Source organism: Sulfitobacter sp. BSw21498 (genome assembly GCF_006064855.1).
Lineage (GTDB): Bacteria > Pseudomonadota > Alphaproteobacteria > Rhodobacterales > Rhodobacteraceae > Sulfitobacter.
The window spans coordinates 735277-1646049 of sequence record NZ_CP040753.1 but is presented as its reverse complement, the minus strand read 5'-3'; the positions used below and the strand labels follow the sequence as shown (position 1 = coordinate 1646049).

The following is a 910773-nucleotide window of genomic DNA, read 5'->3' as shown; positions in this document are numbered from 1 at the left end:
GATCATCCCCACGCGGCGCGTCGGTTCGGGCGCGGGAAAGGCGTTGACCGCCACCTGTGCCGACCGCGTTTCAACCGCGACCGCCATTTCGGGGATCAGCGTGACGCCGATACCCGCACCGACCATCTGCACTAGTGTGGACAGTGAACTCGCATCCAGCCCCTCGCGCGCGGTTTCCGACTGCATATCGCAAAACGACAGGGCCTGATCGCGGAAACAGTGCCCTTCCTCAAGCAAAAGCAGCTTCATCTCGTTCAAGCGCGCACTGCTGGGGATCGGCTTGTCACGGTCTGCCTTGGGGCGGACCAGCATGAATTTCTCGTCGAACAGGGCAACTTCGGTCAGTGACGGCTCTGATACGGGCAGGGCAACAATGGCAGTGTCGATGCGCCCCTCTGTCAATTCAGAGATCAGACGTGGCGTCATTGTTTCGCGGACGTGGATATCCAGCGCGGGGTTCATCTGCGTCAGCTTGGTGATGATCGAGGGCAGCAGATAAGGGCCGATGGTGGGGATGATTCCGATTCTCAGCCGGCCCATCAGCCCGTCCTTGGACGCCCGTGCCATATCCTGCAGCTCGTCCACGCCTTGTAAAATCGCCCGTACGCGCGGCGCGAAATCGACGCCAAAGCTGGTCAGCGTGATAGTGCGTCCGCCGCGATCAAACAGGGGCGTCTGCAGGTTCTGCTCTAGCTCCTTGATTTGTACCGACAAGGCAGGCTGCGAAATCGCGCAAGACTCAGCGGCGTGGCCGAAATGACGGTGATGGGCGACGGCCTCGAAATAGCGAAGCTGCTTTAGGGTGATGTTGGTCATAGCTTATAGTTATCAAACTGATAGGAAATGCCAACTTAAACTAATCAATAACTCCTGTTAGAACGGTTCCAGAAAGAAGGGGGCGGGCCGATTGGACCCTTACCCCTGACATCCATCCCCCGTGCCGCGCCGCATGCGTCGCGCACCCAGACAGATAAAAACGGAGACCACCATGGACGGAAACGACGTCGAAAACATCAGCAAATGCCCGGTTGTCGGCAGCCACGGCCGCAACTCAAAGCGCGGTGCGCGGTCGTTGAACGAATGGTGGCCGAACCAGCTGAACCTCAAGCTGCTGCACCAAAACACCATCGATTCGAACCCGCTTGGCCCGGACTTCAACTATGCTGAAGAGTTCAAGAAACTGGACATCGAGGCGGTCAAGGCAGACCTGCACGCGCTGATGACAGATTCGCAGGACTGGTGGCCTGCAGACTACGGCCACTACGGCCCTTTCTTCATCCGTATGGCGTGGCACGCAGCGGGCACCTACCGTACGGCGGATGGCCGTGGCGGGTCCAGCACGGGCACACAGCGTTTTGCGCCGCTCAACAGCTGGCCGGATAACGCCAACCTCGACAAAGCGCGCCGCCTGCTGTGGCCGATCAAACTGAAATACGGCAACCAGATTTCATGGGGCGATCTGATCATCCTGTGCGGGAACATCTCGCTTGAATCGATGGGCTTGAAAACATTCGGCTTCGCCGGTGGCCGTGTGGACCGTTGGGAACCCGAAGAGGACGTCTATTGGGGCCCCGAAGACGAATGGCTGGGCAGCAAGCGTTATAGCGAAGAGCGCGCATTGGAAGACCCGCTGGCCGCCGTGCAAATGGGCCTGATCTATGTGAACCCCGAAGGGCCAGACGGCAAACCCGATCTGCAAGGGTCGGCCAATGACATCCGCGACACCTTTGGCCGGATGGCAATGAACGACTATGAAACCGTGGCGCTGATCGCGGGTGGTCACACCTTTGGTAAGGCGCACGGTGCCGTGGGCGGCGAGAATGCCGGCCCCGATCCCGAAGCGTCGCCACTGGAAAGTCAGGGCTTTGGCTGGACCAACAAGCACGAGACCGGCCACGGCATCCACGCCTTGACCAGCGGGCTTGAAGGCGCATGGTCGCAGACCCCGACAAGCTGGGACATGACCTATTTCGACAACCTGCTGGGGCTCGAGTGGGAAATGACCAAAAGCCCTGCCGGTGCCGTGCAGTGGACGCCAAAGAATGGCGACGCCGCAGGCACCGTGCCGGATGCGCATGACCCGTCTAAACGTCACGCGCCTATCATGTTCACCTCTGACCTCGCGCTGCGCGAAGACCCCGAGTATTTCAAAATCTCGACGCGTTTTCACGAGAACCCCGAGGAATTCGCCGATGCCTTTGCCCGTGCATGGTTCAAACTGACCCACCGCGACATGGGGCCGATTGCCCGCTATTTGGGCAACGACGTGCCAAGCGAGGAGCTGATCTGGCAAGACCCGATCCCCGCCGTGACGCATGCGTTGGTGGATGACGCGGACGTTGCATCGCTGAAAGCCAAAGTGCTGGCATCGGGCCTAAGCGTTCAGGAACTGGTAGCCACCGCTTGGGGCTCTGCCGCGACCTTCCGCGGGTCGGACAAACGCGGTGGTGCCAATGGCGCGCGCATCCGTCTGGCACCGCAGAAAGACTGGCCAGTGAACGAACCCGATCAGTTGGCCAAAGTGCTGGACGTACTGGAAGGCATCCGTGCCGAGTTCAACGGCGCCCAGTCAGGCGACAAGGAAATCTCGGTCGCTGACCTGATCGTGTTGGCCGGTGCGGCCGGGATCGAGAAAGCTGCAAAGGACGCAGGCCACGACGTGACTGTGCCCTTCGCACCAGGCCGCGGCGATGCTTCGCTTGAGCAGACCGAAGTCGATTCCGTTGCCTATCTCGAGCCTGTGACAGATGGCTTCCGCAACTTTGCCAAGACACGCTATTCGGTCACCACGGCAGAGCTGCTGGTGGATCGTGCCCAGCTTCTGACGCTGACCGCGCCGGAAATGACTGTGTTGGTCGGTGGTATGCGTGCACTGGACGTGAACGTAGGCCGCTCCAAACACGGCGTGTTCACAGATGCGCCCGGTACGTTGAACAACGATTTCTTCACCACGCTGCTGGACATGGGCACCGTGTGGTCGAAGGCGGAAGAGACTGCCACCGACGACATCTACGAGGGCCGCGACCGCGCCACGGGTGAGCTCAAGCACACCGGTACCGCTGTCGATCTGCTGTTCGGGTCGAACTCGCAGCTGCGCGCCATCGGGGAAGTGTATGCCGGCGACGTCGCGAAAGAGAAATTCGTCACTGACTTTGTGGCGGCATGGACCAAGGTGATGAACCTTGATCGTTTCGACCTCGCGTAAACACGCGTAACGACACTCCAAGGCGCGGCCGGTCTCCGGTCGCGCCTTTTTTTATGCCAGTGTCCTTTGTGGGACGGGGCGCGGGTAGAGGCCCGTCAGGTGCCGACGTGGCGCAACAAATGGGCCTGTGTTTGCTCGGCGGTCGGGGGCATGCTGGTACCCAGCAACAGCAGATGCCAGTAAAACTGAACCTCGGCGGGGTCCGCCATCAGCGCAGCAAAGGCGTCTTGGTGCCACTGGATCGCAGCCTCATGCGCGGCAGCGACGCCCGTCAGGGCCCGCAGGCGGGTCATCTCTGCCGTAGTCGCGGCCATCATCGGGTCGATCATCGTGTCTTTGACCGTGTTGAAATTCCGTTCCGCCCAGTAATGCAGGTCCAGTGGCTTGGTCGTCCGGTTGGGCAGGCCGCGTCCGCGTTTGACCATGAACTCTGCCGCTGACCGCAAGGAATAGTGGTTCAACCGCGCCCGCGCATGAGTCTGTAGGGCGCCGAATATATTGATCCGGTTGTCATTTTCGGCGAACCCGTCCGGGGCTGCCTGCACACCGCCAAGATTCCACTGCGGGCTGGTGCTGCCCTTTTTCTTGGGTCGGTGCACACCGAGCTTCTGAAAGGCCGCGGGGCGGTGCAGGGTTTTGAAAAAGCTGCCAGCGGGTAGGTGAAAGGGCTCGGGTGCGGCACGGCTAAACCGGAGCGGGGTCAACGCGTCCTGCAGAGCCTCTTGGCCATCCGCACCGAAAAATCGCCACGGCAGGGCGATCGCATCGGTGTCAGCGGGAACCGCGGCAATCAGATCAGTGAGGCTGCGCATCGGAGCCTGAAGGCACAAGAATTCGTCACAATCAAAGAACAGCGCCCAATCGGCCTGCTTCATCAGATCATGCTGATCCGCCAGCCGCATCGCTTGCCACTGAACCGATTTATCGCCCTCGGGCAGAAAAGGTACATGGGTCACGTCGCCAAGCAGATCCAGCAGTTCTGGCGTGCCATCAGTGCAATCATGCGTGAAAATTAGAAAATCGGTCACCCCCGCGGCGCGGTGATGCGCGATCCATTCAAGGCAGTAGGGCCCTTCGTTGCGCATACAGGTTACAGCAAGGATACGTGTCACGTGGGGTCCTTGGGTTAAGGGGCGGGCGTTTGCCATATGGGTTTAATGCGGTTCAGGCCAAATGCAATCTGCGCCAGGGCCGGTGCCGCCCCCGCTTTATGGTGCCACAAGCGGGGGCAGTAAAAAGCGGTTAATCCGCGACGCTGCGCAGCCCGAGAATGTCGCGCGCTTGCTGCCATGTCGCAACGGGTCGTTCGTATTTCTCGCACAGATCTGCGGCACGCTTGATCAAGGCCGCGTTCGACGGGGCCAGCGTGTCTTTGTCCAGACGTACGTTGTCTTCTAGGCCGGCACGCGTGTGGCCGCCGGCGGCAATGGCCCATTCGTTCACGACAATCTGGTTAGGCCCGATTCCTGCGGCACACCAAGCGGCCTCGGGGGCCCGCGCCTTCATCTGTGCCACATAGAAATCAAAGACTTCTTTGTCGGCGGGCATGGCGTTTTTGACGCCCATGACGAATTGCACATACAGCCGCCCGAACAGTTTGCCGTTCTTGTGGTGCTGGATGGCTTGCAAGATATGGCTAAGGTCAAAGGCCTCGATCTCGGGAACGACTTCGTAGGTGCGCATTTCCGACGCCAGCCATTCCACCAGATCCGGCGGGTTCTCGTAAACGCGGGTGGGAAAGTTGTTCGACCCCACCGACAAAGACGCCATGTCGGGCCGCAAGGACAGCATGCCGCCACGCGCCTCGCCCGCACCGGACCGCCCGCCCGTCGAGAACTGGATGATCATGCCGGGGCAGTGTTTCTCGATGCCCTCTTTCAGCCGCGCGAATTTTTCAGGGTCCGACGAGGGGGTCTCGTCGTCGTTGCGCACATGAGCGTGGCAGATGCTCGCCCCGGCCTCGAATGCCGCATGGGTGCTTTCGATCTGTTCGTTGATCGTGACAGGCACATTGGGGTTGGCGGCTTTGGTGGGCACGCTGCCGGTGATGGCAACGCAAAGAATGCATGGATCAGACATCTAGGAACACTGTCTCTTTCTCGCCCTGAAGATAAATATCAAACCGATAGACGCCATCGGCCTCTTTCTCCGCGATCAGGGTCGGTACGCGGTTTTGATGTTCGATGCGGGTCAGCAACGGGTCTGCGCTGTTGTCGGTATCGGGGAAATACATGCGTGTATTCAAGCCGATATTGATACCCCGCGCGACAATCCACAAGCTGATATGCGGGGCCATCATCCGCCCGTCAGGAAAGGGCACGGCACCGGGTCGGATGGTGTGGAACACCCACTCGCCGGTGTCATAATCCCCCGCCTTGCGTCCCCAGCCGGTGAAGTTCGGGTCCGCCGCGCCGCGTGGATCGTTGCCGGGGTAAAGTCCCGCGGCATCGGCCTGCCATATCTCGATCATGGCATCCTTGATCGCGGTGCCGGTGCCGTCAAAGACCGTGCCCCTGAGGGTGATCCGTTCGCCCTTGGTATCGGCATTGACCATCTGCGCGCCCAGATCCTCAGGGTAAACACCGGTGATATCGCAAAAATTAGGCACGCAGCCGATATGGACATAGGGCCCTGCTGTCTGGGACGGGCTTTCTTTCAACTGGGTCAGCTCTTGCATCAGGTCCCCTCCATCCGGTTTTCAAACAGGGTCGACCGGCGGCCCCGTAGCACAATATCGAACTTATAGGCGCGGGCATCCATTGGCACGGTATTGTCCATGTCCAGCGGTGCGATCAGCTGTTCAACGGCGGCGCGTGACGGGATGCTTTGGACAATGGGGCATTTCCAGATCAGCGGGTCGCCGTCAAAATACATCTGGGTGATCAGCCGTTGCGCAAACCCCTGTCCAAACACGGAAAAATGGATATGCGCCGGGCGCCAGTCGTTCCCCCCATTTGGCCAAGGATAGGCACCGGGTTTGACCGTGCGCAGGCTATAGCCGCCGTTCTCGTCCGTCACCGTGCGCCCGCAACCGCCAAAATTGGGGTCGAGCGGGGCCAGATAGCCCTCTTTCTTATGGCGATAGCGCCCGCCCGCATTGGCCTGCCAGAACTCCAACAAGGCACCCGGCACGCCGCGCCCGTTCTGGTCCAGCACACGACCATGCACGATGATCCGCTGACCAATCGCCATCTCGCCTTCGGCGGCGTAGTTAAGGATCAGATCGTTATCCAGTGCGCCCAGCATGTTGTGGCCAAAGACCGGTCCGGTCTGCTCGCTCAACGTTGTGTTCATGGAAATCAGCGCCTTTTGTGGCGACCGCACAACCGACGTCTTATAGGCCGGTGCCAGCGCGGGCGGATGCCAGTTGCGGTCTCGGTGAAAGAACGCTCCGTTCTGATCGGTCATTCGCCGGCTTCCATTTCCTGATAGGTTTGTTTCGCGAGCTTAAGCGCATGGTTCGCCTTTGGCACCCCCGCATAGATGGCAACATGCTGGAACGCCTCTATCACGTCGGATTTGCTGGCACCGGTATTGGCGGTGGCACGGATGTGCATCGGGATCTCGTCAAAATTGCCGGTCGCCGCCAGCAACGCCAGCGTCAGCATTGATCGTTCGCGATGGCTGATCTTGTCACTCGCCCAGACCGTGCCCCAGGCTGCTTCGGTGATCAGGCTTTGAAACGGTGCATCCAGATCGGTCTTTGCCGCCTCGGCGCGGTCGACATGGGCGTCGCCCAAAACGGCGCGGCGGGTTTTCATTCCGATCTCGCTTCGGTCTACCATGGTCTTCTCCTCGGTCACGGAACGTCATCATTGTCGCAGAACCGATTGGACAGGAAAAACACGCGGCGCGCAAACGCATATCCGTGCTTCCAAAGGGTCTAAAATCCCGGGGGAGGGGCCGCAAAGCGGCTCCGGGGGCAGCGCCCCGAGTGGCAGACCTTGCCGCGTAGCCGTGCCCCCTTGACCTTGACAAATCGGCTCGTTTTCTCCCTTTTGTCCCAAACAGCAAAAGGACGCTTCTTATGATGAAAACACGCGCCGCCGTCGCCGTTGCCGCAGGTCAACCGCTTGAAGTGATGGACGTAAATCTGGAAGGCCCCAAGCGGGGTGAAGTCCTGATCGAAATCAAGGCCACGGGCCTGTGCCACACAGATGAATTCACCCGTTCGGGCGACGACCCCGAAGGTATCTTTCCCGCCATTCTGGGCCACGAGGGCGCGGGTGTTGTGCTGGAAATCGGCGAAGGCGTCACCACGCTCGAGGTCGGCGACCATGTTATCCCACTTTACACGCCCGAATGCCGCGAATGTGAATACTGCTTGTCGGGCAAAACCAACTTGTGTCAGGCGATCCGCGTGACCCAAGGTCAGGGCCTGCTGCCCGACGGCACAACGCGCTTTTCGATGATGGATGGCACGCCGATCCACCACTATATGGGGTGTTCCACCTTTGCCAACCACACGGTGATCCCCGAGATCGCGCTTGCCAAAGTCCGCAAGGACGCGCCGTTCGATAAAATCTGCTATATCGGCTGTGGTGTGACCACGGGCATCGGCGCGGTGATCAACACCGCCAAGGTCGAAATCGGCGCGCGCTGCGTGGTCTTTGGTTTGGGCGGCATCGGACTGAACGTCATCCAAGGCCTGCGCCTGGCCGGAGCCGACCAGATCGTCGGCGTCGATCTCAACGACGACAAAGAAGAGACGGGCCGCTACTTCGGCATGACAGACTTTGTGAACCCCAGCAAAGTCGAGGGTGATTTGGTGGCGCATCTGGTTGAATTGACCAAGGGCGGCGCGGACTATACTTTTGATGCGACGGGCAACACCAAAGTCATGCGTCAGGCGCTTGAAGCCGCACATAAGGGCTGGGGCGAAAGCATCATCATCGGTGTCGCACCGGCAGGGGCCGAAATCTCTACCCGTCCGTTCCAGCTGGTGACGGGTCGCGTCTGGAAAGGGACTGCATTCGGCGGGGCCAAGGGCCGCACCGACGTGCCCAAGATCGTCGACTGGTACATGAGCGGCAAAATCGAGATCGACCCGATGATCACCCACAAACTGACGCTGGACCAGATCAACGAAGGGTTCGAGCTGATGCACAAAGGTGAATCCATTCGTGCGGTCGTTGAATTCTAAGCGCGATTTCGTAAAATCTATGGCAAACGCCGTCCCAGTGGGGCGGCGTTTTATGCTTTCTACAGCCCCCTAGGCCATCATGTTTTGACCTGAGGGGAGAGGGGGCTGCGGGACAGGGTGGGTTTACCACTTCGTTCCCGCTGGTATTTATAGAGTGAACGTTGGGAGACAGGGCATGAAACTTACGGTGAATGGCGTGATCCATGATGTGGACGTCGAGGAAGACATGCCGATGCTGTGGGTCTTGCGCGATATTCTGGGCATCACGGGTCCAAAGTATGGGTGTGGCATCGCACAGTGCGGGGCCTGTACCGTGCATATGGACGGGATCGCGGTTCGCGCCTGCCAGCTGGCTGCCGGTGACGTAGAGGGCGAGATTACCACCATCGAGGGGTTGGGGACCCCCGCCGTGCGCCATGCCGTCCAAGAGGCATGGATCGACCTGCAGGTCGCGCAATGCGGCTACTGCCAATCGGGCCAGATCATGCAGGCGGCCTCTTTTCTTGAACTGAACCCGACGCCCACCGACGACCAGATCGACGCCGCCATGAGCGGCAACCTGTGTCGATGCGGTACCTATCCCCGTATCCGCGAGGCGGTAAAGACCGCCGCGCTCAAGCTCAAGGCGGTGTGATATGGGGCGCGTGAAAACCATTGCCCGCCGGAGCTTCCTTGTCGGCTCTGCTGCTGTTGCGGGGGGCGTTGTCTTTGGCACTTATCTTTACAAACGCGAGGGCGAAAACCCGCTGCTTGACGGGCTGAAACCCGGTGAAACCGCGATCACGCCTTACGTCAAGATCGATGCCCAAGGGGTCACCCTGATCACGCCGCGTGCGGATGTGGGGCAGGGTGCGTGGTCGATGCAGGCGCATATGATCGCAGAAGAGCTTGATATCAATCCGCGCAACGCCAAGCTGTCGCCCGGTCCGGCGGATGCGATCTATTACAATGGCGTTGTCGGCGCAGAGGCGCTGCCGATTGCCGCGACCTCTGACACGCTGCTGGCACGCGGCGGGCGCGGCGCGGTGGATGTTGTGGGCAAGCTGATGGGGCTGCATATCACCGGCGGGTCGTCGACTGTGCCCGATATGTACGACCGCCTACGTATGGCTGGTGCCGTCGCGCGCGAGACGTTGATCAAGGCCGCGATGAAACAGACCGGCCTGCCGCGCGATCAACTGGGCACCGAAGATGGTTGTATCGTGCTGCCGGACGGGTTGAAGATTGAATACATCGACCTTGCCAGCATCGCCGCCGAGATCGAGCCTGTGCAGGATGTCACCCTGCGCGACCCGTCGGAATGGCGCTATCTGACCAAGCCGCAAAAACGCACCGATGTGGTGGCCAAATCCACGGGCACGCAGATCTATGGCATCGATATGCAGATGGACGGTATGGTGATCGCCACGACCCGCACCAATCCGGCGATTGGCGGCGGGTTGAACAGTTTTGAGGCCGAAGTGGCGCAACAGATGCGCGGTGTGCATGCGGTTTTGCCGATCACCGGTGGCATTGCTGTGGTTGCCGATAACACATGGCGCGCGTTTCAAGCCGCGCAGGCGGTTGACTGTGACTGGGGGCCGTCGCCTTACATCGGCAACAGCGCCGACCAGTTCGCGGCAGTGGCGGCCTCCTTCACCGACGACCACCGCGACAGCCGTTTCAAGGATGAAGGCGACGTAGAGGAAGCGCTGCAAGACGCCTCAGTTGTCGAGGCAGAATACCGCATCCCCTATCTGGCCCACGCCCCGATGGAACCGATGAGCGTCGTGGTCAAGCTGACCGATGGACGCCTTGATATCTGGACCGGCACGCAAATCCCCCGCTTTGTCAAAGCCAACATGGCGCGGCTGACGGGGATAGATGGCGATGACATCCATGTGCATGTGCTGATGTCCGGCGGCAGTTTTGGGCGACGCCTTGAGGATGACTATATCGCCCAAGCGGTAGAGATCGCGATGCAGCTGCCCGACACGCCGATCAAGATGATCTGGCAGCGCGAAGAAGACTTCACCCATGACTTCCCGCGCCCGCTGGCGATTGCGCGCGGACGCGGAGCTGTGGCGGATGCCGGTATCGCAGCGTTTGATTTATCCATTGCCGCCCCTTCGGTCGCTGAATCCTCGCTCGCGCGGTTGAACCAACCCGCCTTTGGCCCAGACGTGGCGATTGTCGCAGGGGCATGGGACCAGCCGTTCCAGATCCCCAACTACCGCGTCACCGGCTACCGGACGCCCGCGATGGTGCCCGTCAGCTCGTGGCGGTCGGTGGGTGCGTCTGGCAACGGGTTTATGCATGAAAGCTTCATGGATGAAATGTGCCATGCCGCCGGCGTCGACCCGCTGCAAGAAAGACTGCGCCTGTGCTGGCACGATGCCTCGCGCAAGGTCTTGGAAGCCGTGGGCGAGATGTCGGAGTGGGGCAGCGATCTGGGGCCGAACCGCGGGCGGGGGCTGGCCTTTACGCTGGCCTTTGGCGTGCCCGTGGCCGAGGTGGTCGAGGTCACCAACACCTCCGACGGCATTCGCATCGACAAAGTCTTTGTTGCCGCCGATGTGGGCCGCGTGCTGGACCCTGTGAACTTTGAGGCGCAGCTGCAAGGCGGCGTGATCTTTGGCTTGGGCCACGCGATGAACTGCGAGCTGACCTATCGCGACGGCGTGGCAGAGCAGGATAACTACCACGTGTACGAGGGCATGCGGCTGTATCAGACCCCGCAGATTATGGTGCGCGGGCTTGAGAATGGCGACAAGATCAGGGGTATCGGCGAACCCGCCGTGCCCCCTGCCGCGCCCGCCTTGGCCAATGCGATCTTTGCCGCCACAGGGCAGCGTATCCGTGAACTGCCGCTGTCTAAGTCGATCGATTTTGTATGAATATTTTTCGCCTAGCGGCCGCTGGCGTGATCGGGTTTGTGCTGTCCATGGCAAGTGCTGCGGTGGCGCAAGACGCGTCCGATCGCGCCGCGGCGCTGGCCGCGTGGGATGATATTCACGCCGTCGTCACGCATCCGCGCTGCACCAATTGCCACGTCGGCCCCTCTGGTCTGCCCCTGTGGGAAGGGCTGGAACGCGGCGAAACGTTGGGAAAGGAGCTGGTGCACGGCATGAATGTGCGTGCCGATGACAGCCGCATCGGAGCGGAAACAATGCCATGCCGGACCTGTCACATCAGCGCCGCGTCAGCCAACAGCGTGCCCCATGCACCGCCGATGATTGCAGATGCGTGGCGGCTTCCCCCGATTGAGATGACGTGGAAAGGCAAAACCAGCGCCGAGATTTGCGTGCAGTTGCGTGACCCCGACCGCAACGGTGCTTTCACGCCCGAAGAACTGTCCGATCACGTCGGCACCTCGGCCTTTGTCGCGTGGGGGTTCGACCCCGGCGCAGGGCGCGTGGCCGCCCCCGGATCAATCCCCGAGATGCAGGAAGCGCTGGCAATTTGGGTAGCAGGCGGGACACCCTGTGTCGGCGACCCGTAAAACGCGCGGTTATGCTGTAAACAGGTCTGCGTAAATCTCGCGCAGCAGGTTCTTTTGCACCTTACCCATCGTGTTGCGGGGCAGGGCGTCGACCACCACCAAGCGGCGCGGACACTTGAACCGTGCCAGTGCTTGCCCGATGGTTTGCGACAGTGCATCAAGGTCCAGATCAGCGGTACCATCGGCCACCAGCACGCCGACAGGGGCCTCACCCAGATCGGCATGAGGCACGCCAATCACCGCGCTTTCCAGCACGCCGGGTTGATCGTCAAGCACCTGTTCGACTTCTTTGGGATAGATATTGTAGCCGCCCGAGATGATCAGGTCTTTGCCGCGTCCGACGATTTGCACATAGCCGTGATCGTCGATCAGCCCCAAATCTCCGGTGATGAAAAAGCCGTCTTCGCGCAGTTCTGCGGCGGTTTTCTCGGGCATTTGCCAATAGCCCTGAAACACATTTGGCCCGCGCACTTCGACGACGCCTATGTCGCCTTGGGGCACGGTCTCTCCGGTTTCGGGATCGCAAATCTTGAGCTCGACACCCGGTAGCGGGGTGCCCACCGTGCCCCCGCGTCGTGGTCCGTCATAGGGGTTTGACGTGTTCATATTGGTCTCCGTCATCCCGTAACGTTCCAGAATACGGTGACCTGTGCGCTCTTCGAACTGCTTGTGAGTTTCCGCCAGCAGCGGCGCAGAGCCCGAAATGAACAGCCGCATATGTGCGGTCAATCCGGCGGTGAAATCATCAGAGGAGAGTAAGCGGGTGTAGAACGTCGGCACGCCCATCAGCGCGGTGGCCTGCGGCATAAATCGGATCAACTGGTCGATATCAAGTTTGGGTAGGAACACCATCGCGCCGCCACTCAGTAGCATGATGTTGGTCGCCACAAACAACCCGTGGGTGTGAAAAATCGGCAGCGCGTGCAGCAGCACATCAGCCTTGGTGAAGTGCCAGACATCGACAAGGGTTTCGGCGTTGCTGAGCAGGTTTTGCTGGCTCAGCATTGCCCCCTTGGACCGGCCCGTTGTGCCGGAGGTGTAGAGGAACGCGGCCAGATCCTCTGCGGTGCGGTCTACGGTGTCGAATGTGTCGGGCAGTGTGGCTGCCAGATCGCGCAGCGTGCCGCGGCCGGTGGCGTCCATGGTTTCAACAGCCGCGCCAGCGACAGCGGCAACGGGGGCCAGTGCGCTGACATCGGCAGGATCACAAACCAGCAGCCGCGCACCTGAGTTGCCGACGAAGTAATCCACCTCGGACGCGGTGTAGCCGGGGTTGAGCGGCAAAAACACCAGCCCCGCCTGAACACAGGCCGCATAAAGCGCCAGCGCATCGGGGGATTTGCCGATTTGCACCGCCACACGGTCGCCCACTGTCAGCCCCTTGTCGGCAAACGCGTTGGCATAGCGTGCGGCAGAGCGGATGAATTGATCATGGGTGATGGTGCGCCCGTCGGGCAGGATCAGAAATGCCGTGGATTGCCCGATATGGCGACCGAATAAAGCGTCGTAAAGCGGGTTGGGCATTGTCGTCTCCTTGTGTTCTTTCGCGTTGCCGAATTTGCGTCATTGGTCGGACGAGGTAAAGGGCGGCGAGCGGCGCATTCTGATCTTTCCGACATCTTGCCCTCGCAGACGGCCTTGACGACCCGTGGCGGATGACTTACCTCTCCTTTCGTAGCGCGGGCGTTGTGTAATGGTAAGACCTCTGCCTTCCACGCAGAAGACGCGGGTTCGATTCCCGCCGCCCGCTCCACTCTTTCCTGAAATTCCTTTGATTACCCGCATTTGCGCTGGATCAATGCGCTTTTGTCGCAAGTTCGCTAAGGGGGCAGCACTTGACCCCGCGCGGCGTGCGGGCGATGACACAGCAGCACTCCAAAGGATATCACATGGCACGTACCCCGACGCCCGGCCCCGGCACCGAAGAACGCGAAAAATCGCGTGAGCTGGGGGCCCTGCGCGCGCTGCTGCCGTTTCTCGCGCCGTATCGGGGGCTGATGATCGCTGCCATACTGGCGCTGGTACTGACGGCGATGATTTCGTTGACGCTGCCCTTAGCTGTGCGCCGGGTGATCGACACCTTTGGCAGCGGCGAGGCCGAATTGCTGGACCAGTATTTTGTGGCGGCCCTGATCATCGCAGGGCTGTTGGCCGTCGGCACGGGGCTGCGCTATGCGCTTGTCACCCGCTTTGGCGAGAGGGTCGTCGCTGATATCCGCAAGGCCGTGTTCGACCGCGTCATTTCCATGAGCCCCGCGTTCTACGAGAACCTGATGACGGGCGAGGTGCTCAGCCGGATCACGACCGACACGACGTTGATTCTGTCGGTGATCGGGTCGTCGATGTCGATCGCATTGCGCAATATGCTGATCGTGACCGGTGGTCTGGTGCTGATGTTGTTTACCTCGGCCAAGCTGACGGCGATGGTGCTGCTGATCGTGCCCGCGGTAATTGTGCCCATTCTTGTGTTGGGGCGTCGCCTGCGCGTGCTAAGTCGCGAAAATCAGGACTGGATCGCGGCGAGCTCGGGGAATGCGTCCGAAAGCCTTGGTGCAGTGCAGACCGTACAGGCCTTTACCAACGAGGCCGCCAGTCAGGCGCAGTTCGGGCAGATGACCGAAGCGTCCTATGATGCTGCACAGCGGCGGATAAAGACCCGTGCGCTGATGACAATTATTGTGATCTTTTTGGTCTTTGCCGGTGTGGTGGGCGTCTTGTGGATGGGCGCGCGCGATGTGCGTGCCGATCAGATGAGCCCCGGTGCGCTGGTCCAGTTCGTGATCTACGCCGTCATGGTCGCAGGCGGGGTCGCCGCCCTGTCCGAGATTTGGGGCGAATTGCAGCGTGCCGCCGGCGCGACAGAGCGTCTGGTCGAACTTCTGCGCACGCAAGACACCGTGCAAGACCCTGAAACCGACATTGCCTTGCCCACCCCCGTCGCAGGGCGCATTGCCTTTGAGAATGTGCATTTCACCTACCCTGCGCGCCCCGGCGTTCAGGCGCTGGACGGGATCAATCTGTCGATCAACCCCGGTGAAACGGTCGCTTTTGTCGGCCCGTCGGGCGCTGGCAAAACAACGATCATCCAGTTGATCCTGCGGTTCTATGACCCCGCCTCGGGGCGGATTACCCTTGATGGTGTTGACCTGCGCGACGTGTCGCGTGCGGTCTTCCGGCAGTCGGTTGCCCTTGTCCCGCAAGATCCGGTGATCTTTGCGGCCTCTGCCCGCGAAAACATCCGCTTTGGCCGCCCCGACGCCACAGACTCGGAAATCACCGCCGCCGCCGAGGCAGCCGCCGCGCACGGGTTCATCACCGCGCTACCCGACGGCTACGATAGCTACTTGGGCGAGCGTGGGGTGATGCTGTCGGGCGGGCAAAAGCAACGTATCGCCATCGCCCGCGCCATCTTGCGCGACGCGCCGGTGCTGCTGTTGGACGAAGCGACCAGCGCCTTGGACGCCGAAAGCGAACGTGCGGTGCAGGCCGCCGTGGACCGACTGAGCGCAGACCGCACCACCCTGATTGTCGCGCACCGTCTGGCAACCGTGAAAAAGGCCGACCGCATCGTTGTGCTGGAAGCAGGGCAGATCGTCGATATGGGCACCCATGACGAACTGGTGACCAAAGGCGGGCTTTATGCGCGGCTGGCACGGCTACAATTCACCGACGGGCGCGATGACGCATAAAAAAACCTTGTGAAATGCTTGGCGAGGTGGAAACACTCGTACCCGAGTGGATCCAGAAGGAGAGCAACATGGGTTTGTGGAGTTTCGTAAAAGACGCTGGCAAAAAAGTATTTGGCGGCGGTGATGATACCGAAGTTACCGGAGCCGCGCTTCAGGACGAATTGAAAGACCTCGGGCTTGATGCCGACGGGCTCGACATCTCTGTCGAGGGCGACAAGGTCAAAGTATCCGGCAGGGCTGCCAGCCAAGAGATGAAAGAAAAGGTCATTCTTGCTGTGGGGAACGTCGAAGGCGTTGCCGCGGTCGAGGAAGACATGGACGGCGGCGAGGGCGACGGCACCTTCCACACGGTTGAAAAAGGTGACACGCTTTGGGCGGTCGCGGCCAAGACATTGGGCAACGGCGCACGCTACGAAGAAATCTTTGAAGCGAATAAACCCATGCTGTCGCACCCTGATAAAATCTATCCAGGCCAGATGCTGCGCATTCCTGCCAAATAATCGTACCAGACATAAAACGGGGGCATTACACGCCATTTCCCCATAAATTAGAGCGGCAGGCAGGGTCTGCCGTTCTTTTTTTGGCCTTCCGTTGGGTCAGTGGGCGTGAACACAGCGTTTGGGGGCCTGCAAATGCTTGCGAAAGCTGAATTTAGCAATCATCTTTGACGACAGGGAATAACGGGATGCGGGCAAACCGCACCACTAAGGGAGGAAAATAATGTCATTTGCCGGTATAGAAGACCGTAATGCAATCGAAGCAGAGATGCCGTGGGCTGACCGCGATGTGCCTAAAACCCTATGGGGTATGCTCAGCGACACCGCGGGAAAGTTTCCCAGCCACGATGCCATCAGCTATCAACTGTTCTCGGGTCCAAAAGATCACGCAGAAACGCTTAGCTGGTCGCAGTTGCGCGGGCAGGTGGGGCGTGCTGCCAACCTGTTCCGGTCGCTGGGTGTCGGCCCGACAGATGTTGTCGCGTATGTTCTGCCAAACTGTAATGAAACGGTCATCACGCTTTTGGGCGGTGCCGTTGCAGGGATCGCGAACCCGATTAATCCGCTGCTAGAAGCGGAACAGATTGCGTCGATCCTGCGCGAAACCAATGCCAAGGTCGTTGTGACCCTGCGGCCTTTCCCCAAGACGGACGTGGCTGACAAAACCGCCGAGGCGGTCAAACTGGCCCCGAATGTCACGACCGTGCTCGAAGTGGACCTATGCCGCTATCTGACCGCACCAAAGTCGTGGATCGTGCCGCTGATCCGCCCGAAAATGACGGTGACCAATCGGGCGACCTACAAAAACTTTAACGCGGAAATCGCCAAACAACCCGCCGAGCTGACCTTTGATGATCCGCAAGAGGATCGCGTCGCGTTCTACTTCCACACCGGTGGGACGACGGGCATGCCAAAAGTGGCGCAGCATAAGTATTCGGGCATGGTCTATAATGGCTGGCTGGGGCACACCCTGCTTTATACGGAAAACGACAACATCATGTGTCCGCTGCCGTTGTTCCACGTCTTCGCCTGCCACGTGATCTTGATGGCGGCGGTGAAATCCGGTGCCCATGTCGTGTTCCCGACGCCCCAAGGCTATCGCGGCGAAGGCGTCTTCGATAACTTCTGGAAGCTGGTCGAACGCTGGAAAATCACCTTTATCATCACCGTACCCACGGCGATCTCGGCCAAGATGCAGCGGCCGATCAATGCGGACATCTCTACGGTAAAAACCGCCTTTTCGGGCTCGGCCCCGTTGCCGCTGGAATTGTTCCGCCGCTTCGAAAAGGCTACAGGCATCACGCTGATCGAAGGCTACGGCCTGACCGAAGCGACCTGCCTTGTGTCGTCGAACCCGACGGATGGCCTGCGTAAAGTGGGCAGTATCGGCATCACCTTCCCCTATACGGATGTGAAGATCGTCAAAAGCACCGGCGAAGGGCTTGTCGAGGCTGACGTGGACGAGATCGGTGAAATCTGCATCTCGAACCCCGGTGTCTTTGCGGGCAATACTTATACCGAAGCGGACAAAAACATAGACCTCTACTATCAGGACAAATACCTGCGCACAGGGGATCTGGGCCGTATCGACAGCGACAAATACCTCTGGATCACGGGCCGTGCCAAAGACCTGATCATCCGTGGTGGCCACAACATCGACCCCGCCGAGATCGAAGAGGCTTTGCTGGGTCACGAAGCGGTGGCCTTTGCTGGTGCCATCGGTCAACCGGATGCCCACGCCGGAGAGGTGCCCTGCGCCTTTGTCGAACTGGTTGCCGGGGCGTCGGTCACCGAAGCCGAACTGCTGGAGTTCTGCAAAGAGCACGTGCAAGAGCGCGCGGCGCAGCCCAAGCACATGACGATCATGAGCGAACTGCCCAAAACCGCCGTTGGCAAAATCTTCAAGCCTGACCTGCGCAAAAACGCCATCACCCGCGTCTATGGTGAAACGCTCGAGGCCGCGGGCCTGCCTGCGCGGGTTGCCTCTGTCACCGACGATAAAAAACGCGGGCTGGTCGCGCAAATCGCTATGAACGGCGCAAGCGAGGCCGATGTGGGCGCATTGCTGAACGCCTTTACCTTCGGTTGGGAGGCCGCGTGATCTAATGCAAGGTCGTTGACCATCGGCTAGCAGCGCATCGTCTATCATCGGATGTGCGCTGCTTTTCACCTACCTTACCCCGACGGGGCAGCACATGGGACGTTCCTTTCGGAAGCGTCCCATGTCGCGTTTTAGGGGGAGGGCGCGCGTGTCATACGGCAGGGTGTTTGCTTGAACGGCTACCGCGTTCTTCGATCCGGCGACGACTGCTAAAGCGCGAGGGCTATTTCAGGAAAGACTGCGCCTTCATCGTTTCGGCGATAGGCGCGCCCAAACGGCCAAGGATCGTCGGCGCAAGCTGCAGCTGGTCGATCACGGTATCCTCTGATGGGCCCTCGGCATCACCAAAGTAATACAGCGCCGTTTCCTGCTGCAATGCGCCGCGCCCGCCGTGGTGGCCGCGCGTGTCCTGACCATGATCGGCTGTAACGATGACTTCGTACCCCATCGCACGCCATTTGGGGATGAAAGGGGCCAGCATCTCGTCCATCACGGCGCAGGCGTGGTCCATTTCCTGACAATCGTGAAAGAACCGGTGCCCCATGCTATCCAGCGTGCAGGTGTGCAGCATCCCGTAGTTCAGACCGAACCGCAGCGCCAGATTGGTGAGAGAGCCGAACAGGTCTACATCCGAGGGCGTCATCTGGTTCACCAGCCCATAGCCGGTCATCGTGTGGAACCGCCCGTGGTTGATCGTATCGCTGTCGGGTTCGTCATATTCAATATCACGCACATAGTCGAACGGATGGCGGTTGAAAAATTGTGACCAAAAGGAATGGGCGACAGCACCCGTCACGCCGCCCGCGGCGCGGGTCTGGGCAAAGACGTCCTTGTGCTTGAGCCGGAAGACATTGCCATTGCCCGTGCAGCCATGCTCTGCCGGTGCCACGCCCGTGTGTATCGACGCATAGCACGCGGCAGAGATCGACGGCAGCACTGCACGCTGGGTCCACACGCGCGCGTCGCCGCTGTCGACCCAACCTTCCAGATTGCCGAACAGACGGCGGAAATTGCGGTAGGGGACACCATCAAGGATGATCAAAAGCAACTTGTTCTTCATGTGGGCTTCCCATTGGCAGGCGGCAGATATGGCATTTGTCCGATACGAACCTCTGCACTATCCACAGCTTTAATTGCCAGCGCTTTCCATTTTGCGATGTGCGATGGTTTCTTCCAGCCAGCCGATCTTCATTTCGGGGACCGAGCTGAGCAACAGGTCGGTATAATCGTCAAATGGCGGCGACAGCACATGACTTTTGGTGCCATAGCGCACGACTTCGCCCTGATACATCACCGCGATGCTGTCAGCGATGGCCTTTACCGTGGCTAGATCATGGGTGATGAACAGATAGGCCACATCCTCGATCTTTTGCAGGTTCAGCAGCAGCTTGAGGATGCCGTCAGCGACCAGCGGGTCAAGCGCGCTTGTGACCTCGTCGCAGATGATCAGCTTGGGCTTGGCGGCCAGCGCACGGGCGATGCAGACACGTTGTTTTTGCCCGCCCGAAAGCTCTGCCGGATAGCGGTCCTGAAACCCGTCGCCGAGTTCGATCTCGTCCAGCAGTTCCTGAATACGCTTCTGTTTGGCTTTGCCTTTCAGCCCGAAATAAAACTCAAGCGGGCGGCCGATGATGGTGCCCACGGTCTGACGCGGGTTCATCGCGGTGTCGGCCATCTGGTATATCATCTGCATCTCGCGCAGGTCTTCGATGGGGCGTTGGGCCAACGCGGGGGCAAGTTCGCGTCCGTCAAAGGTGATCGTCCCGTCGCCTGGCGGCAGCAGGCCGGTAATGACGCGGGCCAATGTCGACTTACCCGAGCCGGATTCCCCGACCACCGCCAGTGTCTGGCCCGAGTGGACGTCCACATTGATCTTCTTGAGCACGTCGAAATCCGTACCGGGATAGCGCGCGGTCACGTTTTCCACGCGCAGGACAGGGGTGTCGGTCGGTGTTTTCTCTTCGTGACGGATCGACCGGACTGAAACCAGCGCCTGCGTATACTCTTCCTTGGGGGCGTTGATGATCTGATCAACAGTGCCGTATTCGACCATTGCGCCCTGTTGCAGGACCATGATGTGATCGCTGACCTGCGCCACAACCGCGAGGTCGTGGGTGATATAAAGCGCTGCCACACCGGTCGCCGCAATGGCTTCCTTGATGGCGGCCAGGACGTCAATCTGCGTCGTCACATCCAGCGCTGTGGTCGGTTCATCAAACACCACCAGATCGGGCTGCGGACACAGCGCCAGCGCCGTCATGCAACGCTGCAACTGCCCACCCGACACCTGGTGAGGATACCGGTTTCCGATGGTTTCAGGGTCGGGCAGGCCAAGCTTGCGGAACAGATCGACCGCGCGTTCCTCGGCTTCGGCCTTGGTGAACTTGTTCTGATAGATCGCGGCCTCGGTGACTTGATCCATGATTTTTTTCGCGGGGTTGAAAGACGCCGCGGCGGATTGCGAGACATATGTCACCTCGGCACCGCGCAGGCGCCGCACGGCGCGCAAACGTTCCTTGAGGATATCGCGCCCGTTGACCCAGACCTCGCCGCCGGTGATTTCGACACCGCCGCGGCCATAGGCCATCGCGGCCAGCCCGATGGTGGACTTGCCCGCACCGGATTCCCCGATCAGCCCCAGGACCTTGCCAGGTTGCAGATCGAAGTCGACGCCATGCACGATCTTGATATCAATCGGCTTTTCGCCGGGCGGATAGGCCGTCGCGCCGATTTTCAGGCCGCGTACTTTGAGAAGTGGCTCGGTCATCCGCGGCCCCCTTTCAGCGATGTTGTGCGGGTGAGGATCCAGTCCGCAACAAGGTTGATAGAGATACAGAGCGTGGCGATGGCATAGGCAGGATACAGCGCCGCCTGAATGCCATAGTTAATGCCTTCCTTGTTCTCTTTCACGATGCCGCCCCAGTCCGCTTGGGGCGGCTGCACGCCCAGTCCCAGAAACGACAGGGTCGACACAAAGAGCACGGCAAAGATAAAGCGCAGGCCCATCTCCGCGATCAGCGGCGATAGGGCATTCGGCAGGGTTTCACGGAAGATGATCCAGCCGATTTTCTCGCCGCGCAGACGGGCGGCTTCGACATAGTCCATCACGGTGATGTCCACGGCCACAGCGCGCGCCAGACGGTACACGCGGGTGCTGTCCAGCAGGCCCATCAGGATGATCAGGATCGGCACCGTGGTCGGCATGACCGACAATACGACAAGCGCAAAGATCAGCGACGGGATCGACATGATCAGATCGACAAACCGCGAGATAGCCTGATCCACCCAGCCACCGGACACAGCGGCAAAAAAGCCCAGAATGGACCCCAGCGTAAAGCTGAGGATCGTCGCCGCAGTGGCGATAAAGATCGTCGTGCGCCCGCCATAGATCATCCGCGACAGCAGGTCGCGCCCGATGCTATCCGTGCCCAACAGGAACTCCGAGGAGGAGGGCTCCCATACGTCACCGACGATTTCAGCCATGCCATAGGGGGCAAGCCAAGGCGCAAAGAGGGCCATGAAGAAATAGATGCTGGTAAAGAACAGGCCGATCATGGCCGAGATTGGGATATTTTTCATGGGTTGGCTCCCAAACAGATGAAGGGGGCAACGATTGGCGGTGATGCGGCAAATGGGCGGTTCCCTACGCATTTGCTTTGTACAAACGTTCGGTTGCGCATGGCGCGTTTGTTCTGGGATAAACTCATTTGGGATGCCTCAGCCTTGGGTTGGCAAGGATCGACACGATGTCCGCCACAAGGTTGAGCCCGATATAGACCGCGGCAAAGATCAAGCCGCAGGCCTGTACCACGGGCACATCACGTTTGCTGACGTGATCCACCAGATATTGCCCCATGCCGGGATAGGCAAAGACGACCTCTACCACGACGACGCCGACCACCAGATAGGCGAGGTTCAGCATCACCACGTTGACGATCGGGGCGATGGCGTTGGGGAAGGCGTGCTTGCGGATGATCTTGAGCATGCCCAAGCCCTTGAGCTCGGCTGTTTCGATATAGGGCGATTGCATCACGTTCAGGATCGCAGCCCGCGTCATGCGCATCATATGCGCCAGCACAACCAGCGTCAGCACCATCACCGGAATGGCAATCGCGTTCAGCTTGGCCCCAAGGGACATGCTGTCGTTGATGATCGCCACAGACGGGAACAGACGCCATTTGATCGCCACCCAGTAAATCAGCACATAGCCGATCATGAATTCGGGGATAGAGATCGTCGTTAGCGTGATCGCCGAAATCAATTTGTCCGGCCAGCGGTCTTTATAGCGCACGGCCAGCAGGCCCAGAAAGATCGCCAGTGGTACAGAGATGGCAGCGGCCCAGAAGGCGAGGAACAAAGTGTTTTTCAGACGCCCGCCAAGGCTTTCGGCGATGTCGCGGCCATTGGTCAGCGCGGTGCCCAAGTCCCCCTGAAGCACGCCGCCAAGCCAAGCGAAATAGCGGGTCATGGCAGGATCGTTGAGGCCAAGCTCGCGGCGCATGTTTGCTAAGGCTTCGGGCGTGGCCGATTGACCTAATATGGATTGTGCCACGTCGCCGGGCAAAATCGAGGTACCTACGAAGATAAGGATCGACGCGGCAAAGAGGAGAAGAAGGCCCAACGCTAAGCGTTGGGCGATCAGTTTGACGATGGGATGCATAAGCTGGGTCTACCTTATGCGTCTTTGACCCAGCATTTGATTCCGGCTTTGTTGTTGGACATCTCGGCGTTGGGATCCACGACCCAGCCACCGACATTGTTGGCAACGCCATCCACAAAGTCGTTGAACATCGGCAGGATCAACCCGCCTTCGTCGCGGACCATCTGACCCATCTTGGAGTAGATTTCCTTGCGTTTGGCTTCATCCAACTCGGCGCGTGCCGACAGCAACATCTCGTCAAATTCGGGACGCTTCCAGCGTGTGTCGTTCCAGTCTGCTGTCGACAGATAGGCGGTCGAATACATCTGGTCCTGTACCGGACGGCCACCCCAGTAAGAGGCACAGAACGGCTGTTTGTTCCAGACTTCGGACCAGTACCCATCGTTAGGCTCGCGCTTGATTTCCAGCGGGATACCGGCGGCTTTGGCGGATTCCTGGAACAGGGATGCCGCATCGACCGCACCGGGGAAGGCACCGTCTGAAACGCGCAGGATGATCGGGCTGCCGTCATGACCAGAGGCTGCGTAATGCTCTTTCGCCTTCTCGACGGAGTATTCACGCTGCGGGATGGTGTCGTCGAACAGCGGGTAGGACGCGTTGATCGGCATGTCGTTCCCGACGGTGCCATAGCCGCGCAGGATCTTGTCGACCAGTTCTTCGCGGTTGATCGCATATTTCAGCGCCAGACGCAGGTCGTTGTTGTCAAATGGGGCAGTGTCGATGTGCGCGATGAACACATAGTGACCACGACCGGCGACGGATTTCACCGACAGGTTAGGGGCACGGTCCAGCAGGGCGGCAACCTTGGGGTCGACGCGGTTGATCATATTGACCTGACCCGATTGCAATGCCGCAGTACGGGCGGTCGCATCGTTGAGCACCAACACTTCGTTATAGTCGGTATGGCCGCGGTTTTCGGCATCCCAGTAGTTTTCGTTGCGGGTAAAGCCGTGGCGCACGCCGGGTTCGTCGACCTCAAGTGTATAAGGGCCGGTGCCGATGCCCGCGCCGGGGTTGTCCATGCCGCCATCGGGCTGGATCATCAGGTGGTAGTCGGCCAGCAGATAGGGAAGGTCAGCGTTACCGACGCCCAGTTCAACGATAAAGTTGTCGCCGTCGACCTTCATGTTCTCGATGCCGCGCATGATGCCCAAGGCACCGGACTGGCTGTCTTCGTTCGAGTGGCGCTGCATGGTTTTCAGCACGTCTTCGGGGGTCATGTCCTTGCCGTTGTGGAACTGGATACCCTTGCGGATCTTGAACGCCCAGGTCTTCGCATCGGCAGAGGCCTCATAGCTTTCGGCCATGCGGTTTTCGATTTTGCCGTTCGGATCGACCTCGACGAGGCTTTCGTAAAGGTGGCGCAGGTTGTTCAGCGGAACCTCGGAAGCGGTCAGCGCCGGATCGAGCGTGTTGGTGGATTCACCGCCCGACGACCCGATCTTGAGCGTGCCGCCACGAATCGGAGCCTCGTGGGCAGCCGCCTGGGCATTGTTCGCCAACATCGAATTGGCGACGGCGGCTGTCACGCCCAAAGCAGCGGCGCGACCAACGAATTCACGTCGTGTCATCGTGCCCTTGGCCACTTGGCCGGTCATATGTTTCAGTTGATCATCCATGATGAAAACTCCCTGTTTTAGGTGATATATCCGCGCATTTTAGCGCAGGCTTTTTATTGACTGATGGCACAACGTTAAGCATTTCAGCCCGTGTCGCAAGCAGTAATACCAGCGGCCATTTGACGAGTTTGTTATATAAAGTGTCGCTTAATGTCTTCCGTCACGTCGCGTTCATGTATCAATTTGTCGTTTTCGTACGCCTCTAGTCGGGCAGACAGGTGAAAGTGAGTGGCGTCCGACCACATCTGCGACCGGGTTTCCGTACGCAGAAGGATACCGTCACGTTCCAGCTCTTCGGTCCAGTGACAGCTGCCTTCGGCCGAGAGCGGATCGTCGGGATGGATGGTCCATGTTTCGCGTGCAAGGGACCCAGCGATCAGCCCGTGATCGGCATCACGTAGCTTGCCGAAATCATCCTCGATGATCAGTGAAATATTGCCGGTGACGCGGTCGATCTCTTGTCGGCGGATGTGGTTTTCAGGGCGCAGTGTCTCTGTCTCCCACGGGGCGGCAGAGGTGGGCGGGGCAAAGCTGTATTCGTCGCCGCCATTGGTAGGGCGCTGCGGCAGGTCGATATGGCCCGACGACAGCGTCACCTCGGCGGCCTCTGGCGCGGGCCAAAGCAGGGGCCAGTATGCGGTCGAAATCGACACCCGCAGCCGGTGCCCTTTGGGAATACGGTAGGCGATGTGGTCCAGATCAAGTGTGATATCTGTGGCGGCACCCGGTGTCATTGCCTGCGGGTGTTCGGCGCTGTCGCGATGGCTGAGGTTCAGCACGCCGTAAGTAATCCGCGCCGACGCGCCGTCGGGATGGATATGGTTCAGCCGCACGGCGATCTGCCCCTGCGGTTTGTCGCAAGCCAGGCGCAAATGCAGGCGGGGTGCGCCAACGATATCCATCTGTTGATCCAGCGGCCCGCTGTCAAAGCAGATCGACAGCGCATCGTCTTGCCGCTGGTCGCCGGGCATCTCGGGCCCAAGCCAGATCGCGCAGTATTCGCCGCTATCCGCACCGCAATGGGCGGGGGAGGCGACGCTTTGGTCCAGTGGGGCCGGTGTGTCATGCAGCCCGTCGTTGGTCAGGTGCAGCGTTTCAACCGGAAGGTGCGAGGTCGCGCCCGTGGCTTCGGTGATCCAGCGGCCAGGGCGCTCGTGTGTCCATGTCGCGGGGCGCATGCCGTCCATCAGATAGGCGCGATAATCGGGGTCGTCTTCAACGCCGGTGTCGATGTCCTTGAGCCAACGATCCCACCAGCGAAGGGCTTCTTGCAGAAAGCCGATGCGCGGTTCGGGGATGGCGAAATGCGGGTATTTATGCACCCAAGGGCCGACGATCCCTTTGGCATCGGGCAGGGCTTCGACCAACTGGGGCACAGCGTTTTTGTAGGAATCGCCCCAACCGCCGACCGCCAGCACCTTGGCTTTGATCGCGCTGTAGTCCTCGATCACCGATCCTTGCTTCCAATAGGCGTCGCGCGACTGATGGCGCAGCCAAAGCGCAGGCAGGAACGGCTCTGCCTCCAGTCGTTCCAGCCACATCTCGCGCCAGTCGGGGCGCAAGGCAGGGTCGGGCGCACGGCTTGAATAGGCCCACATCGTCGCCCCCCAGCCGAGGTTCTCGTTCAACAGGCACCCGCCCTTGTAATGGATGTCATCGGCAAACCGGTCGACGGTGGAGCACAGCGTGATCACCGCTTTCAGCGCGTCTGGCGCATGGGCCGCGACCTGTAGGCCGTTAAAGCCGCCCCAGCTAATACCCATCATGCCGACGGTGCCACTGCACCACGGCTGCGCGGCTAGCCAGTTTATCACCTCTAGGCAGTCGGCCTGTTCTTGCGGGGTGTATTCGTCTTCCATCACGCCGTAGCTGTCGCCGTTCCCGCGCATGTCGACCCGCACACAGGCATAGCCACGTTCGGCAAACCACGGGTGCGTTAGCGCATCACGGGCCGTCGTTCCGTCGCGTTTGCGGTAGGGCAGGTATTCAAGGATAACGGGAACCGGCGTGGCATTTGAATTTTCAGGGCGCCAGATCCGTGCAGAGAGCCGGCATCCGTCCGAGAGAGTGATACCCAAATCCGGGTCTTCGATCAGCGGCAGCGGGGTGTTTGGGGGGGTGTTCATGTCCCGAAGGTTGCGAGGGAACCTATTTTTGTCAACCGTTTAGGTAGGGATAAGGGGCCTGCGCTCAGGAGCTTTTCCTGAATAAATTGAAATGGTTAATAATGCAGCACGTTAACCTTAGTTAACAGCTTCCCGCTCTGATAGAAACTGTGGCCGCGATGCACCGTTGAAATAAGGCAAGAATGTGGCGCGTCAGTTTAAACTTGGCTTTTATGTGTCTAGGCGGCTATCTTCTGCCTCAATAATAGCGACGTTTTAAAGACGAAAAATATTCAGGCGGCTGCACGATGCGATCAACGCGTTGGCGGTCATAAAATTTTCTCAGGTGTCGCGCGTAGAATGCGTACCGAGGTGGAGCAGATATTATGAAGACGATAGATTTCGTCGTTCGCGATCAAGCGGGCGCATTGCAACGTGGCACGGTTGCCGAAAACGCAAACTTCCACGTCATTCAGGCTACATCAGGTCAGGAAATATCGCTGAACCTGCGTCAGACCGATTTCCAGTCGCATCAGCGCTCGGGCGACAATCTTGTGCTCACGCTCAATGACGGGTCGGTCATCACCATTGAGAATTACTTTAACGACACCGGTGCCGCGAACCGTCTGTTTATTTCGGCGGATGGCTATCTGAACGAAGTCGCCTTTGTCGAGGGCGAGGGTGGCGGTCTGTATGCCCAGTACGGCCCGACAGAGCAGTGGGGCAAATGGAGCCCTTCTGATGATCTGATCTATCTGGGTCGCAGCGATGTGGCATCAGTGCCGGGCGGCGTAGAGCCGGGCGATGACGAAGTATCCATGCTCGCAGCCCCCTTGTTGGGAGGCGTTGTCGGCGGCGGTGGTGCAGCAGCAGCAGCCGGTGCGGCGGTTGTGGGTGGCGCGGCGGTCATCGGCGGCGGTGGCGGCGGCGGCGGTGGTGGTTCCTCTGCGGCGGCACCCTTTGTGAACGATGCTGAAACCACCGGCACCGTGGGCGGTGACGATGCGGTTGAACAGATTATTGTCACGGGCGGCGGCGAGCCGGGCTCTGACGTTGTCGTCACGATCGGCGACAAGGACGTCACAACGATCATTGGCGAAGACGGCACATTCGAAGCGGTGTTCGAGGGCGACAACTTCCCCGAAGACGGTGATCATGAGGCCGAGGTGGTTGTCACAACCGACGGAACCGAGGCAGTGCTAGACGGTCCGACGTTCATTATCGACACCACTGCGCCCACGGTCACGTTGTCCCAAGGTACGCAAAGCGTCGGCGACTTCTTTAACGGTGAAGCTTTCGCTGATGGCGTTACTTTGGCCGGCAACGGCGAGGCGGGCGCATCTGTCGATGTGACAATCGCCGGCATCACGCGCAGCACCACCGTGGCCGAAGACGGTACATGGTCCGTCACCTTTGAAACCGGCACATTGCAGGGCGGCGAATACGAATCCGACGTGCTGATTTCGACATCCGATCAATATGGCAACACCTCGACCAGCACTGAAACGCTGGTGGTGGATACTGTTGCGCCGACGGTCGCTGTCACATCCGGCACGCAATCCGTGGGCGACAGTTTTAACGCGGCTTCCTTTGCGGGCGGCGTCACGCTGAACGGCACCGGCGAACCCGGCTCGACCGTGCAGCTGACCATCGGTGGCATCACCCGCAACGCGACCGTGGGCGACAATGGCGCATGGTCCGCGACATGGCAGGCAGGCACTTTGCCCGCAGGTGAATACATCAGCGATGTTACCATCGTAACGACCGATGCTTTCGGGAATAGCTCTACTTCGACCGAGCAGCTGGTGGTGGATACCGTCTCCGAGGTCACGATTGCGGCGGATGCGGTCGAAGTCGACGGCGTGATCAACGCGGCAGAGCGCGGCGACGGCGTGACGCTGACCGGCACATCGCAGCCGGGATCGACCGTTCAGGTCAGCTTTGGCGGCGCGACACGCGATGCGTTGGTTGATGCAAACGGCAACTGGTCCGCGGATTTCACGGCCTCTGACATTCCAACCGGAGAGACAACAGCGACCGTCACGGCTGTGGCGACGGATACGGCGGGCAACACCGCGACCGCAACCAGCCAAGTCGAGATCGACACACTGGTAAATAATCTGGCCTTCACCGGTCAGACCGGTGGCAACGACGGCGTGATTAACGCGACAGAGGCAGCGCAGGGCATCGTCATGACTGGCACGGTCGAGCCCGGCTCGTCTGTTATGGTCCAGCTTGGCCAGATCTCGCGCGCGGCAACGGTTGCGGCAGATGGCACATGGACCGTCAGCTTTGCACCCAGCGATTTTTCTTCAGGCACATACACCAGCACAATGACCGCCACCGCAACAGACGCGGCGGGCAACGTGGATAGTGTGTCGCAAACAGTCACTGTTGATACCGAAGCCGGATCGCTGACCATCAGCCCGCTGCCGGTTGAAGGCGATGATGTGGTTAACGCCGCCGAAGCAAGCGACGGTGTGGCCATTTCCGGTACCGCAGATGCGGGCGCGGTCGTACAGGTCACGCTGGCCGGTGTGACACATACGGTTGTGGCGAATGGCAGCGGCCAGTGGACAGCATATTACGCCGCCGGCGAAGTTGCCCAAGGCGTCTATACCGCCGACATCAGCGCGACCACGACCGACGCCGCCGGCAACAGCCGCAGCGCCTCTGACAGCGTGCGCGTAGATACCCGCGTCGACAACCTGTCGCTGAACACGGTCGAAGGGGATGACATCATCAGCGGGGCAGAGCGTCTGGCGAACGGCGGCGTGCTGGTCACTGGTACCTCTGAAATCGGGTCGTCCATCGTTGTGTCGCTTGGCGGCGCGTCGGTGAACGGGGCCGTGGATGCCAATGGCAACTGGTCCGTGACCTTTGCGCCGGGTCAGGTGTCCCAAGGCACGATCAACACCACCGTATCTGTCAAGGCAACCGATGCAGCAGGCAATACCGCCACGGCAAGCCACGGCGTGCTGATCGACACGGTCGTTGACCCGCTCGAGATGGCGCAAGCAGGCGGGAATGACGGTGTGGTCAGCTCCCGCGAAGCGCAAGCCGGCATTGATTTGAACGGTCAGGTTGAAGCCGGCTCAAGCGTTGTGGTCAACTTTGACGGCACCAACTACACCGCTTTCGTAGATGGTGCGGGCAACTGGTCGGTGACGATCCCGCCCTCCGAAATCCGCGAAGGCACATATGATGCCAATATCTCGGTCACGGCGACGGACCGTGTCGGCAACATCGCATCAATCACCGACACACTGGCGATTGACACCTATGCCCCCGAAGGCCCCGTCATCGCGTCCTATACCCGTGACGGCGACGGCATCCGAGGTATCTCGACCGAGATCAGCCCCGATACACTGGACGTGCATCAAGTACATGCAGACCGCTCTATCTCCGAAGTGGAATCGACCAGCTTTGACATCGACCCCATCGGCGAGCGGAACTTTCAGTTCAACAGCAATGTACCGGACGGGTCCGACCTGATCGTGACGGCAACGGATGCGGCGGGAAACTTCTCGGGCACATATCTGGCGCTGGATGACGAGGCGGCAAATACGCAGCTTAACCTGACCAACCCGAACCTGGGCAACTACAACATCGAAACCGTTGATCTGCAGTTCGCCGAAGAGGCGCAACTGACCATTACCGAAACCGCATTGGTCAACCTGTCTAGCAACACAAACGAGCTGATCATCGACGGGCACAACGACGACACAGTGACGATCACGGGCGCGCAGCGTGGGGGGTCCGAAGTACGTGGCAACCAGACCTACGACATCTACACCTTGGGTGACGAAGCCACGTTATTGATCGACAACGATATCAACGTCATCGTCTAACGACTGCACCGCGCCCTCTGTCCAAGGGGGCGCGGGTGGCACACGCAGGCGGCAACGACCGCAGGCGTTTCCAAAATAAAAAAACCGGCACGCTAAGGGCAGGATAATGAGGCAGAGTGTAAAACGGGCAGGGGGCATATGCGCAGCAGCGCTGGCCCTATCCGGCTGCATGTCGGATTTCGGCAGCGGCATGATGCCCGGTGACCTGATGCCGACCGACATCGTCACACGGTTCCGCACCCCCGATGCCTCGCAGGCGATGAAACCCACCTACGCTGAAAAAATCACCGCAGACAGCCAGATCATTCAAGGTCTGGCGCTGCGGTCTTCTGTTTTGCCCGATGGTACCGTGTCGGATCAGGTTGCCGCGGCCGTGCTGGCCGCCAACAGCCGCACCGCCGAGGCAGAGCTGCGCGCCGCAACGTTGCGGTCCGAGGCGGCGAGCAAGAACTGGCTCCCCAAGATCGGGCCACAGGTCAACCTCACCTCGCTGGGGTCGCTCGCGGCCAATCTGGTGGTGGATCAGGTGCTGTTCGATAATGGCCGCCGCGCGGGCGAACGCGCCTTTGCTGTGGCCGACGTCGAAGTCGCTGCCGTGTCGCTGGCGCAAGACACCAATAACCGCGTGTCCACTGCGCTGAAACTATACACCAACGCGATCGAGGCGCGCGATACCGCTGCGCTAAACCGTGTCTCGCTCAAGGATATGACCCATTTCGAATGGGTGATGCAGGAACGTGTCAAAGGCGGCGTATCGGATGTGTCCGACCTGACCATCCTGCGCCAGAAGCTGCTGGAAATCCGCGCCACGCTTGATGCCTCGGTTGAGCGCGAAGCGACATCGATGTCCGAGCTGAACGCCATGTCGATCCACCCTCTGGATGCCATGCACGGCGTGCCAGAGGTCCCCGTAAACAGCTTTGCCGGCGCGCCGCTGTCCGTGGTCCGTGCCGAAGCCGAAAAGACCCGCGCCATTGCGGCGTCCAAGGTCGAACGTGCCGGATTTCTGCCGGGCCTGTCCGCGGGCGCGACCATCGGTGAAGGGGGCGGTGCAGGTCTGTCGCTTGGGTCGGATCAACTGTTGGGTCTGGGCACCAAGGCGTCGCTTGACGCGTCGGGCATGGCCGAGGAAACCGCCACGCGCAAAGTGCGCCAATCGATCGAAGACGCGAACCGCACGTTGCGCCGTCTGGAAAAACAGCTGAGCGCCAAAACCCGTCAGGCCGCCGAAGCCGCAACCCTTGCAGTACAGGCCAAACGCAACCTAGATCTATTTCAGGAACAGTATGACGCCGGTCAGCGTCAGGTCATGGATGTGGTCGGCGTCTACGAAACATACTCGCGCCAGCAACAATCGCAAATCACCCTTAAATACGAGGCGGTGCGTCTGAAAATCGAGATGGCGCAGATACAGGGCGTGCTGGCGGACGGGAGCGCGATTTGACCCAGAAGCCGACCTTTACGCTGACGATCACCAACGGCAACCAAGGTCGAATGGCGGCAACGGAGGCGGTGCAGCCCAAGGCAGAGAATGCCAATCGCCCCGAGGACCGTATCATGGCGCGGGCAAAACTGGCCGCGACCTATGCCGGATTACTGGGGGTCACCACTGCCGCCCGCGATATCTTTGACGTTGTTGCCGCGGCCCCGCAGCATGGCAACGATCCGCATGTCGAGGCCGAGGCGCTAGCGCGTGGGATGGAAACAGCAGGGCTGGTCACTCAGGTCAGCCGCGTGCAGGGCATTTCGAAAGATATGTGGCCGGCCTTGGCCTATATGACATCGGGGCAGGTGCTGTTGGTGATGGGCCAGCAGCGCGGCGATCTGATCCTCTATGATACCACCTGCACCGACAACCGCGCGATGGTGCCGATCAGCGATTTCAAACCCTTCTTTGCAGGTTTGGTGCTGCGCGCCGAAGCCTCGCTGAAGACAGTGGCGGAAACCCATAAAACCGACGGTGCGCCTGCGCATTGGTTCTGGGGGCAATTCCCGCGTTTTCGTCGCCAGCTGATAGAGGTCGCAACGGGGTCGTTTGTGGCGAACCTGCTGGCTGTCGCCGTGGCGCTGTTTTCGTTGCAGGTCTATGACCGCGTGATCCCGCACCAGTCCGAAGCGACGCTATGGGTGCTCGCCGCCGGTGCAGGCCTCGCGCTGTTGATGGAGGCCTTCCTCAAGATGGCGCGGGCGCGGTTGATGGACGGGGCAGGGCGGCAGATCGAACTGTCGGTGCAAGACGTCTTGATGCGCCGGTTGCTGGGCATGCGGTCGGACGCGCGCGGCCAAGCGCCCAACCAGCTGTTTTCCGCAATGCGTGAATTCGGGTCGGTGCGCGAATTCTTTACTGCGTCGACCATTGGCACGATCGCGGATATCCCGTTTATTTTCGTCTTCCTGTTCCTCGTCGCCAGCATCGCGGGCAATGTGGTTTGGGTGCTGGTGCTTGGCGGGATCTTGATGCTGGTGCCGGGGTTCTTTCTGCAAAAGAAAGCGATCCAGTTGACGCAGGAAACCCAAGGGGCGTCGACTAAATCCTCGCGGCTGCTGCACGAGGCGATATTCGAGCTGGATACGGTCAAGACTCAGCGGGCAGAGGACCGCGTGCTGCGTCTGTGGACCGAGCTGAACACCTTGTCGTCGGTTAAATCCTCAGAGCAACGCAAGCTGGCGTCGTTCCTCACGTTTTGGAGCCAAGGGGTCCAGCAGGCTACCTATGTTGCCGCGGTGATTGTGGGCACTTATCTGGTGTTTGCGGGTGAATTCACCGTGGGGTCCATTATCGCGGTCGGTATCCTGACGGGCCGGACGCTGGGGCCGCTGACGCAGCTTTCGGGTACGATGGCGCGGTGGGGCAATGTCAAAGGCGCGCTGGACGGGCTCGACGCGATTGTCGCCGCACCGCAGGACACCGCCGAGGCGCGCACCTATCTGCGGCGCGAAAAGTTGAAAGGCCAGTTCGAGCTGCGCGATGTGATGTTCCGCTATGAGGACGACGGCGCACCGACGGTTGATATCAAAGCGATACTGATCCAGCCGGGGCAGCATGTTGCCGTGCTCGGGGCCAACGGGTCGGGTAAATCGACGCTGCTGAAAATGCTCAGCGGGCTCTATGCCCCGACCGAAGGGCGCATCTTGATTGACGGCACAGAGCTGGGCCAGATCGAGCCGCGCGACCTGCGCCGGCTGATCGGCTATCTGGGTCAGGACGTGCGCTTGTTCTCGGGCACGCTGCGCGACAACCTGAACCTCACCATGCTGGAGCGTGACGATGACCGCCTGCACGCCGCGCTTGATTTCGCGGGTCTGGGGCCGTTTGTGCGCAACCACCACAAGGGTCTGGACCTAGAGATCAAGGACGCGGGCGCGGGCCTGTCTATCGGACAGCGGCAATCTATTGGTTGGGCGCGTCTGTGGTTGCAGGATCCGGCGATCTGCCTGCTGGATGAACCGACGGCTGCGCTGGACCAACGACTGGAAGCGACACTGGTTTCGCGGTTGCAAGACTGGATGGCAGGGCGCACCGCGATCATCGCGACGCACCGTGCGCCGATCCTTGCACTGACAGAACGTACGCTGGTGCTCCAAGATGGCCGTATGACCGTTGACGGGCCAAAAGAAAAAGTGCTCGCCCATCTGGCGGGTCAGAAGGGGCATGTCGCATGAACTCTGTCAGCACCACGCCGCTGGGGGCGCAGATGACGGGGCAGATGCGCGGGCCTTCCATAGTGATCTGGCTCTGCGGCGCATCGGTGCTGGTGTTTTTGCTGTGGGCCGCTTTTGCGTGGGTCGATGAAATCGTGCGCGCCGAAGGGTCGATGATTTCCAGCTCGCGGCCACAGATTATCCAGAACCTCGAAGGTGGCATTCTGGCCGAGCTTGCCGTGGGCGAGGGCGATCACGTGGAAAAGGGCGACGTGTTGGCACGGTTGCACGGCACGCAGTTCCAGTCCTCGGTGGATGATCTGCGCGATCAGATCAGCGCCTTTGAAATCCGCCGCCTGCGGCTGGAGGCAGAGCTGGCGGGGCAATACGACTTTGACGTGCCCGACGTCTATAGCACGCGCACCCCTGATATCGTCGCCTCGGAGCGCACGTTGCTGAAGGCGCGGCAATCGGATTTCGTTTCGCGCTCTGAGGGGGCGGGGCGGGTGCTGACCGAGGCCACGAAAGAGCGTGAGCTGCTTGAAAATATGCTCAAGAAAAAGATCGTATCACTGATCGAGGTCACGCGTGCACGCAAGGCCCATGCAGATGCACGGATCAAACTGGACGAGATCGTCACCGGCACAGAGCTGGACCGCGCGCAGGAATATTCGGACGTTCTGAAAGAGCTGGCGACGCTGAAACAGAACCTCAAGGCGAGCACCGACCAGTTGAACCGGACCGTGCTGGTCAGCCCGCTGCGCGGCATCGTCAACAACCTGAGTGTGACCACCATCGGCGGCGTCGTGCGTCCGGGCGAGGAGATCTTGCAGATCATCCCGCTGGACGAAGAGCTGTTCGTAGAGGCCCGCGTCAAGCCAGAAAACATCGCTGGTGTGCGTCCGGGGCAAGAGGCGACGGTCAAGCTGTCGGCCTATGACTACACGATTTACGGGACCCTTAAGGGGACGGTCAAACTGATCTCAGCTGATACGTTCAAGGACGAACGGTCCCGTGCGGCGGATGGCGATCCGCATTATAAGGTGACGTTGCAGGTGGATACTGAACACCTCACCCCACGACAGGCGTCTTTGCAGATCCGCCCGGGGATGCAGGCGAGCGTCGAGCTGCACACAGGGTCAAAGACGGTTTTGCAGTATCTGTTAAAGCCGCTTTATAAATCTAAAGAGGCGTTTCGCGAGCCGTAGGCCTGGCAAGGGGGGCTGTCGGCCCCCCTGACCCCCCGAGGATTTTTTCCATTTGGAAGATCAGGGGTTTTCCGTATCGAGCCAGAGGGTGACGGGGCCGTCATTGGTCAGGGCCACGGACATGTCGGCCCCGAACGCACCTGTCTGGACGGGAACGCCGAGGGCTTCGACGCAAGCGATAAAATCTTGGTACAGCATCTTTGCCTGATCGGGCTTGGCCGCGCGCGAGAAACCGGGACGCGTGCCACGGGACGTGTCGGCGGCGAGGGTGAACTGGCTGACGATCAGTGCGTTGCCGCCCGTATCGGAGAGGCTGCGGTTCATCTTGCCTGCATCATCCTTGAACAGGCGCAGCTTGGCGATCTTTTGCGCCAGCGCCTGCGCGGTCGCTTGGGTATCGTCGGGCATGGCGCAGACGAAAATCAGCAGGCCATGGTTGATTTGCCCGATGATCTGGCCGTCGACAGTGACAGAGGCGTCGGTAACGCGTTGGAGAAGTGCGCGCATGTCAGGCCTTCCAGTCGATAATGTCGGCGGGCCTGGCCCGCTGCGTGCGGAACCGGTTGATCGGAGCTGCTTCGTCTGCATAGCCAAAAGAGATCGCGCAGAGGATCAGACGGTCTTGGGGCAGGCCGAAATGGTTACGCACGGTGGGCGCATAGGCGGCGATGGCGGCTTGGGCGATGGTGGCAACGCCAAGCGCTGTGGCAGCCAGCGTAAAGGCGGTGACAAAGCCGCCGCTGTCCAGCGCGCCATATGCCCCGAGCTCTGCCGGAGAGGTCACAATCGCCACATGCGGCGCGTCAAACAGCGCATAGTTCCGCATCATCTGCGCAGCGCGGCCTGCGCGGTCTGCCTTGTCGATGCCAACCGCGTCATAGAGCTGGAAACCGCAGGCCCGCCGCCGATCGCCGTAAACGCCACTGTAGGATGCGGGCCAATCGAGATCGGCGGCGGGGGGTGTCCCCTTGGCGATCTCTTGCGCCAGCGCGTCGCGGAAGCGGTCGGTCGCGGCCCCTTTGGTGACGGTCAGCTGCCACGGCTGCGCATTGCACCACGACGGCACATGGCGGGCGGTTTCGACGATGCGCGTGATCACCGCGTCATCGACCGGATCGGGGCGGAAAGCACGGCAGGACGATCGCGCCTTTAGAATATCGGTGAACGTATCGATCTGGGTCATTTTTGCAGCGCCATAAAATATCCGACGATCCCGGCGACAATCAGGCCGAGGATCACCGCAAAGGTGATCTTGACGGTGGAGTAGGGGCGTTCCCCCTGAACACTGCCGGTGCGGCCGTTGACGACAAAACGATAGGTCTTGCCGCGGTATTTATAGGCCGCCAGCCAGACCGGCAGCAGGATATGCTTGAACGTCACATCACTGACCTGCGTCTGGATATTGTGGATGCGCTGGCGGTCGCCACCAATGTCAAAACGCACGTCGCGCTGGATCATTCCGTCCATGACCTCGCGGGCCTGCGCATAGCCTTCGTCAAGCGTCACCGCATAGGCTTCGGCGCGAAACCCTGCGAGGTATTCCGGTGCATAGGGTTCCAGCGCCGCCAGATCCCACGGAGCCAGTGCATCGGTAAACCGTTTCGGAAGCGACGTTGACGCCAGCACCAGCACATCGTCAAAGAAACGCGCCACACGACCCGAGGTCGCCCGCCAGCGGATTTTGGGCACCTGCTGCTGCACGCGCTTGCCGTCGCGCATCACGGTTTGGGTAACGTAATAGACCGTCCCCCTCTCGCCGGAATAGCTGGATCGGGTGTCGGCGTCATAGGTCCAGTAGGGCACATAGATCCCCTGCATCTTGCGGCCCTTGCGCGCGTATTCTTGCAAGCCGTTGGGGGCAAACCAAAGGCTGCCAAGCCAGTCTGTCATGGCATCGCGTGCGGTATTTTCGGTCAGGCCGAAGGGCAGTACAGCGCGGGGTTTAATGTGGCGGTTCAGGCCGGTGTCGATCACCACAGGCGTCGCGCAGAACGGGCACTCCGTCGCGTGTTTGCCGGGGTCAAATTCCACTTGCGCCGCGCAGTTGGGGCAGGTGGTAACGCGGGTTTCCTCCATTTGGGATTGGGGGAGCGCGCTGGCGAGGGCGGCTTGAAAATCGAGCTCGGCGATGGGGCTATGCACACCGTGCGCACCCGAGATTTCCTCGGTATTGCCGCAGTGGTCGCAGACCAGCATATATCTTTCGGGATCAAACCGCAGATCGGATCCGCAGGTATCGCAGGGGAAACGGTGTTCCTCGCTTGGCGTCGGAGGGAGGGCGGGGTCGTCAAAGCCGGTGCTGGCGGGCATAGAGCTGTCCTTTGGTCAGGCCTGCACCAGACATAGGGCACCGGGCAGGCTGCGACCAGAGCGGGGCTACAAAAAACGGTGCAGCAGCTTGGGGGCCATTATGCGCAAGGCGTTGTCGCGCAGATGAATGTGGCGCCAGATGTGAAACCCTGCATGGGCGAGCGCGATGCCTGCAAGGGCGTAAAATTCGATACTATGGATCAGGCCGACCCAGTCGTTGGCACGCGGCAGGTCAAGCGGTACGGCAATCGGGACAATGCCCCCGGCCCATAGCTGAACAGTAGATGTAATCCCGATCATGAGCCCCGTGAGCGCGACACCCAAGATACCCCAGATCAGGGTTTTATGCAGCACAGGATGCAGCCAGCGGGCCCAGCCTGTCAGTTTGGGGCCGGGGCGGCCCAGTAATCCACGTCGCATATAGTGGACCCACCACAGGAGCGCCGCACTGACAAAGACAAGTCCCATGGCAGAATGAAACCGCACCGCCGCAGGCCCGATCCGCGCCACGTCGGACGGCTGCACCAGCAAGAACCAGACGAACAGGGGCACCATGCCCCAATGTAACAGTTTCATCAGGGTGCGCCGGTGGGGCAACAAGGGGCGGCGGGGTGTGATCATAGCCTAGACACGTGGGCCGCCCCATCTGAGTTTCAAACCGCTTTATGCACCGGCGGGCGGCGGCGGGGGCGGCAGCACTGTAAAGAGCTGCGCCAGTTCTGCCACGTCGTCAGCTTTCAGCCAGCCATCCTGACCCGGTGTCCAGACATAGGTTTCGCGTTTCAGCCCGCCATCGGCAGCCATGCGCCCCAAGGCGGCCTTGGAAAACGGGCCCTTGGTTTGGCCGTTTTCGGCCAGATGCCAGACCTTGTCGGGCTGAGGCGGCGGGGGAGGAGTGTGGGAGGCAGGGGCCGCGGCAGCGGGGCGGGGGCCCCACGGGCCTGCCTGCGCGGCGGCAGCCTGACCCATCTGCATCCCCAACCCAGCCCCAAGGCCGGTTTGCAGGGCGGCACCGGCAGCACCCTCGCGGCCCAGGGCTTCGGCGGCCTGAAACTGGGTGAACTTGTTAAGATCCCCGATCACACCCATCGAGGATCGCTTGTCCATCACCTCTTCTACGGCAGGGGGAAGCGAGACGTTTTCAATATAAATCTCGGGGATGGTCAGGCCGTATTCTGCAATAGTAGCCGAGATTTCAGTGCTCACCAGTTTGCCCAGTTCGCGGGTATTGGCGGCCATATCCATCACCGGAATATTCGACAACGCGATGCTGCGCGAAAATTCCTGCACAATGATGTTGCGGATCTGATAGCTGATCTCGTCCATGGTGAATTCGCCGTCGGTGCCGACAATTTCGGTGAGGAACCGCGCAGGGTCCGACACTTTGACAGAGTAGGTGCCATAGGACCGTAGGCGCACGGGGCCAAATTCGGGGTCGCGCACGATGATCGGGTTCTTGGTGCCCCATTTCAGATCGTTGAAACGCGTGGTGTTAACGAAATAAATCTCGGATTTGAAGGGGCTTTTAAAGCCGTGGTCCCAGTGCTGCAACGATGTCATGATCGGCATGTTGTTGGTTTCAAGCATATAAAGCCCGGGCGTAAACACATCGGCCAGCTGGCCTTCGTGGACGAACACCGCAGCTTGACCCTCGCGGACGGTCAGCTTGGCCCCGTATTTGATCTCGTGGCCCTCGCGTTCGAACCGCGACACCATCGTATCGCGGGTGTCATCGGTCCAGTGGATAACGTCGATGAATTGGCCAGAGAGAAAATCGAGAATACCCATGTCTTGGTCCTTTCGGGGGAAGTCGGAGGCGGGTTAAACGGGCCCGCCAAGTATTTCATTTGCGATCTCGCGAGCGACGGGGGTGGCCTCTTCGGCGGTCATGCCAGCATGCAAGCGAGGATCATAAAGCATCTTGAGCAAAAGCTCGTCATGGCGGGTCAGCAGCGCGAATTCGTCGTCATCGTTGAAGATCGACGGGCGTGCGGTGGGGCTGTCATTGGCAAGGCCAAGCCCCTGCGCGAGCTCTTCGTGGATGCACGACAGCCGCATAAGTGACGGGTTTTCTGCCCGGATCACGGCCACGGCAGCAGTATAGATGTTGGGGTCCGCACCCCCGGCATAGGCTGCGACGACGCAATAGGTATCGCGGCGCAGATCGCTGAGCGCGGCAAGGCTTTCGGCAGTGACACCGGGGATGCGCTTGGCTGCGAGGGCCAGAGCATCGGACCGGTCGTCCTCGCCGGCGACGATCACCATAAAGTTCGGTTTCCCCCCGACTGAGACGGAATGCTGCGTCGTCGCGGCCAGACGGGCGGCGTAATCTTTGATAGAAGCCTCGTCACGCGCGCGTTCAGACGGGGGTACGCCGTCGCCGAAAACCACCTCCATCCGCACGGGGCGTTCCCAGCGACGCATCGGGGATTTGTCCCCACGGCCGGTCAGGGTGGCATTGTATTCGTTGTAAAAGGCGATTTGTTCAAAGTTGCGCACCAGCATACCGGCAGAAAAAGGGGTATCCTGCCCGCCACCATCACGTCGCAAAAGGCCTTGGCTAAGCTGCGCCTGCTGAACCTGATGCAAATAGCTGCGCAGCTTGGCGCTTTTTTGCGACGTCGGCTTGGCCACCACAGGCGGCGGGGCCGGTGGCGTTTCGGGGCGCGCGATGGGCTTCAGCGTCGGTTCAACCGGGGGCTGCGGGGTACAGGCGGCGAGCGCGGCAAGCATTGCCACCGTGCCGAACCATCCTGCCTGCCCTAACCGTTGCCATGCCATATCGCGCGCTCCAAGCGTAAAAGGGATTAAACCGAAGAGGGTGCGGGCTTGGCCGCTTTGGCAGAGGCCAACGTGTCGCGCAGATTGGCTTCCATTTCCTGTAGGTCTTTTTCGGCAGAGGCGCGGCGCGCTTTGCCTTCGTCCGCGATTTGCAGGGATTCCTGAATGGTCCCGATCAGGTCGGCGTTAGCCTGTTTGACCGCTTCGATGTCGAAAACGCCGCGTTCCATCTCGGTGCGGATGACCTTGTTGCTTTCGCGCAAGTTCTGCGCGTTCGACGTCAGCAGTTCATTCGTCAGATCGTTGGCATCGCGCACGGCAGCGGCGGCTTCGGCGCTGCGCTGGATGGTGACCGCCTGCGCCAACTGGGTTTCCCACAGTGGCACGGTGTTCACGAGGGTGGAATTAATCTTGGTTACCAGCGACTTGTCGTTTTCCTGCACCAAGCGGATAGAGGGCAGCGACTGCATTGTCACCTGACGGGTCAGCTTGAGGTCATGCACACGGCGCTCCAGATCGTCACGCGCGGCGCGAATGTCACGCAATTCCTGCGCGACCATGACTTGATCCGCCTCGGGCGCGGCATCGACTTGCGCTTGTTTGGCGGGAATGGTGGTCGCGTCCAGCTCTGCCAGCTTGGCCTCGCCTGCTGCTATATAAAGGGCGAGTTCGTCATAGAACTGCAGCGTCTTTTCATACAGCATATCAAGTGATTTGATATCCTTTAGCAGGGTGTGCTCATGGGTCAGCAGCTCGTCCGTGACGCGGTCGATCTGACCTTGAACCTGTTCGAACTTGGCGGTGAACTTGGCAAAGGGGGCGGCGCGACCCAGCAGACGTTCCCACCAGCTGCGTTCACGGCGAACGTCCAGTTCCGACACCGAAAAACCGCGGATGGTCGTCACGATATTGCGCAGGCTGTCACCGGCGGGGCCAACATCCTTGTTCCGCACGTCTTGCAACATCGCTTGGCTGATTTCCTGCAGCTCAGCCTGCGCACCAGAGCCGAAACCGATAATCGATTGCGTGTCGCCCATGTCGATCTCTGCCATGCGGCTTTTGATCTCGGCCGATTGTGGCGCATCTGCCTTTTCAAGCGAAACGACAGCATCCGCGGGCGCGGGGTCGGCCAGCACTTGGGCGTTTACCTCATCCACCAGCGCTACGGATTGGGTGGCTTTTTCACGAACGGTATCAGACATGGTTCAAGTATTCCTATGTTCTTGCGGGTGCGACAGATTAATCGAGGCGCACGCCTTCTCGGGAAAGCCGCTCGCGCAGCACGTCGATTTCGATGTTCAGGTCGGTCTTGTCTTCCAATAGCGATTTTTGGGTGCGCGCGGCAAAATTTTTGTCCAGATCATCCAGCAAGGCCAGATAATCGGCACGCGCCTGCGCATCGCCTGTGCTGGCATATATGTCAGCGAACTTGATCGTCGCGTCCCGCGCACCCAAAAGGTAGACCGACAAATATTTGCGGGCACCGGTCAGATCGCGCGGGTCATCCTGTACAGTGCGGATCAGGGTGCGCGCCGTGTCCTGAAACTGGGCCAGGCGGTCCCGCGCTTGTCGGTCGCCTGCGCGCACAATAGCGGTGTTCATCGCGGCAAGGTGCTTTTCGGCCTCGTCCACGACACGGGCGACGCGATCTTTTTGAAAGCTGTCCACGCCTTCCATCCCTTTGGCGGTCAGCGGATCGATGCCAAAGGCCGACACATGTAGCCCCATCGCGGCCAAGCCATACAGCACGGGGGCCACCAGGCCGGGATCATTTTTATAGGCAGCCAAGGCCACACCCGCACCGGTGAGCAGGCTGGCGATGATCTTGCGCGGCAGGGCGGGGCGTTCAGCCACTTTGCGCGCGGTATAGGCGGCTTCGGCTTTTAATCCTTCGCGCAGCATCCACGCGGCACCGGTCAACGCCGCTGCGGCCACCAAGCCAAGGGCAAGCCCCTGAGCGCCGTCGTTCAATGACAGGAACACCAGCGGAATGGCGGGGATGAACAAGAGCGTTGCCCGCCCGCTTGCGGGGTCAACCTCTATGCGTTTTGCACGGGCTTCACGCGGGGCAGACGCGTCGCCGCTGCTGTCTTGATTGCTGTATTTACCGCCAAAGCGCTGTGCCATGGATCAAAGCCCCCCAAGCCAGCCGGTGGACACGCCGAACAGCAAAACGATCAGGGCGACATAGGTGATTTTCTGAAACGGTGTCGGTGCCATGGGGCGATAGATCTCCTGTCCCTGCGCGGGTGCCGATGCGCGACGGCTTGCGTCCAGTATCTTTGCGACGATTGTCACCAAAATGGCGACAAACGCAACAATCAGCGCCAGCGTGGCGACAATGACTAGCAATCGACCCATCAGACCTTCCTTTGTACGACATATAGTCGCCGTACCGGCCACCGACTAGGGTTGAGCACGTAAAAGAAGCTGACAAGGGGCCGTAAACCCAAAGAAATCAGGGTTTACGGGTGGATTTCACGCGGGTGCCGAATTTGCGCGGCGCAGGGGCGTCGAACGCAGTGCGGGCAGGCTTGGATTTGCCATAGCCGGGCTTGGGCTTGCCGGGGATGGTTTTGCCGGTGGCGGTCTTGTCGCCGGGTTCTTTTGGCAGACCGGGGCGACCGGGGCCTGGCTCTCCGGGTTTGCGCGTCTTTCGTTTGACGATACGCGCGGGCTTTTTCTTGACGGCGGTACCAGTGGAATCCGCAATCTCAAGCCCAAGCTGGTCACGGACGATCTTGCGTTTCAGCTCTTCGACCTCACCGGGTTTCAGCTCGCCCAACTGGAACGGACCATAGCTGGTGCGGATCAGACGGTTGACTGACAGGTGCACCGCTTCCATCGCGCGGCGAATTTCGCGGTTCTTGCCTTCGCGAAGACCGATTGTAAGCCAGGCATTTGCACCCTGTTGCCGATCAAGCGATACCGTCATGGGCTGGAAATCCTCACCATCGACGGTGATGCCCTTGCGCAGCGGTTCGAGCATATCATCGGTGGGCCGGCCATTCACCCGCACGCGGTAGCGCCGCAGCCAGCCGTTCGATGGCAGTTCCAAACGGCGTTTGACCTCGCCGTCATTAGTCAGCAGCAACAACCCTTCGGAGTTAAGGTCAAGCCGACCGACGCTCATGACGCGGGGCATGTCTTCGGGCAGATCATCAAAGATCGTGCCGCGGCCTTTTTCGTCGCGATTGGTGGTCACCAGCCCCGTGGGCTTGTGGTACAGCCAGACGCGGGGTGGTTCGGGCTCGCCGACGAGCTTGCCGTCCACGGTGATCGCATCGGCAGGCGTCACGTTCAACGCGGGCGAATCGATCTGCGCGCCGTTGACCCGCACGCGGCCGGCCTCGATCATGCGCTCGGCTTCGCGGCGGCTGGCAAGTCCGGCACGGGACAGGACTTTGGCAATACGGTCACCGGGTGGGGTGCCGGATTTCGGGGGCTGGGAGGGTGTATCTTCGCTCATACCACAGCGCTTACCCTGTTTCCTGCGCTTGCGAAAGGGCGCCGTTTGCGGGCATGAGACATGAATGAGCTTTACCTCTTATATGTCCATCGCATTAGAACAGGCCCGCGCCGCAGCTGCCCGCGGTGAAGTGCCCGTGGGTGCGGTCATCGTCGCACCTGATGGCACTGTCGTGGCCCAAGCTGGCAACCGCACGCGCGAGTTGAATGATCCGACCGCCCACGCCGAGGTGCTGGCCATTCGCGCCGCCTGTGCTGCGGCGGGGTCCGAACGGCTGGGCGGGCACGCGCTTTATGTGACGCTTGAACCCTGCGCGATGTGTGCCGCCGCGATCTCGGCGGCGCGGGTGGCGCGGTTGTACTACGGCGCGTCCGACCCTAAGTCAGGCGGAGTGGCACAGGGCGCGCGGGTGTTTTCCCACGCCCAATGCCACCACGCCCCCGACGTCTATGACGCCATCGCAGCCGCCGAGAGCGAAGAGCTGCTGAAGACGTTTTTTGCTGCGAAACGAAAAGGATAAGCGCCATGGCCCAACGGGATGAACTGAGCATTTTCGTGCGCGACGCGTTGACGGCAGGCAAGTCCCGCACCGAGATTACTGCCGCTCTGGCCCACGCGGGCTGGCGCAGCGCAGAGGTGCAGGACGCCCTGAACGGATGGGACGAGATGCCGTTCTCTCCGCCTGTTCCGCGCCCCGTGGCGACGGTGTCTGCGCGGGATTTCTTTACCTATGCGCTGACGTTTTGCGTACTGATTCTTGGGGCATTCAATCTGGTGGTTGTGTTGCAGGCGCTGGTTGATCTGGCCTTTACCACGGGGGATGGCGGCAGTGACCGGCCAATCCGCTGGGGCGTTGCCGTGTTGATTGTGACTGCGCCGCTGTACCTGTGGCTGACCCTGCGGGAGCGGCGGAAACTGGCGCGCGACCCTGCGCATTACCGGTCCGCGATCCGCAAATGGATGATCTATATCGGGCTGCTCTTGGCTGCGCTGACCCTGCTCGGGGATGCAATTGCCACGATCTATGCACTGCTGACCGGTGATCTGACGCTGCAATTTATCGTTAAGGCGCTGGTGGTACTGGTAGTGGCGGGAGGCATATTCGGTTTTTATGTGCGGGACCTGCGCGAAGAGGCCCCTGCGTGAACAAACTGCTGCTGATCTGCATGTGCTTGCTGGTCGGCGGGGCCATTGTCGGTGGCTTGATGGTGGTAGGTGGACCAAAGCAGGCGCGACTGGCGCGCGAGGACAAGCAGCGCATCAGTGACCTGCGGATCCTTCGCAGTCATCTCATGTGCATCGGCCACCCGCGCAAGCCGCTGCCCCCGGCCCTGACGGATGACGCCTATTGTCCCAGCACGCGCCACAGCCTGCACGATATCCTAACCAGTGGCGACCCAGCGAGCGGCGCACCTTATGTGTACCGCCGTTTAGGTGACACCGCGTTCGAGGTTTGTACGACGCTGGCCCTGAACCCGCAAAAGGCGCGCAAAGCTGCGTTTGATCAAGGCAACATCGCCCTGCGCGCCGACGACACCCTCTGCTTTACCGGGGAGCGTGCCGTTTCTATCGATTAGGGGGATCCTATAGCGTGATTGCCTTGAGCACTTCGGGCTCGATCACATCCACGCCGGGCAAACCGTCGACCAGCACCTGAGCCGATTGCTCAAGCGCGTCAAAGGTGCGGTAGTGGCAGGGGATCACGGTTTTGAAGTCGAAATACCGCTTGGCCGCATAGGCCGCGCCGGCCATATCCATAGTGAAATGTCCGCCCGCGCTCAGGATGCCGATGTCGGGTTTGTGGTAGTCGCCCATCCAATCCATATCCGCCATAATATCGGTATCGCCCGACACATAGACCGTGTGACCTTCGCCCTTGATCATAAAGCCGATTTCAGCCCCCATATAGACCGGCCCCGCGTCCCCATCGACCGAAGAGGAATGCGACGCCGGCACCATCGTCACGTCAACCTTGCCGCAGCGGATCGTGCCGCCTTTGTTGAAGCCCGTGGTGTTTTCCACGCCTTGCGCGCCGAAATAACCCATCAGTTCAACCATGCCCGCAACCGGCGCACCGGTTTTTTCCGCGACCATCTTGAGGTCTTGGGTGTGGTCGAAATGTCCGTGGGTCACCAGGATTTGCGTCACGCCTGACAGTGCGGCATCGTGCTGCGCGTCGTCCAGCATCGGGTTGCCGGTGAGCCAAGGGTCGATCAGCAGAATCTGATCCTCGATCTCGATGCGAAAGCTGCCGTGGCCTAGCCAGATGATATCCATTTTGGTCTCCCTTTATGTGGTGTCTTTCGCGGACTGTAGCGCGTGTTTGTGCTATGGGGAGCCTCCGGCTGGAGTTTATTTGGCAAAATGAAGGATCAACCGGCGCGATCAAGGGCTAGAAGCAGTGGCCAGACTTGCGGGGGCGGGCAGGGGGCGATAAACGGCACCCAATCAGATGAAGGAGCGCCCATGTCCATTGACGAGTCCACAGCCGCACGGGTGGCGAAACTGGCCCGCATCAAGGTCGAACCCGACGCCTTGCCCGCGCTGGCGCAAGAGTTCAACAATATCCTCGGCTTTATCGAGCAGCTGAACGAAGTCGATGTCGACGGGGTAGAGCCGATGACATCCGTAACACCTCAGGTGTTGAAAAAGCGCGAGGACGTGGTGCGCGATGGCGACCAGCAGGCCAAAGTGCTGGCCAATGCGCCCGATGCGCGTGAAGGTTTTTTTGCGGTTCCGAAGGTGGTTGAATAATGGCTGATTTGAACAAACTGGGCCTTGCCGAAGCACGTGACGCGCTGCGCAAAGGCGATGTGACCTCGGCCGAGCTAACCGGCGCATGTTTGACCGCCATCGAAGGCGCGGGCGCGCTGAATGCATTCGTGCACCACACCGGTGATCTTGCGATGGATCAGGCCAAGGCGGCAGATGCGCGGATTAAATCCGGTGATGCGCCTGCGATGTGTGGTTTGCCAATCGGCATCAAGGACCTGTTCTGCACCAAAGGCGTGCCGTCGCAGGCCGCGTCGCGGATCCTTGAAGGCTTCGTGCCCGAGTATGAAAGCACCGTGTCGCAAAATCTGCTGGATAGTGGCGCGGTGATGTTGGGCAAGCTCAACATGGATGAATTCGCGATGGGCTCGTCGAATGAAACCTCCGTTTATGGCAATGCTGTGAACCCTTGGCGGCGGTCCGGCGATGACACTGCGCTGACGCCCGGCGGGTCTTCGGGCGGGTCGGCGGCGGCTGTAGCAGCCGACCTGTGTCTGGCGGCAACCGGCACCGATACGGGCGGTTCCATCCGCCAGCCTGCGGCCTTTACCGGCACCGTCGGGATCAAGCCGACCTATGGGCGCTGTTCCCGCTGGGGCATTGTGGCGTTTGCCTCTTCGCTGGATCAAGCGGGGCCAATGACCAAAACCGTACGCGACGCGGCAATCATGTTGGGCGCTATGGCCGGGTATGACGCCAAAGACAGCACCTCTGCCGAGCTGGCCGTGCCCGATTTCGAAGCGGCGCTGACGGGTGACATTCGGGGCAAAAAGATCGGTATCCCGCGCGAATACCGCATTGATGGCATCCCCGCAGAGATCGATAAACTGTGGCAGGACGGTATTGCCATGCTGCGCGATGCCGGGGCCGAGATTGTCGATATTTCCTTGCCGCACACGAAATACGCTTTGCCTGCCTATTACGTGATCGCGCCGGCGGAAGCCTCGTCGAACCTCGCCCGCTATGACGGGGTGCGCTATGGCCACCGCGCCAAGCTGGACCACGGCGACGGCATCACAGAAATGTATGAAAAGACCCGCGCCGAAGGGTTCGGGGCCGAGGTGCAGCGCCGGGTTATGGTCGGTACCTATGTGCTAAGCGCGGGGTTCTACGACGCTTATTACAATCGGGCACGCAAGGTCCGTACCTTGATCAAGAAAGATTTCGAAGACGCATTTGCGGCAGGTATCGACAGCATCCTGACACCAACCACGCCGTCGGCGGCCTTTGGGCTGGGCGAGATGACGGATGCCGATCCGGTGGCGATGTATCTGAACGACGTCTTTACGGTCACCGTGAACCTCGCGGGGCTGCCTGGCATCGCGCTGCCGACCGGTATCAGCGACAAAGGGCTGCCCCTTGGTTTGCAACTGATTGGTCGCCCATGGGAAGAGGCCGATCTACTGTCTACCGCCTATGCACTAGAGCAGGCGGCCGGCTTTGTAGCCAAGCCGCAAAAATGGTGGTAAACCCCCGCCGATAAACCAGAGCAGATAAAGCAGGTCCGATGATGATACGTTGTTCAATTGTTGCAGCCTTGGGGCTCGCCCTCTCGGCCTGCCAACCCGCGGTCCCCGACAGTGGACGAGGCGTCGGTTTCGACGGTTCATTCGATTCCGCGCAAGCGCAGCGGGATACGGCACTGGCAGGCGGGGCGGTGGCAAGTATGCCGGCACCAGCCACTGTGGATGCCACGCCGCTGGATGCCGTCAATGACGGCTCCCCCGCCGCTACGGCAGCTGCAACGGCGCGTATTCTGGATGCCACGCGCCCCGGTGGTCTGGGCAACGATGCCGCGACCAATTCGGGCGTGGCACCGGTCAACGCCAGCCCGTCGAACCCTGCGCCGCCGGTGCTGGGGGCAGGGGGGATCTCGCAAGAGAACAACTTTGACGCGGTGGCCGATGAGCGCAGTATCGAAGGGGATGCGGCCCGCATCGCGGCCAATCGTGCGCAATACCGTGTGGTGCAGCCCGAGGCGCTTCCGGATCGCGCCGACGCCGGCCCCAATATCGTGGCCTACGCGTTGCAGAATTCCCATGCCGTTGGCACCGCGCAATATACCCGTCGCGGGTTCAACAAAGAACGCAAGTTCGCGCGGGCCTGCGCACAGTATTCACACCCCGATCAAGCGCAGATCGCCTTTCTGAGCGCTGGCGGGCCTACCAAAGACCGCGATGGCATGGACCCTGACGGCGATGGATATGCCTGCAACTGGGATCCAAGCCCCTACCGCAAAGGGGTGCAGGGCTAGGCCTGATGGTAGGCACGCCGCTGCACTGTAAATCTCCGAATCATGGGCCGCGCCGGAACGGGCTGCGGCCCTCTTTGATCGTGTTGCACTATACCGCAATGGACAGCGCCGAAGCCGCCTGTGCGCGCCTTTGTGACCCCGAGGCCGAAGTTTCGGCCCATTACCTCATCACCATGACGGGCGACACGATGCCACTGGTGCCAGAGGATCAGCGTGCCTGGCATGCGGGAGCCGGAGAGTGGCGGGGGCACTCTGACATCAATTCCCGCTCCATTGGGATCGAGCTCGATAATCGGGGCTCTCACCCGTTTCCCGAACCGCAGATGGCCATGCTCGAGACGTTACTGCGTGGCATCATGGACCGTTGGGCGATCCTGCCAGAAGGGGTCATAGGCCATTCCGATATGGCTCCTGGGCGCAAGGTAGACCCCGGCCCACGGTTCGACTGGCGCCGTCTGGCACGACAGAACCTCGCCGGAAAAGGAAACAGCCAGCGCGCGACTGCCGATCCTACGGTCGATGCCTTTGTCACAGCAGCACGTGCGGCGGGCTACACAGCCACGCATGACATAGACCTTTTGTTACAAAGCACACGCCTGCGCTTTGCACCTTGGCGCAAGGGGCCACTTTGCGCTGATGATATGGTCCTTGGGCATAATCTGTAGCATCACACCCGTTTCCAAATGGTTAAAAATCCTCGCCGAAGGCATCCGTCTGGCGAAACACATTGACCCCACCCGAATTTAGGCGCTAGGCGTGCAGCGCGCGGAAGGCTGGATGGCCGCGGTCTTGGCAACAAGGTCGAGGAAAGTCCGGACTCCCAGAAGAAACGGTGCCGGGTAACGCCCGGGCGGGGTAACCCGACGGATAGCGCCACAGAAAATAGACCGCCGCTTTGACGGGTCGGGCAACCGATACCACCGGAGAGGTAAGGGTGAAACGGTGCGGTAAGAGCGCACCGCGGAGGTGGTAACATCTCTGGCAAGGCAAGCCCCACCGGGAGCAATGCCAAATAGGGACCGCGCGCCGTGTCTGGCAACAGGCAAGGCGGGGCTACTTCTGCCCCAGCAGGTCCGGGTTGGCAGCTGTAGCCATGCAGGTAACTGTGTGGTCAGAGGAATGGTCATCCCCCGTTGTAAAGCGGGGACAAAATCCGGCTTATAGGCCTTCCGCGCATATTTACGGGCCAGCTCTCCTTATTTCGGGGTGGGAATGCCGGAAAATATCAATTTTTACGGTTCGTTTGGGCCGTGAGTTCGAAATAGCGGTTGACTCAGGCGCAGGCGTGACTAGAACCCAAAACTCAGGATTTCACGAGCGGTCGAACAGCGGCCGGCTCGTCGTTGCAGGAGAACGACTATGGCGAAGCCAACCACGATCAAGATCCGTCTGAACTCGTCCGCGGGCACAGGCCATTTTTACGTCACTAAGAAAAACGCACGTACCATGACCGAGAAAATGGTCATCAAGAAGTACGACCCCGTTATTCGCAAGCACGTTGAATACAAAGAAGGCAAGATCAAGTAAGATCTTACTGTCGACGCGATATGAGGGCCGCGCCTAGTGCGCGGCCTTTTGCGTTTCTATACCCCGGACAGTTGAATAGGCCTGCCGCTGCGGGCCTGTGTCGCGTTTGAGCGCAAGGAGGCGGGTCATGCCCAAGGAAGGCCATTACATCAACCGCAGCAACTGGCTGCGCGCTGCCGTGCTGGGGGCAAATGATGGAATCGTGTCAATCTCCAGCCTTTTGGTCGGCGTCACCTCGGCAGGGATGGAGACGGGCAATATCGCCCTAACCGGTTTCGCCGGATTGACGGCCGGGGCCTTGTCGATGGCGGCAGGGGAATATGTATCCGTTTCGGCGCAGGCCGATGTGGAGGCCGCTGATCTAGAGCGTGAACGCGTCGCTCTGGAAGAAGACCCCGATTACGAGCTGGAAGAGCTGGCCGAAGGGTTGGAGAGCCGCGGTGTCGATGCCGCGCTTGCCGTTGAGGTTGCGGCGCAGATGACGGACCATGACGCCCTGGGGGCGCATGCGCGCGAAGAGCTTGGCATGTTCGGCTTGGCAGGACAGGCAAACCCGCTACAGGCCGCAGGTGCATCGGCCCTTGCCTTTGCCCTTGGTGGGGCCTTCCCTCTGCTCGCCGCGCTCTGTGCGCCCGAGGGGCAGGGGCTATGGCCAATTGCCCTGACTGCCGTGCTCGCGCTGATTTTACTTGGTGGCGGCGGTGCCCGGCTCGGGGGGGCACCCATGAGGGCTGCTATTATCCGCGCCGTGGTCTGGGGGGCGCTTGCGATGGCGGTGACCGCTGGGCTGGGCCAGATCTTTGATGTGGCGGTGTAGGGTTGCGACGCGCCGTAAAGTGCAGCGGCGAAGATCCCTAAAAAGCGACCGGACCATCCGTTCTAGGTAGTGTCTTACCTAAGTATCTCGGTCTGAACGTACGATGAATTGTTCGGGCCAGACCTGTTTTCAATTGCGAAAGAGATCCCCTACCCAAGACAAAAAAAACGCCCACCGGCTCGAAGGTCGGTGGGCGCTATTTTTCACGTCTGCCGAAACAGGGTGGACAGCGTGTTTTACTCGCGGTTGCCGAAAAGCTGCAGCAACATCATGAACATGTTTATGAAGTTCAGGTATAGGCTCAGGGCACCCATGATACCGGATTTTTGCAGCCACTCCTGATCGCCGTGGTGCGCATGGGCCAAGTAGGTGTTCTTGATATTTTGGGTGTCATAAGCGGTAAGACCAGCAAAAATCAGAACGCCAATGGCCGAAATCGCAAAGACCAGTGCAGGCGAGGCAAGGAAGATGTTCACGATCGACGCGACCACCAGACCAATCACCCCCATAATAAGGAAGCTTCCCCAGCCAGAAATGTCCTTTTTGGTGGTGTACCCCCAGAGCGAAAGGCTAGCGAACGCAATAGAGGTGACGAGGAAGATCTGAATGATCGAATATCCGGTGAAGACCAGGAAAATCGAACTGATCGAGACGCCCATAACCGCAGCAAAGGCATAAAACAGCGTTTGTGCAGTCGCAGCCGAGATCTTGTTCATCGCAGCGCTAAGTCCGAACACAAAGGCGAGCGGAGCAAGCATCACGACCCATTTCAAAGGCGACGTGTACAACGCAGCCCCTAAGGCCGTCAGGTACTTGTCAGGGCCGATCTGCGCCGCTGCGGCCGAGGGATCCGTCGTAACAGCGAGGCCAGAGATGGCCCAAGCCGCTGCAAAGGTGATCAACATGCCGATAGACATGGTGCCATACACCTTGTTCATATGGGTGCGCAGCCCTTCATCGATAGCGGCGGCGCGGGATCCGGCAGCGGACCGGATTGTGTTCACGTCAGCCATGAATATCCTCCAAATAATAGACGTGTTGCAAAGTCGGTTTTCCGACCTCGGTATTGTGTCAAATATCGGCATCCACGCCATTGTTTTCAAGTGCTTTCACACTCAAATACGCAAGGTAGCTTAAGTTCGACGCGGTGCTTTGCCAAATGCCGCGCAACTGGGCGATGTCTTGCGATTAAGGATTAATCCTAGCGACTTCTGTCGTGCTCTGAATGCTGTCTATAGAACATTTGTGAACATTTGCCTAACGCGGGCGCTAGATTGGGAGTGTGACGGCATTAGGATGGGCCGTTTCTGCAGATGTCGTAACCCTACACCATGTATTAAGGTTTGTGGTGCAATCCTCAGTCTATGAAACCGATGATTCTCGCCGACCGCAGCTCTCGCACTTTTTGTAACGTTTTCGTTACCACTGCGATTGACGCGAATAATTTTTGCTGTGAGCGAAAGACCGCGTACTACCCGTGCGATGTCAAAGTGTCACATGCAGGGTGAGCTACGGTGTTGATATGTAACCGAATCTGTTTCGTGCATAAGCAGGGCAGGGTCACTGAAGTGGAATAATAACCAAGAATGCCGCAAAGCTACAGGTGCATGATTGGCCAAGATCATATGCAATCTACATTTCGCCCGCTAGGTTTACTTCTCGTATAAGGGGTAATTCATTCACTCAATCAACGCGTGATTGGGTGTTGCGGTTAAATGAGATGATAACTGAACGTATGTCCATTTTCATTTTATTTGCGCATAGCGATGAGATTTGTAAGTAGCACGTTTTGTCGGAAAGGACCACGTGAATTGGTCTCTTCCTCAATACTACAATTGCAAGCGTCGAAATTATGGGCGCTGAATTAGAAAGAAGATCGTGATGCCTCACAAAGTAGATGTTCATGTTGGCCAGCGGATACGACAGCGCCGTTGGTTGACCGGCATGACCCAGCAGCGCCTGGCAGAGCTTGTTGGCATAAAGTTTCAGCAGATCCAGAAGTATGAGACAGGCGCAAACCGCGTCAGCGCCTCTAGGCTCTGGGATATTGCCTTTGCTCTGAATGTCGATGTGGCCCATTTCTTCGAGGGGCTAGAGGCGGAAAAACCTCAGGCCGAGAAAGGGCTGGAAAACATACCTGCTGATCTGGTCGGGGATAAAGAAGCGATGGACCTCATCCGGTCCTATTATGCCATCCCAGAAAACCAGCGTCGGCGGTTGTTCGAATTGGCGCGTGTGCTGAGTGATGTTGCTTAATCGCTAACGCAAACTGTTATCTTGCAAGGATCTGGCGAAAGTGTCAGATCGGTAGCCATGATACAGAACTTGCATTCGGATCCCGATATACTTCGTGTGGGTCATCTACTGGCTGATGCAGCGCGTACGGCAATACTCCCCCATTTTCGACAACCTGATCTGCTTGCGGACAATAAGTTTCAAATTGGCTATGATCCGGTTACGGAAGCTGATCGAGCTGCCGAACGGGCAATGCGCGAGATTCTAGAGCGCGAACGGCCAGACGACGCAATTTTGGGCGAGGAATACGGATCCACCGAAGGAACTTCCGGACTAACCTGGGTACTGGACCCGATCGACGGAACCCGTGGGTTTGTATCCGGTACGCCCACTTGGGGCGTGTTGATCGCGCTCAGCGATGCGAACGGCCCGTTTTTCGGTATCATCGACCAACCCTATATCCGCGAGCGTTTTTTAGGGTATGGCGAACGGGCCGAGGTCATGGGGCCGTCGGGGGCGTACGCCTTGCAAACGCGAAGCCCTCGGCCCTTGGCCCAAGCCACCGTTTTCACGACATTTCCCGAAGTCGGCTCGGCCCCTGAAGGTGCGGCCTTTGCCAAAGTTTCACAACATGCGCGGCTAACGCGTTTTGGGATGGATTGCTATGCCTATGCTTTGGTGGCTTCAGGTCAGGTCGATCTGGTCATAGAAGCCTCGCTGCAACCCTATGATATTCAAGCACCTATTGCTGTGGTGCAGGCGGCGGGCGGTATCGTAACGGATTGGGACGGTGGCCCGGCTCATAACGGCGGCCGTGCAATTGCGGCAGCCAATAGCGAAATACACGCCGAAGCTTTAGAGTTCCTTAAGAATTGTCCGCTATGACCGAACTGCTGATACGCAACGCTGATCATCTTGTTACTATGGATGACACGCGTCGCGAATTGGTCGCGGCTGATGTCCTGTTGGCCGATGGTGTCATTGCAGCGGTAGGACATAACCTGTCAACCGAGGGGGAGGTGATTGAAGCATCAGGGTGTGTTGTGACGCCTGGATTGGTGAATACCCATCACCACCTCTATCAAAGCCTGACGCGGGCAGTGCCAGGTGGTCAGGACGCGCTGCTGTTTGGATGGTTGAAGACGCTCTACCCCATCTGGGCGCGTTTCACGCCGAATCATATGTTTGTTTCGGCGCAGGTCGGGCTGGCCGAACTTGCCTTGTCGGGGTGCACATTAAGTTCGGATCATCTCTATATGTATCCCAATGGCAGCCGGCTGGAAGATACGATCCATGCTGCAGCAGAACTGGGGATGCGGTTTCAGCCAACGCGCGGCGCGATGAGCATCGGGGAAAGCGACGGCGGCTTGCCGCCTGATGCTTTGGTCGAGCGTGAGGCGGCGATACTGGAGGATTGCATACGGCTGATCGACGGTTTCCATGACGGGGCGGCATCCTCTATGTGCCGTATTGGGATCGCGCCTTGCTCACCTTTCTCTGTGAGTAGGGAGTTGATGCGCGATGCGGCGCTGTTGGCACGGGACAAGGGTGTCATGCTTCATACCCATCTTGCCGAAAACGCCGAAGATGTTGCCTATTCGCTGGCGCGGTTTGGGTGTCGCCCCGGACAATATGCGCAAGATCTGGGTTGGGTCGGTCCCGATGTCTGGCATGCGCATTGCGTCGAACTTGACCCCAGCGAAATCGCGCTGTTTGCGCAGACCAAAACAGGCGTTGCGCATTGCCCCTGTTCGAATTGCCGCTTGGGGTCGGGGATAGCTCCCGTTCGGGCCATGCGGGATGCAGGCGTGCCGGTGGGTCTTGGGGTCGACGGGTCGGCCAGCAATGACGCAGGAAATCTCGTGGCCGAAGCCCGGCAAGCTATGCTGCTGCAACGGGTCTCGGGCGGGGCCAACGCCATGAGTGCACGTGAGGCGCTAGAGATAGCGACGCGCGGCGGGGCGGATATTCTAGGGCGGCCCGAATGCGGGCGGATCGCCGTCGGTGCGCGTGCGGATATTGCCATTTGGGATGTCAGCGGGATTGCAAGCGCGGGCAGCTGGGATCCGGCCGCGTTGTTGCTTGCCGGACCAACTTCTGTCCGAGACTTACTGGTCGAAGGGCGCAGGGTGGTAAGGGACGGGCAGGTTGTGACCATAGACTTGCCCGCGCAAATCGCGCGGCAGAACCAACTGGCGCGGGCCCTTCGCGATACTCTTTGATACCGCATTTGGCGGCGCGAGTTTATGAAGGAAGTCCGTTTGTATAAGCGCTGCGGAACGAGGGTGGTTTGATAATACGTATTGCTAGACAGCTTGGCATGGCGATTGTGATGATCGTTGCTGCGATCTGCTCTGCCGCGGCAGACCCGCTATCGGTAAAGATGCTGAATGCGATGCGCGCACGAGAGGGCGTCGCGCCGTTAACTTATTCATTCAGCTTGGAAGCTGCAGCGCGCGCCCATGCGCTGGACATGGCCCGGCACGGGTATTTCGCTCATAGCGGTCTGGATGGCTCGGGTGTTGGCGACCGCGCGCGCGCGCAGGGGTATCACTGGTGCTATGTCGCTGAAAACCTTGCCAAGGGTCAGCGTGAACTGGCGCAGGTGATGCAGGGATGGGCGCAGTCACCACCGCATTTCCGCAACATGATGAACCGCAATGCGCGCGCATTTGGCCTGTTTCAGGGCCCAGACCGCATTTGGGCGATGGTCTTGGCTGCGCCCTGCTAGGATAGACCCGTGGCGGCGCTGCCTGTTGTTCGTGCGGGACGCGCCGCTGGGAGTTTCAGGGGCAAAATGAAGCGACCGAGTGTGGCGCTAGCCCCGCCGCACCCCGTTAACCCAGACATCATCGATCGCACGGTCGTCGCCCATCATGATGGTCGCGAAAAGTTGGTCCCAGGTGTTTTGGGCATTCTCGCTTCGCTGCTTGATCGCTGGGGTAGAGGCGAGGTCAAGGATCGTGATGTCGGCCTCGTATCCTTCGCCGAGCGTGCCGATCTTATCGTGCAGGTGGAGGCTGCGGGCAGAGCCAGCTGTTGCCAACCACATCAGCTGTGCCGCGTGGGTGGGGGTGCCGCGCAGCTGACCGATTTCATAAGCTGCGGCCATCGTGCGCAACATGGAAAAGGATGATCCGCCGCCGGTGTCTGTCGCCAAACCGATGGGGATGCGCCGCGCCGCGATTTGCGCCATGTCGAACAAACCTGATCCGATAAAGGTATTCGATGTCGGGCAATGCACAACGGATGCGCCGTTATCGGCAAGGCGGTCGACCTCGCGCGGGGTCAGATGGATCGCGTGACCAAAGACCGCGCGGTCACGCACCAGCCCGTGTTCTTCGTAGGTGTCCAGATAATCGCGGGCATGAGGCACAAGGTCTTTGACCCAGGCAATTTCGTCGACCTGTTCGCTCAGGTGCGTCTGCATCAGGCAGGCGGCGCGTTCCGACCAAAGCGCCCCGAGTGCCGCCAGCTGTTCGGGCGTCGACGTGGGCGTGAACCGCGGCGTGATCGCATAGCTGGCGCGGCCCTTGTCGTGCCAGCGGTCAATGAGTGCCTTGCTGTCATCATAGGCGGATTGCGCGGTGTCGCGCAGCCCTTCGGGTGCGTTGCGGTCCATGCAGGTCTTGCCCGCTACGATCCTTTGGCCACGCGCTGCCGCCGCCTCGAATATGGCGTCGACGCTGGTGGGGGCGATGGTGGCGAAGGAGCATACTGTGGTGGTACCGTTGGCCAGTGTCAGGTCCAGATAGCGCCCGGCGATATCGCGGGCATATGCGGGATCGCACAGGCGCATTTCCTCGGGGAAGGTGTAGGTGTTGAGCCAGTCAATGAGCCGTTTTCCCCAGCTCGCGATGATTGCGGTTTGGGGGTAGTGTACATGGGCGTCCACAAATCCCGGGCAGATCAGCCGGTCGTCGTAGTCTTTGACCGTTGCTTGCGGATGTGCCTTGCGCAGATCGCCGGCGCGGCCCACGGCCTTGATATGCGCGCCCTCAATCAGAACCGCGCCGTCGCTATCGATACGGACTGTATCCTCCCACGGGTCAGAGAGGGGATTGCCCGTAAAACGGAGCGTTTGGCCAAGGAGGAGTGTTTGTGTTTTCATGCGGCTTGTCTAACCCCAGCCCGCAGCGGCCACAATCCGTTTGGGTACGGTTCCGCGCCATTGTATCCGCGCTTTGCCCCGCATATGGTCTGCACAAATTCGTAAGTGGGGGCAGCTATGGTTGACGACGCGCAGGAACTTGAACTCTCCCCCGATGCTGAGGACGAAGCCGAGGCATACCGGCTGAACAAAAAGGCTGTGGCGTCCATCCTTTATGCGGTGGAAATCGACGACGCCGCCAAGCTGACAGAGCTGATGGAACCGCTGCATGCGGCCGATATCGCCGACCTTCTGGAACAGATCAGCGCGTTCGAGCGGACCAAGCTGATCCGGCTTTATGACCGTGAGTTCGATGGTGAAATCCTGTCGGAGCTCGACGAATCGATCCGCGAAGAAGTCATTGCCATTTTGACGCCCGAAGTGTTGTCGGATGCTGTACGCGACATGGACAGCGATGATGTTGTTGACCTCATCGAAGACCTTGAGGATGCGCAGGCGGAAACCATTCTGGGTGCCTTGGAAGATGCCGACCGGGTCGCGGTTGAGCAGGCGCTGAACTATCCTGAATACTCGGCCGGTCGTTTGATGCAGCGCGAGGTCGTGATGGCACCGGAGCATTGGACGGTGGGCGAGGTGATCGACCACCTGCGCGCCACCCCCGAAGAAGACCTGCCTGACCAGTTCTATCACATTGTTATGGTCGATCCGCGTCTACATCCGGTGGGTAATGTCACGTTAGGCAAACTGATGCGGTCCAAGCGCGCCACGCCGATGCGTGATATTCTAGAAGACACGTTTCAGGTCATCCCCGCCTTACGCGACGAAGGCGATGTGGCTTATGCGTTCAACCAGTACCACCTGATTTCGGCCCCGGTTGTCGACGACGAAGGCCGTCTGATCGGTGTGATCACCATTGATGACGCCATGTCCGTGCTCGACGAGGAACACGAAGAAGATATTCTGCGGCTTGCCGGTGTCGGGGAGGGCTCTCTGTCCGACCGCGTGATAGAAACGACAAAGCAGCGTTTGCCTTGGCTTGCGGTGAACCTTTTGACCGCGATCGCAGCGTCGATGGTGATTTCGCAGTTCGAGGCCGCGATTACGCAGATCGTCGCGCTGGCGGTTTTGATGCCCATTGTCGCCTCTATGGGCGGCAATGCAGGCACTCAAAGTTTGACCGTCGCCGTGCGCGCCATTGCGACCCGCGATTTGACCGGATCGAACGTCTGGCGCGTGATCCGTCGTGAATGTCTGGTGGGCCTCGTGAACGGCTTGATTTTCGCCATCATCATGGGGGTCGTTGGCCTCTTGTGGTTCGGTTCGCCCGCCCTCGGGTATGTGATAGCGACCGCGATGGTCATCAATATGGTCGTGGCGGGACTGGCAGGGACGGGCATCCCGATCCTGCTTGAACGGTTCGGCGTCGATCCCGCGCTTGCCTCTGGGGCTTTCGTGACCACAGTGACGGATGTCGTGGGCTTTTTTGCCTTTCTCGGGCTGGCCGCTGCGGTTTTGCTGTGATGGATATGATTGCGACCAAAGCTGCGGCACGCAAGGCTGCTTTCGCCCGTCGCAAGCCGCTGTTTGATACGGCAAACGCCGCTCAGGCGGGGTATCTAAGCGAAGTGCTGGCTGGGTATCGTGGCGTGCCGCTGTCCGGCTTTCTACCCATCCGCACAGAGATCGACCCGCGCCCGGCCCTGGCCGAAGCGGCAGCGCATGGGCCCGTGGGCGTGCCGGTGATCATGGGGCCGGCGCAACCCTTGCGATTTTCGCGCTGGACGTCCGAGACCGCGCTGGTGGACGGTGTATTTGGGGCGCAAATCCCCGCTTTGGATGACTTTTTCGACCCCGAGATTGTGATCGTGCCGCTGCTGGCGTTCAACCGCTCTGGCGGACGTCTGGGGTATGGCGGCGGGTTTTACGACCGCACGCTTGAACAGCTGCGCGCGCGGCGGGCGACCTTGGCGATCGGATTTTCTTTTGCGGGACAAGAGGTTGACGATCTGCCGCTTGAACCCACAGACCAGCCGCTTGATCTGATCGTGACAGAGACGGGCGTGATCGAGATCGGCTAGCCTGACCGGCACAAGCGCAAAAACTCCAGCGCCGCCCCTTGCCCTCGGGCGCTGCGCAGCCTAACGCTGGGGGTATGAAAATACTCTTCCTCGGCGATGTCATGGGCCGCGCGGGCCGCCGCGCAATCAGCGAAAACCTTTCCCGTTTGCGGACGGAATGGAAGCTCGATTTTATCGTGGTGAACGGTGAAAACGCCACTTCTGGCATGGGGCTGTCTGGCAGCCACGCCAAAGCGCTCCTGGACGCGGGCGCAGATTGCCTGACCCTGGGCGACCACGCGTTCGATCAAAAAGACATGCTGAGCTTTATCGAACAAGAACCGCGCGTCATCCGTCCCCTGAATTTTTCCAAAAACGCACCGGGTAAAGGCGCACGGTTGTTCACCGCCCAGAACGGGCGCAAGGTGCTGGTGACGCAAGCGCTTGGTCAGGTCTTCATGAAACGCCCCTTTGACGATCCGTTTTCGGCGCTCGAACCCGTGCTCAAAACCCATCCGCTGGGGGGCATGGCCTCTGCGGTGATTGTCGATATGCATTGCGAAGCTACATCCGAAAAGATGGCGATGGGGCATTGGTGCGATGGCCGCGCCAGCCTTGTTGTGGGCACGCATACCCATGTGCCGACCTCTGACGCGATGATCCTGCCCGGCGGGACAGCCTATTTGACGGATGCTGGCATGACCGGCGACTATCATTCGGTCATCGGGATGGAAAAAACCGAACCCCTGCGCCGGTTTATCACGGGCATGCCCAAGGACCGGTTCACCCCCGCCAACGAAGAGGCGACCCTGTCCGGCGTCTATATCGAGACGGACGACCGCACCGGCAAGGCGACGCGCATCGTGCCCGTGCGTCAAGGCGGCAAGCTGCAGCAAAGCGCCCCATAACCGCCATGCTGCGGGGGATGACAGACCCGTATCCGGAATAGCGCAGGGCAGGGGCATCTGACAGTTGCCCCAAGGCGGCGCTTGCCGTGGACGAAGCAATCGACGAAACTGCAGTCTGATTTTCCTTTGCCCAAGGCCGGATATACCTGAATGGACTTTCTAAACCTGTCGGATAGCACCTCTGCAATCCTGGCGTTGACCGTTGTTGTGATCATGTTCGTCATGTTCCTGCGCGAATCCCTCCCGACCGAGGTCGTGGCGCTATCGGGGGCGGCCGTCATGCTGGCGCTTGGCATCTTACCCTATGATGATGCGCAGGCGGTGTTGCAGAACTCGGCCCCTTGGACCATTGCCGCGATGTTTATCGTGATGGGCGCGTTGGTGCGCACGGGCGCGCTGGATGTCCTGACGCGGATGGCCGAACGCTACGCCAAGACCCACCCCAAGTCGGCAGTGGTCGGTGTGATCGTGGCTGTGATGGCGGCCTCTGCGGTGATGAACAACACGCCCGTGGTGGTGGTGATGATTCCGGTCGTGGTGCAGCTGAGCCAGACGCTCGGCACCAAAGCTTCTAAGCTGCTGATCCCGCTTAGCTATGCGGCGATCATGGGCGGTTCGCTGACACTGATCGGGACATCGACTAACCTTCTGGTGGACGGTGTCGCGCGGTCTCAGGGGCTAGAGCCGTTTGGCATCTTTGAAATCATGCCCATCGGTCTGGTGGTCTGCGCATGGGGGCTGATCTATATGGCTGTCTTCGCGCCCAAGCTGCTCCCTGCGCGTGACAGTATGGCGAATATGCTGTCGGACCGATCCAAGATGAAGTTCTTCACCGAAGCCGTGATTCCGCCGGACTCCAACCTGATCGGACGCGAGGTGCTGGATGTGCAGCTCTTTAAACGCGAAGGCGTGCGGCTGATCGACGTGGTGCGCGGCGACCAATCCTTGCGCCGCGATCTTGCCAGTGTCGAACTGCGGGTTGGTGACCGTGTGGTTCTGCGGACCCAGATGACGGAACTCCTGAGCCTTCAGGCCAACAAGGAACTGAAACGTGTCGATCAGGTTTCCGCCGTTGAAACCTCTACCGTAGAGGTGCTGATTACACCGGGCTGCAAAATGGTGGGCCGCACGCTGGGGGCGCTGCGTCTGCGGCGGCGCTATGGCGTGTACCCTCTGGCGGTGCACCGCCGGAACCAGAACATCGGCCGCCAGCTCGATGACCTTATCGTCAAAGTCGGTGACACGCTGCTGCTCGAGGGCGCGATGGAGGATATCCAGCGTCTTGCCGCAGATATGGATATGGTCGATGTATCGCAGCCCTCGGCGCGCGCATTCCGGCGTGGGCACGCCCCGATCGCCATCGCTGCACTGGTGGGTATCGTGGTGCTGGCCGCTCTTAACATCGCGCCGATCCTGCTGCTGGCGGTGCTGGCCGTGGCCCTGGTACTGGTCACAGGCTGCATCGACGCCGAGGAGGCCTTCAGCTTTGTCGACGGCCGCTTGCTTGCGCTGATTTTCTCGATGCTCGCCATCGGGGCAGGGTTGCAAAACTCCGGTGCGATCAGCCTGATCGTTGATAATATCGCACCGTTCCTTGGCACACTGTCACCCTTCTATGTGATCTTTGCGGTGTTCCTGCTGACGACAACGTTGACAGAAATCGTGTCGAACAACGCGGTGGCAGTGATCATGACGCCGATTGCCATCAGCCTCGGGTCCGCGCTTGGCATGGACCCGCGCCCCTTGGTAGTCGCGGTCATGATCGCAGCGTCGTGCGCCTTTGCGACACCCATTGGCTACCAGACGAACACGCTGGTCTACGGTCCGGGCGGCTACCGTTTCACCGACTTCATGCGCATCGGCATTCCCTTGAACCTGTCGATGTCGTTGCTCGTCTCCCTGATGATCCCGTTGTTCTGGTAACGCACAGCCCGCGCTTCCAAATGGATTAAATCCCGGGGGTCCGGGGGCTGGCCCCCGGACCCTTCACTTGCCCTGCGCCCTAAAGTGGCCAGAACACCAGAATGGCCGGAATAGACACCGCCACGACGATGATCTCAAGCGGCAGCCCCATGCGCCAGTAATCGCCAAAGCTATAGCCCCCGGGCCCAAGGATCAGCGTGTTGTTCTTATGTCCAATGGGCGTCAGAAACGCGCTTGAAGCCGCGACGGCGACCGCCATCAGGAAGGGGTCGGGCGATACATCAAGGCTTTGCGCCATCTGGATGCCTACAGGGGCAGCAACGATGGTTGTGGCGGTGTTGTTCAGCACGTCCGACAGGGTCATCGTGACCAGCATCAACACGGTCAGCACCACCCACGCGGGCATCCCTTGGGTCAATCCGACCAGCGCACCGGCAATCAGCTCCGTCCCGCCAGAGCTTTCCAGTGCCGCCCCCAGCGGGATCATCGACCCTAGCAGGACGACGACTGGCCATTCAATATGGGTGTAAAGTTCCGACAGCGGAACGATCCGCGCCAGCACATAGGCGATCACCACCAGCCCCAAGGCCACAGGCAGATAGATCAACCCAAAGCTCGCCGCCGTCACCGCGCCGGCGAACAGACCAATAGCAAGCCAAACCTTGTGGTTTTCGGTCACCGCCAGCCCGCGGTCGGCCAATGGCAGCACGCCCAGCCATTCGACCACATGCGAGGCGGTATCGCGGGGTACCAGCAACAGTAAAATATCGCCCACCTGCAACTCGGTCTTGCGCAACTGGGATGTGATGCGTTTGCCGCGCCGCGACACCCCCAGCAGCACAGAGCGCTGCCGCCACGACAGGCCAACTGCCTGTGCAGAACGGCCATTCATACGGGAATCGCTGGTGACCACGACCTCGATGATCTCGACGCCTTCGCCATCGGCGTGCAGCCGGTCCTCGCGGTCGGCGTCGGCGACGTGCAAATCCAGCGTGCTGCGAAACTCGTCGAGCGCATCCGGCGTGGCCTCAAGCACCAGCGCATCGCCCGCGCGCAGGGGCAGGTTGCGCGATTGGCCGTAGCGGCGCTTGCCGTCGCGGATCACCCCCAGCATGGCGACATCAGCCTTATCGGCGACATCCTGAAGTTCGGCCAGACGTTTGCCAACTTGGGCGTTGCCTTCGGGGATCGTAAGCTCTGCCAGATAGGGGGACAGGTCTTCGGGGCCCAATACGTTGTTTTCGCGTTGCGGAATGAAGCGCCAGCCGATCAGCGCGACAAAGGCCAGCCCCGCCGCCGCCGCAATCCCGCCCACGGGGGCAAAGTCGAACATGCGAAACGGTTCCCCAAGGGATTCCTGCCGGATCGAGGCGATGATGATGTTGGGCGGCGTCCCGATCAGCGTCGCCATCCCGCCAAGGATCGTGGCAAAGCTCAGTGGCATCAGGCTTAACCCCGGTGATCGCCCCGCCTTGCGGGCGGTCTGGATATCTACCGGCATCAGCAACGCCAGTGCGGCCACGTTGTTCATAAAGGCCGATAGCACCCCGCCGATCACCCCCATCAGGGTAATATGCCCGCCCAAACTGCGCGAGGCATCGACCAGCGTGCGGGTGATCAGCAGCACCGCCCCCGACCGCGTCAATCCCGCCGATACGATCAACACCAGCGCCACCACCAGCGTCGCAGGGTGACCAAAGCCGGCAAACGCATCCTTGCTCTCAACGACCCCCAGCACCACCGCGACCATCAGCGCGGAAAAGGCCACAAGGTCATAGCGAAAACGCCCCCACAGCAGCATGCCGAACACGGCGGCAAATAGCGTAAACAGAATAATTTGGTCAGTGGTCATTTCGGCATACCTTGGGTGAACTGCGCTTGCAGCACTAGCAGCCGCACCACAGGCTGTCTGCCCCAAACGCTGCCACGGGGGGCCGCGTGCGCGGTGGCTTGTTCAGGTGCCTAGGCTGCCGTATAGAGGGCCAACACTGAATTTTAGCATATGAGGTCACCATGGCAGGTCACTCAAAATGGGCAAATATCCAGCACCGTAAGGGCCGTCAGGACAAACTGCGCGCCAAGGTGTTTTCAAAGCTCTCCAAGGAAATCACCATCGCGGCGAAGATGGGCGAACCCGACCCGGACAAGAACCCGCGTCTGCGCCTTGCGGTGAAAGAGGCCAAGGGCCAGTCCATGCCCAAGGACAACATCGATCGCGCGATCAAGAAAGCCGTGGGCGGCGAGAGCGAGGATTACGAAGAAATCCGCTATGAAGGCTACGGCCCCAATGGTGTCGCAGTGATCGTCGAGGCGATGACCGATAACCGCAACCGCACCGCGTCGACCGTACGTTCCACGTTCACCAAGAACGGCGGCAATCTGGGCGAGACAGGCAGCGTCGGCTTTATGTTCGACCGCAAGGGAGAGATCACCTATCCCGCCAGCGTAGGCGATGCCGATACGGTCATGATGGCCGCGATCGAATCCGGTGCCGAAGACGTTGAAAGCTCGGACGAGGGGCATGTGATCTGGTGCATGGACACCGACCTCAACGAGGTGAGCAGCGCTCTCGAAGCCGAGCTCGGTGAATCCGACAGCACCAAGATGGTATGGCGTCCGACCACCACGACCGAGATGGACCTCGAGGGGATGGAGAAGCTGATGAAGCTGATCGACGCCTTGGAAGACGACGATGACGTGCAACGCGTCACGACGAACTTCGAAGCCTCTGACGAGGTGATGGAACAGCTGTAAGCAGCGCGCCCCGCCTCTGACATCAGTCGGGGCGCGGGGTTAGCTTATGCAGTCACCGGTCACCACGACTTTAGAGACATAAAAAAACCGCCCCTGGCTTGCCAGCTGGGCGGTTTTTTTTTAATCAGCGCTTGGGCCGAAATTTATCCCAGAAGGCGCGCCATACGAAAAAGACCACCCCATGCGGGTTTAGTTCTAGTTTCGGGGGCACGCTGTTGCGCAATGGCTGACAGCACGCGCTTGACTTCGTTCAAACGGCCCAACGCCTTGGAGCCGCCTGCGCTTGCCTGAACGCTCAGGATCTTGGATTGCGTGTGCAGGGCTGCTTCGATGAGCGCCAATTCATCTTGGCTGATTTCCAGCTTCTGTTTATTGTCGAACATGACAGTATTCCTTGGTTGTCTTAGAGGGGTCAGATAGGCGCTCTATCTGTGGTTCGCTAGTAGTAACGGGCCCAATCACGCAAATGTTTCGCGGCCGCAATAATAAAATTGGGGTTGCCGCGGGGGAAGGTTTTACTTTTTGGTGAACTGCGGTGCCGCATCCTGCCGATACCACCCCAAATACCCGACGGAGCCTGCCAGACATGACCGCCTTTTTCCCCGGCTTTGCGCTTGGTCTAACCTTGATTTTGGCCATCGGCGCGCAGAATGCTTTTGTGCTGCGTCAGGGATTGCGGTTGCAGCATGTTTTCTGGGTGTGCCTGACTTGCGCCCTATCCGATGCTGTGTTGATCGCGGCGGGGGTGGCGGGATTTGGCGCGCTGGCTGTGGCGGTGCCGTGGTTCGAGACGGTTATGCGCTTTGGCGGCGCGGCGTTCTTGATCTGGTATGGCTTCCAGAATGCACGGTCTGCATGGCAGGGGGGGCATGCGCTGTCGGTCGATGGCACCGCGCCGACCAGCCTGCGCCGCACGATCCTGACACTATTGGCGCTGACTTGGCTGAACCCGCACGTCTATCTGGATACAGTTGTGCTGCTGGGGTCGATTGCTGCGCAATATGACAACCGCTTTGCCTTCGGGCTGGGGGCGGTCAGTTCGAGCTTTTTCTTCTTCTTTGCACTCGGCTATGGCGCGCGGCTGTTGGGGCCATTCTTCAGCAAGCCGCGCAGCTGGCAGATACTGGACGGCGTCATCGCCCTGACAATGTGGGCGATTGCGTTGAAACTTCTGCTGATGTGACCTTGCTCTTGCCGAAGCATTGCGGAATGTTGCGCAGATGAAAACTGCACATCCCCAAAGCCCCGTCACCGGTATCTTCTGGATGGTCGTGACCGGCCTTTGTTTCATCTGTGTGACCGCTTTGGTCAAGCATATGGGGCCGCGCCTGCCATCCTCAGAGGCTGCTTTTATCCGCTACGGCTTTGGTCTGGTGTTCCTGCTGCCCGCCATCGGGGCGCTGCGGGCGGCCAAGCTGTCGCGCCGGCAATGGGCGCTTTTCAGTGTTCGGGGCGGGTTGCACGCGATCGGGGTGATCTTGTGGTTCTACGCGATGACCCGCATCTCTATCGCCGAGGTAACGGCGATGAACTATCTCGCGCCCATTTATGTTACCGTCGGGGCTGCGCTGTTTTTGGGCGAAACGCTTGCGCTGCGCCGGATCATTGCGGTTGTGCTCGGGTTGGTCGGGGCCGCGATCATCCTGCGGCCGGGGTTTCGGGAACTGACTGGTGGGCATTTCGCTATGCTGATCGCGGCGGTGGTGTTTGGCGGGGCATATTTACTGGCCAAAGTGCTCGCGGACGAGGTGCGCCCCTCGGTTGTCGTGGCGATGATGTCGCTGTTTGTGACGCTGTTTCTGGCCCCCTTTGCGCTGGCATCTTGGATTACCCCCACATGGGAGGAGATCGGAATTCTTGCCGCTGTCGCCTGCTTTGCAACCGCAGGTCACTACACGATGACGCTCGCCTTTGCTGCTGCACCCCTGACGGTGACCCAGCCCGTGACCTTCCTGCAGCTGGTATGGGCGACGGCACTTGGGGCGATCGCTTTTGCCGAACCCATTGATATCTGGGTCGTTCTTGGCGGTGCCGTGATCCTCGGCTCTGTCACCTTTATCACTTGGCGCGAAGCGATGCTGAAACGCCAGATCACACCCGCCGCACCGGCGACGAAATTCTAGCGGCACCGGCTGCTTGGATGTGACTAAATCGTGGGTTGATCCACCCTGAGGTTTTTATTGACTTGCCAGTCAATAAACGTAGGTTTGATAGCCAGACGCTATCAAACCACTAAGGATTCTTTATGCCCAAAGTCGGAATGGAGCCTATTCGCCGCGACGCATTGGTCAAAGCGACGATTGCCGAAATCGGTGCCGCACAGTCTTTGGATGTGACGGTTGGCCAGATCGCGCGCCGCGCTGGTATGTCATCGGCGCTGGCGCACCACTACTTTGGCGGCAAGGATCAGATTTTTCTGGCAGCCATGCGCTATATCCTGTCGGAATACAGCGCCGAGGTGCGGCGCGAACTCCGGCTGACCAAATCCCCTCTCGGGCGCGCCGAAGCCATCATCCGCGCGAGCTTTGAGGAAAGCTATTTCGATCCGGCCACCGTCAGCGCCTGGATGACGCTCTATGCCTCGTCGCGCACCAATACTGAAACCTATCGCCTTCTGGTGGTGTATCAGCGGCGCTTGCGGTCGAACCTGACCTATGCGCTGCGCCCGATCTCGGACGATCCGTCCGGGGATGCCGACACATTGGCCGCCTTGATTGACGGGCTGTACCTACGGGCCGCACTGTCCGATGATGGAAATGCGCGCACCGCCAGTGACCGTGCCTTATCCGTCCTGCATATGCTTGTGGGGACCGCGGTATGACCCAGCCCAATATCCTGATCCTGATGGTTGACCAGTTGAACGGTACGCTGTTTCCCGACGGTCCCGCCGACTGGCTGCACGCGCCGAACCTCAAGAAACTGGCCGCGCGGTCGACGCGGTTCAAGAACGCCTATACCGCCAGCCCGCTGTGCGCACCGGGACGGGCGGCATTTATGTCGGGGCAACTGCCTTCGGCCACGGGTGTCTATGACAACGCAGCAGAATTCCCGTCGAGCGTACCGACCTATGCGCACCACCTGCGCCGCGCAGGCTATCAGACCTGCCTGTCGGGCAAGATGCATTTCGTTGGCCCCGACCAGCTGCACGGGTTCGAAGAACGCCTGACCACTGATATCTACCCCGCCGATTTTGGCTGGACGCCGGATTACCGCAAACCCGGCGAGCGGATTGACTGGTGGTATCACAACATGGGGTCCGTCACGGGTGCGGGCGTGGCTGAAACCAGCAACCAGATGGAATATGACGACGCCGTTGCCTATGAGGCGACGCGCAAGATTTACGACCTGTCACGCGGTCTTGATCCGCGCCCGTGGTGCCTGACAGCCAGCTTTACGCACCCGCATGATCCTTATGTGGCGCGCAAGAAATACTGGGATCTCTACAACGATTGCGAACATCTGCTGCCAACGGTTCCCGATCTGGGGTACGACAATCAGGACACCCATTCCAAACGCATCTTTGATGCGAACGACTGGCGCAGCTTTGACATCACTGAGCGGGACATCAAACGCTCGCGTCAGGCCTATTTCGCCAACATCAGCTATCTCGACGACAAGATCGGGGAAATTCTGCAAACGCTAGAGGACACGCGGCAGGAGGCGATTATCGTCTTTTGCTCGGACCACGGCGATATGTTGGGCGAGCGCGGGTTGTGGTTCAAAATGAGCTTTTTCGAAGGGTCGTCCCGCGTGCCAATGATGATCGCCGCGCCGCAGATGGAGCCCGGTCTGCAGACAACCGCCGTTAGCAACATCGATGTCTGTCCGACGGTCTGTGATCTGGCCGGCGTGTCGATGGACGAACTGATGGAGTGGACCACGGGGCAATCTTTGGTGCCCATGGGGCAGGGGATTGAACGCACCGAACCCGTCGCCATGGAATACGCGGCAGAGGCGTCTTACGCGCCGATGGTGTCGCTGCGCTATGGCAAGTGGAAGTTCAACCGCTGCGCCCTTGATCCTGACCAGTTGTTCGATCTGGACGCTGATCCGCATGAATTGACCAACCTTGCCGAGGAACCCGCCCATCAGGGGACGCGGCTGACCCTGTCGGCCAAGGCTGATGCCCGCTGGGATCTGGCTGCCTTTGACGCTGATGTGCGCAAAAGTCAGGCCCGCCGCTGGATCGTCTACGAGGCGCTGCGCAAGGGCGGATATTATCCTTGGGATCACCAGCCGCTGCGCAAAGCGTCAGAGCAATACATGCGCAACCACATGGATTTGAACGTGCTCGAAGACAACAAACGTTTTCCGCGCGGCGAATAGCACGACCGCCCAAGGGGTGCGGGCACCCAAAATAATAATGCACCCCCAATACGGAGGGACAATATGTTAACAACCATCATTTCGTTCGGGGTCATCATGGCCTTGGGCCTAACCGTTTTTTGTACGATCAAGTGGTGGAACCTGCCGCTGACCGGTGTGACGCCGGTGCCGCTGTTCACCTTTATAGCGATCCTTTTCACCTCGGGTCTGGATGTGGGGCTGATCATGTTCCCACTGGCCTTTGACTATCCGCTTTATGCGGATACGGGCGCGGAGCCTGCCTATGCGTTCACCAATCCGCTGGCGCTCGAATTCGGGTTCTGGGGCTTTCTGATCTGGGCCTTCTATTTCCTAACGACCTTTTATTTCTGCGCGATTGAACCGCGGGTGAAGTTCTTTGAAATTCCCGCGATCAAGCTGCTGAACAACATCGTCATCATCACTACCTGCGCCTTCACGGGTGCATTGTTCCTGATCTATATGCCCTATTACATCGCCGAGGTCGGCGACGGAGAGACGATCCTGCCGGTCTTCTACCTGATCTGCTTCCTCGTGATCCTGATTGCGGCATTCAGTTCGACGGACCTCAAGTTCGTGCGCGTGCTTTCTGTCAGCTCGACGCTGCTGTTTCTGGCGCTGATTGCTTACATGTGGCTGAATGCCGGCATGGGACTGGGCGAATTCGCCTCAACCGCAAGCAATCTGGGCAGCTATTTCACCAACATCCACAAGTTCGTCATCCCGTTGACCGATTACCACGAATTCTACCTGTTCTGGTGGTTCGCATGGTCGATCATGATCGGTCAGTTCGTCAGCCGTTTTGTCGGCGGGCTGAAAACGTGGCAGCTGCTGGCTTCCTTGCTGGTGTTCCCGTCGATCCCGCTGGGGCTGTGGTTCTCGGTTCTGTATTATTACCACCTGAATGGCATCGGCACCGAAGGCTTCCCGAACTGGGCTATGACCATCGTGGGCATCGTGTTCGTGATCAACTCCTTCGACAGTTTGATCCGCCTTTACACCGATAACCTGAACTTCACGACAGAACGCTTTGGCACGGTGTCTTACGTCTTTGCCAACGCCATCGGCCTGTTCGTGCTGACCCTGCTGTTCCAAAGCCAGTGGCTGCAAATCCAGTGGGTCGGGACCATCGTAATAGGCATCTACCTGCTGGCGCTTGGCTATATGTTCTTTGTCAAACGCCGCCACCTGCACGGGCTGGATGGCAACCCCAATGTGGCTGCCGAATAAACCCTAAACCTTTCAGGCCCCGCCGTACGGGCGGGGCCCAACCGAAAAAGAGAGACCTATGCAAACGCAACCCAAAGCAAGCCACTTCATCAACGGCGAATACGTCGAAGACACCAATGGCACCCCGATCGAGGTGATCTATCCGGCCACCGGCGAAGTGATCGCGACCGTCTACGCCGCCACGCCTGAAATCGTGGACAAGGCCATCACCGCCGCACGCAAAGCGCAGCGGGCTTGGGCGGCGATGACCGGTACCGAACGGGGCCGCATCCTGCGCCGTGCAGCCGACATTATGCGCGAACGCAACCACGATCTGTCGATCCTCGAAACCTATGACACGGGCAAACCCTATCAGGAAACCTCTGTCGCGGATGCCACCAGTGGCGCGGACGCGCTTGAATATTTCGGCGGGCTGGCCGCATCGCTGACGGGCGAGCATATCCAGCTGGGCGAAGACTGGGTCTATACCCGACGCGAACCTCTGGGGGTCTGTGTCGGCATCGGCGCGTGGAACTATCCGACGCAAATCGCTTGCTGGAAAGGCGCACCGGCGCTGGCCTGTGGCAATTCGATCATCTTCAAACCGTCCGAAACAACGCCGCTGTGTGCGCTGAAAGTCGCGGAAATTCTGGTCGAGGCAGGGCTGCCCGCCGGTCTGTATAACGTTGTGCAAGGCATGGGCGACGTGGGCGCGTCCCTTGTGACCGACCCGCGCGTCGACAAAGTATCGCTGACCGGCTCTGTGCCGACAGGCCGCAAGGTCTATGCCGCCGCCGCCGAAGGCATCAAGCACGTCACGATGGAACTGGGCGGCAAGTCCCCGATGATCGTGTTCGAAGACGCCGATATCGAAAACGCCATCAGCGGCGCGATCCTGGGTAACTTCTACAGCTCAGGTCAAATCTGCTCGAACGGCACCCGCGTCTTTGTGCACCGCGACATCAAGGAAGCTTTCCTCAAGCGGTTGGCTGAACGTCTCGACACCGCGGTGATTGGCGACCCGATGGACCCCAACACCAGCTTTGGCCCGATGGTATCAAAGCGCCAGATGGAGATCGCGCTAAGCTATGTCGAAAAGGGCAAGGCCGAAGGCGCGCGTCTGGTCTTTGGTGGCTCGGCGATTGACCGTGAAGGGTTCTACATGCAGCCCACCGTCTTTGCCGATGTGACCGACGACATGTCTATCGCGCGTGAAGAAATCTTTGGGCCGGTCATGTCCGTTCTGGATTTCGACACCGAGGAAGAGGTCATGGCCCGCGCCAATGCGACCGAATTCGGTCTGGCCGCCGGTGTGTTCACCAAAGACCTGTCCCGCGCGCACCGGGTCGCGGCGGGGTTCGAAGCAGGCACCTGCTATATCAACACCTATAACGATGCGCCGGTCGAAGCGCCGTTTGGCGGCATGAAAAACTCCGGTGTGGGGCGTGAAAACTCCAAGGCGGCGATTGATCACTATAGCCAGCTGAAAACCGTCTACGTGCGCATGGGCGATATGGAAGCGCCTTTCTAAGGCGCAGCGAAAATTGTTGAGAGGTGCCTTGGGGATCGGCCTGATCCTCAAGGCACCTCGTCACTGTTGGGATGCAAGTCATGAGCGCATCAAGGACAAGCCGCGCCAGACGCGCGGCGGCCTAGGGCCTCCTTGACCCGCCCGAGACATACGGAAGAAAGGCGATAAGATGGAAGCTGAATTTATTATCGTAGGGGCGGGCAGCGCGGGCTGCGCGATGGCGTATCGTTTGGCGACGGCGGGGCGCAAGGTTCTGGTCATCGAACACGGCGGCAGTGATGCCGGACCGTTCATCCAGATGCCTGCGGCGCTGTCCTACCCGATGAACATGAAAACCTATGATTGGGGCTTCCAGTCAGAGCCAGAGCCGCATCTGGATAACCGCCGTCTGGCGACCCCGCGCGGCAAGGTGATTGGTGGATCATCCTCGATCAACGGCATGGTGTATGTGCGCGGTCATGCGATGGACTATGATCATTGGGCCGAACAGGGTGCCGATGGCTGGGGCTATGCCGACGTGCTGCCCTACTTCAAACGTATGGAAAGCTGGCACGATGGTGGCCACGGGGGCGACCCCGAGTGGCGCGGCACCGACGGCCCGCTGCATGTCAGCCGTGGCCCGCGTGAAAACCCGTTGTTCGAAGCCTTTGTCGAGGCGGGCAAGCAAGCGGGCTATGAAGCAACCGACGACTATAACGGCGAAAAGCAAGAAGGCTTTGGCCCGATGGAGCAGACGGTCTGGAAAGGCCGCCGCTGGTCCGCGGCCAACGCCTATCTGCGGCCCGCGCAAAAGACCGGTAATGTCGAACTGGTCCGTGCCTTGGCGCAGCGGATCGTGATCGAGGACGGTCGTGCTGTCGGCGTCGAAGTGCTGCGCAGTGGCAAAACCGAAATTCTGCGTGCCAGCGGTGAGGTTATCATCGCGGCGTCGTCGATCAACTCGCCTAAACTGCTGATGCTGTCGGGCATCGGCCCTGCTGCACATCTGGCAGAGCACGGCATCGACTTGGTCGCCGACCGCGCGGGCGTCGGGCAAAACCTGCAAGACCACCTTGAACTGTATATCCAGATGGCCGCCAGCCAGCCGATCACGTTGTACAAGCACTGGAACGTCTTCTCGAAGGCTATCATCGGGGCGCAGTGGCTGTTTACGAAAACCGGCATGGGCGCGTCGAACCAGTTTGAAAGTGCGGCGTTCGTCCGGTCCAAAGCGGGGATCAAATACCCGGACATCCAGTATCACTTCCTGCCGATTGCCGTGCGCTATGACGGGCAGGCGGCGGCTGAGGGGCACGGGTTTCAGGCCCATGTCGGGCCGATGCGATCCACGTCGCGCGGGTCGGTCACGCTGGCGTCCGGCGACCCAGCCGACGCGCCCAAAATCTTTTTCAACTACATGTCGCAGGAAAAAGATTGGGAGGAGTTCCGCAATTGCATTCGCCTCACCCGCGAGATCTTTGCACAGGACGCGTTCAAACCCTTCGTCAAACACGAGATTCAGCCCGGGGCTGACCTGCAAAGCGATGACGAACTTGATGCCTTTATCCGCGAACATGCCGAAAGCGCCTATCACCCCTGCGGCACCTGCCGCATGGGCCGCGCCGATGACCCGCAGGCGGTCGTCGATCCTCAGGGCCGCGTGATCGGCGTAGAGGGGCTGCGCGTCGCCGACAGCTCGATCTTTCCGCGGATCACCAACGGCAACCTCAACGCGCCGTCCATCATGGTCGGCGAGAAAATCTCGGACCATGTGCTGGGGCTTGACCCATTGGCCGCGTCAAATGACGCGCCTTGGATTCACCCCGATTGGGAAACCTCGCAGCGCTAAGGCAGGCGCTATTGGGTGACAGGGACGACATGACACGGTGGTGCATGAAAATTAACCTCTCTTAATATCTCCGGTTGATTAGGGCGCGGAAACGTCCCAATCAGCCGGATATGAAATTAATACTTAAAACACTATTATCCGCGGCTTTTGTGGTCGCAACCGTGCAGCCGTCTGCGGCGGTCGAACCGCGTATCACCGGTGTGATCAGGGTGATTGACGGCGATACAATCGCCCTTGGCAAAACCCGCATCCGACTGTTCGGTATCGATGCCGTCGAGGGGGATCAACCCTGCACGGCAGCGGATGGTACCGTATTGAACTGCGGCGCTTGGGTGTCGTCCTTGGTCCGCCAGAGCTATGACGGGCAACGCGCTGATTGTGTGAGGGTCGATACCGACCGCTATGGTCGGACCGTGGCACGCTGCAAAGCGCTCGGGCAGGATATGGGGCAGGCTCTGGTCGCGGCGGGGTTGGCGTTTTCCTATGCGCGCTACAGCCGCGATTACGTCAAGACCGAAGCGGCTGCCAAACAGGCGCGACGCGGGGTACACGCCTATGAAACGCAGCGCCCTGATGTCTTTCGCAAGGCGTCGAAAACAGCGACAAAGCCCGCCGCGTCAGCGGGTTCGGGCGGTTGCGAGATCAAAGGCAACGTCAGCAGCAAGGGCACGCGGATATTCCATACGCCGGGCCAGCGCGATTATGACCGCACCGTGATCCGCACCGATAAGGGCGAACATTGGTTCTGCACCGCCGCGCAAGCACGTGCCGCAGGATGGCGGGCCGCACGGCGATAGCACATTACTCTACCTGATAGGGCAGCACGTCGCGCAGGTTCGGATCGACCACCAACTGACGTTCCAGCGGCGGCACAGACCGTTGATGGCAATGCTTGCGCTCGCAGATGCGGCAGGAAATACCGATCGGTTCAAACGCCGAGGCGCGTGTTGTATCCATTCCGTCGGCATAGACCAGCGCGGGCGCGTGGCGGACCTCGCATCCCAGCGAAATCGCATAGCGCCGGACCGGTGCGCCAAACCGCCCCGCCGGTTTCGATATGTCGCGCGCCAACGAGATATAGCGCACCCCATCCGGTGTCTCGGCCAGCTGGCGCAGAAAACGGCCGGGCGTTTCGAACGCGCTGTGCACATTCCATAGGGGGCAAGCTCCGCCGAAACGGGCAAATTGCAGCCGCGTGGCCGAATGGCGTTTGGTGATCGTGCCGGCTTGATCCACGCGCACAAAGAAGAACGGAATGCCCTTTGATCCGGGGCGTTGCAGCGTCGACAGCCGGTGCGCGACCTGTTCGATCGAGGCCCCGAATTGCGTCGCAAGGACCTCAAGGTCATGACGACAGCTTTGAGCGTGCTCCAGAAAGCGGCCATAGGGCATCAATGCGGCCCCGGCAAAATAGTTCGCCAACCCCATTTTCGCGATGTCACGGGCAGCAGGGCTGTTGAAGCGGGCGAAATCCAGTGTCGCTTCAAGCAGGTCGTTCTGCCGCACAAGCGCGACTTGCAACAGCATCTGGAACGTTTGCGTTGCCTGCGAGGCGCGGGCAGAGACATGCAGCACGCCGCTGGCCGGATCATAGCGGCGCAGGGCGTCCGTCTCGTCGAACGCGACTGTGATCCCGGCGGCGGATAGGGCGGCTTTGGTAGTGTCGCGCAGGCTTTGGCCGCTGCCGGTATCGCGGGCGAAATATTCGGCGGCGCGGTCCACCGCATCAATGTAGTTGTCGCAATAATGGAAGAAATCGCGCACCTCTTCCCATGGGCTGGGGGACGGGCGGGCATCCTCGCGGCCCAATGCTTCGTCCAGATAGGCCAGACGTTCCTGCGTCTGTCGATGGCTTTGATGCAGCTTGATGAACGCCCGCGCCAGCCCCGGCGCATTTGAAGCCGCAAGCTGCACATCCGCCAACGGCAGCACATCACCTTCGAACACAGGGTCCGACAGCACTTCGCGCATGTCACTGACCAGCCGTGCGCTGTCGCCGCTCGACAGTTCGGTCACGTCCATCCCAAACTCCGACGCCAGCGCCAACACGACAGTGGTGCTGACCGGACGGTTATTATTCTCCATCTGGTTCAAGTACGGGAGAGACACGCCAAGCCGCGCGGCGAATTCCTTTTGGGTGTGGGCCAGTTTGGTGCGCAGCTCGCGTAGTTTTGCGCCAGCGTAAAGCTTTTGGATCGCCATTAGGGGAGGGGCCTTTGCAAAGTTTGCTGTTCTGCAAACCGTATCTTTGCAAACTTGCCGCGGCAAGGCTTGTCAGGCGATGCCAAGCGCCCGTTCGCGGCGGATCACGACCAGTATCGACGCCACGCCTGCGACGGCTGTGGCCAGCATGATCCACAGCAGCGGGTAGGCGCCTGTTTCTTCGCTCAGCAGGGCACCGGCCAGAATGCTCAGTCCTGCACCGCCGCCGATCATGATCGCCCCGCCAAGCCCCGATGCCGTGCCCGCCAGATGCGGACGCACCGACAAAAGGCCCGCCGTCGCGTTGGGGATGCACAGCCCGTTGCCAAGCCCGACCAGCGTCATCATCCCAAAGAACGACAGCGGCGAGCCATAGCCCAGCAAGAAGATCAACATAGAGACAGAGCCACCGACTGCATTGGCCAGACAGCCCCACAGCACCAGCGTGTTCACACCGACGACCGTTGCTTTGCGGGCCGTGATGAAATTGCCAAGGAAGTAGCCCACGGCGGGCGCACCGAAATAAAGACCAAGCTCTGCCGGTTCCATGCCAAAGACCACGCTGCCGACAAAGGGCGCACCGCCCAGATAAGCAAAGAACGCGCCTGAGCAGCAGGCTGCGGCCATCGAATACCCCCAGAACCGCGGCGAGCCGAGCAGTTCAGGGTATTCGGCAAATTGTTGGGCCAGTGTGCGGCCCGATGCGACATGGGTTTCGCCAAGATCGAACCATGTAATCGCCAGCACCAGTCCGCCGATCCAGAACATTGCCCAGAAGGTTGCCTGCCAGCCAAACGACTGTTCCAGCAACCCGCCCACAGCGGGAGAGATCATAGGCACCAGCGCCATGCCCATCGTGACATAGCCAATCATCGAAGCGGCTTTGTCTTGGGCGAACATGTCGCGCACCACGGCACGACTCAGCACCATTGATACGGCCACGATCGCCTGAACGCAGCGGAACGCGAGAAATACGGCCGTCGTGGGCGCGTAGATGCACCCGACCGTCGCGACCATGTATATCGCAAGCCCCCACAGCAGCACATTACGCCGCCCCAGATTGTCGGAAACGGGCCCGATAATAACCTGCAATACCGCGCTGCACAGCAGGTAAAGCGGGACTGACAGCTGCATGACGGAATAATCTGTGTCGAAATATTCAGCCATAGCGGGAAGGCTTGGCAGGAACATGTTCATCGCCAGCGCGCCAATCCCCGACAAAAGGATCAACGTCGAAATATGCGGGGGGGAGGTTTTATCCAGAAAGCGGACGGGGTTATCCTTGGTCATTACACATAAGTATGCCTGCGGTTGAACCTTGTCTATCCAGAACCATACGGTAACCGAACAATTTGCAAGTTTTCAATTATCAAAAATGCAAATGTATAATATTTGCAAATTTGCAAAAATGAGCTTTGGTTCGCACCGGCCCGGCGTTAGCATACGGGAAATCTTATAGAGGTGCGTGATGAAAGATATTCTGGAACAGCTTGAAACCCGCCGCGATGATGCTCGATTGGGCGGAGGGCAAAAGCGCATCGACGCGCAGCACGCCCGTGGCAAGCTGACCGCCCGCGAGCGGATCGACCTATTGCTTGATGAAGGGTCGTTCGAAGAATTCGATATGTTCGTCACACACCGCTGCACCGATTTCGGGATGGAAGAGCAAAAACCCGCAGGCGACGGCGTTGTCACAGGCTGGGGCACCATCAATGGTCGTCTGGTCTATGTGTTCAGTCAGGATTTCACCGTTTTCGGCGGCTCGCTGTCGCAGACCCACGCGCAGAAGATTTGCAAAATTCAGGACATGGCGATCCAGAATGGTGCGCCGGTTATCGGTATTAACGATTCCGGTGGTGCGCGTATTCAGGAAGGCGTCGACAGCCTTGCCGGTTATGCCGAAGTGTTCCAGCGCAATATCGAAGCCTCGGGCGTGATCCCGCAGATCAGCGTGATCATGGGGCCTTGCGCGGGCGGGGCGGTCTATTCGCCTGCGATGACCGATTTTATCTTCATGGTCAAAGATACCTCTTACATGTTTGTGACCGGCCCTGACGTGGTGAAAACCGTGACCAACGAACAGGTCACCGCAGAAGAACTGGGCGGCGCGTCCACGCACACGCGCAAATCCTCTGTCGCGGATGGCGCGTTTGAAAATGACGTCGAAGCGCTGGCCGAAGTCCGTCGTCTGGTCGATTTCCTGCCCGCGAATAACCGTGAAAAACCACCCGTCCGCCCGTTCTTTGATGAACCTGACCGGATCGAGGCGTCGCTGGATACATTGGTACCGAGCAACGCCAACACGCCCTACGACATGAAAGAGCTGATCCACAAGCTGGCTGACGAGGCTGATTTCTACGAGATTCAAGAAGATTACGCCAAGAACATCCTAACCGGATTTATCCGCATCGAAGGGCGCACTGTGGGCGTCGTTGCGAACCAGCCGATGGTGCTGGCGGGGTGTCTGGATATCGACAGCTCGCGCAAGGCCGCGCGGTTTGTGCGGTTCTGTGATGCCTTCGAAATTCCGATCCTCACGCTGGTCGACGTGCCCGGCTTCCTGCCCGGTACCGCGCAAGAATACGGTGGTGTGATCAAACACGGCGCAAAACTGTTGTTCGCTTATGGTGAAGCAACGGTGCCGATGGTGACAGTTATCACCCGCAAAGCCTATGGCGGTGCCTATGACGTGATGGCGTCCAAGCACCTGCGGTCCGACTTTAACTATGCGTGGCCCACAGCCGAGATTGCCGTGATGGGGGCCAAGGGCGCGACAGAGATCATCCACCGTGCCGATCTGAATGATCCCGAAAAGATCGCCCGCCACACAGCCGATTACGAGGAGCGTTTTGCGAACCCGTTTGTTGCGGCAGAACGCGGCTTTATCGACGAGGTGATCCAGCCCCGCATGACCCGCAAGCGGATTGCCCGCGCCTTTGCCTCGCTGCGCAACAAGAAAGCCGCGATGCCTTGGAAGAAGCACAACAACATCCCGCTTTAACGTCGGTACAATTCGCAACCCTTGTGGTGTCCGCGCAGGGACCACAAGGGGCAGGAGACCCCTTTCGGTGACAGTTCGCCCCGCCCTTTGTCAACTCAGTTGCACGGACCGCCCCCATCGGGCGTCTGCGTTGACGTGGTTTGCTGCATCGGTATTGCTTGCAGCGACATCCGCGGGTGCCGTCGCGGCCAGCGCGGTCGAAATGCCGTCGGGGCAAAGCCTGGAACTGCAAGAAGTTCTGGTTGATCAGGTGGAGACCGAAACATGGCTGCGCTTCCGTTTCGTCGCACCATATATCGCGCGTGATACAGGCACTGTGGACTTTGCGCAGGTAGGGGCCGATATGACCTATCTGTGCGACGCGCTGGCCATTCCCTATATGGCGCAACACGCGCTGAACGGAGAGGTCATTGTGATCTCTTTGGCTGATCGCGTCACGGAATTCGGGGTGTCAGACCCCGAGGCCACACAGTTTTTCGAGGCGTTTCGCCTGAGCAACGACACCTGTATCTGGGAGGGCCTTTGATGCACCCACAACATCTTGCGAGCGCTGCGGTACCAGCGCACCGAACTGCGACTTTGGCGTCACATTTGGGCGGATTGGAAACCACACCGTATCCAACCGCTTTGAACTGCGATAATGTCGCGGCGGGGAATACCGATGTATTGCCCACTTTAAAACCGGGGTATGATTGGCATGAGGCAGTGCCAGGCCCTTTAAACAGTGACAGGAGACTTAGATGTCCAAGAGCATCACAATGCTGGCCGCATTCGGCCTTATCGCAGCCGTTTCGGCATGCGCACCCAAGCAGCAAGAAGAATATGTCGTGGTCGCACCCGAGCCCATCTCGGTTGAGCCCGTGTACACAGGCAAGTACAAGTAAGACTTGCTGGGGGCAGGCGTCTGCGCCTGTCTCCATTCCCTCTGCGGCATTTAACGCAGGGGTTTCACCGCGCATTTCCCCTGCAGTCTGGGGGGCATCATGCTGAAGCATCGCGGGTTCCCGGGGCGTATGCCCGGTTCAGACTATCAATTCGTCATTCGTCGCGCCAACCCGCGCGGGATCACCCCGTTGACCCGCCGCGAACGCCGGTCTGATCGCAAGGCGGCGGACCGTCGCGTTGACACCGCCTTTATGCGCGCGCTCTGGGAAGCCTTTGGCGACCAGCCGTTCGAGAGGGGCAATCTTGATGCCGGGCGTTTGTCGTGGCTATTTGGCCGTGAAGTGGTTGCGGTAGACGATCCGTTTGATCCTGCCGACTACGAGGCGATGCTGGTCATCAACGAAGCGCTGGCCCGCGCGTCTTTTCCTGACGCGTTCGGGGATTAATGATGCGCGTTGCCCCCATCGTTCCGGCTGCTTTTCGCCATGCGCTTTGCGTATTGCGCAAGAGTATGCCCAGTTTGACGGGGGCGCGTGCTCTTTTCCCGACGGCTGTGGAACCTTCTACAAAATCGTGCGTTAAGCAGTATCACATCGCGAATAACGCACGTTCAATAAAAGGTTTATACCCATGTCCATCAAAACAATTCTTCTCGCCGTTACTGCGTCCGCTGGCCTTGCCGCTTGTGGCGACACTCTGGGCGAGCAAGCGCTTGGCGGTGGTGTCGTGGGCGCTGGTGCCGCAGCGGTCACAGGCGGTAGCCTTGCACAAGGTGCAGCCATCGGTGCCGGCGCAAACGTACTGGCCTGCCAGTCCGGCGCGGTACGCTGCCAATAATCTGACATCTGCTGCGGCCACGCGCCGCGGTAGCTGTATTGCTCAAGATTTTGCCCCGCTCAGCCTCGTGCTGATGCGGGGTTTTTCCGTTCACTCAAGACCAAAAGGGACAGTCGATGTTCAATAAGATCCTGATCGCCAACCGCGGCGAAATTGCCTGCCGTGTTATTAAGACCGCCAAGAAGATGGGCATTGAAACCGTTGCTGTCTATTCAGACGCGGATGCGCAGGCGTTGCACGTCGAGATGGCGGACGAGGCGATCCACATCGGCCCTCCTGCCGCGAACCAGTCCTATATCGTAATCGACAAGATCATGGAGGCGGTAAAGAAATCGGGCGCTCAGGCTGTGCATCCGGGCTATGGCTTTTTGTCTGAGAACTCCAAGTTTGCCGAAGCGCTTGCCGCTGCGGGCGTCGCCTTTGTCGGCCCGCCTGTCGGCGCGATCGAGAAGATGGGCGACAAGATCACGTCCAAGAAAATCGCCCAAGAGGCCGGCGTTTCCACCGTGCCCGGTTACATGGGCTTGATCGCTGACGCTGACGAAGCCGTCAAAATCTCGAACGAGGTCGGCTATCCGGTGATGCTCAAGGCGTCTGCGGGCGGCGGCGGCAAGGGCATGCGTATCGCTTGGAATGACGAAGAAGCCCGTGAGGGGTTCCAGTCGTCCAAGAACGAAGCGGCCAACAGCTTTGGCGACGACCGTATCTTCATCGAGAAATTCGTGACCCAGCCGCGCCACATCGAAATTCAGGTCCTGTGCGACAGCCACGGCAACGGCATCTATCTGGGCGAACGTGAATGTTCGATCCAGCGCCGCAACCAGAAGGTCGTCGAAGAGGCCCCGTCGCCTTTCCTGGACGAGGCGACACGCAAAGCCATGGGCGAGCAATCCGTCGCATTGGCGCAGGCCGTGGGTTATACTTCTGCCGGTACGGTCGAATTCATCGTGGACGGCGACAAGAATTTCTTCTTCCTCGAGATGAACACACGTCTTCAGGTGGAACACCCCGTGACCGAACTGATCACGGGCGTTGATCTGGTTGAACAGATGATCCGCATCGCCAATGGCGAAAAGCTGACCATCACCCAAGACGACGTCAAGCTGACCGGTTGGGCCATCGAAAACCGTCTGTATGCCGAAGATCCCTATCGCGGCTTTTTGCCCTCGATCGGGCGTCTGACGCGCTACCGTCCTCCGATGGAAATTGCGGCAGGCCCCCTGCTTGAGAACGATAAATGGCAGGGCGACGCGCCAGCGGGCGAAATGGCCGTGCGCAACGATACCGGCGTCTATGAGGGCGGCGAGATTTCGATGTATTACGATCCGATGATCGCCAAGCTGTGCACATGGGCACCAACCCGCGCCGAGGCGATTGAACGGATGCGCGTGGCGCTGGACAGCTTCGAGGTCGAAGGCATCGGACACAATCTGCCCTTCCTGTCCGCCGTGATGGATCATCCGATTTTTGTCGAAGGCAACATGACCACCGCCTTTATCGAAGAGCAGTATCCGGATGGGTTTGACGGGGTAGACCTGGCCGAAGCAGACCTGCGTCGCATTGCGGCCGCCACAGCAGCCATGCACCGCGTCGGCGAAATTCGCCGGACGCGCGTGTCGGGCCGTATGGATAACCACGAACGCAAGGTCGGCACCGCATGGAATGTTGCGGTGCAAGGTCACTCGTTTGACGTGGATATTCAGGCGGACCCCAAGGGCGCTACGGTCACCTTTGACGACGGCACATCGCTCCGGGTTGCGGGCGATTGGACGCCGGGCGACCAACTGGCAGAAATGACCGTCGATGACACGCCACTGGTGTTCAAGGTCGGCAAGATCTCGGGCGGGTTCCGCGTGCGGGCGCGTGGCGCGGATATGAAAGTGCATGTGCGCAGCCCCCGTCAGGCAGAACTCGCGCGTCTGATGCCCGAAAAGCTGCCGCCCGACACGTCCAAGCTGCTGCTTTGCCCGATGCCGGGTCTGGTGGTAAAGATCGACGTCGAGGTTGGCGATGAAGTCCAAGAAGGCCAGAACCTGTGCACCATTGAGGCGATGAAGATGGAAAACATCCTGCGCGCCGAGAAAAAGGGCAAAGTGTCCAAGATCAACGCCGCAGCGGGCGACAGCCTTGCTGTGGACGATGTCATCATCGAGTTTGAATAAACACCATGCCAGCCGTTGCGATCATGGGACACAATACGGCGCTGCGGGGGATTCCTGCGCAGCGCCGCCCCATATCGTTGCGGCTGGCGTACCTTCAGTCAAAGAGTTTGCCTGCCCGTTCCTTTGCGTCGCGGATTTCGCGCTGCCGGATGGTCATTTTGTCGATGCTGCGGGTAATTTCGCGCACGTCCCACGGGCGGGGCTTACGCAACTTGATGTCGCCGTCTTTGCCGACCAGCACCAGCATGAACCCGCGCGGCCGCATCTGCAGCCGTAACGGGCTACGTGCGGCGGGGTCTGTGTCGGTCAATACGATGACATCTCGGCTAACCAAGTCTACGGGCTGCTCGCGCAAAAGCTCCATCTGGGCCTGGTATGCGGGGTCGTCCTCACTGTCTGCAAAGACCAGCACCGGCCTTTTTTTCCAGTGGAATTCACTTAAATTTTCCATATCGGCGGGCAAGAACAAGTCGGGAACCTGTGGTTCAGAGACCGTTTCCGCCCCCGCCGAGACCGCAAACAATCCTGCAAAAACAAGGGCTATCACTGATTTCATCGTTTCTCCTGTCCGTACAGATATAAGCTTGCGCGACGCGATTGCGATGCACAACCCGACATCTGCGCATATTAAGCACTCTGCAACAGGTTTGCAGGCATGACTGTGGCTCACACTCTCGGTGGGCCTTTTGGGCTGACCTCCTTTCAAGGATTGGGCAAGCAGATCATGGATATCCTTCTTCACGTTGGTGCGCACCGGACAGGCACGACCAGTTTTCAACACTATTTGGCGGATCATTCCGATGCGATCGCGGCGCGTGGCACCTGCGTCTGGGGGCCGCGCCAGACCCGCGGGGGGCTTTTTACGGGGCTGTTTCCTGCGTCGGGCGGCCTTGGACCTGACCCCAATCTGGTAAACGGGCGCGTTTCGCTGTTGATGGGCAAGGCCCGCGAGCTTGGTGCGGACCAACTGCTGATTTCAGACGAAAACATGATCGGGTCTACACGTCATTCGGTGCGCAGCGCGCGGCTTTTTCCTGCGATTGGCGAACGTATGGCACGGTTCGGTTCCAGCTTTGGCGGGCGCGTGACGCAGGTGGTGCTGGCCATCCGGCAAACCGACCAGTGGTGGATCTCTGCTGTGTCGTACACGGTGGGGCGCGGGCATCCGGTACCAGATGCGGATCAGCTCAATCGGATCGCCCATGATCCGCGTGGCTGGCGCGATGTCATCACCGATCTTGCTTGCGCCATGCCCGAAGCGAAAATCACCGTCGCCCGCTATGACGATTTCGCCGGCCACCCCGACCTGCTATTTTCGCAACTGACGGGGCGCGCTGCCCCTGTCTCAGACACCGGATACTGGCTGAACCGCCGTCCGGATGTGGCCGCCTTGCACGCGCAAATGGACCCCGACACGGCAGAACTGCCCAGCGATGGTCTGGGCCACTGGCAACCTTTTACCAAGGACCAGACAGCGGCTTTGCGAGAAACCTATGCGGACGATCTGTTCTGGCTGACTGCCGGTGCCGATGGTCTTGCGACCCTGACAGAGAACTCAACCGCCACAAGAACCAGCACAAGCTGGCCAGAAGGCGACAGAATAAAAGGACACCACCATGACAGCGGACAAAGAAAACTGGCGCAATCTGGCTGAGGCGGAATTGCGGGGGCGTAGCCTGGATGACCTGACGTGGAACACGCTGGAAGGCATCGACGTCAAACCGCTTTATACGGCCGAAGACACCGAAGGGCTGGATCACCTCGGCGGCATCCCCGGCGAAGCGCCCTTTACCCGTGGCGTCAAAGCGACCATGTACGCCGGTCGTCCCTGGACCATCCGTCAATATGCGGGGTTCTCCACGGCTGAGGAATCGAACGCCTTTTACCGCCGCGCACTCTCGGCAGGGCAGCAAGGTGTCTCGGTTGCATTCGATCTGGCCACCCACCGCGGCTATGACAGTGATCACCCCCGCGTAGAAGGGGACGTGGGCAAGGCGGGCGTTGCGATCGACAGCGTCGAGGACATGAAGATCCTGTTCGACGGCATCCCGCTGGATAAAGTGTCTGTTTCCATGACAATGAACGGCGCGGTGATCCCGATTTTGGCCAGCTTTATCGTCGCAGGCGAAGAGCAGGGGCACGATAAATCCGTGCTGTCGGGCACCATTCAGAACGACATTCTGAAGGAATTCATGGTCCGCAACACCTATATCTACCCGCCTGAACCCTCGATGCGGATCATTGGCGACATCATCGAATACACCTCGGACCATATGCCGAAATTCAATTCGATCTCGATCTCGGGCTACCACATGCAAGAGGCGGGCGCGAACCTTGTGCAGGAACTGGCCTTTACCCTTGCCGATGGCCGCGAATATGTGCGCACCGCCATCGCCGCAGGGATGGATGTCGACCGTTTCGCGCCGCGTTTGAGCTTCTTCTTCTGCATCGGCATGAACTTCTTCATGGAGGCGGCAAAGCTGCGCGCGGCACGTCTGCTGTGGTCGCGGATTATGGATGAATTCAAACCGCAGAACCCCAAGTCCTCGATGTTGCGCACCCACTGCCAGACCTCGGGCGTCAGCCTTCAGGAACAAGATCCCTATAACAACGTGGTCCGCACGGCGTATGAAGCCATGAGCGCAGTGCTTGGCGGCACGCAGTCGCTGCACACCAACGCGCTGGACGAGGCGATTGCACTGCCCACGGATTTCTCGTCGCGCATCGCCCGCAATACACAGTTGATTTTGCAAGAAGAAACCGGCGTCACCAACGTCATCGACCCCTTGGCGGGCAGCTACTACGTCGAAAAGCTGACCGCCGATCTAGCAGATGCAGCCTGGAAACTGATCGAGGAAGTCGAAGAGCTGGGTGGTATGACCAAAGCCGTCGCGTCCGGCATGCCGAAGCTGCGCATCGAAGAGGCCGCTGCCACCCGTCAGGCCAAGATCGACCGCGGGACCGAGGTGATCGTCGGCGTGAACAAATACCGCCGCGAGGTCGAGGACGAGATCGACATTCTCGATGTGGACAACGTCAAGGTGCGCGACAGCCAGATCAAGCGTTTGGAAGCCATCCGTGGGTCTCGGGATGAAGCGGCATGTACCGCCGCGCTGGCCGAACTGACCCGCCGTGCCTCCGAGGGCGGAAACCTGTTGGAAGGGGCGGTCGAAGCTGCCCGTGCCCGCGCCACCGTAGGAGAGATCAGCATGGCGATGGAAGAAAAATTCGGACGTCACCGCGCCGAGGTCAAAACGCTGGCCGGTGTGTATGGCGCGGCCTATGAAGGCGACAGCGGCTTTGCGGAAATCCAAAAATCCGTAGAAGATTTCGCCGAAGCCGAAGGCCGCCGCCCGCGTATGCTGGTGGTAAAAATGGGTCAGGACGGGCACGATCGCGGGGCCAAGGTCATCGCGACGGCCTTTGCCGATATCGGCTTTGACGTGGACGTAGGCCCGCTGTTCCAGACCCCTGCCGAAGCCGCGCAGGACGCCGTGGACAATGACGTGCATGTCATCGGCATCTCGTCACAGGCGGCGGGCCATAAAACTCTGGCACCGCAATTGATCAACGCGCTGAAAGAGGCAGGGGCCGAGGATATTCTGGTGATCTGCGGCGGCGTTATCCCGCAACAGGACTATAAGTTCCTTAAAGATGCAGGGGTTAAGGCGATCTTTGGGCCGGGCACCAACATTCCGAATGCGGCGCAGGATATCCTGAAACTGATCCGCGCCGCGCGGGACTGAGCTGGGCGCGAGGGGGCTGTCTACCCCCTCACACTCCCCCGAGGATTTGAGCCATTTGGAAGCATGAAGCATGATTGAACTGGATCACCTTGCAGTCGCAGGCGAAAGCCTTGAGGCAGCATCAGACTATGCCGCGCAGGTGCTAGGGGTCCCGTTGCAATCGGGTGGCGCGCATGCGGTATTTGGGACGCATAACCAACTGTTAGGCCTGTCAGATGCGCTTTATCTAGAGGCGATTGCTGTTGATCCCGATGCGCCACAGACCGCCTATGCAAGGTGGTTTGATCTGGATCGGTTCAACGGGCCGGCGCGTCTGTCCAACTGGATTTGCCGCTGCGATGATCTGGAGGCGGCGCTGGACGCTTTGCCAGAAGGCTATGGCGCGCCGGTACAGTTGCAGCGCGGTGATTTAAGCTGGCGTATGGCCGTGCCGGAAAACGGTGTGTTGCCGTATGATAATTGCGCGCCTGCTTTGATGCAGTGGGACGGGGATGCACATCCGACCCAACGGCTTGAAAGCTCGGGCTGTCGACTGGTGACATTAACGGTTCAGCATCCACAGGCAGAGGCGTTGGCGGCTGCGTTGGCACCTTTATTGGTGGATGCGCGGGTCGTGTTCGAGGCCGGAACGCCGGGGCTGTTTGCAACCTTTGATACCCCCGTGGGCAGGGGCGTGCTGGCGTGATCCTGCGGGCGGCGTTCGGTGACGATGGGGCTGCAGTGGCAGCACTTTGGAATGGCATGATCGCCGATACGCTGTTTACCTTTACCACGGATGTTAAAACGGCCGCCGAGGTCGAGGATCTTATCGCTGTCCGTGCAGACCAGTTTTGGGTCGCAGAGGTTGATGGAATCGTTGGGTTTGTGACTTTCGGCCCCTTTCGCAGCGGGCCGGGATACCGCGATGCGGTGGAACATTCGATCGTGCTGGACAGCTCTGTGCGGGGCACTGGCGTGGGGCGTGGCTTGATGCAAACCGCCTTTGACGCCGCAGCCGCACAGGGGCGGCGCATCATGGTGGCGGCCATCAGCGGGGCCAATCCGGGTGCCGTCGGGTTTCATACCGCACTTGGCTTTGACCACGTGGGCAGGATGCCGCGCATCGGGCAGAAGAACGGGCAGCAGCTTGACCTAATTTTGATGCAGAAAATGCTGTCGCCCCGCTGACTTCCTTGGCGGTGCCCCGTATGATGGGCGTCATGTCTATTTGGTCACGCATCACCGAAGCTTTGTCAGCGCTCACCGCCGGTGAGGGGCTGTCGGCCGTTTTCGACCGTCTGCGCACCCCGCCCGAGAGGTCGGTGGCCTTTACCATTGCCGTGATTGCCCTGGGGGCCAAGATGGCCAAGGCCGACGGGCAGGTGACCCGAGACGAGGTAACCGCCTTTCGAGAGGTGTTCCAGATTGCCGAAGCCGACCAGCAGGGTGCTGCGCGGGTATTCAATTTAGCGCGGCATGATGTGGCCGGCTTTGAGGATTACGCCGCGCGCATTGCGCAGATGTTCGCGGATCAGCCCGAGATGCTGCATGATCTGATAGAAGGGTTGTTCCACATTGCCATGGCTGACGGCATGTACCACCCGAACGAAGACGCGTTTCTGGTGCGGGTGGCGCAGATTTTTGCGATGGATGACAGTGACTTTGCCTCGCTTCGGGCGCGGTTTGTGCCCGATACATCGCCGTTGCCCCATGCGGTTCTGGGCATTCCGCCCGATGCCTCGCGTGAAGAGGGGCGTGCTGCGTGGCGCAAGCTGGTGCGCGCCAATCATCCTGACGCGCTGGTTGCACGCGGTCTGCCACAAGAGGCCGTGGCGATGGCCGAAAAACGCATGATCGACATCAACCGCGCATGGGAGACCTGGTCAGGCAAGGCGCGGTAATGCGGATCGCGACCTATAATGTCGAATGGTTCACCGGTTTGTTTGACGACAATGACCAGCTGCTGCTGGACGACGGCTGGTCGGCCCGCCACGATATTACCCGTGCGCAGCAGGCGCAGGCTTTGGGCGCTGTGTTTCGTGCCTTGGACGCCGATGCCGTGATGGTGATCGAGGCCCCGGATCAAAGCCGCAAACGCGGGACGGTGGCTGCGCTGGAACGTTTTGCCGCGCATTTTAATTTGCGCACGCGCAAGGCGCTGATCGGTTTTGCCAATGATACCCAGCAGGAAATCGCGCTGTTATTTGATCCCGACAAGCTGACGGCCACTCATGCACCCGGCGGGACGGTCGGGCGGGGGCAGGCCCCGCGGTTCGATGGCACCTTTGATATTGATCTGGATATCGACGCGCGCGAGGATCACGTGGTCTTCTCTAAGCCGCCGCTTGAGCTGGATATCGTGACCCGTGACGGGGTCGCTTTTCATATGATCGGTGCGCATCTGAAATCCAAAGCACCGCATGGGGCCAAGACGCCGCAAGATGCGCTGCGCATCGGGATCGCAAGCCGGCGCAAACAACTGGCACAGGCGGTCTGGCTGCGACGTCGGATTGATGCGCAGCTGGACGCGGGCACCCCGTTGATGGTTCTGGGCGATCTGAACGACGGGCCCGGGCTGGACAGTTTCGAGGATCTTTTCGGGCGGTCCTCGGTAGAGATCGTGATGGGGCACAGGCAGGATCGGGCTTTGGTCGACCCACATGCAACCCGTGCGTTGGGGCAGCGGATTGGGGCGATGCCCACGACCTCGCGCTTTTGGATCGCGCCCGAGAAACGCTATCTTCAGGCGCTGCTGGATTACATCATGATCAGCCCGGCCCTGACCGCGCACCACCCCCAGTGGCGTATCTGGCACCCGATGGACGATCCGGAATGCTGGGCCGATGCAGGTTTGCGCGATGCATTGATCACGGCGTCGGATCACTTTCCAGTGACGATTGATCTCGCGCTCTGAGCGGCCCTTTAATGCCGCTTTCCTCATGTCAGGAAATAGGGCAGTGTCTGATGTATGAGACAGTTTCTTTTGACCACCACCCTGATTTGTCTGTCCGGTTTTGCGCTGGCACAGGAAAATGACAACGATACCTCCGGCTTTTCTTTGATGGAACGCGGGGCCAGAAATTTCTTTGACGGCATGAAAAAAGAGATGGCCCCCGCGCTGGACGGGCTCAGCGATTGGGGCCGCAAGGCCAGCCCCGCATTGCGCAATTTCGTCTCCGAGATGGGGCCCGCCTTGACCGATTTGCTGGATGAGGTCGAAGATTGGAGCGTCTACGAGCCGCCCCAAAAGATGCCCAATGGTGATATCGTGATCCGCCGCAAAACAGACCCAGAGCCGGAAGACGAAACGCCAAACGACGCGCCCGCACCGCCGGCGATCTATCTGGACGAGGTGCCACAGTTCGACCTGTGAGCGGTCGATCCGGCTCTGATCAGCATTTTATTTTTTGCAGGTCTTGAGCTGCACCTCGGCGCCGAGCGACAGCGCGAGCGAGTTTAGCCGCGCCTCGGCGACCTCTCCGAACAGGGGCATCATGTCGTCGGTCAGCCAAAGTTCCAGCAGCTTCTTTTTGGGGAACCAGCGCAGATGGCCGCGCTCTTCCTCGGGGTTCATCCAAAGCATCGCGCCAAAGCGCATGGCCTTACCCAGGATCTCTGCCTCGTTGCGGCTCTTTTCGTCGACCATTTCATAGAGGTCTTCGAAACGGGTGTTCTCGCGCTTGTTGGAATACCGGTGCAGCAATGCCAGCCCCAGATAGATCCGTTCAGCATGTTTCAGCCCGCCCAGATTGGCGCGGGTGGCATTGTCAAAGCAGACTTCGGCGCGGTAGTCGGGGTGCGCGCGCCAGCTGACATCGTGCAGCAGACAGGCGGCCTTGACCAGTCGTTTGCGCTGCGGCGAGGCCGATTTGTAGAGCGGCAGGATAAAGTCGAACAGCGCCTTGCCGAACCCCGGCGACCGCGCGTCTTTGGCTTCGGCAAAGCGGCAGGCTTCGATCAGTGGATCACGGTCACGTAGGCGCTGCGGCATCTGCTCGTACAGCATCCCCTCGCGGATGCCGTAGCTGGAAATCGCGATATCCTTGGGTTTGAACGTCTTGACCAGCCGCGACAGGACTTCGGCGGCGTAGGGCACCAGCGCCATCCGGCTGGCCGATACGCCGCTGATTTTGCGCAGTTCTTCGTGGTCGCTGGACTGGATGTGCTTGACCGTTTCGCGCACCGATGTGGGCGTCATACGGTACTCATGCAGCACGTGCAGCGGATAGCCGCGGCGCACCATGTCGATCCGCGCAATCGCACGCCATGACCCGCCGACCAGAAACAGACGGTCGCGCTGTGCGCCCATCTTTTCCGCCAGCCCTTCGATCACGGTCTTGATCTGGGCCTGACGCGCCTTGGCCGCGCCCTTGATGTCACGCAGTTTCAATGGACCAAGCGCGGAGGTCACACGTTTGCCCACACGCCCGCCGGAAATCTCGGCCAGCTCCATCGAGGATCCACCGATGTCACAGACCAACCCATAGGCACCGGGCCAGCCCAGCAGGACGCCCTGTGCGGACAGCCGTGCCTCTTCTTCGCCGTCGATAACCCATATTTTCAGGCCCGTCTCGCGCTGGACCTCGTCGCAAAAGTCGCGTCCGTCGCTGGCGTCACGCACCGCGGCGGTGGCCACAACGGTCAGCTCGGACAGGCCCATGCTTTGGGCCAGTTTGCTGAAACGTCGCATGGCTGAAAGCGCCCGGACCCGCCCGACGGGGGACAGATGACCGGTTTCGGCCATGCCGGCCCCAAGCGCACACATGATCTTTTCGTTATAGAAGTACGCAGGTGATCGCGCGGCCCCGTCAAAGACGACCAAGCGGACAGAGTTCGACCCCACATCCACCACACCGACACGCGCCAGCGCGCGGGCCGAAGGGTCAAGAAACAGGGGTTTTCCGAACAAGCCTAAATCAGCGACGCCCGTTTCAGGGACGGGAGAGGGCGGAGGGGTGTCGGTTCTATCTGCCACGAACGCTCCTGCGGGGGCTTTGGTCTTGGGGGGGCAAGGTGGCCCAGCCGGACTGCTACGTCAATCGCTAACACGGGCAGGCGGCTGAAAAACCCAAAGGGATCGAGGGTGTATAATCGCCAGCGACAACGCGGGCGGATAGATGCGCCTTCGGCGAGAGTTTACAGGGGCAAAATGAAGCGGTCAGTCTTCGGTATGGGTCAGTTTCGGAACGTCGGACGCCCCCGCCGTGCCGCGCCCCGAGAGGGAGGGGTTTTCCATGAAGAAGCGGTGGCAGTTGAACGCAAAGGTGCCGTCGGCAATTTCGGGGCGTGAAAAACTTCCATCGGGCGACATGACCCAGCTTTGGGCCACATCTGCCAGATTGGCCGCCATCACCTGACTGGTGATCTGCGCCTTGACGGTGGGGTTTTCAATCTCGACCAGTGTTTCGACACGCCGGGTCAGGTTGCGCCCCATCCAGTCAGCAGATGACATGAAAACCCGCGACTTTTTATGCGGTAGCCCGTGGCCATTGCCAAAGCAGACGATGCGCGAATGTTCCAGAAAACGCCCGACGATGGATTTCACGCGGATGTTCTCGGACAGGCCCTTGATGCCGGGGCGCAACCCGCAGATGCCGCGGATCACGAGGCTGATTTTTACCCCTGCCTGCGATGCCGCATAAAGTGCGTCGATCACATCCGCATCGACGACGGAGTTCATCTTGGCCCAGATTTCTGCCGGTTTGCCTGCTGCGGCATATTCGGCTTCGGCGGCGATCATGGCCAGCAGGCGCGGTTTCAGCGTGATGGGCGATATCGCAAGATTGTCCAGCGTGTCGGGCTGCGCGTAGCCTGACAGGTAGTTGAACACTTTGGTTGCATCGCGGCCCAGCTTCTGGTCGCAGGTGAACAGCGACAGATCAGTATAAATGCGCGCGGTGATCGGGTGGTAGTTGCCGGTGCCATAGTGGGTATAGGTGACCAGTTGATCGCCTTCGCGGCGCACCACAGTCGAGATTTTCGCGTGGGTCTTAAGGTCGAGAAAACCATAGACCACATGCGCGCCTGCGCGTTCTAACCGGCGCGACTGGCGGATGTTGGCGGCTTCGTCGAAACGTGCCTTGAGCTCGACCAGCGCGGTAACCGATTTCCCGTCTTCGGCGGCCTCGCACAGCGCCTCTACGATGGGACTGTCGCGCGAGGTGCGATAGAGCGTCTGTTTGATCGCCACAACATCCGGGTCACGTGCGGCCTGCGCTAGAAAGCGCACGACCATGTCGAACGTCTCGTAGGGGTGGTGCAGCAGCATGTCCTTGGACCGGATCGCCGCGAACATGTCGCCTTCGTGGTCGGTCACCCTCTCGGGGATGCGCGGCGTGAATTGCGGCCAAAGCAGATCGGGGCGGCTGTCGACCACCAGTTCCGCCAGATCGCTGATGCCGATCATCCCGTCCAGCTCTATCACGTCTTGCGGGCGCACGGCCAATTCGGCCATGACCACGGATTTCAGTTTTTCAGGCGCTCCGGCGGAATGGGTCAGACGCACGACCTCGCCGCGGCGGCGGCGTTTCAGGGCGACTTCGAATTCGCGCACAAGGTCTTCGGCTTCGTCTTCGACCTCAAGGTCGCTGTCACGCAGGACCCGAAATTCAAAATGGGCCTTTAGCTTATAGCCCGGAAACAGGCCTGGAATTTTGAGCACCAGCAGATCTTCGAGCGGCAGGAACCGCAGCGATCCTTCGGCGGCAGGCAGGGAGACAAAGCGGTCGATCTGCGCCGGAATTGGCAGCAAGGCTTGCAAGGGGCGCTTGTCGCTGGTGCGTTCCAATTGCAACGCCAGCGCATAGCCGGTGTTGGGAATGAACGGGAAAGGGTGTGCCGGATCGACGGCCAGCGGGGTCAGTACGGCAAAGACCCGGTGCAAGAACACATCATCCAGATAGGCCAGGTCGGCCTCGTCCAGATCAGCGGCGCGTTCAAGCATGATGTTCTGTTCGTCCATCCTTGACATCAGATCGACCAGGACATTTTGCTGTTCGGTCATCAGCCGGCGCGCGTCTTCATTGATCAGCACCAGCTGTTGCGCAGGGGTCAGCCCGTCGCTGGCGGGCGTGGTGTTGCCCGCCTGTGCCAGCTCGCGCAGACCAGCGACGCGCACGGTATAGAATTCATCCAGATTGCCCGCCGAGATCGACAAAAAGCGCAGCCGTTCCAGCAGCGGCACGCGGGGGTTCTTGGCCTCTTCCAGCACACGCCAGTTGAACCCGAGCCAGCTGAGCTCGCGGTTGTAAAAGCGACCCGGTCCGGTGATATCCAGTTCGGGCATATCTTGGGCCGGTACGAAGGCGGATTCGAGAAAGTCAGCGTTTGTCATGACGGCCTTATGGCGTTGGATTGTAATGGGTTTGTGACGCAATTCACCAAGACTATCGCGCAGCGGAAATCCCATTGTCCAGCACTTGTGCCGCGAGTGTGCGTGTCACCGGCCTTTGTAGGGCCAGACTGGCGGCATCCAGCGCAGCCACCAGATCGCCCGCCGCTGCAAATGACCGGTCCATCCGCAGCAGCAGATAGGGGATCACATCGGGTTTTGGTGTCAGCTGCCGGTCGGCGAGCAGCTTGGCCATAACTGCCGTCAGCAAGCTGTCATCGGGCGCTTCAAGCGCTGCAGCGGTGGCAGCGCGCATACGGCTGGTGAGGTCGGGCAGGTGCAGCCCCCAGTGGGGCACCGCGGGCGCGCCGGTCAGCAGCAGGCTGTGACCCTCGGCCAGCGCCAGATTATGCAGGTGGAAAAGATTTGTCTCGGCGGTGGTGTCGCCGGCGATTGCGGGGATGTTTTCAACCGCCAAAGGCCCCTGCGCCAGCGCGGGGATATCTGCCGTGGCAATATCGGCCGCGTCGATGATCTGTGCGCCCGACAGGTTGGCCCAGACATGTGTCAGATGGGTCTTGCCCGATCCGGATGGGCCGGTCAGCACCAGCTTGCGGCCGGCCCACGCCTGCCAGCCTTCGATCATGGCCACTGCAATCGCGTTTGACGGGGCGACAAAAAAGTCGTCCCGTCCCAGTGCGGGGCGACTGGGAAGGTCAAGTCCAAGCTGTTGTGCCATGCTATCAGTCCGCCGTTTCGTCCAAAGTCGATCGTTGCGTGCCCTGATAGAGCGAGCTTTCGACGTATTGCTCTGTTGCGAACCGCGCGATCACCCCAAGGGCGGCGGCGATGGGGACGGCGGCCAGCATGCCGACAAACCCGAACAGCGAGCCAAAGACCGACAGCGCGAGGATCAGCCAGACCGGATGCAGCCCGACCGAGTTGCCGACCAGTTTAGGCGTGAGCAGATTGCCCTCGATCATTTGGCCCAGCACAAAGATACCCGCGACCATCCCGATAGAGAACCAATCCCCCCAGAATTGAAACAGCGCCAGACCGATGGCCAGCGCGCCGCCCAGAACAGCCCCGAGATAGGGAATAAAAGTGACCAGACCGGCGATAAAGCCAACCACAAGACCAAATTGCAGCCCCACCAACATCAAGGCAATGGCGTAATAGGTGCCTAGAATCAGACAGACCGTCCCCATGCCACGAATGAAACCTGCCAGCGTGCGGTCGATATCACGTGCAAGCCGGCGGATCACTGGCGCGTGGTCGCGTGGCAATAACTGGTCGATGCGGCCAACCATCCGGTCCCAGTCCAGCAGCAGATAGACCGCAACCACCGGCACGATCACAAACAAAAGCAGCACGTTCAGCACTGTCGCAGCGGAGGCGATCGCGGTGTTCAGAAACTCTCCGCCGCGTTCCTGAATGGTGGACCCGATAGAGTTGATCGAACTGCGCAGCGTCGATCCTTCGACCAGCAGCGTGGGAAAGCGTTCGGTCAGGAAGTTGGTGAAATTGCGCGCCAGCTGGGGCGCGACCTCTATCAGGTTCACGGCTTGGTTGATCAGCGCGGGGATCACCAGAAGCGCCATCAGCACAAAGATCAGCAGTGCCATCAGCGTGATCACCATCGTGGCCATCGCGCGGGTCAAGCCGAGTGCTTCCAGCCGGTCAGCTACGGGGTCAAGGAAATAGGCAATCGCCGCGCCGATCAGAAACGGCAGCAGTATGTCGCCGGTGAACCACAAGACAACAAGAAAGACCGCCCCTGCGATGCCCCAGTATTTCATCTGATCTCTGATTGGCAGGCCCATGCCGCGTCCTCGCAATTTGGTTTGGGTCGACATTGCGCAACGGGGCACGTTTTTCAAGGCCCGTGGTGAAATGGACGGCCTGCGCGCGTGGACGTGTCAGGTGCCTTCGGCGAGGATTTTTTACCATCTGGAAGCAGCCCTTGCGGGTCAGAATACGCGGACGCCCTGATCTTGCAGGGTTTTTTGCATGCGCTCTAGCGGGACGGCGTCCAGCGGGCAGCCTGTGGCCAGCGCAATTGCCGCCGCGACGCCCGCACCTTGGCCCGCCACAGTACAGCACGCCATGTTGCGGGTGGCGGCATGGGCGATCTTGTCGCCGCCAATAGCGCGCCCTGCGACCAGCAGATTCTTGACCCCTTTGGGCAGCATCGCGCGGTAGGGGATGTGCATGTAGCGCCCCGTGGTGGGGATGATCAGCACGCCGTAGCCGTCAATGAATTCGGGGTAGATGCCGATGCTGTCGCCAAAACGGGCCTGCTGCCGCACGTCGGTTTCGGTCATATTATAGACCGCGTCGATCTTGCGGGTGTCGCGGATGCCGATGCTCATGCCAAAATTGCGCAGCCGCGCGGTTTCGCAGCCCGGTGTATAGGCCTTGAGCGCGTCAATCGCATGCATCGCCTGGGCGCGGCCTTCTATTTCAAAGCGGGTCATGCTGTCGGGGTCCGTGCCGTCGCATTCGGCAAGGTGGATCAGGTTCATATAGGTCATCTCGCCGCTGTCATGCACAGCGCCCCACGTGCCCCCGATGGTATTGAGGTTGGCGGGCATGCGCCCGTCGCGGATCGCTTGGGCAAAGGGTTTGGCCAGAAACGGAGAGAACATCGCGTCTTCCTTGCCATCGGTTTCGACCACCCATTCGCCGGTGGACCAGTTGGCATAGGTTTGCGGATCGGCTTTGACGCCGGCCATGAACGCGGCCTTGTCGACGCCCGCGATGTGGAACATAACCGATGCGGCCTGCATGTCCTCAATCGGGGTTTTATGTGTGGGGGCACCAGCGCGATGCGCGACATCGGCGTCGCCCGTGGCGTCGATCACGATTTTGGCGAGGATCGCCTCGCGGCCCGATTTTGATTCGACGATGACGCCCCTGATCGTGTCGCCCTCCATGATCGGGGCGACGAACTGGCGGTGCAGCATCGGGTGGATGCCTGCTTCGGTCACCAGGCGGTCGGCGACAAGTTTGAACCCTTCGCTGTCCAGCTCGTAGCTCAGCGATTGGGATTCGGGGCTGGCGGCCCCCATCGCTTTGGCGCGTTCTTCGAATTCCCAGCCGATGCCGCCGGCCTCTATCGTTTGTTCATGGCGGTACCAGGCAAAGCCTTCGACCCCGACCACGGTAATATTGCCACCAAAGCAGCCGAAACGGTCCAACAGCGTCACGTCGGCCCCCGCGCGGGCCGCGGCGAGGGCGGCGGCCAGACCACCGGGGCCGGACCCGATCACCAGCACGCCGGTCTCATGGATCACTGGGGTTTCGCGCGCGGGCTCTAGGATCATGGTCATGGGGCGTCCTTTGTGGTTTGGCGATGCCGGTAAGAAACGCGTCTGCGCCCCAAGGGTCAATCACCAAGCGTGCGCCCGTCTTGGTGCCCGCTTGTTGGTGCCCGCTTGTTGGTGATTGTCTCGGCGCGGGGATTATCATAGTCAGGTGCCAATTCACTCTGAGAGGATCATCATGCGTCTGTCCCGTTATTTTTTGCCTGTGCTCAAGGAAAACCCGTCCGAGGCGCAGATCGTCAGCCACCGGTTGATGCTGCGGGCCGGCATGATCAAGCAATCGGCTGCGGGCATCTATTCGTGGTTGCCGCTTGGCTTTAAAGTGCTGCGCAAGATCGAAGCCATCGTGCACGAAGAACAGCAGCGCGCCGGCCACATCCCGATGCTGATGCCTACGTTGCAATCGGCCGACCTGTGGAAAGAATCCGGGCGCTTTGACGCCTACGGCCCCGAGATGCTGCGCATCAAGGACCGTCAGGACCGCGATATGCTTTATGGTCCCACGAACGAGGAAATGATCACCGATATCTTCCGCAGCCACGTGGGGTCGTACAAAGACCTGCCAATGACGCTGTACCACATCCAGTGGAAATTCCGCGACGAGGTCCGTCCCCGTTTCGGTGTCATGCGCGGCCGCGAGTTCCTGATGAAGGACGGTTATACCTTTGATCTGACCAAAGAAGACGCGCTGCACGCCTATAACCGCCATCTGGTGACCTATCTGCGCAGCTATGAACGCATGGGCCTGCAAGCGATCCCGATGCGCGCGGATTCCGGTCCGATCGGGGGTGACGACACGCACGAGTTCCTTGTGCTGGCGGAAACCGGCGAATCCGAGGTGTTCTATGACAGCCAGATCACCGAGCTGAAGTTCGGCGACCGCGAGATCGACTATGATTCCGTCGACCAGTGTCAGGCCGTGATGGAGGAGTTCACCTCGCGCTACGCCCGCACCGACGAAACTCACGACGCGGCGCTGTTTGCCGAAGTGCCCGCCGAACGCCAGCGCAGCGCGCGCGGGATCGAAGTGGGGCAGATCTTTTATTTCGGCACCAAGTATTCCGAACCGATGGGCGCGACCGTGCAGGGGCCGGATGGCAAGCCTGTGCCGGTTCACATGGGGTCGCACGGGATCGGCGTCAGCCGTCTGCTGGGCGCGATCATCGAGGCGTCTCACGACGACAAGGGCATCATCTGGCCCGAAGGCGTCACGCCGTTCCACGTAGGCATCGTTAACCTCAAGCAGGGCGACGATCAGGCGGATGCGGCGTGTGACGCGCTCTATGCCAGCCTGCAGGCCTTGGGGCTGGATCCGCTTTATGACGACACCAAAGAACGCGCGGGCGGTAAGTTTGCGACGATGGACCTTATCGGTCTGCCGTGGCGGATCACCGTTGGGCCGCGGGGTCTGAAAAACGGCGTGGTCGAGCTCACCTCGCGGCGCACCGGCGAGAGCGAAGAGATGACGCCCGAGGCCGCGGTTGAAAAAATCGCCGAGATTTATCGCGGTATCGCCTAACCTTGAACGACGGGCTTTAAAAAACGGGGGCGGATCATGGAACGCTGCATTACGGACCTTCGGGGCGTTTCATGATCTTGCGGGCGCTGACCCTTGCTGGCGGCGTGGCGGGGGCTGCGGTAACGTCGCAGTTTCCCGAATACTCGCAACAATACCTGCAACGGTTGGGCGGTGCGGTTGATGCGCTGCACGAGGTCGTTGCCGATTTCGATGCCAGCGCCCAAGCGGTCGGTCTGTCGCGCAACGATGCGCTGGCGCAGATGACCGGCACCGCCTTTATGGAGCGACGTCGCACCGATATGGCAGAGACCTTTGCACGCTTTGATACATTGGATACCGCATTGACCCGATTGCAGGGGCAGGGGCCGTTCATGCGGGCCTATCACCTGTCGCAGATGTCCGATCCGCAGATTGCGCGGGCGGCATGGCAGGTGTTCCAGCCCGCCGTGCCCTTGAACTTTGCGGGGGTGGTCTTTGCGGGCGTGGGCTTTGTCGCGGGGGGCTTGGGGCTGGGGGTGCTGATGCGGCTGCTGCGCGCCCCGTTCCGGCGACGGCGTCCCCCCACACCGGCGCAGGGCCGCTGACCTTTCCTCCTATGCCCGCCTTGCAGACTGCCACTGACCACTCCTCGCTTGACCCGATGCGCCGAAACCGCGAGGTTGCGCGCGATTGATCCCAGATCGGAGCCATCCCTTGGCCAAACCAGTTTCCTCGACACCGCCCTTTGCCGCTTTTGAATGGATGATCGCCTGGCGCTACCTGCGGGCGCGTCGCGCCGAAGGCGGCGTCAGCGTGATGACCTGGATCAGCCTGATCGGGATCACCTTGGCGGTCTTTGCCCTGATCGCGACGCTTGCCGTACGCTCGGGCTTTCGTGCTGAATTCGTCGACACGATCCTTGGGGCCAATGCCCATGTGACCGTATATAATATGGCGACTGTGGACGATAACGGGGTCTCCCAGACGGGGATTGCAAACTACACCGAGATGGCTGAAAGCGTGGCCCAAGTGCCGGGGGTGACGCAGGTGGCCCCCTTGGTACGTGGTCAGGTGATGGCCAACAAAGGGCAGGCCAACGCGGGCATCGAAATTTTCGGCATTGATGCCGCCGATCTGGCGAATATCCCGCGCATCGCCAACCCCGAAACCGCCGAGGGTGATCTGGCCGATTTCGAACAGGGCATCGCCATCGGGTCCGGCGTGGCGCAGGCGTTGCGGGTCGGCTTGGGTGACACGATCAAAATCATCTCTCCGAACGGGGTCAAAACCGCCTTTGGCACGTCGCCACGGGTCAATGGCTATGAGGTGACCTATATTTTCACCGCCGGTCGCTATGACATCGACCGTACGCGCGCCTATCTGCCACTGGCCGAGGCGCAGGCGTTCTTTAACCGCGAAGGCGTCGCCGACGAGCTTGAGGTGATGGTCGAAGACCCGGACAACGTGGATGATCTGACCGTCCCGCTGCTGTCCGCGGCAGGGGATCGCGGCATGATCTGGACATGGCGTGATGCGTCGGGGTCGTTTCTGAATGCGCTTGATATCGAAGACCGCGTGATGTTCGTGATCCTTAGTATCCTCGTTCTGATCGCCGCGATGAACATCGTGTCTGGGCTGATTATGCTGGTCAAAAACAAGGGCCGCGACATCGGTATTCTGCGCACCATGGGCCTGAGCGAAGGGTCGATCCTGCGCGTGTTCTTTATCTGCGGGGCCTTCACCGGCATCATCGGCACGGCGATGGGGGTGATCCTGGGCTGTCTGTTTGCGCTTTACGTCGATCAGATATTTGCCGCGGTGAACTATCTTTCGGGCGGCAACGCATGGGACCCGTCAATCCGCGGCATCTATTTCCTGCCGGCCAAGCTGCAGTTCGGTGACGTGATGTCGGCCATCGGCCTGTCGCTCGGGCTGTCCTTTGTTGTCACCATCTTTCCTGCGCGCCGTGCCGCGCGCATGAATCCAGTCGAGGCGTTGCGCTATGAATGATCCTGTTTTGCGGCTCTCGGGGATTGGCAAATCCTACAACCCCGGCCAACCGAACGAAGTCAACGTGCTGCGCGGGATCGACCTGACTGTCGCCCCGGGCGAGGTCGTGGCGCTGGTCGCCCCGTCCGGCGCGGGCAAGTCGACGCTGCTGCATATCGCAGGGCTGCTGGATACGCCCGACGCGGGGACAGTTGAAATCGGGGGCACCGATATGACGGGGCAGTCCGATCGCAAACGCACCGGCGTGCGGCGGCGCGATGTGGGGTTCATCTATCAGTTCCACCACCTGCTGCCCGAGTTTTCGGCGCTGGAAAATATCGTCCTGCCACAGCTTGCCAATGGCGTGTCGCAAGCCGATGCCCAGACCCGTGCGCGGTCCTTGCTGGACGAGGTCGGTATCGGCCACCGTGCCGACCACCGGCCAGCGGCGCTGTCGGGCGGTGAACAGCAACGGGTCGCCTTTTGCCGTGCGCTGGCCAATGCGCCGCGCCTGCTGCTGGCGGATGAACCGACGGGCAACCTTGACCCGACAACCTCGGATCAGGTCTTTGCGGCGCTGATGACGCTGGTGCGCGGCACGGGGCTATCTGCGGTGATCGCGACCCATAACCTTGAACTGGCCGCGCGGATGGACCGTCAGATCCGGCTGGATGCAGGGCAGTTGGTCAACCTTTAGCGCGCTGCTATCAGGCCTGCTGGGTCAGCCACACGCCGGCGCACATCACCGCGATACCGCCGGCGCGCGCGGCACCCAAGGGCGACACCTGCGCGCCGAACAGGCCGAAATGGTCAATCGCAGCCGCGCTGAACAGCTGCCCCACCAAGACAAAGAACACCGCGTTGCCCACGCCGAAATGCGGCGCGATAAAGGTGATCGACAAGATGTAGAAGGCCACTAGAAAACCGGCCAGCAGCAGGTGTTTCGGGGCCGCGGGGATCTGCGCAAACCCCTGTCGCCCGACCAGCATCGCCACCACCAGACTGACCGTGAAAGCCACCACAAACAGCACCGTTGCCGCCGCCGCAGGTGACCCGATCCGGCTGCCGAGACCGGCGTTCAACGCGGCCAGAACAGGAATACCGATCCCGGCCAACAGCATCACGATTGCATAATGTGCCATGATATGCCCAAATTAATTCAATTACTTGATCTGGATCATGGCGAAGACCCGTACCAAGGGCAAGCATCCCAATGACCTACCGGAGGATCATATGACAAAAACCACCACAGCCCTTGGCGTGACGCTCTTGTTGGGCCTTGCCGCCTGTATGCCCGCCAAGCCGATGCCCGACGCCCCCGACCGTGCCGAAGGGGCCGCGTTCTTCGCGCAGAACTGCGTGCAATGCCACGGGCGTAACGCGCAAGGCGACGGCGCGGCTGCCAAAGGCATGCAGCCGCACCCACGCGACCTGACCTTGCTGGCGCGCGACAACGGCGGACGGTTCCCGCAGACCAAGACGCTGGCCTATATCTATGGCGATCCTGACGATGATTTCGGCGGGTCTCACCTGAAACGGGTGATGCCGAACTTTGGCGAGGGCATGGCGCTGGATCTGGTGCCGGTCGATCTCGACGGACAATTGACGCCGACGCCACGCGTCCTTGCCGGTCTGCTGGTTTATCTCGAAAGCATCCAGCGTTAACCACAAATCCCGTTCACTTCGACCCCGTCCCACGGCATCCGCACAGCAGAGGCGCGGCTTTGGGGCAGGGGGGCTACAGGCATGACCTGCGAGATCAGCGCGTGCAGCCGTTGCGTCCGTGGGGCCTGCGGGTCCAACGCACGGCAGCAGACGAATTCCTCGACGATGGAGCCTTGCTGCTCATAGGCGAAATCCAGAAACTGCGGGTCGCTTTCAAGATCAAAAAGGTACGGATCAGCCCTGCCGCCATGCTCAAAAGCCGCACGCAGCGGGGTGTAGCCCGTCGTCTTGCGGTTCTGCCATTGCCAGATATGGGTCAGCTCATGCGCAAAGATCATCGTCGCGATCAGCCCGATCCGGTCGGGGTAATCGGGCAGATAATCGTCCAGATACCAGTCCTCGTCAAACAGCACCGTGTTCCACAGCGCCACCGCCGCGGGTTTGGTGGTGATCACCTCGCCCACTTTTTCGGGCGGCAGAATACGTTCGCGACAGGTCGTGCGCGGCCGCGCCTTGCGCGTCATCGTCACCCCCCGCGAGGGCGACCCGTCACGCAGCCGCACCTTGGGATAATTCAGCGTGTCGCCCATGATGTCGCCGGCAAACAGCATCTCGTTCTCCGTCAACGGCCGCCCGCAGGAGGCAAGAAAGATAAGGAGGATGAAGGCGCGGATCATAAAGAAACGTTGAGTGAAAGCGGGTGGGGGATCAAGGGGTATTTTGGGGGTGAGACCCGTCTCGGAAACCTTCCGGGGGAAGGTTTCAGGGCCGAACGGGCGGAGCCCCGGACGGGGGGCGCGGTCCGAGGCAGGGGCCTCGGGCGTGACGCCGTACCTATGTCGCTTTCAAAATCAAACTTCGTCAAAAAAGGTTTCGTCCAGTTCCATCAGCCTAACGACTGATTTTTGGCGACATCCGATTCCGTAAGTGATCATCAAGTTTGCCAGCCTTTCACCATCAATTAGCACGATGCGGCCTCCTAATGCTTTTGTGGTTTCCTTGGCGGAAGTGGTGAACTTTGAGGTGGTTACAAATATACCTTTGGTTGCTTTATGGATGCTCAAAGCACCAAAAAAATCTCTGATATCACCAGACCCAACAACATTTTCGGAAGCATACCGCTTTGCTTGGATGTATATCTGGTCAACGCCAAGAGGATCTTGATCAATTACACCATCAATACCGTTGTCACCTGACTTCCCAAGTGCACGACCGGCGTTTTCTGACGAACCTCCGTATCCCATGCCAATTAATAATTCGACAATGAGTTGTTCAAAAAACGCGGGTGAGGCTTCTTGTGTGGCTTTCAATAAACTGCTTGAAAGAGTTTTGTTCCAACGTTTGAGGGCATCCTCAATTTGTTCGTCCGGCGTTTCGTCTTTATCCGCAGTTGTATCAGAAACCTCCAAGTCATCGGTCTTGTTTGATCGCTGACGAAACTCTTGAAATGCTTCGTACTGTTCCAGATATTTGACGTCTATTTCGCGGCTAGCGTCTTTGAGCGCCGCAAAACCAGTTTCAGTTAACTCGAACCAACCCCGCTGGGTGTTTTTTACAAGCCCAGCCTGTTTTAGGTAAGACCTCGCCCAGTGTATGCGGTTAGCAATTACGGTCTGTTTGCCACTGGGAAGTAAAAGTTCTCGTTGCTCGCTCGACAAGTTCAATGAGTTGGAGATTTCTTCCACAACTTCCGATATCTTTCGGGGGCCACCTTCCGCAGATTTCAGAACCGGTCGCATCAGCTTTTGGTAGGTCGGAATGTGATCCTTAAGGTCAAACATCCAGCTCCTCCACAAACTGGGCGTTCTCCTGAATATACTGGTACCGCAGCTCGGGCTTTTTGCCCATCAGGCGCTCGACCAGATCGCTGGTCTCTCCGGGCATGTCTTCGTCGACGGTGACGCGGATCAGCTTGCGGGTGTTGGGGTCCATCGTGGTTTCTTTCAGGTCCTTCGCGTCCATCTCGCCCAGACCCTTAAAGCGTTGCAGGTCGATCTTGCCTTTGCCGCCCAGACCTTTTTCCAGCCACATGTCTTTCTCTGCGTCGTCAGACACATAGACCCGTTTTGCCCCTTGCGTCAGACGGTACAGCGGCGGGCAGGCGAGGTAGAGGTGGCCGGCGTCGATCATCGGGCGCATCTGGGTGTAAAAGAACGTCATCAGCAGGGCCGCGATATGGGCACCGTCGACGTCCGCATCGGTCATGATGATGATCTTGTCGTAGCGCAGGTCGTCCAGCACGAATTTGCTGCCCATGCCCACACCCAACGCTTCGCACAGATCGTTGATCTCGGCATTGGTGTTCAGCTTGCCCGAGGCCGCCCCCAGCACGTTCAAAATTTTGCCCTTCAGCGGCAGCAACGCCTGGTTCACGCGGTTGCGCGCGCCCTTGCCAGAGCCGCCAGCGGAGTCGCCCTCCACGATGAACAGCTCGGTGCCTTCGCGGGTTTTTGATGTACAGTCGGTCAGCTTGCCGGGCAGGCGCAGCTTCTTGGTGGCAGTCTTGCGGGCGGTTTCCTTTTCCTGACGGCGGCGCAGGCGTTCTTCGGCGCGCAGCACCAGAAAATCAAGGATCGCACCTGCCGATTTGGTATCCGCTGCCAGCCAGTTGTCAAAGTGGTCGCGCACGGCGTTTTCCACCATGCGCTGCGCGTCCACCGTGGCCAACCGGTCTTTGGTTTGGCCGACGAATTCAGGCTCGCGGATAAAGCACGACACCAGCGCACAGCCGCCGGTAATCAGGTCGTCGCGGGTGATGGTGGCGGCCTTTTTGTTGCCGACCAGTTCGCCATACGCTTTGACGCCCTTCAGGATCGCGGACCAGAAACCGGCCTCGTGGGTGCCGCCTTCGGGGGTGGGGATGGTGTTACAATACGACTGGATGAACCCGTCGCGCGATGGCGTCCAGTTGATCGACCATTCGACCTTGCCCGGCGCATTGAACTTCTCGCGAAAGTCGACGGTGCCGCCGAAAGGGTGTTCAGCGTAGGTCGTCGATCCTTTCAGCGTTTCGTTCAGATAGTCCGACAGGCCGCCGGGAAAGTGGAACGTCGCCTCTTGCGGGGTGTCGCCGTCGGTCTGGGCGGTTTTCCAGCGAATTTCGACGCCGGAAAACAAATAGGCCTTGGACCGTGCCATCGCGAACAAGCGCGCAGGCTTGAGCTTGAGCGCGCCAAAGATGTCGGGGTCGGGGTTGAAGGTGACAGCCGTGCCGCGCCGGTTCGGGGCCGCGCCGATTTTCTCGAGCTTGCCTTGGGGGATGCCGCGCGAAAACTCCATCGCGAAAAGCTCGCGATTGCGTGCGACCTCGACCCGCAGGTGATCGGACAGGGCGTTGACCACCGATGACCCGACCCCGTGCAGACCGCCCGAGGTTTCATACGAATCGCCCGAGAATTTGCCGCCCGCATTCAGCGTACAAAAGATGATCTCAAGCGCGGATTTGCTAGGGTCTTTGGGGTGCGGATCGGTGGGGATGCCACGCCCGTTGTCGCGCACGGTGACATGGCCGTTCTCGTGCAGTTCCAGTTCGATCCAGGTGGCATGGCCCGCGACCGCCTCATCCATCGAGTTATCGATGATTTCCGCGACCATATGGTGCAGCGCGCGGTCGTCCTTGCCCCCGATGTACATGCCCGGGCGTAGGCGCACGTGCTCCATATCCTCAAGTACCTGAATGGATGAGGCATCATATTCCTTGGCGTTGGTCTGCGCACCGGAAAGAAGATCGGACATGTAGGGGCCTGCCTGTCTGTTGCTTTTGTTGAGCCTGCCACTATGCCAGAGCGCCATGGTCGGGGGAAGGGCGGATGACGTCGCAAAGCGGTGTTTCCTGCGCCTGTGCCTTTGGTATCATTGGTGCACGAAACCGTCGGAAGGCCCACTATGACGTTTGACACCACTGTGCCCACCACCCTGCGCGACGTGCCTGACTGGCGCTATATGATGCAGGAATGTGACGAGCTGTATCGCTATCTTCCCGCAGGGGGCAGCGACCGGATCAAAAGCCACCAGCGCAAAGCCCGCGAGGCCATTGCGCGGCTGCTTCGCGGCAACGCAGAGCTGCGCTTGCAACCGCCTGCCGTAAAACCCGTGACAGCGCATCTGCGTCGCGCGCTTGACGAAGGCAAACAGGGTGCTTTGGCACCGGCGGTGCGGGCGCTGGATGCGATAGCCCATGATCTAAGCTGGCAATACGGCTACGAGAAAGTCCCCAAAGGGCTGACCAACAGCTATGCCTATGCCGAACTGGCGGGGGCGCAGGGGCCGGTCGTCAGCCATGATATCATTCTGGGTGTCGTGCTTTTTGCGCCGGGCTGCACCTATCCGTCGCATGCCCATAAGGGGATCACCGAAAGCTACGTGTGTCTGTCCGGCGCGGTGTCGGAAAACCATCAGGGCGTCTATGTGCCCGGCTCGATGATCTTTAACCCGCCGGAACATCTGCACCGGATCACGGTGGGGGACCGCGAACCGGCGCTGCTGGCCTATGCCTGGATGGGCGACCCTGCAGATCTGCACCAGCAAAAGATGGTGTTCAGCCGCGCCCGCAAATGACGCAGCCCGCGGGGCAGGCGCGGCCTAAAGCCAGTCGAGGATCGCCTTGGCCACTTCCTCTGGTTTTTGGTGGTGCAGCCAGTGGTCGGCCCCGTCGATGGTGACGCGGGTCAGGTCTGCGGCGTACTCCTCAAGCCCGCGGGTCGTTTCGGGCAGCAGCGCGGTATCGTCCGTCCCCCAGACCAACAGGTGCGGGCAGCGGACCTGCAACCGCGCAGGATCAAAGCTCAGCGCGTCGTCAATCGCCTCGCCTGCGTCGCCCAGCTTCAGCGGTGAGGCGCGGTACCAGTTCACCATCCCGCGCAAACCCGCTGCATCACGCCATGCGCCCTTGTACCCCGCCAGCGTATCCCCCTTGAGCCAGCTCATATCCATATGCGCTGAAAACAGCCCCATGAGCTTGTCGAAATCATCGGCGGCCAGAATATCCTCGGACCCGTCGCGGCGCATGAAATGGATGTATTGCGACGCGTCCGTCTGCGCGCCCCCCTTGGCAAGCTCGCGCTGGAACGGGGCAGGGTGGACGCCGTTCATGATGATCAGCTTCGACACCAGATCAGGCCGCCCGATGGTCAGGGCATAGGCGACAGAGGCCCCCCAGTCATGGCCCAGCAAGATCACCGGTTCATCCCCGATCAGGGCCACCATATCCGACACCAGCTTTGCGGTTTTATAGTGCTCTACCTCTGTGGGTCGCCAACTTTGACCATAGCCGCGCTGGTCGGGGGCGATGCAGTGAAACCGGTCGGCCAGCAGCGGGGCCAGATCGTTCCACGCGCCGGAGTATTCTGGAAAGCCGTGCAACATCAGCAGTTTGGGGGCATCCTTGTCTCCCCAGTGGCGGATAAAGAACGGGTTGCCGTTCAGCTCTGTGGTTTCGGTCCAATGGGCGGTCATCACGTCTTCCTTTCATCACTGTCCTGGGCAAGGCCTGCGCGCCGATACCTTGGCTGCCCGCCGGCGATGGGCTGCGGCAGATCGCTACGGTTCAACACGGACCCTTTGGCCCCGTTGACCGGACTGTGGCCCGCGCAGCGTCAGCGTGCAAGCCCGTCTGGCAGCGCCACCCCAAGGCCATCGGCCCTTTCCTTGGCGGCGGCTCCGGCGTAGGAAAGGCGGATGAGAAAACACATGACATATCCGGGCCACGCCCGAGCCATCACCGTGATGGGGCTTCCGCTTGTGGGCGGGCATCTGGGGCAGATCGCGATCGGGGTCTCTGATACGATTATGGCGGGTTGGTACAGCGTCGAAGCGCTTGCCGCTGTGACCCTTGCCAGCACCTATTTCTTTGTGCTGCTGATCTTTGGCTCGGGCTTTGCATGGGGCGTGATGCCGCTGGTCGCCGCCTTTGACGCCGAAGGAGACGAGATCGGCCTGCGCCGCGCCACGCGTATGGGCATGTGGCTGTCGATGGGCTTTGCCGTGCTGGCGCTGCCGCTGATGATCTGGTCGCGGCCCATCATGGCGCTGATGGGGCAGGATCAGGCGCTGGCCGATATGGTGGACGGCTATCTGTTTATTGCAGGCTGGGGCATCTTCCCCGCGCTGATGGTCATGGTGCTCAAAAGCTACCTTGCTGCGCTGGAGCGGACTCAGGTCGTGCTGTGGATCACGCTGCTGGCAGGCGTTGCGAATGTGTTGGCCAACTACGCGTTCATCTTTGGCAACTGGGGCGCGCCCGAACTGGGCGTGCGCGGTGCGGCCCTTGCCTCTGTCACCTCGCACAGCGTGTCGCTGGTCGCCGTGGTGATCTATGTTTTGTGGAAAATGCCGCAACACCAGATGTTTGTCCGTCTCTGGCGCCCCGATTGGGAGATGCTGGCCCGCGTGTTCCGTCTGGGCCTGCCCATCGGATTCACCGGCCTAAGCGAGGTCGGGCTGTTTGCTGCCAGCGCCGTCATGATGGGGTGGTTGGGCACGGTGGCACTCGCCGCCCACGGCATTGCGCTGCAGCTGGCGTCGATCACCTTTATGGTGCACCTCGGCATCAGCAATGTGGCAACCATCCGTGCGGGTAATGCCTATGGCCGCCGCGATCCGGCGCATCTGGCGCGTGGTGCGATCATGGCGACAGTGATGTCGGCGCTGGTAGCGGTGGTCACGATTTTTGTCTTCGTGATATGGCCCGAACCCCTGATCAACCTGTTCATGCAGCGTGATGAACCCGCCCGCGAACAGATCCTTGCGATCGGCGTGGCACTGCTGGCGATGGCGTCGCTGTTCCAGCTTGTCGATGGCGCGCAGGCCGTGGCCTTGGGCATTCTGCGCGGGGTGCAGGATACCACGGTGCCGATGATCCTTGCTGGCTTTAGCTATTGGATTGTGGGCATGCCAGCGTCGTATCTGCTGGGCTTTGTCTTCGACCTCGAAGGGGTGGGGGTCTGGCTCGGGCTGGTCTTTGGCCTTGGGGTGGCGGCAATCCTGCTGAACGCACGCTTCTGGGGCAGCGTGCTGAAACGGCTGGGGCCAACCGCACCCACAGCCGCGTAACGACACCCGCGACCGGCAGCTTAGGGCAGCCGGTCGGCTTTCTTGCGCACCAGCGTGCTGCGCAGATCATGCATCGCCAAAAGCAGCGCATCCGTCACGGCATCAAGCTGTTCATCTGTGGCCTTTGACTGCACCCACTGCGTGGTCAGGTTGAGGTGATCAACAGCGCGGTGAATGTCGTCAATGTCGCGCTGCGCCAGGACCTGTGCGCGCGCGTTCATCCACTGGCGGATACGCTCGATATCACCGTCCGACAGCACACGGTCGCCCTGCGGCTTGATCTCGCCGTTGCGGATATTCACAACGGCGATCTGGTCCATCTCGATCCGGCGCTGTCGGTTTTCTGCGTCCACACGAAACACAGCCGCGCCATTCTCGCGCACGCGAAAGTAATACTCTGGCAGATCGCTCGACATGGCGGCTCCTTTTGGGTCCGGCTTAGCTTAACGCGGCGCAGAATTTCTGCAAACGCGTGCAGGCCTCTTTCAGTGCCTCATCCGAGGTAGCATAGCTGATACGGAAGTTCGGGCTAAGCCCGAAAGCCGCGCCAAACACCACGGCAACGCCGGTGTCTTCCAGCAAGGCCGTGGCAAAGACTTCGTCATCTGTGATGGTGACGCCAGATTTGGTGGTCTTGCCGATCAGCCCTGCGATGGACGGATAGACATAGAACGCGCCTTCGGGTTTGGGACAGATCACGCCGTTGATCTCGTTCAGCATGTCCACCACCAGATTGCGGCGGCGGGTGAACATCTTGTTATTCTCTGCAATGTAATCCTGCGTGCCATTCAGCGCTTCTACTGCGGCCCACTGGCTGACGGTGCAGGGGTTCGACGTGGATTGCGACTGTACCTTGCGCATCGCGCCGATCAGCTTTTCCGGCCCCGCAGCATAGCCGATACGCCAGCCGGTCATGGCATAGGCTTTGGACACACCGTTGACCGTCAGCGTACGGTCATAAAGCGCGGGCTCCACCTGCGCGGGTGTGCAGAATTTGAAATCATCATAGGCCAGATGTTCATACATATCGTCGGTCATCACCCAGACATGGGGGTGCCGCATCAACACATCCGTCAGCGCCTTCAGTTCGTCCCAGCTATACCCCGCGCCCGTGGGGTTCGAGGGCGAGTTGAAGATGAACCATTTAGTATTGGGCGTGATCGCCTCTTCCAGCCCTTCAGGGGTGAGCTTGAAGTCGTTCTCCAGCGTGGCAGGCGCGATCACCGGCGTGCCACCGGCCAACAGCACCATATCGGGGTAGCTGACCCAATAGGGCGCGGGGATCACGACCTCTTCGCCGGGGTTCATGGTGGCCATCAGCGCGTTGTACAGGATCTGCTTGCCGCCCGTGCCGACGCTGACCTGCGACGGGTTATAGTCCAGCCCGTTATCGCGCTTGAACTTGGCGCAAATCGCCTGCTTCAGCTCTGGGATGCCGTCAACGGCGGTGTATTTGGTCTTGCCCGCGGTGATCGCGGCGATCCCTGCGTCCTTGATGTTCTGCGGTGTGTCGAAATCCGGCTCTCCGGCACCCAGCCCGATCACATCCTTGCCTGCGGCCTTCAGCTCGGCTGCTTTTTGGGTCACGGCGATGGTGGGCGACGGTTTTACGCGCGCAAGGGTCTTGGACAGCAGTTCCATTTCGGCCTCAGTTTGATATGTGTGCAGCACCCTCATAGGGCGCACCCCCGCACCGATCAAGCCAGATCGGTCCAAACAGGAGAGACGCAATGGCCGAGAACGAAGACTGGTACGCATCCGACGTGGCAACCTTTGGCGACCGGGTCGCTGCCGCGCGCGAGAATGCGGATATGACGCACGCCGCGCTTGCCAAGCGCTTGGGGATCAAACAATCCACCCTGCGCGGCTGGGAAGACGACCTGTCCGAACCCCGCGCCAACCGCTTGGCGACGCTCGCGGGCGTTTTGGGCGTGTCGATGATGTGGCTGATCAATGGCGAGGGTGACGGGATCGACGCCCCCGATGATGCCCAGACCTCGGATGACAACATCAAAGAAGCATTGATCGAACTGCGCGACATGCGCGCCGATATGTTGAAACGGGCGGAACAAATGGGCCGTCTCGAAAAGAAACTACGCCGGATTTTCAAAGGGAACACCCATGGCTGAGCTGCACGAACACAAGGTCAAACGTCTGCATATGCGCTCCATGCGGCGCGGTATTAAGGAAATGGATCTCATTTTACCTTCTTATGCCTCAACCCGCCTTGCGGCGATGGATGACGCCGCGCTGTCGCTCTATGACGAAATGCTAAGCGAAAATGATCACGATCTTTATCAATGGGTTACGGGTCAATCCCCCGCGCCTGAATCCTTTGCCGCGCTGATCGCGGACATCCAGACTCATCTGGCTGCAAACCCGCTTTAGGCGCAGTCTGCCCCACGGATGTCGGCCGCGCTGCGTCGGCATCCGCCCAGTTTAACGATATATTTTAGTTTTATCTTCAGCTTCCGCCCCAATCGCAATGTCGGAGTTGAATATGAGCATCCAAAACCCCATCCCCCTTCCGCCGTCTCAGGCGGGGTTTATGCAAAGCTATCTGGACGCACTTGGTCTGGTGGAACGATTGCACCGTTTGCTGCTGGACGTGATCAAGGACGAATTCGAACGTGTCGGCGTGATTGAGATCAATCCGGTGCAGGCGCTGCTGCTGTTCAATGTCGGCGACAATGAAGTCACCGCCGGAGAGCTGAAAAGCCGCGGCTATTATCAGGGCAGCAACGTCAGCTATAATCTGAAAAAACTGGTGGATATGGGCTATATGCACCACCAACGCTGCCAGATCGACCGCCGCTCGGTACGGGTGCGGCTGACCGGCAAGGGGCGTCACATCAGCGGCGTCGTCTCGGACCTTTTTGGCCGCCACGCCAGCGGGCTGATGAACAAGGGCGCGCTGGGCGCATCCGGCATGGATGACATCACCCGCTCTCTTAAACGGATGGAACGATACTGGACAGACCAGATCCGCTATATCTACTAAACGGTGCGGCGGGAGGGCATGCTATTCGGCCAGTTGCGCCAGCGATAGCACTGCCAGTTCGCGCAGCAGCTTGGTGGTCATGGCCGATTGATAGGCGTCAAACCCCGCGGCGGGCAGGGCAAAACCTGCGGGGCCGGTGACCACCTCTGCCGCGAAATACGCGGTCAGGGGCGCATCAATCCCCGCCGGGTCAATAACCAGCGCATTCACGGTCACGTCTTTGCCAGCCAACTGCTGTTTCACATCGCGAGGGCGGGGCCCAAGGTTAGAGATGCCATCGCCTGAAATATCCAACGTGTGCTTTAAACAGTTGGGCTGCTGCGCAAGATACGCCGCCCCCGCCGCCATCGCCACGCCAAGCGCGGTCCCGGGCGACGCTGCCGCGCGTTCAACCTGGCGCAACCTGTCAATCACCTCCTGCAAGGCGGCACCATCCGTGATCGACCGCCAGGGTGCGATCACGCGCTGGTCTGTCGGGCCGCTCCATTCATAGACCAGCAGGGACACCGGTGCCTCTGGTGCCGACAGGATCGCCGCGCGCACCAAGGGGTCGTCCAAGGCCCCCGCGACGCCATCCAATTGCAAGTGATACTCTCGTGCATCAACGGACCCCGACACATCCAGCCCCAGCGCCAAAGCCTGCCGACAGTCCGCCAAACCCGCCGACGCCCAAAGCGTTGCGCCGACAGCAGCCACAGCACCGGCGCGGATCATCCCGCGTCCTCGGCTACAGGCAGGCCGCCGATCGCAGGAGGCGTCAGCTCGCGTTCCAGCTTGATCCGCATGGCGCGCTCAAAATCCTCGAACCCGTTGGCGATCACCAAAAACGCGCCGGGCCCGTGCAAAACCTCGCGTTTATAAAAGGCGATCAACCCTGTCTCGGCCTCGAAATCGGCGGCATTTACCACCAATCCGTTCACCGTCACATCGTCAAAATCAAACGACTGATAGGCCAGCTGCGGGCCAAATCCTTCGTTGTTCTGCCCGTCACCCGCCAGATCAATTGTCTTGTATAAACAAAGCGGTGCCTGCGCCATCACCGCCGCGCCAAAGCCCAGCGCATAGCCCATCGCCGTGGGGAAATCATTATGACTGCGCGCGCTGCCCGCCACCACGCCCGCCGCGCGCATCAGATCATCGGGCGTGTTAATCATCCGCCAGTCCAGCACCATTTTCTGGTTATAGCGCCCCGACCATTCATAGACCGCCAGCGCCACCGGCAGATCGCTGGCGAAAAATGCCTGCCGCACCGGGTCGGACAGCAGCGCGGCGGCGGTCCCGCCACGCTGTAAACGGTCCTCGACCGCATCGACCGAACTGGACACGTCCATCGCCAGCACCAGCGCCAGCCTGCACTCCGCCGCCCATAGGGTAGCAGGTGCAAGGCCCAGCGCAGTGGCAAGGAAAGCCGTCCGGATCATCGGTCTACCAGTGGCCGGTATTTTCCATACTGGCCCAGGGTTCCTGCGGCTCAAGCCGGTCACCTTCTTGCAGTAATTCAACCGACACATTGTCGGGAGACCGGATAAACGCCATATACCCGTCGCGCGGAGGCCGGTTGATCGTGATCCCGTTTTCTTGCAGCATTTTGCAAGTTTCGTAAATATTCTCAACGGTATAGGCGAGATGCCCGAAATGGCGGCTGTCGTCCGGCAGCGCATCGTCGCCGTCCCAGTTATACGTCAGTTCCACATCGGCATGGCCGTCGTCCTGCCCGGGAGGGCACATGAAGATCAGCGAAAACCGCCCGTCCTCATTGTCGATCCGGCGCCGCTCTTTCAGGCCCAGCAGCTCATAGAATGCTTGCGATTTCTCCAGATCTTTGACGCGCACCATCGTGTGCAAATATTTGATCGGCATGGGGTCGGCTCCTTTGCTTTCATCTTCGACACGCAGAGTAGCACGGCTGGCAGCAGTTGCCAGCGGGCAGGGGGCCATAGCCTACACAAAACCTTGATCAGAAGGCAGATTTAATGCCGATGCTGATGCCCACACGGTTGATGTCATAAAGGTTGATATTACTGTCCGTACGCGAGGCTTGCAGCGTGGCCGACGGGTTGAACCCGTAATAGTCAAACTGTTGGAACGTCGCGGTGATATCGGCAAAGATGCGTTTATCCTGACGGCCGTCCGCGCTGTGGCGCGATACATCGTAATCACGCACTTCCACGCCCATCCCCAGTTGCAGCGCCGCACCCGCGACCGGCTCGCGGAATACATAGGCACCGCGCACCTCAACCTCGTCATACTCCGAATTTACATCGGGCGAGGTCGCGACCGACGCCCCCAGTGCCAGGTAGGCCAGATCGCCCGAGTTCAGGTTCTGCGTAAACGACCCTGAAATGCTGGTGGTCTCCTGATCGACGGTGCGCTGACCGTCCTGTATCTCGTGTGCCAGTGATAGCATGGCTTTCTGACGTGGCGCGATTTGGTAACTCTGCGAGACACCAGCACGCAGGCGGGATGCGTACTCCGCGCCCCCGTACCAGCTTTGCCCTAGCTGGGCAGAGCTTTGAAACTCCCCGCGTGCGTCCAGATTGATCTGCCGGAACCCATACCCCAGCATCACCGTCCCAAAGGCAAAGTCGCCCCCGTCGACCATCGGCGCATCCGCCTTGGCCCCGTCAGAAAGGGAGAACGTCCGATAGGACAGCCCCAGTGTCAGATCGTGGGCGCTGGTTGACGTCTGGTGAAACCGGTAGCGTGTGTTCAACCCAAACCCGTATTCTATCCCCGACAGCGCCTGCGCACTGCCCGACAGAACATATTCCACCGGCGTGCCAAATAGAATTTCGCTGACCACATAATTCAGTTCGGATGTATCGCGTGCGCTGCCGTTGTTGATGTTGGAATTGGGGGCTAGCGTGAACGACAGCTGGGTATGAAGCGCATTGGTCTGGCGCACGTAGTTATAGTGTTGCTCCACCTGTTTGCGGGCGCGGGGGCCAGGGGCATGCTGTGCTGCCCTGCGCAGCCAGAACTGGGCTCGCGTCTTATGCCCGGCCGACGACAGGCTTTGCGCCATAATCATCGCACTTGCGTATCTTTCACTGTCGCTATCAGACATACGCCACGCCTTGCGCCCCGCGGCAATGGCGTCATCCGTCCGGCCCAGATCGCGCAGCGCACGGGCACGTACCACCTGCGCCTTGAAATCCCCCGCATCGCGCTGCAGCAGCGCATCCGCAAAGCGCAAACCTTGCTGCGTGGCCCCCGTCTCGACGCTGCGGATCGCCGCGTTGCGCAACTGATCGGGGGAGAGCGTGATCTCCGCCCCCGCCCCACCTGTTGCGCAGGCCCAAAGAACCGCCACAGTCGCGGTACGTACCAAACCCTGAAACACCATCCGCACGGCGCTTACGGTGTGACGGGGGTCGGTTCGCGGTAGATGATGAACCCGCTGGTGTCGCGTGCGGTCACGCCTGTCTCCTCGGCCGCGTTCTCAAGCACCAGCACGCCGACGATCTCCTGGCTGTCGTCCCCTGCCATCACGGCATAGTAATTCCCGCTCTCGTAAGCGACTGTTTCCCCGTTGTTGTTGACCAAGCTACTGTTGAGCGTGCCGATGATCTCGCCATTGGCGTCCAGTGCGCCGGGGCCCACCTTGAACAAGGCCGCGGGCAGACGGGCGATCGAAGCGTCGTTCTGCGTGTTGATGTTTGCAACTACATCGTTCGTGACGTCGGTGCCATCGACATCATAGATTCGCCGATCCGACAGCGTTCCGGATACGCCGTCGCCCACTGTTCCGGCACCATCGTTGAAATCGCCAAAGTCCACCTGCACGGTCAAAGTCCCCGTGGTGTACTGCATGCCGCTTTTGCCGTTGAAATCGCGGATGCCGGCGGTGGACCCTGTGTAGATGCCCTGCGCACCATTTGCCGTCTCAAGCGTGACGCCATTGGCACGTTTGTAGATGAACCCGCCAAAACCGTAGTTCTGGTATTGCCCTGTGCGCACGATCGCGAACTGGGTCTTTGGCGTGCCGCTGGCGTCGACGTTCTTGCTGACACCATAGATCGCGCGGTGGGTGAACTGGTTGATCGGCTGGCCCGTTTGGCTATCAGACACGACCTCCGCGCCTTCATATACTGCAAACGGCCCAAGACTGCTGACCAAAGCGCCGCGCGTGTAAACGTTGTCGCCGTCAAAGGCGAGCCCATCAATCGTGAACGTATCGTCCTGCGCGTTATAGGCGAAATCCTTGGCTTCGCCGTTGCCGTTGTCATCCTCGGGCTCTGACCGGCGGATGCTGTCGTTGGGGGTAGGGGATGCCGTCCCGGGCGGAAGCCCTTCACGCGACAATGTGGCCCCGTCGTCTTCCCCCGTGCTCCCGTCCGTGCCCGTATCGACGTCTACCTTGCCGTTAAACGGCGTGCCGTTGCCGCATGCTGCAATAAATACGCACAGCGCCAGCGCTGATGTCCCGAATTTCATAACTGTCTGCCTCGAAAATTTCTTGTTTATTGCCGCGACAGTCGCCAATCCCGCGCCCGTCTGTCAACGCTACACCGCACCCGACGCGTATTTGCCGGCAAAGTGCATCCCAAAAACAATACCGCATACGGCGGTTCCTGTGCCTTGCTGCATTGCTGCCCCGGATATAGTAAACTCCGAATCCAAGCCCATATGACAGGACGCCCCCCATGCCGATCAGCCCCGACCAACAAGCCGAAATCGACGCCCTGCGGGCGGAGCCGAAACAGACCCTGCGTGCCGTCTCCGAAGGCATGGAGGCGCATCTCTACAAGGCCATTCCCGTGCTCGACCACGGCTTTGTGCGCGTCATCGACTATATGGGCAACGACGAAGCGATCTGTCAGGCGGCCCGCGTCAGCTATGGCCGTGGCACGAAATCGGTCCAAAACGACGAAGGCCTGATCCGCTACCTGATGCGCCACTGGCACTCCACCCCCTTCGAGATGTGCGAGATCAAGCTCCACGTCAAACTGCCCGTCTTTGTCGCGCGCCAGTGGATCCGTCACCGGACCGCCAACGTCAACGAATACTCCGCCCGCTATTCGATCCTTGACCGCGAATTCTACATCCCCGAACCTGCCCATGTGAACGCGCAAAGCGTGGTGAACAATCAAGGCCGCGGTGGCGTGCTCGAAGGGGCAGAGGCCGCCCGCGTGCTCGAGACCCTCAAATCCGACAGCAACCGCGCCTATGACAACTACGAGGCGATGATTGCCGAAACCGGCCCCGACGGCGAACCCCAGGACGGTCTGGCGCGAGAGCTGGCGCGGATGAACCTGCCCTCAAACATCTACACGCAATGGTACTGGAAGGTGGACCTGCACAACCTGTTCCACTTCCTGCGTCTGCGCGCCGACGCCCACGCCCAATACGAAATCCGCGTCTATGCCGATGCCATCTGCAACGTCGTCGCCGACTGGGTCCCCGCCGCCTACCGCGCCTTCGAGGATTACCGTCTAGGTGGCGCAACTATGTCCAATACAGCTCTTGAGTGTATCCGCCGGATGGTCAAAGGTGAGGACGTCACGCAGGAGACCTCTGGCATGAGCAAGGGGGAATGGCGGGAGTTTAAGGGAGTGATTGATGGGTGAAGATAGGTAGTAAAGCGATTGAATTTTTGGTCGGTATTATTTCTGGGGACTCGCAGGTCTCTGAATATCGTTCTGGCCCGCAGCTAGTAAATTTCTTCAACGGCCATGGCGAGATGGACCTGTACGGTGCAGGGTTTCCGTCTCGACATATTTTCGTGCGGGAAAAGCTGCTTGCAATGAACGGACAACATCGGCTGAAAGATGTGATCGAGGAAGCATTTAACGCGCTAGACGAAGATGAAAATCACGCCGAAAATATTGCTTTTCAGTTTTCCAAAATTTTAGCTCAGGACGGCTACAAACTGAATAAAGATTACCGACCTGGCTTCTATGACGGAAACGATCACGTCCCTGGGCCAATCTTCTTTCAGGTCGTGCCAAACAAGTTAGTGTTTGGTAATTCACCAACAAAGTTGCTGTTAACTCATCCGATCCTTGAAGAGAGAGTGACCAAAGCGAGGGCACGAATAGAGTCTAATGATTTCGATGGTGCAATTACGATTTGCTACACTGTTATTGAAGGGTTTCTGAAACTCTCGCTCGAAAAGCAGGGCGTGGAATTCAAGGACACTGAAGGTGATATCAAGAAACTCTATAAGGCCTTGGCTATAGCATCGAACATGGACCAATCATCTACGACTGAGGATTCTTTAAGGCCTCTTCTAAATGGCCTTTCTACTCTGGTTACCGGATTTTACGAAATAGCGAATAAATCAGGCGACCGCCATGTTGCTAGGCATAAGCCTGTAAGACGGCATGCGGTACTAGTGGTAAACCTTACCTTTGCATTTTGCGATTTCCTGATAGATTCATTTAGTGAGAGACAAATCCGAAACTGACCCATGCCCAATCTCCGATTGGGCAGCGCCCGAACCGCCCCCACGGGGCGGGCGCTTTGCTTCCCGCCCCTCGGTTCGGGCGCGGCGGTTCCAATCTAGGTCAACTCATTCATCCCCAGCAATATGCGCGGCATTCCGCGTTCGCTACCCCACCGCACGCACCCATAACAAAAAATAAACAAACAATAACAATAGGTTAAGTTACCCATGGGTAACCCGAGTCCCGACGGCGGCGCAAATCCCGCCCCGCCAATCCCGCCAGCCTCCAGCCCCAAAAGGCGAAAAAGCTAGACTTGGCGCTTTAGTCTGGGCAAATTAAAGGGAATTGAAAAGAACGGGGGATACGATGCGTCTGACAACAGGAATGATCGCCGGATTGGGTTTGATGGGCGCAGTTTTGCTGCCCGCGCAGGTCTCGGCAGAGCCCAATATCTACGCCTATCCGTCCTCCGCCAACTTCTGCCCCGTAGGGCTTCAGCCGGTCACGATCTCCGGCGTGATCTGCTGCGGCACGCCGAACACGGCCACCAGCTATCAGCAGATGATGTCGCACCCCGCGCCGAAAAAGCACAAGGTCCGCCACTATCACCCGCGCCGCGCCAGCTATGCGTGCGTGCCGGGCGAAAAGGGCTGCCGCTAAGCCGCAGCCCCGTTTGATGCCGAATAACCACCAGAAAATCCGGCGCCCCTCTGGCATCGGGTTTTTTACAGCAGTTCCAGCTCCGTCGCCATCTGACGCCCGTCGCGCCCCTCGGACATTTCGAAAGACACTTTTTGATCGTCCGCCAGACCGGTCAGACCGGACTGTTCCACTGCCGAAATATGAACAAAAATATCCGTCCCGCCGCTCTCTGGCGCGATAAATCCGTATCCTTTGGTGGTGTTAAACCATTTGACTGTACCCGTAGGCATATCTCAACGCTCCTCATTACTCACTGTCGCAGGCCCGAAAATTGCTTTCGCCGCCCCATGCGGTAAAAGGTTGTTCGCCCGTGGCGAAAATCAAGAAATTTTGCAGCGCACGATTATCCTAGGACATATGAAACCCGAAAAAGTGAGACGAGAATGCTGATCTACGGTCTGAAAAACTGCGATACCTGCCGCAAGGCGATCAAGGCGCTGCCCGACGCGCAGCTGGTCGATGTCCGCCAAGACGGTGTCCCCGCCGAGGTGCTGGCCCGCGCTCATGCCCGCTTTGGCGCAGCACTGGTGAACACGCGTTCCACCACATGGCGTGGTCTGGACGATGCCGAACGCGCCTCCGATCCGCTTGAACTTTTGGTCGCCCATCCCGCGTTGATGAAACGCCCGCTGATCGCCGCGGGGGAGGATCTTTTCCTCGGCTGGAATGACACGACCCAAGCCGAGGTCAAAGCCGCGCAGTAATGCTCAGCGGCGGCGCGCCAGCAAAATACGGTCCAGCGCCACCGGCCCGCCGCCCTTGACCACCAGCACCACCAACAACAGCACCCAAAGCGCGCGCTGGTCCAGAATGGTCCCGTCCGGCAGGCGGTCAAACCACTGGCCAAGCGCGCTCCATTGTTGGTGACCGTAAAGATCCGTGAGCGATTGCAGGACTACAAACCCCACCATCCCCAAGGCCGCAAGCCGCGTGAACAGCCCCACCACGATCAACGCCGGCAGCACAAATTCCGCCATCGTCCCCGCATAGGCCACCAGCCCGTGCAGCGGCGAAAGCGCTGTCGCGTCATAGCCTGCCGCCTCGAACGCGCGGGGGAAAATCTGGACATAGGCACCGGTGCTCAGCGTCACCAACCCGTCGAGTTTGGTGAGGCCAGAGGCAAAGAAATATTGCATCAGTACAGCAGCAAATAGAAACCGTGCAAGCGTCGGCAGCAGCCAGTCCTGCGCTGAAATCCAGTGGGTGGCGCGGTCATAAAGGGTGAGGGTCTTCAGCATCTTATCCGCCGTTCTTTGCGCAAAATGCGCCAGTTGCAAAGCACAGCCCTAAGGCCGCACCAAGATCGAAATCAGGCACGAGCGCCAGCGTGGTGTCATGGGCCTGGTCGAGTGTTGCGCCTTCGGCCAATGCGGCGAACCAATTGCCGCCGCCGGGGGGCAACAGATGCGGGGCGGGGTCAAACTCGGGGCGGGTTATCAACACGTCTTGGGCCAGCATTTGCGGCTTGGGGGCATCGGCCTGCATGTTGAACCGCCAGATATCGAAAAGCGGCCAGCTTGACCGCAGCAAAACCGTCGCAGGGGCGGGGATGAGCTGTGTTTGCATCATCTCTTCTGGCGTAAGCTGCTGGAACGTTTCGAGATCAAAGGGCGCACTGTCGGCTGCGTGGTAGGATCGGCGCAGGGCAAGGTCGAGGCGGGCGCAGTCGGGCAGGTAGCCCATTTTTGACAATTGCGGTTGTGCGGCGAGAAAGTCAGGAAAATCAGCGCCATAATGCATCATCAACGGAGAGCTCGGCGGGTGCGCACGGACGTAGCCAGGGGCCAACCGGTCGAAATTCTGCGTGCCTAATACTTTGAGCACCAAGGGAAAAGCGCTGTGCAGTGCTGCAATTAAGGAATGGGTCACGTTGTTACGGTAGACGTCATAGCGCGTGTCCGCCGGTGCGCCAGCGGCACCGCGCAGCCCTTCAGGGCGGTCCTGTGTCGGGTCGAGTAAGGGCGCGCGAAATCGGCGAAGCGTGGTCATCGCGCCAACACATCTGCGGCCCGCACGGCCTCTGCGCGCAGGGTGGGCCAGTCGGGCACGTCGTTGTCCCATTCCACCAGCACCGGCTTGGGGCCCGTGCGATCCAGCGTATAGGCCAGCAAATCCCAGACGGGATCGACAACGGGGCGACTGTGGCTGTCGATCAAAAGCGGCTGGTTGAACCCAACGCTGTCTTCTTCGTGGCCGCCGACGTGAAGCTCGCCCACGGCGTCAACCGGATAGGCGTCGATGTAGTCGCGGGGCGCGAGACCAAGGTTTTGGGCCGAAATGAACACATTGTTGACATCCAGCAATAGACCGCAGGATGTTCGGTGGGTAACTTCTGATAAAAAGTCGCATTCAGACAAGGTGGATTCATCAAAGGCGAGGTAGCTGGAGGGATTTTCCAGCAGCATTTGACGCCCGATTGTGTCCTGAACCTGTTTGATATGGTCAGCTACGCGGGACAGGGTGGATTCCGTATAGGGGAGGGGCAGCAGGTCGTTCAGAAACTCGCTGTCATGGGTGGACCAGGCCAGATGTTCGGAAAAACTGGCGGGCTTTGCCCCGTCACACAGCTTTTTCAGACGGGCCAGATGGTCACGATCCAGTGGCATTTCGCCACCGATGCTGAGGCCGACACCGTGAACCGACAGGGCGAATTTTTCGGACAGCGCGCGCAGCTGCGCAAGGGGGCGGCCGCCGTCGCCCATGTAATTCTCTGCATGGATTTCGACCCATTCTACCGGACCAGGATCGTCTTGCAGGTCTTTGAAATGCTGGGGTTTATATCCTACGCCCGGACTGGCGGGCAAGGTGGCAAAACGGGCGGTTCCGTCTGGCATGGGAGGCTCCCTATCCGAGGGGTCGCGTAAGGGGCCTGCGCAGCCGGATGCTCCGTGCTGCACAGGCGAGGGGTTTAAGCCGCAAGGGGCCTTAGGCTGGCATGTCGCGGTCCAGCGCTTCGAGCGAGCCCATACGTGCGGAGCCGTCGGTCATTTCGGGCAGCTCCATCTCTGCGCAGGTGCCTGCGTCAACCAGCGTCCAGGCGTTGCCCTGGTAATCGGTGACGGATGTGCCGGCGCATGTGGTGCCGGGGCCTGCTGCGCAATCATTCTGACCGGCAAGCGCCACGCCGTAGCATTTTTCCTTGGATGCCGCGCTTGCTGTGGTGGCATGTGCGGACATGGCTGCGGCGACAGCGCCGGCAACGGCGAGCGTTTTCATCGTGTTGGACATTGATGTTTCCTCCTGATTGGGTTGCGTGTCGATACAGCCATTAAAGCCAGGCGGGTGCGACAAATCTACTCACATCGCAGTGTGTCACGCGGGCGTCAGGAAATCGCCGGTTTTTTTGTAACAATTCGCGCGATTACCCTCTGGGGGGCGAAATATTGAAACATAGTGACATCTTCGGGGCGCAAGATGATTGCGCCCCGAGAGGTTTGTTACAGGTTTCAGCCGCGCAGATCGGGCGGTGTGGCTTCGATGCCAAGCGCATCTGCCACGTCCGATAGCGCCTGAACGGAGGTTTGCTTTTCGCCCAGACGACGCACCGAAACGGTTTTCTCTTCGACCTCACGGCCGCCAACGGCAAGGATCACCGGCACTTTGCCAACCGAATGTTCACGGACCTTGTAGTTGATCTTTTCGTTGCGGACATCCGCCTCGGCGCGGACGCCTTGTGCCTTAAGAGTGGCGACGACCTCGTGGACGTAGTCATCGGCCTCTGAGGTGATGGCGGCCACGACAACCTGACGCGGGGCCAGCCAGAAGGGCAGCTTGCCTGCGTGTTCTTCGATCAGGATGCCGATGAAACGTTCGAACGATCCCAATGTCGCGCGGTGCAGCATGACGGGGCGGTGTTTCGCGCCATCCGATCCGATATAGGTCGCATCAAGCCGTTCTGGCAGCACAAAATCCACCTGATGGGTGCCACATTGCCAGTCGCGGCCAATGGCATCGGTCAGCACAAATTCCAGTTTCGGACCATAGAACGCGCCTTCGCCGGGGTTGAGCGTTGGTTCGATGCCAGCCGCGCGGGTGGCAGAGAGCAACGCGGCCTCGGCCTTGTCCCAGACTTCATCCGAGCCGGCGCGTTTTTCAGGCCTGTCCGAGAATTTGACGCTGAAGTTTTCGAACCCGAGGTCTTTGTAGATGCCCGACAGGAATTCGATGAATTTCGCGGTTTCGGCTTCGATCTGGTCTTCGGCGCAGAAGATGTGGCCGTCGTCCTGGGTAAAGCCGCGCACCCGCATGATGCCGTGCAGCGCGCCCGAGGGTTCATAGCGGTTGCAGGACCCGAATTCGGCCATGCGCAGGGGCAGGTCGCGGTAGGATTTCAAACCTTGGTTAAAGATTTGCACGTGGCAGGGGCAGTTCATCGGTTTCAGCGCGTTGACCGATTTTTCGCGGGCGTGTTCCTCGTCCACTTCGACGATGAACATGTGGTCTTGGTATTTCTCCCAGTGGCCGGAGGCTTCCCAGAGTTTACGGTCCACGACCTGCGGTGTGTTCACCTCGACATAGCCGCCGGCGCGTTGTTTGCGGCGCATGTAGTCCTGAAGCTCGGTATAGATGTGCCAGCCGTTGGGGTGCCAGAAGATCTGGCCCGGCGCTTCTTCTTGCATGTGGAACAGGTCCATCTCGCGGCCCAGCTTGCGGTGGTCGCGTTTGGCGGCCTCTTCGAGCATGTTCAGGTGCGCTTTCAGCTTTTCTTTGCCGGTGAAGGCCACGCCGTAAATCCGTTGCAGCATCGCGCGGTCGCTGTCGCCGCGCCAGTAAGCGCCCGCAATCGACATCAGTTTGAACGCGTCGCCGGGGACTTGGCCGGTGTGTTGCAGGTGCGGGCCACGGCAGAGGTCCTGCCAGTCGCCGTGCCAGTACATGCGCAGCGGCTCGTCGCCGGGAATGCTGTTGATCAGCTCGACCTTATAGGGTTCGTTCAGGTCTTCGTAATGCTTGATCGCGCGGGCGCGGTCCCAGACTTCGGTGCGCACGGGGTCACGCTTGTTGATGATTTCCTTCATCTTCTTTTCGATGAGGCCAAGGTCTTCGGGGGTGAAAGATTCCTTGCGGTCGAAATCATAGTACCAGCCGTCTTTGATGACGGGGCCGATGGTGACTTTTGTATCTGGCCACAGGTCCTGCACGGCGCGGGCCATGATGTGGGCAAGGTCGTGGCGTACCAGCTCGTTCGCTTGTGCTTCGTCAGCCATGGTGTGGATCGCGATGTCGGCATCTGCGTTGATCGGCCAGGCCAGATCAAAATGCGCACCGTCCACGGTGGCGCTGATCGCTTTTTTGCCAAGCGATTTGGAGATGTCGTTCGCGACGTCGCCCGCAGTGATACCTGCGTCGTACTGACGTGCGTTGCCATCGGGAAGGGTGAGGGTGATCTGGGCCATTCGGGCCTCCTCGTCGGTTTGGCGCCTACGAGACGCCCGGTTGCGGGTTATATGCGTTCGGCCTGTTTGGCGTCGGTGGTCTGGGTTGTCAATATCGCGGTGGGGTCAGCGGTGCCGGCGCATGAAACGCGGTGGCGTCCTTTCCTTGGCGGCCCCGTGCGATAGATTGCAGGGGATTACCAAGAAGCGACGGGACCGGAAGATATGCAAGATGATGTGGCGCAGCGGGCGTTTGATACGCTTTCGGGGGCAGAGGGTGACGCGCAGGACCTGTCGCCCCACGCGCAAGAGGCCGAGGCCCGGAACGCCCTGCGCCATATCGCCAGCCTGACGATGACCAAAGTCGCGGACGGGCTGATTGACCCCAAGCTGATGCTGTCGTGGCTGCTGACATCGCTTGGCGCGCCGGCGGTCTATGCGGGGGCGCTGGTGCCGATCCGCGAGGCGGGGGCGCTGCTACCGCAGATCGTGATGGCCAGCTGGGTGCAAGCGATGGCGCGGCGCAAATGGGCGTGGGTCGCAGGATCGGCGGGGCAGGGCATTTTCGCGGCGTTGATCGTGCTGGCGGCGCTCACGTTGGACGGATCAGCGGCGGGGCTGGCGATTTGCGGGGCGCTGGCGGGGCTGGCGGTCAGCCGTGCCGCCTGTTCGGTGTCGTATAAAGATATTTTGGGCAAGACCGTGGGCAAGTCGCGGCGCGGGTCGATCACGGGCACGGCGGGGTCTGTTGCCTCGGCCGGTGTGCTGGTGCTGGCGCTGTTGCTGATGTCGGGGCTGGTGCAGGATCGCGGCGTAGTGATTGCGGCGATTGCGCTGGCCGCGCTGCTGTGGGGCGGGGCGGCGCTGTTGTTTTCAACCCTGGACGAGGCCCCCAGCGACAGCGCCAAGGCCACGCCGGCCAGCTTTGCCATCCTCAAAGAAGACGCGAACCTGCGCCGGTTCATTCTGGTGCGCGGGCTGTTGGTCGCGACCTCGCTTGCGCCGCCGTATTTTGTGGTGCTGGCAGGCGGAGAGGATCAATCCGCGCTCGGCCAACTGGGCGCGCTGGTGCTGGCGTCGGCCCTTGCGGCATTGCTTAGCTCTTATGTCTGGGGGCGGCTGTCAGACCAGTCCAGCCGCCGCGTGCTGATGTTGACGGGCATCGTGGGGGCCGTGGCAATGGTCGGTGCCGTGGGGCTAGAGCTGATTGGCATGGCGACGCAGATCTGGGCGATGCCGCTGGTGCTGTTTGTCCTGATGATCGCCTATCACGGGGTGCGGCAGGGGCGGTCGACCTATCTGGTGGATATGTCGCCAATGGACCAGCGGTCGGCCTATGCCGCCGTGTCCAACACCGTGATTGGGGGGCTGCTGCTGATCGCCGGTGTGGCGGGTGGCGGCGCGGCACTGATCGGCCCCGTGGCGACGCTGGTTTTATTCGCGCTCATGTCCGCGGCGGCGGCGTTTGCGGCGCTTGGCCTGCGCGAAGTCGAAGCGGCGGATTGATCGTCGGGGCCGCGCGCCGTATGACTGGGGCGCGCATTTGACCCAAAGGGGGGGAAGCCCATGTCCAAACACAACCGCAACTTTGAGCTGACGATCAGCGATATCGACCTGATCGAAGCGGCGCTGCATGTGACCAAACGCGACCTGTCGATGGACGCGCTGAATGACACGGCATCGATGCTGCCCGCCGATGCCGCCAAAGACAGCCTGCGCCGGATCGACGATCTGCTGGGCCGTTTGCACAATCAGAAAATCTTTTACCGCCCCGCCAAGGGCACCTATCTGGGAGGCTGATGATGACTGCGCCCAAGTATCTGGAAACGCCCCAAGGGCGGCGGCTGGCTTACCACAAGACCGACGGAAAAGGCCCTTGCGTGGTGTTTCTGGGCGGTCTGAAATCTGACATGATGGGCACCAAGGCGGTGTTCCTCGAAGCCTGGGCAATACGCGAGGGGCGGGCCTTTTTGCGGTTTGATTATTCGGGGCACGGAGAATCCTCGGGTGTGTTTACCGACGGGTGCATTGGCGATTGGGCCCAAGACACGCGCGCGGCGGTAGAAGCGCTGACCGAGGGGCCGATCCTGCCGGTGGGGTCGTCCATGGGCGGCTGGCAGTCGCTGCTGTTGGCGCGCGCGCTGCCGTCGCGGATCGCGGGTCTGGTGACCATCGCTGCGGCCCCTGATTTTACCGAGGACGGCTATTGGGCCAGCTTTACCGATGCGCAAAAGCAAACCTTGGCCGAGGCGGGGCAGGTCGAATTGCCGTCAGACTATATGGAGCCTTACATCATCACCCGCCGCATGATCGAGGACGGGCGCACGCAGCTGGTCTTGCGCGATCCGCTGCATCTGCCGTTTCCCACGCGGTTCTTGCAGGGCACGGCAGACACCGCCGTCAGCGTTGCCACCGCTGTGCGGCTGCTGGAACATGCGCAGGGGCCTGACATGCAGTTGCAACTGGTCAAGGACGCGGATCACCGCTTTTCCGATGACAGGTGTCTTGCTTTGCTGTTGACTGCCGTCGAAGAGGTCGCTGCATTGGCGGCCTGAAACGGGCCCCGCCGGACATGGGGTAGGGAGGGGCAACAGCATGCGCAAACCTGCCAGCATGTGGAGCCTTGAGACTTTTGGGCGGGTCCGCCTGTCGCGGCATTTCTTTATGCGCGATTTTATGTATTCCGAAATTTCGGGCTTTCACGGACAGCCCAATATCCCCGACGATCCTGATCTTGCGATTGAAAACGGGCGGGCCTTTTGCACCACGCTGCTGGACCCGCTTGAGGAAACCTTTGGACGTATCGCCGTGCGGTCGGGGTATCGGTCGGCGGCGCTGAATGCCTATGGTAACCGGCACAAGCTGAATTGCGCGGCCAATGACAACCCGATCGAATGTCATATCTGGGATCGCGGGGCAGGGGCGCAGGCAATCGCGGGCGCCAGCATCGTGATCCCGTGGTTTGCCGACCAGTACGATCAGGGGCGCGACTGGCGCGATCTGGCGTGGTGGGTGCATGATCATCTGCCCTATTCCGAGATGTGGTTTTTCCCCAAGCTTGCCGCATTTAACCTGACGTGGCGACCAGAGCCGCAGCGCAGCATTTCAAGCTATATCGCGCCGCGCGGGATGTTGTTGCGTGGCGGGAAGTCGCCGTCAGAGCCCTTGGCGCAGCGCCGCGCACGTTATAGGGATTTTCCGCCCTTGCGTGGCATCGCCTATCCATGATGAGGTGCGGCGCAGCAGCAGTGTCCCGAAGTGGCGCGAATTTATGACTAATGACAGGGACATACATGGCTGACCCTCTTGTTCTTCTGCCCGGCCTCATGTCTGACGCGCGGGTGTTCTGGCCGCAGATTGCCGAACTGTCGGCGAAAACCGCCGTCACCGTGGCCCCGATCACCCAAGGCGAACGGATCGAGGAAATCGCGTCCGGTCTGCTGGATCAATTGCCCAAACGGTTTGCGCTGGCAGGGATGGGGCTGGGCGGGGCGGTCGCGCTCGAGATCTTGCGCCGTGCGCCGGACCGTTTGTCACGGTTGGCGCTGATTGGGGCCAGTCCGCTGGCCGAACCACCCCAGGCCGCTGCGGCCCGCGAGATGCTGATCGTCAAGGTCAAGTCGGGGCGGCTGGCGGATGCGATGCGCGAAGAGCTGGACCCTCTGTGGCTGGCCCCCGGCCCGAACCGCGCGGCGATACTAGAGATCGCGCTGGATATGGCTGATACGCTGGGACCCGAGGTCTACATTCGTCAGGCCCGCGCCTTGCAGCGGGCGCGTGATCAGCAGGCTGTGCTGCGTAAATGCAAGGTGCCGACGCTGGTGATGTGTGGCGAGGTGGGCAAGCAGAACCCCGTCAAGCGCCATAGCTTTATGGCCGAACTGCTGCCCTATGCCATTTTGCGCGTGATCGAAGGGGCAGGGCATTTGCCCACGCTGGAGCAGCCAGAAGCAACGACCACAGCGATCAAGGAGTGGATGAAGCTGCCCTTGGTCCCTGCCTAGAGTCTGAGGACGGAATTAACGCAGGGCGTCGAGGATGGCTTGGCGCTGGTCGTGCGGCACGATCTTCACAGGGCGGGTGGGCGTCGCGGTATCGGGATCGATAAAGGGGTTGGTTTTCCACCGTCCCGTTATCTTGGCCGCCGCAGCACGCGACAGCGCCCCCCAGATCAACCGCGGCAGTCCCTCGTTGCGGGTTTTGCCTGACGATGTGGGGATATATCCGGTACCAACGATGGGCCCAAGCGCCGCAGGGTCGGACAGAGCGCTGGTCATGATGCTGGCAAAGGCAAGCTTGGGCTTGCGCAGCGTGTTGAACATTGGCGTCCCGCAGCAGGTCGCATACCAGCGCAGCAGGTTCTTATCGCCGAATGAAAACACGCCCAGCTGGTCGAACCCCTGATCAAAGTCGAACCGGTCGGGCGTGGTTTGGAACAGTTGGACCGCCTGTGGCGCAGGGTCGGGTTGGTTCAAGTACACCTCGGCCGCGCGGCAATCGATACAGTGACACTGGGCATGGCTGCCGCGTGCGGGTGTCATGCCGCGCAAGGTCCCTTTGATGGTCCCGCAGTTGCAGGCAAAGGGCAGATCACGCGGCGCGGCGGGCATTATGCTGTCGACTTCTGGGCCGGGACAGAGGCCTTGTCGACATTGGCTGGGGCGGCGGCTGCTTGGGGGGCCGCTGCCTTGGCCGTGCGCTGGTTTTCATCGATGAATTTCAGCACCAGCGGGCGGATATTCTCGCGCCAGCTTTTGCCTGCGAAGATACCATAGTGCCCTGCGCCGTCTTCAAGATGGCTGGCCTTTTTGTCGTCGGGCAGGCCGGTGCACAGTTCCAGCGCGGCGACACATTGGCCAGGGGCCGAGATATCATCCTTGGTGCCTTCGACGGTTTTCACCGCAACATCTGTGATCTTGCCGATGTCGACGGGCTGGCCTTGGATCGTGAAGCTGTTGGTGCCGATTTCATTGTCCTTAAAGATCCGCTGCACGGTAGACAGGTAGAATTCGGCGGGCATGTCCATCACGGCGAGGTATTCGTCGTAGAACTTGTTGTGCTTGTCGTGGTCGCCTGCCGTCCCCTGTGCGACGCGCATGATCTGGTCGCGGAAGGCTTTGGCGTGGGTTTCGGCGTTCATCGTGATGAAAGAGTTCAGCTGTAACAGACCGGGATAGACCTTGCGGCCCACGCCTTGGTGCTGAAAGCCGACCTGCTGGATCATCATTTCTTGCAGCTGGTTCATGTTCACGCGGTGGCCGAAATCCGTCACCTCTGTGGGGCTGGCGGCGGTATCGATCGGCCCGCCAATCAACGTGAGCGAGCTGGGCTGTGCCTTGGGATCCTGTTCGGCCAGATAGGCGGTCGCGGCAAGGGTCAGCGGCGCAGGCTGGCAGACGGCGATCACATGCACGTCGGGGCCCAGATGGCGCATATAGTCGACCAGCCGCAGGGTATAATCCTCTACGTCGAACTTGCCGGCGCTGACAGGGATGTCGCGGGCATTATGCCAGTCGGTGATGTACAAATCTGCATCGGGGATCAGGCTGATCACGGTGGATCGCAGCAGGGTCGCATAGTGGCCGGACATGGGCGCGACCAGCAGGATCTTGCGCTTGGGCGTGTCGCGGCCCTGCACAACAAAATGCACCAGATCGCCAAACGGACCTTCAAGCTCTTTTTCAATCAGGACGGGATGATCCAGACCATCGGCACCAACAGCCGGCGGAATGTCCCAATCAGGTTTGACCACCATGCGCGAAAAGCTGCGTTCGGTTACTTCGCCCCAAGCGGCCATCCAGTTCAACGCGGGGTTCGGAACAGCGGCAAAAGCGGGATACGATGCCATCGCCAACGCGGTGGCGCCAAGCCACTGATTGGTGTTTCTCATCGTTTCCATTAAATCGTAAGATGCCATATACTTCATGTAAGGGGTCTCCTGTTGGGGGGCCTTGCGCCCTGCATCTTGTCGGACCCTCCCCCAAAGGTCGGCGCGATGCTGCAGGTGCAAACATAGGGAGGAACGGTTAACATGACAATAAAAACAACTAAGACCGACGTTGAGAGTTCCAAGGCACAGGAACGTATGGAGGAAAACCTGCGCAAGGTCGAAGCGCTGGGGGCTCGGCTGTCGCAGATCATGGTCGGCCGGGACACGCATCAGGCGAGTTTGGACGGCCCGAATCAGGAGCTGTTCACAAAGGCTGCGACGTCCTATTGGGCCGAAGCTGTGCAAAATCCGGCCAAGATGATCGAGCAGCAGGTGTCGTACTGGAGCAAATCTGTCAGCCACTTCGTCGAGGCGCAGCAGGCGCTGGCCAAAGGCAAGCTGGCAGCCCCTGAAGATACCGCGCCCGAGGACCGCCGCTTTGCCAACCCGTTGTGGAAATCGCACCCCTATTTCAATTTTGTCAAACAACAGTACCAGATCAACGCAGAGGCGCTTGGCCAAGCGGTCGAGAACGTCGCCGATCTGGCCCCGCACGAACGCAAACGCCTGAGCTACTTTAGCCGCCAGATCGTTGATCTGATGAGCCCGACAAATTTTCTGGCCACCAACCCCGATGCTTTGGAACGCGCCGTCGCCACAGAAGGCGAAAGCCTGATCCGCGGGCTTGAGAACCTGATCGCGGACCTGGAGGCCAACAACGGCGAGCTGGTCGTGCGGCTGGCGGATGACAGCGCGTTCGAGCTGGGCCGCAACATCGCCACAACCCCTGGCAAGGTCGTGTTCCGCAGCAAACTGTTCGAACTGATCCAGTATAGCCCCAGTACCGAAAAGGTGGACGCCACCCCCATCGTGATCTTTCCGCCGTGGATCAACAAATTCTACATTCTTGATCTGAAGGAGCAGAACAGTCTGGTCAAATGGATCGTGGATCAGGGCTATACGTTGTTCATGGTGTCATGGGTTAATCCCGACAAAAGCTATCGTGACGTCGGAATGGGCGACTATATCGAAGACGGCTTTGTGACCGCGATCAACGAGGCCAAGGCGATCACCGGTCAAGACAATGTGCATGCCGTGGGGTATTGCATTGCAGGCACGACACTGGCGCTGGCGCTGTCGCTGATGAAACAGCGGGGCGATACGTCGGTCAAATCCGCGACCTTCTTTACCGCGCTGACCGACTTTTCCGATCAGGGGGAGTTCCAGCCGTTCCTGACAGATGATTTTATTGACGGGATCGAGGCAGAGACCCAGGACAAAGGCATGCTGCCGTCGCTCATCATGGCGCGTACCTTTTCCTTTTTGCGGTCGAATGATCTGGTCTATGGACCTGCGATCAAGAGCTATATGCTGGGCGATACGCCGCCCGCCTTTGATCTGCTTTACTGGAACGGCGACGGGGCGAACCTGCCGCAGCGCATGGCGATGGAATATTTGCGGGGGCTTTGCCAACAGAACAAGCTGGTCGACGGCGGGTTCGACCTGCTGGGCCACTGTCTGAAGCTCGAAGACATTGACGTGCCGCTGATGGCGGTCGGCTGCGAGACGGACCACATCGCGCCGTGGAAAGACAGCTATCGCGGCGTGGGGCTGATGGGCAGCGCTGACAAGACATTTGTCATGACGCAGTCGGGGCACATCGCAGGCATCGTGAATCCGCCCAGCAAGGGCAAATACGGCCACTATACCAACGCTGATGTATCGCTGGATCACAAGGACTGGCTAGAGGGCGCGGCCTTCCATGAAGGGTCATGGTGGCCCCGCTGGGGGGCGTGGCTCGAGAATCAGTCCGACGGTAAGGTGGATGCACGTATTGCGGGTGAAAATGGCCGTGAGACGTTTGGCGATGCGCCCGGCACCTATGTGGCCCGCAGGGCAAGAGGTTGATCTAATTGCCCAATTTTTTAGGGGCGTGAGTGTCGAGAAATGACGATGCTGCAATGCAGAAAAAGCTTGCAATGCCGCACTGCAGCATCTATCTTAAGCTTAGTCATAACGAAGCGGTAGACGCCGCTTACCCCCATAAGGAGAGTTTATCATGACGAAGACACCAGATTTCGCCGCGATGATGAAAGACATGATGGGTGCATTCCCCGTTGACACATCCGCAATGAACGATGCGTTCAAAACCACCGCGACGCTGAACGAAAAGCTGTCCGGTGTGGCCTTGAGCGCCGCTGAGAAATCCGCAGCGATTTCCAGCAAATGGACTCAAGACACGCTGACAAAAATGTCGGAAATGTCGAAAGCCAAGCAAGAGCCTGCTGACTACGCCAAAGCAATGACCGAGTTCACCTCGGCCTCTGCCGAAGTTGCGTCCGAGCACATGGCCGCTTTCGCCGAGATCGCCAAGAAGGTCCAGATGGACACTGTTGAGCTGATGATGGCTGCTGGCAAAGACATGTCCGAAGAAGCAACGGCTGCTGTCAAAAAGGCAACTTCCGACGCGACAGCCGCGACAAAGAAAGCCACAGCGAAGTAATCGCTCTGGCCTTTGGTACAGTAAAGATTAATGAGGGCAGACTTTGCGGTCTGCCCTTTTTTGTGGCGCCTATCTTTTTCATTTAAGCTGCCCTAAGCTGCAATGCAGCATGCCTATTTGGGAAGGACCTAGTGTGACCGAAACAGTCAAGCCCCTGCTTATCAAACGATATGCAAGCCGCCGCCTGTATAATACCGAAACCAGTGATTATGTCACTTTAGACGATATTTCGGGCTTTATCCGCGATGGCCGAGAGGTGAAGATTGTGGACCTGAAATCAGGCGACGATCTGACCCGCCAATACCTACTGCAAATTATCGCCGAACACGAAAGCCGCGGTGAATCCGTGCTGCCCGTGGATGTGCTGAACGATCTTGTCCGCAGCTATATGTCCCCCGATGCCAGTGTCGTGCCGCAGTTCCTGAAATCGTCGTTCGATATGCTGCGCGATGGTCAGGCACGGGTGCTCGAGAATATCAACACGATCAACCCGATGTCGAAAATGCCGGGCTTCGAGGTCATGCAGGCCCAGCAAGAGGCCTTTATGAAAGCGATGACAGGCAACATTCCGACGCCTTGGAATGGCATGGGGGGTGGTGATGCGCGCCCCGCTAAGGGGGGCGGTCAGGATGAAAGTCTTGATGCGATCAAACAGCAGCTGGCCGAGCTGCAAGAGAAACTGTCCAAGCTGAAGTAGCCTCTTTTTCGGTGCGTTAGAACGGTCAAAGCCCACCCGCTGACGGGTGGGCTTTGCTGTGTCTGCCGGATGCCTCCGGCGGGAGTTTATCTGGCAAAATGAAGCCTTAGGCCGCGGCGGATTTTGTAACCGAGGCCAGCGCCCCCAGCAGCACATTGACGATGGCATCCAGATCGGCGGTTTGCAGTTGCACGGGCAGGCGCACATCGCAGGCGGTCATTAACATGGCGCGGGTCTGGGGCAGGTCGGGCAAATCCTGAATGAACTGCCAGTTCCAGAAAGCGCGCGCATTGTCGGTGCTTTGACCAAAGACCTGGACCTTGACGCCCGCCTTGGCGCTGGCATCTGCAAAGCCGCGGATGGCGGCGTCGTCCAAGCCAACCAGATTGAACTGGATGGAATCCGGTGCCCGGGTCTCGGGGGGGAGCGGGGCGGGGACGTCGATCTGTGGAACGGCATTCAGCTTGGCCGCGACATAGTCGTGGTTGCGCAAGCCATCCGCCACACGGCGGGGCAGTTCTGCCAGTTGGGCGCGGACCAACACAGCCGACAGGTTATTGAGCCGCAGATTGTAAAGCGGCAGCTGGTTCTGCCACCGCGCACAGGCGTCAGCGATGCCGGGGTGTTTCTTCCAGTTGTGCTCGTACGCCCCCGACATAATGATCGCACGGGCCGCGAGATTGGCGTCATCGGTGATCAGGATACCGCCTTCGCCCGCGTTGACCATCTTGTAGGACTGGAACGAGAAGCAGCCGATTTTACCGATGGTCCCTATCTTGCGGTCATGCCACAGCGTGCCAAGCGAATGAGCTGCGTCTTCGATCACGGGTATTTCTGCAGAGTCGCACAGCCGCATGATCGCATCCATATCCGAGGTATGCCCGCGCATGTGGCTTATGATCACCGCATCTACCGTCGGCAGCTTGGCGGCAAAATCTTTCATATCAATCCGGTAGTTCGCCCCGACTTCGCACAGCACCGGCGTATAATTGGCGTGGATCACGGCAGAGGGCACGGCAGCAAAGGTAAAGCCGGGGATCAGCACCTTGGCGTTCGGCGGCAGGTCCAGCGCCAGCAACGACAAAAACAGCGCGGCAGAGCACGAAGATACTGCCAGCGCATAGCGGCTGCCCATCATCTGCGCGAACTCGGCCTCAAGCAGGGAGACCGGCGCGTCGGCAGCAGCGGTGTAGCGAAACAGATCGCCGCTTTGCAACAGCTGCTCTATCTCGGCGCGGGCAGAGTCGGGAATGGCTTCGGCGCTGTGCATGTCGGGCAGGGTCATATTTCATTATCCTGAATGTTTGTTTTCAGAATGGTAAAACAATGCGCCCGTGGGACCAAGCCTTTTCCCGCTCCGCCTTATGAATGTTTTGTGACTAGATCCCCAGCCGATCGCGCAAGCTGAACCAGGTCATTGCCAGCGCAAGCAGCGGACTGCGCAAGGCTCCGCCGCCGGGGAAGCTGGGGGTGGGCAGGGCGCTCATGGTGTCAAAGCCATCGCCGTCGCCTTCAATTGCACGTGCCATCAGCTGGCCTGCGTGGATCGCCGTGCCGACGCCGTGGCCGGAATAGCCCGAGGCCGACAAGATATTCGGCGCAACACGTGCGAGAAACGGCAGACGCTTCATGGTGATCGCCAGCGTGCCGCCCCAAGCGTAATCGATTTTTACGTCGCGCAGAGCGGGGAAAACTTGGCTCATGGGCTTGCGGGCTTTGGCCGCGACATCACTGGGGAACCGGTAGCCATAGCTTTCGCCGCCGCCAAACAGCAGCCGCCCGTCATGGCTAAGCCGGAAATAATTCACCACGAATTTGCTATCGGCCACGGCGACGTCACGGGGCAACACTTCCTTTGTGCGATCCCCCAAGGGTTCGGTGGCGACGATAAAGTTGTTGATCGGCATCACCTTGGCCGCAACCTTGCGGTTCAGCCCGCCAAGATAGCCGTTGCAGGCAAGGATCACATGATCGGCCGTTACCCGCCCGCCATCGGTTTGCACGATGGCAGGGTCCCCTTCGGCGATATGGTGCACGGCGCTGCGTTCATAGATCTCTACCCCCGCGGCCGCCGCGGCACGGGCCAGTCCAAGGGCGAGGTTCAGGGGATGCAGATGCGCGGCACCCATATCCAGAATACCGCCAGCATAGGCCGGCGAGGCGCAGACGTTACGCAGGGCGTCGCGGTCCAACAGCTCTATCTGGTCGTAGCCATAGCGTTCTTGCAGAAAGCCGGCGTAGGCGTGCAGGTGATCCACATCCGCCGACGTGCTGGCGGTCCAGGCCACACCGGGCTTGAGGTGGCAGTCGATGTCATGGGTTGCGATCAGCTGCTTGACCAGCGCCTTGGCGTCTTCGCCCAGGTCCCACAGACGGCGGGCGGCGTCAGCACCGACCATCTTTTCCAAGGCGTCTTGTTCCACCCGCTGCCCGCTGCCCAGCTGACCGCCGTTGCGGCCCGATGCGCCAAAGCCCACACGCTGCGCTTCGACCAGCACCACGCGGCGCCCCGCTTGTGCCAGATGCAAGGCGGCGGACAGTCCGGTATAGCCGCCACCCACGATGCAGACATCGGCGCGCTGGTCCCCCTTTAGGGTTGGGTAGGGTGTGCTGGAGGTCGCGGTCGCAGCGTACCAGCTGTCGGGGTAACGCCCCGGCGCGTCATTTGCATATAGCAGATTCATGTCAGATCGGCCCCCGCAGTCGCTTCCAAATGGTCCTAAATCCTCGCCGAAGGCTCCCGCAGGCGATGCGGGCCTAGACGTTCATCAACAGGTGCTCGCGTTCCCACGGGGAAATGACATGCAGGAATTCCTCGTATTCGGCGCGTTTCACGATCGCATAGACGCGGGCGAACTCGGGCCCAAGCACCTCGTGCAAGGTTGTGGCCTCTTCGAACAGATCAAGTGCTGACCCTAGAACCTGCGGGATATCCCCGTCGCCGTCATAGGCATCACCCTTGAATTCGGGTTTGGGGTCTTTCTGTTCCATCATTCCTAGATAGCCGCAGGCCAGAGACGCCGCGATGCCGAGGTAGGGGTTGCAGTCCATCCCGGCCAGACGGTTCTCGACGCGGCGCGACGACGGGCCGGACAGGGGCACGCGGATGCCCGTGGTGCGATTGTCGCGGCCCCATTCCAGATTGATCGGCGCGGCGTGGTCTTTGACGTAGCGCCGATAGCTGTTCACATAGGGTGCAAGGACGGCCAGCGCGTCGGGCATGTGGTTTTGCATACCGGCGATAAAGTGATAAAACGCTTCCGTTTCGCCACCCTCCGGGTCAGAGAAGATGTTCTTGCCCGTTGTCGCGTCCAGCACCGAATGATGGATATGCATCGCGCTGCCGGGTTCATTGGCGATGGGTTTCGCCATGAAGGTGGCATAGCAATCGTGGCGCAGCGCGGCTTCGCGGATCAGACGTTTGAAATAGAACACTTCGTCTGCCAGACGCACAGGGTCGCCGTGGATCAGGTTGATCTCCAGCTGGCCCGCGCCGCCTTCTTGGGTGATGCCGTCAATCTCGAAGCCCTGCGCCTCTGCGAAATCATAGATGTCGTCGATCACGGGGCCGAATTCGTCCACGGCGGTCATGGAATAGGCCTGACGCGCAGCGGCGGGCCGGCCCGAGCGGCCCATCATCGGCTTGATCTCGTGGGCGGGGTCAAGGTTGCGGGCGACCAGAAAGAATTCCATCTCGGGGGCCACAACGGGTTCCCAGCCTTGCGCGCGATACAGCTCGACGACCCGCTTTAGCACATTGCGTGGCGAATAGCCGACAGCGTTGCCATCGCGATCATAGGCGTCATGAATGACTTGCAAGGTCCAGTCACCCGTCCAGGGGGCGGCGGTCGCGGTCGAGATATCGGGGCGCAGGATCATGTCTTTTTCGATGAAGCCGTCAACACCGGCGGCATCGCCCCATTCGCCGGTAATGGTCTGGTAGAAGATGCTGTCGGGAAGGTGAAAATACTCCTGACGCGCAAATTTCGTCGCGGGCACTGCCTTGCCGCGTGCGATGCCGGGAATATCAGGGATGATACATTCGACTTCGTCGAGCCGTCGACCCTCTAGATATGCACGTGCTGCGGGGGGAAGCTCTTCAAGCCAGTCGGACATCATAATCTCTCTTTCTTGAGGAAGTCTGCAATGTGGGCGGCGATTTTCGCGTTGTCAGTGGGGGCGCCCAGCAGGGCCGAGGCAGATTCAAGCTGGTGGTCGGGTACCACGCCCTTGCCGCGGGTGCGGATCAGCCCGTCGATGAAATCTTGCGTAAACTCGGGGTGGGGCTGGATCGTCCAGATTTGATCATCATAGAGCAAGGCGGCATTGGCGCAGAAATCTGATGCGCCGACAACCTTCGCGCCTTGGGGCAGTTCGGTGACCTGATCCTGATGCCAGGCGTTCAGCGCTAGCGTTTCGCCGTCGATGGTGTATTCGGTCCGGCCGACAGACCAGCCCCCCGCGAATTTTTCGACTTTGCCGCCAAGGGCTTGGGCGATAATCTGGTGGCCAAAGCAGATGCCGACCAAGGGGCGGCCTGCGTCGCGGATGCCACGGATCAGCTGTTCAAGCGGTGGGATCCAGTCGTGGTCTTCGTAGGCACCGTGTTTGGATCCGGTAATGAGCCAACCGTCGGCGTCGACCGCCGACGCGGGGAAGTCGCCATCGACAACCGACCAGATCTGAAACTCGAAATCATGCCCGCCCAGCAGTTTGACGAACATATCGCCATAATCGCCAAGCGCGTCTTTCATGTTGTCGGGGGAGTGGCCGGTCTGGAGGATGCCGATTTTCATGAGAGCCATCTGTCTACACCGTGTCCAGATAGATTTCGACCTGCTCTTGCGGGGTCAGTTCTTGCATATAATGCAGCTCTTGGCGTTTGGTCAGGATAAAGTTGCGCACCATTTCGGGGGCGAAAATGCGTTTCACCTCTTCCGAGTTCTCGAAGGCATCGATCGCGGATTTCCAGTCGCCCGGAATTTGCGGAAGTTCGGCGGCATAGGCGTTGCCGGTGATCGGGGCAGGGGGTTCGGCCCCGTCTTCGATGCCGTTCATCGCGGCCCCCAGCACGGCGGCCAGCATCAGATAGGGGTTCACGTCACCGCCCGACACACGGTGTTCGATACGCCGCGCCTTGTGGCTGCCCGACGGGATGCGGATCGACGAGGTACGGTTCTCATAGGCCCATGAAATGCCCGTGGGCGCGTGGGCACCGGGTACCATCCGGTCAAAGCTGTTGGCATGAGGGGCAAAGACCAGCGCGCAGCCGACCATGGCGTTCATACAGCCCGCAACCGCGTGGCGCATGATCGCGGTGCCTTGGGGGCCGCCGTCGTCAAAGACGTTGTTGCCGTTCTTGTCGAGCACAGAGAAATGCGTGTGCAGACCAGATCCGGGGTAATCCTCGTAGGGTTTCGCCATAAAGCTCGCGGCAAAGCCGTGACGGCGGGCAAGGCCCTTGACCAGCATCTTGAACAACCACGCATCATCGGCGGCGCGCAGGGCATCGTCGCAGTGCATCAGGTTGATTTCGAACTGGCCCAGACCTGCCTCTGAAATCGCGGTATCGGCGGGGATATCCATCTCTTCGCAGGCGTCATAAAGGTCGGTGAAGAATTCATCGAACTGGTCTAGCGCGCGGATCGACAGGGTTTCAGCCGCCTTGCGGCGTTTGCCCGACCGCGGCGACAGGGGCACCTGAAGCTTGCGGCCCGAATCGTCGATTAGAAAGAATTCAAGCTCGACTGCGCAGACCGGTGTCAGCCCGCGCGATTTATAGCGATCAACCACCGCGCGCAGGGCATGACGCGGGTCACCGCCATAGGGTCGGCCATCCTCGTGGAACATCCAGATCGGCAGCAGGGCTGACGGCGCATCAAGCCACGGCATCGGCAGAAAGCCACGCTCTGTCGGGTGCAGGATGCCATCGGCATCACCGCTTTCGAATACCAGCGGGCTGTCGTCGATGTCTTCGCCCCAGATGTCGAGGTTAAGCACCGACATCGGAAAGCGCGTGCCGTCCTCTACGACCTTGTCGGCAAAACGCGTGGGAATGCGCTTGCCTCGGGCCTGACCGTTCAGGTCAGCGGCGGCCACACGGATTGTGCGGACCTGAGGATGTTTGCGAAGCCAGTTTTTCATATCACACCTTGTAAGCGGCGGGCATGAACGGTGTTCTTAAAACATGAAAACCGAGGGGTGCGCCCACGCGCTAAATAATTTGATCAAAAAATAGATACTACCGGATCAGATTTAGACGCAAGCGAATTTTCCGCACCGATGACTGGGGCAGGTGGCGGTTAAGACGGCGATTGATCAGCCCAAAGACAGAGATGATCACAAGTGTCAGCAAAATGAAATAGCCGGCGAGGATGGGATAGGGGACGAACGGGTTGAAGGTTTTGTCCGCAAAATAGCTGGCATAATAAAGCGCATCGCCGCGTTGTTGCAGCGCCGGAAAACCGGTGAAAAAGACCAGCGTTGTCGCATGAAACAAGAAGATTGCCTCGTTGGTATAGGCGGGCCAGGCCAACCGCAGCATGGTCGGCCAGACGATGCGCTTGAAACGCGGCCAGCCCGAAATGCCATAGGCATCAGCGGCTTCGGTGTCGCCTTTGGGGATGGATTGCAGCGCGCCATAGAAAATCTCGGCCGAGTAGGCGGAGGTATTGAAGAATAAAACGATCAACGCCCCGAGCCACGCAGAGGTGAACATATCAAAGAACGGATGCACAGATTTTAGGCTAAGGAACAAGAAATAGCCGAAAAAGAACTGGATGAACAAAGGCGAGCCGCGGAACAGAAAAATAAACCATTCTGACGGTTTGCGCAGCCAAGGGCTGGGGTGCGCCTTGCCCACGGCCAGAACCGTTGCCAGCAGAAAGCCGCTGATCAGGGCGAAAAATCCGTAGTAGACGTTCCAGATCATGCCCGACCCGATCAGGGTGAATTGATCACACAGCGTAAAGTCACTGCGCGGCAGCAGCCGTTCACCATAGCCAAGAGAGCGCAGCCCGTAGGATTGGATCGTGTCCCAACAGGTCATACGGCGGCCTTTCGCTGTGCTTCACCACCGGCAGTGGCCTGACCTTTGGTCAGTCGCCGCATCAGCCGGTCAAGCACGATTTCGGACACACGGGTAAAGCAAAGGTAAAAGACCAGCAGCGCCAGAAAATACCACATGCGCCAGTCGGGGTGGGGGTAATCGGTAAAGCGCGGCGTCTTGGCCCCGCCCAGATCACGCGCCCAGTACACGATGTCTTCGATGCCCAGCAAGAACAGCAGCGGGGTCGCCTTGATCAGCACCATCCACAGATTGCCAAGCCCGGGCAGCGCATAGACCCACATCTGTGGCACAAGGATACGCCAGAAGGTCTGGCGCGGCGACATGCCGTAGGCTTCGCCGGTTTCGATCTGCGCCCGCGGCACGGCGCGCATCGCACCATAAAGCACATTGGCCGCAAAGGCGCCGAACACGATCGCAAAGGTCAGTACGGCGAGGGAAAAGCCATAGGCCTCGTGGACCCATTGCGCCGAATTCCCAAGCGGCATCTTGGCGGCCTGACAGACCAGAAAGTCACTGCCCTGACGGATCGGTTGATCCCAGTCGGGGCATTTCACCTTGTGGCGCAGGTATTCAATGCCCTGATCCAAGGCGATGACGAAAAACAAAAAGAACGCGATGTCCGGCACGCCGCGCACAACAGCGATATAGGTGCGGCCCAGCCATGACAGCGGTGCAAAGGGTGACCGTGCGGCCATTGCGCCCCCAAAGCCAAAGGCAAGCGCTGCGGGGGCGGTGATGGCAAGCAACAGCAATACAGTGCCGAATGCGCCATAGAATGCCAAATGCTTGCCCGTGGTCAGGTAGCACGTCAGCCATGACAGGCCGGAAAGCGTTTCTGGGTCAGTGCAAGCAAAAATAGCGAAATGTCCCGGTGGTATGCGCCCTTTGCGGGCGTCTGTATTGGGGTCTTTAGTCAGATCGGCAGTAAGAGAAAAGGGGGCGGCAGATGCGCCGCCCCGATCAAGATCAGAATGTTTTGGCGCCTTCGCCGAACCATTTGATGATCAGCTTGTTCAGGCTGCCGTCATCCTTCATCGACTGGATGGCGGTGTCGAACTTTGCTTTCAGCTCTGTGTCGCTTTCGCGCAGGCCAAGGCCGATGCCGTCGCCCAGTGGCACGTCGTCACCGACAAATATCATCTCGCCGCCGGATTCCTCGACCGTGGGGACCAGTGCGTCCTTATCGGCGAAAACCGCGTCTGCTTCGCCGTTGTTCACGGCTGCGACGGTTTCGTCATAGGTGGCAAATTCCAGCAAGGTGGCACCGGATTCGGCGACGTGACCCGCTTGGATCGTGCTGGTTTGTGCGGAAACGACGCCGCCTGTGATGTCGGCATCAGCCGATTTCGCAGCATAGGCAGAGGCCGCTGGCGGGAAGTAGTTCTGTGTGAAATCAATCACTTCTTCGCGCTCGTCGGTGATGCTCATGCCGGCGATGATGGTGTCGTAGTTGCCCGACGTCAGGTTCGGAATGATGCTGTCCCATTCGTTGGTGACCCATTCGCAGGTCAGCTCGGCGCGGGCGCACAGCTCGTCGCCGACTTCGCGCTCAAAGCCGTCTACTTCGCCAGCATCGTTCAGGAAGTTATAGGGAGGGTAGGCCCCTTCGGTCCCCATGCGGATGGTTTTGCCGTGGGCGTCTGCCATGGCGAAACCTGTGCTGAGCGCCAGTGCGGCAGTGGCAAGAACGAGTGTTTTCATTTTGAAGTCTCCCAGTTTATTGTTTTTAGGTCGTTTTTAGTCCGCGTGGGTGGCCGAGAGGAACCCGCGCAGACGTTCCGATTTAGGGGCACCGAACAATACGTCAGGGGCCCCTTGTTCTTCGATCAAACCCTGATGCAGGAAAACGACGTGGTCCGACACATCGGCCGCCAGTTTCATATCATGGGTTACGATCATCATGGTCCGCCCTTCGGCGGCCAGATCCTTGATGACTTTGACGACCTCTTGTTCAAGCTCGGGATCAAGCGCCGAGGTCGGTTCGTCAAATAGCAGTGCTTCGGGTTCCATACACAACCCGCGCGCGATGGCGGCGCGTTGCTGTTGGCCGCCCGACAGCTGCGCCGGAAAGACATCGCATTTGTCGCCGATGCCCACCTTGTCGAGGTACGCCCGTGCCGCGGCCTCGACCTCGGCGCGGTCGCGGCGCAGCACGGTGAGGGGGGCCTCCATCACGTTTTGCAGAATCGTCATATGGGCCCACAGGTTGAACTGCTGAAACACCATCGACAGGTTCGTGCGGATGCGCAGCACTTGCTTGGGATCGGCGGGGCGGCGGTTGTGGCCCGTGCCTTTCCATGCGACCGCCTCGCCGTTAAAGCGCAAATCGCCCTGCTGGCTGTCTTCGAGCAGATTACAGCAGCGCAACAACGTGGATTTACCAGAGCCCGACGACCCGATCAGCGAAATGACATGCCCCCGAGGGGCCTTGACCGACACCCCTTTGAGCACCTCCAGAGGGCCATAGGCCTTGTGCAGGTTGTTGATCTCGATAACGGGGGGCTGTTCTGTCACTGTGCTGCCTTATTGTGCATTCCGCAGCAAGTTAAGGTGATTTTCACAGGGATTTGCAATCTTGAACTTGGGTTTCGCCCAATAATTCAAAGGTTGACCCCGCGTAAGATCGCCACCTGCGCGTAAACTAGTCTTTGTCTTCAATCTGTTTGCGTACGATGGCGCTGTCGGTGTCCGAGACCCCCAGCAAATTGGTCACCAAGCGAAGCAGGGCGTTCTCTTCGTCAGAGCGCATGCCGTCAGCCAGCACGACTTCCCACAGCGCTTTGATCACCGCAAGGCGGGCGTCATAGGGCACAGCATCCTTGATCGCGCGGGTAAAGCGGACGGTATCGGGGGCTTCGGCCTCAAGCGCTTCGGCGTCGGCACGCAGGGAGGCGGTGTCGTCACCATCCAGCGCATAGCGTTTGGCGATGATCTGGTCGATGCGCGCGCGCTCAGACGGGGCGTATTCATTGTCCGACTTGGCGATGCGCACCAAAAGCGCGGTCAGCGCAAGGCGGGCATCCCCATCGGGAAGCTGGGCGGGATCAGGCTGGGTCAGCCGTTTGATGAATTCTGCAAACATGGGCGTGATATAGAGCGGTTGCGGCGCAAGGCCAAGGTCACAAAGCTTTCAACGCTTTTTCGCGGGCGGCGGACATATCTTTGTCACTGAGCCCAAGCGCGGTTTCGATTGCCAGCAGCTGGATTTCAATGTCGTCGTCCCGCGCCCCATCGGCCAGCGCCACAGACCACATCGCATCGCCAAGCGCCTTGCGGTCGTCATAGGCGACTTCCTCGCGCAGGATTTGCGCAAATTCAGGCGTGCCGGGGGCATGGCGTTCCAAGGCTTCGCAGGTGGCACGCAGTTTCGCGGCCTCGATCGGTTTCAAACCAAAGGTCTGCGCCAGAATGCGGTCGATCTGTCCGACTTCGGCAGCACGGTAGGTGCGATCGGCCAGCGCCACACGCACCAGCAACGCACCAAGGGCAAGCTGTGGGGTCGGCTGTGGCAGCGGCTTGGGGTCCGGCTTGCGGCGGGGGAATAGACGTTCAAACATGGCAACTCTTTATCGTTCGGGGCGTTCTAGGCTAACTCAAATCAAAGCCCGACGTTCCAATCGGCCCATATTCGCAAAGGGGTGATGTATAAAAAGCGCAATTCTAAACGCGCGCGCAACTGCTGTTCGTGGCCTCAGGCGTCATAGCCTTCGACGATGACAAGATTGCCATCCGAAACCGACGACCGGATGTCTTTGGCCGCCTGATACCCGTCGCTTTCATAGCAGGCCACGGCATCAGCAAGAGAGGCAAATTCGATCACAACGATGCGCGGGTGTGACGTACCTTCGCGGATGTCTGGCGTGGCCCCACGGACCAGAAACTTTGCCCCGAAATCTGCAAAAGGCTTGGCATTTGCAGCGCGGTATTTGTCGTAGACCTCGGCGTCACGGACGTCGACATTTGCGATCCAGTATCCTTTGGGCATCGGTAGCTCCTTATCTGGGGAGAGTTTTGAACTTGGCCGTCAGACGGGCTGCTTCTTCCTTGAGCCCGTATGGCGGGTTCAACACGAACATGCCCGATCCGACCATCCCGTGACCGGGGCGGGCAGGGGCAAAGCTGACCTCGTGGCGCAGTGCTTCGGGGTGGGCCCCCATCAGCGCGCTCAGCATCGGCTGGTGCGCCTTGCTGGTCAAAATCGGATACCACAGCGCAATGATGCCGACGTTCCATGCGCGGGCGAGCTTGCCAATGTGGCGCGGGATATCGACGTAATCGGTTTTAATCTCGAAGCTGGGGTCGATCAGCATCAGGCCACGGCGCGGGGTGGGCGGCGTCAGGGCAAAAGCCATGTCGAACCCGTCGCGGTAGTGACACTTGGCATTATAGGGCGACATCGCCAGATCAAGGGCGGCATGTTCACCGGGATGCAGTTCGGCCAGTTGGATGCTGTCGCTGTCGCGCAGCAGCTTGGCGGCCAAGAGCGGCGAACCGGGATAGGCATCGGCCCCTTGCTCACGCGTGATCTGATCGAGCACCTGCGCGTAGGGATGCGTATTGCCAAACCAGCCACGGGCACGGCCAATGCCCTGCGCCGCCTCGCCGGTTTTCAGGGCAGGGGTGTCGGACAGGTCATACAACGCGCGACCGGCATGGGTTTCCAGATAGGACAGCGGTTTGTCCTTGCGCGTCAGATACCCCAACATCCACGCCAGCAGGCTGTGTTTGTGAACATCGGCCAGATTGCCGGCGTGGTAGATATGTTGGTAGCTGAGCATGCCGAGGGCCGCCTTTCGCGAGGGTCAGACCAGCCGCGACATTTCCTTGGCGGCGCGGATGAAGTCCTTGAACAAGGGGTGCGGATCAAAGGGTTTGGATTTCAGTTCGGGGTGGAACTGGACGCCAATGAACCACGGGTGATCGGACCATTCCACGATCTCGGGCAGCATGCCATCGGGCGACATCCCCGAGAAGGTCAGACCGGCTTTTTCCAATTTCTCGCGGTAGGCGGTGTCGACCTCATAGCGGTGACGGTGACGCTCGTCGATGGACGTGGTGCCATAAATATTGGCCACGTTCGATCCTTCTTTGAGCGTCGCATCATAGGCACCAAGACGCATTGTGCCACCTTTGTCGTCGTCCAGCTTGCGTTCGACCTTGTGGTTGCCCTGCACCCATTCCTTGAGGTGGTAGACGACGGGTTCAAAACGCTTTTTGCCGCTGGATTCGTGGTCGAATTCTTCGGAGCCCGCAGTCGTCAGGCCCGCCACGTTACGCGCGGCTTCGATGACGGCCATCTGCATGCCCAGACAGATCCCCAGATAGGGGACTTTCTGTTCGCGGGCATATTGTGCGGCCTTGATCTTGCCTTCGGTACCGCGTTCGCCAAACCCGCCGGGCACGAGGATCGCGTGGAACCCTTCGAGGTGCGAGGACAGGTCGTCGCTTTGATCAAAGACCTCGGCATCGACCCATTCAATCTTGACCTTGACCCGATTGGCCATGCCACCGTGGGTCAGCGCCTCTGCGATGGATTTATAGGCGTCCTCAAGCTGGGTGTACTTGCCGACGATGGCGACTTTGACTTCGCCTTCGGGGTTGTGCACGCGGTCAGAGACATCGCGCCAGACCGACAGTTCAGGCTTGGGTGCGGGGGAGATATCGAAGGCATCCAGCACGGCCTGATCCAGCCCTTGCGCGTGATAGGCCAGCGGCGCGTCATAGATGGTTTTCAGGTCATAGGCCGCAACCACGGCCTCTTTGCGGACGTTACAGAAAAGGGCGATCTTCTCGCGCTCTTTCTCGGGGATCGGGTGTTCGGAACGGCAGACCAGAATGTCGGGCGCGATCCCGATGCTTTGCAATTCCTTGACGGAGTGTTGCGTCGGTTTGGTCTTTAGCTCGCCGCTGGCTGCCAGATAGGGCAGTAGGGTGAGGTGCATAAAGATACACTGGCCGCGCGGTTTGTCATGGCTGAACTGGCGGATCGCCTCAAAGAAGGGCAGGCCTTCGATGTCGCCGACCGTGCCGCCGATTTCGCACAGCATAAAGTCGACCTCGTCATCGCCGATATGCAGGAAATCCTTGATCTCGTTGGTGACGTGGGGAATCACCTGAATGGTCTTGCCCAGATAGTCACCGCGACGCTCTTTCTCGAGCACGGTGGAATAGACCCGACCAGAGCTGATCGAATCCGTCTTGCGTGCCGCGACGCCGGTAAAGCGTTCGTAGTGGCCCAGATCCAGATCGGTTTCGGCACCATCGTCGGTCACAAAAACTTCGCCATGTTCAAAGGGCGACATCGTGCCGGGATCGACGTTCAGGTAAGGGTCCAGTTTGCGCAGACGGACGGAAAAGCCACGCGCTTGCAGCAAGGCCCCCAAAGCCGCAGAGGCAAGACCTTTGCCAAGGCTGGAAACCACACCGCCGGTGATAAAAATATAGCGTGCCATGTGATGAAGGCCCCCGTGAGTTCAGATTTGATGTGGCAAAAGCCAAGCAATTGAGCTGCGGAAAACCGCAGCATCACGGGACTTATACCTAACAGGATTCGGATGGAAAAAGCAAGGCCAAGCCGCAACATCCTGTTGCGTATCTTGGCCTTACCTCAAGCTGTTGTAGTGTCTGGATTAATCCGCAGTCGGAACTTGCGGTGTGTTTTCCGCAGGTGTCGGCGGCAGCAGTGAATCGGTATCGGGCAGCGCTGGTGCGTCACCTTGGTTCAGCGCTGGTGGCGTGCCGCCCAGACGGTCGATTACCGAGGAACCGGCGGATTTTTCAGCCGCGATGATGGTCAGTGTAATCGAGGTCACGATAAAGGCCGCGGCCAAAATCCAGGTCAGTTTGCCCATGGCAGTGGCTGCCGAGCGACCGGAAACGGCACCGCCGCCCCCACCGCCCATGCCAAGGCCGCCCCCTTCGGACCGTTGCAGCAACACGACTGCAATCAGGCCAAGGGCCAGAATGAGATGGACAATCAGGACTACATTTTCCATTGGTACCTACGGCTCTGCGGTTTTGACTTTGGGCGTGTCTAGGCAAGTTTGCCTATGGGGGCAAGGGAGGATTGGCCCGCGTTGCCCCGCTTGGGCAGAAAGCCCGCGTCAGGTTTCCACATCATCCACATCTGCCTGCCCCGATACGGCGCGGCGAAAGATGCTCCAGCTGAGGCCGATGCCCAGTACAAAGCTCAGCGCGACAAGGCCGAGCCACAGGTTAAAACTGCCGTTATCCAGCCGCAGGACCCCCAGATCATAGAGCACCCAGAGGCTGGCCCCGACCAGTGCCAGCACCAGCAACATCCCCAACCCGCCAATAGAGCGCAGCGTCGCACGCAGATAGACAACATAGCCGATGAGCAGCAGCAGCCCCAGCAAGACGGCGATGGACAGATTCATATGGCCGTAGCGCATGACCCATGTGACATAGTTATAAGACGTCGGATTAAAGGTCGCGGCCAACAGCACAAAGGCGCAGGCCCAACGTATGAAAAAACCCATCTGTGGTACTTCCTTGTTTGGTCTGGCTTGGAATATCGGCGCTACCGTAGCAAAGTCTATGGGGACGGGTTCAAGTTTTACCGCTCGAGGCCGATAAATGCCGAGAAATGTGACGCCGCGGCGTTTTGGCTGCATTTTACAGTTTCGGACCTTGGCGGTCGTCGCTATACCTCCACGGGTTTGCACGGTTATTTGAACTGTTAAAGGAATATCTTCATGGCCAACGTCGTAGTCGTAGGCGCCCAGTGGGGCGACGAAGGAAAAGGCAAAATCGTTGACTGGCTCAGCGAACGGGCCGATGTCATCGCCCGCTTTCAGGGTGGCCATAACGCGGGCCACACGCTGGTCATCGACGGCAAGGTCTACAAGCTGCACGCGCTGCCCTCGGGTGTTGTACGCGGCGGCAAGCTTTCGGTTATCGGCAACGGTGTTGTGCTTGACCCGTGGCACCTGCTGAAAGAAATCGAAACGATCCGCGCCCAAGGCGTCGAGATCACGCCCGAAACGCTGATGATCGCGGAAAACACGCCGCTGATCATGCCCTACCACGGCGAGTTGGACCGCGCCCGCGAAGAGGCCGCGTCAAAAGGTACCAAAATCGGGACCACCGGTCGCGGCATCGGGCCGTGCTACGAGGATAAAGTCGGTCGCCGCGCCATCCGCGTTGCCGATCTGGCCGACCCTGCCACGCTCGAGGCACGCGTCGACCGCGCGTTGCAGCACCACGATCCGCTGCGTAAGGGTCTGGGCGTCGAAGCGATTGACCGCGACGGACTGGTTGAACTGCTCAAAGAGATCGCGCCGAAGATCCTTGAATATGCTGCACCTGTCTGGAAGGTGATGAACGAAAAGCGCAAAGCCGGTAAGCGTATCCTGTTCGAAGGTGCCCAAGGCGCGCTGCTCGACATCGACTTTGGTACCTATCCTTTCGTCACCTCCTCTAACGTGATTGCAGGGCAGGCGGCGACGGGTGTGGGCATCGGTCCGGGCGCGATCGACTATGTTCTGGGGATCGTCAAAGCCTATACCACGCGCGTCGGCGAAGGCCCGTTCCCGACTGAACTGGACGATGCCGACGGTCAACGTCTGGGCGAACGCGGCCACGAATTCGGCACCACCACCGGGCGCAAGCGTCGCTGTGGCTGGTTCGATGCAGCCCTTGTGCGCCAGACCTGTGTCACCAGTGGCGTGACCGGCATCTCGCTTACCAAGCTTGACGTGCTTGACGGGTTTGAGACGCTCAAGATCTGCACCGGCTATGATCTGGACGGTCAAGTGTTGGATTACCTGCCCACGGCAGCCGATCAACAAGCCCGCTGCACCCCGATCTACGAGGAAGTGCCGGGGTGGTCCGAAAGCACCGAAGGCGCGCGCAGCTGGGCTGATCTGCCCGCGAACGCGATCAAATACGTGCGCCGCATCGAGGAGTTGATCCAGTGCCCCGTCGCGATGCTGTCGACCTCGCCAGAGCGGGAAGATACGATTCTGGTCACTGACCCCTTCGCCGATTGATCTATATCGCCGGGGGCCCTGCGGGGCCCTTGGCACCTGATGAAAGGACACTACGATGGCCCTTGGGTATAAAGCACGACGCCGTTGGGCGCTGGTCATTCTTCTGGTCGGTCTGCCGCTCTATATCATTGCGGCTGTCGTCGCGGTGTCGCTGTTTGACCGGCCGCCGTTCTGGGTCGAACTGCTGATCTATATTGCGCTTGGCGTGGTCTGGGCGATCCCGCTCAAGTTCGTGTTCAAAGGCATCGGTCAGGCCGATCCGAACGCGCGCGACGACGCTGAATAGAACCGCTTTGGTGGGCCCGCCTTGCGGATACACGACCTTGCATCATAATAAAAAAACGGCCCCCGAGGGGGCCGTTTTGCGTTCCGAACCTTCTGCTTGGCCAGCTTAGCCGGCGGCGCGTTCATCTGGCTGAAAACCGATTTGTTTTGACGCTTTGAACCGGCCACCGTCCAGCTTTTGAAGCTTGCCGGTGCGCAGCAGTAGACCAAACGACCGCAGGCCTTCCTCGCGGCTAAAGTCGTCGGCACCGCCTTGGCGCACTGTGTTCATCAACTGCGGGCGCGAGAATTCGTCCATCCCTTCGACAAAGGCCATATAGGCCGCGGCGGCTTCCAGCAGGTCGGGCAGTTTGGTCGCACCCATCTCTTCGGCAAATTCGGCGAACCCACCGGCCTGTGGAACTGGCGCGGGGGCTGGCGCGACTGCGGCCACGCGACGGGGGCGTACAGGGGTGACGTTGCGCGGCTGGTGGGTGTCGATCCGCTGTGCCGCCACCAGCTTGAGCGGTGCAGGGCGTGGCTCTGCCGGACGCTCGGTACGGGCGGTGGTCGTCGCGGGACGGCGGGGTTTAACCACTTCTGCAAGATCGCTACGGTAGGCGTTATTCGTTTGCTCGGTCGTGGCGGGCGCGCCAAGGGCGATGTCGGCCTTTTTCGCGGCAACTGCTGCACGCAGATGGGTGATCGCGTCGCGGCGGGTGGCGGCTTCGGGTTCGTCCATTTGGTTGTCGGTTTCGGCAAGCAGGCGGTTCATGTCCGGTCCGGTATCCGCGTCGAGCGTTGGCAGGCTGCGACGCTGGGCTGCATCTTTGCGCGCTTCGGCTTCGGGCTCTGCCGCCGTTTCGGTGTCGTCTTTCGACAATTCGGCATCTGTATCTTCTGACACGTCTTCCGCGGTGGTTTCGTCTTCCGCAGTGATCTCGTCTTCCACCGCAGTGTCCGCATCCTCTTCGGGCGCGTCGGCCAGCGTGTCGGCGGAGGCAGAGGGCAATGTCGCCTCAAGCTCGGCCAGCTCGCGGGCCAAATCTTCTTCGTCCTCGTCCGAGAGCGTCGATTCGGGATCACGCGCACGGCGCGCGGCGGGCTTGTCAGCCTCTTCCAGCACGGCGGGGGCGTCTTCTTCGACTTCTTCCAGCTCGCCCGCGGCGATGGCGCGGTCGATGTCGGCGCGCTTCACCTTGAGCACGCGACCACGGGGCGCGGTGTCTTCGACGGCTTCAAACTCTTCGCTTTCAGCTGTGTCGTCGTCCTGCGCATCATCTTCGTCGGACGCGTTGTCTTGCGCCGTCGCGTCAGGCTGCTGTTCTGGAGTGTCGTCGTGGTCTTGGGTCGCAGTTTCGGCCGGCGCTGCGGATTCCTCTGCTTGCGTATCGGATGAAGGCGCGTGGGCGATGTCTTCGACGGTATCATCCGCATTCAACGCATCCTCGATGTCGTGAATGGCGCTGGCGATGATATCATCGATGTCTGCTTTGGTGTCGGTTGCGGCGTCATCCTCAGAGATCTGGGGATGTTGCGCAGCGGGCACATCCTGATTGGCGACCACGGCGCGGATGCGCTGCAGTTTGGCCGCGATGCTATCGACGGCGGGTGCCGCTACCGGCTGGATTTCGGCGTCCTGGTCGTCGAGGGTCACGGTGTTGCGTGGGCTATCGGCGAAGAACGCCTCGACGTCCTCGTCGGGCTGGCCGGGAACGATATCCACCTCGGCGGCCGGCGCTTTGGGGGCTTCGGCCTGCGGAGCAGGGGCTTGGTAGGCAGGCTGCGGTGTCTCAACGGCGCGGCTGACCGCATCAACGCGCTGCGTGACAGTTTCGGCCTGCGCTGCAGGGGCGGTCTCAGCTGTGTCGGCTTTCAAGGCGTTGACGCTGTAGGCGTCGTAATAGGCGGAAATTTCCTGAGGCCCGCGGGGCGCAAAAGAGGTCGATACGACCGACGGGCTCGCAGGTGCAGGGGCAGGGCTTTGCTGCGCTTGCGCTGCGGCTTTTTCGGGCGTTTGTGCGCTCAGGACAATCTGTCCGTCTTGCTGACGCGCCTCGACGCGGCGCGAAATCTCTTTTTGTGCGATATGTGCCAGCATCTCCGCATCGGGCTGTGCGGGTTCTGCACCGAAATACCGATCCTCCGACGACAAATCGCGAAAATATTCCGCGATGGCCTTCATGGTGCCGAATGAATCGTCAAAGCCTTCCAACGTGCACGAGAAAGTGCCGTATGAGACCGTCAGAATTTTGTTATTATTCATCATCGGATGGTCGTCCTCTGCCTATTTGCAGCTTACTGTTTACCATAAGGTTCAAGACCAATTCGGCTCGAATCTGTGCCCTGCAACGTATCATTTAATGTCAAAATTGCGGCATTGTTTCCAATTTGAGGTAAATCGCCGTGAAAACAACGATTGTTGCAAGCAACAGCCCTATAACGGTCGTTGGGGGCGGGCAGGTGGGTCCGGATGACCTGAACGACGCGCTGCAGCTTGCGCCGATGTGCGTAGCGGTCGACGGCGGGGCCAATCTGGCCGTTGCCCAGGGGGTAGAGGTCGCGGCGCTGGTCGGCGACTTTGATTCCGTAACGTCCGAAACCCTGTCCCGCATCCCGTCTGCGCGTCAGTTCAAACTGGCAGAGCAAGAGACGACCGACTTTGACAAAGCGCTCCGGTCGGTGGCTGCCCCCTTGATCGTGGCGGTCGGTTTTTCGGGAGGGCGCGTGGACCATCAGCTTGCGGCCCTGAGCAGTCTGGCGCGCCACCTCCACCAACGCTGCCTGCTGATCGCTGGCACGCAGCTTATCTTTCTCGCTCCGCCGAACTTAACCCTGCCGACGCGGGCAGGCGATATTGTGTCGGTATATCCGCTGGCCGCAGTGCGGGGGCAAAGCCGCGGGTTGGAGTGGCCGCTTGACGGGCTAGAGCTGTCGCCGCTTGGGCGTTTGGGCACATCGAACCGGGCCACAGGTGCCCTGACGCTTTCGATGGACCGCCCCGCCGCGCTGCTGATGGTGCCACGGGACCTCATGCAGCAGGTTGCACAAGCGTTGCTGCGGCCAGACGCCGCTGGGTGGCCTGCTCTCGCAGAATAATATAAAGCCCCGCGGCCATAGTGATCCCCATGCCGAGCGCCGCCAGCGCATTGGGGAAATCGCCAAAAACGATCAACCCGACCAGCGTCGCCACGGGAATTTCGAGATATTGCATAGGGGCCAGCGTTGCCGAGGGGGCGTAGCGCAGGGACCATGTCATCAGCAGATGCGCGATGCTTCCCAGTACGCCCATGGCGATCAGCAGCGACCAATCTGTTGTGTCAGGCGCGATCCATCCCAAGGCGGGCAGCGCCACGCCCTGACCAAGCGCCAGGAACGGCAGCATGATCACCAAGGCCATAAACCCGCTGACCGTTTGCAGGCTGATCGGGTCGGTGTGTTTCGCAATCTGCCGGGTCACCAGCATGAACAGGGCAAAGTTCAGCGCAACGCCAACCGGCAGCAGGGCGGGCCAGCCGACCTCGACAAAGCTGGGTTGCACCACCAGCAGCGTGCCGCAAAAGCCGACGATACACGCGATTAGCCGACGGGGCCCGACCTCTTCCTTCAGGACATATTTGCCGAGCAAGAGCATGAAGAAGGGCATGACAAAGATAATCGCCACCGCATCCGCAAGGGGCAGGTATTTCAGCGCGGAGAACATCATCGCGATCCCGATGACATGCAGCACCGTGCGCAAAAACGTCAGCCACAGCGTTTTGCCCCGCAGGATCAGGGGCCGACCGGTCAATATCACGATCGGCAGCAATATCAGCAGCTGGACGGCGAAGCGGAGGAAGACCACCTGGCCCAGCGGCACCGATGCCCCGAGCAGTTTGGCGATCGCATCCCCCACAGGGGCGATGATGCAAAAGCCAAGCATCATGGCAATACCGGTCATCGGTTTATCGGGCAGCATGGCGAGGCCTTTGTCGTGGATCTGGGATACGCGTCCGGGCAAGCCTGAACACGCAAGCACGAGAGTGGCGCGTTTTTCGCCGCATTGCAAATACCCCGCGTGGCACCATCATGCGGCCGACCTGATCAGCCCCACACGGTCGCGCCCGCCGTGTTTCGCGCTGTACAGTGCTTGATCCGCACGGTCGATCAAACGGGCGGCGAGATCCTGTGCGCTTTGCGATGTGCCCAAAGGCGGGCTGTCTTCCGGCTGCGCGATGCACAGCCCGATGCTGATGGTGGTATGGATCGGCTGCACGCTTGCGGGGATGGTAAAGGGCGTGGTGCGATAGGCGCGGCAAATACGCTTGGCCATCTGGGCCGCTTCGTCCTCGGTTATTCCGGGCAGCACAAGTAAGAATTCCTCCCCTCCGATGCGGCCAGCGACATCCAGCGGGCGGAGACATGATTTCAGCCGGCGCGCTGTTTCGACCAGCACCGCGTCGCCGGATGCATGGCCGAAAGCATCGTTCACCCGTTTGAAGTGGTCTATATCCACCAGCATCACCGCCAGCGGCAGTCCTTTGTGGCGCATGCGCACGGCAAGACGTGCCACTTCGGAGAGGGCATGGCGGCGGTTGTACATGCCTGTAAGCGGATCAAACACCGCCTCGCGCAGGCGGGCATCCACGTCGCGCCGGATCGTGTCCCTGGATTCTCAAGGGTCGTTGCGACGGTTACCGCTATCTCAGTTTCATCAGTTCTTCCCTGAATGCTTCCGCTGGTGTGCGCCATCCCAGACACTTTCTGGGCGTGCCGTTCAAGCGGTCGCAAATCGACTTCATATCTCGATTTGAGAGCGCGGCCACAGGCGCATCTCTTGGTAAGTAGCGCCGAGCACGCTTGTTCAGGTTTTCGACGGAACCCTTTTGCCACGGGGCTTGCGGATCACAGAACCATGCCTCGGTTCCGATTCCAGGTTCCAGCTTGCGCCAATTCCTAAACTCAATACCTCTATCAAAGGTGATCGATTTACGGGCCGTTTGGGGCAGGGGTTCCATCACAGTCATTAGCTTGTCCATCAGATGCGTTGTGCTGCGGTCGTTGTTACGGAACAGGACGGCGAAGCGGGTCTTGCGCTCAATGAGCGAGGCGACGTTCATCTTACCCTGAGCACATTCGAAAATCATCAAATCGCCCTCCCATTCGCCAAAAGTCTCGCGCGTATCAACGTAGTCGGGTCGTTCATGGATGGACCGATCTGGCGGGAAAACAAGGCCACGGGACCTGCGTGAATGGTGCGGTCTCCGTTTCTTGCGCCGGTTTGGGAGGTATCGGGCCAGCTCTTTGGATTGACCGGCTGGACTGTAGACATAAGCATAAATTGTCTCGTGGCTCACACGAACTGTCTGGCCTTCAAAGAGCAATCGACCCGCGATCTGTTCGGGAGACCAACCTTCTTTGAGCTGTTTGATCACAGCCTTTCGCAGGCTAACAAGGCGCACCAATTTTCGACGGCGCGCACGCCTTTGAACCGCAGCGCGTTGAGCAACGACACCATAGTATCCGTTCAATTCCGGCAGGTCTTCGTCGGCATAGCGGTTGCGCTTGATGTCACGATAAATCGTCGAAACATGCCTGCCGATCTGCGCTGCTATCTCTCGTACAGGTATCTTAGCATTCAACATATCTTCGATCGTGCGCCGTTCACGTAGGTTTAGCTCTGTATGGGCCATCTTTCATTCTCCTTGCTTTCCAGCAAGATAGGGGAAATTTCGCAACCCAGTTTAGAATGTGCCCCCCTTGTTGTTTGCGCTTCAATAAGCCTTCAAGCCGTAGGACCAGTTCTTCTGTGTCAAAGCCGTGCTGCATCAGGTCATCTGCCCCCAGATCCAGCGCATGCGCCGCGGCAACGGGGTGGGGCTGCGTCTGTAGGACAAGTATGCCGCAGTGGCGCGCGGTTGCGTTCGCCCGCAGGGTAGAGATCACACGCAGCTGCTCTTCGTCCGTCTCGTCCGCGCCGGTCAGGGTCAGAATAAACACGTCGGGCAGGTTATTTTGCCTGAGGCAGGCAAGCGCGTCGCGGGGCGTCGTTTGTGTCACGGTGCCGCCCAGTCGTTTGCGCAGCTGCGAAAGGCAGGCTGGCGTACGCGGCTGGCCACTGCTGACAATCTGGAAATTTCCCGGAAGCGCAAAGCCACCGGCAGGTTCTGCCAGTCCGGGCGCGGGGGAGAGAGCCTCGTGCATATAAAACGGGGCGGGCCTATTTCGTGCGCGTATGATGCTGCGCACCCGCCCTAGGAAAAGAGAGTCGCAAACCGGCTTCACCATCGCCTCCTGTGCGCCATGGGATAATAAATGAATACAGATCGCCGGATCACCCCCGTCAGCAAGCGCAAAAACCGGCATGCATGATGTAAGGGGGGACGACGCAAGCGCACGGCACAGCTGTGCTGCATCTTGGCCGCCTGTGCGGTGTGCAGCGATAATGACATCTGGTTCATATTGCTGCGCTATTTCAACGGCCTGCGATACTGTTGTCGCCTCGCGTACCTCGTAAGAGGCAGTCGTGAGTTTGGTTTCCAATGCGATGCGGTTGGTGGCAACAGTATCGACGATAAGGACTTTACCCGGCACTTGTCTTCATTCTCCGCTCGCGTGTAATTGGCTTGAATGCTCTTTGTTGCCGTGAATGGTTAACAAAGTGTTTCGATTATGAAGCCGCGAGGGAATTTAATATGATGAAGCAAGATGCCGCCGAAACAGTCGCCTTGCAGGCGCTGGGTTGGCTGGCCGCCAACGAGGACCTCATGCCGACATTCATGGGGGCCACCGGCGCGTCGGCCGAAGATCTGCGCACGCAAGCTGGTGACCCGGTGTTTCTTGGCGCTGTGCTTGATTTCATCATGATGGATGACGCATGGGTGACGGGGCTATGCGACACGATTAATGTGCCCTACGACCGTATCATGCAGGCGCGGCAGTCTTTGCCGGGCGGCGCGCAGATGAATTGGACCTGAGAATGATCAAAGCCCTGCTGTTCGATAAAGACGGAACCCTATTCGATTTCGCCGCAACATGGGAGGCATGGGCCAATTCCTTCCTCACGCGGCTTGGCAAGGGGGATGCGGATCGGTCCGCCCTGTTGGGACAAAAAATCGGGTTTGACGTGCGGACGCAAACGTTCTCTGCGGACAGTATTGCCATTGCCGGCACCCCGGGGGAGATCGTGGAGGCGCTTGCCCCTCAGGTCAGCGATATGACAAAAGCGGATTTGTTGCAGCTGTTGAATTACGAGGCCGAAAACGCCCCGCAGGCAGAGGCCGTGCCTCTCATTGCATTGCTCGAAGAGTTCAAGGCGCGCGGGTTGGCGCTTGGTGTTGCGACGAATGACGCCGAAGGCCCCGCGCGGGCGCATCTGGGCGAGGCGGGGGTGACTGGGCACTTTGATTTTATCGCGGGTTTCGACAGCGGCTACGGTGCAAAACCCACATCAGGGCAATTGCTGGCCTTTGCTAAGGCTGTTGGATTGGCCCCATCCGAAGTGGCGATGATCGGTGACAGTCTGCATGATATGGTAGCGGGTCGTGCAGCGGGTATGGCGTGTGTTGCGGTGCTGACTGGAATGGCCACACGGCAGGATCTTGAGGCCGCAGCGGATGTGGTGCTGCCTGACATTGGCCACCTGCCTGCGTGGCTTGACAGTCGGTCACAATAGGCGCGCTGTCGGACGTTTGCCTTTGAATTGATATAAATTTGATCGGCTTTCGACCCTCGGTGACTGTTTCCGTTCGGCGTTTATTAACGGTCTTTCGTCATCTTCCCCCCTGAATGCGGCAGAAGGGGGTGCGATGCACGGGCTGATCAACCATACGATCCAACGGTTCGTGCTGGACAGTTTTGGGGGGGCGGTATGGACGCAAGTCGCCCTGCGCGCCGATCTATGTGGCGCAATGGGGTCGAGCGACTTTGAACCGATGCTGACCTATGATGACGCCATCACGCCACGGGTCGTTAAGCGCCTGTCTGCGGTGGTGGACCGCCCGATACCGGACCTGCTTGAGGATTTAGGCGCTTGGTTGGTGTCTAACCCCGCACGCGACGGGGTGCGCCGTCTGCTGCGGTTCGGCGGCGTCGATTTCGAAGAGTTTCTCCACTCTCTCAATGATCTTCCTGAACGTGCTACCCTCGCGATAGAGGAACTTCGTCTGCCCGCCATGGAGGTCACGCAGCTGGACGACTGGCGTTTCTCGCTGACGTGTCGCGGGCCGGTATCGGGCTTTGGGTACGTGATGATGGGCATAATGCGGGTGATCGCGGATGATTATGGCACATTGGCCCTATTGGACGGCAAAGGGTTCACCACGGGGGAGGAGATAATCAGCGTCACCATCATCGACCGGAACTATGCGCAGGGACGTAGCTTTGAGTTGGGCGCAAGCGTATGACCACGGCTGCTGCCTATGAGGCGGCGCTGGATATGCTTTGCCCGATGCATCTTATCGTGCGGCCCTGTGGACGTATTCGCCATGTGGGGCCCACGGTTCAGAAGCTGTGCCATCGCGGTACATGGGTTGGCAGCAACTTCTTTGATCAATTCGTCATACGGCGCCCGAATATGGCTTGCAGCATTGCGCAAATCCGCCCCTTGGCAGGGCGCAAGCTGCATCTAGCGCTACGTGACAGCCCGGAGCTGGTATTGAAGGGAGTATTGGTACCGCTGCCTGATCGCAGCGGGGGGCGGGATGCAAATGTCGCGGAAGATGACTGCGTGATCAACCTGTCCTTTGGTATCTCAATTCTGAACGGGGTACGTGCTTATCGGCTGAGCAATGCAGATTTTGCGGCCACGGATCTAGCCGTTGAAATGCTCTATCTCATCGAGGCGAAATCCGCGGCGATGGCGGCCTCGCGTGCGTTGAACCAGAAGCTAGAGGTCGCCAAGATCGCGGCGGAAGAGCGAGCCTTTACTGACACGCTGACGGGTCTCAAAAACCGCCGTGCGATGGACCATGTGCTGGCACGTCTGATTGCGGGAAAAAAGGGGTTCGCGGTGATGCAGATCGATCTTGATTACTTCAAGGCGGTGAATGACAGCATGGGTCATGCGGCGGGCGATCATGTGCTACAGGCCGCCGCGCGGGTGATGATCGACACCACACGAGAGATCGATACTATTGCCCGCGTCGGCGGTGACGAATTTACGGTACTTCTACCGGGTATCACAGACGGTGCCCATCTCACCGAAGTTGGCAATCGGATCATAGCGCAGCTGGAGCGGCCAATTGATTTTGACGGCGCGGCCTGCAGGATTTCTGCCAGTATTGGTAGCATTCGGGTTGGCAAGGGGCAGGATGCCGTCGCGGAGGATGTCTTGTCGGACGCTGATGCGGCGCTCTACCGCTCCAAGCACGCTGGCCGTGCGCAGCATACGCTGCACGTCTAAGCGCAAAGCAACAATGCGACGAAACCCTAGTGGAAGAGGGTGAGGAAAGAGATCGGCGAGCTATCGCGGCAAAATAGCATGATATCCATACCAGCTAGATGGGGTGACGCAGACCCAGAATAGGAGGCATCCCTAGAGTAGGAAATTGCGGGACCAGAAGGCTAAAGTGCCAAAGCTACCCTCGCTGGCAGAAGGTGTTTTCACCCGCTAGGGTCGATTTTAAGTCGGAAAGCCAAACTGAAAATACCAAATGTCGCGCTGGGCGAGGGGGGATTTCAATCTTGCGGCGAACCGCTTTGACGTCGCGGGTGAAAGCCGCCTGTCGATCATCTTCGCTGCCCGAGGCGCTGTATTGGCAAGTGGGCAAGCTGTGGGGACCAGACTGTTTTGCCTAGCCTCTCTGAAATATCTGGCCCGTTGCAGGCTGATCCCGTCCTCGGGGTCCGTTAAATGCCCGTCGATTGGGCGTTGCGCCTGTTAATCGGACGGGTTTTCCTGACCTTCTGGGTTTAGTGCCCTCAGGGCGGGGGCCGCGGCATGCTGGCTCGTCGCGCGCGATTGTCTGCGCTAGGGTTTTGGAAATGGCACTTATACAAGGCAATAGATCATGACGGACAGCGCGCGTTCTCTCGGCTATCGGCTTAGTGCATTGCTGGGCGAAATCTACCCCGAACTGGATGCCGACATTTTAGCCAGCATGGCATTGGACGCCTTTTGGCCGGAGAGCACAACCCGACGCAAGAGGGGCCGTGTGGCGGGCAATACGCTGTGGTCGGAACAGGATGCGCTGTTGATTACATACGGCAATTCAATCGTCGACGGTGCGCATAAGCCGCTGGATCTACTGAACGATTTCCTGCATCGCTATCTACGCGGAACTCTGAATAGCGTGCATATTCTGCCGTTCTTTCCCTATACCTCTGACGACGGCTTTGCGGTGTCCGATTTCCGCGCGGTGAACCCGCAACTGGGCGACTGGCCTGACATTAATCGCATCGCCGCCGATTTCACGCTGATGTCGGATCTGGTGCTGAACCACGTCTCAAGTCAGGGCAATTGGTTCAACGCTTACCGTCAGGGTCAGCCCCCTTTTGACACGTTCTTTTTCGAAGCCTCGCCGCAAGATGATCTGCGCGATGTGGTGCGCCCGCGCACGACGCCGCTGCTACAAGAGGTAGAAACACCAAACGGGCCGCGTCACGTGTGGTGCACCTTTAGCCACGATCAGATCGACCTTGATTTCCGCAACCCCGAGGTGCTGCTGGAGTTTCTGCGGATCATTCGCCTGCATGTGGACAATGGCGTGCAGATCATTCGGCTGGATGCGGTGGCGTTTCTATGGAAGCAGATCGGGACACCGTCGATCCATCTGCCGCAGACCCATGCGATTATCAGGCTGATGCGGTTGCTGTGTGATTATGCGCCCGAAAAGCTCATTTTGCTGACGGAAACCAATGTACCCAAGGCCGAAAACCTTAGCTATTTCGGCGCGGGGGACGAGGCGCATGCGATCTATAACTTTCCGCTGCCGCCGCTGATTTTGCACGCGATGATGTCGGGAAACGGGGCGCATCTGCGGCGCTGGCAGCGCACCATGCCGCCCGCGCCGATGGGCTGCGCGTATCTGAATTTTACCGCCAGCCACGACGGGATCGGGATGCGCCCTGCCGAAGGGTTGTTGCCCGAAGATGAAAAGCAACAGGTCATTGATACGGTGCTGCAGGTCGGCGGGCTGGTGTCGATGCGCAGCTTGCCAGACGGCGGGCAAAGCCCGTACGAGCTGAACACGACCTTTTACGATGCGCTATCTCGGACCTTTAAGGGCGAAGACGACCATCACCACACGCGCTTTATCTGTTCGCAGACCATCGTCATGTCGCTGGAGGGGATACCGGCCTTTTATATTCACGCGATGCTGGCGACGCCCAATGATCATGCGCAGGTCGAACACCGCGGGATGAGCCGCGCGATCAACCGCCATCGGTGGGACTATCCGACGTTGCGCGACCGGCTGGCCGATGGGGCCAGCGCGCAGTCGCGGGTTTTGGGCGATTTGTCGGCGCGCTTGAAGATGCGGCAGAAGCAAAAGGCGTTTCACCCCAATGCCACACAGTTTACCGTGAACCTGCAAGACGACCGCGTGTTTGGCGTGTGGCGGCAAAGTCTGGATCGCAAGCAGTCGATCTTTGCGTTGCATAACGTCAGCGATGCGTCTGTTGCGATCTCTGCTGCGGCACTGAACCTGATCGAGGACCAGCCATGGCTGGACCTGATCAGCGGTGAAATGATTGACGCTGGCGCGGATCATATCACGCTGGAGCCTTATCAATGCATGTGGATCACCAATCGCTTTTGACTGGGCGAAAGACACTGCCGTGATTAGGTGTATTCGGCATCATCCGCCGCCGCGGCTTCGCGTAGTTTCGTCAAGAAATCCGGTGCCGCTGAATGGACGCGGTTCCACGTGGGAATAAAGGGCGTCTCGTGCGGGTTGTCCAAAAAGAAATGCCCCGCCCGCATGATGTTTTCGGTGAACAGTTCAATCGCGCGCTCTTCTTGGTGGCGGTCGATGCTGAGGCCGTTCATCTTGGCATCATTGTAATAGGCATCCAGCAGGTCGAGCGCGCAGCGATAGTAGGTCGCTTTTAGGGTGCGGAATACGTTGGGCGTGAACACCGTGCCATCCGCTGCCAGCTTGCGAAAGATCGCTTTGCAGATGTCGGTGGACATGCGGTTCAGGCCCGCGTCGGCATCCGCTTCGCTCAGGTCCTGGTGCTTGTGGTCATAGTCGTCCGCGATTTCGACCTGACAGACTGATTTCGGGGCAAGGTTGCGCCATGCCTCTGACAGAACGCCAATCTCTAGCCCCCAGTCTGACGGGATGCGCAGGTCGGGCAGGATATTGGTACGCATGGCAAATTCGCCCGACAGCGGATAGCGGAAGGCGCGCAGGTAATCGATATAGTCACGATCCCCCACGACCTTTTTTAACGCGATGAGCAGCGGGCTGACCAGCAGGCGCGTGACCCGCCCGTTCAGCTTGTCGCTGCCCACCCGCGCGTAATAGCCCTTGGCCACCTGATAGGGGAAATTTGCATTGGCGACCGGATAGATCAGGCGGGCCAGCAGGTCGTTGGTATAGGTGACGATGTCGCAATCGTGGATCGCCATCACGGCGCTGTCCTGACAGGCGATCAGATACCCAAGAGAGGACCAGACGTTTTTGCCTTTGCCCTTCTCGGCGGGGGCGAGCCCCATTTCTTGTAGCTGAGCCTCAAGCGCTTGCATGCGCGGGCTGTCGTTCCAGATCACAATATGATTCTGGTTCAAGCCTTTGAAAAACTCTTTGGCGTGGCGGAACTGTGCCTCGTCGGCGCGGTCCAGACCGATGATGATGCGGTGCAGATAGGTGACCTTGGACAGCTCATCCAGAATGCGGGGCATCGCTTCGGTTTCCAGCTCGGAATAGAGGCACGGCAGGATCAGCGTCATTTTGCGGGTCTGGGCGAAGGTTTCAAGCTCGTAGGTCATTTCGGCCTGAGAGCGGGTGCGCAGATTGTGCAGTGTCGCGATGTTTCCGTTCTGATGAAAATCAGCCATGCTTTGTCTATCCTTTGTTCAGGTTAAGGCGCGCGATCAGATCAAGCACGGCGGTGTTCCACCCTGCGGGGCCGGCAAGGGTGGTGCGGGTGATCCGGCCCGTGCCTTCGCCGGGCATCGGGGGCAGGGGGTTACGGTGCGGGTTGGCAACGATGACGCCAAAATCTGCCGCTTGCAGCATCTCGATGTCGTTGGGGGCGTCCCCTAGGGCAAGCGTATGACGGGCCCCAAAACCTTCGGTCAGCGCGGCCATCTGATCGGCCTTGGTGCGCCCGTATGACAGTGTGAGAAACCTGCCGCCTTCGCGGGCATGGATGCCGTGGTTGTGCAAGGCGTCGATAAATGTGGTGCGCAGTTGGGCGCTGCCGGACCAGATGCCGGGTTCGGAAAACGCGCGCTCTGCCGCGTTAGACGCACCGCTGTGCGACAGGCCCGTAATGTGCGCAATCTGCGCCACGGTCATATCGCCGAACCCGCAAAACGGGTCGCGCAGATCGGCGGGCAAACTATCCAGCACGCGGCGCAGCCGGACATAGGTATCCGTGTTGGGTGTGTCGGTGCTCTCGGGGGGCAGAATGCCTGCGCCGTTTTCAATGATCGCGGGGCAACTGGTCCAGCCCAACTGGGCGCGAATCTCTATGATCTCTGGGGCGGATTTGGAGCTGGCGATCACCAGCGCTGCGCCGATATCGCGCAGTGTATCCAGCGCCTGTGTGGCCGCGTCCCAGCGATAGGAGGTATGCGACAGCAACGTGCCATCAAGGTCGGTAAACACCAGCAGAGATGGGGGCATATTCATCTGTTTAGCGTGTGTCGCGGGGCTGATTGTTGCAACGGGGCAGACGGGCCGATGGCGCGGTCCGCGTCGCTTTTTCTAGCGTTTGCCTAAAAAATGTGCACTCATCGGACTGCGGGGAGTGTGCACGTATAAATGGAATCGCTCCTGTGCCACGGTGGGCGATCCGTGTCGGGTTCAACGCAAAGTGCCGTCGCGGCAACTGGCAATGTTTTCACTCTGACAATAATTTTTATTGTTGACGTAAACAAAGTTGCGCGACAGTCTGTGCGCCAAGATACGCCAAAGCGTGCTTTCGGGGGATTATTTGTCAACAACAGCGATACAGGCGGCAACGCTTTCGCCACCGGATGGATTGGGCGACCGCATGCGGATGCAGCGTCATCGTATGGCGATGACATTGCAGCAGCTGTCCGCCGCGTCCGGTGTGTCGGTCGGCTATCTGAGCCAGGTGGAACGTGCCAATGCGACGCCGACCCTTGGCACGCTCAGCCAGATCGCCGCCGCGCTTGAGGTAAATACAGATTTCTTTGTGCGCACCCCGCGTACGGTCGACAGTCTGACCCGCGGTGCCGGACGTCCCCGTTTTGCGGTGGCAGGATCGTCGATTGAATATGAACAGATCGGTGCCGAACGCGCGGGCCACGAGATGACATCCTATGTGATGAATGTCCCGCCCGGCTACGAATCCGAAACAGTGACCCATGTTGGCGAAGAGATCATCTATATCCTCGAGGGAGAGATCTCGCAGATGGTTGGCGAACGGGAGTATCTGATGACCGCGGGCGACAGTCTGCATTATCTGGGTACCACGCCGCATTGCTGGTCCAACAAGACAGATCGGCAGGCCCGCATATTATGGGTCGGTCGGATGAAATACGATAAGTCCGGGGAAATCGGACAGAATGAGGCCGCGCCAGCAGAGAGCTCGCGCGAAATGTTACCCCTCAGGCGTTAACCCTATCGCCCTCATCGGCCCAAAGAGGCCGTGGGGACATACCACTTTACCAACCAGGAGAGTAAATCGAATGTCTTTTAAGAAAATCATGGCCACTGGCCTGCTGCTGAGCACGCTTGGCGTTGCGGCGCAGGCGCAGTCGCTGGTCTATTGCTCGGAAGGGTCGCCCGAAGGCTTTGACCCGGCCCTGTACACATCGGGCACGACCTTTGACGCGTCCAGCCATCCGGTTTACAACCGCTTGGCGGAATTCAAGGTCGGCACAACCGAAACCATTCCCGCGCTGGCCGAAAGCTGGGACGTTTCCGAAGACGGCAAAACCGTCACGTTCAAGCTGCGCAAAGGCGTCAAGTTTCACAGCAACGCGCAATTCACGCCCACACGTGATTTCAACGCCGATGACGTGATCTTTAGCTTTGACCGTCAGGGCAATGCCGAAAACCCTTACAACAAAGTATCGGGCGGCACGTGGGAATACTACGGTGCGATGTCGATGCCTGATCTGGTCGAAAGCATTGAAAAAGTTGACGATTACACCGTTCAGTTCAACCTGACCCGCGCCGAAGCGCCAATCATCGCCAACATGGCAATGGATTTCGCGTCGATCGTGTCCAAGGAATATGCTGACGCGATGCTGGAAGCCGGCACGCCGGAAATGATGAACCAAGCGCCCATCGGCACCGGTCCGTTCACCTTCCAAGCCTACCAGAAAGACGCCGTGATCCGTTATGTGCGCAATGACGCATACTGGGGTGACCCAGCACGCGTCGAAGCGTTGATCTTTGCGATCACACCAGACGCGTCCGTGCGCTACCAGAAGGTTCAGGCGGGCGAATGCCACGTGATGGCCTATCCAAACCCTGCCGACGTGCAGGCGATGAAAGACGCCGAAGATGTCGTCGTGATGGAGCAAGAGGGCCTGAACGTGGGCTATCTGGCGTACAACACACAGATGCCTCCGTTCGACAACGCCAACGTGCGCAAAGCGTTGAACATGGCGATCGACAAACAGGCGATCATCGACGTGGTGTTCCAGGGCTCCGGCGAGATCGCCAAGAACCCGCTGCCGCCAACAATGTGGTCCTACAACGACGCGATCGAGGATGACAAATACGATCCCGAAGCCGCGAAAGCCGCGCTGGAAGCCGAAGGCGTATCCGACCTGACGCTGAAAATCTGGGCGATGCCGGTTCAGCGTCCCTATAACCCCAATGCCCGCCGTATGGCCGAGCTGATGCAGGAAGATTTCTCCAAGGTCGGTGTCGACGTCGAGATCGTTTCCTACGAATGGGGTGAATACCTTGAGCGTTCCAAAGCGAAAGACCGCGATGGTGCCGTTCTGCTGGGTTGGACAGGTGACAACGGTGACCCCGACAACTTCCTCGCGGTTCTGCTGGGCTGTGACGGCGTAGAGAAATCCAACCGCGCACAATGGTGCAACGAGGAGTTCGACGCCCTGGTTCAGGAAGCCAAGGTTCTGCCAACACAAGAAGAACGTGCGCCGCTGTATGAAAAAGCGCAGGAAATCTTCAAAGACCAAGCCCCTTGGGCAACCATCGCGCATTCGGTTGTTTACATGCCAATGCGTCCCGAAGTTGAAAACTATGTCGTACACCCGCTGGGTGGCCACATCTTCAACCAAGTTGGTCTGTCGCAATAACAGCGACCACAAAGCAATGGGGACGGTGCATATCGCGCCGTCCCTTCCTCTATTCTAGGCCCCGGCCACGTTAACGAAAGGCGCAAGCCCCCGTGTCAGAAAATCTCTCTCAACGTCTTGCCGACTATGCCGCTGTGGCCGCCATTTTGGGTGTCGATGCCGTGGCGCTGGTGCCCGGGCCCAATTTTTCGCGCGCTGTCGGCCAAAGCTTTATGAGCCACGAACGCCCCTTTGTTCTGGTGATCCCCGCGGATAAACCCGCGGCTGTGCTGTTGCCGAACCTCGAGCTGGGCAGCTGGGACACGGTCGGATTTGACGGCGCGGTATTCGATTGGCGTGATCAGACGGGCTATGCCGATGCCTTTGCCGCGCTGACGCAGCATTTGGGCATCTCGTCGCTGGCGGTTGAGGGGCAGGTGATGCGCGTGTTCGTGCACCATGCGTTCAAGACTGCGCAGCCCGATCTGACCATCACCGATGCAGAGCGCGAAATCTCGGCCCTGCGGATGATCAAAACCCCCGAAGATATTTCCGCCCTGCGCGAGGCCATCGCGATTTCCGAACGCGCCCTGCAGCGGACGCTGGACAGCGTCAAGCTGGGCCAGAGCGAAAAGCAGATTGAACAGACGCTGGTGCAGGCGCTGTTTGCCGAAGGGGCGGATGACCTGTCCTTTGGTCCCATCGTGGCCGCCGCAGACGGATCGGCCCGCCCCCATGCCCACGCGCGCGAGGATTACGCGGTCAAGGCAGGCGACGCGCTGCTGCTGGATTTCGGCGCGCGCAAGAACGGCTTTGCCGCCGACATTACCCGCACCGTTTTTCTGGATCACGTGACCGACGAGGGGCGCGATGTGTATGATACCGTGCTGCGCGCCAATATGGCCGGCCTTGCCGTGACCCGCGCAGGGGTGTCTGCGCACGACATCGACGACGCCGTGATTTCTGTGCTTGAAGCGTCGCCCTATGGTGACCGTATCCGTACCAAGACCGGCCACGGTCTGGGCCGCGAAGTCCACGAGGCCCCCTATATCATGCGCGGCAATCACATGACTTTACCCGCCGGAACGGTTTACACGAATGAGCCCGGACTCTACGAGATCGGAAATTTTGGCGTGCGCATCGAAGATGACGTGCTGATTACCGACAATGGCTATGAAACGCTGACAAACTTCCCCAAAGAGCTGATGGTGATAAAATGCTGAACTATGTTCTGGGACGTCTGCTGACGTTCATCCCGACCTTTATCGGGGTGACGCTGATCTCCTTCGGGTTCATCCGCGCGCTGCCCGGCGACCCCATTCAGGTGATGGCGGGCGAGCGTGGCATCTCTGACGAACGCTATGCCCAACTGGCCAAACAATTCGGCTATGACCAGCCGATCTATGTGCAATTCTGGGATTATCTAACCGGCGTGCTTCAGGGCGATCTGGGCAACAGCTTTGTCACCAAACGCCCGGTGTTCGATGAATTCTTTACGCTGTTCCCCGCGACGCTTGAGCTGTCGGTCTGTGCGATGATCTTTGCCATCGCGCTTGGCCTTCCGGCGGGGGTGATTGCGGCGGTGAACCGTGGCAAGTTCTTTGACCGGGCGCTGATGTCGACGGCACTGGTGGGCTATTCGATGCCGATCTTCTGGTGGGCGTTGCTGCTGATCATCGTCTTTTCGGGCAACCTGCAATGGACGCCTGTGTCGGGGCGGATCGATCTGCTGTATTATTTCCCCAACCCCAGCGGCTTTATGCTGATCGACAGTCTGGCGTCAGGCCAGAAGGGCGCGTTTATTTCGGCGGTGCGGCATCTGATCTTGCCGACGATTGTGCTGGGGACGATCCCGCTGGCCGTGATCGCACGCCAGACGCGGTCGGCTATGCTTGAAGTCTTGGGCGAGGATTATATCCGTACCGCCCGCGCTAAGGGTATGTCTCCGGGACGGATCAACGGCATCCACGCGCTGCGTAATGCGCTGATCCCCGTGATCACCGTGATTGGTCTGTCGGTGGGCACGCTGCTGGCCGGCGCGATCCTGACCGAAACGATCTTTAGCTGGCCGGGCATCGGCAAGTGGATGGTCGATAGTATTTTCCGCCGCGATTACCCCGTGGTTCAGGGCGGGCTGCTGCTGATTGCTGTGATGGTGATGGTCGTGAACCTGACCGTCGACATGCTGTACGGCGTCATCAACCCCAAAATCAGAAAGCGATAATATGGACGACGCACTCTCTGCCGAAGCCGCAATGGTTCAGGAACGTCCGGGCCGCTTGCGCGAATTCTGGTTCTACTTCCGCGAAAACCGTGGCGCTGTCATCGGGCTGTATATCTTTGCGGTCTTCGCCTTTCTGGCGCTGTTCGGCCCTTGGGTTGCGCCTCATGACGCAACCGAGCAATTCCGCGCCGCCACCCTACAGCCCCCCGCGTGGCAGGAGGGCGGTAGCTGGAACCATATTCTGGGCACCGACCCGCTGGGACGCGATATGCTGTCGCGCTTGATCGTGGGCGCGCGCTATTCTTTCTTTGTGGGGGTCGTTGTAGTCTCCATCGCGGCGAGCGGCGGCATCATCATCGGCCTGATCGCGGGCTTTGCGCCCAAATGGGTCGATAGCATCATCATGCGGGTGATGGATATCGTTTTGGCGTTCCCGTCGTTGCTGCTGGCGCTCGTGCTGGTGGCGATCCTCGGACCATCGCTGACCAACGCGATGATTGCCATCGCGATTGTTTTGCAGCCTCACTATGTGCGTCTGACCCGCGCCAGCGTCATGTCAGAACGGCAAAAAGATTACGTAACCTCGGCGCGTGTCGCAGGGGCAGGGATAGTCCGGCTGATGTTCGTCACCGTGCTGCCAAACTGTCTTGCGCCGATCATCGTGCAGGCCGCCCTGTCGTTTTCGACCGCGATCCTTGATGCGGCTGCCTTGGGCTTTCTGGGGATGGGGGCGCAGCCGCCCACACCTGAATGGGGCACCATGCTGGCCGAAGCACGCGAGTTCATCCTGCGTGCATGGTGGGTCGTGACCTTCCCCGGCGTGGCGATCCTTGTGACCGTACTTGCGATCAACCTCATGGGTGACGGCCTGCGCGACGCGCTTGATCCGAAACTGAAACGGAGCTGAGCCATGACACTTTTGCGTATCAGAAACCTAAGCGTTGATTTCGCCACGGCCTCGGGCAAGTTCCGGGCGGTGGACGGCGTCGACCAAGACGTGAACGAAAGCGAAATCCTCGCGATTGTGGGGGAAAGCGGGTCGGGTAAATCCGTGTCAATGCTGGCGTTGATGGGGCTGCTGCCCTGGACGGCTACCGTCACCGCGGACGAGCTGACCTTTGACGGGCACAACCTGCTGACGATGGGCGCCAAAGCGCGCCGCAAGATTGTCGGCAATGATCTGGCGATGATCTTTCAGGAACCGATGTCATCACTGAACCCGTGTTTCACCGTCGGCTGGCAAATCCGCGAGGCCCTGCGGGTCCACCTTGGCATGGGCCGCCGCGAACGCCAGAAACGGGCGATTGAGCTGTTTGAACAGGTCGGTATCCCCGATCCCGAAAAGCGGCTGTCCGCCTTTCCGCACCAGATGTCGGGCGGGATGAACCAGCGTGTGATGATCGCCATGGCGATTGCCTGCAAGCCCAAGCTGTTGATTGCGGACGAACCTACCACGGCGCTGGATGTGACCATTCAGGCGCAGATTCTTGATCTGCTGGCGTCCTTGCGCGAGGAAACCGGCATGGGGCTGGTCTTGATCACGCACGATATGGGCGTCGTTGCGGAAACCGCCGAACGCGTCAGCGTTCAATATGCGGGCCAAAAGATCGAAGAGCAGCCGGTGATCCCGCTGTTTGACACGCCGCATCACCCCTATACGTCGGCGCTGCTGGATGCGTTGCCAGAACGGGCGACAGAGAAACGGCTGCCGACAATTCCAGGCGTGGTGCCGGGGCAGTTCGACCGCCCCGCAGGCTGCCTGTTCTCGCCACGCTGCAAATTCGCCAACGCCAAATGCAAAGCCGAAGCACCGCCCGCTTTGGGCCCTGATCTGGGCTATGCGCGTTGTTTCTACCCTTTGAATACAGACGAAAGGGTCGCATCATGACCGCACCTGTGATGACTGCAACCGCGCTTGAACGCCACTACGAGGTCGGCGGCGGGCTGTTTCGCAAGCCGCAAACTCTCAAGGCGGTGGCAGGGCTGGATTTCACGCTTTACCCCGGCAAGACACTGGCCGTTGTGGGCGAAAGCGGCTGCGGGAAATCGACGCTCGCGCGGATGGTCACCATGATCGAAGATCCGACCGCGGGATCGCTGACGCTGGACGGCAAACCGGTGGTGCGCGAACACTGGGCGTCGTTGCGCAAGTCGGTGCAGATCGTGTTTCAAGATCCCTATGGTTCGCTGAACCCGCGCCAGCGGATCGGTGCGATCCTCGAGGAACCGCTCAAGATCAACCGCCCCGACATGAGCCGCAAGGATCGCACCGCCAAAGCGCGTGAAATGCTGGGTCTAGTGGGCCTGCGTCCCGAACATTTTGACCGCTACCCGCATATGTTCTCGGGGGGGCAACGCCAACGGATCGCGATTGCCCGCGCGCTGATGCTGGACCCCAAGGTGTTGGTGCTGGACGAACCTGTCTCGGCGTTGGACCTGTCGATCCAAAGCTCGGTACTGAACTTGCTGGTTGATTTGCAAGAACGTCTGCAGCTGGCCTATCTGTTCATCTCGCACGACCTCAGCGTTGTGCGTCACGTCGCCGACGAGGTGATCGTGATGTATCTGGGCCGTGCCGTCGAACGCGGTAGCCGCGAGGATGTGTTCGGCACGCCGTTTCATCCTTATGCCAAAGCGCTGCTGTCGGCGACGCCGCAGGCAGACCCGCGTGCCGCGAAAGAACGGATCAAGCTGCAGGGCGAATTGCCATCGCCCTTAGCCATTCCCGACGGGTGCCCCTTTGCGCCACGGTGCTGGAAGGTGCAGGATAAATGCCGTGCTGAACGGCCCGAACTGACCCAAGGCCACCATGCGGCGGCCTGCTTCTTTCCCGAAAACGGTGGCACCCCGGCCTAAGGCCGGGGGCTTCCCCTTAGGTGGGCCCGTCTGGTTAGGTGAGCCCGTCTGGTCAGCCGACGCTCGCCTCTGCACAGACCTGAAGCCCTGTGCGCAGATGCTCCCTGCGCGAGACATCTTGTGCCACGACGCCCTGAGCTTTTAGGGCGCGCGCATACAGCGCGGAGAGCGGGCTGTCCGATAGGATCACGACTTCGCGGCCCAGCCAGTAGGGGCGCGATCCGGCAAGCTCGAGCCCGATCAGAGCCCCCATCAGCCGCGACCAGCCTGCATCGGGGCTGGTCCCCTCAAGGGCGGCTTGCGCAGAAATCTCGGCAAGGGCGGTACCAAAGCCTTGAGGGCGGGCCATGATGTCATTCACGGCCGTGTCAAACGTCTCTTCAATCAGCGTCGTGCCGGCAACGGCCTGCGACAGGGGGGCGGCACCGCCAAGCTGGAGTGCCATCGCGGGTGTCACGAATGTTTGAAAGCTGACCACCTCGCGCGCGCTGATGTGGCTCCATGTGGACTGCGCATCAAGGGTGCAGATCACGCCGTCGAACTCTGGCAGTCCCTGCAGGTAGCCCGCGATCGCGGTTTCGGGGCCTTGCATAATCTGGGGCGGACTGGCCTGTTTCAGCCCCGGCACCGCGCGTAAATCCAAGCGTGGGTCGTCGGCATCCAGCCCCAACAACCCGTCAACGGGCAGCGCTGGCACCGGCCTCAGACTGTGTGCGGGCAGGGCGGGCAGCCCAGCCACAATCACCGGCAAGCGCTGGTGCTCTGACAAATAGGGTGACAGCAGGTCGGTCAGTGCGGCAACAAACCCCGCCTCGGCGGGCAAATCGGCAACTGGCCCGTCGGCCTGTGCCAGCACGTCACCACGGGGATCATGCACCCACAAATGCACGTGTCCGTTCGACACATCGACGCCGATCCACGCAGGGCTTGCGCCGCTCACGCGGGGCGACCTGCGTAAAACGGACGGTGATAATGGGGCATGCAGATCATTGGTTTTCTCCTTGTCCGCGCTGCATCATGCCGCGCGGTCCTATAGAAATCGGGTTGCATCGAAGGGCGCGATAGCGCTCTATTGCGCGACCAACAATAAACATAACGGGAGTTCCTCTGCCATGAAAATCCTTGCAGCAACCACCGCGCTTACCTTGTCGCTCGCCAGCAGCCTTGCTGCGGCCAGCTGTGACGAAATCACTTTTTCCGACGTGGGCTGGACCGACATCACCGCAACAACCGCTGCGACCACCGTTGTGCTGGACGCATTGGGGTATGAAACCGACGTAAAAATCCTTTCCGTTCCGGTGACGTATACGTCGATGGCTGCGGGCGATATAGATGTGTTTCTTGGCAACTGGATGCCCACAATGGAAGCCGACATCGCGCCTTACCGCGAAGACGGTACGGTTGACACTGTGCGCACCAACCTGACCGGCGCGAAATACACGCTGGCGGTGAACAAAGCCGCCGCCGATCTGGGGATCAAGACCTTCGCCGATATCGCTGCCAATGCAGACGCGCTGGACGGCCAGATTTATGGCATCGAGCCCGGTAACGACGGCAACCGTCTGATCCAGTCGATGATTGACGACAACGCTTTTGATCTGGCCGAATTCGAGGTCAAGGAATCCTCCGAGCAGGGGATGCTAGCGCAGGTGAAACGCCTGTCCGCCAAGGACGAGCCGATCGTCTTTCTTGGCTGGGAACCGCACCCGATGAACGCGAACTTTGACCTGACCTATCTTGAAGGCGGGGACGACTTCTTTGGGCCCGATCTGGGCGGGGCGACAGTTGCGACCAACACCCGCGCCGGTTTCGTCGAAGAATGCCCGAACGTCGGCAAGCTGCTGAACAATCTGGAATTCACGCTCGCCATGGAAAACGAAATCATGGGTGCCATTCTGGATGACGGCGAAGAGCCACGCGATGCGGCAACGGCCTGGATCAAGGCCAACCCTGACGTGCTGAACACATGGCTGGACGGCGTCACAACACGTGACGGTGGCGACGCGATGGCCGCCGCTAAGACCATCGTCGAGTAATTGATCCAACAAAATGTGAAAAGGGCCTGCCACTGGGCGGGCCCTTTTTGCTATGATCGCACGATAACAGTCCTCCGGAGGTTCCCATGAACTGGCTCACCGACAATAAGATCCCGATTGATGACGCCGCAGAGGCGATCTTTGATTGGTTGCTGATCAACGCCGGGTGGCTGTTCGACGGGCTGGCCGTCGCGATGGAGTGGTTGATTGACGCAATCCTCTGGGTGCTGCAAACGCCACATCCGCTGTTCATCATCGCCGTCTTCGGCGCGCTGACATGGGCGATACAGCGCAACTGGAAAACCCCGTTGCTGATCGTGGTGGGGTTTTTGTTCATCCTCAATCAGGACTATTGGGAGGAAACGACCGAAAGCCTGACGCTGGTGCTGTCGGCCTGTGTGGTGTGTATGGGCGTCGGCGTCCCCATCGGCATCGCCGCTGCGCACCGCCCGCGGATGTATCGCTATATGGCACCGGTGCTCGATCTGATGCAGACGCTGCCCACCTTCGTCTATCTAATTCCCGCGATTGTCTTTTTCGGCATCGGCATGGTGCCCGGGCTGATCGCAACAGTGATCTTTGTACTGCCCGCGCCGATCCGGCTGACGCAGCTTGGCATCGCATCGACCCCCAAGGCGCTGCTTGAGGCCGCGCAAGCCTTTGGCGCAAAGCCCAGCCAGACCTTGTGGAAAATCGAACTGCCCTATGCCTTGCCACAGATTATGACCGGTCTGAACCAGACGATCATGCTGTCGCTGTCGATGGTGGTGATCGCAGCACTTGTGGGGGCCGATGGTCTGGGCGTGCCGGTGGTGCGGGCGCTTAATCAGGTGAACACAGGGCTTGGCTTTGAATCGGGGCTGATCATCGTGGTGGTCGCCATCATGCTGGACCGGATGCTACGGGTGACACGTAAATGAGCGATCAAATGAACAACCCCGCAAACGCCGTCGAATTCGACAACGTATCCATCGTGTTCGGCACGAAACCGGCCAAGGCGCTGCCCTTGATGGATGCAGGCAAAGACCGCGCCGAGATCGAGGTCGAAACCGGCCAGATCCTCGGGGTGCACAACTGCTCGCTCGACGTCAAACAGGGCGAGATCCTTGTGTTGATGGGCTTGTCGGGGTCAGGCAAATCCACCTTGCTGCGCGCGGTCAACGGGTTGAACCCGCTGGCGCGCGGATCGGTGCGGGTGCATGATGGCGACTGGAGCTGTGACGTCACCGCAAGCTCTGCCGCTGACCTGCGCCGTGTGCGCCGCGAATGTGTGTCGATGGTGTTCCAGCAGTTCGGATTACTGCCGTGGCGCACAGTGCGTGACAACGTGGCGCTTGGGCTGGAACTGGCGGATGTGCCGAAACGCGAACGCCTTGAACGGGCAGAGGCGCAGCTGAAACTGGTCGGACTGGCCGATTGGGCCGACCGCAAGGTCAGCGAGCTGTCGGGCGGCATGCAGCAACGTGTGGGTCTGGCCCGTGCCTTTGCCACCGAAGCGCCGATCCTTTTGATGGACGAGCCTTTCTCTGCGCTTGATCCGCTGATCCGTACCCGCTTGCAGGACGAGCTGCTTGATCTGCAACGCGACCTTAAACGCACGATCATCTTCGTCAGCCATGATCTGGACGAAGCCTTCAAGCTCGGCGGGCGCATCGCTATCATGGAGGGGGGGCGCATCGTGCAATGCGGCACCCCGCGCGAGATTTTCTCGAACCCCGCGTCGGACTATGTCGCGGAGTTTGTGGCCAATATGAACCCGCTTGGCGTGCTGACGGCGCGCGACGTGATGGGACCACCGGCCGCCAGTTCGGACGGGGCCGTTGCCGCAGAAACGCCGGTCTCGGAACTGATTGGCAAAATCGGCGACGATGGACAGGCGATCCCTGTCGTCGAAGATGGAGAGACGATCGGGACGGTCACAGCCAGCAGCATCGTGTCGCGGTTGCACTCTGAATAACTCAATGATGCCGGCGGCCTTCATTGCGCGGGCGTGGCAAGCTTCAAGGCGGTAGGCGTGACCCTATGACAAACGCGGCCAATGCGGGCAGTCAAAGCAATGCGCGTGGCATCGCGGGTGTGCTGTTCGCGGGTACCGTTTGGGGCACGACAGGCACGGCCGCGACTTTCGCCCCCGATGTCAGTGCTGCTGCCATCGGTGCTGCTGCCATGGGGATTGGCGGTCTCGGACAGGCGCTGCTCGCGCTGCGGGGCATGGCCCATGCGCGTGCGCAACTGTGGCAGCATCGTGGTTTGCTGCTGCTGGGGGCCTTGGCCGTCATGATTTATCCACTGGCCTTTTACGGCGCGATGCGGCTGGCGGGGGTGACCATCGGTACCGTCGTCACCATCGGCACCGCGCCCTTGTTTGCCGCTCTCATTGAAAATGTGATGGAACGATCCAAGCTGACCCTGCGCTGGACCGTCGGTGCGCTGTCGGGCGTTGCGGGGATGGTGCTGATTTGTCTGGCCGAGGGGAGCAGCCACGGCGCTGTGGGCGGTTCATCTGTCCCGCTTGGGGTGGCGCTTGGTCTGCTGGGGGGCTTTACTTATGCGCTGTATAGCTGGACGGCGCGGGCGGTGATGGTGCGTGGCGTGCGGTCATCGGTCGTGATGGGCGCGACCTTTGGTCTGGGAGGAATACTGCTCATGCCCGTGCTGATCGTAACGGGTGGCCCACTGCTGGCATCATGGGGCAATGCGGCGGTGGGGCTTTATATGGCGTTTGTGCCGATGTTTCTGGGCTATATCTGTTTCGGGTACGGGCTGTCACGGGTGCGTGCTAGTATGGCCACCACGCTGACGCTGATCGAACCCGTGGTCGCGGCGGTGCTGGCCGTGGTCATTGTGGGCGAACGCTTGCCCGCCTTGGGGTGGACCGGTGTGGGACTGGTCGTGATGTGCCTGCTGGTGTTGACCATGCCTATGGGACACCGTGCCCAGACCGTCCCGCCCATCCCGTCAAAGTAGCACCAAATCACCTGACGCTGCGACACGCGAAAATTCTTTCGGGTTTTGCTACCTCAACCGCGATGTTTTGGTCTAGAAGCATGCGCAAGCCGGCCCATGCCTGTGCATGCGCCACAGTGATTGCAATGACGTACCTTATACAAAGGACCGCCAAGATGAGCGCAACAGCCCGCAAGACTGCCCCGATGCCGACGGATATTCTGGCTCGAAAAGGGGGGGCTCCGCTGGTGAGCCTGACGGCCTATACGACGCCGATGGCACAGGTGATGGATGGAATCTGCGACTTTGTGCTGGTGGGCGATTCAGTGGGGATGGTGCTGCACGGGCTGCCGTCGACGCTCGAGGTCACGATGGAGATGATGATCTTGCACGGTCAAGCCGTGCGGCGCGGGCTGAAGCAGTCGATGCTGGTGATCGACATGCCCTTTGGCAGTTATGAACAAAGCCCGGCTCAAGCCTTTGAAAACGCGGCGCGTTTGATGCGCGAAACCGGTGCTGGGGCGGTCAAGCTCGAGGGGGGCGAGGTGATGGAAGACACCATCGCGTTCCTGACCAAGCGGGGCATTCCGGTGATGGCGCATATCGGGCTGACGCCGCAGTCGATCCACACGCTTGGCGGCTATAAGGTGCAGGGGCGCGGCGCGGCAGGCACGCAGCTGATGGTCGACGCGCAGGCGGTGACGCGGGCAGGGGCCTTTGCCGTGGTGCTTGAAAAAGTACCGCAAGCGCTGGCCAACCAGATCACCAAAACCGTCGCCATTCCCACCATCGGCATCGGTGCATCCGCGCAATGCGACGGGCAAATTCTGGTGGTCGACGACATGCTGGGACTGTTCACCGCCTTCAAGGCGAAATTCGTAAAACGCTACGCCCATCTGGGTGATGACGCAAAGGCCGCGGTTCAGGCCTATGCCGACGAGGTCACGGCGCGATCCTTCCCCGGGCCCGACCATGTATTTTCTGACGAGGTTTCCAAAACATGACACCCCAAATTATCCGCACCCTGACCGAGCTGCGCAGCAAAGTCGCCGGATGGAAAGCCGCGGGCGAAAGTGTCGCCGTCGTGCCCACGATGGGTGCGCTGCATCAGGGTCACCTGAGCCTTGTTCGGGCGGGGAAAGAGGTCTGCGACCGCGTGATCGTGACGATCTTTATCAACCCCAAGCAATTCAACAACCCTGATGACTACAAGAACTATCCCCGCACCGAAGAAGAGGACGCGCGCAAGCTGATCTCGTTGAAGGCGGATGTGGTTTACGTGCCTGACGGGGCGCAGATGTACCCCGATGGCTTTGCGACGACCGTATCCGTCGATGGCATCACCCAAGGGTTGTGCGGTGCGCATCGGGCAGGGCACTTTGACGGGGTTGCGACCATCGTGACCAAGCTGTTTACCCAGACCCAAGCCGACAAGGCGTTCTTTGGCGAAAAGGACTATCAGCAGCTGCAGGTGGTCACCCGTCTGGCCCGCGATCTGGACCTCCCGATCGAGGTCGTCGGTTGCCCTACCATCCGCGAAGAGGACGGGCTGGCCATGTCGTCGCGCAACCTGATGTTGTCGGATCGCGCCCGTACGTGGGCACCAGAATTGCACCGCGCGATGGAAGAGATGTCAGAGGGGCTGCGCGCGGGGGGGGATCTTGAAGCATTGCGCGCGGTGGCAGTGAAGCGGATTGAGCGCGCGGGCTTTACGCAAGTGGAATACCTTGATTTGCGATCCGCCGACCGGTTGGAACTGATGACCACGCCCGACCGTCCTGCACGCTTGCTTGCAGCTGCTTGGTTGGCCGGTGTGCGGCTGATCGACAATATCGCCGTCGGATAACACAGCGAAGCTAGACACAGCAAAGCGGGGCCTGCTAAGGCCCCGCTGATCGCGTGCAATAGATAGGTTGGCGTTACTTGCCGCCAATGCTTAGCGCTGACGCCATACCGGGCGCTTTGGATTCACCGCCCAGCTTTTCACGCACTCCGGCCTCGATCTTGTCGCCGGTTTCCTTGTCGACATTGCGCCAGTATTCAAAGGCGCGGACCAGCACCTTTTCACTGACACCGTCACACAAATGACCCACGACGTTCGACACCAAACGTTCGCGGCCGTCCGCGTCCATGACCTCGCGGACCAGCTTGCCGGCTTGGGTCCAGTCGTCATCATCAGGGCGCAGGGTATAGGCCTGACGCACCATTTCACCATCGGAATACCACAGGCCGGCCTCATGCCGGTGCGGCTGCGCAGACGGGCCACCGTAGGAGTTGGGCGCGTAAACCGGATCAGAGACTTTTTCAGTCCGGCCCGCACCATCCTTTGAATAGCTATGCGTGGGCGAGACGGGCTTGTTGACGGGAATCTGCTTGTAGTTCACCCCCAGCCGCGCGCGGTGCGCATCAGCATAGGCAAAGCCGCGTGCCATCAACATCTTATCCGGTGACAGTCCAACGCCCGGCACCATGTTGTTTGGCTCGAAAGCGGCCTGTTCGATCTCTGTGTGGAAATCGGTGGGGTTGCGGTTCAGCGTCAGCTTGCCGACCTCGATCAATGGGTAATCGTCGTGCGGCCAGACTTTGGTCAGGTCAAACGGGTTGATGCGATAGGTCTTGGCATCCTCGTACGGCATGATCTGCCATTTGAGCGTCCAGCTGGGGTGGTTCCCGTCGCGGATGTTGTTGAACAGATCGGCGCGGTGATAATCGCCGTTGGTCCCGGCCAGCTTGTCGGCCTCGTCCTGACTGAGATAGGCGTTGCCGTCGCCCTGATCGGTGTGGAAGTGGAACTTGACCCAGAATTTTTCACCCTCCGCGTTGACCAGCGAATAGGTATGGCTGGAATAGCCGTTCATCTCGCGCCAGTTTTTGGGGATGCCGCGGTCTCCCATCAGATAGGTTACCTGATGCGCACTTTCTGGCGACAGGGTCCAGAAGTCCCACTGCATGTCGTGGTCGCGCATGTTGTTGTCGGCGCGGCGTTTCTGGCTCCGGATGAACTGCTGGAACTTGATCGGGTCGCGCACAAAGAAGATCGGGGTGTTGTTGCCGACCATGTCAAAGATGCCTTCGTCGGTGTACATCTTGACCGAAAAGCCGCGCGGGTCGCGCCATGTGTCAGGGCTGCCGCGTTCCCCCGCCACGGTAGAGAACCGCATCACCACATCGCATGTCGCACCGGGCTGAAAGATATTCGCCATCGTATATTTCGACACGTCCTGCGTCGTCTCGAAGGTGCCGAACGCACCGGAGCCTTTGGCGTGGGGCTGGCGTTCTGGGATGCGCTCGCGGTTGAAATTCGCCATCTGTTCAAGAAGATAGGCATCATTCAGCACGATCGGGCCATCGGGGCCAACGGTCAGCGAATGTTCATCACTTTGAACGCGAATACCTGCGTCAGTGGTGGTGGGAGGGGTCTGCTTTTTATCGGTCATCTGTAGCTACTCCTTCAGGATCCTTAGGTTAAACCTAAGGAGAGCGCGTAAGGTTCCCGACCGGATGCGTAAGATGAGCGTTAAATGTTGCGCAGGTTGTGCCAGTTAATGGGCAGCGGTGTGAAAGCGGATCACTTGGGCGTTGTCCGCCGGATCCGTGAGGAAGTGGCCGCAGACGCCGAACACCTCGCGCAGCAGAGGTTCGTTCATGATCTCGGACGGGGTGCCAATGGCACGCAAAGTGCCGTTTTGCAGCACGCAGATACGGTCGCAAAGGGTGGCTTGGTTCAGGTCATGCAGCGCGATGATGGCGGTGGTTGGCAGGCGTTGGATCAGCTCGAGGATCGACAGTTGGTGCCGGATATCAAGGTGGTTCGTCGGCTCGTCCAGCAGCAGCACTTGCGGCCTTTGTGCCAAGGCGCGCGCGATATGGACGCGCTGTTGTTCACCGCCCGACAGCGTGTGCCAGTGCCGGTCGCCAAAGCCCGACAGGTCCACATCCGCCAAGGCCTGTGTCACGATGGCATCATCCTGATGGCTCCACCCGCGCAGGGCCGACAGCCACGGTGTGCGGCCCAGTTCAACGGCATGCCGCACGGTGATGCGGTCAGCGGTGTCGGCGTGTTGTTCGACCAACGCCAGCCGTTGCGCGATATCGCGCTGGCGCATCTTTGCCAGCGGTGCGCCGTCCAGTTCGACCCGCCCGCGCGACGGTTTCTGAATGCCGGCGAGCATATGCAGCAACGTGGATTTACCCGATCCGTTCGGCCCGATCAGCCCCAGCTTTTCGCCCGGACGCAAGGACAGGGACACATCGTTGACAATGGCGCGGTTGCGCACCCGCCAGCCCAGTTCGTGACACGACAGGATCATGGCGACGTCCTTTTGCCAATCAGGATCAGCGCAAACACAGGCGCGCCGACCAAAGCGGTAACGACGCCAATGGGCAGCACTTGGCCCGGTACGATCACCCGCGAAATCACATCGGCAAAGACCAGGAACACAGCGCCCGCCAGGGCGGACGCCGGGACAAGGATCGCGTGGCGGTGCCCTACGACAATGCGCATGGCGTGGGGGATCACCAGCCCGACAAAGCCGATCGCCCCGACCACCGATACCATCACCGCCGTGACCAGTGCCGCCGTGCCGATCAGCAGCAGCTGCACGCGGCGCACCGGAATGCCCAAGGACGCGGCACTGTCGCTGCCAAAAGTAAAGGCATCCAACGCACGGGCGTGCCACAGGCAGGCGACCAAGCCGATCATCGCGGCAGGCAGCGCGCTGAACACATCCGGCCAACGCACGCCCGACATGTTTCCCAAGAGCCAGAACATGATGGCGCGGGCCTGTTCCGCATTCGCGGATTTGGTGATCATCAGCGCGGTCAGGGCGTTGAACATCTGGCTGCCAGCAATGCCTGCCAGCACGATCACACCCGCCGCCCGCAGTCCCACGCCGCCCCCCGCTGCCTGCGCCAGCACGGCGACAAAGGCAAAGGCCACAAGCGCCCCGCTGAATGCCCCGATGGACAGCGAGATCGCACCACCTCCCAGCCCGAGGATGGTCACCGCGACGGCACCCGTCGACGCGCCCGCCGAGATGCCCAGCAGATAAGGGTCCGCCAACGCATTGCGCAGCAGGGCTTGCAACACGACGCCTGACAGCGCCAGACCGGCCCCGCAACACATCGCGACCACGGCCCGTGCCATGCGGTAGTTCCACACAATGCCTTCGTCGATCTTGTCGACCGCATAGCCCGCGTTCAGCACCTTGTTGGCCAGCACTTTCAGCACCACCTGCGGCGGGATGGAGACTTCGCCAATAGCGGCACCAAACAGCAGCGCGGCCAACAGCACGGGCGGGATAATCACCCACCAGTGCCACTGCGGCCTGCGCATTACGGGGCTGTCGATTGCGGTCATTCGGCCAGATCGAAACCGGACAGCGCGTCGGCCATCGTCTCGAGCGCATAGATCGCGCGCACGGTCGGGTCCATCGCATGGGCGTCCATGGTGATGATGCGGCCCTCTTTCACGGCGGTCATCTCGCGGGCGACGGGGTCAGTCATCAGGAATTCGCGCTTTTTCTCGATATCATCAGCCGGAAAGCGGCGACGGTCCATCTTGGCAAGAACAATGAAGGTCGGATCTGATTTCGCCAGTGTTTCCCAGCCTACCAGCGGCCATTCCTCGGCCGAGGTCACAACGTTTTCGACGCCAAGCTTGTCCATCATATAGGCGGGCACACCCTGCTGGCCGGCGACATAGGGGTCCGCCGCCATTTCCGACGCAGAGAACCAGAACAACGCTGATGTACCCTGAGGCAGGTTCAGCGATTTGGCCTTCGCCACGGCCTTTGCTTCGCGCGATTGCAGGTCTTGCAGCAGGGCTGCACCAGCATCTTGCGCGTTGTAGATCCGGGCAAGTTCCTCGATGCTGGTATAGAGCTGCTGGGTGGTGAACAGTTCAGATCGCGTGCCATCCGCCCCGACCGTATTGTCCTTTGCGGCGCAGTCGGTGGGCATCACATAGGTCGGAACGCCAACCTCGTGAAAACTGTCGCGGGTACCAACCATACCTTCGGGACCGACGTGCCATTCATACATGACGGTGACCAGATCGGGACGTTTGGCCAGAACGCTTTCAAAGCTGGGGTCATTGTCGGCCAACCTGTCGATGGCGGCGTTGGTCTCTTTAAACTCTGGCAGGACAGAGCTGAACCAGACCGACGTGCCCTTGATCCGGTCCTGCTGGCCCAGAAGATACAGGATCTCGGTCGTGGATTGCCCGATGGTCACGGTGGCCTCGGGGACGCTGTCAAAGGTCAGGCTGTGGCCGCAATTATCGATGGTCAGCGGATAGTCTGTTTCTGCCGCCAGCACGGTGCTACCTGCAAGGGAGGCGATCAGGGTCAGGCCGGTAAATGTCGCTTTTGCGCGTGTGGTTGTCATGTCGAAGGCTCCGGTTGGTCCGACGCCGGGGTCTTTGAATAGAAAGAGAAGGGGCCAGCAAAACGGCGCGCGGGCGCAAGGTGGTCTGCGCGTGTCGTAAGGCTCGGTCCCATCATCATCCTCTCCCGAGCAACCCCGCCCGGTGTTTCAGGTTCAGTGTCGGCAGGTCTCCTGACTGACGGATCGCGGCTGTCCCCGCCTTCCCGGACCAAAGGGCCCAGTGGCATGATGGAGGTAGCTCACCGTCTACAGTTGCGGGGGCAGTTTCGGTTCATCCAAGACCAAGCTCGAATGGCGAATTCCCTATTATTTCCCGAAGGAAACCGACCGCATTTCGATGACAGTTGTTCCGGCACCCGTCAAGCCGCGTTTTGCACGCTACCCTTGGCGTCAGGCATGATTGGTGCGGCCCGGTCTTGATGCGCCATGCCACTGCAGGCCCTAACCGACCGTCGGGTGGGCCAGTAACTGCGGCAAATATAGGTTGGGGGAAAGTACAAGTGGCAGCCCGTAGGGCTTCCGATAGTATGTCTATCACCGTCTAGAGTCGTCTGAAATACCCATTGTTTCCAATTACTTGTTGGATTGTATCGTCTATCAGTGTCTTGCGTTGTCTGCCTGAATCTGCCAAATTTCTGTAGTAGAAAATGAGTAGGATAGCACATGGCACGGGGTTCCGATCTTCTGGACGACAAGACCGTAAAGGCGAAAACGGCACCGGGGCACTACCGCGACGGTAGGGGGCTTTTTCTGCAAGTGTCGAAATGGGGCACGAAATCTTGGGTCTTCCGTTACACGAGTCGCGGCAAAGCGCGTGGCATGGGGCTTGGGTCGTATGAAGACGTTTCGTTGAAAGACGCCCGTAACGAAGTTGATAACCTTCGCGTCGCAGTAAGGGAGGGCCGTGATCCTGTCGAAGAACGCCGCAAGTTGAACGCCGCGCCCGACGCGGCCAAAGCCGTTACGTTCGCCGATGCCTTGGACGAATACATGCAAAGCGACTACATTCAAAAGACGCTTTCAAGCGACAAGCACCGCAAGCAATGGCGGGCCAGCCTTGACCTTCACGTTGTCCCAAAGATGGGGGCTAAAGATGTGGGCACTGTCACGATTGACGACGTGAAAGAAGTTTTGAAGCCCATTTGGGCCACGAAAACCGACACCGCCCGGCGTGTTCGCCAGCGTATTGAAAGCGTCTTTGCTTGGGCGATTGACGAAGGTAGCCGCGAAACTGACAATCCCGCTTCGACAAAGGTTCTGCAAATCTGGATCAAGAACCAAAAGAAGGCCGAGGCGCAGAACTTTGCTGCCATTCAACAGGATGATTTGCCCACATGGTTCGCAGAACTTGAAAAGCGGGAAGGCATGGCCGCAAGGGCGCTCACTTTCCTAACCCTTTGCGCAAATCGAAGCGGCGAAATAAGGGGCGCGACATGGGGCGAAATCGACCTCAAGTCGAAGATTTTCACAGTGCCCGCCGCTAGGGCGAAAATGCGAAAGCCCCATGTTGTCGCCATGCCCGAAGCCGCCGTTGCGCTGTTGAAGTCGCTTCCGAACTTCGAAGCCGATCACAACAATCCAAATGCGCTTATCTTTCCGGCCCCAAGAGGCGGTGAAATGTCCGACGCAACAATGTCGGCTGTTATGAAACGGATGCACGAAACCAAGGCGAAGAAAGACGGCAAAGGCTGGATTGATCCGCAGGTTCTCACGCAATCCGACGACCCCGAAGAAGTGCGACTGCCGAAGCCCGCTGTACCCCACGGGTTGAGAAGCTCATTCAAGGATTTCTGCGCACGACGCGGATTTGATAATATTTTGAGTGAGTTAGCATTAAGCCACAATGTGGGAACAGAGGTGGAACGTCGGTATCGCCGCGACGACCTTGTTGAAGAACGTCGGGCCATGATGAATGCCTTTGCCGCCTTCTGTCGCGGCGAAGAAACCGAAGCGTCGAAGGTCGTTCCGCTACGGGCAGGGGTCGCGTAATGCCACGTTGGGAACCGGGTGACTTTAAGATTGCGAAGTCCGATTGGGTGGATAAAGAAACCTTGATTGCCGAAGCATCTTCGGGATTTGAAAGCGGTATTCATCGTAGCTACCGCCAAGCTGCAATTTCAATTGTAGATCGTTACTACTACCGTAAAAGTTTGGGAACCGCAGACCAACGCGAAACCAAAATCGACTATCTTGCCACGAAAATTAGAATGAAACATGCGTCGTAATTAGTAATCGTTCTTTTGTAAGCTATTGTTATCGTAGAAAATTGAGGATTGGCCGCTTCGTCAGGCTGGCCCATGTTCCTCACAAGTCAAGCAGACCCGCTTAGACATGTGAGGATACACCAATGAACGCCTTGACCAATTCGACCGCCATTCCTGCGGAACTCCCCAAATTCAGCCCTGCGGCCCTTGTGCCGAACGCCTTGCTGCGAACCCCCGACGTTTGCGCGGTAACGGGTATGGCCCGCCCGACGCTCTATGAAGCTATGCAACGGGGTATCTTCCCGCGTCCGATCAAGCTTGGCGAAAAGTCGTCGGCTTGGGGTGCTGCGGAAGTGAACATGTGGTGCGCATATCGTCTTGCCGGAAAAACCGAAAACCAACTGAAAGATTTAGTCGTTCAATTGACCGAAGCCCGCAAGCATTGCGCGTAATGGCAGCCGAAACGGCTTCCGAAATATTCGCTAAAGAATTGAATTAAAACGGGAAAGATAATTCCCGAAATTGCTACTAATAACCTATTACAGACAGGCCCGAAGATGAACCCGCAGAACGTTGAAAACATACCGCAAGAACTTAAAGACCTGTCACAATGGGTTTGTCGCAACGAAGCTAAAGAACCGATCAATCCCCACAATGGGCGCTTGGCTTCCGTTGCCAATCCGAACGATTGGGGCACCTTCGAACAAGTTCAAGCCTTTGTCGCCGCAGGAAGTGTTGCAGGCGGCGGCTTCGTAATGACTGAAAATGACCCCTTCGCTTGTATCGACCTTGACGTAAAACCCGGCGAAGCGCCGACCGAACTGCAAAAGCAAGTCCTTGAACAGTTTCCCGGCTATGCAGAAATCAGCCCAAGCGGGCGGGGTTTGCATCTTTGGGTCAAAGGCGCGGTGCCGACGGGCCGCAACAAGGAAAAGGTCGAAATCTATTCGTCGGGTCGATACATGACCATGACCGGAAACGTATTTCGGTCGGGCGGTATCCATGATTGCAATGACCGCCTAAACGACCTTTGGCGTTACCTTGACCGAAGCGCCCCCGTCGAAAGTTCTGCAAATCCCGTCGTTGATCCGAACCCCGCGCCGACGATAAATGACGAAGCCTTGCGCGGTAGCATATTGGGTTCGCCTGCAAACGCGGAACACTACAACGGCACAAGCGGGGCTAACCCTTCGGATGCTCATTTCGCCGTTCTCAACGCCCTTTGCCTCTTTTCTAATGACGAAGCGCAGGTTCGCCGGGTTGTCTTGGCAAGCCCGCTTGTGCAGAACGGCCCGCCCGGTGCGAATGGGGAAACTCGCCAACAAAAGGTCGAACGCTTGTGGGGAACCGAATACCCCCGCGCTGCCCGCCGTGGTGCGCAGGAACGGCACCGGGGGGCGCAGTCCGCAGCACATGGGGCGCAGATAGCCGCTGGTATCGCGCCGCAGCCTGTCGGGTCGCCAAGGTCGCGTCTGCGGTCGGCCCGCGACCTGCAACACAAGCATTTTGCGCCTATCAATTGGGTGCTGCCCGGTATCGTGCCGGAAGGGTTGGCGTTCCTTGCCAGCGTTCCGAAGTTCGGCAAAAGCTGGTGGACGTTGGACGCTGCCCGCGCAAAGGCAGACGGCGACTTGTTCATGGGGCAGCAATGCGAACCCGGCGACGTTTTGCTTTTGGCGTTGGAAGACAACGACCGCCGTATGCAGGATCGTTTGCGCCGCGTAACCGGGGGCGACGCATGGCCCGCAAATCTCGAATATGCGACGGAATGGCCCCGACTTGACGAAGGCGGCTTAGACGACATTCGCAATTGGATTGAAAGCAAGTCAAACCCGGCATTAATCGTAATCGACACGCTGGCAATGGTGAAGCCTGTTCCCACAAGGGGCAACAAATCCGCTTATGATTTGGACGTTCAAGCGGTCAAGCCGCTGCAACAGCTTGCCAGCGAAAAGCGCGTCGCAATCATTGTCGTCACCCATACCCGCAAGGCCGAAAGCGAAGACCCCTTAGAAAGCGTGACTTCAACCCTTGGTCTAACTGGCGTTGCCGATACCGTCATTGTCCTAAAGCGCGGCCCGAATAAGGGCACCGGGATTATGTATGGCCGGGGCCGAGACATTGCCGAATTTGAGAAGGCGATAAAGTTCGAAAATTTCCATTGGGTTGCCGACGGAACAGCGAAAGAAGCCTTCGCAGGCGATACGCAAAAGGTTCTTATTGAGGCAATCCGAAACGGGGCGGTTACCCCGAAGGATATGGAAGCCGTAACCGGAATGTCGGGCGAAAGTGTTCGGCAAGCTTTGGTTCGAATGACGAAAAATCAAATCGTTTATCGAACCGGATATGGACAATACGAACTCGCAACATGGCTTGCCGGGGGAACCACCTATGGAACCCCATAGCACCCGTCACAGCCGTCACAGTTGCGACCGCCCTAACACCCCCCGTCACACCCATAACAGTAAGAGTGACAGTGTGACGGCTGTGATGGGGGGTCTTAAGGGTAGGCGGGGCGGCAAGCGGCCATTTTACGTCATATCGTTTTATTCACCCCAAACGAAGGGAACCCCGAAATGAATATCGAAATCAAACACGCAATATTGTGTTGGGATGCAGCGTCGCAGAAAGCCGCCGTCGTTCGGCATCCCGATCACGTCAACGCAAGCGGCCCGTTCATGTTTTCAACTGGCGCTTGTTGGGTTCAGAAATGGCCGAACATGAGCGACGAAGAACGCTTGCTTACGCTGTTGATTGACGCATGGCAGGCCGTAATTCGCGACGGAATGCCAGCAGATGAAATGCACCGAGCTTTGTGCGTCATTCCTGAATTTGCCGAAAGCATCGCCGCCGATGTGCCGGGCAGTAGCAACACCAACATTTTCGCAGGGCTGTTCTAAGTTGTGGGCATCACGGCAGCGATTTGGGCTGCCAAAGTTTCCAACAAAACAAGGCCGAAATAGCCTTCGAACTTATCTACTACAAATCTACTAAGGAAGTCGAAATGTCTAACATGAACGAAATGAGTATCGAAGCGGTCTATGCAACGTTAGATCGCGATTGGCTTGAAAGTCAGTTTTGTTTTGTGGTCGTTAATCAATCCGAAAACGTAAGGTCAAGCGTCACGTCAAGCGAACTTTTCGAAGCGGTCATTGGGTCAAGACTTAGGGCTGTCGTAGCTGACTTGCGCAAAGCTGCGCCTTATCGGGTCGTATCCGTTTCGGAACTATCATCGAACTTGATTGATCGCGTTCCGTCGGCATGGCCGAAGACAATCGACTTGCTTCGTTATCATCGCAACGAAATTTTTTCGGCTGCGGATTTCATTCAAGTGAAAGACGAAATCGGCTGCAAGGTAGCGTACAGCGACGCGCCAATAACGACGTTCGTTCAATACCTCAATCAAATGGACCATCAAGCAATCTGTAATCCAAGACTGTATGAGCGCGAAATAAGCCGAATGATGAAAGTTGCTGCATTGCTTCGCGTTGGCCAACTTGTGCCGTTCGAATTGAACACGCCGAAATTTGAGGCGCGGATAGCATGAAGCCGTGTGTCGTAAATGCGTTCCGCAATCCAAGCGCCTTAACCGAAGCTGATTACGTCGAACTTGTCACCGCCATGCGGAAGGACGCGGCGCAGGCCAACAAGAGGCGCAGGCGGCTTGAAAACGCCGGGGGCACCGATGGACGCGACGCAGAACGGAACGCCGCCTATCGCCGTCGCCGGGCCGAACTTCGGGCGCTCAAAACAGCATGGGGATAGGGCGCGAAAACTTTCTTTTGTCCGCATTTGTCTGTCGTTGTCTGCCCCGAATTTGACACCTTGCCAGCTTTGAATTGCCCGTCCTAAGTGGCCTTTAGCCCCGCCTTAAACGTTCAAATCCGCATGGTAATTCGATGGAAACCCCAAGCCCCGCATGGCCGAAGCCCGCAACCCCCGTCCCCCCGCAAAAGCGGATCAAGCTTGCGTCAATGGGGGATTGCCGCGTTGAAATGATCCGGCTTTACAAGGACATGAGAAATCAGCGGCTAGACGTTGGGGATGGAAGTCGTTTGGTTCACGTTCTTTCCCAAATTCAGCGCAGCTTCATCGACACGTCGTTAGAAGACAGAATTGCAGCCCTTGAAGGTCTAGGCGAATGACCGCCGCGTTGAAATCACGTTTGGCTCGCTTGGAAGCCAAGCACAAATCCGCAGCCGATAAACCGAAAGGCGTTATCGGGGGCCGCTTCAACGGTTCATTTATCGAAGAAGTTGACGGCGTTCTTTACCTGCGCCGCGAAGAACCGCCGGGCGGCTTCGCCGAATATGCCCGAAATCAACAGAACGCCTTGCAAGCCGAACTTCGCACAATCTTCGCCGACATGAACGAACCGCAGCCCGAAGGCATCCCCGCCATTGTGGGCAATGAACCCCTAGCGCCGCTACCCAAGAACAAAAAGCGGGCGCGATACATTGAAATAAACGGCGTTGAACTTGACGCCTTGGCCCTAAGAGGAAACAGAAGATGAACCGCTATCTGAACAACAACCCCGACCATGTGAAATTCTTGGACATGGCCCGTCTAGAAGTCGGGTTTAAGGTCAACTTCTTCGCAATGAACGTCGAAGACATTGACGCCGTGCCGGGCACCGCAGCGACCCGCGCAAAGTATGCCGTGCAAGAGGCGATTTCGCGCCTTGAACGCTTGGCGACCGACACTTCGAAAACGGACGACGCAAAGAACGAAGCTGCGAAGACGCTGTTCAAGAACGTCACGAAAGAAGTTGCCCAATCAATCAAGACAATTCGCAGCTATGGCGACCGCGAAGCCGAAGCCGCGAAGAACCGGGCTTTCGACGTTCTGGCACCGGACGCAACCAAGGGCACGATTTATACCGAAGTTCGCCAGTATTGCCGTGAACAGGCTGCGAAGGGCGACCCAGATTTTCCGGCGAAGTTGTCGCAGATGGTTCGCACCGATATTGACGTTGCGCGGGCTATCAGCGCCGGGCCGGGTTTCTTGTCAGGCGTCGGCGATGATCGTCGTATGCACCTTGTCACCAATGCACTTGAAGCGTTCGCGCCCGACGACGTTGCTCACATGAACCACGCGCTTGAAGTCGGCAAACAGGCCGAACGTATGGAAGCTGGATTGAACAAGCTTGGGCAAGCAATGTTTTCGTCGGCCCTTGCCGACCGGGCATCTTACAGCCGGGTTGACGTAGATGCGCCGTTGATCGCGCCCGAAGCGGGGGAATAACCATGCCCACATTGGCCGAAACCCAATTGAAAGAATTGACCGCATGGCTTGCCGCGTCTTCGCAGGACGAACGAACCTCATTGGGGAACGACTTCATTCGGCACGACGCCTACGGGCAGCTTGTGACCGTCGCCCTAGACGATCCTGCGCCCGATCTGTCGGCGGCTACCGCCTTGGGCTGTCTGCCCTTACTGGAAGCCCATGACGTGCCCGCAGCGACCTTTGCAGCGATTGAGGGGCAGGCCAAGCTAGACAAACGGGCCGCGCATGTTGTTTGGCTGTCAGGGGCCGCGATACACGATCCGCTGCGGGGCGTCCCGGCCTGTCATGTGGTTCGCGTCGCCGACGGGCAGACCTTGCGCCAAGCGGCTGTTGCACGGGGCATTGACCCCGACGCCGACCGCCTAATTGTGGGCATCCCCGCAGTCTGTTTCTAATTCTAACGATCTTCGATCAGATCATTAATCGTCCAAATATCCATGATCATCAGTGGGTGTTGATCAGGTTCTTTGGGGGCAATCCGAAAACCTAAGTTTTGATATAACGAGGTTGTACGATCATTAAGAGAACGCAGAGCAACTCCATAGATTGGAACGTGTCTACGGACTTCGTAGGCTTGTTCGAAAGTCCTCATGAGCAGGTGGCCACCGATGCCTTTGGACTGACTAAAAGTACTGACGCCCAAATACTCTATATAGATTAGGGGGGCACCAGTAGGCCAAAGAGACGAGTGATCAGCATGAAGGAGTTTTCTGCTGTCCTCGTGGGTCAATGAGATAGCAATAAACGAAGAGCCCGAGACGCTACCTCCACTGTAGCCGACCGTCACATTCGACTGCCCACGCTCATGCCTCTTAAACGCTTTAGTTTTAGCCCAACTGTCGATCTCGGGAACTCCACACTTGAAGTCCTTGAGGCAATCCTTACCGTGGATTGGCTTCCAATCTATCTCGTGATTCATGCGACGCAGACTCTAAATAATTTTTATATAGCTGTCGCAATTCACTATTCGGTCCACCCGACTTTTTGTAGCTGTGTCGGCAAAAGTCATAGACCTGCCTTTGGCTATCAAAAGCAGGTTTAACGTTTTCTTCGACACAATCCGAACCAAACAATCGAAAGACACTGTTCAAGCTAAATGCCATGGCCGTCTCCTTTTCTGAGTTAGTTTACGTCTTGCTCTTTTAATTCAACGGTCCGTAACGAGTTTCGTTCCGTTCGACAATACAATTTTCACACGGTTAGCTTGGCTACTAGCAAGACTAGGTGCCCCTATAAGGTGAACGCGCTTTATTAACAAAACACTAGCACTAAGAATCTTACAGAGTCAATTTAAGTGATTTGAAGGTGATTTAAGCTTTATATCTCTCACGACTGCGTAATCGCTTCGCAGGGGTTCGACAGGTCAAACCGGCCATTTTTTGGTGTAGTAGTTATGTAGTAGGATTTTGCTAGATTCTAAAGTCGCAATAAAACCAACGACTTACAATGATATGTGGCAGCCCGTAGGGGAGTCGAACCCCTCTTTTCAGGTTGAAAACCTGACGTCCTAACCGATAGACGAACGGGCCACTTAACTTGTGAGCGCTTCTTTAGGGAAAGCTACTGGAAGGCGCAAGAGAAACCGCGCAGGAAAAACACGAAAATCGGGCGAAAAATTGCATGTCGCGCAGCGCTCGTGTGGGGCTCACAATGGGGAGTGCCGACCTCAAAACGCGCAGATAAATAGCAGCGCAAGGTCTGATAAGTCTATTGCTAATGCAAGGAAGGCACAAGTGGCAGCCCGTAGGGGAGTCGAACCCCTCTTTTCAGGTTGAAAACCTGACGTCCTAACCGATAGACGAACGGGCCACTTAGCTTGTGAGCGTTTCTCTAAGGAAAGCGGCGCAGGCACGCAAGCAGAAATCGAAAGAAAGTGAAAAATTTTTATGCCGGGGCCGCGTCTTCCAGACGCAGCTGCACCGACTGTCGCCCCCGCCATGTGTTGATATCCAGACGCCCCGCCAGATGGAACCGCGCGCCGCCGTGGTTTTCCAGTGCCGGACCAAGCGGCCCGTCAAACGCGCCAAAGGCGATCGCGTCCATTTTTGTATTGTTGCCGTCGCCAAAGCTGATCTTGAGATGGCTTTCACCCACCCGTTTCGCAAAGCGGATTTGCATATCGGCAAACACATATCGCGGGGCAGGGGCACCGGCACCAAAGGGACCGGCCTGTTCCACCTGCTGCGCCAGTTCAACAGTGGCAGCGGCTGGCATCAGCATGCCGTCAAGCTTCAGGTCTGCAGCGCCCGCCAGATGCGCGCCCTGTTTGGCAAGCAGTTCCGACAGCCGCGCCATCGCTTCCTCGAGTTTGTCCTCGGCCACGGTCAGGCCTGCGGCCATTTTGTGTCCGCCACCCTTGATCAACAGGCCCTCGGCTGCCAGCCGCTGGATCGGGGCACCCAGGTCGATCCCCGAGACAGAGCGCCCGGATCCTTTCCCGATGCCATCCTCGAACCCGATCACAACCGACGGACGGTTTGACGCCTCTTTCAGACGAGACGCAACAATGCCCACCACGCCGGGGTGCCAGCCAGCGCCCGACGCCCAAACCAGCGGCGCGTCATACCCGCGTGTTTCTGCTTGATCGAGCGCAGCGGCACGTACGGCGGTCTCTACATCGCGCCGCTCGGTGTTCAACAGGTCGAGCTTTTCAGCAAGGGATTGTGCCTCGTGCGGGTCATCGCAGGCCAGCAATCGCGCCCCGAGATCGGCCTGACCAATGCGTCCGCCTGCGTTGATTCGGGGGCCGAGCAAGAACCCAAGGTGATAGGCCGCGGGGGCCGTATCCATGCGTGCCACATCGGCGAGGGCCGCAAGACCGACCCGGTCGCGCCGCGCCATGACGCGCAGTCCCTGTCGTACAAAGGCACGGTTGACGCCGATCAACGGGGCCACATCCGCCACCGTGGCCAGCCCCACCAGATCCAGCAAACCCATCAGGTCGGGCCCTCGTGCACCCGCCTCTCGCAGCTGCCGCCCAGCCTCGACCAGCATCAAGAATACGACCGCCGCCGCACATAAATGTGCCAGCGCGCCGTCTTCATCCTGTCGGTTCGGGTTCACCACGGCCAAAGCGTCGGGCAGGGTTTCTGCGCCAAGGTGGTGGTCCAGAATAACCACATCCGCCCCGACGGCAGCGGCCACGGGCCCATGAGATAGGGTACCGCAATCGACGCAGACAATCAGATCATGCGCAGCCGCTAGCTCGGCCATCGCCGCGTCATTGGGGCCGTAGCCTTCGTCGATCCGGTCGGGCACATACAGCGTCGCGGCGCAGCCCATGTCGCGCAGCCAGACCAGCAGCAGCGCGGCAGAGCTACCGCCGTCCACATCATAATCCGCAAAGACCGCAATCCGCTGGCGGGCTTTAACCGCAGCCAGAAAACGGGTCGCGGCCTTTTCCATATCGCGCAGGGATCGTGGGTCGGGCAGCAGGTCGCGCAAGGAGGGGGCAAGGAAGGCCTCGGCCTCTTCCGCCGCCACGCCGCGCCGCGCTAATACCTGACATAGGGCCAGCGGCAGGCTGGTCTGCTGCACCAGAACTTCCGTCGCGCGTTCCACCTCGACACCGGGGCCGACCCAGCGACGCCCCGTCAAAGACGCATCAACACCTAGAAAGCTCATGCATCCCTCACTTCCAAATGGTCAAAAATCCTCGCCGAAGGCATCCGGCCTGTCCTGCGCATACTCCGCAGATCGGGGCCCAAACCTCGCCTGCTTCGGGATCAAAGATCCTCGATACGCAGCGCCACAGGGTCGCTTGCCAGTACACCGGTATGCGCCATCGCGTCCAGCGCCTCGTCCAGCGCGGTACGGCTGCATTTATGCGTAACGATCAGCACAGGGGCCTGATCGCTGCGGTGTTCGGTCTGGCGCATGCGGTCGATGCTGATGCCGGCCTCGCCCAGAACGGTGGCAACTTTGGCCAATGCGCCGGGTTTGTCCAGCAGCCCCATGCGCAGATAGAACGCGGCAGGGCGTTGCGACAGCGCTGCGGTGGCCGAGGCGAGCGTCGTCGCCTTCTGGCCAAAGACCGGTCCATGCCAGCCGCGCGCGATATCGCAGATATCTGACAAAACAGCACTGGCCGTGGGGCCTTCGCCCGCACCGGGGCCGCGTAGGACGATCTGCCCAATTGCGTCGCCTTCCAGCACGATCATATTGGTTCCGCCCGCCAGTTGCCCCAGCGGAGAGCTGTCAGGCACAAGGCAGGGCTGCATGCGTTGTTCCAGCCCGCGGCCGGTCATTTGTGCGACACCTAGAAGCTTGATCTTGTAGCCCATGTTGGCGGCGGCCAGAATGTCGTCGATGCTGACGCGCTGGATGCCTTCGATTTCGATCCCGTCGAAATCCACCTGTGTGCCAAAGGCGATAGACGACAGGATCGCCAGCTTATGCGCGGCGTCAATGCCGCCAACATCAAGGTTCGGGTCCGCCTCAAGGTAGCCAAGCGCCTCGGCCTCTTCGAACAGCGAGTTGTAGCCGTTGCCGGTCTCTTCCATGCGGGTCAGGATGTAGTTGCAGGTGCCGTTCATCACGCCCATGACGCGGGTGATCTCGTTCCCGGCAAGGCTTTCCGTCAACGCCTTGATCACCGGGATGCCCCCTGCGACGGCGGCCTCATAGCGGATCAGGCAGCCGGCAGCTTCGGCTTGTTCGGCCAGCGCCTGACCGTGGATGGCCAGCAATGCCTTGTTCGCGGTGACCACATCCTTACCCGAGGCCAGTGCGGCCTCGGTGGCATCCTTGGCGGGACCTTCGTCGCCGCCCATCAGTTCGACAAACACATCGACGTCGTCGCGTTTCGCCAGCGCGATTGGATCGTCCTCCCAAGCGTAGCCGGACAGGGACACACCACGATCTTTGTCGCGGCTGCGTGCAGAGACGGCGGTGATGGTGATAGGGCGGCCTGTGCGCGCTTCGATCAGTGCGGCCTGCTTGCGGATGATCCGCACCACGCCAACCCCAACGGTGCCCAATCCGGCAATCCCAAGACGAAGCGGTTGTGACATGGTGCAATCCTTTTGGTGGTGCGCGGCAGCGGGCTGCGGCGTTTAACGGGGTTCGCCGCGATGTATCCTTTTCCCGCCGCGCACGCAACGCGACATTGCATCTGCTTTACCGCAAACCTTGGGACAAACGCTGCTTTTCAGACCCCGACAGGACCGATCCACGCAACCGTGCAGCACGCGCCTGTAACCGTTCGACCCGTGCCGTCAGGCCGTTTTCGATCTGCGGGATGTTGACCTCTCCGGCGTCTGCCTTGGCCAGCAGCGGATCAATTGGCACCAGCGCGGGGTAATCCGCGGCAAGCAGCTCGGGCGTGGCACGGCTGTCGAGCGCGGGAAATTGGGTGCACGCCGCCGGCAGGACCAGCGCGGCAAGGCAGAATGATAGGAGGATACGGTTCTTCATTTCTCAGTCATGCACCAGCGACAGAAATCGCGCAAGCAGGGGTTTGCCTTTGTACATGTGTTCAATTAACCTTTGCCCCATGGGGCGTACAACCGGATCACATTCTGACATCACTCGGCCAAAAATCCGCGCGGCTGCGCTGCGGCTGTTTGCGCGGCACGGCTTTGCCGCCGTGTCCATGCGCGCGCTCGCGACAGAGGTGGGGGTACAGGCAGGGGCGCTCTATAACTATACGCCGGACAAGCAAACGCTGCTCTTCACTCTGCTTCAGGATCACATGAACGATCTGCTTGAAGCCTGCACCAGTGACGCTGCCCCGACCGCGCTTGAACGCCTGCGGCATTTCGTTGATTTCCACATCCGGTTCCACGCGGATCGCCCGGACGAGGTGTTCATTTCCTATATGGAACTGCGCAACCTGACGCCCGAGAATTTTGCCACTGTCGAAGCCCTGCGCCGTCAGTATGAGGACCGGCTTGAGACGATATTGCGCGATGGGGCCGCCGCCGGAGATTTCGCCATCGCAGATACCAAGATTGCCACGTTGGCGGTGATTGCGATGCTGACGGGGGTAAACACGTGGTATCGCGCGGGCGGGCGGTTGTCGCTGGACGAGGTGATAGCGCAATATTGGGGTATGGTGCGCAAATCCGTCATGGCGGGGTAGGGCCGAGCCGGCCCATACCCCTTTGATTTGGTATTTAGTGTGCGGGTTTGATGAACGTCCCGTTGTTCAGATCGCGCATCGCCTGACGCAGCTCCTCTTGCGTGTTCATCACGATCGGACCGTGCCACGCGACGGGTTCGTCAATCGGTGCACCCGAGATCAGCAAAAAGCGTACGCCTTCTGGTCCTGCCTGCATCGTTACCTCGTCACCCGTGCCAAAACGGATCAGTGTGCGGTCGCCGCTGAGATCGCGGATGTTCACCTCTTCGCCGCCGACCTCTTTCTCTAGCAAGACACCTGACGGGGCAGAGGCATCGGCAAAGGCGGCTGACCCCTGAAAAACATAGGCAAAAGCGCGGCGGTAGGTGTCGATGCGAAAGGTTTTGCGCACACCGGCTGGGACCGTGATATCAAGATATTGCGGATCGGCCGCGATGCCGTCCACGGGGCCTTTTTTGCCCCAGAATTCGCCTGTGATCACGCGTACTGTCGTGCCATCGTCATCGGTGACCACGGGGATATCCTTGGCCGTGACATCCTGATAGCGCGGCGCAGTCATCTTTTGCGCAGATGGCAGATTACCCCAAAGCTGAAACCCGTGCATTTGTCCCTTGGCGTTTCCGTTGGGCATCTCTTGATGCAGGATGCCAGAGCCCGCCGTCATCCACTGCACATCACCAGCACCAAGCGTGCCGACGTTGCCCAGGGAATCCCCGTGTTCGACCGTGCCTTCCAGCACATAGGTGATTGTTTCGATCCCGCGGTGCGGGTGCCACGGGAACCCTTTTTCGAAATCCTGCGGACGTTCGTTGCGGAAATCGTCGAACAGCAGGAAGGGGTCCAGCTCGGACGGGTCCTGAAACCCGAAAGCACGGTGTAGCTTCACGCCTGCGCCTTCCATCGTTTGCTGGGCCGCGCGAGTCTCTAGGGTAGGGCGGATCGACATAGGGGCTCTCCTTATCCTGGTCTGGAACTTAGATAAGGGGCGTGCGTTCATGCGGCAATAGTCGCTATGCGAACCATAAGTGTGCATGGTCGCACAGGGCGGGCAGCGATGCCTTCCCCCGTGCGACACAGTCAGATTTTATCAGTCGTCGAAGCCGACGAAGCGGGTCACCTCTTCGACGGGACGGCGGGTAGAGACGACGGCATTGGCCGAAAAATCCTCGTCGGGCCAGCCCATAGCGACACAGGTCATGATCACCTGATCGTCGGGGATTTGCGCGTGTTCGCGGACCACGGGCGATTGCATGATACCCTGACCGTTAATGACGCAGCCCAGTCCCTTGCTCCATGCGGCAAGGACAAGGCCATAGGTCACCGCGCCCAGATCAAAATGCGCGATAGTGCCATTGTCATTCAGTGACTTGTCAAAGCACACCACGATGGACACGGGCGCATCAAACTGGCGGAAACCGCGCATGACCCAATCCTGACGGCGTTCCTTGTCTTCGCGTTCAATCCCCATAGCGGCAAAAAGCTGTTTCGCGATGCCCACCTGACGGTCCCGGTGCACCCCCGCATAAGCCCCGTGGTCGCTGATTTCACGCACGGGCGGCACGCCTTCCAACATGCGCGTGGAGTTTCCCTCGCGGACTTTTTCCAGCGGGTCACCCGTCAGGACGTGCAGATACCACGGCTGCGTGTTCATCGACGATGGCGCACGGTTGGCCAGTGCGACGACTTCTTCAAGCAGTTCGCGCGACACGGGTTCTTTCTTGAAACCCCTGATGCTGCGTCTTTCCTGCATTGCCTGTTTCAGTTCCATGATGCCCCTCCCGCAAATTTCCTGACGGCTGTCAGACTGTTGTAGTTCCTCGGTGGGGTCAAGCGCGGGCAGGGCTGCGTGCCGCTGCGTAAGATCAGCAGTTGGGAACGTTCACCGCCAGCCCGCCAAGCGAGGTTTCCTTATATTTCTCGGACATATCCGCACCGGTCTGGCGCATGGTTTCGATGCAGGCATCCAGCGGTACCAGATGGGTGCCATCGCCGCGCAGCGCCAGCGAGGCCGCCGACACTGCCTTAATCGCGCCAAGCCCGTTGCGTTCGATGCACGGCACCTGCACCAGACCGCGCACGGGGTCGCAGGTCATGCCCAGATGATGTTCCAGCGCGATTTCAGCGGCGTTTTCGATTTGCGCGGGCGTCCCGCCCATCACGGCACAAAGTCCCGCGGCAGACATCGCCGCGGCGGATCCGACTTCGGCCTGACAGCCTGCTTCGGCCCCCGAGATCGATGCGTTGAACTTGACCAGCCCGCCAATCGCCGCGGCGGTCAGCAAGAAGTCCTCGATATGCGCTTCGGAGGCACCGGGTACGTGGTCCAGATAATAGCGTAAGGTCGCAGGCATAACGCCAGCGGCCCCGTTCGTCGGAGCGGTGACAACTTGCCCACCGGCAGCGTTTTCCTCGTTCACGGCCATGGCGTAGACGCTCATCCAGTCGTTGATTGTGTGGGGCGCGCGCTGGTTCTGGCCGCGTTCTTGCAGCAGGGCGTCATGGATCGCCTTGGCGCGTCGTTTGACGTTTAACCCACCGGGCAGGATGCCGTCGGTTTCGAGCCCACGGTTGATGCAATCGTTCATCACCTGCCACAGACGTTTCGTGCCGTCGCGCAGGTGTTCTGCCCCGCCGCGGGATTCTTCGTTTGCGCGTTTCATCTGCGCGATGCTCTTGCCGGATGCTGCCGACATTTGCAGCATCTCGGCCGCGGATTTGAACGGGAAGGGGACAGGCGCGCCTTCGTCCGTGTCCTTGCCCCCGGCGAGCTCGCTTTCGGTCATCACAAAGCCGCCGCCGATGGAATAATACGTCTCGCGTAGGCTGACGTCGCCTTGGGCGTCGGTGGCCATCAGCATCATCCCGTTGGCATGGCCATCCAGCTTGGTGTCATAGTCAAAGATCATATCGGCCTTGGGCGCGAATTTCAGCGTGCCAAGACCGGGCAGGGTGATCTGTTGCGTCTCGTGTATCTCGGCCAGCACCTCTTCGGCGCGGTCATTGTCATAGTCTTGCGGCGTGAACCCGGCGAGGCCGAGTATCGTGGCGCGGTCAGTGGCGTGGCCGACGCCGGTAAAGGCGAGGCTGCCATGCAACGACGCGCGCAGGCCCGAGAATTTGAACGGCGAGGCGCGCATCAAGTCCAAAAAACGCGCTGCCGCCACCATGGGCCCCATTGTATGGGACGAGGACGGGCCGATGCCCACTTTGAACATATCGAAGACAGAGAGAAACATCAGGTGGCACGTCCTTGCAGGCTGTGATCGGTCATAGGGTGGTGGTATCTCATTGCATCTGGGGCGGGCGATTGAAAACGACCGATCTGCGCGGTTTGCGGTACTCTATCGTGATAATCGCTGCATAAAACCCCTGCGCGGGTCACCTTGGCGGGCACGAGGGCCACAAGAGCCACCAATATCGCGGTTTTGAGGGTCGCGCGTGCGGACGGCTGCGTCTATAAGGGCATCGATTAACGAGGAGTCGCTGCCATGACCGGAGAATTGTCACCCATCGATAAGGCCAAATTTGTCGCCGCCAAACGCGCTGCGCAATTTGTAGAAGACGGCATGCGCGTCGGATTGGGCACCGGCTCCACCGCTGCGTGGCTGGTGCGCTGCTTGGGCGAAATGGTGCGCGACGACGGGTTGCGGATCAAGGGCGTGCCCACCTCCACCCGCACAGCACAGCTGGCGCGCGAAGTGGGGATCGAGGTGATCAGCCTCGATGAAGCCAAGTGGCTGGACCTGACCATCGACGGCGCGGATGAATTCGACGGCGAGCTGAACCTGATCAAGGGCGGCGGCGGTGCGTTGTTGCAAGAAAAGATCGTGGCGACCGCGTCAGATCAAATGGTCGTGATTGCCGACATCGGCAAAGAGGTCGAAACGCTGGGTGCATTTCCCCTTCCGGTAGAGGTTATTCCCTTTGGCTGGCAGACCACACAGGCGCTTGTCGAAGAGACTTTGGTGTCTATGGATGTGCTGGGGCGCAATTCGACGCTTCGGATGAACGGCGAGATCCCCTTTATAACGGATGAGGGAAACTACATCCTTGACCTGCACCTCAAGCGGATCGGCAACGCCCGCCAGATGGCTTTGGTGATGAACCAGATGCCGGGTGTAGTTGAAAACGGGCTGTTCATTGATATCTGTGATGCTGTGGTGATCGGCTATGGCGATGGCCGCGTCGAAGTGCGCGACATCAACGAAGGTACTGTTGATCGCGCTAAGATGGAGTTCGTCGAGACAGATAATCTGTTTTCCGACCTGAGCGATTAACAAAGAAAGGCCCCGGCCCAGATGAGCGATTTTGATTACGACCTTTTTGTCATTGGTGGCGGTTCCGGCGGGGTACGCGCCGCGCGTGTTGCTGCGGGTGAATACGGGGCCAAGGTCGCCCTCGCCGAAGAGGACCGGTATGGCGGGACTTGCGTAATCCGGGGCTGTGTGCCGAAAAAGCTGATGGTGTTCGCGTCGGGCTATGCCGAACTGGTGGACGAAGCACAGTGCTTTGGCTGGGACATCAAGCCTGGTACGTTCGACTGGCACGCGTTCAAAGGCCGTCTGAACAACGAGCTGGACCGGCTTGAAGGCGTCTATCGCAAGCTGCTGGCCAATTCCGACGTTGATACCTTTGACCAACGCGCCACGATCAAGGACGCGCATACGGTGCAGCTGGCGAACGGCGAAACCCGCACTGCCAAGCATATCTTGGTGGCCACCGGTGGCCGCCCCGTCCGTCCTGACGTGCCCAACGCACAGCTCGGCATCGTGTCGGATGATATCTTCCATCTTGAAAGCCTGCCCAAGTCGATCCTGATCATCGGCGGCGGCTATATCGGGTGCGAATTTGCCTGTATTCTGAACGGGTTGGGCGTCGAAGTGACGATGTACAACCGTGCAGCACAGATCCTGCGGGGCTTTGACGACGAAGCCCGCGGGCTGATCGCGGAATCCATGACAGAGGCGGGTATCGATATCCATTGCGGCACCAATATCGTCGAAATGGCGTTAGAATCCCAACACGAAGCCGGCACCATGCCCAGCAACTCTGATGCGGCGATGGGTGCCACAGCTGAGCAGTCGAACGAGTTGAACAGCAGCGCCGCACCCCAAGGCACGCAGGGGCCGATTTGGGTCAAGGCATCCAACGGGTCCGAGAAAGTGTTCGACATGGTGCTGTTCGCCACAGGGCGCGCGCCGAACACAGGGGATATGGGGCTGGAAGAGGTCGGCATTTCGCTGGGCCGCCGCCAAGAGATCGAAGTCGATGAATACAGCCAGTCAGGCGTGCCGTCGATCTATGCCATTGGCGACGTCACCGACCGCGTGAACCTGACACCTGTCGCAATCCGCGAAGGGATGGCCTTTGTGCAGACCGTCTTTGGCGGGAACCCGACGCCGGTGGATCACGATCTGATCCCGTCGGCCGTGTTTACCCAGCCTGAATTCGGCACTGTCGGCATGACCGAAGAGCAAGCAGCAGAGCAAGAACCGGTCGAGATTTACTCGGCATCGTTCCGGCCGATGCAAACGGCCTTTGCGAACAAGAACAAACGTGTGATGATGAAGCTCGTTGTGAGCAAGGAAACACGCGTTGTACTGGGGTGCCACATCGTCGCACCAAACGCAGGCGAGCTGATCCAGCTGGTGGGCATTGCCGTCAAGGCAGGGCTCACGAAAGAGCAGTTTGACGCGACCTGCGCCGTGCACCCGACCATGTCCGAAGAACTGGTCACCATGCGCAGCCCGACACGCACTGCTTGAAGTCCGGGCGATTATGCCCGACTCTGCACACGATCAAACCGCTTAGGCGGTTGGGATAGGGCCGCTGAAGCGGTCAAAAAATAGGGAAGAATTAATGGCTGGAAATACAGGCGGCCCTTGGGGCGGCGGTGGAAACTCAGGCGGAGGTAACAACGGCGGTGACCAGAACCGTCCCGGTGGTGAACGACCCACCGGTGGCGGCGGACGTGGACCGGGCGGTGATAAAGGCCAACGACCCGAAATCGATGATCTGATGAAGAAGGGGCAGGAACAACTGCGCGTTCTCATGGGGGGTAAAGGCGGCGCGCGGAATTCCGGTGGTGCTGGCGGCAGCGGCGGCGGTGCGGGCCCGAAACTCACCCGTGGTACAGTCGGTCTAGGTGTGCTGGCGGCTGTCGTCGTCTGGGGTATGGCTAGCTTTTATACCGTGCGTCCCGAGCAACAGTCGATCGAGCTTTTCTTGGGTAAATTCTCGGGTATAGGCACCGAGGGTTTGAACTTTGCACCTTGGCCGCTTGTGACAGCCGAAGTATTTGACGTGACCACAAACCGCGCCGAAACCATCGGTGCAGGTCGAAATTCGGACGACAACGATGGTCTGATGCTGACGACCGACGAGAACATCGTCGACATCGATTTTCAGGTGGTCTGGAACGTGAAAAGCGCGCAGGATTTCAAATTCTCGCTGCGTGATCCGGATTCGGCCGTGCGCGCGATTTCTGAATCCGCAATGCGCGAGATTATCGCCCAATCCGAATTGGCACCGATCCTGAACCGCGACCGTGCCGCCATTGAAGCCGCTGCGCGCGAGTTGATTCAAACGACGCTGGACAACCGTCAGACCGGGATCAACATCATCCGCGTCAACTTTAACAAGGTGGATCCGCCCAGCCAGACGGTAACAATGACTGACGCCGAAGGTCGTACGACACAGCAGACCGTGATTGATGCCTTCCGCGATGTTCAGGCCGCCGCACAGGAGCGCGACCGGGTGGAACGTCAGGCGGACGCCTATGCAAACCGGCGCACTGCCGAGGCACGCGGTGAATCGGCACAGATTTTGGAAGCTGCAGAAGGTTACCGTGCCCGCGTCGTCAACGAAGCCGTGGGTGAAGCAAGCCGGTTCGAAGCCGTTTTGCAGGAATACACCGCAGCGCCTGAAGTAACACGCAAGCGGCTTCATCTTGAGACGATGGAAAAGGTTCTGGCGGATGTCGACAAGATTATCCTCGAGAACAACGAACAAGGCGGCGGACAAGGTATCGTGCCTTATGTGTCGCTGAATGAGTTGCGCCGCAATGCTGGCAACGCCGGAGGGTCAAACTGATGAACAAACTAAAATTTATTGTTCCCATCATCGCCGTGGTGCTCGTGGGCTTGCTGTCATCTGTTTATATTGTGGACGAGCGTGAAAAGGCGCTGGTGCTGCGGTTTGGCCAGATCAAACAAGTACGCGAAGAGCCGGGCCTTGGCTTTAAGCTGCCCTTGCTTGACGAAGTTGTGCGTTACGAAGACCGCATTCTGACGCTTGAAACCCCGATGATCGAGGTGACCCCAGCTGATGACCGCCGGCTTGAGGTGGACGCGTTTGTTCTTTACCGGATCTCCGACATTCGTCAGTTTCGCCAAGCTTTGGGTGTTGATGGTGGGCGTCAGGCTGAAATCCAGCTGAACGGTATCCTCGACGGTCAGATCCGTGCGGTGCTTGGTTCACAGGGTGTGACGTCTGATACGATCCTGTCGCCCGAGCGCTCTGCCCTTATGGACCAGATCCAAGTACGCAGCGATCAACGTGCAAAGGCATTGGGCCTCACAGTCGTCGACGTGCGTCTGCGCCAGACCAATCTGCCCGAGCAGAACTTTGATGCGACTTTGCAGCGTATGATTGCCGAGCGGGACCGCGAAGCAACTGACGAACGGGCGCGTGGTCGCGAGGCGGCTCTGCGTGTGACCGCCCTTGCGGATCGTACCTATACCGAAATCCTGTCGGAAGCCCGTCGTGATGCCCGCATCACCGAAGGTGAAGCAGACGCCGAGCGAAACAAGATCTTTGCGCAGGCCTATTCCAAGGATGTAGAGTTCTTTGAATTCTACCGCTCGCTTAGCGCCTACGAGACGGCGTTGAAGGGTGAAAACTCTACCATGGTTATGTCACCTGACGGCGAGTTCTTTAACTACTTCAATTCAGAAGAAGGCAGCCGGAGCGAAAGCGCGACGACGACCCCCGGCACGACGACCCAGGGCACTGGGGCCCAGGGTGCTGAGACCGGAATCGGCACCACATCCGGCAACTGATCCCAATCAGGTTGACTTTTAAACAGGGGCTGGCAGCAATGCCGGCCCCTGTTTCGTTTGGGGCGCGGAATGTGCTGCCGACCGTCTTGCGCGCGGCAATTTCGGATAGAAACCGCTGCATGCGTTGACATGCGCGTGAGGATGACCATCTTTCACCTTGCAGCAGTGAGTTTGCAGATGCACTCTGCCTAGACATCAAAAACGGGGTCTAGCGCCCCTTATATAACCGGAGTTGACGAATGCAGCCAAAGGCCGTTTCCCAGTCGCGTACCGACGCAATATCACCCCAGATCAAATGGTTAATGATGGGTATGCTGGCGCTGGCCTTTGTCCTGATGCAGACCGTGATGGCGATGGCCAAACCTGAAAGCCTCGCGCCGCTTGCTGAAAAGATCAGCCCGTCGGTTGTGAATATCACCACCTCGACCACCGTCGAAGGTCGCACTGGCCCCCGCGGCATCGTCCCCGAGGGATCACCCTTCGAGGATTTCTTCAAGGAATTCCGTGACCGCAACAATGGCGACGAGGTCCCGACGCCGCGCAAATCATCCGCGCTCGGATCGGGTTTTGTGATCTCTGAGGACGGTTTCGTCGTGACGAACAACCACGTGATCGAAGGCGCGGACGAGATCACCATCGAATTTTTCACCGGCCTTGAACTGAAGGCCGAAGTGATCGGCACCGACCCCAACACCGATATCGCGCTGTTGAAGGTCGAAGCCCCAAGCGCCTTGGCGTTTGTCAGCTTTGGCGACAGCAACGCCGCGCGTGTGGGCGATTGGGTGCTGGCGATGGGGAACCCGTTGGGGCAGGGGTTCTCTGTGTCGGCCGGTATCGTATCGGCGCGCAACCGTGCCTTGTCCGGCACTTATGATGACTATATCCAGACCGACGCCGCAATTAACCGTGGCAACTCGGGGGGGCCGCTGTTCAACATGGACGGCGAGGTGATTGGCGTGAACACGGCGATCCTGTCCCCCAATGGCGGGTCCATCGGTATCGGTTTCTCGATGGCGTCCAATGTTGTGACCCGTGTGGTCAACCAGTTGAAAGAATTTGGCGAAACGCGCCGCGGTTGGCTGGGCGTCCGCATTCAGGATGTCACACAAGACGTGGCCGACGCGATGGGGCTTGCCAAAGCAACAGGCGCGTTGATCACGGATGTGCCCGAAGGTCCCGCCAAGGAGGCCGGCCTGAAAACCGGTGACGTCATCCTTAGCTTTGCGGGTGTCGAGGTCGAAGATACCCGTGGTCTGGTCCGTCAGGTGGGCAACAGCACCGTTGGGGCATCGGTCCGCGTGACCGTTCTGCGCGAAGGCAAATCCCAGACGCTCAAGGTTAAACTTGGCCGCCGCGAAGATGCGGAAGGGACAGGACCAACCGTGTCCGCACCAGAGGACGAGGCACAGCCCGAAGCGCCTGCAGTGAAATCTGTGCTTGGCCTGACCGTCACGCCGCTGACCGACGACATGCGCACCGACCTCGGGGCCGATGATTCCGTCGAAGGTCTGGCCGTGACCGAGGTCGACGAGATGTCGGAAGCCTTTGAAAAAGGCCTGCGCGTTGGTGACATTATCACAGAGGCAGGGCAGCAGCCGATCCTGTCGATCACCGATCTGGAAAACCGCATCACAGAGGCCAAAGACGGTGGTCGCAAATCGCTGCTGCTGCTGGTTCGCCGCGCGGGCGATCCACGGTTTGTGGCCTTGGGTCTGGACGACTAAACCACCCTAAAGATGGATGAAAACGCTGCCCCCCGTCGGTCCTGTACCGGCGGGGGTTTTGCGTGGCGCCGGCGCAAACGCTTGTCGGTTGTTTCGCATATCGAAAGCCGATAGGATTTAGGAGAATTAAAGGACAGCTACATGCACGATACATCCTCTCTGGCCATCCGCAGCGACAGGCTGTCTGTACTGCGCACGCAAATGCTGGCAGAGGCGGAAATTACCAATGTGCAAAACCAGTCGCTGATCCAAAGCCGCCGCGAGCAGATTTGCGAAGCAGCGCTGTCGTTGTTTCTAGAAAAGGGCTTTGCCGCGACGACGATCCGCGACATCTGTGCGCTGTCGGGCGTCAATCAGGCCAGCATCTATGACTACATCGCCAACAAGAACGACATCCTGCGTCGGCTGCTGAACCAGTTGTGGTTTCGCGAAGACGTGTCGACCTTGCCGATTATCCTGCTGGATCAAGACCTGTCACTGGAAGACGCGTTCGAGAAATATTTCCGAGAAAGCTGGTCGATGAAACGGGACGGCACCCTGCTGGCCTATCGCTGTGTGCCACATATGAAGGCCGAAGATCGCCGTGCCCTGCATGCCCGTGAATTCGCGGTGATGAAGGACCTGGCCGATCAGCTTGGTCCGCGACTGGGGCTGCAAGGCGACGATCAACGGCTTGATATTGTTGCAAACCTGATGGTGTTCTTGTCGGCCTTTGGCCCCATGCGCGACTGGCTGATCCGCGACATCCCCGACGAAGTGATCTTGCGCACGATTTCAGCCGGTGCCGCGGCGATGGTCAAATCCCTCGCGGATCAAACGCAGACCTAAACCTTACGCGCGCGGATCACCGTGTGGTGGCTGACCAGCTCATAGCCCATTTCGGCGGCGACGCGGTCCAGTAGGCTTGCGATCTCTGTGCCCGGAATTTCCACCAGTTCGCCGCTGTCCATGTCGACCAAATGGTCGTGGTCGGTTTGGGGCATCATCTCGTACCGTGCGGGGGCGTCCTCCAGCACCAGTTTGCGCACCAGCCCTGCATTCTCAAGCACTGACATGGTACGATAGACCGTGGCGACAGACACGGTGTCGTCCAGCCTACGCGCCTTTTCATACAGGTCTTCGACATTGGGGTGGTCGTCGGTCTCCGACAGCAACGACACGATCGTTGTCCGCTGTGGCGTGACCCGCAGGCCCGCTTCGCGCAGCAGTTGTTTGTAATCAATGCTCTGGGTCAATGCCGGTATCCTTTGTCGTCTGTGGTTCTTTTAGGCGAGATTCCCCTTGTCCGCAAGTTTATGCGACCTATTCTTAATTGCATGTTTGACATATGCGATTAATTCGCATTTACATCTAGCGAATGCATTGGTCCGTGGAGGAACAGAATGAAAAAGAGTGTGCTGGCGTCGGTTTTAGGCGTTGCAGCGATGGCGGGAATGCCCGCGGTCGCAGCTGATTTCAAAGTCGTTACCACCTTTACCGTGCTGGCCGACATGGCGCAGCAGGTGGGGGGCGACGCGGTCGAGGTGGTGTCGATCACCAAGCCCGGCGCAGAAATCCACGGCTATCAGCCCACGCCCCGCGATATCGTAGGTGCGGTAGGGGCAGATTTGATCTTGTGGAACGGCATGAACCTTGAGCTGTGGTTTGAACAGTTCATCTCCAACCTTGGCGAAATCCCGTCGGTCACGCTGACAGATGGTGTCGACCCCATCTCGATCGGTGAGGGGGAGTATGAGGGCAAACCGAACCCGCACGCATGGATGGGTTTGGAAAATGCATTGATCTATGTCGACAATATTGCCGCTGCCTTTTCCCAACATGACCCCGACAATGCCGCGACATATGCGTCCAACGCTGAAAGCTACAAACAAGAGATTCGCGACACGATCACGCCGCTGCGTGACCGGATTGCGCAAATCCCCGAAGACCAGCGCTGGCTTGTGACCTGCGAAGGGGCCTTTAGCTATCTCGCACGCGATTTCGGGATGAAAGAGCTGTATCTCTGGCCGATGAACGCCGATCAGACCGGCACGCCGCAACAGGTCCGCAAGGTCATCGATTCCGTGCGTGACAACGATATTCCGGTCGTCTTTTGCGAAAGCACGGTGAACACCTCGCCTGCGAAACAGGTGGCGCGCGAAACCGGCGCTGCCTATGGCGGTGTGCTTTATGTCGACAGCCTCAGCACAGCCGAGGGGCCCGTGCCAACCTATCTGGACTTGCTGCGCGTCACTTCGCAGACTGTCGCAGACGGGCTGGATGCAGGCCTGAAGTAAATGGAAACCGATATGAACCCCGCCACCACTACCGCCCCCGTATCAGAGCTTGTCGCCGATGCCATTGGCATCAAGGCCACGGATGTCACGGTGACCTATCGCAATGGTCATACCGCGCTTTATGATGCCAGTTTTGAGATCCCACGCGGCACGATCACGGCGCTGGTAGGGGTCAACGGCGCGGGGAAATCCACACTGTTCAAAGCGATCATGGGGTTTGTGCCCGCCGCGCAAGGGCAGATCACGCTGTTGGGGAAGACCGTAAAAGAGGCGCTGCGTGAGAACCTTGTGGCCTATGTCCCCCAGTCAGAGGAGGTCGATTGGGCCTTTCCGGTGCTGGTGCAGGACGTGGTGATGATGGGACGCTATGGGCATATGGGGTTCTTGCGCCGTCCGAAGGCTGCAGACCATGCGGCGGTGGACGACGCCCTGCGCCGCGTCAACATGACCGAGTTCCGCCACCGCCAGATCGGAGAGCTGTCCGGTGGGCAGCGCAAGCGGGTCTTTCTGGCGCGGGCGCTGGCACAGAACGGTCAGGTGATCTTGCTGGATGAACCCTTTACCGGCGTGGACGTGAAGACCGAGGATCAGATCATCGATCTTTTGCGCGAGCTGCGCGACGAGGGGCGGGTGATGCTGGTGTCGACCCATAACCTAGGCTCTGTGCCCGAATTCTGCGACCGGACGGTGTTGGTCAAAGGCACGGTGCTGGCCTATGGCCCGACGGAAACGGTCTTTACCCACGACAATCTGGAAACCGCCTTTGGCGGGGTACTGCGGCATTTCACCCTTGGGGGCCAAGACCTGCACGACGACGATGACGGGCGCGAACTGCGGATCATCACCGACGACGAACGGCCTTTCGTGCATTACGGCGAACGCATCGACACGACAGAGGGCGACAAATGATCGACCTGCTACTAGAGCCGTTTAGCTATGATTATATGTTCAATGCCATGTGGGTATCGGCGATGGTCGGCGCAGTTTGCGCCTTTCTGTCGTGCTATCTGATGCTCAAGGGATGGTCGCTGATCGGTGACGCGCTGAGCCACTCGGTCGTGCCCGGTGTGGCGGGGGCCTATATGTTGGGGCTGCCCTTTGCGCTTGGCGCGTTTTTGGCGGGCGGCATGGCGGCGGGGGCGATGCTGTTTCTGTCGGGACGGTCGGGCCTAAAGATCGACGTGATCATCGGCATCATCTTTACCGCGTTTTTTGGTTTGGGCCTCTTCATGGTGTCGCTGTCGCCCATGTCTGTCAGCATCCAGACCATCATTATGGGCAATATCCTTGCCATCGCCCCGCAAGACATCGTGCAGCTGGCGATCATTGGCGTGGTCTGCCTGACCGTGCTGCTGCTGAAATGGAAAGACCTGATGGTTACCTTCTTTGACGAGAATCACGCGCGGTCCATTGGGCTGCGGCCCGAGATGTTGAAAGTGGTGTTCTTTATGCTGCTGTCAGCGGCGGTGGTGGCCGCGATGATGACCGTCGGGGCCTTTCTGGTGATCGCAATGGTCGTGACACCGGGGGCGACGGCCTATCTGCTGTGTGACCGTTTCCCACGGCTGATCATCGTGTCGGTGCTGATCGGCACAATCACCAGCTTTCTGGGGGCCTATGCCAGCTATTTCCTCGACGGGGCCACAGGCGGGGTGATCGTCACCCTGCAAACCGCGATCTTCCTGTTGGCCTTTGTGTTCGCCCCGAAACACGGTGTGCTGGCCGCACGACGCAAGGCGAAGTCTGCCCTGAAATCTTTGCGAGACGGGGTGGCCCCATGATCGACACGTTGCTGTTTCCGTTCCAGTTCCCCTTCATGCAGAACGCCTTTTGGATCGTGCTGCTGGTCGCCCCGCCCACGGCGCTGCTGTCGTGTTTTCTCGTGCTCAAAGGGTGGGCGCTGATGGGCGATGCGGTCAGTCACGCTGTGTTGCCTGGGGTGGTGCTGGCGTGGATCACGGGGTTGCCCCTGATCGTCGGAGCCTTTGCCGCGGGAATGTCCTGCGCGATGTTGACCGGATACCTGAGCCATAACAGCCGGATCAAACAGGATACCGTGATGGGGGTCGTCTTCTCTGGCATGTTCGGGATCGGCATCATCATGTACACCTCGATCACCACGAACCAGCATCTCGATCACGTGCTGTTTGGCAATATGCTGGGCGTCGGCGCGCAGGACCTTTGGACGGCTGGGCTGATCTCGGTCTTTGTGACGGCGTTTCTGGTGCTCAAATGGAAAGACCTGCTGCTGCATGCATTCGATCCGGCACAGGCACAGGCAAGCGGGCTGCACACGGGGTTCTTGCATTATGGGTTGCTGGCAGTTTTGTCGCTGACCATCGTGGCGACGCTGACGGCGACGGGGCTGATCCTTGCGGTGGCGCTGTTGGTCACACCGGGGGCGATTGCATTTCTGGTGGTGCGCAGCTTTGGCCCGATGCTGATCGTGTCGGTGGTGGTCTGTATCGTGTCGATGTTTGCAGGTGTCTACGCCAGCTTTTTCCTTGATAGCGCACCGGCACCTACGATCGTGCTGATCCTGACGATGATCTTTGTCTTGGCGTTTATCAACCGCCTGCTGGTGACGCGCCGCACCTCGCGGCAAGCGGCGCGAGGGTAATCTTAAGGGTGGGGCGGGTCACACCCGCCCGACCTTGAACCCGCGCGACAGGTGGTTGCGCATGGCAAAAAGCAGCAACGCCCCCGGCAGCATCGAGGTCAGCGTGAACGCCATGACCATCCCGATATCCGTGTGAAACCCGAACATCGCGCTGAGCGCCATAGAGATTGGTTTGCCATTCGTGGTGGTCAGGATGCGGGCAAAAACGACCTCGACCCAAGAGAACATAAAGCAGAAGAACGCCGTGACCGCGATGCCCGGCGCGATCTGCGGCAGCAGGATTTTCCAGATGTAGCGGGGCCGCGAATAGCCGTCGAGAAACGCCGTCTCGTCCATCTCTCGCGGCACGGCGGCGATAAAGCCCTGCAAGATCCAGATCGACACCGGCAGGTTGAACAGACAATGCGCCAGCGCGATGCCGGTGACCGAATTGACGATACCAAGCACGGAAAACAGCTGGAAAATCGGCAGTGTCAGCACCACCGGCGGCGTGATACGAAAGGCGATGAAGCTGAAGAACAGGTGTTTGTCCCCCAGAAACGACAGCCGCGCAAAGGCATAGGCGGCGGGCAGGGCGACGGGGATGGTGATGGTGATATTGATCAGCACATAGGCGACAGAATTGCCAAAGGCCGCGCGCAGGCTCGGATCGGCCCAGATCGCGCGATAGTTGCGCAGCGTCGTCTCGCCCAATGTCAGACCGTCCTGCGCCAGCGTCGCGGTAAAGCTAAGCACGGTCATTTGCACCAGCGGCAGGATGGTAAAGAGGATAAACGCCCCCAGCAGCGCAAGCTTGATCACTGGCCATGCCCGACGCGGTATCATCGCGGCACCTCGGGCTTTGGGTCATCAAGGTTGGCCTGAACCTTGGTGAACACCCACGCCACACAAAGCACGATCAGGAAATACAGAACAGATCGCGCGGCCGAGGGGCCGTAGTTGAAGGCCTTGATCTCCTCGCCCAGATCGACGGCCAGAAATAGGCTTGCGCCGGCAGGGCCGCCCGCGTTGATCGGGAAGGCCTCGGTGTAGATCATGAAACTGTCCATAAACCGCAACAGCACCGCCATGAGCAATACGTGCTGCAAACGCGGCAATTGGATATGGCGAAACACCTGCCAGGCGCGCGCGCCGTCGATGGCCGCGGCCTGATACAGCGGGTCGGGGATGGTGGTCAGCGCGGAATAGGCAAGGATGATCACGAGGCTGGTCCAATGCCATGTGTCCATCGCAAGGATCACCACCCACGTCAGCACGGCGCTGTCTTTCCACGCGGCAGGCCAGCCGTGTCCCGCAAGCCACTGCCCCAAAATCCCTGTGTCGCCGTTCATCAAGCTGAGCCATAGGGCAGGGATCATGTTCCACGGTACGAGAAGGGGCAGCGATAGCATTGCCAATGCCGCCCCCGCCCAGAACCGCCCGCGCGGGATGCAAAGCGCCAGCGCGATCCCCAGCGGAATCTGAATGCACAGCACAAAGGTCGAAAACAACGCGCTTCGGCCAAAGCTGGCCCAAAAGCGCGGTGCGGTGATCAGATCGCGGAACCACTCGGTGCCGATCCAGAACCGCGATTGCAGGGTGAAAATCTCGAAGAAGGAATAGTTGATGATGGTGACTAGCGGGATCAGTCCGACAACGCCCAGAAGGATGCAGGCGGGGGCCACAAAGAACCAGCCGGTCTGGTCGAACTGTTTCATGGGCTGGTTCTCATCGCTAGGCCAAGGTCAGACCGTGACAACAGAGGTGCCCCAGCCGACACATTCGGCCGTTAAGGCTTCGGGCAGCCGGTGATCGGTAAAGAGCGTGTTCACATCACGCAACGAACAGATGGTCAGCGGGGCCTTGCGCTGGAACTTCAGGTGATCGGCTACGACCATCACCGTGCGCGACCGCCCGATGGCAGAACGGCTGACAAGCACCTCTTGCCCATCGAAATCCAGCAAATCCCCGTCCGCATCAATGGCAGAGCAGCCCAGAACCGAAAAATCGAACTTGAACTGTTTGACCATCTCGGCGGTCAGCCCGCCCACCATGCCGCCGTCTGCACGGCGCAACACGCCGCCGGTCAGGATGATCTCGCAGCTTTGGTTGGCGGCGAGGATATTGGCGATGTTGAGATTGTTGGTCACCACCAGCAGATTTTCGTGGTGCAGCATTTCTTGCGCGACCGCTTCGGTGCTGGTGCCGATGTTCATAAACACCGATGCCCCGTGCGGGATTGCCTGCGCACATTGTTCGGCGATGGCGCGTTTGCCTTCTTCGTTCAGGCGGCGGCGTTCGTCATAAACGATGTTCACCACCCCCGACGGAATCACCGCGCCGCCATGCACCCGTTCCAGCTTGCCGCTTTCGGCGAGCTCCGACAGATCGCGGCGGATGGTCTGGACGGTGACATTATACGCCTCTGCCAGCCCGTCGACGGTGACTTTTCCGTCTTTGCGTGCCAGCTCTAGAATCTCGCGCTGTCTGAAATTTGACATATATCCCCCCGGTCTTGGGCCGTGGATGCTGTTCTTTTCTGCACGCCCGTCCAAACCGTACAATCTACGTTAAGCGAAGCACGTCAAGGCCGCGAATCGTGGTATATCGTTCAAAGTGCGCGGAAATGCGCGTCTATGGGCAGATTAAGACGCCTGAAATCAAGGCTCTAGGTGAAAACGAAAAGAAACGAACGTTCGATCTTGAAAAACGAAGGGGCTTGGTGTCTTTTGTCACGACGTCCCGCAAACCTGTCTGCGAGACGCGATAATGATGCGGGGAGGCTTCATTGAGCCAGCTTGATACAGAACACAGCGTCGATCTTTTCGTGATTGGCGGGGGCATCAATGGATGCGGCATTGCGCGCGATGCTGTGGGCCGTGGGTTTAGCGTTGAGCTGGCCGAGATGAACGATCTGGCTTCTGCGACATCCTCTGCTTCGACCAAGCTGTTTCACGGCGGGCTGCGCTATCTGGAATACTGGGAGGTCCGCCTTGTGCGTGAGGCGTTGATCGAACGCGAAACCCTGTTGAAAGCGATGCCGCATATCTCATGGCCGATGCGGTTCGTGCTGCCTTATCATAAAGATATGCGCTTCGAGGGCGACACGCCCACGTCCAAGCTGCTGAATGTCTTTATGCCGTGGATGAAGGGGCGTCGCCCTGCGTGGCTGATCCGCTTGGGTCTGTTCATGTATGACAATCTAGGCGGGCGGCAGATCCTCAAGGGGACGACCGCAGTTGATCTGACAAACACGCCCGAGGGCGCACCGCTGCACGACCAATTCGAAAAAGCCTATGAATATTCCGACTGCTGGATCGAAGACAGCCGTCTGGTGGTGTTGAATGCCCGTGATGCCCAAGCCCGCGGCGCACGGATCAATACCCGCACCAAGGTTGTCTCTGCCGAGCAGGTCGATGGCATGTGGCAGGTCACGCTGGAACCAAAGGACGGCGGCACGCAACGTGTTGTGCGGGCCAAGATGCTGGTGAATGCTGGCGGTCCGTGGGTCGAAAACGTGATCCGCAACACGGTGCGCATCAATTCGTCGGAAGGGGTGCGTCTGGTGCGGGGCAGTCACATCGTGACGCCCAAGCTTTATGACCACGACAAATGCTATTTCTTCCAAGGCGAAGATGGCCGCATTATCTTTACCATTCCCTACGAGACGGATTTCACCCTGATCGGGACCACGGATGCCGACCACGAGGATGTGTCCGAAAAGCCGGTCTGCACGCCTGAAGAGCAGGACTATCTTGTCCGGTTCGCGTCGAAGTATCTGAAAAAGCAGATCACCACGGATGACATCGTCTGGACCTATTCCGGCGTGCGCCCGCTTTATAACGATGGGGCGAGCTCTGCCACGGCGGCGACCCGGGATTATGTGCTTAAGGTCGACGACTCTGCTGGTGCGCCGATCCTGAACGTCTTTGGCGGCAAGATCACCACCTACCGTCGCTTGGCTGAAAGCGCGCTGGAAAAAATCCAGCCTTATTTCGCCAATGATGCAAAGCCATGGACGGCGGGTGTCGCCTTGCCCGGCGGCGATTTTCCGGTAGACGGCGTGGCGGCGTTGAAACAAGAGTTGCAGGACCGCTATGGCTTTCTAACGCCCCGATGGGCGGACCGTCTGGTCAAGGCATATGGCCGCGAGGCGTTCGATGTTTTAGGCGACGCGCAGAATGCAGCTGATCTGGGTCGCGACTTTGGCGCAACCCTGACCGAGCGTGAAGCCAAGTGGCTGATCGACAAGGAATTTGCCTGCACCGCAGATGACATCATCTGGCGCAGATCCAAGCTGGGCCTGCGGCTTGGCGGGGATGAATTGAACGAATTAGAGGCATGGATGGTGAAAAACACCGCCTTGCCCACAGGAAACACTACCGCCGCCACCGGCGCGTGAAGGGGAGAGGAACATGTCGCTAGTTTTGGAAGGCGTGTCCAAGGTCGTAAATGGCCAGACGCATATCCATCCGACAGATCTTGAGCTGCAGTCAGGCACGATGAATGTGCTGCTGGGGCCGACATCTGCGGGTAAGACATCCCTGATGCGGTTGATGGCGGGGCTGGATGTGCCCAACACCGGCAAAGTGATCTGGAACGGTCAGGATGTGACCGGCATGCGCGTGCAAGACCGCGGGGTTGCCATGGTGTATCAGCAGTTCATCAACTACCCATCGATGACCGTTTACAACAATATCGCCAGCCCGATGCGGTTGTTGGGCAAGTCCAAGAACGAGATCGACAGTGCCGTGCGCAAGGCTGCTGATCTGATGCAACTGACGCCCATGCTGGACCGCAAGCCGCTTGAGCTATCGGGCGGCCAGCAACAACGCTGTGCCTTGGCGCGGGCGTTGGTCAAGGACGCAGGGCTGGTGCTGCTGGACGAACCGCTGGCGAACCTCGACTATAAACTGCGCGAAGAGCTGCGTGCCGAGATCCCCAAGATCTTTGAAGAGGCAGGGTCGATCTTTGTCTATGCGACAACCGAACCCGAAGAGGCACTTTTGCTGGGCGGGAACACGGCAACCCTTTGGGAAGGGCGCATCACACAGTTTGGCTTGACCCCTGTGGTGTACCGCCAGCCCGTTGATGCCACCACGGCGCGTGTCTTCTCTGATCCGCCGATGAACTTTTTGAACATCACCAAAGCAGGCGACATCCTGACCTTTGGCGACGGCAAGAAAGTCGCGGTATTCGGCAGCTTCAAGACTGTGGGCGATGGCAGCTATGTCGCGGGCTTCCGGCCCAACCACCTAGAGCTGTCCAAGCAGTCCGCCGACGCGCTGGAATTTGCGGGCAAGCTGAACGTGACCGAGATCACGGGATCCGAGACGTTTATCCACCTTGATCACCACGGCGAAAACTGGGTCGGTCTGGTGCACGGGGTCAAAGACCTCAAGATCGGGGCACCGCTGAACGTCTATCTTGACCCGAAACATGTTTATATCTTTGCCGAAGACGGCACATCCGTGGCCCCCGCATCCTATGCGGCAGCGGCCTAAGGGAGGACCGGACCAATGGCAAAAATCACCCTTGATAACCTGGCGCATTCCTATTTGCCCAATCCCACCAGCGAAGATGATTTCGCGCTGAAAGAACTGAACCACGACTGGGTCGACGGCGAGGCCTATGCGCTTTTGGGCGCGTCGGGGTGCGGGAAATCCACGTTGCTGAACATCATCTCGGGCCTGCTGCACCCCAGTCAGGGGCGCATTCTGTTCAACGACCGTGATGTGACCAACGATCCCACGACCAAGCGCAACATCGCCCAGGTTTTCCAGTTTCCGGTGGTCTATGACACGATGACTGTGCGCGACAATCTGGCGTTCCCGCTGCGCAACCGTGGTGCGGATGCGGCCTATGTTGCCGAACGCGTGCAGCAGATCGCGGGCATGATCGGCATGGAAGACATGCTCAACCGCAAGGCGCGCGGGCTGACGGCGGATGCCAAACAGAAAATCTCGCTCGGGCGGGGGATGGTGCGCGAAGACGTGAACGCGCTGCTGTTTGACGAACCGCTGACCGTGATCGACCCCCATATGAAGTGGGAACTGCGCACACAGCTGAAATCACTGCACCATGAATTTGGTCACACGATGATTTACGTGACCCACGACCAGACAGAGGCGCTGACCTTTGCTGACAAAGTTGTCGTCATGTATGATGGCCGCGTGGTCCAGATGGGCACCCCGCAAGAGCTGTTCGAGACACCGCAGCATACCTTCGTGGGCTATTTCATCGGCTCGCCCGGTATGAACGTGTTGGACGCGACCGTGACCGGCGACAAGGCCGTTATCGGCGGCCACGAGATCGCCTTGGGTCACGGCTTTGCGCCGCTGGACGGTAAGGTCGAACTGGGCGTGCGTCCTGAATTCACCCGCCTTGCCACGGGCGAGGCGGGTCTACCTGTCACAGTCAAACGGATCGAGGACGTAGGCCGCCACAAGATCGTGCGCGCTGACTTTAACGGCACTGAAATCAACGTAATCGCCGAAGAAGGTGCCGAGATTACGCCGGATATGAACCGCATTATTTTCGACCCTGCCGGGGTGAATGTCTATGCCAACAGCTGGCGCGTTGCGCCGCAGGGGGCATGATGACCGTATCCGCCGCTTTCCCGCTGACCCTCGCTGAAAGGACCGCGTCATGAACAAGACCGTCAATCAAAAGGCCTGGTTCCTTGTGCTGCCCGTGTTGCTGCTGGTGGCTTTCTCTGCGGTGATCCCGCTGATGACCGTGGTGAACTATTCCGTGCAGGATGCTTTCGCCGGAGATTTCTACCCGCTTGACGACAAACTCGAGTGGTTCAAACAAATGCTGGCGAGCGAACGGATGTGGAACGCCTTGGGCCGTCAGATTTCATTTTCGGTGATCATTCTGGCCATCGAAATCCCGCTGGGAATCTTCGTGGCGCTGAATATGCCGAAAAAAGGGTTCTGGGCGTCGCTGTGTCTGGTTCTGATGTCGCTGCCGCTGCTGATCCCGTGGAATGTGGTTGGCACGATCTGGCAGATTTTTGGTCGCGTCGATATCGGCCTGCTGGGTTATACCCTGTCTGCCTTGGGGATCGACTATAACTACACCCAAGACTTCTATGCCGCTTGGATCACTGTGATCGTGATGGATGTCTGGCACTGGACGTCGCTGGTGGCGCTGCTGGCCTATGCCGGTCTGCAATCCATCCCCGATGCGTATTACCAAGCTGCCAAGATTGATCAGGCGAGCCGCTGGAAAGTCTTCCGCTACATTGAGCTGCCCAAGATGATGGGCGTATTGATGATCGCAATCCTGCTGCGCTTTATGGACAGCTTTATGATCTATACCGAACCGTTCGTCGTGACGGGCGGGGGGCCTGGTAACTCTACCACCTTCCTGTCGATCGATCTGGTTAAAATGGCCCTCGGGCAGTTTGACCTTGGTCCTGCGGCGGCGTTCTCGATCATGTATTATCTGGTGATCCTGCTGATCTCCTATGTGTTTTACACCGTGATGACGAACCTTGATAAAAGGGATGGCCACTGATGTCTGATCTTGCACAAAAACGCGCGCGTTCCCTGCCCAAGATCAAGGGTAATGCGATTGTCATGGCGTTGTATCTGCTGTTCTTGCTGCTGCCGATCTACTGGCTGCTGAACATGAGCCTCAAGACCAACACCGAGATCCTCAACAGCTTTACCCTGTGGCCAGCCGATCTGACGTTCGACAACTATATGACGATCCTGACGGACGCGTCATGGTACACGGGCTATCTGAATTCGATGGCCTATGTGGTGATGAACATGGTGATCTCGCTCGCGGTGGCGCTGCCGGCGGCCTATGCCTTCAGCCGCTATTCCTTCATGGGCGACAAGCACCTGTTCTTCTGGTTGCTGACTAACCGGATGGCCCCACCTGCGGTTTTCGCGCTGCCGTTCTTCCAGCTTTATAGCTCGGTCGGGCTATTTGACACGCATATCGCGGTGGCACTGGCGCATTGTCTGTTCAACGTGCCGCTGGCGGTGTGGATCCTAGAAGGGTTCATGCGCGGCGTCCCGAAGGAGATCGACGAGACGGCCTATATCGACGGCTACAGCTTCCCGCGCTTTTTCATCCGCATCTTCACGCCGCTGGTGGCGTCGGGGATCGGGGTCACGGCCTTCTTCCTGTTCATGTTCAGCTGGGTTGAGCTGCTGCTGAGCCGGACGTTGACCAGCGTGGATGCCAAGCCGATTGCCGCCACCATGACCCGCACCGTCGGGGCCGCCGGCATCGACTGGGGTGTGCTGGCCGCGGCAGGCGTGCTGACCATCTTGCCAGGCGCATTGGTGATCTATTTCGTGCGCAACTACATCGCCAAAGGCTTTGCCTTGGGCCGCGTTTAATAAAAGAAAGACCGGAGGACACATTATGGACTGGATGGCTTGGACTTGGCCCACCGCCGCTTTCTTTGGGATCATCGCGGTGACGTTGATCACCTTTACGATCCTTGCAATCAAATTCCCCGAAGTGCCGCGCACCGGTATACTGGGGATGGAAACGACGCGCGGTGACCGTTTGTTCATCACGCTTCTGGGCTCGGCCTTTATCAATCTGGCTTGGCTCGGGCTGCTCAGTGCACCCCAATGGGGGGCATTGGTTGTCTGCCTTTTCTATGCCATCGCGGTTTTCCGCTGGGTATAAAAGAGGAATATAAGGGGGGCCGGTCTGCAAGAATCGGACCTCTCAAATGTTCAATTCTAGGGAGGAACATCATGAACTTGCGCTTAAAGGGAACGACTGCGATCGGACTTGCTGCTTGCATGTTTGCCGCACCTGCGTTCGCCGACATGGAGGCCGCAAAGGCTTTCCTTGATAAGGAAATCGGCGATCTGTCCGCGCTGTCGCGGGAAGACCAAGAAGCCGAACTGCAGTTCTTTGTCGACGCTGCAAAACCGTTTGAAGGCATGGCGATCAACGTTGTGTCCGAAACAATCGGCACGCACACATATGAATCCACAGTTCTGGCCCCCGCATTCGAAGCGATCACCGGCATCAAGGTCACCCATGACCTGATCGGCGAAGGTGACGTTGTCGAAAAGCTGCAAACACAGATGCAGTCGGGCGAGAACATTTATGACGCCTATATCAACGACTCCGACCTGATCGGGACGCACTGGCGTTATCAACAAGCCCGCAATCTGTCCGACTGGATGGAAGGCGAAGGCAAGGCCGTGACCAACCCCGGTCTCGACCTCGAAGACTTCATCGGGCTGTCGTTCACAACCGGCCCCGATGGCAAGATCTACCAGCTGCCCGATCAACAGTTCGCGAATTTGTACTGGTTCCGCTACGATTGGTTCAACGACGAACAGAACAAGGCCGACTTCAAAGAGAAGTTTGGGTATGATCTGGGCGTTCCGGTCAACTGGTCCGCATACGAAGACATCGCCGAATTCTTCACCGGTCGCGACCTGTCGCGTCTTGGCGTTGAAGGCGACGTCTTTGGCAACATGGACTACGGCAAAAAAGACCCGTCGCTTGGCTGGCGCTACACTGATGCGTGGCTGTCGATGGCTGGTGCCGGGGACGTAGGCGAACCAAACGGTCTGCCCGTCGATGAATGGGGTATCCGCGTCAACGAAAACTCGCAGCCTGTGGGTTCTTGCGTTGCGCGTGGTGGTGCCACAAACGGTCCAGCAGCGGTCTATGCTGTGACCAAAGCGATCGAATGGCTGCAAAAGTATTCGCCTCCGGCGGCTGCAGGCATGACCTTCTCTGAAGCGGGCCCAATTCCGGCGCAGGGCAACGTCGCCCAGCAGATGTTCTGGTACACCGCCTTTACCGCAGCATCGGTAGAGCCTGATCTGCCCGTGATGAACGAAGATGGCACGCCGAAATGGCGCATGGCACCTTCGCCCCACGGTGCATATTGGACCGAAGGCACCAAGATCGGGTATCAGGATGCCGGATCGTGGACGCTGATGAAATCCACTCCGGTGGACCGTGCACAGGCCGCTTGGCTCTATGCGCAGTTCGTCACCTCCAAGACAGTGGACGTAAAGAAAAGCCACGTTGGCCTGACCTTCATTCGTGAATCGTCGATCCAGCACGAAAGCTTTACAGAGCGTGCACCGAAACTGGGTGGTCTGGTTGAATTCTACCGTTCGCCAGCGCGCGTTCAGTGGTCCCCAACGGGTACCAACGTGCCTGACTATCCGAAGCTGGCGCAGCTGTGGTGGCAGAACATCGGCGACGCAATGTCCGGTGCGAAGACACCTCAGGAAGCGCTGGATGCACTGTGCGCCGATCAGGAAAAAGTCCTGATCCGTCTGGAGCGCGCAGGCGTTCAAGGGGAATTTGGCCCCAAGATGAACGAAGAGCGTGACCCGGAGTACTGGCTGTCGCAGCCCGGTTCGCCCAAAGCGAAACTCGAAAGCGAAGACGAAGAGCCACAGACCATCGCTTATGATGAGCTGATCAAATCCTGGCAGTAAGCCAATCTTTCCGGGGCCGGTTCGCTGGCCCCGGAACCTTTAATTTTCTGAAAACACCTACATCCGTCATTGCCCTGACATTTGGTCGGGCCTGCCGACCCTTGCTAGGATGCGGCCATAGTTGACGGTTGCTAAACTTCCAAAGGGACGCGCATGACGTATATCCTTGCCATTGACCAAGGCACCACCTCCACACGGGCCATCGTTTACGATGACACGATGACGTCCATTGCCAGCGCCCAAGAAGAATTCCCCCAGCATTTCCCCCAGTCCGGCTGGGTTGAACATGATCCCGACGATCTGTGGCGTACCACGCAGGCGACCTGCCGCGAGGCCATCGACAAGGCGGGGATCAAGGCAGGCGATATCGCGGCCATCGGCATCACCAACCAGCGCGAAACGGTCGTTGTCTGGGACAAGAAAACCGGACGCCCGATTTATAACGCCATCGTCTGGCAGGACCGCCGCACGGCCAGCCAGTGCCGCACCCTGCGCGATGCGGGCCACGAGGAAATGTTCACCGACCGCACCGGTTTGCTGCTGGACCCGTATTTCTCGGGCACCAAGCTGGCGTGGATATTGGACAACGTCGAAGGTGCACGCGACCGTGCGGCCAAGGGCGAGCTGCTGTTTGGCACCGTCGATTGCTTTTTGATCTGGAAGCTCACCGGTGGGGCCTCTCACGCGACGGACGCCACCAACGCCGCGCGGACTATGCTGTATGACATCCGCAAAGGCCGGTGGAGCCGTTCGATCTGCAAATTGCTCGACATCCCGATGGAGATGTTGCCAGAGGTCAAGAATTGCGCCGACGATTTTGGCAGCACCGATCCCGATATTCTGGGGGCTGCCGTACCGATCCACGGGGTTGCTGGCGACCAGCAGGCCGCGACCGTGGGGCAGGCGTGTTTCGAGCCGGGGATGCTGAAATCGACCTATGGCACGGGCTGTTTCGCACTGATGAACACGGGCGACACGCCGGTGCGGTCAGAAAACCGGCTGCTGACGACCATTGCCTATCAGTTCGATGGCAAGCCGACCTACGCGCTCGAAGGGTCAATCTTTGTCGCAGGTGCCGTGGTGCAATGGCTCCGCGACGGGTTGCAGATCATTCAGGATTCGGCCGAGACCCAAGGCCTGGCCGAGCAGGCGGACCCGCATCAGAACGTGGTGCTGGTGCCGGCCTTTGTCGGACTTGGCGCGCCGTATTGGAACCCCGATTGTCGCGGCGCTGTCTTTGGTCTGACCCGCGGTACGGGGCCTGCCGAAATGGCCAAGGCAGCGCTGGAAAGCGTCGGTTACCAGACACGCGACTTGCTGGAAGCGATGGCCGCCGACTGGAAAGCCGATGGCGTGCAGCCTACTTTGCGGGTGGATGGCGGCATGTCTGCCAGCGACTGGACTATGCAATTCCTGTCCGACATCATCAACGCTCCCGTCGACCGGCCCACGGTGCATGAAACCACGGCACTTGGGGTGGCGTGGCTTGCGGGGATGCACGCGGGTGTTTATCCTGATCAGGAACGGTTCGCGAAATCGTGGACGCAGGAAACCCAATTCAAGCCGAAAATGGACGATGACCAGCGCGACGCGAAATATGCGCTCTGGAAAAAGGCCGTTGACGCGACCCTGAATTTTTAAGGAACTCTTCATGACAGCCCCCACGCTTCGCCGGTATCTGACGCAAAACAACTTTGACCCCGATCTGGTCTTTCTGCTTGAAGACATCGCATCTGCGTCGCGTTTGATCGCAGGTCTGGTACGCCGTGGCGCGTTCGAGGGCAACCTTGGTGCCGCCGGAGAGATCAACGTGCAGGGCGAGGCGCAAAAGACGCTCGATATTATGGCCAACGATGTGTTCGAGCGTGAGTGTGCCAACAGCCCGCGTCTGGCCGCGCTTGTGTCCGAAGAGGTCGAAGAGGTCACCTGGCTGAAAGAGCCGCAAAAGGGCGACTACCTGCTGTATTTCGATCCGCTGGACGGGTCGTCCAACCTTGATGTGAACCTGTCTGTGGGGTCGATCTTTTCGGTGATGCAGGTGCAGGCCGATGGCGACCGCAATGTGCTGCACAACGGGCGCAACCAGATTTGCGCGGGCTATGCGATCTATGGCCCCTCGACCATGTTTGTCCTCACCAAGGGCGACGAAGTGGCGGGCTTTAGCAGCGATCCTGATACGGGCGAATTCAGCCTGACGCATCCCCAGATGACCGTGCCGGCAGAGACCTCGGAATACGCGATCAACACGTCTCGCGCACGTTATTGGTACGCGCCTGTCAGCCGCTATGTGGACGAGGCCGTCGCCGGGAAGGAAGGCCCTCGTGGCCGGTCGTTCAACATGCGCTGGACCGCGTCGATGGTTGCAGACGTGCACCGCATCCTGACGCGTGGGGGCGTGTTCCTGTATCCCGCGGACAGCAACAATCAAAAGACCGGCGGCAAGCTGCGTCTGATGTACGAGGCGAACCCGATGGCGATGGTGATCGAGGCCGCGGGCGGTGCTGCCTCTACAGGCCAAGGCGCGATCATGGATGTCGCCCCCACGGCACCGCACCAGCGCGTGCCGGTGATCCTTGGTTCGCGCGACGAGGTTGCCGTGCTCGACGCCTATCACGCAGATGCCACAGACAGCTAAAGCGATGTTTTCGTTCTACTCTCCGCAAGCGCTGCATTTCGGGCGTGGACAAGCTGCGCAGACCGCAGCGCTGGCGGCTGGCTTTGGCGCGCGGGTGCTGATCGTGCACGGGGCGAATACTGCCCGCGCTGCGTGGCTGATCGAAGATTGCCACGCGGCTGGGTTGTCTGTTGTCAGAGAAAGCTGTGGGGCAGAGCCAAGTTTACCTGCGCTGGAGGCCGCACTTGGCCGTATAGGCACAAATCAGCCCGATGTGGTCATCGCCCTTGGCGGTGGCTCCGTTATCGACTTTGCCAAGGCGCTTGCGGCGCTAATCCCCTGCGCGGGCAAGCCGCTGGACTACCTTGAAGGGGTAGGGGGCGGCAAACCGGTGGAGACGGCACCTTTGCCGATGATTGCCCTGCCGACCACGGCGGGCACGGGGGCTGAGGTCACCAAGAATGCGGTGATCGCTGTGCCGGAACATGCGGTCAAGGTCAGCCTGCGCGACGCGCGGATGATCCCTGACATCGCGATCGTGGATGCGGCCCTGATGCAGGGCGCACCACGCCGTGTGACCCTCGCGGCTGGGTTGGATGCGGTGACGCAGGTGATTGAACCTTACCTGTCAGTCAAAGCGACGCCGATGACGGATGCGCTGTGTCAGGCGGCCATCCCCAAAGGGCTGGCTGCGCTGCGCGCGATCGTAGAGCAGGACGCAGCAGATGCGTGGGACGACATGGCGTGGGTCAGCACCTGCGGTGGTTTGGCCCTCGCGAATGCAGGTCTGGGGGCCGTGCACGGTTTTGCCGGTGTCATCGGTGGCCAGACCGGTGCCCCGCACGGAGAGATTTGCGGTGCCTTACTGCCTGCTGTCCTTGCGTCTCACGTTGAAAAGGCAAAGGCGGGCACGCAGGTGCACACACGGTTGATGTGGGTCTTGGGCCTGATCGATACCGCATTCGAGGTGGAGACAGGGGCAGGGCTGTCTGCCTTGCGCAACTGGTCCCGCGACATGGGGTTGCGCGATCTGGCTCAGATGGGACTGGACCCCGAGGAACACGCGCAGGTGGCCAAGCTTTCGGCCGGGGCGTCATCCATGAAAGGCACGCCTTTCGCCCTGACCGAAACCGAGCTTATCGCGATCCTGCGGGCCTGACGTGGCGTGCGGGGGGCATCAAACCCCTATGAATTCAAGCAGCTTGGCGACCGCAGCGATAACCCCGTTCGTCATACCAATCTGATGAAAGGGGGCGGCACCTTGAGAAACGGCGGCCCTTGTGTCGTAGGGGGTCGCTGTTGCTATAGCGCCTCTTGGGCTTCGGCCAATGTCTGCATGGCGTCCAGTGCTTCGAGCAAGACCTGACGGTCGGCACCGGGTCGAGAGGCTTGCTCGGACAGTGTCCTTCGCCAGACCCGCGCGCCGGTGCGCCCCGCGAAGAGGCCCATCATATGCCGCGTGATCTGGTTCAGCCTGCCGCCCTGATCAAGATGCGCGTCGATATAGGGCAGCATTTGCGCCACTACATCTTCGGGGGTGGTGTCTTGCGCCGTGCCGTAAATCCGGCGATCTGCTTGGGCCAAGATATCGGTTGGATTGTGATAGGCGCTGCGCCCGATCATCACACCGTCCAGCCCTGCGTCCAGAAACGCCTCTGCCTGATCAAGCGACGTGATGCCGCCGTTAACCGAGATATGCAGATTCGGGAACAGCCCCTTCATCCGGTGGACAATCTCGTAGTCCAACGGCGGGATGTCGCGGTTTTCCTTGGGGCTCAACCCTTGCAGCCACGCCTTGCGCGCGTGGATCGTCACCCGTTCGCAGCCCGCACCGACGATCTGAGCCAAAAATTCGGGCAGCACCTCTGCGGGGTTCTGGTCATCGACACCGATCCGACATTTGACCGTGACGTCCACATCAACCGCGCGGCGCATGGCCGCGACGGATTTGGCCACAAGGGCCGGCTGCTCCATCAACACCGCGCCAAAGAAGCCCGACTGCACCCGATCCGACGGGCAACCCACGTTCAGGTTGATCTCGTCATACCCCGCCTGCGCGCCGATCCGCGCCGCCTCTGCCAGCTCGTCCGGATCGGACCCGCCAAGCTGCAAGGCCACGGGATGCTCTGACACATCATGATCCAGCAAATGCACAGCACCGCCGCGCACCAAAGCTGGCGAGGTCACCATTTCCGTATAAAGCAACGTCTCTTGCGAAAACAGCCGGTGCATGTAGCGGCAATGACGGTCGGTCCAGTCCATCATGGGTGCAACGGATAGCCGTGAAGCGCGGGTGATATTGGATTTATATCCCATGAGGGTCTGAGCCTTGTCGTTTATCGAACTGGAAATATGGGGGTTCGGAAGGGTCAATGCTATAGCCGCGCGCCGGAGGCAAGGGCCAGCGGTTCACATACCGCGCGCCAGCGGTCTGCCTAAATCAGAGGCATCAGTTTGTGCCCTTGGGCGGTCAGCGCATTTATTACCCTGATTTTGCCTAAATCCTGCCATATCTTCACACTTATATCACACTGTCGGAGCCAAACTACCGACAGGCGACCGAGAATCGAATCTATCGGCGCACAAATTGAACGACACGAGAGATGGCAGAGATGAAAATGACAAATACAGTGCAAGATCAGCAGACCAATATCCTCACGTTCGTGCCCGCTGTTGCGACATGGAAATGTATCACCGTGGCCCAGCATTTCGGGTCGACACCGGTGGTACCGGCAGCGAATGAAAACTACGCGCCGCAAGATCACGAAGGCGCGCAAACCCGCAGTGAAATGCTTGATTTCCTGTACCGCGTCGCCCGCTGATCCAGTCGAGTGACAGTTTAATCGTTGGCACCGCGTTTTAGCCGTGCGGCCCGACCGCCACGCCGTTTTGCCAATGTTCCCGCCCGCGATGGAAGGTCGGCCATGACGCTACGGCGTTCGTGGGGCGACATTCGCGACCAGGCACCGATTTCGTCGATGGAACGAAAGCAACCTGTGCACAAACGGGTCTCGGGATGCACCACGCAGAGCTTTACGCAGGGGCTTTCTACTTCGTCCCGTTTCCAGATATCGTCGCTCATGCCTGTTTCCTTACGCTTTTTCGCGATTGACGCCCTGGCCCTATGCCGATGTCCCTTGCGCCTTGATGACACGTAAGCGATCCAGCGCCCCTTGCAAGATATAGCCCGCAGCCACGTGGTCGATCACCTCGGCGCGGCGTCGGCGCGACGTGTCAGCCTCGAGCAGGGCGCGTTCCGCCGCGACCGTGCTGAGCCGTTCATCCCAGAACCCGATGGGGATATCCCCCAACCGGTCAAAGTTGCGCGCAAAGGCCCGCGTGGACTGACAGCGCGCGCCTTCTGATCCGTCCATATTGCGGGGCAGTCCCAGCACCAGCCCGCCAATCCTGCGCGCGGCGATGATCTCTGACAGGCGGGCAGCGTCGACGCCAAACTTTTTCCGGCGCACGGTTTCCAGCGGCGTGGCGATAGACAGAAAGCTGTCCGTGACAGCAACGCCGATGGTTTTCTCGCCAAGGTCCAGGCCGATCAGCGCCTGCATCGGGGGCAGGGCGGCGGCGAATTCGGTGATGTCGTCATAGATCATTCAGTCACTCCGGCACGTTCGCCCGCGCGTTGAATATCATCCATTGCGGCAGGGTCATCGGCAAACACCTCTACTGCGTTTTCATAGATCGACCGGGCGCGTGCCGTTTCGCCAAGCACCCCTAACGACGAAATCAGTCGCGCCCAATCTTCGACGGGTCCGCCTTGGGTCGCCAGCCGCGACGACAGGGTTTCAACCATGCCGCCAATCATTTCCATACGCTCGGCGGGGGTCATGTCCTGCGCTGCGTCCACATCTTCTGCCGAAGGGCCCCGCAGGGCACCGCTGCCAATCTCGGGGACGGTATAGTCCACGCCGGCCATTGTGGCGATAGGACCGATCTGCGCGAGAATAGGCGCGATCCAGGGGGCGTCTTCGGGGCCGCGACGCAGCAACCCGTCCCACATGCGGAACGCCAGATCGGGGCGCCCCGTCTGCACCAACATCAGGCCCCAATAATAGCGTGCGGTGCCGTTCTCGACCTCACGCGAAAGCACAGCACGCAGCACGGCTTCGGCCTCGGGCGAGACATAGCCGCCTGCGGCCATCACCATCAGTTCGGCATAGCCCGACACTTCCTCAACCGAGGCCTCCGTGCCTTTCAGACGCACGACCTTGCCCTGTGCAGCCGCCGCGGCGGCGTAGTTGCCCACGCGCGCCTCGTTCTGGGCAAGCAGCACATTGCCTTGGATATCATCGGGTCGCGCGGCAACTGTTTCGCGCAGACGCGTCAGCAAGGCTTGATACTCCGGGCTTAGTTCAGGTGGCAGGTCGGCGGCAGGCAGTTCTGCTTCGGCGGTGGCTTGATCAGGACGGTTCAGGCGCATGTCTTCGGCACGTGCGATGCGGTCCTGCAACGCGAGATCGCCATACCCCGGTGCACCCAACTGCCAGTAAAGGGCCAAGCTGCCGCCCAGCAAAACAACCGAGATGACCGAGGTAACGACAGGCGAGGGTTTGCCCCCCGCGGCAACAACGATTTGGCCTGCGGCATCAGCGGCCAGAATGCGGCGCGAGATTTCGGTGCGCACACGGGCGGCGTCGGCTTCGGGCAAAACACCGCGGGCCACATCGCGTTCGACCTCGGCCAATTGGTCACGGTAGACCTGAACGTCATGCGCAGCACCCGTTTGGGCAGGCATGCGCGCCCCGCGGGTCAGGGCGCGTGCCAGCAATACGGTCACAAGGGCGGCCCCGGCGGCGGCAATGATCCAGAAACTCATAAAGATGCGGTCCAGTAATTATAGCTACTGCACACCTAACCGCTGCGGGGCTGTGACAAAAGGGGCCATATTGATGCACCTCGTCGCGGCCGGGGTATGGTTTTTGCCAGATTGCGGCGGATGTCGTAAAACTGTTATGGAGTGCCGCGACGGGTATCCTCTTTTTCGCCCGAGGACCCAGAAAGAAGCCAAGCCGAGTGCGGCTGCCCACGAATCCCTGCCGGAGACCGCTTTCATGAAGAAATACTCAGCTTTTGCCGTCGCCCGCGAAGCTCTGCGCCATCACACCGGTTGGCAGCGGGCTTGGCGCGATGCGCAGCCCAAGAAACGCTATGACGTGATCATTGTCGGGGCCGGCGGGCATGGTCTGGCGACGGCCTACTACTTGGGTAAAAACTTTGGCATCACCAATGTCGCGATCCTTGAAAAAGGCTGGTTGGGGGGGGGTAACACGGGCCGCAACACGACGATCATCCGCTCCAACTACCTGCAAGACCCCTCTGCTGCGATCTACGAAAAGTCGCGGTCGCTGTATGAAACCATGAGCCAGGACCTGAACTATAACGTCATGTTCAGCCCGCGCGGCGTGATCATGTTGGCGCAGACCCACCACGAGGTGCGCGGCTATCAACGTACCGCCCATGCCAACGCGCTTCAGGGGGTGCAAACCGATTTTATCGGGCCTGAAAAGGTCAAAGAACTGGTGCCGATCATCAACATCGACGGGCCGCGCTATCCGGTTCTGGGCGGGCTCTGGCAAAAGCGCGGCGGCACGGCGCGCCATGACGCTGTGGCGTGGGGCTATGCGCGGGCGTGCTCTGATATGGGCATGGACGTGATCCAGAAATGCGAAGTCACCGGTATCCGGCAGGAAAATGGCAAAGTCGCCGGCGTCTCTACCAACCGGGGCGACATTGATTGCGACAAGCTTGGTATGGTCGTCGCGGGGCACTCGGGGCATTTGGCGGATATGGCGGGCTTCCGTCTGCCAATCGAATCCGTCGCGCTTCAGGCGCTGGTGTCCGAACCGATCAAACCCTGCATGGATGTGGTGATCATGGCCAATACCGTGCACGGCTACATGAGCCAGTCTGATAAGGGCGAGATGGTGATTGGCGGCGGTACCGACGGGTACAACAACTACACCCAACGTGGGTCATTCCATCACATCGAAGAAACTGTGCGCGCCCTGGTGGAAACCTTCCCGATGGTATCGCGGCTCAAGATGCTGCGCCAGTGGGGCGGGATCGTGGATGTCACGGGGGACCGGTCTCCGATCCTGTCGAAAACGCCGGTGGAGGGCGTATTTGTGAACTGCGGCTGGGGCACCGGCGGGTTCAAGGCAATCCCAGGATCAGGCTGGGCCATGGCAGAACTGATGGCCAAGGGGCGGTCACCATTGACCGACGCATTTGGGCTCAACCGGTTCCAGGAAGGGCGCTTTATCGACGAATCCGTGGCGGCAGGGGTGGCCCATTGATCGGCCTGCGTATCTCGGTTCATTTCGGCAAAGTATGGAACTTTTTAGGGCGCAGCGGCGTTTACACTTCATATCAAGTTTATGAAGGACCATTCACATGGCAGACCCTGACCACAACCAAGCGCCACACAACACTCAAGCGCCCCACACCACCGTCAACAAGACCAGCGGCACAGGTTCCGGTATCATCATCGGTGTTCTCGTCGTTCTGGTCCTTGGCTTTGGCTTTTTCTTCTTTTCTGGCGGCACCACTGCGACCGACTCCAGTGATATCAACGTCAATGTCGAAGGGGCCACAGATGGCGCTGCCGATGCCGTTGAAGGCGCAGCAGAGGAAGCAACAGGCAACTAAGCCGCTTTCCACTCTATCTATGATGACCAAGGCTGGCCCCCGCGATGGGGCCGGCCTTTTTGCGTTTCACGCCAATCTCAAAGGGAGCGCCCCATGCTAATCCTGACTTGTCCCAACTGTGGCATCACCGCCGAGGAAACCGAATTTCACGCCGGCGGCGAGGCGCATCTGAAACGGTTCGGCCCGGGTTCCTCTGATACCGAATTCGAGCAATACCTGTTTATGCGTGACAACCCCAAGGGCGTGCATTTCGAACGCTGGCGCCATGTCTATGGGTGCGGCAAGTGGTTTCACGCCGCGCGCGATACCATGACGCTCGAGGTGTTCGGGACCTATACCGCCCAGACCAGCACCGTTCCGCAAGATACCATCAACAAGATTAAGGACCGTCGCCCCGACTGGCAGGCATCGACCGCCCCATGATCGCTGCGCTCCTTCATTTTGCCAAGAAAACTCCCGCCGGAGGCGCCAGCGCTTTCGCAATACACCAAGGTTTGACTTCATGAGCACCAGAATTGCCACAGGCGGCCGCCTGCTGAACAAATCAAATGCAGTCAGTTTTTCGTTCAACGGAAAGCAGCTGCGCGGTTTCGAGGGCGATACGCTGGCCTCGGCTTTGCTGGCGAATGACCAGATGCTGGTGGGGCGTTCGTTCAAGTACCACCGTCCGCGCGGCATTGTCGCGGCAGGACCGGAAGAGCCCAACGCGCTGGTCAATCTGGGGCAGGGCGACCGGTTCGAGCCTAACCAACGCGCCACCACCACCGAACTTTTCGACGGCCTGCAGTCCGAGAGCCAGAATCACTGGCCCAGCCTCGAATTCGATGTCGGCGCGATCAACAAACACCTCAGCCGGTTTTTGCCTGCGGGCTTTTACTACAAGATGTTCATCCACCCGCGTCCCTTTTGGAAACACGTCTACGAGCCCATCATTCGCCACTCTGCCGGTCTGGGCAAAGCGCCCAAGGATATGGACGGCGACACCTATGAACATTTTCACGCCTTTTGCGACGTGCTGGTCATCGGTGGCGGCGTTGCGGGTCTAGAGGCCGCGCGTACTGCGGCGTTGTCTGGTGCGAAAGTCATCGTGCTGGAACAAACCTCCCATTGGGGAGGACGTGCACCGGTGGATGGTGGAACAGTGGATGGCACGCCCGTTGGGGCTTTTGTTGATACTCTGGTAGAAGATCTCTCCGCGATGGAGAATGTCACCCTGCGCACCCGCGTCATGGGGGCAGGTGTGTATGACCACGGCTATGTGCTGGGGTATGAACGACTGACCGATCACGCGCCCAAGATGACAGGGCCGCGTCACCGGCTGTGGCGCATCCGTGCCGGTCATATCGTGACGGCAACAGGCGCGATCGAACGGCCTTTGTCCTTTGCGGGCAATGACATACCCGGCGTGATGCTGGCCGCGTCAGTGCGGGATTATCTGGTGAACTATGGTGTCTCGGCCGGGGATCGCACAGTTGTCGTCACCAATAACGATGATGCCTACCGCACGGCCATCGCCTTGGCAGAGGCAGGCCTGACCGTGCCCGCCATTCTGGATGCCCGCGTATTGCCACAGGACTCCGCGTTGATGGCACGGGCCAAAGATCTGGGCATTCGCGTGATGATGGGCCACGCCGTGGCGCGGGTCACAGGTGGCAAGCGTGTGACCGGCGTAGAAGTGTGCAGTCAGGCAGGCGAGGGGGCCGTTCTGGAAACCTTCCCCTGCGACGCAGTGGCCATGTCGGGCGGATGGTCGCCCGTGGTGCATCTGTGGTCCCATTGCGGCGGCAAACTGACGTGGGACACGGCCGGTGCGATGTTCCGCCCTGATGTGAACAATCCGCCGTTGGGGGCCGACGGGCACGGGTTTGTGACCGCTGCCGGTGCCGCGGGTGGCTTCTTTGCGCTGGATGACATCCTGCACGACGCCCACGCCGCAGCCGATGGCGTGGTCACCACGCTGGGGTTCAAATTGCCGGCAGATGCCGTATCCCCGAACGCCGATCGTCAAGAGGAAGCGCCGCTCGCCCCTGTCTGGATGATGCCTCAGGGTGCCAACGTCAAACTACGCGAAAAGACGTTTCTGGATTATCAGAACGACGTTAAAGTGTCAGACGTGCGGCTTGCCGCGCAAGAGGGCTTTGTCAGTGTCGAACACGCCAAACGCTATACCACGCTGGGAATGGCCACGGATCAGGGCAAACTGAGCAATATCAACGGGCTGGCAACGCTTGCCGGCGCGATGGATGCCGATATTCCGGCTGTGGGTACCACCACCTTTCGCCCGCCGTACCACCCGATCTCTATGGGGTCGATCGCGGGCGAGGCGCGCGGCGACGTGTTCCAGCCGATCCGCCGCACGCCGCTGCATGACTGGCACAAGGCGAATGGTGCCGACTGGGAACCTGTCGGCCACTGGCGACGCCCCTACGCCTATCCCCGCAATGGCGAAAGCACCCATGACGCGGTCATGCGCGAGGTCACCAACACGCGCAGCAAACTGGGGATGCTGGATGCCTCGACCCTTGGCAAGATCATCGTCAAAGGGCCGGACGCGGGCAAGTTCCTCGATATGCTTTACACCAATATGATGTCATCGCTGAAACCGGGCAAATGCCGCTATGGTCTCATGTGTTCGGAAAACGGCTTTCTGATCGACGATGGTGTTGTCGCGCGGATCGATGACGAAACCTTCCTCTGCCACACGACCACGGGCGGCGCGGAAAGCATTCACCAGCATATGGAAGAATGGCTGCAAACCGAATGGTGGGATTTCAACGTCTATACGGCCAATGTCACCGAACAATATGCGCAGATCGCCGTGGTCGGTCCCAATGCCCGCACATGTCTTGAAAAGCTCGGCGGCATGGATCTCAGCAAAGAAGCGCTGGCATTCATGGAATGGGCGGACGGCACGCTTGGCGGGTTCAAATGCCGCGTTTACCGGATCTCTTTCTCGGGCGAACTGAGCTACGAGATCGCAGTTGACGCAGGGCAGGGACAGGCGTTTTGGGATGCGCTGATGGTCGCAGGTAATGATCTTGGCGTGATGCCCTATGGTACCGAATGTCTGCACATCCTGCGCGCCGAGAAGGGCTTTATCATGATCGGGGACGAAACCGACGGCACTGTGATCCCGCAGGATCTGGGGCTGAACTGGGCGATCTCTAAAAAGAAAGAAGATTACCTTGGCAAACGTGCGCAGCAGCGGTCGCATATGGTCGATCCAACGCGGTGGAAGCTGGTCGGTCTGGAAACCACTGACGGCAGCACCTTGCCTGACGGCGCCTATGCCGTGGGCGAGGGCGACAACGAGAACGGCCAGCGCAATATGATCGGGCGCGTCACCTCGACCTATCATTCGCCGACCTTGGGCAAGGGGATCGCCATGGGGCTGGTGCTGAACGGGCCGGACCGGATGGGCGAGGTGCTCGACTTCCCCGGTACCGACGGCAAGACCTATCAGGCGAAAATCGTCGATCCGGTATTCTACGACAAAGAAGGGGCCAAGCAAAATGTCTGAGGCGGTAAGCGCATTGAAAGCGGCAGCATTCACCGGTGGCATCGCCGAAGTGTCCTTGATGGATCCCATTGGCATGATCTCTGTGCGTGGGGATTTGACGGCGGGCTATATGAAGAAGACGCTGAAAAAGGCCGTCGGACTGGGCGTGCCCGACACTCGTAGCGTCCAGATGAATGGTGACCGCGGTATCGCGTGGATGTCACCGGACGAGCTGCTGTTGATCTGCCCCTATGATCAGGTCAGCGATATGATCGACACGCTGACCAAGGGCCTTGGCAGCAATCACACGCTGGCGGTCAATGTATCCGATGCGCGCGCGGTCTTTCGCATCAGCGGGGCGGACAGCCGCGACGTGCTGGCCAAGCTCGCCCCCGTGGACCTGTCGCCGGCCGCCTTTACCCCCGGCATGATCCGCCGCACGCGGCTCGCGCAAGTACCTGCGGCGTTCTGGATCGAAGAGGGCGACAGCTTCCGTCTTGTCTGCTTCCGGTCGGTCGCACAGTACGTGTATGATCTGCTTAAAATCGCGGCGCAGCCCGGTTCGGCCCCTGCATTTTATAGCGCCAAGCCATAAGTCGCCGATCAAGGGTAGGGCGGTGCGCTGGCGGGAACATTCCTGCTGACCAGCCGTTTTACCATTAAGCGGGTAACGATAGAAGCGCCCTGTCAGTCATGCCGGTTTCCCTTTCGCGGGGCGATCAGCACTTGACCTTATGATGCGACGCGCTTCATGTGACCCAGACGCAATTCAATAACGGAGGCTTCTTTCATGGCTTTTACTCTTCCTGATCTTCCCTATGCCCACGATGCGCTTGCATCCAAAGGTATGTCCAAGGAAACGCTGGAATATCACCACGATAAGCACCACAACGCCTATGTGACCAACGGCAACAAAGCCATTGAAGGCACCGAGTGGGAAGGCAAAACCCTCGAGGAAATCATCAAGGGCACCTACAACCCTGATGCGGTCGCGCAAAGCGGCATCTTCAACAACATCAGCCAGCTGTGGAACCACAACCAGTTCTGGGAAATGATGTCCCCCGAAGACAGCAACATGCCGTCCGAGCTGGAAAAAGCGATCACCGAAAGCTTTGGGTCGGTCGAAAAGTTCAAGGACGAATTCAAGGCAGCCGGTGGCGGTCAGTTCGGTTCCGGTTGGGCGTGGCTGGTTAAGGACACCGACGGTGGCCTCAAGGTGACCAAGACCGAAAACGGCGTGAACCCCGTTTGCTTTGGTCAGACCGCACTGCTGGGTTGCGATGTTTGGGAACACTCCTACTACATCGATTTCCGCAATGCGCGCCCTGACTACCTGTCGAACTTCCTCGACAATCTGGTGAACTGGGACAACGTTGCATCGCGCATGTAATCGCAGTTTGATAGGTTAAGGCGCTACGCCAACTTATTGATATACCTATGTGAAAGGCCTCGCAGCATTCCGCTGCGGGGCCTTTTCTTATGGAACCAAGGGCCCGATCGCAGCGTTTTATCTTTGAACCCATAGGATGACGAGGGCGGCCACGGTGCCGAAATTATCACGGCAGACATTACCAAGGTCACCATCACCCGCGTCACCCCCCACACCAACCGCAACCATGGAGAGAACGCATGACCAAGATTGAAAATGGCACCTGGGTATTGATCGCAGACGGTGAGAAAGCCCTGTTCATGGTGAATGAGACCGACGGAGAAGACCCTTACTTCCAAGTGTTTCGCGAAGAAGAGCAAGAGAATCCACCGAACCGCGATCAGGCCGCAAACCGACGGGGGCGCTTTAACGATGGTCCATCGGTGCACCGTTCGGCTGTGGATGACACCGACTGGCACCAGCTATCCAAGGACCGTTTCGCAGCAGAGCTGGCCGAAATCCTGTATAAACAGGCGCATAAGGGCAAGTTCGACAAGATCGTCCTTGTAGCCCCGCCGAACACGTTAGGCGAGCTGCGCCGCGAGATGCACCAAGAGGTCGCAAACAAGGTTGTAGGCGAAATCCCCAAGACATTGACCAATCACCCCATCGAAGAGATCGAGAATATCGTGAAATCGACACTGGAAGCAGCGTGACACTGTGGCGGCATAGACACACCATAGGTGTGGTTCTGCCGCCGGATTTGCAGCTGATTATCTGCGATATTTAGCGGAAAAGAAAAGGGCACCTGTTCGTGGGTGCCCTTTCACATTTAAAGTTGAGAAAGACCGAAGCGCGCAGTCAGAAGCTCCGTTAACTGCGCCGCTCCGTGAGATGTCTCCTCGGCGCTTTCCTTACGCGCACCTGATGCAACGCGGCTACTTGCAGTCTTTTTTCTGCCGTATCTAACAACTACTTAAGCTGTCAGCCCGCGGCGCAAAACCTCGAGCGCGGCATCGACATCATCCACGGTGTCGATATAGCTCAGCAGGCTTTCTTCGGCAAAGCCACGCGTGACGACGTGATCCAATAGCGCGGTCAACGGGTCCCAGTAACCTTTTGTATTTAATAGAATTACCGGCTTCTGGTGCAGGCCGAGCTGGCGCCAGGTCAGGACCTCGAAAAGCTCGTCCAGTGATCCGGCACCACCCGGCAGAACCACCACTGCATCACAGTTCATGAACATCACTTTTTTGCGTTCATGCATCGTCTCGGTCACGACATAGGTGGTTAGATCGGTCTTGCCGACTTCCCATTTCACAAGGTGGTCGGGGATCACACCAAAGGTCGTGCCCCCCGCTGCCTGTGCCGCCCGCGCGACGGTCCCCATCAGCCCCACATCACCTGCGCCATAGACCAAACGCCAGTCGTTCTGCGCCAAAGCCCGTCCCAAAGCGTCGGCTTGTGTGGTATATTCAGGGTCATCACCGGGGCGCGAGCCGCAGTAAACACACACGGATTTCTGGATCATAAGCGGGGGTCCTTTTTGCGAATATGCACTTGGCATGCAGCTGTATTTTGACCGGTGATAGCCTGCTTGGTACAAGTCCTCAATGTGGGGAAGTTCAAAGGGATGAACGGAATGTCGGTGTTTCAAACGCGGGGTGCTCAGTTTGCAGGCGCGGCTTTGGTCGTGGCGGTTGCAGTGGCCGGATATTTCTGGTCGCATCACGCTGATCCTGTGCCGCCCGCGGCAACGCAAAACACCGCGCCTGATGCAGTCATGACGACGCAGACTGGCACCACGCAGACTGGCACCACGCAGACTGGCACCACGCATGCTACAACCACTCAGACCAGCGTCGTCCCCCAAGACACCGTCGCTACGCCCGATGTTGCACCCACACCGCAAACACCCGAACCGGCTGCATCGCCCGCCACACCCAGTTTCGACGAAGTCCGCCGCGAAAGTGACGGGATGACCGTGATCGCTGGCCGTGCTGCCCCCGGTGCCCGCGTCAGCGTCATCAGCAACGGGGCAGAGGTCGCCAGCGCGCAAGCCGACCGTTCTGGTAAATTCGCAACCCTTGCCATTTTGCCTGCCGACGGCGGCGGCAAAATCCTGAGCCTAACCGCGGATGCTGATGGCGGCCCCGTCGCCTCGATTGAGGAGGTCATTCTGGCCCCGATCACCGCACCTGCGGTGGCGCAAGTGGCGGTGGCCCAAGCGACCGTAGGCGATGATCCAGTGCCGTCGGTTGGCACCGCGATTGATCCCGACGCGCCTGCGCCTGGCGGTATGCCAAACGACACAGCGCCAGAATTGACAGAGATGGCCGCGGTTGAGCCGCAGCCCGAACCTGTTGCCCGCACAGCCCCATCGCCGCCTGCGACCGACACGACGGTTGCGCTGCTCAAATCTGACGCCGACGGGGTAGAGCTGCTGTCAGCTTCAGCACCCGAGGTCACCGACCGCATTGCGCTGGATACGATCACCTATTCCGAAGCGGGGCAGGTCCGGTTGGCGGGGCGTGCTCAGGCCATGGCATCCTCGGTGCGGGTCTATCTCGACAATCGCAATGTAGGCGCGCTTGAGGTCGATCCCGAAGGGCGCTGGCGCGGCGATATCGCCGATATCAAAACCGGCATCTATACCCTGCGCGTGGATGAACTGGATCAAGGCGGGGACGTGATCAGTCGCGTTGAAACCCCGTTCAAACGTGAATCCCCCGAAGTGCTGGCACGCGCCACGGCAGGCATCGACGGCCCGATCAAGGCGGTCACTGTGCAGGAAGGGGCGACGCTTTGGGCGATTGCGCGGGAACGCTATGGGGATCCGACGCTCTATGTGCGTGTCTTTGCGGCGAACCGCAATTCCATCCGCGATCCCGATTTGATTTACCCAGGTCAGGTCTTTGATCTGCCGGATTGACTAACGGCTATGCATACGGATTGGGCAGCCGCACTGGCATGATTTAAAAGTGGGCCCTATGTAAGGGGCAACTACACAGGATCGTTCATGTCAGCCGATAGCCCGCGCACCGCAAGCCAGCCCAAACCCGCCACCCAATATCCCATGACCGAAGAGGAAATTGCCCAAGCTGCAGAGCGGCAATCGAACCTGCTTGTCTTGCGCAAAGTGGCCCCTTATCTCTGGCCCGACGATATGCCGTGGGTCAAAAAGCGGGTCGTGTGGGCGCTGATCTTCCTTGTGGTGTCCAAGCTGATTTCGGTCGTCATTCCGGTGATTTACAAAGACGCTGTTGACGCACTTGCGAACGAGGGCGTGCCGTTTCTGGCGCTTGGCGCGGTAGGGCTGACGATTGCCTATGGTATGGCCCGCGCGATGAACGTGGGCTTTCAACAGCTGCGCGACGCGGTGTTTGCCCGTGTGGGGCAGCGTGCCCTGCGGATGCTTGCGCTTGAAACATTTGAACATATTCACAAGCTGTCGATGCGCTATCATATCACGCGCAAGACCGGCGGGCTGAGCCGGATCATCGAACGTGGTGTAAAAGGCGTGGAATTTCTGCTGCGCTTCTTGCTGTTCTCGATCGGGCCGTTGATCCTTGAGCTACTGCTGGTGGGCATCATCCTGACGGTGTTGTTTGATGCGTGGTATCTGCTGATTGTGACGGTCACTATCGGGCTTTATGTCTGGTTCACCTTTGCGGTGACCGAATGGCGCGTGAAGCTACGTCGCCAAATGAACGACCGCGACACAGACGCGAACCAAAAGGCCATCGACAGTCTGCTGAACTATGAAACCGTCAAGTATTTCGTCGCTGAACAACGCGAAGCACAGCGGTATGATGCGGCGATGGCGGGCTACGAAGAGGCGGCGATCAAGACGAATTACTCGCTCGCATTTCTGAACTTTGGCCAGTCGTTGTTGATCACCTGCGGGTTGGTCGGCGTGATGATCCTTGCCGCGATTGGTGTGCAGAACGGTGATCTGACTGTCGGTGATTTTGTCATGGTTAACGCCTATATGGTGCAGCTCACTGTGCCGCTGAACTTCCTCGGCACTGTCTACCGCGAAATCCGGCAGGCACTTGTGGATATGGGGCAGATGTTTACATTGCTCGACCAACCGGCTGAAATCTCTGATAAACCCGACGCCCCTGCGCTGCAGGTTACGGGCGGGCGGGTCACGCTTGATAATGTGCGCTTTGGCTATGATGACGACCGGGAAATCCTCAAGGGCGTGTCGATCGAGGCAGCCCCGGGCGAAATGGTGGCGATTGTCGGCTCTACCGGATCGGGTAAATCTACCATCGGGCGGTTGTTGTTCCGGTTCTATGATGTGCAAGGCGGTGCTTTGCGCGTGGATGGGCAGGACGTGCGCGACGTGACCCAAGACAGCCTGCACCGCGCGATTGGCGTCGTGCCGCAGGATACCGTGCTGTTTAACGACACGATCGGATATAACATCGCCTATGGCCGCGATAATGCCACACAAGAAGACATCGAGGCCGCGGCGCGATCCGCGCAGATCCACGACTTTATCCAGCGCTTACCGCTTGGATATGACACCGCCGTGGGCGAACGCGGGCTGAAACTGTCGGGCGGGGAAAAGCAGCGCGTGGGCATCGCGCGGACCTTGCTGAAAGACCCGCCGATCCTGCTGCTGGACGAGGCGACAAGTGCGCTGGACAGCGAAACAGAGCACGAAATTCAGGATGCGCTGCGTCAGGCGGGCAGGGGCCGCACGGTGCTGACCATCGCACACCGTTTGTCCACTGTGGCCGAGGCCGACCGGATTGTCGTGCTCGAACAGGGCGAGGTGGTTGAACAGGGCACCCATGACGATCTTTTGGCACGAAACGGGCGCTATGCGCAGCTGTGGCAACGCCAGCAATCCGAAAGCGAATAGCTGGCGTCACGCGCATCGTTTAGGGCAGGGGTTATTCCTCTGCGATCGCTTTGTCGGTCAGTTTGTTCAACGCGCCGGTCATTTTGGTCAGATATTCCGCGTCCGCGGGCAAGCCGTGGTCTGCCGCCAGCGTGGCGGGATCGTGATAGCTGACATGCACCATGCCGCTGTCATCCGCATAAGCCAGCACCCGCAGGGGCAGGTCCAGCCCAGCGGTTTGACCGTCCAACATCGCAGGCGTACCCAGTTGCGGGTTGCCAAAGATCAGCAGCATGGTGGGGCGAAGCTCCATCTCTACGTTGGCGGCACCTTCTGCGTGGTCGACGCGGGCAAAGACCGTGGCCCCTGCTTCGGTCACCGCGCTTTCAAGGCGATCGATCGTTTCTGGTACAGAGTGGGGGCTTGTCTTGGTCACGATTTCGGCAGCAGCGGGTAGGGCTGTGAGCGTCGTCAAAGCAAGCGTTGTCGCGGCAAGTGTCTTGCGGATCATCGGGGTGTCTCCTTTGATTTAATTGACCTATTGGTCACGGGTACCCCCATACCTAGTGCGGTCTGGCGTCCGAGCGACCGAAATTTAATCAGCCCGCAGTATTCTGCCGCTATATGTGCACAAACGACGGGGTGTATTCTTGCTCATGGAGGCGTATGTGCTAGCTCAGCGCTGGCCGAGCGCAAGCGAACGGCACTCTTTCAACTTCAAAGGACCGCCCATGCCCGCCGGAATGTTCCGTACCGCCCTTATTCTTGGCTCTATCTGTGTGACAGGTCCCTTTGCCATCGACATGTATCTGCCCGCGCTGCCCGCGATCGAAGAGGCGCTGGATGTCTCTGTTTCGGCGGCGCAGATCACGCTGGTTGCCTATTTTCTGGCCTATGGGGTGTCGCAGCTGGTGTACGGGCCGCTGTCGGACCAGATCGGACGCAAAAAGACCCTTGCCATCGGGATGAGCATCTTTTGCGTCGGTGCCGTGATCTGTGCGGTGGCCCCGAACATCGAAACTCTCGTGCTGGGGCGTCTGGTGCAGGGCATTGGCGGGGCGACGGTGATGGTGATCCCCCGCGCTATCGTGCGCGATATGTACACGGGCGCGCAGGCGACGCGGTTGATGTCGTCGATCATGCTGGTGATTTCTGTCTCGCCGATGCTGGCCCCCTTGGCGGGCAGCGCGGTTGTCGCCTTTGGCAGCTGGCGCGAGATTTTTCTAGCGCTGGCGATCCTTGCAGCGGCGACGCTGTTAATGGCACAGATCGCACTGCCTGAAACGCTGACCGCTGAGAAACGTCGCAAGGTCAATCTGGGAGAGCTGTCGCGCAGTTGCGGCATTCTGTTCCGCGATCCCGTGTTCGTCGGTCTGACCTTTATTGCGGGCTTTGGCATGGCCAGTTTCTTTTTGTTCATCTCGAGCGCGTCATTTGTCTATACCGGCCAATACGGGCTGACCCCGACCGAGTTCTCGCTGGCCTTTGCGTTTAACGCGGTGGGGTTCTTTATCGCCACGCAAGCCGCCGGTCGTCTGGCCGAAATGTGGGGGCTTGCCACGCTGATCGGGCGCGGGGTTACCGGATTTGCGGTGTGTTCGGCGGTGCTGACGGGCGTCGTGCTGGCAGGGTTTGGATCGCTGCCTGTGCTGCTTGTAGGTCTGTTTCTGGCCTATTCGTTTCTGGGGGTCGTGGTGCCATCTGCGATGGTCGCGGCACTGGATGCACACGGGCGACGCGCGGGCATGGCGTCCTCGCTGAGCGGGAGCCTGACCATGCTGACCGGCGCCTTCTGTATCGCGGCCACGGCACCGTTCTTTGACGGGACAGCCGTGCCAATGGTGGTAAGTATTGCGCTGTGCGGCGTGGCGGGGTTGGGGCTGGTGATCTTTACCATGCCCAAGCTGCGCCAGCAGCAAGACGCCGTAGCGGCTCAGCAGATGCGCGCCGCTGCCTGAGGCTTATGTGGCCGGTGGGGTATGTGCCGGCTGCCCCATCTCTTCCCACTGGATCACGGTCGTCTGAAGCCGACGCGCATCGCGTGCCAGTGCCCAGTCCTGCGCCGATTGGCTCGCCCGCCCCAGCGACATCTTGGCCAGCAGCCGCGCAATCCAGCGGGCATAGGTCGTGGCCCACACGCGGATCGCCAGCATCGACGGCGTGACCAGCAGGGTCAGCACCGTCGCGATGCCCAAGCCGAACACCACCGCCGTCGCCAGCTGTTTCCACCACAGCGCCGTGGGGCTGTCGATGGTGTAGCCGCCATTGGCAAAATCGAGGCTGAGCCCAAACATCATCGGCGCAAGCCCTGCCATTGTGGTGATGGTGGTCAGCAAAACAGGGCGGATGCGGGCTTGGGCCGTGCGGATGATCGCTTCGATGCGGGGCATGTACTGGCTGAATTCCTGATAGGTGTCGATCAGGATGATATTGTTGTTCACCACGATCCCCGCCAACGCCACAATGCCCGTACCCGTCATGATGATCGAGAACGTCTGATCCATGACCAGCATGCCAATGAGCACGCCGGTGGTCGACAGCACCACCGCCAGCAGCACCAGTACCGAGTTGTAGATGCTGTTGAACTGCGCCAGCAGAATGATGAACATCAACCCCAGTGCCGCCGTAAAGGCCGACGACAGAAACGCCTGACTTTCGGCCTGATCCTCTTGATCGCCGGTCCATTCATAGCTGACGCCATCGGGCAGAGGCTGCGTCTCGAGCCATTTTGTCAGCTCCGCAATCCGCTCGTTTGCGTTGATCGGGATCATGCGCAGGGTGCCCTTGTCGAGCTGCTGCTGTAGATCGACGCCTTGGGCGGCATTGGTCCGGTGGCTGATCTTGAAGGCCGCGCCGTCCGGCCCCGTGATATCGCCCGCCCCCCCCGCAGGGCGCATCGTGGCAAGCGTGAGCGTCGTTGCCCCATTTTCCGCGGCACTAGCGTCAGCCTCTGGCCCGTCGACTGTGCGCACCAGCTTGACCAGACCGGGGAAGACATCTGCCTTGAGGTCGAGATAGCGTTTCTGGTCGATGCGATTGATCTCTGCCAGTTTGGGCACCGGAGTGCGGGTGATGAAGTTTGACAGCGGCACCAGCCCGTCCGCCGTGCGCACCTTGAGGGTGTCTAGCGTGCTTAGCACACGGTCTTTTTGCGGTAGACGCACGCGGATCTCGATCTCTTCGTCCGAACTGTCGACCCGCATCGTGTCCAGCAGCAGCCCGCGTGTGACCAGCTGCACCATCGCCCCCACGGTGATCACATCAGCCCCGTATTGCCCTGCCTTGGCGACATCCACGTCGATCTGCCAATCGATGCCGGGCAGGGGGCGGGTGTCTTCGATGAGGGTCAGCCCGGGCATTTTATCGAAGGTGTCGCGTGCCACGGCGGTGGCGCTGATCAGATCGGTGAAACTGTCGGATTTCAGGCGCAGATGTACCGGCTTGCCCGAGGCGGGGCCAAGGGCCTGCGCGAGGATCTCGATCTTGATGCCGGGGATCGCGCTCAGCGCCTCTGTCAGCTCTGCTATGACGATGTCACCATCCAGTTCGGGTCGCAGGGCGCGGTCCTCCCACGGGATGGTTTCCAGCTGCACCTGACCGATGCTGTCCTTGGGCGCTTGGACCCCGCCGGTGTTGCTGTCCAACCCGCCTTCACCCGCAAAAGCGAACGCGGTGGACACACCGGGATGCGCCAGCACAATGGCCTCGGCCTGCTGCATGATCGCGTCTTTTTCAGCTAGCGACAGGTTGCCCCGTGCCAGCACATAAACAATCGCCTGCTCGGGTTCGGATTCGACAAAGAATTCGACGCCTTTGCTGTTGTTGCCAAAGAAAATCATTGTGGTGCCAACGAAAACAAAAACGACCCCCGCAACCACCAATGGCATCACCGGATTGCCTGCGATAAAGGCGATGACCCGCCCGAAGCCCGAGCGGCGGTAGCCTGCCTTGATCACATCAGGCCGCTTGCGAAACAGCCGCGACGTGACCCACCTCCCGCCGCGCCCCAAGCGGGTGAACAGCGCGAATAAGCTGGTCAGTCCCAAAAGCACCCCAGCAACCGCAACCGCCACAAGCGCGCAAAGCACGGCGATGCAAACGAAGACCACGGCAAAGACCGGAATGACCGATCCCGGAATATCCAGCCCGTCCATCCCCGCAAACTGCCCAGAGATCACGGCAAACAGCGGCGGCATCAGCGCAACCGGCAAGGCGATCATGGCAAACACGACGGGGAACAGCAGCAGATGCAGATAAAAGGGCAGCTTGGAAATAGCGGTCATATTCTGCGCCATCCAGCGTTCCAGCCGTCCGGTGACGCCGCCCATGACGGGCAGATAGATCAGCGCCACCACCAGCGAGGCGGATAGCACAAAGATCAGCGTGACGGGCAGCATTCCCATAAATTCACCCGGTACGCCGGGCCAGAACAGCATGGGCAAAAAGGCACATAGCGTCGTCGCCGTAGAAGAGATGATCGGCCAGAACATGCGCTTGGCAGCCTCTACATAGGCGGCCATCGGGCCTTCGCCCTGTTGCTGGCGGGCGTCTGCGTATTCCACAACAACAATCGCGCCATCCACCAACATGCCCACGGCGAGGATCAGCCCGAACATCACGATGTTCGAGATGGATATCCCCATGAGCGCCAGAAAGGCAAAGCACAGCAGGAATGACGTGGGGATCGCAAAGCCCACCAGCAGTGCCGCGCGGATGCCAAGGGCGGCCAGCACCACGATCATCACCAGCGCAATCGCGGTAAAGACCGACCCCAAAAGCTGCTGCACCATACTGTTGACGATCCGGCTTTGGTCGTTGGAGGTGCCAAGCGTGACGGCGGCTTTCAGCCCCTCGGGCCAGGCGGCACTTTGGGCGGCGACGATCTCTTTTACCTGCGTGGAGGTGTCGATCAAATTATAGCCTTTGCGTTTGACCACCTGCAGCGCCAGCGTCTTTTCCCCGTTAAACCGTGCCGTGCCTTGGCGGTCTTCGAACGTCAGGTTGATTGTCGCAAGATCGCCCAGTGTCACCACACGGTCGCCGTTGGTTTTAACCGGCAGGGCATAGACATCGCGCGGGTCGTTGAACGACGACGGGATCTTGACGGAAAAGCTGCCCTGATCCGATCGCACTTCGCCCGCAGCAATCAGCTGGTTATTATTCTGCACCACATTGATCAGCTCGCCCGCGGTGACGTCATAGGCCTCCAGCCGCAGGGGGTCGATCAGCACCTCGAGCATCTCGTCACGGTCGCCCGCCAACCCCGCCTCAAGCACGGCATCCACGCTTTCCAGCGCATCTTGAAGATCGCGCGCGACGCGGGCCATGGTGCGTTCGGGCACGGGGCCGGTCAGGTTGACAATGATGATGGGGAATTCGGAGAAGTTGATCTCTGTGATCGAATATTTCTCGTAGCCTTCGGGAAATTTTGCTTCTGCCGTGCTCATCGCGTCGCGCACGTCGGCCATTATCTTGGACTTGTCCCAGCCGAATTCAAACTCCAGCGCGACACCGGCATAGTTCTCTGCCGCTGTGCCGGTCATGGTTTTCAGGCCGTCCAGATCGGACAGTTCTGTTTCCATCGGTTTGACCAGCAGGGTTTCGCTATCCGCCGCAGAGATGCCCGGAAACTGGACCGATACGAAAAGGGCAGGGATCTCGATGTCGGGCTCGCCCTCTTCGGGCAGGGTCGAATAGGCATAGCCGCCCACCACAAGGCTCAGCAGGATAAAGGCCATGACCATACGGGCACGGCCTGCGGCCCAATCGACGATACTGCTCATTGCGGGGCCTCGTCGCGGAAGCTGGGAGTGACCATAACGCCCTTGGTCACATATTCCTGCCCCATCACGATGACATTGGCCTGTGCGGGAAGACCCGTCACCCAGATGCCCTGCGGCGTGTCGCGCGAAAGGTCGACGGCGGCAAATTCAACGATGTTTTCGGCATTGATCATCCGCACGCCAAGGGTCCCGTCATCGTTCAGTGTCAACGCCGATTGCGGCAGCAGGTGCGCCTCTACCCCCGCCGCGGCGATGGCGATTTCTGCAGTCTGGCCGTCGCGGATGCTCAGATCGGGGTTGGGTACGTCGATTTCCACCTGAAAGGTGCGGGTCGTGGGATCGGACGCGCGCGAAACAAAGGAGACCGTGCCAGCGATTTTCTGGTTGCCTGCGGCCAGTCGTGCCTGTGCCTGCGCGCCAAAAATGACGCGGTCGATTTCGGTTTCGGGGACAAAGCCCACCAGTTTGATCGGATCGAGCTGGATCACCTGTGCACAAAGCGATCCGGTTTGCAGCAGGCTCCCGAGTTCGGCAGTGTCGCTTTCCAATAGCCCTTCGAAGGGGGCTGTGAGGGTCAGGCGGTCAATCTCGGCTTGGGTGCTGGCAACGGCGGCATCTGCAGCATCGATGCCCGCACGGGCGGCGTTCAGCCCCGCCTTGGCCGAGCTGACAGAGGCGCGGGCGGCAGCAGCGGTCGCTTCGGCTGTGGCAAGTGTGGTCTGCGATGAAAACCCGCCTTGGCCCAGCTTTTGCGCGGCGTTGAGCTTGATCAGGGTTTCCTCCAGCCGTGCCTGCGCCTCGGCCACGCTGGCCTGCGCTTCGGGAACGCGCGACCGGGCCTCTTCGCGACGGGCCTGCGCCTCTTTGAGCTGGGCACCGCGGGGGCCGGGGTCCAGTTCGCACAGCACATCGCCTGCACGTACCGTGGCCCCTTTGCGCAGCGGCGTCGAGATCACAACCGCAGAGGTTTCCGCCTTGACCGCCACCTGCCGCGCGGCGGTGGTCTGGCCGCGCACAATGACCGCAGACGCCAGCGGGGCCGCGGCACTGCGTAGCACCATGACTTTGACGCGGTCAGGATCCGCTACATCCGACGGGCCGGCGGTATCAGGCGCGCCGGTTTCAGCTGCGGGCGTCAGCGTGGTCCCTTGCGTCAGCCCCATCAGGGCGTCGCGTTCGAAAATCGCCATATACATCACGGCGGAAACAGCGAGTGCCGCAAGAAGGGGGAAGATACGCATTCGGGCCTCGGTTCAGTAGAACGCGGGCTTTGCGGCACCGCAGTATGTCGTATGCTATAGGGCCAAGGGATTAAGTGAAAATAACTGTTCTGCATAGCTCACGGTCCAAAAAACTTCGGCAAAGCGGCCTTGTCGACAGAGGTGTGTATCAATGCTGTGCAGCCAAGCCCTTGGCAGCCCTGCACCCGCAGGTTAAGAGGGGCGTTAAATCAGGCGGGACGGGTACCACATGAGCGATACAGACAGTTTCATCGACGAAGTTAACGACGAGGTCCGCCGCGACCGGTTCTACTTTATGCTCAAGCGATATGGCTGGATCGCGATCCTTGCCGTGGTCCTGCTGGTCGGCGGGGCGGCGTGGAACGAATACAACAAGGCACAGACCCGCGCCGAGGCAGAAACCCTTGGCGATGCGATATTTGCCGCGCTGTCTGCCGAAAATACCGCGGCCCGCGCCGCCGCGTTCGAAAACATCGAAGCGACGCACCCGCGTGCCGGTGTTCTGCTGGGGATGCTGCAAGCGGCAGAGCAGGCCGAAGCGGGCGAGACCGACGCAGCGGTTGCCACATTGAACGGCATCGGACTGGACGCGGATGTGCCCGCGATCTACCGCGAAATCGCCCAGTTCAAGGCGATTACCCTGCAAGGATCGGATATGCCCGCCAATGAACGCCGTCTGGCGTTGGAAAATCTGGCGCAGCCGGGCAGCAGCCTGCGGTTGCTCGCGCAAGAGCAGCTCGCGATGATCGACATCGAAGAAAACGCGCCCGAGGCGGCCATTGAACGCTATCAGGGTATCCTGAACGACGCCGATGTGACCTCGGACTTGCAACAACGCGCCCTTCAGGTGATTGTCGCCTTGGGGGGGGAACCGCAAATGGGTGCCGCAGCCCCCGCGCCGCAAACGGATACCGTGCCGGCGCTGGATGCAGACAGTAACTAATCCTGCCTGATCCATTCAGGTGACACGGACTTTAAGAGCAAAGCGAGCAGGGCCATGACCATTCTCCACAGCATCTTCACGAAACCCACGTCGACGCGCCGTGCCTCTCTTGGGATGGGGGCGGTGGTGGCATCGCTGCTGTTGTCGGCCTGCGCCGAACCAGAGGTGATCTTGCCCGGCGTGCGTCAGGATGTGCGGTCTGTGCTTCAAGGCAACGACGGGTTCACCGCACCCGCGGATCTGCCGGTGCCTGCCAACACAACGCGTGCGATCTCTTTGCCTGCCGCAACGGCCAACGCGAGCTGGTCGCAAAGCTCTGGCACCCCCAGCACGCGCGCAAGCCACCCCGCACTTGGTGCGGCGCCGCGGTTGGCGTGGTCGGCCGCCATCGGCAATGGCGACAGCCGCAAGCAACGCATCACCGCGACGCCTGTGGTGTCAGGCGGGCGCGTTTTTACCCTTGATTCCGGTGCGACAGTTACCGCGACTTCGGCGTCCGGCGCGACGCTCTGGACCCGCGATCTGACGCCGCAAAACGACGGCCAGGGCGATGCAACGGGCGGTGGCTTGGCGGTGGATGGTAACACGGTTTATATATCGCTCGGCTTTGGATCGGTCACCGCGCTGGACGTGGACAGCGGCGGCACGCGCTGGACGCAAGACATCGATGGCACCGGATCGGGTGCACCCACGGTCTTTGGCGATATGGTTTACTTTACCTCCGGTGATGACACCGGCTGGGCGCTGAACAAATCCGATGGCCGCGTGCAATGGCAAACCGGGTCGACCGCCAGCATCAGCAACGTGCTTGGTGCACCGGCCCCGGCCATCGGATCGCAGATTGCGGTTCTGGCCTTCGGCTCGGGCGAGGTGCAGGGGCTGTTCCGTCAAGGCGGCCTTGACCGCTGGAGCACATCTGTCGTGGGCAAGCGCCCCGGTCGCGCGTTGGCCAATGTCTCTGACGTGACCAGCGCACCGGTGATTTCCGGTGATACCGTTTACGTCGGCAACCAGTCGGGCCGTCTGGCCGCGCTGAGCCTTGGTGGTGGCGACCGTCAGTGGACCGCACGCGAAGGGGCGATCGGCCCTGTGTGGCCCGCAGGCGATAGCGTTTTCGTGGTGACGGACCTGAATGAACTGGTGCGTCTGGATGCCAGCACGGGCACGCGCATCTGGGGCACGCCGCTGCCGAATTTCGTCAAGGACAAGCCCAAGCGCCAGTCCGAGGTTTTCGGCAATTACGGTCCCATCATCGCCGGTGGCCGCGTGATCGTGGCGTCAAGCGATGGCAAGCTGCGCAGCTTTGATCCGACCAACGGGGCACTGGTCGCACAGGCCGATATTCCCGGTGGCGCGACCACTGCACCGGTCGTTGCTGGGGGCGTTCTGTACGTCGTATCCGCGAAAGGGCAATTGCACGCTTTCCGTTAGGCTGCAAATAGGCTAAGCGGCAGGCTTGATCTAGTCTTCGGAGCCGTTCCATGTCCTTCACCCTCGCCATTGTGGGCCGTCCCAACGTTGGGAAATCCACGCTGTTCAACCGTCTTGTCGGTAAAAAACTGGCGTTGGTCGATGATCAGCCCGGTGTGACGCGCGATCTGCGCGAAGGTGCTGCGCGGCTTGCTGACCTGCGATTCACAATTGTAGACACCGCCGGACTTGAAGAAGTCACCGACGACAGCTTGCAGGGGCGCATGCGCCGTCTGACCGAACGCGCTGTCGATATGGCAGATGTCTGCCTGTTCATGATCGACGCCCGCGTTGGGGTCACGCCGTCCGATCTGGTCTTCGCCGACATCCTGCGTAAGAAATCTGCGCATGTCATTCTTGCTGCCAATAAGGCCGAGGGCAGAGCCGCCGACGCCGGTGTGATCGAGGCGTATAGCCTTGGGCTGGGCGAACCCATTCGTATGTCTGCCGAACACGGCGAAGGGTTGAACGATCTCTACACCCATCTGATGCCGATCGCGGACAGTTTTGCAGAGCGCGCACAGACCGATGCGCCCGAAACTGACGTGGATCTGACCGAAGAAGAAGCCGAGCTGGGTGACGAAGACGCGCCAATGCCCGTACCGACTGACACAAAACCCCTTCAGGTTGCCGTCGTCGGGCGCCCGAACGCCGGCAAATCGACTTTGATTAACCAGATCATGGGCGAAGATCGCTTGCTGACTGGCCCCGAAGCAGGGATTACCCGCGATGCGATATCTCTACGCACCGTCTGGGACGGCGTCCCGATGCGGATTTTTGATACCGCCGGTATGCGTAAAAAAGCGAAAATTCAGGAAAAGCTGGAAAAGCTGAGCGTGAGCGATGGTCTGCGTGCCGTCAAATTTGCCGAAGTGGTGGTTGTTCTGCTCGATGCCGATATTCCGTTTGAACAGCAAGATTTGCGTATTGCAGACCTTGCCGAACGCGAGGGCCGCGCTGTGGTGATAGCGGTCAACAAATGGGATCTCGAGACGGACAAGCAAGGCAAGTTGAAAGACCTGCGCGAAAGCTTCGAACGTCTGTTGCCGCAGTTAAAAGGCGCACCGTTGGTGACTGTCTCGGCCAAAACCGGCCGGGGGTTGGACCGCTTGCAGCAAGCGATCATGCGCGCCTATGACGTCTGGAACCGCCGTATCACCACCGCGCAGCTGAACCGCTGGCTGGCGGGCATGATGGAGGCGCACCCGCCCCCCGCGCCCCAAGGCAAACGCATCAAGCTGCGCTATATGACCCAAGCCAAGACCCGTCCACCGGGGTTTGTGGTCATGTGTAGCCACCCCGATAAAGTGCCAGAAAGCTATAATCGCTATCTTGTCAACGGGTTACGGATCGACTTTGACATGCCGGGCACGCCCATCCGTCTGTGGATGCGCGGCCAGTCGGATGCCAACCCCTATAAAGGGCGCAAGAAGGCCAAGCCGTCGAAGTTGCGCAAACATACCGACGGACATCGCAAGGACCGGTAGGGTTTTCGAGAGATTAAAACAAAAGAACCGGCGCTTATCCCAAGCGACGGTTTTTTGCGTTCTAGACGCTGCTTAACCGCGTCGCCATGACCGATAGGTCGGCAGAATCAGCGCAATCGCGCCCCCCGCTGCCAGTGCAGCGACTGATGGTGCTGTCGCCATATTCGCCACGACCACTGCGACCAGCGCCCAAATCACGGCGATGCCATAAGTCGGCGCACGCATCAGCGAAGATTGCACCCCCGCCGCGATCACAATTGCTAACCCGACAAACACCAGCCCCGCGGTCGGGCCGCTCATCCAGCCATAGCCTGCCGCAAGAAGTCCCAGCGACACGCAGGATGCCGCACTCAGCCAGCCGGCATATAGACCCACAGGCAGGGCTGCAAAGCCGCGATCCTCGCGTGGGGATCGAAACAGCGCGTAAAGCGCGGAAACCAGCATCACCCAGATCAGCACCGACGCCCAGATGGGGCTTGCCACCGCGACCGCCAGCCAGAAACACCCCACAAACAGCGACAGAGCCAGCGGCAGGCGCATGTCGTGCCAGAGATAGTCATCGCGCCGCTTCCACAGGCCCCAGCCCATGCCGACGATCAGCCAGACATAGATTAGCCCCCAGATCGAAAACGCATAGCCCGCAGGCTGCACCGGCGGGTTGTCTTGGGGGATCGGGAATTGATCCGGCGAAAAGCCGTTAAAGCCGGACACGAAAAAAGGCGATACGGCAAAGCCGATCGCCAGCAGAAAGGTGATCAGGGCAATGAAGGGACGGGACATCGGGCTACCTTGCGTGAAGTTACTTTCGCGTGAGATAGCCCGAGTATGCCCGCATTCAATCAGCTAAGTGTGCCGTCGACGCCCAAAGTCGTTTTGCCGCCCAGATAGGGGGCCAGCACGTCGGGCAGCTTGACCGAACCATCTGCTTGCTGGCCGTTTTCCAGCACGGCGATCAGGCAGCGCCCGACGGCCAGACCAGACCCGTTCAGCGTGTGCACGAACTGCGGTTTGCCACCATCTGCGGGCTTGAACCGTGCATTCATCCGGCGGGCCTGGAAATCCCCCGTGGTCGAGACAGAGCTGATCTCGCGGTAGGCGTTCTGACCGGGCAGCCATGCCTCGATGTCAAAGGTGCGCCGCGCGCCAAAGCCCATGTCACCGGTGCACAGGATAACGGTACGGTAGGGCACGCCCAGACGTTCCAGCATGTCTTCGGCACAGCGTAGCATACGCTTTTGTTCGTCGTCCGACTGATCGGGGTGGGTGACCGACACCATCTCGACCTTCTCGAACTGGTGCTGGCGCAGCATACCCGAGGTGTCGCGGCCCGCACTGCCGGCCTCAGAGCGGAAGCACAGGGTGTGGGCGGTCATCCGGCGGGGCAGGGCGGCTTGGTCGAGCACATCCCCCGCCACCGAATAGGTCAGCGTCACTTCGGAGGTGGGGATTAACCACCAGCCGTTCGTGGTCTGATAGCTATCGTCGCCGAATTTGGGCAGTTTGTCGGTGCCGTACATCGCCTCGTCGCGTACCAGAACCGGCGTCATATATTCTGTCAGCCCGTTGTGATCGACATGGGTGTCGATCATGAACTGTGCCAGCGCGCGGTGTACCCGTGCCAAGGCTCCTTTCAGCATGACGAACCGCGCGCCGGAAGTTTTGGCGGCGGTTTCGAAATCCATTGACGCCGCGACGCTGGCAATCTCGAAATGCTCTTTCGCGGTAAAATCGAACTGCGGCACGTCGCCCCAGCGATTCACTTCGACATTGTCGGCCTCGTCCGCGCCGTCGGGTGCATCATCGGCGGGCAGGTTGGGGATGCGCGCCAGCATGTCGGTCAACTGCGCGTCGAGATCCTTGGCCTCTGCCTGCATGGCGGTCACTTCGGCTTTCTTGTCGCTGACCAATGTGCGCAGACGCTCAAATTCGGCCTCGTCGCCCTTGGCCTTGGCAGCGCCCACGAGCTTGGAGGCTTTGTTCTGGTCCGCTTGTGCGGTTTCAGCTGCTGAAATCTTGGCCCGCCGCGCCTCGTCCAGTGCCAATACCTGTGGACTCACAGGTGCGTCGCCGCGCCGTGCGAGGGCCGCGTCGAAGGCATCGGGGTTTTCGCGGATGGCTTTGATGTCGTGCATGGGCTGTTCCTTTGTCGTCCGAGTCGCATGATCTGCGTTGCGCGCGTTATGCCCGATTGTGGATCGCGGTGCCAGATGTGGTTGCGCCAAGAGGGGGCAAACGGGCCTTGGATGCTTGCGCAAACAGGTAATTGCGCAGTGCGACACCGGACAGCGTTATTTCCCCCGGAACCCGCCTTGCAATGCCCTGCGTCTGAACATAGGTTCCGCCAAACTTAGACGGCAGGCCGTTTGCGGCATGCGCCCAACACAAAGGACGACCTTCCATGGAAGCCATTCAACAATTCGTACCCCTGATCTTGATCTTCGCGATCATGTATTTTCTGCTCATCCGCCCGCAGCAGAAGAAGGTCAAAGAACATAAAGCCATGGTAGAAGGCCTGCGTCGCGGCGATCAAGTGGTCACCGCTGGCGGTCTGATCGGCAAAGTTGTCAAAGTCAAAGATGACGGCGAGCTTGAAGTCGAATTGGCGGAAAACGTCAAAGTACGTGTCGTGCAGTCGACCGTCGCCACCGTTGTCTCCAAGACCGAACCAGCCAAGTAAGCGCCCCTGAGGGCGTGTCCAGAAAAGGGCAGTACCATGCTTCAGATTGATCTGTGGAAACGGGTGTTGATCATCCTCACCTGTGCCGCTGGCCTGTGGCTGGCGCTGCCCAATGCGTTCTACGGTCCCGTTGAACAGCACAATGATGCGGTGAAGGCGATTAACGTCGCTGGATCCACCCCCGAGCTAGAAGCGCAAAAAGCGCTCTGGCCCGAATGGATGCCGGAACGACTGGTAAATCTGGGCCTCGATCTGCGCGGCGGTGCCCATCTGTTGGCTGAAGTGAACGTCGAAGACGTTTACGCCAACCGGATGGAGGCCGCCTGGCCAGAAGTCCGCGATGCGTTGCGGTCGATCACGCCGGTCCGCCGTGTAGAAGCCCCCACGGGCGAGTTGCGCGTGCGCATCAATGACGGCTCTGTCATGGCACAAGCGCTTGAAGCGACCCGCGCACTGGCGCGGCCGGTGCAGTCGCTGACCGTCACCGGACAGAATGACATCGTGGTAAACGGTACCAACGACATCATCACCATCACCCTGACCGACGCCGAAAAGCAGGCGACGGATGAACGCACCATGCAGCAATCGCTGGAAATCATTCGCCGCCGTATCGACGAAGTCGGCACCCGCGAACCAACGATCCAGCGTCAGGGGTCGGACCGTATTTTGATTCAGGTGCCGGGTATCGGTTCAGCCGCCGAGCTGAAGGCGATCATCGGCACCACCGCGCAGCTGACCTTTAACCCTGTGGTCAACCGCGGCGCGAATGAAAACGCTGCACCGGGTCTGGGCAATTCCCTGTTGCCTGATGCCGAAGCGCCCGGCACTTTCTATATTGTCGAAACCGCCCCCGTGGTGACCGGCGAACAGCTGGTCGATGCGCAGCCCAGCTTTGACCAGAACGGCCGCCCCGCTGTCAGCTTCCGCTTTGACACGACGGGTGCGCGCAAGTTTGGCACCTACACGGCCGAAAACATCGGCGCGCCTTTTGCCATCGTGCTGGATGACGAAGTCATCAGCGCGCCCACCATCCAGAGCGCGATCCCCGGCGGGTCGGGGATCATCACCGGCAACTTCTCGGTCGAGGAATCGACCAATCTGGCCGTCTTGCTGCGGGCAGGGGCCTTGCCTGCCGGTTTGACCTTCGTCGAAGAACGCACCATTGGGCCGGAACTGGGCCAAGACAGCATTGACGCGGGCAAGATCGCGACCAGCGTCGCCTTTGCCGCGGTGCTGTTCTTTATGTGGGCCAGCTACGGGCTGTTCGGTCTGTTCGCCAATATCGCGTTGATCGTCAACGTGGGTATGATCTTTGGCCTGCTGAGCCTGATCGGCGCGACGTTGACCTTGCCCGGTATTGCGGGGATCGTTTTGACCGTGGGTATGGCGGTGGATGCCAACGTGCTGATCTTTGAACGCATCCGCGAAGAGCTGAAGACCGCCAAAGGACCGGCCCGCGCCATCAGCCTTGGCTATGAACGCGCGCTCAGCGCCATTCTGGACGCCAACATTACGACCTTCATCATTGCGACAATACTCTTTGTGCTTGGCTCTGGCCCTGTGCGCGGGTTCGCGGTGACGCTGGGGCTTGGCATCATCACGTCGGTCTTTACGGCATATTTCGTCACACGTCTGATCGTGGTGTTCTGGTTTGAACGTCGCCGTCCCAAGACAATCACGGTATAGGAACCTCACGTCATGCGTCTGAGACTGATCCCCGACGATACGAATATCGACTTTTTCAAACATGCCAAACTGACCTTTGGTGCGTCCTGTGTGGCGGTGCTGCTGGCCTTGGCCGTGTGGTTCACCATGGGCCTGAACTATGGCATCGACTTCCGAGGCGGTACGACCCTTCGCACGCAAAGTGACGCCGCCGTAGACATCGCGGCCTACCGCGAGGCGCTTGCACCGCTCGAGCTTGGCGATGTGTCCATCTCGGAGGTATTCGACCCCGCGAGCGACAGCACCAAACACGTCGCCATGGTACGCATCCAGTCGCAAGAAGGCGAAGAGGCCGCATCCCCCGAGATGATCCAGAACGTCGAGCAAGCGCTGCAGACTGTTGCCCCCAATATCATCTTTACCTCGGTTGAATCCGTTGGCCCCAAAGTATCGGGCGAGCTGATCCAGACGGCGTTTCTGGCGGTTGCCGCGTCGCTTGGCGCGATCCTGATCTACATCTGGCTGAGGTTTGAATGGCAGTTTTCGGTCGGCGCTGTGGCGGCACTGTTCCACGATGTTGTGTTGACCATCGGCGTGTTTTCGATCTTGCAAATCCGCTTTGACCTGCCGGTGATTGCGGCGATCCTGACCATCATCGGGTATTCGATCAACGATACAGTCGTGATCTTTGACCGGCTGCGTGAAAACCTGCGCAAGTACAAGAAACGCGACCTGCGTGAGATCATGAACCTTAGCGTCAACGAAACCCTGAGCCGGACCTTGATGACATCGGGCACGACCTTGCTGGCGTTGATCGCGCTGCTTGTTCTGGGCGGTGATGTGATCCGTGGCTTTGTATTCGCGATCACATGGGGCGTTGTCGTGGGGACGTATTCTTCGGTCTACGTCGCCAAGAACGTTGTGTTGTTCTTGGGCGTCAAACGCGACTGGTCCAAGAAAGACGGCAACAACACGGGCCAATACGCCAACATCGACGCGTAAAGCGTTTTCTGCCAGCGGGGGTGTTCCTCGCGCTGGCAGCGCAGCCCGCGCCACTATCCGGCGCGACGTCACGCCTTTGCGCGACCGCCCCGTTCCACCGCCAGTTAACCTGTATTCTGCGCGCTGGATCGGCTATGATGGCGCAGCCCCTGTCCAAAGGAGAACATCATGCGTTTGAACGAGGTCGTGTATTCTGATGCCAAACCCGTCGAAGGCTATGGCCCCGGCTTCTTTCGTATCGGTGGCGAGGTGTTTAACGGGCCGGTGATCGCAGGGGCCTCCGGCGTGTCGCCTTGGGCCGGCTTTGACGACCATGCGCCGCTGTTGGCGTTGGCGGGCAAGATCGACATTCTCTTCATCGGTACGGGCCCCGAGATCACCCATATCCCCGCCGACCTGCGCAGCGTATTGGAAGACGCAGGTATCGGCGTCGACGTCATGTCGTCCCCCGCAGCGGCGCGCACCTATAACGTCTTGCTGAGCGAAGGCCGTCGCATCGCCTTGGCCCTGATCCCTGTCTGACATGACCTTGCGTGTCTCCGAGCTTGCGGTTGCGCGCGGTGGCGTGCCTGTGCTGGACGGGGTCACTTTTACGGTAGCGCCGGGAACGGCCCTGATCCTGCGCGGGCCAAACGGCGCAGGCAAGACGACGCTTCTGCGCTGCATCGCGGGGCTGCAGCCGCCCTTGTCCGGCCGCATCGACGGTGCCGAAGAAACCATCGCCTATGCGGGCCATGCCGACGGGCTGAAAGCCATGCTCAGCGTGCGCGAAAACCTTGAATTCTGGGCGCAGGTTTTTGGTCAACACGATATCGCGCCAGCCCTGATCGCCTATGACCTTGAAGCGCTGCAAAATCGTCTGGCGGGCACCCTTTCGGCGGGGCAAAAACGTCGTCTGGGTCTGGCACGTCTGATGGTAACGGGGCGGCCCGTCTGGGTGCTGGACGAACCGACCGTGTCGCTGGATGTCGCCGCCGTTGGGCTATTCGCCTCTGCCGTGACGGCGCATCTGGCAGGCGGGGGTATGGCGCTGATCGCGACCCATATTAATCTTGGTCTAGATGCGCAAACCTTTGACATCACGCCCTTTCGCGCCAAGCTGTCACAGCGCAGCGGTGCCAGCGACGAGGCTTTCCTATGATCGCCCTGCTGCGCCGTGACCTGATGCTTGCCTTTCGGGCGGGCGGGGGCTTTGGCCTAGGATTGGCGTTTTTTCTGATCGTGACGGTTCTGGTGCCATTCTCGGTTGGGCCGCAATCTGACCTGCTGGCAACCATTGCGCCTGGCGTCCTGTGGTTGGGGGCGTTGCTGGCCTGTTTGCTGTCGCTCGACCGCCTCCTTGCGTTGGATTTCGAGGACGGCACGCTGGATCTTCTGGCTACAGCCCCGCTCCCGCTTGAGGCCGCGCTGAGTATCAAGGCGCTGTCCCACTGGCTGACCACTGGGTTGCCGCTGGTGCTGGCCGCCCCGCTGCTGGGGGTGATGCTGAACCTCGCGCCGTCGGGCTATCTGTGGCTGGTGGCATCTTTGGGTCTGGGCACGCCCGCGCTTTCCGTAATCGGGGCCTTCGGTGCGGCGCTGACCGTCGGGATCAAACGCGGGGGCCTGTTGATGTCGCTGTTGGTGCTGCCGCTTTATGTGCCGACGCTCATTTTCGGCGCAGAGGCCGCGCGCCGTGGCGCAATGGGGCTGGACGCCACAACCCCGCTGATGCTGCTCGCAGGTATTACCTTTGGCACCATCGCGCTGATGCCGTTTGCCTCTGCCGCGGTTTTGCGGATGACCTTAAGGTGAGTGCGCGCTTTTGACCATTGAGTGCCAATTAACGGAGCGATAGAACCCCGCCATGTCTTTATGGGAATACGCCAATCCGGTGAAATTTTTGGGCCTCTCGGCCCGTGTGCAACCCTTTGTCTGGGGGGGCGCTGCCTTATGTCTGGCGGTTGGCCTGCTTTGGGGGTTCTTCGCCACGCCCGATGACTACCGGCAGGGATCAACGGTCAAGATTATCTATCTGCATGTGCCCGCTGCGCTGATGGCGATCAATGCGTGGTTCATGATGCTGGTCGCATCGCTGATCTGGCTGATCCGCCGGCACCACGTCAGCGCGCTTGCGGCCAAAGCCGCAGCACCCGTAGGCATTGTTATGACCGTGATCGCGCTGATCACCGGCGCGATCTGGGGCCAGCCGATGTGGGGCACGTGGTGGGCGTGGGATCCGCGGCTGACGTCCTTTCTGATCCTGTTCCTGTTCTATCTTGGCTATATCGCCCTGTGGGAGGCCGTCGAAGACCCCGACACCGCGGCGGACCTGACGGCAGTGCTCTGTCTGGTGGGGTCGGTCTTTGCGGTGCTGTCGCGCTATGCGGTCAAGTTCTGGAATCAGGGTCTGCATCAAGGCACCTCTGTCCCGCTGGCGACCGGCGGGCGCACCGTGTCGGATGTTTTTTTCTACCCGTTGCTGATCAGCATGATCGGCTTTGGCCTGCTGTTTCTGGCACTGGTGCTGTACCGGACAGGAACCGAAATCCGCCTGCGCCGCGCCCGTGCGTTGCTGGCCCGCAGTGAAAGAGGGGCATGATGCCAGACCTTGGAAAATACGCCGCCGAAGTCCTTGCGGCCTATGGCGTGTCGCTGCTGCTGCTGGCAGGGCTCGTGGTGCTTAGCCTGCGCAAGGGGCGCAAGGCCCGCGCCACACTGGCCGAAGTAGAGGCACGTAAACATGGGTAAAATCTCTCCGCTGATGATCGCGCCACCGCTGGTGTTTGCAGGCTTCGTGGCACTTGCCGCCTTTGGTATGTTCCGCGCCGATCCCGAGGGGTTGCCCTCTACGCTGGTCGGGCAAATGGCCCCCGCGCTGCCGGAAAAACCGCTCGAAGGGTTTCCTGCCGCCGCGCCGGACGTGCTGACCAATGGCGAGGTGACGTTGGTGAATTTTTGGGCCAGCTGGTGCCCGCCGTGCCGCGCAGAGCACCCGCAGTTGCTGGATATGCAAGCCCAGGGGCTGTCGATCATCGGGGTCAATTTCAAAGACCTCGTTGGTGCCGCGTCCAGTTACCTGACCGACGATGGCAACCCGTTCGAGGGCGTTGCGTTTGATCCGCAGGGCCGTACCGCGATCAACTGGGGCGTCACTGCCCCGCCAGAGACCTTTATCATCGCAGGCGATGGCACGGTCTTGTTCCGCTATGCGGGCCCTCTGGTGGGGAGCGATTATGAACAACGCTTCCTGCCCGCGCTGCAAGACGCGCTCGGGAACTGACGCCCGCTTCCAAATGGGGGTAAATCCTCGCCGAAGGCACGGTGAATATCCGCGCAGTGGGTCTGGGGCGCGCCGCGCTTTGATCCTGCCCCGTGTCGCCCACTGACCAAACCTGATCCACCTATCTGACAGGGAGAGCCCATGCCCGTGATACTGCAAACCAGACTGCCGGAATCGCAAACCGGCACACCGGGGCTGCCAGGCACGGGGCCCTGCGGGGCAGAGGATTGGCTGCTGATGGACGAAGCCTATGCCCCGCAGATGGCGTATCGCGAGGCGCTGCTGGCAGAGCGGCCCGAAGCGGTCTTCTACCAAAGCGAGGCAGCAAAGCCCGCCGCGTCCGAACTGCTGGAAAACGCGCTCGCGTTGCTGCCGCGCTTTGGCTTTGGGATCGACACAAAGGCTGTGGTTTGCCCCGATGGGCGCAAGGTCACGCTGGACCGTTCACAACCGCTCTGGACGCTGGCACATCTGGTGCAGGAAGACGTTTGCATTCTGCAAAAGCGTGGCGATGAACATGTGCTCACCGCAGCGGCGCTGTGCTTTCCGGCGAACTGGCGGTTGGCGGACAAGATAGAACAGCCGTTGACCGCTATTCACACCCCGGTCGCGGAATACGACGCCGATATTGCGCGGCGCGTACAACGTCTGTTTGACGGGGTGCGGGCAGGGCGACCTTTGTGGCGCTTTAACAAGCTGCGCTATGCCGATGCGGATCTTCACCAGCCCCGCCGCCGCGAGACGGGCAGTGACATGCCCTTTACCCGATCAGAGCGGCAGGGTATCCTGCGCCTCCCCGAAAGCGACGCGGTAGTCTTTACCATCCACACGTATGTGGTGCGTGACGGGGACAAGGCTGCCTGAGAAGGGGCAAAGCAGGGATGCGGCCAGTGAGCGGATGTGGACGACATTTGCCGTGGGATGGGGCCGAAAGGGCAGGATGCCTTCGGCGAGGATATTTTGCCATTTGGAATTAAAACGCGCGCCTTAAGTAAAAGGCGCGCGCGTTGGTGTGTCGGTATAGGATCGGGCGGGGATTAGCCGTCGATGCGGGCTGCCATGATGGCGATGGCCTTTTGATAGACGCCAGCCGCGTTCCATTGTTTGATTACGTTAAAGTTGGTCTGGCCTTCTTGGTAGCCCGCACCGGGTTGCCAGCCTTTTTGGCGCAGGAAATTCGCCGTGGAGGCCAGTGCATCGGTCTGGTTGTAGAAATCGACACGGCCATCACCGTTGCCATCCACGCCGTAGCGCAGAGCATTGCCAGGCAGGAATTGTGTGTGCCCGAGCTCTCCGTGTTTGGCCCCTTTAGTGCTGCCACTGATCGCGCCGGTATCGACCAGTTTGAGGGCACCGATGGCGTGGGGGGCGAAAAAGTCTGAGCGACGGCAGTCGTATGTCAGCGTCGTAATCGCCGAGACAACCGAGGTATCGCCCATGAATCCGCCAAAGGCCGTTTCCATGCCGTGGATCGCGATGATCACCCCGGCAGGCACCCCATAGCGTGCTTCGAGAGACTGGTAGAAGCCTGCGTCACGGGATTTGCGTTTGCGACCTTGGGCGACGATTGTATCGGCACCGCGCACCTGCATGAATTTATCCAGCGAGTAGTTAAAGGATTTCTGGTTGCGGTCAGCGGCGATGGTGCTGCTGGCATAGCGCGCATTGGCCAGCGCATCGAGGCCACGTTGACCAACCCCTGCGGCCGCGGCCTCTTTGGCGAAGGCGGGCTTCCAGGCCTCAAAGCCCCCTGCGTTGTTGCCACATTGGGCCGCAGCAACGGGGGCAGCAAAGCCCATGGACAGCAGAAGAGCAGTGGCAAGTCGTTGGGTGGGGCGCATAAAAGTACCTCTGGCTAAATTTGACTTCGGCTGACTCTAGCTCAGGTGCGGCGAACTTCAAATAAGAAGCAGCTTTGAAAGCGAAAGGGCGCCCCATTGGGACGCCCTTAACTGGTATTTAGGTCCACCCCTGAGGGTGGGCGACGGGTTTAGCAGCTGTAGTACATGCCAAATTCAACCGGGTGAGGTGTTTGGTCGTACTTGAGAACTTCTTCCATCTTCAGGTCGATATAGCCCTGGATCTGGTCTTTGGTGAAGACGTCACCGGCCAGCAGGTAATCCATATCCGATTGCAGTTCGTCCAGCGCTTCGCGCAGGGAGCTGGATACGGTTGGGATATCGGCCAGTTCTTCGGCGGGCAGATCATAGAGGTTTTTGTCCATGGCTTCACCTGGATCGATCTTGTTCTTGATCCCGTCAAGGCCGGCCATCAGCAGGGCTGCAAAGCACAGGTAGGGGTTGGCTGCCGGATCGGGGAAGCGGGCCTCTACGCGTTTTGCTTTGGGGGATTCTGTCCATGGGATACGGACACAGCCCGAACGGTTGCGTGCGGAATAGGCGCGCAGAACGGGGGCTTCGAAACCGGGGATCAAACGCTTGTAGCTGTTCGTCGTCGGGTTGGTGAAGGCGTTCAGCGATTTGGCGTGGGACAGGATGCCGCCGATGAAATACAGCGCTTCTTGGCTGAGGTCAGCGTATTTGTCGCCTGCGAACAGAGGCTTGCCATCTTTCCAGATCGACATGTTCACGTGCATGCCAGAGCCGTTGTCCCCATAGATCGGCTTGGGCATGAAGGTTGCGGATTTACCATAGGCGTGGGCGACGTTGTGCACCACGTATTTGTATTTCTGCATCTCGTCAGCTTGCGTGGTCAGCGTGCCAAAGATCAGGCCCAGTTCGTGCTGGCAGGACGCCACTTCGTGGTGGTGCTTGTCGACCTTCATGCCCAGACGTTTCATCGTCGACAGCATTTCGGCGCGCAGGTCCTGTGCTTCGTCAACGGGGTTCACGGGGAAGTAGCCGCCCTTGAGCCCAGGCCGGTGGCCCATGTTGCCCATCTCGTAGTCGGTGTCGGAGTTCCAAGACGCGTCGGATGCGTCAACTTCGTAGGATACCTTGTTGATCGTGTTCGAGAATTTGACATTGTCGAACAGGAAGAATTCAGCTTCCGGACCCATATAGGCCACATCACCGATGCCGGAGGACTTCAGATAAGCCTCGGCTTTTTGCGCGGTACCACGGGGGTCGCGCTCGTATGGTTCATTGGTGTCAGGCTCGACAATCGAGCAGTGCACGCAGATGGTTTTTTCAGCGTAGAACGGATCAACATAGGCCGTGTCTGTATCCAGCATCAGCTTCATGTCGGATGCTTCGATGCTTTTCCAGCCCGCGATCGAAGAGCCGTCAAACATAAAGCCTTCTTCGATAAAGTCTTCGTCGACCAAATCGGAAACGATTGTCACGTGCTGCAACGTACCGCGTGTGTCGGTAAAGCGGACATCAACATATTCGATGTCTTCGTCTTTGATCTTCTTCAGGAAGTCCTTGGTGCTCATTGGATGATATCCTTTTCTTGAATCTCAGAAATTCGATTAAAGCGCGTCTGATCCGGTTTCACCGGTACGGATGCGGATTGTTTGTTCGATGGGGCTGACGAAAATCTTGCCGTCGCCGATCTTTTCGGTTTTCGCCGCGTTGACGATGGCTTCGATAGCACCGTCGACCTGATCGTCGTCCAAAACGATTTCGATTTTCACTTTGGGCAGAAAATCGACGACATATTCAGCGCCACGATACAGTTCAGTATGGCCTTTCTGACGACCGAAGCCTTTGACTTCGATAACGCTAAGGCCCTGAACGCCAACCTCTTGGAGCGCCTCCTTGACTTCATCAAGCTTGAACGGCTTGATTACAGCTTCGATCTTTTTCATCTGAGGCCTCCCTGCCAGACGGGTGATTTTCGTTCTACATCGGTGTCATCTCACCGTGCGAGCCGACGGTCTACCAGACGCGCGGCGAAGTCCACCGAAAGAGGCGAAAATTTGTGCGTATCGCCTGATTTATGTGCGGTACGATTAAAAATAAGTCAGTTTGAAAATCGACCTGCGGTTGGGCTTGGATGTCGCGCGCGCAGATGGTCTATCTTGACGCCAATGACCGACCGGAAAGGGGCCCAATGCAGCCGATTGCCATCACCTCTGAGACGCTAAATTTTGACCTGCTGGCCAAGGGGCAGGGGCACAAGTTCGATCACGGGCATGCGGTTGTCATGACAGGCGGTGCCGGGCGCACCGGGGCCGCACGTCTTTCTGGTCGCGCGGCTTTACGTATCGGGGCGGGGCTGGTCACCTTGGCTGTCCCTCCGGCTGCGCAGATGGAAGTGGCGATGCAAATCACCGCGTTAATGCTGTCCCGTGTCGCCGGCCCCGAGGAGCTGGCAGAGCTGGCGTCGGATAAGCGCATCGGCGCGATCTGTATCGGGCCGGGGCTGGGGTTGAAGCCGGCGCAGGCGGCGTTGGTCAAAGCGGTGCTGGATAGCGGCAAGCCCTGCGTGCTGGACGCCGACGCGCTGACCCTGATCGCGCAGGACCCCGAGCTGTGGAAACGTTTGGGCCCGCACTGTGTGCTGACACCCCATGGCGGCGAATTTAAACGTCTGTTCAAGGGGCTAACGGATGACGATGCCACCAAGGTCCAACAGTGTTTGACAGCTGCGCAAAAGGCGGGGGCCGTGGTGCTATACAAAGGGGCCATGACCGTCATCGCACATCCGGACGGACGTGTTGCCACCCATGACAGCACCGCAGATCGCGCTGCCCCGTGGTTGGCCACAGCCGGCGCGGGCGACGTGCTGTCAGGGATGATCACCGGGCTGCTCGCGCGCGGGTTTGCCCCGTTCGAGGCCGCGCAATATGCAACGTGACTGCATGTAGAAGCCGCGCGCCGCTTTGGTCCGGGGCTGATCGCCGAAGATCTGATCGAAGAGATTCCCCATGTCTTTGCGGCGCTAAACCTCTAGCGTCTCACAGTCATCACTGTGCAGGACAAAAACCTTGCGCCGTGGGCGTTTTTCCCTCTCGCCACTGGCAGATATCTTTGATACTGAACGCGCAATGCGGGTGTGGCGGAATTGGTAGACGCACCAGATTTAGGTTCTGGCGCCTATGGCGTGGGGGTTCATATAGGGGGCTGAAGAAGCTACTTTCTAACCCTATCAGTGGGGGCATGGCGGAATTGGTAGACGCGCTGGATTTAGGTTCCAGTTGGATAACACCAGTGAGAGTTCGAGTCTCTCTGTCCCCACCACTAACTTTCTGTAAATAAGGCAAACTTTCTAGAATATGACCGTTGGGGGCGCGAGCGGCCCGACGTTGTTCGAGTGCGTTTTGGCGGGTCGCGACATCCAATCGTAGGTCCGAGCCCTTTCCGGCCAAAAGTTAGAAACAATGAAGGGCTTTACACAATGTAGGTGGTAGACTACTTTCTACTCCAATTAGGGGTAGAAGGTGGATCAAAATGTCACGTCCGATCACTTACCACCTCATTCGTTCCATGCCGTCGCCGCTGATGGCATCAGAACACGTCCCATTGGTTATAGTTTCTAAACAAGACGGCTTCTTTTTAAGGGAAGCGCATGCATTCTTCCATGATGAGCGATACAGCGACAGGAGCCATAGTTGGCGTTTAGCTGCGGCAAAGACTATTGGCCTGTTCTTTGATTTTTTTAAAGCATCAGAAATTGAGGATTTTGGCGGTGCAACTAACCAGCATATGCTGGTCCGAAACTTCCTTCTCGCCGTATCAAGAGGGACGATATTAAGGGATGGCGAGGACCCGACAGGGCTGCGCTGGAAGCCATCGAGTCCCGATAGATACGCGGTCAGGAAATCCTATTTACGGCAGTTCCTTGAAGCCCTTCAGGATTTTAGCGACGAAGGAACGATCATACCAACACGGTTCTGTCAGGTGGCAATCAGCTCAAGAGCGCGTGAATATCAAAGGGCGAGATCGCTTCTCTACCATCTCGGCACACCAAGAACGTACTCTGGCAAACCCAATGACAGCCGCAGATCCCTTGGCGTTCAGCATAAGAAGCGTGGTTTTGACCAAGAGGCACTTTTGAAACTACTGCAAGTCGGGTGCCGACGTAGTAGATCAATACCTGCCTTCTACGACAGGACGGGTAAACCGACGCTCGCCAGCGAATTCAATTTGAACCTGCTCATGGCTGTAATTCTAATGGTTGGCGGTGGGCTCAGGCAGTCTGAACTTTTCCATATATTTCTCGATGATATTCGCCCCAATGTTATATGGATGTACCATCCAGAGTATGGAAAAGATCGAAGGGGCCGAATGAGATCGGATTACCTCCGGGAGGAATTCGGTCTACTTCCCAGGAACCGGATAACTGGAACTCAACGCGCAGGTTGGAAGCGCTTTCTGATTACCGATGATCAACGAATGCGCTCACGACTATTTCTGCTGCCTTATTGGCACGAGCTATTCTATAAAGTGTTCTATGAATATAGGCGGCATATTTACCCAAGTAATCCAGCGCACCCATATTTATTCGTATCTACGGATACGCGATACTACGGAAGGCCATGGTCCATTCAAGGCCTCAAAGATGCGTTCCGAGCGGCGATGAATAAGACAGGCATGGAGCCGTCGAAGTTCGAAGATACTAACATACATGCTTTCCGGCACAGTTATGGCCAAAATCTCGTATCTATGGGCCTATCGCCTCTCTACGTTAAGGAGGCGATGCACCACCTTAGTATAGAAAGTCAGCAAGTATATACTCGGCCGAGTGATGAAACTGTAAATACGCACTTGCAAGAGGCAGCTGCACGAATGTGGGCCATGAAAGACGGCAATTACTCAAATCTGCCCGCGTTAGAAGCTCCGGATCTGATTGGGGGTAGATACATAAGTGATCCGGCTGGAATATTTACACCGCAAGGCTTGGGGAGGAACCGTGACCGAATATAAACATGTAACCGTCAACGTAGAAAAAATTGGGAACGCAAAGGTTAACCTGAGCAAGTCACGCCTATTTGTGGACGAGACCGCCTATGGTTGGTCCCGAGCCAATGAACTGGTGAGATATGACCTTCATCAAGTAGATGACAGGTCTTTCTATAAGACTGCATCCCGACTCTTCCTGTGGGATAACTATTTCCACGCCGCTCACAGGGTAAAAACTTCCCATTTTTGGGAGAAGATGCTGGATGACCTATCGGATGTTGACAGCCTAGATATCCACGATGAAACCAAAACCGTCATTCGGAAGACACTATTCGAAGTTATCCGGCACTACCTGAATGCCGACTGCCTTCTGCTTCCAATGGTAAAGCCAAGGAGTGAAGAGGCTCCCGCATGGCATGCCGGTTTGAAGCCCAAAATTACTGGCCACCCATATGAAAAGTTCTTTGAATGGTTTAAAGCGACCTGCAATAGCAAAAACAAGTTAAAGACCGCAGGCGCTAGGTATAGGTTCATCTTTTCAAGCGTTCGCGTTCCTGACTTCGATGCTTATACTGAAGAAGTAGATGAGTGCATCTCCGTTGGCTTCAAAAAGGCAGGTTTAGCCCGTAACGAATTGTGGGATTGCAGAAGGTTTCTCCAAGAGCTCGCCTCCAAATGTCCGGTCGATAGCGGACGTAAACCGTTCACTACTCACCTTAGCTCCAGTAGTTACCTGCGTCGACAACCGTCGTCGACTGTTTTCCGCGAAGACGTGGAAGTCATGACCCCATTCTCACGATGAGGACACACGTCGATGCAGGACTGAAGGTGCTCGGTATTGAGCATGACCTGCCCCCCGAAACTTCCCTCAGTTTAATGTAGAGTTTGCTCAACCTTCGAAGGAGCAAACAGATGCGACAGAGCCGTTTTACTGAAGCCCAAATTATCGGAATGATCAAAGAACAGGAAGCTGGCATGCCGACGGCAGAGGTGTGCCGCAGGCATGGCTTGAGTCCCGCGTCGTTCTACAAGTTCAAAGCCAAATATGGTGGCATGAACGTTTCTGATACTCATCGCCTTAGATCGCTGGAGGATGAGAACGCCAAGCTGAAGCGCCTTCTGGCGGACACGATGTTGGACAATGTTGTGTTGAAGGATTTGCTGGGAAAGAACTGACGACACCGAATGTGCGACGGGCCGCAGCACGCAAGGCAATGCGAGACCATGATATCTCGCAGCGCCGGGCGTGCAGGCTTGTCGGTGTCGATCCCAAGACCGTCCGGCGCGATCAGTCACCGGATAATCCAGAAGTTCGCGAAGAGATGAAAGCGATTGCCAGCAAGCGACGGCGCTTTGGCTACCGCCGGATCGGTGTGCTGCTGGAACGCAAGGGAAGGATCATGAACCACAAGAAACTGTATCGCCTTTATACTGAAGAAAAGCTGGGCGTTAGACGGCGCAGGGGCCGCAAGCGTGCGCGTGGCTCGCGGACACCAATGCCGGTTGCTTTGCGTCCTGGCGAGCGTTGGTCCTTAGATTTTGTGTCGGATACGTTCGGCGCGTCACGCAAGTTCCGCATGCTGGCTGTAAACGACGATTGTTGCCGCGAGAACCTCTGCTTGGTGGCTGACACCAGCATCTCGGGCGCTCGTGTCGCGCGGGAACTTGACGCGCTTGTCCGTATTTATGGAAAGCCTGCCTGCATTGTCAGTGATAACGGCACGGAGTTTACCAGTCGTGCGATCCTAAAATGGGCCGGTGATAACGACGTTGATTGGCATTACATCGACCCCGGCAAACCCCAGCAGAATGGCTTCATAGAAAGCTTCAATGGCAGCCTGCGCGACGAGCTGTTGAATGAGGAAATCTTCGATACGTTGGATGACGCCCGTCGCAAGCTGGCACTCTGGCGATACGACTACAACAACGTCAGGCCGCACTCATCGCTTGGGAACCAAACACCGGCAGAAGCTCGTCGAGCGCTTGAGCAATTTGAGGGCTCCGCGCAAGACGCGCTTGCCCAAACTGACGACGAAGAATATGAAACCCAGACCCGCAAACTCTCGTTATGAATGAGGGAGCCTCGGGGGGCAGGTCAGATGTTTTCAAGGGGTCTCGCCGATGGGATCTTCCAACTAGGGATGCCATCAACAAGCTGTGGTTGCGTCTGTTGCAGGAAATACAGACGCGTTTGGAGGCCGAGGGCGCGCCAGTTCAGCTTGTTTGGGAGGATGAAAGCGGAAAACTCCGAACGGAATTTACACTTCATTCGCTTCGCGTAAGTAACATTACCCACTTTATTGAAGCCGGTGTTCCACTTCATGTACTTGCGGAATTCCTCTCCGGCCACCAAACATTGGTAATGACTCTTTACTACACCAAGCTCGGACCGAGAAAAATCCACGAGGTGATCGCTGAGGCATCGCGAAATCTTATTGAGGCTGATGAGGATGAATTCTTTGATCGCCTTACCGAAATGTCCAGTGAATTGCTTAACGAACAAGTAATTGGGAAAAGCGATGGATTAGCGCGACTTCCCGATGGAGATCCGGGCCTCTGGCACGTCGATGTCGATGGCTTTTGCACGGCGGGGAAAAGCTCGTGCAATGAGGGGCTTGAGCGGATTGATCTTGAGACTGGCATCGCTTCCTATGAGCCCATCTATCCTGATGGTTTCAACTGCGCATTGTGCCGCTTCCACGTTACCGGGCCTGCTTTCCTCGCTGGTCAGGTTACCGTTGCAAATACCCTTTTTTATGCGATTCGCGAAAGGAGTGAGCAACAGGACAAGCTCTTCCAAATGGCTACGGAAGCGCGAAATAGAGGGAATAACAGAGACGCTCGCAGGGCTCAGGACCAACTCGATAAAGTGGAAATCGAGCTGGAGGAGCGCATTGCTGCGCTTGGAGCCCGGATCGGCAATATCTACGCCAGCCTCGACATTATGAATGACCAAGACGAAAGTGGCTCTGAGAAGGCTGCTTTGATCACAAAACTTGAAGCGCCGGAGATAGAGGCTCGGCTGACTGAGGCATCGAACTTCGAAGGGATCGAGTGGGCATCGCAAACTGTCGAATTTTTTCCGCAAATTCCGGATTCTGGCGCAAGGTTCCGCAAAGGCATTCTACTTGAACGAATGGCCCAGAAAAACGGTTGCAAGCCCCTTCTGCTACACCTTTCCGAAGAGGAGATGCATCGAGCCAGCAATCGGCTGACATCGCTCATGACCGAGTTCTACGGGCAACAGGATACTGCCGACCTGATCTCCGGAAAACTCAACCTCGAACAGATTGGAGGCATGACCAAATTCGAGACGCTGGTCGGCAAGGCAATCGAGCTAAGCACATCTGAAGCGACACAGTTGGCGTCATCTGCACCAATGATCGGAACGGAACGTGAGCAATAAGGGTAAAAGCACTGCGCAAAAGAAGCTTGAAGCAGTGGAAAAGCTGCGGGCCTGGGTGCGTGAGAAGATTGAGACTGGCACACTCGGCCAATACATTAGGTACGGCAGATTGAATCGAACCGAGATCGCAGCGGAGCTTGGAATAGCGCGCTCAACGCTGTCTTCGACAAACGATCTAGCCCGCGCTGAACTCGAAAAGATCGAAGCCGAGTTTATTCAAACGGGCATTCTCAAAGGTCGAATCAGCGATGGTGAGCACAAATTGGAACCCGGCGCATTCGAATTCCTACTAGCGAGTAAGGAACGGGAATTAAAGGCTTTGCGTGAACGGCTCGCGATGAAAACGGCTGAAAACGAGGAACTCAAGAAGAAGCTGTCTTCCAGCAAAAACTTGCTCGATGACATCATTCCTTCTGGTCGTCGGGTCTGTCTATGAGCTTCTCAGGCGCAAAGTTTTGTGTTCGGAGCCGCGCTGCCTTCGCCCCAATTGAAGGGAACGGCGCGGGCGCAGTGTCAATGGGGGAGGTGCGGCCCGCAGCGAAGCGAGGACCCGGCCCCATTGATGCTGAGACTGGGCTGTTCCAATTGGGGGGCGGAGAAGGCAAGCGGAACCAAACGCAAAACGGTTTTGTGTTTGGTGAGCGTTTGTTTGAGCAGAGTTCAAAGGCAAACATCGTGCGTTTCTTGGCTGAGGAACCGACGTTCACTGGTATTGGAAACGTGCGGGCTTCAAAGCTTGTAGATCGTTTCGGTGCCGGTTTGCTTACGGTGATCAAGGTTCGAGATCCCGCCGTTTTCGAGGTTCTTCCGGAAGGCGTAGCAATTGTCCTTTTCGAAAACTTCTGGGAGGCGGCCGCCGGTGCAGAATTGGCGATGTATCTCGACGCGCTTGGCATTAGCGGGAGGCTTGGGAAGAAGATCGTCGGGGCTTGGGGGCAGCTGGGTGCCGAAAAGCTCCGTAAGAACCCATACCTTCTGGTAAGCTGGGTTCCCTGGGATGAGCTTGACCAAATTGGCAGGCGAATTGGAATTCCGAGTGAGGATCCTCAGCGCCTTTGCGCAGCCTGCGAGCATGTTTTGTATTCCCGTCTTAACAAAGGCCACACTTGGACGTCGTTGAAAGAAGCTAAGAAGCATCTCTCCGCATTCGTTGGTGAGAGGAACGCAGCGCCCGCGATTGACGCATGCTTGGATAATCACGGAGCTGTTCTCAACGCGGACGGCCTACAGCCGCTCGGTGGGGCGATTATGGAGCGTTTCATTATCCGCCAAGCGCTCCATGCCGGTTCCGACCAGAAGGACATGTTCTCAAACCGAAGACTGTCGGAGAGCGAGTTTGACCGCCAGCTCAGGGAAATTGAGGCCGAGCAGGGCTTTAGCTTCACACAAATGCAGCTCAGAGCAATTAGGAGCGCCCTGGAGGGGCATTTCAACATTTTAGCGGGATATGCTGGCAGCGGTAAGACAAGCGTCTTAAGGGCGATTTGCGCGCTTGCTGAGGCGCGTGGCCTCAAAACCCACTTAATGGCGCTCTCGGGGCGAGCAGCAAAGCGTATGACTGAAGCGACAGGCTATAGGTCCTGCACCATCGCACGGTTCTTAAGAGGCCAGCGAGGCAGTGAACTCGAGCCCGCGAACTTAGTGTTGGTCGATGAGGCCTCCATGGTGGACTTGTCTGACCTATATCGCATCCTGCGTATATCCATGAACGCTCGCATTTGCCTAGTGGGTGATCCAGCGCAATTGCCACCTATCGGTTTTGGAGCACCATTCGCTGACCTGGCGATCCTCCCAAGGGTAAGAAAAGTCGTACTGGATGAAGTCTATCGGCAAGACGAAACCACTGGTATCCCGGCAATTGCCAAGAACATCCGAAGCGGTATTCCGGATGTGTTGGAGGTTTATTCAGGTTTGAAGGATGGTGTGCAATACCTCCATGCCGATGAAGTAGAGGCACCTGAGGTTATTTACAGTATTGGAAGGGCGTTTGCTCAAGCAGGGTGCGACCGGAACGATGTTCAGATAATTGCCCCGGTCAAACGCGGAGCTGGCGGTGTCAATAATATCAATAGGTTCATGTCGGGCCTGAAACCAAATCGTAAGTTCATGACGGGCAGCGATACTGTCAGAGTCGGTGATCCGATTGTCTATTTACGCAATGATCCGCAGAAGGATCTGAGAAATGGTTCGCTTGGCCGACTAATTAGCCCGGAATTAGCGGAATTCGACGGAAGCGAGGTGCATGTCGACGAAAGCGACATCAAAAATATCGATCTGGCTTGCTGCCTGACTGTGCATAAAAGCCAAGGAAGCCAGTGGGATAGGGTGATCGTCCCATTGTTCAATGCTGGTCATAGTTCCTTCGTCGAGAGAAGCTTGATCTACACGGCAGTAACTCGCGCGGCTAAGCAGGTAGTGATCGTCGGCGACTATGAGGCCTACGTTTTAGCGGTGCGGTCGGTAACCGCCGCAAACAAACGACAGTCGGGAATAAAAGCGGATGGGTGATTTTAGGAAGCAACGCGCTATCGCATCTGAGCTTAAGCAGAGCGCGTCTCCGCGTCGCGTAAAAGCAGTTGATAATATTGTAGTCGCGTGTGAGGCGCTGACAAAAGAAGATGCAAAAATTACGTATGCGTTTGTCGCGGAAAAGATCGACACACTCGGTTTGAAAGGTGGGCCAAAGGCGCAATCAATCTATAATAACGCCGATCTGAAAACGCTCATCAACTCGTACATCGATACGGTTCCTTCGAAAGCGGATGCGCGCGGCAAGACCAAGGCAGCCTCTTCGGACGAGGAAGAGCTACTGGAAGCCCTATCTACTCCTAGGCTAAAGAGCATGTTCCGGGACGTCCTCGCGGAGCGAGACAAAGCAAAGGCTCAGATGCGTATATTGGACGGATTCGTGACGAAAATTAAGAACTCCAATAGATACCTCGGTGTCGAGGACGTTGCAGTTCCAGCAGTAAATCATCCGTCGGATGAAGAGGTCGCAATCGTCGAGGAATTCTTTACCATTCTCTACGACTATGGGTTCGACCTTGTGGATGGAGAAGTCGTCAAAGGAAGTAAACCAACGGGGTCGCGGAAGTTCGTGGACCTGCTTAGACGGAAGGGCTTGTTTTCCGGTGAAAACCTTCGTCAGAATAAGTTCTAACTAGGATCGCCCGCAGATCAGGGGGCAATTATAACAGGAGTCGGACCAGAATGGCTGATTATCATATTTCGAAGGATGCTGAAGGATGGAAAGTCATCAAAGCAGGAGGGCAGAGAGCTTCCGCTACCGCCAGCACAAAAGCCGAAGCACAGGATATCGCTAAGGGGCTGGCAATATCCTCAGGTGGCGGTGAGGTAAGAGAGCATGCATCACGAGATGGTTCGGTTCACAAAAGAGGCCAAATCATTGATAGTGATACGCACGGCAAACCTGATCCGAAAGGCAACGGCTAACAGCACTTCGGTTTTCTTCATGTTCATCGAAGTGAAAGGCCGATTTTAGACACTCTCGCGCTCGCCGCCTATAAGGCCAAGATCAGAGGTAAAGATATAACACTAGATCGGGTTTTGCTCTCACTCCGCTGGGTACCAGTGCCTCGGGGCTGCGAAGCGCGGCGAGTCGGGCCAGGCAGCGCAGCAATAGACTTTAGTGTTTTGGGTCGATAGGCAGGATGTGATCGCATCAAAACATGTGGGTAATGGTATGCCGGGCCTCGACCGACGGAAAATTTCTCAGATTGACCACGAAAGCGTGATCGCTCACGTGAAGGCCGATATTCGAAGTGATTTCATCCTTGCCCCGCACTACAATGCGGTTTTCAATCGTTCGGGCGATGATTTGTGGGATCAGTTGAAGCAGAAGCTGAGAGCAGGGACCTACCAACCGGAACTGCCAATTACTATGAGCGTTCCGAAAGAGAGGTTTTTTACGAGACCGGGAAGTATCTTAAGGCCTACAGATCGCTTCATGTATCAGGCCCTCATTGACGATATCATCGGCCAGTTGGAAGAAGGTCTCGACCGTACCCGCTCTTTCAGCCATGTCCCTTCGGGCGAAGACAATCACATGTTCCAGCCTAACTACGAATGTTGGGAATCCTTTCAGACCCACGTCGCAGAAATTTGCGACGAGAGCACTTTCCTCCTGAAGGCTGACATCGCGAATTACTTTGAGCGGCTACCCCAGCACCACCTCGTAAATTTAATGGCAGCGGCTGGCTGTGCTCCTGAAATTGTCAGTCTGCTAGAGGAAATGATGCTGGCGTTTCGCGAGCGAAACTCCTTCGGAATAATACAGGGCCTTTATTCTTCAGACGCGCTTGGTAACTTCTTCTTGTCCGATTTTGACGCATACTGCGATTTGGCAGAAGTCCCCTCTGCTCGTTATGTGGATGATATCTATATGGGGTTCGCATCGGAGGCCAAGGCGCGAAAAGGCCTCGCCAGCCTGATCGAAACGCTACGCAAGGACGGCCTGCATCTAAACGAGTTCAAGTCGAAAATCATGCCTGCCAACGATGTGATCCGAGATGAAACTGCCATTGACCGCTTGTTCGATGAGATACGTGAGGAGATTGAGGACGACCAAACCTACGAACGGTCCAGCCCGTATGGCTTTGAGGCCGAGTGGGGGGAAGAAGACGAGGAAGACGAAGAAGGCCAAAAAAGTGGGGAAGACGATCAGTATTTTGAGAGCGCAGCTGTCGGGACCTTGATAAACAACATCGGCGACTACCCGAACCAGGAGGATCAGATCGAGAAATTCTGCCTGCCAATTCTGCGGTCCGCTCAGTCTGACAGCGCACTCGAGCATGTGCTGGGAAAAATTCGTGAGAAGCCCCACCAGACGCGACTTTATTTCTCGTACATTTCCAATTTCGTGCGGACCGAGCACGATGTCGTCGATGCACTTGAGGGGCTTATAGCCGACGGGTCCGTGTCCGATTATCAACGGATGTTCTTGCTGGCGGTACTGTTGCGCGCCAGGACTGTCACGCGGGCGACGGTGAATACCGCCTTGCAATGGCTCCAGAATAGGTCAGTGGCGAAAGAGACGCGCGCCATGGCCGCAATTTTTGCCGCAAAGCACGGTGTAGCACAGCAAAAGCGAACAGTGCGCACATCTTACGAGGACGAGCCCTCCGATTATGTACGAAGCGCGATATTATATTCTTCAAGGTATCTGTCAGCCGTGGAAAAGAAGACATGCAAGCGGGCTTGGGGCGGACATAGTGAAATCAACGCGCTGATCGCGAAAGCTATCTGATTAACTTTGCCAGGGTCGAAGCTCAGATGCACTCTCGTGCAAAGCGAGCGGCGGAAGCATGATACCGACAAAGCGGGAGGGGAGATTGCCAAATATGCCACGCTGACGGGCTCCCGCGTTTATATCGATCCGCTAAAAAATGAGAATACTACTTTTAAAGACGAGAGTTTGGAAAATTCTGGGGGCAGGTCATTATCCGAACAAAGCTAGAAAAATCTAGAGGTCAGGGCCGTTGTGCGGCACAAGCCACGTCTGCTCAGCGACAACGGCTCATGCTACATCTCAGCCGATCTGGCCAAGTGGTTGGAGGATCAGAAAATGAGGCATGTCCGCGGCGCGCCATTCCACCCGCAGACGCAAGGCAAGATCGAACGCTGGCACCAGACCATGAAAAACAGGGTTCTGCTCGAGAACTACTACCTACCCGGTGATCTCGAACGCCAAATCGGCGCCTTCGTCGATTACTACAACAACCAACGCTACCACGAGAGCCTGAACCCTTATCTTTACCAGTTAGGTTGATAAAGAGTTTCATATAAGTAATAAGATACTGAATATATTATATAATATAAATTCATGCTGAAGAACATTAATGTGCATTAGAATACACATTAACTATGATTACCCACCTCAAAAGCTCTGGTTTATTAACCACCCAATACGTTCAGGCGCATGAAAACGTCAGCAGCAGGATCGCAATGAGAGGCGAACGCTCTCATATAAAGGGCCGTAGAGAGCCTCTCATTGCATGCCGCAAAGCGGCATTAGGCATATGGAAGTTCGCGCTTCCCGTCCGTAGGCCCTGTAAGCCGACAATTTTTTTTGCAACGCGATCTAATATAGAGCAAAACGTATCCACTAAAGGGAAATCCCTAATGATTATGTTGACGCAGAATGTCCCTATCGAGGGTGTTCTTTTGGAGAATCTGAGATGCCGCCTAAAGCACCCCTTTCGAAAGATCAGGTTAGTCGCCGTCGGACAGAGTTGGCTCGAAAAGCCTGTGACGGCGAATTAGTACTTCCTCAGGCTGTTCGCGAGATGCGCAATGCAATCGATATGACGCAGGCAGAATTCGCCCGCCATTTTGGCTTAACTCGGAAGCAAGTTATTGATCTGGAAAACGGGAAAGGCAATCCAACGCTCGAAACCCTAAAGAAAGTTAGTCGCCCCTTTGGCTTTCAAGTAGGTTTTGTTCGGACGGATACCTTTCCGGAAAGGCTGAGAGAAAGCGATTGAACTAGATCCGGTTAGTCGCGGCCCATGTATCTTATCGTTTATTTTCTTACCTAAATGCAGCCCACCCAATCCTTTGGCGCGCCAAATGACTGTACAATCCGATTGGCACTGGCAAAGCCATTCTGTTTTAACGGTGCGAAACATGGTTGCTTCAACTCACAACGACAACTTTGCGCATGCCACCTGCTATCAGCGCAGCCGCGTCGGTGGCGATAAGCAGTATGTTTGCTCGTGCAGGAGCTACGAGGAACCGGGGCTCCCATTCGGGATCAAATTTGTCTTTGAAGTTTCTCAATCCATTAAAGTTGTAGAAGTGCCCACCGTGTCGATAGACAAGCGCACCCAATTTCATCGTCCAGCGACTACCTCGTCGGCCTTCTAGGCCCGACAGAGGAGCCATTCCTAGGCTGAATTTGGAAAATCCATCCGCTTTCAAGTTCAACATCAGATCGGTGAAAAGGTAATCCATCAAGCCCGAGGGTGCATCACTGACATGCCGCATCAGATCTATAGTGGCCGTCTCTTTTATCTCGGTCATCAGGACATTGGCAAAGGCCACGATGCGCCCGTTATGGCGTACAACGGCAATAGGGAACTGACGCAGATAATCTTTATCAAAGCGACCGACGGAAAACTGCTTTTCCGAGCTATTTTTGTCCTCCAGCCACTGATCCGAAATCTGTTGCAGCACGTCCATGGTTGCATCGTCTATGGGTGCATTCAACATCTCGAAACTGAGGCCATCCCGGCCCGCTCGATTGTAGGCTGTGCGGAGTTTCTTCCGGTGGCTGCCTTCAAGTGAGAAACTAGACAAGCGCACGACCGCTTCTTCGCCCATTTTGTGCATGGCTAGACCCATTTCGACCCAAAGGGCCAGATTGTCAGCAGCAACCTCATAGAATACCGGGCGCGCATTTGCAGCGTTGGCCGCATCGACAAACTCCCACGCCAATTGAGCCGCCTCGTCTGGGTCACCAACGGGATCGCCAAGCGCGATCCACGACCGGGCCTGAACCCTGTACATCAAGAAAGATCGGCCGCTATCGGAAAACAGCAATGACTTGTCCCCTGTCAGGGCAAAGTTCGCGTCCGGGTTGGCTTGTGTTGCAATGATTGTACGCGCCAGCGCCGTATCCTCAGGGGTGGCCAGTTCTGCTGCAACCTTTGGTGGCCGCAAAGCGGACAAAAGCGCGAAGAGACCAATAAGAAGCGCGCCGACTAGTCCTGCGCGCGTTGCCCGTGGCGCGGATTGATCAGCAGCGAACTGCCACCACAGTTCATGACTATAAGCTGTTGCCTTATAGGCGAAAAAATAAACGCCGAGCCCCGCAACGATTATTGACCCCAATAGTAAAGCCCAACGAAGCGACAGGGGGTTTCTCGTCAATCGCGCGCTCCGGTAGAATTCGCGCTTACAAGGCAGCAGGATAAAGATCATCACAAAAAGGATGAGCGCCCTTTCATAATCAAGACCGTGAAATAGCGATGCAACTATCCCGATCGCCAATGAACCGACAGCCAGCCACCAAGCGCCTTCGATACGCCGCATCATGCCATGCGCAATGATAAGAAGGGCCGCGCCGATGGCGCTGGACAGTAACGCGCCGCCTTCGACAAACCCCAATGGAAGGAGCAGCTCCATGTCTTCAGCAACCTCGCTTGACGCGGGAATGACCGCTGAAAGAAGCATGAAAACGCCGGATACGAAGATCATGGCCGACATGGCCAGCGGCACAATTGAACTAACCGCGCCGAACACTGGCGCGAAGGCTTGCATCTGTGGTGACTGGACCATTGTGCTCGCCATGCGCAGTTCGGTCAGTGCCAGAAGAACAAGGGCTAGCCCGAAGGGCACAAGATAGTAGATCAAACGGTAAAGCAGTAGTCCGGCAGCCGCCTGATCGACAGGAACAGAGGCGGGGAGCGCCGTGATAATGATGGTTTCAAACACACCGACACCACCAGGTACATGGCTGGCAACTCCTGCAAAAATTGCCGCCGAAAAGACAGCCAGAAACGTGGCAAACCCCATGTCGTTGGACGGCAACAGCAGATAGAGAACGGTCGCAGCCATGAGAATATCAATGGCGGTGAATAACAATTGACCAGTCATTAGCCCTGATGAAGGTGTCTGAAAGCTATGCCCGCGTACGGTAATCTGTGACTTTTGGACAGCGAGTGCCGCCAACAAACCGAGCGAAACGATCAAAGCAACGATACCGACCCATCTGAGGGCGTGCGGACTGATTGATGTGAGGGATTGCAGAGCAAATGGATGGTAGGCGAGCGCCCCGAAACCGACAATCATCGCCCCAAGACCGAACGACAAAGATCCAAAAACCGCGATGGCTGCGATATCGTATGCTGTAAGCCCTAATGACGAATAGATACGATAGCGCACGGCACCGCCGGTCACGGGGCCTGCCCCCAACGTATTTCCAAGAGCGTATCCTAGAAATCCTCCGGTAGCCACAACTGGAAAGGGTAGCTTCTTGCCAATATATCTTAAGGCGGACCAATCATACCCAATCAGTGCGGCGTAGCCCGTGAACATCGCCAGAAGCGCAAGTGCGATGATGTGCCAAGGCGTTCCACGGACCTGATCCATAACTTCCCGGAAGTTTACTGGCTTCAACAGGTGGTAAAGAGCGAAAGCTCCGAGCGTGAACAATACCGCGGTCAGAATATACGGCGCGATCGGCTTTAAACGCGTCCAAATTCCGGTTGATCGTGCGAACTCTGAAATCGTCACCGCGGCCCCTTTAGATCTGGCACATTTTCAAAACTTCTGCCGCCACCACATATAGCCCAAGTAACGAGCGGTCTGACATTGTCGGCCTTCCGTGCCAACCGCGTGGCAGAGGTTAGCCGCTTGCTTCTAGCGCATCAACTGACGTCAGCCTCTCACCGGCGCAGTAAATGCCGTATCAGCCGAAAAATGTAGACGCCGATCAAGCTTACTACCACGAGGGTCGAAACCGGATCGACCCAAACCGCAACGGCGTCATACTGAGCTTGCAACAAAAACCCCGCGGCTGCGAGCAAGCCCGTCCAAATCAAGCTGCCGAGTGTCGTGAATATCAGAAAGGGCCTGAGCGGCATACGTGCAATGCCGGCAGGTACCGAGATGAGCGTACGCACCCCCGGGATCATCCGACCGAAAAAGACCGCGCGCCAGCCATAGTCACGAAACCACAATCCCGCGCTGTCCACGTCTTTTGCAGAAAGCGTAAGCCAGGCACCGTGCCGTGCGGCGAACCGCTGCAACCGTTCCTCGCCGATCCAGATGCCAATGTAGTACCAAAACAATGCACCAAGTACCGAGCCGATGGTTCCGGCGAGTATCGCTGCAGGTAGCCAGAGTTGACCTTCCGCCGATAAATATCCAGCAATGGGCATCACGAGCTCTGACGGGATCGGCGGGAACACGTTTTCCGCAAGCATGAGGGCAGCTACGCCAAAATGACCGAGACCACTCATCCAAGTGGCAATGATATTGAACATGTTCACTCTTCCCAAGCCTCTGGGAACCGCGTCTAAAGCGGCACCCTAAGTATCTAGGCCACAGCTACGTTAAAGGGCTCTACGCCGACCTGACGGAGAGATTACGGATTGGTAATGGTAGATATCCGGGTTTGAGTGAAGTGGTCCTGCTTTTTAAGACAGGTTTGCGGCTCAGCTAAGATGTAATCTGGTTGGTTTCATGCGGCCTTCTGCGTCCGTTCTGTTGTGAAGAATGCGTCGTCGGGTGATCGTTTGTCGAGAGCGGTGTGAGGCCGCTCGATGTTGTAGAAGCTGATCCAATCTTTGATAACGCGTTTGGCTTGGAACCCGTCCTGCAATTCATGCAAGTATACGGCCTCCTGTTTGAGGGATCGCCACAGCCGTTCGATGAAAATGTTGTCGAGATAACGGCCACGCCCATCCATCGATATTTTGATGTCAGCGTCAGTCAAAGTGGTGATCCAGGCTGAACCTGTGAACTGCGATCCTTGATCGGTATTCATTATTTCGGGTTTACCATATCCGGCGATGGCTTCTTTCAAGGCTTCGACACAGAACCCGGTATCCAACGTGTTCGATAGCCGCCACGCCAGCACCTTGCGCGTCGCCCAGTCCATGATCGCCACCAGATATAAGAAGCCACGTCGCACGGGGATGTAGGTAATGTCACTGCACCAAACATGATTGGGTCGCGTGATCGGCAGGTTTCTCAGCAGGTAGGGATAAATGCGATGCTGAGGATGCCTCTTGCTGGTGTTCGGGCCTCTGTAGATGGCCTGTAGCCCCATGATAGCCATCAAGCGGCGCACACGATGCCGACCTGCATAGAACCCGTTTCTGGGCAAATAAGCTGCGATCTGGCGGCTGCCAAAAAACGGGTATTTGGTGAACACCCGATCAATCTCGTTCATCAATTCCAGCGTCTCAGCATTCACACCGACTGGCGTATAATAAAGCGACGACCGGCTAATCTTCAGCAACTTGCACTGCTTGGTCAGGCTCAGGTCTGTGCGGTCAGCGTTGATCAGCGCCTTGCGTTCGGTCGGGCTCATCGCTTTAGCCCTTGTGACAAAAAATCGTTTTCGACCGCCAGCTTTCCGATCTTGGCGTGAAGCTCTTTGACCTCAGCTTCGTTAACTTCGGCCCGCCGGACCTTATCGGAAAATACCCCGGTCAGCCCATCAATGGCCTGTCGCTTCCACGTCGTCACCTGAAGTGGTCCGGCAAAACTGGACAGCGTGCTAAGATGTATCCAACCTTGAAGACAGGATACACAAATGACGAAGAGACGCAGTTTTTCAGACAAGTTCAAAGCTACTGTGGCACTCGAGGCGCTACGTGGTGACAAGACCGCGCAAGAGATTGCAGCGAAGCACAAGGTTCATCCAACGCAGGTGACGACGTGGAAGCGACAGGCCATTGATGGGCTGACCGGGGTATTTTCCGATAAGGTCCGGCGGGCCGAAGTTAACGAAGCTGAGGTCAAAGAGCTTCACGCCAAGATCGGAAAGCTGGCGGTCGAAAACGATTTTTTGTCACAAGGGCTAAAGCGATGAGCCCGACCGAACGCAAGGCGCTGATCAACGCTGACCGCACAGACCTGAGCCTGACCAAGCAGTGCAAGTTGCTGAAGATTAGCCGGTCGTCGCTTTATTATACGCCAGTCGGTGTGAATGCTGAGACGCTGGAATTGATGAACGAGATTGATCGGGTGTTCACCAAATACCCGTTTTTTGGCAGCCGCCAGATCGCAGCTTATTTGCCCAGAAACGGGTTCTATGCAGGTCGGCATCGTGTGCGCCGCTTGATGGCTATCATGGGGCTACAGGCCATCTACAGAGGCCCGAACACCAGCAAGAGGCATCCTCAGCATCGCATTTATCCCTACCTGCTGAGAAACCTGCCGATCACGCGACCCAATCATGTTTGGTGCAGTGACATTACCTACATCCCCGTGCGACGTGGCTTCTTATATCTGGTGGCGATCATGGACTGGGCGACGCGCAAGGTGCTGGCGTGGCGGCTATCGAACACGTTGGATACCGGGTTCTGTGTCGAAGCCTTGAAAGAAGCCATCGCCGGATATGGTAAACCCGAAATAATGAATACCGATCAAGGATCGCAGTTCACAGGTTCAGCCTGGATCACCACTTTGACTGACGCTGACATCAAAATATCGATGGATGGGCGTGGCCGTTATCTCGACAACATTTTCATCGAACGGCTGTGGCGATCCCTCAAACAGGAGGCCGTATACTTGCATGAATTGCAGGACGGGTTCCAAGCCAAACGCGTTATCAAAGATTGGATCAGCTTCTACAACATCGAGCGGCCTCACACCGCTCTCGACAAACGATCACCCGACGACGCATTCTTCACAACAGAACGGACGCAGAAGGCCGCATGAAACCAACCAGATTACATCTTAGCTGAGCCGCAAACCTGTCTTAAAAAGCAGGACCACTTCAACCTGCGTTGGATGAACCTTGTGCTTCGCTGCAATCTCTTGCGCGGTCTTGTCACCACGTAGCGCCTCGAGTGCCACAGTAGCTTTGAACTTGTCTGAAAAACTGCGTCTCTTCGTCATTTGTGTATCCTGTCTTCAAGGTTGGATACATCTTAGCACGCTGTCCAGTTTTGCCGGACCACTTCAGAGGGCGCGATTGGTCTCGCGAGCTTAAGTGTGGACCAATGCAACCGATGTTCGGGAAATGCCGCAAGAAGTAAATGATGCTATTCGCTGTCCCAAACGTGACATCGCAGAGCTACTGCTGGCTCAAGAGTACCCGCATTAGCTGCACTCTGGGACTGCTTATAGCCGTATGGCTAGTCGGCGTCTGGGTAGCCGGCACGTGGATCAGCGTTAGACCGACCGAAGAGCCAACCGAGCCTCCAAAATATGAACAGCATGGTAATGGCGGTAGTGACCATCAGGCCAATTGCATAAAGATAGCCGAAACGCCAACCGAGTTCGGGGAGATTGTAAGGTGACCCCCGATCAAAGTTCATTCCGTACAGGCCTGCAATGAAGGTCATCGGAATGAATATTGTCGCGATCATCGTCAAGACCTTCATAACTTCGTTCATTCGATTAGAAAGCGACGACAACTGTAAGTCGACAAGCCCTTGCGCGGTTTCCCGATAGACTTCGACCATATCGAGAAGCTGAAAGGCATGATCTGAACAATCCCGCAAATAGGGCAACAAATCTGTATTTATCTGGGGCGTATCATCATGCTGAAGTATGGCTAACGCGTCACGCATCGGCCAAATCGCATGTCGCAAAACCAAAAGATCGCGTTTTAACATATGGATGTTGCGCATCGCACCATCACTGGGATTGTGCAAAATGCGTTCTTCCAAAGCCTCGATCAAATCGCCCTGTTCTTCCAGAGCAGGAAAGAAACTGTCGACCACTGCATCGCAGATAGAATAAAAGAGATACTCGCTAGAGTTGCGCATGCGCCCCTTGCCGCCAGCCAAGCGCTTACGTACGCCGTCAAGGCAGTTGCGACGCTGTTCGCGTAGCGTAAGAACAAAATCCTGACCCAAAACAAGTGTAATCTGATCCGTGAACGGCTGGTTTCTGACCGGCATTCGCAGAACGGTTTGGACGAGGTCGCCATCAATATCTGTGTGGGGACGCTGGTCCAAGTGAAAGAAATCCGCGATCGAAAGATCACTGAGCCCTAAATTCTGAGCTAGTTTCGAAATTTCCGAGTCATTCTCAAGCCCAACAATGTCAATCCAACGGAACTGCCCCACTTGCGCGGGCAGCAGCCGGTCTTGCACTTCGTATGTAGTTGCACCGTAGACATGCGTGGTTATCTCAGTTGGATGGGCGTTCTGTGGTGCAGTAATCTCAACCGGAGATCCCCCAACCGGTCGACTACGCCGCCTCAAATGACTGAGTCGCTTCGCGCTCCGAAATCGTGATTTATACTCGATATGAATCTCCCCTCTATTTTATCAGTTTTTTTTCGAAAGCATGTACTTGGTCAAGACTGAAGATGTAGGTGCGGAATGAAATGGCAATGGCTATAGTCTTAGCTCGTGAAGCTTCATCTAGATACATGGTCGGGGGCATTAGCATTGGCTATTTTGTTCTGGGTTGGCGGGCTGCTTTTATCGTGGACACTACATCGCGCAATCTGGTTGGTGATAGAACGCGATCGCGATCAACGCATTGACCGTATGACTGCACGCTTTCGATCCAAGGTGGCAAGCGTCTTCGTCTGGCTCATAATTCTGATGTTCTATGCCCATATGTTTCCAGCGCTGGACCGCCTCAGCACGGCACTTTTGGCCAGTGTCTTTGTTGCCACGATCGTTATTGGCCTCGCCGCTCAATCGACGCTCTCCAATTTCGTTTCGAGCCTCAGCCTAATCTTTTATCGTCCGTTTCGCCTTGGCGATCGTATTCAGATCAACGCGCCGACGGGGCTAGAAACGGGAGTCGTTGAAGATGTTTCACTTGGGTACACAATCCTGCAAACTTTCGACAACCTGTGGGTGATCATTTCAAACTCGGTAATCTCCAACACTGTGACGGTCAACTTGACAGCAGTACACCCGCAATCGTGCCGTTCTCTATCGGCTACGATGCGGATATCGACAAAGCCCGAACGCTCACATTGGCATTTGCAGAGACTCATTCGCAGGTAGAATAGGTGGCTGGATGCCCGGTGATGTCGCCAGGCACGTCCAGTGTCGACATGAATTTGAGAGTCTGCTGCCCTGACCCGGTGATTGGGGCCGGCGTCAAATACGACCTGACCGAAGCGGTCAAAAAACGGTTCGATACGGGAGGTATTGAGATACCCTTTGCATACCAAAATGTCGTCGTGAAATCGTTGCCAACGTCAGCCCCCGCGCGCAAGCCCGAGAAGAAAGACGAAAATTGTTAACAGCAGTACTGCCAACATGGAGGAAAACAGAACTTCGATTGGGCCGAACATGGACCGCCCCGCATCTGAACGCTCAATTTGTCGTCGGATAACCAAAAATCGCAACGATGCGAGGGCCACAAGCACTGCACTGGAGATCACTAATGCCAGCCCTGTCCATGTATCATTAGCGTTGCTGGGCAATCTCTCAATAACAATTCCGAAGCCAGCAATTGCGACAGCGGTTCTGATCCACGATAGATAGGTTCTCTCATTTGACGCGTGGTCTTGAAATTTTTCGATCACAATATTTCCTCAATAACCTAGGCCAGTATAACCTACAGCTAGTTTTGCTTCATCAAACTGAGATCAGCCACTTGCAATGGTTCTATAGGCGACATGCCTACTTCCTGTCATCGTGGCCTTTTCTGTCGCTGACAAAAACATCGGGGCAATGCTCGGCTTTCGTGGCGTGGATTGTTCTGTTCGTTGCGAATTTATGCGCGGACTGGAACATCTTGGTTACCCGGAAATTCAGCGCCGTAGCTTATTACATCGTTGTATTGTTACCGTCAGGCCGCGACATGGGATGCCACCCATATTCTTAGTGTAAGAAACAAGGAGATCTGACTTATGGAACGTGTAAAATCAATTCTGGCAAGTATCCTCTTGGCCGTGATCGTATTCGCCGGGTTCGGCTTTGGGGTTATAGCCATTGGTTTCGCGATCGTGCTCGGTGGGGCATTCGCGCTTGCTCTCCGCTTGGCTGCACCCCGTATTTTGGCCGAAGCCGAGAAACGCGCATACGCTGATCCGGTCGGGCCTTTTAAGGCGCAGCCTGCTTCTCTCTAAGACCAATTCTACAGCATACCAGCGGCGGGGACGTTCCCTGCCGCTGGTCGTTTGGGCATCCAAAACTAGCGCCATCCCTTTAAAAAACCGGATCGGCTGCAAGGATCTAGTTTTAGCCAAGTCGTGAAATCACGCCGCACATAATACCGCATTGAACACCGGAATTCTTCTACAAAACATATTGTTGGCCACTGGTCAGACTGAATTTTCCACCAAAGAATGATCGCCCGACTTAGTTTGGCAGACATCAAAATCAATTCACTGGCGGTAGTCCTCGCCGCAAATTCGCTATTCCCTTCAAATGCGGAACAGCACGATGGTCGTAATCCCATACATTCTGGCTGCCGTTATCTCATATCAACAAGGAAAATGATTGGGTCAGTGGCAGTGATCTTACCAGCAATCTCCCTATTTTCCTTTGTTCAAACTGTTTCCGCCGTCTGTGTACAGACATAGGGACTTCCGAACTTCTGAGCTTCTGAGCTTGTGGGTTGCGAGAGTTGACTGGCCAGACCACACCAAATCCGGCCATCCATAGACACACGCTCAATGGCAGACACTTCTGTGCGGAACGAGACTTCGAACCTTACATAGATGTAATGCGACAGTCAGTCGTTCGAGAATGTGGCCACCTACATAAGTCTCATCGGACGGGATGATCCCGCCCAACATCAAGGAGACGAACATGAAACGTAACAAATTCGCACTGGCAGCCACCTCTGGTCTTGTCGGACTCTCGGTTCTCGCCGGGTCGATGGCATATGCTGCCGGAAACTCCGACGCAAAATCGGCGGAAGAACTTAGGCAGTTCCTGACAGCCAATCCTGAGGTCGCAGCAGTCGTCGGAGACGTCGAAACCAAGACTGGCGGAAAAGTAATGGAAGCCGAATTCGATGACGAAACCCAAGGCAATGGTGTCGTCGAATTCGAGGTCGTTATGGCGGATGGGTCCGAACAAGATATCCTGTACACTTTGGCTGACAACTCAATGACCGTTAACGCCGAGGATCAGGATGATGATGATGGCGACGACGACGCCGAAACTGACGACGATGCTGAGAACGAAGCCAACGACGACAAGTAAGTCGCAAACATCTGATAAAGGTGTAAGAATGCTGATGGCCTCGCTTACGGGGCCATCAGAAACTCACGGACATCTACCATGAAAATTCTTGTGATCGAAGACGACAGAATGACCGGAAACTACGTTGCCGAAGGGCTCCGTGAGGAGGGGCATACGGTTGATTTGATGACCGATGGCAAGGACGCTTTACTGCAAGCCAGCACCACCAACTATGATATTCTTATAGTTGATCGCATGCTGCCTGGCCTAGACGGTGTGTCTGTGGTCAAAACGATGCGCGGTGCAAAAAATCAAACACCGGTTTTATTCCTGACCTCTTTGGGCGGCGTCGATGACCGAATAGAGGGCCTCAATGCAGGCGGTGACGACTATCTCGTGAAACCATTCGCGTTCGGAGAATTATCTGCCCGCGTCGCCGCCTTGGCTCGGCGTCCACGCGGAACACAGGACGAAATAGTGCTACGCGCTGGCGATCTGGAAATGGACCTTGTTCGGCGGAAGGTGACGCGTGCAGGAATGCTTATTGACCTGCTGCCAAGAGAGTTTGCGCTACTAGAACATCTATTGCGACGCAAAGGCAGGGTCCAGACCCGCACAATGTTGTTAGAAGCGGTATGGGATATCAGCTTCGATCCTCAGACCAACGTTGTCGAAACCCACATCAGCCGTCTACGTGCAAAGATCGACAAGCCTTTTGACGTGGAACTGATCAAAACGGTCAGGGGTGCTGGCTACCGGATCGAAGAATGAAAAGTAGTTTCCGTGAGAGATCCCAAACCCTGTTAAAGTCGACACCATTGCGTCTCGCGCTGGCGCTCGTAGTACTATTTGCATTTGTGAGCCTGCTTAGCCTCGGCGCTTCCTATTTGGTCATTAAGGATTCCTTCAACAACTCGATGGAGGCTGATCTTCGTCAAGAGCTTGCTGGATTTCAGGCAGCCCCTTCGTCGAGTGCCGTCGCCCGGTTAATAGCAGCCGAAGCTGCCGTGACGGATCCTGAGCGGCGCATCCTTAGCTACGTTTCGGCAGATGGGAAATATTCCGGGAATGTTAGGGCTTCACGTTCAAACGAAGGGTTTCGTATTCTTTCACTGCCAGATGAGGACGAGCTTTCGGAAGGTCTCTATCTTGCTCTGACCTCAAACCTTTACGGCGGCCAGCTGACGGTCGCCAACAGTCGTTCTCAGATTGAGGATTTGGGGGAGCTATTTCTCAACATCCTTCTTCTCAGCGTTCTTCCCACCACCGTTGTCGCACTGACAGCAGGTTTGATCATTTCCCGACGCAGTGGTCGACGTATCGATGCTATTGGTGGAACGCTGAAGCAGCTTACCGCGGGTGATCTGTCAGCACGCGTCGAGAACATTGATGGTCGCGAGGATGACCTATCTTCAATTGCCCGGCTGGTGGATAGTATGGCGGCCGCGCAGCAATCTTCTGTAAATGCACTCAGGCAGGTCTCTGCGGATATAGCCCATGACCTCAAGACGCCTATTCAGCGCGTTGCGGTCCTGTTGAGCAAGGCCCGCGAGATGCCAGACCTGCCTGAAAAGCTAGAGTCCATTCTGGATGAAGCAGGGCAAGAGACAACCGGCATCGTCGCGACCTTTCAATCATTGCTACAAATCTCGCAGATTGAAGGCGGGAGCCCGAAGAACAGGTTTCAACCGGTGGATTTGGGAATGCTGGCTGCAACATTTGTCGAGGTATATGAGCCGGCTGCTGAGGAAACTGGTCATCGGATTGAAGCCGTTCTGCCGGGGAGAGGCGCGGCAATAATTTTGGGTGAAAAGGGATTGCTTGGCCAAGTGCTCGCGAATCTAATCGAAAACGCCTTGCGCCATACCCCAGCAGGGTCTTCGATCAAAGTTGCCGTAAGTTCGCAGGCGGACAAGGTGTGTCTCGAGGTTAGTGATACCGGGCCAGGCGTGCCCGCTGACGAAAGGCAAAATGTGTTGAGACGCCTCTACAGACTGGAAACAAGCAGGACGACACCGGGAAACGGATTGGGTTTAAGCTTGGTTGCGGCAATCGTCGACATGCATGAGGGAGAGATTGAGATGAGTGATAATGAGCCTGGCCTGCGCGTCGCAATGACATTCGAAAAGGCTAGTTCCGGTGATTGAAGAGGCGCATGATCAGAAACATTACTCGGGACGTTCAGGCTGGTTAAGGGCAGCCGTGCTTGGCGCAAACGACGGATTGCTGTCGACCTCAAGTTTGATTGTCGGCGTAGCGGCGGCGGCGACATCGCCTTCGCAGATTATGTTGGCGGGCGTCGCTGGGCTCGTAGCAGGCGCAATGTCCATGGCTGCCGGAGAATATGTGTCGGTCAGTTCACAGTCGGATACTGAGAAAGCTGATATAGCACTGGAACAAGCAGAGCTTGTTAGGAATCCAGTTGGCGAGCTTGAAGAACTTAGGGAGATTTTGATTTCTCGCGGAATGACCCGAGAGACAGCAATTAAAGCCGCTGACGAAATGACGGCCTACAATGCGCTCGGATCACATGTTCGCGAAGAAATTGGTCTTTCGGAGGCAAACTCAGCCAACCCAATACAAGCAGGCCTGGCATCAGCGGTTGCATTTATTTTAGGCGGTCTTCCACCAGTAGTGGCTTCCTTAATCTCACCGACTAGCATACTTGCTTACCTAGTCGCGGCCATAACTGTTACAATGCTTCTAATGCTCGGAGCAGCGGGAGCGAAGCTAGGAGGCGCACCATCGGGGAAAGCGGCTCTACGTGTTGTTTTTTGGGGCGTAATAGCTATGACCATCACCCATATAGTGGGCTCGTTGATCGGAACGCAGATTTAGCAAAGGATAAAATGGTGCTCCTGTGCTTCATTTTGCAGATGTATGGCTTGCTAGGTGTTCGGCGTCTGCTGCCAGCTGAAGCAGCACGAATAGGGTGGCAATCTAATGTTTTGCGCATCTGGCTCTAGGTCAAGTCAGTCTTACAAAAAGCGCGTCATTAATTTGAAGGTGACGGACCCAGTTCCCCTGCAAACTTGATGAACGCACGAGAAACCAGCCCTTCGGTAATAAATCCAGTTGGCAACATCATCAGATGCGCCAGATCGGCAATCGGCTCAGGAAATAGCGCAGCCTTGACGACCAGCGCCATAACGCCAGCCGTCATCGCCCACTTTCGCCAGCTCAGGTAGTAGAGACTTGCACCAATCAAGCCGAACCCACCGGCTGACATACCTACATCATAAGTACCTGAAAGCCCTGAGAATCCACTGACATGAAGAAGCTCAATTAACATGACGACGCCGAACATCAAAAACAGCGTACCTAAGAAGTCGAGGAGAAAGAACATTACCGCTGCGCGCAGTGGCCCGCACCGCCATTCAAACCAACCTATAGAGAATGCTGCGAGCAGGAGTTGACGAGCCAGCATGTCTGCATCGTGGGAAATAAAGGAGCCCGTGAAGAGACGAAGCCATTCGCCCTGCGCTAAGCTAGTCAGGCTGACGCCGAACTCGGCCAAATCCGATTTAGAAAGCTCCCCATGCAGCACACCTAGATAAAGGTTGGCAGCCATCATCGCTATTAGGAAAACCGGGGTGAAGAGCCAGAAACGATGTGATTGGGTGGAATGGGGTGACGTGTACATCCGGTTTTTCCCTCAGCACCGGCACCCGCGATCGGGCATCGGTGCTCCGCAGCTCAGCTGTGGCGCTTGCGTTGGTCCGATTTATGCGACCAGAAGACAAAGCCAATTATTAGAACCAGGGAAACCAGCGACGCCCAATGCGTGCCAAGGTCAAGACCGCCCTTATCCAGGGGCTTGGTCAGCAGGTCGCCAAACGTTGCGCCAAAGGGGCGAGTAAAGACAAAGGCGATCCAGAACAGCGCGATATCGTTCATCGCTTTTGTGTAATGTAGGAGCAGTACCACAGCGATGACGCCCATGGTGACCATCGCACCCTGAATGTAGCTTAGATTGACTACGTCAACGAGGAAATCACCGAAGGCGGTGCCCAAACTATTAGAGAACAAAACGGCGATCCAGAAGGTGATCTCAGCATCTTTCCGGATGATCGGATCAACACTTAGGTTGCCATCACGCTTATACCAGATTGCCAAGGTCGCAAGCAGCCCAGCCGACAGGATCGCAGATCCCCAGACATAACCGAGCCCAAAGGTTCGGTCCATCATGTCCGAGATCTCGGTTCCGACCATCGTTGTACCGACAATAGCAGCCCAAAACAGCGCAGGATGAAAGCGCTCCGCACGAACCTGAAATATCAGAACCGTTACAAGGAACGCACCCGTTATCCCGAGGGCGATGACATATCCAAGGTTAAGTGTCTGGGCGAGCATATCCCCTGACATCTCGCCGAGGGTTGTTGCGATAATCTTGATGATCCAGAAGAAGATCGTAACTTCGGCGATCTTGTTCAATGTGGATTTTGAGGTTGAGGTCACGGTCGGCTCCAATATCACAAATGTTAAATTCCGATGGGATCAAGCACGCCATTAACACTACACTCGCAGCTTCGCATTGCCATGAGATTACCTTTTGGTAAGATCTGAAATTTGTTGAGCCTTCTTCGTGGTGAAGTGATAGTTTTAACTGGAAACCACCTCAACATCTTGGTCATCAGGCATCCCATTTACCCTAGGCCACGCAACCATATGCAGAAACGGGAACTCACACTTATGAAACGGCACACACGCTGGATCAGCCTTGTTGTTGTGCTTGCTGTCTTGGCATTTCTGGAGTTTCAGTTTGGGGACCTTTTGCTCGATAGCCAGACTAAAGTGCTGACGCCATTGACGAAGGTGCTGCTGGTTCTGAGTATCGGCGGAACGGGCATTATCTCATTTTCGGCGCTTTTGAAGCGTCAACTTACGCAAGACAGTGAAACTGTCTCCGCTGGGACAGGTCGGCCGGCGAAGGCGTCCCGCGCCATCAGTGTTATTTCACTTGTTCAAGGTGTCCTTTGGGGTGCATTGATACTGCTAGCTGGTTTGATCGCACTGTCTCAGGCCGGAGTAGATCTGGGTCCCATGCTTGCGGGAGCTGGCGTTATGGGACTTGTGATCGGGCTTGGGGCACAGAGCCTGCTGAAGGATATTCTTGCCGGGATATTCTATGTGATCGATGACGCCTTTCGCATCGGTGAATATGTCGAAGTCGGCAATCTTCGTGGTACGGTCGAGCGCCTTTCCCTCCGATCCATGCAGGTTCGGCACCATCGCGGCGCGCTGCATACAATCCCCTATGGTGCTGTTCCTTCCATCACGAACTATAGCCGAGATTGGGTCATCGTGAAATTCCAGTTCCAACTACCGCTCGATACTGATGTGTTGAAAGTAAAAAAAATCGTCAAACAGGTTTCCGCTTTGATCATGGAAGAGGACGAGTTCGGACCCTATATCCTTGAACCACTAAAGTTTCAGGGTATCGACGACGTCGATCTATTTGGGCTTATGGTTCGGCTTAAGTTCATGTCCGTTCCAGGCGAACAGTTCGTCATGCGCCGTGAGATGTTGCGCCTTCTTCAGCAAGCTTTTGCTGAAAATGGTATCGAGTTCGCAAAACGGAGTGTGACAGTGACGTCCAACGGTGCGGACACGAGCGCTGCGGCAGCTGACGCGGCCGAAGATGATGCAATGCAACAAGGTCAGCAGCCTCCATCGATTTGATCAGTGTTGCTACTAAAAAGTCTTTACTCTGGAATAGATCCGCGAGCACATATGCCGCGCCGAAAGACTTTTGTCGCCATATATCGGAGATTACCAAATGGTATGCTGTTCCGAAGGTCATGGTAACCACCGGCGCGCCATAAGTGATCCTATCGAATTCGGCACCGACCTGACCCAAATCCAGCCCGCATAGATGTCGGCGCGAAGGACTAATAAAAGGTGAGGTGTCGGCTTCGGATTTGATGCCCTTTTGAAAGGATCTAATCCAATGGCACGAACCTCAGCACGACAGGTGAGCGACGGTAACGCTCATTCGATGATCGACGCAACAACCGGTGAGACAATATACAACCGGGTACCGCAAGTAACGTGGGACTTTTGGCTGGTGAAACTGTTGGCTGTCACAGTGGGCGAAACTGCTGCCGATTTGATTGCAAGCAACTTGGGATTGGGTCTGACCAATACTTCGTTGATCATGTCCGCCTTCCTCGGCATCGCACTCTTCTTCCAGTTCCAGCAGCAAAGATACGTACCCTGGATATACTGGTCGACCGTGGTGCTTGTCAGTGTTGTCGGTACGTTGATTACCGACAACTTCATTGACAACCTTGGATGGTCTTTTACGCCGATAACACTGATGTTCGCGGCAGCGCTCGCTGCAACTTTCGCGGTCTGGTATGCGGTCGAAAAGACACTGTCGATCCACTCGATCTACACGTTCCGGCGCGAGGCCTTCTATTGGCTTGCTATCCTGTTCACCTTTGCACTTGGCACCTCCGCAGGTGACCAGCTTGCAGAGGGTCTGGGCGCAGGGTACCTTCTTTCCGGGGTGATGTATGCCACTGTCATCGCCGTTATCGCTGGACTTTACTACACGGGCAAGATGAACGGTATTCTTGCCTTTTGGCTGGCATACATCGTTACGCGACCCATGGGGGCTTCGTTTGGTGACTATCTATCCCAGCCCGTCGCAAACGGTGGGATCGGTCTTGGCACAGTTATCACAAGCTTGATATTCTTTGCCGCGATTGCCGCGACGATCATGTACATGACGCGCTCTAAGGATGGACTGGAGCGCATCCCGGAATAACCATACGCCACACGTAACCTGCCTCGACTGGCCTGCTTCCGGAAACGAAAGCAGGCCGTTTTTAATAAGATGTAGCGATGTTACGGCAGGGCAGTTTTTGAGGCTCATGATGGTGGTACGGCAAGGTCTGAGCGACTAGTCTACCAAGAATTCTGTGCGATTACCCGGAGCGGCAATGTGATACTTTTTGATAAACGAACTGAAGCTACATCTCATCAGCTGTTTCTTCTAACGGTCGTTGCAAAAGGGCTTCTTGGCCTGTTCCAGCTTGCAACAGCTGCAGCAATCGTCTTTGGCGCAACGCAGCAATTGCCCAAATTCGCCGAATGGGTTTTCAAGGCCGAACTCAGTCAGGATCCAAAAGACTTTCTAGCCACAAAGATCATGTCATTGGCGGGTTCGATCCCCCAAGCTGACCTATCGTTTTATACCGCATATTTTACGGCACATGGCGCGCTGCACATCGGCGTGGTGGCGGCATTGCTCTACGGTGCAAAATGGGCGGATATCGCTGCGATTGCCATTCTTGCGGCCTTCGTTGTGTATCAGGTCTTTGAATGGTTCTCGATTGGCGGCGGGATGCTGGTATTGCTTACAGTAATCGACTTGGTCGTGATCTATTTGACCGTTCTTGAAATGCGTCGAAAGACCTATCCCAACAGTGATTGAGCCCCAAGTCGTCTCGGCGCTGCAGAAATCGGGGCGAACCTATTTCGGGATACATCCAGACAAACCAGGCACCCAGAACGACCGAAGGCAGGCAACACGGCCGTGCCGTCGCCTAGAATACACAGTCACACACTTCAGAACTAGGTTTCTGCAAATAGCTTCGCCGCGGCAACCGCAGAGCGCGATTGCCGAGGCACAGTGTTTAGGCATGGTCTTTATGCAACCGCCGAAACGCCCAATTCCGGCTGGCAAAAAATGTCACGAGAGCCGCAACGCCAGTCGATACGACCAGAGACGCGATATGGGGTAGAGGCACCGACCATATCAGCACGGCGAGCAAGGTTTCATTAACGACAAACCCCGCACATGCCACCACGGCAAATCGCTTTAGCGATGTGGCAATCTCTTTTTCTTGGTTGGAGAAAGAAAAGCCGTAGTGCCCCATGAAACTGACGACAAATGCGATTACAAACGAGACCGGGTTTGCTGCAAGTGCAGGCCATCCAGAGTGAACAAGCGTCACCCCAATCAGCATATGCACCAACGTTGCAATGGCTCCTACAAACCCGAATTTCAGGAATTGATACACGATTACCCCTCGGCTTCGATATGGTTATGGATTTCCGCGATGATGAAGCCAGGCCGCCCTTTGACCTCGGTGAAGACCCGCGCAAGATACTCACCTAACACGCCAATAGAGATGAGCTGCACGCCCCCCAAAAGGAACACAGCGACTGCAAGCGTCGACCAGCCTGGCACATCAATACCAAAGAGCATGGTTTTCGCGGCGATCCAGAGCCCATAGACAATGGAGAGCATAGCGACGCTCATGCCAATCAGCGTCCAGACACGCAGAGGCCAGTTGGTGAAGGAAGTCATTCCCGTAAGACCGAGTTTTAGGAGGCCCCGAAAGCCAAACTTGGATATACCGCCTCTGCGCTGTTCCAATTCGATTTCTATGGCTTTGGTCCGGAAGCCAACCCAGCCATATAGCCCTTTCATGAACCGATTGCGTTCCGGAAGATCACACAGCGCATCGACAACCCGCCGGTCCATCAAGCGAAAATCCCGGGCATCCTCTGGAATGCTGGCTTCGGTGCCCAGATTGAGCAACTTGTAGAAAACGCGGGTGAACAGACGTTTTAGGTATGGTTCATCGTCTCGATGGGCTCGCACAGCATAAACCACCTCGAACCCTTCGGCACGGTGCTGCATCATGCTTGCGAGGTGGCAAAGAGGCTCTTGCAGGTCAGCATCAAGAATGACAACCCCCGCGCCTGTCGACGCCTCGAGCCCAGCCATGATCGCCTGTTCCTTGCCGAAATTTCGCGACAATCGGATAACCCTTATTGGAACGTCGCGATCGGCGGCCTTGGAGTGCTGGAAGGTGCTGTCCGAACTGCCATCATCCACGACGATGATCTCATAGGAACGCACTAAGCTACGGGCTTCGGTATCGACGCGTCGGATGGTCTCTGCGATGTTCTCTTCTTCGTTAAACGCAGGGATAACGAATGAGAGGTCGGGCACCCTAATTGGGCTGGCTACTTTTCGTACGTCGTGCATCTGCATAGCGGCCAACTTCATGGTTTTTCTCCTGTGATACCCGCCTCTACAAAGAGGAAGTTTCGTCCAAATTTGCCGAGATTTGTAAATCGTTGACCGAGCGTCGAAGAGACTTGGTCAAGGGCACCAGGCGACACGGCGACGGCGTCTCTCACGTCATCTGAGGCAAGCGCTACAAGCCCACCGAGATCTGTGATCGCCTGCGCTTTACCGGCGGTGTAGAATTCCGCGGAATAACTTCTGCCGCCCCAATATGAGAAGCGCATCAGTGGGTCGATCTCTAAAGCTTGTGTGACCAGAGCCTGCTGCGACTTCAGGTTCAGTGCCTCCGGCGCAACTTTCGACAATAAGGTGATGGTGGCAAACAGTGCTGTCACTACACCGACGGAGACGCCGAACATCGTCCTTGCAGCGCGCCCAGGGGGTCCTTGAACCGACGACCAAAGCGACACCAGCAGGAGGGCGGCGGCCGGCATTCCAGGGAGGGTATAAGCGGCAAGAATATTGGCGGCTGGCGTAAAGAGCAGCATTGGTGCCAGAGCCCATAGCAAAAGATAACTGTGCCAGCCGCGCGTATCTTCCCTAACAACCCTGGCGATCTTTTTTACGGGCCAAACAAGCCACGCTGCAAACAGGGTCCATGGTAAAAACGCAGCGATCCAGTAAAGCCATATCAGGCCTTTCGCCCGCGCATGTCCCGAGCCGTATAGGTCTCCTTGCCAGCCCGATACGGTAAATCTCTCGAAGTGTTCGCCGATAAGGAAATAGCGCAGAAAACCCGGCGTCTTCAGCTCGGCGGCAATGTACCAAGGCAGAGTTAGTGCCAAAAGCAATGCCATGCCCGTACGCCAAGGCAACGCCGAAACATTCGACCACCGTCGACCGATGAGTATCCACAAACCGATTGGCATCAGCGTCAATAAAAGTGCCACTGGGCCCTTTGCCAGCAGACCGACGGCCAACCCGACAAAAAACAGATAGCCCCATATTCTTTGGCCGGTTTGATCGGTTGCTTGAGTGAAAAAGGCGACCATGCTCAACGTTATACCAAGTGTCATGACTATATCGGTCATAACGAAGGCCGAGGCACCGAAGAACAATACGGACGAGAACAACGCGACAACTGCCACCAGTGCCTGTTCCGCACCAACATGGCGCTTCATGAACACGCCCGTCAGGCCAAGAACGGACAACCCTGAAAGTAAAATGAAGATCCGTGCTCCGAATCCGCCGACGCCGAAAATCTGCATGCCGAACGCAGAAAACCACGTGTGTAGCGGCGGCTTTCCCCAGAATGGTACGTCATAGTCAAACTGGGGGGTGATCCAATCGCCCGTCTCGATCATTTTCCGCGCGATCTCAGCATACCGTGCTTCTGTTGTGTCTGTGAATGGCAACCACAGCATAAAGAGCACGCGAATTGCCAATAGCGTAAATATTGCGGCGATCAGAAACCGGCGATCTTGAATCGTGAGCCCGAAAGTGCCTCGAAAGCTAACCGAACGGTGTTGAACCGGGATATTGGTATCGAGCGTGACCATGTCGTCCTCTTGAAACTTCTTGGTTTTGAGTAAGACAGCCGATCTGACCCGCTAGTGGTCGCGTCTATACCGATTGGTAATGTTGGCCCCATGGCGGATCGAATAGTTTGGAGGTAATCTAGTGGGAACATTTGAAGGTGAGCCCCATGCGTGTCCTGATCGTGGAAGATGACCAAGAAACAGCAGACTACATCTGCTCTAGCCTGAGGGAGCTTGGGCATGTGTTCGAGCACGCTGCCGACGGCAAAAGCGGATTTCTCAGCGCGCTGGACAGCGATTTTGATGTTATGGTTATTGACCGGATGTTGCCGGGTCTCGACGGCTTGTCACTGGTCAAGTCAATTCGCAGCGCTGACGTCGCCACGCCAATCATCTTCTTGAGCGCCATGGGCGGCATCAACGATCGGGTCGATGGGCTGGAAGCAGGTGCAGACGATTACCTGGTCAAGCCCTTTGCTTTTTCAGAACTCTCGGCCCGCCTAACAGCATTGGCGCGCAGGCCTCCTATGCAGGCCGAAGAGACAAAACTGCAACTTGCTGACCTTGAGATCGATCTAATCAAACACACTGTTGTCAGGGCTGGGATTACAATACAGGTGCAACCTCGTGAGTTTCGGCTACTTGTCTTTCTGATGCGAAATGCCGAACGTGTCGTGACGCGGACGATGCTTCTGGAAGGCGTGTGGGATTTTCACTTTGACCCCAAGACCAATGTCGTTGAAACCCACATCAGCCGCTTAAGAAATAAAATCGACAAGTCGTTTGACCGTCAATTGATCCACACTGTGCGCGGCTCTGGGTATAGCATGCATGCTTAAGTCGGGCCGAACATCACTGCGGCTGTCGCTTCAGTTTGCATTTCTTTATTCGGTACTGTCGGCCGTGATATTCGTTGGGGCCTATTGGTTTTCCAACTATGAGGTGCGTGACTGGCTACACGATCAAATGAATTCCGACAGGGAAATCTTGCTGGAAATCTTTGAAGAAAACGGTATCGATGACTTGGTCAAAAGTGTCGATGTGATGGCGCGGGTGAACTTTGAAAACGCACGCATATTCCAGCTGCTTGGGCCAGATGGCACGGTTTTGGCGGGTAACATCACACAAATCGACGGAGAGGAGCAGCGTGGATACGTTTCTGCCGAAAACGTTTTCATCGTCGGGGAACATGAGGAAGAGATTTCGGGCTACTGGATCATTGAAGAAAAATTCGGCCAATATACTCTTGTTCAAGGAACCGGAAATCACGTCATTGCTGAAGTTCTTGAAGCTCTCGGAATAAGTCTTGTGTCAGGTTTCATTCTGATCATGGGTATTGGGTCGTTCGCGGGTGTTTGGGTCGGCCGCCTTACAGAGCAAAGGATCGAAGCGATTTCGACAACGATGGAAGAAGTCGCGGAAGGCAAGCTCGCCGCGCGTATACCGATAGATGAAACGTCGAATGACGATCTGGACCGTGTTTCGAAGAGTATCAATAATACTCTTGAAAAGCTTGAAAACCTGATGGAAAGTCAGGTCCAAATTTCCAACGATATCGCGCATGATCTTCGCACACCGTTGCAGCGATTGCGTCAACGGTTGGAAAAAATGACCAATCAACAAGTCGTAGACACAAATGAAGCTGGTATCGCGCTGGCCCAGACCGAGGACATCATCAATACCTTCAATGCGCTTTTGCGGATTGCTCAGATAGAAGCGGGGGACAGGCGTGAAAGGTTTCGCCGAACTGATCTGCGTGACCTCGTTATCAATGTTTACGACGCTTTCGAACCAACCGCAGAGGACGCTGGCCAGCAACTCCAATTGAAGATATCGGATCAGCCTCTGTTCGTTCTCGGCGACTCTGATCTTTTGATGCAGTTGATATCCAATCTTGTCGAAAACGCTCTCCGACACACACCGGAAGGCACCACAATATGTATGGAGGCCTCATTCTCGAATGGAGCGCCCGTGCTATGCATTGCTGACACTGGGCCCGGGATTGCCCGCGAAGACCGCGAAAAGGTGTTCAGGCGCTTTTACCGCGGCGAAAAAAGCCGAACGAGTGGGGGCAACGGGCTGGGTTTGAGCCTGTGCAAGGCGATCGCTGAGCTTCATTCCGCCGAACTTATGGTTTCAGATAATCAACCTGGCCTTCGGATCGTAGCTGACTTTCCGCCTGCTCCTGACTGAGGCGCGGCTGTTATTGACCACCTGCCGATGGAGGGGTTAACCCAAATCCAAAAGCCAACGGGAAGTATTCGACGCGACGAGCAGCGATTTCGCAATTACTAGAATCGAACACTTGAGCAGTCTTCACAAGCGGCCTTAACGGTCACTCGTCACCACTTAAAAATTCCGTTCGGCCCGTCATAGGGGCCATTCGCATAGAGCGCAGTATCTTGTCGGCTAAAACGCCGGTGTGCGGACAAAGCGAGCTTTGGGTGCGGCTGCGCCAACGGTTGCTTTCGGTAGCCCTCCTAAAACGGCAGCTTCTGCCGGTGTCACAAATCCTTACTTTTGTCATACGCAATAAGTGCAGCTTAAGTCAGACATTGAAATGTAACGACCGTAACATTAAACTGACACCATGGAACAAATGACTTGGATTCTACTGACCTACAAGGTTCCGCCGGAACCAGCTGCCAGGCGTGTCGCGCTGTGGCGAAAGCTCAAGAGTATGGGCGCGGTATACCTTCAGAATGGTGTGTGCCTGTTGCCTGAGACCAAGGAGCACATGCGCCAACTCAAAATGCTCGAAAATGATGCTGCTGAAATGGGTGGCGAGACGGTTCTTCTGGTAACGAAGTCATTGAATCAGGCTCAAGAAGACAAGGTTATCGCGCGATTCAAGGCAGATCGTGATGATCAGTATCGTGAGTTTATCGGAAAATGCGATGCATTCGAGGCTGAAATTGCCAAGGAAATAGCGATAGAAAAGTTCACCTACGCCGAGCTTGAAGAAGAGGACAACGACCTCAAAAAGCTTCAAAGCTGGATCGAAAAAATCAAAAATCTGGATTTCTACGGCGCTCCGTTAGCGACAACTGCATCAGAACGTATGACTTCTTGCGAAGAAACGCTCGCGGATTATTCGCAACGTGTTTTCGACGCTAATCAGGGGCTGTGAGAGCAAGATGACGCAGAATGACCTCGATTTAGCCGTTACAAAACTGATCAACGGTATCGCGGGGCAGACCTTGTTCCTTGATACCGCGATGATCTGGGTCTCCGCCGCAGGCATTCCGCTGCTTGTTCTGGCGGTTGCCTGTCAATGGTGGGCAAGGCCGGACAGACAAGGCACCCGGCATGTGCTGGTCCAGGCCGGATTGGCGTTTTTTCTTGGTTTAGGTTTCAACCAGATCATCCTGATTTTTGTAGATCGGGTTCGCCCCTATGCCGCTGGTATAAGCGATCTTTTGATCGCCCCAAGTGCCGATCCTTCGTTTCCTTCCGATCATGCAACAGCAGCCTTTGCAATCGCGGTGACATTTGCGGTTAGCAACATGCCAAAACGTGCTTTCTGGTTTGGTTTGGCTGCACTCACCGTCGCGATCTCGCGGGTTTACGTTGGCACCCATTATGCCAGTGATGTCCTTGGAGGCGCTTTGACAGGCGCATTTGCAGCCGTTCTGCTGCCATCATTTTATGTGCGGGGGACACGTGTCGATCGCTTCATTACGGGCCTTTTATAGCAAGTAATCTTGCGACGCCCCAGTGTCTTTCAGGCTTAGGAGAGGGTGCGATGTAAACGTATTTTAACGAACTTCTGCCGTCGATCCAGCCTCTGGGGCTTTATGGCTATTGGTTGATCGGTCTGTTAGCCTTTGGCGAGTCTCTTGCTTTGCCATTGTCTATCCTCCTGTTGGCAGCAGAAGGGCGTGGGCTACGCAAATCCGTCATCTTCCTAATCGGGATCACTGCCAAGACAGCGTCACCACTCTCGAGTTCGCATCAACCCATGGACCACGATTTTTAATGGGGTTCCTCCCTCAGACGGACCACCAATAAGCTAACGGCCGCTCCCCTTCATTTTGCAACGATAGCAGGACCGGTTTCTACCGCGCACAGGCGGGCACCAACCCGGAACGGTTTTTTAAGATTTTCCGCTGCTCAGTGGCCCGTGCGAACTCACGCTTCAATCGTCCGATCTCTGCCGCTTGTTTAGCAACTTCTGATCTGACCTGTGGTGACTTCGCAAACTGTGCCTTCCACGTGTACAGCGACTTGGTGCTAATCCCCAGTCGCTCAGCCACTTCGCTGACCGCATATCCACGCTCAACAACTTGCGCTACGGCATTCTGTTTGAACTCGTCCGTAAACCGTATTCCCTTGTTCATATCCGTCTCTCCTTGGTTCCAAAATTACCAAGCAATGCGTCTACAAATCTAGGGGCTATTCAGCGCCTCAGTCCTCGCCACGCAAGCCGTCCAAAACGATCCGAATCTTCTCTTCAGGTGAATAATGTTTACGCGTGGCGCGCTTGATGTCTTTGACGATCTTCTCGCCAAGGCTCTCCGTTGTCGTTCTCGTCGTCCACTCCTCAGTGGCTACGATGAGCAACAAACCCTCTCTTAGCAAATAACGTTATTTAGCCCCATAGGCGCTGACGTCAGACATTTTTAGCGGACCTAAAGCAGCTATTCGAGATTAAATGTCAAAGGCAGTATGATGAGGGTCTTTGCGACGGGCATGTTTAACGTCTTTTAACATTCTTCTTTTAAATGGCCTGCAAATAAATGGCCTGAAAAAACCTACAATGTATCTTATATTGGTACTTTTTTGCCGACACGACCCACCTAAGGTAACTATATAACGTCACTTTTGGCATGAAGCCGCGCGGTCGACGCCTACCGTTCTCCTGCGCCTCTCAAACCAATCTTCAGCCATCTCAGGACTAGAATCAGGCTCGAGCCAAGGCGATTGGCCGCCGCAGAGCTCTGCAGGAAAGTATGATTGCTGAGAAAATTTTTTTACCACATCACCTTTGCCCCAGCTCATGGACACTGGAAACGAGGACACGAAACTGGTCAACGCCGATCTTGTACTTGTAGCAGTTGTGGACCGCCATACCGATATATTCAACGAACAGTGAAGAACAACGCAGGGTCTCAGAAGTTTCATAGGCTGTACGAGACCCTCTTTGTCACCCTGCTAGTTCACTTTCGAGGTATTGACGTACGCGGATGATTGCGGGCAGTCCTCCCGCAATCATAACATCCATGGCAGATTGGCCCGCAAAAAGCGGGGCGCGGTTATTGCGCATGATCCAGTTATAGCACCGTGGCTTAGTGAAAATCATGCGGAGCGCTACATGTATCCCTATAAGCGCAAGTGCGCGCGAAGCTTGGTCCTCGGTGAGCGGCTCTTCATAGTGTCCAGCCCGGATCCTATTCCAAATTTTACGAGAGACACCGAGAAGATCAGACGACTGTTGCTCTGTCATCTGCCAGCGGGCAAATAGCTTGGGGATTGCGCGCAAAATCGCCTGTTTTTCACCTGACGTCATATAGTTCGCTGCCCTATCACCTTAGGTACTCATTGTCGTTCTGTCTCACTGCCCTGCATGCCACAGTGCATGATTTTGAAAACTTAAGTAGCAGCCATCGGCCGCGAAAGTCTGTTATAATTTAACGTTGACTGAGGACTTGATTTAACGGGAGAACCAAAATGCAGAAAAGTCGCGTGGCTCTTTCGAGGGACACGCCCGCATAAGGCCGTTCGCGCGGGCGCGTCAGAAAGGGCGGAAACCGGTCTTTCGCCGCAGGCGCGCCCTATACTTGCCGAGGCAGAGGAAGCCGACATCCACCCCAGTATTGCATGAGATCTTTCGCTGCATCGCCGCAAGGCTGCTCTGAGCCCACTTCGACGAATGCGGCATTGTGCACAAATGTCCGCTATCAGTAGAGAGGCAAAAAGCTCACTGCGATACGTAATAGGATCATGGACGATGAAAAACTCACATAGCTCGGTTGTACGGCGCGGGACGATACGCCAAAACTTGGGTGAACCTCTTGTGCCTGCTTTGTCGCCGTCTGTTGTCTACCACTACGAAAACGCGGATCAGTTGCAGTCAGTCTATGACGGCGAGGTAAAAGGATTTGGTTACGCACGTGAGGGGCATCCAAACGCGGATACCTTGGCCAGCAAACTGTCATGGATGGAAGGCGCAAATGCTGGTGTCATGACTGCCTCTGGCATGTCTGCAATTTCGGCGACATTTATGTCTTTCTTGCAGGCTGGAGATTCCATCGCTGCCGCCTCGCAGCTCTATGGTCGGTCTTTGAAAATGGTGACGGGCGATCTGCCGCGCATGGGGTTTCCTTGCCGCACGTTCGATGCGTCCGATCCGGCCACTTTTGCGCAAGCGATTACGCCTGGAACGCGCATTGTGTTGGCGGAGATTGTGTCTAATCCGATGCTGCGTGTGACCCATTTCGCCGAGCTGGTGAAAGCTTGCAAAGCTGTCGGAGCCTTGCTGTTAATCGACAATACCTTCACCACGCCCACAGGGTTTCGCCCCTTGGATCAAGGCGCTGATCTGGTCATGCATTCGGTCACAAAAATGCTCTCAGGCCATAGCGATCTGAACTTGGGGTATCTTGGCGGTATAGATGCCGACCTTTTGGACAAAATTAGCGATGTGATCGCGACCATGGGTTTGAACGCCAGCCCCTACAACTGTTGGATGGCAGAGCGTGGGCTAAACACATTCGACCTTAGGTTCAGGCAGGCGCAAGAAAATGCCCACAAGTTGGCCGCATTCTTTGACGGACACAGCATGGTTGAACAGACTCACTTCCCCGGACTTTCTACACACCCAGATCACCAACTGGCGTCGTCAATGATCTCTGGGGGGTACGGGGCGATGGTTAGTTTCGTCCTGAAAGGGGAGCGAGCACATGCAAACGCCTTTCTGCGCGGATGTGAAAACATTGCTTACGGCCCAACGCTTGGCGATGTGGCGACAATGGTCATCATGCCAGCGGTGTCATCACACCGTAAATTATCGAGGGATGAACGCCTCGAACTCGGGATCGAAGATAACTTGATCCGCGTGTCCGTCGGTATTGAAGACTTCGAACTTATCAAACGAGAGTTTGAAAGCGCGTTAGACTTAGCGGGAAAAGCGTAACGATCGCATGGTTTCTGGTGTCCGTCGCCAGGGTTTTTGGAACCAATTGCGGCTTAAACTAAGAGAGCGTTTGGCTCATCTGGTGGATTGCACTATGCGGCGCGTTGTCTGTGATGCAAGCGCCGCGTTTCGAGTGTCACCGCATCTCGGAAGCCTCCGGTGACTGTCGCGTCACGAAAATACTCATCGTTTTCTTCGGCATATTCTCCCTGCATCACTTTCCAATACCTCTATATGGTGGCACAGTGCCAGTCAGGGGTGCCCTGCACGAGAACCACCGTTCCCATCAGGCAGATCGAGGCGGCATTCATGACCCTTTCACATATCCTGTGTTTTCTGACCGCCCTTACGGTTGTCACCCCCTTGATGGCGCAGAACACGCTATCGATTTCGACCAGCTTTGCAGCGCCGGATGTGGGACAGGAAACCAAACTGCCACTGCCCCGCTACGTCAGTCTGAAAGCAAAAAAAGCGAATGTGCGCCGTGGACCAGGCCTGACCTACCGCATTGATTGGGTGTTCCAGCGTCGGAGAATGCCGTTGCAGATCATTGCTGAGTACGGCCATTGGCGTCGCGTGATCGACAGTGACGACCAAGGTGGCTGGGTGCATTATGTCTTGCTGTCGGGCATACGCACAGTGATCGTCAAAAAAGATCTTCTCGCACTGCGCACCAACCCGTCTGAAACCGCGTACGTGAGGGCCAAACTGGAAGAAAACGTCATCGCGCGGCTCCACGATTGCCAAGGCGAATGGTGCGAATTGACCGCAGATGGATATACCGGCTGGGCGCATAAATCCTTACTCTGGGGTGTTGGCCCCAAAACCGACAGGATCTGAATCTTTGCTTCAATTGGGTATGCTAAGATTTGCCTTTTTGAGGTTTCACCGTCTGGTAAATGGCATCATCTTGTGACCAAGCTCCATAACGCGGGTCGATTTCCTTTCGCCAAGGCTTTGGAAAGCCAGTTTTAGAGACTTGGTCTATCATGAATTTCATCATTATGGTCAGTGGCATAACTTGTGTGACAATGGGGGGGTTGATGGGTCTTGTTGCCATCATTTTCCCGCAAACCGCTGGTGCTTTTGGTGAGAGCTTCCTCATTGCCGGTCTTTTGGGTGGTCTGATCCTAATCGCAAACGGCCGCCCCAAGATGTCTTTTCGCCCCCAGTTTGGGTTTCTTCTGACTGCCAGTGTCTGGATGATCGCAGCGCTGGCGGGTGCCCTGCCACTCTACTTGTGGGGGCTGTCGCCCGTGGATGCGTTCTTTGAAGCGATGTCTGGAATTACAACCACTGGCTCGACGGTCATGACGGGCCTCAATGAAACGCCACGGGGTATTTTGCTTTGGCGCGCGATGCTTCAGTCGATTGGCGGGATTGGGTTCATCGTCACTGGCGTCGCTCTACTGCCTATCCTCAAAGTTGGCGGGATGCAGCTTTTTCGCACCGAGAGTTCCGAAAAGGGCGACAAGGAATTCGGAAACGCTGCACGTTTCGCATTGGCAACACTAACGATGTACGGGATTCTTATGGGGTTATGCGCCATACTCTATGGTATTGGTGGCATGAAGCCATTCGACGCACTTACACATGCGATGACGACCCTCTCGACTGGAGGGTACTCGAATTATGATGCTTCCTTCGGGTATTTTGACAGCGCCTTTCTGCAATATACGGCAACCGTGTTCATGTTATTGGGTGGGTTGCCTTTCGCCTGGTACATCCGGGTAATCCTGAAACGATCATTCAGGAGTGGCCAGGTTGGTATGCTTTTGACCTTCGTTCTGAGTACGAGCGTTCTCCTTACGATATGGTTGACCATAACCTCAGGAAAACCCATCGAGCAGGCTTTCCGTGAATCCGTTTTCAACGTTGCCTCGGTTGTTACAACAACAGGGTTCGCGACGACAGACTATACCACCTGGGGGTCCTTCGCTGTAGCTACGTTTGTTATCCTGACCGTCGTTGGTGGCTGTACTGGTTCAACATCGGGTGGTGCCAAGATGATGCGCTGGATTGTCTTTTTCCGCGCAACGCAAGCTGAACTTGCACACGTTCGCACACCCCATGTGGTCGCATTTGCCCGCTATGAAGGCAGAAAGATCGAAGACGATGTAATTTCAAGTGTAATAACGTTCTTTTTATTTTATTTTGGTACAATGGCCGTCCTCGCTATTTCTCTCAGTCTTCTGGGACTCGATTTCCAAACGGCAGTCAGCGGCGCATTGACGGCAGTTGCAAACGTTGGGCCTGGCGTTGGCCCAATTATTGGCCCCGCAGGCAACTTTCAGTCTCTAAGTGATCCCGCAAAGACGCTCTTGGCCATCGGCATGTACCTCGGCCGTCTGGAACTGCTAACTGTTTTCGTTCTGCTAACGCCACTCTATTGGCGTGAAATATAGATGTCAGGCGTAAGAGCACTGCGGTTATGAACGTGTAAACTTTCGAACAGAGTAGGGTTTCGCAATGGGGCAGGAAATCTGGGCTACGACCTTGAGTGAATGTCTCTGACACTCCCGATTTGTCTACCATAACGCGCATTACTCTGGGCCTGGTGCTTGCTGCGGTTCTGGGCGGCATGCTTAGGTTTGAACTCAAATCTTGGAGCGTCGGGGGGACGGACACATATGCTGGTGGCTGTAGGTGCGGCGCTCTTCGTAATTAGACCCTTGCAGAGTGGTATGCCCATGCCGGATATGTCGCGTATCAAACAGGGGGTTGTTCAGGGGATTGGTTTTCTGGGCGCTGGCGCGATAATCGTCCGTGCCAGTCAGTAAAAAATCCAAGGACTGACCACAGATGTAAACATTTGGACGACCGCAGCGATCGGTATGTTGCAGATCTCGGCTGGGAGGCCACTGCCGTCCTGTCGACGGCAATAATACTGATGAAAGCCACCCCGTCTCGAAGGGCCTATCTCATCAGCCAGGCCGCCATTCGCGCGCTGAGCCATGAAACGACTTCTGCAAATCGTGTTTAATATATTGTGTGTTTGAAAGCGAAACAGATACATGAACTCGGCAACCTGCGCCACAGAAGTGGAGCTCCTGAAGCGGTGATTCAGGCTCGATTTGTAGAAAACAAAATCGCGGTTCAAGGTTGTGCTTCACGGTTGTCACCCCCAGATAGTTAGCACCTATGAAGGAGAGTGACTGATGCAGTGTCCAATTGACGGAACCCAGCTTGTGATGACGGATCGCTCCGGCGTCGAGATCGACTATTGCCCGCAATGTCGCGGCGTTTGGTTGGATCGGGGTGAGTTGGACAAGATAATCGAGCGTGGAAACTCTTCATCTACTCCGCGAGAGGTCGCCCGCTTTCGTGACGACGGCCGGGATGATAATCGCCATCGTGACCTCAGCCAAAGCGACAGCGACGGTAAACCTTATAAGAAAAAGCGGCGCGAAGGCTTTCTTGGCGAACTGTTTGATTTTTAGGACGCCTCACAGAGCAGGACTGGATCACTTGGAAATATTTATAGCCCGGCCCGGGCGTGCGGGGCTTCTTGGCGCTCTTTTTTCGCTGTTTTTGAGCCCTGCCAGTGCACAGGAAACAGGTGGAGAGGAGCAGTTGCGCATGCTCGGCAAATGCCGTGGCTGTGTATTTGAGGAACTGGACTTGTCTGGTCAAAAGCTTACGGCCATTGACCTGTCGGAATCCACAATACGGGATGTCAATTTTTCCGAAGCAAGATTAAATATTGCTTTATTTGACAACGCCACACTTGAGAATGTTTCATTTGAGTCTGCTGATCTGACGGGTGTCAGTTTCTCCGGGGCGCGACTTATCAACGTGTCATTTGAAAACGCAAACCTTAAAGCCGCAGTCTTCGAAGACGCAATTCTGGAAAGAACCAATCTCGAAGCGGGGTTATTATGCATGACGCAAATGCCGAACGAAACAACCGACAGAAACGAGTGTGACTAAAGTGGCCCGTCCTACTTCGTCGCAAAGAAAGGTCTCTGACCCAACAGGTCCCCCTCGCAAACAGAGTCATGACTTGTTTGGTGATCTCACCCTTCTGTAACTCGAACGCTGCGGCGGCTCTAAACCTGGATAAGTAAATGCTTCACGATCTTCTCTTGGTGGCCGCTGGCCTTGTTCTTCTTTTTGTTGGCGGCGAAGGCCTCGTGCGGGGCGCTGTTGCCATCGCCGAGCGCTTTGGCATTTCCAAGCTTCTGATCGGGCTTCTCATCGTGGGGTTTGGTACATCGACGCCGGAATTTTTGGTGTCCGTAAATGCTGCACTTGATGGATCCCCAGAGCTTGCTCTTGGCAACGTGGTGGGATCAAACATCGCAAATATCCTGCTTATCGTGGGGGTTGCAGCGGTTATCACGCCAATTATCGGCTGGGACCGAACTGCCGTCCGCGAGGCGCTTGTTTCCACGCTCGTCGCTTTGGCAGTCGTGGGGCTTGTTCAGGGCGATGTGATCAGCCGCATGCAAGGGATCACTATGCTGGTGGTTCTGGCTGGGTATCTGTTTTCGACCTACTGGATCGAAAAACGGGACCGGAAAGCAAAAAGCTTCCAGCATGAGGCCGAGGCATTTGAAGACATTCCCATGGAACGCCCCTGGCAAGCCCCGCTGTTCGTGCTCGCTGGTATTGCGGCCCTTGTCTTTGGGGCTGATTTTCTGGTTCAGGGGTCGGTGTCTATTGCACGCGCATACGGCGTCTCAGACGCGGTGATCGGCCTTTCTCTGGTTGCGATCGGCACGTCCCTGCCAGAGCTCGCCACTGCCGTCGTTGCCGCGATCCGCAGACAGTCTGATGTTGTGCTGGGCAATGTCATTGGCTCGAATATTTTCAATATTCTCGCCATTCTTGGCATAACAGTCGTGATCCAACCCATTGGTGTGAACGCCCGGTTCCGTGAAATAGATACCCCGCTTATGTTGGGGGCCAGCCTGTTACTGCTGGGCCTTCTCTTCGCGACACGCAGCATTGGGCGAATATGGGGTGTGCTGATGCTGTTGGCATATGCTGCCTACATGATCTTTCTGTTTTTGACAGGAACGGCCGCATAATTGTTTTAAGCCACTATGGACCGTACTGGATCGACAGGGTTTTCTAACACCTCTTTCGATTGCGCGCCTGAAACTGTCGACAAGGACATATTGTGTCAGAGGACAAAGCAATCTTGACCGCTATTGTGGACCGTGTCGTTGAGGCGACCCACAAAGAACAAGTGGATATCAATGATCTGGTGCAAGCCATTGGGCATGCGAGTTTCACCCCGGTGTTACTGCTCCCGGCTATTGCTGTTGCGACACCGCTGAGTGGTATCCCATTGTTCTCAACTCTGATGGGGGTTTTGATATTTCTCGTCGCGGTGCAAATGTTATTGCTCCGGGATCGTCTTTGGCTTCCACAATGGCTCTTACGACGCCAAACTAATAGTGCGCGTGTGAGGTCTGTCTTCCAACGGCTGCGTCCAGCATTAGCGTGGCTGGACACCCATACACATGCCCGATTGACTGTCTTCGTGCATCGCCCGTTAATATTCATTCCCCAAATAGTGTGCGTTCTATCCGGCCTTGTGATGCCCTTTTTGGAGTTTGTCCCGTTTTCGTCTTCTTTGGTTGGTGGCGCAGTAGCATTGCTCGCTTTCGGCATGTTGGCCCGTGACGGGTTGTTCGTTATGCTCGGTCTTACAGTTTATGTTAGCCCTGTTTTATTGATGTTTTACGTCACGTGATTGCGTAATGCCCTTCTTACGAAAGGTGGGCGTTTAGCCTTCAGGTTGGTTTGCTGGCATGGCTGACCCAGTCGGACGCTCATTACTCGGCTAAATTGAAGGAAACCGCCATGTGGCAAGAAATCTGGACGGCCATTGTTACCGAATTTTCCGACATTCCCGACCTGTCCACTATGACGCGGATTGTGCTGCGCTTGGTGCTGGCTGCAATTTTGGGTGGCATTTTAGGCTATGAACGCGAGCTCAAAGCAAGCAGCGCTGGTGTGCGGACGCATATGCTGGTGGCCGTTGGTGCTGCACTTTTTGTTATTGCCCCCTTACAAAGTGGTATGGAAATTTCGGACATGTCGCGCGTTTTGCAAGGTATTGTCCAAGGTGTTGGGTTCTTGGGTGCTGGAGCAATCATAGTCCGTGCCGGTCAGCAAAAAATAAGAGGGCTGACCACGGCGGCAAACATCTGGGCAACGGCGGGGACGGAGTGGTCGTTGGACTTGGCCTGGAAGCGACCGCAGTCCTCTCAACAGTAGTCGTGCTGACCATTCTGGCTGTTGTGCCCCACATCGTGCCGCCAGCAGATCAAGATGACATTTAACAGAATAGACCGTAACTCTGAGTATGTGCCCTAAAACGTTTCGGGGATAATGGTTCCAAAAACCACCCTTTGTTGAACGACTTTCACCGAAGCCGACATTGGTGCCGCCGCAGCGAAAGCTCGCTTTGTCCGCAGACCGACGTTTAAGCGGTGAGTATGCTGCGCGATGCACGGATGGCTGGTTCGACGGGCCGCAGCGCAGCATGTCGACCAAAGGGTGAAAGGCGGCAATGGGCCGTTCGCGTCGCCCAATTTTTTTGTGCATTCGCAAAATGCTGCGGGACCGCATTCGTAAACAAGCTTGAAGGCAACTGCCTTCGCGTGGTGTGAAACCGTATTACCAATAGTGATAAGCGTGGGCTTTTCGCTGTCGACTTCACGGTGGTGCCTCCTGCATGACAAAGATATCCTTTATTCAATCCCTGCTTTTCGTAGCGTGAGGGTTTCCTATCGAAGCAGGATTAGATCGTGAACGCCAAGTCGCCTCAGCATTCAGGACGCGAGATCGTCATGACCCACGGGGTTCTCAGTGAGAACCCAGAAGTTTTATTCTATGGCAAGGGGTGGCGCGTCATGCGAGCAGTGCTCCATGAAGCGATCCTGCGACTTTGGAACGACGATGCGTTCGGCCTGGCAGGCAATGTCGCTTTCCGAGCTTTGCTGGCGCTCTTTCCATTCCTGATTTTTACGAGCGCGATGACGGCCTTCATCGGAGATCGCGCAATGGCGGATCATTTGGTAGATTTTCTGATCGCCATCGTGCCATCCCCCCTCATTGAGCCGCTCGTTTCAGAAGTCGAAAAAGTTATGATGGTGCCGCGTGGTGGTGTTCTCAGCATTGGTATCCTGCTAACGATCTGGTTCGCGGTTGGGGGCGTTGACGGTGTACGAGTGGGTCTCAACCGCGCCTACGGAATTCGCGAAACCCGATCAATTGTTGTGGTCTACGGATTGCAAATCGCCATGGTCGTCCTCGCCAGTCTGGTTTTGGTGACCGTTGGCTACCTGCTGGTTCTCGCCCCGCGGGCCGGGTCTTGGATGCACGCGCTTATACCAGGCTTCGATCCCGCGTCGGTTACTGTAAGGTTGATCCGTTTTCCGGCTTCGGCAACCATTTTTCTTGTTGCACTCCTTTCAGCACATGTGTTGCTGCCAGCCCGTCGGACCAAGTTTTCCAACATCTGGCCGGGAGTCATCTTCACAGCAGTCGCCTGGACGCTCCTTGCCACTGCCTTCGCGTTCTACGTTGGCCGCTTTGGCACCTACGCCAGCTATTACGCCGGCATGGCGGGGATCATCGCCGCTCTTTACTTCATGTATCTTGCGGCACTCCTCCTGATCTTCGGAGGGGAGCTTAATCGTGCGCTACGGATCAGGCGTCTTGCTCGTGCTTTGGGCGACTAAGGACCTAACGCTGGAAGTTAAAGCGGATCCAACTGACTAGACACTCTCAGGCTGTAACCTGGACGGACCTGCGGGACAATTTCTGGGTTACTGTAGCTTGTCTCTGAGAGCTTCGTAAGGGGTTTGCACGTTGTGGGCACCGTGCGGTCTGACGAAGCTGTGTAACCGTTCCCATTCGTCGAGTTTGGCCACGAGATCGACGTCACCTTTGTAGCTGAGAAGTTGGTAAAATGTCTGCTGATCGGATCGGTGTGAGCGCTCGACTTTGCCGTTGAGCTGCGGAGCCTCGTTTGATGTAGGCGTGTCTGATGCCGAGGTTTCGACATGCCAATGGAATTTGGCTTGGAACTCGTGGCCGTTATCTGTCCGAATTTCACGGATGCGAAACGGGAACTTTTCGATAATGTGATTAATGAAGTCGACCGCGCTTGCCTGCGTGTGTTTCTCATAAATCTTGAGAGCACGAACTCGAGTTGCGTCATCGATGGTGACCTGCCCCCCGAGGCTCCCTCATTCATAACGAGAGTTTGCGGGTCTGGGTTTCATATTCTTCGTCGTCAGTTTGGGCAAGCGCGTCTTGCGCGGAGCCCTCAAATTGCTCAAGCGCTCGACGAGCTTCTGCCGGTGTTTGGTTCCCAAGCGATGAGTGCGGCCTGACGTTGTTGTAGTCGTATCGCCAGAGTGCCAGCTTGCGACGGGCGTCATCCAACGTATCGAAGATTTCCTCATTCAACAGCTCGTCGCGCAGGCTGCCATTGAAGCTTTCTATGAAGCCATTCTGCTGGGGTTTGCCGGGGTCGATGTAATGCCAATCAACGTCGTTATCACCGGCCCATTTTAGGATCGCACGACTGGTAAACTCCGTGCCGTTATCACTGACAATGCAGGCAGGCTTTCCATAAATACGGACAAGCGCGTCAAGTTCCCGCGCGACACGAGCGCCCGAGATGCTGGTGTCAGCCACCAAGCAGAGGTTCTCGCGGCAACAATCGTCGTTTACAGCCAGCATGCGGAACTTGCGTGACGCGCCGAACGTATCCGACACAAAATCTAAGGACCAACGCTCGCCAGGACGCAAAGCAACCGGCATTGGTGTCCGCGAGCCACGCGCACGCTTGCGGCCCCTGCGCCGTCTAACGCCCAGCTTTTCTTCAGTATAAAGGCGATACAGTTTCTTGTGGTTCATGATCCTTCCCTTGCGTTCCAGCAGCACACCGATCCGGCGGTAGCCAAAGCGCCGTCGCTTGCTGGCAATCGCTTTCATCTCTTCGCGAACTTCTGGATTATCCGGTGACTGATCGCGCCGGACGGTCTTGGGATCGACACCGACAAGCCTGCACGCCCGGCGCTGCGAGATATCATGGTCTCGCATTGCCTTGCGTGCTGCGGCCCGTCGCACATTCGGTGTCGTCAGTTCTTTCCCAGCAAATCCTTCAACACAACATTGTCCAACATCGTGTCCGCCAGAAGGCGCTTCAGCTTGGCGTTCTCATCCTCCAGCGATCTAAGGCGATGAGTATCAGAAACGTTCATGCCACCATATTTGGCTTTGAACTTGTAGAACGACGCGGGACTCAAGCCATGCCTGCGGCACACCTCTGCCGTCGGCATGCCAGCTTCCTGTTCTTTGATCATTCCGATAATTTGGGCTTCAGTAAAACGGCTCTGTCGCATCTGTTTGCTCCTTCGAAGGTTGAGCAAACTCTACATTAAACTGAGGGAAGTTTCGGGGGGCAGGTCATTCGCAGTGAATTGAAATCGGCGCACTTTCTCGCCACTTTTTCCTTTGAAGGTCAGAAACTTAACGCCCACTTGGATATGATGGCCGGGTACCTGTTTCTGATAGCGCTTGGTGTGTAGCTTACGCATTCGTGTGCCTCTGGGCAGCCGATTGAGGCCATTGCGCTTGAGGATGCAGTAGACCCCTGCATCCGAGATTTTGATGCTGTGGTACTGTGCCAAGTACCAGACGATCCTGATCGGCCCCAGATGATACTTCCGGCGCAGATACAGTATCTTCTCAACGATCTCGGGCGGCGTTTGATTGGCCGGGTTCTTTGGAATTGATTTGTCATTCTTCAAACCGGCTTCGCCATGCTTTTGATAGGCATCACGCCATCTGTAGAAGCTGGATCTCCCAATCCCAAAATACCGGGGCATTCCCGATCTTCTCGGCGTGCTGGAGCACTTTAAGCTTGCGCTGGATGTCTCGTTCTTCGTTCGTCATGAAAACTTCCTCCACCCCAAATTGGGTAATTTACAGAAAGTGTCCCGAGAGTCCGTACATATCTACACGTCGGACTGGATAATATTGCTACGATGAACGGGTCAGGTAAAAGCGCTAAACTTACTCGCGTGCAGCCGCAAACTTTTAATGTGAGCGCCCTAGATAGGGAACGTTTCCCCTAATTGTGCGGCACGGGTAAACGAAATGGAACGTTCGTTTTTAAAATTTTGAAATTACGAACAAGTCAGGTGGCCTCTCGATACTTCATCAGCATCCATGCCGCCGACGTACGACCAATCGACGGCATTTTCACCAAAATCCAACTTAAGAATTCCAGCAACCTTGGTGACTATTTCGGCAGTTCGATTGTTGCCGGGAATTGCTTGATTGGTGACTTTACCACCGGCACCGGCTACAAACACCGTCGTTCCCCCTCTCGAAGGACGACCATCACCATTAAGCGGGACCGTCCGTTCGAAAAAATGATTGTGTCCATTAAGAACGAATATAGCCCCAGCGTCAGCTACTTTCGAAAACAGCAGTCTGGCATTGTTTGAGGCGCTGCGCTCGACTGCCGAGAACGCTGGTTTGTGAAAAAATGCCCCGATGCACTTGTCCTGATTGTTGGACAGCAAATCGTCAATCCAGAGAGCTTGCTGAGAACCTCGAGAGGCGTCAACCTCGCTATTCAATGAAAGAATGATCCATTTCCCCGCCTGAAGAGCATAATAGCCATTCCGGTCCGGACCAGCACGGTCGGCCCAATAGTCGAAATATCCATATGCGCCAATCGACTGATATTCATGGTTACCGGGTGTAGGCCAAGTTCGCTGTTTTGCTTGCCCCCAGTAGGGATCATAACAGTCGCTGAATGATACTGGCTCACCGCGTTTGTAGGCGAGATCCCCGAGTGCGAGCACCGGCAGATCGGAAAACTTGTTCAAGATGGAAGTCGTCACCAGCATCCCTTGATTGGGCTCAGGAGCCGGTCGCTCTATCCCTAGGGCATACCGGATATTTCGGTTAAGCCGGTCAATACCTCCGTTCACGCGACAGGCCGCTATATCGCCGGCAGCCAGCAGGGAAAAAGTGTTCGAGGTCGTCAATTTATGAACCCGGTCAGGGTCAAATATTTTGCTTTCTTTTGCGCTGCTAAACCTGCCAAGAGTCGACGCCGCCATCGATAACAGAGCGCCTTCAGTCGCTGCAAACACAATAGCTGCTGCTACAAGCCCCAAGTACCACCCTGCTTTTCCAAACATGCTTGCCCCTTTTGTACAGGGGTAACCTCGATACGGTAGCGATACGTTTACCAAAGGGTTACCAAACCGTAATGTTGGTTAGGCAGCTCGGGTCCAAAAATGTTAAGGTACGGGCTCATCTGGATTTGAGCTACCCCCCGAAAATCGGACACTGACGTAAGCTGCGATTTGTAGTCTGCTGATCTTCAACACGAAGGAGATCAGATAGGTCGAAACGGAAGCAACATCATCCAGAGTTTAAGGCCAAGGTGGCGTTAGAGGCGCTGAAGGGTGAAGAGACGGTGAGCGAGCTTGCCAGCCGGTTTGGGGTTCATCCGACGATGATCCATCAATGGAAGCGGGCACTGCTTGAAGGCGCATCAGGGGTCTTCGAGCGGGGCAGCCGGAAAGCACCGGAAGTCGATGAAGAGCAGGTCAAAGATCTACATGCCAAGATCGGGGAGTTGGCCGTCGCCAACGATTTTTTGGCCAGAAAGCTCAAGCCTTGGACCGGCAGGTGAGGCGCAGGATGATTGAGCCGAACCTATCAAGTCTGTCAGTCAGCAAGCAGTGTGCGTTGCTGTCGATCTCGCGGTCGTCGTTTTACTATGATCCCAAGGGCGAGACGGAGAGGAACCTCGATCTGATGCGGCTGATCCATTGCCCGGCAGTCGAAACGCAGTTTCGATGAGAGGGGACAAGCAGTTCCTGGAGACCCCGTTTTACGGAGTGCGTCAGATGACATGGCATTTGCGCAATGAAGATCATCTGATGAACGAAAAGCGGATCAGGCGTTTGATGCGGCTGATGGGGCTCATGCCGATTTATCAGAAACCCAACACCAGCAAGGCTGCGAAAGGCCATAAGATTTACCCCTATCTGCTGCGTGGGCTGCGCGTGGACCGGCCCAACCAAGTCTGGTGCGCTGACATCACCTATCTACCGATGCGGCGAGGCTTTCTGTATTTGGTTGCCATCCTTTGCCCGACAGGGTTATGCGCAGCATGATCCCGAAAGGGTGGACTGGCACACCCGCAAGGTGTTGGCGTGGCGCATATCAAACACGCTGGAAGCGGAGTTCTGCGTCGACGCCCTGAACGAGGCCATCCACAAATTTGGTTTGCCACAGATCATGAATACGGATCAGGGAAGCCAGTTTGAACCGCCCCTTGTTTGCCGGAGAGCGTTTGGTTCGAATGTTAGGCTGCTTTTTCATTTGGGTTCAAGGTTGCATAGAACATCTCCTCTGCTTCATGCGGCGTGACATATCCGATGGCGCTGTGCAGGCGCTTGGTGTTGTACCAATCGACCCATTTCAGCGTTTCCCATTCAAGCTGGCCCATTGATTTCCATGGGCCGAGCAACTTTGTAACCTCAGTTTTGAACAGGCCAATGATGCTTTCAGCGAGGGCATTATCGTAGGAATCTCCCACGGTTCCGACAGATGGATCGATCCCAGCGTCCGCCAATCGCTCAGTGTATTTAATGGACAAATATTGAGATCCGCGGTCGGAATGATGTATCAACCCGCCGCCTTTTTCAGGGCTGCGCTGACAGATCGCCTGGTTCAAGGCATCAAGCACAAAGGCTGTTGTCATCGATGTTGAGACCCGCCAACCGACGATCCTTCGAGAAAAGACGTCGACAACAAATGCGACGTAAACCATGCCCTGCCATGTGGAAACATAAGTGAAGTCACTGACCCAGAGCTGGTTTGGGGATTGTGCTTTGAATTCGCGGTTCACTTTATCGTCCGGACACGGCTGAGAGGCATCGGGGTTCGTCGTGATGACTGGCTTGCCGCGAACAACGCCCTGTAATCCCATAACTTTCATCAAGCGTTCGACAGTGCATCGGGCGATGTCCTTGCTCTCACGGCGCAGCTGGTGCCAGACCTTTCTGGTGCCATAACGGCCACGACTTTCATCGTGAACGCGCCGGATTTCCACGCTGTCCGTTACGTCTTGGCGCGCCCTGTTTGAGGCGAGCCGGGGGTCTCGTCTGATCGCCAAATTTGTATAGTAGGACGATGGTGCGACCCGCAAAATCTTGCAGATCGACCCGACACCAAAGTCTGTGCGGTAATCTTTAATGAATGAAATCATTTCCTGAACGGGCGGTCGAGTTCCGCCTGAGCAAAATACGCGGAAGCCTTCTTCAGTATCTCATTTGCTTGGCGCAGTTCCCGAACCTCACGCTCAAGCTCTTTGATCCGGGCCTTTTCCTCACTGGTGGGACCGTTGCGGGCACCAGCATCGCGTTCAGACTGACGACACCACCCCCGTAGGCTATCTGGCGCACAGCCCAGCTTGGGTGCAATTGCCTGATAAGCAGCGTTGTCACTGCGATATTCCGAGCGTTGTTCATTGAAAAGCCGAACGCCGCGCGCGCGGAACTCAGCCGTATAAGACGGGGTATGTTTGCGTTGTGTCATAAGGGTCATCCTTGGAGAGTTTTACTCTCCGGTAAACCCGGGGCGGTTCAGTTCACGTCATTTGCTTGGACCGACCGCCTGCGTCGATCCGGCATCCGCATCTCAATGGACGGCAAAGGCCGGTTCCTCGACAATATCTTTGTCGAACGACTGTGGCGGTCTCTGAAATACGAGTGCGTCTATCTGCATGCTTGGGAAACCGGCTCAGAAGCTAAGGCTGGCGTCAGAAAGTGGATCGAGTTCTACAATCACAAGCGACCGCATTCCGCCCTTGGCGGTAAACCACCCGCTGTGATCTATTGGCAGCGAAACGAAACAACCAACCCCGATCAGCAGGTGCAAAGAGTAGCTTAAATCACGCCAGATCCTGTCCAACTAATGGGGAGTAGCTCAATTAAAGGAGCGGCATAAAACCGTGACACGTCAATTGTGTCTATCAATATTAAGCTACTCAAGGTCATTAAAGATGATCGGTACGAAGGCGGGTATCACAACCGTATTGGCGAGCCTTCATACAACTTTAGAAAGAAAAGCTCATAATCGGCACTGGTTACCTTAAGTATGACGCAAAGCTCTACTGGGTCCAATCGCCGCTCCCCAAGCTCGTACTTAGCAACATAGGATGCTGGCTTTCCAAGTATTTTAGCAAGTTTTGCCTGAGACATACCTGCCTCTAGCCTAACCCTAACGATCTCTTGCCGAAGCAATCGGTATGCATCTGTGTGAACTGCGCCTGCCAAGCTGCTTGCTCCTGAAAGCCTAGACAAGCACCCATACCTCAGTCATAGATTGCTCCCAAAATGGGAGCGACCTATGACTGAGCTAAAAATGACGTTAACCCGACAAAACACTAGACCGAGTGTGCTGCTACCTTTCCACCTCGTGTGGTTTGGTAGGTTGTCAAAAAGGCAAGGCTCGATAGCTTTCCAAAAGCGTCTGATAGTAAAAAACACGCAAAAGGGATCAGCGCTTTCTGGTCAACAAGTATGTTTGTCAAAACGCGGTCTACGACAATTGGACCCAATCTTAATATCGAAAAAAACCGATGCGCCTTCCTTATTTGCATATCTTCTAGAAAGAGATGGTCATGTCACCAGTGAACCATTTTACATCTACGCAGACACGCCATTGGCCTTATACTGGGGCTATTCACACCCCATTTGAGATATAGTGCAGCTAAAAACTTAACTTCAGCGCATGATGAAATGCTTCGCTTTGAGGGCTGTTCCGACGACCTAGCCGCGACTGAACTGCCTCTTGTTTGCCGGAGACCCAGAAGCAAGGATACTGGCTATGGAAAAGAACGAGTGTGGAAACAGATATTCACCTCAAGTGCGCGAACGTGCCGTGCGGATGGTATTCGAACATAAGGGTGAATTTGACAGCCACTCTGCAACGATCAAATCGATTGCACCTAAGATTAGTTGTGGGCCGGATACCCTGCGTGCGTGATGTACGCAAGGAGATGCAGGAGATTGTCGGCAAGCGGCGTCGGTTCGGCTACCGTCGGATCGGCGTTTTGCTCGAACGTAAAGATGTGATCATGAACCACAAGAAACGTTATCCGCTATACTGGGACGAAGGGCTTTCAGTGAAACGACGCCGCGGTCGCAAGCGGGCCCAAGGCATACGCACTCCTATGCCGCAGGCGGTGCACCCCAATGCACGGTAGTCGCTGGACTTTCTCTCCGATAGCTTCGGGGCTTCACGGAAGTTCCGTATCCTAGCGGTGATCGACGCCTGCAGCCGTGAGAACTTGGGCCTAATTGCAGACACCAGCATCTCCGGCGCGCGTGTCGCTCGGGAACTGGACGCGCTGGTGCGGATCTACGAAAAGCCCGCTTGTATTGTCAGCAACAACGCGACCGAGTTCACCAGTCGGGCCATCCTGCGATTGGCCAACCAGAACGCAATTCCATGGCATTACATCGATCCCGGCAGGCCAAAGCAGAACGCCTTCATCGAGTCATTCAACGGCAGCCTGGGCGACGAACTGCCGAATGAGGAGATCCTCGACAGTTTGGATGATGCTCGGCGGAAGCTGGCCCTCTGGCGCTACGACTACAACACCGTCAGGCCGCACTCATCGCCCAGAAAACAGACGCCACAGCAAGCGCGGCAGGCGTTTGAGCAATTTGAGGTCTCCGCGCCCACCGCGCTTGCCCAATCCGGAACCCCCAACTATCAAAAACAAACCTGCAAACTCTCATTATGAGTGAGGGACCAATGGGGGCAGATCAGTGTCGTGCGCCCAAGAACCATGCTCGACAAAGGTTGAAATCTGCGGCTCCCAATCGGAGTCGCGTATAAAATTCTTGATCGTGGTAACCCGCGTCTTTAGTTGACCAAGTCGGGTTTGATTAAGGTTGACGGTATCCGAAAGGAAGTTCCTAAAGTCGGCCACATTTTTCATTAGTACGCTTCCAAAGTTCTAATTGCATAAATAATATCAGTTTGTTGGCGTAAATCGATTTTCGGCATGTGTTGTACAGCGTTCTTGCTTCTACCAATATTACTCGCCTACCAGCAAATCTTCCGGCAGAGGAGAGTTATCTTTCATCTCGGAATCACACACTGGTCGACGATTGAGTAAATAGCAGTTCCCGAATAGGGGCGTTAGACGTATTGAAATATTGGCAATAGGACAGGAACGTGATGTTATGTTTGCGTTGCCGTATAAGGGCGCGTTAACAGCGAGGCTGCTTCTATCAAGCCTTCATTGACCTAGCAAACGACCTTTTAGTGGATCTTCCGAAAGTTCCCACAACTAACAACGTGTTGCCGGTGGCTAGCCACAGGAGAGCTGCGCTGAGAAATATGTGACCTACTGATAGTCAGCGGATTTAGTATCAGTAGGCTAATAAGTATGAAATCCCTTGACCTACTGACCCCAATGGAAGGTCAAAACGCCATAAGAGATTGAGCCCGACAGCAACCGGTCAATCAATCAGTAGTTTTTACACCCCCTACAACGGTTCGAGTCCCTTCACCCGCACCACTTTTCTCATATTTATACTGCTGAAATATGTCGTCTTGGTGCCGCGTGGCGGCTTTGGCCTGATCTGTGTGTCGAAACCAATGCGTCGCGCCCAAAGATGTCGGGCGCGACGGGATTTGCGTGGGTTATGCCGCTGCTTTTAGCGGTTTGACGGCTTTATCGGCGACGGGCTCAGCGATAGATTTCGCCGATGCTGCCTCGGTTGGGGCGTTCGATTTCAGCAGTGCCGACAGGTAGGATTTATTAGCCTGTTGGGGCGAGCTGCTGACCGGTGCGATCTGGTCGATCAGGCTGCGTGCCTGTGCGGCTTCGATGCGGGCTTCTGCGGCGGCGCGGGCTTGCGCCTCGCTCATGCCGGTGTCTTTCGCATCTGGCGTGGCAGTGGCGGATGCCGGTGCCTCGGTAGTTTGCGCTTTCTGTGCAGGGGCCGCGGCCTGTGACGACTGCGCCGGAGCAGCTTCGGCAGAAGGCTGCGTTTCTTGCGCGGCCTCCTGATTGCTTTGTGTTTCGGCTTCGTTGGTTTCGGCCGTGTCTTTTTGCGTCTCGGCCGCTTTGGGCTGGGACTGCTGGCTAGAGCCAGAGAAAAGTGAACTTACTAACATAGATGTGCCTTTTCAGTTGGTTACCTACATGACTGAAGCAACTGCCTGATCGGTGTGGCGAAAAAATGGTGCAATTGAGGTATATACAAAGCCTCAATACCCGTCGGGGTGGAATGGGGCGCGGGCAACGCTGCCGATTACGCCTCTGGCGGGCGTAGGGCGATGACCTGGATGCCGGCCCCACCTTTGAATTCCTCGTTCTTGCGTATGAACTTGATCTCGCCGCTGGTGGTGATCTGCGCCAGCAGACGGGCGTCAGGGCTTTCGGTGCGCCAATCTTCCAGCGTGAATTCCTCTGACAGGCGCGTGCTGCGGAACTGCCATCCTTCAGCCACCAATTGGCGAAGTTCGGCGTGGGTCGCATCAAGCCCAAGGGGCCGTCCACCAAGGGTGCGGGGCAGTTGGTGGCGGCTGCTTTCGGATTTTTCGCGCATCACCTGAAACACGTTCTCGCGGCCGAATTCAGGGGCAAGGTCGGTGGTGACCAAGGTGTTATAGGCGTCGTTTTCCGTGGCTGCGATCAGGGTCGCATAGCTCACAAGCTCGACCCGCTGCTCTGCCGCCTCTGACAGGATATCGCCTGAAAACGTATCGATCCCTGCTGCGCGGGCCTTGCGCAGGCGGATGAAGTTCGGGTCGGTCATCAGGACGGGAATTTCCACTTTCTTCAACACTTCGGCCAGTTGTGTGGTCCAGTCGGACCCGCCGATGATGACCACACCGGGCGTATCCGCTCCTGTAAGACCCAGCAGCCGCGCAAAGGGGGCGAGGGTGAAACCGTTCACGACCACCGTCACTGCGACAAGTGCAAAGGCCAGCGGTGCGATCAGGGCGGCGTCCTCGAACCCGAGGCTCAGAAGGCGTTCGCCAAACAGACCCGCCACAGCCACCAGCACCACGCCGCGTGGACCGGTCAGGGCGACCAGCAGCTTTTCACGAAACGGAATGCCCGACCCGATAAGCGAGATAAATACTGTCGCGGGCCGTGCCACCAGCACCACCACGGCCACAAAGACCGCGGCGCGCCAATCAAGGTTGCTTAGCGCTTCGACGTCCAGACCCGCAGCCAGCAGGATGAACACGCCCGATACCAGCAACACAGTCGCGTGCTCTTTAAAGCGGCGCATTTCTTCGTAGCTGGGCAGTTTGGAGTTCGCGATCACGATGCCCATAATGGTCACCGCCAGCAGTCCGCTTTCGTGCAGCACCGAATCAGATGCCGCAAAGACCCCCAAGAGCAGGGCAAACAGCACCGGCACTTTCATGTATTCCGGAACCCAGCCGCGTTTGAAGGCCCGCGACAGACCAATGCCAGCAGCGACACCGGCAGCAGTGGCCACGGCGGCACCGATCAGCAGCTCTAGCATCGCCTCAGAGGCGGTGGTGGCCGTGTTCAGCGCGATCACCACCTCGAACGCCAGCACAGCGGCTAGGGCACCGATGGGATCGTTCAAGATTGCTTCCCACTGCAGCAGGGTGGCAGGGCGGCGTGACAGCCGTGCGGTGCGCAACAGCGGTGCGATCACCGTCGGACCGGTCACGATCATGATCCCGCCAAACACGGCAGAGCTCGACCAGCTGAGGCCCGCCACATAGTGCAGCGACAGCGCCGACATCAGCCAGCCAAGCGGCGCGCCGATATAGACCAGCCGCCGGACACCGCCGACCGCATCTTGAAGCGTGTGGAAGTTCAGCGACAGCCCGCCCTCGAACAGGATAATCGCGACGGCGATAGAGATCATCGGCCCCATCAACGGCCCGATATCACGTGCGGGATCAAAGATGCCCAGAACCGGCCCGATCAGAATCCCCGCGACCAGCATCAGCACAATCGCAGGCATGCGCAGCCGCCATGCGATCCATTGTGACCCCACCCCGATCGCGCCCACCAATGCGATAGCTGTTACAGGATTAAGCGCGCCGAGTGTTTCTGTTGCCACAATGTGAACCCTTTATAATCAATGCGATGACTTAACGCGCGCCATCACGGTGACAATGGCCGGTATGAAATTCTAGGGGTATTTTCTACGCCAAGCCAGTAATCTGTCGTCCCACACGACAAAAGGCCCCCACATTGGGGGCCTTTTGCGCGGGTTTAGGGGTAGGGCACGCGTGCCCCAAGGGGGTCAGTCGTCGATGCGGCTTTCGGCCAAGGTGCTATAGGCGAGGTTCTTGAAGATCAGGCGCAGCGGCCCGCGATTGGCCGGCGACTGGATCATCAACAGGGCAATCATATCTTCGGCGGGGTCTGCGTGGTAGCCGGTGCCTGCGGCACCTCCCCAGTTGTATTCCCCAGCCGAGCCTGACGACGGCGCATTGCCGGTTTCAAGCCGCACACCGTATCCCAGACCAAAGCCGTACCCGGGGCCGGGCAGGTAATATTTTCCGGGTTTGATGCCTTCAAGGTGGTTCGAGGTCATCAGCTGCACGGTCTTGGGCGACAGCAAACGTGTGCCGTTCAACTCGCCGCCGTTCAGCATCATCTGCGCGAATTTGGCATAGTCATGCACGGTCGACATCAGCCCGCCGCCACCCGACTGGTTTGGTTTGCGCACGCGCGGATCAAATACATCGCGGCTGCCCAGTTTGGCTTGATCGGCGAAGGGTTCGGCGATGCGGGGGAAATCTGCCGCGTCGTCGATATAGAACGCGGTGTCGTCCATCCCCAACGGATCAAAGATACGCGCCTTCATGAACGCTTCGAGCGTTTGGCCCGACGCGACCTCTACCACGGCACCCAAAACATCCGTGGCGCGGGAATATTCCCATGTGGTGCCGGGGTCATGCTCTAGCGGCAGTGACGCCAGCAGATTGGCCTGTTCGATCGCAGTGTTTTCCTGCGATCCGACCTCTGCTGCATTATACGCCTCGCGTGCGGGACCGGCCCCGAAGAAGCCATAGGTAAGCCCCGAAGTATGGCGCATCAGGTCTTGCACGGTCATCACGCCTTTGGCAGGGCGGGTCACAGGCTTGCCTTCGGCGTCTTTCTCGCCAGTGGCGACCGTCAGTGTTTTATAGGCGGGCAGGTAGGTGGAAACGGGGGCGTTCAGCAGCAGTTTGCCTTCTTCCACCAGCATCATTGCAGCGACGCTGGTGATGGGTTTGGTCATGGAATAGATGCGGAACAGCGTGTCTTCGGTCATCGGCTCCCCGTCGGGAGTGCGTTTGCCCATCGTCGATACATGCGCAATCTGACCGTCGCGGATCAACATCAGCACGGCACCCGGCGTCATCCCCTTGTCGACAAGCGCGCCAAAAGTCGCGTCCATCCGCGCCAGCCGGTCAGGGTCGAAGCCCAAGGCGGTCGCGTCGCCGCGTGGCAGCTCTTGGGCCCATGCAGGTGTTAGGGTGGCAAAGGCGGTGCCAAGGGCCAGCGCCCCGGCGACCAAGCCTGATCTGAAATGGTTCATTATATTTCCTCCCGATTGTCGTGGCCCGGTGGGCTCACGACCCGAGGTTAGGAGGGGGCGGGACGCTGTGGCAACCTGACTGACAGGTGTCAGGACGTAGAGCGGCGTTCGTGACGTAGGGTAACATGTGCTGCAATGCAGCGTATATCGGGGCAGGGCGTAGCGGTTGCCGCTTTAGGCGGGAAAAACCGTGGGCGCGTCGCCCTCTGCCCATTGCGGGTATTTGTCCATCACGGCGGCAAAACTGTCGGACGTCAGAAACCGCTCTAGCCAAGCCTGAAGCTGTGGCCAGGGCTGCGCGTCGAACCATTGTTTGTCGATGAAAGCGAACTGGCGCACGAAGGGGGCAATCGCCAAGTCGGCAATGCTGGGGGCGTCAAAAATATGGGTTCCGATTTGCCCGTCCAGTGCCGCCAAGTGGGTCGCCGCCTTAGCGCGCGCTGCCACAGGGTCGGCGTCAGGATAGCGGGTGGCGTATTTGGTGCGGTCTAGCGCCTGTTTAAACGGCCCATCGCAACGGCTGATCCAGTCCCATCCCGCGTCAGGCATATCCAGCAGCCCTTCGGGATCGTTCTTGCGCAGCGCCCAGATCATGATGTCGAGGCTTTCATCGATCACATCGCCCGATCCAAGCGCAAGGCAGGGCACCGTTCCACTGGGCGAGGTCGCCAGAAAGGCAGCCGGTTTGTCGCGCAGAACAACTTCGCGCAGCTGCACCTGCTGGCCCCGCGACGCCCGCAGCGCTAATCGCGCGCGCATGGCATAAGGGCAGCGGCGGAAGGAATAGAGCACCGGCATCATGGCAGCACGCTCAGCCACAGCCATGCCGTCAGGACCGATCCCATTGTCGCCACCAACACCGAGCTTGCGGCCACACGGCGCGCACGGCCATACATATTGGCGAAGATATAGGCGTTGAACCCCGGTGCCATCGCCGCTGTCAACACGCCCGAGCGGAACAGGTCTTGGGGCAGGCCAAAGCTGCTGCCCATCATCCAGACAATCGCGGGGTGCACCATTAGGGACAGGATACAGACCATCGCGATGGTCTTGGTGTCGCCTTCGGGACGGTATTGGATCAGCACGCCGCCGAGTGCAAAAAGCGCCGCTGGCAGGGCGGCCCGAACGATCAACGACAGCGCGTCATCAATCACGCCGGGGATCGCCAGCCCGCTCAGGTTCACAGCAAAGCCCGCGATGATGCCCAAGACCAGCGGATTGTGGAACATCGCCCGCGCCACATTGCGTGCCAAAGCTGTGCCAGACTGGCCGCGGTTCCGCACAAACTCCATCACCGTGATGCCCAACCCGTAGCAAAACGGAGAATGGATTGCGATGATCGCGAAGTTCCCGATCAGGGCGTCGGGGCCATAGGCGCGTTCGGTGATCGGCAGGCCAAGCAGGACAGAGTTGGAAAAGAGGCTGCAAAACCCGATGGCGACGCAGTCTTCCCAGTCACGTTTGAACAAGAACCGCGCGCCAAGCAGCCCCAGCGTAAAGCAGACCGCTGCACCGGTGTAAAAGCTGAACAGCAGTCGTGGGTCGAAAGAGGCCGACAGATCGAGATGCGCGATGGATTGGAACAGCAGGCAGGGGATCGCAAAGCTTTGCGCGAACCGCATGACACCGTCGATGCCCGAGACTGGAAAATACCCCCGCCAGACAGAGACATAGCCAAAGCCGATGACAAGGAAGACGGGAAGGATGACTTCGAGAAGGGTTTGCACGTGAAATATGGCCTTGGGTGCGGGAGGCGCTGTCGCAGTGGGGGTTTCACACCCCCACGCCCCCCGTGGAGTTTAGTGGGCAAAATGAAGTTAGGCAGGCAGGGCGCTGTTTAGACGGGAAAATTCAAGGTCATGCCATCAAAGGCAGGTTCAATATGGTCGGGGGTTTCCGCGGCCAGCGTGTCATAGTCGAGATCGTTGTGCATATTGGTCAGCACAGCCGTTTGCGGGGCCATCTGTGCGATCCAGTCGAGGGTCTGGGCAAGGTGGCTGTGGGTCGGATGCGGATCGCGGCGCAGCGCGTCGACGATCCAGCAGCGTAGATCCCGCAGGTGGGGCCAGATGTCGTCGGGGATCTGCGCCACATCGGGCAGGTAAGCCACATCGTTGACGCGGAAGCCAAGCGCATCCATTCCGCCATGGTTCACGAGGAAGGGCGTAAAGGTCAGGGGCCCGCCGGGGCCGTCAATCGTCACGTCGCCGTCGATGTGGTTCATTTCGAGAATAGGCGGGTAGGACGATCCGGGGGGCTGGATAAAGACATAGCCGAAGCGGTCCAACAGTGCGTCGCGCGTCGGTGTGTCGGCCCAGACGGGCAGGCGCTGGCGCATGTTGATCACGATCATCCGCAGATCGTCCAGCCCGTGTACGTGGTCGGCATGAGAATGGGTGTACAGCACCGCGTCCAGCCGGCCGACGCCTGCATCCAGCAATTGGCTGCGCATATCGGGCGAGGTGTCGATCAGCACCGATGTCGTGCCTGCGTCCGTGATGCGTTCTACCAGAATGGAACAGCGTCGCCGTGCGTTTTTGGGATTGGCCGGATCGCAGGCCCCCCAATGTCCGCCAAGGCGCGGCACCCCGCCCGAAGAACCGCAGCCCAGAATGGTGATCTTCATCTGTGCCATCAGGCGGCGTCCTGATACTGTGCCACCTTGGTGAACAGCCGGTCGAAATTCGCCTGTGTTTGCGCGGCAAAGCTGGCGTAGTCGATGCCAAAGGTTTCGGCACCGCGCCGTGCCGTGTGCGCGGTAAAGGCTGGTTCATTCCGTCTACCGCGATGCGGGGGCGGGGCCAGATAAGGGCTGTCGGTTTCCACCAATATCCGGTCCAGCGGTGCCTCGGCAAAGATGTCGCGCAGGTCTTGGGATTTGGGGAATGCGGTAATGCCCGACATCGACAGGTAGAACCCCAGATCCAGCGCGGCCCGACCAAGCGCTTGCGTCGAAGAGAAGCAGTGCATCACGCAGGGGTAGACACCGTTGGCGTGCTCCTCTCTGAGGATGCGGGCCATATCGTCATCGGCGTCGCGGGCGTGGATGATCAGGGGCAGGCCGCTGTCACGGGACGCGGCGATATGGGTGCGCAGGCTGGTTTGCTGCGCTTCGGCGCTGTCTGCGGTGTAGTGGTAATCCAGCCCCGTTTCGCCAATGCCCACCATCTTGGGGTGTTTGGTCAGGGCCATCAGATCGTCATAGCTGGCCATGGCCTCGGTTGCGACGCTCATCGGGTGGGTGCCAGCGGCATAGAAGACCTGAGCGTGTGCCTCGGCGATGGCGCGCACGGCGGGTTCGTTCTTGAGCTTGGTGCAGATGGTGACCATGCGCGTGACGCCTGCGGCTTGGGCGCGGGCAATCACATCGGGCAGTTCGCCGTCGAAATCGGGAAAATCCAGGTGGCAATGACTGTCGGTGATCGGGTGAATGTCGAGAGTACTGTCTGTCATGCCTGGGGTCCTGCCTGTTGGTCGTGTGTGGGCTACCGGGGTGCGGCGTCGCCCATCTTGAACAGGGTATCTAGGACCAGTGCGGCAGGGTCAAGGTTGACCGCCATCCCGTGACGCGCACGGGTGCCGATGTCGTGGGCGGTCTCTGCCCAGACCCGTCCTTGTGCCGGTGTGGGCGACAGTCGGGTCAGGACAGCGGCTTCGTTCGGGGCGGCGGCGGTTTCAGGCGGGTGGCCAAGGGCACCGGTGCGCGCCAGTCGCAGCATCAGCAGATCAACAAGCGTGAACAGCAGCGACAGTTTTTCTTCGGCCCCGCGGGCGGCGGCGGCCTCGGCCAGCTTGAGCGCGCGGGCGCGATCCAGACGGGGCATCGTATCGAGCAGGGCGACCAGTTCGCCATACATCGCCAGCCCGCCCATCAGCGACAGCGACAGTGCGCCGCCGACCGACCCACCAGAGAGCGCCGCGAGCGCTGCGGGATCGCCCTGAATGTCCACCTCTGATTGGCCAAGGGCCAGTGCCATGTCGTCCGGCGTCAGCGTACCAAGCCGCAGCGTCCGGCAGCGCGAGCGGATGGTGGGCAGCAACCCTGAAGGGCGGTGGCTGATCAACAGGATGATCGCGCGGGCGGGGGGCTCTTCGAGCATCTTGAGCAGGGCGTTGGCGGCGTTGGGGTTCATCAGGTCGGCGTCATCAACAATGACCACACGGCGCCCCCCATCGGCGGCTGACATCTGGAAGAACCCGTTCAGCTTGCGAATGTCATCTACCACGATCTGCTTGCGCAGACGTTTGGTTTTCTCGTCCACTGACCGCGTTATCACCTTGAGAGCCCCTTCGCCCCCTGCGGCCACACGATGCGCTACGGGGTGATCGGGGTCTATTTCCAGGCTGGTGGGGGCGGGCGTGTCGAACATGCCGCCGTCCTCTGCGTCCGGCGTCGCCAGCAGAAATCGCGCAATGCGCCACGCCAGTGTGGCCTTGCCGACGCCGCGCGGGCCGGTCAGAAGCCAGCCGTGGTGCAATTTGCCCGAATTAAACGCATCAAGAAACGCCGCCTCTGCCGCCGTTTGGCCGAACAGCTGGGGCGTGTCGCGCGGGTGGCGCGCACCGTCTATACGGTCAGGCTGGGGGGCGTCATCACTCATGGTTTGTGGTCTAGCAGATTGCAGCGGCAGGAAAAGGGGTTAGCGCGGATCAAGACGCGGGCGCACCTGCGCAAAGATATCCGCAGCCACCTGATCAATCGATTGCGCGCCATTGATGGTCACGAAACGGTCGGGGAATTCAGTGGCCAATGACAGGAACCCTGCGCGCATGGCGACCTGCAGGCTTTCGCCAAAATCCTCGAACCGTTCCTCGACCGTATTGCGCGACAGGGCACGGCTGAGCCCTTCGCCCGGGTCCATGTCAATCAGCACAGTCACATCCGGTTCGACGCCGATCATCAGGCTGTGCAGCTGGTCCACCGCACCGCGCAGATCACCGCGGCTGAGGCCCTGATACATGCGGGTGGAATCGGCAAAGCGGTCGCAGATCACGATTTTGCCTGCTTTAAGCGCGGGTTGGATCGTGCGTTCAAGGTGATCACGGCGGGCCGCGGTGAACAGTAAAATCTCGGTCCGTGCAGACCAGCGGTCGGGGTCGCCTTGCAGCACCAGCGCACGGATTTCTTCGGCCCCCGGGGATCCACCGGGTTCCCGCGTGAGGATCACCTCGTGGCCCTCTGCCTCAAGCCGGTCTTTCAGCAGTTTGGTCTGGGTGGATTTGCCCGAGCCGTCGATGCCTTCGAAGCTGATAAACAGGCCCTTTGGGGTATCGCTCACGAGGCCGCCTCTGGCCCTTCGTTCAATCGGGTCAGCAGGTGGCGCGCGGCTGCTTCAAGCTTGACCATAAAGCCCCCCGCCGCGACGCTGTCTTTGGCCACCAGCGGGGCGCGCACTTCGGGCAGGTCGCCACGTGTCAGGACAAGCTCGCCGACGGTCTGGCCTTTGGTGATGGGCGCACGGAGGGGGCCGGTATAAACCACCTCGGCCGAGACATCACTGCCGCCCGAAACAGGCACCAGCACCGACAGATCGCTTTCCAGTTCAAGACCCACGGCACCTTGTGCGCCAAGGGCAACGGGGGCTTCGGCGATCATCGTGCCGGCCTTGCCCATCGAGCGCTGCGAAAACTGGCGAAAGGCCCAGTTTACAATCGATTCAGATTCCTGCGCGCGTGCTTCGGCGCTGTCGAGACCGGAGAGCACAAACACAATGCGGCGGTCCCCCTGTTTGGCAGAGCCGACAAGCCCATAGCCTGCTTCTGACGTGTGGCCGGTTTTCAGCCCGTCCGCGCCGATGCCAAGCCCCAGCAAGGGGTTGCGGTTGGTCTTGTTCTGGGGTGCGCGCCCGTCAAACAGGAATTCACGCTGCGAGAACATGGGGTAATACTGCGGGTAATCCTCGATCAGGCGGGTGGCCAACAGCCCCAGATCGCGCAGCGACATGCGGTGACCGGCGGCTGGCCAGCCGTTGGAATTCGCGAAGGTTGAATTCGTCATGCCCATCTGCTGCGCCCGCTGCGTCATCAGGCGGGCAAAACCGGCCTCTGACCCATCGGGGCTGAGCGCTTCGGCGATGACCGCACAGGCGTCGTTGCCCGACAGCACGATGATCCCGCGCAGCAGGTCTTCGACTTTGACGCGGTCGGTGGTGTCTAGAAACATGGTCGACCCGCCATAGGACATGGCGTGCTGCGACACGGGCAGCTCTTCGGTCAGATCCAGCCCGCCGTTGCTTTTGCCGCGTTCAATCGCTTCGAACGCCATATAGAGCGTCATAAGCTTGGACATTGAGGCCGGCGGCAGCGGTTCATCCGCGTTTTTGGTCAGCAGCACAGTGCCGGTGGTCTGGTCGATCACATAGGCCGCGCGGGCCTGTGTTTCGAACGCCTGTACGGGCAGGGCCAACAGAAGGGTCGCAATCGTGGCTGCAAAAATACGGATCATGGCAGTTTCCTTTGGCGGTGGGTCAGCTCGACACGGCGTAGGCGTCAGAGAACCCTTCGGTCTTGATGGATTTCAGCAAAGTGTTCATCTCGGATTTCGAACCGGCCGGGCCGACGACGACACGCCAGAACGCCTTGCCGTTGATCTCGCTGCGCTTGACGGTGGGCAACATGCCCGCGCTGCGCATCTGGTTGGCGGCGCGTTCGGCATTTGCCTCGACGCTAAAGATACCGATCTGGACAAAGGGTTTCGCCAGCGATGACGCAGGCTTGGCCGCAGCGGGTTTGGGGGCTACAGGAACGGCGGGCTTGGCCGCTGCCGGGGCGGCTTCGATCGCGGTGCCTGCGGTAACGGCGACGGGGTCCAGTGCGGTCTCGGTCACCTCGGAAGGGGTTTCAATCGTCCCCTCGGGGGCCGCGTCGGGGGCAGGGCTGTCGGCCTCTTGTCGGCGTAGGGCGGTCACGTTGAGCGGCGCCGGCGCACCGGCAAGGATACCAAGGGCGGCGGCAGCATCTGATGACATTTGCAGCTTGGGGCCGGGCAGGTCGCGTTCACGGCGGAACAGCGCCCCAATCACAAACTTTCCGTTGGTTTCGTTGCGGATGATCACACGTTCGGGGTCGGTCACGTCGGGATGCGCCACCCAGACGCCGCCTAGACTGGGGCGACCGTCCCAAAGACCCTGATCGCTGACCGAAAAAACCTCGGGCGCTTCGACATCACGTTCCACCAGTTTGGTAGAGTTAGAGGATGCCGCAGCCGCGCCTTTCTGACCGCCGGACAGATTGCCGACCGCGTCACAGCCCGCCAAGGTTGTCATCATCAGCAAGACCCCCACCGTGCAGCGAAGCGGCCGGTTGCCTGAAAAGGGGTGAAGCCTGGGGCTGTTCATGTCCGTCGTCCTTGCCTGCTGGCGCGGGGTTATCCGCCGCCGCCTGATCGCGCCGTCAATACGGCATGTTTGATGCCCCATTGCCGGGGTCTTTGGGCTACACTAGCGCGGGTGCAGGGGCTTTGGAAAGGCTGACAGCCCCGCGTCGGCAAATTTCCCCACCCACACCGAAACCCGACCCACATGCGCCTTCCTGCACCGTCTGCTGGCGCTAGCGGTTTAACGACATGTCCGTCAATTTCGAGGTTTGCAGAATCAATGGCATCCCTCTATGCGGTGCGTGCTGCGGAGGAGTGGCAGAGTGGTCGAATGCACTGGTCTTGAAAACCAGCGTGCGTGAGAGCGTACCGTGGGTTCGAATCCCACCTCCTCCGCCATATAAAATTAATTTTTAAATCTATATCAGATACTTAGGGGTTCCTGTCTTTTTGTTGTCCCCCATTTTGTCCGCCAATTCGAATCCCTATGACAGAGTTATTCGACTCTCATGTGCAAAGACGCCTTCGAGCGAAAAATTTACCAAGTAATCGTTCGGTGTGAGATTGTGCTCAATGTAATAGCGTTTGTTGCCATCTAGGTCTGATGTAAGGTCGAAAACAGAGTTCCTCGAAGTTAGTTCAAGAATTTGCAATGTAGCTGTTATTTTCCCAGCGGAGCTCGTCCCTGCTAGCTTGAAGTTCACGCGATTGGGTGACGTATCTATGTGGTCTACCGCAGTATGGCGGTTAAAGAACAAGCCAGCGCCAGTCGTCGTTCTTACCAAAGGTAGGTAGTGGTCTAGACCCATACTTGAAAGTGAGTATTTCAAAGTTGCCAGGTCCGCGTCGGTTCTAACCACTATGAATTTCAATGTGTCAGCCAGATTTAATCCTGACCGAGGAAGTACTTCCGCGCACCTTTGACGGGTTATCTCTTGGTTTTGATGCGCACTATCATGATAGATATAATCGAAGTTCAATTCATCAAATCCATCATCGCCATCGTAAACTGTTGTGGAATGACTCTGCATGTTCCCACAGGAAAAGTGAGTGCCGTTTCGAACAAGAACAGAAGCCGAGTCGAACATCAACATGACCGTGAAGCCCGCATGCTTACCACCATAATAGTCAGCAACTTTCCGAATGCCCTCAATATGAAACTGCGTTGGGTTTCTAGGTCGAAAATAAAGCCGCGCATAGTCATGTGCAGCGTCGGTCGAATTGATTATTGCTTCTGGAGCAATGTCTAACCCAATAAGGCCATTTTTCTTGGCAAAGTTTCGGGATAAAAGGGAGCCCTGATCGAGAATTTTGAGTGCGTTTTCGATTGGTTCGTGACGGTACAAAAACCGAGGCCATGACTGCCGATAGTTCTGATACTTTGCTTCATACGTCGACCTATGAGATGTCAACTTTTCAAAACTAATCCCCATGTTAGATAGCTCGTGAAGTGCTAATAGACGTCGCAGAATTTTCCCTGCGCATCTCTATGGCCAAGTTTGGTTTGCCCGAAGCATTGGCCAGATTTATTAGTCGTACATAGGGTAACTCTGCAAAGACTGAAAACACCTTCAAGGCATGCTGGTAGGGCGTTTCAGGCAAGTCAAAGCGACTAACAGGGCTTTTGGTTAGCAGAGACCAGATCTGAAAAATGTCATCTTCACTTGCAAGTAGTTCGCGACAATTTTTCGCTCCGCGAAGCTCTATATCATCACTCATTTCCACAAAGAAACTGCTAGCTAGTCCTACGGCATTTACGCATCCTCGCTTGGTATCCACCACACGACGAAGGTCTTTTACGAATGCCTTATAGTCACTTGGAGAGCGCTCCTCCAAAAGAGGTAAATCATGCTCTGGAACTCCAATCTGCATTTCAAAATCGTGTATAAAAACTGCAATCGGCAGATCATGCAATTTATCTACCATAAGCGGTTTCACTACATCCCAATCCAGCCCGCCGTTCCCGCATCCTAATCTTGGAAAAGCAATCTCACGAATACCGTTTTTTTCGTACGTTTTTCGAAACTCATCCAATCCATCGCGGACATACTCTAGTTTGGACGGGTTGCGCCAATGCTTCTTTGTTGCAAAATTTAGGACCCATTGATCATGCCCTTTCCAGAGCCAAGAACTACCCGGTCGCAAGCCATTACTGTCACATACTTTCTTGTATTCTAAGAACATTGGTGGGAAGCGCTCTTTGAAAGCGGCGGCCAAGCCCTTGCCCATCACACCAACGGTGTTGACTGTGTTTACGACGGTTTGACTATGGGATGTCATCAAGCTGGTACGATGAAATTTTAGCATGATAAATTCATGTCCCGTTCGTCCTCCTCGGTATCGGCAACTGGTGACTAAGAGTCGTCAGTCAGATGTATCGTGTGATTTACTATAAGTACACAAGCCAGTGGTGGGCGCAAAATGTACTAAGACCTTAAGATGCTAGGGTGTCAAAAAACATCTCACGTTCCTCTGAGCTGAGAAGGTGCGCAAATTTGCTCAGAAACAGTTGGTCTGCTTAGTTCTTGCACCACCCAACTTCAAACTGCTTTCTTCGATAAATCAATTGCGACATGACTTTGGGCTTGGATCCTATCCAGTTCGCTGTGCCTGGTTCACCGCCCAGCCCGGAGCTTAGTTGGTTTCCGCGCCCTGACACGCAGCAACGGCTTGGCTCTGGCCACGACTATAGTAAAGGTCGTCTTGAGCTCAAAAAAGGTTCGATACCTTTACCTGTAGTTTCTCAGATAACGTGTATTTCTTCCTTTTTAAGCGACTTTCTACTACATGCCACGGCAGAATTCTCCGCAAAGCCGCACATTGAGAAGCCCCTTTGCTGGGAGCCTTCAATACCGCATCGAATGCTTTGTCTAGCTGTGCCTCGGGTGCGCTCAGCGCCTCAGACAACCAAAACAGCATGGGTGCGCACTGGATGCGGTTATATGCATAGGATGCACCTCTGAGCACTTTGGTTTCACGCCTATACGCGCCGGGACGATCATATTCAGATAGCCATCCAATCCAGTGCTCTTTTTGAGACCTATACCAAGCACCAGAAAACCCAACGCCAACTCCGATTGCTTTTTCAAGTTCTGTGCAGCGGGTGCAACTGTACGGCAGGGGGCGGATATGCGCCAACAGGCCCATGGGTGAAAGCTCTTTCAATCTAGCCTTCCCTCAAATCTCGCGCGCGGTTGATAAGTTCACGGAAGACTTCCTCATGAGTTTTCAAATCCTTGTCGGTGACACGAATTCTATAGTTCCCCCAACGGGCGCTGTATTCAAGGGTCTCAACGCCTGCATCTGCTAGCAGTGCATCCACCTCACCCGTTTGGGGCAGTTTAGGCTCGAAAATCATAAAGGATTTTTTCGGACGGAAGGCGACATAGTTGTTTGCTCTGCCATCTTTGATGAGGCCTACATAAAACTTATTGTATTTAAGCTCGCAAATTGGATCACCTTCCTGCACGATTTTGAACATTCGATCCATCAGTGCGACTGTCTTTGGAGTTCCTTTTTCTTTCTCCCAGTAAGAACGGTCGGTTGGGGCGCTTATGGCATCTTCATCTTCATCGACCAGACCAAGCCGCATCTCGTCCAGCACTTTCGTGAACACAAGGGTGACGTGTTCGCCCACCTCAAAAGCCTGCATTTGAATGGCAACGACTGGCATTGCACCGTTGAACAGAGATATAACGTTCAGGAAGCGGCTGGTGATGTTTTCGGCAACGATGACAGCGCAGTGCTCATATTGAGGGTAGCGTTTCCGTTCAATATCCCAGTACTCAATGGTCCGGATGATGTGGGTTTCGTCAGTAGATCCAAGCTGCAATTCGACCTCATAGCGTTTGTAGGTCTCTGGGTCTTGCATCAGCAGATCCAACCGCCCGGCGCGTGGATGAATGCGTTCACGGTCACGCAGAACGATTTCACCCAAACCAAGGATGGACGGATCATCTGCAATGATGTCCTGAACCCAGTTTTCGGAATAGACAGGGTGGTTCTTGAGAGAAATTGGTTTTGGGCGGGTGAAATTGATCATTTTTTTGATTTGGCCTTTGCTTTGGACTTTGAGGGCTTCTTGGTGGTTGCCTTGGCCTCAGCCGCTGCGCTCTCTTGGTTCAGCTTGAATAGGCGGGACAGGATTTCGTCTTCTGTCAGCAAGCCCGCGCGCCAGTGGTCGCCCCAGCTGTAGGCCTCCGCCACCGCTTCATCGAGCGCCTTATGGGCGTAGTCGAGCCATGCGGGGCGGGCGTTGTAGAGGTTGGTCAGGGTGCGTTTCTTGAGTTTCTTGGCGGCGGCTTCGTCTTTGGGCAGGATGCGGTCGGGGTAGCCCGGCACCACCTCTGGCACGCGGTCCACCAGATCAGCGGGGTTGAGCCAGTTCTCGCGTAATTCGTTCAGACGGGCGGCGGCGGAGGCGATTTTGATGGCGCGCGGATCGGCAGCGTAGTCGGCGGCAGGGATGTTGGGGGTCAGACCTTCGGGGAAGGGAAAGGTTTCGAACGTGGTTGAGGGGGTGTAACGGGGACGATCTTCAAGCGACGTGCCCATACGCAGCGCCCAGAGTTCGTGAAAGCTGGAATGCAGAATACCAAAGGTCGTATCGTCGTCACGGGCGATGGAGTAAACTGATCCAGACGCAAGCATACCGCCAGTAAGCCAAACGAACATCCGGTGCTTTGATACTTCGGGAGTGGCTATAAATCTTCGAAGACCGTTCAGTCCATCTCGCAGTTCAGGCCGTGGTCTTTGATGCAGCCACCAAGTCGCTAGGGTTTTTGGCTCGCCTTTGCGTAGAGGTGGCTTGCCGTTGGAAACCAAGCGCTCGTTTTCTTCTATCCACTGCCGGTTCAAGGTTTCGTAGGGTTGTTCAAAAAGAGCTGCGTCTTCTTGGCTCAAAGATACGCCATAGTCGACACACCATTTCTCAGTGAGTCGGCGGGTCAAGTCCATGCCATTGAACCACCTGCGAATGACGGAGTCGTTTTTAAATCCATTGGGATTCGTAGGTGCCGCAAGTAAGGCATGTGCTTGGGCGGCGCTAATTTCGAAAGGTCCGCCAAATTTGAACCCCTGAAAAGCGAGTTCTGTATTAGCTGCTAGCAATTTCGATTTCGTGATATCGTGGCCCATGCCATTTGCTGTTAGGTCCGATAGGATGCAATCAACAATTTTGCCATCAAGTTTGACGAGTTTTGCCGTTCCTGTTTTGCAAAAGCTGATTAGGGAAACTCTTACGGCGGCCCCTTCGACGGTCCACGCTTCATCACTCCACGCTTCAAAAATCTGACCATTTTCTACGAAAGGCTTAAGGACTTTTCGATTAATTCCACCACGTATGGAGTTGGTCGATACTAGCCCGGCTTTTTCTAGGTTGCCTGTCTGCATCTGCTCCCACGCTTTCACAAACCAATAGGCGACCAGATCAACACCGCCCGGGGTGTCATTGTAAGCTTTGCGCAGGGCAACGGTGTAATCCTCCCCCAGCTCGGCAATCATCTTTTTGTTGCCTAAAAAAGGCGGATTCCCAATTACCACATTAGCCTTAGGCCACTCGGCTCGGGTGTCATCTGCATTTAATACGGCGTCACGGTTCTCTATCGTGTTTAGCGTGCGTAAAATTGGGTTCTTGGCCGCCTCAAATCCATTCCGGCGCATCCATTGGATCTCTCCAATCCAGACCGATACTCGGGCAAGTTCTGCCGCATAACTGGATAGCTCAATCCCCAGTACCACCTCTGGCCCCAGCTGGGGAAAGCCGCGCGGCAGGCCCAGTGCCTCTGCCTCTAGGTTAACGCGGTGTTCGATGTTTTTCAGCTCTAGCAGCGCAATATAAAGGAAGTTGCCAGAACCGCAGGCAGGGTCCAGCGCGCGAAACGCTTTGAGCCGTTCGATAAATCCAAGGTGTAGCTTTTCCGCCTTATCCAGCGCACGGGTGGCAGCGGATTTCTCTGTCGTACTCAGCAGCTTTGTTTTCGTCGCTTTGGGCGCTTTGTCGAGTTGCGCCTCAATCTGTGCCTTAACTTCTGCCCACTCGGCTAACAGCGGCTGGACAATCACCGGATTGACTATCTGCATGATTTTATCGCGGTCGGTGTAATGCGCGCCAAGCTGGCTGCGTTTGGCCGGATCAAGCCCGCGTTCAAACAGTGTGCCAAGGATAGACGGGTCAATGTCGGACCAGTCCAACGCAGAGGCACGTATGAGGTCGTCTAGGTCTTCTAATTCCAGTGGCAGCACGTGGTCGCTGTCAAACAGGCCGCCGTTGAACCATTCGACTGTTTCAAAGCCGACAAGTCCTCCCCCCTTCATCGCACCGAACAGCGCCTTGGCATGGATGGCAAAGGTTTCGGGTTTCGGGCGTGCAGTCTTTATCATCCGCTCGAACATCTTATTGGGCAGCAGGTCCACGTCTTCGGCGAACATACAGAACACCAGACGGTTGACGAAATGCGCGACCTCTTGCGGGTCATGGCCACGTTCGCGAAGGCGCTGGGCAAGGTTAGCGAAGTTCTTGGCCGCCTGTTCGGTCAGCAGTTGTCGGGTTTTGACAGGTTTCAGCTTTTCGGGGTCAAGAAAGGCGTTGCGGAGCAGGTCACGGTTGGCGGCGTCTGTCAGGTCTTCGAGGGCAATCTTGTGGACGTTCTGGACGGTGTTGGTCCAGTTGGTATGGATGCGTATCACATCCATGTCCGACACAATCAGCAGGGGCGGGTTTTCCAGTGCTATGGCGTATTGCAGCAGTTGGTCAAACGCCCTGTCGAGGTTGGCTCGTTTGCCTTTGTATTCCCAAGCAAAGCAATCCTTGCGCCAGACGTCTGCCCAGCCTTCGCCGCCGCTGGTTTTGGAAGCGCCTTTTTCGAATGTGAACCAGTCGCCTCTTTTATCAGATGATACCGGGTCATCGACCCCCAGCAAGCCGCACAGGTCGTTAAAATGTGATTGTGAAGCGGTGCGTTCTTTCAGCTCAACGTTGTGCCATTTTTTTATAAATTCTTGCGGCGTCATGATTATTCCTACGGATACCAATACGTTCCACTAGAAGGTGCGTTGTTTGCCACGTCAACCAGAGGTCGTGTGAAAATTGCTATTTGGTGTCCGGCCGTAAAAACATCTCACGTTCCTCTGCGCTGAGAAGGTGGTCAAATTTGCTGAGAAAATGATAGTCCGCTTGGCTCTCGTAGCGCTCAATCTTGGAACGCTTTTTTTGATACGTCTGTTGCCACATGCCCTTAGGTCTGGGTGGAATACTTCTGGCCATTCCTGGCTTGCCACCTAGCGATGCTCGGATTTTGTTCGCTAAGCGCAACTGGCGCTCGTGGCTGGGTTCTGTCTGGCTTGTGTAAGTGACGTTTGCACAGTGGCGGCAAAAAAAATACATGTCGACTGAGTAAAGCCTGACAATGCGGCGGCCGCAGGGAACTCCATTCTTGATGCTTGGGCAGATGAAATAGGGGCGCGTTCCACCAAAATTGCAGTCGGTTAGAGCAATTGTGATGGCTAGCGTGATATGTACCCAATCTTCCCCGTTTTTTCGCGTTTTGTAATTTAGGATGAATCGCCCAGCCTCAGCTCGGTAGCCTACTCGGCTAACTTCAGTGCCATTCACGATATATGACCAGTAGCCCTTACTACCAGGGCGCAAGCAGCCTGAGCGCTGAACATCTTTGATGCTTAACGAGTTGCAATTTTCAGCCTTCTGTTTACTTGGACGCAGTCCTGAGCCATGTCTGTTCATCAGTGCTCCTGATACTTCCCGAAATCACTTGGAAATTTCGTGGTTTGGGGTGAAAAACCAATGTTCTCCAACGGTTTTTGAGGTCAGCTTTCCAGCTTCTGTTTGGCTCACTTTTTCTATCTGCCGATGGTAGATCTATATATGTCCTGTTTTTTGGGACGCACGTTTGTCCAAATCAGCCAAAACCGTCCTCGTTTTTGGGACACTTTGCTTACATTCGTCTGTTTGTGAGCGCCCGTGTCCTGAAAATTAGGACGCAGTGTCCACTTTTTTAGGCGGGGTTTTTAAATTTTCTGTCCAAGACATGAATAACTTCCGGGCGGGCTTCATGTCATCGGTTGCTTCTTCCTCCAGTGCCCAAACGGATGATTTCCCGACACCTGATGGACCAAGGTAGGGTGCTTGCGTCATTCGAATAAATCCTCGTTCCTGCAACTCCAGAAACCAGCCGCCAACTGTGTTGCGATTAACATTCAAAGATTGCGCTGCGCTCCTGTGGCTAAGAATAATGTGCCCATTGTTTGATCCATTATAGCGGCGCTTTAGTTCTATATAGAGTGCGCGTGGACCAGGCTTGAGCGTCGTCCATGCCTCCGAGGCTTGCAGCCATTCGGGGAGCTGGACGAACCGCCCACCCCCCTTTTTCTTGCGCTTGTATGGTTTGCTCGCCATTTAGATTTGCCCTGCGATGCACCAGAATAAGAATTGTTGGCATGATTGGATTGGTAGAATACGCTTCTTGATCAGATGGCTATCAAATGGCGTGATAGTCATGATGCGTTGGTCGGACCGTTCTGTGCACATTCTACATCTCTGTCTCTAAAAATTGGACTCCGGCACCACAGGAAAGGACGTAACGTGCATGCATGCCGGGGTAGTTGCCTTTGTGCGATTCAGTGTGGGTTTCGATTGGAATACCCAGCTCACGAAGGGCAAAGATATAGGCTGACCAGCGGGGTGCGGGGCGGGTCATTGACGTCACGCCCGTATGTCCTGCTTGGACCAGTTGGACCATTGCCCAGCCTAAGCGACCTTTAAGTTCAAACGTGCGGGATTGTTCGCTCAAGTTGAGCGTTACTCGGACTTTCATATATGCCTCATTGATTTGAGAGGCGCGAAACGATAGGTTTTAAGTGTTCAAACGACCCAGCGCCCGCGCTAGTCTTGCTATTGCGTGGGCGTTGCTTATTTGTCGCCCTTAGAAGCTGGGCGGGATGCCAGCCATTCTATCACGGCGCTTTCAGGCCACGCCACGGCGCGTTTGCCTATACGGACTGGGCGAGGAAAATCGCCAGCCTCCATCATTGCGTAAAGGGTTGAGCGGCTGAGTCCAGTGGCGGCCTCAACTGCTGGTCGGCGTAAGTGGTGTTCTGGCACGTCGCGGTTCCTTTCGGGATGTTGCGGTTTGTGCTGGAATACTTGCCGTCACAGATGCGCTAGGATAGTCACCGACGTTTCAAAAACCTTACCTGAGGCTGCTTTTTTCTGGAGGCGGATAATGGGGGGAAATCTAAAATCTTATATGAGTTATATATTATTTACATATATAACAATGACTTATGTCGATTGCCTAGGTTGGGCTTACCTAAGGAAAAATGGATTTTCGTATCAGTCTAATTTCTCTGGTGGGCAACCAAATCCATAGTTGTCAACTTTGCTGGCTGGCTTTTCGCAGGGTTCGCAGTCAACCTCAGGCGTGGAGGTCGCGCCACCCTTTATGTTCCAATTTACAATTTTCGCGATTTCTTCTGCCGCAGTAGGCGAGACTACACCCTCGTTGGCCAGACCATAGCCGGCACCGTTTGAAAGGACCCAATCTTGAATAGTCCTCTTTACGCTTTTCCCACGCGACGCCTTATTCACCGCTTTCCAAGCCGCAACTGCACAAGCCAGCTTTGCCGAATAGCGAGGATTTTGCTGGTTTAAAAAGCTACTTTGGTTGCCCGATGGGAAGAAAAAATTAGGATAAATACCGCGCTCAGCCAGCCATTTCTTAATGGCATCAACTTCAATTGTGGAGTTTTCCCAGTTGGGCTCTCTCCAGATAAATAAATCCGCTCGTCCCCGAATATCGTCAACCGTAAAGTTGAGCTTTGTGTCTCCGAAATACATGCTGGTACTAGACCCCTCGGTTTCATTTCGAGCGATCAACAGGTCAAAACTAGCTTTCTCCTCTTCTGGACCAAATTCAACTTCGCCAAAAATTCCGTCGTGACCGGCGAATGTATGCCGTCCCCTCATTCCATGAGCAAGATTGGCCTGTAATTTGTTTGTCATTATTGAATTCCTGAGCGCGTCGAAAGCAGCATCAAAGCCTGCGTGTTGCCAAGTTTTTTTGGTGCGTTCTCCGAGGTCATCCACGTAATGTTCGCTAGGGTCGCCACCAGCAATGAGTATGGCCGTGTTAACAACGGACAAGTTGTCAGCGAGACCCCAAAGTTCGAGTGCGTGCAATTTAAGAAATCCTTATAACTGTTTTTTGGGAACGATGGAGAATTTGGACTGCCCATCGTTCCATCAGAGTCTTGCGTTTGTCAAAGAAGTCCGACCGCGCATAAGCGGCCTCTGCCTTATCCTTCACCGTATGGGCCAGCGCGGCCTCCGACACATCGCGGGGCGTGTTGGTGCGCTCCTGGGCCCATGTCTTGAACGAGGTACGAAACCCATGAACGTCCACATCATATCCCAGCGCCTTGGTTAGTTTGGATAGCGTCATGTCAGAGAGCGGTTTGCCGTGTTTGGTGCCGGGGAACACTAGACCATCGCCTGCCCCTAATTTGCGGGCCTGTGAAAGCACTTCAATAGCGCGGGGCGATAGCGGGACGCGATGCTCTTTCTTGGCTTTCATGCGGTGCGCTGGGCGCGTCCAGATGGCGCGATCCAGATCAAACTCCGACCATTCCGCTAAACGTACCTCGCCAGACCGTGATGCTGTCAAAATAACCAGTTCTAATGCCAGTTTGGTGGCGTCCCCTGCATCACATGCTTCGAGAGCGATGAGAAATTCAGGCACTTTGTCATAGGGCAGGGCTTTGCGATGTGCTTGGGTCTTGTCCTGTTTGGGTAGGGCTTGGGCGATGGCGTCCGCAGGGTTGTCTTGCCTCCATCCGTTTGCCACGGCCCACTTCATCACGGTGCCGATGCGTTGACGAACCCGCCGCGCCGTTTCGGGCTTTTCCAGCCATATGGGTTGCAGCACGGCGAGCACATCAGCGGTTGTCACCTCTGACACCTTTAACTTGCCGATACGGGGGAAGGCGTAGGTTTCCAGCGTCGATATGAATTGCGCCGCGTGTTTCTTGTTTCGCCATGTTGGTTCGTGTATTTTGTGAACCTTGCGCGATGCTTCCTCAAACGTCAGCAAAGCCTCTGAGGCGCGCTTGGATTGCAGGGGGTCACCGCCCGCCCGCGCCAACTTGCGGTTCTGTAGCGCGGCTTCCCGGGCCTCTGCCAAGGTAACGAGCGATGCGCTGCCCATGCCTATCTCGGTCCGCTTGCCGCGTATCATGATGCGCTGCACCCAACGCTTTGCGCCCGATGTATCGACCTTGAGAAACAGGCCTTGACCGTCTGTGTACTTGCCGGGAGCAGTGACGGTGCGCACAAATGCAGCGGACAGCGCCTTTTCAGCCCGCTTGCTTGGTTCGGTTCGTTCGATAGCTGTTTTCGCGTCCGCCATTCCGTCCCCCATTATTATCTGGAATGTGGGGGACGGCACTGGAACAATCAAGACTTATATGGGGGCTAAGATATTGAATCTAGTTATTTACTGGAATGGGTTGGAATGCACGCGGGCGGACACCTCCTCCGCCACTACACCTTTTTGCTGAGTTTGAATGGACCGCTTTAGGCGGCCTTTTTCTTTTGTTTGCATGGATTTAGCCCCTGCCGTCGTTTACCTTGAGTTTCTTTCGATAGCGTCTATATTTGTTCCTTGAGTGGTATGGAATGTGGTATTTTTGAATGACCCTATCTGGTAAGCTGACAAAGAAACTGGTCGAGAATCTCGGCGCTGGGCGGCATGGTGACGGCAATGGCCTTTATCTCGTAGTCGATCCGTCAGGCGCACGCCGTTGGATCGTGCGGGTGGTCGTCAAAGGCCAGAAGAACAAAAAAGGTGCGCCTCTGCGCACTGACTTTGGTCTTGGGGGCGCGGATATTGTGCCCTTGAACCAAGCGCGCGAACGGGCTCTCGAATATCGTCGGATGGCCAAGCAAGGATTGAACCCGCGTTTTCACGCTCGCCAAGAGGTGCCTACCTTCGAAGAGGTGGCGCAGCAGGTTCACATTGACCGGATACCCACGTGGAAAAATGCCAAACATGGCCAACAGTGGATCAATACGCTGCGCGACTATGCTTTCCCCAAGATCGGGCGCATGCCGATTGATAGCGTTGATCAGCCCGAGGTAATGATGTGCCTTGCGCCTATCTGGACCGAGAAACATGAGACGGCAAAGCGGTTGGCGCAAAGGGTCAAGACAGTGCTGGACGTGGCGCGTTCAAAAGGGTTTCGCACAGGCGAGAACCCCGTCACGGCGATTAAGGATGCCGGAGCATTGCCAAGAGTCAAAGCCAAGGTGAAGCATCACAAGGCGATGCGGTGGCAGGACGTTCCAAAATTCTATGCGGGTCTGCAAACACGAAAAGCGATGGCCGCGAAGGCCTTGATGTTCACCTGTCTGACGGGATCGAGAACGGGAGAAGTGCTGGGGCTGCGGTGGGAAGAGATCGATTTTGAGGCGCAGCTTTGGACGTGTCCGGCAGATCGCATGAAGACCGGCGAAGCCCACCGTGTGCCGCTGACGGATGAGATGCTCTCGATCATTGAACCATTAAAAGAGCTAAGGTCAGATTTTGTGTTCGAAGGTCAGAAGCGTCACAAGCAACTGTCCAATATGTCGATGCTCATGCTGTTGCGCCGAATGGATGTGGAAGGGGTCACAGTTCACGGCTTTCGATCCACGTTCCGCGATTGGGCATCCGAGGTCGCAAATGTGCCGCGTGAGGTTGCCGAGAAGAGTTTGGCGCACTCTGTCGGGTCGGATGTTGAGCGGGCTTACGCCCGCTCGGACCTACTGGATAAACGACGTGCATTGATGCGCGATTGGTCTCAATTCGTCGCAAGCACAGCTGGATAGAGGCCGCGTCGATGAAAACGGTGTATATTACTGACACGCAGCTTCAGTTCATTGAGATGTTCAGGATCGCGCTGAGCGCGCCTGACAATCCACAGCGCCTTCGTGGGATTTTTAATTTGAAGCAGGAGGTGGCGGCGCATGTGGACGAGCTGATCGTGGATGGGCGCAGCGAAGAGTGGATGTCTGCCAACGCGGAATTCTTCAGGCGCAGTGCGCTTGATGCCCCGGTACGTCGAGCGGCTGCCGCTGAGTTTTCTCAGACCGAACGTGAGTTTGAAGGAGGCCGGGGTCGGAGCAGAGAGAAGAAGCTTAATATCGCTGAATACATTGGAATGCGGGTATTGCTTACGATTAAAGAGGGAAAGTTTGAGGGTCTTCAAACCGAAACCGGGATACTTGAACAGGTGCGCTACTTCGCCCAGCAAGAAAAGATATTCGGAGCGCAGGATCACGACACGCTCAGAAAGATTTGGAGTTCGTACCGAGGGGTTGTTCACTTGGGTATGGCGATGGACTTGCACGGAGACAGCGCGCTTCCGTCAATTGACATGCTAGCTCTAGCTGAACAAATTCGCATGGAATTTTGCCGTAATTCTCCGAGGAGTTCGAATAAGCCCTACGTGGATGAAAGCGAGCAAATTTCATTCTTTTTAAATCAATGATTTAGGGTCCCCGATTTAGAGATCGGGGACTGACGGTCATTTCTGATCTGAGCTTATCCGTTCGTTGTAATCCGCAGCAACGAAAGGAAAGCAGACCGTGTCCAATCTCTTCGAAAACAATCGCAACTATGTTCTGGGTGATGCAGAACTCGACATAATCGGGGATCGCGAAAAGCTGGCGCAATGGCGTCACAAGATGAAAGGCCCGGCTTTCTATCGCCTGGGCCGCAAGATCATCTATCGCGGTTCCGATCTGAATGCATGGGTCGCGGCAAATCGCGTTGATCCGTCTCAGAACGCGTGAGGTGTAGAAATGTCAAAAAAGACACGCCAAACGCGCGAAGACCTCGACCTTTTTTCCATTGCCGGACTCTCTGAGCATACGTTTCATCGGGACGACAAGCTGAAGTCTTCGCAGCCTGTAGCCAAGTCTAATTTCACGAAACAAAGGAAGGCCACCTCTGCTGCCTCAGTAGAGGAAGCGCCAAACGAGCGCTACCTGCGAGACTCGGAGGTGGCTCACCGCTACGGCGTAACCCGTCAGACAGTGTGGCGCTGGGCGGCGCAGGGGGCACTGCCGGAGCCGATCAAGCTATCGGTGGGTGTCACTCGCTGGCGACTTTCGGATCTAGCCGCCCACGAAATTTCTTTGCCGAAGGGGGCCAAAGGGAAAGTGGTCCGCCCGAACCGCTTGAAGACCCCCAATGCGGGAGGTCAGCAATGAGCCGCTCTTACCGCAAAATTCGTCCACAGCAAGCTATGGTCTATTCGGTTGACGAAGTTCAAGCGCTGTTCGGCGTACATCGCAATACGGTTTCGAACTGGGTGGGCTCCGGCCTGGAGCCGTCAGATGGGTCGCTGCCTCAGCTCTTCCGTGGGGCTGAACTAAAGCGCTTTCATGCTGAACGAGTAGAGCGCACTCGTCTGAATCTGCGGCTGGGAGAATTCAAGTGTGTTGCGTGCGGCAATGCGGTTTTTCCGGAGCTCAGCACTATCACGTTCCAACGCAAGGAAGGTCGCGCTAGCCTCGCTCATGCGACGTGCTGCGACTGCGGGGCCGCTATGCTCAAATTACTGGGTGCGACGGAGTGCGACAAAGTTGAAGAATGCCTCGATACCAACACGCCGCTGGCGCTCATAGACGAAAGCAAGTTGGACTCTTCGGCTGGTATTGTGAAGAAATCGGGTTCTCGGGGAGTACGATGGTTCACTATCAACGACCGGGTGATTCACGAATGGCAAGCATTCGCAGGCAAATATGACCCGAAAACAGTGCAAGCGCATCTGGTCAGCATTCGCGATTTTGAAGCGTTCTTGGGGGGCGTCCAACTTAGCAAAGTGAAGCCGAAGTATGCCGGACAATATCGCGATCATCTGGTTCGCCTATTGGACCAGTCGAAGGATAAAGGCGGTCTCAGCAATTCCACTGTTCGTCATAGGGTTTCCCACCTCAAAGCTTTTTTCGAATGGCTTCGTGGGCAGGAGGGCTACCGCCGCTTGAGTGCTAGCATCCCAGACTACTTCGCCCTCCGTCGCAGCGTTTCAGCGCCGCAGTCAAAGATGCAGTGCAAAGAGTACCCAACGCTTGATCAAGCGTGGCGCATGGTTGAATTGATGCCGGAAAAGAGCGTCATCCAACGCCGTGATCGCGCAATGATTGCTTTTGCCTTCGTCTCGGGTTTCAGGGCAGCCGCTCTTTCCGCCCTTCGCATCAAGCACGTCGACTTTGACGGCCTCTCGGTCGTGCAGGACGCAAGGGAGGTTCCTGCCAAGAACGGCAAGACCTACCGTGCAAAGTGGTTCCCGCGGACGGAAGCGTTTCAAGAGATTTTTTTGGCTTGGGTGAGGGAATTGCAAGACCTTGGTTTTGAGTCCCAAGACGCCTTGTTTCCAGATAGCAAGAAACTTGTGCCGCGGGCGTTAGGCGAGACCCCGGTAAAGCCTTTGGCTTCGAGTAAGCCCTTGCAGGACGCTTTTGCAAAGGCGTCAGAGCGGATTGGCAGATCTTACACGCCTCATTCTGCACGACATACCCTGAAAGCACTAGGTGCACAGATGTGCCGATCACATGAACAACGCAAAGCCTGGTCGATGAACCTTGGTCATTCGGACGAACAAATCACGGAAAAGCACTACGCGAAGATGTCCCAAACTCGCAGTAGTGAGCTTATGGATGCCTTGTGCTCTGATCTGGTCTTCACTGAAGAGGAAAACGAGATGATCATCGACTTCTATCAGCACCGCTTCCTCCGGGGCACAGCGGAATATTCTGCGGCAAAGGGCCTGGCGGAAAAGCGTGACAAGGCACGGGGGGAATGCGATGTACTCGAATAGTCCGTCGACGACTTGCCACCTGCAACCCTTATCGGTATCTTAACCGTGCTTCTGATAATACTGCGCCCGCAGCGCGTCCTGTCTGATGCATCGCACCACAGTATTGTCGAGGATTAACTAACGTTCGGTTTGGGTCGTTCGCATTGATCGACACCAAGGGCGGATTCCAGACCTTCGCTGCATGTGCAAGGTCGAGGCGGTCTGTTCCAAAATCAGTGATACCTTCGAGATATGCTGCTGTTCCCAAAAGGTTTCGCACACGCTATGGATGTGTCAAAAATGCATTATTGATAGTGGCTGGCAGGGTGATGAAGAAAAGTGAATTAGCTCAGACGATTATCGATGGTGACGCCGATGGACATCTTATGTCGACCATTCTTGACTTTGAATACAAGGACAGAAAACGCGAGCTCGGTGGCTTCTTGGCGGAATTACATAACTTGGGTCAGATTTCTCTGCTTTCAGATGCCAATCTTGAGGCCATTCGAAAGCTTGAGCACAACGAATTCTGGATGATATTCGGCGTGTTGTCTGACGCAATTGAGCACGTGGCGGATGATTACCTCTCTGTGCAGCAGTTTGCCGAGTGTCTGGTCGAGAGAGCGGGCAACGATGGGGCTTCCAACACCCCGTTTGTGTCATTCGTTCGTTGGTGCGAGAAACATCCCTCACAAGCCAGAAAAATTGTAATAGGCGCAAAAGACGGCCGAGAGGACTGCCAACGCTCCTGCGTGTTCGCCTTGCAAGGCATCAATGACTTTGGGTGTTTGGAAGATTTCTTAAAGGACAGTAGAGCAGAAATTCGATCCATAGGATTTCGCGCCTTAGGAAGGCTCAAGGATATGACATCACAGGATGACAAAACTGCCGTAGATGCTTGCTTATCGGAAATTCAAAGCCCGTCTTCTAATGATGCGCGAAATGCTGCTATTGAAGCCGTTTTCCGCATTTGGGAAAAGCAACCGCGCAAGGCAAAATATCGGCAAGATGAAGTGATCAAGTTCCTTCTCGTCCAGCCAACAGATGAAGACTTGGTGCGGCTTTGTGCAATGCTTTTCTATCACAAGAATTCATCCACAGGGCAAACTATCAATGCAGTATTGAGTAGAACACAAAGCATATCCTCCAGCTTCGAGACAGCAAGCCACTGGATAGAAAGCGCCCTAACTTGGAAAGATGATCGTTGGTCATTCAAGGAGGTGGTCGCATTCATGGAGGCCATGGTTCCGCACTTTGAGCAGCCAGCAAAGAGCAAGCAGTTTCATAGCTTTTGCGAATGGATTTGGGAAGAACCTGCAAACGCTTCATACCTTTTCGCGCGCTGGCTCAATTCTGGCGACTTCTCCTTGTGCAGCTTCTTGGCCGAAATGGTCAGTGGCGGAGATAAGGGAGCAGCGCTATCACTCCACCCGCAAGACTTACCTCCAAAAGCGGTAGATCAAGTCTTTCTAGCCCGAAAATGTATCGGCTTCCTTTGGCTGCATGAGATCACGGCAGCATCAATTCTGCTCAGTCTCGTCGAACACGGGCATCCAGATGCTGCCCCTGAGATTGAAGGACTTCTTTGGGAGCCGCTTCTGCTTAGCTACTCCAGTGAGCTGAGGCCTTATCTTGAACAACAAGCGACGCATGCTTCCCCGACTGTGGTTCGGGTGACACAAGACCTGATAGCGCGACACGCAGCGTACATCGGAGGGCTGGAACAGGCGCAGGACCTAAGCGAACTTGAGCCTTCAAATGAGGCGAGGCGGGCGGCGGCGATCAAGGATCACCAGAGGAACACAGATATCCATAAGCAAGCGCGAAAGATGTCGGTCTTTGGCGATATGTTTCACACTGCTACGATGCTTTATGGACGCAAGAGCTTTAGTCTGGTGACTGGTGCTGACGGCAAAAAGTTTCCAAACATCACCCGGCTCAGCGAACACTCCTATAGCTTTGAGTTTCCGCGTTTGTCTGTAGTCGACCCGGTTGGCTTTAATGGTCTGCTCGTCATTTGCAGGATCGAGCAGAGGAAAATCCAATGAAACTTATACTTAAAGAATACTTGTCGTCTCTTAAGGAGCGGGGTGATCTTGACAAAGCACTGCTACCAAACCTGCTGTCGGCGATGGGTTTGCAGGTTCTGAAAACTCCAATGATCGGGACGCGCCAAGATGGAGTTGACATTGCCGCTGTAGGGCGCTTGCCAGATGACGACCAGAAGTACCTTTACCTGCTTTGCGTCAAAGCAGGAGACGTAGGCCGTACTGATTGGGACGCTGGCCCGCAATCAGTGCGCCCGGAGCTACAAGAAATTCTAGACGTCTACATAGGTTCAAGGATTGCAAAAGAGCACCAGAGTTTACCAGTCAAAATCTGCCTCTGCATGGGCGGCGAACTAAAGGAAACGGTTGAAGGTAACTGGGCTGGGTTCACTCGGAGGAACGCGACTGACGAAGTTCATTTTGAGCTTTGGAATGGGGATCGGCTTGCCGGATTTATGGAAAAATCTTTGCTCGCTAGGGAACTGCTGGACGAAGCAGCGCGTAGACATTTCCAGAAAGCCTTGGCAATGGTGAATGAGCCGGAGGCCTGCTACGAGTATACGAGAAGTCTTCTTGGTGTCATCCTACCATCAGAAGACTTAAAGGATAAAGAGCGTCTGTTGAGGCTCAGGCAGGCGTATATTTGCATTCACGCCATATGCGCTTGGGCAATTGAAGCGAAGAGCCTCGATGTCGTTTATCGAATATCTGAGCTGGGCTTGCTGTTCTGCTGGGACACTATGAGGGAGCAGCCAATCAAGAAGAAGCCGACCAAGCATCAAGTTGCTCTGACGGAAATTTTAGATCAGTACGTTCGGCTCTATCTGATGATGTCCGAGCTGTATTTTGACAGGGTACTTTATCCTCATGCTGAGACACTTCATGCCCTAACGGTTTCTGTAAAATCGCGTGAAGCAGTCGATGCAAATCTTGCGATGTTCGAGCTACTTGGTCGTGCAGCCACTCGAGCGATCTGGACGGATTTGTTCGGAAAAGCTCTTTCGGAGGGGAACGCCGATTTCGCACGCAGCCTGAACGAGCAGACGACGAAGATGTTAGACATGTTGGTAGCCATGATTAACAACAACCCGACTTTGGGCTCTCCGTTCAAGGATGACCATATGATCGAGGCCGCCTTGGTAATGTATCTCGCGCAACAAACATCGTCAGGCAGGCGGTTTATGCCATGGTTCCATTCAATGGCTGAGAACACGTCGTTCGCGTTATTAGCCAATGCCAGTTACCCGACGTGCTTTCGCGACTACAACGATTTGCTCGCTCATCCTGCGAGTAGTGAACCGGAATATCGCGATGAGGCTTGCGTTGGCAGTGTCCTGTATCCCTACCTATTTGTGTGGCTTCAGTACGGTGCGGACCAAAATTCTATTGAGGAGTTCTCCAGCCGGCTTTCGCAAAGAATACCCGAGTGCACACATCAGGCATGGTTCCCAGATGAGGAAACAGACCAGAAAATCTGGCGTGGGAATACCTACCATGGGATTTGTGTAACTGATCTGTCGCCAGCACGTGGACATGCGGAGATAGCAGAAAGCCTGAACCTCGCAATCAAGGAGTGCGACGCCATACTTGAGATGACGGCGATCAAAAGAGGTTTAGTTCCCTTATTACTTGCAGCATGTAGGCACTACCGCTTGCCAGTTCCCCCAACGCTTTGGATGCCGCCGCAAGGTGCATCGAAGGCGGCTGAGCCAAAGTAACAGTAAGCGTTGAGAAAACAGCATTTATGCATTGTTGGAAGCTGCGCTGCAGCATTAGTAGGCGATGCGAATGGCAGCTTCGGGCCGTCCGTGAAGACGGCCCATTCGTTTAGATTTCGATAGCTTTGAACCGCCCCGGGTTTACCGGAGAGTAAAACTCTCCAAGGATGACCCTTATGACACAACGCAAACATACCCCGTGACCTGCCCCCCGAGGCTCCCTCATTCATAACGAGAGTTTGCGGGTCTGGGTTTCATATTCTTCGTCGTCAGTTTGGGCAAGCGCGTCTTGCGCGGAGCCCTCAAATTGCTCAAGCGCTCGACGAGCTTCTGCCGGTGTTTGGTTCCCAAGCGATGAGTGCGGCCTGACGTTGTTGTAGTCGTATCGCCAGAGTGCCAGCTTGCGACGGGCGTCATCCAACGTATCGAAGATTTCCTCATTCAACAGCTCGTCGCGCAGGCTGCCATTGAAGCTTTCTATGAAGCCATTCTGCTGGGGTTTGCCGGGGTCGATGTAATGCCAATCAACGTCGTTATCACCGGCCCATTTTAGGATCGCACGACTGGTAAACTCCGTGCCGTTATCACTGACAATGCAGGCAGGCTTTCCATAAATACGGACAAGCGCGTCAAGTTCCCGCGCGACACGAGCGCCCGAGATGCTGGTGTCAGCCACCAAGCAGAGGTTCTCGCGGCAACAATCGTCGTTTACAGCCAGCATGCGGAACTTGCGTGACGCGCCGAACGTATCCGACACAAAATCTAAGGACCAACGCTCGCCAGGACGCAAAGCAACCGGCATTGGTGTCCGCGAGCCACGCGCACGCTTGCGGCCCCTGCGCCGTCTAACGCCCAGCTTTTCTTCAGTATAAAGGCGATACAGTTTCTTGTGGTTCATGATCCTTCCCTTGCGTTCCAGCAGCACACCGATCCGGCGGTAGCCAAAGCGCCGTCGCTTGCTGGCAATCGCTTTCATCTCTTCGCGAACTTCTGGATTATCCGGTGACTGATCGCGCCGGACGGTCTTGGGATCGACACCGACAAGCCTGCACGCCCGGCGCTGCGAGATATCATGGTCTCGCATTGCCTTGCGTGCTGCGGCCCGTCGCACATTCGGTGTCGTCAGTTCTTTCCCAGCAAATCCTTCAACACAACATTGTCCAACATCGTGTCCGCCAGAAGGCGCTTCAGCTTGGCGTTCTCATCCTCCAGCGATCTAAGGCGATGAGTATCAGAAACGTTCATGCCACCATATTTGGCTTTGAACTTGTAGAACGACGCGGGACTCAAGCCATGCCTGCGGCACACCTCTGCCGTCGGCATGCCAGCTTCCTGTTCTTTGATCATTCCGATAATTTGGGCTTCAGTAAAACGGCTCTGTCGCATCTGTTTGCTCCTTCGAAGGTTGAGCAAACTCTACATTAAACTGAGGGAAGTTTCGGGGGGCAGGTCACGATTGATGAAAATAATGCCACTCAAAACACGACGATCATCCACACGAGCGCGCCCTCGGCTCTTTGGAAAGTTTGGTCGAAGCCGCTGCATTTGTGTCTCCGTCAGCCAATAAAGAGTGCTCATCATATCCCCTAAAACTGGGGGTCATGAATCACGACAGCGCCACAAGCTCAATCATTTAATGGGTCCTGACCCTAAGTGACTTTGCAAAACGATTGCGCGCGAAGGGCAAGCCACCCAAGGTCATTCTCATCGCAGTTGCTCGAAAGTTGATCGTATTGGCAAACTCATTGCTCGCCAAAATTGTTGTGTGGAACCCAGCAATTTAATACAGTTGCTAGGGGCACCTCAATCGGACACTCTCAGGGGCTATTCAGAGTATACAGCTAAACTGTATCCGAATAACTCATATGAAAGATATATCGTCCAGAATAATAGAAAGATCATGAATGTCATCTATTACTAAATAGTTACCTGATCCAAAATCTAAGTGGAGGCTATCAGTACCTTCAGAAACGTCAAAAAAGCCCAAATTCTTAACCGTAATTCCGTCTGCTCCCAGCATGCTTTGATCAATAACTAAGCTGTCTATATTATTCTGAAAATCAACTATCCGATCAAACCCACTACTAAAAATAAATGTATCGGCACCAATTCCTCCTAAGAGGATATCTGATCCGGCCCCCCCATCAAGGGTATCTTGACCTGAATTTCCCTTTAAAAGGTCTTGACCGTTTCCACCTTCAAGGAGATCCGATCCGTTTCCACCATGCATTGTGTCGTCCCCCGAGCCCCCGGTGATAATGTCATTATTAATTCCCCCGTAGATGTAGTCACTTCCCATTCCGCCTTCTAAAATATCAGAACCAGCTTTCCCATACATGTAGTCATTGTTTGCACCACCAAATATGGTATCTGCGCCAGCTCCTCCTTCAAGAGTATCATTGCCAGTCCCACCGGATATTACGTCCGAATGCGACCCGCCGAAAATTTCGTCGTCACCTTCATCTCCATAAATAATATCCATACCGAAATTTCCGTAAAGTATATCGTTTTGCTCACCACCGCTAATGGTGTCGTACCCATCACCGCCATATATCACATCATTCTCCGAATTTCCTTTAAGAATATCCCAGCCATTGCCCCCCCAAATGGTATCGTCACCATTTCCGCCTTCTATAACGTCAGCGCCGGCATAGCCCTTTAGCTCATCGTTAGTTGCGTCTCCCCGTATGCTGTCATCACCATGTAAACTCGGTGGATAGGTCTCCAGTGTGTCAACCTTGATATCCCCGAGAAATTTAATATCTTCAAAGTTTAGGGGCTTAAAATCAATAGAGCGTACGATTAAAAGTTCATCGTTTGAACTTAAAACGCATCCATCTGATGTGACTTCATGCAATAAGCCTAAGGGACTACCCGTACCCTCCCACTCAGATATATCGATATAGTCTTCAGTGCTAGAGAAGTCACTTATGGTATCACTTTCACCGTCCAAGCTAAGGACAAAATAATCTGCGCCTTGACCGCCGGTCAGTGTATCGCGACCGGTGCCGTCACGCAGAGTGTCCGATCCATTTCCCCCAGAAAGGAAGTCATCGTTCTGACCACCGATAAGAACATCGTTCCCTAACCCCCCGGCCAATTGGTCATGCCCCCATCCGCCATTTAGAAGGTCGTTTCCGCTACCCCCTTCGAGAATATCATGTCCCAATTCACCACGAACCGTATCATCCCCATCGGCACCCGATAGCTGATCATTTCCACCACCGCCTCTTATACGATCATCGGCAATCCCTCCGCTGATCGTATCATTCCCATCTGTAATATATTGTAGTTCCAGCCAAACCAGATCCCACGCCTTGAGCTGGAACGAAATGGTGTCATCCAGATCTTTCTCGTCAGATAGGTAGGAGATAACAGGCGATGACATATCGCTAGTCGCTTCTCCATCATCGCTATTCATGGTTGATATCATCGTGAAATAGGAAGAGGTGGGTGCGAAATCACCAAGATTCAAGCTAACGACTTCATCACGATTGCCGCTTCTTTCGGCCGCAAAAATCGACATGGAACCACCGCTCTCAAAGCCATGAATATCAATCTGACCGTCGATTTCAAAATCGAATAGTGGCTTTTTGTTTATTGCTGCTTGTGAAAGCCACGAAAATGCGACCCCCCCAAATGTCAGGCTCTCATCTACGCTGTTTATTAAGGTTCTATATAGAGCGGAGGGGTATCCGAATGTTGTCGGCCAAAAATTTGCACCATCAACTCCAAATGAGGCCATCTCAAAGAAAGCCTCCACCGTACTATGTGCATATTGCAAACCGCTTGAGTTACCGGCGTTTAAACTACGATCATCCGAACGAATATTTCTCGGACCCCACTCGCTAATAAAGTACTCCAATTCATTCGAGCTTATATGAGCCTTGAACGTTTCAGGCACATATGAAAGAGCATAGTTTCGTTGTTCATCGATTTCTGCGAATCCTCCATCGAAATAAACGTGATCCACGATTCCTGATAGGATATCGATAGAATTTTCGTAATTTATAAATTGGTCTGCAATTTGTTTTGTTTGATCAGTCGCGGATCCTTGTCCAGGAAGTGTCTTTCTAATCCAGTCATTTGGAACCTCGCCCTCATGCTCGTTAAGCATGACAATATCATAGCCTCCTTCAAGGTCAGGCTTGAGAAATACGTCGCGATCGCTACTTGGGCTATATCTATTCGCCCCACAAGTGATTTGAGCAATCGAACCGATATCTGGATAGCTTTCATGCAAAAATACTGTTAATTTTGCCGCCAATACTCCGTACTCGGAAGCAGTCATTATTCCGCTTCCCCAAAATTCGTTTCCAATTTCGAATTTTGATATTGTTACTTCTTTTTGTTCTGCTAGGTATTGAGCCTGCTCAATGTACCTTTTGACATTTTCAAGATAGGCTGGGTCAAGATCTGTACGGCTCCCGTACGTTCCATCTAGTACGGCGTCCCCCGCAGAGGTTGTGAAACCCACGCGGGTTGGAATTACTAGCTGTACCTGAGCGTCTACTTCAGACGCTACCGAAAAAAACTTACTCAGAGAAACGAGATTTTTATCCGCCCCATTCTCATCGACATATGACGTTGCGTCCCAAATACCTGTATTAAATGATACATCTGTGAAAACACTTTCAGTTACACTTCCCCCAGGGAATCTTAAGTTGGTGGTTCCAGTTTCCTTCAGAACAGACAGAAGATTCTCGTCGCTAAAGAATTCATAATCGTATGTTGTTACGAAGTTCGTGCCGAACATAGCTTCACTTACAACATCCTTAGAAAAACTATCTGTTTCAATTACGGTGAAATTCTTCATCTGCAATCTCCTCTGCTTGAAGGTTGCGTCTGTATTCTGCCGGAAATTTGTCGGCAATTCCTCCTGATTGTGTTCGTAATGTGCAGAAATACTATAATTTTACATTTGTTTAGGGGTTTGATGGTGTAAAATCTCACCCGCTAGGGCGTCGATCTGCCAAGATCGTTTTGGTCTTTGCAGTGAATACAGGTGTTCACGTGGCCCACCACCCTGAACCGCCCCGGTTTTACAGGAGGCTGTCAAGTTCTTCTTAGACGATTTTATCGAGCGTGTTCATGTCTGTATAAAACGCCTCCTCAACTACCGTCGGTGTGATATATTCGAGAGGTTCAAGCAGGCGGCGGTTGTTGAACCAATTAACCCGTTTGAGGGTTTCCCATTCGACGGTATCTGAGGATCAGTTCTGCTTTGAACAAGCCACTCATCTTCACTGCCAGCGCCCCGAAGCTCCTATGGTAATCCCCCCATTTTTAACGGGGTCCAGCCGTAGAATTCAGGCGGTTGTTTTCAGTTTCATGGCGGGTGTCATGCCGCCGATACCCATGTTGGGTCGCTCGTTGTTGTAAGTCCAGAGCCATTCAGTTGCTTGGTCTTGTGCCTCCTCAATGGTTTCGAAGATGTATTGCCCAAGCCGTTCGCCGCGAACGGTTCGGTTGTCTTGCGTATCAATCCAACAGCGACGTGGCTGGCCATGTGCGTGGCGATGCCGCTAATAGCTGGATGTGGGGTCTTCATGATGCCGTCTTTGCTAAGAATGCCCAAGCACCGATCCAAGGGGACAGGACTGTGACTGTGATGGGGCGCACTCGCAAGCCCATGCAAAAAGGCTTTGTCGAAAGCTTCAACGGTAAGATGAGGGATGAATGTCTGGACGAGCATCTGTTCGACAGCCGGCATCACGCCCGCCGTCTAATCGCGGCATGGCGCAATGACTTTAACCATCACCGCCAGCACACAAGCCTCGCTGGCCTGACGCCAGCGGAATATGCTAATCGGTCAAAGGAAGACCAATACCTGAACAGAGCTAGCTAATAATAGAGGATTCAATTGCGACTCGGTCAAACCCAGCATCGTTACTTCTGGGTCTCCGGCAAACAAGGGGCGGTTCACTCAACTCATATCCCGTTAACCATATAGTATAATAGGCGTGCTAATATGAACTTGGTGAGAGCAGTCACTCACTAAACTTATCAAATCAAAACTACTATTAAAAAATTTCACCATGCGTGTTCCGTGTTGAGACCTAGATTTCAGATCGAGCACGCATGCCGTGAGCCTCAAAAATTCCTTCAAAAATTGTGTAGGCTCCGGCCTACAAAAGAACAGACTAATGAAGCCATTAGTCACAGACAAACAGATCATAGCAATTATCAAGGAACCGTAAGCTGGCGAAAAGACTATTGACGTGTGTCAGCAGCATGAAGCTGTTTAACCCGAAGCGGCTGCGCATTGTCGCCCGTCGACTTCGAGAACAGACACCATAATATAAACCATGAAGATGACTGGGAAACTAGGGGCTACTCACATTGCACCAATGGAAGCTTGGGATGCGTTCAATGTAAACATGATCAAATCCGATAAATTCGCTTAAGGAAACTTAACAGTTTCCGGCAAAACCGAGGCGATTAACTTCCGCGAACTTCGATGCCTTCATGCGTTTCCGATTCTTCTTCAGCTAAGGAGAATCTAGCGGAAAACACTAGTTATAAACGTGGGCTTTTGGGGGCACAGCGAGTAGTATTGATACATCAAACAGTCTTTTCAGTTTTCCCGGAACGCGCGCGAAAAGTAATCAGTTAACGGTTTCAGCAGATAAGAAAGCGGTGTCCTGTCAGCGGTTCTAATAAACGCCTCCACCGGCATGCCCGGCAGTAAAATCGTCCCTACTGGCAGCCTATCTAGCTCGCCACGAACAAACGCAATTTCTGTGCTAAAATAGGTTTCCCCGGTGAATGAATCATCCACCGCATCTGGCGAAATCCGTAAAATCTCTCCTTCCAATTCAGGCGTAGAGCGCTGATCGAGCGCAGTCATGCGTAGGTTTACGACTTGGCCCACGTTAATCTGATCCACTTGTGTGGGCATAACGCGCGCGACGATCACCAGCGGGCGGTCTTGTGGCACAAGATGCATCAATGGCTCGGCGGATTTTACGACCGAGTTCGGCGTCTGTACGAGCAATTCATAAACGATGCCCGACACAGGTGCGCGAATATCCAACCTTTCAATTTCAGCCTTAAGCGCGAGACGCTTCTCAACCAGTTCTGTTTCGCGATCGCGTAGATCACGCAGGCTTGAGATAGCTTCCTCACGCATATTGGTTCTCAGCATTAGTACTTCAATGCCGATTTCAGTTATCCGTTGTTCAGCTTGAGCTTTCGACGCTATGAGTTGGCCAATCTGACCCTGCAGATTGGCTTTTTCACGCTGAAGCTTTGAAAAGGCTGTCACCTTTGATAATCCACGCTTTAACAAGAACTTCTGGCCGGCTAGCTCTTCTTCTAGTAGCGCTAACTGACGCTCGAGCGCTACACTTTGTGCCTCGATGCCTGTGATCTGCGAGGCGACCTGATCGCTACGTTTGTTTAGATGCTCGGTACGTCGGGCAACGGTGGCCAGACGCGCCGCAAGTAGGTTCGACTGTCCCTCCATTAGCTCTATCAGGTCCTTATTGTTGTTAGCTGCGGCCTTCAGCGCTTTCCCGAATTTAATCCGGCCCAGACTGTCGCGCTCTGCCTCTAAACGCCCGCGGCGCGCCATTAATCCGTAAAGTTGACCCTCGACGATATTCAAACGAGATAAGAGTTGCTGCGGCTCCAGTCTGAACAGCAGATCACCGGCGCGCACTATGTCACCGTCATCAACAAGTATTTCCAAGACCACGCCACCAATTTCGTGTTGTACAATCTGTCGGTCGCCGTCCACTTTGATCTTGCCGGGAGCAACAATTGCCCCAGCGATCTGAGACGACATGGCCCACATAGCAAAACCGCCGAGAAGCGCGAACAGCGCAATATAGCCTACTGCAACAATACGAAACGTCGAAAACGGCTGCGACCCCGAAACGCTCAACGCACAGCCCTAGTTGGTTTGGGTGCCGCTTGAATTTGGGTGTGGTTTTTTACCAATTCCGCCAGAACCTCCTCTCTAGGCCCAAAGGCCACTCTTGCGCCGCCTTCGAGGACTAGTAAGCGATCACATTGCTGGATAGCTGCGGGCCGATGCGCCATAATCAGGACAGACCGGTTCTCTGCTTTCATCTGGCAAATGGAGTGATTCAACGCTAGCGACCCTGAGTTGTCGAGATTGGAATTGGGTTCGTCAAGTACTACAATTACGGGGTCGCTATACAGCGCGCGCGCGAGGCCGATCCGTTGCATTTGTCCCCCTGAAAGGCGTATTTGGCCGGCTTTAATAACCGTGTCATAGCCTCGAGGCAGCCCAAGGATCATCTCGTGAGCGGCGGCGCGTTTTGCAGCAGAAATTACTTTTTCGGTATCAGGTTGGGTTGAAAGCCGAGCTATATTCTCGGCGACCGTACCATCAAATAATTGAACCCGTTGGGGTAGGTATCCGACATGTAAACCTAATATCTCGGATCCATATTGGTCGAGCGCCGCACCATCTAAGCGGATTGATCCACTTGAAGGTTGCCATACTCCTGTCAGTGCGCGGGCCAGTGTGGATTTACCTGATCCGGATGCCCCGATCACGCCGACAGCCTGGCCTGGCTCAAGAGTGAAGCTAACCGACTTCAGTGCGGGAAGTTTTTCACCTGGCGGGGCGATAACTAACGCACGAACCGTCAGATGTGCCCTAGGCTTTGGAAGAGCTGTCTTAGGCTCCTCAGGGGCGACTGCGTCAAGCAATTGCGCAATATTTCTCCATCCGGTGCGGGCTCGCTGTGCAACTTGCCATTGACCAAGTGCCAATTCGACAGGTGCAAGCGCGCGCCCCAATAGGATAGATCCCGCGATCATCCCGCCTGCAGTCATTTCGTTTTGAAGGACTAGCCAAGCACCCATACCAAGCATCGCTGATTGCAGAAATAGCCGAAGTGTCTTTGTGATCGATGTGAATGTCCCGCTAATGTCAGTTGTTCGAAGCTGTGCTTCCAGTGCGCCGCCTCTGGGATAGCGCCACCGCTTAAAGGCTGCGTCACGCATGCCCATGGCTTGCACCATCTCAGCCTCGATCCTGATCTGATCAGAAAAGGCTCGTGCCATTTGACCCTCAGCTGCAGCTTTAGCTTGTGGACGACGAGACAATATTTGGTTGGCTACAGTGATCACTACCAAGCTGAAGGCACCGATTACAGCAAGCCACCCCAAAATCGGGTGAAAAATAAAAATAGCTGCGAAAAATATCGGGCTCCATGGCAAATCGAATGCTACCATCATGACCGGCGACATGATCAACCGTTGCACAGATTCAAGATCTTGCAGCGCAGCACTGGTTTTGGTATCCGGAGCAACGGCAGATTTACGCACGACCGCATCGAATATCCGTCCATCCAAGGCAAATTGAAACCGCGCACCAACGCGGGCCATTATTCTACCGCGGACGTAGTCCAGTAACCCCATTACCCCATATAAAAATAGCAACAACAGCGACAACGCAATTAGTGTTTCTTCCGAGCCGGAACCGAGCACACGGTCGTAGACCTGCAGCATATACAATGGTCCGGTTAACATCAGCAGATTTCCAAACAGGCTGAAAAACCCGACCGAAAAATACAGACTGCTTGTGCTATTCCGAATCTTTCGCAGTTCATCGTTTCCACCGGGAAAAGCATCATTAGGCATAAGGTTGCCAGACACATAATATCATGGGTTAACTTAACGCCTTTGGCTTGAAATTTAACATTCCCTCGACTTAACTTGAAAAAGTTTAAAGTGAGTGAAGAGAAATGAAGTGGTCCTGCTTTTTAAGACAGGTTTGCGGCTCAGCTAAGATATAATCTGGTTGGTTTTATGCGGCCTTCTGCGTCCGTTCTGTTGTGAAGAAAGCGTCGTCGGGTGATCGTTTGTCGAGAGCGTTGTGAGGCCGCTCGATGTTGTAGAAGCTGATCCAATCTTTGATAACGCGTTTGGCCTGGAACCGGCTTTGTTGCACAAATCGGGCTGAGGTTGGACTTCCCCTTACCTCAGACGGATTTAGCCTACGGGGTCGGTACGGGGTATGCCGAGAGCTGTGAAGCCGTTTAGGATCGCGGCACGGATTTGGATCTCCGCAACTTGCCGGTCGAAGTCACGTGCCGAGAGGCGCTGACCGAGCAACTTCACACAATGCATCCACTGACCGACAGGGTTATGCGTAGCATGATCCCGAGAGGTTTTGTATCGACGCGACTGCGGCGGTGGTACCCGGTCACCTGTCGCCACAATGCGCGAGCGAGATACTTTGAGGATTGGACGGCTTCGTTGCGTGCGCTGGCCCCGGGCGTATCGGGCTTCCACAGCTTGGCATTCTTACGCGGCGGTATGACGGCATGGGCATTTCGTGCTGCAATCGCATCATGGCATTTGCGCGTGTCGTAGGCTCCGTCAGCAGTGACGCTCCCGAGGCTTTGATCCGGGGGGATCTGATTGAGTAGGTCAGGCAGCATTGGAGCATCGCCGACACCGCTGCTTGTTACCTCAATGGCCCGTATCTCCAGCGTTTCCTCATCAATCCCTATATGGATCTTGCGCCATAGGCGGCGTTTGGAACCACCATGCTTACGGGCATTCCATTCACCTTCGCCCTCCGCCTTGATGCCTGTGCTGTCCACTGCCCGGCAGGGCATTGCGCAGCAATGTCCCGGGAGGGAAACAGCAGGTGCAGAGGACCTGCTGATCCTTTGTACGGGATAGCGACAGACAATGTTTTTTGACGACGTCACAATGTACTGAAGTCCGGCACCGCCCAATCCAGCCCAACCAATTTCAGTAGGCTTTCCACAAACCCCGTCGTCTGCCTCAACGGCAGGCCGAACAAGACTTTGAGGGTCAGACAGGCTTGCATAGCAGCAACTCTGTAGGTTTGCTGACGCCCCCTTCGACCAGACCCGACCGCTTCCCACGTCATCCCTGGATCAAACCAGATGGATAGCGATCCTCGTTGTTTGAGTGAAAAATTGTACTCCGCCCAGTTCCGGGTCTTGTACTTCGTCTGTGTCCAGCTGCTCATAGCAGCCTGCTACTATACTGGGTTCATACAGTGGATCCTACAGGACGCGATTTGTGCAACAAAGCCGTTGAAAGGTAGCAGATAGTAAATAGGATCACCGGCTACGCGTCGAGTGGTATCTTATGTGGTATGTATAAGTCGTGGTTGCTTTAATTGCATTATTATCATACTCTTAACAGAGTTTGATCGCGGACACCTCCTCCGCCAATATCCCCACAAATTCGGTGTCACCCATAACTTCCTCCGTTCGTATGACCGGTGCGTCGGCCCGTGTTGCGGCGTGGTGCCGCGGGGCGGGGGCATCGCCTGATATATCCATGGTATAAGATCAAGGTTGGTAGAATGGGCCGGCTGCGCTAGCTCAGTTTCAATAACGACTTGTCACGCGGGTTCGTGATGCCGGAATGGAGAGTGTTTTGAGCAATCTAAGATATATTGTGGGGCTATTGGGCGCGCTGTTGATTTTTACCACGCCGCTTTGGGCGCAAGACAAGGAAAACGCTTGCGATAGCGCACATTGGTATTGCGTAGAGACCCTGAATGTCGGCTTGGCCGCTGTGCCGTCCGAGATTGATCGCGAAACCCCGCGCGCCACCATGGAGAGCCTGGTGCGGGCGGTGCGGCGCGACGATTGGGTCGGGGCGGCGCATCTTCTTGATCTGTCGGATATACGTCAGGACCGCCAACAGCAGGTGGGCACCTCGCTGATCCGTCAGCTTGAAACCGTGATCAGCCGCAAAACCGTGATTGATTGGGACAAACTGCTGGACCGGCCCGATGCGCTGGACGCGACGGCGACGTCTGATCGGGCGATGGCGGGGACGCCGCGCAAGTCCTTGCTGTTGTGGACGCTGGATATGGAGGACTACCCTGCGTCGATCCGTCTGAACCGGATCAAGGCGGAGAACGGTGAACCAGTCTGGGTGTTCTCGCGTCATACCGTTCAAAATATCCCGCGTCTTTACGAGCGCTACGGGCCTGGCCGGCTCGAGACGATGCTGCCCGACGTGCTGACGCAAAACACGGTTGTCGACCTTGCCCTGTGGGAACTGATCGGTCTGCCGGTTCTGATCGTGCTGGCGATCTATGTTGCGCGTCTGGTCTGGCTGCTGACCAGCTGGGTCGCGCAACGCATACCGTCCCGACTGGCGCAGCAAATCCTAAAGTCGGTGCGCGGGCCTGCCTGTGTTGTCGTCTCGACGCTGTTTGTGATGGTGCTCGAGGCCAAGATCTTCTCGTTTTCGGCAGAGCTGACGACGATTTTGGTCCCGACGGCGTGGCTGGGTCTGATCGGTGCCGGGTTGTGGTTTGTGGTCAACTGCGTCGAAGTGATCTTGGATCATCTGACGAAGGTCGAAGAAACCGACCTGACGCTCAAGGAAGAAGTCCATAAACGCACCACCGCGACCCGTATTTCAGCCGCGCGTCGGGTGTTTGTCGTGGCGGTGGTACTGGTGGGCGGCGGTATATTCTTGTCGCAAACCAATGTGTTTCAGAACCTTGGATTGACATTGTTAGGCACCGCTGGGGCGGTCACCCTTGTCTTGGGCTTTGCCGCGCGCAGTATTCTGAGCAACATCATGTCATCGCTTCAAATCGCGTTGAACGGGTCCGCCAAGATCGGGGACCGGATCGTGTTCAACGACGCGCTGTGTCATGTTGAGCGTATCCATTTCACCTATGTCCAGCTGCGAGACTGGGACGGAACGCGGCTTGTCGTGCCTGTGACCGAGTTCGTTTCCACCCCATTCAAAAACTGGACCATGCAGGAGCCTGAGATGCTGCGGAGCGTCAAAATTAAGCTCTCTCACGCGGCAGATATCGCCGCGCTGCGCGACGCTTTTGACAAAGTGATCGACGAGATGGAAGAGAAATACATCGGTAAACGCGATGACGCCTGCGTGCGGGTCGGCGGGCAGGATGTCTTTGGCATGGAGGTCTGGTTCCTTGTCCCCTGCGCCGATCCCAATACCTCGTGGGAGGCAGCCTGCGATGCACGCGAAGGCATCATGGTCGAAATCCACAAACTCGCCGAAAAGCAGGGGGTGGAGTATTTTCCGCAAGTGTCGGCGGCAGAGGCAAGCTAGGCCCTGCTGCATCACAGGTAGTTCGGCACCTACAGACATAGAAAAAGCCCCGCTGATCCAGCGGGGCTTTTGTGTGTGAACGACGAGGGGTAGGGCCCGCCAACGTCAGCTTAGGCAGCGGCTTTGTTCACGCCGCCAGTTGCAATCTCGGTCATGCGACGGTCGCCGTCATAGGTGTGATCCAGACATTCTTGCAAGACCGCACCGTCTTCGTCTTTGCCCAGACGGTTGGCGAAGGCCACGAGGCAGCCATAGCCGGCCAGCGCATAGTGCACCATACGTTGGTACTGCGTGATGATCATCGCGTCGCGCACGTCGTCATCGCCGAACTCTTCGTCAAGCACATGGGCCTTGGCCTCAGCGACCAGACCTTCCATGCCTTTGCAGTGTTCGCCGCTTGGTTTGATATCATGGGCGTTGCAAATTTCGGCGAGCTTTTCCATACCTTCGCTGATGCCGTTGGACCCTGCGATCAGGGCTTCGGACAGGTCTTTGTCCTTGGCGGCGCGGCCAAGGGCGACGACCACATCAAGCGACTGTTTGTTGGCGCTGTACATGTCTTGCAATTGGTCATGGTACACGTCTTTTAGACTGTTCATCGGCATATCGATCTCCTTTGGGATGTGATTGCATTCGGTGTCAAACGCCGCGACGCGCGAATGTGTTCCATGGTGTGTTCAGCGATGATCCGCCTCGCGCGTGCCTTTATATGCAGGCTGAATTTATGCGGCCCGCAGCAGATTTTTATTGCTTTCGACGCTGTGGGTGCGGAACGAAATTCAGCTCTGGCCGTTTGTCCTTCGATGACAGGAACGTGACCAACTAAGGAGAATTTGAATGCATGGAGTTTTTTACCTCATCGGCCTGATCGTGGTCGTTCTCGCCGTTCTCAACCTTGTCGCCTAACCAAAAGGAGCGCACCATGACTGATCACACAAAAAGCAATCCTGCCGGCGCGCAGGACTTGAATGAAAAAGTAAAAGCAACCGCTGCATCCGCCACGCAAGAGGCGAAAACGCGGGCTAAAGATGTGGCCGATACCGTTGCTTCCGACGCCGCACGCTATGCAGACGACGCCAAGGGTGCCGCTGCAGATGAAGTCAAAGGCGTAGCCAGCGCATTGCGCACCGCAGCCGACGAATTGCGCAGCGGTTCGCCCCAAGAACGTACCTTTAGCCAGCTTGCAGACGGGCTTGCCGATGCGTCAGATTCAATGCGTGACAAGGATCTGGGCGAGATGGTTGGCGCGGTCACCGATTTTGCCAAGCGTAACCCGTTTGTCTTTTTGGGCGGTGCCGCACTGGTAGGCTTTGCCGCAACTCGTTTTGCCAAGGCCTCTGAGACTGGTGCCCGTGGTGAGCGCTATGCCTATGAGGGCCGCGAAATGGAGCGCCCGGTGCCAACCGAACGTGCGCAAGGTCTGAACACCAATAATGTGGCCGCGCCGGCTGTGAACACCACACCGAAAGGGGGCACACAATGACCACCGATCCCAACAAATCCACAGGAAGCCTGCTGAGCGATGCATTGACCCACGTCAGCTCGCTTGTGCGCAGCGAGGTCGATCTGGCCCGCGCTGAAGTGAACGAAAACCTGAAATCGGCTGGTGCTGCCATCGGTCTGATCGTGGGGGCCGTTGTTGTTGCCCTGACGGCATTGAACGTACTTTCCGCGGCGCTGGTCGCGGCCCTGACCGAGGCGGGAATTTCCGCCGGCTGGTCTGCACTGATCGTTGGCGTTGCCTTTGCACTGATCGCCTATGTGATGGCGAACAAAGGGACTGGCGCGCTCAAGCTCAGCAGCTTGGCACCGAGCCGTGCCACTAAAAACGTAAAGCGCGACGCGCAAGCCGTGAAGGAGGTTTACAATGACAAATGATAACCGCACGCCCGAAGAAATCGAACGCGAGATCGAACGTGAACGCGCCGGATTGACCAGCACCTTGGATGATCTGCAAAATAAATTCTCGGTAGAGACCATTGCCCGCCAGTTCTCGGATCAGTTCCGCGAGCATGGTGGTGACATTGGCCGGTCGGTCACCGACGCGGTCAAACGCAATCCGATCGCGCTGGCGCTGACAGGGGCAGGGCTGGCATGGCTGATGGCAGGCGACAGAGCCCCAAGCCGTGACCGCGTAGGTACACGTGACAGCTATGACCACCGTGATCCGCGCAACCGCGCAAACTACTATGGCGATCGCGAGGACCACAGTGGTCTGCCCGTCGCCGCACAGCAGCATGGCGTGATCCCCGCAGGACAGCGCCGCGATCTTGGGCCACAGCCTGGTGATCCGTCCAAGCCCTACTATTCGGGCGAGGTTGCACGGTCTGGTGATGTGCCGTCTTGGGCACGTCATGACGACGACGATACCCCCGGTCTGGCACAACGCGCAGGCGACGCCGCATCGCGCGCAGGTGACCGCGTATCCGGTGCCGCGTCCAACGCAGGGTCGACCGTCGCGGGCAAGGCAAAAGGTGCCGCGGGCGCGGTGTCTGATGCCGGTCATTCGGTAGCCTCAGGCGCGCGTGATTTCGCATCTTCCACAGCGGATCGTGCCGCGCAGCTGCGCCGCCGTCTGTCCGAGGGTACCGAAGAGCTGTCCGACCACGCACGCGAACGTGTGATTGCGGCCCGTGAAAGCGCCGTGCGTGCACGTGCGTCGGCGGCGTCTTATGGTCGCGAGGGGCGTGATCGCGCAGTCGATATCTTTGAAGAACAGCCCTTGGTTGTTGGTGCGCTTGCACTGGCCGTCGGGGCCGCCATTGGCGCAGCATTGCCGCGTAGCCGGACCGAAGACCGTTATATGGGTCAGCACCGCGACCAGCTGATGGCCGATGCAGAGCGTATCTTTGCCGAAGAGAAGTCGAAGCTGGGTAAAGTAGCGCAGGCGGCATCTGATGAGGCCAAGAAAGTCTTGCGCGAAACCAAAGAGGATGCGGACGCCGCTGCACCTGGCGCCTCAGCTGCTGATGCGTTTGTCGAAAAGGCCAAGGCTTCCGGTCAGCGGGTCGTCGATGCGGCAGAGGCCGAAGCAGACAAACAGAAGGTCGGCGAGATCAAAAAGTCCTGAGTTCTCGGTTGAACAGATCGAAAAGCCCGCGCTATTAAGCGCGGGCTTTTTGCATATCGGGCTAAAATTAACGGTCGCCCGCCCGTGCCTCGCTTACGGCAGGATCACCCGAACCCCGGGAATTTCTTGGATACGCGCGAGGTCTTCGTCATAGACCTCGGTCATATCCTCGACCAGTTCTTCGGTCCAGCCGGGCATATCCAGCTCTTCCTCAAGCGCGTCATCTATCGCGTATTTATCCAAAAACGCGGCAATCACCCGCTGGTGTTGGGCCGCGGTAATTTCGGGGTGGGCGGCCAGATAGGACGTAAAGCGTTTCATCCCCTCGGGGCGCATAATCGTTTCGAGCAGGTCAAACTCCCCCTTGAGCGGGGTCGTGGCAGGCAGGCCTGCCATGTCGCGCATGATATGTCCCCAGATCAGCGGCGCATCTTCGTTGCACCAGACCGTAATATTGATCTCGGGGGCGGAATCGCGCAGCAATCCCAGTGTGTCTGACCAGCGCACATCCAACGGATCCTTGTCGCCCCAGAACTGTGTCGGAGATTTGTCAGCCGCCACATCATACAGCACAGGCAACAGCGTTGCCGGATTGCGGATCCCCATGAAAATCTGCAGTTCGTCATCAGGAAACAACTGTGCCATGCGCATCATACGCACAGGGGCGGCGGGATAGAGCATCCCTTCGACAACAGCCGTGGCGGGGGTGCGAAAGAAATTCGCGTCGGAAAAAATCACCCGATCCGCGTCTGAATCCCCCATGACCGCGTCTAGCAGCACATCCCGCGCCCCTTCAGCGGCAGAGGATTTATACATCGCATTCAACGTATCCCGAAACAAACCGCGGTAGGTGCTGGGGCTTGGCGTATGGGTTCCTGCCTGGGTCAGTAAATCATGGTTAGATTGCAGGCTTTTCAGCAATCTGTCTTCTTCGGTGTAATGGCCACCTGTGTGCAAAATCAACTGCATGAACGCTTTCCCACCCCTACTGGTACCCGCATTCCAATAGCCTTTTCCGCGACTTGTGTAAAACTGCAAAAATTTGACATTTCCCCTCTTGCACGGCCCGCAGCAATCTCTTAAACGCACCCTCAGTGCCCCTATAGCTCAGCTGGTAGAGCAACTGATTTGTAATCAGTAGGTCCGCGGTTCGAGTCCGTGTGGGGGCACCACTTAATCCTTATATTTTAGAGATTTAGTCGCCGTGCGCGCAAGCCCTGCGTCTTTGCGGCGCATCTTGTGACGGCCCTGGTTGGCCTTGTTCTTTTGGGGCTAATGTTTGCGTTGCACCATGGGCAAGACGTTGTTTTGGCGCCTCATTCGGGCAAACTCCTGATCTGCATCTTTTATGCAGGAGGGGCAGATCGAATAGCTTTTGGCAAAATTACCTGGGTCCGGCGGGGTGCGCAGATCGATCCATTTTTCGCCGATCTGAAAGGCGCAGCAGACGGAACATCGGGTGGTGTCATAATAGCCCTCGAACGCGCTGGTGGTGGCGGCGGGGCGGCTGGCAACGGAATGGACCAACATGCTGCCCAAGGTCAGACTGTGATCTGGCGAGGGCCAGACCGTCAGTCGAAAAAGCCGGCGCATATCCGGCCCGTCGCAGCGATAGAGGATGCTGAACAGCTGCTGTTCCATCCGACAGGTCTGGAACACGCCGAACAGATAGGCGCGGGTGTTATCGCCTTCGATAAAATCCCATACCTCGCGTCCGATCACCCGGGAAGATGTCGCCCCCGGTGCATCATTTTCAAGCGCGAACTGATCCCATTCAGACCCAACTGAAATGATGCGGTTCTGGCCATCCACGACATAACTGTTCGCTTGGAGATCCAAAAAGAAATCCTTTGAGACAAATTTAATGTGGAAAAAAATAAATCGTTAATCTGGCTGTTATACCCGAAATCTGCCGTCGGACCAAATTTTTATCGTTAGAGTTTGATTTATCTGGGCCAGCTGATCATCAAGTGCGCTTTTGGACGGTGCTGGCGGTGTCCCGCGGCAGGGTCAGGCTAAAGGTACTGCCGACGCCAAGTTCGCTATCCATTGACAGCGATCCGCCGTGCAGCGTGGCCAATTGTTCAGAGATCGCCAATCCCAGACCTAATCCTCCGTTGTGCCGCGTCATCGACCCGTCGACCTGCTGGAACCGCTGAAAGACGCGACGCGCATCGGCCTTGGAAATGCCGTTACCGGTGTCACTGACACTGAACACAATCTCGTCGGCTGAATGGAGCATCGACAAGTTGACCTTGCCCTCATTGGTGAATTTGATGGCGTTGGTGATCAGGTTATACAAAATCTGCTTAACCCGCACTTTATCCGCGATCGCCGTAACGGGGCCGTCGCCGACGTAGGTTAACGTCAGCCCTTTGGCCTCGGCGGCGGGTTGCAGTTCTTGGGTCACGGTGCGGGCGATTTCATCAAGCTGGATCGGGGCCATATCCAGTTCAAGCTGCCCCCGAGAGACTTTAGTCCAATCCAGCAGATCTTCGACCAGACGTATCATATGCTGCGCGGATTCGGCAATGCCAGCGCCTTGGTCGGTCATAAAACGCTGGTAGTCGCGTGCGGCGGCGGCGGCCACCGGGCAGCCCGTACCATCCGCCTCAAGTGCATCCATCAAACGCTGAGACTGGGGCATTTTATCGCTGTGGCGCATAAAGGAGGCGCGGCCAAAAATCACCGTCAGCGGGGTGCGCAACTCGTGAGACACATTGTTAAGGAATTCGGTTTTTTCGCGGTCGGCTGCTTCGGCGGCTTCCTGAGCGCGTTTTTCGACCGTTACATCCGTCCAGATGCCAACGGTATAGCCATGCGGCGTCTTGGCCTCTGTCACTTTGAGCCAGCCGTCATCACCGCTATCCTGCAAAAAAGCAGTGCCGGGATTGCGGAAACTCTGCAGACGCTCGCGGATCCAAGTATGTTTGCTGGCCGCGTCTTCAAAGTGATCGGACCGGTCGACCCAATGCACAACCAGGTCTTTCATCTTGGCACCGGGGACGATCAAATCAGCAATCTGAGGGTGGTAGTCACGGTATTTCTGGTTCACCACCATTACCCGTTCCTTGGCATCAAAGGCGATGAACCCTTCATTGATTGCGCCCACGGCTTCGGACAACAGCGCATGGGCGTTGGATTGGTCCAGCGCCATGCGGCGGAAGGCGAGCAGGACACCCAGCAGAAATATGGCGGCAATGAGGGCAAAACCCACCAGATTTCGGCTTTGGGGTGAATAGGCGGGCCAGCCTCCGGCTGGGCGCACGGCGGCCTCCCAAGTGACACCTAGAACATTAAACGTGGTGACGACCGGCTTGTCTTTCTGCTTGGTCAGGCGGTGATTGGGCAGGGCCTCTACCAAGCCAGAGGCTTTCAGGGGATAGAGTTCAAAACTGTATTGGGCGGGGTCAGAGAAATCACGCTGCTGGGTTTGCAGCAGGCCTTTTTGATCCATCACAACAGAGATGACGCCCCAGAACTGTTCGGTCGACAGCTCGGCATTGGGCAGGAAAACCGGATAATGCATGATATAGCCCTTGCCCCCTTGGACAAGGTCGACGCGGTCATCAATCACTGGCGCGCGCGTGCGGTATGCCTGTGCCACGCTGGGCATCTGTGCGTGCAGTTGCGAGTAATTCATGCCGATTGTCACGCCGTTGTCCGTTTGGGGAAAACTGTGTGTAATCGATAGGTTAGGGGCCAAAGCTACGGCAATCACATCGGGGTTGTGGCGCTGTAGATCGCGCACGGTGCGGGCGATCTGGCGTTCGTCGATTTCCCCGTCAATCGCAAGCGTATTCTCGATATTTTTGGCGACGAGAACCGCCTCGAAGAAGCGCAACTGGATTTGATCGGTGACGGAGTTCAGCTCCTGCTCGACATCAAGACGCAGGGCCGCCAGATGATTGTCGCGGTCGAGCTTAACAATAGAATAGGCGATGCTGCCGACGCTGACGAGCAGGATAATCGTCAGGACGATAAAGACCTTAGAGGCAAGATACCCCGTAAATTTGTTAAGCAAATCACCACCCTCATTCGTCCAAGCTGCGCGGTGCCCGACTTTTTGTCGATGTCTTCGCGGCTTGGCTTGATCCTCGTTAACGTCCCGCATCATCGGTACTGCTGCGGACAAAATGCAGGCACAATCGCGGCATTTTTTAGACTTTTGCGTACTGCGCTCTCTCAGCCTTAGTTCGGAAGGATGATAGGCGTGCGATGACAGTCCAAAGCGGCGTCAAGCGCTTCGGTCGGGGCGATATCGGTGATCAGGCAGCCCATCTCGTCAAGAGCAATGACTTGCGTCAGATGACGTTTGCCAAACTTACTGCCATCAATCAGGAAATGCCCGGTCCGGCTTTGCGCGAGCATGGTGCGTTTCACCTCGGCAAAGCCCGCAATCGCTTCGGTGACGCCGGTTTCATCCAAGGCCGACGCGCCCAGAAAGCAGGCATCGACATTATACCCGCGTAAAAAGTCGCATGTTGCGGTCCCGGTCAACGCGGCCTCGGCGTTAAGATAGTCGCCCGGCGTCATGATGACGCGCACCGCATCCGATGACCCAAGGATCATAGCGACCTGCAGGCTGTTTGTTAGCACGGTCACTGCTTTGCCCGACATGGCCAAGGCGCGGGCAAATTCCATCATCGTTGCACCGGCGTCGATCATCAGGGTTTGCCCGTCGGTCACCCGCGTTAGGGCAAGCTGCGCCATCTGCCGACGTTCATCGACATGCTCGCGCTGACGTTGGTCCAGCACGCTTTGCGCCCCCGGTGCGCGAGGGGAGGCCCCGCCGTAGGATTTCTGCAAAAGCCCCTGTGCGCTCAGCTCTGCGATATCGCGGCGCACGGTTTCGGTTGTGACCTCAAAGCTCGCCGCAAGGTCCGACACCCGCACGTGGGGCGCAAGGCGCAGCTCCAGCAAAATCTGCGCGTGGCGTTCTGGCTTGCGCAGATTGCGGCGTTCGGTTCCGGTATCCATTCAGCGGTTCCCCTCCATCCGAATATGCCGTTTGAATTTGGCACCTCCCAAATATCTAGTCGGAAAATGTTGCGAATCGAAAGCTTCAATGCTCGTATCGATTAATTAATCGCGCAGTACCCTCTGCGCGGGTATTCTCGGGGAGGAGAAACACATGAAACGTAGCTTTATAACGGCTGGCCTTTTGGCGGCCTTTGCCATGACCGGTACCGCCACGCTGGCCGAAGAATGCGCAGAGCGCGGTGCGCTGGATACGATGTTCTGTGACGCCAATGGCGATCTGGTCGCCGATGCGCCCACAGACGAGAGCATGCTCAAGGATCCGTCGACGCTGGTCTTTGCCTATACGCCCGTCGAAGATCCCGCCATCTACGAAGACATCTGGACGCCCTTCATCGACCACCTGTCCGAGGTGACCGGCAAGAAAGTCCAGTTCTTCGCCGTGCAGTCCAACTCTGCCGAGGTCGAAGCCATGCGTTCGGGCCGTTTGCATATCGCGGGTTTCTCGACCGGGCCCACGCCATATGCTGTGAACCTTGCGGGCGTTGAACCCTTTGCGATCATGGGGTCCGAGGACGGGCAGTTCGGCTATAAACTGCAAGTCTACACGCAAGCCGACAGCGACATCAAAGAGATGGCCGACCTGGCAGGTAAACGCGTGGCGCATACATCGCCCACGTCGAATTCTGGCAACCAGGCACCGCGCGCGCTGTTTCCCGATCTGGGCGTCGTGCCGGATCAGGACTACGAAGTGACGTACTCTGGCAGCCATGACCAATCCATGTTGGGTGTGGTCGCGGGCGACTACGACGCGGCACCGGTTGCGTCCGAAGTGGTGGACCGCATGGCGGAACGCGGCCTGTATGACCCTGCCGAGGTGCGCATCGTCTGGGAAAGCGATCCGTTCCCCACGACATCCTACGGCGTTGCCCACGACCTGACGCCAGAGCTGAAGGACAAGATCAAGGAAGCGTTCTTTAGCTACGACTTCACCGGCACCGCATTGGGCGAAGAGTTTTCGGGCGTGAGCAAATTCGTTCCGATCACCTACAAAGACCAGTGGGCCGTCATTCGCCAGATCCAGTCTGCCAATGGTGTCGAGTACACGCCACAAGGCCTTGCTGCTGAATGATTTTTCCGTCGAGGCCGGTCCCAATGGGCCGGCCTTACGCATAAGGTATCTTACATGTTGAAAATTACTGACCTCGTCAAACGCTACGGCTCTGGCGATCCGGTCCTCAAGAATCTTGACCTCACCATTCAGGGTGAAAGCGTCGTGTCCATCATCGGGTCGTCGGGGGCGGGCAAAAGCACGCTGCTGCGCTGTATCAACCGGCTGGTTGAACCCACATCGGGCACGGTCGAGCTGAACGGCACCGACCTGACCCGTCTGCGTGGCAAAAACCTGCGTGCCGCACGGCGCAAGATCGGGATGGTGTTTCAGGGGTTCAACCTCGTGGATCGTCTCACCGTGATGGAGAACGTGCAGTCGGGCCGTCTGGGCTATATTTCAACATGGTCCGCGATCACGCGGCGCTATCCCAAGCAGGACATCCGCCGCGCTTATGAACTGATGGAGCGGGTGGGCATCGCCCATTACGCCGACACCCGCGCCGACCAGCTGTCGGGCGGCGAACGTCAGCGCGTCGGGGTGGTCCGCGCCTTGATGCAGGAACCCGATATCCTGCTGGCCGATGAACCCACCGCATCGCTTGATCCGAAAACATCCGAGCAGATCATGGGGCTGCTGCGCGACCTGTCGCATGAACTTAAACTGCCGGTGCTGATCAACATTCACAACGTGAACGAAGCCAAGGAATATACCGACCGGATCGTCGGTATGCGCTATGGCCGGATCATCTTTGACGACAAACCCGACATGCTGGACCAGTCCGCGATGGAGGCGATCTATGCGGGCAGCCCCCATGCCGACCGCAGTGGCGGGCCGGACGAAAAGGCAGCCGCATCATGACCGCGCCGCGCGACACCTGGGCCAAGCCGCCCTTTATTGCCAATCCCGTGCTGCGGTGGGCCATGTATCTTGGGGTCATCGCCTATTTTGGATGGGTCGGACTAACCATGCCCATCGACTGGGGCCGCGTCGCCGAAGGTATCGGCCGTGCGGGCAAGATTTTCGGTGGGGCGTTTCCGCCCAGCTTTGAACGCAGCGGTCTGCTGATTGACGGCTTTCTAGAAAGCCTCAAGATCGCGGTGCTTGCGACGGCGCTTGGCGTGTTTTTGTCGATCCCCATCGCCTTTATGTCCGCAGGTAATGTCGCCCCCAAGCCGGTGTTCTATCTTGGCCGTGCGATCATCATCATTGCACGCAGCTTCCATCCGGTGATTGTGGCGATCCTCTTCGTCAAAGCGGTCGGGTTCGGACCCTTTGCGGGCGTGCTGACCCTGACCGTCTATTCCATTGGTTTCGTCGCCAAGATGCTGGCAGAGCGGATCGAGGAGATCGACTTTGGTCAAGTCGAAGCCCTGCGTGCCGCCGGTGCGCCGTACTTCTCGACGCTGTCGTATGCGATTTTTCCGCAAATCATGCCGCGCCAGATCGGTTTGACGATCTACCAGCTTGATTCCAACTTGCGGGCCTCTGCCGTGGTGGGGATCGTGGGGGCAGGGGGCATCGGTGCGACGCTCGCCAATGCCTTTGGGCGCTATGACTATGACTTTGCCCTTGCCATCACCATCGTCATCGTGGCCGTCATCCTCTTTTCCGAGGCCGTCAGCGGCGTCATCCGAAAGCGTATCCAATGACCTCACTTTCTACGCAATTCGGGCGCGACGACTGGTCCCGCTTTACACTCAAGCAACGCATGACGCGCTATGCCATCTTTCTGGGCTGCGGGCTGGCGATCGCCTGGGCGCTGACCTCGATAGAGGTGATCTGGCCTTGGGTCTGGGGCGCACCTAAACAGATCGGCGATCTGTTTAGCCGGATGTATCCGCCGGACCCCACCAACCTTGAAACCATCCTCAAGGTGCTGTGGGATACGGTAAACATCGCGACATTCGCCACCACTTTTGCGGTGCTGCTGTCGCTGCCGGTCGCTTATATCTCGGCGCAGAATACCACGCCGAACCGCGCGACCTTGTGGCTGGGGCGGTTGATCCTTGTGACATCGCGGTCAGTGAATACGATCATCTGGGCGCTGCTGTTTGTGGCGATCTTCGGGCCCGGTGTTGTGGCCGGTATCGTGGCGATCATGTTCCGCTCTATCGGGTTTATCGGCAAACTGCTGGGCGAGGCGATCGAAGAGATCGACACACGCCCTGTCGAAGCTCTTGAGGCCACGGGCGCGTCACGGTTCAAGGTCATCGTCTATGCCATCGTGCCGCAGGTCATGCCGACCTTCTGGGCGGTCGCTATCTTACGGTGGGATATTAACCTGCGCGAATCCACCGTGCTGGGTCTTGTGGGCGCGGGCGGCATCGGGATCATCCTGCAAGGCGCGATCGACACCTTCAACTGGCCCGAGGTCGCGACCATCTTGCTGGCGATCATCGCACTGGTGATCGTGGGGGAGGTCATCTCTGCCTATCTACGGCGCCGTATCCTGTGATCCAAGACCACGGCGTTGACCCCCAGACCGCCTTTGCCCGGTACCTGCAGATTGCCGACCGCCTGCCGCGCACTGCGGCGGGCGGTCTGGCCGAAAGCGCAGAGTTCCTCGATATCGCGGCGCGGTTCGATCTGATCCTGTTTGACGCCTACGGTGTGTTGAACGTCGGCGAAACCGCGATCCCCGGTGCGACCGATACCATCGCGGCACTGCGCGCGGCGGGCAAGGCGGTTGGTGTGGTGTCAAACTCTGCCGCCTATCCCAAGGCGCATATGATGGCCCGCTATGCCCGTCTGGGGTTTGATTTCACCGCATCCGAGGTCACCACCAGTCGCGAAGCGCTGACCGCACATATCGCGGGGCTGCCGCCGTGCCGATGGGGCGTGATGATCAACCCCGCCGTTGATCTGGGGGAACTGGCGACGCACACTGTAACGGTTCTGGATGACAGTGCCGACACGTATGACGCGCAAGATGGTTTCTTGCTGGTCGGCGCAGACGGCTGGACCGACGGGCGGCAGGCATTGCTAGAGGCGTCGCTGGAACGCGCCCCGCGTCCGGTGCTGGTGGGCAACCCTGATCTGGTCGCGCCGCGTGAAACCGGTCTGTCGCGCGAACCGGGCTGGTTTGCACATCGTCTGGCCGATCGCACGGGCGTCACGCCGGTGTTTCTGGGCAAGCCGTTCGGGCAGGTCTTTGACATCGCGCTTGGCCGGTTCAATTGTGCGATCTCGCCCGCGCGTGTGTTGATGGTCGGTGATACACTGCACACTGATATTCTGGGCGGTGCACAGGCAGGTTTTGCCACGGCGCTGGTCACGGGCTATGGGTCGCTCACGGGGCTGGATGTCGCGGATGCGATTGCGCAGGCTGGCCTGTCGCCGGATTTCATCGTTCACAACATCTGACGTTGTCGTCCCAAAGAGCGCAGGGTCGGCGGATCAACACCCGCCGGTTGATATGACGGTTTATTTTGCGGCCTGCGCAGGCTACCACCGAACCCGAGGCTATCAGAACAAGGGCAAGAACAATGCGCAAAGCAATGACCGCCGCAGTATCGGCATTGGTGATTGGCACCACAGTATCCGCAACCCCCGCAACCGCAGGATCGCTGGGCCGCTTTGAAGTCAGCGGCGTGGACGGGGATGACATGCTCAAGATGCGGGCAGGGCCGGGGACGGGGTTTATTGTCTTGTTGGGACTGCCCAACGGCACCGTTTTGCAGGTGCACGAATGCCAGCAGACCGGCGGCACACGTTGGTGCGACGTTTCGCTTGATCAGGCGCGTCGTGTGCGCGGGCATGTGTCCTGGGCCTATCTGCGCAAACTGCGCTAAGGCGGGCTGCGTGCCTTGTGCACCGGTGGTTGAATGTTTCGTTAAGGTTAACGCAGCGCCTTTGCCCAAAGGCGTGTGACGCGTTTTACAAGGCGGCAACCTGTTGTTTATCATAAAGAAAAATCGCGGTTAATTCGCTGTCCAACACCAGTATAACGTAAACGCGCCTCAAATCTGCCGTTTTCCGAGGCGATCAGCGTACCTGAAGTTAGCAGTTAGAGTACGCCGATATGTTTAAAGTTGCCCACACGATCCACAATGACCACGACCTAAGCCTGGTTCTCTTGGCGCTGTTGTTGTGTGCCTTCGGGTCTTGGGTGGTTTCGCGCTTGTATCAGCATGCGTTGGGGCGTCCGCGCAGTCAGGCGGCGATCTGGTTTGTGCTGACGGCGCTGACAGCGGGTGTCGCCATCTGGTGTACGCATTTCATCGCGATGTTGGCCTACCAGCCTTCGGCACCGGTGACGTTTGATCTGCAGCTGACCTTTATATCGCTGCTGATAGCGATTTTAGGGTGTTCCGTGGGCATTATGATCGCGGGCATGTTCCGGTCACTCGTGACCACCATCATCGGCGGCGCGGTCTTTGGTATGGCGGTTTCGGCGATGCACTACACAGGCATGGTGGCATACCGTATCGAAGGGGTCGTGGCTTGGGACCGCAGCTATCTCATCGGCTCTGTGGTGCTTGCGATCCTTTTTTCGACCGTCGCGCTGTATCTGGGCAGCCGTGTTTCGCGCCACAGTGGCCTGCAAATGGCTGGCGTGCTGACGCTGTCCATCGTCGGCTTGCATTTCACCGGTATGGCAGCGTTCAATGTGGATTGTATCGGCCTGAAACCCGGCTACACCAACCCCGAGGAATATAAACTGCTGGCGTTGCTTATTGCAGGGACCGCGACGATGATCACTCTGGGTGGGCTATTTACCTATTTCATCGAAATCCGCACCCGCATGGAAAGCATCGAACAACTGCGCGAGGCCCGTGATGCTGCCGAAGCGGCGAGCCGTGCAAAATCCGAATTCATGAGCGTTCTCAGCCACGAGCTGCGTACCCCGCTGACCATCGTGATTGGCTACGCGAGCTTTCTGACCAAGCTCAAATCCACCACTTCGGCCAAGCTATCCCCGTCCGAGCCGATTACCGAAAAACACTATAACATCATTGGCGATCAGGCAGAGCTTTACGGCCAACGCGTCAAGTTTGCGGGCAACCACCTGCTGACCATCATTAACGATATCCTCGACTATACCAGCATCGAGTTGAACGATATCAAACTGGCGAAAACCACCTTTTCGACACGGTCGCTGTTGGCGCAGGTCGAGGATCAGTTTCAGGGCTTGGCGCAGGGCAAGGACGTCACGCTCCATGTGCCCGACGGCAGTCTTGATGTGATGGCCGACCGTGGGCGCTGCTTGCAGATCCTGATCAATCTGGTGGGCAACGCGCTCAAGTTCTCTAAGGCCAAAGACATATTCCTGCGGGCCGAAGTCGACGGCGGTGGCTTCCGCTTCGAGGTAGAGGACAACGGTGTTGGGATGGCGCAAAAAGATCTGGAGTCCATCTTCCAGGCCTTTACCCAGATTGAAAACGCCGACAACCGGTCAGAAGGTGGCACGGGGCTGGGGCTTGCGATCTGTAAAAAGCTGGCGTTGACGCATGGTGGCGATATCTCTGTCTCAAGCACGGTGGGCAAGGGCACGAAGTTCTCGGTCTTTTTCCCGCATAGTCTGGTCAGCACCGGGCGCCCGTCTTTGCCCGTGGCGGCGTGATCAGCGCGCTCCTTTAGCGTTTGAGCCAAACACCAAGGGCCGCAGCGCGATGCTGCGGCCCTTGGTGTTTGTGCCGCGCAGAAAACCTAGCGTTTCAGCAAGGGGGCCACGCCGGAGGATAGGATGAACAGCAGCGCCGCGACGCTGACGATGCTGGGGCCGGTGGGTGTGTCAAATGCAAAGGAAGCGGCCAGCCCGCCCAAGGCGGCGATCACCCCGATGACGCAGGCGGTCGCGGCCATGACCTCGGGCGTGCGTGCAAAGGGGCGTGCTGCGGCGGCGGGAATGATCAGCATCGCCGCGATCAGCAAAGCACCGACGACCTTGATCGCGACTGCAACGGTCACCGCCAGCGCCAGCGTCAGGATCAGTTGTTCACGCCGCGGGTTAACGCCGCTCGCTGTCGCCAGATCAGGGTTCAGCGTCGCCGATAACAATGCTTGCCAGCGCCAGACCAACAGGGCGATCGACAGCAATGCGCCGCTCCAGATGATCGCAAGATCGCCTTTGGTGACGGCCAGAATCTCTCCGAATAGATAGGCGCTAAGATCAACGCGCTGGTTGGGCAGCAGCGACACCGCGACAAGACCGATGGCCAGCGCCCCGTGGGCCAGCACCCCCAGAAGCGTATCCGTGCCTAGGCTGCGCCCGTTCAGCGCCGTCACAATCAGCGCCATCGACAGGGCGACCAACAGGACCCCGGCAAAGATCGGCAGTTCAAACGCCAAGGCCAGTGCGACCCCCAGCAAGGCCGCATGCGAGGTCGCATCGCCGAAATAAGCCATCCGCCGCCAGACCACAAAGCACCCTAAAGGGGCGGCTGCGAATGCCACGCCAATACCGGCAAGCCCGGCGCGTATCAAAAAGTCATCTAGCATCTTGGTCCCCGTGCGCGTGGTTGCAGCCCGCATCATGTGTATGGTCGTGGGTGTGATCATGCGAATGCGAATGTTCGTGCCGATACAGCGCCAGCGCCCCTTGGGTGCCAGTGCCGAACAATGCGCGGTATTCCGGCGCATCGGCGACGATTTCGGGCGTGCCTTCGCAGCAGACATGACCGTTCAGGCACAACACCCGATCCGAGGCCGCCATCACCACATGCAAATCGTGGCTGACCATCAGTACGGCGCAGCCCATATCGCGGCGCACCTCTTCGATCTGGCGGTAAAACGCGGCAGAGCCGGGCTGATCCAGCCCCTGCGTCGCTTCGTCCAGAATGAGGATATGGGGCTTGTTCAGCAGCGCGCGCGCCAACAGGACGCGTTGGAACTGACCGCCCGACAGATCGGTCATCTGCTTTTTCGCAAGGTCGGTCACCCCCGCCTGCAGCAAGGCCTGCGCCACGGTATCACGCGGCTGACGACGGGGCAGGTTCAGAAACCCGCGCACCGTCAGCGGCAGCGTCGCATCGATCTGCAGCTTTTGCGGCACATAGCCGATGCGCAAATCCGGCGCACGGGTGATTGTGCCCGCGGCAGGTTTCAGCGCGCCAATCAGGGCGCGCAGCAGGCTGGACTTGCCCGATCCATTGGGGCCGACAATGGTGACGATCTCTCCGACATTTACGGCAATGTCGACGTCGCGCAGCACCGTTTGACCGCCAATGCGCAGGGTCAGATTATGGGTGGCGATCAGGCTCATACGGCGGCCTCGTTCTGACACGCGGGGCAAAGGCCTTGGGCCTCGATCACCGTGCGTTCAATCTGGAACCCCGCCGCGCGGGCCGCGTCGCCCAAACGCCCCTGCGTCAACGCCGTTTCGCTTTCGGCGACCGATTGGCAGCTGCGGCAGATCAGAAAGGCCGGCGTGTGGTCCAATCCGACATGGCTACAGGCGGTATAGGCATTCAGCGCCTCGATCCGGTGGGCAAGCCCGGCCTTTACCAAAAAATCCAGCGCGCGATAGGCGACAGGGGGCTGCGCGCCAAGCCCTTCGGCTGACAGATGCCCCAGAATGTCATAGGCCCCAAGGGCGCGGTGTTCGGCCAGCAACAGTTCTAACACCCGGCGGCGCACCGGGGTCAGTCTTAAGTCCGAGGCCGCGCAACGCGCCTCTGCGGCGGCCATCGCGTCGTCGACACAGGCACCGTGATCATGCGTTTCAAATCCAAGGGTCGACATATTTGCCTCCGTAGCAGGGTTCGGTATTGATATGTTATAACGTGTGATCTATCAAGGTTATAGTATAACATTTTATGGGAGCCCCCTTATGCGCCGTCTGCTTTGCACCACCCTCCTTTTTTCTGCCGGACTGGCCCACGCAGAGGTACCCCGCGTCGCCACCGACATCGCGCCGGTGCATTCGTTGGTGTCTATGGTGATGCAGGGGGCAGGCAGCCCCGATCTGATCATCCCGCCCGGCGCGTCGCCCCACAGCTATGCCATGCGCCCCACCGAAGCCCGCAATCTGGCGCAGGCTGATCTGGTGGTCTGGGTCGGGCCGTCGCTGACCGCTTGGCTGGAGGGGCCTTTGGATAGTCTGGCACAGGATGCACAGCGCCTGACCCTGCAGGATGTGGACGGCATTCGCCTGTTGACCAACCGCAGCGGTGTTGCGTTCGAGGCCCATGATCACGACGATGAAGCGGGGCATGAGGATCATGACGCCCACGAAGGTCATGACGACCATGGTGATCACGAAGGGCACGACCATAGCGGCGATGACCGTGGCGACGATAAAGACCACGCCGATCATGAAGGCACTGACGCGCACGAAGGGCACGATCACGCGGCGGGCGCATTGGACCCGCATATGTGGCTCGACCCGCAGAATGCGATCGTCTGGCTGGATCAGATCGCGGCCATGCTGTCACAGCAAGACCCTGAAAATGCAGCGATTTATGGCGATAATGCCGCACAGGCGCAGGCCCGTCTGACGGATTTGCAAGCCGATCTACAGGCAGAGTTGGCGCCGCTTGCGGGGCAGAAGTTCATCGTTTTCCACGATGCCTATCACTATTTCGAAGCCCGCTTTGGCGTAGAGGCAAGCGCGTCGATCTCCCTGAGCGATGGGGCGGCCCCCAGTGCTGCACGATTGGCCGACGTGCGCGATGTGGTGAAAGAGACACAAGCCGCCTGCGTGTTCACAGAGCCGCAGTTCAACGCGGGCCTGATCGAGGCCCTGCAAGACGGCGCACCCCTAAAGTCTGCCTCGCTTGACCCGATCGGCGCGCAGCTGGCACCGGGCGTCGAGATGTATCCATCCCTGCTGCGCGATCTGACGGCGGCTTTCGCCAGCTGTCTGGCAAAGTAACGACCAGCTTTGGGTGTTACAGTGATACCCAAAGCTGGAACAGCAGCCCCGACACAAACGAGCCTGTCAACGCGATCCCGATATACAGCGCAAAGACAGGGCGTTTGACCAGCGCCCAAACAGCGATGGCCGCGGGCAGGGACGTGACCCCGCCTGCGACCAGAAACGCGAGCCCCGCACCGGGTGCCATGCCTTGACCAAGCAGCCCGCCGACCAACGGCAGCGCCGCATAGCCGTTCAGATAGGCCGGTACCCCGACCAATGTCGCGACCCCGATTGGTACGATTCCGGTGCCGCCAAGAGCGCGGGTCACCAGCTCTGCGGGAATCCACGCCAGCATGAGGCTCTCGAGCAAGAACGCCAGCGCCAGCCATTTGGTCAGGAACAACGTGGTCTTAACGGCTTCGCGCAGGAATTTTGCCACCCGCGTGTCGTCGTGCCAAAAGGCCCAGACGACCGGCTGGGGCGCGCGCACCTTTGACGCACCGCAGCCGCCATTCCCGACACCGTCGCGTAACGGGTCTGCCAAGGCGCCAGCGCGCGACAAGGCGTGCACGACGGTCCCTCCGAAGATGCCGAGCCCCACGGCGGCAAGGGTTTTGGCGATGGCAAACTCTGCCCCCATAATGCCGGTGGTGAGCATGAACATCGTCGGGTCCATCACAGGCGACGCCAGCCAAAAGGCCATGACAGCGGATAGGGGAACCCCCATGGCAAGAAGCGCCGCGATCAACGGGATCACCCCGCAAGAACAGAACGGCGACAGCCCGCCCGCCACGGCTGCGACGGCGATCATCACGGCGGGCGATCCGGTAAAAGCGCGTGCAATCAACCCGTCGGCCCCTGTCGCGCTGGCGTAGGCAGCGACGCCGATAGACAAGAGCAAGAACGGCGCAACATCGATCAGGTTGCGGATTGTGAACTGCACGCTGCTGGCCCCCAGCGGTGCGTCGACCACAAAGACCACCGCCAGCAGGCCGGCAAAGGCCAGCCATACACGTTCACGGGTCCAGATGTGATGCACCGCGTCGCTCAAGGCACTGCGGGAGGGGTGGGAAAGATCGGTCATGCGGCGGCATCCTTATTGAGCGAAACGCCGGTGCAGCATTCCGAGGTCAGAAACGAAAGCGTTGCGCGCATGGCGTCGAAGTCCACGCGGTTGACGACGCTCCGCCCGTCCCGCCGCTGGATAATCAGCCCGGCATCGACAAGCGCCCCAAGATGGTGCGCAAGAGTGGAAGGGGCGGCGTTCAGGTGGGCCCCGATTTCACCCACGGTCAGCGCGTCGTCTCCGGCGCGCACAAGAAGGCGAAAGATCTCGAGGCGGGTGTCGTGGCCAAGGGCGGCGAGCGCGCGGGCGGTTTTTTGATGTGCTGTCATGGAGCTGAGCTAAAACTATAAAACTAGTTTTGTAAAGATGATTCGGGCGATGCGCACTGCATAACCAGGCCGTCGAATCCTCAGCCAGCCAGATGATCGGACCTGCCCCCCTTGAACCCCTTAGATGCCGCGATTAATCTTAAGCCAAGGTTTCGCGGGTATGGTCCGGCGAACGGCAATATCAGGCAGGCTTTATGAACGATCCACACGATACATATATGAACACGCTGGTCCCTATGGTGGTTGAACAGACCAGCCGGGGCGAACGTGCGTACGACATCTTCTCGCGTCTGCTGAAAGAGCGGATCATTTTCCTGAACGGGCCTGTCCATGACGGTATGTCCTCGCTCATCGTTGCACAGCTTTTGCACCTCGAGGCAGAGAACCCCTCCAAAGAAATCTCTATGTATATCAATAGCCCAGGCGGTGTTGTGACCTCCGGTCTGTCGATCTACGACACGATGCAGTATATCAAGCCGAAGGTATCGACGCTGGTCATCGGGCAAGCGGCGTCCATGGGGTCGTTGTTGTTGCAAGCGGGTGAAAAGGGCATGCGATTCTCGTTGCCCAACAGCCGCGTCATGGTCCACCAGCCGTCCGGCGGGTATCAGGGTCAGGCGACAGACATCATGATTCACGCGCAGGAAACGCAAAAGTTGAAAACGCGCCTGAACGAGATTTATGTCAAACACACCGGTCAGCCGCTGGAAAAAGTCGAAGCAGCACTTGAGCGGGACAACTTTATGTCTCCCGAGGAAGCCAAAGACTGGGGCCTGATCGACGAGATCGTCGAAAATCGTGGCAAGATGGATGATCCTGACGCGCCAAAAGCTGGCAACAAAAAAGGCAAGTAAATAAGGCGTGCGTGGCCCGTTATTTTACGATTGTGGACCACGCACCGCTGGCCTAAGCTGGCACCGAGCAAAAAAATATAGATGGCTGCCGTATGGCGGGCACGATCAAACGACAGACCTGAAAGGGTTGAAATGGCTAATACTTCGAGCGGCGACAGCAAAAACACACTTTATTGCAGCTTTTGTGGCAAAAGTCAGCATGAGGTGCGCAAGCTGATTGCAGGTCCGACCGTCTTCATTTGTGACGAATGCGTCGAACTTTGCATGGATATCATCCGCGAGGAAACCAAAGCCTCGGGGCTGAAAGCCACCGATGGCGTGCCGACGCCCAAGGACATCTGTGATGTTCTGGACGATTACGTGATCGGGCAGGCAATGGCCAAGCGGGTTTTATCGGTTGCCGTGCACAACCACTATAAGCGTCTGAACCACGCCCAGAAGGGTGGGGACATTGAGCTGGCGAAATCCAACATTCTGCTGATCGGCCCGACCGGTTGTGGTAAAACGCTGCTGGCGCAAACGCTTGCACGTATTCTGGATGTGCCGTTCACCATGGCCGATGCGACGACACTGACCGAAGCAGGCTATGTCGGCGAAGATGTTGAAAACATCATCCTCAAGCTGTTGCAGTCGTCGGAATATAACGTTGAACGCGCACAGCGCGGGATCGTCTATATTGACGAAGTCGATAAAATTACGCGCAAGTCCGAAAACCCCAGCATCACCCGTGACGTCTCGGGCGAGGGCGTGCAGCAGGCATTGCTGAAGCTGATGGAAGGCACCGTCGCATCTGTTCCGCCGCAAGGTGGGCGCAAGCATCCACAGCAAGAATTCCTGCAAGTGGATACCACGAACATCCTGTTCATCTGTGGTGGTGCTTTTGCCGGTCTGGACCGGATCATCGCAGCGCGCGGCAAAGGGTCTGCCATGGGCTTTGGTGCCGATGTGCGTGACAAGGATTCCCGCGGTATCGGCGAGATTTTCACCGACCTTGAACCCGAAGATCTGTTGAAATTCGGCCTGATTCCGGAATTCGTTGGCCGTTTGCCGGTTCTGGCAACGCTCGAGGATCTGGACGAGGATGCGCTGGTCACAATTCTGACCGAACCGAAAAACGCATTGGTCAAACAGTACCAACGTCTGTTCGAGATCGAGGACACGCAGCTGACCTTTACCGATGATGCGCTTTCGGCAATTGCGAAACGTGCTATCCTACGCAAAACCGGTGCACGTGGTCTGCGCTCTATCCTCGAAGATATCCTGCTGAACACGATGTTCGATCTGCCCGGCATGGACAGTGTGACCGAAGTGGTTGTCAACGAAGAGGCCGTAAACTCTGACGCGGCACCGCTGATGATCCACGCCGATGCCGAGAAAGAGCCCGCTACCGCAGGCTAAGATCGACTGCATATTATCCGATCAAGGCGCGCCAGAGATGGTGCGCCTTTTTCACATCCAGCCGCAGGTTCCAGCTTTGCCGCTTGACCTCTGGCGGGCCAAGCGCTTTGACAGAGGCGTAGGCATGACAGACAAGAGGCGCATCATGACAAGACGTATTTTTTCGGGCGGTGAATTTGAGGCCAAGATCGGCTATTGCCGCGCCGTTGTGGCGGGGGGCTTTGTTCATGTGGCGGGCACCGTGGGGCAGGGCGATACCGTGACCGACCAATGCCGCGCCGCCCTTGCGACCATTGAAGGGGCCCTGCGCGAGGCAGGCTGCACCATGGCCGATGTGGTCCGCGTGAACTACTACCTGCCAGATCGCGCCGAATTTGAACCCTGCTGGCCGATCCTGTCAGAGGTTTTTGGCGATGCGCCACCAGCGGCGACCATGATCGAATGTGGCCTGATCGATGACAAATACCGCATCGAAATCGAAGTCACCGCCTGCCTACCCGGCTGAAAACCGCGGCTATGCGCCCCGAAGCCCGCTAGACCTTTGCGCGGCCTTGGTGCATATATCCATCAAAGCTTCAGGAGACCACTATGGGCATTCTCAACTCTCTTTTGCGCGGCGTGACGTGGTGGAACGGCCAGACGCTGAACACACAGCTGTTCACGTGGCGCAAGGGCATCAAGGTCGGCGAAGACGCCGAGGGCAATGTGTATTACCGCAACGCGGACAGCAGCAAACGCTGGGTCATCTTCAACGGCGAGATCGAAGCGACCCGCGTGAATGCTGACTGGCACGGCTGGCTGCACCATTCGTGGGATGAAACCCCGCAAGATCGCCCGCTGGTACATAAGACGTGGGAAAAGCCCCACCAAGAGAACCTGACCGGCACCGCGCTGGCCTATGCGCCTGCGGGATCCATCCGCCGTGAAAAGCCTGCCGACCGCGGTGACTACGAGGCATGGCAACCCGAATAAAAGCCCCCGTGCGCCTTTACGGGGGCGCACGAAGCTGCGGGCGTCTGGCCGGTGCGTGGCACTGAAAGACTCCGTTTTGACGTTCAAGGAACCCATGTGATGCGCAAGATTTTGATGATCCTCGCCGTGATGGCCGCGCCCGTGCAGGCACAGCAAGTCGCCAGCGCCGAGGGCGGCGTCTTGCGGGCGTTGGACAAGGTATCGGGCGTGTCGCGTGACGTAGAGATGCAGCGCGGAGAGACTTCGCGCGTGGGCAGCCTGAATGTGACCCTGAACGAATGTCGCTATCCTGCGGGCAACCCTGCGGGCGACGCCTATGCCGAGCTTGATATCGTCGAGACGGGCGACGAGAATCGGCTTTTTGCCGGCTGGATGATCGCCTCTGCGCCCGCGCTTTCAGCGCTGGAGCATCCGCGCTATGATATCTGGGTCATCCGCTGCACCACATCTTGAGGAGTGGCAGCAACAGGCGCGGTAAAGTCCGCGTTTTTCATCAAGGCCATTTCTAGCCGGGCGTGATAGGCGGCGCGGGTTATTTCCTGCGCACCAAGAGACGCCAGATGCGGCGTCAGGAACTGGGTATCAAACAGGGTAAACCCGCCTCGGGTCAGCCGATCCACCAGGCAGGCCAGCGCGATCTTTGATGCATTATTGCGCCGCGAGAACATGCTTTCGCCAAAAAACGCCCGCCCCAGTGTGACGCCGTAGACGCCACCCACCAATACATCACCTTCCCAGACCTCAAGCGCATGGGCTTGGCCTTGGGCATGTAGCCGCGCGTACAGCGCAAAAATCTCGGCGTTGATCCATGTATCGGCGCGGTCGGCGCAGCCGGATACGACGTCTTCAAATGCGGTGTTGATACTGATGGTAAAGTGGGTCCGCCGCATTGCGCGCGCTAGGGAACGCGAGATGTGGAACCCGTCTAGGGGGAAGATGCCCCGCCGCCGCGGATCGACCCAGAAGATTTCCGGGTCGTCGCGGTGTTCGGCCATGGGGAAGATCCCCATGGAATAGCCGTGCAATAACAGCTCTGGCGTCAGGTCAGGCATTGCCCAAATTTGTTTCAAGCCAATGCTCTAGCCAGTGGATGTTATAGTCCCCTGTCAGCACGTCCTGTTCGTCAAGCAGCGCATGGAACAGCGGGATCGTCGTGTCGACCCCGTCCACGATCAGCTCTCCCAAGGCACGGCGCAGACGCGCCAGCGCTTCGGGACGGTCGCGCCCGTGAACGATCAGCTTGCCGATCAGGCTGTCGTAGTAGGGCGGGATTTTATAGCCGTCATACAGCGCACTATCCATCCGCACACCAAGCCCGCCTGGGGCATGATACTGTGTGATCTTGCCCGGGCAGGGCGAGAAGTTAGGCAATTTTTCAGCGTTGATCCGGACCTCGATCGCGTGTCCGTTGATCTTCAGGTCTTCTTGGGTAAAGGACAGATCCATTCCGGCAGCGACGCGAATTTGTTCGCGCACCAGATCGACCCCAAAGATGGCTTCGGTGACGGGGTGTTCGACCTGCAAACGCGTGTTCATTTCGATGAAATAGAACTCGCCGTTTTCATACAGGAATTCGACCGTGCCCGCGCCGATGTAGTTGATGTTGGCCATCGCATCTGCACAGACCTTGCCGATACGCGCACGTTCTTCGGCGGTGATCGACGGGCCGGGGGCTTCTTCGAAGACCTTCTGGTGGCGGCGTTGCAGCGAACAGTCGCGTTCGCCCAGATGGACAGCGCGACCTTTGCCATCGCCGAACACCTGAATTTCGATGTGGCGCGGCGTGGTGAGGTATTTCTCGATATAGACTTCGTCGTTGCCGAAGTTCGATTTCCCTTCGGCGCGGGCAGTCATGAAGGCACGTTCCATTTCAGCGGCGGTTTTCGCCACTTTCATACCCTTGCCACCACCACCGGCGGTTGCCTTGATGATCACCGGATAGCCGATTTCCTCGCCGATACGCTTGGCGTCGGCCAGTGTGGGCACGCCACCGTCAGACCCGGGAACGCAGGGCACGCCAAGCTCTTTCATAGTGTCTTTGGCGGTGATCTTGTCGCCCATAATGCGGATGTGTGCCGCTGTGGGTCCGATAAAAGTCAGGTCGTGGTCTTCGACGATCTGCACAAAGCCCGCGTTTTCGGACAAAAAGCCGTATCCGGGGTGAATGGCCTCTGCGCCGGTGATTTCGCACGCGGCGATGATCGACGGAATCGACAGATAGGATTGCTGCGAGGAGGGCGGGCCGATGCAGACAGATTCGTCTGCCATGCGCACATGCATCGCATCGCTGTCTGCCGTCGAATGGACCGCGACAGACCCGATGCCCATCTCGCGGGCCGCACGGATCACGCGCAACGCGATCTCGCCGCGGTTTGCGACTAGGATTTTTTTGAACATAGGTTTCGCCTTATTCCAGGATCACCAAGGGCGCGCCAAATTCAACGGCGGCGCCGTCATCTACCAAAATCCGCTTTACCGTGCCGGAACGTGGCGCTGGAATGTGGTTCATTGTTTTCATAGCTTCAACGATCAGCAGCGTGTCCCCTTCGGAAACGGAGGTCCCGACCGATATAAACGAAGGCGCGCCAGGTTCGGCTTGCATATATACCGTCCCCACCATCGGAGAGACGACAGCACCGGGGTGGTCCGCGGGATCGCTGGCTTCTGCTGCAGGGGCTGCGGCTGCCGGGGCGGCGGGCGCGGGCGCTGCATAGTGCGCAGGGGCCGATTGCGCCTGATGCGGTGCTACGATCTGTTGCGGTGGTTTGCGGCTGACGCGCACATTCAGGCTGTCATCCTCGGCGTAATCCCGCTTGACCTGCAATTCGGTCAGATCGTTTTCGTTCAGCAACTCGGCGAGCGCCTGGATAAAAGCCACATCGGCGTCATGGGTGTTTTTTGTCATATTTTCCTCAGCCAGTCAAAGTCGATAGGGCGCTGCCTGTGCCCTTGAATTGCTGCCTTATAGGGCATGGGCGCAGTCATGAAAAGCAAGCAGTTGCCTAACGTCACCTTGGCCGCGAGAGGCGGCGGACCGGGGCAGGGGGTATATGCAATGGGGCAAGGGGGCGCAGGCGCGGGAAAGTGCTGGTATGAAACGCATGTTTCGCCAGAACGTCCCGCGCCCGTAAAGTGTTAGTCGTCAGATCGCCAGATATTCGGAGCGCAATTCGGCGTTGTTCAGCACCTCGTCGGCGGTGCCATCAAAGACCACGCCGCCGGTATCAAGGATCACCGCGCGATCCGCGAGCTTGAGCGCACGCACGGCGTTTTGTTCAACCAGAATGGTGGTGATGCCTTGGGATTTGATCAGCGACAGGGTCTTTTCGATCTCGTCCACGATGACAGGGGCAAGCCCCTCATAGGGTTCGTCCAGCAGCAGCACCTTGATGTCACGGGCCAGCGCGCGGGCAATCGCCAGCATCTGTTGTTCGCCGCCCGACAGGGTCACGCCTTCTTGCTTGCGGCGCTCTTTCAGACGGGGAAACAGGTCATAGATGCGGTCAAGCGACCAGCCGATCGGCGGGGCGATCTGCGCCAGTTGCAGGTTTTCCTCGACCGTGAGGCCCGCGATGATGCGGCGGTCTTCTGGGACCAGCGCCAGACCGTTGGCGGCGGCCTCGTGGCTGGCCATTTTGTGCAGCGGCTTGTGGTCGAGCCAGACCTCGCCCTTGCGCAATTCGGGGTCGCCAATCTGGGCGATGGCCCGCAGGGTCGATGTTTTGCCCGCGCCGTTGCGGCCCAAAAGCGCCAGAATTTCGCCCTCATGGACGTTAAAGCTGACGCCCTGCACAATATAGCTTTCGCCGTAGTAGGCGTGGATGTCCCATACCGACAGATAGGCGGGCGCAGTAGAGGCATGGTTGGCGCTGTTCGAGAAATCGGGTTTCGTGTTCATGTTCTTATCCTTGCAAAGCCGAGGTGCTGTGGCGGGGGCGGGGACCTGCGCCCCCGCATCAGGCGGCGTCTTGGGATTCGCCCAAATACGCCTCGCGCACCTTGGGGTGGCCTTTGATGTTGTCGGGTGTGTCTTCGACCAGCGGCGTGCCTTGAGCCAACACGGTGATCCGTTCCGCCAATGAGAACACCACATGCATGTCGTGTTCGATGATGGCGATGGTGATATTGCGTTCGTCCTTGATCTGTTTGAGCAGGTCGATGGTGTTGTTGGTATCGGCCCGCGCCATACCCGCTGTGGGTTCATCCAGCAGCAAAAGGCGCGGATCTTGCGAAAGGCACATCGCAATTTCCAACCGGCGTTTATCGCCGCGTGACATAGAAGCCGCGTGCATATGGCGTTTGTCGGCGAGCTTCATCTCGACCAGCATTTCTTCGGCTTTTTCGATCACGTCGCGCTGGCTGGACACCGAGGACAGCGCATTCATCTGGAATGCGCCATCGCGTTTGGCAAAGCAGGGGATCAGCATGTTTTCCTGCACACTGAGATCGCCGAAGATCTCGGGCGTCTGGAACACGCGCGAAATCCCCATCTGGTTGATCTCGTAGGGCTTGCGCCCCAGCACCGACTGTCCGTCGAACATGACCGATCCGGTATCGGGGATCAGCTTGCCCACTAGACAGTTCAGCAGCGTGGACTTACCCGCCCCGTTCGGCCCGATAATGGCATGGACCGAATTTTCCGCAACGCTGAGGTTCACGTTGCTCAGCGCTTGCAACCCGCCGAAACGTTTGCCGACATTTTTGACTTCGAGAATGGCCATCTGTTCAGCTCCTTCTTATTCGGCTGGGGGTATGTTGCGTTGTGCGGCGGCGTCGGCTTCGACCGATCCCGCGTTCCGGTCCTTGCGGCGGAACACGCGACCGATGCGTTGGCCACCTTCGACCAGACCACCGGGCAAGAAGATCACGACCAGCATGAACAGCAGACCCAAGGTCAGGTGCCAGCCCTTGCCGACAAAGGGGTGGATCACCGCGATCAGCATGTCTTCAAGCCCATCGGGCATGAAAGAGAACCAGCCGTGCAGAACGTTATCGTTGATCTTGGAAAAGATGTTTTCAAAATACTTGATAAAGCCCGCGCCCAGTACCGGCCCCAGAAGGGTGCCCGCACCGCCAAGGATCGTCATCAGCACGACCTCGCCAGAGGCTGTCCACTGCATCCGCTCGGCCCCGGCAAGCGGGTCCATTGCGGCCAGCAAACCACCCGCCAGACCGGCATACATGCCAGAGATAACAAAGGCCGCCAGCGTGTAGGGTTTGGTGTTCAGGCCGGTATAGTTCATCCGTTGCTGGTTCGATTTCACGGCCCGCAGCATCATCCCGAAGGGCGACCGGAAGACGCGGATCGAGATATAGAACGCCAGCAGCATGATCACGGCGCACAGGTAATACCCGACCGAGAAGGTGAAGGACCAAGCCCCGAAATCCAACGTCGTCGCGGCATTCATCTGCGCCCCGAAAAGGTTGGGGTAGCTGGGCGCGTTTGCACCGTCCAGAATGCGCGGATCGCTGAGCGAGATTTGCAGCCCGGTTTCGCCATTGGTGATCGGCGTCAGGACCGAATAGGCAAGGTTGAACGACATCTGCGCAAAGGCGAGCGTGAGGATCGAAAAGTAGATCCCCGACCGGCGCAGCGAGACAAAGCCGATCACGACGGAGAACAACCCCGCGACGATCACCGACAACACAATCGCGGGGATCACGTTCATCGACAACAGCTTCATCATCCACACGGCAGAGTAGGAACCGACCCCCAGAAAGGCCGCGTGGCCAAAGGACAGGTATCCGGTCAGCCCGAACAGAATGTTGAACCCGATGGCAAAGATGCCAAAGATCACAAAGCGTTGCATCAGGTCAGGGTAGCCGGCGTTGAATTGTGCAAGTCCGGAGCTCGCAGGGAAGGGGTTCAGGATGACGGGGGCTGCCATGGTCAGGAATGCCACCACCAACAGAAGGAGAAAGTCTTTTTTAGTGAGTGATTGCATGGGTTATTCCTCCATCACGCCTTTGCGGCCCATTAGGCCACGGGGGCGTGTCAGCAAGATAAGGATCGCGACAACGTAAATGATGATCTGGTCAATGCCGGGCAGGATGTTCTTGACCTCGTTCATCGAGGCAAAGGATTCCAGGACACCCAGCAAGAACCCCGCCAGAACGGCCCCGGGCAAAGACCCCATGCCGCCGACAACGACGACCACAAAGCTCAGCACCAGAAAATCCATGCCCATGTGGTAGTTGGGCGAATTGATCGGCGCATACATGACGCCTGCCAGCCCAGCCACCGCCGCGGCGATGCCGAACATAATGGTAAATCGCTTGTCGATGTTGATGCCCAGCAGACCCACGGTTTCGCGGTCAGCCATGCCGGCGCGCACAACCATCCCAAAGGTGGTGAATTGCAAGAAGGCGAAGACGCCGCCGATGATCAGCGCCGAGAAGGCGAAATAGATCAGACGCCAATAGGGATAGATGATCGCATTGGGATCAAAGCCCAGCAACACGCCGAAATCGAACGACCCGCGAAAGGCTTCGGGGGCAGAGGTCGGGATCGGGTTGGCACCGTAGAAGTACTTGATCACCTCTTGCAGCACGATCGCCAGACCGAAAGTCACAAGGATCTGGTCCGCGTGGGGGCGCTTGTAGAAGTGTTTGATCAACCCGCGTTCCATGACAAAGCCGATGACCAGCATGATCGGCACGGCAAAGAGGATCGACAGGGGAACCGACCAATCCAGCAGCCACGCACCGGCTGCATCGCCGAACCACTCTTTGATATACAGCACGTCTTCGAATTTCGGGTTGCCCAAAAAGTCGGTACCAGAGGATTCCGCGGCCTTGTGGCTTAGGTTGAAAATCTTGCTTAGGGTCACAGCACAGAATGCGCCGATCATGAACAATGCCCCGTGGGCAAAGTTGACGACACCCAAGGTGCCAAAGATCAGGGTCAGACCAAGCGCGATGAGCGCATAAGCTGAACCTTTGTCCAACCCGTTAAGAAGTTGCAAAAGAATGGCGTCCATCGCGGTGCCCTCGAATTTTTAAGAAGTGAAAGACGGAAAAATTCCGCCGGCAAGGTAAGGCAGGGGAAGCCCCCCGCCTTAGACTTGGATTTAAGCGCCGGGGTTACAGTCGCCCAACGCGCCGCCTGCAAACATCGGGTGGTCGACATCATAGGTGACTTGCTCAGCTGGTGTGACTTCGACGATTTCCACGAGGTCGAATTCGTTCTCGGGGTTCTCTTTGCCGCGCACAACCACAACGTCCTTAAAGCACTGGTGGTCGCCAGCACGGTACAGTGTTGGACCGTTACCCAGACCGTCAAATTCGTAACCCTCGAGGGCTTCGACAACGGCGCATGGGTTGAACGACCCGGCACGTGCAACCGCATCAGCATAAAGCAGCGTCTGCGCGTAGCATGTCTGAGCTGCCTGGCTGGGTGGGAAGCCGTATTTTTCGCCAAAGGACTTAACAAAGGCGTTTGTCCCTTTGTAGCGGTCGCCTTTTTCGTTCTCTAGCTTCCAGTCCCAGTTTTGCGAACCTACGATACCGGTGATGTTCTCACCTGCGCCACGGGCCATCAACTCGGAGTAGAGCGGTACAACGATTTCGAAGTTCTTGCCGTTCACCTGCTTGTCGCGCAGACCGAACTGAACCGCGTTGGTCAACGAGTTAACCATGTTTCCGCCGTAGTGGTTCAGAACCAGAACATCGGCACCGGAATTCAGCACAGGCGCGATGTAGGACGAGAAATCGGTCGCGGCGAGCGGCGTACGCACATCGTTGATGGTTTCCCAGCCCATGGCTTCCGTCGCGGCCTGAATGGATTCCTGCTGTGTCCAGCCCCATGTGTAGTCGGCTGTCAGACTATAGACCTTGCGGTCGTCGCCATAGAGGTTCTTTAGCACCGGTGCCAAAGCGGCAGCGGACATGTAAGCGTTAAAGAAGTGGCGGAAGCCGTTGGCTTTTTTATCTTTACCGGTGGTGTCGTTGGAGTGGGTCAGACCCGCCATAAAGATCACGCCGGCCTCTTGGCATAGGCCTTGCACAGCAACAGCCACACCGGAGGACGAGCCGCCCGAGATCATGATCGCGCCGTCTTTCTGGATCATCGACTGCGCCGATGCGCGGGCCGCGTCCGATTTCGTCTGCGTGTCGCCGGTGACGAACTGGACCTTCTTGCCCATGATCCCGTTACCTTCTAGCGCCTTGGAGCTGAAGGTGTTCAGCATGCCGCCGTCGCCCTGACCGTTCAGGTGTTCGACCGCCAGCTCGAACGCGCGCAGTTCGTCTGCGCCCTCGTCCGCGTAGGGGCCTGATTGTGGCACGTTAAAGCCCAGCGTCACCGTGTCGCCCGTTGGCGCGTTCGTAAAACCTGAATGCGCGGCAGCGCTTAGATACGTCGGCAAGGCCAGACCAGCACCGGCAGCAGCGCCGGTTTTGATCACGCCGCGACGCGTCAAGTTAGAAAATGTCATGTATTTCCTCCCAAATGTTGAAACCACGGCCCGATTATTTTTCCGGGTCCATGATGCACAGAGGTGCAAATATGATATGAGAGGAAAACTGAAAACCGATCAACAAGCCCCTTGATAAAAACAACTATTCTGTAAATATATTCGCAGAGGCCTAAGGGGATTTGTAAATTTAATGATATTGCAGCGCAGAAAGCCGTTGATAATGCGGTATAAATCCGGCGGCTGTGTCGCATGACCCGCGATGCGTTGACCGGCAGTCGCATCCGCGAGCGGCGGGTGATGGCAGGGCAAAAGCAGGCTGATCTGGCCAAGCGGATCGGCATTTCGGCCAGCTATCTGAACTTAATCGAACACAACCGGCGCAGAATCGGCGGGAAACTGCTGCTGAACATCGCAGGCGCGCTTGGGGTGGAGCCGACGGCGCTGACCGAAGGGGCCGAAGCCGCCTTGATTGCTACCCTGCGCGAGGCCGCGGATGATGCGCGGCTGAGCGGGCCAGAGGTGAACCGCGCCGACGAATTTGCCGGACGTTTTCCCGGTTGGGCCGATGTGCTGGCCAGCGCGCAACGCCGGATCGCCACGCTTGAACGCACCGTCGAGACGCTGACCGACCGTTTGGCCCATGACCCGCATCTGGCGGCCTCTATGCACGAACTGCTGACCACCGCGGCGGCGATCCGGTCAACCGCATCGATCCTTGCCGATACCAAGACGCTTGAACCCGAATGGCGCGACCGGTTTCACATCAACATCGATCAGGACAGCCGCCGCCTTGCGGATAGCGCGCAGGCGCTTGTGGGGTACCTTGAGGCCGACCCCGAGATAACCCCCGCCGCCAACTCTCCGCAAGAGGAGGTCGAAGCGTTTCTGGCCGCGCACCGCTATCGTTTTGCAACGCTGGAGGTCACGGATGGGGATGCAGGGGCCATCGAGACGTTGATCCAGGCCGCCCCCGACCTGCAAAGCGTTGCTGCACGGCATATCGCGCGCGATGTTTTACAGCAGATTTCAATCGATGCAGAGGCGCTGCCCATAGCCGGTCTGACCCAAGCACTCGGTCACCTAGGGCCGGACCCCGTCGCACTTGCCGCGCTGCTGCGGCAGCCCGTGGCGCGTGTTTTGCGCCGTATGGCGACGGTGCCGGAACTGGGCGCAGGACTGGTCGTTTGCGACCGGTCGGGTACGTTGATCTTTCGCAAATCCATCGACGGGTTTGTCGTGCCCCGCTTTGGCGCGTGCTGCCCGCTGTGGCCGTTGTTCAGCGTCTTGGGCAGCCCCGGCATGGTGCAGAAACAACGGGTGGCGCAGCTGGGGCGGGGATATGCGTCGTTTGATTGTTATGCGACCTGCGAACCCCAGAACGTGCGCGATTACAACGCGATGCCTTTGCTGCAGTCGGTCATGTTGATCCTGCCCGCCAGCCCCGAAACCGTACCTGTGCACGATGTCGGTGCCACGTGCCGGGTTTGTCCGCGCACCGAATGTCCTGCACGCCGCGAGCCGTCAATCTTGAATGATGGTGTATAAGGGCGGGTAACAGGCTTTTGACAGGGCAGGGTTTTCCGTGCATCCTGCCTCTCGGCTTACCAAGATCGCGTTATAATGCGACCAGGGCCACAGGGAGGGATTTTGCCAATGGGCAAACACGTCGTGCTCGTAGAAGACGAGACGAACATCGCCGAGGCGATACGATTTTTATTGGGTCGCGAAGGCTGGCGCGTTGAAACGCTGGCCAACGGGGCCACGGCTGTCGAGGTCATCCGCAATGCCAGTCCCGATCTGGTGATGCTGGATGTGATGCTGCCCGGTAAAAGCGGTTTCGAAATCCTTAAAGAGCTACGCGCGGACGCAGCGCTGGCCGATCTGCCTATTCTGATGCTGACCGCCCGCGGCCAGACCCGCGACCGCGAAATCGCGCTAGAGGCGGGCGTCAGCCGCTTTATGACCAAACCTTTCTCTAATGCCGATATGCTGGCGGCCGTGCGCGATCTAACAGCTGCAGGCACCGCAGAAGCATGAGTAAACTGCCCGGCTCGCCGCTGTTTCTTGAACGGCGCAGCTACAGGTTTCGCCGCATGATGGACGCTGTTCGGCTGCTGCCGCTGCTGGTGCTGGGGTTCTGGATGGTACCGCTTTTGTGGCCGGTGCAAGATACCTCTGCGGGCGATGCTGTCCCCATGTCACATGCGCTGCGCTATGTCTTTGGCGTTTGGCTGATCGGGATCGCCTGCTGCTTTTTGCTGTGGCGGCGGACAGCGCGTCAGATCGAACAGGAAACCCAAGGCTGATGGTGTCACTGAACCAGCTGGTTGCCGTCTGTTTGCTGTATGTGGTGGGGCTGTTTGCCGTGGCCTTTGCCGCTGAACGCGCTGCCGCCCGCGGGCGTGGGGACTGGCTGTTGCGCTCGCCGTTGGTCTATACGCTGTCGCTGTCGATCTATTGCACCGCTTGGACGTTTTATGGCGCGGTCGGCTATGCGGCGCGATCAGGGCTGGAATTCGTGACGATCTATCTTGGGCCGTCGCTGGTGATGATCGGCTGGTGGTGGATCTTGCGCCGTTTGGTGCGCATCGGTCGGTCCCATCGCGTGACCTCGGTCGCGGATCTTATTTCTTCGCGATACGGGAAATCGAACCTCTTGGCGATATTGGTCACGATCATGGCAGTCATCGGGGTGACGCCCTATATTGCACTGCAACTACAGTCAGTTACCCTGTCCTTGTCGATCTTTGCCAGCGCCGAGCCACAGGCCACGACCGGGGGCGGCCAGATCAATTCGGCACAGGCGGCGTTTTGGGTCGCGGTGGGGCTGGCGCTGTTCACTGTGTTGTTCGGCACCCGTAATTTGAACGCCAACGAACGCCATCACGGCGTGGTCATCGCCATCGCAGTAGAAGCGGTGGTCAAGCTGCTGGCACTGCTGGCGGTTGGTGCTTTCGTGGTCTGGGGGGTCGCAGGTGGTGTCGAACAGACACTGGCGCAGATTGACCGGTCCGCGATCGGGCAATGGCAGGTCGAAGGGGGCCGGTGGACCGCGTTGACGCTGCTGGCCGCTGCGGCCTTTATCTGCCTGCCGCGCATGTTTCAGGTCTTGGTCGTGGAGAACGGCGACGAGCGCCACTTGCAGACCGCCAGCTGGGCTTTCCCGCTGTATCTCATGCTGATGAGCCTGTTCGTCGTGCCCATTGCCGTGGTCGGGCTCGATCTGCTGCCCGAAGGGTCGAACCCTGATTTGTTCGTCCTGAGCCTGCCGCTGAGCCAGGGGCAGAATTCGCTCGCGATGTTCGCCTTTCTCGGTGGGTTTTCCTCTGCCACATCGATGGTGATTGTCGCGACACTGGCGCTGTCGACAATGGTGAGCAACCATATCGTTATGCCAATCTGGCTGACCTATGGACAAAAAACGGTCCAGCAGTCGGGCGACGTGCGTCATGTGGTGATCCTGTCGCGGCGGTTGTCGATCCTGCTGATCATCTCGCTGGGGTATTGCTATTACCGGCTGTCGGGCGGGGGCGGTGCGCTTGCGGCGATCGGGACAATCTCTTTCGGGGGGGTGGCGCAGTTTTTGCCGGTGCTGCTGGGGGGCATCTTCTGGCGCGGTGCAACGCGGACGGGGGCGATCTGCGGGTTGACCATCGGCTTTGCGTTGTGGGTCTATACGATGCTGTTGCCAAGCTTTGGCGCAGGGGCCGCGCTGTCGGCGTCTACCTTTCAGGACGGGTTGTTCGGCTTGCAGTGGCTGCGACCCGAGGCCTTATTTGGGATCAATGGGTTAGATCCGACAGTTCATGCCGTTCTCTGGAGCCTTTCGATCAACGCTTTGGTTTTTGTCACCGTGTCCCTGTTCAGCTTTCCTGCCCCCGTAGAGCGGCTGCAAGGTGCGCAATTCGTGAATATCTTTGACCATTCCACGGCCGCACGCGGATGGAGCGCGTCGGTCGCGGCGAGCGAGGATCTGATGATCATGGCACAGCGCATTTTGGGCGCTGCAGAGGCGCAAGGCTTCTTTCGGGCGCAAGCGCAGTTGCAACAAAAACACGATGGCCTACCCGAACCGACACCGCGATTTGTGCAGGCGCTAGAACGCGAGCTCGCAGCATCTGTGGGGGCCGCCACGGCGCATGCAATGGTGGCGCAACTGGTGGGCGGGGCCTCTGTTTCGGTTCAGGATCTGCTCGCTGTGGCGGACGAATCGGCGCAGATGCTGGAATATTCCAGCCAGCTGGAAATCAAATCCCGTGCGCTGACAGATACCGCTGCGAAACTGCGCAGCGCCAATGACAAGCTGACCCAACTGTCACATCAAAAAGATAGTTTTCTAAGCCAGATCAGCCATGAATTGCGCACGCCCATGACCTCTATCCGCGCATTTTCAGAGATTTTGCGCGATGCCGAAGGGTTGGGGCCGGAAGAAAAGACCCGCTACGCGTCGATTATTCACTCCGAAACCATCCGGCTTACACGCTTGTTGGATGATCTGCTGGACTTGTCTGTGCTTGAAAACGGCGAGGTCTCATTGAACCGGCAACGCGGCGTTTTGCGCGATGTGTTGGATCAGGCGGTCATCACAGCGCGGGCGGCGAATACGCGTGTGATCAAAATTGATCGGGAAAGCGCGGGTGAAGATATCGTGCTGGATACCGATCTGGATCGTTTGGTGCAGGTTTTCATAAACTTGATTACAAATGCACAGAAATATTGTGTGGCCGATGACCCGCAGCTGTCCATACGGGCACATCAGCGTGGGCGGCGTATCATCGTTGATCTGATAGACAATGGCGTAGGAATTGACGCCGCTTCGCAAGCACTGATTTTTGAAAAATTTAGTCGTTTACCGGGGCAAGGCGGTGAGGGGGCCGGTCTGGGTCTTGCCATTTGCCGCGAGATTATCAAGCGGTTACAGGGGGATATATCGTATCTCACTGATGTCTCGGGCACCGGATTCCGTGTTGAGCTGCCGATCGCGCAGACTGACGTTTAAGCCGATTTCCCATCGCATCTAAGCAGATTCGTAACCTTTGTGCGTCATCTTGAAGGGGATGAAGCAGCGGTAAAGGATGCGCGCTATGGGATGATGTAGATGAACGTGGCTGCGTGGGGGATAGCGCCAAAGCGGCGCTATCTGCTGTCGTGACGGACCAAGAGGGCCCTTGTGCGCGGCTCTTAGGCGTAGGGGGCGCTGAGCACGTCGCGCATATGGCTCAGGTCATAGCCGCCGGCACGGGCGGCTTCTATCAGCGTGTCGGCCGGTTGTTTGCCAGCCTGACCCAAAGCCCAAGCAATCGTGGACCGTGTGCCAGAGGCGCAATAGCCCAGAACGACTTCGTCCTGCGCCACGCCGATTTCGCGATTGTGGGCAATGACGTCGGGGGTCATCGTTTGATGGGTCAACTCCTGAAACGCGAAACGCAGTCCGGCAGCCTCTGCGGCGGCTTGAATGGCCGCATGTTGATGGCTGGGGGGAACCTCGGCGTCGGGGCGGTTGCACAAAATTAAGGTGATGCCGGCCTCTTTGATCGCGCCCATATCGGACGGGTCGATCTGAGGGGAAGCATAGAAGCGGGGGGTGATTTTACGAATATCCATAGCTTGATTTATCCAGCCGTCCGCGGTGTGTCTAGTATCCGCCGCGCTTTGGGGGCGATCATCATGCCTGCCAGCATGGCGATCAGGAAAATAATGCCGCCCAAGCCGCCAAAACCCAGCGACGCCAGCGCCGGACCCGGGCACAGCCCGACCAATCCCCAGCCTGCGCCAAACAGCACTGCGCCGATAATCAACTTGCGATCCAAGCGCGCATCGGGGCGGGCGGGAAAGTCACCACCGGTAACAGGGCGACGGGTACGGGTCATCGCCCACGCCACCGCCATAGGCAGAATGGCCCCTCCCATGACAAAGGCTAATGTCGGGTCCCAGCTGCCAAAGAAATCCAGAAACCCCTGGACCTTTTGGGTGTCTGTCATGCCAGACAGGTACAGTCCGGTTCCAAACAAAGCGCCCGCAAGCGCGGCAATCATGTTACGCATCTCAAATCCCTCCGACAAAGCTGCGCAAGACGACGACCATCAAGGCCCCCGCCGCAATATAGACCAACGTGGCGACGATGCCGCGGGGGCTCAGCCGCGAAATCCCGCAAACGCCGTGGCCGGACGTGCAGCCGTTGCCAATACGGGTGCCCAGACCGACCAACAGCCCTGCCACGCCAACCAGCCAAAGGTTTTCGGTCAGGTGGGTCGTCGCTTGAGTCGGGGCCAAGGCCGCGATTGCCGCGGGAATAACAATCAGGGCGGCCAAAAAGCTGATGCGTTCGGCCCAAGTGCTTCGGCCCGACCCGTCGACCAGCCCGCCCACGATGCCACTGGCCCCCATGATGCGGCCGTTGCCCAGCAGATACACCGCGCCACCAAATCCAATCAACAGTCCGCCAATCAGGCCCCAAATCCAATCTGCTTCAATCATATGCTATTTCGCCCTCAAAGACCGCCATAAGTGGCAGGTGTCAGAGAAACATATAGTGACTTTTGAATGTGTGACAAGGCGCAAGCGTTGTGAACGCGGCCGGCAGAGCGCGCGATGCCCTGCAAACAAGCGTTACGCGAGGATAATACCCACGACGACCATCATCAGCCCGATCACCGACAACAGCAACGCGCCAAGGTTTAACGGCAGGACTTTCTGCAAGACGACGCGCATCTCTTCTTCGGACAGGGCGGCGCGTTTGGCGCGGGCCACGCGCACGATACACCACACAAGCCCGACCAGCCCAACAAACGAGATAGCTGCGCCAGCCCAGATCAGGGCGTCAAAGATAGTTAGAGATGCGTTTTCCATACGGCGCGAGCTATCCGAATTCCGCCCAATGGGCAAGAGTGGCTTGCGGCAGGGCAGGCACGGGGGTAGTCACTGCGCTGACCCATTCAAGACATAGGACGCCCCAGATGAGCGACAGTGCTACCAATCCCGAATCCGCAGACGCCATCGGTGATGCAACGTATCGTGTCACCGCAAACGAACTTCGCCAGTTCGTAGAGCGGATCGAGCGGCTGGATGCAGAAAAGAAAGACTTGGCCGAGCAGCAAAAAGAGGTCATGGCAGAGGCCAAGTCGCGCGGTTACGACACCAAAGTTCTGCGCAAGGTCATCGCGCTGCGCAAGCGTGAGGCGGATGATATCGCCGAAGAAGAAGCCGTCCTTGAGATGTATAAAGAAGCACTGGGCATGACCTAGGCTTGATCGGGGCCTGAGGCGGTGACCCTTCGCCGCTTGAGGACCACGCGAGACGTTATTTACCACCGGTAGGCGGGGGCAGGGGGCAAATTGCCCCGTCCCACGGGACCCCCGCCGCCAAATCCGCTTGCGCCCAAGCGCAGGCGCCAATAGAAGAGCGGAAATTTTTCCGCCCGCGCCACGCAATGCGCGGCCTTACCCTATGGAGCAAACATGCAGGTCAACGAGACGCTGAACGAAGGTCTGAAACGCGGCTATGCCATCACTGTGACAGCAGCTGAGCTGGAGGCCAAGGTCAACGAAAAGCTGGCCGAAGCGCAGCCCGAAGTCGAGATGAAGGGTTTCCGCAAAGGTAAAGTGCCAATGGCGCTGCTGAAAAAGCAGTTCGGCCAGAAGGTTACGGGCGAAGCCATGCAGGAAAGCATTGATGGCGCCATGCAGGAACACTTTGAAAAGTCCGGTGATCGCCCCGCGATGCAGCCTGACGTCAAAATGGCGAACGAAGACTGGAAAGAAGGCGACGACGTCGAGGTCACCATGACCTATGAAGCGCTGCCAGAAATCCCCGAAGTCGACCTGTCGTCCATCACGCTGGACAAAATGGTTGTCAAAGCTGACGACGCTGCCGTCGATGAAGCGCTGGCCAATCTGGCAGAGACCGCTCAAGACTTTGAAGCCCGCGAAGAGGGTGCCAAGGCCGAAGATGGCGATCAGATCACATTTGATTTCCTCGGCAAGGTAGACGGCGAAGCCTTTGAAGGCGGCGCTGCAGAAGACTACCCGCTGGTTCTGGGTTCCAACTCGTTCATCCCCGGCTTTGAAGAGCAGCTGGTCGGTGTTGTTGCGGGCGACGAAAAAGACGTCACCGTGTCCTTCCCCGAAGATTACCAAGCACCTCACCTCGCGGGCAAAGAAGCCGTATTCGAGTGCAAAGTTAAAGAAGTGAAAAAGCCCGTCGCTGCCAAAATCGACGACGAGCTGGCCAAGAAATTCGGTGCAGAAGACCTCGCCGCGTTGAAAAGCCAGATCGCAGAGCGTCTGGAAGCGGAATATACCGGTGCCTCGCGCGCTGTTATGAAACGCGGCCTGCTGGACGAGCTGGACAAAATGGTCAGCTTTGATCTGCCCCCGTCGTTGGTTGAAGCCGAAGCCGGCCAGATCGCGCACCAGCTGTGGCACGAAGACAACCCCGAAGTTGAAGGCCACGATCACCCCGAGATCGAGACCACAGACGAGCACAAGAAGCTGGCCGAGCGCCGCGTGCGTCTTGGGCTGCTGCTGGCCGAGCTGGGTCAGAAAGCCGAAGTTCAGGTGACCGACGCGGAAATGACCCAAGCGATCATGAACCAGGCACGTCAGTACCCTGGTCAGGAGCGTCAGTTCTTTGAATTCGTTCAACAAAACCAGCAGATGCAGCAGCAGATGCGCGCACCGTTGTTCGAAGATAAAGTGGTCGACCACGTGTTCGAACAAGCGACATTGAACGAAAAAGAAGTGTCGAAAGAAGATCTGCAGAAAGCCGTAGAAGAGCTGGACGACGAATAAGTCTTTCACCCTCGCCGGTGACGTAAAAAGAAAGGGCCGCCCGATTGGGTGGCCCTTTTGCTATCTGGGGGGCGATGCTGGCAGCGGCCCCGTGCCGGACGTCAGCGCAGCGGCTCAGCCCTTGCGCAGGCCGGTTTCAACCAACATGCCGCGCCGTTTTGCTTCGTAATAGTAACCGCGGGCGTACCATTTGATTGCTGTGGCGTGATCGCCATTGGACAGCAGCCAAGCGCCGCGCAGGTATTTTACGCCGTACTTCAAATTGACATCAGGATTTAAAAGTTCGCCGGCGTCGCCGCTAAAACCCATGCCGCGTGCGGTTGCGGGCAGGATCTGAAGCAGGCCGAAATACGGCCCATTGCGCGCCTCTGGACGGTGCGTGCTTTCGCGGATGGCAAGGCGGTGGACCAAGGGGCGGGGCACTTCGTAGTGATCGGCCCATTTGTTGATCAGGCCACGCAGCTCTGGCGTCTCGTTCGGGTGTAAGGGCATTTTACGGGCCACGGCGGGCGGTTCTGCTTCGGTACTGGCGCAGGCGGATAGGGCGGGTGCGCAAAGCAACATCTGACAAAGGGAGCGGCGTGTGAGCGTATTCATGCGGGTGACTCGCATCGTTGATGGGAGCCCCATGCATACAATCCATGAGATGCTGCGCAACAATGCCGGTTTCGGATGGGCAGGGCGTCGCTTACCTAAGGGCGGCATGTCGCCGATTGGACAACGAAAAACGCCGCCGCTGAAGGCTCAGCGGCGGCGTTTCATTTGGAATCAGGTCGAAAGACTTGAGCTTACGCTTCGTCTTCGTCCGATTTCTCGTTTGTTTGTGGCAGATCATCGTCGTCGGATGCGGCGGAGCCGAGATCGTCAAACAGTTCAGAGATCTCGAATTCGGCTGCAGCTTCTTCTTCTGCGGCCAATTCCTGGATCGACTTGCCAGCAGCCTGAAGCTCGGCCTCTTCGGCGGAACGTGCAACGTTCAGCTGAATGGTGACTTCGACTTCAGGGTGCAGAACGACGGTAACGTCGTGCAGGCCCAGATCTTTGATGGGGCTGCCCAGAATGACCTGCTTGCGGTCGACTGTGAAGCCTTCGGCTGTTGCCACATCGGATGCGTCACGTGTTGTGACGGAACCGTACAGAGCGCCCGAATCGGAAGCGGAGCGGATCACAACGAACTGCTGACCGTTCAGCTTGTCCGCCATGGCTTCGGCTTCTTTCTTGGTTTCGAGGTTGTCAGCTTCAAGCTGTGCCTTGCGGCCCTCGAACGCTTCGATGTTGGCTTTGGAAGCCGACAGCGCTTTGCCCTGAGGCAGCAGATAGTTGCGTGCGTAGCCTGGCTTTACGTCCACGACTTCGCCCATTTGGCCCAGCTTGGACACACGTTCCAGAAGGATAACTTGCATGTGCTTTCTCCTTACTTAACGGCGTAGGGCAGCAAGGCGAGGAAGCGGGCGCGTTTGATGGCACGGGCCAATTCACGCTGCTTTTTCGCGGAGACTGCGGTGATACGGGAAGGAACGATTTTGCCGCGCTCAGAGATGTAGCGCTGCAGAAGACGTGTGTCTTTATAATCGATTGCCGGTGCGTTGTCGCCCGAGAAGGGGCAGACCTTACGGCGGCGGAAAAATGGTTTAGCGGCCATGGTTTATGTCCTTTATTGCAAGCTGATGATCAACGACGTTCGCGGCGTTCGCCACGCTCGGGGCGTTCGTCACGTTTTTGCATCTGGACCGATGGCAGCTCTTTGTGCTCATCAACTTTGATGGTCAAAATGCGCATCACGTCATCATGCAAACGCATCAGGCGTTCCATTTCCTGAACGGCGGTCGCAGGTGCGTCCGAACGCAGGAAGGCATAGTGGCCCTTGCGGTTTTTGTTGATCTTGTAGGCCATCGTTTTGACGCCCCAGTATTCGCTGTCGACGAGCTTGCCGTCGTTGTCAGCCAAAACTGTGCCAAAATGTTCGATAAGACCTTCTGCTTGCGTGTTGGATAAGTCCTGACGCGCAATCATAACATGCTCATAAAGCGGCATGTGCACTCCTATTTATATCAAGGCGCATTTCATAGGTAGGGCATTTGCGTTTTGCGGCCCCACCACGAGAGTCTGCGCGGTTCAAAAGATAATGCAAAACGAAGGGCCGATATACACGGTTTTGCGGGCAGGGCAAGGGCGCGTGACGCGCAGGGGCACACGGACCTCGGGTTTGTCACAGATGTATCTTTGGACGGACGCTTGAATAGGTCCACCTTGATCACGGATGGGTCACGAGTGCGCCTCTTTTTCGTCATGAACTCATACGAGAACTGATGGGGAGAGAACATAGGTTGATGAAGGTTGGTCAGAGCAATGGGCGCAGTAACGAATTTTACAGCAGACAGCGTGCAGTTTTCCACGCAGGCCGGAATGGTGGATGGATCGCGGGCAGTGCTGCGCAGCGGTCAGCGGGTGCTCGGGGTGGCTTTGGTGCTGGCAGCGACGGGGCTGTGGCTGACGCCGGGGTCGAACTTTGGCTCTGATGTGATGTTGTTCAAGGTGGGGCTGTCTGTGCTTTCGCTTATGCTGGGCGCAAGCCTGATGCTATCAGGGCAAAAGCCCGCGTTGCCCGACATACAGATTGATACGCTGCGCCGCGAGCTGCGTCTTGTACGCCCCCGCGCGGTCGGGGCCAAACGCGTGCTGCACCGGTGCAACTTTTGCGATCTGGGACGGGTAGAGCGTATCGGCCGGAATTTCCACTTTTGGGACGGGCGGGGCAATTTCATAGTGGATGTTCATATCGCAGAACGTCGTGTGGTCGATAATCTGACCTTTAGCCTGCGGGATTCCGGTCAGGTGGTCTGATCCTATCCGGGTGTTGTACGGCAAAGCGGGCACCTAAAGGGCGCGCGACTGTTCGCCAATGCGCACTAACTGTTGAACGCTGCTGGGTTGCTGAAATGTTGAAATGCTTCATGTATACTCCAGACACACGCCAACAGGAGAATTCCAATGAACATGAAGTCTGTCCTTCTTGCTACTGCCCTTACACTGGGTGCCACATCCGCGTTCGCAGCCGAGAAATACGTGCTGGACGCAAGCCACAGCCAGATCGTTTTCACCTATAACCACCTTGGGTTCTCGACCACCACGTCGATGTTCAGCGGTTTTGACGGTGAAATCATGATGGACGAAGCGGAGCCCGCGAATTCCTCGGTTTCGGTTTCCTTCCCCGTCAAAGACATGATCACGGGCTGGGATCCGCGCACCGAGCACTTTATGACAGGTGACTTCTTTGGGGCCGAAGATGGCGACATGGTGACATTTGTCTCCACGGGCATCGAAGTCACGGGCGAGAAAACTGCCTTGATCACCGGCGACCTGACCATGAATGACGTCACCAAATCCGTTGTGCTGGACGCCAAGCTGAACCAGATGGGCGAGCATCCGATGGCCAAAAAGCCTTGGGCCGGTTTCGACGCGACCACCACTGTGACGCGCACCGACTTTAACCTCGGTCAGTTCGCGCCTTTCGTCGGCGACGAAGTACAAGTGAACATCTCTATCGAAGCGATGAAGGCTGAATAAGCTTTTTTTGATTGAGAAAACGAAAACGCCGGGGCAGGTCCCCGGCGTTTTTGCGTTTATGGGGGCGGGGCCATATGGCCCGCGCCGTTGTGGATCGGATTACCGTCCTCGTGTGGCGGTGAGATCGATGTTGACGGTGACGCTAAAGGCGAGCGTGCTTTCATCCGTCACCGTTTCCCCGATGCCAAAGTTGCGACGGTCCAGCGTGGTGGTGCCCGTCATCTGCGCGGTGTCGTCTTGAAGTGTCAGGGTGAAGGGCAGTTCGACCGGCATGGACTGGTCCTTGATCGTGAGCGTGCCTGCAGCGATGTAGCCATCTGCGGCGACATTGATATCAGCTTGGAAGGTTGCTGTGGGGAAGGCCTCGGTATTGAAGAAATCCGCACCCATCGCCTGATCCGTCACCGACCCGAGGCCGAGCGATGGGATCGCGACCGTGGTCGTCACCTCGCCGGCTTTGCCAGTTTGGACGGTCTCGTCAAAGGTGATCGCGGATGTCCAATCGGCAAAGCTGCCTGCCACGACGGACCCGAACTGCGTGACCTCAAGCGCGATGGTGCCATTTTGGACCTGCCATTCGGACGCCACGGCGTCGAGCGTTGCGGTCTCTTCTGTATCGGCCGGTTGGCCCAGACCCAGCCCCAGACCCAAGCCGATTGCCGCGATCCAGACCACGGTCGCGGTGACCACCGGCGCAGCAGAGTGGTGTTGCGCAGGGAGCGGGCCAATCGCCGGCTCGCCCGGCAACATGCGTCGCAGCGTCGAATCGCGGTCAATCACATGATGTTTCACCGCGCCTGCCACATGCAGGAACAGCGCCCCGATCAGCAATTTGCCCGCGATAATGTGCACCGCGCCAAAGGCGTGTTCGAGGGTGGTGTTTTTAGGAATGAACGGCAGGGATTGCCCCAATGGCCACCATATCGGCGCAAAGCCGGAGGCCGCGGCGTGGCCGATCCAGCCGGCCAGCGGCACGATCACCAAAGACCCGTAGAGCACCCAATGCACCGTTTCGGCCAGCCAGCTTTCCAGTTTGTGATCCGCATTCAGCAGCCCCGGTTTCGTTTGGGTGAAGGCCCAGACAATTCGGGCGAGGGCGACAAAGAACACCGTGACACCCAGCGTTTTATGTAACGAAAAGAACCACGCCTTGCGGGTCAGGGCGTCTTGGGTGTCGTGAGGCAGGTCGCTGGCATAAAGGCCAAGCGCGATCAGCGTCAGGATCAGCAGGGCGGTGAGCCAGTGAAAAAACTTGGTCACCCCGCCATAGCGGATTGCGGTATTGGAAAGGGCCATCGGGTTGCTCCGTCGGGAATTAAGGTGGCTTATCCATACTATAGTGGCTGGTCGGGACCAATGCGGATCAGCGCACAGTCGCCGTGCAGGCTTGTTTGACGGGCACCCACGCGCTAAAGCGCTGGAAACGCAAATTCGGGGGACTTTATGACCATTGCATTCGTATATCCGGGCCAAGGCGCGCAAACCATCGGTATGGGCCGCGATCTGGCTGACGCCTATCCGGCGGCAAAAGCCGTGTTTGACGAGGTGGACGAAGCCTTGGGCGAAAAGCTGTCGACGCTGATTTGGGAAGGTGACGCGGACGCGCTGACGCTGACCCAAAACGCGCAACCTGCGCTGATGGCGACATCAATGGCGGCGATGGCGGCGTTGAAGGCCGAAGGCATTACCGTCGACAAGGCGGCTTATGTCGCGGGCCATTCGCTGGGAGAATATGCAGCGCTTTGCGCGGCGGGGACATTCTCGCTCGCGGATACGGCGCGGTTGCTGCGCATTCGTGGCCGCGCGATGCAGGCGGCTGTGCCTGTGGGGCAGGGTGCTATGGCAGCACTTTTGGGCCTCAGCTTTGATCAGGCCGAAGCCATTGCCGCAGAAGCCGCGCAGGGCGATGTCTGTCAGGTCGCCAACCAGAATGATCCGGCGCAGAATGTTGTATCGGGCAGCAAGGCCGCCGTTGAACGCGCGATTGATCTGGCGAAAGCTGCCGGTGCCAAGCGTGCGTTGCTGTTGCCCGTATCTGCCCCGTTCCACTGTGCCCTGATGGCCCCCGCCGCAGACGAAATGGCCGGCGCGCTGGCAGATGTGACGATGAACGCCCCCGCCGTGCCCGTTGTGGCAAATGTGGTGGCCGAAGCGGTCACCGACCCCGATCAGATCCGCAAGCTGTTGATCGAACAGGTTACCGGTCAGGTGCGCTGGATGTCGTCGGTTGAATGGATGGGCGCGCAGGGCGTAACCGAGGTTTGGGAAATCGGCGCGGGCAAGGCTCTGTCCGGTATGATCCGCCGCATCAACAAGGAAATCACCTGCGTGAACATTGGCACCGCTGCCGATGTTGCTGCCGTGAAAACGGCCTGAGACAGGTCGCGAAAGGAATTATATATGTTTGATCTTACTGGAAAAAATGCGCTGGTTACCGGTGCTTCGGGTGGTATCGGCGCTGAAATCGCGCGCAGCCTGCATGCACGCGGCGCGACCGTGGGCCTGTCTGGCACCCGCACCGAACCGTTGGAGGCGTTGAAGGCGGAACTGGGCGAACGCGCCTATGTGCTGCCCTGTAACTTGAGCGATATGGATGCCGTTGACGCGCTGCCCAAGCAGGCGGCCGAGGCGATGGGATCGGTTGATATTTTGGTCAACAACGCCGGCATCACCCGCGACAACCTGTTCATGCGCATGTCGGATGACGAATGGAATTCGGTGATCAACGTCAACCTGACCGCGAACTTCAAGCTGTGCAAAGGCGTGCTGCGCGGCATGATGAAGGCGCGTTGGGGCCGGATCGTAAATATCTCGAGCGTTGTCGGTGCCACCGGCAACCCAGGTCAGGCGAACTATGCCGCGTCCAAGGCCGGTATGGTGGGGATGTCGAAATCACTGGCCTATGAGGTCGCCAGCCGCGGGATCACCGTGAATGCTGTTGCCCCCGGTTTCATCACCACGGCAATGACCGACAAGCTGACCGACGACCAAAAGGCGGGAATCATGGGGCAGATCCCTGCGGGTCGCATGGGCGAAGCATCCGAAATCGCATCGGCTGTCGTCTATCTGGCCAGCCCAGAAGCCGCCTATGTTACCGGAACCACCTTGCATGTGAACGGCGGTATGGCCATGTTGTGAGCCTGCGCTGCAAAGCGTTTGCCAAATCCGCGTGTTGTGCTAAATGGGGCGCAGAATCCACGACAGGGAGGCTTGATTGCCCCCCTTACCTTGTGACAACAAGGGCCATAGCCGCCCCTCGGGGCACGATCCAAAAGGACCGCATAAGGTTCTGACGGAAACAGAAGAGGGCAGGACTGCCCGAATGAATGAGGACAGAATATGAGCGACGTCGCAGACCGCGTAAAGAAGATCGTTGTAGAGCACCTGGGTGTTGAAGAAGACAAAGTTGTTGAGAACGCATCGTTCATCGACGATCTTGGCGCAGACAGCCTCGACACTGTTGAGCTGGTTATGGCGTTCGAAGAAGAGTTCGGCATCGAGATCCCCGATGACGCAGCTGAGAACATCCAGACCTTCGGCGACGCGGTCAAGTTCATCAAAGAAGCGTCCTAAGACGTTTTCGCCAGTCGGGCCCCAAGGGGCATGGCGGCGGCGCGAGTTTTAAAGAACGGCGTTCTTCCTAAGGGAGGAGCGCCGTTTTTACGTCAGGCTGACGCGGGCTGCTTGGCCTGTGCGTTCGCGGCATGTCACTTGTGGGCGCGAGACGGGAAACCGCGGCGCGACAGTACCCTATGTTGCGCGTCTTACCCCGCGTAACATAGGGCTTTATGGCGACAAGATACGTTCAATGACGCGCGAAGGCCCGCCGGTCTGGCCGCAGCTTGAACGCTTCGCGTCTTGAAATTTACGGGCTCGGCAAGGTATAGCCGGTCAACGCAAAGAAACACCAAGGGGCTTGGATATGCGCAGAGTAGTTGTGACAGGTTTGGGATTGGTAACGCCGCTTGCCGATGGCGTAGAGGCCAGCTGGTCCAGAATTTTGGATAGTCAGTCCGGTGCGGGCACGATCACGGGCTTTGATCCCAGTAGACTGGTCACGCAATACGCCTGCGAAGTACCTCTTGGTGATGGCACCGACGGCACGTTCAACGGCGACAAATACATGGAGCCGAAGGAACAGCGCAAGGTTGATACCTTTATTCTGTTCGGCATGGCGGCAGCACAGCAGGCGGTCGAGGATTCCGGCTGGATGCCCACCGACCGTGAAGATCTGGAACGCACCGGCGTGTTGATCGGGTCTGGCATCGGCGGCTTGAACTCTATCGCGAACACCGCAGTAATGATGCACGAAAAAGGCCCACGCCGCGTGAGCCCGTTCTTTGTGCCCGGTGCGCTGATCAACCTGATCTCGGGTCAGGTGTCGATTCGCTATGGTTTCCGCGGTCCGAACCATTCGGTCGTGACTGCCTGCTCTACCGGGGCGCACGCGATTGGTGATGCAAGCCGTTTGATCCAACATGGTGACGCCGATGTGATGATCGCTGGCGGGGCCGAGGCCGCGATTTGCGAGATCGGCATGGCAGGGTTTAACGCCTGTAAAGCGCTGTCTACCAAGCGTGGCGACGATCCGACCAAGGCAAGCCGCCCCTATGACGCCGATCGTGACGGTTTCGTCATGGGCGAAGGCGCGGGCATTGTGGTGCTGGAAGAATACGAACACGCCAAGGCGCGTGGGGCCAAGATTTATGCCGAGGTTCTGGGCTACGGTATGTCGGGCGACGCCTATCACATCACCGCACCTGCCGAAGACGGCGACGGGGCGGAGCGGTCCATGCGCAACGCGCTGCGCAATGCCGGTCTGGCACCAACCGATATCGATTACATCAATGCTCATGGCACATCGACTATGGCCGATGTGATCGAACTGGGTGCCGTAGAGCGGATGCTGGGCGATGCTGTTGAAACGGTCACGATGTCGTCGACCAAATCCGCCACCGGTCACCTGTTGGGGGCTGCCGGCGCAATCGAAGCGATCTTCTCTATTCTTGCGATCCGCGATCAGGTGGCACCGCCAACCATCAACCTCGACAACCCTGCCGTTGAAACCAAGATCGATCTGGCACCGAACAAGAAGGTCGAGCGCAAGATTGACATCGCGCTGAGCAACTCGTTCGGCTTCGGTGGCACTAACGCGAGCGTTATCTTCGGGAAAGCATCCTAATGTGGCGGCATATCGCGTCTAACGCTGTTACGTTTCTGATTTTAGGTTTGTTTTTGTTAGGCGGGATTATCCTGTGGGGCCGGGGGCAGTATGATGCGCCCGGACCTCTGTCGCAGGCGATTTGCTTGCAGGTGGAACGTGGGTCGAACATGCGGGCTGTGGGCGATGATCTTGCCACACAAGAGGCCGTAAGCTCGGCCGCGATCTTCCGGTTGGGGGCCGAGTATGAGGAAAAGACCCGCGCCTTGAAGGCGGGGAGCTTTCTGATCCAGCCCGAATCCTCGATGAAAGAGATCGTAGAGACGGTCACGCGCGGCGGGGCCAGCACCTGCGGCACCGAGGTTGTGTACCGGATCGGCGTCAATCGTATCAGCACTCAGGTACGCGAGCTGGACCCCACGACCAACCGTTTTGTCGAACGGGCTGAGTTCTCTCCCGGGGAGGATGAGGTGCCGGAGGTCTATACCCAGACCAAGGCAAAAGCTGACACACGGTTCCGCATCGCAATGGCCGAAGGCGTGACAAGCTGGCAGGTGACCGAGGCGTTGAAATCCATCGACTTGCTGGCTGGCGAGATCGAGGCCGTGCCCGCCGAGGGGACCTTGGCCCCCGACAGCTATGAGGTGTCCGAGGGGGACGACCGCGCCGCGATCCTGACCCGCATGGCTGCTGCCCAAGAACTGCGTCTGGCCGAGGCCTGGGATGCCCGCGATCCTGATCTGCCGATTGAAACGCCGCAGGAGCTGTTGATCCTTGCGTCGATCGTCGAAAAGGAAACAGGCGTGCCGGAAGAGCGCGAGCAGGTCGCCAGCGTGTTCGTCAACCGTTTGAATCAAGGCATGCGTCTGCAGACCGACCCGACCGTGATCTATGGCATCACGAACGGTCAGGGCATTTTGGGGCGTGGTCTGCGCCGCAGCGAGCTGCGCAAGGAGACACCGTTCAACACCTACGTCATCGACGCGCTGCCGCCGACGCCCATTGCCAACCCCGGTCGTGCGAGCCTGATGGCCGCCGCACAACCGGCCAGCGAAGACTATGTATTCTTTGTTGCCGATGGCACGGGCGGTCACGCCTTTGCCGAGACATTGGAAGAGCATAACGCCAATGTGGCACGCTGGCGCAAGATCGAGGCAGAGCGCGGCGCGGAAGCGGCGGGCAATGCGTCAACGGGCGGAAACTAAACGTCCGGTCGGGTGTAAATTAGGAATTTGTTAACCATCGCAAGGGGTTGAAAGGTTTCGGTAACCTTGTTTTTCTTGACTTTGCGTCCGCTCTGACATAGAAATACGTCCATGCTAGAAGACATGGGCAAACGGCCCCGGATTAAGTTCCGGTGGCCGTTTTTTCGTGTTTGCTCGGGTTGGAGGTCCAAAACGAGAGGTAAGAGCAAGATGACGATGAATACCCCGGAACAAGAAATTGCTGCCAGCCAAGAGCAGCTTCAGGCGTTGCAGACCGCGATCCGTGATTTGCGCCGCGAGATAGAGAGCCTGAGAAAACAGGCCCGATCCGGGGAGGAAATAAACGAAACAGCAGCGTCGAAAGCATTGGGTAAAGCCAGTGGCATGGTGGCGACCTGCATCAAAGTGGAGACCTATCTGAATGAGTGCAGAAACAGACAAGCGGGCATTGCCCGAGGCGGATACGCGCTGGACATGGAGCAGGCGCGGGCTGACATCGGGTGCAAGCTGGATCGGCTCCGCCGATGTTGCGGTGCAAGACCGGTTCTTGAATGATCTGGATGAGGGAGAGCTTTTGGCTCTCCCTTTTTTGTTCGAGTTCTGGGCGATGCCGCATCAGCTACCCCCTGAAGGTGACTGGCGGTCCTGGGTTATCATGGGCGGGCGCGGTGCGGGCAAGACACGCGCGGGCGCGGAATGGGTGCGTGCGCAGGTCGAAGGGTCGCGGCCCTTGGATGCGGGGCGCTGCAGGCGTGTGGCGCTGGTGGGCGAGACGATAGAGCAGGTGCGCGAAGTGATGATCTTTGGCGACAGCGGGATATTGGCGTGTTCGCCTGCGGATCGGCGACCGGACTGGGAGGCGACGCGCAAGCGGCTGGTCTGGCCCAATGGTGCCGTGGCGACGGTTCATACCGCGCATGACCCCGAAGGGCTGCGCGGGCCGCAATTTGATGCGGCGTGGGTGGACGAGCTGGCCAAATGGAAGAAGGCCGAAGAGACGTGGGACCAGCTGCAGTTTGCGTTACGCCTCGGCGATGACCCTCGCGTGTGCGTGACCACGACACCGCGCAATGTCGGCGTGCTAAAGGCCTTGCTGGCGTCGCCATCGACCGTGACCACCCACTCGCCGACGGAGGCCAATGCCGCAAACCTTGCGGGGTCGTTTCTGGAGGAGGTGCGCGCGCGGTATCGCGGGACACGGCTGGGGCGTCAGGAGCTGGATGGCGTGTTGCTGGCGGAAGCGGAAGGGGCGCTTTGGACGTCGGAAATGATCGAAGCGGGCCGGGTGCGGGATGTGCCCGTGCTGGACCGCATTGTCGTGGGTCTGGACCCTGCCACGACCGCCGGAGCAGGGTCGGATGAATGTGGGATCGTGGTTGTGGGCGCGCAGACGCAAGGCCCGCCGCAGGACTGGCGTGCGGTGGTGCTGGCCGATTGCACGGTGCAGGGGGCGACCCCGTCGGCTTGGGCGCGGGCCGCTATCAGCGCGATGGAGCAGTTCGGCGCGGACCGCTTGGTCGCCGAGGTCAATCAAGGCGGGCAGATGGTGGTGGAGGTCTTGCGACAGGTCGATCCGCTGGTGCCGGTCAAATCCGTCCACGCCAGCCGCGGGAAGGTCGCGCGGGCAGAGCCTTTGGCTGCGTTGTACGAGCAGGGCCGCGTGGGCCATGTCGCGGGATTGGACGCGCTGGAGGACCAGATGTGCCGGATGACGGCGCGGGGGTACGAGGGCGGCGGATCGCCGGACCGCGTGGATGCGCTGGTCTGGGCGCTGCACGAGCTGATGATCGAGCCTGCAGCGCGGTGGCGGATGCCCGGGGTACGCGGGTTGTGAGCGGTTCGCGGAGGAGAGCGGCCATTCGGGGAGAGTTTAACCGGCAAAATGAAGCGGTGTTGCGAGAGCTGCGTTCGGTCTGGTCGGGCGGCGTTAAGGGATTGGTGAGATTTTCATGGGGCGGTCAATGAGCAGGGAGAGCAGCGGCATGGTTTTTGATTTTCTCAAACGGGGGGCGGTAGAGGCGGTTGCGCAGACGAAAGCCTCTGCCACTGGGCCTGTCGTTGCCTATCAGACCAGCGGGCGCGTGGCCTGGAGCCCGCGCGACGTCGTCAGCCTGACACGCACCGGCTTTTGCGGCAACCCTGTCGGCTTTCGTTCGGTCAAGCTGATTGTCGAGGCCGCGGCGGCGTTGCCCTTGGTGTTGCAGGATGCAGAGCAACGGTTCGAGACCCACCCACTGCTGGAGCTGGTGGCACGGCCAAACGGAGCGCAGGGGCGGGCAGAGCTGCTGGAGGCGCTCTATGCGCAGCTGCTGTTGACCGGGAACGGGTATATCGAGGCGGTTGGGGCTGGCCCGGTGCCGGCGGAGCTGCATGTTTTGCGGTCGGATCGCATGTCGGTGGTGCCAGGGGCGGATGGCTGGCCGGTGGCCTATGAATATGCCGTCGGCGGGCGCAAGCACCGGTTTGACGTGTCAGGGGATACGGCCGCGATCTGTCACATCAAGAATTTCCACCCGCAGGACGATCACTATGGCTTTAGCCCGATGCAGGCGGCGGCGATGGCGTTGGACGTGCACGCGGCGGCGTCGCGCTGGAGCAAGGCGCTGTTGGACAACGCAGCGCGCCCCTCGGGGGCGATTGTGTACCGCGGGGCCGAGGGGCAGGGCAAGCTGAGCGACGACCAGTACGACCGTTTGGTGAGCGAGATGGAGAGCCACCATCAGGGCGCGCGCAATGCGGGGCGACCGATGTTGCTGGAAGGCGGGCTTGATTGGAAACCGATGGGTTTCTCGCCGTCGGATATGGAATTTCACCGCACCAAAGAGGCCGCGGCGCGGGAAGTGGCGTTGGCGTTTGGTGTGCCGCCAATGCTTTTGGGGATCGCGGGAGATGCGACCTATGCCAATTACCAAGAGGCGCATCGGGCGTTCTATCGGTTGACGGTGTTGCCATTGGCCACGCGGGTTGCGGCCGCACTTGGGGCTTGGCTGGCGGGATTCACGAATGAGGCGGTGACGTTGAAGCCCGATCTGGATCAGGTGTCGGCCTTGGCGCAGGAACGCGATGCCCAATGGGCGCGGGTGGCGGGGGCCGATTTTCTGACGCAGGCGGAAAAGCGGTCTTTGTTGGGGCTGCCAGCGGTGGCGGCGGATGGGTGAGGAAATGGGCTTTGACCGGTTTGAATGTGCGCCGGGCTTGCGGTTGCAGGCGCATGAGAGGGTGAGTGCGATCCACCACGAGAACCTTTTGCAGCGGTTGGACCGGCTGGAAGAGATGATGGAGCGGCTGGAGCGGCGGTTGTGGTTGACCGTCTACGGTGTGGTCGCGGTGATTTTGGCGCAGGCGGTGCAGTCGTTTCTGGTGGTCGCGCCGTAGCAATTTGAACGCAAGGGAGGGTGTCATGGAAGATGGCATGCGCTTCGGCCTCGGGTCGGAGAACGGGAGAGGTTTGCCCCACATGGGCGGCGGGTTGGAGCATAAGTTCGCGCGGTTTGACGAGGGGCTTGTGGTGGAGGGCGGCTTCGAGATCAGCGGCTATGCCAGCCTTTTCGGCCGCGTCGATCAGGGCGGCGATCTGGTGGCGCGGGGGGCTTACGGCGCGTCGCTGGCGGCTGCCGGGGAAGCGGGTCGGCGGATCAAGATGCTTTGGCAGCATGATCCGGCCCAGCCCATTGGGGTGTGGGACGAACTGCGCGAGGACGCGCGCGGCCTCTGGGTCAAGGGGCGGCTGCTGGACAGTGTGGCACGGGGACGCGAGGCGGCGGCTCTGATCGAGGCGGGGGCGATTGACGGGCTGAGCATCGGCTATCGCACCCTGCGTGCGGCCAAGAATGACGCGGGCCAACGTGTGCTGCAGACGCTTGATCTGTGGGAGGTGTCGCTGGTGACGTTTCCCATGCTCCCCACCGCGCGGGTCGCGGCGAAGGGGGATTTCATCGCCGTCGGAGAGGTCTTGCGCGGCATGGCAGGTGTCTTTGACGAGGCACGGCAGAATTTACACCGGAACGGAGGGTGAGCGGATGGAGCAGACAGTGGATGACACGGATGCTGAGCGAAACGGTGCAGTGGAGCAGATGCGCCGCGCGGTGAGTGGTTTTGTGCATGATTTCAAAGGATTTCAAGACGAGATGACGACCAAGTTGCAACAAACAGAAGAGCGAATGACTATGTTGGATCGAAAGATGACTTTGCCGGCGCGGACCCCTTTGGCGGGGGCTGTAGAGACGGGCGCGCCGCATCAGAAAGCGTTGCAGGCCTATATCCGCAATGGCGACGACGACGGGTTGCGGGGGCTTGAACTGGAGAGTAAGGCGCTGTCGGCGGCGGTGAATTCGGATGGCGGCTATCTGGTGGATCCACAGACGTCGGATCGGGTGAAGTCGGTGTTGAATGCCACGGCGTCGATCCGCGCTATCGCGTCGGTCGTGCAGGTGGAGGCGACGTCCTACGATGTGCTGGTGGACCATGCCGACGTGGGGGCCGGTTGGGCGACAGAGACGGGTGCCGTGTCAGAGACCGACACGCCGCAGATCGACCGGATCACCATCCCGTTGCACGAGTTAAGCGCGCTGCCCAAAGCGTCGCAGCGGTTGCTGGATGACAGTGCGTTCGACATCGAGGCCTGGCTGGCCGGACGGATTGCCGACAAATTCTCGCGGGCCGAGGCTGCGGCCTTTATCCACGGCGACGGGATCGACAAGCCCAAGGGGTTTCTCGCCCATGCCACGGTCGACAATGTGATCTGGGAATGGGGCAACCTGGGCTATGTGCCTACCGGCGTCGCGGGGGAAATCACGGCGGATGCGGTGGTTGATCTGGTCTATGCGCTTGGGGCGCAGTACCGCGCGCAGGCGAGCTTTGTCATGAGCTCGAAGACGGCCGGTATCGTGCGCAAGCTCAAGGATCTGGACGGGCGGTTCTTGTGGTCGGACGGCATGACGCAGGGCCAGCCCGCGCGGCTGATGGGCTATCCGGTGCTGGTGGCCGAGGACATGCCCGATGTGGCAGCGGATTCATTTTCGGTCGCGTTCGGGGACTTTGCTGCCGGCTATACCGTGGCGGAGCGGCCAGACCTGCGTATTCTGCGCGATCCCTTTAGCGCCAAACCGCATGTGTTGTTCTACGCAACCAAACGGGTGGGTGGCGACGTGAGCGATTTCGCCGCGATCAAGTTGCTGAAATTCGGCACCGCGTAAGGCGCGGGGTCGAACACGGGGGGGCCGGTGATGTCCGGCCCTCACCCCCGGGCGCGCGATGATGCGCCGGGTGCATTGCCTAGCTGCTGCCTCCGACCGAGCGATGCAGTCGGAGTGCGCGTCCGGGGGGCTTTGGCGGGCTAGATTTGGAGCGATGAGATGTTGATCGAAGAGACAGGGGTGGCGGAGGCCGATCTGCCGCTAGAGCCGTTCAAGGCGCATTTGCGGATGGGCAGCGGCTTTGGCACTGAGACGGTACAAGAGCCCGTGCTGGCGGGATTTTTGCGTGCAGCCATCGCAGCGATAGAGGCACGCACGGGCAAGGCTCTGATCACGCGACAGTTCGCGCTGACTTTGCAGGAGTGGAAAGACACGCAGGCGCAGGCTTTGCCAGTGGCACCGGTGCAGGGGATCGTGAGCGTTACGGTGGTGTCGCGGGATGCGCTGGCGACGGTGATCGAGCCGCAGCGGTATTGGTTGGTGCGGGACATGCAGGTGCCGCTGTTGAAACCGTCGGGGGCAATGCTGCCCTTCATTCCGCCACAGGGATCGGTCGAGATCGTGTTTGAGGCCGGGCTTGGGCAAAGCTGGGGCACGGTGCCTGCGGATTTGCAGCAGGCCGTGCTGATGCTGGCGGCGCATTACTATGAGTATCGCCATGAAACGCGGTTGGGCGACGGCTGTATGCCCTTTGGTGTAAGCAGCCTGATTGAACGCTACCGCCCGCTGCGGATCGGCTTGGGAGCACGCTCATGAGCCGGCTGTCGTTGAACCGCCGCTTGGTGCTGGAGGCGCAGGTGCCCCAGCCGGACGGGGCGGGCGGAGAGAGCCGGACATGGGTGCGGGTGGGTGATCTGTGGGCGGATGTCACAGCACGGCGTGGGCGGCAATTGGGCAAGGGCGGTATCGCGGTCAGTCGCGGGGTTTATGTGGTGACGGTACGCGGTGCCCCCGTGGGCGATCCGGCCCGCCCCTTGCCCCAGCAGCGGTTTCGTGAGGGCGCGCGGGTCTATCAGATCCAGTCTGTGGCCGAACAAGACGCACAGGGGCGGTATCTGGCCTGCCTGACCCATGAGGAGGTCGCGGTATGAGCTATGGCATGGGGTTTGCACTACAGCAGGCCGTCTTTGGTGTGCTGCGCACGGATCAGGCGGTGACGGCGCTGGTGGGGGATGCGGTTTTTGACGCGGCTCCGGCGGGTGAGGTGCCTGCGCTTTATGTGCAGTTAGGGGCAGAAGCGGTGCGCGATGCCTCTGACGGGACAGGCGGCGGGGCCGAGCATCGGTTCACGGTTGTCGTGGTGACGCATCACGCGGGGTTTGCCACAGCGAAACAGGTCGCGACCGCGGTGAGTGATGCGCTGGTCGGCGGGCGGTTTGCCCTGAGCCGGGGGCATTTGGTCAGCCTGAGGTTCGAGCGGGCGGTGGCGCGTCAGGTCGGGGCGGATGCACGTCGCCAGATAGAGATGCGGTTCAGGGCGCGGGTTCAGGACGGCTGAGCCGGAGTTTCAGGAAATTATCAGGAGAGTGGATATGGCTGTTCAAGCGGGAAAAGACCTTTTGGTTAAGGTGGACATGACAAGCGATGGTCAGTTCGAGACGATCGCGGGCCTGCGTGCGACGCGGGTGAGTTTCAATGCGGAGCCAGTGGAGGTGACCTCGCTTGATAGTGACGGGGGGTGGCGAGAGCTGCTGGCGGGGGCCGGTGTGCGATCTGCGGCGATTAGCGGGTCGGGCGTGTTTCGCGATGCCGGTACGGACGAACGGGCGCGGCAGCTGTTCTTTGACGGGCTGACGCCGGACTTTCAGATCGTGATCCCAAGTTTCGGTATCATCGAGGGCCCGTTTCAGGTGGCCGCGATCGAATACGGCGGGTCGCTCAATGGGGAGGCGACCTATGAGCTGAGCCTGCAATCGGCGGGGCAATTGAGCTTTACCGCCGATACTGATGATGCACCGCAGGGTGGGAACTAGGGGATGGTGAACCGGTGGCGAGGAGATGTGGTGCTGGTGGTGAACGGGCAGCGGCGCGTGGCGCGGTTGACCTTGGGTGCATTGGCCGAGCTGGAGGATGCGCTGGAAGAGCCATCACTGGTGGCTTTGGTCGAACGTTTCGAGGGGAACGGGTTCAGCAGTCGGGACGTGCTGTTGCTGCTTGCCGCAGGGCTGCGTGCAGGGGGGACCGAGGTCAGCGCCGAGACGCTGGCACAGGCCGAGATCGAGGGCGGACCGGTGATCGCTGCACAAGCGGCGGCAGAGCTTTTGGCGCGCGCGTTTGTGGTGCCGGTATGAGCGTAGGGCTGTGAATGCGGGAATAGAGACAGCGCAGGGCATGGACTGGCCCGCCTTGATGCGCGCGGGGCTGAGAGGCTTGCATCTCACGCCCGATGCTTTTTGGGCGCTGACCCCAGCAGAGCTTCAGCTGATGCTGGGGGGTGAGACGGCGCAGGCACCGCTGCTGGGGGATGGGCTGGCGGCCTTGATGGCGGCTTATCCCGATAGGGAGAGAGAGGAAGACTGATGGCACAGGATGATACATTCGACGCACTGGAGGACGGAGCGGAACGGTTGAACGGCACGCTTGACCTAACTCAGTCGCTGGTTGCCGGTTTCGATACCGAGCTGCGGCGCATGCGGAGTGCTTTGGCCGCGACGGGCAAGGATGTCGCCACGCTGGAGAAAGGGCTGAGCCGCGGCTTGCGCAAGGCATTTGACGGCGTTGCCTTTGACGGGATGAAGCTGTCCGACGCTTTGTCGACGGTGGCACGGTCCATGGTGAGCACGACCTATAGCGCGGCGATGAAACCGGTCACAGATCATGTGGGGGGGCTGATCAGTCAGGGGGTGGGATCGCTGATGCAGGGGATATTGCCCTTTGCGGACGGAGCGCCGTTCTCGCAGGGGCGGGTGATGCCCTTTGCCCAAGGGGGAATTGTCAGCACCGCCACGGGCTTTGGCATGCGCGGGGGGATGGGGCTGATGGGCGAAGCGGGGCCGGAAGCAATCATGCCACTGGCACGGGGGCCGGACGGTAAGCTGGGTGTCAAAGGTGGCGGAGGCGGAGGGACGACCGTGGTCATGAATATCGCCACCCCCGATGTGCAGGGGTTCCAGCGCAGTCAAAGCCAGATCGCCGCTCAGCTGAGCCGTGCATTAAGCAGTGGCAATCGAAACCGCTAAGGGAGCAAACCTATGAATTTCCACGATGTCAGATTTCCGCCCGGCCTTAGCTTTGGATCTTTAGGGGGGCCACAACGACGTACAGATGTTGTGACCCTTGCCAACGGGTACGAGGAACGCAACACGCCCTGGGCCCATTCCCGTCGTGTCTATGATGCGGGGTTAGGTATGCGGTCTATCGATGATGTCCAAGCGCTCACGGGGTTCTTTGAAGCGCGTATGGGACAGATGTACGGGTTTCGCTGGAAGGACTGGGCTGACTTTAAATCCTGTGCTTCCTCTGTCGGTGTCGCGTTCGAGGATCAGAACCTCGGGTACGGGGATGGTGTGAAGACGGAATACCAGTTGGTGAAGACCTATGCCTCTGGTGGACACAGCTATCTGCGGCCAATCACCAAGCCGGTTGCCGGAACGGTGCGGGTGGGGATAGAGCAGGATGCCCTACAAGAGGGGAGCGATTATCACGTCGATCTAAGCACCGGGGTCATTCAATTTGTCCATGCGCCGGACATCGATATGCAGGTCTCTGCCGGCTATGAATTCGACGTGCCCGTGCGGTTTGACACGGACCGCATTCTGGTCAGTGTCGCAAGCTTTCAAGCGGGGCAGGTGCCTGATGTGCCCGTGATCGAGGTGCGGGTATGAGCGGCGCGGATAAGAGCGCGTTGTTGACCCATGCGCGGACGGGTCTAACGACGCTGTGCTATGCTTGGGCGATCCAGCGGCGGGACGGTGTGACTTTGGCTTTCACCGATCACGACCGGCCGCTGGCCTTTGACGGGCTGGAATTTCGGGCAGACAGCGGGCTTAGCGCGCGGGCTTTGGCGCAGAGCACGGGGTTGTCGGTGGATAATACAGAGGCGCTGGGCGCGCTGAGCGATGACGCAATCCGCGAAAACGAGATCGAGCAGGGGCGCTTTGATGGGGCGGACGTGCGGTGCTGGCGGGTGAACTGGGCCGATTTGACCGCGCGATGCGTGATCTTTCGCGGCAGTATCGGTGAGATGCAGCGCGCCGGTGGGGCCTTTCGGGCGGAGCTGCGCGGGCTGACCGAGGCGCTGAACCGGCCTATGGGGCGGGTGTTTCAGAAGCCCTGCACGGCGGTGCTGGGGGATGCGGCCTGCGGGTTCGATCTAGCGACTGCGGGCTATGCGGTCACCTTGGCCGCCGAGGACCACGACGACGGGCGGGTGTTTCGCTGGGATGGCATCGGCGGGTTTGAGGATGGGTGGTTCGCGCGAGGGCGGCTTGAGGTGCTAGACGGCCCTGCGACAGGGCTGTGGGGGATCATCAAACACGACCGCGTGTTAAACGGTCAGCGCGAGGTCGAACTGTGGGAGCCGATACGCGGTATTGTCGCCACCGGGCAACAGCTTCGACTGATCGCTGGGTGCGACAAACGCCAAGCGACCTGCCGGTTGAAATTCAACAACTTGCTGAACTTTCAAGGCTTTCCCGATCTGCCGAGCGCGGATTGGATGATGGCGGTGCCGAAATCCTCGGGCAGCAATACCGGGGGATCACTGCGATGATCGCGCGAGGGGCATCCGTGGTTGAAGCAGCGCGGGGTTGGATCGGTACACCCTATGTGCATCAGGCGGCGCGCAAGGGGGCGGGCTGCGACTGCCTGGGCCTGCTGCGCGGCGTCTGGCTAGAGGTCGTCGGGCAGGTGCCCGAGGCGATCCCTGCCTATTCGATGGATTGGTCCGAGCCGCAGGGCGAGGAGCGCTTGTGGCAGGCCGCATTGCGCCACCTGTCGGCGAAATCCCTGACCGATGAAGCCCCCGGCGACGTGCTGCTGTTTCGCCTGCGCAGCGGGGCGGTGGCGAAACATTTGGGCATGGCGACAAAGGTCGGCCCGCAGGCGCGCTTTATCCATGCCTACAGCGGTCACGGGGTTACTGAAAGCCCCCTGAGCATGCCGTGGCGCAGGCGCATTGTAGCACGTTTTGAATTTCCGGCGGAGGCGATCTGATGGCGACGATACTTCTTTCAACGGCAGGTGCCGCGATTGGCGGATCGGTCGGGGGGACGCTCGCGGGGCTTTCCTCGGTCGCGGTGGGGCGTGCGGTGGGTGCGACCCTTGGGCGCGTGATCGACCAGCGGCTGTTGGGACAAGGGGCGCAGGCGGTAGAGACCGGCAAGGTCGACCGGTTTCGGCTGACGCAAGCGGGCGAGGGCGCGGCTGTACCGCAGGTCTTTGGCCGGATGCGGGTCGGGGGGCAGGTGATCTGGGCCGCTGACTTTTCCGAAACGACGACGGTAACGGGCGGCGGCGGCAAGGGGGCCCCTTCGACACCCCAAACGACCGAATACAGCTATAGCGTCAGCCTTGCGATTGCGCTGTGCGAGGGTGAAATTACCAGCGTTGGCCGGATTTGGGCCGATGGGGAGGAAATCTCGGGCCAAGCGCTGAACATGGCCGTTTATCTTGGCACGCAAGACCAGTTGCCCGATCCGACGATTGCCGCAATCGAGGGCGCGGATGATGTACCGGCCTATCGCGGGACGGCCTATGTGGTGATGGAGAACCTCGCGCTTGGACAGTTCGGCAACCGTGTGCCGCAGTTCTCGTTCGAGGTGCTGCGCGCCGAAGAACCCGGCGCGCCCGACGCCGAGATAAGCGTCACACACAGCGTCAAAGGGGTCGCGCTGATCCCCGGTACGGGTGAATACGCCTTGGCCACGACGCCTGTGCATTACAGCGACGGTAAAGGCGGGCGGTGGAGCGCCAATGTCTCTACCCCTGACGGGCGCACGGATTTCGTCGCGTCGCTGGAGGACGTGACCCAGGAGCTACCGCAGCTGGCGGCCGCGTCGCTTGTTGTGTCGTGGTTCGGCAATGACCTGCGCTGCGGGGAATGCCGTGTGCGCCCAATGGTGGAAAGCGCGGTCATTGATGGCGAGAATATGCCATGGCAGGTGGCGGGGCTCGCCCGTGGCGACGCCGATGTGATCGCCCGCGAGGACGACCGTCCCGTCTATGGTGGCACGCCGACGGATGCCTCTGTGATCGAGGCGATCCACGCGATGAACGTGGCGGGGAAGGCAGTGATGTTCTACCCGTTCATTCTGATGGACCAGCTGGACGGTAATACGCTGCCCGATCCCCATAGCGACGCGGCCGCACAGCCCAAACTGCCGTGGCGCGGGCGGATCACGCTGGACAGGGCTCCGGGGCGGGCGGGCAGCACGGATGGGACACTGGCAGCGCACAACGAGGTGGCGCAGTTTTTCGGAACTGTCACGGCGGCTGATTTCTCGGTCTCGGGTGGGGACGTGGTCTATACCGGCCCACAGGAATGGTCGATGTCGCGGTTCGTTCTGCATTACGCGGCGCTGTGCAAAGCCGCCGGTGGGGTCGACGCGTTTTGTATCGGCACAGAGATGCGCGGGCTGACGCAAATCAGGGGGGCAGGTAACAGCTTTGTCGCGGTGCAGGCGTTTCGCGCTTTGGCCGCAGAGGCACGTACCCTGTTGGGGTCGGACACTAAGATCAGCTATGCCGCTGATTGGTCAGAATATTTTGGCTATCATCCGCAGGATGGCAGCGGCGATGTGTTCTTTCACCTTGATCCATTGTGGGCCGATGACAACATCGATTTCATCGGTATCGACACCTACATGCCGTTGTCCGATTGGCGCGACGGTAGGGATCATCTGGACGCGCAGCACAGCGATAGCATCTACGCGTTAAGCTATCTGTCGGGCAATGTGGCGGGCGGCGAGGGGTTTGACTGGTTCTACCATTCAGACGAAGCGCGCGCGGCGCAGATCCGCACGCCGATCACCGACGGTGCCTATGGGGAACCTTGGGTCTACCGGTATAAGGACCTGCGCGGCTGGTGGGAAAACCTGCATCACGACCGGATTGGTGGCGTACGCGCGGCGGAACCGACTGGCTGGAAACCCGGATCCAAGCCGATCTGGTTCACGGAATACGGCTGTGCTGCGGTGGACAAGGGGACAAACCAACCCAACAAGTTTCTCGACCTCAAAAGCTCGGAAAGCAGCCTGCCGCGGTATTCGACCGGCGCGCGGGATGAGTTGATGCAGATGCAATATCTGCGGGCGATAGCCCGTCATTGGGGGGATGCAGAAAAAAACCCTCTGTCGGCAGAATATGGTGGCGCAATGGTGGATATGACCCGCGCCTTTGTCTGGGCATGGGACACGCGGCCCTATCCGTTTTTTCCTAATAACCGGACCTTGTGGGACGATGGTCAAAATTATGCACGCGGGCATTGGTTGAACGGACGCAGCGCGGCGCTGCCGCTGTCGGTGTTGGTATCCTCGATCTGTCGTCGTGCTGGCATTAACGGTTTTGATACCTCTGGGCTATATGGCTATGTGCGCGGCTATGTGGTGGACGAAGTCGCCGATGCGCGTGCGGCATTGCAGCCGCTGATGCTGCGCTTTGGCTTTGATGCCGTGGAACGCGACGGCGTGTTGCGTTTCATCATGCGGGATGGATTGGATGCCGTACCGCTTGCCCGTGAAATGTTTGCTGTCTCTGGCGATCTGGAGGTATCGTTGGAACAAACCCGTGAGGCCGAGGCCGAACTATCAGGCCGGATGCGTTTACGGTTTGTGCAGGCGGATGGAGATTACGATGCGATCGCCGAAGAAGCGGTCTTGCCTGACAATGCGGCCCATGCGGTGGCGACGTCGGAGTTGAATATGGCGCTTACCCGGGCGGAGGGGCATCAGACAGCCGAACGCTGGCTGACAGAGGCGCGTGTTGCCCGGGAAGGTGTGCGTTTGGCGCTGCCGCCGTCTATGATGGATGTCGGTGCGGGGGATGTGATCGCTGTGCCGCCTGATGAGGGGGAAGGCGATGCGCTGTACCGTGTGGATCGGGTCGAAATGGGAGAGTTAAGCCTGATCGATGCTGTACGCATTGAGCCGGAGGTGTACGCCCCCGCGCCGTTCGATGATGATCTGGTCGCGCTCAAGCCGTTTGTCGCGCCTGTGCCGGTGCATGCGGTGTTTCTTGACCTGCCGCTGCTGCGCGGCGACGAGGTGCCACACGCGCCCTATGTTGCCGCGACAGCGCGGCAATGGCCGGGTAATGTCGCGGTCTATGCGTCTCGTGGGGCATCTAATTTCAGGCTGAACAAGGTGGTGCCTTTGCGTGCGACAATGGGTGTGACGCATAATGATCTGCTGCGGGCGCGCCCCGGGGTTCTGGATCGGGGGGCGGCTTTGCAGGTAACGCTGTCGAGCGGCGGGCTAGAGAGTATCGAGCCCGACGATCTGCTGGGCGGGGGCAATCTGGCTGCGATCGGAGACGGTACCGCCGACCGGTGGGAGGTGTTCCAGTTCACCACTGCCGAGTTGATCGCACCGCAGACATATCTGCTGCGCGACCGGCTGCGGGGGCAGGCGGGATCGGATGGGCTAATGCCAGAGGTGTGGCCTACGGGCTCGCAGTTTGTTCTGCTCAACTCGGTACCGCGTCAGATCGAGCTTGGCCCAAACCTTCTGCGGATCGCCCAGACCTATCGCATTGGCCCCGCAGCCCGCCCGCTGGATGATCCGAGCTACGTTCAAAAAAACGAGAGCTTTAATGGCAACGGGCTGCGTCCCTACCGCCCCTGTCATTTGCGGGTGGAGGTCGATGCGGGTGATATGACCTTTAACTGGGTGCGACGGACGCGTCTTAATGGCGACCAGTGGTCGGCGTTCGATCTGCCCATTGGGGAGGAAAGCGAACAATATCAAGTGCGTATCATGCAAAACGGCGCGGTGAAGCGCGAGGAAATCGTCGATAACCCCCGATGGAGCTATACCGCGTCGATGCGGTCAGGCGATGGGGTGATCGGGCCAGCTTTGATCAGTATCGCGCAGATATCCGCATTGTATGGGGCCGGTCCGGCACTGTTTGGTGAGATCAATTTGTGATAACCTGTCGGTAATAACGGGCGGCTTTGCGTTTGGCACTTGGGTGGAACCTGCTATAGCGTGATGTCAAAGAAGGATGGTTTCATGGCAAATGCACGCACAAATATAGCCTCGGTTGATCCGGTTTGGGATCAAATCCAGACAGAAGCCCAAAACGCGGTACGCGACGAGCCGCTGATCGGCGGCTTTGTCCACGCTACGATCCTGCATCATAAATCCATTGAAAAAGCACTGTCGTACCGCATCGCGGCCAAGCTGGCGTCGAACGAGATGTCGATGATGGTGGTGCACGAAATGGTCGAACAAGCCTTTGCCAGCGATCCCGACCTGATCAAGGCCGCGCGCGCTGATCTGGTGGCGATCTATGAACGTGACCCGGCTTGCCACCGGCTGTTGCAGCCGATCCTTTATTTCAAAGGCTATCAGGCCGTGCAGGCGTACCGTGTGGGCCATTACCTGTGGAAGCAGGGCAAACGGGATCTGGCCTATTTTGTGCAGATGCGGGTGAGCGAGATTTTCGGCGTCGATATCCACCCTGCCGCCACCATCGGCAAGGGGATCATGATCGACCACGCGCACTCCGTCGTGATCGGCGAAACGGCGGTGGTGGGCGACAACGTGTCTATGCTGCACTCGGTCACTCTGGGCGGGACCGGCAAGGAAGAACAGGACCGGCACCCTAAGATTGGCAATGGTGTGTTGATCGGCGCGGGGGCAAAGGTGTTGGGCAATATCTCGATCGGGCATTGCTCGCGCATCGCGGCGGGGTCTGTCGTGCTGGAATCCGTGCCGCCGTGCAAGACCGTGGCGGGCATCCCCGCACGTGTGGTGGGCGAGGCAGGCTGCGATCAACCGTCGGTATTGATGGACCACATGCTTGGGCCGCAGGGCGACATTAATATGTAATTCTAAGGGCTTGGGGCCGCGCGCGCTTTAGTTTCGGATGTGAAAAAGGTCGGACCGTTTAACGGGTCCGACCTTTTTTGTGGTTAGGCGGGGGGCTGTCTGCCCCCCGACCCCCGAGGATTTATACCCATTTGGAAGTGGCGTCAGGCCAGCATCATCATGGGGTTTTCGAGGTTGTCCTTGATCGCGCTAAGCAGTTGCGCGCCCAAAGCGCCGTCGATGACGCGGTGATCGACAGACAGGGTGACCGACATGACTGTGGCAACGGCAAGTTCGCCGTCCTTGCCAACGACGGGTTTCTTGTTTCCAGCCCCGACGGCCAAAATCGCACCATGCGGTGGGTTGATGACCGCGTCGAAGTTGTCGATCCCGAACATGCCGAGGTTCGAGATAGCGAAGCTGCCCCCTTGATATTCATGCGGCGCGAGCTTGCGGTCGCGGGCGCGGGCAGCGAGGTCTTTCATCTCTGCCGAGAGGGTGGAGAGCGATTTCATCTCGGCGTCTTTCAATACCGGGGTAAACAGGCCGCCTTCAATGGCCACAGCAACCGCGACATCCGATGGTTTTAGCTTGAGAATGCGGTCGCCGGCCCAAACCGCGTTGGCGTCAGAGACTGTTTGCAACGCCAATGCACAGGCCTTGATAATAAAATCGTTAACCGAAAGCTTCACATCACGGGCTTCGAGTTGTTTATTCAGCTCGCCCCGGAATTTCAACAATGCGTCGAGTTCGATATCCCGGCGCAGGTAGAAATGCGGGATAGACTGTTTGGCTTCGGTCAGGCGCGCGGCGATGGTTTTGCGCATCCCGTTGAGAGAGATTTCTTCAAATTCCCGGCCTTCGTACATTTTCATGACAGCATCGGCAGAGGGGCCAGTCGCAAGGGCAGCCTTGGCGGCCGGAGCGCTAGACGTTTCTGCCGCTTCGGCTGATTTTGCCTTGGGGCTGTCGGAGGCGGAGGCCGCTTCCACGTCTGCCTTGATAATGCGCCCGTGCGGGCCGGACCCGGAGAGGGCGGTCAGATCCACACCTTTGTCTGCCGCGATGCGGCGGGCCAGCGGGGTCACAAAGAGCCGTTTCCCGTCGCTGTCTTTGGGTGAAACAGGTGCCGCATTGCCAGTGTCATTGGCGTCGCTTTCGCCGCGGCCATACCCTTTTTCGGGCGTGGAGTCCTGATCTGGCGCGTCTTCTTTGGCGCTGGTGTCCTTTGCCTTGGGGGCAGGGGCGCTGGCGTCGATGTCATCTGCGCTTTCGCCCTCTTCCAGCAGCACGGCGATGGGGGCATTCACCTTGACCCCTTCAGTGCCGTCTTGGATCAGGATCTTGCCGATGGTGCCTTCGTCCACGGCTTCGAACTCCATCGTCGCCTTGTCGGTTTCGATCTCGCACAGGATATCGCCGGAGGAGACGGTATCGCCTTCGGAGACGAGCCACTTCGCGAGCGTGCCTTCTTCCATTGTGGGGCTGAGGGCGGGCATGAGGATTTCTATGGGCATGTTGACCGCTCCTTACTTGTAGGTGACTTTTTTGACCGCCGCGATGACCTCGTCGGTGGTGACCAGCGCCAGACGTTCGAGGTTTGCAGCATAGGGCATGGGCACGTCTTTGCCCGTGCAGTTGATCACCGGAGCGTCCAGATAGTCAAAGGCTTCTTGCATGATCACGCTCGAGATGTAGTTGCCGACCGACCCTTGCGGCCAGCCTTCTTCGACGGTGACACAGCGGTTGGTCTTCATCACCGATTTGATGATGCTGGCAGTGTCCATCGGGCGCAGGGTGCGCAGGTCGATGACTTCGGCGTCGATGCCTTCTTCGGCAAGCTTTTCAGCGGCTTCCAGTGCATAGGTCATGCCGATGCCGAAGCTAACGATGGTGACATCTTTGCCTTCACGCCAGATACGGGCCTTGCCAAAGGGTACAGTGTAATCTTCGACATCCGGCACGTCGAAGGATTTGCCGTACATGATTTCATTTTCAAGGAAGACGACGGGGTTGGGGTCGCGGATCGCCGTTTTCATCAACCCTTTGGCGTCTGAGGCCGAATAGGGCATCACCACCTTGAGGCCGGGGATCTGCATATACCACGCAGCGTAATCCTGGCTGTGCTGCGCACCGACGCGGGCGGCGGCACCGTTTGGACCGCGGAAAACCATTGGGGCGCCCATCTGGCCGCCGGACATGTACAGTGTTTTCGCGGCAGAGTTCAGAATGTGGTCGATGGCCTGCATCGCAAAGTTCCAGGTCATGAATTCGACGATGGGGCGCAGCCCGCCAAAGGCGGCACCTACACCGATCCCGGCAAACCCGTGTTCGGTGATGGGCGTGTCGATGATGCGTTTCGCACCGAATTCGTCCAGCAACCCTTGCGAGATTTTATAGGCACCTTGGTATTCGGCGACTTCTTCACCCATGAGGAACACGTCCTCGTCGCGGCGCATCTCTTCGGCCATGGCGTCGCGCAGGGCCTCGCGCACGGTCTGCTGCTTGAGCTTGGTGCCTTCGGGCCAATCGGGTGTGCTGTCCGTTTCCGGGGCCTTGGGCGCAGCGACGTCGGGCTTGGCAGCCGCAGGGGCTTTGTCGGATTTCCCATCGTCGCTGTCGTCGGATGTCGCTTCTTTGGCTGGGGCGGCGCTGGATGCACTGTCGATGTCAGAAGCGTCTTCACCTTCTTCGAGCAGTACGGCGATGGCGGTGTTGACCTTAACGCCTTCAGTGCCGGCTTCGATCAGGATCTTGCCGATAGTGCCTTCGTCAACGGCTTCGAATTCCATCGTCGCTTTGTCTGTTTCGATTTCGGCCATGATGTCACCGGAGGACACGGTATCGCCCTCTTTGACCAGCCATTTGGAAAGGGTGCCTTCTTCCATTGTGGGGCTCAGTGCGGGCATGAGAATTTCGATTGCCATGGTTCAAGCCTCCTGTGGGACTTCGGTTGCGTAGATGTCTGTCCAAAGCTCTTCGGCCGCCGGCTCGGGGCTTTCTTTGGCAAACTCGGCGCTTGCGTTAACGATTTCCTTGATCTCTTTGTCGATCGCCTTGAGGTCATCCTCGCTGGCGTGTTTGTGTTCCAGCAGAATGTTGCGGACCTGTTCGATGGGATCCCGTTCGTCGCGCATTTTCTGCACTTCTTCGCGGGTGCGGTATTTCGCAGGGTCCGACATAGAGTGTCCGCGATAGCGATATGTCTTGATTTCCAGAATATAGGGGCCGTCGCCCGAACGGCAGTGTTTCACCGCGCGTTCGCCTGCTTCCTTGACTGCAAGCACGTCCATGCCGTCCACCGCTTCGCCGGGGATGCCGAAAGCCTTGCCACGTTCCCAGATTTCAGCGCTGGAGGTGGAGCGTTGCTGCGAGGTGCCCATGGCGTATTGGTTGTTTTCGATGATGAAGATCACCGGAAGTTTCCAAAGCGCCGCCATATTGAATGTCTCGTAGACCTGACCTTGGTTCGCGGCACCATCGCCGAAATAGGTAAAGGTAACGTTGTCATTGCCCTTGTATTTGTCGGCAAAGGCGATGCCGGCCCCGAGGGGGACGTTCGCGCCCACAATGCCGTGGCCACCGTAGAATTTTTTCTCTTTCGAGAACATGTGCATGGAGCCGCCCTTGCCACGGGAATACCCACCTTCGCGGCCCGTCAGCTCGGCCATCACGCCGTCCGGGTTCATCCCGCAAGCCAACATGTGCCCGTGGTCGCGGTAGGTGGTGATGCGGCTGTCGCCGTCCTTGGCCGAGGCTTCAAGCCCGACAACCACGGCTTCTTGCCCGATATAAAGGTGACAGAAGCCCCCGATCAGGCCCATGCCGTAGAGCTGGCCGGCTTTTTCCTCGAAGCGCCGGATCAACAGCATATCGCGGTAATAGGCCTTGAGCTCTTCAGCGCTGGCGTTTGTCTTCTTGGTCGGTTTCTGGGCAGCCATGGGGCAATTCCTCCGTACAGTTGTCCCGCGCACGCGCAAAGTAGTTTAGTGTTAAACTATCTCTTATCGGATTCGACGATTGTTGGCGAGAGACATTTGCCGCGTATGGAAAAGCCCTGCCGAAAAGGGGGCAAATCTAACGTATCGCGTAGGGGGGCCGTTGAAGGTCGCGCCGCTATTAACGGATGACAATCTCGTCTGCGCGGATCATCCCCAGCACCTTGCGGGTTTGTTCATCCAGCAAATCTAGATCAAGATAATCGTCAGACAAGCGATGGGTCAGGTTTTCCATCCGCGCTACGTCAATCTGGACCTGAGCAAGCTGCACGCGCAGGTCCTGCGTCTCGGCTACGATCTCAGCACGACGGAACAGGCCAAAGTTGCCCTGAATCGCAGCGAAGGCGAAATAGAGGCTTAGCGCGAAGGCGATCGCGAAAAACAAAAGTGTGCCGAATGCGGGCTTGCTGCTGCGGTTCATGTCTCTGCCTTTAATCGTCTCTTAATGGACGTTTCCCCAGTATGACACAGGTGATTCGCAAAGGGAATCCCTTGTCTTCTGATTGGTAGAAAACTGCTTAATTTTTTAGGTGGGGCTTATGCGTTATATCTAGCCCCCGGCAGCTGGCAGTATCACTGCCACCGCCGGGGAAAGAACATTAGGCGTCCAATGCCGCGACGCCGGGTAGGGTCTTGCCCTCCATCCACTCAAGGAAGGCCCCGCCCGCGGTAGAGATATAGGTAAAGCTATCGGCAGCACCCGCCTGGTTCAAAGCCGCGACAGTATCGCCGCCCCCTGCGACAGAGATCAACGCCCCGTCCTGTGTCAACGCGGCTGCGGCTTTGGCGGCGGCGACCGTTGCGGTGTCAAAAGGGGCAATTTCGAATGCACCCATGGGGCCATTCCAGATGAGCGTCTTCAATCCGCTAAAGGCGTCCTTGATCAGGTCGACCGTCTTGGGGCCTGCATCCAGAACCATCTGGTCAGGTTCCAGTACAGTTTCCGCCCCAAGGGCAATCGTATCATGCGCGGCACCGGCGGCGAATTCACGCGCGACAAGACCATCGACGGGCAGTAGCACGCGGCAACCGGCCTTTTCAGCTTGGGCCATGATGTCCTTGGCAGTGTCGTAAAAATCGGGCTCTGACAGGGACTTGCCCAAATCTGCCCCCTGCGCGCCCAAAAACGTATTGGCCATGCCGCCACCGATCACCAAAAGATCCAGCCGGTTGACGAGGTTTTCCAGCAGCTCGATCTTGGTTGATACCTTCGCACCGCCAACCACCGCGCCTACGGGGCGTTTGGGCGTCGCCAAAGCGGCCTCGAGCGCGGAAAGCTCGGCCTGCATCAAGCGGCCTGCGCAGGATGGCAACAGCCTTGCCACGCCTTCGGTGGACGCATGGGCACGGTGCGCAGCGGAAAACGCGTCGTTGCAATAGATGTCACCCAAAGCGGCGAGCCGTTTGGCGAATTCAGGATCGTTCTCTGTCTCGCCAGGGTAAAAGCGAATGTTTTCGAGCAACAAAACATCGGCGGCGTTGATTTCTTCGGTGCCGGTTTCGGCTGCTTCCAGTGTTTCGGCCAGCACAACCTTGCGCCCCAACGCGGCCTCGAGCGCGGGGAGCACGACACGTAGGCTTAGATCTTGCACGCGCTTGCCTTTGGGGCGGCCAAAATGTGCGAGCAAAACGGGCGTGCCGCCTTGGGCCAGAATATCGCGCAGGGTGGGCACGATCCGCTGGATGCGGGTGTCGTCAGTGACCTTGCCGTTTTCAACCGGCACGTTGATATCCACGCGCACCAGAACCCGCTTGCCGCGCAGGTCCATGTCGTCCAATGCTTTCCAGCCCATCTTGTCCCTCGTGTAGATCCACAATTCCCGTCGTGTTTTGCCGTTATTGCCGTCAGGGTCAATGGACCCGCTTGGCAATTGCGCTTGCACGCCCTAGGTAATTGCCAACGAAATTCTAAAAGGAGACCGGCATGGCCGAGATCAAAGACCCCGAAAACACGATCCTCATGGAGCTTAAGGGCGGGACTGTCACCATTCAGCTTTTGCCCGACATTGCCCCCAAGCATGTCGAGCGTATGAAAGAACTGGCCCGTGCTGGTAAATACGACAACGTGGCCTTTCACCGAGTGATCGAAGGGTTCATGGCGCAGACCGGCGACGTGGCAAACGGCAACATGGAAGAGAATTTTAACCTGCGCGCAGCAGGGACGGGCGGGTCCGACTTGCCGAACCTGCCGGCAGAGTTCTCGAAAGTGCCGCACGCCCGTGGCAGCATTGGTGCCGCACGGTCCGCGAGTCCGGACAGCGCCAACAGCCAGTTTTTCATCAACTTCAAGGACAACGACTTCCTGAACGGTCAATACACCGTTTACGGTCAGGTCATTTCCGGGATGGAACATGTCGATGCGATCACACGTGGTGAACCCGCCGCGAACCCTGACCGCATGATCAGCGTCAAGGTTGCTGCAGATGCGTAATCTGGTCGCAGCAGGCGTCGCCTCGGCCTTGATGGCTGGGACTGCCTTTGCCGATGGGCTGGCAATCACCGTCGACGGTGAGGCACAAGGCACGATCAAGATCGATCTGGCCGAAGACGTCGCCCCCGCGCATGTGGCCCGCTTGAAAGAGCTGGCCACATCGGGTGCCTATGATGGCGTGGTGTTCCACCGCGTGATCGACGGGTTCATGGCGCAGACTGGTGATGTTGAATTCGGCAAGGCTGGCGGCGACACAGGCCGTGCGGGTATGGGCGGATCAGATCTGCCAGACCTGCCTGCCGAATTCTCGGACATCGCGTTTGACCGTGGCGTTGTTGGCATGGCGCGCAGCCAAAGCCCTGACTCTGCGAACTCGCAATTTTTCATCATGTTTGACCAAGGGCACTTCCTGAACGGGCAATATACCGTTGTGGGCAAAGTGACCGAAGGGCTGGACGTGCTGGACGCGATCAAGCGCGGAACCGGCGGCAACGGAGCCGTGAGCGGCACACCTGACCGTATGGTCGAGGTCAAAGTCACCGAATAATCATGGCGTCGGGCAGGGGCGTTTGCGCCTTTGCCCCGCTTTGACCGCTTCGTGCTGAGGCAGTCAAAGGCTTTGAGTTCAAAACGAAAAGGGCGTCGCAATAATGCGACGCCCTTTTTAATTCATCACCCTTTGTCCGATCAGGAGGCGGGGTTTGGCTTTTGAGCTGGTGCGGATTTCGCGCCGGGGGTTAGCGGGTCGTCCTGACGCTGAACCGAGCCTTCGAAATGGGCGCCAGATTCGATCGCGATTGTTTTGTGGATGATGTCACCTTCGACGCGGGCGGTCGATGTCAGGCGCACTTTCAGGCCACGCACGCGGCCCACGATACGGCCGTTGATGACAACGTCATCGGCAATCACTTCGCCTTTGATGGTCGCTGTTTCGCCGATGGTCAGCAGGTGGGCGCGAATATCGCCTTCCACGGTGCCTTCGACTTGGATGTCGCCGGTCGTCTTTAGGTTGCCGGTGATGTGCAGATCAGAGGAAAGCACGGAGGCAGGTGGTTTTGCCTTGGGCGCGCTCGCCTTGAATTCGCTTTGCTTTGGGGCAGCCGGTGCAGAGTGTGACGGTGCAGCAGTGCTGGACGTGTCTGCGTCGGACTTATGAGCGGGATCATTGATTTTGCTTTTAGAAAACATCGTTTGCAGCCTTGATAAAGATCATTGGATTTACAGCATTGCCACCGACACGGACTTCGTAATGCAGGTGGACGCCAGTAGACCGTCCTGATGTTCCCATATCACCTATCCGCTGTCCGCGCGATACCCTTTGGCCGACTTTTACGCGCAATTTGGATTGGTGCGCGTAACGTGTCTCGACCCCGAATTCATGTTGAATTTTAACCAACCGCCCATATCCCGAGCTCCAGCCGGCGTGGGTGACGACGCCCTCGGCTGTTGCGTAAATGGGCGTGCCCATACCCGCGGCAAAGTCGGTTCCGCTGTGCATTCTGCGCCCGCCCGTCTTTGGGTCCCGGCGATAGCCATAGGGGCTGCTGAACCGGAACGACGACTTGAGCGGGCTCGCAAAAGGCGCCTTTTGCGCGGCAATGCGGTACATATTCAGCTTGTCCATCTGGCTTAGCAGCCGGTTGGCACGCAGCGTATCAGGAGAGGGAGCCTCCCCCCGTGTGGAGAAGCTGAGGGGCATCAACGGGCCGCCTTGACCGGAATAACCGCGTCGCACCGTCGCCAGCATCCGGTCGGTGGGCATGCCCGCGCTGCGGAACATCTTGTCGAGTGGGGCAACAGAGACAGTCATTGCTTCTTCGAGTTGGCGGAAAATCGCGTCGTTCTGATCGCGCATCAAAGCCAGTTTTTGGGTCAGCTCGTCGGCCTGAATCAAGGCGTCCTGCGCGTCGATGACCACCTGATCCCGTTGCGCGGCCGTGCGCTCAAGTGCCTCTGCGAGCAGCGAAATTGGGGCTGAAGATACACTGGCCTTTGTGGTCGTCTTACCTTCGCCGGCAGCGGCCCCTTCCAGTTCGGCCACCTGACTGCGTGCGGCTTCGCGGTCTTTCATAGTGTCACGCAGGGTGCTCTGAATCACTTCGATGCCGGTTTCCAGCTCGCGGCGGCGGGTTTCGGATTGAAGCAGTTCTGATTGCATGACCGAAATCTGTTTGAGCGCGGCATTGAACCGTTCCTGCGCCGCCACGGCCTCCTCTGCGCGGCCGTTACGCTGTGCCGAAAGATCGCTGAGCCGCGCCTGATAGGTACGCTGGTCACGCTTTGCTTGCTCGCGGAAGTTGCCCGACCCGATGCTGTCCATCAAAATCACCGCGGTCGCCACGATGGACCAGGCCACAAAGAGTGAGGCTGCGGAAAACACGAAAAGCTGGGTAACGGGGCGCAACCGGATAAAACGTGTGTCGGCGTCGGATTTCAGAAAGACGCGGCGTTCCGGAAAGAAGCTTTCGAGCGTCGCATTAAATTTGATTGCCAACCTTGTTCGCACGCGTGGTATCCTTGTTTCGTCCCAGTCACAGCACACCGGGCCCCCGCCGCGCGCCGATAGTCACCGGTAGTGCTTAGCCATCGGGTGCCCCTCGGGCAACCCTTCAGGCTTTTTGACCGGCGGTTAATGAAACTTTAACGTTAAATTTGGCGATAAATTGCCGAAACAAAGGTTTAGCGCACGGCGTCAATCAAAGATTCTCGGTCAGGGGCCAATAGAAATCTGGCGGAATTCCCGCCTCGGCACGCTTTTCTTCGTTAAAGGGCGGCTTGAGCGCACCATGAAAATATTTACGAACCAAGCCGTGAAATGCTTCTTTTGGGTCCAGTTCATGGCGACCGCAGAGGAAATGGAACCACTTTGATCCATAAGCCACATGCGCAACCTCTTCAGCATAGATCGTCTCAAGCGCTTCAACGGCCTTCTTGGCCTTCGCACTTTTGAACACCTGGATCATATTGGGGGTCACATCCAGCCCGCGCGCCTCTAGGACCATGGGCACAACGGCAAGGCGACCCATGAAGTCATCCATCGTATCCTCGGCCGCGCGCCACATTCCAGCATGGGCAGGCAGGGCTCCATAGTGGCTGCCCAATGCTTCAAGACAATCGCACATCAGGTTGAAATGTTTGGATTCATCATCCGCGGCGCTGACCCAGTCATCATAGAATCCCATCGGCATTTTGATGTCGGTAAATCGCGCAATGATGTCCCAATGCAGATCGACCGCGTTCAGCTCTATGTGCGCCACGGCATGAAGCAAAGCTATCCGGCCCTCGGGCGAGCCGGGCTTGCGATGGGGCACATCGCGGGGCGATAAAAGCTCGGGCCTTTCGGGGCGGGCGGGACGCAGAGGCGGGTTTGATGTGCCAATCTCCGGCGGTTCTCCGGCAGCGCGCGCGGCACGCCATTCGGCAGCATATTGATGCGACAGCGCGGTTTTCTCGCGGCCATCGGCGGTACGCAGCACATTCTCTGCCATTTGGGCCAGCGCAATCATAGCGCGCGCACCGCGTCCAGTACCTCTTCTACGTGGCCGGCGACTTTCACCTTGCGCCAGATGCGAGCGATATTTCCATTTGCATCAATCAGATAGGTCGCGCGTTCGATCCCCATGGATTTTTTGCCATACATGTTTTTCTCGACCCAGACGCCATAGGCTTCGGTCACGGCACCGTCGATATCCGCCAGCAACGGAACGGTCAGCCCGTGTTTGGCTGCAAAATGGACGTGCTTTGCCATCGTATCGCGCGAAACGCCCAAAACAACGGCACCCGCATCCTCAAACGCTTGCAGATATTCCGAAAAGCCGATCGCTTCCTTGGTGCAGCCCGGTGTGTCGTCGCGCGGATAAAAATACAAAACCACAGCCTTGCCCCGCAGATCGGAGAGCGAAATTTCGCCGCCGCCTGTAACAGGAAGCTTAAAGTCTGGTGCTGGTTGGGAAATCTCTGGCATTGGTTACTTTCTTATGTATTGGAAGCTTTTGTCTGCGCTGTCATACTAGTCGGGCTTGGCGAAACTTAAACCCCAAGACGCCCCAAAATCCGGACGCTCATGCCAAACACCAGCGCAGCCCCCCGCCACCCCAAGCGGAGACGACTTTGGCAGGCGACCAAATGGTCGCTGCTTGTTATTACGCTGATCGTCGCGGCCATCGCCGGCACCGCTATCTATCTGATCCGTAGCCCCATTGTGGTGCCAGAGTGGCTGGAGACCCGTATCGAGGAGCGCTTTGCCCAAGATATGCCACGGGCGCGGGTCGGATTCGGCGAGATGGTTCTGATCGTCGACAAAGGCTGGCGCCCGCGCATCAGGCTTAGGGATGTAAATATCTCCAATCCGGACGGCGTCAGCTTTGCCGCGTTTCGTGAAGTGCAGGCCAGTTTTTCCGTTCAGGGGCTTTTGGCCGGCGAGCTGCAGCCCCGGGACATTTCAATGTTCGGTGTGGTCGCAAACCTGCGGCGTGACCTTGACGGCCGGGTCGCGTTGAGCGCGAGCAAGGGGGATGCGCCAGCCGAGCGGCGCGCGGCGACCATGCCTCAGCTGATTGGCCAACTGGATGCGGTGTTCGAGGCCAAGGCAATGCGCCGGCTGCGGTCGATCGAGCTGCGCGCACTGACGCTGCGCTACACCGATCTGCAGTCTGAAAGGATGTGGACCGTGGATGGCGGGCGCATGTTGCTGGATCGGGACGGGACGCGTTTGGACATCACGGCGGAGCTTGCAGTTTTGGGCGGTGGTGCCGATGTGGCGACGCTTTCGGCCAATTACACCAGCAAGCTTGGCGATACCGCGTCGCAGTTTGGTGTGAATTTCGACGGGGTGAGCGCCGCCGACATCGCGATCCAAAGTCCCGCTTTCGCTTGGCTGAATATATTGCGCGCACCCATCTCGGGTGCGGTGCGCAGCAGCCTTGATGAAGATGGAACCTTCGAGCCGCTGAATGCCGCGTTGCAAATTGGCGCGGGGGTCGTGCAGCCGAGCGAAAGCGCGACGCCTATTCCCTTTGACGGTGCACGTAGCTATTTCAGTTACGATCCTGACCAACGCCTGCTGCGTTTTGATGAACTGTCTGTCGAAAGTAAGTGGGTGTCGGGACGGATCGAAGGTGACGCAACGTTGGGCATCGACGCAAGCGGGAAGCTGGGACAGTTGGTGGCGCAAGTCCGCTTGCGGGATCTGGTCGCTGATCCTGCGGATCTCTACGTTACCCCTGTGTCGATTGAGGGTGCTGACGTCGATGCCAAAATAACTTTCAATCCGTTTCACATGTCTGTCGGACGCATGGATATCATCGACGGGGATACGACCCTGAACCTGTCGGGAGATTTGCGCGCCGGTACGCAAGGGTGGCAGGTGGCGTTGGATGCAGGATTGAACGCGTTGAAACCCGATCGCCTGCTGGAGCTTTGGCCGGAGAACGTCAAGCCAAAGACGCGCAAATGGGTTGCCGAGAACGTCTATGCCGGCGCGCTAAGCGACGTCGATCTTGCCTTTCGCCTGAAGCCGGGTGAGACGCCCCAAACCTATCTCGACTTTGATTTTCAGGGTGCAGAGGTACGCTTTTTGCGTACGATGCCAAACGTTACGTCGGGCAGCGGTCATGCGAGCCTGTCGGCAAACCGCTTTGTGGTGAGTGTGGACAACGGCACCATCACGCCGCCTGACGCGACGCCAGTATCGGTTAACGGAACGTCGTTCATTATGCCCGATGTCACCGTCAAGGATGGCCCCCCCGGCATTGTCAGACTTCAGGCGGAGGCTAAAATCACCTCTATCCTGTCGCTGCTGAACCGGCCGCCGCTGCACGCAATGGACAAGGCGAACCTGCCCGTCGATATCGTTCATGCCGTGGCTGACGTGTCCGGGACCCTGTCGTTTCCGATGAAAAAAGGGTCTGACCCGAAGCTCACGATCTTTGACATTAGCGGGACGCTGGCCGACTTTAAAAGCGATCGCTTAGTCAAAGGTCGGTCGCTGCGTGCAGACGTGCTGACCTTGAATGTGTCCAACAGGGGCCTTGATATCAGGGGGCAAGGGCAGCTGGACGGGGTGCGCTTTGACGGGGAATGGGCCCAACCTTTTGGCAAACCGGGGGCTGCCAGCACTGTAAGGGCGGATATCGCGCTGAACGCACAGACGCTGGAAAGCTTCAACATCGCACTGCCCCCTGATACCGTGAGGGGCGAAGGTCGGGCTTGGTTCGCGATGGACTTGGTCAAAGGCAAGACGCCCAAATTTTCTGTCTCCTCCGACCTGAGCGGCCTGCGTCTTTCGGTGCCGCAGATCGGCTGGACCAAGTCCCAATCGCAAACTGGCAAGCTTGAAATATCGGGACGGCTCGGGCCGATTCCCGACATCGATACGTTGAAAATCAACGCACCGGGTCTGTCTGCGCATGGTGATGTGACGCTCAAACCAAGTGGTGGGCTGGATCGGTTGCGCTTGCACAGATTGTCTGTTGGTAATTGGTTGGACGTGCCCGTCGATTTGATAGGGCAGGGTGCCGGGCGACCCGTTCAGGTCATGGTGAAAGGCGGAAGCCTCGATCTGCGGAGGGCGAGCTTCGGCAAGACCAAGCCCAGCGGTGTCGCCAGCCCCCCCATGCGGGTGGCGTTGGACCGCCTGCAGGTGACGGACAAGATCGCGCTTACCGATATGAAGGGTGAATTTGACGTCGCTCGTGGCTTGGATGGGCAATTTATTGCAGCATTGAATGGTGGTACTGCGGTCTCGGGGCGCGTTGTGCCCAAGAATGGCCGTAGTGCAGTTCAGTTGACCGCAACCGATGCGGGCGGGGTTTTGCGCTCCGCTAATATAGCGAAACAGGTACATGGCGGCGCATTGTCGCTGACGCTGGTGCCGGTTGGTTCGGATGGTGCCTTTGATGGGCATGCAGAGATAAAAGACGTGCGGATTAAAGATGCACCAACCATTGCTGCCCTTGTAAACGCTGTATCTGTCGTGGGATTGATCAACGAATTGAACGGCGATGGGATCTATTTTGATACGGTCGAGGCTGATTTCCGCCTCTCCTCCAATCGGGTGAATTTGACGCAAGCCAGCGCGACGGGCGCGTCGCTTGGCATTTCCATGGACGGGATTTTTGCCACTGATACCGGGCAAATGGCATTGCAGGGGGTGATCTCGCCGGTCTATCTGCTGAATGGAATTGCGAGCTTTTTGACCCGCAAGGGAGAGGGCCTGCTGGGCTTTAACTATACAATCGGGGGGACGGTACAGTCGCCGTCTGTCTCTGTTAATCCCTTGTCGGGTTTCCTGCCGGGGGCGCTTCGCGATATTTTTCGGACTGCGCCGAGGACGACGCCAAGTCAGCCAGGGGGCCTGCAAGCTGCACCTGTCGCACCCGCTGCGCAAAAACCTGTTGCTGAACGCTTTGAGGGGCGCTAACCGGCGAGGATGAAACTCAGTGACTTTGACTTCGACCTGCCTGAACGCCTGATCGCCACGCGGCCCGCGGTTCCACGGACTGCGGCCAAAATGTTGGTTGCGCAAGGCGATATCATTGTAGACAGCACCGTATTTCAGATCGCGGATTGGCTGCGCCCCGGCGATCGGCTTGTGCTGAACGACACCCGTGTGATTCCCGCGCGATTGACCGGGTATCGCAGCCGCGACAGCGCCCAAGGGCGCGTGCAGGCCCGTATTGAAGTGACCTTGTTGGAGCCGCGTGGCGATTCCGACTGGACAGCATTGATCAAACCTCTGAAAAAGCTGAAACTTTCTGAAACGGTTGTCTTTAGCAGCGATCTTTCTGCGCGACTGGAGGGGATAGAGAACGGACAGGGCGTGTTGCGTTTTAACTGTTCTGGCCCAGATTTCGATGCGGCGCTCAATAGCGCGGGCGCGATGCCATTGCCGCCTTATATCGCGGGCAAAAGACCTGCCGACGCTCAGGATTTGACGGATTATCAAACCGTGTTCGCCAAGAATGCCGGGGCCGTCGCGGCACCAACGGCCTCGCTTCACTTTGATCAACCGTTGCTTGATCAGCTGGCCGCCATGGGGGTCAGTTTCAGCCATGTCACGCTGCACGTGGGGGCGGGTACCTTTCTCCCGGTTAAAGTCGACGATATTGCCGACCACAAGATGCATAGCGAATGGGGGCAGGTGAGCGCGCAAGCGGCTGCCGAGATTGTCGAGACCAAAGCCGCTGGTGGGCGGGTCATACCCGTCGGCACAACCGCGTTGCGGCTGGTCGAGACCGCGGCGCGATCGGGAATTATCCAACCGTGGGAAGGTGATACAGATATTTTCATCACCCCGGGGTTTGAATTTAACGTGGCTGACGCTTTGATGACAAATTTCCATCTTCCCAAATCAACTCTTATGATGCTCGTGTCGGCCTTAATGGGGCAGACAACTGTACAAAACATTTACAAGCATGCGATTGAATCGAATTATCGGTTTTTCTCCTATGGCGATGCGTCCTTGCTGTTCCCTAAGACGTAAATAAGCACCTGAACGTCGTTGAGGGGGGTGACACCTACCGTGATCGTCGTCAGGGAGGGATCACGTGGTGTTAAAGGATTCGTAAGATGCTTCAGGTACTGACCAGCGCATGGGCGCTTTTGTTGGGCATGTGTTTGCTGATGGTGGGCAACGGCATGCAGGGCACGCTTTTGGGTATTCGAGGCGGGATCGAAGCATTTTCGACGTTTGAAATGTCGATCGTAATGTCGGCTTATTTCGTGGGCTTTCTGGGGGGCTCGCGTATGGCACCGGGCATGATCCGTCGGGTTGGTCACGTACGCGTTTTTGCCGCGCTCGCGTCAATGATTTCTGCCGTCATGATTCTATATCCGACGTTCCCGAACGTCTTGGTCTGGTCAGCCGGGCGCGTACTGATCGGATTTTGTTTCTCTGCCGTCTACGTCACGGCGGAAAGTTGGCTAAATAACGCCGCGACCAACGAAAATCGCGGTCAGGCGTTGTCTTTGTATATGATCGTGCAGACGTTTGGCATCGTAATCGCCCAGGCATTGCTGCTCACGGCGGACCCGTCGGGCTTTGTGCTTTTTGTGATTCCGTCCGTTCTGGTAAGCGTCGCTGTTACGCCGATTTTGCTGTCGATCAGCCCCACGCCTGCGTTTGATACGACCAAACCGATGAGCCTGCGTGAACTGGCCGGGTTTTCGCCGCTTGGCTGCGTTGGGATGTTCCTATTGGGCGGGGTCTTCTCGGCGCAGTTCGGCATGGCATCTGTTTACGGCGCTGAGGCGGGGCTGACGGTCGCGCAGATTTCGATTTTTGTAGCGACGTTTTTTGTTGGGTCGGTCATTCTGCAATATCCAATCGGATGGATGTCTGATCGCATGGATCGTCGCCTCCTGATTGTGATTACATCGGTGATCGGCGGTATCGGATCCATCGTCGGGATGCTGCTGGGGCATAACTTTACGATTCTTTTACTGACAGCCTTTGTTGTTGGTGGCATGTCTAACCCACTGTATTCCCTTCTTATTGCGCATACGAATGATTTTCTTGAACCAGAGGATATGGCCGCGGCGTCTGGCGGGATGATCTTTATTAACGGGCTGGGGGCGATCTTGGGGCCTGTGATTACCGGTTGGATGATGGGTACTGCGCTTGGACCGGGGGGGTTCTATCTCTTTACGGCGGTCTTGTTTTTCGCCTTGTCCGTGTATGCATCCTATCGTGCGACCGTGCGACCGGCGATTCCTACAGATGAAACGGGCAACTACATTCCCATTTATCCCGCTGCGACGACCGTCGCGGTGGAGCTTGCGCAAGAATATGCCATCGAGAGCGAACAGGCTGCTGACGCCGAGGTGCCCTAGACGTTCTGCGAGGTCGCTATAGTTTGTACGTAGAACAGACCGAAATGATCATCGCAGAAATAAATGAAAGGGTGCTAAAGTATGAAAACGGCAAAAGAGGTCCGAGAGTTCTGGATTGACCAGGTCGGACCGGAAGGCTGGTACGCCGTCCGAGATGAATTGGACGACACAATTCGCGCGCAGTTCTTAGATACATGGGGGCTCATCGGGACAGGGCAATTGGACAGCTGGTTGACCGGTGCGGAAGGGACCTTGGCCTACCTCATTCTGGCGGACCAGTTTCCCCGCAATATGTTTAGAGGGAGCGAACGCGCGTTTTCGACTGATGTGCGTGCCCTAAGAGCAGCGCAAACGGCTGTTCGTAAGGAATGGGACCAACTGATTGACGCGCCAGCACGGCAGTTCTTCTACCTTCCGTTCATGCATTCGGAAAGTTTGACTGATCAAGATCACTGTGTTCGCTTGATCTGTGAGCGGATGCCGGATGCTGGCGACACATTGCTGCATGCACAGGCCCATCGACAGGTGATCCGAAAATTCGGCAGGTTTCCCTATCGCAATGAGGCCTTAGGGCGGCGATCGACCCCGGCCGAGTCCGCTTATCTGGACGCAGGCGGGTATGCGCACACTTTGCGCTCTATGGCGTGAATGCTGCGTTTACAAAGGCTGACCAATTCTGCGAGTTGCCGCCAATCGCAAGATAGTTTACCACTAAACTAAATTTCAATACGTGCTGCGAGGTTGCATAATGGCTGCTAAATCCTTTGATTTGATTGTGATCGGTGCGGGCCCTGGGGGCTATGTTGCGGCCATCCGTGGTGCCCAGCTTGGGCTCTCCGTCGCGATTGTCGAGCGGGAGCATCTAGGCGGCATTTGTCTTAATTGGGGCTGTATCCCGACCAAAGCGCTTTTGCGTTCATCCGAGGTGTTCCATCTGATGCAGCGTGCCAGCGAGTTTGGGCTTAAGGCGGATAATATCGGCTATGATCTGGATGCGGTGGTCAAGCGGTCGCGCAAGGTCGCGGGGCAGCTGTCGGGCGGTATCGGCCATTTGATGAAAAAGAACAAAGTCGCGGTGTTCATGGGCAGTGCGAGTCTGGCTGGCAAAGGCAAAGTCACTGTTAAGGCGAAGGAGGGCGAAGAGACGCTGATCGCCAAGAATATCGTTCTTGCGACGGGGGCACGGGCGCGGAACCTCCCCGGACTGGAGGCGGACGGTAAACGTGTATGGATGTATAAAGACGCACTCCAGCCGCCTCACATGCCGAAAAAGCTGCTTGTGATCGGCTCTGGCGCGATTGGCATCGAATTCGCGAGTTTCTACAACACTTTGGGCGCAGACACGACCGTGGTCGAAGTGATGGACCGCATTCTGCCTGTAGAGGACGAAGAGATCAGCAAATTCGCGAAAAAGCAGTTTGAAAAGCAGGGCATGAAAATCATGCAGAAATCTGTTGTCAAAAAGCTGGACCGTGCCGACGACAAGGTGACAGCGCATATTGAAACGGGCGGCAAAGTGACCAAGCACGATTTCGATACAGTGATTTCCGCTGTAGGTATCGTTGGAAACGTTGAAGATTTGGGGCTCGAAGATCTGGGTGTAAAGATCGACCGCACACATGTTGTGACGGATGAATATTGTCGCACCGGTGTCGACGGGCTGTACGCCATTGGCGATATCGCAGGCGCCCCTTGGCTGGCGCATAAGGCGTCTCACGAGGGTGTGATGGTCGCAGAGCTCATCGCCGGTCAGCACCCGCATCCGGTCAAGCCAGAATCCATCGCTGGATGTACCTATTGTCATCCGCAAGTTGCGTCGGTCGGCTATACAGAAGCGAAAGCCAAGGAGCTTGGCTTTGATGTTAAGGTCGGACGTTTTCCTTTTATCGGCAACGGCAAAGCGATTGCCCTAGGCGAACCGGAAGGCATGATCAAAACCGTCTTTGACGCCAAAACCGGAGAGTTGCTAGGGGCGCATATGGTCGGTGCGGAAGTGACCGAACTGATCCAGGGCTATGTTGTGGGGCGTCAGTTGGAAACCACCGAAGAAGATTTGATGAACACGGTCTTCCCTCATCCGACCCTTTCAGAGATGATGCATGAATCCGTGCTAGACGCGTATGGGCGCGTTATTCATATGTAGGTGACGCTAGCGCATATGTGGTAGTCTCTTTTTGCAACGCCCGGTGACATCTTCAATGTTATCGGGCGTTTGGCGTTAATAGGACGCATGAAAATGGACTGGGATACAGGTGTTCCTCTTGTGTTCCTATTTTTCCGTTGGAGAATCCGTATCACGCACCTATGTACTAAGCGTTAACGGGGGTCCGATATGGCTGAGCTAAAGAACATCGAAGTGCGCGGCGCGCGCGAGCACAATCTTAAAAACATCGATGTGGATATTCCGCGCGATAAATTGGTCGTGATCACTGGCCTTTCAGGGTCAGGTAAATCGAGCTTGGCCTTCGATACGATTTATGCGGAAGGCCAGCGGCGCTATGTCGAGTCGCTGAGCGCCTATGCCCGCCAGTTCCTTGATATGATGCAGAAACCTGATGTGGATCATATCAGCGGCCTGTCTCCCGCGATTTCGATCGAACAAAAGACAACGTCGAAGAACCCGCGGTCGACCGTGGGGACGGTGACTGAAATCTATGACTATATGCGTTTGCTTTTTGCGCGCGTTGGCACGCCTTATTCCCCCGCGACCGGCAAGCCGATCGAGGCGCAGCAGGTGCAGGATATGGTCGACCGGATCATGACCATGCCAGAGGGTACGCGGGCCTTCCTGCTGGCCCCGATTATTCGTGACCGTAAAGGCGAGTACCGCAAGGAGTTCCTTGATCTGCGCAAACAGGGTTTCCAGCGCGTTAAGGTGAACGGTGAATTTTACGAGTTGGACGAACCGCCCACGCTGGATAAGAAATTCCGTCATGACATCGACGTTGTTGTCGACCGTATTGTCGTGCGCGAGGGGCTAGAGACACGGTTGGCAGACTCCCTGCGTACCGCGCTTGATCTGGCGGATGGCATTGCTGTGCTGGAAACCGCCCCAGCCGAGGGCGAGCTCGAGCGCCATACATTTAGCGAAAAATTCGCCTGTCCCGTCAGCGGCTTTACGATCCCCGAGATCGAGCCGCGATTGTTTTCATTCAACGCCCCCTTTGGTGCCTGTCCGTCTTGTGATGGTCTGGGCAAAGAGTTGTTTTTTGATGAACGCCTTGTCGTTCCAGATCAAAACCTCAAGGTGTATGACGGCGCGCTGGCCCCGTGGCGCAAGGGTAAGTCCCCGTATTTCCTGCAAACTATCGAAGCTATCGCGAGACACTATAAATTTAGTGAAAATACGCGGTGGAAAGACCTGCCTGAAAACGTCCAGCAGGTTTTCCTGCGCGGTTCCGGCAAGGAAGAGATCAAGTTCCGCTATGACGAAGGCGGCCGCGTTTACGAGGTGAGCCGTGTGTTTGAAGGGGTGATCCCCAACATGGAGCGCCGCTACCGCGAGACCGACAGCAACTGGATCCGCGAAGAGTTTGAACGCTACCAGAACAACCGTCCCTGTGGCACCTGCAGTGGATACCGTTTGCGACCCGAAGCGCTGGCGGTCAAGATAGGACCGTCCGAGGGAAAGCCCGAGACGCTGCTCCATGCGGGCCAGGTCGTGCAAATGTCGATCCGCGAGGCTTTCGATTGGTGCACCAACGTGCCCGATTATTTGACCGTGCAAAAGAACGAAATTGCGCGTGCGATCCTCAAGGAAATCCGCGAGCGGCTAGGATTTTTGAACAACGTAGGGCTGGAATATCTGACCCTTGCGCGGTCAAGCGGGACACTGAGCGGCGGGGAAAGCCAACGTATACGTCTTGCCTCGCAGATCGGGTCGGGGCTCACAGGGGTGCTTTATGTGCTCGACGAACCGTCCATCGGCCTGCATCAGCGCGACAACGATCGTCTGTTGCAAACGCTGAAAAACTTGCGCGATCAAGGCAACACAGTGATTGTTGTCGAACATGACGAAGAAGCGATCCGCGAGGCGGATTATGTCTTTGATATCGGTCCGGGTGCCGGGGTGCATGGCGGGCGGGTCGTTAGCCATGGGACAGCCGAAGAGGTGGCGAATGACCCGAATTCACTTACGGGTCAGTATCTTACCGGCAAGCGGCAAATTGCGGTGCCTGCCAAACGGCGTAAAGGGAACAAAAAGAAAATCCGCGTGGTCAAGGCCACGGGGAATAACCTTCAGAACGTGACGGTGGACTATCCGTTGGGCAAGTTCGTCTGTGTGACGGGCGTGTCGGGCGGCGGTAAATCGACGCTGACCATCGAGACGCTGTTCAAGACCGCGTCAATGAACCTGAACGGTGCCCGCCAGACGCCCGCGCCCTGCGAAACCATCAAAGGCCTAGAGCATCTGGATAAGGTGATCGACATCGACCAGCGTGCGATTGGCCGTACGCCGCGGTCGAACCCTGCGACCTATACCGGTGCCTTCACCCCGATCCGCGATTGGTTCGCCGGTCTGCCCGAATCCAAGGCGCGCGGGTACAAGCCGGGTCGTTTCAGCTTTAATGTCAAGGGCGGGCGCTGCGAGGCTTGTCAGGGCGACGGTGTTATCAAGATCGAGATGCACTTTTTGCCGGACGTCTATGTCGAATGTGAAACCTGTAAGGGGCAGCGTTATAACCGCGAAACGCTTGAGGTGAAGTTCAAGGGCAAATCCATTGCCGACGTGCTGGATATGACCGTCGAAGATGCGCAGGGTTTCTTTCAGGCGGTGCCAAGCATCCGCGAGAAGATGGATGCCCTGATGCGCGTGGGCCTTGGGTACATCAAGGTGGGCCAGCAGGCGACCACGCTGTCAGGCGGCGAAGCGCAGCGCGTCAAACTGTCAAAAGAGCTCAGCAAACGCTCTACGGGCCGGACGCTGTATATTCTGGATGAACCCACCACAGGTCTGCACTTCGAGGACGTACGTAAGCTGCTTGAGGTGCTGCATGAGCTGGTGGATCAGGGGAATTCGGTGGTCGTCATTGAACACAACCTCGATGTGATCAAGACCGCCGATTACATCATCGACATTGGGCCCGAAGGTGGGGACGGTGGCGGTCAGGTGGTCGCCACTGGTACGCCAGAGCAGGTGGCAGAGGTAGAGGGAAGCTATACTGGGTATTACCTCAAGCAGATGCTGGCCCAACGCAAGGTTGCGGCTGAATAGTCGGCTTGTCGCGCCCATCATAGGTACGAGAAAAAATGCCCCGTCCTTCACAGGCGGGGCATTTTTATGGGTTATTTATGATCTTAGGCTCAGTTCAAAAGCCGAGAGGCAAGGCCGATCAGCGCGAGAACGTCGTTGGTCCGGGGGTCGACAGCGTAGATATAACCGTTGTCCTGGACATAGCGATCATACCGCGTGAGGCCGTGGGTGTGGGGGCGTTCAACCACAACATAGTGGGTCAGCCTGTCGCCTTTGGCGTGCTTGTGCTTGCTATGGCCTTTCGCCAGATGGCGCCCGTTGTCGCTGTAGCTCTTTTCGTGCTTTTTGACGGCTTTCTTATATTCTTTGACAGCCTTCTTATGCTGCTTGTCGTGCTTGTCATGACTGATCAGCGTCGCCTGTGGGGCAGCACCGATAAAATGCCCCTGCGAGCCATAGGTGGCAGCGCCAGCCTGTACAGCAGGGCTGAATGCCATCACGGCAAAGGCGCTTGCAGCTAGGGTAAGGGTTTTCATACTCGTTCTCCGTTCACTGTGTCGATACAGTAACGAACGAACGGGCATCGGGTTTCCGTCGCTTATTCTTGCAGCAGAAACCCGTTTGTCATGGCGCGTGGTCAGCCGTTGCGGCCGCGTGTTTCAAAGCGCGGCAGCATGGCCGAGAAATCCTTGCCGTTGCCGTCTTCGTTCTCGACAAACTGAGCGTAAAGCGCACGGGCCAGCTCCCCCATTGGGGTATCCGCGTTTGCCATCTCTGCGGCCTGCTGGGACAGACCAAGGTCTTTGAGCATCAGTTCGGCAGCAAATCCGGGCGTATAGCCGTTATCGGCAGGCGAGGTGGGGCCAACACCGGGCGCAGGGCAATAGGCGTTCATTGACCAGCTATACCCCGACGACGTGCTGACGACGTCAAACATTTTTTGACGGTCCAGCCCCAGTTTGTCGGCCAGCGCAAAGGCCTCGCAGGTGGCGATCATTGTAACACCAAGGATCATGTTGTTGCAGATTTTCGCGGCCTGACCTGCACCGGCATCGCCGCAATGCACGGCCTTTTGTCCCATGATGTCGAACAGGGGCTTAGCGTTGGCGAACGCCTCTTCGGATCCGCCAGCCATGAAGGTCAACGTGCCGCCAGAGGCCCCGCCAATACCACCGGAGACAGGTGCGTCAACGGCCATAATACCTTTGTCTTCAGTTGCTTGCGCGGTGTTCTTCGCGCTTTCTACATCCACGGTGGAACAGTCGATAAACAGGGTACCTTGCGCCATATGCGGGATCGCCTGTGCTGCCACCTGCCGCAAGATCGACCCGTTGGGAAGCATGGTGATGACCGCGGCCATGCCAGCGACAGCGGCTTCAAGGCTGTCTGCAACGCGCACACCTTCCGCAGTGGTGCCCGCGACATCAAATCCAGCTACATCATGCCCTGCTTTGGCGAGGTTGGTCGCCATCGGTGCGCCCATATTGCCCAGTCCGATAAATCCGATCTTCATGCTCATGTCGTTTTCTCCAGTGTCAGGGCGTCTTCGGCCAGCGGGCGCAGCATCTTGGCTGTCGCGGCAAGCGGGACGTTCATATCGGCGAATTGCCAGCTTGGGTTACGGTCCTTGTCGATGATCGCGGCGCGGATGCCTTCCAGAAAATCGCCATGCTCCATTGCGCGGAAGGTAAAGCGGTATTCCATATCCAGCGCCTTTTCTATGCTTAGCGACGGACCGCGCAGACGGTGAATGATCTCTATTGTGCAGGCCATTGCGAGGGGGCTGCTGCGTTGCATTTTCTTGAGCGTGTCAGTGGCAAAGGCGCTGTCTGATGCGCGCAGGGCATTAAGGATATCGGCCAATGTCTCGCCCGCGAAGAAGCTGTCAATCTCTTCGGCCTGCGCCGCCAGAGCGGAGGCGGGGGGCGTCGTGCTCGCGGTTGCCAGAATAGCGACATCGCCAGAGTTCTCTAGTGCGGCGATCACATCAGGCCAGTTTAGCTCTGCAATGTAAGTATCGGCAAAGCCTGCATAAATCGCGTCTTCACCCTTCATTCGTGACGCCGTCGTGCCCAGATATTCACCCACCCGTCCGGGGGCCAGCGCCAGCATCAGGCTGCCGCCTACATCGGGCACCAGACCAATGCCGCATTCCGGCATCGCGATCTGGCTGCTTTCCCCCACGATCCGGTGCGACCCATGGCATCCGATACCGACACCGCCGCCCATCGTGAACCCCTGCAGAAAGGACACAACCGGCTTAGGGTAGGCGAAAATTTTGGCGTTCAGACGATATTCATCGGCCCAGAACGTGCGCCCGTAGGCATAGTCGCCCTTGGTGCCTGTGGCATAGAGTTCGGCAATATCGCCGCCCGAGCAAAAGGCACGATCCCCTTCGGCATCTAGGATAATCAGATCAACATTCGGGTCATGTTGCCATGCGTCGAAAGCGTCTTCGATGGCGAGACACATGTCGTAGGTCATGGCGTTCAGCGCCTGAGGGCGGGTCAGGGTGATCCGACCCGCGCGGCCTGAGATACGGATGGAAATATCGGTCATCGGTTTTTCAACATGTCGCGCGCGACTATGACCCGCATGATTTCGTTGGTGCCCTCAAGGATCTGGTGCACCCGTAGATCGCGCACCAGCTTTTCGATGCCGTAATCTGCCAGATAGCCATAGCCGCCATGCAGTTGCAGGCATTGATCCACGACTTTGCTACCGGCTTCGGTCACGAACTTCTTGGCCATGGCGCAGAACTTCGTTGCATCGGGTGCGCCAGTGTCCAGCTTCCACGCGGCCTGCCGCAAGAACACGCGGGCGGCCTGAAGTTCGATCTCCATCTCGGCAAGGCGAAACTGTAGCCCTTGGAACTGGTCGATAGGTTTGCCAAAGGCCTTGCGGTCGCCCATATAGTTCAGTGTTGCGGTCAGCGCGGTCTGCGCAGCCCCCAAGGAACAGGCGGCGATGTTCAAACGGCCCCCATCCAGCCCCATCATCGCATATTTGAAACCTTTGCCTTCTTCACCCACCAGATTTCCGGCAGGAATGTTGCAATTGTCAAACTGGACCTGCGACGTCGGCTGGCTGCGCCAGCCCATTTTATCCTCTAGCCCGCCAAATGACAGCCCTTCGGTTCCCTCTTCGACATAGACAGTGGACACACCCGCCGCACCGTCATCCGACGTGCGTACCATCGCGACATAAGCGTCGGAATACCCGCCGCCCGAGATGAACGCTTTGGTCCCGTTCAGCCTGTAGCCGTCGTTCGTGCGTTCGCATTTCGTCTTGAGCGCCGCCGCATCAGAGCCGGATCCGGGCTCTGTCAGGCAGTAGCTTAGCACCGTGTTCATACTCAGGATGTCAGGCATGATCCGCGCCTTGAGCTCATCACTGGCAAAGCTGTCCAGCATTTTGGCGCACATGTTGTGGATCGATAGGAACGCCGCGACCGACGGGCAGGCCATGCTGAGCGCCTCGAACACCAGCGTCGCGTCCAGCCGCGTCAATCCGGAGCCGCCCGCGTCCTCGGACACGTAAAGCCCGCCAAAGCCAAGCTCTGCAATTTTGGGCCAAAGGTCTTTGGGAATCGTTTCGTCTTTCTCCCACTTCCGGGCGAAAGGGGCGATATGGTCCTGGCCAAAGCCATAAGCCATATCGAAAATCGCGGTTTGCTCTTCTGAAAGTGCGAAATCCATAAACGGTGTCCCTCCCAAGACCGGTCGAATTGAACGTATGTTAAATTGTAAGCACGACCATGGCGATCACGCAAGCACCCTCCGGCGGGGAAACCGCCGAAGGGTAGGGGTAGGTCTTATTCCATCGGTTTGAAGTTGAACTCGCCACCTTCTTTGATGCCCGAGGGCCAGCGCGAGGTCACGGTTTTAGTGCGTGTGTAGAATTTGAACGCGTCCGGACCGTGCTGGTTAAGATCGCCAAAGACCGATTTTTTCCAGCCGCCAAAGGTGTGGTAGGCCAGCGGCACGGGGATTGGCACGTTGATGCCGATCATGCCGACGTTCACGCGGGCGGCAAAATCACGGGCCGCATCGCCGTCGCGGGTAAAGATCGCGGTGCCGTTGCCCATCTCGTGATCCATCGCGAGGCCAAGCGCCTCTTCGTAGGTCTTTGCACGTACGGTGGACAGAACTGGCCCGAAAATCTCGTGCTTGTAGATGTCCATGTCGGGGGTGACATTGTCAAAGAGGTGCGGGCCAACAAAGAAGCCGTCTTCATACCCTTGCAGTTTGAAGTCGCGGCCGTCTACGACCAGCGTGGCACCCTGATCAACACCAGTTTGCACCAGCCGTTCGATGTTTGCCTTGGCAGCCGCGGTGACCACGGGGCCGTAATCGACGTCCTTGCCCGAAGTATAGGGCCCGACTTTCAGCTTTTCGATGCGTGGCACCAGCTTTTCAATCAGACGGTCGGCGGTTTCGTCGCCCACAGGCACGGCGACCGAGATCGCCATGCAGCGTTCGCCCGCAGCACCATAGCCCGCGCCGATCAGCGCATCGGCGGCTTGGTCCAGATCGGCGTCTGGCATGATGATCATGTGGTTCTTGGCACCGCCAAAGCACTGAACCCGCTTACCATTCGCACAGCCCGTGCCATAGATGTATTCGGCGATCGGGGTGGAGCCGACAAAGCCGACGGACTGAATGACTGGATGATGCAGGATCGCGTCAACCGCTTCTTTGTCGCCGTTGACGACCTGAATGATGCCCTTGGGCAGGCCTGCTTCTTCGAGCAGTTCTGCCAGCATCAACGGCACGGATGGATCACGCTCGGACGGTTTGAGGATGAATGCGTTGCCGCAGACGATGGCGGGGGCAAACATCCACATCGGGATCATGGCCGGGAAGTTGAACGGGGTGATGCCCGCCGACACGCCCAAAGGCTGGCGCATGGAGTACATGTCGATGCCAGGGCCGGCGCTGTCGGTATAGTCGCCCTTCAGCAGCTCTGGCGCGCCGATGCAGTATTCCACGACTTCAAGGCCGCGCTGAACGTCACCGGCAGCGTCGGGCAGGGTTTTGCCGTGTTCGCGGCTCAGTGCTTCGGCCAGCTTATCCATATCGCGGTTCAGAAGGTCCACGAATTTCATCATGACCCGCGCGCGACGCTGGGGGTTCACCGCGGCCCAAGCAGGCTGTGCTGCCATAGCGTATTGTACGGCCTGATCCATTTCGGATTCGTTGGCCAGCGGGCATTGGGCCTGCACTTCACCCGTGGCGGGGTTGTACACGTCTGCGAAGCGGCCTGAGGTGCCTTTGACGTGGGCGCCGTTCATGTAGTGGGTCAATTCTTGCATTGAATGCTCCTTTACTGCGTTTGGCGGCAGGTTAGCCTTGCAAAAAACAAAGGAAAAGGGGCATCGGGTCAAAATCGTTTTGCATTATTGCAAAGCCCTGTTGTGGCTGAAAGAGTGGAGGCGGGGCGCTGCCCCCGTCCTTTGGACGTCCCCGGAGTTTAAGGGCAAAATGAAGAGCGTGAGGGAGCGTGGCAAATGATGGGAAACTGGGACGATCTGCGATTGTTTCTGGCAGTCGCCCGCGAACAGAGCCTGTCAGGGGCGGGTAAACTGCTGCGGCTTGATCCGGCGACCCTGGGGCGGCGTATGGCGCGGTTGGAAAAGACCATGCAAGCGGTGCTATTTGTGAAATCTCCGTCGGGGTATGCCTTGACCGAGGCGGGCACGCAGTTACTGGCCCGGGCCGAGGCCGCAGAGCAGGCGATGCGACAGGCCACGGCGGATGTTGCCGTGCCGTCAGATCAGTTGGCAGGGCAGATCAGGATCGGGGCCCCGGACGGGTGTGCCAACTATCTGTTGCCGCAGGTCTGCGCCCGTCTGGTGGCCGAAAATCCGGGGCTTGATATCCAGATCGTCGCCTTGCCGCGCGTGTTCAACCTGTCGCGGCGCGAGGCAGATATGGCGATCGGGGTCAGCGCGCCGACGGCGGGCAGGCTGGTCGTGCAGAAAATTGCCGACTATCAACTGCATCTTGCCGCTGCCGATAGCTATCTTGCGGAGCGTCCCGCGATACAAACGGTGGCCGATCTGCAGGGGCACCGCTTGGTGGGCTATATCCCTGATATGATTTTTGACCGCGAGCTTGATTATCTGGCAGCGCTTGGCATGACCCGGGTGCCCTTGGCCTCAAATTCGGTGTCAGTGCAGGTCAATATGATCCGTCAGGGTGGCGGGGTAGGGATCGTGCATGATTTTTCGCTTGCGGCGACGCCGGGGGTGACGCGCATTTTGACGAAGGATGTCAGCCTAAGCCGCGCGTTTTATTTAATTCGCCACGAGGACGACCGCCGCAATCTGCGTCTGAGCCGTTTTGCAGAAGCATTGGCGCAAGGTGTCCGTGCCGAAGTCGCAAAACTGGAGGCAATTACTTGACACGCAACAGTATTAAAGGGAACCTGACTTAAAGGTAATATTCTTGCGAAGGGGCCGATCATGCTAGTTTCCCAAATTCTCAAAACCAAGGCAGACGATAGTGTCACGACGGTCAAACCGGGGACACGCATCGCCCAAGCAGCGGCCATGTTGTCGGAAAAGCGGATCGGGACCCTGGTCGTGTCGGCGGATGGCAAAACCCCTGACGGTATCTTGTCAGAGCGTGACATCGTACGCACCCTTGGCCGCGAAGGCAGCGGCTGTCTGGACGACACCGTAGAGGCGCTGATGACGCGCGATCTGGTGACCTGTGCCATGAATGAAACCGCTGATGATATCCTTGCCAAGATGACCCAAGGCCGGTTCCGCCACATGCCTGTGGTGAAAGACGGCGAACTGATCGGGCTGATATCGCTCGGCGATGTCGTCAAGGCGCGCCTGATGGAGCTTTCGATGGAGAAAGACGCGCTGGAAGGAATGATCCGGGGGCACTAGCCCCGGCGAATTTGGCGTTGCATCTTTGTGGTGTAAATGCTTGCTTACACTTAGAATAACGACTTGAAATGACTGGACTCTCCCATGCGCGTTGGCCTTTACCCCGGCACCTTTGACCCGATTACTTTGGGCCATATCGACATCATCCGGCGGGCGGCGACGCTTGTTGACAAACTGGTGATTGGGGTCGCGATCAACCGTGACAAGGGACCCTTGTTCGAGCTGGAAGAACGCGTCGCCCAGATCGAAGAGGAATGCCGCAAGCTGAATGCGGAAACGGGTACAGAGATCGTTGTCCACCCGTTTGAAAACCTGCTGATCAATTGCGCCCATGATGTGGGTGCCCAAATGATTATTCGCGGGCTGCGCGCTGTGGCTGATTTTGAATATGAATACCAAATGGTCGGAATGAACCGGAAGCTCGATGATAGCGTCGAGACGGTATTCCTCATGGCCGAGGCCGAACATCAGGCGATTGCCAGCCGCTTGGTCAAGGAAATTGCCCGGCTTGGCGGGGACGTCAGTAAATTTGTGACGCCCGCCGTCAATGCCGAGCTGTTAAAGCGGTTTAATCAATAACGTTCAGAGGGTTTTCGCAACCTCGCGCGAGGTGTCGAGCATACGGTTCGAGAACCCCCATTCGTTGTCATACCAAGCCAGAACCCGCAGTTGCGTCCCGCTTTGGACCGACGTCTGATCAAGGGCCACAACACACGAATGTGTATCGTGGTTCAGGTCGATCGACACCAGCGGACGCTCTACCAGACCCAGAATTCCCTTCAGTGGGCCTTCTTGAGCGGCGGAGCGCAGGGTGTCGTTGACCTGATCCACAGTGACCTCTTTGGACAGCTCGACCACCAGATCGACGCAGGACACGTTGGGCGTGGGCACACGGATAGCGGTACCGCCGATCAGCCCGTCCAGCGCTGGCAATACCTTGCCCAGCGTTTTCGCCGCACCGGTGGTGGTGGGGATCATCGACAGGGCTGCGGCGCGGGCGCGGTACAGGTCGCTGTGGGCCGTGTCGTGCACCGGTTGGTCGCCCGTGTAACTGTGAATTGTGGTCATATGCCCGTGCTTGATGCCAAACGCGTCATGCAGGGTTTTGGCCAGTGGGGCCATGCAGTTGGTGGTGCAGGACGCGTTGCTTAGCACGGTGTCCTCGGCGGTGATGAGATCGTGGTTTACACCGTAGACGATTGTTTTCATCGCGTCTTTACCCGGTGCAGAGATCACAACCCGCTTTGACCCGTTCGCCAGATGCTTGGCGGCGGCGTCGCGGGTGGTGAAGATGCCAGTACATTCCAACACGATGTCCACGTCGCCCCAAGGCAGCGCTGCAGGGTCGCGTTCGGCGGTCACGCGGATCGGGCCTTGGCCCACATCCATTGTGTTTTCACCCAAGGTTACGGGGCGGCCAAAGCGACCGTGCACAGAGTCGAATTCGAACAGATGCGCATTGGTTTCCAGCGGGGCAAGATCGTTGATTGCCACCACCTGCAAATCATTGTCGCCACGCTCAATCAATGCGCGCAAGACGTTACGACCGATGCGGCCAAAGCCGTTGATTGCCAATTTGGTTGCCATGGGGCGTCCTCCTGAATGTGATAGCGCTAACATCGGCATTTATGACAAAGTGTCAAGCTGTGCGGGGTAATATTGCGTCAGGGGTAAGTTAAGAAGGGCAGGGTAAGCGCACGGATCAGCGCCAGAATGCCAGCCAATCAATCAGGTCGACGAATTTTTTAGTCAGAAAAATCAGGTGCTCGCTGCCATAGACCAGCGCATCAATTCCCAGTGCGGTTAGCAGTACAACAGCGAGGGAGATGGCGATGGGGGTGTCCATGGGGCGGTGGTCCTTGCCTGCGGGTGGCCCAGATATGACAGGGCAACCCGCGCGTCGCAAGTCTTAGCCAAGTTTGCCCATGGCGACGGCCACATCGGCCATACGGACAGAGAAGGCCCATTCATTATCGTACCACGCCAGAACGCGCACCAGACGCTTGCCGACAACCTTGGTTTGGTCCGGGGCGAAGATCGATGAATGTTCGGTATGGTTGAAATCAACCGATACCTTTTGTTCGGCGTCATAGGCCAAGACACCCGACATTGGGCCGTTCGCCGCGACGCGCATCGCGTCATTGACCTCTTCGACCGTTACATCGCGACCCGCGGTAAAGGTCAGATCGACGGCGCTGACGTTGGGGGTCGGGACGCGCATCGCAGTCCCGTCAAGTTTGCCCTTCAGCGCAGGCAGTACTTCACCCAACGCCTTGGCCGCGCCGGTAGAGGTCGGGATGATCGCCATAGCAGCCGCGCGGGCGCGGTACAGATCGTCATGACGGCGGTCGAGCGTGGGCTGGTCACCGGTATAGCTGTGCACTGTGGTCATGATGCCGCTTTCGATGCCGAATGCGTCATGCAGTGCCTTGGCCAGCGGGGCGAGACAGTTGGTCGTGCAGGACCCGTTGGAAATCATCGTATCAGAGGCTTGCATCTCGTGGTCATTCACACCGTAAACGACTGTGCGATCCACGTTTTTGCCCGGTGCAGACAACAGCACGCGCTTGGCCCCCTGATCCAGATGCACCTTGGCCAGCAGGCCGTCGTTGAACTTGCCAGTACATTCCAGCACGACGTCGCAGCCTTCCCAGTTCAGGTCGTTCATCTGATAGGTCGACATGACCTCCATCTCGCCGCGGCCCAGATCAAGCGTGCCGTTGCCGACCTTAACCTCGTTGGGAAAGCGCCCATGCACTGAATCGTATTTGATCAGATGGGCCGCAGTCTCCAGAGGACCGGTCGCGTTGATCCGGACCACCTCGATATCATCCCGGCCCGATGCCGCAATATGAGACAGGGTGCAGCGGCCGATGCGGCCAAATCCGTTGATACCGACTTTGATGGTCATGGGGACGTCCTTTGGCAAAGATCTGGAACTTTCCGGTTCTATATCTGGTGGCCGTGAAGGGTGGGAAGGGCCAAAACCCTCTAATTTCCGTATGTTAGCGATAAATGTTAGTGTTAGCGATAACCCTTTGATTGGCTTTGCCTTCCGCCTGCGCTGCGCTACCCTTAGCGCAACAAAGATGGAGAGATTAAATGAGCGGCCTATTAGCCCTGTTGGATGATGTTGCAGCGATTGCAAAGGTGGCCGCGGCCAGTGTGGATGATGTGTTCGGGCAGGCGGCCAAGGCCAGTGCCAAGGCTGCGGGTGCCGTGATCGACGATGCTGCCGTGACCCCCAAATACGTGAGCGGTTTCGAGGCCGACCGCGAGTTGCCTATCATCTGGCGCATCACCAAAGGGTCGCTGAAAAACAAGCTGGTGTTCTTGTTGCCCGCAGGTTTGCTGCTGTCGAATTTCGCCCCGTGGCTCATTGCGCCTTTGTTGATGTTGGGCGGGGCTTACCTGTGTTTTGAGGGGGCTGAAAAGATCGCCCATGCGCTTGGGGTGGGGGGCAAGGGCCACGAAGAGCACCCCCCCGGTGCCGATGAAAATGTGATCAAAGACCCCGCCAAGCTCGAAGAGCAAAAGGCAAAAGGCGCGATCAAGACCGACTTTATCCTGTCCGCCGAAATCATGACAATCGTTCTGTCCAACCTAGAGGTGTCGAACTTCTGGATGGAGGCCGGTGCCCTAGCCGCCGCGGCTGTGATTATCACGGTCGCCGTCTATGGCTCGGTCGCGCTGATCGTTAAAATGGACGACGTTGGCCTCTATATGGCGAAGAACGGCAATCTGGGTCTGACCCGGGGTCTCGGGCGTGGGATCGTGCGCGGTATGCCGTGGTTCCTAAAGGCGCTGACCATTATCGGCACAGCCGCCATGCTTTGGGTCGGCGGATCGATCATTGTACACGGTATGGAAGAGCTCGGCTTTGCTGGCCTCGGCCATCTGATCCACGACTACGCTGTCGCCTTTGGCCATCTGGTCCCCGCTGCTTATGTTGGGGCCGCTGAATGGATCGCCAAGGCTGCAATGGACGGTGTGTTCGGTCTGGCCCTTGGGCTGGTGCTGATCCCGGTGGGTGAAAAGATCATTACCCCGCTGTGGCGCGCTATCTTCAACCGCAAGGATGCTGACGCTCACGCTTGATTGGCGTAGGTGAGAAGAAGGGAAAGGGGGCGCAGGTTGCGTCCCCTTTTTTAATGGCTGGATGAGGTCGGACGTTGGGGGGCTGCTGCGTGCCCTCTATAAGCGTCGCTTCAGTATGTGGGGGAACGCTGCGGCGACCTTACAGCAAGACCTATCAGCGAACGTTAAGATATATCCTTGGTTCCGATAGGAGCTGCGGGTGGAAAAAACCTGGAGCCCACGGTGCATTGGAACCTTTGTCACGCCTCGTCGGTTAAGCGGTAAGGCATGGGACGCCATAACGTTCACCCCGACATGTCATTTTTTGAAATTCAGTGCAGGATGCTTGATCCGCCACTTTGATATGGAGGTCTTTTTATGAAATTCACCCCCCTCGCTTGTGCAACCATACTGGCTTGCGCCGTAGCACCCGTTCTTAACGCAGGTGTCGCGTTGCCCAGTGCGACAATTTCTTCCCTGACCGTGCCAATGGCGCAGGATTCCCAGATCGTGAAGATCAAGAACGACAAGGAAAAGGGCCCTAAAAAGGCTAAAAAAGAAAAGCCTAAAAAGGAAAAACATAAGAAGGAAAAACACGCGAACAAAGAGAAAAAACACGAGAAGCAGGCCAAGAAGTTAGAGAAGAAGTTTGAAAAGCACGATAAGGTAAAAGTGAAAATCAAACGGTCGAAAGAGGACCGTTCACGCATTTCAAGCGAGATTCTGGAAGTGCGCGCACCTGAAGGTCGTGACATGAGCGTGCTACTTGGTGCCGTGCCACTGGCGCTTTTGGGCTCTCAGATCGCCTTTGCTGACGTCCCCGAAGAAAAACTGCTGACCTATCGCAACTGCCCACCGGGCCTGGCAAAAATGGACCCACCTTGCGTACCCCCTGGTCTTGCCAAAAAGGGCGTGACCTATGAGGAATGGGTGGCATACGACGATAAGCAGCTTGACGACATCTATCTTGATCAGCGTGAGTATTTTCTGGATCGGGACATTGTTGTCGATGGCGGAAAAGATATGGATCGGGACATCGTCCGTGACGAAAATCTAGATCGGGACGTCTTCCTTGACGACGATACCCTGTTGCTGAGCTCGGACCAGATTGCATCGCTTTACGATCTTCGTCCCGCACCGGCAGACAAGCGCTATGCGTTGATCGATGGCCAGCCTGTGTTGCTCACCCACGAAGATTACACATCGCTGCTGCGGATCAATGAACTGGCACGGGTAGAAAACCTGCCAGAGGGCGTGCGCATTGCACCCACAGCAGCGTTGACGCAGAACGAATTGCGCCAGACCTACAAGCTGCCACAGCTAGAGACGGGCAATAACTATGCTGTTGTGAATGGTGAGCTGGTGACGTTGCAGGACAGCGCATTCGAGACACTACAGCTCATCCGGATCGCACGCGCCATTTTTTAAGGCCGCGCTGAATCTAGAAAGGTTGCGTGTACCACGCCTCTCGAAGCTTCTGCCAGCTTCAGACGGCCAGCAATACCGAATAATAAAAATAAAAAGGGGGAGCAAAATGCTCCCCCTTTTTCGTGTTGATCGTGTCCGTTCAGATCAAAGCAGCGCTTTGGCTTTATCGGCGACATTTTGGGGCGTAATACCGAACTTTTCGAACAGCTCTTCGGCAGGGGCGGAGGCACCGAAGCGGTCCATGCCAACGAAATCGGCTTTGTTCCACTTACCACGCTCGCCGGTGAGCCAGCGATCCCAGCCTTGGCTCACAGCGGCTTCCACGCCGACACGCACGGGGCCAGCGGGGAGGACACGGCGACGGTAGGCTTCGTCTTGCTCGGCAAAGAGCTCCATGCAGGGCATGGAAACAACGCGTGTGCCGATGCCTTCGGCCTGCAGCAGGTCACGGGCTTTCAGCGCGATCTCGACCTCGGAACCGGTGGCGATCAGGATGACCTGACGTTTGCCTTCGGCGTCGGCCAGAACATAGGCCCCCTGTTCGGTCAGGTTTTTGTTCTTGTGCTCAAGCCGGACAGTGGGCAGGCCCTGACGGGTCAGAGACAGCACGGACGGTGTTTTCTTGCTGCTCAACGCGATTTCCCACGCCTCGGCTGTTTCGACCGTATCGGCGGGGCGGAACACATAGGTGTTGGGTGTCGCGCGGCTGATTGCCAAGTGTTCGACCGGTTGGTGCGTCGGGCCGTCTTCGCCCAAGCCGATGCTGTCGTGTGTCATAACGAATACGGTCGGTACCTGCATCAACGCTGCAAGGCGCATCGCAGGGCGGGCGTAGTCGGTAAAGCACATGAACGTACCGCCGTAGGGGCGGACGCCGCCGTGCAGCGCCATGCCGTTCATCGCAGCGGCCATACCGTGTTCGCGGATGCCCCAATAGACATAGCGCCCGCCACGGTTGTCTACATCGAACACGCCCAGATCAGCGGTCTTGGTGTTGTTCGAGCCGGTCAAATCAGCAGAGCCACCAACGGTTTCCGTGTACAGCGGGTTCAACACCTCAAGCGTTTTTTCGCTGCTGGCGCGGGTGGCCAGTTTCGGCGCGTTTTCAGAGGTTTGCTTTTTGAACGCCTTGATTGTCGCGCTCAGTTTCTTAGGAGCGTCACCGGCCAATGCGCGGTTGAACTCTTCGCGTTTGCTGCGCGACATGGCATCGAAACGCTCTTCCCAGGCACGGCGGTCGTCTGCACCGCGTTTGCCAATCTCTTCCCATGCGGATTTCACATCGGCGGGGACTTCGAACGGGCCGGTTGTCCAGCCATAGGCGGCTTTGGCGGCGGCCATTTGGTCGGCGTCGGTCAGCGCGCCGTGGCCTTTGGACGTGTCCTGTGCGGCGTGACCTAGGGCGATATGCGTTTTGCAGGCGATCATCGTGGGCAGATCGGATTTGCGCGCTTCCGTCAGGGCGGCGTCGATTTCATCAGGATTGTGGCCGTCGATCTCGATCACGTGCCAGTCTGCGGCTTTGAAACGCGCAACCTGATCGACCTTGTCGGACAGCGATACCGGCCCGTCGATAGTGATGTCGTTGTTGTCCCACATTACGATCAGCTTGCTTAGCTTGTGACGGCCTGCAAGGGCGATCGCCTCGTGGCTGATGCCTTCCATCAGGCAGCCGTCACCCGCGATCACGTAGGTAAAGTGGTCCACGATCTTCTTGCCGTATTGCGCGCGCTGGATTTCTTCGGCCATGGCAAAGCCGACGGAATTTGCGATCCCCTGACCCAGCGGGCCGGTGGTGGTCTCAATCGCATCGGCAAGGAAGTTTTCAGGGTGGCCCGCCGTGCGAGCGCCCATCTGGCGGAAGTTCTTGATCTCTTCGAGCGGGAATTGCTCGTAACCGGTGAGGTGCAGCAGCGAATAGATCAGCATGGACCCGTGGCCCGCGGACAGAATGAACCGGTCGCGGTCAGGCCACAGTGGGTTGGCGGCATCGAACTTTAGGTGCTTTTCGAACAACACGGTGGCGACGTCCGCCATGCCCATCGGCATGCCCGAGTGGCCGGAATTGGCGGCGGCGACGGCGTCCAGTGTCAGGGCGCGAATGGCGGTCGCTTTGGACCAATGGGCGGGATGGGCTTTGGCGAGGGCGTTCAGATCCACGGTGCAAGCTTCCTTATAAAGGGGGAAAGGGTTTGCGCGGATCAATACCAGCCACCCCACAAAGATCAAGGGCCACAGGACTCCGCCAGTGGTATCGCTTTTCCGCCCTGCCAAGGCATTGTTCTTAAAGGGGCAGTATTCCGCCTTTGGTTTGGGTAGGATTGGCTGAAACCACATTGACCAGCGATTCGATGGTTGGCAAACTGTGATATACGACTGACATACGACGTTTTACGAGGAACCCTGCGATGAGCGACATAGAACACTTGCAAGGCCGTATTCTGGCGGCGCTTGAAAGGGCGTCGCGCGGAGCGGACAAACTGGCGGTCGCCAAAGACGAGATCCCCGATCTATCTCAAGATCTGGCGCAAGAGCGCGCTGTCAACGTCGAGCTGGCGGAACAGGTCGACGCTCTGAAAAAGCGCCTTGCGGATGAAACGTCTCATCTGCGTGCGGAACTGGCGACAGCGCAGGCGCAAAACAGCAGCGCTGACGCAGCACGGACCCAGACCGAAAAGCTTGATATGGAGTTGCAACGGGTGCGCCGCGCCAATGCGCAACTGGCCGATGCTTGCGCCGCGCTGCGCGAGGCCAATGCCGAAGGGGTCGGTGACGCCGGTCTTATCAATGCCGCTTTGCAAGCCGAGCTTGATGCCGTGCACGCCGCCCGCCGCGCTGATGTGGCAGAGGCTGACGCGATCCTGTCTGTTCTAACGCCGCTTGTCCCCACTGCCGAGGAGTCTGCCTGATGCCCGAAGTTTCCATTTCTATCGGCGGTCGCCAGTTCGAAGTATCCTGCCAAGAGGGCGAGGAGGATTACCTGCACTCTGCCGCCAAGATGCTGGATGACGAGGCACAGGTGCTGTCAGATCAGGTCGGTCGGATGCCCGAAGCGCGGATGCTGTTGATGGCGGGTCTGTTGCTTGCCGATAAGACCGCCTCCGTCGAGGACAAGATAAAGGAAGCCCGCGCCCAATTGGCAGAGCGGGACGCCGAACTTGCCAGTCTGCGCAACGTTGTGGTCGAGCCAGAGCGGATCGAAGTCGCCGTTATTCCCCAAGGCGTGACCGATAGTCTTGCCGAAATGGCTGCCCGCGCGGAAGCCTTGGCAGACGAAATCGAAGACAAGGCCAGATGATGCCGCGCGCGGCACTCGCGATGGCTGCCGTGATTTGCACGTCAGGGAGCCAAGCCGTCGCGCAAGAACTGCCCTTTTCGGCGACCTATATCTGCGAGCGGGGCGTCGAGGTTCCGGTGTCATATTCAAGCCCGGACCAGGCCAATTCGACTGCGGTGCTTTATGTCGAAAATCGCATGATCACGCTGGTACAATCGCGCGCAGCTTCAGGCGCGCGGTATGAATGGCCCTCGGACGGTTCTGGTTATATCTGGTGGAACAAGGGGAACGCTGCAACGCTCGTCTGGCATGACGCGGTGGCGGACAACGACACGACAATCTATGCGGAGTGTCGCACGCAATAACGCGAGCGCCCGACGATAGGGTATCCCGTTCAAAGCGTATATCGGGTGCACCTTGCTACAAGGCGCACCCGTTTTTCGTTGGGCCGGTGATCTGGCCCGATTGCTTAGCCGTTGGCTTCGCGGATCTTGTCGGCAGCATCCTTGTCAAACCCAACGCCATTTTCTTCCAGCAGTGTGTCCAGCTCGCCCGACAACATCATTTCGGTAATGATGTCACAGCCGCCAACGAATTCGCCTTTGACATAGAGCTGCGGAATGGTGGGCCAGTCAGAGAATTCCTTGATCCCTTGGCGCAGGCCTTCGTCTGCCAGCACGTTCACGTCGGTATAATCGACGTTCATATAGTTCAGAACCCCTGCCACACGGGAAGAGAACCCGCATTGCGGCATCGTCTTGTTGCCCTTCATGAACAGCACAACGGTATGGGCTGTGATGGTTTCCTGAATTTGCGTCTTTGCATCGGTCATTTCGATTTGTCCTTTGGTATAAAGCGTTTCGCGTATTCTTGGGGGTCGCGGGGGATGCGGTAGTTGGTCTGGTGCCCGCCGCCGCCGCCGCCCGAATGATAGGTCGCGTCGATTTCGTGATAACCCTTGCCCGGCTTTGATCCGCGTTCAGTGTCGCGTGTGTGTTTCAGCGACTGAAGGCCGCGCAAAACGGCCACGATCAACACCAGAACGCTGAGGATCACAATCAGGATCGGGTCCACCGGATCAGTCCGGCGCTTTGGTGGTCAGTGCCAGTGCGTGCAGTTCACCATTCGACCCGTCCATCCGGCCCTTGAGCGCGGCATAGACGGCACGTTGTTGTTGCACGCGGTTCTGGCCGCGAAAACTTTCGTCGATGATCATCGCGGCCATGTGAACGCCGTCATTTCCTTCGACGGTGATCTTGGCGTTGGGAAAGGTTTCACGCAGCAGGTCTTCGATTTCGCGGGCTTGCATGGGCATGTGTGGGGTGCTCCGTCTGGCATGTCATTGGCCAAGATGTAGTAGTGTGAACGGCGGCGTGCAAGTTATCTCCCCGTTATCTGATTGAGCGGGGGGCTGGGAGGCCCTACATAAGAACAGTCGCCGCCGCGACAAGGTTAAGGAGGCCAGCCGCCATGGAAATTTTCGAGAACGCGCCCGAACGCGCCTATGCATGGGCGCAAGCGGGCCGTGGGGCTGCGCTGGCGACGGTCGTAGAGACATGGGGCTCAGCCCCGCGGCGCGTCGGGGCACAGCTTGCTATCGCGACTGATGGCGAGATGCAGGGATCTGTCTCGGGCGGTTGCGTCGAGGGGGCCGTGGTCGTCGAAGCGCTTGAGGCGATCGAGGACGGCAGCCCGCGGTTGTTGGAATATGGCGTCAGTGATGGTGATGCCTTTGCAGTAGGGTTGGCCTGTGGCGGGCGCATCCGCGTGTTGGTCGAACCGATTGGCGCAGGCGCTATGCCGTTTGACGTCTTGTCTGATCTGGTGCGCGCCCGCGCCGCACGTCAGCCCGTTGCCTATCAGGTGCCGCTGTCTGGCGGGGCCGGCCGGCTGGTAGACGACGGCTATGCGGATCGCTTCCGGATGGACCGGTCCGGTGTAGAGGAAGACGGCGATACATTTGTGGCGATCCATAATCCGCCGCTGCGGCTGGTCATCGTCGGGGCGGTGCATATCGCCCAAGCGCTGGTGCCCATGGCGCAGGTCGCGGGGTTCGACGCCGTGGTGATTGACCCGCGCGAGGCGTTTGGGTCGCAAGCGCGTTTCCCCGATGCACAAGTGGTGAATGACTGGCCCGACGCGGCGATGAATACCGTCGGCGTCGATACCCGCAGCGCCGTCGTGCTGTTGACCCATGACCCCAAACTGGACGACCCCGCGCTGCACATCGCCTTGCGCTCGGACGCGTTCTATATCGGGGCGCTCGGGTCAAAGCGGACCCACGCCGCCCGCGTGTCGCGTCTGGAAGAAGCAGGCTTTACCGCCGCCGAGATCGCGCGGATCAACGGGCCCATCGGGCTGGATATCGGCGCCGCCGGTCCGCCCGAGATCGCGGTGTCGATCCTGTCGCAGATGATCCAAACCTTGAGAAAACCGTGAGGTTCGGACCCGTCGAGACCGCGCAGGCCGGGGGCGCAGTGCTGGCCCACTCTATCGCGCTGCCGTCTGGCCGGTTGCGCAAAGGCTTGCGGCTGGAGCCCTCGCATCTGGCCGAGCTTCAGGCAGAGGGGATCGAGCAGATCATCGTTGCGCAGCTTTCGGCAGGCGATGTGGATGAAAATACCGCCGCGGCACAGGTCGCGCGGGCCGTGCTTGCAGATCATCCGCATCTGACAATGACCAAAGCCTTTACCGGCCGCGTGAACCTGCTGGCCGATGGGCCGGGCATCGTGCATCTGGATGTGGCCGCGCTTGAGGCGCTGAATGCGGTGCATCCGATGATCACGCTGGCCACGGTGCCGCCGTTTCAACAGATGGCAGCGGGGGGGATGGTCGCCACGATCAAGATTATCTCCTACGCTGTGGCAGACCATGACTTGGACGCCGCTTGCGAGGCAGGTCGCGGCGCGATCCGGATGCTGCCGCCACAGATCAAGGACGCCACGTTGATCATCACCGAAATCGACGGCGGCGCGGGGGACAAGGGCAAAAAGGCGATAGCGGATCGGCTTTCAGCATTGGATGTCACCCTGAAAGACATCGTGATTGTGCCGCATGAAATTTCCGCGTTGCGGGATGCGATCGCAAAGGCGGATACGGCGCTGACGTTGGTCCTGACCGGCTCTGCTACCTCCGACATTGATGACGTGGCCCCACAAGCCTTACGCGCCGCGGGCGGCGAGGTTTCACGCTTTGGTATGCCGGTTGATCCGGGCAATCTGCTGTTTCTCGGGCACAGGGGCGATACCCCTGTGATCGGGCTGCCGGGCTGTGCGCGGTCCCCTGCGTTGAATGGTGCGGATTGGGTGCTGTCGCGCGTGATCTGCGGTGTCGATGTGACCCCCCGCGACATCGCGGGCATGGGCGTCGGCGGTCTGCTGAAAGAGATCGCAACCCGCCCGCAGCCAAGACGCGGTTGACCCCCTATGCACGGTTGATGAGCGGCGCGATATACCGGCGAAGTTCAACCGCGCCGAAAATTTCTGTTCTCAACGCCTCTTTGGCGTGCTTAACTCTGCCTAACACATGACATAAAACGGGAGGAACATCATGACCGAGGTCAAAATGACCGTGAACGGCAAACCTGCATCTGGTGCCGTCGAAGGGCGCACGTTGCTGGCGTCATTCCTGCGCGACAACCTGAGCCTCACTGGCACGCACATCGGCTGCGATACCAGCCAGTGCGGGGCCTGCGTGGTCCATGTGAACGGCGAAGCGGTCAAGGCCTGCACCATGCTCGCGGTCGAGGCCGAAGGCGCAGACGTCAAGACCATCGAATCCGTGGCAAATCCCGACGGGTCGCTGACCGTGATCCAGCAGGCGTTTCAGGATCACCACGGGCTGCAATGCGGCTTTTGCACGCCGGGCATGATCATGTCTGCGTCGTCGCTTCTGAAAGACAACCCCAAGCCGACCGAGGCCGAGGTTCGCCACTATCTTGACGGCAATATCTGCCGCTGCACCGGCTATCACAACATCGTCAAAGCGATCATGGCCGCATCTGGTCAAGACGTCAGCGCGCTGGCCGCCGAATAAACGCCGGTGTGCCGTGTGGCCCTGTTTGCGCAGGGTCGGGAGGACACGGCGCACCCCTTTCGAAAACCGCGCTTCCCCACGTGGACGGGGGACCCGCATCACCTAAAGATTGAAGACATAAGAATACAGCTAATCGCAAAAGCCACATACGATGGTGCGGACCTGATCCGTACCCCATAGGGAGGAATTTACCATGCCAAAGGACGGCGGAATTGGTGCCAGCAGCAAGCGGCGCGAGGATATCCGGTTTTTGACCGGTGAGGGGAATTATACCGACGATATCAATCTACGCGGACAGGCATATGTGTTCTTTCTGCGCTCGGATATCGCCCATGGGGTGCTGAATTCGGTCGATACATCGGCAGCCGAGGGGATGCCGGGGGTCGTAAAAATCTTTACCGGTGCCGATTTCACCGAAGTAGGCTCTATCCCCTGTGGCTGGCAGATCACCGACAAACACGGGCAACCGATGCAGGAACCGCGCCACCCCGTGCTGGCGGAGGGCAAGGTGCGACATGTGGGCGAACCCATCGCCGCCGTCGTTGCCGAAACCTTGTCCCAAGCCCGCGATGCGGCAGAAGCGATTGTCGTTGATATCACCGATCTGCCTGCCGTGGTGGACATGAAGCAAGCGGTACAGGACGGCGCCCCCAAGGTGCATGACGATCTGACCTCTAACTTGTGTTACGACTGGGGTTTCGTTGAGGAAAATAAAGGTGCCGTGGATAAAGCGTTTGAAGACGCCGCACATGTCACCACGCTTGAACTCATTAACAACCGCCTGGTCGCCAACCCGATGGAACCGCGTGTGGCTGTCGGCGATTACGCCCGCGGTACAGGCGATCATACACTTTATACGACGTCGCAGAATCCTCACGTCATCCGTCTGTTGATGGGGGCCTTTGTTCTGGGCATCCCTGAACACAAGCTGCGGGTTGTGGCCCCCGATGTGGGCGGCGGCTTTGGCACCAAGATTTTTCACTATCAGGAAGAGGCATTTTGCACCTTTGCCGCCAAGGCCTGTAACCGTCCGGTGAAGTGGACCTCCAGCCGGTCAGAGGCCTTCATGTCCGACGCGCACGGGCGCGACCATGTGACCAAGATCCAGATGGCGCTGGATGCAGACAATAACTTTACCGCGCTGCGCACTGATACCTACGCCAACATGGGCGCGTATTTGTCCACATTTGCGCCGTCGGTCCCCACATGGCTGCACGGCACCTTGATGGCGGGCAACTATAAGACGCCGCTCATATATGTGAACGTAAAGGCCGTGTTTACCAATACCGTGCCCGTCGATGCATACCGTGGCGCGGGCCGGCCAGAGGCCACGTACCAGCTGGAACGGCTGGTTGATAAATGCGCCCACGAACTGGGGGTCGATCCAATTGCCCTGCGGCGGCAGAACTTTATCACCGAATTCCCCTATGCCACGCCTGTCGCGGTTGAATACGACACGGGCGACTATGTGGCGACGATGGACAAGCTGGAAGAGATCGCCGATTTCGCCGGTTTTGATGCCCGCCGCAAAGCGTCAGAGGCCAAGGGCAAGCTGCGCGGCTTTGGGGTGAACTGTTACATCGAGGCATGCGGCATCGCGCCGTCGAACCTCGTAGGCCAGCTTGGCGCGCGGGCGGGTCTGTATGAATCCGCCACCGTGCGGGTCAATGCGACCGGCGGTCTAGTGGTGATGACGGGCAGCCACAGCCACGGCCAAGGCCACGAGACATCGTTCCCTCAGGTGATCGCCGAAATGATCGGTATTCCCGAGGATATGATCGAGATCGTGCACGGTGATACCGCGAATACGCCAATGGGTATGGGGACTTACGGGTCTCGGTCCCTTGCGGTTGGCGGCTCGGCGATGGTGCGCGCCACGGAAAAAATTATCGCCAAGGCCAAAAAGATCGCCTCGCATCTGCTGGAAGCCTCGGAAGGGGATATCGAGCTGAAGGATGGGGCGTTCAGTGTGGCTGGTACCGATAAATCTGTCGCTTGGGGTGATGTGACTTTGGCGGCCTATGTACCGCATAACTACCCGTTGGAGGATATCGAACCCGGTCTGGAAGAAACCGCGTTCTATGATCCGTCGAACTTTACCTATCCCTCGGGGGCCTATGCCTGCGAGGTCGAACTGGACCCCGAAACCGGTCACGTCACGATCGACCGTTTCGCGGCGGCGGATGACTTTGGCAACATCGTGAACCCGATGATCGTCAGCGGTCAGGTCCATGGCGGGATCGCGCAGGGCATCGGACAAGCATTGATGGAGAACTGCGCCTACGACAGCGACGGCCAGCTGCTGAGCGCATCCTACATGGATTACGCGATGCCACGGGCCAGTGATCTGCCGTTCTATACGGTGGACCATTCGTGCCAGACGCCCTGCACACATAACCCCTTGGGCGTGAAAGGCTGCGGCGAGGCGGGGGCCATCGGGTCTCCTCCGGCTGTGGTGAATGCGGTCTTGGACGCCATGCGTTCGGGCGGTAAGGATGTCGGGCATATCGACATGCCCGTCACACCGGCGCGGGTTTGGGCGGCGATGAACGGATAAAGGAATAGGGCAGGAGCGGGGCCAGCCCCCTCTGCGCCCCTAGCGCTGAAAGTAAGGGAAAGCGGGGGCCAGCCCCCACTGTGCCCCTGGCGCAGAAAGTAAGGGAAAGCGGGGGCCAGCCCCCGCGCCCCCGGAGTTTATTGGCAAAATGAAGAGCGGCGTAAAGGCCAAGGCCCGCTCTGTGATTGGAAGGACGCAAGATGTATGATTTCGACGTAGTGAAGCCCGCGACGGTCGCCGAGGCGATCACGGCACTGGGGCAGGATGAAGCACAACCACTGAGCGGCGGGCAAACCTTGATCCCCACGCTTAAGGCACGGTTGGCGATGCCGTCGGTTCTGGTGTCGTTGAGCGGGATCGAAGAGATGCGCGGTGTGCGTATGGGCGACGATGGCCAATTGTGCATTGGTGGCGGGACTGTGCACGCGGTTGTCGCCAAGGAAGCACAGGCGCATTACCCTGGGCTGGCTGGTCTTGCCGCTCGGATCGGTGATCCGGCGGTGCGTAATCGCGGCACGATCGGCGGGTCCGTTGCCAACAATGACCCCTCAGCCTGTTATCCGGCAGCCGTTCTAGGGAGCGGCGCGGCTGTGGTTACTAACGCGCGCGAGATTGCGGCCGACGATTTCTTTGAGGGTATGTTCGCCACGGCGCTGGACGAGGGCGAGATTGTTACAGAAGTGCGCTTTCCAATCCCTGAAAAGGCGCATTACGAAAAGTTCATCCAGCCTGCTTCGCGCTTCCCGTTGGTCGCCGTTTTCGTGGCCAAGTTTGCGGACGGGGTGCGTGTCGCCGTGACCGGTGCCTCGGAAGAGGGGGTGTTCCGTTGGTCAGAGGCAGAAACCGCGCTAAGCGGCAATTTCACCGCCGAGGCGTTGTCGGGGTTGAGCGTGTCTGGCGATGGCATGATCAGCGACCTACACGGCAGCGGCGATTACCGCGCGCATCTGGTTGCAGTCATGACCAAGCGCGCTGTCGGCGCATTGGTCTAACCATAGTAGACATCGCGGTGGAACCGTCCCTTGGGAAACCTCGGGGCGGTTTTTTGCCAACTATATGATTGTTGCTTGCGCCTAGAGCGGAACGAATTCGCAGCATCGGCGTTGTGTCGTAACGCTGCCCGAACGGCGTCCATAATACCGTGAGGAATAGAATGTACAAACTTTTGAAATCCACGACATCACTGACCATGTGTCTGGCGCTTGCTTTGCCCGCAGGTGGTTTTGCCCAAACAACTGAAAGCTGCGTGAGCGAGGGGGAACAGACTGTTTTTCCATGCGTCTTGCCTGACGGCAGCGTCGTGGCTGATCAAGATCAGATGATGACTTTGCGCGCCGACGGTGGTCTGGCCGAGGCGCTCGGTCTGGAAGCAGAAGCCCAGTCTGAGGCTGAGGCCCAGCCCAATGCAGAAGCCGCTGCTGAATCTGTAGACGCCGCAGAAGAGCAAGCTGCCGCCGCAGCCGAAGCCGAAGCCGACGCGACCGCAGAAGCTCAACAGGCTGCTGAAGAGCAAGCCGCCGCTGACGCAGAGGCCGCTGACGCGCAAGCCGAAGCAGAAGCCGCTGAAGCTCAGGCCGCTGCTGACGCCGAAGCCGCAGCTGTTGCACAAGCCGCTGAACGAGAGGCCGCAGAAGCTCAGGCTGCTGCTGACGCCCAAGCTGCGCAAGCAGAAGAAGCCGCCGCAGCCGAAGCCCAAGCTGAGGCCGAACGTGAAGACGCGGTAGCCGCACAAATTGCGGCTGATGCCGAGGCAAATGCTGCTGCCGAAGCGGAGGCCGAGCAAGCCGCTGCTGACGCAGTCGAGCCCACATCGACCTCTAATGCGGACACCGCCCAGCAAAGCGATGCAGGCGTAGAAGCCCAAGCTGAAACTGAGGTTCCAGCCGGCACATCTTCGGCAACCGCGACACAAGCCGACGCCGAGACTGAACAGCGGACGGAAGAACAGATCGCCGCTGATCTGGCAGCTGAGCAAGCCGCCGAAGACGCACGCGAAGAACAGCGCGCTGCCGATGCAGCCGCCGCTGCCGAATCCGCAGCTGCAGCAGATTCCGGCGAGACGGAAGCTGAGGTTGTCGTAGAAGAAATCACCGAAGAAGACACACGCGCGTCGAACGAAGAGTTCTCGACCAACGTGTCCGGCGATACTGCTGCGCAAGCGAATACCGAAGCTAAAAAAGATGATGACGGCCTGAGCAAGTTTGAAAAAGCGCTGCTGGTCGGCATCGGTGCTGTTGCAGTCGGGGCCATCTTGAAAAACGGCTCCAAAGTGGTCAGCAACTCTGGTGACCGTCTGGTTGTCCAAGACACGAACGGTGATCTGCGCGTGCTGAAAGATGACGACGCACTGGTGCGTCAGGCCGGCGATGAAGTGCGCCGCGAGACCTTTAACGATGGGTCTTCGCGTACCACAGTGATCAAGCCGAACGGCAGCCAGATCGTGACCATTCTGGGCCGTGACGGTACTGTTCTGCGTCGGATCAATGTCGACCCACAAGGCAATGAATATGTGCTGTTCGACGATACACGTGCAGAAGAACGCATCGTCGTAAACGAGCTGCCGCAGATTGAGACACAGACCAACACCTTTGCCAGCCAGCAAGACGAAGAGGCGTTGCGTGCCGCCCTGCAAACCCAGCTTCGTGGCGAGCAGGCCCAGCGGTATTCGCTGCGTCAGGTCCGTGACGTGCGTCAGGTCCGTGCCTTGGCACCTGAAATCGAGCTGGATGCCGTGCGCTTTGCGACAGGCTCTGCTGCGATCCAGCCTGAGCAAGCGCGCGCGCTGTCCAAAATCGGGACTGTCATCAGTAATGCGATCAAAGAAGATCCACGTACTGTAATCTTGATCGAAGGGCATACGGATGCTGTTGGCGATGCGGGCTACAACCTTGCCCTGTCCGACCGCCGTGCCGAGACTGTGGCCTTGGCCTTGACGGAATACTTTGACGTACCACCAGCCAACCTAATTACGCAGGGGTATGGCGAAAGCGCGCTGAAGGTGTCGACGCCGACAGCCGAGCCGGCCAACCGCCGTGCGGTTGTGCGTAACATCACCGGTTTGCTGCGCCAGTAACGCCATCGGTATAAACAAAGAAAAGCCCCCGCAGGAAACTGCGGGGGCTTTTTACGTCTCAGACTGTTGATTGTCTGGATTTATTTAGGCAGCGGTCCGATCAGCATAACCATCTGACGGCCTTCCATTTTCGGAAAGTTTTCGACGCGGCCCATCTCTTTGGTGTCTTCGGCGACACGTTCCAGCAGCTCGCGGCCGAGATTCTGGTGCGCCATCTCACGACCACGGAAACGCAGTGTGACCTTCACCTTGTCGCCGTTCTCGAGGAACTTGAACACGTTACGCATTTTGACGTCATAATCATTGGTATCAGTGTTGGGCCGGAACTTGACCTCTTTGATCTCAATGATCTTTTGCTTCTTACGCGCTTCGGCTTCACGCTTTTGCGTCTCATACTTGAATTTGCCAAAGTCCATGATCTTGCACACGGGCGGGTTGGCATTGGGCGAAATCTCGACCAAATCAAGTCCGGCATCAACAGCCATTTCCATGGCGCGATCCGGTGTCACGACGCCAACGTTTTCGCCATCCGCGCCGATCAGCCGGATTTCGTTGGAGCGGATATTTTCGTTGATGCGCGGGCCGGTATCTCTTTGCGGCGGCGCGTTATGCGGTCTGCGAGCGATGATGATCGTCCTTTGATTGTTATAGTGATGTCGAGAACGGAAGGTAAACCTGCTCATGGTCTTCTTCAAGCCGCAAAATGGCGCATATACAGGGTAAAATAGCTGTTTTGCTGGTGATTTCCCCAAGGTGAAGCGGCGTATCGCGCATTTGACGCTGTGCATGGGCATATAGTATGTGCTGCAGGGGATTAACAAAGTTCAAAGGAACAACAGCATCATGAAAAACCTCATCTGGATTGTCATCGCAGGGGTGATCGCGCTTGGCGCGTACATGTTGTATTCGGGCCGGTCCGTCCAAGAGATCGCGACCGATGCGTCTGATGCGGTCAATGCGCCCGAAGCGTTGGAAAGCGCTACCGCAGCAGTGGGCGACGCTGTCGAGGCAACAGAGGGTGCCGTGACCGACGCGGTCGAGGCGACAACGCAAGCTGCAAACACTGCAGCCGATGCGCTGGCCGAAGCTGCCGAAGACGTGGCGGATGCTGCTGCCGCGGCAGGTGAAAGCGCCGTAGATGCGACCAAGAAGCTCGCCGATGATGCAACGCAGGCTGCCAATGAGACTGCTGATGCTAGCGTTGAAGCGGACAGTCGCGCCGAGGCCGATGCAATGGCAACCAGCGACGAGGGCGACAACGACGCTGCCAGCACCACCCGGTCCGACACCGCATCCGAAGGGGCCAGCGCTGATACGCAACCAGAAGCAACCGCAGATGTTCAGGCCGATGTCACCGCCGACGCCGACACGCCAGAGCAGCTGACCACCGTTGACGGGTTCGATCTGGAGAAGGTGCAGACCCTGATCGACACGTCTGACCTGCCGGCAACGCAGAAAACGCTGTTGAAAAACGGTCTGGCGACTGCGGCTGAAAACCCGGACACGTTGCGTGTGATCCTTGCGCAAATCCGCGAGGCGCTGGCGCTATAAGCACAGGCCGCTACCAGTGCCTGACGACAAGCCAAGAAAAAGCCGCGCCCCTGACAAGGGCACGGCTTTTTCATTTCTGATAGAGAGCCCACGGGGGGCACCGCTACATCGGATCAGCCGACAAAAGCCTTTTCAACGACATAGTGTTTGGGGTCGGAATTCGCACCTTCCTCAAGCCCGAACCCTTCCAGCACTTCCTTGATATCCTTGTTGAATTCCAGGCTGCCGCAGACCATACCGCGATCAGTATCGGCGGTGATGCCGTCAATGCCAAGGTCTTTAAACACAGTGCCATCTTGCAGCAGGTTGGTGATGCGGCCCATCTTGGGGCTCTGCTCGCGGGTGGTTGTGGGGTAGTACACCAGTTTGTCGCCGATCATCTCGCCAATCAGCGGATCGTCGGCAAGACCTTCAACCAGCGTGCGCCCATACTCAAGCTCGGCCACATCGCGGGTGGTGTGGGTCATAATGATCTGATCGAATTTCTCGTAGGTTTCGGGTTCGCGCAGCAGGGATGCGAAAGGCGCGAAACCTGTGCCGGTCGCAAAAAGCCACAGCCGTTTGCCGGGCAGCAGTGCATCATGGACCAGCGTGCCCACGGGCTTGGGGCGCAGGATGATTTCGTCGCCGGGCTGGATGTGCTGCAGTTTCGAGGTCAGCGGACCGTCCTGCACTTTGATCGAATAGAACTCCAGCTCTTCGTCCCACGACGGCGAGGCGATGGAATAAGCCCGCAGTAGGGGCTTTTGCTTGCCTGTCTCGGGGTGCGGGTCGCCCATCAGGCCAATCATCACGAATTCGCCTGACCGAAAGCGCAAGGACGCCGGACGGGTCACGCGGAATGAAAATAGCCGGTCCGTCCAGTGTTTAACGGAGGTCACGGTCTGCGCGTCAGGTAGGGTCGGCACGGGTTTGGCGTCGGTTTGGGTCACTACTTTTTGCTCGGTCATAATTTCATCTGCGCGCAGGTCGCGGTGCGCAGCCTTTCTCTAGGGGAAGGAAGAGGACAGGGAAAGCATCGAAGGCCAGAAAGCCCGATCAGCCGCGCAGTCGCGCCTGATAATTATGCTCCTGCCAGTTTGCGCGGGCCAGCCATTGGTCCTGCGGTTGACGGGCGGCCAGATCATTGGGGATCTCTACCTCGTCAAAGCCGGACCGGCGGGCCATAGCGTATTGGTCCGCAATCACATGGCCATGGGCCCGCAGCCGCCCGGTATAGCCGCGCAGACGCAGCTGGCGTGCAATGGTGAAACCGCGCCCGTCAGCCGAACTGGGAAATGCCACGCGGATCATCGACACCGACCCGTCAACCGGGATCGCTTCAGGCTGCGCGTCAGAGGGCACATCAAGCGCTGTCGCATCCGCATCCGCGCCGCCTGTGGCATCGAAGGGGGCATAGGTCGCGGTAAAATCATCCGCGACAAACCCTTGATCGTTGATCAACTGTGTCATGTCTTTGCTCCTACACGGACCATCTTGCCATCGACAAAATGAATACCGCATTCTTCTTTTTCAATGTTTCTCCAGCGTCCGGCGCGGGGGTCTTCGCCCGGTTTCACCTTGGAGGTGCAGGGCGCGCAGCCGATGCTGGGATAGCCTTGGGAGACCAGCGGGTGCCGGGGCAGGCGGTTCTCGTCGATGTAGTCAGATACATCAGAGGCCTGCCAATGGGCCAGCGGGTTTACCTTGATCCGTGCGGGCGCATCAGCTGGGGCTTCGACCTCAAAGAACGGCAGACTGGCGCGCGTGCCCGACTGAAAGCGTTTGCGCCCCGTAATCCAGCCGTCAAACCCTTGCAACGCATGTTGCAGCGGCACGGTCTTGCGGAAGGCGCAGCAGGCGTCGGGGTCGCGCAGGTGCAACGTCCCGTCGGGGTCTTTCTCTGCCACGTCTTGCGCACGGATCGTGTGGACATTGCGCAGGCCCAACCGCTCGCTCAGCTCTTGCTGGTAAACCAGCGTCTCGGCGAAAAGCATTTCCGTGTCGATGAACAACACCGGCAAATCGCGTTTAACCATAGACGCAAGGTGCAACAGGGCGACGGATTCCGCCCCGAAGCTGGAAACAAGCGCCAGATTGGGCACATTGTCGATTGCAGCACGCAGCACGTCAGTGGCGCTGTGATGGCGCAGGCCGTCGTTCAGCGCCTCCATCTGACGGGTCAGCGCCGCGACGCGGTCCGGCCCTTCGGGGAGGATTTGTTCCCCATTTGGAAGTGTCAGTTGATCACGCGGCATTGGCTTGTGCTTCCGGGTAGAGGGCGGCCTTGAACGGGGCAAGACCAAGGCGGCGGTAGGCTTGCAAGAAGGTTTCGGTCGCGTCGGTGCGCAGATCAAGGTAGCCTATTACCAGCCGCTCAATCGCCGGGATGATCTCGTCGGCGGAAAAGCCCGGGCCAGCCCGTTCGCCGATGGCAGCGTTTTCAGTGCCGTCACCGCCCAAGGTAACCTGATAGTTTTCCACACCCGCACGGTCGAGACCGAGGATCCCGATGTGGCCCACATGGTGGTGACCACAAGCATTGATGCAGCCCGAGATCTTGATCTTGAGCGGGCCAACATCGTGTTCCAGCTTGAGCTCGTCAAAGCGGGTCGCGATTTCTTGTGCGATCGGGATCGACCGCGCTGTGGCCAACGCGCAGTAATCCATACCGGGGCAGGCGATGATGTCGCTGATCAGGCCGATATTGGCCGTGGCAAGGCCGACTTGCTTGAGCGACGCGTGCAGAGCAGGCAGATCGCTGCGGTGCACATGGGGCAGGATCACGTTCTGCTCGTGGCTGATGCGCAGTTCGTCGTGGCCGAATTCAGCGGCCAGTTCCGCCATGCGGTGCATCTGTTCGGCGGTGGCGTCGCCCGGTGTTTCGCCATGCGCCTTGAGGCTGATCGACACGATGGCATAGCCGTCTTCGCGGTGATCGGTCAGGTTGGTGTCGGCCCAGCTTTTGAACACCGGATCGCTGTTATAGGCGGCGGTAAACGTGTCGATGGGGGCCGTTTTAAACGTCGGGCTGGCGAAATCCGCCTCGATGCGCGACAGCATCTGCTGGTCGACGCCCGTGAACTGCGGACGGATCAGCGCATAACGGGCGTCCACCCGTGCGCGGATGTCGTCGATGCCGTTCTCATGCACGGTGATCTTGATCCGCGCCTTGTACTTATTATCGCGCCGGCCCAACAGGTTGTAGACCGAGACGATCGCCTCTAGTGTAGGCAGCAGGTCTTCGGAGCTGACGAAATCATACAGCACCTTGCCGATCATCGGGGTCCGGCCAAGGCCGCCACCGACGATGACCTGATAGCCGACTTCGCCATCTTTCTCGACGATTTGTAGCCCGATATCATGGGCTTTGATGACCGCACGGTCGTGCGCCGCACCAGAGACGGCGACCTTGAACTTGCGCGGCAGGAACTGGAATTCCGGATGATCAGTGGACCATTGGCGGATCAGTTCGGCCACCGGGCGCGGATCAGCGATTTCATCCGCTGCGGCACCGGCAAAATGGTCGGCGGTCACGTTTCGGATGGTGTTGCCGCTGGTCTGGATGGCGTGCATGTTCACATCGGCCAGCGCGTCCAGCATATCGGGGACATCACGCAGCTGGGGCCAGTTGTACTGGATGTTCTGGCGCGTGGTAAAATGGCCGTAGCCCTTGTCCCATTTAGCGGCGATCTCCGCTAGCTTGTGCATCTGGCGGCTGCTGAGCGTGCCATAGGGAATGGCCACCCGCAGCATATAGGCGTGCAGTTGCAGGTAGAGCCCGTTCATCAGTCGCAGCGGCTTGAACTCGTCCTCTGTGAGGGAGCCGTCAATGCGGCGTTCAACCTGCCCGCGGAATTGCGCGTTGCGTTCGGCGATAAAGGCGTCATCGAATTCGGTGTAGCTGTACATTATTGAACCTCCTCCTGCTTGCCATGGGTATAGTTGCTTGGGCCCTTGGCGCGGAATGCTTCGCGGAAATGCGTTGGTTTGGGTGCGGCAGAGCTGGTGTCGACATCGGCCAGATAGGCCCCGACAGTCAGGTCGGCCTGCTGGATCGCATCGATCAGGCGCAGGTCCGCATCGGCCTCGTCGGTCAGCACTTCGGCTTCTTCAAGCTTGCGGGTCCAGCCGGTCGCGGTCTGGTAGATCACGTCGCCTTCAAGCAAGGCATTGGCTGTGACGACTTTGGGGGTAAAGGGCTTGGCCATTATGCCATCTCCTCTTGGAAAAATTCGGTTGTGGCACGGGCTGCAGCACGCGGGGCAAGGCCGTAAAAGGTAAGGGCGGGGCCAGCGAGGTCAGCCGCGGCAAGGTCAGTGGGCAAGCGGTCCAGCGTGGTTTCGACGATACGCTGGTTGGCGCGGGAGGCGTTTTCAACCAAGGTGACAGGCGTGGTGCGGTCCGCCCCATGCATCAGCAGGCGGCCTTGGATGAAGCGCGCGGATTTCTTGCCCATATAGATCGCGGCGACTTCGCCCGGGCGCGCTAGCGCGGCCCAGTCATGGTCAGCAAACCCCTTCATATCGTGACCCGTCAGGAACCGGACCGAAGCGTTGCGCCCGCGTTTCGTCAAGCTTTGCCCGATGGTGGCCACGGCGGCAGAAGCAGAGGTGATCCCCGGCACGATGTGCCAGCCGATGCCATGGGCGTCCACAGCGTCGATCTCTTCGTCCAGACGGCCAAAGACCGTCGCATCGCCTGACTTCAGGCGCACAACCTGCGCGCCGGATTGGCCATGTTTAACCAACAGGTCATTGATGGTTTCCTGCGCGGTGGAGGGGCCGAAGCCTTCCTTGCCCACGTCGATCATCAGCGCCTCGCGGCGGGCCAGTTCAAGGATTTCGGGGGAAATCAACCGGTCATAGATCACCACATCGGCCTCATCCAACGCGCGGCGGGCCTTGAGGGTCAGCAATTCGGGGTCACCCGGGCCACCGCCCACAAAGGCAATGTGACCGGCGCGTGCGGCGCGGGACTGGTGGTCGGCGAGCAGCGTGCTCAGCGCGTTTTCAACCGCCGTCTTGCCATCCGCCACGGCGCGGGGGCCTGCAGCAAAGTAATAGTCCCGCCAGAAGTCGCGGCGCGGACGGCCAAAGGGCAGGGCATCGGCCATCTTGCGGAAACCTTTGCCAATGCGTGCCAGCGTGCCAAGGGTCGCGGGCAGGCGTTCTTCCAGATCAGCCTTGATCGCGCGGGCGAGCACCGGGGCCGCGCCTTCGGTGCCGATGGCGATGGTCACGGGGTCACGGTCCACGATCGCAGGCGTGATAAAGGCGCTATCGTGAAGATTGTCGACGATATTGACCAAAGCACCCTCGGCGCGCGCAATGGCGGCGGTGCGGGCGTCTTCGGCGTCGTCCTCATCGGCGGCATAGAACAATTTCGCGCACAGCACATCGCCATGGCGCAGGGCACGGGTGTGCAGCGTCAGACGGTCTGCATCGGCCCAGGCGGTGATCTCGGGCGCGGGGGTCGGGGCGAAGACGCTGATCTTGGCTTGGGTCTTGAGCAGCAGGCGCAGTTTGGCCAGTGCCGCTTCGCCACCGCCCGAAAGAACGATGCGCTGGCCCTTGGTGGAGAGAAAGATTGGGAAGTGATCCATAAGGTTCGGTCCTTGCGCTTAGCTTGACCTCTATATAGGAAATAATTCCGATATGGCGCTAGGTGCTTGCGGATATAAGGACGTGCGTTCTATTCTGCGCAGCAGACAGAACAGCAGACCACAGACTGAAGGGAAAATAGAATGGATGTTCGGATCGACGACGTAGACCGGAAAATTCTAGCGCAGTTACAGCGTGATGCGAGCCAGTCCCTGGACGATATTGCCCGCGAGGTAGGCAGTTCCAAGACCCCTGTGTGGAACCGGATTCGCAAACTGCGCGAGGCAGGGGTGATCGGGCAGCATACGGTTGTGCTGGATGCAGAGGCGCTTGGCTTCGAGGCGTGTTTCTTTGTGTTGATCCGCACGTCGTCCCACGAGGCCGATTGGCAGGCCGCGTTCCTCAAGGCGTTGAAAAACCGCCCCGAAGTGCAAGAGGCGCACCGGTTGGCGGGGGACATCGACTATATTCTCAAGGTCCGCGTCAAGAACGCGCGCGCCTATGATGCGTTTTATCAGGCGCTGATTTCAGAGGTGCGCGTGCACAACGTCACAGCGCTGCTGTCGATGGAAGAGATCAAATCTACCACCATGCTGCCGCTGTAACGCCGTGGTGCGGGGCGGCGCGGCTAGACCGTCACCATCATCCGTTCGAGCTTGTGAAAGTGGTAGGTGTTGGCAAAGCGCGGTGCTTCGGCCAGTTGCAGGTTCGGCGCATGGTCAAAAAGCGCACGCAGCGCGATCTGCATTTCCAGCCGTGCCAGCGGCGCGCCGACGCAGAAATGCAAGCCGCCGCCAAAGGCCGCATGTGCCTTGGCCGGACGGGCGGGGTCGAACACATCGGGCTGGTCGTATAGCGCGGGATCGCGGCCCGCGGCCCCCAGCACCAGTGCGATTTTCTTGCCTTTTTCAAGCGTGACTTCGCCCAGTTCGATATCCTCGTAGGCGAAACGTTCGAACACATGCAGCGGCGGGTCGTAGCGCAGGATCTCTTCGACCGTGGCATTGATCGTATCGGGTGCAAGCGCGCTGACAGGGGTGTTGTGTGCCAATAGACAGGCGATCCCATTGCCAAGCGCATGCACCGTCGCCTCGTGGCCCGCATTCAGCAGCAGAATGCAGGTGCCGATCAGCGCATCGGTGCTCAGCTTTTCGCCATCCTCTTCAGCGGCGATCAACTGGGTGATCAGGTCGTCACGCGGGTCTTGGCGACGCTCGTCGACATAGCGCCGCAGAAAGGCGGTGAAATCGGCGGCGGCGGTATTGGCAGCCTCTTCGGTCGCCCGGGTGCGGCCAATCTGATAGACCGCAACCATATCGTTGGACCAGCGCAGGAGGTCGGGCCACATCTCTTCGGGCACGCCAAGCAGCCGCGCGATAATGCGCACAGGAAGCTGGGTGCAGAATGCGGGGATCAGATCAAACGGTTCGCCCTTGGGCAGATCGTCCAGTAAGCCTTGCGCGATCTCTTCGATCTCGGGGGCGAGGCCGGCGATCCGGCGCGAGGTAAAGGCGCGCAGCACCAGGCCGCGCAGACGGGTGTGGGTCGGCGGCTCCAGCTCGAGCATCGACTGGTTTTCTACCGCGTAAAAGTCGCGCATGTGGTCAGGTGTCGGCTGGCGCTGGTCGGCGGGGACCTCGCGGCCCAAACGTCGGTCGCGCAGCAGCGCCTGCACCGTGGCTGCGTCAAAGGCAGCCAACATGCCATAGTCCTGCCAGAACAGCACAGGGCCATCCGCACGGGCCTGCGCATAGGCGGCATAGGGGTTTTGGACGAATTCGGGATCAAGCGGGGAAAGGTTCAGCGTTTTCATGGGGCCTAGCAATAGCTGCGGCTCTGGTCTTTGCAAGCGGGTCTGTGCCAAATAACGCTATGACCCCCGGAATGCGCCGCCGCGTCGCCACCTTTGTGCTGTTTCTGATCACCGTGCTGGCGCTGTCCGGCGGGGTCTGGCGCTATGCCTATTTGCAAGGGCTGGACCAGCTGCATGCACGCGGGCAGGCCGATTTGTCGCTGGTCAGTGACCGGCTGGTCGGGCAGCTGCAACGCTATCGTGATTTGGCGGTGTTTCTGGCGGATCACCCGCAGGTGGCGCAAGTGTTGGACCGTCGGCCCGTGGTCGAGGCCCAAGCGTTCCTGCAAGAGGTTGCTGACAAGACCACGGCGCTGGATGTGCAGGTGTTGGACCGGTCAGGCGATGTGATTGTATCCGCGCTTGGGCCAGACGGGGCGCAGGTGCCGCGGGCGGATCAGGGCTTTGTCCAGCGCGCATTGCGTGGCGCGCTTGGCTGGGGGCACGGCCCCGCAGCGCCGTTGACCGACCGGGCCTATTTCCACGCGGCCCCCGTTTTTGCACCGGACGGTCAGGTGCGCGGCGCGGTGGTGGTGTCGACCGATCTGAACGGCATCGATTATGACTGGCGCGGCAGCAATCCGGCGGCGTTTTTTACCGATACCAATGGCGTTGTCCAAATTGCCAACCGATCAGAGCTGCTATTTTGGGCGCGGCCCAAGGGCGCACAAAGGCTGGTACCGCCTGATGGTGCGCAACTAGAGTTCGCCGTGTCAGAGGTCCGCACCCATGAAATCTGGCGCATGGGCTGGGGGCCATATTTGCCCGATGCCGCGCTGCACCTGACGCGTGCATTGCCCGTGGTGGGCATGACGGGCGAAGTCTTACTGGACATCGAGGGCGCGCAGCGGCTGGCCCTGTCACAGGCGGCAGCGGTGGCAGCGCTCTGCCTTGCCTTTGGCGCGCTGCTGTTTCTGGCCACCGAAAGGCGCCGCGCACTGTCGGATGCAAATGCGGCCCTTGAACGTCAGGTTGCCAAACGGACCGCCGCACTAAACGCCAGCAACACCGAATTGCGCCGCGAGGCCACCGAGCGCGAAGAGGCACAAGCCGCGCTGCGCCGTGCGCAGGCGGATCTGGTGCAGGCGGGCAAGCTGTCTGCGCTTGGGCAGATGTCGGCGGGCATCAGTCACGAACTGAACCAGCCGCTGATGGCGATCCGGTCTTTTGCGGAAAACGCGGTGCAGTTCCTTGAGCGTGACCGCCCGGACCGGACGACTGAAAACCTGACCCGTATCTCGCAGATGGCCGACCGTATGGCGCGGATCATTCAGAACCTGCGGGCCTTTGCACGGCAGGAGAGTGTGCCGCAGACCCGTGTGGATGTGACCCGCGTGGTGGCGAGCGCACTCGAGCTGACCCAAACCTATGTACGCGATGCGGGGGTCACGCTTGAATACGGGCCCGCCAATGCGCCTGTTTGGGTGCGTGGCGGCGAGGTGCGGCTGGGGCAGGTGTTTGTGAACCTCATCACCAATGCCGTCGACGCAATGGGCGGCAGCGAGTGCAAACGGCTGACCATCACCGTCGATCCCTCGGATCCCGTGCACGTGACGTTTTGCGACACCGGTCCGGGAATCGAAATGCCGGACAAGGTGTTCGACCCGTTCTATACGACCAAGTCGGTGGGCAACGATACCGAAGGCACCATGAGCGGCATGGGACTGGGGTTGTCGATCAGCTATGGCATCGTGCAAAGCTTTGGCGGGGACATTCGCGGCTCAAATCTTGACGCGGGCGGTGCGATGTTTTCTGTGACGTTGGAAAGCGCAGATACGGGTGAGGAGGGGCAGGCATGAGCAGAACCGTTCTTTTGATCGATGACGATGCCTCTGTCCGCGAGGCGCTGGCGCAGACGCTTGAGCTTGCGGATATCGAAGTGGTCGCAGCAGGGTCATTCGTCGCCGCCAAGGATCGTATCACAGAACGGTTTGACGGGATCATCCTGTCAGATATGCGCATGCCCGGGCGCGACGGGTTTCACCTGCTGTCCTACGCCCATGAACAGGACCCCGATCTGCCGGTGATCTTGCTGACGGGCGAGGGCGATATCCCTATGGCTGTACGCGCGATGGAGGCGGGGGCCTTTGATTTTCTGGAAAAGCCCTGTGCGCCTGCCGCGCTTTTGACGGTGATTGAACGCGCGCTGAAGACGCGGGCACTGGTGCTGGAAAATCGCCGCTTGCTGCATATCGTGGAAACTGGTGACCCGGCCGCACGGATGATCTTTGGGTCTTCCGATCTGTCGGAACGGCTGCGCGATAAGGTGCGCCGCGTGGCGCAGGCGAATGCCGAAGTGCTGGTCACCGGTCCGTCGGGGTCTGGTATTTCAAAGGTGGCCGAAGTGATCCACCTGTCCTCGCAGCGATCAAAGGGTCCTTTCGTGAAACGCGCCGCCGCGGGGCTGAGCCCGGATGACGTGAGCGATGCGCTGCATGCGGCGTCAGGGGGCAGTCTGTTTCTGGATGAGGTAGCGCAACTGCCCGCGCAGACCCAGCTGAGCCTGATCGAAGCGCTGGATCAGGTCCACGATGTGCGCCTGATCGCAGGCAGTGCGCGCGAGTTGCAAGCCTTGGTGACCGAGGGGCAGTTCCACGCTGACCTCTATTACCGGCTTGAAGTGATGACCGTGCGCATCCCGTCTTTGTCAGAGCGGCCCGAGGATATTGCCACGATGTTTCGCCGCTATGTCGATCAGGCGGCCGAGCAATCCGGCGTCCAGCCACCCGAGGTGACACCGCAGATGATCGCGGGTCTGATGGCGCGGGACTGGCCGGGCAATGCGCGTGCACTGATGTCAGAGGCGATGCGCTTTGTCATGGGCGTGTCGGACGAGGTCACGCCGGATGCGACCCTTGGCCTGTCGGATCAAATGGCACAAGTCGAACAATCGCTGCTACGCGCTGCGTTGCGCCGCGCGCAGGGGCAGGCGAGTTCGGCGGCAGCGGCGCTCAAGCTGCCGCGCAAGACTTTCTATGACAAGCTGGCCCGCTACGGGATTCGGCCAGAGGACTTTCGCGGCTAGGATGTGCGGTTTTTCGCACAAGGGCCGTGCTCGGTGTGCGGTTATCCGCACAGGTCGGGTGGGTGCGGTCTCTTTATACCTTAATGACGGAATTTAAGCTTCTGATATTAAATATATTTAACGTCTCCTTCATCTTTCAAGGCCTCTGTCTTGTGAGGTCGGCAAAATAACGCTCTAGTATCGCCACCGCATTTGGAACGACCAGATGCCGAGACTTGAAAAACAGTTCTCTGGGAGGAGACATCACATGAAATTCCTGACAACCACTCTGGTGGCAATGACGCTGTCCGTAAGCGCTGGTGCTGTTGCTGCGGCCTGTGATGATGGCGAAGTCGTCATCAAGCTGAGCCACGTGACCAACAGCGACCGCCACCCAAAAGGTATCGCCGCATCCCTGCTGGAACAGCGCGTCAATGACGAGATGAACGGCAAGGCCTGCATGGAAGTTTTCCCGAACTCCACGCTGTACAACGATGATCAGGTTCTAGAAGCGCTGCTGCAAGGCGACGTTCAGATGGCGGCACCATCGCTGTCGAAATTCGAACAGTTCACCAAACAGTTCCGCATTTTCGATCTGCCCTTCATGTTCAAAGACATCAACGCTGTAGACGAGTTCCAGAACTCCGACACCGGTGTGGCGATGAAAGAATCGATGACGCGCCGTGGCCTGCGGGGTCTGGCATTCTGGCACAATGGCATGAAGCAGATGTCGGCAAACAAAGCACTGAACGTGCCGTCGGATGCAAACGGGCTGAAATTCCGCGTTCAAAACTCTGACGTGTTGAAAGCACAGATGGCAGCAATGGGTGCGTCACCGCAGCCGATGGCCTTCTCCGAAGTCTATGGCGCGCTGCAAACCGGCGTTGTTGACGGTCAGGAAAACACCTGGTCCAACATCTATGGCCAGAAGTTCTTTGAGGTGCAGGACGGGACAACTGAAACCAACCACGGTGTTCTGGACTATATGCTCGTGACGTCCACCGACTGGTGGGACAGCCTGGACGCCGATGTGCGCGACCAGCTGGCGACAATCGTTCAAGAAGTGACCGAGACCCGCAACGCGGAATCGTCCAAAGTGAACGCCGAAGCCAAGCAGGCGATCATCGACGCCGGTGGTGTTGTGCGTGAACTGGACGCAGCGCAGCGCGAAGAGTGGGTCTCTGCTATGAAGCCCGTTTGGGAAGAGTTCACAGCGGACGTCGGTCAGGAAAACATCGACGAAGCCCAAGCGATCAACGCCAAGCACTAAGACCTGTTCTGCCCCGTCTGACTGCAGGCGGGGCATATCACTTGCGTCAGGCCCCGACATGCCCCGCGGCGTGCGGGCCTGATCCACTCTCCTCTCACAGCGGAGCATTTCCATGTCACATGGTGTTCAATCTCATTCTGCGCTCGGGCGCATCGTCAACGAGCTTGAGGAAACGGCGATTGCCCTCATCCTTGGCCTGATGACCCTCATCACCTTTATCAACGTCGTCCTGCGCTATGGTTTTAACACCGGCATCATCTGGGGATTGGAGGCAGTGACGTTTCTGTTCGCCTGGCTGGTCCTGTTCGGCATGAGCTATGCGGTCAAGGTCACGGCGCATCTGGGGGTCGACGCGGTCGTAAACCTGTTTTCGCTGCCCAAACGTCGGATTCTGGCGCTGGTCGTAGCGGTGATCTGTGTGGTCTATGCCGCGTTGCTGATGAAGGGCGCGTGGGATTACTGGGCGCCGTTCGCGGGGCTGGATGCCACCACCGGCCGCTGGTTCCCCACAGGTTTTGCCGATAGCCGCGATCAGGCGTGGTATGAAACCGTCGATATCCCAATGCCGGACTGGCTGCGCTTTATCGAGCCGATCATGAACGAGGGCGAAACCTACGGCAAACTGCCACGGTTCATCCCCTATTTCATGCTGCCCTTCGGCATGGCGCTGTTGCTGTTCCGTTTCGTTCAGGCCGGTTTGCGTGTCCTTAACGGGCAGGCCACAGCGCTGATCGTTAGTCACGAGGCCGAAGATGATATCGAAGCCGTCAAACACATGAACGCGGAGTCCTAAGCGCATGGAAGTCCTTATCCTCTTTACCATGATCGTCGGGCTGATGTTGCTGGGCGTTCCGATTGCCGTCAGCCTCGGCTTCTCGTCGATCGTCTTTCTGCTGGTGCTGTCCGACAGCTCTCTTGCGTCTATCGCGCAGACGTTCTTTCAGGCAATGGCGGGGCATTATACGCTGCTGGCGATCCCGTTCTTTGTTCTGGCGTCTTCCTTCATGTCGACCGGCGGCGTGGCCAAGCGGATCATCCGTTTCTCTATCGCGCTGGTCGGGCATTTTCCCGGTGGTCTGGCGATTGCGGGTGTCTTTGCCTGTATGCTTTTTGCGGCCCTGTCCGGGTCTTCGCCTGCAACAGTCGTTGCCATCGGCTCCATCGTGATCGCGGGGATGCGTGAAACTGGCTATACCAAGGAATTCGCCGCAGGTGTCATCGCCAACGCGGGCACCTTGGGCATCCTGATCCCGCCGTCCATCGTGATGGTTGTCTATGCCTCTGCCACGGATGTCTCTGTCGGGCGTATGTTCCTTGCAGGCGTTATTCCGGGTCTCATGGCGGGCACCATGCTGATGCTGACCATCTACGTCATGGCGCGGGTTAAAAAGCTGCCCCAAGGCGAATGGCGCGGCTGGGGCGAGGTCTTTGCCTCGGGGCGTGAAGCAGGCTGGGGTCTGATGCTGATCGTCATCATCCTTGGCGGTATCTATGGCGGTATCTTTACCCCCACTGAAGCCGCTGCGGTGGCCGCCGTCTACGCCTTCTTGATCGCGACCTTCGTCTATCGGGACATGGGGCCACTGCACGTCGAAGGTGAGGGGCGCAACCTGTCGCTGATGCGCAAGCCGATGGCGCTGGTCACCGTGTTTTTCCACCGCGACACCCGCGACACCTTGTTCGACGCCGGTAAGCTGACCGTGACGCTGATGTTCATCATCGCCAATGCACTGATCCTCAAGCACGTGTTGACCGATGAACAGATCCCGCAGCAAATCTCTGCTGCGATGCTGAATGCCGGCTTTGGCCCGATTATGTTCCTTGTGATCGTCAACGTGATCCTGCTAATCGGTGGCCAGTTTATGGAGCCGTCGGGCCTGTTGATCATCGTCGCGCCGCTGGTCTTCCCGATTGCGATTGAACTGGGCATCGACCCGATCCATCTGGGGATCATCATGGTGGTCAACATGGAAATCGGGATGATTACTCCGCCGGTTGGTCTAAACCTCTTTGTGACCTCAGGCGTGGCGAATATGCCGATGATGAATGTGGTCAAAGCCGCACTGCCATTCACCGCAGTTCTGTTCGTCTTCCTGCTGATGGTGACCTATATTCCGGTCATTTCGACTTGGCTGCCGACATTGATGATGGGGCCCGAAATTATCACCCGCTAGGGGGATGAGGCCCAACACATAGAAGTAGAAAAGGCGGCGTATCCCAGTGGATGCGCCGCCTTTTGTTTATGTCCTGCAGTGAGTTTATTTGGCAAAATGAAGGTCAGGCGGCAGAGAGCGCTTTGAGGATGGGGACGAAATCAGCGGCCTTAAGGCTCGCGCCTCCGATCAGGGCACCGTCCACGTTTTCGACCTTGAAGATATCCGCCGCGTTGTCCGGCTTTACCGAGCCGCCATACAGCAGCCGCAGCGCGCCGCTGACATCGGAGCCAAAGCGTTTGGCAAGTTGGGCGCGGATGAAATCATGCACTTCGATGATCTGATCAAGCGTCGGGATTTTGCCAGTGCCAATCGCCCAGATGGGTTCGTAAGCGACGACGGTATTATCGCCCGTGCAGCCATCAGGCAGGGAGCCCGCGAGCTGCTTGGCGATGATATCCAATGTTGTACCTGCGCTGCGGTGTGCTTCGCTTTCGCCGATGCAAATGATGGCGGTCAGCTCTGCGGCCCAAGCGGCTTGCGCTTTGCGGGCGACGTCAGCGTCGCTTTCGGCATGAGCCTCGCGGCGTTCTGAATGCCCGACGACCACGTAAGTCGCGCCGATGTCCTTGATCATCGGGGCAGAGATATCGCCGGTGAACGCGCCTTTCGGTTCTGTGTGGCAATCCTGCGCGCCGATGCCGACGGAGGTACCTTGCGCAGCAGTGACAGCCGGCATCAGATAGGCGGAAGGCGGGCAGATCACGGCCTCTGCACTGTCGCTGTCCATCGCAGCGGCAACATCGGCCAGCATGTCCAGACCGGCCAGCGAGCCGTTCATCTTCCAGTTTCCAGCGGCAAGCTTGCGGCGCATGTGCATATCCTTCATGTGGTTTTACAAAGGGATACCAGCGCCACCCCGACAGGGCAACGTCAAGCTCACGTCACACGCAGCGCGAGCGGCCGGCTGCCGTTAGCCGAATTTAATGGATTCGCCACACCCGCAGGCTTCGGTCACATTGGGATTGCGGAACTTGAAGCCGGATTCCAGCAGCGAGGTTTCATAGTCGATTTCGGTGCCGAAAAGAAACATCTGTGCCATCGGCGCGATCATCACCCGCGCGCCGTCCTGTTCGACAACTTCGTCGTTGGTGTCGGCCTCGTTCACATACTCCATGGTATATTCCATGCCGGCGCAGCCCCCTTTTTTGATGCCGATGCGCAGACCGGCATGGCCTGCGGACGTCATCAGCTTGGTGATCTGATTGGCGGCTTTGGGGGTGATGGTGACGGCTTGCTTGCCTGGGATCGCGAACATGCTGAATACTCCTGTTACTGATAAGATAAGGCCTTTGGCGCGGTTTCTCAAGCGGGGGTCTGCACAATAGCAAAAGGCCGCCCCCGAAGGGACGGCCCTGTCGTCAAACGCTGCTGCGCAAGGTCATATGCTGTTGTTCACAGCCCCATGCAGTTTGCGTAATAGGTTACGGTTGCGGGCCAGTCAGAGAAGACACCCTTTACGCCCGCTTCTTGCGCCAGAACATCAAGCGCAACCAGATAGTCGCTGTCGTCGGTGATGATGTCGCCGACCGACTGGAAGTACCATCCACCGCCTGTGGACAGCGGACCAGAGCGTTCCAGCGTCCAGGCAATCAGGTTCAGACCGGCTTCGCTTGCTTTCATCGCATAGTCAGAGGCGGCCAGTGTGCCGTCCTTGTTGGTCAGCAGCATGTTCAGCGAGGGGGCCAGATACTGCACGCCTTGCTCTTTCAACTGGGCGAAATCCTGCGTCCAGGTGCTGGGGTCCTGCTCGTCGAAACCTTCGCTCCATTCCACCAGATAAACGGCTTGCTTCCCGAACTCTGGCTCGGCCTTGATCCAGTAAAGTACATCATCCAGGTTAAACGACTGCGCCCACACGTCCGAGGCAGGGATGCCTGCGGATTTGTATTCGTCAATCATTTTTTGCGCGTAGTCTTCCTGGCTGAAGCCGTCATGCGGCATCTCGACCGAGGCGGACTTTAGTTCGGGGGTGAACTTTGCACCAAGGGATTTGAACAGCTCGATCGATTCCGCGTGGGTCATCAGATCGGCACCGTCGCTATAAAGCTGCGTGCGGAAGCTGGCGACGCCGCCCTGATACTCTTCGGCAGTCGTGGCTGTCGCATCGGCGCTGTCCATCTTGGGGGTCAGCGTTTCGAACTCGGCTAAGGTGATGTCAGAGGTGCGGCATTCGGCGCTGGCACCATTCTCGCCCGCAGCAGCGGTAAAGCCCGCGGTGCATTTATCAGCAAGATCGGTCAACAGGATGTTGGTGGTGGTGTGCAGATCGTTCTGGGCGTGGCGGCAGACCAGCTCGTGATCTGCTGTAAAGGTCACGTCACATTCCAGAATGCCGGCCCCCATGCGTACCGCAGCAACGTTGGATTGCACGGTATGTTCGGGGAACATCAGCGGCGCGCCGCGGTGTCCGATCGAGAAATCGGTTTTCGACGGCGTCTGGCCCATGCAGGAAGCCAGCTTGTCCTTAAGATCGCCATCGGGGAGCTTGTCTACCAGATAGGCGGGACGGGGGCCGTATTCGACGGGCGTGGGGGTGCTATGGGCATCGGCCAGCAGCGCGGTCGGGGCCAAGGCCAAAGCTGTAAGGGCAGTTGTTAATCGCATGATCGCTCCAATATAAATCATCTGGCTGCGGTGTGGCTACCGGATGTTACAATGATGCGACCATTGCGTGAAAGTGATGTAAAATCAACCGGGACGTGAGTCACGCCCCGATGTTTGCCCATGGGCTTACATGAATCCCAGTTCAAGACGGGCTTCGTCAGACATCATGTCCATGCCCCATGGTGGTTCCCAAACCAATTCAACGTCGACGGTCTTGACGCCGGGCAGAGGTTCAACCGCATCGGCAACCCAGCCGGGCATCTCACCCGCGACAGGGCAGCCGGGCGCGGTCAGGGACATCTTGATGTTGACCTCGTTTTCCGCGTTGATATCGATCGTGTAGATCAACCCCAGCTCATAGATATTCACTGGAATCTCAGGGTCATATACCGTGCGGCAAGCCTCTGTGATCTGCTCGTACAGCGGATGATCCGTTGACGAGGGCGCGATCAAAGGGGTGCCTTCAAGAGATTGGGTGCTGTCAGTCATCAGGGCCTCGCTGCGTTATCTTATCGTTTATATAGGGATTGCATCCAGCACCGTCCAGAGGACAGCCCCATGATCTATGGTTTGATCTATCCTTTGCGCTTGCGCACAGGCTGCGGCTTTACCCGCGCTTCGATCATGTCATAGATCATGCCGACGATATCCTTGCCAGTGGCTTTCTCGATTCCTTCGAATCCGGGCGAGCTGTTGACCTCAAGGACTTTGGGCCCGCTGTCAGAGCGTAGCAAATCCACACCCGCTTTGCCCAGACCAAAGGCCCGCGCCGCGCGCAGGGCGGTCTCGCGTTCAAGCTTGGTGATGCGCACAACCTGCGCCGTCCCGCCGCGGTGCAGGTTGGACCGGAAGTCGCCATCCGCGCCGGTGCGCTTCATTGCGGCAACGACTTTGCCGTCGACCACAAGGCAGCGCAGATCCTCGCCCGCCGCCTCCTTGACGAAATCCTGCACCAGAAAGTTCGCCTTGAGCCCGCGGAACGCATCGATCACGGATTCAGCGGCCTTTTTGGTTTCAGCCAGCACGACGCCCTTGCCTTGGGTCGATTCCAGCAACTTGACGATCAGGGGCGCGGTGCCCACCAGCGCCATCAGGTTCGACGTGTCCTTGGGCGAGGCGGCAAAAGCGGTCGTGGGCATACCGATTTTTTTCGAAGCCAGAACCTGATGCGCGTGCAGCTTGTCGCGGCTGGACAGAATGCCGGCAGAACCGTTGACACAATAGGTGCCGATGGTTTCGAACTGGCGAATGACGGCGCAGCCATAGGGTGTGACCGACGCCCCGATCCGCGGGATCACAGCGTCATAGCGCGGCAGACGTTTGCCGTCGTAATGCACTTCGGGCGCCATGGCGTTGATCGCCATATAGCAGCGGGTGGTGTCGATCACTTCGACTGTGTGGCCGCGAGCTTCGCCGACTTCGACCAGACGCGATGTGGAATAGTTGCTGGCTTCACGGCTTAGCACGGCGACGCGCAAGGCCCGCTGCGGCGCTTTGTGACGTACGGCAGCGGTGTGGTAGACGTCATAGCTCAGGTCTGGCTGTAGCCGTTTTTCGGTGGGCGAGATGGTGATGTGATCGGTCAGCGCCTGACGCCCCAACAACATACGGCTGGTCATGCCGGCACGGTTGGTGAGGGTCACGTCGATAGGCCAGCTTTGACCCGCAACATCCATCTTGGTCGAAATGACATAGCGCAGTTCGGCCTCGCCATTCGACGAGGTGACTTCGCGCCGGTCGATGATCGGGGCAGAGCAGGTGATGGTGATGTCGTCGTTGCCTGCTACGGGGTGCACGGTGAAACGCACTTTTGGCTTGGACGCGGGTCCAAAGACTTCGATGTCATGGGCATGCAGCGCCGAGGTGCGCGCGCCGGTGTCGATCTTTGCCTTGATCGCAGGCAGGCCCAGATCAGGAAGGGCAATCCATTCTTCCCAGCCAAACGTCAATTCTTGCATGTCACACACTCCGGCACAGCTAAATGATCCCGCCGCCTAGCAGGTCGCCCGCGTCTACTCAAGCCACGACACCGGCTTCCAAATGGCATAAATCCCGGGGTCCGGGGCAGCGCCCCGGCGGTTCGCGCTGGATATAGCGCGGTTTTGCGGACCTTCCATGACAGCCGCCGTGATCGGGCAGATGAACTGCATGATTGCGCCTGTCTTGGTGACATCTTATAGCCGCAGTCATGAAAAAATTCTCGTTTGATCTTCAGGCCCGCGATGGCGCGGCGCGTACCGGTGTCATTTCTACCCCACGGGGCGATATTCGCACACCTGCCTTTATGCCCGTGGGCACCGCGGCCACGGTCAAGGCAATGATGCCCGAAAGCGTCGCGGCCACGGGGGCTGATATCCTGCTGGGCAACACCTACCATCTGATGTTGCGTCCCACTGCTGAACGGATCGACCGTTTGGGCGGTCTGCATAAATTTATGAACTGGGATAAACCCATCCTCACGGATTCCGGCGGGTTTCAGGTCATGAGCCTATCGGAACTGCGCAAGCTGACCGAAAAGGGCGTGACCTTTAAAAGCCACATCGACGGATCAAAGCACGAGCTTACGCCTGAACGCTCGATGGAAATCCAAAAGTTGCTCGGCTCGGACATTGTGATGTGTTTCGACGAATGCCCTGCCTTGCCGGCAGATCGGGCGCGTATTGCTGAATCGATGCGCCTGTCGATGCGGTGGGCCAAACGCAGCCGCGACGCATTTGGCGACCGTCCGGGCTATGCACTGTTCGGTATCCAGCAAGGTGGACTTGAACAAGATTTCCGCGAGGAAAGCGCCAAAGCGCTGATTGATGTGGGCTTTGACGGCTATGCTGTCGGCGGTCTTGCCGTGGGCGAGGGGCAGGAGGCGATGTTCGGCTGTCTGGATTTCGCTACAGATATGCTGCCTGTGGACCGGCCGCGCTATTTGATGGGGGTGGGCAAACCCGACGATATTGTGGGTGCCGTTGCGCGTGGCATCGATATGATGGATTGCGTTTTACCGTCGCGGTCCGGGCGTACGGGGCAGGTTTTCACCCGTCACGGTGTTGTGAATATCAAGAATGCACGCCACGCTGACGACCCGCGCCCGTTGGACGAAGCCTGCACGTGCCCGGCCTGTGCCAACTACAGCCGCGCCTATCTGCATCATGTATTCCGCAGTCAGGAAATGATCTCGGGAATGCTGCTGACATGGCATAACCTGCACTATTTCCAAGAGATCATGGCAGGTATGCGTGGTGCCATTGCGGCGGGCACATTTGACGCGTGGCAGGCTGATTTTCATAGCCAGCGGGCACAGGGCGACATCGACCCGCTTTAGGAAAACCTTCCATCGATTGGAATAAACCTGCGCCCCGGTCCTTGTGATGACGGGGCGGAGGTTTAGGTGCTGTAGTCAAGAGACAACACCCCATAGGAGCTTTCCATGACTGAGGCATTATTCACCCCGTTGAAAACCGGCGCAATCGAGGCCGCGAACCGCATTGTCATGGCCCCGCTGACCCGCAGCCGCGCCAATGACGACACCGGCGAAGTCGGCGATATGCACGTCGAATACTACGCACAGCGCGCCGGGGCCGGGATCATCATTACCGAAGCGTCCCAGATCAGCGCCGAAGGCAAAGGGTACATCAAAACGCCGGGCATCTACACCGAAGGGCAGGTTGCCGCATGGAAAAAGGTAACCGATGCGGTGCACGCCAAAGGCGGCAAGATCGTGATCCAGCTGTGGCATGTGGGCCGGATCAGCCATGTTGATATCCAGCCGGATGGTCAGAAACCCGTCGCCCCGTCGGCCATCGCGGCGGATGTTAAAACCTTTACCAAGAACGGGATGTCCCCCACATCCGAACCCCGTGCGCTGGAACTCGACGAGATGCCACGCATCGTCGCCGATTATGTCCATGCGACCAAAATGGCGCGTAAGGCCGGTTTTGACGGCGTCGAGGTCCACGGGGCCAACGGCTATCTGCTGGATCAATTCCTGAAAACCTCCAGCAACAAACGTGATGACGCCTATGGCGGATCGGTCGAAAACCGCGCGCGCCTGCTGTTCGAAGTGCTGGACGGTGTCGTTCATGCGTGGGACAGCGATCACGTCGGTCTGCGCTTGTCGCCGTTTTCCCCTGCGAACGCGATCGCCGACGATAATCCGCAAGAAACCTTTGATTACGTTGTCGACGCGCTGAATAAATACAATCTGGCGTATCTTCACATGGTTGAAGGGTCGACCGGCCAGTCGCGCGATCTGGACAGCAACGAAGACCTCGGCAAGCTGCGGTCGCTGTTCAACGGCGTCTATATGGCGAACAACCTGTATGACCGCGACATGGCGATTGACGCAGTTGCCAACGGCAAGGCTGATCTGGTGGCCTTTGGTCGCCCTTATATCGCGAACCCCGATCTGGCCAAACGGCTCGAGCTCAACGCACCGCTGAACGACGGTGACACAAGCACCTTTTATGCTGGTGGGGAAGAGGGCTATACCGATTATCCCTTCCTCGAACAGGTCGCTGCGGAATAAGCTCGCTAAGCGCGAAAAAGAAGATTTCCGGCCCGTTTTTTGTCATTCGGGCCGGTTAACCATGGTTATTGCCGCTTTTCGCCGCTAATCATGCGATCCGCGCTTGTCTGTCCGCCGGTGGCGGTTCATTCTGGGGCGGACCTCACGCCAGATGGCCCGCGTTCGAACGGATCACAGCATAATGGGGATTGAAACAGGCGAGTAGGGTCCCCAAATATCCTACTCAGAACAGGAGATGAACGAACGGTCGCCTAAGATAGGGGCCAGTGTCATCTTGCAGTATAAGGAAAAGAGCATGTTAGAGCCTCTGAACGCATCCTACCCGGTGTTGCCCCTGCGCGATATTGTGGTGTTCCCCCACATGATCGTACCGCTCTTTGTTGGCCGTGATAAATCCGTGCGCGCCCTCGAAGAAGTCATGGCCGATGACAAGCAGATCCTGTTGTCCAGCCAGATCGACCCCGGTGTGGATGACCCCGATTCCGACGGCATTTTTAACACCGGCGTGTTGGCGAATGTGTTGCAACTGCTGAAACTGCCCGACGGCACTGTTAAAGTGCTGGTCGAAGGACAGGCGCGGGTGCGCATCACCGAATATCTTGAGAACGATAGCTTCTTTGAAGCGACAGCCGAATATCTGACGGAAGAGCCCGGTGATGAAACCACAACTCAGGCGTTGCTGAAAACCGTCGCCGAAGAGTTCGAGCGGTATTCCAAGGTCAAGAAAAACGTCCCCGAAGAAGCGCTGTCTGCAGTGACCGAAGCGTCCGAGCCTGCGCGTCTGGCCGATCTGGTCGCCGGGCATCTCGGGATCGAGGTCGAGCAGAAACAAGACCTGCTTGAGACCCTGTCGGTGTCCGAGCGGCTTGAGAAAGTCTATGGTCTGATGCAGGGCGAAATGTCCGTCTTGCAGGTCGAGAAAAAGATCAAGACCCGCGTCAAATCCCAGATGGAGAAGACGCAGCGCGAGTATTATCTGAACGAGCAGATGAAAGCCATTCAGAACGAGCTCGGTGATGGCGAAGACGGCAAGAACGAAGTGGCCGAGCTTGAAGCCCGCATTGCGGACACCAAGCTGAGCAAAGAGGCCAAGGAAAAGGTCGACGCCGAGCTGAAGAAGCTCAAGAATATGTCTCCCATGTCGGCTGAAGCCACGGTTGTGCGCAACTATCTTGACTGGATCCTGTCGATCCCGTGGGGCGTGAAGTCGCGCACCAAGAAGGACCTTGGGAAAGCACAAAAAGTGCTGGATGATGACCACTACGGCCTTGAAAAGGTTAAAGAACGCATCGTCGAATACCTTGCCGTCCAGCAACGATCGAGCAAGCTGAAAGGCCCGATCATGTGCCTTGTTGGCCCTCCTGGTGTGGGTAAAACATCGCTGGGTAAATCCGTTGCCAAGGCCACGGGGCGTGAATTTATTCGCATCTCACTGGGTGGTGTGCGTGACGAATCCGAGATTCGCGGCCACCGTCGGACCTACATCGGCTCCATGCCCGGCAAAATCATTCAGGCGCTGAAAAAGGCGAAAACCACGAACCCGCTTATCCTGCTCGACGAGATCGACAAGATGGGTCAGGATTTCCGTGGTGACCCTGCATCGGCCATGCTCGAAGTGCTTGATCCGGAACAAAACGGCACATTCGTCGACCACTACCTTGAGGTGGAATACGATCTGTCGAATGTCATGTTCCTGACCACATCGAACAGCTACAACATGCCCGGACCGTTGCTTGACCGGATGGAGGTAATCCCCCTGTCGGGCTATACCGAGGATGAAAAACGCGAGATCGCGAAGCAGCACCTTGTGGCCAAGCAGATCAAGAACCACGGTCTGAAGGCAAAGGAATTTGCCATCGAAGACAGTGCCTTGACCAGCATGATCCGTTATTACACCCGAGAAGCCGGCGTGCGGAACCTTGAGCGTGAGATCGCCAAGGTTGCACGGAAATCGCTGACCAGGATCGTCAAAAAAGAGGCCGACGCGATTACCGTGACGGGCGACAATATCGAGGATTTCCTCGGCGTGAAAAAGTACCGCTACGGGTTGGCCGAGCTTGAAGATCAGGTCGGTGTTGTGACCGGGCTGGCCTACACGTCGGTCGGCGGCGAACTGCTGCAGATCGAAGCGTTGCGCCTGCCGGGCAAGGGCAGGATGAAGACCACAGGCAAGTTGGGCGATGTGATGAAGGAATCCATCGACGCGGCGAGCAGCTATGTGCGGTCGATCAGCCCCAAGATCGGGGTAAAGCCGCCCAAGTTCGATACGCTGGATATCCACGTCCACGTGCCGGATGGTGCGACGTCCAAAGATGGTCCGTCTGCCGGTTTGGCGATGGTCACTTCGATTGTGTCGGTACTGACGCAAATCCCCGTGCGCCGCGATATCGCGATGACGGGCGAGGTGTCTTTGCGCGGGAATGCGATGCCAATCGGCGGCCTGAAAGAAAAGCTGTTGGCGGCGCTGCGCGGCGGTATCACCACCGTTCTGATCCCCGAGGAGAACGAAAAAGACCTGCCGGATATCCCGGATAACGTGAAAGAAGGGTTGACAATTATTCCCGTCAAACACGTCTCCGAGGTGTTGAAACACGCGCTGGTCCGCGAACCGCAAGCGATCGAATGGGATCAAGATGCCGAAGACGCCGCCGCCGCCGCTGCTTTGGCTCGCCGGAACGCCGCAGGCGACAGTGCCACAGCGCACTAAGCTGGAACGCCAATGACTATAAGTCCGCCCCTCGGGGCGGGCTTTCTAACATAAGCCATATGAATTTTCGCCCGATACGGGTTTGGCTCCAGGCCTTTCTGGATGACCTGCCGCCGCCTCGCTAGGGTTTTGCTAACCTGCTGAAAGGACGAGCAGCTTTATGACTACTCTTAATAAAACCAATACGCCCAATGCCGACATCGCAGACGATACCGCAACACCCGCCGTTGTTGATGCCCCACATCCGGTGATCATGGGGCCGGTGATGCGCAAGAAAGAGCTAATCGATACAGTGGTCGAGCGTTCTGGCGTGAAGAAACGCGATGCGAAACCCGTCGTCGAAGCGATGCTTTCTGTTCTCGGGGAAGCCTTGTCAGACAGTCGCGAGCTGAACCTTCTGCCGTTTGGCAAGCTGAAGGTGATCAATGAAAAAGAGTTGAAAAACGGCAAGATGATCCGCGTGAAAGTGCGTCAGGTTACACCGGGGCAGGGCGACGCTTCAGCGCAAGACGCAGATGTCGATTTGACCGACGTGTGATCCCTTGGTCTGCCGCTTTTCCGGCGCAGATTATTTTTAGCGATACGATAGCGACAATAGCCCTTCACCTTGGTGGGGGGCTTTGCCGTTTGTAGGGCGCGGGCTATCGATCCAAGCGGGGGCAGGCTAATAAGCCTCTGCAAACAAACGCAGAAAACCCTGTCGCCGTTGGCGCAGTTTGCGTTGGTAGAACTGTGTATGTGGTGAAATGGTGGGTCGTGAGAGGCTCGAACTCCCGACATCTTCGGTGTAAACGAAGCGCTCTACCAACTGAGCTAACGACCCGGTAACGCTTCACTACCCTAAGGATCGGGCGGGGTTCAACCCCATTTTTAACGCCCCGACGATTATTTTTGATTTTTTTCTTTCGCAGTGCCGGATTGCGGTGAACACACACGGTAACAGTGCGTTTTTAAACGGTTTTGCCGCCTCAAGGTGATCGCCGTAACGCGAATCTTAGCGGGGGCTTTGCCCTTGGGGAACCCGACGTGCTGAAATTATCGGAACACCGATAGACGGGGTGTCATGGGCAGGTTACTCAATGGGCATTCACGCAAAAGGTGGGAGTGCCTTTTGCTTATATTCAGCAAGACCTTGCAGCAGCGAGGCATCGGGGCCGACCAAAAAACTGGCCCCAAAAGAGGAGGACTTCACATGGCCGTTCAGATTGATCCGACCAGCTACCGCAACCTGGATATCAAGGCGCATGACGATGGCGTCTGGGTGGTGACCCTGAACCGGCCCACCAAGCGGAACGCGCTGGATATCGACACGATCGAAGAGCTGGTGACCTTCTTTTCCACGGCACCCCGTGCCGGTGTCCGTGCCGTGGTTCTCGCAGGCGCGGGGGATCACTTTTGCGCCGGGCTGGACCTGATTGAACACCATGACGCAGACCGCAGCCCGGCCGATTTCATGCACGTCTGTCTGCGTTGGCACGAAGCATTCAACAAGATGGAATATGGCGGCGTGCCGGTGATCGCCGCGTTGCAGGGGGCTGTCGTCGGTGGGGGGCTTGAACTTGCCAGCTCTGCCCATGTGCGAGTGATGGATCAAAGCGCGTATTTTGCGCTTCCCGAAGGCCAGCGTGGTCTGTTCACGGGCGGTGGTGCTACGATCCGTGTCACCGATCTGGTGGGTAAGGCGCGGATGATTGACATGATGCTGACGGGCCGCGTCTATCAGGGGCAAGAGGCGGTCGATTTAGGGTTGGCGCAGTATATCGTCGAAGGCTCCAGCATGGACAAGGCGATGGAGCTTGCCCGCCAGGCCGCCCAGAACCTGCCGCTGTCTAACTTTGCGATTTGTAGCGCGGTGAGCCACATGCAAAACATGTCCGCGATGGATGCCGCCTATGCCGAGGCCGTGGTCGCCGGTTTGGTCAATACCCAGCCTGACGCCCGTGCCCGACTTGCGGCCTTTGCCGATAAAAGTGGCGCGCGGGTCCGCCCCAACGCCGGGTAACGAGCTCCTTGGCTCACGCCTCGTCGGCGGGCGTGAGCCAGACCTATTTACATGCGCCCTTCGGCATAACGTGTCAGGCGCAGGGCCAGCTGCCCGACGGCCAGATGCAGCAGGACGGTCAGGCACGCCAGCACGATCAGTGCGGCAAACATCAGGTCGATCTTGGCGCGGCCATTGGCGAGCAGCATCAGATAGCCAAGGCCCTTTGACGCACCGACCCATTCGCCAATCACGGCCCCGATGGGCGCATAGACGGCTGCCAGCCGCAGCCCTGTTGCAAGGCTCGGCAGCGCCTGCGGGATTTGCACATGGCGCATAAAACGCAAGCGGCGTGCCCCCATCGATTGGGCCAGATCACGGTAGCCGGTGGGCACGCGGGTCAGCCCGTCGTGAAAGGCCGAAGTTACCGGAAAATAGATGATCAGCACCGCCATCACGATCTTTGACCCCATCCCGTAACCAAACCACAGCGTCAGCAGCGGCGCGAGCGCAAAGACAGGCACGGCTTGGGTAAAGACCAACAGCGGCAGCAAAAGACGCTCGGAGGTTTTGGACAGCGACAGCTGGATCGCGGTCGCTGCCCCCAGGCCCGTACCGATGAGCAGACCCAGCAGCACCTCGACCGTGGTCACCCAGGCATTTTCCAAAAGGCTCACGCGGGCATGATACGCCGCTTGCGCCACGCGCCATGGCGAGGGCAAAATGTAATGCGGTGCATCGGTCAGCAGCACGATGCCTTGCCACAGCGCCAATCCCAGCAGGATCGCAAGCGGTATGTCACTGCGCCTCATGCGGGAACACCGCGTAGATGGGATAACAGCGCGCTCTGGCAGGCCCAGGTCTCGGGGGCGGTGATGGCGCGTGGTGTGGGGGGCGCGGGCACTGGCCAGCTTTGTGCGCCCTCGGCGGACAGGATCAGGATGTGATCGGCCAGCCGCGCGGACTCTGCCGGATCATGGGTCACCAACAACACTGTGCGCCCGCTCAACAATTCCGCAGCGAGCTCTTGCATAGCGGCGCGGGTGCCGGCGTCCAGCGCCGAAAAGGGTTCGTCCAGAAAGACGACGGGGCGGTCTTCAAGTAAGGTCCGCGCAAGTGCTGCGCGTTGTCGCATGCCGCCCGACAGCGCCAACGGCTTCTTTTGTGCATGGTCCGCCAGCCCGACGCGCGCAAGCATGTCAGTTGCGCGGTCCCTGTCGGGGGGGGCGCCGCGCAACCGGTCGCCGATCATGATGTTGTCGATCACGCTCAGCCACGGCAACAGCAGATCGGACTGCGCCATATAGCTGATCCGCCCGTCCAGCGGCTGCCCGTCCGAGGGGGTGATCGTGCCCGCAAATACCCCGCCGGTTTCCAGCCCGAGCATGAGCCGTAGCACAGTGGATTTGCCCACGCCCGACGGCCCCAACAAACAGGTCCATGTGCCTGCGGGCAAAGTAATGTCGGCCTCGAACAACGGGCGGCTGTCGATCTGGTGCTGCCCGACAAGGCGCAATGCGGGCGGCGGGGTCATGGCAGGTCCAGCCCCATCTGCCAGAACCCGATCTCTAGCCGCGTGGCGGTCGCAAAGCGTTTTTGCAGCGTATCGCGACGGGGTGCCTGTTCAAGATCGCCGATCCGCCGCGCAACCGCTTGATCGACCATCGCGCCGACTGTCTGGCACATTCCCTGATACTCGGGGTCGGCATAGGTATCGATCCACTCGGCATAGGGGGTGTCGGCGCTGCGCGTCTGTGCCAACCGCTGCCCGATCTCGGCATAGCCCATAACGCAGGGCAGCAGTGCTGCCATGAGGTCAAGGAAATCGCCCTGCATCCCCGCATCTAATACATAGCGGGTATAGGCGACGTTCGCGGGGGCTTCGATTGCGTTGAACAGCGCGGCTTCGTTAATGCCCGCCGCGGCACAGGTGCGAATGTGCAGTGCCATCTCATGATTGACCAGCGCATCGACCGTGGTGGCGCAGGTCTTCATCTCTTCCAGCGTCTCGGACTTGACCACGGCCATCGACCAGGCGCGGGCGAAATGCACAAGGAAAACATAGTCTTGGATCAAGTAGTTCACGAAGCACCGGCGCGGCAGACTGCCGTCGCGCAACCCTTCAACGAAAGGATGATGCGTGTAGCCCTGCCAGTCCTCTGCTGCCGCTCCGCGCCAATGCGCGAAGCTGCGGCCATAGTCCGGCGCGGTCATGGGGCGGTCACATCAATGGCGATGGTCGACACAGGCAATACCTCGGGGATCAGTCCCGCGTCGTGCAAGAACGTCTCGAATGTGGCGTAGCGTCCGACATCCATCGCGGTGGGACGCAGCGCAAAGCGCGGCAGCGTATCTTTCCATGCGCGGGCGTTCAGCTCGTCCTGCAAGTCGGCCGAGGTGGCGGCGAAGATCTCCCAGCTTTCGTCGGGGTGGTTCACGATATACTGCGTCGCTTTCTCTGTGGCTGCCAGAAACCGTGCGATCATGTCTTTGTCCATCGTGTCGCGGTTGGCGACGTAGATCAGCTCGTCGTAAGAGGGCAGCCCTTCTTCCTCGACGTAGAAACAGGTGCCATCGACGCCTTCGATATCCATCTGGTTCAGCTCGAAATTGCGGAACGCACCGATGACGGCGTCGACCTGACCGGACATCAGAGACGGCGACAGTGACCAGTTCACGTTGACCAGCTCCACATCTTCCAGCGACAGCCCGTGATGGGTCAGGATCGCGCCGAGCACCGCTTCTTCAACACCGCCAACAGAGAACCCGACCTTTTTACCCGCCAAATCGGCCGGAGACGAAATGGGTCCGTCCGTCAACGCCAGCAGGCAGTTCAGCGGTGTGGCGACCAGCGTGCCGACCCGTTGTAGCGGTAAGCCTTCGTGGATCTGTAGATGCAGCTGCGGCTGGTAAGAAATCGCGAGGTCCGCCTTGCCCGCAGCGACCATCTTGGGCGGGTCGGATGGGTCTGCGGGGGCGATGACGTCGACCTTCAGGTCTTGTTCGGCGAAATACCCTTTTTCCTGCGCGACGATAATCGGCCCGTGGTCCGGGTTCACGAACCAGTCCAGCAGAAGCGTCATCTCGTCTTGGGCCAGAGCAGGTCCAGTGGTCAGTGCGAGTGCGGCCAGAATATTACATATTTTCATTGGTTTGTCCTTTCAAAGGGGATGGGTCGCCCATGGCGAGCAGGGAAACGGGGCCGTTCCAGTAGGTGGCCAGATGGGTCGCAGCCTGCCACGCGCGCAAACCAGACCGGCAAGCGATCACCGCGCGGGTCTGGTGCGAGGGGCGGGGGGTATCTCGGGTAAAATCGGGCAGGGTGATGCGCAGCGCAGTCGGGGTTGCGGCTGTTGGGGCTTCGCCTTGGCCGCGCAGGTCCACGACCCAATCGCTCGTGCGGATTTGGGACGGCGCGATAAAGCTAAAGCCGTGATCGGGTTCTGGCGCGGTGTCGAAGCGAAAGCCGCCAAAGCGGTAGGACGCGAGGTCAAAGCTGACCAATTGTCCCAACGGCGACGGCGACAATCCCAGAATACACGCTTGGGCCATCTGCGCCTGCGCCGCGCCGACCATGGCAACGACCGGCCCCATGACCCCTGCCGTGTCGCAGCTGGCAGCGCGGTCGGGTAGGTCGGGAAACACCGCCCGCAGCGACGGCGCACCGCCACAGAACCCGCCGACATAGCCCCCGAACCCCAACGCCGAGGCGCTGATCAGGGGCAGACCCGCCTGAAGGCAGTGATCTGAGAGCACATAACTGGTCGCAAAACTGTCGGCGCAATCCAACACCAACGTGGCATCTTGGGTGAGCGTCGCGACATTGTCCGGCGCAAGGGGAACAGCATGGCACACAACCGTACAGCTGCTGTTGCGCGCGGTCATGGCGCGGGCGACGACGATGACTTTGGCGGTGCCGATATCGGCCTCGGTGAACAGTGTCTGTCGGTGCAGGTTTGACAGCGTCACATGATCGCCATCGATCAAGGTAATATGCCCCACACCGGCACCCGCAAGCAGCGGCAGCACCGGCGCGGCCAGCCCACCTGCGCCAACCACGACCACACGCGCAGCCGCCAGCGCCTGCTGGCCTGTCGTGCCCACCTCTGGCAGGATCGTCTGCCGGTCGTAACGGGTCATCGTGTGGCCCTCAGCCAATCGGCGATGCGACCTTCGGGGTTGGCGTGCAGGGTGATGTCAGTCACCGCCGCGACGCTATCGGCACCGGCGTCAAAGGCTCCGGCTGCGCGGGCGACGGACATGCCGCCGATTGCCACCAGCGGGGTCTGCTCTACCAGATCGCGCCAGTCACGCAGACGGTCCAGCCCCTGTTCGTGCCACTTCATTTTTTTCAGGATCGTCGGATAGATGGGACCAAGAGCGATATATTCGGGGCGCAGGTCGAGGGCACGGGCCAGCTCTACTTTGTCGTGGGTACTGACCCCAAGACGCGCACCAGCGTCGCGGATGGCAGACAGGTCTGCGGTATCCAGATCCTCCTGACCCAGATGGATAAAATCGCAGCCTTCCTCTAACGCGATCTGCCAGTGATCGTTGATGACCAAGGTGCAGTCATGTGCCGCGCAGATCGCTTTGGCCTGCCGGATTTCACGGCGTAGCATGGGGGCGGGTGTGTCCTTTATCCGAAGCTGCACCAGCTTGATCCCCAGCGGCACCAGTCGGTCCAGCCATGCCGCACTGTCGAAAATTGGATAGAAACGGTCGAGGCTCATTCCAGAAACGCCTTTCCGATCAACGGAGTCGAGGGCGCGGCCATATCGCGGGGCGGCATCGGGTCGGCGTCGGCGGCAAGCTGTCCGGCGCGGATCGCAGTGGCAAAAGCTTCGGCCATGGCGGCGGGATCACCTGCCTTGGCGACAGCGGTGTTCAGCAGCACCGCATCAAACCCCAGTTCCATCGCCTGTGCCGCGTGCGAAGGCAGGCCGATGCCCGCGTCGATCACCAGCGGCACGTCGGGGAAATGCGCGCGCATGGCACGCAGCCCAAAGACGTTGTTCAGCCCCATGCCCGACCCGATGGGCGAGCCCCAGGGCATCAACACTTCGCAACCCGCCCGCAAAAGTTTGTCCGCGACCACAAGGTCTTCGGTGGTGTAGGGAAAGACCTGAAACCCGTCCTCGGTCAGAATGCGCGCGGCCTCGACCAAACCAAAAACATCCGGTTGCAACGTGTCTTCTTCGCCGATGACTTCAAGCTTGATCCATCGGGTATCAAAGACCTCGCGTGCCATATGGGCGGTGGTGACGGCTTCCTTGACGCTGTGGCAGCCGGCGGTGTTGGGCAGCACATGCACATCAAGCGCGCGGATCAGCTCCCAGAAATCCTGACCGGCGCGATCCCGCCCGCTTTCGCGGCGCAGGGATACCGTTGCCACCGCTGCACCGCTGCGAGCAAAGGCGTCGGACAGCACTTTGGGCGACGGGTATTGCGCGGTGCCCAGCATCAGACCATTGGCAAGCGTTTCGCCGTAGAAACTGCGCATCTCAACCTCCCTGCATGGGGGCGAGCACTTCGATGCTGTCGCCTGAATTAAGGGGATGCGTCGTGCGCAGCGTGGCTGGGACAAAGCTGCCGTTCACGGCTGTGGCGACCTTGGCCCCGCCAAATCCTTCGGCCTCAAGCAAGGCGGCAAGAGTGGTCGCGTCACTGTCGAGCGGGGCACCGTTAAGCTGTAGTTTCATGGAACATCTCCGGTGTTTTGGCGTCAAGGATCAGGTCGGCCACCGTCGTTGCCAGCGCGGGGGCCAGCAGAAAACCGTGGCGATAAAGGCCATTGGCGCGGATCAGATTGCCCTGCCGTTCGATGCGCGGCAGGTTGTCGGGAAAGGCGGGGCGGCTGTCGACGCCGATCTCGAGGATCTCGGCCTCGCCAAAAGCGGGCGACAGCGCGTAGGCCGCGCTCAGTAGTTCCAGCACAGACCGGACGCTGGCGTGACAGCCTGCGCGGCCTTCGACCATCGTGGCCCCCAGCATGTAAACACCGTCTCCCCGCGGCACGAGGTAAATTGGCACACGCGGGTGCAGCACGCGAATAGGGCGGTTGATGGAGACGTCGGGGCAGGACAGCAGCGCCATCTCACCCTTCACCCCACGCAACGCGGGCATATCGGCGCGTGCATGGTAGCCTCGGCAGTCGATCACCAACCCGTCTTTCGCGCGCGCATCCGGGTCGGCTTCGCATTGTTCGAAGGTGGCCCCGTCGGCGACCAGTCCGCGCCACAGCTCTGCCAGCGCAGTGCGGGGGGACAGATGGGCTTCGTCCTCGAAAAACAGGCCCTTGGCAAAGCGATCGCCCAGATCGGGCTCAAGCGCTTCGATCTCTGTGGCGGTCAAAGTTTTATGGCTATCCGTGCGTCGCGCAAAGCGCGTCAGATCACTTGTGTCCCGCGCTGGAGAGACGACAAGCGAGCCGCAGCGCTGGAGGGACGTCGTATGCTGCGCCCACCAGTCCGCCGCTTGTTGACCGAGCCGCACCACGGGTTCTTCGGCGCTTTCACCTTCGCAATAGGGGGCGAGCATCCCACCCGCCCACCACGAACACCCCTGCGGGCCGGGCTGGCTGGCACGGTCGATCAGATGCACGCGGGCCCCGCGATCCAGCAAGACGCGCGCGATGCACAACCCTGCCACGCCTGCGCCGATGACGGTGATGCGGGTCATGGCCAGATCGCGTGAAAATGGTGCACGGGGCCGTGGCCGGTACCGATAGAAAGACGGTCGGCGGCGCGGATAGCCTCGTGGAGATAGCTATGGGCCGCCTGTACCGCGATGGCCAAGGGGGCGCCATGCGCGAGCTGTGCGGCGATGGCAGCGGCGTAGCTGCAACCCGTCCCATGGGTGTTGCGCGTGTCGATGCGCGGTGCAGACAGCCATGCAACACCTTGCGCGGTGACAAGCGCGTCGCTACAGATGTCGCCCGCGCCATGTCCGCCTTTCATCAGTACTGCTTTAGGCCCCATATCAAGCAGACATCGGGCCTGCGCTACCATCTGGTCGGCGGTGGTGGCTTCGGACTGGTCCAGCAGGCGGGCGGCTTCGGGCAGGTTGGGGGTCAGCAGATCGGCACCTGGCAGGATATCAGTAATCAGCGCTGCGACGGCTTGGTCCTGCAACAGCGCATCACCGGATTTGGCGATCATCACCGGATCAACCACGACGGCCCCTTTGAAACCGACTAGCGCCTGTGCCACCGCCTGAATGATCTGGGGCGAAAAAAGCATCCCCAGTTTGATCGACTGCACATCCAGATCCGACAGCACGGCGTCGATCTGGGCCGACACAATCTGGGCGGGGATTTCATGAACGGCGCTGACGGTACGGGTGTTTTGCGCGGTGACGGCGGTGATCACGCTGGCGGCATAAACACCATTGGCCGACATCGCCTTGATATCCGCCTGAATGCCGGCGCCGCCGCCGCTGTCCGAACCGGCGATGGTTAGGGAAATGGGGGTCTTCTTGGTCACGTCTTCGCCTCTCAGTGGCGGACAAACGGACGCAAGAATGAGCTTTGCGATATCGACACCAGGCCGCTGCACAAAGATACCCGTTCCCTACGCCGGTATTGCCCGGATCAGGTTCGACGGGTCGGTGCTTGCACCTCTCAGCCCCAAAGGGCACCCCGACGGATAGATGTTAATGCTGCTGCCCAAATGAGGGGCGAACAGCGTCGTTGCCTTAGGCGTAGCCAAGTTCACCGATCGGTGCAAGCTGCAAAATATTCGACCGATAGTGGCGTTTATTTGGGCAAAATCCGGCCTGTTTCGACAGCTCTCCTGACGCTTGTCAGTCGAAATAACACCTCGTAACCCAAAGCAACGTAACGTAACGAAGCCCATATTCGACGCCGTTAACCCTTTGGCATCAGCAAGCTAAGGCGGTTTGCCAAAAACCCATGCCTCGCTGCGGTATCAAGTTCTGTTCTGCGGTATTGGCATCGAAATATCTAACCCCTAGGCTGTTAAATAGATTGAGTCGGACAACCTCGGGAGGAGGGAGTTCGGCACTCGGGAGGACGCGTTCTTTGCCCGTTCAGCGGGTCATACCGAACGCGTTTCGTTGAGCATTGGGAGGTGCCGAGTGACATCTGCATATTCTGCGGCAGCCGTGATGCGGCAATCCCGAACAATCCAAAGATGAAAAACAGGGAGAGAAACCACATGAAAAATATGACACGTTTTGCCAAGGCCGCCGTCGGGTCTATCGCCGTATCCATGGCGCTTTCCGGTGCTGCTATGGCGCAAGACTATGAATGGCCGCGCCTGCTGGTGATCGCCACACCGGGCACGTCGACGGGCAGCTTTGCCTCGACCAACGGCTGGGGGCCCACGCTGCAAAAAGAAACCGGAACGACCGTTAGGATTGTACCCGAAGACAGCGAACCCATGCGCTACAAGCGTCTGACCGACCGCGAGGATGTCGCAATTGCCTCTGTCTCGGCGTCGGAAATGGCGTTGCAGGCGGAAGGGGTCGGCGGCTATGCCTCGGCCAAACCAATGCCGCAACGCATCATGTGGCACCATAACGATACGCCTTGGGGCTTTGTTGTGGCCGGGGATTCCGATCTGCAAACCCTTGAAGACATTGGCAAAGGCGGCGTGCGCGTCACATCCGGCGTGTTCTCGCCCGCGATTGTGGCCGCGATCACCAAAGCTTTGCCCGCGTTTATCGGCATGACGCCAGAAGAGGCGCAAGAAAAGATCGAGTTCGTTCCTGCCTCAAGCTACAGTGAAAACTGCCGCTCGGTCGTCGAAGGTAAATCTGACGTTGCCTATTGTTCGCCGATCTCCTCGGTCCTGTCCGAGATGGAAGGCGCGCCGGGCAGCATTCGCTGGCTGCCGATGGATCCTGCCAACAAAGAGGGCTGGGACGGCTATCTGAGCCACCGCCCCATGACCATCCCGTCGAAGATATCCATGGGCGTAAGCACCGCCAAAGGCGTTGATTCCATGACATCGAACTTTGTCTACGCCGTGCCGGTCACGGCAGACGAGGACTTCGTTTACAACATGGCGAAATGGATCGATGAATCCCACGACAACTACAAAGGATCGCATGCGTTGGCGACCCGTATGTCGATCGAGCATTTCCGCAACTTCCTGGATGCCAACCCGATCCCGGTGCATGAGGGCACGGTGAAATACCTGCGCGAAATCGGCCAGTGGACCGAAGAAGACGATACCTGGAACACCGCCGCCATCGAAAAGATGGACGCCTGGATCGCCGCGCGTAACGCCGGCATGAAAGAAGCGATGGAACAGGGCGTCGAGATGAATTTTGAGAACCAGGAATACCTCGACATTCTGGCCAAGCACACCGACGGCCTCGAGCCTTTCCGCTCGCGTCTGTAACGCCACCGGACCGACAAAAGGACGGAGTGGTACCGCTGCTCCGTCCTCTTAAAGATATCGCATAAGCGGCTTTAATTGCAGGATTTTCCATGTCAGCGACTCATCAACAACCAGCGGCTGAAGCGGCTGTCGATCCCGCGTCAGAGACGACGCGCCTAGGGGGATTGTTTTCATTCACCAGCATTGCTTTTGTGGTGCTGTGTACCTTTGGCCTCGGGTTGGGGCTGGCCTATGTGTTTGGCGTGCCCATTGGCGGGCGGCGCCTGATCGAGGGGCAGTATTACTGGGTCTTTATCGGCACTTTCCTTGCCGCGGCCTATATTGCGCTGCCGGCAAAGCAATCGCACACAAGCGTGCCGATCTATGACATCGTGGCGGCCGCCGTGGGCTTTGGCATCTGCATGTGGTTCTCCATGTACGCATGGGAGATCGTTCAGGCGGGCTGGACAAACTTTTACGCCGGTGTGGTGTTGTGGCTGCTGATGCTCGAGATCGCGCGGCGGTCGGGAGGCGTGCCGTTCTTGTTGGTGGTCCTTATCCTTGGGCTTTACCCATTGGTCGCTGATTATTTCCCGGGGCTCCTTATGGGCATCCCCTATACGTTCGAACGCATGATCGAAGCGCATGTCTTTCGCACCGAAGGCCTGATGGGCATCACGACCAAGATCGTGGCCGAGATCGTGCTGGGCTTTCTGGTCTTTGCGGGCGTGTTGATTGCCACGGGAGCGGGGCAGTTCTTTATTGATCTCGCCAATGCGGGCTTTGGCAAATACCGCGGTGGTCCTGCGAAAGTGTCTATCGTGGCCAGCGCCTTTTTCGGGTCGCTGTCGGGGTCGATTTTTTCCAACATCGCGGGCACCGGGTCGATCACTATTCCAACCATGAAAAAGGTCGGCTACCCGGCCCACTACGCCGGCGCGATCGAGGCCTGCGCCTCGACTGGCGGTGTGGTGATGCCGCCGGTGATGGGGGCGATTGCCTTTGTCATGGCGATCACCATCGGGGTGGATTACGCGACCGTGATGATTGCTGCGATCCTGCCGTCGGCGCTGTTCTATTTCGGTCTGATCCTGCAGGTTGACGCCTATGCCGCGCGCAAAGGGCTGGTGGGGATGAAACCCGAACACCTGCCTTCTGCCCGCGAGGTGATGAAGCGTGGCTGGCCGTTCCTGCTGGTCATGATCTTTCTGGTCTGGGGTCTGCTGTATATGCGGTGGGAATACTATGCCCCGTGGTACGCCAGTGCCCTAATGATCGCGCTAAGCTTCCTGCAGCGTGAAACCATGATGACACCGGCGCGTATTTTTGAAACCCTGCGCCAAGTCGGCACGCTGGTCACGCAAACGGCGGCGATCATTCTGCCGATTGCCTTTGTTGTCAGCGCGTTGACGATCACGGGCGTCACGGGGTCGATGACATCGGGTCTGGTCGCCTTAGGCGGGGATAACGTCTATCTTGTGATCGCGCTTGGGGTTTTGGCCTGCTTTATCATGGGGATGGCGGGGCTGGCGATTGTGGCCTACATCTTCCTTGCGGTCACGCTTGCGCCTGCGATCATCGAAATCGGCGGGCTGAACACCGTCGCGGTGCACTTCTTTATCGTCTACTACGCGATGCTGTCGGTGATCACGCCTCCCGTTGGCGCTGCGGCGTTTCTTGCGGCGACCATTGCGGGGGCCAAGCCGATGCTGACGTCCTTTACCGCGATGCGGCTTGGGGTGGTGATCTACTTTGTCCCGCTGTTCTTCCTGTTCCAGCCTGCGCTGGTGTTGCAGGGGGACCTGACGCCGCTGATCTATGTGCTGCCGTCGATCATCATTGGCATCACGCTGCTGTCCGGCGGGCTAGAAGGCTATCTGCTGGGCGTCGGCATGGTGCGGCCTTGGCTGCGCCTGCCGCTGGGGATCGCGGGGTTTGCGTTCAGCTTTCCCGGCCTGTTGACGACGCTGATTGGCGGCGTCGCGTCGGCCCTGATCGTCGCGGTGATCTGGCGTGAAAACCGCAACGGCGTGGTTGCAGTGCCTTGAAACAGGGCGCGCGGGGGGTGACCTCGCGCGCCGTCCCTTATGAGGTTTGGGTCGGGCGCAGCTGTGCCGTCCCAAAGGCGCTAAGCGCCAACATAACAGCCGCTGTTGCCAGACAAAGCGCCAGCCCGCCAATCTGGTAGGTGAACCCCGATAGCAGCGTGCCCGCCAAACGTCCGGCCGCATTGGCCATATAGTAGAACCCCACATCCATCGTGACCCGCTTGGCCTCTGTGAAGCTGAGGATCAGATAGGAGTGCAGGGCTGAATTCACCGCAAAGATCGCCCCGAACACCAGCAAGCCGCCAACAATCGTCAGCGTCAGCGCGGCGGAGGGTGCAGGCGTGATCCAGACCAGCGCTGCCAACAAGGCCGGCACGACCACAAGCGCGAGGTTCCAGTGACGGGCTTGGGTTAGTGTCTCAAGCTCGGTCCGGCGGTCGGCTCTCAAGATACGCGGGGCCCAGCCTTGCACGGCACCATATAAGATCGTCCACACCGCCATAAAGCTGCCGATCATAAAGAAGGCGTCGCGCTTGCTTTCGACGCTGCCGTCAGACAGCACCGCGTAGAAATAGATCGGGATGCCCACGACAAACCACACGTCGCGCGCCCCGAACAGAAACAGCCGCGCGGCGCTGAGCCAGTTGATATTGCGGTTCTTCGACAGCACTTCGGTGAACTTGGCGTCCTTGCGCCCCACGGGCAGGCCCGCGGGCATACCGATGATCACGCCGATCAGGATCACGAACAGGATCGCGGCCATCAACAACGCCGACGGGACAAACCCGAGCAAGGCCAGCATCCCCGCACCCAGCAGGAAGCCCGCGCCCTTGACCGCGTTCTTCGATCCGGTCAGCAGGGCGACCCAGCGAAACAACCCGCCCCCCGTTGTAGGGGCCAACAGCTTGACCGCGGATTTAGAGCTCATCTTGGCCAGATCCTTGGCCACGCCAGACAGCCCCTGCACCAGCATCACAAACACGACGGAGGCAGTCACGCTCCATGCCGGATCAAGCTGCGTCAGCGCCAGCAGGGCGATAACCTGCAACGACAGCCCCGCATAAAGTGTCGAGGTCAGTCCAAAGCGCGCCGCGATCCAGCCCGCCGACAGGTTGGTCACGACACCTGCGATCTCGTACAACACGAACAGATAGGCCAGCTGCACCGGAGAGAACCCCAGCGTGTGAAAATGCAGCAGCACCAGCATCCGCAGCGCCCCGTCGGTCAGCATGAACGCCCAATAGGCGGCTGTGACGGCAATATAAGCGGTAAATCCGGCAGGGCGTGTCACAGCTTGCCGCCCACCATCAGCGCCACATCCACCAGACGGTGCGCATAGCCCATTTCGTTGTCATACCACGCATAGACTTTGACCTGCGTGCCATTCACCACCATCGTAGACGGCGCATCAATAATCCCGCTGCGGGTGTCATTGGTGTAATCCGACGACACGAGCGGGCGTTCCTCATAGCCCAGAATGCCCTTTAGCGGCCCTTCGGCGGCGGTTTTGAACAGGGCGTTGACCTCTTCCACGGTGGTCTCACGCTCCAGCTCGAACACGCAGTCGGTGATCGACGCATTCAGCAGCGGCACCCGCACGGCGTGACCGTTCAGCTTGCCGGTCAATTCAGGGTAGATCAGCGTGATCGCCGTGGCTGATCCCGTGGTGGTGGGGATCAGGTTGGTCAGCGCTGATCGCGCCCGGCGCATGTCCTTGGCGGGGCGGTCCACGATGGTTTGTGTGTTGGTCACATCATGGATCGTGGTGATTGACCCATGCTTGATCCCGATGCCTTCCAGCAGCACTTTGACCACGGGCGCAAGGCAGTTGGTCGTGCAGCTGGCGGCGGTGACGATCGTGTGGGCTGCGGGGTCATAGGTATCGTCGTTCACGCCATAGACGATATTCGCCGTTGGGCCGTCTTTAACCGGCGCTGAGACGACGACCTTTTTCACACCCGCCTCGAAATAGGGGGCGAGCTTGGCCTCGGTCTTGAACGCGCCGGTGCAATCGATCACCACGTCCACGCCGTCCAGCGGCAGGTCCTTGATCGACTTGGTGCTGGTCACAGGAATACGCGTACCATCGATGGTGATCGCGCTGTCGTCCGCGCTGAATGCCGCAGGCCAGCGGCCGTGGACGGAATCGAACTCCAGCAGATGCGCGTGCATTTCCGGATCGCCGACGGTGTCGTTGATAAAGGCGATCTTGACGCCCTGTTCCAGCAAGGGCCGCAGCGCCAGTTTTCCGATGCGGCCAAGGCCGTTCAAAGCATAGGTGGTCATGGTGATTTTATCCTGTGGTCGCTTGGGTCGCCCCGATGGCATCAACCCGTTTTTGCAAGGCAGCGCGGTCCAGCGCATCGAAAGGCAGCGCGGTAAAGGCCGAAAGCCGGTTGTGCAGCGCGCCATATGTCTGTTGAAAAGCCAGTCGTCGTTCGGCCTCTGTCCCTTCGGCTTTGACCGGATCGGGCAAACCCCAATGGCCTGACACAGGCTGGCCGGGCCATGTGGGGCATTCCTCGTTCGCGGCGTGGTCACAGACGGTAAAGACAAAATCCATCTGCGGCGCGTCCGCCGTTTGGAACTCGGAGATATGTTTTGACCGCAGCGTGTCGACGTCATGCCCCTTGGTTTTCAGCATATCAAACGCAAGGGGGTTCAGTTCGGACCGGGGCAGGGTGCCGGCAGAATAGGCGGTGAACCGGTCGCCCGCCATGTCGCGCAGGATCGTTTCGGCAAAGATGGAGCGGGCGGAATTGCCGGTACATACGAAAAGCACGTTGAATTTTGGCTGGGTCATCCTCTGCGCCTTGTTGATGAGGTCAGAGAACGGGGGCGGGCACAGATCGGCGCGCCCCCGACAGCAATCCACGAACAGACCCGAGACGACCTCGCCCGCGGCATCAAGGTTGATGGTATACAAAAGCCGCGTCCCGTCGCGCCGCTGCGTGATCAGACCGACCTGCGTCAGCGCCGACAGATACACCGACGCGGTGCTGGGTTTGAGCGTGAGTACTTGCCCGATCTCGCCCGCAGGCAAGGCATCGGGATAGCGCCGCATCAGAAGGCGGAATACAGCCAAACGCTGCGGATGGCTCAGGGTAGCGAGTCGATCTGTCAGTAATGATTCCATAATTCATGAATATGTAAAATACAAAGCATCCGTCAATACCTGTTTGCTGTCCAACATCAGATTCTCGCCGTGCGGCTTTGTCCGAGGTGACGTGGCGTTTGTGGGGCGGGGTGTCTTGCGCGGCTGGTATATTGCGGTCATCGCTTGGCAAGCGGCGCGCCGACGCGTTGCGACAGACTGATAAAGGACCCGACATGACAGATGTGACCCTGGCCGAGATACTCGCCACAGCAGAGCAAGACGGCGCCGCACCGCGCTATCAGGTGCCAGAGAACTGGGCCCAAGGGCGCACAGCCTTTGGCGGGTTTACCGGTGCGTTGCTGGCCAATGCTGCCCGTCGGGACCGTCCTGAATTGCCCGCGCTGCGGTCTGCCCTGATCAACTTTACCGCGCCCGTGTCACAGGCCCCCACGATCCACTCAGAGGTGCTGCGCGAAGGGCGTAACATCACCACCATCGCCACCCGCGCCGAGATCGACGGCAAGGTCGCCGCGACGGGCACGTTTTCTTTCGGGCATGCGCAGGAAAGCCAGTTGAACGTGGGCCATACCGCCCCCGCAGCCCCCCAAGGGCCAGACGACACACCATCCTATTTCCCGCCTGCGCTAAAGCGCCCGCCGGTGCGGTTCTTTGTCAATTTCGAGGTTAAACTGATCGAGGGCAGCCTGCCGTTTTCAGGGTCCGATCGCGGTTATGTCCGGATCTGGGCACGGCACCGCGATCCGGCGATGTGGGGCACGCTCGAGGGGCTGATCGCCATCGGCGACGTGCTGCCGCCCGCTGCCTTCCCGATGATGACACGGCCGGGGCCGAATTCGTCGATGAACTGGATCATCAATCTGTTGTCCGATCACGCCAACACGCGCGACGGCTGGTACATGATGGAGACGCAATTGACGGCGGGCAACGGCGGTTACAGCTCTCAGGTGATGCGCGTCTGGAATACGGATGGCGATATGGTCGCGGATGGCATGCAGTCGGTGATTATCTTCGCCTAAGCGCGAGCCGAGGCGCGACATGACAAAGCCCGACCTGAATATCAGGCCGGGCTTTTTTATCGTAGGGCTCGGATTTATTGTGCAGCCACTTCCACCGATCTGAATGCGGGTTTCGCAGCGGCCACATGCATGCCGAGGCGCCGAAGCAGATCGTTATCCTTCCACGTGGCCGGATTTTCAGTTGTCAGCAGCTGGTTGCCGACAAAAATCGAATTCGCCCCCGCCAGAAAGCACAGCGATTGCAGCTCGTCGCTCATCCCGGTGCGGCCGGCGGACAGACGCACCACAGATGCAGGCATAAGAATGCGCGCCAAAGCCACCAGCCGGACCAGCGCAAAGGGATCGACCTTTTCGGATTTATCCTGCACCGGCACGCCTTTGACCGCGTTCCACAGGTTTACCGGCACACTGTCTGGGTGGCTGGGCAGTGTCGCGAGGGTGACGAGCATGCTGATCCGGTCCGCCTCTGCCTCGCCCATGCCAAGAATACCACCACAGCAGACCTTGATCCCGCCTTTGCGCACATGTTCGACGGTTTCAAGCCGGTCTTCCATCGTGCGAGTCGAGGCGATCTCGGCGTAGTACTCGGGCGAGGTGTCGATGTTGTGGTTGTAGAAATCCAGCCCCGCATCCTTGAGCTTGATCACCTGATCGGGGGACAGCATCCCCAACGTCATGCAGGTCTCCAGCCCCAGATCAGCCACGCCGCGCACCATATCGGTCAGCTTGTCCATGTCGCGGTCCTTGGGGCTGCGCCATGCAGCCCCCATGCAGAACCGCTGTGCGCCAGCGTCTTTTGCGCGTTTGGCGGCTGCGATGACCTCCTGTGCGCCCATCAACTTTGTCGCTTTGACGCCGGTGTCATACTGCGCCGACTGCGAGCAATAGCCGCAATCCTCGGGGCAGCCGCCGGTCTTGATGCTGAGCAGGCTGGCGGTTTCGATCGCGGTGGGGTCAAAATGTGCACGGTGCAAGGTTTGCGCACGGTGCATGAGCTCGGGGAAGGGCAGCGCGTGGATCGATGCCGCTTCGGTCACGGTCCAGTCTGTGCGGATCATTGATCGCGCCCTTTCAGACGGGACAGTCCCGACATCAGTGTCGCTGCCAGCAGGACCTTGATCAGGTCACCCAACAAAAAGGGTGTTAGACCTGCGGTCAGCAGCTTGGGGGCAGGCACGAACAGCGACAGCCACGCCAGACCACCCGCATAGACAACTGCAAGACCCGCCAGCATCGCCAGCACGCGCCCGATCCAGCCGCGCCCCATCGCCATCCAGCCGGTTAGGCCTGCCGCCACGAGATAGCCCAGCAGGTACCCGCCCGTCGGCCCGACCATATAGCTTAGGCCGATGCCCCGTTCGGGGGTGCCGGAAAATACGGGCAGCCCCGCCGCGCCAGCCCCGAGGTAGGCCGCCATAGCAGCCAGCCCCAGACGTGGGCCCAGGGTGAGGGCGACAAGGAATACGGACAGGGTGTGCAACGTCATGGGTACAGGCCAGAACGGGATCTGAACCTTGGCCCCCAACGTGATGAGCGCAGCCCCTGCAAGTGCAAGGCCAAGCCCCTGCGCGCGGGACGGGTTACGGGGTAGGGATGTGATCGCAAGTGCCATCTGGTTTCCTCCGACGATAGCTTTTTACATTTCAATCCCAGTAGGAAGAATGCAGCGTCGCGAGGCAATTCAGATTATAGATAATTATCTAAAAAATTCAGAACTGTCTGTTCCAGCTTGATTTTTTAGAGTGCGGGAACGCTTGCCGATCCAACCGACGTGCCGAGAAAGCGTAGAGCAGGCCAGATCGACCTGACCTTTGCGCAGGGCTTCTAGAATTTTTCGGTGGTCGTGATCGGTGCGGGCTTCCCAGTTTGTGCGCCATGCACGTAAGATGAACCGTGCGCTTGCTGCTTGCAGATCGTCGATCGACCGCATCAGGCGCGGCATTTGACAAGGTTCAAGAATTGTTCTGTGAAAACAGCGATTTGCCGCCTCCCATTCATGTACATCCTGGGCTGTGTCGCCCTGTAAGTTGGCCTTGTGGGCCTTCGCGAAGATATCTGGCGTCAGATTGGGGGCGGCGTGCCGCAGCGCAAGCGCTTCGAGGCTGGCGCGCATCTCGGCGACCTCGCGCAGTTCTGCCATATCGAAAAAAGTGACGCGAAATCCGCGTCTTGGAAGGCTTTCTGCAAGTGTTTGGGTCTCTAGCAGACGAAAGGCTTCACGTACGGGAACGTGGCTTGCGCCGAACTCCTGCGCGATGTGGTCTTGGCGCAGCCGCGCTCCTGGGGGCAGCTGACCCGAGACGATACGGTCCGCCAGAATACGTGCGATCCGGGCGGAGTGTGTTTCTGGTTTGGGCTGGTTCATAAATTATAGATAGTTTTGACCGCCCTGCTTGTCGAGCAGTTAAAATCAGATTGCCCGAAGCAGTAGCCCGCCCGCCAGCAACGCCACGCACAGCCCCGCTGCAAGTTCAATCACAGCCGCAATCTGGGCCGCCCGCGGGGTGCTTGCCCACCCTGCCAACACGCCACCGCGCAGTGCGCCGGCCCCTAGGCCCACGGCGATGGTGATGGTCGCTGTGCCGAATGCCATCGCGAATGCGCCCGCGATGCCGACACCTGCAATCCCCATCTGAAGCGTGATAATCAGCACAAACAACGCGCCGGTGCAGGGGCGGATCGCGATAGAGGCGATCAGCACAAGCGTTTCGCGCAGCGTGGTCGCATTTTGCACCTGTTCTGCCGTGGGCCCATGCGCGTGGCCGCAGGTGGCGCAGATGCCATCTTGATCATGAGAGTGGTCATGGTCACCCTGCGACGCGAGCATTGTCGCGCGGAAATGGCGCAGCCCACGCCAGAACAGCCACAGCCCAACACAGGCAATCGCGCCATAGCTGACGGGCGCCATAATCGCCTCTGTCACCGAAATCATACGTTCGCGCCCTAATTGCAGCAGGCTGACGCCGGTATAGACCAGCGCCACCGCCGTAACGGCCTGACCCAGCGACGACAGCAGCGTAATCACCGACAGGCGGCGCATCGGGACGGCTTTGGCCGCGCCATAACCGCCGATGAGGACTTTGCCGTGACCAGGGCCAGCTGCATGCACGACGCCATAGGCAAAACAAGCCGATAGCAGCGCGGTCACTGCCTCTGGCTGGCCTGCGCGCACGGCCCGCAGCGATAGCGCGATGCTGTTTTGAAACTCCCGTTGATGGGTCGCGGCCCACTGCGCCAGCTGGTCGAACCCGCCAGTCCACCACAGCGCGGCGAGGCCGATCACCACGGCGGACGCGATAACCGTCAGGGCGCGGCGCATGAGACGTTCACCGTGGGGGCCATCTGCGCGCCAATATCCGGTAGGCCTGCGTCCGCCGGATCGCTTTGGGCGTCAAGCTGGGCAAGCTGCTGTTGAAGCGCCTCCATTGTGGCGCTGACGTTCGGCATTTCGACACGGGCGCGGCAGCTCGGGGCCTGCGCGATGTCTATTTTAGTCGTGATGTCGTAGGCGGTGTAGTAGGTCGCATCATAGGGTTTGATCGTGATCGCTGTGCCGGCTGAAACAGGCGTCTCAAGCGCACGCAGATGCGAGGTGGTGATCTGTCCGGCGTCGAATTGCGTCGCAATCTCGGTTGGACCGGAAAGCGGAATGTTTACCGCCTCGGTGCTGACCACCAGATCGCCGTTGAACCCGTCAACCCACTGCATGTCAAAGCCGTTCAGCGCGGCAAGTTCCGCCTTGGTCAGGACGCCGTCACCGTCAGCATCAAGGCCCATATCCTCGGTTACCAACAGGGAATAAAGCGCGTCATATTGCCATGTCACGCGCACATGGGTCAGCTGTCCTTGGTCATCGGCGACAAGGGCAAGCTGCGTGTCAATAAAGACATGAGGGTGCGCCGTAAGGGGCGCGGCCCACAGGATGAGGAGAAAGGGTGCAAGCTGTCGGATCATAGGCGATTGATACAAGTCTTGAGCAGGGGGCGCAATTGCGCGGGGGTGGTATCGGCAAGCTTCCACTCGGGTGGGTTCGCGGCGCAGATCAGCCCCCCATGCGAGCGGTAAGATAGCGTTCAAGCTGCGCCATCGCGTCATAGATCAGCACCGCAAAGAGCCCCACGATCAGCCCGCCTTGCAGCACGTATGCGGTGTTATTGGTCAGCAGGCCAGCGATGATCACCTCGCCCAACGTGCGTGCGGCAACGGTTGACCCGATCGTCGCTGTGCCAAGGGCGATAACGACAGACAGTCGGATGCCGGTCAGGATCACGGGCAGGGCGAGCGGAAGCTCCACGCGCCACAGGCGTTGCCAGCGGTTCAGACCCATGCCGCGTGCGGCCTCCATCGTGGCGGGGGGCAGGGTTGATAGGGCGGTGATCGCGTTTTCAAAGATCGGCAGCAGCCCGTACAAAAATAGCGCCACCAGTGTCGGCCCCGCCCCGAAGCCCAAGGCAGGCACGGCCAGCGCCAGTACGGCGACGGGGGGGAAGGTCTGCCCGATGTTGGTGATCGTGCGCGACAGCGGCAGGAAAGACGCGCCGACGGGACGAGTGACAAAGATCGCCAACGTCACCGCCACCAGCGTCGCCGCGACGGAAGCAAGGGCCACCAGCCCCAAATGGCTGAGAGATAGTGACAGCAGAGAGCTGCGCGCATAGATCACCGGGCCGCCCGCAGGGGCCAGCGGCGCAAAGAGCGGCGCGAACCAGTCGGGACGCAGGACCAGTGCGAGCAGCAGACCCAGCAACCCAAGACGCAGCAGATTGCCCGCTGTCATGCGTGTACCTCGGCCCGCGCGCGGATGGCGTCCAGCGTCACGCGGCCGATCACCTTGCCATTGTCGCTGATCGGCACCGCGCTGCGTCCGGTCCACAGACAGGCCGACAGTGCGTCGCGCAGATTGGCATCGGGGGGCAGGGGCGTGCCGCTGGCGGGGCCGTCCTCTATCACATCCGCCAGAGGGGTGAGGGAAAGCAGCCGCAGGGGGCGTTCCACATCACCGACCATATCGGCGACGAAATCGGTCGCAGGATGGGTGATAATATCCGCAGGGGTTGCGTATTGCACCAGCTTGCCGCCATCCATCACGGCCACGCGGTCGCCCAGGCGAATGGCTTCCTCCATATCATGGGTCACGAGGATGATCGTCGACCCGAGCGCTTGCTGGATGCGGCGCAGGTCCTCTTGCGCACGGGTGCGGATGATCGGGTCAAGCGCGCCGAAAGGTTCGTCCATCAGGATCAGGTCGGGCCGCGAGGCCAGCGCGCGTGCGACGCCAACGCGTTGCTGCTGCCCGCCAGACAGCTCTGATGGATACCGGTTGCGGAAATCCTGTGGGGCCATGGAAAAGAGATCAAGCAGTTCATCCACGCGGGCGTCGATCTTGTCGCGGGTCCAGCCTAGCAGTTGCGGCACTGCGCCGATGTTGCGCGCGACCGTGTGATGCGGGAACAGCCCGTGCCCTTGAATGGCATAGCCGATGCGCCGCCGCAGGATATGCGGTTTGACGTCCAGCGTTGATTGCCCGTTGATCCGCACCTCGCCCGAGGTGGGTTCTTCCAGCCGGTTGATCAGCCGCAGCAGCGTCGTTTTGCCCGAGCCAGAGGTGCCGACGATGACCGTGATCGTGCCGGTATCAATCGTCATCGACACGCCATCGACGGCGCGGGCGCTGTCGTAGATTTTGGTGATATTGTCGATCTCTATCATGGGGTCTCCTTGGGGAGGCGTCGGGTCAGGTCGACCAGAATATCCATTACAATGGCCGCCGTCAGGGCCAGCGCGACTGTGGGCAGCGCGCCGAGCAGGATCAGGTCAGTGGCGGTCTGGTTCAGCCCCTGGAACACGAAAGTCCCAAAGCCGCCGCCGCCGATCAGCCCCGCAATCACCGCTAGCCCGATGTTTTGCACCAGCACGATGCGCAGACCAGTCAGGATCACGGGCAGGCCGATGGGCAGTTCAACGCGCCACAACCGCTGCCCCGCCGTCATCCCTATCCCGCGTGCGGCGTCCAGCGCCTGTGCGGGCGTTGCGGCCAGACCGGCCACGGTGTTGCCGACCACAGGCAGCAGCGAATAAAGGACCAGCGCCACGAAAGCAGGGGCAAATCCGATGCCTGCAATCCCAATGCTACGTGCACCGGGCACCGTGGCACCGACCCAACCGAGCAGCGGTATCATCAGCCCGAACATGGCGAGCGAGGGGATGGTTTGAAGAAAACTGAGCACCGGCAGTATTGCGCCGCGTAGGGCGGGCTTGCGGTGACCCAGCACGCCGAGGGGAAAGCCGATAATGCCAGCCATCCCAAGCGAGCCGAAGGCCAGCCAAAGGTGACGGGTTGCCTCGCTGGCGAAAGCGTCGCGGCGGGCAGAGAATTCCTGCATGACGGACAGCGGCGACAACACACCTGATCCCAGCACCGCTGCCAAGGCTGCCAATACGGCGGCCAACAATAGTGCGCGCTGGTAGGGCCCCGGTTTCAGCGCTGTGATCGCATCGGCCATGAGCAGGGCAAAGATTACCAGCAGACACCAGAACCCCGCCGCCGGAGAGACGCGAGCATAATCGCCAGCGCCATCCAGCAGCACAGGTGCGCCTTGAATGACAAGCCACAACAGACCGGCCAACCCGATCAGAGGCCCCACCATCCGAAGGCCAGCACGCCCCGCATTCACACCAAGTGCAAGCCCAAGCAAGACTGCCCCCAGACCAAGCGCTGTCTGTCCCGGCGACACCACCGACCAGATCGGAACCGCGTCGCCCGCGACAATGCGGTTCGCGGCCAATGTCATAAAGGGGGCCAGCAGTGCTGCGCCCCCCAGGATAGCAAACAGAACCCCCGGCGCAGAAAATCGCGCCCGAGGGGCCTGCAAGGTTACTGTGCCGCGGATCAGTCCAGCACCCCGGCTTGGGTGAGGTAATCACGCGCCACGGCCTCTGCCGGTTCGCCACCGACTTGGATACGACCGTTCAGCTTTTGCAGCGTCGCCATGTCCAGCCCTTCAAAGATCGGGTTCAGCACCTCGGGGATGGACGGGTATTCCGCCAGCACCTCGGCGCGGATGATCGGGGCGGGTTCATAGACGGGTTGCACGCCTTTATCGTCTTCCATCACCACAAGGCCCGTTGCGCCGACGCCACCATCGGTGCCATAGACCATCGCCGCATTCACACCCGACGTACCGCGCGCTGCGGCTTGGATGGTCGCAGCCGTATCCCCGCCGGACAGGATAACCGTCTGATCAGAATTCAGCTCGAACCCATAGGTGTCTTGCATGGCCGGCAGCACCGCGGGGGACGACACAAATTCGGTCGAGGCGGCCAGTTTGACCGTGCCGCCCTGCGCCACCCACGCGCCAAAATCGGACATGGTTTTCAGGGCATTTTCTTCGGCCACGGGACCGGTAACGGCAATCGCCCATGTGTTATTTGCAGGGGCAGAGGTCAGCCATGTCACGTCGTTTTGGTCGGCGTCCAGTTCAGCGGCGCGGGCATGGCCGGCTTTGGCGTCTTTCCAAACGTCGCTTTCGGCCTCATTGAAAAAGAACGCCGCGTTGCCAGTGTATTCAGGGTAAATGTCGATCTGACCGGACAGCAGCGCCTCGCGGACAACTTGCGTGCCGCCCAACTGCAAACGACGCTCGACTGGCAGGCCCGCGTCTTCAAGCGCAAGCGCAATGACATTGCCCAACAACCCGCCTTCGGTGTCGATCTTGGAAGATACGGTGATGTCAGCAGCTGCCGAGGTGGCAAGCGCGGCGGTGAGGGTCGCGGCGGATACGGATACGCGGAGGAAATTCGTCATGGGATGCAGGCTCCTTGATGTGGCTTTCGATGATCGTGCGGAAGTTGAGGATCAAGGTAGCGGTCAAACCGGGGATGCCAAGTGTTTTTATGTGCAAAGCTGTGGCGCATACGAAAGCACCCCATAGGGGGGTGGGCTTTGTTTAAACTTGAGTACCGAGACGAGGCGATGAGGCGGGGTGACAGGTGCGGCAGTGGCGCGTCAGGCGGCGTCTTTCCAGAGCGTCGGCGTAAGGTAGACAACACTATCATCCACGCTGACCATGACATCACCATCTTGAATATGGACCTGCAGCTTCATCGCGCGGCTGGCAAGTTTAGCGAGCGCGGCAGTGTCGCCCTCTGCCAGGTTGACCACCACAAGATTGTCAAACCGCGCAGTGCCGTTGCGGGTTTTGTCCCACCAGACCTCTGCGGTTTTGCCGCCATAAGGGTATAGGACCACCCGCTCGGCCTTGTTACAGGACTGGCGGATGATCTTTTCGCTGGGCAAACCAAGAGCGACCCAAACGTCGATCTCGTCGCTGAGGCTTTTTTGCCAGATATCAGGTTCGCTGTCGGTCGACAGGCCTTTGGTCATCTCCAGATGCTCGTGGGCATTCAACGCATAGGCCAACAATCGCACCATCAAACGTTCGTCGGTTTCAGAGGGGTGTTTGGCCACGGTAAGCTTGTGCGTCTCGTAATAATGGCGATCCATATCCGAGACCGACAGCTCGACTTTGTAGATCAGTGAATTTTGCGCCATGACGTTCCCGAACCCTTGGTGACCGCAGTGCATGATACGCTCCGGTGATTAGGGGGGCAGTACCTGCCGGCCCGCGGACTAACAAGCGCTGATCGGACTGTCAGAGATCGTGCTAGCATGAAGGTGGGGCGAAATTATCTTTCGCGAAACGCGTGTTCCGTGTAAGATCGGCAAACGCGTGTGGCGCATTGACGTCTGACAATTTCGTGATCAGCTGGGGCGGCACCTGTAAAATGGTGGCATGAAACTTATATTGACCGTCCAGTCAACGCTGCTATACGCGCGCTCCGCCTAGGCATAATTTACCCAAGGGACAACGACTTAATGATTGAATTCGAATTAAACGGACGGCAGGTTTCTGTCGACGCAGAGCCGGATACGCCCCTGTTGTGGGCGATCCGTGACGAGATCGGCCTGACAGGGACCAAGTTTGGCTGCGGCATCGGCGCGTGTGGCGCATGTACCGTACACATCGACGGCGCTGCCGTTCGGTCCTGCATCACCTATCTTTCCGACGTCGAAGGACTGAAAGTCACGACAATCGAAGGGTTGGACGAAAACGGCAGCCACCCTGTGCAAGAAGCATGGCGCAACCTGCGGGTGCCCCAGTGTGGTTACTGCCAGTCCGGCCAGATCATGCAGGCGGCGTCTTTGTTGCAAGACACGCCCAACCCCAGCGATGACGACATCGACGCGGTGATGACCGGCAATCTGTGCCGCTGCATGACCTATACCCGTATCCGTCAAGCCGTGCGCGATGCCGCCACCGCTATGGGAGGCTCCGACAATGGCTAATTTGATTTCCCGCCTCACAGGCGCAGACACGCAACCACAGATGTCCCGCCGTGGGTTCCTTGTGTCCATGACTGCCGTTGGTGTTGCCTTTGGCTTCCCGCAGGCGTCGAACGCCGCGATGAACCCTGCAGTGCCAGACGGCACGCCGGTCACCCCCAATGGCGACACGTTCGAGCCGTCAATGTGGTACTGGATCGATGCTGACGGTCAGGTCAACGTCAATATTATCCGCGCCGAGATGGGCCAACACGTCGGCACTGCCATCGCGCGTATTCTGGCGGACGAGCTGGAAGTCGCATGGGAAAATGTACACATCACCCACGTTGATACAGACGAGAAATGGGGCTTGATGGTCACAGGCGGCAGCTGGTCGATCTGGCAAAGCTGGCCCGTCTACCGCCAAGCAGGTGCCGCTGGCCGTACCGCATTGATCGAAGCTGCGGCAGCCAAATGGGGCGTAGACGCTTCCGGCCTGACGGCGCGTGACGGTGCTGTGACCGACGGCACCCAAACCATCAGCTATGGTGATCTGGTGGCCGAAGGGCTCGACCGGAGCTTCACCGACGAAGAGCTGGCAGCTCTGCCGCTCAAGCCACACGCCGATCTGCGCCTTGTTGGTCAGGACGTGCACCCGCTTGATTTGGATACAAAAACCACGGGTCAGGCGATCTATGGTCTGGATGCCAAGGTCGACGGAATGGTTTACGGCGTGCCGATGCTGCCGCCGACGCGCTATGGCTCCAAGGTGAATTCCGTGGACGATACCGCCGCCAAAGACATCAAGGGCTACCTTGAAACTGTGGTGCTCGAAGATCCGTCGGGCACAGTGCCGGGTTGGGTTGTCGTTCTGGGCAAAACGCTGCACGCAGCGCGCAAGGCGACCTATGAGATCAGCGTCGACTGGACCTCGGGCGAGACGGCAAATGTGTCGGAGGAAGACATTCAGGCGCGTTCACGCGAGCTGATCCAAGGCGAAGAAGGGTCGATCCTGCACACAGAGCAGCCCTACACCACGGCAGCCTTTGATGGGGCGGCGGACACGCTTGAGGCGGAATACACCACGCAATCCGTGTTGCACTTCCAGATGGAACCGGTGAACGCCACTGTCTTCCAGAACGCTGATGGCGTTTGGGAAACACACGCGGGGAACCAGTGGCAATCGCTGATCTTGCCGACGTTGGCCGCTGCCTTGGAGGTGCCTGCCGACAAGATCGTGATGCGCAGCTATATGTTGGGTGGGGGCTTTGGCCGTCGTCTGAATGGCGACTATATCGTACCTGCAGCGCTGGCGTCCAAAGCTGTTGGCAAGCCGGTGAAGCTGGTATTCTCGCGCGAGGAAGATGCCCAGTTCGACAGCATCCGTTCGCCGTCCGTGCAGAAACTACGCATGGCGTTTGACGATGCCAAATCGGTCATAGGGATGGAGCACCACGCCGCAGCCGGTTGGCCGACGCAGGTGATGGCACCGGGCTTTATGCCCAAAGGCGTCAACGAAGAACCGTATGATCCCTTTGCCATCGATGGTGCCGATCACTGGTACACGGTGGGCGCGCATCAGGTGCGGGCGATCTCGAACGATCTGGCGAACGCGACCTTCCGTCCCGGTTGGCTGCGGTCGGTTGGACCGGGCTGGACGAACTTTGCGGTCGAAAGCTTTATGGATGAAGCCGCGCATAAAGTCGGTGCCGATCCGTTGCAGTTCCGTTTGGATCACCTGAAGGCCGAAGGCATCAACGCGGGCTCTGCGCCCAATGCGGTTGGTGGTGCATCGCGTCAGGCTGCTGTTTTACAGCGCGTGGCCGAGATGTCGGGCTATGGTAACGCAGATCTGCCCGAGGGCACCGCAATCGGTATTGCCACCACCTTTGGCCAGTCGCGCAGCATGCCGACCTGGACAGCGGCGGCGGTCAAGCTGGCGGTGGATGCTGAAACGGGCGAGGTGGATGTCCAGAAGATGTGGCTGGCGTTCGACTGCGGCACTGTTGTGGACCCCGACGGGGCGCGCGCACAATGCGAAGGTGCGGCCCTTTGGGGACTGTCCTTGGCGCTTCACGAAGGTACACGGATCGAGAACGGCAACGTTATTGACCTGAACCTCGGGGCCTATACGCCGCTGCGTCTGGCCGATGTGCCCGAGCTCGAGATCGCCTTTGTCGAAAGCACCGAAGTACCGGTTGGTCTGGGCGAGCCTGGTACGACCGTGATTGCACCGGCGATTGCCAACGCGATCTTTAACGCGACCGGCGCACGTGTACGTCACCTGCCGATCACCGGCGATGCTGTGCTTGCAGCAAAGAAGGCCTAAAATAAGACGGGCGGGCGCAATCTTGCGCCCGCCCGTTTGCACTTGCTTCGGCGTCGGACCGCAAAGCGATCTGATCTAGCGGCCCAATGCGTGCCCGCGGCGAATGAAAAAGATCGCCAAGGTGATCAGGATCCCGCTCGCAAGGACCCCCAGACCTCTTTCATAAAGACCATCGATATCGTTTGGTAGAAAGAAGAACACCGGCGCGCCGACGACCCAAAGTGCGCCAAACCCCTGCAACGCATAAGAATACCGCGCGTCCGCGCGTTTCAGGCCTTTGGCCATCGCAAAAGCAACGGTCGCGACCGCCGCGCCAAGGGCATAGACGAGATATTTGTGAATAACCCAGCCGTCACTGTCGGCATCACCGTATTCGTTGCGCGCACCAATCAGAAAAACGGTTAAGCCAAAGACGAGCAACGCAAGGATACCGATGCTCCACCCGCGGTCGCCCATATGCACATGTGCCGCAAGTAAGGCGGCTGACAGCACCGCCGCCGAATAGGTATACAGCCCGATGTCGACGATGAATTCAAAGCGTCCGGCACCCAAATCGCTGATCGTGTCGGCGATCCAATCGTGATCAGGCACAACGAAATCCGCGATTAGGATTGATAGCGCAAGCGCCGCGCAACCGAAGATTACGAACCAGCCTAAAAGGATCATCAACTGCGGTTGGTCCTGGTGGGCAGGGGGGACACCCTCGTTGCTCATTGTCGGCTCCTTCGTTGTTTCGACCGCTGCTTGTCTAAGGCTGTCGTTCGCGTTGGCGGCCGTGTGACTTCGTGATTGTGAATAGGGCAATCCGCAGGAAGGGGCCGATCCGACTTTAGCCCATCAGACCGCCATGATGCCGTCTCAAATTGGGCCCGTTCGTGCAGCCTTCAGCAGATCAACTGGATTGGGCTATTGTTCGTTCCAATTGGGTGCGTCAGTCCCCAAGCAAAGCTTCCTGAACAGCATCGTCCCAGCCTAGAAAGAATGTGTCCCCGTCACGAATGACCGGACGCGCCATGACCTTGGGCTGTGCCGCGATCTGTGCCTCTGCTTCGGAATTCTTCAGCCAGTTATTGAGCGCGCGGTAGTCGTTCGATTTGCGGTCCACCAGCCGATCTCCGAACTCTGCGATCAGCTCCGACAATTCTGCCTCGCTCAGCGGATCTGCCCGAACATCACGGAAAGCGACAGTAATTCCATTGGCCTCCAATGCTTTGCGGGCTTTTTGGCAGGTAGCGCAGGTCTGTAAGCCGTAGATCATCATCTTGTAGTCTCCTTTGCTTTCGATCCCGCAATCTCGTGCATCGACGCGTTCAGCGCAACCATCCGATCGGTTGTGTGCGTCGGGTGACGTGAGCTCTCGACCGGATCTGCCGCGTCATCGGGGTTGCGCTGGCCTTAAGGAAAGCTTGCAACAAGGTGATTTCACCGCCATTCAGATCGCCATGACACATTCATCAGATCAGGCATCAGATCAGGCATCAGATCAGGGCGCAGTTTCATTGGACGTTCTTGGCTGGTCGGCGTTTTACGACGCGCAGTTGGAGCCCGATGAAGCCGAGCTTGCCCCCATGCGCATCGCGACCGTACACCGCGACCGGGTCACTGCGATGTCCGAACTTGGCCCTGTGAGGCTGAAACTTTCCGCGCGGACGAACACGACGGACTTCGCCGTGGGGGACTGGGTTCTTGTGGCCCGCGAAGACCGCTTGCTGGTCCGGCGGCTGGAGAGACGGATGCAGTTACAGCGCCAAGCCGAAGGCCGCCGGCAAGCGCAACTTATTGCTGCAAACGTTGACACGCTTTTGATCGTCACTTCCTGCAATGACGACTTTAATCCGGCACGACTGGAGCGGTATCTGGCGCTGGCCAACGAGGCGGGGGCGGTTCCGGTGATCGTCCTAACCAAGATTGACCAGACGTCTGATCCCGCACCCTACGTTCAGCAGGCGCAAGCGCTTCAAGTCGGGTTGAATGTCGTCATGCTGAATGCGAAAACACCGGATGCGGCATTGATTTTGGCACGTTGGTGCGGCCCGGGTCAGACCGTCGCCCTTGTCGGATCGTCGGGGGTTGGAAAGTCGACCTTGCTGAATACGCTGTCGAATAAGTCTTCCGAGGACGCCCAGCCAACAGGCGATATTCGCGCGGACGACGCTAAGGGGCGTCACACAACCACATCGCGCTCTCTCCATGCGATTGCGGGTGGCGGCTGGGTGATCGATACGCCCGGGATGCGAACGCTGCATGTCAACGATGTCGCGGACGGGCTAAATACGCTGTTCGCAGAGATTGTCGAGCTCGCGACCCAGTGTCGTTTCCGCGATTGCACCCACGCTCATGAACCCGGTTGCGCGGTTCAAAGTGCGGTCGCCAGCGGGACAATCGACCCAGCACGCCTTGACCGATGGCGTAAGCTGACGGAGGAAAACCTGACCAATACCGTCACCCCGTCGGGTCCTCGTGGGAACAAGATTATAAAGGCACCAGGCAGACGTCGCTGACCGATGGGTCCAGCACCGCGCGCAGCCTTTCCGGCCCTTGGTGTATCGTCCCGTTACAGTCGCTGTCAGGGCTTCCCCCTTCGCCAGCCATTGTGCCGTATGGCTAGCGCGATGATCAGCCCGTAGGCCAGCATGGCGCAGCCTATGGCAACGAATATCCCTTCAACTCCCATGCCTGCGTATTTCGTGAGTATCAGGGCCCCGACCAGAGCAATGGCCATGCGGCTCAAGCTGCTGATTACCGGCCACACCATGCGGCCCGCCCCCTGCGACGCAAAATACAGCGCCAGACCCAACCCGAAGAACGCATAGAACGGTGCGACGAGGCGGAAGTAGCTGCGCCCGGCTTCAAGTGCCACGGTATTAGAGGGGTCAAGGAACATCCCCAGCCAGAGGTCCGGAAAGACCGCCAGCAGCAGGCCGATACTGCCCACAATACCCGCCGCGGCCAGAGAGCCGGTCCAGGCCACGCGTAGGGCGCGGTCGGTGCGGCCGGCCCCGATGTTGGCTCCGACCATGGCGGTCATGGCGGCACCAATTCCGAAAATTACGGGGATCATCAGGAACTCAAGTCGCGCGCCAAGGCCGTAACCTGCCAGCGCACCCTCGCCATAGCGGCCGACCAGCCCCGTCATCATGATGATGGTAACGGTTGTCAGCACCGTATTAATCGCCGCCAGCGCACCGACACTTAGTATGTCGCTGAAGATGCCGAGATTGAGCCGTTTTACTGCGCCGCGAAAGGACAGACCCGTCCGACCCAAGACAATATAGCCGATGGAAACAAACGCGCCTGCCGAGAACGCCACTATCACGCCAAGCGGCAGTCCGGCCATGCCAAGGGCAGGCAACGGCCCCCATCCAAGGGCAAAGCCGCCCGAAAGGGGGATGGAGATGACCGATACCATCAGCAACAGCAGCGCAGGCATTTGCATGTTGCCGGTGCCGCGGATCACGCTGAGCGAAGCATTGCAAAGCCATATCGCCGCGCAGCCGGGGAAAAAGACCAGCGCATAGGTCGTCGCTGCGGCGACTGTGTCATCTCCACCGCCCAGCATCATGAAAAATCGTGTGCCAAATAATGCGACCAGCACCGCCATGAGGGCAGCGAAACTTATGGCGATGATCCAGGCGGCGAGGGTCAGCGTTGCGGCCCGGTCCACGTCCGACGCTCCGAGGGCGCGCGCGGTGGCAGCGGATATGGCCCCGCCAATCGCCCCGGCCGAAAGCATCTGTGTGAGCATCACCAGCGGGAACACCAATGCCAGCCCTGCCAACGCAGTGACGCCAAGGAGGCTGGCGAAATAAGCCTCAGCGATGCTCTGCGCGGCCTGCACGAACATTGCGAGCACGTTGGGTGCCGCAAGTCTTCCCAAAGTGGGTGCAATCGGTGCTTCGAGCATGAGGCGCGTGCGCGAGGCACGTGCAGCAGCCCCTGCATCCGCGAGTGCTGAGGCCGCAGTAGGTGTAGCGCGGGGGATCATAGTCTTCTGTCTTTCTGGCACATCCGGAGCACCATTGAAATTCGAAATGGTCCCAGGGCTCTTTACGGTCAAGGCCACCCTTATTGACCACTCAGGTGCCTTATCACACGGCCACGAACTGAGTTCTTTAATGGAACTAACTATGGGTAAGTTCTCTTTCGGAACCTGTCAATCCCTGCTATGGTATAGAGATGAAATGGAACGATCTTCACAAAGAAGCCTGCCCCGTCGCCCGCGGTCTGTCTGTCGTCGGCGACCGTTGGACCATGCTGGTGCTGCGCGACTGCTTCCTGGGCGTCCGCAGGTTTGAGCAGATGCAAGAGAGGCTTGGCATCACCCGCCATGTTCTCAGCGACCGCTTGCGCAAACTCGAGGCGGCTGGCGTGCTGCGCCGGGAGCTCTATCAACAGCGTCCGCAGCGATATGAATATCGACTGACAGAGCGGGGCAAAGCGCTTTATCCAATGCTTGTGACTTTGATCGAATGGGCAAACGCGCATGTCCCGCCCGAGGGCGAGCCCTCGGTCAAGCTGTTGTCACGCGAGACAGGCGACCCCATCGCCCCGGTATTGGTCGACGCGAACACCGGTCAGAATATCAGTCACCGGAACGTCACAGCCGTGGTGGCTGAATAAGCAATCTACCCGTCCTGCACGGCGTGCCTGCAATCAGGATCGACATTACAGCCGAGAGCCAAGTCCGCTTTGCAGACTAAGCTGTCGTTCCGCGCTTTTTGATAAAGCGCGCGGGTACTCCCGCATAGATCCCGAACGGTTCGGTCGACTTGCTAACGACGGAGCCCGCGCCAATGACGCATCCTTTAGCGATACGTACACCATCAAGTATCGTGCAGTTGGCACCGATCCAGACATCATCCTCAATCACGACACCTTGGCCGGTAGATTTCTGTTTGAAAATCGGTTGGGTCAGATCGTCAAAGCCGTGGTTGGAGGGGACTATAACGGTATGAGCAGCGATCCGGACCCCGTTGCCGATTTTCAGTCCACCTTGGCCATAGAGGATAGAATAGGGGTTCAGGCTACAGTCGTCGCCCAATTCGATAGAACCGCCCGTCGGAGCGAGTATCGTTCCAGCTTGCAATGTGCATCGTGCCCCGAGCGTTATAGTGCCGCCAAGTTTGAAATTGAAACGCACACCCCGTGCAATTCTCGGATCTGCTCCAATCCTTACTTTTCCGCGACCGATCAACCTGCGCCACGCAGCGCGAATCTCGCGTGTTCTTATCTTCATTGCGGGAAAACCCTTTTAAAAAATGAAATCGATTATTCGTACGGGGTAGACGCACATTTCACCAGACAGTCCGTGTCATATTCGAGGTTATACTAAAATGTACGTGCGGCAGCGTCGGTCAGTCTGGGCTCGGGGCTGACCTTTGATGCAAAAATATGTGCCAGAACTACTCAGCAGGTGGGACCGCGCCCGTGGGAAATGAATTCTGCACTGCGTCTAGCCAACTGCTTCTTGTCTGTACTTCGTGTTCGAAGCCCGAGACCCCGGCAGCTCGCAAAGGCGTAATAAGAAATGCCTATTTATCACAATGAAGATCATAGGCTACATTTTCCGCAGGCCGAATTGTCGGTTGGGGAAATCATTGCCGCTAATGTACCCGTGCGCGGCATGCACATGGGCAAAACCCGCACAGATATTGATGGCAAGGTCGGCTACTACTGTCATGCATCTGAGACCGCGATGACGCAGGGCACATGGGCTGCTGCGCTTGGCTCAGTCGCTTGCGCGTAAGCCGCGCAGCGTCATGTCGCGGCAGGAACGGGCTGCGCTTTCGCCCTATGTCGCCCGCCAGGCCACCATGCCACGGCAGATCAGTACGGCGGCGACTGCTTGATCAATAACGCGGCTGTTGCGGCATAAATGTTTTGTACATCGGGTACGCAGCGGGTTGCGATCCTTGATATCGATTTTCATGACGGCAATGGATGCGACGTCTGGTCTAATGCATTGGATGACGCGATTGCCAAGATTACCGCTTGGGGCACCGAGGCGCTGGTGCAGGACGGTCTATCAGCTTTTTCAAACTGGAAAGTGACGATTTCACCGATGCCGGTCGGCGGATCGGGCGTATGAAGCTTCCCGCCGTGATGTGCATGGAAGGTGGTTATACGATCGAGGCGGTTGGCATCAACATGGTAAACCTGCTGGCGGGTTTTAAGACGCGTAGCGACATCTTCGGCGTTGAAATAAATGCCATTACCGCGCTTGGGGACGTCGCCATCGTCATCGAAAAAGGTGAGCGTTTCCAAGGCCGAAGATCTTGCTTATGTTACGTGTCTCGACAGCTATTTTTATGCTAGATTTGCATATTCCCCAACGCCGACCGTGTAACGTCTTCTGCTCAAAGGAAAGCAAACGGTCAGCGCCGCGGGGCTGGGGTGGCTCAAGCGTGAATCGTGCTCATTTTCTCTCTAATGGGCTCTCAAGGCCGATGTGATCCCCGAAACTGTATGCGTTTAAATTTAAGCGGAAGGGGAAATGCTGAGCGATGCCGCCGATGGGCATGAAACGGTGGTCTGAGCTGGACGATGAAAATACCAGACGCAGAAAATCGCCGCGGTTTTGGTACTCGATAAAGAAACGCTTCGGGATGTGCTCGAACGAAAGCTTTAGGGCCAGTTCGGAAACGGACGCTGTTGGATAGGGTCACGCAGCGGCCGCCGGGCCATATTAGAGACGGCAACGGGTAAAGGCTGCGCAGCGCAATGGTGGCAAGCTCCCCGCAGCACCGATGCTGCTTCAAGGGATATCCAGCCGGACTGTATGATCAAACTGCGTAAAATCTGGCCCTGAACGGGGACGCTTTGGGCAGCACTCAGTTCGCGACAGGAGTGCAGAACCTAGGGCCAAGAAACAAATTGGGGAAAACCACTTCAACTATCAAAAAAGCCCTCAAGTTTAAGACTTGAGGGCTTTCTACGGTTCCGACGGCAGGGCTCATAGATTCAATCCTAACGAACTGAAATTAAATGATATTCTCGGCGTGAGTCCTGATCGGATCCACTGTGTGCCACAATCGATTTACTGATTTATGCCAGTACCCAAGAAGTTTTTTCATCAAGCCGTTGGAGGAAGTCATTCTGCCCAATTGGTGTATGGGTGGACCCACGGTTCTATACGGCTGTTCAAAAACCGGCTGGCTCCGTACGGTTTTCCTATTGCACTGATCACTCTCCGCGCTCCAAGCGCACCGAAACCTTGTAGGTGGCAGTCTCCGTAATCAGCACATAATCACCTTCTTTTGCTTTCGACGCTTCAAAGAAGCGCCGTACCCACCCGCGTCCTCGGAAGATGGCTTTGGATCCATCAATATCGATCAGGATCGGTTGCGGTCCGCCCCAGTCAATCTCAATCTTCCGTGGAGCTCCATAAGATTTATTTTTCCTCCAATCACGTTGGTCCTTTGGAAAGGTGTTCAAGAACTTTGAAAGATTGATATGATTTCCGTACGTTCCCACCTGTCAGGCGTCTCCGGCCAAGCACTCTAAAATTGCCCTCTGGCAAAGGTGGTAAAGGAGCATTTGCCGACCTGCTAATGGCGGGTTTCGTAAAAGGGCGTACCACCTCTGTTGGGGATCTGCTTGAACAAGGGGCATCTGCGTTTGATGCAGCGGTCCCGATACTCTCGCAACGCCTCAAAGGTGAGATGGCTGAGCGCGAAGTGCGCTCGATCGCTTATCATATGAAGGCCGCCCGCTTCCCAGCCTACAAGGATCGCTCTGGCTTTACCTTCGCGGCCAGTGAGATCAACGAGGCCCTCGTGCGCCAACTGCATCGTTGCGAGTTCACGGACGCGGCTGAGAATGTCGTCTTGATCCACTGCTCGGCAGGGTATGCGCAGCATGCCCGAGAGGGGGCGGTCCTAGCACGGGCAAATCGCACGTCGCGGTCGTGCGATCCGCACGCCTTCGGCGTGAGCCTTGGCGTTCAGGCCATAGAACATCACCGCAAGCGCGTGCGCTTCTTCTCGACGGTCGAACTGGTCAATACGCTGGAGCAGGAAAAGGTTCAGGGCAAAGCCGGGAAGATCGTTGAGGCACTGATCAAGGCGGATTTGGTGATCTGGCCCTCCCGGCGGATTGCTACGCAATCGCCTGCCGGGTGATAGACGAGCTGGGCGATCTGCCTTTCAGTACCTCAGGCGGTGCTTTGTTGTTCCACCTTCTCAGCAAGCTTTACGAGCGAACCAGCGCTATTATCACCACCAACCATAGCTTCAGCGAAGGAGCTCCAGCCTTCGGTGGCACCAAAATGACCACTGCCTTGCTTGACCGACTTACCTATCGCGGCCGCATCCTCGAGACTGGAAACGGCAGCTACCGTTTCAAAGCCAGTTGCGAAACCGCGAAACAGAAACGAAAGGACACACCAGCTTTGACCATATCATGACCAACAAAGCATAACGACTGAGCGGATTAAATCTCTGTAGCAATAATCGGGTCAATTTTAGGTGACAGCCAACACATGAGGTTCATCTTGCCGTTTTGTGGGCCGGCCAGCAAGAACCTGAACGGCTACATCCGGTGGCACGAGGTGCGACTGGCGGGGCTTCGACCCGCGGAGATTGTCCGCGCATCGTAAATCTGGTGGCGTGGCAGAGGTCCGCTTCGAGCCCTGTTTATTGACATTCTGCAATGCAGCTAATTTCTACTGACACGAGAGAGCCAAAAACCTTCAACAACTGCTTGAGTTTTTAATGGGGTTTTTGGCAGCCTAAAAACGACCCTTCTCAAGCCGTTCCAGAAAAACGGGTTTATTGAGCGCTCTTGAGTGGGAGCACCGCGGAATACCTTACCGTTGAGCTGGTAGTCGCCTGCACAAATCTGGTCTATGTGCAGGATCTTGACGACGCGTCGGCTGAGGTCGCCGTAAGCGTGTAGCTGGATGACAGCGCCTTGACCCTATGCCGCCTAAGCAGGTCACGGATATCAAACACCGACTCGCCCATCTTGATCCCAAGAGCCAATGCAGACGTTAGAGATCGATTGGTGGGGTGCAGGTGCTACAATCCCAGCCGCTCGCTTTCGTAATCACATAGCACGTCATAGAACAGACAAGCGCTGCGAGTTGATTGTTGCCTTGAAGTGTTTTGTGCGAGTATGCCAAGAAAAAATTGAAACAAAAGGAAAGAGGTGACCATGCTGAACTTCGCACGATACGCATTCATTTTGGCTCTTGGCGCCGTCGCGCCCCAAGCCGTGTCCGCTGCCGAACCGGTGAAGGTGAAGGTTTTCATCGGGACCATGTTCGAGATTGGTGAAAACACAGGCGATCGGGCGGGCGAGTATCAGCACTGGTTCGAGAAATACTGGCAAGGTGCCCAACTCATTGCAGTCCCGGGTGCACTGCGGGGCGTCCATTGCAACGATGATAGCGTATGCGGTTCGGTTCTTGGGATGGGCAAAGTTAACTCTTCCGCTTCGATGCAGGCCATCCTGCTGAACCCACACTTCGATTTCTCAGAAGCCTATTACGTGCTTTCAGGTGTTGCTGGGACGCCTCCATCGCGCGGCACAATCGCGGACGTAAGCTGGGCAACCTGGCTGGTCGACTATGACCTCGGCCATCGCTGGGCACCCGAGGAAGGTATTGCCGACGCGCCGGTTTTCATTCCCCGCAAGGGATATGAAGCCTATCGCTTGTTCGAAATGAACCCCGCTTTGGTATCTGCGGCCGTTGACCTTTCCAACGACGTTGAGCTTCAGGACTCGGAGTCGGCGCAGGCTTACCGGATGCGGTATCCCGATGCTGCGGCGCAGGCTGCGCCCTCGGTGAAGACTGGAACCCACATGACCGGCGATACCTTCTTCCATGGACCAGGCCTGTCGAACGAAGCTCAGTATATCGCGAACCTTTATGGGGCGGATGATTATCTGATCACGGAAATGGAAGCGGCGGCCTTGGCTTTGGTCATTAACCGCACTCACGGTACGGAGCGGATTCTCAGCCTTCGCGGCGCAGTGAACTTCGACCAGGGCCACCCGAACGAAACCACGCAGCAGCATCTTGATCCCGCCCCGGGGGAAACGGCGGGTGGTTTCGCTGAAACCGTTACCAACATCACTCTTGTAGGTGCGCCGGTGGTGGATGCGATTGTGGCGGATTGGGACAACTGGCGGACAGGCGTTCCAGCACGAACACACAACTGAACGAGCTCTTTTCAAAGTGTGCGGGCAGGCAGGCGAGATAAATTTCGCCTGCCTGCATTAGGCTTGCACTGTAGTTGGAACATACAGTGGAAAAACGCCAAATGGCCGTATTGAAGCCTACTTTGGCGCGATAGCCACTATTATACGCTAATTCGTGACAAAGCGAATGTCAGCTTCGTCCGCACAACGAATCTAAAATACCTTTAACGCCTTATCTTTTATCTGCAGGTGCGGCGAAGGTCGGCTGTGAGCCTAAACCTACACAAGGTTGCCCCGCCATGCTTTTTCATGAAAGTGTCGTCAGTAGCTAAAATTTGAAGGGGCCGTTCTAATGCAACAACATGATGTTCTGTTTAATTCGTTGGAACTGCCTTGCGGTGTGATCCTGAAAAACCGGATTGCCAAATCTGCAATGTCTGACTCATTGGGCGACGGCACAGGCATCCCCACCGCTGAACAAAATCGACTCTACCAACGATGGGCCGATGGTGGTCTGGCCGTGTCGATTATCGGGGAGGTGCAACCCTCTCCCAACTTTGCCGAAAAGCCCGGAAATCTTGTGTTGGACGTGAACTCTGACATATCAAAATTCGAGGCTCTTGCGGAACACGGCAGCGGAAACGGCGCGCTATTATGGCTGCAACTTGGACATGCTGGTGCGCTCGCGTATCGCCCAATCAGCAATCCGAAAGGGCCAAGCGCACTCGACTTGCCCGACCTGCAATGTGAAGGGATGTCGCTGGATGAAATTCAACAAATTCCTTTGGACTTCGCCAAGACAGCAAAGTTGGCGCAACAAGCAGGGTTTGGTGGCGTGCAAATCCATGCGGCGCATGGTTTTCTCCTCAGTCAATTCCTGTCGCCGTTATTCAACAAACGCAGGGATGGATATGGTGGGACAATCGCAAACCGTATGAAACTGTTGCTCCAATCCATTGAAGCAGTGCGTGAGGCAGTCGGTCACAACTTTCCTATTGCGGTAAAACTCAACTCCTCGGATCAATTGGTCGGCGGACTTGATGAAGATGATGCTCTTGAGGTTGTCGCGGCTCTGGACGCCTCCTCCGTGGACCTTATCGACATTAGCGGTGGGACCTATTTTCCCGGCGCGAAAGCTGCCTCAGATGGTGCGGGACACGGGCCGTATTTTATCGAGTTTGCCAAACGTGCAAGAACCAAAACCTCCAAGCCTCTAATGCTAACCGGCGGTTTCAAAACACGCGCGCAGGCAGAAGACGCAGTGATGAGCGGTGTGGTTGATATCGTGGGCCTCGCCCGTGCACTTGTTCTTGATCCGAGCCTTCCCAATCTGTGGATGGAAAACCAGATGCCAGAACCATCCTTTCCAAGATTTCCGGATGTGCCAGAAGGCGGGATAACTGCTTGGTATACTATGCGGCTAACAGACATAGCGGCTGACAAAGAAACAGACGAAGTTGGCGACCTTACCCGCGCGATACGCGAATACGAAGTGCGCGACGCTAAACGCACAGAAATCTGGTCACGCCACTTCGAGAACTGAAGCAGGTTGAAAGGCTGAATGTTGGGCGACGTAGGTGTCGCTTTGTCTGCACAGCGGACATCGAGCGTGTCAAAATACTGCGCCCTGTTCCAACGGCAGCTTTCGGGAGCTTAGCAAGTCGGATTTTGCTAGGCTCGAATGTCCGGTAAGGGCCGTCTTACCTTTGCAGTGTCACCTGAAGGGCGAACATGCTGCGATCGATCTAACGGCCGAAAAGATCCCATACGGTAATATGCTGCACGGTCCACCAATAATCTCTTTATAAACGTGTGGAAATTGCACTACAGACTTAAGAGTACGAGCGATGGTGATCTTCAGGAATAGAAAATGGATAAAGCTTGAAGCAGTTTGCGAAAGAGCTTCGCATTGATTTTGTCAAAGGTCCTGTCGCCCATCGCCTTCGGTTTGGCGGTGGTCGTGGTCAAGACTTAGCCAAGGCAATGGGGCTGCGGGAGGGTAAAACGCCCATGATCGTTGATGCGACAGCCGGATTGGGGCGGGACTCGTTTCTTTTAGCGTCTTTAGGTGCGCAGGTCACTTTGATCGAACGCTCAGAGGAAATGCACTCATTGTTAGTTCAAGGCATGAAACGCGCAGCAAGAGAAGGTGGCCAGCTTCGCGAAATTATTGGCCGCATGACACTTTTGAAAGGCGACGCCCTGAATTTGATCCCTGAATTGTCTGCCGAAGCAATTCTGATCGATCCAATGCATCCTGAACGGAAAAATTCTGCACTGGTGAAGTTAGAACTGCGTCAAGTTCGCGAAATCGTGGGCACGGACGATGACGCGGCTGATCTTGTACGATTGGCGATCGCACATGCACGTAAACGCGTAGTGCTAAAGTGGCCGGCTAAGGCTGACCCTCTTGAGGGTGTTCAGAAATGCACCCATCAAATTATCGGTAAAACAACACGATACGATGTTTTTATGGTCGGTTGAGTGGGGCTCGGCGCAACAGTGGAAATCAGCATATTTCTTCTGCATATCCGGCCATGCTATACAAATGAAGTTGTGGCTGTTATCCCAGCCAGTGCCAAGAGTTATTGCAATTTTTACAAGAAAGTTGATGGAAATCACATGCAGGTTAGTGTTCGCGACAACAACGTTGATCAAGCCCTCCGGGTCCTAAAGAAAAAGCTCCAAAAGGAGGGTGTGTTTCGTGAAATGAAGCTCAAGCAGCATTTTGAGAAACCTTCCGAGAAAAACGCGCGTCAGAAAGCGGAAGCGATCCGTCGTGCTCGTAAGCTGGCACGTAAGAAATTGGAACGCGAAGGATGATCTAATTCAAAACTTGCTGTTGAATAGGTAGCCACGTTGTTCGATCGCGGCGGTGGTTTTTCCTATTCGATGAGTGTTTTTGATATCGACAGTCCAAGTTTTAGAATGTCCTAAAGCGGACTTTGCTGCGACCAAGGGAACAACCGCTTTGTCTGTATTGATGACCTCCAGCCAGCCCCAGATGCTGCGCCCCGTACGTCGGCAGCTTTGGGGAAGGCGGCCTATTGAATTTTACTAAGCTCAGAAGTCCGCTCAGGGCCATTTGCTGCCCGTTTGCGTTTTTACGAATTTCGTAAAATTGGGCGTCGGCATTTGCTATGTAAGTGGCAACGCATGCTATTGGCGCATGCTGTTGCCAGGCGTTCAAAAGTAAGCGGTACACGAGTTTAGTCTCGTCAAACGTGCTCTGATCGAGCCGTCATTCAATATTGCTGGGAACATGGACATTGTTGCGATCGATGGCAGCACAAATCCCTACTGTGTTTTTATCGAGAAAACTATGATCGATCGTCCGGTTATCAGAAAGCGCTGACGACTATTAGTTTACACTGAGCAAGGCCTTTTCAACAACGTTCCCCTCGAAGTTAGCTGTCAGAACGAATCTGCGATGCGTTCCGCGTCCAATACGATTCACAGGGGATTATCGCTGCTGATGTTTGTATTTTGGCGGCGACACGCGCATCTTAGGCGAGTGAATAGAAAGACAAAGACCCCCAAACATCTGCCTCAGCATCCCTTTCAGTAAAACCAGCAAGAAAAGTGGTCAAAGCCAGAGTCCTGAGAATACAACTATCAGCCCCCCCGCGCAGAGTGCAATCGTCGGGAAGGGCCGCCGCGCTCCGATCAGACCGGACGAGAGCAATGTCAGACCCAAGGCCAACCGCGCAGCCGCCAAAAGAGCTGCCAGTGGGGCGTCTGAGAGCCGCAGTATGTCGGGATTGGCGACCATGCCCAACGGAATGATATAAAGCCCAATGCCAAGTGCCATTGCCGTCAGCGCGACCTTCAACCAGTTCTCGCCAATCATCCCTGCCGCAATGAACACCGCCCCGCAGACTGGGGGCGTGATCGTCGACAAGAGTGCGAACCAGAAGACAAAGAGATGCGCCTGAAGCGGTGAAAGGCCCAGCTCAATAAGCGCAGGCCCGGCCACTGAGACACAGATCACATAGGCAGCTGTGGTCGGCACCTCCATCCCCAAGATTAGGCAGGCCAGCGCCGTCAGCAGCAAGGACGGCCAGAGAAGCCCACCCGACCCCTCCAAAATGAGCGAAGTAATTTTCACGCCGAGGCCGGTGATCGACAGAACGCCGATAATGATTGAGGCACAAAGAATGATCGACGCGATCAGTGAAACCTGGCGTGCGGCGTTCAGAACCGCGCTTGCCAATCGGCTGGCGATCTGACGTGGAAGGAAGGTCAGCTGCGCATTGAAGAACAAAAGCACCGCCGCCGACAAGATCGCCATGGCTGCGGAATACTCAGGTGTGAACTGCGCAATGAACATCCCCCACAGAAGGACTGAGAATGGCACGAGGAAAAACAGTGACGTGATTACCACGTCCCGCAGGGCGGGGCGATCCGCCTCGGCAATACTCTCGAGCGAAAAGCGCCGGGCATAGGCGTTGATGCCCACCCAGACCGCCACGAAATACAGCAGCGCCGGTAAGGCTGCGGCGGCCATAATGCCAGTGTAGGGCACGCCGGTAAGCTCAACCATGACAAAGGCACCGGCGCCCATCAGGGGCGGCATGATCTGCCCGCCCGAGGAGGCCACGGCCTCCACCGCTGCGGCAAGGCGTTTGGGATATCCAAGCTTAGTCATTGCGGGCAGGGTGATCGCGCCGGTGGAGGCGACATTCGCCGAGGCAGAGCCAGAGATCGAGCCGAACAGCGCTGACGACAAAACCGAAACCTTCGCCGCGCCGCCCTTTAATCGGCCTGCCGCCGCCGCCGCGACATTCATGAACCCTTGGCCCGCTTCTCCAGCGTTCAGGACAGCGCCAAAGATCACAAAGATCGCCACGACCGTGACTGATACACCGGTAAGCGAGCCCCAGATGCCGCCCTCGGCTATGGTCAGCGTCCCGAAAAAACTTTCAACAGGCGTGCCAGAATGCCCGAACTCGCCGGGTATATACTGTCCAAACAGCCCGTAGAGCAGCGCGAGTGTCGCCACCAGCGGCAGCGGCCAGCCGATCACACGCCGGGCCGTTTCCAGCACCACCAAGAGCAGCGTCACCGCCACCGCGAGCTGAAAGTTGCTCTCGATAAATCCATATTGGTCCCCGAGCACATTGCTGTTGAACGCCACCCAAAGCGCTGCGGCGATGCCCAGTGCTGCAAGGATACTCCCCGTGATCCGCCGCATGGGCGAGCCTGCGTCAAGGATCAGGGCGAAGGGGAGGATAAAGACCATATGCAGCGGCCTGCTGATAAGGTTCGGCACCAGACCTGAGAACACCAGTGCCAAGTGATAAGCGACCAGCGCGATCGCGAGCGCGATCCAGAAACTCGCAGCCATACGGCTCTCAGGAAGGTTTGTCATGTGGGGGAGGTCCGGCCTTGAGTTGGGGCAGGGCGGCGCGGAAAGCCCGCGCCGCGCACCATGTTATTGCGACGCCTTTGTCGCGATCCCGGCTTCTTCGTAATAGCGCAGCGCGCCGGGGTGCAGCTCAGTGGTGATGTTGGTCATCAGCTCTGGCGTGACATTGCCCCACCAAGGCGACGTGTCGGCCATTTTTGCCTTGTTCTCCCAATAGGTCTTGGTCAACTGATAGGCAGTCTCATCGTCCATCTTTGTGGTCGTGAAGGCGGCAACGGGCAGGGAGGTCGTGGTCACATCCTGCTCTTGGCCCGCATAGGTCCCCGCAGGAATGACAATCCGTGTGCGTTTGGATTGCGTGATCTGCTCATCGTTCAGCGAGATCACATTGACGGGGGTCGAAGCCGCGGCCTCAACAACATTGGGCGCCGGAAATGAGCCCGCAGTGACGAAGCCATCGATCTGCCCATTCTTCAGCGCGGCCACGGCGTTGCTCAACTCAGCATCAGCAATCTCTACGCTGTCCGACAACCCGAACATTTCCAGATACTTCGCCCCCTCGGTCGCGCCGAAAGACCCTTTGCCCAGCAAAATGCTTTTGCCCTCGAGGTCAGCCATCGACGTGGCTTCGCTGTCCTGAGACATCACGACATGCATGGTCAGTGAGGGGATCGGGAAGAGGGCGCGAATTTCATCAAAGGCCGGGGCCGTCTTGCCTTCAAACATCGCCTTGCCGTCTTGGGCCAGCCCGACAAGCGATGGCGGGGTGGTAAAGACATAGTCGGCACCGCGCGCACGCACTTCCATGACGTTTTGAACCGAGCCTTGGCTCTCTTCTACCGTGACTGAAATGTCTCCGCCGCTGCCCGCTTTCATGGCTTCGGCAAGCTCCACGCCCATTTGATAGTAAGATGTGCCCGATTTGGCAGACTTATACGTCACGCGGGTCTCTGCGCCGGCCGCGCTGCCCAAAAGCCCCACGGCGAATGCCGCGCAGATTGTTTGTCTCAATGCATTCATGGTTTTTCCTCCCTCAAACCCAAAGGCGTACTCTATTCCCACCTACATAGGCGCGGGAATGCCTCCGTGGGACTTTGTGGCAGCAAGCTGTCGTATTGTCGAGAATGCGGTTTCGCTGTTTGATCGGACGTGAAGTGCGGATTGCGAACATTGGATGCATCCGCACCTACAGCTGTTTTGAGAACCTTGCTACCTTCGCCGCGACACTTGCATATTCTGCATTCCGCCGTAATGCAGCGCAACGTAGGTTGAAGTGGCGCGCAACGGCTGGCGCTAAGTACCAGGTTGCTAAGACATCGGCATGCTGAACATTCAGTCTCACAGATCATCTCGATCTGCCAACGCAGTCGCAATTTGCTTTGCGAGCTCTGCTTCTCTCGAACCGAAAGCCGGATTGCCACGCAAGTAATTTATCGTGCCGAGAACCGAACCGTCACGGACGATCGGAACATTCAACACAGCATTAAGACCAAGCCCCAAGATTGTTGCGTGATCCGTGAAGGCCCACCTGATATCAGCGGCACCGAAGCCGTTATTGACTCGTCGGTCAATCAGCACCTTTTTCCCCATTCCGTATCCCGCTTGGGTTTGCGCCCGCTGACGGGGTAGCTACCAGGAAGGGTAGAATGAAGCCTTTCCACCTCCATCGTTTCAGCGTGGAATCGCATTGCGGTGAAAAGTTCGTTTGCGACTGCACTACCGCAGAGATCAAAGGCCATCTGCAATGGTGTATCCTGAGCCGCAATGCGTTTGCAAATGTCGGCATTCATGGTTTCGCTCCAGTTTTGGCCGTTCCCGCGCGCCGTGGGTCCGCGACAGCATCCGCATGCGAAATGTCGCGTAAGGCGATGCAAACCCCGCCCGCCATCCAGGTTCGGGCGGGCCATTGTTCAAGGTCGTGTCCGCGGGCACGGAGGCCTTCGATCAAATTCTCCGGCATGTCGGCCTCGAAGAGCACCTTGTTGGGGTGGACGTCATGCGGCGCAAAGCTACCGGGGAATGCATAGGTCGCCACCCGTGGTGCCTCAACGGCTTCGCGCGGCGTTCGGCCCAAATCTAACATGCCTATCAATACCTGCGCCATGGCCTGCACTTGAACGTCCCCGCCGGGCGTACCCATGGCAAGCCAAGGCTGTCCGTCCTTCAGGCCAAGAATGGGGTTCGGCGTCAGCCGAGGCCGCTTGCCAGGGGCGAGGGCATTAAGGTGACCGGGAATCGCACGGCTCTGCGACCCGCGCGAGGAAACCGACAGACCCGTGCCGGGGATCACGACGGTATCATAACTTGGATCGCTCGGGGTGGCGGAGAAGATATTTCCGGCGCTGTCGATCACGCTGACATGAGAGGTATCTGCGCAGCCTGCCTCGAAGACCGGGCGTTCGCCCGAAGGGACCGTGGCAGGGGCCGCGGGTACGGGTAGTGGGTCGGAGGTCTCATCGATGCTCCGCAAGCGGTCGAAGATGAAAGCGGGGTCCAGCAGCGCCTCCGGGGCGATTTGCATGAAGCGGGGGTCGGTGACATGCGCTTCGCGATCGGCGAACACTCGTTTCAACACCTCGATCAGAAAATGCAAATTGATCTGGTTTCCGTCTCGGGCAGCGTCCGGGCCGGCTTGTTCCAGCATGGCAAGCGTCTGCGCCATTGAGATGCCTTGACACCAGGCACCGCAGCAGTGGACCTGTGCGCCTCGAAAGTCGATGGCCAAGGTCGGCTCCTCACGCACCTCATAGGACGCGAGATCCTCGGCTCGCAGAAGGCCGCCTTTGTCGGCATGGAAGTCGACGATGCGCTGCGCAATCGGCCCAGTGTAAAATGCAGCGCGTGTGGCGGCCAGCCCAGCGCGCCGATCGCCCCCCTCGGTACGGGCGGTACTCCAGGTCGTCTGTATTGCGTCTTCGCGTTGTGCGGCAAATTCAGCTGCTGCAAGGGATCTTTGACCAGTTGAGAGACGCGTTTTTCAAATGCAGCGATTTCAACCCGTACAAGTTCGCTCAGCAGCGCTTTGAATGTGTTCTGGTCCATGGTCGGACACCCCCGTGCATAATCGTAGGCAAGGGTGGTCATCGCCGTCAGGCGAGCCGAGATATCCCTTGCTTCGGAGGGAATGTCGGTAGGTAGCGAAAAAACAAAAAACCGGTTTGATTTAGAGTTTGAATCGAAAGGAAGCCTACGTCGAAAATAGTATTTCTCAGCGCGCTGCTCGAGATACGGGGTGCGATGAAGATCGGTCACGCTGCGACTCCGGTCTGACTCTGTGCACATGCTGTGCACGCGATGTGACTTTTGGAGTGCACCGAATGTGACCAGAACGAGAAAAGGCACCCCAAGGGGTGCCTTTTTTCCTATAATATCAACGCTGTGCGAGGATATTGGCTCCGACGGTAGGGATGGAAGCCCATGTCGAAGCTGTTGATTTGAAAAGAAAAAATGGCACCGACTCCGAGGGAGATCCGGTCCGACTCCACAATGTGACGAGAGGGTTGCCACCAAAGTGATCCAAAAGCAAGCCCGTCCGAAAGCTCATTCGAAATATGTCATCAACGGACTGTCAGCTTAAAGAAATTGGTGCCGAGCGAGGCAGTGCCTCGCTCGGACGGAACCATTGCCGACGCAAATCTTGCGGCTGCTGTTAGCATGGAACACGCCATGATCGGCAGACATATAGATCCGTCGTTTTGATCGATAACAGCGGTTGCAAACCTGCCGTTTGGTGGGTGGATCATGGGCGACATTATGGGCCGTTTGTGATTTCGACATTGAGGGTGGAAACCGGACTTTCACTGCGCCCGCAAACAAAATTGATCCACCTGAATAAAGCAGAATCTCGGGGTTGCGACGCGACATTTTTCGGGTGCAGGCGCGGCGAAGGACTGGTTCGAGCCGATGCTCATCAGTGACGATCTGCGCAGCGAACTTGCGCCTTGGGTCTACAAAGCCAGGATGCAGCTTGTCAGCACATTCATGAACTCACTCCGCGAAAGACTAAGCGCAGTCTGCCACCAGGCGGAATGCGTCAGAGTGATCGGCGGGGGGGGGGGGCGTTTGATGCCAGTCCCCGACGAGGCCCCCCGCGTGTCGGGAACCGACGCACCCCAGGGGTTCGGAACCTCCACCCGCCTGACGCGTTGCAGCCCTATACAGTTTTAAGAAATCGGCTCGGCCGGAGGGGGATTTTCGCGTGGCGGAGAACAAAAGCTCAACTTGGGATGTAAAGACAATCGGGGTCGCCGCGGCGGCTGTCGTGGGGTGGAGCGCCGCCATATATGCATTCACCGACAATGCAGAACTCCAGAAGCAGACCGACCGCACCATCTCGCGCCTGCAAAGCGACATCATCACGCAGCAGGAAGCAGCCGGAAGCGTCGAGGAGTTGCAGGCGGAGCTCGCATCGCTGGAACCGGAGATCCAGTCCCTGCAGGAACAGCGCAACGGCATCCAGTCAGACATCGACACATTGCAGCCGAAGCTCGACGAATTGAACGTGCAGCAGACCTCCATCGAGGAAACGGTGGCGGAGAAGCAGCAGCAAAATAATGAGCTGGAGCAGCAGATCTCGTCGATGCGCGAAGAAATGGCCAGCTTTGAATCCCGCAAGGTCGACATCCAAAGTGAAATCGACTCCCAGACGCAGGAGTTGACCGACATAAATGCCCGGGTCGAGGAAGCTCGGGCGCGTGAGGCCGAAGTTCAGGAAAGCCTCGCAACACTTAGTGAGGACAACGCGCGGCTCGCCGAAGAAGTCTCCACCGCCGAAAGCGAGCTCCAGTCTCTGACGGCGCTGGAAACGAATTTGAGAGACGAGGTCGCAACGCTGGAAAGCAGCCTGAACGACATGCAGGCCCGGCAGACGGAGCTTGAGCAGAGTGTCGCCAGCCTGACCGAGCGGAAGGCGGCACTGGAAACCGATGTTGCTGACGCCCAAGAGCAGCGAAACGAAATCCAGAAAATCGTAACAGATCTTACCAGCAATGTAGAAGAACGCTCCAACAAGCTGTTGGAGATTGAAGAGCGGATCTCAGCCGCGGAAAACGGTCAAAGGTCTTCTGCGGGCGGCAACGACAGCAACGGGTTGGAAGACAGTCATTCGGGGGGCGGATCATCCGCCACGCGCGAGATGCAAGGCACGCAGGAGAATACTGGCAACGGCGGGGATCTGGACGCTTCCAAGGCGGAATCTTAGAATTCAAACTCCTCCGGGCAGTCCGCCGCGGAGAACGAAGGAGAGGGCACGTCGTCCGACGCCGAAGGTGAGGAAGCTGACGACGTATCCGACAGCGACATTAACGACAGCGCCGACTTGGTAGATTCGTTACAGGAATCCGGCGGCCTCCCATCCGACGACCCGTCAGAGGCCGATAGTCAAAATGCCGAATCCTCCGGCCCATCATCGAAAGATAGGACGCAGAGAGCAACATCGAGCAGCGATCAGCAGACTGACGCAGCGACCAAAGGCGCGTCGAGTGATACGTCCGTGATCGAGGGCATCGCGTCTGACACGTCATCGTCGACGGAGGCGGAAAACCAGAACGCCGAAGGCGAATCTGCTGGTACCGATACTGAAACCGAGAGTGAGAACGCCGCCGGAACAACTCAGAAGCCAAGGAAGGCCGATAACTAAACACGGATACTCACGCGCTCGGCGATCTGAGCTTGTGGCGCGATACTTGCGTTAATCTACCAGCAACATGCTGCCTACCAAGCAAAAAAGATGCCGATGGATATGCGCAGCAAATATTGCGAAAATTTAAGGTTTAGGCACATAACTAACTGCGGCCCAACGGGCCGCAGTTAGTTATGTGATTCAATTGGTGTCAATTAAGACTACAGAGCAACCTCCCACCGCGCGGAATGCGTTAATCATGCACTAACGGCCGCTTCGACGGGCCGCACCGCACCATCCGGGGTGGTTGCTGAAAGTCGGCTCTGGGCCGTTTGCGAAGATAAACACAAGGGGCGGAAACCGGCCCTTCGCTGTTGTTGTGAGTCTTGGAAAGTTGCGTCTCAAAGCGGACACCTACGCCTGCACGACTGTCGATTAAAAAATAGTCAAAAGTCACTTGATGCGGCCGTGCCACGCCAGGGTTGATGTATTTAATTGGCGAGCAATAAAGACACCCTTCAGTCCCCCCTTGGGTGGCAGCCCAATTACGCAGACTTTGGGGAACTCGATTTACTGACAGGCACCCATATGCATACTTTTCAGGATGGAGGTCGTCATGGGACTAACCCTTTATATGAGGTCATCCAACCAACGCTCTACGGCGCGTCCGACGAGGATGGGGGGTATGCCAGCTCTACGGGCGGCCAATGCGTCCGTGCTCGGATTGTCTCCGATCATCACGGCGTTGCGCGCATCTACGTGCCCCAAGGCTTTCAGGAGCAAGTCTGGCTTTGGTTTGCCGATGCGAATGATCTGCGAGGGGGTATGACAGGTTTCGAGAAGGCGCAGCAGCGCACCGCTTTCAATGGCGGGACCGGTGTCGCCCGGATGAGTGATGTCGTCATTGGCCAAAATGACGGGGCAGCCGTTGGCAATGTGAAGAAGCGCCATTTCCAAGCGCTCAAGGGTTAGGTCCGTATCTCGACAGATGATCACGGCGCGCGGCTCTCGGTGGCAATGAAATAGGCTGCAATTTGCTGCGGCGGTGCGCATACGCGTATTGGCCAGTAAGAACATCGGCCCCGCGCCAAAATGTGCGGCCGCCCATGCCAAAGCTTCCTCGCCTGCAAGGAAAAACTGATCGGGGCGCAGAGGCATGCCCAAGCTTTCCAAGCGCGCCTGTAAGCTGGCTTTCGTGTCCGTCGAATTGTTGGAAACCAACGCCAACCTATCGGAAAAGCGTTCAACAAACGCGCACGCCCCAGTGAGAGCACGGGAGCCTGAAATCAGGCACCCGTCAAGATCGCAGAGAATTCGCTGTGCTGAATGCACTCGCGCCTTGTCATGGTGGCGTCCCTCGACCGCTTGTCGCACCTGCTCGTTCATAGGTCTGTGAAACCTTCGTGGCGCATGTTCAATTGATAGGCGCGATTGTCTTCGCCCTCTGGCGCGGCGAGGGAAAAGCGTGGCGACGTGTCGGCGAATTCACACATATGTGCGACAACGAGACCCTCGGAGAGCAAGACAACACCATATGCGGGCTGTGCCAGATCACCCGGCACATTGGTGGTTTCTGGATTGAGATCCAACGCAACCTGATGGTTCAAGCCGCGCATGCATGAAAACGAAACGCCCCGCCAATTGCCATAGATTGGCCGATGCACATGGCCGAAAAACAGATGTTGGATGCGGTGCTTGTGGGGGGCAATAACATTATGAAACGGTTCGGCATCTTGCATCATGATGTTGTCCATTGCCTGAATGCCAACAGGAAACGGCGGATGATGCATGAACAGTAAAACCGGCTCGTCCGAGTGTTCGAGCTGCTGTTTGAGCCACGCCAGACGCCCTGTGCAATATCCGCCTGCATGTGTGCCCTGCAATTTGGTGTCGAGACAGATTGCCTTATGATGTGGCGTCTCAAAGGTGAATTGCACAAACCCAGACGGATCGCGTGGCGCGTCAGGAAAGGTGTGTTTGAAGGCGTCGCCGTCGTCGTGATTTCCGACCATCAGATGGACTGGCATAGGAAGGCGGCGGATTTCGCGCGCGAATGCGGCATATGCGTCTGCATCGCCCCAATGTGTCATGTCTCCCGTCACAACCACGAAGGCCGCGTCGGCATGGTCTTTGATGATGCTGTCCACGGCGCGCGACAGGCGGCGCGCGGGGTTTGCCCCATATAGCAACCGGTTGCCACCGATCACATGGGTGTCAGTGAGGTGAATGAATTTCATTGCGTTTGTCATAGCAGACCCTTTGAAGAGCAAAGCGCAGGACACCATCAGTGGCGTCCTGCGAAATCGCGATTTAGTTGGCGGGCAAAAGATCGTTGACCTGTTCAACCAACGCCTCTTGCAATTCTTCCATGTCGTCGGCTTCGCCTGTGGCGATCATCTCAAGGCCTTCATAGATCACCTGAGTGATGGCCAGACCGTTTGCGCCCGGATAGGCCTGCCAGTCTCGCAGAAGGGGCAGCTGATCTACAGCCGTGCGCTTGTTGGCATTTTGGTCATAGAAGTCCGCCAAGATAACGTCGTTGGCCGCTTGGTTTGGGGGCATGTAGCCCGTCGTTTTGGCAACCTCTGCCGCGCCTTCACCAGAGGTGATAAAGGTGAGCCATGTCCATGCTGCGGCGAGAACGTCAGGGTCGTCAGATGTCGACGTTAGCATCGCCGCGTTGCCGCCCGCGGGTAGGCCTTTGGGTGTGCCTGTGAGGCCGGGAAAGGCTGCTGTGGCAAAGGTGAAATCACCTTTAGCGCGTTCAACGCGGCCAACTGACGACGTCGACGTAAAAAGCATTGGCAACTTACCCGCAGAGAAAGACGCAACGGCTTGGTCAGACGTCAGGTTCTTCATCTCACAGCCGTCAACAATGGATTTGACAGTTTCGAGTGTGATGAGCGCCTCGGGGCTATCGAGCGTCAGCCGGCCATTTTCAACCGTGGCTTTGTCTTGCGTCCACATCAAAGACTGCAAGAACCAGTTCCCCGTGATGGCCCAATCCCAATAGACGGGGTTGTTCGAGCCGTCTGCAATCAGTTTTTGGCAGACACCGATCATGTCTTCCCAGGTTTTTGGCACCTCGCTCACACCGGCGCGGGCCAACGCATCCATGTTGTAGTAGCCAACGGGCAAAGACACAGCGAAGGGCAGGCCATACACGTCGCCATCAAAGGTCGACAGTTTGAGCATCGCGGCGTGGTAGCCGTCTGTTTCAAAGGTGTCTTCTTGCGCGATGAACGGCGTCAACGACTGTGCGATGCCTTTCTCAACGAGGATCTGCTGGCGGTTAAGGCCCTGCATGGTGACATCGGGCAAATTGTCCGACACAGACTCGCGCAGGATTGTGTTCGTGCCATCCTCATAGTGTTCGTATGCGGAACGGAACTGAACCTCGATGCGCGGATACTTCTCTTTGAATTTCGGCAAAATGGCATCGAACGTCACGTCAAACGCTGACGCGTAAGGGTATGCGAAGTCAATGGTGACGGGTTCTTGGGCCTGTGCAATATGCGTCGTGGCAGCGACCAAAGCCATTGCGCTGAGGGTGGTACGGATCATTCTTCTGTCTCCAGTTTACAGAAGGCTCTGGCGGGGTGAAATGTCACCAGAGCCGTTGGTCCGGCGGTGCCGGATTGGGAAAGGCTGACGGGCTACTTCATGCCGCTCAGCGTTATGCCTTCGATGAATTTTTTCTGGGCCAGCAGGAAAGCGACAATCAACGGTGTGACGATCACCGTGGCGGTGGCCATCATCGGGCCATAGAGGCTTCCATCAATGTCAGCCTTGAATTCGCGCAATCCAAGCGGCGGGGTGAAGAGGCTGCGGTCGCCCGTGACGACCATGCGTGGCCAGAAGTAGTCGTTCCAGTGGGCCACCACGCTAAAGATGGCAAAGGCCATCAAGGCGGGAACGGCCGTGGGCAACATAACGCGCCAGACAATACTGAGCTCGCCCATGCCATCCATGCGTGCGGCATCAATCAACTCGTCGGGGACAGTCATGAAGAATTGGCGCATCAGGAATATGCCAAAAACGGAGATCGTCCATGGCACGATCAACGCGGCGTATGTGTTGATCAGCCCCAGTTTTGCGAGGCCGATATAAAGCGGCAATGCAATGGCGTGAACTGGGATGAGCAGGCAGAAAAGTACGAGCCCAAAGACCGTTTCGCGGCCCCAGAATTTCAGTTTTGAGAGCGCATAAGCGGCGGGAAGCGCGACGATGACTTGCAGCAAAAAGATTGAGCCTGTCACGATCAGCCCATTGAGCAGGTAGCGCATGAGGGGCGCTTCTTTGAAGGCGCTTTTATAGTTGAAAATGGCAGGGCGGACTTTGCAATCTTCACGAACGCGCTCAAGCAATTTTCCAAGGATGTTGGTGTCGCTCAGGCGGGGAAACTCTGCGCGCGCAGCCTCGACATCAACTCTGTCAGGCGTGTTGCTGGCGACACAGCGGTCGTCAATCATCAGCGCTTGCGACCCCATGAACCCACCTATGCCGCGTTCAATTTCAGCAGGTGATTTGAGGGAGTAGCTGACCATCTGATAGAAGGGCACGATGACGATTAACGCCCCGAGGAGAAGGAAAGCATGTTTGAGGAATTCGCCAATACGAGTCATGAGTAATGCACCTTACGTTCGGTCAGTCGGCGTTGAATGATGGTGATGATCATCACGAAGATGAGGAACAGCACGGTGATCGCAGAGCCCATCCCGATCAGGTTCTGCTTGATGCCTTTTTCATAGATCGCGAACATCATCATATATGCGGATTTGGAAGGCCCACCGCCTTGGGGGAAGAGCGCCTCGACCGTGTCAAATACTTGGAAGGAGCGGATGCAGGTGATCGTGACGACAAAGACCGTCGTCGGGCCAAGCGCAGGCCACGTCACCAAGCGAAAACGCTCCCAGCCACTACGCGCCCCATCCATTTCCGCGGCGCCATACAGGTCACGTGGCACGCCTGTCAGCCCCGCGAGGTAAAGTACCATGTTGAAGCCAAACCCCTGCCAGATACCGATGAAGCACACGACCCACAGGGCATAGTCTTTGTCGCCCAACCACAATGGCATCCCGTTCGCGCAGCCATGTGAGAGCCAAGGCCAAAGGCCCTCGATGACTGTGCCGCAGCCCATTTCCAGCGTGCGATTCACAATGCCAATTGTCGGGTGGAGCATGAGTTCCCACACAATTGCCATGGCTAACAGTGTCGCCATCACGGGCAGGAAATAGACGGTTTTGTAGAATTCCTTGCCGCGCGCCAATGAGTTGATCAACAGCGCCGCCCCCAGTCCGAGACCAACAGACAGCGGGACGACGACGGCGACGTATGTAAATGTCGCCCACAGCATTTTCTCATATGACGAGCGCGTGAAAAGTTTCTCGTAGTTGTCGAACCCCACCCACTGAACCTCGGGGGCGGCCAGCGAGTAATCCGTGAAACTCAGGATCATGGCGCACGCGACGGGAACAAGCAATAACACCAGCATGAGGACCAGCGCGGGCGCGGTCAAAACCCAAGCGTTGCTTCTTTGAGAGCGTGTGCGGCGACGCGTGTCTGTTTGGGGGGGGGATTCTGTGATGGCCATCTTCTACTCCGCCTCAACGAGTTGTTTCGCCGAAACGACCTGCCGGACGCGCTTGCCGTCCGCGTCAAAAAACAGGGCGGCGTTTGGGGCAAAATCCATGCCGACAATCTGGCCGGGTTGCAGCGCGTCATAGCGTCCGGGTTCCGCCCTCATGACAATGCGAACGTCAAGCTCTTCGACAACGATTTGCGCAAAGAGTTCTGAGCCGAGGTGTTCGAGATGAACAACCCGCCCACAGAGCATCGGATCTGTGGTGGTCAGCGTCAGCATTTCAGGGCGCAGTCCCATCTGGAGCGGACCGCGCAGATTGGCCGAAGAAAGTGGCAGCGGGCGTCCCATTAGCGACAAGGTGCCAGTGTGGTCCGCCTCAACGGGGAGGGTGTTGATCTTGGGTGAACCAATGAACTCGGCAACGCGTAGATCGTTAGGGTCGGCGTAGACAGTTTGTGGCGGGGCGCATTGTAGGATTTCCCCGCCCATCATGACCGCAATACGGTCAGACATCGTCATGGCCTCGACTTGATCGTGGGTCACATAAATGAAGGTTGCTCCTAATTTACGGTGAAGTTCGGCAATCTCGGTGCGCGTATGAACACGCAGTTTCGCGTCGAGGTTTGAGAGGGGCTCGTCGAGCAGAAAGGCTGCGGGTTGGCGCACAAGGGCTCGACCCAGCGCCACGCGCTGACGCTGCCCGCCCGAAAGCTCGCCCGGCTTGCGATCGAGAAGTGCTTCGATCTCGAGGGTCTGGGCGGCCTCGGTCACGGCGGATGCGATGTCTTCGCTGCGCGCCTTGGCTCCAGGCATGAAGCGGCCCGCCAATGGCAAGCGTTGCCACGTGTTGAGCGTCCGCATCTTGAGCGGCACCGCGATGTTTTCCGCCACGCTGAGGTGCGGATAAAGCGCGTAGGACTGAAACACCATCGACAGGTTGCGATCTGACGCGCGAATACCTGTAACAGGCGTGTTGTCGATGGACACACACCCTTCGCTTTCCTCTTCAAGTCCAGCGATGATGCGCAGCAGGGTCGACTTACCACAGCCAGAAGGCCCGACCAACGAAACGAACTCTCCATCCGCAATCGTGAGATCAATGCCTCGCAAAATTTGAACGTCGCCAAATGCTTTGCGCAGCCCTTTGATTGATACTTCGGCCATCCGGCACCCCCAAGAAACAATGATTCGAGGGATGTATAGGGATCGAATGTAATATAGAGGTGACGCAATATAAGTTTTGGTTATGGCAGCAGCAGGTAAACCATCGCATGAAACGGCTTAGTTCCTCCCAGATCCGCGTGTTCAATGAAGTTGCCAGCCAGGCCAGTTTTTCAGATGCGGCGCGCGTGCTTGGCGTCTCGCAGCCCGCAATAACAGCGCATATTCGAACCATTGAAAAAGCTTATAGCGTCAAGTTGTTCGAGCGGACTGGGGCAGGGGCCGTGCTCACCCAAATTGGACGCCAGCTCTTTCATCGCACGGCGTCCATGCGCGACACAGAACGCGAAGCCGCGGAGATTTTGGAGCGCGCCTATACGCTCGAAGTGGGCGAGCTGTCAATTGCGTGCGGTGCCCCGGGGCCGGCGATGCAACTCGTGTCGCGGTTTCAAAAGGTTTATCCGGGGGTGCAGCTGCAACTGTTGTTCGGCAACTGGCAAGAAGTTGTAAATGCCGTCAGGGATCGCAAGGCCGATCTGGGGTTGCTGACCGATGCGCCCGATGCCGACGACATCGTTAAGTTGCCATTTTATTATCAAAAAATTGTAGCGCTTGTTCCGCAAGACCATCCATTGGCGCGCCGCCTAACATTATCTCTCAGTGAGTTGCAGAACGAACCCGTCTTGTTTCGGACCGAGCATTCTCAAACCCAACGGGCGATAAATACCGTGTTGGAGCGCGCTGGATTACACATCAAACCCCTACTGGTACTTGAAACGCGCGAGGCGATTTATGAGGCATGCGCGCAAGGCGTGGGAATAGGCTTTATGTTCGATGCGGCGTCAACCAGATGCGATGGCGTCATTCGGATTCCAGTATCCCAATTCCCCGAAACTCATTCCGAAGATGTGTTCTGCTTGTCCTCTCAACGAAGTTTGCGCGTCACCGATGCATTCTTCTCAATGTTAACCTCGCCATCATCCGAATAGATCGTCCCCCGTAACCCTTCACGCCACTTCGAGAGCCGAAGCAGATTGGAAGGATGTCTGTTGGGCGGATAGGCGTCGCTTTGTCAGCACACTGACATTTGAACTACAAAAAATGCTCCGCTTTGCACGAATGGCCGCTTCGACGGGCTGCATCGCAGCATGTGTATTGGGTGGCCAAGGTCCGCTTAGGGCCGTTCGCGTCGGTGGTGCGCCCCTCGACGCCAAGGGCGGATGGCGGACTTTCGCTACGCGCCATACTAACGGCAGCTATGCGCAGGTAGTGTACTTTGCAAAATCATGCGAACGGCCCGAAGCCGACATTCAGACCTGGCTCCAATGACGCACTGCGGCTTCCCGAAACCGGCCATTCATGCATCGTGCAGCATTCTCGATTGGTGAAAGTCAGCTGCGCGGACTTTATTGCCGTCCGCTCCCCTGAAAGAATTGCCCGCTCCCAGCCGAAAGGGGATGCGAGATATGGAAAGGGGGATTGCTCCGCTCGAAAAGCCGAGTGAGGCTCCTTAGTTCCCGACACTAAGCTCTCTAACGCGCCGGTGAAGGCATATATCCGACCTCGGGGGCTGGCAGTTTAGCGGTTGATCTCAGAATGCGGCACAGTCAATACATACCGTGTACCGTCATGCCCGCTTGTCCTGTTCAGTGCGCCACCCAACTGAAGAACGAACGCCTCGACCAGCTTTTGACCGAGACCTGAATCAACGCGAGCGTTTTCATCGATGCCTGGGCCATCATCCCAGATTGTAAATTCAACGCCGGTTTTATTGGCAACTACATTTAATCCGAGCTTGCCCTTATCGCGGCCCTTATAGGCATATTTCAGGCTGTTGGTGGCCAACTCGCTGGTGATCAGACCAAGGGGCACGGCGAAACGCGTTGAAAGCGCGATGTCATCAACTGAAACGGTAAGGTCTATGGCGCCAGGTGTCGCCTCCATTGCGGTCACGGTATCTCTGACGATCGCGCCGAGATAGTCTTTCGCCTTAACGATATCAACCGCGCCGGTGCGCGAGAGTGCGCGGTACAAGGTGCCGATCGCCTCGATACGGTTGCGCATGCGAACAAAGGCGCTCTTGCACTCATCTTCGCTCAGGGTCCGCATTTCCATCGAGATGACAGAGCCAATCATCGACATCGAATTCATTACGCGGTGGTTTAGTTCATCTAAAAGCCGGTTGGACTGATCCAAAGCCCGATCACGTTCAGCTTCCAAGCGGCGGCGTTCTGTGATGTCTTCGATGGCCAAGAGCAAGGTCTTAGTGTTGTTGCCCTCTTGGAAAATCTTCCGCGCGTTCAAAAGAACGGTCCGTATACCTATCTGTGGGAAATCATGAGTGATCTCATAACTTTCGATTGTCGAATGTTCGGGGACGACCTCTTTTAAAAGCCGGATCAACTCGGCGTTTGCCCATTGACCATTACCCAGATCTATCAGATTTCTGCCGACCGCATGCTCTGCGTCCACTTTGAACTTCATGTAAAACGCGCGGCTTGCGGCCACAATCTGAAGGTCGCCGTCCAGAACAAGAAGGGGTTCGCGTAGGGTATCGACAATGCCTTCCGCCAATCGCCGCTGGATCCCGAGGTTTCGGGCGTGATCTGCCGCCTCGGTCACATCGTCAATCGCCAGCAAGATACGTGTCGCATCTTCGCCTGCCCAGACAGTCTTGCGCCCGTTGAGCCGCATCACCTTGCGTCCGATATGATCGAAATGGTGCTCCACTTCCAAATCTTCGAGCGTCATATCCTGTGCGACAATCGCGTTCAACGGGTCAAGCAGAGCCGGAATATTCCACTGCCCATCGCCCAGATCGCACAGCGGACGGCCCAATGTTTCCTCGCGGTTGACCTGAAACATCTTCAGAAACCTGTCGCTGGCGAATTCGACCGTCAGGTCGTCGGTTAGGATCAACAGTCCTTCACGAAGGGTGGCAACAATCTCCGACGGGTTCATCGTCGTCAGAGCCATCGTTGAGCTGTCGTCCATGGCAGAGGTCCTCTCTCGCCGCGGAACAATCCCGAAACGTTATGGCCATCACTTTACCGAACTAATAGATGAAAGGGAAATCACCAATGCAAGGGACCTTGACCGGGAGAGAAAGCGACCCTGCGAGATTGAACAGCGGCTCAGTGGATGCTGACGTGCGGCAGAAAGCTGACAGGTGACGGTATACTGTTTATTGGCCATGTCGCGCTGCCATGTCTGCCCATCTCAACTATGCGAATTTCTCGTCTCCTGCTTAGCTGCCGTTAAAACTAAACGCAGCATCCGTTATTGTGGGCTCGAAGCCGACCTCGGATGCGTTGCAGCATCCTGTGATATGCTGGCTCGGTCAACGTCGGGTTGTCGATGTGGGAGGGATTGGCGGATCGGAGGATCAGTCATGGAAACACAAAACTTACCTGCCATTCGCGCGCTTCGCCCCGCCTGGAACAAGGGCCGCATTGTCTGTCAGAAGCGCCCACTGCAACCCAAGCATGTGTGGGCTATCCGGGTCAGGCTTGAGCTTGCCGAGAACCATCGCGATCTCGCGCTGTTTAACCTTGCCATCGACAGCAAGCTGCGCGGCTGCGATTTGGTCAAAATGAGAGTGGTCGATGTTATGGCGTCAGGCCAAATCAAGGAGCGGGCGTCGGTGCTCCAAAGCAAGACCCAGAAACCCGTGCGCTTCGAGATTTCCGAGGGAACCAGAGCCTCGCTCGCGAAGTGGATGGAACACCCGCTGATGGTTGGGTCAGAGTACCTATGGCCCGGGCGTTTTCACGAGCGGTTGCAAATCTCTACCCGCCAGTATGCACGCATTGTGCGGGAATGGGTTTCATCGATTGGTTTAGAAGTGACCGCTTATGGAACTCACTCAGTGCGGCGCACGAAGGTCACGCAGATATACAAAAAGACGGGCAACTTGCGCGCAGTTCAGCTTCTATTGGGTCACACCAAGATGGACAGTACGGTGCGCTATCTCGGCGTTGAGCTGGAAGATGCCCTCGCAATCGCCGAAGCCATCGAAATTTGATGTTCTGGGCCGTTCGTCAAGAACGGCCCATACCGGTCTTTGACTCGACCTGCTTATGCTGCGGTCGCAGCCCGTGTTGAAGTCATTCGTTCAGGTCGCAGTATTTTACCCGGTTAGGATGACCGCTACACGGACAGAAATATCCAATCACACTTGGTCAAGTAGGTGTTCTCTAAGTCGCGCGAACGACGGCTTTTCGAGAAGCTCCCTTCGATAAACAATGTAGTATCCAAAGCCTTCCCTTGCGATCGGTGCGCCAACGCGGACGATAGCTCCAGATGCAATCAGATCGTCTTCTAACCCCTTGGTACCAATCCCTATGCCTTCGCCTGCACTTACCAAGTCAAGCATCGTCGGGTAACTGCGGATCGTGGAAAGTTCCCCAGGGTCGGGAAGGGACTGACCTGTCAAGCCACACCAAACGGGCCAAGTGATCCAGCCGACATCATGAGGGTCGCCGTGATCAAAAATAAGGTGTGGGTCAAGTGTCGTTAATGGCGCATCGGGATCGAATTCCGGATGCTTATCTAAAAACCCGGGTGATGCGATGATCTGGCAATGCTCACTAAACAGAAGGTCCGCGCAATTTGCGCCAAAACTTCCTTTGCCGTAGCGGATCGAAAAGTCGACAGACGGATCATCGAAGGCGCGATAATCATCGGCGGTCATGAAATTTACCGCGGCCTCGGAAGCCCGGCGCAGAGCACTAATCTTTGGCATCAACCACAGATGTGCAACGTCAAACGAGGCACCAACGACCAGCTCATTTTTGCCGATGCGTGTTACATCCCGAATGCCAAGTTCAAGTCGGTCCAAAAGGGTTGTCGCGAGATCTGACAAAAGGGCTCCCTCACGGGTCAATTGGATGACGCTGCCATTTCGACGAAATAATGGTGAGCTAATCCAGTCCTCCAACCGCGCCACATGGCGCGTAATGGCGGGTTGTGCGACAGACAATTCCTGCGCCGCACGCGTGAAGTTTCTATGCCGTGCAGCGGCCTCAAAGGCGAGAAAAGCGTTGAGAGGGGGGAGTTTTCGCCGCACGATCATTCCTCGATTAGATAACAATATGTTATTATAGCATTCCACTTTTATGGATTGCGGTAAAGCCAATTGGTCTGCATCCTGTGGCAAAGATTGCAGGAGTTAAATATTGGAAAAAGTCGCGTTCACCCAGATGAAAGATGGCACCAAAGAGGAATACGAGTTCCTGACAGCCCATGAGGTCGATCACACCAAGCATACAGCGAAGCGGCTAATGGATGCATTGGTTGATTTAGACCAAAGTTTGTCGGGCTATAAGGTCACGCGTTTGGGCCATTCACTGCAGTCCGCCACACGCGCTTGGCGCGCGGGTGCCGACATCGATTGGGTAGTCTCAGCGCTGTTGCATGACATTGGCGATATCTACGCGCCCTATAACCATGATGAATATGCAGCGACGATCCTGCGCCCCTTTGTGCGCGAGCAATGCGCATGGTGTGTCCAGACGCATGGCGATTTCCAAATGCTCTATTATGGACACCACGTGGGCGGCGACCCCAACAAGCGGGATCGGTCCAAGGACAGCCCATACTTCGACGACTGCGCAGCCTTTTGCGAAAATTGGGATCAGGCGAGCTTTGACCCGGACTATGATGACCTGCCGCTCAAATTTTTTGCGCCGATGGTTGAAGAGGTCTTTGCGCGCACGCCTTACGACCCGGATGTAACCAAGCCTGGAGTACGTGTCCCGTTGGAGAATGCTGTCTTGGCCGCTGAGCGCATAGCACCCTGACCAGAGTGAGGCGAAGTTCGGTGAATAGGTCGCGGAGATGCTTCCCGCACCTTTGAAAGGATCACCAATTCGTTTCCGTTTGAATGTCCGCTGTCGCCTATGAACCAATCTTACCTCGTAGGTGCGGCGGACTTCCGGTTTCCGCCCAATGTGTAGAACGGCCATGTCCGCTTCTCTAATTGGGTGTTTGGGTCAAGCTCATTTTCCTTCTTTCTTTCGGGTCTTTGTCACTCATCCGGGTCACGCTTCTCTTCGCAGTCTGGTTGATGCCGTGATGGCACCGCTGCACGCATATGTCGGATCGGACGTGGAGAGCCTTGCTTTGAGACGCGCTTCAAGATGCGCAGCAGACATTTTCGGCTTTTCCCACGAACCTCGTCCGGTGAGGGACGACCCCGTCAGGTTGGTGATGGCGTTTTAGATCATGCTTTGCCTCCCACCTGATCCTGACGGAATTCCGTGCCATCAATCCACATCCGGTGGAGCAAGACGGCGAGTTTGCGTGCGACAGCCACAACGGCGCGGCGACGTCCCTTGGTGCGCATCAACCGCATGCCCCACGATTTGATCTGAGACCCGGCCATCGTTCGCATGAGCAAAGCGTTGGCCGCGGCGTACAAAGTTGCGCGGACGTCTCTGTCCCCCGCTTTCGATATGCGGCCAGGATTGTCGTGCTCACCAGACTGGTATCGTCGCGGTGTCAGCCCAAAATGCGCGCCAACAGTGCGAGATCGTTTGAAGCGCGTCGGATCGTCCACAGCGGCTTTGAAAGTCAGGGATGCAATCGGACCAACGCCTGGGACCGTCATCATCCGCATGCACACCTCATCATTACTGGCAGCGCGTTTGACGCGCCGATCCAGTTCCAGAAAGTGCTGATACAAAACCACACGTGCGTCCAAGAGTGGCACCAAAGCGTGGGTCAGAACTTCATCCATCTCGATCAACGGTCGCACGACACCGTCAAAACTGCCGTGCTTCACGGTCATGGGCAGGCGAATGCCAAAGATCTTCAACAGCCCACGAACCTCATTGGCGAGGTCCATCGTCTTCTTCAAAAGCGCTTTGCGGGTGCTCAGCAATGCACGGACGCCATGCGCTTCGCGGCTCTTCATGTGAACAGGGCTGAACCAACCGGTGCGCAGTACTTGCGCGATGCCGCGTGCGTCATTTTTGTCTGTCTTGTTGCGCATTGCCGACAGCGCTGCATTCACCTGACGTGCTTCCATGCAGACAACGTCAAAACCTTCCGCTTTCAGGCCATGGAACAGATGCTGGCTCATGGTGCCGGCTTCAAAACCAACCCGTTCAATCGGATGGGGAAACGTTCCAAGATACTCAGCGATGTCGCTGACCTCGCATGGCAGCTCTCGCTCAAGCAATACCTTTCCCTTGCCATCAACAATGCAAAGCGCACAGGATCGCAGCGACACGTCTATTCCGGCAAAATATTCCATTTCTCATCTCCCTTGTTCACAGTAATCCTGTGATCTCATCGGGAGCTCGACCTCAGAACAGAGGCCAGCCCAATTACGTATGCTTTGGGCTGGAAGCGGCCGCTAGACAGCAAAGCCACCACGTTCGGCTTTGGGCCGACAGCTACGTGCCGGGATCGCGGCGGCTGGAGGGCTGCTTAGATAAGGGCGCGGCGCGATGCCGGTCCATCTCATAGAAGACCAAGTCAGGCGTCCGCATTATAGTAGAGGGTGTCGAGCATCGCTACGCGATAGTCCCATAACTCACCATCGCCGCCGCTGGGATGAGGCGCGTCGTACCAAGGCGACGATTGGATCGGCACAATTATCCGATCCCAATAATTCGCCAGCGAAAGCGTCGTAGGGGCAAAGTTCAGTGCCCTGGCCAAGTTGCCCTTATTCTTCCCATTTGCGCAGACAAATGTGTCGGGGCGCTTCATGGCAAGCAGCCTCGTCGCCGTCGGAAACTCTCCAACATGATGGGCGTCGGCATCCACAAATGCCTTGCGGAAACGCCGACAATATTCCTCGAAATTCTCGCGAGTGACCGGGTCCTTGCGGGGGATGCAGTCTACCGCGTCGCTGAGCTGGCGGTCCTGCCTTGAAATCAGGCCCGCAAAATCGCCATTGCCGCCCATTGATCCGAACCACCCCCATTCATGGATGTCGAGACCTGCGGCGATCCGCTCGGACTTACCGAGGGTGCCCGTGACCTGCCCCCCGAGGCTCCCTCATTCATAACGAGAGTTTGCGGGTCTGGGTTTCATATTCTTCGTCGTCAGTTTGGGCAAGCGCGTCTTGCGCGGAGCCCTCAAATTGCTCAAGCGCTCGACGAGCTTCTGCCGGTGTTTGGTTCCCAAGCGATGAGTGCGGCCTGACGTTGTTGTAGTCGTATCGCCAGAGTGCCAGCTTGCGACGGGCGTCATCCAACGTATCGAAGATTTCCTCATTCAACAGCTCGTCGCGCAGGCTGCCATTGAAGCTTTCTATGAAGCCATTCTGCTGGGGTTTGCCGGGGTCGATGTAATGCCAATCAACGTCGTTATCACCGGCCCATTTTAGGATCGCACGACTGGTAAACTCCGTGCCGTTATCACTGACAATGCAGGCAGGCTTTCCATAAATACGGACAAGCGCGTCAAGTTCCCGCGCGACACGAGCGCCCGAGATGCTGGTGTCAGCCACCAAGCAGAGGTTCTCGCGGCAACAATCGTCGTTTACAGCCAGCATGCGGAACTTGCGTGACGCGCCGAACGTATCCGACACAAAATCTAAGGACCAACGCTCGCCAGGACGCAAAGCAACCGGCATTGGTGTCCGCGAGCCACGCGCACGCTTGCGGCCCCTGCGCCGTCTAACGCCCAGCTTTTCTTCAGTATAAAGGCGATACAGTTTCTTGTGGTTCATGATCCTTCCCTTGCGTTCCAGCAGCACACCGATCCGGCGGTAGCCAAAGCGCCGTCGCTTGCTGGCAATCGCTTTCATCTCTTCGCGAACTTCTGGATTATCCGGTGACTGATCGCGCCGGACGGTCTTGGGATCGACACCGACAAGCCTGCACGCCCGGCGCTGCGAGATATCATGGTCTCGCATTGCCTTGCGTGCTGCGGCCCGTCGCACATTCGGTGTCGTCAGTTCTTTCCCAGCAAATCCTTCAACACAACATTGTCCAACATCGTGTCCGCCAGAAGGCGCTTCAGCTTGGCGTTCTCATCCTCCAGCGATCTAAGGCGATGAGTATCAGAAACGTTCATGCCACCATATTTGGCTTTGAACTTGTAGAACGACGCGGGACTCAAGCCATGCCTGCGGCACACCTCTGCCGTCGGCATGCCAGCTTCCTGTTCTTTGATCATTCCGATAATTTGGGCTTCAGTAAAACGGCTCTGTCGCATCTGTTTGCTCCTTCGAAGGTTGAGCAAACTCTACATTAAACTGAGGGAAGTTTCGGGGGGCAGGTCAAACTATTGGGTTCACAGGAATATTTCTGTGAGTTAACGAACCTCCCGCTGGAACTGGATGAGGTCAACGGCGATCCTGCGATGTTTGCTTCTTTGGATCGTATCGACAGTGGTGGGCATTATGCACCAGGCAACCTTCAAGTTGTCTGCCGTTTCGCAAACTTCTGGAAAGGTGCCTCTGATAACTTGGAATTCCGACGATTGATCGAAGCTCTTCGGTCATCAGTGAGCATTTAGTTGGAACGCGACTGTGCGAATGTCCGCAATGCGAACTGGCGGGGACAGCATTTCTACCGCTCGGTCTATGGCTGGTCTGGCCCGTTACGCGTGGGAAGTCCTGGCCAGTCCGGATGCGCACGCAGCGCAGCTAAGGTCGGCTTCGAGCCCATTCTAACGAACAAGCAGCTCGACCATTTCGCAGCCGCAGCAAAATCAGCCGAGAGAGACCGGCCCAAAGCATACGTAATTGGGCTGGCCTCTGTTCTGAGGTCGAGCTCCCGATGAGATCACAGGATTACTGTGAACAAGGGAGATGAGAAATGGAATATTTTGCCGGAATAGACGTGTCGCTGCGATCCTGTGCGCTTTGCATTGTTGATGGCAAGGGAAAGGTATTGCTTGAGCGAGAGCTGCCATGCGAGGTCAGCGACATCGCTGAGTATCTTGGAACGTTTCCCCATCCGATTGAACGGGTTGGTTTTGAAGCCGGCACCATGAGCCAGCATCTGTTCCATGGCCTGAAAGCGGAAGGTTTTGACGTTGTCTGCATGGAAGCACGTCAGGTGGATGCAGCGCTGTCGGCAATGCGCAACAAGACAGACAAAAATGACGCACGCGGCATCGCGCAAGTACTGCGCACCGGTTGGTTCAGCCCTGTTCACATGAAGAGCCGCGAAGCGCATGGCGTCCGTGCATTGCTGAGCACCCGCAAAGCGCTTTTGAAGAAGACGATGGACCTCGCCAATGAGGTTCGTGGGCTGTTGAAGATCTTTGGCATTCGCCTGCCCATGACCGTGAAGCACGGCAGTTTTGACGGTGTCGTGCGACCGTTGATCGAGATGGATGAAGTTCTGACCCACGCTTTGGTGCCACTCTTGGACGCACGTGTGGTTTTGTATCAGCACTTTCTGGAACTGGATCGGCGCGTCAAACGCGCTGCCAGTAATGATGAGGTGTGCATGCGGATGATGACGGTCCCAGGCGTTGGTCCGATTGCATCCCTGACTTTCAAAGCCGCTGTGGACGATCCGACGCGCTTCAAACGATCTCGCACTGTTGGCGCGCATTTTGGGCTGACACCGCGACGATACCAGTCTGGTGAGCACGACAATCCTGGCCGCATATCGAAAGCGGGGGACAGAGACGTCCGCGCAACTTTGTACGCCGCGGCCAACGCTTTGCTCATGCGAACGATGGCCGGGTCTCAGATCAAATCGTGGGGCATGCGGTTGATGCGCACCAAGGGACGTCGCCGCGCCGTTGTGGCTGTCGCACGCAAACTCGCCGTCTTGCTCCACCGGATGTGGATTGATGGCACGGAATTCCGTCAGGATCAGGTGGGAGGCAAAGCATGATCTAAAACGCCATCACCAACCTGACGGGGTCGTCCCTCACCGGACGAGGTTCGTGGGAAAAGCCGAAAATGTCTGCTGCGCATCTTGAAGCGCGTCTCAAAGCAAGGCTCTCCACGTCCGATCCGACATATGCGTGCAGCGGTGCCATCACGGCATCAACCAGACTGCGAAGAGAAGCGTGACCCGGATGAGTGACAAAGACCCGAAAGAAAGAAGGAAAATGAGCTTGACCCAAACACCCAATTAGAGAAGCCGTCATCCAGCGGCTTATCGTGTTGCTGCGGTTGCAACCCGCATTGCCGCCATTCGCTGCAACTGCAAAACGCAGTGATTGGCGAACTCACAGAGTGCGGGACTTTACTGCGGTTCGCTTCAAGTGCATGAATGTCTGGTCTTTTGAGCCGTTCAACAAACGGTGGTTATTGGGACGCCTATGTGCATATAGCGAAAGAAAATCAGGAATATGCCTTACATGATCGTCAAGTCTAGAGTCTTCGATGGCAATGTCAGCTTCGAGCTTTCAGCGGAAGAGGCGGAAGCCATTCTTGATGCAGAAATTGCGGATGAAGTGTCCATCGGGACCAATGGCGAACGTGTGTCGGTCGATACTTCTGAAAGCGTGACATGGCATGAAAAACGCGCCAACGGCACATATAAAACTTGGCCTATGGATCGCGCCGACCTCATGAAAAAACTGCAAATTGAATTGGCTGAAGATGATGGCTAAGACCCCTGTAGCCACCTTTGCGAGTTAAAAGATAATGATTCAGCCTGCCAGCCAATATTAGTCCTTGTTGAGAGGGTATAGATTTATATCTGGCTACTGTTAGGAGTCGAAATCAGATGTCCCAGTTTTTAAGAAAATAGGTATTTTTTCTTGTTTAAGAACGCTGACTTTGTCTGTGTATTGCTTGTGTGAACTAAACTCAAATGAACGTCCCTTCATCGGAGTTTTCTTGCCCGTTTCAGGATTCCAGTGGATTGCGAGCTTAAATTTCTTTTGGAACTCAAATCCGTGAAGAGTGACCTTCTGCCGAGTGTTTTCCTCAGCAAGATTATCTAGTTCTTTGTAGTGGGTGATTGTTTGGATCTTTTTGCGGCTTGGCCATGATACCGGCCAAAATCGTCCTGTTTGATCAACTATCTTCACTTTGTAGACGTGTTCAAAGCTAATGCTCTCAGCGTCGATGGGAATCTCTATTTTCGTACCTTCAATGAGAGATGATTTAGTTTTTGGTTCGACATTTCTTACCCATTCCCCCTTACGCCATTTGGCCCAACGCTGAAGTTTTTCAGGAAACGCTAATGGTCCTAATCTGTACTGGGCATGATCTATAGTAACAGGACGGCGACCTATCGAGCGAACGACTATTTTGTACTTTTTTCTGGGATTAGAGCCATGGTGAAACTCGTGGTCAAAATTCACCTCACACTTGAGTTTTACTTGGTCGCGCTTCTGTTGCCTGAATCTGAGATAAAGGCTTAGTGCACCGGTCACCGTGCCTATGGACCCAGTTAAAGCGCCCCATACCGCGAGCTGCTCAGTGCTCTCAAATACGCTGCGTATCAGTTCTAACAAAATTTCTTACCCTTCAGTTCTCCACAAACGCTCGTTTTTGGAACGGTCGGAAATGCCCTCATAGGAGGCTACCAAAAATCCCGTTTAAAACCCAAGACCTCGTTGAAGGTTTTTGACCGTCTCCTGACAGCCGACATTCGCTGCGAAGCAAAAAGCATGCAACTTGGGCTCGAAGGAGACCTTCGCTGCGTTTTCAAACCAAACCAACGTAAAATCGGAAGGCGAGCGGCGGCTCTGCAGACCTTCCTGCCGTTCGCTGCGGACGCATAGTTTCCGTTGAAGTAGAGAAGACCTCTTGGAGGAAGGGCTGAAAGGCTCGACGCGCTGTTTTACCCGTTGCTGCCTTTTTGCACTGAATTGACTGCCGGGTCTTACGGCGGATACTTTTGACCACCTTCTCGGCAGCGTCTTTCGACGTCTGGGATTTCTTTGTCATCCCGATCACCTAATCGATAAGATGAACGAAATCCTTCCTTATTCAAATCCTCAAATCTGTCCCGAGGGTGCTGACGTCAGATAAGCTGCGCCGCAGTAGGCAACTTGGAAAAGCAGGCGCTGCCCTTGATGAGCCGCGCCGCTCCGATATGCGTTACGACCAGGGCGTCACGAGGTATTTTTCGCCTGTTTTCATGGCGCGGTAGTCCATAACGGCATCCTTCTTCAGCATGCCTTCCAATGAAACGCGTGATTTGTAGGTGCTGGCAAAAGTGGTGGTAAGATTGTCGCGTACACGCTGCCGCATACGACCCATAGTTTCCTGCCCGACGGACTGCAAAAAGGGGAACAAAAGCCAACCCGACAGCGTCCAGCCAAACCCGTAGGACGGCGTCAGCAGTGTTGGGCTTGTATCAAGGCGACCATAAATGAACATTCGTTTCTGTTGGTTGGAGCCATAGCGAGAGTATTCGGTCATCTGCTCGATTGCGACCCGTTCCATCGCCTTGAATGACATATCAACATGCTTGCCCCCACCAACAGGGTCAAAGCCGTAGAACGCACCGGTTTCACGGATGGCATGGCTCAGTCGATCCATAAAGCTATCGTCCGATGAATTGACAACATGCGTCGCCCCGAGCTCCTTCAGCAGGTTAACCTGTTCATCCTTGCGCACGATGTTTACCAGCCCAAGTCCGTCCTCTTTACAGATACGCGTCAGCATCTGCCCAAGGTTTGACGCACCCACCGTATGGAGAATGGCGTCCTGTCCATCGGCTTTGGCGTTTTCGACAAATCCAAGTGCAGTCATCGGGTTAACGAAAGCACTTGCCCCGTCTTCGGCGGAATGATCGCCCAGAGGCAGGCACATGGAGGCATCAGCGAGGCAATATTGACTGTAGGCGTTGCCTGGCACGCAAGATACGCGCTGCCCGACAAGTGCCTGCGCCGCGTCGCTTTCACCAGCTTCAACTACGGTGCCGGCCCCTTCGTTCCCAGCGGGCAGCTTCATTCCGTGGCGCGCCTTTGATCCAGCGTTTGCGGCCTCTGGTATCTTGGCAACAAACTTGCCTTGCGTATATTCGGCGTTTTCGACGTCTGCTCCGCCGACCAGAATGGCAAGGTCTGACGGGTTGATCGGCGCAGCTTCCATTTTGACCAGAACCTGATTGCCGGTGGGAGCGTCAAAGGTCACATCTTCAACCGCGACGGTCAGCGTGCCGTCAGCCTCGAGCGTCGTGAACAACTGTTTTCCAGTAGTCGTCATCATCAGGTCTCCATTTTAATCGATCAAGTTAGGGTCTCGGGAGTGCTATCATGACCTAATGTCACCCCCAAACCGTATAGTCACGAGATAGGTGTATACTAAGCGACCCACAGCTTGAAGGCTTAGGAGCATGCAGGACACAATGCATATCGCGATACAACAAGTGCAGAGAAAGCTTTGAACAAGATAGTAGCGTGGTGCCAAAACGATCATGTTATGCCCCACGTCGGTTGCGCGCAGCCAAAGTCCGGTTTGAGCCCGTTTACCAAATGCCCTACCGCAGCATTTTGCGTTTGCGGCAAAATCATCCTGACATGGGTGGCCCTTTGCGGACCTTGGCCATGACTTCAAGATGCTGCAGTGCGGCTCGTCATTGCGGCCATTTATTCATTGTGCAGCATTCTATCAAGTTAAGCGTCGGTCAGCGCCGTGGTTTCAACGGACCGCCGCAAGACACGTTTCAAATTTCTCTGCGGGGGTTTGATATTGCGAGGTCTTTCGAGGTCTCTCGTTGAGCAGGCGGGCCACGGCGCTCAGCTCGGCCTGACTAAAGCCCGATATATCAACGCCTTTCGGGAAGTATTGGCGAAGAAGTCGATTGGTGTTTTCATTACTCCCTCTTTGCCAAGGTGACTGAGGATCACAAAAATAGGCGTCGATCTTTGTCGCCATGGTGAACTTTCGATGGCCGGTGACCTGCCCCCCGAAACTTCCCTCAGTTTAATGTAGAGTTTGCTCAACCTTTGAAGGAGCAAACAAATGCGACAGAGCCGATTTACCGAAGCCCAAATAATCGGGATGATCAAAGAACAGGAAGCTGGGATGCCGACGGCAGAGGTGTGTCGTAGGCATGGCCTGAGCCCGGCGTCGTTTTACAAGCTCAAAGCCAAGTATGGCGGCATGCGTTGCACGGCAGGGTATTGCGCAGCAATGTCCCGAGAGTGAACGTGTCAGACACCCACCGGCTTAAATCGCTGGAAGATGAGAACGCGAAGCTGAAGCGTCTGCTGGCCGATACGATGCTCGATAACGTTGTTCTGAAGGATTTGCTGGGAAAGAGCTGACGACACCGAATGTGCGACGGGCTGTAGCACGCAAGGCGATGCGGGATCATGATATCTCGCAACGTCGTGCGTGCAGGCTGGTCCCTCTCACACATGCGAGCATGTGTGAGAGGGCAACGGGTGTCGATCCCAAGACCGTTCGGCGCGACAAGCCGCCGGATAATCCTGAAGTTCGCGAAGAGATGAAGGCGATTGCCAACAAACGGCGTCGGTTCGGCTATCGCCGGATTGGCGTGCTGTTGGAACGCAAAGGCATGATTATGAACCACAAGAAGCTGTATCGTCTCTACACCGAGGAAAAGCTGGGTGTCAGGCGGCGCAGAGGCCGTAAACGTGCGCGTGGATCGCGGACACCTATGCCTGTGGCTTTGCGCCCAGGCGAGCGTTGGTCGTTGGATTTTGTGTCTGATACGTTCGGCGCATCCGCTGCCCGGCAGTGGTTTGTTTACAAACCATGAGAGGGGCGCAAGTTCCGCATGCTGGCAGTGAATGACGACTGCTGCCGTGAGAACCTGTGCCTGATGGCCGATACCAGCATCTCAGGTGCGAGGGTGGCACGCGAGTTAGATGCGCTTGTGCGCGTTTATGGAAAGCCTGCCTGTATCGTCAGTGATAACGGCACAGAGTTCACCAGTCGTGCGATCCTGAAGTGGGCTGGCGATAACGATGTTGATTGGCATTATATCGATCCGGGCAAACCGCAGCAGAATGCCTTCATCGAAAGCTTCAACGGCAGCCTGCGCGACGAGCTGCTCAACGAGGAGATCTTCGACACCTTGGATGATGCTCGCCGCAAGCTGGCTCTCTGGCGATACGATTACAACAACGTCAGACCGCACTCATCACTCGGAAACCAAGCACCTGCTGAAGCGCGCCGTGCGCTTGAGCAATTTGAGGGCACCGCACACGACGCGCTTGCCCAAAATGACGATGAAGAATATGAAATCCAAACCCGCAAACTCTCACTATGAATGAGGGAGCCTCGGGGGGCAGGTCACTACTTTTGAACCCTTGAACAGCCGTTTTCCTTTATAGGTCAATTCGCCGGAGGCGCAGCGCGTTGCTGATAACCGAGACGGACGATAGGCTCATCGCTGCCGCCGCAATCATTGGTGAAAGTAAAAGGCCCGTGACGGGGTAGAGCAATCCCGCCGCAATGGGCACGCCAAGCGTATTGTATGCGAAGGCGAAAAATAGGTTCTGCTTGATGTTGCGCAGGGTAGCGCGAGCAAGTTTGCGTGCGCGAACGATGCCCATGAGGTCGCCACCCAGAAGGGTAATGCCTGCACTTTCCATCGCAACATCTGCACCCGTGCCCATCGCGATACCGACGTCGGCGGCGGCCAGTGCGGGCGCGTCGTTCACGCCGTCGCCCGCCATCGCGATCTTGTGGCCTTCACGACGTAATGTATCGATCAGAGTCTTTTTGTCTTCCGGCAGGACACCCGCGCGCACCTCGTCGATACCGAGCTTGCCCGCGACCGCCTGCGCCGTGCGCTCGTTGTCGCCCGTCGCCATGATCACCCGCAACCCTTGGGCATGCAGTTCCTTGATTGCCTGCGCGGTGCTGTCCTTGATTGGGTCAGCGACGGCTACGATGCCCGCAAGAGCCCCATCGACCGCAATGAACATCGCCGTCTTGCCCTCAATGCGCAGGGCGTCGGCGCTTGCTTCGGCCTCGGTCGTATCCAGGCTCATTTCCTGCATCATCGCGGCATTGCCGAGGGCGACTGCGCGTCCGCCAATCTTTCCGCGCACACCCTTGCCGGTGACGGCCTCGAAGTCAGTGGCCTCTTGCCGCGCTGCGCCGACCGCTTCGGCCCCTTCAACGATCGCTTCGGCCAGCGGATGTTCAGACCCGCGTTCCAGTGCCGCGGCCAAAGACAGCAAGTCTGCCTCGGAAATATCCCCCAGCACCAGCGTGTCCGTCAGCTTCGGCTTGCCCATCGTCAGCGTGCCGGTCTTATCGACGATCAGCGTGTCAACACCAGCCATGCGCTCCAGCGCCTCTGCATCCTTGACCAATACGCCCGCTTGCGCGCCTCGTCCGGCAGCCGTGGTAATGGAGATTGGTGTGGCAAGTCCAAGCGCGCAGGGGCATGCGATAATCAGGACAGAGACGGCTGATGCGATCGCAAAAACCAGTGCAGGTTCGGGCCCAAAGATCATCCACGCAACGAAAGCAAAGATCGCGATACCTACGACTGTCGGCACAAAAATGGCCGAGACCCGATCCGCCAGTCCCTGAATTGGGGCACGTGATCGCCGAGCGTTCGATACCATGGTCACAATCTGCGCCAGCACGGTATCAGCGCCGACCTTTCCCGCTTCGATCACGAGGCTGCCATTCTTGTTGATTGTGGCACCGGTCACTGCATCGCCGGGGCCTTTCTCGACGGGCATCGACTCGCCTGTGAGCATGCTTTCGTCCAGCGACGACCGCCCTTCGATCACTGTCCCGTCCACCGGAACCGCGTCGCCGGGGCGCACGCGCAACTTGTCGCCCTCCATAATGTTTTCCAACGGCGCGTCGTATTCAGTTCCATCCGGCAAGATACGCCGCGCGGTCTTGGGCGCGAGATCGAGAAGCGCGCGGATCGCGTCTCCTGTGCGTTCACGCGCGCGCAGTTCCAGCACCTGGCCGACAAATACCAGTGCTATGATCACCACCGCCGCTTCGAAATATGTGCCGACTCCATAGCCCATGCGATATTGTTCCGGAAAGAGGCCCGGCAGGAAGGTCGCAAAGATCGAATAGAGATAGGCCGCACCAACGCCAAGACTGATGAGTGTCCACATGTTGGGCGAGCGGTTCACGACCGAATCCCACCCCCGTTTGAAGAACGGCAATGCTGCCCAGAGCACGATGGGCGTGGCCAGCACAAACTCAAGGTAGCTGGCCATCTGATGCCCGATCCAGTCGCGCACCGGCAATCCGACCACCCCCCCCATGGTCAGCACGATCAGGGGCACTGCTGCACCAGCCGAGATCCACATACGGCGGGTAAAGTCGGTCAGCTCCTCGCTGGGCTCATCCGAAGGAACCATCGGTTCCAGCGCCATGCCGCAGATCGGGCAGGCACCGGGCGCGTCGCGGATGATTTCAGGATGCATCGGGCAGGTATACAGCGCGTCCGCAGGGGCCACCTTTGGGCGCTCTGCGCTACGGCCGGTTGCATAGAACCACGGGTCTTCTTTGAATTTCGTCTGGCATTTCTCGGAGCAGAAATGGAAGGTCTCGTCTCCGAACGCAGCGTGGCGCCCATCGGGCTTGACCGCGACCGTCATCCCGCAGACCGGGTCCTTTACCGTCTCGGCTCCCGTCGGAATGTCGGGCGCGGCGTGATGATGATCGTGGTCCATGATGTGGCAACCTTTATGAGTCTGTTGTAGTTTCACGCGTCCAGTGACTGGAAGCTCAAGTTATTTTTGATGGTGGCCTGCAGCGTATGCCCTGATAGGACGACGCGCGAGGAACGCCCGGCGAGTTCCGCAAAGGGCCCGACAGCCCGAAGATGCCCGCGCCGATCATCACTTTGGTGCCCATGGCCACCCCGCCGGAAAGTGTGATGCTGTCTTCCTGTAGGCGTCCGCAATCAGGATTTCTTTGGGGTTTTGCGTCGGGTCGCTATCCAGATCAGGGGTAATCCGGTGACCAGACCGAGCCCGAGCACCGCCCATGTCGCCCGCCCGAGGTCACCGCTGACCGCCTCCCCACCGAAATGGGCAAGCAAGAAGCTCGCCGGAACGATGCCTGCCAGTGTCGCGAGCGCGAAGCGCCAGAGGTGAAGGCGGCTGAGACCTGCCGCGTAACTGATCATGTCAAAAGACACGAATGGCATAAGGCGGCTCGCAAACACCGTCATTGTCAAAGCGGTTTGCGAGCCGAGCAGACCGGCATCAACCCGATCACCGAACACCCGCCGCAAGACATCTTGCCCCAGAACACGCGCGAGGCCGAAAGCGATCAGTGCCCCGAGTTCGGCGCCGATTACGACCTGTACCGTCCCCCAGAGATGCCCGTAGGCAGCGCCCGCGGCCAGTGCGATCGGGGCGCTCGGGATCGGGCTCGCCACAACCGCGACAGTCATCAGCGTGATAATCACCACAGGACCCCACATACCTGCGCGTTCTACCAGCATATTAAGACGCTCGGCGTCCATCAACTCGCGTGCCTTTACGAACACCGAAGGCGCGAACTGCCATAAACCGAGCAGAGCGACCCCAAGGATCGCCAGCGCTGCGATAATGCCGGCGCGCAGGCTCACCTTAAATCGCCTCGACTGCCTTCGTTAGAAGTTCACGGACCTCGCCCGCTATGGCAGTCAGTTCAGCGTTTTCGATAGCCTGCATCGACGCCACCGGGTCGACGGCGCTAACTTCAACACCGCCCTCTGCTTCGCGTAGGATGACGTTGCAGGGCAGCATCGCGCCAACCCGCGGCTCTAGCCCAATGGCAGAGTAGGCCATTTTCGGGTTGCAGGCACCAAGTATGCGATAGGACGCCATCTCGACATCAAGCTTCTTCTTCATCGTCGTCTTTACATCGATTTCGGTCAGTATACCAAAACCATGGTCCGCAAGGGCGCTTCGGGTTCGGGCGTCGATATCGTCAAATGAGCTGTCATTGAACATGCGATTGATTGTGTAACTCACGAACGTGCACTCCTTTATTGGCGTGATAGACGCAGAACCGGGAACCCGGCACCATGTAAGCACTTATTTGATCGCTTTAGATTCTTTCGAAATGCGAATTGCGCATCGGTATCCTGCAATGTTCTACAGCATTTTGTTGGCACTGTATTGATCCAGATCACAACCCGAGCCCCATTCTTCGCTTATAGCTTGATGCTCAGCAGGTCGTCCGAGTTGCTGTTAATCGAACGGAGCTATGAAATGGAACTCAAGAACAGGGTATATGTCCCGGGTATAGTGGCAGCATTCAGCGTGGCAGCCACGTCGGCTATGGCACAAGTCGGAGAAATTCCGAGCCGAAACGGCTTTTACGATCATGGCCATGACATGATGTGGGGCGGCAACCAGTGGGGAGGGTTTGGAATGATTGTTGGGCCTATCTTTATGATTCTGATTGTGGTCGGGATCGTTGCGGGGATCATATACCTCCTGGGTCTGTCCGGCGCGACCAGACCCGGTTCGAAAAGTCATGCGGCGCACGACCGAGCCCTGTCGGTTCTCAAGGAACGTTATGCCACAGGTGAGATCGACTCGACCGAGTTTACCGAGCGCAAGAAGCTACTTACTGACTGATCCACGACGCGCCCGGTTTTGTCGCAATAGGCAAAACCGCGGCTCCGCGTGAAACTTGAAAGCAGGGTGTCAGCCTGCGGTTGAGTCTTGGCGCAACAGCTAATACTCCGCTGGAAAGGTTCAGTTTGACCACCAAATTTCGAGAATGTTCGAGGAAGAACAAAATCTAAGACTTGTTTGCATGTCGAGTGACGTTACAACCCATCAGTTGTTCAGCCATTCACTGGTGGAGGAGCCCTTCGCCGAACTGAAACGAGCCGCCATCCGAGGAAAGTCCATTAGCGCTAGCGCTGCGAACTCACATTTTGTCCGCACAGCTGACTTTCACCAATCGATAATGCTGCACGATACATGAATGGCCGGTCTCGGGAAGCCGCCGTGCGGCATCGGAGCCAGGTCTGAATGTCGGCTTCGGGCCGTTCTTGCCGGACCAGCTTATGCTGCAAATGCGAAGGCCTGCGCTCCTCACGTGGTCAGTTTAGGCTCATTGCCGCAGTTAGCTGCGTCTGCAAATCGCAAAAACTGCGCCGCAGCCCCGAGCGTCCGCTTTCTTCATGTTATACAATTTAGTTTGCAGACGCAGCGAAGGTCTGGTTTCCGCCGTTCTAACGGCGGCCTTCGCAGCCGCAGCGGAAACCAAGCTAACGCAGCGAACGGCAGGAATGTCCGCATTGCCGTCATCCGCCGCGCCAAAATGCTGCGCTCCATTACCAATGTCCGGTTCGGGGAAGCTGCGGTGCCGCGCAGCAGGGATCGGTTAATGTCTCCTTAGGGCCGATACCCTAATTTATGCTGGTGGGTCGAACGCTAGTTTAGTCCTAAGGAGCTAGCACTAGAAGCCGCCGCCTGACTGTTTGTTCAAGTGCCAAATCGAGAGCGCTGCGCGAAAACGATCCTTATGCATACCGACCTCGTGGAAGCGCTGGGGGTCTGCCGAATCCGATTTGAAAAACAGGGGTTATCCCCGTTGTTCCTATTTTGACTAGCATTCAAAGGCCTGTGAGGTCACAGACATGCCCATAGGGAAGGTTAACTCATTTCAAATGGATTGGAACACGACAGCGTGATCCTTGGCTGCTCTTTTAACTATGCATGTTGATGCTTGGCTATGCATTAGCGGTGATTACCCAAGCGTTGGTAGTTCCCCAAGCGTTCCCCACGGGCCAATACCCGATAGTCCCGCTAAAAGCGGCTAATGCTAAGATATTGCAAACTATGGGAAAATTGGCTCCGACGGTAGGGATCGAACCTACGACCAATTGATTAACAGTCAACTGCTCTACCGCTGAGCTACGTCGGAACGGTCTGCACCGTATAGCTATGGTAATTTACGGCGTCCAGAGGGATTTGTCACTTTTTTCCAGATTTTTTCAAAAGAGTTTTAAACCCTCCGAAATGAGGCCGTGGCGCAAAGCGGACCTAGGGGCGCAATCTTGTTTTTTCCTGTAAGGTCAATCAGATGTGCAAGGACGTTGCGGGTCGCGGCACCCAACAATGCAGGCGGGGTTTCGGTGTAGATTTCGGCGGCGAGCGCCGCAGCAGTGGCGGGGCCGTGTTCTAGGGCACGCACGATATCTGCCTCGCGGGAAAGCCGATGCGAGACCAACCAATCCAGTCGCGCGGCAGGGTCTGTCACCGGGGCACCGTGGCCAGGGTAGAACACCCGCCAGCGGGTTTGCTGCAGTTCCGCGCAGGACGCCATAAAGTCGGTCAGATCCCCATCCGGGGGCGACACAAGCGAACTGGCCCAGCCCATAACGTGGTCTGCGGTGAAACAGGCGTCGCCCCACCGCAGGCTAATATGGTTGCCGATATGTCCGGGTGTATGAATCACCTGCACTTCCCAATCGTCACCGGCGATGGTCTCTCCGTGGCGGAGAAGCTGGTCGGGGATGAACTCCGCATCGATGCCTTCGCCACCGCCGATGTCTGATGCGGCGGCCAGTTGCTGCATCACGTCGGACCGACCGGCGAAAGCATCCCCGAATGCAAGGATTGGTGCGGCACATACGCGGGCAAGGTCTCGTGCCAGCGGCGAGTGGTCAAGATGGGTGTGGGTCACAATGATATGGCTGATGTGCTGGTCGGGCCCGATCGCATCAAGGATCGCCTGCAGATGGGACTGCGAGGCGGGCCCGGGATCAATCACCGCGATGCCGCGGGTTCCTAGCAGATAGGTATTGGTCCCGCGATAGGTCATGGGCGAGGGGTTGTCGGCCACAATGCGGCGCAAACCTGGCTCTAGCGTTTCGGCAGGTCCGATGGCGGGGTCAAAGTCGTCTGGGGGCAGCATGGTTTTGCCTTTCACTGGGGCAGGGGGCTGGCTAAGGTCTATCTCATGTTCTTTGTCTGGCTCAAACGTTATATGCCCCGCGGCATCTATGGGCGTGCTGCCCTGATCTTGCTGTTGCCGGTGGTGATCTTGCAACTGGTGATGACCGTTATCTTCGCGCAGCGGAACTATGAGGGGGTCACCAACCAGATGACCGATACGGTCCTGCGCGAGGTCGCCTTGGTCATGCAGCTGGTAGAGGCAGCCCCCACAGCCGATGCCGTTGCAGCCGCTGTGCAAAATCAGCTCGCGGTGCTCGAAATGCGCGTTGCCCCAGTTTCCGCCGCCGAGATTCCGTCGCGCAACCGGATGAAATGGTATGACTATTCCGGCCGGGTGATGGTGGCGCGGTTCGAGAGTAAGCTGCCGTCGTTTTTGAGCCTCGACTTGACCCAACCAGGGGGGGTGCATCTTTATACCCGGTCACGGTTCGGCCCGCTGGATATCCAATTTGAACGCCGCCGTATTTCAGCGTCAAACCCCCATCAGCTGTTTGTGTATACCTTTAGCTTCGGCTTTTTGATGACGTTGATTTCGTTCGTTTATCTGCGCAACCAGCTGCGCCCGATCAAACGTCTGGCCCGCGCAGCCGAAGCCTTTGGACGGGGGCGACATGTGCCATATACGCCCACCGGAGCGGTCGAAGTGCGCGCGGCGGGGGCTGCTTTTGTCGATATGCGCGCGCGGATCGAGCGGCAGATCGAACAGCGGACCTTGATGTTGTCGGGCGTCAGTCATGACTTGCGCACGCCGCTCACCCGGATGCGGCTTGGGCTGGCGATGATAGACGATGACGATGCAGAGCCGCTGTTGCAAGATGTCAACGATATGCAGGGGATGCTGGACGCGTTTCTGGATTTCGCAAAAGGCACAGCCGAGGGCGAGGCCGAAGCGCTGGACCCCCACGCGCTGATGCAAACCGCGGTAGAAGACGCGCAGCGTGCGGGGCGCAACGTGACCTTGCTGCCGCCCGAGGGGGACGGGACGGGCACTGTCCGTCTGCGCCGGATGGCGATTTTGCGGGCAGTGGATAATCTGATTTCGAATGCGGTGCGGTATGGCGCGCGGGCCGAGGTGTCGGTGCTGCTGACGGACAAGACGTTACGGATCAGGGTCGAGGATGACGGACCAGGCATCCCCGAAGACCTTCGTATTGAAGCCGTGCGACCGTTCTCTCGACTTGATCCTGCACGCAATCAAAACAGTGGTAGCGGCGGTGTTGGGCTGGGCCTCGCCATCGCGACGGACATCGCCCGCGCTCATGGTGGAATGCTGCGCTTGGGGTCTTCGGACAGTCTTGGCGGTCTGCGCGCCGATATTATCGTCGCCCGATAAGGGGGACAGCCGAGTTCATCATATTCGAACATTTTCTCGATACCTTGAACCAAACACACCCTTGCGCGTTGGTACTCAAATTAATGAGGATTATGTTGATGCGTATTGTTACTGCAGCCCTTCCGTTTTTGCTGGCGTCTCCCGCCTTTGCCGTCAACCCTGATGAAATCGCGTCCACCACGTATCAGGGGGGGGCATTGACTGACGGTCAATCCAGCCTCACCGTTGTTTTGCAGGTTCTTTTGGACCGCGCCGGGATCTCTCCGGGGATCATCGATGGATATAAGGGCGCGATGAGCGAGAGCGCGTTGCGCGGCTTTGAAGCGCGCGAAGGCTTTGTGATCGACGGATTGTTGGATTCCGAAGTGTGGTCGGCCCTTGGCGGTGACGCAGCGCCCTCCGTGCTGATGCAATACACGGTGACCGAAGAGGACACCAGCGACCTCACCGCTTCCATTCCCGAACACGTGGCCGAGAAGGCCAAGATGGAAAAGCTGGGCTATACCAGCGTGTCCGAACGTCTTGCCGAGCGCTTTCATATGGACGAGGATTTCTTGAAGTCGCTGAACCCCGGCGCGCGTTTTACCGCAGGTGAAACGCTGACCGTGGCCGATGTGGGGCCAAAGATGGAAGGCGAAGTCGCGCGGATCGAGATCCGAAAATCCGAACGCCGCGCTGTTGTTTACGCAGCAGACGGTCACATGATGACCAATTACCCCGTAGCCATCGGGTCGGATGAAACCCCGTCCCCCAGCGGCAATATGACCGTCGAAGCCGTGGCAATTGATCCCACCTATAGCTACAATCCGGATGTCAATTTTGTCGCCGATGGCGTCAAGGAACAGCTGACACTGCCGCCAGGTCCTAACGGTCCGGTGGGGTCGGTCTGGATTGACCTGTCCAAGCCAACCTATGGTCTGCACGGCACGGACACGCCGGCGTCGTTGTTCACCGCTGAAAGCCACGGTTGCGTGCGGTTCACAAATTGGGACGTCGAGGAATTGGCCCATATGGTCAGCGAAGGCGTTGAAGTCGTGTTTGTCGATTGATGCGGGCTGCGGTTTTTGTCCTCTGTCTGTTGGAACCGGCAGCCGTTTTGGCTGCGGGAGCTGACAGTTCAGCCCGTCCTGTTCCCCGCCCAACGGTGCAGATCGATGCGGATGCAGGCGCGGAAGCTGAAACTGAGGTCGAAACGCCCGATGAAGGGTCCATCCACCCCGCGATTTCCCAGCCACGAGGCAAAGGAATGCGCGATACCTTGCGGCTTAACGATCCGGATTATGCCACATGTCTTGCAAACCTAGAGGGGCTTGGGGTCACCTATAGCGAAGCGGCACCCATCGTTCCGACCGACGATACCGATTGCGGCATATTACGCCCCTTGACCGTGAGCGAGATTGCGCCGGGCGTGGAAATTACCCCCGCCGCCACCATGCGCTGCCCTGCTGTCAATGCGCTGGCGACATGGACCCGAGATTTCGTTCTTCCCGCTGCGCGGCGCATGACCGACCGTGGCGCTTTGATGTCCATCCAAAACGGGTCCGGCTACATTTGCCGACGCCGCAACAATGCACCCGATGGGAAATTGTCAGAGCATGCTTTCGGGAATGCGTTTGACGTTATGGGGTTCACCTTCGCGGAGGGTCCCCCCATCGCAGTCGAGCCGCGCGAGGCGCAGGGCACTATGGCCGAGGCGTTCCAAGATGCTGTAAGGGCGTCAGCCTGTCTGGATTTTTCGACCGTGCTGGGGCCGGGATCGAACGCTTCGCATGCGGACCACTTGCATCTTGATGTGATTGAACGGTCGCGGGGGTACCGCCTGTGCGAACAGGGAGGTGGCGCGATAGAGTAAGCATCGCCCAAAACTGTGCTAAATTCAGCGCCGAAACACCTTGTCTGAATAACCAAAACTGAATGGAAGACCTGGAGCGGGTAACGAGAATCGAACTCGTAACTAAAGCTTGGGAAGCTGCCGTGATACCTTTTCACCATACCCGCGCGCCGTGAGGTGACTTAATCCGATGTGGCGGGTGCGTCAAGCGGGGTTTTTGCCCGACGCACCCTTTGCTGGCCTTGAGAACACCAATCAGCGGCGGCGGCGTCTGCGGGTACCGCCTGAGCTGTCGCCGCCGGTATTGAACGTCTCGGTTGGTAGGGTGACGATGCTATTGAGGATCGGGAAGGGCTCTACCGCGTTGGGGATGGCAGAGGCGTTGACGAAATGCTCTTGGAAACGTGGTTCGATGGCGGTCTCGATCTTGTGGATGTTACGGACCGTCTCTTCGATCTCGGCTCGGCTTGAGGTGTTGAGCAATGCGATGCGTGCGCCGGTGCCCGCCGCGTTGCCAGCCGATGTGACCTTGTCCAGCGGTGCGTCAGGGATCATGCCAAGGATCATCGCGTGTTTAGGGCTGATATGCGCACCGAATGCGCCGGCCAGCACCACGCGGTCTACCTTGTCGACACCGAATTTATCCATCAGCAGACGCGCCCCTGAGTAAAGCGCGGCCTTGGCCATCTGGATTTCGCGGATGTCGCGGTTGGTCACGGTGATGCGTGGCCCGCCATCGGCAGTGCCGTCATAGACCAGATAGGAATTGGTGCGCCCGTCGGCAAAGACATTTGCCGATCCGGTTTGTTCAGCCGTACCGATCAGGCCAGGGGCGTCGACGATGCCGTGGACGCGCATTTCAGCGACCATTTCAATGATGCCCGAGCCACAGATGCCGGTGACGCCACTGGCCCCAATCTCGGCCTCGAAGGCGGGATCATCAGACCACAGGTCGCTGCCGATCACCTTGAAGCGGGCAATCTTGGTGACGGGGTCGATCTCTACCCGTTCGATCGCGCCGGGTGCGGCGCGTTGGCCGCTGCTGATCTGCGCGCCCTCAAACGCGGGACCCGTGGGGGAGGAACAGGCCAGCACTTTTTCGCGGTTGCCCAGCAAGATTTCAGCGTTGGTGCCCACATCGACGACCAGCACCAGATCGTCTGATTTATCTGGCGCTTCCGACAGGGCGACGGCCGCCGCATCCGCACCAACGTGGCCCGCGATACAGGGCAGCAGATAGACCCGTGCCGAAGGGTGGATGCTCAGGTCCAGGTCCATAGCGCGTAGACGCAGCGCGTTCGACGTGGCCAGCGCAAAGGGCGCTTGCCCCAGTTCAAACGGGTCGATCCCCAAAAATAGGTGGTGCATGACCGGGTTGCAAACGAAAACCGCGTCCACGATCAAGCCTTTGTCGATCCCGCTCTCGGTGGCGATTTCGTCAAACAACGTGTTCATGCCGGAGCGCACCGCGCGGGTCATCTCTGCCGCGCCGCCTTCGTTCATCATCGAATAGCTGACCCGGCTCATCAGGTCTTCGCCAAAGCGAATCTGCGGGTTCATCACGCCCGAAGAGGCCACGACCTCTCCGGTTTGCAGATCGCACAGGTGCGCCGCGATGGTGGTCGACCCAAGATCGACCGCGACCCCGTAAAGCGACCCTTCGTAGAAACCGGGCCAGAGATGCATGATCCGCGGCGGGTTTTCATCATCGCCCAAATGCACGGCAACTGTGACTTTCCATGCGCCCTTGCGCAGAGCGGGTTGCAGCGTTTGCAGGATTTGCAAATCGGCCTTTACGTTCTCAAGCTCCCATTGGTCGAGCAGAGCATCGCACAGACGCTCAAGATCGCCCGAGGGGTCGTGCATGTCGGGTTCAAGAACCTCGACGTAAAAGAGCTTGGTCGACGGGTTCAGGACGATATCGCGTGCTTCGGCCCGTTTGCGGACGACTTGTTTGTGGACCTGACTTTCGGCGGGCACGTCGATCACCACATCGCCCATGATTTGCGCCTGACAGCCCAGACGGCGGCCCTCGATCAGTCCGCGCTTGTCTTGATACCGCTGCTCTACGCTGTTCCATTCCGACAAGGCATCCTGGGCCACGGTGACCCCGTGTTTGGAAAACTGCCCATAGCCGGGAGAGACCTGACATTTCGAACAAATCCCGCGCCCGCCGCAAACGGAGTCCAGATCGACGCCCAACTGCCGCGCCGCCGTAAGCACCGGTGTGCCCTTGGCAAAGTGACCGCGTTTGCCCGAAGGCGTGAATACCACAAGGGGATCGTTGCTCATCTATCTTTATCCTCAACACTTTGCCGCACCATAGCGTAGCAGGCGGCAGGCGAAAGCCACGATGCGGCATAATGCCGGTCATCTGCGCCTGTGCGCCTCTGTGCGCGCACGCCGTGGTGACATAGCTGCGTTGCACAATGTCGTTAAGGTGCAAAAGGGTCTTTCCAATGCGACCCATCCATGAAATATGAAACCGCCAAATGAACCCATGCAAGCCGAGGTGCAAAATGGAGATTCGTGAGGCTCTGACCTTTGATGATGTACTACTGGTGCCAGCGGCATCCACCGTGTTGCCGTCTACGGCTGACACGCGGACCCGCGTGACCAAATCAATCGCGCTGAACATTCCGCTGCTTAGCTCTGCGATGGATACGGTGACCGAAAGCCGCATGGCGATTGCCATGGCACAGGCGGGCGGCATGGGGGTTATCCACCGCAACCTTACGGTCGACGAACAGTCCAAGGAAGTGCGCCGTGTCAAACGGTTTGAATCCGGCATCGTCTATAACCCGATCACCCTGCGGCCCGACCAAACGCTGGCGGATGCCAAGGCGTTGCAGGAACGCTATCGGGTCACAGGCTTTCCTGTGGTGGACGAAGCAGGTCGCGTCGTCGGTATCGTAACCAACCGCGACATGCGTTTTGCTTCTGACGATGCGACGCCTGTACGGGTGATGATGTCGAGCGATAATCTGGCCTTGCTGCAAGAGCCCGCAGATCGGGACGAGGCGATCAGCCTGATGAAGGCGCGCCGGATCGAAAAGCTGTTGGTCACGGATGCGCATGGCAAGCTGACCGGTTTGCTGACCTTGAAAGACACCGAGCTGTCGGTGCTGAACCCCACCGCGTGCAAGGATGATCTTGGGCGGCTGCGGGTTGCTGCAGCGACGACTGTCGGGGACGCGGGCTATGAGCGTTCGCAGGCCTTGGTGGAAGCCGGTGTCGACATGATCGTGATTGACACCGCGCATGGCCACTCTGCCGGCGTCGCAGAAGCCGTCCGCCGTGCGCGGGGGCTATCAAGCACGGTCCAGATCGTTGCGGGCAACGTTGCCACGGGCGACGCCACGCGTGCGTTGATTGATGCGGGTGCGGATGCCGTTAAGGTCGGTATCGGCCCGGGGTCGATCTGCACCACGCGGATGGTCGCCGGTGTTGGGGTGCCCCAACTGACCGCGATCATGGATTGCGTCAAAGCGGCGGGCGATGTGCCAATCATCGCAGATGGCGGCATCAAGTTTTCGGGCGATTTTGCCAAGGCAATTGCGGCAGGCGCGTCCTGCGCGATGGTCGGCAGCATGATCGCCGGCACCGATGAATCCCCCGGCGAAGTGATCCTGTATCAGGGCCGCAGTTTCAAAAGCTATCGTGGGATGGGCAGCCTTGGCGCAATGGCGCGCGGTTCGGCCGACCGGTATTTCCAAAAAGATGCCGCCTCGGACAAGCTCGTGCCCGAAGGGATCGAGGGGCAGGTGCCTTACAAAGGCTCCGCCAATGCGGTGGTACATCAGTTGGTTGGCGGTCTTCGCGCGGCCATGGGGTATACCGGCTGTGCCACGGTCGACGAGATGCGCAATAACTGTACTTTCGTAAAGATCACCAATGCGGGTCTGTCCGAAAGCCACGTGCATGACGTTCAGATCACGCGGGAATCTCCCAACTACCGCATCGGGTAAGTCCCTCCTATCAAAGGCGTAATCTACGTGACTCAAGCATGACCCCCGGCGCGCGCATCTCTGCCGCCATCGAGATTTTGAACACAATGGCGGATGGCGTTCCGGCAGAGCAAGCCTTGACCCGTTGGGCCCGTGGCAGCCGCTATGCAGGGTCCAAGGACCGTGCGGCGGTACGCGATCACGTGTTCGATGTCTTGCGGCAACGGCGATTGGCGGCGCACCTGGGGGCCGGCGAAACCGGGCGGGCGCTGATGATTGGGGTGCTGCGCGCGCAAGAGATCGACCTTGGGCCGCTGTTCAACGGGCAGGGCCACGCGCCGCTGCCGCTCTCCGAAGACGAGGCCACTGTGCCCGATGCGCCGAGCGATGCGGCGGTCTTATGGAACCTGCCGGATTGGATCATACCCCTGTTTCAGGCATCGCTGGGGGAGCGGGCCGACACGGTCGCGCAGGCCCTCCAGTCGCGGGCCCCGATTTCTGTACGGGTTAATACGGCGCAGGCATCGGTGGCCAATGTGACCCAGGCGCTAGCAGACGCCGGGATCGAAACGCGCGCCAATGATCTGTGCGAAACGGCCCTGACGGTGACTTCCGGAGAACGTAAACTTCGTAATTCTGACAGTTACTTGCACGGTGATGTTGAACTTCAGGATGCGGCCAGCCAAGCGGTTGTTGCAGCGCTGCCTGCCGGCACCCGTATGCTTGATTATTGCGCCGGTGGCGGTGGCAAGGCACTGGCGATGGCAGCGCGTCGCGATGTTTCGGTTTTTGCTCACGACATCGACCCGCGCCGGATGATCGATCTGCCTGCGCGTGCCGAACGCGCAGGTGCAACCGTTAAGCAGTTGGAAACGGACGAGCTTGAAGGGGCAGCGCCTTATGATGTTGTGCTGTGCGACGCGCCTTGTTCCGGTAGCGGCTCATGGCGTCGATCGCCCGAAGGGAAATGGACATTTACAGCCAGCCGTCTGGAAGAATTGACACATATCCAGGACAAAATTCTGGATCATGCGGCGACCTTAACTGCTGATACGGGCACTTTAGCCTATGCAACGTGCTCTGTTCTGCAATCGGAGAACGAGGACCGCGCGGATGCATTCATTGCACGTAATTCCGGGTGGAAGCAGGTTTTTTCACAACGATTTGAAGTAGATAATCAGGGAGATGGATTTTTCACCGCACATTTTAAACGTGTTTAAGATAATTTAAACTCAACTTTTGAGTGTCATTTTCTTTGACCTGATCGCGAATTAACAGCACATTAACCTTCATACGCCTAAATGGACTTGGTTCCACAGGTCGGGGAGAATGTGTTGGCGGAATATGGTGCGGTTCGTGAAATATTTCTTGGTAAACGTCCGCTATTGCTTTTAGCTTTTGTCGTTTCCGCCGCCCTTCTAAGTCTCATCGCCCCCGCGCGCTCTCTTGCGATGGTGTTACAGGCCACCAGTGCCACGGTGGCGATCGCAGTGTTTGTTAAATGCGTCGATGCGGCGCTGCGCCAGAGCCAGAAAAAAAGGCACCGTAGCGCCGCTACGGCAACGATTGCCGAAGACCCGCACCCCTGCGTTTTGACCACCGTAGCTGGCGCGATCATCACGCAAAACCCCGCTGCAATAGAAACGTTTAACCGGCCCACGCCGGCGCAGGTATCAGATCTTTTTGTGACGCTTTTTGCCGATCCCGTTGCGCTGACTGCACGGTTGGCTCTGCGGGCTTCCGATACAGGCGCCGCAAAGGACGACATCACCACACGGGACGGCACCATGCGTTTGTCGGTCCACCGCGTTGGCGAGGATCTGCTGTGGCGGCTTGAAACACTGTATGGCGTAAGCGATGCGGTTGCCGGCACCAAAGGCTATGCGTTGCCGATGGTGATGGTTAGTCAGACAGACGTCATTTTGTTCATGAATGCCGCCGCGCGCGCAATGGTGGGCAAGCGTGTGACCGCGCTTAGCCAGATCATCGGGGCGCTGCCATCTAGCACGGGAAAAATGGTGACGGTGCAGACGGCGACGGGGCCCCTGTGTATGACGATCACCGAGGTGCCGGCGTCGGCCAATCGGCGAGCGCTGTATTTCCTGCCGCATGGTGACGACGGGTACAAGGAAGTCGGGTGGTCGGCGCTCCAGCAGCTTCCAATTCCGCTGATAAAGGTGGCCCCGGGAGGAGAGGTAGTATCCTTCAATGACCCCGCGCAATGTCTGGTTGGGGCAGAATTGCTGAAGGGGACCGCCCTGTCAGACCTTATGGAGGGGTTAGGCCGTTCAATCGGAGGCTGGTTACAAGACACGATTGATGGGCGTCTGCTGCAAAAGCCCGAATTTTTGCGACTAAAGCGGAGTGACAAAGAGATATTCGTTCAGGTGCGTCTGAGCCTGATCTCCGAAGGCGGAACGCCGGCGCTGATCGCCGTCCTTCACGATGCGACAGAGCTAAAGTCGCTTGAAGCGCAGTTTACCCAAAGCCAGAAGATGCAGGCAATTGGCCAGCTCGCCGGTGGCGTGGCGCATGATTTTAACAATCTGCTTACTGCAATTTCAGGACATTGTGATCTGCTGTTGCTTAGACATGACCCAAGCGACCGCGACTATAGTGATCTGGTTCAAATCGACCAAAACGCGAACCGCGCGGCCGCGCTGGTAGGGCAACTGCTCGCGTTTTCGCGCAAACAGACGCTGCGCCCTGAAACCGTGAATATGCGCGATACGTTGGCCGATCTTACTCATTTGCTGAACCGCCTCGTTGGTGAAACGGTGACCTTGACGCTAAGCCACGATCCCATTTTGCAGCCGATCAGAGCTGACAAAAGACAGCTCGAGCAGGTGTTGATGAACCTGATCGTCAACGCCCGCGATGCGATGCCGGCGGGCGGGGAAATCAAGGTAACGACTGAAAATACCCAGCTTATTGAGCCTTTGACCCGCGATCGGGTGACGGTGCCGGCGGGAAAATATGTGACGGTACGGGTCGCGGACGAAGGTGAAGGCATTGCGCCGGACCGTTTGCAGAAAGTTTTTGAGCCCTTCTACACAACCAAACGCACGGGCGAGGGGACTGGGCTGGGGCTGTCGACGGCATACGGTATCGTCAAGCAGTCTGGCGGCTATATCTTTATTGATAGCGTGGTGGGGAAAGGCACAATATTCACCCTTTTTTTCCCTTGCCAAACCAAGGCAATCGACCCGCCGAAGCCGCTGAAAGAGCCTCTGCCTCTTACAGGGGGCAAACGGGATGATGGTACCATTTTGCTTGTCGAAGACGAAGCGCCTGTACGCGCTTTTGCAAGCCGCGCACTGCGCATGCGCGGATATACCGTGCTGGAAGCGGATTCAGCGGAAATGGCGCTAAAGACCCTCGAGGATGAGGCGCTGACCGTTGATGTGTTTGTGACTGATGTGATCATGCCCGGAATGGATGGCCCGACCTGGGTACGCGAAGCGCTGAAAGAACGACCGGGTGTGCCGGTCGTCTTTGTATCAGGCTACGCCGAAGACAGCTTTGGGGACGCGCAGATGACGATACCGAATTCGGTGTTTCTGCCTAAGCCGTTTTCTCTGACAGAGCTGACCAATACCGTGAACAGTCAGATGCAGTAAGCTATCGCTTTTTCACGAAATCGAGTCGTAGAGCGCAAACTCCTGTTCGAACTTACGCCTGAACCGTTGCTCTACGTCATGTGATAGATGCAAATCCATTTGAGGAGAGACATTCTCGGACTTCAGGTCCAGCTTCACCTCGAGCCGTTGCTCAAGAAAGGACTTTAGCCGATCCTGATTTTCGTATTTGAAATAGTGGGTTATTCCTGTCCCATTCGGCTGAGACGCCAGAAAATTTGACTGGCTCCCCACATCGGCGAACCCCGGTTTCTTGCCCTTCATATAGGCGAGGATGAACTCGTCAAAACTGACGTCGAAGGTTGCATTTGGCTTGCCCTGCATGAAGGGGCGCCGGCGATAGCGATACCAGCTGCCCAGCCAGCTGATCGGCTCGCGCATGACCGCCATCAGTTCCAGTTCTGCGTCACAGACCTTCAGAAACATGGGGCGGATAAACCGATTGTAACGATAGACCGGCGCATGTTTCAGCATCGGCGGCTCAGATATGACCATATCGGCGCGGGGTGCGAGCGCGGTTTCATAGGCAGTTGTACCGGTCTTGGGGACCGACAAAAAAGCAAGGCGTTCTTTAAAGAAAACAAGCACTTGAAAGAATACCTTTGGTCAAGAAAATAAATAATCCAGCATATCAATAGAATGTTAATCAGTTCGCGAAATAGATGAAAGGGGAAACAAACACGTTGTAATGTTCTCATTTTAGTCTCATATGGAACATACAAAGAACATCAAGATGGTCGGGGCATGATGATTGCGGCTTGCAGACCACTGTGACAGTAAGAGGATAACCTATCATGGCAACGGCAGATCTTTTGACTATGGACAACAAGAAACAAGCTGAAAAGCAAAAGGCCCTAGACAGCGCACTGGCACAGATTGAACGCCAGTTCGGTAAGGGGTCGATCATGAAACTTGGGGCCGAAGGGGCCATTCAGGACATCACGGCAAGCTCGACCGGGTCTTTGGGCCTGGACATTGCGCTTGGCATTGGCGGTTTGCCTATGGGGCGGATCATCGAGATTTATGGCCCGGAATCTTCGGGTAAAACGACGCTCACCTTGCACTGCGTCGCAGAGCAGCAGAAAAACGGCGGCGTTTGTGCCTTTGTGGACGCTGAACACGCGCTTGACCCCCAATACGCGCGCAAACTGGGCGTCGATATTGACGAGTTGCTGATTTCCCAGCCCGACACTGGTGAACAGGCGCTCGAGATTACCGATACGCTGGTACGGTCCGGTGCGGTGAACATGGTGGTGGTCGATTCCGTCGCTGCGCTGACCCCGAAGTCCGAGCTGGAAGGCGACATGGGCGACAGCTCGGTTGGGGTTCAGGCCCGCCTGATGAGCCAAGCGATGCGCAAGCTCACCGGTTCGATCTCGCGGTCCAACTGTATGGTGATCTTTATTAATCAGATCCGGATGAAGATCGGCGTTATGTTTGGCTCGCCGGAAACGACAACGGGCGGCAACGCGCTCAAATTCTATTCCTCCGTCCGTCTGGATATTCGCCGCATCGGCGCGCTGAAAGATCGCGACGAAGTGGTCGGCAACGCCACACGGGTCAAAGTCGTCAAGAACAAGGTCGCGGCGCCGTTCAAGCAGGTCGAATTCGACATCATGTACGGGGAAGGCATCTCTAAGATGGGCGAACTGTTGGATCTGGGGGTCAAGGCCGGCGTGGTCGATAAATCGGGCTCGTGGTTCAGCTATGGCGACGAACGGATCGGGCAGGGGCGTGAGAATGCCAAGACCTTCCTGAAAGAGAACATCGCCATGGCCAATGAGATCGAGGACAAGATCCGCGCCGCTCATGGGCTGGATTTTGCTGGTTCTGGCAGCGATGACGCGGACATTCTAGAAGCGTAACGCTTTCACCGCAGATGATTAGAAAAGGCGTGCCCCAGTGGCGCGCCTTTTTTCGTGGGGGCTGCCTGTGGACAGTGGTCTGTCACGCAGGTATTCGAAGGTAATTGTTTTTTGCCCCTCGAAAGGCCCCGCATATGAAGACGCTCAACGATATTCGCTCAACCTTCCTTGGTTATTTTGAAAAGCAGGGTCACTCGATCCAGCCGTCCAGCCCGCTGGTGCCACGGAACGATCCTACATTGATGTTCGCGAATTCGGGTATGGTGCAGTTCAAGAACCTGTTCACCGGCGTTGAAACCCGCGACTATTCTCGTGCGACGACCGCGCAAAAATGCGTGCGCGCCGGGGGCAAACACAATGATCTGGATAACGTCGGCTATACCGCGCGGCACCATACGTTCTTTGAAATGTTGGGCAACTTCAGCTTCGGTGACTATTTCAAAGCCGAAGCTATCGCCTTTTCCTGGGAGCTAATCACCAAGGAACTGGGCATCGACCCAAACCGGCTTTATGTCACCATCTATCATACGGATGATGAAGCCGCAGAGATCTGGAAGAAAGTCGCGGGCTTGCCCGACGACCGGATCATCCGCATCGCGACGGATGATAACTTTTGGATGATGGGTCCCACAGGCCCTTGCGGCCCATGCTCCGAGATTTTCTACGATCATGGCGATCACATTTGGGGCGGCCCTCCCGGCTCCCCCGAGGAAGACGGTGACCGGTTTGTCGAGATTTGGAACCTCGTATTCATGCAATACGAACAGTTCGAGGATGGCAGCCGCAAGGCATTGCCGAACCAATCCATCGACACGGGCATGGGGATCGAACGGGTTGCGGCGTTGCTGCAAGGCACCAACGACAACTATGCGACCGACCTGATGCGCAACTTGATCGAGGCGAGCGCAAATGCCTCCAACTCAGACCCCGACGGTCCGGGCAAAACGCACCACCGTGTGATCGCGGATCACCTGCGTTCGACGTCCTTCCTGATCGCGGACGGGGTGATGCCTTCGAATGACGGACGTGGCTATGTGCTCCGGCGGATCATGCGCCGCGCCATGCGTCACGCGCATCTTCTCGGTCTGAAAGACCCGCTGATGCACCGCCTTGTACCGGAACTTGTGCGCCAGATGGGTGGGGCCTACCCCGAATTGGGGCAGGCCCAGTCGCTGATCACAGAAACGCTCTTGCTTGAAGAAACCCGTTTCAAGCAGACGCTGGACCGCGGCCTAAAGCTGTTGGACGACGAATTGAAAGGCCTGCCCGCCGGTGCCGAACTGTCCGGCGAGGCCGCGTTCAAGCTTTATGATACCTATGGCTTCCCAGTCGACCTGACGCAGGACGCCCTACGCGAACAGGATCGCAAGGTCGATTTGGACGGCTTCAATGCTGCGATGGATGCGCAAAAGGCCAAAGCACGCGCGGCGTGGTCCGGCTCGGGCGAAGCGGCGGATGCGACCGTTTGGTTCGACGTCGCCGAGAAATCCGGCACCACCGACTTTTTGGGCTATGACACCGAAACCGCCGAAGGGCAGATTGCCGCCTTGATTCAGGACGGGACGCAGGTCACCGAGGTCAAACAGGGTGACAGCGTTCAAATCGCGCTGAACCAAACACCGTTTTACGCCGAAAGCGGCGGTCAGGTCGGGGACACCGGCACGATCAAAACCGACAGCGGCTTGGTCACTGTGACTGACACCCGCAAGACGGCTGGCGTGTTTATCCATATCGGCGAGGTGACCGAGGGAACGATAAAAACCTCTCAGGCTGCGGTGCTGGATGTTGATCACGCACGTCGGACATCGATCCGTGCGAACCACTCTGCCACCCACCTGCTGAACGAAGCGTTGCGCAACACGCTTGGGGATCACGTCATGCAGCGTGGCTCGCTGAATGCGGCAGACCGTTTGCGCTTTGATTACAGCCACAACCACCCGATGACAGCGGATCAGCTGGCCGCCGTCGAGGATGAGGTGAATAGCTTTATCCGTCAGAACACCGGCGTTGAGACACGGATCATGACCCCAGACGACGCCCGCGAGATGGGTGCACAGGCTCTCTTCGGCGAGAAATACGGCGATGAGGTTCGCGTTGTCTCAATGGGCCGAGAGGCCGGATCGGGCAAAGGCGTGGACAAGCAGACCTATTCGCTCGAACTTTGCGGCGGTACCCATGTGCGCCAGACCGGCGACATCGGGGCATTTGTTCTGCTCGGCGACAGCTCCAGCAGCTCGGGCATTCGCCGGATCGAGGCGTTGACCGGGACCGAGGCGTTGAAATGGCTGCGCACTCAGGAAACCGCCCTGTCGCGCGTTGCAGCTGAGCTCAAGACTTCCACCGTGGATGTGCCGGACCGTGTGCGCGCGCTGCTTGACGAACGCCGTGCGCTCGCCAATGAGGTCGCACAACTGCGCCGTGAGTTGGCCATGTCCGGCGGCGGAAACGCGGGCGCTGCGGCCCCGCGCGACGTGGGCGGGATCAAGTTTATCGCTCAGGTTCTCAATGGTGTGACGGGCAAGGATCTTCCTGCGCTCATCGACGAACACAAGGCGAAGCTCGGGTCGGGCGCAGTCCTACTGATCGCTGATGCCGATGGTAAAGCCGCCGTTGCTGCGGGTGTCACTGCCGATTTGGCCGCCACGCTGTCGGCGGTGGATATCGTCAAGACAGTCGTTGCCGAACTGGGTGGCAAAGGTGGCGGTGGCCGTCCTGAGATGGCTCAGGGTGGCGCGAAAGATATCGCAAACGCCGAGGCAGCGATTGCCGCGGCTGAAAATGTTCTGAAAGGATAAACCCCATGCCTGCTCTCTGGATCGCTCATGTCACCGTCACTGATGAAGACGCCTATGGTAAATATGCCAAGCTCGCTGGCCCCGCTATCGCGGCGCATGGCGGCAGCTTTCTGGCCCGTGGTGGCCGGTTCGTCCAGCTCGAAGGCAAAGAGCGCCCGCGCAACGTCGTGGCCCGTTTTGCGTCGGTCGAAGATGCGGTGGACTGCTATAACTCCGACGCCTACCAAGAGGCGCTGAGCCATGCCAAAGATGCCTCAGAACGCGAACTGATGGTCGTCGAAATCGACGGCTAAAGCCTAGGTTGAACCTCTGTCGGCGGGCCAAACCGGGCCGCCGACCACACCAAATCTCCCCCCAACATCGCTAGACATAAAAAAAGCAGGGCCGAAACAGCCCCGCTTTCCAAATGGTATTAAATCCTGGGGTCTGGGGCAAAGCCCCAGTCCAGTGATCGTTTAGCTTAAGCTGATTTCGCCATCCGCTTCCGCTCGTGCGGGTCCAGATAACGCTTGCGCAGCCGGATAGCGTTTGGTGTCACTTCAACCAGTTCGTCGTCATCGATATAGGCGATGGCCTCTTCGAGGCTCAGCGTGATGGGTGTGGTCAGACGAACGGCTTCATCGGTGCCCGACGCGCGAACGTTGGTCAGCTTCTTACCTTTCAGCGGGTTCACTTCAAGATCGTTCTCGCGGCTGTGTTCGCCAATGATCATGCCAGTGTAGACGTCGGCCTGTGGGCCGATCATCATTCTGCCACGCTCTTCAAGGTTCCACAGGGCGAATGCCACCGAGGTACCGTTTTCCATCGAGATCAGAACGCCAGCGCGACGGCCCGGGATCGGGCCCTTGTGCGGTGCCCAGGAATGGAAGACGCGGTTGATGACGCCTGTACCGCGTGTGTCGGTCAGGAATTCGCCGTGGTAACCGATCAGGCCGCGCGATGGGACATGGGCCACGATGCGGGTTTTACCGGCACCGGCGGGCTTCATCTCTACCAGCTCGCCTTTGCGGACGCCGGTGATCTTTTCGATGACCGCGCCAGAGTATTCGTCATCCACGTCAATGGTGGCTTCTTCGATAGGCTCGTGGCGGACGCCATCGATTTGTTGGAACAGAACCTGCGGGCGGGAGATCGAAAGCTCGAACCCTTCGCGGCGCATGTTCTCGATCAGAACGCCCATTTGCAATTCGCCACGACCGGCAACCTCAAAGGCGTCGCCACCCGGGGTATCGGAAATCTTGATCGCAACGTTGGATTCGGCTTCCTTCATCAGGCGCTCGCGGATCACGCGCGACTGAACTTTCTTGCCATCACGACCGGCCAACGGGCTGTCGTTGATACCGAAGGTCACGGTGATGGTGGGCGGATCGATCGGCTGGGCCGGTATTGCTTCGGAAACTGAGGTTTCGGCAAGCGTATCGGCCACTGTTGCCTTGGACATACCGGCGATGGATACGATGTCGCCTGCCTCTGCCAGCTCGATGGCCGTCTGCTCAAGCCCGCGGAAGGCTAGGATCTTGGTGCAGCGGAAGTTTTCGATCAGCGTGCCGTCGCGCGACATGGCTTTGATGCTCTGGCCCGCTTTCAACGTGCCGGTTTCAACACGACCTGTCAGCAAGCGGCCCAGGAACGGGTCACCGCCAAGGGTAGTGGCAAGCATGGTGAACGGCTTGTCAGTGTTTTCGATTTGCTTTGGCGCGGGAACATGCTCGAGCACCAGTTTGAACAAAGCGTCAAGATCTTTGCGCGGGCCATCCAGCTCCAGATCAGCCCAGCCGGAACGACCGGAGGCGTACATGTGCGGGAATTCGAGCTGTTCATCTGTGGCATCAAGGCTGGCGAACAGATCAAAGCATTCGTCCAGCGCGCGGTCAGGCTCGGCGTCTGCCTTGTCGACTTTGTTCAGCACAACGATAGGGCGCAGGCCCAGTTTCAGCGCCTTGGAGGTCACAAATTTGGTCTGTGGCATCGGGCCTTCTGCGGCATCGACGAGCAGGACAACTCCGTCTACCATCGACAGGATGCGTTCAACTTCGCCACCAAAGTCGGCGTGACCGGGGGTGTCGACGATGTTGATACGGGTGTTGTTCCAAACAACCGACGTCGGTTTTGCGAAGATCGTGATGCCGCGCTCGCGCTCCAGATCGTTGCTGTCCATCGCGCGCTCGGTCGTCGCCTGGTTTTCACGATAGGTGCCAGATTGTTTCAGAAGCTCGTCGACCAGCGTCGTTTTGCCGTGGTCAACGTGAGCGATGATTGCGATATTTCGCATGTCCATTGGGGTATGCCTTTGATACGGGAGGGGGCCGCGCACGCTCTCGCACCGCAGCATTTGGGCAGCGCTTAACGCGATACGCCACAGAAAGCTAGCCCTAAAGGATGTCAGCCGTCGGTGCTTGTGTCTTCTGCGCTTTCTTTGCGGTCGCGATAGTCCCGAACCGGTAGCGGTTCGTTAAAGGTCAGGGTGCGATAGGGGAAGGGGATTTCGATTCCTGCGTCATCCAGCGCCCGTTTCACGGCGGCGACGACTTTGTCGCGGCTGCTGCGGATGTCGATGGGCCGCGAGCCTGTCCACCAAGTAACCTCGAAGTTGATCGAACTGTCGGCAAATTCCTGCGCAAAGATTTCAACGTCGCGCACATCATCGCGCACCGCGTCCACCCCGCGCACCGCTTGGGCAATCACCTCGCGCGCGGCGTCTACGTCTTCGCCGTAGGCCACGCCGCAAATTACAGTGGTCCGGCGCACGTCACGGGCGGTGCGGATGGTGACGGGATTCTTAAAGAACATCGCGTTTGGGGCCACGACAAGTTGTCCATCGGTCTGGCGCACATGGGTGTCGCGGATCGTGATTTCTTCGACCTGCCCCTCGAACCCCTCGCATTCAATGTAATCCTCGACAGAAAAAGGTTCGCGGATGAGCAGTAAGATCCCTGCTAGGAAGTTCTCGAACACATCCTTAAAGGCAAAACCGATGGCCACGCCACCCACACCCAACGCAGTCAGCGCCTTGCCGGGGGTGATTGTGGGAAAGGCGATTGTAACGGCGATCAACACGCCAAACAGCCACATCCCCACGATAATCAGCATCATGATGACATCGATAAGCGACCGACGCATACGGGCGCGGCGCAGCACGCCCGGCACGATAGCCTGCACAATGCGGACGACAGCCCAGAGAAAACAAAGGAAGATGATCGACAAAATAAGCTGCGGCAGCACGCTCCAGAACCCGACGGCGTACCCCTCAAGCTGGTTACGCAAAGGATCGGGCAGGGTGCCCCAAACGGAGCTTAATGAATCGAGCATGCGGCACTTTCGGTCGTTGCGATATACGCTAACACCTTAACGCAGCGACGGGTTCCCGAGCAGGGCCATCTAATGGGTGGAACTGTTCGAAAATAGATGAATGACCAGCACGCCGCTGATGATCATCGACAGGCCCAAAACGGCGGCAAGGTCGAGCTTTTGCCCGAACACGAAATACCCGATGCCCGCGATGCAGACGATACCCAGCCCCGACCAGATCGCATAGACAATGCCCACCGGCATCACCTTGAGCGTCAGCCCCAGCAGATAGAACGAGATCGCATAACACACAACGACCGCGACAGAGGGCCATAGCCGCGTAAATTGTTGCGAGGCTTGCAGCGCGCTGGTGCCCAGGGTTTCGGTCACGATGGCGATCATCAGCCAGAAATAATGCATATCACCGTGCCCCCAATGCTGGTTTCCGACCCAGTCCTGAGACGGGCGCGGGCCGGTGTCAAGAGCCGGCGGGTCAGGTGGCGATGTAGCGGTCGCGGCGGTGGTTGAAGGTAATGATCAGGTTCAGCACCAGCGCGCCGAGCAAGGAATATCCCACAACCGAAGCAGGAAACAGGAATAACGCGACCGAAAAGATCACCCCATCGGTGATAAGCTGAACCCATCCCGCCTTGAACCCCGTGGTGTCTTGAACCAAGAGCGCGATCACGCCCAAGCCCCCAAGCGACCCATTATGTCGGAACATCGCCAGCAGCCCCAACCCGACCAGCGCGCCAAATATTACCGCTGCGAGGGCCGGGCTCAGCGACTGGATCGCAAACCCGTAGGGCAGAAATTCGGTGACAACAGACAGCATGGTGACCGAGATCAGCGATTTGATGGTAAATTCCGCACCGAGGCGTTTGTAGGCAAGGAAGTAGAACGGCAGGTTGATCAAAAAGAACACCACGCCGAAGGAATACCCCGTGAAATAGGCGATGATCACCGCCAAGCCCGCCGTCTGGCCGGTGATCAGTCCGGCAGAGGTCAACACGAAGATTCCGATACCGCACAAAAATACCCCGAGGCTTAGGCCTTGGACATCATCAAGCGAGCTGTGGTGGAGGGGGTCAGCATATGTCATATCGTGCAGATAGGGCAGCTATGTTGACCTGTCTAGGGGTGCTGCAATGCAGAATAATAGTTTTCCCCATTACATCGCGTCACGCTGGGTCTGCTGCACAGAAAAAGGGCCACCCGTTCAGGATGGCCCTTGCTTTGAGCGGTCTGCTTATTGCGCGCCGAGCGCTTTGTTCAGGTTCTCGTCGACCTTCTCCAGGAAGCCCATCGTGGTCAGCCAGCCTTGGTCGGGGCCGACCAGCAGGGCCAGGTCTTTGGTCATAGAGCCTGATTCCACCGTATCCACGACCGTCTTTTCCAAGGTTTCGGCAAAGCGGATCAGTTCGGCGTTGTCATCCAGTTTACCGCGATGCTTGAGCCCGCCCGTCCACGCATAGATAGACGCAATGGAGTTGGTCGAGGTTTCCTCGCCCTTCTGGTGTTGGCGGTAATGGCGGGTGACGGTGCCGTGGGCGGCTTCTGCCTCTACGGTCTGGCCGTCGGGGGTCATCAGCACGGATGTCATCAGCCCGAGCGAGCCAAACCCCTGCGCCACGGTATCCGACTGCACATCGCCGTCATAGTTCTTGCACGCCCAGACGTAACCGCCGTTCCACTTCATCGCACAGGCGACCATGTCGTCGATAAGACGGTGTTCATAGGTAATGCCCGCGGCTTTGAACTTATCTTCAAACTCGGTTTCGTAGATGTGTTGGAACAATTCAAGAAAGCGACCGTCGTATTGTTTGAGGATCGTGTTCTTGGTGCTCAGATAGACCGGCCAGCCAAGGTTCAGACCATAGTTCAGCGACGCGCGGGCAAAGTCGATGATGGATTTATCAAGGTTGTACATCGCCATAACGACGCCGGCGTCCGGCGCGTCGAAAACCTCGCGCTCGATTTCTGTCCCGTCCTCGCCGACGAATTTCAGTGTTAACTTGCCCTTGCCGGGAAATTTAAAATCGGTCGCTTTGTACTGGTCGCCAAAGGCGTGACGACCCACGACGATTGGTTTGGTCCATCCCGGCACAAGGCGGGGAACGTTCTTGCAGATGATCGGTTGACGGAAGATCACGCCGCCCAGAATATTGCGGATCGTCCCGTTCGGCGACCGCCACATCTCTTTGAGGCCGAATTCCTCGACCCGTGCTTCGTCGGGGGTGATGGTCGCGCATTTGACGCCAACACCGTGTTCCTTGATAGCGTGCGCGGCGTCTATGGTGATCTGGTCGTTGGTCTCGTCGCGAACCTCCATCCCTAGATCGTAGTATTTCAGATCCACGTCGAGATAGGGCAGGATCAGCTTTTTCTTGATGAAATCCCACATGATGCGGGTCATTTCATCACCGTCGAGCTCAACGATCGGGTTTTCCACTTTGATCTTGGTCATCGTCTGCGGTCCTTTGAGGTGAAACTGTCACCCGCATAGCCTACTCGGGCACGAATGCCTAGTCGGTATGCAATGGTATACTGAAGAGAGCTGTGCTGTTTACCAGATACCGCAGCCCTGCAACAGGGGTGTGACGCAAAGGAGAAAGGTCGGGCAGCTAAAGGCAGGGGGTGCTAGCCGCGGGCCGCGAACCATGCAGAGACGCGGCCTCGTGCGAATTCCCACAAGCCCGGCGCGCCGGCCTTGATCTTAGAGCCGACCTTTTCCACGAACTGGGCTTCCGTGACGTTATATTCGACCCAGCTGCCACCGCCTGCAGCAAGGTTTTGCATGGGGGGCTGGAAACGGTCCAACGATTTTGCAAAGCGGGCTGTGGGGGTCTTATTCGCTTCGAACTCTTCCCATGTGGCACGAAGATCGTCGCGTAAATCGTTGGGAAGAAGGCCAAATATCCGGTCAGCGGCAAGCTGTTCCTGGGCCTCCATATCGGCCGCATCGTAGCTGCCAAAGATCGGGTTGTCGCCTGCGTCAATCTCGACGAGGTCATGCAGGATCAACATTTTGATGACGCGGGTGATATCGACGCCTTCGCCCGCCTGATCCGCCAGCACCAGCGCATAGAGCGTCAGGTGCCAGCTGTGTTCAGCCGAATTTTCCGCCCGCGAGGCATCGCATAAAAGCGTCCCGCGTGTGACCGACTTGAGCTTGTCTGCTTCGTTAAGGAAGGCAATCTGTTGCTCTAGTCTGGTGGTCATACGTCAGCTTTCTTTTGCGCGGTGCGCGGCAAGCGCCTTGGCGATAAAGTCACGCCCCTGTCCGGCAGAAAGCCGCGTACGGATCGCTGTGACAAAGGCTTCTTCCATGGTCTGCGACGACGCGCCCAGAACAGCAGCGACTTCCATAAAAAGCCGCTCCTGTCCGGTTTCGCGTTGTACTGCCAGACATTCTTCGGCCAGCTGATTGGCCAGATCGACGACTGTCTGATCCGCCATTAACGGGTCGTTTCCGTCAGGCGACGCTTCACATAGTCCGTGGTCGACGTGATGAGCGTATCCATATGCGGCTCTTCAAAGAAGTGGCCGGCACCCTCGACTTCTTGGTGGGTGATGGTGATGCCCTTTTGCTCGTGCAATTTATTCACGAGGGTCACGGTATCAGCCGGTGGTGCTACGCGGTCAGCCGTCCCGTTGATCACCAAACCGGAAGCCGGGCAGGGTGCGAGGAAGCTGAAGTCATACATGTTCGCAGGCGGTGCGACAGAGATGAAGCCCGTGATCTCGGGGCGGCGCATCAGCAATTGCATGCCGATCCATGCGCCGAACGAGAAACCCGCAACCCAGCAGTGCTTGGAGTTGTTGTTCATCGACTGCAGATAATCCAGCGCTGACGCTGCATCAGAGAGTTCACCGACGCCTTGATCGTATTCGCCTTGGCTGCGTCCCACGCCGCGGAAGTTGAAGCGCAAAACGGTGAAACCCATATTGTAGAAGGCATAGTGCATATTATACACGACCTTATGGTTCATCGTCCCGCCGAATTGTGGGTGTGGGTGAAGCAGAATGGCGATTGGCGCGTCGCGTTCTTTTTGTGGATGGTAGCGGCCTTCGAGGCGGCCTTCGGGTCCGGGAAAAATAACCTCGGGCATGAGCGTCCCTGCTTGGGGTTCTAAGTGCAGCGGAATAGTTGACGAATTCGCTAAGGCAGTTTAGAACGGTTCTAACTTGTGTGATCCCACCTTTACCGGGGGTCAGACATTGCGTTTAGGCATTTCATGCGTCCTCGTCAATCAAACAGGCGCCTTTGGGAAAGGGAACACTGCAATGAAGCTGTCTACCAAGGGGCGGTATGCCATGGTCGCGCTGGCTGATATAGCGTTGCAGCCTGCGGATCGCCTGGTCAATCTGGGCGATATCGCGGCGCGTCAGTCCATTTCCCTGCCGTATCTGGAACAGCTTTTCGTCAAACTGCGTCGGGCCGAGCTGGTGGCATCGGTGCGTGGCCCCGGCGGCGGCTATCGTTTAGCGCGACCAGCGACGAATATTCGCGTTGTCGATATTCTGGCGGCGGTCGATGAAAAGGTCGACGCGATGCATGTGGGGGCAGGTGCCTCTGGCGGGTCGTCAGGCAGTCGTGCGCAATCCCTGACCAACCGTTTGTGGGAAGGGTTGAGCGCGCAGGTCTATGTGTACTTGCACCAGACGCGGCTGTCAGACGTTGTCGCGAACGAGCTCGCCCCCTGTCCGGCGGTGCCGAACCTCTTTGCCATCGTGGACGAGGCCGACGCGGAATGAGGGACGCTGTCCCTCACACTCCCTGGGATTTAGGACCATCTGGAAGCTGATATGAGAACCTATCTGGATCATAACGCGACCACCCCGCTGAGGGCAGAGGCGCGCGCGGCCATGCTGGCGGCGATGGATGTGGTGGGCAATCCCTCGAGCGTCCATGCCGAAGGGCGTGCAGCCAAGATGATGGTTGAAAAGGCGCGGGGGCAGGTGGCCGGACTGGTCGGCTGCGATGTCTCGGAGGTGATCTTTACCAGCGGCGCCACTGAGGCGATTACAGGCGTGGTTCAGGACTCTACCGCGGTGACCGGCGCGCCGATTGAACATGAAGCGGTGCGGATCTGGTGCCCTGAGGCAGACCAATTGCCCGTGGATCGCAATGGTCACGTGGATTTGACCGCGCTGCCGGACGGTGCTTTGGCGGGGGTGACGCTGTTCTTGCAGCGGGCCAACAGCGAAACCGGCGTGCTGCAGCCTGACACTCTGTGCGCCGAGCTGTCTCGTTTGGGCGCGTCGCCCGCATCCGTGTTGCGCGATGCGGTGCAGGCGGCGGGCAAGCTTTCCGATCTGGGCCGTTGGCGGTCAGAGGTCGGGCGTCATGCCACATTGGCGCTCTCGGCGCATAAGTTGGGCGGTCCCAAGGGGATCGGCGCGTTGATCGCGGGGCCGCAATATACCCCTGGATTGATGCAGCCGATGCTGCGCGGGGGCGGGCAGGAGCTGGGGCGTCGTGCAGGGACCGAAAATGTCATCGGCATCGCCGGCTTTGGTGCTGCTTGCGCGGCAGCGGCGCAGGATTTGGCGGATGGTGTCTGGGAACGGGTTGCAGACCTTAGAAATGTTCTAGAGAAGGCTCTTGAGGCTGCGTCAAAGAAGACTATTTTTGTTGGGAAAGATGTGGCGCGTTTGCCGAACACCTCTTGCTTTATCACGCCTGGATGGCGCGGTGAGACGCAGGTGATGCAGATGGACCTTGCGGGCTTTGCGATCAGTGCGGGGTCTGCCTGTTCCAGCGGCAAGGTGGCGACAAGTCGGGTGTTGACGGCCATGGGCTTTGACGAGGCGTTGGCATCTTGTGCCGTGCGCGTGTCGCTGGGGCCGGACACCACAGAAGAAGAGGTCATGCGTTTTGTCGACGCATGGACCGCGAAATTGAAAAAACACGAGGCGCGGGCCGCTTGATGCGCACCGCCAGTTGAAGGATGAAAAGCATGGATAGCACATTGGTCAAAGACGTAAATGATGGCGTCAAAGAAGGTGTTGATCAGGACACCGTGGATGCCGTGCGCGAAGTCGGCGGTGCCTATAAATACGGTTGGTCCACCGATATCGAGATGGACTATGCCCCGCTGGGTCTGAACGTCGATATCGTCAAGCTGATCTCGGAAAAGAATGAAGAGCCGGAGTGGATGCTTGAATGGCGTCTGGCGGCCTATGAGCGCTGGTTGACCAAGAAAGAGCCGAATTGGGCGATGGTGGACTACCCTGAAATCGACTTTCAGAACCAGTATTACTATGCGCGTCCCAAATCCATGGCGGTCAAGCCCAAGTCCCTGGACGACGTAGATCCCAAGCTGCTCGAGACCTACAAGAAGCTGGGTATCCCCTTGAAAGAGCAAGCCATTCTGGCGGGCGTCGAGGGTGCAGAAAACATGGGCGATGAACCTCGCAAGGTTGCTGTGGACGCCGTGTTCGATTCTGTTTCCGTCGGGACCACCTTTCAGGACGAGCTGAAGAAAGCCGGCGTGATTTTCTGTTCGATCTCGGAAGCGATCCGCGAGCATCCGGAACTGGTCAAGAAATACCTTGGTTCGGTCGTGCCGGTGAATGATAACTTCTACGCGACGCTGAACTCGGCTGTCTTTTCAGACGGGTCGTTTGTCTATATTCCGCCGGGTGTGCGCTGCCCGATGGAACTGTCGACCTATTTCCGTATCAATGCGGAAAACACTGGCCAGTTCGAGCGCACGCTGATCATCGCCGACAAAGGGTCCTATGTGTCCTACCTCGAGGGTTGTACCGCGCCGCAGCGGGACGAAAGCCAACTGCACGCCGCGGTGGTCGAGATCATCATCGAAGAAGACGCCGAGGTGAAATATTCGACCGTTCAGAACTGGTATCCCGGTGACGAGAACGGCAAAGGCGGGATCTATAACTTTGTGACCAAACGTGCCGATTGCCGTGGCGACCGTGCCAAGGTGATGTGGACGCAGGTTGAAACCGGTTCGGCTGTGACATGGAAATACCCGTCCTGCATCCTGCGCGGCGATGATAGCCAAGGCGAGTTCTATTCCATCGCGATCGCCAACAACATGCAGCAGGCTGACACTGGCACCAAGATGATCCACCTGGGCAAGCGTACCAAGTCGCGCATCGTGTCCAAGGGGATTTCGGCGGGCAAGGCGCAGAACACATACCGTGGACTGGTATCCATGCACCCCAAAGCCAAGGAATCGCGCAACTATACGCAATGTGACAGCTTGCTGATCGGCGACCAGTGCGGTGCCCACACTGTACCGTATATCGAGGTCAAGAATAACAGCAGCCGTGTCGAACACGAGGCAACGACATCCAAGGTGGACGACGACCAGCTGTTCTACTGCCGTTCGCGCGGGATGGACGAGGAAGAGGCGGTGGCCTTGGTGGTCAACGGCTTCTGCAAAGACGTGCTTCAGGCACTGCCGATGGAGTTCGCAATGGAAGCGCAAGCATTGGTTGCGATCTCTCTTGAAGGTTCTGTGGGGTAATCGCGATGATGCGCAAACTGACATGGGATGTGACCATCGCCGCCTTGGTTTTCTGGGTGCTGATGGCTCTGGTTCGGGGCGGCGGGCTGACGCTCGCCGCGTTTGAGAACACGTTCTTTCAGATGCTGATCTTTGCGATGATCTATGCTGCGATCCGTGTGGCGCTTTTGGTGCTGCGCAAGGGGGATGACACATGATCATCACCGTGTACGAGGACGCAGCAAGCTGATGCAACTATCGGCTGACACCATGCCTTTGCGATTGCACTGGTGGAAGGCGGTCCCGAATTTCGGGGACGCCATTAGCCCTGTGGTGCTGGCCCATGTCTCGGGCCGGCCTGTGGAGCATGCTGGTGTGCGCAAGGCTGATGTCTGGGCGATCGGATCGCTGTTGCAGGTGGTCAAGCGCAACTTTAGCGAGGCGCAGGATCATCGGCCGGTGATCTGGGGGGCAGGATTGTTGCATCCGGTGCAGGGCACAGGGTTTACCGACCATGTGGATATAGCGCTGGTACGCGGTCCGATCACAGCCGCGTTGTTGGGCTTGGAATTGTCCGAGTTTGGCGATCCGGGGTTGTTGATCAATGCCGTTTGGCCGCACAAACGGGCACCGAACGGCAGGATCGGTATCGTGCCGCATCACTCGCTGATTGATGATCCCGTGCTGCAAGCGCTTGTCGCCAGCGATACACGATATCAACTGATCGATCCACGCGGCGATGCCCAGGCGGTCTGCGACGCGATTGCAACGTGCGATCATGTATTTGCATCATCCCTGCACGGGTTGATCGTGGCCGATGCCTATGGCGTACCCAACAGCTGGCTGGCCCCGACGGGGCAGTCACGGTTGAAGTACCTCGACTATGCAGCTTCAGTCGGTCGGCCGATGCAGGCCCCGATGCAGATCGAAGATATCCCCACAGCGGTTCTACCCGATCCGCTGTCACCGCTTTCCTATCAGGCGGGCATAGATGCCTGCCGAACCGCCCTTTATGCGCGTTTTCCCAAAGCCTTACAGGCAGGGAGAGCGGCATGAAATCTTACACCGATGACGGCCCCTTGGCGGGGTTTTCATTCACTCAATTCACTGTCATTGCAGCGCCAAAGCGCAAGAAAAGGAACCTCCCATGCTGAGCATCAAAGGCCTGAAGGTAAAACTGGAAGACGAAGACAAGCAAATCCTGAAAGGTGTCGATCTTGAGATCGAAGCCGGTAAGGTACACGCGATCATGGGCCCCAACGGGTCGGGTAAATCCACGTTGTCCTATGTCCTGTCTGGCAAAGGCGGCTATGAGGTCACTGAAGGCTCCGCCCATCTCGGCGATATCGACCTGCTCGACATCGATCCCGAAGAGCGTGCGGCGGCTGGCCTGTTTCTGGCGTTCCAGTATCCGGTTGAAATCCCCGGTGTCGGCAACATGACTTTCCTGCGGACGGCTGTGAATGCACAGCGCAAGGCTCGTGGCGAAGAAGAAATGTCTGCGGCAGAGTTCCTCAAGGTTGTGCGCGCACGTGCCAAAGACCTGAAGATCGACGCAGAGATGCTGAAGCGTCCCGTCAACGTCGGTTTCTCCGGTGGCGAGAAAAAGCGGAACGAAATCCTGCAAATGGCGATGCTCGAGCCAAAGATGTGCATCTTGGACGAAACAGACTCCGGTTTGGACGTCGACGCGATGAAATTGGTTGCTGATGGCGTGAACGCGCTGCGCACCGAAGGGCGCGGCTTCCTTGTGATCACCCACTACCAGCGTCTGCTGGACCACATCAAACCCGACGTCGTGCACATCATGGCTGACGGTCGGATCATCAAAACCGGTGGCCCCGAGCTGGCGCTTGAAGTTGAAAACAACGGGTATGCCGACATCCTGTCAGAGGTGGCGTAATGGCCGAAGCAGCGACACAACAAACCCCGACCGAGGCGTTGATCGCCACGTTGGATCTGCCCCAAGGGGGCTGGTCCGATGCGGCACGCAAAGACGCACTATCGCGGCTGCAACAGGCAGGTCTGCCGGAGCGTCGTGACGAATACTGGAAATACACCCGCCCTGATACGCTGACCCAGCCGCAGGCGACTTCGGCTGCCTTGCGGGCGTCTGATGATGTGGTCCTGTTCGACCAGATTGACCGGCTCAAGCTGGTGTTTGTCGATGGCGTGTTCGACGCGGATGCGTCTGACGCATTGGCGCTTGATGGTATCACGATTGAACGGCTGTCCCAGGCAGACGCGGACCTGCATTGGGCCCGCGATCTTTATGGTACGCTGGAAAAGAACGGCCAAACTCCTGTGGCACGGCCCTTGGCCGCGCTGAACACGGCGTTTGCGCCCGATGGCGTGCTGATCCATGTGACGGACAAAGTCTCCAAGCCGGTGAACATTATCTATCGCCGGACGTCGGAAACAGCCGATGTCATACTGCACAGCGTTATCAAGCTGGACGCCGGTGCCGAATTCACGTTGCTGGAAAACGGCCCCGTGGCTGCGCGCTTTAACGGTGTGCTCGAAGTCGAGGTCGGCGACAACGCTGCGTTCCACCATGTGCGCGCCCAAGGGCGTGACCATGAACAACGCGCAGCGACGCATATCTTTACCCGTCTGGGGGCTGAATCCGCGTTCAAATCCTTTACGCTGACTGCCAATGGCGTGATGACGCGCAACGACTGCGTGATCGAGCTGACTGGCGATGATGCGGCGGCTCATGTCGCGGGTGCCAGCGTCGGTGATGGTTCTGATTTCCACCACGACGACACGGTGTTCGTAACCCACGACGCGGTAAACTGCGAAAGCCGTCAGGTGTTCAAGAAGGTTCTGCGCAACGGGGCGACCGGCGTGTTCCAAGGCAAGATCTTGGTCAAGAAAGACGCGCAAAAGACCGATGGCTATCAGATCAGCCAGTCGTTGCTGCTGGACGAAGATAGCCAGTTCCTCGCCAAGCCCGAGCTTGAAATCTACGCCGATGATGTCGCCTGTTCGCACGGGTCCACATCTGGTGCGATTGACGAGGATGCCTTGTTCTATCTGCGGTCGCGCGGTGTGCCCCATAATGTCGCGACCGATCTTCTGACCTTGTCCTTTTTGGCCGAGGCCGTCGAAGAGATCGAGGACGAAACTCTGCGCGAAGAGATCACCGCACGGCTTGCCGCGTGGCTTGAGCGGCACGCAGCCTGATGGCGGCGACACGCGATATCGTGGCCAGCTACCGCAACCCCGCCGCCGTTGTGCGGCGGTTGTTGGGGCAGGGCCCGCGGGAGGATCGCAACCTGATCTATCTGATGGTCGCGTGTCTGATCTTTTTCGTGGCCCAGACCCCGCGTCTGGCCCGCGAAGCCCATGTCACCGGCACCGAGCTGGACATGTTGCTGGGGGCGACCCTGATGGCATGGCTGTTCATCGCGCCGTTGATTTTCTATATGCTCGCGGCGGGCACGCAAATCATCCTCAAGGTGATGCGCGGCCGCCCGAGCGGGTATAGCACCCGTCTTGCGCTCTTCTGGGCCTTGCTGGCGTCCAGCCCCCTTGTGTTGCTGCACGGACTTACGGCAGGGTTCGTCGGCGAAGGGATCGAGCTGCGCATTGTCGGACTGATCTGGCTTTGCGTATTTTTATGGTTCTGGATCAGCGGCTTGCTGGTTGCATATCGGATACGCCCATGAACGCCCCTGACATACGATCGGTTTTGTCCGAGTTGGTCATTCTAAGCTTGCGCAACCCTCGCGCGGCGGCACAGCAGATTATCGGCTGGCGGCTTGATCGCAATGTATTGTGGACCGCGCTTGCGCTGGCGGCGGCGGTGAACACGTTGATTTTCTCGGTCAGCCTTGTGGTGCAACCGACACCGGGCATGCCCGCGTTCTTTACCAGTCCCTTGGCGATGTTCGTACTGCTGACAGGGGTGTTGGTGATCACCACACACGGGCTGTTCTGGACGGGCCGTGCGCTTGGCGGCGACGGCAACCTTGGCGATATATTGGCGTTGGTCGTGTTTTTGCAGGTCTTGCGCATTATCGCGCAGGCGGCGATTTTCTTGCTCATGTACATCTCTCCTGGCGTGTCGGTACTGGCATCGTTGGCGACCGGGATCATCGGTCTTTGGATATTGGTGAACTTCATTGCCGCGGCGTTCGACTTCGCCGGTTTGGGCAAGGCCGTTGGCGTGTTGCTGATTGCTATGGCGGCCGTCGTTTTGGGGATGAGCCTGCTTCTTTCTATCGTGGGCATTGCTGCCCAAGGAGTGCTTCTTGATGTATGATGTAAACGCCATCCGCCGCGATTTCCCGATCCTGTCCCGTGAAGTGAACGGCAAGCCGCTTGTCTATCTCGACAATGGTGCATCGGCGCAAAAGCCGCAGGTCGTGATCGATGCGATCAGCCGTGCCTATAGTCACGAATATTCCAATGTTCACCGCGGGCTGCACTATCTTTCTAACCTTGCAACCGACCAGTACGAAGCCGTGCGCGGGACCGTTGCGCGGTTCTTGAACGCCGGGAACGAGGATCACATCATCTTTAACTCCGGCACCACCGAAGGGATCAATCTGGTCGCCTATGGTTGGGCCATGCCGAACCTGTCGCCGGGCGACGAGATTATCCTGTCGGTGATGGAGCATCACGCCAACATCGTGCCGTGGCATTTTCTGCGCGAACGCCAGGGCGTGGTGATCAAATGGGTAGATGTGGATGCGTCTGGTGCGCTTGATCCGCAGGCGGTGATTGATGCGATCACCCCCAGAACCAAGCTGATTGCGGTGACGCAGGTGTCGAATGTGTTAGGAACGGTTGTGGACGTCAAGGCGATCACCGCCGGGGCCCACGCCAAAGGTGTGCCGGTACTGGTTGACGGGTCGCAAGCAGCGGTCCACATGCCGGTGGATGTGCAAGATATCGGCTGCGATTTCTATGCGATCACCGGTCACAAGCTCTATGGTCCATCAGGGTCCGGTGCGATCTATATCCACCCCGACCGCATGGCCGAGATGCGCCCGTTTCTCGGCGGTGGTGACATGATCCGCGAAGTCACCAAAGACGGCATTATCTACAACGATGCGCCGATGAAGTTCGAGGCGGGCACCCCCGGGATCGTGCAGACGATCGGTATGGGCGTCGGACTAGAATACATGATGAACCTCGGAATGGAAAATATCGCCGCTCATGAAGCATCCTTGCGTGATTATGCAGTGACCCGTCTGGCAGGATTGAACTGGTTGCAGGTTCAGGGCACCACGCCGGATAAGGCCGCGATCTTCAGCTTTACGCTGGACGGGGCGGCGCATGCGCATGATATCTCTACCATCTTGGACAAGAAGGGCGTTGCCGTACGTGCGGGGCAGCATTGTTGTGGGCCGCTTATGCAACATCTGGGGCAAACCGCCACCTGCCGCGCCTCTTTTGGGATGTACAACACCAATGCCGAGATCGACACGCTGATCGAAGCGCTTGAATTGGCGCATGATCTCTTTGCATGAGACTGAACTGATTTTGTAATTGCAGGGGGCGGGTAGTCTGGCTATACCGCCCCTATATGGTCCCATAGCTCAGCTGGATAGAGTGCTCGCCTCCGAAGCGAGAGGTCGCTGGTTCGAATCCAGCTGGGACCACCATTTCCCTTATTCCTGATATATTCACGAAGTCGTTTCGCGCGTTATACCTGTACGTTTTCTGGCACGTCGTCACGGTGCTGGAGGGCAGGTGCGTCCGCTGAACCGGCATCTGCTGCGTGGATAACTTTCGGGTGCTGTGCCGCGACAGTGGCGTAGTCCATATGAAATACCGAGCCCTTGCCGACTTCGCTTTCGTAAAAGATCTTTCCCGACATCTGCTGGGCAAGCTGCTGCGAGATGTGCAAGCCCAGACCTGAGCCCTGCGTCGCGAATTGGCCGCCGTTTTTGACCTGCGCGAACCGGCCAAAGACCTGTTCTTCCATCCCATCAGGGATACCACGCCCGCTGTCTTTGATCGACAGTCGCACGTGGCCGTCAGAGACCGACAGCGCGCCTTCGACGACGCTGCCGGGTTTAGAGAATTTGATCGCGTTCGAGACAAGGTTGTCGATTATTTGCCTGATTGCAAAGGCGTCGCCGGTGATAATCGCGGATTGGTCACCCTTGGGCCGGACGAGCTTGATCCGCTGTTCGGCAGCGAACATTTGGTTTTCCTCGAGGCTGTCTTTTAAAAGGGCCCCAAGATCGACCGGCTGCTGATCAAGGGTAAGGGCGTCCCCATCGATTTTCTGGGACAGTAGAATGTTGTCGACCAGCCGAGACAGGCGCACACCGTTACGCTGTGCGATTTCAAGCGGAGACCGGACGCGGTCGTCCATCTCGCCCAGACGTCCACTGAGGGCCAGAGCCAAGCCTCCTTTGAGCGACGTCAGCGGCGTGCGCAGCTCATGACTGACAGCCGAGATAAATTCGTCCTTGGCACGATTGGCGTCATCTGCACGCAGCAACGCATTCTCGAGGGCGCGGGTGATGGCGATGCGGTCAGTAATGTCGACCAACGTGACGCTCCAGCCCAGAATGGCACCGCCTGGGTCCAGCGGGCTTTCGATCTCTTGGATCCGAGGATCATAGACGCGTTCGTCGATGGTCACGGATGCATCGGTGGTCCTTAGGCTACGGGTATCAATAGTGGCGAGAAGGGCGGCGGCTTCGGCCTTGGGGACCTTGCAGAAGCCGCGGTTCTTTGCAGCTGTGTTCATCAAGACGACGTTTTTGTTATTATCCACAAGAACAACAGCTTCGCTCATTGTGTTAAACAAGGCGGATTGACCGACCGACGCCATATCCAACGTCTTGTTTGTGAGCAGCATAAACGTGAAGGCGAAGATACCTACGCTGAACATAAACGACGTCGGGTCCAGTCCGAAAATGGTGAAGCCCAGAAAGATATAGGCTGCATTTGCTGCAAGCGGGGTCATCGTTACGACGGCTAGCATCGTTAGCAGCGGCCACGCTGACCGGCGCGACCGCCTGAACCCTTTATAGAGACCATAGTAGGTGGCGCCGACGAAGGTATAGAGCACGGCCATAATCGCGTAGAAGCCGGGCCCGTGGATGTAGTCGATCTGGCGCGCGCCTGGTGGGATCGTGGTCGCGTGATCATATACCAGACCATGATGTGTGTTCGTCGCAGCAAAAGCGAAAGATAGCAGCGGGGCAAGCACAAGTGCTGCCACCACGCGTTTTTTGCTGAGCCAGCTGGACTGATGGACGTAGGCGTAGACAAAGAAACACCACGCCACAGGCACCAGCGCGTTCCCCAGCCACGCGGCAACGCCCAGTTTGTATTGACAGTCAAAGGCCGCCGCTGATGCTTCTGCACCAACGATAAGCAGCGTATAGATCATCGCAAAGAAGGTGAGCGCGTAGTAAAGCTTGCCCCGAAATCGCTGGACCCGCAGCATCGAAATCATGACGATCGCCGCAATAAGGCTGACACCGCCTGCCGCCCAAAAAACGGGCTGCGTGGTTATTCCCTCAAAGCATGTCGTCATAGATCCACCTACGGGCTGCGTCTTGGCATTTCATACTAGCCACACAGTTGTGTTCATTTTTAGACCGAACTTGGACTGCCGGAATGCGCCATGGGAGGTGGTCGTTACCAGAGTCTAGGACAATACAAAGCCCTTTCGGCTTTGCGCCTAGATCATGCGTGCTTGAGGTATGCGGTCAACCTCTGATTGCTGGAAACAGGACTTTCGTCCTAAAAGAAAACCCCGCAAACCAGAGTTTGCGAGGTTTTTGTTCTTGGCGGTAGGGAGAATCCCCATTACCGGCGACGGCCACCCTTGCGGCCAGCGCGTCCGCGACCCTCTTGGCCGGCCTTGGGCGCGACCTTGTTGAACTTGATCCATTCGGTCCCGTGGGGGTCACGGTCGAACAAGAAGTTGGCGGCACGGATTGCCTCCATCTCTTTGCCGGGAGTGGGTTTTGTCGATCCCATGCCGAGCAGCGTCACAAAAGTTTCATCGTCAATCTCGTCAGGCAGGATGATGCCCGCCGCGACCAGTTCGGCTTTTTTCTCGGCAATTTTTGTCGGGTTCACTGCCAGCGTGATCGGGTTCATGATTGCAGAGGTCATGCCCGCCCCCATCGCCATGGGCAGGAAAGCATTGTTGATGCCGTGGCGGTTGGGCAGACCAAAGCTGATGTTTGACGCACCGCAGGTGGTGTTTACGCCCAGTTCCTCGCGCAGACGACGCACAAGGGTAAAGACTTGATGCCCTGCCGTCGCCATCGCCCCAATCGGCATCACCAGCGGATCAACCACGATGTCGTGCGCCGGAATGCCGAAATCTGCGGCGCGTTCGACGATCCTCTTGGCGACTTCAAAACGCACATCGGGGTCTTCGGAGATGCCAGTGTCATCGTTAGAGATCGCAACCACCGGCACGTTGTATTTCTTGACCAAAGGCAGCACCAGTTCCAGCCGCTCTTCTTCGCCTGTTACCGAATTCAGGAGCGGACGGCCTTCGCATGCCTCAAGACCCGCTTCCAATGCGCCAGGAACAGAGCTGTCGATACAGATCGGAATATCGACGGCGTTTTGCACAACGCGGATCAGTTCTGGCATCAACATCGGTTCGACAAAGTTATTGTCGGCATAGCGCGGATCTTCGGCCATTTTATTCGAGAACACAGCACCGGAGTTCACGTCCAGAATGTTTGCCCCTGCTGCGGCCTGTGCGATGGCGTCGGCCTCGACGCGGCTGAAATCGCCACGTTCCAGCTCTTCGGCGAGGATCTTGCGGCCCGTTGGGTTGATACGTTCCCCGATCACGCAGAAGGGCTCGTCAAAGCCGATGATTGCTGTTTTGGTTTTGGATTCGACGACGGTTCTGGTCATGGTGTTCAGTCTTTCCTTAGACGGAGTTGGCTGGTTGCGCAGCAGGTCCGCCATTTTCAATGGCCCAGTTTGCATTCGTTTTGATCCCACCCAGCGGGAAGAAATGCACATGGGTAATGTTGAAATCTGGGTTGGCCGCTTTGTGCGTGGCCAGTTCGGTGATCACATCTGTCGGCTCGTAGGGCAACAGCAGTTTGGTAACGTCCATCGCGCGCTTTTGCAGCACCCTCAGCGAAGGGCCGACGCCGCAGGCGATGGCAAATTTGATCAAGGTTTGAAGCTTGGCGGGCCCCGCGATACCGATATGGATCGGCAGGTCGATTCCTGCGTGTTTCAGGGTGTCGGCCCATTCGATGATTGGCTGCGCCTCGAATGCGAACTGCGTGGCGATGGCCATTTTCGCGTCGGTGCGTTCGGAAAACCCCTGTTTCCAGCGCAGTGCATCGTCGACCCGCAGGCGGGTGCCGTCGGTGTCGATGTCACGGTTGCCTTCGGGGTGGCCTGCGATGTGCAGACGTTCGAACCCGTGTTTGTCAAACAGGCCCGTGTCCATCAGCTGCATGGAATCGCTGAAATCCCCGTGCGGTGTGGTGACGCCGCCGGCCAGCAGCAAGCCCTGCTTTACGTCAGCCTCGCCCTGATACATGGCGATCCAGTTTTCCAGCGTCGCGCGATCCTTGATAATGCGCGCGGGAAAATGGGGCATGACCTTGTAGCCGTCGGCGTTCAGACGCGCTGCGGTGGCGACCATGTCTTCGATCGGGGTGCCATCGATATGCGCGATGTAGACCCGTGTCCCTTCGGGCAGCAGATCGCGGAAATTTTCGACCTTTTCCGCCGTGCGGGGCATCACCTCGATCGAATAGTCCTGCAAAAAGGCCGCAACCTCGGGAGTGGGCAATTCAAACGCTGGGGCTTCTTTGCGCCGAAAGTTCAAAAGGGACATGAGCATTTCTTTCATGAGGGGATCAACTTTTGCACCGGCAAGAGGCGGTCAGGCCCAGCCGTCATTGGCAATCAATGTCTTGATGCGGTCGCGGTCGTATTCGGTATCGATACGCACGACTTCGGCATCGGCCACGGCGTCGGGATCGCCGTCGACCGTATAGGGATCGGCCTTGCGCCATTCGGCAAGATAGGAATCGCTGTCATCCGCGCCGATTTTCATCGCGGCGCGGTCGATGGCCTGTTCAAACCGTTCGGGCAGCGGGCGCTTTGATCCGCGCCGGCCTTTGCCAACGATGACCTGTGCTGGAATATCACGCCAATAGACGATGGTAACTTCGGGCATGATTGATTCCTCTGCTGTGCTTGTTTTTCTTAGCGGCTGTTGATCTGTCCCCGACGCCATTTTTCGACATTCAAAACGGCGTCTGCGACGTGACGACATTACAGCGCGTCCTCGCCACAGGCGAGGGGGGCGGGGTGTCATAATTTTCAAGATGGTTGTGAGGCCGACGATAGGCTCGAGCGTGCCTGCTCTCAGGTTTCCCGCTTGCTCCTTGCCCGCAGAAACATTACCTTGGGGGTAACTCAATATGAAAGGCGCAATCATGGCGCCACAGCGTCCCAAAGGTGCGGGCGCGCTCGATGTACCGCCGGCTCTGAGCCCCGCGCCAGTTCCGCCCAGATCGACCGAACTTTATGCGGCCCTTGATCTGGGCACAAATAGTTGTCGCATGTTGATCGCACAGCCGAAAGGCAGCGGTTTCCATGTCGTCGATAGCTTCTCGAAGTCCGTCCAGCTTGGGGCGGGGCTCGAGAAAACCGGGCGATTGTCGCGCGGATCGATGACGCGTACCATTCAGGCATTGCGCATTTGTCAGCAAAAGCTGCGCCGCAACAAGGTGCGGCGTATGCGGCTTGTCGCGACCGAGGCGTGCCGCCGTGCCGCCAATGGTGCCGAATTCATGCAGCGTATCCAGCGCGAGACGGGGTTAAAGCTTGATATCATCAAGCCGGAGGAAGAAGCGCAGCTTGCGGTAATTTCCTGCGCGCCACTGGTGAACCGCAAGACCCATAATCTGCTGGTCGTGGATATCGGTGGCGGCTCGACCGAGCTGGTCTGGATCGACATCTCCAAGGTGCCCAAAGCCGACCGTGCGCAATCCATCATGCGGCTGCATGGCGGGTTCCATCAGGCGAAAACCGATGTGCCCGCCGCGCGTGTGGTCGACTGGATCAGTGTGCCATTGGGCGTGGCGACCTTGCGCGACCAATTCTCTGACGTCGAAGATGACGCCGCGCGTTTCGCATTGATGAGCTGGTTCTTCGAGGAGAACCTGACGGACTTTACCCCCTATCAATCCATCCAGTCCCAGGACCATTTCCAGATTGTTGGCACCTCTGGCACGGTCACCACTGTTGCTGCCAGCCATTTGGGTCTAAAGCGCTACGACCGGACCAAGGTGGACGGGCTTCGGATGACCTCGGCGCAGATCGACAAGGTGATCCATTCCTATCTTGCGATGGGGCCGGGGGGGCGGCGTGCCGATCCGCGTATCGGGCTGGACCGTCAGGCGTTGATCATGTCAGGTGCTGCGATTTTGCAGGCGTTGATGCGGTGCTGGCCGACAGATAGATTAAGTGTGGCAGACCGTGGTCTGCGCGAGGGGCTGTTATACGCCCAGATGAGCGCGGATGGCGTTTTGGAAGAAGGATTAGGCTGATGGCGAAAACTCCGACAGGCAAGACGCCAACGGGCGGTGCTTCGGGCGGGAAGACCCCCACAGGCAAGAATACATCAGGGCGCGGCCAGCGTGACCTCAAGGTCAAGGTAAAGTCAGCCCGCGGTCGCAAGCTGAGCTCGACTCGCTGGTTGCAGCGCCAATTGAATGACCCATACGTCAAACGCGCCAATGCCGAAGGTTATCGCGGGCGTGCGGCCTATAAGATCATGGAACTTGATGACAAATACCGCTTTCTCGTGCCGGGTGCGCGGATCGTTGACCTTGGGGCGGCCCCTGGTGGCTGGTGTCAGGTCGCGGTGAAACGTTGCAACGTTCTGGGCGAAAAGAAGGGCAAGAACGTCGGCACCATTCTTGGGATCGACCTGCAAGAGATGGAGCCGATTGCAGGCTGCGAATTGCACCAGCTTGATTTCATGGAAGACGACGCAGACGAGATCGTCAAAGGCTGGCTGGGTGGCAAGGCCGATGTGGTGATGTCGGACATGGCGGCGTCAAGCTCGGGCCACAAGCAGACTGACCACAATCGGATCATTGCCCTGTGCGAGGCTGCGGCTTACTTTGCCTTTGATGTACTGGAAGACGGCGGTACCTTTGTCGCCAAAGTACTGGCCGGCGGGGCGGAGGGCGATTTGCAACAGCTGCTCAAGCGTCGGTTCGCCAAGGTCGCCAACACCAAGCCGCCTGCCAGCCGTTCCGACAGCTCCGAGAAATTTGTGGTCGCCACCGGTTTCAAAGGGGTGCTGGCTGACGATCAAGAGAATCTGTAGCAGCCGTGAGGCCCCAAGGGGCGCGGAATTATCAAATGTGATGCGGCAGTTAGACGACTGCCGCATTTTTTTTATGGGCAGGCGCGATTGCTCTCTTATATATTCGCAAAATGGACCTAAATTGGAACATCACGCCGCGCTGAAGTTCAATTACTGCGACAAGAAGTCCTCATAAATCGATATTTTTCCATCGTAATTTGGTAAAAGAGGGCTGGTCGTTTTAGCGCAGCTCATGACATAGTTGCGGCCATGTCATTGTTCCTGATTATAGCCCTCCCGTTTCTTGGCGCCTTGCTGCCCGGCCTGATGTATCAGGCCGGCCGACAAAGCTGCTTTTTGGTGACCCTTCTGGTGACGGCCTGCGCCGCGATCGGCCTTGCGACACACGCGCCGGCTGTCCTTGCGGGCGAGGTCGTGACCGCTAGCCTCACGTGGCTGCCTCAGCTGGGGTTGAACGTGAACCTCTTCCTCGATCCGTTGGGGTTGATGTTTGCGGGTCTGATCCTTGGAATCGGGATGTTGATCATCCTTTATGCGCGGTTCTACCTGTCGCGTGACGACAATATGGGCGCGTTCTTCACCTATCTACTGCTGTTCCAAGGCGCGATGGTCGGGATCGTTCTGTCGGACAACATATTGATGTTGCTCATTTTCTGGGAACTCACGTCGCTATCGTCCTTCCTGCTGATCGGGTTCTGGAAGCATCTGCCCGAGGGGCGTCAGGGCGCGCGTATGGCCCTGACTGTAACGGGCATGGGTGGCCTGGCGATGATCGGTGGCATGCTGCTGCTGGGGCAGATTGTGGGCAGCTATGATTTGACGGTGATCCTTGAAAATCGTGACCTTATTCAGGCGTCGCCGCTGTATATCCCCGCGCTGATCCTGATTCTGCTGGGGTGTTTCACCAAGTCCGCGCAATTCCCGTTCCACTTCTGGCTGCCGCACGCCATGGCGGCACCAACGCCGGTCTCGGCCTATCTGCACTCTGCCACGATGGTGAAGGCGGGGCTGTTCTTGATGGCGCGGATGTGGCCGGTTCTGTCGGGCACGGAAATCTGGATCGTGTTGGTCTGCTCTGCCGGGTTGATCACGATGGTCCTTGGTGCGCTGATCGCGATCTTTAAAAACGACCTCAAGGCGCTGTTGGCATTTTCCACCGTGTCGCATCTGGGTTTGATCACGTTCCTGCTGGGCACCGGCACGTCCTTTGGCGCGATGGCGGCTGTATTCCACATTCTGAACCACGCGAGCTTTAAGGCGGCCTTGTTCATGAGCGCCGGTATTGTCGATCACGCGGTCCATACCCGCGACATGACCCGTCTGGGCGGGCTGCGCCGGTTGATGCCGATCACCTTTGCGATTGCAACACTGGCTGCGTTGTCTATGGCGGGTATCCCGTTGCTTAATGGGTTCTTGTCAAAAGAGATGATGCTGGAAGAGGCGCTGCACACAACGTTGTTCGGTTCGCCCTATCTGGTGGCGGCTGTGGCGACGCTGGGGGCATTGTTCTCTGCTGCGTATAGCTTCCGCTTTATCGCGCATACCTTCTTTGGCAAGGTCCGGAACGACTATCCGGCCAAGCCCCACGATCCCGAATTCGGTCTGTGGATTTCGCCCGCCTTGCTGATCATCCCCGTGATCGTGATCGGTGTGGCTCCGTTTCTGGCGGAACCTTTTGTTCGTACCGTGACGCAAGCCGTGATCGGCTCTGCTGCTGAAATGCCAAGCGAACATATCAAGCTGTGGCACGGGTTTGTGCCCGCTCTCGGGATGTCAGCGTTTGCTGTGGTCGGTGGTTTGATCCTGCTGGCGGCGTGGAACCCGTTGGCGCGTCTTTGGGCCGCGACCCCGCGCCCCGAGGCAAAGGACATCTTTGACCGGATTATCGCAGGCGCTGTCGGGCTCGCAAGCCTCGTGTCGGAGCGTCTGCATAACGGTTCCTTCACCCGCTACGCCGCGATCTTTGTGACCGCCGTCGTCGCCATTGGAGCACACGCATGGTTCACCGGCACCGACGGCGCACCTACGCGCGAGATGCTGCCGATAACGGCAGTGGGCTTTGCCGGCTGGTTGATGTTGATGATCGCGACGGGGTTCTTGGTCACGGTGCACCGGAACCGTCTGGCGGTTCTGATCCTGATGGGGATCATCGGCCTGATGGTATCCGTCGGGTTCAACTACTTCTCGGCCCCCGATCTTGCGCTCACCCAGATCTCGGTCGAGGTGGTGACGATCGTGCTGTTGTTGCTGGCGTTGAACTTCATGCCCAACAGCACGCCTAAGGAAAGCACTGTTTTGCATCGTAGCCGCGATATCGTGGTGTCGGTTGTGGCAGGGCTGGCCGCGGCGGGGTTGATCTATTCAATCCTGATGTCGGATTTCCCGATTGCCTCTATCGCGGACTACCACCTTGCCAATTCCTACAAAGGCGGCGGCGGGACCAATGTGGTGAACGTGATCCTTGTAGACTTCCGTGGCTTTGACACCTTTGGCGAAATCATCGTGCTCGGGATTGCTGCGCTGGTGATCTATGCCCTGACAGAGGCGCTTTTGTCAGGCCCCGTGCGCGCACGTTTGCTGAACCGTGGCTATGAGGAAAAGCGCGCGGGCGACGCCCACCCGATGATGATGGTGGTGCTGACCCGCGTCTTGATGCCTGTCGTGTTGCTGGTAGGTGTTTATATCTTCCTGCGTGGACACAACGAACCGGGCGGCGGGTTTGTCGCCGGTCTGATCGTGGCGATTGCGGTCGTGATGCAGTATATGGCCAGCGGCTTTGCTTGGGCCGACAACCGCCAGCGCTATCCTTATCACGGCATCATCGGGGCAGGGGTGCTTTGTGCCGGTCTGACCGGTATCGGCGCGTGGTTCGCCGGGGCCCCTTTCCTGTCCTCCGCGTTCGGCTATTTCCGCATTCCCCCAATGGAGAAATTTGAGCTGGCGACCGCGATGGGCTTTGACCTTGGGGTGTTCCTTGCGGTGGTCGGCGCGGTGATGCTGTCGCTTGAAAGCTTCTCGCGGCTGGGGCGTCGTGCGGGCATCGAGGAAAGCGAACACCCTATGGATATCGACCCGTCACGGGATGAACCGAAAACCGAGACGGAGACCTGATATGGAGCTTTTAGTCGCTTCCGCCATTGGCGTTCTCACTGCTGCCGGGGTCTATTTGATTCTGCGCTTGCGTACCTTTCCTGTGATCATCGGCACGTCGCTGGTCAGCTATGCGGTCAATGTTTTCCTCTTTGCGTCGGGCCGGTTGGCGTTGAATGCGCCGCCGATCCTGCGGGACGGGGTAGAGGTCTATACCGACCCGCTGCCCCAAGCACTGGTGCTAACGGCCATTGTTATTTCCTTTGGCATGACCGCCGTGGTGGTGATGATTGCGGTCGGGTCTTACCTGAGCGCGGGCGATGATCTGGTGAACGAACCCGACACGCTGGCCGACACCAAAAACGCTGAACCCTCACAGCGCGGAGGAGGCCCGGCATGACCCATTGGCTTATTCTTCCGATCGTTCTGCCGGCTATGCTGGCGGCTTTCATGGTATTGTCCGCACGCTATCATCTGTTGATCCAGCGCGCCTTGTCAGTTGCGGGGACGCTGGGGCTGCTGATGCTAGCGGTTGGATTGTTCTGGCAGGCCTCTGACGGCACGGTGAGCCTGTACCAGCTTGGCAATTGGGCCGCGCCTTTTGGCATTGTTCTGGTCGCGGATCGTCTGTCGACGTTGATGGTGCTGCTGACCTGTGTGCTTGCAGTGCCGGTGTTGCTGTATGCTATCGGGTCGGGCTGGGACAATCGCGGGCGGCATTTCCATCCACTGTTCCAGTTTCAGTTGATGGGGATATTGGGCGCTTTCCTGACCGGTGATGCGTTCAACCTCTTTGTGTTTTTCGAAGTGCTGCTGATTGCGTCATACGGGTTGATGATCCATGCAGGCGGGCAACGGCGTCTGCGGGCGGGCACGCAATATGTGCTCTATAATCTTTTGGGCTCGACGCTATTCCTGTTCGCGCTTGGCACGATCTATGCAGAAACCGGCACGCTGAACATGGCGGATCTGGCGATGCGCGTGGCTACATTGGACGCAGGCGATGGCGCGGGTATTCGCGTCGCTGCAGTTCTGTTGCTGCTGGTCTTTGCGGTAAAAGCCGCGATCCTGCCGCTGCATTTCTGGCTGCCAGCCAGCTATGCCGAAGCACCGGCGCCGGTGGCGGCGCTATTTGCGATCATGACCAAGGTTGGCGCTTACTGTATCATCCGTTTCTACACGCTGGTCTTCCCTCCTGACCTTGAGATCACGCAAGGACTGTTTGATGTCTGGCTGATGCCTGCGGCGTTGCTGACCGTGACGCTCGGAATGGCGGGCGTGCTGGGAGCGAAACGAGCTGACCGGATGGTCGCGTTTTCCGTGATCGGGTCCATGGGGATGTTGCTGGCCGCCGTGTCGGTCTTTACCCCCGCAGGGATTTCCGCAGCACTTTATTATGCGATCCATTCCACCTTTGCCGCTGCGGCGTTGTTTATGCTGATCGATGTGATCCGCAGTCGGCGCGGCGCGGCAGATGTAGCTTTCGTTGATGCGCCCCCCATGACAGGTGGCGCGCTGGTGGCGGGCATGTTCTTTGTTGCGGCGATTGCCATGACAGGTCTGCCGCCGCTTTCGGGTTTTGTCGGCAAACTGCTGATACTGGATGCGGCACGCAGCGCTGATCTGATGTGGTGGGTCTGGGCGACGATCCTTGGCGGGTCGTTGATCGCGGTCGTTGGTTTCTCTCGGGCTGGCAGCCAAATTTTCTGGAAAGCGCATCAGCGGGCTGAAACGCCTGCAGAGGACGCTGTTGCCGCGTCGGCGGCACCTGAAGGGCAGGGCGTTTTGGCTATGGTTTCCGTTGGCAGCCTGCTGGCCTTGCTTGTCGCGCTGACCGTCGCGGCGGGCCCTGTCACCCGCGTGCTAGAAGCGACGTCGGCACAGCTGTTCGACCCCGAACGCTATCTATCGATTGTCCTGACCACGCCGGGCAAAGAGATCACCGACGATCACGCCGAAGACACTCACGGTGAGGCCAACGGGTCAGGCTATGCTACTGATGGCCAAGGCGCAGACGCCGCCGCTGCACCAGAAAAGGATCACTGATATGTTATCCCGACTGCTTCCGCATCCGATGCTGACCGCGATCCTTGCGATTGCGTGGTGTCTGTTGGTCAATGAAATCAAGCTTGGCACTGTTGTATTTGGGGTTATCCTTGGGCTGTTGATCCCCATTGCAACTGCCGCCTATTGGCCTGACCGCCCGCCGGTTGCCAAACCTGCCAAGCTGGTGGGTTATCTGATCATGGTGTTGTGGGATATTCTGGTGGCCAATGTCGTGGTCGCTATGATTGTCTTGTTCAAGTCGAACAAGAACATGCGTCCGGCCTGGGTCGTGATCCCGTTGGAGCTACGCACCCCCGAGGCGATTACCATGTTGGCCGGCACGATTACCCTGACGCCGGGTACGGTTTCTGCCGATGTCTCTGAAGATGGGAAAGCACTTTTGGTGCATGCGCTGGACGCGGCAAATCCTGACGAGGTCCGCGACGACATCAAACAGCGCTATGAGCGTCGCCTGAAGGAGATTTTCGAATGATTGTGATTGCTTTGAACATCGCCTTTGGTGCCGTTGCGGTCTCGCAGTTGCTGGCGATGCTACGCTTGCTGAAAGGCCCCAATACCGGCGACCGTATTCTGGCGCTGGATACAATGGTGGTGAATGCGATCGCCCTGATCATCCTGCTGGGTATGCGTTTGGGCACTGCCATCTATTTTGAAAGCGCGATGATCTTTGCCATGCTTGGGTTTGTGTCCACCGTGGCCATCGCGCGCTTTGTCCTGCGAGGTGATATCATTGAGTGATCTGCCCCTAATCCCCGAAATCATCATCTCTGCCCTGTTGATCGTAGGCGGGTTTTTCACACTCGTCGGGTCGATCGGGTTGATCAAGCTCGATAACTGCATGTCGCGGCTCCACGCGCCGACCAAGGCCTCGACACTGGGTGTCGGGTCCTTGTTGATGGCGGCGATGATATATTCCTTCGCGTCCGAGACAGGGTCGCTGCACGAAGTTCTGGTGATGGCGTTCCTGTTTGTGACGGCACCGATCACCGGGCATCTTATCGCCAAAGTAAATCTGCACCGGCTGCATCAAACCAAGGATATGCCGCCAGCCCCCAGTGACCACGTCTGGGGCACTTACTCTGAGAAATAACATAGACCCGCGCCGCAAAGCGCGGGTTTTTCTTTTGCCAAAACAGGGGCGGACAGGGCATTTTGCTCCTGCCTAAAGAAAATTTCAATTTTCGTGCCATTCGGTGCAAAACCCTGCTTGACGCCATCGCGAGCAGACCCTATCACCACCAAACGCTTCGACGGCAACGACGAAGTACGCAGTGGGCGGTTGTAGCTCAGATGGTTAGAGTACCGGCCTGTCACGCCGGGGGTCGCGGGTTCGAGCCCCGTCAACCGCGCCACCGCTGCATTTTATCATACATCATGATGACAAGCACACGCCCTTCGGGGCGTGGTTTGCTTGTGCGTTCAGGCCATTGTTTTCACCCATTTCTGGGGTGTCCGAGGCCGTATTTTGCCCTGCGCGGTCTGCGCTGAAATTTTCCAGAATTCTTTGTAATTTTCTGCGGTTAATCGCTTGACGCTCCGGGCTGGTTATCTTATTCCGCCCTTACTGCGCGGTTGTAGCTCAGCTGGTTAGAGTACCGGCCTGTCACGCCGGGGGTCGCGGGTTCGAGCCCCGTCAACCGCGCCACTTATCCCTTTTTAGATTGTCTGATTTACCTCGTCCTAAAAAGGGAAAAGCGGGCCGCGAGGCCCGCCCGTTTTCTTAGGTCATTGCATCCAATATCCGTGCCCAGCTTCGGATACCTTTGTGAAAGCTCTCCAGATCGTATTTTTCATTCGGAGAATGGATGGCATCGTCATCCTTGCCGAATCCAATCAGCACCGGCGTGGTATCCAGAATTTTCTGGAAGTGGCCTGCGATGGGAATCGACCCGCCGCACCCGACATAGGCGGCGGGCACATTCCATTCGTCTGTCAGTGCCTTGCGCGCCTCCTCGAACGCGGGGGCGGTGGTTTCAAACACTGACCCTTGGCTCGACCCATGCGCGTGGAAGCTCGCTGTACAGTCGTTGGGCATCATGTCGGTCACCATCTTGCGAAAACTTTCGCGGATGACGTGGGGGTCTTGCGTGCCCACCAGACGGAAGCTGATCTTGGCGTGTGCCTGCGACGGCAGCACGGTCTTGAAACCCGCGCCTGTATAGCCGCTCCACATGCCGTTGACTTCGCAGGTGGGGCGCGACCAGATCATCTCGATCGGCATACGGTCCTGCTCGCCGGCGGGTTTGGACAGGCCAACGTCGCCCAAAAAGCTGTCGTGATCAAAGGCGAGGCCCTGCCACTGGGCCTGAATATCGTCGGGCAGCTCGGGCACGCCGTCATAGAAACCCGGCACGGTGATGCGACCTGCGTCGTCATGCAGCGATGCGATCACCTTGGACAGAACACGCGCGGGGTTCATCGATACGCCGCCGTACATGCCGGAATGCAGGTCCAGATCGGGGCCTGTGATGGTGAGCTCTTCGCCCATCAATCCGCGCAACATGGTCACGATAGAGGGCACCTTGGACTGGAACATGCCTGTATCGCAGATCATCGCATAATCGGCGCGCAGCTCTTCGGCGTTTTCCTTCATGAAAGGCACCAGCGATGGCGAGCCCGATTCCTCTTCGCCCTCAAAGAAGAACGTCATCCGGCAGGGGAAGTCACCGTTCACGGCTTTCCACGCCCGCAACGATTCGACAAAGGTCATCAGTTGGCCCTTGTCATCCGCCGCACCGCGCCCGCGGATCACGCGGCCCTTTGCTGTGTCTTCAACGGCAGGATCAAAGGGATCACGGTTCCACAGGTTTAGCGGATCAACGGGTTGCACATCATAGTGGCCATAGAACAGGATATGCGGCTTGTCTGCGGGGCCATCGACATGACCCACGACCATCGGGTGACCGGGGGTGGGGCGTTTGGTGGTCTCAATACCGATGCTGTTCAGATCCTCGACCAGCCAGTCGGCAGCGCGGTCGCAGTCTTCCTTGAACGCGGGGTCGGTTGAAATAGAGGGGATGCGCAGCAGCTCCAGCAGGCGGTCGGTGGCCGCATCCAGATCGCTGTCGATCCGCGCCAAGACGTCGGGTAGGGACATGTGAGGTAAACCTTTCTGTCGGGGTGGATATTAGCGCGACCGTATCAGCGCGCTTGGCCATGTCCAGTGGTGGGCTACATGCGCGCGATGTCTGCGCGCGAAACCGTACAAGAATCGCTTGAAAATCATTCGCTTGCGGTGTGCAGGGCAGTGCATGGGTTTCCGATGCGCATCATCTGGTCGTGCTGCGAGGGGCCTTGCGGCAGGGCCTGCGACAATCGGTGCCTATTAAAGCATTGATTTGAATGGTTCTAACCGGTATTCATTCCAAGGCACGAATATGGCGAATGATCCGGTTGCCTTTGCTGGTCCCGCCACCGACGAAGGAGCAAGGCGCAATGGACTATACCAAACAGCTTGATGTGGCGATTGACCGGCTGCACGAGGAAGGTCGCTACCGGACTTTTATCGACATTGAGCGCCGCAACGGGCACTTTCCGCACGCCGTCTGGACGCAACCTGACGGGCAGGATAAAAACATCACTGTCTGGTGCGGGAACGACTATCTTGGGATGGGGCAAAACCCTGTTGTTCTTGCCGCCATGCACGAGGCGCTTGATGCGACCGGGGCTGGCTCTGGCGGGACGCGCAACATTTCGGGTACCACAGTCTATCACAAGCGCCTTGAAGAAGAACTGTCCGACCTGCACGGCAAAGAAGCCGCGTTGCTGTTCACCAGCGCCTATATCGCCAACGACGCAACCCTGAGCACGCTGCCCAAGCTCTTTCCAGGTCTGATCATTTATTCCGACGCGTTGAACCATGCCTCTATGATCGAAGGCGTGCGCCGCAATGGCGGGGCCAAGCGTATCTTCCGGCACAATGACGTGGATCACCTGCGCGAGCTGATGGCCGCCGATGATCCCGCAGCGCCTAAATTGATCGCGTTTGAATCGATCTATTCGATGGACGGCGACTTTGGCCCGATCGAAGCGATTTGCGACATTGCAGACGAGTTCGGCGCGCTGACCTATATTGACGAAGTCCACGCCGTCGGGATGTACGGACCACGCGGGGCAGGGGTTGCGGAACGTGACCGCCTGATGCACCGGCTTGATATTATCAATGGCACGCTCGCCAAGGCCTATGGCGTGATGGGTGGCTATATCGCGGCCTCCGCCAAGATGTGTGATGCGATCCGGTCCTACGCGCCGGGGTTTATCTTTACCACGTCGTTGCCGCCTGCGGTGGCTGCAGGCGCTGCGGCGTCGGTCGCATTTCTCAAGACCGCGCCCGAGCTGCGCGAGAAGCATCAGCAGCAGGCCAAAGTGCTTAAACTGCGGCTGAAGGGGTTGGGCTTGCCGATCATCGATCACGGCAGCCATATCGTCCCTGTGATCGTCGGGAACCCTGTTCATACCAAGATTTTGTCCGACCGCTTACTGGAAGATCATGGCATTTACGTGCAGCCGATCAACTTCCCCACAGTCCCCCGCGGAACAGAGCGCTTACGCTTTACCCCGTCGCCTGTGCATGGCCCGCTGGAAATCGAAGGGCTGGTTCACGCAATGGACGCCCTATGGTCCCATTGTGCGCTGAATCGTGCCGAAATGGCGGGATGACCCCGAATATTTCGTATAGTCCGTTGATTTATGCTACCGATAACGAAAGAAAAGCCTAATCTCGAATCAACATGTTGTTTCGATTAAGGGCAGCGGGCATAGCTACGGGACATTTTTATGATTGGGCGGTGGTCCTTCAAGTCAGCAGATGACGAGGAAGTTGAAGCCAAAGGCTTTGACGCTTTCGACTTGCGCCTAGGTGATTTGATGCGGGGCGAACGTGCGACCCTTGGTAAATCGCTCTTGGACGTGCAGCGCGAACTGCGGATCAAAGCATCCTATATCGCGGCAATCGAAAATGCTGACCCGGAAGCCTTTGATACACCTGGTTTTATTGCGGGTTATGTGCGTTCCTATGCGCGCTATCTGAATATGGACCCTGACAAGGCCTTTGCCGCATTCTGTGCTGAATCCGGCTTTGCTGTCGCGCATGGCATGTCGTCCAAAGCCTCGGTTGTTAAAAAGCCGTCCCGCGAAGAACGCCTGAAACACACCGGTGAAAGCGACATCTTTTCCCGCCCCGCGACCCCCTTCACGCCAGTTGGCGATTCCTTTCTGGCGCGAATCGAACCCGGTGCATTGGGGTCGGTTCTGGTGCTGGTCGCGCTGATTGGCGGGATTGGGTATGGCGGCTGGAGCGTGCTGAAAGAAGTGCAGCGCGTGCAGGTGTCCCCCGTGGACGAAACCCCCGTTGTGCTGTCTGACCTTGACCCGCTGCAGGGCGCGCTTGCCGCTGCGCCCGATACGACCGAGGACCCCGACGTTCCGGCGACAATGGCAGCCCCGCGGTCGGATGCGCTTGATCGGCTTTATCGTCCGGCGGCGCTGGATGTTCCCGTGCTTGTGGCCCGTGATGCGCCGATTTCCTCGATTGACCCGCGCAGCATCGGCAGCTTTGCCTCGATCTCGCGATCCCCGTCACCATCGATTGGCGTGACGCCGCAGCGTGTTGCCCAGAATGGTGATATCCAGCGCGATGTGGCGGATGTGGCCCCCGGTACGGTACCGCAGGTGGTCGAAGAATCCGCCCCGCAGGTGCGTATGGTTGCGGCCTATCCGTCTTGGGTGCGGGTCCGTGCTGCCGACGGCAAGGTCATCTTTGAAGGTATCATGAACAAGGGCGACAGCTGGGATATCCCCGCAACCGAAGAACCCCCAACATTGCGTACGGGCGAATCCGGTGCGCTCTATTTCGCGATGGATGGTCAGTATTTCGGACCTGTCGGTGATCGTGGTGCTGTGACGTCCAATCTGCCACTGCATCGTCAGGCATTGGCTGAACTTTATGAACCCGCGGTGCTGGAAGAGAATTCCGCGCTTGCCACGATGGTGGCCGAGCTGAAGAATGCCGCGACTCCGCCGACTGAATAAGCCGGTTACCATTGCAACAACGCGACGGGCTGAATAGGTGTAGGGCGAACCGGCCCTGACCGATCCTTCGACTGTTTCATTGCCAAAGGTAGCTTTGCATGTCCCTCAATCACATTCGCCCGTGGCGCAACATTTACCGTCGGAAATCCCGCCAGATCATGGTGGGAAATGTGCCGGTCGGGGGGGATGCGCCGATCACCGTGCAGACGATGACGAACACGCTGACCACCGATGTCAAAGCGACGATCGCGCAGGTTCAGGCTGCTGCTGATGCGGGCGCTGATATTGTGCGGGTGTCGGTACCTGATGTGGAAAGCTCGAAGGCGCTGAAAGAAATTGTGCGCGAAGTGACCGTGCCGATCGTTGCCGACATCCACTTTCACTACAAACGCGGGATCGAAGCCGCCGAGGCTGGGGCCGCTTGTCTGCGGATCAACCCCGGCAATATCGGTGACGAAAAGCGCGTCAAAGAGGTGATCAAGGCGGCGCGGGACAACAACTGTTCCATCCGTATTGGCGTGAACGCAGGCTCGCTTGAACGGCACCTGCTTGAAAAATATGGCGAACCTTGCCCGGATGCGATGGTCGAAAGCGGGATGGATCACATCAAGATCCTTCAGGACAACGATTTTCACGAATTCAAGATCAGCTGCAAAGCATCCGACGTCTTTATGGCTGCCGCTGCCTACCAACAGTTGGCAGAAGCCACGGACGCGCCCATTCACCTTGGGATCACCGAGGCTGGCGGGCTGACGTCGGGCACGATCAAATCGGCGATCGGTATGGGTAACCTGCTGTGGATGGGCATCGGTGACACGATCCGTGTGTCACTGTCTGCTGATCCCGTCGAAGAGGTGAAAGTCGGGTACGAAATCCTGAAATCCCTCGGCCTGCGCCACCGTGGTGTTAACATTATCAGCTGCCCCAGCTGCGCGCGTCAGGGGTTTGACGTAATCAAAACCGTCGAAGCGCTGGAGCGGCGGTTGGAACATATCAAAACACCGATGAGCCTGAGCATCATTGGTTGCGTCGTCAACGGCCCCGGCGAGGCGCTGATGACGGACGTCGGTTTTACCGGTGGCGGCAACGGGTCGGGGATGGTCTATCTTGCGGGCAAGCAAAGTCACAAGCTGGGCAACAAGGGTATGATCGACCACATCGTCGAACAGGTCGAAGCCCGCGCCGAAGCCATCGAGGCAGAGACCCAAGCGGCAGAGCAAGCAGCCGAGTGACTTTGCCCAAAGCGGCGCATTTGCCATCGACAGATATTTGCGTATTCCATATCAATAGATATGCCTGATCACGCCGCCAAGACCCCTACATACGCCGAGTTTTTCTGCGGCGGTGGCATGGTGCGTGCGGCTTTGCAGGGCCGGTGGGACTGTGTGCTGGCCAATGATATCGATGCGATGAAATGCAAGGTCTATGCCCGCAATTGGGGGCAGGACGCGCTGCATCACGGCGATATCGCCGAGATGCCGGACGATCTGCTGTCGCGTCAGGTAGATATGTATTGGGCCTCCAGTCCCTGTCAGGATTTCAGCCTCGCGGGCAAGGGCCAGGGCCTAAGCGGCGCGCGCAGTGGTGTTTTTGCGCATTGGGCCGACAAGATCGCAACGGCCATCCAAGCGGGTTTCGCACCGCGGATCATCGCCTTTGAAAATGTGGTCGGGCTGGTGTCACGCAACAGTGGCGCTGATATGAACACGGTGCTCGCGACGTTTGTGCGGCTTGGATATAAGGTTGGCGCGCTTGAAATCGACGCACGGCGGTTCCTGCCACAAAGCCGCCCGCGACTGTTTGTTGTCTGCGTGCGCGAGGATATCGACATTTCGGGTCTGACGGCGCCAAAGCCGTCCCATGTCTTTCACGGCAAGAAGTTGCAAAAGTTTCTGGCCTCTGCGTCGCGTCCTGTGCGGTCGAACTGGGTCTGGTGGAAGCTTGACGACGCCCCTGCCGATGAACAAGCGCTAGAGCGCGTGCTAGAACGCCGCGCCACGATGCCTTGGTTCAGTGCGGCGGACACCGACCGTTTGCTGACACTGATGTCACCGCCCAGCCTTGAACGGTTGCGTGTGGCGCGTACGGCAGGGCGTACGGTGGTCGGTACGATTTATAAACGTGGCCGCCCTGACGCAGACGGCAACGTCCGTCAACGGGCAGAGCTGCGCACCGACGGGATCGCAGGGTGCCTACGGACGCCCGCGGGCGGATCATCGCGGCAAATCCTGATGTTTATCAAGGGCAACCAGGCCAAGGCGCGGCTTGTGTCCTCGCGTGAGGTGGCGCGGCTGATGGGGCTGCCCGATAGCTACAAGATGCCCGACACCTATAACAATGCCTACCGCGTGGCAGGGGACGGCGTTGCTGTGCCGGTGGTGCGTTATCTGGACGAGGTGCTGTTCGCCCCCATTCTGAAACGCCAAAGCTTGGGCGCAGTGGCATGAACGCGGCGCAGGCGTTTCGTGGCAAAGCATTGGCGGCGCTGACCAATCAGATCGGCGTCTATGCGCTGTGCGATCTGGACGGCAATCCGATTTACGTGGGCCAGTCAGTCGATGGCATCCGTACACGGGTGCGGCGGCATCTGACGTCGGCACGCTCGGATGTGATTGCAAACCGTCAGATCGACGTGTGGGAAATCGCATTTGTCTGGGCGTGGCCCGTCGCGATTAAGGCCGAAGTTGAGCCATTAGAGCGGTCAATCTTTGCCTATTACGACGCCGAATTGCCCTTGATGAACGGCAAGCCGATGGTGGCCGATGCGCCGGTATTCGAATGGCCCGAAAAGCAGGTGGTGCAAGTCATCGACGAAGAGGAACGGCAGTCGCGGCTGACCCCGTCAAACCGTCTGCCGCGCCAGATCAAGCAATATGATCTACTGGTCGACTACATTCTTAACGTGAAGGAAGCGCCGCATCTCAAGCGGTCGCTGGACGCGCATTTCAAACGCATGGTGCGCTATCATCAGCGCTTTCTCTAACCGCTATTGCGTCAGATAGCGCCGCAGGACGATGTCAGGCATATGGCCGCGCAGGATACTGTCGGGCATGACGTAAAACGGCAAATCTGTCATCCCGAGCTGTTCTGCCAAGGCAGCGCTTGTCGGATCGGACATAACGTGATGCTTGAACGTCACGTTGTATGTATTTGATATTGTGTTAAGTTCTTCCAGCGCATTTGCACAGTCCGCGCAATCTTCACCGGTGAACAACGCAATCCGCGTGCCCGCCAGCACCTGCTGTGTGAGCGACGCGATCAGGTCAAGGTCGGCTTGTGCCTTCTCTTGATAGGCCTCGGCCGCGTAATTTGGAGGCGTCACTGCGGCGGCGACCAGCTCGGGCTCGGCGCGCAACAAGGCACGTAGCTCTGTCCCGAACGCCATACGCTCCGCATCTGTTAGCGCGCCAAAGTCAGTTTGCGCGACCACCGGAAGGGCGGCCACGCAAAACACCAGGGCCAGGCGCATCTTAGTCGCGCTTTTCTGCGACAATGGCTTTCATCTGGTCATAGGGCAGATAGCCGCGCAGGAGTTCATCTTGCATCACGAAAGTCGGGGTGCCAGAAATTTGCATCGCTTGTGCCAGCTCACGTGTGTTTGCGATCGCGGCTGTGACTTCGGCACTGTCCATTTCTTTCTGGATCGCGTCGGTATCCAGATCAAAGCTGCTGGCCAATCGGCTTAGCGACGTCTGCGTAATGTCACCGTTAAAGCTCATCAGGGCGTCGTGAACGGATTTATAGGCCTCGTCGCCCGCCACGATCTTGGTCGCGATGGCAAAGCGCGAGGCGACCATGGATTGCTCGCCCAGGATCGGCAGCTCTTTTACGATAAAACGGATGTTGCCGTCGCCGTTCACAAGTTTTTCGACTTCGGAGAACGCTTTTTTGCAGTAGCCGCAGCGGTAATCCATGAACTCGACAATGGTCAAATCGCCGTCAGGGTTGCCGCCGACATAGGAATAGCCATCATCAAAGATCGCCGCTGCATTGTCGGATACCAGCGTGAAATCCGCCTGCGCCTGCGCTTCGGCCTCGCGTTGCTGTAGCTGGTTGACCGCTTCCATGATGACTTGGGGGTTTTCCATCAAATAGGCGCGAACCTCCGCGCGGAATTGCGCGCGCTCGGCGTCGGTCAGTTCGGTCAGGTCCATCGCTTGGGCGGGGGCTGTCAGGGACAGGGCCATCAAGGCGGGGGCGATCAGCTTTTTCATCAGGGTCACTCGCTTGTTGTTGCGCAGGGGTGCAGGCACCGGTTGCAGGGGTGGTGCGCGATTTTGAACGCACGCACAAGGGTTGACGGCACCAGCGGGGTGCGGTGAAAGGTCCAAGCCCAACAGTAGGATCAAGCTTATGCGTATTTCAACCCGGTCCCAGGTCGATCCCTTTATCGTGATGGATGTAATGCAGGCCGCCGCTGCCGCCGAGGCAGAAGGCCGCCACATCATCCATATGGAAGTCGGCCAGCCCGGCACCGGCGCGCCCAAAGGGGCCAGCGCCGCGCTGACAGCCGCGATGGAGCAGAACGCGCTTGGCTATACCGTCGCACTTGGCCTGCCGGCGCTGCGCAAGCGGATCGCGCAGATGTACGGCGAGTGGTACAATGTTGATCTGGACCCAAGCCGCGTGGTGATCACCTCTGGTTCGTCGGGCGGGTTTATTCTGACGTTCACATCGCTGTTTGATACGGGCGATCGGGTCGGTATCGGTGCGCCGGGCTATCCCAGCTATCGCCAAATTCTTAAGGCGCTGGACCTCACACCAGTTGATCTGCCCACCTCGATCGAGAACCGTTTGCAGCCGGTGCCGTCGGATTTCGCCGATATGGACCTTCAGGGGCTTTTGGTCGCCTCGCCGGGCAACCCCACGGGGACGATGCTGGACCATGGGGCGATGTCTGCGCTGATTGACGCGACCCACGGGCAGGGCGCGTCATTTATTTCGGACGAGATTTACCACGGCATCGAATACGAGAAAAAAGCCGTTACCGCGCTTGAGATCACGAACGACGCCTATGTGATCAATTCCTTCTCCAAGTATTTCTCTATGACGGGGTGGCGTGTGGGTTGGATGGTTGTGCCCGAGGATCACGTGCGCGTGGTTGAGCGGATCGCCCAGAATATGTTTATTTGTGCACCGCACGCCAGTCAGGTGGCCGCCCTTGCCGCGATGGATTGCACGGCAGAGCTTGAGGCAAACATGGACGTCTACCGCGCCAACCGTGCGATGATGGTCACGGGGCTGCGCGAAGCCGGGTTCACCAGTTTCGCTCCCCCTGACGGGGCATTCTATGTCTATGCGGATGTGTCATCGCTGACAACGGACAGCCGCGAATTGGCGCGTGACATTCTAAACAAGGCCGGCGTGGCTGTAACGCCCGGGCTGGATTTCGATCCGGTACGCGGGCATCAGACGCTACGCTTTTCCTATGCGCGCAGCACACAAGACATCGCCGAGGGTCTTGGGCGGCTCAAGGCCTATATGGCAGCACGCTGAAAGGCTGGTTCGGGGCGCGGCGGAATGTTATACCCGCCGCAACCACCCCAAGCAGAACGGTGACAGGCATGCGTATTTTCCCTATTATCGCAACGGTTTGCGCGCTGTCCTTGCCTGCTTCGGCGCAGGATCTGACGGCGCTTGCGCGGGTTGAACCGGACAAAAGCGCGATCTCGGATGGATGGTTCGGCGGGACAACCTTGACGTTGGGGTTAAGCCAGGGCGTGCCGTTTCGCGTGTTCCTGCTGGATGATCCGGCACGGCTGGTGGTTGATTTTCGCGAGGCCGATTGGAGCGGGGTCAACACCCAAGACCTGCTGCCAGAGCCGGGGCGGATCAGCGGATTGCGCTTTGGTCCGTTCCAGCCCGGTTGGTCACGTCTGGTGGCGGATCTGGCCGAACCAATGATCCCGCGCCAAATCGGGATGCCGGTGAACAAGGGCTCTGGTCAGGCCACGCTTGAGATCGAGTTGAAATCGGCCACCGTCGAAGAGTTTGCCGAAGCCGCTGGTGCGCCTGTGGATCCCGCGTGGACCATGGCGCTTGCTGCGCCGCCGAAGGTGGAGGCCGATACCAAAGCAAGCCCGTTCCGCGTTGTGCTGGACCCCGGACACGGCGGGGTCGATCCGGGGGCTGAAACGGACGGCGTTTTGGAAAAAGACCTGATGCTTTCCTTTGCCCAAGCGCTGCGGGACACGCTGGTGCGTGACGGAATCGACGTGGTGATGACTCGCAACACCGACCACTTCGTTGCGCTGGAAACACGTGTCGCCATCGCGCATCAGGCAGAGGGCGATCTGTTTATATCACTTCATGCTGATAGTTTGCCCCAAGGCGGGGCGAAGGGTGCGACGGTCTACACGCTGTCGGATGACGCCAGTGATTCCGCCACGGATCATCTGGCGGCCCGTCACAACCGCGCGGATATTATCGCGGGGGCTGATCTGACCGGGTCGGACGATCAGGTGGCCAGCGTGCTGCTGGACCTTGCCCGCCAAGAGACAGAGCCACGGTCCGTTGCCGCCGCCTCCGCGCTGCTTGAGGGGATGAAAGCTGCCGGGGGGCCAATGAACCGGCACCCGCTGCGCAATGCCGGTTTCTCCGTGTTGAAATCCGCCGATATTCCGTCGGTCCTGATCGAAATCGGGTTTCTCAGCTCCAAACGGGACCTGGCCAATCTGCGGGACCCGATCTGGCGTGCTGTGATGGTCTCAGCAATTGCCGATTCCATTGCCAAGTGGCGCGACGCGGATGCAGCGCTTAAGCCTTTGATTCGCCAGTAATCCACGGCACGTCCGATGGCGTTATCTGTGCGCGGGTTATCGCACAGGAAAACTGCATCGTGTTTTGACGATTCCCACAGGGTTGCGTATAGACGGTTCACCAACCCTCCTTGCAAGGAACTGCCAACCGTGTTTCGTTTGATCCTGTCTTTTTTCGGGGGTATTTTCACCACCCTCACCATGAGCATCGGTATGGTCGCCATGACCATCGGCGCGGTGTTCTGGATGTATGGCCGCGATCTGCCCAGCCACGAATCCCTCGCGCAGTACACGCCGCCGACGATCAGCAGGATTTATTCCGGGCAGGGGCGGTTGATTGATGAATTCGCCAAGGAACGCCGCCTGTTCGCACCGGCCAATACGATCCCGGCACTGATCAAACAGGCGTTCATCTCGGCCGAAGACAAGAACTTTTACATCCACGAGGGGTACGATCTGCGCGGCATCGGTGCCGCTGCGGTGGATGCGGTGCGCACACGGGGCAAGGACGTGCGCGGTGCGTCGACCATCACGCAACAGGTCATGAAGAACTTTTTGCTGTCTGGCGACCGACGCGCAGAGCGCAAGGTAAAGGAAATCATCCTTGCCGCCCGCCTTGAAGAAACGCTCCCCAAAGAGAAAATCCTCGAACTTTACCTGAACGAGATTTTCCTTGGCCAAAACTCCTACGGTGTAGCTGCGGCCTCGCAGACCTATTTCAACAAGACGCTGGGGGAGCTGGCCCCGCATGAGGCAGCCTTCCTAGCGTCCTTGCCCAAAGCGCCGTCCGACTATCATCCTGTCCGCCAAAAAGAGCGGTTGCTGTCGCGTCGGAACTTTGTTCTGCGTGAGATGAAGGAAAACGGCTATATCACCGCCGCTGCGTATGACTCCGAAGTCGCGCAGCCCCTGCGGTCGGTGCAGAATGGTGATTTCGAAAGCTTTAAGGCAGAACTGCCGCCGCGTGATTACTTTACCGATGAAATTCGCCGCCAGCTGTCCGAAAACTTTGGCGAGGGTGAATTTTTCACTGGCGGTCTGACCGTGCGCGCCACCATCGACAACGAAATGCAACCCATCGCGGCACAGTCCCTGCAGCTTCAACTCGAACAATATGACCGGGGCATTGGTATCTATCGCGGCACCGGCAAGAAAATCGCGACTGAAAAGCTGACGTCAGAGGCAGATTGGCGCGAAGCGTTGTCTGACGTGCGGGTGCCGCGTGATGTTGATCTGGAAAATCAATGGCATCCGGCAGTTGTCCTGAACCTTGAAAATGGTGCCGCCCGTATCGGGATCGAGGGCGTGGACGAAGTCGAGGGCGGTCATTCTATTCCTGCCAAGGATGTCCAATGGGCGCGCAAACGTCTGGAAAACGGCAAGCTTGGCCCGCGGGCACAGGTGCCTGCAGATCTGCTTGAGGTCGGGGATGTGGTGCTTGTGCGTCGCATGACCACCGATAGCGACGGGTCGTTTATCCGCTGGACCTTGCGCCAAATCCCCGAAGTGCAGGGCGGCTTTGTTGCGATGGACGTTAACACAGGCCGCGTGATCGCGATGCAGGGCGGCTTTTCCTATCAGGCATCGGTGTTTAACCGCGCCACGCAGGCCAAGCGCCAGCCGGGGTCAAGCTTTAAACCCTTCGTCTATGCTGCGGCGCTCGACAGCGGCTATACCCCCGCGACCATCGTCGTGGATGCGCCGATCGAAATCAATACACCTCAGGGCATGTGGCGGCCGCGCAACTCGTCGAACAAGTTCTACGGGCCCACGCCCTTGCGGACGGGTATCGAACAGTCGCGCAACCTGATGACCATCCGGCTTGCACAAGAGGTCGGGATGAACACAGTTGGCGATTACGCCGAACGGTTCGGGGTGTACGACAATCTGTCGCCGGTACTTGCCAACGCGCTCGGCTCGCAGGAAACGACGCTGTACCAGATGGTGTCGGCCTATGCGATGTTCGCGAATGGCGGCGAGCGTGTGCAGCCGACCTTGGTTGACCGTGTACAGGATCGCTATGGCCGCACCGTTTATAAGCACGACCAGCGGATCTGTAACGACTGCCAGTTGGAAACCCTTGCCCCCGGTGTCGGGCCGCGCATTGTTTCCAACCGTGAACGGGTCATGGACCCGATTACCGCCTATCAGCTGACCTCGATGATGAAGGGCGTGGTTGATCGCGGGACGGCCCGCGGCGCGGTGAATTTGCCGGTGCCAATTGCGGGCAAGACCGGTACGACAAATGATGCGAAAGACGTCTGGTTCATTGGGTTCTCCAGCAACATCGTGGCGGGCTGCTATATCGGTTTCGACAATCCGCGCTCGCTGGGGCGTGGGGCGTATGGGGCCGGTATGTGCGGTCCGGTGTTCCAGCGTTTCATGAGCGAGGCCATTCAGAAATATGGCGGCGGCCCCTTCGAAGTGCCGCCCGGTGGGCGCTTTATCAAAATTGATCGCTTCAGCGGTGCGCGTCTGTCCGACAGTGCCTCGGGCTCAAATGTTGTGGCCGAATATTTCCGTGATGGCGAAGAGCCCCTGTTCGGGATCACCTTTGACGGTGGCTTTGCGATGGGTGCCGATCTGCCACTGGTGAACGAGGCAGGCAGTGGCGCACGCGAGGTTACGACCTCTACCGGTAAAAAAGCCCGTGTGGGGCCCAAGGCCAGCTTTGGGACGATCAACTCTGGCGGGCTGTACTGACGCCACAGGCACCGCCCTAGCGCTTGCCCAAGTTGCCGCGCTGGTCTATTTGAAACGCGGCCCCGGCTATTCGGGGCCGCGATCTATTTAAAGGCAGGATACCATGCGCGCAGATGCACAAAACACAGCAGACCAGATCAGCAAATCGCTGGAGCTGTTGGCGCAGCGTCTGAATGTCGAAACCGCGCCCTACCGGCTGGAAGAATTCAACGCCCGCGTCGAGAACCCCAACCTGTGGGATGACCCCGACGCAGCGCAAAAGCTGATGCGTGACCGCCAAGCGCTGGTCGATTCTATCGCCACCTACGAAGGCATCAAGCAAGAGCTGGCCGACAACATCGAGCTTATCGAACTGGGCGAGATGGAGGGCGACGAAGAGGTAGTTTCCGAGGCGGAAAGCTCCCTGAAAACACTCGCCAAAACAGCAGCCCAAAAAGAGCTTGAGGCGTTGCTGAACGGCGAGGCTGACACGAATGATACCTTCCTTGAGATCAACGCAGGGGCGGGCGGCACCGAAAGCTGTGATTGGGCCAATATCTTGTCGCGGATGTACGTCCGTTGGGCCGAGAAAAAGGGCTATAAGGTCGAGCTGCAATCCGAAAGCGCGGGCGAAGAAGCCGGGATCAAATCAGCCACCTACAAGATCAGCGGTTTGAACGCTTATGGTTGGCTGAAGTCAGAATCCGGTGTGCACCGTCTGGTGCGGATCAGCCCCTTTGACAGCGCTGCGAAACGGCACACGTCCTTTACCTCTATCTGGGTATATCCGGTGGTCGACGACAATATTGAAATCGACATCAATCCGAGCGATATCCGCATCGATACCTACCGCTCTTCCGGTGCCGGTGGCCAGCACGTGAACACCACGGATTCTGCCGTTCGGATCACACACCACCCCACGGGGATCGTCGTCACCAGCTCTGAGAAATCGCAGCACCAGAACCGTGACATCGCAATGAAGGCGTTGAAATCGCGGCTTTATCAGATGGAGCTCGATCGCCGGAACGCTGCCATCAACGAAGCCCACGAGAATAAAGGCGACGCAGGCTGGGGCAACCAGATCCGGTCCTATGTTCTGCAGCCCTATCAGATGGTTAAAGACCTGCGCACCAACTATGAAACCTCGGATACAAAAGGGGTGCTGGATGGTGATCTTGACGGGTTGATGGGGGCCGCACTGGCGCTTGCGGTATCGGGTAAATCCCGTGCCGAGGCGCAAAGCTAAGACCATAATCTAGGCAGCGCCGCGCGGACATACCGGTGACGCGCGACATTCGCGTCACCGCCTCTTGCATCTGCGCGCTGCCTTCCGTTCTATGACCCGAACGGAGGGCACAGGCATGAATATCCTAGACATCGGGGCATTGGCCCAATCCGAAGCGCTGGCGAACGGGAGCTTGACCGCCGTCGCGCTGATGGAGGCAACCTTGGCGCGCATTGACGCCGTCAACGGGCAGGTCAACGCCATTGTCGCGCTGTGCCCCCGGGCAGACCTGATGGCAGAGGCCGCACAGGCCGACGCAACGCCAAGAACCGGCTGGCTGCACGGTATTCCCATCGCGATCAAGGACTTATCCGATGCCAAGGGGTTACCCACCAGCAAAGGCTCGCCTCTGTTTGCCGACACTATAGCGCAGAAGGACAGTGTGTTCGTCAGCCGTATTCGTGCGGCGGGGGCCATCATCATCGGCAAGACCAACACGCCCGAATTCGGTCTTGGCAGCCATACGTTCAATCCGGTCTACGGTGCCACACGCAACCCCTATGATCTGTCCCGCTCTGCTGGTGGCTCATCGGGCGGGGCGGCGGCGGCGCTGGCCTGCGGTATGCTGAGCGTCGCGGATGGTTCAGATATGATGGGCAGCCTGCGCAACCCCGCCGGCTGGAACAACGTCTACGGTATGCGGCCAAGCTGGGGCACTGTTCCGGCAGAGCCCGAAGGGGATATGTTCCTGCATCAGCTCAGCACGGCAGGACCGATGGCGCGTACCCCGCGTGATTTGGCAGCGTTGCTGGATACCATGACCGGTAACGACTCCGATCAGCCACTGGGTCTGTCGCCAGGACCTAGCCTGCCCGAAATGGGCGCACCGGTTCATCCGCGGCACATCGGTTGGCTGGGTGATTGGGGCGGGGCTTTTCCGTACGAGGACGGGATCGACGCGACCAGTCGGGCGGCATTGGACCAGATGGCGGCTTTAGGGCACAAAATCACCCATCTGCCCGCGCCCTTTGATGCAGAAGCGATGTGGGAAAGCTGGATTACCCTACGCTCTTTTGCCGTAGCAGCCGGACTTGGCCCGCTATATCGCAACGAGGAAACGCGTGCGCATCTTAAACCCGCCGCCCAGTGGGAGGTAGAACGCGGCCTTGGGTTTTCGGCACATGAGGTACAAAAGGCCAGCCTGACGCGGTCCGATTGGTACCGCTGTGTGACGGCGTTGTTTGAAAAGGTCGATGTGCTGGTGTTGCCGTCTGCCCAGCTGTGGCCCTTTGACGTCGATCAAGTGCATCCGACACAGATCGCGGGTCGTGATATGGATACGTATCATCGCTGGATGCAGGTGGTGGTGCCGGCTGGCCTGATCGGACTGCCCGTCGTTAATATCCCCGCCGGGTTTGGCGCGGCAGGGCTGCCAGCGGGGCTACAACTAATCGGGCCGCGCGGTAGCGACGTGAAGCTGTTGCAATTAGCCCAGCGTTGGCACGAGACGACCCATTGGCCCCAAGCCCGCCGACCACAGCTCGGCTAGCGCGCGCATTATTCAAACGCGTACTCGGGACGCAGCAGACGCCGATGGAAGGGCTCAAGCTCTTCCTCGGCAAATAACCCGCCGTTACGGGCGACTTTCAACACGGCTGGCAGGGTTTGGGGCAGGTATTCATAGACCAGACGCGTTGCGCGCAGCCCGATGGCGCTTTCGGGTACGGTACGCGTGATATACCCGACCCAAAAGTTATTGTTAAATGTCCCAATTCGACCAAGATAGTTAAATGATGACGTCATCGCGCCGCGCCGTGACGCGATGATTGCGATGCCCTCTTCCTGCATCAAGACGACACCACGATATTCGCGAAACTCAGATTTGAGTGGCAACCCCTGCATGCGCATGGCCATCGCCGTTTCATAGCCTCTCACATAGGTTCTACGTCCGCGACGAAAGACCATCAAAAGCCCGACGGCAAATTTTTCGGGGATCAGAAAGCTTCGGCGCGAAAAGCGGTAGAACCCACTGGGAAGCATGGCTTCGGGAAGATCCAGCGCGCGGGCCGCTACAAAATCACGCATCAGTCCAGACGACGGGGGGGCAGGTTTTTTTATGTCATTTAAAGGTTCCAACAGAATGCGGGCATCGACACCGAAGAACTGGCAAATTCTGGCCAGAACGTCGGGTCGGGGGAAACTGTCCCCGGAGAGGTAGCGATTTAACTGGGTCCGGTTGACGCCGAGCTCATGTGCGAGGTAGGTCACCGACGGGTAGTCTGCTATTAACTGTTTTAAATTATCGCCAAAAATCGTTCTAATATCAGCTGGGCTTGTCATGAAAAAAGTCCATTAGAATAAAGTAATTAAACATCACAACCTTTGAATGAATTGGCAAGTGGATTTGCCCTTATTAGATGTTAATTGACGCTGATCAGCGTCAAAATAAGCAGCGACCGACACAAATTGAAATCGTAAAAAAATCGACAATTTATCAAAATGGCGCGAGTATATCTCATGTCTAGAAGTATTTAGGAGGGGTTCGGAAATGTACGGAGTAGTGCTTTGGAGCGACGCGAAAGCCAATAAAGCCGTTTTCTGGTGTGAAGATCACGGCGACCTCGCTTACTTTCACGGCGATCCGGACAGCGTAGACCCTACCGAGGCACCCTTTGATGCCGGCGACCTAGTTCAGTTCGAAGTCTATCAGGATGCCAAGCTGCGTAAGGCGTTCAATCCCGCCATCGTGAAAAGCAAAGCGGATGCCGATCTGCCGGAAAAGCTGATGCAGCACTCAAACACGACCGTAAGGGATACTCTTGGGGGCGATATTTTGCATTTCCGGCCCAGAAACACACTGCCCGCAGAGCTTCGTCAACGTGACCTAGCCTAGCCTGTTGAGGCTAGGCTAGGTCACGGGGCTTAGTCAGGCATTCAGTTGCCGCGAGACAGCGCTGCGACACCGGTCCGCGCGACAGATACCAGCCCTAAGGGGCGCATCAGCTCGGCGAAGGCATCAATTTTCTCGGGCGCGCCGGTAATCTCGAAAACAAACGTTTCCAACGTGCTGTCAACGACATTGGCACGAAAGATATCCGCCAGACGCAGGGCTTCGACGCGTTTTTCGCCTGTGCCGCTGACCTTGAACATGGCAAGTTCGCGTTCGACCACCGGACCTTCGACGGTAAGGTCATTCACCTCATGTACCGGTACAATCCGACCCAGTTGCGCCTTGATCTGTTCGATGACCTGCGGTGTCCCCGAGGTGACGATCGTGATGCGGCTCAGGTGACCTGTATGATCCACCTCTGCCACGGTGAGGCTGTCGATGTTATAACCGCGGCCGGAAAACAGGCCGATGACACGCGCCAGCACGCCGGGTTCGTTTTCAACCAGAACCGCAAGCGTGTGCCGTTCAATAACATCCGAAAAGTTGGGACGCAGGTTGTAGGCTGAATGGCTGGTGGCGCCTTTTTTGATCTTTAGGGCTGACATGACACTGTCCTTTTAAGATGTATTCAATGTCGGCGCGCGACCGCGCCGATGTGTTTGCTTGTGCCGTTCGCGGCTTAGACCAAGACCGATCCTTTGGCGTCGATCACACCCTGCGTACCGGCACCCGCCAGCATCATGTCATTGTGGGCTTTACCTGACGGGATCATTGGAAAACAGTTTTCGTGTTTTTCCACCAGACAATCAAAGATAACGGGGCCATCGTAGTTCAACATCTCCATGATGGCATCGTCCAGATCATCGGGGTCGGAACAAATGATACCCTTGGCCCCGAAAGCCTCTGCCAGCTTTACAAAGTCGGGCAGGGATTCAGACCAGCTTTGGGAATAACGCTCGCCATGCAGCAATTCCTGCCACTGGCGTACCATACCCAGGCGTTCATTGTTCAGGATGAACTGTTTGACCGGCAGGCCGTATTGCATCGCGGTGCCCATTTCTTGCATGTTCATCAGCCACGACGCTTCGCCCGCGACGTTGATTACCAGCGCGTCGGGGTGGGCCATCTGCACACCGATGGAGGCAGGAAAGCCGTAGCCCATTGTGCCGAGCCCACCGGATGTCATCCAGCGGTTCGGGTCTTCGAAATTCAGATATTGTGCCGCCCACATCTGGTGCTGGCCGACTTCGGTGGTGATATAACGGTCGTGATCCTTGGTCAGCGCCTCAAGCCGCGAGAGCGCGTATTGCGGTTTGATGATCTTGCCTTTTTGTTCAAACTTCAGGCAGTCAACATTGCGCCATTCCTCGATCTGTTTCCACCATTTGGCAACCGCGTCGGAGTTGGTTTTGCGGCCGCGGGATTTCCAGACTTTCAGGAGGTCTTCCAGCACATGGCCCACGTCACCGACGATAGGAATGTCGACACGGATGATCTTGTTGATCGACGACGGGTCGATGTCGATGTGCGCTTTCTTCGACTTTGGGCTGAACAGATCGACGACGCCGGTAATGCGGTCGTCAAAACGCGCCCCGACGTTGATCATCAGATCGCAGTCGTGCATCGCCATGTTGGCCTGGTAAAGACCGTGCATCCCCAGCATCCCCAGCCATTTGTCGCCGGACGCAGGATAGCTGCCAAGGCCCATCAACGTAGAGGTGATGGGAAAGCCCGTCGCCTCGACCAATTCGCGCAGCAGTTGCGATGCCGCGGGGCCAGAGTTGATGACGCCGCCGCCGGTATAAAAGACAGGACGTTTGGCAGATTCGATGGCTTCTACCAGTGCGGTGATCTCGGTCATGTCGCCTTTGAGGGGCGGCTGATAATGCGAGGTCGACGGTTTCTTGGGGGTGTATTGCCCCGTGGCAAACTGAACGTCCTTGGGGATGTCGACAAGAACCGGACCGGGGCGCCCGCTGGTGGCCACGTGGAATGCCTCGTGCAGGACAGCGCCCAGTTTGTCGGTCTCTTTCACCAACCAATTGTGTTTGGTGCAGGGGCGGGTGATGCCCACGGTGTCGGCCTCCTGAAAGGCGTCAGAGCCGATCATAAAGGTCGGAACCTGACCCGTCAGAACCACAAGCGGAATGGAATCGAGCAAGGCGTCCGTCAGACCAGTCACAGCGTTGGTGGCACCGGGGCCAGAGGTCACAAGCACAACGCCCGGTTTCCCGGTCGAGCGCGCATAGCCTTCGGCGGCATGCACCGCGCCCTGTTCGTGGCGCACCAGCACGTGTTTGATGCTGTTTTGTTGGAACACCTCGTCATAAATCGGTAGGACAGCGCCGCCGGGATAGCCAAATACGGTATCGACACCCTGATCAATCAGGGCTTGAACGATCATCTTCGCTCCGGTCATTTTACGTGTCATCTTGGTGCTCCGTCAGGCGGTGGTTTATCAAAAGGTGCGTTGCGCAAAAAAAAGCCCCCGATTTTGACGGGGGCGCATGGTGACTGGTATGGTCTGCCGTTACCGGCCCATGCGCGTGTGTCTTAGAATGACGACGATATCTGTAATTGCTAGATCTGTCATAGCCAAAGGCCCTTCATTGCGTGCGTGGACATTATGAGCGGCGCAAAGGGGCGTCAATGGCATATTTGATCTAAAAGTGTCGCTAGGGGCTTAAAATCTTTTCATTTGTTGCGTGAAATCGTAAATTTTCTAATTTTTGAAAAATTGTAGCCGTTTAAACCGGTTTTGCGGCGCTAAAGCCGGACTCCCGTTCCCTGCAACACCCCATGTTCCATCGCATAACGTGTCAGCCCCGCAGTCGACGAGATGCCGAGCTTGCGTTTGATGTTCTTGCGGTGTGTCTCGACGGTACGCACGGAGATGTCCAAGGTCACCGCGACTTCTTTGTTGGATTTGCCCTGTGCCAGCTGCAGCAGGATCGTCTGCTCCCGCTCGGTCAGGGATTCACGCGTTGCGTCCTTGGGTTCAAGCGACCCTTGCGCACCGGTGCATAGATAGCGACTGCCGGCCATCACTGTATCGATCGCCAGCTTGATCTCATCGGTGGGCACGTCTTTGAGGATATAGCCCAAAGCACCGTGGCTCAGCGCCGAAGAGATATATTCGGGGTTATCGTGCATGGACAGGATCACGATGCGGGTATCAGGTTCGCGCTCCAGCAAAATTTCAGTCGCCGAAAGTCCGCCGATCTCGGGCATGTTGAGGTCCATCAAGATCACATCAGGTGCCAGCTGCGCGACGCTATCAATGGCAGCGCGACCGTTGGGCAGACAGCCGACCACCTCAATATCATCGTAGCTTTCTAGGATCGACTGAATGCCTTCGGCGACCATCGGGTGATCGTCGACAATCATGACCTTGATCATATGTGATGGCGGAGAGGCTGAAGGGGGCATGAGGTTGCTTTCGGCAGGAGGAAGATCATCGGGGTCAGGGCAGGGCGATCGGCGGCGGGCGCAGCATATGGGTCAGCGGTACGGTGGCGGTGATCTGGGTGCCGCCTTGGGCCGAGGCTTGCAGCGTCAGCGTCCCGTCAAGCTGTTCAATCCTTTCTTGCATATTGCGCAGCCCCAAGCCGCCTGAAACAGAGCGCGTCTTGGACAGCCCCAACCCGTCGTCAGAGATAGAGAGCGTCGCCCCCTGCCGGTGTCCCCGCAGGTCGACAATTACTTCCGTGGCGCGGGCATGGCGTTCGATATTGGTCAGCGCCTCTTGTGCAATCCGGTACAGTGCAATCTTAGCCTCGTCGTCCAGACGGTTGCGAAACACCACTGTGTTGAACTGGCATTTCACGCCTGTCCGTAGTGCAAACTGTTCTACCAGAGTTTTCAGCGCCGGACCAAGGCCTAGATCATCAAGGATGCTGGGGCGTAGCTCACGGCTGATACGGCGGACTTCTGCGATGGCTTCGGCAAGGCTGTCGATCCCCTTGGCCAAAGGCTCTGCTGCGCGGGTGTCGCCCCGTTCAAGCCTGCGGCGCGCATTGTCGAGCGCATAGCGCACCCCCACAAGAATCTGGCTGATCCCGTCGTGCAATTCGCGCGCCACACGCCCGCGTTCTTCTTCTTGGGCATCAAATACCCGTTGGGTGAGCTTCTTGAGCTTGGCATCCGCAAGGCGGCGTTCGCGCAGGTTGACCAGCATACCCGACCCGAAGACCAGAAAAAGCGCGGTGACCGTGATCGCGCCAATATAGAAGAACGTGCGATGCACCCGCGCCAAGACATCGAAACGGGCGGTGGCACCGCTGGCGAGCACGTCATCGATGAATACACCCGTGCCCACAGCCCACTGCCAACTTGGAAACGACGTCACATAGGTGATCATGCGTGCGTCTTCACCGGTCGACGGTTTAGGCCACATATAGGTGTGATACCCGCCGCCATTGCGCGCGATGCGGATCAGTTCGTCCACCACAGCAGTGCCCTGGCTGTCCGTCTCGCCGGCAAAGTTGCGGTTGATCCGGTCGGTTTGGCGCGGGCTGACGAGCGCGGTGCCGTCGTAGTCGTAGACAAAGAATTGCCCCTCTTCGCCATAAATCATCGCTGACAGGATCTGCGCGACCTGCGATTTTGCCCCCCCGTCATCGGGCGAGGCAGAGCCGTAGACAAAGTAAAACCCGTTGCGTGCTTGGGTGACATAGTTGCGCAGCTCGACTTTTTTGGCGTCGATCAGTTGCTGTTCTAACGTCGAGATTTCACGGTTCGCGACGGCGCGGGCCTGTAATGCCACCACAAATGCAATCGCCGTCACTGCCAGCACCAAAGGGACGGCAGCAATGAGCGTCAGCTTTTGAGCATAGGTGGGGGCGATCAGGAATGACGGGCGGCGCATGCATGGCTGATACTGGGAAATCCTCGCGAATCAAAGTGCTAGATGCAGCGAGCCTTTCACCCGCTATGCGTGCGGGTGCACAAGATATGGCGGGTCACTTCAGTCGTCTGCAGCATATTTGGGCGGTAAAACTGTGCTGTCTACGCAGTAGTTGGTATTTTCATGTTCGGGCATTTGCGTAAATTGAGTGTCACTTGAAATGACCTGCGCGCATATAATGAAGCGCGGGCACCCTCATATTACTCGGGAGGAGTATCCAACATGGACCGTCGTTCATTTCTGAAGACATCCGCGCTTGGCGGGTCTGCCGCTGCTGCAACCACACTGGCCGCACCGCTGTATGCCCAAGGCAAACGCACGCTGACCATGGTCACCGCTTGGCCCCGTGGCTTTGCCGTGCTCGATGACGCTGCCACCTATCTGAACAATATGGTTAACGAAATGTCTGACGGCACGTTGACCATCGAAAAGAAAGCCCCCGGCGAGCTTGTCGGCGCGTTCGAAGTCTTTGATGCCGTATCTTCCGGTCAGGCGGATATGTACCACGCCGCCGACTATTACTTTATCGGCCAGCACCCCGGTCTGGCGTATTTCACCGCCGTTCCTTTCGGTGCCACAGCCCAAGAGCTGACAAACTGGTACCTGCACGGTGGCGGCCATGATCTGCACAACCAGATCGGTGAAATCTTCAACATGAAGATGTTCCTCGCCGGTAACTCCGGGTCGCAGTCCGGTGGCTGGTTTCGCAAGGAAATCAACTCTGCCGCAGACTTCAATGGTCTGAAATTCCGCATGCCCGGTCTGGGCGGCAAGGTTCTGGGTAAACTGGGCGCATCGGTTCAGAACATCCCTGGTGGTGAACTGTATCAGGCGCTGTCGTCGGGCGCGCTGGACGGTCTTGAGTGGGTTGGCCCATTTGCGGACGAACGCGCGGGCTTCCAGGAAGTCGCCAAGATCTATTACACCGCTGGTTTCCACGAGCCAGGTTCGGGTCTGACAGCATCGGTCAACCTTGATGTGTTCAACGACCTGACGCCTGCACAGCAAAAGATCATCGAATATGCATCGATGGCGACGACACACACAGGTCTGGCCGAAACGCTGGCCAATAACGGTGCCGCATTGTCCCGTTTGCAGCAGCAGGGTGTTAAAACCATGCAGTTCCCCGACGATGTTTGGGATGCGTTCGGTGCCGCCTCCAAAGAGGTTATGGACGAGAACATGGACGATACCCTGTTCGCTGACATCCGTACCAGCTTTGAATCCTCGCTGTCCGCATCGGCAGAATGGTTGTCGAAATCCGATGCCTACTATGTCGAGCAACGCCAGCGCGTTCTTGGCAAAATGTAAGTCATCCCGTTGGGATGACATGGGGGCTGCCTTTGGGCGGCCCCGCACGCGACTTTGCATCCCTGAAACAGGGCACGCAAAGGGAGGATAATTTTCGCACCAAGCCGGCGCTGAAACCGGGCGGGCGAAGGGGGGATATCAATGGCAGAAGATGCAGTATGCGCAGGATTTTTCCGCGCGGCGGAAGGGGCCAAAATCAGCTGCTTGGACCAGTTCCAAGAGGGCAACCTGATCAGCTTTGTTCTGGGCAACCTACTTGAGGCGTTCTATAATTTCTTTGCAGCGCTGCTGAACCCGTCCATGTGGCTAGACTGGTCCAATGGCGAAGCGCTGATGCGGTTCATCTACTACGGTGCCTCGGCAGAGCTGTTCTTTGTCCTGCTGATCGGGCTGGTGATTGTCACGGCCATAGGGATTTGGAAGCGCAGCGTTATGTGGGCCTGTGTGCGCGGGCTGGAAGGTTTTGCCAACGCGACGGGGCGTCTTTTTGCGTGGGCCGGATTGCTGATGGTGCTGCAACAGATCATAATCGTCTTTATGCAGCGCATTTTTACTCGGCCTGATATCTCTATCGGCTTTGGTATTCCGCTGCAATTCGACATCAGCTGGTTTGCCGAAGAACTAAAGCTTTTCAACGCCTTGGTCGTCTGTCTTTGTGTGTCTTACACCTTTGTGCAAGGCGGGCACGTACGGGTTGACCTGTTCTATGCCGGTGCCAAGTTCCGCACCAAGCGCGTGATCGACATGTTCGGCGCGCTGTGCTTCATGATCCCCTTCGCGATTGTCACGTGGCTTTATGGCTGGTTCTTCCTGTGGCGCCATCTGGTGACACCGAACCCGTCGGCATCCGACCGGCTAGAGCTGTTGCTGCGCAAAGCGCGTCTGTTGAAGTGGAATGTGGAGACCATCGGCTTTTCGCCGAACGGGTTCAATGGCTACTTCCTGTTCAAGATCCTGCTTTGCGCCTTCTGCGTAATGGTGATTTTGCAGGCAATATCAGTTTTTTATCGTGCTTTGTTAGAGTTCCGCGAAGGGCCTGAGAGCGCAGATAAATATCTCGACCGCGATACGTTGGGCGAGGGCGAAGAAGCCTATGAGGGCACACATTAATTCAAGGGGCGTCCCATGCTATTTGGTCTCGACGGGGTCGAAGTTGGCCTGATCATTGTTTTTGCCTGCCTCTTTGGCGGCATCCTGTCCGGCTTTCCGGTGGCCTTTGCCATCGGTGGTGCTGGTATCATTTCTTTCGGCATCATTGCCGCGCTCGATAGTGCGGGGTTGATGGTGCATCAGGCGATTGACCAATCGTCCCAAGCGTATCGTGATCTGGTGAACTCTGGCGTTCCCAACGACGCGGTGTCCAAGTTCCGCTATCCCGATCTACCGCTCGTTGGTGAATCGGTTTTCCCCCAAGGGTGGGAAGTCGCGCTGGATCGTAATGTTAGCTTTATCGTGAACCGGATGAACGAACGTGTTCTCGCGGGGCAGTCGATCGAGACGCTTCTTGCCGTTCTGATGTTCGTTCTCATGGGGATCACGCTCGAGCGTTCCAAGATTGCTAACGACTTGCTCACCACGATGGCGCGGGTGTTTGGCCCGTTGCCTGGTGGCCTTGCCGTATCGATCGTAGTTGTTGGGGCATTTCTTGCCGCTTCGACAGGAATTGTTGGCGCGACTGTTGTTACGATGGGCCTGCTTGCCCTGCCTACGATGTTGCGGAACGGATATTCGCCCGAGCTTTCAACCGGTGTAATCGCCGCGTCTGGTACCTTGGGGCAAATTATCCCACCGTCCATTGTTATTGTTCTGTTGGGCACATTGGCTGGTGACTTGTACTCAGCGGCGCAAGAAGCACGGGCAACCTCGGCTGGATGTACGGATGCGTTGACCTATCTGGGCGAGCCTGCGGTCGTGTCTGTGGGCACGCTGTTTCAGGCGGCATTGCTGCCGGGGATCATGCTGGCGCTGCTTTATGCGCTCTATGCCTTTGTATACGCGCTGCTGAACCCTGAAAAAGCGCCTGCTGTGCCAATGGGGGCGACCAATGCCGAACCCATCACGCGGGGCGAAGGTTTTACGTGGTTCCTTGGTATGCCGGCCTTGCTGATCGTCGGGACGATTGTTCTGGGCAACCTTGGTATGGTGGGAAGCCAGTCGACAGTGGTTTCAAGCTTTAGCGATATCGGGAAAGGCGCCAGCCTGCGCACGAACGTCGGCGAAGCCTGTCAGGCCGCGATGATCGAACTGCACGGGCAAAGTGCATGGGATCAAGCGGTGACCGAACAAGCCGCGATCGAAGCCGCGGGTGGTCAACAGGCCAGCGAAAAGCTGACCGAAGAAGCACTGGCCCAAAAGCAGGCAGACAAGATCGCTGATGCCGCTCCGATCGGGACCGGTGTTGCGATCATCCTGATCCTGCTGGCCTTGGTCATGACGACGGGTCGCGGTGTGGCACCTTCGGCGGGCAAGCGCCCCTTGATCATCGGCGGCATTGGTCTGGTTCTTGCCGTGCTGGTGGACATCCTGCTGATCGGCCCTGCAACGTCATCGGGTGGATTGGTGGTGCTGATGGCGCTGCCGTTCGTGGCTGTGATGTATGGTGTGGTCTATGCGCTGAAGCTTTGCGCAGGTAACGAACTGATCCGCGTGGTCTTTCCGCCGCTGGTCTTGATCGTTGCGGTGCTGGGGTCAATCCTTGGTGGTATCACCAACCCGACGCCTGCCGCGGCTTTGGGGGCAGGTGGTGCCATCATGCTGGCGGCGTATCGCAAGCTCAAGGATATGGATCGGTCACCCAAGGTGATCATCTGGTCCACGCTGGCGATCCTGATCAGCATCCTTGTGGGTGTGAACTTTGACCTGCGCATAAACCAAGAGGGCGTGAGCGTCGAAGGCTGGTTTGCCTTCTTCGTGGCCTATGGTGCGTATCTATACGCGGTCTTCGGTCTGCTGTTCTCGTGCTGGATTCTCTATACCTCGGGCGTGCTTAGCCCCGTGGTGCGCGAGACGGCCAAGGTGACCTCGATGGTATTTACCATCCTGATCGGGTCGCAGCTGCTGAACCTTGTTGTGATCTCCTTTGGCGGTGAACACTACATCCAGCAGTGGCTGAAAAGCTTTGACAACGAGCTGACAGTCTTTTTGATCGTGATGCTGGTGCTGTTTGTGCTGGGCTTTGTGCTCGACTTCCTCGAGATCATCTACATCGTGATCCCGATTGTCGGGCCGGTGATCTATGGCGGCACCTTTGATCCGAAATGGGTGACGATCATGATCGCGGTGAACCTGCAAACGTCGTTCCTGACGCCGCCCTTTGGCTTTGCGCTGTTCTACCTACGCGGCGTTGCGCCGGCGAGCGTGACCACGTCGCACATCTACCGTGGGATCATTCCTTTCGTCTTGATCCAGGTTGGGGCCTTGGCGCTGCTGTGGATGTTCCCGGTGATCGTGACAATTGTGCCGGATCTAATTCCGAACTAAACGGGCAGCACGGTTCTGCTAAAACAAAAGGCACCCCTCGGGGTGCCTTTTTTCGTTTCATTGAGAATGAAAGCGGTTCAAAGCGCAGCGCAGTCGCGTATCAGCCTCTGGTCGGGCTCAGATCGGGCAGCGCGATATTGGCGACCTGCTCGGCAATTGGAACGGTGTTCAGCGGATGCTCATCGGAGGAGAAATCATCGGGGTTACGCATCTTTTGCCACGCGCCCCCCATATAGACCTCAAGTCCCGAGAACTTGGCTTTATACCCCATCTTGGGGCTGCCGGGCACCCAATAGCCTAGATAAACATAGGGCAGGCCCGCCGAGCGGGCGATCTCAATATGATCGAGGATGATGTAGTTGCCCAACCCGTCACGGGGGCGGTCGGGGCTGTAGAAGGAATAGACCATGCTCACCCCATCCTCGAGCACATCCGTCAGGCACACACCGATCAAATCACGGGTTTGCTTGTCATGATATTCGATCACACGGCTGCGGATCGGTGTTTCCTCGATCATCGCGGCAAATTCGAAAACATCCATATCCGCCATGCCACCATCCGCATGACGGCTGTCAAGATAGGTGCGAAACAGATCGTATTGTTCTTCTGTGGCCCATGGCGACGTCGCCCGTCGCGCTATCCCTGCGTTGCGTTTGATCGTGCGCCTTTGGCCCTTGCTCGGGCTGAAGTCGGCCACGTTGATGCGCGCGGACATACAGGCTGCGCAATCTGCGCAGGACGGGCGGTACAGTACATTCTGCGACCGCCGGAACCCTTGCCCCGACAGACTGTTGTTAAGCTTGGTCGCAGACTCTCCTTGTAGGGCGGTGAACAGCTTACGTTCCATCCGACCTTCAAGATAAGGGCAGGGCTGCGGCGCAGTGACATAGAACTGCGGTGCGATGGGGAGTGTATGGCGCATGAAAATCCGTTGTTGTTCCGCGAAATCCTAACAACTGGACCAAACCGCGCCAAGTACAAGTTTGGGTCAGTTCACGCTTTCGGCACGACGATTCAGCGGGACCGTGCCTAGGATCACATCCGTCAGGCTTTGGTGGCGCGAGGTAGAACAGATGAGGATGATCGAAATCACCTGCAACGGCATCATGGCAACGCTTACGCTATAGCCTGCCGTGTGCAAAAAGGCCGACGCCAGATCAAGCGGTTCATCGCGTGCGGTGCGCAGCTCCATGCCGAACAGGCGCATCCCCCATGTGGCCGACCCGCTGGCAAGCGTCGCAACACGGTAGGTAAAGCCCACGATTAGCATCAATAACGGGAATAGAAACAACCCGATAAAGGCAGTGAACGGCACGATCAGCACACTGGCAATCAATACCAGCAAAGCATCAACAACCCATGCCATGAACCGTTTGGTCGGAATACCGCTATAGAATTCGGGCTGGTCGAATGGATCAGGGGTGGTGGGGGTCATCATGTCTCGTCCCTCAAGAATGGTTGTCCCCCCGCCAAGGCGGAGGGCACGGTTGTCTTCACGCAAGGCTCAGGCCTTTTGCGCATCGTCGTCATCGCGCGACCGTTCGGCCATGAACTGGTCGAACTCGGCCTTGTCCTTGGCGTCGCGCAGGCGGGTCAGGAAGGCTTCGAAGTTGGTTTGCTCTTCTTCCAGACGGGCAAGCGTATCGGCCTTATAGGCGTCAAATGCGGCGTTTCCAGTAGAACGCCCGGTGACAACGCCACGGCGGGCACGTTTGCTGCAAGACATAGATTTAAACATGCGTTTGCTCCAGATCATATAGGCAAGAACGGCGAGGCCAAGCGGCCAGAATGCGATAAAGCCGACAACCATGGCGGCGATCCAGGCACCTTTGCCCTTGTCGTCAAGAAAATCCTCGGCACGGCCCAGCCAACTGCGTTGTGCGGCGTACGAGGGTGCATAGCTCTGTGTCATCAAGTTCCCTTTCGGTCAGAGTGTGGTGGCCCTGAACGCTGCGGGCCGGTGCGGTGGTGGGCTATGTAAATGCCTTTCACATTACAGTAGATCGGCATGCTGGGCCCGCTTTGCAAGGTTTAATGTAAATGTTTTTTACATTATTTGGTTTTGGCCGCGTTTGTTGGGGCTTAGCACTGTCTTTCCGCCCATTGACGAAGCCCCAGTAACCAGCGAATGCTGGGCATATGAGAACACTTGCCAGTCAGATCACCCGCTGTCCCCGCATTTTTACGACCGATCAGGCGCAGGATGCGCGTGCGCTGTTTCCTGATGTGCCGCCCGAGATCGCAGCCCTTGTTGCGGGGGCAGGGTCGACGTCGCCTTACCTTTTAGCGTTGATGCAAAAGGAAACCGACTGGTGTCGCACGGCGTTCGAGGATCCCGCTGTGGCAGTCCAACATGTTATCGACTGCGCAGGCGATGTGGCCCCCGACCAGCTTGCAAGCCACCTGCGTCAGAGCAAGCGACGCGTGGCGTTGATGACGGGGCTGGCCGATCTGGCAGGCGCTTGGTCGCTGGAGGACGTTACCGGTGCATTGACGGATTTCGCCGATGCCGCGACCCAGGCCGCGCTGACGGCAGGGCTGAAGGCGCAGATCAAACGCGGCAAACTGCCCGGCATGACCGAAGAGGATGCCGAAACCGGCGCGGGGATGGTCGTGCTTGCCATGGGCAAGATGGGCGCACGCGAGCTGAACTACTCCTCTGACATCGATCTGATCTGCCTGTTTGACGAGACCCGCTTTGATCCGGTTGACTTCCACGACGCACGCACCGCATTTGTGCGCGCCACCCGCGCCATGAGCGGAACGCTCAACGATCTCACGGGCGAGGGGTATGTTTTTCGCACCGACCTGCGCTTGCGGCCCGATTCCGGTGTCACACCGGTCTGCATGGCGATGGAAGCCGCCGAGAGATACTATGAAAGTCTTGGCCGGACGTGGGAACGCGCAGCCTATATCAAGGCGCGACCCGCGGCCGGGGATCTGGCGGCGGGGGATCAGTTTCTGTCGGTCCTGCGCCCCTTTGTCTGGCGCAAGCATCTGGACTTTGCCGCTATACAGGATGCGCATGACATGCGGCTTGCCATTCGCGAACACAAAGGGCTGGGGGGCAAGGTTTCACTGTCAGGCCACAATATGAAGCTGGGGCGCGGCGGCATCCGCGAGATCGAGTTCTTTACCCAGACCCGCCAGTTGATTGCGGGTGGGCGCGACCCTGACCTGCGGGTGCGCGGTACCTGCGAAGGCATGGCTGTATTGGCCGAAAAGGAATGGATTCCCGCAGACGCGGCCGAAACCCTTTGCGACCATTACCGTGCGCATCGCACCGTCGAGCACCGGGTACAAATGATCCGCGACGCGCAAACACACACGCTGCCACAGTCCGATGAAGGCTTTGACCGTCTGGCCGCGATGATGGACATGGATCTGCCCGCGCTGCGCAGCGATCTTGAACGGCGATTGGAAGAGGTTCACCAATTAACCGAAGGGTTCTTTGCGGGGTCGACCACAAGCCCTACACCGGCTGCCGCCCCTGACGAACATGTCTTTGACGCCGCCATTGTTGATCGTTGGCTTAGTTATCCCGCTTTGCGTAGCGCCCGCGGGGCTGAGCTGTTTGCAGAGCTCAAGCCCGGCCTGCTGGCACGGCTGGCACGGGCCACCAAGCCGGACGAGGCGCTTTTGGCCTTTGACGGATTTTTGGGAGGGCTGCCCGCGGGCGTGCAGCTATTCTCTTTATTGAAGATCAACCCGCAACTGTCTGATTTACTTGTGGATATCGTCAGCGCATCGCCCGCCTTGGCGGCGTATCTGTCGCGCAATGCGTCAGTGTTCGATGCTGTGATCGGCGGCGATTTCTTTAGCGATTGGCCCGGTGAAGATGGGTTGCTCGAGAGCCTGACAGAAGCGTTGGAGGCCGAGGAGGACTATGAGGCGCGGCTTGATACCTGCCGTCGATGGGCAAAGGAATGGCACTTTCGGATCGGTGTGCATCACCTGCGCGGGTTGCTTGATGCCGCGACGGTGGGCGCACAATATGCCGATCTCGCGCGGGCAGTTTTGCGCGGGCTATGGCCCGTGGTGATCGACGGATTTTCGCGGCGTCATGGGGCACCGCCGGGACGCGGCGCTGTATTGGTGGGCATGGGGTCGCTTGGTGCGCGCCGCCTGACCGCGGCCTCTGATCTTGATATGATTGTCGTCTACGATTCCGCCGATGTCGAAACCTCTGACGGAAAGCGGCCGCTTGCCTCGCGGCTGTATTACGCGCGCCTGACCCAAGCGATGATCACGGCGATGACCGCCCCCATGGCCCAAGGCAAGCTTTACGAAGTGGACATGCGTTTGCGCCCCTCCGGCACGCAGGGTCCAGTGGCGACCAGTCTCGCCAGCTTTGAAAGCTACCAGATGGGGCAAGCTTGGGTATGGGAGCATCTCGCGCTGACGCGAGCCGAATGTGTGGCCGGCCCCGATGACCTGATGCAGGAGGTGTCGGGGCTGTGTAACAAGGTGCTCGCACGCCCGCGCGACCGCGCCGATACCTTGCACGAGGTCGCCGCCATGCGCGCGCGTCTTGCCGCTGCAAAGGCCGCGGGCGGCATTTGGGACGCCAAAAACGGGCCGGGGCGCTTGCAGGATATCGAGCTGTTGGCGCAAGCGGGTGCGTTGCTGGCAGGGACAACGGCGCGCGATATCGCCAGCGGCATTGCGCATGCGAACCAGCAAAATATCGTCAGTGCCGATCAGGCAGAGGTGTTGCGCAAGGTGTATCGCACGTGCTGGGCTTTGCAGGCCGCGACGCGGTTGCTGTCACCATCGGTTCTGCGCGAGGATTCTTTGGGGCAGGCGGGCTTGCGGTTCTTGTGTCGCACGCATGAGGTCGAGACACCGAAAGAACTGCACGACCATTTGACCCGGAGCTATGCGCAGGCTGCGGCGATCATTGGCGAAGCATTGGCCGATTACGTTGATAAGGCCGACAGGGGACAGCCATGACCAAAGGTGATCTGAACGACCCTAAGGGGTTGATCTATGAATCCTATCGCATACCGGGGATCACGCCGCCGGAGTGCCGGTCGATCTTTCTGGATTGGGCGCTGAGCCTGCCGATGGAGTCAGACACCAAAACCGCCTTACGTGCGTTGCTGGATCAGGTCACGCCAGAAAATCTGGATCATCCGATGACCGGCGTAATGCAGGAGGGGTTGATCGGTATGGCCACCCCCCGACGGCGTGGGGGATGGAAAACACGTCCTCGAAGCTAGAAAACATTACAATAAGACGCAAACGTGCCGAAATACCCAAATGTTGCCCGAGGTTCTGAACATTCTCGCCCCATTCCCGCCTTAATTGGACGGCATTACAATATCAACGCTGCACAGTCCTATTCACCGGCAGCTTTTGGAGGGGAATATGAAACATCAAAACCTGTTGATCGCTTTGGTCTGCGCCGCTGCCGTGTCCGGTTGTGCACCGGCGGATATTGCCAGCCGGAATGCGATGTATGATACATCCTCGTCCCGTATGTCTTTGCTGGATAACCTTAATTCTTACCAGCCCGATACGCTGTTGGATGCCGTTCATATCCAGCAAACCAATGTCTTTTTACCCAATCATCTTCGTGTAGCCCAAGAGACCACCCTGCTGCAATCGGCGGACATCATCTGGCATGACGCAGCAAATACCGATCACCGCGATCAGGTCCGTGCTATCTTCGAGGCCGCAATCCAACAGGGTGCCGTCACCGCATATGGACCAGTTCCAGCAACGCTTGAGGTGGAGGTCCTGCGCTTTCATAATCCCGCCTCAGGGTCTGCGACGGACGTGCCATCGGCTGAGTTCATTCTGACCGTGGTGGATGCGCGCAATGGCAAGGCGCTGGCCGAGCCCCGTCAGGTCACGGTTGAACTGAACAGTTTTGCCCCGCCCATTGCCGAAGCGCAGCCAGACAACACCGTGCTGATCCACGATCTTGCCCGCGCGATCGAACAACAGCTGTCTACACCGGGCAGCTACAAACGTACGAAACTTGCCGCCTATTAAGCGTATCGGTGAACTCTGCGCTTCCCCAACCGCGTGGAACCGACTAATGGGGGCGGTATGACAACGCCCCTTTCCCCTCCCGCTTCGACCGACCCTTCCGATTTGCCTGTGGTGCGCCTGCTGCCCAAGGCCAATGCCCGCGCCATCCGGCACGGGTTTCCCTGGGTTTATGCCAATGAAATGGTCACCGACCGACGCACCAAAGCGTTGACCCCCGGCAGCCTCGCGCTGCTGGAAGATAGCGCCCGTCAGGTGATGGGGGTGGTCGCGGTGAACCCGACCTCCAAGATCTTCTGCCGGATGTTGGACCAGAATTCCGAAGCGGTGGTGAACCAAAGCTGGTTCGAGGCTCATATTAAACGCGCCGTACAGTTGCGTGACCAAATGTATGACGCGCCGTATTACCGTTTGATCCACGCCGAAGCGGACGGGCTCCCCGGTGTCGTGATCGATCGCTTTGGCGATACGGCTGTTATTCAGGCGAATGCCGCTTGGGCCGACGTCCATATCGACGCGCTGACCGCGGCGCTGGTCGCACAATCCGGCGTGCGCCACGTGTTGAAAAACGCATCGGGCCGGACGCGCAGCCTTGAAGGGTTGGACGACGTTAGCGGTGTGCTGCACGGCGACGCGCCCGGCGCGGCAGTGCCCGTGCCGATGAACGGCGCGACCTATATGGCAGACCTTACAGGCGGCCAGAAAACCGGACTGTTCTACGATCAACGCCCCAACCACGCCTTTGCGGCCAACCTGTCCAAGGGCAAACGCGTGCTGGATGTGTTTGCACATGTCGGCGGGTTCTCTCTGGCAGCGCTGGCAAATGGCGCATCCTCTGCGGTTGCGGTCGATGGGTCTGCTCCGGCGCTGGAACTTGCCCAGCAGGGTGCCGATGCCATGGGCGTATCGGACCGTTTCGCAACGCGGCAGGGGGATGCGTTTGATATTCTGACCGCCCTGCGTGCCGAGGGCGAAGAATTTGATGTCGTGATCTGTGACCCGCCCGCATTTGCCCCCGGCAAGCCTGCGCTCGAGGCAGGGTTGCGTGCTTATGAACGTGTTGCCCGTTTAGCAGCGCAGCTGGTCGCAGAGAATGGTGTGCTGGGCTTGTGTTCGTGTTCGCACGCGGTCGATCTGACGCAGTTCCGCACTTCATCCGTGCGCGGCATTGGTCGCGCAGGACGTCGAGCGGCGCTGCTGCACACCGGTTTCGCCGGTCCGGACCACCCGCAGTTGCCACAACTGGCCGAAACGGGATACCTAAAGTCACTGTTCTTCCGTCTGTCGTGACGCTGCGCATCCTGATCGACGCCTGCGTCCTCTATCCCACCGTCATGCGTGAGATGGTGATGGGTGCTGCGCGGGTCGGGGTGTTTGAACCGCTGTGGTCGGCGCGCCTGTTGGAAGAATGGGCGCGCGCCGCGATCAAGCTTGGCCCCGAGGGCGAAGCACAGGCCCGCGCAGAGATCGCCTTGCTGCGCGCCGCATGGCCAGAGGCCGAGGTCCCCCCAAGCCCCGGTGTGGCAGCACGGCTGTATCTGCCGGACGAAAACGACGTGCATGTGCTGGCCGCCGCGATCACCGGCCATGCCAACATTATCATGACGCTGAACGCCAAGGATTTTCCCCGTGGCACTCTGGCCGAAGAAGGCTTGGCACGGGTGGATCCCGATAGCTATCTGCACGGTGTCTGGCTGGCCCAGCCAGAGATGATCGTGCAGGTTGCTGATTCCGTTCTGGATGAAGCGCGCCGCCTGTCGGGACAGCCATGGGAAATGCGCCCGCTGTTGAAGAAAGCGCGTTTGCCGCGGCTTGCCAAAGCGCTCGGTTAGCGGTCCCACGCGGATTTCAGCGCAGTCAACGCACTGATCCGGTCTGCCGTTTTGGGATGACTAAGCAACCATGCGGGCGACGTCCCGTGGTTACTTTGCGTTAACGCTTCGAGCTTTTCGAACAAAGAGATCTGCGGCGCGATGCCGATGCCTGCTTTGGTCAAAAGAGCGGCGGCATAAGCATCCGCCTCGTATTCATCGCCACGCGACAGCCGTGCTGCCAGCAAACTCGCAAGCATATTGGCGATCCAGATTCCGACACCGGGGATAATGCGCCCCAAGATCATGCCAAGCGCAGCACGCATGGCGTTCTGGCCTGAAAAGTCGATCATCCGCCGCCGTGAATGGCCCAAGGCGACGTGTCCCAGCTCGTGTGCAATCACGCTGGCGAGTTCTTCGGCGGTGACAGCACCGGATTTAAATTTCTCGTAAAAGCCACGGGTGATGAAGATCCGCCCATCCGGCGCGGCAAGACCGTTGACGGGGGCCACTTCGTATATGTGGACCTTGATCCGCGGCAGATCGAGTGCTTTCGCAAGCTTAAAGGTCATCTCACGCAGGGCAGGGTCCAGCAGCTCGGTCGATTTCTCGTCAAGCTCTCTGGCGGTGCGCCACGCAGAAAAGCGGTACATGGCAAGCCCGAAGAGCACGGCGAGGACGATGGGGAGGATGCGGATCATATGTCCAATATGGACGGGGGGGCGCGGGGTGCAAGGGTGGAATGAGTATTTGAGAAAAGGGTGAAGGGGTAAGTGCAAGGGCCGCGGCGTGCGCGGCCCTTGGGACGAGGTCAGGACAGTTTCGCATCCATTGTGATCTCAGCGGTCATCAGCTTGGAAATCGGGCAATTTTCTTTGGCGGTTTTTGTCGCCTCTTCGAACTGCTCTTGCGTGGCATCGGGGATCACGCATTCTACATCGAGGTGGATTTTCGGCACGTGAAAGCCACCATCTTTTTGTTCGAGAAATACGGTGGCTTTGGTTTCAATGCTGTCCGCGACCAGGTCGTAGTCTTCGAGGATCATTGACAGGGCCATGGAAAAGCAGGACGCATGGGCTGCGCCAATCAGCTCTTCGGGGTTGGTGCCGTCTTTGCCTTCAAAACGGGTGTTGAAGCCGTAAGGCTGGTCATTGAGCACGCCGGTCTGGGTGGAGACGTGGCCTTTGCCCTCTTTGAGGTTACCGGTCCATTTTGCGGAGCCTGATTTCTTGATCATAGTAATTCCTTTCACCAATTGGGTTCTTGGTGAAACGCGAGGCACGGTTGAAATGTTCCTACCCGTATTGGCGCAGCAGTCGATTACCGCGTCAGCGTCTTCATTCCGCGGCTGAGCCCTTCGAGGGTCATAGGTACCATGGCATCCTGTCCAAAGATTTCCTGCACCATTTTGATGGATTGCGTGTAGGGCCAGTATTTCTCGGGGATCGGGTTGATCCAAAGGTTGCTGTTCCACTGCTCGCGCGCGCGAGACAGCCAGACTGATCCGGCTTCGGCATTCCAATGTTCGTTGGCCCCGCCGGGATAGGCGATCTCGTAGGGGGACATGGATGCGTCGCCAACAAAAATACATTTGTAATCAGAACCGTAGGTGCGCAGAACTTCCATTGTGTCCAGCTGTTCGGTCCAGCGGCGACGGTTGTCGCGCCAGACGCCTTCGTAGAGACAGTTGTGGAAATAGAAGTGTTCGAGGTGTTTGAATTCGGATTTGGCGGCGCTGAACAGTTCTTCGACAGTTTTGATATGCGGGTCCATCGAGCCGCCGATGTCCAAAAACAGCAAGACCTTGACTGCATTGCGCCGCTCGGGGCGGGTTTTCACGTCCAGGTAGCCGTGTTCTGCCGTGGCGCGGATCGTACCGCCCAGATCGAATTCGTCATTCGCCCCGTCGCGGGCCCACCGGCGCAGGCGCTTTAGCGCGACCTTGATGTTGCGTGTGCCCAGCTCAACGGAATCGTCGAGGTTCTTGAATTCGCGTTTATCCCAGACCTTGACCGCGCGTTGATGGCGCGATTCATTCTGGCCGATGCGTACGCCTTCGGGGTTGTAACCATATGCGCCGAAAGGCGAGGTGCCCGCCGTTCCAACCCATTTGTTGCCGCCCTGATGCCGTTCTTTTTGTTCCTCAAGCCGCTTGCGCAGCGTCTCCATGAGTTTATCAAAACCGCCGGCGGCTTCGATCTCGGCTTTTTCTTCCGCGGTCAGATGCTTTTCAGCCATCTTTTCCAGCCATTCATGCGGGATATCCACCGCTTCCATCACCTCGTCGAGGCTGATGTTTTCAAGACCAGAGAACGCGGCCGAAAAGGCGCGGTCGAACTTGTCGATGTTGCGTTCGTCTTTGACCATGCTGGTGCGCGCAAGATAGTAGAACGCGTCTACGTCATAGGTCGCAAGCCCGGCCGACATACCATCGAGAAAGGCCAGAAACTCGCGCATGGACACAGGCACCTTATGCTGGCGCAGTTGCTCAAAGAACGGCAGAAACATATATTACGCTCCGGTTAGGACTCGGTCCAGAACGACTGTAAGGATCATGCCGACGATGATAAAGGCCATCGCAAAGCCCACCGCGTATTGAGCAATATCCTTGCGGTTTCCGTTGCGTTTACGGGCGGTCAGCCCCCCGATAACAGCGCCGATCACGGCGAGAAGTATGACGATCATTTTAACCCGTTTCGCTATTTATTTGAGCGGGTTAAGCGACGCGATCTCGCGCATTTTGGCCCGCACAGCCCAGTCAGAGCCAAATCCGTACCGTGCCCAGCCCAGACTGTCCAGCCTGACGGCCTGCGCCTCGGCCGCGCGATTTTCCAGTTCGAGCGCTTCGGCACGCAGCAACAGCAGGGTGCTGAGCAAGGCGGCATTTTCGCGCAAGCGGGCGGTGTTGATATGGGGGGCGATCAGACGCAGCGCTTCGGCACCCTGACCCTTGGAGACAGAGTAAGCCCCCAGTTGCGTCGCGACATAGGCGCGGTGCAGGTCCGTTCCGGGGGTGCGGGCGTAGAACAGGTCGGACATCTTGTACTGTTCATGCGCGGCTTCGGCGTCACCAGATTGCAAGGCGCGGCCCATTGCGTAATGGGCGAAGGCGCGGCGGTGATCTTGCCAGCCAAGGCTTTGCGCGATCTTAATGGCGCTATAGGCAGCGTCCTGACGTTGACCACTGGACCGGCCGGGTCCAAGAGCGCCTTGAACGGCGGCGTTCCATTCGCGGGGGGTGCGGGTTACAAACCGTGCTTGGGTCGAGGTGCCGCCGGGATTGATCCGTGCAAAAATGCCGGGCAGGGCGTTGGCCACTTGACCCCGTGTCATGCCGGACCGCAGCGCAGGATCGTAATAGGCGCGTAGAATTGTCATATCAAAGCCGGTTAACACGGTATGCACGTTGTCGTCATTAAAGACGGAGTCCGGCAGGCGGTAGAGATCATTCAGCGGCCCGAGGGCTTGGGCCAGCTCTTCGTGCAGGCAGTCGCGGACCTCTTGGGGGCTGGCGTCATTGGGGATGAAGATAGAGACGCGGCTGCGGGTCTTCAGCAGTGACCAGTTGGTCTGCGCTGTGCGGCGGACTTTCTTATATTCATCAAGGCTGCTGACATTGGGAGCCACGAAACAGGCGGCTTGCGGCAGCACCTTGCTGATGGTGCGACGGCTGACGGCTTCGACCGTGATATTGGCTGCCGGGTTGGTTGTCGGGCTGATGTCGATGCGGGCCTCTTGCCGCAAACGGTTCATCAGCGCGGTCAAGTCAGGGCCGAGGGTCGGCGGCGGCGCACCGATGACGCGCACGCTGACGGGGCCTTCGAAACGGGTGAAAACAGGCAGCTCCTTGCCGCTTTCCATACGGAACGACAGCTCGATGAAATCAAGTGACAAATCGTTGTTGGATCGAGGCGCGGGCAGGGCCTGGTGCAGGGTGAACCGTTTCATCGCGGGCAGGGAGGACGTCGAGGCGGGCTCCATCGCGGCGCGGGTGACCACACCGGGGTGCGAGGCCGGAACACAGGCACTGACCGCCAGCACGAGGGGCAACAGGAGGATCTTTTTCATGGACGCGCCCCCGCTGCGACAGACGTAAAGACCGTTCGGGCGACTTTAACGATATCCAACGCGGGGCGCACGAACAGTGCGAAAATCATATGCATCATAAACCTGACTGCCCTTTTGAGCTGATTACAGGTGTTTTTTCGCCCGCTATCCCGACCATTCTAGGGAGCAAGCATGTCAATTTAGAGAAAAATGTTAACAAATAAGGCAGGCTTGTGACCATCGTTGCCGGAACGTCACAAGTAAAGTTATCGCATCGGCCGCCATGAAATAACGGGGCGGTGGAAAAATAGGGATCGTTTTAGGGGCGTCAGGGCGCGGCGTACCGCGCCCCTTTCCGGTCACTTTTGCGCGCGGGCCATAAAGGCAAGGCGTTCAAACAGATGCACATCCTGCTCGTTTTTCAGCAACGCGCCGTGCAGCTTGGGCAAGGCGGATTTGCCGTCTTTCTTCAGGTCGGATGCGTCCAGATCTTCGGCCAATAGAAGTTTCAACCAATCAAGCACTTCGGACGTCGACGGCTTTTTCTTCAGGCCCTGTTGATCGCGGATGTCGTAGAATTGGGTCAATGCGGTAGTCAGCAAGGCATCTTTGATGCCGGGGTGGTGGACTTCGACGATCTTGCGCAGTGTGTCCATCTCGGGGAACTGGATATAGTGGAAGAAGCAGCGGCGCAGGAAGGCGTCGGGCAGCTCTTTTTCGTTGTTTGAGGTGATGATCACGATGGGGCGGTTCACCGCCTTGATCGTTTCGCCGGTCTCATAGACGAAAAACTCCATCTTATCGAGCTCTTGCAAAAGGTCGTTGGGGAATTCGATGTCCGCCTTGTCGATCTCGTCGATCAAAAGCACCGTCTTGCCCTCCGCTTCGAAGGCCTGCCACATCTTTCCCTTGCGGATGTAGTTTTTCACGTCGTGCACGCGCTCTTCACCAAGCTGGCTGTCGCGCAGACGGCTGACGGCGTCATATTCGTACAGGCCTTGTTGTGCACGAGTCGTGGACTTGATGTTCCATTCAATCATCGGCAGGCCAAGCGCATTGGAAACCTGACGCGCAAGTTCCGTTTTGCCTGTACCCGGTTCGCCCTTTACAAGCAGAGGTCGTTCCAGTGTCACGGCCGCATTCACCGCAATCGTGAGGTCATCTGTGGCAACGTAATCTTGAGTACCTTGGAATTTCATCTTGTTTTCAACCTTCTTCAACGCGCTATTCTTGGTCCTTAAACCAACAAACATAAGCATTGTGTAGTGACAATCCGCTAACGCTGCGTTAGATGCACGCCACGGGAGTGATGTCGGGAGACGCGCCTTCATGACAGGGATTAAAGACCGCGATGGGGAATGATATGAAGCAGGAAGTTTTTTTGGCGGATGGCTATACACCCGCTGAAAACGAACCGTTCATGAATGATCGGCAAGTTGAATACTTCAGACGCAAACTACTGAATTGGAAATCCGAACTGCTGGCGGGAAGCCGCGATACCATCGAAGGCTTGCAGGACGGCACACGGAATATCCCAGATGTGAACGATCGCGCCTCCGAAGAGACGGACCGCGCGCTTGAACTGCGCACACGGGACCGCGCACGCAAGCTGGTCAGCAAGATCGACGGGGCGCTGCGCCGCATTGACGAAGGTGAATTCGGGTATTGCTCTGTCACGGGTGAACCTATCTCGCTGAAACGCCTGGATGCGCGTCCAATCGCAACAATGAGCCTTGAGGCGCAAGAGCGTCACGAGCGCCGCGAGAAAGTCCACCGCGACGATTGATCGCCTGCAGGCGGATCGCGTATGATGACATTCGCACTAGAACAATAATGAAAGCGTCGCGGTGAGAGCCCGGCGCTTTTGTGTATGAAGCTGGCAAGACAGGCTTGGTAACATGGGTATCAGCAACGCGATTGTAATTGGTGGTGGGATCGGCGGGCTGGCCGCAGCGGCGGCATTGTCACGTCGGGGCATGGCCGTCACCCTACTTGAACAGGCCCCCGCGATTACCGAGGTTGGCGCGGGCTTGCAGATCAGTCCAAACGGCATCGCGGTACTGCGCGCCATGGGGCTCGAATCCAAGCTGACCGAACGCGCCGCCGTGCGGGGGCAGGCGGTCGTGTTGCAGGACTATAAGACAGGCACGCGTGTCGCACGGCTGGACCTGATGCGGGGGCAGGGTGCGTACCCATATATGTTTGTGCATCGTGCCGATCTGGTGGATATCCTTCTGGGGGCTGCCAAACGAGGCAATGTGTCGATTGAGCTGGGCGTCGAGGTGGCAGAGGTGACGCCCGGTGCCACGCCGCAGCTGTGCCTCACAGACGGATCGCGCCGACGGGCCGAGTTGATCGTGGATGCCAGCGGCATTCATAGCCGCGCGCGCGCCGTTTTGAATGGCGCAGATCAGGCAGAGTTCACCGGACAGGTGGCATGGCGGGCTGTCGTGCCTAATACCTTTGACCATCCGAACGAGGCGCATGTGACCATGGGACCGGGGCGGCATCTGGTGAGCTACCCCTTACGTGGTGGAGGACTGGTCAATCTGGTCGCGGTGGAAGAGCGGGACAGCTGGGCTGCCGAAGGATGGAACTGCTTCGACGATCCGGCGAACCTAAAGCAGGCGTTCGCAGGCTTTGGCGGGCGTGCTAAGGCAATGATCAACGCGGTTGAGACCTGCACGCTTTGGGGGCTGCATCTACATCCCGTGGCACAGACGTGGCATCAGGGCGGGGTCGCGTTGCTTGGCGATGCTGCGCATCCGACGCTGCCGTTCCTCGCCCAAGGGGCGAACATGGCGCTAGAGGACGCGTGGGTGTTGGCTGACACCGTGTTGAACCACCCAGCAGACCATGCGCTAAGCCGCTACCAGACCCTACGCGAACCACGCGTGCGCCGGGTGATCAAAGCAGCGGCAGGTAACGCCATGCGCTATCACCTGCGCCCCGGTGCGGTACGGACAGCGGCCCATCTAGGATTGAAGGTGGCCAGTACCCTTGCCCCCGGGGCGATGGTCGGCGCGTTCAACTGGCTATACCACCATGATGTGACCGCGCCGAGATAGCCCCGTTTTGCTAGTTACTTGGCGCGTTGGAGCATCCCGAAAAGGTCACGCGGATCTTCGGGGTCGGCCAGCAGGTCAAGGGGATCAAATAGATCAGTCGCCTTGATCTGGTCGCGCACATACCGCAGCGCCGAGAAATCCTCGATCGCGAAGCCGACGCTGTCGAACAGGGTGATCTGCTTGTCATCCGTGCGCCCCTGCGCCTGACCGGTCAGCACCTGCCAGATTTCCGTAACAGGATGGTCCGGTTCAAGCTGCTGGATCTCGCCTTCGATACGGGTCTGTTCGGGGTATTCCACAAAGATCCCTGCGCGGTGCAGGATCGCGGGGGCCAATTCTGTCTTGCCGGGGCAATCGCCGCCGATGGCGTTGATGTGGATGCCGCTCCCGATCATATTATCGGTGAGGATGGTGGCGTATTGTTTATCTGCGGTGCAGGTGGTGACGATTTGCGCGCCCAGCATGGCCTCTTCGGCGGTGTCGCAGGGGACGACCTTAATCCCCAGCCCTTGCAGGTTCGCCGCACATTTGGCGGTGGCGTCTTTGTCGATGTCATATAAACGCACCTCGTCGATGCCAACGATGGCCTTCATCGCGAGGGTCTGGAATTCGGACTGCGCCCCGTTACCAATCATCGCCATGACATGCGCGCCCTTGGGGGCCAGCAGCCGCGCCACCACCGCCGACGTCGCCGCAGTGCGCAGTGCGGTTAGCATTGTCATCTCGGACAGCAGCACCGGATATCCATTGGCGACATTTGCCAGCAGGCCAAAGGCGGTCACGGTCTGCAAGCCCTCGGCGGTGTTCGAGGGGTGACCGTTGACGTATTTGAACCCGTACACCTCACCATCCGAGGTCGGCATCAGTTCGATCACACCTTGTTCCGAGTGGCTGGCAACGCGGGGCGTTTTGTCAAAAAGCTCCCATCGTTTGAAGTCAGCCTCAATATAGTCGCCGAGGCCAATCAGCATGGGCTCTAACCCGATGTGATGGATCAACTTCATCATGTTGTCGACGGATACAAAGGGCACCAGCGCTTTGTCGGAGGGGGTCAGCTTGGTCATGCCAGGGAGCCTTTCAGTCAAATCAATATGCACGGGTGGGGCGGTCGAAAACCCGGCGGCCAAAGGCAGAGGCGGCCAGATCAACCATCAGTTGCGCAGTGCGGCCACGCTCGTCCAGGAACGGATTCAACTCTACCAGATCAAGCGAGGTCATGAGCCCGCTGTCGTGCAGCATCTCCATGACCAGATGACCTTCACGTACCGTCGCACCGCCGGGGACGGTTGTGCCAACAGCGGGCGCAACGGACGGGTCAAGGAAATCCACATCGAGCGAGACATGCAGCATCCCGTTGGCGGCGGCGACCTTTTCAAGGAAGGTGTTCAGTGGCGTGGCGATGCCGGTTTCATCAATCTCGCGCATGTCGACGCGCTGGATGGTGGTTTCCTGCAACGCAGCACGTTCGGCGGCGTCGACGGAACGCAGTCCGATGATCGCTATATTATCATGCGGTAGGGCATAGGGCAGATCAGGGAAAGCGTCGAAGCCTTCGCGGCCCGTGACATAGCCCAATGGCGTGCCATGCAGATTGCCGCTGTCGGTGCTTTCGGGCGTGTGGAAATCGCTATGGGCATCCAGCCAAAGCACAAACAGCGGACGGTCCTGCGCCTGCGCATGGCGCATCGCGCCCAGAACGGTGCCGGACGCCAGCGCATGATCGCCGCCCATGATGATGGGTGTGCCGTCTTGCAGGGCCGCTTGGGTGGCGTCAGCCAGACTATGAGTCCAAGCGATGGTCTCTTCAAGCGCGTGCAGCTTGGGGTGCTGACCGGGGGTGAACGCTGCGGGGGCCACGTTGCCGCGATCGGTGACATCATGGCCCAGATCGGTCAGGGCGCGTGCCAGTCCAGCTGTACGATAGGCGTCGGGGCCCATCAAACAGCCCAGACGACGTTTGCCGCTGTCCAGCGGCGCGCCAAGAAGAATGCAGTTTTGTCCAGTCATACGAGCGGTCCTTTAATCCGAGTTTCGTGCAGATTATCTGGTTGGTATGATCAGCAACAATCGACTAAAGTGACCAAATCGGAGAATAACTATCCAATTCGGGCAGGGGTTATGGACAATACGGACGAAGCAATTTTGGCAGCCCTGCGCGATGACGCGCGGGCCTCGCTTTCTGATCTTGCCACTGCCTTGCGGCTGTCGCGCACCACGGTGCGCGCGCGACTGGCGCGGTTGCAACAAAACGGAGAGATTTTGGGATTTACTGTCGTTACACGATCGGATGTCAGGGCGGATCCCGTGCGCGGCTTGATGATGATCGAAATCGAAGGCCGCGGGACGGAACGTATCACGCGTACGCTTGCCGGCATGGCGCCGCTGCGCGCGGTGCATTCAACCAATGGGCGGTGGGATGTGATTGTTGAAATCGGGACCAAAACGCTCGAGGAATTTGACGAGGTTCTGGCCCGTATTCGCAAGCTTGATGGGGTGGTCGCCAGCGAAACCAGCTTGTTGCTAAAGACTCGCAAGGCGGGGCAGGTCGCCGTTTAGTGCGGCGACCTGCCGGATATATTAGCGAGAACTGCGCGCCGCAGAGACCCAGAACGCCAGCAGTACGGCGCATGCGACGGCGTTCCATCCTGCCATGGAAAGCCCAAATAACTGCCAGACGATAGCGTCGCACATGACCAGACCGGAAGGCGCTGTTGTGGACAACAGGTCGCTCCCGCTCATGGTGCCCAAATCCATGCCGCCACCGGTGCAGGACGACGGACCGGGCCAATATTTCCATTCGACCCCCGCATGATAGACGCCGATGAGGCCAGTAATGGCCACCGAGAGGGCCCCAAGCCAGATCAATGCACGCGGCGCGCCGAACAGCACAATCACCCCGATAACAATCGCCGCGGCATGGGGCCAACGCTGCCAGAGACACATTTTGCACGGGGCGTAGCCGCCGATATGCTGAAAGCCGAACGCCCCCAGCAGCAACGCCGCAGAGCCAAGCGTGGCGATCAGGACATAGGTGTTTCGGGTCATCACAGATACCTCAGTAAAAAGAAGCTGCCGAACAGCAGCACGACAAATACGGTAAACACCAAAGGCAGGCGGCGTTCAATAAAGTCACGGATCGGTGCGCCAAATTCCCACAGCAGCGCGGCGACGATAAAGAAGCGTAGCGCCCGCGCGAGGATAGAGGTGACGATAAAGGTCGCCAGCGGCATCCCTGTCCAGCCAGACATGATTGTGATTACCTTGTACGGGAAGGGCGTGACCCCTGCGCCAAGCACGGCCCAAAACCCGACATCATTAAACCGCGTCGAGAATTCAGCCATCGCGTCGCCTTTGCCAAGGCTGGCGAGGATCGGCTGTCCCAACTGTTCAAACGCGAGCGCCCCGATGGCATAGCCCAACATGCCACCCAAAACCGACGCCACAAGCGCAACCCCTGCGATCAACCATGCACGGCTGGGGCGAGCGAGGATCATCGGGATCATCAACACATCCGGCGGAATAGGAAAAACCGAGCTTTCGAGGAACGCGACAACCGCAAGCGCCCAAAGTGCGTGTGGATGGTTCGCCAGGCCAAGAACCCAGTCATAAAGCCGTCGGATCATACTGTTTTCTCCGGTAAAGGTTGTCCGTCAACTGGCAACACCAGAACAATCGAACGGGGTCAAGCAAAAGCGGTAAAATTGCTCTTGCCGCGGGCCGCGTTGCACGGTAACAGACCCCCATTGTGCCCAAGTGGCGGAATGGTAGACGCAGGGGATTCAAAATCCCCCGCCGCGAGGCGTGCCGGTTCGAGTCCGGCCTTGGGTACCACCTTGTTTCGACAGGGTTTTCCGTGAAATATAGTTTCGAGCAGCGATGGCTTGCGGGATGTATCCGCTTTCCTCGTCGCGCGTGCGTTTGTTTTCTATGTCGATGACGGGATTTTATCCCTAGCGCCGGCTAGCGGCGTATTGGGCTGGTACCACAACGGCATTCTGGCGTGTTGCGTGGCAGCATGTTTGTGATGTGGCCGGTATTCAAGCCAATGGCCACGCGAAGATAATTTTGCATCAAAATTGACGTAAATACCGCTTTTGGTTGCGGGCGATGGGGCTGTTTAATGCCGCTGCCTGGTCAGCGTCCTGTGGGGAAACCGCGCTCTTTCAGCGGTAGTATTCCTTATCATCTGCGCCGTTGACTACTCTTTTGCCTAAGGTCTGATTCGGCCGTATCAGAAAAAAACTACCTACATTTTTTGAAAAAATCCTCGCTGTTTCAACTTATTGGTTCCAATTTGGGAAATTTGCAAAAGACCAGTATCGGTATAGTTGAATTTATTGTCAGACGTTGTTCGCTGTATCGTAAACCGAAACAATAGAGATCTACTCCGGAACGTTCGGTCGAATTTTCTCTTTAATTTCTAAATTTCCGGTGCGTGGATGATTACCCTCTCGAAGGATTTGGAAACAATACACCACCTATGCGGGTATCTTAATTCAGCAGACTTGGACGAAACATGGCCGAAAAGGGGCGTCTCAGCACTTTCTTGCCACTTTCTTCTTCCTGCAAAGCAGACCGAAGAGTATTCATGAGCCTGCCCAACTGGGGGGCAAAGTTTTTAGGTTTCGGGGGCGACCGCATTGAACGCGCAAGTTGTGCGGGGAAGATGTGTCGCTCGGCTCTTAGGAGATCGTTGGATACACCACTGTCGATTGCTCGGCAGAGGGCGGCCTTGTTTGGCTGTCTCTCCCTCCAGAACGGTAAAGTTCTTTGCGCGTCGTCGATGGCCGCGAAGCATTGTTAGGGGGTTAGTGTTCGCCATTTTGCGATGGCCCGCCATATCGGTGGAAAACGGGAGAGACCGATGGGATCACATGCCTACTTAACGCGAAAGCCAGACCGGCTGGTTAAAGGCGATGACGCTACGCTGCGTTGCGCCAGGCGCGCCGCTTTCGCCTTGTTTAATCCCCCAAACCGCCGCCGTCGGATCACATCAAGAACACAAATGGCCCATACCCAGTTGATTACAGATTTAAACAATGGGCGCCGCGCTCTTTGTCCTGCACCGCTACGCCCCCAGCAGCGGCGTAAAGGGCAGGGCGGCGCCGCGTCCTACCCTAAGGATTTGGCACGGGTTACGTGCCCCACGAACTGATGAGCTTCGCCCGTGAACGGGCAAACTACTATTTTGGGCTGACGGTATCCACCGCAGCGTGCCCGAGCAAATTTTGGAGACGACTGATATGACCATCTTTTTGAACAAGCTATGGCTTTTTGGCAAAACCAGCACCGCCGAGGCCGAGAAAACGGCGACCGAGGCACCGAGCGAGGGGCCGAACGGTATTGTGGATGGTAACCAACAGGACAACCTGATCGACGCCAGCTATACAGGCGACCCCCATGGCGACCGTGTTGATGCAAATGATGCGGTGTTTGGCTATGCCAACAACGACGACATCATCCTTGCGCGCGGCGGGAACGATACGGTCAAGGCAGGTTTGGGCGATGATACAGTCGTGGCGGGTTCGGGCGATGATTTGGTCGAAGGTGGCAGCGGTGATGACATCCTGATCGGTGACGGTGCGACCAAGGGTACCTTTGGTGACAACCGCGAGAGTTTCGAATGGTCCAAGGCACCAGATCCTTCCGGCGACGGGTCCGAGATCGATGACGACGATTCCCTCAAGGGCGGGTTCACCCAGAACACCGGTTCCGTCAATGTAACGTTCGATCTGAAAAGCTTCTCGCCCAATAATCATGCCTCGCAGGAATTCAGCGATCGTGACCAGTTTATCGACAACATCGACAGCGGTTCCGAAGAAATCAACGACGAGAGCTCCTTTGAATCGCTGGCAAACTGCACCGGTGATACAAAGTTCGAGCTCCGTTTCGATCAGGCCGTTGGCAACGTATCGTTCAACGTGAATGATATCGACAACAATGGCGCAGTTAAGGTTCTGGCCTACGATGCGTCAGGGAAAATGATCGATGTCGATCTGATTGCGAACAGCAACTCCAGCGGTGTGAAACTGACCGACAGCGACGGCAAATTCGGTGTCGATACAGCAACCAGCAAAGGTGGTGACGACTACCCCTCTGATAGTAAATATTCGGTAAACGTTTCCATCGAAGGCCCCGTGTCGCGAATCGAATTCATCCACACAGGTGCGACCAGCGGCAATTCGGGCGTGAACGTGACAGACGTGTTTTTTGACAGTCCCGTGGCCGCGCTACCTGACGACGACGGCGCAGTTGGCAACGACACTCTGGACGGCGGCGAAGGTGACGACATCATCTTTGGTGACAGCGCGGGCCTGACCAAGGCGGATCCTGTGTCGAAAGGGGTCGATCCTGTGGCAGGTGCAGATCACACTGTTTTGACGTGGGACTTGTCGAATGTGACCGTCGCTGGCGGCTCTAGCCCGTTCCGCGATAGCGATACCGGCACCAGCGAGCTGACGGGTAAATCATTCACTATTAACGATAATTCTGCCCCCGTAGCTGTTGGCGTCAAGGACGGGGACGACTCGTTGAATGACAACGATGGTACGCAGACCCTTGTTCAAACCACCAAGCTGAACGGCAACACCGAATACGCAGGGGATAAATTCATCCCCGAATATTCCTATGTCGTGCGTCCCTCGGACGCCGTGGATTCCTCGCAGGATGTGACCGTTTACGTGATGAACTTTGACGGTACGGATGCCGTCGGGATCGTGACAGACAAACCGCTTGAGGTCGGCAAATCCTATGATTTCGTCAGCCACAGCTCTGACCTTCCGTCGATTAAATATGACCACATTGCAAACACTTACACCACGCCAGGCGATGCGACATCGCCGACAGACGGGCTGGTTGGTGGCGACGATGTGCTGACCGGCGGTGCTGGGAATGACACGATCTTTGGCGAGGGTGGCAACGACAGCATCGAGGGCAACGAAGGCGACGACTACCTCGAAGGCAACAGCGGCGATGACACCATCTCCGGTGGCAGCGGCAAAGATACGATCTACGGCGACAACAACACCGGTGACGGTTCTTCGTCTGGCGGCACAACAGAGCGCGAGAGCTTTGAGTGGGACAAGGCACCAGACCCCCACGATACCTCCGCTGTCGACAATAATGATAATCTGGGCGGCGGCTTTGTTCAGGACACGGGCAACGTCAATGTGACCTTCTCTGTCACCGGCAGCACCAAAACGCCCGAGACGACATTCTCGACGGACCAGCAAAAGGTGCATTCGATCACTGGCGACGATCAGGCGACCAATGCCAACAGCTCCTTGGCATCGCTGGCGAACCAGGATGGCGAAAGCGCGACATATCGTTTGGACTTCTCCAAGGATGTGACCAACATCAGCTTCCGCATCAATGACATTGATAACGCTTCGAAAGTTGTCATCGTGGCGATCGGCCCCGATGGGACGCGCACGGCGATCAAGGTCGATACAGGCAGCGGCATCAACGCTCAGAACCAGGACGGCGTTGGCGGTTACGAAACCCTGATCAGCCGCGGAGATAATGGCCCCGATACTGACCCGGACCACTCTGCCCTGGTGAACATCGAAGGCCCGGTCGATTACCTTGAGATTACCCACACGATGGATCAGGATCTGTCGGATGGCAATCACGCGGGCATCAACATCACCGACGTCTATTTCGACGCACCTGTAGGCAGCGTTGACGATGGCGCGGGCAATGACCTGTTGATGGGCGACGAGGGCGACGACTTTATCGACGGTGGCGCAGGCGACGACACGCTGTTTGGCGGCGATGACGACGATACGCTGGTCGGCGGTGACGGGAATGACCAGCTGACCGGCGGCGAGGGCAAAGACAAGATCAGCGGTGGCGCAGGCAAGGATACCATCTTTGGCGGCAACTATGGTGATGAAGTGGATGGCGGCGCAGGCGGCTTCGACTCTGACCCCAGCCAGAACACCGACGATGACACGCTTGACCTGACTGGCCTTAATTTCCGCTTGCGTGATCTGACACCCGACAGCAACGGCAATGGCCAGAACGGCACCGTCGACCTGTATAATGCTGATGGCAGCTCTGCTGGATCGTTCAAATTCACCGAAATTGAACATATCATCGGTGAAGAGATAGCAGGTCCGGTTGATGGTCTGGACAGCGGCGAAACCATGCAGCCGGAGTATACGGACGCGCAGGGTGACCAGATCGACGGCACCGACGGTATCAACGATACGATCTTTGGCAACGGCGGCGACGACACGATCGATAGCGGTCTGGGCGACGATACCGTTGACGGCGGGTCGGGCGATGACACCTTCGCGCTGACCGACGGCATTGATAATGACGTTATCATCGGCGGCGAAAGCGGCGAAACCACAGGCGACGTGATCGACAGCACCGCTGTGGATGACGATCTGACAGTGACCTTCACTGACGACGAGGAAGGGACACTGACCAACGGCTCCGGCATCACCGAATTCTCAGAGATCGAGAAGCTCGAACTGGGTGGCGGCGATGATACGGTCACAGGCTCTGGTGGTGACGAACATGTTTTGACCGGCGACGGGAACGACGTGGTCAACGCCGGTAGTGGCGATGATACCATTGATGGCCAAGGCGGCGATGATATCATCGACGGTGGCGGCTATGATGACAGCTTGATCGGTGGTGACGGCAACGACTCTCTTGTTGGCGGATCGGGCAATGATGTGCTGATCGGCAACAATTCGGGCGTGATCGGCGTGCCTGACGCGGATATTCCTTTGGTGGGCACACCATTTGATCAGGACGCAAACCCCAACGATGACAGGGACACGTTGATTGGTGGCCGCGGCAACGACACCATCGATGGCGGCGATGATGCTGACTACATCGACGGTGGCGCGGACGATGACGTCATCGAAGGCGGCATTGACAACGACACCATCTATGGCGGCAGCGGCAACGATACCATCACGGATATTCAAGGCGCGGATAGTATCTTTGGTGGTGACGGCGACGATCTGATCGATGCGGGTGTGGATACGTTCTCGGACTACAAGAATGACCAACCTACATTCATTCACCCGGTAACAGGTGAAACTGTTTCAAATCCGTTCTTCGGAACCGGCGATCCGAACAAGGACGACGGTCGTGACTTTGTCGATGGTGGTTCGGGCAACGATACGATCCGCACCGGTGACGACTCTGATACGATCTTTGGCGGAACGGGCGATGACTTTATCAATGCTGGCATCGACGACGACTTTGTCGAAGGTGGTGATGGCAATGATTTCATCATCGGCAGCCACGGTTCCGATACGCTCAAGGGCAACGGCGGCAACGACACAATCTATGGCGGCTTTGGCACAGAACCCATCGCGGGTTATGCTGGCGAAGAAGTAGATGCGACAGATCCTCAGCCCAACAATGGCAAAGATCTGATCGACGGTGGCGCCGGAGACGACGTTCTGTACGGTGAAGACGATGACGACACCATCTTTGGCGGTGCTGACAACGACTACATCGACGGTGGCATCGACGACGACAGCCTAGATGGCGGCCAAGGCAATGACACAATTTTGGGTGGCCAGGGCGATGACACCATACTCGGTGCGCAAGGCGATGACGTTATTGACGGTGGCGAGGGCAACGATTCTATCTTTGCGGGCAACGATAACGACAGCGTCATGGGCGGTAACGGCAACGACACAATCGACGGTGGTCTCGGCAACGATACCATCGACGGTGGTGACGGTGACGACTACATCCTTGGTGGCTTCGGTGAAGACAGCATTTTGGGTGGTGACGGTAACGACACGATCTTTGCGGCTGGCGACAACGATACCGTAGACGGTGGTGACGGTGACGACTCCATCAGCGGTGTTCGCGGCGACGATCTTTTGTCCGGTGGAGAAGGCAACGACACCATCAACGGCGGCGAAGATAACGACACCATCTTTGGCGATGGCGGCGACGACAGCATCCTTGGCGGGTTCGGAGACGACAGTCTGACCGGTGGTGAAGGTGATGACACCATTATCGCAGGCGGCGGCGACGACACCATTCGCGGCGGTGCAGGCAATGATAGCCTAGACGGCAACGATGGTCGGGATACCTTCCTTGACGTTAATGGCGGCGATACCATCAATGGTGGCTCCGGCACCGACGCCAATGACTATGATGTCATCAACCTTGTCGGTTCGCTGAACGGTGGCGGCTACCGTCTTGAAAATGTCACTCCGGATAGTGATCCCGGTGACACGATTGACGGCGACGGCGTCAATGACGGCATCGACGGTACGATTGTCTTCACGGATGCGTCCGGCGCTGAAACCGGTCGGTTGGACTTTACCAACATCGAAGAGATCATCCCCTGCTTTACGCCGGGCACCTTGATCGCAACGCCCAAAGGCGAACGTCGGGTCGAAGATCTGGAGGTTGGCGACCGTGTCATTACCCGCGACAACGGCATTCAGGAAATCCGCTGGGTCGGTGCACGTGAAATGTCCGGTCATGAACTGGCGCGTAAGGCGCATCTGTTGCCGGTGCTGATCCGTCAGGGCGCATTGGGGAACAACCTGCCCGAGCGAGACATGCTGGTCAGCCCCAACCACCGCGTTCTGGTGGCCAACGACAAAACGGCGCTCTATTTCGAAGAGCGTGAAGTCCTCGTCGCGGCGAAGCACCTGACCGGTCTCGAAGGTGTTGATATCGTCGAGACCTCGGGCACGACCTACATCCACATGATGTTCGACCAACACGAGGTGATCCTGTCCGACGGTACATGGACTGAAAGCTTCCAGCCGGGCGATATGAGCCTTGCAGGTGTGGGCAACGCGCAGCGCAACGAGATTCTGGAGCTATTCCCAGAATTGGCGACGCGCGAAGGGGTGGACGGCTATGTCGCCGCGCGCCGCACGCTCAAAAAGCACGAGGCAAAACTTCTCACGAAGTAAGCGGCGGGCTGAATGCAGCAACACCCGTGTTCCCCACAAAAGGGGGTGCACGGCAATGAACGGGGCAGGAGACTGTCCCGTTTTGTCGTCCTTAGCTTTATCGTTGAAAGGCAGGGGTCAGCGAGCGGCGCGCCAAGCGGCCCATGCTTCGGGCGTATCCAGATCCAGCCGCGCACGGTTCCCCGGTAGGGGCACGATCAGCGTCTCTGCCTGCGCCTGTGCGATAATCTCTTTGGCGCCTGTATCACCGGACATCTGCGCAATGCGGTCAAAATGACACGCGGCAAACACCGTTGGATGTCCGGCCTTTCCATCAGAGGTCGCGCCGCACCATATCGTATACTTCGTATTTAAATCAACCGACTGAAGCACGCACCTAAGGTCATATTCGGTTAGCTCCGGTAGATCGGCCAGCAGGATCATCGCAGCCAGAGAACTGCTCGGCAAGGCCGCAAACCCCGCGCGCAGCGATGCGTTTATCCCTTCCGCCGCGTCTGGCACAGGCAACGGTGTGACATCCAAACCGCGCAGCAGATCATAGCGCGGATGGGGCGCGGGCGGCAACGCCACGATGATTGCGGCCTTTGTCGCGGCGCGTGCGATCCGTGCCTGCCGTCGCAAAAGCGGCTCTGCGTCAATCAGCTCTGTCAGCTTGTCGCGCCCTCGCATCCGCGAGGATTGGCCCGCGGCCAGCAAGATGATGGGAATGTCGTGGCGCATCCGGAGTCCCTGATAAAACTAGCGTGGTGTATAAAAGGCGTAAGCCTATTCGCTGCCTCAACTTTTCGTGCTACCAGTATGAACCAGTCGGACGACCTGCGCGTTGAGTGTAAAAGCCAAGTGATCTGCGCGCAAGTTTAGGGAACTCGGTAGCCCAAGCGCGGAATATATGAATGACACCTGATTTTTTGATCCCCTCGACGCTGATCCGTAAAGGCCGCGAATACAGCCGCAAACTTTGGGTGCGTGTTTTGATTATGGGGCTCTTGGCGGTGTTTTCTCTGTTGGTAAGCACGCTGATCGAAAGGTGGATACCACAGTCACTGGCGACATATCTGACGGGCAGTGCTGCGGACCGACTTTTGTCGATTATCGCGAATGCGATGCTTGCGGTGACCACCTTTTCGTTAAGCGTCATGGTCACCGTGTATCGCAGCAGCTCCACTCAATGGACGCCACGGGTTCACCGTCTGATCGTAAAGGACCGCACAACGCAGAACACTCTGGCGGTCTTTATCGGCGCATATGTCTATGCGTTGATCGCGATCATCCTGCGCGAATTGGGGGTGTTCGACGACAAGCGGTCGTTTGTCTTGTTCATCATGACCGTGATCGTCTTGATCGTTATTGTGCTCAGCCTGATCCGCTGGGTGCTTCATCTGCAGTCCTTTGGTAGCCTGATCGACACGTCCCGTCAGGTCGAAGAACAGACCCGCCTGTCCTTCCGGGAGAGATTGCAGAACCCCTGCCTTGGGGCCAATGCGCTGACCGGTGATATTCCCGAAAGTGCCGAACCGTTCACGGCCGACGAGAATGGCTATATCCAGCATCTTTATCCCGAGGCGTTGAACACTGTGGCGGCAAACCACGGGGTAAAAATTTACTTTAGACGCAACATCGGTAGCTTTGTTTTCGTGAATGAACCGATGATGATGATCGACCGCGTGGGCGATCCCATAGACGACGAACACACCGACGAAACCCTCGGCGCGGGGATCAGGGCCAGTGTAATCATCGGCGATCTGCGTACCTTTGACCAAGACCCCCGTTTTGGCCTGATCGTCATGGGAGAGGTTGCCTCAAAGGCGCTGTCACCGGGTGTGAACGATCCCGGAACCGCCATCGACATGATTACACGGATCGGGCGGGTTCTGACGGACTACGAGGACGAAACAGCGCGGGAGAGAGACGAGGTTTTGGACCATATATACGTCGAACCCCTAAAGGCTTCAGATCTGGTCCAAGACGCCTTTGGCGCGCTGGCGCGGGATGGCTGCACGGTCGTAGAGGTGCAGCAACGCCTGCAAACGACCTTGAACGGCTTGATGCGCCACCCCGACAAGGGGCTGCGCGATGCGGCGCGTACTTCGGCTGAACGTCACCTGCGTCGGGCCCTCTATGCTATCGAGTTTGAACCGGACCGCGCACAATTGATGGAAAGCGCGAGCGATGCCGTGCGCGACGCGGTCAGAAAGACCCTGCGCCAAAGCCAGGAACAGGACGATACGCCCGAAATGGACAATGGTACGGATACAAACTGACGCGTCAGCGCGACGGCAGCGCCGATCAGAGCGGCCGGATTTTCAGCTGGGTAATGCGGTTACCGTCACGCGCCATGACTTCGAACCGGAACCCGTGGAAGGAAAACACCTGACTGGGCGTCGGGATCATCTGCGCTTCGTGAATCACCAGACCGGCGACGGTGTTTGCCTCATCATCAGGCAGGTCCCATTCTGTCGCGCGGTTCAGGTCGCGGATGGTCATGGCTCCGTCGACGAAAAACTGCCCGTCTTCGGTCTTGGTGACCCCGTGATCTGCGTCTGGGTCAAACTCGTCAGTGATCTCGCCGACGATTTCTTCCAGAATGTCTTCGAGCGTGATCAGCCCTTGCAGCGACCCGTATTCATCTACCACGAGTGCAAAATGCGTACGCCGGCGGAGGAACTGGCGCATTTGTTCGTCGAGCGTGGACGTTTCTGGCACAAAATAGGGCTTCACCGCGATATCGGCGATTTTGAAAGACTTGAACGGCGCGTCGTCATCGGCACCATTGATATGCTCGTACATGGCCCGCAGCACGTCCTTGGCGTGGATCACACCAATGATGTTTTCTGGGTCGTCGCGGTAGACGGGCAGGCGGGTGTGATTGCTTTCAAGTATCTGTTCAAGGATCTGTGACGGGTCATTCGCGGCGTCGATCATCTCGATCCCAGACCGGTGGAGCATGACCTCTTCGACCATACGTTCGCGCAGGTCTAAGGCGCCAAGAATACGGTCGCGATCCTCTTTTTCAACCACACCTTCGGATCGACCGATCTGGAGCGCACCAGCGATTTCTTCGCGCACGGCTAGGATGTTGCTGTCGGGGTCGATCGTCACGCCGAACAATCGCAAGATACCACGGACCAAAAAGCGTACAGCCGACACAACGGGGCTGAAGACCAACACCACCAGCGCAATGGGGCGCGACACAGCGGCAGCGGCAGTTTCTGCATTGGTGATCGCATAGGTCTTGGGCAGCACCTCGGCAAATATCAGCACAAGGAGGGTCATCACCAGCGTCGCCAACGCCACACCGGATTCGCCGAAGACACGCGTAAACAGCGCCGTCGCAAGCGAGGCTGCAAGAATGTTCACAAGATTGTTGCCCAGCAAGACAGAGCCAATAAGCCGCTCGTTATCTTCGGTGATCCGAAGAGCCCGTTCAGCACCCTTGGACCCTTTGTCTGCTTGCCCGCGCAGCTTGCCCCGCGATGCAGCCGTCAGTGCCGTTTCAGACCCCGAAAAGAAGCCGGAAAGCACCAGAAGAAACAAGATGATACCGCAGCTGATCCAAAATGCGCCGTCTAGGATTGCGGGGGCCGTGTCCATTTGTGAATATACCTTATCCGTTTGCTCTTAGGGTTATGGGCGTGTGTGCGGTTTCATTCAAGGGATGAGCAGGGTGAACCATCAAGATTTGGGACAATTGAACGGGCCGATTGTGCTGTTCGGCGGGCCATATTCGAACCTGCAGGTGCTTGAAGCGCTGTTTGACCGTGCGCGCGCCCTAGGGGTTGGGCCGGATCGGATGATCTGCACCGGCGATGTGGTGGCCTATTGCGCTGATGCCTATGCGGTCAGCGAAAGGATGCGGTCCAGCGGTGTGCCTGTCGTCGCCGGAAACTGTGAAAAACAACTCGCCGCCGGGGCGATGGATTGCGGCTGTGGGTTCGAGGACGGCAGCGCCTGTGATCTGCTGTCTGTCGGCTGGTACGGCTACGCCAGTGCGCAGATCTCTGACGCGCAGTGCAACTGGATGGGGCAGGTGCCTGACATCATTAGTTTTGTCCACGCCGGAAAACGCTATGCCGTGATCCACGGCGGGCACCATGATATCGCCCGCTTTATCTGGCCAGTCTCGTCCGAGGCGGTGTTCGACGAAGAATGGCAAGCGGTTGAACGCAGCATCGGGCCCATAGGCGGGATCATCGCAGGGCATTGTGGTGTGCCGTTTGAACGCGAGACCCCGCGGGGGCCTTGGATTAACGCCGGTGTCATCGGTATGCCGCCCAATAACGGTGCGCCGCAGACCCGCTTTGCCGTACTGGACGCGGGACAGGTCACGTTCCACACGCTTGACTATGACCACGTTGGCGCCGCGTCTGCGATGGAGCAGGCTGGCTTAACGCAAGGGTATCACAGCGCGCTACTCACAGGTTATTGGCCGTCAGAGGATGTCTTGCCGCCGGAACTGCGCCGCCCCGCCTTGGCGAGCGGGTGATTTTCCAGCACCAGCTCGGACAGGCGCGCCTCTAGCACGTGGGTGTAGATTTCGGTCGTGGCAACGTCGGCGTGGCCCAGCATGGTCTGTATCGCCCGTAGATCGGCGCCGTTGGCCAACAGATGGGTGGCAAAGGCATGGCGCAGCGTGTGGGGCGTGACCTTGGAGGGCTCGACACCGGCGGCAAGCGCGAATTCCTTGATCAGAAGATAGAACCGGTGGCGCGTCAGGTATCCGCTGCTGCCACGGCTGGGAAAGAGGTAGATCGACACGGGCTTGCCTTTGGCATGTGCTGCTTCCTCGGTCTTGTCGCGCTGCACCAGCCATTCCGCAAGCGCCTGCCGCGCCGGATCAGACAGCGGCACCAACCGTTCCTTACTGCCTTTGCCCATGATCAACAGCAATCGCGGGTCGCCCCGTGCGGCGCTGACCTTGAGGCTGACAAGCTCGCTCACCCGCATACCCGTAGCGTAAAGCAGTTCCATCAGACAGGTGTTGCGCAACTGGTCAGATATGTTCCGGCCAGAATTATGCGCCGCGTCGAGCAGCAGGTCGACTTCGTGTTCGGACAGTATTTTAGGCAGGCGTTTATCTTGACCCGGTCCCGCAATCTGTATCGCGGGGTTATCCGTGCGCCAGCCTTCCTCGAAGGCAAAGCGGTACAGCTGTTTGATGGCCGATAGCCGTCGCGCACGGGTCGATTTGGCAAGACCCTGCGCATCGCACCAGATCAAATAGGCTTCGATGTCCTTGCGGCCCACACGCGCGAAATCCAAGGACCGGCGGGCAAGAAAGCTGTCGAAATCCTTGAGGTCGCGACCATAGGCGAGCTGCGTATTCGTTGCAGCACCCAATTCAGCCGCTTGCGCCTCTAGAAAGGTCGATATCCAATGCAGCAGGTCAGTTTGCATCAATCACGTTCCAGCAAGGACGTCTGCAGTGCCGCACGGCGGGCAGCATCCTCTAGCCCCAGGGCACGCAGGGTAGAGATGGCATCGCGCAAGGCAGCCGTGTCCCCGCGAGCGCCATCTTCCAAAAGGGCAATTGTATGCAAAATGGCACTGCCCAGCTGACCGTTTTGCGCCAGTTCAACCAACCCGCTGCGCGGCGTGGGGGTGCTGAACGCGCTCGCGATGCCCTGAGCATGGGGAATATCAGGCGTGATGGTCGGGGCTTCGCCTCGTGCGATTTGCGCGAGAAAGGCGATCTCTGCCGATTGCGTATCAGCCCCGGCGACCTGTTCGTATAGTGGCGAAAGAAGCAAGACGCGGTCGCGTAACGCGGCACTGGCACCGGTGAGTTTCTTGCCCTGCAAGCCTTCGGCATAGAGTGTGGCGAATGTCACCTCCGTCTCGGCCTGTTGCATGGCACGCCACGCGGGGCGCAAGGTCTTTGCAATCGCCTCTGGATTACCGGAGGACATGGCACTGTCGAACCGCTGCAACGCGTCGACACGATCCCAGATGCCGCCAGAAGCCGCGGGTTCGCGGTCTGTGTAGATCCCCAGAAACCGGTTATCGGGCAGGGCACCGATACGGGTCAGCCGTTCAGAGGCTTCCAGCTGCGCCTTCCACCCTGCGATGTCGCGCAGATCGGCGACGGCATAGGCGGGCGGTAGATTACGGGTCGATTGCGGTTCTCCGATGGCTTCAAGCAAACGGAACTTGAGCGGAGTCATCTCGCGCGGGCCGGGCAACGGCGCGGCACCCTCGTAAAGGTCGGGATTGAGAAACCGGTCGAGCAGCGACAGATCATTCTCGGGCAGCAGCGCCAGCGCTTGGGCAGAGCCCAGGGTCAGCGACGCCGTGTCCCATTCCCCCGACCGCGCGGCGCACAGGATCCGCACACCGTAATCTGTGGTCAGAAAGGGTTTGTCTTTCAGACGCAGACAGGCGCGATCCTCTGTGCCAAGCAGCAGGCTGACCTGCATCCACAGGTCAAAGTGAGCAACGGAGGTATCGACGCCGGCCTGTTCGATCAACGACATTGCCGGATCAAGGGCTGCGGCCTCCATCAAGGTACGCACGCGGGCGAGGGCGAGCGTATCGCCCTGCTTTGCATCACCTTGCGGGGCGGTCGCTTGCGCAAGCAGTATGGTAAACAGCAATGAATGGGCCACAGGCAGATGCAGCTCTGGCAAGCGGTCGAGCTGATGCGCGATATCCTCGGCGGTGCTGCCCACCCACAAATCCTGCGGCAGACCGGTGACCTTTGTGGGCACCAGCCCGATGGCACGTGGTCCGCCCTTGCCCAAGGGCGCAACAGTTACGGCAGGCGGCAGCGCGCTGCGCGCCACGGGGGCCTCTGCGGGTTTCACGGGGGCCTTGCGGCTAGGGCGTGGCGTTTTGGGACGTTCGCCCAGCCAGTCGATCACAGAAAGGGGCGCATCAGGTGCGTTCTGCGACGCGGCTTGCGCAGCGGCACCAAGGGGCAGGGCAATCAGGCAAAAAACGCTTAGCTGCCTGACAAATAGGATCATTGCTGCTCCAACGTCACGGATTCGCGGATTTCAACCTGAGGGGGGGCAAAGTCCGCGCCAAAGAACGGCCCCACATAGGCATAGACCGCAAGGCCGATAAACCCGATAATTGCGAGGTAAATCAGAAACTTGATTAGTTTGCCCATGAATTCCGCCTGCTTTGTTCTGCATATTTTGACTATTCTATATATGGCCTTTTGGGCAAGATCACGTCATTCACACAAGAATGAGCGAAATTCAGCAATCCCCAGCCGATACGGCGCAAAACCCACCCCGGTACCACTTGAAAAAGACGGTTGTCATGGTCGGCATGATGGGTGCAGGTAAAACTGCCGTGGGTCGCGCTTTGGCCACTAAACTTGGCGTGCCCTTTGTGGACAGCGACCACGAAATCGAAGCCGCTGCCAATCTAACCGTTCCCGAAATCTTTGAACGCGACGGCGAAGCCTTCTTTCGCAAGCGCGAGACCGAAGTGATCTCGCGTCTGCTCGACAAAGCACCGGGTATCCTGTCCACCGGCGGCGGGGCCTTTCTGGCAGAGGCCAACCGCGACAACATCTCGGCGCGTGGTCTGTCTGTCTGGCTGGATGCTGACCTCGACCTGCTTTGGAACCGGGTGCGGTATAAAACCTCGCGCCCGCTGTTGCGCACGGCAAACCCCCGCGGCACCCTGACCGAGCTTTTTGAAAAACGCGTACCGATCTACCGGCTTGCGGATATGACCGTCACCAGCACGCCGGCGCTGTCGATTGATGCGATGGCGCAGCGCGTGGTGGATGCGCTGGCGGATCGCCCAGATGTACTTGAGGTGCTGTAATGCGAGAAACGGTTCATGTCGGCCTTGAGGGTCGCGAGTATGACGTGGTCATCGGCCCTGATCTGTTGGCAGAGGCAGGCACACTGATTGCTCCTCTTTTACGGCGCAAGCGTGTTGTGGTAGTCAGTGACGAGACAGTCGCGGCACACCACCTTGATACCTTGCGCGCCGGTCTGGCGACGGCCGGCATTACGGTAGAGGCGCTGGCGCTGCCACCGGGCGAGACGACAAAATGCTGGGCAGAACTGACCCGCACTGTCGACTGGCTGATGAACCAGAAAGTTGAACGCAACGACATCGTAATCGCCTTTGGCGGCGGGGTGATTGGCGATCTTGTCGGCTTTGCCGCTGCGATCCTGCGCCGTGGCGTGCGGTTTGTGCAAATTCCGACGTCGCTGCTGGCACAAGTCGATAGCTCTGTCGGGGGCAAAACTGGAATCAACGTGTCGCAGGGCAAGAACCTTGTGGGGGCGTTTCATCAACCGTCACTGGTTTTGGCCGATACAGCCGTTCTGGGCACGCTACAAACGCGTGATTTCCTTGCCGGGTATGGTGAGGTGGTCAAATACGGGCTGCTTGGCGATGCCGCGTTCTTTGACTGGCTCGAAGAAAATGCCCCCGCGATGGCCGCAGGTGATATGGCGCTGCGGGTCGAAGCGGTGCGACGGTCGGTTCAGATGAAAGCCGACATCGTGCTACGCGACGAAAAAGAGCACGGCGACCGCGCGCTTTTGAACCTTGGTCACACCTTCTGCCACGCGCTAGAGGCGGCGACCGGCTACTCCGACCGGTTGTTGCACGGCGAAGGCGTGGCGATCGGGTGTGCGATGGCGTTCGAGCTTTCGGCACGATTGGGGCTTTGTGCGCAAGAAGATCCCAGCCGCGTGCGCGCCCACTTGCGTACAATGGGAATGAAGACCGACCTGCGCGATATCGACGGCGATTTGCCCAATGCAGATCATCTGGTGGATTTGATGGGACAGGACAAAAAGGTCATCGACGGCAAACTGCGCTTTATCCTTGCCCGCGGTATTGGCGACGCTTTCGTAACAGCGGATGTGCCGCCGGACGCCGTTCGCCGGCTTTTGTCTGATGCCTTGGCCGAGCGCGGATAACAAACAGCAGAGGCGCTGAACCTGAGGTCTGGATGCAGAAAAGGCGGGGAATTCCCCGCCTTAACTATATCTTATACTGGATTGTTTTAGAACGGGATTTCGTCGTCCAGATCGCGCGATGAGCTACGGCCGCCTTCGTTGCCGCCGGCCGATGGGCCACTGTCGTAGCCGCCGCCATAGCCACCCTGATCGGATGGGCCGCTGTCATAGCCGCCACTGCCGCCGCCATAGTTGCCACCACCGCCACCGGAGCCAGCGCCATCGCGGCCGTCTAGCATAGTCAATGTACCGCCAAAGCCCTGCAACACGACCTCTGTGCTATATTTATCCGCACCGGACTGGTCCTGCCATTTGCGCGTCTGCAGTTGGCCTTCGATATACACTTTGGAGCCTTTTTTCAGGTACTGCTCTGCGATGCGCACGAGGCCTTCCTGAAAGATTGCAACCGAGTGCCATTCGGTTTTTTCGCGACGCTCGCCTGTGTTGCGGTCTTTCCAAGTCTCGGAGGTCGCGATGCGCAGGTTGCACACTTTGCCGCCGTTCTGGAACGAGCGCACTTCGGGATCGCGCCCCAGATTGCCGATTAGGATCACTTTGTTAACTGAGCCGGCCATGATGCCCCCATTTGCTGCAAGATTAAGAGCCACGCGCGAATCCCGCACGCGCCTTGGATTGGCCGACGTTATACCTAGCAGGGTTTGCGATAAACAGGGGGGATGCAGGATAATCGCAGCCGATTGCCCACGCTGAAGTGAACCGGATCATGAAAAGGCTGGCACGCATGAGCCAGTTTGCTATGGTCTGCCGGAATTGAGGCTATGCGGAGCAAGGACAATATGCGAATTTTGCTAACGGCGGCGCTGTGCTGCTTTTCAGTGGGTGCAGCACCGGTTGCTGCTGACGTATTTTCCTCCAAGAACCGGACCAAGCTTTTTGCGTCCCAGACCAAGATCTTGGACACGCGTGCTTCAAAACAATATGCGGCCTCGGTCCGGCTTCAGCCGCAGGGCGTGGTAACCCCGACCAAATGGGATACGCCAAAATACCGCGGGAAGTACAAGGGTGTTTACCATGGCATGGCCCGCGAAGCCGCGATGCGCCACGGTATCCCGACAGACCTGTTCTTGCGTCTTGTGCAACAGGAAAGCGGCTGGAACCCCACGGCAAAATCCCACAAAGGCGCGCTTGGTCTGGCCCAACTGATGCCGGAAACGGCGCGTCATCTGCGCGTGGACCCGACCGATCCGTATCAGAACCTCGACGGAGGGGCGCGGTACCTCAAGCGGCAGTATCGGGCGTTTGGCTCGTGGAATTTGGCGCTGGCCGCATACAACGCTGGGCCAGGTGCGGTCAAAAAATACGGTGGTATCCCGCCTTACGCCGAAACCAAAAACTATGTGAAGGTCATTGCCGGCCTTTGACCGGACGACCTAAGTTTTTGAAGTATAACTTAAAAAACATATCTTGCGCTATTATCCGCCGTTCCGTGCCTGTGCCCTTCGGAACCTAACTCTCAATTGCCGTGTTCCCTTTCCAGAGCGTCAGCAGGTTGTCTTCTACGATCGGCGCGCATCAGAAAGATAAGGAGCATTCGCATGTTCAACTCAGTTAAAACGATCGCATTGGCCACAGGTGTAAGCCTCGCCGCACTGTCCTCCGCCGCGTTTGCGGACGAGCCCGTATCCTTCTCGGCGATTGACGTAGACACGTCGATCAGCGCTGCGCAGGACGCGAATGCGATGGAATACTATCCGCAGATCACCGAGGACCTGAAAGCTGCCGTGGCCGCCCGTGTTCTGGGCAGCGATGACGCAAGCGACCCCACCATCAAGATCGACGTCCGCAAAGTTTCGCTGGATGGTGCCACGATGCTGAACGACGGCCAAGAGTTCAACGAGCTTGAGGGTGTTGTGAATATCTCGTCTCCCGATGAATCGATCGCCGCGCGCAGCTTCCCCGTTAACATAGCCGCCTATGCGGTGGATCAGGTCGTGCCAGAAGGCTACGTCGCAGTCGCGCCATCCGAGGGTGTATTCTATGACGTTATGATCAACGGTTTTGCCGATGAGGTGGCCAAACAGGTCGGCAATCTGAACACCGCAGGTAGCGGCGTCAGCAAATAAGCCACCCGGCCTCGATCAGGCTGCTGCGGCCATCGCGAGAGCGGTGGCCGTTTTTCGTTATATTTAAAGGTTAGAAAAGATTGAATTCCGGCCTATGCGTGCATCACCTCAGGCAGTCGCTACACGAAGCCGCGATGGGGTGCTGCCGGTATGCTTCTGTATAAATCGCGTAAAATAGGCCGCCGAGCCAAAGCCCAAATGCCGCGCGATATCCTGAGCGGGGTGTTGCGTTGAGCCAAGCAGGTGCCGCGCCTCATGCAGGACGCGTTCGGTCAGTATATCTGCTGCGGTTCGTCCCGTTGCGGATTTTACCGCACGAGACAGGTGAGTCGGCGTGACCTCAAGGGTTTCGGCATAGTGCGACATCGGCGCGCCGCTGCGATAGCGTTCAGAGACAAGCTGGCAGAACCGCGCGCTTAACCGTGACCCCGCATTGGGCCGGCTGGGAATGTGTTCGTCCTGCAATATCTGCCGCCGCAACCAGACCGACATGAGCGCGGCTTGCGCCTCTAGGGCGTCGTGGAAAAGCGGTCGTTTGGTTTGTTGTTCGCGCTGCGCTGCCTCGATCAGGCCAGTGAATTCGGTCTGCGCCTGTACATCGCGGATACGCAGATGGCGCGGCATCTGCGGCAGCCGTAATTCCGAGCCTTCAGGGATCACAACCACCTGACCGATGCCCTGTCGCCCCAAATCAAGGGCAAAAAGCGCGCCGGCGGGGATGAACACGGCGTTATGCGCCCCAAGTCCGCGGCGCTGCCCGTCAAGCTGCAACAGACCTTGGCCGCGCGTAATCCAGATCAATATATTCGCCGGCCGATCGTGACACAGATGCACACGCCAGTCTTGTCCTTGGGACAGTTGCGCAAGTGTCAGCAGTTCGATGATGTTCGCATTCATTGCATAGCCCCATCATAAAAAGACAAGTTTCAGCTATGTTTATACACAATTCGGCAAAGGTATAGGTTGAATAAGACAACGGCGCGAAACGGGAGCTGTGACTCAGCCGGGTGAATAGGGCAGCCAGTCAGCCGTGTTTCTGCGCAACCATGTGCGTTGCCGTTTGGCATACTGACGGGTTGCAATAATGGCCTCTTGCCGTGCCTCTTCAAGCGACAGGGCACCGTCAAGATAGCGCATCAGCTCGGGCACGCCAATGGCGCGATGCGCGGGCTGGGTCGGGTCATAGACGGGACGCACGGCGGCGACCTCGTCCAAAGCGCCTTGGTCCAGCATTTGATCAAAGCGGCGGATGATCCTGTCGTTCAACCAGTCTTTCGATGCGCTGACCGCGATGGCCTGACAGCGATCCAGCGGCAAGGTCGGCGGTGGCGTCGCGTCCTGCCACGCGGCCAGCCCGCGTCCTGTGGTTTGCTGCACCTCCCACGCGCGCTGCACCCGCATCGGGTTCTGCAGGTCGATCCGGCTGGCTGTCACGTCATCAAGCGTGTCGATCATGGCCGCGCGGGTCATCGTGTCGCCGATCTTGCGCACGCTGTCGGGCGTCGGGGGTATATCCACCAGTCCCTTGGTCAGCGCTGCAAAGTAAAGACCCGTACCGCCCACGATAATCGGGCGTGCCGGTTGCTGCAGAACCTCGGTGACCTCACGCAGCCAGTGACCGACGGAATAGGGGTCCCTGGCCGACACATGCCCGTACATAAGATGCGGTGCCAATGCCTCTTCGTCGGCAGGCGGGCGGGCAGAGATGACACGCCAGCAGTCGTAAACCTGACTGGCATCCGCGTTCACGATCACGCCGCCTTGTTCTTGCGCAATCGCCAGCGCCAGCGCGGATTTACCCGACGCCGTGGGCCCCGCGATCAGCACAGGCTGCGCGGGGTTCATGCGGGATACGACGTCTAAAACGCGCGATAGCGGGGCTTCTGGCATTTCTTTGCGTGAACCTCTGACGGAGCATTGAATGTTTGCGCTATTTGCGACATTTTACGGCGCAATGAAAACCCCTCCCATACCCCGAAAGGTGCCCCCATGCCCGAGAGCCAGTCAAAAGTAACATTCAAGCGGGTTATGCTAAAAATTTCAGGCGAAGCATTGATGGGCGATCAGGGGTATGGCCTGCATCCGCCAACGGTGCAACGCATCGCGAACGAGGTCAAATCGGTTCATGACCTTGGCGTAGAGATTTGCATGGTCATCGGCGGCGGCAACATCTTTCGCGGGCTGCAAGGGTCTGCCCAGGGAATGGAACGCACGACCGCTGATTACATGGGAATGCTGGCCACAGTGATGAACGCGCTGGCGATGCAATCCGCGCTGGAAGAACTGGGGATCCACACGCGGGTCATCTCGGCGATTACCATGAACGAAGTGGCCGAGCCTTACATCCGTCGCCGCGCTGTGCGCCACCTTGAGAAAAAGCGCGTCTGCATCTTTGCCGCCGGTACCGGCAACCCGTATTTCACCACCGATACAGCCGCAACGCTACGCGCCAATGAAATGGCCTGCGAAGCGATCTTTAAAGGCACCAAGGTCGATGGCGTCTATGACAAAGACCCCGCGAAGCACGCCGATGCGGTGCGCTACGACGATGTGACCTATGACGATGTCTTGCAAAAGCGCCTTGGGGTTATGGATGCCTCTGCCATCGCATTGGCGCGGGACAACAGCCTGCCGATCATCGTCTTCTCGCTGGACGAGCCGGGCGGGTTCAAGGGGATTCTCGCAGGCGAGGGGACGTATACGCGGGTGCAGGGCTAGCGCCCAACCTACGATAGATGCGTGCCTCTCTATACAAGAGGGGCACGATCGCGTTATATCGGTTCAAATTTAGATAGTTACAAAACCACCGGGGACATCATGTCAGACGATTTTATGCTGGACACAGACGATCTTGAGCGGCGCATGAACGGCGCGATTGCGTCGTTGCGTACCGAATTTGCCTCCCTACGCACAGGCCGCGCGTCCGCCTCCATGCTGGAGCCGATTATGGTTGATGCCTACGGCAGCAGCACGCCGATCAACCAGGTGGGTACCGTCAACGTGCCCGAACCCCGCATGGTCACTATCAACGTGTGGGACAAAGGGCTGGTCAGTAAAGTTGAAAAAGCGATCCGTGAATCCGGTCTGGGGATCAACCCTCAGTTGAACGGCACCATCATTATGCTGCCGATCCCCGAGCTGAACGAAGAGCGCCGGACACAGCTGACCAAGGTCGCTGGTCAATATGCCGAAAGCGCACGCGTTTCGATCCGTAACGTGCGCCGCGATGGCATGGACCAGATCAAGAAAGCCAAGGCCGATGGCATGTCCGAAGACGACCAGAAAGTCTGGGAGGGTGAGGTTCAGAACATGACCAACAAGTTCATCGGCCTCATCGACGAGCAGCTAGAGACGAAACAAGCAGAGATCATGCAGGTTTAAGCGGATTTCACGGTGCGCGTTGCCTTCGGTTTCGCGCATCGGCCTGCTGCTCGATAAGGATACATGATGCCTGCTGCGACCGACCAGACCACCCAGCTTGTCCCAGGGGCTCCGCGCCATGTTGCGATCATCATGGATGGAAATGGCCGTTGGGCAACCCAGCGGGGGCGTCCACGACTGTTCGGGCATCACGCCGGCGCGAAACGTGTGCGCGAGATCGTCGAGGCCTGTCCCGATGTCGGCGTCGAATATCTGACGATCTTTGCCTTCTCGACCGAGAATTGGAAGCGGACACAAGTCGAGGTTGCGGGCCTCATGAGCCTGTTTCGCCGCTACATTACAAAAGAAACCCGGGCGCTAAAGGCCAAGGGCGTGCGGGTGCGCTTTATCGGGGACCGTGTGCGTCTGGACGCCAAGCTGGTCAAGCTGATGAACGTGCTCGAGGCGGAAACCGCTGAAAATACGTTGACCCATCTGACAATTGCCCTGAACTACGGTGGCCGCGACGAGGTCGCGCGGGCCACGCAGCGTCTGGCGCAGGATGTGGCGTCTGGCCTGCTGCACCCCGATGAAGTCGACGAAGAAACGCTGCCACGCTATCTGGATACCCACGTATTGCCGGACCCCGATCTGGTTATCCGCACCAGTGGCGAGGCGCGGATCTCTAATTTTTTGCTGTGGCAATCGGCTTATGCGGAATATGAATTCATTGATACGCTTTGGCCCGACTTTACCAAGGCGGAGTTCGGTCACCTTTGCGCGGCCTACGGCAATCGCGACCGGCGCTTTGGCGCTGTGTCCTCCTGATCGCACGACGAAAGGAAATCACTATGACGACACCTTCATCGGAGCGTTGGTCAGACCTTACGGCGCGCGTTGGTTCAGCGCTGGCGATGATCGTCGTCGGTTTGGGCGGCATCTATCTGGGCGGGCCCGTTTTCCACGTTCTGGTCGCGCTGATTTGCGGCGTGATGGCGTGGGAACTGGTGGGCATGTTGAACCCGTCAAACCGCGGTGCGCGGATGCAGATGGGGCTATTGGTCGGGGCGGCGTCGCTTGCGTCGATCTATCTGCCCGTGGGATTTGCCTTGCCAGTCCTGCTCGCGCCAGCGCTGGTAGGCTTTGGCCAGCTGGAAAAACATCGCACGATCTTTATGTGTTTCACCGTGATGATCATGCTGGCGGGCTTTGGCCTGACGCAGGTGCGGGATGATTTCGGCTTTGGCTGGCTGATGTGGCTGGTGCTGGTTGTGGTGATCACCGACGTTGTCGGCTATTTCGCCGGTCGCGCCATTGGCGGGCCAAAGTTCTGGCCCAAGGTCAGCCCTAAAAAGACATGGTCGGGCACTGCCGCTGGCTGGATCGGGGCGGCGGCCGTGGGTTTCTTGTTTTCGATCAATACAGGTGTCGGCTTCCAACTTGTGGGCGTGTCCGTTGCGATGTCGATGGCGTCGCAGATGGGCGATATTGCTGAATCCGGTATGAAACGCCGCTTGGGCGTCAAGGACAGCTCTAACCTGATCCCGGGTCACGGTGGGCTGCTGGACCGGTTCGACGGCATGTTGGGCGCAGCACTTTTCCTGCTGATTATCGGCCAATTCCTGACTATTACACCCTCGCTAAGCTGACCCGTACCGCATGAAGAAGATTAGCATTTTCGGGGCTACGGGCTCTATCGGGCAGAACACCATTGATCTGATCGCGCGTGCGCCCGATACCTATGATGTCGTGGCACTGACGGGGGCAAACAACATTGCGCAACTGGCACAGGATGCGCAGCGGTTGAACGCGAAAATTGCGGTCACTGCCCATGACCACCTTTTGGAAGACCTGCGCGACGCACTGGCTGGCACCGGGATAGAGGCCGCCGCCGGGACCCAAGCGATCAACGAGGCCGCCACACGACCCGCCGATTGGGTTATGTCTGCAATCATCGGTGCCGCCGGACTTGCACCAGGGGTCGCCGCGCTGAAGCAAGGCGCGACACTGGCATTGGCCAACAAGGAATCACTGGTCTGTGCGGGTCAGCTGATGCTGGAAACCGCTGCTGCGCACGGCGCGACCATGCTGCCGGTGGATAGCGAACATTCCGCAGTCTTTCAGGCCTTGATTGGCGAGGACATGGCCGCGGTCGAGCGGATCATCATCACCGCCAGCGGGGGTGCCTTCCGCGACTGGCCGTTGGAAAAGCTCGTTGATGCGACGCTTGAGCAAGCGTCGAGGCATCCGAATTGGGATATGGGGCAGCGGATCACGATCGACAGTGCATCCATGTTTAACAAGGCCATGGAAGTTATTGAAACGCGTGAATATTTCCGCGTTTCACCGGACCAGATCGAAGTCTTGGTGCATCCGCAGTCAATGATCCATGCACTTGTGGGGTTTAACGACGGCGCATTGATGGCACATATCGGCCCGCCCGACATGCGCCACGCCATCGGTTTTGCCCTGCACCACCCGAGCCGCACACATTTGCCGGTCGAGCGGCTGGACCTTGCCAAAATCGGCAGTTTTGAATTCCGTGCGCCCGATGACGTCCGCTGGCCCGCTTTGCGCCTAGCGCGGGAAGTGATGGCGCGCGGCGGGATGGCCGGTGCGGTGTTCAACGCCGCCAAAGAGGTGGCGCTGGATGGCTTCGTAGACGGTAAACTGCGTTTTCCGCAAATGGCCCAGATCGTCGAAGACACAATGGAAACACTTTTCCCTGACAATGGGGTGATCGACGCGGCCATCACTCTTGATAACGTGGCCCAAGTGGACCATCTGGCAAGACAGGCCGCGTGGGCCGCAATAACAAAAAGGGCAGGGTAGAGTTTTGGATATTTTCGCATTGATTCCGCAGTTTGGCGGGCTGATCTGGACGCTTCTGGCCTTTGTTATTGCCCTGTCGGTTATCGTCGCGATCCATGAATACGGCCATTATATCGTTGGTCGCTGGTCTGGTATCCATGCCGACGTCTTCTCTCTCGGGTTCGGGCCGGTGCTGTATAGTCGCGTCGATAAACGCGGCACACGCTGGCAGATCGCGGCGCTGCCCTTTGGTGGATACGTAAAGTTTGCCGGGGATGCGGATGCTGCATCGGGCAAGGACGTCGCCGCAATGGAAGCGGCCGAGACCGACCCCAAGCGTTTGCGCGCAACCATGCATGGCGCGCCGTTGTGGGCCCGTGCAGCAACCGTTGCGGCGGGGCCGGTGTTCAACTTTGCGTTGTCCATTCTGGTATTTGCAGCCATCGGGCTGTCGGTGGGCGTGCCTCGCGACCCCATGACCGTCGGTGAATTGCACCCTCTACCGTTTGAACAAAATGAACTGGCCTCGGGCGACGAGATTGTCTCTATCGGGGGGGTGACCTTGCCGCCGGTGACAGACGCGACCGCCTATGCCGAAGCCTTTGCCAGCATCCCGCTCAACCAGCCGCTGCTTTATGAGGTCAACCGCGAGGGCGCGGTGGTGACAGTGGATGGTCCCTATGTCATGCCGTCACTGATCAAGCAGGTCATGCCACAATCCGCCGCCTACGAGGCTGGCCTGAAAAGCGGCGACGTGATCACATCGGTCGACGGGGCCGAGATTTTCGCGTTCCGCCAGTTGAAGACCGCGGTTGAGGCATCCGACGGCGCTCCGCTCGCACTCGACATCTGGCGCGATGGCCAAATGCTCGACATCACCCTGCGTCCCAAAGTGACGGACGAGCCCCAACCCGACGGCAGCTTTAAGTCACAGATGCGCATTGGCATCGTCGGTGGCACCGCCTTTGATACAGCCACCACCAATCCCGGCGTCCTTTCAGCACTTTGGGGCGGGGTGGAAAACACGGGCCGGATCATCAACGGGTCGCTGTCGGGCCTCAAGCATATGATTGTGGGAAATATCAGCACCTGTAATCTCAGCGGGCCGGTAGGCATTGCGCAAACATCGGGGGCGATGGCATCGCAAGGTGCGCAAAGCTTTATCTATTTCATCGCAGTGCTCTCGACGGCAGTGGGGTTGCTGAACCTCTTTCCGATCCCTGCGTTGGACGGGGGGCATCTGGTGTTTTATGCCTATGAGGCTGTGACCGGCAAACCGCCAAGCGATGGCGCGCTGCGTGTGCTCATGACCATTGGTTTGACACTGGTGCTTGGGCTGATGGTATTCGCATTGGGTAATGACCTGTTCTGCCCGTAAGCGATAATTCGCCGATTTGCGGGGCCAAATGTAGCAAAAATCTTACTTTTGCCACATTTGGCCCAAGCTGCGCCGTAATTCTCTGCCAACTTTTGCCTTAGGGTAACGAGGGGTAAGATTATGATGACACTTAAAACAAACTATCGCGGACTGAGCTTGTTGATGGACCTGAACTGGGACCGCGCTTTGTATTTCGGATTTTTGTTGATTGCGCTGACCGCAGGCGCATGGATCGGCGCATAAGGCGTTTTAAAACGCGCTGCTGATGTGCCCCGCCGCACTGTATCGTGATTAAATAGGCCGTCGGACACTCTATATAGGTGTCTGGCGGCCTCTTCGTTTTGACAATGGGTCTTAATCTGTCTAGTCAGTACGAAAGAGTTTTTTGACAGCGGGTAGGGCAGATGATGCACAACGACAAGTGGAATAAACCCACTGATACAGCGGTTTTCACTCCTTTTGCGAAATCCCTTCGGGGTGCTTCGTTTTGCGTAATGTTATCAGTCGCTTGGCTGGTGCCGGCGCCACATGCTGATGCACAGAGCTATCAGTTCAACACAGTTAAGATCGACGGCAACGAACGTATCGGTGACAGCGCCATTCTTGGTCAGGCCGGAATCGCACGCGGACGCGCCATTAGCGCGGGTGAATTGAACGACGCCTATCAGAAATTGCAGGCGTCCGGCTTGTTCGAAAGCGTCGCCATCGAACCTCGGGGCGGAACACTGGTCATCACCGTGGTCGAATTCCCCACGATCAACCGCATCAGCTTTGAAGGCAACGCGCGTATTGACGATGAAGCGCTGGCATCGGTTGTCGATTCAGACGAACGCCGTGTGTTCAATCCGACCCAAGCGGAAAAAGACGCAAACGCCATTGCCCAAGCCTATAACAACGACGGCCGCATCGCCGCCCGTGTTCAGCCCAAGGTCATCAAGCGCGACCAGAACCGCGTCGATCTGGTTTTCGAAGTCTTCGAAGGTGACAACGTCGAGATCGAACGTCTTAGCTTTGTTGGGAACCGCGAGTATTCCGACCGGCGTCTGCGCCGTGTTCTGGGGACCAAGCAGGCCGGCCTTTTCCGTCGACTGATTAAACGTGATACATTCGTTCCCGAACGCATCGAAGCTGACCGCCAGATGCTGCGTGATTTCTATCTGTCGCGCGGCTATGTCGATATGCGTATCGCCGCGGCGAACGCGCAGCTTACCCAAGAGCGTGACGGGTATTTCGTACAGTTCAATGTCCAAGAGGGGCAGCAGTTCAAGTTTGGCGAACTCACCGTCACCTCGACAATCAATGGCGTGAATGCGGATGATTACCGTGGTGTGGTCAAAACCAAGTCGGGTGCCGTTTATTCTCCGTCGCTGGTGGAAACCGACATCGCGCGGATGGAACGCAAAGCCATTCGTGATGGCGTCGACTTCCTCCGTGTCGAACCTGTGATCACCCGCAACGATCGCGATCTGACGCTGAATGTGGAATACCGCATTTCACGGGGTCCGCGCGTTTTTGTTGAACGGATCGATATCGAAGGCAACACCACCACGCTTGACCGTGTTATTCGGCGGCAGTTTGACAGCGTTGAGGGCGACCCGTTCAACCCACGCGAGATTCGTGAAAGCGCCGAGCGTATCCGTGCCCTTGGCTATTTCGAAGGTGCCGAAGTCAACGCCCGCGAGGGGTCTTCCCCCGAACAGGTCGTTGTCGATGTTAATGTCGTTGAGCAGCCTACAGGCTCGCTGAATTTCGGTGGTTCCTTCTCGTCCAGCGACGGCATCGGTATCGCGGTTAGCTTTGCCGAGGATAACTTCCTTGGGCGCGGCCAAAAACTGAAGCTCACGGTAAGCACCGCCGAAGACGCGCAACGCTATGGGTTCAACTTTGTAGAACCCAGCCTGCTGGGGCGGGACGTCGCATTCGGGCTGAACCTCGATTATGCTGAAACCAGCTCGTCCTATAGCTCGTTTGACACAAAGCGTATCGTTCTGCAGCCGACGCTGTCTTTCCCCGTTAGTGAAAACGGGCGCTTGGGGCTCAACTATACCTACGACGACCTCGAGATGTCAGAGCGCGACGATACCACTACCGGTTTTGTTGTTGCGAATGACATTGCTGCGGGCCGTCAGGTGACGTCTTCGGTCGGCTACAACTATAGCTATGATACCCGTCGCGCTGGTTTGGACCCGACCTCGGGCGTTTTGCTACAGTTCGGTCAGGATTTCGCTGGTATCGGTGGTGACACCAAGTTTGTAAAAACCACGGCCAAGGCCATCGGCGAGAAACGTATCTTTAACGAAGAGGTGACATTGCGCGCCACGTTGCAAGGTGGCGCACTGGCATGGAGCGAAGGCAACAACCGCGTGTCAGACCGTTTTGTGATTGGTCCGTCGATCATGCGTGGTTTTGAAACAGGTGGCATCGGCCCGCGTGATCAAAGCAACGGGTCGGACGACTCCCTTGGTGGTAACCTTTTTGTCGTTGGCAGCTTGGAGGCGGAATTCCCACTGGGTCTGCCCGAGGAATACGGCATCAGCGGCGGCGTTTTCTATGATGTGGGCAATGTCTGGAACCTGGATGATGTAGAGATCCCTACAGGGTCGTCTATTGTTGGTGAATCAGGGTCGTTCCGCCATGTGATCGGGGTCTCGCTCTTTTGGGATACACCTGTCGGTCCTTTGCAATTCAACATGTCTAAAGCGTTGAAAAAAGAAGACTACGACGAAGAACAGAAGTTCGAAGTGACCCTGCGGACTGACTTCTGAGGTCAATATGAAACTGCGGGCACTCTTGATCTGCCTCCTGCCGGTGCTGCCCCTTGGGGCGGTGCCGGTTTTTGCACAGCAACAGGCCGAACGCCGCTTGGTGCAAAGCCCGATCCTGACCATTGATTCCGACCGTGTCTTCACCGAAAGCGCCTTTGGTCTGCGCGTAGCGGATGACGTCGAAACGCAAAGCGCTGAAATCTCAGCCGAAAATCGCTTGATAGAGGCGGATTTGAAGGCCGAAGAACGCAAGCTAACGGACCAGCGTAGCAAGCTCAGTCCCGATGCCTTCAGCGGGCTTGCGGATGCATTTGACGAAAAAGTTCAGAAAACCCGAGCGTCTCAGGCAGCCAAGGGGCGGGCGCTGAATGAGCTGGTCGAGAAAGAGCGACAGGTATTTCTGGCCGCGGCGGGACCGGTGCTGGAACAAATGATGCGCGAAGCAGGGGCCGCTGTGATCCTTGAACGTCGGTCAGTCTTTGTCAGCGCCAACGCCATCGACATCACCGACGAGGCCATCGAACGGCTGGACGCGTCGGTTGGCAGCGGCAAGAACTGATCCCCCCGCTTGCCCATGGCGGCCAGAATTGGTAGCCACAATACAGCTTTTAACAGACAGGACATGCAATGACCGACACCCTGCCAAGTGCCGATATCCAGATGATCCAACGGATCATTCCGCACCGCTATCCCTTTTTGCTGGTCGATAAAGTGGTCGATATCCAAGGCACGCAAAGCGCCGTAGGGATCAAGAACGTCACGATGAACGAACCGCATTTTCAAGGGCATTTTCCCGGTATGCCAATCATGCCTGGCGTCACCATCGTCGAAGCCATGGCGCAGACTGCGGCTGTGATGGTTGGCGTCACGCTCGAAATGGCGGACAAGGACATGAAGGTTTATTTCATGGCCATCGACAAGTGCAAATTCCGCCGCAAGGTCATTCCCGGGGACGTCGTACGGATGGAGTTGACCACCCTGCGCGGCAAGCCCGGTGGCAAGGTCTGGAAGTTCGGCGGCGTCGCGTCGGTCGAGGGTGAGATGGCCGCAGAAGTTGAATTTACAGCGATGATGGACCTGTCCTGATGGGCAATGTCCACCCAAGCGCGGTGATCGAAGAGGGCGCGCAGATTGCGGCCTCTGCCAAGGTTGGTCCGTTCTGCGTGATCGGGTCTCAAGTCGTGCTGCAGGACGACGTGGAGGTGAAATCCCACGCCATCGTCACCGGCAACACGGAAGTTGGTGAAGGCACGGTGATCTTTTCGTTCGCGGTGATCGGCGAGATCCCGCAGGACCTCAAGTTTAAGGGGGAAACCAGCCGGCTGGTGATCGGGAAACGCAACCGGATTCGTGAACATGTCACCATGAATGGCGGGACCGAAGGTGGGGGTGGCCTGACCAAGATCGGCGACGACGGGCTGTTCATGGCAGGCTGTCACATTGCACACGACGCGATCCTTGGGGATCGGGTTATCGTGGTGAACAATGCCGCCGTGGCAGGGCATTGCATCATTGAAGACGACGTACTGATCGGCGGGCTTGCGGGTATCCACCAGTTCGTGCGCATCGGGCGTGGCGCTATTATCGGTGCCGTGACGATGGTGACCAATGACGTGATCCCGTACGGGCTGGTGCAAGCGCCGCGTGGCGTGCTGGACGGGTTGAACCTTGTCGGGCTCAAACGGCGCGGTGTCACCCGCGCGGATATCACAGCGTTGCGGGCGGCGTTTCAGATGCTGGCGCAGGGCGAGGGCACTTTCCACGACCGCGCACGCCGCTTGGGCGAGGAAACCGGCAGCGATTACGTGCGCGAGATCGTCGACTTCGTTCTCGCCGACACAGGTCGCCATTTTCTGACGCCGGGTTGATGCTGGCGCTGATCGCAGGGGGCGGCGGACTGCCTCAACGGGTGGTGTCGACGCTGTCCGACGCGCCTTTAGTTTGCGCCTACGAGGGGACAGCGCCGGTGGGGCTGGTCCCCGATCTTGGGTTCCGGCTTGAGACGCTTGGCAGCCTTCTGGTCGAGCTTCGCACGCGCGGCGTCACGCGGGTTTGTTTCTGTGGCGCGATTGCGCGCCCGTCGTTCGATCCGTCAAAGCTCGATGCCGCGACGCTGCCTTTGGTGCCGGTGTTCCAAAAGGCGCTTGCCGCTGGTGATGACGGAGCTTTGCGCGCCTTAGTTGATATTTTCGAGACAGCGGGCTTTGCCGTTGTGGCCGCACATGAACTTGTGCCCGACCTGATGGCGCGTGAAGGCGTGTACAGCCAGCGTCAGCCGGATGCGCAAATGAGCGACGACGCAGCCCGCGGAGCCGCGTTGGTGCATTGCCTCGCCCCGATGGACGTTGGCCAATGTTGCGTCATCGGCCAAGGGCAGGTCATGGGCATAGAGGCGATCGGCGGAACCGATCACCTGCTGTCTACGTTGCCCACACGCGCGCGTGGCGTTGATGCAATCCTGTTCAAAGGACCGAAACCGGGCCAGAGCCATCTGGTTGATATGCCAACCATCGGCCCCGATACGCTGCGCCGCGCCCATGAGGCAGGGCTGTCAGGGGTCGTGATCGAAGCCGGTGCCGTGATCGTGCTTGAACCCGAGGCCTGCGCGGATCTGGCAGGTGAATTGAATCTCGTGCTATGGGCTAGGACCGCAGGATGAAGGTGTTTATCGTCGCGGGTGAACCGTCGGGCGACCGTCTGGGGGGCGCGTTGATGGCGGGACTGAAGTCGCTGCGCCCTGACATCACATTCGAAGGGATCGGTGGGACGGATATGGCGGCCGAGGGGCTGACCAGCCGTTTCGACATGTCGGAACTGTCGGTCATGGGGATCGCCGAGATTTTGCCCAAGTACAGATCACTGATGGCACGGATCAACGAGACGGCGCAGGCCGTCGTGGACGCCAAGCCCGATGTGATGATCACCATCGACAGCCCCGATTTCTCGCTCCGCGTGGCCAAGCGGGTCAAGGCCGTGTCGACTATCCGCACCGTGCATTACGTAGCTCCGACGGTCTGGGCATGGCGCCCCGGTCGGGCCAAAAAGATGGCACAGTTTATTGATCATGTGCTGGCGCTTTTCCCCTTTGAGCCCCCGTTGATGGAGGCCGAAGGCATGGCCTGTGATTTCGTCGGTCATCCGGTGGTCGGAGAAAAAATCGCATCCCATCGTGAAGCCGCCGCATTCCGGCAGGCCCATGAGATTGGTGACGCCCCCCTGCTTTTGGTGCTGCCGGGCTCGCGTCGGTCAGAGGTGGCGCGGCTGTCGGACGTCTTTGGCGAGGCCGTCGCGGGCTTTGCCAAAACGCATCCCGAAGCACGGGTCGTCATTCCAGCAGCAGGTCCTGTCGCCGAAGCGGTGATCGCACAGACCAAAGACTGGACCGTGCGCCCCATCGTCCTTGACCCGCGCGTAGGGACGCGTGCAGACAATGTAGCGATGAAACGCGCAGCCTTTGCTGCGGCCGATATCGCGTTAGCGGCCTCTGGCACTGTCTCGCTGGAACTGGCGGCGGCGTCTTTGCCCATGGTGATCGCCTATCGCATGAACTGGCTCAGCTTCCGTCTGATCAAGGCGATGGCGCTGATTGATACTGTAACGCTGGTGAACCTCGTCTCTGACACGCGGGTGGTGCCAGAATTTTTAGGCCCCGATTGCACGCCACAAAAGATCGCCGGCGGTTTGGAGCATGTCTTTGCCCATCCCGAAGAACAAAAAGACGCTATGGCCCTGACGATGGAGCGCCTTGGAAAGGGCGGCGACGCACCTGGCCTGCGTGCAGCGCGAGCGGTTCTGTCGCGTTTGTAGGTATCCACCTTATTGTCGTTGAAAGAGGGGCGCTGCCCCTCGAACGCGCGACGTAAATGAGAGGCGCTGCCCCTCAAACTCACGACATAAATGAGGGGCTCCGCCCCTCAAACTCCCCGGGATTTTAAACCATTTGGAAGCGGTTCAGCCCTTGTGGATCCAGCCGCCGCCGAAAATACGGGTGCTTTCGGGGTCGTAGAACACACAGGCCTGACCGGGGGAAATTCCTTCCTCGGGCGTGAGCAGCTCTACCGTTGCTTCGGTGTCGGAGATGGGGCGCAGAATTGCATCAATGGGCGGGCGCGTGGAGCGGACACGCACGGCAATAGGCCATTCGGCCTGTGACATTAACGGGGTTTCGCCCAGCCAGTTGATCTCTCTTACAGGGACTGTACGGGTGGCCAACATCGATTTCGGCCCCACGATGACCTGCGCTTTATCGGCGTCAAGTTTTACGACATAAAGCGGATCGGCCAGCCCGCCGATACCAAGACCGCGGCGCTGCCCGATGGTGTAATTAATCACGCCATCATGCCGGGCAAGTACATTGCCCTCGGTATCGACAATATCACCGGGATTGGCCGCTTCGGGGCGCAGCTTGCGGATCACCGACGCGTAATCGCCATTTGGGACAAAGCAGATATCCTGGCTGTCCGGTTTGTCCGCAACGCTGAGGCCGTATTTCGCGGCAAGCGCTCGTGTGTCGTTCTTGGAGGGAAGGTGCCCCAGGGGAAAGCGCAAATAGTCGAGCTGTTCGGGCGTGGTGGAGAACAAAAAGTAGCTTTGATCCCGGTTGGCATCAGCCGCACAATGAAGCTCGGCCCCGTCGGGGCCCATTTTGCGTTGGATGTAGTGACCTGTGGCCATGCAATCGGCGTCCAGATCTTTGGCTGTTTCCAGCAGATCCTTGAACTTGACCCGTTCGTTGCAGCGAATGCAGGGTACCGGCGTGGCCCCCCCCAGATAGCTGTCGGCGAATTCGTCGATCACCGCATCCTTGAACACATTTTCATAGTCGAGCACGTAATGTGGGAAGCCCATTGCTTCTGCGACGCGCCGCGCATCATGGATGTCGATCCCGGCACAGCAGGCCCCTTTGCGCGCCAGTGCGGCACCGTGGTCATAAAGCTGTAGCGTGACCCCGACGACATCATAGCCTTCCTCGGCCAGCATCGCGGCAACGACGGAACTATCGACGCCGCCAGACATCGCCACAACGACGCGGGTGTCGGCAGGGGCTTTTGCAAAGCCCAAAGAATTGAGCGGCGGGGTGCGGTCAAGCGGCATGGTCATACTCCGGGAGGTTTGAGGCTTAATATAGGAAAATTGACGATACTCTCAAGGGGTGACTTCACCAGTCGTTAACGCGCCGCGACCTAGCCTGCACGCGATATGATCGGTCGCGTGACCGGTGTTGGTAAGGGGTAGAAAGGGAATGATTGTGTATCTGAAGAAAGTGGAACGTCCCAGGGCTGTGACATTGCCCGACGGGTCCAGCTTTAGCCTCGCTGATCTGCCCGATTGCAACACACGCCGCTGGGTGGCATCGCGCAAAGCCGCCGTGGTGCGCGGCGTGCTGTATGGGTTGATCACCGAAGCTGATGCAGAAGAGCGATACGGGGTGGGGCGGGATGAATTTGTGGAATGGGTGCGCGCGGTTTCGGATCATGGGGAAACCGCTTTGCGTGCCACCGCGCTACAAAAGTATAGACAACTTTAAGTTGCCTGATTAACAATTTAAGCACTATTAACGAGTGGTTAAACTTTTTTGGTCACGGTGCATATTACACCCAATTCATATAAGCGGAGTGAGAACATGCGAATACTGCTGGTTGAAGATGACCCAACCACGTCCAAGAGCATCGAGCTGATGCTGACCCATGCCAATCTCAACACCTATACCACCGACCTTGGGGAGGAAGGGATCGATCTGGCAAAACTTTATGACTACGATCTTATCCTGCTTGACCTGGATCTGCCGGACATGAACGGGCACGAGGTCTTGAGGCAATTACGCCTGAGCAAGATAGAGACGCCAATTCTGATCCTCTCGGGCTCTGATGATACGGAAAACAAGATCAAAGGATTTGGCTTTGGCGCGGATGATTATCTAACCAAGCCGTTCCACCGCGAAGAGCTTGTCGCCCGTATTCACGCGATCATCCGTAGGTCAAAAGGCCATTCACAGTCAGTAATTAATGTCGGACGGGTGTCAGTCAACCTTGATGCTAAGTCGGTGACCGTGGCGGGCAAACCGGTCCATCTGACGGGCAAGGAATATCAAATGTTCGAGCTTTTGAGTCTGCGCAAAGGGTCGACGTTGACGAAGGAAATGTTTCTGAACCATCTTTACGGGGGAATGGACGAGCCGGAGCTGAAAATCATCGATGTTTTTATCTGCAAATTGCGAAAAAAGCTGAACATCGCGACCGGAGGAGAAAACTATATCGAGACGGTCTGGGGCCGTGGCTATGTGCTGCGTGATCCGATCAGCATGGGCTTCCCCGAACCGGAGAGATTGGCGGTTGGCGGCTAGCCACTCAAGCTAGGGAAATAATGTAGACGTCGGGTGGCTCCCTGCGTATCTAGCCCTCAGTCGAAACAGTAGGCTGGGGCAAACCGTGACTGATAAAACCGCACTTCAGGATCTCTCTCAGGAGGATGCAAAGGCCGAATTGGCGCGGCTGGCTGACCTGCTAAGCCGTGCGAATAAGGCGTATCACGCGCAGGATGCGCCAGATCTGTCGGACGCGGAATACGACCGCCTGAAGCTGCGGAATAAGGCGATCGAAGACCGTTTTCCTGTTTTGAAACGCGCCGACAGCCCCAGCGACAAGGTTGGTGCTGCCCCGGCGGAAGGGTTCAGCAAGCTCCGGCATGACGTGGCGATGCTGTCCTTGGGGAATGCGTTCGAAGATGATGACGTTGTCGATTTCAACGCGCGCATTCGTAAGTATTTGGGGCTACCGGCGGGGGTGCCATTGGCATTTACCGCCGAGCCAAAGATTGACGGGCTCTCGCTGTCGTTGCGCTATGAGAAGGGCGATCTGGTTCAGGCTGCCACGCGCGGCGACGGTGCGGTGGGGGAAAATGTCACCGCGAATGCGCGCACGATTGGCACAATCCCGACACGGATCGAGGGCGCACCGGATCTGTTTGAGGTGCGCGGCGAAGTCTATATGCGGCACGATGACTTTGAGGCGCTGAACGCCCGCCAGACTGCAAATGGCGGTAAGGTATTCGCCAACCCACGCAACGCTGCCGCAGGGTCTTTGCGTCAGCTGGATGCTGAAATTACCCGCGCGCGGCCATTGGCCTTTTTTGCCTATGCATGGGGTGCGTTGTCTGAACCGCTGGCCGAAACGCAGTATCAGGCGATCGCGCGACTGAAAGAATTCGGATTTGACACCAACCCCCTGACCACCCTGTGCGACGGTCCGCAAGCGATGATCGCCCACTACCGCAAGATTGAAGAGCGACGTGCGACGCTAGGCTATGATATCGATGGCGTGGTCTACAAGGTGAATGACCTTGCCCTGCAAGATCGGCTTGGCTTTCGATCAACAACCCCCCGTTGGGCGATTGCGCATAAATTCCCGGCCGAACTTGCTTGGACCCGGCTCGAGGATATCACCATTCAGGTCGGGCGCACTGGTGCGCTGTCGCCCGTGGCCAGATTACAGCCTGTGACGGTGGGAGGTGTCGTCGTGTCGAACGCGACGCTTCACAACGAGGATTACATCAAAGGGCTGGACAGCAAAGGGGCCACTATACGCGAAGGTAAAGACGTGCGCATCGGCGATTGGGTGCAGGTGTACCGCGCAGGCGATGTGATCCCCAAGATCGCAGATGTGGACCTATCCAAACGACCCGAAGACGCCGACCCTTTCGTATACCCCACACGTTGCCCCGAATGCGGCAGTGACGCCATACGCGAAGAAGGCGACGCCGTCCGGCGTTGTACGGGCGGCCTGATTTGCCCGGCGCAAGCGGTTGAAAAGCTGAAACATTTCGTCTCGCGGGGGGCCTTTGACATTGACGGCTTGGGCGCGAAACAGGTCGAACAGTTCCATACCGACGGCTGGGTCGCAGAGCCCGCGGATATTTTCACGCTGAAGTCCCGCTTTGGAAGCGGCATGCAGCAGTTGAAAAACCGCGACGGCTGGGGTGAAAAATCTGCTGACAAGCTGTTCCAAGCCATTGACGATAAGCGGAAAATTCCGCTGTCCCGCGTGATCTTTGCGCTTGGTATCCGACACGTGGGGGAAGCGGCCTCTAATCTCATCGCACAACATTACGGCAGCTGGACAGCGTTCGAGCGCGCGATGGAGCAGGCCAAAACAGGTGACGGGCCCGCTTGGAACGATCTGATCGGAATCGATGGGGTCGGCAAAGTGATGGCGCAATCTTTGGTCAACACTTTCGCCCAAGAGGCCGAGCGCGCATCGATCGACCGTTTGGTCGCAGAACTCTCGGTGCAGGATGTGGCGCGCCCTGATACTGACGGATCGCCTGTGGCGGGCAAAATCGTCGTCTTTACCGGCACGCTGGAAAAAATGACCCGCGCAGAGGCCAAGGCGCGGGCGGAACGGCTCGGGGCCAAGGTCTCGGGTTCTGTCAGCGCCAAAACCGATATTCTGGTGGCGGGCCCTGGGGCCGGGTCCAAAGCGAAAAAGGCCGCTGATCTAGGCGTTCAGACGATGGATGAGGACGGCTGGCTTGCGCTGATCGCAGACGCATGACGGGCCGCCCCGAAGCGCTGTTCCCTTTATTTTCCAAGCTGGAAACGCTTGAGGGGGTCGGGCCGAAAACCGCGCAGAACTTCGCCCATCTTGGCGTGATGGCACCGCGTGACCTGTTGTTTACGTTGCCCTATTCCGGCATCGACCGGCGGCTCCAAGGCTCGGTTCAAGATGCGATCCTGCCCACGACGGTGACGGTCGCTGTTACCGTTGGGGCGCACCGCGCGCCCGCGAATAAAGGCGGTGCCTACCGTATTCATGTCGAGGACAGCGCCACCGCCTTTCAGCTGGTTTTTTTCCATGCCCGTGGGGATTACTGGAAGCGGCAGATGCCCGAAGGGTCGCGCCGTATCGTGTCGGGACGGGTCGAGCTCTTTGATGGCATCCCCCAGATGGTCCACCCTGATTTCGTCGTTCCCGAAGCAGAGGCGGACGATATTCCGACGTTTGAACCGGTGTACCCGCTGACCAGCGGGATTACGCAAAAGCTGATGTACAAAGCCACCCGTGCCGCGCTGTCGCGTGCGCCAGAGGTTGGCGAATGGATTGATCACAATCAGAAAAAACAAGAAGACTGGCCCGATTTCGCCGACGCCCTGCAGCAGGCCCATGCGCCGGGCGACATGGCCGATCTGTCTTCTGCCGCGCCGGCACGGGCGCGGTTGGCCTATGATGAATTGCTGGCCCATCAACTGACGCTCGCCCTCGCGCGGGCCAAAGACCGGCGTAAGGCCGGGCGCGAAACGATTGGCAACGGCACGCTTCAGCAGCGCGTGCTAAAGGCGTTGCCCTATGCACCGACCAGTGCGCAGACCCGCGCCATTGGCGAGATCACAAGCGACATGGCCAGCGGTACGCGGATGAACCGTTTGCTTCAGGGGGACGTGGGGGCGGGCAAGACGTTGGTTGCGTTCATGGCGCTTTTGCGCGCGGTCGAGGCGGGCGGACAGGGTGTCCTGATGGCACCGACGGAAATCCTTGCACGTCAACACCTTGAAGGGCTGCAACCCCTGGCGGGACAAGCGGGTGTCGTGCTTGAACTGTTGACGGGGCGCGACAAGGGGGCAGAACGACGGGCGAAGCTTGCTGCGTTGGAAAATGGCGCGATCCAGATCCTGGTCGGCACTCATGCGGTGTTTCAAGCGGACGTCGCCTTTGGTGATCTGCGGCTGGCAGTGGTCGATGAACAGCATCGGTTCGGGGTGCGCCAGCGGCTTGAGCTTGGTAAAAAGGGGCAGGCGGTCGATGTTTTGGTAATGACAGCCACGCCGATTCCGCGGTCGCTGGCTCTGGCGCAATACGGCGATATGGATGTCTCTGTGCTGGACGAAAAGCCGCCCGGCCGGAAACCAATCCGCACAGCACTGATCGCGACCGACCGCATGGAAGAGGTCGTCACCCGCCTGCGCGCGGCGATAAGCGAGGGGCGACAGTGCTATTGGGTGTGTCCGCTGGTCGAAGAGAGCGAGGTCAGCGATTTGATCGCTGCCGAGGCGCGATTCAAGCACCTGCGCGCGGCCTTGGGCGAGGGCGTTGTTGGTTTGGTCCACGGGCAAATGCCCCCTGCGGACAAAGATGCCGCGATGCGCGCCTTTCAGAAGGGCGAGACCAAGCTGCTGGTCGCCACAACAGTGATCGAGGTTGGCGTCGACGTGCCAAACGCAAGCATCATCGTGATTGAACGCGCCGAAAGCTTTGGTCTGGCACAGCTACACCAGTTGCGCGGGCGTGTGGGACGCGGGCAGGCGGCCTCTACCTGTTTGCTGATGTATCAGGCCCCGCTCAGCGAAACCGGCCGTCAGCGGCTCGAGGTTCTGCGTGAAAGTGAGGACGGGTTTGTGATCGCTGAAACCGATCTGAAGATGCGCGGCACCGGCGATCTGATCGGGACGGCGCAATCGGGCGTGCCACGGTTCAGGGTCGCAGACCTAGAGAAACAGGCCGCTCTGATGCAGGTGGCCCAATCAGATGCACGGGCGCTGCTCGCGGTGGACCCTGAATTGACGACCCCGCGCGGTACGGAGGCACGTCTGCTTTTGTGGCTGATGCGGCAGGATGAAGCGATACGTTTAATATCAGTGGGTTAACGCGAAAATCCCATTTTGTTCTCTTTTGTTCTCATAAAGTTCTTTACACAGAGGCGTGAAAATGAGAACAAATAGGCAACGGAAACGGGAGAACGCACATGACCACGATCCTTACAGTCAAAGCCATTGCTAAACGGTCGAAAGACACGCTGTTGCAAGACGCCGCAGGGGCGGCTGCCTTGGTTGTTATCCTCATGGTCGGCCTGCACCTTCCCGCCTTCGTTTGACTTCTGCCTGCGTACCCCGTGTCGTTTTGATCTAGCCCGCGCATCTGTCCCAAACTTTATGCGTTGGCGAAGTCCGCAATATCTTCGTCCCTGTGCCAGAGTTGTCCCCTCTGACGCGGATCAAAACGAGCCTTCACGGTCATCGCATCCTTACGCCGCCATCCTATCGGGATGTGCGGCGTTTTTTTTGGCAGTCATGTAGTGGCAAATGAACGATCAAGGCGCATTAACGGCGCTGCAGCGCCGCGGCCGGTGTCCCTACAGTACAGCTTATCCGTTCTGCGCGACCGTTTGGGTCTGTTCCATCGCTTCGGCCAACGCTTCAATCGTAAGCAGGATCGACGCGTGACGGTTTTTATAAGCGACAGCGGGGGTCAGTACCTCGAACCCGTCAAAGGGCGCATCTGGCACAGGGCCTTTGCCCTTTAGCATCGCCTTCAGCTGGTCACGCGCCGTTTGGATCTGCGCGAGGGAAGCGCCAACTGCCGCAGCCCCAGCCACAGCGGCAGAGGCTTGTCCAAGCGCGCAGGCTTTGACGTCCTGTCTCATTTCGGCCAGCTCTCCGTCTTTGACCACCACGTCGACGGTCACTGTTGATCCGCAAAGGGGCGAACGGCGTGTCACACTGGCGTCTGGTTTGTCCAGGCGGCCCACATGCGGGATATCAGCCGCAAGCCCCAATATCCGCGCTGAATAGAGCTTGATCAGGTCTGTGTCGTCACTCATGGCTGTTCCTTTCCGCCGTTAATCCCTACATAAGCTTCCACGCGGATGATGCAAAAATAAACTGAAGGCTTGGCCATGGACTTTGACACCAGCACCTTGAAATACAACGAAGCAGGGCTGATCCCCGCAATCGCCCAGGATGCGGTTTCGGGCGAGGTATTGATGATGGCCTGGATGAATGCACAGGCCGTAAGCCAGACGCTGGATACCGGGCGCGTCACATACTGGAGCAGGTCACGCCAGTCGTTCTGGATCAAGGGTGACACCAGCGGCCATGTGCAAGAGCTGGTTGAACTGCGCATCGATTGCGACCGCGACTGTTTGCTGGTCAAGGTGAACCAGACCGGCGCGGCGTGTCACACAGGGCGGCGGACCTGTTTTTATACGGTTGTCGAAGACGGCATTGAACGCATCACGCTTGATGTGATGAATGATAAATAGCCTCTAAAGCCCTATCAGAAAACGAATATCATCCGGTGACGCGCCGTCTTTCCGATATACAGAGATCGCGCGCGCATCGTCACGTTTTGCCAGTCTCTTGCCATCATCATCACGAATAAGATCGTGGTGGTGATAGCGCGGCGGGGTGTGACCCAGCAAATCCAACAGCAAAATCTGAACCTGCGTGAATTCAAAAAGATCAACGCCGCGGACCACGTGGGTGATGGTCTGGCGGATGTCATCAAGGGCCGAGGCGAGGAAATACGCTGCGGTCTGGATATCCTTGCGGCCAATGACAATATCGCCGATTTCATCCAAAAGTGTTACCGGATCAATGGGATGTACGCCGCAGTGCAGGGGCCCGTCTTCGATGAAACCCAGCCCAGCCGAAGCCTGGTCCAGCGCACGGTCCATATGAAGGCGGACGGCATCGCCGGCATCACGCTCCGCCATGCTACGCGCTTTGCAGGTTTGGGGATAAACCGTATGCGGCGCGCCTTCTTGCGGGGCTGCTAATGCGGCGGCGATATCCTTGCGACTGCACCTGCATGGGTATGTCAGGCCACGTGAAGTAAGTGCCTCAACACTTTGATTGTAAAAATAAAAATTCGCTGATTGCATCAAGGGAGGTGCATCCCACGTGATGCCAAGCCACGCCAGATCGTCCAGCGCTTGCGCCACATACTCCGGCTTTGACCGCTCCAGATCCGTGTCCTCGAACCGGAGGAGAAATCTACCTCCCTGTGCGCGCGCCATATCGTGAGCTACCAGCGCAGAATAGGCGTGCCCCAGATGCAGCGGCCCGGTGGGCGATGGCGCAAACCGGGTGCAAAAGCTCATGCAGTGGGGGCGCTGCTGTCCAGCCAGTCCTGCCAGTCGACTTTGGCGCGATCAGTATAAGCCTTATAGCGATCCTTGCGCCCGCGGCGTCCCGCTTTCAAGCCCTCTACCGGTGGGAACAGACCGAAGTTGACGTTCATCGGCTGGAAGGTTTTTGCATCCGCACCCCCGGTGATGTGAGTGATCAATGCGCCTGTCGCCGTCGTCGGAGGCGGCGGCGTTGCAGCCTCGCCGTTGATTTCAGCCACCGCAAGACGCCCCGCAAGCAATCCCATTGCGGCACTTTCAACATACCCTTCGACGCCGGTGATCTGGCCCGCAAAACGTACATTCGGCTGGCTGCGCAGGCGCATCTGATCATCCAGCAGGGTGGGCGAATTGAGGAAAGTATTCCGGTGAATGCCCCCAAGGCGGGCGAAGGAAGCATTTTCCAGCCCCGGAATCATCCGAAGCACCTCTGTCTGGGCCCCGTATTTCATCTTGGTTTGAAAGCCGACGATATTATACAATGTTCCCAGCTTGTTATCGCGGCGCAGCTGCACCACGGCGTAGGCTTTGGTGTCGGGATCATGGGGGTTGGTCAGGCCTACGGGCTTCATCGGACCAAATCGCAGGGTTTCACGACCCCGTTCTGCCATCACCTCGATCGGGAGACAGCCGTCAAAGTAGCCCGCGGTTTCGCCTTCTTTGAATTCGGTTTTATCGGCGGCCAAGAGCGCGTCGATGAACGCCTCGTATTGGTCCTTGGTCATCGGGCAATTGAGGTAAGCAGTGCGCTCCTCCTCGGTTTCGCCCTTGTCATAGCGCGACTGCATCCACGCTTTGCTCATGTCGATGCTGTCGTGATAGATAATCGGCGCGATGGCGTCGAAAAAGGCCAGCGCCTCGGCACCGGTTTGGGCTGCAATAGATTGCGCCAGATCACCCGAGGTCAGCGGGCCGGTCGCAATAATCCAGTGGCCGTCGCGGGGCAGGTCGGTGATCTCTCCGTATTCGACAGAAATATTGGGGTGCGCCATCAGCGCATCTGTCACCGATTGCGCAAAAGGATCACGGTCCACCGCCAAGGCGCCACCCGCGGGCAGGCGGTGCTTTTCCGCTGTGGCCATGATCAACCCGTTCGCAGCCCGCATTTCCCAATGAAGCAGGCCCACAGCGTTCTGTTCATCGTCATCGGAACGGAAGGAGTTGGAGCAAACCATCTCTCCCAATAGTCCCGTTTGATGCGCAAATGTGCCAACCTTTGGCCTCATTTCATGCAGCACAACCTGAATGCCTGCGTTTGCAGCCTGCCAAGCGGCCTCTGATCCGGCCATGCCGCCGCCGATGATATGGAGTGTATGTGTCATGCCTGCGATGTAGGGCAGGGGCTGGCGCGGCGCAATAGCCAGTGGTGTCTGCGAGGTGAAACATGGCTCAGGCCGCGGTCGACACAGCCACCTGAATTCATCGCATATCAAGGAGGGGGGATTTTTGGGGTCGCCGCTACGGGAACGGTCGGTCAGTGAGAGGCTGACCTGGAGGGACCTTCCGCCATCGGCGACCCAAAATCATCAAGGCAGATACCTTGTCTTATTTGTGCCACAAAAGCGCCTGAATTGAAAGCACGAAAATGTGAGCATTCTGCGGGGCTTTGGAAACAGTCTGTTTCTGTCCTACTGATCCCAGTCCGGCGCGCGTTTCTCCAGAAACGCAGCGATGCCTTCGGCGGTATCAGGATTAAGCATGTTCTCCACCATGACGTCGCCGGTATAGACGTAGGCCTGCGCAACCGGCAGGGCGAGCTGCGCATAAAACGCCTGTTTCCCGATCTTAACGGCCGTGCCCAATTTGTCCGCGATCTGCCGAGCAAGGGCAGAGGTCTCGGCCCTGAGCTGGTCCGGCGCAACGACGCGGTTGATCAACCCAAGCTCGCGGGCACGGGTAGCGTCGACAAACGCGCCCGTTGTCAGCATTTCGAACGCTTGCTTGCGCGGGATATTGCGGCTTAGCGCGACCATCGGGGTCGAACAAAAAAGGCCGATGTTCACCCCGTTGACGCCAAAACGCGTGTCGTCGGCCGCGACGGCCATATCACAGGTCGCCACCAACTGGCATCCTGCGGCGGTTGCGATACCGTGGACCTGAGCGATCACGGGCTGGGGCAGGGACTGGATGCGCGCCATGAGGCGGGCGCATCGGTCGAACAGATCCTTGAACCCCGCGGCCCCGTTATCGCGCGTCGCGCGCAATGCCGTCATCTGTTTGAGGTCATGACCGGCGCAAAATACCTTGCCCGCGCCGGCGAGGATGACAACCCTTATGTCGGGGCGATGCGCGATCTCGTCCAGGCGCGATTGCAACGCGGCCAGCATTTCGTCTGACAGCGCATTCAGCCGTGCCGGCGCGTTCATCGTTAACCGTGCTACCGCACCGTCACATTCCATTTCAACGATTGTCATCTTGCACCCCTCCCGCTTTTACCAGAGCCTAACCGCGACATATGAGGGAGGACAAGTATGCCGATCATGATGGATGCCGATGCGCTTTCGGTTTTTATGAAGGACGTGTTCAAGCAGGTTGCCGATGACTTTGCGATTGATCACGTGGGAGAAACAGATCTAACGACGCGCCTGCTGACCGCCGACCGCCACCTACGCCCCGGCGGGACCGTGTCGGGGCCATCAATTTTCGCGCTCGCGGATGTCAGCGCCTATCTGATGACACTTGCGCGGATCGGGCCAAAAGCGCTGGCAGTGACGACAAACTGCTCCATCGATTTTATGCGCAAGCCTGCGGCGAATACCGATCTGATCGCCAAAACGCGGCTGCTCAAGCTCGGTAAACTGCTGTCGATCTGTGATGTGCTGGTTTATTCCGACGGGCTGGACGACCCTGTCGCGCGGGCCTCGCTTACCTATGCGATTCCACCACGCTAATTGTATCACTTTTTGATTAGTACAATCGAAAAAAGGGCCGGTATATACCGGCCCGAGTGAAGAGGTCTGGACTGCGCCACAGGGACGTTACGCTTTCCAGAACACCCGAATAGACTCATCATGAGCCTGTCGCGGTGTGAGTCCCACGTCTGCCAACTGCCACGGCTCAAGCTGTGCGAGCGCTTTGCGGGTATGGCGACGCGATGCCATTTTCGTAACACAAACCGCAAATTTGACCGCTAGAACAGCAGCGAACGGCGTGCTGCGCTGGTTCAGGATCGCCACTGTATCGTGGGAAAGGGTCAGGGTCTGTGTCATGAGAGTCTCCTATTTTTAAATTGTATTGACACAATGTTACATTTTGTCGTAGTGAAGGGGTACAAAATACGATACATTTTGAAAAGGAAAACATTGTAATGGGTACAATTTGGCATCCCGAGCGCATTGATGGGCCAGGACCTAAATACAAAGCCGTTGTTACAATGATACGAAACGGCATCGCAAACGGTGGCCTGACGGCGGGTGAAAAGCTGCCCCCGGTCCGAGAACTGGCATGGAAGCTGGGGGTGACACCGGGGACCGTGGCACGGGCCTATACGATGTTGACTGACAGCGGGATGTTGCAGGCAGAGGTCGGGCGCGGCACGTTTGTTGCCCTGCCGCCCAAGAAACCCGACCGCAACAGCCCGATCGAAATGGATGTCATTGCCCACCATGTGCACCAGGGCACCAAGAATTACCCCGCCGACACCTATGCGGTGAATATGTTCTCGCCTCACTTACCCTCCGCGGGGCAGGCCACCTTGATCCGCACGTTGCTGGCAGAGGTCGCACAGGATCCGGCATCGGGTGTGATGCATTACCCAAGCCGTACCGGCGCCCGTCCTGCGCGCGAAGCGGTCGTCAAATGGCTGGCTGGGACACCGCTGGGGTCATTCACTGAGGCGGATGTGATCCTGTCTCATGGGGGTCAGAACGGGCTGTCGCTGGTGTTTCAATCCATTCTGCAAGGACGCCGGCCCGCCATCGCCATAGAAGCGCTATCCTACCCCGGCTTCCGACGGGCGGGGGAGCTTCTACGGGCTGATGTTATCCCGATCGCGATGGACAAAGACGGCGTGATCCCCGAAGCGCTTGATGAAGCGGCGCGAAATCATGACGTCCAGATCTTCTGCACCTCACCGGAAGTACATAACCCAACCGCCGGCTTCACCCCTGTCGCCCGCCGCGAGGCGCTGGTCGAGGTCGCGCGGAAACATGACATACAGATCGTCGAGGATGACTGCTATCGGATGCGGGTAGAGCGCGCGCCCACCTACCGGATGTTGGCGCCTGAACGCGGGTGGTATGTATCGTCGCTGGCTAAAACCCTAACACCTGCGCTGCGCATCGGCTTTGCTATTGGCCCGCGCCAGCGCACGCCTGATCTGCGTCGTGTGGCTGAATACAACTGCTTCGGCCTCGCGACCCCGCTGATTGATCTATGCGCAAAGCTGCTCGTGCATCCGGACATCGACGCGATTGCTGAAGGCACGCGACAGGGCTTTAACGCCTATGTGCAAAGCGCGGTCAATATTCTGGGCGGCTATGATGTGGCGTGGCGGATTAATGTGCCATTCTTGTGGCTGAGCCTGCCTGTTGGCTGGCGGGCAGGGGCGTTCTGTCAGGCGGCAGAGGGGCAAGGCGTGCAAATCCGGTCAGCCGAAGAATTTGTTTGCCGCGACGCCCGCGCGCCTCATGCTGTGCGCCTCGCGATCAACGCCGGCGTCGCGCTGCACAGCTTTGAAGATGCGATCATGCGGCTGCGTCAGCTGCTGGACTCCCCGCCAGAGCAGCTGAGCGTGTGATTTTTATGGGGTAAAATAATACCTAATTTGTAGGGCATTGTTTTTAAACATAAAAATAGCAAAAGCCGCGCTTGACGTGGCGAGGGGCATGGTTATAACCCAGCCATCAGATAGCGGGGTTCGGTTTCGGACCCTTTCACCAAACTAACGGGAATTCCCTCCATGAAAACCTTTTCTGCAACACCGGCAGATATCGACAAGAAATGGATCATCGTCGACGCTGAAGGCGTCGTCCTTGGTCGTCTTGCATCGATCATTGCCACTCGTCTGCGCGGCAAGCACAAGCCTTCTTTCACACCTCACATGGATTGCGGCGACAACGTCATCGTCATCAATGCCGAGAAGATCCAGATGACCGGCAAGAAGCGTGAAGAAAACTTCTACTGGCACACAGGTCACCCCGGCGGGATCAAAGAGCGCACCAAAGCTCAGATCCTCGAAGGTGCACACCCGGAGCGCGTTGTGACCCAAGCGGTCAAGCGCATGCTGCCCGGCAACCGTCTAAGCCGCCAGATCATGACCAACCTGCGCGTATACGCGGGTTCCGAACACCCCCACGAGGCGCAAAGCCCCGAGGTTCTGGACGTGAAATCCATGAACTCTAAAAACACGCGGAGTGCATAAGCATGGCTGATGAAATCAAAACACTCGAAGGCCTCGAAGCGGCCGTAACCGAGAACATCGGTGGCGTTCAGGGTACAGAAGTTGACATGACCCCGCGCGAGCCCGTTCGTGACGCGCTTGGCCGTGCCTATGCAACCGGTAAGCGTAAAGATGCGGTTGCCCGCGTCTGGATCAAACCAGGTTCCGGTAAAGTCATCGTAAACGGCAAGCCGCAAAACGAATATTTTGCACGCCCCGTTCTGCAGATGATCCTGGCACAGCCATTCACCATCACAGGCACCGACGGTCAGTTTGACGTTGTTGCAACTGTGAAAGGTGGCGGTCTGTCCGGTCAAGCGGGCGCGGTAAAGCACGGTGTTTCCAAAGCACTGCAGCTTTATGATCCCTCGCTGCGCGGCGCGCTGAAAGCGGCAGGCTTCCTGACACGCGACAGCCGTGTTGTTGAACGTAAGAAGTACGGTCGTGCAAAAGCGCGTAAGAGCTTCCAGTTCTCCAAGCGTTAAGCTTTACTTTACAGTATTTGGAAAAGGCCGCTCCGGTATGGGGCGGCCTTTTTCGTGTAAGCATGGGGCCAGCCGACCCTTCGGGGAGAGTTTATTTCGCAAAATGAAGCGGGCGAGGTGGTTTTGTTTTCAAGGCAGCGTGCTTAGGTAAAGGATACGTAAAAACGGAGCCCTCCCATGCGATTTTCAGTTCTTGATCTTTCCCCCGTGCCGGAAGGATCAGATGCCCGCCAAGCCATTGCAAACACAATTGATCTGGCGAAGCGTGCCGAGGCTGCAGGCTACCATCGCTATTGGATGGCAGAGCATCACAACATGCCAGGTATCGCATCGGCTGCGACATCGGTTTTGATCGGGCATGTCGCTGATCATACTTCGACTATCCGCGTCGGCGCGGGGGGGATCATGCTTCCCAACCACGCGCCCTTGGCCATTGCAGAGCAATTTGGAACATTGGCCACGATCCATGGTGACCGGATCGATCTGGGCCTTGGCCGCGCGCCCGGCGGGGATCAGGCGGTGTATCATGCATTGCGGCGTGGGATGCAGGGGGGCGACCGGTTCCCCGAAGATGTAGCCGAGCTGATCGGTTATTTGGGAGACGCCCCTGCCGGTGCACGCGTCATGGCCCATCCTGGACAGGGCACCCATGTGCCGGTGTGGATCTTGGGGTCGTCGCTTTATGGCGCACAACTGGCTGCGCATTTCGGTCTGCCCTATGCCTTTGCCTCGCATTTCGCGCCAGACGCGTTAGAGGATGCTGTGGCGATCTACCGCCGCGATTTCAAACCATCCGCCCAGTGGGAAAAACCGCATTTCATGCTCGCGGCGAATGTATTTGCTGCCGATACGGATGAAGAGGGAGCTTACCTGCGCACATCCATGCAGCAAGCGTTCGTGCGTCTGCGCACCGGCACTCCGGGCAAGTTGCCGCGTCCGGTCCGTGATATTGATGCCGAGGTCGGCGTTCAGATGCGGCAGGCTGTCGATCAGGCATTGCGCGTCACAGCCGTAGGTAGCCCCGAAACTGTGGTACGTCAGCTGTCTGATATGATTGCGAAATATCAACCGGACGAGCTGATTCTGACAGGGCAGATCCATGACCATGCCGCGCGCGTAAAGTCGTTCGAGATCGCGGCGAAAGCTCTGGCCGGATAAGCGGTTCAGTCGTCGGGGCCGATCAGGCCGAGGCCCCGAAGGTAAATGCCGATGCCGCTTTCCAGCAGTTCATCTGCCGGGAACGGTGACGCACGACCCGGGGAGTTGCGCGCAAAAAGTTCAACCACCCCGTGGCTCAGTGCCCAAATATGGGCCGAAAACATGGACGCGGGCGGGCGTTTTTCAATGGGGATATGCTGGCTCAGATCGCTCGCGGCCTGTTCAAGCACCCCACTGGCACGCGCCGCTGCAGCGGCCAGATCGGTGGTGCGGTTGACCGAGATGCCGCTTTCGAACATTGCGATGTAATGGCCAGGGTGATCGCGGGCAAATGCGAGGTAGGCACGGCCTGTCGCTTCGAACGCCTTTAACGCCGAGGGTTGGCCGGATTGATAAGCCGCCTCCATCAGTTCGGCAAAGATATCGTACCCTTGCAGCGCGCCTTCGGCGATCAGGTCTTCGCGGCCTTCGAAGTGGCGATAGACGGCGGCAGGGGTCACGCCCGCCTGCTTTGCGGCCTCTGACAGCGTGAACCCTGTGGGGCCGCGATCCTCGATCAGCTTAAGCGCGCCGTCGATGAGCGCCTGTCGGAGGTTGCCGTGGTGATAGCCGCGTTTAGGCATCCCAGATATCGGGGGCACCGCAAATTTGGTCGTCAATGGTACCAATCGCCTTTGGGTCTTTATCGGCGTAGTCAAAGGCATGCAGCACGGTACGAATGGCGGCCAGCCGCGCGCGACGTTTGTCGTCAGAGCGGATCACGGTCCAAGGTGTGCGGGCTGTATGGGTGCGCTGCAAAGTCTCTTTGATCGCGGCGCTGTATTCATCCCATTTTGCCAAGCCTTCGACATCGATCAGACTGAGCTTCCACTGTTTTAACGGGTCGTGTTCGCGGGCAAGCATCCGGCGCAGCTGTTCGCCGCGGCCCACATTCAGCCAGAATTTGAACAGATGCAGCCCGTCGTCCACCAGCATCTTTTCAAGCGGCACGACCTGTTCGAAAAACGCCTCTCGTTCGGCGTCGGTGCAAAAGCCGAACACCGGTTCGACAACGCCGCGATTGTACCAACTACGGTCGAAAAACACCATGTCGCCTGCCGTTGGCAAATGCTTGATATAGCGTTGAAAATACCACTGTCCGGCTTCGGTTTCGGTGGGTTTCGGCAGGGCTACCACATGGGCTGCGCGTTGGTTCAGATTATGACGGAACCGCGCAATGGTGCCACCTTTGCCTGCCGCGTCACGCCCCTCGAATATCATTGCGATGCGCGTGCCGGTGTCGCGGGCCCATGCTTGCAGTTTGACCAGTTCGATCTGAACGCGGTCCATTTCGCGGTCATACTGCTTGCGTCCCAGACGTTCGGAATGGGGGTAGCTGTTGCTGAGGATGTCATCCTTATCGGCGCGCTTGATCGCTTTGTTGATCGGCGCGGGGGCATCGTTTTCAAAAAAGGCGCTGATCGCACCATCAAAGGGCAGGTCCATGGGGGCCTCCTCAAAAATTCTGTTCACCCTAACTTATGGAGCGTTCTGCGCCCTAGCGCAAACCCGCACGTGCAGCCGCGCGGTCGATGGCCGCGAGGACCTCGGGTTGAGAGACATGTTGCGGCATATGGCCGATACCGGGCAGGGTGGTCAGTCTCGCATCGGGCAGTTGCGGGGTCGCAATGGCGGCGTGTACCTCTAGCGGGACGATGGTGTCTGCGTTCCCGTGGATCAGCTCTATCGGCATGGTCAGCGTGGCATACTGCGAAACCATCTTTTTGATCTCGGGCAGCAAAGTGTTTACCTGCTGCGCATTGGCGCGCATGGATGTCCGGCGAAGGGCCAGACCTGTGCCGATATGGTCATTATAGCCGTCGGGTGTATCTTGCGGCGCGAAGATGGCGTTGACACTGGCGCGGATGAACCCCTGGGGCAGAAAGGCGGTGACCAACGGGATCACGACGCCGGACCCAAAGGCAGACCCAGTTACTTTGTACTGCCAGCCAAGGTCACCCTCCCACGGCTCTGAGACACCAGAGACAAGCACCAGCGCCGCCGTTTCATCGGGACGCGAGAGGCCCCAAGCCAGCGCAACCGCCCCGCCATAGCTGTGGCCCAACACAATCGGCGAGGTCACCCCAATTCGGTCGGCGGCCTTTTGCAACAACGCTGCCTGCTCCGCCGGCGTGGCTGCCGTCGCATTCCATGCGCCAGCGTGTTGCGGCAGATTGCCTGTCCACCCGAGACCCGGGCGGTCAAAGAGGATCACGCGGTAGCGGTCGGCAAGCCGGTCCACCATATCAAAGGTAAAATCCCGCATGTTGCCAGAGGCCCCGTGGATCAGCACCAGATCCGGCCCACTGCCTTGCACCTTGGTATGCACGGTGACGCCGTCGATATCGATCAATTCGCCAGTCGGGGGGGAGGCGGCGTCCGCTGCGGCCTCGCGCGTGCTGGCCCGCCATTGCACCAAGATGACCAGCCCCAGCACAACCGCAATCATTGTCAGAATAAACAGCATGTTACGTCCCAAAAGGACCACGACCAATGTCGTTCAGGTCATAGTGGGTCGTCTGGTAGATCTCGTTGATCCAATTGCCGTAGAGCAGATGTGCGTGGCTGCGCCAACGATTCAGCGGTACCTGCGTGGGATCGTCGTCGGGGTAGTAATTGCACGGAACGTTGATCGGCGTGCCTTGGGCGACGTCTCGGTCATATTCGTCCTTCAGCGTGTCGCGGTCGTATTCTAGGTGGTTGAAAATATACAGCGCGCGGTGGCCGGCATCTTCAACGAGACAGGGGCCGACTTCCTTGCTGCCCAGCAAGGTTGTCAGGCTTGGCACCGCGTCCACCTCTGCTGCGCGCATTTCAGTCCAGCGGCTGACAGGCACCACCAGATCATCCGAAAACCCCCGCAGGTAGGGTGAAGACGGCTCAAGATTGCTGTGCCGGAAGCACCCGAACGCTTTATCTTCCAGCAGGTGTTTATTGATGCCGTGGAAATAATTGATCATCGCCATGCCGCCCCAGCATACGCCAAAGGTCGAATGGACATTGGTTTGCGTCCAATCAAAGACGCGGGTGAGCTCTTCCCAATAGGTGACATCGTCGAAATCAAGATGTTCGATCGGCGCGCCGGTGATGACCAGACCGTCGAATTTTTCGTCCGTGACCTCTTCGAAGGGACGGTAGAAGCTTTCAAGGTGGTCGGCGGCGGTATTGCGCGACTGGTGGTCCGACATACGGATCAGGCTGAATTCGATTTGCAGCGGTGTGGCCCCGATCAGCCGTGCGAACTGGTTCTCGGTCTGGATTTTCTTGGGCATGAGGTTGAGCAAGGCAATACGCAGCGGACGGATATCCTGACGCGCCGCCATTTCCTCGTCCAGCACCATGACACCCTCGCGCGTCAACACGTCATAGGCAGGCAGGTCGGAAGGCAGTTTAATCGGCATGTCAGTATTCCACGTCTTGGGTCATTGCTTGAATTCTCTGCGCCGCTTTTAGATAAGCGCCCGCGCAAAGGGCGCCAAGGGTCACGCGTCTAACGTCCCCGCGATCAGATCGATAAAATCTGCCTCTGTCCTAAGCTGGGCCACCTGATCAGCGGTCACAGTCACGCCCCAACGCGACATCGCCTCGTAGCGCGGCTGTCGATGGGCCAACGCTTGGGCATAGGTCCAGCGGATAAAGGCATCCGGATCGACATCATCCTCTTGGGAATTGTATTCTTTCAAATATTCCTGCCAGACACGAAGCAGAAACTCCGGCTGGTAGGCCATCGGTTTGGGCGCTTTGTCAAAACGGCGGATCAGCTCTTGGGTGTGGGCATCGTCGCCCTTGATCCAGACCGGCAGACATTCCGCCGAAAGCGTTTGCATCAGCGGATCATTATCGTCGTCGGGGTCCACCCATTCGCAGATCGATCCGCCGGTGTCACAGATGAAATGCGGGTACCCATACAGAATCTCGCCACGGCGGGCGAAGTGACCGGTGTCACGCAGCGCCGCGATCTCTGCCTGTTTGAACGCCTCTTGCCGCAACGCATATTCCGTCATGGGCAACCCGCCCTTGGCCGGATCACCGGGTTTGCCCAACCAGGTGGCGACAGGCGACAGGTTATCAAAGGTGATGTTGGACCCGATATAGATACTATCGCTCAGCAACAGATCGCGCAGGAAGGGCACCTTCATCGCCTCGGCCTTGGCGTTATCTGCGATGGTTTCGCCCAAGTAGCGGGTGCCAATCCGGTAATCGATGGAATAGTGGAACCAGTCGCCCGACTGCCGCAACAAATGCGCCATATGCGTCTTGCCCAGTCCCGACATGCCAAAGACCAGCACATGTTTATGCAGCGCAGCACGCCACGCATCGGCAGAGGGGTAAAGCATCGGTCGTCATCCTTGGAACGTCTTGTTTCGCAATGAGTACCGCAGCCAGACACAAGACGCCAGTGACCGCATTCCCACGAAAAAGCCCGCCACAATGCTGCGGCGGGCTGATATCGGGTTCGGTGTGGTAGGGCTTAGAAAGTAAAGCCGACTTTTACGCCGATTGCGACGGCATCATTGTCTTCGAAGACCGCTGCTGTTTGCCCGCCCCCGAGCGTTGTTTCCGCATCGCCGATGTTGATGTAACGGATGCCCGTTGTGATCTTCATGCTGTCGCGGGTATAGGTCGCTGCCAGACCGAGGCTCTTGTTACCATCAGTCGGGCCGAGGTTGCTCGAGAAACCACCGTTGGATTTTTCATAGCCAGCAACTGCGGCGACGGACCATGTGTCGTTCAGACGGCGACCGACACCTAGGCTGTAGGTATAGACGTCATCTTCGTAGCTCAGCAGCTTGCCGCCACCAGTCAGCCTTCCATAATCGTTTGGCGCAATCTCGAACGACGACCAGTCAACCCACCGGACACCACCGAAGACAAGCGTGTCTGCTGCGACACCAGTTTGAAACTCGAGGTTGACGGACTGAGGGGTCTCAACCTTTGTCTCTGTTACATTAGACCCGAGAACTGAATTCTCGGATGTTCTGACATCGTATTTGATCTTGGAGTTATAGGTCAAAGACACACGCAGCGCGATCTCAGGTTTTTCATAGGCAACACCGGCGACATAGCCCAAACCAGTATCACGGTCGCCATCGACGCTGTAGTTCCCAATGAAAGGGATGGCAGCGCTCGCTTCGATTGTCTGGACACGAATACCGCCGTGGACGCTAAAGTTATTCGGCATTTTGTACCGCAGCAGGCCTGTCAGCGCATTACTGTTGAACTCAGCATTTGCCCCTTGGGCAAAATAGCCAGTGCCCGCTGGATAATCCACATCAGCGCCAAAGGGCTGGTCATAGATGATTGCATAGGAAAGCTGATCATTGATGTCGGCCTTGTAGGCGGCACCAAAGGTAAAGAAGTTGTCCGTCATGTTGCCGGAATTCGCACCCGGCGTCGGCGCAACAGCAGACCGAGGCCCTGCACCAACACCTGACGTGTCAGGCGACACCGACCCGAGGCTAAACTCAGCATAGCGGCCGCTCTCAAACAAGGCCGTGATCGACTGACCAGACCTGTCGATGCCACCCGCGTACACCGTGGATGCGCTGCCCAACAGGGCTGCCATTGCGATTACTCGATACATCATCGTAGAATACTCCTCCCCAGAAGCGATGCAGCCACGGGGTCGCGGCTACAAGTTATAGAGCAACTGAACGGCAGGGTGCGTCAATCTGTCAATTCTTGACCAAGGGGAAGCCAGCGAGGCTGTCGCAAAACTGTTGCAGTTTCGTTACGCCGTACGCCGGGCTTCGACCCAAAGGTTCAAATAATTGCCTGCGAAGATAATCGCGCCACCGATGAAGACCCAGATATCCAAGGCCTCGGCGTAAAGCAGCATCCCGATCACGGCAATCAAAGGCAGGCGGACGAAATCTATCGGCACGACCACCGTCGCGGGCGCAATGGAAAGCGCATTGGTCAAACAGAAATGCGCCAAGAGCCCCGCAATCCCGATCAACAACAGCAATGGCATCTGTGCGGTATCCGGCACCGCAATTTCCCCATCATAGCCGGCCATGACCACCCCAAAAACCAGCTGCGTTACCGTCAGATAGAACAGGATGCAGGTGATCGTCTGCGTACGCGTCAGACGTTTGGTCAACATGATCGTCAGCGCAAAGAAGATCGCCGATGAAGCGGCGGTAATCACCCCCGCGTTCAGGCCGGCAATCGTGGGGCGCGCGACACATAGGATGCCAACAAATCCAAGCACCGCTGCCAAGGCCCGCACTTTGGTCAGCCGTTCGCCAAGGATAAAGGGTGACAGCACGATCACCCAAAGCGGAGACGTGAATTCAAGCGCGAACACCTGCGCCAGCGGGATCACCGTGACCGCGTAAAACCACAGGTTTTGGCCAGTAAAATGCGCCAGATTGCGCCCGATCTGTATCCCGAAGTTACGCCGGTTGATCTGCCCCCACGTGCCGTAGAAACTGGCCAGCGTAAAGACGGTGATCACCCCGACCAGCGATCGGTACATCATAATCTCGAAGGTATCGAGGTGGCCGCCAAGCTCGCGCCCGGCGACCGCCATCGCAGAAAACGATGTGATCGACCCCATCATCCACGAAGCCGCCCTAAGCGTCGGGGTCATGGTCTATTTTCCAAATGGAAAAAAATCCCCGCCGGAGGCATCTTCGTCATGCGGCCGATCAAAGCCATTCAGATCATTCCCATTCAATGGTCCCGGGAGGTTTCGACGTGATATCGTAGGTCACACGGTTGATACCGGGGATCTCGTTGATGATCCGCGTCGCTGTCTCGCCCAGGAATTCATGGGTGAACGGATAGTAATCCGCAGTCATCCCGTCGACGGATGTCACCGCGCGCAGTGCACAGGCAAAATCATAAGTCCGGCCATCGCCCATGACACCGACGGTGCGCACGGGCAGGATTGCCACGAAGGCCTGCCAGATATCATCATAAAGCCCGTGTTTGCGGATTTGGTCGATATAGACCGCATCGGCTTCGCGCAGGATGTCCAGCTTTTCGCGGGTGATTTCGCCTGGGCAGCGGATCGCGAGGCCTGGTCCAGGGAAGGGGTGACGACCGATAAACGACGGCGGCAGACCCAGCTCGCGTCCCAGCTCGCGCACTTCGTCCTTAAAGAGTTCGCGCAAAGGTTCGACCAGTTTCAGCCCCATCTTTTCGGGCAGACCGCCGACGTTGTGGTGCGATTTGATCGTGACGGATGGACCGCCCGAAAAGGACACGGATTCAATTACATCCGGGTAAAGTGTACCCTGCGCCAGGAAGGTCGCATCGCCGACGTCTTTGGCGTGTTTCTGGAACACGTCGATGAACAGCTTGCCGATGATCTTGCGCTTGGTTTCCGGGTCCGAGACGCCGTCAAGCTGGCCAAGAAAAAGCTCCTGCTCTTCCGCGTGGATCAGCGGCAACTTATAGTTGTCGCGGAACATGGTCACGACTTCTTCGGCCTCGCCCTTGCGCAGCAGGCCGTGGTCCACAAAGACGCATGTCAGCTGGTCGCCGATGGCTTCGTGAATCAGCACTGCAGCGACAGAGGAATCGACCCCGCCGGACAAACCACAGATGACCTTTTGATCGCCGACCTGTTCGCGGATCGCCGCGATGGCTTCCTCGCGATAGGCGCTCATTGTCCAGTCGCCCTTGAAGCCCGCGAGACGGACAAAGTTTTCGTACAGGCGCGCGCCGTTGGGGGTGTGGTGGACTTCGGGATGGAACTGCACAGCGTAGAAGTTGCGCGAAACGTCACCGGTCACCGCAAAGGGGGCATGCGGCGAAGTGCCATAGACTTCGAAACCGGGGGCGATGGCGCTGACGTGGTCGCCGTGGCTCATCCAGACTTGTTCTTTTTCGGTCAGGAACCAACCCTCAAGCAATTCAAGACGTGCCTCAGAGGGTGTCACATAGGCGCGGCCGAATTCAGCGGTGCCGTGGCCCCGTTCAACCTTGCCGCCCAGACAATGCATCATCACCTGCTGGCCATAGCAAATGCCGAGGATCGGCACGCCAAGGTCGAACACGGATTGCGGTGGCATCGGTGCACCTTCGGCAAAAACCGAAGATGGCCCCCCGGACAGGATCACCGCCTTGGGCGCAAAATCCTTGAGGAAGGCATCATCCACCGTGTTGAACGGGTGGATTTCGCAGAACACATTGAGTTCACGCAAACGGCGGGCGATCAGCTGGGTGACTTGGCTGCCGAAGTCGATGATGAGAAGGCGGTCATGGGAGATATCTGTCATGCAGACTGATTATGGGCGGATGGCCTGCGTGGCAAGAGTGGAGTGGGGGCCAGCCCCCAGACCCCCGGAGTTTATTTCGCAAAATGAACGGGCGGCGGATCAGGATGTCGGTTTTTGACCTCTAAGGCCGTAATCCGCGTAAAGGCCGCTGCGCGAATGGGGTAGCTAGACCTCAGTTTTGGCGAAAAGGAATACCTCATGGCGGAATCAGCAAGACGCGGGCGCGGTGGTGGCGGTGCAGCACGGCGGGCAGCGCGGTCGGCGGTGTCGTTCGAGACAGCAAAGTACATCGAACGCAACATTCCCAACTATGAGGTGCTGACCGAAGAAGCGCTGGAGGTCATTGAATATAATGCCGATACAGTACTGGAAGAAATCGGCGTAAACTTTCCTGACAACCCTGAGGCATTGGCGCTGTGGCGCGAGGCCGGGGCCGATGTGACCGGCGACCGTGTGCGTATTCCACGTGGGCTGGCGCGCGAGCTGTGCAAGACCGCTCCGTCGCAATTCACCCAACATGCCCGCAATCCCGCCCGAAACGTCGAAATCGGCGGGCGCAATCTGGTGCTGGCGCCGGTCTATGGCCCCCCATTTGTGCGCGATACCGCCGGTGGCCGTCGCTATGCAACGATGGATGATTTCAATAAATTCGTGAAGCTGGGCTATATGTCCAAATGGTTACACCATTCTGGCGGCACAGTCTGCGAACCCACGGATGTGCCCGTGAACAAGCGCCATCTGGATATGTTGCACGCGCATATGACGTTGAGCGACAAACCGTTCATGGGGTCGGTGACTGAACCCAGCCGTGCTCAGGATTCGGTGGATATGTGCAAGATCCTGTTCGGGGCCGATTTTGTCGACCAGAACACGGTCATGACATCGCTGGTCAACATCAACTCGCCCCTGACCTTTGATGACGTGATGATGGGGGCGCTCAAGGTTTTTGCCGAGAACAATCAGGCGTCGATCATTTCGCCCTTTATTGTTGGCGGTGCGATGGCGCCGGTTTCCGTCGCCGGGACGCTGACGCAGGTTCTGGCAGAGGTAATGGCCGGCATCGCCTATAGCCAACTGATCCGCAAAGGCGCACCGGTGATCTTTGGCGCGTTTGTGACCTCGATCGACATGAATTCGGGCGCGCCAACCTTTGGGACGCCGGAGGCCGCGCATATCACCTATGGTGCGGGGCAACTGGCGCGGCGGATGAACCTGCCGTTCCGGTCTTCGGGGTCGTTCTGCGGGTCAAAGCTGCCCGATGCGCAAGCCGCGTACGAAACAGCCAACAGCCTGAACATGGGGCTGCTATCGGGTGTGAACTTTATGCTGCACGCCTGCGGCTGGCTGGAAGGCGGACTGGTTGCGTCGTTCGAGAAGTTTGTAATGGACGCCGACCAATTGGGCGCTTTGCACCATCTGGCGCGTGGCGTGCAAATTGATGAAAATGCGCAAGCAATGGACGCGATCCGCGAAGTTGGTCCCGGTGGGCATTATCTGGGCTGCGCCCATACCCAAGCCAACTTTAAGGAAGCGTTCTGGAAATCCGATCTGCTGGACTACAAGCCGTTCGAGACATGGTCGGACGAAGGCGCGCGCGATACGCAAGCACTGGCGGCGGCGCGGGTTGAAAAGCTGTTGGGCGACTATGTGCAGCCCGAGATGGACCCTGATACCCGCGCGGCGCTGGATGCCTTTGTCGCCGACCGCAAGGCAGCCGAACCCGACAGCTTTATGTAGGCGGTCAATCAGGCGCGCTGCGCGGGGTGGCGCGCAAAAGCTCTGCTTCGGCGACGATCGCGATCATAACTTCGATATGACGGACCAGGTTATAGCCTGCGTCCGTCTTTTTACGTCTGGTGTTCAGGTCTGCTTCGATCTCGATCAGTTGAAACAGCGCGACGGCGCTGCGGGGTAGGACGGTGCGCCCAAGAATACGACGCAAGATTGGCCCGCGCCGATACCCCCCTTTGCCAATATTAGCCGCACGAACAAGAATGGCAGGGCGGTGGATGTTGGCGAGCCGCGTTATAATATCTTGCATGATTTCATATCCTTGAATGACCTGAAGCCCCGAATAGACGCGGCCTAACGCACCAAGGATTCCACCCAAACCACGCGTGTTGCGCATCGGGACCACTCGCCGTGCGACGTGGTTACAAGTGTTTACCATTTGGAAACAATTATGGGGTTGGACCACATATATTAACAAATCCATAACCAATTAACCTTTTGCTACTGTGGATAAATCTGTGGATATCCACACTGCTTTTGGAAAGGACAGAGCATGACGCAAATACTGAATACACGACCAGACGGGACCGGATTGCCGGGATGGGTGCCCGACGCCGCGCGGCATTACCTGTCTCATATAGAGATGGGGCACCCTATTCGGGCGTTAGCGCGATCTGCGGAATGCCATGCCTCGACGATTTTGCGCCAGATCCGTCGGCTGGAAACGCGGCGCGACGATCCGCTGGCGGATGATGCTCTGGATGTTCTGGGGCAGGTCAGCCGCTGTAAAACCCACCCCATGCAGGAGCCCGTTGCGATGAACAACAGTGCACAACCGATGATGCCCGATGATGAAACCCTGACCAGCGAAGCACAGCGGATCTTGCGCCGTTTATGTGAAACCGGTGCCCTGCTTGCTGTTGCTGCTGAGATGGACAAAGGCGTCGTGGTGCGCAGCGGGCCTGAGGGCGCGCAGACGCGCACGGCAGTCGTGGATCGCTGCGTGGCCCAAGCGATGGCGTTGAACGGCTGGATCGCCACCGATGGCGAAGGGCGCATCTTGCGCTATCACATCACAGCTGCGGGACGGAACGCGCTAGAGGATATGCTGGCAAAGGCGACGCCAGAGGCACTCGGGACCGGGTTTGACGAGGAACAGACATCTTTCGCCGCGACACCACCGCCTGCGGGAGCCCTCCAAAAGAACGCGCGGCGATTGCGCTATACGCTGGCGGAAAGCCCCTTGGCTGCCTTGGCCCGCCGTCGCGATGCTCACGGCGCGCCGTTCCTGTCCGATAATCTGGTACAGGCAGGCGAACGCCTGCGTGAAGACTTCGAACTGGCGCAAATGGGCGAGGCCGTGACCCAGAATTGGGACCGGTTTCTGGCACCAGGCGGGCAGGGGGACAGCGTCTCGTTTGAGGGCAGTGCGCCCTCTGCGGCGCGGGCACGCGTCGGATCAGCGCTTGCAGATCTGGGGCCGGGACTGTCGGACATTGTGCTGCGGTGCTGCTGTTACCTTGAGGGATTGGAGACCGCTGAAAAACGCCTTGGCTGGTCTGCGCGATCTGGCAAAATTGTGCTGCGCATTGCGCTTATGCGGTTGCGCAAACATTATGTCGAAACGCTTGGACCCGGCAGCGCCATGATCGGCTGACCAATGGGCTGCAAATCGTGACGACACGCAAGGCTGCCCTGCGCATGAGAACTCCCTCTTTCATGCGCCGCGCGAAGCGACTACATAAGGGGCGTATCCCCAACGGAGCCTGATCATGCGAGACCTGAAAATCCCCGAGCAGCGCCACCCTGAAAAGGCCCGACGCCCCGATAATCCACAGCCAAAAAAGCCGTCGTGGATTCGGGTAAAGGCACCGGGTGGCAAGGGGTATGCAGATACCGCCAAGATCATGCGCGAGAACAAACTGGTCACGGTTTGCGAAGAAGCAGGCTGCCCTAACGTCGGCGAATGCTGGTCGCAAGGCCACGCCACCATGATGATCATGGGTGAGGTTTGCACCCGCGCCTGCACCTTCTGCAACATCGCCACGGGGCGCCCGCCAGAAGCGCTTGATATCTTCGAGCCCGGGCGCGTCGCCGATGCGGTGTCAAAATTAGGGCTGAACCATGTGGTCATCACCAGCGTCGATCGCGACGATATCGAAGACGGCGGGGCAGAGCATTTCGCACAAACCATCCGCGCCGTGCGCAAACGGTCGCCGGGCACGACGATCGAGATTCTCACACCCGATTTCATCCGCTGTGACCCAAAGGTGCTCGAAACCGTGGTCGAGGCGCGGCCGGACGTGTTTAACCACAATCTGGAAACGGTCCCCGGCCTGTACCCCGAAGTCCGCCCCGGTGCGCGGTACTTCCATTCGCTGCGTTTGTTGCAACGGGTGAAGGAGCTCGACCCGACCATGTTCACCAAATCCGGCATCATGGTGGGCTTGGGCGAAAACCGTCAGTCCGTGATGCAGGTTATGGAAGACATGCGCGCGGCAGATATAGATTTTCTGACCATTGGGCAGTATCTGCAGCCGACGCCAAAGCACCACGCAGTAGACCGGTTTGTGCACCCTGACGAATTCGCCGCCTATGAAAAATCGGCCTACGGCAAGGGGTTCTTGATGGTGTCTGCGACGCCGTTAACACGGTCCAGCTATCACGCGGGAGACGACTTTGCGCGCTTGCAGGCGGCGCGGTTGGCGAAGCTGGGTTGAAGATAAGGGGCGCTGCCCCTCAAACTCACACCCGATAATGAGGGGCGCTGCCCCTCAAACTCCCGGGATTTTTTGCCATTTGGAAAAGTCAGAAGGGTTTCTTGATGCGTTCGGTTGTGGCCCATTCGGGCCAGTAGCCAAAGTATTCCGCGCCAAAGATCAAAGCGCCGGCCAGTACAACCGCAAAGACAAACTTGACGCGACTGGCCGAGGGCGGATTTTGCACCCAACGTCTCATGCGCATCAGCCATGCGATGTTCATGTGAAGCGGACCTTGCCGATAAACGGCTGGTTGCGGTCGCGCTGTGCGTAATCGATGCCATACCCCACGACAAATTCATCGGGAATTTCAAAGCCGATCCAGTCGGCCTTCATGTCCACCTCGCGGCGGCTGGGTTTGTCGAGCAATGCGATGGTTTTCAGCCGCGCAGGTTCACGCGACAGCAGCAGATTGCGTACGTGATGCAAGGTGTGACCAGTGTCCACGATATCTTCGACGACCAATACGTCACGACCTTCAATTGCGCCGCGTAAGTCTTTGAGAATACGGACTTCCCGCGTGCTTTCCATACCATCGCCATAGCTGGACGCTTCTAGGAAATCGACTTCGATGGGCAGGTTTAGTTCACGCACAAGATCAGCGATGAATACGAAGGACCCGCGCAGCAAACCGACAACTGTCAGCTTTTCAGTGCCTTCGAATTCGGTCTGAATTTCACGGCACAGGGTTTCGATCCGCGCGGCAATTGCCTTGGCCGAGATCATTTCGTCGATGACATATGGTCGCGTTGTCATTGGTTTTACCTTGAAAAAGGAGGAGTTAAGATTTCATAAGGGCTAACTTCATGACAGATGGAAATCAATGCCTACCCATTCAGAGACCCGCGAGCTGCCGTATACCGCCCAACAGATGTATGATCTGGTGGCCGATGTGGCGTCATACCCCGAATTTTTACCTTGGACCGCCGCCGCGCGGATTAAAAGCCGCGAGGACATGGGCGATCACGAGGTGATGGACGCCGATCTTGTCATCAGTTTCAAGGTGTTTCGTGAACGGTTCACCAGCCGCGTTGTCCTGTGGCCAGAAGCCAGAAAGATCGACACAGAATATCTGGACGGCCCGTTCAAGTATATGAAGTCGAACTGGGGGTTCGAGGACATCGGCGACGACAAATGCAAGATACATTTCTTTGTCGATTTCGAATTCAAGAATGCGATTTTGCAAAAGATCATCGGTGTCGTATTTAACGAGGCGATGCAGCGGGTGGTGCGCGCATTCGAGAAACGCGCCGCTGTGCTATATGGCGCGGGGGCATAGCGCCGCCTGAAACGACAAAGGCCCCAAGAAGGGGCCTTTGCGTGTGTTTGTTCGATTTGGGTTAGCTGCTTAGATCATAGGCGCGTTCACCGTGGACCGACAGATCGAGCCCGTTGACCTCAACCTCTTTGCTGACACGCAATGGCGTGATCGCCTTGCAGACCAGCACCAGCACGACCGTCACCATCGTGGTATAGACCCCAACAATAGCCAGCGACCCCAGCTGCGCGGTCCACGTGCCCGCACCAAGCGCAGCGATCATGATGGTGCCAAAGATACCACCGACCCCGTGCACAGCGAAGACATCGAGCGTGTCGTCGATTTTGACCTTGTTGCGGATAAGCACGACGGCTTCTTGACACAGGATACCGGCGACAGCGCCGATCAGCAGGGCTGCCCACGGGCCGACGAATCCGGACGCCGGCGTGATTGATGCAAGGCCCGCAATGGTACCTGTGACGATGCCCACCAGAGACGCTTTGCCGAACTTGATCCGCTCCCACAGTGCCCATGTCAGCGACGCCGTCGCGGCAGAGATGTGGGTCACGGTGATTGCCATCGCGGCCCCGCCGTCTGCCGCCAGTTGCGAGCCACCATTAAAGCCGAACCAGCCGACCCACAGCATCGCCGCACCAATCATCACAAAGCCAGGGTTATGAGGCGGCGTGTTGTGGTTCAAACGCGGGCCGAGGAAAACGGCAAGGATCAACGCGGCAAGACCGGCTGTCTCATGCACGACGATGCCACCTGCAAAATCGCGCACGCCGACCTCGCCAAAGATACCGCCATCCGCAAGAAAGCCACCGCCCCAAATCCAGTGCACCACCGGCGCATAGCACAGCAGCATCCACAGGCCCGAAAACAGCATCACAAAACCAAAGCCGATGCGTTCAACATAAGCGCCGACGATCAGCGCTGGTGTGATGATCGCAAAGGTCATCTGGAAGGCAAAAAACAGGATCTCGGGCAGGGTGCCAGACAGGCTTTCTGCGGTGACGCCCGACAGGCCGATCTTGCCCAAACCGCCCCAGATACCCGATGTGTCCGGTCCAAACGCGATGGAGTAGCCGGCAAAGAACCACAGCACGCTCATCAAGCAAGCGACGCCGTAGCAATGCATAAACACGCTCAGCACGTTGCGGCTGCGCACGAGCCCGCCATAGAACAGGGCCAGGCCCGGTAATGTCATGAACAGGACCAACGCCGTGGCCGTCATGATCCATGCCGTATCAGCTGCGTTCATCTTGGTTTCCTCCCGAAAGGTTTTAGGTTGCAAACGGGTGAAACGGATGTGCGCGTCGGAAAAAAGTTAAAAAGCGGGCAAAGCCGGTGATTAAACGGGCGTTTCTAGATTCGCCACAAATATAGGCAGATAATCCGCAGTGTCGCTCAAATTATGGGCGTTATGCAATCGCTGCAAAAACCAGCTTTAGGGCGTAATTACGGGCAGCAAGACGAACGCTATCGCGGCCCAAGGCACCGAACTCTTGAGTGTGGGTGGTGATGCCTGCCGCGGATGCGAGGCCGAAACACACCCGACCTTCGGGCTTATGCTCTGACCCGCCGGGGCCTGCGATACCGGTGATAGAGACGGCAATCTGAGCCCCTGATCGTGCCAGCGCACCGCGCGCCATCTCTAACGCGACTTGCTCCGATACCGCACCGTGGACGTCCAGCGTCGCGGCGCTGACGCCCAGCAAGTCGATTTTGGCGGCATTCGTATAGGTGACAAAACCCCGGTCAAAGATCGCCGATGATCCGGGCAATTCGGTCAGCGCGGCAGCGACCATGCCGCCGGTGCAGCTTTCAGCACAAGCGATCATGACGCCACGGTCGCGGGCGCGGTCCAGAAGGGCGCGCAGATCAGGCAAAGAGATACACGTGATACAGCACCGCCAGTGCAATCACCCCAAGCAGCGCGAAGATGCCTGCAAAGATATCGTCGAGCATGACCCCAAGCGCATCGCCGCGCCGGTCGGCCCAGCCGATGACCAGCGGCTTCCAGATATCGAACAGACGGAACAGCACAAACGCTGCAATCCAGCCTGGCCACATCACAAGGATATTCATGTCCATGGTCCAGCTTGCATAGCTCAGTGGCAGCAGCGCGACCCACTGGCCGGCGACCTCGTCGATCACAATCTCGGACGGGTCATGGTCGGTGCTGCCTGCGGTCATCTGCGCAGTGGCCCACCAGCCTGCTGCAAATGTGAGGATCACGCCCGCAATCAGCAATGGCAGCCCGCCGATCACATGCAGCAGCCACGCCCAAGGCAGCGCCACAAGCGAGCCCCAAGTGCCTGACGCGGGGCGGATATAGCCAACCCCCAGAACGGTCGCGATCAGCTTTGCCAAAGTCATAGTTTCACCAATGTTGCTGTGGCCATGCAGGCGATGCCTTCGCCGCGGCCGGTAAATCCCAAACGTTCGGAAGTGGTTGCCTTGACCGAAACGCGGTTTTCTTCAAGCGACAGTATATCGGCCATCACGCGGCGCATCTCTGCGGCATGAGGCCCCACTTTAGGATATTCACAGATCAGCGTGCAATCGACATGGGTCAGGGTGAATCCTTGGCTGCGCGCCAGATCGGCGGCATGACGCAAAAAAATGTGGCTTTGCGCGCCTTTCCATTGCGGGTCAGACGGGGGGAAGTGCTGGCCGATGTCCCCCATAGCCAGCGCACCATAGATCGCATCGGTGACAGTATGCATGCCAACATCAGCGTCCGAGTGTCCCACAAGCCCTTGATCATGCGGAATTTCGACGCCGCAAAGGGTCACATGATCCCCCGGACCAAAGGCGTGTACGTCGAACCCGTTGCCGGTGCGAATATCCATCGAAGACTCCAATATACGGGCGGCGCGGGACAAATCACCCGGCACCGTGATTTTCAGGTTATCCACGCTGCCAAGGGTGATGGCAACCGCAACACCCGCGGCGCGGGCGACTTCGACATCATCGGCGGCGACACCTTTGAACGCGGCATGAGCGGCGCGGATTGTGGCAGCGTCGAAGCCTTGGGGGGTTTGCGCGGCATAAAGCGCCGTGCGGTCCTGCGTGTCTGCAACGGCACCGTCTTCGGCGACCCAAAGCGCGTCTGTGACAGGCAGACCCGGCGCGGCGGCAGCATGCGTGGCCAGCGCGTCGATCACGCCGTCGATAACATGCGGCGTGACACAGGGGCGGGCGGCATCGTGGATCAGCACCAGATCGGCATCCCCCAGCAACGCCAGCCCGTTGCGGACTGATGCTGCGCGATCTGCGCCACCTTCGGCCACAAGGCAGCCTTGCGCGGTAAACCTATCAGCCTGCGCCATGTCACCGACGCTCAGAACGATGATGATCCGCTCGATCTTGGGATGCCTCTGAAATGCGGTCAGCGTGTGGTCGATCACACGTTTACCACACAGCGGCTGCCACTGCTTTGGCACTGCGCCACCCGCACGTGTGCCCCGTCCGGCAGCCACGATGAGAGCTGCGATTTTCGGTGTCGACGCCATCGTCCACTCCCTTGGATAAACTCGCCCCGTTCTAAGCAGGGAAAGCTGCCGGCGCAATCGGCTGCACTATGTGATTAAATTTTAGGCAATAGATCAGTTTTTCACCGGCCAGAGCTGCTGGTTTGATTGAGTTCCCACCCTTGGCTCGGTACACCAAAGGCAACTGCACAAGGATTAAGCGTTTGGATCTCTCGGATCTGCCTTTCAAACTCGACCCGCCGGTTCTGCTGGCCCCGATGGCGGGGATCACCGATTTACCGTTTCGCAATCTGGTGGCGTCCTTCGGCGCAGGGCTTGTGGTGTCTGAGATGGTCGCCAGCGTCGATATGATCAATGCCCGCCCCGGTGCGCTGGAAAAGGCTGAACTGGGTCTGGGCGTAGAAGGGACTGCCGTGCAACTGGCGGGCCGCGAAGCCGCGCCAATGGCCGAAGCCGCGCGCATGGTCGAAGGACAGGGTGCGCGGGTGATCGACATCAATATGGGCTGTCCGGCCAAAAAAGTGACGCAAGGCTTTTCCGGCTCTGCGCTGATGAAAACGCCCGACCACGCGCTGCGCCTGATCGAAGCGGTCGTGAATGCCGTCAAGGTGCCCGTCACGCTCAAGACGCGGTTGGGTTGGGACGACGATATGCTTAACGCGCCGCAGATTGCTGCGCGGGCCGAAGAAGCGGGGATCACCATGATCACCATCCACGGGCGCACACGTTGCCAGTTCTATAAGGGTGCCGCCGATTGGGCTGCCATTGCGGGCGTCAAGCAGGCGGTCAGTATTCCGGTTATCGCCAATGGTGACATTATCAGCACCGCTGCCGCGCGTCAGGCGCTGGCGCAATCGGGTGCCGACGGTGTCATGATCGGGCGTGGAGCCCAAGGCAAACCATGGCTGCTGGCACAGGTCGCCCATGAACTGTTCGGCGCACCCGCGCCGGTGATCCCGCAGGGGGCCGATTTCGCGCGCATGGTAGCCGACCACTACGAGGCGATTATCCAGTTCTACGGAGAGGTCATCGGCCTGCGCGTCGCGCGCAAGCATCTGGGTTGGTACATGGACACCAGCAACACGCCCGCCGATCTGCGCCGTGCCATGTTGACCGCATCCAGCCCCGCCGATGTACACCGTCTTATTCCGTCCGCCTGCTTGCCGGACCACCAGTTGGAGGCCGCCTGATGTCGCTGGATGCCGTCTTTGCATCGCTGCCCGTGCCCGCCATTTTGATCGACATCGATGACACGATCGCCGAGCTGAACTCCGAAGCCGAAGGGTTTTTGAACGCCTCTGCCAAATCCGTGCGCGGCGTGCCGGTCTGGGACATGATTGCCGTCGATGCCCCGCTGGAAGAGGCGTTCACCCGCGCCCGAGAGAATGGCACGCCCTTGTTCGTGAATGATGTGGATGTCGGCAGCGGTCAGCGCCCGCCGGTGCAATGTGCGCTGCATTTTGCGCCGCTGATCGATGCCGCGGGGCAGATGATCCTGATGATCACCCCGCGTGAGATGGCCGGACGCATGACGCAGAACAATTCTGTCAAATCCGCCGCCAAATCCGCCATTGGCATGGCCGAGATGCTGGCCCACGAGATCAAGAACCCGCTGGCGGGGATCACGGGTGCCGCGCAATTGCTCAGCATGAACCTGAGCACCGAGGATCTGGAGCTGACCGATCTGATCGTCGCGGAATCGCGCCGCATCGTGAAGCTGCTGGAGCAGGTTGAACAGTTCGGCAACCTGATGCCGCCGGAGCGCAAGGCTGTGAACCTGCATGATGCGCTTGATCGTGCGCGCCGTTCCGCGTTGTTGGGGTTTGGCGCGCGGATGAAGATCATCGAGGATTATGACCCCTCGCTGCCGCCGGCCCTGGGCGACAAGGACCAGCTGTTGCAGGTCGTGCTGAACCTGATCAAGAACGCGTCAGAGGCAGCGGGCCCGTCAGGCGGCACGATCCGGCTGCACAGCTATTACGAACATTCCTTCCGCCTGCGGCGCTCTGACGGGACGGCACAGTCGCTGCCGCTGCAGATTGAGGTGATTGATGACGGCCCCGGCCTGCCCGAAGCGATCCGCACCGATGTTTTTGAACCCTTTGTGTCGGGGCGCGAGAACGGCACCGGTCTGGGGTTGGCGCTGGTGAGCAAGATCATTTCCGACCACGGCGGCTGGATCACGGTAGATTCGGTTCCCGGCAAGACCGTGTTCCGCATTTCGCTGCCGCGGGCCGACAAGACCCAAATTGAAAATACAGCTTCCGAACAGGAGAGATAACAGATGGATGGCACAGTTCTGGTTGCTGACGACGACCGCACAATTCGCACCGTTCTGACACAGGCACTGACCCGCGCAGGCTGCAAGGTGCACGCGACATCCAGCCTGACGACCCTGATGCGTTGGGTGGGCGAGGGCAAAGGCGATGTGGTCATCTCGGATGTGGTCATGCCTGACGGCAACGGGCTCGAGATGCTGCCAAAGATTGCACAGGACCGTCCCGGCCTGCCTGTGATCGTGATCTCGGCGCAGAACACGATCATGACCGCGATCAAGGCAGCAGAGGCCGAGGCCTATGACTATCTACCCAAGCCTTTCGATCTGCCTGACCTGATGAAACGTACGGCCCGCGCGCTTGAGCGCAGTGGCCCGACGCGGCGTCCGGCGCAGACAAGCTCTGACACCGATGGGGACCGCGATGATCTGCCGCTGGTGGGGCGCACGCCGGTGATGCAAGCGCTGTACCGCGTGGTGGCGCGGGTGATGAACACCGATCTACCGGTCCTGATCTGGGGTGAATCCGGTACAGGCAAGTCGCTGATCGGCAAGGCTATCCACGATTTTTCCGACCGGCGGAACCTGCCGTTTGTCACCGTGACCTCGGCCGATTTGCAAGACATAGAGGGCCCGATGCGCGCGCTGGCACGCGTGCGCGGCGGGACACTGTTGATCGACGAGATCGGCGATTTCCCGGAGGAACTTCAGGCGCGTATCGCGCGGATGATGGATTCTCCCGGTGAACATGCGCCGCGTTTTCTTGCGACCAGCCAGTCCGACATGGCCGCCGCCATGAAAGCGGGTACGCTGCGCCGCGACTTGTACTACCGTCTTTCGGGCGCAACGCTGCATGTCCCGGCGCTGCGCGACCGGGTAGATGACATTGCCTTGCTCGCCGCGCATTTCCTTGAACGGTCTGAAACCGGCAATTCCGCGCCACGTGCCCTGTCTGAAGGGGCGGAAAAAGTCTTTGCTAACTATCAATGGCCCGGCAACGTACGACAGCTGGAACACGCGATGCGCCAACTAGCCCTGACCAGTCGTGCGCCAGAGATCACCCAATCCGAAGCAGAGCAAGTTCTGGGGGCCCAGCCCGATCCCGAACCCCTGCGCGCGCAGGCCAATACCGAAAAGCTCGGGGCGTCCGTAGAGCGGCATTTGCAACGGTATTTCGATCAGCACGGATCAATGCTGCCGCCCCCCGGCCTTTACGCCCGTATTTTGCGCGAAATTGAAGCGCCCTTGATCGAGATTGCACTGGCCGCAACCGCAGGTAATCAGGCGAAATGTGCCGACTTGTTGGGAATCAACCGTAATACATTGAGAAAAAAGATCACCGATCTCGATATTGAGGTGACACGCGGTCGGAAAATGATGTAAAAGCGCCACATAACCGTGGCCATCTAGCCTCAAGGCTGGATCAGGATCACATAAATGGGCGGTTGATGCATTCGTGCATCACATCATCGGTGAGGATAGCGGGTGCTTACCCGGTCACGCAGCTATTATCTTATGCGGCTTGAGCGCCTGCGCCGGATCCGGCGCGTGCGCAATTTGGCGACCCTGGGGCTTGTGGTTCTGGGGCCGGTGCTTGCGCTTGTCACCTATCTGGTGCTTGGGCCCCTTGAACAGGGCGGCAATACCCCAAGCCTGCGCATCATTCTGCTGATTGATCTGGTCTATATCCTGCTGGTCGCAGCGCTTGTTCTAAGCGAGGTCGCGCGGTTGATCGCGGCACGTCGGGCGAAATCCGCAGGATCGCGGCTACACCTTCGGCTGACCGGCGTGTTCGCGTTGATGGCGTTGATCCCGACGGTCAGCGTCGCGGTTTTTGCGGGGCTGACGATCAATGTCGGGCTCGAGGGGTGGTTCTCGGATCGGGTTCGGTCTGTGGTGGGGAACTCTCTTGCTGCCGCCGAAGCCTACGAGAACGAGCAAAGCGATGATCTGCGGGAGGATGCGATAGCACTTGCTCGTGCGATTGATCAGGCCCGCAATCAGGGTGTTGATGTGCCCGATACGCAGCTTTTGGCGGATGGGCAGCGCCTGATCCAGCGGGGTCTGCGCGAGGCCTATATGATCGACGGCACCGGCGAGATCCGCGCGCGCGGCGACCGGTCCTATCTGTTTGATTTCGAACAACCGACGCCCGAACAGATCCGCGAGGCACAGGCGCTGGACGGTGCACCACTGGTGATCGAGGACTGGGCCAACAATGAATTCCGCGCACTGGTCGTGATGGAGGCCTTCGTCGATCGCTACCTCTATGTCAGCCGCGACGTGGACGGAAAAATCCTGTCACTCCTTGATGATACCAAGGAAACCGTGCGGCTGTACCAACAGCTTGAAAACGAACGCGGCAAGCTGCTTTTTGAATTCGGGCTGCTTTACGTAGGGTTTGCGGTGATCCTTATTCTGGCGTCGATCTGGCTGGGGCTCTGGTTTGCCGAACGTCTTTCGGGCCCCGTTGGCCGTTTGACGGGGGCGGCACAGCAGGTTGGTGCCGGTGATCTTGAGGTGCAGGTACGCGAGGAAGACGGCGATGACGAGATCGCGATGCTGGGGCGCTATTTCAACCAGATGACCAAGCAGCTTAAAGGCCAGCGTGAAACCTTGCTCGACAACACGCGCCAGATTGAACGCCGCCGCCGCTTGTTTGATTCGGTGCTCAGCTCGGTCACTTCGGGTGTTGTGGGTCTGGACCCTGAAGGGCGGGTCGCCTTTGTGAACCGGTCCGCCGCGCGGCTGCTGGACTGGAGCGAGGACCAGCAATCGTTCGCGCTTTCTGTCGCGGTGCCTGAATTCGGGTCGTTGTTCAACACCGTGGTGACCGGTCAAAACGAGGTCGCGCAGGGCGAGATCAAAGTCTCGCGTCAGGGGCAGATGGAAAACCTGCTGGTCCGCGTCGCCACCCGTCGCAGTGAGGACGGTCGGCTGGAGGGCTATGTTGTGGCCTTTGACGATGTGACCGATCTGGTCAGCGCGCAGCGTATGGCGGCGTGGGGCGACGTGGCGCGCAGGATCGCACACGAGATCAAGAACCCGCTGACCCCGATCCAGTTGAGCGCAGAGCGGATCCAGCGCAAGTTCGGCCCCAAGCTGCCTGACGATGCCGCGAGCCTCGAGCAACTCACTGGCGTGATTATCCGACAGACCGGCGATTTGCGGCGCATCGTCGACGAATTCTCGAAATTTGCGCGCATGCCAGAGCCCGAGACATCGGTGCAAAACGTGGTTCAGGTGCTGCGGGATGCGGTCGTGCTACAGCAGTCCGGCCAGCCAGATGTCACCATCAGCGCCAATCTGCCGACGCAGGACGTCATGGCGCGCATTGATCAGACAATGCTGTCGCAAGCCTTAACAAATTTAATTAAGAATGCGGGCGAAGCCATTGAAAGCCGTCATGAAAAAAACGCTGACGCAGAGATTGAGCCGCGGATCAAGGTGCAGTTGACCACCAGCCAAACAGCGCTACAAATTACCATAGCGGACAATGGCATCGGATTGCCTGAAGACCGCGCACGACTGTTCGAGCCATATGTCACCACCCGCTCCGAAGGGACTGGTCTTGGCTTGTCCATCGTGAAAAAGATCATTGAAGAACACGGCGGGACACTATCGTTGGAAAACGCACCGGTCTTTGCGGGCGAAACACATTTCGGCGCAATGGCGGTCATCACGCTCCCCCTTGCTGCCCCCACCGGAACACCAGAACTGGAGACCCATAATGAGTGACATTCTGATCGTTGACGACGAGCGCGACATTCGCGAGCTGATTTCGGACATTCTGGAGGACGAAGGTTTTGTCACGCGACTGGCGGGCAATTCGGACGACGCGATCGCGGCGATCAATGCCGAACCGCCTGCGCTAATGATCCTTGATATCTGGCTAAAGGACAGCCGGATGGACGGAATCGATATTCTGAAAACAGTAAAACGGGACAATCCTGATGTGCCTGTTGTCATCATCTCGGGGCATGGGAATATTGAAATTGCGGTCGCGGCGATCAAGCAGGGTGCCTATGACTTCATCGAAAAACCCTTTAATATTGATCAGCTAATGGTGGTGATCCGCCGCGCGATGGAGACCTCTCGCTTGCGCCGCGAAAACCAGAGCCTCAAGCGGCGCGAGGTGGTGAGCACCGATATGATCGGCAGCTCGACCTCATTTAAGACCCTCATGGGGCAGCTCGATAAAGTTACCAAATCCAACGGCCGCGTCATGTTGCGCGGGCCTGCGGGCGCGGGCAAGGAAATCGCCGCGCGCTATATCCACGCCAATTCCAACCGCGCTTCGGCACCGTTTGTTACCGTCAATTGCGCCAGCGTTGCGCCGGACCGGATGGAAGAAGTGCTGTTTGGGCGCGAAACCCCCGAACGCGGCGTCGAACCTGGTCTGCTTGAACAGGCGCATGGCGGTGTGATCTTCTTTGACGAGGTCGCCGATCTACCGCTTGGGACGCAATCGAAAATCCTGCGGGTGCTGGTGGATCAGCAGTTCACACGCGTCGGAGGCAACGACAAGGTCCGCGTTGATCTACGCGTTATATCCAGCACAAGCAAAGACTTGGATGCCGCAATCAAGGAAGACACATTCCGTCAAGAACTCTTTCACCGGCTGAATGTCGTGCCGATCTCGGTCCCGTCGCTGGAAGAACGTCGCGATGATATTCCGGTCTTGGCCCGCCATTTCATCGCCGATTTCAACACCTCGCAGGGTCTGCCGCTGCGTGAATTCTCTGGTGATGCTGAAGCCCTTTTGCAGACCATGGTCTGGCCTGGCAACGTGCGCCAACTCAAGAACCTTGTGGAACGCGTGCTCATCCTTGGCGATGGGACTGGCCCGATTGAGGCGCGCGAACTGCCGGGCGAAGAAGAGACCACCGACGATGAAGGGCGTGTCGTCTTGTCGGGGGCCTTGGCCACTTTGCCGCTGCGTGAAGCCCGCGAAGCGTTTGAACGTGAATATCTGCTCACCCAGATCAACCGTTTCGGCGGGAACATCAGCCGCACGGCCAATTTCGTCGGAATGGAGCGATCTGCCCTACACCGCAAGCTCAAGAGCCTCGGGGTGGTGACCTCTGCCAAGTCAGGCACGCGGGTGGCGCATGTGGATGATGACGGGGCCAGCGAAGGCTGACCCCCGTGGCTTAGCCTTGGGTCACGATCTGAAAGCTACCGTCGCCGTTGCGGATCACGCAAGACTTGACGTTCAGCGCGGGCAGGGCGGTGGTGCGCCCTACTGGCGCGGATTTGGCGATGCCTGCAGGGCATTGAGGGATCGACACCGGCGCAAAGCCCGCGTCTGCCATGCACTGTGTTTCGACCCGTTTACGCAGATCGGCACCTGGGTCCACCGTATAGGTTTGACCCGGTTCAAAATATCCCGTGCGGGTATAGCAGCGACCGTCAGACCGGCAGATCTGGCGCGGCGGGATAAAACGCGGCGGGGTGCGTAGGGTCTGTAGTGCCACCGGCACCTTCGCCAGCGCATCGACCTGACATTGTGTTGTCTGCCGTTCAACCATCGCGACAGAGGCCCCGGGTTTGTAGTAGGTATTTAGCGGTGCGCAGGCCGCCAGTGCCAAGCCACCCCATATGATCAATGCAGCTTTGCGCATCAGTTGACTCCTTCACACTATGGCGCAACTCTGACATTTGAATTGACCCTTGCATAGCCATCTGTCATTCAAATCACTGGCATATCACGGGTCACGCGGGCACGCCCAGCTGGTGACGCAAGGCAAGGCTTTACGCCAAAGGAACCCCATTTATGAAAGTGATCATTTGCGGCGCAGGGCAGGTCGGGTGGCAGATCGCCCGCCATCTTTCGGGCGAGCGCAACGACGTCACGATCGTTGACAGCAACGCCGATCTTGTGCGCCGCGCGACGGATACGCTGGACGTGCAAGGGATCGCGGGGTTTGCAAGCTATCCCGACGTGCTCGACCGTGCGGGGGCGCGCGACGCCGAGATGATCATCGCTGCGACACACTCGGACGAAGTCAATATGGTCACCTGTCAGGTGGCGCATTCGGTCTTTGGCATCAACCGCAAGATCGCACGCCTGCGCAGCCAATCCTATCTAACGGCAATCTATTCGGATCTTTACCGCCGCGACCACATGCCGATTGATGTTGTGATCTCGCCTGAAAAAGAGGTCGCGAATGCAGCGCTGCAACGGCTGTCCGCGCCGGCGGCCTTTGATACTGAAACCTTTATGGACGGTATGGCGCAATTGCTCGGCATCCAGATCGACGAGGACTGTCCGGTCGTGAACACGCCGCTGCGCCAACTGACCGACCTGTTTTCAACGCTGCGCGCGGTTGTGGTTGGCGTGCGCCGGGACGGCACGCTGTTTGCGCCTGAATCAAAAGACCAGCTGTTTGTCGGCGATGCCTGCTACGTCTTTTGTCACCGTGACGACATCCCGCGTACGCTCGAGATTTTTGGCAAGAAAACCAGCAAACTTGAGCGCGTCGTGCTGGTGGGTGGGGGCAATGTCGGGCTGGCCGTCGCACAAAACCTCGAAACACGCGGCAAGCGCGTGCGCACCAAGATGATCGAAAAGAACCGCCGCATTGCAGAACGGGCCGCCGAAGCATTGGAACGGACCATCGTGTTGAACGGCGATGGCCTAGATGCGTCTTTGTTGGCCGAAGCCGGCATTGGCCGTGCCGATGCGATGATGGCGATCACCGATGATGATAAAACCAACATGCTGGCCTGTGTGCGCGCCAAATCCGAAGGCTGCCCCTATGTCATCGCGCTGATCAACGACCCGACGCTGGTCCCCCTGATGGAACCCTTGGGCATCGACGCATATATCAACCCCCGCTCGACCACCGTCAGCTCTATTCTGCGCCACATCCGTCATGGTCGCGTGCGGTCGGTCTATTCCATCGGTGACGCCGAGGCAGAGGTGATCGAAGCCGAGGTACTTTCGACCTCTCCGATTGCGGGCAAGCGGGTGTCTGATATTGATTTCCCCGAAGGTGCGCTGATGGGCATGGTCCGCAAGGGCGACGAAGTGATGCGCCCGCTTGGCACGACCCGCATCGAAGAAGGCGACGTCATCGCTGTGTTCTGTCTGGCTAAAGACGTGCCGCAGGTCGAACAGCTGATGCAGGTCTCGATCGACTTTTTCTGATGGCACCTGCGCCCATATCACCGGAGCGCCGCACGTGAGACGCAAATCCTATATCCGCCGCGAGATCCTCGAGCTGCCGCTGTTCCTGCTGATCTTTGGCGTGTTCAGCGCCTCGACGATCTTTCCGGCGATCTTTGCCCTGTCCACGCAGGACCATCTGGCCGCGCGGGCATTTTTCTATTCGGGGCTGCTTGGCGTGACCGTCTTTACCCTGATCGCGGTTGCCCATGCCGGACGGCGCGCACGTCACGGGGCCTTGGGGCCGCTGATGTCGCTTTTTTCCAGCTTTGTGTTTTTACCCGCGCTTCTCGCGATACCCTTCCTCGAAGCCTTGCCAACGACGCGATTTTTGCACGCTTATTTCGATATGGTCAGCTCGATCACCACCACCGGAGCATCCTTGTTCGACGATCCGGGCCGGATCAGCGACACGCTTCATCTGTGGCGCGCGCAGGTCGCATGGATGGGAGGGCTGCTGATGTGGATCGCGGCCTCGGCGATTCTGGCTCCTTTGCACCTTGGCGGATTCGAGGTCACCTCGCAGGCCGAACCGGGGAACCCGGACGAGCGGCGCAGCAACATGGGCCAGATCGCGCCGCGCCAACGGCTGCTGCGGGCGGCTGGCGCGTTGACGCCCACATATTGCGCTTTGACGTTGATGCTGTGGGTGCTGCTGCTGGCCAATGGCGACCGGTCGTTGGTGGCGCTGTGCCACGCGATGTCGGTGCTTGCGACCTCGGGCATATCGCCCTTGGGCGGCACCCATGACACCGGCGTCGGCTTTGGGTCCGAAGCAATGATGATGCTGTTTATGCTGTTCGCGCTGTCGCGGCTGACCTTTTCAAAGGATACGGTGACGGCAACCCAAGGCGGTCTTTTCACCGACCCCGAATTTCGCATCGGCCTGGCGTTGATCCTTGGCGTCCCTGCGCTTCTTTTCGTGCGGCATTTCCTGGGGGCGTTCGATGTAGACGCAAGTGCCGAAGCGCTTGAAACCGGTAGCGCGTTCTGGGGGGCGATGTTCACGGTAACCTCGTTCCTGACGACCACCGGATTCGTCAGCGCATCCTGGGCCGAGGCCCAAAGCTGGTCGGGGCTCGAAACACCGGGGCTGATCCTGATGGGGCTGGCGCTGATCGGGGGCGGGGTGGCGACCACCGCGGGCGGCGTCAAACTGCTGCGGGTCTTTGCGCTTTATCGCAACGGTGTGCGCGAAATGGAGCGCTTGGTCCATCCGCACTCTGTTTCCGGAGCCGGACAGGCGGGGCGGCGGCTGCAAAGCAACGGGGCGTTTATCGCTTGGATCTTCTTCATGCTCTTTGCCTTGTCGCTCGCGGCGGTGACCTTGCTCCTTACCTTTGTGGGTGCGCCTTTTGCCGACGCGCTGGTCATGTCGGTGGCGACGCTTTCCACCACAGGCCCGTTAATGGAATTCGCCGCCGATGCGCCGATCGTGCTGATCCAGCTCGGAGACGGGGCCAAAATCATCCTATGTGCGGCAATGGTCCTGGGGCGCCTCGAAACTTTGGCTATTATTGCGCTGCTGACCCCTGATTTGTGGCGCACATGACACGCAAGGTAGCTTTGCGCGCAACAGTTCTGACATTTTGGGGTGGAAACTCCCTTCACAGGTCTTCATAGTCTTTCGAAGGGGGGACCGATCCGCGGTTGCCAGCAAGAATAACAGCAAGAACAAGAGCGAGACCAACAATGGCGGCTGACCGACAAAACCTGCAAGACGCATTCCTGAACCATGTGCGCAAGACAAAGGTGCCGGTAACGATTTTCTTGATTAACGGCGTGAAGCTGCAAGGCGTTATCACGTGGTTTGACAATTTCTGTGTTCTGCTACGCCGCGATGGCCAATCGCAGCTTGTTTACAAACACGCGATTTCTACAATCATGCCAAGCACGCCAATCTCACTATACGAGGGTGAAGACGCTAATTGAGCCGACCTCCATTTCAAATTGATGACACCGCAGGCCCGAAGCGTACCCGGGCTTGGGTGATTCACCCTGACATCAAGTCAGACAACGACCGCCGCGTTGCAGAGCCCGCCTTGGCGGAAGCCGTGGCACTGGCGCATGCCTTGCCGCATCTGGATGTCGAAGGGGCGAATATCGTGCCCCTGCGCACCGTGAGCGCGGGCATGCTGTTCGGCTCCGGTAAAATCGAAGAGCTCAAGAACATCTTTGAAGAGGCTGAAGTTGACCTTGTTTTGGTCGACGGGCCCGTCACGCCTGTGCAGCAGCGCAACCTTGAAAAGGCGTGGAACGTTAAACTGCTGGATCGTACCGGTCTCATCCTCGAGATTTTCAGCGACCGTGCGGCGACCCGCGAGGGTGTCTTGCAGGTCGAGATGGCAGCATTGAACTATCAGCGTACGCGGTTGGTCCGCGCCTGGACCCACCTTGAACGTCAACGTGGTGGTTTGGGCTTTGTCGGCGGCCCCGGCGAAACCCAGATTGAATCGGACCGTCGCGCCATTGACGAACAGCTTGTGCGTTTGCGCCGTCAGCTGGACAAGGTCGTCAAAACCCGCGCCCTGCACCGTGCCGCGCGGGCCAAGGTGCCGTTCCCGATTGTCGCGCTTGTCGGCTATACCAACGCCGGTAAATCGACGCTTTTCAATCGCATGACCGGCGCCGAGGTGATGGCCAAGGACATGCTTTTTGCCACGCTGGATCCGACGATGCGCAGCCTTGTGTTGCCCGATGGGCCAGAGATTATCCTCAGCGATACAGTGGGCTTTATCTCTGACCTGCCGACCGAACTGGTCGCGGCCTTCCGCGCGACGCTGGAAGAGGTGCTTGCCGCGGATATCATCTGCCACGTGCGCGACATTTCTCATGCCGAAAGCGAGAGCCAGGCCCAGAACGTGCGGGATATTCTGACGTCATTGGGCGTGCCCAAAGACACCCGTAGTTTTGAAGTTTGGAACAAGCTTGACCAGCTTGATGACGACCGCGCCGACGCCGTGCGCGCCCGTGCGCAACGTGATGACAGCGTGCTTGCCATTTCTGCCATCACGGGCGAGGGGCTGGACGAGCTGCAAGCGGTCATCGCCGAAGCGCTTCAGGGGGCTGTACGCGAGGCAGAGCTGACGCTGGCCTTTTCCGATGGCAAAAAGCGCGCGTGGCTGTTCGAACAGGACGTCGTGATCGAGGAAACCCAGACCGAAGACGGGTTCAATTTGATCGTACGCTGGTCCGCGCAACAAGAAGCGCAATACCAACGCCTTTGACCGCCGACCAAATTTCAGCAAAAAGCGCCCGCAAAATTCGCATTTTTCGGGCGCTGCCGCATATCAAAGGGTACCGTTGATTTTTCAGGAGCACCCGATGAGCTTGATCATCCTTTATGTACTGACCTTTGCGATTTTTCTGGCGCTCGATTTTCTGGGGCTCAGCTATCTGATCAAACCGGTTTTTAGCCGCGATATCGGTCCTTTGTTGCTTGATCAGTTCCGGCTTCTGCCCGCCTTTGTATTCTATGCTTTCTACATCGCGGTGCTGCTGTATTTCGTCAGCTGGCCAGCGATGACCCAAGATAAATCGCTGCTGTGGGTGTTCGGTAATGCCGCGCTGATCGGCGCGTTGGGGTATGGCACCTATGAGTTCACCAACCTTGCCACGTTGAAAGACTGGACGGCCCAGATGGTGGCGACGGATTTCACGTGGGGGGTGGTGCTGACCGGCACCTCTGCCACGCTCGGGGTGTGGGCCACGCGGGTGTTTTCCTGACGTACCGGCGCGAAGGTCAAGTGGGGGCCAGCCCCCCGGCCTTTGGCGGTCCCCCGGGATTTCGGGCCATTTGGAATTAGCGGCCAAGCTCGGATGAAAAGCGCCAAGCGCCGGGTTGAAGCTTGTGCAGTTCCCAGTCTCCAACACGTGCACGGATGAGGCGGAGTGTCGGCAGATCCACATGCGCTGTCATGCGGCGGACCTGACGGTTGCGGCCTTCGGTGATGGTAATCTCGAGCCATGCGTCAGGCACGGATTTACGAAAGCGTACAGGCGGGTCGCGATCCCAAAGCGGTTCGGGCGGGTCGATCAGCCGCGCCTTTGCGGGCGCGGTTTTGCCGTCTTTGAGCATCACACCGCTGCACAGAGCGCTAAGTGCCTGTTCATCCGGAGTGCCTTCGACCTGAACCCAATAGGTTTTGGTCAGCTTGTATTTCGGATGCGAAATGCGGGCCTGAAGAGGGCCGCTGTCGGTTAAGACCATAAGCCCTTCGCTATCACGATCGAGCCGGCCAGCAGGATAGAACCCTTTTTCGTCAATATAGGCCGACAAGGTCGGGCGCGGCGATCCTTCGGTGCCTTTATCAGTGAATTGAGACAGTACGCCAAAAGGTTTGTTGAACAGGATAACGCGGTTCATGGGGTCTCCGGTATCAGCTTGGTGATGCCAACGGGGGCAGCGCGAGCGAGATCTTGGTCAAGCGACATGGGGATGTATTCGCCGCGCCGCCATAGCTGTGCCAGATCGTCGTAGTGGTGTGACAGGAAGTGCCCCGACTGCCCCGTAGAGGTGACAAATACCGATGAATCCGGGTCGGCGAAGTCATAGACGCCGCGGAACCCTGCGCCGTGGACGTTGGCGAAAGGATCCGGACCCGTGCCCCGTGTGCGGCCACGCAGCAGCGTGTTGTCGCCGCCTGAGGTCGACTGGCGGATGTTCATGAAATAGCGCAGCACGGGCACTTCGCCCAGGGTCTGGTGGTCGTGGGTCGCCTGATGCGCGTCGCCCCACCGCAGGGATTCAAGCTGGCTGCCCCATGTTTCATCGATCCAGACCAGCGCGTCGTCCAGCGCGAGACGCGCCATGTCGGGGCAGGTCTCTTTCGGCGCGGATTGCAAGATATCGCACCAGGCAGCGGCACCGTCCACATTGCGGAAAACGCGTTCAATGAACAGCGGATCGACGTGGTCATATTCCTGTGCCAATGCGCCCAGTTCATCCTGAATCAGGCGTTCTTGCAGAGCGCGTACCCACGCCGCATAGATCAGCGGTTCGGGCAGGTGTTCGCTCATCTCTCCTGACCAGCCCGCCAGCAGGGTAAGCGCCCGCTGGCGTTGACGTTCAGGCGTGCCTTCGGGCGCGGTTTCGCCCGTGAACCAAAGTTCGGCACCGATCAGCGGGAGCAAAGAGCGGGCCGTAAAGCTGACGGTATCAAGCTGCGCTTCGATAAAGCTGTCACGGGTGTGGACCTGCCGGCGCTGCATCAGACTGCGCCAGCGCTGGATACGTTGGGTATCGCCCCAAAGGAAGGACACGTGGTTGGGAAAAGGCCGGTCGACGGTTTTGTTGTTCGTATTTCCGAGAATCCCGCCGCGCGGCGAGAGGAATTCGGGATTGGCGCTATAGGGCAAGCGGCCTTGCCAGCGGTTGGCACCGATCCACCCGGGAGTGGGCATCCGCCCTTGGCTTTGGTGGGCCGCGTCACGGGCAGGCAGCACGCCGATGGTTTTCATCGCGATCGTGTTTACATCCACCAGTGTCAGGTTTTGCGAGGGCGCGATATAGGCCTCGCCAGATGCGATCCCTTCCTCGACGGTCTTTGCCTCCATCAGCTGCATCGCGGCGGCGATCGACGTGTCGGCGGGGTCAAGCGCGGTCCAGTTCAGCGCCGCGACATGGCCGGGTGGCGTGATTGCCGCCAGGTTATAGTGGCTGCCGGGCAGCACCGGCCCGTTGTCCGTCCAGCGCAGGGTCAGCGTGATGGGGTCGGCGTCTTTGACGGTGATGATTGATGCGCGTTTGGCGAACCTTTTGAACCCGTCGGGGGTGCGGTATTCCTCTGAGTTATCGGGGTTCAGCTCTTCAATATAGACGTCCTGATCGTCGGCATAGGACGATGTGATGCCCCAGCCAAGCGCACTGCTGCGGCCGGTCAGCACTACTGGGATGCCGGGGATCGTACCGCCGATGACACCACCCGATCGCAGTTCAAGGCGCGCTAGGTACCAGATGGTCGGTGCGGTAAAGCCCAGATGCGGGTCATTGGCGATCAGCGTCCCCCCCGAGGCAGAGCGATCCCGCGCCGCGGCCCAAGCGTTTGAAGCGCCCGCAAGGTCAAAGGTTTTGAACGGCGACAGGGGTGATGGATCAAGCGGGATGTTTGCTGCAAATTGCGGCAGGCCCGGTGCCAGTTGCGCATATTCAGGCAAGGCTGCGATACCGCTGCCCGGCGCGTCGGGTAGGATGTCGGCCAGCCGATCTTGATCTGGCAGGGCAAGCGACGTGCGCGCACGTTTCACCTCGGCATCTAGATGGCCCGACAGCTGTAGCGCCATCAGCTTGACCAATGCGACAGAATCCGCCGCACGCCAAGGGGCAACCGGGGCATCGAACAGCAGCATTTCAGGGGCACCACGGCCCAAGGCTTCTTTGTTGATCTGGTCCAGACGGGCATTCACACCGGCGGCGTAAGCGTCCAACGCCGCACGGGTCGTGGGGTCGAGCGCCTGAAGCGACTGGACCGACAACGTATAAAGATCAAACCGGCGCATAAGGCGGTCAATGCGCACGGTGGCAGTGCCAAACACCTCTGACAGGCGCCCCTGAACCGTGCGGCGCATGGTAATCATCTGCCACAGACGGTCCTGCGCATGGGCGAAACCAAGCCCATAGAAGACATCGCGGTCATTCTCGCCAAAGATATGCGGCACATTGGCGTTGTCACGCACGATCTCTACCTCGGCGCTGAGGTTGGCCACCTTAACCGTATCGTCGTAATCGGGCAGCGACCGCGAGGCGAGCCAGTAGGCCCCGCCAACACCAATCACCGCGATCACCACCAATAGCGTTGCAATTCGCATCAGCCACCGAAAAACCACTGCCATGTCACGCTCCTGGGTAATATCCGGACGCAATTGACCAATGTGCGCGGGATGATAGGTTCCCCACAGGCAATAGCGCAACTGAATGATAAGGAAAAGACGATGACAAAACTCGCATTTTTGGGACTGGGTGTGATGGGGGGGCCGATGGCCGCACATCTGCAAAAAGCAGGGCATGACGTGACCGTCTATAACCGCACCACAGAAAAGGCCCGCACATGGGCGCAGACCCATAGCGGTACCATGGCCGAAACGCCCAAAGCCGCCGCAGAGGGTGCGGAAATCGTGTTTTCCTGCGTGGGCAATGATGATGATCTGCGGTCGGTTTGCCTGGGCGACGATGGCGCCTTTGCGGGAATGGACGAGGGCGCGATCTTTGTCGACCACACCACCGTATCGGCGGCCGTCACGCGCGAATTACATACGGCTGCGGCTGCGGGCCAGATCAGCTTTATCGATGCGCCGATTTCGGGCGGTCAAGCGGGCGCCGAGAATGGCCAACTGTCGATTATGTGCGGCGGCGACTCCAGCGCGTTTGAAAGAGCGTTGCCCGTGATGGAAGTCTACGCCAAGATCTGCCGTCGCCTGGGCGACAGCGGTGCCGGCCAAATGACCAAGATGTGTAACCAGATCGCCATCGCCGGTCTGGTCCAAGGCCTGAGCGAGGCGCTCCATTTCGCTCAGAAGGCCGGATTGGACGGGCGCGATGTGGTCGAGGTGATCAGCCAAGGTGCCGCTGGCAGCTGGCAGATGGCCAACCGATACGAGACGATGCTGGATGATAAATTCGACCACGGGTTCGCCGTAGATTGGATGCGCAAGGATCTGGGGATTTGTCTGGACACTGGCAACGAGATTGACGCGAGCCTGCCTGTCACGGCGCTGGTCGACCAATTCTATAAAGAAGTTCAGAAAATGGGTGGCGGACGTTGGGATACGTCGGCGCTGTTCAAACGACTGAACGCTTTGGGGTAGGGAAAAAGCTGCCCGACCCGCACAGATGCAGGTCGGGCGTATCCCTTAGGGAATGATGCGCGAGTATTTGGTGCCTTCGAGCGTCGCGCCAAGACGCAGACCGGCGCGGCCGAACACCGCCGCCACGACAGGGGCAAGCACGGTCGTCGTGTCTGCCTCCACGCTTTCGCCACGGTCCGAGATGACATATTCCAGATCGGCCCCCGCAGCCCAACCAGGGGAGCGGCGGAAATCGCTTAGGGCGGTTTCGGTCATAAAGAACAGCACGTGGGCATATTGCTGCGCCCCAATTTGCAGCCCGCCAGTTGCCTTGGTGACAGAGTAATAATCGACAGTCACATTGTTTACTTGCAGCGCGCCACGGCCATAGGCCCCGCCAAAGCCAAGCCCGGCTTCGGTCACCAGCGGCATCACAAGCATGCCGTTCGATTTATCGGCCAGTTGCCGCGTGTTGGGATAGGTGCGGTACATCGCGTCAAGCGTGGCTCTTACACGCGCATCGATCATCCCGCTGCCACGGCTGCCCACACCGTTGCCACATGCCGCAACGGCACCCGCGCTTGCAATCGCACCCAAGGCAAAAGCCCGGCGCGAGAAAGTGTTGTTTGTCATAGTATTCTGCCTGTAATTATCAATACCGGTTCATCCGGTTTCCTTGCGATCTTATGCGCAAAACCCGCGGGTGTCACGGATTTAGGGCCTAAATCGGCGATGATCTGCCACGTTTGCCGTGATTTACCCGCGTAAGAGCAGAATTAACCGTTCATCAGCCGCGCCACTGCAGGGGCGAAATAGGTCAACACCCCGTCACAGCCCGCACGCTTAAAGCCCATCAGGCTTTCCATCATCACGCGTTCTTCGTCGATCCAGCCATTCTGCGCAGCGGCCTTGACCATGCTGTATTCCCCCGACACCTGATAGGCAAAAGTGGGGGCGCCAAAACTGGATTTCACGCGGTGGCAGATATCAAGGTAAGGCATGCCGGGTTTGACCATGACCATATCGGCCCCCTCGCGCAGGTCACGTTCAATCAGGCGCAACGCTTCGTTGCTGTTGGCGTAATCCATTTGATAGGTCTTTTTGTCGCCGGTCAGTGCGCCTGATGCACCAACGGCATCGCGGAACGGGCCGTAGAACGCCGAGGCGTATTTCGCAGCGTAGCTCATGATCATCACATCCGAATGGTTGGCCGCTTCAAGGCCTGCGCGGATCGCGGCGATACGCCCATCCATCATATCCGACGGTCCGATGATATCCGCGCCCGCATCCGCCTGTGCCAGCGACATCTTGACCAGCGCTTCGACCGTACGATCATTCACGATGATACCGTCTTCGACAAAGCCATCATGACCGTTGATATTATAGGTATCCAGCGCCACATCCGTCATGATGACCATATCCGGCACAGCCTTGCGGATCGCACGAATGGCGCGGTTGGCATTGTTTTGCGGATCCCACGCGCCGGCACACTCCTCTGTCCGGTCCTCGATTCCGGTGTAGGGAAAGATGCACATGGCCCCGATACCAAGATCTGCTGCCTCGCGAGCTGCCTCGACCAGCTTGTCGACGCTACGACGATAGACACCGGGCATAGAGGGCACCGGCTCTTCCATGCCGTCGCCGCTGCGCACAAAGACCGGCCAGATCAGATCCCCAAGAGACAAGGTGTTTTCACGCACCAAGGCGCGCACACCTTCGGATTGGCGGGTACGACGCAGGCGGGTGGCGGGAAAGGGGGCTTGTTGGGGTCTCATGTAAAATACCTCAGATGCTTTGACGCAAGGCTTGCCATGTATTTTTGCACGGCTCAAGGCTAGGAATTCCGCTTGACCGTCGTTATGACTGGCAGTGGATTGTAGGGCAGCACGTCTGAACGCAATGATTTCACTCAAAAGACGAGCGCACCTTGACCCTCTATCAGACAATCTTCGAAGTCATCGACATGCGATCTTTCTCCAACCTGTGGTACTGGATTGCCGTAGCTGTGGTCTGGTCGTCGGCCAGTCATTGGGTGTTGGGCGTGCCCTTTGATCTGGTGTTGCGGGCACGGCGCAATGGCGAACAGGCGCTTGCTGACCTCGAGGATTTGGCCCGCATCAATGTGAACCGTATTCTTTATATCACACAAGTGTCAGGCATCTGGATTATAGGCCTTAACTGCTTTTTCATGACGATGCTGTTTACACTGGCGATATTCTACAACTTTGAATTCGCCCAAGCGGTGCTGCTACTGGCGTTTCCGCTATCGTTGGTTGGCCTTCTGAGCGTGTCTACCGCGCAGCAAATTCGCGAAGATTCCGCCACCGGCGAACGGCTGATCAAACGCCTGAACCGTCACCGTCTTTACACCCAGATCATCGGAATGTTCTCTATTTTCGTCACATCGATGTGGGGGATGTATCAAAACCTTTATACGGGTCCGTTTGGCGGTTGAAAAACACGCGATCGGATACAGGTAACTGCTGATGTCACAGAAATCCCAAATCACGCTGTCCGGCGTCCCCGAAGGCTTTGATGCACAGGCAGTGCTGAACGAACTGGGCAAAAGTGGCACGCCTGTGTTGCATATTGCACGCGATGACAAGCGCATGGCAGCGATGCAGGCCGCGTTGCGCTTTTTCGCGCCGGATGTGCCGGTTGTTGTGTTTCCGAGCTGGGATTGTTTGCCCTATGACCGTGTGTCGCCCAATGCCGATATTTCGGCGCAGCGCATGGCGACGTTGGCAGGGCTGGTGCACGGGATGCCGGACCAATTCATTCTGCTCACCTCTCTGAACGCCGCGACGCAACGGGTGCCGGCACGCGATGTGCTGCGAAATGCCGCGTTTTCCGCCCGTGTGGGTGACCGTATCGACGAATCCGCATTGCGGGGGTTTTTGGTGCGTATGGGATTTGTGCAAAGCCCGACGGTGACCGAACCGGGGGATTACGCGATCCGCGGTGGCATCATCGACATTTTTCCACCCGGTGACCTTGGCCCCGTGCGGCTTGATCTGTTTGGCGACACGCTGGACGGCGCGCGGCGCTTTGATCCTGCCACGCAGCGCACCACCGAAAAGCTGGAACTGATCGAACTGGCCCCCGTCAGTGAAGTCATTCTGGACGAAAGCGCGATCACCCGTTTTCGCCAGAATTACCGGATCGAATTTGGGGCCGCGGGCACCGATGATCCGCTGTACGAGGCGATCAGTGCAGGCCGCAAGCATCAGGGTGCGGAACACTGGATGTCGTTCTTTCACGAGACGCTTGAGACGCTGTTTGATTACGTGCCGCAGGCCACGATCACGCTGGACGACCAGCTCACTGCGCAGCGCCTGTCACGGTGGGACAGCATCGCCGACCAGTATGAAACCCGCAGGCTGGCCATGGCGAACCGGTCAAAGATGGACAGCGTGTATAAACCCGCGCCGCCCGAAGGGCTGTACCTGACCGATACCGCATGGGAAACCGCGTTGATCGGCAAGCGCGTGATTGATTTTAAGGCGCTGCCACAGCCGACGGGACCAAATGTGCTGGATGCGGGCGGGCGTTTGGGGCGTAACTTTGCACCTGAACGACAACAGGAAACTGTTAGCCTTTTCGGGGCTTTAGCAGCGCATCTTAAAAAGAAACTTCAAGTCGGCCCCGTGGTCATCGCCAGCTATTCCGATGGTGCCCGGGAACGGTTGACCGGCCTGATCGAAGACGAAGGCATGGGTGAAACCATCGCCATCAAGAACGGCACGCGGATTGGAAAACGCGGACTGCATCTGGCGGTTTGGGCATTGGAACACGGGTTCGAGGCCCCCTGGGAAAGCGGCAGCAGCACGTCAAAGCTGACTGTTATCTCTGAGCAGGATATTCTTGGCGACCGTTTGATCCGCTCTGCCAAGCGCAAACGCCGTGCCGATAACTTCCTAACTGAAACCCAATCGCTGAGCCCCGGTGATCTGGTCGTGCATGTGGATCACGGCGTTGGCCGGTATCTGGGGATGGAGGTCGTAACCGCTGCCGGTGCCGCCCACGAATGCCTGCTGCTGGAATACGCCGAAAACTCTAAACTGTATTTGCCCGTTGAAAATATTGAACTGCTGTCGCGGTATGGGCACGACGAAGGATTGCTCGACAAGCTTGGCGGCGGTGCGTGGCAATCCAAAAAGGCCAAGCTCAAGGAACGCATCCGCGAGATGGCGGACAAGCTGATCCGCATCGCCGCCGAACGTGCGCTGCGCAAAGCCCCCGTGATGGATCCGCCGCCAGGCATGTGGGATGCGTTTTCTGCACGCTTTCCCTATGCCGAAACCGATGATCAGCTTAGCGCGATCTCGGACGTGCTGGACGATCTGACCAGCGGCAATCCGATGGACCGGTTGATCTGCGGCGACGTGGGCTTTGGCAAAACCGAAGTGGCAATGCGCGCGGCCTTTGTTGCGGCGATGTCGGGGCTACAGGTGGCCATTGTTGCGCCCACAACCCTGTTGGCACGCCAGCACTATAAATCCTTCGCCGAACGCTTTCGTGGTTTCCCGCTTGAAGTACGCCAGCTGTCCCGCTTTGTCAGCGCAAAAGAGGCGAACGCCACGCGCGATGGCATCACCCGTGGCACGGTCGATGTGGTCGTTGGCACTCATGCGTTGCTGGCGAAAAGCGTCAAGTTCAAGAACCTCGGCCTGCTGATCATCGACGAAGAGCAACACTTTGGCGTTAGTCACAAAGAGCGCCTGAAGGCGATGCGCACGGATATTCACGTGCTGACCCTGACCGCGACGCCGATCCCGCGGACCCTGCAGCTTAGCCTGACGGGCGTGCGCGACCTGTCGATCATCGGCACGCCGCCCGTCGACCGTTTGGCGATCCGCACCTATGTCAGTGAATTTGACGCCGTAACCTTACGCGAAGCGCTGCTGCGCGAGCATTATCGCGGCGGGCAATCCTTTTACGTGGTGCCGCGCATTACCGATCTTCCAGAGATCGAGGCGTTCTTGAAAGAGCAACTGCCCGAGCTTACCTACCTTGTCGCCCACGGCCAGATGGCCGCCGGAGAGTTGGACGACCGGATGAACGCGTTCTACGACGGCAAATATGACATCTTGCTAGCGACCACCATCGTTGAATCCGGTCTTGATATTCCGACGGCCAACACAATGATCGTGCACCGTGCCGATATGTTCGGACTGGCGCAGCTGTATCAGATCAGGGGCAGGGTGGGCCGATCCAAAACCCGCGCCTATGCCTATCTTACAACCAAACCCCGCGCCAAGCTGACCACCACTGCCGAAAAACGCCTGCGGGTGTTGGGCAGCCTCGACACGTTGGGAGCGGGCTTTACGTTGGCGTCACAGGATCTGGATATTCGTGGGGCCGGCAACCTGCTGGGCGAAGAGCAATCCGGCCAGATGCGCGATGTGGGCTTTGAGCTGTACCAATCCATGCTGGAAGACGCGATCGCCAAGATCAAGTCGGGCGAGATGGAAGGCGTGATTGACGACGATGGCCAATGGGCACCGCAAATCAATCTGGGCGTACCGGTGCTGATCCCCGAGGACTATGTGCCCGATCTGGATGTGCGTCTTGGCCTCTATCGTCGCTTGTCTGGGCTGACCACCAAAGTCGAGCTTGAAGGCTTTGCTGCAGAGCTGATCGACCGCTTTGGCAAGCTCCCACGCGAGGTGAACACGCTGATGCTGGTGATCCGGATCAAGGCGATGTGCAAACGTGCGGGAATTGCCAAGCTCGACGGGGGCCCCAAGGGTGTCACGATCCAGTTCCATAACGATAAATTCGCCTCGCCCGAAGGGTTAGTTAGCTTCATTCATGACCAACGTGGGCTGGCGAAAGTCAAAGAGAACAAGATCGTTGTCAAACGGGACTGGAAGACCGATGCCGACAAGATCAAAGGGGCTTTTGCCATCGCCCGTGATCTCGCCGAGCACGTGATCGCCAAGGAAAAGCAGACCAAAAAAACAAAAGCCTGACCCGTTGCGGGGTCAGGCTTTCATGATTGCTGCGTAAGACCGGATCGCGTCAGGTATAAAGCGACGGTACACCCATCTGTTCATGGATCTCATTAACTTCATCAATTTGCATACCATAGGCGCTGGCCAGCTTGTGCAAATACTGCGCCTCTTCCTGCGTATCAAGATCGATCGCCAGCAGAGACATGGCGTAGATCTGCGGCCCCATACCATCTGGCGTTTGGGCAACCAACGCATCCACGTCCACTGGTGCCGCCATCTGAGCCTGAACAAAGGCGGCCTCGTCGGCGTCAGCTTCGTCCAGATGGTTCAGCAGCTTTTCGCGTTCATTGTCATCAAAGACACCGTCTGATTTCGCCGCTTGGATCATCGCGGCGATCATAAGGGCTGCGGTCGCCTCTTGATCGCGCGACGGGGTGATTGCAGGCGTGGGGTTGCTGTCGAATTGAGAGTTCAAAACGGCACCGAAGTCAGCCTCGGGGCGTTCAGGGGCTGATTGGGTTTTTGCCCCTAATCCACCCAAGAGCCCGCCAGCACCGGCCAAACCGCCCAACAGGCCTCCCAGCCCGCCTGAGGAGCTTGTGCCACGGCTGCCGCCTAACTGGTTTAACAATCCGCCTAGACCGCCGCCGCTGGCCCCCGAAGAACCGCCCATCAACCCGCCAAGCATATCTTGTAAGCCGCCGCCGCTCCGGCCCGACGCGGTGGTGCCACCTGTCAACCCGCCAAGCAGACCGCCCAAGCCGCCGCCACTGCTGGCACGGCCGGAGGTGGATTTGTTCTTGTTCATCATGGCGTTGGCCCCTTTGGCCACAGCCACGCCGATTGCCACTTTGGCCAATGTTTTCATCAAGCTCATTGTCGGTAATCCTTCTGGGTCTGATCGACTGCAAGTCTGTTGCAGTTTGCCGAGCAAAACAACTGAAAGATCGCGGGGGTTCCCGCCTGAAAGTTGGTGAAGTGTGGGGAACGGGCGACCTGCGCAGCGTCCCCGCTGCTTTAGGTGCCGCAGAAGGTCGCGGGGACGATTTCCTGCGTTGTGGGGGCGCGGTGCAGGTCGGGGTCAGTTTCCTCGAACGGGCGGGCAAGGGCGGCCATCAGGCGGTGGAACGGGTCCATATCGCCGGCGACGGCTGCATTGATCATCGCCTCTATCCGGTGGTTGCGCGGGATTACGGCAGGGTTGGCGGCCTTCATGACTGCTATGGCGTCGGGCTCGGATGCGATACGTTCTTGCCATGCGTCATGCCAATTGGCAAAGGCCGCGCGGTCGGTGAACTGATCAGCTGCAGTATCGCCTGAAAGGCCATGGAAAGCATTGGTGAAATCAGCACCATCTGTCTGCATCAGCGACAGCAGCGCGTCAATCAGAGCGGGATCCTCGGCTTTGGGGGTTGTGATCCCAATCTTGGCGGCAAAGCGTTTCAGCCAGGCCTCTTCGATCAGCGCGGGCATGGCGTGCACAATCTCTGTCGCTTCGGCGACCCCGGATTCAGGATCGTCAAGCTGCTGCAACAGCGACGTCGCCAGCTGCGCCATGTTCCACACTGCGATCTGCGGCTGGTTGGCATAGGCATAGCGCCCTTGGCGGTCGATCGAGCTGAACACGCGATTGGGGTGGAATGCGTCCATAAAGGCACAGGGGCCATAATCGATTGTTTCGCCCGAGATGGCGCAATTGTCCGTGTTCATGACCCCGTGGATAAAGCCCACGGACATCCACGCTGCGATCAGATCGGCTTGGGCGGCACAAACGGCACGCAACAATCCCAAAGGACCATCGGCTTGCGGATAGTGACGCTGTATGGCGTAATCGGTCAAACGGCGCAGGTTTTCGATCTCGCCCCGATGGGCAAACACCTGAAACGTACCCACGCGCAAATGGCTTGCGGCGACGCGGGTCAGCACCGCACCGGGCAGGGCGGTTTCGCGGAACACGTCTTCTCCGCTTTGCACCGCTGCCAAGGCACGGGTCGTTGGGATGCCAAGAGCGTGCATCGCCTCTGACACCACGTATTCGCGCAGCACCGGCCCTAGCCAAGCACGCCCGTCGCCACCACGCGAATACGGCGTGCGGCCCGACCCCTTGAGCTGGATGTCGCGACGCATCCCGCTTTGGTCCAACACTTCGCCCAGCAGGATCGCGCGGCCATCGCCGAGCTGCGGATTATAGTTGCCAAACTGATGCCCCGCATATCGCTGCGCCAACGGATCGGCACCCTCGGGCACCTCGTTGCCCCCAAAGATAAAAGCCAGATCGTCAGACGATCCGTGGGTGATCCCCAGCGTTTTGGCCAAAGGCGCATTGAACGCCAGCAGTTTGGGGTCGGCCACAGGGGTCGGCGTGGTGCGTGTGAAAAAGCCATCGGGCAACGCCGCATAGCTGTTATCAAAAGGGGCTGTTAATGTCATAAGGCAGATATAGGGTCCACGCGCCCTTTGTGCCAGCCCGCGTCAGAATTTGCGCGACATGAACATATAGTTTTCACGAGGGCGAAAGCCCGCACGGTGGTACAGCTTATGCGCGATCTCGTTGCCGCGCTCTACCTCAATGTGGATCGCACGCAGACCACCGCCCGCCAATGCGTTCGGTACGGCCAGCAACGCTTCGGTTGCGATACCGCGACCGCGCACACCGGGCCGCACATAGATTTCGTCGATGATTGCGTCCAGACCGCCAAACTCCACCGACCATCCGAAGGTGATGATGATATAGCCGATGGGTGCACGAGCCGGGCCAATTAGATAAGCAACACCGTAAGGCGTCCCTTCCAGCAGCGGGGCCAGACCGTTGTGGCGGTCGTCATCCGTCTGCTCGATCCCTGTCTCGGCATGAAAGCTGGCCACAAGGGCGACCAACCGGTCCAGATGTTCGGGCTTGGCGAGGGTGAATGACGCGCTCATAGACGGGCCAGCCGTTCCGTCAGCAGCGCAAAGAAACCGTCGGCGTCCAGATCATTCATAAAGGTCGCATTGGGGGCGCGGTCTGTCACCCCCCACCAATCGGCCACGGTCATGCCCATGGTCAGCTCTGACTGTGTCTCGATCTCTACGTTGATGTGGCGGCCGCTGAACAAATCGGGATTGATCAGATAAGCGGTCACACATGGGTCATGCAGCGGAGCCCCGTCAGAGCCGTATTTCTCTTTGTCGAAACGTTCGAAAAAATCGGTCATCTCGGCAACGGCGACGCCCGCAGGCGTGCCAATCGCGCGGAAGGCATCATTGCGGGCCTTGGTCACCAGCGCCTTATGGGTCACATCGAGCGGCATCACGACGATAGGTGCGCCTGATTTGAACACAATGTCAGCGGCTTGCGGGTCGACGTAAATGTTGAATTCGGCAGTAGGTGTGATGTTCCCGCCTTCGAAATAGCCGCCGCCCATCAGCACGACCTTGGCAATGCGGTCGGCGATATCGGGGGCTTTCAGCAGCGCGGTCGCGATATTGGTCAGCGGCCCTAGGGGGCACAGCGTGATTGTACCCGGTGCGTGTTCGCGCAGGGTATCGATGATGAAATCAACCGCGTGCCCCTCGGCCAACGACATCGTAGGCTCCGGCAGGTCGGGGCCATCCAATCCGGTTTTGCCGTGCACATGCTCAGCTGTGACCAGATCGCGACCCAAGGGACGGTCGCAGCCGGCAAATATCTTTACGTCGCGCTTGCCGGCCAGTTCACAAACAATCCGCGCATTTCGGGAGGTGAGGTCCAGCGGCACGTTCCCCGCGACACAGGTTATGCCCAGAATGTCGATCTCTTCCGGGCTTGCCAGAGCGACAAGGATCGCGACGGCATCATCCTGACCGGGGTCCGTATCGATAATTATCTTGCGCGGTGTCATGGTTTCTCCTGTCAAAGGTGGTGGCAGAGCCTTGCCGCAACTCCTGCCGCTTGTCCAGCAGGCTCGGGCTTGGCTAGCTGCGTTCCGCCCGTTTTACATCATCCCACAGCGCGTCCATTTCGGCCAGATCGCTGTCCGACGGCGTTTTACCCTGTGCGGCCAAGCGGGCCTCTACGCCGTTGAACCGACGGATAAATTTAGCATTGGCGGCCCGCAGGGCAGCTTCGGGTTCTACCCCCAGATGACGCCCCAGATTGGCCATAACGAACATCAGGTCGCCGTATTCCTCGGTTACTTCGGCGTGGGTCAGGGTATCGCGTGCCTCGACCAGTTCGGTCGCTTCTTCGGTGATCTTGGCGATGACGTCATCGACCTGCGGCCAGTCAAAGCCCACGCGGGCCGCGCGTTTTTGCAACTTATAGGCGCGCAGCAACGCCGGAAGCCCCACGGCCACGCCATCAAGCGTCCCCCCTTGGGCCTTGCCGGCACGTTCTGCCGCTTTGATCTTCTCCCAGTCGGCGGTCTGTTGGTCTGCGGATTTATCACGGCTTTCGTCGCCAAAAACATGGGGGTGCCGCGCGACCATCTTGTCCGAGATATTGCGCACCACCGACTGAAAGCTGAAACGCCCGTCTTCTTCGCCCATGGCAGTGTGATAGACGGTCTGGAGCAGCAAATCGCCCAACTCTCCCTCAAGCTCGGGCCAGTCGCGCCGTTCAATAGCATCGGCAACTTCATACGCTTCTTCAATGGTATAGGGGGCGATGCTGTCAAAATCCTGTTCGATATCCCACGGGCATCCGGTTTGGGGATCACGTAGGCGGCGCATGATTTCCAGCAAGCGTTCGATCCCGGCGTCCTGATCGTGGATCAACGCATCATTTCTTGTCTCGGCCATTGCAGCCCCCATGTGTCTGATGTCAGATGCAACCTGACCAAGATCCCCACAGGAGTCCAGTAATGCCCGTCGTCAACCGTATCGCGGATTATGCCCCCCAGATGACAGAGTGGCGCAGATATCTGCACACGATCCCCGAGCTGGGGAATGACTGCTTTAAAACAGCGTCGTTTGTGGCCGACCGCCTACGCGAATTTGGCGTGGACGAGCTGCACGAGGGGTTTGCGACAACAGGCATTGTTGCGATTATCAACGGGCAAGCCGACGGGCCGACCATCGGATTGCGTGCCGATATGGACGCGCTGCCGATCCCCGAGGAAACCGGACTGGACTATGCCAGCACCCACGCAGGCAAGATGCACGCCTGCGGTCATGACGGGCATACCACGATGCTGCTTGGCGCGGCGAAATACCTGGCGGAAACGCGCAATTTCTCAGGGCGCGTCGCGCTGATTTTTCAACCCGCCGAAGAAACCGGCGGCGGGGCCGAGGTGATGGTCGAGGAAGGCATTCTAGACCGTTTTGACATCGGCCAAGTCTATGCGCTGCACAATGCGCCTGGCTTTGAAAAGGGCGGCTTTTATACGTCCCCCGGCGCGATGATGGCCGCCGTCGATGAATTTCACATTCATATCAGCGGCTTGGGCGGTCATGGTGCCACGCCACATCTGACCCGCGATCCGGTTGTTGCAGCCTGCGGTATTGCCAGTGCACTGCAAACGATCGTGAGCCGTAACCACTATGCGCAGGCTGATCTTGTGATCTCTGTCACGCAAATTCACACGGGCACGACGGATAACGTGATCCCCGAAACCGCCTATATCAACGGGACGGTACGCAGCTTTGACAAAGACGTTCAGGCCATGGTGATCCGCCGAATGGAGCAGATCGTCGCCGGTCAGGCCGCCAGCTATGATGTCAGCGCGACGCTTGAATATGAAAAGGGCTATCCCGCGACGGTGAACACCCCCGAAGAGGCAGGATTTGCCGCAGCGGTCGCGTCGGAGATTGCGGGCGAGGATCACGTCATCGCAGACAATGGCCGCGAAATGGGGGCAGAAGATTTCAGCTACATGCTGGAAAAACGCCCCGGTGCTTATCTGTTTATCGGACAGGGCGATACTGCGGGGCTGCACCATGCGGCCTATAATTTCGACGATGAAATCGCGCCGGTCGGCGCATCCTTCTTTGCCCGTATCGTCGAGCGGGCCCAACCATTGGGAGCCAAGTGATATGGGTTTAGAAGACGCGAAGAACCAAGTAGATCAGGCGTTTACGCGTGACGAACTGAAAGGCCCCAGCTTCGAGAACGCCTTTGGCGGCGCGACGTCCTTTTTACGGCGACGCTATACCAAAGACCTGCGCGGCGTTGATATCGCCGTGACCGGCGTGCCGTTCGATCAGGCCGTGACCAACCGACCCGGCACGCGTTTGGGCCCGCGCGCGATCCGCGAGGCGTCGTCCTTGCAGCCCTATGATCCGCCTTACGGTTGGGATTTCGACGTGCTGAGCGAGTTTGCAATCGCAGATTACGGTGATCTGGCGTTCGACTACGGCCACACCAGCCAGTTCCCCGGGGCATTAACCAGCCATATCAAAGGGATACTGGATGCGGGTGCGGCAAGTGTCGTGTTGGGCGGCGATCATTATATCAGCTTCCCGATCCTCAAGGCCTATGCCGAAAAATACGGCCCTATCAGTCTGTTACAATTCGATGCGCATTCAGATACATGGCCCGATGATGATATGGACCGGATCGACCACGGTACGATGTTCTACAAGGCCGTAAAATCGGGCATCGTTGATCCCGAAACCTCGGTTCAGGTGGGTATCAGAACGACCAATCCGGATACGCTGGGGGTCACCACGATCGATGCGCGCGAGGTGCATGAAAAAGGGCCACAGGCCGCAGTTGCTAAGATAAAACAAGTGCTTGTCGACCGTCCTTGTTATCTTACATTCGATATTGATGCGCTTGATCCGGCTTTTGCACCGGGCACAGGCACGCCGGTCTGGGGCGGGCTCACGTCCGCGCAGGCGGCGATCATGATGCGGGATCTGGCCGGCATCAACATTGTGGGCGGTGACATTGTCGAGGTGTCTCCGCCGTTCGACACAACCGGCGCGACAGCGATTGCCGGGGCCCATGTGGCGACTGAAATCTTATGTCTTTTGGGATGGAACATGCGGCAGGCCAAGGCAGGAAAATAACAACTGGCGGAGCGTTCTGCGCCGGCGGGACGCTCCGCGGGGAGTTTAATCGGCAAAATGAAGGTGAAGATTATGATGATGTTTTTCTGGGTCGTTTTGGCGATTTTCGTGGGGCTACAGGCCTATATACGTCTGGCTCCTGCGCCGGCCGGTCGCTGGGAACTTGGCGCGGTCGACAAGGCACCGGGTGACTATCCGTCAGAGGGTGGTTTTATCGCAGTGCGTGATCTGGACAATGACGGCTCTGCGTTCTTGCAAAATTTCGACACCGCCATGCTAGAGCTACCCCGCACAGAGCGTGTGGAGACTGGCAGCGATCAGGCGCTGTATGTCACGCGGTCGGGGTTTTGGGGCTTTCCCGATTACACCAGTGCGGCTGTCACGCAGGTCGAGGGCACGGACCATTCCCGCGCCGTCATTTCTGGGCGGTTGCGTTTTGGCCGCTCAGATCTGGGTGTGAACCGTAAGCGGTTGCAAAAGGTTCTGGCCCAGGCCGGGGTCTGATCGCAGGGCAAGACCGGGGCAGGATTTGCCAATGTCGCGCCACATCGGCACATTCAACGACATCTGGCACTGCGCGGCAAATCGGCGGCCGTTCACATCAAGGCAGATGGTTTGCCCCAGTTCGACCCGTTGCCCTTCGCGGTCCGTGCAATAGCATTCAACCGGTTTGCGGGCAGGGGATGAGGGTTCCGCCGCAAGGGGCGGGGCAAGGCAGATCAAGCTGAATACCAGTGAAATGCGTTTCATAGAGGCATCATAGCACAGGCTGCCTCTTGACCATAGCCACTCTATCGGCGACATCCAGCAGTATGATCCCCATGGACCGCCTTGCCCAAATCACCCAACGCTTCCAGTTTCTGGAGGCATCGATGTCTGCTGGCTCTGACGGGGCGGATTTTGCCAAGCTCGCCAAGGAATACGCCGATCTGCGGCCGGTGGTAGAACAGATCGACGCCTATCGCCAGCTGCTGCAAGACATGGACGAAGCCCGCGCCATGCTCAAAGATCCCGAGATGGCCGAGCTTGCCGAAGAAGAGTTGCCCCGCCTGAAAGCCGAACTGCCACGCGCGGAGGCCAATTTGCAACTGGCACTGCTGCCGCGCGACGAAGCCGACAAAAAGCCCGCGATGCTTGAAATTCGCCCCGGAACAGGGGGCGACGAGGCGGCGTTGTTTGCGGCGGATTTGTTGCGCATGTACCAACGGTATGCGGAGGCGCAGGGCTGGAAAGTCGAATTGATTGAACAGCAGTTTACCGAACTTGGCGGCGTGAAAGAAGTCGTGGCCCATATCAAGGGCGAAAACGTCTTTGCGCGGCTCAAGTACGAATCCGGCGTGCATCGGGTGCAGCGGGTGCCATCGACTGAGAGTGGCGGGCGCATTCATACCTCTGCCGCGACTGTCGCTGTGCTGCCAGAGGCTGAAGACGTCGATATCCACATTGGTGCCAATGACTTGCGGATCGATACAATGCGCAGCTCAGGCGCGGGCGGGCAGCACGTCAACACGACCGATTCAGCCGTTCGGATTACCCACTTGCCGACAGGGCTGGTTGTCACGTCCTCCGAGAAATCACAGCACCGCAACCGCGAGATCGCGATGCAGGTGCTCAAGGCGCGTTTATATGACATGGAGCGTCAGCGGGTCGATGGTGAGCGTTCTGCCAACCGTGCCGCGCAAGTGGGCTCGGGGGATCGCTCGGAACGGATCCGAACCTATAACTTCCCCCAAGGACGCATGACTGATCACCGGATCAACCTGACGCTCTACCGCCTAGAGGCCGTGATGCAAGGTGATCTGGACGAGATCATTTCGGCGCTGACGGCTGACGCGCAAGCGCAGCTGCTGGCCGAGATGGGGCAGTGAGCGCCCCCACTGCAGCGCAAGCGATGGTGGCCGCCACAGCGCGTTTGCGGGCTGCGGGTGTGCCTGATCCGGCGCGGGATGCGCGCATCCTGTTGGCACACGCGGCTTCTGTCGATGCGGCGCGCGTCACCCTGATCGCGCCCGAAGAGATCGCCCCCGATATTGCAGAGCGGTTCGAAAAGCTGGTCGCCTTGCGGGCGGTGCGGGTGCCGGTGTCCCATCTGGTCGGGCAGCGGGCGTTCTACGGGCGCGACTTCAAGGTCAGCCGTGATGTGCTTGACCCGCGCCCCGAAACCGAATCCCTAATAGAACTGGCGCTGTCCGAGCCCTTTGAGCGGGTGCTTGATCTGGGTGCGGGGTCGGGCTGCATCCTTGTGACGTTGCTGGCTGAACAACCCGACGCGCACGGCGTGGGGCTTGACCTGTCCGAAGCTGCCTGCCTGCAAGCCAGTGCCAATGCGGTGCTGCATGGGGTTCAGGCACGGACCGAAATCCGGCAGTCGGATTGGTTTAGCGCGGCCGAAGGGCGGTTTGACCTGATCGTGTCCAATCCTCCCTATCTGGCACAAAGCGAGATGAACGATGTCTCTCCTGAAGTGCGCCTGCACGAGCCTGAGATGGCGCTGACCGACGGGCAGGACGGACTGAGCGTGTACCGGATTATTGCCGCACAGGCGCAGGGCTTTTTGACACCGACGGGCCGTGTTCTGGCAGAGTTCGGCTGGCAGCAGGGCGCTGACGTCAAGGCAATCTTTGAAGCCGCCGGATGGGGCCGGGTGCGTATCTTGCCTGATATGGGCGGACGTGACCGGGTCGTTTGGGCCGATACACCAGCATAAACCTGCTAAAACTTGGCGTTTGACTATGTTTTTTGGTAATTTCTGCTTGCTCCAAAACCATAGCCGTGCTTATTCAAGGGTGTTGCAGCGGTGGATGCTTTTTTGGCGGTCCCGCGCGGCGTTAAGCCCAACAGAGCGTAAAGCTAGCCTTTCAGGGACGCGTCTGCGTCCGGCAGCTTATTCCGAAGCCCAGCATAACAAGGCTGAACTGATTACATGAAATCTTCCAGATCACGGTCCCGGTCCAAGAATACTCGCAACCGTCAGCCGCAGGGTGGCAACGTCGTTAACCGCGTTTTCGACAGTTCTGGCCCCGAAGGCAAGGTACGCGGCACGCCGCAGCAGATTATCGAGAAATACAGCCAGTTGGCGCGTGACGCCCACCTAGGCAATGACCGCGTGGCGGCAGAGAACTTTCAACAGCACGCCGAACACTACCTGCGGATGTTGTCCGAGGCACAGCGCGAGATCGACCAGCGTCGTGACCAGCAAGAACGTGAAAACCGTGAACGTCAGGCTGAGCGTGACCGCGAGCGGGTAGAACGTCAGGAACGCGAAGCGGCGCAAGGCGGGCAGAATAACGCTGACCAACCTGCTGCAGATACCGACACAGGTGATAAGCCAGACAGCCAACAGCAGGGCAACAACGGTAACGCAGATGCGCCCAAGCGCCGCCGCCCCCGTAGTAACCCGAACCAGAACGACAACGCGCCCAAGTCGGACAGCGACGGCCAGCAAGATGGCGACGCACCCGAAGACAACCTTGTCGAGACACCCGAGAACAAGCCCAAGCCACGCCGTGCGCCGCGCCGCAAGCCTGCCCCGAAGGCAGACGCTGACGAGTCCGCCAAGGACAACAACGGCGACCTGCCCGAAGCGGCAGAATAAACACTTTGACCATGTAGCAAAGGCCCCGCGATTGCGGGGCCTTTAGCGTTTTGAAGCTAATGATAGGGGTGCATCAGGTCTTGGCGATCTCGCGGGCCAGTGCGCAGAACCCTTCCAGCGGCACCTGTTCCGCCCGTTCGGTCGGCTTTAGACCCGCGGCCAGCAAACGGTCCTCGATATCCGGTGCGGCACCTTTCAGTGCGGAACGCAGCATCTTGCGCCGCTGGTTAAACGCCGCAGCTACAATACGGTTCAACACGGCCGGATCGGCGGGAAATCGCGGTTCGGGCAGGGCCGTGAGATGCACCACCGCAGAGGATACTTTGGGCGGGGGGGTAAAGGCCTCGGGCGGCAGGTTCAGCACGATCCGTGCATCGGCCCGCCACTGTGCCAGCAGAGCCAGACGGCCATAGGCTTTGGAACCGGGTTTGGCCACGATCCGTTCAGCCACTTCGCGCTGAAACATCAGGGTAAGGCTTTGCCAGAACGGCGGCCATTCTTGCGGCGTCAACCAACGGACCAACAGCTCGGTGCCCACGTTGTACGGCAGGTTCGCGGCAATGCGGATCGGTGGCGTCAGATGCGCCAACGGGTCAATCTCGAGCGCGTCGCCTTCGATGACCATCAGCCGATCGGGATAGGCGTCCGAAATTTCGGCGAGCGCAGGCAAGCAGCGTTTGTCCTTTTCGATCGCAAGAACGCGGCGCGCCCCTTCGGACAGCAACCCACGCGTCAACCCACCGGGACCTGGCCCGATTTCAAGCACATCACATTCAGTCATATCGCCCGCTTGCCGCGCGATCTTGGCCGTTAGGTTGAGGTCGAGCAAAAAGTTCTGCCCCAAGGATTTGCGTGCCTTGAGGTCATGGGTGTTAATCACATCGCGCAGGGGCGGAAGGTTGTCGATTGTGCTCATCTGGGGACCTGTGAAACGGGGAAAGACGGGGGGCGGACGCTCATGATTGCGCCATACGGTACGCCATACGCAGCGCTTCAACCATGCTGGTAGGATTGGCAATACCCTGACCCGCGATGTCAAACGCAGTGCCATGATCAGGCGAGGTTCGGATGAACGGCAGGCCGAGCGTAACGTTGACGCCGCGGTCGAAATCCAGCGTCTTGATCGGGATCAGCGCTTGATCGTGGTACATGGCAATCGCCGCGTCATATCGTGCCCGCGCGGCAGCATGGAACATCGTATCGGCAGGGTGCGGTCCGCTGAGGTCAAAGCCTTCGCCCTGCATCTGCGTAACGAGCGTGTTCATCCAGTCGGCTTCCTGACGGCCCATCGTGCCGCCTTCGCCAGCGTGGGGGTTCAGGCCCGCGATTGCAATTCTGGGTGTTTTGATCCCGAATTGGGACATCAGCCCCGCTGATGTAATCTCTATCACGCGGCGCAGATGGGCAGGGGTCAGGACATTTGGGACCTGATCCAATGCAATGTGGATTGTCGCCGGCACGACCCGCAGCTGATCCGAGGCCAGCATCATCACCACCTCAACACCACCGGCCAGCGCAGCAAGGTATTCCGTATGACCGGGATAGGCGAAAGCCGCGCCGTCTTTCAGCGCTTTCTTGTGGATCGGGGCCGTGGTCAAGGCACAGGCAACCCCGCTGCGCACCAGGTCAACGCCGCGCGCGATTACGTCGATCACGCCCTGCGCATTGGCCGGATCCGGGTGTCCTGCGACCGCGTCACCGGCAAAGTCGTGGCGCAACACGGGTAGGGCGGTGCTGCCTGCCTCTCGCGCGTCGGACGGGCTATCAATGATGCAATGGGGGATATCACGGGGCAGGTGGCGCGGATCGCCGATCCAGGCAAGTGGCACTTCGCCTGCCAGCATCGCCCAAGCCCGTGCGGCGACCTCTGGCCCGATGCCAGAGGGTTCGCCGCAAGAGATCACAACCGGCTTGTCGGCCAAGCCCGTTTTGGCTTGGGTCATTTGCGAACGATGCGCGCGTCGGCCCGCAGTTGTTCTAGCAGCTGTTCGGCATAGCCGGTCAGCCGTTCCTGACGCAGCGCGTTTGTCACATCCTCGCGCGAGGCAGATGCGTTGGCAGCAGCGGTACGGCCACACATCATCAGCAGCATCAGCGTTTGACCATTGGCGCGGGTCAGCGTCGTTGAGACTTCGCCGGGGTCCAGCTTTGACAGCTCAATCGCCACGTCTTGCGGGATTTCTGCGGGGGCTTGGGTGACACGTTCCAGCACTTCGGCGGGCTGGCCTTTGGCAATACCGTACAGATCATCACATCTATCGATCCGGCCACGAATGCTTGCGGCCTGTGCCAGTGCTGCCTCGGTCCGTCCGCCGGGGATGTAGTAGGTCGCATATTCGATCGCCGAATAGGTCGGTGCAGTGACGTTCGTTTCCTCGATGTCGCGCAGCTGAAACAGCGCCACGGCGTTCGGGATTGGTAGAGGATCGGTGACTTCGCCCGGCGCAAGGCTGAGGATCAGCGGTTGCAGGCTCGGGGGCAGGTCAGTCAGGTTCTGCCACGGTAGATGCCCGCCACGACCCCGCGAAGCGGTCGCGGAATAGCGGCTGGCGTAGTTCGAAAATTCAGCCGCAGATTTGGACTGGGAAATCTGTTCGGCCAGTGCATTTACCCGTGCCGCCTGTCGCGGTGGGGCGGGTATGATGATCTCGGACACAAGAACGCGCACGCCGCTGCCATTGCTTTCACCCAATGCGCGGTCGATTTCCGCATCAGTGATTTGCACCCGGCTGGCATAGCGGGCACGCACCAGTTCACGCCACCCGATGGAATTCACGACGAAATCGCGGAACGTTTCGGGCGAGATACCGGATTGACCTAGCGCTTGGGTGAATTCTTCGGTGCTCAGATCCGCGCGCGACGCAAATTCGGACAGGCTGTCAGCGATGCCTTGTGGGGTCAGTTCGATCCCCGCCTCGGCCACCGCTTCGTTGCGCAGGCGTTCGTCAATGAGTGAAGTCAGCGCCCCATCGCGGGTCGCACCAGGGGCGTTCAACACCTCAAGAAAGCGCCGGCGTTGCTGCACCTCAAATTCAGTCACAACGGATTCATTCACCTTGGCCACGGGCGCAAAGAGATTCTGCGCCGAAACGGGGGCGCTGGTCACCAGACCAAGCCCAAGGACGGCGATGCTTCGTGTCAGACGGTTCAGGTTCATCTTACTTATTTCCCACATGATCGCTCATATCTTTCTGTTCCGTTGGAGGCCGAGAAGCCCCGCAGGCCGACGTTAAACCCGATATCGGTAGAGGGCTCAACACTTGTTGAAGAGGTATAGCGGCGGCGCACCGAAAGGTCGACGCTCACGCATTCATTATTGTAGGTCAGGCCAAGCCCCGCCGTCGCTGCGGTACTGTTTTGCACGTCATAGCGCACATCCGCGCTGGCTGACCATTGCTGGTTGATGTCATAGCTGCCGTCCAGCGACACTTCTGAAATTGCCTCGGTCCGGTCTTCACCTGGATCAGCTTCGAGCCAGACATAGGTCCCTTCGACGGTGGTTTTGCCAAAGTTCCAGCCCCCGCGCAGCTCTGCCTTTGAGATGTCGAAGTCGGCATCCACCAGCGTGCGCGCGGTCAGCGAAAGCCCCGCGTTGTTCCTGATCTGGCCGGCCAGCAAAACATCTGAGCGCGCGCCAGACAGACCGGATGTATCGGTAAACTCGGGATCGATCACGCTGCGAAACACCTGACCAACAGCCACATAGGTATCCCAGCCATTGGGGTCAAAGCGCGACCAGTTGACGGCCACCGCTGCGGTGGTGCCACGTTCACGCCGGTCGGGGCGCGGAAAGCGCGACAATGACAGGATATTGCCCTGATCGAACTCGACGCGCGTGCTTTCTTCGTTCGGAATGTCGAGCCTGCCCCCATCGGTCCAGCCCAATTGCACCACAGGCGTCAGCACCTGCGAGGCGCCGCCCGCCTCGCGGCGGGCCATCGGATAGCTGAACCCAACAGCCCCAAAAGGGGCCACATCGCTGTGGTTCTGCGCAAAGCTGCTATCTTGGGTGATGTCAAAAAAATTGAACGTCGTCCCGACCTGCGTATCCGTCACAAGGCCCGAGCGGTGGGTAAAGCGACGCAGATATTTGAGCGACCCGTTGATCCGAGATACATCACGGCCGATGATGTCCTCGTTTGAACTGCGCCAGTGGCTGTGTGCCTCGAGGCCGAACCGCAGTTCTCCTCCCCATGCTTTGGGGAAAAAGCGCCGTTCGAATTCGCCGTCAATCACGACGGTCGGCAGGGTGCTATTTAGTTCGCCAGCGCGCAGGGTTTCAAAGTTATAAAGGCTGGTGCGCACAAAACTGTCGCGCCGCGCACGAGACAGGGTCAGATCACTGCGCAGACGATCATCATCCGCATAACCGTATTCGGTGAAATACGAACTGTCGCTCACGGCCTCTATTGTGAAGCTCAGTTGATAGTCGCGCTCCAGATCAAACCGTCCTTCGCCAAACAGGTAGCCACGGGTGTCGCCGGGTTCCTGGTCATCCCGCGTGTAGGCACCGTCAAACTGGATCTCGCCATTGATGAACGCTTGGCGATAGCGAAATTCGAGGGTGCGGGTCGACGACGATAGATAAGGGGTCAACGTCAGGTCGCGGCTTTCCCCAAGTGTAATGAAATACGGCAGCTTCAGCCCCGTACCCAAAAGCGACGTCGTGCGGACCGACGGCGCGAGAAAGCCGTTCGCGCGTTCTAGTGTCGGATCGGGCAGGCGCAGGCGCGGCAGATAAAAGACTGGAACGGACCGGATGTGAAAAGTCGCATCGTCGAAATACAATTGTTGCGCCACGGTGTCATGCACCACGCGGCGGGCGCGTATCTGCCACAGGGGCAACTCACCATCGTTGCAGGTTTTGCACGAGGTCACGGCGGTTTTATACAGTTGGCTATAGCGCCCTTCAACACGGTCGATCTGCACAGCGGCCATTTGCACCTGCTGGTTCAACACCATGCGCGCGCCGCGCAGCAACCCGTTTTGCAGCCCCTGATCCAGCTCGGCGGCATCCGCTAGAATGACCGTACCGTCCCCATCGTTCAGCACGATCGGCCCTTCGATCACCAACGCACCGGTTTGGTCGTTATAGCGAATGGCGGACGCTCGAATACGGGTGGTGCCCTGAAACGCCTCTACGTTGCCTCGGGCGACCAGTTCCCTGTCACGGGTGATAAAAAGGTCATCGGCTACCAACACAGCGGGACGAGCGCTGTCTTGCGCAGCAGCAGGCAATCCAAGGGCCACAAGAAGGGTCAGGAGCAAACGGCGCATGTCAGCCATCCTCTGCGTGTAAAAGAAGGCCAAGCGCCAAAAGAATTGACGCGACGGGCGGGGCCCATGCGGCAAGAAGAACCGGGATCTGCCCGTTCTCTCCCAGAATTTGCGCAAAGCTGCGAATAAAATACAACCCGAACCCCAACAAGACAGACGCCAACACGGCAACGCCCGTGCCTCCGAACCTCGTATGGCGCATGGTGAAAGCGCTCGCAACTAGAACCATCGCCACCAGAAAGAACGGCCGCGCCAGTTCGGTCTGTAGCCAGACCTTGTGGCGGCGCGGGCTGAATCCAGCGAGTTCAAGCTGTTCGATATAATCGGGCAAATCATAGATCGACACCGCGCCGGGGTCGGTAATGCTGTCACGGATGCGATCCAGTGTCAGGGTCGAGGGCAGGGTAAGCGTCTCAAACGTCTCTGCCGCGCCTTCGGCGTTCACACCCACTTCCAACGACCATGACTTTGCATCCGCCAATATCCAGATTCCGTCTTCAAGCGCGGCGCTGCCCGCTTCGATCCGGCGCTTCGGGCCACCATCCGGCGCGTAGGTCAGGAAAGTCACGTCATAAAGCACCGAGGCATCTTTGTTTGATCGCCAAGCACGGATCACGGTTTGCCCATCGTCGCTGCCTTGCCGCAGCCACAGCCCTTCGGCGCTGACCGACAAAACAGAGGTCCCGCCCGCGCGGATACTGTCCGTCATCTGGCCGTATTTTTTCGCGGTTGCCGCAACGATCGGGTTCAACATGCCCACGGCCATAACGCCGATAATGAAGGCCACCCAAATCGGTGCCTGCAACGCGCTAAGAGCCGACCGACCGGCGGCACGGGTCACAACCAGTTCAGACGACCGCGCCAACGACAAAAACAGCACCACCGTGGCGAGGATCATGATCAAAGGCAGGATCAGATTCATCGTCTCGGGTGTGTTCAGCAAGGTCATCCCGAAAAGCCGAGGCCAGCCGATGTCATAGCTGCTGAATTTCCGCGCCTGTTCAACCATGTCGACGAGGACCAGCAAGGAAAACAGCACGGCAGAGATCAGCACGAAGCCCATAATGAAACGGCGGGCGAAATAGAGATGCAGGATCATGCGACGTCCCTTTGTTTACCCAACCGTTTGGTCCAGCCGGGGTGCGCCGTTTGCCAGATCATCCCGATGACGATCACGGCACCGATCAGGCTGGGCAGGAACAACAATGGCCAGCGATCTGCGTTTTCTCGCACAGTTTCGACCAAAGTGCCACGCAGCCCGTCAATCGCGATCAACAGGCCAAAGGCGATCACTATTTCGCGCCAGACCCCGAACCGGGAAAAGCCCCCGAGCACAAGCGTCGCATAGCCAATCATTGCAGCAATCATGCAAAAAGCGGCAGAGGCAAAGCGCGCGGTCAACTCTTCTGCGATCTCGCCCGATGTGGATTTCGTGGCGGTCTCAAGCTGGTCCCAGTCCGCGAACAGCTGTGCTGTGGTCATCGCGTCGATGGACGTGCTTTTCGCGCTTTTACTGCTGACCAAGGCCGAAATATCAAACGAGAAATCGCGGAACTTGGCGGTCGAAAGACGCGTGCCCGCCACTTCAAGCCGCTGCGCCATGCCGTCAACCATGATCAAGGTCGTGCCGTCGCCGTTGCGGATCAGATAGGCTTCGGATGCGGTATAGATCACGCCCTCGTCGGGGTTGCGGCGGTCAGATAGAAACACATCACGCAAAACCCCATCGGCATCGATCACGCGGGTGTAGAACGTCACCTTTGACGTGGGGTGCAGGAATGTCCCTTCGGTGAGCAGCCGCGCCGTCACATTCTGCGAAATCTCGGCCTCGCGTTCGGACAGCTGGGCATTCGACAGGGGCAAAAGCAAATGGGTCAACACCGACATCATCAGCGCAACGCACAGCCCATAGACGAACACCGGCCGTGCCAGACGCCAAGGGCTGGTGCCCGTTGCCTGCAATACGGTCAGCTCGGATTCGCTGGTCATACGGTTGATCACATAAACCGACCCCGCGAAGGTCGCGATTGGCAGCACCGTGGTGATCAGCTTGGGCAGCCCCAACACGGTGAATTCAAGAAACACCAGCGCGGTCTGGCCGTCGCCGATCAGCCGGTCAAACAGCACCACAGCGCGGTTGATCCAGAAAATCGCCACCAGAACCAGCGCAAAAAAGCTGAACAGGATCAGGAACTGGGACAACATATAGCGGTCGAACTTGGCCAATCTGCATCCCTTAGGTATCAACGCGGGTTAACTTTCGCCGGACGTTAAAGGAAATTTCCGCCCGCGAAAACTGCTATCTGGCCTTACCGGCGTACGCAGGATACGTCTAAGGAAAATTCAGACAAAAGGGGTTCATGATGACCGCACTGACGCCAATGACATTCACCCAAACCGATATTGACCAGATTGCAGGCCATACAGGCCGCGTTGCTGTCACCGTGGGCGCGGATGGCACGCTGAACCCCTCGGCGCGACGCATCAACAAGCTTACCAAAGGCGCACTGGAGCGGCTCGTTGCCAGTGATAGCTTCACGAAATTGTCAGCGGGCGATGCCGTCAGCCTAGGGTTTCCGACCGGCATGGCGGCAGAGGCCGTGGATGTGGTGCAGTTGGAGAACAATGCCGACCAAGAAGCGCTGCGGGCTGCGGGTGCGTCGCTCGCCAAACGCCGTGGCACCGCTGATCTGCTGGTCCTGACCGGTGGCCTGCGCAAAACGGCAGAGTTGTGTTTTGGTCTGGCGATGCGTGATTACACGTTTGAAGATCGTAAAAGCAACGGCAAGCCGCGCACGGGGCAGGTCACGATCATGACCTCCAAGCCCGAAGAGGTCGAGGCTGCCGCAGCGCCGCTGCTGGCAATCGCAGACGGCGCCTTTATGACCCGCGACCTGACCAACGAACCCGCAAATATCCTGACCACCACCGAATTTGCCAACCGTCTCGCCGAGATGGAATCCCTTGGCCTCGAGGTCGAAGTGCTGGACGACGCCAAGCTCGAAGAGCTGGGCATGCGCACCTTGCTCAGCGTCGGGCAAGGATCGGCAAGCCCGTCCTATGTTGTGGTGATGAAATGGAACGGCGGCGAGAAAGACGCGGCCCCGCTGGCGCTGGTCGGCAAGGGCGTCGTGTTTGACACCGGCGGGATCAGCCTGAAACCCGGCGCAGGCATGGAAGACATGACCATGGACATGGGCGGCGCGGGCGTCGTGTCCGGCGTGATGCGCAGCCTCGCGTTGCGCAAGGCTAAGGCAAATGTCGTCGGTCTTGTCGGGATTGTAGAGAACATGCCATCGAGCACGGCAACCCGGCCCGGTGACGTCATCAAAACAATGAAGGGTGACACGGTCGAGGTCATCAACACCGACGCCGAGGGGCGTTTGGTGCTGTGTGACGTGCTGTGGTACGCGCAGGAACGGTTTAATCCGGCGGGTGTGATTGATCTGGCGACACTCACCGGCGCGATCATTATCGGCTTGGGCCATGACAATGCGGGCGTCTTCTCGAACGACGACACGCTGTGCAACGCATTTCTTAAGGCAGCAAAAACCGAAGGCGAAGGCGCATGGCGCATGCCCATGGGCGCGGGCTACGACAAGCTGCTGAAAAGCCGCATCGCTGATATGAAAAACATTGGCGGTCGTCCTGCAGGGTCGATCACAGCGGCGCAATTCCTGCAACGGTTTATCAAAGACGGTATGCCCTGGATCCACCTTGATATTGCCGGCGTTGCCTCGGTTAAATCTGAAACAGCGCTCGCACCTGTGGGGGCGACCGGCTGGGGCGTTGCCTCGTTGAACCGTTTGATTTCAAACCTCTACGAGACAGAGTAAGCCTGATGGGTGCCGCGTATTTCTACCATCTGACCCAGCGACCACTGGTCGAGACGCTGACCATGCTCTTGGGCAAGGCCCAAGGCGCTGGTTGGCGCGTGGCGGTACGTGGCACCGATCAAAACCTGCTTGAACAGCTGGATGTCGCCCTGTGGCGGGGGCCGGATGACGGGTTTTCACCGCATGGTTTGGCGGGCGGCCCCCATGATGCGGATCAGCCGGTGCTTTTGACCACCCAAAACGCTACGCCCAACCGTGCAACCTGTGTGTTTTCGATCCACGGAGCGCCCGTATCCGCCGAAGAAGTTGCCGCGCTGGACCGCGTTTGCATCCTGTTCGACGGGTTGGACGAGCACGCGTTGAACGTGGCCCGCGACCAATGGAAGTCTCTGAAGGCCGCGGGAGCATTGGCGCAATACTGGTCCGAAGAATCGGGCCGGTGGGAAAAAAAGGCAGAGACCTAAGGGCTTTACGCGCACAATTACCGCGTGAGGATTAGCTCTCCGTTGGTAATCTCGATCCGGCCCCAGCGTTGCAGATAGCCCATCCCGAGCAGCGATTGCCGCATCTCGCCCGCGTTGACGACAGCAGGCACATTGGTATCGCGCACGCCGCCCAGCTCAACCTCGGCCAGCCTGACATAGGCGGTGCGCACTTCGCCATTTGCGGTGCTGGCGCGCCCCAGATACTTCAGATCGTCTGGCTTTAGCCCCGCGGCCTCGGCATCTTTGCGGGTGAGCACCATATCGGTTGCGCCCGTATCCACAACAAAGCGCAGCGGCGTGCCATTGATCGTGGCGGTGAGATAATAATGACCGTCGCGCGCGCGCGGCAGGGTGACGCTGCCGGTTCCCGCCTGATAGCTTTGGCGCGGGATATCACCGCTGCGGCTGATATCGCCCCAAAGCCCGTATCCCGCTGCAACGCCGATGAAAATCATGGCCCAAACTGCGACCTGCTGGAGCGTTTTATTCACCCCCTGACGGCTTTGCATAAAGAACCAGCCCGCAACCATCGCCACGAGCAAAATCAGGTAGATCAAACGCCCTGTTTCAATATCCGGCATCATATATCCTTTGGCAGTCTTCCAAGAATATGGGGGCAGGGCATGGGAATGTCAGCCCGGCCCCGGCCCGAAACCAAAGGCGCTCAGGCCATCCAGCACGAATTGCACCGAAAGGGCGGCCAATAGCATCCCCAAAAGTCGCGTGATCACGTTGATCCCGACCTTGCCCAAGGCGTTTTCAAGATAGCCGCTGGCCTGCATGGTGATGCCCATGATGAGCAGCACGGCAAAGGTAATGGCGACCACGGTCGCCAACCCTTCGAGGCCCGGCTTCTCGCCCGTCAGCAGGATCACCGACGCGATAGAGCCGGGACCGGCGATCAACGGAATGGCCAACGGGAACACCGACGGATCGTCGTGGTCATCATCCGCTTCGGCATGGCCTTCGCGGCGTTTGGTCCGGCGATCGAACAACATATCAAGGGCTGTCAGGAAAAGCAGCACGCCCCCCGCCACCCGAAAGGCGGGCATGGAGATCCCGATGAACCCCAGCACGGCCTCGCCAAAGGCGGCAAAGACCAGCAAGATCAGTCCGGCAATGATAACCGAGCGCCATGCAACCATTCGCCGCTGGTGCGGGGTCATGCCGGGGGTCAGGGCCAGAAACATCGGGCCAATCGCAAAGGGGTCAATGATCACGATCATGGTCGCGAACGCCGTGATCATGAATGCCAGATCAAGTGCCATCATAAACTGCCACCGGGGCCAGCCCCCGTCCTTATACCTTTAGTGCCGGCCCCGTGTCTTCAGGCAGACGCGGTTTCCAGCTTTTCCAATGCGCCCATCCAGATCGCCTCTGCACGTTCAAGGGCGGCCATGACTTCGGCGTATTTCTTGTTCCAAACCTCAAGTTCGCCGACTTTTTCCTTTTCGTAAAGGGCAGGGTCCGCAAGCTTTTTAGCCAGTTTGTCACGCATATCGTTGATCTTGGTCACCCGCGCCTCGGCCGTACGTACTTCCGAGCGCAGGGCAAGGATGTCTTCGCGGTTGGCGCGTTTCGGTTTAGGGGCTTCCTTGGCCTGTTTGGCGTTCTTACTGACAGGCTTTTCAACGGTCAGCAGCATCTTGCGATACGCCTCGAGGTCATCCTCATAGGGCTGAACAGTGCCGTTCGACACAAGCCACAGACGGTCTGCCACCATCGACAAGAGGTGCATGTCGTGGCTGACAAGGATCACAGCGCCAGAATAGCGCGTCAGTGCCTCGACGAGCGCTTCGCGCGATTCGATATCAAGGTGGTTGGTCGGTTCATCGAGGATCAGCAGATGCGGTGCATCCAGCGTGGCCAGCAGCAGGGACAGACGTGCCTTTTGCCCACCCGACAGGCGACCGACTTCGGTATCGGCCTGATCCGGCCCCAGACCAAACCCGGCCAACTGCGCCCGCAGCTTTGATTGCATCACACCGGGGCGTGCGCTGATCATGTGCTGAAGCGGCGTTTCGTGAACGACCAGTTCATCCACTTGGTGCTGCGCAAAGAAACCGATCCGCAGCTTGCTCGAGTTGATCGCCTTGCCATCAAACAGCACCAGACGGTTGGACAGCAGCTTGGACAGCGTCGATTTACCCTGACCGTTTTTACCCAACAACGCGATACGATCGTCTTGGTCGATCCGCAGATTCAGGCGCGACAGCACAGGCTGGCCTTCGGTGTATCCGGTCGACCCGTTTTCAATGCTGATGATCGGTGGCGACAGCTCGTCAGGTTGCGGGAAGGTAAAGACCTTGCGCGCGGCTTCTTCCGGTGGCGTGATCGTCACCATCTTTTCGATGGCCTTCATCCGCGATTGGGCCTGTTTGGCCTTGGACGCCTTGGCCTTAAAGCGGTCAACGAACGCCTGCATGTGTTGTTTATGCGCCTGCTGCTTTTTCGCCTGCGCGGTCAGTTGTGCGCGCTTTTCGGCCCGCATTTTCGCGAATTGATCGTAATTACCCTGATAATACGTGAGCTTACGGTCTTCGAGGTGCAGGATGCCACCAACGGCGCGGTTCAGCAGACCACGGTCGTGGCTGATGATGATCACCGTATGCGGGTATTTCGACAGGTAGTTTTCCAGCCATAGCGCACCCTCGAGGTCGAGGTAGTTGGTCGGTTCGTCCAATAGCAGCAAATCGGGCTGCGCAAACAGAACCCCCGCAAGTGCCACGCGCATCCGCCAGCCGCCCGAATAGGCAGAGCAGGGTTGCTGCTGGTCATGATCGTCAAAGCCGAGGCCTTTGAGGATCGCGGCGGCACGGCCTTCGGCGGACCAGGCGTCGATATCGGCCAAACGGGTCTGCACCTCGGCGATGCGCGCGGGGTCGTCCGTTGTCTCAGCCTCGCGCATCAGCGCGGCGCGTTCCACATCGGCGGCCAGAACCGTTTCAATCAGCGACACGTCAGACGACGGCACCTCTTGAGCGATGCCACCGATCTTGGCACGCGAGGGCAAGCTGATGTCGCCTGCATCAAGTGACAGCTCTCCGCGAATGATTTTGAAAAGCGTGGTTTTACCCGCACCGTTTTGCCCGACGAGGCCCACTTTGTGGCCTTCGGGGATGACCGCACTGGCTTCCTCAAACAAGGGACGGCCTTCGACGGAATAGTTGATTTCTGAAATGCTTAACATGGACGCGGTGTGGACCATGTCTGGCCCCGCGTCAATCGCGGCTTTTCACGGGGGATGACCCATGCTAGGGAGCGGCCAAATCAACCCCACCTAGGAGAGCTATCATGGCCCTTGAGCGCACATTCTCGATCATCAAACCAGATGCAACACGCCGCAACCTGACCGGCAAAATCAACGCCAAATTCGAAGAAGCCGGCCTGCGCATCGTCGCACAAAAGCGTATTCACATGACCAAGGCCCAAGCGGGCGTCTTCTATGCTGTACACGCCGAGCGTCCTTTCTATGACGAACTGTGCGAATTCATGGCATCCGAGCCGGTTATCGTTCAGGTTCTTGAAGGTGAAGGCGCCATCGCGAAAAACCGCGAAGTTATGGGCGCAACAAACCCAGCCGACGCCGCAGCTGGCACCATCCGCGCAGAATTCGCTGAATCCGTTGGCGAGAACTCCGTTCACGGGTCCGATGCTCCAGAAACAGCCGCAGTAGAAATCGCGTATTTCTTCTCCGGTCTGGAACTGGTTGGCTAAGCCTTAACGGGTTTAGACCGATGAAAGGGGTCGCAGGAAACTGCGGCCCCTTTTTTATGCGGCGTGATTGGCATTAGCCTTTAAGGGTCGGGTGATGGGACGACAGCGCGCCATCGACAGGGCTGACCGTTTTCATCGGGGCCGTTTCCTCAAGGTGACGGTGCAAAAGATCGACGTTACGCGTGTTTGCCTTCCAACCGATGTCAAAGATATCACCGATCAAGGGGATTGCACCGATCGCAAGGTCGATGCCGACGTTCGCGCCCATGCGTGCCAAGACCGATCTGCTTGCGCCCATGCGATGCGCCTCTTTGACGATATAGCCCGCTGGTGCCAGCGCCAGAACATCGCCCACGCCGGGGATCAGGCCAAGGATACTGTCCCAGCCCAACCGGATGCCCAACAATGGCACGCGCAACGCGCTGTCCATCGTGCGGGCAAGACCGCGCAGGCGATCAAGATCGTGCTGAACATCAGGGGAATGGGGCATGGGGCAGGGTGTCCTGTTGGGGGTACTCTGCAGTATAACGCCGGTGAGGGCGGGGACGTTCCGACTAAGAGATCAAGCTCACGCTTCTCGGACACCGATGAGGTTCATCATCCGCTCGAACTCTGACTGGACCGGATCGTGCGCGCGGGCCTTGATCGCGTCGAATTTGACGCGCAGCGCCTTCTTTTCTTCGCCTTTGCAATCATTCCATGGGCGGCCTTGCAGCCCCATGACCAAGACATAATACCCGATGAAGTGCGGACGTTGCCCATTTTGCAGTAAACGCGCGTAGGCCGCATCGGCGCCAAGATCACGCAAGGCTTCGGCAGAATGAATGCCAGCTTTGGCGCAGCTTTGCTCGAACGCGGGGCCAAGATTACGGATTGAGGAAACAGGGTCAGTCATACCCGACTACCTATACCGTAGGCTGCGCTATGTCACTTTCAGATGCTGGCATAATCCGTAAATATCACCGGCTGGGGTTTTTCCTGCGCGGGCATGGGTGGGGCGGATTGCTGCGGCTGGTTCGGTTGCTTGGTCATGGGTCTTCTCCGGTTTGTGTTGGTCTCTCCGTTTCAGGGGCTACCAACGTTCGGGCGGCCCTATTGTTCAGTGTGAAGGTCAAAACTGCCGATACAAAGGCCGGATATGGGCCGTTATGGGGTAAAACTGTGCCATTTAAGCCATGCGTTTTTCGCATATCGACTATGGTTTGCACCTTTGCTGCACCGCCCACATATGACGATCACGGGCAACGAAGCCCTGAAATGGAAAGCTGGAAAATGAAAACCGAAGCTACATACAAAACCGCCACACCGGTCGAAGTCGACCGCCTGCTTGCCGAAGCCAATGCATTGCGTAGTGCCTATATCTCTGCCGCAGTCGCCAAAGCTTCGCGTAAGTTTACCGGCCTGTTCCGCACCGCACCCCGCGGCACGGTTGCAGCCTAAACCGCCAGCGCTTCGCTGACGGAACATACCAAACCGAATGCGGTGGATAGGCCGCCGCATAGACGTGAAAGAAAGAATAGAAAATGAGCTATACTTCCACATATACCGCCGCACCCGTTGCGGGTCTGATGCCCAAGCTGCGCATGTCGTTGAACGCATTCCGCGCCTACAGCGCCGATCAACGCGCCAAACGCCAGACCTTCCGCGAACTGTCGGCGATGAATGACCGAGACTTGGCAGATATCGGTGTTGCACGCGGCGAGATCCGCAATATTGCATCGCAAGCGGTTGCCCTGCGCTAAACCGTTCGTCTAAAGCCACAAGAATTTTCCCGCCGCAAAGTCCTCCCACTTTGCGGCGGTTTTATTTTGTCTGATCAAATGTTTACGGGGTGATTCTTGGCACCGGTAATTCCCCATATCGGCTGTCGTTTGACCCGATATCGTCCCCGAAAACCCCGTCCGCCGCTGCGCCCCCCAAAATAGCGTTTTGCAATCTCACCCCTTGCCAGAATTATATTCCTGACCAAGGATGAATGATACTATCGCGGACTTGCTTGCCGCAGCACCATTGAAGCGCGGCTGCGTCATGTTACCTCCTCATCAGAAGTAACGGAGAATATCATGATCAAACACGCCACACTCACCGCAATCGCCCTTGCTACCGGCGTCAGTGCTGCTCAGGCAGAGACGCTGAATGTCGGCATGTCGGGCGGGTACTTTCCCTTTACCTTTGTGAAGCTCGACGAGCTGCAGGGGTTCGAGGTCGATTTCATCAACGCTGTAGCCAAGGAAACCGGCGACGAGGTCAATTTCGTCACTATGTCGTTTTCCGGTCTGATCGGCGCGTTGGAATCCAACCGGATCGACACCATCGCCAACCAGATCACCATCACCCCCGAGCGCGAGGCGAAATTCGCCTTTTCGCAGCCTTACGTCTTTGACGGGGCGCAGATCGTGGTTAAGGCTGGCAACGAAGACACCATCGGCAGCGTTGAAGACCTGAGCGGGAAAACCGTTGCGGTCAACCTCGGCTCCAACTTTGAGGAGTTGTTGAACGAACTGCCAAATGCGGGCGAGATCGACATTCGCACCTATGAAAGCAACATCGCTCAGGACACAGCGCTTGGTCGGGTGGATGCCTTTGTCATGGACCGCGTCTCGTCCGGCCAGCTGATTGCTGAAAGCCCGCTGCCGCTGGCGCTGGCTGGCAAGCCTTTTAGCGAAATCCGAAATGCGCTGCCGTTCCGCAACGACGACGAAGGCAAAGCCCTGCGCGACCGGTTCGACGTAGCAATCACCAAGTTGAAAGAAGACGGCACCCTGACCGAGATTTCGGAAAAGTGGTTCGGCTCTGACATCACGACAGCCGAGTAAGCCAAGATGCGAGGGCTGGATTTCGAATACATGTGGGGCTTGCTGCCCGTGTTGCTGGGCTATGTCCCGCTGACGCTTTTTATGGCGTTTATCGGCATGGTCTGCGCATTGGTGCTGGCCTCTGCGCTCGCGGTAGAGCGGGTGTTCCGGATTCCGGTCCTCGACGTCTTTGTGCGGCTGTTCATCAGCTTTTTTCGCGGCACGCCGTTATTGGTGCAGTTGTTTCTATTTTATTACGGCTTGCCGCAAGTCCTGGGCTTTCTGGGGAATATTGACGGCGTCACCGCGACGATCATGGGGCTAACACTGCATTTCTCGGCCTATATGGCCGAAAGCATCCGTGCCGCTATTCTGGGCGTGGACCGCAGCCAGTGGGAAGCCGCGCAAGCGGTTGGGATGACCCAAGTTCAGATGATGCGACAGATCATTCTACCACAGGCATCACGCGTCGCCGCGCCGACGCTCGTGAACTACTTTATCGATATGATTAAAGGGACCTCGCTGGCCTTCACCCTTGGCGTGACAGAGCTGATGGGTGCGACCCAGAAAGAAGCAGCCGGCAGCTTCTTGTACTTCGAAGCCTTCCTCGTTGTCGCCGCGATCTACTGGGTGTTAGTCGAAACGCTGGCCTTTGCGCAGCGTCACTTAGAGGTCTATTTGAACAAGGCGCATGCGCGATGACGAAGACAATGAATATTCCAGAGACGGGCAGGGCGACAGGCGACGGAATAACCATCGCGGGCCTGAGCAAATCATTCGGCAGCACCACCGTGTTGAAAGACATCTCGCTTGATATCGCCCAAGGGGAACGGGTGGTGATCATCGGCCCGTCGGGCACGGGAAAATCTACCTTGTTGCGCTGCCTGAACTTTCTTGATGCACCCGACGCGGGCGTTATCCGCATCGGCGATATGTCCGTCGATGCCGCAACCGCGAAACGCCCCGACATTCTAGCGCTGCGCCGGCGGACTTCTTTCGTATTCCAGAACTATGCCCTGTTCGCCAACAAGACCGCACGCGAAAATATCACCCAAGCGTTGATCACCGTGCAAGGCTACAGCAAGGCTGACGCTAACGCGCGAGCCGACGCGACACTGCGCGAAACCGGCCTATCCGAGAAAGCTGACAGCTATCCGGCCGCCCTGTCCGGTGGCCAACAGCAACGCGTGGGTATCGGCCGCGCAATGGCGCTGGATGCAGACCTGATGCTATTTGACGAACCGACATCTGCGCTGGATCCAGAGTGGGTCGGCGAAGTGCTGGACCTGATGCGCCGCGTGGCCGAAAAACGCCAGACCATGCTGATTGTTACACACGAAATCCAGTTCGCACGCGAGATCGCCGACCGGATCATATTCATGGACGAAGGCCGCATCGTCGAACAAGGCACGCCGGCGGAGCTCATTGACGCGCCGAAAGATCCGCGCACCCAATCGTTCCTGCGCCGCGTGACCTAAAGGTTCGTTTTAATGCAGGTGACAAGCCGCGATTGCTAGGCAGAGTCCGGCTCAGTTAAGCTACGTTTTGCATCTGCCGGTTCGAGGTGAATGTTTCGGTGCACTGCTCATTAAACACAGAAACTGGTCTGCCGGCATAGGCCGACTGCGGGACCCTGCGAGTGTAGATGAATGGCGGAGAGACAGGGATTCGAACCCTGGGAACCCGTGAAGGCTCAACGGTTTTCGAGACCGCCCCGTTCGACCACTCCGGCACCTCTCCGCATCGGTGTGGTGCGTCCGTTTAGGATGGATTTTACGGGGTGGCAAGGGGGGCTAGGCCAGTTTTCGCGGACACGGGGAATTTCATTGCTGACAGATCAATTTTGCCTAAGGTCTTGGGTGGAATAACCTCAAAGGAATACCGCGATGCGCCGACTGACCCGTTTACCGTTAACTTTATGTTTTGGATTAGCGGTCATGATCGCCGTGATTGCACCGATGGCGCGGGCTGCCGACAGGGAAAGGGTCGATGCATTTCTGGAAGTTACCGGGTTTGACGTCGCGCTTGAAAGCATCCGGCTGTCTGCTGATTCCGCGCCACAGATGCTGGGTATCAATGCGGATGCCTTTGGCTCTGAATGGTCACGATTGGTACGCGAGGTTTTTGAGACGGATTTGATGCTTGATATGGGGGCGGGCATACTTGCACAGGCTTTGAGCGATGAGGCACTGGACCACGCGTCCAACTTCTATGCTACCGATCTGGGGAAGCGGTTGGTCGCGGCTGAAAACGCCTCTCATATGGAGGAAGACGATGCTGCGAAGTCCGAAGCGGGCGATGCGATTCTGAATGGATTGCGCGGGATTAATTCTCCGCGTGTTGAATTATTGTCGCGCCTGAATGGTGCCAGCGATGTGGAGGAAAGCTCCATAAGGGCACTCCAAGAAGTGCAGGTCAGATTCCTGATGGCAGCGGCCGGCGCGGGGGTTATCGACCTACAGATGGAAGAGCCTGACCTGCGCGAAGCGATGCGCGCGCAGGAACCCGAGATGCGTGCCTCTATCAATGAGAATGCGTTGGCGGGGGCGGCCTATACCTATCAGGCATTTTCGGATGAAGAGGTGCTGGCCTATGCAAAAGCCCTTGAAGACCCACAGATGCAGGAAGTTTATGCGCTGATGAATGCTGTGCAGTTTGAAATCATGGCGAACAGGTACGAACAGGTCGCGCAACGGCTGGGCAATATGCAACCCAGTCAGGACTTGTAATCATGCGGGCGTTTATTGTTGCGGTCGGCCTGTGGCTGCTGGCGCTGCCGGTTTGGGCAGATGCCCGAACCACGGTGCTGGTAGATGTGCTGCGCCTTGGCGAGCTGGCTGAAATCTTGCAGCGCGAGGGACTAGAGAACGCTGAACAGCTGGACAGTGACATGCTGGGCGGGCAGGGCGGACCGGGCTGGGAGCTTCAGGTGCGCGCAATTTATAGTCCGGAACGGATCGTTGAAACCGTTCGCACGGCGCTGGAGGTTGCTTTGGTGGGACAAGAGCGCGAAGATGTCATCAGCTTTTTCGCGCAAGGTACCGGCGCGCAGATCATCGCCCTAGAAAACGAAGCGCGGGCTGCAATCACCGACCCGGAAATCGAAGAGGCTGCGCGCGCGCGGTTTTCTGATCTGGACGGGACCGCGGACGCCCGCCTTGCGCAGATCACCGCATTGATCGACAGCGGCGACATGGTCGAACGGAATGTCGCTGCGGCGATGAACTCCAACTTTCAGTTCATGCGGGGTATGTCCGAGGGTGACGCCCTGCAAATGACGGAGACCGAGATGCTAGCCGACGTCACGCAGCAGCATGACGCGGTCACAGAAGACACCCGCAGTTGGCTGTACAGCTACCTGGCTTTGGCCTATTCTCCGTTGGAGGATGACGCTCTTGAACGCTACATCGCATTTTCGAAAACCGATGCTGGGCGCAGCCTGAACCGCGCCTTGTTTGACGGGTTCGGAGCAGCTTACGAGGACGTTTCCTATGCCCTTGGGCGTGCCGTGGCGCTGAACATGGTCGCCGAAGAACTATAGCCCCTCACGACGCCGCGCCAATATATCCCCGGCGGGCCGCTGTGGCACTTGACATCAGGGGGGCGGTGCATCATACGGCAAGCCTCAACCTAAGGGTGCCCGTTTCGGGTGCCTTTGTTATTTCATGAACATCCCGAAATGGGATGCGCTGTCCGAGGTGGGCCAAGGCCCGACGAACTCCCGAATGGGGACCACAGGATGCGGAAACAGTAAAGGAAGACGCATGTTTGCGGTCATCAAGACAGGCGGCAAGCAGTACAAAGTTCAATCCGGCGATATGCTTCGGGTAGAACGTTTGGCTGCTGACGCGGGCGAAACAGTCCAATTCAACGAAGTTCTCATGCTGGGTGGCGATTCCCCCAAGCTAGGCGCACCTTTGGTTACAGGCGCCGGCGTACAAGCCGAAGTCGTCGATCAGATCAAAGGCGAGAAAGTTATTCACTTCGTCAAGCGTCGCCGGAAGCACTCCTCCAAGCGCACCAAGGGCCACCGTCAAAAACTGACGCTGGTTAAAATCGGCGAGATCTTGTCGTCCGGCGCGGATAAATCCGACGTCAAAGCGGCAATCGGTACCGGTTCCGTGAGCGCCTCTGCCGTGGCTGCCATGGAAGAGCGTTATGCGCTGAACAAAAGCGATCAGGCCGAAATGGCCAAGCGCGTGAAGAACAACCAAGCCGAAGAAAAATCGGCTAAGCCTGTCAAGGCGAAGAAGGCCAAAGCTGCCCCTGCAGCTGAAGGTTCCGACGATCTGAGCAAGATCTCGGGCGTTGGTCCGGTTATCGTTGGCAAGCTGAACGGTGAAGGCATCACAACCTTCGCACAGATCGCTGCTTGGACAGACGCTGACGTCGAAGCTATCGAAGAGAAACTGTCGTTCAAAGGTCGCGTCGGTCGTGAAGACTGGATCGCACAGGCCAAAGAACTCGCAAAAGGCTAAGGAGAGACACCAATGGCACATAAAAAAGCAGGCGGCTCATCCCGTAACGGCCGCGACTCAGCAGGTCGTCGTCTTGGCGTGAAGAAATATGGCGGCGAAGCTGTCATTCCCGGCAACATCCTAGTGCGCCAGCGCGGTACAAAGTACTGGCCGGCTCAAGGCGTTGGCATGGGCAAGGATCACACGATCTTTGCTGTCGTCGACGGCAAGGTTCAGTTCCACAAAGGGCTGAAGAACCGGATGTTTATTTCGGTCCTGCCAGTGGCGGAAGCCGCAGAGTAAGCCGCGCCCGAGAGGTCTAAAAATTTAGGGATCGGCGGAAACGCCGGTCCCTTTTCTTTTCCATCGCCCAGTGTTCTTCTATTAGGGAAGGCCGTTGTGTCAGGATCGGATTGCCCCGCCTTGAATGGCAGGATTATCAGTCTGCGTTCGGGCTGCTGCGGTGCGTCAAGCCATACGAAAGACACGGTCAACCGCTCTGCACTGACATCTTTTAGTGCTTTGCCGCAAAGGAAGCTCGGTTTCGGCAAACTGGGAAATCAGGCTTGAGTGGCTGATACATCAAGGCTGCGAGGGACGGTGCTTGGACACCGTTGGGAGAGACGATATTTGAGATGGACACTGGCCGCGCTGACGGTGGCCCCTGTCTTGTTCGTGCCGTTCGGAGGAGGAACATAGCGATGGAAGATTTAACAATGTCGCAACAGCAAGTGATTGCAACAGAACGGTTTGACCTGCGCCCTGTGCGTCTTTCGGATCGTGGCATGATTGAACATTACGCCAGCGATCCACGGGTTGCGATGCGCACCGCCTCTATTCCGCACCCGCTGCCGCCGGGGGTGATCGAAAGCTATGTAACACGCGCGACCAGCACGCCGCGAACCGAAGATGTTTGGGTGATGGACGGGCTGAAAACCGGTGGTTCCGAGGTAATGGGCGTCATTTCCCTGATCCGAATGGACCGAGACCAATCCGAAGTTGGATATTGGGTGGCCCCTGCGTTCTGGAATACGCATCTGGCCTCCGAAGCCGTGCAGGCGCTGGTACAAGCCAACCCGCTGCACAACCAAAATATGTTTGCCTCGGTGTTTCGCGACAACCCTGCGTCTGCCAAAGTGTTGACAAATGCGGGCTTCCGCTATCTTGGCAATGCTGAAACCTATTGTCTGGCCCGCGAGACCTGCGTACCTACCTGGACGTATAGCTGCAAACTATGACCACACGTGCCCCGAAAGGCCTTTTAGATGAAGTTTCTTGACCTGTGCAAAGTCTACATCCGCTCTGGCGGAGGCGGGGGCGGTTGCGTGTCTTTCCGGCGCGAAAAATACATCGAATATGGTGGCCCTGATGGTGGCGACGGCGGGTCTGGTGGCTCTGTCTGGGCCGAGGCCGTCGACGGGCTGAACACGCTGATCGACTTTCGCTACCAGCAACACTTCTTTGCCAAGAACGGCCAGCCCGGCATGGGCAAACAGCGCACCGGCAAAGATGGGGACGATATTATCCTCCGCGTGCCCGTAGGGACCGAGATCCTCGACGAGGATCAGGAGACCGTACTGGTGGACATGACAGAGCTTGGCCAACGGGTTGAACTGGCGCGCGGTGGGAACGGCGGCTGGGGTAACCTGCACTTCAAATCAGCTACGAACCAAGCACCCCGTCGCGCGAACCCCGGTCAGGAGGGGGTTGAACGTACCGTTTGGCTGCGGCTCAAGCTGATCGCGGATGTGGGACTATTGGGTCTGCCGAACGCGGGCAAATCGACCTTCCTTGCCGCCACATCCAACGCGCGACCAAAGATCGCGGATTATCCCTTTACCACGCTGCATCCTAACTTGGGCGTTGTCGGGGTGGATAACACCGAATTCGTCGTTGCCGATATTCCCGGCTTGATCGAGGGCGCATCCGAAGGGCGGGGTCTGGGTGATCTGTTCTTGGGCCATGTCGAACGCTGCGCGGTGCTGTTGCACCTGATCGACGGCACCTCCGACACCGTTGCCGAAGACTACCGGACCATCATCAATGAACTCGAAGCCTATGGCGGCGAGCTAGCGGATAAACCTCGTATCACAGTGCTGAACAAGATTGATGCACTGGACGAAGATGATCGCGTAACCGCCCGGGAAGAATTGGAAAAAGCCTGCGGAGGCGAGGTTATGATGATGTCTGGCGTCGCCCGCGAAGGGGTCATCGAGGTCCTGCGCGCACTGCGTGGCCAGATTGACGACGACCGGCTACGTTTCCGCACCGAAGACGAAGAAGAGGCACCTTGGCAGCCTTAAGCGACGGCAATCGTATTGTTGTAAAAATCGGCTCTGCGCTTTTGGTAGATCGCGCAACCGGGCAGCTGCGCTCTGACTGGCTGCAAAGTCTGGCGCAGGATGTGGCGTGGCTCAAGGGGCAGGGCAAGGACGTGGTGCTGGTGTCTTCTGGCTCGATCGCTTTGGGGCGGGGAGTGCTTGGGCTGCCCGCCACCACGCTCGCGCTCGAGCAATCACAGGCCGCTGCCGCTGTCGGGCAAATCCGCCTTGCCCGCGCTTACGAAGAAGCGCTGGAGCCCTACGGGATCACCGCAGCACAGGTGCTTGTCACCCTCGAAGACAGCGCGGACCGTCGGCGGTATCTCAACAGCCGGGCCACGATGGAACAGCTGTTGTCCATGGGCGCGGTGCCGATCGTCAATGAAAACGACACTGTCGCAACGGATGAGATCCGCTTTGGCGACAACGACCGGCTCGCAGCCCAAATTGCCGTGACCGTCGCTGCGGACCGTCTGATCCTGCTTTCCGACGTTGATGGCTTTTATTCGGCCAACCCCAACGACGACCCCGACGCCATCCGCTATGATGTCATCAGCACAATTACCCCAGAAATCGAAGCGCAGGCAGGTGACGCGGGCTCGGGCCTGTCCAAAGGTGGCATGAAGACAAAGCTGATGGCCGCAAAAACCGCCACGGCCGCGGGCTGCGCCATGGCGATATCCGAAGGGTCACCCTTGCGGCCCTTGCTGGCGCTGGAAAACGGTGCGAACGCGACGTGGTTCACCGCGCAATCTGACCCACAAACTGCGCGTAAACAATGGATTACGGCGATCAAACCCCGCGGCAGTGTCACATTAGATGCAGGCGCTGTCGCCGCCATGTCCAAGGGCAAATCGCTTTTGCCAGCGGGGGTGACCGCTGTCGCCGGCCCGTTCGGGCGCGGCGATTCCGTGGCGCTTTTGGACCCCGACGGGCGTCCCATCGGGCACGGGCTGACGCGGTATACCTCGGCTGAAGCAACATTAATCAAGGGGCGGCAATCCTCTGAAATCGAAGAAATATTAGGCGCGCCGGGGCGTGCTGCGTTGATCCACCGGGATGATCTTGCGCTTTCCTAACGTCCAAATGGTTTAAAATCCTCGCCGAAGGCTTTAGGTAGAGAATAACTCGAAATCATAAAAAGCAGTAATTAGGGTATGACCTTGGATATGACACAGACAGACGACATTCCCGCGTTGATGGCAGATATCGGCGCGCGCGCCAAAGCTGCCGCCGCGACGTTGGGCTTTGCCAGTGCCGATCAAAAGCAGACCGCGCTGGAAAAAGCCGCTGATGCTTTGGTCGCGAGCAGCGCCGATATTCTGGCGGCAAATGCCAAAGATCTTGAATTCGGCCGAGACAAGGGGCTGTCCGACGCAATGATGGACCGGCTGCTGCTCGACGACGCACGGATCAGCGCGATTGCCGACAGCTTGCGCAGCATCGCAGCCCAAGATGATCCCGTCGGGCAGGTGCTGACCGAATGGGACCGGCCCACCGGCCTCAACATCCAGCGCGTGCGCACGCCATTGGGCGTCATTGGGGTGATTTATGAATCGCGCCCCAATGTAACAGCCGACGCTGGGGCACTTTGCCTAAAGGCCGGCAATGCCGTGATCTTGCGGGGCGGTTCCGAAAGCTTTCATTCTTCCCGCGCGATCCACGCTGCGCTGGAAGTCGGGCTCGAAGCGGCTGGCCTGCCAGCGGATTCGATCCAGCTGGTGCCTACACGCGACCGTGCGGCCGTCAGTGAAATGTTGACCATGACCGACACGATTGACGTGATTGTACCGCGCGGCGGCAAGGGTCTGGTTGGTTTGGTTCAACGCGAAGCGCGGGTCCCGGTCTTCGCCCACCTCGAAGGGATCGTGCACATCTATATCGATGAAAATGCTGACCCTGAAAAAGTGTTGAAGGTCGTGTTGAACGCCAAAACCCGCCGCACCGGCATTTGCGGATCGGCCGAATGCTTGCTGATTCACGAAAAAGTAGCGCGGACCATGGGCAAGGGTGTGATCAAGGCCCTGCTGGATGCCGGCGTCGAGGTGCGCGCAGACGGGGAGCTATCCGAGATCGAAGGCACCGTGGCAGCGACGCCCGACGATTGGGGTCACGAATATCTTGATATGATCATCGCGGCCAAGACCGTGGGCAGCATTGACGAAGCGATCACCCATATCCGGACTTACGGGTCGAACCACACTGACTGTATCATCACCGAAGACGATGCCGCCGCGACCAAATTTATGACGCGGCTCGATTCAGCGATCCTGATGCACAACGTATCCACGCAATTCGCGGACGGGGGCGAGTTTGGCATGGGGGCAGAGATTGGCATCGCCACGGGTAAGATGCACGCTCGTGGCCCTGTGGGCGCAGAGCAGCTGACCAGCTTCAAGTATCTCGTGCGCGGCGATGGTGCGGTGCGCAGCTAATCCTTGATACTTAGCGTGATTGTTGTCTCGGTCACGATAGACTTTAACTGTTGCCCGCTGTCTTTCACGATGGCGGGCAACAAGCCGAACTGAACCTGAGCAGGCAGCAGCCGCTCTGCCATTGGTCGCCCTGCCAACACACCCCATAGTGCTGCGTTAATATTCAGACGGTCGGCAGTCCCCGTAATATCCCACCCCGTAGTGCGGTGCTCGATTTCGATCCGACCGCCATAGGGCATCCCCGTTTCCAGACAGAGCAGCCCCAAAAACACCATCCGCAGGGCGCTTCGCGAGGGAGCCACCCCCACGGGCCAGATCACCTCCCATTTGGACTGCGCATAGAGGTCGCGTAGGATATCGGTGGTCTCTTGTGCCGCGACAGGCTGCGTAGTGCCACTGCCAAAGGCCACGCGAAAGAACCGCAACCGCGCACTGGCGTTACGCACGCTTTCGTCGATCAACGCGACTTCGGGGCTCATGTTCATGCCCGACATCAAAAGCAGTTCAAGCCCATTGTTGATCGCGCCCACGGGCGATATCAAGTCGTGACAGATACGGCTGCCGATTAACGCGGCGAAATCAGTGTCGGTCTCAGCCATAGGAATACCTCTCTTATAAAGTTGCCCGCGCTTTGAACGGCCGCACTGTACAGCAAAAAGGACGCACGTTTGGAAGACCTCAATGCGATACTGACACCCGGAATGCTGGTACGCCACCCTTCGTATCCCGATTGGGGTGTGGGGCAGGTGCAAAGCAACATCGGCGGCAAGGTCACGGTAAATTTTCGCAGCGAGGGCAAGATCGTGGTCGACAGCTTTCGGGTGATGCTCACCCCTGTCTTTGATGAAGGCTCTTCGTTAGCAAATCGTTAATTTTTCGCGGAAAAGCACCGCTACGCGGTGCAAGCATTGCGCGACAGGCAGTAACTGCCTATTTATCCGCATAATTGCGACCGGAGACGAAACCAGCTCATGACCATTGCAAAAGCGGCAGAGTTCGAAGTCCGTCTGGCGCGCACCCAAGCGGAGCTTCATGCGGCACAGCGGCTGCGCTATGATGTCTTTGTCACCGAACTGGGTGCGGGCGGCTCTTTGGTTGATCACGACAACAGGCTTGAAGTCGATCAATACGACGATTTTGTCGATCATTTGCTGCTTATCGACCGTAAAACCGCGCAGACGGTTGGTGTCTACCGTCTGATCCGCCGCTGCATGGCGACGCGGGCAGGCGGGTTCTATTCCGAAAACGAATATGATTTGACCGCGTTGAAATCCTCTGGGCGTGAAATCCTTGAGCTTGGGCGGTCGTGTCTGCATCCATCCTATCGCGGCGGCATCGCTATGCACCAGCTTTGGGCGGGGCTTGCATCCTATGTGGCGCGCCACGAGATCGAGATCCTGTTCGGCGTGGCAAGCTTTCACGGGACCCAAGCGGATGCTCTCGCAGAGCCTTTGTCGTTGCTGCACCACGCCTATCTTGCGCCCCCCGAACTGCGGGTCACGGCTTTGCCTAAAGCGCGGCAGAAGATGGACCTGATCCCCGCGGATACGCTGAACCGTCGACAGGCGATGGTACAAATGCCCAGCCTGATCAAAGCCTACCTGCGGCTTGGCGGCTGTGTGGGCGAGGGGGCCTTTATCGATCATGACTTTAACACAACGGACGTACTTTTGATGCTCGACACCGCGCGGCTCAGCAAACGGCAGGCCAAGATTTACAGCGGGCAACCCGCGTGAGCGCGGCTTGGGACAGCGCCGATCACCCGGCACTAGACGACATCGGGCCACTGGGGTGGGCGCTGGCGTTGATCCGCGGCCTTGTCCTGGCGACCGTGGTCTTTACAGGGCTGCTGGTCCTGCTAGCCATCCGCCTGATTGAGCGCCCCTTATGCGGGCAAGGCCGCCCCGTCACACCGCATATCACGCAAACGGTCTGTTACATTGCGTTCTGGATCATGGGATTGCGCCGCGAAGTCGTGGGCACGCCCATGCGCCACCGTGGTGCGGTTGTCGCCAATCACACAAGCTGGCTCGATATCTTCAGCCTGAACGCCGCACAGCGGATTTATTTCGTATCAAAGTCTGAGGTCGCCAGCTGGCCCGGCATCGGGTGGCTGGCCAAGGCGACCGGCACGCTGTTCATTGAACGCAGCCCCAAACATGCTCGCAAACAGACCGAGATTTTCCAGCAACGACTGCTTGATAATCACCGGCTGCTGTTCTTTCCTGAAGGCACCAGCACCGACGGCAAGCAAGTATTGCCGTTCAAAACAACGCTGTTTCAATCGTTCTTTGCGCCAGAGCTGCGCGATGCGATCTGGGTTCAGCCTGTCACCGTGCTTTATACTGCGCCGCTTGGGGCCGATCCGCGGTTCTATGGCTGGTGGGGTGACATGAGCTTTGGCGGGCATCTGGTGCGCACGCTGGCGTCCGCGCGGCAGGGGAAAGTGACCACGATCTACCACACGCCACTGGCCGTCGCCGATTTCGACAACCGCAAAACGCTGGCCCAAGCCTGCGAAACACAGGTCCGTAGTGCGCATCCGTCGGTTCGAATAGCAGCCCCAAACACCGCGGAACTGCGCTGAGATAGACGTTTAAGCGGCGAAATATGCGGCTTGAGCCTTGCGAAGCGTTCAAAACCGGACTATACGCGCGTCACTTAAACCCGCAGTCGGGGTTGGGCCTTTGGGGGAGAAATCCTCAAACGTCCGCCGGTTGGTCCCATTCTGGGATCGAGACCCCCGATGAGGCAAAACCGGAAAGGTATAAAGACATGGCTCTTCCTGAGTTCTCCATGCGCCAACTGCTTGAAGCAGGCGTACACTTTGGTCACCAAACACAGCGCTGGAACCCACGTATGGGTCCGTTCATCTACGGCGCGCGTAACGGCATCCACATCATGGACCTTACACAGACTGTTCCAATGCTGGATCAAGCTCTGCAAGTTATCCGTGATACCGTCGCCAAAGGCGGCAGCATTCTTTTCGTTGGTACCAAGCGTCAGGCTGCTCAGCCGATCGCCGACGCCGCAGAGAAATGCGCACAATACTACATGAACCACCGTTGGTTGGGCGGCACGCTGACAAACTGGCAGACTGTTTCCAAATCCATCCAGCGCCTGAAGTCCATCGACGAACAGTCCGAGCGTGGCTTTGGCGGTCTGACCAAGAAAGAGCGTCTTGGCATGGAGCGTGACCAGTTCAAACTGGAAGCATCGCTTGGTGGTATCCGTGAAATGGGCGGTCGCCCTGACCTGATCTTCGTCATCGACGTCAAAAAAGAAGCACTGGCCGTGGCCGAAGCGAACAAACTGGGCATCCCCGTTATCGCTGTTGTCGACACCAACTGCTCGCCCGATGGGATCGACTATATCATCCCAGGCAACGACGACGCTGCACGCGCGATCCACCTGTACTGCGATCTGGCCGCTCGTGCCGCGCTGGACGGTATGTCCGCTCAGCTGGGTGCCGCAGGCGTTGATATCGGTGCGATGGAAGAAGCGCCCGAAGAAGAAGCCCTGATCGACGGTGGCGTCGAAGTTGGCAACGCTTCGGAAGAAACCGTATCGAACGACGCAATGGCCAAAGACGCACCTCTGGATATCGAATCCAAGAAGGAAACGCTGGCCGACGCCAAGTCGTAAGCGACGCGAAAAGAGACGGGCAGGGGGCTGCTTTCCCTGCCTGTCACACCACCACTACATGATTGAGACAGTGGTGCAGGAAGTCCTGCCCCTCAATTTATCCCAATTCAAGGAGAACCAAAGCGATGGCAATTACAGCATCCATGGTCAAAGAACTGCGCGACACAACTGGTGCCGGCATGATGGACGCCAAAAAAGCGTTGACTGAAACTAACGGCGACATGGAAGCCGCCGTTGATTGGCTGCGCACCAAAGGTCTGGCGAAAGCTGCCAAGAAATCCGGTCGTACCGCAGCCGAAGGCCTCGTTGCCGTTAAGGTTGACGGCGGTCGCGGTGTTGCTGTCGAAGTAAACTCCGAAACCGACTTTGTTGGTAAAAACGCAGACTTCCAGAAAATGGTTTCCGGTATCGCAGACGTCGCAACCGGCGTTTCCGACCTTGATGCACTGAACGCGGCTGACATGGGCGGCAAGCCTGTTTCCACCGTCATCACCGACGCCATCGCAAAAATCGGCGAGAACATGTCGGTTCGCCGCATGCAATCCATCGAAGGCGAACAGGTCGTGTCCTACGTGCACAACGCAGTGGCACCTGGCATGGGCAAAATCGGTGTTCTGGTCGCAATGACCGGCGGCAACGAAGAGCTGGGCAAACAGATCGCGATGCACATCGCTGCTGTAAACCCTGCGTCCTTGTCCGAAGCAGATCTGGACCCGGCTGTTGTTGAAAAAGAAAAGCAGGTTCAAATGGATATCGCACGAGAGTCCGGCAAGCCCGAAGCTGTGATCGAAAAAATGATCACCGGTCGTATGCAGAAATACATGTCCGAAGTGACACTGCTGAACCAAGCGTTCGTTGTGAACCCTGACCTGTCCGTAGGTAAGGCCGCAGAAGAAGCAGGCGCGACCATCACCGGTTTCGTCCGTTTGGAAGTTGGCGAAGGCATCGAAGTCGTCAAAGAAGATTTCGCAGCAGAAGTCGCGAAAGCCGCCAAAGGCTAAACTGCAATACAGCAGACAAAGAAAAGGGCGAGGGCGCATCAGCACCTTCGCCCTTTTTCATTTAAAATCAGTTGTTAAGGGGCGGCACTTAAGCCTTCAAATGAACTTTCAGCGCGTCGAGCGCCATTAGATAGCCGGTGGCACCAAAGCCGCAGATTTGGCCCAGTGCCACTGGCGCGATGTAAGACCGATGACGAAACTCCTCGCGCGCGTGGATATTGCTAAGGTGAACCTCGACCACGGGAAGCTCTACCGAAGCGATCGCATCCATTAGTGCAATCGACGTATGGGTATAGGCACCAGCATTCAATATAATCGCAGCATGCTTACCCTTGGCGGCGTGGATCAGATCGATCAGCGCGCCTTCATGATTGGACTGCTCGAACGCGATATCAAACCCCAGCGATTTTGCTTTATCGCTGCATATGGCATGCACGTCGGCCAAGGTCGTTTTGCCATAAACATCGGGTTGGCGCGTGCCAAGCAAGTTCAGGTTCGGACCGTTGAGGATCAGAATGGATGTCATAGTCGTGACCTTGTTGTTACAGTATGATTGTTGGGGCGTAGCATAGGCGCTTTGGCGGAGTTAGTCTTTCTTTTCAGGGAATTCGACCGGACCACCGAGCTTCTCCCACGTTGAGAAACCTTCGCGCAGATGCACCGCGTCAAAGCCCATGTCTTGCAGCGTCGCCGTGGTGATCGCAGAGCGCCATCCAGAGGCGCAGTGAAACACAAAGGTTTTATCCTCGCCGAAGACCTCTTTGAAATACGGGCTATCGGGATCGACCCAGAATTCGATCATCCCACGGGGCGCGTGAAAGCTGCCGGGAATATAGCCGCTGCGCTGGCGTTCACGGATATCGCGCAGATCAACGACCACGACGTCTGGGTCGTTCAGCATCGCGATCAGATCAGGCGTTTCGATCTCGCGGATGCGCGCACGGGCGGCAGCAACCATATCCGCCGAAGACATCTTGAGCGTCATATTCTTCCTTTCACTCTGGGGCTGTTGCCAGTCCGCGTCGCGTCCTGTTGCATCAGCGTTGTCGATGTGGATTATGTCACGCAGAACAACAGGGTAAAGGGAGAAGCAGCGCGGACGCTGAACCGATACTGCGGTGAACAAAATGGGTGTAGATCCGTTAATTTGCAATCAATTTCAACAGATAACCAGTCATATTTGCATCTTTACATCAACCGCAGCGCATCAATATTTTACATAATACTGATTATAGGCTTCAGACAAACCGGCCTCGCTTCACTCTCACGCCCCTTATTAACAGGATAAAATCATGAAACTTTGCCGTATCGAAACCGCCGATGGCATCAAACCTGCGATCGTCGACGCAGATGGTGCCGCGCGTGACCTATCGCAACATCTATCTGACATTGAACTCTCCAGCATGGCACCCGCAGCGCTCGATAAGTTACGCAGCCTGGATGTAACGACGTTGCCCTTGATCTCTGGTCGTTTTGCACCGGTTATCAATGACATACGCCGCATTTTGTGTATCGGACTGAATTATTCAGACCACGCGGCCGAAGCTGGGATGGCTGTACCTGATCATCCCATCCTGTTCAGCAAGCTCTGTGCTGCTACAGGTGCCAATGAACCGATCATCATCCCCAAGGATTCAGAAAAAACCGATTGGGAGGTCGAGCTTGCGGTCGTTATCGGCACCAAGGCGCAGCATGTAACAGAAGCGGATGCGTTATCTCATGTGGCGGGCTACGCGACCTTCAACGACGTGTCAGAACGTGCCTTTCAGACTGAATTCGGCGGTCAATGGGTCAAGGGCAAGTCCTGCGACAGTTTTGCCCCCATCGGCCCGTATCTGGTGACCGCTGATGACGTTCCAGATCCTCAGAACCTTGATTTATGGCTGGATGTGAACGGCACCCGCCGCCAAACCGGCAACACCAGCACAATGGTGTTTTCTGTGGCCGAAATTATCTCTTTTCTCAGCCGTTTCATGACCTTACTGCCCGGAGATGTGATCGCCACTGGCACACCGCCCGGTGTGGGTATGGGGTTCAAACCGCCGATCTATCTACAAACCGGCGATGTGGTCGAGCTTGGCATCGAAGGATTGGGCGATCAACGTCAAGAAGTCATTAAATACAACGGGTAAGCGTCCTAACCTAATGCATAACCTGCACCGCGCACCGTGCGGATCGGATCATCGCCGCCGTGGGACGTCAGCGCTTTGCGCAGACGGGCGATGTGAACATCAACGGTGCGCGTGTCGACATAGATATCGCGCCCCCAAACGTGATCTAGCAACTGGTCACGGCTGAAGACACGGCCGGGCCGCTCAAGCAACGTCACAAGCAAACGGTATTCTGTTGGCCCCAGCTTTAGCTCGTGCGCAGCACGGTTTACACGGTGACGTTCTGGATCAAGCGTAATGTCGGCATAGCTGAGCGCCGCACCGGAGGACGCAGGCCGCACGCGGCGCAGCTGCGTGCGCACGCGGGCCATCAGCTCACGCATCGAATAGGGTTTTACCACATAATCATCTGCGCCCGTTTCCAGCCCGCGCACGGTGTCCACCTCTTCGGATCGTGCCGACAGCATAATCACGGGGATATTGCGCGTATCTTCGCGGGTCTTAAGCTGACGACAGACCTCTATCCCGCTTAGCAGAGGCATCATCCAATCAAGGATAACCAGGTCGGGCAGCGCCTCTGCAACCAGCAGGATCGCTTCCTCGCCATTCTCGGCACGCCGTACGTCAAACCCTTCTGATTCAAGGTTATACGCCAGAATTTCGCGCTGTGCGGGTTCGTCTTCTACCAACAAGATTTGAGGCTGAGCGGCAGACATGGCCCTACCCCTTCAGCTTGGTGGAGGTGTTGTCGGCCTTGGGGCGATCCTCGTCCGGATGGGTACCGGTTACCAGATAGACAACCTGTTCCGCGATGGATGTGACAAGATCGCCCATGCGTTCAACGTTCTTGGCAATGAAATGAAGGTGCATGCACGATGTGATATTGCGCGGGTCTTCCATCATGAAGGTCAGGAATTCGCGAAACAGCGCATTATACATCTGGTCGACGTCTTCGTCCCGCGCGATCACATCCATAGCCAGTTCTGCGTCGCGCTGAACATAGCAATCAAGCGCGTCCTTGAGCATGGATTCAACCGTCTTACACATGCGACGAATGGCACCAGTACTGTCGGCAACAGCAGGAAGCTGCGCCAACACGCTATTTCGCTTGGCCATATTTTTTGCATAGTCGCCAATACGTTCCAAGCTGGCGCTAATCTTTATGACGCTTAGGATCAATCGCAAATCAACAGCCGTCGGCGCACGCAGCGCGATAATACGGGCGGCCCGTTCGTTGATCAGCTCTTCGAGCGCGTCAATGGCTTTGTCCCCGCCGCGCACCTGATCGGCCAGCTCTTCGTCACGGGTTTCCAGCGACTGTGCGGCAAGGCGAATGGCATCTTCGACCATCCCGCCCATTTTCATGATCTGCGCTTGAACGCTTTCCAGGTCACGGTCAAAAGCAGAGGCAATGTGTTGTTCTTGCATGATACTTATCCAATCCGGCCAGTGATATAGCTTTCCGTCCGAGGGTCCTCGGGCGATGTGAAAATCTTGTCAGTCTCACCGAACTCAACCAGATTGCCGAGGTGGAAGAACGCCGTTCTCTGGCTCACCCGTGCGGCCTGCTGCATGGAGTGTGTGACAATCACGACCGAATAATCCTGACGCAGTTCGTCGATCAGCTCTTCGACTTGCGCGGTCGCAATCGGATCCAACGCGGAACAGGGTTCGTCCATCAGCAGAACTTCGGGCTCTGTCGCGACCGCGCGTGCGATACACAGACGTTGCTGCTGACCGCCCGACAGGCCGGTGCCCGGCGCGTGCAGGCGGTCTTTGACCTCGTTCCAGATGGCGCCGCGTTTCAGCGCACGCTCAACGATATCGTCCAGCTCTGACTTATTGCGGGCAAGACCGTGGATGCGGGGCCCATAAGCAACGTTGTCATAGATCGATTTCGGGAACGGGTTAGGCTTTTGGAAGACCATACCGACCTTGGCGCGCAATTGTACCGGATCAACCGCGCTGTCATAGATGTCTTCGCCATCAATCAAGATATCGCCTTTGACAGTGCAGATATCAATCGTATCGTTCATCCGATTGATACAGCGCAGAAAAGTCGATTTGCCACAGCCTGACGGACCGATAAAGGCAGTGACAGTTTTGTCTTGGATATCAACCGACACGTCTTTGATCGCGTGGGTGTCACCATAGTAAACCTGCACGTTGCGGGCGGCGATTTTTGTTTTGTGAGTTGTCACGTCCGTCTCCGAAATTACGTTGTCTTTCATTGCCTTGCCTCTCATTCTTACCAGCGCCGCTCGAACCTGCGCCGCAACATGACGGCGATGGCGTTCATGGTGATCAAAAAGACCAGCAGGATGATGATACCGCCCCAAGCACGTTCATAGAATGCCGGATCAGCGCGTTTCGCCCATTCGTAGATTTGCGCCGGCATGGCAGAGTTGGGGTCCATCAGACCCGATGCAATGCCGTCAGGCGGGTTCGACGCGATAAAGCCCACCATACCGATCAGCAGCAAAGGGGCCGTTTCGCCAAGGGCTTGGGCCAGACCGATGATCGTGCCGGTCAGGATGCCGGGTGCGGCAAGGGGCAGCACGTGGTGGAACACCGATTGCATTTTGGATGCCCCTACCCCCAACGCCGCGTCACGGATACTGGGGGGCACCGACTTCAAAGACGCGCGGGTCGAAATAATGATCGTGGGCAACGTCATCAACGTCAGGACCAGCCCACCCACCAGCGGGGCGGAGTTTGGCAGGTGCATATAGTTGATAAAGACCGCCAGACCCAGAATACCGAACACAATAGACGGCACCGCTGCGAGGTTAGAAATATTCACCTCGATGATGTCTGTCAGCAGGTTCTTGGGCGCGAATTCCTCTAGGTAGATCGACGCAGCGACCCCAATGGGCAGTGCCAGCGCCAGCACTACCAGCATCATGAACAGCGATCCGATCATCGAAACGCCCATGCCGGCGGCTTCTGGCCGTGCGTCCGACGCGTCAGAACCAGTGATAAAGTCGACGTTAAACCGCTTGTCCAGCGCCCCGTCCGCAATCAGCGCATCCACCAGATCAAGCTGCTCTGTGTTGATGCTTTTGTCGTTGGCGATGCTCTCGCGGGTTACACGGCCCTTCAGGTATCCGTCGACGCGGCTGTTGGTCAGGAATTCGAAATCCACCGCAGTCCCGATCAGTTCGGGGTTCGCCAACACAAAGTCGCGCAGCTGTGCCGCCGCATCTTTAGAGATGATCGCACCCATTTCCTTGGGCTTCAAATCTGTGGTGATCCCGGCTTTTGCGACTTTGGCATCCAGTGCGGCAGCCATCAACGGAGCATAGCCAAAGGTCGAGACCTTCTTGATCTCTTCGATGTCACGATTACCGGTTTTGTCCAGCTTTTCCTCAAGCAGCTGAACGTTCAGCGTCAGAAATGTCTGTTGAAACGCTCCTGCGCCGCGGCCGATGATTGTGGTCAGCAAGATCGCAAGCATCAGCAGGCCGACAGCAATGGCGGCGATGCCATAGGCTTTGAACCGGGCTTCGGCGCGGTTGCGTTTTACAGTACGTGCATCTGGTTTCAGCAGCGATTGGCGCGGCTTTGCGGGGTTGGGCATATCGGTCATTCGTACTGCTCCCGGTATTTGCGCACGATCAGAAGCGCTAGAACGTTCAGCCCCAAGGTTAACACAAACAGCGTCAGACCAAGGGCAAAGGCGACCAGCGTTTCAGGGCTGGCAAAGTCGGTATCCCCTGTCAGCTGGCTGACAATGCGGGTGGTGATGGTGGTCATCGCATCAAGCGGATTGCCCGAGATGCGGGCGATAGCCCCTGCCCCCAGCACAACGATCATCGTCTCGCCGATGGCACGGCTTGCCGCGAGCAACACGGCCCCCACGATGCCCGGCAGTGCGGCAGGAAGCACAACTTGGCGGATGGTTTCCGAATGGGTTGCCCCCAGACCGAACGACCCGTCGCGCATCGACTGTGGTACCGCGTTGATGATGTCATCGCTGAGCGACGAGACAAACGGGATCAGCATGATGCCCATGACCAGCCCTGCCGTCAGAACAGATGTGGCCCCACTCATCCAGTCGACACCCAGCAGTCCGTCGTCGCCACGCCCAAAGACTTTGACCAGAAACGGACCGACCGTCAGCAGGGCAAACAGACCGTAAACGATGGTCGGGATGCCCGCGAGGATTTCTAACAGGGGTTTGGCAAAGGCGCGTACTTTGCTGTTGGCGTATTCAGACAGGTAGATCGCGGCAAAAAGACCGATCGGCACAGCCACCAGCAAAGCGATGATCGAGATATACAAGGTGCCCCACAGCAGCGGCAGGATCGACAGTTCACTGTCGCCACGAAAGTTCGGAGCCCATGTCGTGCCTAGGAAGAAATCCTGCCACGGATGCAGGCGGAAGAAGTTCAATGTCTCGAACAGCATCGACAGCACGATGCCCACGGTTGTCAGGATCGCCAGCGACGCAGCAAGGATGAGCAACCCCAGCAGAAACCGTTCAACCGTATTGCGCGCCCGAAAATCAGCGCGCGCGGTGCGCAGCGCGATAAACATCCCGCCCAATACAAGCACGCTGATCACAGCGATCATCAGCCAACGGCCGGTGACCTCCATGCTGCGATAGCGTTGCGCTGCCGCCAGTACCTCTGGCGTGACGTCAGAGCCAAGTGCAACGCCGTTCCCCGCCAGAAGCGCACGTACATCGGTGGCGGTCACATCCAAATCGCGGGCGCTGTCGGCATCCAGCGTGCCGCTTTGCACGGCAGCATCCAGCCCGTTGGCCACGCGGCGCACGTCGCTCATGACCAGATTGACCGAAGACCCTTCGTTCACGGCACTTTGCGGGATCATGTCGATCACCGCGTTCTGGATCAGCATCGGCTGGACCAGCATCCAGATCGCCAGCACAAACAGCGCCGGAATGGCGGTGAGCATCGCGGCGTTATAGCCATAATAATTCGGGAGGGAGTGCAGCTTGCGCGAATCGCCCGAAACAGACGACATGGCCCGGCTGCGTACCAGACCAAAGGCAAGGACTGTTAATATCAAAACAACGACAACTAAGAGCGTGGTTGAACCCACATTGAATAAATCGCGCATGGTGGCCCTCGGTCGTGGCCTGTGTCAGGCCATCATTGTTTGGAAAGTATCAGTCGGCAGCAAAAAACCGGAGACGCCTTGCAGCGCCTCCGGATCGCAAGGCAGGGTTTAGGAACCGCTGCCCAATACAGTTTCGTCAGCAACAACCGACTGTGTTTTCGCCAGCTCTGGATCGGCAACCAGACCGTATTCGGCCAAAGGACCGTCGGGGCCTGCAATCTCGTCCGCCACGAAGAATTCAGCGTATTCTTTCAAGCCTGGGATCACGCCGATGTGTGCTTTCTTGACGTAAAAGAACAGCGGGCGCGATACCGGGTAGTCGCCGCTCGAGATGGTTTCAACTGTGGGCTCGACGCCGCCCATGTTGGCAACGGTTAGCTTGTCTGTGTTGTTCTCGTAGAACGCCAGACCGAATACGCCGATGCCGTCTTTGTTGCTTTCGATGCGGGCAAGCGTTTCGGTGTAGTCACCGTCAATGTCCACGGACACACCATCGGTGCGCAGGGAAATACATGCTTTTTCAGCCGCTTTCTTGTCGTCGCCGTTCGCTGCTTTGAAAGCTTCGAAATCGCCAGTGGCTTCACAGCCTGCCAGGATCACTTTTTCTTCGAAAACTTCGCGCGTGCCATGCTTCGTGCCGGGGATATAGGCTTGGATCGGCTGGTCGGGGAAGCTGGCATTGACGTCGGACCACATTTTGTTGGGGTTGGCGACAATGCTTCCGTCTACAACAACTTCGGCGGACAGCGCTTTGTACCAGTCTTCTGGGGTGAATTCGAACGTGTTGCCGTTAATGTCAGAAGCGAACACGATCCCGTCATAGCCGATCTGAACTTCGATGATGTCTGTCACACCGTTTGCAGCGCAGACTTCAATTTCGGAGTCTTTGATCTGGCGCGAGGCGTTTGCTACGTCGATTGTGTTTTCGCCCACACCTTCACAAAAACGCTTGAGACCCGCCGAGGAGCCACCGGATTCAACAACAGGTGTCGGAAAATCGAAGTTTTCGCCAAAGGCTTCGGCAACGATGGACGCATAGGGCAGAACAGTGGACGAACCGGCAACCTGTACCTGATCACGCGCGGCAGCGGCAGTTGCGGATACGGCGGCAATGGCCAGCGCGGAAGTGGTGATTTTAACGAGCGACATGATGTCTCCTGTCAGCTTAGAATTGTCTGACCACCCCCATGGTGATCTTGCCGCAGCAATAGGCAAGCGACACTGAGCTTTTGTGACAGTCATGTTACAGTTTTATGACGCTGGCGGAAATTGTAAATTATTTTGGACCGAAACGTGGCATTTCACGCCGCATCCAAGGGTAAAATCACCGCAAACCGCGACCCATCTCCCAGATCAGAGGTGATTTTCAACCGCCCCCGATGCCGATTCAGGATATGTTTTACAATTGCCAACCCCAAGCCTGTCCCGCCAATCGCGCGACTGCGGTGGCTGTCGGCGCGGTAGAACCGTTCGGTCAGTCGCGGCAGGTGAACCGGATCGATTCCCGGTCCGTGATCGCGGACCGTGACCCGTACTGCGGGGCCTCGTAACGACGGGTCACGCAATGTGGTCTCTACCGAGATTTCGACCTCTTTTCCCACCCCACCGTATTTGATGCCGTTCTCAATAAGGTTCGTGAACACTTGCAACAGCTGGTCCGTGTCGCCCATCAGCGGCAGCGGATCGTCCCCCATCGTGGCCACAAGCGTCACGTCTGCCTCTACGGCCAAGGGGTTAAGATTGCGCATGGTCGATTGCAGCACGTAGCGCAGATCGACCTTGTCTGTCGGGCGCACCCGTTCGTTTGATTCAACCCGTGACAGCGACAGCAGATCCCCGACCAGCCGGTTCATGCGCTCGGCCTCTCCGGTCATGATGGTCAAAAACCTGTCCCGCGCGGGCGCATCGTCTCGCGCAGGGCCACGCAGCGTTTCGATAAACCCCATCATCGCGGTCAGCGGTGTGCGCAGCTCGTGGCTGACGTTGGCGACAAAATCGCGGCGCATCTGGCTGGCGTTGGTAACTTGGGTGATGTCCTGAAAGCTGAGCAAGACATAATTCATCCCCGTCACCTTGCGCACATGCACCCGAAAGGTCGTGTCATTGCCATTGTCGCTTGCCAGATACTGCGCCTCGCGCGGGGTGTCGTCCTGCTGGCATTGCTCGACCGCGTCCACCACCGCCGGTTGACGCAGGACGTTGATAAAGTGACGGTCCAGCGCACCCCGCCCCAGCAGAGCTTCGGCAGGCGCGTTCATCGCAACGATACGTTCGGCACGGTCAACGGCCAGCGTTGGCAAAGGCAGCGCTGCCAGCAAGTCCGGCAGATGCGGGCGCAGCACCATGGTCAGACAGGTTTAAGCTGGCTGGCAAAACGTCGCGCATTGTCTTGGTAGTGTTTCGCGCTGGCGGTCAGACCGGAAATCGCCGCCGCGTCCAGTTCACGCACGACCTTGCCCGGTGCCCCCATCACAAGCGATCCGTCGGGGATCACCTTGTTTTCAGTGATCAACGCCCCTGCCCCGATCAAGCAGTTCTTGCCGATCTTGGCCCCGTTCAGGATCGTGGCCCCCATTCCGACCAGCGAATTGTCACCGATGGTACAGCCGTGCAGCATGACCTTGTGACCGATGGTGCAGTTTTCCCCGACGGTCAGCGGGCAGCCAGGGTCCGTATGGAATACGCAGTTTTCCTGCACGTTACTGCCTTTGCCCACGAGAATAAGCTCGTTATCGCCGCGCAGCGTGCAGCCGAACCAGACAGAGGCCCCTGCTTCAAGCGTCACATTCCCGATGACATTCGCATCCGGGGCGACCCATGTATCTGCGTGTACCTGCGGGGTGATGTCGGCCAGTGCGTAGAGCGTCATTTCGTGTCCTCGAATTCTGATTGCAATGCGCGCACATGATCCACCAGTTTCGGTTGCTGCGAAAGGCGCAATCTTTCGGCGGTGATGATCGACTTCAGCTTTGCCTCTGTCACTGTCAGGTCGTCATTGACCAGCACGTAGTCATAGCCGTCCCAGTGGCTGATCTCGTCCCAGCTTTTCTCCATCCGCAGGGCAATGGTATCGGGGGCATCCTGCCCACGGGTTTCCAGACGGCGGCGCAGTTCCTTGATTGACGGCGGCAGGATAAAGATCGATAGCACATGCTGCTTGAGCGTCGAGTTGCTGATCTGCTGTGCGCCTTGCCAATCCACGTCGAACAACACGTCGCGGCCGCTGTCGATGGCCTTTTGCACCGGTCCCTTGGGCGAGCCGTAATAGTTATTGAAGACCCGCGCGTGCTCCAGCATGTCACCGTCGTTCACCATGGCGCGGAAATCATCTTCGGCAGTGAAGAAATAATCCTTGCCGTCCACCTCGCCGACACGCGGGGCGCGGGTTGTGGCCGAAACAGAAAACTCAAGCGAGGTATCCCAATCGCGCAGCTTGCGCGCCAGCGTGGATTTTCCAGCACCGGAGGGCGAGCTGAGGATGATCAATAGGCCGCGTCGGTCGCTCATGTCTTACTCCACATTCTGCACTTGTTCGCGCATCTGGTCTATCACCGCCTTCAACGCCAGCCCGATCTGGGTCAACGCCGTGTTTTGTGCCTTGGCGCACAGTGTATTTGCCTCGCGGTTGAATTCCTGCATCAAGAAATCTAGCTTGCGCCCCACGGCCCCGTCCTGCGCCAACAGCGCGCGGGCGGCACCCACATGGGCGTGCAGGCGGTCTATCTCTTCGGTGATATCGGATTTGACCGCGATCAGCGCCAGTTCCTGCGCCAGCCGGTCTGCATCCACGCCATCAGCATTGTCCAGCACCCGTGCAAGATTGCGCTGGAGCGTCTGCGCCACCTCTGTCTTGCGCGTCTCTGCCAGCGTTGCCGCTTGTGCCGTCAGTTCCTCGACTTCTGATAGTTGCGCCTCTAGCACCCGCCCCAAGGCTGCTCCTTCACGGGCGCGCATGTCGTTAAAGTCCTCGAACACCGCAGGGAACTCGGCCAGCAGCGTCGCACAAAGGGCCGCCACGTCATCCACCGTCGTCGCCTGTTCCAGCACGCCGCGCATGGTTACGATGTCCGTCGCTTTGGACGGCGCCAGCGAGATACCCGCGTCCATCGCGCGTGCTTCGATCTGGTGCAGCGCGTCTAGAACGGCCTCAAGCTGATCTGCGTTCACCGTCAATGCGCCGCTGCCGTCCTCGCGGGTAATCCGCAGATTGCAGGTAACATTGCCGCGGGCGATGGCAGTGGTCAGTTGCTTGCGCAGACCTGCCTCGAGCCCGTCGATCCAGTCCGGCACACGCAGCCGCAGATCAAGCCCCTTGCCGTTGACCGACCGGAGTTCCCAGCCCCAGCTATGCGGGCCGGACGCCCCACTTGCCGAGGCAAAACCCGTCATCGAACGTATCATGGCATGGTCCTTGTCGATTGCGATCTTTGCGCGCCTTAAAAGCGAAAGAACCAAATGGGGCAAGTAAAAAGCCATTCCCGGTCCGCTGGCGGGTTTTGGAAGCCCGATATACCCGTTTGCATTCTGCGTGAAGCTTAATGGTCTGTTAACCAAGTTTACTGTTTTATCTACAAACCACCGCTAATTTGACTAAACCCTTTGGAATTCTCTTGGCACCGCACTGCCGATACTTCGACCGCGACGATTGCAAAAAGGCTGCTTTATGACACATCTTCCCCCTTTGGGCGACCATCCCCAACTCGAACCACGTCGCAGCATGCCGCCGTTTTCCCCTGCAATGTCAGAGGTGCATGCCTATTGGCAGGGTCTGTGCCGTGGTCAGCCGGTTCCGTTCCGGTCCCAGGTCGACCCATCCGAAATTGCCAGCTTGCTGGATCGTGCCTTTGTGCTTGAGCGAAAGCGATCCGAGGTCGCCCGCTTTCGCATTGCGGGATCCCATCTATGCGATGCTATGGCGATGGACCTGCGCGGGATGCCGATGATTTCGCTATTCGACCCGCATGAGAGACGCCGGTGCAGTGATTGGCTTGATCAGATCCTCGCTCAGCCCGCGATTGGGGAAATGACGCTCATTGGTCAGGATTTCACCGTTCACGCCCGCATGCTGGTGCTGCCGTTGCGCAGCGACATGGGTCAAATCGACCGGATGCTGGGCTGCCTGGAGCTTACGTCAAATGCCGGCGCGCACCCGGGCTTCTATAAAATCGGTGATCTGGCCACTACGGCGATCCCACGCCCCCCACGGGCCTATTTGACCCACGATACATGCGCGACGGCCACCGATGGGTTTGCCGACCCCGCCGCCGGTTTCACCACGCATGGCCCGCGTCCGCGTCCGTCCTATCTGCGGCTGGTCAAGTCTGACGTTTAAAAACGACCACACTAGTCAAGCCCTCTGCTCAATGAAAAAAGGCCGCGCATTTTCCATGCACGGCCTTTAATTTTTCAACGTCTGCAGTGTTTATCCGACCGCTTTGACCTGCTGGCTGGACCGGCGTGCCGAAAGCTCCTCCGCGACGAGGAATGCGAGCTCAAGCGACTGACTGGCGTTCAAACGCGGATCACAGGCTGTGTGGTAACGATCTGACAGGTCTTCGTCCTGCACGGCGCGCACACCGCCGGTGCATTCGGTCACGTCCTGTCCCGTCATCTCGAAATGCACGCCACCGGGTACAGTGCCTTCGGCAGCATGTACCGCAAAGAATTCGCGCACTTCACGTAGGACGGAATCAAACGGACGGGTTTTATAGCCGCTCGAGGATTTGATCGTGTTGCCGTGCATCGCGTCACAGGTCCAGACGACGTTCGCGCCTTCTTCCTGCACGGTCTTGATCAAACGCGGCAGGTGTTCGCCCACATTACCAGCACCGAAACGCGCGATCAGGGTCAGACGACCCTCTTCGTTTTCAGGGTTCAGCTTGTGCATCAACAGCTTGAGGTCGTCGCTGGTCATGCTTGGGCCGCATTTCAGACCGATCGGGTTCTGCACACCGCGGGCAAATTCCACATGCGCGCCATCGGGTTGACGGGTGCGGTCGCCGATCCAGATCATGTGACCGGAACCCGCCAGCCATTTGCCGGTCTGGCTGTCCTGACGGCACAGCGCTTCTTCGTATTCCAACAGCAGCGATTCGTGGCTGGTATAATATTCCACCGATTGCAGCGTATGAGCCGTCTCGGATGTCACGCCAGCCGCTGCCATGAAATCAAGTGTATCTGAAATGCGGTTTGCGATCTCGCGGTATTTCTCTGCTTTTTCGCTTTCGGTAAATCCCAGGGTCCAGCCGTGCACCTGATGCACGTCCGCATACCCACCGGTCGAAAAGGCGCGGATCAGGTTCAACGTCGCAGCAGCTTGCGTGTAGGCGCGCAGCATCTTTTTCGGGTCCGGAATACGCGCCTCTGGTGTAAAGGCGAGCTCGTTGATGATGTCACCACGGTAGCTGGGCAGCTCTACGCCATCGACGGTCTCTGTCGCTGCGGAACGCGGCTTGGCGAATTGGCCTGCCATGCGGCCAAGTTTGATCACCGGCACTTTCGCGCCATGCGTCAGCACAATCGCCATCTGCAACATCACCTTGAAGGTGTCGCGGATCATGTCGCTGCTGAATTGCTCAAAGCTTTCGGCACAATCGCCCCCTTGTAGCAAGAACGCCTCGCCGCGACCGGCAGCCGCCAGATGCTTTTTAAGCCGCCGCGCTTCGCCTGCGAAAACCAACAATGGATAACGGGACAATTCAGCCTCGACCGCGCGCAGCGCGTCCTGATCAGGATAGTCGGGCATCTGGATCCGCGGTTTGTCGCGCCAGCTTGATTTTGTCCAATCGGTCATCATTTCTCTCCGAAGTCCGCAGCGCCCAGAGTGACAGGCGCAAAGAAGGTGAATGTGTGGTATATAAAGGTCAGGCTCAAGTGACCAGAACCGAAATTCAACCTATTGACCTTCGCCGCCGGTCATGGCCAAGTTTTCGGCAGGTTTTTGAGGGCATCGCCCGCTTTGCCCCGATGAATAACCCAAACCTGAAAGGCTGCGTGATGACTGACACCCGTCTGGCCAACCGCTTTCCCTCTGACTCCGAAAAGACACGTCGATTTGTCTTTGTGCTGTTGGAAAACTTTACGCTGCTGAGCTTTGCATCGGCGGTTGAATGCCTGCGCATTGCCAATCGTATGTCTGGGCGCGCGGCCTATGACTGGCGCTTGATCGGTGAAGACGGCGGGCGCGTACGCTGTTCGGCGGGGGCGGAATACACGCTGGATGGCAGCCTGGACGAACTGCGCCGCGAAGATACACTGGTTGTGTGCAGCGGTATCAACGTGCAGGCAGCGACCACGAAGAAACTGCTGGGCTGGCTACGCCGCGAGGCCCGCAAGGGCATGATGGTCGGTGGCCTGTGTACCGCCGCCTTTACGCTGGCCAAGGCCGGTTTGCTGGACGGTAAAAAGGCCACGATCCACTGGGAGAACCAGGATAGCTTTAGCGAGGATTTCGAGGACGTAATCCTGACCAAATCGGTCTTTGTGGTGGACGGGAACCGGATGACAACAGCGGGCGGGACGTCGTCGATCGATCTGATGCTCAAGCTGATTGCCGATGATCTGGGCGAGGATCTGGCGAATGCTGTCGCTGACCAGTTAATCTACAGCTCCATTCGTACCGACCAAGACACGCAGCGTCTGTCCGTGCCGACGCGCATCGGCGTGCGCCATCCCAAACTCGGGCAGGTCATCCAGATGATGGAGGCCAATATCGAAGAGCCGATCAGCCCTTCGTCGCTCGCGCGCGATGTGGGCATGTCCACGCGGCAGTTGGAGCGCCTCTTTCGTCGGTATCTTAGCCGCAGCCCCAAGCGTTATTACATGGAACTACGTCTGCAAAAATCCCGCAACCTGCTGATGCAAACCGATATGAGCGTGATCAATGTCGCGCTGGCTTGTGGCTTTGCGTCCCCGTCGCATTTCTCAAAGTGCTACCGTGCACATTATGATACGACACCCTATCGTGAACGCGGGTCTCATGCGGCCAGGCCGGTCGCCTAATCTGTGCCGATCCGGTAGACCGCGCAGTTCCCGACCGAAATAAACCAGATCGCGCCGTCCGGTGCTTCGACAATGTCGCGCACGCGTGCGGTTTCGGGGGTTTTGATCTGGGCGACCTCACGCAGCGGATCCCCCTTAAGGCGCGCGATGTAGTTGAACTTGAGCGACCCCACCAAGATATCACCGCGCCAGTCCGGAAACATCTTACCAGAATAAACCAGCAACCCCGAAGGGGCGATGGACGGGTTCCAGTAGTATGCGGGCTGTTCCATCCCTTCTTTCGTGGTGCCCTCGCCTATTTTCGCACCGGAGTAGTGCCGCCCGTACGAAATCACAGGCCAGCCATAATTCGCGCCCTTGCGCACGGCGTTAACCTCGTCCCCGCCGCGCGCACCGTGCTCTGACACCCAAAGTTCCCCGCTCGGGTCAAGCCCCGCCCCTTGCGGGTTGCGATGCCCGTAGGACCAGATTTCAGGCAGCACGCCGTCGCGCCCGACAAAGGGATTGTCCTGCGGCACGCTCCCGTCGCGGTTCACGCGGACGACCGATCCGTTGTGCTGGCCCAGATCCTGCGCCGCCGGACGGTCGCCGCGCTCTCCGATGGTGACGAACAGTGTCCCGTCACGCGCCTCTACGACGCGGCTGCCAAAGTGCTGCCCCTTGGACGATCCCCGCGACATGCTGAACAGATCACGCAGGTTTTCCAACCGACTGCCATCTGACGACAGCTCAGCGGCGGCGAGCGCGGTACCGGCCCCGCCGTCAAGCGCCTTGGCATAGGTTAGGAAAAGGGTCCGGGTCGTGTCAAAGTCGCGCGCGAGGGTGATATCAAGCAAACCACCCTGCCCTGCATCCACAACCTGCGGCGTGCCCGCGACCTCATTAATGGTACCCTCACGGGCGCGCAGCAACCGGCCATCGCGTTCAGTGATAAGCACATCACCTTGCGGAAGCACCGCCAGCGCCCATGGGGTATCCAGCCCTGAAACGCGCTGTTCAATCGTCATCTCTTGCGCAAAAACGTATGGCGTACCAAAGACCATCGCGCCAAAAGTCAGTGCCAACACGCGTTTCGCTGCCCTGCAGATCATGGCTTTCTCTCCTGATAAAACCCTTTGATGTAAACCTAGAACAGACAGCGCTTTGATCCACATCGTCTTGCGCCGGTTTACCTAGGGATAACGCTTTTCTTTTTTCAAATCGGCGCATAGGTTCTTTTGCAGAACACGATGTTCAACAGGGAGAATAATATGAAAAAGATGCTTATGGCCACAACGGCTGCAGCATTGCTGGCCACCAACGCCTATGCCGATGCACACAGCAAAGATGTGAAGCTCGGCGTGATCTTTGGTTTCACCGGCCCGATTGAATCGCTGACCGGTATCATGGCGTCCAGCGCAGAGCTCGCCATGAAAGAAGTCACCGACAGCGGCATGCTGATGGATGGGGCCACGGTCACGGCCTCGCGCGCTGACACGGGCTGCGTGGACAACGCGCTTGCTGTATCCAGCGCCGAACGTTTGATCGCCGAAGGGATCAACGGCATTGTGGGCGCGGCCTGCTCTGGCGTGACTGGTGCGGTCTTGCAAAACGCTGCCTTGCCAAACGGAATGGTGATGATCTCGCCCTCTGCCACGTCCCCCGGCCTTACGTCGATGGAAGACGACGGCCTGTTCTTCCGCACCGCGCCTTCGGACGCCCGTCAGGGTGAAGTCATGGCCGACGTGCTGATGGAAGAAGGCATCAAACAGGTCGCAGTCACCTATACCAATAATGACTACGGAAAGGGTTTGGCAGACGCATTCCAGCAGGCCTATGAAGCCGTTGGTGGTACGATCACCATTTCCGCCGCCCACGAAGACGGCAAGGCCGATTACTCTGCCGAAGTTGGCGCGCTGGCCTCTGCCGGTGGCGACCGTCTTGTTGTGGCGGGTTATGTCGATCAGGGCGGCTCTGGCCTTGTGCGTGCAGCCATCGACGCTGGTGCGTTCGACACATTCCACTTCCCCGACGGGATGATCGCGGCGAACCTTGAAAACAACTTTGGCACCGAGCTGGACGGTTCTACCGGCCAGCACCCCGGCACCGACAGCCCCGGCGCTGACAAATTCACCGCGCTTGTCGACGGTGCGTTTGACACGACATCGCCTTTCGCCCCCGAAAGCTATGATGCAACCGCGCTGCTGATGCTGGCAATGCAGGCCGCGGGCTCCACGGATCCGCAAGTCTATAAGGATCAGATCATGTCGGTGGCCAACGCCCCCGGCGAAAAGATCTATCCCGGCGAACTGGGCAAAGCGCTTCAGATCCTCAAGGACGGTGGCGAAGTCGATTATGACGGCGCAACTGCGGTGGAGCTGATCGGACCCGGCGAATCTGCTGGCAGCTATCGTCAGATCAAGATCGAAGGCGGCAAAATCACGACGGTTCAATACCGCTAACATCACATAACATGACAGAAAACAGCCCGCTGCACTGCAGCCGGGCTGTTTTTGCAACGGGGCTTGGGCTCTGCACGGGGAGACATAGTAATGATCGTCGTAGACGACATCCATAAACATTTCGGCGGGTTTCACGCCGTGGACGGTGCCAATCTGACCATTGGCAAAGGCACGATCACCGGCTTGATCGGCCCGAACGGTGCGGGCAAAACCACGCTGTTCAACGTCATCGCCGGCGTGCTCAAGCCCACGTCGGGCCGTGTAACCATGGACGGCGAGGATATCACCGGCCTGCCCCCGCATACGCTGTTTCACAAGGGGTTGCTGCGGACCTTCCAGATCGCCCATGAATTTTCATCCATGAGCTGCCGCGAGAACCTGATGATGGTGCCCGGTGATCAGGTCGGCGAAACGCTGTGGAACACATGGTTCGGACGCAAGCGCATTGCCGATCAGGAACGCGCCCTGCGCGCCAAGGCGGACGAGGTGCTCGAGTTTTTGACGGTCGAACATCTGGCCGAGCAAAAGGCGGGGCAGATTTCGGGCGGTCAGAAAAAGCTGCTAGAGCTGGGGCGGACCATGATGGTCGACGCGAAAATCGTGTTTCTGGACGAAGTCGGTGCCGGTGTGAACCGCACGCTGCTGAACACCATCGGCGACGCGATTATCCGCCTGAACAAGGAACGCGGCTATACTTTCGTCGTGATCGAACACGACATGGATTTTATTGGCCGCTTGTGTGATCCGGTGATCTGTATGGCCGAGGGCAAAGTTCTGGCTCAAGGTACCCTGCCCGAAATCAAAGCAAACGAGCAAGTGATCGAGGCCTATCTGGGCACCGGGCTCAAGAACAAGGCTGTGTCAGCATGAGACGCACGCGGACTGCATCGCCCCTCTGTGCGGGACTAGCCCTGCCGCAGGCAGCAGCGGCTTGGACAGGCGAAAATTCCTGTGACGCGACGGTCCCCTGTGGCGGCCTTGATACCGAAAGAAAGAAACTGACATGAGCAACCCATATGGCGATCGGGGCAACAAGGACCTATCGATCGCGAACCCCAAAGGCCAAGGCACCGCGCAACCTGTCAAAACCGGCGGCAAGAGCCACCCCGCGCCGGGCGGGCCGTTCTTGATCGGTGACACGATGACGGGTGGCTATGGCAAGGGGCCAGATATTCTGCACGGATGTACAATCGCTGTCGAAAGAGGCGAGATCGCAGTCATTGTCGGCCCCAATGGCGCGGGCAAGTCCACCGCGATGAAGGCCGTGTTCGGCATGCTGGATGTCCGACAGGGTCATGTGCGTCTGGACGGCGAAGACATAACCGCCCTGTCACCGCAGGACCGTGTGGCCAAGGGGATGGGCTTTGTGCCGCAAACCTCAAATATTTTCACCTCGATGACCGTCGAAGAAAACCTCGAGATGGGGGCCTTCATCCGCCGCGATGATTTCCGCGATACAATGGCGCAAGTCTATGACCTGTTTCCGATCCTCAAGGAAAAACGCTATCAGCCAGCGGGTGAGCTGTCGGGCGGCCAACGTCAGCAGGTGGCCGTGGGTCGCGCGCTGATGACCCAACCCAAAGTTCTGATGCTGGACGAACCTACCGCCGGTGTCTCGCCGATCGTGATGGACGAACTGTTTGACCGTATCATCGAAGTCGCCCGCACCGGCATTCCGATCCTGATGGTCGAACAGAACGCCCGTCAGGCGCTCGAGATTGCGGATAAGGGATATGTTCTGGTGCAAGGGGCGAACGCCTTTACCGGTACAGGCAAAGAGCTTTTGGAAGATCCCGAAGTTCGCAAATCCTTTTTGGGGGGTTAAGCGATGCGATGGACCCTTCCACTGGCCCTTATCGCCTATGCCGAGCCAGCCTTGGCACAGCAAAGCACCGACGCGGCACCGCCTGCCCCAGCGGCCGGCACTGTTTCAACAGCACCGCCAGAGCCGTTTCAGCAAACCATCGCCATCGGCTGCCGCTTTGTCTGGGAGTGCGTCGAAAACGAACCCTGCACAGAGACAGAGTTCACCCCCGACGTCACCGGCACTGCAGGCGGCGCATCTGCTGATGCGCTGGCGGTTCAATCACAAATGGTCAGCGACGCCGAAACCGTCACTCTGACCGGCACGAAACAGGATAAGGCGCTGTCCCTGATGGGCGGCGGGTTTGACGCCCGCCACCTGCTCAGCATCGCCGCCGACGGGGCTGCCCGTTACACCGTGCATTATGCTGATGGGCCTATCGCCATCAGCTATCTAGGGACATGCAAATAATGGATTTACTCAACGCTTTCGTCGCCTTGGCCAACTATGTGCTGGTCCCGGGCATTGCTTACGGGTCGCAACTGGCGCTTGGCGCGCTTGGGGTGACACTGGTTTACGGCATCTTGCGGTTCTCGAACTTTGCCCATGGCGATACCATGGCGCTTGGGGCCATGTCGGCAGTGCTGATCACGTGGGGGTTCCAGTCGCTGGGGCTGAGCCTGGGGGTCTTGCCGACCGCACTGCTGGCCCTGCCATTCGCGATCATCATCACCATCGGACTGCTGCTTGGCACCGACAAGCTGGTCTATAGCTTCTACCGCGAAAAGAAGGCCAAGCCGGTGATTTTCGTCATCGTCTCGTTGGGGGTGACTTTCGTCTACAACGGCATCACCCGCTTTATCATCGGCGCAGAGGATCAACGCTTTCTGGATGGGGAACGCTTCATCATCTCGGCGCGGGACTTCAAAGAGATGACCGGTCTCGAAGAAGGGCTGGCGATCAAGACCACCCAAGGGCTGACGGTTGTCACGGCTGTCATCGTCGTTGCCGCGCTGTTTTGGTTCTTAAACAAGACGCGGTCGGGCAAATCCATGCGCGCCTATTCCGACAACGAGGATCTGGCGCTGCTGTCGGGCATCAACCCTGAACGGGTGGTCATGATCACATGGATCATCGTCGCCTGCCTTGCGACCACCGCGGGCGTGCTTTACGGGCTGGACAAGTCCTTCAAACCCTTCACCTATTTCCAACTGCTGCTACCGATTTTCGCCGCCGCCATCGTGGGCGGGCTTGGCAGCCCCATCGGAGCAATTGCAGGCGGTTTTGTCATCGCGTTTTCCGAGGTGACAATCACCTATGCGTGGAAGAAAGTGTTCGGCTACCTCGCGCCCGAGGGGCTTGCCCCCGACGGATTGGTCCAGCTTCTGTCCACCGACTATAAATTCGCCGTCAGCTTCGTGATCTTGTTGATCGTGCTGCTGTTCAAACCCACAGGTCTATTCAAGGGGCAATCGGTATGAACGAGACAGTCAAAAACACCGGCCTTTTCGCCATCGTCGCGGTTCTGATCGTGCTGACCGGCGTGACCCAAAGCTGGAACGCCGCGCTGCTGATCATTGCGATGGGGCTGATTTCAAGCATCATGGCGCTTGGGGTAAACCTGCAATGGGGCTTTGCAGGGCTTTTCAACGTGGGCATCATGGGGTTTGTGGCACTGGGTGGTCTCGCCGCTGTGCTGATTGGTATGCCCCCCTCCGAAGGGGCTTGGTCCGCGGGCGGCTGGGGCATTGTCGCCGCCTTGCTAATGGGGGCTGCGACGATCCTGCTGGCGGTTCAAGTGATGAAGCGCATGGCCAAGGGCTGGCTCCGCACGCTTGTCGTGCTGGCGGTGCTGGTTGGCGGGTTCTTTATCTTTCGCGCCCTGCTCGACCCTTCGGTCAGCGCGGTAGAGGCCGTGAGCCCTGCCACCACAGGTTATCTCGGGGGGCTTGGCCTGCCGGTGATCTTTGCCTGGCCGGTTGGCGGGCTGTTTGCCGCCGGGGCTGCCTGGCTGATCGGAAAAACCGCCCTTGGGCTGCGGTCGGATTACCTTGCGATTGCCACCTTGGGCATCGCGGAAATCATCATCGCTGTGCTCAAGAACGAGGACTGGCTATCGCGCGGCGTCAAGAATGTTATCGGCATCCCACGCCCTGTGCCCTATGAGATCGACCTGCAAAACGACGCGGGTTTTGTGGCACAAGCGGCTGGGTTCGGGTTCAACCCTGTGGAAGCGTCGACGCTTTGGGTCAAGTTCCTGTACGTCTGCCTGTTCGCCGTGGTGCTGCTGGTGCTCATGTGGCTGAGCCAGCGGGCACTGAATTCGCCATGGGGACGGATGCTGCGCGCGATCCGCGATAACGAAGTTGCAGCCGAAGCCATGGGCAAAGACGTTACCGCAAGGCATTTGCAGGTGTTCATCCTCGGCTCAGCCATTTGCGGCATCGCGGGGGCGATGATGACCACGCTGGATGGCCAGCTGACGCCCGGATCCTATCAGCCGTTGCGGTTCACCTTCCTGATCTGGGTCATGGTGATCGTCGGCGGTTCTGGCAATAATCTGGGGGCCGTGTTGGGGGGCTTTTTGATGTGGTACCTTTGGGTGATGGTAGAACCCATGGGCCTGTGGCTGATGCACCTGGTGACCGCGGGCATGTCTGATGGCTATTGGCTAAAAGACCATCTGATCGACTCCGCCGCCCATATGCGGTTGATGACCATGGGCGCAGTGCTGCTGCTGGTACTTAGGTTCAGCCCGCGCGGATTGATCCCCGAGAAGTAAAAGAATAGGCCTTATCCCCTGCGGGATAAGGCCTGCCTTCGGCGAGGATTTAGGTCCAATTGGAAGGGGCGTTAACGTCCTTTGAACAACCCGCCCAGAATACCACGCACGATGCGGCGGCCGGTTGTCCCCTTAAGCTCTTTGATCACCACGCTTGCGATGGCACCACCAAAGCTGTCATCTGGCTTCGTGCTGCGTTTCGATGTGGATCGTGTCACCCGTTTGCCAGCATAACGCCGCGCTGCGTTGAATTCGCGCAGGGCCGGCGATGTATCTTCGGCTTCCGCTTGCTCTTCGGCCTGTGCCGCCTCTTTCGCGGCGTCCTCTGCCCGTTTGGCCAACATTTCGAAAGCCGAGGCGCGGTCGAGGCGGGTGTCGTATTTCCCGGCCATCGGGCTTTGCGCCATCAGGGCAGCGCGGGTGACAGGATCAAGGGGGCCAAGCTGCGACGACGGCGGGCGGATCAAGGTCCGCTCGACAACACCGGGTATCCCCTTTTTCTGCAGCATCGACGTGACCGCTTCGCCCACGCCGACCTCGCGGATCGCTTCTTCGGTCTCGAAACGCGGGTTGTCGCGGTAGGTTTGGGCGGCGAGGCGCAGGTTTTTGCGGTCTCGGGCGGTAAAGGCGCGCAGGGCATGCTGGATACGGTTGCCCAACTGGCCAAGGATATCTTCGGGTACGTCGGCGGGGTTTTGCGTGATGAAATACACCCCCACCCCTTTGGAGCGGATCAGACGCGCCACCTGTTCCACCTTATCTACCAGCGCTTTAGGGGCATCATCGAACAGCAGATGTGCTTCGTCGAAAAAGAAGACAAGTTTGGGTTTGTCCGGATCACCAACCTCGGGAAGTTCCTCGAAAAGTTCGGACAGCAGCCATAGCAGAAAGGTCGCATAAAGTTTTGGGGCTTGCATCAGCTTGTCAGCGGCGAGGATGTTGATAAAGCCGCGCCCGTCCGTGTCGGTTCGCATCAGATCACTTAGCGTCAGTGCAGGCTCACCAAAAAGGTCAGCCGCCCCTTGGTTTTCAAGGACTAGGAGCCGCCGCTGGATCGCGCCCACGGACGCCGCAGACACATTGCCATAGCGCAGCGCCAACGTAGAGGCGTTCTTGCCGATCCAGACCAGCAAGGATTGCAAATCTTTCAGGTCCAGAAGCGGCAAACCGTCTTCGTCGGCGACACGATAGGCAATGTTCAAAATGCCCTCTTGCGCCTCGGTTAGGTCCAACAGCTGCGCCAGCAGCAACGGGCCCATCTCCGAAATCGTCGTCCGGACGGGATGGCCCTGTTTGCCGTACATGTCCCAGAAGGTCACAGGGAAAGCGCTGTAGTCGAAATCGTCAAAACCGATGGTTTGCGCGCGCTCGGAAAAGGGGGTGTGCAACTTGTGGCTGGCGGATCCGGCCTGCGCGAGGCCTGATAGATCGCCCTTTACGTCGGACAAGAACACCGGCACGCCAGCGGCAGAGAAGCCTTCGGCGAGGATTTGCAGCGTGACCGTTTTGCCCGTGCCCGTCGCCCCCGCGATCAGACCGTGACGGTTGGCATAGCCGATGTTGAGAAATTGTTTGGTCGCATAGGCTTCGCCACCCCCGCCGATGAAAATATCATTTGTCACGTATTTAAGTCCTTTTAGGCCAATAGCCTGCAGTCAAAGTGCAGGGAGAGCATACAAACTTAACCTTTTCACACCATAGTGATTTTGTCGTCGGTCGTGATGTCCTTTTCGTATCGGCGACACTTCCTCCCTGTCAGACTTGGCCGTGCCTTCGGGTGCGGCCCTTTTTCATTTTGGACAGGTTCACCGGTCTGAAACGATTGTGATATTTTATGTTGACGGTTCATCAATGCTTTCGTAACGTGCCCTTAATAAGTCGGCCAAGTCCGACGGGGAGAACGAAGAACAGGGAAAAGGGCGCTATGCGTCCTTTTTTCTATTTAGCCCCCTGCGATTGGCTAGCATTGCCATAACCCCCGATGAAATAGGCGAAATTTTGCCTTAAATCAGGATCGTTTCACCGCTATCATCCTGACATTGGCATTGGCGCATGGTAGATGGCGTCGAATTTAACTGATTTGGAACGAGCATGAAAAAGTATATCACACTTCTCCCTCTTTGCGCGGCGATGGCTCTGACTATGCCCGTTTCCGGTTATGCACAAACTGCAGCCACGGAAACACCCGCAGCAACAGACGCTCCGGAAACGACTGCGCCGACGGCACCAACCGCTGAAGCGGTGCCCTCGACCGAAGAGAACACCACCACCGGCAGCAGCACAGATGTGCAATCGCAGCTCAGCCTTGGTGAAGACTCTGACGGTGAGCCGACCCTTGGAAAGCCCTACACCAAAGAAGTGATCGGTGCGTGGGAAATGCGCTGCATCAAGACCGAAGAAGAGGTCGACCCCTGCCAGATGTATCAGCTGATGGATGATGGCCAGGGCGCACCTGTTGCCGAATTCTCGTTGTTCCGTCTGCCAAGCGGCGGCAAGGCAACGGCAGGTGCCACGGTTGTTGTACCATTGGAAACGGCCCTGCCCTCGCAAATGACCCTGACCGTCGATGGTGGCAAAGCCCGCCGTTATCCTTTCGCGTTCTGTAACCCCGTTGGCTGCTATGTGCGCATGGGTCTGACCGATGCCGACGTTGCCGCATTCAAGCGTGGCAAGGAAGCGGTGATCACGATTGTGCCCGCGCTGGCCCCCGACCAGAAGGTTGAACTGGCCTTGTCGCTTGACGGGTTCACAGCCAGCTTTGACAAATCCTCGATTGTTGAAAACAAGTAAGTCTTTGGTTGGTCATCTGGCCCCCTGAGTTACAAAAGCCGCCTCTGACCGAGGCGGCTTTTTTTATACGTCGACGTTTGGGTATTCTCGCGTGTTCAGATTGCGCGCAGGGCCAGCACCGCGTTCATGCCGCCAAAGGCAAAAGCATTGGACAGCGCGACAGTAACCCGCGCATCCCGTGCGATATTGGGCACAACGTCCAGCGCACAGTCGGGGTCGGGTTCTTCGTAGCCGATGGTCGGGGCGATCACCCCATCACGCAGCGCCATGATGCAGGCCAAAAGCTCTACCGCGCCGGTGCCACCGATCAAATGGCCGTGCATCGACTTGGTTGAACTGATCATCAGCCTATCCGCATGGGTCCCAAAGACATCCGCTACCGCTGCGCATTCGGTCTTGTCATTGGCCATCGTGCCGGTGCCGTGCGCGTTGATATAGCCCACCTCGTCAGGGTTGATCCGCGCGTCCTGCAACGCGCCTTTGATGGCGCGTGCGGCCCCTGCCTTGGAGGGCATCACAATATCTGAAGCATCCGATGTCATCGCAAACCCCGATACCTCACACAGGATTTCTGCCCCTCGGGCACGCGCGTGGTCGTAGTCCTCGAATACAAAGATTCCGGCCCCTTCGCCCTGCACCATCCCGTTCCGATTGGCCGAAAACGGGCGGCAGGCGTCGCGTGACATCACGCGCAGACCTTCCCACGCTTTGACGCCGCCGAAACACAGCATGGATTCCGATCCGCCCGTAACCATGACCGGTGCCATGCCGCTGCGGATCATTGAAAAGGCCTGCGCCATTGCGTGGTTTGATGATGCGCAAGCGGTAGAGACGGTGAACGACGGCCCCTTAAGGTGATGCTCCATGCTGACGTGGCTGGCTGCGGCGTTATTCATCAGACGTGGCACGACAAAGGGATGCACGCGGTTTTTTCCCTCGGCATAGACCGCGCGGTAGTTATCGTCCCACGTGCTAACCCCGCCGCCTGCCGTACCAAGCACAACGCCAGATTTTGCGGCAAGCTCTCCTGCGAAAACAAGCCCCGACTGGGTAATCGCCTCGTTGGCGGCGGCCAGCGTGAATTGGGTGAACCGGTCATAGAGCGCAATTTTTTGGCGGTTGTGCTGGCTTTCACCGTCAAACCCGTGCACCTGACCGCCGATCTGGATCGACAGCCGTTCCACGTCACGAAACGCAAGCGGCCCGATACCGCAGACCCCGTTGCGCATGGCCTCAAGCGTATCGGGCACGTTCAACCCCAAAGGATTGACCGTGCCCGCGCCCGTAATGACGACCCGTTTCACGCGTCAGGCCTGCTCGGCGCGCAACCGTTCCACCCCTGCGACGATGCTCGCAACGCTAGAGATATCAAACCCCGTAGCATCCGGCTGGTTCGCATTGAACGGAACCGTGACATCAAAGGTTTCTTCGATCGCAAAGATGCTTTCGACGATGCCCATGCTGTCGATGCCCAGACTGTCCAGCGTGCTGTTCATGCTCACATCCGATGGCGTCAGAAACGCTTGATCGGCAATGATGCTGATGACTTGATCTTTGATGTTCATCCTAAGTCTCCGTCAGAGCGGGCCGCGGACGACCCTAGCTTGTTTCACTGTCTTTGGAGCTGCCCATCTGGGATTTTAACGCCGCCACATCGCGAAGCAAGCGCGGCAAGCGACGCAGCGCCTTGTAGCCTTCGATCTGTTTGCCCATTTCCGTCGCGGGATAGCCCAGCAAGGACCGTCCTGCTGGCGCGTTCGACAGGATCTTGGTGCCGCCACCCGCGATCACACCGTCGCCGATGGTGATGTTGTCGCTGACACCCACCTGACCGCCAAGCACGACATTATCGCCAATCGTCACGGAGCCCGCGATGCCAACCTGACCACAAAGCAGACAGTTCTTGCCCACCACAACGTTGTGGCCCAAATGCACGAGGTTATCGAGCTTGGTGCCGTCGCCAATCGTGGTGTTGCGAATGGTGCCGCTATCCACCGTGCAGTTCATCCCACATTCCACGTCATTCCCGATGGTCACACTTCCAAGCGTGTGAATACGGGTCCATTGTTGCGCTTTTGTGTCGCCGCGATCGCCAAGGGTCTTGCGGGTCTGCTCAACTGTGCTGGGTTCGGCTGTCACAAAGGAAAACCCGTCGCCGCCGATACGCGCGCCTGGTTGTGCGATGAAATCGTCGCCGATGCGGACCCGAGCACCGATGCTGACGTGATCCCGCAGATAGGCGTTCTTGCCCAGAACCGCGTCTGTTCCGATGTAGCATTGCGGCCCGATGACAGAGCCAGCGCCGATCTGCGCACCTGCCGCCACAATTGCCAGCGGCCCTACGGATACATCGTCTGCCAGCTGTGCTGTCGGGTCAATGACGGCAGAGGGGTGGATATCCGTCCCAAAGCCCTGCCCCGGGTCCATCATGCGGGTCAGTCCCGACATGGCAAAACGCGGACGGTCAGGCAGGATCGCCGCCTTCAATCCCATCCCTTGCCAGTCGGCATCGGGCCAGAGCATGGCAGCACGCGCCGCGCCGTCTGACAGGAATTGCGCGTATTTGGGGCTCATGGCGAGCGCCAAATCGTCGGGACCCGCGTCCGCTGGCTCTGCCAGTTTGGCAATGTACATGGACGTATCGCCGACCGCTGGCAAGCCAAGCGCGTCGGCGATCTGTTGGATGGTATAGGTCATATGCGGTCTCCCCTTATCAGGGACGAGTTAACCCTGAACCGCGCCCAATGCCACCCCCGCCTTGCTCAGCGCATCCCAAATGCGACCGTCGCGGCCATAGATGTCGGCACGATACTGCGTGTGACCGCGTGGCGTGGTAAACGCTGTCCGATAGATGAGGTGGACGGGCAGTTCGTTGTCCAGATGCACAAAGGTTTCACGCCCTGTGGCCAACTGGCGTTTGAAATACCCGACCGGATCAGAAGTTTGCGCCGCCAGAAGTGTATAGGCAAAATCAAACGGATCCGCGAGCCGCACACAGCCGTGGCTAAAGGCGCGCACATCACGGCTGAACAGGCTTTTGGACGGCGTGTCGTGCAGGTAAATGTTATATTTGTTTGGGAAGATGAACTTTACCAGACCAAGCGCATTGGTCTGCCCGGGCTTTTGGCGCATACCATATGGGAACGTGCGTTCAGTATAACGGCTAAAGTTCACCGAGCCTCGGCTGACAATCCGGCCGCGGCCATCGATTAGATCAATATGGCCCGCAGCATTCGGGTTCCGCTTCATCGACGGCAGGTATTCTTTGGTCACAATTGACCGCGGTACCGTCCATGTGGGGTTGATGACAATGTATTCCATCACATCCGAAAATTCCGGGGTCAGGCGGTCAGACTGGTTCGCGCCAACAACGGTACGGGTTTCGAAAGTTACCAACCCGTTATCGACCACAGCCGCGGTAAACGCAGGAATATTAACCAGAATGTGGCGTGCACCGCGTTCCTTGTTCAGCCAGCGCTCCCGCTCCATCGCGACGATGACCGATTGCAGACGGGTTTCGACGGTTTTGTTGATCTCGGCCATGGTGCTAGGACCGGCCACGCCGTCCTCGTTCAAACCGTGGTCTTTCTGAAAGCTTAGAACGGCGTCTTGCAGCGTTGCGTCATAGGTCATCACGTTCGAGCGCTTGAGGTACCCCATCGACATCAATCGGTTGCGCAGCGCGACGACCTGCGCACCTTGGGCGCCCGGTTTCAACGACGACGCGGGCACCGCAGGGCCCCAGCCGCCCTGGCTCAGCAAATGCTCCATCCGCAGTTTTTCACGCATCAGGGCATTATATTCCATCGTGTTCGGACGCAGATTGCGCAGAAACGGCGTGGGATCGGCGGCAATGAAATCGGTAAGAGTGGTTTGACGGTCGCGGTACGGCACCTCGCGGACGATGGACGGGTCGATGCGCGACGGCACCAGCACGCCGGTCTGCAGATCGCGCGCATATTGCAGGAACACGCGCGTCATCTCTACCTCGGCGAGACCACGATCGCGCGGGGTTTGCGCATTCTTGAGCGTGTCCATCAACCCTTGGGGGTCATAGCGCGAAACGGGCAACCCGTGCAAATCAGCGGCGCGGATGGCCGACATCAACGCAGCGCGACGGGCACGCTGTGTGTCGTTTGCTTCGGTCCAGATCGGCGCGTACCCGTGAGTCCGATAATACGCAGCGATGTCTTCGTCCCGCGCTGCGGCTTCCGCGACGGCTTGTTTGAACGCGGTCACCTGCGCAAAAGCGGGCTGCGGTGCGGTAAGGAGCGTCAAAGCAGTCGCAGCCGCCCCGAGAAAACCAGTAAGGCGGCGAAATTTCCGCGATTGAATAGCTAAAATATGAGTCATTGATTCCCCCGAAATCGGTGAGCTTTGGTTTCCCTAGATACGCATGGAACCCCGGCATATTGTCCAATAACAAAGGTCGTGAACTGGAATCTAAGGGTAAATTGATGCTTATCCGCATCGCCCCTGTTGCAAAAATGAACACGCCACTAAGGGTTGCGCAAAAATTCGCCTAAATTTGTTGTGAGATGGAACCTTTTCGATTCAGCACTTGGTTCAAGAATCGCGCTATGCCATAAATTGTTGCATCTGGGGATCGATGGAAATTTCCATGTAACATCATGGAACCAAAGGCAGAAGACGGGACACATAAACAATGACTGGTAAGAGCACTTCGGGCATGACCCGGCGCTCCGTATTGGGCGCATTCGCAGCGACAGCCGTAGCAGCAGCACCGAGCTTTGCAAACGCAGCAGGATTTTTACGTGGGGCCGGCGATATTCGTCGCATCAAGATGTACTCCGGACGTACCGGCGAACGCATCGACATGATCTACTGGATCGAAGGCAACTACATTAAAGACGCCGTATCCGAGCTGAACTATTTTATGCGCGACTGGCGCACAGATGGCGTCAAATCGATGGACCTGCGTACTGTGGACATCATGGCAGCCTCGCACAACCTTCTCGACGTATCCGAACCCTACATGCTTTTGTCCGGCTATCGCAGCCCGCAGACAAACGCGATGCTGCGCTCCAGATCGGGCGGTGTGGCCAAAAACTCCTTGCACATGCGGGGTCAGGCTGCTGATTTGCGTCTGGCATCGCGTTCGGTGAACCAGATGGCCCGCGCGGCAATCGCCTGCAACGGCGGCGGTGTCGGTCGCTACTCGGGCTCGAACTTCGTCCACATGGATTGCGGCCAGGTGCGCAACTGGGGCGGCTAATCGCGCCTCTGAGTTTACCACGGAAACAAAGCGCCCTCGGGCGCTTTTTTCGTTTTTGAACAACACCATAGACCACTGCCAGATGGTCAGCCGATCCATGCCAGCGTGACCCAGGCCAACACCCCATAGCGCAGCGCCTTGCCGATCCCGACGATCGCCACAAAGGACCAAAGCGGTTCTTTCAACACCCCTGCCGTGACGGTCAGCGCATCCCCGACAACAGGGAACCAACTGACCAGCAGCGACCAGCGCCCATAGCGCGCGTACCACATTTCGGCACGAGCCATCTGCGACGGCGATGCGGGGAACCAACGCTTGTGTTGAAACCGCAGCACCGCATGACCCAGACCCCAGTTCACCACTGACCCCAAGACATTGCCGACAGTTGCCACAGCCAGCAACACAGGAACCCCGTGCTGCCCATGTAGCATCAGACCGACCAGCAGCGCTTCGGATTGCATCGGAAGAATCGTCGCTGCCAGAAAGGCGACGGTGAATAGGCTGAGGTATCCGGTCATCCGAACCACAGCTCTGAACGGCATGCCACGCCGCTATCGGTCGGCCGCAACCGCAGGTCGTCGCGGTGAACTTTATCGTAAGAGGGGTATGGCGGACAGACAGGGATTCGAACCCTGGAGACGGTCTCCCGCCTACACACTTTCCAGGCGTGCGCCTTCGACCACTCGGCCACCTGTCCATTGAGGGGGTGTTTAGCGTGACCTGCTGTCGGGGTGCAAGGGGTAAAACGCGCGAATTTCAACAAGATTTCAATGCGCCGCTCAGCTGTCGAGATGGACGTAGATCCGACGGGTGTCGCGCCCCTTTTTCTCAATCTTACCAAGGCGTATCGCGCCGATCTCTCCGGTTCTGGCAACATGGGTACCGCCACAGGGCTGAAGGTCGATCCATGCGTCATCCTCGCCGATCTGCACCAACCGCACCTCGGCCGCTGTCGCCGGCGGGGCCACTGACAATGTCTTGACCAGATCAGGAGCGGCTTGCAGTTCTTCTTGGGTGATCCAATGATCGGTGATCGGTAAATCTTGCCCAATATAAGACAGCAGCGCGTCTTCTATCGCGTCGCGATCCTCTGGCGCATCGGCAAGATCAAAGTCGATCCGTCCGTGTGTTGCCGAAATCTGCCCGCCGACCACGGGAAACGGCACCACCACAGACAGCAAATGCAACAGGCTGTGCACGCGCATATGCCGGTGCCGGCGATCCCAATCCAGCGCTTGCGTCACATGCGTGCCCGCCTGCGGAATAACCGCCGGTTCGGCGGGGACCAGAATAACACTGCCGTCCTGCCCCTTCACCGTGGTGGCAATAGGCATAGTTTGCTTGTCCCAGCTCAGCCAACCGCTGTCGCCGGGTTGTCCGCCTCCGGTGGGATAGAACAGCGCACGGTCCAGCACGATCCCACCCTCGGGTGTGATAGAGACGACTTTTGCCGCGCTGTCGCGGGCGTATGTGTCGGTGAGGTAGATCGGTTGGCTCAACTGTCCGCTTCTCCGTCTGGTTTCGGCGCTTTCGGCGCTGGTTCGGTTGCGCGATTGCGCAACCAGACATCGCGCTGTGGAAAGGGTACTTCGATTTTTTCTTCGGCAAAGCGTTCGACAATGGCGTGGTTGATATCGCTTTGGACTGACATCATCCAGTTCACATCCCGCAAAAATGCCCGGATTTCAAACTCAAGCGCATCTGCACCAAAGCTCACCAACAGCACATTCGGCGCGGGGTTTGCCAGCACCAAGGGCTGTGCTTCAGCGATCTCTCGCAGAATGGCTTCGACCCGACGGGTATCGGTGCCATAGGCCACACCCACCTTTACGATAAGCCGCCCCACAGTATTGCCGCGGGTAAAGTTCGTCACTGTGCCGCTGACCAAATCGGCGTTGGGGACAATAACGTCGGTACGGTCAAAGGTTTCGATCCGCGTCGACCGAACCGAAATGTCGCGCACGTAGCCCGACTTGCCCCCGACCTCGATCCAGTCGCCTTCCGAGATCGGCCGCTCGATCAGCAAGATGATCCCGGATACAAAGTTGCTGACGATGTTTTGCAGACCAAAACCGATACCGACTGACAAGGCACCAGCCACAATCGCGAGCGAGCTCAGGTCGATCCCCGCACCGGTGATCGCCGCAAGTGCGGCCAGAAAAATACCGACATACCCAAGTCCCGACAGCAAGGCGTTCTGCCCACCGATATCAATTTTGGTTTTGGGCAGCACGTTGCTCCGCAAGGTGCCTTGCAGCAAACGCGTCAGCAGATAACCGATGGCGAAAATGATGGCAAACGCCAGCAGGTTCGATGGCGCGATACGGCTTTCCCCGACGGTAAATCCGCGCCCGAATGCGGCCCAAAGCTCTGTCAGATCGGCGACCCGAGCCCCCCAAACCAGCGCCAGCGCAGGCGCGGCCAGCATCAGCAGGATCAACCCGAAGAGCAACGGCATCAAGGCTTCGCGGGCAGCCGGTCCCTGCCCTGTTATCGCGCCGTACACATCTGCCGAAAACCGTTGCAACGCCATGACCAGCCCCAACACCGCCAGCGTCGTGACGTAGGGACGCAAAATCGCGTCGGACAGGTCTTGGTAGCCAAAGGCGAACAGAACCGGCGCGGCAATCGACACAGCAATTGCCCCTAGCCCTGCGCTGCGCACGATTCGCGCATGGGTAGAGGCCTTGGTCACGCCATCTGCGTCTGGGGTGTCCTCGTCGGGGTCACGATAGCCGCGCAAAATCCGGCCAATCTGAAACAGCGCGAGGCTGGTCAGCACGGCCAGAGGAAACTGCACAACCGCACGGGTCGCCGTACTGGGATCACCGAATTCCAACACTGTCAGGGCGACAATCGACAAGATGACGACGAGGGTGATGGCATTCACATAGAGCCGCGCCATTTTTCGTTGGGCTGCGGGCAAAGGCAGTAACGCCTCTTCCTGCTCGCGGGCAAACACGCGTTCAGACACCCAACGAAACCCGAAGATCATTAACCCGATGATCGGAAGCAGTTCGACCAGCAAAGAAGATCGCGCGCCTAGAAAACCGCTTTGACGGGCGGCAATTGACAGCAAAAACAAGCCCGCCAATGGGAACAGGATACGCAGCAGCGAGACGATGAACCGCCAGATGCCCAAACCACGCGCCTGACGATCGCGCAGCTTATTCACGATCCCCATCGCCCATAGTCGGCCCCGAAAGAGCAGCAGCAGCCCCGCCAGACCCGCAAATAGTACGGTCGGCAGATTGCGTTCCAAAGTATCCAAAGCGCTGTCGGTGTCTTGCTCTGCACTTTCTTCCCAAAAAGCGGCAAAGGCGTTTTGCACGTCCACCAGTGCCGGGGCCCAATACGCCGGGTTTAGTGGTGACGGCGTCGCACGCAAAAGCCGTTCGGTCTGTCGATCACGTATACGCTTGTCGATCTCGCGGACCAGACCGTCAGCCCGCAGGAACTCTCGTTCTGCGATCTGGACGGGGGCGAGCAGCGTGTTCAGTTGTTGATTAATATCGGCGCGGGTTTTAGCGACTTCAGGCGCTTCGGGTTCGGCATTCTCGCCCTCGGGGACCGGACCCAAAGCGGCAAGCTGATCGCGCAACGCAGCGATGCGATCGGCGTTCAGGGTGCGCGCCGCCTCGAATTCAGACCGGTAGCCGACGACACGCGCGCGCATGCTTTCAAGTTCGGTGGTCGGGGTATCGACCTCTTCTACCGATTGTTCAGCCTTTACGGCGACGCTGTCCCACCGCTCCGCCGTTTCTTCGACGTCGGTCTGTGCGATGGCCGCGGTCGTCAGGCAAAGCGCCAAAAGACCGCTGGCCAGAAGCCCCCTGAGCGTGGCGTTCATTGGTCTTCGAAAACGCCGGGAATGGATTGTGGCGCACGGTCCAGCCAGCCTGGCACCGGCAGGTCCTTTTCGCGCAGGAATTCAGGGTTGAACAGTTTCGACTGATAACGCGTGCCAAAGTCACACAGGATCGTCACAATGGTATGACCAGGCCCCATATCCTTGGCCAGACGCACGGCACCCGCCACGTTCACACCCGACGACGCGCCAAGGCACAGCCCTTCGTGTTGCAGCAGGTCAAAGACATAAGGCAGCGCCTCGGCGTCCGAGACGTTATAGCTGAAATCGGGCGTGAACCCTTCGAGGTTCTTGGTGATGCGCACCTGACCGATGCCCTCGGCGATCGATCCGCCTTCGGCAACCAGTTCACCCTTGGTGTAATAGTTATGCAGCGCGGCCCCATCGGGATCGGCAATCGCGATTTTTACGCCCTTGGGCTGCAACGCCATGCCGATACCGGCCAGTGTCCCGCCCGATCCGACCGCACAGCAGAACCCATCGACCTTGCCGCCGGTCTGTTCCCAGATTTCGGGGCCAGTGGTTTCAATATGCGCCTGACGGTTGGCAACGTTGTCAAACTGGTTGGCCCAGATCACGCCTTCGTTCGTCGTACGTGCCAGCTCGTTCGCAAGGCGCTCAGAATAGCGCACAAAGTTGTTGGGGTTGCGATACGGCGCGGCTGGCACCTGCACCAGCTCGGCACCGGCCAGACGCAGCATGTCCTTTTTTTCCTGACTTTGCGTTTCAGGAATGACAATGACGGTTTTGAATCCCATCGACGCGCCGACCAGCGCAAGCCCGATGCCGGTGTTGCCCGCCGTGCCTTCAACAATCGTGCCGCCTGGTTTCAACGTGCCGTTGGCGATGGCATCCTGAATGATGAACAGCGCGGCACGGTCCTTGACCGACTGGCCGGGGTTCATGAACTCTGCCTTGCCGTATATCTCGCAGCCAGTCTCCTCGCTCGCCTTGCGCAGACGGATAAGAGGTGTGTTGCCAATGGCCTGTGCCAGATCAGATGCGACGTGCATGGGATGCTCCTAAATCAAGTTACATCTGGTGTAGCTGCGGGCGCTTCCAACCTCAAGCGTTCCCGATGCCTTGCCAGCCAGTAAGCAGCGATCACCAAAGGGGCATTGGCAGCTTCAAGCTGATCAACCATTGTCATCAGCGCATCGAACCCGACTAAATGTGACCGTATATCCTCGTTCTCGGTCTCAAGCCCATTTACGCCGGTAATTTCGTCGGGCAAATCGGCAAGCCCCAGATAAATATAAAAGAACTCCGTTGAATCCCCCGGGGAGGCATAGACCTCGGCGATCTTTTCCAGCTTGGTCAGGGACAACCCTGCTTCTTCGTGCGCTTCGCGATGTGCTGCGTCCTCCGGGCTTTCGCCGGGATCGATGCGACCCGCGATGGGTTCAAGTTGCCACTGCGCCCGGTCCCCCCGTGCTACAGGCCCCATGCGAAGCTGTTCGACCAGCATCACCCGATCACGCTGCGGATCATAGGGCAGCACCAGCGCTGCATCCGTTGCCACAAAAACCGCGCGCTCCAACACGTCGGTCATGGTGCCGTCGAACCGTTCATGCGCCAGATGATATTCGTTCAGCGCGAAATAATTGGTATAGGCGCGGTCGATCCGGTCGATCCGCACCTCGCCGCCCAACGTCCCCGCCCCGTGTTTCGACTGCTGCGCATTTATCTGCGCCGCGGCCCGCGATCGGATCATCGGGAACATCTGCGCCACACGGTCGGCGGAATAGACGCCAAAGTAATCCATCACCTCGCGGGCGGCAAAGCAGCTGAGCGCGCCCCATTCCGCCTGCCACTGTGACAGTGACCAACGATCGCGCGTGGTCCATTGATCTGGCCGCGCGAAATACCCCAAGGCGCTGGCCCCGCTTTCCAGCATCACCTCTTGCAGATCGTAGGCGAAGCTGCCCTCGTAGAAATTCAACCGGTCCAGGTCATTTTGACCCAGCCCGCAAAGCAGCAGACCCTCGGCGCTTTGACCAGACGCAGGCACGATGCAGGGAAAAGGCCCTTCCACCACCGACAAGGCCACGTGATCGGGCAGGCAGTCCGGTGCAATATCCAACCGGTCCGAGGTGCGGCCCAGTACGATTTCAAGCAGGGGCACATGGCGTAGGGATCCATAAACGAAAAGATCTGTCATCGCTTCAAGGGAACCTTCTATCAATAAGGTTGGTCACGATGCCGCTGACGGCCCCGCCCAAAAGGACGACCGCGATAATCGGCACCGTCGCCATAATCAGAAAGTACTCTGCGCCGATACCGATCATCCCGACGAGCGCATCACCGACCCCGTCGAAACGATGCATCATCGCTTTCTCGATCATCTCGCGCCCGCTTTGCACAAACAGCCCCCAGAATACCAAAACCACCGCACCTGTCACGCCGTTGGTGATCCCCTCTGATACGCCGCCGCCGGCACGGGATCCGATGACCCGCCATCCCACGACAAGCCCGAGGGCGATATTGGTGGGGATGAAATACCCGAACTGCGTCGACGTGGGCATCAATGGCATGATCATGCGCGACAGGGCATAGCCCATCAGTGCCAGACAAACGGCAGCGGTCAGACGGGCGGCGGTCGGCATCGGAACATCCTTAGACTACGAGCAATGCGCCCTTAGGCTGGGCGTTTCACCGTGATCTGTGTCACATCGCAATTGCCGCTGTCAAAGGTAGACGCGCATGAGGTCAGATAGAAATCCCACATGCGTTTAAAGCGTTCGTCGAACCCCATGCGAGCGATCTCGTCCCATTTTTCATTGAAGGTCCGATGCCAACGTCGAAGCGTTACATCATAGCTTTTTCCAAACTCAATAGAGTTTTCAATGGCTAATCCGGCGTTCTCAACCTGTTGCTTCAACACGGTGGGACTCGGGAGCATACCGCCTGGAAAGATGTATTTCTGAATGAAATCAACGCCTCGCTTGTAGACCTTCCAGCGCCGATCTGGCACGGTGATGATCTGCAACGTTGCTTGGCACCCAGGTTTAAGACAGTCGTGCAAGGTATTGAAATAGGACGGCCAATACTGTTCTCCGACGGCCTCGAACATCTCGATGCTGGCAATACCGTCATAGGTGCCGCGTTCGTCGCGATAATCTTGAAGCTTAAACTCAACGACGTCTGATAAACCTGCGTTTTCTATACGTTCTTTGGCGTAGTTAAACTGTTCTTTGCTGATTGTCAGACAGGTCACCTTTAATCCGCGTTCCTTAGCGGCATATTCCGCAAAACCGCCCCAACCGCAACCGATCTCCAGCACGTGATCCCCAGCAGAGACCCCCATCTGGTCGACCATAGAGGCGTATTTCGCTGTCTGCGCTGCCTCCAGTGATTGGTGAACCCCATCTTCGAAAATTGCGCTGGAATAGGTCATCGTGTCATCAAGCCATAATTTGTAAAAATCATTACCCAAATCATAGTGATAGCTGATGTTCTTGCGTGCCTGCTTTTTGCTGTTGCGCTGCAACCAGAAGCGCAGGGATTCAAATTTACGGATCAGCCCCATACCGGGAAAGGAGTCGTAAATGTCCTCGTTCGCATGGGCGACGTCCATAAACGCCTGCAGGTCCGGCGTACTCCACCATTCATCAAGGTAGGCGTCGCTAAACCCAAGGTCACCCTCCCTGATAAGACGGGCGAACAAGTCATTGTTATGTATACGGATTTCCGCAACCGGCAAGGGGTTCTTACCAACCGCGCGAAAACACCGCCCGTCGGGCATAACAAAATCGACCTGCCCGTTTGGCATTTCTTGCGCCATCGCAAAAACACGCGAGAAATATCGAGGAAGGGCGGCCTGCCCCTCGGTGCTGGTCAAAATCATTCGCTCTCCTGTATGCGCTTGGACGCGTATCTTATTGGTTTATGGGTGTTACGTGGGAGATCCACGTTTCATAAGGGTTAAAAGTTTCGCCCCTTGTAGGTTTCCAGAGCCCGCTCACGCCCTTCATCCAGCGCAATGATCTTTTCGGGATAGTCATCTCGTGCCGACAAGGGCCAGCTGCGCGGGATTGCATCGAAAAACGCGAGCGCATCCTTATGTGGATTGGCCCGCCCCTCGGCGATCCAACGGCTGGCATAGTCTCTATTCTTATCAAATTTATCGAGCTGTGTCTCGGGGTTGAACACGCGAAAGTAAGGCGACGCATCTGGCCCCGACCCCGCCGCCCACTGCCACCCCATTGCGTTGCTGGCGGGATCCCAGTCGATCAAACAGTGTTCGAACCATTTTTGGCCGATCCGCCAATGGCACATCAGATGTTTCGTCAGATAGCTGGCCACGATCATGCGGCCCCGGTTGTGCATCCGTCCAGTCACGTACAGCTCGCGCATGGCGGCATCGACAAAGGGCTCGCCCGTGCGCCCCTGTTTCCAAGCGGTGACCTCGGTGCGGCGTTCGTCTTCGTTCCACGGAAAGGCATCCCATGCCTCGCGCCAGTTATCCGTCAGCATCCGTGGCGTGTGATACATCAGGTGGTACGCGAACTCGCGCCACACCAGTTCTTTCAGAAAGGTCTCTGCCCCTTGTTTACCGTCATGCAGCGCACGCTGGCCAGCGTGCCAACATTGGTGCGGACTGATCTCGCCGAGAGACAGGTTCTCTGACAGATTGGACGTGCCATCGGTGCCTGGAATATCGCGGTTTTGCTTATATCCTGCCACCCCATGGGCCATAAACGCCCCCAACCGCGACTGCGCAGCCTTTTCGCCGAGGCAGACAAAGGGGCGCACCACATCCGCACCACGGTCCATCGCGGCCTCCAAGCCCCAGCCTTCCAGCGCATCGCTTGCAGGCCATTCCTCCGGCGCGCACAGATCAGACGGCGCGGCCAGCGGTGGCTCAACATCGCGGGTTTTGACGTTGTTCCAGAACGGCGTGTACACCTTGTAGCAATCGCCTGCCTTGGTCTCTACGCTCCACGGCTCAAACATCACATGTCCGCCAAAGGACTTGGCATCAACGCCTTGGTCGCACAGGGTTTCTTTGATCTTGCTATCACGCTGTAAACTCGCCGGATCATACAGCCGCGACCAATAGACAGCACCCGCGCCTGTTTCCTTGATGAGGGTCTGCAACACGTCCAGCGCGTCGCCTTCGCGCAGCACAAGCTTGCCGGATATTTCGCCCAGACTGTCGGCCAGCGCCCCGAGCCCCAGCCCGAGCCGCCATTTCGGCGCAGCGCCAAGGGCGTCGACCGTGGTGTCCTTGATAAAGACGGGAATAACCGGACGGCCGGACTGCACAGCAGCGGACAAGGCGGGATGATCGCTCAGCCGTAGATCGCGGCGATACCAAAGAAGAATGGGGCTGTTGTCGGACATATCAAACTTTACGTTAAGGTGATGCAAAGCTAGCACGCCCCCCGTAACGTCAAGACCATAACAGTCCCTATTAACGCCAAACGGCGACCCACAGGGGCCGCCGCTCGGTAAATGTAACTTAGGGAATGCCGTTTCAGGCGTTCACATCGACCACCACACGGCCCCGGACCTGCCCGTTCAGGATGTCCGCGCCCAGTTTCGGCAAATCGCTAAGCGTTGCAGGCACAACCATATCTTCCAGCTTGGAGAGCGGCAGGTCTTTCCCAACCCGCTGCCATGCACGCAGACGGTTCTCGTAGGGCTGCATGACGGAATCAATGCCCAGCAGGTTCACACCGCGCAGCAGAAAGGGGATGACAGTGGCAGGCAACCCTGCCCCGCCCGCAAGACCAACAGCAGCGACCGAGCCGCCGTATTTCATCTGGCCCAATACCCGCGCCAGCATCTCGCCCCCAACGGCATCAATGCAGCCGGCCCAGGTCTCGGCCTCGAGCGGGCGCTTGACGGTTTCGTTCAGCTCTTCGCGCGCAACGATCTGGCTGACGCCGAGAGATTTCAGGTAATCCGCTGTGTCCGGGCGCCCGGTTACGCCAGCAACCTCATACCCCAAATTGGCAAGAATCGCGACTGCAACCGACCCGACACCGCCTGCGGCACCTGTAACCAGAACCGGCCCGTTGCCTGATACCAGCCCGTGATCCTCCAGCGCCATGACCGACAACATCGCGGTAAAGCCCGCTGTTCCTACAGCCATCGCTTGCCGCGTATCCAGCCCCTCAGGTAGGGGCACCAGCCAGTCGGCCTTGACCCGCGCCTTTTGCGAATAGCCACCCCAATGCGCCTCACCCACACGCCAACCGGTCAGCACAACCTTGTCGCCGGGTTTATAGCGGTCATCGTCGGACGCTTCGACCGTGCCTGCAAAATCAATACCGGGGATGTGCGGATACTTGCGTACCAGTCCGCCACCGGGCCCGATGCACAGCCCGTCTTTGTAGTTCACGGTCGAATATTCTACCGCAACTGTCACGTCACCATCGGGCAAACGGTCAAGGTCAATCTGGGTCACCTCGGCATGGGTCTTGCCGGTTTCCTCATCTTTGTTCACCATCAACGCATCAAACATCATATCTCCTGTCTCGGACCGCCGTTAAGGGCCCGCTTCATTTTGCCAGTAAACTCCGGGGAGTCCGAGGGGCTGGCCCCTCGGTCCCGAACGTTAAAGCTGCACGCCGCGGGTTTTGACCACCGACTCGCATCTTGCAAAATTAATGTCAGACATTTAAAGTTTTTCCAAATCATAAATGTAAGACAAATGAATACCACGCCAGAAACCGCCTCTGACCTGTCCAGCCAAATTGCTGCGAACATCCGCGATGCTATCATCAAGGGCGTGCTGATCGTGGACGAACGTTTGCCGTCTGAGGCAGAGCTTTCAGCCCAGTTCAATGTTTCGCGCGCGACAGTACGCGAAGCGCTAAAGCGATTGGCCGCGCAATCGCTGATACGCACACAACGCGGTGCCACAGGCGGTGCCTTCGTGAACCGCATCAGCTTTGAGGCCGCGCAAGCGCAACAGATCACGACCTCCACCCTGCTTTTGTCAATGAACGATGTCAGCTTTGAAACCGCTTGCGAGGCCCGTTTCGCGCTTGAGAGAGCCTGCGCGCCTTTATCGGCCGCCCGAAGACAAGACAGCCACCTAAAGGCGATGCAGGATGCGCTTGACGCACAATCAGCGCCGGCGCTGTCAGATGCAGGGTTTTGCGCTGCCGATGTGGCATTCCACCGCGCATTGGTGGACGCGGCGGGCAACCCGGTACTGTCTTACCAGCTCGCTGGCGCAGTTGAGGCAATGCAACCGTTGATGAACATGATTACCTTCACGGCGTGGTCCCGCGATGCAATCGTCGCGCGTCACCGCGAGATCGCCACCGCAATGACGACACGCGACGCTGCTGCCGTCGCGGCCGGACTGACGCTGCTTGAACAAGAGACCCAGGCCCTTGCCCGTACCGTCTTTGCCCGCCGCACCAAGCAGCCGAACGCGGCACCGTGACTGCTGCACTCCGCGGATTTTCATGGCTTTCCCCTTGCAAAGAAAGCCACGTCCCTTATATCTGAGGTGTCCTTAGGGACTATGGGTATAAACGCGCATGTAATAAGCGGTTCGGACCCGGGGGCGGTACCCGGCGACTCCACCAATCATCCTTCATTTGGGGATTATGGGGTCGAAACAGGATCGACGAACGTCTAAAGATGTAGCTTTATCTCGGCTGACTGCCACCGTTATCGGCGTAAAATGTACAATTGCAAATGACAATCGTGCTCCAATGGCGATGGCCGCGTAAGCGACCGGAACTATTGAAACTTAAGTCCTTGGGTTTAGCGACCTAAGGCGGGGTTCGCAGGTACCTGGCAACAGAAACCTGCACTTACCCCTCCCCGCAACTTTCTGATTTTTTTAAAACCTTGCGATCGCACGGCGCGGTGCCGGTTGACGCGCATGTCGCGCTGCCTTCGGCGAGGATTTTTTGCCATTTGGAAGCCGCTGGCGCGCTTGACCTCAGGCTCGGGTACTGCGACCTCTGACGTCAAGAATGTCGGGAGTATTTATGCGAAACAATAGCGAGAAATGCGGATGAGCGCCCCTGATATGCGCCTGATGGCGCGTGTGTTCGGGCGGATCGGGGTGTTGTCCTTTGGGGGGCCCGCGGCGCAGATCGCGTTGATGCACCGTGAGTTGGTGGACCGGCATCGGTGGTTATCCGAAGACAGTTTTTTGCGCGCCCTTTCCCTGTGCATGTTGTTGCCAGGCCCCGAAGCGATGCAGCTGGCGACCTACGCCGGATGGCGGCTGCGCGGTACCCTTGGCGGTTTGCTGGCCGGACTGCTTTTCGTGTTGCCGGGTGCGGCGATCATTCTGGTGTTGGCATTCGGCTATGCGTATTTCGGGCAGATGCCTTTGGTTCAGGCCGCGTTTATGGGCATCAAAGCGGCTGTGATTGTCGTTGTTGTGCAGGCGCTGCGCAATCTGGGACGTAAAGCGCTGCACGGTCGTGAGGGGTGGATGTTGGCCACACTGTCCTTTGTGGCGTTGTTTGTTTTTGGCGTGCCCTTCCCGCTGATCATTCTAACCGCCGGACTGTGGGGGGCCTTCAAGGCTGCTGATGGCGCGAGCCCTGTAGAAATTGACGCGGCACCCCCACACCCTGCCCGCCCCATCGGCGTCATCGCCCTTTGGGGCACGCTGTGGGCATCCCCGCTGCTGTTCGTCTGGGCGATGGGACATGAATTTCTGCTTCAGATCGGATTGTTCTTTTCAAAGCTGGCGGTGGTAACGTTTGGCGGGGCCTATGCCGTGCTGGCCTATATGGCGCAGACCGTGGTGCAGGATCACGGGTGGATCACCACCGAACAGATGATTGACGCCTTGGGGTTGGCCGAAACCACGCCGGGGCCGCTGATCTTGGTCACCGAATTTGTCGCCCTGCTTGCGGGTTTTGCGCAGGCAGGCCCTTGGGGTGCTGTATCTGCCGGAGTGCTGACGTTGTGGGTCACGTTTACACCTTGTTTTCTATGGATATTTTTCGCGGGACCGTATCTCGAACTTATCTCGGCGCAGCCACGTCTGGCGGGGGCTTTGCGGGCGATTACTGCCGCTGTCGTTGGCGTAATTGCCAATCTGTCCGTCTGGTTCGCGCTGCATGTATTGTTCGAACGCGTGCTTCCCATGGCGCATCTTGCTGTGCCGTTGCCTGATTGGTCCAGCTTTGATCCCGTGGCCGGCGCGCTGACGTTGATTGCGGCCGTGTTGATGTTGGGTTTGCGGTTCGGCTTTGTGTTGACCATGGCAGTAACGGCGATGCTGGCGCTCGGCTGGAACCTCTTGCTATAAATTTTTGCGCCCCCTTTTCACTGGTGTGAAATGCCGTATGCTACTGTCATCAACAAGGGCCGGAGAAGAAGTAATGAGCCGAAGCATTGAGTATGGCAATCTGATGCACGATGCCATGCGCGGGTTAATTCGTCAGGTATTACTTGACGTTGCAGCCAATGGATTGCCCGGCAACCATCATTTCTTTATCACCTTTGATACCGCGCACCCTGATGCGGAGCTGGCGGATTGGCTGTCGGATCGCTATCCCGGCGAAATGACGGTGGTGATGCAGCACTGGTACGACAAGCTTGAGGTTACCGAGGAAGGGTTCTCGGTCACGTTGAACTTTGGCGATGCGCCGGAACCGATGTATATCCCCTATGACGCGATCCGAACCTTTGTGGACCCGTCGGTAGAATTCGGCCTGAAATTCGAGCAGCAAGAACCCGGCCAGTCGGACGAGGACGAAGACCTTCCCCAGCAGGACGAAAGCGAGCTTGAGGTCGAAGAAGAAGCCCCCAAAGCCGCTGAAGTCGTATCGCTTGACAGCTTCCGCAAGTAATCGGTCAGCCAGCCACAGTTAGCCTTGAGGTTAGCGCCATCGTCTCATTGCACCGCTGCCCCCCGCGGGGTAAACCCTGATCAGACATAAGCCCAAGATCAGGAGCCTTTTCATGGCCGATACCCGTACCGAAACCGACAGCTTTGGCCCATTGGAAGTGCCGTCCGATAAATATTGGGGCGCACAGACGCAGCGGTCGATCATCAACTTCCCTATCGGGTGGGAAAAACAGCCCGTGCCGATTATCCGTGCCCTTGGCGTGGTGAAAAAAGCCTGCGCGATGGAAAACCTGAATCAGGGCAATCTGGATCAGAAACGAGCCGACGCCATCACCGCCGCCGCGACCGAAGTGATCGAGGGTAAATTCGACGACAACTTCCCGCTGGTTGTCTGGCAGACGGGTTCGGGCACGCAGTCGAACATGAACGCAAACGAGGTGATTTCGAACCGCGCGATTGAAATGCTGGGTGGCGTGAAAGGGTCGAAAGATCCGGTACACCCCAATGACCACTGCAACATGGGGCAGTCGTCAAACGACACATTCCCCACCGCGATGCACGTGGCCATCGGCATGCAGGCCCGCGACGTGCTGCTGCCAGGCCTGCAAAAGCTCCATGACGCGCTGGCTGCAAAATCCGAAGAGTTCAAGGACATCATCAAGATCGGCCGGACCCACACGCAGGATGCGACACCGCTGACCTTGGGGCAGGAATTCTCGGGCTACACGCATCAGGTGAAAAAAGGCATCGAACGGGTAAACGCCTGTCTGCCCGACATCTACGAACTGGCCCAAGGCGGGACCGCCGTCGGCACCGGCCTGAACACCAAGAAAGGCTGGGCCGAGGCCGTGGCTGCACATATGGCTGACATCACCGGCCTGCCCTTTGTCACCGCCCCGAACAAGTTTGAATCACTGGCCGCCCATGACGCTATGGTCATGTTCTCGGGTGCGTTGAAAACCGTGGCCGGATCGCTGTTCAAGATCGCCAATGACATGCGTTTGCTGGGCTCTGGCCCGCGTTCCGGTCTGGGCGAATTGATCCTGCCCGAGAACGAGCCAGGATCGTCGATCATGCCAGGCAAGGTGAACCCGACGCAAGCCGAGGCGCTGACCATGGTGTGTGCGCACGTGATGGGGAATGACGCGGCAGTCGGTTTTGCCGGTTCGCAAGGGCACTTCGAGCTCAACGTCTACAACCCGATGATGAGCTATAACGTCTTGCAATCCATGCAGCTTTTGGGCGACAGCGCGTCGGCCTTTACCGACAATATGGTTGTTGGCACGCAAGCAAATATCGAACGTATCGACAAGCTGATGAAAGAAAGCCTGATGCTGGTGACAGCGCTGGCCCCTACCATCGGCTATGACAACGCGACCAAAGTTGCGAAAACTGCCCACAAAAATGGCACGACCCTCAAGGAAGAAGCAATCGCCTTGGGCTTTGTCGATGCCGAAACATTCGACCGCGTGGTGCGGCCGGAGCAAATGATCGGACCAAAAGAATGAGCGCCCCCATCAACCTCAACAAGGTCAAGAAAGAGCGCAACCGCGCGTCTCGAAAGGCCCGCGCTGATGAAAATTCAGTGCAGTTCGGCCAGAAGAAGGACCAGAAGGAAGTTCTGAAAGAACGTCTGGCTCAAATCTCGCGTAATTTGGAAGCTCACAAGCGCGAAACATGAGCGCGAGACCTGTAAAACATTCGGTGACCCTTCGGGGTCACCGCACGTCGATCTCGCTGGAGGATGAATTCTGGCAGGAATTGCGTAGTCTTGCGCAAGGGATGGACATGCCGATCAACGCGCTGGTCGCACAGATCGATGCCGAACGCGGCGTAGAGGCAGGATTGGCATCTGCGATCCGCGTCTACGTCTTGCGCGCGCTCAAGGAGCGTATGGCAGCCTCGTAAGGCACTCAAGCTCGGGGCAAACGCAAAGGGCCAGCGCCTGATCGCAATCAAACACCGGCCCTATATTTAGTCGTCAAACACTCTTAGGCGACGGATGCGTCGTAAATCTTGGTGATGTTCTGACCCAATGCTGCGTTGAACTCGGTATCGGTCATTTTGACGTTCAGCCCTTCTGTCAACGCACGCGAAAAGCTGGCGATCATCTTGGGGTTCTGGGTCAGGCGAACGCAGGCTTCTTCGGTCGAATAACCACCTGACAGCGCAACCACACGCAGGACGTTGCGCTGATCGGCAAGGCTGTCGTAAAGGCCTGCGGTCTCTGGTAGGGTGACTTTCAGCATCACCAGTTCGTCAGCGGAAAGCTCGGCCAGATGCTTTTCAAGCTCGGACTTCAGGATCGTTTCGCATTCCGCTTTGCTGTCCGAATGAATGTTCACCTCGGGCTCGATGATCGGGACCAGACCGGCGGCGCACACGGTTTTAGCGACGGCGAATTGCTGCGCCACAACCGACGCGATGCCTTCGGGGCTGGCGGATTGGATGACCGACCGCTCCTTGGTGCCAAAGATACCTGCGGCTTTCGCGCGCGCCAGCAGATCAGCAAGCTCGGGCATGGGTTTAAGCAGCTGCACGCCGTTTGCTTCGTCTTCCAGACCTTTGTCGATCTTGAGGAAGGGCACGACGCCGCGGTCTTCCCACAGCAGCTGTGCCACGGGTTTGCCGTTGATCGAATTGTCCATCGTGCGCTCGAACAGGATCGCGCCCAGAACTTTATCAGAGGTGAAATCATCGGCCAGAATGATCCGCGCGCGCATGTCGTGCATGGCTTGAAACATCTCGGCGTCGCCGGAATAATCAGAAGGTTCAACGCCATAGAGGCTTAGCGCCTTTGGGGTCGATCCGCCCGACTGATCCAATGCGGCCACAAACCCCTGTCCTGTTTCCATTTGTGTGCGCTGTGCGTCTGTCGTGGTCATGATGATCCTGGCCCTTATTGATTCCGTCGTGTGTCCGTTTAGCGCATCTATTCCCGCGATGATATATCGTTAGCGCCGGACAAAACGCAGCAAAATGCCATCTTTTGACCGAACCGTCAGATGAGCGACCGGAACAGGTGGCTTTTCGCCGACAACCTCAATGCGGTAGTCGCGCAAGATGCGCGACAAGATCAATGGCCCCTCTACCATGGCAAACCCTGCGCCCGGACAGACCCGCGCACCGGCGCTAAAGGGCAGATAGGCCTCGCGCTGGCATTTCTTGCCGTTCTCGCTGTGCCAGCGCGCCGGATCAAACCCGTCGGGGTTGTCCCACAGACGTTCATGCCGGTGCAGGTGCCACGGGCTGATGACCACTTGCGCCCCCCGCGCCACTTGGCGATCCCGAAAGGTCGCGGGGCAGCTTGCCTCGCGCACCATCATCGGAACGGGCGGATACAGCCGCAGCGCCTCGCGGAAAACATCACGGCTTTGCCTTAGCTGCCCCATGACAGCAAAATCACACTGGTCGATCACCTGCGCCTCGTCGGCCAAACGGTCCTGCCAGTCGGGATGCGTCGCGACCAGATACATCGCCCAAGCGAGAGCCGATGCACTGGTCTCGTGGCCGGCAAGAAAGAAGATCGCGACTTGATCGACCATCTCGTCCGTGGTGAAGGTAGAGCCATCTTCGGGGTCAGGGGTCGTCATAATCTTGGTCGCCAGATCGTCTGGTGCGGTGCCTGCCTTGATCTCCTCCATGCGCTGCGCTGTCAGTGCGGTGATCAACTGACGGATCTTGGCAGCGCTGCGTTTTGTATTTTGTCGAAACAGACGCGGCAGCCAACGCGGCAACGGGACAAACGCCGCGATGTTCAGGATCGGTTGGCTGCGCTGGTAGGTTTTGAATTCGTCAAAGACCTCGCTGGCCATATGGTGTTCAATGGGAATCGAAAACAGCGTGCGAAAGATCACATCCGCTGCCGCGTGGCTCGTCTGTGCCTCGACCTCTAGGGGTTCACCGTCATGGGGGGCCAGCCGCGCCGCCGCCGCCTCTGCCGCGTCCCAGATCGCGGGGAATGTTTCGCGCAAGCGCCCACCCTCGAACGCAGGATCAATGATACGCCGCTGGCGCTTCCAGGTTTCACCGTTGGTCAGGAAAACTGAGTTGCCAAGCAGCGGCCGCAACCCTTCGCTGATCCGGTTGGACTTGGGGTAGTCGTCGGGGCGCGTCTTGAGCACGGTCTGGATCAGATCGGGTTGGTTGATCAGATAGCTTCGGAAAAATGGCGTTTTGAATTCCGCCATCCACGCACGATACAGCCGCGCGGGCTGCGCGGACAGGATGTCTTGCCGGAATAGCTTGGCATAGCGCCACAGAGACACTTTCGCGGGCCGGCTTTCGGGTTTGGGCGGCAGTGTCATGGCGCGGTCGAGGTGAATTTATTCACCGGTTTCACGATGCGGGATCGCGACGCGGGACGTTCGGCATAGCGTTCGGCCAAACTGTGCGGACCTGCGGTGATCTGGAAATAGTCGTAGTCCTTGGGCGCATCAAAGGCACAGAGGTATTGGAAATGCAGCCGGAAGAACCGCCAGCGCAGCGCCTTCCAACGCGCCGGGGTCAGCGATTGGGTGAAGGCCGCAGAGAACACCAGCGGCCAGCGTTTATCTTCGGGGGCCACGCCCGACACTGCAACCGGATCGCACAGCGCAAATGCACAGCCGTCGCCGGGGGCAGTCACGTCGACCCAGGTAAGCGCGGCGCATCGCGAAAGATAGCGTAGATCGGCGCGCAGACGGTGGGCATCCCGCAGGAAAGACACCATCGGGACCACCTGCCCCAATGTCATAAAGGCCAGTTTCGGTCCCTCTGCCGGTACCCTGCCCGCGCGGATCAGGTCGGCAAGGATCGACACCCCCAGATGCGCGCCCGACGAATGGCCCACAACCAGCACCTCGTCCACGCCAGACTTCAGCGCCTGCACGATTGCATCGCCAAATTCGGTCATGCGGGTTTCAAGCGCGGGCGGGTTCGCCCCCCGCGTCGCAGCCCCGAAGGCATAGTCATGCATCAGATAGTAGGCATAGAACTTGCCATCGTGCTTTTTGAACCACCGCAGCACCTGCCAACCAAGGCCCACACCAAGTGCGGCGACGATGCCCTTGAACCACGCGGGCCCGCCAAAGAATGTCAACGCAGTGTACAAAAGCTTGCCCGCAAGTACAGCGATCAGCAGTTGCAGCAGCAGCATCCCGACTGGATAGAGCGCCGCGATCACCGGCCCCTTGCGCAACTGCATCAACCGCCACAGCGCACCAGAGGCGATATACACCCACGCCGTTTGCACCAGCTGCCCATAGGTCGCGAGGATCGAGTTGCTCATCGAGATGCGCACGATGTCGGACCAGACGAGCACCTCGACCTTGGTCTCTACATCAACGCCATCGATATGGGCGGCGACGTTCCAACCATAGTTCCCGCCCTCCGTTTTGGGCGACAAGGCAATCTGATAATCCGATATCCGCGCCTGTTCGCCGCCTTCCTTGCGGTAAAGCTCGCGGTAGCGGCGCGGATGAATGGGGTCATAGCCCGGGATATAGAAAACCCGTCGCGTTTTGACTGTCTGCTCTATGTTCTCGGCCATCGTTCACCCTGTATTTCACCGCAGCTTAAACAGGTTTTCCGGCAAGAGTAAGGCGCTTAACCCAAGGATCCCAAGGCAGGAAATGTTTCCAGAAGCCAGAAAGAGAAAGTCGTGAATGCGCCCGTCAGCAACGCCAGCCCAACCACGATCAGCAATATGCCCATGCCCCGTTCAATCAGCCGCATATATGGTTTAATCCGGTTCATCAGGCGCGTGGCGCGGGTGATGAACATCGCGGCCAGCAAGAACGGAATACCAAGCCCCGCCGCATACACACCAAGCAGCAAGGTGCCACGTGTCACAGATGCTTCGGAAGCCGCAAGCGACAGGATCGCACCAAGCTGTGGCCCGATGCAGGGCGTCCAGCCAAAGGCGAAAGCGAGGCCCAGAATATAGGCACCAAAAGACGTGCCGCCCTTATCACCAGCATCCAGACGCGCCTCTTGGTCCAGAAACGGAATACGGAACACGCCTAGAAAGTGCAGCCCGAAGATGATGACGACGATGCCAGACAGTCGCGCAAACAGAACCTGATTTTGCAGGAAGAACGCCCCGAAAATCGACGCGGTAAAGCCAAGGATTAAAAAGACTGTACTGAGCCCCATGACAAAGAACAGCGCCGCAATCACCGCCTTGCGTCGCGCAGCTGCGACCGACGACATGTCGTTCAAGGTCACGCCGCTCATATAGGCGAGGTACGGGGGCACGATTGGCAAAACGCAGGGGCTCAGAAAACTGATGATCCCTGCGGTCAGCGCGATGAGTATGGCGGGCAAAAGTCCCGCGTCGATCAGGTCAAATCCAAACATGACCCAAGCCTTAATCTGCTTTGTCCAGCGCGTCACCTGCTGTTGCGCGTGAACCCTGTCACAAGGTTGTGGACGCGCTGAAACATGTCGCCTATTTGAGACTTATGACAGATAAAAACTTTCTCGATGCGACGGGGCTGCTGTGCCCCCTTCCCGTCCTTAAGGCGCGTAAACGCCTGCAATCACTGGCTTCTGGTGATTTGCTGACGGTTCACGCAGATGATCCAGCCGCGATTATCGACATTCCACATTTCTGCACCGAGGCAGGTCACAGCCTTGAAACTGCGTTGATGGACCAAACGCCGCAGGCCTATGTAATCCGCAAAAAGTAAACGCAGGTTTAATCGAAAACAAAAAAGGCAGACCCGAAGGTCTGCCTTTTGTCGTTTTAGTGTTCCGCATTGTAGGGCACGGTACTTAGCCGCCCAAGGACCACCAGCCGCGCCGCTTTGGCTTGGCGGGTTTTTCGGGCTGGGCCTGCGGGGCCACCTGAGGCTGCGGCACTTCGGTCATGGGGGGCTCCGGCTGAATTTCCTGCGCGGCAGGGATTTCAGTCGGGGTGCTGTCGGGCACCTCGGTCGGGGCCGGCGTTGGCTCTACCTCGGCAGGCTGCGACGGCTGCGCGGGGGTCGGTTCCGGCATCGGGATCGGCGTCGGTTCCTTTGCGGGCTCAGGCGTCGGCGCGTCGGGCGTTACCTCTGGCTCTGGCTTGGGCTCGGGGGTTGGCTGCTCTTGCGGAGTAGGCGTTTCCTCGGGCTTTGGCGCGTCTTCAGCGGCATCTACGGGCGCAGCTTTGGGCTTGCGCGTGCGGGTCCGCTTGGGCTTGGGCGCTTCTTCTGCTGCGTCAGCATCCGCAGGTGCCGCATCAGCGGCGTCGGATGTCTTGGCGTCCGTATCTACCGTTGCTTCTGCCGCGGCATCTGCCTTGGGTTTGCGGGTTCGGCTGCGGGTGCGCTTGGGTTTGTCCTGCGCTGTGGCGTCGTCGTTCGTCGCCTCTGCAGGAACGTCGGCTTTCGCCTCTACGGTGGCGTCCGATTTATCCGCATCGCTGGAACTACCGTTGTCACCGTCGGAATCGGTATCATTGTTCTCACCGTTGGCCGCATCATCGCCGTTAGCCTTGCCACCCCGACGCCGACGACGCCGACGACGGCGCTTGGGTTTGCCCTCGGCATCGTTGTCATCGTCAGACCCGCCCTGCTGGTTCTGCGTGCCATTGCCATTATCCGTGGGCTCGGCGTCGGTTGTTTCAACCTCGGCCTCTGCCTCTGTAGCAACCTCGAGTTCCATATCATCGATCTCGTCCATGATAGATGTATCCACCGACACCACATGTTCAATCGGCGTTACAACCCGTGTCGCGGTCTTGAACTTTTCAAGCGAGAAATCGGGGCTGACCAAAGCAGGGTCGCCTTCGATGCGAACGGACATGCCGTAGCGCCCTTCGATATGGGCGATATGTTCACGCTTTTGGTTCATCAGGAAGTTGGCGATCCCCACGGGCGCGGTGATCAACACTTCGCGCGACCGTTTGCGGGTGCCTTCTTCCTCGATCTGGCGCAGGATCGACAACGCGAGGTTGTCGTCCGACCGGATCAGACCAGTGCCGTGGCAGGCGTGGCACGGCTGTGTCGTCGCCTCGATCATGCCGGGACGCAGACGCTGGCGCGACATCTCCATCAGGCCAAAGCCCGAAATACGGCCAACTTGAATACGCGCACGGTCGGTTTTCAGCTTATCCTTCATCAATTTTTCGACGGCGGCGTTGTTACGACGCTCGTCCATGTCGATAAAGTCGATGACGATCAGACCGGCGAGATCGCGCAAGCGCAGCTGGCGTGCGACTTCGGCAGCGGCTTCAAGGTTGGTCTTGGTCGCGGTCTGTTCGATGGAACCTTCCTTGGTCGCCCGGCCCGAGTTCACATCGATCGCAACTAGCGCTTCGGTCACACCGATAACGATATACCCGCCTGACGGTAGTTGAACCGTGGGGTTGAACATGCCCGACAGGTAGCTTTCGACCTGATAGCGTGCGAACAGCGGCAGCGTTTCGCTGTAAAGCTTCACGTTCTTGGCATGGGACGGCATGATCATCTTCATGAAGTCCTTGGCGATGCGGTAGCCGCGTTCGCCTTCGACAAACACCTCGTCGATCTCGCGGTTATAAAGGTCGCGGATCGAGCGTTTGATCAGGTCGCCTTCTTCGTAAATCTTGGCCGGCGCGATGGATTTCAGCGTCAGCTCGCGGATCTGTTCCCACAGGCGCTGCAGGTATTCATAGTCGCGCTTGATCTCTGCCTTGGTGCGCTGTGCGCCCGCGGTGCGTACGATCAGACCGGCACCCTTGGGCACCTGAATTTCGTTCGCGATCTCTTTCAACTTCTTGCGGTCCGCCGCGTTGGTGATCTTGCGGCTGATGCCGCCCCCACGTGCAGTGTTGGGCATCAAAACGCAGTACCGGCCGGCGAGCGACAGATAGGTTGTCAGTGCGGCACCCTTGTTGCCGCGTTCTTCTTTTACGACCTGCACCAGCAGGATTTGACGGACTTTTACGACTTCTTGGATCTTGTAACGCTTGGGCCGTGGCTTGCGGGCGGTACGCAGATCGTCGTGATCATCGTCATCCGCTACGGATTCGATGCTGTCATCCTTAGCAGACGCGTCGGTGGCTTTGGGATCGTCGTCAGCGTCATCCGCATCATCGCTGTCATCGCGATCATTGTCATCGGACTTGGCCGCGTCGCCGTTTGCATCAACTTGTTCGCCAGCGGCGGTATCGTCGTCCTGCGCAGGCTCTTCGACGGGCGTTTCACCGACCCGCTCCATCGGAGAGGAGCCTTCGTCGTCGTCCAGGTCCACGGTCTGCATGCCGTTGATCTGATCGCTGTCTGTGGTGTCCGCGTCTTTGCTGACAGTGGCATCATCAGACACAGTGTCTTCGGCCTTGGTCTTGCTGCGGCTGCGCGAACGGGTGCGGCGCTTGGGCTTTTCGTCTTCGTCTTCTTTGGCGGCCTGCGCTTCGGCGTAGGCGCGCTCTTCCTCCATCAGCGCCAAACGGTCGGCGACGGGGATCTGGTAATAATCAGGGTGAATTTCTGAAAAGGCGAGGAAACCATGACGGTTGCCGCCATAATCCACGAACGCCGCTTGCAACGAAGGTTCAACCCGCGTGACTTTCGCGAGGTAGATGTTGCCAGCTAGCTGGCGTTTATTCTCTGATTCAAAGTCAAATTCCTCGACCTTGTTTCCGTCGACCACAACAACGCGAGTTTCCTCAGCGTGGGTGGCATCGATAAGCATTTTCTTAGGCATAAATCCATTTTGCACAGCTGCGCAGACAGCAAGCCCGGTGGGGCGCTGCGAGGCAGGGTATGTCTTGTCAGGGCGATGGGTGACGCGGCTAAAACAGGGCCCCTAAGGCCGCCTGTCTGTCTGCTCTTGGCGTCTGCGCGCGTCATCGCGGTTCTTCTCCGACATGGGTGCTGCGTAACGCGCCCCCATATCCACTAATTAACTGCAACTGACCGGGCAAAGGCACGGCCTAATCGTCAGCGGTTCTTGAGCCTTTTTTAAGGGCCTAATCGGTCTGCCTGGTCACCACATGCCGGGGAACCGAGGCATCGAAACTGTCTGGGGTCTGGTTTGCCATCCAAAGAGGCAAACAGCCCTTCCTACAATTAACGGCAGAAGGGACCAAATGACAATGGGAAATCGCGTATTGCGGTTCTACAGCTACGCGATACTAGAAGGTGTACCCACGCCTTGCGCCCTTGCTTGACAAGGGTCTGCGCTATGGGAAATGCTCGGTCAGCGGGATTACGCCGCGCGGCGTGCTGCCTGACATTTGCACAAAATAAGACACATAAGGATAATACGAATGCATATTTCCCTGCGCACAGCGCTTTGCCTACCCTTTTTAGCGCTGGCCGCCTGCGAAGACATGAGCGCCACAGGCAGCAGTGATCCTCAGGGCCCTTCAAAACGCAGCTGCATCCGCGCAGTAGAAACGCACACGGGCATTTCAGGTGCGTCGATCAACACGACCATCCCGATTGTCGAAACCGGCCAGCATATCATCGACCTGCCAGGCAGCCCGTCCTGGACCTGCTACACCGATGAAACCGGTGCAGCACGTGAGTTGATCGAAACGCGACTTGGCTGACCTAGCCCCCGTTTGCAGCGCTCAGAGATAATCCGAGCGTTGCAGGCCGTACTTTGCCATCTTTTCGTTCAGGGTCCGGCGTGGCAGGCAGAGTTCTTCCATAACGCTCGCAATGGACCCTTTGTGCCGGCGCATGGTGTTGTCGATCAACATACGCTCGAACGCTTCGACATACTCTTTCAGCGGTTTGCCGTCCGTGGTCATCACCGGCTGCATCTCTTCGTGGTCGGACATCAACAACGACGCAATAGAACCGGACCCGCGACGCGACTGCAAAACAGCGCGTTCGGCCACATTAATCAGCTGGCGCACGTTACCGGGCCAAGGCGCTTGCAACAGTTGCGCGGCCTCTTGTGCTGAAACCTGCGGCGTCTCGCAGCCGTATTCATCCGCGAATTCTTCGGACAGACGGGTGAAGAGCGTCAGGATATCCTCGCCCCGCTGGCGCAGTGGCGGCACAGTGATGCGCAGGGCGGCCAAACGGTAGAACAGGTCAGAGCGCAGCGCATCTTCGGACGTGCGTCCAGCCTCTTGCAGGTTTGAAATCGCAACGATACGGGTTTCCGCAGGCGTGCCCTGATCATTGATCGCACTTAGTAACCGCGCTTGCAGCGTCTCGCTCAGCGCCTCGATACCCTCAAGCACCAAAGTCCCACCGCGTGCTTCTTCGATCGCGGGAAGCTGGGCATCTTCGGGCATCATCGGGCCGAACAGACGTTTGCTCAGCGCATCTTCTTCCAGCGCGCCGCAACTGACCAAGACGAATTTTTTACCCGCGCGCGATCCAACAGCATGCAAAGCGTGCGCCACCAGTGTCTTGCCTGTACCGGTCTCACCGTCGATCAACACGTGCCCATCGGCCTGCCCCAGATCCAGAATATCCTCGCGCAAGCGTTCCATCACCGGCGAGCCACCGATGAGCTTTTTCATCAGCTGACTGCCATCCGACAGTTCGCGGCGCAGGGCACGGTTGTCCATCACCAGCCGGCGTGCGTTGGTCGCCTTTTTGGCCAACTCACTCATCCGGTCGGGATTGAACGGCTTTTCCAGAAAATCAAACGCGCCGACGCGCATGGCTTCTACCGCCATCGGCACATCGCCGTGGCCGGTAATCATAATCACGGGCAACGCGCTATCGGTGCCCATCAGCTTTTTCAAAAACTGCATCCCGCCCATACCGGGCATCTTGATGTCAGAAATAACGATACCGGGATAGTCGGGCCCCAACGTCTTTAGCGCATCCTCGGCGCTGCCGAAGGTTTCGGTGTCATACCCCGAAAGCGCCAGCCACTGGCTGATCGACTGACGCATATCTTGTTCATCATCAACGATCGCGATTTTCATTACCTGAGCCATTGGTTTACTCTGCCGCCTGTGTCTTCTCTGTGCTGTCCATGATGGGCAGCTGCATTTCAAAAACCGCACCGCCATGCTGGCCGTTGCGGGCTGTCAGCCTGCCCCCCAGATCGGATACAATACCCGACGAGATCGCAAGCCCCAGCCCGACACCATCGCCGGGCTGTTTGGTCGTGTAAAACGGCTCGAACAGGCTATCGAGATCTTCGATCCCGGGGCCATTGTCGCGCACGGTAAGCGTCGCCGTCTCACCCGCTGATAGTATAATCTCTACCGTCGGGTTTCGTTCCGATTTGGTGGCATCCAATGCGTTGCGCAAGAGATTGACCAGTACTTGTTCGATCCGCATGCGATCGCCCATCACCTGCACCGGGTCCGACGGGAGGATACGATTGATCTGCACCTGACGTTGACGTAGCTGCGGTTCCATCATTGACAAGGCAGAGCCAAGGGCTTCCTCCATATCAAAGGGGGAAAACTGCTGCTGGCCCTTGCGCGCATAGCTTTTGAGCTGCCGCGTGATGGCCCCCATACGTTCGATCAGATCGTCAATACGCCCGAAAGATGCCAGCGCTTCCTCAAGCCGATTGCGCTGCATCAACAGCCGCGCCCCCGCCAAATAGGTTTTCATTGCCGCCAGAGGCTGGTTCAATTCGTGGCTGACAGCAGCCGACATTTCGCCCAAGGCAGCAAGCTTGCTTGATTGTTCCAGCGTTTGCTCGGCCACGGCCAGTGTTTGTTGCACCCGTTTGCGTTCCGCCACCTCGCGTTGCAGCGCCGCGTTCAACGCACGCAGTTCTGCGGATTCACGCTGGAACAATGCTGCACGTCCCGCCGTCCGGCGGCTTAGGGCATAGAAGGTCAACGCCAGCAGGATCGCAAAGCCCATCACCTCGAGCGCGAGCACCCCGTTCACCTTTTCGCGCACAGAGGCATAGGTGGTATAGCTGGTGATCCGCCAACCCCGAAACGGTATCCGCGACGATAGACGCATCACCGCCTCGCCTTGCAGATACGCATCGGCAGGCAGTGCGGTCCAGTCGGCGGTGGCCTTGATGGCCCGTTCAATCGCGCTTTGCGGGGTCTGGTTCGACAGCGCTTCGCTTTCGGTCAAGCCGCGCCAGCGCGGTTCGGTCGCCATGATGATATCGCCGGTGCTGTCGGTCACGATCACCGCGTCCGAAATACCCGCCCACGCCCGCTCAAACCGCTGCAAATCGACTTCGGCCGCGATCACACCAAGGTTCGTCCCCGCTTCGTGGATGCGGCGTGAATAGAAAAAACGATAGCCACCGGTATCGCGGGGGATCACGCTGAAGACGGTAGAATTAGAGCGTAACGCATCCACGAAATACGCTTCTTGGCGGTGCGACGCCCCCAGCCGGTTGCGGTCGGTCGCGGCGACCGTGCGCCCGTCGATGTCGTAGAGCATCAAGGAGGCAGCCCCGATTTCCTCTACGAAAGAGATCAACCGCTGGGTCGATAGGGAATAATCAGATCGGGTCAGCGCCTCTATCAAGGCGGGGTCGCGCGATAACAACTGCGGTACAATCGCGTTCTGGCGCAGTTCTGCCAGCAGGTTGCCGCTGTAGAGGGCGATCCGAAGCTCGGCGCGATTGCGCGTGCTTTCGGTAAAACGGTCCGTCAGCAGCTTGTTGGTGATCGAAATCGTGACAACCGCAAAGACCAATAGCAAAGCAACCGCCAGCCGGACGCGCCAGCTGACAGATAAAGTGGCTTCACGAGAGGACGCAGACCGGAACATGCCGGCAATCTACGCGTCCTCACCGTGGCACTCAAGTCACGCTGTGACCACAGACCCTGCCAATGCGCGGAAGAGCGCCGCCCCGTCCGTGCCACCATGCCCCGCATCCGCAGCGCGTTCAGGGTGGGGCATCATCCCCAGCACACGACGGTTGGACGACAGGATACCTGCAATGTCCGACTGCGACCCGTTGGGGTTGTCGCCATAGGTAAAGGCAACGCGATCCTCGCCATGCAGCTTGGCGATCGTATCGCCATCAGCAAAGTAGTTGCCGTCATGGTGCGCAATCGGGATATCGATCATCGCGCCGGCATCATACCCCGAGGTGTAATCACTGTCCGCCGTCGCCACGCGCAATGGCACGGTGCGGCAAATGTATTTAAGGCCTGCGTTGCGCAGCAAGGCACCGGGCAGCAAACCTGTTTCGGTTAGCACCTGAAAGCCGTTGCAGATGCCCACCACATAGCCGCCACGCTCCGCATGGGCCGCCACTTCGCGACAAATCGGAGAGTTCGCCGCAATCGCGCCGCAGCGCAGATAATCCCCGTAAGAGAACCCACCGGGTACGCCGACAATATCGACCCCGTCGGGCAGGCTGGTATCTTTATGCCAGACCATCGACACTTTGGCACCGACCGCCTTGAAAGCCACCGCCAGATCGCGGTCACAGTTAGAGCCCGGAAAAACGATGACCGCTGCGTGCATCAGCCCATCTCCACTGTGTAGGATTCGATCACCGTATTCGCGAGCAGCTTTTCACACATCACTTCGACATCCGCCTGCGTCGTGCCGTCGTTCAGATCCAGCTCGATCACCTTGCCCTGACGCACACCGTTCACGCCATCAAAGCCCATCGCCCCCAAAGCGTGGCGCACGGCCTCGCCTTGCGGATCCAGAACACCGTTCTTCAACATCACATGCACCCGTGCTTTCATGGCGCGTCCCCCTGCTTCATTTTGCAAAATAAACTCATCTCCGTCATCAGCCTAGTTGATCAACGTCGGTTTCATCATCGGTGTCGACGTCTTGGGCATGACCCCCAAACGTCGGGCGACTTCGGTGTAGGCATCCGTCAGCGACCCCAGGTCGCGACGGAACACATCCTTATCCAGCTTCTGTCCGGTTTCGATATCCCACAGACGGCAGCTGTCTGGGCTGATCTCGTCGGCGACGATCAGACGCTGGAAATCGCCCTCGTAGATGCGCCCGACCTCAATCTTGAAGTCCACAAGCCGGATCCCCACCGCCATCATCACACCGGACATGAAATCATTAACCCGCAGTGACAGGCTCAGGATGTCTTCCATGTCCTGTTGGCCGGCCCAGCCAAAGGCCGCGATATGTTCCTCGGTGACCAGCGGATCGCCAAGGTCATTGTTCTTATAGTGATATTCCACGATCGGGCGCGGCAATTGCATGCCTTCGTCGATCCCCAACCGCGTGGACAGATCACCAGCGGCATAGTTGCGCACCACGATCTCAAGCGGGATGATCTCTGCCTGACGGATCAACTGTTCGCGCATGTTCAGACGCTTGATGAAATGCGTCGGCACGCCGATGTTGTTCAAGCCCGTCATAAAGAATTCGGACAGACGGTTGTTCAGCACGCCCTTGCCTTCGATCACGGCCTTTTTCTCGGCGTTAAAGGCGGTTGTGTCGTCTTTGAAGTGCTGGACAATCGTCCCCGGTTCCGGCCCCTCATAGAGGATCTTTGCCGTACCTTCATAGATTTTCGTGCGACGGGCCATGCACATCCCTTCCAGACAACGGACCGGTTGGAATACCCATCGGCCTTTTCTAGCCTGTCACATAGTCCAAGCGCCCCTGCCGCGCAAGCACGCGCCCTGCCCTCATGGCAGCCATGCATGTAGAAACTATGGCGCGGCCTCATGACCATCATGAGAATAATGAAGTTGCTTCATGCCAGTTGTTGTGGGAAACGGCAAAATCACCCCTTTAGCGGAGCTTTTCATGTCCAATCCTCTTACCGATCTTCTGGCTGAAAAAGGCACGCTGCTGGCCGATGGTGCCACTGGCACGAACCTGTTCAACATGGGCCTGATGTCCGGTGACGCGCCAGAGATGTGGAACACGGAACAGCCGCAAAACATCATCAAGCTATACCAAGGTGCGGTTCAGTCGGGCAGCGATATCTTCCTGACCAACTCTTTTGGCGCGAATGCCTCGCGGTTGAAACTGCACAACGCTGAAAAGCGCGCTCATGAGCTTAGCCGCGTCTCTGCCGAACTGGCGCGTGAAGTTGCCGACAAGGCCGGCCGCAAGGTGATCGTCGCAGGCTCCGTCGGCCCCACCGGCGAAATCATGGAGCCGGTTGGCCCGCTCACTCACGCGCTGGCGGTCGAGATGTTTCACGAAACTGCGGACGGGCTGAAAGCCGGTGGTGCCGATGTGGGGTGGCTTGAAACCATCAGCGCCCCCGAAGAATACCGCGCCGCCGCCGAAGGGTTCAAGCTCGCGGGCCTTGATTGGGTCGGCACGATGAGCTTTGACACCGCGGGACGCACCATGATGGGCATGACATCCGAAGCGATGGTCGACATGGTACACGAGCTAGACCATGGCCCGCTGGCCTATGGGGCCAACTGCGGCACCGGGGCGTCGGACGTGCTGCGCACAGTGCTTGGTTTCGCTTCCAAAGGCATGCCAACGCCGATCGTGTCCAAGGGCAACGCCGGCATCCCCAAATACGTCGAAGGCCACATCCACTATGACGGCACACCCGAACTGATGGCCGATTACGCCGAAATGGCCCGCAATTGCGGCGCATCGATCATTGGAGGTTGCTGTGGCACCATGCCGGAACATCTGGTGTATATGCGTGCAGCACTCGACAGCCGCCCCAAGGGCGACGCTCCCACGCTGGAACAGATCGTCGAAGCGCTTGGTCCGTTTTCCTCGGCCAGCGATGGCACCGATGGCGAAGGCCCCACCCGCGCGCCGCGCCGTGGCCGCCGCCGGGGTTAATCTCCGAACAGATTCAACTGCGCGCTCGCCCGTTTGGGCGGGCGAAACAGATCGCACCGCATCGGCGGCAGTAGCGTATTTAGCCCTAAACGTTTAACGGCCAAAACGAACCGCTGCGCGATCATCTCGGCATAGGGGCCTTCCCCGCGCATCCGTCGGTGCCAATTCGCATCGTATTCCTTGCCCCCATGCATCTCGCGCAGGCGCGCCATGATCCGGCCCGCGCGATCGGGGTAATGCGTCGCCAGCCAGCCCTGCATCAAGGGCGATACCTCTCGCGGCAGCCGCAACATGATCCAGCTGGCAGCAACGGCACCGGCATCACGCCCGGCTTGCAAAATCGCTTCAAGCTCAGGGTCGGTCAACGCAGGCACCATAGGCGACGCCATCACACGCACAGGGATTCCCGCCGCCGCAAGACGTTCGATCATCTGCAATCGTCGCTTTGGCGCGGGCACCCGAGGCTCCATCAATCGCGACAACCGAGCGTCCAGAGTTGTTACCGACACCCCGACACGGCACAGCCCGCGCGCGGCCATATCCGATAGAATATCAATGTCCCGCTCGATCAGACTGCCCTTGGTGACAATGGCGACAGGATGATTGGCCTCCGACAGAACCTCCAATAACGACCGCATAATCCGGTGATCCTGTTCGATTGGCTGATACGGGTCTGTATTCGTTCCTATCGCAATCGGTGCCACTTGATATTTCTTGGCTGCCAGTTCGCGCCTTAGAACCTCGGGCGCGTCCGGACGCGCAATAAGACGTGTTTCGAAATCCAGCCCCGGCGACAGCCCCAGATACGCATGGCTTGGCCGCGCGAAACAATAGACGCACCCATGTTCACACCCGCGATAGGGGTTGATCGACCGGTCAAACGGCAGGTCTGGCGACTGGTTATAGCTGATCACACTGCGCGGCACCTCAAAGCTGACCTGCGTGCGCAAAACAGGTAACGGATCACCATCACCGTCCCATCCGTCGGCCACGGCTTCCACTGTCAGCGGCTCGAACCGGCCCGATTGGTTGCTTGCTGTGCCGCGTCCGGGCAGTCTGTATTTGCGGTGCGCCTGATCCATCCAAATCTTTTGGAACAAATTAGGAACATGGTCAAGTATATTGCCCCAACCCATTGTTTTACAGGACGATCGGGCGTAATTTCGGATCAACCAAAAGCGTCGCACGCGGTGCCGAGTTTGTCGCAATAAGCACGAAGCTTTCGACGCTTGTGTGACAAAAAGGCGCAAGCCCGCGCGGGTGAGTTAACCGATGAGGAACGACTATGTCGGATGAAGACGAAATTATCCTTGCCGATCTGGACGACGAAGAACTTGTTCAGCAGATGTTTGATGATCTTTACGACGGTCTGCGCGAAGAGATCGAAGAAAGCGTCAATATCCTGATTGCACGCGGATGGATTCCCTACGATGTCCTGACCAAAGCATTGGTCGGCGGCATGACCATCGTTGGCGCAGATTTCCGGGATGGCATCCTCTTTGTCCCCGAGGTGCTTCTGGCTGCAAACGCGATGAAAGGCGGCATGGCGATCCTCAAGCCGCTGCTGGCGGAAACCGGCGCACCGCGTGTGGGCAAGATGGTGATTGGCACTGTCAAAGGCGACATCCACGACATCGGCAAAAATCTAGTGTCGATGATGATGGAAGGTGCCGGCTTTGAAGTTGTCGATCTTGGCATCAACAACTCGGTCGAGGCCTACCTCGAAGCGATGGAAGCTGAAGGCCCGGATATCCTTGGCATGTCCGCCCTGCTGACCACGACGATGCCCTATATGAAAGTTGTGATCGACACGATGATCGAACAAGGCATCCGCGATGACTATATCGTACTGGTCGGCGGTGCCCCCCTGAACGAAGAATTCGGCAAAGCTATTGGTGCGGATGCCTACTGCCGCGATGCAGCTGTTGCTGTGGAAACGGCCAAGGAATGGGTCGGACGCAAGCACAATAACGCCAAAGCGTAAGTCATTGATGTAACAGATAAAGGCCCCTCCCGATCGGAGGGGCCTTTGCCGTTCAGGAGCCCCAAATGAAACCGCCTTCGGACTGCGATCTAACGGAAACCGGCCTGCCGCTTGCACCGCAAACGGGCCGTATTCTATTGATCGCCTGCGGGGCCTTGGCACGTGAAATTCTCGACCTGAAAGAGGCCAACGGCTGGTCCCATCTCGACCTGACCTGCCTGCCCGCCAAGCTGCATCTTTACCCCGAGAAAATAACGCAAGAAGTCCGCGCGGCTGTAATCAAACACCGCGATGCCTACGACGACATCTTTGTGGTCTACGCCGATTGCGGGACCGGCGGGCTGCTCGCGGCAGAGTGTGAAAAACTGGGCGTTCAGATGGTGGCAGGGCCCCATTGCTACAGTTTTTTCGAAGGCAACGATCGCTTCGCTACAATTTCGGAGGACGAGTTTACGGCCTTCTACCTCACGGATTTTCTGGTCCGCCAGTTCGATGCCTTCATCATGAAACCCATGGGGCTCGACCGCCACCCGGAACTGCGCGATATGTATTTCGGAAACTACGAAAAGCTGGTGTATCAAGCCCAAACCGATGACCCCGCGCTGACAGCCAAGGCGCAAACCTGTGCTGAAACGCTCGGCCTCGCGTTCGAGCGGCGCTTTACCGGCTACGGTGATCTGGAAAAGACGCTCCGGACCCTCTGATCTTCATTTTGCCAAATAAACTCAACTGGTACATCTGCGGCCGCACCCGCACGCCAGCGTTTAAACCTGCTGCGCTGCCTCGCCGCGAATCCGTTCGATCATTGCCGTCAGGCCGTTGGACCGTTGCGCCGACAGATGTTCGTTCAGCCCCAAACGCCCCATCTCGGCGCGGGCATCAACGGCCCCGACCTCGGACGCGGGCACCCCGTTATACAGCTTTTGAAGCACGGCGATTAGCCCCGACACGATCATCGCATCGCTGGCACCGTCGAAATGCAGCACCCCATTTTCGAACTGCGTGTGCAACCATACTTGGCTGGCACAGCCGTCCACTTTGGTCGCGGGAACGCGCAATGCTTCGGCCAGCGGGTCCATCGACTTGCCCAGATCAATCACGTGACGATAGCGGTCTTCCCAATCGTCCAGAAATTCGAAATCCTCGACCAGTTCTTCAAATGCCTCTGTCGCCACGGTGCGTCCCTCTTTTCGCTTGCCAAACAGGTAGGTTGCACGATGCCAAAGGTCCACCCCCTTCCCAACAGGTCCGGGATGGGTTAGTCAAATAGTACCGAAATTTCTACGGCGGACCCCATGCGCAAGACCTTTTCAGCCCTCTTGGTATCGACCCTTGTTTTGACAGGCTGTGCGACTGTGCGCGACAGCCGTGCGAACCCGTTCAATTGGTTCGGCAGTGCCCGGTCAGAACCAATCACCCGACAGGAAGCCTCTGACAATCCGTTGATTCCGCAGCGAACAGGGTTGTTTTCGTCCTCTAAGTCCAAAGAGGTTATCTATACCGGTCGCCCGTTCGAACAGATCATTGATCTCACGATCGAAGAGGTCCCCGGAGGTGCCGTGGTGCGGGCCACTGGGCGTGCGGATCGCCAAGGTATCTACGAAGTGCAACTGACGCCAGCCAACGAAGATGAACTGCCGGTTGATGGCGTCTTGACCTATCGCCTTGAGGGCATCGAGCCAAGCGAAACGGCCGCCATCGGCACAGAGCCCACGCGAGAGGTTACCGCGGGGCGCAAGCTGACAAATCAGAAGCTGGCCGGTGTGTCGTCCATCCGCGTAGAGGGCCTGCGCAACGCGCTGACATCGCGTAGGTAACCCCTAACTAACTAAAGATATCAAAAGGTTGAGCCTTAAAGCTCAACGACTTTCAGTTCGGACCCTACGGCGGTCAACGCGATCTCACCTTTGCACAAACGCAGCGCATCTTCCCCGAACACTTCGCGCCGCCACCCTTTCAGAGCATCCACATCGCGCAAACCGGCGGCAATCCCGTCAAGATCCGAAGCAGGCGCGATCAGCTTGGCCGCGACGCCCGCGCTTTCGGATTTCGCCTTGAGCAAGACCCGAAGCAAATCAGATAGGGCCGGATTGACCTGTAGCTTGTCGCGGCTGCGGTCTGGTTGCGGCATATCCGCAGGCGCGCAGTTCACACCAGCCTCTACCGCCTTGAGGATTCCATCCGCGATCTCGCCCTTGCGCGCATCGCGTAGCAATAGGCGGGCACGGCCCAATTCTTCGTGGTTTTTCGGCTTGTTACTGGCCAGCTCAACCATCGCGTCGTCCTTATAGACGCGGCTGCGCGGGATGTTGCGGGTTTGGGCATACTCTTCGCGGAAGGCCGCAAGCTCGCGCACCAGCGCCAGAAACTTTGGCGAATTGGTCCGTGTCTTGACCCGTCGCCAAGCTTCGCGCGGGGGCGTGACGTAGGTGTCGGGGCTGGTCAGAATCTCAAGTTCTTCCTCAACCCAGCGGCCACGGCCCGTCTGTTCAATCTTGCGGGCGAGAAACTCATAGATCTGGCGCAAGTGCGTTACGTCAGCAACCGCGTATTTCAGCTGCGCATCGCTCAGCGGACGCCGCGACCAATCGGTGAAACGTGATGTCTTATCAAGAGGTTGATGTGCAATTTTGCGAACCAGCGTCTCGTATCCAACCTGTTCGCCGAAACCGCAGACCATGGCCGCGACCTGCGTGTCGAACAAGGGCTTGGGAAAGACACCAGCATCAACAAAGAAAATCTCGAGGTCCTGCCGCGCGGCGTGGAAAACCTTGACCACCGATGTGTCGCGGAACAGCGTGTACAAAGGCTCTAGCGATAGGCCTTCGCTCAACGGGTCCACCAGAACGGCGTTGGACTCATCCGTGCCGGGCATGGCCAGCTGGATCAGGCAAAGTTTGGAATAATAGGTCCGTTCGCGCAGAAACTCGGTATCGACGGTCACGTAATCATACTTGGCGGCCTCTGTGCAGTAGGCGTCAAGTTCAGCGGTGGTGGTGATTGTTTTCATAACGCTACTTTGGACAGAGGAAGCCGTTCAGGCAATGGAAAAGCGCATGGTTTCAGCGCAATAGGCCGCGTGCCTAGCCTTCCAGCATTAAAAGATCGCGATTACCGCTGGCAAAGCGCCGTAGGACCGCAGGATAAAGTCGATGTTCTTGCACCAGAACCCGCGCGGCCAGATCATCTGGCGTGTCGCCGGCCATAACCGGAATGGTAGCTTGGCCCAAAATCGGCCCGTCATCCAGCGCCGCCGTGACCTCGTGCACTGTGCAGCCGTGCTGGGTATCGCCTGCCTCGAGCGCGCGGGCGTGGGTGTGCAGACCTTTATACCGTGGCAAAAGCGAAGGATGGATGTTGATCATCCGACCGGCCCAAGCATCGGTAAATCCGCCGGTCAGCTTGCGCATGAAACCCGCAAGGCAGATGATATCCGGCGCATGGGGCATCAAACGCGCGGTCAGTTCGTTTTCAAAAGCGGCGCGATCCCCTGCAAAAGGTTTATGTTCTACAACTTCGGTCGCAATGCCCCGTTCTTTGGCCCAAGCGATCCCGCCCGCATCTGCCACATTCGACACGACGACACAGGGCCGCGCGGGGTGGTCGCTGGTCATGTCTTCGACCAGCGCCCGCATATTTGACCCGCCACCGGAAAGAAAGATCGCAACCCGTTTGGTCACAGCAGGCTGCCGGTATAGGCAACGCCCGTGGTATCCGTGACGTCGCCCATTGGGTAAACTGTTTCGCCCGCGTCGGTCAGCAGCGTCGTCAGCGCATCGGCTTCGTCGGCCTTGACCACAAGGATCATGCCCACACCGCAATTGAATGTCTTGAGCATTTCGGCTTGAGACATGCTGCCAACGTCAGCCATCCATTTGAAAACACCGGGCAGTTCCCAGCTATCAAGATCAATCCGAGCACCAAGATTATCAGGCAGAACCCGTGGCAGGTTTTCGGTCAGACCGCCGCCGGTGATGTGGGCCAGCGCATGAACGCCCCCTGCCCGCACAGCCTGCAACGCCGGTTTTACATAAAGCCGCGTTGGCGTCAGCAGCACCTCGCCCAAGGTGCCGTCCGCCCAAGGGCAATCGGCATCCCAGCCCAGGCCCGACATTTCAACCAGTTTACGCACCAGCGAATAGCCGTTGGAATGCACCCCGTCCGAGGCAAGACCCAGCAGCACATCGCCCGCCGCCACATCGCGTGGCAGATCAGCGCCCCGTTCCATCGCCCCGACAGAGAACCCCGCGAGGTCAAAGTCACCTTCGGAATACATCCCCGGCATCTCGGCCGTTTCTCCGCCGATCAAGGCACAGCCCGACCCTTCGCAGCCCTTTGCGATACCTTCGATGATACGCGCCGCCTGCTCTGTCTCCAGCTTGCCGGTTGCGAAATAATCTAGGAAAAACAGAGGCTCCGCCCCTTGGCACACCAGATCGTTGACGCACATAGCGACCAGATCGACACCAACGCCATCGACATTTCCGGTATCAATCGCGATCCGCAGTTTGGTGCCAACACCATCGGTCGCGGCAACGAGGATCGGGTCGGTGTAGCCCGCCCCCTTGAGGTCGAACAGCGCGCCGAAACCGCCAAGGCCCGACATCACCCCCGGACGCTTGGTGCGCTTGGCCGCTGGCTTGATACGCTCTACCAGCGCATTGCCTGCATCAATATCAACACCCGCATCCGCGTAGGTGATCGAGTTCTTGGAGTTGGTCATGACACATCCCGCTGCCTGTTCCCTTTGCGAAAACGGGTTATAGCAGGTTGCGCAGGCGTGCAATGCACCTAAGCCACATCTACGCGTTTCTATCTCTTGACGCGCCGCCCCCGCACCCTTACCAAACCGCGCAGGCGGGCCTGTAGCTCAACTGGTTAGAGCAGAGCGCTCATAACGCTTTGGTTGCGGGTTCAAGTCCTGCCGGGCCTACCAAAACTCCGCTTTTATTCAATGTTTTCAACGATCATATGTCACACGAAATTAGATATGTGTCGCATATGATTTCAATGGCTTGCAAAGCACCTGTCACGCGGCAAGTGTAGCGCAGCGTTTCTTATTCAATGTCCTGTAGCAACTGAGAAGACCATTCTTCACTTGGAGTGATGTCAAAAGGCTCGCTCATTTTTTGGCGCAACCTTACTTGCAACTGGTCCAAAACACGGTTTGTCCGGTTCACCTTGCCCTGCATTTGACACCACTCTTCGCAGATCGTCTGGTCAGGAAATTTTGCGGCAGGCCTCGGCTTGCATGGGGTTATGTTCGCATTAGCTAATCGGTGAGTGCTGTTTCTGAGGGGGTCGCTGGCATCAAACCCAAGTGCGCTCTCAATTTCACATAGCCTTTCCCTTATTTCGTTTTCTTTTTCTTCAATTGCCTGCCTTACCACGCGACGGCGGGCAGAGATACTGATGTGGTCCATGGCTTCCGTAATAACAACTTCATCGCCAAACTCATCCAAGTCAGCAATGTTTGACCAGTCGACACGATTGAGTGCGTGACCCGCTACGTATCTATCTTTGGCTGACTTGACGCCATCATCGTCAATCACCTTCTTTAATTCAGCGATGCGGCGGTCTCGCCTAAATACCACAGACAAACCGTATGATAATTTTGACCTTATCGGCGGCCAGTCTTTGTCATTCAATGCGCGCCGTTGATCCAAGTATGCGAGCCGCAGCAAACAAATAGCACATAGCACAGCCAAAAGGACTTCGCGGTTACCCACTGTTAAGACCTCGCCCCATACCTGAACGGCGCGCTCCCAATCCATAAAATCTGTGGGGAGAAAGAGGGCACCTATAAGAGTGCCAGTCAGCGCGACAAGCCAGCCGAATTTTTTGAGCAACCAGTACATTGATAGAGGATGCCTGAACTTTCAGGGGCCGTGGAGTCCTAATCTTCTCACAACCGGCGCTTGCCTGGTGAGGCTGATACATAAGGGGGCGAATATCCTCACTTAGCAAACCCAAAAGCACGCCGAGTTCATGAAGCGAAGAGTCGGCGAGACTCAAACTGAAGCAAGCAAGAGGCCACAGAACTCAAAAAAAGAAGCCCGCCCACCGATTAAGGTGGGCGAGCAACAATTTTTCTAGTTTCAATTTTCGGCCAGATGCGAGTACATACAAACTAAGTAACAGAGTGACCCTATTCGCTTGGTCACAGCACCATATTTGGTTCCATGCAGTCCCTTGCGCACGCTCAAATTGTCCAGTTAAGGTAGCGCATCATTCCGACAGCTGTTCGTATTTTTACGATTTTCCGAGTAAAAGCGCTGATTGAGTTCACGCTCAAAATAATATTGTTGATTAACAGAGGCACTTGGTAAAATGTTTAAAAGCATAGGCCGACCCCTACGTCATATTCTTTGCTCACTCGGCCTTCATGCTTGGCAAGACAGCAGAAGCATGCCGGAAGAGGTATGTAGGAAGTGCGGAAAGCGGCGGAGAAAGTTCCAATAAACTGAAGGTGGATGAAGTCGAATTGCGAGAGACAGGCGCGGTAAGGTTTCACGCCAATCACCAACTTCGCCTGGTCTTCGGCAGCTGCGTGACATGCGGCCAAGTTGCTCCGCATCGACACTTTGCCCGGCTCTCAAAATCATGCACAGAGATCCCAGCGGGCAGAGGCTCAGGGCGAAACTCAACTGCTTGGCCATAGGACCAGCAGCGCACCTCGATATGCGTGCATCCGAACAGTAGCAGCGGGTCAGCAGGCAGTTTTGACATGCTACATCAGTTATCTGAACAAGCGGCAACACAAAGACATATTCAGCCTGTCCATCAGTTAAGCCAAGCGGGATGCCCGAAACCCTCTGTGATTGTATGACCAAAGCTTTGCTGAGGTCGCAGTTACCAATCATATTTAAGTGCGCACACCCTTGAACAAATTGAACTTGTGGCCCTAAGATCGCGCCGCAGAACTAGCTTTTTATGCTAGTGTTCAACTAGTCAACCTCATAGCCTGAGATGATACCCAAGAGGCCATTTTTTTATTGAAGAGGTACTTCTTCCATGTAAAGAACCAATAATCGGACATTGCATCGCCTCCTTTGCCAAGTTGATATCAACTCGTGAAAAAATATTAGGAACACGCCTGAAGAGGTAAGCAGGATATGTCGACCTAGACGCGGTCAGATGCTTTATTTGTCAGTTCGCTTTTGACCTTTAGAAGCAGAGCGATATCAGTTTGCTTCCCTGGTTTATGTTAAATGCAAACAACCACACTTTTCGATAAATGAATCTTTTTGCCAAGTAATCTAGAATTGGAAATTATAGAATGATGCTAAGAACCGATATTTAAGTATTGCGGGCAATCGCTGTGACTTCGGTTGTTATTTATCATATGAATCTTGGGTATCTAGAAGGTGGATACTTAGGGGTAGATATCTTTTTTGTGATATCTGGCTTTCTAATTGGCAAAGCCATCATGACCAAGTGTGACGACGGCGAATTCTCGTTTAGAGATTTCTACACAAGGCGTGCTTTTCGCCTCATTCCCGCAACATTATCTACACTTGTGTTCACCATAATAGGTTCATATTTTATTCTCACCTACTCAAGCTGGATCGACTTCCAAAAACAACTTCTCGGAGCGTTGACCTTCACTGCGAATTTTTCGTTGATGTTTCAGACGGATTATTTCGCCGCTTCTGCCGAAAGCAAGCCACTTCTTCACATGTGGTCTCTTGCGGTTGAAGAGCAGTTCTACTTTTTTGCACCAATCATTATTTTCTTTGTCCCCAAGAGATTTAGAACACTTGCATTATTAATTTTCTTAGCTGTTTCTTTGGTGGGATGCCTGATCCTAGTCAAAGGATGGATTGACCTACCAATATCTTCTAAGGGGGCTCAAACAATAGCATTTTTCATGCTACCAACACGCGCCTGGGAGTTAATAATAGGTTGTTGCGGTGGTTGGCTCATGCTGCGGCACCCCCAGCTATCGATCTCCAGAAAGCTTAAGTGGGTCGCCCTCTTCGGAATAACTCTACTGCTTCTCACGCCACTAGGGACAACCCACCCAGCCGAAGACGCCCTGCTTGTTTCGCTTTTTACTTTTTTACTTCTCATTGGGCAGGACAATTGGCTACCCAAAACCACCATCACAAATTTGACAAGGAAGATTGGCGACTGGTCCTACTCAATATACTTGGTCCACTGGCCTCTATTTGCGTTTGCAAATAATATATTTTTAGAGGATGTTCCTGTATGGGTCAGTTTAATGCTAGTCGCTCTATCTGTGGGGCTGGGAGCAGCCCAATATAGATATGTTGAAACGCCGTTCAGATATGGATTTAAAAAGGGTGGATTGAGTGCAGCGATAAAACTTATTGCTGTGACTTCTATTCCTGCATTATTTTCCTTACCAGCCGTATCAGGCGTGATCTACCAAGAAAGCATTCGTTCTGAAAAGCCGCTGCCAAACATTGGCCTTTCATCTGTTTGTGATCAGGAAGATAATTTCTTTCATTCATTCCCCGAGTGTCAAACAACTCCTGAACCGCGGGTGGCTCTGTTAGGAGACAGTATTGCAATGCAGTGGGGGCAAGTTCTCGCAGAACATTCTGAAACGTTTGGTGGTTTTGTTCAAATGACGAAAAGTGCTTGCGCGCCCGCATTAGGAGTCGCCCAAGTACATGGTCGCTATACTGAACGCTGGGCTGCAGACTGTACCGGTTTTGTATCAGATGCCGTGGATGTTATAATCGAGAGCGATAGTATTGAAACTGTCGTGATTTCTTCGGGCTATACGCAAGTCTTGATGGCGCAAGGTCAGAGCATGTTGGTCAGTGGAGAGTTGATACCTGCAAATGAAGAGATTGGTTTTGCCGCAGCGAAATCGCTCATTGAACTTCTGACCAGAGCTGGAAAAACTGTGGTTCTTATTGGCACGCCTCCAATGACAGGTGCTGATTTTGGGTTCTGTCAGGAACGTAAACTGAACAACTCTATTACCATTGGACTTGACGGTTGCACGTTTAAGCTATCCGATTTTAAAACACTTTATTCACCACTCTTTCTGGGCCTAGAAAAACTCGGAGAGATCGAGGGTGTAAGTTTGGTTTGGCCACATGACTCAATTTGCAATGCTGGAATCTGTTCGACTTCGCTTGATGATATGGTCTTATACAGAGATCGGAGTCACCTAACGCTTGAGGCGACCAAGATAATTTTCGACGATCTTGATATTGTTAGTACGTTAAAACGGTAAACGTTAGGGCGACGGTAGATGCAGTAGTTCGGCTCCTACCTTTGGCATTCGCCAAGTGACCTGCCCCCCGAGGCTCCCTCATTCATAACGAGAGTTTGCGGGTCTGGGTTTCATATTCTTCGTCGTCAGTTTGGGCAAGCGCGTCTTGCGCGGAGCCCTCAAATTGCTCAAGCGCTCGACGAGCTTCTGCCGGTGTTTGGTTCCCAAGCGATGAGTGCGGCCTGACGTTGTTGTAGTCGTATCGCCAGAGTGCCAGCTTGCGACGGGCGTCATCCAACGTATCGAAGATTTCCTCATTCAACAGCTCGTCGCGCAGGCTGCCATTGAAGCTTTCTATGAAGCCATTCTGCTGGGGTTTGCCGGGGTCGATGTAATGCCAATCAACGTCGTTATCACCGGCCCATTTTAGGATCGCACGACTGGTAAACTCCGTGCCGTTATCACTGACAATGCAGGCAGGCTTTCCATAAATACGGACAAGCGCGTCAAGTTCCCGCGCGACACGAGCGCCCGAGATGCTGGTGTCAGCCACCAAGCAGAGGTTCTCGCGGCAACAATCGTCGTTTACAGCCAGCATGCGGAACTTGCGTGACGCGCCGAACGTATCCGACACAAAATCTAAGGACCAACGCTCGCCAGGACGCAAAGCAACCGGCATTGGTGTCCGCGAGCCACGCGCACGCTTGCGGCCCCTGCGCCGTCTAACGCCCAGCTTTTCTTCAGTATAAAGGCGATACAGTTTCTTGTGGTTCATGATCCTTCCCTTGCGTTCCAGCAGCACACCGATCCGGCGGTAGCCAAAGCGCCGTCGCTTGCTGGCAATCGCTTTCATCTCTTCGCGAACTTCTGGATTATCCGGTGACTGATCGCGCCGGACGGTCTTGGGATCGACACCGACAAGCCTGCACGCCCGGCGCTGCGAGATATCATGGTCTCGCATTGCCTTGCGTGCTGCGGCCCGTCGCACATTCGGTGTCGTCAGTTCTTTCCCAGCAAATCCTTCAACACAACATTGTCCAACATCGTGTCCGCCAGAAGGCGCTTCAGCTTGGCGTTCTCATCCTCCAGCGATCTAAGGCGATGAGTATCAGAAACGTTCATGCCACCATATTTGGCTTTGAACTTGTAGAACGACGCGGGACTCAAGCCATGCCTGCGGCACACCTCTGCCGTCGGCATGCCAGCTTCCTGTTCTTTGATCATTCCGATAATTTGGGCTTCAGTAAAACGGCTCTGTCGCATCTGTTTGCTCCTTCGAAGGTTGAGCAAACTCTACATTAAACTGAGGGAAGTTTCGGGGGGCAGGTCACCAATATTAGTGAGGCGGTTGCGCTGACAGACCACTGCAAGAGGGCCACGAACTATATTTCTTCGGGATTTTTCATCCCAAAGATCAGTTCCTTTGCTCTTGATCCCGGAGAGTTACTTCACCGTCTTACCAGAAATCGAAAGCGCAGGTTTTCCGGCATTAGAATTCGCAGTTGCAGAAACTTTCGGCTTCTCTTGTTTTGGTTTCTTCGCCTCTTTCTTGCTGTTTTTACCTTTAGCCATTGTCTGTCCTTCCAAAATGCAGCGATCTGGTGCCGTTGTGGCAGCAGCTTGACTGCGATCGTCCACCCGTTGCCCTGTCGAGCGGGGGATGGTGTTGACTTGATGGGGCTACGCCAGCGTGCCTGTTTTCTCAGCAGCTTCGTCGATCGTCCTTTGTTGCGCACGCGAAATGGTTGAGATTGGCGTTCCAAATATCGCATTTGCTGCAGCGTAATCCTGCGCCGTATCAATCTCTGTCCAGTTCAAACCGGTGATATCGAGCGCACGAAAGGCTGTTCCTTTCACCACCAACCGTTCATAGGCGGCCTCGTAGTAATCCTGAAAATGGTTTCTGCTCTCCATCATTTCAGTAAGTTCAGCAAAGAGCGACGGGCCTGTCTTGGCACTGATTTTCTCAATCCCGATCGATTCACCCATAGCCAATTTGGGATCAACCGATTTGCCTACTTCAAGGATCTGCATCTGGTCGTCGGTGATGACTTTGACCTCTTCGTCCTCAAGCGCAATGTTTTGATCAATGCACAAGACGTTTGGATGGTCACTATCAATAAGTTTGCGTAAAATTTTCACATCAAACACCACGTCCGCGTCGAACTTGATAAAGTCGGCAGTGCCAATAGCTTTCGAGGCCAACATAAGGGAATAGCCTGTGTTGGTCTCGCGGTAACGCTCGTTGATTACATAGGTGACGCGAATGCCTCGGAATGTCTTGTCGACGAACTGCTTGATCTCGTCCGCCCGATGCCCCAGCACCAATACGAACTGTGATATGCCGCAACTCAGACAATTGCGGAGCATCCGTTCCAGGATAACGGACCCGCCGACGGGCAACAGGCTTTTCGGGCAGTTGTCGGTTAAAGGGCTGAGCCGCGAGCCGATGCCTGCGGCCAGAATGACTGCCATAGGCGGGCGATTGATTTCATTTTTCATTTCTGATGTCCTTTATAAGGCGAGATGTGGGGTGCTATTTTTGAAGGGCCAATTTTGGGTTTTCCCCGATGTTCTTGCCTCTTTGCCATGACTTGAAGATGCCCCAGAACAGCTGGCTGGCCGCAAAAACCCAAAGCATTGGGACCATTTGATCAAAGATCAGCGCTGCTGAGAGCATGAAGATGAACACGCCTTCATCGAATGCGAGAACTTTGCGTTGTTCGCGCAGAAACCACTCAAAGTTGGCACGTGGACCAAAGCCCAAACCCGCCAATTTTTCCCCCTTTTTCGAACTCGCCATGTTCATCGGATAATCTGAGTCACATGCCGTTTCGATTTCGAGTGCCACGTATTTGGCATATCCGCGCAACCCGTAGAACGTGATGCCGATCATAGCGAGGAATACAGGTACAACGCTCTCGGTCTGAGCATAAGCGGCGTATCCGACGGCCCCGAACCACAACCCAACCTGCACCTGATCGGTCAGGCGATCATAATAACTACCTTGCGGTGAGGACACGCGGCGGTAGCGTGCCATTTGTCCGTCCATGCAATCGAGGATGTGGCTGAGATGGATCAGGAGTGCAGCGGCAATGAAACAAGCAGTACCACCAACAAGAATCCCAACGGTCGCCAACACAGCCACCAAAAAAGAGGCCGCCGTGATCCGGTTCGGGGTGATCCATCGCGCTTCCACAGCCCCATAATTGGCGAGAATGGCCAGCGGTGACGTAACAAACGACGACCACCATTCATCATTGCGGGTTTTTGTGGCCCAAAGTTGTGTCAACTTGCCTGTCATGAAACCACCTTTTCTTGTAAACGTTTTGGCATCGGCAGCATAACTAAAGTTGCGCCTGTAGGCCTTACAGGTGCGACGAGTTCAGCCGCTTCGGCTTGCAACGCCAGCAATACGTCTTTGAGCGCGGCCAGAAAGAAGCGAATGTCGTAGTCGGACAACTCTCCGATGTTGCCGACCTGAAAGACCCTGCCCGCAAAGCACCCTTTGCCTTCGTAGATGATGATGGATTTCTCACGCAATCTGTCGCGGAGATCGCGCACAGAAATCGACGGCGGCACCCGTACAGTGGTCAGGATCGAACACATGTCCGCCTCCTCGATTAGGAAATCGAGGTTCAGCCTGCGCATGCCGACACGAAGCAGATTAGCTCGGGCCTTGATGCGTGCATAGCGTTTCATGACGCCTTCGCGCAGGATGTCCGTGAGTGCTTGCTCCAGTGCAAAGAACAGTGGAACAGCGGGGGTATTAGGTGTCTGAGTGTGGTGTTTCAGGAAGGCATAGAATGTAGCCAAGTTCAGGTAGGTCGTCTTTGCCGCATGGTGCTTCAGCCGTTTGAAATGTTTTTTCCGTCCAACGACAAAGGACAGACCGGGATAAGAGCCGATGGCCTTGGAACTGGAGCTGGACACAAAAGCGATATTGCACGCCTCCATATCAATCACTTCAGCGCCGACGGAACTGACACCGTCGACCACGAACAACGCGCCGGCCTCTTTGCAGATGGCACCGACCTCGGCCAACGGGTTCAGCATCCCTGAACAGGTCTCATGATGGACCATCGCGACAACGTCGATCCTGTGCGTCGACAGATAGGCGGCAACTTGGGCTGGATCGAATGGCGTGCCCCAGGGCATCTCAATCAGATGGGTGTGTTTGTTGTGGATCCGCGATGTTTTATGCAGGCGCCCCCCAAATTCCCCGTTCGATAGGATCAGAATAGCACCCTTGCCCACGACAGAAGACAAGATTGCCTCGTTGGCCGCCGTGCCGGAACCCGTAATCACCACAGCTCGATACCGGGCTCGGTTTCTGATCTGAAACAGCGAGATTAGTTTATGTTCGATGCTACTCAGAAGGGCATCGAAATCAGGTTCGCGATGGCAGATATCTTCTTTACAGATCGCCGCGCGCAAGGTTTCGGCCACATTCACGGGGCCAGGTGTGAACAGTAGATACTTGTCTAACATTAGTCATACTCCAACAGCACCAAGACAGGATCTTGGAGCCGTCACACCCATGATACGTCCGCGCGCGAGGGTCAGGCGGGGACATCGAGAGGGCATAAATCGAGTTCGAAGGCGCAGCCCAAAAGAGAGCTATCGTTGTGTTGTCCAAAAATTGAACGCTTATAGAAAAAATTCCAAAACGCCTGATCCCGGCAATAAGTGCGGATCAAGCATGTCCAACGTGCTGAAAATCAGCATCAGAACAGTATCGAAGCAATGTCGAAGGTCCCCAACGCGACCCTGATGGGATGGTGTTGGAATTTGACCGGAAACATCCGGTAGCAATTTTCAGGCATCCTGGTCTGCTAAGGTTGACCTTAGAGAAAAAGATCGCGCGCGTTGATGGAGCGCCTGAGGAATAAGCCGTATGGAAAAATCGGAAAGATAGCAAGGAGTAGATGCGACCGTGCGCTTCCGCATATCGCGCCCCCTACCAAAGAACACCTATTTCGGAGACATGTGTTTTGTCAGGTCCCATGAAGGTGGTGCTTGACCCTGGGTGCCATGAAACTTACCCCATCTTACTCATGGTACACAACCGTCACCCTTTGGACTCATCAGTCAGACTTACGCCGCTCAGTGAACTTGTGGATCACTACGACGGCCTTTTGTGTGACATCTGGGGCGTTATTCACAACGGCGGGGCTGCCTTCAATGATGCCGTCGATGCGCTCTGCAGAACACGTGCGGGTGGTCGTTTTGTCATTTTGATCACTAATGCGCCGCGACTATCCAAAGACATCTATCCGCAATTGGCGCGTTTTGGCGTTCCGCGTGAAGCGTTTGATACCATCATTACATCAGGCGACGTCACCGCACATTTGGTTGCAAACCAACCTGACCTTCCGCTGTTCCACTTTGGTCCGGCACGGGATCAGTCCATTTTGGAGGGTTTGGCCAACCCTATTGTAGGGATATCAGACGCCAAACTGTGCCTGCTAACCGGGCCATTAGATGACACGATCGAAACTGTCGATATTTACCACAGTCTTCTTAAAGAGATGCGCGACAACGCTGTCGAGATGATTTGCGCAAATCCCGACTTGGTAGTTCGAAGTGGCAAGCGCATGGTCATCTGTGCTGGTTCCATTGCGCAATACTACAGGCAACTGGGCGGCACGGTTATCTTTGCCGGAAAACCGGAGCCGGCAATCTATCGCGAGTCGCTGAAAAGAGCCGCTACTCTGATGGGGCGAGATGCCCTAAAGGGCGGATTGCTGGCCATAGGTGATGGGTTGCCAACTGATATCAAAGGTGCCGCTGACAACGGCTTTGATGCATATTTCGTTGCGGGTGGCATTCATGCAAAGGAGTTTGGCCCATTAAACGTCGCGGACAATGCGGTGAAAGCTGTGAGTAACATCAAGAACAGATTTATCGGACTTAACCTTGTCGGGGTTTGCGACCAGTTGGTTTGGAACTGAATAAACTGGATGCTACTCACCAAAACTTCATTCGTATCTTTGGTAACCGTGTTTTGCTTCCGAGCATGAGAAAGATCCTTTCGTGACGCAAAAAGTTTAAGCCGCCAAAATGCTGCAGGATCCCCGAATTACATCACTGCAAAAGCTGCAGCACAGCGTTGAAGACGTTGGTGAATGGCCGGTTAGGGCCGATCTTTGCATCGCTGGATGCATCTAATAACGCCGATGCTAACCCGAAACAGGTAAACAGCCCCATACACCAATCAAAAGAATACCGCATTTTGTGGTTGCCTTTTCGATGCGCTAAAGTGGACGGGCATGGGCCCATTCAGCGGCTACGGTTGTGATATGCCTGCAGAGCTGTCAGTTGGCCCCTGAAGAGGAGATTTTCTATGACCACCAAGCTCACACGCTCAACGGATGTTGAGCGTGTCGCCGAAATTCTGGGACTACCTGAAGAAATCAACGATTCCGCGTCACTGGAGGTCAATATTGAATGTGGTCTTCCAGCTTCATCGGTTGAGAAAATTTTAGCAGTAATGTATTCACGGCCAGTATTGGAGCTCATTCCCGAGCGAGCTTTTCGCAGGGCCAAATCTGAAAAAATTCCCCTCAGTAGAACAAAAAGTCAGATACTCTATGACTTTTCGCGCGCTTATGTGGTCGTAGACAGAGTTCATCAAGGCCACGGAGCTCTCGTGATGCGGTTTTTAGAAAAGCCTAATCCTGAACTTGGAGGCGCAGTTCCAATGGCATTGGCAATATCGAGCCCTGCTGGGGCGGACGCAGTAATCGAACTGCTCACCAGATAAGGCAACCGGCCCCATAGGCGCTGACGTCAGACACGCCATTCAGCTACCTTAAATGCTTCGCTCGATGGTCAGCTTCTGCTTCCGGAAACAAGCCGCGGTACATGGCAATCAGGGCAAGATCGGTTTGGGGCCGAAAGCCGCGGGAAGATATTCACCGATTTATATAGCGTACAAATCAGATCTACCGGTGGGAGAATGGCACTGGTTTGATAGCCCCATAACCTACGTAGAACGCTTCAACCAAACGTAGCGTTTACAAATCTGCCTGCAAAATCAGACAGACGTTAGACCTGTTTGAAACTTCTATGAGCAGTCACGTAAGCCAAGTCCTGCCATAAATCGTGGTCCACATTCCTTATAATTCATTGACCTGCATAGGGACAGAAATGGGCCTACATCGTCCACCTTGGTTCATATTTTAATGAGGATTATGCGCATTCAGGTATGCCTGCCGGTCCTACCAGAATCCCGGTTTTCCCGCTGTGATCTACGACCGGGGTCGGCCTTCACAGGCCGTGCTGTGCGAGATGCAGTTATTGAGCTGAAACAGCGCACTACCCCGCTTAGGCAGCCTGCTTGCCGGCGTTTTCATCTGCCTTGATGGGGAGCGTTAGGGTAAAGCAGCTGCCTTGCCCGATGACGCTTGAGACACTTAGGTCACCGCCTTGCATTTCTGCCAGACTGCGCGAGATGGCGAGCCCCATGCCAGTGCCTCCCGCGCGACGGGTTGCGGATGAATCGACCTGATAGAAAACTTCAAAAATGCTTTGCAGCTCTGCTTCGTCTATGCCTGCGCCGCTGTCGTGGACCTCGAATTTGACGACATCACCGACGGGCTTCACCACCAGCCGGACAAATCCGGTGTCGGTGAACTTGATCGCATTGCCAATAAGGTTGAACAGGATTTGCCGCGCGCGGAACTTGTCGGCGAAAACCACGTCGGCCTCTTGGACCACGTCAAAGGCCAGCCCTTTCTTGCTCGACAAGGTATTGAGCTGCTCAATGACCGGATCGACAATATCCTGCACCGCGCAATGCGTAGGCTCGATGACCAGACTGCCGGATTCGATTTTGGCCACATCAAGAATTTCGTTGATGAGATGCAGCAGATGGTCCCCGGACTGGACAAGCCGGTTCATCAAGTCCGACAGCTGGTCGTACATCTCGTCCAGCAGTCGTTTGGCTTCGGCAGGGCTGATATCGCCGGCTTCATACCCTTTCAGCAGCGCTTTGGATGCGGATAGCATGCGCGCATTGCGCGACAGTTGGGCCACCCCCATGATGACCGTCAGCGGGGTGCGCAGTTCGTGGCTAAGCACCCCCATAAAATTTGTCTTTGCCTTGCTCGCGGCCTCTGCCGCGTCCTTTGCATGGCTTAGCTCGGTCACATCGACACGCAGCCCGACATAGCTGCCATCGGCCAGCGGCCGATCCGACGCTTTGATCACCCGACCGTCCGCCAAATGTTGTTCAGTTTCAAGAGTTTGCGACTGGCGGTGAACCGCAAGCCGGCGTTCGATCCACTTGGCTTCGTCAAGCCGGCCCACCGGGAACTGCTTGCTGTTCACCCCACTCCTCAGCAACACTTCGAACGGTGTCCCGCTTCTCAGCAGTTCGCTTGGAAGGTCGTACATTTCTTTGTACTTGGAGTTGCTCAGCAACAGCCGATCCTGCGCGTCGAACATGACAAAACCATCGTTCAGCGCTTCGATGCCGCTGCTAAGCAACGCCTCGGCGCGTTTACGTCGCTCGGAGACCTGCAGGACATACAGCAAAGTCCCCAATAGCATGAGGCCTGCAATAGCGATCAAGGCCCGTTTTTGCCATTGATCCGGCGCGACCTTCGGCCAGCCGCCCTTGGTGCGCGCTTCCAACACCCACTCTTCGAAAAAGAGATCAAACTCGAGCTTGACGGTATCCGCATCCCTGAGGCTTTCGTCACCGTAGGTAAACAAAAGCGCGTCATTTGTGGGCTTTGCGTCGGCTGCCTGGATCAGCATATCATAGCGTTCTTCGGCTGCACGTATGCCAGCTTCGACCAGAAACTCTTGGTAGTCGAGCACGAGAGAGACAATACCCCAAAGCCGGCGTGTGCTTTCGTCGATCTCACCCTCAGTGACAGCATCAGGGGCGGGCCAGTATACTGGGGCGCGCAGGATCATCCCCTGACCGCCCTGCACAAGATCAACAGGTCCCGCCATCAGCTCGGTCCCAACAGATAGCATCCGCTCGATGCCCGGATATTGTGCTTCGTTGGTGCGGTAGTTCAGCCCCAAGGCTCCGGCGTTCGGCTCTAGCGGATGTATCAGACGCACCACAAGATCGGGGGCCGCTGCAACGTTGATTACGATGCCGTCGATTTCGCGGATGTTTTGAACCCTCAGTGAAAAATCCCTTTGGGTTGCAAAAGGATTCTCACCAATAAAAACCGCGAGTTCTCGTAATGCGAGCATCTTTTCATGGATGATTTGTTCAAAATTCTCGCGAATATCGAGCATTTCAAGGTGGCTTTTAGCCCGCAATTCATACGTGAATGTCTCGGACAAAAGCCGATCAATCCGGCCTGCCGCATAGGTAATGATGATCGTTGCGCTAAAAAATGCGAACAACGCCCAAGCGCCGCCAATATGCGTCCTTTTCGACATGCTATGAGGCAACCGCTTGTCCATATAGGGCGCAGCCAGGCTGCGGAATTTCTAAACGATCATTCTAGGGCGCAACAAAAACGAATGTATCGGGTTTATTCGCCCATGTCGCCTTCGCGCCACTGCGTTGCTGTAATGCTGCACATCTTAACCTGAGATAAACCCGCAATCCCATCCTCACGCGCCGAATGCTCAAATAAGCGACAACGCGCCCGACGCTGGACCGGACTCGCTAGGCAGCACCTGAACCGTCAGCATGCTAACTGCACAGGAAAGATCGCCTTGGCGTCGGCATATTCAATCATGCCGAACCCGCTGTGCGTGCGCCCTAGCCGCCAAAGCCCGTACGACCGCTGGCTCCCTTGCCAAAACCGCCGCGCGATTTCGCTGTGGCACGGGTCATTGGCGTTTTGCCCGCGGTTGTCGCGGGACGGGTGAACTGCGAGGTGCTCAGCTTTGCCGCGCCTTTGTTGCTGGAATAGGTGCTGGTGCGCGCCGCGTTGGTAAATTTGCCATCGGCTGTTTTGTACATCGGCTGGCTGGCAGCCATACCCGACCGCCCGCCAAGCATGTTCCCGATCAGATAGCCCGCCAGCAACGGCATAAAAATACCGCCCGACCCGCCTTGGGTCTGTTGAGCCTCTGACCCGCAGGCCCCCACACCGTGCTGTTCTTCGCAAACTTCGACGCTATTATAGCGAGGGGCTGATTCAACGTGCAGCGTCTCGGCTTCGGCAAAGGCTGTCTCGCAATCAGCACCTGTGAAGGTTCCGCCAAACGACGCCTCGTTCTTGCAACTTTGCACGTCAGGGAACGCTGCGGCATCAATCTTTTCGTCGCGGCAGCCGGCAAGGGTAAAGGCGGTGGCCCCGATGATCGCGATGGCGACGCGTTTTGACCGTTTTGTCATGATGATCTGCTTTCTGCTGTACTGCGACGAATAAGGGAAGATGCTAACCGGAATACGGCGCAATGTAATGGGGTTTGAAACGCGACAAATCCTGCGTGATCCTAGTGCGATCCTCGCGCAGGCCGATCCCGACACATTCTTGCCCGATGATCCAAGCCCCAACAACCGGACGCATCCCGTCGAATGTCGGCAATGGCGCATAAGCCTGCAGGATGCGCGGATGTTCGGCATACTCCGTGTTGATGGCGCTTTCGATGATTTGGCCGTTTTTCACAATCTCGATTGAAGCCCCTTCGCGCGACAGGATCGGTTTGCGCACATGAGCAAGCGTCAGTGCTTCGCGCGCGCGCTCGAATGCCTCGGCAGCGCGTCCCGTAACCGACCCGCGCCCCGCCATCGCATCACCGACATCGTGTTCGAAAAACGCCGGCAGCAGGTTCGGGTGGTCCTCGAACATCTCCCACAGCACGGGCAGCAGCCCCTTGTTAGACAGCAGTGCCTTCCATGCGGGTTCAAGAAACAGACAGCCCGATCCGGCGATGTGGTCGGCATAGTCATCGCGCAACAGGTCTTCCCACGGGTAGAGCTTGAACAACACGGCGATCCGGCGGTCTTCGTCATCCAGAAACTGCCCGTCATCGCTCAGTGCGATCTTATCGAGGTCGAAATAATGCGCCCCAAGTCCCGCCTCCCGGGCGGCCCATCCCATCGCTTCGACGGTGCCGTAGTCTTCGGGATTGCCCGCGACCGCCGTGAAATGAAGATCGCTGTCGGGTTCGAACACATCCGCAAACCGTGCGACCAAGGCTTCGTGGATACCGTTGAACTGGTCGGCCCCTTCGGGCAGCGTGCCTGCCTCAAGATGGTCCTCCAGCCACTGCCACTGGAACGCGGCACTTTCATATAGCGACGTGGGTGTGTCGGCGTTGTATTCTAGCAGCTTGGCAGGCCCCTGCCCGTCATAGGCCAGATCAAAACGGCCATAGATTTCGGGATCAGCCCGTTTCCAGCTGTCGGCGACGAGGTCGCGGTGACCTTCTGGGATCGCAAGCCTGTCCAGCAATTCTTCGCTGGTCAGAATATGGTCCACCGCCTCACGGCACATGCCGTGCAGCGCGGTTGCGGGGTCTTCGATGTCATTCTCGATCTGGTCGAGCGAAAACGCATAGGCCGACGTTTCGTCCCAATAGGGTTCGCCGTGCATATCCGCAAAGCTAAAGCCGACCTCTTTCGCATGGTCGCGCCAATGCGGCCGCTCTGCTATTTCGATCTTGTGCATCCGGCGAAACTCCCCCGCGAAAAACTACCGCGGGTTTAGTCGCTTTGCCCTCGCGATGCCAGTGTGCTTCGCCGATTGCACCGCCCGCGCTTACGCAGGTCACAAAAACGTCAGACAGGGTTGGGAACAACCCGCGACCCCAATCGTTAGACGGTCTACGCGATCGCTATTGCGGTGTCACCCATGACGCCCCGATCGGTATGGCGAAATGAATTGAAAGGCCCTCTCACATGAAAATTCTCATGGTACTCACCTCCCACGACAAGCTGGGCGATACTGGCAACAAAACCGGTTTCTGGCTCGAAGAGTTCGCGGCCCCCTACTACGTCTTTAAAGACGCTGGCGCAGAGGTCACGTTGGCCTCGCCCAAAGGCGGCCAACCCCCGCTCGATCCCTCCAGCGATGCCGAAGATGCGCAGACAGAAGCGACAAAACGCTTCAAGGGCGACGATGCTGCGCAAAAAGAACTGGCCAACACCAAAGTGCTGTCAGACGTATCGGCTGACGGTTTCGATGCGATCTTCTACCCAGGCGGCCACGGCCCGCTGTGGGATCTGGCCGAAGACAAATCCAGCATCAACCTGATCGAAACCTTTGCCGCCAGCGACCGCCCCGTCGGGGCCGTCTGCCATGCGCCCGCGGTATTCAAACACACCAAAGGTACCGACGACAAGCCGCTGGTATCTGGCAAAACCGTCACCGGTTTCACCAACACCGAAGAAGAGGCCGTGGGCCTCACGGACGTTGTGCCTTTCCTTGTCGAGGACATGCTTAAATCCAATGGCGGCACTTATAAAAAGGGTGACGACTGGGCATCCTTCGTTGTGACCGATGGCAAGTTGGTCACCGGCCAGAACCCCGCGTCCTCCGAGGAAGCGGCGCATAAACTCCTGTCGCTTCTCTAAGATATCGCCCACTGCGCGTAACCCGTGCGCAGTGGGCAACTTAAACCGCGACCAAAGTGCAAAGGACCAAACTAATGAACATTCTCGTTGCCGGCGCGACCGGCAAAACCGGCATCCGTGTTACCGAACAACTGCGAGAACAGGGGCACACGCCAATCGCACTGGTCCGGGATTCTTCTGACACCAGCGCGCTTGCCTCCGACGTGGTGCTGCGCAAAGGCGATCTGACCAACCTGACCTCCGACGCCTGCGAAGGCTGTGACGCCGTGATCTTTGCCGCAGGGTCCGGCGGATCATCTGGGCCAGAGATGACCGATAAGGTTGACCGTGACGGTGCCAAAGATCTTATCGATATTGCCGCCAAGTCGGGTGTCTCGCGCTTTGTAATGCTAAGCAGTGTCGGTGCGGATACCCCAGACCCCGACAGCGAACTTGCGCATTACCTGCAAGCAAAACACGACGCTGATGTGCACTTGCAGAATTCAGGCATGGAATACGCCATACTGCGCCCCGTCGCGCTGACGGACGATGCGGGTAACCGCAACATGATTTTTGGTGACGACGTGGACGTAAAAGCGAAAGCGGCGCGTGGCGATGTGGCAGCGGCGTTGGTCAAAGCGGTGTCCGGCCCTGAGTGGAAAAACATAGCGCTATTGATGCAATCGGCTTAAGCCCCCAGGCGTTTTTGCTTCCCGCCCCCCCCCGCTAGCGCAGCTGCATCGAAACGCCGCCAGAGTTTTCTACTCTGGCGGCGTTTCTACGTTGAGATGACCCGACCTGTTGCATCTAAGGAATTTATGACACCTGCCCCCCTTGGCATCTATGGTCACCTCGTTTATCAGGCGCCTTCCCGGTCGCAGCCTACCCGGGTATCAAAACAAGGGTTAAGATATGAAAACGATTGTTGTCTGCTCCGGCGGATTAGATTCTGTGTCGCTTGCTCATATGGTGGCGGCACAACGCAAGCTGACGGGCCTGGTGTCCTTTGACTATGGCCAGCGGCACCGCAAAGAGCTGGATTACGCGGCACTATGTGCAACGCGCCTTGGCGTCCCGCACGATATCATCGACATGCGCGGCATTGGGGCCGCATTGACGGGCTCGGCGTTGACCGATGATATTGACGTACCCGACGGGCATTACGCCGAAGATACCATGCGCGTCACTGTTGTGCCGAACCGCAACGCGATAATGATGTCGGTCGCTTACGGGATCGCCGCGGCCCGTGGGGATCAATCGGTCGCCACGGCTGTGCACGGGGGTGACCACTTCATCTACCCCGATTGCCGTCCCGATTTCACCCAAGCGTTTGAGTTCATGCAATATATGGCGCTGGATGGCTATGCAGACGTGTCGCTTTACACACCGTTCGTCCACCGAACCAAGGCCGATATCGTGACCGAAGGGCAGCGCCACAACACCCCCTTTGCCGAGACGTGGTCCTGCTATAAGGGCGGCGCACATCACTGCGGGCGGTGCGGCACGTGCGTGGAGCGGCGCGAGGCGTTCGACCTTGCAGGCGTGACCGACCCCACCCAGTATGAAGACCCTGACTTCTGGGCAGAGGCAATCAAACGCAGGATCCTGTCCTGATGTTCACAATCACCAAAGAGTTTCACTTTTCCGCCTCGCATCAGCTATCACATCTGCCCGAGGATCATCAATGTGCCCGCCTGCACGGGCATAACTATGTCGTGGTGGTCGAACTTCGGGCCAAAGAACTGAACGCTGATGGTTTTGTTCGCGACTACGGCGAGCTTAGGCCGCTCAAGACTTATATCGACGAGACGCTCGATCACCGCCATCTTAACGACGTGCTCAATTTTGCCTCGACCGGCGAAAACATGGCGCGGCATCTGTATGAATGGTGTGCGGGCCGTTGGCCTGAAACCACATCCGTCAAGGTCAGCGAGACGCCCAAAACATGGGCCGAATATCGGCCATGAGCCAGCTACGCATAGCCGAAATTTTCGGCCCCACCATTCAGGGCGAAGGCGCGCTGATTGGTGAGCCCACCGTCTTCGTGCGCACGGGCGGATGTGATTATCGCTGCCTGTGGTGCGATAGCATGCATGCGGTCGACCCCGCGTTTCGCCACGATTGGGCCGCGATGTCCTCTGATGCGGTCTGGCAGGAGGTTCAGCGCCTGTCAGGAGACGCGCCGTTAACCGTGTCGCTGTCGGGCGGCAATCCCGCAATTCAGGACTTTGCCCCGCTGATCCGCCTTGGCCATGAGAAAGACTACCGTTTCGCCTGCGAGACTCAGGGTTCAATTTCGAAACCGTGGTTCGGCCAGCTGGATTGTCTCGTGCTGAGCCCTAAACCACCGTCGAGCGGTGAAACGGTTGACTGGGCCGCGTTCGATCGTTGCATCGTTGCTGGTGAAACCGCCGGCCAAGTGGTGATGAAGATCGTGATCTTCGATGACGCCGACTATGACTGGGCCCGCGACGCCGCCGCACGCTATCCCAAATTACCGCTCTACCTGCAACCGGGCAACGATGAGGTTGACCCCAACGTTGCCGTCGATCCGCAGATGTTGGCGGATAAGCTGCTTTGGCTGGTTGATAAAACCATGGCCGACCGCTGGTTCACCCCGCGCCTTCTGCCGCAGCTACATGTATTGCTTTGGGGCAACAAACGCGGGGTCTGACCCGCATCAGGAGAATTTATGGAAACGATTTATAGCGATTTGCAGCAGCTTGGCGGAAAGACCGAGCTTCCCGCTTCACCTGAAGAAGCGATGCTGGAAAAGGTGTCAAACCCGCAAGCTGACGTTGACTATTGCGTCCGCTTCACCGCGCCCGAATTTACGTCGCTTTGCCCGATGACCGGCCAGCCCGACTTTGCGCATCTGGTGATCGACTACGTACCGGATCAGTATCTGGTCGAGTCCAAATCGCTCAAACTGTATCTGGGCGCGTTCCGCAACCACGGTGCGTTTCACGAAGATTGCACCGTCTCGATCGGTCGCCGTCTGGTCGGACTGCTATCGCCGCGCTGGCTGCGCATCGGCGGCTATTGGTACCCACGCGGCGGTATTCCCATCGATGTATTCTGGCAGACCGGCGAAACGCCGAAAAATGTCTGGATTCCAGACCAAGGTGTGCCGCCCTATCGCGGACGCGGGTGACGCGTTGGAGGCGAAAAAATCGAGCCTAGGTCAAAAATACCGCGTAGTGGATGCCCCGCTCCGCGGCATTTTTATGGGCGGCGTAAAGTCAATTTCTGGCATGAATAAAAAGCGTAGGCCATTATCATTATATGAAATGGGACGTACCAGCCTCTGTCTGACGGTCAGCCGCTATACAGACCTATCACCCGACGTAGCGTTAAGCGTTAGGCGTTAACGCTTAAGCATAATACCCTCTGGACAATGCACCTTTAAATTGCGCTAATATTTAGATAACTAGTAAATATTTACGATTACCCATTTTAATTTTTTGCCATTATTGATTGGCAAACATCTCAGGTGAAACATGATTTCGAAGCTCGTTCGGGCGCTTTCGCGCGTGCCGTGCAAACTTAACTTCCACAAATGGCGTGACAGCACGACAATGCCGCAAAAGGTCTGCACGCGGTGCAGATGTAGGCGACAAACCTACGTCTGAAATTGGCCGCGCCGTGAAAGACCCTATATAAACGCTCTGCCCCGTAGATATTTCGGACACGGGACAGAACCATGGCTGGACACCGGGGCAGTAAACCTGTCCCGGTGTAGGCTTTCATTCGCCGTTCATCAGCACGTCGCCGAAGCTTTCGCGCAGATCACGCTTGAGCACTTTTCCAGTTGCGTTCCGTGGCAACGCATCCGTGAAGACGACGCAATCGGGGATCTGCCACTTGGCGATCTTATCCTCGAAAATCGACAAGACATCCGCCTCGCTCGGGTCCTGGCCTTCAGCCTTGACGGCAATCAGGATCGGGCGTTCGTCCCATTTCTCGTGGCGCGCTCCGATGACTGCAGCGTCGGCGATCTGGGGGTGAGCGATCGCGATGTTTTCCAGCTCGACAGAGCTGATCCACTCCCCGCCCGACTTGATGATATCCTTGGATCGGTCACGGATCGTGACGTAGCCGTCAGCGTCCATTGTTGCCACGTCGCCCGTGTCGAACCAACCGTCCTTGTTCAACGTCTCGCTGCGTGTCTTGCGGAAATAACTTTCAAGGATCCAGTACCCTTTGGTGACCAGATCACCCTGCGTCACGCCATCATGGGCGACAGGATTGCCTTCGTCATCAAGAATTTCGAGATCGACGCCGTAAACCGGACGGCCTTGGTTTTCGCGTAGCTTGTTCTGCTCTGCTGCGGGCAGCTTGCTGTGTTTGGCCAGCAGCTGGTTGATGCTGCCCACGGGCGACATTTCTGTCATGCCCCACGCGTGGATCGTCTCTACCCCGTATTTCTCGCGGAAGGTGGTCATCATCGACGGCGGACAGGCCGATCCACCGACGACCGTACGCTGCAAGCTTTCAAGCTTGCTGCCGATCTTGGCTGCTTCGTTCAGCAGGCCCAGCCAGATGGTCGGCACGCCAAGCGCTAGCGATACATGGTTCTCATCAATCAGCTTTACCAGCGACGGGCCATCCAGACCCGGGCCGGGCATCACCATCGCGGCACCGACCATCGCGCAGGCATAGGGCGCGCCCCAAGCGTTGACGTGGAACATGGGCACAACGGGCAGAACCACGTCTTTCGCGGTGATCGCGATGCTGTCGGCCAAGTTGATGCCAAAGCTGTGCAGCACGGTAGATCGGTGCGAATACAGAACGCCCTTGGGGTTGCCGGTGGTACCAGAGGTGTAGCACAGGCTCGATGCGGTGTTCTCGTCCAGATCGGGCCAGATAAACTCGGGGTCGCCGCTGGCGATGAAATCGTCATAGAACTTGATGCCGGGCAGCTGCGCGGCGGCCTCTTCGTCGGTGCCTTCCATCAGAACGACATGTTCGAGATGCTCAAGCTTGTCTTGAATGCCTGCAATCAGAGGCACGAAGGTCTTGTCGATGAACAGCACCTTATCTTCGGCGTGGTTCAGGATATAGACCAGCTGTTCGGGGAACAGACGCGGGTTGATGGTGTGACAGACAAAGCCACCGCCCGATGCGCCAAAGTAGATTTCAAGGTGGCGACGGTTGTTCCAAGCGATGGTGCCGCAACGGGCTTGCGGGTCCAGACCCAGATTGGTCAGCGCCGACGCAAGCGCACGGGAATTGCGCGCAACCTGCCCCCACGAGGTCTGTTCTAGCCCGCCGGTGGTCTTGACCGAAACGATCTCTGTCTCGCTGTGAAAACGTTGTGCGTGTTCGATCAAGCTCGAGATCAGCAGTGGTTTATTCATCATTTGGCCAAGCATGGCGCATCCTCCCATTTGTTAGTTGGCTGCAAAATGGACAAATCACCCCGGTCTTGCAAGCGCCCTCATTGCTGCTTACGCAGGGTTCTATGACAGTCATTTACCATACCCCGCTTTCCTCCGATCAACAGCGTGCCGCCGGTATGCCCACGCCGCAGCCGTTGGCCATGGCAGATCAGGTCCGGTTCTCTGATTTGGACACGAATAACCACGTCAACAATACCGTCTATTTCGAATGGTTCGAACGGTTGCGCATCCGGTACACGCAGTCGTTGGTCGAACGTGGGCTGATCGATAGCCCTGGTCCGCGCGTGGTGATCCGATCAGGGTCGATCCGCTATTTGCAAGAGATGCTGGAGCGTGAGAACTACATCGTAACCTGTCGCTGTACCAGCTTTCGCAACACCTCTTACGCGCTGGCGCAAGAGGTCTGGGTCGGCAACGAGCTGCGCGCGACATTTGAATGTATACTGGTGATGCTAGAGCGGGACGGCGCTGGCCGCTATCCCCTGCCCGACCGTTTGAAACAGTATTTTGAGCAGACGGAAAACGCCCGCCCCGAGGGATAACCGCTGCGGGTAAAACCGAGAAAGGGACCACATGATATGACCATCACCACGCGCCCGATGGAAGCCGCTGATCGCAGCGCTTGGGAAGATCTCTTTGCCGGATATGCCGCCTTTTACAAGGTCGATCAGACCGCCCAAATGCGCGAGACCGTCTATGGCTGGCTGATGGACGCAGACCACGGCAGCAAGTGCATCGTGGCGCAGGATGAGAACGGCTCCATCGTTGGCTTCACCCACTATCGCCCGTTTGTCAGTCAGCTGCGCGCGATGACGAACTGTTTTCTGGACGACCTGTTTGTCAGCCCTCAGGCGCGTGGTACCGGTGCTGCCCAAGCGCTGATCAAAGCGGTAGAGGCGGTGGCGCAGCAAAAAGGGTGGGGTACCGTGCGTTGGATCACGGCAGAAGACAACTATCGTGGCCGCGGCGTGTACGACAAGCTGGCGACGCGCACGGGCTGGGTGACCTATGACATTAAGGTTAATGGATAATATTCAGCGTCATGCGTGCTGCTGGGGATGAGGAGCGCTGCCCCTCACACTCCCCGGAGCTTATTTGGCAAAATGAAGCTGTGATCGTCAGTCAGCGTGTTTCGCGATGAAGGCGACCAGTGCCGCGGTTGAGCCGTCTTTATCTGTGGCAGGTGCCTCGCCATTGACGATGGGCTGGAGCGATGTTGCCAGTTCCTTGCCCAGTTCCACCCCCCATTGATCGAAAGAGTTGATCCCCAGAATGCTGCCCTCGACGAAGACGCGGTGTTCATAAAGCGCAATAATCTGGCCCAATGTGAAAGGGTCGAGCAGCGGATAGATCAGCGTCGTTGATGGGCGGTTCCCGGAAAACACGCGGTGTCGGGCTTGCCGGTCAAGCTCGGCCCCGGTCAGGCCTTTTGCAGCCATCAGTTCAGACGCTTCTTGCAGGGACCTGCCGCGCATCAATGCTTCGGATTGTGCGAGGCAGTTGGCGATCAACAGCTTGTGGTGGTGCGTAAGGTCAGGCTCATGGCCATTGGCTGCGATCAGGAATTCGCAGGCAATGACGCGGGTGCCCTGGTGGATCAGTTGATAGAATGCGTGCTGCCCATTGGTGCCGGCTGCGCCCCAGACGACGGGTCCTGTGTTATAGGGCGCATTCGTGCCGTCCATGAGGGTGGATTTGCCGTTTGATTCCATTTCGAGCTGTTGCAGATAGTCGGGCAGCTGCCCCAGACGCTGGTCATACGGCAGCACCGCGCGTGTTGCATAGTCGCAAATCTGATTGTGCCAGATGCCGACCAAAGCCAGCAACATCGGCATGTTTTCATGCGGGGCTGCGGCGCAAAAGTGGCGATCCATCGCTTGGCCGCCACGCAGGAACGCATCAAATGCACGCGGCCCGATGGCGATCATTAGCGAGAGGCCAATGGGCCCCCAGACAGAGTATCGTCCGCCGACCCAGTCATCGAAACCAAAGACCTGATCCGCATCAATCCCGAAATCGGACGTTTTGTCCTGCGCCGTGCTGAGCGCTGCAAACTGTGTCGCGGGGTCGCCGTCATTTTCCGTCATCCATGCGCGCGCGGTGCGGGCGTTGGTCATTGTCTCTATCGTGGTAAAGGTCTTGGAGGCGACGATCACCAGCGTGGTTTTCGCGTTAAGTCCCCGCAGCGTATCCGAAATATGTGCCCCGTCGACGTTCGATACAAAGTGGCAGCGCGGCCCGTCATGATAGGGCGACAGCGCCTGTACAGCCATCGCAGGCCCCAGATCAGAGCCCCCGATACCGATATTGACCACATCGGTGATTTTACTGCTGCGGATTTTGTCGGCGAAATCGCGCATCCGGTCGAGCGTGTGATGGATGCCCGGCATCACATCTTCCCCGTCTACCATCACTGGCCCGCCGTCGAGATTGCGAAGTGCGGTGTGCAGCACTGCACGGTCTTCGGTCTCGTTTATTTTGCCACCAGCGAACATCGCGTCACGCCGCGCAGGCACATCGGCGGCATCAATCAACCCGATCAGCGCATCCATTGTGGCTCGGTCGAGGTTGGTTTTAGAGAAATCGAACAGCATGTCCCCGGTCTGCGCGCTGAACTCGCGGGCTCGGTCGGGGGTGTCGAACAAGGACAGGATAGAGCGGTCCTGCACCGCCGCCTGCATCTGGCGCAAATCGTCAAAGGAATTCATGGTGCCCAATGTACTGTCGCCTCGTTCAATACTGCGCCGATGGGGGCCTCTAGGGCCGGCAGGCTTTGCGCCTGCTCCACCGCTGCGCGTTTTTCATCGCCGAAAATCACAAGATGCTTTGACATCGCGCCCTCAAGCACCCGACGCGACAGGGTAATGCGCCCGATATCCTGCCCGTCGACATTGATCGGACAGACCGCTGGCGCGTCCACGGCCATCGCGGCCTCCAGTCCGTTGGAGCCGGGGAAAAGCGATGCGGTGTGCATATCCGTGCCCATTCCGAGCAACAGCACCGACAACGGCAGCTTGGATTCGATTTGCGGTGACAGCGTTTCTGCCGCCTCGGCCGAGGTCAGCCCGTCCACATAGAACGGCGTAAAGCCCGCCTGCGCCGCACGCCCGACCAGCAAGCGGTTGCGTAAAAGCCGTGCGTTTGACATCTCGTGATCCGGCGCGACCCAGCGTTCGTCCCCCAGCATAACCTGCACGCGCGACCAGTCCAGATTGGCCCCGCTGAGACTGTCAAAGATTGGCCCCGGTGTTGTCCCGCCGGGCACGGCAAAGCTGACCGTGTCATGGGACAGGAGCGCATTTTTCAGCTCTCCCGCGATCAGATTGGCGAGGTCCATCGCAAGGACTTCGCGGTCGGCATATTCGATCAACTTCATGCAGAATACTCCCGCCATTGCCGCTGGTCACGGCGCATCAGTTCGTTGGCATCTGTCGGGCCATCAGACCCGCTGTCGTAGGGTTTGGGCACATCGTTGCGTGCTTCCCAGCCCTGGATGATCGGGTCGGTCCAGGCCCATGCGGCCTCCACCTCGTCGCCGCGCATGAACAGGGTCTGGTTGCCACGGATGACATCCATGATCAGACGTTCATAGGCGTCGACCTGTTCCGACCCATCAGGGCCCAATGCGTCGGCAAATGTCATATCCAAAGGCACATCCACCAAACGCATGCCGCCCGGGCCCGGTTCCTTGATCGTCACGCCAAGGGTAATGCCCTCGTTCGGCTGCAGTCGGATCGACAGGACGTTACGATGACGACCCGCATCTTCGGTGAAAATCGAATGCGGCGTTTCCTTGAACACGACTGTAATCTCGGACGAGCGCGCGGCCATGCGTTTGCCGGTGCGCAGATAGAAGGGCGTCCCAGCCCATCGCCAGTTGCTGATGTGGGTTTTCAGCGCGACAAAGCTTTCGGTGCGCGAGCGCGGATCACCAACGGCGGTACGGTACCCCGGTTGTTCGGCCTCGTTGCACGGCTCTGCCTGATACTGTCCACGGGCAATATGATGCGGTAGCACGGGGTCCAGCGCGCGGATCACCTTGAGCTTTTCATCGCGCACCGCGTCGGGATCAAACCGCGCGGGGGGTTCCATCGCAATCAAACACAACAGTTGCATCAGGTGGTTTTGCACCATGTCGCGCATGGCACCCGACTTGTCATAGTATTCACCCCTGCCCCCGACGCCGACGGTTTCGGCCACGGTGATCTGGATGTGATCGACGTATTGGCTGTTCCACAAGGGTTCAAACAGCATATTGCCAAAACGCACGGCCATCAGGTTTTGCACCGTCTCTTTGCCCAGATAATGGTCGATCCGGTAGATCTGGCTTTCGTCAAAATACTTGGCCAGCGTCGCGTTCAACGCTTGCGCGGTCTTGAGGTCGCGGCCGAACGGCTTTTCAACCACGATCCGGCTTTGCGCATCGGCCATGCCCCATTGTTGCAAACGCTCGGCCAGATCACCGAACAACGCGGGCGAGACAGAGAAATAATAGGCCTCTACCCGCTCGGTTCCTGCCATCAACTTTTGCAGCTCAACCCAGCCGTCTTCGCCCTTTGCATCAATCGCAACATACTCAAGACGGTCAATGAACCCCTCAAGCTGAGCCTTGTCGTGCTCGAAGTCACCGTTGAATTCGGCAATCGCCTCGCGGATCATCTGCTGATAGCCTGCGCGGTCCATTTCCGTACGGGCTGCACCAATGACACGGGCGTTTTCGGGCATCTGCCCTGAACAAAAACGCCGAAACAACCCCGGCAGGATCTTGCGGCGGGCCAGATCGCCTGTGCCGCCGAAAATCACCAGATCAAAGGGGTCGACCGGAATGACGCGTGATACCATGTGGATGCTCCTTGTCGCGAGGCTACGACTTTTGGGTACCGAAATGTAATGTTAGCGCAAACATAACGAGATTTCCGCTTTTCACAAGTCTGTGCGCGAAATGACACGGGGTTTTATTGCGCATACCATTCGCATAGACAAAGAAAAATTAATTATATCAGGTGAGGCCCGGTTCTTTATGAAAGACGTTGTCGACGCAAATATCGGTAAGTTTCAAGACCCTGCCTTGACCGCCAAGGGCGAACCCCGCGCGACGGTAAGCCTGACAAACCCGCAAACCCTGTGGTTCAATACCGGCACCCTGTGCAACATCGAATGCGTGAACTGCTATATCGCATCCAGCCCGACGAATGACGCGCTGGTCTATATTACCGCGGACGACGTGCGTGATTACCTGGGGCAAATCACGCAGCGGAACTGGCCCGTGACGGAAATCGCTTTTACCGGCGGCGAACCCTTCATGAACCCGCAGATGATCGAGATCACGGAAGCCTCGCTTGAAGCCGGATACGATGTGCTGATCCTCACCAACGCAATGCGCCCGATGATGCGCAAATCGGTGCAGGCCGGTCTGGCACGCCTGAACGAGGCTTATCCCGACAAGCTGACCTTGCGGATTTCAGTGGATCATTACCGGACCGATTTGCATGACGCAGAACGCGGTGCTGGTGCGCTGCAAAAGACGGTCACCGGTATGAAATGGCTACGCGACAACGGTATCCGCATGGCCGTCGCAGGGCGATCGGTTTTCGGCGCGACAGATGAAGACAGCCGCGCCGGCTATGGGGTCTTCTATGCTGAACACGGCTTTGACATCGACGCGCAAGACCCTGGTATGACAGTTCTTTTCCCCGAAATGGATGAAACCGTCGAAGTGCCCGAAATCACGACATCCTGCTGGGGTATTCTAGACATATCGCCTGACGCGGTGATGTGTTCAAGCTCGCGGATGGTGGTCAAACGCAAGGGGGCCGCGACACCAGCGGTGCTGGCCTGCACGCTGCTGCCCTATAGCGAAGAGTTTGAGCTGGGGCATTCGCTGGAAGAGGCCGAGAAAGACATCGCATTGAACCACCCCCATTGCGCCAAATTCTGCGTCTTGGGCGGGGCAAGCTGTTCAGCCTGACCCCTTGCCCGCGACGCGCTACGGACGGATAACCGCTCCGATTTTGGGGTCGGCTTCGCCTTTGGCCAACGCGGCATAGACCCCTTCTGCGGCTTCGACTCCTTCATGCACCTGCACATCCATCCAGTCCGATGCGCTGGCGGCGATACGTTTCCACGCCGCAGTAATCTGTGCCTCGATCTTACCAGGCCCCCACTCCTGCCGACGTTTAGCGACCTGAGAGGGCGCAAAGAAGAACTCCGGTTTTGGGCCTTCAAGGCGCATCGCCGGGGTGAATTGGTCCCAATGGCTCAGCCCCACTGCTGACGAATGTTTAAGCTTGTGTTTTAACGTGCCATGCAGCTCGGCCTTGACCGTACTGTTGCCGGACATGTCGACATAGACGGACGGCACGTGGTCGAGCTCGGCGATCTGGTCATAGGTCAGCACGGTATCGCAATGCCCCAACCCTTCGACAAAAGCGCGGTTACCGACGGATGTCAGGCCCACGATTTGATAGGCACGCGCTTTGGGTTCGGCCAGATAGCAGCAAAGCCCCAATCCGGTTTTGGACGACGCGCTGCCCACGATGATCTGCTCGGCACCAAAACAGTCATTATCGCGCAACCAATCGTAGATCAGATAGGATGTCGCCAGCAAAGGTTGCAGCAAGGCACGCAGGTGGTCCTCTGATGCAGGGCCGGTTTTGACGGGGGTGTATTGATTATAGATCAGCGGAAGCTTTGCCCGATGTGCCGCTGCATCCACCAAACCGGCGGTGCCATTTTCAGGGGCGATCACCACCTCGGATGCCATCGGGTAGAAACCATAAAGCCGCGTACCAACGCTTAGCACGTCAGTGCGACTTTCAACGACTTTGGCGGTGCCCCAGACCGGCACAATGCCCCATCCGTTCTCGGACGTCGGAAAGAACTGCCAATAGCCGATGTCAAAGCCCGCTGCTGCGTAGGTGACATTGTTCGACGTGAGCGCAAAGCTTTCGATTGCCAGACGCGCCTGCCCCGGTGCCAGCGGCTCTGCTTGGGTTGTGACGACACGTGTTTCAGTGATTGCGTTTTGATTGACCAAAATCTGTTGCATGGTGATTTCCCCCTCGTTTGACTATACCCTAACCCCAAACCCACGCGCTGTTGCCGCCTATCAGAACTGACGTTGCGCCACAAATATATCGTCAGAATTAGTATCATTACATTTCAACCACTTAGCCTGACGTGCAAGTGAATCCCCGCCAGTCAAGGCCGCAGGCATTGCACCCGATATGCCCCGTCTGCTATACGAAACCGCAAGATATAGAACCAGCAAGAGCTAGGCAGATTACGTGAACGAGACGCCAGAAACCCCTGAAAACGATGACGAAATCCCGGCAACGCGCCCCGTGTACGATGGCCCATCGGTCGATATCGAACACGAGATGCGGACATCCTATCTGGATTACGCCATGTCGGTCATCGTTTCGCGCGCCATTCCCGACCTGCGAGACGGGCTAAAACCGGTTCATCGCCGCATCATTTATTCGATGTACGAAAAAGGCATTACGCACGATAAATCATACCGTAAGTCTGCGAAGTCCGTGGGCGATGTGATGGGCTCCTACCACCCGCATGGTGACAGCGCGATCTATGACGCGTTGGTGCGTATGGCTCAGGACTTTTCGATGTCGCTGCCGCTGATTGATGGTCAAGGTAACTTCGGCTCCATGGACGGCGATAGTGCTGCAGCCATGCGTTATACGGAATCGCGCCTTGATAAGGTCGCGTCATTCATGACCAGCGATCTGGACAAAGAAACCGTCAATTTCATCGACAACTACGATGGAAAAGAACGCGAGCCTACTGTTTTGCCTGCACGTTTTCCAAACATGCTGGTTAATGGCGCAGGCGGTATCGCCGTTGGTATGGCGACGAACATTCCGCCGCACAATCTGGGCGAAGTGATCGATGCCTGTCAGGCGCTGATCGAAAATCCCGATCTGACCTCGGAAGAGCTGATTGAATATATTCCCGGCCCCGACTTCCCCACAGGCGGGATCATGTTGGGCCGGTCCGGTGCACGCAAAGCCTACCTTGAGGGGCGCGGCAGCGTGATTATGCGGGCCAAGACCCGTGTCGAAGAAATTCGCAAGGACCGGTTTGCCATCGTCATCGACGAGATTTGCTATCAGGTCAACAAATCCACGATGATCGAAAAGATCGCCGAACAAGTGCGCGAGAAGAAGATCGACGGCATCGCCCATGTTCAGGATGAATCCGACCGGAACGGTGTGCGCGTCGTGATCGAGCTTAAGCGCGATGCCACCGCCGAAGTGGTCATGAACCAGCTCTATCGCTTTACACCGATGCAAACCTATTTCGGCTGTAACATGCTGGCGTTGAACGGCGGCCGGCCAGAGCAGCTTACCCTGCGCAAGTTCCTGACATCTTTCATTGATTTCCGCGAAGATGTTGTCGCCCGCCGCACCGCCTATTTGCTTCGCAAAGCGCGTGAACGCAGCCACATCCTGTGCGGTCTGGCCGTCGCGGTCACCAACATCGACGAGGTCGTCGCGACCATCCGATCCTCTGCGGATGCCGCCGAGGCGCGCGAAAAGCTGATGACGCGTCGCTGGCCTGCAGAGCAGATCTTGCAGTATATCGCGCTGATCGACGATCCGACACATACGGCCAACGAGGATGGGACCTATAACCTGTCTGAAACACAGGCCCGCGCCATCTTGGAGCTGCGCCTGCAGCGCCTGACTCAGATCGGCGTCAAAGAGGTCACCGACGAGCTGGAAGAACTGGCCAAGAAAATCCAGGAATACCTCGAGATTCTGGGCAGCCGTGAACGTATCATGGGCATCATCTCCGACGAGCTGACCGAGGTGAAAGACCTCTTTGCCGTTCCGCGCCGCACAGAGATCGTCGATTGGTCCGGCGATATGGACGACGAAGATCTGATCGCACGCGAAGACATGGTCGTGACCGTAACTTCGGGCGGCTATATCAAACGCACCCCGTTGATCGATTTCCGCAGCCAACGTCGCGGCGGCAAAGGTGTTTCTGGCATGCAAACCAAAGAAGAGGACGTGGTTACCACCCTCTTTGTTGCCAATACCCACACGCAACTACTTTTCTTTACGACGGACGGCATGGTCTACAAGCTCAAGACCTGGCGCTTGCCCCAAGGCGGGCGCACTTCGAAAGGTAAGGCGATCGTTAACATCCTGCCGATCCCGACCGGCGTCTCCATTGCGGCGATTATGCCCGTGGATCGCGACGAGAAAGATTGGGACGATTTGCAGGTGGTCTTTGCGACCTCTGCCGGTACTGTTCGTCGGAACAAACTTTCGGATTTCACCAACGTCATGCGTAACGGCAAAATTGCCATGAAGTTTGAGGATGATCACGCCAAGACAACGCTGATTAACGCACGCATCGCCTCTAATGATGATGACGTAATGCTGGTCACAAACTCCGGCCGCGCAATCCGCTTTCCGGCCACCGACGTGCGCGTGTTCAACAGCCGCGCCTCTGTCGGGGTTCGTGGCATCAAGCTGAACGGGGACGATAAAGTCGTATCCATGTCGATCATTCGCCACTTCGACGCGACCTCGGAAGAGCGCACGGCCTACCTCAAGATGCGCCGTGCGATGGCGGGTCTTGTCGATGATGTGGAAAATGACGAGGACGAAGCACCCGCCGATCCGAATTTCTCGCAAGAACGCTATGCAGAAATGTCTGCGGCAGAGAATCTTCTCCTGACGATCACAGAAAAAGGCGCGGGCAAGCTTTCCTCCAGCCACGATTATCCCGTGCGCGGGCGCGGCGGTCTGGGTGTAACGGCGATGGACAAGGCAATGCGCGGCGGCGAAATCGTCGCTTCGTTCCCGGTCGAACTAGATGACCAGATCATGCTCGCCACGTCCAAAGGGCAATCGATTCGCGTTCCAGTAGAAGGTATTTCCTTCCGCTCGCGGAGCGCCGGGGGCGTCAAAGTCTTCGACACCGGCCGCGGCGAGGTCGTTGTAAGCGTTGCCTGGATTGCAGATCAGGGCGATGAAACAGTAGACGACGAGATCATCTCCCCCGAAGTGTAAGACTACTTTTTAGAATCTTAAAGCCGTCCCTCGTGATGAGGGGCGGCTTTTTGTATTTTCAGAATTCAGACATTAGAAGGCATGAAAAAAGCGCCCCCGAAGGGGCGCTTAAAAATATCCAACAGTACTAAAAGAAATTAGTTAGTTGTGGTTGTTGTAGAGGTGTTGTTGTCATCGTCGTTTGCAATAACTGCAACGGCAACAATAACTGCTGCAATACCCGCGATAGCGGCAGGGCTCATGCTTTCAAAGCCAACACCACCAGCGGCGCTTGGATCAATACAACGACGGGCAAGGATACCGTCGATTTGTGTCGGCGCTTTGCAAGCGTATGTAACGCCATTTGCGCCGACAACTGTCGTTGGATACTCGGCAACGCCGGAGCTACCACCAACAGCGGCTTGAGTTGTTACTTGTGCGGAAGCCGCGCTTGCAGTCATCAAAAGCGCAGCGGCGAATGCTGTAAAGCGTGTCATTATGTCTTCTCCAGTTTGCGAAGTTCACTAATCTTGGGCTTGGTATCGCATATTTCGGTTGCAATAGCAAACTCGATATCTCTCAAAACATTGGTTCGTTCCGATGTTAAGCAGGCTTTAGGACCTTTTTAAAGCAGGAATAACTATAGCGCATATAGGGCGCTAAACTTTTCGGTCAAATAGGAAAGCAGCGGGATCTCGCTTGGCTCTGCCCCCGTCGCTTGGGTGATCACTTCGCGCGGGCTGTAAAGTCCACCATGGCGCTGCACCTTTTCGCGCAGCCAGCCAGTGGCAGTAGCGGTATCCCCCTTGGCCAGTTGAGTATCCAAGTCCTGCACATCGCGGCGCAGCGCTGTATTCAAACAGCCAGCATAGACGTTGCCCAAAGAATACGTCGGGAAATATCCGAACAGCCCTACCGACCAATGCACATCCTGCAATACACCGTTTGATGGCCTGTCAACGGCATACCCGAAGTCCGCCTTGAACCGGTCGTTCCATGCGGCTTCCAGATCGCCAACCAACAGATCGCCCGCCATTAACGCACGTTCCAGATCGAACCGCAGCAGCACATGTAGATTGTACTGCAACTCATCCGATTCGGTTCGGATATACCCATCTGATACCCGATTTACGATCCGGTAGAATGTATTTTCATCCGCCACGCCAAAGTCACCAAAGGCATCGCGCATCTGCCCATAGAGCCAACCCGAAAATGCACGGCTCCGGCCAAGCTGGTTCTCGTAGATCCGGCTTTGGCTTTCGTGCACGCCCATAGAGACGCCCCCACCAAGAGGCGTCAAAAGGTACTCTTTGTCGATACCTTGCTCATAACACGCATGACCGACTTCGTGAATCGTTGAATAGAAACAGTTAAATGGATCGACCTCATTTGTGCGCGTTGTGATCCGCACATCCTGCCCCGACCCGCTTGAAAACGGGTGCACGGCTTTATCCACGCGACCCATCGTCATATCGTAGCCAAACGTCGTGGCCAGAGTCCGTGTCAGCTTCATCTGGGCATCGGCGTCAAATCGACCCGCCAACACAGGTGGAGCCTCGGCCTCGCGAACGGCTTCACGCAAACGGGTCAGCTCGGGGCGCAGGGCGCCGAACATGGCCTCTAGCTCGGCAGCGGTCGCACCGGGTTCATAGTCATCCAGCATCGCGTCATAGACATCGCCTCCGGCAGCAAGCGCCTGGCCTTCTTCACGCTTCAGCGCGATCACCTCGGCAAGGGTCGGGGCAAATGCCGCAACATCGTCGGCAGCACGCGCCTCGGCCCAAATGCCTTGCGCTTCCGAGGTGACCCGCGCAATCCGCGCTGCAAGCGCTGCGGGTACCTTAGAGGCGCGCGCATGCCCGCGCTTGATGTGGCGCACCTGCGCCTGCCCCACCTCATCTAGTCCAACCGCATCGATCCGGTCCAACCATTCGGGAATACGCGGATCGACACGGCGGGCGTGCAAAACGCCCTCCATCGCGGCCATTTCCTCGCCCCGCTGCGGGGCAGCACCGCGCGGCATGACTGTTTCCTGATCCCAGCCCAAACGCCCCGCAACCTGCGCAAGCGCCTCGGTTTCGCGCTGAAACGCCATCAACTCGTCAAAAACAGTCATCAAGATTTTCCTCGTACAGATGTCGGAATCGGGTAGGCGCTTAGGAACCGTGCGCGCAGGATCAAAACCCAAAGTATCACGGCCAACACCTGGTGGAAGATCGCGATGTGTACCGGTGCCGCGTTCAACACTGTAACGATCCCCAAGACAACCTGCCCTACCATCGCAACAATCATCAGGTTGAACGCCTTGCGCGTATTGGGATGCGCTGACTTACGGCCCCGCAGCCAAACCACGATAGCAAAAGCAAACAACAGATAGCCTGCCATCCGGTGCATGAACTGCACCAAACCGGGGTTCTCAAAGAAGTTGCGCCAGACCGGCATAATGTTGAAAGCCTCGGGCGGAAAGAACTGGCCCTGCATCAATGGCCAATCGACAAAGAACCGGCCAGCATCAATCCCCGCAACCAAGGCCCCAAGCAGAATTTGCAGGAACGCAAAATGCAGCACTCCCGTGGACATCCCAAAGAGCTTCGCTTCTTTCGCCCGCCGCGCCTGCATCAGGTCACGCTCGGGCCGACCAAGCAGCAGCGCGTACCATGTGATGACCCCAAGGATAACGAAGGCAAGCCCCAAATGCGTGGCCAGACGGTAGCTGGCAACGTCTAGAACAGCCTCTCCGCTGGTGACGCCCGATGAGACCATCCACCAGCCGATCGCACCTTGCAAACCGCCAAGCCCGCCCAAAAACAAAAGACGCCCCGACCAGCCCACAGGGATCTGACGGCGCAGAAGAAACCACAAGAACCCGACAGCCCAAAATAGGCCGATCACCCGGCCCAACTGACGATGGCCCCATTCCCACCAGTAAATCGATTTAAAATCAGACAGTTCCATCCAAGAGTTCTGAACCTGAAACTCGTCAATTTCTTGGTACTTGGAGAACTCAGATTGCCAGTCCGCCTCAGTCATCGGCGGCATGGCTCCGGTAAAGGGCCGCCACTCGGTGATGCTCAATCCGCTGTCGGTCAATCGGGTCAAACCGCCAACGGCGATCATCACAAAGACCAGGGCAAAGAGAATGAACAGCCAGATACGGATGCCGCGCTGTGCACCACCGCGCCCACGGTCAATGCCGCCTATCTGTGCCACAGGCCGCGCGGCCTGCGCCTCGCCCACTTCCTCGAACAGCTTTCGTTTCTCGGCCATTGGTGCCTCTTGTCTGCTATGTTTCACGCAGAAGTAGGACACAAGCGCACAAAGGTCTAGCCGCGCTCTTTCCAGCGTACCATCTGTCGCAGGGTGCCATGCAGCGTCTGCACATCGGCGCGGGTCAACGGCAGACGTGACCACATGTTGCGCAGATTGACCTTCATACTGGCAGCCTTGTGGTCGGGATAAAAGAATCCGGCCGTGTCCAGACGTTCCTCGAAATGCCGCGCGAGATGTTCGATCTCGCTGTTGTCAGCCCAGTTTGTCCCCGCCATCTCGACTTGTTCAGAAACCACATCGCCTTGCGCCCGCATCCATTCGTATCCCATCAACAAAACACATTGTGCCAGATTAAGGGACGCAAAGGCAGGGTTCACCGGCACCGATACAATCGCATTCGCGCGTGAAATATCGTCGTTCTCAAGTCCTGCGCGTTCAGGCCCGAACAACACAGCCACGCGCCGGCCCTCGCTGATCATCTGGGCAGCTTTCGCCATTGCCGCCTCTGGGCTGTAAACCGGCTTGGTCAGATCACGATCACGCGCTGTGGTGGCAAAGACAAACGCTGCGTCGCCCACTGCACCGGCAAGATCGTCATACACCACGGCTTCGTCCAACAATCGCCCGGCGCCCGACGCCATCGCCACCGCCGACGGGTTCGGCCAGCCATCGCGGGGGGCTACAATACGCATCCGGTCCAGTCCAAAGTTCCACATGGCACGCGCCGCGGCCCCAATGTTTTCGCCCATTTGCGGGCGCACCAGCACAAAAGCCGGTATCTGCGGGTGTTCTATTGTATCATTCATGGGCACCTCATACGCGCGCCGCCATCGCCTCGCAAGAACGACGCGGCCCGTCTTTGGCCTTCCAAATGGGAAAAAATCCTCGCCGAAGGCATAAAAGTTTTTCTTTCCCCGCGCGATCCGTTAATTGACGCGCAATAACCCAAAGGACAGCAAGCCATGGATACGCCTGAACAGCCGCAGCTTTACCTGATGACCCCGCCCGAGCTTGAACTCTCCAGCTTTCCCGATGTGCTGGCCCGTGTGCTCGACGCGCATGATGTGGCGTGCGTGCGTCTGGCGCTCAGCACCCGCGACGAAGACCGCGTGATGCGCGCTGCCGATGCGCTGCGCGAAGTGACCGATGCGCGCGATATCGCATTGGTGATTGCGGATCACACATTGCTTGCAGAACGGCTGGGACTTGATGGTGTGCACCTGACGGATGCGGCACGCTCGGTGCGGCACGCGCGCAAGACCCTGGGCGATGACGCCATCGTCGGCAGCTTTTGCAACGGTTCGCGCCATGACGGGATGGCAGCGGGCGAAGCCGGCGCGGATTATGTCAGCTTTGGTCCGGTCAATGCGTCCCTGCTGGACGATGGAACCCACGCCGAACAGGACCTCTTCAAGTGGTGGTCCGAAGTGATCGAGGTACCGGTTGTAGCCGAAGGCGGGCTGACCACCGATCTGATCCGCGCGCTCACCCCCATCACCGACTTTTTCGGAATCGGGGATGAAATCTGGACCAGCGAAAAGCCCGAACAGGCGCTCGCTGATCTGATTGCCGCGATGAAGTAACCACGCAGGGCGGGTGTTACAGGAACACCCGCTCTACGAACCAATAGGCCCCGATGACAGCAATTGCGACCGACGCCGGTGTGGCGACGAAGCGGCGGTAAGGTACCGCAACCTGCCGGAACTGCACCGACAGGAAACACCCCGTAAAGACCAGCGCCAACGGGATCATGAACACCGCAACCGGTGCCTCTAGCAGCTTTGCCACCGCAGGCATCGGAATGATGCACAGCGCCAATGCAATCACAGCCAGCGCCACATACAATCCTTTGGCCGCACGCGGATCGCCCTGCCCGCGCATCACGCGCAGCGCTTGCCAGACACACAGGAACATAATTGCAATTACCGTCAGTTGACCGACCTCGACCCCGATGTTGAACCCGATCAATGCGGGGACAAACTGATCCTCCGGGAGGCCGAATTCGCCCAGTACGGATGCAAATCCTAGGCCGTGCAGCAAACCAAAGCCAAAGATTACCAAGGGCCGCCAAGGGCTGAGCCCGGCCAGAAAGATGTTTTCGACAGCGACATAGACGATCGACGCGGCGATCAAGGGCTCCACGATGCTACCGGGCACCGACACCCAGCCAAGCGCGCCAAGCGCCAGCGTCACCGTATGCGCTGCGGTAAACGCCGTGACCTGCCAGATAAGCGGCCGCAGCTGTGTCGACAAAAAGAACAGGCCCAACACAAACAGAATATGGTCCAACCCTTTGGGCAAGATGTGGTCAAAACCCACTGGAATATAGGTGGCAAAGGCCTCCCATGCCGATTGCTGCCCTCCGCCCTCAAGCAGGATCTCGGGGCTTTCTGCGCCGCCCTCAAGGTAGCCGGTATAGGGGGTCTCGACCCCTTGCTGGCGCAACACGAAGGCACCCGCACCATCAGGCCATGAAACAACCAATCCGCGCGTGTCTTGAGGCAGCGTCGCGTGCAAGGACCATTCGGCAATACGGGGCAGCTCGCCGTTCACATCCTCGGGGATTGTCAGCGCAACTGTCTCAAGTGCAACCGGTTCGCCATCGGCGCGTAGTACCGGCAAAGCGTTCCACCGTGCCAGAAGTTCGGGCGCACGCGCCAGGATTTCTGAAGGAGGTAAAGCGCGCAAGCTGTCGTAATCGCTGGCATTTTCGGCGTCATTCGTATCGGCCACCTCGTCCAGATCAATGCCGGACAACATTGCCTCTAGATTGATGCGCATATCCAAGGTTGCCTGCCCGTCGGCGCTGCTTAGGTCGCCTATCGTTGGCAAGACCTCATGCGCTTGTGCAAAGCCTGCCAGCCCACTTGACAAAACCAACGTATAGGCCAGCTTGAGTATCAGTTTATAAAAGGTTGTTCGCATGTTTCTGTCCCGTTCCGCACTCGTACTAACATCATTATTACCAACTTCAGGTGCGTTTGCGCATGAATTCTGGTTGGATACACCCGCGTATCAAGTACAGCCCGGCGCCGAAATGACAACCGACATCCGCAACGGGCAGTTGTTCGAGGGCACGCGGCTCGCGTATTTCCCCAATAACACCGAACGGTTCGACATAACCTTTGACGGCACCAGCACAGCGATCGAGGCGCGGATGGGTGATATTCCCGCGCTCAAGATGGCGGCACCCGACATGGATGGGCTGGCAATTATCGCCCATGAGGCCAAAGCGACTTTGCTAACCTATAGCGATTGGCAAACCTTTGTTGGCTTTACCGTCCACAAAGATTTCATGCAGGCCGTGGCTGACCACCGCGACAACGGCTACCCGCAAGACAAAGTGCGCGAACGCTACAGCCGGTATTCCAAGGCGTTGATTGCCGTGGGCGACGGGCATGGCGATGACAAAGCCTTGGGGCTGGAGACTGAGTTGGTCGCGCTCACCAACCCCTATACCTTAGGCGCGGATCAGCAGATGGAAGTCGCGTTGACTTACCAGCAGGAACCGCGCCGTGACGTTCAGGTCGAAGTGTATGAGCGCACCGCAAGCAAAGACGTCACCGTGACCAAATACCGGACAGACGACGCGGGACACGTGCAATTTCCGGTGACTGCTGGCATGACCTATCTGGTTGACGCTGTGGTGCTGCGCCCTGCCCCGGACGTGGAAACCACCCCCACCAGCCCCCACTGGGAGAGCCTTTGGGCATCGCTGACATTTGCCGTGCCGGAATAGGTCTTTTCGCGCCGCCTCGACTTGCGCCCGCCATATCGGTTGGGCCATACCGGCGGCATGACACATACACCTAACATTCTTTGCATCGGATCGGTGCTGTGGGACATCATCGGACGTGGCGATACGATCATGCG

General features: G+C 58.1%; 870 protein-coding genes, 16 tRNA genes, 2 other RNA genes, 14 pseudogenes, 2 riboswitches and 1 other annotated feature (2 of these 905 cut by a window edge). Of the genes and pseudogenes, 476 read left to right on the top strand and 426 right to left on the bottom strand.

Annotated features, from left to right (window positions below):
- Positions 1 to 816: the 5' portion of a hydrogen peroxide-inducible genes activator gene (locus E5180_RS08050; protein WP_138923921.1), read on the bottom strand. It extends 66 nt beyond the left edge of the window; 816 of the gene's 882 nt are visible here — the first part of the coding sequence; its start codon is at positions 814 to 816; its stop codon lies off the left edge, out of view.
- Between the two features lie 172 nt (positions 817 to 988).
- On the opposite strand from E5180_RS08050, the gene katG reads away from it, so the two are divergent.
- Positions 989 to 3205, top strand: coding sequence for a catalase/peroxidase HPI (gene katG / locus E5180_RS08045; RefSeq protein ID WP_138923920.1), 2217 nt, complete (start codon positions 989 to 991; stop codon positions 3203 to 3205).
- Positions 3206 to 3300: 95 nt separating this feature from the next.
- Here katG and E5180_RS08040 read toward each other — a convergent pair whose 3' ends face one another.
- The 5 genes from E5180_RS08040 to pcaC all read right to left on the bottom strand — a co-directional run bounded on the left by E5180_RS08040 (position 3301) and on the right by pcaC (position 6990).
- Positions 3301 to 4317, bottom strand: coding sequence for a glycosyltransferase family 2 protein (locus E5180_RS08040; protein ID WP_254700431.1), 1017 nt, complete (start codon positions 4315 to 4317; stop codon positions 3301 to 3303).
- Between the two features lie 130 nt (positions 4318 to 4447).
- The gene (locus E5180_RS08035; protein WP_138923919.1) at positions 4448 to 5284 is read right to left on the bottom strand and encodes a 3-keto-5-aminohexanoate cleavage protein; all 837 of its coding nucleotides are present in this window, start codon (positions 5282 to 5284) and stop codon (positions 4448 to 4450) included.
- Positions 5277 to 5882, bottom strand: a complete 606-nt coding sequence (gene pcaG, locus E5180_RS08030; protein WP_138923918.1) for a protocatechuate 3,4-dioxygenase subunit alpha — start codon at positions 5880 to 5882, stop codon at positions 5277 to 5279. The genes E5180_RS08035 and pcaG overlap by 8 nt, the downstream gene beginning before the upstream one ends.
- On the bottom strand, positions 5882 to 6613 hold the full coding sequence (gene pcaH / locus E5180_RS08025; RefSeq protein WP_138923917.1) for a protocatechuate 3,4-dioxygenase subunit beta: 732 nt from the start codon (positions 6611 to 6613) through the stop codon (positions 5882 to 5884). The genes pcaG and pcaH overlap by 1 nt, the downstream gene beginning before the upstream one ends.
- Positions 6610 to 6990 (bottom strand): 4-carboxymuconolactone decarboxylase, encoded by a 381-nt coding sequence (gene pcaC, locus E5180_RS08020; RefSeq protein ID WP_138923916.1) that lies wholly within the window; start codon positions 6988 to 6990, stop codon positions 6610 to 6612. The genes pcaH and pcaC overlap by 4 nt, the downstream gene beginning before the upstream one ends.
- Positions 6991 to 7235: 245 nt before the next feature.
- Between pcaC and E5180_RS08015 the strand changes: the two genes are divergently transcribed.
- The 4 genes from E5180_RS08015 (at position 7236) to E5180_RS08000 (ending at position 11829) form a co-directional block, all read left to right on the top strand.
- Positions 7236 to 8348, top strand: a complete 1113-nt coding sequence (locus E5180_RS08015) for an S-(hydroxymethyl)glutathione dehydrogenase/class III alcohol dehydrogenase (RefSeq protein ID WP_138925160.1) — start codon at positions 7236 to 7238, stop codon at positions 8346 to 8348.
- Between the two features lie 175 nt (positions 8349 to 8523).
- On the top strand, positions 8524 to 8982 hold the full coding sequence (locus E5180_RS08010) for a (2Fe-2S)-binding protein (protein ID WP_138923915.1): 459 nt from the start codon (positions 8524 to 8526) through the stop codon (positions 8980 to 8982).
- 1 nt (position 8983) lies between these two features.
- Complete coding sequence (locus E5180_RS08005) at positions 8984 to 11224, top strand: xanthine dehydrogenase family protein molybdopterin-binding subunit (protein ID WP_138923914.1); 2241 nt, start codon at positions 8984 to 8986, stop codon at positions 11222 to 11224.
- Positions 11221 to 11829: a hypothetical protein gene (locus E5180_RS08000; protein WP_138923913.1), complete on the top strand. Its 609-nt coding sequence runs from the start codon at positions 11221 to 11223 to the stop codon at positions 11827 to 11829. The genes E5180_RS08005 and E5180_RS08000 overlap by 4 nt, the downstream gene beginning before the upstream one ends.
- 9 nt (positions 11830 to 11838) lie before the next feature.
- Here E5180_RS08000 and E5180_RS07995 read toward each other — a convergent pair whose 3' ends face one another.
- Positions 11839 to 13353: a malonate--CoA ligase gene (locus tag E5180_RS07995; protein WP_138923912.1), complete on the bottom strand. Its 1515-nt coding sequence runs from the start codon at positions 13351 to 13353 to the stop codon at positions 11839 to 11841.
- A 155-nt stretch (positions 13354 to 13508) separates the two neighbouring features.
- Between E5180_RS07995 and E5180_RS07990 the strand changes: the two genes are divergently transcribed.
- From E5180_RS07990 to E5180_RS07975, 4 genes are all read left to right on the top strand, one after another.
- A tRNA-Gly gene (locus E5180_RS07990) sits at positions 13509 to 13582 on the top strand.
- 136 nt (positions 13583 to 13718) lie between these two features.
- Positions 13719 to 15518: an ABC transporter transmembrane domain-containing protein gene (locus E5180_RS07985; protein ID WP_138923911.1), complete on the top strand. Its 1800-nt coding sequence runs from the start codon at positions 13719 to 13721 to the stop codon at positions 15516 to 15518.
- Between the two features lie 68 nt (positions 15519 to 15586).
- The gene (gene lysM / locus E5180_RS07980) at positions 15587 to 16018 is read left to right on the top strand and encodes a peptidoglycan-binding protein LysM (RefSeq protein ID WP_171048923.1); all 432 of its coding nucleotides are present in this window, start codon (positions 15587 to 15589) and stop codon (positions 16016 to 16018) included.
- Between the two features lie 220 nt (positions 16019 to 16238).
- The gene (locus E5180_RS07975) at positions 16239 to 18116 is read left to right on the top strand and encodes an acyl-CoA synthetase (RefSeq protein WP_138923909.1); all 1878 of its coding nucleotides are present in this window, start codon (positions 16239 to 16241) and stop codon (positions 18114 to 18116) included.
- A gap of 223 nt (positions 18117 to 18339) precedes the next feature.
- Here E5180_RS07975 and E5180_RS07965 read toward each other — a convergent pair whose 3' ends face one another.
- The 6 genes from E5180_RS07965 to E5180_RS07940 all read right to left on the bottom strand — a co-directional run bounded on the left by E5180_RS07965 (position 18340) and on the right by E5180_RS07940 (position 26521).
- The gene (locus E5180_RS07965; protein ID WP_138923908.1) at positions 18340 to 19176 is read right to left on the bottom strand and encodes an alkaline phosphatase family protein; all 837 of its coding nucleotides are present in this window, start codon (positions 19174 to 19176) and stop codon (positions 18340 to 18342) included.
- A gap of 69 nt (positions 19177 to 19245) precedes the next feature.
- Positions 19246 to 20883, bottom strand: a complete 1638-nt coding sequence (locus E5180_RS07960) for an ABC transporter ATP-binding protein (RefSeq protein ID WP_138923907.1) — start codon at positions 20881 to 20883, stop codon at positions 19246 to 19248.
- Positions 20880 to 21695, bottom strand: coding sequence for an ABC transporter permease (locus E5180_RS07955; RefSeq protein ID WP_138923906.1), 816 nt, complete (start codon positions 21693 to 21695; stop codon positions 20880 to 20882). Before E5180_RS07955 ends, E5180_RS07960 begins: the two co-directional genes overlap by 4 nt.
- A 124-nt stretch (positions 21696 to 21819) precedes the next feature.
- Positions 21820 to 22776, bottom strand: coding sequence for an ABC transporter permease (locus E5180_RS07950; RefSeq protein WP_093733795.1), 957 nt, complete (start codon positions 22774 to 22776; stop codon positions 21820 to 21822).
- Between the two features lie 14 nt (positions 22777 to 22790).
- Positions 22791 to 24395, bottom strand: a complete 1605-nt coding sequence (locus tag E5180_RS07945) for an ABC transporter substrate-binding protein (protein WP_138923905.1) — start codon at positions 24393 to 24395, stop codon at positions 22791 to 22793.
- Positions 24396 to 24526: 131 nt separating this feature from the next.
- Positions 24527 to 26521, bottom strand: a complete 1995-nt coding sequence (locus tag E5180_RS07940) for a CocE/NonD family hydrolase (RefSeq protein WP_138923904.1) — start codon at positions 26519 to 26521, stop codon at positions 24527 to 24529.
- Positions 26522 to 26886: 365 nt separating this feature from the next.
- Between E5180_RS07940 and E5180_RS07935 the strand changes: the two genes are divergently transcribed.
- The 4 genes from E5180_RS07935 to E5180_RS07920 all read left to right on the top strand — a co-directional run bounded on the left by E5180_RS07935 (position 26887) and on the right by E5180_RS07920 (position 35201).
- On the top strand, positions 26887 to 30351 hold the full coding sequence (locus E5180_RS07935) for an Ig-like domain-containing protein (RefSeq protein WP_138923903.1): 3465 nt from the start codon (positions 26887 to 26889) through the stop codon (positions 30349 to 30351).
- A gap of 136 nt (positions 30352 to 30487) precedes the next feature.
- Positions 30488 to 31795 (top strand): TolC family protein, encoded by a 1308-nt coding sequence (locus tag E5180_RS07930; RefSeq protein WP_138925159.1) that lies wholly within the window; start codon positions 30488 to 30490, stop codon positions 31793 to 31795.
- On the top strand, positions 31792 to 34014 hold the full coding sequence (locus E5180_RS07925; RefSeq protein WP_138923902.1) for an ATP-binding cassette domain-containing protein: 2223 nt from the start codon (positions 31792 to 31794) through the stop codon (positions 34012 to 34014). Before E5180_RS07930 ends, E5180_RS07925 begins: the two co-directional genes overlap by 4 nt.
- Entirely contained in the window at positions 34011 to 35201 is a 1191-nt protein-coding gene (locus E5180_RS07920) for an HlyD family efflux transporter periplasmic adaptor subunit (protein ID WP_138923901.1), read from the top strand. The genes E5180_RS07925 and E5180_RS07920 overlap by 4 nt, the downstream gene beginning before the upstream one ends.
- Positions 35202 to 35261: 60 nt before the next feature.
- On the opposite strand, the gene dtd is transcribed toward E5180_RS07920, so the two are convergent.
- From dtd to E5180_RS07870, 10 genes are all read right to left on the bottom strand, one after another.
- Entirely contained in the window at positions 35262 to 35708 is a 447-nt protein-coding gene (gene dtd, locus E5180_RS07915) for a D-aminoacyl-tRNA deacylase (RefSeq protein WP_138923900.1), read from the bottom strand.
- Position 35709: 1 nt separating this feature from the next.
- Entirely contained in the window at positions 35710 to 36384 is a 675-nt protein-coding gene (locus E5180_RS07910; RefSeq protein WP_138923899.1) for a nitroreductase family protein, read from the bottom strand.
- Entirely contained in the window at positions 36381 to 37511 is a 1131-nt protein-coding gene (locus tag E5180_RS07905; RefSeq protein ID WP_138923898.1) for a TFIIB-type zinc finger domain-containing protein, read from the bottom strand. The genes E5180_RS07910 and E5180_RS07905 overlap by 4 nt, the downstream gene beginning before the upstream one ends.
- A gap of 66 nt (positions 37512 to 37577) precedes the next feature.
- Positions 37578 to 38132 carry a cytochrome b/b6 domain-containing protein gene (locus E5180_RS07900; protein ID WP_138923897.1) on the bottom strand — a complete coding sequence of 185 codons (555 nt, stop codon included), beginning with the start codon at positions 38130 to 38132 and terminating at the stop codon, positions 37578 to 37580.
- 42 nt (positions 38133 to 38174) lie between these two features.
- Positions 38175 to 39299 (bottom strand): SPFH domain-containing protein, encoded by a 1125-nt coding sequence (locus tag E5180_RS07895; protein ID WP_138923896.1) that lies wholly within the window; start codon positions 39297 to 39299, stop codon positions 38175 to 38177.
- A gap of 33 nt (positions 39300 to 39332) precedes the next feature.
- Positions 39333 to 40292 carry a DUF2927 domain-containing protein gene (locus E5180_RS07890; RefSeq protein ID WP_138923895.1) on the bottom strand — a complete coding sequence of 320 codons (960 nt, stop codon included), beginning with the start codon at positions 40290 to 40292 and terminating at the stop codon, positions 39333 to 39335.
- A gap of 26 nt (positions 40293 to 40318) precedes the next feature.
- Positions 40319 to 41494 carry a toxic anion resistance protein gene (locus E5180_RS07885; RefSeq protein ID WP_138923894.1) on the bottom strand — a complete coding sequence of 392 codons (1176 nt, stop codon included), beginning with the start codon at positions 41492 to 41494 and terminating at the stop codon, positions 40319 to 40321.
- Between the two features lie 37 nt (positions 41495 to 41531).
- The gene (locus E5180_RS07880) at positions 41532 to 42419 is read right to left on the bottom strand and encodes a 5-bromo-4-chloroindolyl phosphate hydrolysis family protein (RefSeq protein ID WP_138923893.1); all 888 of its coding nucleotides are present in this window, start codon (positions 42417 to 42419) and stop codon (positions 41532 to 41534) included.
- 3 nt (positions 42420 to 42422) lie between these two features.
- Complete coding sequence (locus tag E5180_RS07875; protein WP_138923892.1) at positions 42423 to 42653, bottom strand: hypothetical protein; 231 nt, start codon at positions 42651 to 42653, stop codon at positions 42423 to 42425.
- 97 nt (positions 42654 to 42750) lie between these two features.
- Complete coding sequence (locus E5180_RS07870; RefSeq protein WP_138923891.1) at positions 42751 to 43761, bottom strand: pseudouridine synthase; 1011 nt, start codon at positions 43759 to 43761, stop codon at positions 42751 to 42753.
- Between the two features lie 64 nt (positions 43762 to 43825).
- Between E5180_RS07870 and E5180_RS07865 the strand changes: the two genes are divergently transcribed.
- From E5180_RS07865 to E5180_RS07855, 3 genes are read left to right on the top strand one after another with little or no spacing between them, the layout of a single operon-like run.
- Positions 43826 to 44281, top strand: a complete 456-nt coding sequence (locus tag E5180_RS07865; protein ID WP_138923890.1) for a nucleoside deaminase — start codon at positions 43826 to 43828, stop codon at positions 44279 to 44281.
- A 5-nt stretch (positions 44282 to 44286) separates the two neighbouring features.
- Positions 44287 to 44907 carry a DUF5671 domain-containing protein gene (locus E5180_RS07860; RefSeq protein ID WP_138923889.1) on the top strand — a complete coding sequence of 207 codons (621 nt, stop codon included), beginning with the start codon at positions 44287 to 44289 and terminating at the stop codon, positions 44905 to 44907.
- A complete protein-coding gene (locus E5180_RS07855; RefSeq protein WP_138923888.1) occupies positions 44904 to 45338 on the top strand; it encodes a hypothetical protein in 435 nt (144 codons plus the stop codon). The genes E5180_RS07860 and E5180_RS07855 overlap by 4 nt, the downstream gene beginning before the upstream one ends.
- A 7-nt stretch (positions 45339 to 45345) precedes the next feature.
- Here E5180_RS07855 and E5180_RS07850 read toward each other — a convergent pair whose 3' ends face one another.
- A complete protein-coding gene (locus E5180_RS07850; RefSeq protein ID WP_138923887.1) occupies positions 45346 to 46038 on the bottom strand; it encodes a metal-dependent hydrolase in 693 nt (230 codons plus the stop codon).
- A gap of 189 nt (positions 46039 to 46227) precedes the next feature.
- Between E5180_RS07850 and gatC the strand changes: the two genes are divergently transcribed.
- The 7 genes from gatC (at position 46228) to E5180_RS07815 (ending at position 51131) form a co-directional block, all read left to right on the top strand.
- Positions 46228 to 46515, top strand: a complete 288-nt coding sequence (gatC, locus tag E5180_RS07845) for an Asp-tRNA(Asn)/Glu-tRNA(Gln) amidotransferase subunit GatC (RefSeq protein ID WP_005852277.1) — start codon at positions 46228 to 46230, stop codon at positions 46513 to 46515.
- Entirely contained in the window at positions 46515 to 48002 is a 1488-nt protein-coding gene (gene gatA, locus E5180_RS07840) for an Asp-tRNA(Asn)/Glu-tRNA(Gln) amidotransferase subunit GatA (protein ID WP_138923886.1), read from the top strand. The genes gatC and gatA overlap by 1 nt, the downstream gene beginning before the upstream one ends.
- Before the next feature lie 38 nt (positions 48003 to 48040).
- Entirely contained in the window at positions 48041 to 48787 is a 747-nt protein-coding gene (locus E5180_RS07835; protein WP_138923885.1) for a hypothetical protein, read from the top strand.
- A gap of 5 nt (positions 48788 to 48792) precedes the next feature.
- Positions 48793 to 49452, top strand: coding sequence for an N-acetylmuramoyl-L-alanine amidase (locus E5180_RS07830; RefSeq protein ID WP_138923884.1), 660 nt, complete (start codon positions 48793 to 48795; stop codon positions 49450 to 49452).
- A gap of 100 nt (positions 49453 to 49552) precedes the next feature.
- Positions 49553 to 49964, top strand: an RNA gene (gene rnpB, locus E5180_RS07825) — RNase P RNA component class A.
- A gap of 182 nt (positions 49965 to 50146) precedes the next feature.
- Complete coding sequence (gene rpmG / locus E5180_RS07820) at positions 50147 to 50314, top strand: 50S ribosomal protein L33 (protein ID WP_005852281.1); 168 nt, start codon at positions 50147 to 50149, stop codon at positions 50312 to 50314.
- 127 nt (positions 50315 to 50441) lie between these two features.
- Positions 50442 to 51131: a VIT1/CCC1 transporter family protein gene (locus E5180_RS07815; RefSeq protein ID WP_138923883.1), complete on the top strand. Its 690-nt coding sequence runs from the start codon at positions 50442 to 50444 to the stop codon at positions 51129 to 51131.
- Positions 51132 to 51367: 236 nt separating this feature from the next.
- Here the strand turns inward: E5180_RS07815 and E5180_RS07810 are convergent, their stop codons facing one another.
- A complete protein-coding gene (locus tag E5180_RS07810) occupies positions 51368 to 52144 on the bottom strand; it encodes a Bax inhibitor-1/YccA family protein (RefSeq protein WP_138923882.1) in 777 nt (258 codons plus the stop codon).
- A gap of 868 nt (positions 52145 to 53012) precedes the next feature.
- Here E5180_RS07810 and E5180_RS07805 point away from each other — a divergent pair.
- The 4 genes from E5180_RS07805 (at position 53013) to E5180_RS07790 (ending at position 56097) form a co-directional block, all read left to right on the top strand.
- Positions 53013 to 53387 (top strand): helix-turn-helix domain-containing protein, encoded by a 375-nt coding sequence (locus E5180_RS07805; RefSeq protein WP_138923881.1) that lies wholly within the window; start codon positions 53013 to 53015, stop codon positions 53385 to 53387.
- A 57-nt stretch (positions 53388 to 53444) separates the two neighbouring features.
- A complete protein-coding gene (gene hisN / locus E5180_RS07800; RefSeq protein ID WP_171048922.1) occupies positions 53445 to 54251 on the top strand; it encodes a histidinol-phosphatase in 807 nt (268 codons plus the stop codon).
- Positions 54248 to 55588, top strand: a complete 1341-nt coding sequence (locus E5180_RS07795) for an 8-oxoguanine deaminase (protein ID WP_138923880.1) — start codon at positions 54248 to 54250, stop codon at positions 55586 to 55588. The genes hisN and E5180_RS07795 overlap by 4 nt, the downstream gene beginning before the upstream one ends.
- A gap of 98 nt (positions 55589 to 55686) precedes the next feature.
- Positions 55687 to 56097, top strand: coding sequence for a CAP domain-containing protein (locus E5180_RS07790; RefSeq protein ID WP_138923879.1), 411 nt, complete (start codon positions 55687 to 55689; stop codon positions 56095 to 56097).
- An 87-nt stretch (positions 56098 to 56184) separates the two neighbouring features.
- Here the strand turns inward: E5180_RS07790 and guaD are convergent, their stop codons facing one another.
- Entirely contained in the window at positions 56185 to 57477 is a 1293-nt protein-coding gene (guaD, locus tag E5180_RS07785) for a guanine deaminase (protein ID WP_138923878.1), read from the bottom strand.
- 117 nt (positions 57478 to 57594) lie between these two features.
- On the opposite strand from guaD, the gene mgtE reads away from it, so the two are divergent.
- From mgtE to E5180_RS07765, 4 genes are all read left to right on the top strand, one after another.
- Positions 57595 to 58998 (top strand): magnesium transporter, encoded by a 1404-nt coding sequence (mgtE, locus tag E5180_RS07780; RefSeq protein ID WP_138923877.1) that lies wholly within the window; start codon positions 57595 to 57597, stop codon positions 58996 to 58998.
- The gene (locus tag E5180_RS07775) at positions 58998 to 59555 is read left to right on the top strand and encodes a 5-formyltetrahydrofolate cyclo-ligase (RefSeq protein WP_138923876.1); all 558 of its coding nucleotides are present in this window, start codon (positions 58998 to 59000) and stop codon (positions 59553 to 59555) included. The genes mgtE and E5180_RS07775 overlap by 1 nt, the downstream gene beginning before the upstream one ends.
- Positions 59556 to 59629: 74 nt before the next feature.
- On the top strand, positions 59630 to 60442 hold the full coding sequence (locus E5180_RS07770) for a TIGR00282 family metallophosphoesterase (protein ID WP_138923875.1): 813 nt from the start codon (positions 59630 to 59632) through the stop codon (positions 60440 to 60442).
- 150 nt (positions 60443 to 60592) lie between these two features.
- Entirely contained in the window at positions 60593 to 62365 is a 1773-nt protein-coding gene (locus E5180_RS07765) for an SLC13 family permease (protein WP_138923874.1), read from the top strand.
- 79 nt (positions 62366 to 62444) lie between these two features.
- On the opposite strand, the gene E5180_RS07760 is transcribed toward E5180_RS07765, so the two are convergent.
- Entirely contained in the window at positions 62445 to 64217 is a 1773-nt protein-coding gene (locus tag E5180_RS07760; RefSeq protein WP_138923873.1) for an SLC13 family permease, read from the bottom strand.
- Positions 64218 to 64378: 161 nt separating this feature from the next.
- On the opposite strand from E5180_RS07760, the gene E5180_RS07755 reads away from it, so the two are divergent.
- A complete protein-coding gene (locus E5180_RS07755) occupies positions 64379 to 65119 on the top strand; it encodes a YebC/PmpR family DNA-binding transcriptional regulator (RefSeq protein WP_138923872.1) in 741 nt (246 codons plus the stop codon).
- Between the two features lie 143 nt (positions 65120 to 65262).
- On the opposite strand, the gene E5180_RS07750 is transcribed toward E5180_RS07755, so the two are convergent.
- Positions 65263 to 65502, bottom strand: coding sequence for a hypothetical protein (locus E5180_RS07750; protein ID WP_138923871.1), 240 nt, complete (start codon positions 65500 to 65502; stop codon positions 65263 to 65265).
- Positions 65503 to 65705: 203 nt separating this feature from the next.
- Here E5180_RS07750 and E5180_RS07745 point away from each other — a divergent pair, with 203 nt between their 5' ends.
- The 8 genes from E5180_RS07745 (at position 65706) to E5180_RS07710 (ending at position 74828) form a co-directional block, all read left to right on the top strand.
- Positions 65706 to 66302 carry a LysE/ArgO family amino acid transporter gene (locus tag E5180_RS07745; protein WP_138923870.1) on the top strand — a complete coding sequence of 199 codons (597 nt, stop codon included), beginning with the start codon at positions 65706 to 65708 and terminating at the stop codon, positions 66300 to 66302.
- 37 nt (positions 66303 to 66339) lie between these two features.
- Positions 66340 to 67242: a DMT family transporter gene (locus E5180_RS07740; protein WP_138923869.1), complete on the top strand. Its 903-nt coding sequence runs from the start codon at positions 66340 to 66342 to the stop codon at positions 67240 to 67242.
- 122 nt (positions 67243 to 67364) lie between these two features.
- Positions 67365 to 67940, top strand: coding sequence for a choline-binding transcriptional repressor BetI (gene betI, locus E5180_RS07735; RefSeq protein ID WP_093733315.1), 576 nt, complete (start codon positions 67365 to 67367; stop codon positions 67938 to 67940).
- A complete protein-coding gene (gene betC, locus E5180_RS07730) occupies positions 67937 to 69445 on the top strand; it encodes a choline-sulfatase (protein WP_138923868.1) in 1509 nt (502 codons plus the stop codon). The genes betI and betC overlap by 4 nt, the downstream gene beginning before the upstream one ends.
- 63 nt (positions 69446 to 69508) lie before the next feature.
- Entirely contained in the window at positions 69509 to 70693 is a 1185-nt protein-coding gene (locus E5180_RS07725; protein WP_138923867.1) for a BCCT family transporter, read from the top strand.
- 58 nt (positions 70694 to 70751) lie between these two features.
- On the top strand, positions 70752 to 72203 hold the full coding sequence (gene betB / locus E5180_RS07720; RefSeq protein ID WP_138923866.1) for a betaine-aldehyde dehydrogenase: 1452 nt from the start codon (positions 70752 to 70754) through the stop codon (positions 72201 to 72203).
- A 169-nt stretch (positions 72204 to 72372) separates the two neighbouring features.
- Positions 72373 to 74031 carry a choline dehydrogenase gene (betA, locus tag E5180_RS07715; protein ID WP_138923865.1) on the top strand — a complete coding sequence of 553 codons (1659 nt, stop codon included), beginning with the start codon at positions 72373 to 72375 and terminating at the stop codon, positions 74029 to 74031.
- Positions 74032 to 74141: 110 nt separating this feature from the next.
- A complete protein-coding gene (locus E5180_RS07710; protein WP_138923864.1) occupies positions 74142 to 74828 on the top strand; it encodes a thermonuclease family protein in 687 nt (228 codons plus the stop codon).
- Positions 74829 to 74832: 4 nt separating this feature from the next.
- Here E5180_RS07710 and E5180_RS07705 read toward each other — a convergent pair whose 3' ends face one another.
- On the bottom strand, positions 74833 to 76233 hold the full coding sequence (locus tag E5180_RS07705; RefSeq protein WP_138923863.1) for a helix-turn-helix domain-containing protein: 1401 nt from the start codon (positions 76231 to 76233) through the stop codon (positions 74833 to 74835).
- Positions 76234 to 76305: 72 nt separating this feature from the next.
- Positions 76306 to 77523 (bottom strand): multidrug effflux MFS transporter, encoded by a 1218-nt coding sequence (locus E5180_RS07700; RefSeq protein WP_138923862.1) that lies wholly within the window; start codon positions 77521 to 77523, stop codon positions 76306 to 76308.
- Positions 77524 to 77701: 178 nt separating this feature from the next.
- Between E5180_RS07700 and E5180_RS07695 the strand changes: the two genes are divergently transcribed.
- The 6 genes from E5180_RS07695 (at position 77702) to E5180_RS07675 (ending at position 83118) form a co-directional block, all read left to right on the top strand.
- Entirely contained in the window at positions 77702 to 79234 is a 1533-nt protein-coding gene (locus E5180_RS07695) for an acyl-CoA carboxylase subunit beta (protein WP_138923861.1), read from the top strand.
- 130 nt (positions 79235 to 79364) lie between these two features.
- Positions 79365 to 79760 carry a DUF6497 family protein gene (locus tag E5180_RS07690; RefSeq protein ID WP_138923860.1) on the top strand — a complete coding sequence of 132 codons (396 nt, stop codon included), beginning with the start codon at positions 79365 to 79367 and terminating at the stop codon, positions 79758 to 79760.
- A 214-nt stretch (positions 79761 to 79974) separates the two neighbouring features.
- Positions 79975 to 80118 carry a hypothetical protein gene (locus E5180_RS15720; RefSeq protein WP_167354535.1) on the top strand — a complete coding sequence of 48 codons (144 nt, stop codon included), beginning with the start codon at positions 79975 to 79977 and terminating at the stop codon, positions 80116 to 80118.
- Between the two features lie 99 nt (positions 80119 to 80217).
- Entirely contained in the window at positions 80218 to 80565 is a 348-nt protein-coding gene (locus tag E5180_RS07685; protein WP_138923859.1) for a hypothetical protein, read from the top strand.
- Between the two features lie 184 nt (positions 80566 to 80749).
- Complete coding sequence (locus E5180_RS07680) at positions 80750 to 80956, top strand: hypothetical protein (RefSeq protein WP_037943771.1); 207 nt, start codon at positions 80750 to 80752, stop codon at positions 80954 to 80956.
- Between the two features lie 116 nt (positions 80957 to 81072).
- A complete protein-coding gene (locus E5180_RS07675) occupies positions 81073 to 83118 on the top strand; it encodes an acetyl-CoA carboxylase biotin carboxylase subunit (protein WP_138923858.1) in 2046 nt (681 codons plus the stop codon).
- A gap of 94 nt (positions 83119 to 83212) precedes the next feature.
- Here E5180_RS07675 and E5180_RS07670 read toward each other — a convergent pair whose 3' ends face one another.
- Entirely contained in the window at positions 83213 to 83860 is a 648-nt protein-coding gene (locus tag E5180_RS07670; protein WP_368074010.1) for a DUF4174 domain-containing protein, read from the bottom strand.
- On the opposite strand from E5180_RS07670, the gene E5180_RS07665 reads away from it, so the two are divergent.
- The 7 genes from E5180_RS07665 to E5180_RS07635 all read left to right on the top strand — a co-directional run bounded on the left by E5180_RS07665 (position 83843) and on the right by E5180_RS07635 (position 90216).
- On the top strand, positions 83843 to 84772 hold the full coding sequence (locus tag E5180_RS07665) for a hypothetical protein (RefSeq protein ID WP_138923857.1): 930 nt from the start codon (positions 83843 to 83845) through the stop codon (positions 84770 to 84772). The two genes, E5180_RS07670 and E5180_RS07665, sit on opposite strands and share 18 nt — an antisense overlap.
- A complete protein-coding gene (gene scpA / locus E5180_RS07660) occupies positions 84735 to 86864 on the top strand; it encodes a methylmalonyl-CoA mutase (RefSeq protein WP_138923856.1) in 2130 nt (709 codons plus the stop codon). The genes E5180_RS07665 and scpA overlap by 38 nt, the downstream gene beginning before the upstream one ends.
- Positions 86865 to 86934: 70 nt before the next feature.
- Positions 86935 to 87549: a VOC family protein gene (locus E5180_RS07655; RefSeq protein WP_138923855.1), complete on the top strand. Its 615-nt coding sequence runs from the start codon at positions 86935 to 86937 to the stop codon at positions 87547 to 87549.
- Positions 87546 to 88031 carry a GNAT family N-acetyltransferase gene (locus E5180_RS07650; protein WP_138923854.1) on the top strand — a complete coding sequence of 162 codons (486 nt, stop codon included), beginning with the start codon at positions 87546 to 87548 and terminating at the stop codon, positions 88029 to 88031. Before E5180_RS07655 ends, E5180_RS07650 begins: the two co-directional genes overlap by 4 nt.
- Before the next feature lie 32 nt (positions 88032 to 88063).
- A complete protein-coding gene (locus tag E5180_RS07645; protein WP_171048921.1) occupies positions 88064 to 88744 on the top strand; it encodes a molecular chaperone DjiA in 681 nt (226 codons plus the stop codon).
- Positions 88744 to 89757 (top strand): endonuclease/exonuclease/phosphatase family protein, encoded by a 1014-nt coding sequence (locus E5180_RS07640; RefSeq protein ID WP_138923853.1) that lies wholly within the window; start codon positions 88744 to 88746, stop codon positions 89755 to 89757. Before E5180_RS07645 ends, E5180_RS07640 begins: the two co-directional genes overlap by 1 nt.
- Before the next feature lie 54 nt (positions 89758 to 89811).
- A complete protein-coding gene (locus E5180_RS07635) occupies positions 89812 to 90216 on the top strand; it encodes a hypothetical protein (RefSeq protein WP_138923852.1) in 405 nt (134 codons plus the stop codon).
- Positions 90217 to 90243: 27 nt separating this feature from the next.
- Here the strand turns inward: E5180_RS07635 and ppx are convergent, their stop codons facing one another.
- The 5 genes from ppx to E5180_RS07610 all read right to left on the bottom strand — a co-directional run bounded on the left by ppx (position 90244) and on the right by E5180_RS07610 (position 97505).
- A complete protein-coding gene (gene ppx, locus E5180_RS07630; RefSeq protein ID WP_138923851.1) occupies positions 90244 to 91818 on the bottom strand; it encodes an exopolyphosphatase in 1575 nt (524 codons plus the stop codon).
- Between the two features lie 183 nt (positions 91819 to 92001).
- A complete protein-coding gene (locus E5180_RS07625; RefSeq protein WP_138923850.1) occupies positions 92002 to 94176 on the bottom strand; it encodes an RNA degradosome polyphosphate kinase in 2175 nt (724 codons plus the stop codon).
- Positions 94177 to 94228: 52 nt separating this feature from the next.
- The gene (locus tag E5180_RS07620; protein ID WP_138923849.1) at positions 94229 to 94912 is read right to left on the bottom strand and encodes a chromosomal replication initiator DnaA; all 684 of its coding nucleotides are present in this window, start codon (positions 94910 to 94912) and stop codon (positions 94229 to 94231) included.
- 4 nt (positions 94913 to 94916) lie between these two features.
- A complete protein-coding gene (locus tag E5180_RS07615; protein WP_138925155.1) occupies positions 94917 to 95996 on the bottom strand; it encodes an AI-2E family transporter in 1080 nt (359 codons plus the stop codon).
- Positions 95997 to 96143: 147 nt separating this feature from the next.
- On the bottom strand, positions 96144 to 97505 hold the full coding sequence (locus tag E5180_RS07610; RefSeq protein WP_138923848.1) for an FAD-dependent oxidoreductase: 1362 nt from the start codon (positions 97503 to 97505) through the stop codon (positions 96144 to 96146).
- Positions 97506 to 97677: 172 nt separating this feature from the next.
- Here E5180_RS07610 and proS point away from each other — a divergent pair, with 172 nt between their 5' ends.
- The 4 genes from proS (at position 97678) to E5180_RS07590 (ending at position 101683) form a co-directional block, all read left to right on the top strand.
- Complete coding sequence (proS, locus tag E5180_RS07605) at positions 97678 to 99018, top strand: proline--tRNA ligase (protein ID WP_138923847.1); 1341 nt, start codon at positions 97678 to 97680, stop codon at positions 99016 to 99018.
- 71 nt (positions 99019 to 99089) lie between these two features.
- The gene (locus E5180_RS07600; RefSeq protein WP_138923846.1) at positions 99090 to 99602 is read left to right on the top strand and encodes a DUF2937 family protein; all 513 of its coding nucleotides are present in this window, start codon (positions 99090 to 99092) and stop codon (positions 99600 to 99602) included.
- Between the two features lie 157 nt (positions 99603 to 99759).
- Positions 99760 to 101007: a lipoprotein-releasing ABC transporter permease subunit gene (locus tag E5180_RS07595; protein WP_138925154.1), complete on the top strand. Its 1248-nt coding sequence runs from the start codon at positions 99760 to 99762 to the stop codon at positions 101005 to 101007.
- Entirely contained in the window at positions 101000 to 101683 is a 684-nt protein-coding gene (locus tag E5180_RS07590; RefSeq protein ID WP_138923845.1) for an ABC transporter ATP-binding protein, read from the top strand. The genes E5180_RS07595 and E5180_RS07590 overlap by 8 nt, the downstream gene beginning before the upstream one ends.
- 10 nt (positions 101684 to 101693) lie before the next feature.
- Here E5180_RS07590 and E5180_RS07585 read toward each other — a convergent pair whose 3' ends face one another.
- Positions 101694 to 102128: a DMT family transporter gene (locus E5180_RS07585; protein WP_138923844.1), complete on the bottom strand. Its 435-nt coding sequence runs from the start codon at positions 102126 to 102128 to the stop codon at positions 101694 to 101696.
- A 37-nt stretch (positions 102129 to 102165) separates the two neighbouring features.
- Between E5180_RS07585 and E5180_RS07580 the strand changes: the two genes are divergently transcribed.
- On the top strand, positions 102166 to 102651 hold the full coding sequence (locus E5180_RS07580) for a c-type cytochrome (protein WP_171048920.1): 486 nt from the start codon (positions 102166 to 102168) through the stop codon (positions 102649 to 102651).
- Here the strand turns inward: E5180_RS07580 and E5180_RS07575 are convergent.
- The 3 genes from E5180_RS07575 to E5180_RS07565 form a co-directional block, all read right to left on the bottom strand.
- The gene (locus E5180_RS07575) at positions 102648 to 103328 is read right to left on the bottom strand and encodes a hypothetical protein (RefSeq protein ID WP_138923842.1); all 681 of its coding nucleotides are present in this window, start codon (positions 103326 to 103328) and stop codon (positions 102648 to 102650) included. The genes E5180_RS07580 and E5180_RS07575 overlap by 4 nt on opposite strands.
- Positions 103329 to 103502: 174 nt before the next feature.
- Positions 103503 to 104432 carry a restriction endonuclease gene (locus E5180_RS07570; protein ID WP_206338737.1) on the bottom strand — a complete coding sequence of 310 codons (930 nt, stop codon included), beginning with the start codon at positions 104430 to 104432 and terminating at the stop codon, positions 103503 to 103505.
- Entirely contained in the window at positions 104425 to 106386 is a 1962-nt protein-coding gene (locus tag E5180_RS07565) for a DNA gyrase/topoisomerase IV subunit B (RefSeq protein ID WP_138923841.1), read from the bottom strand. Before E5180_RS07565 ends, E5180_RS07570 begins: the two co-directional genes overlap by 8 nt.
- A 150-nt stretch (positions 106387 to 106536) precedes the next feature.
- Here E5180_RS07565 and E5180_RS07560 point away from each other — a divergent pair, with 150 nt between their 5' ends.
- Positions 106537 to 107208 (top strand): dimethylsulfonioproprionate lyase family protein, encoded by a 672-nt coding sequence (locus E5180_RS07560; protein ID WP_138923840.1) that lies wholly within the window; start codon positions 106537 to 106539, stop codon positions 107206 to 107208.
- 24 nt (positions 107209 to 107232) lie between these two features.
- Here E5180_RS07560 and E5180_RS07555 read toward each other — a convergent pair whose 3' ends face one another.
- A complete protein-coding gene (locus E5180_RS07555; protein WP_138923839.1) occupies positions 107233 to 108105 on the bottom strand; it encodes an alpha/beta fold hydrolase in 873 nt (290 codons plus the stop codon).
- 222 nt (positions 108106 to 108327) lie between these two features.
- Between E5180_RS07555 and E5180_RS07550 the strand changes: the two genes are divergently transcribed.
- Complete coding sequence (locus E5180_RS07550; protein WP_138923838.1) at positions 108328 to 109701, top strand: MATE family efflux transporter; 1374 nt, start codon at positions 108328 to 108330, stop codon at positions 109699 to 109701.
- A gap of 20 nt (positions 109702 to 109721) precedes the next feature.
- Here E5180_RS07550 and E5180_RS07545 read toward each other — a convergent pair whose 3' ends face one another.
- Both E5180_RS07545 and E5180_RS07540 read right to left on the bottom strand, forming a co-directional pair.
- The gene (locus E5180_RS07545; protein WP_093733281.1) at positions 109722 to 110117 is read right to left on the bottom strand and encodes a hypothetical protein; all 396 of its coding nucleotides are present in this window, start codon (positions 110115 to 110117) and stop codon (positions 109722 to 109724) included.
- A gap of 22 nt (positions 110118 to 110139) precedes the next feature.
- Positions 110140 to 111342 carry a pyridoxal phosphate-dependent aminotransferase gene (locus tag E5180_RS07540; RefSeq protein WP_138925152.1) on the bottom strand — a complete coding sequence of 401 codons (1203 nt, stop codon included), beginning with the start codon at positions 111340 to 111342 and terminating at the stop codon, positions 110140 to 110142.
- Between the two features lie 89 nt (positions 111343 to 111431).
- On the opposite strand from E5180_RS07540, the gene E5180_RS07535 reads away from it, so the two are divergent.
- The 3 genes from E5180_RS07535 to E5180_RS07525 all read left to right on the top strand — a co-directional run bounded on the left by E5180_RS07535 (position 111432) and on the right by E5180_RS07525 (position 112702).
- Positions 111432 to 111830, top strand: coding sequence for a helix-turn-helix domain-containing protein (locus E5180_RS07535; RefSeq protein ID WP_138923837.1), 399 nt, complete (start codon positions 111432 to 111434; stop codon positions 111828 to 111830).
- Positions 111823 to 112089, top strand: a complete 267-nt coding sequence (locus E5180_RS07530) for a succinate dehydrogenase assembly factor 2 (RefSeq protein ID WP_138923836.1) — start codon at positions 111823 to 111825, stop codon at positions 112087 to 112089. The genes E5180_RS07535 and E5180_RS07530 overlap by 8 nt, the downstream gene beginning before the upstream one ends.
- A 112-nt stretch (positions 112090 to 112201) precedes the next feature.
- A complete protein-coding gene (locus E5180_RS07525) occupies positions 112202 to 112702 on the top strand; it encodes a MarR family winged helix-turn-helix transcriptional regulator (RefSeq protein ID WP_138923835.1) in 501 nt (166 codons plus the stop codon).
- A gap of 21 nt (positions 112703 to 112723) precedes the next feature.
- Here E5180_RS07525 and E5180_RS07520 read toward each other — a convergent pair whose 3' ends face one another.
- The 5 genes from E5180_RS07520 to E5180_RS15910 all read right to left on the bottom strand — a co-directional run bounded on the left by E5180_RS07520 (position 112724) and on the right by E5180_RS15910 (position 117139).
- Positions 112724 to 113416 carry a DUF1194 domain-containing protein gene (locus tag E5180_RS07520; RefSeq protein WP_138923834.1) on the bottom strand — a complete coding sequence of 231 codons (693 nt, stop codon included), beginning with the start codon at positions 113414 to 113416 and terminating at the stop codon, positions 112724 to 112726.
- On the bottom strand, positions 113413 to 114123 hold the full coding sequence (locus E5180_RS07515) for a DUF1194 domain-containing protein (RefSeq protein WP_138923833.1): 711 nt from the start codon (positions 114121 to 114123) through the stop codon (positions 113413 to 113415). The genes E5180_RS07520 and E5180_RS07515 overlap by 4 nt, the downstream gene beginning before the upstream one ends.
- A gap of 4 nt (positions 114124 to 114127) precedes the next feature.
- A complete protein-coding gene (locus tag E5180_RS07510; protein ID WP_005852400.1) occupies positions 114128 to 114562 on the bottom strand; it encodes a VOC family protein in 435 nt (144 codons plus the stop codon).
- A 97-nt stretch (positions 114563 to 114659) separates the two neighbouring features.
- Complete coding sequence (locus E5180_RS07505; RefSeq protein ID WP_171048919.1) at positions 114660 to 116033, bottom strand: surface lipoprotein assembly modifier; 1374 nt, start codon at positions 116031 to 116033, stop codon at positions 114660 to 114662.
- Positions 116034 to 116059: 26 nt separating this feature from the next.
- Complete coding sequence (locus tag E5180_RS15910; RefSeq protein WP_254700563.1) at positions 116060 to 117139, bottom strand: hypothetical protein; 1080 nt, start codon at positions 117137 to 117139, stop codon at positions 116060 to 116062.
- Positions 117140 to 117348: 209 nt separating this feature from the next.
- On the opposite strand from E5180_RS15910, the gene thyX reads away from it, so the two are divergent.
- From thyX to E5180_RS07485, 3 genes are all read left to right on the top strand, one after another.
- Complete coding sequence (gene thyX, locus E5180_RS07495) at positions 117349 to 118272, top strand: FAD-dependent thymidylate synthase (RefSeq protein WP_138923831.1); 924 nt, start codon at positions 117349 to 117351, stop codon at positions 118270 to 118272.
- Positions 118269 to 119111 carry an abortive infection family protein gene (locus E5180_RS07490; RefSeq protein WP_138923830.1) on the top strand — a complete coding sequence of 281 codons (843 nt, stop codon included), beginning with the start codon at positions 118269 to 118271 and terminating at the stop codon, positions 119109 to 119111. Before thyX ends, E5180_RS07490 begins: the two co-directional genes overlap by 4 nt.
- Positions 119112 to 119457: 346 nt before the next feature.
- Positions 119458 to 119751 carry a hypothetical protein gene (locus tag E5180_RS07485; RefSeq protein ID WP_254700562.1) on the top strand — a complete coding sequence of 98 codons (294 nt, stop codon included), beginning with the start codon at positions 119458 to 119460 and terminating at the stop codon, positions 119749 to 119751.
- 65 nt (positions 119752 to 119816) lie between these two features.
- Here the strand turns inward: E5180_RS07485 and E5180_RS07480 are convergent, their stop codons facing one another.
- Positions 119817 to 120023 (bottom strand): cold-shock protein, encoded by a 207-nt coding sequence (locus E5180_RS07480; RefSeq protein WP_138923829.1) that lies wholly within the window; start codon positions 120021 to 120023, stop codon positions 119817 to 119819.
- A gap of 153 nt (positions 120024 to 120176) precedes the next feature.
- On the opposite strand from E5180_RS07480, the gene E5180_RS07475 reads away from it, so the two are divergent.
- Positions 120177 to 120497: an arsenate reductase family protein gene (locus tag E5180_RS07475; RefSeq protein WP_138923828.1), complete on the top strand. Its 321-nt coding sequence runs from the start codon at positions 120177 to 120179 to the stop codon at positions 120495 to 120497.
- A gap of 3 nt (positions 120498 to 120500) precedes the next feature.
- Here E5180_RS07475 and E5180_RS07470 read toward each other — a convergent pair whose 3' ends face one another.
- The 5 genes from E5180_RS07470 to thrS all read right to left on the bottom strand — a co-directional run bounded on the left by E5180_RS07470 (position 120501) and on the right by thrS (position 125189).
- A complete protein-coding gene (locus E5180_RS07470) occupies positions 120501 to 121031 on the bottom strand; it encodes a DoxX family protein (RefSeq protein ID WP_138923827.1) in 531 nt (176 codons plus the stop codon).
- 1 nt (position 121032) lies between these two features.
- Positions 121033 to 121782, bottom strand: coding sequence for an HvfC/BufC N-terminal domain-containing protein (locus E5180_RS07465; RefSeq protein ID WP_138923826.1), 750 nt, complete (start codon positions 121780 to 121782; stop codon positions 121033 to 121035).
- Positions 121779 to 122627 carry an MNIO family bufferin maturase gene (bufB, locus tag E5180_RS07460; protein WP_138923825.1) on the bottom strand — a complete coding sequence of 283 codons (849 nt, stop codon included), beginning with the start codon at positions 122625 to 122627 and terminating at the stop codon, positions 121779 to 121781. The genes E5180_RS07465 and bufB overlap by 4 nt, the downstream gene beginning before the upstream one ends.
- Positions 122628 to 122718: 91 nt before the next feature.
- Positions 122719 to 123021, bottom strand: a complete 303-nt coding sequence (locus E5180_RS07455; RefSeq protein ID WP_138923824.1) for a BufA1 family periplasmic bufferin-type metallophore — start codon at positions 123019 to 123021, stop codon at positions 122719 to 122721.
- Positions 123022 to 123239: 218 nt separating this feature from the next.
- Positions 123240 to 125189, bottom strand: coding sequence for a threonine--tRNA ligase (thrS, locus tag E5180_RS07450; protein WP_138923823.1), 1950 nt, complete (start codon positions 125187 to 125189; stop codon positions 123240 to 123242).
- A 204-nt stretch (positions 125190 to 125393) separates the two neighbouring features.
- On the opposite strand from thrS, the gene E5180_RS07445 reads away from it, so the two are divergent.
- From E5180_RS07445 to E5180_RS07425, 5 genes are all read left to right on the top strand, one after another.
- Entirely contained in the window at positions 125394 to 126674 is a 1281-nt protein-coding gene (locus E5180_RS07445) for an MFS transporter (protein ID WP_138923822.1), read from the top strand.
- Between the two features lie 60 nt (positions 126675 to 126734).
- Positions 126735 to 126968 carry a hypothetical protein gene (locus E5180_RS07440; RefSeq protein WP_005852428.1) on the top strand — a complete coding sequence of 78 codons (234 nt, stop codon included), beginning with the start codon at positions 126735 to 126737 and terminating at the stop codon, positions 126966 to 126968.
- Between the two features lie 2 nt (positions 126969 to 126970).
- A complete protein-coding gene (locus E5180_RS07435) occupies positions 126971 to 127723 on the top strand; it encodes an alpha/beta fold hydrolase (protein ID WP_138923821.1) in 753 nt (250 codons plus the stop codon).
- A gap of 58 nt (positions 127724 to 127781) precedes the next feature.
- Positions 127782 to 128396: a hypothetical protein gene (locus tag E5180_RS07430; protein ID WP_138925150.1), complete on the top strand. Its 615-nt coding sequence runs from the start codon at positions 127782 to 127784 to the stop codon at positions 128394 to 128396.
- A gap of 65 nt (positions 128397 to 128461) precedes the next feature.
- Positions 128462 to 129172, top strand: a complete 711-nt coding sequence (locus E5180_RS07425) for an alpha/beta fold hydrolase (protein ID WP_138923820.1) — start codon at positions 128462 to 128464, stop codon at positions 129170 to 129172.
- A 15-nt stretch (positions 129173 to 129187) separates the two neighbouring features.
- Here the strand turns inward: E5180_RS07425 and E5180_RS07420 are convergent, their stop codons facing one another.
- Both E5180_RS07420 and phaZ read right to left on the bottom strand, forming a co-directional pair.
- Entirely contained in the window at positions 129188 to 129778 is a 591-nt protein-coding gene (locus E5180_RS07420; RefSeq protein WP_138923819.1) for a DUF6151 family protein, read from the bottom strand.
- On the bottom strand, positions 129778 to 131094 hold the full coding sequence (gene phaZ / locus E5180_RS07415) for a polyhydroxyalkanoate depolymerase (RefSeq protein WP_138923818.1): 1317 nt from the start codon (positions 131092 to 131094) through the stop codon (positions 129778 to 129780). Before phaZ ends, E5180_RS07420 begins: the two co-directional genes overlap by 1 nt.
- 105 nt (positions 131095 to 131199) lie before the next feature.
- Between phaZ and E5180_RS07410 the strand changes: the two genes are divergently transcribed.
- The 3 genes from E5180_RS07410 to phaR all read left to right on the top strand — a co-directional run bounded on the left by E5180_RS07410 (position 131200) and on the right by phaR (position 134297).
- Positions 131200 to 133005 carry a PHA/PHB synthase family protein gene (locus E5180_RS07410; protein ID WP_138923817.1) on the top strand — a complete coding sequence of 602 codons (1806 nt, stop codon included), beginning with the start codon at positions 131200 to 131202 and terminating at the stop codon, positions 133003 to 133005.
- A gap of 151 nt (positions 133006 to 133156) precedes the next feature.
- A complete protein-coding gene (locus E5180_RS07405) occupies positions 133157 to 133600 on the top strand; it encodes a phasin, PhaP (RefSeq protein ID WP_138923816.1) in 444 nt (147 codons plus the stop codon).
- Between the two features lie 133 nt (positions 133601 to 133733).
- Positions 133734 to 134297, top strand: a complete 564-nt coding sequence (gene phaR, locus E5180_RS07400) for a polyhydroxyalkanoate synthesis repressor PhaR (protein ID WP_138923815.1) — start codon at positions 133734 to 133736, stop codon at positions 134295 to 134297.
- Positions 134298 to 134403: 106 nt separating this feature from the next.
- On the opposite strand, the gene E5180_RS07395 is transcribed toward phaR, so the two are convergent.
- From E5180_RS07395 to E5180_RS07320, 16 genes are all read right to left on the bottom strand, one after another.
- A complete protein-coding gene (locus E5180_RS07395; RefSeq protein WP_138923814.1) occupies positions 134404 to 135582 on the bottom strand; it encodes a DegT/DnrJ/EryC1/StrS family aminotransferase in 1179 nt (392 codons plus the stop codon).
- Between the two features lie 94 nt (positions 135583 to 135676).
- Positions 135677 to 136981 carry an NAD(P)/FAD-dependent oxidoreductase gene (locus tag E5180_RS07390; protein WP_138923813.1) on the bottom strand — a complete coding sequence of 435 codons (1305 nt, stop codon included), beginning with the start codon at positions 136979 to 136981 and terminating at the stop codon, positions 135677 to 135679.
- 73 nt (positions 136982 to 137054) lie between these two features.
- Positions 137055 to 138413 carry a glutamine synthetase family protein gene (locus E5180_RS07385; RefSeq protein WP_138923812.1) on the bottom strand — a complete coding sequence of 453 codons (1359 nt, stop codon included), beginning with the start codon at positions 138411 to 138413 and terminating at the stop codon, positions 137055 to 137057.
- On the bottom strand, positions 138413 to 139093 hold the full coding sequence (locus tag E5180_RS07380; RefSeq protein WP_138925149.1) for a type 1 glutamine amidotransferase: 681 nt from the start codon (positions 139091 to 139093) through the stop codon (positions 138413 to 138415). The genes E5180_RS07385 and E5180_RS07380 overlap by 1 nt, the downstream gene beginning before the upstream one ends.
- Positions 139094 to 139106: 13 nt before the next feature.
- The gene (locus E5180_RS07375) at positions 139107 to 140441 is read right to left on the bottom strand and encodes a glutamine synthetase family protein (protein WP_138923811.1); all 1335 of its coding nucleotides are present in this window, start codon (positions 140439 to 140441) and stop codon (positions 139107 to 139109) included.
- Between the two features lie 97 nt (positions 140442 to 140538).
- Positions 140539 to 141345: an ABC transporter permease gene (locus E5180_RS07370; RefSeq protein ID WP_138923810.1), complete on the bottom strand. Its 807-nt coding sequence runs from the start codon at positions 141343 to 141345 to the stop codon at positions 140539 to 140541.
- Positions 141342 to 142223, bottom strand: coding sequence for an ABC transporter permease (locus tag E5180_RS07365; RefSeq protein WP_138923809.1), 882 nt, complete (start codon positions 142221 to 142223; stop codon positions 141342 to 141344). Before E5180_RS07365 ends, E5180_RS07370 begins: the two co-directional genes overlap by 4 nt.
- Positions 142224 to 142332: 109 nt before the next feature.
- A complete protein-coding gene (locus tag E5180_RS07360) occupies positions 142333 to 143067 on the bottom strand; it encodes a transporter substrate-binding domain-containing protein (RefSeq protein ID WP_138923808.1) in 735 nt (244 codons plus the stop codon).
- A gap of 36 nt (positions 143068 to 143103) precedes the next feature.
- Complete coding sequence (locus E5180_RS07355) at positions 143104 to 143880, bottom strand: ABC transporter ATP-binding protein (protein WP_138923807.1); 777 nt, start codon at positions 143878 to 143880, stop codon at positions 143104 to 143106.
- Between the two features lie 127 nt (positions 143881 to 144007).
- The gene (locus E5180_RS07350; protein ID WP_138923806.1) at positions 144008 to 144448 is read right to left on the bottom strand and encodes a TerB family tellurite resistance protein; all 441 of its coding nucleotides are present in this window, start codon (positions 144446 to 144448) and stop codon (positions 144008 to 144010) included.
- A gap of 37 nt (positions 144449 to 144485) precedes the next feature.
- Complete coding sequence (locus E5180_RS07345; RefSeq protein ID WP_138923805.1) at positions 144486 to 144923, bottom strand: TerB family tellurite resistance protein; 438 nt, start codon at positions 144921 to 144923, stop codon at positions 144486 to 144488.
- 134 nt (positions 144924 to 145057) lie between these two features.
- Positions 145058 to 145351: a DUF1330 domain-containing protein gene (locus tag E5180_RS07340; RefSeq protein ID WP_138923804.1), complete on the bottom strand. Its 294-nt coding sequence runs from the start codon at positions 145349 to 145351 to the stop codon at positions 145058 to 145060.
- A 10-nt stretch (positions 145352 to 145361) separates the two neighbouring features.
- Complete coding sequence (gene rlmJ, locus E5180_RS07335) at positions 145362 to 146144, bottom strand: 23S rRNA (adenine(2030)-N(6))-methyltransferase RlmJ (RefSeq protein WP_138923803.1); 783 nt, start codon at positions 146142 to 146144, stop codon at positions 145362 to 145364.
- Positions 146145 to 146168: 24 nt separating this feature from the next.
- A complete protein-coding gene (locus E5180_RS07330; RefSeq protein ID WP_138923802.1) occupies positions 146169 to 147818 on the bottom strand; it encodes a CTP synthase in 1650 nt (549 codons plus the stop codon).
- A gap of 177 nt (positions 147819 to 147995) precedes the next feature.
- Positions 147996 to 148361 (bottom strand): preprotein translocase subunit SecG, encoded by a 366-nt coding sequence (gene secG / locus E5180_RS07325; RefSeq protein ID WP_093733240.1) that lies wholly within the window; start codon positions 148359 to 148361, stop codon positions 147996 to 147998.
- Between the two features lie 108 nt (positions 148362 to 148469).
- Positions 148470 to 148865: a DUF6524 family protein gene (locus E5180_RS07320; protein WP_093733239.1), complete on the bottom strand. Its 396-nt coding sequence runs from the start codon at positions 148863 to 148865 to the stop codon at positions 148470 to 148472.
- Positions 148866 to 149081: 216 nt separating this feature from the next.
- On the opposite strand from E5180_RS07320, the gene E5180_RS07315 reads away from it, so the two are divergent.
- Together E5180_RS07315 and E5180_RS07310 are read left to right on the top strand one after the other, a co-directional pair.
- Complete coding sequence (locus E5180_RS07315; protein WP_138923801.1) at positions 149082 to 150377, top strand: adenylosuccinate synthase; 1296 nt, start codon at positions 149082 to 149084, stop codon at positions 150375 to 150377.
- Between the two features lie 55 nt (positions 150378 to 150432).
- Positions 150433 to 150663, top strand: coding sequence for a DUF2842 domain-containing protein (locus tag E5180_RS07310; protein ID WP_093733237.1), 231 nt, complete (start codon positions 150433 to 150435; stop codon positions 150661 to 150663).
- A gap of 105 nt (positions 150664 to 150768) precedes the next feature.
- Here E5180_RS07310 and E5180_RS07305 read toward each other — a convergent pair whose 3' ends face one another.
- Positions 150769 to 152910 (bottom strand): hypothetical protein, encoded by a 2142-nt coding sequence (locus tag E5180_RS07305; protein WP_138923800.1) that lies wholly within the window; start codon positions 152908 to 152910, stop codon positions 150769 to 150771.
- 137 nt (positions 152911 to 153047) lie between these two features.
- Between E5180_RS07305 and E5180_RS07300 the strand changes: the two genes are divergently transcribed.
- The gene (locus tag E5180_RS07300; protein WP_138923799.1) at positions 153048 to 153740 is read left to right on the top strand and encodes a thiamine diphosphokinase; all 693 of its coding nucleotides are present in this window, start codon (positions 153048 to 153050) and stop codon (positions 153738 to 153740) included.
- On the opposite strand, the gene E5180_RS07295 is transcribed toward E5180_RS07300, so the two are convergent.
- From E5180_RS07295 to E5180_RS07280, 4 genes are all read right to left on the bottom strand, one after another.
- Entirely contained in the window at positions 153673 to 154599 is a 927-nt protein-coding gene (locus tag E5180_RS07295; RefSeq protein WP_171048918.1) for a DMT family transporter, read from the bottom strand. The two genes, E5180_RS07300 and E5180_RS07295, sit on opposite strands and share 68 nt — an antisense overlap.
- A gap of 108 nt (positions 154600 to 154707) precedes the next feature.
- Complete coding sequence (locus tag E5180_RS07290) at positions 154708 to 155268, bottom strand: GGDEF domain-containing protein (protein WP_254700561.1); 561 nt, start codon at positions 155266 to 155268, stop codon at positions 154708 to 154710.
- 52 nt (positions 155269 to 155320) lie between these two features.
- A complete protein-coding gene (locus tag E5180_RS07285; RefSeq protein WP_138923797.1) occupies positions 155321 to 156313 on the bottom strand; it encodes an IS30 family transposase in 993 nt (330 codons plus the stop codon).
- The gene (locus E5180_RS07280; RefSeq protein WP_138923796.1) at positions 156285 to 157214 is read right to left on the bottom strand and encodes a response regulator; all 930 of its coding nucleotides are present in this window, start codon (positions 157212 to 157214) and stop codon (positions 156285 to 156287) included. The genes E5180_RS07285 and E5180_RS07280 overlap by 29 nt, the downstream gene beginning before the upstream one ends.
- 104 nt (positions 157215 to 157318) lie before the next feature.
- On the opposite strand from E5180_RS07280, the gene E5180_RS07275 reads away from it, so the two are divergent.
- From E5180_RS07275 to E5180_RS07255, 5 genes are all read left to right on the top strand, one after another.
- Positions 157319 to 157597, top strand: a complete 279-nt coding sequence (locus tag E5180_RS07275) for a DUF3572 domain-containing protein (protein WP_171048974.1) — start codon at positions 157319 to 157321, stop codon at positions 157595 to 157597.
- A 2-nt stretch (positions 157598 to 157599) separates the two neighbouring features.
- Positions 157600 to 158295 carry an HAD family hydrolase gene (locus tag E5180_RS07270; RefSeq protein WP_254700560.1) on the top strand — a complete coding sequence of 232 codons (696 nt, stop codon included), beginning with the start codon at positions 157600 to 157602 and terminating at the stop codon, positions 158293 to 158295.
- A gap of 133 nt (positions 158296 to 158428) precedes the next feature.
- Complete coding sequence (locus E5180_RS07265; RefSeq protein WP_138923794.1) at positions 158429 to 159025, top strand: heme NO-binding domain-containing protein; 597 nt, start codon at positions 158429 to 158431, stop codon at positions 159023 to 159025.
- Positions 159026 to 159069: 44 nt separating this feature from the next.
- A complete protein-coding gene (locus E5180_RS07260; RefSeq protein ID WP_138925148.1) occupies positions 159070 to 160023 on the top strand; it encodes a GGDEF domain-containing protein in 954 nt (317 codons plus the stop codon).
- A 607-nt stretch (positions 160024 to 160630) separates the two neighbouring features.
- Positions 160631 to 162379, top strand: coding sequence for a sugar phosphorylase (locus E5180_RS07255; protein ID WP_138923793.1), 1749 nt, complete (start codon positions 160631 to 160633; stop codon positions 162377 to 162379).
- A 23-nt stretch (positions 162380 to 162402) separates the two neighbouring features.
- Here the strand turns inward: E5180_RS07255 and E5180_RS07250 are convergent, their stop codons facing one another.
- Together E5180_RS07250 and E5180_RS07245 are read right to left on the bottom strand one after the other, a co-directional pair.
- Positions 162403 to 163623: a glycosyl transferase gene (locus E5180_RS07250; RefSeq protein ID WP_138923792.1), complete on the bottom strand. Its 1221-nt coding sequence runs from the start codon at positions 163621 to 163623 to the stop codon at positions 162403 to 162405.
- A 7-nt stretch (positions 163624 to 163630) separates the two neighbouring features.
- On the bottom strand, positions 163631 to 164422 hold the full coding sequence (locus tag E5180_RS07245; protein WP_138923791.1) for an HAD-IIB family hydrolase: 792 nt from the start codon (positions 164420 to 164422) through the stop codon (positions 163631 to 163633).
- A 364-nt stretch (positions 164423 to 164786) separates the two neighbouring features.
- On the opposite strand from E5180_RS07245, the gene E5180_RS07240 reads away from it, so the two are divergent.
- The 7 genes from E5180_RS07240 (at position 164787) to E5180_RS07210 (ending at position 172096) form a co-directional block, all read left to right on the top strand.
- Positions 164787 to 165377 carry a helix-turn-helix domain-containing protein gene (locus tag E5180_RS07240; protein ID WP_138923790.1) on the top strand — a complete coding sequence of 197 codons (591 nt, stop codon included), beginning with the start codon at positions 164787 to 164789 and terminating at the stop codon, positions 165375 to 165377.
- Positions 165378 to 165447: 70 nt separating this feature from the next.
- Entirely contained in the window at positions 165448 to 167037 is a 1590-nt protein-coding gene (locus E5180_RS07235) for an ABC transporter substrate-binding protein (RefSeq protein WP_138923789.1), read from the top strand.
- 92 nt (positions 167038 to 167129) lie between these two features.
- Positions 167130 to 168239, top strand: a complete 1110-nt coding sequence (locus E5180_RS07230; protein ID WP_138923788.1) for a M24 family metallopeptidase — start codon at positions 167130 to 167132, stop codon at positions 168237 to 168239.
- Positions 168233 to 169240: an ABC transporter permease subunit gene (locus E5180_RS07225; protein ID WP_138923787.1), complete on the top strand. Its 1008-nt coding sequence runs from the start codon at positions 168233 to 168235 to the stop codon at positions 169238 to 169240. Before E5180_RS07230 ends, E5180_RS07225 begins: the two co-directional genes overlap by 7 nt.
- A gap of 1 nt (position 169241) precedes the next feature.
- The gene (locus E5180_RS07220; RefSeq protein ID WP_138923786.1) at positions 169242 to 170147 is read left to right on the top strand and encodes an ABC transporter permease subunit; all 906 of its coding nucleotides are present in this window, start codon (positions 169242 to 169244) and stop codon (positions 170145 to 170147) included.
- Positions 170148 to 170150: 3 nt separating this feature from the next.
- Positions 170151 to 171128: an ABC transporter ATP-binding protein gene (locus E5180_RS07215; RefSeq protein WP_138923785.1), complete on the top strand. Its 978-nt coding sequence runs from the start codon at positions 170151 to 170153 to the stop codon at positions 171126 to 171128.
- Positions 171125 to 172096: an ABC transporter ATP-binding protein gene (locus tag E5180_RS07210; RefSeq protein WP_138923784.1), complete on the top strand. Its 972-nt coding sequence runs from the start codon at positions 171125 to 171127 to the stop codon at positions 172094 to 172096. The genes E5180_RS07215 and E5180_RS07210 overlap by 4 nt, the downstream gene beginning before the upstream one ends.
- A 52-nt stretch (positions 172097 to 172148) precedes the next feature.
- Here the strand turns inward: E5180_RS07210 and E5180_RS07205 are convergent, their stop codons facing one another.
- A complete protein-coding gene (locus E5180_RS07205) occupies positions 172149 to 173036 on the bottom strand; it encodes a 2-dehydro-3-deoxygalactonokinase (protein ID WP_138923783.1) in 888 nt (295 codons plus the stop codon).
- A 172-nt stretch (positions 173037 to 173208) separates the two neighbouring features.
- On the opposite strand from E5180_RS07205, the gene E5180_RS07200 reads away from it, so the two are divergent.
- From E5180_RS07200 to panC, 6 genes are all read left to right on the top strand, one after another.
- On the top strand, positions 173209 to 174132 hold the full coding sequence (locus tag E5180_RS07200; RefSeq protein WP_138923782.1) for a choline ABC transporter substrate-binding protein: 924 nt from the start codon (positions 173209 to 173211) through the stop codon (positions 174130 to 174132).
- Positions 174133 to 174218: 86 nt separating this feature from the next.
- Entirely contained in the window at positions 174219 to 175052 is an 834-nt protein-coding gene (choW, locus tag E5180_RS07195) for a choline ABC transporter permease subunit (protein ID WP_138923781.1), read from the top strand.
- Positions 175049 to 176089, top strand: coding sequence for a choline ABC transporter ATP-binding protein (gene choV / locus E5180_RS07190; protein WP_138923780.1), 1041 nt, complete (start codon positions 175049 to 175051; stop codon positions 176087 to 176089). The genes choW and choV overlap by 4 nt, the downstream gene beginning before the upstream one ends.
- 65 nt (positions 176090 to 176154) lie before the next feature.
- Positions 176155 to 177099: a DMT family transporter gene (locus tag E5180_RS07185; protein WP_138923779.1), complete on the top strand. Its 945-nt coding sequence runs from the start codon at positions 176155 to 176157 to the stop codon at positions 177097 to 177099.
- A 155-nt stretch (positions 177100 to 177254) separates the two neighbouring features.
- Positions 177255 to 178082: a 3-methyl-2-oxobutanoate hydroxymethyltransferase gene (gene panB, locus E5180_RS07180; RefSeq protein WP_138923778.1), complete on the top strand. Its 828-nt coding sequence runs from the start codon at positions 177255 to 177257 to the stop codon at positions 178080 to 178082.
- Positions 178079 to 178924, top strand: coding sequence for a pantoate--beta-alanine ligase (panC, locus tag E5180_RS07175; protein ID WP_138923777.1), 846 nt, complete (start codon positions 178079 to 178081; stop codon positions 178922 to 178924). The genes panB and panC overlap by 4 nt, the downstream gene beginning before the upstream one ends.
- Positions 178925 to 178997: 73 nt before the next feature.
- Here the strand turns inward: panC and E5180_RS07170 are convergent, their stop codons facing one another.
- From E5180_RS07170 to E5180_RS07155, 4 genes are all read right to left on the bottom strand, one after another.
- Positions 178998 to 180515, bottom strand: a complete 1518-nt coding sequence (locus E5180_RS07170) for a catalase (protein ID WP_138923776.1) — start codon at positions 180513 to 180515, stop codon at positions 178998 to 179000.
- Between the two features lie 105 nt (positions 180516 to 180620).
- Entirely contained in the window at positions 180621 to 181388 is a 768-nt protein-coding gene (locus E5180_RS07165) for an ABC transporter ATP-binding protein (protein ID WP_138923775.1), read from the bottom strand.
- Complete coding sequence (locus tag E5180_RS07160) at positions 181385 to 182413, bottom strand: FecCD family ABC transporter permease (RefSeq protein ID WP_254700569.1); 1029 nt, start codon at positions 182411 to 182413, stop codon at positions 181385 to 181387. Before E5180_RS07160 ends, E5180_RS07165 begins: the two co-directional genes overlap by 4 nt.
- A gap of 20 nt (positions 182414 to 182433) precedes the next feature.
- Positions 182434 to 183465, bottom strand: coding sequence for an ABC transporter substrate-binding protein (locus tag E5180_RS07155; protein ID WP_138923773.1), 1032 nt, complete (start codon positions 183463 to 183465; stop codon positions 182434 to 182436).
- 144 nt (positions 183466 to 183609) lie between these two features.
- Positions 183610 to 183808: riboswitch (cobalamin riboswitch) on the bottom strand.
- Positions 183809 to 184128: 320 nt separating this feature from the next.
- Here E5180_RS07155 and E5180_RS07150 point away from each other — a divergent pair.
- The 3 genes from E5180_RS07150 to E5180_RS07140 all read left to right on the top strand — a co-directional run bounded on the left by E5180_RS07150 (position 184129) and on the right by E5180_RS07140 (position 186121).
- The gene (locus tag E5180_RS07150; protein ID WP_138923772.1) at positions 184129 to 185454 is read left to right on the top strand and encodes a tyrosine-type recombinase/integrase; all 1326 of its coding nucleotides are present in this window, start codon (positions 184129 to 184131) and stop codon (positions 185452 to 185454) included.
- Entirely contained in the window at positions 185454 to 185690 is a 237-nt protein-coding gene (locus E5180_RS07145) for a hypothetical protein (RefSeq protein WP_138923771.1), read from the top strand. Before E5180_RS07150 ends, E5180_RS07145 begins: the two co-directional genes overlap by 1 nt.
- Positions 185691 to 185812: 122 nt before the next feature.
- Entirely contained in the window at positions 185813 to 186121 is a 309-nt protein-coding gene (locus E5180_RS07140; RefSeq protein WP_138923770.1) for a helix-turn-helix transcriptional regulator, read from the top strand.
- Positions 186122 to 186274: 153 nt separating this feature from the next.
- Here E5180_RS07140 and E5180_RS15905 read toward each other — a convergent pair whose 3' ends face one another.
- Positions 186275 to 186559, bottom strand: coding sequence for a hypothetical protein (locus tag E5180_RS15905; protein WP_254700559.1), 285 nt, complete (start codon positions 186557 to 186559; stop codon positions 186275 to 186277).
- 72 nt (positions 186560 to 186631) lie between these two features.
- On the opposite strand from E5180_RS15905, the gene E5180_RS16110 reads away from it, so the two are divergent.
- The 6 genes from E5180_RS16110 to E5180_RS07110 all read left to right on the top strand — a co-directional run bounded on the left by E5180_RS16110 (position 186632) and on the right by E5180_RS07110 (position 191350).
- Positions 186632 to 188074, top strand: a complete 1443-nt coding sequence (locus tag E5180_RS16110) for an AAA family ATPase (RefSeq protein WP_441351444.1) — start codon at positions 186632 to 186634, stop codon at positions 188072 to 188074.
- 171 nt (positions 188075 to 188245) lie between these two features.
- The gene (locus E5180_RS07130) at positions 188246 to 188569 is read left to right on the top strand and encodes a hypothetical protein (protein ID WP_138923768.1); all 324 of its coding nucleotides are present in this window, start codon (positions 188246 to 188248) and stop codon (positions 188567 to 188569) included.
- Positions 188570 to 188673: 104 nt separating this feature from the next.
- A complete protein-coding gene (locus tag E5180_RS07125) occupies positions 188674 to 189216 on the top strand; it encodes a hypothetical protein (protein ID WP_138923767.1) in 543 nt (180 codons plus the stop codon).
- Positions 189217 to 189810: 594 nt separating this feature from the next.
- Positions 189811 to 190182 (top strand): hypothetical protein, encoded by a 372-nt coding sequence (locus E5180_RS07120; protein ID WP_138923766.1) that lies wholly within the window; start codon positions 189811 to 189813, stop codon positions 190180 to 190182.
- Positions 190179 to 190913, top strand: coding sequence for a hypothetical protein (locus tag E5180_RS07115; RefSeq protein ID WP_138923765.1), 735 nt, complete (start codon positions 190179 to 190181; stop codon positions 190911 to 190913). The genes E5180_RS07120 and E5180_RS07115 overlap by 4 nt, the downstream gene beginning before the upstream one ends.
- 2 nt (positions 190914 to 190915) lie before the next feature.
- Complete coding sequence (locus E5180_RS07110) at positions 190916 to 191350, top strand: hypothetical protein (protein WP_138923764.1); 435 nt, start codon at positions 190916 to 190918, stop codon at positions 191348 to 191350.
- A 1059-nt stretch (positions 191351 to 192409) separates the two neighbouring features.
- Here the strand turns inward: E5180_RS07110 and E5180_RS07105 are convergent.
- The 5 genes from E5180_RS07105 to E5180_RS07085 all read right to left on the bottom strand — a co-directional run bounded on the left by E5180_RS07105 (position 192410) and on the right by E5180_RS07085 (position 196370).
- A tRNA-Glu gene (locus E5180_RS07105) sits at positions 192410 to 192484 on the bottom strand.
- Positions 192485 to 192689: 205 nt separating this feature from the next.
- Positions 192690 to 192764, bottom strand: a tRNA-Glu gene (locus E5180_RS07100).
- Positions 192765 to 192839: 75 nt separating this feature from the next.
- A complete protein-coding gene (gene recJ / locus E5180_RS07095; RefSeq protein ID WP_138923763.1) occupies positions 192840 to 194579 on the bottom strand; it encodes a single-stranded-DNA-specific exonuclease RecJ in 1740 nt (579 codons plus the stop codon).
- A 101-nt stretch (positions 194580 to 194680) separates the two neighbouring features.
- Positions 194681 to 195967 carry a homoserine dehydrogenase gene (locus E5180_RS07090; RefSeq protein WP_138923762.1) on the bottom strand — a complete coding sequence of 429 codons (1287 nt, stop codon included), beginning with the start codon at positions 195965 to 195967 and terminating at the stop codon, positions 194681 to 194683.
- A 106-nt stretch (positions 195968 to 196073) separates the two neighbouring features.
- On the bottom strand, positions 196074 to 196370 hold the full coding sequence (locus E5180_RS07085; RefSeq protein ID WP_138923761.1) for a hypothetical protein: 297 nt from the start codon (positions 196368 to 196370) through the stop codon (positions 196074 to 196076).
- 79 nt (positions 196371 to 196449) lie between these two features.
- Between E5180_RS07085 and E5180_RS07080 the strand changes: the two genes are divergently transcribed.
- Complete coding sequence (locus E5180_RS07080; RefSeq protein WP_138923760.1) at positions 196450 to 197037, top strand: TetR/AcrR family transcriptional regulator; 588 nt, start codon at positions 196450 to 196452, stop codon at positions 197035 to 197037.
- Positions 197038 to 197071: 34 nt separating this feature from the next.
- Here the strand turns inward: E5180_RS07080 and E5180_RS07075 are convergent, their stop codons facing one another.
- From E5180_RS07075 to E5180_RS07065, 3 genes are all read right to left on the bottom strand, one after another.
- Positions 197072 to 197983 carry a pirin family protein gene (locus E5180_RS07075; RefSeq protein WP_093733690.1) on the bottom strand — a complete coding sequence of 304 codons (912 nt, stop codon included), beginning with the start codon at positions 197981 to 197983 and terminating at the stop codon, positions 197072 to 197074.
- A gap of 141 nt (positions 197984 to 198124) precedes the next feature.
- Positions 198125 to 198805 (bottom strand): nitroreductase, encoded by a 681-nt coding sequence (locus E5180_RS07070; RefSeq protein ID WP_138923759.1) that lies wholly within the window; start codon positions 198803 to 198805, stop codon positions 198125 to 198127.
- 94 nt (positions 198806 to 198899) lie between these two features.
- Positions 198900 to 200273 (bottom strand): L-serine ammonia-lyase, encoded by a 1374-nt coding sequence (locus E5180_RS07065; RefSeq protein ID WP_138923758.1) that lies wholly within the window; start codon positions 200271 to 200273, stop codon positions 198900 to 198902.
- Between the two features lie 252 nt (positions 200274 to 200525).
- Between E5180_RS07065 and rpiA the strand changes: the two genes are divergently transcribed.
- The 6 genes from rpiA to E5180_RS07035 all read left to right on the top strand — a co-directional run bounded on the left by rpiA (position 200526) and on the right by E5180_RS07035 (position 207649).
- The gene (rpiA, locus tag E5180_RS07060; RefSeq protein ID WP_138923757.1) at positions 200526 to 201314 is read left to right on the top strand and encodes a ribose-5-phosphate isomerase RpiA; all 789 of its coding nucleotides are present in this window, start codon (positions 200526 to 200528) and stop codon (positions 201312 to 201314) included.
- Between the two features lie 21 nt (positions 201315 to 201335).
- Positions 201336 to 202802 carry an FAD-dependent oxidoreductase gene (locus tag E5180_RS07055; protein WP_138923756.1) on the top strand — a complete coding sequence of 489 codons (1467 nt, stop codon included), beginning with the start codon at positions 201336 to 201338 and terminating at the stop codon, positions 202800 to 202802.
- Positions 202803 to 202896: 94 nt separating this feature from the next.
- The gene (gene hflK / locus E5180_RS07050) at positions 202897 to 204129 is read left to right on the top strand and encodes an FtsH protease activity modulator HflK (RefSeq protein ID WP_138923755.1); all 1233 of its coding nucleotides are present in this window, start codon (positions 202897 to 202899) and stop codon (positions 204127 to 204129) included.
- A complete protein-coding gene (gene hflC, locus E5180_RS07045; RefSeq protein WP_138923754.1) occupies positions 204129 to 205097 on the top strand; it encodes a protease modulator HflC in 969 nt (322 codons plus the stop codon). Before hflK ends, hflC begins: the two co-directional genes overlap by 1 nt.
- A 239-nt stretch (positions 205098 to 205336) precedes the next feature.
- Entirely contained in the window at positions 205337 to 206821 is a 1485-nt protein-coding gene (locus tag E5180_RS07040) for a Do family serine endopeptidase (protein ID WP_138923753.1), read from the top strand.
- A 141-nt stretch (positions 206822 to 206962) separates the two neighbouring features.
- Positions 206963 to 207649, top strand: coding sequence for a TetR/AcrR family transcriptional regulator (locus E5180_RS07035; RefSeq protein WP_138923752.1), 687 nt, complete (start codon positions 206963 to 206965; stop codon positions 207647 to 207649).
- Here the strand turns inward: E5180_RS07035 and E5180_RS07030 are convergent.
- Positions 207646 to 208056, bottom strand: coding sequence for a Fur family transcriptional regulator (locus E5180_RS07030; RefSeq protein ID WP_138923751.1), 411 nt, complete (start codon positions 208054 to 208056; stop codon positions 207646 to 207648). The genes E5180_RS07035 and E5180_RS07030 overlap by 4 nt on opposite strands.
- 147 nt (positions 208057 to 208203) lie before the next feature.
- On the opposite strand from E5180_RS07030, the gene E5180_RS07025 reads away from it, so the two are divergent.
- Genes E5180_RS07025 through E5180_RS07010 form a run of 4 tightly spaced genes read left to right on the top strand, consistent with a single transcriptional unit; the run spans position 208204 to position 211717 of the window.
- Positions 208204 to 209097 (top strand): metal ABC transporter substrate-binding protein, encoded by an 894-nt coding sequence (locus E5180_RS07025; protein ID WP_138923750.1) that lies wholly within the window; start codon positions 208204 to 208206, stop codon positions 209095 to 209097.
- 12 nt (positions 209098 to 209109) lie between these two features.
- Positions 209110 to 210006 carry a manganese/iron ABC transporter ATP-binding protein gene (locus E5180_RS07020; RefSeq protein WP_441351443.1) on the top strand — a complete coding sequence of 299 codons (897 nt, stop codon included), beginning with the start codon at positions 209110 to 209112 and terminating at the stop codon, positions 210004 to 210006.
- The gene (locus E5180_RS07015) at positions 210003 to 210878 is read left to right on the top strand and encodes a metal ABC transporter permease (RefSeq protein WP_138923749.1); all 876 of its coding nucleotides are present in this window, start codon (positions 210003 to 210005) and stop codon (positions 210876 to 210878) included. Before E5180_RS07020 ends, E5180_RS07015 begins: the two co-directional genes overlap by 4 nt.
- Positions 210875 to 211717 (top strand): metal ABC transporter permease, encoded by an 843-nt coding sequence (locus E5180_RS07010; RefSeq protein ID WP_138923748.1) that lies wholly within the window; start codon positions 210875 to 210877, stop codon positions 211715 to 211717. Before E5180_RS07015 ends, E5180_RS07010 begins: the two co-directional genes overlap by 4 nt.
- Before the next feature lie 18 nt (positions 211718 to 211735).
- Here E5180_RS07010 and E5180_RS07005 read toward each other — a convergent pair whose 3' ends face one another.
- From E5180_RS07005 to E5180_RS06995, 3 genes are read right to left on the bottom strand one after another with little or no spacing between them, the layout of a single operon-like run.
- Positions 211736 to 212542: a carbohydrate ABC transporter permease gene (locus tag E5180_RS07005; RefSeq protein ID WP_138923747.1), complete on the bottom strand. Its 807-nt coding sequence runs from the start codon at positions 212540 to 212542 to the stop codon at positions 211736 to 211738.
- On the bottom strand, positions 212539 to 213414 hold the full coding sequence (locus E5180_RS07000; protein WP_138923746.1) for a carbohydrate ABC transporter permease: 876 nt from the start codon (positions 213412 to 213414) through the stop codon (positions 212539 to 212541). Before E5180_RS07000 ends, E5180_RS07005 begins: the two co-directional genes overlap by 4 nt.
- A gap of 27 nt (positions 213415 to 213441) precedes the next feature.
- The gene (locus E5180_RS06995) at positions 213442 to 214197 is read right to left on the bottom strand and encodes a DeoR/GlpR family DNA-binding transcription regulator (RefSeq protein ID WP_138923745.1); all 756 of its coding nucleotides are present in this window, start codon (positions 214195 to 214197) and stop codon (positions 213442 to 213444) included.
- Positions 214198 to 214484: 287 nt separating this feature from the next.
- Here E5180_RS06995 and glpD point away from each other — a divergent pair, with 287 nt between their 5' ends.
- From glpD to E5180_RS06945, 10 genes are all read left to right on the top strand, one after another.
- Positions 214485 to 216098 carry a glycerol-3-phosphate dehydrogenase gene (glpD, locus tag E5180_RS06990; protein ID WP_138923744.1) on the top strand — a complete coding sequence of 538 codons (1614 nt, stop codon included), beginning with the start codon at positions 214485 to 214487 and terminating at the stop codon, positions 216096 to 216098.
- A 13-nt stretch (positions 216099 to 216111) separates the two neighbouring features.
- Positions 216112 to 217200 carry an ABC transporter ATP-binding protein gene (locus tag E5180_RS06985; protein ID WP_138923743.1) on the top strand — a complete coding sequence of 363 codons (1089 nt, stop codon included), beginning with the start codon at positions 216112 to 216114 and terminating at the stop codon, positions 217198 to 217200.
- A gap of 15 nt (positions 217201 to 217215) precedes the next feature.
- Entirely contained in the window at positions 217216 to 218295 is a 1080-nt protein-coding gene (locus tag E5180_RS06980; RefSeq protein WP_138923742.1) for an ABC transporter ATP-binding protein, read from the top strand.
- 49 nt (positions 218296 to 218344) lie between these two features.
- On the top strand, positions 218345 to 219220 hold the full coding sequence (locus E5180_RS06975; RefSeq protein ID WP_138923741.1) for a carbohydrate ABC transporter permease: 876 nt from the start codon (positions 218345 to 218347) through the stop codon (positions 219218 to 219220).
- Positions 219220 to 220059: a carbohydrate ABC transporter permease gene (locus tag E5180_RS06970; RefSeq protein ID WP_138923740.1), complete on the top strand. Its 840-nt coding sequence runs from the start codon at positions 219220 to 219222 to the stop codon at positions 220057 to 220059. Before E5180_RS06975 ends, E5180_RS06970 begins: the two co-directional genes overlap by 1 nt.
- Before the next feature lie 25 nt (positions 220060 to 220084).
- Positions 220085 to 220357, top strand: a complete 273-nt coding sequence (locus E5180_RS06965) for a DUF2160 domain-containing protein (RefSeq protein ID WP_138923739.1) — start codon at positions 220085 to 220087, stop codon at positions 220355 to 220357.
- Between the two features lie 71 nt (positions 220358 to 220428).
- The gene (locus E5180_RS06960; protein ID WP_138923738.1) at positions 220429 to 222150 is read left to right on the top strand and encodes an ABC transporter substrate-binding protein; all 1722 of its coding nucleotides are present in this window, start codon (positions 220429 to 220431) and stop codon (positions 222148 to 222150) included.
- A 153-nt stretch (positions 222151 to 222303) separates the two neighbouring features.
- Positions 222304 to 223791, top strand: a complete 1488-nt coding sequence (glpK, locus tag E5180_RS06955; protein ID WP_138923737.1) for a glycerol kinase GlpK — start codon at positions 222304 to 222306, stop codon at positions 223789 to 223791.
- Between the two features lie 10 nt (positions 223792 to 223801).
- The gene (locus tag E5180_RS06950) at positions 223802 to 224785 is read left to right on the top strand and encodes a class 1 fructose-bisphosphatase (RefSeq protein WP_138923736.1); all 984 of its coding nucleotides are present in this window, start codon (positions 223802 to 223804) and stop codon (positions 224783 to 224785) included.
- Between the two features lie 4 nt (positions 224786 to 224789).
- Positions 224790 to 225923 (top strand): iron-containing alcohol dehydrogenase, encoded by a 1134-nt coding sequence (locus E5180_RS06945; protein ID WP_138925146.1) that lies wholly within the window; start codon positions 224790 to 224792, stop codon positions 225921 to 225923.
- A 143-nt stretch (positions 225924 to 226066) separates the two neighbouring features.
- On the opposite strand, the gene dusA is transcribed toward E5180_RS06945, so the two are convergent.
- Entirely contained in the window at positions 226067 to 227080 is a 1014-nt protein-coding gene (dusA, locus tag E5180_RS06940; protein WP_138923735.1) for a tRNA dihydrouridine(20/20a) synthase DusA, read from the bottom strand.
- A gap of 302 nt (positions 227081 to 227382) precedes the next feature.
- Here dusA and E5180_RS06935 point away from each other — a divergent pair, with 302 nt between their 5' ends.
- Positions 227383 to 227586 (top strand): hypothetical protein, encoded by a 204-nt coding sequence (locus E5180_RS06935; RefSeq protein WP_237271876.1) that lies wholly within the window; start codon positions 227383 to 227385, stop codon positions 227584 to 227586.
- A 17-nt stretch (positions 227587 to 227603) separates the two neighbouring features.
- Here E5180_RS06935 and E5180_RS06930 read toward each other — a convergent pair whose 3' ends face one another.
- Genes E5180_RS06930 through ccmI form a run of 3 tightly spaced genes read right to left on the bottom strand, consistent with a single transcriptional unit; the run spans position 227604 to position 229595 of the window.
- The gene (locus tag E5180_RS06930) at positions 227604 to 227846 is read right to left on the bottom strand and encodes a DUF1289 domain-containing protein (protein ID WP_138923733.1); all 243 of its coding nucleotides are present in this window, start codon (positions 227844 to 227846) and stop codon (positions 227604 to 227606) included.
- Between the two features lie 40 nt (positions 227847 to 227886).
- On the bottom strand, positions 227887 to 228372 hold the full coding sequence (ruvX, locus tag E5180_RS06925; protein ID WP_138923732.1) for a Holliday junction resolvase RuvX: 486 nt from the start codon (positions 228370 to 228372) through the stop codon (positions 227887 to 227889).
- Positions 228369 to 229595, bottom strand: a complete 1227-nt coding sequence (gene ccmI / locus E5180_RS06920; RefSeq protein WP_138923731.1) for a c-type cytochrome biogenesis protein CcmI — start codon at positions 229593 to 229595, stop codon at positions 228369 to 228371. The genes ruvX and ccmI overlap by 4 nt, the downstream gene beginning before the upstream one ends.
- Before the next feature lie 235 nt (positions 229596 to 229830).
- Between ccmI and E5180_RS06915 the strand changes: the two genes are divergently transcribed.
- From E5180_RS06915 to E5180_RS06885, 7 genes are all read left to right on the top strand, one after another.
- Positions 229831 to 231075, top strand: a complete 1245-nt coding sequence (locus E5180_RS06915; protein ID WP_138923730.1) for a sarcosine oxidase subunit beta family protein — start codon at positions 229831 to 229833, stop codon at positions 231073 to 231075.
- Between the two features lie 97 nt (positions 231076 to 231172).
- Entirely contained in the window at positions 231173 to 231427 is a 255-nt protein-coding gene (locus E5180_RS06910) for a hypothetical protein (protein ID WP_138923729.1), read from the top strand.
- Between the two features lie 93 nt (positions 231428 to 231520).
- Entirely contained in the window at positions 231521 to 231850 is a 330-nt protein-coding gene (locus tag E5180_RS06905) for a sarcosine oxidase subunit delta (RefSeq protein ID WP_138923728.1), read from the top strand.
- 79 nt (positions 231851 to 231929) lie between these two features.
- Positions 231930 to 234947, top strand: coding sequence for a sarcosine oxidase subunit alpha family protein (locus E5180_RS06900; RefSeq protein WP_138923727.1), 3018 nt, complete (start codon positions 231930 to 231932; stop codon positions 234945 to 234947).
- On the top strand, positions 234940 to 235521 hold the full coding sequence (locus E5180_RS06895; protein ID WP_138923726.1) for a sarcosine oxidase subunit gamma: 582 nt from the start codon (positions 234940 to 234942) through the stop codon (positions 235519 to 235521). Before E5180_RS06900 ends, E5180_RS06895 begins: the two co-directional genes overlap by 8 nt.
- Positions 235522 to 235716: 195 nt before the next feature.
- Complete coding sequence (locus E5180_RS06890) at positions 235717 to 236316, top strand: superoxide dismutase (protein ID WP_138923725.1); 600 nt, start codon at positions 235717 to 235719, stop codon at positions 236314 to 236316.
- A gap of 239 nt (positions 236317 to 236555) precedes the next feature.
- The gene (locus E5180_RS06885; RefSeq protein WP_138923724.1) at positions 236556 to 237011 is read left to right on the top strand and encodes a host attachment family protein; all 456 of its coding nucleotides are present in this window, start codon (positions 236556 to 236558) and stop codon (positions 237009 to 237011) included.
- A 260-nt stretch (positions 237012 to 237271) separates the two neighbouring features.
- On the opposite strand, the gene E5180_RS15715 is transcribed toward E5180_RS06885, so the two are convergent.
- Positions 237272 to 237826, bottom strand: a complete 555-nt coding sequence (locus tag E5180_RS15715; protein ID WP_171048917.1) for a TIGR00730 family Rossman fold protein — start codon at positions 237824 to 237826, stop codon at positions 237272 to 237274.
- Positions 237827 to 239371: 1545 nt separating this feature from the next.
- On the opposite strand from E5180_RS15715, the gene E5180_RS06870 reads away from it, so the two are divergent.
- Positions 239372 to 241171: an ABCB family ABC transporter ATP-binding protein/permease gene (locus E5180_RS06870; RefSeq protein WP_138925145.1), complete on the top strand. Its 1800-nt coding sequence runs from the start codon at positions 239372 to 239374 to the stop codon at positions 241169 to 241171.
- 31 nt (positions 241172 to 241202) lie between these two features.
- On the opposite strand, the gene E5180_RS06865 is transcribed toward E5180_RS06870, so the two are convergent.
- Entirely contained in the window at positions 241203 to 241661 is a 459-nt protein-coding gene (locus E5180_RS06865; protein WP_138923721.1) for a DUF302 domain-containing protein, read from the bottom strand.
- Positions 241662 to 241893: 232 nt separating this feature from the next.
- Here E5180_RS06865 and E5180_RS06860 point away from each other — a divergent pair, with 232 nt between their 5' ends.
- Positions 241894 to 243108, top strand: coding sequence for a multidrug effflux MFS transporter (locus E5180_RS06860; RefSeq protein WP_254700556.1), 1215 nt, complete (start codon positions 241894 to 241896; stop codon positions 243106 to 243108).
- A gap of 3 nt (positions 243109 to 243111) precedes the next feature.
- On the opposite strand, the gene E5180_RS06855 is transcribed toward E5180_RS06860, so the two are convergent.
- Positions 243112 to 246933, bottom strand: coding sequence for an efflux RND transporter permease subunit (locus E5180_RS06855; protein ID WP_138923719.1), 3822 nt, complete (start codon positions 246931 to 246933; stop codon positions 243112 to 243114).
- The gene (locus E5180_RS06850) at positions 246930 to 248174 is read right to left on the bottom strand and encodes an efflux RND transporter periplasmic adaptor subunit (protein WP_138923718.1); all 1245 of its coding nucleotides are present in this window, start codon (positions 248172 to 248174) and stop codon (positions 246930 to 246932) included. The genes E5180_RS06855 and E5180_RS06850 overlap by 4 nt, the downstream gene beginning before the upstream one ends.
- Before the next feature lie 229 nt (positions 248175 to 248403).
- Between E5180_RS06850 and E5180_RS06845 the strand changes: the two genes are divergently transcribed.
- From E5180_RS06845 to der, 3 genes are read left to right on the top strand one after another with little or no spacing between them, the layout of a single operon-like run.
- A complete protein-coding gene (locus tag E5180_RS06845; protein WP_138923717.1) occupies positions 248404 to 249117 on the top strand; it encodes a hypothetical protein in 714 nt (237 codons plus the stop codon).
- A 54-nt stretch (positions 249118 to 249171) separates the two neighbouring features.
- Entirely contained in the window at positions 249172 to 250548 is a 1377-nt protein-coding gene (locus tag E5180_RS06840; protein ID WP_254700555.1) for a PQQ-like beta-propeller repeat protein, read from the top strand.
- A gap of 50 nt (positions 250549 to 250598) precedes the next feature.
- Positions 250599 to 252074 carry a ribosome biogenesis GTPase Der gene (gene der / locus E5180_RS06835; RefSeq protein ID WP_138923716.1) on the top strand — a complete coding sequence of 492 codons (1476 nt, stop codon included), beginning with the start codon at positions 250599 to 250601 and terminating at the stop codon, positions 252072 to 252074.
- Positions 252075 to 252146: 72 nt separating this feature from the next.
- Here der and E5180_RS06830 read toward each other — a convergent pair whose 3' ends face one another.
- Positions 252147 to 252854 carry a tryptophan-rich sensory protein gene (locus E5180_RS06830; protein WP_138923715.1) on the bottom strand — a complete coding sequence of 236 codons (708 nt, stop codon included), beginning with the start codon at positions 252852 to 252854 and terminating at the stop codon, positions 252147 to 252149.
- 59 nt (positions 252855 to 252913) lie between these two features.
- The gene (gene serS, locus E5180_RS06825; protein WP_138923714.1) at positions 252914 to 254206 is read right to left on the bottom strand and encodes a serine--tRNA ligase; all 1293 of its coding nucleotides are present in this window, start codon (positions 254204 to 254206) and stop codon (positions 252914 to 252916) included.
- 266 nt (positions 254207 to 254472) lie between these two features.
- On the opposite strand from serS, the gene yajC reads away from it, so the two are divergent.
- The 10 genes from yajC to E5180_RS06775 all read left to right on the top strand — a co-directional run bounded on the left by yajC (position 254473) and on the right by E5180_RS06775 (position 261544).
- Positions 254473 to 254751: a preprotein translocase subunit YajC gene (gene yajC, locus E5180_RS06820; RefSeq protein WP_093733735.1), complete on the top strand. Its 279-nt coding sequence runs from the start codon at positions 254473 to 254475 to the stop codon at positions 254749 to 254751.
- Positions 254752 to 254787: 36 nt separating this feature from the next.
- Positions 254788 to 256437, top strand: coding sequence for a protein translocase subunit SecD (secD, locus tag E5180_RS06815; protein WP_138923713.1), 1650 nt, complete (start codon positions 254788 to 254790; stop codon positions 256435 to 256437).
- A gap of 12 nt (positions 256438 to 256449) precedes the next feature.
- A complete protein-coding gene (gene secF, locus E5180_RS06810) occupies positions 256450 to 257418 on the top strand; it encodes a protein translocase subunit SecF (RefSeq protein WP_138923712.1) in 969 nt (322 codons plus the stop codon).
- A 168-nt stretch (positions 257419 to 257586) separates the two neighbouring features.
- On the top strand, positions 257587 to 257940 hold the full coding sequence (locus E5180_RS06805; RefSeq protein ID WP_138923711.1) for an Mth938-like domain-containing protein: 354 nt from the start codon (positions 257587 to 257589) through the stop codon (positions 257938 to 257940).
- Position 257941: 1 nt separating this feature from the next.
- A complete protein-coding gene (gene ccmA, locus E5180_RS06800) occupies positions 257942 to 258559 on the top strand; it encodes a heme ABC exporter ATP-binding protein CcmA (RefSeq protein WP_138923710.1) in 618 nt (205 codons plus the stop codon).
- On the top strand, positions 258556 to 259212 hold the full coding sequence (ccmB, locus tag E5180_RS06795) for a heme exporter protein CcmB (protein ID WP_138923709.1): 657 nt from the start codon (positions 258556 to 258558) through the stop codon (positions 259210 to 259212). Before ccmA ends, ccmB begins: the two co-directional genes overlap by 4 nt.
- Positions 259213 to 259264: 52 nt before the next feature.
- On the top strand, positions 259265 to 259999 hold the full coding sequence (locus E5180_RS06790) for a heme ABC transporter permease (protein WP_138923708.1): 735 nt from the start codon (positions 259265 to 259267) through the stop codon (positions 259997 to 259999).
- Positions 259999 to 260148: a heme exporter protein CcmD gene (ccmD, locus tag E5180_RS06785; RefSeq protein ID WP_138923707.1), complete on the top strand. Its 150-nt coding sequence runs from the start codon at positions 259999 to 260001 to the stop codon at positions 260146 to 260148. Before E5180_RS06790 ends, ccmD begins: the two co-directional genes overlap by 1 nt.
- Complete coding sequence (locus tag E5180_RS06780) at positions 260141 to 260680, top strand: DsbE family thiol:disulfide interchange protein (RefSeq protein WP_138923706.1); 540 nt, start codon at positions 260141 to 260143, stop codon at positions 260678 to 260680. Before ccmD ends, E5180_RS06780 begins: the two co-directional genes overlap by 8 nt.
- 141 nt (positions 260681 to 260821) lie before the next feature.
- Complete coding sequence (locus E5180_RS06775) at positions 260822 to 261544, top strand: heme-dependent oxidative N-demethylase family protein (protein WP_138923705.1); 723 nt, start codon at positions 260822 to 260824, stop codon at positions 261542 to 261544.
- A gap of 173 nt (positions 261545 to 261717) precedes the next feature.
- Here the strand turns inward: E5180_RS06775 and E5180_RS06770 are convergent, their stop codons facing one another.
- The 3 genes from E5180_RS06770 to E5180_RS06760 form a co-directional block, all read right to left on the bottom strand.
- Positions 261718 to 262521: a lytic murein transglycosylase gene (locus E5180_RS06770; protein WP_138923704.1), complete on the bottom strand. Its 804-nt coding sequence runs from the start codon at positions 262519 to 262521 to the stop codon at positions 261718 to 261720.
- 149 nt (positions 262522 to 262670) lie between these two features.
- Positions 262671 to 264077, bottom strand: coding sequence for a type I glutamate--ammonia ligase (gene glnA / locus E5180_RS06765; RefSeq protein ID WP_138923703.1), 1407 nt, complete (start codon positions 264075 to 264077; stop codon positions 262671 to 262673).
- Positions 264078 to 264113: 36 nt separating this feature from the next.
- Positions 264114 to 264452, bottom strand: a complete 339-nt coding sequence (locus tag E5180_RS06760; protein WP_093733747.1) for a P-II family nitrogen regulator — start codon at positions 264450 to 264452, stop codon at positions 264114 to 264116.
- Between the two features lie 245 nt (positions 264453 to 264697).
- Between E5180_RS06760 and E5180_RS06755 the strand changes: the two genes are divergently transcribed.
- From E5180_RS06755 to E5180_RS16105, 13 genes and pseudogenes are all read left to right on the top strand, one after another.
- A complete protein-coding gene (locus tag E5180_RS06755; protein WP_254700554.1) occupies positions 264698 to 265444 on the top strand; it encodes an NAD(P)H-hydrate dehydratase in 747 nt (248 codons plus the stop codon).
- A 296-nt stretch (positions 265445 to 265740) separates the two neighbouring features.
- A tRNA-Leu gene (locus E5180_RS06750) sits at positions 265741 to 265827 on the top strand.
- A gap of 210 nt (positions 265828 to 266037) precedes the next feature.
- Entirely contained in the window at positions 266038 to 267513 is a 1476-nt protein-coding gene (locus E5180_RS06745) for a site-specific integrase (protein WP_138923702.1), read from the top strand.
- Entirely contained in the window at positions 267500 to 268291 is a 792-nt protein-coding gene (locus tag E5180_RS06740; protein ID WP_171048914.1) for a hypothetical protein, read from the top strand. The genes E5180_RS06745 and E5180_RS06740 overlap by 14 nt, the downstream gene beginning before the upstream one ends.
- A 110-nt stretch (positions 268292 to 268401) precedes the next feature.
- Positions 268402 to 269561, top strand: a protein-coding gene (locus tag E5180_RS06735; RefSeq protein ID WP_138922942.1) for an IS3 family transposase whose coding sequence is annotated in 2 segments (ribosomal slippage) — positions 268402 to 268651 and positions 268651 to 269561 — 1161 coding nt in all. Because the reading frame shifts where the segments join, the coding sequence is not laid out codon by codon here.
- Positions 269558 to 270895, top strand: coding sequence for a site-specific integrase (locus E5180_RS06730; RefSeq protein WP_138923700.1), 1338 nt, complete (start codon positions 269558 to 269560; stop codon positions 270893 to 270895). The genes E5180_RS06735 and E5180_RS06730 overlap by 4 nt, the downstream gene beginning before the upstream one ends.
- A complete protein-coding gene (locus tag E5180_RS06725) occupies positions 270885 to 271331 on the top strand; it encodes a hypothetical protein (RefSeq protein WP_138923699.1) in 447 nt (148 codons plus the stop codon). The genes E5180_RS06730 and E5180_RS06725 overlap by 11 nt, the downstream gene beginning before the upstream one ends.
- Entirely contained in the window at positions 271328 to 273403 is a 2076-nt protein-coding gene (locus E5180_RS06720; RefSeq protein WP_138923698.1) for an AAA family ATPase, read from the top strand. The genes E5180_RS06725 and E5180_RS06720 overlap by 4 nt, the downstream gene beginning before the upstream one ends.
- Entirely contained in the window at positions 273396 to 274055 is a 660-nt protein-coding gene (gene gmtX, locus E5180_RS06715) for a gamma-mobile-trio protein GmtX (RefSeq protein WP_138923697.1), read from the top strand. Before E5180_RS06720 ends, gmtX begins: the two co-directional genes overlap by 8 nt.
- A 50-nt stretch (positions 274056 to 274105) precedes the next feature.
- On the top strand, positions 274106 to 274348 hold the full coding sequence (locus E5180_RS06710) for a DUF2188 domain-containing protein (RefSeq protein WP_138923696.1): 243 nt from the start codon (positions 274106 to 274108) through the stop codon (positions 274346 to 274348).
- 220 nt (positions 274349 to 274568) lie between these two features.
- A complete protein-coding gene (locus E5180_RS06705; protein WP_138923695.1) occupies positions 274569 to 276161 on the top strand; it encodes an RNA-directed DNA polymerase in 1593 nt (530 codons plus the stop codon).
- A 234-nt stretch (positions 276162 to 276395) separates the two neighbouring features.
- Positions 276396 to 276656: pseudogene (locus E5180_RS06700) on the top strand (integrase core domain-containing protein); the annotation flags it as partial.
- A gap of 436 nt (positions 276657 to 277092) precedes the next feature.
- On the top strand, positions 277093 to 277398 hold the full coding sequence (locus E5180_RS16105) for a helix-turn-helix transcriptional regulator (RefSeq protein WP_441351439.1): 306 nt from the start codon (positions 277093 to 277095) through the stop codon (positions 277396 to 277398).
- A gap of 151 nt (positions 277399 to 277549) precedes the next feature.
- On the opposite strand, the gene mprF is transcribed toward E5180_RS16105, so the two are convergent.
- The 3 genes from mprF to E5180_RS06680 all read right to left on the bottom strand — a co-directional run bounded on the left by mprF (position 277550) and on the right by E5180_RS06680 (position 282214).
- Positions 277550 to 280150: a bifunctional lysylphosphatidylglycerol flippase/synthetase MprF gene (gene mprF, locus E5180_RS06690; RefSeq protein ID WP_138923694.1), complete on the bottom strand. Its 2601-nt coding sequence runs from the start codon at positions 280148 to 280150 to the stop codon at positions 277550 to 277552.
- Between the two features lie 152 nt (positions 280151 to 280302).
- The gene (locus E5180_RS06685) at positions 280303 to 280902 is read right to left on the bottom strand and encodes a DedA family protein (RefSeq protein ID WP_138923693.1); all 600 of its coding nucleotides are present in this window, start codon (positions 280900 to 280902) and stop codon (positions 280303 to 280305) included.
- Between the two features lie 197 nt (positions 280903 to 281099).
- Positions 281100 to 282214 (bottom strand): IS3 family transposase gene (locus tag E5180_RS06680; RefSeq protein ID WP_441351438.1). Its coding sequence is split into 2 segments (ribosomal slippage): positions 281100 to 281956 and positions 281956 to 282214, totalling 1116 coding nucleotides; the frame shifts between segments, so codons are not numbered across the junction.
- On the opposite strand from E5180_RS06680, the gene E5180_RS06675 reads away from it, so the two are divergent.
- Positions 282180 to 283309 (top strand): IS3 family transposase gene (locus tag E5180_RS06675; protein ID WP_441351430.1). Its coding sequence is split into 2 segments (ribosomal slippage): positions 282180 to 282429 and positions 282429 to 283309, totalling 1131 coding nucleotides; the frame shifts between segments, so codons are not numbered across the junction. The two genes, E5180_RS06680 and E5180_RS06675, sit on opposite strands and share 35 nt — an antisense overlap.
- A gap of 18 nt (positions 283310 to 283327) precedes the next feature.
- Here E5180_RS06675 and E5180_RS06670 read toward each other — a convergent pair.
- Positions 283328 to 283489, bottom strand: coding sequence for a transposase (locus E5180_RS06670; RefSeq protein ID WP_138923690.1), 162 nt, complete (start codon positions 283487 to 283489; stop codon positions 283328 to 283330).
- A 239-nt stretch (positions 283490 to 283728) separates the two neighbouring features.
- The gene (gene corA / locus E5180_RS06665) at positions 283729 to 284694 is read right to left on the bottom strand and encodes a magnesium/cobalt transporter CorA (protein WP_171048913.1); all 966 of its coding nucleotides are present in this window, start codon (positions 284692 to 284694) and stop codon (positions 283729 to 283731) included.
- A gap of 261 nt (positions 284695 to 284955) precedes the next feature.
- Between corA and E5180_RS06660 the strand changes: the two genes are divergently transcribed.
- On the top strand, positions 284956 to 285567 hold the full coding sequence (locus E5180_RS06660; protein ID WP_254700552.1) for a mechanosensitive ion channel family protein: 612 nt from the start codon (positions 284956 to 284958) through the stop codon (positions 285565 to 285567).
- A 197-nt stretch (positions 285568 to 285764) separates the two neighbouring features.
- Here E5180_RS06660 and E5180_RS06655 read toward each other — a convergent pair whose 3' ends face one another.
- On the bottom strand, positions 285765 to 286094 hold the full coding sequence (locus E5180_RS06655) for a YidH family protein (protein WP_138923688.1): 330 nt from the start codon (positions 286092 to 286094) through the stop codon (positions 285765 to 285767).
- A 327-nt stretch (positions 286095 to 286421) separates the two neighbouring features.
- Between E5180_RS06655 and E5180_RS06650 the strand changes: the two genes are divergently transcribed.
- From E5180_RS06650 to E5180_RS06630, 5 genes are all read left to right on the top strand, one after another.
- Positions 286422 to 286640 (top strand): hypothetical protein, encoded by a 219-nt coding sequence (locus E5180_RS06650; protein ID WP_138923687.1) that lies wholly within the window; start codon positions 286422 to 286424, stop codon positions 286638 to 286640.
- Between the two features lie 685 nt (positions 286641 to 287325).
- Complete coding sequence (locus E5180_RS06645) at positions 287326 to 287724, top strand: hypothetical protein (RefSeq protein WP_254700551.1); 399 nt, start codon at positions 287326 to 287328, stop codon at positions 287722 to 287724.
- A gap of 78 nt (positions 287725 to 287802) precedes the next feature.
- Positions 287803 to 288474 carry a winged helix-turn-helix domain-containing protein gene (locus tag E5180_RS06640; protein WP_138923685.1) on the top strand — a complete coding sequence of 224 codons (672 nt, stop codon included), beginning with the start codon at positions 287803 to 287805 and terminating at the stop codon, positions 288472 to 288474.
- Positions 288471 to 289850, top strand: a complete 1380-nt coding sequence (locus tag E5180_RS06635) for a HAMP domain-containing sensor histidine kinase (protein WP_138923684.1) — start codon at positions 288471 to 288473, stop codon at positions 289848 to 289850. The genes E5180_RS06640 and E5180_RS06635 overlap by 4 nt, the downstream gene beginning before the upstream one ends.
- A complete protein-coding gene (locus E5180_RS06630; protein ID WP_171048912.1) occupies positions 289843 to 290541 on the top strand; it encodes a VIT1/CCC1 transporter family protein in 699 nt (232 codons plus the stop codon). The genes E5180_RS06635 and E5180_RS06630 overlap by 8 nt, the downstream gene beginning before the upstream one ends.
- Before the next feature lie 157 nt (positions 290542 to 290698).
- Here E5180_RS06630 and E5180_RS06625 read toward each other — a convergent pair whose 3' ends face one another.
- Entirely contained in the window at positions 290699 to 291346 is a 648-nt protein-coding gene (locus E5180_RS06625; RefSeq protein WP_138923683.1) for a hypothetical protein, read from the bottom strand.
- Between the two features lie 53 nt (positions 291347 to 291399).
- A complete protein-coding gene (locus E5180_RS06620; RefSeq protein ID WP_206338736.1) occupies positions 291400 to 292161 on the bottom strand; it encodes a COG4705 family protein in 762 nt (253 codons plus the stop codon).
- A gap of 234 nt (positions 292162 to 292395) precedes the next feature.
- Here E5180_RS06620 and E5180_RS06615 point away from each other — a divergent pair, with 234 nt between their 5' ends.
- The 3 genes from E5180_RS06615 to E5180_RS06605 all read left to right on the top strand — a co-directional run bounded on the left by E5180_RS06615 (position 292396) and on the right by E5180_RS06605 (position 295144).
- Complete coding sequence (locus tag E5180_RS06615; RefSeq protein ID WP_171048911.1) at positions 292396 to 293385, top strand: mechanosensitive ion channel family protein; 990 nt, start codon at positions 292396 to 292398, stop codon at positions 293383 to 293385.
- Between the two features lie 268 nt (positions 293386 to 293653).
- Positions 293654 to 294475: a COG4705 family protein gene (locus tag E5180_RS06610; RefSeq protein WP_254700550.1), complete on the top strand. Its 822-nt coding sequence runs from the start codon at positions 293654 to 293656 to the stop codon at positions 294473 to 294475.
- Between the two features lie 177 nt (positions 294476 to 294652).
- Entirely contained in the window at positions 294653 to 295144 is a 492-nt protein-coding gene (locus E5180_RS06605) for a DUF2127 domain-containing protein (protein WP_171048910.1), read from the top strand.
- Positions 295145 to 295346: 202 nt separating this feature from the next.
- On the opposite strand, the gene E5180_RS06600 is transcribed toward E5180_RS06605, so the two are convergent.
- The 3 genes from E5180_RS06600 to E5180_RS06590 are packed head-to-tail and all read right to left on the bottom strand — an operon-like array spanning position 295347 to position 298251.
- Positions 295347 to 295733, bottom strand: coding sequence for a GtrA family protein (locus E5180_RS06600; protein ID WP_138923680.1), 387 nt, complete (start codon positions 295731 to 295733; stop codon positions 295347 to 295349).
- A gap of 2 nt (positions 295734 to 295735) precedes the next feature.
- Positions 295736 to 296731, bottom strand: coding sequence for a glycosyltransferase family 2 protein (locus tag E5180_RS06595; RefSeq protein ID WP_206338735.1), 996 nt, complete (start codon positions 296729 to 296731; stop codon positions 295736 to 295738).
- Positions 296728 to 298251, bottom strand: a complete 1524-nt coding sequence (locus tag E5180_RS06590; RefSeq protein WP_138923679.1) for an ArnT family glycosyltransferase — start codon at positions 298249 to 298251, stop codon at positions 296728 to 296730. The genes E5180_RS06595 and E5180_RS06590 overlap by 4 nt, the downstream gene beginning before the upstream one ends.
- A gap of 146 nt (positions 298252 to 298397) precedes the next feature.
- Between E5180_RS06590 and E5180_RS06585 the strand changes: the two genes are divergently transcribed.
- The 4 genes from E5180_RS06585 to E5180_RS06570 all read left to right on the top strand — a co-directional run bounded on the left by E5180_RS06585 (position 298398) and on the right by E5180_RS06570 (position 301925).
- Positions 298398 to 299069, top strand: coding sequence for a winged helix-turn-helix domain-containing protein (locus E5180_RS06585; RefSeq protein WP_138923678.1), 672 nt, complete (start codon positions 298398 to 298400; stop codon positions 299067 to 299069).
- Entirely contained in the window at positions 299062 to 300423 is a 1362-nt protein-coding gene (locus E5180_RS06580; protein WP_138923677.1) for a sensor histidine kinase, read from the top strand. The genes E5180_RS06585 and E5180_RS06580 overlap by 8 nt, the downstream gene beginning before the upstream one ends.
- Before the next feature lie 397 nt (positions 300424 to 300820).
- Positions 300821 to 301360, top strand: a complete 540-nt coding sequence (locus E5180_RS06575; RefSeq protein WP_138923676.1) for a Chromate resistance protein ChrB — start codon at positions 300821 to 300823, stop codon at positions 301358 to 301360.
- 7 nt (positions 301361 to 301367) lie between these two features.
- Positions 301368 to 301925 (top strand): phosphatase PAP2 family protein, encoded by a 558-nt coding sequence (locus E5180_RS06570; protein WP_206338734.1) that lies wholly within the window; start codon positions 301368 to 301370, stop codon positions 301923 to 301925.
- Between the two features lie 363 nt (positions 301926 to 302288).
- Here the strand turns inward: E5180_RS06570 and E5180_RS06565 are convergent, their stop codons facing one another.
- Positions 302289 to 302570, bottom strand: a complete 282-nt coding sequence (locus tag E5180_RS06565; RefSeq protein WP_138923675.1) for a transposase — start codon at positions 302568 to 302570, stop codon at positions 302289 to 302291.
- A 1610-nt stretch (positions 302571 to 304180) separates the two neighbouring features.
- Here E5180_RS06565 and E5180_RS06560 point away from each other — a divergent pair.
- Positions 304181 to 305365, top strand: coding sequence for a trans-sulfuration enzyme family protein (locus tag E5180_RS06560; protein WP_171048909.1), 1185 nt, complete (start codon positions 304181 to 304183; stop codon positions 305363 to 305365).
- A 366-nt stretch (positions 305366 to 305731) separates the two neighbouring features.
- Positions 305732 to 306205: an SH3 domain-containing protein gene (locus tag E5180_RS06555; RefSeq protein WP_171048973.1), complete on the top strand. Its 474-nt coding sequence runs from the start codon at positions 305732 to 305734 to the stop codon at positions 306203 to 306205.
- A gap of 22 nt (positions 306206 to 306227) precedes the next feature.
- Here the strand turns inward: E5180_RS06555 and E5180_RS16000 are convergent, their stop codons facing one another.
- On the bottom strand, positions 306228 to 306356 hold the full coding sequence (locus tag E5180_RS16000) for a hypothetical protein (RefSeq protein ID WP_302664658.1): 129 nt from the start codon (positions 306354 to 306356) through the stop codon (positions 306228 to 306230).
- Here E5180_RS16000 and E5180_RS06550 point away from each other — a divergent pair.
- The 8 genes from E5180_RS06550 to E5180_RS06515 all read left to right on the top strand — a co-directional run bounded on the left by E5180_RS06550 (position 306355) and on the right by E5180_RS06515 (position 313065).
- The gene (locus E5180_RS06550; RefSeq protein WP_138923673.1) at positions 306355 to 307770 is read left to right on the top strand and encodes a TrkH family potassium uptake protein; all 1416 of its coding nucleotides are present in this window, start codon (positions 306355 to 306357) and stop codon (positions 307768 to 307770) included. The two genes, E5180_RS16000 and E5180_RS06550, sit on opposite strands and share 2 nt — an antisense overlap.
- 225 nt (positions 307771 to 307995) lie before the next feature.
- Positions 307996 to 308145 carry an MgtC/SapB family protein gene (locus E5180_RS16045; RefSeq protein ID WP_206338733.1) on the top strand — a complete coding sequence of 50 codons (150 nt, stop codon included), beginning with the start codon at positions 307996 to 307998 and terminating at the stop codon, positions 308143 to 308145.
- A gap of 378 nt (positions 308146 to 308523) precedes the next feature.
- Positions 308524 to 308805 carry a TFIIB-type zinc ribbon-containing protein gene (locus E5180_RS06540; RefSeq protein WP_138923672.1) on the top strand — a complete coding sequence of 94 codons (282 nt, stop codon included), beginning with the start codon at positions 308524 to 308526 and terminating at the stop codon, positions 308803 to 308805.
- A gap of 28 nt (positions 308806 to 308833) precedes the next feature.
- The gene (locus tag E5180_RS06535) at positions 308834 to 309295 is read left to right on the top strand and encodes a pentapeptide repeat-containing protein (protein WP_254700549.1); all 462 of its coding nucleotides are present in this window, start codon (positions 308834 to 308836) and stop codon (positions 309293 to 309295) included.
- 137 nt (positions 309296 to 309432) lie between these two features.
- Positions 309433 to 310398, top strand: coding sequence for a calcium/sodium antiporter (locus E5180_RS06530; protein WP_138923671.1), 966 nt, complete (start codon positions 309433 to 309435; stop codon positions 310396 to 310398).
- A 92-nt stretch (positions 310399 to 310490) separates the two neighbouring features.
- Positions 310491 to 311069, top strand: a complete 579-nt coding sequence (locus E5180_RS06525; RefSeq protein ID WP_138923670.1) for an exopolysaccharide biosynthesis protein — start codon at positions 310491 to 310493, stop codon at positions 311067 to 311069.
- A gap of 110 nt (positions 311070 to 311179) precedes the next feature.
- Positions 311180 to 311596: an MgtC/SapB family protein gene (locus tag E5180_RS06520; protein ID WP_206338732.1), complete on the top strand. Its 417-nt coding sequence runs from the start codon at positions 311180 to 311182 to the stop codon at positions 311594 to 311596.
- 533 nt (positions 311597 to 312129) lie between these two features.
- On the top strand, positions 312130 to 313065 hold the full coding sequence (locus tag E5180_RS06515; protein WP_254700548.1) for a YihY/virulence factor BrkB family protein: 936 nt from the start codon (positions 312130 to 312132) through the stop codon (positions 313063 to 313065).
- 87 nt (positions 313066 to 313152) lie between these two features.
- On the opposite strand, the pseudogene E5180_RS06510 reads toward E5180_RS06515, so the two are convergent.
- The 4 genes and pseudogenes from E5180_RS06510 to E5180_RS06495 form a co-directional block, all read right to left on the bottom strand.
- Positions 313153 to 313551, bottom strand: a pseudogene (locus E5180_RS06510) (integrase core domain-containing protein); the annotation flags it as partial.
- Positions 313552 to 313579: 28 nt separating this feature from the next.
- Positions 313580 to 314739, bottom strand: a protein-coding gene (locus E5180_RS06505) for an IS3 family transposase (protein WP_138922942.1) whose coding sequence is annotated in 2 segments (ribosomal slippage) — positions 313580 to 314490 and positions 314490 to 314739 — 1161 coding nt in all. Because the reading frame shifts where the segments join, the coding sequence is not laid out codon by codon here.
- A gap of 63 nt (positions 314740 to 314802) precedes the next feature.
- A pseudogene (locus E5180_RS06500) lies at positions 314803 to 315292 on the bottom strand (helix-turn-helix domain-containing protein); the annotation flags it as partial.
- A gap of 233 nt (positions 315293 to 315525) precedes the next feature.
- Positions 315526 to 316554 (bottom strand): metallophosphoesterase family protein, encoded by a 1029-nt coding sequence (locus tag E5180_RS06495; protein WP_138923669.1) that lies wholly within the window; start codon positions 316552 to 316554, stop codon positions 315526 to 315528.
- A gap of 224 nt (positions 316555 to 316778) precedes the next feature.
- On the opposite strand from E5180_RS06495, the pseudogene E5180_RS15895 reads away from it, so the two are divergent.
- From E5180_RS15895 to E5180_RS16100, 4 genes and pseudogenes are all read left to right on the top strand, one after another.
- Positions 316779 to 317054: pseudogene (locus tag E5180_RS15895) on the top strand (transposase); the annotation flags it as partial.
- An 8-nt stretch (positions 317055 to 317062) separates the two neighbouring features.
- The gene (locus E5180_RS15705) at positions 317063 to 317224 is read left to right on the top strand and encodes a hypothetical protein (RefSeq protein ID WP_171048908.1); all 162 of its coding nucleotides are present in this window, start codon (positions 317063 to 317065) and stop codon (positions 317222 to 317224) included.
- Entirely contained in the window at positions 317221 to 317541 is a 321-nt protein-coding gene (locus tag E5180_RS15890; protein ID WP_138923667.1) for an IS3 family transposase, read from the top strand. Before E5180_RS15705 ends, E5180_RS15890 begins: the two co-directional genes overlap by 4 nt.
- Positions 317542 to 317551: 10 nt before the next feature.
- Positions 317552 to 317797, top strand: a complete 246-nt coding sequence (locus E5180_RS16100; protein ID WP_441351437.1) for a DDE-type integrase/transposase/recombinase — start codon at positions 317552 to 317554, stop codon at positions 317795 to 317797.
- On the opposite strand, the gene E5180_RS06475 is transcribed toward E5180_RS16100, so the two are convergent.
- A protein-coding gene (locus tag E5180_RS06475; RefSeq protein ID WP_138923666.1) for an IS3 family transposase occupies positions 317733 to 318967 on the bottom strand; the annotation gives its coding sequence in 2 pieces (ribosomal slippage) (positions 317733 to 318673 and positions 318673 to 318967; 1236 coding nt in all). The genes E5180_RS16100 and E5180_RS06475 overlap by 65 nt on opposite strands.
- Positions 318564 to 318680: a sequence feature (AL1L pseudoknot), on the bottom strand. It overlaps the preceding gene by 117 nt.
- A gap of 48 nt (positions 318968 to 319015) precedes the next feature.
- Between E5180_RS06475 and E5180_RS06470 the strand changes: the two are divergent.
- Positions 319016 to 319321, top strand: a pseudogene (locus E5180_RS06470) (transposase); the annotation flags it as partial.
- Between the two features lie 134 nt (positions 319322 to 319455).
- Here the strand turns inward: E5180_RS06470 and E5180_RS06465 are convergent.
- Positions 319456 to 319674, bottom strand: coding sequence for a helix-turn-helix domain-containing protein (locus E5180_RS06465; RefSeq protein ID WP_441351442.1), 219 nt, complete (start codon positions 319672 to 319674; stop codon positions 319456 to 319458).
- A 586-nt stretch (positions 319675 to 320260) separates the two neighbouring features.
- Here E5180_RS06465 and E5180_RS15700 point away from each other — a divergent pair.
- Both E5180_RS15700 and E5180_RS06460 read left to right on the top strand, forming a co-directional pair.
- Positions 320261 to 320413: pseudogene (locus tag E5180_RS15700) on the top strand (IS3 family transposase); the annotation flags it as partial.
- Positions 320414 to 320417: 4 nt separating this feature from the next.
- Positions 320418 to 321182, top strand: a pseudogene (locus E5180_RS06460) (IS3 family transposase); the annotation flags it as partial.
- Here the strand turns inward: E5180_RS06460 and E5180_RS16040 are convergent.
- The 12 genes from E5180_RS16040 to E5180_RS06405 form a co-directional block, all read right to left on the bottom strand.
- A complete protein-coding gene (locus E5180_RS16040) occupies positions 321177 to 321380 on the bottom strand; it encodes an SMODS domain-containing nucleotidyltransferase (protein WP_171048905.1) in 204 nt (67 codons plus the stop codon). The pseudogene E5180_RS06460 and the gene E5180_RS16040 sit on opposite strands and share 6 nt — an antisense overlap.
- A gap of 710 nt (positions 321381 to 322090) precedes the next feature.
- Positions 322091 to 322567, bottom strand: coding sequence for a hypothetical protein (locus E5180_RS06455; protein ID WP_138923664.1), 477 nt, complete (start codon positions 322565 to 322567; stop codon positions 322091 to 322093).
- Positions 322568 to 322704: 137 nt separating this feature from the next.
- Positions 322705 to 324507, bottom strand: a complete 1803-nt coding sequence (locus E5180_RS06450; RefSeq protein ID WP_254700547.1) for a cation:proton antiporter — start codon at positions 324505 to 324507, stop codon at positions 322705 to 322707.
- A 186-nt stretch (positions 324508 to 324693) separates the two neighbouring features.
- A complete protein-coding gene (locus tag E5180_RS06445; RefSeq protein ID WP_138923663.1) occupies positions 324694 to 325977 on the bottom strand; it encodes a serine hydrolase domain-containing protein in 1284 nt (427 codons plus the stop codon).
- Positions 325978 to 326151: 174 nt separating this feature from the next.
- The gene (locus E5180_RS06440; RefSeq protein WP_138925132.1) at positions 326152 to 326778 is read right to left on the bottom strand and encodes a glutathione S-transferase; all 627 of its coding nucleotides are present in this window, start codon (positions 326776 to 326778) and stop codon (positions 326152 to 326154) included.
- Entirely contained in the window at positions 326775 to 327704 is a 930-nt protein-coding gene (locus E5180_RS06435) for an AEC family transporter (protein WP_138923662.1), read from the bottom strand. Before E5180_RS06435 ends, E5180_RS06440 begins: the two co-directional genes overlap by 4 nt.
- A 110-nt stretch (positions 327705 to 327814) precedes the next feature.
- Positions 327815 to 328612: an MBL fold metallo-hydrolase gene (locus E5180_RS06430; protein WP_138923661.1), complete on the bottom strand. Its 798-nt coding sequence runs from the start codon at positions 328610 to 328612 to the stop codon at positions 327815 to 327817.
- Positions 328612 to 329430, bottom strand: coding sequence for a TatD family hydrolase (locus E5180_RS06425; RefSeq protein WP_138923660.1), 819 nt, complete (start codon positions 329428 to 329430; stop codon positions 328612 to 328614). The genes E5180_RS06430 and E5180_RS06425 overlap by 1 nt, the downstream gene beginning before the upstream one ends.
- A gap of 32 nt (positions 329431 to 329462) precedes the next feature.
- A complete protein-coding gene (locus E5180_RS06420; protein WP_138923659.1) occupies positions 329463 to 330578 on the bottom strand; it encodes a DNA polymerase III subunit delta' in 1116 nt (371 codons plus the stop codon).
- Between the two features lie 39 nt (positions 330579 to 330617).
- Positions 330618 to 331256, bottom strand: a complete 639-nt coding sequence (gene tmk / locus E5180_RS06415) for a dTMP kinase (protein ID WP_138923658.1) — start codon at positions 331254 to 331256, stop codon at positions 330618 to 330620.
- The gene (locus E5180_RS06410) at positions 331253 to 332422 is read right to left on the bottom strand and encodes a D-alanyl-D-alanine carboxypeptidase family protein (protein WP_138923657.1); all 1170 of its coding nucleotides are present in this window, start codon (positions 332420 to 332422) and stop codon (positions 331253 to 331255) included. The genes tmk and E5180_RS06410 overlap by 4 nt, the downstream gene beginning before the upstream one ends.
- Before the next feature lie 22 nt (positions 332423 to 332444).
- Positions 332445 to 333245 (bottom strand): SPOR domain-containing protein, encoded by an 801-nt coding sequence (locus E5180_RS06405; protein WP_254700546.1) that lies wholly within the window; start codon positions 333243 to 333245, stop codon positions 332445 to 332447.
- Between the two features lie 356 nt (positions 333246 to 333601).
- Here E5180_RS06405 and E5180_RS06400 point away from each other — a divergent pair.
- A tRNA-Ser gene (locus E5180_RS06400) sits at positions 333602 to 333691 on the top strand.
- Between the two features lie 86 nt (positions 333692 to 333777).
- On the opposite strand, the gene E5180_RS06395 is transcribed toward E5180_RS06400, so the two are convergent.
- The 11 genes from E5180_RS06395 to E5180_RS06345 all read right to left on the bottom strand — a co-directional run bounded on the left by E5180_RS06395 (position 333778) and on the right by E5180_RS06345 (position 344712).
- A complete protein-coding gene (locus tag E5180_RS06395; RefSeq protein ID WP_171048904.1) occupies positions 333778 to 334638 on the bottom strand; it encodes a DarT ssDNA thymidine ADP-ribosyltransferase family protein in 861 nt (286 codons plus the stop codon).
- 88 nt (positions 334639 to 334726) lie between these two features.
- Positions 334727 to 335599: a macro domain-containing protein gene (locus E5180_RS06390; protein ID WP_138923654.1), complete on the bottom strand. Its 873-nt coding sequence runs from the start codon at positions 335597 to 335599 to the stop codon at positions 334727 to 334729.
- Between the two features lie 402 nt (positions 335600 to 336001).
- Complete coding sequence (locus tag E5180_RS06385; protein ID WP_138923653.1) at positions 336002 to 336457, bottom strand: hypothetical protein; 456 nt, start codon at positions 336455 to 336457, stop codon at positions 336002 to 336004.
- 1 nt (position 336458) lies between these two features.
- Positions 336459 to 337334 (bottom strand): hypothetical protein, encoded by an 876-nt coding sequence (locus tag E5180_RS06380; RefSeq protein ID WP_138923652.1) that lies wholly within the window; start codon positions 337332 to 337334, stop codon positions 336459 to 336461.
- Complete coding sequence (locus E5180_RS06375; protein WP_138923651.1) at positions 337331 to 340303, bottom strand: class I SAM-dependent DNA methyltransferase; 2973 nt, start codon at positions 340301 to 340303, stop codon at positions 337331 to 337333. The genes E5180_RS06380 and E5180_RS06375 overlap by 4 nt, the downstream gene beginning before the upstream one ends.
- 79 nt (positions 340304 to 340382) lie before the next feature.
- Positions 340383 to 341033: a hypothetical protein gene (locus E5180_RS06370; protein ID WP_138923650.1), complete on the bottom strand. Its 651-nt coding sequence runs from the start codon at positions 341031 to 341033 to the stop codon at positions 340383 to 340385.
- A 249-nt stretch (positions 341034 to 341282) separates the two neighbouring features.
- Positions 341283 to 341705, bottom strand: a complete 423-nt coding sequence (locus E5180_RS06365) for a hypothetical protein (RefSeq protein WP_206338731.1) — start codon at positions 341703 to 341705, stop codon at positions 341283 to 341285.
- 133 nt (positions 341706 to 341838) lie between these two features.
- Positions 341839 to 342123 carry a winged helix domain-containing protein gene (locus E5180_RS16095; protein ID WP_138923649.1) on the bottom strand — a complete coding sequence of 95 codons (285 nt, stop codon included), beginning with the start codon at positions 342121 to 342123 and terminating at the stop codon, positions 341839 to 341841.
- A gap of 95 nt (positions 342124 to 342218) precedes the next feature.
- A complete protein-coding gene (locus tag E5180_RS06355) occupies positions 342219 to 342410 on the bottom strand; it encodes a helix-turn-helix transcriptional regulator (protein WP_138923648.1) in 192 nt (63 codons plus the stop codon).
- Positions 342411 to 342641: 231 nt separating this feature from the next.
- Positions 342642 to 343451, bottom strand: coding sequence for a hypothetical protein (locus E5180_RS06350; RefSeq protein WP_138923647.1), 810 nt, complete (start codon positions 343449 to 343451; stop codon positions 342642 to 342644).
- A 37-nt stretch (positions 343452 to 343488) separates the two neighbouring features.
- Entirely contained in the window at positions 343489 to 344712 is a 1224-nt protein-coding gene (locus tag E5180_RS06345) for a tyrosine-type recombinase/integrase (protein ID WP_138923646.1), read from the bottom strand.
- Positions 344713 to 344996: 284 nt separating this feature from the next.
- Here E5180_RS06345 and E5180_RS06340 point away from each other — a divergent pair, with 284 nt between their 5' ends.
- The 7 genes from E5180_RS06340 to E5180_RS06310 all read left to right on the top strand — a co-directional run bounded on the left by E5180_RS06340 (position 344997) and on the right by E5180_RS06310 (position 352913).
- Positions 344997 to 346172, top strand: a complete 1176-nt coding sequence (locus E5180_RS06340) for a tyrosine-type recombinase/integrase (RefSeq protein WP_138923645.1) — start codon at positions 344997 to 344999, stop codon at positions 346170 to 346172.
- An 11-nt stretch (positions 346173 to 346183) separates the two neighbouring features.
- Positions 346184 to 346834, top strand: a complete 651-nt coding sequence (locus E5180_RS06335) for a hypothetical protein (RefSeq protein WP_138923644.1) — start codon at positions 346184 to 346186, stop codon at positions 346832 to 346834.
- A gap of 97 nt (positions 346835 to 346931) precedes the next feature.
- Positions 346932 to 347138: a helix-turn-helix domain-containing protein gene (locus E5180_RS06330; protein WP_138923643.1), complete on the top strand. Its 207-nt coding sequence runs from the start codon at positions 346932 to 346934 to the stop codon at positions 347136 to 347138.
- A gap of 9 nt (positions 347139 to 347147) precedes the next feature.
- Positions 347148 to 347558, top strand: a complete 411-nt coding sequence (locus E5180_RS15810; protein ID WP_206338730.1) for a helix-turn-helix transcriptional regulator — start codon at positions 347148 to 347150, stop codon at positions 347556 to 347558.
- A complete protein-coding gene (locus E5180_RS06320) occupies positions 347555 to 349168 on the top strand; it encodes a tyrosine-type recombinase/integrase (protein ID WP_138923642.1) in 1614 nt (537 codons plus the stop codon). Before E5180_RS15810 ends, E5180_RS06320 begins: the two co-directional genes overlap by 4 nt.
- Before the next feature lie 308 nt (positions 349169 to 349476).
- Positions 349477 to 351195: a hypothetical protein gene (locus tag E5180_RS06315; RefSeq protein ID WP_138923641.1), complete on the top strand. Its 1719-nt coding sequence runs from the start codon at positions 349477 to 349479 to the stop codon at positions 351193 to 351195.
- Positions 351192 to 352913 carry a hypothetical protein gene (locus E5180_RS06310; protein ID WP_138923640.1) on the top strand — a complete coding sequence of 574 codons (1722 nt, stop codon included), beginning with the start codon at positions 351192 to 351194 and terminating at the stop codon, positions 352911 to 352913. The genes E5180_RS06315 and E5180_RS06310 overlap by 4 nt, the downstream gene beginning before the upstream one ends.
- Before the next feature lie 226 nt (positions 352914 to 353139).
- Here the strand turns inward: E5180_RS06310 and E5180_RS06305 are convergent.
- The 4 genes and pseudogenes from E5180_RS06305 to E5180_RS06290 form a co-directional block, all read right to left on the bottom strand.
- Positions 353140 to 354299 (bottom strand): IS3 family transposase gene (locus E5180_RS06305; protein ID WP_138922942.1). Its coding sequence is split into 2 segments (ribosomal slippage): positions 353140 to 354050 and positions 354050 to 354299, totalling 1161 coding nucleotides; the frame shifts between segments, so codons are not numbered across the junction.
- Between the two features lie 63 nt (positions 354300 to 354362).
- Positions 354363 to 354491: pseudogene (locus tag E5180_RS06300) on the bottom strand (transposase); the annotation flags it as partial.
- Positions 354492 to 354774: 283 nt separating this feature from the next.
- Entirely contained in the window at positions 354775 to 357729 is a 2955-nt protein-coding gene (locus E5180_RS06295; RefSeq protein ID WP_138923639.1) for a calcium-binding protein, read from the bottom strand.
- 493 nt (positions 357730 to 358222) lie between these two features.
- Positions 358223 to 358387, bottom strand: a pseudogene (locus E5180_RS06290) (integrase core domain-containing protein); the annotation flags it as partial.
- Between the two features lie 62 nt (positions 358388 to 358449).
- On the opposite strand from E5180_RS06290, the gene E5180_RS06285 reads away from it, so the two are divergent.
- On the top strand, positions 358450 to 358761 hold the full coding sequence (locus E5180_RS06285; RefSeq protein ID WP_279614923.1) for an integrase core domain-containing protein: 312 nt from the start codon (positions 358450 to 358452) through the stop codon (positions 358759 to 358761).
- A 729-nt stretch (positions 358762 to 359490) separates the two neighbouring features.
- On the opposite strand, the gene E5180_RS06280 is transcribed toward E5180_RS06285, so the two are convergent.
- From E5180_RS06280 to E5180_RS06265, 4 genes and pseudogenes are all read right to left on the bottom strand, one after another.
- On the bottom strand, positions 359491 to 360801 hold the full coding sequence (locus E5180_RS06280; RefSeq protein ID WP_138923638.1) for an HlyD family type I secretion periplasmic adaptor subunit: 1311 nt from the start codon (positions 360799 to 360801) through the stop codon (positions 359491 to 359493).
- Positions 360798 to 362534 carry a type I secretion system permease/ATPase gene (locus E5180_RS06275; protein ID WP_138923637.1) on the bottom strand — a complete coding sequence of 579 codons (1737 nt, stop codon included), beginning with the start codon at positions 362532 to 362534 and terminating at the stop codon, positions 360798 to 360800. The genes E5180_RS06280 and E5180_RS06275 overlap by 4 nt, the downstream gene beginning before the upstream one ends.
- A 166-nt stretch (positions 362535 to 362700) precedes the next feature.
- Complete coding sequence (locus E5180_RS16035; protein ID WP_138923636.1) at positions 362701 to 362844, bottom strand: integrase core domain-containing protein; 144 nt, start codon at positions 362842 to 362844, stop codon at positions 362701 to 362703.
- A gap of 41 nt (positions 362845 to 362885) precedes the next feature.
- Positions 362886 to 363900: pseudogene (locus E5180_RS06265) on the bottom strand (IS5 family transposase).
- Between the two features lie 416 nt (positions 363901 to 364316).
- Here E5180_RS06265 and E5180_RS06260 point away from each other — a divergent pair.
- Entirely contained in the window at positions 364317 to 365987 is a 1671-nt protein-coding gene (locus E5180_RS06260; protein ID WP_254700545.1) for a mechanosensitive ion channel family protein, read from the top strand.
- A gap of 110 nt (positions 365988 to 366097) precedes the next feature.
- On the opposite strand, the gene E5180_RS06255 is transcribed toward E5180_RS06260, so the two are convergent.
- Positions 366098 to 366592, bottom strand: a complete 495-nt coding sequence (locus E5180_RS06255; RefSeq protein WP_138923635.1) for a ferritin-like domain-containing protein — start codon at positions 366590 to 366592, stop codon at positions 366098 to 366100.
- Positions 366593 to 366909: 317 nt separating this feature from the next.
- Between E5180_RS06255 and E5180_RS06250 the strand changes: the two genes are divergently transcribed.
- Genes E5180_RS06250 through E5180_RS06240 form a run of 3 tightly spaced genes read left to right on the top strand, consistent with a single transcriptional unit; the run spans position 366910 to position 369057 of the window.
- A complete protein-coding gene (locus tag E5180_RS06250; RefSeq protein ID WP_138923634.1) occupies positions 366910 to 367470 on the top strand; it encodes a hypothetical protein in 561 nt (186 codons plus the stop codon).
- On the top strand, positions 367467 to 367865 hold the full coding sequence (locus E5180_RS06245; protein WP_138923633.1) for a phage holin family protein: 399 nt from the start codon (positions 367467 to 367469) through the stop codon (positions 367863 to 367865). Before E5180_RS06250 ends, E5180_RS06245 begins: the two co-directional genes overlap by 4 nt.
- On the top strand, positions 367855 to 369057 hold the full coding sequence (locus E5180_RS06240; RefSeq protein ID WP_138923632.1) for a DUF3618 domain-containing protein: 1203 nt from the start codon (positions 367855 to 367857) through the stop codon (positions 369055 to 369057). The genes E5180_RS06245 and E5180_RS06240 overlap by 11 nt, the downstream gene beginning before the upstream one ends.
- Positions 369058 to 369150: 93 nt before the next feature.
- Here E5180_RS06240 and E5180_RS06235 read toward each other — a convergent pair whose 3' ends face one another.
- Positions 369151 to 370026, bottom strand: coding sequence for a hypothetical protein (locus E5180_RS06235; protein ID WP_138923631.1), 876 nt, complete (start codon positions 370024 to 370026; stop codon positions 369151 to 369153).
- A 127-nt stretch (positions 370027 to 370153) separates the two neighbouring features.
- Here E5180_RS06235 and E5180_RS06230 point away from each other — a divergent pair.
- Positions 370154 to 370229 (top strand) — tRNA-Thr (locus tag E5180_RS06230).
- 100 nt (positions 370230 to 370329) lie between these two features.
- On the opposite strand, the gene E5180_RS06225 is transcribed toward E5180_RS06230, so the two are convergent.
- The 3 genes from E5180_RS06225 to E5180_RS06215 form a co-directional block, all read right to left on the bottom strand.
- The gene (locus E5180_RS06225; protein ID WP_138923630.1) at positions 370330 to 370896 is read right to left on the bottom strand and encodes a hypothetical protein; all 567 of its coding nucleotides are present in this window, start codon (positions 370894 to 370896) and stop codon (positions 370330 to 370332) included.
- A 127-nt stretch (positions 370897 to 371023) separates the two neighbouring features.
- Positions 371024 to 373081: an ATP-binding protein gene (locus E5180_RS06220; RefSeq protein WP_138923629.1), complete on the bottom strand. Its 2058-nt coding sequence runs from the start codon at positions 373079 to 373081 to the stop codon at positions 371024 to 371026.
- A gap of 167 nt (positions 373082 to 373248) precedes the next feature.
- Positions 373249 to 374037 carry a DeoR/GlpR family DNA-binding transcription regulator gene (locus E5180_RS06215; protein WP_138923628.1) on the bottom strand — a complete coding sequence of 263 codons (789 nt, stop codon included), beginning with the start codon at positions 374035 to 374037 and terminating at the stop codon, positions 373249 to 373251.
- Positions 374038 to 374191: 154 nt separating this feature from the next.
- Between E5180_RS06215 and phnD the strand changes: the two genes are divergently transcribed.
- The 7 genes from phnD (at position 374192) to E5180_RS06180 (ending at position 380714) form a co-directional block, all read left to right on the top strand.
- Entirely contained in the window at positions 374192 to 375169 is a 978-nt protein-coding gene (gene phnD / locus E5180_RS06210) for a phosphate/phosphite/phosphonate ABC transporter substrate-binding protein (protein WP_138923627.1), read from the top strand.
- A 54-nt stretch (positions 375170 to 375223) separates the two neighbouring features.
- Entirely contained in the window at positions 375224 to 376009 is a 786-nt protein-coding gene (phnC, locus tag E5180_RS06205; RefSeq protein ID WP_138923626.1) for a phosphonate ABC transporter ATP-binding protein, read from the top strand.
- Positions 376006 to 376800, top strand: a complete 795-nt coding sequence (phnE, locus tag E5180_RS06200) for a phosphonate ABC transporter, permease protein PhnE (protein WP_138923625.1) — start codon at positions 376006 to 376008, stop codon at positions 376798 to 376800. The genes phnC and phnE (E5180_RS06200) overlap by 4 nt, the downstream gene beginning before the upstream one ends.
- Positions 376797 to 377606 carry a phosphonate ABC transporter, permease protein PhnE gene (phnE, locus tag E5180_RS06195; protein WP_138923624.1) on the top strand — a complete coding sequence of 270 codons (810 nt, stop codon included), beginning with the start codon at positions 376797 to 376799 and terminating at the stop codon, positions 377604 to 377606. The genes phnE (E5180_RS06200) and phnE (E5180_RS06195) overlap by 4 nt, the downstream gene beginning before the upstream one ends.
- Positions 377603 to 378514 (top strand): HAD-IIA family hydrolase, encoded by a 912-nt coding sequence (locus E5180_RS06190; protein WP_138923623.1) that lies wholly within the window; start codon positions 377603 to 377605, stop codon positions 378512 to 378514. Before phnE (E5180_RS06195) ends, E5180_RS06190 begins: the two co-directional genes overlap by 4 nt.
- 122 nt (positions 378515 to 378636) lie before the next feature.
- On the top strand, positions 378637 to 378942 hold the full coding sequence (locus E5180_RS06185; protein ID WP_138923622.1) for an SH3 domain-containing protein: 306 nt from the start codon (positions 378637 to 378639) through the stop codon (positions 378940 to 378942).
- 230 nt (positions 378943 to 379172) lie between these two features.
- Positions 379173 to 380714, top strand: a complete 1542-nt coding sequence (locus tag E5180_RS06180) for an MHYT domain-containing protein (protein ID WP_138923621.1) — start codon at positions 379173 to 379175, stop codon at positions 380712 to 380714.
- Positions 380715 to 380800: 86 nt separating this feature from the next.
- On the opposite strand, the gene E5180_RS06175 is transcribed toward E5180_RS06180, so the two are convergent.
- Genes E5180_RS06175 through E5180_RS06165 form a run of 3 tightly spaced genes read right to left on the bottom strand, consistent with a single transcriptional unit; the run spans position 380801 to position 382834 of the window.
- Entirely contained in the window at positions 380801 to 381592 is a 792-nt protein-coding gene (locus tag E5180_RS06175) for an iron chelate uptake ABC transporter family permease subunit (RefSeq protein ID WP_206338729.1), read from the bottom strand.
- The gene (locus tag E5180_RS06170) at positions 381582 to 382355 is read right to left on the bottom strand and encodes a metal ABC transporter ATP-binding protein (RefSeq protein ID WP_138923619.1); all 774 of its coding nucleotides are present in this window, start codon (positions 382353 to 382355) and stop codon (positions 381582 to 381584) included. Before E5180_RS06170 ends, E5180_RS06175 begins: the two co-directional genes overlap by 11 nt.
- Positions 382352 to 382834 (bottom strand): Fur family transcriptional regulator, encoded by a 483-nt coding sequence (locus E5180_RS06165; RefSeq protein ID WP_093733929.1) that lies wholly within the window; start codon positions 382832 to 382834, stop codon positions 382352 to 382354. Before E5180_RS06165 ends, E5180_RS06170 begins: the two co-directional genes overlap by 4 nt.
- Positions 382835 to 382922: 88 nt before the next feature.
- On the opposite strand from E5180_RS06165, the gene E5180_RS06160 reads away from it, so the two are divergent.
- Positions 382923 to 383966, top strand: coding sequence for a zinc ABC transporter substrate-binding protein (locus E5180_RS06160; protein ID WP_138923618.1), 1044 nt, complete (start codon positions 382923 to 382925; stop codon positions 383964 to 383966).
- Positions 383967 to 383982: 16 nt separating this feature from the next.
- Here E5180_RS06160 and E5180_RS06155 read toward each other — a convergent pair whose 3' ends face one another.
- Both E5180_RS06155 and E5180_RS06150 read right to left on the bottom strand, forming a co-directional pair.
- Positions 383983 to 385035: a permease gene (locus E5180_RS06155; protein ID WP_138923617.1), complete on the bottom strand. Its 1053-nt coding sequence runs from the start codon at positions 385033 to 385035 to the stop codon at positions 383983 to 383985.
- Complete coding sequence (locus tag E5180_RS06150) at positions 385032 to 385346, bottom strand: ArsR/SmtB family transcription factor (RefSeq protein WP_138923616.1); 315 nt, start codon at positions 385344 to 385346, stop codon at positions 385032 to 385034. The genes E5180_RS06155 and E5180_RS06150 overlap by 4 nt, the downstream gene beginning before the upstream one ends.
- 194 nt (positions 385347 to 385540) lie before the next feature.
- Between E5180_RS06150 and E5180_RS06145 the strand changes: the two genes are divergently transcribed.
- The 5 genes from E5180_RS06145 (at position 385541) to E5180_RS06125 (ending at position 389023) form a co-directional block, all read left to right on the top strand.
- Positions 385541 to 386200, top strand: coding sequence for an ATP-dependent Clp protease proteolytic subunit (locus tag E5180_RS06145; protein WP_138923615.1), 660 nt, complete (start codon positions 385541 to 385543; stop codon positions 386198 to 386200).
- Between the two features lie 132 nt (positions 386201 to 386332).
- On the top strand, positions 386333 to 387598 hold the full coding sequence (clpX, locus tag E5180_RS06140) for an ATP-dependent Clp protease ATP-binding subunit ClpX (protein ID WP_138923614.1): 1266 nt from the start codon (positions 386333 to 386335) through the stop codon (positions 387596 to 387598).
- Positions 387599 to 387743: 145 nt separating this feature from the next.
- Positions 387744 to 388103: a RidA family protein gene (locus E5180_RS06135; RefSeq protein ID WP_005852785.1), complete on the top strand. Its 360-nt coding sequence runs from the start codon at positions 387744 to 387746 to the stop codon at positions 388101 to 388103.
- Positions 388104 to 388186: 83 nt separating this feature from the next.
- On the top strand, positions 388187 to 388570 hold the full coding sequence (locus tag E5180_RS06130) for an NADH:ubiquinone oxidoreductase subunit NDUFA12 (protein WP_138923613.1): 384 nt from the start codon (positions 388187 to 388189) through the stop codon (positions 388568 to 388570).
- Positions 388571 to 388669: 99 nt separating this feature from the next.
- Entirely contained in the window at positions 388670 to 389023 is a 354-nt protein-coding gene (locus E5180_RS06125) for a DUF2155 domain-containing protein (RefSeq protein WP_138923612.1), read from the top strand.
- Here E5180_RS06125 and aat read toward each other — a convergent pair.
- From aat to E5180_RS06085, 8 genes are all read right to left on the bottom strand, one after another.
- Positions 388987 to 389622, bottom strand: a complete 636-nt coding sequence (aat, locus tag E5180_RS06120) for a leucyl/phenylalanyl-tRNA--protein transferase (protein ID WP_138923611.1) — start codon at positions 389620 to 389622, stop codon at positions 388987 to 388989. The two genes, E5180_RS06125 and aat, sit on opposite strands and share 37 nt — an antisense overlap.
- Positions 389615 to 390967 carry an acetyl-CoA carboxylase biotin carboxylase subunit gene (gene accC, locus E5180_RS06115; RefSeq protein WP_138923610.1) on the bottom strand — a complete coding sequence of 451 codons (1353 nt, stop codon included), beginning with the start codon at positions 390965 to 390967 and terminating at the stop codon, positions 389615 to 389617. The genes aat and accC overlap by 8 nt, the downstream gene beginning before the upstream one ends.
- 10 nt (positions 390968 to 390977) lie before the next feature.
- The gene (gene accB, locus E5180_RS06110) at positions 390978 to 391475 is read right to left on the bottom strand and encodes an acetyl-CoA carboxylase biotin carboxyl carrier protein (RefSeq protein ID WP_138923609.1); all 498 of its coding nucleotides are present in this window, start codon (positions 391473 to 391475) and stop codon (positions 390978 to 390980) included.
- Between the two features lie 237 nt (positions 391476 to 391712).
- Positions 391713 to 392468 carry an ABC transporter ATP-binding protein gene (locus E5180_RS06105; RefSeq protein ID WP_138923608.1) on the bottom strand — a complete coding sequence of 252 codons (756 nt, stop codon included), beginning with the start codon at positions 392466 to 392468 and terminating at the stop codon, positions 391713 to 391715.
- 58 nt (positions 392469 to 392526) lie between these two features.
- Complete coding sequence (locus E5180_RS06100; RefSeq protein ID WP_138923607.1) at positions 392527 to 393291, bottom strand: ABC transporter ATP-binding protein; 765 nt, start codon at positions 393289 to 393291, stop codon at positions 392527 to 392529.
- Positions 393292 to 393306: 15 nt separating this feature from the next.
- Positions 393307 to 394515, bottom strand: coding sequence for a branched-chain amino acid ABC transporter permease (locus E5180_RS06095; protein WP_138923606.1), 1209 nt, complete (start codon positions 394513 to 394515; stop codon positions 393307 to 393309).
- Positions 394516 to 394518: 3 nt separating this feature from the next.
- Positions 394519 to 395550: a branched-chain amino acid ABC transporter permease gene (locus E5180_RS06090; protein ID WP_138923605.1), complete on the bottom strand. Its 1032-nt coding sequence runs from the start codon at positions 395548 to 395550 to the stop codon at positions 394519 to 394521.
- Positions 395551 to 395640: 90 nt separating this feature from the next.
- Positions 395641 to 397005 (bottom strand): substrate-binding protein, encoded by a 1365-nt coding sequence (locus tag E5180_RS06085; RefSeq protein ID WP_138923604.1) that lies wholly within the window; start codon positions 397003 to 397005, stop codon positions 395641 to 395643.
- Between the two features lie 231 nt (positions 397006 to 397236).
- On the opposite strand from E5180_RS06085, the gene E5180_RS06080 reads away from it, so the two are divergent.
- The 4 genes from E5180_RS06080 to E5180_RS06065 all read left to right on the top strand — a co-directional run bounded on the left by E5180_RS06080 (position 397237) and on the right by E5180_RS06065 (position 401986).
- The gene (locus E5180_RS06080) at positions 397237 to 398532 is read left to right on the top strand and encodes a short-chain fatty acyl-CoA regulator family protein (protein WP_138923603.1); all 1296 of its coding nucleotides are present in this window, start codon (positions 397237 to 397239) and stop codon (positions 398530 to 398532) included.
- A gap of 108 nt (positions 398533 to 398640) precedes the next feature.
- Entirely contained in the window at positions 398641 to 399024 is a 384-nt protein-coding gene (locus tag E5180_RS06075; protein WP_138923602.1) for a response regulator transcription factor, read from the top strand.
- Positions 399021 to 399293: a hypothetical protein gene (locus E5180_RS06070; protein WP_138923601.1), complete on the top strand. Its 273-nt coding sequence runs from the start codon at positions 399021 to 399023 to the stop codon at positions 399291 to 399293. Before E5180_RS06075 ends, E5180_RS06070 begins: the two co-directional genes overlap by 4 nt.
- Positions 399293 to 401986 carry a sensor histidine kinase gene (locus tag E5180_RS06065; RefSeq protein WP_138923600.1) on the top strand — a complete coding sequence of 898 codons (2694 nt, stop codon included), beginning with the start codon at positions 399293 to 399295 and terminating at the stop codon, positions 401984 to 401986. Before E5180_RS06070 ends, E5180_RS06065 begins: the two co-directional genes overlap by 1 nt.
- 182 nt (positions 401987 to 402168) lie before the next feature.
- On the opposite strand, the gene E5180_RS06060 is transcribed toward E5180_RS06065, so the two are convergent.
- The 4 genes from E5180_RS06060 to E5180_RS06045 form a co-directional block, all read right to left on the bottom strand.
- Complete coding sequence (locus E5180_RS06060) at positions 402169 to 402591, bottom strand: TIGR01244 family sulfur transferase (protein WP_138923599.1); 423 nt, start codon at positions 402589 to 402591, stop codon at positions 402169 to 402171.
- Between the two features lie 8 nt (positions 402592 to 402599).
- Entirely contained in the window at positions 402600 to 403031 is a 432-nt protein-coding gene (locus tag E5180_RS06055; RefSeq protein ID WP_093733908.1) for a DUF6691 family protein, read from the bottom strand.
- Between the two features lies 1 nt (position 403032).
- Entirely contained in the window at positions 403033 to 403464 is a 432-nt protein-coding gene (locus tag E5180_RS06050; protein ID WP_138923598.1) for a YeeE/YedE family protein, read from the bottom strand.
- Positions 403465 to 403596: 132 nt separating this feature from the next.
- Positions 403597 to 403836: a hypothetical protein gene (locus E5180_RS06045; RefSeq protein WP_138923597.1), complete on the bottom strand. Its 240-nt coding sequence runs from the start codon at positions 403834 to 403836 to the stop codon at positions 403597 to 403599.
- Positions 403837 to 403943: 107 nt separating this feature from the next.
- On the opposite strand from E5180_RS06045, the gene E5180_RS06040 reads away from it, so the two are divergent.
- Complete coding sequence (locus E5180_RS06040; protein WP_093733905.1) at positions 403944 to 404231, top strand: DUF2312 domain-containing protein; 288 nt, start codon at positions 403944 to 403946, stop codon at positions 404229 to 404231.
- Positions 404232 to 404444: 213 nt separating this feature from the next.
- Positions 404445 to 405776, top strand: a complete 1332-nt coding sequence (gene tig / locus E5180_RS06035; protein ID WP_138923596.1) for a trigger factor — start codon at positions 404445 to 404447, stop codon at positions 405774 to 405776.
- Between the two features lie 114 nt (positions 405777 to 405890).
- On the opposite strand, the gene E5180_RS06030 is transcribed toward tig, so the two are convergent.
- The 4 genes from E5180_RS06030 to rpsF form a co-directional block, all read right to left on the bottom strand.
- Positions 405891 to 406340 carry a transglycosylase SLT domain-containing protein gene (locus tag E5180_RS06030; RefSeq protein ID WP_138925130.1) on the bottom strand — a complete coding sequence of 150 codons (450 nt, stop codon included), beginning with the start codon at positions 406338 to 406340 and terminating at the stop codon, positions 405891 to 405893.
- 224 nt (positions 406341 to 406564) lie between these two features.
- Positions 406565 to 407179, bottom strand: coding sequence for a 50S ribosomal protein L9 (gene rplI, locus E5180_RS06025; protein ID WP_138923595.1), 615 nt, complete (start codon positions 407177 to 407179; stop codon positions 406565 to 406567).
- A gap of 11 nt (positions 407180 to 407190) precedes the next feature.
- Positions 407191 to 407418 carry a 30S ribosomal protein S18 gene (gene rpsR, locus E5180_RS06020; protein WP_005852865.1) on the bottom strand — a complete coding sequence of 76 codons (228 nt, stop codon included), beginning with the start codon at positions 407416 to 407418 and terminating at the stop codon, positions 407191 to 407193.
- A 29-nt stretch (positions 407419 to 407447) separates the two neighbouring features.
- The gene (gene rpsF / locus E5180_RS06015) at positions 407448 to 407810 is read right to left on the bottom strand and encodes a 30S ribosomal protein S6 (protein WP_138923594.1); all 363 of its coding nucleotides are present in this window, start codon (positions 407808 to 407810) and stop codon (positions 407448 to 407450) included.
- Positions 407811 to 408125: 315 nt separating this feature from the next.
- Here rpsF and E5180_RS06010 point away from each other — a divergent pair, with 315 nt between their 5' ends.
- Together E5180_RS06010 and E5180_RS06005 are read left to right on the top strand one after the other, a co-directional pair.
- On the top strand, positions 408126 to 408620 hold the full coding sequence (locus tag E5180_RS06010) for a hypothetical protein (protein ID WP_254700543.1): 495 nt from the start codon (positions 408126 to 408128) through the stop codon (positions 408618 to 408620).
- A 153-nt stretch (positions 408621 to 408773) separates the two neighbouring features.
- Entirely contained in the window at positions 408774 to 409343 is a 570-nt protein-coding gene (locus tag E5180_RS06005; RefSeq protein ID WP_171048972.1) for a YceI family protein, read from the top strand.
- Between the two features lie 99 nt (positions 409344 to 409442).
- Here the strand turns inward: E5180_RS06005 and E5180_RS06000 are convergent, their stop codons facing one another.
- Positions 409443 to 410639, bottom strand: coding sequence for a cytochrome b/b6 domain-containing protein (locus tag E5180_RS06000; protein ID WP_138923592.1), 1197 nt, complete (start codon positions 410637 to 410639; stop codon positions 409443 to 409445).
- 147 nt (positions 410640 to 410786) lie between these two features.
- Here E5180_RS06000 and fabD point away from each other — a divergent pair, with 147 nt between their 5' ends.
- The 23 genes from fabD (at position 410787) to cysE (ending at position 430893) form a co-directional block, all read left to right on the top strand.
- Positions 410787 to 411719, top strand: a complete 933-nt coding sequence (gene fabD / locus E5180_RS05995) for an ACP S-malonyltransferase (protein WP_138923591.1) — start codon at positions 410787 to 410789, stop codon at positions 411717 to 411719.
- 24 nt (positions 411720 to 411743) lie between these two features.
- Positions 411744 to 412481 (top strand): 3-oxoacyl-[acyl-carrier-protein] reductase, encoded by a 738-nt coding sequence (gene fabG / locus E5180_RS05990; protein WP_138923590.1) that lies wholly within the window; start codon positions 411744 to 411746, stop codon positions 412479 to 412481.
- 201 nt (positions 412482 to 412682) lie between these two features.
- Positions 412683 to 412916, top strand: coding sequence for an acyl carrier protein (locus tag E5180_RS05985; protein ID WP_005852881.1), 234 nt, complete (start codon positions 412683 to 412685; stop codon positions 412914 to 412916).
- Between the two features lie 349 nt (positions 412917 to 413265).
- A complete protein-coding gene (gene fabF, locus E5180_RS05980) occupies positions 413266 to 414525 on the top strand; it encodes a beta-ketoacyl-ACP synthase II (RefSeq protein WP_138923589.1) in 1260 nt (419 codons plus the stop codon).
- Positions 414525 to 415709, top strand: a complete 1185-nt coding sequence (gene mltG / locus E5180_RS05975; RefSeq protein WP_138923588.1) for an endolytic transglycosylase MltG — start codon at positions 414525 to 414527, stop codon at positions 415707 to 415709. The genes fabF and mltG overlap by 1 nt, the downstream gene beginning before the upstream one ends.
- A 210-nt stretch (positions 415710 to 415919) precedes the next feature.
- Positions 415920 to 416264 carry a hypothetical protein gene (locus E5180_RS05970; RefSeq protein WP_254700542.1) on the top strand — a complete coding sequence of 115 codons (345 nt, stop codon included), beginning with the start codon at positions 415920 to 415922 and terminating at the stop codon, positions 416262 to 416264.
- Positions 416200 to 417543, top strand: coding sequence for a DNA-packaging protein (locus E5180_RS05965; RefSeq protein ID WP_441351441.1), 1344 nt, complete (start codon positions 416200 to 416202; stop codon positions 417541 to 417543). Before E5180_RS05970 ends, E5180_RS05965 begins: the two co-directional genes overlap by 65 nt.
- 148 nt (positions 417544 to 417691) lie before the next feature.
- On the top strand, positions 417692 to 418867 hold the full coding sequence (locus E5180_RS05960) for a phage portal protein (protein ID WP_138923586.1): 1176 nt from the start codon (positions 417692 to 417694) through the stop codon (positions 418865 to 418867).
- A complete protein-coding gene (locus E5180_RS05955; RefSeq protein ID WP_138923585.1) occupies positions 418860 to 419084 on the top strand; it encodes a GTA head formation protein, RCAP_rcc01685 family in 225 nt (74 codons plus the stop codon). The genes E5180_RS05960 and E5180_RS05955 overlap by 8 nt, the downstream gene beginning before the upstream one ends.
- Positions 419085 to 419109: 25 nt before the next feature.
- Entirely contained in the window at positions 419110 to 419724 is a 615-nt protein-coding gene (locus tag E5180_RS05950) for an HK97 family phage prohead protease (protein ID WP_138923584.1), read from the top strand.
- Between the two features lie 58 nt (positions 419725 to 419782).
- On the top strand, positions 419783 to 420904 hold the full coding sequence (locus tag E5180_RS05945; RefSeq protein ID WP_441351440.1) for a phage major capsid protein: 1122 nt from the start codon (positions 419783 to 419785) through the stop codon (positions 420902 to 420904).
- A gap of 159 nt (positions 420905 to 421063) precedes the next feature.
- A complete protein-coding gene (locus E5180_RS05940) occupies positions 421064 to 421660 on the top strand; it encodes a head-tail connector protein (protein WP_138923582.1) in 597 nt (198 codons plus the stop codon).
- Entirely contained in the window at positions 421657 to 421995 is a 339-nt protein-coding gene (locus E5180_RS05935) for a head-tail adaptor protein (RefSeq protein ID WP_138923581.1), read from the top strand. Before E5180_RS05940 ends, E5180_RS05935 begins: the two co-directional genes overlap by 4 nt.
- Positions 421992 to 422402 carry a DUF3168 domain-containing protein gene (locus tag E5180_RS05930; protein ID WP_138923580.1) on the top strand — a complete coding sequence of 137 codons (411 nt, stop codon included), beginning with the start codon at positions 421992 to 421994 and terminating at the stop codon, positions 422400 to 422402. The genes E5180_RS05935 and E5180_RS05930 overlap by 4 nt, the downstream gene beginning before the upstream one ends.
- Positions 422403 to 422436: 34 nt before the next feature.
- Positions 422437 to 422877, top strand: coding sequence for a phage major tail protein, TP901-1 family (locus E5180_RS05925; protein WP_138923579.1), 441 nt, complete (start codon positions 422437 to 422439; stop codon positions 422875 to 422877).
- Positions 422878 to 422880: 3 nt separating this feature from the next.
- Positions 422881 to 423195: a gene transfer agent family protein gene (locus E5180_RS05920; protein WP_138923578.1), complete on the top strand. Its 315-nt coding sequence runs from the start codon at positions 422881 to 422883 to the stop codon at positions 423193 to 423195.
- A gap of 40 nt (positions 423196 to 423235) precedes the next feature.
- Positions 423236 to 423424 (top strand): rcc01693 family protein, encoded by a 189-nt coding sequence (locus tag E5180_RS05915; RefSeq protein ID WP_138923577.1) that lies wholly within the window; start codon positions 423236 to 423238, stop codon positions 423422 to 423424.
- Positions 423424 to 424083, top strand: a complete 660-nt coding sequence (locus tag E5180_RS05910; RefSeq protein ID WP_138923576.1) for a phage tail tape measure protein — start codon at positions 423424 to 423426, stop codon at positions 424081 to 424083. The genes E5180_RS05915 and E5180_RS05910 overlap by 1 nt, the downstream gene beginning before the upstream one ends.
- A gap of 12 nt (positions 424084 to 424095) precedes the next feature.
- The gene (locus E5180_RS05905) at positions 424096 to 424728 is read left to right on the top strand and encodes a DUF2460 domain-containing protein (RefSeq protein WP_138923575.1); all 633 of its coding nucleotides are present in this window, start codon (positions 424096 to 424098) and stop codon (positions 424726 to 424728) included.
- Positions 424725 to 425615, top strand: coding sequence for a DUF2163 domain-containing protein (locus E5180_RS05900; protein WP_138923574.1), 891 nt, complete (start codon positions 424725 to 424727; stop codon positions 425613 to 425615). Before E5180_RS05905 ends, E5180_RS05900 begins: the two co-directional genes overlap by 4 nt.
- Positions 425612 to 426058 (top strand): NlpC/P60 family protein, encoded by a 447-nt coding sequence (locus E5180_RS05895; RefSeq protein WP_138923573.1) that lies wholly within the window; start codon positions 425612 to 425614, stop codon positions 426056 to 426058. Before E5180_RS05900 ends, E5180_RS05895 begins: the two co-directional genes overlap by 4 nt.
- Positions 426058 to 429987, top strand: a complete 3930-nt coding sequence (locus E5180_RS05890; RefSeq protein WP_138923572.1) for a baseplate multidomain protein megatron — start codon at positions 426058 to 426060, stop codon at positions 429985 to 429987. Before E5180_RS05895 ends, E5180_RS05890 begins: the two co-directional genes overlap by 1 nt.
- Positions 429988 to 430071: 84 nt before the next feature.
- Positions 430072 to 430893 (top strand): serine O-acetyltransferase, encoded by an 822-nt coding sequence (gene cysE, locus E5180_RS05885; RefSeq protein WP_138923571.1) that lies wholly within the window; start codon positions 430072 to 430074, stop codon positions 430891 to 430893.
- Between the two features lie 143 nt (positions 430894 to 431036).
- On the opposite strand, the gene E5180_RS05880 is transcribed toward cysE, so the two are convergent.
- The 5 genes from E5180_RS05880 to E5180_RS05860 all read right to left on the bottom strand — a co-directional run bounded on the left by E5180_RS05880 (position 431037) and on the right by E5180_RS05860 (position 436663).
- Positions 431037 to 432389, bottom strand: coding sequence for a pyruvate dehydrogenase complex dihydrolipoamide acetyltransferase (locus tag E5180_RS05880; RefSeq protein WP_138923570.1), 1353 nt, complete (start codon positions 432387 to 432389; stop codon positions 431037 to 431039).
- A 12-nt stretch (positions 432390 to 432401) separates the two neighbouring features.
- Positions 432402 to 433799 (bottom strand): pyruvate dehydrogenase complex E1 component subunit beta, encoded by a 1398-nt coding sequence (locus tag E5180_RS05875; protein WP_138923569.1) that lies wholly within the window; start codon positions 433797 to 433799, stop codon positions 432402 to 432404.
- Between the two features lie 3 nt (positions 433800 to 433802).
- Positions 433803 to 434813 carry a pyruvate dehydrogenase (acetyl-transferring) E1 component subunit alpha gene (gene pdhA / locus E5180_RS05870; RefSeq protein WP_093733072.1) on the bottom strand — a complete coding sequence of 337 codons (1011 nt, stop codon included), beginning with the start codon at positions 434811 to 434813 and terminating at the stop codon, positions 433803 to 433805.
- 178 nt (positions 434814 to 434991) lie between these two features.
- A complete protein-coding gene (locus E5180_RS05865; protein ID WP_093733071.1) occupies positions 434992 to 435291 on the bottom strand; it encodes an FtsB family cell division protein in 300 nt (99 codons plus the stop codon).
- 178 nt (positions 435292 to 435469) lie between these two features.
- Positions 435470 to 436663, bottom strand: a complete 1194-nt coding sequence (locus tag E5180_RS05860) for a phosphoglycerate kinase (RefSeq protein ID WP_138925127.1) — start codon at positions 436661 to 436663, stop codon at positions 435470 to 435472.
- Positions 436664 to 436794: 131 nt separating this feature from the next.
- On the opposite strand from E5180_RS05860, the gene E5180_RS05855 reads away from it, so the two are divergent.
- Together E5180_RS05855 and E5180_RS05850 are read left to right on the top strand one after the other, a co-directional pair.
- A complete protein-coding gene (locus E5180_RS05855; RefSeq protein ID WP_138923568.1) occupies positions 436795 to 437301 on the top strand; it encodes a peptidylprolyl isomerase in 507 nt (168 codons plus the stop codon).
- Positions 437294 to 437848, top strand: coding sequence for a peptidylprolyl isomerase (locus tag E5180_RS05850; RefSeq protein ID WP_138923567.1), 555 nt, complete (start codon positions 437294 to 437296; stop codon positions 437846 to 437848). The genes E5180_RS05855 and E5180_RS05850 overlap by 8 nt, the downstream gene beginning before the upstream one ends.
- A gap of 140 nt (positions 437849 to 437988) precedes the next feature.
- On the opposite strand, the gene E5180_RS05845 is transcribed toward E5180_RS05850, so the two are convergent.
- The 4 genes from E5180_RS05845 to E5180_RS05830 all read right to left on the bottom strand — a co-directional run bounded on the left by E5180_RS05845 (position 437989) and on the right by E5180_RS05830 (position 441265).
- On the bottom strand, positions 437989 to 438489 hold the full coding sequence (locus E5180_RS05845) for a bactofilin family protein (RefSeq protein WP_138923566.1): 501 nt from the start codon (positions 438487 to 438489) through the stop codon (positions 437989 to 437991).
- A complete protein-coding gene (locus E5180_RS05840; RefSeq protein WP_138923565.1) occupies positions 438479 to 439807 on the bottom strand; it encodes a M23 family metallopeptidase in 1329 nt (442 codons plus the stop codon). The genes E5180_RS05845 and E5180_RS05840 overlap by 11 nt, the downstream gene beginning before the upstream one ends.
- Before the next feature lie 190 nt (positions 439808 to 439997).
- Entirely contained in the window at positions 439998 to 440807 is an 810-nt protein-coding gene (locus E5180_RS05835) for a ferritin-like domain-containing protein (protein WP_138923564.1), read from the bottom strand.
- Positions 440804 to 441265 carry a peroxiredoxin gene (locus E5180_RS05830; protein WP_138923563.1) on the bottom strand — a complete coding sequence of 154 codons (462 nt, stop codon included), beginning with the start codon at positions 441263 to 441265 and terminating at the stop codon, positions 440804 to 440806. The genes E5180_RS05835 and E5180_RS05830 overlap by 4 nt, the downstream gene beginning before the upstream one ends.
- A 99-nt stretch (positions 441266 to 441364) precedes the next feature.
- Between E5180_RS05830 and E5180_RS05825 the strand changes: the two genes are divergently transcribed.
- From E5180_RS05825 to uvrA, 6 genes are all read left to right on the top strand, one after another.
- The gene (locus tag E5180_RS05825; RefSeq protein ID WP_138923562.1) at positions 441365 to 444721 is read left to right on the top strand and encodes a YhdP family protein; all 3357 of its coding nucleotides are present in this window, start codon (positions 441365 to 441367) and stop codon (positions 444719 to 444721) included.
- 9 nt (positions 444722 to 444730) lie between these two features.
- Positions 444731 to 445783: a tRNA preQ1(34) S-adenosylmethionine ribosyltransferase-isomerase QueA gene (gene queA / locus E5180_RS05820; RefSeq protein WP_138923561.1), complete on the top strand. Its 1053-nt coding sequence runs from the start codon at positions 444731 to 444733 to the stop codon at positions 445781 to 445783.
- Between the two features lie 86 nt (positions 445784 to 445869).
- Positions 445870 to 447132, top strand: a complete 1263-nt coding sequence (locus E5180_RS05815; RefSeq protein ID WP_138923560.1) for an MFS transporter — start codon at positions 445870 to 445872, stop codon at positions 447130 to 447132.
- 81 nt (positions 447133 to 447213) lie between these two features.
- Positions 447214 to 447780, top strand: a complete 567-nt coding sequence (locus E5180_RS05810) for a DUF924 family protein (RefSeq protein ID WP_138923559.1) — start codon at positions 447214 to 447216, stop codon at positions 447778 to 447780.
- Positions 447781 to 447880: 100 nt separating this feature from the next.
- Complete coding sequence (lpdA, locus tag E5180_RS05805; protein ID WP_138923558.1) at positions 447881 to 449275, top strand: dihydrolipoyl dehydrogenase; 1395 nt, start codon at positions 447881 to 447883, stop codon at positions 449273 to 449275.
- 189 nt (positions 449276 to 449464) lie between these two features.
- A complete protein-coding gene (gene uvrA / locus E5180_RS05800; RefSeq protein ID WP_138923557.1) occupies positions 449465 to 452347 on the top strand; it encodes an excinuclease ABC subunit UvrA in 2883 nt (960 codons plus the stop codon).
- 89 nt (positions 452348 to 452436) lie between these two features.
- Here uvrA and E5180_RS05795 read toward each other — a convergent pair whose 3' ends face one another.
- The 5 genes from E5180_RS05795 to E5180_RS05775 form a co-directional block, all read right to left on the bottom strand.
- A complete protein-coding gene (locus tag E5180_RS05795; RefSeq protein ID WP_138923556.1) occupies positions 452437 to 452862 on the bottom strand; it encodes a hypothetical protein in 426 nt (141 codons plus the stop codon).
- 101 nt (positions 452863 to 452963) lie between these two features.
- Entirely contained in the window at positions 452964 to 453839 is an 876-nt protein-coding gene (mmsB, locus tag E5180_RS05790; protein ID WP_138925126.1) for a 3-hydroxyisobutyrate dehydrogenase, read from the bottom strand.
- A 2-nt stretch (positions 453840 to 453841) separates the two neighbouring features.
- On the bottom strand, positions 453842 to 454885 hold the full coding sequence (locus tag E5180_RS05785) for an enoyl-CoA hydratase/isomerase family protein (protein ID WP_138923555.1): 1044 nt from the start codon (positions 454883 to 454885) through the stop codon (positions 453842 to 453844).
- Complete coding sequence (locus tag E5180_RS05780) at positions 454882 to 456024, bottom strand: acyl-CoA dehydrogenase family protein (RefSeq protein WP_138923554.1); 1143 nt, start codon at positions 456022 to 456024, stop codon at positions 454882 to 454884. Before E5180_RS05780 ends, E5180_RS05785 begins: the two co-directional genes overlap by 4 nt.
- Before the next feature lie 116 nt (positions 456025 to 456140).
- Positions 456141 to 457640, bottom strand: coding sequence for a CoA-acylating methylmalonate-semialdehyde dehydrogenase (locus E5180_RS05775; RefSeq protein WP_138923553.1), 1500 nt, complete (start codon positions 457638 to 457640; stop codon positions 456141 to 456143).
- A gap of 195 nt (positions 457641 to 457835) precedes the next feature.
- Between E5180_RS05775 and E5180_RS05770 the strand changes: the two genes are divergently transcribed.
- The 3 genes from E5180_RS05770 (at position 457836) to coaD (ending at position 459806) form a co-directional block, all read left to right on the top strand.
- Entirely contained in the window at positions 457836 to 458732 is an 897-nt protein-coding gene (locus E5180_RS05770; RefSeq protein WP_138923552.1) for a LysR family transcriptional regulator, read from the top strand.
- 60 nt (positions 458733 to 458792) lie between these two features.
- Complete coding sequence (locus tag E5180_RS05765) at positions 458793 to 459227, top strand: CBS domain-containing protein (protein ID WP_093733051.1); 435 nt, start codon at positions 458793 to 458795, stop codon at positions 459225 to 459227.
- An 84-nt stretch (positions 459228 to 459311) separates the two neighbouring features.
- On the top strand, positions 459312 to 459806 hold the full coding sequence (gene coaD, locus E5180_RS05760) for a pantetheine-phosphate adenylyltransferase (protein WP_138923551.1): 495 nt from the start codon (positions 459312 to 459314) through the stop codon (positions 459804 to 459806).
- A gap of 3 nt (positions 459807 to 459809) precedes the next feature.
- On the opposite strand, the gene gap (E5180_RS05755) is transcribed toward coaD, so the two are convergent.
- From gap (E5180_RS05755) to gap (E5180_RS05750), 3 genes are all read right to left on the bottom strand, one after another.
- The gene (gene gap / locus E5180_RS05755) at positions 459810 to 460814 is read right to left on the bottom strand and encodes a type I glyceraldehyde-3-phosphate dehydrogenase (protein ID WP_138923550.1); all 1005 of its coding nucleotides are present in this window, start codon (positions 460812 to 460814) and stop codon (positions 459810 to 459812) included.
- 115 nt (positions 460815 to 460929) lie between these two features.
- The gene (locus E5180_RS15690) at positions 460930 to 461073 is read right to left on the bottom strand and encodes a hypothetical protein (RefSeq protein WP_167354526.1); all 144 of its coding nucleotides are present in this window, start codon (positions 461071 to 461073) and stop codon (positions 460930 to 460932) included.
- Positions 461074 to 461136: 63 nt separating this feature from the next.
- On the bottom strand, positions 461137 to 462138 hold the full coding sequence (gap, locus tag E5180_RS05750; protein WP_138923549.1) for a type I glyceraldehyde-3-phosphate dehydrogenase: 1002 nt from the start codon (positions 462136 to 462138) through the stop codon (positions 461137 to 461139).
- A gap of 191 nt (positions 462139 to 462329) precedes the next feature.
- Here gap (E5180_RS05750) and E5180_RS05745 point away from each other — a divergent pair, with 191 nt between their 5' ends.
- Complete coding sequence (locus E5180_RS05745; RefSeq protein ID WP_138923548.1) at positions 462330 to 463325, top strand: DUF808 domain-containing protein; 996 nt, start codon at positions 462330 to 462332, stop codon at positions 463323 to 463325.
- A gap of 357 nt (positions 463326 to 463682) precedes the next feature.
- Entirely contained in the window at positions 463683 to 464732 is a 1050-nt protein-coding gene (locus E5180_RS05740; RefSeq protein WP_254700541.1) for a transketolase, read from the top strand.
- 144 nt (positions 464733 to 464876) lie between these two features.
- Here E5180_RS05740 and tkt read toward each other — a convergent pair whose 3' ends face one another.
- Positions 464877 to 466892, bottom strand: a complete 2016-nt coding sequence (gene tkt, locus E5180_RS05735; protein WP_138925124.1) for a transketolase — start codon at positions 466890 to 466892, stop codon at positions 464877 to 464879.
- A 248-nt stretch (positions 466893 to 467140) separates the two neighbouring features.
- On the opposite strand from tkt, the gene E5180_RS05730 reads away from it, so the two are divergent.
- Genes E5180_RS05730 through E5180_RS05720 form a run of 3 tightly spaced genes read left to right on the top strand, consistent with a single transcriptional unit; the run spans position 467141 to position 468374 of the window.
- Positions 467141 to 467641, top strand: a complete 501-nt coding sequence (locus tag E5180_RS05730) for a hypothetical protein (RefSeq protein ID WP_138923547.1) — start codon at positions 467141 to 467143, stop codon at positions 467639 to 467641.
- Positions 467641 to 468030, top strand: a complete 390-nt coding sequence (locus E5180_RS05725; RefSeq protein WP_093733044.1) for a cell division protein ZapA — start codon at positions 467641 to 467643, stop codon at positions 468028 to 468030. The genes E5180_RS05730 and E5180_RS05725 overlap by 1 nt, the downstream gene beginning before the upstream one ends.
- A complete protein-coding gene (locus E5180_RS05720; protein WP_254700540.1) occupies positions 468030 to 468374 on the top strand; it encodes an MliC family protein in 345 nt (114 codons plus the stop codon). Before E5180_RS05725 ends, E5180_RS05720 begins: the two co-directional genes overlap by 1 nt.
- Before the next feature lie 104 nt (positions 468375 to 468478).
- Here E5180_RS05720 and grxD read toward each other — a convergent pair whose 3' ends face one another.
- The 3 genes from grxD to E5180_RS05705 are packed head-to-tail and all read right to left on the bottom strand — an operon-like array spanning position 468479 to position 469324.
- A complete protein-coding gene (grxD, locus tag E5180_RS05715) occupies positions 468479 to 468841 on the bottom strand; it encodes a Grx4 family monothiol glutaredoxin (RefSeq protein ID WP_138923545.1) in 363 nt (120 codons plus the stop codon).
- Positions 468838 to 469083: a hypothetical protein gene (locus E5180_RS05710; protein WP_138923544.1), complete on the bottom strand. Its 246-nt coding sequence runs from the start codon at positions 469081 to 469083 to the stop codon at positions 468838 to 468840. Before E5180_RS05710 ends, grxD begins: the two co-directional genes overlap by 4 nt.
- Positions 469084 to 469087: 4 nt before the next feature.
- Complete coding sequence (locus tag E5180_RS05705; protein WP_074635070.1) at positions 469088 to 469324, bottom strand: BolA/IbaG family iron-sulfur metabolism protein; 237 nt, start codon at positions 469322 to 469324, stop codon at positions 469088 to 469090.
- A gap of 155 nt (positions 469325 to 469479) precedes the next feature.
- Between E5180_RS05705 and E5180_RS05700 the strand changes: the two genes are divergently transcribed.
- The 6 genes from E5180_RS05700 (at position 469480) to E5180_RS05675 (ending at position 477674) form a co-directional block, all read left to right on the top strand.
- Positions 469480 to 470448 (top strand): XdhC family protein, encoded by a 969-nt coding sequence (locus E5180_RS05700; protein WP_138923543.1) that lies wholly within the window; start codon positions 469480 to 469482, stop codon positions 470446 to 470448.
- Complete coding sequence (locus E5180_RS05695; protein ID WP_138923542.1) at positions 470445 to 471428, top strand: molybdopterin-binding protein; 984 nt, start codon at positions 470445 to 470447, stop codon at positions 471426 to 471428. The genes E5180_RS05700 and E5180_RS05695 overlap by 4 nt, the downstream gene beginning before the upstream one ends.
- A gap of 130 nt (positions 471429 to 471558) precedes the next feature.
- Positions 471559 to 472044 carry a (2Fe-2S)-binding protein gene (locus E5180_RS05690; RefSeq protein ID WP_138923541.1) on the top strand — a complete coding sequence of 162 codons (486 nt, stop codon included), beginning with the start codon at positions 471559 to 471561 and terminating at the stop codon, positions 472042 to 472044.
- 193 nt (positions 472045 to 472237) lie between these two features.
- Positions 472238 to 474601, top strand: a complete 2364-nt coding sequence (locus E5180_RS05685) for a xanthine dehydrogenase family protein molybdopterin-binding subunit (RefSeq protein WP_138923540.1) — start codon at positions 472238 to 472240, stop codon at positions 474599 to 474601.
- Positions 474602 to 474801: 200 nt separating this feature from the next.
- Positions 474802 to 475593, top strand: coding sequence for an FAD binding domain-containing protein (locus tag E5180_RS05680; RefSeq protein WP_138923539.1), 792 nt, complete (start codon positions 474802 to 474804; stop codon positions 475591 to 475593).
- A gap of 161 nt (positions 475594 to 475754) precedes the next feature.
- Positions 475755 to 477674, top strand: a complete 1920-nt coding sequence (locus E5180_RS05675) for an OmpA family protein (RefSeq protein ID WP_138923538.1) — start codon at positions 475755 to 475757, stop codon at positions 477672 to 477674.
- Between the two features lie 80 nt (positions 477675 to 477754).
- Here the strand turns inward: E5180_RS05675 and infC are convergent, their stop codons facing one another.
- Positions 477755 to 478462: a translation initiation factor IF-3 gene (gene infC / locus E5180_RS05670; protein WP_254700539.1), complete on the bottom strand. Its 708-nt coding sequence runs from the start codon at positions 478460 to 478462 to the stop codon at positions 477755 to 477757.
- Positions 478463 to 478517: 55 nt separating this feature from the next.
- Here infC and E5180_RS05665 point away from each other — a divergent pair, with 55 nt between their 5' ends.
- Complete coding sequence (locus E5180_RS05665; protein WP_138923536.1) at positions 478518 to 479225, top strand: hypothetical protein; 708 nt, start codon at positions 478518 to 478520, stop codon at positions 479223 to 479225.
- Positions 479226 to 479338: 113 nt separating this feature from the next.
- On the opposite strand, the gene E5180_RS05660 is transcribed toward E5180_RS05665, so the two are convergent.
- The 6 genes from E5180_RS05660 to cysG all read right to left on the bottom strand — a co-directional run bounded on the left by E5180_RS05660 (position 479339) and on the right by cysG (position 484809).
- A complete protein-coding gene (locus E5180_RS05660; protein ID WP_138923535.1) occupies positions 479339 to 480175 on the bottom strand; it encodes a ferredoxin--NADP reductase in 837 nt (278 codons plus the stop codon).
- Between the two features lie 88 nt (positions 480176 to 480263).
- Positions 480264 to 480677: a DUF934 domain-containing protein gene (locus tag E5180_RS05655; RefSeq protein ID WP_138923534.1), complete on the bottom strand. Its 414-nt coding sequence runs from the start codon at positions 480675 to 480677 to the stop codon at positions 480264 to 480266.
- The gene (locus E5180_RS05650) at positions 480674 to 481462 is read right to left on the bottom strand and encodes a phosphoadenylyl-sulfate reductase (protein ID WP_138923533.1); all 789 of its coding nucleotides are present in this window, start codon (positions 481460 to 481462) and stop codon (positions 480674 to 480676) included. The genes E5180_RS05655 and E5180_RS05650 overlap by 4 nt, the downstream gene beginning before the upstream one ends.
- Positions 481452 to 483116, bottom strand: coding sequence for a nitrite/sulfite reductase (locus tag E5180_RS05645; RefSeq protein WP_138923532.1), 1665 nt, complete (start codon positions 483114 to 483116; stop codon positions 481452 to 481454). The genes E5180_RS05650 and E5180_RS05645 overlap by 11 nt, the downstream gene beginning before the upstream one ends.
- Positions 483116 to 483415: a DUF2849 domain-containing protein gene (locus E5180_RS05640; RefSeq protein WP_138923531.1), complete on the bottom strand. Its 300-nt coding sequence runs from the start codon at positions 483413 to 483415 to the stop codon at positions 483116 to 483118. Before E5180_RS05640 ends, E5180_RS05645 begins: the two co-directional genes overlap by 1 nt.
- Entirely contained in the window at positions 483415 to 484809 is a 1395-nt protein-coding gene (gene cysG, locus E5180_RS05635; protein ID WP_138923530.1) for a siroheme synthase CysG, read from the bottom strand. The genes E5180_RS05640 and cysG overlap by 1 nt, the downstream gene beginning before the upstream one ends.
- A 141-nt stretch (positions 484810 to 484950) precedes the next feature.
- Here cysG and E5180_RS05630 point away from each other — a divergent pair, with 141 nt between their 5' ends.
- Positions 484951 to 485412, top strand: coding sequence for an Lrp/AsnC family transcriptional regulator (locus E5180_RS05630; protein WP_005853026.1), 462 nt, complete (start codon positions 484951 to 484953; stop codon positions 485410 to 485412).
- 23 nt (positions 485413 to 485435) lie between these two features.
- On the opposite strand, the gene E5180_RS05625 is transcribed toward E5180_RS05630, so the two are convergent.
- On the bottom strand, positions 485436 to 486620 hold the full coding sequence (locus E5180_RS05625; RefSeq protein WP_138923529.1) for a cytochrome P450: 1185 nt from the start codon (positions 486618 to 486620) through the stop codon (positions 485436 to 485438).
- A 71-nt stretch (positions 486621 to 486691) separates the two neighbouring features.
- Here E5180_RS05625 and E5180_RS05620 point away from each other — a divergent pair, with 71 nt between their 5' ends.
- From E5180_RS05620 to E5180_RS05600, 5 genes are all read left to right on the top strand, one after another.
- Positions 486692 to 488458: an ATP-binding protein gene (locus E5180_RS05620; protein ID WP_138925123.1), complete on the top strand. Its 1767-nt coding sequence runs from the start codon at positions 486692 to 486694 to the stop codon at positions 488456 to 488458.
- The gene (locus E5180_RS05615; protein WP_138923528.1) at positions 488455 to 489684 is read left to right on the top strand and encodes a sigma-54-dependent transcriptional regulator; all 1230 of its coding nucleotides are present in this window, start codon (positions 488455 to 488457) and stop codon (positions 489682 to 489684) included. The genes E5180_RS05620 and E5180_RS05615 overlap by 4 nt, the downstream gene beginning before the upstream one ends.
- A 247-nt stretch (positions 489685 to 489931) precedes the next feature.
- On the top strand, positions 489932 to 490933 hold the full coding sequence (locus E5180_RS05610) for a DctP family TRAP transporter solute-binding subunit (RefSeq protein WP_138923527.1): 1002 nt from the start codon (positions 489932 to 489934) through the stop codon (positions 490931 to 490933).
- Between the two features lie 112 nt (positions 490934 to 491045).
- A complete protein-coding gene (locus tag E5180_RS05605; RefSeq protein ID WP_138923526.1) occupies positions 491046 to 491726 on the top strand; it encodes a TRAP transporter small permease in 681 nt (226 codons plus the stop codon).
- Positions 491727 to 491730: 4 nt separating this feature from the next.
- On the top strand, positions 491731 to 493107 hold the full coding sequence (locus E5180_RS05600; RefSeq protein WP_138923525.1) for a TRAP transporter large permease: 1377 nt from the start codon (positions 491731 to 491733) through the stop codon (positions 493105 to 493107).
- Between the two features lie 103 nt (positions 493108 to 493210).
- Here E5180_RS05600 and tpiA read toward each other — a convergent pair whose 3' ends face one another.
- The 5 genes from tpiA to rimK all read right to left on the bottom strand — a co-directional run bounded on the left by tpiA (position 493211) and on the right by rimK (position 497711).
- Complete coding sequence (gene tpiA / locus E5180_RS05595) at positions 493211 to 493960, bottom strand: triose-phosphate isomerase (protein ID WP_138923524.1); 750 nt, start codon at positions 493958 to 493960, stop codon at positions 493211 to 493213.
- A 99-nt stretch (positions 493961 to 494059) separates the two neighbouring features.
- A complete protein-coding gene (locus tag E5180_RS05590; RefSeq protein WP_093733019.1) occupies positions 494060 to 494404 on the bottom strand; it encodes a HesB/IscA family protein in 345 nt (114 codons plus the stop codon).
- A 137-nt stretch (positions 494405 to 494541) separates the two neighbouring features.
- Positions 494542 to 495753 (bottom strand): glycerophosphodiester phosphodiesterase family protein, encoded by a 1212-nt coding sequence (locus E5180_RS05585; RefSeq protein ID WP_254700537.1) that lies wholly within the window; start codon positions 495751 to 495753, stop codon positions 494542 to 494544.
- A 126-nt stretch (positions 495754 to 495879) separates the two neighbouring features.
- Entirely contained in the window at positions 495880 to 496242 is a 363-nt protein-coding gene (locus tag E5180_RS05580; protein WP_093733017.1) for an SUF system Fe-S cluster assembly protein, read from the bottom strand.
- A gap of 86 nt (positions 496243 to 496328) precedes the next feature.
- Complete coding sequence (gene rimK / locus E5180_RS05575) at positions 496329 to 497711, bottom strand: 30S ribosomal protein S6--L-glutamate ligase (RefSeq protein ID WP_138923523.1); 1383 nt, start codon at positions 497709 to 497711, stop codon at positions 496329 to 496331.
- A gap of 230 nt (positions 497712 to 497941) precedes the next feature.
- Between rimK and tgt the strand changes: the two genes are divergently transcribed.
- The 4 genes from tgt to E5180_RS05555 all read left to right on the top strand — a co-directional run bounded on the left by tgt (position 497942) and on the right by E5180_RS05555 (position 503517).
- Entirely contained in the window at positions 497942 to 499069 is a 1128-nt protein-coding gene (gene tgt, locus E5180_RS05570) for a tRNA guanosine(34) transglycosylase Tgt (RefSeq protein WP_138923522.1), read from the top strand.
- A 105-nt stretch (positions 499070 to 499174) separates the two neighbouring features.
- Positions 499175 to 500272, top strand: a complete 1098-nt coding sequence (locus E5180_RS05565) for an alkene reductase (RefSeq protein ID WP_138923521.1) — start codon at positions 499175 to 499177, stop codon at positions 500270 to 500272.
- Positions 500273 to 500567: 295 nt separating this feature from the next.
- On the top strand, positions 500568 to 502979 hold the full coding sequence (lon, locus tag E5180_RS05560; protein WP_138923520.1) for an endopeptidase La: 2412 nt from the start codon (positions 500568 to 500570) through the stop codon (positions 502977 to 502979).
- Between the two features lie 160 nt (positions 502980 to 503139).
- Positions 503140 to 503517 (top strand): HU family DNA-binding protein, encoded by a 378-nt coding sequence (locus E5180_RS05555; RefSeq protein WP_138923519.1) that lies wholly within the window; start codon positions 503140 to 503142, stop codon positions 503515 to 503517.
- A gap of 209 nt (positions 503518 to 503726) precedes the next feature.
- On the opposite strand, the gene E5180_RS05550 is transcribed toward E5180_RS05555, so the two are convergent.
- A tRNA-Val gene (locus E5180_RS05550) sits at positions 503727 to 503802 on the bottom strand.
- 369 nt (positions 503803 to 504171) lie between these two features.
- On the opposite strand from E5180_RS05550, the gene dmdD reads away from it, so the two are divergent.
- A complete protein-coding gene (gene dmdD / locus E5180_RS05545) occupies positions 504172 to 504981 on the top strand; it encodes a methylthioacryloyl-CoA hydratase (RefSeq protein ID WP_138923518.1) in 810 nt (269 codons plus the stop codon).
- 47 nt (positions 504982 to 505028) lie between these two features.
- Here the strand turns inward: dmdD and E5180_RS05540 are convergent, their stop codons facing one another.
- The 10 genes from E5180_RS05540 to thiD are packed head-to-tail and all read right to left on the bottom strand — an operon-like array spanning position 505029 to position 512444.
- Positions 505029 to 505772 carry an ABC transporter permease gene (locus tag E5180_RS05540; RefSeq protein ID WP_138923517.1) on the bottom strand — a complete coding sequence of 248 codons (744 nt, stop codon included), beginning with the start codon at positions 505770 to 505772 and terminating at the stop codon, positions 505029 to 505031.
- Positions 505769 to 506494, bottom strand: coding sequence for an ABC transporter ATP-binding protein (locus E5180_RS05535; RefSeq protein WP_138923516.1), 726 nt, complete (start codon positions 506492 to 506494; stop codon positions 505769 to 505771). The genes E5180_RS05540 and E5180_RS05535 overlap by 4 nt, the downstream gene beginning before the upstream one ends.
- Positions 506491 to 507174 (bottom strand): thiaminase II, encoded by a 684-nt coding sequence (gene tenA, locus E5180_RS05530; RefSeq protein WP_138923515.1) that lies wholly within the window; start codon positions 507172 to 507174, stop codon positions 506491 to 506493. The genes E5180_RS05535 and tenA overlap by 4 nt, the downstream gene beginning before the upstream one ends.
- Entirely contained in the window at positions 507171 to 508109 is a 939-nt protein-coding gene (locus E5180_RS05525; protein WP_138923514.1) for an ABC transporter substrate-binding protein, read from the bottom strand. Before E5180_RS05525 ends, tenA begins: the two co-directional genes overlap by 4 nt.
- A complete protein-coding gene (locus tag E5180_RS05520) occupies positions 508096 to 509100 on the bottom strand; it encodes a ThiF family adenylyltransferase (RefSeq protein ID WP_171048902.1) in 1005 nt (334 codons plus the stop codon). Before E5180_RS05520 ends, E5180_RS05525 begins: the two co-directional genes overlap by 14 nt.
- Positions 509097 to 509693 carry a thiamine phosphate synthase gene (locus E5180_RS05515; protein WP_138923512.1) on the bottom strand — a complete coding sequence of 199 codons (597 nt, stop codon included), beginning with the start codon at positions 509691 to 509693 and terminating at the stop codon, positions 509097 to 509099. The genes E5180_RS05520 and E5180_RS05515 overlap by 4 nt, the downstream gene beginning before the upstream one ends.
- The gene (locus tag E5180_RS05510) at positions 509690 to 510463 is read right to left on the bottom strand and encodes a thiazole synthase (protein WP_138923511.1); all 774 of its coding nucleotides are present in this window, start codon (positions 510461 to 510463) and stop codon (positions 509690 to 509692) included. The genes E5180_RS05515 and E5180_RS05510 overlap by 4 nt, the downstream gene beginning before the upstream one ends.
- A gap of 1 nt (position 510464) precedes the next feature.
- A complete protein-coding gene (gene thiS / locus E5180_RS05505) occupies positions 510465 to 510662 on the bottom strand; it encodes a sulfur carrier protein ThiS (protein ID WP_138923510.1) in 198 nt (65 codons plus the stop codon).
- Positions 510646 to 511641: an FAD-dependent oxidoreductase gene (locus E5180_RS05500; RefSeq protein WP_138923509.1), complete on the bottom strand. Its 996-nt coding sequence runs from the start codon at positions 511639 to 511641 to the stop codon at positions 510646 to 510648. The genes thiS and E5180_RS05500 overlap by 17 nt, the downstream gene beginning before the upstream one ends.
- Complete coding sequence (gene thiD, locus E5180_RS05495; RefSeq protein WP_138923508.1) at positions 511638 to 512444, bottom strand: bifunctional hydroxymethylpyrimidine kinase/phosphomethylpyrimidine kinase; 807 nt, start codon at positions 512442 to 512444, stop codon at positions 511638 to 511640. Before thiD ends, E5180_RS05500 begins: the two co-directional genes overlap by 4 nt.
- Before the next feature lie 67 nt (positions 512445 to 512511).
- Positions 512512 to 512612: riboswitch (TPP riboswitch) on the bottom strand.
- A gap of 525 nt (positions 512613 to 513137) precedes the next feature.
- On the opposite strand from thiD, the gene E5180_RS05490 reads away from it, so the two are divergent.
- Positions 513138 to 514328 (top strand): TAXI family TRAP transporter solute-binding subunit, encoded by a 1191-nt coding sequence (locus E5180_RS05490; RefSeq protein ID WP_171048901.1) that lies wholly within the window; start codon positions 513138 to 513140, stop codon positions 514326 to 514328.
- A gap of 89 nt (positions 514329 to 514417) precedes the next feature.
- Positions 514418 to 516355 carry a TRAP transporter permease gene (locus tag E5180_RS05485; RefSeq protein ID WP_138923506.1) on the top strand — a complete coding sequence of 646 codons (1938 nt, stop codon included), beginning with the start codon at positions 514418 to 514420 and terminating at the stop codon, positions 516353 to 516355.
- Between the two features lie 37 nt (positions 516356 to 516392).
- On the opposite strand, the gene arsJ is transcribed toward E5180_RS05485, so the two are convergent.
- The 3 genes from arsJ to E5180_RS05470 are packed head-to-tail and all read right to left on the bottom strand — an operon-like array spanning position 516393 to position 519491.
- Positions 516393 to 517646, bottom strand: coding sequence for an organoarsenical effux MFS transporter ArsJ (arsJ, locus tag E5180_RS05480; RefSeq protein WP_138923505.1), 1254 nt, complete (start codon positions 517644 to 517646; stop codon positions 516393 to 516395).
- Positions 517643 to 518641: an ArsJ-associated glyceraldehyde-3-phosphate dehydrogenase gene (locus tag E5180_RS05475; RefSeq protein WP_138923504.1), complete on the bottom strand. Its 999-nt coding sequence runs from the start codon at positions 518639 to 518641 to the stop codon at positions 517643 to 517645. Before E5180_RS05475 ends, arsJ begins: the two co-directional genes overlap by 4 nt.
- 7 nt (positions 518642 to 518648) lie before the next feature.
- On the bottom strand, positions 518649 to 519491 hold the full coding sequence (locus E5180_RS05470) for an arsenate reductase/protein-tyrosine-phosphatase family protein (RefSeq protein ID WP_138923503.1): 843 nt from the start codon (positions 519489 to 519491) through the stop codon (positions 518649 to 518651).
- 194 nt (positions 519492 to 519685) lie between these two features.
- On the opposite strand from E5180_RS05470, the gene E5180_RS05465 reads away from it, so the two are divergent.
- Positions 519686 to 520489: a thioesterase family protein gene (locus E5180_RS05465; protein WP_138923502.1), complete on the top strand. Its 804-nt coding sequence runs from the start codon at positions 519686 to 519688 to the stop codon at positions 520487 to 520489.
- A gap of 74 nt (positions 520490 to 520563) precedes the next feature.
- Here the strand turns inward: E5180_RS05465 and bioB are convergent, their stop codons facing one another.
- From bioB to E5180_RS05415, 10 genes are all read right to left on the bottom strand, one after another.
- On the bottom strand, positions 520564 to 521547 hold the full coding sequence (gene bioB, locus E5180_RS05460) for a biotin synthase BioB (protein WP_138923501.1): 984 nt from the start codon (positions 521545 to 521547) through the stop codon (positions 520564 to 520566).
- Positions 521544 to 522101 (bottom strand): biotin transporter BioY, encoded by a 558-nt coding sequence (locus tag E5180_RS05455; RefSeq protein WP_138923500.1) that lies wholly within the window; start codon positions 522099 to 522101, stop codon positions 521544 to 521546. The genes bioB and E5180_RS05455 overlap by 4 nt, the downstream gene beginning before the upstream one ends.
- An 84-nt stretch (positions 522102 to 522185) precedes the next feature.
- Positions 522186 to 522854, bottom strand: coding sequence for a GntR family transcriptional regulator (locus E5180_RS05450; protein ID WP_138923499.1), 669 nt, complete (start codon positions 522852 to 522854; stop codon positions 522186 to 522188).
- Between the two features lie 45 nt (positions 522855 to 522899).
- Positions 522900 to 523808 carry a nickel/cobalt transporter gene (locus E5180_RS05445; protein ID WP_138923498.1) on the bottom strand — a complete coding sequence of 303 codons (909 nt, stop codon included), beginning with the start codon at positions 523806 to 523808 and terminating at the stop codon, positions 522900 to 522902.
- The gene (locus E5180_RS05440; protein ID WP_138923497.1) at positions 523793 to 524443 is read right to left on the bottom strand and encodes a DUF1007 family protein; all 651 of its coding nucleotides are present in this window, start codon (positions 524441 to 524443) and stop codon (positions 523793 to 523795) included. The genes E5180_RS05445 and E5180_RS05440 overlap by 16 nt, the downstream gene beginning before the upstream one ends.
- Positions 524444 to 524531: 88 nt before the next feature.
- Complete coding sequence (locus tag E5180_RS05435; protein WP_138923496.1) at positions 524532 to 525266, bottom strand: ABC transporter permease; 735 nt, start codon at positions 525264 to 525266, stop codon at positions 524532 to 524534.
- Positions 525263 to 526198: an ABC transporter ATP-binding protein gene (locus E5180_RS05430; RefSeq protein WP_138923495.1), complete on the bottom strand. Its 936-nt coding sequence runs from the start codon at positions 526196 to 526198 to the stop codon at positions 525263 to 525265. The genes E5180_RS05435 and E5180_RS05430 overlap by 4 nt, the downstream gene beginning before the upstream one ends.
- Complete coding sequence (locus E5180_RS05425; protein ID WP_171048900.1) at positions 526195 to 527280, bottom strand: ABC transporter permease; 1086 nt, start codon at positions 527278 to 527280, stop codon at positions 526195 to 526197. The genes E5180_RS05430 and E5180_RS05425 overlap by 4 nt, the downstream gene beginning before the upstream one ends.
- A 98-nt stretch (positions 527281 to 527378) precedes the next feature.
- On the bottom strand, positions 527379 to 528293 hold the full coding sequence (gene osmF / locus E5180_RS05420) for a glycine betaine ABC transporter substrate-binding protein OsmF (protein ID WP_138923493.1): 915 nt from the start codon (positions 528291 to 528293) through the stop codon (positions 527379 to 527381).
- A 201-nt stretch (positions 528294 to 528494) separates the two neighbouring features.
- Positions 528495 to 529040, bottom strand: coding sequence for a YaeQ family protein (locus E5180_RS05415; RefSeq protein WP_138925121.1), 546 nt, complete (start codon positions 529038 to 529040; stop codon positions 528495 to 528497).
- A gap of 324 nt (positions 529041 to 529364) precedes the next feature.
- On the opposite strand from E5180_RS05415, the gene E5180_RS05410 reads away from it, so the two are divergent.
- Together E5180_RS05410 and E5180_RS05405 are read left to right on the top strand one after the other, a co-directional pair.
- Positions 529365 to 529835, top strand: a complete 471-nt coding sequence (locus E5180_RS05410; RefSeq protein ID WP_138923492.1) for a (2Fe-2S)-binding protein — start codon at positions 529365 to 529367, stop codon at positions 529833 to 529835.
- The gene (locus tag E5180_RS05405) at positions 529828 to 532140 is read left to right on the top strand and encodes a xanthine dehydrogenase family protein molybdopterin-binding subunit (protein WP_138923491.1); all 2313 of its coding nucleotides are present in this window, start codon (positions 529828 to 529830) and stop codon (positions 532138 to 532140) included. Before E5180_RS05410 ends, E5180_RS05405 begins: the two co-directional genes overlap by 8 nt.
- Positions 532141 to 532215: 75 nt before the next feature.
- On the opposite strand, the gene E5180_RS05400 is transcribed toward E5180_RS05405, so the two are convergent.
- Entirely contained in the window at positions 532216 to 532854 is a 639-nt protein-coding gene (locus tag E5180_RS05400) for a DUF998 domain-containing protein (protein ID WP_138923490.1), read from the bottom strand.
- A gap of 217 nt (positions 532855 to 533071) precedes the next feature.
- Positions 533072 to 533401 carry an arsenate reductase family protein gene (locus E5180_RS05395; RefSeq protein ID WP_138923489.1) on the bottom strand — a complete coding sequence of 110 codons (330 nt, stop codon included), beginning with the start codon at positions 533399 to 533401 and terminating at the stop codon, positions 533072 to 533074.
- A 181-nt stretch (positions 533402 to 533582) separates the two neighbouring features.
- Between E5180_RS05395 and rsgA the strand changes: the two genes are divergently transcribed.
- Positions 533583 to 534641 (top strand): ribosome small subunit-dependent GTPase A, encoded by a 1059-nt coding sequence (gene rsgA, locus E5180_RS05390; RefSeq protein ID WP_138923488.1) that lies wholly within the window; start codon positions 533583 to 533585, stop codon positions 534639 to 534641.
- Between the two features lie 65 nt (positions 534642 to 534706).
- Here rsgA and E5180_RS05385 read toward each other — a convergent pair whose 3' ends face one another.
- On the bottom strand, positions 534707 to 536125 hold the full coding sequence (locus E5180_RS05385; protein ID WP_138923487.1) for an MATE family efflux transporter: 1419 nt from the start codon (positions 536123 to 536125) through the stop codon (positions 534707 to 534709).
- Between the two features lie 191 nt (positions 536126 to 536316).
- Here E5180_RS05385 and E5180_RS05380 point away from each other — a divergent pair, with 191 nt between their 5' ends.
- A complete protein-coding gene (locus tag E5180_RS05380) occupies positions 536317 to 536760 on the top strand; it encodes a winged helix-turn-helix transcriptional regulator (protein ID WP_138923486.1) in 444 nt (147 codons plus the stop codon).
- A 76-nt stretch (positions 536761 to 536836) separates the two neighbouring features.
- Here the strand turns inward: E5180_RS05380 and E5180_RS15805 are convergent, their stop codons facing one another.
- The gene (locus E5180_RS15805) at positions 536837 to 537280 is read right to left on the bottom strand and encodes an acyltransferase (protein WP_254700536.1); all 444 of its coding nucleotides are present in this window, start codon (positions 537278 to 537280) and stop codon (positions 536837 to 536839) included.
- Between the two features lie 387 nt (positions 537281 to 537667).
- On the opposite strand from E5180_RS15805, the gene E5180_RS05370 reads away from it, so the two are divergent.
- Both E5180_RS05370 and E5180_RS16090 read left to right on the top strand, forming a co-directional pair.
- A complete protein-coding gene (locus E5180_RS05370) occupies positions 537668 to 537886 on the top strand; it encodes a hypothetical protein (RefSeq protein WP_138923484.1) in 219 nt (72 codons plus the stop codon).
- Positions 537887 to 537901: 15 nt separating this feature from the next.
- A pseudogene (locus E5180_RS16090) lies at positions 537902 to 538015 on the top strand (histone deacetylase family protein); the annotation flags it as partial.
- A 50-nt stretch (positions 538016 to 538065) separates the two neighbouring features.
- On the opposite strand, the gene E5180_RS05360 reads toward E5180_RS16090, so the two are convergent.
- Positions 538066 to 538404: a hypothetical protein gene (locus E5180_RS05360; protein WP_138923483.1), complete on the bottom strand. Its 339-nt coding sequence runs from the start codon at positions 538402 to 538404 to the stop codon at positions 538066 to 538068.
- Positions 538405 to 539322: 918 nt separating this feature from the next.
- Entirely contained in the window at positions 539323 to 539574 is a 252-nt protein-coding gene (locus tag E5180_RS15800) for a hypothetical protein (protein WP_206338728.1), read from the bottom strand.
- A gap of 116 nt (positions 539575 to 539690) precedes the next feature.
- Here E5180_RS15800 and E5180_RS05355 point away from each other — a divergent pair.
- The 5 genes and pseudogenes from E5180_RS05355 (at position 539691) to rpsU (ending at position 545106) form a co-directional block, all read left to right on the top strand.
- Positions 539691 to 540544, top strand: a pseudogene (locus E5180_RS05355) (ATP-binding protein).
- 749 nt (positions 540545 to 541293) lie between these two features.
- A complete protein-coding gene (locus E5180_RS05350; protein WP_138923482.1) occupies positions 541294 to 542304 on the top strand; it encodes a purine-nucleoside phosphorylase in 1011 nt (336 codons plus the stop codon).
- A 331-nt stretch (positions 542305 to 542635) separates the two neighbouring features.
- Positions 542636 to 543826: an NADH:flavin oxidoreductase/NADH oxidase family protein gene (locus E5180_RS05345; protein WP_138923481.1), complete on the top strand. Its 1191-nt coding sequence runs from the start codon at positions 542636 to 542638 to the stop codon at positions 543824 to 543826.
- 338 nt (positions 543827 to 544164) lie between these two features.
- Positions 544165 to 544767, top strand: coding sequence for a class I SAM-dependent methyltransferase (locus tag E5180_RS05340; RefSeq protein ID WP_138923480.1), 603 nt, complete (start codon positions 544165 to 544167; stop codon positions 544765 to 544767).
- Between the two features lie 138 nt (positions 544768 to 544905).
- A complete protein-coding gene (gene rpsU / locus E5180_RS05335; RefSeq protein ID WP_040700433.1) occupies positions 544906 to 545106 on the top strand; it encodes a 30S ribosomal protein S21 in 201 nt (66 codons plus the stop codon).
- A gap of 763 nt (positions 545107 to 545869) precedes the next feature.
- Here rpsU and E5180_RS05330 read toward each other — a convergent pair.
- The 4 genes from E5180_RS05330 to E5180_RS05315 form a co-directional block, all read right to left on the bottom strand.
- Positions 545870 to 547654 (bottom strand): TRAP transporter fused permease subunit, encoded by a 1785-nt coding sequence (locus E5180_RS05330; RefSeq protein ID WP_138923479.1) that lies wholly within the window; start codon positions 547652 to 547654, stop codon positions 545870 to 545872.
- A 63-nt stretch (positions 547655 to 547717) separates the two neighbouring features.
- Positions 547718 to 548671 (bottom strand): TAXI family TRAP transporter solute-binding subunit, encoded by a 954-nt coding sequence (locus E5180_RS05325; RefSeq protein ID WP_138923478.1) that lies wholly within the window; start codon positions 548669 to 548671, stop codon positions 547718 to 547720.
- Positions 548672 to 548989: 318 nt separating this feature from the next.
- A complete protein-coding gene (locus E5180_RS15875; protein WP_254700534.1) occupies positions 548990 to 549241 on the bottom strand; it encodes a GAF domain-containing protein in 252 nt (83 codons plus the stop codon).
- A 196-nt stretch (positions 549242 to 549437) separates the two neighbouring features.
- The gene (locus E5180_RS05315; protein ID WP_254700568.1) at positions 549438 to 550457 is read right to left on the bottom strand and encodes a gamma-glutamyltransferase; all 1020 of its coding nucleotides are present in this window, start codon (positions 550455 to 550457) and stop codon (positions 549438 to 549440) included.
- A 1392-nt stretch (positions 550458 to 551849) separates the two neighbouring features.
- Here E5180_RS05315 and E5180_RS05310 point away from each other — a divergent pair.
- Positions 551850 to 552851, top strand: coding sequence for a hypothetical protein (locus E5180_RS05310; protein ID WP_138923477.1), 1002 nt, complete (start codon positions 551850 to 551852; stop codon positions 552849 to 552851).
- Positions 552852 to 553901: 1050 nt separating this feature from the next.
- Here the strand turns inward: E5180_RS05310 and E5180_RS05305 are convergent.
- The 6 genes from E5180_RS05305 to E5180_RS05280 form a co-directional block, all read right to left on the bottom strand.
- Positions 553902 to 554657 (bottom strand): HAD-IIA family hydrolase, encoded by a 756-nt coding sequence (locus tag E5180_RS05305; protein WP_138923476.1) that lies wholly within the window; start codon positions 554655 to 554657, stop codon positions 553902 to 553904.
- Positions 554654 to 555508 carry a phosphodiesterase gene (locus E5180_RS05300; RefSeq protein WP_138923475.1) on the bottom strand — a complete coding sequence of 285 codons (855 nt, stop codon included), beginning with the start codon at positions 555506 to 555508 and terminating at the stop codon, positions 554654 to 554656. The genes E5180_RS05305 and E5180_RS05300 overlap by 4 nt, the downstream gene beginning before the upstream one ends.
- A 73-nt stretch (positions 555509 to 555581) precedes the next feature.
- The gene (locus E5180_RS05295) at positions 555582 to 556835 is read right to left on the bottom strand and encodes an extracellular solute-binding protein (protein WP_441351436.1); all 1254 of its coding nucleotides are present in this window, start codon (positions 556833 to 556835) and stop codon (positions 555582 to 555584) included.
- 92 nt (positions 556836 to 556927) lie between these two features.
- Complete coding sequence (locus tag E5180_RS05290) at positions 556928 to 557896, bottom strand: carbohydrate ABC transporter permease (protein WP_138923474.1); 969 nt, start codon at positions 557894 to 557896, stop codon at positions 556928 to 556930.
- Entirely contained in the window at positions 557893 to 558765 is an 873-nt protein-coding gene (locus E5180_RS05285; RefSeq protein WP_254700533.1) for a carbohydrate ABC transporter permease, read from the bottom strand. The genes E5180_RS05290 and E5180_RS05285 overlap by 4 nt, the downstream gene beginning before the upstream one ends.
- Positions 558766 to 558867: 102 nt before the next feature.
- Entirely contained in the window at positions 558868 to 560019 is a 1152-nt protein-coding gene (locus E5180_RS05280; protein ID WP_138923472.1) for an ABC transporter ATP-binding protein, read from the bottom strand.
- A 107-nt stretch (positions 560020 to 560126) separates the two neighbouring features.
- Here E5180_RS05280 and E5180_RS05275 point away from each other — a divergent pair, with 107 nt between their 5' ends.
- On the top strand, positions 560127 to 561005 hold the full coding sequence (locus tag E5180_RS05275) for a LysR family transcriptional regulator (protein WP_138923471.1): 879 nt from the start codon (positions 560127 to 560129) through the stop codon (positions 561003 to 561005).
- A gap of 589 nt (positions 561006 to 561594) precedes the next feature.
- Here E5180_RS05275 and E5180_RS05270 read toward each other — a convergent pair.
- Positions 561595 to 563010, bottom strand: coding sequence for a sensor histidine kinase (locus tag E5180_RS05270; RefSeq protein WP_138923470.1), 1416 nt, complete (start codon positions 563008 to 563010; stop codon positions 561595 to 561597).
- Positions 563011 to 563407: 397 nt separating this feature from the next.
- On the opposite strand from E5180_RS05270, the gene E5180_RS05265 reads away from it, so the two are divergent.
- Positions 563408 to 564040 carry a tyrosine-type recombinase/integrase gene (locus E5180_RS05265; RefSeq protein WP_138923469.1) on the top strand — a complete coding sequence of 211 codons (633 nt, stop codon included), beginning with the start codon at positions 563408 to 563410 and terminating at the stop codon, positions 564038 to 564040.
- A gap of 147 nt (positions 564041 to 564187) precedes the next feature.
- On the opposite strand, the gene E5180_RS05260 is transcribed toward E5180_RS05265, so the two are convergent.
- The gene (locus tag E5180_RS05260) at positions 564188 to 565174 is read right to left on the bottom strand and encodes a LysR family transcriptional regulator (protein ID WP_138923468.1); all 987 of its coding nucleotides are present in this window, start codon (positions 565172 to 565174) and stop codon (positions 564188 to 564190) included.
- A gap of 43 nt (positions 565175 to 565217) precedes the next feature.
- Between E5180_RS05260 and E5180_RS05255 the strand changes: the two genes are divergently transcribed.
- The gene (locus E5180_RS05255) at positions 565218 to 565817 is read left to right on the top strand and encodes an HD domain-containing protein (protein WP_171048969.1); all 600 of its coding nucleotides are present in this window, start codon (positions 565218 to 565220) and stop codon (positions 565815 to 565817) included.
- Between the two features lie 422 nt (positions 565818 to 566239).
- Here E5180_RS05255 and E5180_RS05250 read toward each other — a convergent pair whose 3' ends face one another.
- The 3 genes from E5180_RS05250 to E5180_RS05240 all read right to left on the bottom strand — a co-directional run bounded on the left by E5180_RS05250 (position 566240) and on the right by E5180_RS05240 (position 569187).
- Positions 566240 to 567274, bottom strand: a complete 1035-nt coding sequence (locus E5180_RS05250; RefSeq protein WP_138923115.1) for an IS110 family transposase — start codon at positions 567272 to 567274, stop codon at positions 566240 to 566242.
- Between the two features lie 224 nt (positions 567275 to 567498).
- Positions 567499 to 567930, bottom strand: a complete 432-nt coding sequence (locus E5180_RS05245; RefSeq protein WP_138923466.1) for a hypothetical protein — start codon at positions 567928 to 567930, stop codon at positions 567499 to 567501.
- A gap of 97 nt (positions 567931 to 568027) precedes the next feature.
- A protein-coding gene (locus E5180_RS05240; RefSeq protein ID WP_138922942.1) for an IS3 family transposase occupies positions 568028 to 569187 on the bottom strand; the annotation gives its coding sequence in 2 pieces (ribosomal slippage) (positions 568028 to 568938 and positions 568938 to 569187; 1161 coding nt in all).
- 605 nt (positions 569188 to 569792) lie between these two features.
- On the opposite strand from E5180_RS05240, the gene E5180_RS05230 reads away from it, so the two are divergent.
- Entirely contained in the window at positions 569793 to 570827 is a 1035-nt protein-coding gene (locus tag E5180_RS05230; RefSeq protein ID WP_138923465.1) for an IS110 family transposase, read from the top strand.
- Positions 570828 to 571290: 463 nt separating this feature from the next.
- A complete protein-coding gene (locus E5180_RS05225; RefSeq protein WP_138923464.1) occupies positions 571291 to 571554 on the top strand; it encodes a hypothetical protein in 264 nt (87 codons plus the stop codon).
- 99 nt (positions 571555 to 571653) lie between these two features.
- On the opposite strand, the gene E5180_RS05220 is transcribed toward E5180_RS05225, so the two are convergent.
- From E5180_RS05220 to E5180_RS05210, 3 genes and pseudogenes are all read right to left on the bottom strand, one after another.
- On the bottom strand, positions 571654 to 572406 hold the full coding sequence (locus E5180_RS05220; protein WP_138923463.1) for a hypothetical protein: 753 nt from the start codon (positions 572404 to 572406) through the stop codon (positions 571654 to 571656).
- A 589-nt stretch (positions 572407 to 572995) separates the two neighbouring features.
- Positions 572996 to 574111 (bottom strand): zinc-binding dehydrogenase, encoded by a 1116-nt coding sequence (locus E5180_RS05215; RefSeq protein ID WP_254700531.1) that lies wholly within the window; start codon positions 574109 to 574111, stop codon positions 572996 to 572998.
- A 432-nt stretch (positions 574112 to 574543) separates the two neighbouring features.
- Positions 574544 to 574795, bottom strand: a pseudogene (locus tag E5180_RS05210) (IS30 family transposase); the annotation flags it as partial.
- Positions 574796 to 574867: 72 nt separating this feature from the next.
- Between E5180_RS05210 and E5180_RS05205 the strand changes: the two are divergent.
- Positions 574868 to 576143 (top strand): annotated as a pseudogene (locus E5180_RS05205) (IS3 family transposase).
- Positions 576144 to 576201: 58 nt separating this feature from the next.
- Here the strand turns inward: E5180_RS05205 and E5180_RS05200 are convergent.
- The 3 genes from E5180_RS05200 to E5180_RS05190 form a co-directional block, all read right to left on the bottom strand.
- A complete protein-coding gene (locus tag E5180_RS05200) occupies positions 576202 to 578535 on the bottom strand; it encodes a heavy metal translocating P-type ATPase (protein WP_138923462.1) in 2334 nt (777 codons plus the stop codon).
- Positions 578536 to 578768: 233 nt separating this feature from the next.
- On the bottom strand, positions 578769 to 579440 hold the full coding sequence (locus E5180_RS05195) for a TVP38/TMEM64 family protein (protein WP_138923461.1): 672 nt from the start codon (positions 579438 to 579440) through the stop codon (positions 578769 to 578771).
- A 1-nt stretch (position 579441) separates the two neighbouring features.
- On the bottom strand, positions 579442 to 579828 hold the full coding sequence (locus tag E5180_RS05190; RefSeq protein WP_138923460.1) for a DUF302 domain-containing protein: 387 nt from the start codon (positions 579826 to 579828) through the stop codon (positions 579442 to 579444).
- Positions 579829 to 580068: 240 nt separating this feature from the next.
- Here E5180_RS05190 and E5180_RS05185 point away from each other — a divergent pair, with 240 nt between their 5' ends.
- Positions 580069 to 580440 carry an SHOCT domain-containing protein gene (locus E5180_RS05185; RefSeq protein ID WP_206338727.1) on the top strand — a complete coding sequence of 124 codons (372 nt, stop codon included), beginning with the start codon at positions 580069 to 580071 and terminating at the stop codon, positions 580438 to 580440.
- A gap of 1225 nt (positions 580441 to 581665) precedes the next feature.
- Here E5180_RS05185 and E5180_RS05180 read toward each other — a convergent pair.
- Both E5180_RS05180 and E5180_RS05175 read right to left on the bottom strand, forming a co-directional pair.
- Positions 581666 to 581740: transfer RNA gene (locus E5180_RS05180), tRNA-Asn, on the bottom strand.
- Positions 581741 to 581821: 81 nt separating this feature from the next.
- Positions 581822 to 582733: an MBL fold metallo-hydrolase gene (locus E5180_RS05175; protein ID WP_138923459.1), complete on the bottom strand. Its 912-nt coding sequence runs from the start codon at positions 582731 to 582733 to the stop codon at positions 581822 to 581824.
- A gap of 45 nt (positions 582734 to 582778) precedes the next feature.
- On the opposite strand from E5180_RS05175, the gene E5180_RS05170 reads away from it, so the two are divergent.
- The 3 genes from E5180_RS05170 (at position 582779) to E5180_RS05160 (ending at position 585959) form a co-directional block, all read left to right on the top strand.
- Positions 582779 to 584107, top strand: a complete 1329-nt coding sequence (locus tag E5180_RS05170) for an ATP-binding protein (RefSeq protein WP_138923458.1) — start codon at positions 582779 to 582781, stop codon at positions 584105 to 584107.
- Positions 584108 to 584205: 98 nt separating this feature from the next.
- On the top strand, positions 584206 to 585156 hold the full coding sequence (locus E5180_RS05165; RefSeq protein WP_138923457.1) for a L,D-transpeptidase family protein: 951 nt from the start codon (positions 584206 to 584208) through the stop codon (positions 585154 to 585156).
- 95 nt (positions 585157 to 585251) lie between these two features.
- On the top strand, positions 585252 to 585959 hold the full coding sequence (locus E5180_RS05160) for an extensin-like domain-containing protein (protein ID WP_171048899.1): 708 nt from the start codon (positions 585252 to 585254) through the stop codon (positions 585957 to 585959).
- Positions 585960 to 586031: 72 nt separating this feature from the next.
- On the opposite strand, the gene E5180_RS05155 is transcribed toward E5180_RS05160, so the two are convergent.
- Both E5180_RS05155 and E5180_RS05150 read right to left on the bottom strand, forming a co-directional pair.
- Positions 586032 to 586105 (bottom strand) — tRNA-Gly (locus tag E5180_RS05155).
- An 88-nt stretch (positions 586106 to 586193) separates the two neighbouring features.
- Entirely contained in the window at positions 586194 to 588230 is a 2037-nt protein-coding gene (locus E5180_RS05150) for an ASKHA domain-containing protein (protein WP_138923455.1), read from the bottom strand.
- Positions 588231 to 588457: 227 nt separating this feature from the next.
- On the opposite strand from E5180_RS05150, the gene guaB reads away from it, so the two are divergent.
- From guaB to E5180_RS05135, 3 genes are all read left to right on the top strand, one after another.
- Positions 588458 to 589906: an IMP dehydrogenase gene (gene guaB / locus E5180_RS05145; protein WP_138923454.1), complete on the top strand. Its 1449-nt coding sequence runs from the start codon at positions 588458 to 588460 to the stop codon at positions 589904 to 589906.
- A gap of 38 nt (positions 589907 to 589944) precedes the next feature.
- Positions 589945 to 591105, top strand: a complete 1161-nt coding sequence (locus tag E5180_RS05140; protein WP_138923453.1) for an RsmB/NOP family class I SAM-dependent RNA methyltransferase — start codon at positions 589945 to 589947, stop codon at positions 591103 to 591105.
- An 81-nt stretch (positions 591106 to 591186) separates the two neighbouring features.
- Positions 591187 to 593505, top strand: coding sequence for an ATP-binding protein (locus E5180_RS05135; RefSeq protein ID WP_138923452.1), 2319 nt, complete (start codon positions 591187 to 591189; stop codon positions 593503 to 593505).
- 12 nt (positions 593506 to 593517) lie between these two features.
- Here E5180_RS05135 and E5180_RS05130 read toward each other — a convergent pair whose 3' ends face one another.
- Complete coding sequence (locus tag E5180_RS05130) at positions 593518 to 594111, bottom strand: gamma-glutamyl kinase (RefSeq protein WP_138923451.1); 594 nt, start codon at positions 594109 to 594111, stop codon at positions 593518 to 593520.
- 206 nt (positions 594112 to 594317) lie between these two features.
- On the opposite strand from E5180_RS05130, the gene recA reads away from it, so the two are divergent.
- From recA to E5180_RS05115, 3 genes are all read left to right on the top strand, one after another.
- A complete protein-coding gene (gene recA, locus E5180_RS05125) occupies positions 594318 to 595388 on the top strand; it encodes a recombinase RecA (RefSeq protein ID WP_138923450.1) in 1071 nt (356 codons plus the stop codon).
- A 134-nt stretch (positions 595389 to 595522) separates the two neighbouring features.
- Positions 595523 to 598183 carry an alanine--tRNA ligase gene (gene alaS / locus E5180_RS05120; protein WP_138923449.1) on the top strand — a complete coding sequence of 887 codons (2661 nt, stop codon included), beginning with the start codon at positions 595523 to 595525 and terminating at the stop codon, positions 598181 to 598183.
- 5 nt (positions 598184 to 598188) lie between these two features.
- The gene (locus E5180_RS05115) at positions 598189 to 598476 is read left to right on the top strand and encodes a DUF1330 domain-containing protein (protein ID WP_009826907.1); all 288 of its coding nucleotides are present in this window, start codon (positions 598189 to 598191) and stop codon (positions 598474 to 598476) included.
- A 167-nt stretch (positions 598477 to 598643) separates the two neighbouring features.
- On the opposite strand, the gene typA is transcribed toward E5180_RS05115, so the two are convergent.
- The 8 genes from typA to E5180_RS05075 all read right to left on the bottom strand — a co-directional run bounded on the left by typA (position 598644) and on the right by E5180_RS05075 (position 605583).
- Positions 598644 to 600461 carry a translational GTPase TypA gene (gene typA / locus E5180_RS05110; RefSeq protein WP_138923448.1) on the bottom strand — a complete coding sequence of 606 codons (1818 nt, stop codon included), beginning with the start codon at positions 600459 to 600461 and terminating at the stop codon, positions 598644 to 598646.
- 104 nt (positions 600462 to 600565) lie between these two features.
- Positions 600566 to 601447, bottom strand: coding sequence for a mechanosensitive ion channel family protein (locus E5180_RS05105; RefSeq protein ID WP_138925117.1), 882 nt, complete (start codon positions 601445 to 601447; stop codon positions 600566 to 600568).
- Positions 601448 to 601561: 114 nt separating this feature from the next.
- Positions 601562 to 601891 carry a DMT family transporter gene (locus E5180_RS05100; protein WP_138923447.1) on the bottom strand — a complete coding sequence of 110 codons (330 nt, stop codon included), beginning with the start codon at positions 601889 to 601891 and terminating at the stop codon, positions 601562 to 601564.
- Between the two features lie 73 nt (positions 601892 to 601964).
- Positions 601965 to 602573 carry a YitT family protein gene (locus tag E5180_RS05095; protein ID WP_138923446.1) on the bottom strand — a complete coding sequence of 203 codons (609 nt, stop codon included), beginning with the start codon at positions 602571 to 602573 and terminating at the stop codon, positions 601965 to 601967.
- 147 nt (positions 602574 to 602720) lie between these two features.
- Positions 602721 to 603938, bottom strand: a complete 1218-nt coding sequence (locus E5180_RS05090) for an NADP-dependent isocitrate dehydrogenase (protein WP_138923445.1) — start codon at positions 603936 to 603938, stop codon at positions 602721 to 602723.
- Positions 603939 to 604111: 173 nt separating this feature from the next.
- Positions 604112 to 604693 (bottom strand): HD domain-containing protein, encoded by a 582-nt coding sequence (locus E5180_RS05085; protein WP_138923444.1) that lies wholly within the window; start codon positions 604691 to 604693, stop codon positions 604112 to 604114.
- Between the two features lie 3 nt (positions 604694 to 604696).
- Entirely contained in the window at positions 604697 to 604930 is a 234-nt protein-coding gene (locus tag E5180_RS05080; protein WP_138923443.1) for a hypothetical protein, read from the bottom strand.
- On the bottom strand, positions 604930 to 605583 hold the full coding sequence (locus E5180_RS05075; RefSeq protein WP_138923442.1) for an alpha/beta hydrolase: 654 nt from the start codon (positions 605581 to 605583) through the stop codon (positions 604930 to 604932). Before E5180_RS05075 ends, E5180_RS05080 begins: the two co-directional genes overlap by 1 nt.
- Before the next feature lie 175 nt (positions 605584 to 605758).
- Here E5180_RS05075 and E5180_RS05070 point away from each other — a divergent pair, with 175 nt between their 5' ends.
- The 11 genes from E5180_RS05070 to E5180_RS05020 all read left to right on the top strand — a co-directional run bounded on the left by E5180_RS05070 (position 605759) and on the right by E5180_RS05020 (position 614564).
- On the top strand, positions 605759 to 606229 hold the full coding sequence (locus E5180_RS05070; RefSeq protein WP_138923441.1) for an Rrf2 family transcriptional regulator: 471 nt from the start codon (positions 605759 to 605761) through the stop codon (positions 606227 to 606229).
- A gap of 51 nt (positions 606230 to 606280) precedes the next feature.
- Entirely contained in the window at positions 606281 to 607405 is a 1125-nt protein-coding gene (locus E5180_RS05065; protein ID WP_138923440.1) for a cysteine desulfurase family protein, read from the top strand.
- Between the two features lie 29 nt (positions 607406 to 607434).
- The gene (gene sufB, locus E5180_RS05060; protein ID WP_171048898.1) at positions 607435 to 608970 is read left to right on the top strand and encodes a Fe-S cluster assembly protein SufB; all 1536 of its coding nucleotides are present in this window, start codon (positions 607435 to 607437) and stop codon (positions 608968 to 608970) included.
- A 5-nt stretch (positions 608971 to 608975) separates the two neighbouring features.
- Positions 608976 to 609167: a hypothetical protein gene (locus tag E5180_RS05055; protein ID WP_138923438.1), complete on the top strand. Its 192-nt coding sequence runs from the start codon at positions 608976 to 608978 to the stop codon at positions 609165 to 609167.
- Positions 609157 to 610005 (top strand): polysaccharide pyruvyl transferase family protein, encoded by an 849-nt coding sequence (locus tag E5180_RS05050; RefSeq protein WP_254700530.1) that lies wholly within the window; start codon positions 609157 to 609159, stop codon positions 610003 to 610005. The genes E5180_RS05055 and E5180_RS05050 overlap by 11 nt, the downstream gene beginning before the upstream one ends.
- A 91-nt stretch (positions 610006 to 610096) precedes the next feature.
- Complete coding sequence (gene sufC, locus E5180_RS05045) at positions 610097 to 610852, top strand: Fe-S cluster assembly ATPase SufC (RefSeq protein WP_138923437.1); 756 nt, start codon at positions 610097 to 610099, stop codon at positions 610850 to 610852.
- Positions 610852 to 612135: a Fe-S cluster assembly protein SufD gene (sufD, locus tag E5180_RS05040; RefSeq protein ID WP_138923436.1), complete on the top strand. Its 1284-nt coding sequence runs from the start codon at positions 610852 to 610854 to the stop codon at positions 612133 to 612135. Before sufC ends, sufD begins: the two co-directional genes overlap by 1 nt.
- Positions 612135 to 612620 (top strand): YIP1 family protein, encoded by a 486-nt coding sequence (locus E5180_RS05035; protein ID WP_138923435.1) that lies wholly within the window; start codon positions 612135 to 612137, stop codon positions 612618 to 612620. The genes sufD and E5180_RS05035 overlap by 1 nt, the downstream gene beginning before the upstream one ends.
- Positions 612617 to 613216 (top strand): Yip1 family protein, encoded by a 600-nt coding sequence (locus E5180_RS05030; RefSeq protein ID WP_138923434.1) that lies wholly within the window; start codon positions 612617 to 612619, stop codon positions 613214 to 613216. Before E5180_RS05035 ends, E5180_RS05030 begins: the two co-directional genes overlap by 4 nt.
- The gene (locus tag E5180_RS05025; RefSeq protein WP_138923433.1) at positions 613209 to 614429 is read left to right on the top strand and encodes a cysteine desulfurase; all 1221 of its coding nucleotides are present in this window, start codon (positions 613209 to 613211) and stop codon (positions 614427 to 614429) included. The genes E5180_RS05030 and E5180_RS05025 overlap by 8 nt, the downstream gene beginning before the upstream one ends.
- A gap of 58 nt (positions 614430 to 614487) precedes the next feature.
- Positions 614488 to 614564 (top strand) — tRNA-Arg (locus E5180_RS05020).
- A gap of 41 nt (positions 614565 to 614605) precedes the next feature.
- Here E5180_RS05020 and E5180_RS05015 read toward each other — a convergent pair.
- From E5180_RS05015 to E5180_RS05000, 4 genes are all read right to left on the bottom strand, one after another.
- Positions 614606 to 616459 carry a sensor histidine kinase gene (locus E5180_RS05015; RefSeq protein WP_138923432.1) on the bottom strand — a complete coding sequence of 618 codons (1854 nt, stop codon included), beginning with the start codon at positions 616457 to 616459 and terminating at the stop codon, positions 614606 to 614608.
- Positions 616460 to 616734: 275 nt separating this feature from the next.
- Positions 616735 to 617811, bottom strand: coding sequence for a dihydropteroate synthase (locus tag E5180_RS05010; RefSeq protein WP_138923431.1), 1077 nt, complete (start codon positions 617809 to 617811; stop codon positions 616735 to 616737).
- A 16-nt stretch (positions 617812 to 617827) separates the two neighbouring features.
- Positions 617828 to 618757 (bottom strand): methylenetetrahydrofolate reductase, encoded by a 930-nt coding sequence (locus E5180_RS05005; RefSeq protein ID WP_138923430.1) that lies wholly within the window; start codon positions 618755 to 618757, stop codon positions 617828 to 617830.
- A 48-nt stretch (positions 618758 to 618805) separates the two neighbouring features.
- Complete coding sequence (locus tag E5180_RS05000) at positions 618806 to 619102, bottom strand: virulence factor (protein ID WP_138923429.1); 297 nt, start codon at positions 619100 to 619102, stop codon at positions 618806 to 618808.
- 262 nt (positions 619103 to 619364) lie between these two features.
- On the opposite strand from E5180_RS05000, the gene E5180_RS04995 reads away from it, so the two are divergent.
- From E5180_RS04995 to E5180_RS04950, 10 genes are all read left to right on the top strand, one after another.
- Positions 619365 to 620480, top strand: coding sequence for a Ppx/GppA phosphatase family protein (locus tag E5180_RS04995; RefSeq protein WP_005853251.1), 1116 nt, complete (start codon positions 619365 to 619367; stop codon positions 620478 to 620480).
- Positions 620480 to 621268, top strand: coding sequence for an RlmE family RNA methyltransferase (locus E5180_RS04990; RefSeq protein WP_138923428.1), 789 nt, complete (start codon positions 620480 to 620482; stop codon positions 621266 to 621268). The genes E5180_RS04995 and E5180_RS04990 overlap by 1 nt, the downstream gene beginning before the upstream one ends.
- A gap of 249 nt (positions 621269 to 621517) precedes the next feature.
- Positions 621518 to 624379 carry a monovalent cation/H+ antiporter subunit A gene (locus E5180_RS04985; protein ID WP_138923427.1) on the top strand — a complete coding sequence of 954 codons (2862 nt, stop codon included), beginning with the start codon at positions 621518 to 621520 and terminating at the stop codon, positions 624377 to 624379.
- Between the two features lies 1 nt (position 624380).
- Positions 624381 to 624758: a Na+/H+ antiporter subunit C gene (locus tag E5180_RS04980; protein ID WP_138923426.1), complete on the top strand. Its 378-nt coding sequence runs from the start codon at positions 624381 to 624383 to the stop codon at positions 624756 to 624758.
- The gene (locus E5180_RS04975; protein WP_138923425.1) at positions 624755 to 626404 is read left to right on the top strand and encodes a monovalent cation/H+ antiporter subunit D; all 1650 of its coding nucleotides are present in this window, start codon (positions 624755 to 624757) and stop codon (positions 626402 to 626404) included. Before E5180_RS04980 ends, E5180_RS04975 begins: the two co-directional genes overlap by 4 nt.
- A 1-nt stretch (position 626405) precedes the next feature.
- Positions 626406 to 626897, top strand: coding sequence for a Na+/H+ antiporter subunit E (locus E5180_RS04970; RefSeq protein WP_138923424.1), 492 nt, complete (start codon positions 626406 to 626408; stop codon positions 626895 to 626897).
- Positions 626894 to 627163, top strand: a complete 270-nt coding sequence (locus tag E5180_RS04965; protein ID WP_138923423.1) for a K+/H+ antiporter subunit F — start codon at positions 626894 to 626896, stop codon at positions 627161 to 627163. Before E5180_RS04970 ends, E5180_RS04965 begins: the two co-directional genes overlap by 4 nt.
- Positions 627156 to 627515 carry a Na+/H+ antiporter subunit G gene (locus E5180_RS04960; protein WP_093733865.1) on the top strand — a complete coding sequence of 120 codons (360 nt, stop codon included), beginning with the start codon at positions 627156 to 627158 and terminating at the stop codon, positions 627513 to 627515. Before E5180_RS04965 ends, E5180_RS04960 begins: the two co-directional genes overlap by 8 nt.
- A gap of 185 nt (positions 627516 to 627700) precedes the next feature.
- Positions 627701 to 627777: transfer RNA gene (locus E5180_RS04955), tRNA-Asp, on the top strand.
- Positions 627778 to 627993: 216 nt separating this feature from the next.
- Positions 627994 to 628070 (top strand) — tRNA-Asp (locus tag E5180_RS04950).
- A 75-nt stretch (positions 628071 to 628145) separates the two neighbouring features.
- Here E5180_RS04950 and E5180_RS04945 read toward each other — a convergent pair.
- On the bottom strand, positions 628146 to 629522 hold the full coding sequence (locus E5180_RS04945) for a M20/M25/M40 family metallo-hydrolase (RefSeq protein WP_138923422.1): 1377 nt from the start codon (positions 629520 to 629522) through the stop codon (positions 628146 to 628148).
- 338 nt (positions 629523 to 629860) lie between these two features.
- Between E5180_RS04945 and hemA the strand changes: the two genes are divergently transcribed.
- From hemA to E5180_RS04920, 5 genes are all read left to right on the top strand, one after another.
- Positions 629861 to 631084 carry a 5-aminolevulinate synthase gene (gene hemA / locus E5180_RS04940; protein WP_138923421.1) on the top strand — a complete coding sequence of 408 codons (1224 nt, stop codon included), beginning with the start codon at positions 629861 to 629863 and terminating at the stop codon, positions 631082 to 631084.
- 117 nt (positions 631085 to 631201) lie between these two features.
- Positions 631202 to 632455: a helix-turn-helix domain-containing protein gene (locus E5180_RS04935; protein ID WP_138923420.1), complete on the top strand. Its 1254-nt coding sequence runs from the start codon at positions 631202 to 631204 to the stop codon at positions 632453 to 632455.
- Positions 632456 to 632553: 98 nt separating this feature from the next.
- Positions 632554 to 633687 (top strand): flavodoxin-dependent (E)-4-hydroxy-3-methylbut-2-enyl-diphosphate synthase, encoded by a 1134-nt coding sequence (gene ispG, locus E5180_RS04930; protein WP_138923419.1) that lies wholly within the window; start codon positions 632554 to 632556, stop codon positions 633685 to 633687.
- 60 nt (positions 633688 to 633747) lie between these two features.
- Entirely contained in the window at positions 633748 to 634902 is a 1155-nt protein-coding gene (locus E5180_RS04925; RefSeq protein WP_138923418.1) for a DNA cytosine methyltransferase, read from the top strand.
- The gene (locus E5180_RS04920; RefSeq protein ID WP_138923417.1) at positions 634899 to 635438 is read left to right on the top strand and encodes a GIY-YIG nuclease family protein; all 540 of its coding nucleotides are present in this window, start codon (positions 634899 to 634901) and stop codon (positions 635436 to 635438) included. Before E5180_RS04925 ends, E5180_RS04920 begins: the two co-directional genes overlap by 4 nt.
- 3 nt (positions 635439 to 635441) lie before the next feature.
- On the opposite strand, the gene E5180_RS04915 is transcribed toward E5180_RS04920, so the two are convergent.
- Positions 635442 to 635924: a disulfide bond formation protein DsbA gene (locus E5180_RS04915; protein WP_138923416.1), complete on the bottom strand. Its 483-nt coding sequence runs from the start codon at positions 635922 to 635924 to the stop codon at positions 635442 to 635444.
- A 1-nt stretch (position 635925) separates the two neighbouring features.
- On the bottom strand, positions 635926 to 636669 hold the full coding sequence (locus E5180_RS04910; protein WP_093733900.1) for a DsbA family protein: 744 nt from the start codon (positions 636667 to 636669) through the stop codon (positions 635926 to 635928).
- Positions 636670 to 636808: 139 nt separating this feature from the next.
- Here E5180_RS04910 and E5180_RS04905 point away from each other — a divergent pair, with 139 nt between their 5' ends.
- From E5180_RS04905 to E5180_RS04885, 5 genes are all read left to right on the top strand, one after another.
- A complete protein-coding gene (locus E5180_RS04905) occupies positions 636809 to 637951 on the top strand; it encodes a pyridoxal phosphate-dependent aminotransferase (protein WP_138923415.1) in 1143 nt (380 codons plus the stop codon).
- A gap of 68 nt (positions 637952 to 638019) precedes the next feature.
- Positions 638020 to 639234, top strand: a complete 1215-nt coding sequence (locus tag E5180_RS04900) for an N-acetylmuramoyl-L-alanine amidase (RefSeq protein WP_138923414.1) — start codon at positions 638020 to 638022, stop codon at positions 639232 to 639234.
- Between the two features lie 129 nt (positions 639235 to 639363).
- Positions 639364 to 641916: a penicillin-binding protein 1A gene (locus tag E5180_RS04895; protein WP_138923413.1), complete on the top strand. Its 2553-nt coding sequence runs from the start codon at positions 639364 to 639366 to the stop codon at positions 641914 to 641916.
- Positions 641917 to 642019: 103 nt separating this feature from the next.
- The gene (prfB, locus tag E5180_RS04890) at positions 642020 to 643141 is read left to right on the top strand and encodes a peptide chain release factor 2 (RefSeq protein WP_138923412.1); all 1122 of its coding nucleotides are present in this window, start codon (positions 642020 to 642022) and stop codon (positions 643139 to 643141) included.
- 115 nt (positions 643142 to 643256) lie between these two features.
- The gene (locus E5180_RS04885) at positions 643257 to 644669 is read left to right on the top strand and encodes an amidase (RefSeq protein WP_138923411.1); all 1413 of its coding nucleotides are present in this window, start codon (positions 643257 to 643259) and stop codon (positions 644667 to 644669) included.
- Positions 644670 to 644677: 8 nt separating this feature from the next.
- Here the strand turns inward: E5180_RS04885 and E5180_RS04880 are convergent, their stop codons facing one another.
- A complete protein-coding gene (locus tag E5180_RS04880) occupies positions 644678 to 645460 on the bottom strand; it encodes a helix-turn-helix domain-containing protein (protein ID WP_138923410.1) in 783 nt (260 codons plus the stop codon).
- A 208-nt stretch (positions 645461 to 645668) separates the two neighbouring features.
- On the opposite strand from E5180_RS04880, the gene E5180_RS04875 reads away from it, so the two are divergent.
- Positions 645669 to 646013 (top strand): hypothetical protein, encoded by a 345-nt coding sequence (locus tag E5180_RS04875; RefSeq protein ID WP_138923409.1) that lies wholly within the window; start codon positions 645669 to 645671, stop codon positions 646011 to 646013.
- A gap of 41 nt (positions 646014 to 646054) precedes the next feature.
- Here the strand turns inward: E5180_RS04875 and ilvN are convergent, their stop codons facing one another.
- The 4 genes from ilvN to E5180_RS04855 form a co-directional block, all read right to left on the bottom strand.
- The gene (gene ilvN / locus E5180_RS04870; protein WP_138923408.1) at positions 646055 to 646615 is read right to left on the bottom strand and encodes an acetolactate synthase small subunit; all 561 of its coding nucleotides are present in this window, start codon (positions 646613 to 646615) and stop codon (positions 646055 to 646057) included.
- 74 nt (positions 646616 to 646689) lie between these two features.
- Positions 646690 to 648441, bottom strand: a complete 1752-nt coding sequence (locus tag E5180_RS04865; protein ID WP_138923407.1) for an acetolactate synthase 3 large subunit — start codon at positions 648439 to 648441, stop codon at positions 646690 to 646692.
- Between the two features lie 335 nt (positions 648442 to 648776).
- Complete coding sequence (locus tag E5180_RS04860) at positions 648777 to 649397, bottom strand: response regulator (RefSeq protein ID WP_237271700.1); 621 nt, start codon at positions 649395 to 649397, stop codon at positions 648777 to 648779.
- Between the two features lie 76 nt (positions 649398 to 649473).
- Complete coding sequence (locus tag E5180_RS04855; RefSeq protein ID WP_138923405.1) at positions 649474 to 650877, bottom strand: cache domain-containing protein; 1404 nt, start codon at positions 650875 to 650877, stop codon at positions 649474 to 649476.
- A 261-nt stretch (positions 650878 to 651138) separates the two neighbouring features.
- On the opposite strand from E5180_RS04855, the gene E5180_RS04850 reads away from it, so the two are divergent.
- The 3 genes from E5180_RS04850 (at position 651139) to E5180_RS04840 (ending at position 655707) form a co-directional block, all read left to right on the top strand.
- On the top strand, positions 651139 to 652227 hold the full coding sequence (locus E5180_RS04850; RefSeq protein WP_093733846.1) for a TRAP transporter substrate-binding protein: 1089 nt from the start codon (positions 651139 to 651141) through the stop codon (positions 652225 to 652227).
- Positions 652228 to 652368: 141 nt separating this feature from the next.
- Positions 652369 to 653337: a TRAP transporter small permease subunit gene (locus E5180_RS04845; protein ID WP_138923404.1), complete on the top strand. Its 969-nt coding sequence runs from the start codon at positions 652369 to 652371 to the stop codon at positions 653335 to 653337.
- Positions 653338 to 653352: 15 nt separating this feature from the next.
- Positions 653353 to 655707 carry a TRAP transporter large permease gene (locus E5180_RS04840; RefSeq protein ID WP_138923403.1) on the top strand — a complete coding sequence of 785 codons (2355 nt, stop codon included), beginning with the start codon at positions 653353 to 653355 and terminating at the stop codon, positions 655705 to 655707.
- A gap of 100 nt (positions 655708 to 655807) precedes the next feature.
- Here E5180_RS04840 and E5180_RS04835 read toward each other — a convergent pair whose 3' ends face one another.
- The 3 genes from E5180_RS04835 to E5180_RS04825 form a co-directional block, all read right to left on the bottom strand.
- Positions 655808 to 656629, bottom strand: coding sequence for an arginyltransferase (locus E5180_RS04835; RefSeq protein ID WP_138923402.1), 822 nt, complete (start codon positions 656627 to 656629; stop codon positions 655808 to 655810).
- A gap of 66 nt (positions 656630 to 656695) precedes the next feature.
- Complete coding sequence (locus E5180_RS04830) at positions 656696 to 657142, bottom strand: RDD family protein (RefSeq protein WP_093733899.1); 447 nt, start codon at positions 657140 to 657142, stop codon at positions 656696 to 656698.
- A gap of 69 nt (positions 657143 to 657211) precedes the next feature.
- Positions 657212 to 657619, bottom strand: a complete 408-nt coding sequence (locus E5180_RS04825) for a DUF2852 domain-containing protein (protein ID WP_138923401.1) — start codon at positions 657617 to 657619, stop codon at positions 657212 to 657214.
- Between the two features lie 227 nt (positions 657620 to 657846).
- On the opposite strand from E5180_RS04825, the gene E5180_RS04820 reads away from it, so the two are divergent.
- The 5 genes from E5180_RS04820 (at position 657847) to E5180_RS04800 (ending at position 663536) form a co-directional block, all read left to right on the top strand.
- Positions 657847 to 660660 carry a glutamine-synthetase adenylyltransferase gene (locus E5180_RS04820; protein WP_138923400.1) on the top strand — a complete coding sequence of 938 codons (2814 nt, stop codon included), beginning with the start codon at positions 657847 to 657849 and terminating at the stop codon, positions 660658 to 660660.
- On the top strand, positions 660657 to 660929 hold the full coding sequence (locus E5180_RS04815; protein WP_138923399.1) for a hypothetical protein: 273 nt from the start codon (positions 660657 to 660659) through the stop codon (positions 660927 to 660929). Before E5180_RS04820 ends, E5180_RS04815 begins: the two co-directional genes overlap by 4 nt.
- A 148-nt stretch (positions 660930 to 661077) precedes the next feature.
- The gene (locus E5180_RS04810; RefSeq protein WP_138923398.1) at positions 661078 to 661707 is read left to right on the top strand and encodes a DUF6778 family protein; all 630 of its coding nucleotides are present in this window, start codon (positions 661078 to 661080) and stop codon (positions 661705 to 661707) included.
- A gap of 57 nt (positions 661708 to 661764) precedes the next feature.
- Positions 661765 to 662994 (top strand): RSP_2647 family RNA methyltransferase, encoded by a 1230-nt coding sequence (locus E5180_RS04805; protein WP_138923397.1) that lies wholly within the window; start codon positions 661765 to 661767, stop codon positions 662992 to 662994.
- Complete coding sequence (locus E5180_RS04800; RefSeq protein ID WP_138923396.1) at positions 662991 to 663536, top strand: RSP_2648 family PIN domain-containing protein; 546 nt, start codon at positions 662991 to 662993, stop codon at positions 663534 to 663536. The genes E5180_RS04805 and E5180_RS04800 overlap by 4 nt, the downstream gene beginning before the upstream one ends.
- Here the strand turns inward: E5180_RS04800 and E5180_RS04795 are convergent.
- The 6 genes from E5180_RS04795 to E5180_RS04770 form a co-directional block, all read right to left on the bottom strand.
- Positions 663533 to 664216 (bottom strand): M48 family metalloprotease, encoded by a 684-nt coding sequence (locus tag E5180_RS04795; protein ID WP_138923395.1) that lies wholly within the window; start codon positions 664214 to 664216, stop codon positions 663533 to 663535. The genes E5180_RS04800 and E5180_RS04795 overlap by 4 nt on opposite strands.
- A gap of 110 nt (positions 664217 to 664326) precedes the next feature.
- Positions 664327 to 664752: an OsmC family protein gene (locus E5180_RS04790; protein ID WP_138923394.1), complete on the bottom strand. Its 426-nt coding sequence runs from the start codon at positions 664750 to 664752 to the stop codon at positions 664327 to 664329.
- An 83-nt stretch (positions 664753 to 664835) separates the two neighbouring features.
- The gene (locus E5180_RS04785; protein ID WP_138923393.1) at positions 664836 to 666023 is read right to left on the bottom strand and encodes a vWA domain-containing protein; all 1188 of its coding nucleotides are present in this window, start codon (positions 666021 to 666023) and stop codon (positions 664836 to 664838) included.
- 3 nt (positions 666024 to 666026) lie between these two features.
- Positions 666027 to 666200 carry an apolipoprotein acyltransferase gene (locus E5180_RS04780; RefSeq protein ID WP_093732157.1) on the bottom strand — a complete coding sequence of 58 codons (174 nt, stop codon included), beginning with the start codon at positions 666198 to 666200 and terminating at the stop codon, positions 666027 to 666029.
- A gap of 18 nt (positions 666201 to 666218) precedes the next feature.
- On the bottom strand, positions 666219 to 667583 hold the full coding sequence (locus tag E5180_RS04775) for a DUF2927 domain-containing protein (protein WP_138923392.1): 1365 nt from the start codon (positions 667581 to 667583) through the stop codon (positions 666219 to 666221).
- A 338-nt stretch (positions 667584 to 667921) separates the two neighbouring features.
- Positions 667922 to 668761, bottom strand: a complete 840-nt coding sequence (locus tag E5180_RS04770) for an AAA family ATPase (protein ID WP_138923391.1) — start codon at positions 668759 to 668761, stop codon at positions 667922 to 667924.
- A 152-nt stretch (positions 668762 to 668913) separates the two neighbouring features.
- Between E5180_RS04770 and dksA the strand changes: the two genes are divergently transcribed.
- Positions 668914 to 669348 carry an RNA polymerase-binding protein DksA gene (dksA, locus tag E5180_RS04765; RefSeq protein ID WP_138923390.1) on the top strand — a complete coding sequence of 145 codons (435 nt, stop codon included), beginning with the start codon at positions 668914 to 668916 and terminating at the stop codon, positions 669346 to 669348.
- A gap of 112 nt (positions 669349 to 669460) precedes the next feature.
- Positions 669461 to 670630, top strand: a complete 1170-nt coding sequence (locus tag E5180_RS04760; protein ID WP_138923389.1) for an FAD-dependent monooxygenase — start codon at positions 669461 to 669463, stop codon at positions 670628 to 670630.
- A gap of 14 nt (positions 670631 to 670644) precedes the next feature.
- Here E5180_RS04760 and E5180_RS04755 read toward each other — a convergent pair whose 3' ends face one another.
- Both E5180_RS04755 and rocF read right to left on the bottom strand, forming a co-directional pair.
- The gene (locus E5180_RS04755; protein ID WP_138923388.1) at positions 670645 to 671694 is read right to left on the bottom strand and encodes an ornithine cyclodeaminase; all 1050 of its coding nucleotides are present in this window, start codon (positions 671692 to 671694) and stop codon (positions 670645 to 670647) included.
- A gap of 22 nt (positions 671695 to 671716) precedes the next feature.
- Entirely contained in the window at positions 671717 to 672637 is a 921-nt protein-coding gene (gene rocF, locus E5180_RS04750; RefSeq protein WP_138923387.1) for an arginase, read from the bottom strand.
- Positions 672638 to 672748: 111 nt separating this feature from the next.
- Between rocF and E5180_RS04745 the strand changes: the two genes are divergently transcribed.
- Positions 672749 to 673186 (top strand): Lrp/AsnC family transcriptional regulator, encoded by a 438-nt coding sequence (locus E5180_RS04745; protein WP_138923386.1) that lies wholly within the window; start codon positions 672749 to 672751, stop codon positions 673184 to 673186.
- A 21-nt stretch (positions 673187 to 673207) separates the two neighbouring features.
- On the opposite strand, the gene E5180_RS04740 is transcribed toward E5180_RS04745, so the two are convergent.
- Positions 673208 to 673675, bottom strand: a complete 468-nt coding sequence (locus E5180_RS04740) for a disulfide bond formation protein B (RefSeq protein WP_138923385.1) — start codon at positions 673673 to 673675, stop codon at positions 673208 to 673210.
- Entirely contained in the window at positions 673675 to 674253 is a 579-nt protein-coding gene (locus E5180_RS04735; RefSeq protein WP_138923384.1) for a YqaA family protein, read from the bottom strand. Before E5180_RS04735 ends, E5180_RS04740 begins: the two co-directional genes overlap by 1 nt.
- Positions 674254 to 674377: 124 nt before the next feature.
- Between E5180_RS04735 and E5180_RS04730 the strand changes: the two genes are divergently transcribed.
- Positions 674378 to 674461 (top strand) — tRNA-Leu (locus tag E5180_RS04730).
- Positions 674462 to 675873: 1412 nt separating this feature from the next.
- Positions 675874 to 681546 carry a Hint domain-containing protein gene (locus tag E5180_RS04725; protein WP_254700529.1) on the top strand — a complete coding sequence of 1891 codons (5673 nt, stop codon included), beginning with the start codon at positions 675874 to 675876 and terminating at the stop codon, positions 681544 to 681546.
- 117 nt (positions 681547 to 681663) lie between these two features.
- On the opposite strand, the gene E5180_RS04720 is transcribed toward E5180_RS04725, so the two are convergent.
- A complete protein-coding gene (locus E5180_RS04720; protein WP_138923382.1) occupies positions 681664 to 682266 on the bottom strand; it encodes a nucleotidyltransferase family protein in 603 nt (200 codons plus the stop codon).
- A gap of 173 nt (positions 682267 to 682439) precedes the next feature.
- On the opposite strand from E5180_RS04720, the gene E5180_RS04715 reads away from it, so the two are divergent.
- Positions 682440 to 683807, top strand: coding sequence for a DUF2254 domain-containing protein (locus E5180_RS04715; RefSeq protein ID WP_138923381.1), 1368 nt, complete (start codon positions 682440 to 682442; stop codon positions 683805 to 683807).
- A 25-nt stretch (positions 683808 to 683832) separates the two neighbouring features.
- Here the strand turns inward: E5180_RS04715 and E5180_RS04710 are convergent, their stop codons facing one another.
- Positions 683833 to 685137, bottom strand: coding sequence for an HlyC/CorC family transporter (locus tag E5180_RS04710; RefSeq protein WP_138923380.1), 1305 nt, complete (start codon positions 685135 to 685137; stop codon positions 683833 to 683835).
- Positions 685138 to 685201: 64 nt separating this feature from the next.
- Here E5180_RS04710 and E5180_RS04705 point away from each other — a divergent pair, with 64 nt between their 5' ends.
- A complete protein-coding gene (locus E5180_RS04705) occupies positions 685202 to 686029 on the top strand; it encodes a metallophosphoesterase family protein (protein ID WP_138923379.1) in 828 nt (275 codons plus the stop codon).
- Here E5180_RS04705 and E5180_RS04700 read toward each other — a convergent pair.
- The 3 genes from E5180_RS04700 to E5180_RS15685 are packed head-to-tail and all read right to left on the bottom strand — an operon-like array spanning position 685966 to position 688654.
- Positions 685966 to 686940 (bottom strand): site-specific tyrosine recombinase XerD, encoded by a 975-nt coding sequence (locus E5180_RS04700; RefSeq protein ID WP_138923378.1) that lies wholly within the window; start codon positions 686938 to 686940, stop codon positions 685966 to 685968. The two genes, E5180_RS04705 and E5180_RS04700, sit on opposite strands and share 64 nt — an antisense overlap.
- Complete coding sequence (locus E5180_RS04695) at positions 686940 to 688508, bottom strand: hypothetical protein (protein WP_138923377.1); 1569 nt, start codon at positions 688506 to 688508, stop codon at positions 686940 to 686942. Before E5180_RS04695 ends, E5180_RS04700 begins: the two co-directional genes overlap by 1 nt.
- Complete coding sequence (locus tag E5180_RS15685) at positions 688505 to 688654, bottom strand: hypothetical protein (protein ID WP_005853380.1); 150 nt, start codon at positions 688652 to 688654, stop codon at positions 688505 to 688507. Before E5180_RS15685 ends, E5180_RS04695 begins: the two co-directional genes overlap by 4 nt.
- An 80-nt stretch (positions 688655 to 688734) precedes the next feature.
- Here E5180_RS15685 and E5180_RS04690 point away from each other — a divergent pair, with 80 nt between their 5' ends.
- Together E5180_RS04690 and aroB are read left to right on the top strand one after the other, a co-directional pair.
- Positions 688735 to 689325 carry a shikimate kinase gene (locus E5180_RS04690; RefSeq protein ID WP_138923376.1) on the top strand — a complete coding sequence of 197 codons (591 nt, stop codon included), beginning with the start codon at positions 688735 to 688737 and terminating at the stop codon, positions 689323 to 689325.
- Complete coding sequence (aroB, locus tag E5180_RS04685) at positions 689325 to 690440, top strand: 3-dehydroquinate synthase (protein WP_138923375.1); 1116 nt, start codon at positions 689325 to 689327, stop codon at positions 690438 to 690440. Before E5180_RS04690 ends, aroB begins: the two co-directional genes overlap by 1 nt.
- Before the next feature lie 86 nt (positions 690441 to 690526).
- On the opposite strand, the gene E5180_RS04680 is transcribed toward aroB, so the two are convergent.
- Positions 690527 to 691054, bottom strand: coding sequence for a single-stranded DNA-binding protein (locus E5180_RS04680; RefSeq protein WP_138923374.1), 528 nt, complete (start codon positions 691052 to 691054; stop codon positions 690527 to 690529).
- Between the two features lie 222 nt (positions 691055 to 691276).
- Between E5180_RS04680 and E5180_RS04675 the strand changes: the two genes are divergently transcribed.
- Positions 691277 to 691861, top strand: a complete 585-nt coding sequence (locus E5180_RS04675; protein ID WP_171048897.1) for a lytic transglycosylase domain-containing protein — start codon at positions 691277 to 691279, stop codon at positions 691859 to 691861.
- A 174-nt stretch (positions 691862 to 692035) separates the two neighbouring features.
- Entirely contained in the window at positions 692036 to 692563 is a 528-nt protein-coding gene (locus tag E5180_RS04670) for a hypothetical protein (RefSeq protein WP_138923373.1), read from the top strand.
- 108 nt (positions 692564 to 692671) lie between these two features.
- On the opposite strand, the gene E5180_RS04665 is transcribed toward E5180_RS04670, so the two are convergent.
- Positions 692672 to 693460 (bottom strand): AraC family transcriptional regulator, encoded by a 789-nt coding sequence (locus E5180_RS04665; RefSeq protein ID WP_138923372.1) that lies wholly within the window; start codon positions 693458 to 693460, stop codon positions 692672 to 692674.
- A 102-nt stretch (positions 693461 to 693562) separates the two neighbouring features.
- Positions 693563 to 694453, bottom strand: coding sequence for a tRNA (adenosine(37)-N6)-dimethylallyltransferase MiaA (gene miaA / locus E5180_RS04660; protein WP_138923371.1), 891 nt, complete (start codon positions 694451 to 694453; stop codon positions 693563 to 693565).
- 99 nt (positions 694454 to 694552) lie between these two features.
- Here miaA and pyrH point away from each other — a divergent pair, with 99 nt between their 5' ends.
- From pyrH to lpxB, 13 genes are all read left to right on the top strand, one after another.
- Positions 694553 to 695281, top strand: coding sequence for a UMP kinase (gene pyrH / locus E5180_RS04655; RefSeq protein WP_138923370.1), 729 nt, complete (start codon positions 694553 to 694555; stop codon positions 695279 to 695281).
- A gap of 99 nt (positions 695282 to 695380) precedes the next feature.
- Positions 695381 to 695944 carry a ribosome recycling factor gene (gene frr, locus E5180_RS04650; RefSeq protein ID WP_138923369.1) on the top strand — a complete coding sequence of 188 codons (564 nt, stop codon included), beginning with the start codon at positions 695381 to 695383 and terminating at the stop codon, positions 695942 to 695944.
- A 66-nt stretch (positions 695945 to 696010) separates the two neighbouring features.
- The gene (gene uppS / locus E5180_RS04645) at positions 696011 to 696751 is read left to right on the top strand and encodes a polyprenyl diphosphate synthase (RefSeq protein WP_441351435.1); all 741 of its coding nucleotides are present in this window, start codon (positions 696011 to 696013) and stop codon (positions 696749 to 696751) included.
- A 23-nt stretch (positions 696752 to 696774) separates the two neighbouring features.
- Complete coding sequence (locus tag E5180_RS04640) at positions 696775 to 697572, top strand: phosphatidate cytidylyltransferase (RefSeq protein ID WP_138923367.1); 798 nt, start codon at positions 696775 to 696777, stop codon at positions 697570 to 697572.
- A 10-nt stretch (positions 697573 to 697582) separates the two neighbouring features.
- A complete protein-coding gene (gene dxr, locus E5180_RS04635) occupies positions 697583 to 698755 on the top strand; it encodes a 1-deoxy-D-xylulose-5-phosphate reductoisomerase (RefSeq protein WP_138923366.1) in 1173 nt (390 codons plus the stop codon).
- A 4-nt stretch (positions 698756 to 698759) separates the two neighbouring features.
- Positions 698760 to 700112 carry an RIP metalloprotease RseP gene (gene rseP / locus E5180_RS04630; protein ID WP_138923365.1) on the top strand — a complete coding sequence of 451 codons (1353 nt, stop codon included), beginning with the start codon at positions 698760 to 698762 and terminating at the stop codon, positions 700110 to 700112.
- A 120-nt stretch (positions 700113 to 700232) separates the two neighbouring features.
- Entirely contained in the window at positions 700233 to 700355 is a 123-nt protein-coding gene (locus E5180_RS15995; RefSeq protein ID WP_302664657.1) for a hypothetical protein, read from the top strand.
- A 251-nt stretch (positions 700356 to 700606) separates the two neighbouring features.
- Positions 700607 to 702877 (top strand): outer membrane protein assembly factor BamA, encoded by a 2271-nt coding sequence (bamA, locus tag E5180_RS04625; RefSeq protein WP_138923364.1) that lies wholly within the window; start codon positions 700607 to 700609, stop codon positions 702875 to 702877.
- Positions 702878 to 702884: 7 nt separating this feature from the next.
- Positions 702885 to 703436, top strand: a complete 552-nt coding sequence (locus E5180_RS04620) for an OmpH family outer membrane protein (protein WP_138923363.1) — start codon at positions 702885 to 702887, stop codon at positions 703434 to 703436.
- A 68-nt stretch (positions 703437 to 703504) separates the two neighbouring features.
- Positions 703505 to 703963 (top strand): 3-hydroxyacyl-ACP dehydratase FabZ, encoded by a 459-nt coding sequence (fabZ, locus tag E5180_RS04615; protein WP_138923362.1) that lies wholly within the window; start codon positions 703505 to 703507, stop codon positions 703961 to 703963.
- Positions 703963 to 704745: an acyl-ACP--UDP-N-acetylglucosamine O-acyltransferase gene (gene lpxA / locus E5180_RS04610; RefSeq protein ID WP_138923361.1), complete on the top strand. Its 783-nt coding sequence runs from the start codon at positions 703963 to 703965 to the stop codon at positions 704743 to 704745. Before fabZ ends, lpxA begins: the two co-directional genes overlap by 1 nt.
- Positions 704745 to 705536 (top strand): LpxI family protein, encoded by a 792-nt coding sequence (locus tag E5180_RS04605; protein ID WP_138923360.1) that lies wholly within the window; start codon positions 704745 to 704747, stop codon positions 705534 to 705536. The genes lpxA and E5180_RS04605 overlap by 1 nt, the downstream gene beginning before the upstream one ends.
- The gene (lpxB, locus tag E5180_RS04600; RefSeq protein WP_138923359.1) at positions 705533 to 706684 is read left to right on the top strand and encodes a lipid-A-disaccharide synthase; all 1152 of its coding nucleotides are present in this window, start codon (positions 705533 to 705535) and stop codon (positions 706682 to 706684) included. The genes E5180_RS04605 and lpxB overlap by 4 nt, the downstream gene beginning before the upstream one ends.
- Positions 706685 to 706828: 144 nt before the next feature.
- Here the strand turns inward: lpxB and mnmA are convergent, their stop codons facing one another.
- Entirely contained in the window at positions 706829 to 707971 is a 1143-nt protein-coding gene (gene mnmA, locus E5180_RS04595; RefSeq protein WP_138923358.1) for a tRNA 2-thiouridine(34) synthase MnmA, read from the bottom strand.
- A gap of 148 nt (positions 707972 to 708119) precedes the next feature.
- Between mnmA and sciP the strand changes: the two genes are divergently transcribed.
- The 5 genes from sciP (at position 708120) to E5180_RS15990 (ending at position 713740) form a co-directional block, all read left to right on the top strand.
- Positions 708120 to 708404, top strand: coding sequence for a CtrA inhibitor SciP (sciP, locus tag E5180_RS04590; protein ID WP_138923357.1), 285 nt, complete (start codon positions 708120 to 708122; stop codon positions 708402 to 708404).
- 96 nt (positions 708405 to 708500) lie between these two features.
- Entirely contained in the window at positions 708501 to 709220 is a 720-nt protein-coding gene (ctrA, locus tag E5180_RS04585) for a response regulator transcription factor CtrA (RefSeq protein ID WP_138923356.1), read from the top strand.
- Between the two features lie 85 nt (positions 709221 to 709305).
- Complete coding sequence (gene ligA / locus E5180_RS04580) at positions 709306 to 711426, top strand: NAD-dependent DNA ligase LigA (protein WP_138923355.1); 2121 nt, start codon at positions 709306 to 709308, stop codon at positions 711424 to 711426.
- Positions 711423 to 713513, top strand: a complete 2091-nt coding sequence (gene recG, locus E5180_RS04575; RefSeq protein WP_138923354.1) for an ATP-dependent DNA helicase RecG — start codon at positions 711423 to 711425, stop codon at positions 713511 to 713513. Before ligA ends, recG begins: the two co-directional genes overlap by 4 nt.
- A gap of 98 nt (positions 713514 to 713611) precedes the next feature.
- Positions 713612 to 713740 (top strand): hypothetical protein, encoded by a 129-nt coding sequence (locus tag E5180_RS15990; protein ID WP_302664656.1) that lies wholly within the window; start codon positions 713612 to 713614, stop codon positions 713738 to 713740.
- Between the two features lie 270 nt (positions 713741 to 714010).
- On the opposite strand, the gene E5180_RS04570 is transcribed toward E5180_RS15990, so the two are convergent.
- Complete coding sequence (locus tag E5180_RS04570) at positions 714011 to 714466, bottom strand: iron-sulfur cluster assembly scaffold protein (RefSeq protein ID WP_138923353.1); 456 nt, start codon at positions 714464 to 714466, stop codon at positions 714011 to 714013.
- Between the two features lie 75 nt (positions 714467 to 714541).
- Between E5180_RS04570 and hisI the strand changes: the two genes are divergently transcribed.
- Entirely contained in the window at positions 714542 to 714907 is a 366-nt protein-coding gene (gene hisI / locus E5180_RS04565) for a phosphoribosyl-AMP cyclohydrolase (protein ID WP_138923352.1), read from the top strand.
- Positions 714908 to 714910: 3 nt separating this feature from the next.
- On the opposite strand, the gene gluQRS is transcribed toward hisI, so the two are convergent.
- From gluQRS to E5180_RS04550, 3 genes are all read right to left on the bottom strand, one after another.
- A complete protein-coding gene (gluQRS, locus tag E5180_RS04560; RefSeq protein ID WP_138923351.1) occupies positions 714911 to 715747 on the bottom strand; it encodes a tRNA glutamyl-Q(34) synthetase GluQRS in 837 nt (278 codons plus the stop codon).
- Complete coding sequence (gene trmFO / locus E5180_RS04555) at positions 715744 to 717096, bottom strand: methylenetetrahydrofolate--tRNA-(uracil(54)-C(5))-methyltransferase (FADH(2)-oxidizing) TrmFO (RefSeq protein WP_138923350.1); 1353 nt, start codon at positions 717094 to 717096, stop codon at positions 715744 to 715746. The genes gluQRS and trmFO overlap by 4 nt, the downstream gene beginning before the upstream one ends.
- Positions 717097 to 717402: 306 nt before the next feature.
- Positions 717403 to 718188, bottom strand: a complete 786-nt coding sequence (locus tag E5180_RS04550) for an enoyl-CoA hydratase (RefSeq protein ID WP_138923349.1) — start codon at positions 718186 to 718188, stop codon at positions 717403 to 717405.
- A gap of 57 nt (positions 718189 to 718245) precedes the next feature.
- On the opposite strand from E5180_RS04550, the gene E5180_RS04545 reads away from it, so the two are divergent.
- Positions 718246 to 718665, top strand: a complete 420-nt coding sequence (locus E5180_RS04545; protein WP_138923348.1) for a PaaI family thioesterase — start codon at positions 718246 to 718248, stop codon at positions 718663 to 718665.
- Between the two features lie 87 nt (positions 718666 to 718752).
- Here E5180_RS04545 and E5180_RS04540 read toward each other — a convergent pair whose 3' ends face one another.
- Positions 718753 to 718983, bottom strand: a complete 231-nt coding sequence (locus tag E5180_RS04540) for a DUF1127 domain-containing protein (RefSeq protein WP_093732200.1) — start codon at positions 718981 to 718983, stop codon at positions 718753 to 718755.
- A 98-nt stretch (positions 718984 to 719081) separates the two neighbouring features.
- Between E5180_RS04540 and E5180_RS04535 the strand changes: the two genes are divergently transcribed.
- The 4 genes from E5180_RS04535 (at position 719082) to E5180_RS04520 (ending at position 722797) form a co-directional block, all read left to right on the top strand.
- Complete coding sequence (locus E5180_RS04535) at positions 719082 to 720512, top strand: aminotransferase-like domain-containing protein (RefSeq protein ID WP_138923347.1); 1431 nt, start codon at positions 719082 to 719084, stop codon at positions 720510 to 720512.
- Positions 720513 to 720674: 162 nt separating this feature from the next.
- Positions 720675 to 721136, top strand: coding sequence for a 50S ribosomal protein L13 (gene rplM / locus E5180_RS04530; RefSeq protein ID WP_093732202.1), 462 nt, complete (start codon positions 720675 to 720677; stop codon positions 721134 to 721136).
- A 2-nt stretch (positions 721137 to 721138) separates the two neighbouring features.
- The gene (rpsI, locus tag E5180_RS04525; RefSeq protein ID WP_093732203.1) at positions 721139 to 721639 is read left to right on the top strand and encodes a 30S ribosomal protein S9; all 501 of its coding nucleotides are present in this window, start codon (positions 721139 to 721141) and stop codon (positions 721637 to 721639) included.
- 177 nt (positions 721640 to 721816) lie between these two features.
- The gene (locus tag E5180_RS04520) at positions 721817 to 722797 is read left to right on the top strand and encodes an LLM class flavin-dependent oxidoreductase (protein WP_138923346.1); all 981 of its coding nucleotides are present in this window, start codon (positions 721817 to 721819) and stop codon (positions 722795 to 722797) included.
- A 5-nt stretch (positions 722798 to 722802) separates the two neighbouring features.
- On the opposite strand, the gene E5180_RS04515 is transcribed toward E5180_RS04520, so the two are convergent.
- The 8 genes from E5180_RS04515 to guaA form a co-directional block, all read right to left on the bottom strand.
- A complete protein-coding gene (locus E5180_RS04515; protein ID WP_138923345.1) occupies positions 722803 to 723420 on the bottom strand; it encodes a TetR/AcrR family transcriptional regulator in 618 nt (205 codons plus the stop codon).
- Complete coding sequence (gene ppk2 / locus E5180_RS04510) at positions 723413 to 724282, bottom strand: polyphosphate kinase 2 (protein WP_138923344.1); 870 nt, start codon at positions 724280 to 724282, stop codon at positions 723413 to 723415. The genes E5180_RS04515 and ppk2 overlap by 8 nt, the downstream gene beginning before the upstream one ends.
- Before the next feature lie 52 nt (positions 724283 to 724334).
- On the bottom strand, positions 724335 to 725303 hold the full coding sequence (locus tag E5180_RS04505; RefSeq protein ID WP_138923343.1) for an alpha/beta fold hydrolase: 969 nt from the start codon (positions 725301 to 725303) through the stop codon (positions 724335 to 724337).
- Position 725304: 1 nt separating this feature from the next.
- Positions 725305 to 726237: a homoserine O-acetyltransferase MetA gene (gene metA / locus E5180_RS04500; RefSeq protein ID WP_138923342.1), complete on the bottom strand. Its 933-nt coding sequence runs from the start codon at positions 726235 to 726237 to the stop codon at positions 725305 to 725307.
- Positions 726238 to 726318: 81 nt separating this feature from the next.
- Positions 726319 to 727173, bottom strand: a complete 855-nt coding sequence (locus tag E5180_RS04495; protein WP_138923341.1) for an ATPase — start codon at positions 727171 to 727173, stop codon at positions 726319 to 726321.
- A 134-nt stretch (positions 727174 to 727307) separates the two neighbouring features.
- On the bottom strand, positions 727308 to 728423 hold the full coding sequence (locus E5180_RS04490; protein WP_254700528.1) for an OmpP1/FadL family transporter: 1116 nt from the start codon (positions 728421 to 728423) through the stop codon (positions 727308 to 727310).
- A gap of 144 nt (positions 728424 to 728567) precedes the next feature.
- Positions 728568 to 729431 carry a DMT family transporter gene (locus E5180_RS04485; protein ID WP_171048896.1) on the bottom strand — a complete coding sequence of 288 codons (864 nt, stop codon included), beginning with the start codon at positions 729429 to 729431 and terminating at the stop codon, positions 728568 to 728570.
- 73 nt (positions 729432 to 729504) lie between these two features.
- A complete protein-coding gene (gene guaA, locus E5180_RS04480; protein ID WP_138923340.1) occupies positions 729505 to 731067 on the bottom strand; it encodes a glutamine-hydrolyzing GMP synthase in 1563 nt (520 codons plus the stop codon).
- 198 nt (positions 731068 to 731265) lie between these two features.
- Between guaA and E5180_RS04475 the strand changes: the two genes are divergently transcribed.
- On the top strand, positions 731266 to 732804 hold the full coding sequence (locus tag E5180_RS04475; protein WP_138923339.1) for a trimethylamine methyltransferase family protein: 1539 nt from the start codon (positions 731266 to 731268) through the stop codon (positions 732802 to 732804).
- Positions 732805 to 732808: 4 nt separating this feature from the next.
- On the opposite strand, the gene E5180_RS04470 is transcribed toward E5180_RS04475, so the two are convergent.
- The gene (locus tag E5180_RS04470) at positions 732809 to 733108 is read right to left on the bottom strand and encodes a DUF6477 family protein (protein ID WP_138923338.1); all 300 of its coding nucleotides are present in this window, start codon (positions 733106 to 733108) and stop codon (positions 732809 to 732811) included.
- Between the two features lie 243 nt (positions 733109 to 733351).
- On the opposite strand from E5180_RS04470, the gene E5180_RS04465 reads away from it, so the two are divergent.
- Together E5180_RS04465 and lipA are read left to right on the top strand one after the other, a co-directional pair.
- A complete protein-coding gene (locus E5180_RS04465) occupies positions 733352 to 734455 on the top strand; it encodes a DUF6456 domain-containing protein (RefSeq protein ID WP_138923337.1) in 1104 nt (367 codons plus the stop codon).
- A 115-nt stretch (positions 734456 to 734570) separates the two neighbouring features.
- On the top strand, positions 734571 to 735518 hold the full coding sequence (gene lipA, locus E5180_RS04460) for a lipoyl synthase (protein WP_093732216.1): 948 nt from the start codon (positions 734571 to 734573) through the stop codon (positions 735516 to 735518).
- Positions 735519 to 735606: 88 nt separating this feature from the next.
- Here lipA and E5180_RS15680 read toward each other — a convergent pair whose 3' ends face one another.
- Both E5180_RS15680 and hpt read right to left on the bottom strand, forming a co-directional pair.
- Entirely contained in the window at positions 735607 to 735780 is a 174-nt protein-coding gene (locus tag E5180_RS15680) for a hypothetical protein (RefSeq protein WP_167354508.1), read from the bottom strand.
- Positions 735777 to 736313, bottom strand: a complete 537-nt coding sequence (gene hpt, locus E5180_RS04455; protein ID WP_093732217.1) for a hypoxanthine phosphoribosyltransferase — start codon at positions 736311 to 736313, stop codon at positions 735777 to 735779. Before hpt ends, E5180_RS15680 begins: the two co-directional genes overlap by 4 nt.
- A 67-nt stretch (positions 736314 to 736380) precedes the next feature.
- Between hpt and E5180_RS04450 the strand changes: the two genes are divergently transcribed.
- Positions 736381 to 736836: a type II toxin-antitoxin system RatA family toxin gene (locus E5180_RS04450; RefSeq protein WP_138923336.1), complete on the top strand. Its 456-nt coding sequence runs from the start codon at positions 736381 to 736383 to the stop codon at positions 736834 to 736836.
- Positions 736837 to 736897: 61 nt separating this feature from the next.
- Here E5180_RS04450 and E5180_RS04445 read toward each other — a convergent pair whose 3' ends face one another.
- From E5180_RS04445 to E5180_RS04430, 4 genes are all read right to left on the bottom strand, one after another.
- Positions 736898 to 738079 (bottom strand): ammonium transporter, encoded by a 1182-nt coding sequence (locus E5180_RS04445; RefSeq protein WP_138923335.1) that lies wholly within the window; start codon positions 738077 to 738079, stop codon positions 736898 to 736900.
- Positions 738080 to 738239: 160 nt separating this feature from the next.
- On the bottom strand, positions 738240 to 738707 hold the full coding sequence (locus E5180_RS04440) for a CinA family protein (protein ID WP_138923334.1): 468 nt from the start codon (positions 738705 to 738707) through the stop codon (positions 738240 to 738242).
- Positions 738700 to 739197, bottom strand: a complete 498-nt coding sequence (locus E5180_RS04435) for a phosphatidylglycerophosphatase A family protein (RefSeq protein WP_138923333.1) — start codon at positions 739195 to 739197, stop codon at positions 738700 to 738702. The genes E5180_RS04440 and E5180_RS04435 overlap by 8 nt, the downstream gene beginning before the upstream one ends.
- Complete coding sequence (locus tag E5180_RS04430) at positions 739194 to 740336, bottom strand: bifunctional 2-C-methyl-D-erythritol 4-phosphate cytidylyltransferase/2-C-methyl-D-erythritol 2,4-cyclodiphosphate synthase (protein WP_138923332.1); 1143 nt, start codon at positions 740334 to 740336, stop codon at positions 739194 to 739196. Before E5180_RS04430 ends, E5180_RS04435 begins: the two co-directional genes overlap by 4 nt.
- A 182-nt stretch (positions 740337 to 740518) precedes the next feature.
- Between E5180_RS04430 and dusB the strand changes: the two genes are divergently transcribed.
- The 5 genes from dusB to ntrX all read left to right on the top strand — a co-directional run bounded on the left by dusB (position 740519) and on the right by ntrX (position 747733).
- Positions 740519 to 741505 carry a tRNA dihydrouridine synthase DusB gene (dusB, locus tag E5180_RS04425; protein WP_138923331.1) on the top strand — a complete coding sequence of 329 codons (987 nt, stop codon included), beginning with the start codon at positions 740519 to 740521 and terminating at the stop codon, positions 741503 to 741505.
- Entirely contained in the window at positions 741505 to 742596 is a 1092-nt protein-coding gene (locus E5180_RS04420; RefSeq protein ID WP_138923330.1) for a two-component system sensor histidine kinase NtrB, read from the top strand. Before dusB ends, E5180_RS04420 begins: the two co-directional genes overlap by 1 nt.
- A 3-nt stretch (positions 742597 to 742599) precedes the next feature.
- Positions 742600 to 743973, top strand: coding sequence for a response regulator (locus E5180_RS04415; RefSeq protein ID WP_138923329.1), 1374 nt, complete (start codon positions 742600 to 742602; stop codon positions 743971 to 743973).
- A gap of 132 nt (positions 743974 to 744105) precedes the next feature.
- On the top strand, positions 744106 to 746328 hold the full coding sequence (locus E5180_RS04410; RefSeq protein ID WP_138925112.1) for a sensor histidine kinase NtrY-like: 2223 nt from the start codon (positions 744106 to 744108) through the stop codon (positions 746326 to 746328).
- Positions 746321 to 747733 carry a nitrogen assimilation response regulator NtrX gene (ntrX, locus tag E5180_RS04405; protein WP_138923328.1) on the top strand — a complete coding sequence of 471 codons (1413 nt, stop codon included), beginning with the start codon at positions 746321 to 746323 and terminating at the stop codon, positions 747731 to 747733. The genes E5180_RS04410 and ntrX overlap by 8 nt, the downstream gene beginning before the upstream one ends.
- Before the next feature lie 10 nt (positions 747734 to 747743).
- Here the strand turns inward: ntrX and E5180_RS04400 are convergent, their stop codons facing one another.
- Positions 747744 to 748214: a hypothetical protein gene (locus tag E5180_RS04400; RefSeq protein WP_138923327.1), complete on the bottom strand. Its 471-nt coding sequence runs from the start codon at positions 748212 to 748214 to the stop codon at positions 747744 to 747746.
- A 152-nt stretch (positions 748215 to 748366) separates the two neighbouring features.
- On the opposite strand from E5180_RS04400, the gene trkA reads away from it, so the two are divergent.
- The 5 genes from trkA (at position 748367) to E5180_RS04375 (ending at position 753487) form a co-directional block, all read left to right on the top strand.
- Entirely contained in the window at positions 748367 to 749743 is a 1377-nt protein-coding gene (trkA, locus tag E5180_RS04395) for a Trk system potassium transporter TrkA (protein ID WP_138923326.1), read from the top strand.
- Positions 749744 to 749777: 34 nt separating this feature from the next.
- Positions 749778 to 751313 carry a TrkH family potassium uptake protein gene (locus tag E5180_RS04390; protein WP_138923325.1) on the top strand — a complete coding sequence of 512 codons (1536 nt, stop codon included), beginning with the start codon at positions 749778 to 749780 and terminating at the stop codon, positions 751311 to 751313.
- A 140-nt stretch (positions 751314 to 751453) separates the two neighbouring features.
- Entirely contained in the window at positions 751454 to 751693 is a 240-nt protein-coding gene (gene hfq, locus E5180_RS04385) for an RNA chaperone Hfq (RefSeq protein ID WP_005853497.1), read from the top strand.
- Positions 751694 to 751749: 56 nt separating this feature from the next.
- The gene (hflX, locus tag E5180_RS04380) at positions 751750 to 752988 is read left to right on the top strand and encodes a GTPase HflX (RefSeq protein ID WP_138923324.1); all 1239 of its coding nucleotides are present in this window, start codon (positions 751750 to 751752) and stop codon (positions 752986 to 752988) included.
- 97 nt (positions 752989 to 753085) lie between these two features.
- Entirely contained in the window at positions 753086 to 753487 is a 402-nt protein-coding gene (locus tag E5180_RS04375) for a DUF2177 family protein (protein WP_138923323.1), read from the top strand.
- Between the two features lie 76 nt (positions 753488 to 753563).
- Here E5180_RS04375 and E5180_RS04370 read toward each other — a convergent pair whose 3' ends face one another.
- Complete coding sequence (locus tag E5180_RS04370) at positions 753564 to 754127, bottom strand: pseudouridine synthase (protein WP_138923322.1); 564 nt, start codon at positions 754125 to 754127, stop codon at positions 753564 to 753566.
- Entirely contained in the window at positions 754124 to 756592 is a 2469-nt protein-coding gene (locus E5180_RS04365) for a penicillin acylase family protein (RefSeq protein ID WP_138923321.1), read from the bottom strand. Before E5180_RS04365 ends, E5180_RS04370 begins: the two co-directional genes overlap by 4 nt.
- 99 nt (positions 756593 to 756691) lie before the next feature.
- Between E5180_RS04365 and E5180_RS04360 the strand changes: the two genes are divergently transcribed.
- On the top strand, positions 756692 to 757564 hold the full coding sequence (locus E5180_RS04360) for an NAD(P)-dependent oxidoreductase (RefSeq protein WP_138923320.1): 873 nt from the start codon (positions 756692 to 756694) through the stop codon (positions 757562 to 757564).
- Between the two features lie 45 nt (positions 757565 to 757609).
- Here E5180_RS04360 and E5180_RS04355 read toward each other — a convergent pair whose 3' ends face one another.
- Both E5180_RS04355 and hemB read right to left on the bottom strand, forming a co-directional pair.
- Positions 757610 to 758176, bottom strand: a complete 567-nt coding sequence (locus E5180_RS04355; RefSeq protein ID WP_138923319.1) for a YSC84-related protein — start codon at positions 758174 to 758176, stop codon at positions 757610 to 757612.
- Between the two features lie 143 nt (positions 758177 to 758319).
- Positions 758320 to 759318 (bottom strand): porphobilinogen synthase, encoded by a 999-nt coding sequence (hemB, locus tag E5180_RS04350; RefSeq protein ID WP_138923318.1) that lies wholly within the window; start codon positions 759316 to 759318, stop codon positions 758320 to 758322.
- Between the two features lie 152 nt (positions 759319 to 759470).
- Here hemB and E5180_RS04345 point away from each other — a divergent pair, with 152 nt between their 5' ends.
- Both E5180_RS04345 and mfd read left to right on the top strand, forming a co-directional pair.
- A complete protein-coding gene (locus E5180_RS04345) occupies positions 759471 to 759998 on the top strand; it encodes a component of SufBCD complex (protein ID WP_138923317.1) in 528 nt (175 codons plus the stop codon).
- Between the two features lie 31 nt (positions 759999 to 760029).
- A complete protein-coding gene (gene mfd, locus E5180_RS04340) occupies positions 760030 to 763518 on the top strand; it encodes a transcription-repair coupling factor (protein WP_138923316.1) in 3489 nt (1162 codons plus the stop codon).
- A gap of 49 nt (positions 763519 to 763567) precedes the next feature.
- On the opposite strand, the gene E5180_RS04335 is transcribed toward mfd, so the two are convergent.
- The 5 genes from E5180_RS04335 to mazG form a co-directional block, all read right to left on the bottom strand.
- Entirely contained in the window at positions 763568 to 764377 is an 810-nt protein-coding gene (locus E5180_RS04335) for a DUF533 domain-containing protein (RefSeq protein WP_138923315.1), read from the bottom strand.
- A gap of 140 nt (positions 764378 to 764517) precedes the next feature.
- Positions 764518 to 765930 (bottom strand): protein adenylyltransferase SelO, encoded by a 1413-nt coding sequence (locus E5180_RS04330; RefSeq protein ID WP_138923314.1) that lies wholly within the window; start codon positions 765928 to 765930, stop codon positions 764518 to 764520.
- Between the two features lie 42 nt (positions 765931 to 765972).
- Positions 765973 to 766422 carry a GNAT family N-acetyltransferase gene (locus E5180_RS04325; RefSeq protein WP_138923313.1) on the bottom strand — a complete coding sequence of 150 codons (450 nt, stop codon included), beginning with the start codon at positions 766420 to 766422 and terminating at the stop codon, positions 765973 to 765975.
- The gene (locus E5180_RS04320) at positions 766419 to 767360 is read right to left on the bottom strand and encodes a nucleoside hydrolase (protein WP_138923312.1); all 942 of its coding nucleotides are present in this window, start codon (positions 767358 to 767360) and stop codon (positions 766419 to 766421) included. The genes E5180_RS04325 and E5180_RS04320 overlap by 4 nt, the downstream gene beginning before the upstream one ends.
- A 73-nt stretch (positions 767361 to 767433) precedes the next feature.
- A complete protein-coding gene (mazG, locus tag E5180_RS04315) occupies positions 767434 to 768258 on the bottom strand; it encodes a nucleoside triphosphate pyrophosphohydrolase (RefSeq protein WP_138923311.1) in 825 nt (274 codons plus the stop codon).
- A 62-nt stretch (positions 768259 to 768320) separates the two neighbouring features.
- Here mazG and E5180_RS04310 point away from each other — a divergent pair, with 62 nt between their 5' ends.
- The 3 genes from E5180_RS04310 (at position 768321) to E5180_RS04300 (ending at position 770973) form a co-directional block, all read left to right on the top strand.
- On the top strand, positions 768321 to 769490 hold the full coding sequence (locus E5180_RS04310) for a M20 aminoacylase family protein (protein ID WP_138923310.1): 1170 nt from the start codon (positions 768321 to 768323) through the stop codon (positions 769488 to 769490).
- Position 769491: 1 nt separating this feature from the next.
- On the top strand, positions 769492 to 770469 hold the full coding sequence (gene speB, locus E5180_RS04305; RefSeq protein WP_138923309.1) for an agmatinase: 978 nt from the start codon (positions 769492 to 769494) through the stop codon (positions 770467 to 770469).
- Between the two features lie 72 nt (positions 770470 to 770541).
- Positions 770542 to 770973: a DUF1499 domain-containing protein gene (locus E5180_RS04300; RefSeq protein WP_138923308.1), complete on the top strand. Its 432-nt coding sequence runs from the start codon at positions 770542 to 770544 to the stop codon at positions 770971 to 770973.
- Here E5180_RS04300 and E5180_RS04295 read toward each other — a convergent pair.
- Positions 770914 to 771219 carry a hypothetical protein gene (locus E5180_RS04295; protein ID WP_206338726.1) on the bottom strand — a complete coding sequence of 102 codons (306 nt, stop codon included), beginning with the start codon at positions 771217 to 771219 and terminating at the stop codon, positions 770914 to 770916. The two genes, E5180_RS04300 and E5180_RS04295, sit on opposite strands and share 60 nt — an antisense overlap.
- A gap of 62 nt (positions 771220 to 771281) precedes the next feature.
- Between E5180_RS04295 and prfA the strand changes: the two genes are divergently transcribed.
- The 3 genes from prfA to E5180_RS04280 all read left to right on the top strand — a co-directional run bounded on the left by prfA (position 771282) and on the right by E5180_RS04280 (position 774064).
- Positions 771282 to 772337, top strand: coding sequence for a peptide chain release factor 1 (gene prfA / locus E5180_RS04290; RefSeq protein WP_138923307.1), 1056 nt, complete (start codon positions 771282 to 771284; stop codon positions 772335 to 772337).
- Entirely contained in the window at positions 772334 to 773176 is an 843-nt protein-coding gene (prmC, locus tag E5180_RS04285; protein WP_138923306.1) for a peptide chain release factor N(5)-glutamine methyltransferase, read from the top strand. The genes prfA and prmC overlap by 4 nt, the downstream gene beginning before the upstream one ends.
- A 216-nt stretch (positions 773177 to 773392) precedes the next feature.
- Positions 773393 to 774064, top strand: coding sequence for a DUF4167 domain-containing protein (locus tag E5180_RS04280; RefSeq protein ID WP_138923305.1), 672 nt, complete (start codon positions 773393 to 773395; stop codon positions 774062 to 774064).
- A gap of 73 nt (positions 774065 to 774137) precedes the next feature.
- Here the strand turns inward: E5180_RS04280 and rsmA are convergent, their stop codons facing one another.
- The 6 genes from rsmA to lptF are packed head-to-tail and all read right to left on the bottom strand — an operon-like array spanning position 774138 to position 781567.
- Entirely contained in the window at positions 774138 to 774980 is an 843-nt protein-coding gene (gene rsmA, locus E5180_RS04275) for a 16S rRNA (adenine(1518)-N(6)/adenine(1519)-N(6))-dimethyltransferase RsmA (RefSeq protein WP_093732250.1), read from the bottom strand.
- 40 nt (positions 774981 to 775020) lie between these two features.
- Positions 775021 to 776007, bottom strand: a complete 987-nt coding sequence (pdxA, locus tag E5180_RS04270) for a 4-hydroxythreonine-4-phosphate dehydrogenase PdxA (RefSeq protein ID WP_138923304.1) — start codon at positions 776005 to 776007, stop codon at positions 775021 to 775023.
- Positions 776004 to 777221: a peptidylprolyl isomerase gene (locus E5180_RS04265; protein WP_138925111.1), complete on the bottom strand. Its 1218-nt coding sequence runs from the start codon at positions 777219 to 777221 to the stop codon at positions 776004 to 776006. Before E5180_RS04265 ends, pdxA begins: the two co-directional genes overlap by 4 nt.
- Before the next feature lie 5 nt (positions 777222 to 777226).
- Positions 777227 to 779341: an LPS-assembly protein LptD gene (locus tag E5180_RS04260; RefSeq protein ID WP_138923303.1), complete on the bottom strand. Its 2115-nt coding sequence runs from the start codon at positions 779339 to 779341 to the stop codon at positions 777227 to 777229.
- Position 779342: 1 nt separating this feature from the next.
- Positions 779343 to 780440 carry an LPS export ABC transporter permease LptG gene (lptG, locus tag E5180_RS04255; RefSeq protein ID WP_138923302.1) on the bottom strand — a complete coding sequence of 366 codons (1098 nt, stop codon included), beginning with the start codon at positions 780438 to 780440 and terminating at the stop codon, positions 779343 to 779345.
- On the bottom strand, positions 780437 to 781567 hold the full coding sequence (lptF, locus tag E5180_RS04250; protein WP_138923301.1) for an LPS export ABC transporter permease LptF: 1131 nt from the start codon (positions 781565 to 781567) through the stop codon (positions 780437 to 780439). The genes lptG and lptF overlap by 4 nt, the downstream gene beginning before the upstream one ends.
- 137 nt (positions 781568 to 781704) lie before the next feature.
- Between lptF and E5180_RS04245 the strand changes: the two genes are divergently transcribed.
- Together E5180_RS04245 and E5180_RS04240 are read left to right on the top strand one after the other, a co-directional pair.
- Positions 781705 to 783177, top strand: a complete 1473-nt coding sequence (locus E5180_RS04245) for a leucyl aminopeptidase (RefSeq protein WP_138923300.1) — start codon at positions 781705 to 781707, stop codon at positions 783175 to 783177.
- 5 nt (positions 783178 to 783182) lie between these two features.
- On the top strand, positions 783183 to 783641 hold the full coding sequence (locus E5180_RS04240) for a DNA polymerase III subunit chi (RefSeq protein WP_138923299.1): 459 nt from the start codon (positions 783183 to 783185) through the stop codon (positions 783639 to 783641).
- Positions 783642 to 783658: 17 nt separating this feature from the next.
- Here E5180_RS04240 and E5180_RS04235 read toward each other — a convergent pair whose 3' ends face one another.
- From E5180_RS04235 to E5180_RS04225, 3 genes are read right to left on the bottom strand one after another with little or no spacing between them, the layout of a single operon-like run.
- Positions 783659 to 784243, bottom strand: coding sequence for a retropepsin-like aspartic protease family protein (locus E5180_RS04235; protein ID WP_138923298.1), 585 nt, complete (start codon positions 784241 to 784243; stop codon positions 783659 to 783661).
- 51 nt (positions 784244 to 784294) lie between these two features.
- Positions 784295 to 784930, bottom strand: coding sequence for a MarC family protein (locus E5180_RS04230; protein WP_171048967.1), 636 nt, complete (start codon positions 784928 to 784930; stop codon positions 784295 to 784297).
- 59 nt (positions 784931 to 784989) lie between these two features.
- Complete coding sequence (locus E5180_RS04225; protein ID WP_171048895.1) at positions 784990 to 786852, bottom strand: ABC-F family ATP-binding cassette domain-containing protein; 1863 nt, start codon at positions 786850 to 786852, stop codon at positions 784990 to 784992.
- Positions 786853 to 786956: 104 nt separating this feature from the next.
- On the opposite strand from E5180_RS04225, the gene ndk reads away from it, so the two are divergent.
- Positions 786957 to 787379 carry a nucleoside-diphosphate kinase gene (gene ndk / locus E5180_RS04220; protein WP_093732261.1) on the top strand — a complete coding sequence of 141 codons (423 nt, stop codon included), beginning with the start codon at positions 786957 to 786959 and terminating at the stop codon, positions 787377 to 787379.
- Between the two features lie 73 nt (positions 787380 to 787452).
- Here ndk and E5180_RS04215 read toward each other — a convergent pair whose 3' ends face one another.
- Positions 787453 to 787869 carry a DUF4112 domain-containing protein gene (locus E5180_RS04215; protein WP_138923295.1) on the bottom strand — a complete coding sequence of 139 codons (417 nt, stop codon included), beginning with the start codon at positions 787867 to 787869 and terminating at the stop codon, positions 787453 to 787455.
- Between the two features lie 78 nt (positions 787870 to 787947).
- Positions 787948 to 788274, bottom strand: coding sequence for a TfoX/Sxy family protein (locus tag E5180_RS04210; protein WP_093732263.1), 327 nt, complete (start codon positions 788272 to 788274; stop codon positions 787948 to 787950).
- 377 nt (positions 788275 to 788651) lie between these two features.
- Between E5180_RS04210 and E5180_RS04205 the strand changes: the two genes are divergently transcribed.
- The 5 genes from E5180_RS04205 to E5180_RS04185 all read left to right on the top strand — a co-directional run bounded on the left by E5180_RS04205 (position 788652) and on the right by E5180_RS04185 (position 791652).
- Positions 788652 to 788819, top strand: coding sequence for an RSP_7527 family protein (locus tag E5180_RS04205; RefSeq protein WP_254700527.1), 168 nt, complete (start codon positions 788652 to 788654; stop codon positions 788817 to 788819).
- Positions 788820 to 788902: 83 nt separating this feature from the next.
- The gene (locus E5180_RS04200; RefSeq protein WP_138923293.1) at positions 788903 to 789121 is read left to right on the top strand and encodes a DUF1127 domain-containing protein; all 219 of its coding nucleotides are present in this window, start codon (positions 788903 to 788905) and stop codon (positions 789119 to 789121) included.
- A gap of 321 nt (positions 789122 to 789442) precedes the next feature.
- A complete protein-coding gene (locus E5180_RS04195; protein WP_138923292.1) occupies positions 789443 to 790195 on the top strand; it encodes an amino acid ABC transporter substrate-binding protein in 753 nt (250 codons plus the stop codon).
- A 6-nt stretch (positions 790196 to 790201) separates the two neighbouring features.
- A complete protein-coding gene (locus tag E5180_RS04190; protein ID WP_138923291.1) occupies positions 790202 to 790876 on the top strand; it encodes an amino acid ABC transporter permease in 675 nt (224 codons plus the stop codon).
- Positions 790873 to 791652 (top strand): amino acid ABC transporter ATP-binding protein, encoded by a 780-nt coding sequence (locus E5180_RS04185; RefSeq protein WP_138923290.1) that lies wholly within the window; start codon positions 790873 to 790875, stop codon positions 791650 to 791652. The genes E5180_RS04190 and E5180_RS04185 overlap by 4 nt, the downstream gene beginning before the upstream one ends.
- A 172-nt stretch (positions 791653 to 791824) precedes the next feature.
- Here the strand turns inward: E5180_RS04185 and E5180_RS04180 are convergent.
- A tRNA-Ser gene (locus E5180_RS04180) sits at positions 791825 to 791914 on the bottom strand.
- 146 nt (positions 791915 to 792060) lie between these two features.
- On the opposite strand from E5180_RS04180, the gene E5180_RS04175 reads away from it, so the two are divergent.
- The 8 genes from E5180_RS04175 (at position 792061) to E5180_RS04135 (ending at position 799387) form a co-directional block, all read left to right on the top strand.
- Positions 792061 to 792903: a DUF2059 domain-containing protein gene (locus tag E5180_RS04175; RefSeq protein WP_138923289.1), complete on the top strand. Its 843-nt coding sequence runs from the start codon at positions 792061 to 792063 to the stop codon at positions 792901 to 792903.
- 2 nt (positions 792904 to 792905) lie between these two features.
- Positions 792906 to 793715: a hypothetical protein gene (locus E5180_RS04170; RefSeq protein ID WP_138923288.1), complete on the top strand. Its 810-nt coding sequence runs from the start codon at positions 792906 to 792908 to the stop codon at positions 793713 to 793715.
- 223 nt (positions 793716 to 793938) lie between these two features.
- Positions 793939 to 794652 carry a 50S ribosomal protein L21 gene (locus E5180_RS04165; protein WP_138923287.1) on the top strand — a complete coding sequence of 238 codons (714 nt, stop codon included), beginning with the start codon at positions 793939 to 793941 and terminating at the stop codon, positions 794650 to 794652.
- Between the two features lie 12 nt (positions 794653 to 794664).
- A complete protein-coding gene (gene rpmA / locus E5180_RS04160) occupies positions 794665 to 794934 on the top strand; it encodes a 50S ribosomal protein L27 (protein ID WP_138923286.1) in 270 nt (89 codons plus the stop codon).
- 398 nt (positions 794935 to 795332) lie between these two features.
- On the top strand, positions 795333 to 795869 hold the full coding sequence (locus E5180_RS04150; protein ID WP_138923285.1) for a GNAT family N-acetyltransferase: 537 nt from the start codon (positions 795333 to 795335) through the stop codon (positions 795867 to 795869).
- 27 nt (positions 795870 to 795896) lie between these two features.
- A complete protein-coding gene (gene obgE / locus E5180_RS04145; protein WP_138923284.1) occupies positions 795897 to 796934 on the top strand; it encodes a GTPase ObgE in 1038 nt (345 codons plus the stop codon).
- Entirely contained in the window at positions 796922 to 798031 is a 1110-nt protein-coding gene (gene proB, locus E5180_RS04140) for a glutamate 5-kinase (protein ID WP_138923283.1), read from the top strand. Before obgE ends, proB begins: the two co-directional genes overlap by 13 nt.
- A gap of 78 nt (positions 798032 to 798109) precedes the next feature.
- Complete coding sequence (locus tag E5180_RS04135; RefSeq protein WP_138923282.1) at positions 798110 to 799387, top strand: glutamate-5-semialdehyde dehydrogenase; 1278 nt, start codon at positions 798110 to 798112, stop codon at positions 799385 to 799387.
- Here E5180_RS04135 and E5180_RS04130 read toward each other — a convergent pair.
- Positions 799384 to 799986, bottom strand: a complete 603-nt coding sequence (locus E5180_RS04130) for a histidine phosphotransferase family protein (protein ID WP_138923281.1) — start codon at positions 799984 to 799986, stop codon at positions 799384 to 799386. The genes E5180_RS04135 and E5180_RS04130 overlap by 4 nt on opposite strands.
- A gap of 69 nt (positions 799987 to 800055) precedes the next feature.
- On the opposite strand from E5180_RS04130, the gene E5180_RS04125 reads away from it, so the two are divergent.
- The 5 genes from E5180_RS04125 (at position 800056) to tsf (ending at position 804033) form a co-directional block, all read left to right on the top strand.
- The gene (locus E5180_RS04125; RefSeq protein ID WP_138923280.1) at positions 800056 to 800259 is read left to right on the top strand and encodes a DUF3553 domain-containing protein; all 204 of its coding nucleotides are present in this window, start codon (positions 800056 to 800058) and stop codon (positions 800257 to 800259) included.
- A gap of 99 nt (positions 800260 to 800358) precedes the next feature.
- A complete protein-coding gene (locus E5180_RS04120; RefSeq protein ID WP_138923279.1) occupies positions 800359 to 801123 on the top strand; it encodes a GNAT family N-acetyltransferase in 765 nt (254 codons plus the stop codon).
- A complete protein-coding gene (locus E5180_RS04115) occupies positions 801120 to 801974 on the top strand; it encodes a lysophospholipid acyltransferase family protein (protein WP_138923278.1) in 855 nt (284 codons plus the stop codon). Before E5180_RS04120 ends, E5180_RS04115 begins: the two co-directional genes overlap by 4 nt.
- A gap of 188 nt (positions 801975 to 802162) precedes the next feature.
- Positions 802163 to 803032: a 30S ribosomal protein S2 gene (gene rpsB, locus E5180_RS04110; protein WP_093732281.1), complete on the top strand. Its 870-nt coding sequence runs from the start codon at positions 802163 to 802165 to the stop codon at positions 803030 to 803032.
- A gap of 125 nt (positions 803033 to 803157) precedes the next feature.
- Positions 803158 to 804033 (top strand): translation elongation factor Ts, encoded by an 876-nt coding sequence (gene tsf, locus E5180_RS04105; RefSeq protein ID WP_138923277.1) that lies wholly within the window; start codon positions 803158 to 803160, stop codon positions 804031 to 804033.
- Between the two features lie 88 nt (positions 804034 to 804121).
- Here the strand turns inward: tsf and aroQ are convergent, their stop codons facing one another.
- Entirely contained in the window at positions 804122 to 804559 is a 438-nt protein-coding gene (gene aroQ / locus E5180_RS04100) for a type II 3-dehydroquinate dehydratase (protein WP_138923276.1), read from the bottom strand.
- Between the two features lie 60 nt (positions 804560 to 804619).
- On the bottom strand, positions 804620 to 805018 hold the full coding sequence (locus tag E5180_RS04095) for a rhodanese-like domain-containing protein (protein WP_138923275.1): 399 nt from the start codon (positions 805016 to 805018) through the stop codon (positions 804620 to 804622).
- Between the two features lie 307 nt (positions 805019 to 805325).
- On the opposite strand from E5180_RS04095, the gene E5180_RS04090 reads away from it, so the two are divergent.
- Complete coding sequence (locus E5180_RS04090) at positions 805326 to 806165, top strand: fumarylacetoacetate hydrolase family protein (protein WP_138923274.1); 840 nt, start codon at positions 805326 to 805328, stop codon at positions 806163 to 806165.
- A 5-nt stretch (positions 806166 to 806170) separates the two neighbouring features.
- Here E5180_RS04090 and phoB read toward each other — a convergent pair whose 3' ends face one another.
- From phoB to E5180_RS04040, 10 genes are all read right to left on the bottom strand, one after another.
- Positions 806171 to 806860: a phosphate regulon transcriptional regulator PhoB gene (phoB, locus tag E5180_RS04085; RefSeq protein WP_138923273.1), complete on the bottom strand. Its 690-nt coding sequence runs from the start codon at positions 806858 to 806860 to the stop codon at positions 806171 to 806173.
- A gap of 4 nt (positions 806861 to 806864) precedes the next feature.
- Positions 806865 to 807572: a phosphate signaling complex protein PhoU gene (gene phoU, locus E5180_RS04080; protein ID WP_138923272.1), complete on the bottom strand. Its 708-nt coding sequence runs from the start codon at positions 807570 to 807572 to the stop codon at positions 806865 to 806867.
- Positions 807573 to 807577: 5 nt separating this feature from the next.
- Positions 807578 to 808375: a phosphate ABC transporter ATP-binding protein PstB gene (gene pstB / locus E5180_RS04075; RefSeq protein ID WP_093732288.1), complete on the bottom strand. Its 798-nt coding sequence runs from the start codon at positions 808373 to 808375 to the stop codon at positions 807578 to 807580.
- 17 nt (positions 808376 to 808392) lie between these two features.
- Entirely contained in the window at positions 808393 to 809733 is a 1341-nt protein-coding gene (pstA, locus tag E5180_RS04070; protein WP_138923271.1) for a phosphate ABC transporter permease PstA, read from the bottom strand.
- Entirely contained in the window at positions 809730 to 811229 is a 1500-nt protein-coding gene (pstC, locus tag E5180_RS04065; RefSeq protein ID WP_138923270.1) for a phosphate ABC transporter permease subunit PstC, read from the bottom strand. The genes pstA and pstC overlap by 4 nt, the downstream gene beginning before the upstream one ends.
- Positions 811230 to 811337: 108 nt before the next feature.
- Entirely contained in the window at positions 811338 to 812378 is a 1041-nt protein-coding gene (locus tag E5180_RS04060) for a substrate-binding domain-containing protein (RefSeq protein WP_138923269.1), read from the bottom strand.
- Between the two features lie 152 nt (positions 812379 to 812530).
- Entirely contained in the window at positions 812531 to 813574 is a 1044-nt protein-coding gene (locus E5180_RS04055; RefSeq protein WP_138923268.1) for a sensor histidine kinase, read from the bottom strand.
- A gap of 2 nt (positions 813575 to 813576) precedes the next feature.
- Entirely contained in the window at positions 813577 to 814098 is a 522-nt protein-coding gene (locus tag E5180_RS04050) for a gamma carbonic anhydrase family protein (protein ID WP_138923267.1), read from the bottom strand.
- The gene (gene gmk, locus E5180_RS04045) at positions 814095 to 814736 is read right to left on the bottom strand and encodes a guanylate kinase (protein WP_138923266.1); all 642 of its coding nucleotides are present in this window, start codon (positions 814734 to 814736) and stop codon (positions 814095 to 814097) included. Before gmk ends, E5180_RS04050 begins: the two co-directional genes overlap by 4 nt.
- A gap of 3 nt (positions 814737 to 814739) precedes the next feature.
- Positions 814740 to 815630 (bottom strand): YicC/YloC family endoribonuclease, encoded by an 891-nt coding sequence (locus E5180_RS04040; RefSeq protein ID WP_138923265.1) that lies wholly within the window; start codon positions 815628 to 815630, stop codon positions 814740 to 814742.
- 262 nt (positions 815631 to 815892) lie between these two features.
- Between E5180_RS04040 and E5180_RS04035 the strand changes: the two genes are divergently transcribed.
- Positions 815893 to 816561, top strand: a complete 669-nt coding sequence (locus E5180_RS04035; RefSeq protein WP_138923264.1) for a PAS domain-containing protein — start codon at positions 815893 to 815895, stop codon at positions 816559 to 816561.
- 90 nt (positions 816562 to 816651) lie between these two features.
- On the opposite strand, the gene E5180_RS04030 is transcribed toward E5180_RS04035, so the two are convergent.
- Complete coding sequence (locus E5180_RS04030; RefSeq protein ID WP_138923263.1) at positions 816652 to 818022, bottom strand: class II 3-deoxy-7-phosphoheptulonate synthase; 1371 nt, start codon at positions 818020 to 818022, stop codon at positions 816652 to 816654.
- A 203-nt stretch (positions 818023 to 818225) separates the two neighbouring features.
- Here E5180_RS04030 and E5180_RS04025 point away from each other — a divergent pair, with 203 nt between their 5' ends.
- Entirely contained in the window at positions 818226 to 819230 is a 1005-nt protein-coding gene (locus tag E5180_RS04025) for a GlxA family transcriptional regulator (RefSeq protein ID WP_138925110.1), read from the top strand.
- On the opposite strand, the gene E5180_RS04020 is transcribed toward E5180_RS04025, so the two are convergent.
- Positions 819227 to 820273, bottom strand: coding sequence for a PQQ-dependent sugar dehydrogenase (locus E5180_RS04020; protein WP_254700564.1), 1047 nt, complete (start codon positions 820271 to 820273; stop codon positions 819227 to 819229). The genes E5180_RS04025 and E5180_RS04020 overlap by 4 nt on opposite strands.
- 207 nt (positions 820274 to 820480) lie before the next feature.
- Between E5180_RS04020 and E5180_RS04015 the strand changes: the two genes are divergently transcribed.
- The 6 genes from E5180_RS04015 to E5180_RS03990 all read left to right on the top strand — a co-directional run bounded on the left by E5180_RS04015 (position 820481) and on the right by E5180_RS03990 (position 826257).
- A complete protein-coding gene (locus E5180_RS04015; RefSeq protein WP_138923261.1) occupies positions 820481 to 821671 on the top strand; it encodes an ABC transporter substrate-binding protein in 1191 nt (396 codons plus the stop codon).
- A 90-nt stretch (positions 821672 to 821761) separates the two neighbouring features.
- On the top strand, positions 821762 to 822541 hold the full coding sequence (locus E5180_RS04010; RefSeq protein ID WP_138923260.1) for an ABC transporter ATP-binding protein: 780 nt from the start codon (positions 821762 to 821764) through the stop codon (positions 822539 to 822541).
- A 133-nt stretch (positions 822542 to 822674) separates the two neighbouring features.
- Positions 822675 to 823496, top strand: coding sequence for an ABC transporter ATP-binding protein (locus E5180_RS04005; RefSeq protein ID WP_138923259.1), 822 nt, complete (start codon positions 822675 to 822677; stop codon positions 823494 to 823496).
- 3 nt (positions 823497 to 823499) lie between these two features.
- A complete protein-coding gene (locus E5180_RS04000; protein ID WP_254700526.1) occupies positions 823500 to 823946 on the top strand; it encodes a hypothetical protein in 447 nt (148 codons plus the stop codon).
- Positions 823946 to 824956 carry a branched-chain amino acid ABC transporter permease gene (locus E5180_RS03995; RefSeq protein WP_093732301.1) on the top strand — a complete coding sequence of 337 codons (1011 nt, stop codon included), beginning with the start codon at positions 823946 to 823948 and terminating at the stop codon, positions 824954 to 824956. The genes E5180_RS04000 and E5180_RS03995 overlap by 1 nt, the downstream gene beginning before the upstream one ends.
- Positions 824953 to 826257, top strand: a complete 1305-nt coding sequence (locus tag E5180_RS03990) for a branched-chain amino acid ABC transporter permease (protein WP_138923258.1) — start codon at positions 824953 to 824955, stop codon at positions 826255 to 826257. Before E5180_RS03995 ends, E5180_RS03990 begins: the two co-directional genes overlap by 4 nt.
- A 71-nt stretch (positions 826258 to 826328) precedes the next feature.
- On the opposite strand, the gene E5180_RS03985 is transcribed toward E5180_RS03990, so the two are convergent.
- Positions 826329 to 827879 carry a helicase HerA-like domain-containing protein gene (locus tag E5180_RS03985; protein WP_138923257.1) on the bottom strand — a complete coding sequence of 517 codons (1551 nt, stop codon included), beginning with the start codon at positions 827877 to 827879 and terminating at the stop codon, positions 826329 to 826331.
- A 520-nt stretch (positions 827880 to 828399) separates the two neighbouring features.
- Between E5180_RS03985 and E5180_RS03980 the strand changes: the two genes are divergently transcribed.
- A complete protein-coding gene (locus tag E5180_RS03980) occupies positions 828400 to 829047 on the top strand; it encodes an invasion associated locus B family protein (protein ID WP_254700525.1) in 648 nt (215 codons plus the stop codon).
- Positions 829048 to 829142: 95 nt separating this feature from the next.
- Here the strand turns inward: E5180_RS03980 and E5180_RS03975 are convergent, their stop codons facing one another.
- From E5180_RS03975 to E5180_RS03960, 4 genes are read right to left on the bottom strand one after another with little or no spacing between them, the layout of a single operon-like run.
- Positions 829143 to 830351 (bottom strand): beta-ketoacyl-[acyl-carrier-protein] synthase family protein, encoded by a 1209-nt coding sequence (locus E5180_RS03975; protein WP_138923256.1) that lies wholly within the window; start codon positions 830349 to 830351, stop codon positions 829143 to 829145.
- A 3-nt stretch (positions 830352 to 830354) separates the two neighbouring features.
- Entirely contained in the window at positions 830355 to 830612 is a 258-nt protein-coding gene (locus E5180_RS03970; RefSeq protein WP_138923255.1) for an acyl carrier protein, read from the bottom strand.
- 34 nt (positions 830613 to 830646) lie between these two features.
- Positions 830647 to 831744 carry a UDP-3-O-(3-hydroxymyristoyl)glucosamine N-acyltransferase gene (gene lpxD / locus E5180_RS03965; RefSeq protein WP_138923254.1) on the bottom strand — a complete coding sequence of 366 codons (1098 nt, stop codon included), beginning with the start codon at positions 831742 to 831744 and terminating at the stop codon, positions 830647 to 830649.
- A gap of 27 nt (positions 831745 to 831771) precedes the next feature.
- On the bottom strand, positions 831772 to 833400 hold the full coding sequence (locus E5180_RS03960) for a L,D-transpeptidase family protein (RefSeq protein WP_138923253.1): 1629 nt from the start codon (positions 833398 to 833400) through the stop codon (positions 831772 to 831774).
- Between the two features lie 337 nt (positions 833401 to 833737).
- On the opposite strand from E5180_RS03960, the gene E5180_RS03955 reads away from it, so the two are divergent.
- Positions 833738 to 834283 carry a YcbK family protein gene (locus tag E5180_RS03955; protein ID WP_425263960.1) on the top strand — a complete coding sequence of 182 codons (546 nt, stop codon included), beginning with the start codon at positions 833738 to 833740 and terminating at the stop codon, positions 834281 to 834283.
- An 86-nt stretch (positions 834284 to 834369) separates the two neighbouring features.
- On the opposite strand, the gene E5180_RS03950 is transcribed toward E5180_RS03955, so the two are convergent.
- The 10 genes from E5180_RS03950 to acuI all read right to left on the bottom strand — a co-directional run bounded on the left by E5180_RS03950 (position 834370) and on the right by acuI (position 844623).
- Complete coding sequence (locus E5180_RS03950) at positions 834370 to 834801, bottom strand: YqaA family protein (RefSeq protein ID WP_138925107.1); 432 nt, start codon at positions 834799 to 834801, stop codon at positions 834370 to 834372.
- 89 nt (positions 834802 to 834890) lie between these two features.
- Positions 834891 to 834980, bottom strand: a tRNA-Ser gene (locus E5180_RS03945).
- A gap of 82 nt (positions 834981 to 835062) precedes the next feature.
- A complete protein-coding gene (locus E5180_RS03940; RefSeq protein ID WP_138923252.1) occupies positions 835063 to 835782 on the bottom strand; it encodes an alanyl-tRNA editing protein in 720 nt (239 codons plus the stop codon).
- Entirely contained in the window at positions 835779 to 838133 is a 2355-nt protein-coding gene (locus tag E5180_RS03935) for a DUF3772 domain-containing protein (RefSeq protein ID WP_138923251.1), read from the bottom strand. The genes E5180_RS03940 and E5180_RS03935 overlap by 4 nt, the downstream gene beginning before the upstream one ends.
- Positions 838130 to 839164 carry a cysteine synthase A gene (locus E5180_RS03930; protein ID WP_138923250.1) on the bottom strand — a complete coding sequence of 345 codons (1035 nt, stop codon included), beginning with the start codon at positions 839162 to 839164 and terminating at the stop codon, positions 838130 to 838132. Before E5180_RS03930 ends, E5180_RS03935 begins: the two co-directional genes overlap by 4 nt.
- A 14-nt stretch (positions 839165 to 839178) precedes the next feature.
- A complete protein-coding gene (locus tag E5180_RS03925; RefSeq protein WP_138923249.1) occupies positions 839179 to 840312 on the bottom strand; it encodes an NUDIX domain-containing protein in 1134 nt (377 codons plus the stop codon).
- Positions 840313 to 840316: 4 nt separating this feature from the next.
- A complete protein-coding gene (locus E5180_RS03920; protein WP_138923248.1) occupies positions 840317 to 840757 on the bottom strand; it encodes a TrgA family protein in 441 nt (146 codons plus the stop codon).
- A 32-nt stretch (positions 840758 to 840789) separates the two neighbouring features.
- Positions 840790 to 841998 carry an SAM-dependent methyltransferase gene (locus E5180_RS03915; protein WP_138923247.1) on the bottom strand — a complete coding sequence of 403 codons (1209 nt, stop codon included), beginning with the start codon at positions 841996 to 841998 and terminating at the stop codon, positions 840790 to 840792.
- Positions 841999 to 842075: 77 nt separating this feature from the next.
- Positions 842076 to 843497, bottom strand: coding sequence for a cryptochrome/photolyase family protein (locus E5180_RS03910; protein WP_138923246.1), 1422 nt, complete (start codon positions 843495 to 843497; stop codon positions 842076 to 842078).
- Positions 843498 to 843630: 133 nt separating this feature from the next.
- The gene (acuI, locus tag E5180_RS03905; protein ID WP_138923245.1) at positions 843631 to 844623 is read right to left on the bottom strand and encodes an acryloyl-CoA reductase; all 993 of its coding nucleotides are present in this window, start codon (positions 844621 to 844623) and stop codon (positions 843631 to 843633) included.
- Between the two features lie 189 nt (positions 844624 to 844812).
- Between acuI and E5180_RS03900 the strand changes: the two genes are divergently transcribed.
- The 7 genes from E5180_RS03900 to E5180_RS03870 all read left to right on the top strand — a co-directional run bounded on the left by E5180_RS03900 (position 844813) and on the right by E5180_RS03870 (position 849846).
- Positions 844813 to 845556, top strand: a complete 744-nt coding sequence (locus tag E5180_RS03900; protein WP_138923244.1) for a FadR/GntR family transcriptional regulator — start codon at positions 844813 to 844815, stop codon at positions 845554 to 845556.
- A 30-nt stretch (positions 845557 to 845586) separates the two neighbouring features.
- Positions 845587 to 845933, top strand: a transfer-messenger RNA (tmRNA) gene (ssrA, locus tag E5180_RS03895).
- Between the two features lie 205 nt (positions 845934 to 846138).
- The gene (gene chrA / locus E5180_RS03890) at positions 846139 to 847395 is read left to right on the top strand and encodes a chromate efflux transporter (protein ID WP_138923243.1); all 1257 of its coding nucleotides are present in this window, start codon (positions 846139 to 846141) and stop codon (positions 847393 to 847395) included.
- 73 nt (positions 847396 to 847468) lie between these two features.
- Positions 847469 to 847939 (top strand): SspB family protein, encoded by a 471-nt coding sequence (locus E5180_RS03885; RefSeq protein WP_093732320.1) that lies wholly within the window; start codon positions 847469 to 847471, stop codon positions 847937 to 847939.
- A 112-nt stretch (positions 847940 to 848051) separates the two neighbouring features.
- Complete coding sequence (gene fumC, locus E5180_RS03880; RefSeq protein WP_138923242.1) at positions 848052 to 849446, top strand: class II fumarate hydratase; 1395 nt, start codon at positions 848052 to 848054, stop codon at positions 849444 to 849446.
- On the top strand, positions 849443 to 849619 hold the full coding sequence (locus E5180_RS03875) for a DUF4169 family protein (RefSeq protein ID WP_138923241.1): 177 nt from the start codon (positions 849443 to 849445) through the stop codon (positions 849617 to 849619). Before fumC ends, E5180_RS03875 begins: the two co-directional genes overlap by 4 nt.
- Positions 849616 to 849846: a ribbon-helix-helix domain-containing protein gene (locus tag E5180_RS03870; RefSeq protein ID WP_138923240.1), complete on the top strand. Its 231-nt coding sequence runs from the start codon at positions 849616 to 849618 to the stop codon at positions 849844 to 849846. The genes E5180_RS03875 and E5180_RS03870 overlap by 4 nt, the downstream gene beginning before the upstream one ends.
- Positions 849847 to 849929: 83 nt before the next feature.
- On the opposite strand, the gene E5180_RS03865 is transcribed toward E5180_RS03870, so the two are convergent.
- The 4 genes from E5180_RS03865 to E5180_RS03850 all read right to left on the bottom strand — a co-directional run bounded on the left by E5180_RS03865 (position 849930) and on the right by E5180_RS03850 (position 854277).
- A complete protein-coding gene (locus E5180_RS03865) occupies positions 849930 to 850823 on the bottom strand; it encodes a fructose bisphosphate aldolase (RefSeq protein ID WP_138923239.1) in 894 nt (297 codons plus the stop codon).
- Positions 850824 to 850892: 69 nt separating this feature from the next.
- Positions 850893 to 852245: a cytochrome P450 gene (locus E5180_RS03860; RefSeq protein WP_138923238.1), complete on the bottom strand. Its 1353-nt coding sequence runs from the start codon at positions 852243 to 852245 to the stop codon at positions 850893 to 850895.
- On the bottom strand, positions 852242 to 853468 hold the full coding sequence (locus E5180_RS03855) for a hypothetical protein (RefSeq protein ID WP_138923237.1): 1227 nt from the start codon (positions 853466 to 853468) through the stop codon (positions 852242 to 852244). The genes E5180_RS03860 and E5180_RS03855 overlap by 4 nt, the downstream gene beginning before the upstream one ends.
- A 56-nt stretch (positions 853469 to 853524) precedes the next feature.
- Positions 853525 to 854277 (bottom strand): cytochrome c biogenesis CcdA family protein, encoded by a 753-nt coding sequence (locus E5180_RS03850; protein WP_138923236.1) that lies wholly within the window; start codon positions 854275 to 854277, stop codon positions 853525 to 853527.
- A 104-nt stretch (positions 854278 to 854381) separates the two neighbouring features.
- Here E5180_RS03850 and E5180_RS03845 point away from each other — a divergent pair, with 104 nt between their 5' ends.
- Positions 854382 to 854609, top strand: a complete 228-nt coding sequence (locus E5180_RS03845) for a sulfurtransferase TusA family protein (RefSeq protein ID WP_138923235.1) — start codon at positions 854382 to 854384, stop codon at positions 854607 to 854609.
- 85 nt (positions 854610 to 854694) lie between these two features.
- Here the strand turns inward: E5180_RS03845 and E5180_RS03840 are convergent, their stop codons facing one another.
- Entirely contained in the window at positions 854695 to 857589 is a 2895-nt protein-coding gene (locus E5180_RS03840; protein ID WP_138923234.1) for an Rne/Rng family ribonuclease, read from the bottom strand.
- Positions 857590 to 858154: 565 nt separating this feature from the next.
- Here E5180_RS03840 and E5180_RS03835 point away from each other — a divergent pair.
- A complete protein-coding gene (locus tag E5180_RS03835; protein WP_138923233.1) occupies positions 858155 to 858439 on the top strand; it encodes a hypothetical protein in 285 nt (94 codons plus the stop codon).
- Between the two features lie 21 nt (positions 858440 to 858460).
- On the opposite strand, the gene E5180_RS03830 is transcribed toward E5180_RS03835, so the two are convergent.
- Genes E5180_RS03830 through purC form a run of 5 tightly spaced genes read right to left on the bottom strand, consistent with a single transcriptional unit; the run spans position 858461 to position 863308 of the window.
- Entirely contained in the window at positions 858461 to 859795 is a 1335-nt protein-coding gene (locus E5180_RS03830; protein WP_093732330.1) for a sigma-54-dependent transcriptional regulator, read from the bottom strand.
- A 4-nt stretch (positions 859796 to 859799) separates the two neighbouring features.
- Complete coding sequence (locus E5180_RS03825; protein ID WP_093732331.1) at positions 859800 to 861560, bottom strand: sensor histidine kinase; 1761 nt, start codon at positions 861558 to 861560, stop codon at positions 859800 to 859802.
- 36 nt (positions 861561 to 861596) lie between these two features.
- The gene (gene purQ, locus E5180_RS03820) at positions 861597 to 862265 is read right to left on the bottom strand and encodes a phosphoribosylformylglycinamidine synthase subunit PurQ (protein ID WP_138923232.1); all 669 of its coding nucleotides are present in this window, start codon (positions 862263 to 862265) and stop codon (positions 861597 to 861599) included.
- Positions 862265 to 862495, bottom strand: coding sequence for a phosphoribosylformylglycinamidine synthase subunit PurS (gene purS / locus E5180_RS03815; RefSeq protein ID WP_138923231.1), 231 nt, complete (start codon positions 862493 to 862495; stop codon positions 862265 to 862267). The genes purQ and purS overlap by 1 nt, the downstream gene beginning before the upstream one ends.
- 51 nt (positions 862496 to 862546) lie before the next feature.
- Entirely contained in the window at positions 862547 to 863308 is a 762-nt protein-coding gene (purC, locus tag E5180_RS03810) for a phosphoribosylaminoimidazolesuccinocarboxamide synthase (protein WP_093732334.1), read from the bottom strand.
- Between the two features lie 223 nt (positions 863309 to 863531).
- Between purC and bmt the strand changes: the two genes are divergently transcribed.
- Positions 863532 to 864545 carry a betaine--homocysteine S-methyltransferase gene (bmt, locus tag E5180_RS03805; RefSeq protein ID WP_138923230.1) on the top strand — a complete coding sequence of 338 codons (1014 nt, stop codon included), beginning with the start codon at positions 863532 to 863534 and terminating at the stop codon, positions 864543 to 864545.
- On the opposite strand, the gene E5180_RS03800 is transcribed toward bmt, so the two are convergent.
- Positions 864542 to 865627 carry a PA0069 family radical SAM protein gene (locus tag E5180_RS03800; RefSeq protein ID WP_138923229.1) on the bottom strand — a complete coding sequence of 362 codons (1086 nt, stop codon included), beginning with the start codon at positions 865625 to 865627 and terminating at the stop codon, positions 864542 to 864544. The genes bmt and E5180_RS03800 overlap by 4 nt on opposite strands.
- A 203-nt stretch (positions 865628 to 865830) precedes the next feature.
- On the opposite strand from E5180_RS03800, the gene E5180_RS03795 reads away from it, so the two are divergent.
- Together E5180_RS03795 and E5180_RS03790 are read left to right on the top strand one after the other, a co-directional pair.
- Positions 865831 to 866529 carry a corrinoid protein gene (locus tag E5180_RS03795; RefSeq protein ID WP_138923228.1) on the top strand — a complete coding sequence of 233 codons (699 nt, stop codon included), beginning with the start codon at positions 865831 to 865833 and terminating at the stop codon, positions 866527 to 866529.
- Positions 866530 to 866594: 65 nt separating this feature from the next.
- Complete coding sequence (locus E5180_RS03790; protein WP_138923227.1) at positions 866595 to 867233, top strand: DUF1638 domain-containing protein; 639 nt, start codon at positions 866595 to 866597, stop codon at positions 867231 to 867233.
- A 60-nt stretch (positions 867234 to 867293) separates the two neighbouring features.
- Here the strand turns inward: E5180_RS03790 and E5180_RS03785 are convergent, their stop codons facing one another.
- Positions 867294 to 867704 carry a SufE family protein gene (locus tag E5180_RS03785; protein WP_138925106.1) on the bottom strand — a complete coding sequence of 137 codons (411 nt, stop codon included), beginning with the start codon at positions 867702 to 867704 and terminating at the stop codon, positions 867294 to 867296.
- A 120-nt stretch (positions 867705 to 867824) separates the two neighbouring features.
- Between E5180_RS03785 and E5180_RS03780 the strand changes: the two genes are divergently transcribed.
- On the top strand, positions 867825 to 868346 hold the full coding sequence (locus tag E5180_RS03780; RefSeq protein WP_138923226.1) for a hypothetical protein: 522 nt from the start codon (positions 867825 to 867827) through the stop codon (positions 868344 to 868346).
- 35 nt (positions 868347 to 868381) lie between these two features.
- Here the strand turns inward: E5180_RS03780 and rnd are convergent, their stop codons facing one another.
- The 3 genes from rnd to purM form a co-directional block, all read right to left on the bottom strand.
- Positions 868382 to 869539, bottom strand: a complete 1158-nt coding sequence (gene rnd / locus E5180_RS03775) for a ribonuclease D (protein WP_138923225.1) — start codon at positions 869537 to 869539, stop codon at positions 868382 to 868384.
- A 73-nt stretch (positions 869540 to 869612) separates the two neighbouring features.
- On the bottom strand, positions 869613 to 870209 hold the full coding sequence (gene purN / locus E5180_RS03770; protein ID WP_138923224.1) for a phosphoribosylglycinamide formyltransferase: 597 nt from the start codon (positions 870207 to 870209) through the stop codon (positions 869613 to 869615).
- On the bottom strand, positions 870206 to 871252 hold the full coding sequence (gene purM, locus E5180_RS03765) for a phosphoribosylformylglycinamidine cyclo-ligase (protein WP_138923223.1): 1047 nt from the start codon (positions 871250 to 871252) through the stop codon (positions 870206 to 870208). The genes purN and purM overlap by 4 nt, the downstream gene beginning before the upstream one ends.
- 136 nt (positions 871253 to 871388) lie before the next feature.
- Here purM and E5180_RS03760 point away from each other — a divergent pair.
- Positions 871389 to 871465: transfer RNA gene (locus tag E5180_RS03760), tRNA-Ile, on the top strand.
- A gap of 121 nt (positions 871466 to 871586) precedes the next feature.
- Here the strand turns inward: E5180_RS03760 and E5180_RS03755 are convergent.
- A complete protein-coding gene (locus E5180_RS03755; RefSeq protein ID WP_138923222.1) occupies positions 871587 to 872387 on the bottom strand; it encodes a hypothetical protein in 801 nt (266 codons plus the stop codon).
- 1448 nt (positions 872388 to 873835) lie between these two features.
- Between E5180_RS03755 and E5180_RS03750 the strand changes: the two genes are divergently transcribed.
- Positions 873836 to 875743: an acyltransferase family protein gene (locus E5180_RS03750; protein ID WP_138923221.1), complete on the top strand. Its 1908-nt coding sequence runs from the start codon at positions 873836 to 873838 to the stop codon at positions 875741 to 875743.
- An 82-nt stretch (positions 875744 to 875825) separates the two neighbouring features.
- On the opposite strand, the gene E5180_RS03745 is transcribed toward E5180_RS03750, so the two are convergent.
- The 5 genes from E5180_RS03745 to E5180_RS03730 all read right to left on the bottom strand — a co-directional run bounded on the left by E5180_RS03745 (position 875826) and on the right by E5180_RS03730 (position 880213).
- A protein-coding gene (locus tag E5180_RS03745) for an IS3 family transposase (protein WP_138922942.1) occupies positions 875826 to 876985 on the bottom strand; the annotation gives its coding sequence in 2 pieces (ribosomal slippage) (positions 875826 to 876736 and positions 876736 to 876985; 1161 coding nt in all).
- Between the two features lie 180 nt (positions 876986 to 877165).
- Entirely contained in the window at positions 877166 to 877294 is a 129-nt protein-coding gene (locus E5180_RS15985; protein WP_302664654.1) for a hypothetical protein, read from the bottom strand.
- Between the two features lie 108 nt (positions 877295 to 877402).
- A complete protein-coding gene (locus tag E5180_RS03740; protein ID WP_138923220.1) occupies positions 877403 to 878224 on the bottom strand; it encodes a phosphocholine cytidylyltransferase family protein in 822 nt (273 codons plus the stop codon).
- A 34-nt stretch (positions 878225 to 878258) separates the two neighbouring features.
- Positions 878259 to 879026 (bottom strand): CDP-alcohol phosphatidyltransferase family protein, encoded by a 768-nt coding sequence (locus tag E5180_RS03735; RefSeq protein WP_138923219.1) that lies wholly within the window; start codon positions 879024 to 879026, stop codon positions 878259 to 878261.
- Positions 879023 to 880213: a pyridoxal-phosphate-dependent aminotransferase family protein gene (locus tag E5180_RS03730; protein WP_138923218.1), complete on the bottom strand. Its 1191-nt coding sequence runs from the start codon at positions 880211 to 880213 to the stop codon at positions 879023 to 879025. Before E5180_RS03730 ends, E5180_RS03735 begins: the two co-directional genes overlap by 4 nt.
- Positions 880214 to 880779: 566 nt before the next feature.
- Between E5180_RS03730 and E5180_RS03725 the strand changes: the two genes are divergently transcribed.
- Together E5180_RS03725 and E5180_RS03720 are read left to right on the top strand one after the other, a co-directional pair.
- Positions 880780 to 881676, top strand: a complete 897-nt coding sequence (locus E5180_RS03725; protein WP_171048893.1) for a TIGR01459 family HAD-type hydrolase — start codon at positions 880780 to 880782, stop codon at positions 881674 to 881676.
- A gap of 392 nt (positions 881677 to 882068) precedes the next feature.
- Entirely contained in the window at positions 882069 to 882488 is a 420-nt protein-coding gene (locus tag E5180_RS03720; RefSeq protein WP_138923216.1) for an antitoxin Xre/MbcA/ParS toxin-binding domain-containing protein, read from the top strand.
- A 563-nt stretch (positions 882489 to 883051) separates the two neighbouring features.
- Here E5180_RS03720 and E5180_RS03715 read toward each other — a convergent pair.
- The 3 genes from E5180_RS03715 to E5180_RS03705 all read right to left on the bottom strand — a co-directional run bounded on the left by E5180_RS03715 (position 883052) and on the right by E5180_RS03705 (position 887322).
- Positions 883052 to 885133 carry an ATP-binding protein gene (locus E5180_RS03715; RefSeq protein WP_254700523.1) on the bottom strand — a complete coding sequence of 694 codons (2082 nt, stop codon included), beginning with the start codon at positions 885131 to 885133 and terminating at the stop codon, positions 883052 to 883054.
- Positions 885134 to 885461: 328 nt separating this feature from the next.
- Entirely contained in the window at positions 885462 to 886043 is a 582-nt protein-coding gene (locus tag E5180_RS03710; protein ID WP_093732344.1) for a DUF1190 domain-containing protein, read from the bottom strand.
- Between the two features lie 43 nt (positions 886044 to 886086).
- Positions 886087 to 887322: a glutathionylspermidine synthase family protein gene (locus E5180_RS03705; RefSeq protein ID WP_138923215.1), complete on the bottom strand. Its 1236-nt coding sequence runs from the start codon at positions 887320 to 887322 to the stop codon at positions 886087 to 886089.
- A gap of 230 nt (positions 887323 to 887552) precedes the next feature.
- Here E5180_RS03705 and E5180_RS03700 point away from each other — a divergent pair, with 230 nt between their 5' ends.
- The 6 genes from E5180_RS03700 to queF all read left to right on the top strand — a co-directional run bounded on the left by E5180_RS03700 (position 887553) and on the right by queF (position 891360).
- Positions 887553 to 888227, top strand: coding sequence for a type 1 glutamine amidotransferase domain-containing protein (locus E5180_RS03700; protein WP_138923214.1), 675 nt, complete (start codon positions 887553 to 887555; stop codon positions 888225 to 888227).
- A 74-nt stretch (positions 888228 to 888301) separates the two neighbouring features.
- The gene (locus tag E5180_RS03695) at positions 888302 to 888898 is read left to right on the top strand and encodes an SDR family oxidoreductase (protein WP_138923213.1); all 597 of its coding nucleotides are present in this window, start codon (positions 888302 to 888304) and stop codon (positions 888896 to 888898) included.
- Between the two features lie 220 nt (positions 888899 to 889118).
- The gene (gene queC / locus E5180_RS03690; RefSeq protein WP_138923212.1) at positions 889119 to 889820 is read left to right on the top strand and encodes a 7-cyano-7-deazaguanine synthase QueC; all 702 of its coding nucleotides are present in this window, start codon (positions 889119 to 889121) and stop codon (positions 889818 to 889820) included.
- Complete coding sequence (queD, locus tag E5180_RS03685; protein WP_138923211.1) at positions 889820 to 890173, top strand: 6-carboxytetrahydropterin synthase QueD; 354 nt, start codon at positions 889820 to 889822, stop codon at positions 890171 to 890173. Before queC ends, queD begins: the two co-directional genes overlap by 1 nt.
- Positions 890170 to 890880, top strand: a complete 711-nt coding sequence (gene queE, locus E5180_RS03680) for a 7-carboxy-7-deazaguanine synthase QueE (RefSeq protein WP_138923210.1) — start codon at positions 890170 to 890172, stop codon at positions 890878 to 890880. The genes queD and queE overlap by 4 nt, the downstream gene beginning before the upstream one ends.
- 18 nt (positions 890881 to 890898) lie before the next feature.
- A complete protein-coding gene (queF, locus tag E5180_RS03675; protein WP_093732351.1) occupies positions 890899 to 891360 on the top strand; it encodes a preQ(1) synthase in 462 nt (153 codons plus the stop codon).
- 592 nt (positions 891361 to 891952) lie between these two features.
- Here queF and E5180_RS03670 read toward each other — a convergent pair.
- On the bottom strand, positions 891953 to 893581 hold the full coding sequence (locus tag E5180_RS03670) for a long-chain-fatty-acid--CoA ligase (RefSeq protein WP_138923209.1): 1629 nt from the start codon (positions 893579 to 893581) through the stop codon (positions 891953 to 891955).
- An 89-nt stretch (positions 893582 to 893670) separates the two neighbouring features.
- Between E5180_RS03670 and E5180_RS03665 the strand changes: the two genes are divergently transcribed.
- On the top strand, positions 893671 to 894150 hold the full coding sequence (locus E5180_RS03665; protein ID WP_138923208.1) for an acyl-CoA thioesterase: 480 nt from the start codon (positions 893671 to 893673) through the stop codon (positions 894148 to 894150).
- A 36-nt stretch (positions 894151 to 894186) separates the two neighbouring features.
- Positions 894187 to 894639 (top strand): GNAT family N-acetyltransferase, encoded by a 453-nt coding sequence (locus E5180_RS03660; protein ID WP_138923207.1) that lies wholly within the window; start codon positions 894187 to 894189, stop codon positions 894637 to 894639.
- Positions 894640 to 894726: 87 nt separating this feature from the next.
- Here E5180_RS03660 and pgi read toward each other — a convergent pair whose 3' ends face one another.
- Genes pgi through zwf form a run of 3 tightly spaced genes read right to left on the bottom strand, consistent with a single transcriptional unit; the run spans position 894727 to position 898450 of the window.
- Entirely contained in the window at positions 894727 to 896316 is a 1590-nt protein-coding gene (gene pgi, locus E5180_RS03655; RefSeq protein ID WP_138923206.1) for a glucose-6-phosphate isomerase, read from the bottom strand.
- A complete protein-coding gene (pgl, locus tag E5180_RS03650) occupies positions 896313 to 896984 on the bottom strand; it encodes a 6-phosphogluconolactonase (RefSeq protein WP_138923205.1) in 672 nt (223 codons plus the stop codon). Before pgl ends, pgi begins: the two co-directional genes overlap by 4 nt.
- The gene (gene zwf, locus E5180_RS03645; RefSeq protein ID WP_138923204.1) at positions 896981 to 898450 is read right to left on the bottom strand and encodes a glucose-6-phosphate dehydrogenase; all 1470 of its coding nucleotides are present in this window, start codon (positions 898448 to 898450) and stop codon (positions 896981 to 896983) included. Before zwf ends, pgl begins: the two co-directional genes overlap by 4 nt.
- Positions 898451 to 898628: 178 nt before the next feature.
- Here zwf and E5180_RS03640 point away from each other — a divergent pair, with 178 nt between their 5' ends.
- Entirely contained in the window at positions 898629 to 899576 is a 948-nt protein-coding gene (locus tag E5180_RS03640) for a radical SAM protein (protein ID WP_138923203.1), read from the top strand.
- An 18-nt stretch (positions 899577 to 899594) separates the two neighbouring features.
- On the opposite strand, the gene E5180_RS03635 is transcribed toward E5180_RS03640, so the two are convergent.
- Positions 899595 to 900656, bottom strand: coding sequence for a DUF2855 family protein (locus E5180_RS03635; protein WP_138923202.1), 1062 nt, complete (start codon positions 900654 to 900656; stop codon positions 899595 to 899597).
- A 238-nt stretch (positions 900657 to 900894) separates the two neighbouring features.
- Between E5180_RS03635 and gyrA the strand changes: the two genes are divergently transcribed.
- Complete coding sequence (gyrA, locus tag E5180_RS03630; protein ID WP_138923201.1) at positions 900895 to 903651, top strand: DNA gyrase subunit A; 2757 nt, start codon at positions 900895 to 900897, stop codon at positions 903649 to 903651.
- A gap of 137 nt (positions 903652 to 903788) precedes the next feature.
- On the opposite strand, the gene E5180_RS03625 is transcribed toward gyrA, so the two are convergent.
- The 4 genes from E5180_RS03625 to E5180_RS03610 all read right to left on the bottom strand — a co-directional run bounded on the left by E5180_RS03625 (position 903789) and on the right by E5180_RS03610 (position 907706).
- On the bottom strand, positions 903789 to 904127 hold the full coding sequence (locus tag E5180_RS03625; RefSeq protein ID WP_138923200.1) for a hypothetical protein: 339 nt from the start codon (positions 904125 to 904127) through the stop codon (positions 903789 to 903791).
- Between the two features lie 143 nt (positions 904128 to 904270).
- Positions 904271 to 905746 carry a carboxypeptidase M32 gene (locus tag E5180_RS03620; protein ID WP_138923199.1) on the bottom strand — a complete coding sequence of 492 codons (1476 nt, stop codon included), beginning with the start codon at positions 905744 to 905746 and terminating at the stop codon, positions 904271 to 904273.
- Entirely contained in the window at positions 905746 to 906897 is a 1152-nt protein-coding gene (gene ctaA, locus E5180_RS03615) for a heme A synthase (protein WP_138923198.1), read from the bottom strand. The genes E5180_RS03620 and ctaA overlap by 1 nt, the downstream gene beginning before the upstream one ends.
- 56 nt (positions 906898 to 906953) lie before the next feature.
- Complete coding sequence (locus E5180_RS03610; RefSeq protein ID WP_138923197.1) at positions 906954 to 907706, bottom strand: RNA methyltransferase; 753 nt, start codon at positions 907704 to 907706, stop codon at positions 906954 to 906956.
- 156 nt (positions 907707 to 907862) lie between these two features.
- On the opposite strand from E5180_RS03610, the gene E5180_RS03605 reads away from it, so the two are divergent.
- Positions 907863 to 908483, top strand: coding sequence for a thiamine phosphate synthase (locus E5180_RS03605; RefSeq protein WP_138923196.1), 621 nt, complete (start codon positions 907863 to 907865; stop codon positions 908481 to 908483).
- Positions 908484 to 908499: 16 nt separating this feature from the next.
- On the opposite strand, the gene E5180_RS03600 is transcribed toward E5180_RS03605, so the two are convergent.
- Positions 908500 to 909825: a HupE/UreJ family protein gene (locus E5180_RS03600; RefSeq protein WP_138923195.1), complete on the bottom strand. Its 1326-nt coding sequence runs from the start codon at positions 909823 to 909825 to the stop codon at positions 908500 to 908502.
- Here E5180_RS03600 and E5180_RS03595 point away from each other — a divergent pair.
- Positions 909824 to 910639, top strand: coding sequence for a DUF4198 domain-containing protein (locus E5180_RS03595; protein WP_138923194.1), 816 nt, complete (start codon positions 909824 to 909826; stop codon positions 910637 to 910639). The two genes, E5180_RS03600 and E5180_RS03595, sit on opposite strands and share 2 nt — an antisense overlap.
- A gap of 57 nt (positions 910640 to 910696) precedes the next feature.
- On the top strand, positions 910697 to 910773 hold the start of the coding sequence (locus E5180_RS03590) for a PfkB family carbohydrate kinase (protein WP_171048892.1). 808 nt of this gene lie beyond the right edge of the window; only the first 77 of its 885 coding nucleotides appear in the window; the start codon lies at positions 910697 to 910699; the stop codon falls past the right edge of the window.

What these genes read in the sequence shown, in the direction of transcription:
- uvrA (WP_138923557.1), top strand. Translation starts at nt 449,465, where the DNA reads ATGGCTGAGCTAAAGAACATCGAAGTGCGCGGCGCGCGCGAGCACAAT.
- E5180_RS05510 (WP_138923511.1), bottom strand. Translation starts at nt 510,463, where the DNA reads ATGCGCAGTTTCTACGGCGAAACGCTTGCCAATGGTCTGATGCTGGGC.
- E5180_RS15720 (WP_167354535.1), top strand. Translation starts at nt 79,975, where the DNA reads ATGTCCAAGAGCATCACAATGCTGGCCGCATTCGGCCTTATCGCAGCC.
- E5180_RS06455 (WP_138923664.1), bottom strand. Translation starts at nt 322,567, where the DNA reads ATGTTAGTAAGTTCACTTTTCTCTGGCTCTAGCCAGCAGTCCCAGCCC.
- E5180_RS05305 (WP_138923476.1), bottom strand. Translation starts at nt 554,657, where the DNA reads ATGAACGAGCAGGTGCGACAAGCGGTCGAGGGACGCCACCATGACAAG.
- E5180_RS03955 (WP_425263960.1), top strand. Translation starts at nt 833,738, where the DNA reads ATGACCCGGCGCTCCGTATTGGGCGCATTCGCAGCGACAGCCGTAGCA.
- E5180_RS05055 (WP_138923438.1), top strand. Translation starts at nt 608,976, where the DNA reads ATGATGCGCAAACTGACATGGGATGTGACCATCGCCGCCTTGGTTTTC.
- tgt (WP_138923522.1), top strand. Translation starts at nt 497,942, where the DNA reads ATGAAAAAATTCTCGTTTGATCTTCAGGCCCGCGATGGCGCGGCGCGT.
- E5180_RS04235 (WP_138923298.1), bottom strand. Translation starts at nt 784,243, where the DNA reads ATGCCGGATATTGAAACAGGGCGTTTGATCTACCTGATTTTGCTCGTG.
- E5180_RS06970 (WP_138923740.1), top strand. Translation starts at nt 219,220, where the DNA reads ATGTCTGATCTTGCACAAAAACGCGCGCGTTCCCTGCCCAAGATCAAG.
- E5180_RS06430 (WP_138923661.1), bottom strand. Translation starts at nt 328,612, where the DNA reads ATGGCACAGATGAAGATCACCATTCTGGGCTGCGGTTCTTCGGGCGGG.
- E5180_RS04695 (WP_138923377.1), bottom strand. Translation starts at nt 688,508, where the DNA reads ATGATCCTATTTGTCAGGCAGCTAAGCGTTTTTTGCCTGATTGCCCTG.
- E5180_RS05895 (WP_138923573.1), top strand. Translation starts at nt 425,612, where the DNA reads ATGATCGCGCGAGGGGCATCCGTGGTTGAAGCAGCGCGGGGTTGGATC.
- infC (WP_254700539.1), bottom strand. Translation starts at nt 478,462, where the DNA reads ATGCACAGCGTCAAATGCGCGATACGCCGCTTCACCTTGGGGAAATCA.
- E5180_RS04040 (WP_138923265.1), bottom strand. Translation starts at nt 815,630, where the DNA reads ATGATACGTTCGATGACGGGTTTTGCCTCGGCAAGTGGGGCGTCCGGC.
- guaD (WP_138923878.1), bottom strand. Translation starts at nt 57,477, where the DNA reads ATGAAAACACAAACACTCCTCCTTGGCCAAACGCTCCGTTTTACGGGC.
- E5180_RS03850 (WP_138923236.1), bottom strand. Translation starts at nt 854,277, where the DNA reads ATGTTTGGATTTGACCTGATCGACGCGGGACTTTTGCCCGCCATACTC.
- E5180_RS04680 (WP_138923374.1), bottom strand. Translation starts at nt 691,054, where the DNA reads ATGGCCGGCTCAGTTAACAAAGTGATCCTAATCGGCAATCTGGGGCGC.
- E5180_RS07710 (WP_138923864.1), top strand. Translation starts at nt 74,142, where the DNA reads ATGAAATTAATACTTAAAACACTATTATCCGCGGCTTTTGTGGTCGCA.
- E5180_RS03960 (WP_138923253.1), bottom strand. Translation starts at nt 833,400, where the DNA reads ATGACTCATATTTTAGCTATTCAATCGCGGAAATTTCGCCGCCTTACT.
- ccmI (WP_138923731.1), bottom strand. Translation starts at nt 229,595, where the DNA reads ATGAGTTTCTGGATCATTGCCGCCGCCGGGGCCGCCCTTGTGACCGTA.
- E5180_RS07245 (WP_138923791.1), bottom strand. Translation starts at nt 164,422, where the DNA reads ATGAATATGCCCCCATCTCTGCTGGTGTTTACCGACCTTGATGGCACG.
- E5180_RS07875 (WP_138923892.1), bottom strand. Translation starts at nt 42,653, where the DNA reads ATGGGTCGATTGCTAGTCATTGTCGCCACGCTGGCGCTGATTGTTGCG.
- E5180_RS07665 (WP_138923857.1), top strand. Translation starts at nt 83,843, where the DNA reads ATGGATATCCTTCTTCACGTTGGTGCGCACCGGACAGGCACGACCAGT.
- E5180_RS05395 (WP_138923489.1), bottom strand. Translation starts at nt 533,401, where the DNA reads ATGATGATCTACGGCTTACAGACCTGCGCTACCTGCCAAAAAGCCCGC.
- E5180_RS06550 (WP_138923673.1), top strand. Translation starts at nt 306,355, where the DNA reads ATGAATTTCATCATTATGGTCAGTGGCATAACTTGTGTGACAATGGGG.
- E5180_RS15995 (WP_302664657.1), top strand. Translation starts at nt 700,233, where the DNA reads ATGATGACACTTAAAACAAACTATCGCGGACTGAGCTTGTTGATGGAC.
- E5180_RS07795 (WP_138923880.1), top strand. Translation starts at nt 54,248, where the DNA reads ATGACCGAACTGCTGATACGCAACGCTGATCATCTTGTTACTATGGAT.
- E5180_RS07425 (WP_138923820.1), top strand. Translation starts at nt 128,462, where the DNA reads ATGGCTGACCCTCTTGTTCTTCTGCCCGGCCTCATGTCTGACGCGCGG.
- E5180_RS06760 (WP_093733747.1), bottom strand. Translation starts at nt 264,452, where the DNA reads ATGAAAAAGATCGAAGCTGTAATCAAGCCGTTCAAGCTTGATGAAGTC.
- E5180_RS07755 (WP_138923872.1), top strand. Translation starts at nt 64,379, where the DNA reads ATGGCAGGTCACTCAAAATGGGCAAATATCCAGCACCGTAAGGGCCGT.
- choW (WP_138923781.1), top strand. Translation starts at nt 174,219, where the DNA reads ATGAACTGGCTCACCGACAATAAGATCCCGATTGATGACGCCGCAGAG.
- E5180_RS05090 (WP_138923445.1), bottom strand. Translation starts at nt 603,938, where the DNA reads ATGACCAAGATCAAAGTGGAAAACCCGATCGTTGAGCTCGACGGTGAT.
- E5180_RS06900 (WP_138923727.1), top strand. Translation starts at nt 231,930, where the DNA reads ATGAGCACCAGAATTGCCACAGGCGGCCGCCTGCTGAACAAATCAAAT.
- E5180_RS07830 (WP_138923884.1), top strand. Translation starts at nt 48,793, where the DNA reads ATGGTAGGCACGCCGCTGCACTGTAAATCTCCGAATCATGGGCCGCGC.
- E5180_RS03925 (WP_138923249.1), bottom strand. Translation starts at nt 840,312, where the DNA reads ATGACAGATCTTTTCGTTTATGGATCCCTACGCCATGTGCCCCTGCTT.
- E5180_RS05875 (WP_138923569.1), bottom strand. Translation starts at nt 433,799, where the DNA reads ATGGCAATCGAAATTCTCATGCCCGCACTGAGCCCCACAATGGAAGAA.
- E5180_RS07395 (WP_138923814.1), bottom strand. Translation starts at nt 135,582, where the DNA reads ATGACCCTGCCCGACATGCACAGCGCCGAAGCCATTCCCGACTCTGCC.
- E5180_RS15990 (WP_302664656.1), top strand. Translation starts at nt 713,612, where the DNA reads ATGACCACGATCCTTACAGTCAAAGCCATTGCTAAACGGTCGAAAGAC.
- E5180_RS06180 (WP_138923621.1), top strand. Translation starts at nt 379,173, where the DNA reads ATGTTTAAAGTTGCCCACACGATCCACAATGACCACGACCTAAGCCTG.
- E5180_RS06065 (WP_138923600.1), top strand. Translation starts at nt 399,293, where the DNA reads ATGGTGTCACTGAACCAGCTGGTTGCCGTCTGTTTGCTGTATGTGGTG.
- pyrH (WP_138923370.1), top strand. Translation starts at nt 694,553, where the DNA reads ATGCCCGAGAGCCAGTCAAAAGTAACATTCAAGCGGGTTATGCTAAAA.
- E5180_RS06410 (WP_138923657.1), bottom strand. Translation starts at nt 332,422, where the DNA reads ATGATCCGTATTTTTGCAGCCACGATTGCGACCCTTCTGTTGGCCCTG.
- E5180_RS07655 (WP_138923855.1), top strand. Translation starts at nt 86,935, where the DNA reads ATGATTGAACTGGATCACCTTGCAGTCGCAGGCGAAAGCCTTGAGGCA.
- E5180_RS05370 (WP_138923484.1), top strand. Translation starts at nt 537,668, where the DNA reads ATGCCTATTTATCACAATGAAGATCATAGGCTACATTTTCCGCAGGCC.
- E5180_RS07160 (WP_254700569.1), bottom strand. Translation starts at nt 182,413, where the DNA reads ATGCGCAGGCCGCAGTGGCACTGGTGGGTGATTATCCCGCCCGTGCTG.
- E5180_RS03915 (WP_138923247.1), bottom strand. Translation starts at nt 841,998, where the DNA reads ATGATTTTGACCAGCACCGAGGGGCAGGCCGCCCTTCCTCGATATTTC.
- E5180_RS05525 (WP_138923514.1), bottom strand. Translation starts at nt 508,109, where the DNA reads ATGAAAATATGTAATATTCTGGCCGCACTCGCACTGACCACTGGACCT.
- E5180_RS05630 (WP_005853026.1), top strand. Translation starts at nt 484,951, where the DNA reads ATGGATGTTCGGATCGACGACGTAGACCGGAAAATTCTAGCGCAGTTA.
- E5180_RS04605 (WP_138923360.1), top strand. Translation starts at nt 704,745, where the DNA reads ATGCTGGCGCTGATCGCAGGGGGCGGCGGACTGCCTCAACGGGTGGTG.
- E5180_RS03910 (WP_138923246.1), bottom strand. Translation starts at nt 843,497, where the DNA reads ATGTCCGACAACAGCCCCATTCTTCTTTGGTATCGCCGCGATCTACGG.
- E5180_RS05855 (WP_138923568.1), top strand. Translation starts at nt 436,795, where the DNA reads ATGGCCGAGATCAAAGACCCCGAAAACACGATCCTCATGGAGCTTAAG.
- mgtE (WP_138923877.1), top strand. Translation starts at nt 57,595, where the DNA reads ATGGTTGACGACGCGCAGGAACTTGAACTCTCCCCCGATGCTGAGGAC.
- E5180_RS07130 (WP_138923768.1), top strand. Translation starts at nt 188,246, where the DNA reads ATGAATATCGAAATCAAACACGCAATATTGTGTTGGGATGCAGCGTCG.
- obgE (WP_138923284.1), top strand. Translation starts at nt 795,897, where the DNA reads ATGAAGTTTCTTGACCTGTGCAAAGTCTACATCCGCTCTGGCGGAGGC.
- E5180_RS16105 (WP_441351439.1), top strand. Translation starts at nt 277,093, where the DNA reads ATGCCGCCTAAAGCACCCCTTTCGAAAGATCAGGTTAGTCGCCGTCGG.
- E5180_RS07770 (WP_138923875.1), top strand. Translation starts at nt 59,630, where the DNA reads ATGAAAATACTCTTCCTCGGCGATGTCATGGGCCGCGCGGGCCGCCGC.
- secD (WP_138923713.1), top strand. Translation starts at nt 254,788, where the DNA reads ATGCTTCAGATTGATCTGTGGAAACGGGTGTTGATCATCCTCACCTGT.
- E5180_RS15810 (WP_206338730.1), top strand. Translation starts at nt 347,148, where the DNA reads ATGTCAAAAAAGACACGCCAAACGCGCGAAGACCTCGACCTTTTTTCC.
- ccmA (WP_138923710.1), top strand. Translation starts at nt 257,942, where the DNA reads ATGACCTTGCGTGTCTCCGAGCTTGCGGTTGCGCGCGGTGGCGTGCCT.
- E5180_RS07285 (WP_138923797.1), bottom strand. Translation starts at nt 156,313, where the DNA reads ATGGCCCATACAGAGCTAAACCTACGTGAACGGCGCACGATCGAAGAT.
- guaA (WP_138923340.1), bottom strand. Translation starts at nt 731,067, where the DNA reads ATGACAGATATCTCCCATGACCGCCTTCTCATCATCGACTTCGGCAGC.
- E5180_RS07295 (WP_171048918.1), bottom strand. Translation starts at nt 154,599, where the DNA reads ATGCTGCCCGATAAACCGATGACCGGTATTGCCATGATGCTTGGCTTT.
- E5180_RS16095 (WP_138923649.1), bottom strand. Translation starts at nt 342,123, where the DNA reads ATGAAAGTCCGAGTAACGCTCAACTTGAGCGAACAATCCCGCACGTTT.
- E5180_RS05430 (WP_138923495.1), bottom strand. Translation starts at nt 526,198, where the DNA reads ATGATAGAGATCGACAATATCACCAAAATCTACGACAGCGCCCGCGCC.
- E5180_RS06595 (WP_206338735.1), bottom strand. Translation starts at nt 296,731, where the DNA reads ATGAAGTTGGCCGCTATGCAGATGCACGACGTACGAAAAGTAGCCAGC.
- E5180_RS04795 (WP_138923395.1), bottom strand. Translation starts at nt 664,216, where the DNA reads ATGATCCGCATCCTCCCCATCGTCCTCGCCGTGCTCTTCGGGCTTGCC.
- E5180_RS05230 (WP_138923465.1), top strand. Translation starts at nt 569,793, where the DNA reads ATGGAATATTTTGCCGGAATAGACGTGTCGCTGCGATCCTGTGCGCTT.
- E5180_RS07945 (WP_138923905.1), bottom strand. Translation starts at nt 24,395, where the DNA reads ATGGATGATCAACTGAAACATATGACCGGCCAAGTGGCCAAGGGCACG.
- E5180_RS05780 (WP_138923554.1), bottom strand. Translation starts at nt 456,024, where the DNA reads ATGGATTTCGCACTTTCAGAAGAGCAAACCGCGATTTTCGATATGGCT.
- ccmB (WP_138923709.1), top strand. Translation starts at nt 258,556, where the DNA reads ATGATCGCCCTGCTGCGCCGTGACCTGATGCTTGCCTTTCGGGCGGGC.
- E5180_RS06070 (WP_138923601.1), top strand. Translation starts at nt 399,021, where the DNA reads ATGAGTAAACTGCCCGGCTCGCCGCTGTTTCTTGAACGGCGCAGCTAC.
- E5180_RS05740 (WP_254700541.1), top strand. Translation starts at nt 463,683, where the DNA reads ATGAAATTCACCCCCCTCGCTTGTGCAACCATACTGGCTTGCGCCGTA.
- pstC (WP_138923270.1), bottom strand. Translation starts at nt 811,229, where the DNA reads ATGCGCGATTTATTCAATGTGGGTTCAACCACGCTCTTAGTTGTCGTT.
- E5180_RS06170 (WP_138923619.1), bottom strand. Translation starts at nt 382,355, where the DNA reads ATGAGCCTGATCGCCACCCATAATCTGACCCTGCGCATTGGCGGTCAA.
- E5180_RS07115 (WP_138923765.1), top strand. Translation starts at nt 190,179, where the DNA reads ATGAACCGCTATCTGAACAACAACCCCGACCATGTGAAATTCTTGGAC.
- cysE (WP_138923571.1), top strand. Translation starts at nt 430,072, where the DNA reads ATGGCAAATGCACGCACAAATATAGCCTCGGTTGATCCGGTTTGGGAT.
- hflK (WP_138923755.1), top strand. Translation starts at nt 202,897, where the DNA reads ATGGCTGGAAATACAGGCGGCCCTTGGGGCGGCGGTGGAAACTCAGGC.
- E5180_RS05140 (WP_138923453.1), top strand. Translation starts at nt 589,945, where the DNA reads ATGACCCCCGGCGCGCGCATCTCTGCCGCCATCGAGATTTTGAACACA.
- E5180_RS05645 (WP_138923532.1), bottom strand. Translation starts at nt 483,116, where the DNA reads ATGTACAGCTACACCGAATTCGATGACGCCTTTATCGCCGAACGCAAC.
- gmk (WP_138923266.1), bottom strand. Translation starts at nt 814,736, where the DNA reads ATGAGCGACCGACGCGGCCTATTGATCATCCTCAGCTCGCCCTCCGGT.
- E5180_RS07410 (WP_138923817.1), top strand. Translation starts at nt 131,200, where the DNA reads ATGACAATAAAAACAACTAAGACCGACGTTGAGAGTTCCAAGGCACAG.
- E5180_RS05405 (WP_138923491.1), top strand. Translation starts at nt 529,828, where the DNA reads ATGGCTAATTTGATTTCCCGCCTCACAGGCGCAGACACGCAACCACAG.
- E5180_RS04865 (WP_138923407.1), bottom strand. Translation starts at nt 648,441, where the DNA reads ATGACACGTAAAATGACCGGAGCGAAGATGATCGTTCAAGCCCTGATT.
- E5180_RS05650 (WP_138923533.1), bottom strand. Translation starts at nt 481,462, where the DNA reads ATGCCGCGTGATCAACTGACACTTCCAAATGGGGAACAAATCCTCCCC.
- E5180_RS07540 (WP_138925152.1), bottom strand. Translation starts at nt 111,342, where the DNA reads ATGGAACTGCTGTCCAAGACCCTTGCGCGCGTAAAACCGTCGCCCACC.
- E5180_RS05330 (WP_138923479.1), bottom strand. Translation starts at nt 547,654, where the DNA reads ATGACAAACCTTCCTGAGAGCCGTATGGCTGCGAGTTTCTGGATCGCG.
- frr (WP_138923369.1), top strand. Translation starts at nt 695,381, where the DNA reads ATGTCAGACGATTTTATGCTGGACACAGACGATCTTGAGCGGCGCATG.
- E5180_RS03735 (WP_138923219.1), bottom strand. Translation starts at nt 879,026, where the DNA reads ATGACAGGCAAGTTGACACAACTTTGGGCCACAAAAACCCGCAATGAT.
- E5180_RS04330 (WP_138923314.1), bottom strand. Translation starts at nt 765,930, where the DNA reads ATGACATTAACAGCCCCTTTTGATAACAGCTATGCGGCGTTGCCCGAT.
- E5180_RS05640 (WP_138923531.1), bottom strand. Translation starts at nt 483,415, where the DNA reads ATGGCCAAGCCCTTTACCCCCAAAGTCGTCACAGCCAATGCCTTGCTT.
- purQ (WP_138923232.1), bottom strand. Translation starts at nt 862,265, where the DNA reads ATGCACGCAGCGGTCATCGTTTTTCCGGGCTCTAACTGTGACCGCGAT.
- E5180_RS07625 (WP_138923850.1), bottom strand. Translation starts at nt 94,176, where the DNA reads ATGACAAACGCTGACTTTCTCGAATCCGCCTTCGTACCGGCCCAAGAT.
- E5180_RS04705 (WP_138923379.1), top strand. Translation starts at nt 685,202, where the DNA reads ATGAGCAGGGTGAACCATCAAGATTTGGGACAATTGAACGGGCCGATT.
- sufD (WP_138923436.1), top strand. Translation starts at nt 610,852, where the DNA reads ATGGCCGAAGCAGCGACACAACAAACCCCGACCGAGGCGTTGATCGCC.
- E5180_RS07575 (WP_138923842.1), bottom strand. Translation starts at nt 103,328, where the DNA reads ATGATCCGCGCCTTCATCCTCCTTATCTTTCTTGCCTCCTGCGGGCGG.
- pcaG (WP_138923918.1), bottom strand. Translation starts at nt 5,882, where the DNA reads ATGCAAGAGCTGACCCAGTTGAAAGAAAGCCCGTCCCAGACAGCAGGG.
- E5180_RS06165 (WP_093733929.1), bottom strand. Translation starts at nt 382,834, where the DNA reads ATGTCGACCCTTGGATTTGAAACGCATGATCACGGTGCCTGTGTCGAC.
- E5180_RS07745 (WP_138923870.1), top strand. Translation starts at nt 65,706, where the DNA reads ATGACCGCCTTTTTCCCCGGCTTTGCGCTTGGTCTAACCTTGATTTTG.
- E5180_RS04025 (WP_138925110.1), top strand. Translation starts at nt 818,226, where the DNA reads ATGACTGACACCCGTCTGGCCAACCGCTTTCCCTCTGACTCCGAAAAG.
- E5180_RS03635 (WP_138923202.1), bottom strand. Translation starts at nt 900,656, where the DNA reads ATGCAACAGATTTTGGTCAATCAAAACGCAATCACTGAAACACGTGTC.
- E5180_RS07620 (WP_138923849.1), bottom strand. Translation starts at nt 94,912, where the DNA reads ATGGCACAACAGCTTGGACTTGACCTTCCCAGTCGCCCCGCACTGGGA.
- E5180_RS07790 (WP_138923879.1), top strand. Translation starts at nt 55,687, where the DNA reads ATGGCGATTGTGATGATCGTTGCTGCGATCTGCTCTGCCGCGGCAGAC.
- fabZ (WP_138923362.1), top strand. Translation starts at nt 703,505, where the DNA reads ATGACCGACACCCTGCCAAGTGCCGATATCCAGATGATCCAACGGATC.
- E5180_RS04515 (WP_138923345.1), bottom strand. Translation starts at nt 723,420, where the DNA reads ATGCCTAAACGCGGCTATCACCACGGCAACCTCCGACAGGCGCTCATC.
- E5180_RS04190 (WP_138923291.1), top strand. Translation starts at nt 790,202, where the DNA reads ATGCGAGGGCTGGATTTCGAATACATGTGGGGCTTGCTGCCCGTGTTG.
- E5180_RS08035 (WP_138923919.1), bottom strand. Translation starts at nt 5,284, where the DNA reads ATGTCTGATCCATGCATTCTTTGCGTTGCCATCACCGGCAGCGTGCCC.
- E5180_RS07485 (WP_254700562.1), top strand. Translation starts at nt 119,458, where the DNA reads ATGCGTCTGACAACAGGAATGATCGCCGGATTGGGTTTGATGGGCGCA.
- E5180_RS06730 (WP_138923700.1), top strand. Translation starts at nt 269,558, where the DNA reads ATGAATGAGGGAGCCTCGGGGGGCAGGTCAGATGTTTTCAAGGGGTCT.
- E5180_RS04915 (WP_138923416.1), bottom strand. Translation starts at nt 635,924, where the DNA reads ATGCGCCTGGCCCTGGTGTTTTGCGTGGCCGCCCTTCCGGTGGTCGCG.
- E5180_RS03610 (WP_138923197.1), bottom strand. Translation starts at nt 907,706, where the DNA reads ATGAATGATACAATAGAACACCCGCAGATACCGGCTTTTGTGCTGGTG.
- E5180_RS05730 (WP_138923547.1), top strand. Translation starts at nt 467,141, where the DNA reads ATGAGCGACATAGAACACTTGCAAGGCCGTATTCTGGCGGCGCTTGAA.
- E5180_RS05100 (WP_138923447.1), bottom strand. Translation starts at nt 601,891, where the DNA reads ATGCATTATTTCTGGCTGATGATCGCCATCGTGACCGAAACCCTGGGC.
- E5180_RS05785 (WP_138923555.1), bottom strand. Translation starts at nt 454,885, where the DNA reads ATGACCGATATTTCCATCCGTATCTCAGGCCGCGCGGGTCGGATCACC.
- E5180_RS04170 (WP_138923288.1), top strand. Translation starts at nt 792,906, where the DNA reads ATGCGGGCGTTTATTGTTGCGGTCGGCCTGTGGCTGCTGGCGCTGCCG.
- E5180_RS07890 (WP_138923895.1), bottom strand. Translation starts at nt 40,292, where the DNA reads ATGGCATGGCAACGGTTAGGGCAGGCAGGATGGTTCGGCACGGTGGCA.
- E5180_RS15910 (WP_254700563.1), bottom strand. Translation starts at nt 117,139, where the DNA reads ATGAAATTCGGGACATCAGCGCTGGCGCTGTGCGTATTTATTGCAGCA.
- E5180_RS04820 (WP_138923400.1), top strand. Translation starts at nt 657,847, where the DNA reads ATGAGAACACTTGCCAGTCAGATCACCCGCTGTCCCCGCATTTTTACG.
- pcaH (WP_138923917.1), bottom strand. Translation starts at nt 6,613, where the DNA reads ATGACCGATCAGAACGGAGCGTTCTTTCACCGAGACCGCAACTGGCAT.
- E5180_RS08015 (WP_138925160.1), top strand. Translation starts at nt 7,236, where the DNA reads ATGAAAACACGCGCCGCCGTCGCCGTTGCCGCAGGTCAACCGCTTGAA.
- E5180_RS04970 (WP_138923424.1), top strand. Translation starts at nt 626,406, where the DNA reads ATGTTATCCCGACTGCTTCCGCATCCGATGCTGACCGCGATCCTTGCG.
- E5180_RS04880 (WP_138923410.1), bottom strand. Translation starts at nt 645,460, where the DNA reads ATGACAAGCCCAGCTGATATTAGAACGATTTTTGGCGATAATTTAAAA.
- lon (WP_138923520.1), top strand. Translation starts at nt 500,568, where the DNA reads ATGTTAGAGCCTCTGAACGCATCCTACCCGGTGTTGCCCCTGCGCGAT.
- E5180_RS05775 (WP_138923553.1), bottom strand. Translation starts at nt 457,640, where the DNA reads ATGCAAGAATTGACCCACTACATGAACGGCGCCCACGTCAAAGGCACC.
- E5180_RS04325 (WP_138923313.1), bottom strand. Translation starts at nt 766,422, where the DNA reads ATGAGCGCGTCATTCACCCTCGCCAAGCCCGAACATCTGGACCGGTTG.
- rpiA (WP_138923757.1), top strand. Translation starts at nt 200,526, where the DNA reads ATGACCGGAGAATTGTCACCCATCGATAAGGCCAAATTTGTCGCCGCC.
- E5180_RS05915 (WP_138923577.1), top strand. Translation starts at nt 423,236, where the DNA reads ATGGACTGGCCCGCCTTGATGCGCGCGGGGCTGAGAGGCTTGCATCTC.
- E5180_RS05665 (WP_138923536.1), top strand. Translation starts at nt 478,518, where the DNA reads ATGAAAAACCTCATCTGGATTGTCATCGCAGGGGTGATCGCGCTTGGC.
- E5180_RS05005 (WP_138923430.1), bottom strand. Translation starts at nt 618,757, where the DNA reads ATGTCCCTTTTGAACTTTCGGCGCAAAGAAGCCCCAGCGTTTGAATTG.
- sufB (WP_171048898.1), top strand. Translation starts at nt 607,435, where the DNA reads ATGGATAGCACATTGGTCAAAGACGTAAATGATGGCGTCAAAGAAGGT.
- E5180_RS05540 (WP_138923517.1), bottom strand. Translation starts at nt 505,772, where the DNA reads ATGAGGCGCAGTGACATACCGCTTGCGATCCTGCTGGGATTGGCGCTG.
- E5180_RS03660 (WP_138923207.1), top strand. Translation starts at nt 894,187, where the DNA reads ATGACCATCACCACGCGCCCGATGGAAGCCGCTGATCGCAGCGCTTGG.
- E5180_RS04005 (WP_138923259.1), top strand. Translation starts at nt 822,675, where the DNA reads ATGAGCAACCCATATGGCGATCGGGGCAACAAGGACCTATCGATCGCG.
- E5180_RS06855 (WP_138923719.1), bottom strand. Translation starts at nt 246,933, where the DNA reads ATGAGCAGTATCGTCGATTGGGCCGCAGGCCGTGCCCGTATGGTCATG.
- sciP (WP_138923357.1), top strand. Translation starts at nt 708,120, where the DNA reads ATGATTGTGTATCTGAAGAAAGTGGAACGTCCCAGGGCTGTGACATTG.
- E5180_RS04175 (WP_138923289.1), top strand. Translation starts at nt 792,061, where the DNA reads ATGCGCCGACTGACCCGTTTACCGTTAACTTTATGTTTTGGATTAGCG.
- E5180_RS06780 (WP_138923706.1), top strand. Translation starts at nt 260,141, where the DNA reads ATGGGTAAAATCTCTCCGCTGATGATCGCGCCACCGCTGGTGTTTGCA.
- E5180_RS04130 (WP_138923281.1), bottom strand. Translation starts at nt 799,986, where the DNA reads ATGGCTGAGACCGACACTGATTTCGCCGCGTTAATCGGCAGCCGTATC.
- E5180_RS04905 (WP_138923415.1), top strand. Translation starts at nt 636,809, where the DNA reads ATGCGTATTTCAACCCGGTCCCAGGTCGATCCCTTTATCGTGATGGAT.
- E5180_RS05585 (WP_254700537.1), bottom strand. Translation starts at nt 495,753, where the DNA reads ATGCGATTAACAACTGCCCTTACAGCTTTGGCCTTGGCCCCGACCGCG.
- hemB (WP_138923318.1), bottom strand. Translation starts at nt 759,318, where the DNA reads ATGAGACCCCAACAAGCCCCCTTTCCCGCCACCCGCCTGCGTCGTACC.
- E5180_RS05960 (WP_138923586.1), top strand. Translation starts at nt 417,692, where the DNA reads ATGGTTTTTGATTTTCTCAAACGGGGGGCGGTAGAGGCGGTTGCGCAG.
- E5180_RS06345 (WP_138923646.1), bottom strand. Translation starts at nt 344,712, where the DNA reads ATGGCGGACGCGAAAACAGCTATCGAACGAACCGAACCAAGCAAGCGG.
- E5180_RS07465 (WP_138923826.1), bottom strand. Translation starts at nt 121,782, where the DNA reads ATGACCACGCTTCGCCGATTTCGCGCGCCCTTACTCGACCCGACACAG.
- E5180_RS07345 (WP_138923805.1), bottom strand. Translation starts at nt 144,923, where the DNA reads ATGTTTGAACGTCTATTCCCCCGCCGCAAGCCGGACCCCAAGCCGCTG.
- E5180_RS03980 (WP_254700525.1), top strand. Translation starts at nt 828,400, where the DNA reads ATGCCCGTTTCCGGTTATGCACAAACTGCAGCCACGGAAACACCCGCA.
- E5180_RS07080 (WP_138923760.1), top strand. Translation starts at nt 196,450, where the DNA reads ATGGGGCGTACAACCGGATCACATTCTGACATCACTCGGCCAAAAATC.
- secG (WP_093733240.1), bottom strand. Translation starts at nt 148,361, where the DNA reads ATGGAAAATGTAGTCCTGATTGTCCATCTCATTCTGGCCCTTGGCCTG.
- E5180_RS05050 (WP_254700530.1), top strand. Translation starts at nt 609,157, where the DNA reads ATGACACATGATCATCACCGTGTACGAGGACGCAGCAAGCTGATGCAA.
- E5180_RS07585 (WP_138923844.1), bottom strand. Translation starts at nt 102,128, where the DNA reads ATGGCACATTATGCAATCGTGATGCTGTTGGCCGGGATCGGTATTCCT.
- E5180_RS04000 (WP_254700526.1), top strand. Translation starts at nt 823,500, where the DNA reads ATGCGATGGACCCTTCCACTGGCCCTTATCGCCTATGCCGAGCCAGCC.
- E5180_RS05725 (WP_093733044.1), top strand. Translation starts at nt 467,641, where the DNA reads ATGCCCGAAGTTTCCATTTCTATCGGCGGTCGCCAGTTCGAAGTATCC.
- E5180_RS05825 (WP_138923562.1), top strand. Translation starts at nt 441,365, where the DNA reads ATGCCAAACACCAGCGCAGCCCCCCGCCACCCCAAGCGGAGACGACTT.
- queA (WP_138923561.1), top strand. Translation starts at nt 444,731, where the DNA reads ATGAAACTCAGTGACTTTGACTTCGACCTGCCTGAACGCCTGATCGCC.
- E5180_RS03740 (WP_138923220.1), bottom strand. Translation starts at nt 878,224, where the DNA reads ATGAAAAATGAAATCAATCGCCCGCCTATGGCAGTCATTCTGGCCGCA.
- E5180_RS03930 (WP_138923250.1), bottom strand. Translation starts at nt 839,164, where the DNA reads ATGCACGTCGCATCTGATCTGGCACAGGCCATTGGCAACACACCTCTT.
- E5180_RS06310 (WP_138923640.1), top strand. Translation starts at nt 351,192, where the DNA reads ATGAAACTTATACTTAAAGAATACTTGTCGTCTCTTAAGGAGCGGGGT.
- E5180_RS06910 (WP_138923729.1), top strand. Translation starts at nt 231,173, where the DNA reads ATGGCAGACCCTGACCACAACCAAGCGCCACACAACACTCAAGCGCCC.
- prfB (WP_138923412.1), top strand. Translation starts at nt 642,020, where the DNA reads ATGCGCGCAGATGCACAAAACACAGCAGACCAGATCAGCAAATCGCTG.
- queE (WP_138923210.1), top strand. Translation starts at nt 890,170, where the DNA reads ATGAGCCAGCTACGCATAGCCGAAATTTTCGGCCCCACCATTCAGGGC.
- E5180_RS06930 (WP_138923733.1), bottom strand. Translation starts at nt 227,846, where the DNA reads ATGAGCGACGATATCTGGAAACGGGACGAAGTAGAAAGCCCCTGCGTA.
- E5180_RS03950 (WP_138925107.1), bottom strand. Translation starts at nt 834,801, where the DNA reads ATGACCGGATACCTCAGCCTATTCACCGTCGCCTTTCTGGCAGCGACG.
- E5180_RS06135 (WP_005852785.1), top strand. Translation starts at nt 387,744, where the DNA reads ATGACAAGACGTATTTTTTCGGGCGGTGAATTTGAGGCCAAGATCGGC.
- E5180_RS07635 (WP_138923852.1), top strand. Translation starts at nt 89,812, where the DNA reads ATGAGACAGTTTCTTTTGACCACCACCCTGATTTGTCTGTCCGGTTTT.
- E5180_RS04520 (WP_138923346.1), top strand. Translation starts at nt 721,817, where the DNA reads ATGCGATTTTCAGTTCTTGATCTTTCCCCCGTGCCGGAAGGATCAGAT.
- pgi (WP_138923206.1), bottom strand. Translation starts at nt 896,316, where the DNA reads ATGAATTCCTTTGACGATTTGCGCCAGATGCAGGCGGCGGTGCAGGAC.
- E5180_RS04885 (WP_138923411.1), top strand. Translation starts at nt 643,257, where the DNA reads ATGAATATCCTAGACATCGGGGCATTGGCCCAATCCGAAGCGCTGGCG.
- E5180_RS07700 (WP_138923862.1), bottom strand. Translation starts at nt 77,523, where the DNA reads ATGACCAAGGATAACCCCGTCCGCTTTCTGGATAAAACCTCCCCCCCG.
- E5180_RS04760 (WP_138923389.1), top strand. Translation starts at nt 669,461, where the DNA reads ATGGGTATCAGCAACGCGATTGTAATTGGTGGTGGGATCGGCGGGCTG.
- E5180_RS07750 (WP_138923871.1), bottom strand. Translation starts at nt 65,502, where the DNA reads ATGTTCGACAATAAACAGAAGCTGGAAATCAGCCAAGATGAATTGGCG.
- gatC (WP_005852277.1), top strand. Translation starts at nt 46,228, where the DNA reads ATGTCCATTGACGAGTCCACAGCCGCACGGGTGGCGAAACTGGCCCGC.
- E5180_RS04540 (WP_093732200.1), bottom strand. Translation starts at nt 718,983, where the DNA reads ATGACACAGACCCTGACCCTTTCCCACGATACAGTGGCGATCCTGAAC.
- E5180_RS05425 (WP_171048900.1), bottom strand. Translation starts at nt 527,280, where the DNA reads ATGACATTGGCCGCGAACCGCATTGTCGCGGGCGACGCGGTTCCGATC.
- E5180_RS05810 (WP_138923559.1), top strand. Translation starts at nt 447,214, where the DNA reads ATGAAAACGGCAAAAGAGGTCCGAGAGTTCTGGATTGACCAGGTCGGA.
- thrS (WP_138923823.1), bottom strand. Translation starts at nt 125,189, where the DNA reads ATGGCCCAGATCACCCTCACCCTTCCCGATGGCAACGCACGTCAGTAC.
- E5180_RS04725 (WP_254700529.1), top strand. Translation starts at nt 675,874, where the DNA reads ATGACCATCTTTTTGAACAAGCTATGGCTTTTTGGCAAAACCAGCACC.
- E5180_RS06080 (WP_138923603.1), top strand. Translation starts at nt 397,237, where the DNA reads ATGACCCGCGATGCGTTGACCGGCAGTCGCATCCGCGAGCGGCGGGTG.
- E5180_RS04810 (WP_138923398.1), top strand. Translation starts at nt 661,078, where the DNA reads ATGAAACATCAAAACCTGTTGATCGCTTTGGTCTGCGCCGCTGCCGTG.
- E5180_RS03665 (WP_138923208.1), top strand. Translation starts at nt 893,671, where the DNA reads ATGACAGTCATTTACCATACCCCGCTTTCCTCCGATCAACAGCGTGCC.
- E5180_RS03620 (WP_138923199.1), bottom strand. Translation starts at nt 905,746, where the DNA reads ATGACTGTTTTTGACGAGTTGATGGCGTTTCAGCGCGAAACCGAGGCG.
- E5180_RS07065 (WP_138923758.1), bottom strand. Translation starts at nt 200,273, where the DNA reads ATGTTTCTCTCTGTCTTCGATATGTTCAAAGTGGGCATCGGCCCGTCC.
- E5180_RS07615 (WP_138925155.1), bottom strand. Translation starts at nt 95,996, where the DNA reads ATGGGCCTGCCAATCAGAGATCAGATGAAATACTGGGGCATCGCAGGG.
- E5180_RS04435 (WP_138923333.1), bottom strand. Translation starts at nt 739,197, where the DNA reads ATGACTTTGGCAAAGCTGATCGCGACCGTTCTGGGGGTTGGCTATATC.
- rpsU (WP_040700433.1), top strand. Translation starts at nt 544,906, where the DNA reads ATGCAGGTTAGTGTTCGCGACAACAACGTTGATCAAGCCCTCCGGGTC.
- E5180_RS04490 (WP_254700528.1), bottom strand. Translation starts at nt 728,423, where the DNA reads ATGATGTATCGAGTAATCGCAATGGCAGCCCTGTTGGGCAGCGCATCC.
- zwf (WP_138923204.1), bottom strand. Translation starts at nt 898,450, where the DNA reads ATGGTATCACGCGTCATTCCGGTCGACCCCTTTGATCTGGTGATTTTC.
- E5180_RS06985 (WP_138923743.1), top strand. Translation starts at nt 216,112, where the DNA reads ATGTCGCTAGTTTTGGAAGGCGTGTCCAAGGTCGTAAATGGCCAGACG.
- lpxD (WP_138923254.1), bottom strand. Translation starts at nt 831,744, where the DNA reads ATGACCTATACCATCCAACAGATCGCCGACGCGCTTGGCTTGCCAGCG.
- E5180_RS06885 (WP_138923724.1), top strand. Translation starts at nt 236,556, where the DNA reads ATGACCAAGATTGAAAATGGCACCTGGGTATTGATCGCAGACGGTGAG.
- recG (WP_138923354.1), top strand. Translation starts at nt 711,423, where the DNA reads ATGACGGGCCGCCCCGAAGCGCTGTTCCCTTTATTTTCCAAGCTGGAA.
- E5180_RS06335 (WP_138923644.1), top strand. Translation starts at nt 346,184, where the DNA reads ATGAAAACGGTGTATATTACTGACACGCAGCTTCAGTTCATTGAGATG.
- rsmA (WP_093732250.1), bottom strand. Translation starts at nt 774,980, where the DNA reads ATGAGCACAATCGACAACCTTCCGCCCCTGCGCGATGTGATTAACACC.
- der (WP_138923716.1), top strand. Translation starts at nt 250,599, where the DNA reads ATGTCCTTCACCCTCGCCATTGTGGGCCGTCCCAACGTTGGGAAATCC.
- E5180_RS05705 (WP_074635070.1), bottom strand. Translation starts at nt 469,324, where the DNA reads ATGCCCATGCAAGCCCGCGAAATCGAAGACCTGCTGCGTGAAACCTTT.
- E5180_RS07530 (WP_138923836.1), top strand. Translation starts at nt 111,823, where the DNA reads ATGGCTGAGCTGCACGAACACAAGGTCAAACGTCTGCATATGCGCTCC.
- E5180_RS05470 (WP_138923503.1), bottom strand. Translation starts at nt 519,491, where the DNA reads ATGGAATCATTACTGACAGATCGACTCGCTACCCTGAGCCATCCGCAG.
- E5180_RS07705 (WP_138923863.1), bottom strand. Translation starts at nt 76,233, where the DNA reads ATGGCGATCCAAAAGCTTTACGCTGGCGCAAAACTACGCGAGCTGCGC.
- lpxA (WP_138923361.1), top strand. Translation starts at nt 703,963, where the DNA reads ATGGGCAATGTCCACCCAAGCGCGGTGATCGAAGAGGGCGCGCAGATT.
- E5180_RS05285 (WP_254700533.1), bottom strand. Translation starts at nt 558,765, where the DNA reads ATGCTGGTGTTATTGCTTGTTCCCGTCGCGTGCGCCATGATCCTGAGT.
- E5180_RS07035 (WP_138923752.1), top strand. Translation starts at nt 206,963, where the DNA reads ATGCACGATACATCCTCTCTGGCCATCCGCAGCGACAGGCTGTCTGTA.
- E5180_RS07430 (WP_138925150.1), top strand. Translation starts at nt 127,782, where the DNA reads ATGTGGAGCCTTGAGACTTTTGGGCGGGTCCGCCTGTCGCGGCATTTC.
- E5180_RS04735 (WP_138923384.1), bottom strand. Translation starts at nt 674,253, where the DNA reads ATGATCCGACGGCTTTATGACTGGGTTCTTGGCCTGGCGAACCATCCA.
- uppS (WP_441351435.1), top strand. Translation starts at nt 696,011, where the DNA reads ATGCCTGCTGCGACCGACCAGACCACCCAGCTTGTCCCAGGGGCTCCG.
- E5180_RS05765 (WP_093733051.1), top strand. Translation starts at nt 458,793, where the DNA reads ATGCTAGTTTCCCAAATTCTCAAAACCAAGGCAGACGATAGTGTCACG.
- E5180_RS06670 (WP_138923690.1), bottom strand. Translation starts at nt 283,489, where the DNA reads ATGACGAAGAGACGCAGTTTTTCAGACAAGTTCAAAGCTACTGTGGCA.
- E5180_RS06615 (WP_171048911.1), top strand. Translation starts at nt 292,396, where the DNA reads ATGAAACGGCACACACGCTGGATCAGCCTTGTTGTTGTGCTTGCTGTC.
- ntrX (WP_138923328.1), top strand. Translation starts at nt 746,321, where the DNA reads ATGAGTGACATTCTGATCGTTGACGACGAGCGCGACATTCGCGAGCTG.
- tig (WP_138923596.1), top strand. Translation starts at nt 404,445, where the DNA reads ATGCAGGTCAACGAGACGCTGAACGAAGGTCTGAAACGCGGCTATGCC.
- E5180_RS07680 (WP_037943771.1), top strand. Translation starts at nt 80,750, where the DNA reads ATGTCCATCAAAACAATTCTTCTCGCCGTTACTGCGTCCGCTGGCCTT.
- E5180_RS07905 (WP_138923898.1), bottom strand. Translation starts at nt 37,511, where the DNA reads ATGCCCGCCAGCACCGGCTTTGACGACCCCGCCCTCCCTCCGACGCCA.
- E5180_RS04770 (WP_138923391.1), bottom strand. Translation starts at nt 668,761, where the DNA reads ATGAAATTCCAAGGTACTCAAGATTACGTTGCCACAGATGACCTCACG.
- E5180_RS04020 (WP_254700564.1), bottom strand. Translation starts at nt 820,273, where the DNA reads ATGGTCTTTGGTACGCCATACGTTTTTGCGCAAGAGATGACGATTGAA.
- E5180_RS07775 (WP_138923876.1), top strand. Translation starts at nt 58,998, where the DNA reads ATGGATATGATTGCGACCAAAGCTGCGGCACGCAAGGCTGCTTTCGCC.
- E5180_RS04665 (WP_138923372.1), bottom strand. Translation starts at nt 693,460, where the DNA reads ATGAATGCGAACATCATCGAACTGCTGACACTTGCGCAACTGTCCCAA.
- E5180_RS05435 (WP_138923496.1), bottom strand. Translation starts at nt 525,266, where the DNA reads ATGACAGCGGGCAATCTGCTGCGTCTTGGGTTGCTGGGTCTGCTGCTC.
- E5180_RS05690 (WP_138923541.1), top strand. Translation starts at nt 471,559, where the DNA reads ATGACCGAGGTCAAAATGACCGTGAACGGCAAACCTGCATCTGGTGCC.
- queC (WP_138923212.1), top strand. Translation starts at nt 889,119, where the DNA reads ATGAAAACGATTGTTGTCTGCTCCGGCGGATTAGATTCTGTGTCGCTT.
- E5180_RS07055 (WP_138923756.1), top strand. Translation starts at nt 201,336, where the DNA reads ATGAGCGATTTTGATTACGACCTTTTTGTCATTGGTGGCGGTTCCGGC.
- E5180_RS04935 (WP_138923420.1), top strand. Translation starts at nt 631,202, where the DNA reads ATGATTGGGCGGTGGTCCTTCAAGTCAGCAGATGACGAGGAAGTTGAA.
- rocF (WP_138923387.1), bottom strand. Translation starts at nt 672,637, where the DNA reads ATGACTGGACAAAACTGCATTCTTCTTGGCGCGCCGCTGGACAGCGGC.
- E5180_RS07695 (WP_138923861.1), top strand. Translation starts at nt 77,702, where the DNA reads ATGAAAGATATTCTGGAACAGCTTGAAACCCGCCGCGATGATGCTCGA.
- E5180_RS04400 (WP_138923327.1), bottom strand. Translation starts at nt 748,214, where the DNA reads ATGCGCAAAGCTGCATTGATCATATGGGGTGGCTTGGCACTGGCGGCC.
- E5180_RS05515 (WP_138923512.1), bottom strand. Translation starts at nt 509,693, where the DNA reads ATGAGCCTCGACCGTTTCTATCCAATTTTCGACAGTGCGGCATGGCTG.
- E5180_RS03875 (WP_138923241.1), top strand. Translation starts at nt 849,443, where the DNA reads ATGAGCGCCCCCATCAACCTCAACAAGGTCAAGAAAGAGCGCAACCGC.
- rlmJ (WP_138923803.1), bottom strand. Translation starts at nt 146,144, where the DNA reads ATGCTCAGCTACCAACATATCTACCACGCCGGCAATCTGGCCGATGTT.
- mmsB (WP_138925126.1), bottom strand. Translation starts at nt 453,839, where the DNA reads ATGAAGATCGGATTTATCGGACTGGGCAATATGGGCGCACCGATGGCG.
- E5180_RS07145 (WP_138923771.1), top strand. Translation starts at nt 185,454, where the DNA reads ATGCCACGTTGGGAACCGGGTGACTTTAAGATTGCGAAGTCCGATTGG.
- E5180_RS04245 (WP_138923300.1), top strand. Translation starts at nt 781,705, where the DNA reads ATGACCGCACTGACGCCAATGACATTCACCCAAACCGATATTGACCAG.
- E5180_RS06010 (WP_254700543.1), top strand. Translation starts at nt 408,126, where the DNA reads ATGGGCGCAGTAACGAATTTTACAGCAGACAGCGTGCAGTTTTCCACG.
- E5180_RS05115 (WP_009826907.1), top strand. Translation starts at nt 598,189, where the DNA reads ATGCCTGCTCTCTGGATCGCTCATGTCACCGTCACTGATGAAGACGCC.
- E5180_RS06285 (WP_279614923.1), top strand. Translation starts at nt 358,450, where the DNA reads ATGTGGGGTCTTCATGATGCCGTCTTTGCTAAGAATGCCCAAGCACCG.
- ilvN (WP_138923408.1), bottom strand. Translation starts at nt 646,615, where the DNA reads ATGTCAGCCCTAAAGATCAAAAAAGGCGCCACCAGCCATTCAGCCTAC.
- E5180_RS04370 (WP_138923322.1), bottom strand. Translation starts at nt 754,127, where the DNA reads ATGAACCGCGTTATCCTGTTCAACAAACCTTTTGGCGTACTGTCTCAA.
- E5180_RS05920 (WP_138923578.1), top strand. Translation starts at nt 422,881, where the DNA reads ATGGTGAACCGGTGGCGAGGAGATGTGGTGCTGGTGGTGAACGGGCAG.
- E5180_RS03840 (WP_138923234.1), bottom strand. Translation starts at nt 857,589, where the DNA reads ATGCCTAAGAAAATGCTTATCGATGCCACCCACGCTGAGGAAACTCGC.
- E5180_RS07760 (WP_138923873.1), bottom strand. Translation starts at nt 64,217, where the DNA reads ATGACCACTGACCAAATTATTCTGTTTACGCTATTTGCCGCCGTGTTC.
- fabF (WP_138923589.1), top strand. Translation starts at nt 413,266, where the DNA reads ATGCGCAGAGTAGTTGTGACAGGTTTGGGATTGGTAACGCCGCTTGCC.
- E5180_RS07215 (WP_138923785.1), top strand. Translation starts at nt 170,151, where the DNA reads ATGACACTTTTGCGTATCAGAAACCTAAGCGTTGATTTCGCCACGGCC.
- E5180_RS04185 (WP_138923290.1), top strand. Translation starts at nt 790,873, where the DNA reads ATGACGAAGACAATGAATATTCCAGAGACGGGCAGGGCGACAGGCGAC.
- rpsR (WP_005852865.1), bottom strand. Translation starts at nt 407,418, where the DNA reads ATGGCCGCTAAACCATTTTTCCGCCGCCGTAAGGTCTGCCCCTTCTCG.
- scpA (WP_138923856.1), top strand. Translation starts at nt 84,735, where the DNA reads ATGACAGCGGACAAAGAAAACTGGCGCAATCTGGCTGAGGCGGAATTG.
- E5180_RS06045 (WP_138923597.1), bottom strand. Translation starts at nt 403,836, where the DNA reads ATGGAAAACGCATCTCTAACTATCTTTGACGCCCTGATCTGGGCTGGC.
- E5180_RS03835 (WP_138923233.1), top strand. Translation starts at nt 858,155, where the DNA reads ATGCATATTTCCCTGCGCACAGCGCTTTGCCTACCCTTTTTAGCGCTG.
- E5180_RS04715 (WP_138923381.1), top strand. Translation starts at nt 682,440, where the DNA reads ATGACACCTGATTTTTTGATCCCCTCGACGCTGATCCGTAAAGGCCGC.
- tsf (WP_138923277.1), top strand. Translation starts at nt 803,158, where the DNA reads ATGGCAATTACAGCATCCATGGTCAAAGAACTGCGCGACACAACTGGT.
- E5180_RS03990 (WP_138923258.1), top strand. Translation starts at nt 824,953, where the DNA reads ATGAACGAGACAGTCAAAAACACCGGCCTTTTCGCCATCGTCGCGGTT.
- E5180_RS06775 (WP_138923705.1), top strand. Translation starts at nt 260,822, where the DNA reads ATGCCCGTGATACTGCAAACCAGACTGCCGGAATCGCAAACCGGCACA.
- E5180_RS04260 (WP_138923303.1), bottom strand. Translation starts at nt 779,341, where the DNA reads ATGCGCCGTTTGCTCCTGACCCTTCTTGTGGCCCTTGGATTGCCTGCT.
- E5180_RS05490 (WP_171048901.1), top strand. Translation starts at nt 513,138, where the DNA reads ATGAAAAATATGACACGTTTTGCCAAGGCCGCCGTCGGGTCTATCGCC.
- E5180_RS07940 (WP_138923904.1), bottom strand. Translation starts at nt 26,521, where the DNA reads ATGAACACCCCCCCAAACACCCCGCTGCCGCTGATCGAAGACCCGGAT.
- hflC (WP_138923754.1), top strand. Translation starts at nt 204,129, where the DNA reads ATGAACAAACTAAAATTTATTGTTCCCATCATCGCCGTGGTGCTCGTG.
- E5180_RS08000 (WP_138923913.1), top strand. Translation starts at nt 11,221, where the DNA reads ATGAATATTTTTCGCCTAGCGGCCGCTGGCGTGATCGGGTTTGTGCTG.
- phnE (WP_138923625.1), top strand. Translation starts at nt 376,006, where the DNA reads ATGACCGCGCCGCGCGACACCTGGGCCAAGCCGCCCTTTATTGCCAAT.
- E5180_RS06105 (WP_138923608.1), bottom strand. Translation starts at nt 392,468, where the DNA reads ATGAACACGAAACCCGATTTCTCGAACAGCGCCAACCATGCCTCTACT.
- E5180_RS05620 (WP_138925123.1), top strand. Translation starts at nt 486,692, where the DNA reads ATGCGCCGCCGCGTCGCCACCTTTGTGCTGTTTCTGATCACCGTGCTG.
- E5180_RS06845 (WP_138923717.1), top strand. Translation starts at nt 248,404, where the DNA reads ATGAGCGATACAGACAGTTTCATCGACGAAGTTAACGACGAGGTCCGC.
- E5180_RS07545 (WP_093733281.1), bottom strand. Translation starts at nt 110,117, where the DNA reads ATGTCGAGCGATCTGCCAGAGTATTACTTTCGCGTGCGCGAGAATGGC.
- E5180_RS16040 (WP_171048905.1), bottom strand. Translation starts at nt 321,380, where the DNA reads ATGAAAAATGTGGCCGACTTTAGGAACTTCCTTTCGGATACCGTCAAC.
- E5180_RS04965 (WP_138923423.1), top strand. Translation starts at nt 626,894, where the DNA reads ATGATTGTGATTGCTTTGAACATCGCCTTTGGTGCCGTTGCGGTCTCG.
- queD (WP_138923211.1), top strand. Translation starts at nt 889,820, where the DNA reads ATGTTCACAATCACCAAAGAGTTTCACTTTTCCGCCTCGCATCAGCTA.
- E5180_RS06370 (WP_138923650.1), bottom strand. Translation starts at nt 341,033, where the DNA reads ATGAACAGACATGGCTCAGGACTGCGTCCAAGTAAACAGAAGGCTGAA.
- hisN (WP_171048922.1), top strand. Translation starts at nt 53,445, where the DNA reads ATGATACAGAACTTGCATTCGGATCCCGATATACTTCGTGTGGGTCAT.
- recA (WP_138923450.1), top strand. Translation starts at nt 594,318, where the DNA reads ATGGCAACGGCAGATCTTTTGACTATGGACAACAAGAAACAAGCTGAA.
- accB (WP_138923609.1), bottom strand. Translation starts at nt 391,475, where the DNA reads ATGACAAAAAACACCCATGACGCCGATGTGGCTTTTATCCAGGCGCTC.
- E5180_RS04505 (WP_138923343.1), bottom strand. Translation starts at nt 725,303, where the DNA reads ATGCTGTTTATTCTGACAATGATTGCGGTTGTGCTGGGGCTGGTCATC.
- E5180_RS06565 (WP_138923675.1), bottom strand. Translation starts at nt 302,570, where the DNA reads ATGAACAAGGGAATACGGTTTACGGACGAGTTCAAACAGAATGCCGTA.
- E5180_RS03845 (WP_138923235.1), top strand. Translation starts at nt 854,382, where the DNA reads ATGACAGATAAAAACTTTCTCGATGCGACGGGGCTGCTGTGCCCCCTT.
- E5180_RS04485 (WP_171048896.1), bottom strand. Translation starts at nt 729,431, where the DNA reads ATGACCCCGACGCTTAGGGCGGCTTCGTGGATGATGGGGTCGATCACA.
- ctaA (WP_138923198.1), bottom strand. Translation starts at nt 906,897, where the DNA reads ATGGCCGAGAAACGAAAGCTGTTCGAGGAAGTGGGCGAGGCGCAGGCC.
- E5180_RS06865 (WP_138923721.1), bottom strand. Translation starts at nt 241,661, where the DNA reads ATGATCCGCAAGACACTTGCCGCGACAACGCTTGCTTTGACGACGCTC.
- E5180_RS05880 (WP_138923570.1), bottom strand. Translation starts at nt 432,389, where the DNA reads ATGCCCATAGAAATCCTCATGCCCGCCCTCAGCCCCACAATGGAAGAA.
- E5180_RS05680 (WP_138923539.1), top strand. Translation starts at nt 474,802, where the DNA reads ATGTATGATTTCGACGTAGTGAAGCCCGCGACGGTCGCCGAGGCGATC.
- E5180_RS05865 (WP_093733071.1), bottom strand. Translation starts at nt 435,291, where the DNA reads ATGAACCGCAGCAGCAAGCCCGCATTCGGCACACTTTTGTTTTTCGCG.
- E5180_RS05035 (WP_138923435.1), top strand. Translation starts at nt 612,135, where the DNA reads ATGGCGGCGACACGCGATATCGTGGCCAGCTACCGCAACCCCGCCGCC.
- E5180_RS06850 (WP_138923718.1), bottom strand. Translation starts at nt 248,174, where the DNA reads ATGCGTATCTTCCCCCTTCTTGCGGCACTCGCTGTTTCCGCCGTGATG.
- E5180_RS07955 (WP_138923906.1), bottom strand. Translation starts at nt 21,695, where the DNA reads ATGAAAAATATCCCAATCTCGGCCATGATCGGCCTGTTCTTTACCAGC.
- E5180_RS03730 (WP_138923218.1), bottom strand. Translation starts at nt 880,213, where the DNA reads ATGTTAGACAAGTATCTACTGTTCACACCTGGCCCCGTGAATGTGGCC.
- E5180_RS07155 (WP_138923773.1), bottom strand. Translation starts at nt 183,465, where the DNA reads ATGACAACCACACGCGCAAAAGCGACATTTACCGGCCTGACCCTGATC.
- E5180_RS04415 (WP_138923329.1), top strand. Translation starts at nt 742,600, where the DNA reads ATGGATGGCACAGTTCTGGTTGCTGACGACGACCGCACAATTCGCACC.
- E5180_RS07170 (WP_138923776.1), bottom strand. Translation starts at nt 180,515, where the DNA reads ATGACCGATAAAAAGCAGACCCCTCCCACCACCACTGACGCAGGTATT.
- E5180_RS06555 (WP_171048973.1), top strand. Translation starts at nt 305,732, where the DNA reads ATGGCGCAGAACACGCTATCGATTTCGACCAGCTTTGCAGCGCCGGAT.
- dksA (WP_138923390.1), top strand. Translation starts at nt 668,914, where the DNA reads ATGGGGAATGATATGAAGCAGGAAGTTTTTTTGGCGGATGGCTATACA.
- speB (WP_138923309.1), top strand. Translation starts at nt 769,492, where the DNA reads ATGGGTTTAGAAGACGCGAAGAACCAAGTAGATCAGGCGTTTACGCGT.
- E5180_RS15905 (WP_254700559.1), bottom strand. Translation starts at nt 186,559, where the DNA reads ATGCAAACCCCGCCCGCTTGGGCTGATTTCTGCATAGCCGGGAAACTG.
- E5180_RS07470 (WP_138923827.1), bottom strand. Translation starts at nt 121,031, where the DNA reads ATGCTGAAGACCCTCACCCTTTATGACCGCGCCACCCACTGGATTTCA.
- rsgA (WP_138923488.1), top strand. Translation starts at nt 533,583, where the DNA reads ATGACACATTCATCAGATCAGGCATCAGATCAGGCATCAGATCAGGGC.
- E5180_RS07075 (WP_093733690.1), bottom strand. Translation starts at nt 197,983, where the DNA reads ATGTCGATCCGCCCTACCCTAGAGACTCGCGCGGCCCAGCAAACGATG.
- E5180_RS06950 (WP_138923736.1), top strand. Translation starts at nt 223,802, where the DNA reads ATGACAGCCCCCACGCTTCGCCGGTATCTGACGCAAAACAACTTTGAC.
- E5180_RS03705 (WP_138923215.1), bottom strand. Translation starts at nt 887,322, where the DNA reads ATGCACAAGATCGAAATAGCAGAGCGGCCGCATTGGCGCGACCATGCG.
- E5180_RS07810 (WP_138923882.1), bottom strand. Translation starts at nt 52,144, where the DNA reads ATGGCTGACGTGAACACAATCCGGTCCGCTGCCGGATCCCGCGCCGCC.
- E5180_RS04225 (WP_171048895.1), bottom strand. Translation starts at nt 786,852, where the DNA reads ATGTTAAGCATTTCAGAAATCAACTATTCCGTCGAAGGCCGTCCCTTG.
- E5180_RS07570 (WP_206338737.1), bottom strand. Translation starts at nt 104,432, where the DNA reads ATGTTTGACCTTAAGGATCACATTCCGACCTACCAAAAGCTGATGCGA.
- E5180_RS07725 (WP_138923867.1), top strand. Translation starts at nt 69,509, where the DNA reads ATGTTAACAACCATCATTTCGTTCGGGGTCATCATGGCCTTGGGCCTA.
- E5180_RS05290 (WP_138923474.1), bottom strand. Translation starts at nt 557,896, where the DNA reads ATGACTCGTATTGGCGAATTCCTCAAACATGCTTTCCTTCTCCTCGGG.
- E5180_RS04720 (WP_138923382.1), bottom strand. Translation starts at nt 682,266, where the DNA reads ATGCGCCACGACATTCCCATCATCTTGCTGGCCGCGGGCCAATCCTCG.
- E5180_RS07070 (WP_138923759.1), bottom strand. Translation starts at nt 198,805, where the DNA reads ATGGAACTGAAACAGGCAATGCAGGAAAGACGCAGCATCAGGGGTTTC.
- E5180_RS04280 (WP_138923305.1), top strand. Translation starts at nt 773,393, where the DNA reads ATGAAATCTTCCAGATCACGGTCCCGGTCCAAGAATACTCGCAACCGT.
- E5180_RS06365 (WP_206338731.1), bottom strand. Translation starts at nt 341,705, where the DNA reads ATGGCGAGCAAACCATACAAGCGCAAGAAAAAGGGGGGTGGGCGGTTC.
- E5180_RS07305 (WP_138923800.1), bottom strand. Translation starts at nt 152,910, where the DNA reads ATGATGAATAATAACAAAATTCTGACGGTCTCATACGGCACTTTCTCG.
- E5180_RS06295 (WP_138923639.1), bottom strand. Translation starts at nt 357,729, where the DNA reads ATGAAGAATTTCACCGTAATTGAAACAGATAGTTTTTCTAAGGATGTT.
- E5180_RS06645 (WP_254700551.1), top strand. Translation starts at nt 287,326, where the DNA reads ATGAAACGTAACAAATTCGCACTGGCAGCCACCTCTGGTCTTGTCGGA.
- E5180_RS04700 (WP_138923378.1), bottom strand. Translation starts at nt 686,940, where the DNA reads ATGCAAACTGACCTGCTGCATTGGATATCGACCTTTCTAGAGGCGCAA.
- E5180_RS05850 (WP_138923567.1), top strand. Translation starts at nt 437,294, where the DNA reads ATGCGTAATCTGGTCGCAGCAGGCGTCGCCTCGGCCTTGATGGCTGGG.
- E5180_RS06005 (WP_171048972.1), top strand. Translation starts at nt 408,774, where the DNA reads ATGAAGTCTGTCCTTCTTGCTACTGCCCTTACACTGGGTGCCACATCC.
- E5180_RS05065 (WP_138923440.1), top strand. Translation starts at nt 606,281, where the DNA reads ATGAGAACCTATCTGGATCATAACGCGACCACCCCGCTGAGGGCAGAG.
- E5180_RS04790 (WP_138923394.1), bottom strand. Translation starts at nt 664,752, where the DNA reads ATGATCAAGAAATCAGGCTCCGCAAAATGGACCGGTAACCTCAAAGAG.
- trmFO (WP_138923350.1), bottom strand. Translation starts at nt 717,096, where the DNA reads ATGACACATACACTCCATATCATCGGCGGCGGCATGGCCGGATCAGAG.
- lpxB (WP_138923359.1), top strand. Translation starts at nt 705,533, where the DNA reads ATGAAGGTGTTTATCGTCGCGGGTGAACCGTCGGGCGACCGTCTGGGG.
- E5180_RS07220 (WP_138923786.1), top strand. Translation starts at nt 169,242, where the DNA reads ATGGACGACGCACTCTCTGCCGAAGCCGCAATGGTTCAGGAACGTCCG.
- E5180_RS04430 (WP_138923332.1), bottom strand. Translation starts at nt 740,336, where the DNA reads ATGGCGTCGACACCGAAAATCGCAGCTCTCATCGTGGCTGCCGGACGG.
- ctrA (WP_138923356.1), top strand. Translation starts at nt 708,501, where the DNA reads ATGCGAATACTGCTGGTTGAAGATGACCCAACCACGTCCAAGAGCATC.
- E5180_RS03625 (WP_138923200.1), bottom strand. Translation starts at nt 904,127, where the DNA reads ATGACACGCTTTACAGCATTCGCCGCTGCGCTTTTGATGACTGCAAGC.
- E5180_RS07200 (WP_138923782.1), top strand. Translation starts at nt 173,209, where the DNA reads ATGAAAATCCTTGCAGCAACCACCGCGCTTACCTTGTCGCTCGCCAGC.
- E5180_RS04670 (WP_138923373.1), top strand. Translation starts at nt 692,036, where the DNA reads ATGTTCAACTCAGTTAAAACGATCGCATTGGCCACAGGTGTAAGCCTC.
- E5180_RS06340 (WP_138923645.1), top strand. Translation starts at nt 344,997, where the DNA reads ATGACCCTATCTGGTAAGCTGACAAAGAAACTGGTCGAGAATCTCGGC.
- E5180_RS06805 (WP_138923711.1), top strand. Translation starts at nt 257,587, where the DNA reads ATGCGTTTGAACGAGGTCGTGTATTCTGATGCCAAACCCGTCGAAGGC.
- chrA (WP_138923243.1), top strand. Translation starts at nt 846,139, where the DNA reads ATGAGCGCCCCTGATATGCGCCTGATGGCGCGTGTGTTCGGGCGGATC.
- E5180_RS07645 (WP_171048921.1), top strand. Translation starts at nt 88,064, where the DNA reads ATGTCTATTTGGTCACGCATCACCGAAGCTTTGTCAGCGCTCACCGCC.
- E5180_RS07480 (WP_138923829.1), bottom strand. Translation starts at nt 120,023, where the DNA reads ATGCCTACGGGTACAGTCAAATGGTTTAACACCACCAAAGGATACGGA.
- phaZ (WP_138923818.1), bottom strand. Translation starts at nt 131,094, where the DNA reads ATGAAGTATATGGCATCTTACGATTTAATGGAAACGATGAGAAACACC.
- E5180_RS03605 (WP_138923196.1), top strand. Translation starts at nt 907,863, where the DNA reads ATGGATACGCCTGAACAGCCGCAGCTTTACCTGATGACCCCGCCCGAG.
- E5180_RS07870 (WP_138923891.1), bottom strand. Translation starts at nt 43,761, where the DNA reads ATGAGCGAAGATACACCCTCCCAGCCCCCGAAATCCGGCACCCCACCC.
- hisI (WP_138923352.1), top strand. Translation starts at nt 714,542, where the DNA reads ATGGACTTTGACACCAGCACCTTGAAATACAACGAAGCAGGGCTGATC.
- E5180_RS05815 (WP_138923560.1), top strand. Translation starts at nt 445,870, where the DNA reads ATGCTTCAGGTACTGACCAGCGCATGGGCGCTTTTGTTGGGCATGTGT.
- E5180_RS15690 (WP_167354526.1), bottom strand. Translation starts at nt 461,073, where the DNA reads ATGGACACCCCCATCGCCATCTCCCTCGCTGTTGTACTGCTAACCGCA.
- E5180_RS07440 (WP_005852428.1), top strand. Translation starts at nt 126,735, where the DNA reads ATGTCCAAACACAACCGCAACTTTGAGCTGACGATCAGCGATATCGAC.
- E5180_RS06870 (WP_138925145.1), top strand. Translation starts at nt 239,372, where the DNA reads ATGACCGAAGAGGAAATTGCCCAAGCTGCAGAGCGGCAATCGAACCTG.
- E5180_RS05250 (WP_138923115.1), bottom strand. Translation starts at nt 567,274, where the DNA reads ATGGAATATTTTGCCGGAATAGACGTGTCGCTGCGATCCTGTGCGCTT.
- E5180_RS07435 (WP_138923821.1), top strand. Translation starts at nt 126,971, where the DNA reads ATGACTGCGCCCAAGTATCTGGAAACGCCCCAAGGGCGGCGGCTGGCT.
- E5180_RS06960 (WP_138923738.1), top strand. Translation starts at nt 220,429, where the DNA reads ATGAACTTGCGCTTAAAGGGAACGACTGCGATCGGACTTGCTGCTTGC.
- E5180_RS03870 (WP_138923240.1), top strand. Translation starts at nt 849,616, where the DNA reads ATGAGCGCGAGACCTGTAAAACATTCGGTGACCCTTCGGGGTCACCGC.
- E5180_RS04365 (WP_138923321.1), bottom strand. Translation starts at nt 756,592, where the DNA reads ATGGCAGTGGTTTTTCGGTGGCTGATGCGAATTGCAACGCTATTGGTG.
- E5180_RS06560 (WP_171048909.1), top strand. Translation starts at nt 304,181, where the DNA reads ATGAAAAACTCACATAGCTCGGTTGTACGGCGCGGGACGATACGCCAA.
- E5180_RS06440 (WP_138925132.1), bottom strand. Translation starts at nt 326,778, where the DNA reads ATGATGCCGGTGCTCTATTCCTTCCGCCGCTGCCCTTATGCCATGCGC.
- clpX (WP_138923614.1), top strand. Translation starts at nt 386,333, where the DNA reads ATGGCTAATACTTCGAGCGGCGACAGCAAAAACACACTTTATTGCAGC.
- E5180_RS05255 (WP_171048969.1), top strand. Translation starts at nt 565,218, where the DNA reads ATGAAAGATGGCACCAAAGAGGAATACGAGTTCCTGACAGCCCATGAG.
- E5180_RS06895 (WP_138923726.1), top strand. Translation starts at nt 234,940, where the DNA reads ATGTCTGAGGCGGTAAGCGCATTGAAAGCGGCAGCATTCACCGGTGGC.
- E5180_RS04785 (WP_138923393.1), bottom strand. Translation starts at nt 666,023, where the DNA reads ATGTTTCTGCCGTTCTTTGAGCAACTGCGCCAGCATAAGGTGCCTGTG.
- E5180_RS03780 (WP_138923226.1), top strand. Translation starts at nt 867,825, where the DNA reads ATGCGCAAGACCTTTTCAGCCCTCTTGGTATCGACCCTTGTTTTGACA.
- E5180_RS04835 (WP_138923402.1), bottom strand. Translation starts at nt 656,629, where the DNA reads ATGCGCCATACACTCCCCATCGCACCGCAGTTCTATGTCACTGCGCCG.
- E5180_RS05455 (WP_138923500.1), bottom strand. Translation starts at nt 522,101, where the DNA reads ATGGCACTTGCGATCACATCCCTACCCCGTAACCCGTCCCGCGCGCAG.
- E5180_RS05580 (WP_093733017.1), bottom strand. Translation starts at nt 496,242, where the DNA reads ATGACTGACAGCACCCAATCTCTTGAAGGCACCCCTTTGATCGCGCCC.
- E5180_RS03860 (WP_138923238.1), bottom strand. Translation starts at nt 852,245, where the DNA reads ATGACACTGCCGCCCAAACCCGAAAGCCGGCCCGCGAAAGTGTCTCTG.
- E5180_RS07265 (WP_138923794.1), top strand. Translation starts at nt 158,429, where the DNA reads ATGCACGGGCTGATCAACCATACGATCCAACGGTTCGTGCTGGACAGT.
- miaA (WP_138923371.1), bottom strand. Translation starts at nt 694,453, where the DNA reads ATGCCAGAAGCCCCGCTATCGCGCGTTTTAGACGTCGTATCCCGCATG.
- E5180_RS07090 (WP_138923762.1), bottom strand. Translation starts at nt 195,967, where the DNA reads ATGTCACAACCGCTTCGTCTTGGGATTGCCGGATTGGGCACCGTTGGG.
- metA (WP_138923342.1), bottom strand. Translation starts at nt 726,237, where the DNA reads ATGCCGATTAAACTGCCTTCCGACCTGCCTGCCTATGACGTGTTGACG.
- E5180_RS15680 (WP_167354508.1), bottom strand. Translation starts at nt 735,780, where the DNA reads ATGAACATCGCATGGCTGATGCGCATGAGACGTTGGGTGCAAAATCCG.
- E5180_RS06100 (WP_138923607.1), bottom strand. Translation starts at nt 393,291, where the DNA reads ATGGCCATTCTCGAAGTCAAAAATGTCGGCAAACGTTTCGGCGGGTTG.
- E5180_RS07015 (WP_138923749.1), top strand. Translation starts at nt 210,003, where the DNA reads ATGATCGACCTGCTACTAGAGCCGTTTAGCTATGATTATATGTTCAAT.
- E5180_RS06145 (WP_138923615.1), top strand. Translation starts at nt 385,541, where the DNA reads ATGAACGATCCACACGATACATATATGAACACGCTGGTCCCTATGGTG.
- E5180_RS07850 (WP_138923887.1), bottom strand. Translation starts at nt 46,038, where the DNA reads ATGGATATCATCTGGCTAGGCCACGGCAGCTTTCGCATCGAGATCGAG.
- E5180_RS06640 (WP_138923685.1), top strand. Translation starts at nt 287,803, where the DNA reads ATGAAAATTCTTGTGATCGAAGACGACAGAATGACCGGAAACTACGTT.
- rnd (WP_138923225.1), bottom strand. Translation starts at nt 869,539, where the DNA reads ATGAAAACAATCACCACCACCGCTGAACTTGACGCCTACTGCACAGAG.
- E5180_RS05030 (WP_138923434.1), top strand. Translation starts at nt 612,617, where the DNA reads ATGAACGCCCCTGACATACGATCGGTTTTGTCCGAGTTGGTCATTCTA.
- E5180_RS05010 (WP_138923431.1), bottom strand. Translation starts at nt 617,811, where the DNA reads ATGACCAGAACCGTCGTCGAATCCAAAACCAAAACAGCAATCATCGGC.
- pstA (WP_138923271.1), bottom strand. Translation starts at nt 809,733, where the DNA reads ATGACCGATATGCCCAACCCCGCAAAGCCGCGCCAATCGCTGCTGAAA.
- E5180_RS04090 (WP_138923274.1), top strand. Translation starts at nt 805,326, where the DNA reads ATGAAACTTTGCCGTATCGAAACCGCCGATGGCATCAAACCTGCGATC.
- E5180_RS06155 (WP_138923617.1), bottom strand. Translation starts at nt 385,035, where the DNA reads ATGACCGATCTTTCCCACCCCTCCCGCAGTGCCTTGAGCGACGCGGTG.
- trkA (WP_138923326.1), top strand. Translation starts at nt 748,367, where the DNA reads ATGAAAGTGATCATTTGCGGCGCAGGGCAGGTCGGGTGGCAGATCGCC.
- E5180_RS06890 (WP_138923725.1), top strand. Translation starts at nt 235,717, where the DNA reads ATGGCTTTTACTCTTCCTGATCTTCCCTATGCCCACGATGCGCTTGCA.
- E5180_RS03900 (WP_138923244.1), top strand. Translation starts at nt 844,813, where the DNA reads ATGAATACCACGCCAGAAACCGCCTCTGACCTGTCCAGCCAAATTGCT.
- E5180_RS07600 (WP_138923846.1), top strand. Translation starts at nt 99,090, where the DNA reads ATGATCTTGCGGGCGCTGACCCTTGCTGGCGGCGTGGCGGGGGCTGCG.
- E5180_RS07560 (WP_138923840.1), top strand. Translation starts at nt 106,537, where the DNA reads ATGACGTTTGACACCACTGTGCCCACCACCCTGCGCGACGTGCCTGAC.
- E5180_RS05185 (WP_206338727.1), top strand. Translation starts at nt 580,069, where the DNA reads ATGGAACTCAAGAACAGGGTATATGTCCCGGGTATAGTGGCAGCATTC.
- E5180_RS07120 (WP_138923766.1), top strand. Translation starts at nt 189,811, where the DNA reads ATGACCGCCGCGTTGAAATCACGTTTGGCTCGCTTGGAAGCCAAGCAC.
- pdxA (WP_138923304.1), bottom strand. Translation starts at nt 776,007, where the DNA reads ATGACCCAAGCCAAAACGGGCTTGGCCGACAAGCCGGTTGTGATCTCT.
- E5180_RS06445 (WP_138923663.1), bottom strand. Translation starts at nt 325,977, where the DNA reads ATGAACCATTTCAGATCAGGCTTGGTCGCCGGGGCGCTGGCCCTTGGC.
- E5180_RS07525 (WP_138923835.1), top strand. Translation starts at nt 112,202, where the DNA reads ATGAGCATCCAAAACCCCATCCCCCTTCCGCCGTCTCAGGCGGGGTTT.
- phnE (WP_138923624.1), top strand. Translation starts at nt 376,797, where the DNA reads ATGACCTCACTTTCTACGCAATTCGGGCGCGACGACTGGTCCCGCTTT.
- E5180_RS05970 (WP_254700542.1), top strand. Translation starts at nt 415,920, where the DNA reads ATGACGATGAATACCCCGGAACAAGAAATTGCTGCCAGCCAAGAGCAG.
- glpK (WP_138923737.1), top strand. Translation starts at nt 222,304, where the DNA reads ATGACGTATATCCTTGCCATTGACCAAGGCACCACCTCCACACGGGCC.
- E5180_RS06840 (WP_254700555.1), top strand. Translation starts at nt 249,172, where the DNA reads ATGACCATTCTCCACAGCATCTTCACGAAACCCACGTCGACGCGCCGT.
- E5180_RS07865 (WP_138923890.1), top strand. Translation starts at nt 43,826, where the DNA reads ATGAGCTTTACCTCTTATATGTCCATCGCATTAGAACAGGCCCGCGCC.
- E5180_RS07860 (WP_138923889.1), top strand. Translation starts at nt 44,287, where the DNA reads ATGGCCCAACGGGATGAACTGAGCATTTTCGTGCGCGACGCGTTGACG.
- E5180_RS06125 (WP_138923612.1), top strand. Translation starts at nt 388,670, where the DNA reads ATGCGCAAGATTTTGATGATCCTCGCCGTGATGGCCGCGCCCGTGCAG.
- E5180_RS05745 (WP_138923548.1), top strand. Translation starts at nt 462,330, where the DNA reads ATGAGCGGCCTATTAGCCCTGTTGGATGATGTTGCAGCGATTGCAAAG.
- E5180_RS06185 (WP_138923622.1), top strand. Translation starts at nt 378,637, where the DNA reads ATGCGCAAAGCAATGACCGCCGCAGTATCGGCATTGGTGATTGGCACC.
- lipA (WP_093732216.1), top strand. Translation starts at nt 734,571, where the DNA reads ATGCGAGACCTGAAAATCCCCGAGCAGCGCCACCCTGAAAAGGCCCGA.
- E5180_RS04830 (WP_093733899.1), bottom strand. Translation starts at nt 657,142, where the DNA reads ATGACCCCCACCACCCCTGATCCATTCGACCAGCCCGAATTCTATAGC.
- E5180_RS06905 (WP_138923728.1), top strand. Translation starts at nt 231,521, where the DNA reads ATGCTAATCCTGACTTGTCCCAACTGTGGCATCACCGCCGAGGAAACC.
- E5180_RS03755 (WP_138923222.1), bottom strand. Translation starts at nt 872,387, where the DNA reads ATGTACTGGTTGCTCAAAAAATTCGGCTGGCTTGTCGCGCTGACTGGC.
- E5180_RS05025 (WP_138923433.1), top strand. Translation starts at nt 613,209, where the DNA reads ATGTATGATGTAAACGCCATCCGCCGCGATTTCCCGATCCTGTCCCGT.
- fumC (WP_138923242.1), top strand. Translation starts at nt 848,052, where the DNA reads ATGGCCGATACCCGTACCGAAACCGACAGCTTTGGCCCATTGGAAGTG.
- E5180_RS07225 (WP_138923787.1), top strand. Translation starts at nt 168,233, where the DNA reads ATGCTGAACTATGTTCTGGGACGTCTGCTGACGTTCATCCCGACCTTT.
- E5180_RS06625 (WP_138923683.1), bottom strand. Translation starts at nt 291,346, where the DNA reads ATGTACACGTCACCCCATTCCACCCAATCACATCGTTTCTGGCTCTTC.
- E5180_RS07765 (WP_138923874.1), top strand. Translation starts at nt 60,593, where the DNA reads ATGGACTTTCTAAACCTGTCGGATAGCACCTCTGCAATCCTGGCGTTG.
- rplI (WP_138923595.1), bottom strand. Translation starts at nt 407,179, where the DNA reads ATGCAAGTTATCCTTCTGGAACGTGTGTCCAAGCTGGGCCAAATGGGC.
- serS (WP_138923714.1), bottom strand. Translation starts at nt 254,206, where the DNA reads ATGCACGACATCAAAGCCATCCGCGAAAACCCCGATGCCTTCGACGCG.
- prfA (WP_138923307.1), top strand. Translation starts at nt 771,282, where the DNA reads ATGATCCCCATGGACCGCCTTGCCCAAATCACCCAACGCTTCCAGTTT.
- gluQRS (WP_138923351.1), bottom strand. Translation starts at nt 715,747, where the DNA reads ATGAGCTTTTGCACCCGGTTTGCGCCATCGCCCACCGGGCCGCTGCAT.
- gap (WP_138923549.1), bottom strand. Translation starts at nt 462,138, where the DNA reads ATGACCATCAAAGTCGGTATCAACGGATTTGGCCGCATCGGCCGCTGC.
- purM (WP_138923223.1), bottom strand. Translation starts at nt 871,252, where the DNA reads ATGACCAACTCCAAGAACTCGATCACCTACGCGGATGCGGGTGTTGAT.
- mazG (WP_138923311.1), bottom strand. Translation starts at nt 768,258, where the DNA reads ATGGCCGAGACAAGAAATGATGCGTTGATCCACGATCAGGACGCCGGG.
- dtd (WP_138923900.1), bottom strand. Translation starts at nt 35,708, where the DNA reads ATGCGCGCACTTCTCCAACGCGTTACCGACGCCTCTGTCACTGTCGAC.
- E5180_RS05410 (WP_138923492.1), top strand. Translation starts at nt 529,365, where the DNA reads ATGATTGAATTCGAATTAAACGGACGGCAGGTTTCTGTCGACGCAGAG.
- E5180_RS06570 (WP_206338734.1), top strand. Translation starts at nt 301,368, where the DNA reads ATGACGCAGAATGACCTCGATTTAGCCGTTACAAAACTGATCAACGGT.
- E5180_RS04570 (WP_138923353.1), bottom strand. Translation starts at nt 714,466, where the DNA reads ATGAGTGACGACACAGACCTGATCAAGCTCTATTCAGCGCGGATATTG.
- gmtX (WP_138923697.1), top strand. Translation starts at nt 273,396, where the DNA reads ATGGGTGATTTTAGGAAGCAACGCGCTATCGCATCTGAGCTTAAGCAG.
- dusA (WP_138923735.1), bottom strand. Translation starts at nt 227,080, where the DNA reads ATGGGATATAAATCCAATATCACCCGCGCTTCACGGCTATCCGTTGCA.
- E5180_RS04710 (WP_138923380.1), bottom strand. Translation starts at nt 685,137, where the DNA reads ATGGACACGGCCCCCGCAATCCTAGACGGCGCATTTTGGATCAGCTGC.
- E5180_RS05380 (WP_138923486.1), top strand. Translation starts at nt 536,317, where the DNA reads ATGAAATGGAACGATCTTCACAAAGAAGCCTGCCCCGTCGCCCGCGGT.
- E5180_RS05835 (WP_138923564.1), bottom strand. Translation starts at nt 440,807, where the DNA reads ATGATTGCGCTGGCCCAAATGGCAGAGAATGTGCTGCGTACCGCCGAT.
- rplM (WP_093732202.1), top strand. Translation starts at nt 720,675, where the DNA reads ATGAAAACCTTTTCTGCAACACCGGCAGATATCGACAAGAAATGGATC.
- E5180_RS06610 (WP_254700550.1), top strand. Translation starts at nt 293,654, where the DNA reads ATGGCACGAACCTCAGCACGACAGGTGAGCGACGGTAACGCTCATTCG.
- E5180_RS15890 (WP_138923667.1), top strand. Translation starts at nt 317,221, where the DNA reads ATGAGAGGGGACAAGCAGTTCCTGGAGACCCCGTTTTACGGAGTGCGT.
- E5180_RS07985 (WP_138923911.1), top strand. Translation starts at nt 13,719, where the DNA reads ATGGCACGTACCCCGACGCCCGGCCCCGGCACCGAAGAACGCGAAAAA.
- E5180_RS05070 (WP_138923441.1), top strand. Translation starts at nt 605,759, where the DNA reads ATGAAGCTGTCTACCAAGGGGCGGTATGCCATGGTCGCGCTGGCTGAT.
- E5180_RS04775 (WP_138923392.1), bottom strand. Translation starts at nt 667,583, where the DNA reads ATGAAAAAGATCCTCCTGTTGCCCCTCGTGCTGGCGGTCAGTGCCTGT.
- E5180_RS07920 (WP_138923901.1), top strand. Translation starts at nt 34,011, where the DNA reads ATGAACTCTGTCAGCACCACGCCGCTGGGGGCGCAGATGACGGGGCAG.
- E5180_RS04995 (WP_005853251.1), top strand. Translation starts at nt 619,365, where the DNA reads ATGGCGCCACAGCGTCCCAAAGGTGCGGGCGCGCTCGATGTACCGCCG.
- E5180_RS05610 (WP_138923527.1), top strand. Translation starts at nt 489,932, where the DNA reads ATGAAATTCCTGACAACCACTCTGGTGGCAATGACGCTGTCCGTAAGC.
- E5180_RS05555 (WP_138923519.1), top strand. Translation starts at nt 503,140, where the DNA reads ATGACTACTCTTAATAAAACCAATACGCCCAATGCCGACATCGCAGAC.
- E5180_RS04095 (WP_138923275.1), bottom strand. Translation starts at nt 805,018, where the DNA reads ATGACGCTCAAGATGTCTTCGGCGGATATGGTTGCTGCCGCCCGTGCG.
- ndk (WP_093732261.1), top strand. Translation starts at nt 786,957, where the DNA reads ATGGCCCTTGAGCGCACATTCTCGATCATCAAACCAGATGCAACACGC.
- E5180_RS05685 (WP_138923540.1), top strand. Translation starts at nt 472,238, where the DNA reads ATGCCAAAGGACGGCGGAATTGGTGCCAGCAGCAAGCGGCGCGAGGAT.
- E5180_RS07385 (WP_138923812.1), bottom strand. Translation starts at nt 138,413, where the DNA reads ATGTCCGACTGGCTTGAAGAGCTTCCCCCCGCAGCACGTGCATATCTA.
- E5180_RS07555 (WP_138923839.1), bottom strand. Translation starts at nt 108,105, where the DNA reads ATGACCGCCCATTGGACCGAAACCACAGAGCTGAACGGCAACCCGTTC.
- E5180_RS05940 (WP_138923582.1), top strand. Translation starts at nt 421,064, where the DNA reads ATGTTGATCGAAGAGACAGGGGTGGCGGAGGCCGATCTGCCGCTAGAG.
- E5180_RS06160 (WP_138923618.1), top strand. Translation starts at nt 382,923, where the DNA reads ATGCGCCGTCTGCTTTGCACCACCCTCCTTTTTTCTGCCGGACTGGCC.
- E5180_RS06585 (WP_138923678.1), top strand. Translation starts at nt 298,398, where the DNA reads ATGCGTGTCCTGATCGTGGAAGATGACCAAGAAACAGCAGACTACATC.
- E5180_RS04640 (WP_138923367.1), top strand. Translation starts at nt 696,775, where the DNA reads ATGACGACACCTTCATCGGAGCGTTGGTCAGACCTTACGGCGCGCGTT.
- E5180_RS05170 (WP_138923458.1), top strand. Translation starts at nt 582,779, where the DNA reads ATGTTCTTTGTCTGGCTCAAACGTTATATGCCCCGCGGCATCTATGGG.
- E5180_RS05175 (WP_138923459.1), bottom strand. Translation starts at nt 582,733, where the DNA reads ATGCTGCCCCCAGACGACTTTGACCCCGCCATCGGACCTGCCGAAACG.
- E5180_RS04875 (WP_138923409.1), top strand. Translation starts at nt 645,669, where the DNA reads ATGTACGGAGTAGTGCTTTGGAGCGACGCGAAAGCCAATAAAGCCGTT.
- E5180_RS05700 (WP_138923543.1), top strand. Translation starts at nt 469,480, where the DNA reads ATGGAAATTTTCGAGAACGCGCCCGAACGCGCCTATGCATGGGCGCAA.
- E5180_RS07950 (WP_093733795.1), bottom strand. Translation starts at nt 22,776, where the DNA reads ATGCATCCCATCGTCAAACTGATCGCCCAACGCTTAGCGTTGGGCCTT.
- E5180_RS05385 (WP_138923487.1), bottom strand. Translation starts at nt 536,125, where the DNA reads ATGATCCCCCGCGCTACACCTACTGCGGCCTCAGCACTCGCGGATGCA.
- E5180_RS04840 (WP_138923403.1), top strand. Translation starts at nt 653,353, where the DNA reads ATGCTATTTGGTCTCGACGGGGTCGAAGTTGGCCTGATCATTGTTTTT.
- E5180_RS03670 (WP_138923209.1), bottom strand. Translation starts at nt 893,581, where the DNA reads ATGCTTGGCCAAATGATGAATAAACCACTGCTGATCTCGAGCTTGATC.
- E5180_RS04535 (WP_138923347.1), top strand. Translation starts at nt 719,082, where the DNA reads ATGGGTACAATTTGGCATCCCGAGCGCATTGATGGGCCAGGACCTAAA.
- E5180_RS07580 (WP_171048920.1), top strand. Translation starts at nt 102,166, where the DNA reads ATGGCGAAGACCCGTACCAAGGGCAAGCATCCCAATGACCTACCGGAG.
- E5180_RS07885 (WP_138923894.1), bottom strand. Translation starts at nt 41,494, where the DNA reads ATGTCTGATACCGTTCGTGAAAAAGCCACCCAATCCGTAGCGCTGGTG.
- E5180_RS07360 (WP_138923808.1), bottom strand. Translation starts at nt 143,067, where the DNA reads ATGAAAACACTCGTTCTTGCCACTGCCGCACTGGCGCTCAGCACAGGT.
- E5180_RS04900 (WP_138923414.1), top strand. Translation starts at nt 638,020, where the DNA reads ATGCGTATTTTCCCTATTATCGCAACGGTTTGCGCGCTGTCCTTGCCT.
- acuI (WP_138923245.1), bottom strand. Translation starts at nt 844,623, where the DNA reads ATGTTTGATGCGTTGATGGTGAACAAAGATGAGGAAACCGGCAAGACC.
- cysG (WP_138923530.1), bottom strand. Translation starts at nt 484,809, where the DNA reads ATGGATCACTTCCCAATCTTTCTCTCCACCAAGGGCCAGCGCATCGTT.
- E5180_RS06720 (WP_138923698.1), top strand. Translation starts at nt 271,328, where the DNA reads ATGAGCTTCTCAGGCGCAAAGTTTTGTGTTCGGAGCCGCGCTGCCTTC.
- E5180_RS07550 (WP_138923838.1), top strand. Translation starts at nt 108,328, where the DNA reads ATGAGAAAACACATGACATATCCGGGCCACGCCCGAGCCATCACCGTG.
- E5180_RS07515 (WP_138923833.1), bottom strand. Translation starts at nt 114,123, where the DNA reads ATGATCCGGACGGCTTTCCTTGCCACTGCGCTGGGCCTTGCACCTGCT.
- E5180_RS05265 (WP_138923469.1), top strand. Translation starts at nt 563,408, where the DNA reads ATGGAAACACAAAACTTACCTGCCATTCGCGCGCTTCGCCCCGCCTGG.
- E5180_RS07510 (WP_005852400.1), bottom strand. Translation starts at nt 114,562, where the DNA reads ATGCCGATCAAATATTTGCACACGATGGTGCGCGTCAAAGATCTGGAG.
- E5180_RS07675 (WP_138923858.1), top strand. Translation starts at nt 81,073, where the DNA reads ATGTTCAATAAGATCCTGATCGCCAACCGCGGCGAAATTGCCTGCCGT.
- E5180_RS07310 (WP_093733237.1), top strand. Translation starts at nt 150,433, where the DNA reads ATGGCCCTTGGGTATAAAGCACGACGCCGTTGGGCGCTGGTCATTCTT.
- E5180_RS07315 (WP_138923801.1), top strand. Translation starts at nt 149,082, where the DNA reads ATGGCCAACGTCGTAGTCGTAGGCGCCCAGTGGGGCGACGAAGGAAAA.
- E5180_RS03725 (WP_171048893.1), top strand. Translation starts at nt 880,780, where the DNA reads ATGGTACACAACCGTCACCCTTTGGACTCATCAGTCAGACTTACGCCG.
- mfd (WP_138923316.1), top strand. Translation starts at nt 760,030, where the DNA reads ATGTCACAGAAATCCCAAATCACGCTGTCCGGCGTCCCCGAAGGCTTT.
- E5180_RS05415 (WP_138925121.1), bottom strand. Translation starts at nt 529,040, where the DNA reads ATGGCGCAAAATTCACTGATCTACAAAGTCGAGCTGTCGGTCTCGGAT.
- typA (WP_138923448.1), bottom strand. Translation starts at nt 600,461, where the DNA reads ATGGACATGCGAAATATCGCAATCATCGCTCACGTTGACCACGGCAAA.
- E5180_RS06830 (WP_138923715.1), bottom strand. Translation starts at nt 252,854, where the DNA reads ATGTCCCGTCCCTTCATTGCCCTGATCACCTTTCTGCTGGCGATCGGC.
- E5180_RS08010 (WP_138923915.1), top strand. Translation starts at nt 8,524, where the DNA reads ATGAAACTTACGGTGAATGGCGTGATCCATGATGTGGACGTCGAGGAA.
- E5180_RS06420 (WP_138923659.1), bottom strand. Translation starts at nt 330,578, where the DNA reads ATGAGTGATGACGCCCCCCAGCCTGACCGTATAGACGGTGCGCGCCAC.
- E5180_RS05535 (WP_138923516.1), bottom strand. Translation starts at nt 506,494, where the DNA reads ATGACCCCGCCGCCCGCATTGCGCCTTGTCGGGCAGCACCAGATCGAC.
- E5180_RS07640 (WP_138923853.1), top strand. Translation starts at nt 88,744, where the DNA reads ATGCGGATCGCGACCTATAATGTCGAATGGTTCACCGGTTTGTTTGAC.
- E5180_RS05440 (WP_138923497.1), bottom strand. Translation starts at nt 524,443, where the DNA reads ATGATCCGACAGCTTGCACCCTTTCTCCTCATCCTGTGGGCCGCGCCC.
- E5180_RS07565 (WP_138923841.1), bottom strand. Translation starts at nt 106,386, where the DNA reads ATGTCCGATCTTCTTTCCGGTGCGCAGACCAACGCCAAGGAATATGAT.
- bioB (WP_138923501.1), bottom strand. Translation starts at nt 521,547, where the DNA reads ATGATCCGCACAGACTGGACCGTGACCGAAGCGGCATCGATCCACGCG.
- E5180_RS07240 (WP_138923790.1), top strand. Translation starts at nt 164,787, where the DNA reads ATGCGGATGCAGCGTCATCGTATGGCGATGACATTGCAGCAGCTGTCC.
- osmF (WP_138923493.1), bottom strand. Translation starts at nt 528,293, where the DNA reads ATGACGAATTTCCTCCGCGTATCCGTATCCGCCGCGACCCTCACCGCC.
- E5180_RS07250 (WP_138923792.1), bottom strand. Translation starts at nt 163,623, where the DNA reads ATGGCTGATTTTCATCAGAACGGAAACATCGCGACACTGCACAATCTG.
- E5180_RS06575 (WP_138923676.1), top strand. Translation starts at nt 300,821, where the DNA reads ATGGAACAAATGACTTGGATTCTACTGACCTACAAGGTTCCGCCGGAA.
- E5180_RS05910 (WP_138923576.1), top strand. Translation starts at nt 423,424, where the DNA reads ATGGCACAGGATGATACATTCGACGCACTGGAGGACGGAGCGGAACGG.
- glnA (WP_138923703.1), bottom strand. Translation starts at nt 264,077, where the DNA reads ATGAGCACCAAGGACTTCCTGAAGAAGATCAAAGACGAAGACATCGAA.
- E5180_RS04945 (WP_138923422.1), bottom strand. Translation starts at nt 629,522, where the DNA reads ATGTCCCTACCCGACGTCTTGGCGCGGATCGACAGCGATCTGGATGCG.
- E5180_RS05465 (WP_138923502.1), top strand. Translation starts at nt 519,686, where the DNA reads ATGACAGATGTGACCCTGGCCGAGATACTCGCCACAGCAGAGCAAGAC.
- recJ (WP_138923763.1), bottom strand. Translation starts at nt 194,579, where the DNA reads ATGAGCTTTCTAGGTGTTGATGCGTCTTTGACGGGGCGTCGCTGGGTC.
- E5180_RS05890 (WP_138923572.1), top strand. Translation starts at nt 426,058, where the DNA reads ATGGCGACGATACTTCTTTCAACGGCAGGTGCCGCGATTGGCGGATCG.
- E5180_RS04850 (WP_093733846.1), top strand. Translation starts at nt 651,139, where the DNA reads ATGGACCGTCGTTCATTTCTGAAGACATCCGCGCTTGGCGGGTCTGCC.
- E5180_RS05085 (WP_138923444.1), bottom strand. Translation starts at nt 604,693, where the DNA reads ATGACCACCAGACTAGAGCAACAGATTGCCTTCCTTAACGAAGCAGAC.
- E5180_RS05925 (WP_138923579.1), top strand. Translation starts at nt 422,437, where the DNA reads ATGGCTGTTCAAGCGGGAAAAGACCTTTTGGTTAAGGTGGACATGACA.
- E5180_RS16045 (WP_206338733.1), top strand. Translation starts at nt 307,996, where the DNA reads ATGCTGGTGGCTGTAGGTGCGGCGCTCTTCGTAATTAGACCCTTGCAG.
- E5180_RS07185 (WP_138923779.1), top strand. Translation starts at nt 176,155, where the DNA reads ATGACAAACGCGGCCAATGCGGGCAGTCAAAGCAATGCGCGTGGCATC.
- E5180_RS03715 (WP_254700523.1), bottom strand. Translation starts at nt 885,133, where the DNA reads ATGTCGAAAAGGACGCATATTGGCGGCGCTTGGGCGTTGTTCGCATTT.
- E5180_RS07040 (WP_138923753.1), top strand. Translation starts at nt 205,337, where the DNA reads ATGCAGCCAAAGGCCGTTTCCCAGTCGCGTACCGACGCAATATCACCC.
- E5180_RS04675 (WP_171048897.1), top strand. Translation starts at nt 691,277, where the DNA reads ATGCGAATTTTGCTAACGGCGGCGCTGTGCTGCTTTTCAGTGGGTGCA.
- E5180_RS05225 (WP_138923464.1), top strand. Translation starts at nt 571,291, where the DNA reads ATGCCTTACATGATCGTCAAGTCTAGAGTCTTCGATGGCAATGTCAGC.
- E5180_RS05135 (WP_138923452.1), top strand. Translation starts at nt 591,187, where the DNA reads ATGGACTTGGTTCCACAGGTCGGGGAGAATGTGTTGGCGGAATATGGT.
- E5180_RS06530 (WP_138923671.1), top strand. Translation starts at nt 309,433, where the DNA reads ATGCTTCACGATCTTCTCTTGGTGGCCGCTGGCCTTGTTCTTCTTTTT.
- E5180_RS07375 (WP_138923811.1), bottom strand. Translation starts at nt 140,441, where the DNA reads ATGAAAAACTGGCTTCGCAAACATCCTCAGGTCCGCACAATCCGTGTG.
- E5180_RS05830 (WP_138923563.1), bottom strand. Translation starts at nt 441,265, where the DNA reads ATGCCAGAGATTTCCCAACCAGCACCAGACTTTAAGCTTCCTGTTACA.
- E5180_RS04375 (WP_138923323.1), top strand. Translation starts at nt 753,086, where the DNA reads ATGAGCTTGATCATCCTTTATGTACTGACCTTTGCGATTTTTCTGGCG.
- E5180_RS04030 (WP_138923263.1), bottom strand. Translation starts at nt 818,022, where the DNA reads ATGACCGATTGGACAAAATCAAGCTGGCGCGACAAACCGCGGATCCAG.
- E5180_RS04975 (WP_138923425.1), top strand. Translation starts at nt 624,755, where the DNA reads ATGACCCATTGGCTTATTCTTCCGATCGTTCTGCCGGCTATGCTGGCG.
- E5180_RS05930 (WP_138923580.1), top strand. Translation starts at nt 421,992, where the DNA reads ATGAGCTATGGCATGGGGTTTGCACTACAGCAGGCCGTCTTTGGTGTG.
- E5180_RS06215 (WP_138923628.1), bottom strand. Translation starts at nt 374,037, where the DNA reads ATGGATACCGGAACCGAACGCCGCAATCTGCGCAAGCCAGAACGCCAC.
- E5180_RS15985 (WP_302664654.1), bottom strand. Translation starts at nt 877,294, where the DNA reads ATGGCTAAAGGTAAAAACAGCAAGAAAGAGGCGAAGAAACCAAAACAA.
- E5180_RS05200 (WP_138923462.1), bottom strand. Translation starts at nt 578,535, where the DNA reads ATGGACCACGATCATCATCACGCCGCGCCCGACATTCCGACGGGAGCC.
- E5180_RS15715 (WP_171048917.1), bottom strand. Translation starts at nt 237,826, where the DNA reads ATGATCCAGAAATCCGTGTGTGTTTACTGCGGCTCGCGCCCCGGTGAT.
- coaD (WP_138923551.1), top strand. Translation starts at nt 459,312, where the DNA reads ATGCGCGTTGGCCTTTACCCCGGCACCTTTGACCCGATTACTTTGGGC.
- E5180_RS04825 (WP_138923401.1), bottom strand. Translation starts at nt 657,619, where the DNA reads ATGACACAGAGCTATGCACCCTCGTACGCCGCACAACGCAGTTGGCTG.
- betA (WP_138923865.1), top strand. Translation starts at nt 72,373, where the DNA reads ATGGAAGCTGAATTTATTATCGTAGGGGCGGGCAGCGCGGGCTGCGCG.
- E5180_RS07020 (WP_441351443.1), top strand. Translation starts at nt 209,110, where the DNA reads ATGAACCCCGCCACCACTACCGCCCCCGTATCAGAGCTTGTCGCCGAT.
- E5180_RS06275 (WP_138923637.1), bottom strand. Translation starts at nt 362,534, where the DNA reads ATGCCTAATGATGCTTTTCCCGGTGGAAACGATGAACTGCGAAAGATT.
- E5180_RS03970 (WP_138923255.1), bottom strand. Translation starts at nt 830,612, where the DNA reads ATGAACATCAAAGATCAAGTCATCAGCATCATTGCCGATCAAGCGTTT.
- E5180_RS05795 (WP_138923556.1), bottom strand. Translation starts at nt 452,862, where the DNA reads ATGAAAACCCTTACCCTAGCTGCAAGCGCCTTTGCCGTGATGGCATTC.
- E5180_RS04195 (WP_138923292.1), top strand. Translation starts at nt 789,443, where the DNA reads ATGATCAAACACGCCACACTCACCGCAATCGCCCTTGCTACCGGCGTC.
- E5180_RS06425 (WP_138923660.1), bottom strand. Translation starts at nt 329,430, where the DNA reads ATGACAGACAGTACTCTCGACATTCACCCGATCACCGACAGTCATTGC.
- E5180_RS06000 (WP_138923592.1), bottom strand. Translation starts at nt 410,639, where the DNA reads ATGGCCCTTTCCAATACCGCAATCCGCTATGGCGGGGTGACCAAGTTT.
- E5180_RS05720 (WP_254700540.1), top strand. Translation starts at nt 468,030, where the DNA reads ATGCCGCGCGCGGCACTCGCGATGGCTGCCGTGATTTGCACGTCAGGG.
- E5180_RS04210 (WP_093732263.1), bottom strand. Translation starts at nt 788,274, where the DNA reads ATGACTGACCCTGTTTCCTCAATCCGTAATCTTGGCCCCGCGTTCGAG.
- E5180_RS04335 (WP_138923315.1), bottom strand. Translation starts at nt 764,377, where the DNA reads ATGAGCTTGATGAAAACATTGGCCAAAGTGGCAATCGGCGTGGCTGTG.
- E5180_RS05770 (WP_138923552.1), top strand. Translation starts at nt 457,836, where the DNA reads ATGATGGGAAACTGGGACGATCTGCGATTGTTTCTGGCAGTCGCCCGC.
- E5180_RS07085 (WP_138923761.1), bottom strand. Translation starts at nt 196,370, where the DNA reads ATGAAGAACCGTATCCTCCTATCATTCTGCCTTGCCGCGCTGGTCCTG.
- E5180_RS07140 (WP_138923770.1), top strand. Translation starts at nt 185,813, where the DNA reads ATGAACGCCTTGACCAATTCGACCGCCATTCCTGCGGAACTCCCCAAA.
- E5180_RS06790 (WP_138923708.1), top strand. Translation starts at nt 259,265, where the DNA reads ATGTCTTTATGGGAATACGCCAATCCGGTGAAATTTTTGGGCCTCTCG.
- grxD (WP_138923545.1), bottom strand. Translation starts at nt 468,841, where the DNA reads ATGACCGATGCAAAGACGCAAATTCAGGAAACCATCACAGCCCATACC.
- E5180_RS04055 (WP_138923268.1), bottom strand. Translation starts at nt 813,574, where the DNA reads ATGGTGCTGCGCCCGCATCTGCCGGACTTGCTGGCAGCGCTGCCTTTG.
- E5180_RS07165 (WP_138923775.1), bottom strand. Translation starts at nt 181,388, where the DNA reads ATGATCCTGTCGTGTCACGAACTGGGCTGGCGGGTGCGCAACCGCGCC.
- fabD (WP_138923591.1), top strand. Translation starts at nt 410,787, where the DNA reads ATGACCATTGCATTCGTATATCCGGGCCAAGGCGCGCAAACCATCGGT.
- E5180_RS04295 (WP_206338726.1), bottom strand. Translation starts at nt 771,219, where the DNA reads ATGAAACGCATTTCACTGGTATTCAGCTTGATCTGCCTTGCCCCGCCC.
- E5180_RS07880 (WP_138923893.1), bottom strand. Translation starts at nt 42,419, where the DNA reads ATGGCACAGCGCTTTGGCGGTAAATACAGCAATCAAGACAGCAGCGGC.
- hfq (WP_005853497.1), top strand. Translation starts at nt 751,454, where the DNA reads ATGGCGGCTGACCGACAAAACCTGCAAGACGCATTCCTGAACCATGTG.
- lysM (WP_171048923.1), top strand. Translation starts at nt 15,587, where the DNA reads ATGGGTTTGTGGAGTTTCGTAAAAGACGCTGGCAAAAAAGTATTTGGC.
- E5180_RS06980 (WP_138923742.1), top strand. Translation starts at nt 217,216, where the DNA reads ATGGCAAAAATCACCCTTGATAACCTGGCGCATTCCTATTTGCCCAAT.
- mnmA (WP_138923358.1), bottom strand. Translation starts at nt 707,971, where the DNA reads ATGCCGCTTGACCGCACCCCGCCGCTCAATTCTTTGGGCTTTGCAAAA.
- E5180_RS06055 (WP_093733908.1), bottom strand. Translation starts at nt 403,031, where the DNA reads ATGCGTAACATGATTGCCGCGCTTGCGGGCGCTTTGTTTGGAACCGGA.
- choV (WP_138923780.1), top strand. Translation starts at nt 175,049, where the DNA reads ATGAGCGATCAAATGAACAACCCCGCAAACGCCGTCGAATTCGACAAC.
- E5180_RS04925 (WP_138923418.1), top strand. Translation starts at nt 633,748, where the DNA reads ATGCCTGATCACGCCGCCAAGACCCCTACATACGCCGAGTTTTTCTGC.
- E5180_RS05445 (WP_138923498.1), bottom strand. Translation starts at nt 523,808, where the DNA reads ATGCGCCGCGCCCTGACGGTTATCGCGTCCGCCGTGGTGATCGGCCTC.
- E5180_RS05325 (WP_138923478.1), bottom strand. Translation starts at nt 548,671, where the DNA reads ATGAATGCATTGAGACAAACAATCTGCGCGGCATTCGCCGTGGGGCTT.
- panB (WP_138923778.1), top strand. Translation starts at nt 177,255, where the DNA reads ATGAGCGCAACAGCCCGCAAGACTGCCCCGATGCCGACGGATATTCTG.
- E5180_RS05950 (WP_138923584.1), top strand. Translation starts at nt 419,110, where the DNA reads ATGGAAGATGGCATGCGCTTCGGCCTCGGGTCGGAGAACGGGAGAGGT.
- E5180_RS06405 (WP_254700546.1), bottom strand. Translation starts at nt 333,245, where the DNA reads ATGATGACAACCTTGGCGGGCTGTGACGCGGTCGGCAATCTGTCCGGC.
- dxr (WP_138923366.1), top strand. Translation starts at nt 697,583, where the DNA reads ATGAAGAAGATTAGCATTTTCGGGGCTACGGGCTCTATCGGGCAGAAC.
- E5180_RS06745 (WP_138923702.1), top strand. Translation starts at nt 266,038, where the DNA reads ATGTCACGTCCGATCACTTACCACCTCATTCGTTCCATGCCGTCGCCG.
- E5180_RS07965 (WP_138923908.1), bottom strand. Translation starts at nt 19,176, where the DNA reads ATGAAGAACAAGTTGCTTTTGATCATCCTTGATGGTGTCCCCTACCGC.
- E5180_RS06150 (WP_138923616.1), bottom strand. Translation starts at nt 385,346, where the DNA reads ATGACAGCACATCAAAAAACCGCCCGCGCGCTCGCCGCCCTTGGCCAC.
- E5180_RS07390 (WP_138923813.1), bottom strand. Translation starts at nt 136,981, where the DNA reads ATGAATCTGCTATATGCAAATGACGCGCCGGGGCGTTACCCCGACAGC.
- E5180_RS04010 (WP_138923260.1), top strand. Translation starts at nt 821,762, where the DNA reads ATGATCGTCGTAGACGACATCCATAAACATTTCGGCGGGTTTCACGCC.
- E5180_RS06520 (WP_206338732.1), top strand. Translation starts at nt 311,180, where the DNA reads ATGTGGCAAGAAATCTGGACGGCCATTGTTACCGAATTTTCCGACATT.
- E5180_RS04165 (WP_138923287.1), top strand. Translation starts at nt 793,939, where the DNA reads ATGTTTGCGGTCATCAAGACAGGCGGCAAGCAGTACAAAGTTCAATCC.
- E5180_RS04495 (WP_138923341.1), bottom strand. Translation starts at nt 727,173, where the DNA reads ATGCTTTACCCCTCTGCCGATGCGTGGCGTGCTGCGCTGCATAAACAT.
- E5180_RS07520 (WP_138923834.1), bottom strand. Translation starts at nt 113,416, where the DNA reads ATGATCCGCGCCGGTGCTGTGGCTGCTGTCGGCGCAACGCTTTGGGCG.
- E5180_RS05675 (WP_138923538.1), top strand. Translation starts at nt 475,755, where the DNA reads ATGTACAAACTTTTGAAATCCACGACATCACTGACCATGTGTCTGGCG.
- E5180_RS06935 (WP_237271876.1), top strand. Translation starts at nt 227,383, where the DNA reads ATGACAAATACAGTGCAAGATCAGCAGACCAATATCCTCACGTTCGTG.
- E5180_RS06095 (WP_138923606.1), bottom strand. Translation starts at nt 394,515, where the DNA reads ATGCAATCACTCACTAAAAAAGACTTTCTCCTTCTGTTGGTGGTGGCA.
- E5180_RS04805 (WP_138923397.1), top strand. Translation starts at nt 661,765, where the DNA reads ATGACAACGCCCCTTTCCCCTCCCGCTTCGACCGACCCTTCCGATTTG.
- E5180_RS05450 (WP_138923499.1), bottom strand. Translation starts at nt 522,854, where the DNA reads ATGAACCAGCCCAAACCAGAAACACACTCCGCCCGGATCGCACGTATT.
- purC (WP_093732334.1), bottom strand. Translation starts at nt 863,308, where the DNA reads ATGGCCCGTCGCACGAAAATCTATGAAGGTACGGCAAAGATCCTCTAT.
- panC (WP_138923777.1), top strand. Translation starts at nt 178,079, where the DNA reads ATGACACCCCAAATTATCCGCACCCTGACCGAGCTGCGCAGCAAAGTC.
- E5180_RS05345 (WP_138923481.1), top strand. Translation starts at nt 542,636, where the DNA reads ATGCAACAACATGATGTTCTGTTTAATTCGTTGGAACTGCCTTGCGGT.
- E5180_RS05295 (WP_441351436.1), bottom strand. Translation starts at nt 556,835, where the DNA reads ATGATCCGTACCACCCTCAGCGCAATGGCTTTGGTCGCTGCCACGACG.
- E5180_RS06945 (WP_138925146.1), top strand. Translation starts at nt 224,790, where the DNA reads ATGTTTTCGTTCTACTCTCCGCAAGCGCTGCATTTCGGGCGTGGACAA.
- fabG (WP_138923590.1), top strand. Translation starts at nt 411,744, where the DNA reads ATGTTTGATCTTACTGGAAAAAATGCGCTGGTTACCGGTGCTTCGGGT.
- E5180_RS04420 (WP_138923330.1), top strand. Translation starts at nt 741,505, where the DNA reads ATGTCGCTGGATGCCGTCTTTGCATCGCTGCCCGTGCCCGCCATTTTG.
- E5180_RS04475 (WP_138923339.1), top strand. Translation starts at nt 731,266, where the DNA reads ATGGCGGAATCAGCAAGACGCGGGCGCGGTGGTGGCGGTGCAGCACGG.
- E5180_RS07340 (WP_138923804.1), bottom strand. Translation starts at nt 145,351, where the DNA reads ATGCCCAAAGGATACTGGATCGCAAATGTCGACGTCCGTGACGCCGAG.
- E5180_RS07535 (WP_138923837.1), top strand. Translation starts at nt 111,432, where the DNA reads ATGGCCGAGAACGAAGACTGGTACGCATCCGACGTGGCAACCTTTGGC.
- E5180_RS06650 (WP_138923687.1), top strand. Translation starts at nt 286,422, where the DNA reads ATGGAACGTGTAAAATCAATTCTGGCAAGTATCCTCTTGGCCGTGATC.
- E5180_RS04780 (WP_093732157.1), bottom strand. Translation starts at nt 666,200, where the DNA reads ATGATCGTCATACTTCTCGCCGTGATCGGCGCTGTTATCGGGGGGCTG.
- E5180_RS05520 (WP_171048902.1), bottom strand. Translation starts at nt 509,100, where the DNA reads ATGACCCGTTACGACCGGCAGACGATCCTGCCAGAGGTGGGCACGACA.
- E5180_RS05900 (WP_138923574.1), top strand. Translation starts at nt 424,725, where the DNA reads ATGAGCGGCGCGGATAAGAGCGCGTTGTTGACCCATGCGCGGACGGGT.
- E5180_RS07405 (WP_138923816.1), top strand. Translation starts at nt 133,157, where the DNA reads ATGACGAAGACACCAGATTTCGCCGCGATGATGAAAGACATGATGGGT.
- E5180_RS07590 (WP_138923845.1), top strand. Translation starts at nt 101,000, where the DNA reads ATGAATGATCCTGTTTTGCGGCTCTCGGGGATTGGCAAATCCTACAAC.
- E5180_RS07975 (WP_138923909.1), top strand. Translation starts at nt 16,239, where the DNA reads ATGTCATTTGCCGGTATAGAAGACCGTAATGCAATCGAAGCAGAGATG.
- E5180_RS06390 (WP_138923654.1), bottom strand. Translation starts at nt 335,599, where the DNA reads ATGCTAAAATTTCATCGTACCAGCTTGATGACATCCCATAGTCAAACC.
- E5180_RS05655 (WP_138923534.1), bottom strand. Translation starts at nt 480,677, where the DNA reads ATGACACAGTTGATCAACGATCAAGGGTTTGTCGCGGATGATTTTACC.
- E5180_RS05955 (WP_138923585.1), top strand. Translation starts at nt 418,860, where the DNA reads ATGGGTGAGGAAATGGGCTTTGACCGGTTTGAATGTGCGCCGGGCTTG.
- E5180_RS07350 (WP_138923806.1), bottom strand. Translation starts at nt 144,448, where the DNA reads ATGTTTGCAGAATTCATCAAACGGCTGACCCAGCCTGATCCCGCCCAG.
- E5180_RS07610 (WP_138923848.1), bottom strand. Translation starts at nt 97,505, where the DNA reads ATGACCATGATCCTAGAGCCCGCGCGCGAAACCCCAGTGATCCATGAG.
- E5180_RS03640 (WP_138923203.1), top strand. Translation starts at nt 898,629, where the DNA reads ATGAAAGACGTTGTCGACGCAAATATCGGTAAGTTTCAAGACCCTGCC.
- E5180_RS04690 (WP_138923376.1), top strand. Translation starts at nt 688,735, where the DNA reads ATGAGCGAAATTCAGCAATCCCCAGCCGATACGGCGCAAAACCCACCC.
- E5180_RS06315 (WP_138923641.1), top strand. Translation starts at nt 349,477, where the DNA reads ATGAAGAAAAGTGAATTAGCTCAGACGATTATCGATGGTGACGCCGAT.
- E5180_RS04990 (WP_138923428.1), top strand. Translation starts at nt 620,480, where the DNA reads ATGGCGAAAACTCCGACAGGCAAGACGCCAACGGGCGGTGCTTCGGGC.
- E5180_RS04470 (WP_138923338.1), bottom strand. Translation starts at nt 733,108, where the DNA reads ATGCAAGATATTATAACGCGGCTCGCCAACATCCACCGCCCTGCCATT.
- E5180_RS04550 (WP_138923349.1), bottom strand. Translation starts at nt 718,188, where the DNA reads ATGACAATCGTTGAAATGGAATGTGACGGTGCGGTAGCACGGTTAACG.
- betC (WP_138923868.1), top strand. Translation starts at nt 67,937, where the DNA reads ATGACCCAGCCCAATATCCTGATCCTGATGGTTGACCAGTTGAACGGT.
- E5180_RS03790 (WP_138923227.1), top strand. Translation starts at nt 866,595, where the DNA reads ATGAAACCGCCTTCGGACTGCGATCTAACGGAAACCGGCCTGCCGCTT.
- E5180_RS04860 (WP_237271700.1), bottom strand. Translation starts at nt 649,397, where the DNA reads ATGATTGTCGACGATCACCCGATGGTCGCCGAAGGCATTCAGTCGATC.
- E5180_RS05945 (WP_441351440.1), top strand. Translation starts at nt 419,783, where the DNA reads ATGCGCCGCGCGGTGAGTGGTTTTGTGCATGATTTCAAAGGATTTCAA.
- mltG (WP_138923588.1), top strand. Translation starts at nt 414,525, where the DNA reads ATGTGGCGGCATATCGCGTCTAACGCTGTTACGTTTCTGATTTTAGGT.
- E5180_RS04740 (WP_138923385.1), bottom strand. Translation starts at nt 673,675, where the DNA reads ATGACCCGAAACACCTATGTCCTGATCGCCACGCTTGGCTCTGCGGCG.
- E5180_RS06770 (WP_138923704.1), bottom strand. Translation starts at nt 262,521, where the DNA reads ATGCGCCCCACCCAACGACTTGCCACTGCTCTTCTGCTGTCCATGGGC.
- E5180_RS06915 (WP_138923730.1), top strand. Translation starts at nt 229,831, where the DNA reads ATGAAGAAATACTCAGCTTTTGCCGTCGCCCGCGAAGCTCTGCGCCAT.
- rpsF (WP_138923594.1), bottom strand. Translation starts at nt 407,810, where the DNA reads ATGCCGCTTTATGAGCATGTTATGATTGCGCGTCAGGACTTATCCAAC.
- E5180_RS03935 (WP_138923251.1), bottom strand. Translation starts at nt 838,133, where the DNA reads ATGAACGCCACGCTCAGGGGGCTTCTGGCCAGCGGTCTTTTGGCGCTT.
- E5180_RS07005 (WP_138923747.1), bottom strand. Translation starts at nt 212,542, where the DNA reads ATGATACCGCGTCGGGCATGGCCAGTGATCAAGCTTGCGCTGCTGGGG.
- E5180_RS05215 (WP_254700531.1), bottom strand. Translation starts at nt 574,111, where the DNA reads ATGATGACGACTACTGGAAAACAGTTGTTCACGACGCTCGAGGCTGAC.
- rpmA (WP_138923286.1), top strand. Translation starts at nt 794,665, where the DNA reads ATGGCACATAAAAAAGCAGGCGGCTCATCCCGTAACGGCCGCGACTCA.
- E5180_RS05985 (WP_005852881.1), top strand. Translation starts at nt 412,683, where the DNA reads ATGAGCGACGTCGCAGACCGCGTAAAGAAGATCGTTGTAGAGCACCTG.
- E5180_RS04355 (WP_138923319.1), bottom strand. Translation starts at nt 758,176, where the DNA reads ATGACAAACAACACTTTCTCGCGCCGGGCTTTTGCCTTGGGTGCGATT.
- thiS (WP_138923510.1), bottom strand. Translation starts at nt 510,662, where the DNA reads ATGAAACTACAGCTTAACGGTGCCCCGCTCGACAGTGACGCGACCACT.
- E5180_RS05615 (WP_138923528.1), top strand. Translation starts at nt 488,455, where the DNA reads ATGAGCAGAACCGTTCTTTTGATCGATGACGATGCCTCTGTCCGCGAG.
- phnC (WP_138923626.1), top strand. Translation starts at nt 375,224, where the DNA reads ATGTTGAAAATTACTGACCTCGTCAAACGCTACGGCTCTGGCGATCCG.
- E5180_RS03855 (WP_138923237.1), bottom strand. Translation starts at nt 853,468, where the DNA reads ATGGCCGAGAACATAGAGCAGACAGTCAAAACGCGACGGGTTTTCTAT.
- E5180_RS06240 (WP_138923632.1), top strand. Translation starts at nt 367,855, where the DNA reads ATGACAAATGATAACCGCACGCCCGAAGAAATCGAACGCGAGATCGAA.
- E5180_RS05600 (WP_138923525.1), top strand. Translation starts at nt 491,731, where the DNA reads ATGGAAGTCCTTATCCTCTTTACCATGATCGTCGGGCTGATGTTGCTG.
- E5180_RS04035 (WP_138923264.1), top strand. Translation starts at nt 815,893, where the DNA reads ATGACACATCTTCCCCCTTTGGGCGACCATCCCCAACTCGAACCACGT.
- E5180_RS15875 (WP_254700534.1), bottom strand. Translation starts at nt 549,241, where the DNA reads ATGGGGAAAAAGGTGCTGATTGACCGACGAGTCAATAACGGCTTCGGT.
- E5180_RS06995 (WP_138923745.1), bottom strand. Translation starts at nt 214,197, where the DNA reads ATGTCAAATTTCAGACAGCGCGAGATTCTAGAGCTGGCACGCAAAGAC.
- E5180_RS04015 (WP_138923261.1), top strand. Translation starts at nt 820,481, where the DNA reads ATGAAAAAGATGCTTATGGCCACAACGGCTGCAGCATTGCTGGCCACC.
- E5180_RS05485 (WP_138923506.1), top strand. Translation starts at nt 514,418, where the DNA reads ATGTCAGCGACTCATCAACAACCAGCGGCTGAAGCGGCTGTCGATCCC.
- E5180_RS07125 (WP_138923767.1), top strand. Translation starts at nt 188,674, where the DNA reads ATGTCTAACATGAACGAAATGAGTATCGAAGCGGTCTATGCAACGTTA.
- E5180_RS04060 (WP_138923269.1), bottom strand. Translation starts at nt 812,378, where the DNA reads ATGTCGCTCGTTAAAATCACCACTTCCGCGCTGGCCATTGCCGCCGTA.
- E5180_RS03825 (WP_093732331.1), bottom strand. Translation starts at nt 861,560, where the DNA reads ATGTTCCGGTCTGCGTCCTCTCGTGAAGCCACTTTATCTGTCAGCTGG.
- E5180_RS06050 (WP_138923598.1), bottom strand. Translation starts at nt 403,464, where the DNA reads ATGATTGAAGCAGATTGGATTTGGGGCCTGATTGGCGGACTGTTGATT.
- E5180_RS03710 (WP_093732344.1), bottom strand. Translation starts at nt 886,043, where the DNA reads ATGACAAAACGGTCAAAACGCGTCGCCATCGCGATCATCGGGGCCACC.
- E5180_RS06975 (WP_138923741.1), top strand. Translation starts at nt 218,345, where the DNA reads ATGAACAAGACCGTCAATCAAAAGGCCTGGTTCCTTGTGCTGCCCGTG.
- ruvX (WP_138923732.1), bottom strand. Translation starts at nt 228,372, where the DNA reads ATGATCTATGACGACATCACCGAATTCGCCGCCGCCCTGCCCCCGATG.
- E5180_RS03700 (WP_138923214.1), top strand. Translation starts at nt 887,553, where the DNA reads ATGAAAATTCTCATGGTACTCACCTCCCACGACAAGCTGGGCGATACT.
- E5180_RS04360 (WP_138923320.1), top strand. Translation starts at nt 756,692, where the DNA reads ATGACAAAACTCGCATTTTTGGGACTGGGTGTGATGGGGGGGCCGATG.
- E5180_RS05845 (WP_138923566.1), bottom strand. Translation starts at nt 438,489, where the DNA reads ATGTTTTCTAAAAGCAAAATCAATGATCCCGCTCATAAGTCCGACGCA.
- E5180_RS07320 (WP_093733239.1), bottom strand. Translation starts at nt 148,865, where the DNA reads ATGGGTTTTTTCATACGTTGGGCCTGCGCCTTTGTGCTGTTGGCCGCG.
- hpt (WP_093732217.1), bottom strand. Translation starts at nt 736,313, where the DNA reads ATGACAACGCGACCATATGTCATCGACGAAATGATCTCGGCCAAGGCA.
- E5180_RS04445 (WP_138923335.1), bottom strand. Translation starts at nt 738,079, where the DNA reads ATGAACGCAGCTGATACGGCATGGATCATGACGGCCACGGCGTTGGTC.
- E5180_RS06580 (WP_138923677.1), top strand. Translation starts at nt 299,062, where the DNA reads ATGCTTAAGTCGGGCCGAACATCACTGCGGCTGTCGCTTCAGTTTGCA.
- E5180_RS05095 (WP_138923446.1), bottom strand. Translation starts at nt 602,573, where the DNA reads ATGACATATGCTGACCCCCTCCACCACAGCTCGCTTGATGATGTCCAA.
- E5180_RS07740 (WP_138923869.1), top strand. Translation starts at nt 66,340, where the DNA reads ATGAAAACTGCACATCCCCAAAGCCCCGTCACCGGTATCTTCTGGATG.
- aroQ (WP_138923276.1), bottom strand. Translation starts at nt 804,559, where the DNA reads ATGACATCCATTCTGATCCTCAACGGTCCGAACCTGAACTTGCTTGGC.
- E5180_RS07805 (WP_138923881.1), top strand. Translation starts at nt 53,013, where the DNA reads ATGCCTCACAAAGTAGATGTTCATGTTGGCCAGCGGATACGACAGCGC.
- purS (WP_138923231.1), bottom strand. Translation starts at nt 862,495, where the DNA reads ATGAAAGCACGGGTGCATGTGATGTTGAAGAACGGTGTTCTGGATCCG.
- E5180_RS04230 (WP_171048967.1), bottom strand. Translation starts at nt 784,930, where the DNA reads ATGGCACTTGATCTGGCATTCATGATCACGGCGTTCGCGACCATGATC.
- E5180_RS04150 (WP_138923285.1), top strand. Translation starts at nt 795,333, where the DNA reads ATGGAAGATTTAACAATGTCGCAACAGCAAGTGATTGCAACAGAACGG.
- rpmG (WP_005852281.1), top strand. Translation starts at nt 50,147, where the DNA reads ATGGCGAAGCCAACCACGATCAAGATCCGTCTGAACTCGTCCGCGGGC.
- E5180_RS04215 (WP_138923295.1), bottom strand. Translation starts at nt 787,869, where the DNA reads ATGCCCCATTCCCCTGATGTTCAGCACGATCTTGATCGCCTGCGCGGT.
- gap (WP_138923550.1), bottom strand. Translation starts at nt 460,814, where the DNA reads ATGGCAACCAAATTGGCAATCAACGGCTTTGGCCGCATCGGTCGTAAC.
- E5180_RS04300 (WP_138923308.1), top strand. Translation starts at nt 770,542, where the DNA reads ATGATGATGTTTTTCTGGGTCGTTTTGGCGATTTTCGTGGGGCTACAG.
- lpdA (WP_138923558.1), top strand. Translation starts at nt 447,881, where the DNA reads ATGGCTGCTAAATCCTTTGATTTGATTGTGATCGGTGCGGGCCCTGGG.
- guaB (WP_138923454.1), top strand. Translation starts at nt 588,458, where the DNA reads ATGGAGATTCGTGAGGCTCTGACCTTTGATGATGTACTACTGGTGCCA.
- E5180_RS07025 (WP_138923750.1), top strand. Translation starts at nt 208,204, where the DNA reads ATGAAAAAGAGTGTGCTGGCGTCGGTTTTAGGCGTTGCAGCGATGGCG.
- phoB (WP_138923273.1), bottom strand. Translation starts at nt 806,860, where the DNA reads ATGTCTGCCGCTCAGCCTCAAATCTTGTTGGTAGAAGACGAACCCGCA.
- E5180_RS06965 (WP_138923739.1), top strand. Translation starts at nt 220,085, where the DNA reads ATGGACTGGATGGCTTGGACTTGGCCCACCGCCGCTTTCTTTGGGATC.
- E5180_RS07595 (WP_138925154.1), top strand. Translation starts at nt 99,760, where the DNA reads ATGATCGCCTGGCGCTACCTGCGGGCGCGTCGCGCCGAAGGCGGCGTC.
- aroB (WP_138923375.1), top strand. Translation starts at nt 689,325, where the DNA reads ATGCGAGAAACGGTTCATGTCGGCCTTGAGGGTCGCGAGTATGACGTG.
- E5180_RS04465 (WP_138923337.1), top strand. Translation starts at nt 733,352, where the DNA reads ATGACGCAAATACTGAATACACGACCAGACGGGACCGGATTGCCGGGA.
- E5180_RS03720 (WP_138923216.1), top strand. Translation starts at nt 882,069, where the DNA reads ATGACCACCAAGCTCACACGCTCAACGGATGTTGAGCGTGTCGCCGAA.
- ispG (WP_138923419.1), top strand. Translation starts at nt 632,554, where the DNA reads ATGTCCCTCAATCACATTCGCCCGTGGCGCAACATTTACCGTCGGAAA.
- pdhA (WP_093733072.1), bottom strand. Translation starts at nt 434,813, where the DNA reads ATGGCTGCCCAGAAACCGACCAAGAAGACAAACGCCAGCGCTGAAGAG.
- E5180_RS03830 (WP_093732330.1), bottom strand. Translation starts at nt 859,795, where the DNA reads ATGGCTCAGGTAATGAAAATCGCGATCGTTGATGATGAACAAGATATG.
- E5180_RS07000 (WP_138923746.1), bottom strand. Translation starts at nt 213,414, where the DNA reads ATGAAACAGTTCGACCAGACCGGCTGGTTCTTTGTGGCCCCCGCCTGC.
- E5180_RS05590 (WP_093733019.1), bottom strand. Translation starts at nt 494,404, where the DNA reads ATGTTCGCGATCCCAGGCAAGCAAGCCGTCACCATCACCCCCAAAGCC.
- aat (WP_138923611.1), bottom strand. Translation starts at nt 389,622, where the DNA reads ATGCCTGACCTGACGCCAGAGCTGTTATTGCACGGCTATTCCATGGGG.
- E5180_RS04450 (WP_138923336.1), top strand. Translation starts at nt 736,381, where the DNA reads ATGCCTACCCATTCAGAGACCCGCGAGCTGCCGTATACCGCCCAACAG.
- accC (WP_138923610.1), bottom strand. Translation starts at nt 390,967, where the DNA reads ATGTTCAAAAAAATCCTAGTCGCAAACCGCGGCGAGATCGCGTTGCGC.
- rpsB (WP_093732281.1), top strand. Translation starts at nt 802,163, where the DNA reads ATGGCTCTTCCTGAGTTCTCCATGCGCCAACTGCTTGAAGCAGGCGTA.
- gatA (WP_138923886.1), top strand. Translation starts at nt 46,515, where the DNA reads ATGGCTGATTTGAACAAACTGGGCCTTGCCGAAGCACGTGACGCGCTG.
- E5180_RS06255 (WP_138923635.1), bottom strand. Translation starts at nt 366,592, where the DNA reads ATGCCGATGAACAGTCTAAAAGACGTGTACCATGACCAATTGCAAGAC.
- E5180_RS04200 (WP_138923293.1), top strand. Translation starts at nt 788,903, where the DNA reads ATGAGCTATACTTCCACATATACCGCCGCACCCGTTGCGGGTCTGATG.
- dmdD (WP_138923518.1), top strand. Translation starts at nt 504,172, where the DNA reads ATGGCCGTTCAGATTGATCCGACCAGCTACCGCAACCTGGATATCAAG.
- E5180_RS03920 (WP_138923248.1), bottom strand. Translation starts at nt 840,757, where the DNA reads ATGCCGACCGCCGCCCGTCTGACCGCTGCCGTTTGTCTGGCACTGATG.
- tpiA (WP_138923524.1), bottom strand. Translation starts at nt 493,960, where the DNA reads ATGCGCCGCAAGCTTGCCGCTGGAAACTGGAAGATGAACGGCTCGCTG.
- sufC (WP_138923437.1), top strand. Translation starts at nt 610,097, where the DNA reads ATGCTGAGCATCAAAGGCCTGAAGGTAAAACTGGAAGACGAAGACAAG.
- E5180_RS05165 (WP_138923457.1), top strand. Translation starts at nt 584,206, where the DNA reads ATGCGTATTGTTACTGCAGCCCTTCCGTTTTTGCTGGCGTCTCCCGCC.
- E5180_RS05860 (WP_138925127.1), bottom strand. Translation starts at nt 436,663, where the DNA reads ATGGGCTGGAAAGCATTGGACGACATGGACCTGCGCGGCAAGCGGGTT.
- E5180_RS07260 (WP_138925148.1), top strand. Translation starts at nt 159,070, where the DNA reads ATGCATCTTATCGTGCGGCCCTGTGGACGTATTCGCCATGTGGGGCCC.
- E5180_RS15705 (WP_171048908.1), top strand. Translation starts at nt 317,063, where the DNA reads ATGATTGAGCCGAACCTATCAAGTCTGTCAGTCAGCAAGCAGTGTGCG.
- E5180_RS06075 (WP_138923602.1), top strand. Translation starts at nt 398,641, where the DNA reads ATGGGCAAACACGTCGTGCTCGTAGAAGACGAGACGAACATCGCCGAG.
- E5180_RS05625 (WP_138923529.1), bottom strand. Translation starts at nt 486,620, where the DNA reads ATGAAAACGCTGAACCTTTCCCCGCTTGATCCCGAATTCGTCCAAAAC.
- E5180_RS15685 (WP_005853380.1), bottom strand. Translation starts at nt 688,654, where the DNA reads ATGGGCAAACTAATCAAGTTTCTGATTTACCTCGCAATTATCGGGTTT.
- E5180_RS07210 (WP_138923784.1), top strand. Translation starts at nt 171,125, where the DNA reads ATGACCGCACCTGTGATGACTGCAACCGCGCTTGAACGCCACTACGAG.
- ccmD (WP_138923707.1), top strand. Translation starts at nt 259,999, where the DNA reads ATGCCAGACCTTGGAAAATACGCCGCCGAAGTCCTTGCGGCCTATGGC.
- E5180_RS07815 (WP_138923883.1), top strand. Translation starts at nt 50,442, where the DNA reads ATGCCCAAGGAAGGCCATTACATCAACCGCAGCAACTGGCTGCGCGCT.
- E5180_RS07330 (WP_138923802.1), bottom strand. Translation starts at nt 147,818, where the DNA reads ATGGCACGCTATATTTTTATCACCGGCGGTGTGGTTTCCAGCCTTGGC.
- E5180_RS06590 (WP_138923679.1), bottom strand. Translation starts at nt 298,251, where the DNA reads ATGGTCACGCTCGATACCAATATCCCGGTTCAACACCGTTCGGTTAGC.
- betI (WP_093733315.1), top strand. Translation starts at nt 67,365, where the DNA reads ATGCCCAAAGTCGGAATGGAGCCTATTCGCCGCGACGCATTGGTCAAA.
- E5180_RS04240 (WP_138923299.1), top strand. Translation starts at nt 783,183, where the DNA reads ATGGGTGCCGCGTATTTCTACCATCTGACCCAGCGACCACTGGTCGAG.
- E5180_RS07150 (WP_138923772.1), top strand. Translation starts at nt 184,129, where the DNA reads ATGGCACGGGGTTCCGATCTTCTGGACGACAAGACCGTAAAGGCGAAA.
- pcaC (WP_138923916.1), bottom strand. Translation starts at nt 6,990, where the DNA reads ATGGTAGACCGAAGCGAGATCGGAATGAAAACCCGCCGCGCCGTTTTG.
- alaS (WP_138923449.1), top strand. Translation starts at nt 595,523, where the DNA reads ATGAAGACGCTCAACGATATTCGCTCAACCTTCCTTGGTTATTTTGAA.
- rpsI (WP_093732203.1), top strand. Translation starts at nt 721,139, where the DNA reads ATGGCTGATGAAATCAAAACACTCGAAGGCCTCGAAGCGGCCGTAACC.
- E5180_RS07110 (WP_138923764.1), top strand. Translation starts at nt 190,916, where the DNA reads ATGCCCACATTGGCCGAAACCCAATTGAAAGAATTGACCGCATGGCTT.
- E5180_RS05400 (WP_138923490.1), bottom strand. Translation starts at nt 532,854, where the DNA reads ATGAGCAACGAGGGTGTCCCCCCTGCCCACCAGGACCAACCGCAGTTG.
- E5180_RS04910 (WP_093733900.1), bottom strand. Translation starts at nt 636,669, where the DNA reads ATGAAAAAGCTGATCGCCCCCGCCTTGATGGCCCTGTCCCTGACAGCC.
- ppk2 (WP_138923344.1), bottom strand. Translation starts at nt 724,282, where the DNA reads ATGGACCTGCCCTTTGATGGTGCGATCAGCGCCTTTTTTGAAAACGAT.
- E5180_RS07935 (WP_138923903.1), top strand. Translation starts at nt 26,887, where the DNA reads ATGAAGACGATAGATTTCGTCGTTCGCGATCAAGCGGGCGCATTGCAA.
- E5180_RS07960 (WP_138923907.1), bottom strand. Translation starts at nt 20,883, where the DNA reads ATGACCGAGCCACTTCTCAAAGTACGCGGCCTGAAAATCGGCGCGACG.
- queF (WP_093732351.1), top strand. Translation starts at nt 890,899, where the DNA reads ATGGAAACGATTTATAGCGATTTGCAGCAGCTTGGCGGAAAGACCGAG.
- E5180_RS05565 (WP_138923521.1), top strand. Translation starts at nt 499,175, where the DNA reads ATGACTGAGGCATTATTCACCCCGTTGAAAACCGGCGCAATCGAGGCC.
- E5180_RS04410 (WP_138925112.1), top strand. Translation starts at nt 744,106, where the DNA reads ATGCGGCTTGAGCGCCTGCGCCGGATCCGGCGCGTGCGCAATTTGGCG.
- E5180_RS07685 (WP_138923859.1), top strand. Translation starts at nt 80,218, where the DNA reads ATGCTGAAGCATCGCGGGTTCCCGGGGCGTATGCCCGGTTCAGACTAT.
- E5180_RS16000 (WP_302664658.1), bottom strand. Translation starts at nt 306,356, where the DNA reads ATGATAGACCAAGTCTCTAAAACTGGCTTTCCAAAGCCTTGGCGAAAG.
- E5180_RS06175 (WP_206338729.1), bottom strand. Translation starts at nt 381,592, where the DNA reads ATGCTAGATGACTTTTTGATACGCGCCGGGCTTGCCGGTATTGGCGTG.
- E5180_RS03795 (WP_138923228.1), top strand. Translation starts at nt 865,831, where the DNA reads ATGTCGGATGAAGACGAAATTATCCTTGCCGATCTGGACGACGAAGAA.
- pgl (WP_138923205.1), bottom strand. Translation starts at nt 896,984, where the DNA reads ATGAAGTTGATCGAATATGCCGACCGCGAAGTCCTTGCGATGGACCTC.
- E5180_RS03600 (WP_138923195.1), bottom strand. Translation starts at nt 909,825, where the DNA reads ATGCGAACAACCTTTTATAAACTGATACTCAAGCTGGCCTATACGTTG.
- E5180_RS05000 (WP_138923429.1), bottom strand. Translation starts at nt 619,102, where the DNA reads ATGCCCGAAGTTACCATCGTCTATTGGCGTGATATTCCAGCACAGGTC.
- E5180_RS04050 (WP_138923267.1), bottom strand. Translation starts at nt 814,098, where the DNA reads ATGACGCTCTACGCACTGGCCGACATCACCCCGCAGGTACACGCAGAT.
- E5180_RS06540 (WP_138923672.1), top strand. Translation starts at nt 308,524, where the DNA reads ATGCAGTGTCCAATTGACGGAACCCAGCTTGTGATGACGGATCGCTCC.
- E5180_RS04265 (WP_138925111.1), bottom strand. Translation starts at nt 777,221, where the DNA reads ATGAACCTGAACCGTCTGACACGAAGCATCGCCGTCCTTGGGCTTGGT.
- proS (WP_138923847.1), top strand. Translation starts at nt 97,678, where the DNA reads ATGCGTCTGTCCCGTTATTTTTTGCCTGTGCTCAAGGAAAACCCGTCC.
- E5180_RS07370 (WP_138923810.1), bottom strand. Translation starts at nt 141,345, where the DNA reads ATGACCTGTTGGGACACGATCCAATCCTACGGGCTGCGCTCTCTTGGC.
- phoU (WP_138923272.1), bottom strand. Translation starts at nt 807,572, where the DNA reads ATGCAAGAACAACACATTGCCTCTGCTTTTGACCGTGACCTGGAAAGC.
- bufB (WP_138923825.1), bottom strand. Translation starts at nt 122,627, where the DNA reads ATGCCAGACGGAACCGCCCGTTTTGCCACCTTGCCCGCCAGTCCGGGC.
- E5180_RS06635 (WP_138923684.1), top strand. Translation starts at nt 288,471, where the DNA reads ATGAAAAGTAGTTTCCGTGAGAGATCCCAAACCCTGTTAAAGTCGACA.
- E5180_RS03865 (WP_138923239.1), bottom strand. Translation starts at nt 850,823, where the DNA reads ATGACCACGACAGACGCACAGCGCACACAAATGGAAACAGGACAGGGG.
- E5180_RS05015 (WP_138923432.1), bottom strand. Translation starts at nt 616,459, where the DNA reads ATGACGACATGCTTTGAGGGAATAACCACGCAGCCCGTTTTTTGGGCG.
- E5180_RS04310 (WP_138923310.1), top strand. Translation starts at nt 768,321, where the DNA reads ATGCCCGTCGTCAACCGTATCGCGGATTATGCCCCCCAGATGACAGAG.
- E5180_RS07900 (WP_138923897.1), bottom strand. Translation starts at nt 38,132, where the DNA reads ATGATCACACCCCGCCGCCCCTTGTTGCCCCACCGGCGCACCCTGATG.
- E5180_RS04120 (WP_138923279.1), top strand. Translation starts at nt 800,359, where the DNA reads ATGACCATTGCAAAAGCGGCAGAGTTCGAAGTCCGTCTGGCGCGCACC.
- E5180_RS07895 (WP_138923896.1), bottom strand. Translation starts at nt 39,299, where the DNA reads ATGGGTATTCTCGATTTTCTCTCTGGCCAATTCATCGACGTTATCCAC.
- E5180_RS07910 (WP_138923899.1), bottom strand. Translation starts at nt 36,384, where the DNA reads ATGACCCAGATCGATACGTTCACCGATATTCTAAAGGCGCGATCGTCC.
- E5180_RS06495 (WP_138923669.1), bottom strand. Translation starts at nt 316,554, where the DNA reads ATGTTTGGAAAAGCAGGGTGGTACTTGGGGCTTGTAGCAGCAGCTATT.
- E5180_RS06250 (WP_138923634.1), top strand. Translation starts at nt 366,910, where the DNA reads ATGACTGATCACACAAAAAGCAATCCTGCCGGCGCGCAGGACTTGAAT.
- E5180_RS06860 (WP_254700556.1), top strand. Translation starts at nt 241,894, where the DNA reads ATGTTCCGTACCGCCCTTATTCTTGGCTCTATCTGTGTGACAGGTCCC.
- E5180_RS04980 (WP_138923426.1), top strand. Translation starts at nt 624,381, where the DNA reads ATGGAGCTTTTAGTCGCTTCCGCCATTGGCGTTCTCACTGCTGCCGGG.
- E5180_RS06710 (WP_138923696.1), top strand. Translation starts at nt 274,106, where the DNA reads ATGGCTGATTATCATATTTCGAAGGATGCTGAAGGATGGAAAGTCATC.
- E5180_RS07235 (WP_138923789.1), top strand. Translation starts at nt 165,448, where the DNA reads ATGTCTTTTAAGAAAATCATGGCCACTGGCCTGCTGCTGAGCACGCTT.
- tenA (WP_138923515.1), bottom strand. Translation starts at nt 507,174, where the DNA reads ATGACCGCGCCGGACTATGGCCGCAGCTTCGCGCATTGGCGCGGAGCG.
- E5180_RS03885 (WP_093732320.1), top strand. Translation starts at nt 847,469, where the DNA reads ATGAGCCGAAGCATTGAGTATGGCAATCTGATGCACGATGCCATGCGC.
- E5180_RS05245 (WP_138923466.1), bottom strand. Translation starts at nt 567,930, where the DNA reads ATGGGCGGCAATGGCGATTTTGCGGGCCTGATTTCAAGGCAGGACCGC.
- E5180_RS05080 (WP_138923443.1), bottom strand. Translation starts at nt 604,930, where the DNA reads ATGGCGGATCAGACAGTCGTCGATCTGGCCAATCAGCTGGCCGAAGAA.
- E5180_RS04855 (WP_138923405.1), bottom strand. Translation starts at nt 650,877, where the DNA reads ATGCGCCGCCCGTCATTCCTGATCGCCCCCACCTATGCTCAAAAGCTG.
- E5180_RS05475 (WP_138923504.1), bottom strand. Translation starts at nt 518,641, where the DNA reads ATGACCACCTATGCTTTGAACGGCCTTGGCCGCATCGGAAAACTGGCG.
- E5180_RS06040 (WP_093733905.1), top strand. Translation starts at nt 403,944, where the DNA reads ATGAGCGACAGTGCTACCAATCCCGAATCCGCAGACGCCATCGGTGAT.
- E5180_RS04815 (WP_138923399.1), top strand. Translation starts at nt 660,657, where the DNA reads ATGACCAAAGGTGATCTGAACGACCCTAAGGGGTTGATCTATGAATCC.
- E5180_RS06685 (WP_138923693.1), bottom strand. Translation starts at nt 280,902, where the DNA reads ATGTTCAATATCATTGCCACTTGGATGAGTGGTCTCGGTCATTTTGGC.
- E5180_RS07275 (WP_171048974.1), top strand. Translation starts at nt 157,319, where the DNA reads ATGAAGCAAGATGCCGCCGAAACAGTCGCCTTGCAGGCGCTGGGTTGG.
- E5180_RS06030 (WP_138925130.1), bottom strand. Translation starts at nt 406,340, where the DNA reads ATGTTGCTTTGCGCACCCGCCCTATCCGCCTGCGCCAGTACCGAAGCA.
- lptG (WP_138923302.1), bottom strand. Translation starts at nt 780,440, where the DNA reads ATGATCCTGCATCTCTATTTCGCCCGCCGTTTCATTATGGGCTTCGTG.
- E5180_RS07380 (WP_138925149.1), bottom strand. Translation starts at nt 139,093, where the DNA reads ATGAAAATCGGCATCCTCCAGACCGGCCACTCCCCCGACAACATGAAA.
- E5180_RS07420 (WP_138923819.1), bottom strand. Translation starts at nt 129,778, where the DNA reads ATGCCCGCCGCGCCGCGTGATCTGCCCTTTGCCTGCAACTGCGGGACC.
- E5180_RS07010 (WP_138923748.1), top strand. Translation starts at nt 210,875, where the DNA reads ATGATCGACACGTTGCTGTTTCCGTTCCAGTTCCCCTTCATGCAGAAC.
- E5180_RS06320 (WP_138923642.1), top strand. Translation starts at nt 347,555, where the DNA reads ATGAGCCGCTCTTACCGCAAAATTCGTCCACAGCAAGCTATGGTCTAT.
- E5180_RS04205 (WP_254700527.1), top strand. Translation starts at nt 788,652, where the DNA reads ATGAAAACCGAAGCTACATACAAAACCGCCACACCGGTCGAAGTCGAC.
- E5180_RS05905 (WP_138923575.1), top strand. Translation starts at nt 424,096, where the DNA reads ATGAATTTCCACGATGTCAGATTTCCGCCCGGCCTTAGCTTTGGATCT.
- bamA (WP_138923364.1), top strand. Translation starts at nt 700,607, where the DNA reads ATGTTATCAGTCGCTTGGCTGGTGCCGGCGCCACATGCTGATGCACAG.
- E5180_RS07995 (WP_138923912.1), bottom strand. Translation starts at nt 13,353, where the DNA reads ATGCCCAACCCGCTTTACGACGCTTTATTCGGTCGCCATATCGGGCAA.
- E5180_RS05935 (WP_138923581.1), top strand. Translation starts at nt 421,657, where the DNA reads ATGAGCCGGCTGTCGTTGAACCGCCGCTTGGTGCTGGAGGCGCAGGTG.
- E5180_RS06380 (WP_138923652.1), bottom strand. Translation starts at nt 337,334, where the DNA reads ATGATCAATTTCACCCGCCCAAAACCAATTTCTCTCAAGAACCACCCT.
- E5180_RS07270 (WP_254700560.1), top strand. Translation starts at nt 157,600, where the DNA reads ATGATCAAAGCCCTGCTGTTCGATAAAGACGGAACCCTATTCGATTTC.
- E5180_RS05150 (WP_138923455.1), bottom strand. Translation starts at nt 588,230, where the DNA reads ATGAGCAACGATCCCCTTGTGGTATTCACGCCTTCGGGCAAACGCGGT.
- E5180_RS05280 (WP_138923472.1), bottom strand. Translation starts at nt 560,019, where the DNA reads ATGGCCGAAGTATCAATCAAAGGGCTGCGCAAAGCATTTGGCGACGTT.
- E5180_RS04320 (WP_138923312.1), bottom strand. Translation starts at nt 767,360, where the DNA reads ATGACACCGCGCAAGATAATTATCGATACGGACCCCGGTCAGGATGAT.
- E5180_RS07455 (WP_138923824.1), bottom strand. Translation starts at nt 123,021, where the DNA reads ATGTCCAACACGATGAAAACGCTCGCCGTTGCCGGCGCTGTCGCCGCA.
- E5180_RS07835 (WP_138923885.1), top strand. Translation starts at nt 48,041, where the DNA reads ATGATGATACGTTGTTCAATTGTTGCAGCCTTGGGGCTCGCCCTCTCG.
- E5180_RS03995 (WP_093732301.1), top strand. Translation starts at nt 823,946, where the DNA reads ATGGATTTACTCAACGCTTTCGTCGCCTTGGCCAACTATGTGCTGGTC.
- E5180_RS16110 (WP_441351444.1), top strand. Translation starts at nt 186,632, where the DNA reads ATGACCATGACCGGAAACGTATTTCGGTCGGGCGGTATCCATGATTGC.
- E5180_RS06245 (WP_138923633.1), top strand. Translation starts at nt 367,467, where the DNA reads ATGACCACCGATCCCAACAAATCCACAGGAAGCCTGCTGAGCGATGCA.
- E5180_RS07475 (WP_138923828.1), top strand. Translation starts at nt 120,177, where the DNA reads ATGCTGATCTACGGTCTGAAAAACTGCGATACCTGCCGCAAGGCGATC.
- thyX (WP_138923831.1), top strand. Translation starts at nt 117,349, where the DNA reads ATGCCGATCAGCCCCGACCAACAAGCCGAAATCGACGCCCTGCGGGCG.
- secF (WP_138923712.1), top strand. Translation starts at nt 256,450, where the DNA reads ATGCGTCTGAGACTGATCCCCGACGATACGAATATCGACTTTTTCAAA.
- E5180_RS04745 (WP_138923386.1), top strand. Translation starts at nt 672,749, where the DNA reads ATGGACAATACGGACGAAGCAATTTTGGCAGCCCTGCGCGATGACGCG.
- E5180_RS04135 (WP_138923282.1), top strand. Translation starts at nt 798,110, where the DNA reads ATGACCTTGGATATGACACAGACAGACGACATTCCCGCGTTGATGGCA.
- E5180_RS05275 (WP_138923471.1), top strand. Translation starts at nt 560,127, where the DNA reads ATGAAACGGCTTAGTTCCTCCCAGATCCGCGTGTTCAATGAAGTTGCC.
- E5180_RS05350 (WP_138923482.1), top strand. Translation starts at nt 541,294, where the DNA reads ATGCTGAACTTCGCACGATACGCATTCATTTTGGCTCTTGGCGCCGTC.
- E5180_RS03595 (WP_138923194.1), top strand. Translation starts at nt 909,824, where the DNA reads ATGTTTCTGTCCCGTTCCGCACTCGTACTAACATCATTATTACCAACT.
- E5180_RS05075 (WP_138923442.1), bottom strand. Translation starts at nt 605,583, where the DNA reads ATGCCCGAGGTTATTTTTCCCGGACCCGAAGGCCGCCTCGAAGGCCGC.
- E5180_RS06060 (WP_138923599.1), bottom strand. Translation starts at nt 402,591, where the DNA reads ATGGATATTCGTAAAATCACCCCCCGCTTCTATGCTTCCCCTCAGATC.
- E5180_RS04620 (WP_138923363.1), top strand. Translation starts at nt 702,885, where the DNA reads ATGAAACTGCGGGCACTCTTGATCTGCCTCCTGCCGGTGCTGCCCCTT.
- E5180_RS06235 (WP_138923631.1), bottom strand. Translation starts at nt 370,026, where the DNA reads ATGCAGTTGATTTTGCACACAGGTGGCCATTACACCGAAGAAGACAGA.
- rimK (WP_138923523.1), bottom strand. Translation starts at nt 497,711, where the DNA reads ATGCAAGAATTGACGTTTGGCTGGGAAGAATGGATTGCCCTTCCTGAT.
- E5180_RS04920 (WP_138923417.1), top strand. Translation starts at nt 634,899, where the DNA reads ATGAACGCGGCGCAGGCGTTTCGTGGCAAAGCATTGGCGGCGCTGACC.
- pstB (WP_093732288.1), bottom strand. Translation starts at nt 808,375, where the DNA reads ATGAAAGACAACGTAATTTCGGAGACGGACGTGACAACTCACAAAACA.
- bmt (WP_138923230.1), top strand. Translation starts at nt 863,532, where the DNA reads ATGTCCAATCCTCTTACCGATCTTCTGGCTGAAAAAGGCACGCTGCTG.
- E5180_RS06130 (WP_138923613.1), top strand. Translation starts at nt 388,187, where the DNA reads ATGGGCATTCTCAACTCTCTTTTGCGCGGCGTGACGTGGTGGAACGGC.
- E5180_RS04545 (WP_138923348.1), top strand. Translation starts at nt 718,246, where the DNA reads ATGCCGATCATGATGGATGCCGATGCGCTTTCGGTTTTTATGAAGGAC.
- E5180_RS05500 (WP_138923509.1), bottom strand. Translation starts at nt 511,641, where the DNA reads ATGACCCGCATCACCGTCATCGGCGCAGGCGTGGCAGGGTTGTGCATC.
- hemA (WP_138923421.1), top strand. Translation starts at nt 629,861, where the DNA reads ATGGACTATACCAAACAGCTTGATGTGGCGATTGACCGGCTGCACGAG.
- E5180_RS05605 (WP_138923526.1), top strand. Translation starts at nt 491,046, where the DNA reads ATGTCACATGGTGTTCAATCTCATTCTGCGCTCGGGCGCATCGTCAAC.
- E5180_RS04985 (WP_138923427.1), top strand. Translation starts at nt 621,518, where the DNA reads ATGTCATTGTTCCTGATTATAGCCCTCCCGTTTCTTGGCGCCTTGCTG.
- E5180_RS06755 (WP_254700554.1), top strand. Translation starts at nt 264,698, where the DNA reads ATGCAGCCGATTGCCATCACCTCTGAGACGCTAAATTTTGACCTGCTG.
- E5180_RS04755 (WP_138923388.1), bottom strand. Translation starts at nt 671,694, where the DNA reads ATGACCAAGCTGACCCCCTCCGACAAAGCGCTGGTGCCCTTTGTATCC.
- betB (WP_138923866.1), top strand. Translation starts at nt 70,752, where the DNA reads ATGCAAACGCAACCCAAAGCAAGCCACTTCATCAACGGCGAATACGTC.
- E5180_RS08005 (WP_138923914.1), top strand. Translation starts at nt 8,984, where the DNA reads ATGGGGCGCGTGAAAACCATTGCCCGCCGGAGCTTCCTTGTCGGCTCT.
- katG (WP_138923920.1), top strand. Translation starts at nt 989, where the DNA reads ATGGACGGAAACGACGTCGAAAACATCAGCAAATGCCCGGTTGTCGGC.
- phnD (WP_138923627.1), top strand. Translation starts at nt 374,192, where the DNA reads ATGAAACGTAGCTTTATAACGGCTGGCCTTTTGGCGGCCTTTGCCATG.
- E5180_RS07445 (WP_138923822.1), top strand. Translation starts at nt 125,394, where the DNA reads ATGCAAGATGATGTGGCGCAGCGGGCGTTTGATACGCTTTCGGGGGCA.
- E5180_RS05270 (WP_138923470.1), bottom strand. Translation starts at nt 563,010, where the DNA reads ATGGACGACAGCTCAACGATGGCTCTGACGACGATGAACCCGTCGGAG.
- E5180_RS06085 (WP_138923604.1), bottom strand. Translation starts at nt 397,005, where the DNA reads ATGACATTTTCTAACTTGACGCGTCGCGGCGTGATCAAAACCGGCGCT.
- E5180_RS05300 (WP_138923475.1), bottom strand. Translation starts at nt 555,508, where the DNA reads ATGAAATTCATTCACCTCACTGACACCCATGTGATCGGTGGCAACCGG.
- yajC (WP_093733735.1), top strand. Translation starts at nt 254,473, where the DNA reads ATGGAAGCCATTCAACAATTCGTACCCCTGATCTTGATCTTCGCGATC.
- E5180_RS06375 (WP_138923651.1), bottom strand. Translation starts at nt 340,303, where the DNA reads ATGACGCCGCAAGAATTTATAAAAAAATGGCACAACGTTGAGCTGAAA.
- E5180_RS03800 (WP_138923229.1), bottom strand. Translation starts at nt 865,627, where the DNA reads ATGGATCAGGCGCACCGCAAATACAGACTGCCCGGACGCGGCACAGCA.
- E5180_RS07255 (WP_138923793.1), top strand. Translation starts at nt 160,631, where the DNA reads ATGACGGACAGCGCGCGTTCTCTCGGCTATCGGCTTAGTGCATTGCTG.
- E5180_RS04845 (WP_138923404.1), top strand. Translation starts at nt 652,369, where the DNA reads ATGGCAGAAGATGCAGTATGCGCAGGATTTTTCCGCGCGGCGGAAGGG.
- E5180_RS03695 (WP_138923213.1), top strand. Translation starts at nt 888,302, where the DNA reads ATGAACATTCTCGTTGCCGGCGCGACCGGCAAAACCGGCATCCGTGTT.
- E5180_RS05660 (WP_138923535.1), bottom strand. Translation starts at nt 480,175, where the DNA reads ATGACCGAGCAAAAAGTAGTGACCCAAACCGACGCCAAACCCGTGCCG.
- E5180_RS06090 (WP_138923605.1), bottom strand. Translation starts at nt 395,550, where the DNA reads ATGGACGCCATTCTTTTGCAACTTCTTAACGGGTTGGACAAAGGTTCA.